This is a genomic window from Microbacterium natoriense (assembly GCF_030816295.1).
Taxonomy (GTDB): Bacteria; Actinomycetota; Actinomycetes; order Actinomycetales; family Microbacteriaceae; genus Microbacterium; species Microbacterium natoriense_A.
Window position 1 is genome coordinate 2,608,595 of the sequence record NZ_JAUSXV010000001.1, and the last position, 903,399, is coordinate 3,511,993.

Annotated in this window: 871 protein-coding genes, 14 tRNA genes, 3 rRNA genes, 1 other RNA gene, 10 pseudogenes and 2 riboswitches (2 of these 901 only partly in view); of the genes and pseudogenes, 328 read left to right on the forward strand and 571 right to left on the reverse strand. The window is 67.3% G+C overall.

Going from position 1 to position 903,399, the window contains the following annotated elements; genetic code table 11:
• The 12 genes from pstC to QFZ53_RS12210 all read left to right on the forward strand — a co-directional run.
• Nucleotides 1-971, forward strand: the 3' portion of a protein-coding gene (gene pstC / locus QFZ53_RS12155) for a phosphate ABC transporter permease subunit PstC (protein ID WP_307296727.1). 163 nt of this gene lie to the left of the window's left edge; the window shows 971 of its 1,134 coding nt (coding positions 164-1,134); its start codon lies beyond the left edge, outside the window; its stop codon occupies nt 969-971.
• A gap of 7 nt (nt 972-978) precedes the next feature.
• Nucleotides 979-2,265 (forward strand): phosphate ABC transporter permease PstA, encoded by a 1,287-nt coding sequence (gene pstA / locus QFZ53_RS12160; RefSeq protein ID WP_307296729.1) that lies wholly within the window; start codon nt 979-981, stop codon nt 2,263-2,265.
• Nucleotides 2,262-3,929 (forward strand): phosphate ABC transporter substrate-binding protein PstS, encoded by a 1,668-nt coding sequence (locus tag QFZ53_RS12165; protein WP_307296731.1) that lies wholly within the window; start codon nt 2,262-2,264, stop codon nt 3,927-3,929. Before pstA ends, QFZ53_RS12165 begins: the two co-directional genes overlap by 4 nt.
• Nucleotides 3,926-6,538, forward strand: a complete 2,613-nt coding sequence (locus QFZ53_RS12170; RefSeq protein ID WP_307296734.1) for a hypothetical protein — start codon at nt 3,926-3,928, stop codon at nt 6,536-6,538. Before QFZ53_RS12165 ends, QFZ53_RS12170 begins: the two co-directional genes overlap by 4 nt.
• A 162-nt stretch (nt 6,539-6,700) precedes the next feature.
• Nucleotides 6,701-7,954, forward strand: coding sequence for a hypothetical protein (locus tag QFZ53_RS12175; protein WP_307296736.1), 1,254 nt, complete (start codon nt 6,701-6,703; stop codon nt 7,952-7,954).
• Nucleotides 7,955-8,099: 145 nt separating this feature from the next.
• Nucleotides 8,100-9,485 (forward strand): hypothetical protein, encoded by a 1,386-nt coding sequence (locus QFZ53_RS12180; RefSeq protein ID WP_307296738.1) that lies wholly within the window; start codon nt 8,100-8,102, stop codon nt 9,483-9,485.
• A gap of 78 nt (nt 9,486-9,563) precedes the next feature.
• Entirely contained in the window at nt 9,564-10,781 is a 1,218-nt protein-coding gene (locus QFZ53_RS12185) for a hypothetical protein (RefSeq protein ID WP_307296741.1), read from the forward strand.
• Nucleotides 10,778-11,542 carry a hypothetical protein gene (locus QFZ53_RS12190; RefSeq protein WP_307296744.1) on the forward strand — a complete coding sequence of 255 codons (765 nt, stop codon included), beginning with the start codon at nt 10,778-10,780 and terminating at the stop codon, nt 11,540-11,542. The genes QFZ53_RS12185 and QFZ53_RS12190 overlap by 4 nt, the downstream gene beginning before the upstream one ends.
• The gene (locus QFZ53_RS12195) at nt 11,539-12,681 is read left to right on the forward strand and encodes a sortase (protein ID WP_307296746.1); all 1,143 of its coding nucleotides are present in this window, start codon (nt 11,539-11,541) and stop codon (nt 12,679-12,681) included. Before QFZ53_RS12190 ends, QFZ53_RS12195 begins: the two co-directional genes overlap by 4 nt.
• Before the next feature lie 258 nt (nt 12,682-12,939).
• Nucleotides 12,940-13,779: a phosphate ABC transporter ATP-binding protein PstB gene (gene pstB, locus QFZ53_RS12200; protein WP_307299400.1), complete on the forward strand. Its 840-nt coding sequence runs from the start codon at nt 12,940-12,942 to the stop codon at nt 13,777-13,779.
• Nucleotides 13,776-13,964: a hypothetical protein gene (locus QFZ53_RS12205; RefSeq protein WP_307296748.1), complete on the forward strand. Its 189-nt coding sequence runs from the start codon at nt 13,776-13,778 to the stop codon at nt 13,962-13,964. Before pstB ends, QFZ53_RS12205 begins: the two co-directional genes overlap by 4 nt.
• 14 nt (nt 13,965-13,978) lie before the next feature.
• Nucleotides 13,979-15,721, forward strand: coding sequence for a protein kinase domain-containing protein (locus tag QFZ53_RS12210; RefSeq protein WP_307296749.1), 1,743 nt, complete (start codon nt 13,979-13,981; stop codon nt 15,719-15,721).
• Between the two features lie 276 nt (nt 15,722-15,997).
• On the opposite strand, the pseudogene QFZ53_RS12215 reads toward QFZ53_RS12210, so the two are convergent.
• Nucleotides 15,998-16,712, reverse strand: a pseudogene (locus tag QFZ53_RS12215) (3'-5' exonuclease).
• 67 nt (nt 16,713-16,779) lie between these two features.
• Here QFZ53_RS12215 and QFZ53_RS12220 point away from each other — a divergent pair.
• A complete protein-coding gene (locus QFZ53_RS12220) occupies nt 16,780-17,697 on the forward strand; it encodes an alpha/beta fold hydrolase (protein ID WP_307296752.1) in 918 nt (305 codons plus the stop codon).
• Here QFZ53_RS12220 and QFZ53_RS12225 read toward each other — a convergent pair.
• The gene (locus QFZ53_RS12225) at nt 17,669-18,142 is read right to left on the reverse strand and encodes an Lrp/AsnC family transcriptional regulator (protein WP_292908808.1); all 474 of its coding nucleotides are present in this window, start codon (nt 18,140-18,142) and stop codon (nt 17,669-17,671) included. The genes QFZ53_RS12220 and QFZ53_RS12225 overlap by 29 nt on opposite strands.
• Before the next feature lie 170 nt (nt 18,143-18,312).
• On the opposite strand from QFZ53_RS12225, the gene pdhA reads away from it, so the two are divergent.
• Genes pdhA through QFZ53_RS12240 form a run of 3 tightly spaced genes read left to right on the forward strand, consistent with a single transcriptional unit; the run spans nt 18,313 to nt 21,781 of the window.
• The gene (gene pdhA / locus QFZ53_RS12230; protein ID WP_307296756.1) at nt 18,313-19,428 is read left to right on the forward strand and encodes a pyruvate dehydrogenase (acetyl-transferring) E1 component subunit alpha; all 1,116 of its coding nucleotides are present in this window, start codon (nt 18,313-18,315) and stop codon (nt 19,426-19,428) included.
• Nucleotides 19,429-19,430: 2 nt separating this feature from the next.
• Nucleotides 19,431-20,441, forward strand: a complete 1,011-nt coding sequence (locus QFZ53_RS12235; RefSeq protein WP_307296758.1) for an alpha-ketoacid dehydrogenase subunit beta — start codon at nt 19,431-19,433, stop codon at nt 20,439-20,441.
• Nucleotides 20,438-21,781 carry a dihydrolipoamide acetyltransferase family protein gene (locus QFZ53_RS12240; protein WP_307296761.1) on the forward strand — a complete coding sequence of 448 codons (1,344 nt, stop codon included), beginning with the start codon at nt 20,438-20,440 and terminating at the stop codon, nt 21,779-21,781. The genes QFZ53_RS12235 and QFZ53_RS12240 overlap by 4 nt, the downstream gene beginning before the upstream one ends.
• Here QFZ53_RS12240 and QFZ53_RS12245 read toward each other — a convergent pair.
• Nucleotides 21,774-22,367, reverse strand: coding sequence for a TetR/AcrR family transcriptional regulator (locus QFZ53_RS12245; protein WP_292908800.1), 594 nt, complete (start codon nt 22,365-22,367; stop codon nt 21,774-21,776). The genes QFZ53_RS12240 and QFZ53_RS12245 overlap by 8 nt on opposite strands.
• A 111-nt stretch (nt 22,368-22,478) precedes the next feature.
• On the opposite strand from QFZ53_RS12245, the gene QFZ53_RS12250 reads away from it, so the two are divergent.
• From QFZ53_RS12250 to QFZ53_RS12270, 5 genes are all read left to right on the forward strand, one after another.
• The gene (locus tag QFZ53_RS12250) at nt 22,479-24,032 is read left to right on the forward strand and encodes a carboxyl transferase domain-containing protein (protein WP_307296766.1); all 1,554 of its coding nucleotides are present in this window, start codon (nt 22,479-22,481) and stop codon (nt 24,030-24,032) included.
• A gap of 81 nt (nt 24,033-24,113) precedes the next feature.
• On the forward strand, nt 24,114-26,075 hold the full coding sequence (locus QFZ53_RS12255; RefSeq protein WP_307296769.1) for an acetyl/propionyl/methylcrotonyl-CoA carboxylase subunit alpha: 1,962 nt from the start codon (nt 24,114-24,116) through the stop codon (nt 26,073-26,075).
• Nucleotides 26,075-27,223 carry an acyl-CoA dehydrogenase family protein gene (locus QFZ53_RS12260; RefSeq protein ID WP_307299401.1) on the forward strand — a complete coding sequence of 383 codons (1,149 nt, stop codon included), beginning with the start codon at nt 26,075-26,077 and terminating at the stop codon, nt 27,221-27,223. The genes QFZ53_RS12255 and QFZ53_RS12260 overlap by 1 nt, the downstream gene beginning before the upstream one ends.
• A gap of 42 nt (nt 27,224-27,265) precedes the next feature.
• Nucleotides 27,266-27,751 (forward strand): MaoC family dehydratase, encoded by a 486-nt coding sequence (locus QFZ53_RS12265; protein ID WP_307296771.1) that lies wholly within the window; start codon nt 27,266-27,268, stop codon nt 27,749-27,751.
• Nucleotides 27,748-28,554: an HpcH/HpaI aldolase/citrate lyase family protein gene (locus QFZ53_RS12270; RefSeq protein ID WP_307296774.1), complete on the forward strand. Its 807-nt coding sequence runs from the start codon at nt 27,748-27,750 to the stop codon at nt 28,552-28,554. The genes QFZ53_RS12265 and QFZ53_RS12270 overlap by 4 nt, the downstream gene beginning before the upstream one ends.
• Here the strand turns inward: QFZ53_RS12270 and QFZ53_RS12275 are convergent, their stop codons facing one another.
• Genes QFZ53_RS12275 through QFZ53_RS12285 form a run of 3 tightly spaced genes read right to left on the reverse strand, consistent with a single transcriptional unit; the run spans nt 28,555 to nt 31,282 of the window.
• Nucleotides 28,555-29,847, reverse strand: coding sequence for an erythromycin esterase family protein (locus QFZ53_RS12275; protein ID WP_307296776.1), 1,293 nt, complete (start codon nt 29,845-29,847; stop codon nt 28,555-28,557).
• A gap of 20 nt (nt 29,848-29,867) precedes the next feature.
• Entirely contained in the window at nt 29,868-30,455 is a 588-nt protein-coding gene (locus tag QFZ53_RS12280) for a histidine phosphatase family protein (protein ID WP_307296779.1), read from the reverse strand.
• On the reverse strand, nt 30,452-31,282 hold the full coding sequence (locus tag QFZ53_RS12285) for a Sir2 family NAD-dependent protein deacetylase (RefSeq protein WP_292908838.1): 831 nt from the start codon (nt 31,280-31,282) through the stop codon (nt 30,452-30,454). The genes QFZ53_RS12280 and QFZ53_RS12285 overlap by 4 nt, the downstream gene beginning before the upstream one ends.
• Nucleotides 31,283-31,361: 79 nt before the next feature.
• Between QFZ53_RS12285 and QFZ53_RS12290 the strand changes: the two genes are divergently transcribed.
• Complete coding sequence (locus QFZ53_RS12290) at nt 31,362-32,162, forward strand: TrmH family RNA methyltransferase (protein ID WP_307296783.1); 801 nt, start codon at nt 31,362-31,364, stop codon at nt 32,160-32,162.
• Between the two features lie 13 nt (nt 32,163-32,175).
• Here QFZ53_RS12290 and QFZ53_RS12295 read toward each other — a convergent pair whose 3' ends face one another.
• Nucleotides 32,176-33,009 carry an SGNH/GDSL hydrolase family protein gene (locus QFZ53_RS12295; RefSeq protein ID WP_292908780.1) on the reverse strand — a complete coding sequence of 278 codons (834 nt, stop codon included), beginning with the start codon at nt 33,007-33,009 and terminating at the stop codon, nt 32,176-32,178.
• Nucleotides 33,010-33,134: 125 nt separating this feature from the next.
• Here QFZ53_RS12295 and QFZ53_RS12300 point away from each other — a divergent pair, with 125 nt between their 5' ends.
• The 4 genes from QFZ53_RS12300 (at nt 33,135) to QFZ53_RS12315 (ending at nt 38,424) form a co-directional block, all read left to right on the forward strand.
• A complete protein-coding gene (locus QFZ53_RS12300) occupies nt 33,135-34,877 on the forward strand; it encodes a DEAD/DEAH box helicase (protein ID WP_307296788.1) in 1,743 nt (580 codons plus the stop codon).
• A 145-nt stretch (nt 34,878-35,022) separates the two neighbouring features.
• Nucleotides 35,023-36,120, forward strand: coding sequence for a VIT1/CCC1 transporter family protein (locus QFZ53_RS12305; RefSeq protein ID WP_307296790.1), 1,098 nt, complete (start codon nt 35,023-35,025; stop codon nt 36,118-36,120).
• Between the two features lie 55 nt (nt 36,121-36,175).
• Nucleotides 36,176-37,036 carry an alpha/beta fold hydrolase gene (locus QFZ53_RS12310; RefSeq protein WP_307296792.1) on the forward strand — a complete coding sequence of 287 codons (861 nt, stop codon included), beginning with the start codon at nt 36,176-36,178 and terminating at the stop codon, nt 37,034-37,036.
• On the forward strand, nt 37,033-38,424 hold the full coding sequence (locus QFZ53_RS12315; protein ID WP_292908772.1) for a sensor domain-containing protein: 1,392 nt from the start codon (nt 37,033-37,035) through the stop codon (nt 38,422-38,424). The genes QFZ53_RS12310 and QFZ53_RS12315 overlap by 4 nt, the downstream gene beginning before the upstream one ends.
• Before the next feature lie 84 nt (nt 38,425-38,508).
• On the opposite strand, the gene QFZ53_RS12320 is transcribed toward QFZ53_RS12315, so the two are convergent.
• Nucleotides 38,509-38,591, reverse strand: a tRNA-Leu gene (locus tag QFZ53_RS12320).
• A gap of 112 nt (nt 38,592-38,703) precedes the next feature.
• Here QFZ53_RS12320 and QFZ53_RS12325 point away from each other — a divergent pair.
• The gene (locus QFZ53_RS12325; protein WP_307296796.1) at nt 38,704-39,999 is read left to right on the forward strand and encodes a M20/M25/M40 family metallo-hydrolase; all 1,296 of its coding nucleotides are present in this window, start codon (nt 38,704-38,706) and stop codon (nt 39,997-39,999) included.
• Between the two features lie 42 nt (nt 40,000-40,041).
• Complete coding sequence (locus QFZ53_RS12330) at nt 40,042-40,869, forward strand: undecaprenyl-diphosphate phosphatase (RefSeq protein WP_292908768.1); 828 nt, start codon at nt 40,042-40,044, stop codon at nt 40,867-40,869.
• On the opposite strand, the gene QFZ53_RS12335 is transcribed toward QFZ53_RS12330, so the two are convergent.
• On the reverse strand, nt 40,859-41,707 hold the full coding sequence (locus tag QFZ53_RS12335) for a PAC2 family protein (protein ID WP_292908766.1): 849 nt from the start codon (nt 41,705-41,707) through the stop codon (nt 40,859-40,861). The genes QFZ53_RS12330 and QFZ53_RS12335 overlap by 11 nt on opposite strands.
• Nucleotides 41,708-41,797: 90 nt before the next feature.
• Here QFZ53_RS12335 and QFZ53_RS12340 point away from each other — a divergent pair, with 90 nt between their 5' ends.
• From QFZ53_RS12340 to lnt, 9 genes are read left to right on the forward strand one after another with little or no spacing between them, the layout of a single operon-like run.
• On the forward strand, nt 41,798-42,481 hold the full coding sequence (locus QFZ53_RS12340) for an HAD family hydrolase (protein WP_307296800.1): 684 nt from the start codon (nt 41,798-41,800) through the stop codon (nt 42,479-42,481).
• Nucleotides 42,478-43,503 (forward strand): tRNA (adenine-N1)-methyltransferase, encoded by a 1,026-nt coding sequence (locus QFZ53_RS12345; protein ID WP_292908762.1) that lies wholly within the window; start codon nt 42,478-42,480, stop codon nt 43,501-43,503. Before QFZ53_RS12340 ends, QFZ53_RS12345 begins: the two co-directional genes overlap by 4 nt.
• A 4-nt stretch (nt 43,504-43,507) precedes the next feature.
• The gene (locus tag QFZ53_RS12350; RefSeq protein WP_292908760.1) at nt 43,508-44,413 is read left to right on the forward strand and encodes a hypothetical protein; all 906 of its coding nucleotides are present in this window, start codon (nt 43,508-43,510) and stop codon (nt 44,411-44,413) included.
• Nucleotides 44,413-45,399 (forward strand): helix-turn-helix transcriptional regulator, encoded by a 987-nt coding sequence (locus tag QFZ53_RS12355; RefSeq protein ID WP_307296805.1) that lies wholly within the window; start codon nt 44,413-44,415, stop codon nt 45,397-45,399. The genes QFZ53_RS12350 and QFZ53_RS12355 overlap by 1 nt, the downstream gene beginning before the upstream one ends.
• Nucleotides 45,396-46,385 carry a helix-turn-helix transcriptional regulator gene (locus QFZ53_RS12360; RefSeq protein ID WP_292908756.1) on the forward strand — a complete coding sequence of 330 codons (990 nt, stop codon included), beginning with the start codon at nt 45,396-45,398 and terminating at the stop codon, nt 46,383-46,385. Before QFZ53_RS12355 ends, QFZ53_RS12360 begins: the two co-directional genes overlap by 4 nt.
• A gap of 30 nt (nt 46,386-46,415) precedes the next feature.
• Nucleotides 46,416-46,667, forward strand: coding sequence for a twin-arginine translocase TatA/TatE family subunit (locus QFZ53_RS12365; protein WP_307296809.1), 252 nt, complete (start codon nt 46,416-46,418; stop codon nt 46,665-46,667).
• 53 nt (nt 46,668-46,720) lie between these two features.
• On the forward strand, nt 46,721-47,485 hold the full coding sequence (tatC, locus tag QFZ53_RS12370; RefSeq protein WP_307299403.1) for a twin-arginine translocase subunit TatC: 765 nt from the start codon (nt 46,721-46,723) through the stop codon (nt 47,483-47,485).
• Nucleotides 47,482-49,944 carry a DEAD/DEAH box helicase gene (locus QFZ53_RS12375; protein ID WP_307296811.1) on the forward strand — a complete coding sequence of 821 codons (2,463 nt, stop codon included), beginning with the start codon at nt 47,482-47,484 and terminating at the stop codon, nt 49,942-49,944. Before tatC ends, QFZ53_RS12375 begins: the two co-directional genes overlap by 4 nt.
• An 11-nt stretch (nt 49,945-49,955) precedes the next feature.
• Nucleotides 49,956-51,479, forward strand: coding sequence for an apolipoprotein N-acyltransferase (gene lnt, locus QFZ53_RS12380; RefSeq protein ID WP_307296814.1), 1,524 nt, complete (start codon nt 49,956-49,958; stop codon nt 51,477-51,479).
• Here lnt and QFZ53_RS12385 read toward each other — a convergent pair.
• From QFZ53_RS12385 to QFZ53_RS12400, 4 genes are all read right to left on the reverse strand, one after another.
• The gene (locus tag QFZ53_RS12385) at nt 51,476-51,859 is read right to left on the reverse strand and encodes an RNA polymerase-binding protein RbpA (protein WP_292908748.1); all 384 of its coding nucleotides are present in this window, start codon (nt 51,857-51,859) and stop codon (nt 51,476-51,478) included. The genes lnt and QFZ53_RS12385 overlap by 4 nt on opposite strands.
• Before the next feature lie 105 nt (nt 51,860-51,964).
• Nucleotides 51,965-52,741 carry a glycerophosphodiester phosphodiesterase family protein gene (locus QFZ53_RS12390; RefSeq protein ID WP_307296819.1) on the reverse strand — a complete coding sequence of 259 codons (777 nt, stop codon included), beginning with the start codon at nt 52,739-52,741 and terminating at the stop codon, nt 51,965-51,967.
• Nucleotides 52,738-53,655 (reverse strand): SPFH domain-containing protein, encoded by a 918-nt coding sequence (locus QFZ53_RS12395; protein ID WP_292908744.1) that lies wholly within the window; start codon nt 53,653-53,655, stop codon nt 52,738-52,740. The genes QFZ53_RS12390 and QFZ53_RS12395 overlap by 4 nt, the downstream gene beginning before the upstream one ends.
• Before the next feature lie 8 nt (nt 53,656-53,663).
• Nucleotides 53,664-54,137 carry an NfeD family protein gene (locus QFZ53_RS12400; protein ID WP_307296823.1) on the reverse strand — a complete coding sequence of 158 codons (474 nt, stop codon included), beginning with the start codon at nt 54,135-54,137 and terminating at the stop codon, nt 53,664-53,666.
• A gap of 121 nt (nt 54,138-54,258) precedes the next feature.
• On the opposite strand from QFZ53_RS12400, the pseudogene QFZ53_RS12405 reads away from it, so the two are divergent.
• A pseudogene (locus QFZ53_RS12405) lies at nt 54,259-55,024 on the forward strand (SDR family oxidoreductase).
• Between the two features lie 69 nt (nt 55,025-55,093).
• Here the strand turns inward: QFZ53_RS12405 and QFZ53_RS12410 are convergent.
• On the reverse strand, nt 55,094-55,681 hold the full coding sequence (locus QFZ53_RS12410) for an HdeD family acid-resistance protein (RefSeq protein ID WP_307296826.1): 588 nt from the start codon (nt 55,679-55,681) through the stop codon (nt 55,094-55,096).
• Between the two features lie 180 nt (nt 55,682-55,861).
• Here QFZ53_RS12410 and QFZ53_RS12415 point away from each other — a divergent pair, with 180 nt between their 5' ends.
• From QFZ53_RS12415 to QFZ53_RS12435, 5 genes are read left to right on the forward strand one after another with little or no spacing between them, the layout of a single operon-like run.
• The gene (locus QFZ53_RS12415; RefSeq protein WP_292908834.1) at nt 55,862-56,260 is read left to right on the forward strand and encodes a helix-turn-helix transcriptional regulator; all 399 of its coding nucleotides are present in this window, start codon (nt 55,862-55,864) and stop codon (nt 56,258-56,260) included.
• A 5-nt stretch (nt 56,261-56,265) separates the two neighbouring features.
• Nucleotides 56,266-56,676, forward strand: coding sequence for a VOC family protein (locus QFZ53_RS12420; RefSeq protein ID WP_373426286.1), 411 nt, complete (start codon nt 56,266-56,268; stop codon nt 56,674-56,676).
• A 22-nt stretch (nt 56,677-56,698) separates the two neighbouring features.
• Entirely contained in the window at nt 56,699-59,053 is a 2,355-nt protein-coding gene (locus QFZ53_RS12425) for an excinuclease ABC subunit UvrA (protein WP_307296830.1), read from the forward strand.
• Between the two features lie 23 nt (nt 59,054-59,076).
• Complete coding sequence (locus QFZ53_RS12430) at nt 59,077-59,661, forward strand: hypothetical protein (RefSeq protein ID WP_307296833.1); 585 nt, start codon at nt 59,077-59,079, stop codon at nt 59,659-59,661.
• Nucleotides 59,662-59,696: 35 nt separating this feature from the next.
• Nucleotides 59,697-60,719 (forward strand): hypothetical protein, encoded by a 1,023-nt coding sequence (locus tag QFZ53_RS12435; RefSeq protein ID WP_307296836.1) that lies wholly within the window; start codon nt 59,697-59,699, stop codon nt 60,717-60,719.
• 27 nt (nt 60,720-60,746) lie between these two features.
• On the opposite strand, the gene QFZ53_RS12440 is transcribed toward QFZ53_RS12435, so the two are convergent.
• On the reverse strand, nt 60,747-61,202 hold the full coding sequence (locus tag QFZ53_RS12440; RefSeq protein WP_307296839.1) for a MarR family winged helix-turn-helix transcriptional regulator: 456 nt from the start codon (nt 61,200-61,202) through the stop codon (nt 60,747-60,749).
• A gap of 109 nt (nt 61,203-61,311) precedes the next feature.
• On the opposite strand from QFZ53_RS12440, the gene QFZ53_RS12445 reads away from it, so the two are divergent.
• The 3 genes from QFZ53_RS12445 (at nt 61,312) to QFZ53_RS12455 (ending at nt 62,879) form a co-directional block, all read left to right on the forward strand.
• The gene (locus tag QFZ53_RS12445; protein ID WP_307296842.1) at nt 61,312-61,695 is read left to right on the forward strand and encodes a hypothetical protein; all 384 of its coding nucleotides are present in this window, start codon (nt 61,312-61,314) and stop codon (nt 61,693-61,695) included.
• Between the two features lie 124 nt (nt 61,696-61,819).
• A complete protein-coding gene (locus QFZ53_RS12450; RefSeq protein ID WP_307296845.1) occupies nt 61,820-62,344 on the forward strand; it encodes a hypothetical protein in 525 nt (174 codons plus the stop codon).
• Between the two features lie 10 nt (nt 62,345-62,354).
• A complete protein-coding gene (locus QFZ53_RS12455) occupies nt 62,355-62,879 on the forward strand; it encodes a hypothetical protein (protein ID WP_307296847.1) in 525 nt (174 codons plus the stop codon).
• 59 nt (nt 62,880-62,938) lie between these two features.
• Here the strand turns inward: QFZ53_RS12455 and QFZ53_RS12460 are convergent, their stop codons facing one another.
• Both QFZ53_RS12460 and QFZ53_RS12465 read right to left on the reverse strand, forming a co-directional pair.
• On the reverse strand, nt 62,939-63,463 hold the full coding sequence (locus QFZ53_RS12460) for a DUF4265 domain-containing protein (protein ID WP_307296850.1): 525 nt from the start codon (nt 63,461-63,463) through the stop codon (nt 62,939-62,941).
• Nucleotides 63,464-63,685: 222 nt separating this feature from the next.
• Nucleotides 63,686-64,225: an MOSC domain-containing protein gene (locus QFZ53_RS12465; protein ID WP_307296852.1), complete on the reverse strand. Its 540-nt coding sequence runs from the start codon at nt 64,223-64,225 to the stop codon at nt 63,686-63,688.
• A gap of 101 nt (nt 64,226-64,326) precedes the next feature.
• On the opposite strand from QFZ53_RS12465, the gene QFZ53_RS12470 reads away from it, so the two are divergent.
• Both QFZ53_RS12470 and QFZ53_RS12475 read left to right on the forward strand, forming a co-directional pair.
• Complete coding sequence (locus QFZ53_RS12470) at nt 64,327-64,899, forward strand: nitroreductase family protein (protein WP_307296856.1); 573 nt, start codon at nt 64,327-64,329, stop codon at nt 64,897-64,899.
• Between the two features lie 73 nt (nt 64,900-64,972).
• A complete protein-coding gene (locus QFZ53_RS12475) occupies nt 64,973-65,419 on the forward strand; it encodes a GNAT family N-acetyltransferase (protein ID WP_307296859.1) in 447 nt (148 codons plus the stop codon).
• Between the two features lie 61 nt (nt 65,420-65,480).
• Here the strand turns inward: QFZ53_RS12475 and QFZ53_RS12480 are convergent, their stop codons facing one another.
• Together QFZ53_RS12480 and QFZ53_RS12485 are read right to left on the reverse strand one after the other, a co-directional pair.
• Entirely contained in the window at nt 65,481-66,020 is a 540-nt protein-coding gene (locus QFZ53_RS12480) for a GNAT family N-acetyltransferase (RefSeq protein ID WP_307296860.1), read from the reverse strand.
• Between the two features lie 115 nt (nt 66,021-66,135).
• Complete coding sequence (locus tag QFZ53_RS12485) at nt 66,136-66,753, reverse strand: TetR/AcrR family transcriptional regulator (protein ID WP_307296862.1); 618 nt, start codon at nt 66,751-66,753, stop codon at nt 66,136-66,138.
• Nucleotides 66,754-66,830: 77 nt separating this feature from the next.
• Here QFZ53_RS12485 and QFZ53_RS12490 point away from each other — a divergent pair, with 77 nt between their 5' ends.
• From QFZ53_RS12490 to QFZ53_RS12500, 3 genes are read left to right on the forward strand one after another with little or no spacing between them, the layout of a single operon-like run.
• Nucleotides 66,831-67,211, forward strand: a complete 381-nt coding sequence (locus tag QFZ53_RS12490) for a DUF1761 family protein (protein ID WP_307296863.1) — start codon at nt 66,831-66,833, stop codon at nt 67,209-67,211.
• 21 nt (nt 67,212-67,232) lie between these two features.
• Complete coding sequence (locus tag QFZ53_RS12495) at nt 67,233-67,514, forward strand: DUF1905 domain-containing protein (RefSeq protein ID WP_292909864.1); 282 nt, start codon at nt 67,233-67,235, stop codon at nt 67,512-67,514.
• Nucleotides 67,515-67,548: 34 nt separating this feature from the next.
• On the forward strand, nt 67,549-68,088 hold the full coding sequence (locus QFZ53_RS12500; RefSeq protein ID WP_307296866.1) for a GNAT family N-acetyltransferase: 540 nt from the start codon (nt 67,549-67,551) through the stop codon (nt 68,086-68,088).
• Here the strand turns inward: QFZ53_RS12500 and QFZ53_RS12505 are convergent.
• On the reverse strand, nt 68,072-68,545 hold the full coding sequence (locus QFZ53_RS12505; protein WP_307296869.1) for a GNAT family N-acetyltransferase: 474 nt from the start codon (nt 68,543-68,545) through the stop codon (nt 68,072-68,074). The two genes, QFZ53_RS12500 and QFZ53_RS12505, sit on opposite strands and share 17 nt — an antisense overlap.
• A gap of 81 nt (nt 68,546-68,626) precedes the next feature.
• Between QFZ53_RS12505 and QFZ53_RS12510 the strand changes: the two genes are divergently transcribed.
• Nucleotides 68,627-69,952, forward strand: coding sequence for an MFS transporter (locus QFZ53_RS12510; RefSeq protein WP_307296871.1), 1,326 nt, complete (start codon nt 68,627-68,629; stop codon nt 69,950-69,952).
• A gap of 35 nt (nt 69,953-69,987) precedes the next feature.
• Nucleotides 69,988-70,407 carry a GNAT family N-acetyltransferase gene (locus QFZ53_RS12515; RefSeq protein WP_307296873.1) on the forward strand — a complete coding sequence of 140 codons (420 nt, stop codon included), beginning with the start codon at nt 69,988-69,990 and terminating at the stop codon, nt 70,405-70,407.
• A 4-nt stretch (nt 70,408-70,411) separates the two neighbouring features.
• On the opposite strand, the gene QFZ53_RS12520 is transcribed toward QFZ53_RS12515, so the two are convergent.
• The 6 genes from QFZ53_RS12520 to polA are packed head-to-tail and all read right to left on the reverse strand — an operon-like array spanning nt 70,412 to nt 78,777.
• Nucleotides 70,412-71,161, reverse strand: a complete 750-nt coding sequence (locus tag QFZ53_RS12520) for a formylglycine-generating enzyme family protein (RefSeq protein WP_307296876.1) — start codon at nt 71,159-71,161, stop codon at nt 70,412-70,414.
• Nucleotides 71,158-71,910 carry an SGNH/GDSL hydrolase family protein gene (locus QFZ53_RS12525; RefSeq protein WP_307299405.1) on the reverse strand — a complete coding sequence of 251 codons (753 nt, stop codon included), beginning with the start codon at nt 71,908-71,910 and terminating at the stop codon, nt 71,158-71,160. Before QFZ53_RS12525 ends, QFZ53_RS12520 begins: the two co-directional genes overlap by 4 nt.
• Before the next feature lie 28 nt (nt 71,911-71,938).
• On the reverse strand, nt 71,939-73,291 hold the full coding sequence (locus tag QFZ53_RS12530; RefSeq protein WP_307296877.1) for an MFS transporter: 1,353 nt from the start codon (nt 73,289-73,291) through the stop codon (nt 71,939-71,941).
• A 35-nt stretch (nt 73,292-73,326) separates the two neighbouring features.
• The gene (locus QFZ53_RS12535; RefSeq protein ID WP_307296879.1) at nt 73,327-74,355 is read right to left on the reverse strand and encodes an LLM class flavin-dependent oxidoreductase; all 1,029 of its coding nucleotides are present in this window, start codon (nt 74,353-74,355) and stop codon (nt 73,327-73,329) included.
• A gap of 53 nt (nt 74,356-74,408) precedes the next feature.
• Nucleotides 74,409-76,085 (reverse strand): DUF885 domain-containing protein, encoded by a 1,677-nt coding sequence (locus QFZ53_RS12540; RefSeq protein WP_307296881.1) that lies wholly within the window; start codon nt 76,083-76,085, stop codon nt 74,409-74,411.
• A gap of 58 nt (nt 76,086-76,143) precedes the next feature.
• Nucleotides 76,144-78,777: a DNA polymerase I gene (gene polA / locus QFZ53_RS12545; protein WP_307296884.1), complete on the reverse strand. Its 2,634-nt coding sequence runs from the start codon at nt 78,775-78,777 to the stop codon at nt 76,144-76,146.
• Between the two features lie 45 nt (nt 78,778-78,822).
• On the opposite strand from polA, the gene QFZ53_RS12550 reads away from it, so the two are divergent.
• Nucleotides 78,823-79,242: a hotdog fold thioesterase gene (locus tag QFZ53_RS12550; protein ID WP_307296887.1), complete on the forward strand. Its 420-nt coding sequence runs from the start codon at nt 78,823-78,825 to the stop codon at nt 79,240-79,242.
• Between the two features lie 50 nt (nt 79,243-79,292).
• On the opposite strand, the gene QFZ53_RS12555 is transcribed toward QFZ53_RS12550, so the two are convergent.
• From QFZ53_RS12555 to QFZ53_RS12565, 3 genes are all read right to left on the reverse strand, one after another.
• Nucleotides 79,293-79,625, reverse strand: coding sequence for a hypothetical protein (locus QFZ53_RS12555; RefSeq protein WP_307296890.1), 333 nt, complete (start codon nt 79,623-79,625; stop codon nt 79,293-79,295).
• Between the two features lie 130 nt (nt 79,626-79,755).
• A complete protein-coding gene (locus QFZ53_RS12560; RefSeq protein WP_307296893.1) occupies nt 79,756-80,322 on the reverse strand; it encodes a GNAT family N-acetyltransferase in 567 nt (188 codons plus the stop codon).
• Nucleotides 80,323-80,325: 3 nt separating this feature from the next.
• The gene (locus tag QFZ53_RS12565; protein WP_045258564.1) at nt 80,326-80,940 is read right to left on the reverse strand and encodes an ANTAR domain-containing response regulator; all 615 of its coding nucleotides are present in this window, start codon (nt 80,938-80,940) and stop codon (nt 80,326-80,328) included.
• A 100-nt stretch (nt 80,941-81,040) separates the two neighbouring features.
• Between QFZ53_RS12565 and QFZ53_RS12570 the strand changes: the two genes are divergently transcribed.
• Nucleotides 81,041-81,126 (forward strand) — tRNA-Leu (locus tag QFZ53_RS12570).
• Nucleotides 81,127-81,159: 33 nt separating this feature from the next.
• Here QFZ53_RS12570 and QFZ53_RS12575 read toward each other — a convergent pair.
• From QFZ53_RS12575 to QFZ53_RS12720, 30 genes are all read right to left on the reverse strand, one after another.
• Nucleotides 81,160-81,822, reverse strand: coding sequence for an esterase/lipase family protein (locus QFZ53_RS12575; protein WP_307296895.1), 663 nt, complete (start codon nt 81,820-81,822; stop codon nt 81,160-81,162).
• Nucleotides 81,819-82,583 carry an alpha/beta fold hydrolase gene (locus tag QFZ53_RS12580; protein WP_307296898.1) on the reverse strand — a complete coding sequence of 255 codons (765 nt, stop codon included), beginning with the start codon at nt 82,581-82,583 and terminating at the stop codon, nt 81,819-81,821. Before QFZ53_RS12580 ends, QFZ53_RS12575 begins: the two co-directional genes overlap by 4 nt.
• Nucleotides 82,584-82,651: 68 nt before the next feature.
• Entirely contained in the window at nt 82,652-84,100 is a 1,449-nt protein-coding gene (gene pyk, locus QFZ53_RS12585) for a pyruvate kinase (protein WP_292909830.1), read from the reverse strand.
• A 54-nt stretch (nt 84,101-84,154) separates the two neighbouring features.
• Nucleotides 84,155-85,621, reverse strand: a complete 1,467-nt coding sequence (locus QFZ53_RS12590; RefSeq protein ID WP_307296900.1) for a glutamate synthase subunit beta — start codon at nt 85,619-85,621, stop codon at nt 84,155-84,157.
• Nucleotides 85,614-90,137 carry a glutamate synthase large subunit gene (gltB, locus tag QFZ53_RS12595; RefSeq protein ID WP_292909876.1) on the reverse strand — a complete coding sequence of 1,508 codons (4,524 nt, stop codon included), beginning with the start codon at nt 90,135-90,137 and terminating at the stop codon, nt 85,614-85,616. The genes QFZ53_RS12590 and gltB overlap by 8 nt, the downstream gene beginning before the upstream one ends.
• 137 nt (nt 90,138-90,274) lie before the next feature.
• Nucleotides 90,275-91,303 carry a prolipoprotein diacylglyceryl transferase gene (gene lgt / locus QFZ53_RS12600; RefSeq protein WP_307296901.1) on the reverse strand — a complete coding sequence of 343 codons (1,029 nt, stop codon included), beginning with the start codon at nt 91,301-91,303 and terminating at the stop codon, nt 90,275-90,277.
• A gap of 10 nt (nt 91,304-91,313) precedes the next feature.
• Nucleotides 91,314-92,141, reverse strand: coding sequence for a tryptophan synthase subunit alpha (gene trpA / locus QFZ53_RS12605; protein ID WP_307296904.1), 828 nt, complete (start codon nt 92,139-92,141; stop codon nt 91,314-91,316).
• Nucleotides 92,138-93,346 (reverse strand): tryptophan synthase subunit beta, encoded by a 1,209-nt coding sequence (gene trpB, locus QFZ53_RS12610; protein WP_292909822.1) that lies wholly within the window; start codon nt 93,344-93,346, stop codon nt 92,138-92,140. Before trpB ends, trpA begins: the two co-directional genes overlap by 4 nt.
• The gene (gene trpC, locus QFZ53_RS12615; RefSeq protein WP_307296907.1) at nt 93,343-94,119 is read right to left on the reverse strand and encodes an indole-3-glycerol phosphate synthase TrpC; all 777 of its coding nucleotides are present in this window, start codon (nt 94,117-94,119) and stop codon (nt 93,343-93,345) included. Before trpC ends, trpB begins: the two co-directional genes overlap by 4 nt.
• Nucleotides 94,119-94,349, reverse strand: coding sequence for a DUF6704 family protein (locus QFZ53_RS12620; protein ID WP_292909818.1), 231 nt, complete (start codon nt 94,347-94,349; stop codon nt 94,119-94,121). Before QFZ53_RS12620 ends, trpC begins: the two co-directional genes overlap by 1 nt.
• Nucleotides 94,350-94,398: 49 nt before the next feature.
• A complete protein-coding gene (locus tag QFZ53_RS12625; protein ID WP_307296911.1) occupies nt 94,399-94,989 on the reverse strand; it encodes a Trp biosynthesis-associated membrane protein in 591 nt (196 codons plus the stop codon).
• Complete coding sequence (hisI, locus tag QFZ53_RS12630; RefSeq protein ID WP_307296913.1) at nt 94,989-95,342, reverse strand: phosphoribosyl-AMP cyclohydrolase; 354 nt, start codon at nt 95,340-95,342, stop codon at nt 94,989-94,991. The genes QFZ53_RS12625 and hisI overlap by 1 nt, the downstream gene beginning before the upstream one ends.
• Nucleotides 95,339-96,100, reverse strand: coding sequence for an imidazole glycerol phosphate synthase subunit HisF (gene hisF / locus QFZ53_RS12635; protein ID WP_307296915.1), 762 nt, complete (start codon nt 96,098-96,100; stop codon nt 95,339-95,341). The genes hisI and hisF overlap by 4 nt, the downstream gene beginning before the upstream one ends.
• A complete protein-coding gene (gene hisG / locus QFZ53_RS12640; protein ID WP_307296917.1) occupies nt 96,100-96,939 on the reverse strand; it encodes an ATP phosphoribosyltransferase in 840 nt (279 codons plus the stop codon). The genes hisF and hisG overlap by 1 nt, the downstream gene beginning before the upstream one ends.
• Before the next feature lie 38 nt (nt 96,940-96,977).
• Entirely contained in the window at nt 96,978-97,241 is a 264-nt protein-coding gene (locus QFZ53_RS12645) for a phosphoribosyl-ATP diphosphatase (RefSeq protein ID WP_307296920.1), read from the reverse strand.
• Nucleotides 97,238-97,930 carry a ribulose-phosphate 3-epimerase gene (rpe, locus tag QFZ53_RS12650; protein WP_307296922.1) on the reverse strand — a complete coding sequence of 231 codons (693 nt, stop codon included), beginning with the start codon at nt 97,928-97,930 and terminating at the stop codon, nt 97,238-97,240. Before rpe ends, QFZ53_RS12645 begins: the two co-directional genes overlap by 4 nt.
• A 4-nt stretch (nt 97,931-97,934) precedes the next feature.
• The gene (locus QFZ53_RS12655) at nt 97,935-99,374 is read right to left on the reverse strand and encodes an RsmB/NOP family class I SAM-dependent RNA methyltransferase (RefSeq protein WP_307296924.1); all 1,440 of its coding nucleotides are present in this window, start codon (nt 99,372-99,374) and stop codon (nt 97,935-97,937) included.
• A complete protein-coding gene (gene fmt / locus QFZ53_RS12660; RefSeq protein ID WP_307296927.1) occupies nt 99,371-100,288 on the reverse strand; it encodes a methionyl-tRNA formyltransferase in 918 nt (305 codons plus the stop codon). The genes QFZ53_RS12655 and fmt overlap by 4 nt, the downstream gene beginning before the upstream one ends.
• 20 nt (nt 100,289-100,308) lie before the next feature.
• Nucleotides 100,309-102,267, reverse strand: a complete 1,959-nt coding sequence (locus tag QFZ53_RS12665) for a primosomal protein N' (RefSeq protein ID WP_307296929.1) — start codon at nt 102,265-102,267, stop codon at nt 100,309-100,311.
• Entirely contained in the window at nt 102,267-103,460 is a 1,194-nt protein-coding gene (gene metK / locus QFZ53_RS12670) for a methionine adenosyltransferase (RefSeq protein WP_292909798.1), read from the reverse strand. Before metK ends, QFZ53_RS12665 begins: the two co-directional genes overlap by 1 nt.
• Before the next feature lie 86 nt (nt 103,461-103,546).
• Nucleotides 103,547-103,804: a DNA-directed RNA polymerase subunit omega gene (gene rpoZ, locus QFZ53_RS12675; protein WP_045258544.1), complete on the reverse strand. Its 258-nt coding sequence runs from the start codon at nt 103,802-103,804 to the stop codon at nt 103,547-103,549.
• Nucleotides 103,805-103,914: 110 nt separating this feature from the next.
• A complete protein-coding gene (gene gmk, locus QFZ53_RS12680; protein WP_307296936.1) occupies nt 103,915-104,823 on the reverse strand; it encodes a guanylate kinase in 909 nt (302 codons plus the stop codon).
• Entirely contained in the window at nt 104,816-105,658 is an 843-nt protein-coding gene (gene pyrF / locus QFZ53_RS12685; protein ID WP_307296938.1) for an orotidine-5'-phosphate decarboxylase, read from the reverse strand. The genes gmk and pyrF overlap by 8 nt, the downstream gene beginning before the upstream one ends.
• Complete coding sequence (gene carB, locus QFZ53_RS12690; protein WP_307296941.1) at nt 105,655-108,948, reverse strand: carbamoyl-phosphate synthase large subunit; 3,294 nt, start codon at nt 108,946-108,948, stop codon at nt 105,655-105,657. Before carB ends, pyrF begins: the two co-directional genes overlap by 4 nt.
• A complete protein-coding gene (carA, locus tag QFZ53_RS12695; protein ID WP_307296942.1) occupies nt 108,948-110,087 on the reverse strand; it encodes a glutamine-hydrolyzing carbamoyl-phosphate synthase small subunit in 1,140 nt (379 codons plus the stop codon). The genes carB and carA overlap by 1 nt, the downstream gene beginning before the upstream one ends.
• The gene (locus QFZ53_RS12700; protein ID WP_292909790.1) at nt 110,084-110,593 is read right to left on the reverse strand and encodes a PH-like domain-containing protein; all 510 of its coding nucleotides are present in this window, start codon (nt 110,591-110,593) and stop codon (nt 110,084-110,086) included. Before QFZ53_RS12700 ends, carA begins: the two co-directional genes overlap by 4 nt.
• Complete coding sequence (locus QFZ53_RS12705; protein ID WP_307296947.1) at nt 110,590-111,918, reverse strand: dihydroorotase; 1,329 nt, start codon at nt 111,916-111,918, stop codon at nt 110,590-110,592. The genes QFZ53_RS12700 and QFZ53_RS12705 overlap by 4 nt, the downstream gene beginning before the upstream one ends.
• Complete coding sequence (locus tag QFZ53_RS12710; RefSeq protein ID WP_307296949.1) at nt 111,915-112,880, reverse strand: aspartate carbamoyltransferase catalytic subunit; 966 nt, start codon at nt 112,878-112,880, stop codon at nt 111,915-111,917. The genes QFZ53_RS12705 and QFZ53_RS12710 overlap by 4 nt, the downstream gene beginning before the upstream one ends.
• A complete protein-coding gene (gene pyrR, locus QFZ53_RS12715; RefSeq protein WP_292911163.1) occupies nt 112,877-113,407 on the reverse strand; it encodes a bifunctional pyr operon transcriptional regulator/uracil phosphoribosyltransferase PyrR in 531 nt (176 codons plus the stop codon). The genes QFZ53_RS12710 and pyrR overlap by 4 nt, the downstream gene beginning before the upstream one ends.
• 82 nt (nt 113,408-113,489) lie before the next feature.
• Nucleotides 113,490-115,076: a Rieske 2Fe-2S domain-containing protein gene (locus tag QFZ53_RS12720; RefSeq protein WP_307296953.1), complete on the reverse strand. Its 1,587-nt coding sequence runs from the start codon at nt 115,074-115,076 to the stop codon at nt 113,490-113,492.
• 162 nt (nt 115,077-115,238) lie between these two features.
• Here QFZ53_RS12720 and QFZ53_RS12725 point away from each other — a divergent pair, with 162 nt between their 5' ends.
• Nucleotides 115,239-116,156, forward strand: a complete 918-nt coding sequence (locus tag QFZ53_RS12725) for a DUF4349 domain-containing protein (RefSeq protein WP_307296956.1) — start codon at nt 115,239-115,241, stop codon at nt 116,154-116,156.
• On the opposite strand, the gene QFZ53_RS12730 is transcribed toward QFZ53_RS12725, so the two are convergent.
• The 6 genes and pseudogenes from QFZ53_RS12730 to QFZ53_RS12755 form a co-directional block, all read right to left on the reverse strand.
• Nucleotides 116,153-116,908: a DEAD/DEAH box helicase gene (locus QFZ53_RS12730; protein ID WP_373426287.1), complete on the reverse strand. Its 756-nt coding sequence runs from the start codon at nt 116,906-116,908 to the stop codon at nt 116,153-116,155. The genes QFZ53_RS12725 and QFZ53_RS12730 overlap by 4 nt on opposite strands.
• A gap of 145 nt (nt 116,909-117,053) precedes the next feature.
• A pseudogene (locus QFZ53_RS12735) lies at nt 117,054-118,466 on the reverse strand (DEAD/DEAH box helicase); the annotation flags it as partial.
• Nucleotides 118,375-119,448, reverse strand: coding sequence for an SWIM zinc finger family protein (locus QFZ53_RS12740; RefSeq protein ID WP_307296958.1), 1,074 nt, complete (start codon nt 119,446-119,448; stop codon nt 118,375-118,377). The gene QFZ53_RS12740 and the pseudogene QFZ53_RS12735, both read right to left, overlap by 92 nt.
• A 57-nt stretch (nt 119,449-119,505) precedes the next feature.
• Nucleotides 119,506-119,916, reverse strand: a complete 411-nt coding sequence (gene nusB / locus QFZ53_RS12745; protein WP_292911171.1) for a transcription antitermination factor NusB — start codon at nt 119,914-119,916, stop codon at nt 119,506-119,508.
• 3 nt (nt 119,917-119,919) lie between these two features.
• Nucleotides 119,920-120,480 carry an elongation factor P gene (gene efp, locus QFZ53_RS12750; protein WP_292911173.1) on the reverse strand — a complete coding sequence of 187 codons (561 nt, stop codon included), beginning with the start codon at nt 120,478-120,480 and terminating at the stop codon, nt 119,920-119,922.
• Between the two features lie 111 nt (nt 120,481-120,591).
• On the reverse strand, nt 120,592-120,945 hold the full coding sequence (locus QFZ53_RS12755; RefSeq protein ID WP_307296961.1) for a hypothetical protein: 354 nt from the start codon (nt 120,943-120,945) through the stop codon (nt 120,592-120,594).
• 202 nt (nt 120,946-121,147) lie between these two features.
• Here QFZ53_RS12755 and QFZ53_RS12760 point away from each other — a divergent pair, with 202 nt between their 5' ends.
• Complete coding sequence (locus tag QFZ53_RS12760) at nt 121,148-121,462, forward strand: hypothetical protein (RefSeq protein ID WP_307296964.1); 315 nt, start codon at nt 121,148-121,150, stop codon at nt 121,460-121,462.
• A gap of 13 nt (nt 121,463-121,475) precedes the next feature.
• On the opposite strand, the gene QFZ53_RS12765 is transcribed toward QFZ53_RS12760, so the two are convergent.
• The 13 genes from QFZ53_RS12765 to QFZ53_RS12825 form a co-directional block, all read right to left on the reverse strand.
• Nucleotides 121,476-121,916, reverse strand: a complete 441-nt coding sequence (locus QFZ53_RS12765) for a type II 3-dehydroquinate dehydratase (protein ID WP_307296966.1) — start codon at nt 121,914-121,916, stop codon at nt 121,476-121,478.
• The gene (locus QFZ53_RS12770; protein WP_307296968.1) at nt 121,913-122,437 is read right to left on the reverse strand and encodes a GNAT family N-acetyltransferase; all 525 of its coding nucleotides are present in this window, start codon (nt 122,435-122,437) and stop codon (nt 121,913-121,915) included. The genes QFZ53_RS12765 and QFZ53_RS12770 overlap by 4 nt, the downstream gene beginning before the upstream one ends.
• Nucleotides 122,434-123,522, reverse strand: a complete 1,089-nt coding sequence (aroB, locus tag QFZ53_RS12775; protein ID WP_307296971.1) for a 3-dehydroquinate synthase — start codon at nt 123,520-123,522, stop codon at nt 122,434-122,436. Before aroB ends, QFZ53_RS12770 begins: the two co-directional genes overlap by 4 nt.
• Nucleotides 123,519-124,037 (reverse strand): shikimate kinase, encoded by a 519-nt coding sequence (locus tag QFZ53_RS12780; RefSeq protein ID WP_307296973.1) that lies wholly within the window; start codon nt 124,035-124,037, stop codon nt 123,519-123,521. Before QFZ53_RS12780 ends, aroB begins: the two co-directional genes overlap by 4 nt.
• Nucleotides 124,021-125,250: a chorismate synthase gene (gene aroC, locus QFZ53_RS12785; RefSeq protein ID WP_292910878.1), complete on the reverse strand. Its 1,230-nt coding sequence runs from the start codon at nt 125,248-125,250 to the stop codon at nt 124,021-124,023. The genes QFZ53_RS12780 and aroC overlap by 17 nt, the downstream gene beginning before the upstream one ends.
• A gap of 54 nt (nt 125,251-125,304) precedes the next feature.
• Complete coding sequence (locus tag QFZ53_RS12790) at nt 125,305-126,117, reverse strand: shikimate dehydrogenase (RefSeq protein ID WP_307296975.1); 813 nt, start codon at nt 126,115-126,117, stop codon at nt 125,305-125,307.
• Nucleotides 126,117-127,691 carry an endolytic transglycosylase MltG gene (gene mltG / locus QFZ53_RS12795; protein WP_307296977.1) on the reverse strand — a complete coding sequence of 525 codons (1,575 nt, stop codon included), beginning with the start codon at nt 127,689-127,691 and terminating at the stop codon, nt 126,117-126,119. The genes QFZ53_RS12790 and mltG overlap by 1 nt, the downstream gene beginning before the upstream one ends.
• Nucleotides 127,692-127,693: 2 nt before the next feature.
• Nucleotides 127,694-128,167 carry a Holliday junction resolvase RuvX gene (ruvX, locus tag QFZ53_RS12800; RefSeq protein WP_292910884.1) on the reverse strand — a complete coding sequence of 158 codons (474 nt, stop codon included), beginning with the start codon at nt 128,165-128,167 and terminating at the stop codon, nt 127,694-127,696.
• Entirely contained in the window at nt 128,164-130,824 is a 2,661-nt protein-coding gene (gene alaS / locus QFZ53_RS12805; RefSeq protein ID WP_307296982.1) for an alanine--tRNA ligase, read from the reverse strand. Before alaS ends, ruvX begins: the two co-directional genes overlap by 4 nt.
• A 58-nt stretch (nt 130,825-130,882) precedes the next feature.
• The gene (locus tag QFZ53_RS12810) at nt 130,883-131,071 is read right to left on the reverse strand and encodes a hypothetical protein (protein WP_045258523.1); all 189 of its coding nucleotides are present in this window, start codon (nt 131,069-131,071) and stop codon (nt 130,883-130,885) included.
• Between the two features lie 105 nt (nt 131,072-131,176).
• Nucleotides 131,177-131,806, reverse strand: coding sequence for a 30S ribosomal protein S4 (gene rpsD / locus QFZ53_RS12815; RefSeq protein ID WP_292910889.1), 630 nt, complete (start codon nt 131,804-131,806; stop codon nt 131,177-131,179).
• 161 nt (nt 131,807-131,967) lie between these two features.
• Entirely contained in the window at nt 131,968-133,263 is a 1,296-nt protein-coding gene (locus tag QFZ53_RS12820; protein ID WP_307296988.1) for an acyltransferase family protein, read from the reverse strand.
• A gap of 38 nt (nt 133,264-133,301) precedes the next feature.
• On the reverse strand, nt 133,302-134,633 hold the full coding sequence (locus QFZ53_RS12825) for a replication-associated recombination protein A (RefSeq protein ID WP_307296990.1): 1,332 nt from the start codon (nt 134,631-134,633) through the stop codon (nt 133,302-133,304).
• Between the two features lie 90 nt (nt 134,634-134,723).
• Here QFZ53_RS12825 and QFZ53_RS12830 point away from each other — a divergent pair, with 90 nt between their 5' ends.
• A complete protein-coding gene (locus QFZ53_RS12830) occupies nt 134,724-135,011 on the forward strand; it encodes a hypothetical protein (protein WP_307296992.1) in 288 nt (95 codons plus the stop codon).
• A 113-nt stretch (nt 135,012-135,124) separates the two neighbouring features.
• Here QFZ53_RS12830 and QFZ53_RS12835 read toward each other — a convergent pair whose 3' ends face one another.
• The 4 genes from QFZ53_RS12835 to nirB are packed head-to-tail and all read right to left on the reverse strand — an operon-like array spanning nt 135,125 to nt 139,945.
• Nucleotides 135,125-136,252 carry a uroporphyrinogen-III synthase gene (locus tag QFZ53_RS12835; protein WP_292910897.1) on the reverse strand — a complete coding sequence of 376 codons (1,128 nt, stop codon included), beginning with the start codon at nt 136,250-136,252 and terminating at the stop codon, nt 135,125-135,127.
• Complete coding sequence (gene cobA, locus QFZ53_RS12840; RefSeq protein WP_307296995.1) at nt 136,249-137,013, reverse strand: uroporphyrinogen-III C-methyltransferase; 765 nt, start codon at nt 137,011-137,013, stop codon at nt 136,249-136,251. Before cobA ends, QFZ53_RS12835 begins: the two co-directional genes overlap by 4 nt.
• Nucleotides 137,010-137,378 carry a nitrite reductase small subunit NirD gene (nirD, locus tag QFZ53_RS12845; protein ID WP_307296997.1) on the reverse strand — a complete coding sequence of 123 codons (369 nt, stop codon included), beginning with the start codon at nt 137,376-137,378 and terminating at the stop codon, nt 137,010-137,012. Before nirD ends, cobA begins: the two co-directional genes overlap by 4 nt.
• Nucleotides 137,375-139,945 carry a nitrite reductase large subunit NirB gene (nirB, locus tag QFZ53_RS12850; protein ID WP_307296998.1) on the reverse strand — a complete coding sequence of 857 codons (2,571 nt, stop codon included), beginning with the start codon at nt 139,943-139,945 and terminating at the stop codon, nt 137,375-137,377. Before nirB ends, nirD begins: the two co-directional genes overlap by 4 nt.
• A 185-nt stretch (nt 139,946-140,130) precedes the next feature.
• Between nirB and QFZ53_RS12855 the strand changes: the two genes are divergently transcribed.
• The gene (locus QFZ53_RS12855; RefSeq protein ID WP_307297001.1) at nt 140,131-141,498 is read left to right on the forward strand and encodes a DUF349 domain-containing protein; all 1,368 of its coding nucleotides are present in this window, start codon (nt 140,131-140,133) and stop codon (nt 141,496-141,498) included.
• 62 nt (nt 141,499-141,560) lie between these two features.
• Nucleotides 141,561-142,112, forward strand: coding sequence for a hypothetical protein (locus tag QFZ53_RS12860; protein ID WP_307297002.1), 552 nt, complete (start codon nt 141,561-141,563; stop codon nt 142,110-142,112).
• Here QFZ53_RS12860 and QFZ53_RS12865 read toward each other — a convergent pair.
• The 8 genes from QFZ53_RS12865 to QFZ53_RS12900 all read right to left on the reverse strand — a co-directional run bounded on the left by QFZ53_RS12865 (nt 142,099) and on the right by QFZ53_RS12900 (nt 150,729).
• Nucleotides 142,099-144,354, reverse strand: a complete 2,256-nt coding sequence (locus tag QFZ53_RS12865) for a RelA/SpoT family protein (protein ID WP_292910909.1) — start codon at nt 144,352-144,354, stop codon at nt 142,099-142,101. The genes QFZ53_RS12860 and QFZ53_RS12865 overlap by 14 nt on opposite strands.
• A gap of 69 nt (nt 144,355-144,423) precedes the next feature.
• On the reverse strand, nt 144,424-145,413 hold the full coding sequence (gene secF, locus QFZ53_RS12870; protein WP_292910911.1) for a protein translocase subunit SecF: 990 nt from the start codon (nt 145,411-145,413) through the stop codon (nt 144,424-144,426).
• Nucleotides 145,413-147,161, reverse strand: coding sequence for a protein translocase subunit SecD (gene secD, locus QFZ53_RS12875; protein WP_307297005.1), 1,749 nt, complete (start codon nt 147,159-147,161; stop codon nt 145,413-145,415). The genes secF and secD overlap by 1 nt, the downstream gene beginning before the upstream one ends.
• Nucleotides 147,162-147,218: 57 nt before the next feature.
• Nucleotides 147,219-147,626 carry a preprotein translocase subunit YajC gene (locus QFZ53_RS12880; RefSeq protein ID WP_292909126.1) on the reverse strand — a complete coding sequence of 136 codons (408 nt, stop codon included), beginning with the start codon at nt 147,624-147,626 and terminating at the stop codon, nt 147,219-147,221.
• 74 nt (nt 147,627-147,700) lie between these two features.
• Entirely contained in the window at nt 147,701-148,726 is a 1,026-nt protein-coding gene (gene ruvB / locus QFZ53_RS12885) for a Holliday junction branch migration DNA helicase RuvB (protein WP_292909124.1), read from the reverse strand.
• Nucleotides 148,719-149,324: a Holliday junction branch migration protein RuvA gene (gene ruvA, locus QFZ53_RS12890; RefSeq protein WP_292909122.1), complete on the reverse strand. Its 606-nt coding sequence runs from the start codon at nt 149,322-149,324 to the stop codon at nt 148,719-148,721. The genes ruvB and ruvA overlap by 8 nt, the downstream gene beginning before the upstream one ends.
• A 9-nt stretch (nt 149,325-149,333) precedes the next feature.
• Nucleotides 149,334-149,918 carry a crossover junction endodeoxyribonuclease RuvC gene (ruvC, locus tag QFZ53_RS12895; RefSeq protein ID WP_292909120.1) on the reverse strand — a complete coding sequence of 195 codons (585 nt, stop codon included), beginning with the start codon at nt 149,916-149,918 and terminating at the stop codon, nt 149,334-149,336.
• Between the two features lie 52 nt (nt 149,919-149,970).
• Nucleotides 149,971-150,729: a YebC/PmpR family DNA-binding transcriptional regulator gene (locus QFZ53_RS12900; RefSeq protein ID WP_292909118.1), complete on the reverse strand. Its 759-nt coding sequence runs from the start codon at nt 150,727-150,729 to the stop codon at nt 149,971-149,973.
• Between the two features lie 207 nt (nt 150,730-150,936).
• Between QFZ53_RS12900 and QFZ53_RS12905 the strand changes: the two genes are divergently transcribed.
• Nucleotides 150,937-151,773 carry an MBL fold metallo-hydrolase gene (locus tag QFZ53_RS12905; protein WP_307297012.1) on the forward strand — a complete coding sequence of 279 codons (837 nt, stop codon included), beginning with the start codon at nt 150,937-150,939 and terminating at the stop codon, nt 151,771-151,773.
• A gap of 34 nt (nt 151,774-151,807) precedes the next feature.
• Here the strand turns inward: QFZ53_RS12905 and pdxT are convergent, their stop codons facing one another.
• Together pdxT and pdxS are read right to left on the reverse strand one after the other, a co-directional pair.
• Nucleotides 151,808-152,404, reverse strand: a complete 597-nt coding sequence (pdxT, locus tag QFZ53_RS12910; protein ID WP_307297014.1) for a pyridoxal 5'-phosphate synthase glutaminase subunit PdxT — start codon at nt 152,402-152,404, stop codon at nt 151,808-151,810.
• On the reverse strand, nt 152,394-153,287 hold the full coding sequence (pdxS, locus tag QFZ53_RS12915) for a pyridoxal 5'-phosphate synthase lyase subunit PdxS (protein ID WP_307297017.1): 894 nt from the start codon (nt 153,285-153,287) through the stop codon (nt 152,394-152,396). The genes pdxT and pdxS overlap by 11 nt, the downstream gene beginning before the upstream one ends.
• Nucleotides 153,288-153,377: 90 nt before the next feature.
• Here pdxS and QFZ53_RS12920 point away from each other — a divergent pair, with 90 nt between their 5' ends.
• Both QFZ53_RS12920 and pdxY read left to right on the forward strand, forming a co-directional pair.
• Nucleotides 153,378-154,682 carry an aminotransferase class I/II-fold pyridoxal phosphate-dependent enzyme gene (locus QFZ53_RS12920; protein ID WP_307297018.1) on the forward strand — a complete coding sequence of 435 codons (1,305 nt, stop codon included), beginning with the start codon at nt 153,378-153,380 and terminating at the stop codon, nt 154,680-154,682.
• A 49-nt stretch (nt 154,683-154,731) separates the two neighbouring features.
• Nucleotides 154,732-155,583, forward strand: a complete 852-nt coding sequence (pdxY, locus tag QFZ53_RS12925; RefSeq protein ID WP_292909108.1) for a pyridoxal kinase PdxY — start codon at nt 154,732-154,734, stop codon at nt 155,581-155,583.
• 46 nt (nt 155,584-155,629) lie between these two features.
• On the opposite strand, the gene QFZ53_RS12930 is transcribed toward pdxY, so the two are convergent.
• From QFZ53_RS12930 to QFZ53_RS12955, 6 genes are all read right to left on the reverse strand, one after another.
• The gene (locus QFZ53_RS12930; protein ID WP_292909106.1) at nt 155,630-156,184 is read right to left on the reverse strand and encodes an HIT family protein; all 555 of its coding nucleotides are present in this window, start codon (nt 156,182-156,184) and stop codon (nt 155,630-155,632) included.
• The gene (gene thrS / locus QFZ53_RS12935; protein WP_307299409.1) at nt 156,181-158,109 is read right to left on the reverse strand and encodes a threonine--tRNA ligase; all 1,929 of its coding nucleotides are present in this window, start codon (nt 158,107-158,109) and stop codon (nt 156,181-156,183) included. Before thrS ends, QFZ53_RS12930 begins: the two co-directional genes overlap by 4 nt.
• A 172-nt stretch (nt 158,110-158,281) precedes the next feature.
• A complete protein-coding gene (locus tag QFZ53_RS12940) occupies nt 158,282-159,001 on the reverse strand; it encodes a hypothetical protein (RefSeq protein ID WP_307297024.1) in 720 nt (239 codons plus the stop codon).
• A 4-nt stretch (nt 159,002-159,005) separates the two neighbouring features.
• Nucleotides 159,006-159,341, reverse strand: coding sequence for a hypothetical protein (locus QFZ53_RS12945; protein ID WP_307297026.1), 336 nt, complete (start codon nt 159,339-159,341; stop codon nt 159,006-159,008).
• Nucleotides 159,342-159,361: 20 nt separating this feature from the next.
• Nucleotides 159,362-159,544 (reverse strand): hypothetical protein, encoded by a 183-nt coding sequence (locus tag QFZ53_RS12950; RefSeq protein WP_307297027.1) that lies wholly within the window; start codon nt 159,542-159,544, stop codon nt 159,362-159,364.
• A gap of 81 nt (nt 159,545-159,625) precedes the next feature.
• Nucleotides 159,626-159,976, reverse strand: coding sequence for a YnfA family protein (locus QFZ53_RS12955; protein ID WP_307297029.1), 351 nt, complete (start codon nt 159,974-159,976; stop codon nt 159,626-159,628).
• Between the two features lie 123 nt (nt 159,977-160,099).
• Here QFZ53_RS12955 and QFZ53_RS12960 point away from each other — a divergent pair, with 123 nt between their 5' ends.
• Nucleotides 160,100-161,761, forward strand: a complete 1,662-nt coding sequence (locus QFZ53_RS12960; RefSeq protein WP_307297031.1) for a hypothetical protein — start codon at nt 160,100-160,102, stop codon at nt 161,759-161,761.
• Nucleotides 161,762-161,824: 63 nt separating this feature from the next.
• Here QFZ53_RS12960 and QFZ53_RS12965 read toward each other — a convergent pair whose 3' ends face one another.
• The gene (locus QFZ53_RS12965; RefSeq protein ID WP_307297032.1) at nt 161,825-163,648 is read right to left on the reverse strand and encodes a helix-turn-helix transcriptional regulator; all 1,824 of its coding nucleotides are present in this window, start codon (nt 163,646-163,648) and stop codon (nt 161,825-161,827) included.
• Between the two features lie 181 nt (nt 163,649-163,829).
• On the opposite strand from QFZ53_RS12965, the gene QFZ53_RS12970 reads away from it, so the two are divergent.
• The gene (locus QFZ53_RS12970; protein WP_307297034.1) at nt 163,830-164,783 is read left to right on the forward strand and encodes an alpha/beta fold hydrolase; all 954 of its coding nucleotides are present in this window, start codon (nt 163,830-163,832) and stop codon (nt 164,781-164,783) included.
• A gap of 160 nt (nt 164,784-164,943) precedes the next feature.
• Here the strand turns inward: QFZ53_RS12970 and QFZ53_RS12975 are convergent.
• The 3 genes from QFZ53_RS12975 to QFZ53_RS12985 form a co-directional block, all read right to left on the reverse strand.
• Nucleotides 164,944-165,015, reverse strand: a tRNA-Val gene (locus QFZ53_RS12975).
• A 25-nt stretch (nt 165,016-165,040) separates the two neighbouring features.
• Nucleotides 165,041-165,111 (reverse strand) — tRNA-Cys (locus tag QFZ53_RS12980).
• Nucleotides 165,112-165,164: 53 nt separating this feature from the next.
• Nucleotides 165,165-165,237, reverse strand: a tRNA-Gly gene (locus tag QFZ53_RS12985).
• 153 nt (nt 165,238-165,390) lie between these two features.
• Here QFZ53_RS12985 and QFZ53_RS12990 point away from each other — a divergent pair.
• Nucleotides 165,391-165,466 (forward strand) — tRNA-Val (locus QFZ53_RS12990).
• A gap of 101 nt (nt 165,467-165,567) precedes the next feature.
• Here QFZ53_RS12990 and QFZ53_RS12995 read toward each other — a convergent pair.
• Nucleotides 165,568-166,473 (reverse strand): helix-turn-helix domain-containing protein, encoded by a 906-nt coding sequence (locus tag QFZ53_RS12995; protein WP_307297036.1) that lies wholly within the window; start codon nt 166,471-166,473, stop codon nt 165,568-165,570.
• Nucleotides 166,474-166,598: 125 nt separating this feature from the next.
• On the opposite strand from QFZ53_RS12995, the gene QFZ53_RS13000 reads away from it, so the two are divergent.
• Complete coding sequence (locus QFZ53_RS13000) at nt 166,599-168,035, forward strand: MFS transporter (protein WP_307297037.1); 1,437 nt, start codon at nt 166,599-166,601, stop codon at nt 168,033-168,035.
• A gap of 71 nt (nt 168,036-168,106) precedes the next feature.
• Here the strand turns inward: QFZ53_RS13000 and QFZ53_RS13005 are convergent, their stop codons facing one another.
• Nucleotides 168,107-168,922, reverse strand: coding sequence for an alpha/beta fold hydrolase (locus QFZ53_RS13005; protein WP_307297038.1), 816 nt, complete (start codon nt 168,920-168,922; stop codon nt 168,107-168,109).
• Between the two features lie 190 nt (nt 168,923-169,112).
• Here QFZ53_RS13005 and QFZ53_RS13010 point away from each other — a divergent pair, with 190 nt between their 5' ends.
• The 4 genes from QFZ53_RS13010 (at nt 169,113) to QFZ53_RS13025 (ending at nt 171,948) form a co-directional block, all read left to right on the forward strand.
• Nucleotides 169,113-169,478 (forward strand): cupin domain-containing protein, encoded by a 366-nt coding sequence (locus tag QFZ53_RS13010; RefSeq protein ID WP_292909082.1) that lies wholly within the window; start codon nt 169,113-169,115, stop codon nt 169,476-169,478.
• A gap of 81 nt (nt 169,479-169,559) precedes the next feature.
• On the forward strand, nt 169,560-169,979 hold the full coding sequence (locus QFZ53_RS13015) for a GIY-YIG nuclease family protein (RefSeq protein ID WP_292909080.1): 420 nt from the start codon (nt 169,560-169,562) through the stop codon (nt 169,977-169,979).
• A 53-nt stretch (nt 169,980-170,032) separates the two neighbouring features.
• Nucleotides 170,033-170,650: a Pr6Pr family membrane protein gene (locus tag QFZ53_RS13020; RefSeq protein ID WP_307297043.1), complete on the forward strand. Its 618-nt coding sequence runs from the start codon at nt 170,033-170,035 to the stop codon at nt 170,648-170,650.
• Nucleotides 170,651-170,811: 161 nt separating this feature from the next.
• Nucleotides 170,812-171,948, forward strand: coding sequence for a DUF1611 domain-containing protein (locus tag QFZ53_RS13025; RefSeq protein WP_307297045.1), 1,137 nt, complete (start codon nt 170,812-170,814; stop codon nt 171,946-171,948).
• Here the strand turns inward: QFZ53_RS13025 and QFZ53_RS13030 are convergent.
• The 3 genes from QFZ53_RS13030 to zapE form a co-directional block, all read right to left on the reverse strand.
• Nucleotides 171,914-172,483, reverse strand: a complete 570-nt coding sequence (locus tag QFZ53_RS13030) for a type II toxin-antitoxin system PemK/MazF family toxin (protein WP_307297047.1) — start codon at nt 172,481-172,483, stop codon at nt 171,914-171,916. The two genes, QFZ53_RS13025 and QFZ53_RS13030, sit on opposite strands and share 35 nt — an antisense overlap.
• A gap of 70 nt (nt 172,484-172,553) precedes the next feature.
• Nucleotides 172,554-173,789, reverse strand: a complete 1,236-nt coding sequence (locus tag QFZ53_RS13035) for an ammonium transporter (protein WP_292909072.1) — start codon at nt 173,787-173,789, stop codon at nt 172,554-172,556.
• A 131-nt stretch (nt 173,790-173,920) separates the two neighbouring features.
• Nucleotides 173,921-174,961, reverse strand: a complete 1,041-nt coding sequence (gene zapE / locus QFZ53_RS13040; RefSeq protein WP_292909070.1) for a cell division protein ZapE — start codon at nt 174,959-174,961, stop codon at nt 173,921-173,923.
• 134 nt (nt 174,962-175,095) lie between these two features.
• Here zapE and QFZ53_RS13045 point away from each other — a divergent pair, with 134 nt between their 5' ends.
• Both QFZ53_RS13045 and QFZ53_RS13050 read left to right on the forward strand, forming a co-directional pair.
• Nucleotides 175,096-175,989: a sulfurtransferase gene (locus tag QFZ53_RS13045; RefSeq protein ID WP_307297050.1), complete on the forward strand. Its 894-nt coding sequence runs from the start codon at nt 175,096-175,098 to the stop codon at nt 175,987-175,989.
• Between the two features lie 19 nt (nt 175,990-176,008).
• Nucleotides 176,009-176,440 carry a SufE family protein gene (locus tag QFZ53_RS13050; protein ID WP_292909066.1) on the forward strand — a complete coding sequence of 144 codons (432 nt, stop codon included), beginning with the start codon at nt 176,009-176,011 and terminating at the stop codon, nt 176,438-176,440.
• Here QFZ53_RS13050 and QFZ53_RS13055 read toward each other — a convergent pair.
• Nucleotides 176,424-177,581, reverse strand: a complete 1,158-nt coding sequence (locus QFZ53_RS13055) for an alpha/beta hydrolase (protein WP_307297054.1) — start codon at nt 177,579-177,581, stop codon at nt 176,424-176,426. The two genes, QFZ53_RS13050 and QFZ53_RS13055, sit on opposite strands and share 17 nt — an antisense overlap.
• 25 nt (nt 177,582-177,606) lie before the next feature.
• On the opposite strand from QFZ53_RS13055, the gene QFZ53_RS13060 reads away from it, so the two are divergent.
• The 4 genes from QFZ53_RS13060 (at nt 177,607) to QFZ53_RS13075 (ending at nt 182,803) form a co-directional block, all read left to right on the forward strand.
• On the forward strand, nt 177,607-178,188 hold the full coding sequence (locus QFZ53_RS13060) for a DUF3000 domain-containing protein (RefSeq protein ID WP_292909062.1): 582 nt from the start codon (nt 177,607-177,609) through the stop codon (nt 178,186-178,188).
• Nucleotides 178,181-179,374: a ribonuclease D gene (locus tag QFZ53_RS13065; protein ID WP_307297056.1), complete on the forward strand. Its 1,194-nt coding sequence runs from the start codon at nt 178,181-178,183 to the stop codon at nt 179,372-179,374. The genes QFZ53_RS13060 and QFZ53_RS13065 overlap by 8 nt, the downstream gene beginning before the upstream one ends.
• Before the next feature lie 73 nt (nt 179,375-179,447).
• Nucleotides 179,448-180,653 (forward strand): thiolase family protein, encoded by a 1,206-nt coding sequence (locus QFZ53_RS13070; RefSeq protein ID WP_292909058.1) that lies wholly within the window; start codon nt 179,448-179,450, stop codon nt 180,651-180,653.
• Nucleotides 180,654-180,658: 5 nt separating this feature from the next.
• Nucleotides 180,659-182,803 (forward strand): 3-hydroxyacyl-CoA dehydrogenase NAD-binding domain-containing protein, encoded by a 2,145-nt coding sequence (locus tag QFZ53_RS13075; RefSeq protein ID WP_307297061.1) that lies wholly within the window; start codon nt 180,659-180,661, stop codon nt 182,801-182,803.
• A 95-nt stretch (nt 182,804-182,898) separates the two neighbouring features.
• On the opposite strand, the gene QFZ53_RS13080 is transcribed toward QFZ53_RS13075, so the two are convergent.
• From QFZ53_RS13080 to QFZ53_RS13090, 3 genes are read right to left on the reverse strand one after another with little or no spacing between them, the layout of a single operon-like run.
• Nucleotides 182,899-184,533, reverse strand: coding sequence for an FAD-dependent oxidoreductase (locus QFZ53_RS13080; protein ID WP_307297063.1), 1,635 nt, complete (start codon nt 184,531-184,533; stop codon nt 182,899-182,901).
• On the reverse strand, nt 184,526-185,431 hold the full coding sequence (locus QFZ53_RS13085) for a YegS/Rv2252/BmrU family lipid kinase (protein ID WP_307297066.1): 906 nt from the start codon (nt 185,429-185,431) through the stop codon (nt 184,526-184,528). Before QFZ53_RS13085 ends, QFZ53_RS13080 begins: the two co-directional genes overlap by 8 nt.
• Entirely contained in the window at nt 185,432-187,054 is a 1,623-nt protein-coding gene (locus tag QFZ53_RS13090) for an FAD-binding oxidoreductase (protein ID WP_307297069.1), read from the reverse strand.
• Between the two features lie 20 nt (nt 187,055-187,074).
• Between QFZ53_RS13090 and QFZ53_RS13095 the strand changes: the two genes are divergently transcribed.
• The 3 genes from QFZ53_RS13095 (at nt 187,075) to QFZ53_RS13105 (ending at nt 189,934) form a co-directional block, all read left to right on the forward strand.
• Nucleotides 187,075-187,653, forward strand: a complete 579-nt coding sequence (locus QFZ53_RS13095; protein ID WP_307297072.1) for a TetR/AcrR family transcriptional regulator — start codon at nt 187,075-187,077, stop codon at nt 187,651-187,653.
• Entirely contained in the window at nt 187,650-189,101 is a 1,452-nt protein-coding gene (locus QFZ53_RS13100) for a glycerol-3-phosphate dehydrogenase/oxidase (RefSeq protein ID WP_307297075.1), read from the forward strand. Before QFZ53_RS13095 ends, QFZ53_RS13100 begins: the two co-directional genes overlap by 4 nt.
• A gap of 137 nt (nt 189,102-189,238) precedes the next feature.
• Nucleotides 189,239-189,934 carry an SPFH domain-containing protein gene (locus QFZ53_RS13105; protein WP_292909044.1) on the forward strand — a complete coding sequence of 232 codons (696 nt, stop codon included), beginning with the start codon at nt 189,239-189,241 and terminating at the stop codon, nt 189,932-189,934.
• A gap of 8 nt (nt 189,935-189,942) precedes the next feature.
• On the opposite strand, the gene dxs is transcribed toward QFZ53_RS13105, so the two are convergent.
• The 5 genes from dxs to dut form a co-directional block, all read right to left on the reverse strand.
• Nucleotides 189,943-191,883 carry a 1-deoxy-D-xylulose-5-phosphate synthase gene (dxs, locus tag QFZ53_RS13110; protein WP_307297077.1) on the reverse strand — a complete coding sequence of 647 codons (1,941 nt, stop codon included), beginning with the start codon at nt 191,881-191,883 and terminating at the stop codon, nt 189,943-189,945.
• Nucleotides 191,884-192,061: 178 nt separating this feature from the next.
• Nucleotides 192,062-194,896 carry an aconitate hydratase gene (locus QFZ53_RS13115; RefSeq protein ID WP_307297080.1) on the reverse strand — a complete coding sequence of 945 codons (2,835 nt, stop codon included), beginning with the start codon at nt 194,894-194,896 and terminating at the stop codon, nt 192,062-192,064.
• Nucleotides 194,897-195,049: 153 nt separating this feature from the next.
• Complete coding sequence (locus tag QFZ53_RS13120; protein WP_307297083.1) at nt 195,050-195,781, reverse strand: DUF3159 domain-containing protein; 732 nt, start codon at nt 195,779-195,781, stop codon at nt 195,050-195,052.
• Nucleotides 195,778-196,365: a DUF3710 domain-containing protein gene (locus QFZ53_RS13125; RefSeq protein ID WP_292909036.1), complete on the reverse strand. Its 588-nt coding sequence runs from the start codon at nt 196,363-196,365 to the stop codon at nt 195,778-195,780. The genes QFZ53_RS13120 and QFZ53_RS13125 overlap by 4 nt, the downstream gene beginning before the upstream one ends.
• An 18-nt stretch (nt 196,366-196,383) precedes the next feature.
• A complete protein-coding gene (dut, locus tag QFZ53_RS13130) occupies nt 196,384-196,851 on the reverse strand; it encodes a dUTP diphosphatase (RefSeq protein WP_292909034.1) in 468 nt (155 codons plus the stop codon).
• A 3-nt stretch (nt 196,852-196,854) separates the two neighbouring features.
• On the opposite strand from dut, the gene QFZ53_RS13135 reads away from it, so the two are divergent.
• Nucleotides 196,855-197,346, forward strand: a complete 492-nt coding sequence (locus tag QFZ53_RS13135) for a DUF3093 domain-containing protein (RefSeq protein WP_307297087.1) — start codon at nt 196,855-196,857, stop codon at nt 197,344-197,346.
• Between the two features lie 92 nt (nt 197,347-197,438).
• On the opposite strand, the gene QFZ53_RS13140 is transcribed toward QFZ53_RS13135, so the two are convergent.
• Nucleotides 197,439-197,732: a DUF4193 domain-containing protein gene (locus tag QFZ53_RS13140; protein ID WP_292909032.1), complete on the reverse strand. Its 294-nt coding sequence runs from the start codon at nt 197,730-197,732 to the stop codon at nt 197,439-197,441.
• Between the two features lie 201 nt (nt 197,733-197,933).
• On the opposite strand from QFZ53_RS13140, the gene sepH reads away from it, so the two are divergent.
• Nucleotides 197,934-198,968: a septation protein SepH gene (gene sepH / locus QFZ53_RS13145; protein ID WP_307297091.1), complete on the forward strand. Its 1,035-nt coding sequence runs from the start codon at nt 197,934-197,936 to the stop codon at nt 198,966-198,968.
• Nucleotides 198,969-199,021: 53 nt separating this feature from the next.
• Here the strand turns inward: sepH and QFZ53_RS13150 are convergent, their stop codons facing one another.
• A complete protein-coding gene (locus QFZ53_RS13150) occupies nt 199,022-200,143 on the reverse strand; it encodes an alkaline phosphatase family protein (protein ID WP_307297094.1) in 1,122 nt (373 codons plus the stop codon).
• 62 nt (nt 200,144-200,205) lie between these two features.
• Between QFZ53_RS13150 and QFZ53_RS13155 the strand changes: the two genes are divergently transcribed.
• On the forward strand, nt 200,206-202,647 hold the full coding sequence (locus tag QFZ53_RS13155; protein WP_307297096.1) for a DNA gyrase/topoisomerase IV subunit A: 2,442 nt from the start codon (nt 200,206-200,208) through the stop codon (nt 202,645-202,647).
• A gap of 27 nt (nt 202,648-202,674) precedes the next feature.
• Here the strand turns inward: QFZ53_RS13155 and QFZ53_RS13160 are convergent, their stop codons facing one another.
• Both QFZ53_RS13160 and QFZ53_RS13165 read right to left on the reverse strand, forming a co-directional pair.
• A complete protein-coding gene (locus QFZ53_RS13160; protein WP_307297098.1) occupies nt 202,675-203,580 on the reverse strand; it encodes an arginase family protein in 906 nt (301 codons plus the stop codon).
• An 82-nt stretch (nt 203,581-203,662) separates the two neighbouring features.
• Nucleotides 203,663-205,747, reverse strand: coding sequence for a DNA gyrase/topoisomerase IV subunit B (locus tag QFZ53_RS13165; RefSeq protein ID WP_373426288.1), 2,085 nt, complete (start codon nt 205,745-205,747; stop codon nt 203,663-203,665).
• 182 nt (nt 205,748-205,929) lie between these two features.
• On the opposite strand from QFZ53_RS13165, the gene QFZ53_RS13170 reads away from it, so the two are divergent.
• Complete coding sequence (locus QFZ53_RS13170; protein WP_292909020.1) at nt 205,930-206,145, forward strand: DUF7455 domain-containing protein; 216 nt, start codon at nt 205,930-205,932, stop codon at nt 206,143-206,145.
• Between the two features lie 41 nt (nt 206,146-206,186).
• Here QFZ53_RS13170 and QFZ53_RS13175 read toward each other — a convergent pair whose 3' ends face one another.
• From QFZ53_RS13175 to QFZ53_RS13200, 6 genes are all read right to left on the reverse strand, one after another.
• Entirely contained in the window at nt 206,187-207,224 is a 1,038-nt protein-coding gene (locus QFZ53_RS13175) for an alanine racemase (RefSeq protein ID WP_307297100.1), read from the reverse strand.
• On the reverse strand, nt 207,221-207,919 hold the full coding sequence (locus QFZ53_RS13180) for an alanine racemase (protein ID WP_307297102.1): 699 nt from the start codon (nt 207,917-207,919) through the stop codon (nt 207,221-207,223). The genes QFZ53_RS13175 and QFZ53_RS13180 overlap by 4 nt, the downstream gene beginning before the upstream one ends.
• On the reverse strand, nt 207,919-208,701 hold the full coding sequence (locus QFZ53_RS13185) for a type 1 glutamine amidotransferase (protein WP_307297103.1): 783 nt from the start codon (nt 208,699-208,701) through the stop codon (nt 207,919-207,921). Before QFZ53_RS13185 ends, QFZ53_RS13180 begins: the two co-directional genes overlap by 1 nt.
• Nucleotides 208,698-210,017 (reverse strand): MurT ligase domain-containing protein, encoded by a 1,320-nt coding sequence (locus QFZ53_RS13190; protein WP_307297106.1) that lies wholly within the window; start codon nt 210,015-210,017, stop codon nt 208,698-208,700. Before QFZ53_RS13190 ends, QFZ53_RS13185 begins: the two co-directional genes overlap by 4 nt.
• Nucleotides 210,014-211,252, reverse strand: coding sequence for an RNA polymerase sigma factor (locus QFZ53_RS13195; RefSeq protein WP_292909010.1), 1,239 nt, complete (start codon nt 211,250-211,252; stop codon nt 210,014-210,016). The genes QFZ53_RS13190 and QFZ53_RS13195 overlap by 4 nt, the downstream gene beginning before the upstream one ends.
• Nucleotides 211,253-211,440: 188 nt before the next feature.
• The gene (locus tag QFZ53_RS13200; RefSeq protein WP_307297108.1) at nt 211,441-212,382 is read right to left on the reverse strand and encodes a proteasome assembly chaperone family protein; all 942 of its coding nucleotides are present in this window, start codon (nt 212,380-212,382) and stop codon (nt 211,441-211,443) included.
• A gap of 114 nt (nt 212,383-212,496) precedes the next feature.
• On the opposite strand from QFZ53_RS13200, the gene QFZ53_RS13205 reads away from it, so the two are divergent.
• The 3 genes from QFZ53_RS13205 to sucB all read left to right on the forward strand — a co-directional run bounded on the left by QFZ53_RS13205 (nt 212,497) and on the right by sucB (nt 217,134).
• Nucleotides 212,497-213,975: a leucyl aminopeptidase gene (locus QFZ53_RS13205; RefSeq protein WP_292909006.1), complete on the forward strand. Its 1,479-nt coding sequence runs from the start codon at nt 212,497-212,499 to the stop codon at nt 213,973-213,975.
• Entirely contained in the window at nt 213,972-215,345 is a 1,374-nt protein-coding gene (gene lpdA / locus QFZ53_RS13210) for a dihydrolipoyl dehydrogenase (protein ID WP_307297111.1), read from the forward strand. Before QFZ53_RS13205 ends, lpdA (QFZ53_RS13210) begins: the two co-directional genes overlap by 4 nt.
• 67 nt (nt 215,346-215,412) lie before the next feature.
• Entirely contained in the window at nt 215,413-217,134 is a 1,722-nt protein-coding gene (sucB, locus tag QFZ53_RS13215) for a 2-oxoglutarate dehydrogenase, E2 component, dihydrolipoamide succinyltransferase (protein WP_307297112.1), read from the forward strand.
• Between the two features lie 8 nt (nt 217,135-217,142).
• Here sucB and QFZ53_RS13220 read toward each other — a convergent pair whose 3' ends face one another.
• A complete protein-coding gene (locus tag QFZ53_RS13220) occupies nt 217,143-218,546 on the reverse strand; it encodes a hypothetical protein (protein ID WP_307297114.1) in 1,404 nt (467 codons plus the stop codon).
• A gap of 152 nt (nt 218,547-218,698) precedes the next feature.
• On the opposite strand from QFZ53_RS13220, the gene QFZ53_RS13225 reads away from it, so the two are divergent.
• Nucleotides 218,699-219,409, forward strand: a complete 711-nt coding sequence (locus tag QFZ53_RS13225) for a DUF4191 family protein (RefSeq protein ID WP_292908998.1) — start codon at nt 218,699-218,701, stop codon at nt 219,407-219,409.
• Between the two features lie 64 nt (nt 219,410-219,473).
• Here the strand turns inward: QFZ53_RS13225 and rimK are convergent, their stop codons facing one another.
• A complete protein-coding gene (gene rimK, locus QFZ53_RS13230) occupies nt 219,474-220,661 on the reverse strand; it encodes a 30S ribosomal protein S6--L-glutamate ligase (RefSeq protein ID WP_292908996.1) in 1,188 nt (395 codons plus the stop codon).
• A gap of 25 nt (nt 220,662-220,686) precedes the next feature.
• Between rimK and QFZ53_RS13235 the strand changes: the two genes are divergently transcribed.
• Nucleotides 220,687-221,190, forward strand: coding sequence for an ATP-dependent zinc protease family protein (locus QFZ53_RS13235; RefSeq protein WP_307297118.1), 504 nt, complete (start codon nt 220,687-220,689; stop codon nt 221,188-221,190).
• A 21-nt stretch (nt 221,191-221,211) separates the two neighbouring features.
• On the opposite strand, the gene QFZ53_RS13240 is transcribed toward QFZ53_RS13235, so the two are convergent.
• Complete coding sequence (locus tag QFZ53_RS13240) at nt 221,212-221,610, reverse strand: RDD family protein (protein ID WP_292908992.1); 399 nt, start codon at nt 221,608-221,610, stop codon at nt 221,212-221,214.
• Nucleotides 221,611-221,728: 118 nt separating this feature from the next.
• Here QFZ53_RS13240 and glnA (QFZ53_RS13245) point away from each other — a divergent pair, with 118 nt between their 5' ends.
• Together glnA (QFZ53_RS13245) and QFZ53_RS13250 are read left to right on the forward strand one after the other, a co-directional pair.
• Nucleotides 221,729-223,153, forward strand: a complete 1,425-nt coding sequence (gene glnA / locus QFZ53_RS13245; protein WP_292908990.1) for a type I glutamate--ammonia ligase — start codon at nt 221,729-221,731, stop codon at nt 223,151-223,153.
• 148 nt (nt 223,154-223,301) lie between these two features.
• Nucleotides 223,302-224,474, forward strand: a complete 1,173-nt coding sequence (locus tag QFZ53_RS13250) for an AI-2E family transporter (protein WP_307297124.1) — start codon at nt 223,302-223,304, stop codon at nt 224,472-224,474.
• On the opposite strand, the gene QFZ53_RS13255 is transcribed toward QFZ53_RS13250, so the two are convergent.
• Genes QFZ53_RS13255 through QFZ53_RS13270 form a run of 4 tightly spaced genes read right to left on the reverse strand, consistent with a single transcriptional unit; the run spans nt 224,461 to nt 229,949 of the window.
• Nucleotides 224,461-225,375 (reverse strand): diacylglycerol/lipid kinase family protein, encoded by a 915-nt coding sequence (locus QFZ53_RS13255; protein ID WP_307297125.1) that lies wholly within the window; start codon nt 225,373-225,375, stop codon nt 224,461-224,463. The genes QFZ53_RS13250 and QFZ53_RS13255 overlap by 14 nt on opposite strands.
• Nucleotides 225,376-225,419: 44 nt before the next feature.
• Nucleotides 225,420-228,395 (reverse strand): bifunctional [glutamine synthetase] adenylyltransferase/[glutamine synthetase]-adenylyl-L-tyrosine phosphorylase, encoded by a 2,976-nt coding sequence (locus QFZ53_RS13260; RefSeq protein WP_307297127.1) that lies wholly within the window; start codon nt 228,393-228,395, stop codon nt 225,420-225,422.
• Nucleotides 228,396-228,402: 7 nt separating this feature from the next.
• Complete coding sequence (gene glnA / locus QFZ53_RS13265) at nt 228,403-229,740, reverse strand: type I glutamate--ammonia ligase (protein WP_292909777.1); 1,338 nt, start codon at nt 229,738-229,740, stop codon at nt 228,403-228,405.
• A 2-nt stretch (nt 229,741-229,742) separates the two neighbouring features.
• Entirely contained in the window at nt 229,743-229,949 is a 207-nt protein-coding gene (locus QFZ53_RS13270; RefSeq protein WP_307297131.1) for an SPOR domain-containing protein, read from the reverse strand.
• A 68-nt stretch (nt 229,950-230,017) separates the two neighbouring features.
• On the opposite strand from QFZ53_RS13270, the gene ppgK reads away from it, so the two are divergent.
• Nucleotides 230,018-230,764 (forward strand): polyphosphate--glucose phosphotransferase, encoded by a 747-nt coding sequence (gene ppgK / locus QFZ53_RS13275; RefSeq protein WP_307297133.1) that lies wholly within the window; start codon nt 230,018-230,020, stop codon nt 230,762-230,764.
• A gap of 72 nt (nt 230,765-230,836) precedes the next feature.
• On the opposite strand, the gene QFZ53_RS13280 is transcribed toward ppgK, so the two are convergent.
• The 5 genes from QFZ53_RS13280 to QFZ53_RS13300 all read right to left on the reverse strand — a co-directional run bounded on the left by QFZ53_RS13280 (nt 230,837) and on the right by QFZ53_RS13300 (nt 234,903).
• Nucleotides 230,837-231,532, reverse strand: coding sequence for a LysM peptidoglycan-binding domain-containing protein (locus QFZ53_RS13280; protein ID WP_307297136.1), 696 nt, complete (start codon nt 231,530-231,532; stop codon nt 230,837-230,839).
• A gap of 47 nt (nt 231,533-231,579) precedes the next feature.
• Nucleotides 231,580-231,936: RNase P RNA component class A (gene rnpB, locus QFZ53_RS13285), an RNA gene on the reverse strand.
• Nucleotides 231,937-231,991: 55 nt separating this feature from the next.
• Nucleotides 231,992-233,689: a bifunctional 3'-5' exonuclease/DNA polymerase gene (locus QFZ53_RS13290; protein WP_307297138.1), complete on the reverse strand. Its 1,698-nt coding sequence runs from the start codon at nt 233,687-233,689 to the stop codon at nt 231,992-231,994.
• Between the two features lie 22 nt (nt 233,690-233,711).
• Nucleotides 233,712-234,446, reverse strand: coding sequence for a zinc ribbon domain-containing protein (locus tag QFZ53_RS13295; RefSeq protein ID WP_307297140.1), 735 nt, complete (start codon nt 234,444-234,446; stop codon nt 233,712-233,714).
• 34 nt (nt 234,447-234,480) lie between these two features.
• A complete protein-coding gene (locus tag QFZ53_RS13300) occupies nt 234,481-234,903 on the reverse strand; it encodes a YchJ family protein (RefSeq protein ID WP_307297142.1) in 423 nt (140 codons plus the stop codon).
• A gap of 22 nt (nt 234,904-234,925) precedes the next feature.
• On the opposite strand from QFZ53_RS13300, the gene QFZ53_RS13305 reads away from it, so the two are divergent.
• The 3 genes from QFZ53_RS13305 (at nt 234,926) to QFZ53_RS13315 (ending at nt 237,159) form a co-directional block, all read left to right on the forward strand.
• A complete protein-coding gene (locus QFZ53_RS13305; protein ID WP_307297144.1) occupies nt 234,926-235,765 on the forward strand; it encodes an aldo/keto reductase in 840 nt (279 codons plus the stop codon).
• Entirely contained in the window at nt 235,692-236,699 is a 1,008-nt protein-coding gene (locus QFZ53_RS13310) for a methyltransferase family protein (protein WP_307297146.1), read from the forward strand. Before QFZ53_RS13305 ends, QFZ53_RS13310 begins: the two co-directional genes overlap by 74 nt.
• A 73-nt stretch (nt 236,700-236,772) precedes the next feature.
• Nucleotides 236,773-237,159, forward strand: a complete 387-nt coding sequence (locus QFZ53_RS13315; protein ID WP_292909759.1) for a DUF2510 domain-containing protein — start codon at nt 236,773-236,775, stop codon at nt 237,157-237,159.
• Nucleotides 237,160-237,161: 2 nt separating this feature from the next.
• Here QFZ53_RS13315 and QFZ53_RS19895 read toward each other — a convergent pair whose 3' ends face one another.
• Together QFZ53_RS19895 and QFZ53_RS19900 are read right to left on the reverse strand one after the other, a co-directional pair.
• The gene (locus QFZ53_RS19895) at nt 237,162-237,476 is read right to left on the reverse strand and encodes an MmyB family transcriptional regulator (protein WP_444916291.1); all 315 of its coding nucleotides are present in this window, start codon (nt 237,474-237,476) and stop codon (nt 237,162-237,164) included.
• A gap of 16 nt (nt 237,477-237,492) precedes the next feature.
• Complete coding sequence (locus QFZ53_RS19900; protein WP_444916292.1) at nt 237,493-238,008, reverse strand: MmyB family transcriptional regulator; 516 nt, start codon at nt 238,006-238,008, stop codon at nt 237,493-237,495.
• A 100-nt stretch (nt 238,009-238,108) separates the two neighbouring features.
• On the opposite strand from QFZ53_RS19900, the gene QFZ53_RS13325 reads away from it, so the two are divergent.
• On the forward strand, nt 238,109-238,873 hold the full coding sequence (locus QFZ53_RS13325) for an SDR family oxidoreductase (RefSeq protein ID WP_307297149.1): 765 nt from the start codon (nt 238,109-238,111) through the stop codon (nt 238,871-238,873).
• Nucleotides 238,874-238,875: 2 nt separating this feature from the next.
• On the opposite strand, the gene QFZ53_RS13330 is transcribed toward QFZ53_RS13325, so the two are convergent.
• From QFZ53_RS13330 to QFZ53_RS13340, 3 genes are all read right to left on the reverse strand, one after another.
• Nucleotides 238,876-239,757, reverse strand: a complete 882-nt coding sequence (locus QFZ53_RS13330; RefSeq protein ID WP_307297152.1) for a TIGR01777 family oxidoreductase — start codon at nt 239,755-239,757, stop codon at nt 238,876-238,878.
• Nucleotides 239,754-240,704: an L-lactate dehydrogenase gene (locus QFZ53_RS13335; RefSeq protein WP_307297154.1), complete on the reverse strand. Its 951-nt coding sequence runs from the start codon at nt 240,702-240,704 to the stop codon at nt 239,754-239,756. The genes QFZ53_RS13330 and QFZ53_RS13335 overlap by 4 nt, the downstream gene beginning before the upstream one ends.
• 76 nt (nt 240,705-240,780) lie before the next feature.
• Complete coding sequence (locus QFZ53_RS13340) at nt 240,781-241,689, reverse strand: DMT family transporter (protein WP_307297155.1); 909 nt, start codon at nt 241,687-241,689, stop codon at nt 240,781-240,783.
• A gap of 92 nt (nt 241,690-241,781) precedes the next feature.
• Here QFZ53_RS13340 and QFZ53_RS13345 point away from each other — a divergent pair, with 92 nt between their 5' ends.
• A complete protein-coding gene (locus QFZ53_RS13345) occupies nt 241,782-242,618 on the forward strand; it encodes a LysR family transcriptional regulator (protein WP_307297156.1) in 837 nt (278 codons plus the stop codon).
• Between the two features lie 38 nt (nt 242,619-242,656).
• Here QFZ53_RS13345 and QFZ53_RS13350 read toward each other — a convergent pair whose 3' ends face one another.
• From QFZ53_RS13350 to QFZ53_RS13365, 4 genes are all read right to left on the reverse strand, one after another.
• Nucleotides 242,657-243,214, reverse strand: coding sequence for a dihydrofolate reductase family protein (locus QFZ53_RS13350; protein ID WP_307297158.1), 558 nt, complete (start codon nt 243,212-243,214; stop codon nt 242,657-242,659).
• 57 nt (nt 243,215-243,271) lie between these two features.
• A tRNA-Val gene (locus QFZ53_RS13355) sits at nt 243,272-243,344 on the reverse strand.
• A 41-nt stretch (nt 243,345-243,385) separates the two neighbouring features.
• Nucleotides 243,386-244,279, reverse strand: coding sequence for an RNA polymerase sigma-70 factor (locus tag QFZ53_RS13360; protein ID WP_307297159.1), 894 nt, complete (start codon nt 244,277-244,279; stop codon nt 243,386-243,388).
• 10 nt (nt 244,280-244,289) lie between these two features.
• The gene (locus QFZ53_RS13365; protein WP_292909741.1) at nt 244,290-244,895 is read right to left on the reverse strand and encodes a carboxymuconolactone decarboxylase family protein; all 606 of its coding nucleotides are present in this window, start codon (nt 244,893-244,895) and stop codon (nt 244,290-244,292) included.
• A 225-nt stretch (nt 244,896-245,120) separates the two neighbouring features.
• Here QFZ53_RS13365 and aceE point away from each other — a divergent pair, with 225 nt between their 5' ends.
• The 6 genes from aceE to QFZ53_RS13395 all read left to right on the forward strand — a co-directional run bounded on the left by aceE (nt 245,121) and on the right by QFZ53_RS13395 (nt 252,731).
• Nucleotides 245,121-247,847 carry a pyruvate dehydrogenase (acetyl-transferring), homodimeric type gene (gene aceE, locus QFZ53_RS13370; RefSeq protein ID WP_292909785.1) on the forward strand — a complete coding sequence of 909 codons (2,727 nt, stop codon included), beginning with the start codon at nt 245,121-245,123 and terminating at the stop codon, nt 247,845-247,847.
• Between the two features lie 31 nt (nt 247,848-247,878).
• On the forward strand, nt 247,879-249,075 hold the full coding sequence (locus QFZ53_RS13375) for a PucR family transcriptional regulator (protein WP_292909783.1): 1,197 nt from the start codon (nt 247,879-247,881) through the stop codon (nt 249,073-249,075).
• Nucleotides 249,076-249,159: 84 nt separating this feature from the next.
• A complete protein-coding gene (locus QFZ53_RS13380) occupies nt 249,160-250,080 on the forward strand; it encodes an ACP S-malonyltransferase (RefSeq protein ID WP_307297161.1) in 921 nt (306 codons plus the stop codon).
• Nucleotides 250,077-251,078 carry a beta-ketoacyl-ACP synthase III gene (locus QFZ53_RS13385; protein ID WP_307297163.1) on the forward strand — a complete coding sequence of 334 codons (1,002 nt, stop codon included), beginning with the start codon at nt 250,077-250,079 and terminating at the stop codon, nt 251,076-251,078. The genes QFZ53_RS13380 and QFZ53_RS13385 overlap by 4 nt, the downstream gene beginning before the upstream one ends.
• 68 nt (nt 251,079-251,146) lie before the next feature.
• On the forward strand, nt 251,147-251,395 hold the full coding sequence (locus QFZ53_RS13390) for an acyl carrier protein (protein ID WP_017830435.1): 249 nt from the start codon (nt 251,147-251,149) through the stop codon (nt 251,393-251,395).
• 94 nt (nt 251,396-251,489) lie between these two features.
• A complete protein-coding gene (locus tag QFZ53_RS13395) occupies nt 251,490-252,731 on the forward strand; it encodes a beta-ketoacyl-[acyl-carrier-protein] synthase family protein (protein ID WP_292909735.1) in 1,242 nt (413 codons plus the stop codon).
• 76 nt (nt 252,732-252,807) lie between these two features.
• On the opposite strand, the gene yczE is transcribed toward QFZ53_RS13395, so the two are convergent.
• Nucleotides 252,808-253,485 (reverse strand): membrane protein YczE, encoded by a 678-nt coding sequence (gene yczE, locus QFZ53_RS13400; RefSeq protein ID WP_292909733.1) that lies wholly within the window; start codon nt 253,483-253,485, stop codon nt 252,808-252,810.
• Nucleotides 253,486-253,581: 96 nt separating this feature from the next.
• Between yczE and yczR the strand changes: the two genes are divergently transcribed.
• Nucleotides 253,582-254,985 carry a MocR-like transcription factor YczR gene (gene yczR, locus QFZ53_RS13405; protein WP_307297204.1) on the forward strand — a complete coding sequence of 468 codons (1,404 nt, stop codon included), beginning with the start codon at nt 253,582-253,584 and terminating at the stop codon, nt 254,983-254,985.
• A 139-nt stretch (nt 254,986-255,124) separates the two neighbouring features.
• Here the strand turns inward: yczR and QFZ53_RS13410 are convergent, their stop codons facing one another.
• Nucleotides 255,125-255,628, reverse strand: a complete 504-nt coding sequence (locus QFZ53_RS13410) for a DUF3145 domain-containing protein (RefSeq protein WP_307297205.1) — start codon at nt 255,626-255,628, stop codon at nt 255,125-255,127.
• 163 nt (nt 255,629-255,791) lie between these two features.
• Entirely contained in the window at nt 255,792-256,565 is a 774-nt protein-coding gene (locus QFZ53_RS13415) for a hypothetical protein (RefSeq protein WP_292909727.1), read from the reverse strand.
• Nucleotides 256,566-256,690: 125 nt separating this feature from the next.
• Between QFZ53_RS13415 and QFZ53_RS13420 the strand changes: the two genes are divergently transcribed.
• From QFZ53_RS13420 to QFZ53_RS13430, 3 genes are read left to right on the forward strand one after another with little or no spacing between them, the layout of a single operon-like run.
• Nucleotides 256,691-258,691, forward strand: a complete 2,001-nt coding sequence (locus tag QFZ53_RS13420) for a GmrSD restriction endonuclease domain-containing protein (RefSeq protein WP_307297208.1) — start codon at nt 256,691-256,693, stop codon at nt 258,689-258,691.
• A gap of 47 nt (nt 258,692-258,738) precedes the next feature.
• Nucleotides 258,739-259,986 carry an alpha/beta fold hydrolase gene (locus tag QFZ53_RS13425; RefSeq protein ID WP_307297210.1) on the forward strand — a complete coding sequence of 416 codons (1,248 nt, stop codon included), beginning with the start codon at nt 258,739-258,741 and terminating at the stop codon, nt 259,984-259,986.
• A gap of 54 nt (nt 259,987-260,040) precedes the next feature.
• Nucleotides 260,041-260,322 (forward strand): hypothetical protein, encoded by a 282-nt coding sequence (locus QFZ53_RS13430; RefSeq protein ID WP_307297212.1) that lies wholly within the window; start codon nt 260,041-260,043, stop codon nt 260,320-260,322.
• Between the two features lie 64 nt (nt 260,323-260,386).
• On the opposite strand, the gene QFZ53_RS13435 is transcribed toward QFZ53_RS13430, so the two are convergent.
• The 3 genes from QFZ53_RS13435 to glgA form a co-directional block, all read right to left on the reverse strand.
• Entirely contained in the window at nt 260,387-260,641 is a 255-nt protein-coding gene (locus QFZ53_RS13435; RefSeq protein WP_045258427.1) for a type B 50S ribosomal protein L31, read from the reverse strand.
• 85 nt (nt 260,642-260,726) lie between these two features.
• Complete coding sequence (locus QFZ53_RS13440; RefSeq protein WP_307297217.1) at nt 260,727-261,512, reverse strand: ABC transporter ATP-binding protein; 786 nt, start codon at nt 261,510-261,512, stop codon at nt 260,727-260,729.
• Nucleotides 261,513-261,530: 18 nt separating this feature from the next.
• Nucleotides 261,531-262,715: a glycogen synthase gene (glgA, locus tag QFZ53_RS13445; RefSeq protein WP_307297219.1), complete on the reverse strand. Its 1,185-nt coding sequence runs from the start codon at nt 262,713-262,715 to the stop codon at nt 261,531-261,533.
• 47 nt (nt 262,716-262,762) lie between these two features.
• Between glgA and glgC the strand changes: the two genes are divergently transcribed.
• From glgC to QFZ53_RS13460, 3 genes are read left to right on the forward strand one after another with little or no spacing between them, the layout of a single operon-like run.
• Nucleotides 262,763-264,004: a glucose-1-phosphate adenylyltransferase gene (gene glgC / locus QFZ53_RS13450; protein WP_292909715.1), complete on the forward strand. Its 1,242-nt coding sequence runs from the start codon at nt 262,763-262,765 to the stop codon at nt 264,002-264,004.
• A 46-nt stretch (nt 264,005-264,050) separates the two neighbouring features.
• Nucleotides 264,051-264,686, forward strand: a complete 636-nt coding sequence (gene serB, locus QFZ53_RS13455; protein WP_307297221.1) for a phosphoserine phosphatase SerB — start codon at nt 264,051-264,053, stop codon at nt 264,684-264,686.
• Nucleotides 264,687-264,719: 33 nt separating this feature from the next.
• Complete coding sequence (locus QFZ53_RS13460; protein ID WP_292909711.1) at nt 264,720-265,418, forward strand: alpha/beta fold hydrolase; 699 nt, start codon at nt 264,720-264,722, stop codon at nt 265,416-265,418.
• Nucleotides 265,419-265,421: 3 nt separating this feature from the next.
• Here the strand turns inward: QFZ53_RS13460 and QFZ53_RS13465 are convergent, their stop codons facing one another.
• On the reverse strand, nt 265,422-266,132 hold the full coding sequence (locus QFZ53_RS13465; protein WP_292909709.1) for a beta-ketoacyl-ACP reductase: 711 nt from the start codon (nt 266,130-266,132) through the stop codon (nt 265,422-265,424).
• Nucleotides 266,133-266,365: 233 nt separating this feature from the next.
• Between QFZ53_RS13465 and QFZ53_RS13470 the strand changes: the two genes are divergently transcribed.
• From QFZ53_RS13470 to QFZ53_RS13485, 4 genes are read left to right on the forward strand one after another with little or no spacing between them, the layout of a single operon-like run.
• Entirely contained in the window at nt 266,366-266,908 is a 543-nt protein-coding gene (locus QFZ53_RS13470; RefSeq protein WP_307297225.1) for a DUF4190 domain-containing protein, read from the forward strand.
• A 49-nt stretch (nt 266,909-266,957) separates the two neighbouring features.
• On the forward strand, nt 266,958-267,308 hold the full coding sequence (locus tag QFZ53_RS13475) for a DUF3099 domain-containing protein (protein ID WP_292909705.1): 351 nt from the start codon (nt 266,958-266,960) through the stop codon (nt 267,306-267,308).
• A complete protein-coding gene (locus QFZ53_RS13480; RefSeq protein ID WP_292909703.1) occupies nt 267,305-267,499 on the forward strand; it encodes a hypothetical protein in 195 nt (64 codons plus the stop codon). The genes QFZ53_RS13475 and QFZ53_RS13480 overlap by 4 nt, the downstream gene beginning before the upstream one ends.
• Nucleotides 267,496-268,302, forward strand: coding sequence for an SURF1 family cytochrome oxidase biogenesis protein (locus tag QFZ53_RS13485; RefSeq protein ID WP_307297228.1), 807 nt, complete (start codon nt 267,496-267,498; stop codon nt 268,300-268,302). Before QFZ53_RS13480 ends, QFZ53_RS13485 begins: the two co-directional genes overlap by 4 nt.
• A gap of 3 nt (nt 268,303-268,305) precedes the next feature.
• Here the strand turns inward: QFZ53_RS13485 and QFZ53_RS13490 are convergent, their stop codons facing one another.
• From QFZ53_RS13490 to QFZ53_RS13505, 4 genes are all read right to left on the reverse strand, one after another.
• Entirely contained in the window at nt 268,306-269,076 is a 771-nt protein-coding gene (locus QFZ53_RS13490; protein WP_307297230.1) for a hypothetical protein, read from the reverse strand.
• 3 nt (nt 269,077-269,079) lie between these two features.
• On the reverse strand, nt 269,080-269,514 hold the full coding sequence (locus tag QFZ53_RS13495; RefSeq protein WP_307297232.1) for a cupin domain-containing protein: 435 nt from the start codon (nt 269,512-269,514) through the stop codon (nt 269,080-269,082).
• The gene (locus QFZ53_RS13500; RefSeq protein ID WP_307297234.1) at nt 269,511-270,125 is read right to left on the reverse strand and encodes a pyridoxine/pyridoxamine 5'-phosphate oxidase; all 615 of its coding nucleotides are present in this window, start codon (nt 270,123-270,125) and stop codon (nt 269,511-269,513) included. The genes QFZ53_RS13495 and QFZ53_RS13500 overlap by 4 nt, the downstream gene beginning before the upstream one ends.
• A 67-nt stretch (nt 270,126-270,192) precedes the next feature.
• Nucleotides 270,193-271,791, reverse strand: coding sequence for an ABC-F family ATP-binding cassette domain-containing protein (locus QFZ53_RS13505; protein WP_307297236.1), 1,599 nt, complete (start codon nt 271,789-271,791; stop codon nt 270,193-270,195).
• Nucleotides 271,792-271,983: 192 nt separating this feature from the next.
• Between QFZ53_RS13505 and QFZ53_RS13510 the strand changes: the two genes are divergently transcribed.
• The 4 genes from QFZ53_RS13510 to QFZ53_RS13525 all read left to right on the forward strand — a co-directional run bounded on the left by QFZ53_RS13510 (nt 271,984) and on the right by QFZ53_RS13525 (nt 276,037).
• A complete protein-coding gene (locus QFZ53_RS13510) occupies nt 271,984-272,604 on the forward strand; it encodes a DedA family protein (protein ID WP_292909691.1) in 621 nt (206 codons plus the stop codon).
• Between the two features lie 5 nt (nt 272,605-272,609).
• The gene (locus tag QFZ53_RS13515) at nt 272,610-273,866 is read left to right on the forward strand and encodes a sensor histidine kinase (protein WP_307297239.1); all 1,257 of its coding nucleotides are present in this window, start codon (nt 272,610-272,612) and stop codon (nt 273,864-273,866) included.
• A complete protein-coding gene (locus QFZ53_RS13520) occupies nt 273,863-274,534 on the forward strand; it encodes a response regulator (protein WP_307297241.1) in 672 nt (223 codons plus the stop codon). Before QFZ53_RS13515 ends, QFZ53_RS13520 begins: the two co-directional genes overlap by 4 nt.
• A gap of 123 nt (nt 274,535-274,657) precedes the next feature.
• Nucleotides 274,658-276,037, forward strand: coding sequence for an acyltransferase family protein (locus QFZ53_RS13525; protein WP_307297243.1), 1,380 nt, complete (start codon nt 274,658-274,660; stop codon nt 276,035-276,037).
• Here the strand turns inward: QFZ53_RS13525 and QFZ53_RS13530 are convergent.
• From QFZ53_RS13530 to QFZ53_RS13540, 3 genes are read right to left on the reverse strand one after another with little or no spacing between them, the layout of a single operon-like run.
• On the reverse strand, nt 275,923-276,516 hold the full coding sequence (locus tag QFZ53_RS13530) for an energy-coupling factor transporter transmembrane component T (RefSeq protein ID WP_307297245.1): 594 nt from the start codon (nt 276,514-276,516) through the stop codon (nt 275,923-275,925). The two genes, QFZ53_RS13525 and QFZ53_RS13530, sit on opposite strands and share 115 nt — an antisense overlap.
• On the reverse strand, nt 276,513-277,214 hold the full coding sequence (locus QFZ53_RS13535) for an energy-coupling factor ABC transporter ATP-binding protein (RefSeq protein WP_307297247.1): 702 nt from the start codon (nt 277,212-277,214) through the stop codon (nt 276,513-276,515). The genes QFZ53_RS13530 and QFZ53_RS13535 overlap by 4 nt, the downstream gene beginning before the upstream one ends.
• Complete coding sequence (locus QFZ53_RS13540; RefSeq protein WP_307297250.1) at nt 277,195-277,779, reverse strand: biotin transporter BioY; 585 nt, start codon at nt 277,777-277,779, stop codon at nt 277,195-277,197. Before QFZ53_RS13540 ends, QFZ53_RS13535 begins: the two co-directional genes overlap by 20 nt.
• Before the next feature lie 54 nt (nt 277,780-277,833).
• Between QFZ53_RS13540 and QFZ53_RS13545 the strand changes: the two genes are divergently transcribed.
• Nucleotides 277,834-278,403 carry a TetR family transcriptional regulator gene (locus QFZ53_RS13545; RefSeq protein ID WP_292909677.1) on the forward strand — a complete coding sequence of 190 codons (570 nt, stop codon included), beginning with the start codon at nt 277,834-277,836 and terminating at the stop codon, nt 278,401-278,403.
• Here the strand turns inward: QFZ53_RS13545 and QFZ53_RS13550 are convergent.
• The 7 genes from QFZ53_RS13550 to sufB all read right to left on the reverse strand — a co-directional run bounded on the left by QFZ53_RS13550 (nt 278,372) and on the right by sufB (nt 285,068).
• Complete coding sequence (locus tag QFZ53_RS13550) at nt 278,372-279,736, reverse strand: MFS transporter (protein ID WP_307297253.1); 1,365 nt, start codon at nt 279,734-279,736, stop codon at nt 278,372-278,374. The genes QFZ53_RS13545 and QFZ53_RS13550 overlap by 32 nt on opposite strands.
• 81 nt (nt 279,737-279,817) lie before the next feature.
• Nucleotides 279,818-280,888: an aminotransferase class I/II-fold pyridoxal phosphate-dependent enzyme gene (locus QFZ53_RS13555; RefSeq protein WP_307297255.1), complete on the reverse strand. Its 1,071-nt coding sequence runs from the start codon at nt 280,886-280,888 to the stop codon at nt 279,818-279,820.
• Nucleotides 280,889-280,976: 88 nt separating this feature from the next.
• Entirely contained in the window at nt 280,977-281,306 is a 330-nt protein-coding gene (locus QFZ53_RS13560; protein ID WP_292909671.1) for a metal-sulfur cluster assembly factor, read from the reverse strand.
• A gap of 9 nt (nt 281,307-281,315) precedes the next feature.
• Nucleotides 281,316-282,086, reverse strand: a complete 771-nt coding sequence (sufC, locus tag QFZ53_RS13565; protein ID WP_292909669.1) for a Fe-S cluster assembly ATPase SufC — start codon at nt 282,084-282,086, stop codon at nt 281,316-281,318.
• Complete coding sequence (locus tag QFZ53_RS13570) at nt 282,087-282,413, reverse strand: non-heme iron oxygenase ferredoxin subunit (RefSeq protein ID WP_292909667.1); 327 nt, start codon at nt 282,411-282,413, stop codon at nt 282,087-282,089.
• Nucleotides 282,410-283,615 carry a Fe-S cluster assembly protein SufD gene (gene sufD / locus QFZ53_RS13575; RefSeq protein WP_292909665.1) on the reverse strand — a complete coding sequence of 402 codons (1,206 nt, stop codon included), beginning with the start codon at nt 283,613-283,615 and terminating at the stop codon, nt 282,410-282,412. Before sufD ends, QFZ53_RS13570 begins: the two co-directional genes overlap by 4 nt.
• 34 nt (nt 283,616-283,649) lie before the next feature.
• Nucleotides 283,650-285,068, reverse strand: a complete 1,419-nt coding sequence (gene sufB, locus QFZ53_RS13580; RefSeq protein ID WP_307297263.1) for a Fe-S cluster assembly protein SufB — start codon at nt 285,066-285,068, stop codon at nt 283,650-283,652.
• 233 nt (nt 285,069-285,301) lie between these two features.
• On the opposite strand from sufB, the gene QFZ53_RS13585 reads away from it, so the two are divergent.
• On the forward strand, nt 285,302-286,429 hold the full coding sequence (locus QFZ53_RS13585; RefSeq protein WP_307297265.1) for a COX15/CtaA family protein: 1,128 nt from the start codon (nt 285,302-285,304) through the stop codon (nt 286,427-286,429).
• Between the two features lie 65 nt (nt 286,430-286,494).
• Entirely contained in the window at nt 286,495-286,935 is a 441-nt protein-coding gene (locus tag QFZ53_RS13590) for a hypothetical protein (protein ID WP_307297268.1), read from the forward strand.
• A gap of 73 nt (nt 286,936-287,008) precedes the next feature.
• Here the strand turns inward: QFZ53_RS13590 and QFZ53_RS13595 are convergent, their stop codons facing one another.
• Nucleotides 287,009-287,923 (reverse strand): heme o synthase, encoded by a 915-nt coding sequence (locus QFZ53_RS13595; RefSeq protein WP_373426330.1) that lies wholly within the window; start codon nt 287,921-287,923, stop codon nt 287,009-287,011.
• A 256-nt stretch (nt 287,924-288,179) separates the two neighbouring features.
• On the opposite strand from QFZ53_RS13595, the gene tkt reads away from it, so the two are divergent.
• Genes tkt through pgl form a run of 6 tightly spaced genes read left to right on the forward strand, consistent with a single transcriptional unit; the run spans nt 288,180 to nt 296,299 of the window.
• A complete protein-coding gene (tkt, locus tag QFZ53_RS13600) occupies nt 288,180-290,279 on the forward strand; it encodes a transketolase (RefSeq protein WP_292909655.1) in 2,100 nt (699 codons plus the stop codon).
• 16 nt (nt 290,280-290,295) lie between these two features.
• Nucleotides 290,296-291,408 carry a transaldolase gene (tal, locus tag QFZ53_RS13605; RefSeq protein WP_292909653.1) on the forward strand — a complete coding sequence of 371 codons (1,113 nt, stop codon included), beginning with the start codon at nt 290,296-290,298 and terminating at the stop codon, nt 291,406-291,408.
• Nucleotides 291,405-293,012, forward strand: coding sequence for a glucose-6-phosphate isomerase (locus QFZ53_RS13610; protein WP_307297272.1), 1,608 nt, complete (start codon nt 291,405-291,407; stop codon nt 293,010-293,012). The genes tal and QFZ53_RS13610 overlap by 4 nt, the downstream gene beginning before the upstream one ends.
• A gap of 22 nt (nt 293,013-293,034) precedes the next feature.
• Nucleotides 293,035-294,582, forward strand: coding sequence for a glucose-6-phosphate dehydrogenase (zwf, locus tag QFZ53_RS13615; protein ID WP_292909649.1), 1,548 nt, complete (start codon nt 293,035-293,037; stop codon nt 294,580-294,582).
• Entirely contained in the window at nt 294,579-295,514 is a 936-nt protein-coding gene (locus QFZ53_RS13620) for a glucose-6-phosphate dehydrogenase assembly protein OpcA (RefSeq protein ID WP_292909647.1), read from the forward strand. The genes zwf and QFZ53_RS13620 overlap by 4 nt, the downstream gene beginning before the upstream one ends.
• Before the next feature lie 5 nt (nt 295,515-295,519).
• Nucleotides 295,520-296,299 (forward strand): 6-phosphogluconolactonase, encoded by a 780-nt coding sequence (gene pgl / locus QFZ53_RS13625; protein ID WP_373426289.1) that lies wholly within the window; start codon nt 295,520-295,522, stop codon nt 296,297-296,299.
• 52 nt (nt 296,300-296,351) lie between these two features.
• Here the strand turns inward: pgl and QFZ53_RS13630 are convergent, their stop codons facing one another.
• Nucleotides 296,352-297,350 (reverse strand): DMT family transporter, encoded by a 999-nt coding sequence (locus QFZ53_RS13630; protein WP_373426331.1) that lies wholly within the window; start codon nt 297,348-297,350, stop codon nt 296,352-296,354.
• Nucleotides 297,351-297,399: 49 nt separating this feature from the next.
• Between QFZ53_RS13630 and def (QFZ53_RS13635) the strand changes: the two genes are divergently transcribed.
• Together def (QFZ53_RS13635) and QFZ53_RS13640 are read left to right on the forward strand one after the other, a co-directional pair.
• Nucleotides 297,400-297,966, forward strand: a complete 567-nt coding sequence (gene def / locus QFZ53_RS13635; protein ID WP_292909641.1) for a peptide deformylase — start codon at nt 297,400-297,402, stop codon at nt 297,964-297,966.
• A 116-nt stretch (nt 297,967-298,082) separates the two neighbouring features.
• A complete protein-coding gene (locus QFZ53_RS13640; protein WP_307297278.1) occupies nt 298,083-298,598 on the forward strand; it encodes a septum formation family protein in 516 nt (171 codons plus the stop codon).
• A 57-nt stretch (nt 298,599-298,655) separates the two neighbouring features.
• Here the strand turns inward: QFZ53_RS13640 and QFZ53_RS13645 are convergent, their stop codons facing one another.
• Entirely contained in the window at nt 298,656-299,912 is a 1,257-nt protein-coding gene (locus tag QFZ53_RS13645) for a threonine/serine exporter family protein (RefSeq protein WP_307297279.1), read from the reverse strand.
• A 1,478-nt stretch (nt 299,913-301,390) separates the two neighbouring features.
• The gene (locus QFZ53_RS13655) at nt 301,391-301,615 is read right to left on the reverse strand and encodes a hypothetical protein (protein ID WP_307297281.1); all 225 of its coding nucleotides are present in this window, start codon (nt 301,613-301,615) and stop codon (nt 301,391-301,393) included.
• 73 nt (nt 301,616-301,688) lie between these two features.
• Here QFZ53_RS13655 and QFZ53_RS13660 point away from each other — a divergent pair, with 73 nt between their 5' ends.
• Entirely contained in the window at nt 301,689-302,423 is a 735-nt protein-coding gene (locus tag QFZ53_RS13660) for a hypothetical protein (protein WP_307297284.1), read from the forward strand.
• 5 nt (nt 302,424-302,428) lie between these two features.
• The gene (locus QFZ53_RS13665; protein ID WP_307297285.1) at nt 302,429-303,283 is read left to right on the forward strand and encodes a glycosyltransferase family 8 protein; all 855 of its coding nucleotides are present in this window, start codon (nt 302,429-302,431) and stop codon (nt 303,281-303,283) included.
• 1,067 nt (nt 303,284-304,350) lie between these two features.
• On the opposite strand, the gene QFZ53_RS13670 is transcribed toward QFZ53_RS13665, so the two are convergent.
• From QFZ53_RS13670 to QFZ53_RS13690, 5 genes are read right to left on the reverse strand one after another with little or no spacing between them, the layout of a single operon-like run.
• Nucleotides 304,351-305,880 (reverse strand): class I adenylate-forming enzyme family protein, encoded by a 1,530-nt coding sequence (locus QFZ53_RS13670; protein ID WP_307297286.1) that lies wholly within the window; start codon nt 305,878-305,880, stop codon nt 304,351-304,353.
• Nucleotides 305,881-305,891: 11 nt separating this feature from the next.
• Nucleotides 305,892-306,596 (reverse strand): UMP kinase, encoded by a 705-nt coding sequence (pyrH, locus tag QFZ53_RS13675; protein WP_307297289.1) that lies wholly within the window; start codon nt 306,594-306,596, stop codon nt 305,892-305,894.
• A gap of 22 nt (nt 306,597-306,618) precedes the next feature.
• Complete coding sequence (locus tag QFZ53_RS13680; protein ID WP_307297291.1) at nt 306,619-308,112, reverse strand: AAA family ATPase; 1,494 nt, start codon at nt 308,110-308,112, stop codon at nt 306,619-306,621.
• Nucleotides 308,079-309,200 carry a nucleotidyltransferase family protein gene (locus QFZ53_RS13685; RefSeq protein ID WP_307297293.1) on the reverse strand — a complete coding sequence of 374 codons (1,122 nt, stop codon included), beginning with the start codon at nt 309,198-309,200 and terminating at the stop codon, nt 308,079-308,081. The genes QFZ53_RS13680 and QFZ53_RS13685 overlap by 34 nt, the downstream gene beginning before the upstream one ends.
• Nucleotides 309,190-309,474, reverse strand: coding sequence for a Dabb family protein (locus QFZ53_RS13690; RefSeq protein ID WP_307297295.1), 285 nt, complete (start codon nt 309,472-309,474; stop codon nt 309,190-309,192). The genes QFZ53_RS13685 and QFZ53_RS13690 overlap by 11 nt, the downstream gene beginning before the upstream one ends.
• Nucleotides 309,475-309,507: 33 nt before the next feature.
• Between QFZ53_RS13690 and QFZ53_RS13695 the strand changes: the two genes are divergently transcribed.
• Nucleotides 309,508-310,395 carry a phosphotransferase gene (locus tag QFZ53_RS13695; RefSeq protein WP_307297297.1) on the forward strand — a complete coding sequence of 296 codons (888 nt, stop codon included), beginning with the start codon at nt 309,508-309,510 and terminating at the stop codon, nt 310,393-310,395.
• On the opposite strand, the gene QFZ53_RS13700 is transcribed toward QFZ53_RS13695, so the two are convergent.
• The 8 genes from QFZ53_RS13700 to QFZ53_RS19875 form a co-directional block, all read right to left on the reverse strand.
• A complete protein-coding gene (locus tag QFZ53_RS13700; protein ID WP_307297299.1) occupies nt 310,392-310,646 on the reverse strand; it encodes an acyl carrier protein in 255 nt (84 codons plus the stop codon). The genes QFZ53_RS13695 and QFZ53_RS13700 overlap by 4 nt on opposite strands.
• Nucleotides 310,627-311,421 carry an alpha/beta fold hydrolase gene (locus tag QFZ53_RS19870; RefSeq protein ID WP_373426290.1) on the reverse strand — a complete coding sequence of 265 codons (795 nt, stop codon included), beginning with the start codon at nt 311,419-311,421 and terminating at the stop codon, nt 310,627-310,629. The genes QFZ53_RS13700 and QFZ53_RS19870 overlap by 20 nt, the downstream gene beginning before the upstream one ends.
• Complete coding sequence (locus QFZ53_RS13705) at nt 311,418-312,773, reverse strand: hypothetical protein (protein WP_307297301.1); 1,356 nt, start codon at nt 312,771-312,773, stop codon at nt 311,418-311,420. The genes QFZ53_RS19870 and QFZ53_RS13705 overlap by 4 nt, the downstream gene beginning before the upstream one ends.
• Nucleotides 312,774-313,616 (reverse strand): NAD(P)-dependent oxidoreductase, encoded by an 843-nt coding sequence (locus QFZ53_RS13710; protein WP_307297303.1) that lies wholly within the window; start codon nt 313,614-313,616, stop codon nt 312,774-312,776.
• Between the two features lie 1,191 nt (nt 313,617-314,807).
• Nucleotides 314,808-315,623, reverse strand: coding sequence for an ABC transporter permease (locus QFZ53_RS13715; RefSeq protein ID WP_307297305.1), 816 nt, complete (start codon nt 315,621-315,623; stop codon nt 314,808-314,810).
• Between the two features lie 22 nt (nt 315,624-315,645).
• Nucleotides 315,646-316,392 (reverse strand): ABC transporter permease, encoded by a 747-nt coding sequence (locus QFZ53_RS13720; protein ID WP_307297308.1) that lies wholly within the window; start codon nt 316,390-316,392, stop codon nt 315,646-315,648.
• A 76-nt stretch (nt 316,393-316,468) separates the two neighbouring features.
• On the reverse strand, nt 316,469-317,479 hold the full coding sequence (locus QFZ53_RS13725; RefSeq protein WP_307297309.1) for an ABC transporter ATP-binding protein: 1,011 nt from the start codon (nt 317,477-317,479) through the stop codon (nt 316,469-316,471).
• A gap of 1,318 nt (nt 317,480-318,797) precedes the next feature.
• Entirely contained in the window at nt 318,798-320,045 is a 1,248-nt protein-coding gene (locus QFZ53_RS19875) for a site-specific integrase (RefSeq protein ID WP_373426291.1), read from the reverse strand.
• Between the two features lie 156 nt (nt 320,046-320,201).
• On the opposite strand from QFZ53_RS19875, the gene QFZ53_RS13730 reads away from it, so the two are divergent.
• Nucleotides 320,202-320,441 carry a helix-turn-helix transcriptional regulator gene (locus tag QFZ53_RS13730; RefSeq protein ID WP_307297312.1) on the forward strand — a complete coding sequence of 80 codons (240 nt, stop codon included), beginning with the start codon at nt 320,202-320,204 and terminating at the stop codon, nt 320,439-320,441.
• Nucleotides 320,442-320,994: 553 nt separating this feature from the next.
• Nucleotides 320,995-321,891 (forward strand): DNA adenine methylase, encoded by an 897-nt coding sequence (locus tag QFZ53_RS13735; RefSeq protein WP_307297314.1) that lies wholly within the window; start codon nt 320,995-320,997, stop codon nt 321,889-321,891.
• Here the strand turns inward: QFZ53_RS13735 and QFZ53_RS13740 are convergent.
• Nucleotides 321,854-323,389 (reverse strand): hypothetical protein, encoded by a 1,536-nt coding sequence (locus QFZ53_RS13740; RefSeq protein ID WP_307297315.1) that lies wholly within the window; start codon nt 323,387-323,389, stop codon nt 321,854-321,856. The genes QFZ53_RS13735 and QFZ53_RS13740 overlap by 38 nt on opposite strands.
• Before the next feature lie 359 nt (nt 323,390-323,748).
• Here QFZ53_RS13740 and QFZ53_RS13745 point away from each other — a divergent pair, with 359 nt between their 5' ends.
• On the forward strand, nt 323,749-324,864 hold the full coding sequence (locus tag QFZ53_RS13745; protein WP_307297317.1) for a helix-turn-helix domain-containing protein: 1,116 nt from the start codon (nt 323,749-323,751) through the stop codon (nt 324,862-324,864).
• Nucleotides 324,864-325,439 carry a nucleotide-binding protein gene (locus QFZ53_RS13750; protein ID WP_307297318.1) on the forward strand — a complete coding sequence of 192 codons (576 nt, stop codon included), beginning with the start codon at nt 324,864-324,866 and terminating at the stop codon, nt 325,437-325,439. The genes QFZ53_RS13745 and QFZ53_RS13750 overlap by 1 nt, the downstream gene beginning before the upstream one ends.
• Nucleotides 325,440-325,738: 299 nt before the next feature.
• Here QFZ53_RS13750 and QFZ53_RS13755 read toward each other — a convergent pair whose 3' ends face one another.
• Entirely contained in the window at nt 325,739-325,978 is a 240-nt protein-coding gene (locus QFZ53_RS13755) for a helix-turn-helix transcriptional regulator (protein ID WP_307297319.1), read from the reverse strand.
• Between the two features lie 649 nt (nt 325,979-326,627).
• Between QFZ53_RS13755 and QFZ53_RS13760 the strand changes: the two genes are divergently transcribed.
• The gene (locus QFZ53_RS13760; protein ID WP_307297321.1) at nt 326,628-327,866 is read left to right on the forward strand and encodes a hypothetical protein; all 1,239 of its coding nucleotides are present in this window, start codon (nt 326,628-326,630) and stop codon (nt 327,864-327,866) included.
• Here QFZ53_RS13760 and QFZ53_RS13765 read toward each other — a convergent pair.
• The 5 genes from QFZ53_RS13765 to QFZ53_RS13785 all read right to left on the reverse strand — a co-directional run bounded on the left by QFZ53_RS13765 (nt 327,800) and on the right by QFZ53_RS13785 (nt 330,991).
• The gene (locus tag QFZ53_RS13765; protein ID WP_307297323.1) at nt 327,800-328,351 is read right to left on the reverse strand and encodes a hypothetical protein; all 552 of its coding nucleotides are present in this window, start codon (nt 328,349-328,351) and stop codon (nt 327,800-327,802) included. The two genes, QFZ53_RS13760 and QFZ53_RS13765, sit on opposite strands and share 67 nt — an antisense overlap.
• 46 nt (nt 328,352-328,397) lie before the next feature.
• Nucleotides 328,398-328,547 (reverse strand): hypothetical protein, encoded by a 150-nt coding sequence (locus QFZ53_RS13770; protein WP_307297327.1) that lies wholly within the window; start codon nt 328,545-328,547, stop codon nt 328,398-328,400.
• A 94-nt stretch (nt 328,548-328,641) separates the two neighbouring features.
• Complete coding sequence (locus tag QFZ53_RS13775; protein ID WP_307297330.1) at nt 328,642-329,163, reverse strand: hypothetical protein; 522 nt, start codon at nt 329,161-329,163, stop codon at nt 328,642-328,644.
• A gap of 329 nt (nt 329,164-329,492) precedes the next feature.
• Entirely contained in the window at nt 329,493-330,584 is a 1,092-nt protein-coding gene (locus tag QFZ53_RS13780) for a hypothetical protein (RefSeq protein WP_307297333.1), read from the reverse strand.
• The gene (locus QFZ53_RS13785) at nt 330,581-330,991 is read right to left on the reverse strand and encodes a hypothetical protein (protein WP_307297336.1); all 411 of its coding nucleotides are present in this window, start codon (nt 330,989-330,991) and stop codon (nt 330,581-330,583) included. Before QFZ53_RS13785 ends, QFZ53_RS13780 begins: the two co-directional genes overlap by 4 nt.
• 707 nt (nt 330,992-331,698) lie before the next feature.
• Between QFZ53_RS13785 and QFZ53_RS13790 the strand changes: the two genes are divergently transcribed.
• The gene (locus tag QFZ53_RS13790) at nt 331,699-332,760 is read left to right on the forward strand and encodes an ImmA/IrrE family metallo-endopeptidase (RefSeq protein ID WP_307297339.1); all 1,062 of its coding nucleotides are present in this window, start codon (nt 331,699-331,701) and stop codon (nt 332,758-332,760) included.
• 28 nt (nt 332,761-332,788) lie between these two features.
• Nucleotides 332,789-333,298: a hypothetical protein gene (locus QFZ53_RS13795; protein ID WP_307297340.1), complete on the forward strand. Its 510-nt coding sequence runs from the start codon at nt 332,789-332,791 to the stop codon at nt 333,296-333,298.
• Here QFZ53_RS13795 and QFZ53_RS13800 read toward each other — a convergent pair.
• The 7 genes and pseudogenes from QFZ53_RS13800 to dusB form a co-directional block, all read right to left on the reverse strand.
• Nucleotides 333,272-334,528: a tyrosine-type recombinase/integrase gene (locus QFZ53_RS13800; protein ID WP_307297341.1), complete on the reverse strand. Its 1,257-nt coding sequence runs from the start codon at nt 334,526-334,528 to the stop codon at nt 333,272-333,274. The two genes, QFZ53_RS13795 and QFZ53_RS13800, sit on opposite strands and share 27 nt — an antisense overlap.
• Entirely contained in the window at nt 334,521-334,751 is a 231-nt protein-coding gene (locus QFZ53_RS13805; RefSeq protein ID WP_307297342.1) for a helix-turn-helix transcriptional regulator, read from the reverse strand. The genes QFZ53_RS13800 and QFZ53_RS13805 overlap by 8 nt, the downstream gene beginning before the upstream one ends.
• Nucleotides 334,752-334,953: 202 nt before the next feature.
• Nucleotides 334,954-335,029, reverse strand: a tRNA-Asn gene (locus QFZ53_RS13810).
• 97 nt (nt 335,030-335,126) lie between these two features.
• On the reverse strand, nt 335,127-335,900 hold the full coding sequence (locus tag QFZ53_RS13815; RefSeq protein ID WP_307297344.1) for an ATP-binding cassette domain-containing protein: 774 nt from the start codon (nt 335,898-335,900) through the stop codon (nt 335,127-335,129).
• A 36-nt stretch (nt 335,901-335,936) separates the two neighbouring features.
• A complete protein-coding gene (gene dnaG, locus QFZ53_RS13820) occupies nt 335,937-337,793 on the reverse strand; it encodes a DNA primase (protein ID WP_307297347.1) in 1,857 nt (618 codons plus the stop codon).
• A pseudogene (locus QFZ53_RS13825) lies at nt 337,793-339,191 on the reverse strand (deoxyguanosinetriphosphate triphosphohydrolase). Before QFZ53_RS13825 ends, dnaG begins: the two are co-directional and overlap by 1 nt.
• Nucleotides 339,181-340,335 carry a tRNA dihydrouridine synthase DusB gene (gene dusB, locus QFZ53_RS13830; protein WP_307297348.1) on the reverse strand — a complete coding sequence of 385 codons (1,155 nt, stop codon included), beginning with the start codon at nt 340,333-340,335 and terminating at the stop codon, nt 339,181-339,183. The pseudogene QFZ53_RS13825 and the gene dusB overlap by 11 nt, the downstream one beginning before the upstream one ends.
• 59 nt (nt 340,336-340,394) lie before the next feature.
• Between dusB and QFZ53_RS13835 the strand changes: the two genes are divergently transcribed.
• Together QFZ53_RS13835 and QFZ53_RS13840 are read left to right on the forward strand one after the other, a co-directional pair.
• The gene (locus tag QFZ53_RS13835; protein ID WP_307297350.1) at nt 340,395-340,895 is read left to right on the forward strand and encodes a glutathione peroxidase; all 501 of its coding nucleotides are present in this window, start codon (nt 340,395-340,397) and stop codon (nt 340,893-340,895) included.
• Nucleotides 340,896-341,015: 120 nt separating this feature from the next.
• Nucleotides 341,016-342,239 (forward strand): metallophosphoesterase family protein, encoded by a 1,224-nt coding sequence (locus QFZ53_RS13840; protein ID WP_307297352.1) that lies wholly within the window; start codon nt 341,016-341,018, stop codon nt 342,237-342,239.
• A 22-nt stretch (nt 342,240-342,261) separates the two neighbouring features.
• Here QFZ53_RS13840 and QFZ53_RS13845 read toward each other — a convergent pair whose 3' ends face one another.
• Nucleotides 342,262-342,936: a DsbA family oxidoreductase gene (locus tag QFZ53_RS13845; RefSeq protein WP_292909625.1), complete on the reverse strand. Its 675-nt coding sequence runs from the start codon at nt 342,934-342,936 to the stop codon at nt 342,262-342,264.
• Between the two features lie 52 nt (nt 342,937-342,988).
• On the opposite strand from QFZ53_RS13845, the gene QFZ53_RS13850 reads away from it, so the two are divergent.
• Entirely contained in the window at nt 342,989-343,549 is a 561-nt protein-coding gene (locus QFZ53_RS13850; protein ID WP_307297355.1) for an AAA family ATPase, read from the forward strand.
• Here QFZ53_RS13850 and QFZ53_RS13855 read toward each other — a convergent pair.
• The gene (locus QFZ53_RS13855; protein ID WP_307297357.1) at nt 343,540-344,340 is read right to left on the reverse strand and encodes an isoprenyl transferase; all 801 of its coding nucleotides are present in this window, start codon (nt 344,338-344,340) and stop codon (nt 343,540-343,542) included. The genes QFZ53_RS13850 and QFZ53_RS13855 overlap by 10 nt on opposite strands.
• Nucleotides 344,337-345,065: a DNA repair protein RecO gene (gene recO / locus QFZ53_RS13860; protein ID WP_292909619.1), complete on the reverse strand. Its 729-nt coding sequence runs from the start codon at nt 345,063-345,065 to the stop codon at nt 344,337-344,339. The genes QFZ53_RS13855 and recO overlap by 4 nt, the downstream gene beginning before the upstream one ends.
• Before the next feature lie 34 nt (nt 345,066-345,099).
• Here recO and QFZ53_RS13865 point away from each other — a divergent pair, with 34 nt between their 5' ends.
• Entirely contained in the window at nt 345,100-345,798 is a 699-nt protein-coding gene (locus tag QFZ53_RS13865; RefSeq protein ID WP_292909617.1) for a trimeric intracellular cation channel family protein, read from the forward strand.
• Between the two features lie 210 nt (nt 345,799-346,008).
• Here the strand turns inward: QFZ53_RS13865 and leuA are convergent, their stop codons facing one another.
• Nucleotides 346,009-347,763: a 2-isopropylmalate synthase gene (gene leuA, locus QFZ53_RS13870; protein ID WP_307297360.1), complete on the reverse strand. Its 1,755-nt coding sequence runs from the start codon at nt 347,761-347,763 to the stop codon at nt 346,009-346,011.
• A gap of 179 nt (nt 347,764-347,942) precedes the next feature.
• On the opposite strand from leuA, the gene QFZ53_RS13875 reads away from it, so the two are divergent.
• A complete protein-coding gene (locus tag QFZ53_RS13875; protein WP_307297363.1) occupies nt 347,943-348,566 on the forward strand; it encodes a hypothetical protein in 624 nt (207 codons plus the stop codon).
• An 18-nt stretch (nt 348,567-348,584) separates the two neighbouring features.
• On the opposite strand, the gene QFZ53_RS13880 is transcribed toward QFZ53_RS13875, so the two are convergent.
• The 11 genes from QFZ53_RS13880 to hrcA are packed head-to-tail and all read right to left on the reverse strand — an operon-like array spanning nt 348,585 to nt 357,582.
• Complete coding sequence (locus QFZ53_RS13880; protein WP_307297364.1) at nt 348,585-349,067, reverse strand: hypothetical protein; 483 nt, start codon at nt 349,065-349,067, stop codon at nt 348,585-348,587.
• Entirely contained in the window at nt 349,064-350,050 is a 987-nt protein-coding gene (locus tag QFZ53_RS13885) for a hypothetical protein (RefSeq protein WP_307297367.1), read from the reverse strand. The genes QFZ53_RS13880 and QFZ53_RS13885 overlap by 4 nt, the downstream gene beginning before the upstream one ends.
• A complete protein-coding gene (locus tag QFZ53_RS13890; protein WP_307297369.1) occupies nt 350,034-350,567 on the reverse strand; it encodes an RNA polymerase sigma factor in 534 nt (177 codons plus the stop codon). The genes QFZ53_RS13885 and QFZ53_RS13890 overlap by 17 nt, the downstream gene beginning before the upstream one ends.
• 48 nt (nt 350,568-350,615) lie before the next feature.
• Nucleotides 350,616-351,512 carry a GTPase Era gene (gene era / locus QFZ53_RS13895; RefSeq protein WP_307297372.1) on the reverse strand — a complete coding sequence of 299 codons (897 nt, stop codon included), beginning with the start codon at nt 351,510-351,512 and terminating at the stop codon, nt 350,616-350,618.
• Nucleotides 351,505-352,788 (reverse strand): hemolysin family protein, encoded by a 1,284-nt coding sequence (locus QFZ53_RS13900; RefSeq protein ID WP_292909603.1) that lies wholly within the window; start codon nt 352,786-352,788, stop codon nt 351,505-351,507. The genes era and QFZ53_RS13900 overlap by 8 nt, the downstream gene beginning before the upstream one ends.
• Nucleotides 352,785-353,243 (reverse strand): rRNA maturation RNase YbeY, encoded by a 459-nt coding sequence (ybeY, locus tag QFZ53_RS13905; protein WP_307297374.1) that lies wholly within the window; start codon nt 353,241-353,243, stop codon nt 352,785-352,787. Before ybeY ends, QFZ53_RS13900 begins: the two co-directional genes overlap by 4 nt.
• On the reverse strand, nt 353,240-354,265 hold the full coding sequence (locus QFZ53_RS13910; RefSeq protein WP_292909779.1) for a PhoH family protein: 1,026 nt from the start codon (nt 354,263-354,265) through the stop codon (nt 353,240-353,242). The genes ybeY and QFZ53_RS13910 overlap by 4 nt, the downstream gene beginning before the upstream one ends.
• A 37-nt stretch (nt 354,266-354,302) precedes the next feature.
• Nucleotides 354,303-354,650: an HIT domain-containing protein gene (locus QFZ53_RS13915; protein ID WP_307297377.1), complete on the reverse strand. Its 348-nt coding sequence runs from the start codon at nt 354,648-354,650 to the stop codon at nt 354,303-354,305.
• Between the two features lie 23 nt (nt 354,651-354,673).
• The gene (locus QFZ53_RS13920) at nt 354,674-355,402 is read right to left on the reverse strand and encodes a 16S rRNA (uracil(1498)-N(3))-methyltransferase (protein ID WP_307297381.1); all 729 of its coding nucleotides are present in this window, start codon (nt 355,400-355,402) and stop codon (nt 354,674-354,676) included.
• A gap of 2 nt (nt 355,403-355,404) precedes the next feature.
• On the reverse strand, nt 355,405-356,517 hold the full coding sequence (dnaJ, locus tag QFZ53_RS13925) for a molecular chaperone DnaJ (RefSeq protein ID WP_307297383.1): 1,113 nt from the start codon (nt 356,515-356,517) through the stop codon (nt 355,405-355,407).
• Between the two features lie 36 nt (nt 356,518-356,553).
• Nucleotides 356,554-357,582, reverse strand: coding sequence for a heat-inducible transcriptional repressor HrcA (hrcA, locus tag QFZ53_RS13930; RefSeq protein WP_292904413.1), 1,029 nt, complete (start codon nt 357,580-357,582; stop codon nt 356,554-356,556).
• Between the two features lie 71 nt (nt 357,583-357,653).
• On the opposite strand from hrcA, the gene QFZ53_RS13935 reads away from it, so the two are divergent.
• Nucleotides 357,654-359,069 carry a carboxylesterase/lipase family protein gene (locus tag QFZ53_RS13935; protein ID WP_307297386.1) on the forward strand — a complete coding sequence of 472 codons (1,416 nt, stop codon included), beginning with the start codon at nt 357,654-357,656 and terminating at the stop codon, nt 359,067-359,069.
• On the opposite strand, the gene hemW is transcribed toward QFZ53_RS13935, so the two are convergent.
• The 3 genes from hemW to lepA all read right to left on the reverse strand — a co-directional run bounded on the left by hemW (nt 359,066) and on the right by lepA (nt 362,894).
• Entirely contained in the window at nt 359,066-360,304 is a 1,239-nt protein-coding gene (gene hemW / locus QFZ53_RS13940) for a radical SAM family heme chaperone HemW (protein ID WP_307297388.1), read from the reverse strand. The two genes, QFZ53_RS13935 and hemW, sit on opposite strands and share 4 nt — an antisense overlap.
• A complete protein-coding gene (locus QFZ53_RS13945) occupies nt 360,304-360,957 on the reverse strand; it encodes a DUF1990 family protein (protein ID WP_292904417.1) in 654 nt (217 codons plus the stop codon). Before QFZ53_RS13945 ends, hemW begins: the two co-directional genes overlap by 1 nt.
• Nucleotides 360,958-361,040: 83 nt before the next feature.
• The gene (gene lepA, locus QFZ53_RS13950; protein WP_307297390.1) at nt 361,041-362,894 is read right to left on the reverse strand and encodes a translation elongation factor 4; all 1,854 of its coding nucleotides are present in this window, start codon (nt 362,892-362,894) and stop codon (nt 361,041-361,043) included.
• A gap of 241 nt (nt 362,895-363,135) precedes the next feature.
• Between lepA and QFZ53_RS13955 the strand changes: the two genes are divergently transcribed.
• The 5 genes from QFZ53_RS13955 to QFZ53_RS13975 all read left to right on the forward strand — a co-directional run bounded on the left by QFZ53_RS13955 (nt 363,136) and on the right by QFZ53_RS13975 (nt 369,730).
• Complete coding sequence (locus tag QFZ53_RS13955; protein ID WP_292904421.1) at nt 363,136-364,119, forward strand: ABC transporter permease; 984 nt, start codon at nt 363,136-363,138, stop codon at nt 364,117-364,119.
• Between the two features lie 437 nt (nt 364,120-364,556).
• Entirely contained in the window at nt 364,557-365,054 is a 498-nt protein-coding gene (locus tag QFZ53_RS13960) for an ABC transporter permease (protein WP_307299413.1), read from the forward strand.
• Nucleotides 365,051-366,982, forward strand: a complete 1,932-nt coding sequence (locus tag QFZ53_RS13965) for an ABC transporter ATP-binding protein (RefSeq protein WP_307299415.1) — start codon at nt 365,051-365,053, stop codon at nt 366,980-366,982. Before QFZ53_RS13960 ends, QFZ53_RS13965 begins: the two co-directional genes overlap by 4 nt.
• Before the next feature lie 196 nt (nt 366,983-367,178).
• Complete coding sequence (locus QFZ53_RS13970) at nt 367,179-368,900, forward strand: ABC transporter family substrate-binding protein (RefSeq protein WP_307297391.1); 1,722 nt, start codon at nt 367,179-367,181, stop codon at nt 368,898-368,900.
• An 86-nt stretch (nt 368,901-368,986) separates the two neighbouring features.
• A complete protein-coding gene (locus QFZ53_RS13975) occupies nt 368,987-369,730 on the forward strand; it encodes an alpha/beta fold hydrolase (RefSeq protein WP_307297392.1) in 744 nt (247 codons plus the stop codon).
• On the opposite strand, the gene QFZ53_RS13980 is transcribed toward QFZ53_RS13975, so the two are convergent.
• From QFZ53_RS13980 to QFZ53_RS13990, 3 genes are read right to left on the reverse strand one after another with little or no spacing between them, the layout of a single operon-like run.
• Complete coding sequence (locus QFZ53_RS13980) at nt 369,660-370,916, reverse strand: MFS transporter (protein WP_292904431.1); 1,257 nt, start codon at nt 370,914-370,916, stop codon at nt 369,660-369,662. The genes QFZ53_RS13975 and QFZ53_RS13980 overlap by 71 nt on opposite strands.
• Entirely contained in the window at nt 370,913-371,455 is a 543-nt protein-coding gene (locus tag QFZ53_RS13985) for a family 1 glycosylhydrolase (protein ID WP_307297393.1), read from the reverse strand. The genes QFZ53_RS13980 and QFZ53_RS13985 overlap by 4 nt, the downstream gene beginning before the upstream one ends.
• Entirely contained in the window at nt 371,436-372,257 is an 822-nt protein-coding gene (locus QFZ53_RS13990; RefSeq protein WP_307297395.1) for a glycoside hydrolase family 1 protein, read from the reverse strand. The genes QFZ53_RS13985 and QFZ53_RS13990 overlap by 20 nt, the downstream gene beginning before the upstream one ends.
• A 224-nt stretch (nt 372,258-372,481) precedes the next feature.
• Here QFZ53_RS13990 and rpsT point away from each other — a divergent pair, with 224 nt between their 5' ends.
• Nucleotides 372,482-372,742: a 30S ribosomal protein S20 gene (rpsT, locus tag QFZ53_RS13995; protein ID WP_207483805.1), complete on the forward strand. Its 261-nt coding sequence runs from the start codon at nt 372,482-372,484 to the stop codon at nt 372,740-372,742.
• A 231-nt stretch (nt 372,743-372,973) separates the two neighbouring features.
• Here the strand turns inward: rpsT and QFZ53_RS14000 are convergent, their stop codons facing one another.
• The 4 genes from QFZ53_RS14000 to QFZ53_RS14015 all read right to left on the reverse strand — a co-directional run bounded on the left by QFZ53_RS14000 (nt 372,974) and on the right by QFZ53_RS14015 (nt 376,930).
• A complete protein-coding gene (locus QFZ53_RS14000) occupies nt 372,974-373,645 on the reverse strand; it encodes a histidine phosphatase family protein (RefSeq protein WP_307297398.1) in 672 nt (223 codons plus the stop codon).
• Nucleotides 373,642-374,685, reverse strand: coding sequence for a DNA polymerase III subunit delta (holA, locus tag QFZ53_RS14005; RefSeq protein WP_307297400.1), 1,044 nt, complete (start codon nt 374,683-374,685; stop codon nt 373,642-373,644). The genes QFZ53_RS14000 and holA overlap by 4 nt, the downstream gene beginning before the upstream one ends.
• Nucleotides 374,686-374,776: 91 nt before the next feature.
• A complete protein-coding gene (locus tag QFZ53_RS14010; RefSeq protein ID WP_307297402.1) occupies nt 374,777-375,181 on the reverse strand; it encodes a hypothetical protein in 405 nt (134 codons plus the stop codon).
• A gap of 126 nt (nt 375,182-375,307) precedes the next feature.
• Nucleotides 375,308-376,930: a ComEC/Rec2 family competence protein gene (locus tag QFZ53_RS14015; RefSeq protein ID WP_307297405.1), complete on the reverse strand. Its 1,623-nt coding sequence runs from the start codon at nt 376,928-376,930 to the stop codon at nt 375,308-375,310.
• A 58-nt stretch (nt 376,931-376,988) separates the two neighbouring features.
• Between QFZ53_RS14015 and QFZ53_RS14020 the strand changes: the two genes are divergently transcribed.
• Both QFZ53_RS14020 and QFZ53_RS14025 read left to right on the forward strand, forming a co-directional pair.
• Nucleotides 376,989-378,488 carry a recombinase family protein gene (locus QFZ53_RS14020; RefSeq protein WP_307297406.1) on the forward strand — a complete coding sequence of 500 codons (1,500 nt, stop codon included), beginning with the start codon at nt 376,989-376,991 and terminating at the stop codon, nt 378,486-378,488.
• Between the two features lie 160 nt (nt 378,489-378,648).
• The gene (locus tag QFZ53_RS14025; RefSeq protein ID WP_307297408.1) at nt 378,649-378,822 is read left to right on the forward strand and encodes a hypothetical protein; all 174 of its coding nucleotides are present in this window, start codon (nt 378,649-378,651) and stop codon (nt 378,820-378,822) included.
• Here the strand turns inward: QFZ53_RS14025 and QFZ53_RS14030 are convergent.
• The 3 genes from QFZ53_RS14030 to QFZ53_RS14040 form a co-directional block, all read right to left on the reverse strand.
• Nucleotides 378,796-379,959: a hypothetical protein gene (locus QFZ53_RS14030; RefSeq protein WP_307297410.1), complete on the reverse strand. Its 1,164-nt coding sequence runs from the start codon at nt 379,957-379,959 to the stop codon at nt 378,796-378,798. The two genes, QFZ53_RS14025 and QFZ53_RS14030, sit on opposite strands and share 27 nt — an antisense overlap.
• A gap of 150 nt (nt 379,960-380,109) precedes the next feature.
• The gene (locus QFZ53_RS14035; RefSeq protein ID WP_307297411.1) at nt 380,110-382,065 is read right to left on the reverse strand and encodes an AAA family ATPase; all 1,956 of its coding nucleotides are present in this window, start codon (nt 382,063-382,065) and stop codon (nt 380,110-380,112) included.
• A gap of 558 nt (nt 382,066-382,623) precedes the next feature.
• Entirely contained in the window at nt 382,624-383,010 is a 387-nt protein-coding gene (locus QFZ53_RS14040; RefSeq protein ID WP_307297414.1) for a helix-turn-helix domain-containing protein, read from the reverse strand.
• 217 nt (nt 383,011-383,227) lie between these two features.
• Between QFZ53_RS14040 and QFZ53_RS14045 the strand changes: the two genes are divergently transcribed.
• The 7 genes from QFZ53_RS14045 (at nt 383,228) to QFZ53_RS14075 (ending at nt 390,470) form a co-directional block, all read left to right on the forward strand.
• Entirely contained in the window at nt 383,228-383,557 is a 330-nt protein-coding gene (locus tag QFZ53_RS14045; protein WP_307297417.1) for a hypothetical protein, read from the forward strand.
• A 102-nt stretch (nt 383,558-383,659) separates the two neighbouring features.
• Nucleotides 383,660-385,471 (forward strand): hypothetical protein, encoded by a 1,812-nt coding sequence (locus tag QFZ53_RS14050; RefSeq protein ID WP_307297420.1) that lies wholly within the window; start codon nt 383,660-383,662, stop codon nt 385,469-385,471.
• Between the two features lie 2 nt (nt 385,472-385,473).
• Complete coding sequence (locus QFZ53_RS14055) at nt 385,474-386,472, forward strand: hypothetical protein (RefSeq protein WP_307297423.1); 999 nt, start codon at nt 385,474-385,476, stop codon at nt 386,470-386,472.
• Between the two features lie 942 nt (nt 386,473-387,414).
• Entirely contained in the window at nt 387,415-387,921 is a 507-nt protein-coding gene (locus QFZ53_RS14060) for a hypothetical protein (protein ID WP_307297426.1), read from the forward strand.
• Nucleotides 387,921-389,930, forward strand: a complete 2,010-nt coding sequence (locus tag QFZ53_RS14065; RefSeq protein ID WP_307297428.1) for a relaxase/mobilization nuclease domain-containing protein — start codon at nt 387,921-387,923, stop codon at nt 389,928-389,930. The genes QFZ53_RS14060 and QFZ53_RS14065 overlap by 1 nt, the downstream gene beginning before the upstream one ends.
• 28 nt (nt 389,931-389,958) lie before the next feature.
• Nucleotides 389,959-390,318 (forward strand): hypothetical protein, encoded by a 360-nt coding sequence (locus QFZ53_RS14070; RefSeq protein WP_307297430.1) that lies wholly within the window; start codon nt 389,959-389,961, stop codon nt 390,316-390,318.
• 5 nt (nt 390,319-390,323) lie between these two features.
• Nucleotides 390,324-390,470, forward strand: coding sequence for a hypothetical protein (locus QFZ53_RS14075; protein ID WP_307297433.1), 147 nt, complete (start codon nt 390,324-390,326; stop codon nt 390,468-390,470).
• Nucleotides 390,471-390,675: 205 nt separating this feature from the next.
• Here the strand turns inward: QFZ53_RS14075 and QFZ53_RS14080 are convergent, their stop codons facing one another.
• A complete protein-coding gene (locus QFZ53_RS14080) occupies nt 390,676-391,248 on the reverse strand; it encodes a uridine kinase family protein (protein ID WP_307297437.1) in 573 nt (190 codons plus the stop codon).
• A 265-nt stretch (nt 391,249-391,513) separates the two neighbouring features.
• Between QFZ53_RS14080 and QFZ53_RS14085 the strand changes: the two genes are divergently transcribed.
• Nucleotides 391,514-391,825, forward strand: coding sequence for a pyrophosphatase (locus QFZ53_RS14085; protein WP_307297440.1), 312 nt, complete (start codon nt 391,514-391,516; stop codon nt 391,823-391,825).
• Between the two features lie 163 nt (nt 391,826-391,988).
• Here the strand turns inward: QFZ53_RS14085 and QFZ53_RS14090 are convergent, their stop codons facing one another.
• Nucleotides 391,989-392,591, reverse strand: a complete 603-nt coding sequence (locus tag QFZ53_RS14090) for a hypothetical protein (RefSeq protein ID WP_307297443.1) — start codon at nt 392,589-392,591, stop codon at nt 391,989-391,991.
• A gap of 201 nt (nt 392,592-392,792) precedes the next feature.
• Between QFZ53_RS14090 and QFZ53_RS14095 the strand changes: the two genes are divergently transcribed.
• The gene (locus QFZ53_RS14095) at nt 392,793-393,677 is read left to right on the forward strand and encodes an aminoglycoside phosphotransferase family protein (protein WP_307297446.1); all 885 of its coding nucleotides are present in this window, start codon (nt 392,793-392,795) and stop codon (nt 393,675-393,677) included.
• A 106-nt stretch (nt 393,678-393,783) separates the two neighbouring features.
• Here the strand turns inward: QFZ53_RS14095 and QFZ53_RS14100 are convergent, their stop codons facing one another.
• The gene (locus QFZ53_RS14100; protein WP_307297450.1) at nt 393,784-394,659 is read right to left on the reverse strand and encodes a serine hydrolase domain-containing protein; all 876 of its coding nucleotides are present in this window, start codon (nt 394,657-394,659) and stop codon (nt 393,784-393,786) included.
• Between the two features lie 176 nt (nt 394,660-394,835).
• Here QFZ53_RS14100 and QFZ53_RS14105 point away from each other — a divergent pair.
• Nucleotides 394,836-395,886: pseudogene (locus tag QFZ53_RS14105) on the forward strand (S66 family peptidase).
• A 363-nt stretch (nt 395,887-396,249) separates the two neighbouring features.
• Here the strand turns inward: QFZ53_RS14105 and QFZ53_RS14110 are convergent.
• Nucleotides 396,250-397,695 carry a type IV secretory system conjugative DNA transfer family protein gene (locus QFZ53_RS14110; protein ID WP_307297452.1) on the reverse strand — a complete coding sequence of 482 codons (1,446 nt, stop codon included), beginning with the start codon at nt 397,693-397,695 and terminating at the stop codon, nt 396,250-396,252.
• Between the two features lie 377 nt (nt 397,696-398,072).
• On the opposite strand from QFZ53_RS14110, the gene QFZ53_RS14115 reads away from it, so the two are divergent.
• Genes QFZ53_RS14115 through QFZ53_RS14135 form a run of 5 tightly spaced genes read left to right on the forward strand, consistent with a single transcriptional unit; the run spans nt 398,073 to nt 400,424 of the window.
• Complete coding sequence (locus QFZ53_RS14115; protein WP_307297454.1) at nt 398,073-398,219, forward strand: hypothetical protein; 147 nt, start codon at nt 398,073-398,075, stop codon at nt 398,217-398,219.
• The gene (locus tag QFZ53_RS14120; protein ID WP_307297457.1) at nt 398,212-398,922 is read left to right on the forward strand and encodes a hypothetical protein; all 711 of its coding nucleotides are present in this window, start codon (nt 398,212-398,214) and stop codon (nt 398,920-398,922) included. The genes QFZ53_RS14115 and QFZ53_RS14120 overlap by 8 nt, the downstream gene beginning before the upstream one ends.
• Entirely contained in the window at nt 398,919-399,461 is a 543-nt protein-coding gene (locus tag QFZ53_RS14125; protein WP_307297458.1) for a hypothetical protein, read from the forward strand. The genes QFZ53_RS14120 and QFZ53_RS14125 overlap by 4 nt, the downstream gene beginning before the upstream one ends.
• Nucleotides 399,461-400,057 (forward strand): hypothetical protein, encoded by a 597-nt coding sequence (locus tag QFZ53_RS14130; protein WP_307297461.1) that lies wholly within the window; start codon nt 399,461-399,463, stop codon nt 400,055-400,057. The genes QFZ53_RS14125 and QFZ53_RS14130 overlap by 1 nt, the downstream gene beginning before the upstream one ends.
• Before the next feature lie 16 nt (nt 400,058-400,073).
• Nucleotides 400,074-400,424, forward strand: coding sequence for a hypothetical protein (locus QFZ53_RS14135; protein ID WP_307297463.1), 351 nt, complete (start codon nt 400,074-400,076; stop codon nt 400,422-400,424).
• A gap of 100 nt (nt 400,425-400,524) precedes the next feature.
• On the opposite strand, the gene QFZ53_RS14140 is transcribed toward QFZ53_RS14135, so the two are convergent.
• From QFZ53_RS14140 to QFZ53_RS14185, 11 genes are all read right to left on the reverse strand, one after another.
• Nucleotides 400,525-401,031, reverse strand: coding sequence for a DUF4870 domain-containing protein (locus QFZ53_RS14140; RefSeq protein WP_307297466.1), 507 nt, complete (start codon nt 401,029-401,031; stop codon nt 400,525-400,527).
• A 69-nt stretch (nt 401,032-401,100) separates the two neighbouring features.
• The gene (locus QFZ53_RS14145) at nt 401,101-401,544 is read right to left on the reverse strand and encodes a hypothetical protein (RefSeq protein WP_307297469.1); all 444 of its coding nucleotides are present in this window, start codon (nt 401,542-401,544) and stop codon (nt 401,101-401,103) included.
• A 61-nt stretch (nt 401,545-401,605) separates the two neighbouring features.
• The gene (locus tag QFZ53_RS19880; RefSeq protein ID WP_373426332.1) at nt 401,606-401,881 is read right to left on the reverse strand and encodes a DNA/RNA non-specific endonuclease; all 276 of its coding nucleotides are present in this window, start codon (nt 401,879-401,881) and stop codon (nt 401,606-401,608) included.
• An 18-nt stretch (nt 401,882-401,899) separates the two neighbouring features.
• Nucleotides 401,900-402,331 carry a hypothetical protein gene (locus QFZ53_RS14150; RefSeq protein ID WP_307297471.1) on the reverse strand — a complete coding sequence of 144 codons (432 nt, stop codon included), beginning with the start codon at nt 402,329-402,331 and terminating at the stop codon, nt 401,900-401,902.
• A 195-nt stretch (nt 402,332-402,526) separates the two neighbouring features.
• Nucleotides 402,527-403,036, reverse strand: a complete 510-nt coding sequence (locus tag QFZ53_RS14155) for a DUF6301 family protein (protein ID WP_307297474.1) — start codon at nt 403,034-403,036, stop codon at nt 402,527-402,529.
• Nucleotides 403,037-403,080: 44 nt separating this feature from the next.
• Nucleotides 403,081-405,405, reverse strand: coding sequence for a hypothetical protein (locus QFZ53_RS14160; RefSeq protein ID WP_307297476.1), 2,325 nt, complete (start codon nt 405,403-405,405; stop codon nt 403,081-403,083).
• Nucleotides 405,406-405,441: 36 nt separating this feature from the next.
• Entirely contained in the window at nt 405,442-405,774 is a 333-nt protein-coding gene (locus tag QFZ53_RS14165) for a DUF6507 family protein (RefSeq protein ID WP_307297478.1), read from the reverse strand.
• Nucleotides 405,771-406,133 carry a hypothetical protein gene (locus QFZ53_RS14170; RefSeq protein WP_307297480.1) on the reverse strand — a complete coding sequence of 121 codons (363 nt, stop codon included), beginning with the start codon at nt 406,131-406,133 and terminating at the stop codon, nt 405,771-405,773. The genes QFZ53_RS14165 and QFZ53_RS14170 overlap by 4 nt, the downstream gene beginning before the upstream one ends.
• A complete protein-coding gene (locus QFZ53_RS14175) occupies nt 406,133-407,149 on the reverse strand; it encodes a DUF6177 family protein (protein WP_307297482.1) in 1,017 nt (338 codons plus the stop codon). The genes QFZ53_RS14170 and QFZ53_RS14175 overlap by 1 nt, the downstream gene beginning before the upstream one ends.
• Nucleotides 407,150-407,170: 21 nt before the next feature.
• A complete protein-coding gene (locus QFZ53_RS14180; protein ID WP_307297483.1) occupies nt 407,171-407,485 on the reverse strand; it encodes a pore-forming ESAT-6 family protein in 315 nt (104 codons plus the stop codon).
• 30 nt (nt 407,486-407,515) lie between these two features.
• Entirely contained in the window at nt 407,516-407,851 is a 336-nt protein-coding gene (locus tag QFZ53_RS14185) for a hypothetical protein (protein WP_307297484.1), read from the reverse strand.
• A 171-nt stretch (nt 407,852-408,022) separates the two neighbouring features.
• Between QFZ53_RS14185 and QFZ53_RS14190 the strand changes: the two genes are divergently transcribed.
• The 3 genes from QFZ53_RS14190 to QFZ53_RS14200 all read left to right on the forward strand — a co-directional run bounded on the left by QFZ53_RS14190 (nt 408,023) and on the right by QFZ53_RS14200 (nt 411,277).
• The gene (locus tag QFZ53_RS14190; RefSeq protein WP_373426292.1) at nt 408,023-408,940 is read left to right on the forward strand and encodes an FHA domain-containing protein; all 918 of its coding nucleotides are present in this window, start codon (nt 408,023-408,025) and stop codon (nt 408,938-408,940) included.
• 298 nt (nt 408,941-409,238) lie between these two features.
• A complete protein-coding gene (locus tag QFZ53_RS14195) occupies nt 409,239-410,516 on the forward strand; it encodes an EsaB/YukD family protein (protein WP_307297485.1) in 1,278 nt (425 codons plus the stop codon).
• Complete coding sequence (locus QFZ53_RS14200) at nt 410,516-411,277, forward strand: hypothetical protein (protein ID WP_307297487.1); 762 nt, start codon at nt 410,516-410,518, stop codon at nt 411,275-411,277. Before QFZ53_RS14195 ends, QFZ53_RS14200 begins: the two co-directional genes overlap by 1 nt.
• A gap of 146 nt (nt 411,278-411,423) precedes the next feature.
• Here QFZ53_RS14200 and QFZ53_RS14205 read toward each other — a convergent pair whose 3' ends face one another.
• The gene (locus tag QFZ53_RS14205; protein WP_307297489.1) at nt 411,424-411,843 is read right to left on the reverse strand and encodes a hypothetical protein; all 420 of its coding nucleotides are present in this window, start codon (nt 411,841-411,843) and stop codon (nt 411,424-411,426) included.
• 619 nt (nt 411,844-412,462) lie between these two features.
• Here QFZ53_RS14205 and eccCb point away from each other — a divergent pair.
• The 3 genes from eccCb (at nt 412,463) to QFZ53_RS14220 (ending at nt 417,138) form a co-directional block, all read left to right on the forward strand.
• On the forward strand, nt 412,463-415,177 hold the full coding sequence (gene eccCb / locus QFZ53_RS14210) for a type VII secretion protein EccCb (protein ID WP_307299419.1): 2,715 nt from the start codon (nt 412,463-412,465) through the stop codon (nt 415,175-415,177).
• A 360-nt stretch (nt 415,178-415,537) separates the two neighbouring features.
• Nucleotides 415,538-415,888 (forward strand): hypothetical protein, encoded by a 351-nt coding sequence (locus tag QFZ53_RS14215; RefSeq protein WP_307297492.1) that lies wholly within the window; start codon nt 415,538-415,540, stop codon nt 415,886-415,888.
• A 143-nt stretch (nt 415,889-416,031) separates the two neighbouring features.
• Complete coding sequence (locus QFZ53_RS14220; protein WP_307297495.1) at nt 416,032-417,138, forward strand: DUF3644 domain-containing protein; 1,107 nt, start codon at nt 416,032-416,034, stop codon at nt 417,136-417,138.
• Between the two features lie 171 nt (nt 417,139-417,309).
• On the opposite strand, the gene QFZ53_RS14225 is transcribed toward QFZ53_RS14220, so the two are convergent.
• Nucleotides 417,310-420,024 carry a UvrD-helicase domain-containing protein gene (locus QFZ53_RS14225; protein ID WP_307297498.1) on the reverse strand — a complete coding sequence of 905 codons (2,715 nt, stop codon included), beginning with the start codon at nt 420,022-420,024 and terminating at the stop codon, nt 417,310-417,312.
• A gap of 455 nt (nt 420,025-420,479) precedes the next feature.
• Between QFZ53_RS14225 and QFZ53_RS14230 the strand changes: the two genes are divergently transcribed.
• On the forward strand, nt 420,480-421,160 hold the full coding sequence (locus tag QFZ53_RS14230; RefSeq protein ID WP_307297500.1) for a hypothetical protein: 681 nt from the start codon (nt 420,480-420,482) through the stop codon (nt 421,158-421,160).
• Here the strand turns inward: QFZ53_RS14230 and QFZ53_RS14235 are convergent.
• A complete protein-coding gene (locus QFZ53_RS14235) occupies nt 421,157-421,816 on the reverse strand; it encodes a DUF3841 domain-containing protein (protein WP_307297502.1) in 660 nt (219 codons plus the stop codon). The two genes, QFZ53_RS14230 and QFZ53_RS14235, sit on opposite strands and share 4 nt — an antisense overlap.
• A 64-nt stretch (nt 421,817-421,880) precedes the next feature.
• Here QFZ53_RS14235 and QFZ53_RS14240 point away from each other — a divergent pair, with 64 nt between their 5' ends.
• The gene (locus QFZ53_RS14240; protein WP_307297504.1) at nt 421,881-422,102 is read left to right on the forward strand and encodes a hypothetical protein; all 222 of its coding nucleotides are present in this window, start codon (nt 421,881-421,883) and stop codon (nt 422,100-422,102) included.
• 42 nt (nt 422,103-422,144) lie between these two features.
• Nucleotides 422,145-422,852, forward strand: a complete 708-nt coding sequence (locus QFZ53_RS14245) for a hypothetical protein (protein ID WP_307297507.1) — start codon at nt 422,145-422,147, stop codon at nt 422,850-422,852.
• A 9-nt stretch (nt 422,853-422,861) separates the two neighbouring features.
• Here the strand turns inward: QFZ53_RS14245 and QFZ53_RS14250 are convergent, their stop codons facing one another.
• Nucleotides 422,862-423,740 (reverse strand): hypothetical protein, encoded by an 879-nt coding sequence (locus tag QFZ53_RS14250; protein ID WP_307297509.1) that lies wholly within the window; start codon nt 423,738-423,740, stop codon nt 422,862-422,864.
• A 217-nt stretch (nt 423,741-423,957) separates the two neighbouring features.
• On the opposite strand from QFZ53_RS14250, the gene QFZ53_RS14255 reads away from it, so the two are divergent.
• Nucleotides 423,958-425,010, forward strand: coding sequence for a hypothetical protein (locus tag QFZ53_RS14255; RefSeq protein WP_307297512.1), 1,053 nt, complete (start codon nt 423,958-423,960; stop codon nt 425,008-425,010).
• A 388-nt stretch (nt 425,011-425,398) separates the two neighbouring features.
• Nucleotides 425,399-425,548: a hypothetical protein gene (locus tag QFZ53_RS14260; protein ID WP_307297514.1), complete on the forward strand. Its 150-nt coding sequence runs from the start codon at nt 425,399-425,401 to the stop codon at nt 425,546-425,548.
• Between the two features lie 51 nt (nt 425,549-425,599).
• On the opposite strand, the gene QFZ53_RS14265 is transcribed toward QFZ53_RS14260, so the two are convergent.
• The 5 genes from QFZ53_RS14265 to QFZ53_RS14285 form a co-directional block, all read right to left on the reverse strand.
• Entirely contained in the window at nt 425,600-425,890 is a 291-nt protein-coding gene (locus QFZ53_RS14265; protein WP_307297517.1) for a hypothetical protein, read from the reverse strand.
• A 5-nt stretch (nt 425,891-425,895) separates the two neighbouring features.
• Nucleotides 425,896-426,189 carry a hypothetical protein gene (locus tag QFZ53_RS14270; RefSeq protein WP_307297520.1) on the reverse strand — a complete coding sequence of 98 codons (294 nt, stop codon included), beginning with the start codon at nt 426,187-426,189 and terminating at the stop codon, nt 425,896-425,898.
• A 236-nt stretch (nt 426,190-426,425) separates the two neighbouring features.
• Nucleotides 426,426-426,746: an Lsr2 dimerization domain-containing protein gene (locus QFZ53_RS14275; RefSeq protein ID WP_307297522.1), complete on the reverse strand. Its 321-nt coding sequence runs from the start codon at nt 426,744-426,746 to the stop codon at nt 426,426-426,428.
• On the reverse strand, nt 426,709-427,626 hold the full coding sequence (locus tag QFZ53_RS14280; RefSeq protein WP_307297525.1) for a hypothetical protein: 918 nt from the start codon (nt 427,624-427,626) through the stop codon (nt 426,709-426,711). Before QFZ53_RS14280 ends, QFZ53_RS14275 begins: the two co-directional genes overlap by 38 nt.
• A 65-nt stretch (nt 427,627-427,691) precedes the next feature.
• Nucleotides 427,692-428,102 (reverse strand): hypothetical protein, encoded by a 411-nt coding sequence (locus tag QFZ53_RS14285; protein WP_307297528.1) that lies wholly within the window; start codon nt 428,100-428,102, stop codon nt 427,692-427,694.
• 106 nt (nt 428,103-428,208) lie between these two features.
• Here QFZ53_RS14285 and QFZ53_RS14290 point away from each other — a divergent pair, with 106 nt between their 5' ends.
• A complete protein-coding gene (locus QFZ53_RS14290; RefSeq protein ID WP_307297531.1) occupies nt 428,209-428,436 on the forward strand; it encodes a helix-turn-helix domain-containing protein in 228 nt (75 codons plus the stop codon).
• Here the strand turns inward: QFZ53_RS14290 and QFZ53_RS14295 are convergent.
• Nucleotides 428,433-428,639 carry a hypothetical protein gene (locus QFZ53_RS14295; protein WP_307297534.1) on the reverse strand — a complete coding sequence of 69 codons (207 nt, stop codon included), beginning with the start codon at nt 428,637-428,639 and terminating at the stop codon, nt 428,433-428,435. The two genes, QFZ53_RS14290 and QFZ53_RS14295, sit on opposite strands and share 4 nt — an antisense overlap.
• 106 nt (nt 428,640-428,745) lie before the next feature.
• On the opposite strand from QFZ53_RS14295, the gene QFZ53_RS14300 reads away from it, so the two are divergent.
• From QFZ53_RS14300 to QFZ53_RS14320, 5 genes are all read left to right on the forward strand, one after another.
• Complete coding sequence (locus QFZ53_RS14300) at nt 428,746-428,997, forward strand: helix-turn-helix domain-containing protein (RefSeq protein WP_307297536.1); 252 nt, start codon at nt 428,746-428,748, stop codon at nt 428,995-428,997.
• A 2-nt stretch (nt 428,998-428,999) separates the two neighbouring features.
• On the forward strand, nt 429,000-429,203 hold the full coding sequence (locus tag QFZ53_RS14305; RefSeq protein WP_307297538.1) for a hypothetical protein: 204 nt from the start codon (nt 429,000-429,002) through the stop codon (nt 429,201-429,203).
• 111 nt (nt 429,204-429,314) lie between these two features.
• The gene (locus QFZ53_RS14310) at nt 429,315-429,890 is read left to right on the forward strand and encodes a hypothetical protein (RefSeq protein ID WP_307297541.1); all 576 of its coding nucleotides are present in this window, start codon (nt 429,315-429,317) and stop codon (nt 429,888-429,890) included.
• Nucleotides 429,887-431,323, forward strand: a complete 1,437-nt coding sequence (locus QFZ53_RS14315; protein WP_307297542.1) for a hypothetical protein — start codon at nt 429,887-429,889, stop codon at nt 431,321-431,323. Before QFZ53_RS14310 ends, QFZ53_RS14315 begins: the two co-directional genes overlap by 4 nt.
• A gap of 443 nt (nt 431,324-431,766) precedes the next feature.
• Complete coding sequence (locus QFZ53_RS14320) at nt 431,767-432,051, forward strand: hypothetical protein (RefSeq protein WP_307297546.1); 285 nt, start codon at nt 431,767-431,769, stop codon at nt 432,049-432,051.
• Between the two features lie 7 nt (nt 432,052-432,058).
• Here QFZ53_RS14320 and QFZ53_RS14325 read toward each other — a convergent pair whose 3' ends face one another.
• The 6 genes from QFZ53_RS14325 to QFZ53_RS14350 all read right to left on the reverse strand — a co-directional run bounded on the left by QFZ53_RS14325 (nt 432,059) and on the right by QFZ53_RS14350 (nt 440,552).
• Nucleotides 432,059-433,240 carry a restriction endonuclease subunit S gene (locus QFZ53_RS14325; RefSeq protein ID WP_307297548.1) on the reverse strand — a complete coding sequence of 394 codons (1,182 nt, stop codon included), beginning with the start codon at nt 433,238-433,240 and terminating at the stop codon, nt 432,059-432,061.
• Nucleotides 433,233-435,089, reverse strand: coding sequence for an HsdM family class I SAM-dependent methyltransferase (locus QFZ53_RS14330; RefSeq protein WP_307297551.1), 1,857 nt, complete (start codon nt 435,087-435,089; stop codon nt 433,233-433,235). The genes QFZ53_RS14325 and QFZ53_RS14330 overlap by 8 nt, the downstream gene beginning before the upstream one ends.
• 169 nt (nt 435,090-435,258) lie before the next feature.
• Nucleotides 435,259-435,969: a hypothetical protein gene (locus tag QFZ53_RS14335; RefSeq protein WP_307297554.1), complete on the reverse strand. Its 711-nt coding sequence runs from the start codon at nt 435,967-435,969 to the stop codon at nt 435,259-435,261.
• On the reverse strand, nt 435,966-436,556 hold the full coding sequence (locus tag QFZ53_RS14340; protein WP_307297556.1) for a ComEA family DNA-binding protein: 591 nt from the start codon (nt 436,554-436,556) through the stop codon (nt 435,966-435,968). Before QFZ53_RS14340 ends, QFZ53_RS14335 begins: the two co-directional genes overlap by 4 nt.
• Before the next feature lie 92 nt (nt 436,557-436,648).
• Nucleotides 436,649-439,225 carry a leucine--tRNA ligase gene (leuS, locus tag QFZ53_RS14345; RefSeq protein ID WP_307297559.1) on the reverse strand — a complete coding sequence of 859 codons (2,577 nt, stop codon included), beginning with the start codon at nt 439,223-439,225 and terminating at the stop codon, nt 436,649-436,651.
• Between the two features lie 34 nt (nt 439,226-439,259).
• Nucleotides 439,260-440,552, reverse strand: coding sequence for an anthranilate synthase component I family protein (locus QFZ53_RS14350; RefSeq protein WP_307297561.1), 1,293 nt, complete (start codon nt 440,550-440,552; stop codon nt 439,260-439,262).
• 41 nt (nt 440,553-440,593) lie between these two features.
• Here QFZ53_RS14350 and QFZ53_RS14355 point away from each other — a divergent pair, with 41 nt between their 5' ends.
• From QFZ53_RS14355 to QFZ53_RS14365, 3 genes are read left to right on the forward strand one after another with little or no spacing between them, the layout of a single operon-like run.
• Nucleotides 440,594-441,265 carry a DedA family protein gene (locus QFZ53_RS14355; RefSeq protein WP_307297563.1) on the forward strand — a complete coding sequence of 224 codons (672 nt, stop codon included), beginning with the start codon at nt 440,594-440,596 and terminating at the stop codon, nt 441,263-441,265.
• A gap of 4 nt (nt 441,266-441,269) precedes the next feature.
• A complete protein-coding gene (locus QFZ53_RS14360) occupies nt 441,270-442,295 on the forward strand; it encodes an App1 family protein (protein ID WP_307297565.1) in 1,026 nt (341 codons plus the stop codon).
• A 1-nt stretch (nt 442,296) separates the two neighbouring features.
• Nucleotides 442,297-443,148, forward strand: coding sequence for a 3-methyladenine DNA glycosylase (locus QFZ53_RS14365; protein ID WP_292908436.1), 852 nt, complete (start codon nt 442,297-442,299; stop codon nt 443,146-443,148).
• Here QFZ53_RS14365 and QFZ53_RS14370 read toward each other — a convergent pair.
• The 12 genes from QFZ53_RS14370 to QFZ53_RS14425 all read right to left on the reverse strand — a co-directional run bounded on the left by QFZ53_RS14370 (nt 443,126) and on the right by QFZ53_RS14425 (nt 455,525).
• Entirely contained in the window at nt 443,126-444,307 is a 1,182-nt protein-coding gene (locus QFZ53_RS14370; protein ID WP_307297569.1) for a glycoside hydrolase family 3 N-terminal domain-containing protein, read from the reverse strand. The genes QFZ53_RS14365 and QFZ53_RS14370 overlap by 23 nt on opposite strands.
• On the reverse strand, nt 444,307-444,963 hold the full coding sequence (locus QFZ53_RS14375; protein ID WP_292908432.1) for an SDR family oxidoreductase: 657 nt from the start codon (nt 444,961-444,963) through the stop codon (nt 444,307-444,309). The genes QFZ53_RS14370 and QFZ53_RS14375 overlap by 1 nt, the downstream gene beginning before the upstream one ends.
• Before the next feature lie 28 nt (nt 444,964-444,991).
• On the reverse strand, nt 444,992-445,519 hold the full coding sequence (locus tag QFZ53_RS14380) for a hypothetical protein (RefSeq protein WP_307297572.1): 528 nt from the start codon (nt 445,517-445,519) through the stop codon (nt 444,992-444,994).
• Nucleotides 445,516-446,307: a hypothetical protein gene (locus QFZ53_RS14385; RefSeq protein ID WP_307297574.1), complete on the reverse strand. Its 792-nt coding sequence runs from the start codon at nt 446,305-446,307 to the stop codon at nt 445,516-445,518. Before QFZ53_RS14385 ends, QFZ53_RS14380 begins: the two co-directional genes overlap by 4 nt.
• A gap of 51 nt (nt 446,308-446,358) precedes the next feature.
• Entirely contained in the window at nt 446,359-447,423 is a 1,065-nt protein-coding gene (locus QFZ53_RS14390; RefSeq protein WP_307297575.1) for an NAD(P)-binding domain-containing protein, read from the reverse strand.
• Between the two features lie 126 nt (nt 447,424-447,549).
• Nucleotides 447,550-448,185 carry a DUF3349 domain-containing protein gene (locus QFZ53_RS14395; RefSeq protein ID WP_307297577.1) on the reverse strand — a complete coding sequence of 212 codons (636 nt, stop codon included), beginning with the start codon at nt 448,183-448,185 and terminating at the stop codon, nt 447,550-447,552.
• A gap of 10 nt (nt 448,186-448,195) precedes the next feature.
• Nucleotides 448,196-448,471 carry a hypothetical protein gene (locus QFZ53_RS14400; protein WP_307297579.1) on the reverse strand — a complete coding sequence of 92 codons (276 nt, stop codon included), beginning with the start codon at nt 448,469-448,471 and terminating at the stop codon, nt 448,196-448,198.
• Between the two features lie 26 nt (nt 448,472-448,497).
• The gene (locus tag QFZ53_RS14405; RefSeq protein WP_307297581.1) at nt 448,498-449,691 is read right to left on the reverse strand and encodes an inorganic phosphate transporter; all 1,194 of its coding nucleotides are present in this window, start codon (nt 449,689-449,691) and stop codon (nt 448,498-448,500) included.
• 63 nt (nt 449,692-449,754) lie between these two features.
• Nucleotides 449,755-453,120: an ATP-binding protein gene (locus QFZ53_RS14410; RefSeq protein WP_307297584.1), complete on the reverse strand. Its 3,366-nt coding sequence runs from the start codon at nt 453,118-453,120 to the stop codon at nt 449,755-449,757.
• Nucleotides 453,117-453,812, reverse strand: coding sequence for a DUF4194 domain-containing protein (locus QFZ53_RS14415; RefSeq protein WP_307297586.1), 696 nt, complete (start codon nt 453,810-453,812; stop codon nt 453,117-453,119). Before QFZ53_RS14415 ends, QFZ53_RS14410 begins: the two co-directional genes overlap by 4 nt.
• Nucleotides 453,805-455,301, reverse strand: coding sequence for a DUF3375 domain-containing protein (locus QFZ53_RS14420; protein WP_307297589.1), 1,497 nt, complete (start codon nt 455,299-455,301; stop codon nt 453,805-453,807). Before QFZ53_RS14420 ends, QFZ53_RS14415 begins: the two co-directional genes overlap by 8 nt.
• Before the next feature lie 151 nt (nt 455,302-455,452).
• Nucleotides 455,453-455,525, reverse strand: a tRNA-Ala gene (locus QFZ53_RS14425).
• A 202-nt stretch (nt 455,526-455,727) separates the two neighbouring features.
• Between QFZ53_RS14425 and QFZ53_RS14430 the strand changes: the two genes are divergently transcribed.
• Together QFZ53_RS14430 and QFZ53_RS14435 are read left to right on the forward strand one after the other, a co-directional pair.
• Nucleotides 455,728-455,925, forward strand: coding sequence for a hypothetical protein (locus QFZ53_RS14430; protein ID WP_307297592.1), 198 nt, complete (start codon nt 455,728-455,730; stop codon nt 455,923-455,925).
• A gap of 7 nt (nt 455,926-455,932) precedes the next feature.
• A complete protein-coding gene (locus QFZ53_RS14435) occupies nt 455,933-456,847 on the forward strand; it encodes a CorA family divalent cation transporter (RefSeq protein WP_307297593.1) in 915 nt (304 codons plus the stop codon).
• 4 nt (nt 456,848-456,851) lie between these two features.
• On the opposite strand, the gene QFZ53_RS14440 is transcribed toward QFZ53_RS14435, so the two are convergent.
• The 11 genes from QFZ53_RS14440 to rplU all read right to left on the reverse strand — a co-directional run bounded on the left by QFZ53_RS14440 (nt 456,852) and on the right by rplU (nt 464,623).
• Entirely contained in the window at nt 456,852-457,136 is a 285-nt protein-coding gene (locus tag QFZ53_RS14440; protein WP_307297595.1) for a hypothetical protein, read from the reverse strand.
• A 95-nt stretch (nt 457,137-457,231) separates the two neighbouring features.
• The gene (locus QFZ53_RS14445) at nt 457,232-457,921 is read right to left on the reverse strand and encodes an SDR family oxidoreductase (protein WP_292908406.1); all 690 of its coding nucleotides are present in this window, start codon (nt 457,919-457,921) and stop codon (nt 457,232-457,234) included.
• Between the two features lies 1 nt (nt 457,922).
• Entirely contained in the window at nt 457,923-458,294 is a 372-nt protein-coding gene (gene rsfS / locus QFZ53_RS14450; protein ID WP_292908404.1) for a ribosome silencing factor, read from the reverse strand.
• Nucleotides 458,294-459,535, reverse strand: coding sequence for a hypothetical protein (locus QFZ53_RS14455; RefSeq protein WP_307297596.1), 1,242 nt, complete (start codon nt 459,533-459,535; stop codon nt 458,294-458,296). The genes rsfS and QFZ53_RS14455 overlap by 1 nt, the downstream gene beginning before the upstream one ends.
• Nucleotides 459,532-460,134, reverse strand: coding sequence for a nicotinate-nucleotide adenylyltransferase (gene nadD, locus QFZ53_RS14460; RefSeq protein WP_292908400.1), 603 nt, complete (start codon nt 460,132-460,134; stop codon nt 459,532-459,534). Before nadD ends, QFZ53_RS14455 begins: the two co-directional genes overlap by 4 nt.
• A gap of 6 nt (nt 460,135-460,140) precedes the next feature.
• Nucleotides 460,141-460,365 carry a hypothetical protein gene (locus tag QFZ53_RS14465; protein ID WP_292908398.1) on the reverse strand — a complete coding sequence of 75 codons (225 nt, stop codon included), beginning with the start codon at nt 460,363-460,365 and terminating at the stop codon, nt 460,141-460,143.
• Between the two features lie 52 nt (nt 460,366-460,417).
• Nucleotides 460,418-461,671, reverse strand: a complete 1,254-nt coding sequence (locus QFZ53_RS14470) for a glutamate-5-semialdehyde dehydrogenase (protein WP_307297600.1) — start codon at nt 461,669-461,671, stop codon at nt 460,418-460,420.
• A gap of 9 nt (nt 461,672-461,680) precedes the next feature.
• Nucleotides 461,681-462,466 carry a glutamate 5-kinase gene (proB, locus tag QFZ53_RS14475; RefSeq protein WP_307297601.1) on the reverse strand — a complete coding sequence of 262 codons (786 nt, stop codon included), beginning with the start codon at nt 462,464-462,466 and terminating at the stop codon, nt 461,681-461,683.
• Entirely contained in the window at nt 462,463-463,962 is a 1,500-nt protein-coding gene (obgE, locus tag QFZ53_RS14480; protein ID WP_292908393.1) for a GTPase ObgE, read from the reverse strand. Before obgE ends, proB begins: the two co-directional genes overlap by 4 nt.
• Nucleotides 463,963-464,038: 76 nt before the next feature.
• On the reverse strand, nt 464,039-464,296 hold the full coding sequence (gene rpmA / locus QFZ53_RS14485; protein WP_028501603.1) for a 50S ribosomal protein L27: 258 nt from the start codon (nt 464,294-464,296) through the stop codon (nt 464,039-464,041).
• A gap of 18 nt (nt 464,297-464,314) precedes the next feature.
• Nucleotides 464,315-464,623, reverse strand: coding sequence for a 50S ribosomal protein L21 (gene rplU, locus QFZ53_RS14490; RefSeq protein WP_045258321.1), 309 nt, complete (start codon nt 464,621-464,623; stop codon nt 464,315-464,317).
• A gap of 213 nt (nt 464,624-464,836) precedes the next feature.
• On the opposite strand from rplU, the gene QFZ53_RS14495 reads away from it, so the two are divergent.
• Nucleotides 464,837-465,103, forward strand: a complete 267-nt coding sequence (locus QFZ53_RS14495; protein ID WP_292908388.1) for a DUF4031 domain-containing protein — start codon at nt 464,837-464,839, stop codon at nt 465,101-465,103.
• Here QFZ53_RS14495 and QFZ53_RS14500 read toward each other — a convergent pair.
• Nucleotides 465,068-467,503, reverse strand: a complete 2,436-nt coding sequence (locus tag QFZ53_RS14500; protein WP_307297638.1) for an Rne/Rng family ribonuclease — start codon at nt 467,501-467,503, stop codon at nt 465,068-465,070. The two genes, QFZ53_RS14495 and QFZ53_RS14500, sit on opposite strands and share 36 nt — an antisense overlap.
• A gap of 282 nt (nt 467,504-467,785) precedes the next feature.
• Between QFZ53_RS14500 and QFZ53_RS14505 the strand changes: the two genes are divergently transcribed.
• The gene (locus tag QFZ53_RS14505; RefSeq protein WP_292908384.1) at nt 467,786-468,394 is read left to right on the forward strand and encodes a vitamin K epoxide reductase family protein; all 609 of its coding nucleotides are present in this window, start codon (nt 467,786-467,788) and stop codon (nt 468,392-468,394) included.
• Between the two features lie 64 nt (nt 468,395-468,458).
• On the opposite strand, the gene ndk is transcribed toward QFZ53_RS14505, so the two are convergent.
• The 5 genes from ndk to QFZ53_RS14530 all read right to left on the reverse strand — a co-directional run bounded on the left by ndk (nt 468,459) and on the right by QFZ53_RS14530 (nt 475,225).
• Nucleotides 468,459-468,875, reverse strand: a complete 417-nt coding sequence (gene ndk / locus QFZ53_RS14510) for a nucleoside-diphosphate kinase (protein WP_102192635.1) — start codon at nt 468,873-468,875, stop codon at nt 468,459-468,461.
• 1 nt (nt 468,876) lies between these two features.
• The gene (locus QFZ53_RS14515) at nt 468,877-469,257 is read right to left on the reverse strand and encodes a DUF4233 domain-containing protein (RefSeq protein ID WP_292908377.1); all 381 of its coding nucleotides are present in this window, start codon (nt 469,255-469,257) and stop codon (nt 468,877-468,879) included.
• The gene (locus QFZ53_RS14520) at nt 469,254-470,606 is read right to left on the reverse strand and encodes a bifunctional folylpolyglutamate synthase/dihydrofolate synthase (RefSeq protein WP_292908375.1); all 1,353 of its coding nucleotides are present in this window, start codon (nt 470,604-470,606) and stop codon (nt 469,254-469,256) included. The genes QFZ53_RS14515 and QFZ53_RS14520 overlap by 4 nt, the downstream gene beginning before the upstream one ends.
• Nucleotides 470,603-473,950: an isoleucine--tRNA ligase gene (gene ileS / locus QFZ53_RS14525; RefSeq protein ID WP_307297642.1), complete on the reverse strand. Its 3,348-nt coding sequence runs from the start codon at nt 473,948-473,950 to the stop codon at nt 470,603-470,605. Before ileS ends, QFZ53_RS14520 begins: the two co-directional genes overlap by 4 nt.
• Nucleotides 473,951-474,385: 435 nt before the next feature.
• Entirely contained in the window at nt 474,386-475,225 is an 840-nt protein-coding gene (locus QFZ53_RS14530; protein WP_307297645.1) for an endonuclease domain-containing protein, read from the reverse strand.
• Between the two features lie 243 nt (nt 475,226-475,468).
• On the opposite strand from QFZ53_RS14530, the gene QFZ53_RS14535 reads away from it, so the two are divergent.
• Entirely contained in the window at nt 475,469-476,119 is a 651-nt protein-coding gene (locus tag QFZ53_RS14535) for a pentapeptide repeat-containing protein (RefSeq protein ID WP_307297648.1), read from the forward strand.
• A gap of 3 nt (nt 476,120-476,122) precedes the next feature.
• Here QFZ53_RS14535 and QFZ53_RS14540 read toward each other — a convergent pair whose 3' ends face one another.
• The 4 genes from QFZ53_RS14540 to QFZ53_RS14555 form a co-directional block, all read right to left on the reverse strand.
• Nucleotides 476,123-477,607 carry an ATP-binding cassette domain-containing protein gene (locus QFZ53_RS14540; protein WP_307297652.1) on the reverse strand — a complete coding sequence of 495 codons (1,485 nt, stop codon included), beginning with the start codon at nt 477,605-477,607 and terminating at the stop codon, nt 476,123-476,125.
• Complete coding sequence (locus tag QFZ53_RS14545) at nt 477,604-478,398, reverse strand: ABC transporter permease (protein WP_307297654.1); 795 nt, start codon at nt 478,396-478,398, stop codon at nt 477,604-477,606. The genes QFZ53_RS14540 and QFZ53_RS14545 overlap by 4 nt, the downstream gene beginning before the upstream one ends.
• Nucleotides 478,395-479,348: an ABC transporter permease gene (locus tag QFZ53_RS14550; RefSeq protein ID WP_307297656.1), complete on the reverse strand. Its 954-nt coding sequence runs from the start codon at nt 479,346-479,348 to the stop codon at nt 478,395-478,397. Before QFZ53_RS14550 ends, QFZ53_RS14545 begins: the two co-directional genes overlap by 4 nt.
• A 61-nt stretch (nt 479,349-479,409) precedes the next feature.
• Nucleotides 479,410-481,029, reverse strand: a complete 1,620-nt coding sequence (locus QFZ53_RS14555; protein ID WP_307297658.1) for an ABC transporter substrate-binding protein — start codon at nt 481,027-481,029, stop codon at nt 479,410-479,412.
• 165 nt (nt 481,030-481,194) lie between these two features.
• On the opposite strand from QFZ53_RS14555, the gene valS reads away from it, so the two are divergent.
• The gene (gene valS / locus QFZ53_RS14560; protein ID WP_307297660.1) at nt 481,195-483,789 is read left to right on the forward strand and encodes a valine--tRNA ligase; all 2,595 of its coding nucleotides are present in this window, start codon (nt 481,195-481,197) and stop codon (nt 483,787-483,789) included.
• The gene (locus tag QFZ53_RS14565; protein WP_292908357.1) at nt 483,789-484,001 is read left to right on the forward strand and encodes a hypothetical protein; all 213 of its coding nucleotides are present in this window, start codon (nt 483,789-483,791) and stop codon (nt 483,999-484,001) included. The genes valS and QFZ53_RS14565 overlap by 1 nt, the downstream gene beginning before the upstream one ends.
• Before the next feature lie 34 nt (nt 484,002-484,035).
• On the opposite strand, the gene QFZ53_RS14570 is transcribed toward QFZ53_RS14565, so the two are convergent.
• The 4 genes from QFZ53_RS14570 to tdh are packed head-to-tail and all read right to left on the reverse strand — an operon-like array spanning nt 484,036 to nt 487,166.
• The gene (locus tag QFZ53_RS14570; protein WP_292908355.1) at nt 484,036-484,254 is read right to left on the reverse strand and encodes a hypothetical protein; all 219 of its coding nucleotides are present in this window, start codon (nt 484,252-484,254) and stop codon (nt 484,036-484,038) included.
• Between the two features lie 2 nt (nt 484,255-484,256).
• The gene (locus tag QFZ53_RS14575) at nt 484,257-484,865 is read right to left on the reverse strand and encodes an ArsR/SmtB family transcription factor (RefSeq protein WP_307297664.1); all 609 of its coding nucleotides are present in this window, start codon (nt 484,863-484,865) and stop codon (nt 484,257-484,259) included.
• Between the two features lie 60 nt (nt 484,866-484,925).
• Complete coding sequence (locus QFZ53_RS14580; RefSeq protein WP_307297665.1) at nt 484,926-486,104, reverse strand: glycine C-acetyltransferase; 1,179 nt, start codon at nt 486,102-486,104, stop codon at nt 484,926-484,928.
• Between the two features lie 18 nt (nt 486,105-486,122).
• Nucleotides 486,123-487,166 (reverse strand): L-threonine 3-dehydrogenase, encoded by a 1,044-nt coding sequence (tdh, locus tag QFZ53_RS14585; RefSeq protein WP_292908349.1) that lies wholly within the window; start codon nt 487,164-487,166, stop codon nt 486,123-486,125.
• Nucleotides 487,167-487,247: 81 nt separating this feature from the next.
• On the opposite strand from tdh, the gene QFZ53_RS14590 reads away from it, so the two are divergent.
• Nucleotides 487,248-488,156: a LysR family transcriptional regulator gene (locus QFZ53_RS14590; protein ID WP_307297669.1), complete on the forward strand. Its 909-nt coding sequence runs from the start codon at nt 487,248-487,250 to the stop codon at nt 488,154-488,156.
• A complete protein-coding gene (locus QFZ53_RS14595) occupies nt 488,153-490,204 on the forward strand; it encodes a M3 family metallopeptidase (RefSeq protein WP_307297671.1) in 2,052 nt (683 codons plus the stop codon). Before QFZ53_RS14590 ends, QFZ53_RS14595 begins: the two co-directional genes overlap by 4 nt.
• Before the next feature lie 91 nt (nt 490,205-490,295).
• Here QFZ53_RS14595 and QFZ53_RS14600 read toward each other — a convergent pair whose 3' ends face one another.
• Both QFZ53_RS14600 and clpX read right to left on the reverse strand, forming a co-directional pair.
• A complete protein-coding gene (locus QFZ53_RS14600; RefSeq protein ID WP_307297673.1) occupies nt 490,296-490,832 on the reverse strand; it encodes an NUDIX hydrolase in 537 nt (178 codons plus the stop codon).
• A 12-nt stretch (nt 490,833-490,844) separates the two neighbouring features.
• A complete protein-coding gene (clpX, locus tag QFZ53_RS14605) occupies nt 490,845-492,113 on the reverse strand; it encodes an ATP-dependent Clp protease ATP-binding subunit ClpX (protein WP_307297675.1) in 1,269 nt (422 codons plus the stop codon).
• A 173-nt stretch (nt 492,114-492,286) separates the two neighbouring features.
• Between clpX and QFZ53_RS14610 the strand changes: the two genes are divergently transcribed.
• Nucleotides 492,287-493,363, forward strand: coding sequence for a hypothetical protein (locus QFZ53_RS14610; RefSeq protein ID WP_307297678.1), 1,077 nt, complete (start codon nt 492,287-492,289; stop codon nt 493,361-493,363).
• A 158-nt stretch (nt 493,364-493,521) separates the two neighbouring features.
• Here QFZ53_RS14610 and QFZ53_RS14615 read toward each other — a convergent pair whose 3' ends face one another.
• The 9 genes and pseudogenes from QFZ53_RS14615 to QFZ53_RS14655 form a co-directional block, all read right to left on the reverse strand.
• A complete protein-coding gene (locus tag QFZ53_RS14615) occupies nt 493,522-494,373 on the reverse strand; it encodes an aldehyde dehydrogenase family protein (protein ID WP_307297681.1) in 852 nt (283 codons plus the stop codon).
• The gene (locus tag QFZ53_RS14620) at nt 494,370-495,812 is read right to left on the reverse strand and encodes an aldehyde dehydrogenase family protein (RefSeq protein ID WP_307297683.1); all 1,443 of its coding nucleotides are present in this window, start codon (nt 495,810-495,812) and stop codon (nt 494,370-494,372) included. The genes QFZ53_RS14615 and QFZ53_RS14620 overlap by 4 nt, the downstream gene beginning before the upstream one ends.
• Before the next feature lie 9 nt (nt 495,813-495,821).
• Nucleotides 495,822-496,786, reverse strand: a pseudogene (gene deoC / locus QFZ53_RS14625) (deoxyribose-phosphate aldolase).
• A 35-nt stretch (nt 496,787-496,821) separates the two neighbouring features.
• Complete coding sequence (locus QFZ53_RS14630) at nt 496,822-497,757, reverse strand: sugar-binding transcriptional regulator (RefSeq protein ID WP_292908325.1); 936 nt, start codon at nt 497,755-497,757, stop codon at nt 496,822-496,824.
• A gap of 134 nt (nt 497,758-497,891) precedes the next feature.
• Nucleotides 497,892-498,534 (reverse strand): annotated as a pseudogene (locus tag QFZ53_RS14635) (ATP-dependent Clp protease proteolytic subunit).
• 20 nt (nt 498,535-498,554) lie between these two features.
• A complete protein-coding gene (locus tag QFZ53_RS14640) occupies nt 498,555-499,151 on the reverse strand; it encodes an ATP-dependent Clp protease proteolytic subunit (RefSeq protein WP_105674431.1) in 597 nt (198 codons plus the stop codon).
• Between the two features lie 81 nt (nt 499,152-499,232).
• Nucleotides 499,233-499,724 carry a tetratricopeptide repeat protein gene (locus QFZ53_RS14645; RefSeq protein WP_307297687.1) on the reverse strand — a complete coding sequence of 164 codons (492 nt, stop codon included), beginning with the start codon at nt 499,722-499,724 and terminating at the stop codon, nt 499,233-499,235.
• A gap of 67 nt (nt 499,725-499,791) precedes the next feature.
• Nucleotides 499,792-501,267, reverse strand: a complete 1,476-nt coding sequence (gene tig, locus QFZ53_RS14650; RefSeq protein ID WP_307297688.1) for a trigger factor — start codon at nt 501,265-501,267, stop codon at nt 499,792-499,794.
• 62 nt (nt 501,268-501,329) lie between these two features.
• Nucleotides 501,330-501,403, reverse strand: a tRNA-Pro gene (locus QFZ53_RS14655).
• Nucleotides 501,404-501,497: 94 nt separating this feature from the next.
• Between QFZ53_RS14655 and QFZ53_RS14660 the strand changes: the two genes are divergently transcribed.
• Both QFZ53_RS14660 and QFZ53_RS14665 read left to right on the forward strand, forming a co-directional pair.
• A tRNA-Gly gene (locus tag QFZ53_RS14660) sits at nt 501,498-501,568 on the forward strand.
• 54 nt (nt 501,569-501,622) lie between these two features.
• Nucleotides 501,623-502,819, forward strand: a complete 1,197-nt coding sequence (locus tag QFZ53_RS14665; RefSeq protein WP_307297689.1) for a hypothetical protein — start codon at nt 501,623-501,625, stop codon at nt 502,817-502,819.
• A 51-nt stretch (nt 502,820-502,870) separates the two neighbouring features.
• Here the strand turns inward: QFZ53_RS14665 and QFZ53_RS14670 are convergent, their stop codons facing one another.
• The 16 genes from QFZ53_RS14670 to QFZ53_RS14745 all read right to left on the reverse strand — a co-directional run bounded on the left by QFZ53_RS14670 (nt 502,871) and on the right by QFZ53_RS14745 (nt 518,664).
• A complete protein-coding gene (locus QFZ53_RS14670; RefSeq protein ID WP_045258293.1) occupies nt 502,871-503,224 on the reverse strand; it encodes an RNA polymerase-binding protein RbpA in 354 nt (117 codons plus the stop codon).
• Nucleotides 503,224-503,472, reverse strand: a complete 249-nt coding sequence (secG, locus tag QFZ53_RS14675) for a preprotein translocase subunit SecG (RefSeq protein ID WP_045258292.1) — start codon at nt 503,470-503,472, stop codon at nt 503,224-503,226. The genes QFZ53_RS14670 and secG overlap by 1 nt, the downstream gene beginning before the upstream one ends.
• A gap of 84 nt (nt 503,473-503,556) precedes the next feature.
• Entirely contained in the window at nt 503,557-504,348 is a 792-nt protein-coding gene (gene tpiA, locus QFZ53_RS14680; RefSeq protein WP_307297693.1) for a triose-phosphate isomerase, read from the reverse strand.
• Entirely contained in the window at nt 504,339-505,553 is a 1,215-nt protein-coding gene (locus QFZ53_RS14685) for a phosphoglycerate kinase (RefSeq protein ID WP_307297694.1), read from the reverse strand. The genes tpiA and QFZ53_RS14685 overlap by 10 nt, the downstream gene beginning before the upstream one ends.
• An 11-nt stretch (nt 505,554-505,564) precedes the next feature.
• Nucleotides 505,565-506,575, reverse strand: coding sequence for a type I glyceraldehyde-3-phosphate dehydrogenase (gap, locus tag QFZ53_RS14690; protein WP_292908305.1), 1,011 nt, complete (start codon nt 506,573-506,575; stop codon nt 505,565-505,567).
• A 99-nt stretch (nt 506,576-506,674) separates the two neighbouring features.
• Nucleotides 506,675-507,301: a superoxide dismutase gene (locus QFZ53_RS14695; protein WP_292908303.1), complete on the reverse strand. Its 627-nt coding sequence runs from the start codon at nt 507,299-507,301 to the stop codon at nt 506,675-506,677.
• A gap of 201 nt (nt 507,302-507,502) precedes the next feature.
• A complete protein-coding gene (gene whiA, locus QFZ53_RS14700; protein WP_307297698.1) occupies nt 507,503-508,480 on the reverse strand; it encodes a DNA-binding protein WhiA in 978 nt (325 codons plus the stop codon).
• Nucleotides 508,481-508,548: 68 nt separating this feature from the next.
• Nucleotides 508,549-509,421 carry an RNase adapter RapZ gene (gene rapZ, locus QFZ53_RS14705; RefSeq protein WP_292908299.1) on the reverse strand — a complete coding sequence of 291 codons (873 nt, stop codon included), beginning with the start codon at nt 509,419-509,421 and terminating at the stop codon, nt 508,549-508,551.
• Nucleotides 509,422-509,451: 30 nt separating this feature from the next.
• Nucleotides 509,452-511,344: an excinuclease ABC subunit UvrC gene (gene uvrC, locus QFZ53_RS14710; protein ID WP_307297702.1), complete on the reverse strand. Its 1,893-nt coding sequence runs from the start codon at nt 511,342-511,344 to the stop codon at nt 509,452-509,454.
• Complete coding sequence (gene uvrA, locus QFZ53_RS14715; protein ID WP_307297704.1) at nt 511,344-514,232, reverse strand: excinuclease ABC subunit UvrA; 2,889 nt, start codon at nt 514,230-514,232, stop codon at nt 511,344-511,346. Before uvrA ends, uvrC begins: the two co-directional genes overlap by 1 nt.
• A 41-nt stretch (nt 514,233-514,273) precedes the next feature.
• On the reverse strand, nt 514,274-514,786 hold the full coding sequence (locus tag QFZ53_RS14720; protein WP_307297705.1) for a hypothetical protein: 513 nt from the start codon (nt 514,784-514,786) through the stop codon (nt 514,274-514,276).
• Nucleotides 514,783-516,042 (reverse strand): DUF58 domain-containing protein, encoded by a 1,260-nt coding sequence (locus tag QFZ53_RS14725; protein WP_307297708.1) that lies wholly within the window; start codon nt 516,040-516,042, stop codon nt 514,783-514,785. Before QFZ53_RS14725 ends, QFZ53_RS14720 begins: the two co-directional genes overlap by 4 nt.
• Nucleotides 516,039-517,004: an AAA family ATPase gene (locus tag QFZ53_RS14730; protein WP_307297712.1), complete on the reverse strand. Its 966-nt coding sequence runs from the start codon at nt 517,002-517,004 to the stop codon at nt 516,039-516,041. Before QFZ53_RS14730 ends, QFZ53_RS14725 begins: the two co-directional genes overlap by 4 nt.
• Nucleotides 517,001-517,468 (reverse strand): hypothetical protein, encoded by a 468-nt coding sequence (locus QFZ53_RS14735; RefSeq protein ID WP_307297713.1) that lies wholly within the window; start codon nt 517,466-517,468, stop codon nt 517,001-517,003. The genes QFZ53_RS14730 and QFZ53_RS14735 overlap by 4 nt, the downstream gene beginning before the upstream one ends.
• Nucleotides 517,465-518,199 carry a DUF4129 domain-containing protein gene (locus QFZ53_RS14740; protein WP_307297717.1) on the reverse strand — a complete coding sequence of 245 codons (735 nt, stop codon included), beginning with the start codon at nt 518,197-518,199 and terminating at the stop codon, nt 517,465-517,467. Before QFZ53_RS14740 ends, QFZ53_RS14735 begins: the two co-directional genes overlap by 4 nt.
• 9 nt (nt 518,200-518,208) lie before the next feature.
• Nucleotides 518,209-518,664, reverse strand: coding sequence for a MarR family winged helix-turn-helix transcriptional regulator (locus QFZ53_RS14745; RefSeq protein WP_292908283.1), 456 nt, complete (start codon nt 518,662-518,664; stop codon nt 518,209-518,211).
• A 44-nt stretch (nt 518,665-518,708) separates the two neighbouring features.
• Between QFZ53_RS14745 and QFZ53_RS14750 the strand changes: the two genes are divergently transcribed.
• Nucleotides 518,709-518,951, forward strand: coding sequence for a hypothetical protein (locus QFZ53_RS14750; RefSeq protein WP_307297720.1), 243 nt, complete (start codon nt 518,709-518,711; stop codon nt 518,949-518,951).
• Between the two features lie 13 nt (nt 518,952-518,964).
• Here QFZ53_RS14750 and QFZ53_RS14755 read toward each other — a convergent pair whose 3' ends face one another.
• On the reverse strand, nt 518,965-519,297 hold the full coding sequence (locus QFZ53_RS14755; protein WP_307297723.1) for a TfoX/Sxy family protein: 333 nt from the start codon (nt 519,295-519,297) through the stop codon (nt 518,965-518,967).
• 16 nt (nt 519,298-519,313) lie between these two features.
• A complete protein-coding gene (gene uvrB / locus QFZ53_RS14760; protein ID WP_292908277.1) occupies nt 519,314-521,386 on the reverse strand; it encodes an excinuclease ABC subunit UvrB in 2,073 nt (690 codons plus the stop codon).
• A gap of 58 nt (nt 521,387-521,444) precedes the next feature.
• Here uvrB and QFZ53_RS14765 point away from each other — a divergent pair, with 58 nt between their 5' ends.
• Nucleotides 521,445-522,053: a DUF4126 domain-containing protein gene (locus QFZ53_RS14765; protein WP_307297726.1), complete on the forward strand. Its 609-nt coding sequence runs from the start codon at nt 521,445-521,447 to the stop codon at nt 522,051-522,053.
• Here QFZ53_RS14765 and QFZ53_RS14770 read toward each other — a convergent pair.
• The 4 genes from QFZ53_RS14770 to rpsA form a co-directional block, all read right to left on the reverse strand.
• Complete coding sequence (locus tag QFZ53_RS14770; RefSeq protein ID WP_307297728.1) at nt 522,032-522,817, reverse strand: GNAT family N-acetyltransferase; 786 nt, start codon at nt 522,815-522,817, stop codon at nt 522,032-522,034. The two genes, QFZ53_RS14765 and QFZ53_RS14770, sit on opposite strands and share 22 nt — an antisense overlap.
• Nucleotides 522,818-522,852: 35 nt before the next feature.
• Entirely contained in the window at nt 522,853-524,064 is a 1,212-nt protein-coding gene (locus QFZ53_RS14775; protein WP_307297730.1) for an MFS transporter, read from the reverse strand.
• Complete coding sequence (gene coaE, locus QFZ53_RS14780; RefSeq protein WP_292908271.1) at nt 524,061-524,660, reverse strand: dephospho-CoA kinase; 600 nt, start codon at nt 524,658-524,660, stop codon at nt 524,061-524,063. Before coaE ends, QFZ53_RS14775 begins: the two co-directional genes overlap by 4 nt.
• Nucleotides 524,661-524,754: 94 nt before the next feature.
• Complete coding sequence (rpsA, locus tag QFZ53_RS14785) at nt 524,755-526,209, reverse strand: 30S ribosomal protein S1 (protein ID WP_292908269.1); 1,455 nt, start codon at nt 526,207-526,209, stop codon at nt 524,755-524,757.
• A gap of 210 nt (nt 526,210-526,419) precedes the next feature.
• Here rpsA and QFZ53_RS14790 point away from each other — a divergent pair, with 210 nt between their 5' ends.
• On the forward strand, nt 526,420-527,349 hold the full coding sequence (locus QFZ53_RS14790; RefSeq protein WP_307297732.1) for a 5'-3' exonuclease: 930 nt from the start codon (nt 526,420-526,422) through the stop codon (nt 527,347-527,349).
• 1 nt (nt 527,350) lies between these two features.
• On the opposite strand, the gene QFZ53_RS14795 is transcribed toward QFZ53_RS14790, so the two are convergent.
• Entirely contained in the window at nt 527,351-528,337 is a 987-nt protein-coding gene (locus tag QFZ53_RS14795; RefSeq protein WP_307297734.1) for a PHP domain-containing protein, read from the reverse strand.
• Nucleotides 528,338-528,344: 7 nt separating this feature from the next.
• Nucleotides 528,345-529,409, reverse strand: a complete 1,065-nt coding sequence (trpD, locus tag QFZ53_RS14800) for an anthranilate phosphoribosyltransferase (protein ID WP_292908263.1) — start codon at nt 529,407-529,409, stop codon at nt 528,345-528,347.
• Nucleotides 529,410-529,602: 193 nt separating this feature from the next.
• On the opposite strand from trpD, the gene ctaE reads away from it, so the two are divergent.
• From ctaE to QFZ53_RS14835, 7 genes are all read left to right on the forward strand, one after another.
• Complete coding sequence (ctaE, locus tag QFZ53_RS14805; RefSeq protein ID WP_292908261.1) at nt 529,603-530,256, forward strand: aa3-type cytochrome oxidase subunit III; 654 nt, start codon at nt 529,603-529,605, stop codon at nt 530,254-530,256.
• 20 nt (nt 530,257-530,276) lie between these two features.
• Nucleotides 530,277-531,080 carry a cytochrome bc1 complex diheme cytochrome c subunit gene (gene qcrC, locus QFZ53_RS14810; protein WP_307297738.1) on the forward strand — a complete coding sequence of 268 codons (804 nt, stop codon included), beginning with the start codon at nt 530,277-530,279 and terminating at the stop codon, nt 531,078-531,080.
• 36 nt (nt 531,081-531,116) lie between these two features.
• Nucleotides 531,117-532,193 (forward strand): cytochrome bc1 complex Rieske iron-sulfur subunit, encoded by a 1,077-nt coding sequence (gene qcrA / locus QFZ53_RS14815; protein WP_292908257.1) that lies wholly within the window; start codon nt 531,117-531,119, stop codon nt 532,191-532,193.
• Complete coding sequence (gene qcrB, locus QFZ53_RS14820) at nt 532,190-534,004, forward strand: cytochrome bc1 complex cytochrome b subunit (RefSeq protein ID WP_292908255.1); 1,815 nt, start codon at nt 532,190-532,192, stop codon at nt 534,002-534,004. The genes qcrA and qcrB overlap by 4 nt, the downstream gene beginning before the upstream one ends.
• 70 nt (nt 534,005-534,074) lie before the next feature.
• On the forward strand, nt 534,075-534,479 hold the full coding sequence (locus tag QFZ53_RS14825; protein ID WP_307297744.1) for a RidA family protein: 405 nt from the start codon (nt 534,075-534,077) through the stop codon (nt 534,477-534,479).
• Nucleotides 534,476-535,012, forward strand: a complete 537-nt coding sequence (locus QFZ53_RS14830) for a GNAT family N-acetyltransferase (RefSeq protein ID WP_307297746.1) — start codon at nt 534,476-534,478, stop codon at nt 535,010-535,012. Before QFZ53_RS14825 ends, QFZ53_RS14830 begins: the two co-directional genes overlap by 4 nt.
• 41 nt (nt 535,013-535,053) lie before the next feature.
• Nucleotides 535,054-535,473: a rhodanese-like domain-containing protein gene (locus QFZ53_RS14835; RefSeq protein ID WP_292908249.1), complete on the forward strand. Its 420-nt coding sequence runs from the start codon at nt 535,054-535,056 to the stop codon at nt 535,471-535,473.
• A 72-nt stretch (nt 535,474-535,545) separates the two neighbouring features.
• Here the strand turns inward: QFZ53_RS14835 and QFZ53_RS14840 are convergent, their stop codons facing one another.
• The 5 genes from QFZ53_RS14840 to QFZ53_RS14860 all read right to left on the reverse strand — a co-directional run bounded on the left by QFZ53_RS14840 (nt 535,546) and on the right by QFZ53_RS14860 (nt 540,560).
• Nucleotides 535,546-535,980 carry a cytochrome c oxidase subunit 4 gene (locus QFZ53_RS14840; RefSeq protein ID WP_292908247.1) on the reverse strand — a complete coding sequence of 145 codons (435 nt, stop codon included), beginning with the start codon at nt 535,978-535,980 and terminating at the stop codon, nt 535,546-535,548.
• A gap of 3 nt (nt 535,981-535,983) precedes the next feature.
• Nucleotides 535,984-537,714 carry an aa3-type cytochrome oxidase subunit I gene (gene ctaD / locus QFZ53_RS14845; protein WP_292908245.1) on the reverse strand — a complete coding sequence of 577 codons (1,731 nt, stop codon included), beginning with the start codon at nt 537,712-537,714 and terminating at the stop codon, nt 535,984-535,986.
• 3 nt (nt 537,715-537,717) lie between these two features.
• Nucleotides 537,718-538,620: an aa3-type cytochrome oxidase subunit II gene (ctaC, locus tag QFZ53_RS14850; protein ID WP_307297749.1), complete on the reverse strand. Its 903-nt coding sequence runs from the start codon at nt 538,618-538,620 to the stop codon at nt 537,718-537,720.
• Between the two features lie 97 nt (nt 538,621-538,717).
• Nucleotides 538,718-539,083 (reverse strand): iron-sulfur cluster insertion protein ErpA, encoded by a 366-nt coding sequence (gene erpA, locus QFZ53_RS14855; protein ID WP_292908241.1) that lies wholly within the window; start codon nt 539,081-539,083, stop codon nt 538,718-538,720.
• 73 nt (nt 539,084-539,156) lie between these two features.
• The gene (locus QFZ53_RS14860) at nt 539,157-540,560 is read right to left on the reverse strand and encodes a dipeptidase (protein WP_307297751.1); all 1,404 of its coding nucleotides are present in this window, start codon (nt 540,558-540,560) and stop codon (nt 539,157-539,159) included.
• Between the two features lie 46 nt (nt 540,561-540,606).
• Between QFZ53_RS14860 and QFZ53_RS14865 the strand changes: the two genes are divergently transcribed.
• Nucleotides 540,607-541,191, forward strand: a complete 585-nt coding sequence (locus tag QFZ53_RS14865) for a DUF3043 domain-containing protein (protein ID WP_307297753.1) — start codon at nt 540,607-540,609, stop codon at nt 541,189-541,191.
• 73 nt (nt 541,192-541,264) lie between these two features.
• Here QFZ53_RS14865 and QFZ53_RS14870 read toward each other — a convergent pair whose 3' ends face one another.
• The 11 genes from QFZ53_RS14870 to QFZ53_RS14920 form a co-directional block, all read right to left on the reverse strand.
• Nucleotides 541,265-542,287 (reverse strand): quinone-dependent dihydroorotate dehydrogenase, encoded by a 1,023-nt coding sequence (locus QFZ53_RS14870; protein WP_307297756.1) that lies wholly within the window; start codon nt 542,285-542,287, stop codon nt 541,265-541,267.
• Between the two features lie 29 nt (nt 542,288-542,316).
• Entirely contained in the window at nt 542,317-542,784 is a 468-nt protein-coding gene (gene nrdR, locus QFZ53_RS14875; protein ID WP_292908233.1) for a transcriptional regulator NrdR, read from the reverse strand.
• Nucleotides 542,785-542,803: 19 nt separating this feature from the next.
• Nucleotides 542,804-544,120 (reverse strand): histidinol dehydrogenase, encoded by a 1,317-nt coding sequence (hisD, locus tag QFZ53_RS14880; protein WP_307297759.1) that lies wholly within the window; start codon nt 544,118-544,120, stop codon nt 542,804-542,806.
• Nucleotides 544,121-544,125: 5 nt separating this feature from the next.
• The gene (locus tag QFZ53_RS14885; protein WP_307297760.1) at nt 544,126-545,370 is read right to left on the reverse strand and encodes a hypothetical protein; all 1,245 of its coding nucleotides are present in this window, start codon (nt 545,368-545,370) and stop codon (nt 544,126-544,128) included.
• 161 nt (nt 545,371-545,531) lie between these two features.
• Entirely contained in the window at nt 545,532-549,050 is a 3,519-nt protein-coding gene (dnaE, locus tag QFZ53_RS14890; protein WP_307297763.1) for a DNA polymerase III subunit alpha, read from the reverse strand.
• Between the two features lie 144 nt (nt 549,051-549,194).
• Entirely contained in the window at nt 549,195-550,322 is a 1,128-nt protein-coding gene (locus QFZ53_RS14895) for a hypothetical protein (protein ID WP_307297765.1), read from the reverse strand.
• Nucleotides 550,315-550,905 carry an RNA polymerase sigma factor gene (locus QFZ53_RS14900; protein WP_307297769.1) on the reverse strand — a complete coding sequence of 197 codons (591 nt, stop codon included), beginning with the start codon at nt 550,903-550,905 and terminating at the stop codon, nt 550,315-550,317. The genes QFZ53_RS14895 and QFZ53_RS14900 overlap by 8 nt, the downstream gene beginning before the upstream one ends.
• Nucleotides 550,906-550,962: 57 nt before the next feature.
• On the reverse strand, nt 550,963-551,535 hold the full coding sequence (locus QFZ53_RS14905; protein WP_292908223.1) for a GNAT family N-acetyltransferase: 573 nt from the start codon (nt 551,533-551,535) through the stop codon (nt 550,963-550,965).
• A gap of 35 nt (nt 551,536-551,570) precedes the next feature.
• Nucleotides 551,571-552,296, reverse strand: a complete 726-nt coding sequence (locus QFZ53_RS14910; protein WP_307297773.1) for a hypothetical protein — start codon at nt 552,294-552,296, stop codon at nt 551,571-551,573.
• Complete coding sequence (locus tag QFZ53_RS14915; protein ID WP_307297775.1) at nt 552,293-552,742, reverse strand: DUF6114 domain-containing protein; 450 nt, start codon at nt 552,740-552,742, stop codon at nt 552,293-552,295. The genes QFZ53_RS14910 and QFZ53_RS14915 overlap by 4 nt, the downstream gene beginning before the upstream one ends.
• Entirely contained in the window at nt 552,733-553,350 is a 618-nt protein-coding gene (locus QFZ53_RS14920) for a DUF6230 family protein (RefSeq protein WP_307297777.1), read from the reverse strand. Before QFZ53_RS14920 ends, QFZ53_RS14915 begins: the two co-directional genes overlap by 10 nt.
• A 101-nt stretch (nt 553,351-553,451) precedes the next feature.
• Here QFZ53_RS14920 and QFZ53_RS14925 point away from each other — a divergent pair, with 101 nt between their 5' ends.
• Complete coding sequence (locus QFZ53_RS14925) at nt 553,452-554,051, forward strand: TetR/AcrR family transcriptional regulator (RefSeq protein ID WP_292908215.1); 600 nt, start codon at nt 553,452-553,454, stop codon at nt 554,049-554,051.
• Nucleotides 554,052-554,066: 15 nt separating this feature from the next.
• Here the strand turns inward: QFZ53_RS14925 and QFZ53_RS14930 are convergent, their stop codons facing one another.
• The 19 genes from QFZ53_RS14930 to QFZ53_RS15020 all read right to left on the reverse strand — a co-directional run bounded on the left by QFZ53_RS14930 (nt 554,067) and on the right by QFZ53_RS15020 (nt 572,386).
• On the reverse strand, nt 554,067-554,993 hold the full coding sequence (locus QFZ53_RS14930) for an RluA family pseudouridine synthase (protein ID WP_307297779.1): 927 nt from the start codon (nt 554,991-554,993) through the stop codon (nt 554,067-554,069).
• A gap of 2 nt (nt 554,994-554,995) precedes the next feature.
• A complete protein-coding gene (lspA, locus tag QFZ53_RS14935) occupies nt 554,996-555,631 on the reverse strand; it encodes a signal peptidase II (RefSeq protein ID WP_307297781.1) in 636 nt (211 codons plus the stop codon).
• 9 nt (nt 555,632-555,640) lie between these two features.
• Nucleotides 555,641-556,240: a DivIVA domain-containing protein gene (locus tag QFZ53_RS14940; RefSeq protein WP_292908209.1), complete on the reverse strand. Its 600-nt coding sequence runs from the start codon at nt 556,238-556,240 to the stop codon at nt 555,641-555,643.
• A gap of 155 nt (nt 556,241-556,395) precedes the next feature.
• Nucleotides 556,396-556,692 carry a YggT family protein gene (locus QFZ53_RS14945; RefSeq protein WP_292908207.1) on the reverse strand — a complete coding sequence of 99 codons (297 nt, stop codon included), beginning with the start codon at nt 556,690-556,692 and terminating at the stop codon, nt 556,396-556,398.
• 4 nt (nt 556,693-556,696) lie between these two features.
• Nucleotides 556,697-557,164, reverse strand: coding sequence for a cell division protein SepF (locus QFZ53_RS14950; RefSeq protein WP_307297785.1), 468 nt, complete (start codon nt 557,162-557,164; stop codon nt 556,697-556,699).
• A 43-nt stretch (nt 557,165-557,207) separates the two neighbouring features.
• The gene (locus QFZ53_RS14955) at nt 557,208-557,894 is read right to left on the reverse strand and encodes a YggS family pyridoxal phosphate-dependent enzyme (RefSeq protein ID WP_307297788.1); all 687 of its coding nucleotides are present in this window, start codon (nt 557,892-557,894) and stop codon (nt 557,208-557,210) included.
• A complete protein-coding gene (gene ftsZ, locus QFZ53_RS14960; RefSeq protein WP_292908201.1) occupies nt 557,891-559,030 on the reverse strand; it encodes a cell division protein FtsZ in 1,140 nt (379 codons plus the stop codon). The genes QFZ53_RS14955 and ftsZ overlap by 4 nt, the downstream gene beginning before the upstream one ends.
• A gap of 182 nt (nt 559,031-559,212) precedes the next feature.
• Entirely contained in the window at nt 559,213-560,112 is a 900-nt protein-coding gene (locus tag QFZ53_RS14965; RefSeq protein ID WP_307297792.1) for an FtsQ-type POTRA domain-containing protein, read from the reverse strand.
• A gap of 3 nt (nt 560,113-560,115) precedes the next feature.
• Nucleotides 560,116-561,516, reverse strand: a complete 1,401-nt coding sequence (gene murC, locus QFZ53_RS14970) for a UDP-N-acetylmuramate--L-alanine ligase (RefSeq protein ID WP_292908198.1) — start codon at nt 561,514-561,516, stop codon at nt 560,116-560,118.
• 50 nt (nt 561,517-561,566) lie between these two features.
• Entirely contained in the window at nt 561,567-562,655 is a 1,089-nt protein-coding gene (locus QFZ53_RS14975) for a UDP-N-acetylglucosamine--N-acetylmuramyl-(pentapeptide) pyrophosphoryl-undecaprenol N-acetylglucosamine transferase (RefSeq protein ID WP_307297794.1), read from the reverse strand.
• On the reverse strand, nt 562,652-563,857 hold the full coding sequence (gene ftsW, locus QFZ53_RS14980; RefSeq protein ID WP_307297797.1) for a putative lipid II flippase FtsW: 1,206 nt from the start codon (nt 563,855-563,857) through the stop codon (nt 562,652-562,654). The genes QFZ53_RS14975 and ftsW overlap by 4 nt, the downstream gene beginning before the upstream one ends.
• Nucleotides 563,826-565,364, reverse strand: a complete 1,539-nt coding sequence (murD, locus tag QFZ53_RS14985; RefSeq protein WP_307297800.1) for a UDP-N-acetylmuramoyl-L-alanine--D-glutamate ligase — start codon at nt 565,362-565,364, stop codon at nt 563,826-563,828. The genes ftsW and murD overlap by 32 nt, the downstream gene beginning before the upstream one ends.
• Nucleotides 565,354-566,466, reverse strand: coding sequence for a phospho-N-acetylmuramoyl-pentapeptide-transferase (gene mraY / locus QFZ53_RS14990; protein WP_292908189.1), 1,113 nt, complete (start codon nt 566,464-566,466; stop codon nt 565,354-565,356). The genes murD and mraY overlap by 11 nt, the downstream gene beginning before the upstream one ends.
• Nucleotides 566,463-567,875: a UDP-N-acetylmuramoyl-tripeptide--D-alanyl-D-alanine ligase gene (locus tag QFZ53_RS14995; protein WP_307297802.1), complete on the reverse strand. Its 1,413-nt coding sequence runs from the start codon at nt 567,873-567,875 to the stop codon at nt 566,463-566,465. Before QFZ53_RS14995 ends, mraY begins: the two co-directional genes overlap by 4 nt.
• 27 nt (nt 567,876-567,902) lie before the next feature.
• Complete coding sequence (locus QFZ53_RS15000) at nt 567,903-569,681, reverse strand: peptidoglycan D,D-transpeptidase FtsI family protein (protein WP_307297803.1); 1,779 nt, start codon at nt 569,679-569,681, stop codon at nt 567,903-567,905.
• A 35-nt stretch (nt 569,682-569,716) separates the two neighbouring features.
• The gene (locus QFZ53_RS15005; RefSeq protein ID WP_307297804.1) at nt 569,717-570,286 is read right to left on the reverse strand and encodes a hypothetical protein; all 570 of its coding nucleotides are present in this window, start codon (nt 570,284-570,286) and stop codon (nt 569,717-569,719) included.
• Entirely contained in the window at nt 570,283-571,221 is a 939-nt protein-coding gene (gene rsmH, locus QFZ53_RS15010; protein ID WP_307297805.1) for a 16S rRNA (cytosine(1402)-N(4))-methyltransferase RsmH, read from the reverse strand. Before rsmH ends, QFZ53_RS15005 begins: the two co-directional genes overlap by 4 nt.
• Nucleotides 571,222-571,323: 102 nt before the next feature.
• Nucleotides 571,324-571,755: a division/cell wall cluster transcriptional repressor MraZ gene (gene mraZ / locus QFZ53_RS15015; protein ID WP_307297806.1), complete on the reverse strand. Its 432-nt coding sequence runs from the start codon at nt 571,753-571,755 to the stop codon at nt 571,324-571,326.
• Between the two features lie 250 nt (nt 571,756-572,005).
• The gene (locus tag QFZ53_RS15020) at nt 572,006-572,386 is read right to left on the reverse strand and encodes a DUF3040 domain-containing protein (protein ID WP_292908180.1); all 381 of its coding nucleotides are present in this window, start codon (nt 572,384-572,386) and stop codon (nt 572,006-572,008) included.
• Between the two features lie 85 nt (nt 572,387-572,471).
• Here QFZ53_RS15020 and QFZ53_RS15025 point away from each other — a divergent pair, with 85 nt between their 5' ends.
• Entirely contained in the window at nt 572,472-573,572 is a 1,101-nt protein-coding gene (locus QFZ53_RS15025) for a polyprenyl synthetase family protein (RefSeq protein WP_373426293.1), read from the forward strand.
• On the opposite strand, the gene QFZ53_RS15030 is transcribed toward QFZ53_RS15025, so the two are convergent.
• Nucleotides 573,573-573,878 (reverse strand): Rv2175c family DNA-binding protein, encoded by a 306-nt coding sequence (locus QFZ53_RS15030; protein WP_292908463.1) that lies wholly within the window; start codon nt 573,876-573,878, stop codon nt 573,573-573,575.
• Between the two features lie 170 nt (nt 573,879-574,048).
• Between QFZ53_RS15030 and QFZ53_RS15035 the strand changes: the two genes are divergently transcribed.
• From QFZ53_RS15035 to QFZ53_RS15045, 3 genes are all read left to right on the forward strand, one after another.
• Nucleotides 574,049-575,194 (forward strand): LysM peptidoglycan-binding domain-containing protein, encoded by a 1,146-nt coding sequence (locus QFZ53_RS15035; RefSeq protein WP_307297811.1) that lies wholly within the window; start codon nt 574,049-574,051, stop codon nt 575,192-575,194.
• A 76-nt stretch (nt 575,195-575,270) separates the two neighbouring features.
• Entirely contained in the window at nt 575,271-577,223 is a 1,953-nt protein-coding gene (gene pknB / locus QFZ53_RS15040; protein ID WP_307297812.1) for a Stk1 family PASTA domain-containing Ser/Thr kinase, read from the forward strand.
• Nucleotides 577,224-577,345: 122 nt separating this feature from the next.
• Nucleotides 577,346-580,126 carry an esterase-like activity of phytase family protein gene (locus QFZ53_RS15045; RefSeq protein WP_307297813.1) on the forward strand — a complete coding sequence of 927 codons (2,781 nt, stop codon included), beginning with the start codon at nt 577,346-577,348 and terminating at the stop codon, nt 580,124-580,126.
• Nucleotides 580,127-580,233: 107 nt separating this feature from the next.
• Here QFZ53_RS15045 and QFZ53_RS15050 read toward each other — a convergent pair whose 3' ends face one another.
• Complete coding sequence (locus QFZ53_RS15050) at nt 580,234-581,574, reverse strand: class II 3-deoxy-7-phosphoheptulonate synthase (protein ID WP_307297814.1); 1,341 nt, start codon at nt 581,572-581,574, stop codon at nt 580,234-580,236.
• A 26-nt stretch (nt 581,575-581,600) separates the two neighbouring features.
• The gene (locus QFZ53_RS15055) at nt 581,601-582,299 is read right to left on the reverse strand and encodes a lysophospholipid acyltransferase family protein (protein ID WP_307297817.1); all 699 of its coding nucleotides are present in this window, start codon (nt 582,297-582,299) and stop codon (nt 581,601-581,603) included.
• A gap of 128 nt (nt 582,300-582,427) precedes the next feature.
• Between QFZ53_RS15055 and QFZ53_RS15060 the strand changes: the two genes are divergently transcribed.
• The gene (locus QFZ53_RS15060) at nt 582,428-584,260 is read left to right on the forward strand and encodes an AMP-dependent synthetase/ligase (RefSeq protein WP_307297819.1); all 1,833 of its coding nucleotides are present in this window, start codon (nt 582,428-582,430) and stop codon (nt 584,258-584,260) included.
• 62 nt (nt 584,261-584,322) lie between these two features.
• On the opposite strand, the gene def (QFZ53_RS15065) is transcribed toward QFZ53_RS15060, so the two are convergent.
• The 3 genes from def (QFZ53_RS15065) to QFZ53_RS15075 are packed head-to-tail and all read right to left on the reverse strand — an operon-like array spanning nt 584,323 to nt 590,033.
• The gene (gene def, locus QFZ53_RS15065) at nt 584,323-584,814 is read right to left on the reverse strand and encodes a peptide deformylase (protein ID WP_307297822.1); all 492 of its coding nucleotides are present in this window, start codon (nt 584,812-584,814) and stop codon (nt 584,323-584,325) included.
• A complete protein-coding gene (locus QFZ53_RS15070) occupies nt 584,814-586,565 on the reverse strand; it encodes a MinD/ParA family ATP-binding protein (protein ID WP_307297825.1) in 1,752 nt (583 codons plus the stop codon). The genes def (QFZ53_RS15065) and QFZ53_RS15070 overlap by 1 nt, the downstream gene beginning before the upstream one ends.
• A 60-nt stretch (nt 586,566-586,625) precedes the next feature.
• Nucleotides 586,626-590,033: a pyruvate carboxylase gene (locus QFZ53_RS15075; RefSeq protein WP_307297826.1), complete on the reverse strand. Its 3,408-nt coding sequence runs from the start codon at nt 590,031-590,033 to the stop codon at nt 586,626-586,628.
• 93 nt (nt 590,034-590,126) lie between these two features.
• Here QFZ53_RS15075 and QFZ53_RS15080 point away from each other — a divergent pair, with 93 nt between their 5' ends.
• The gene (locus QFZ53_RS15080) at nt 590,127-590,933 is read left to right on the forward strand and encodes a ParA family protein (protein WP_292908160.1); all 807 of its coding nucleotides are present in this window, start codon (nt 590,127-590,129) and stop codon (nt 590,931-590,933) included.
• A gap of 99 nt (nt 590,934-591,032) precedes the next feature.
• Here the strand turns inward: QFZ53_RS15080 and QFZ53_RS15085 are convergent, their stop codons facing one another.
• The 3 genes from QFZ53_RS15085 to QFZ53_RS15095 all read right to left on the reverse strand — a co-directional run bounded on the left by QFZ53_RS15085 (nt 591,033) and on the right by QFZ53_RS15095 (nt 592,850).
• Nucleotides 591,033-591,578: a MerR family transcriptional regulator gene (locus tag QFZ53_RS15085; RefSeq protein ID WP_292908158.1), complete on the reverse strand. Its 546-nt coding sequence runs from the start codon at nt 591,576-591,578 to the stop codon at nt 591,033-591,035.
• Nucleotides 591,579-591,678: 100 nt separating this feature from the next.
• Entirely contained in the window at nt 591,679-592,365 is a 687-nt protein-coding gene (gene ftsR, locus QFZ53_RS15090; RefSeq protein WP_307297828.1) for a transcriptional regulator FtsR, read from the reverse strand.
• On the reverse strand, nt 592,365-592,850 hold the full coding sequence (locus QFZ53_RS15095; protein ID WP_292908154.1) for an FHA domain-containing protein: 486 nt from the start codon (nt 592,848-592,850) through the stop codon (nt 592,365-592,367). The genes ftsR and QFZ53_RS15095 overlap by 1 nt, the downstream gene beginning before the upstream one ends.
• A 99-nt stretch (nt 592,851-592,949) precedes the next feature.
• On the opposite strand from QFZ53_RS15095, the gene QFZ53_RS15100 reads away from it, so the two are divergent.
• Nucleotides 592,950-593,582, forward strand: a complete 633-nt coding sequence (locus QFZ53_RS15100; protein WP_307297831.1) for a copper resistance CopC family protein — start codon at nt 592,950-592,952, stop codon at nt 593,580-593,582.
• A gap of 9 nt (nt 593,583-593,591) precedes the next feature.
• Nucleotides 593,592-594,989 carry a dihydrolipoyl dehydrogenase gene (lpdA, locus tag QFZ53_RS15105; protein WP_292908126.1) on the forward strand — a complete coding sequence of 466 codons (1,398 nt, stop codon included), beginning with the start codon at nt 593,592-593,594 and terminating at the stop codon, nt 594,987-594,989.
• Nucleotides 594,990-595,067: 78 nt separating this feature from the next.
• On the opposite strand, the gene QFZ53_RS15110 is transcribed toward lpdA (QFZ53_RS15105), so the two are convergent.
• The 6 genes from QFZ53_RS15110 to QFZ53_RS15135 are packed head-to-tail and all read right to left on the reverse strand — an operon-like array spanning nt 595,068 to nt 599,442.
• On the reverse strand, nt 595,068-596,186 hold the full coding sequence (locus QFZ53_RS15110; protein ID WP_307297834.1) for an FAD-dependent oxidoreductase: 1,119 nt from the start codon (nt 596,184-596,186) through the stop codon (nt 595,068-595,070).
• Nucleotides 596,179-596,895 carry a methyltransferase domain-containing protein gene (locus tag QFZ53_RS15115; protein ID WP_307297836.1) on the reverse strand — a complete coding sequence of 239 codons (717 nt, stop codon included), beginning with the start codon at nt 596,893-596,895 and terminating at the stop codon, nt 596,179-596,181. The genes QFZ53_RS15110 and QFZ53_RS15115 overlap by 8 nt, the downstream gene beginning before the upstream one ends.
• Nucleotides 596,892-598,052: a type III polyketide synthase gene (locus QFZ53_RS15120; RefSeq protein ID WP_307297838.1), complete on the reverse strand. Its 1,161-nt coding sequence runs from the start codon at nt 598,050-598,052 to the stop codon at nt 596,892-596,894. Before QFZ53_RS15120 ends, QFZ53_RS15115 begins: the two co-directional genes overlap by 4 nt.
• Nucleotides 598,053-598,104: 52 nt before the next feature.
• Nucleotides 598,105-598,737, reverse strand: coding sequence for a CYTH domain-containing protein (locus tag QFZ53_RS15125; RefSeq protein WP_307297839.1), 633 nt, complete (start codon nt 598,735-598,737; stop codon nt 598,105-598,107).
• Nucleotides 598,730-598,942: a response regulator gene (locus tag QFZ53_RS15130; RefSeq protein ID WP_307297842.1), complete on the reverse strand. Its 213-nt coding sequence runs from the start codon at nt 598,940-598,942 to the stop codon at nt 598,730-598,732. Before QFZ53_RS15130 ends, QFZ53_RS15125 begins: the two co-directional genes overlap by 8 nt.
• Before the next feature lie 29 nt (nt 598,943-598,971).
• Nucleotides 598,972-599,442, reverse strand: a complete 471-nt coding sequence (locus QFZ53_RS15135; RefSeq protein ID WP_307297845.1) for a prepilin peptidase — start codon at nt 599,440-599,442, stop codon at nt 598,972-598,974.
• A 133-nt stretch (nt 599,443-599,575) separates the two neighbouring features.
• Between QFZ53_RS15135 and QFZ53_RS15140 the strand changes: the two genes are divergently transcribed.
• The 3 genes from QFZ53_RS15140 to QFZ53_RS15150 are packed head-to-tail and all read left to right on the forward strand — an operon-like array spanning nt 599,576 to nt 605,300.
• Nucleotides 599,576-600,328 carry a hypothetical protein gene (locus tag QFZ53_RS15140; protein WP_307297846.1) on the forward strand — a complete coding sequence of 251 codons (753 nt, stop codon included), beginning with the start codon at nt 599,576-599,578 and terminating at the stop codon, nt 600,326-600,328.
• Nucleotides 600,325-601,860, forward strand: coding sequence for a DNA polymerase Y family protein (locus QFZ53_RS15145; protein WP_307297849.1), 1,536 nt, complete (start codon nt 600,325-600,327; stop codon nt 601,858-601,860). The genes QFZ53_RS15140 and QFZ53_RS15145 overlap by 4 nt, the downstream gene beginning before the upstream one ends.
• Nucleotides 601,860-605,300, forward strand: a complete 3,441-nt coding sequence (locus QFZ53_RS15150) for an error-prone DNA polymerase (RefSeq protein ID WP_307297850.1) — start codon at nt 601,860-601,862, stop codon at nt 605,298-605,300. Before QFZ53_RS15145 ends, QFZ53_RS15150 begins: the two co-directional genes overlap by 1 nt.
• Nucleotides 605,301-605,327: 27 nt before the next feature.
• On the opposite strand, the gene QFZ53_RS15155 is transcribed toward QFZ53_RS15150, so the two are convergent.
• Both QFZ53_RS15155 and QFZ53_RS15160 read right to left on the reverse strand, forming a co-directional pair.
• Nucleotides 605,328-605,708 (reverse strand): hypothetical protein, encoded by a 381-nt coding sequence (locus tag QFZ53_RS15155; RefSeq protein ID WP_307297853.1) that lies wholly within the window; start codon nt 605,706-605,708, stop codon nt 605,328-605,330.
• 453 nt (nt 605,709-606,161) lie between these two features.
• Complete coding sequence (locus QFZ53_RS15160) at nt 606,162-606,422, reverse strand: hypothetical protein (protein ID WP_307297855.1); 261 nt, start codon at nt 606,420-606,422, stop codon at nt 606,162-606,164.
• A gap of 76 nt (nt 606,423-606,498) precedes the next feature.
• On the opposite strand from QFZ53_RS15160, the gene QFZ53_RS15165 reads away from it, so the two are divergent.
• Nucleotides 606,499-607,365, forward strand: a complete 867-nt coding sequence (locus QFZ53_RS15165) for a DUF72 domain-containing protein (RefSeq protein WP_307297858.1) — start codon at nt 606,499-606,501, stop codon at nt 607,363-607,365.
• A gap of 73 nt (nt 607,366-607,438) precedes the next feature.
• Here QFZ53_RS15165 and QFZ53_RS15170 read toward each other — a convergent pair whose 3' ends face one another.
• The 6 genes from QFZ53_RS15170 to QFZ53_RS15195 form a co-directional block, all read right to left on the reverse strand.
• Complete coding sequence (locus QFZ53_RS15170) at nt 607,439-608,023, reverse strand: NADPH-dependent FMN reductase (protein WP_307297859.1); 585 nt, start codon at nt 608,021-608,023, stop codon at nt 607,439-607,441.
• Between the two features lie 92 nt (nt 608,024-608,115).
• Complete coding sequence (locus tag QFZ53_RS15175) at nt 608,116-608,712, reverse strand: TetR/AcrR family transcriptional regulator (protein ID WP_307297862.1); 597 nt, start codon at nt 608,710-608,712, stop codon at nt 608,116-608,118.
• A 1-nt stretch (nt 608,713) separates the two neighbouring features.
• Nucleotides 608,714-610,723, reverse strand: coding sequence for an MDR family MFS transporter (locus QFZ53_RS15180; protein ID WP_373426294.1), 2,010 nt, complete (start codon nt 610,721-610,723; stop codon nt 608,714-608,716).
• Nucleotides 610,724-610,929: 206 nt separating this feature from the next.
• The gene (locus tag QFZ53_RS15185) at nt 610,930-611,427 is read right to left on the reverse strand and encodes a PTS sugar transporter subunit IIA (RefSeq protein WP_307297868.1); all 498 of its coding nucleotides are present in this window, start codon (nt 611,425-611,427) and stop codon (nt 610,930-610,932) included.
• Nucleotides 611,405-612,847: an N-acetylglucosamine-specific PTS transporter subunit IIBC gene (gene nagE / locus QFZ53_RS15190; RefSeq protein WP_307297871.1), complete on the reverse strand. Its 1,443-nt coding sequence runs from the start codon at nt 612,845-612,847 to the stop codon at nt 611,405-611,407. The genes QFZ53_RS15185 and nagE overlap by 23 nt, the downstream gene beginning before the upstream one ends.
• Nucleotides 612,848-613,001: 154 nt before the next feature.
• The gene (locus QFZ53_RS15195; RefSeq protein WP_307297873.1) at nt 613,002-613,439 is read right to left on the reverse strand and encodes a hypothetical protein; all 438 of its coding nucleotides are present in this window, start codon (nt 613,437-613,439) and stop codon (nt 613,002-613,004) included.
• Nucleotides 613,440-613,547: 108 nt separating this feature from the next.
• Here QFZ53_RS15195 and QFZ53_RS15200 point away from each other — a divergent pair, with 108 nt between their 5' ends.
• Together QFZ53_RS15200 and QFZ53_RS15205 are read left to right on the forward strand one after the other, a co-directional pair.
• Nucleotides 613,548-614,108, forward strand: coding sequence for an ArsR/SmtB family transcription factor (locus tag QFZ53_RS15200; protein ID WP_307297875.1), 561 nt, complete (start codon nt 613,548-613,550; stop codon nt 614,106-614,108).
• Nucleotides 614,109-614,121: 13 nt separating this feature from the next.
• Nucleotides 614,122-615,651: a serine hydrolase domain-containing protein gene (locus QFZ53_RS15205; protein ID WP_307297878.1), complete on the forward strand. Its 1,530-nt coding sequence runs from the start codon at nt 614,122-614,124 to the stop codon at nt 615,649-615,651.
• A gap of 270 nt (nt 615,652-615,921) precedes the next feature.
• Here the strand turns inward: QFZ53_RS15205 and QFZ53_RS15210 are convergent, their stop codons facing one another.
• On the reverse strand, nt 615,922-616,794 hold the full coding sequence (locus QFZ53_RS15210) for an NAD(P)H-binding protein (protein WP_307297879.1): 873 nt from the start codon (nt 616,792-616,794) through the stop codon (nt 615,922-615,924).
• A gap of 84 nt (nt 616,795-616,878) precedes the next feature.
• On the opposite strand from QFZ53_RS15210, the gene QFZ53_RS15215 reads away from it, so the two are divergent.
• Nucleotides 616,879-617,589, forward strand: a complete 711-nt coding sequence (locus QFZ53_RS15215) for a helix-turn-helix transcriptional regulator (RefSeq protein ID WP_307297880.1) — start codon at nt 616,879-616,881, stop codon at nt 617,587-617,589.
• A gap of 247 nt (nt 617,590-617,836) precedes the next feature.
• Here QFZ53_RS15215 and QFZ53_RS15220 read toward each other — a convergent pair whose 3' ends face one another.
• Nucleotides 617,837-618,466, reverse strand: coding sequence for a TetR/AcrR family transcriptional regulator (locus QFZ53_RS15220; RefSeq protein WP_307297882.1), 630 nt, complete (start codon nt 618,464-618,466; stop codon nt 617,837-617,839).
• Between the two features lie 128 nt (nt 618,467-618,594).
• Here QFZ53_RS15220 and QFZ53_RS15225 point away from each other — a divergent pair, with 128 nt between their 5' ends.
• Nucleotides 618,595-619,515 (forward strand): zinc-binding dehydrogenase, encoded by a 921-nt coding sequence (locus QFZ53_RS15225; protein ID WP_307299421.1) that lies wholly within the window; start codon nt 618,595-618,597, stop codon nt 619,513-619,515.
• A 500-nt stretch (nt 619,516-620,015) separates the two neighbouring features.
• Here QFZ53_RS15225 and QFZ53_RS15230 read toward each other — a convergent pair whose 3' ends face one another.
• The 3 genes from QFZ53_RS15230 to QFZ53_RS15240 form a co-directional block, all read right to left on the reverse strand.
• Complete coding sequence (locus tag QFZ53_RS15230; protein ID WP_307297884.1) at nt 620,016-620,294, reverse strand: DUF3892 domain-containing protein; 279 nt, start codon at nt 620,292-620,294, stop codon at nt 620,016-620,018.
• Between the two features lie 90 nt (nt 620,295-620,384).
• Nucleotides 620,385-620,912, reverse strand: a complete 528-nt coding sequence (locus QFZ53_RS15235; RefSeq protein WP_307297885.1) for a hypothetical protein — start codon at nt 620,910-620,912, stop codon at nt 620,385-620,387.
• Nucleotides 620,905-621,429 (reverse strand): hypothetical protein, encoded by a 525-nt coding sequence (locus QFZ53_RS15240; protein WP_307297886.1) that lies wholly within the window; start codon nt 621,427-621,429, stop codon nt 620,905-620,907. The genes QFZ53_RS15235 and QFZ53_RS15240 overlap by 8 nt, the downstream gene beginning before the upstream one ends.
• Before the next feature lie 148 nt (nt 621,430-621,577).
• Between QFZ53_RS15240 and QFZ53_RS19885 the strand changes: the two are divergent.
• Nucleotides 621,578-621,793: pseudogene (locus QFZ53_RS19885) on the forward strand (hypothetical protein); the annotation flags it as partial.
• An 8-nt stretch (nt 621,794-621,801) separates the two neighbouring features.
• Here the strand turns inward: QFZ53_RS19885 and QFZ53_RS15245 are convergent.
• Complete coding sequence (locus tag QFZ53_RS15245) at nt 621,802-622,530, reverse strand: hypothetical protein (protein ID WP_307297888.1); 729 nt, start codon at nt 622,528-622,530, stop codon at nt 621,802-621,804.
• 281 nt (nt 622,531-622,811) lie between these two features.
• A tRNA-Pro gene (locus QFZ53_RS15250) sits at nt 622,812-622,885 on the reverse strand.
• A gap of 109 nt (nt 622,886-622,994) precedes the next feature.
• Between QFZ53_RS15250 and QFZ53_RS15255 the strand changes: the two genes are divergently transcribed.
• The 4 genes from QFZ53_RS15255 to QFZ53_RS15270 are packed head-to-tail and all read left to right on the forward strand — an operon-like array spanning nt 622,995 to nt 625,081.
• Entirely contained in the window at nt 622,995-623,579 is a 585-nt protein-coding gene (locus QFZ53_RS15255; protein WP_307297890.1) for a GNAT family N-acetyltransferase, read from the forward strand.
• A 16-nt stretch (nt 623,580-623,595) separates the two neighbouring features.
• Nucleotides 623,596-624,051 carry a hypothetical protein gene (locus tag QFZ53_RS15260; protein WP_307297891.1) on the forward strand — a complete coding sequence of 152 codons (456 nt, stop codon included), beginning with the start codon at nt 623,596-623,598 and terminating at the stop codon, nt 624,049-624,051.
• Nucleotides 624,051-624,710, forward strand: a complete 660-nt coding sequence (locus QFZ53_RS15265) for a lysoplasmalogenase (protein WP_307297893.1) — start codon at nt 624,051-624,053, stop codon at nt 624,708-624,710. Before QFZ53_RS15260 ends, QFZ53_RS15265 begins: the two co-directional genes overlap by 1 nt.
• Complete coding sequence (locus QFZ53_RS15270) at nt 624,710-625,081, forward strand: RNA-binding S4 domain-containing protein (protein ID WP_307297895.1); 372 nt, start codon at nt 624,710-624,712, stop codon at nt 625,079-625,081. Before QFZ53_RS15265 ends, QFZ53_RS15270 begins: the two co-directional genes overlap by 1 nt.
• A gap of 13 nt (nt 625,082-625,094) precedes the next feature.
• On the opposite strand, the gene QFZ53_RS15275 is transcribed toward QFZ53_RS15270, so the two are convergent.
• The 21 genes from QFZ53_RS15275 to QFZ53_RS15375 form a co-directional block, all read right to left on the reverse strand.
• Nucleotides 625,095-625,988 carry an NYN domain-containing protein gene (locus tag QFZ53_RS15275; RefSeq protein ID WP_307297897.1) on the reverse strand — a complete coding sequence of 298 codons (894 nt, stop codon included), beginning with the start codon at nt 625,986-625,988 and terminating at the stop codon, nt 625,095-625,097.
• A gap of 60 nt (nt 625,989-626,048) precedes the next feature.
• Nucleotides 626,049-627,521 carry a ribosome biogenesis GTPase Der gene (gene der, locus QFZ53_RS15280; RefSeq protein WP_307299423.1) on the reverse strand — a complete coding sequence of 491 codons (1,473 nt, stop codon included), beginning with the start codon at nt 627,519-627,521 and terminating at the stop codon, nt 626,049-626,051.
• A 40-nt stretch (nt 627,522-627,561) separates the two neighbouring features.
• Nucleotides 627,562-628,248, reverse strand: a complete 687-nt coding sequence (gene cmk, locus QFZ53_RS15285) for a (d)CMP kinase (RefSeq protein WP_307297899.1) — start codon at nt 628,246-628,248, stop codon at nt 627,562-627,564.
• The gene (locus QFZ53_RS15290; RefSeq protein WP_307297901.1) at nt 628,241-629,380 is read right to left on the reverse strand and encodes a prephenate dehydrogenase; all 1,140 of its coding nucleotides are present in this window, start codon (nt 629,378-629,380) and stop codon (nt 628,241-628,243) included. The genes cmk and QFZ53_RS15290 overlap by 8 nt, the downstream gene beginning before the upstream one ends.
• Nucleotides 629,377-630,165: a pseudouridine synthase gene (locus tag QFZ53_RS15295; RefSeq protein ID WP_292908035.1), complete on the reverse strand. Its 789-nt coding sequence runs from the start codon at nt 630,163-630,165 to the stop codon at nt 629,377-629,379. Before QFZ53_RS15295 ends, QFZ53_RS15290 begins: the two co-directional genes overlap by 4 nt.
• Nucleotides 630,162-630,767 carry an SMC-Scp complex subunit ScpB gene (gene scpB, locus QFZ53_RS15300; RefSeq protein WP_307297902.1) on the reverse strand — a complete coding sequence of 202 codons (606 nt, stop codon included), beginning with the start codon at nt 630,765-630,767 and terminating at the stop codon, nt 630,162-630,164. Before scpB ends, QFZ53_RS15295 begins: the two co-directional genes overlap by 4 nt.
• On the reverse strand, nt 630,757-631,593 hold the full coding sequence (locus QFZ53_RS15305; protein ID WP_307297904.1) for a segregation and condensation protein A: 837 nt from the start codon (nt 631,591-631,593) through the stop codon (nt 630,757-630,759). The genes scpB and QFZ53_RS15305 overlap by 11 nt, the downstream gene beginning before the upstream one ends.
• Nucleotides 631,577-632,455 (reverse strand): ParA family protein, encoded by an 879-nt coding sequence (locus QFZ53_RS15310; RefSeq protein WP_292908457.1) that lies wholly within the window; start codon nt 632,453-632,455, stop codon nt 631,577-631,579. The genes QFZ53_RS15305 and QFZ53_RS15310 overlap by 17 nt, the downstream gene beginning before the upstream one ends.
• Nucleotides 632,456-632,607: 152 nt before the next feature.
• A complete protein-coding gene (locus QFZ53_RS15315) occupies nt 632,608-633,882 on the reverse strand; it encodes an ABC transporter permease (protein WP_307297906.1) in 1,275 nt (424 codons plus the stop codon).
• A complete protein-coding gene (locus tag QFZ53_RS15320; RefSeq protein WP_307299426.1) occupies nt 633,879-634,583 on the reverse strand; it encodes an ABC transporter ATP-binding protein in 705 nt (234 codons plus the stop codon). Before QFZ53_RS15320 ends, QFZ53_RS15315 begins: the two co-directional genes overlap by 4 nt.
• A gap of 26 nt (nt 634,584-634,609) precedes the next feature.
• Nucleotides 634,610-636,229 (reverse strand): hypothetical protein, encoded by a 1,620-nt coding sequence (locus QFZ53_RS15325; RefSeq protein ID WP_307297908.1) that lies wholly within the window; start codon nt 636,227-636,229, stop codon nt 634,610-634,612.
• Between the two features lie 3 nt (nt 636,230-636,232).
• Nucleotides 636,233-637,249 (reverse strand): hypothetical protein, encoded by a 1,017-nt coding sequence (locus QFZ53_RS15330; protein ID WP_307297910.1) that lies wholly within the window; start codon nt 637,247-637,249, stop codon nt 636,233-636,235.
• 102 nt (nt 637,250-637,351) lie between these two features.
• Entirely contained in the window at nt 637,352-638,254 is a 903-nt protein-coding gene (gene xerD, locus QFZ53_RS15335) for a site-specific tyrosine recombinase XerD (protein WP_307297911.1), read from the reverse strand.
• A 2-nt stretch (nt 638,255-638,256) separates the two neighbouring features.
• Nucleotides 638,257-638,823, reverse strand: a complete 567-nt coding sequence (locus QFZ53_RS15340; RefSeq protein ID WP_307297912.1) for an NUDIX domain-containing protein — start codon at nt 638,821-638,823, stop codon at nt 638,257-638,259.
• Complete coding sequence (locus QFZ53_RS15345; RefSeq protein WP_292908019.1) at nt 638,816-640,504, reverse strand: CTP synthase; 1,689 nt, start codon at nt 640,502-640,504, stop codon at nt 638,816-638,818. The genes QFZ53_RS15340 and QFZ53_RS15345 overlap by 8 nt, the downstream gene beginning before the upstream one ends.
• A gap of 17 nt (nt 640,505-640,521) precedes the next feature.
• Nucleotides 640,522-642,213, reverse strand: a complete 1,692-nt coding sequence (recN, locus tag QFZ53_RS15350; protein ID WP_307297913.1) for a DNA repair protein RecN — start codon at nt 642,211-642,213, stop codon at nt 640,522-640,524.
• Nucleotides 642,210-643,130, reverse strand: a complete 921-nt coding sequence (locus QFZ53_RS15355; protein WP_292908015.1) for an NAD kinase — start codon at nt 643,128-643,130, stop codon at nt 642,210-642,212. Before QFZ53_RS15355 ends, recN begins: the two co-directional genes overlap by 4 nt.
• Complete coding sequence (locus tag QFZ53_RS15360; RefSeq protein WP_307297915.1) at nt 643,127-643,924, reverse strand: TlyA family RNA methyltransferase; 798 nt, start codon at nt 643,922-643,924, stop codon at nt 643,127-643,129. Before QFZ53_RS15360 ends, QFZ53_RS15355 begins: the two co-directional genes overlap by 4 nt.
• Entirely contained in the window at nt 643,921-644,097 is a 177-nt protein-coding gene (locus tag QFZ53_RS15365) for a hypothetical protein (protein WP_307297917.1), read from the reverse strand. Before QFZ53_RS15365 ends, QFZ53_RS15360 begins: the two co-directional genes overlap by 4 nt.
• 45 nt (nt 644,098-644,142) lie before the next feature.
• Complete coding sequence (locus tag QFZ53_RS15370; RefSeq protein ID WP_307297920.1) at nt 644,143-645,180, reverse strand: HAD-IIA family hydrolase; 1,038 nt, start codon at nt 645,178-645,180, stop codon at nt 644,143-644,145.
• The gene (locus QFZ53_RS15375; RefSeq protein ID WP_307297923.1) at nt 645,180-646,031 is read right to left on the reverse strand and encodes a hypothetical protein; all 852 of its coding nucleotides are present in this window, start codon (nt 646,029-646,031) and stop codon (nt 645,180-645,182) included. The genes QFZ53_RS15370 and QFZ53_RS15375 overlap by 1 nt, the downstream gene beginning before the upstream one ends.
• Between QFZ53_RS15375 and QFZ53_RS15380 the strand changes: the two genes are divergently transcribed.
• Nucleotides 645,984-647,309 (forward strand): hypothetical protein, encoded by a 1,326-nt coding sequence (locus tag QFZ53_RS15380; RefSeq protein WP_307297924.1) that lies wholly within the window; start codon nt 645,984-645,986, stop codon nt 647,307-647,309. The genes QFZ53_RS15375 and QFZ53_RS15380 overlap by 48 nt on opposite strands.
• Nucleotides 647,310-647,356: 47 nt before the next feature.
• On the opposite strand, the gene rrf is transcribed toward QFZ53_RS15380, so the two are convergent.
• From rrf to QFZ53_RS15395, 3 genes are all read right to left on the reverse strand, one after another.
• Nucleotides 647,357-647,473, reverse strand: a 5S ribosomal RNA gene (gene rrf / locus QFZ53_RS15385).
• 109 nt (nt 647,474-647,582) lie between these two features.
• Nucleotides 647,583-650,686, reverse strand: a 23S ribosomal RNA gene (locus QFZ53_RS15390).
• 414 nt (nt 650,687-651,100) lie between these two features.
• Nucleotides 651,101-652,623, reverse strand: a 16S ribosomal RNA gene (locus tag QFZ53_RS15395).
• The 16S, 23S and 5S rRNA genes sit together here, the layout of an rRNA operon.
• A gap of 687 nt (nt 652,624-653,310) precedes the next feature.
• Here QFZ53_RS15395 and QFZ53_RS15400 point away from each other — a divergent pair.
• Nucleotides 653,311-654,507: a CoA transferase gene (locus QFZ53_RS15400; protein ID WP_307297926.1), complete on the forward strand. Its 1,197-nt coding sequence runs from the start codon at nt 653,311-653,313 to the stop codon at nt 654,505-654,507.
• Here QFZ53_RS15400 and QFZ53_RS15405 read toward each other — a convergent pair.
• From QFZ53_RS15405 to QFZ53_RS15415, 3 genes are all read right to left on the reverse strand, one after another.
• The gene (locus QFZ53_RS15405) at nt 654,492-655,286 is read right to left on the reverse strand and encodes a DUF4184 family protein (RefSeq protein WP_307297927.1); all 795 of its coding nucleotides are present in this window, start codon (nt 655,284-655,286) and stop codon (nt 654,492-654,494) included. The genes QFZ53_RS15400 and QFZ53_RS15405 overlap by 16 nt on opposite strands.
• A gap of 13 nt (nt 655,287-655,299) precedes the next feature.
• Nucleotides 655,300-656,601: a tyrosine--tRNA ligase gene (tyrS, locus tag QFZ53_RS15410; protein WP_307297930.1), complete on the reverse strand. Its 1,302-nt coding sequence runs from the start codon at nt 656,599-656,601 to the stop codon at nt 655,300-655,302.
• A 121-nt stretch (nt 656,602-656,722) separates the two neighbouring features.
• Nucleotides 656,723-657,676 carry an aldo/keto reductase gene (locus QFZ53_RS15415; protein ID WP_292909354.1) on the reverse strand — a complete coding sequence of 318 codons (954 nt, stop codon included), beginning with the start codon at nt 657,674-657,676 and terminating at the stop codon, nt 656,723-656,725.
• A 54-nt stretch (nt 657,677-657,730) separates the two neighbouring features.
• On the opposite strand from QFZ53_RS15415, the gene QFZ53_RS15420 reads away from it, so the two are divergent.
• Nucleotides 657,731-658,087, forward strand: coding sequence for a MerR family transcriptional regulator (locus tag QFZ53_RS15420; protein ID WP_292909352.1), 357 nt, complete (start codon nt 657,731-657,733; stop codon nt 658,085-658,087).
• Between the two features lie 6 nt (nt 658,088-658,093).
• Here the strand turns inward: QFZ53_RS15420 and QFZ53_RS15425 are convergent, their stop codons facing one another.
• Together QFZ53_RS15425 and QFZ53_RS15430 are read right to left on the reverse strand one after the other, a co-directional pair.
• The gene (locus QFZ53_RS15425; protein ID WP_307297933.1) at nt 658,094-658,882 is read right to left on the reverse strand and encodes a hypothetical protein; all 789 of its coding nucleotides are present in this window, start codon (nt 658,880-658,882) and stop codon (nt 658,094-658,096) included.
• The gene (locus QFZ53_RS15430) at nt 658,879-659,523 is read right to left on the reverse strand and encodes a SatD family protein (RefSeq protein WP_307297936.1); all 645 of its coding nucleotides are present in this window, start codon (nt 659,521-659,523) and stop codon (nt 658,879-658,881) included. The genes QFZ53_RS15425 and QFZ53_RS15430 overlap by 4 nt, the downstream gene beginning before the upstream one ends.
• A gap of 60 nt (nt 659,524-659,583) precedes the next feature.
• Here QFZ53_RS15430 and QFZ53_RS15435 point away from each other — a divergent pair, with 60 nt between their 5' ends.
• Together QFZ53_RS15435 and QFZ53_RS15440 are read left to right on the forward strand one after the other, a co-directional pair.
• A complete protein-coding gene (locus QFZ53_RS15435; protein WP_307297938.1) occupies nt 659,584-660,171 on the forward strand; it encodes a DUF1349 domain-containing protein in 588 nt (195 codons plus the stop codon).
• Nucleotides 660,172-660,372: 201 nt separating this feature from the next.
• Nucleotides 660,373-661,209 (forward strand): type IV toxin-antitoxin system AbiEi family antitoxin domain-containing protein, encoded by an 837-nt coding sequence (locus QFZ53_RS15440; RefSeq protein ID WP_307297940.1) that lies wholly within the window; start codon nt 660,373-660,375, stop codon nt 661,207-661,209.
• A gap of 87 nt (nt 661,210-661,296) precedes the next feature.
• On the opposite strand, the gene argH is transcribed toward QFZ53_RS15440, so the two are convergent.
• From argH to QFZ53_RS15480, 8 genes are all read right to left on the reverse strand, one after another.
• Nucleotides 661,297-662,727: an argininosuccinate lyase gene (gene argH / locus QFZ53_RS15445; protein ID WP_307297942.1), complete on the reverse strand. Its 1,431-nt coding sequence runs from the start codon at nt 662,725-662,727 to the stop codon at nt 661,297-661,299.
• Nucleotides 662,727-663,662, reverse strand: a complete 936-nt coding sequence (gene argF, locus QFZ53_RS15450; protein ID WP_292909338.1) for an ornithine carbamoyltransferase — start codon at nt 663,660-663,662, stop codon at nt 662,727-662,729. Before argF ends, argH begins: the two co-directional genes overlap by 1 nt.
• Nucleotides 663,659-664,870 (reverse strand): acetylornithine transaminase, encoded by a 1,212-nt coding sequence (locus QFZ53_RS15455; RefSeq protein WP_292909336.1) that lies wholly within the window; start codon nt 664,868-664,870, stop codon nt 663,659-663,661. The genes argF and QFZ53_RS15455 overlap by 4 nt, the downstream gene beginning before the upstream one ends.
• Nucleotides 664,867-665,784, reverse strand: a complete 918-nt coding sequence (argB, locus tag QFZ53_RS15460) for an acetylglutamate kinase (RefSeq protein WP_292909334.1) — start codon at nt 665,782-665,784, stop codon at nt 664,867-664,869. The genes QFZ53_RS15455 and argB overlap by 4 nt, the downstream gene beginning before the upstream one ends.
• Complete coding sequence (argJ, locus tag QFZ53_RS15465; RefSeq protein WP_307297946.1) at nt 665,781-666,938, reverse strand: bifunctional glutamate N-acetyltransferase/amino-acid acetyltransferase ArgJ; 1,158 nt, start codon at nt 666,936-666,938, stop codon at nt 665,781-665,783. The genes argB and argJ overlap by 4 nt, the downstream gene beginning before the upstream one ends.
• Complete coding sequence (gene argC, locus QFZ53_RS15470) at nt 666,935-668,008, reverse strand: N-acetyl-gamma-glutamyl-phosphate reductase (RefSeq protein WP_307297952.1); 1,074 nt, start codon at nt 668,006-668,008, stop codon at nt 666,935-666,937. Before argC ends, argJ begins: the two co-directional genes overlap by 4 nt.
• A 230-nt stretch (nt 668,009-668,238) precedes the next feature.
• Nucleotides 668,239-668,895, reverse strand: a complete 657-nt coding sequence (locus tag QFZ53_RS15475; protein WP_307297955.1) for a response regulator transcription factor — start codon at nt 668,893-668,895, stop codon at nt 668,239-668,241.
• The gene (locus QFZ53_RS15480; RefSeq protein ID WP_307297958.1) at nt 668,873-670,171 is read right to left on the reverse strand and encodes a sensor histidine kinase; all 1,299 of its coding nucleotides are present in this window, start codon (nt 670,169-670,171) and stop codon (nt 668,873-668,875) included. The genes QFZ53_RS15475 and QFZ53_RS15480 overlap by 23 nt, the downstream gene beginning before the upstream one ends.
• Nucleotides 670,172-670,295: 124 nt before the next feature.
• Between QFZ53_RS15480 and QFZ53_RS15485 the strand changes: the two genes are divergently transcribed.
• Nucleotides 670,296-671,054 carry an ABC transporter ATP-binding protein gene (locus QFZ53_RS15485; RefSeq protein WP_307297960.1) on the forward strand — a complete coding sequence of 253 codons (759 nt, stop codon included), beginning with the start codon at nt 670,296-670,298 and terminating at the stop codon, nt 671,052-671,054.
• Nucleotides 671,051-672,406: a hypothetical protein gene (locus tag QFZ53_RS15490; protein WP_307297962.1), complete on the forward strand. Its 1,356-nt coding sequence runs from the start codon at nt 671,051-671,053 to the stop codon at nt 672,404-672,406. Before QFZ53_RS15485 ends, QFZ53_RS15490 begins: the two co-directional genes overlap by 4 nt.
• A gap of 13 nt (nt 672,407-672,419) precedes the next feature.
• Here the strand turns inward: QFZ53_RS15490 and QFZ53_RS15495 are convergent, their stop codons facing one another.
• From QFZ53_RS15495 to QFZ53_RS15560, 14 genes are all read right to left on the reverse strand, one after another.
• Complete coding sequence (locus QFZ53_RS15495) at nt 672,420-674,546, reverse strand: bifunctional hydroxymethylpyrimidine kinase/phosphomethylpyrimidine kinase (RefSeq protein WP_307297965.1); 2,127 nt, start codon at nt 674,544-674,546, stop codon at nt 672,420-672,422.
• Nucleotides 674,543-675,391, reverse strand: coding sequence for a hydroxyethylthiazole kinase (thiM, locus tag QFZ53_RS15500; protein ID WP_307297968.1), 849 nt, complete (start codon nt 675,389-675,391; stop codon nt 674,543-674,545). Before thiM ends, QFZ53_RS15495 begins: the two co-directional genes overlap by 4 nt.
• Nucleotides 675,381-675,475, reverse strand: a riboswitch (TPP riboswitch). (Overlaps the previous gene by 11 nt.)
• Before the next feature lie 6 nt (nt 675,476-675,481).
• On the reverse strand, nt 675,482-676,462 hold the full coding sequence (locus QFZ53_RS15505) for an NAD-dependent epimerase/dehydratase family protein (protein ID WP_307297970.1): 981 nt from the start codon (nt 676,460-676,462) through the stop codon (nt 675,482-675,484).
• 64 nt (nt 676,463-676,526) lie between these two features.
• A complete protein-coding gene (locus QFZ53_RS15510; RefSeq protein ID WP_307297973.1) occupies nt 676,527-677,243 on the reverse strand; it encodes a DUF402 domain-containing protein in 717 nt (238 codons plus the stop codon).
• A gap of 37 nt (nt 677,244-677,280) precedes the next feature.
• On the reverse strand, nt 677,281-679,785 hold the full coding sequence (pheT, locus tag QFZ53_RS15515) for a phenylalanine--tRNA ligase subunit beta (protein ID WP_307297975.1): 2,505 nt from the start codon (nt 679,783-679,785) through the stop codon (nt 677,281-677,283).
• On the reverse strand, nt 679,785-680,825 hold the full coding sequence (pheS, locus tag QFZ53_RS15520; RefSeq protein ID WP_307297978.1) for a phenylalanine--tRNA ligase subunit alpha: 1,041 nt from the start codon (nt 680,823-680,825) through the stop codon (nt 679,785-679,787). The genes pheT and pheS overlap by 1 nt, the downstream gene beginning before the upstream one ends.
• A 42-nt stretch (nt 680,826-680,867) precedes the next feature.
• Nucleotides 680,868-681,794, reverse strand: coding sequence for an amino acid ABC transporter permease (locus QFZ53_RS15525; RefSeq protein ID WP_307297981.1), 927 nt, complete (start codon nt 681,792-681,794; stop codon nt 680,868-680,870).
• Nucleotides 681,791-682,438, reverse strand: coding sequence for an amino acid ABC transporter permease (locus tag QFZ53_RS15530; RefSeq protein ID WP_307297984.1), 648 nt, complete (start codon nt 682,436-682,438; stop codon nt 681,791-681,793). The genes QFZ53_RS15525 and QFZ53_RS15530 overlap by 4 nt, the downstream gene beginning before the upstream one ends.
• Before the next feature lie 75 nt (nt 682,439-682,513).
• On the reverse strand, nt 682,514-683,431 hold the full coding sequence (locus QFZ53_RS15535) for a glutamate ABC transporter substrate-binding protein (protein WP_307297987.1): 918 nt from the start codon (nt 683,429-683,431) through the stop codon (nt 682,514-682,516).
• A 41-nt stretch (nt 683,432-683,472) separates the two neighbouring features.
• On the reverse strand, nt 683,473-684,222 hold the full coding sequence (locus QFZ53_RS15540; RefSeq protein ID WP_373426295.1) for an amino acid ABC transporter ATP-binding protein: 750 nt from the start codon (nt 684,220-684,222) through the stop codon (nt 683,473-683,475).
• Nucleotides 684,223-684,505: 283 nt separating this feature from the next.
• A complete protein-coding gene (locus QFZ53_RS15545; protein ID WP_307297989.1) occupies nt 684,506-685,468 on the reverse strand; it encodes a TAXI family TRAP transporter solute-binding subunit in 963 nt (320 codons plus the stop codon).
• Complete coding sequence (locus QFZ53_RS15550) at nt 685,465-686,844, reverse strand: sensor histidine kinase (protein ID WP_307297991.1); 1,380 nt, start codon at nt 686,842-686,844, stop codon at nt 685,465-685,467. The genes QFZ53_RS15545 and QFZ53_RS15550 overlap by 4 nt, the downstream gene beginning before the upstream one ends.
• A gap of 3 nt (nt 686,845-686,847) precedes the next feature.
• Nucleotides 686,848-687,519 carry a response regulator transcription factor gene (locus QFZ53_RS15555; RefSeq protein WP_307297992.1) on the reverse strand — a complete coding sequence of 224 codons (672 nt, stop codon included), beginning with the start codon at nt 687,517-687,519 and terminating at the stop codon, nt 686,848-686,850.
• A 105-nt stretch (nt 687,520-687,624) separates the two neighbouring features.
• On the reverse strand, nt 687,625-688,437 hold the full coding sequence (locus QFZ53_RS15560) for a TrmH family RNA methyltransferase (protein ID WP_307297994.1): 813 nt from the start codon (nt 688,435-688,437) through the stop codon (nt 687,625-687,627).
• A gap of 71 nt (nt 688,438-688,508) precedes the next feature.
• Here QFZ53_RS15560 and QFZ53_RS15565 point away from each other — a divergent pair, with 71 nt between their 5' ends.
• Nucleotides 688,509-688,958 carry a ribosomal maturation YjgA family protein gene (locus QFZ53_RS15565; protein ID WP_307297995.1) on the forward strand — a complete coding sequence of 150 codons (450 nt, stop codon included), beginning with the start codon at nt 688,509-688,511 and terminating at the stop codon, nt 688,956-688,958.
• 8 nt (nt 688,959-688,966) lie between these two features.
• On the opposite strand, the gene rplT is transcribed toward QFZ53_RS15565, so the two are convergent.
• The 3 genes and pseudogenes from rplT to infC form a co-directional block, all read right to left on the reverse strand.
• Nucleotides 688,967-689,353, reverse strand: coding sequence for a 50S ribosomal protein L20 (gene rplT / locus QFZ53_RS15570; RefSeq protein ID WP_017202428.1), 387 nt, complete (start codon nt 689,351-689,353; stop codon nt 688,967-688,969).
• A gap of 32 nt (nt 689,354-689,385) precedes the next feature.
• Nucleotides 689,386-689,580: a 50S ribosomal protein L35 gene (gene rpmI, locus QFZ53_RS15575; protein ID WP_017828564.1), complete on the reverse strand. Its 195-nt coding sequence runs from the start codon at nt 689,578-689,580 to the stop codon at nt 689,386-689,388.
• Between the two features lie 72 nt (nt 689,581-689,652).
• Nucleotides 689,653-690,328, reverse strand: a pseudogene (gene infC, locus QFZ53_RS15580) (translation initiation factor IF-3).
• Between the two features lie 206 nt (nt 690,329-690,534).
• On the opposite strand from infC, the gene QFZ53_RS15585 reads away from it, so the two are divergent.
• On the forward strand, nt 690,535-690,933 hold the full coding sequence (locus QFZ53_RS15585) for a DUF1844 domain-containing protein (protein ID WP_047524328.1): 399 nt from the start codon (nt 690,535-690,537) through the stop codon (nt 690,931-690,933).
• A gap of 323 nt (nt 690,934-691,256) precedes the next feature.
• On the opposite strand, the gene QFZ53_RS15590 is transcribed toward QFZ53_RS15585, so the two are convergent.
• The 6 genes from QFZ53_RS15590 to QFZ53_RS15615 form a co-directional block, all read right to left on the reverse strand.
• Complete coding sequence (locus QFZ53_RS15590; RefSeq protein WP_307298025.1) at nt 691,257-692,135, reverse strand: SseB family protein; 879 nt, start codon at nt 692,133-692,135, stop codon at nt 691,257-691,259.
• Nucleotides 692,119-692,865, reverse strand: a complete 747-nt coding sequence (gene priA / locus QFZ53_RS15595; RefSeq protein ID WP_292909290.1) for a bifunctional 1-(5-phosphoribosyl)-5-((5-phosphoribosylamino)methylideneamino)imidazole-4-carboxamide isomerase/phosphoribosylanthranilate isomerase PriA — start codon at nt 692,863-692,865, stop codon at nt 692,119-692,121. Before priA ends, QFZ53_RS15590 begins: the two co-directional genes overlap by 17 nt.
• 100 nt (nt 692,866-692,965) lie before the next feature.
• Nucleotides 692,966-693,601, reverse strand: coding sequence for an imidazole glycerol phosphate synthase subunit HisH (gene hisH, locus QFZ53_RS15600; RefSeq protein WP_292909289.1), 636 nt, complete (start codon nt 693,599-693,601; stop codon nt 692,966-692,968).
• Nucleotides 693,598-694,209: an imidazoleglycerol-phosphate dehydratase HisB gene (gene hisB, locus QFZ53_RS15605; protein WP_292909288.1), complete on the reverse strand. Its 612-nt coding sequence runs from the start codon at nt 694,207-694,209 to the stop codon at nt 693,598-693,600. The genes hisH and hisB overlap by 4 nt, the downstream gene beginning before the upstream one ends.
• On the reverse strand, nt 694,206-695,300 hold the full coding sequence (locus tag QFZ53_RS15610; RefSeq protein WP_307298027.1) for a histidinol-phosphate transaminase: 1,095 nt from the start codon (nt 695,298-695,300) through the stop codon (nt 694,206-694,208). Before QFZ53_RS15610 ends, hisB begins: the two co-directional genes overlap by 4 nt.
• Nucleotides 695,301-695,417: 117 nt before the next feature.
• Nucleotides 695,418-695,780 carry a LysM peptidoglycan-binding domain-containing protein gene (locus QFZ53_RS15615; protein ID WP_292909286.1) on the reverse strand — a complete coding sequence of 121 codons (363 nt, stop codon included), beginning with the start codon at nt 695,778-695,780 and terminating at the stop codon, nt 695,418-695,420.
• 294 nt (nt 695,781-696,074) lie between these two features.
• Between QFZ53_RS15615 and lexA the strand changes: the two genes are divergently transcribed.
• Nucleotides 696,075-696,761 (forward strand): transcriptional repressor LexA, encoded by a 687-nt coding sequence (gene lexA, locus QFZ53_RS15620; RefSeq protein WP_292909285.1) that lies wholly within the window; start codon nt 696,075-696,077, stop codon nt 696,759-696,761.
• Between the two features lie 118 nt (nt 696,762-696,879).
• On the opposite strand, the gene metE is transcribed toward lexA, so the two are convergent.
• Nucleotides 696,880-699,192 carry a 5-methyltetrahydropteroyltriglutamate--homocysteine S-methyltransferase gene (gene metE / locus QFZ53_RS15625; protein ID WP_307298030.1) on the reverse strand — a complete coding sequence of 771 codons (2,313 nt, stop codon included), beginning with the start codon at nt 699,190-699,192 and terminating at the stop codon, nt 696,880-696,882.
• A 31-nt stretch (nt 699,193-699,223) separates the two neighbouring features.
• Nucleotides 699,224-700,183: a methylenetetrahydrofolate reductase gene (locus tag QFZ53_RS15630; protein WP_307298033.1), complete on the reverse strand. Its 960-nt coding sequence runs from the start codon at nt 700,181-700,183 to the stop codon at nt 699,224-699,226.
• Nucleotides 700,184-700,377: 194 nt separating this feature from the next.
• On the opposite strand from QFZ53_RS15630, the gene QFZ53_RS15635 reads away from it, so the two are divergent.
• Nucleotides 700,378-702,237, forward strand: a complete 1,860-nt coding sequence (locus QFZ53_RS15635) for a S9 family peptidase (RefSeq protein ID WP_307298035.1) — start codon at nt 700,378-700,380, stop codon at nt 702,235-702,237.
• 13 nt (nt 702,238-702,250) lie between these two features.
• On the opposite strand, the gene smpB is transcribed toward QFZ53_RS15635, so the two are convergent.
• The 3 genes from smpB to ftsE all read right to left on the reverse strand — a co-directional run bounded on the left by smpB (nt 702,251) and on the right by ftsE (nt 704,755).
• Entirely contained in the window at nt 702,251-702,727 is a 477-nt protein-coding gene (gene smpB, locus QFZ53_RS15640; protein ID WP_292909277.1) for an SsrA-binding protein SmpB, read from the reverse strand.
• Between the two features lie 64 nt (nt 702,728-702,791).
• Entirely contained in the window at nt 702,792-703,706 is a 915-nt protein-coding gene (ftsX, locus tag QFZ53_RS15645) for a permease-like cell division protein FtsX (RefSeq protein ID WP_292909275.1), read from the reverse strand.
• Complete coding sequence (gene ftsE, locus QFZ53_RS15650) at nt 703,703-704,755, reverse strand: cell division ATP-binding protein FtsE (RefSeq protein WP_307298037.1); 1,053 nt, start codon at nt 704,753-704,755, stop codon at nt 703,703-703,705. Before ftsE ends, ftsX begins: the two co-directional genes overlap by 4 nt.
• Nucleotides 704,756-704,896: 141 nt before the next feature.
• Between ftsE and QFZ53_RS15655 the strand changes: the two genes are divergently transcribed.
• Together QFZ53_RS15655 and QFZ53_RS15660 are read left to right on the forward strand one after the other, a co-directional pair.
• Nucleotides 704,897-706,093: a DUF2510 domain-containing protein gene (locus QFZ53_RS15655; protein ID WP_307298039.1), complete on the forward strand. Its 1,197-nt coding sequence runs from the start codon at nt 704,897-704,899 to the stop codon at nt 706,091-706,093.
• A gap of 7 nt (nt 706,094-706,100) precedes the next feature.
• The gene (locus QFZ53_RS15660; protein ID WP_307298041.1) at nt 706,101-707,108 is read left to right on the forward strand and encodes a DUF2510 domain-containing protein; all 1,008 of its coding nucleotides are present in this window, start codon (nt 706,101-706,103) and stop codon (nt 707,106-707,108) included.
• 8 nt (nt 707,109-707,116) lie between these two features.
• On the opposite strand, the gene prfB is transcribed toward QFZ53_RS15660, so the two are convergent.
• Nucleotides 707,117-708,226, reverse strand: a complete 1,110-nt coding sequence (gene prfB, locus QFZ53_RS15665; protein ID WP_292909267.1) for a peptide chain release factor 2 — start codon at nt 708,224-708,226, stop codon at nt 707,117-707,119.
• A 38-nt stretch (nt 708,227-708,264) separates the two neighbouring features.
• Between prfB and QFZ53_RS15670 the strand changes: the two genes are divergently transcribed.
• Together QFZ53_RS15670 and QFZ53_RS15675 are read left to right on the forward strand one after the other, a co-directional pair.
• Nucleotides 708,265-709,527, forward strand: coding sequence for an MFS transporter (locus QFZ53_RS15670; protein ID WP_307298044.1), 1,263 nt, complete (start codon nt 708,265-708,267; stop codon nt 709,525-709,527).
• Nucleotides 709,524-710,081, forward strand: a complete 558-nt coding sequence (locus QFZ53_RS15675) for an NUDIX hydrolase (protein ID WP_307298046.1) — start codon at nt 709,524-709,526, stop codon at nt 710,079-710,081. Before QFZ53_RS15670 ends, QFZ53_RS15675 begins: the two co-directional genes overlap by 4 nt.
• Before the next feature lies 1 nt (nt 710,082).
• Here the strand turns inward: QFZ53_RS15675 and QFZ53_RS15680 are convergent, their stop codons facing one another.
• From QFZ53_RS15680 to QFZ53_RS15710, 7 genes are read right to left on the reverse strand one after another with little or no spacing between them, the layout of a single operon-like run.
• Nucleotides 710,083-710,502: a pilus assembly protein TadG-related protein gene (locus tag QFZ53_RS15680; RefSeq protein ID WP_307298048.1), complete on the reverse strand. Its 420-nt coding sequence runs from the start codon at nt 710,500-710,502 to the stop codon at nt 710,083-710,085.
• Between the two features lie 11 nt (nt 710,503-710,513).
• Nucleotides 710,514-710,969, reverse strand: coding sequence for a TadE family protein (locus tag QFZ53_RS15685; protein ID WP_307298049.1), 456 nt, complete (start codon nt 710,967-710,969; stop codon nt 710,514-710,516).
• Nucleotides 710,938-711,339 (reverse strand): TadE/TadG family type IV pilus assembly protein, encoded by a 402-nt coding sequence (locus QFZ53_RS15690; RefSeq protein WP_307298050.1) that lies wholly within the window; start codon nt 711,337-711,339, stop codon nt 710,938-710,940. The genes QFZ53_RS15685 and QFZ53_RS15690 overlap by 32 nt, the downstream gene beginning before the upstream one ends.
• A 5-nt stretch (nt 711,340-711,344) precedes the next feature.
• Complete coding sequence (locus QFZ53_RS15695) at nt 711,345-711,542, reverse strand: hypothetical protein (protein ID WP_292909257.1); 198 nt, start codon at nt 711,540-711,542, stop codon at nt 711,345-711,347.
• A gap of 21 nt (nt 711,543-711,563) precedes the next feature.
• Nucleotides 711,564-712,502 (reverse strand): type II secretion system F family protein, encoded by a 939-nt coding sequence (locus QFZ53_RS15700; protein WP_307298053.1) that lies wholly within the window; start codon nt 712,500-712,502, stop codon nt 711,564-711,566.
• On the reverse strand, nt 712,499-713,356 hold the full coding sequence (locus tag QFZ53_RS15705) for a type II secretion system F family protein (RefSeq protein WP_307298054.1): 858 nt from the start codon (nt 713,354-713,356) through the stop codon (nt 712,499-712,501). Before QFZ53_RS15705 ends, QFZ53_RS15700 begins: the two co-directional genes overlap by 4 nt.
• Nucleotides 713,356-714,531, reverse strand: a complete 1,176-nt coding sequence (locus QFZ53_RS15710; RefSeq protein WP_307298056.1) for a CpaF family protein — start codon at nt 714,529-714,531, stop codon at nt 713,356-713,358. The genes QFZ53_RS15705 and QFZ53_RS15710 overlap by 1 nt, the downstream gene beginning before the upstream one ends.
• Nucleotides 714,532-714,599: 68 nt before the next feature.
• Here QFZ53_RS15710 and QFZ53_RS15715 point away from each other — a divergent pair, with 68 nt between their 5' ends.
• The 3 genes from QFZ53_RS15715 to QFZ53_RS15725 all read left to right on the forward strand — a co-directional run bounded on the left by QFZ53_RS15715 (nt 714,600) and on the right by QFZ53_RS15725 (nt 716,417).
• Nucleotides 714,600-715,460 carry a hypothetical protein gene (locus QFZ53_RS15715; RefSeq protein WP_307298057.1) on the forward strand — a complete coding sequence of 287 codons (861 nt, stop codon included), beginning with the start codon at nt 714,600-714,602 and terminating at the stop codon, nt 715,458-715,460.
• A gap of 46 nt (nt 715,461-715,506) precedes the next feature.
• A tRNA-Leu gene (locus tag QFZ53_RS15720) sits at nt 715,507-715,588 on the forward strand.
• A gap of 76 nt (nt 715,589-715,664) precedes the next feature.
• On the forward strand, nt 715,665-716,417 hold the full coding sequence (locus tag QFZ53_RS15725; RefSeq protein WP_292909247.1) for a DedA family protein: 753 nt from the start codon (nt 715,665-715,667) through the stop codon (nt 716,415-716,417).
• A 27-nt stretch (nt 716,418-716,444) separates the two neighbouring features.
• On the opposite strand, the gene ku is transcribed toward QFZ53_RS15725, so the two are convergent.
• On the reverse strand, nt 716,445-717,299 hold the full coding sequence (ku, locus tag QFZ53_RS15730) for a non-homologous end joining protein Ku (protein ID WP_292909245.1): 855 nt from the start codon (nt 717,297-717,299) through the stop codon (nt 716,445-716,447).
• A gap of 58 nt (nt 717,300-717,357) precedes the next feature.
• On the opposite strand from ku, the gene QFZ53_RS15735 reads away from it, so the two are divergent.
• Nucleotides 717,358-719,754: an ATP-dependent DNA ligase gene (locus tag QFZ53_RS15735; RefSeq protein WP_307298059.1), complete on the forward strand. Its 2,397-nt coding sequence runs from the start codon at nt 717,358-717,360 to the stop codon at nt 719,752-719,754.
• On the opposite strand, the gene QFZ53_RS15740 is transcribed toward QFZ53_RS15735, so the two are convergent.
• From QFZ53_RS15740 to murI, 4 genes are all read right to left on the reverse strand, one after another.
• Nucleotides 719,751-720,671, reverse strand: coding sequence for a cation diffusion facilitator family transporter (locus tag QFZ53_RS15740; RefSeq protein ID WP_292909241.1), 921 nt, complete (start codon nt 720,669-720,671; stop codon nt 719,751-719,753). The two genes, QFZ53_RS15735 and QFZ53_RS15740, sit on opposite strands and share 4 nt — an antisense overlap.
• A gap of 77 nt (nt 720,672-720,748) precedes the next feature.
• Complete coding sequence (rdgB, locus tag QFZ53_RS15745) at nt 720,749-721,342, reverse strand: RdgB/HAM1 family non-canonical purine NTP pyrophosphatase (RefSeq protein WP_307298063.1); 594 nt, start codon at nt 721,340-721,342, stop codon at nt 720,749-720,751.
• Nucleotides 721,339-722,097 carry a ribonuclease PH gene (gene rph / locus QFZ53_RS15750; RefSeq protein WP_292909237.1) on the reverse strand — a complete coding sequence of 253 codons (759 nt, stop codon included), beginning with the start codon at nt 722,095-722,097 and terminating at the stop codon, nt 721,339-721,341. Before rph ends, rdgB begins: the two co-directional genes overlap by 4 nt.
• A 22-nt stretch (nt 722,098-722,119) precedes the next feature.
• A complete protein-coding gene (gene murI, locus QFZ53_RS15755) occupies nt 722,120-722,956 on the reverse strand; it encodes a glutamate racemase (protein ID WP_292909235.1) in 837 nt (278 codons plus the stop codon).
• 75 nt (nt 722,957-723,031) lie between these two features.
• Between murI and QFZ53_RS15760 the strand changes: the two genes are divergently transcribed.
• Nucleotides 723,032-724,357 (forward strand): nicotinate phosphoribosyltransferase, encoded by a 1,326-nt coding sequence (locus tag QFZ53_RS15760; RefSeq protein ID WP_307298065.1) that lies wholly within the window; start codon nt 723,032-723,034, stop codon nt 724,355-724,357.
• A 90-nt stretch (nt 724,358-724,447) separates the two neighbouring features.
• On the opposite strand, the gene QFZ53_RS15765 is transcribed toward QFZ53_RS15760, so the two are convergent.
• The 3 genes from QFZ53_RS15765 to QFZ53_RS15775 are packed head-to-tail and all read right to left on the reverse strand — an operon-like array spanning nt 724,448 to nt 728,090.
• On the reverse strand, nt 724,448-724,714 hold the full coding sequence (locus tag QFZ53_RS15765) for a DUF3039 domain-containing protein (RefSeq protein WP_045256059.1): 267 nt from the start codon (nt 724,712-724,714) through the stop codon (nt 724,448-724,450).
• 41 nt (nt 724,715-724,755) lie between these two features.
• Nucleotides 724,756-726,321: a hypothetical protein gene (locus tag QFZ53_RS15770; RefSeq protein ID WP_307298068.1), complete on the reverse strand. Its 1,566-nt coding sequence runs from the start codon at nt 726,319-726,321 to the stop codon at nt 724,756-724,758.
• On the reverse strand, nt 726,297-728,090 hold the full coding sequence (locus QFZ53_RS15775; RefSeq protein WP_307298069.1) for an ATP-binding cassette domain-containing protein: 1,794 nt from the start codon (nt 728,088-728,090) through the stop codon (nt 726,297-726,299). The genes QFZ53_RS15770 and QFZ53_RS15775 overlap by 25 nt, the downstream gene beginning before the upstream one ends.
• Nucleotides 728,091-728,342: 252 nt before the next feature.
• Here QFZ53_RS15775 and QFZ53_RS15780 point away from each other — a divergent pair, with 252 nt between their 5' ends.
• From QFZ53_RS15780 to QFZ53_RS15800, 5 genes are all read left to right on the forward strand, one after another.
• Nucleotides 728,343-729,035 (forward strand): phosphocholine cytidylyltransferase family protein, encoded by a 693-nt coding sequence (locus QFZ53_RS15780; protein WP_307298070.1) that lies wholly within the window; start codon nt 728,343-728,345, stop codon nt 729,033-729,035.
• A gap of 101 nt (nt 729,036-729,136) precedes the next feature.
• Nucleotides 729,137-730,069 carry a hypothetical protein gene (locus tag QFZ53_RS15785; protein ID WP_292909225.1) on the forward strand — a complete coding sequence of 311 codons (933 nt, stop codon included), beginning with the start codon at nt 729,137-729,139 and terminating at the stop codon, nt 730,067-730,069.
• A 76-nt stretch (nt 730,070-730,145) separates the two neighbouring features.
• Nucleotides 730,146-730,451, forward strand: coding sequence for a hypothetical protein (locus tag QFZ53_RS15790; protein ID WP_292909223.1), 306 nt, complete (start codon nt 730,146-730,148; stop codon nt 730,449-730,451).
• A 118-nt stretch (nt 730,452-730,569) separates the two neighbouring features.
• Nucleotides 730,570-732,159, forward strand: a complete 1,590-nt coding sequence (locus QFZ53_RS15795; protein ID WP_373426296.1) for an acyl-CoA carboxylase subunit beta — start codon at nt 730,570-730,572, stop codon at nt 732,157-732,159.
• Nucleotides 732,156-732,383 carry an acyl-CoA carboxylase subunit epsilon gene (locus tag QFZ53_RS15800; protein ID WP_292909219.1) on the forward strand — a complete coding sequence of 76 codons (228 nt, stop codon included), beginning with the start codon at nt 732,156-732,158 and terminating at the stop codon, nt 732,381-732,383. The genes QFZ53_RS15795 and QFZ53_RS15800 overlap by 4 nt, the downstream gene beginning before the upstream one ends.
• Before the next feature lie 196 nt (nt 732,384-732,579).
• Here the strand turns inward: QFZ53_RS15800 and QFZ53_RS15805 are convergent, their stop codons facing one another.
• From QFZ53_RS15805 to QFZ53_RS15830, 6 genes are all read right to left on the reverse strand, one after another.
• Nucleotides 732,580-733,779: an ROK family transcriptional regulator gene (locus QFZ53_RS15805; RefSeq protein ID WP_307299427.1), complete on the reverse strand. Its 1,200-nt coding sequence runs from the start codon at nt 733,777-733,779 to the stop codon at nt 732,580-732,582.
• A gap of 314 nt (nt 733,780-734,093) precedes the next feature.
• Nucleotides 734,094-735,101: a hypothetical protein gene (locus QFZ53_RS15810; protein WP_307298072.1), complete on the reverse strand. Its 1,008-nt coding sequence runs from the start codon at nt 735,099-735,101 to the stop codon at nt 734,094-734,096.
• Nucleotides 735,098-735,262: a hypothetical protein gene (locus QFZ53_RS15815; RefSeq protein WP_307298074.1), complete on the reverse strand. Its 165-nt coding sequence runs from the start codon at nt 735,260-735,262 to the stop codon at nt 735,098-735,100. The genes QFZ53_RS15810 and QFZ53_RS15815 overlap by 4 nt, the downstream gene beginning before the upstream one ends.
• A 16-nt stretch (nt 735,263-735,278) precedes the next feature.
• Nucleotides 735,279-736,331 (reverse strand): ATP-binding protein, encoded by a 1,053-nt coding sequence (locus tag QFZ53_RS15820; RefSeq protein ID WP_307298075.1) that lies wholly within the window; start codon nt 736,329-736,331, stop codon nt 735,279-735,281.
• Between the two features lies 1 nt (nt 736,332).
• Nucleotides 736,333-736,983 carry a response regulator transcription factor gene (locus QFZ53_RS15825; RefSeq protein WP_307298077.1) on the reverse strand — a complete coding sequence of 217 codons (651 nt, stop codon included), beginning with the start codon at nt 736,981-736,983 and terminating at the stop codon, nt 736,333-736,335.
• A gap of 41 nt (nt 736,984-737,024) precedes the next feature.
• Nucleotides 737,025-738,272, reverse strand: a complete 1,248-nt coding sequence (locus QFZ53_RS15830) for a class I SAM-dependent RNA methyltransferase (RefSeq protein WP_307298078.1) — start codon at nt 738,270-738,272, stop codon at nt 737,025-737,027.
• A gap of 36 nt (nt 738,273-738,308) precedes the next feature.
• Here QFZ53_RS15830 and QFZ53_RS15835 point away from each other — a divergent pair, with 36 nt between their 5' ends.
• Both QFZ53_RS15835 and QFZ53_RS15840 read left to right on the forward strand, forming a co-directional pair.
• The gene (locus QFZ53_RS15835) at nt 738,309-738,947 is read left to right on the forward strand and encodes a Maf family protein (RefSeq protein WP_307298080.1); all 639 of its coding nucleotides are present in this window, start codon (nt 738,309-738,311) and stop codon (nt 738,945-738,947) included.
• A gap of 77 nt (nt 738,948-739,024) precedes the next feature.
• Nucleotides 739,025-740,788: an acetyl/propionyl/methylcrotonyl-CoA carboxylase subunit alpha gene (locus QFZ53_RS15840; protein WP_307298082.1), complete on the forward strand. Its 1,764-nt coding sequence runs from the start codon at nt 739,025-739,027 to the stop codon at nt 740,786-740,788.
• Between the two features lie 10 nt (nt 740,789-740,798).
• On the opposite strand, the gene QFZ53_RS15845 is transcribed toward QFZ53_RS15840, so the two are convergent.
• The 3 genes from QFZ53_RS15845 to QFZ53_RS15855 are packed head-to-tail and all read right to left on the reverse strand — an operon-like array spanning nt 740,799 to nt 743,711.
• A complete protein-coding gene (locus tag QFZ53_RS15845) occupies nt 740,799-741,680 on the reverse strand; it encodes a hypothetical protein (protein ID WP_307298084.1) in 882 nt (293 codons plus the stop codon).
• Nucleotides 741,677-742,258 carry a VanZ family protein gene (locus tag QFZ53_RS15850; protein WP_307298086.1) on the reverse strand — a complete coding sequence of 194 codons (582 nt, stop codon included), beginning with the start codon at nt 742,256-742,258 and terminating at the stop codon, nt 741,677-741,679. The genes QFZ53_RS15845 and QFZ53_RS15850 overlap by 4 nt, the downstream gene beginning before the upstream one ends.
• A gap of 1 nt (nt 742,259) precedes the next feature.
• The gene (locus tag QFZ53_RS15855; protein WP_373426297.1) at nt 742,260-743,711 is read right to left on the reverse strand and encodes an NAD(P)H-quinone dehydrogenase; all 1,452 of its coding nucleotides are present in this window, start codon (nt 743,709-743,711) and stop codon (nt 742,260-742,262) included.
• 48 nt (nt 743,712-743,759) lie between these two features.
• Here QFZ53_RS15855 and QFZ53_RS15860 point away from each other — a divergent pair, with 48 nt between their 5' ends.
• The 3 genes from QFZ53_RS15860 to QFZ53_RS15870 are packed head-to-tail and all read left to right on the forward strand — an operon-like array spanning nt 743,760 to nt 746,535.
• Nucleotides 743,760-744,593 (forward strand): purine-nucleoside phosphorylase, encoded by an 834-nt coding sequence (locus QFZ53_RS15860; protein WP_292909204.1) that lies wholly within the window; start codon nt 743,760-743,762, stop codon nt 744,591-744,593.
• A complete protein-coding gene (locus QFZ53_RS15865; protein WP_307298090.1) occupies nt 744,590-746,260 on the forward strand; it encodes a phospho-sugar mutase in 1,671 nt (556 codons plus the stop codon). Before QFZ53_RS15860 ends, QFZ53_RS15865 begins: the two co-directional genes overlap by 4 nt.
• 11 nt (nt 746,261-746,271) lie before the next feature.
• The gene (locus QFZ53_RS15870; protein ID WP_292909200.1) at nt 746,272-746,535 is read left to right on the forward strand and encodes an HPr family phosphocarrier protein; all 264 of its coding nucleotides are present in this window, start codon (nt 746,272-746,274) and stop codon (nt 746,533-746,535) included.
• Here QFZ53_RS15870 and QFZ53_RS15875 read toward each other — a convergent pair whose 3' ends face one another.
• Nucleotides 746,536-748,455, reverse strand: a complete 1,920-nt coding sequence (locus tag QFZ53_RS15875) for a BglG family transcription antiterminator (RefSeq protein ID WP_307298093.1) — start codon at nt 748,453-748,455, stop codon at nt 746,536-746,538.
• A 162-nt stretch (nt 748,456-748,617) separates the two neighbouring features.
• Between QFZ53_RS15875 and QFZ53_RS15880 the strand changes: the two genes are divergently transcribed.
• From QFZ53_RS15880 to QFZ53_RS15910, 7 genes are read left to right on the forward strand one after another with little or no spacing between them, the layout of a single operon-like run.
• The gene (locus QFZ53_RS15880) at nt 748,618-748,935 is read left to right on the forward strand and encodes a PTS sugar transporter subunit IIB (protein WP_307298095.1); all 318 of its coding nucleotides are present in this window, start codon (nt 748,618-748,620) and stop codon (nt 748,933-748,935) included.
• A complete protein-coding gene (locus tag QFZ53_RS15885) occupies nt 748,932-749,210 on the forward strand; it encodes an HPr family phosphocarrier protein (RefSeq protein WP_307298097.1) in 279 nt (92 codons plus the stop codon). The genes QFZ53_RS15880 and QFZ53_RS15885 overlap by 4 nt, the downstream gene beginning before the upstream one ends.
• Nucleotides 749,210-750,877, forward strand: coding sequence for a phosphoenolpyruvate--protein phosphotransferase (gene ptsP, locus QFZ53_RS15890; RefSeq protein ID WP_307298098.1), 1,668 nt, complete (start codon nt 749,210-749,212; stop codon nt 750,875-750,877). Before QFZ53_RS15885 ends, ptsP begins: the two co-directional genes overlap by 1 nt.
• A gap of 28 nt (nt 750,878-750,905) precedes the next feature.
• Nucleotides 750,906-752,450: a PTS mannitol transporter subunit IICB gene (locus tag QFZ53_RS15895; protein ID WP_307298099.1), complete on the forward strand. Its 1,545-nt coding sequence runs from the start codon at nt 750,906-750,908 to the stop codon at nt 752,448-752,450.
• Nucleotides 752,450-752,884 (forward strand): PTS sugar transporter subunit IIA, encoded by a 435-nt coding sequence (locus QFZ53_RS15900; RefSeq protein WP_292909188.1) that lies wholly within the window; start codon nt 752,450-752,452, stop codon nt 752,882-752,884. The genes QFZ53_RS15895 and QFZ53_RS15900 overlap by 1 nt, the downstream gene beginning before the upstream one ends.
• Nucleotides 752,881-754,035: a mannitol-1-phosphate 5-dehydrogenase gene (locus QFZ53_RS15905; protein WP_292909186.1), complete on the forward strand. Its 1,155-nt coding sequence runs from the start codon at nt 752,881-752,883 to the stop codon at nt 754,033-754,035. The genes QFZ53_RS15900 and QFZ53_RS15905 overlap by 4 nt, the downstream gene beginning before the upstream one ends.
• Nucleotides 754,035-755,312 carry a flavin-containing monooxygenase gene (locus QFZ53_RS15910; protein WP_307298102.1) on the forward strand — a complete coding sequence of 426 codons (1,278 nt, stop codon included), beginning with the start codon at nt 754,035-754,037 and terminating at the stop codon, nt 755,310-755,312. Before QFZ53_RS15905 ends, QFZ53_RS15910 begins: the two co-directional genes overlap by 1 nt.
• A gap of 17 nt (nt 755,313-755,329) precedes the next feature.
• Here QFZ53_RS15910 and QFZ53_RS15915 read toward each other — a convergent pair whose 3' ends face one another.
• The 10 genes from QFZ53_RS15915 to QFZ53_RS15960 all read right to left on the reverse strand — a co-directional run bounded on the left by QFZ53_RS15915 (nt 755,330) and on the right by QFZ53_RS15960 (nt 766,699).
• On the reverse strand, nt 755,330-756,190 hold the full coding sequence (locus tag QFZ53_RS15915) for a carbohydrate kinase family protein (RefSeq protein ID WP_307298103.1): 861 nt from the start codon (nt 756,188-756,190) through the stop codon (nt 755,330-755,332).
• Between the two features lie 47 nt (nt 756,191-756,237).
• On the reverse strand, nt 756,238-757,341 hold the full coding sequence (locus QFZ53_RS15920) for a polysaccharide deacetylase family protein (RefSeq protein WP_307298104.1): 1,104 nt from the start codon (nt 757,339-757,341) through the stop codon (nt 756,238-756,240).
• 3 nt (nt 757,342-757,344) lie between these two features.
• Nucleotides 757,345-758,460, reverse strand: a complete 1,116-nt coding sequence (locus tag QFZ53_RS15925) for an adenosine deaminase (protein WP_292909178.1) — start codon at nt 758,458-758,460, stop codon at nt 757,345-757,347.
• 51 nt (nt 758,461-758,511) lie between these two features.
• On the reverse strand, nt 758,512-759,804 hold the full coding sequence (locus tag QFZ53_RS15930) for a thymidine phosphorylase (protein WP_307298105.1): 1,293 nt from the start codon (nt 759,802-759,804) through the stop codon (nt 758,512-758,514).
• Nucleotides 759,801-760,199 (reverse strand): cytidine deaminase, encoded by a 399-nt coding sequence (locus tag QFZ53_RS15935; RefSeq protein ID WP_292909174.1) that lies wholly within the window; start codon nt 760,197-760,199, stop codon nt 759,801-759,803. Before QFZ53_RS15935 ends, QFZ53_RS15930 begins: the two co-directional genes overlap by 4 nt.
• Before the next feature lie 7 nt (nt 760,200-760,206).
• Nucleotides 760,207-761,481: an ABC transporter permease gene (locus QFZ53_RS15940; RefSeq protein ID WP_307298107.1), complete on the reverse strand. Its 1,275-nt coding sequence runs from the start codon at nt 761,479-761,481 to the stop codon at nt 760,207-760,209.
• Nucleotides 761,478-762,737, reverse strand: a complete 1,260-nt coding sequence (locus QFZ53_RS15945; protein WP_307298108.1) for an ABC transporter permease — start codon at nt 762,735-762,737, stop codon at nt 761,478-761,480. The genes QFZ53_RS15940 and QFZ53_RS15945 overlap by 4 nt, the downstream gene beginning before the upstream one ends.
• The gene (locus QFZ53_RS15950) at nt 762,734-764,251 is read right to left on the reverse strand and encodes an ABC transporter ATP-binding protein (protein WP_292909168.1); all 1,518 of its coding nucleotides are present in this window, start codon (nt 764,249-764,251) and stop codon (nt 762,734-762,736) included. Before QFZ53_RS15950 ends, QFZ53_RS15945 begins: the two co-directional genes overlap by 4 nt.
• Nucleotides 764,252-764,352: 101 nt before the next feature.
• Entirely contained in the window at nt 764,353-765,435 is a 1,083-nt protein-coding gene (locus tag QFZ53_RS15955; protein ID WP_292909166.1) for a BMP family lipoprotein, read from the reverse strand.
• 148 nt (nt 765,436-765,583) lie between these two features.
• Nucleotides 765,584-766,699, reverse strand: coding sequence for a mannose-1-phosphate guanylyltransferase (locus QFZ53_RS15960; RefSeq protein WP_307298109.1), 1,116 nt, complete (start codon nt 766,697-766,699; stop codon nt 765,584-765,586).
• Nucleotides 766,700-766,913: 214 nt separating this feature from the next.
• Between QFZ53_RS15960 and sdhC the strand changes: the two genes are divergently transcribed.
• The 6 genes from sdhC (at nt 766,914) to QFZ53_RS15990 (ending at nt 772,484) form a co-directional block, all read left to right on the forward strand.
• The gene (sdhC, locus tag QFZ53_RS15965; RefSeq protein WP_192628033.1) at nt 766,914-767,348 is read left to right on the forward strand and encodes a succinate dehydrogenase, cytochrome b556 subunit; all 435 of its coding nucleotides are present in this window, start codon (nt 766,914-766,916) and stop codon (nt 767,346-767,348) included.
• Entirely contained in the window at nt 767,348-767,791 is a 444-nt protein-coding gene (locus QFZ53_RS15970) for a succinate dehydrogenase hydrophobic membrane anchor subunit (protein ID WP_307298111.1), read from the forward strand. The genes sdhC and QFZ53_RS15970 overlap by 1 nt, the downstream gene beginning before the upstream one ends.
• Before the next feature lie 20 nt (nt 767,792-767,811).
• Nucleotides 767,812-769,638, forward strand: a complete 1,827-nt coding sequence (gene sdhA, locus QFZ53_RS15975) for a succinate dehydrogenase flavoprotein subunit (protein ID WP_307298113.1) — start codon at nt 767,812-767,814, stop codon at nt 769,636-769,638.
• 2 nt (nt 769,639-769,640) lie between these two features.
• Entirely contained in the window at nt 769,641-770,399 is a 759-nt protein-coding gene (locus QFZ53_RS15980; RefSeq protein WP_307298115.1) for a succinate dehydrogenase iron-sulfur subunit, read from the forward strand.
• A gap of 75 nt (nt 770,400-770,474) precedes the next feature.
• Nucleotides 770,475-771,635: a YihY/virulence factor BrkB family protein gene (locus QFZ53_RS15985; RefSeq protein WP_307298118.1), complete on the forward strand. Its 1,161-nt coding sequence runs from the start codon at nt 770,475-770,477 to the stop codon at nt 771,633-771,635.
• A 9-nt stretch (nt 771,636-771,644) separates the two neighbouring features.
• Nucleotides 771,645-772,484: an exodeoxyribonuclease III gene (locus QFZ53_RS15990; protein ID WP_292911094.1), complete on the forward strand. Its 840-nt coding sequence runs from the start codon at nt 771,645-771,647 to the stop codon at nt 772,482-772,484.
• On the opposite strand, the gene QFZ53_RS15995 is transcribed toward QFZ53_RS15990, so the two are convergent.
• The gene (locus QFZ53_RS15995) at nt 772,485-772,811 is read right to left on the reverse strand and encodes a hypothetical protein (protein WP_292911096.1); all 327 of its coding nucleotides are present in this window, start codon (nt 772,809-772,811) and stop codon (nt 772,485-772,487) included.
• A 57-nt stretch (nt 772,812-772,868) separates the two neighbouring features.
• On the opposite strand from QFZ53_RS15995, the gene trpS reads away from it, so the two are divergent.
• Both trpS and QFZ53_RS16005 read left to right on the forward strand, forming a co-directional pair.
• Nucleotides 772,869-773,873, forward strand: a complete 1,005-nt coding sequence (gene trpS, locus QFZ53_RS16000) for a tryptophan--tRNA ligase (RefSeq protein WP_373426298.1) — start codon at nt 772,869-772,871, stop codon at nt 773,871-773,873.
• Nucleotides 773,874-773,897: 24 nt separating this feature from the next.
• Nucleotides 773,898-774,653: a hypothetical protein gene (locus QFZ53_RS16005; RefSeq protein WP_307298119.1), complete on the forward strand. Its 756-nt coding sequence runs from the start codon at nt 773,898-773,900 to the stop codon at nt 774,651-774,653.
• Here the strand turns inward: QFZ53_RS16005 and pth are convergent, their stop codons facing one another.
• Both pth and QFZ53_RS16015 read right to left on the reverse strand, forming a co-directional pair.
• Nucleotides 774,654-775,235 carry an aminoacyl-tRNA hydrolase gene (gene pth / locus QFZ53_RS16010; protein ID WP_292910132.1) on the reverse strand — a complete coding sequence of 194 codons (582 nt, stop codon included), beginning with the start codon at nt 775,233-775,235 and terminating at the stop codon, nt 774,654-774,656. It lies immediately after the preceding gene.
• 96 nt (nt 775,236-775,331) lie between these two features.
• The gene (locus QFZ53_RS16015) at nt 775,332-775,916 is read right to left on the reverse strand and encodes a 50S ribosomal protein L25/general stress protein Ctc (RefSeq protein WP_292910134.1); all 585 of its coding nucleotides are present in this window, start codon (nt 775,914-775,916) and stop codon (nt 775,332-775,334) included.
• Nucleotides 775,917-776,136: 220 nt separating this feature from the next.
• Here QFZ53_RS16015 and QFZ53_RS16020 point away from each other — a divergent pair, with 220 nt between their 5' ends.
• Nucleotides 776,137-776,262: a hypothetical protein gene (locus tag QFZ53_RS16020; protein WP_292910136.1), complete on the forward strand. Its 126-nt coding sequence runs from the start codon at nt 776,137-776,139 to the stop codon at nt 776,260-776,262.
• A 1-nt stretch (nt 776,263) separates the two neighbouring features.
• Here the strand turns inward: QFZ53_RS16020 and QFZ53_RS16025 are convergent, their stop codons facing one another.
• The 7 genes from QFZ53_RS16025 to QFZ53_RS16055 all read right to left on the reverse strand — a co-directional run bounded on the left by QFZ53_RS16025 (nt 776,264) and on the right by QFZ53_RS16055 (nt 782,703).
• Nucleotides 776,264-776,731 (reverse strand): gluconokinase, encoded by a 468-nt coding sequence (locus tag QFZ53_RS16025; protein WP_373426333.1) that lies wholly within the window; start codon nt 776,729-776,731, stop codon nt 776,264-776,266.
• 17 nt (nt 776,732-776,748) lie between these two features.
• Complete coding sequence (locus tag QFZ53_RS16030; protein WP_307298121.1) at nt 776,749-777,786, reverse strand: alcohol dehydrogenase catalytic domain-containing protein; 1,038 nt, start codon at nt 777,784-777,786, stop codon at nt 776,749-776,751.
• A 16-nt stretch (nt 777,787-777,802) separates the two neighbouring features.
• Nucleotides 777,803-778,525, reverse strand: a complete 723-nt coding sequence (locus QFZ53_RS16035) for a fumarylacetoacetate hydrolase family protein (RefSeq protein ID WP_307298123.1) — start codon at nt 778,523-778,525, stop codon at nt 777,803-777,805.
• Nucleotides 778,525-779,298, reverse strand: coding sequence for an SDR family NAD(P)-dependent oxidoreductase (locus QFZ53_RS16040; RefSeq protein ID WP_292910142.1), 774 nt, complete (start codon nt 779,296-779,298; stop codon nt 778,525-778,527). The genes QFZ53_RS16035 and QFZ53_RS16040 overlap by 1 nt, the downstream gene beginning before the upstream one ends.
• Nucleotides 779,295-780,713, reverse strand: a complete 1,419-nt coding sequence (locus tag QFZ53_RS16045; protein WP_307298125.1) for an MFS transporter — start codon at nt 780,711-780,713, stop codon at nt 779,295-779,297. Before QFZ53_RS16045 ends, QFZ53_RS16040 begins: the two co-directional genes overlap by 4 nt.
• A 118-nt stretch (nt 780,714-780,831) precedes the next feature.
• Nucleotides 780,832-781,623, reverse strand: coding sequence for an IclR family transcriptional regulator (locus QFZ53_RS16050; protein WP_292910146.1), 792 nt, complete (start codon nt 781,621-781,623; stop codon nt 780,832-780,834).
• Nucleotides 781,624-781,644: 21 nt separating this feature from the next.
• Nucleotides 781,645-782,703, reverse strand: a complete 1,059-nt coding sequence (locus tag QFZ53_RS16055; protein ID WP_307298128.1) for a D-2-hydroxyacid dehydrogenase — start codon at nt 782,701-782,703, stop codon at nt 781,645-781,647.
• A gap of 101 nt (nt 782,704-782,804) precedes the next feature.
• Between QFZ53_RS16055 and QFZ53_RS16060 the strand changes: the two genes are divergently transcribed.
• Together QFZ53_RS16060 and gndA are read left to right on the forward strand one after the other, a co-directional pair.
• Nucleotides 782,805-783,695 (forward strand): NAD(P)-dependent oxidoreductase, encoded by an 891-nt coding sequence (locus QFZ53_RS16060; RefSeq protein WP_307298129.1) that lies wholly within the window; start codon nt 782,805-782,807, stop codon nt 783,693-783,695.
• A 58-nt stretch (nt 783,696-783,753) separates the two neighbouring features.
• A complete protein-coding gene (gndA, locus tag QFZ53_RS16065; RefSeq protein ID WP_292910152.1) occupies nt 783,754-785,202 on the forward strand; it encodes an NADP-dependent phosphogluconate dehydrogenase in 1,449 nt (482 codons plus the stop codon).
• Nucleotides 785,203-785,263: 61 nt separating this feature from the next.
• On the opposite strand, the gene QFZ53_RS16070 is transcribed toward gndA, so the two are convergent.
• Nucleotides 785,264-786,151 carry an SMP-30/gluconolactonase/LRE family protein gene (locus tag QFZ53_RS16070; protein WP_307298131.1) on the reverse strand — a complete coding sequence of 296 codons (888 nt, stop codon included), beginning with the start codon at nt 786,149-786,151 and terminating at the stop codon, nt 785,264-785,266.
• A 112-nt stretch (nt 786,152-786,263) separates the two neighbouring features.
• Between QFZ53_RS16070 and QFZ53_RS16075 the strand changes: the two genes are divergently transcribed.
• A complete protein-coding gene (locus tag QFZ53_RS16075) occupies nt 786,264-787,181 on the forward strand; it encodes a dihydrodipicolinate synthase family protein (RefSeq protein WP_292910156.1) in 918 nt (305 codons plus the stop codon).
• The gene (locus tag QFZ53_RS16080; RefSeq protein ID WP_292910158.1) at nt 787,178-787,897 is read left to right on the forward strand and encodes an SDR family NAD(P)-dependent oxidoreductase; all 720 of its coding nucleotides are present in this window, start codon (nt 787,178-787,180) and stop codon (nt 787,895-787,897) included. Before QFZ53_RS16075 ends, QFZ53_RS16080 begins: the two co-directional genes overlap by 4 nt.
• A gap of 70 nt (nt 787,898-787,967) precedes the next feature.
• Here the strand turns inward: QFZ53_RS16080 and QFZ53_RS16085 are convergent, their stop codons facing one another.
• From QFZ53_RS16085 to QFZ53_RS16095, 3 genes are read right to left on the reverse strand one after another with little or no spacing between them, the layout of a single operon-like run.
• A complete protein-coding gene (locus QFZ53_RS16085; RefSeq protein ID WP_292910160.1) occupies nt 787,968-789,275 on the reverse strand; it encodes an ABC transporter substrate-binding protein in 1,308 nt (435 codons plus the stop codon).
• A 48-nt stretch (nt 789,276-789,323) separates the two neighbouring features.
• Nucleotides 789,324-790,181: a carbohydrate ABC transporter permease gene (locus QFZ53_RS16090; RefSeq protein WP_292910162.1), complete on the reverse strand. Its 858-nt coding sequence runs from the start codon at nt 790,179-790,181 to the stop codon at nt 789,324-789,326.
• Entirely contained in the window at nt 790,181-791,113 is a 933-nt protein-coding gene (locus QFZ53_RS16095; protein WP_292910164.1) for a carbohydrate ABC transporter permease, read from the reverse strand. The genes QFZ53_RS16090 and QFZ53_RS16095 overlap by 1 nt, the downstream gene beginning before the upstream one ends.
• Nucleotides 791,114-791,330: 217 nt before the next feature.
• Between QFZ53_RS16095 and QFZ53_RS16100 the strand changes: the two genes are divergently transcribed.
• Nucleotides 791,331-792,134, forward strand: a complete 804-nt coding sequence (locus QFZ53_RS16100) for an IclR family transcriptional regulator (protein ID WP_292910166.1) — start codon at nt 791,331-791,333, stop codon at nt 792,132-792,134.
• Between the two features lie 92 nt (nt 792,135-792,226).
• Entirely contained in the window at nt 792,227-793,387 is a 1,161-nt protein-coding gene (locus QFZ53_RS16105; protein ID WP_307298136.1) for a mandelate racemase/muconate lactonizing enzyme family protein, read from the forward strand.
• 58 nt (nt 793,388-793,445) lie between these two features.
• On the opposite strand, the gene QFZ53_RS16110 is transcribed toward QFZ53_RS16105, so the two are convergent.
• Entirely contained in the window at nt 793,446-797,462 is a 4,017-nt protein-coding gene (locus tag QFZ53_RS16110) for a golvesin C-terminal-like domain-containing protein (protein WP_307298138.1), read from the reverse strand.
• A gap of 103 nt (nt 797,463-797,565) precedes the next feature.
• Here QFZ53_RS16110 and QFZ53_RS16115 point away from each other — a divergent pair, with 103 nt between their 5' ends.
• From QFZ53_RS16115 to QFZ53_RS16130, 4 genes are all read left to right on the forward strand, one after another.
• Nucleotides 797,566-798,552 (forward strand): acetylxylan esterase, encoded by a 987-nt coding sequence (locus QFZ53_RS16115; protein ID WP_307298139.1) that lies wholly within the window; start codon nt 797,566-797,568, stop codon nt 798,550-798,552.
• A gap of 44 nt (nt 798,553-798,596) precedes the next feature.
• On the forward strand, nt 798,597-799,325 hold the full coding sequence (locus QFZ53_RS16120; protein ID WP_292910173.1) for a response regulator transcription factor: 729 nt from the start codon (nt 798,597-798,599) through the stop codon (nt 799,323-799,325).
• Between the two features lie 11 nt (nt 799,326-799,336).
• A complete protein-coding gene (locus tag QFZ53_RS16125) occupies nt 799,337-800,812 on the forward strand; it encodes a sensor histidine kinase (protein WP_444916581.1) in 1,476 nt (491 codons plus the stop codon).
• A 176-nt stretch (nt 800,813-800,988) separates the two neighbouring features.
• The gene (locus tag QFZ53_RS16130; protein ID WP_307298143.1) at nt 800,989-801,822 is read left to right on the forward strand and encodes a DUF559 domain-containing protein; all 834 of its coding nucleotides are present in this window, start codon (nt 800,989-800,991) and stop codon (nt 801,820-801,822) included.
• A 105-nt stretch (nt 801,823-801,927) separates the two neighbouring features.
• Here the strand turns inward: QFZ53_RS16130 and QFZ53_RS16135 are convergent, their stop codons facing one another.
• The 6 genes from QFZ53_RS16135 to QFZ53_RS16160 form a co-directional block, all read right to left on the reverse strand.
• Nucleotides 801,928-803,481, reverse strand: coding sequence for an FAD-dependent oxidoreductase (locus QFZ53_RS16135; RefSeq protein WP_307298145.1), 1,554 nt, complete (start codon nt 803,479-803,481; stop codon nt 801,928-801,930).
• A 20-nt stretch (nt 803,482-803,501) separates the two neighbouring features.
• Entirely contained in the window at nt 803,502-804,362 is an 861-nt protein-coding gene (locus tag QFZ53_RS16140; protein WP_307298147.1) for an FAD:protein FMN transferase, read from the reverse strand.
• A gap of 14 nt (nt 804,363-804,376) precedes the next feature.
• Nucleotides 804,377-804,841 carry an FMN-binding protein gene (locus QFZ53_RS16145; protein ID WP_307298149.1) on the reverse strand — a complete coding sequence of 155 codons (465 nt, stop codon included), beginning with the start codon at nt 804,839-804,841 and terminating at the stop codon, nt 804,377-804,379.
• A gap of 95 nt (nt 804,842-804,936) precedes the next feature.
• Nucleotides 804,937-805,971, reverse strand: coding sequence for a ribose-phosphate diphosphokinase (locus tag QFZ53_RS16150; protein WP_307298151.1), 1,035 nt, complete (start codon nt 805,969-805,971; stop codon nt 804,937-804,939).
• A 6-nt stretch (nt 805,972-805,977) separates the two neighbouring features.
• Complete coding sequence (gene glmU / locus QFZ53_RS16155) at nt 805,978-807,408, reverse strand: bifunctional UDP-N-acetylglucosamine diphosphorylase/glucosamine-1-phosphate N-acetyltransferase GlmU (RefSeq protein ID WP_307298153.1); 1,431 nt, start codon at nt 807,406-807,408, stop codon at nt 805,978-805,980.
• A 1-nt stretch (nt 807,409) separates the two neighbouring features.
• Nucleotides 807,410-807,481: transfer RNA gene (locus QFZ53_RS16160), tRNA-Gln, on the reverse strand.
• Nucleotides 807,482-807,618: 137 nt separating this feature from the next.
• Between QFZ53_RS16160 and QFZ53_RS16165 the strand changes: the two genes are divergently transcribed.
• Nucleotides 807,619-808,119, forward strand: coding sequence for a GNAT family N-acetyltransferase (locus QFZ53_RS16165; RefSeq protein ID WP_307298155.1), 501 nt, complete (start codon nt 807,619-807,621; stop codon nt 808,117-808,119).
• 7 nt (nt 808,120-808,126) lie between these two features.
• Nucleotides 808,127-808,621: a MarR family winged helix-turn-helix transcriptional regulator gene (locus QFZ53_RS16170; protein WP_130498376.1), complete on the forward strand. Its 495-nt coding sequence runs from the start codon at nt 808,127-808,129 to the stop codon at nt 808,619-808,621.
• A 3-nt stretch (nt 808,622-808,624) separates the two neighbouring features.
• Here the strand turns inward: QFZ53_RS16170 and QFZ53_RS16175 are convergent, their stop codons facing one another.
• Nucleotides 808,625-809,566 (reverse strand): NADP-dependent oxidoreductase, encoded by a 942-nt coding sequence (locus tag QFZ53_RS16175; protein WP_307298157.1) that lies wholly within the window; start codon nt 809,564-809,566, stop codon nt 808,625-808,627.
• A gap of 108 nt (nt 809,567-809,674) precedes the next feature.
• Between QFZ53_RS16175 and QFZ53_RS16180 the strand changes: the two genes are divergently transcribed.
• Genes QFZ53_RS16180 through QFZ53_RS16190 form a run of 3 tightly spaced genes read left to right on the forward strand, consistent with a single transcriptional unit; the run spans nt 809,675 to nt 812,618 of the window.
• The gene (locus QFZ53_RS16180) at nt 809,675-810,613 is read left to right on the forward strand and encodes a GlxA family transcriptional regulator (protein WP_307298159.1); all 939 of its coding nucleotides are present in this window, start codon (nt 809,675-809,677) and stop codon (nt 810,611-810,613) included.
• A 26-nt stretch (nt 810,614-810,639) separates the two neighbouring features.
• Complete coding sequence (locus QFZ53_RS16185; RefSeq protein ID WP_307298160.1) at nt 810,640-811,554, forward strand: pseudouridine synthase; 915 nt, start codon at nt 810,640-810,642, stop codon at nt 811,552-811,554.
• Complete coding sequence (locus QFZ53_RS16190) at nt 811,551-812,618, forward strand: winged helix DNA-binding domain-containing protein (RefSeq protein WP_307298162.1); 1,068 nt, start codon at nt 811,551-811,553, stop codon at nt 812,616-812,618. The genes QFZ53_RS16185 and QFZ53_RS16190 overlap by 4 nt, the downstream gene beginning before the upstream one ends.
• Here QFZ53_RS16190 and QFZ53_RS16195 read toward each other — a convergent pair.
• A complete protein-coding gene (locus QFZ53_RS16195; RefSeq protein WP_307298164.1) occupies nt 812,605-813,588 on the reverse strand; it encodes a helix-turn-helix transcriptional regulator in 984 nt (327 codons plus the stop codon). The genes QFZ53_RS16190 and QFZ53_RS16195 overlap by 14 nt on opposite strands.
• A 57-nt stretch (nt 813,589-813,645) precedes the next feature.
• On the opposite strand from QFZ53_RS16195, the gene QFZ53_RS16200 reads away from it, so the two are divergent.
• A complete protein-coding gene (locus QFZ53_RS16200) occupies nt 813,646-814,827 on the forward strand; it encodes an epoxide hydrolase family protein (RefSeq protein ID WP_307298166.1) in 1,182 nt (393 codons plus the stop codon).
• A 44-nt stretch (nt 814,828-814,871) separates the two neighbouring features.
• On the opposite strand, the gene QFZ53_RS16205 is transcribed toward QFZ53_RS16200, so the two are convergent.
• The 7 genes from QFZ53_RS16205 to QFZ53_RS16235 form a co-directional block, all read right to left on the reverse strand.
• Nucleotides 814,872-815,531 carry a methionine ABC transporter permease gene (locus QFZ53_RS16205; protein ID WP_307298168.1) on the reverse strand — a complete coding sequence of 220 codons (660 nt, stop codon included), beginning with the start codon at nt 815,529-815,531 and terminating at the stop codon, nt 814,872-814,874.
• Nucleotides 815,531-816,574 (reverse strand): methionine ABC transporter ATP-binding protein, encoded by a 1,044-nt coding sequence (locus tag QFZ53_RS16210; RefSeq protein ID WP_307298170.1) that lies wholly within the window; start codon nt 816,572-816,574, stop codon nt 815,531-815,533. The genes QFZ53_RS16205 and QFZ53_RS16210 overlap by 1 nt, the downstream gene beginning before the upstream one ends.
• 75 nt (nt 816,575-816,649) lie before the next feature.
• Complete coding sequence (locus QFZ53_RS16215; RefSeq protein ID WP_292907817.1) at nt 816,650-817,561, reverse strand: MetQ/NlpA family ABC transporter substrate-binding protein; 912 nt, start codon at nt 817,559-817,561, stop codon at nt 816,650-816,652.
• 123 nt (nt 817,562-817,684) lie between these two features.
• A complete protein-coding gene (locus tag QFZ53_RS16220; RefSeq protein WP_307298173.1) occupies nt 817,685-819,400 on the reverse strand; it encodes a Na+/H+ antiporter in 1,716 nt (571 codons plus the stop codon).
• 66 nt (nt 819,401-819,466) lie between these two features.
• Nucleotides 819,467-821,275 carry an ABC-F family ATP-binding cassette domain-containing protein gene (locus tag QFZ53_RS16225; protein WP_307298175.1) on the reverse strand — a complete coding sequence of 603 codons (1,809 nt, stop codon included), beginning with the start codon at nt 821,273-821,275 and terminating at the stop codon, nt 819,467-819,469.
• A gap of 6 nt (nt 821,276-821,281) precedes the next feature.
• Complete coding sequence (locus QFZ53_RS16230) at nt 821,282-821,998, reverse strand: alpha/beta hydrolase (protein ID WP_307298176.1); 717 nt, start codon at nt 821,996-821,998, stop codon at nt 821,282-821,284.
• A gap of 4 nt (nt 821,999-822,002) precedes the next feature.
• Complete coding sequence (locus QFZ53_RS16235; RefSeq protein WP_307298178.1) at nt 822,003-822,785, reverse strand: hypothetical protein; 783 nt, start codon at nt 822,783-822,785, stop codon at nt 822,003-822,005.
• Between the two features lie 112 nt (nt 822,786-822,897).
• Between QFZ53_RS16235 and QFZ53_RS16240 the strand changes: the two genes are divergently transcribed.
• The 3 genes from QFZ53_RS16240 to QFZ53_RS16250 all read left to right on the forward strand — a co-directional run bounded on the left by QFZ53_RS16240 (nt 822,898) and on the right by QFZ53_RS16250 (nt 825,741).
• Nucleotides 822,898-824,379, forward strand: a complete 1,482-nt coding sequence (locus QFZ53_RS16240) for an HNH endonuclease signature motif containing protein (RefSeq protein WP_307298180.1) — start codon at nt 822,898-822,900, stop codon at nt 824,377-824,379.
• A 55-nt stretch (nt 824,380-824,434) separates the two neighbouring features.
• Nucleotides 824,435-824,974 carry a hypothetical protein gene (locus tag QFZ53_RS16245; RefSeq protein WP_307298183.1) on the forward strand — a complete coding sequence of 180 codons (540 nt, stop codon included), beginning with the start codon at nt 824,435-824,437 and terminating at the stop codon, nt 824,972-824,974.
• Between the two features lie 239 nt (nt 824,975-825,213).
• Nucleotides 825,214-825,741 (forward strand): hypothetical protein, encoded by a 528-nt coding sequence (locus tag QFZ53_RS16250; protein WP_307298185.1) that lies wholly within the window; start codon nt 825,214-825,216, stop codon nt 825,739-825,741.
• A gap of 91 nt (nt 825,742-825,832) precedes the next feature.
• Here the strand turns inward: QFZ53_RS16250 and QFZ53_RS16255 are convergent, their stop codons facing one another.
• The 8 genes from QFZ53_RS16255 to rsmA all read right to left on the reverse strand — a co-directional run bounded on the left by QFZ53_RS16255 (nt 825,833) and on the right by rsmA (nt 834,683).
• Entirely contained in the window at nt 825,833-826,951 is a 1,119-nt protein-coding gene (locus QFZ53_RS16255) for a substrate-binding domain-containing protein (RefSeq protein WP_307298189.1), read from the reverse strand.
• Nucleotides 826,952-827,012: 61 nt separating this feature from the next.
• Nucleotides 827,013-828,362: a multiple monosaccharide ABC transporter permease gene (mmsB, locus tag QFZ53_RS16260; protein ID WP_292907835.1), complete on the reverse strand. Its 1,350-nt coding sequence runs from the start codon at nt 828,360-828,362 to the stop codon at nt 827,013-827,015.
• Nucleotides 828,359-829,879 carry a multiple monosaccharide ABC transporter ATP-binding protein gene (gene mmsA / locus QFZ53_RS16265; protein ID WP_307299429.1) on the reverse strand — a complete coding sequence of 507 codons (1,521 nt, stop codon included), beginning with the start codon at nt 829,877-829,879 and terminating at the stop codon, nt 828,359-828,361. Before mmsA ends, mmsB begins: the two co-directional genes overlap by 4 nt.
• 155 nt (nt 829,880-830,034) lie before the next feature.
• Nucleotides 830,035-831,048: a LacI family DNA-binding transcriptional regulator gene (locus QFZ53_RS16270; protein ID WP_292907837.1), complete on the reverse strand. Its 1,014-nt coding sequence runs from the start codon at nt 831,046-831,048 to the stop codon at nt 830,035-830,037.
• Between the two features lie 294 nt (nt 831,049-831,342).
• Nucleotides 831,343-831,762 (reverse strand): hypothetical protein, encoded by a 420-nt coding sequence (locus tag QFZ53_RS16275; protein WP_307298193.1) that lies wholly within the window; start codon nt 831,760-831,762, stop codon nt 831,343-831,345.
• Nucleotides 831,763-831,830: 68 nt separating this feature from the next.
• The gene (locus QFZ53_RS16280; protein WP_292907841.1) at nt 831,831-832,763 is read right to left on the reverse strand and encodes a 4-(cytidine 5'-diphospho)-2-C-methyl-D-erythritol kinase; all 933 of its coding nucleotides are present in this window, start codon (nt 832,761-832,763) and stop codon (nt 831,831-831,833) included.
• A gap of 7 nt (nt 832,764-832,770) precedes the next feature.
• A complete protein-coding gene (gene mgrA / locus QFZ53_RS16285; protein WP_307298195.1) occupies nt 832,771-833,838 on the reverse strand; it encodes an L-glyceraldehyde 3-phosphate reductase in 1,068 nt (355 codons plus the stop codon).
• Nucleotides 833,835-834,683 carry a 16S rRNA (adenine(1518)-N(6)/adenine(1519)-N(6))-dimethyltransferase RsmA gene (rsmA, locus tag QFZ53_RS16290; protein ID WP_307298197.1) on the reverse strand — a complete coding sequence of 283 codons (849 nt, stop codon included), beginning with the start codon at nt 834,681-834,683 and terminating at the stop codon, nt 833,835-833,837. Before rsmA ends, mgrA begins: the two co-directional genes overlap by 4 nt.
• A gap of 36 nt (nt 834,684-834,719) precedes the next feature.
• Here rsmA and QFZ53_RS16295 point away from each other — a divergent pair, with 36 nt between their 5' ends.
• Nucleotides 834,720-835,994 carry an MFS transporter gene (locus QFZ53_RS16295; RefSeq protein ID WP_307298199.1) on the forward strand — a complete coding sequence of 425 codons (1,275 nt, stop codon included), beginning with the start codon at nt 834,720-834,722 and terminating at the stop codon, nt 835,992-835,994.
• Here QFZ53_RS16295 and QFZ53_RS16300 read toward each other — a convergent pair.
• The 6 genes from QFZ53_RS16300 to rsmI are packed head-to-tail and all read right to left on the reverse strand — an operon-like array spanning nt 835,973 to nt 841,770.
• The gene (locus QFZ53_RS16300) at nt 835,973-836,851 is read right to left on the reverse strand and encodes a TatD family hydrolase (RefSeq protein WP_307298202.1); all 879 of its coding nucleotides are present in this window, start codon (nt 836,849-836,851) and stop codon (nt 835,973-835,975) included. The two genes, QFZ53_RS16295 and QFZ53_RS16300, sit on opposite strands and share 22 nt — an antisense overlap.
• Complete coding sequence (locus QFZ53_RS16305; protein ID WP_307298205.1) at nt 836,851-837,171, reverse strand: hypothetical protein; 321 nt, start codon at nt 837,169-837,171, stop codon at nt 836,851-836,853. Before QFZ53_RS16305 ends, QFZ53_RS16300 begins: the two co-directional genes overlap by 1 nt.
• A gap of 2 nt (nt 837,172-837,173) precedes the next feature.
• On the reverse strand, nt 837,174-838,751 hold the full coding sequence (gene metG / locus QFZ53_RS16310) for a methionine--tRNA ligase (RefSeq protein ID WP_292907853.1): 1,578 nt from the start codon (nt 838,749-838,751) through the stop codon (nt 837,174-837,176).
• Nucleotides 838,752-838,793: 42 nt separating this feature from the next.
• Nucleotides 838,794-840,305, reverse strand: coding sequence for a molybdopterin-dependent oxidoreductase (locus QFZ53_RS16315; protein WP_307298209.1), 1,512 nt, complete (start codon nt 840,303-840,305; stop codon nt 838,794-838,796).
• Nucleotides 840,306-840,322: 17 nt separating this feature from the next.
• Nucleotides 840,323-840,952 (reverse strand): class I SAM-dependent methyltransferase, encoded by a 630-nt coding sequence (locus tag QFZ53_RS16320; protein ID WP_307298211.1) that lies wholly within the window; start codon nt 840,950-840,952, stop codon nt 840,323-840,325.
• A complete protein-coding gene (gene rsmI / locus QFZ53_RS16325; RefSeq protein WP_292907859.1) occupies nt 840,949-841,770 on the reverse strand; it encodes a 16S rRNA (cytidine(1402)-2'-O)-methyltransferase in 822 nt (273 codons plus the stop codon). The genes QFZ53_RS16320 and rsmI overlap by 4 nt, the downstream gene beginning before the upstream one ends.
• 35 nt (nt 841,771-841,805) lie before the next feature.
• Here rsmI and QFZ53_RS16330 point away from each other — a divergent pair, with 35 nt between their 5' ends.
• The gene (locus QFZ53_RS16330; RefSeq protein WP_307298215.1) at nt 841,806-843,359 is read left to right on the forward strand and encodes a dolichyl-phosphate-mannose--protein mannosyltransferase; all 1,554 of its coding nucleotides are present in this window, start codon (nt 841,806-841,808) and stop codon (nt 843,357-843,359) included.
• A gap of 1 nt (nt 843,360) precedes the next feature.
• Here QFZ53_RS16330 and QFZ53_RS16335 read toward each other — a convergent pair whose 3' ends face one another.
• Genes QFZ53_RS16335 through QFZ53_RS16345 form a run of 3 tightly spaced genes read right to left on the reverse strand, consistent with a single transcriptional unit; the run spans nt 843,361 to nt 846,300 of the window.
• Nucleotides 843,361-843,849 carry an Lrp/AsnC family transcriptional regulator gene (locus QFZ53_RS16335; RefSeq protein WP_292907863.1) on the reverse strand — a complete coding sequence of 163 codons (489 nt, stop codon included), beginning with the start codon at nt 843,847-843,849 and terminating at the stop codon, nt 843,361-843,363.
• Between the two features lies 1 nt (nt 843,850).
• Nucleotides 843,851-845,242, reverse strand: a complete 1,392-nt coding sequence (locus QFZ53_RS16340) for an amino acid permease (protein WP_307298219.1) — start codon at nt 845,240-845,242, stop codon at nt 843,851-843,853.
• A complete protein-coding gene (locus QFZ53_RS16345; RefSeq protein ID WP_292907866.1) occupies nt 845,239-846,300 on the reverse strand; it encodes a histidinol-phosphate transaminase in 1,062 nt (353 codons plus the stop codon). Before QFZ53_RS16345 ends, QFZ53_RS16340 begins: the two co-directional genes overlap by 4 nt.
• Nucleotides 846,301-846,488: 188 nt before the next feature.
• On the opposite strand from QFZ53_RS16345, the gene QFZ53_RS16350 reads away from it, so the two are divergent.
• Nucleotides 846,489-846,707: a hypothetical protein gene (locus QFZ53_RS16350; protein WP_307298222.1), complete on the forward strand. Its 219-nt coding sequence runs from the start codon at nt 846,489-846,491 to the stop codon at nt 846,705-846,707.
• Nucleotide 846,708: 1 nt separating this feature from the next.
• Here QFZ53_RS16350 and QFZ53_RS16355 read toward each other — a convergent pair whose 3' ends face one another.
• From QFZ53_RS16355 to QFZ53_RS16370, 4 genes are all read right to left on the reverse strand, one after another.
• Entirely contained in the window at nt 846,709-848,508 is a 1,800-nt protein-coding gene (locus QFZ53_RS16355; protein ID WP_307298225.1) for a thioredoxin domain-containing protein, read from the reverse strand.
• A 46-nt stretch (nt 848,509-848,554) separates the two neighbouring features.
• A complete protein-coding gene (gene msuE / locus QFZ53_RS16360) occupies nt 848,555-849,124 on the reverse strand; it encodes an FMN reductase (protein ID WP_292907869.1) in 570 nt (189 codons plus the stop codon).
• A 74-nt stretch (nt 849,125-849,198) separates the two neighbouring features.
• Nucleotides 849,199-850,035, reverse strand: coding sequence for an aldo/keto reductase (locus QFZ53_RS16365; RefSeq protein WP_307298227.1), 837 nt, complete (start codon nt 850,033-850,035; stop codon nt 849,199-849,201).
• A complete protein-coding gene (locus QFZ53_RS16370) occupies nt 850,032-851,186 on the reverse strand; it encodes a heparan-alpha-glucosaminide N-acetyltransferase domain-containing protein (protein ID WP_292907871.1) in 1,155 nt (384 codons plus the stop codon). The genes QFZ53_RS16365 and QFZ53_RS16370 overlap by 4 nt, the downstream gene beginning before the upstream one ends.
• A 43-nt stretch (nt 851,187-851,229) precedes the next feature.
• Here QFZ53_RS16370 and hrpA point away from each other — a divergent pair, with 43 nt between their 5' ends.
• From hrpA to QFZ53_RS16410, 8 genes are all read left to right on the forward strand, one after another.
• Nucleotides 851,230-855,207: an ATP-dependent RNA helicase HrpA gene (hrpA, locus tag QFZ53_RS16375; protein WP_307298230.1), complete on the forward strand. Its 3,978-nt coding sequence runs from the start codon at nt 851,230-851,232 to the stop codon at nt 855,205-855,207.
• 131 nt (nt 855,208-855,338) lie between these two features.
• Nucleotides 855,339-856,283 carry a quinone oxidoreductase family protein gene (locus QFZ53_RS16380; protein ID WP_307298232.1) on the forward strand — a complete coding sequence of 315 codons (945 nt, stop codon included), beginning with the start codon at nt 855,339-855,341 and terminating at the stop codon, nt 856,281-856,283.
• 168 nt (nt 856,284-856,451) lie between these two features.
• Nucleotides 856,452-857,081 (forward strand): alpha/beta fold hydrolase, encoded by a 630-nt coding sequence (locus QFZ53_RS16385; protein ID WP_307298235.1) that lies wholly within the window; start codon nt 856,452-856,454, stop codon nt 857,079-857,081.
• A 74-nt stretch (nt 857,082-857,155) separates the two neighbouring features.
• A complete protein-coding gene (locus QFZ53_RS16390; protein WP_292907877.1) occupies nt 857,156-858,448 on the forward strand; it encodes an O-acetylhomoserine aminocarboxypropyltransferase/cysteine synthase family protein in 1,293 nt (430 codons plus the stop codon).
• Nucleotides 858,449-858,465: 17 nt separating this feature from the next.
• Nucleotides 858,466-859,464 carry a Gfo/Idh/MocA family protein gene (locus tag QFZ53_RS16395; RefSeq protein ID WP_307298237.1) on the forward strand — a complete coding sequence of 333 codons (999 nt, stop codon included), beginning with the start codon at nt 858,466-858,468 and terminating at the stop codon, nt 859,462-859,464.
• Nucleotides 859,457-860,425, forward strand: coding sequence for an NYN domain-containing protein (locus QFZ53_RS16400; protein WP_292907881.1), 969 nt, complete (start codon nt 859,457-859,459; stop codon nt 860,423-860,425). Before QFZ53_RS16395 ends, QFZ53_RS16400 begins: the two co-directional genes overlap by 8 nt.
• 2 nt (nt 860,426-860,427) lie before the next feature.
• Entirely contained in the window at nt 860,428-861,048 is a 621-nt protein-coding gene (locus QFZ53_RS16405) for a DUF4166 domain-containing protein (protein WP_307298240.1), read from the forward strand.
• Nucleotides 861,045-862,001 (forward strand): epimerase, encoded by a 957-nt coding sequence (locus tag QFZ53_RS16410; protein ID WP_307298241.1) that lies wholly within the window; start codon nt 861,045-861,047, stop codon nt 861,999-862,001. Before QFZ53_RS16405 ends, QFZ53_RS16410 begins: the two co-directional genes overlap by 4 nt.
• Here the strand turns inward: QFZ53_RS16410 and QFZ53_RS16415 are convergent.
• Both QFZ53_RS16415 and QFZ53_RS16420 read right to left on the reverse strand, forming a co-directional pair.
• A complete protein-coding gene (locus QFZ53_RS16415) occupies nt 861,998-862,369 on the reverse strand; it encodes a PLDc N-terminal domain-containing protein (protein ID WP_307298243.1) in 372 nt (123 codons plus the stop codon). The two genes, QFZ53_RS16410 and QFZ53_RS16415, sit on opposite strands and share 4 nt — an antisense overlap.
• 28 nt (nt 862,370-862,397) lie before the next feature.
• Nucleotides 862,398-863,327 carry an aldo/keto reductase gene (locus QFZ53_RS16420; RefSeq protein WP_307298245.1) on the reverse strand — a complete coding sequence of 310 codons (930 nt, stop codon included), beginning with the start codon at nt 863,325-863,327 and terminating at the stop codon, nt 862,398-862,400.
• A gap of 20 nt (nt 863,328-863,347) precedes the next feature.
• On the opposite strand from QFZ53_RS16420, the gene QFZ53_RS16425 reads away from it, so the two are divergent.
• Nucleotides 863,348-863,950: a GNAT family N-acetyltransferase gene (locus tag QFZ53_RS16425; protein WP_307298246.1), complete on the forward strand. Its 603-nt coding sequence runs from the start codon at nt 863,348-863,350 to the stop codon at nt 863,948-863,950.
• A 3-nt stretch (nt 863,951-863,953) separates the two neighbouring features.
• Here QFZ53_RS16425 and QFZ53_RS16430 read toward each other — a convergent pair whose 3' ends face one another.
• Entirely contained in the window at nt 863,954-864,160 is a 207-nt protein-coding gene (locus tag QFZ53_RS16430; protein WP_307298248.1) for a hypothetical protein, read from the reverse strand.
• Nucleotides 864,161-864,187: 27 nt separating this feature from the next.
• Entirely contained in the window at nt 864,188-865,138 is a 951-nt protein-coding gene (locus tag QFZ53_RS16435) for a hypothetical protein (protein ID WP_307298249.1), read from the reverse strand.
• Nucleotides 865,139-865,284: 146 nt separating this feature from the next.
• Between QFZ53_RS16435 and pgi the strand changes: the two genes are divergently transcribed.
• Nucleotides 865,285-866,967 (forward strand): glucose-6-phosphate isomerase, encoded by a 1,683-nt coding sequence (pgi, locus tag QFZ53_RS16440; RefSeq protein WP_307298251.1) that lies wholly within the window; start codon nt 865,285-865,287, stop codon nt 866,965-866,967.
• Between the two features lie 7 nt (nt 866,968-866,974).
• On the opposite strand, the gene QFZ53_RS16445 is transcribed toward pgi, so the two are convergent.
• Nucleotides 866,975-867,913 (reverse strand): acyltransferase family protein, encoded by a 939-nt coding sequence (locus QFZ53_RS16445; RefSeq protein WP_307298252.1) that lies wholly within the window; start codon nt 867,911-867,913, stop codon nt 866,975-866,977.
• 224 nt (nt 867,914-868,137) lie between these two features.
• Here QFZ53_RS16445 and QFZ53_RS16450 point away from each other — a divergent pair, with 224 nt between their 5' ends.
• The gene (locus QFZ53_RS16450) at nt 868,138-868,347 is read left to right on the forward strand and encodes a DUF6458 family protein (RefSeq protein WP_307298253.1); all 210 of its coding nucleotides are present in this window, start codon (nt 868,138-868,140) and stop codon (nt 868,345-868,347) included.
• A gap of 64 nt (nt 868,348-868,411) precedes the next feature.
• Here the strand turns inward: QFZ53_RS16450 and nrdF are convergent, their stop codons facing one another.
• The 4 genes from nrdF to nrdH are packed head-to-tail and all read right to left on the reverse strand — an operon-like array spanning nt 868,412 to nt 872,308.
• Nucleotides 868,412-869,392 carry a class 1b ribonucleoside-diphosphate reductase subunit beta gene (gene nrdF, locus QFZ53_RS16455; RefSeq protein WP_307298255.1) on the reverse strand — a complete coding sequence of 327 codons (981 nt, stop codon included), beginning with the start codon at nt 869,390-869,392 and terminating at the stop codon, nt 868,412-868,414.
• Between the two features lie 48 nt (nt 869,393-869,440).
• Entirely contained in the window at nt 869,441-871,540 is a 2,100-nt protein-coding gene (gene nrdE, locus QFZ53_RS16460; RefSeq protein WP_307299431.1) for a class 1b ribonucleoside-diphosphate reductase subunit alpha, read from the reverse strand.
• A 41-nt stretch (nt 871,541-871,581) separates the two neighbouring features.
• On the reverse strand, nt 871,582-872,016 hold the full coding sequence (nrdI, locus tag QFZ53_RS16465; RefSeq protein ID WP_307298257.1) for a class Ib ribonucleoside-diphosphate reductase assembly flavoprotein NrdI: 435 nt from the start codon (nt 872,014-872,016) through the stop codon (nt 871,582-871,584).
• 58 nt (nt 872,017-872,074) lie between these two features.
• Nucleotides 872,075-872,308 carry a glutaredoxin-like protein NrdH gene (gene nrdH / locus QFZ53_RS16470; RefSeq protein WP_292906321.1) on the reverse strand — a complete coding sequence of 78 codons (234 nt, stop codon included), beginning with the start codon at nt 872,306-872,308 and terminating at the stop codon, nt 872,075-872,077.
• Nucleotides 872,309-872,698: 390 nt separating this feature from the next.
• Between nrdH and QFZ53_RS16475 the strand changes: the two genes are divergently transcribed.
• From QFZ53_RS16475 to QFZ53_RS16485, 3 genes are read left to right on the forward strand one after another with little or no spacing between them, the layout of a single operon-like run.
• The gene (locus tag QFZ53_RS16475; protein ID WP_307298259.1) at nt 872,699-873,907 is read left to right on the forward strand and encodes an MFS transporter; all 1,209 of its coding nucleotides are present in this window, start codon (nt 872,699-872,701) and stop codon (nt 873,905-873,907) included.
• Between the two features lie 9 nt (nt 873,908-873,916).
• Nucleotides 873,917-874,675, forward strand: coding sequence for an alpha/beta fold hydrolase (locus tag QFZ53_RS16480; protein WP_292906325.1), 759 nt, complete (start codon nt 873,917-873,919; stop codon nt 874,673-874,675).
• Nucleotides 874,672-875,832, forward strand: a complete 1,161-nt coding sequence (locus QFZ53_RS16485) for an acyl-CoA dehydrogenase family protein (RefSeq protein WP_307298260.1) — start codon at nt 874,672-874,674, stop codon at nt 875,830-875,832. Before QFZ53_RS16480 ends, QFZ53_RS16485 begins: the two co-directional genes overlap by 4 nt.
• A gap of 8 nt (nt 875,833-875,840) precedes the next feature.
• Here QFZ53_RS16485 and QFZ53_RS16490 read toward each other — a convergent pair whose 3' ends face one another.
• A complete protein-coding gene (locus QFZ53_RS16490) occupies nt 875,841-876,281 on the reverse strand; it encodes a MarR family winged helix-turn-helix transcriptional regulator (protein ID WP_307298261.1) in 441 nt (146 codons plus the stop codon).
• 58 nt (nt 876,282-876,339) lie between these two features.
• On the opposite strand from QFZ53_RS16490, the gene QFZ53_RS16495 reads away from it, so the two are divergent.
• On the forward strand, nt 876,340-876,708 hold the full coding sequence (locus QFZ53_RS16495; RefSeq protein WP_307298262.1) for a VOC family protein: 369 nt from the start codon (nt 876,340-876,342) through the stop codon (nt 876,706-876,708).
• Nucleotides 876,709-876,724: 16 nt separating this feature from the next.
• Here QFZ53_RS16495 and QFZ53_RS16500 read toward each other — a convergent pair whose 3' ends face one another.
• Nucleotides 876,725-878,263, reverse strand: coding sequence for a PucR family transcriptional regulator (locus QFZ53_RS16500; RefSeq protein WP_307298264.1), 1,539 nt, complete (start codon nt 878,261-878,263; stop codon nt 876,725-876,727).
• Nucleotides 878,264-878,354: 91 nt separating this feature from the next.
• Here QFZ53_RS16500 and QFZ53_RS16505 point away from each other — a divergent pair, with 91 nt between their 5' ends.
• Entirely contained in the window at nt 878,355-879,839 is a 1,485-nt protein-coding gene (locus tag QFZ53_RS16505) for a CoA-acylating methylmalonate-semialdehyde dehydrogenase (protein WP_307298266.1), read from the forward strand.
• Between the two features lie 12 nt (nt 879,840-879,851).
• Nucleotides 879,852-881,240: an aspartate aminotransferase family protein gene (locus QFZ53_RS16510; RefSeq protein WP_307298267.1), complete on the forward strand. Its 1,389-nt coding sequence runs from the start codon at nt 879,852-879,854 to the stop codon at nt 881,238-881,240.
• 73 nt (nt 881,241-881,313) lie between these two features.
• Here the strand turns inward: QFZ53_RS16510 and QFZ53_RS16515 are convergent, their stop codons facing one another.
• The 5 genes from QFZ53_RS16515 to QFZ53_RS16535 are packed head-to-tail and all read right to left on the reverse strand — an operon-like array spanning nt 881,314 to nt 886,343.
• Nucleotides 881,314-882,051, reverse strand: coding sequence for a FadR/GntR family transcriptional regulator (locus tag QFZ53_RS16515; protein WP_307298269.1), 738 nt, complete (start codon nt 882,049-882,051; stop codon nt 881,314-881,316).
• Nucleotides 882,048-882,827 carry a 3-oxoacyl-ACP reductase gene (locus QFZ53_RS16520; protein ID WP_307298271.1) on the reverse strand — a complete coding sequence of 260 codons (780 nt, stop codon included), beginning with the start codon at nt 882,825-882,827 and terminating at the stop codon, nt 882,048-882,050. Before QFZ53_RS16520 ends, QFZ53_RS16515 begins: the two co-directional genes overlap by 4 nt.
• Before the next feature lie 54 nt (nt 882,828-882,881).
• Nucleotides 882,882-884,243, reverse strand: a complete 1,362-nt coding sequence (locus QFZ53_RS16525; protein ID WP_307298273.1) for an aldehyde dehydrogenase family protein — start codon at nt 884,241-884,243, stop codon at nt 882,882-882,884.
• Nucleotides 884,240-885,007 (reverse strand): gamma-glutamyl-gamma-aminobutyrate hydrolase family protein, encoded by a 768-nt coding sequence (locus QFZ53_RS16530; protein ID WP_307298274.1) that lies wholly within the window; start codon nt 885,005-885,007, stop codon nt 884,240-884,242. The genes QFZ53_RS16525 and QFZ53_RS16530 overlap by 4 nt, the downstream gene beginning before the upstream one ends.
• Nucleotides 884,988-886,343 carry a glutamine synthetase family protein gene (locus QFZ53_RS16535; RefSeq protein WP_292906343.1) on the reverse strand — a complete coding sequence of 452 codons (1,356 nt, stop codon included), beginning with the start codon at nt 886,341-886,343 and terminating at the stop codon, nt 884,988-884,990. Before QFZ53_RS16535 ends, QFZ53_RS16530 begins: the two co-directional genes overlap by 20 nt.
• 157 nt (nt 886,344-886,500) lie before the next feature.
• On the opposite strand from QFZ53_RS16535, the gene QFZ53_RS16540 reads away from it, so the two are divergent.
• Nucleotides 886,501-888,048, forward strand: a complete 1,548-nt coding sequence (locus QFZ53_RS16540) for an amino acid permease (RefSeq protein ID WP_292906345.1) — start codon at nt 886,501-886,503, stop codon at nt 888,046-888,048.
• 18 nt (nt 888,049-888,066) lie between these two features.
• On the opposite strand, the gene QFZ53_RS16545 is transcribed toward QFZ53_RS16540, so the two are convergent.
• Complete coding sequence (locus QFZ53_RS16545; RefSeq protein ID WP_067201624.1) at nt 888,067-888,339, reverse strand: metal-sensitive transcriptional regulator; 273 nt, start codon at nt 888,337-888,339, stop codon at nt 888,067-888,069.
• Nucleotides 888,340-888,377: 38 nt separating this feature from the next.
• On the opposite strand from QFZ53_RS16545, the gene QFZ53_RS16550 reads away from it, so the two are divergent.
• The gene (locus QFZ53_RS16550; protein ID WP_307298277.1) at nt 888,378-889,655 is read left to right on the forward strand and encodes a DUF445 domain-containing protein; all 1,278 of its coding nucleotides are present in this window, start codon (nt 888,378-888,380) and stop codon (nt 889,653-889,655) included.
• On the opposite strand, the gene QFZ53_RS16555 is transcribed toward QFZ53_RS16550, so the two are convergent.
• Complete coding sequence (locus QFZ53_RS16555) at nt 889,652-890,263, reverse strand: GNAT family N-acetyltransferase (RefSeq protein ID WP_292906351.1); 612 nt, start codon at nt 890,261-890,263, stop codon at nt 889,652-889,654. The genes QFZ53_RS16550 and QFZ53_RS16555 overlap by 4 nt on opposite strands.
• 42 nt (nt 890,264-890,305) lie before the next feature.
• On the reverse strand, nt 890,306-891,193 hold the full coding sequence (galU, locus tag QFZ53_RS16560; protein ID WP_292906353.1) for a UTP--glucose-1-phosphate uridylyltransferase GalU: 888 nt from the start codon (nt 891,191-891,193) through the stop codon (nt 890,306-890,308).
• 41 nt (nt 891,194-891,234) lie between these two features.
• Here galU and QFZ53_RS16565 point away from each other — a divergent pair, with 41 nt between their 5' ends.
• Genes QFZ53_RS16565 through mscL form a run of 3 tightly spaced genes read left to right on the forward strand, consistent with a single transcriptional unit; the run spans nt 891,235 to nt 892,556 of the window.
• A complete protein-coding gene (locus QFZ53_RS16565) occupies nt 891,235-891,831 on the forward strand; it encodes a 5-formyltetrahydrofolate cyclo-ligase (protein WP_292906355.1) in 597 nt (198 codons plus the stop codon).
• Between the two features lie 16 nt (nt 891,832-891,847).
• Complete coding sequence (locus QFZ53_RS16570; protein WP_292906357.1) at nt 891,848-892,120, forward strand: FmdB family zinc ribbon protein; 273 nt, start codon at nt 891,848-891,850, stop codon at nt 892,118-892,120.
• A gap of 28 nt (nt 892,121-892,148) precedes the next feature.
• Complete coding sequence (mscL, locus tag QFZ53_RS16575) at nt 892,149-892,556, forward strand: large conductance mechanosensitive channel protein MscL (protein WP_292906359.1); 408 nt, start codon at nt 892,149-892,151, stop codon at nt 892,554-892,556.
• Nucleotides 892,557-892,606: 50 nt separating this feature from the next.
• Here the strand turns inward: mscL and QFZ53_RS16580 are convergent, their stop codons facing one another.
• Both QFZ53_RS16580 and QFZ53_RS16585 read right to left on the reverse strand, forming a co-directional pair.
• Nucleotides 892,607-892,792 (reverse strand): hypothetical protein, encoded by a 186-nt coding sequence (locus tag QFZ53_RS16580; protein ID WP_307298282.1) that lies wholly within the window; start codon nt 892,790-892,792, stop codon nt 892,607-892,609.
• A gap of 1 nt (nt 892,793) precedes the next feature.
• Nucleotides 892,794-896,505, reverse strand: a pseudogene (locus QFZ53_RS16585) (AAA family ATPase).
• 189 nt (nt 896,506-896,694) lie between these two features.
• Here QFZ53_RS16585 and QFZ53_RS16590 point away from each other — a divergent pair.
• Entirely contained in the window at nt 896,695-897,213 is a 519-nt protein-coding gene (locus QFZ53_RS16590) for a methylated-DNA--[protein]-cysteine S-methyltransferase (protein WP_292906365.1), read from the forward strand.
• Nucleotides 897,214-897,269: 56 nt separating this feature from the next.
• On the opposite strand, the gene QFZ53_RS16595 is transcribed toward QFZ53_RS16590, so the two are convergent.
• Nucleotides 897,270-898,904 (reverse strand): solute symporter family protein, encoded by a 1,635-nt coding sequence (locus QFZ53_RS16595; protein ID WP_292906367.1) that lies wholly within the window; start codon nt 898,902-898,904, stop codon nt 897,270-897,272.
• The gene (locus QFZ53_RS16600) at nt 898,901-899,248 is read right to left on the reverse strand and encodes a DUF485 domain-containing protein (RefSeq protein WP_292906369.1); all 348 of its coding nucleotides are present in this window, start codon (nt 899,246-899,248) and stop codon (nt 898,901-898,903) included. The genes QFZ53_RS16595 and QFZ53_RS16600 overlap by 4 nt, the downstream gene beginning before the upstream one ends.
• Nucleotides 899,249-899,358: 110 nt before the next feature.
• Between QFZ53_RS16600 and QFZ53_RS16605 the strand changes: the two genes are divergently transcribed.
• The 3 genes from QFZ53_RS16605 (at nt 899,359) to QFZ53_RS16615 (ending at nt 901,049) form a co-directional block, all read left to right on the forward strand.
• Nucleotides 899,359-900,216 (forward strand): LuxR C-terminal-related transcriptional regulator, encoded by an 858-nt coding sequence (locus QFZ53_RS16605; protein ID WP_292906371.1) that lies wholly within the window; start codon nt 899,359-899,361, stop codon nt 900,214-900,216.
• 39 nt (nt 900,217-900,255) lie between these two features.
• Nucleotides 900,256-900,323: riboswitch (guanidine-III (ykkC-III) riboswitch) on the forward strand.
• A gap of 10 nt (nt 900,324-900,333) precedes the next feature.
• On the forward strand, nt 900,334-900,660 hold the full coding sequence (locus tag QFZ53_RS16610) for a DMT family transporter (RefSeq protein ID WP_292906373.1): 327 nt from the start codon (nt 900,334-900,336) through the stop codon (nt 900,658-900,660).
• Nucleotides 900,661-900,701: 41 nt separating this feature from the next.
• Entirely contained in the window at nt 900,702-901,049 is a 348-nt protein-coding gene (locus tag QFZ53_RS16615; RefSeq protein WP_292906375.1) for a histone-like nucleoid-structuring protein Lsr2, read from the forward strand.
• Nucleotide 901,050: 1 nt separating this feature from the next.
• Here QFZ53_RS16615 and QFZ53_RS16620 read toward each other — a convergent pair whose 3' ends face one another.
• The gene (locus tag QFZ53_RS16620; protein ID WP_307298288.1) at nt 901,051-901,641 is read right to left on the reverse strand and encodes a MarR family winged helix-turn-helix transcriptional regulator; all 591 of its coding nucleotides are present in this window, start codon (nt 901,639-901,641) and stop codon (nt 901,051-901,053) included.
• 81 nt (nt 901,642-901,722) lie between these two features.
• Here QFZ53_RS16620 and QFZ53_RS16625 point away from each other — a divergent pair, with 81 nt between their 5' ends.
• Nucleotides 901,723-903,399, forward strand: the 5' portion of a protein-coding gene (locus tag QFZ53_RS16625) for an MMPL family transporter (RefSeq protein ID WP_307298290.1). Its footprint extends 501 nt past the window's final position; the window shows 1,677 of its 2,178 coding nt (coding positions 1-1,677); its start codon is at nt 901,723-901,725; the stop codon falls past the right edge of the window.

Below are 903,399 nucleotides of genomic sequence, written 5' to 3' on the forward strand. Positions count from 1 at the left end.
TCGACCCCCGTCGGGCGCTGACCAGCCGGCGCGGGTTCGGTGACAACCTCTTCCGGGTCGGCGCCCACGGCGGCGGCATCCTGGTGCTGACGATCATGACGCTGGTGGGGCTGTTCCTGCTGCTTCGGGGATTCGAGGCGATCGACGATGCCGGATGGCGCTTCCTCACCACCCAGCGATGGGAGCCGAACTCCGGTGACTTCGGCATAGCTGCTGTGCTCTTCGGGACGGTCACGATCGCGGGGATCGCGATCGTGTTCGCCATCCCCCTCGCGGTCGGCACCGCCACCTACATCTCCGAATACGCTCCGGGCCCCGTGAAGCAGGGACTCATCGGGGTCGTCGACCTGATGGCCGCGATCCCCTCGGTGGTGTACGGACTCTGGGGGATGTTCTGGCTCGAGGGGCAGGTGCTCCCCGTTGCGCAGTGGATCAGCACTTATCTCGGTTGGATCCCCATCTTCTCGGTTCCTGCCTTCGACGCCGACGACCCGCTCGCGACGCCGACGCTGTTTACCGCGAGTGCGTTCCTGGCGGGGCTCGTCGTGGCGATGATGGTCGCCCCGATCGCCGCCTCGATCATGCGGGAGGTGTTCTCCCAGGCCCCGGTGGGCGAGCGCGAAGGCGCCCTCGCGCTGGGGGCGTCGAAGTGGGGCATGATCCGTGCCGTGGTGTACCCCTTCGGGCGAGGCGGGATGATCGGCGGGATCATGCTCGGGCTGGGGAGAGCTCTCGGCGAGACCATCGCGGTGTACCTGGTCATCTCGCCCGTCTTCGTCATCAACTGGCATGTGCTCGCGACCGGCACGAACTCGATCAGCTCCCTCATCGCGCTGCGCTACGGCGAGGCATCCGAGTTCGAGCTGTCCGCTCTGATGGCCGCCGGACTCGTGCTGTTCCTGTGCACGCTCATCGTCAACGTGATCGCGGGATTCGTGATCTCGCGATCGCGATCCGGATCGTCGAGCTGAGGACGCCATGAGTGAGCAGATCATCACCGACCGTGTACGTCGCCGCGCCACCCTGCCCGGCAGGGTCACCCGCACCCAGGTGCCAGGCAAGGACGGGCGTCTGCCCCATCGGACGAGTCCCCGTGAACGCAGGAACCTCGCGGCGATCCGTCGGGAGGACGTGCTGCGCCTCGTCGGCGCCGCCGCCGCAGCGATCGCGACGACCGCGTGGGCGGGAACGCAGGTCCTGCCGCTGCAGGGTCCCCTCGCCTTCGTGCTCGTCGCCTACGCTCTCTTCCTCGCCTTCTTCCTCCTCCTCGTCAGCTTCGACGACGGTCGCGTCGCGGTCTGGGATCGATTCGCGGCGGTCGTGATCCATTCGGCCGCGGTGGTGCTCCTGCTCGCCCTCTCCGTCGTGGTCGTGTTCACCCTGGTGCGCGGCGCCGACGCCTTCCTGAAGCCGAATTTCTGGGTCGAGGACCTCTCGCTCGCCGGGCCGCTCGATCCGCTGACCGCCGGTGGCATGGCACACGCCGCGCTCGGAACTCTCATGATGATCGGGCTTTCGCTGTCCATCGCTATCCCTCTCGGCCTGCTCTGCGCCGTGTTCCTCGCGGAGTTCCCCTCCCCGTTCGCCACCATCGTGCGCACCGTCACCGAGGCGATGACCGCGCTACCCAGCATCGTCTGCGGACTCTTCATCTACGCGACCTACATCCTCCTGTTCGGCTTCGACAAGTCGGGTTTCGCCGCGTCTCTCGCGATCACGATCATGATCCTTCCGATCATCATCCGCTCCGCCGACGTCGTGCTCAGGCTGGTTCCGGCCACGCTGAAGGAGGCGTCGCTCGCGATGGGCTCGTCGCAGTGGCGGACGATCTGGCACGTCGTCCTGCCGACCAGCAAGTCGGGGTTGATGACCGCGATCGTGCTCGGGACGGCGCGAGGAATAGGCGAGACCAGCCCGGTGCTGCTGACCGCCGGATACACCACGTTCTTCAACGCGAACCCGTTCTCCGGACCGATGGTGTCTCTCCCCTTTGCGACCTTCACGCTCGTGAAGTCGCCGGAGCCGACGCAGATCGCTCGAGGATTCGGCGCGGCCGCCGTTCTGATGGTGCTGGTCTTCGTGCTGTTCCTCCTCGCCCGCCTGGTCGGGGGCAAGGGGGCCGGAGTGCTCTCGGCGCGCGGCCTGACCAGGGCGCGCGCGGCGTCGGCGCGGATCGCCCGCCGATTCGACGCCGTGGACGGCTCCCCGGACGCGCCGGTCACAGACGAAGCGTCGACGGATCGATTTTCGAGGAGCAGAAGATGAACGCCCGACCCTCCCTGCGCACCTGGCACCCTGCCCGCATCGCTGTCGCGCTCGTCGGCGTCGTGCTTCTCATCGTCGGAGTATTCGGCGGACTGGCGCCGGCGCAGGCTGCGGGAAGCACATGTGCACCGTCCACGGGCGGAGTGTGCGCTCCCATCAAGGGTGAAGGATCCACCTGGTCGGCGAACGCCCTTCAGCAGTGGATCCGCAACGTCTACGCCAACTACCAGTGGACGATCACCTACTCCGAGTCCGGTTCGACTCAGGGGCGCAACTCGTTCGCCAACGGGACCGCGCACTACGGCGTCAGCGAGATTCCTTACGGCATCGCGAACAGCAACGAAGCAGACACACCGCCCAACCGTGGATTCGCGTACATGCCCATCGTCGCCGGCGGCACCGCGTTCATGTACAACCTGCAGATCGGCGGCAAGCGGGTGACCAACCTGCGACTCTCGGGTGAGGTACTCGCGATGATCTTCACCGGCGAGATCACGGTGTGGAACGACCCGGCCATCCTCGCGGACAACCCGGCGTTGGCTCTCCCCGCGATCCCCATCGTCCCCGTCGTGCGCTCGGACGGATCGGGGACGAGCGCGCAGTTCACGATCTGGATGCGGCAGCAGCACCCCGCGATCTGGGATGCGTACTGCGGCAAGGTCGGACGGCCGTTCGTGAACGGCCACTGCGGTGTGACCAGCAACTATCCGACCGTGGCAGGCAGCGGCTTCGTCTCGAAGTCCGGAGCGAACGGAGTCGCCGGGTACGTCGCGCAGGGGGCGGCGGTGGGGTCGATCACGTTCGTCGAATACTCCTATGCGCTCAACAGCGGCTTCCCCGTCGTCAAGATGCTCAACAGCGCCGGGTACTACACCGAGCCGACCGCATCCAACGTCGCCGTCGCGCTGCTGCGCGCCGTCATCAACAACGATCCGTCATCGCAGAACTACCTCACCCAGGACCTCACCAACGTGTACGCAGACACCGATCCCCGCAACTATCCACTCTCGAGCTACTCATACATCATCCTTCCGACCAAGGTCGAGTCCGGGTTCACGGAGGACAACGGGCGCACGCTGTCGGCGTTCACGTCGTACTTCCTGTGCGAGGGGCAGCAGCAGGCGGAGACCCTGGGGTACTCGCCGCTGCCCGTCAACCTCGTGAAGGGCGGGCAGACCCGCATCCAGCTCATCCCGGGGAGGGACCCGGCGATCACCGACTTCACCATCGCCAGCTGCAACAACCCCACTCTCGACCCGAGCGACCCGAACGGTAACGCCCTCGCGAAGGCGGCTCCGTTCCCCGCGGACTGCGACCGCAAGGGCCCCGTCCAGTGCACGACGGGAACGGGAGGGGCGAAGGGCACCGACACTGCTACGGGCGGATCCGCTGGGGCGGACGCGGGGCCCGCGGACGCGGGGGGAGCGGGCGAAACAGGAGAGTCGGTCGACGAGGACACGATCGCCACGGGCGGTGCGCTCACACTCGTGAACGCGAGCCCGCAGTCGCTCCCCGCGAGCCGTCCTGGCCCTCTGCCCGCACTCGGGACGCTCAGTGCCGGGGCGGGAGTGCTCGCCGCAGCGATGCTGCCGCCGCTTCTGGGAAGGCGTGGCAGGCGGACGATGCTCCCCCCGACGATCGCCGCGAGCGGAGGTCGGCGATGACTCGTCTCCGGGTTTCTCGGCGCGTCACCGCGCTGGCCGTCATCGCAGGCAGCGTGCTCGGCCCGTTCTACGGCGTCTCCGTCGTTCCAGGTGCCGTCGCCGCGACGGGTGAGGCGGATTCGTCGATCACCGTGGCCTGGGCGAGCGGGGAGGTGGCCGTCGGTTCCGCAGCCACCGCGACGGCGGCGGAGGTGCGGGCAGCGCAGCCAAATCACGCGGCCCTTACGAGCGACGGAAACGCGGCGGATGCCGGTTCCGGACACTGGGACGACTTCCGCGACCTCTCCGTCTCGGTCGACACGACCACGGGGCTCGGCGACCAGTCGATCTCCGTGACCGTCTCGGGCTTCAGCTCCGGAACGGACTATCTCGGCGGCGGATCCGCGATCGGCAACTACGTGCAGGCGATGCAGTGCTGGGGCGCCGATCCGAACGCGGCGGACTTCTGGGAGACGTGCCAGTTCGGCAGCCTGTCGAGGGCGACGAACGTGCAGAACGTCATCGGCCAGTACTCCAAGACCCGCGGCCAGGCAGACATCCCGGACGCTGTCACGGAGTCGACGTTCACCCCGTATCCGTTCCGCGCGGTCACCGGACAGGTGAGCGCTCCCGCGCTCAACGTCCAGCCGGGAGGGTCTCACGCGACCGTGAGCACCGACGGCCTCGAACCGTTCTTCACGTCGTCGAGCTCGAACGAGCTGGTGTTCCAGCCCGCGGATGCCGAGGGCAGGGCCGTCTTCGGATTCGCGACGCAGTCCGCGGTCACGCAGCCTTATCTCGGATGCGGGGATGCTGCGGGCGAGCGCTGCTGGCTCGTCATCGTTCCCCGCGGCCAGCACTCCGGTGTGCGCCCGGAGAGTGCGGAGATCACGGAGATCTGCGACACCGACAACGGCCACGTCTTCGGGCAGAAGACCAGCCGTCAGGAGGGGTCGCCGGTCGCCCCCGACTGCTCGTTCTTCGACGATCGGATCGTGATCCCGCTCGACTTCGATGCCACCCGCCCTGCGTGCGCGGCCGGGGCCAGAGAGAGGCGCGCGGCCGGCAGCGAGTTCATCGCCGACGCCTACTCGTCATGGCAGCAGGCTCTCTGCGCCGACACCGGCACCGCCTACAGTCTGAACACCAACAGCGGAAACCTCACCAGGGAACAGCTCCTCACCGGGCAGGCCAAGCTGGCCATCGTCTCCCGGCGGCTCGCCTCGGGCACCATCGGCGCCGCCGACCCCGGACTGCTCACGGATGCCGACATCGTCTACGCTCCGCTCGCCAACACGGGCCTGGTCTTCGCCTTCACCTTCACGACGCCGACCCGCATCCACGACGAGCTGAAGCTCACGCCCCGCCTGATCGCCAAACTGCTCACGCAGTCGTACGAGGCGGACATCCCGTTCGCAGGAAGCGGCGCCGGCGCCGCCTCTGTGAGCAGGGACAAGCTCGACAATCCGCCATCGCTCCAGCAGGATCCGGAGTGGGCGGCTCTCAAGAACCCGGGGTTCAACCAGGTGAGCCCGCAGCTCATCGTCGTGGGGCCGCAGGGTGACGACGCCATCGCCCTGCTGTGGGAGTACCTCCGCAGCGATGCGGACGCACGGGCGTTCCTGAACGGCGAACCCGATCCCTGGGGCATGCGGATCAACCCCTACTACCTGCCGTCCGCGAACCCCGACGCCCTCGACGGCGGCTTCGACCTGTTCGCCGACTCTCTCGACACCTTCCCCAAGGCGGACCGCAGCGTCGCACCTGAGGCCGCCGAGGCGGAGAGCGCGTTCCTGGGTCAGACCATCGACTCGACGTCGTTCAGCCCCTACTCGGGCAGCTTCGAGGCCAACGCCTCCCGCGTGGTCAGGGTCGATGCAGGACAGGCGAACCAGTGGGACAGGGATCGCGGGCGCTGGTCGGCGCCCTCTCCGCCTCTCGCCAACAGCGAGCGCTTCGCGATGGGGGTCGCCACTGCGCCCGATGCCGCGGACTACAATCTGGCGTCGGCGAGCATCGCCCTTCCCGTCGCCCAGATCACGGATGCCGGAACCGTTCTCGAGGCCCGCACGTTCATCGCGCCCTCCGACGAGACGCTCGCCGCCGCGGTGGCCGGCGCCGGGTACGACCCGGTCGGCGGAGGCGCGACGGACTTCTCCGCGCTCCCCGGGGACGCCTACCCGCTCACACTGACGCTCTATGCGGCGGCGAATCGTGCGGACACCGGTCTCGACGACGCCGCCAGGGCCGACTACTCGGCGCTCCTCACCTACGCCGGCGGAGCCGGGCAGGAGCGAGGGGAGCGGCCAGGTCAGCTGCCGGAGGGATACGTCCCGCTCACCGACGCGCAGCGGGTGGCCACGGCGGATGCCGCGGCGCGGATACTCACCCGCCCGCCGCAGGAGCCCGTCGAGGTTCCACCAGGTGCCGCGGCGGCGGCGGTCGCCCCTCCGATGTCGGCATCCGCCGCCCCGACGGGGGGCGGGCAGGTCACGGCCACCGCTGCGACCGCCTCCGAGGCGACCGGCGCATTCGCCGGGTCGATCGCGCTGGGCGGAGGGCTCGTCGCCGGTCTCGCCGGCCTCGCGTCCTCACCGTTCCTGCTGCGTCGTCGCGCGCTGGGGGGATGACGGAACCGCGCACCGCAGCACGCACGACAACTCCACAAGGCTTCTCAGAGGGCGAAGTGTCGCCCGCCCGAAGAGAGGGACCCCCGCCACCGGGTTAGCGCGTGGTGACGGGGGCCTATGCAACAGAGCGACACAATACCACACTGGAAAGTGAGGATCATCATGTCCATCTCTCGCAAGGCGCTCCTCGGCGCCATCGCCACCGCAACGGTGGCGGGTCTCGCATTCGGCGTCGCGCCGGCCGCCAGCGCCAACCCGGCACCGGGAACCAACCCCGTGGTCGACCTGTTCGGCTCCGACACGACCCAGGACGTGTCGAACGGCTTCGCGTCGGTCATCACGAACGGCTCCGGCCAGCCGCTCATCGCCTCGTACGACGCCACGTCGGCGGGGACCTCGGTCACGCCCGGCGAGGTCTCGCCGCTGGTGACGGTGCCCGTCGCGAACGGCTCCGGACAGGGCAAGACGCTCCTGACCGCCGCCATCAACGGCACCTCCGTCTCGCTGACCAACGGCGGCACCACCCTCACCTCGTCCGGCGCACTCAGCCGCGACGACGTCGAGGTCGCCCGGTCGTCGAGCGCGGGCACGTGGCACTTCGCGGGAACGTACGCGTACGTCCCGTTCGCCGTCGACGCCGTCACCTACGTCACCGCACCGTCGACGTCCGTGCCGAACGGCATCCCGCTGGGCACGACCGTCGGGCAGGACACCGACGGCGACGGCATCCGCGACCTGACGCTGAAGAACATCTACGGCTATGACCCGACCGCGGCGAGCGTGACCCTCGAGAACACGGCGAACACCACGTTCGTCGTGGGCAAGCAGGGCACCGGTGCAGCAATCGTCCCGTTCAAGCCGCAGGCGGGTTCGGGCACGCTGTCGTTCTGGCAGACCGCGATCGGCGGCGCCTACGCCAGCCGCGTCGCCGACACCTACACCGACGCCACGGGATCGCACAGTGTGCAGGAGCACGACGGCAGCGTCACCGCCGCCGTTCCGAACGCGCTCGTGCCGTTCTCGATCGCGCAGCACATCGCGCAGAGCAAGGCGGCGACGCTGTCGACCAGTTACGGAGTCACGGTCGCCGACCGCCGCCACAACGCGGTGCTCCGCAACATCGGCACAGCGACCCCCCTCGACGCGGACGACAACCTGAACGCCTCGTTCCCCGTGAACCGCGTGGTGTTCAACATCGTCGAGAACGCGGCGATCACCTCGGGCTCCGCGGTGTACAACAGCGACCTGGTGAACCTGTTCATCGGCAGCTCGGCCAAGGTCCTCACGGCCAAGCGCCCGGGTTCGACCACGGTCTCGGTGATCAACGACTTCGGCTTCGGGACCATCCCGGCCGCAGGAGTCACCCCGCTCGACGGCAAGACCTACGTCGGCGGCACCGCCTACCGCTCGAACTGAGTCGGATCGGGTCCGCATCAGCCGGATGCGGACCCGAGGGGGTGCGCTCGCCCGGGGCGCACCCCCTCGCAGGCGGACCTGCATCACGACGACTTCTCCGACCACGCACCGACACGACACCATCGCGAAAGGCAATCCACCCATCATGTCTCGACCACAGGCCCGGAGACGCAAGGCGCTCGCCGGGACCACTATCGCCGCTATCATCGGTGCCGCAGCGGCGCTGATCGTCGCGCCGACGGCACAGGCCGTCACTGCACCCGCCGACTACACCAACCAAGTCTTCTGGACCGAGAGGGTCGCCCCAGCCGTTGCCGCTGGCACGTCGCTCGACCTCGGTGACCTGATCGTGACGCTCAAGCCGGGCGCGACGTGGAATGACCTGCGGCCGATCGCATCCGTGACCACAGCTCCGGGCGCGTTGCCCGCGCCCGCCGGTTACAACCTCAGGGCGCAGGAATCCCTGCTCTTCGACAACGCCTACCTCTCCAACAGCGACGTGCTGTATCCCACAGACCCGGCGTCGGCCGGGCACGGCCTGGACGGACGCCTTCCCTCCTTCATCGACAGCGATGCGGATCCGATCGGCGGGATCTACAAGTTCTCGGACTACGCGGGGTTCAGTCAGTCGGGATACTTCCGGATGTACGTGACCGTCGCCTCGGGGGAACTCGGGATCAAGCCGCATCAGAACGGCATCGCATTCTGGGACGCGATCCTGAAGTGGGACACGGAGACCGGAGCACTGAGCGTCGTCTCCGGCGCCGAGGTCCCGAAGGCCGAGACGGCGCTCGCAGCGGAGTACTCGGCGGTCACCGCGACGTCGGTGACGCTGAGCGCGGCGATCACGCCGTCCGTGGCCACAGGGGCCGTCACGTTCACAAGCGGTTCGATCTCGCAGACCGCCGAGGTGTCGGGCGGCACCGCCACGGTGTCGGTGTCTGGACTCACACCGGCGACCGCGTACACGTTCGACGTCTCGTACGCGGGCGACGCCGGCCACCTCGGATCCAGCGGATCCGTCGCGCTCACGACGTCCGCCGTCGCCGACTCGTCCGGCTCCGGCGTCACCGTGAGCGTTCCCGAAGCATCGACCTCCGCACCGACGGGACTCACGATCTCGGTGAAGCCCGCCGCGGTGAGCCTGACCGGTGCGACGAGCCGCGGGGAAGGTGAGATCTGGACCGCGAAGGGGTCGACCGGAGAGATCACTGTGAACGACGACCGCCGCAGTGCGGATGCCGGATGGACTCTCAACGGCCACATCTCGCCGCTCACCAGCGGTGCGAACACGATCGCCGCGTCTAACCTCGGCTGGACTCCGGCGAAGGTCTCGGGATCCGGCACCGCTGGCGCTGCGGTGGTCGCCGGGTCGGGTTCGGGTCTGGCCTCCGATGCGCCGCTCGCCTCGGGAGCCGGATCCGCCGATCCGAACGCCAAGACGACCGTCTCCGCAGAGCTCACCCTCGCCGTGCCAGCGACCGCGCCCGCCGGGAACTACTCCGGAACGCTCACCCTGACGCTCATCTGAACCTCGACGGTGCGGTCCCCAGCCCCCGTGGACCGCATCGTCGAGCTCACCGCGCGCCCCTCCTAGCGAAAGCACCCCGTGATCGATCACCGCCTGAGCCCCTCTGCGGCCGCACCCTCATCGGATCGGGGGGCGCCGCCGCATCCGTCCGCACGCCGACGCGCCTCCGCGCGGTCGCGCGGAGCGTGCCTCCTCACCGCAACCCTCATCGTGCTGTGCTCGGCTCTCGTCGCGCCGCCCGCGGCGCATGCCGCCGACGATGACGCCGTCACCTGGGGAGTGACGCCGTCGGGCTCCGCCGGCCCGGACGGCCGGCTCGCTTTCGAGTATCAGGTGGCCCCCGGATCGGTCGTCACGGACTGGGTCGCCGTCACGAACGAATCCGCCTCCGCTCAGTCGTTCCGCGTCTACGCGGCGGATGCGAAAACCGACTACGACACTGCCGCGTTCACACTCATCGGAGCAGAGCAGGCGTCGACGGATCTCGGCGCCTGGACCAGCGTCGACGAGGGTCAGGCGTCGTGCCCCGACACGGATGACGAGCCCGAGGCCGCGTGCGTGGCAGAACTGGGAGTCACGGTGACGGTGGAGCCGGGGTCACGCGTGGACATCCCGTTCACGATCACCGTCCCGCACGATGCGAGGCCCGGCGATCATTCCGCCGGGATCGTCGCCTCCTACGCATCGACCACCGGCGGCGAGGGCACCACCGTGCAGCGCGAGAACCGCGTCGGTGCCCGCATCTATCTCCGCGTCGACGGAGCACTCTCTCCCGGGTTCGGGGTCAACGGACTCGTCACGGCGTACGACGGTGCGCTCGCGCCCTTCACCGGCGGGATCGGCCGCGTCGGCTTCGAGGTGAGCAATCTGGGCAATACCAGGGTGTCGGCTCGACCTGTCGCCACCCTGACCGGGCCCTTCGGCGTGGCACTGGGCACGATCGAGCTGGAGCCCGTGCGCAACCTCGTTCCCGGCGGGGTGGCCCATGTGAGCGCGGAGCTGCCCGGTGTTCCGCCCGCGCTCCTCCTGTTCGCGGAGGTCACCGTCACACCGGTGCCCGCAGACGGCGCGGCCGCCGGTGATCCCCTCCCCGCTGCGCTGATCTCCTCCGCAGTGACCTGGGCCGTGCCCTGGAGCCTCGTCGGCGTGATCGCGCTCCTCGCTGCGGCGATCGGCGTGACCGTCTGGCGACGTCGCCGGTCACGGGCGCTCCTCGCAGAAGAACTCGTCGACTACGCCGATCGCATCCGTGCTGAACATGACGATGCCAACGCCCGAGAGAAGGAGCTGCTGTGAGCGCTCTCACCATCCCCTCGTCCCCGACACGCCACCGGCCCCGACGGATCGATGTGCACCGGTCTCTCGTCGCTCTGCTCGGAGTCGTCCTCCTGGTCTGCAGCGTGGTCCTCTCCGCCGTGGACACGGCTCGTGGTGCGGATGACGATCCGGCTCCCGGAACGGATGACAGCAGCGTGAGCGTCGTCGTCCCCTCGACGCAGTCCGGCCTCCCGCTGCCTCCTCCCGTCTCGACGGGGGGCACGACGAAACCCGGCGGCGCTGGCGGGGGCGGCGGGCCGGCGGGTGCGCAGAGCATCGCGACGTGCACCCCGAAGGAGCCGGCCGTGCCCACCCGTCCGGCCTCGAGCGGGGAAGCCGCGGAGCTCGACAGGACCGTGTACCTCGACGGCGACACGATCGTGGCCACGGCATCCGGTTTCGGCGCCGGAGAGCAGGTGCAGGTCGTGCTGTTCGATGATCCCGCGATCGTGGGCTCGCTCGCAGCCGACGACTCCGGCACGGTGCGCGCGGAGGTCGCCCTTCCGAAGGACCCGCTGCCGGGGACGCGCACGCTGCAGTTCACCGGCTGGTGCGAGCGGATCGCGCTCGCCGACGTCTTGATCGGACGAGGAGGCTCGCTCGCCGACACCGGGCTGCAGGGTGCGCCCGTGTGGCTCTGGTGGGTGCTGGGCGCGGTGATCCTGATCGCGCTTCTCGTGGCCGGCCTGCGCCTCGTGCGCGTCTTGAGAGCACCGGAGACCGGAGGCCGGTCGGCATGAGCATCGAGACCGCCGACCTCCCGGGCACTCGCAGCGACGGCGCCTCAGAGCACGACGGGGTCGTGTCGTCGTCGGGCGAGCGCACAGACTCGTCAGCGCAGTCCGACACCACGGCGCCACCGGCGCGGCGCAAGCCCGCTCGATCGGCGGCCTCGAAGCGTGGTGGCGACGAACAGCCCGGCCTCACCCGTCGCCCGCGGCGGCTGCGGGGATGGCCAGGACGTGGTGCCCCCGGTGGCCCCGGACGGCGCAGGAGAGGCCTGGCTGCACCGGAGCCGCGACGGCTCGCTCCCCGAGACGGACGATGGTGGGCGGGCGCCGCGATCCTGATCGTGTCGCTGCTTCTGCTCAGCTTCGTCACACACGCCGTCCTGCTCTCCGGAGCGCAGCATCACCGAGCGCAGACGCTGGCGTACGCGGAACTCCGCAGCGCACTCGCGAAGGCGGAGGTCCCGGTCGGGCAGCTCGAGAGCGAAGACCGACTCGTGCTCGCGGGGACGCCGGTCGCCCTGATCGAGGCCTCGGCGATCGGACTCAGCGAGGTCGTGATGGAGGGCACGACCTCGGAGGTCATGAGGACCGGGCCGGGGCACAGGCGCGACTCGGTGATGCCCGGTCAGGCGGGCACGAGTGTGATCCTCGGTCGCCAGAGCACCTACGGCGGGCCGTTCGCGCAGATCAATCGGCTGGCGCCGGGTGACGACATCGTCATCACCACCGGGCAGGGGACGCACACCTACCGGGTCATCGGTCTGCGGCGGGCGGGGGATCCGACCCCGGAGCCCGTGCGGCGGGGGGAGGGGCGGCTCGAACTGCAGACCGCCGACGGGCTGGCGCTGTTCCCGTCGGGTGTGCTGTACGTCGACGCCGAATTGATCAGTCCCGTTCAGGAGACGCCGTCGCGCGTGCTCGCCTACCCCGCCCTTCCGCCGGAGGAGCGTGCCATGGGACAGAACACCGCCGTGTGGTTCGTCGCGTTCTTCCTCTTCGTCTTCTTCGTCGGGGCCGCGATCGGGGTCGTATGGCTCTGGCGCAACTGGGGGCGAAGACACGCCTGGCTCATCGCGGTGCCGGTCCTGCTCCTGCTCGGCGTCGGGGTCGCCGACGCGGCGATGAACGCTCTGCCCAATCTGCTCTGATCGCCTCAAGCGGCCTCCGGCACGCTTCGACTGCAAGGAAACACTCACATGACGACAACCCGAGAGACCATGAACGACGACGCGGATGTCGTCCGCCCGCCGATCGATTCCGTGTCGGGTCGGCCCGACCGGGCACCCGACGGGGCACCCGACGATGTCACAGAAGTGCTGCCTGCCGTCGGTGCTCTTGCGCCGCCGTTGGGTCTCACCGCGGCTCCGATGTCCGCACCCCTCGTGCCCGGCGAGCTCCCGACGGCCATGAGCGACGATGTGACCGAGTGCCTTCCCCACACCTCCGTCGCGACCGCGTCGAGGAGCGAACCGCTGTCCGTTCTCGAGGCGCGAGGTATCTCCGCGTGGTTCGGGAGTCACAAGGTGCTGGAGGAGGTCTCGCTGACCATGCAGGCGGGAAAGGTGACGGCTCTGATCGGTCCGTCGGGCTGTGGAAAGTCCACCTTCCTCCGCATCCTCAACAGGATGCATGAACTCGTCCCGTCCGCATCCCTCGCCGGGGAGGTGCTGCTCGACGGGGACGACATCTACGACAGGGACAAGAAGCTGCAGGATGCGCGGCGGCACATCGGCATGGTCTTCCAGAAGCCGAATCCGTTCCCGGCCATGTCCATTTACGACAACGTCGTGTCGGGCCTCAAGCTCACCGGGGTGCGCGCATCGCGGAGCGACAAGGACGGTCTCGTCGAGCGCTCGCTGACCGCTGCTGGTCTGTGGAAAGAGGTGAAGGATCGGCTGAAGCAGCCGGGCGGAGGTCTGTCCGGTGGTCAGCAGCAGCGCCTCTGCATCGCCCGGTCGCTCGCCGTCAGGCCGAAGGTCCTCCTCATGGACGAGCCGTGCTCCGCACTCGATCCGACGTCGACGAGGGTGATCGAGGAGACGATGACCGAGTTGCAGAAGGAGGTCACGATCGTCATCGTGACCCACAACATGCAACAGGCTCAGCGGGTGTCCCAGCACACCGCGTTCTTCCTGGCCTCGCTGGGCACTCCGGGGGCGATCGTCGAGCACGGCGACACGGATGCGATGTTCTCGGAGCCGCAGGACGAGAGGACCTGGGACTACGTGAACGGTCGATTCGGATGAGAGCGCACACGCGCCCCCGCCATTGGGCGGCGTTCACCGACGGCGAGCTCGAGGATCTCTTTCCCGAGGGGATCGCCTGGTCGGACAGCACGGAGCCGCCGTCGGCGCGGAGCGTGGGGCTCTTCATCGCCATGGGGACGGCGACAGCGGTCGCCGCCGGCGCCGTCGTGATGCTGGCCGGTTGAGGAGGGACTCTCGCGTGACAGGGGCAGCGGACGCGACGGCGGCCCTCATCGGGGGCCGCTACCGTCTGAGGGAGCTTCTTGGCGTCGGTGGCTCTGCCGCCGTCTACGCCGCCGACGACACGGTGATCGGCGGCAGGTTCGCGGTGAAGCTGTTGCATCCGCATCTCTGCGCGGACGCAGCGCACCGTCAGGCCTTCCTCGCTGAGGCGATGAAGGTTCAGCGGATTCAGCATCCGAATGTGGTCGGCGTGCACGGCTCGGGTCTGCACGACGCTGCTGGCGTTCTGACGCCCTGGATCGCGTTCGACCTGCTCACCGGTGCCACCCTGCAAGAGCGCATCGCCGCGCACGGGCCGCTCGACGCCGCAGAGGCGTCGGCCGTGCTGGCAGGCGTGCTCTCCGGCCTCTCCGCCGCGCACCGGAGCGATCTGATCCACCGCGATCTCAGCCCGCAGAACATCATTCTCGAGCTGGCACCGCCCCCGCCGAACGCCGCCATCACCTCCGACATGGTGCGCATCGTGGACTTCGGACTCGCCGATGCGACCGGGCGGAGCACCGTCGGCGGCGATGTCCTCCTCTCCGGACACGACGGCGAGGCCGACGACGTCGGCATCATCGGCAGCGTGCAGTACATGTCGCCGGAGCAGGCGCTCGGAAAGCCGGTCCGCGCGGCGAGTGATCTGTACCAGGCCGGTGCGATTCTGAGCTTCGTGTTGACGGGCAGAGTTCCGTTCCTCCGGCGGAGCGCCCGCGAGACGATGATGGCGCATGTCGTCGCGCCCCCTCCGGTGCCGTCCGCGCTCGCCGCGAGCACAGCCGTGCTCGACAGAGTCGTGGCGAAGGCGATGGCGAAGACGCCCGCGCACCGCTATCGGAGCGCAGACGACTTCCGTCTCGCGCTGGACGCGGCGGTCGAGTCCTCTCGTGTTCCGCGCATCGCTGAGATCCGGGGCGACTCGGATCCGAGTCCGATCGGCGACCGCGCTCGGGCAGCGGACGACGTCGACGACGTGGAGACGCTGGCCTCGACGCTGCGGTATCCGCATGGCGCGGCGCCGTCGAACCCTCTGCCGTCATTGTCGGACCCGAGCGCGGACGCCGACGACGCGGAGGCGAGACCGGCGGCCCAGCGATTCGCAGTGACGGTCAGCGCCTTCGTCGCCGTGGTGCTCGTGGTGATCGCGGCATGGGGTGTGATCGCGGCGAGCGGGTCGACGACATCGACACCCACCATCGCTCCGCTGTCGTCCGCCACGCCGTCGGCGCCGGCGACCGCTCAGGAGCCCCCAGTTCTCCCTGCGGCCCCGACCCCGCAGCAGATCGAGACGCTGACGATTGAGGTTCCCCTCTTGAACGGGACGCTCGCAGGCGTCGATGCGACGCTGCGCGCGGCCGGGTTGCAGCTCGGAGCCGTCGACCGCGTGGATGCGCCCGCAGCCGTCGAGACGGTGATCGCCCAGCAGATCGCCCCCGGGGTGCGGGTGGCGCCGGGAAGCGCCATCGGCGTCGCGGTCGCGTCGGGATACAACACCGTGCCCGCCGTCGGAGGGATGACGGTCAGCTCCGCGACTCTCACGCTGCACGGAGCGGGTTTCGTCGTCGCCGCCGTTCCCTCGGATGCGCCGGGGGGTGCTGTCGTTATCGACACCACCCCCGCCATCGGTAGCTCAGCGCGCGTCGGAACCGCGATCGTCCTCAGGGTGTCCGGCGGCCCGACTCCCGAGCCGAGCGCGACGTCCGTTCCCGGCGGATGACGCTGCAGCCCTCGGCAGCCGTGACTCGTGACGAGGACGTCGCTCGGGACATTGCCGTGGCATCCGACCATTGCGGGATCAGGCTACTCCGATCTCATTCGTGTGGATCAGGTCATGTCGACGGACATCGATTTCCATCACCTGACGCCGAATGACGCGGCACGACGTGCGGCCGTGCGGATCGAGTAGGTGCAGGAAAATACCCACCGGAGAAGCGTGAGCGGAGTCGTGAACGTCTGCAGAGAGGGCCGATGTCGGTGAATCTCCTCGTTCGCTTCACTGCGCGCGGCGCACCGGCCAGGTGCCGTCGAGCGATTCCTCCGGTTCGATGCGACCGATGCTGATGAAGTACTCGGTCAGGCTCGCGGCCTGAGATCGTGCCCACCCGATCTGCTGCGTGTGCAGCGCCTCGAGGGTCTCCGGCATGCGGAACCGGCGGGCCAGCGCCTGGGCGACGCGGCCTGCAGCGACTGCATCCGCTGAGGCATCGTGAGCACCCTCCAGCGGGACCGCATAGTGCGCGGCTACCACTTCGAGCGTGCGCTTGCCAGGGCGGTACCGGTCGTACGCCTTGTCGATCACCAGGGGATCGATGATCGGAGAAGGCGCGCTGAGTGGCTCGACGCCGTGCCGCATCGCCTCGTGAGCTAGTAGTGAGAAGTCGTAGGAGGCGTTGTACGCGACCACCGGTACACCCTGCGAGAGTAGCGAGCGAAGCGCGCCGGTGACGTCGGCGACGACCTCGAGTACAGGCCGACCGTGAGCGCGTGCATGCGCGGTGTGTGACGCCATGCACCGCCGTCGCCCCTTCGGGAATCTCGATGCCCGGATCGGCCAGCCAATCGCGCGAGGCGATCTCGCGGCCTTTCGCATCGAGAACGCCGACATGCGCCGTGACGATGCGATCCGTCTCGACATCGACCCCGGTCGTCTCCAGATCGAAGACGGCGACGCGGCTGAGCCAGCTCGGAAGCGCGGGATCGGATGACATGCCCTCACGCTAGAGCGGGCGTGGGACATTGCCAGGAAGGCACACGGCGACTGAATAGACTCGAGGGATGACCGTGCCCTCGCCTTACGCCGATCGACTGAGCCGTCTGCCGGTCGAGCGTCACGAGGTCGAGGTCCGCGGCGCGATCACCGCCTACTGGGAGTACGGTTCTCCGACAGACTCAGGGGCCCCCGACGAGCGTCCGACCATCATCGCGGTGCACGGTTTCCGCGGCGACCACCACGGTCTCGAGTCCGTCCTCGCCTTCCTTCCTGAGGCGCACGTCATCGCCCCCGATCTGCCGGGGTTCGGCGAGAGCGCGCCGTCGACTGGGCACACCTACGACCTCGACGAGTACGCGGCGTGGCTGACCGAGTTCGCGGCCACCGTGGCGCCGGCCGCGATCATCCTCGGTCACTCGTTCGGGTCGATCGTCACCGCGGCGGCGGTGGCCGCAGGGCTCGACACCCCACAGCTGATCCTCATCAACCCGATCGGCGCTCCGGCGCTCGAGGGCCCGAAGGGGCTGATGACTCGTCTCGCGGTGCTCTACTACGCGATGGGTGCTCGCCTGCCCGAGAAGGCGGGCACTGCACTGTTGCGCAACCGCGTGATCGTGCGGATCATGAGCATCACGATGGCGAAGACCAAGGATCCCGAACTCCGTCGTTTCATCCACGACCAGCACGACACCTACTTCTCGCTGTTCGCCGACCGCGATGTCCTCAAGGATGCCTTCGTCGCCAGCGTGTCGCACGACGTCCGTGAGTTCGCTCCGAAGATCCCCGTGCCGACGCTGCTCATCGCCGCGCAACGTGATGACATCACTCCCATCGAGGCCGAGCGCGAGCTTGCCGACCGCTTCGATGACGCGGAGCTCGTCGAGATCGCCCATGTCGGCCACCTCATCCACTACGAGACTCCCGCCGAAGCGGCCGGGGCGATCCGCCGGTTCCTCAGGATTCCCGTCGCGCGAGGCCGATGAGCCCGGCTACCCGGAAGGGGATCACCTCGCCCATCGCGAGCGACGTCTCGGTGCGCTCGACGCCCTCGATCGAGAGGATGCGGGCGTCGGTGTCGAACAGGTGACGAGCATCTCGACACGCGACGCGCGCGAGCAGGTCCACGGAGCCGCTCAGCCCGTGCGCCTGCAGGACCTCGGGTATGCGCGCCAGCTCCGCCGTGATGCGGGGGAGCTCGGTCTGCCGAACCCCGATGTTCACGAAGGCCTGCAGCGGGAACCCGAGGACGTCGGGGGAGAACGACCTCTCGTATGACAGGAAGACCCCGGTCTGCTCGAGACGGGTCATCCGCGCCTGGATGGTGTTGCGCGACAGGCCGAGATTCTCGGCGAGCGCCACGATCGTGGTGCGTGGATCATCGGCGAGAGCAGCGAGGAGCTCCAGATCGATGCGGTCAAGTCCGGGCATAGTGCCAAAGGGTAGCACCCGCATACCCCTCCAGATTGAGCAACATGCTCAAGCGGTGTGCAGTTGCTTGAGCGAGGTGTTGAGCGGACGTACCCTCAGGTTACCGGTGAAGAAGCCGGTGGACGACGTGCAACGCCCCACGAGGGCGTTCGCGACAGAGGAGGACGAAGATGTCACCGCAACTCACCCCGATCGTGGACACCGCTCAGGATCTCGAGCTGTCCGAGCGGATCCTCGCGCCCGACGGCGCGCGCATCGCGAACCCTCGGCTCGACGCGTACGTCGCAGATGTCGACCCGTCCCAGCTGCGCGCTCTGCTGAGCGACATGGTCGTCGTGCGCCGTATCGACGCCGAGGGCATCGCACTTCAGCGACAGGGTCAGCTCGGCCTGTGGGCGCCGTGCAACGGTCAGGAGGCGACGCAGATCGGCACGGCGCGCGCCATCGAAGCGCGCGACTACATCTTCCCCAGCTACCGGGAGACCGGCGTGATCTATGCGCGCGGCGCACGTGCAGGGGACTTCGTCCGCGCGTGGCGCGGAGAGGAAGGCGCCGCATACGATCCGCGTGAGCTGCGGGTCGCGCCGTTGCAGATCATCATCGGAGCGCAGACCCTGCACGCCGTCGGGTACGCGATCGGCATCAAGCACGACAAGGCCGACGAGGTCGCCGTGACCTACTTCGGCGACGGCGCATCGAGTCAGGGAGATGTCAACGAGGCGATGGTGTTCGCCTCGTCGTATCAGGCGCCTGTCGTCTTCGTCTGTCAGAACAACCACTGGGCCATCTCCGAGCCTGTGGCCGTGCAGTCGCAGTTCCCCATCGCGGGGCGCGCACCCGGCTTCGGCATCCCGAGCCTGCGCGTGGACGGCAACGACGTCCTCGCCTGCATGGCGGCCATGCGCTGGGCGCTCGAGCACGCGCGCTCCGGAAAGGGCCCGGCCTTCATCGAAGCCGTCACGTATCGGATGGGTCCGCACACGACGGCCGACGACCCCACGCGCTACCGCTCCGAGGCCGACCTGGAGTCGTGGCGCCGACGCGACCCGATCGCGCGCCTCGAGGCGCACCTGCGATCCCTCGGGGAACTCGACGACGAGCAGCTCGCCGAGATACAGACCGCCGCCGACACCGCCGCGCGCGAGATGCGCGCCGCGTGCCTCGGGATGGTGACCCGCCCGCCGCTCGCCGTGTTCGACGGCGTGTACGCCGAACCCCACACCGACCTGCAGCGGCAGCGCGACGAGTACGCGGCCTACCTCGCCTCGTTCGAGGGCGAGGCCTGATCATGGCTGAGCTCACTCTGGGAAAGGCGCTCGGCGCAGGATTGCGTCGAGCGATGCTCGACGATGACAAGGTCGTGCTCCTCGGCGAAGACATCGGAAAGCTCGGAGGAGTGTTCCGCATCACAGACGGGCTGCTCGACGAGTTCGGGGCCGCACGGGTGATCGACACGCCCCTCGCGGAGTCGGGTATCGTCGGCGCAGCCGTTGGCCTCGCGTTCCGCGGCTATCGTCCGGTCGTCGAGATCCAGTTCGACGGCTTCGTGTATCCGGCGTTCGACCAGATCGTGTCACAGGTGGCGAAGCTGCACTACCGCACTCAGGGGCGGGTGAAGATGCCCATCACGATCCGCATCCCCTGGGCGGGCGGCATCGGCGCGGCCGAGCACCACTCCGAATCACCGGAGGCCTACTTCGTCCACACGGCCGGCCTTCGGGTGATCGCGGTGTCGAACCCGGAGGACGCCTACCGGAGTCTGCGCCAGGCGATCGCCAGTGACGACCCGGTGATCTTCTTCGAGCCGAAGCGCCTGTACCACCACAAGGGCGAGGTCGATCTGGAAGCACCCCTGGCGGATGCCGCTCCGATGGGTCTCGCGCGTGTCGTCCGCGCCGGCAGCGACGCGACCGTCATCGCGTACGGCGCCATGGTGAGCACGGCGCTCCAGGCCGCAGAGGCCGCGGAAGACGACGGCATCTCGCTCGAGGTGATCGATCTGCGCTCGCTCTCGCCCGTCGACTACGACTCGGTCGCCGCATCGGTGCGCAAGACCGGTCGCGTGGTCGTCGCGCACGAGGCGTCCCGCGAGGCGGGCGTCGCCGCAGAGGTGATCGCCAGCATCACCGAGCGCTGCTTCGAGTACCTCGAGTCTGCGCCGCTGCGAGTCACCGGGCACGACGTGCCCTATCCGCCCGCCAAACTCGAGAAGTACCACCTGCCCGACCTCGATCGTCTGCTCGACGCGGTCGACCGGGTCCTCGACCGTCCGAACAGCCTGACGGGAGCAGACGCATGATCGCCGAATTCCGTCTTCCCGACCTGGGGGAGGGCCTCACCGAGGCCGAGGTCGTGCAGTGGCTGGTGTCGCCCGGCGACACGGTGACGCTGAATCAGACGCTCGCAGAAGTCGAGACCGCCAAGGCGATCGTCGAGCTGCCGTCCCCGTACGAAGGCACGGTGTCGTCGCTGCACGCCGTCGCCGGGCAGGTCGTCGCCGTCGGAGCCCCGTTGATCGCCTTCGATGTCGAGGGCGCCGACGAGGATGCTCCGAAAGGGTTTGACGCTGCCGAGAAGACGCAGCCGAATCTCGTCGGCTACGGCGCTGCGCCCTCGCAGGGTGGGCGACCCGCTCGTCGAGCCCGACGGGCAGGCGTGACCGCGGCGGCGGACACCGCAGTGCTCGAAGCCGCACCCCATGATGCGCGACCCACCGCCACCGTGGAGACGGCGATCGAGCGCCCTCGCTCCACGCCGCCTGTGCGGGCTTACGCGAAGCGTCTGGGTGTGGATCTGGTGCTGGTGGCAGCGGAGGTCGGAGACCGCGTCATCACCCGAGCGGACATCGACGCCTACGCCGAACGAGTCGGGATCTCGACTGACGCCGCTTCTTCCTCCGTGGATGTTCCGGAATCGGCGGCGGCGCTGTCACCCGGAGAACGCGAACTTCGCATCCCGATCAGGGGTGTGCGCAAGCACACGGCTGCGGCGATGGTGCAGAGCGCGTTCACGGCACCGCATGTGACGGTGTTCCTGACGGTCGACGTGACAGCCACGATGGAACTGATCGCCTCCCTGCGTGAGGATCGCGCGCTGGCGGAGCATCGCATCGGTCCACTCGCCGTGGTGGCCAAGGCGGCATGCCTGGCGCTGGCGCGCACGCCGGGGCTCAACTCGCATTGGGATGAGCAGGCGGGGGAGATCGTGCAGTACAACTACGTCGATCTGGGCATCGCCGCCGCCACAGATCGCGGATTGATCGTTCCGAACATCCGTGACGCCGAGCAGATGACGCTCGTCGGACTCGCCGACGCACTCAAGGCGCTCGCGGAGACGGCGCGGTCGGGAAAGACCTCCCCGGCCGATCTGGCTGGGGGAACCTTCTCGATCTCGAACGTGGGCGTCTTCGGCGTCGACGCAGGCACCCCGATCCTGCCGCCGGGGCAATCGGGCATCCTCGCAGTCGGAGCGGTCAGACGGCAGCCTTGGGAGCATCGCGGTGAGATCGCGCTTCGACAGGTGATGACGCTGAGCCTGTCCTTCGACCACCGTCTCGTGGACGGCGCCGAGGGGGCGCGTTTCCTCAAGGACGTGGCAGACGTGCTCGAAGAGCCGGGACGTGCGATGCTGCTCAGGTAGTCGCGCGCAACGCCGCATCGGCCATCGCGGCGAGGACCGTCGCGGTGGCCGAGTGGCGTCTGGCGGCAGCCCTGGTCGAGTGCGGTGTCGAGTTGATGAGACCGAAGCACGCCTGCACGCGCAGACGGAGCTCGTCCTCGTGCGCGTCTACGAGCGGGGCGAGAGCTGCGATCCAGAGATCGATGTACGCCCGCTGCAGACGACGGACCTCGGCGCGGTCGGTCTCGGCGAGGTGGGCGACATCACGATCCTGTACCCGGATGACGTCGGCGTTGCCGAGTGCGAAGTCGACGTGGAAGCGGATGAGCGACCGCATCCGCTCCTGGTCCGAGTCGGCATAGGCGGAGACACGCGTGCCGCCGGACACGAGATCTTGACTGACCTTCACGAGGACTGCTCCGAGAAGCGCCTGCTTGCCGGCGAAGTGGCGATAGACCGCAGGGCCCGAGACGCCGACCGCCGTGCCGATGTCCTCGAGGCTCACACCGCTGTATCCGCGGGCGGCGAACAGCTGCGCGGCCTCGCGGAGGATCGCGTCGCTTCTCTCGGCTTTCGCGCGATCTCGGGCGGTGAGCGGGCTTGTCATCTCAGTTAATCCTCGCTAACCTGAATCATCGGGTTAGTGAACACTAACCGAAGACGCACGCGACGCGCCACAGTGTTTCGCGGATGGACGCGGCTCGAGGAGGAGTCCACCATGCAAGCCACCCAGGAGTCGCTGGCCGCAGAGCTGCGCACCCGGCTCGCCGAGGCGGCGCTCGGCGGACCCGCCGCGTCGCGAGAGCGTCACGTCGCCCGCGGAAAGCTGCTGCCTCGTGACCGTGTGGCGCGGCTGCTCGACGAGGGCAGCCCGTTCGTCGAGATCGCCCCGCTCGCCGCCGACGGCCTGTATGGGGGAGAGGCGCCTGGTGCCGGAGTGATCGCCGGCATCGGCCTCGTGCACGGTCGGCACGTCATGGTGATCTGCAACGACGCGACAGTCAAGGGCGGCACCTACTTTCCGCTGACGGTCAAGAAGCACTTGCGCGCGCAGGAGATCGCGATGGAGAACCGTCTCCCGTGCCTGTACCTGGTGGACTCGGGCGGGGCCTTCCTGCCGAAGCAGGACGAGGTCTTCCCCGATCGCGAGCACTTCGGTCGGATCTTCTTCAACCAAGCCCGGATGTCGGCCGCCGGCATCTCGCAGCTCGCGGCGGTGCTCGGATCGTGCACAGCGGGCGGTGCGTACGTGCCCGCGATGAGCGATGAAACGGTGATCGTGCGCGGACAGGGCACGATCTTCCTCGGCGGACCGCCGCTGGTGAAGGCGGCCATCGGCGAGATCGTCACGGCGGAGGAGCTCGGGGGCGGCGAACTGCACGCCCGTCGTAGCGGCGTGGTGGACCATCTCGCCGAAGACGACGAGCACGCGCTCGAGATCCTGCGCGACATCGTCTCGACGCTTCCTGCTCCTGCCGCGCCGGCGTGGGAGATCTGGCCGAGCAGGGCTCCGGAAGAGTCGTCGCCGCTGTACGACGTCGTCCCCGTGGACGTGAACGCCGGCTACGACGTGCACGAGGTCATCACCCGCCTCATCGACGGGGAGTCCTTTCGCGAGTTCAAGGCCGAGTACGGCACGACTCTCGTCACAGGCTTCGCGCGGCTGCACGGACACCCCGTCGGCATCGTCGCCAACAACGGCGTGCTGTTCAGCGAGTCGGCCCTCAAGGGCGCCCACTTCATCGAGCTCTGCGATCAGCGCGGCATCCCCCTCCTCTTCCTTCAGAACATCACGGGATTCATGGTCGGCTCCGTCGCGGAGGCGGGCGGCATCGCGAAGGACGGCGCCAAGATGGTGACTGCGGTCGCGAGCACGAGAGTGCCGAAGCTCACTGTGATCATCGGCGGATCGTTCGGCGCAGGGAACTACTCGATGTGCGGTCGTGCGTACTCGCCGCGGTTCCTCTGGACGTGGCCGGCGAGCCGCATCTCGGTCATGGGAGGCGCGCAGGCGGCCTCCGTGCTGGCGACCGTCAAGGAGGATCAGCTCACCGCCCGTGGTGGGGGCTGGAGCGTCGAGGCGCGGTCGGAGTTCGAGGCGCCGATACGCGAGCAGTACGAGCAGCAGGGCGAGCCCTACTACGCCACCGCCCGACTGTGGGACGACGGGATCATCGACCCCGCCGACACCCGCGATCTGCTGGGGCTCGCACTCGATGTCGTCTCCCGCACGCCCTTGCCCGAACCCCGCTTCGGCCTCTTCCGGATGTGACTTCATGAGCTTCACGATGCCTTCTGCCTTGGGTGCTTCCGTCACCCCGACCACGGCCCCGGAACCGACGGATGCAGCTTCATGAGCTACATGACCCCGGAACCGACGCTGTTCCACACCGTCCTCGTCGCGAACCGCGGCGAGATCGCCCGCCGCGTGATCCGCACTCTGCGTGAGCTCGGCATCCGCAGCGTCGCCGTGTACAGCGATGCGGATGCCGCATCCCCTCACGTCGAGGAGGCCGACGCCGCCGTGCGCATCGGCCCCGCACCGGCAGCAGAGTCCTACCTCGACATCGATGCCGTGATCGCAGCGGCGCGCGCGACCGGAGCACAGGCGATCCATCCCGGATACGGCTTCCTCTCCGAAAGCGTGGGGCTGGCCGAGGCCTGCGCCGAGAGCGGCATCGTCTTCATCGGCCCGTCCATCGACGCCCTGCAGATCATGGGCGACAAGGCGAAGGCGCGCGAGCACGTGGCCAGACACGGAGTCCCCGTCGTCCCCGGATTCGATGCGAAAGGCCTCTCCGACATCGAGATCGCCGAAGAGGCAGAGAGCGTCGGGTTCCCCCTGCTCGTCAAGCCCAGCGCCGGCGGGGGCGGCAAGGGCATGGAGGTCGTGTCCGTGGCGCCAGACCTCGCAGCGGCGCTCGCGACCGCTCGACGGATCGCGGCGTCAGCCTTCGGCGACGACTCTCTGATCCTGGAGCGCTTGATCGAACGGCCTCGTCACATCGAGGTGCAGGTCTTCGGCGATGAGCACGGCACTGTGCTCGCTCTCGGCGAGCGCGAGTGCACGCTGCAGCGCCGCCACCAGAAGGTGATCGAGGAGGCCCCCTCCGCGGGGATCCCGGACAGCACGCGGGAAAGGCTGTTGAACGCCGCGGTGCGGGCTGCCGAGAGCGTGTCCTACGTCGGCGCCGGAACGGTCGAGTTCCTCGTCGACGCGGATGCTCCCGACGAAGTCTTCTTCATCGAGATGAACACGCGTCTTCAGGTGGAGCACCCTGTGACGGAGGAGGTCACCGGGCTTGATCTCGTGGAGCTGCAGCTGCGCGTAGCCTCGGGATTCCCTCTCGATATCGAGCCGCGTGTCGCAGGGCACGCCGTCGAGGCGCGCATCTACGCCGAGGCTCCGGAGCGGGGCTTCCTCCCGTCCACGGGCAGGATCCTGGCGTTCGAGATTCCGCCCGGCGTACGCGTCGATTCCGCCATCGAGACGGGCAGCGAGATCACCGGCTTCTACGATCCGATGATCGCCAAGGTGATCGCCGTCGCCGACGACCGAGTGACCGCCCTGCGCCGGCTCGACGAGGCGCTCGGCCGTACCGTAGTGCTCGGTGTCGAGACGAACATCTCGTTTCTGCGCACGCTGTGCCGGAACGAGCGGGTCGCGGCCGGTGATCTCGACACGGGACTGATCGAGTCGCTGCTCCCGATGGCGACGGAGCCTCCGACGTCTTCCATGCTCGACGCCGTACGACACCACCTGCTGCTCCAGGAGCGGTGGGAGTCGAACCGTGGTGGGCTGGACGCCGTGCACCTGCGAGCCGGAGCCGTGTGGGCGTCGAAGCGCGACGACAGCGCTGTCGGACCAGCGGCCTACCTCACCGACGACGACGAGCTCATCCTGGCGGAGGCTGCCGTTGCGCCGTCCTCGCCCGCTGTGGCCGTCTCGGATGACGCGGGCGCCGTGTGGGTCGCGTCGGACGGTCGATCCGCCCGGCTGCGGCCTCTCGACCGACGTCAGCGGATGCTGCGCCGTCTGGCTGCACGCGATACGGCAGCTGCGGCAACCGATCCGGAGGCTCGCGCACCCATGCCGGGAAGCGTGGTCGCCGTGCACGTCGACCACGGCGCGGCCGTCCATGCGGGCGATCCGCTCGTGTCGATCGAGGCCATGAAGATGGAGCATCTGGTGGTGGCGCCGCACGACGGCGTCGTCGACCTTCTGGTCGCCGCAGGCGACCAGGTGCGGCGCGCCCAGCCGGTCGCCCGCGTGACGGAGATCCCCGAACCGGGGACGACGGAGGAGGACCGATGATGGACGACCTGAGCGAAGAGGAACTCGAGCTCGCAGCGATGGTGCGCGACTTCGCCGAGACCGTCATCGCACCGCAGTCCTATGAGGCCGATCGCACGCACACTCTGCCGATGGACGTCGTCGCGCAGATGGGTCAGCTGGGCCTGTTCGGGCTCCCGTTCCCCGAGGAGCACGGCGGCCAGGGCGGCGACTACATGGCGCTCGGCATCGCGATCGAAGCGATCGGCCGCGTCGACCAGTCTCTCGCGATCACGCTCGAAGCCGGGGTCAGCCTCGGCGCCATGCCCATCTACCGGTTCGGCACGGAGGCACAGAAGAGCGAGTTCCTTCCGGATCTTCTCGCGGGGCGTGCGCTGGCGGGCTTCGGGCTCACCGAACCCGAAGCGGGCAGCGACGCCGGCGCCACGCGCACGACTGCTCGGCTGGAGGGCGAGGAGTGGGTTATCGACGGTTCGAAGCAGTTCATCACGAACTCGGGCACGCCCATCACCCGGTTCGTCACGGTCACGGCGGTGACGGGCGTCGAAGGTGGCCGCAAGGAGATCTCCACGATCATCGTCCCGAACGGCACACCCGGATTCACGGTGGAGGCGCCGTACGACAAGGTCGGCTGGAACGCCTCCGACACCCACCCCCTCACATTCGCGGGCGCCCGGGTGCCCGCCGGCAACCTGCTGGGCGAGAGGGGCACCGGTTTCCGGAGCTTCCTCAGCATCCTCGACGAGGGGCGCATCGCGATCGCCGCGCTGGCGACCGGAGCCGCAGAGGGATGCCTGGAGGCAGCGGTCGAGTATGCCAAGAGCCGGACCGTCTTCGGCAGCGCGCTCAGCACTCGGCAGAACGCCCAGTTCACACTGGCGCGGATGCGGGCACGCGTGCACACGGCCCGACTCGCCTGGCATCACGCGGCGCGTCTTCGCGACTCGGGTCGAGCGTTCGCCGAGCAGGCGGCGATCGCGAAGCTGGTCGCAGGGGAGGCGGCGATGGACAACGCACGCGATGCCACGCAGATCTTCGGCGGCAACGGCTTCATGAACGAGTTCCCGGTGGCGCGCCACTACCGCGACTCGAAGATCCTCGAGATCGGCGAAGGCACGACCGAGGTGCAGCTGCTCGTGATCGCGCGGTCGCTCGGCCTCGCCGGGTAGCGTGACAGGATGCGCGGGGCAGAGCCACAGGAGGGAGCCGAGATGAGTGCGCGGGAGATCGTCCAGCGGGGCCTCTACTTCGAAGAATTCGAGGTCGACGCCCGGTATCTGCACCGGCCCGGCCGTACAGCGACCGAGGCCGACAATGTGCTGTTCACCACTCTCACGATGAACACGCAGGCGCTGCACCTCGATGCGGCCTTCGCGCGTTCGCAGGAGTTCGGCCAGCGACTGATGAACTCGATGTGGACGCTGTCGACCATGGTGGGAAGCTCCGTGGCGCAGCTCACGCAGGGCACCCTCGTGGCCCAGCTCGGCTTCGGGGACATCGCGTTTCCGCATCCGCTCTTCGCGGGCGACACCCTGTACACCGAGAGCACGATCACGGCGAAGAGGCCCTCATCCTCGCGTCCGACGCAGGGGATCGTCACGATCGCCCACACCGGCCGCAACCAAGACGACGTAGTCGTCGCGACCGCGATCCGCACGGTGCTGGTACACCGCCTGCCTGAACAGGAGAACCGATGAGCTTCGACCTCGGTCCCGCGCTGCTGTTCTGCCCTGCCGACCGCCCTGATCGCTTCCACGGCGCCCTCGAGAAGGCGGATGCCGTGATCCTCGATCTCGAGGACGCGGTGCTGCCGGCGGCGAAGGCGGCCGCGCGGATCAACCTCGTCGATGCCGACGTCGATCCCGCCCGTGTCATCGTCCGGGTGAACGCACCGCAGACAGACGCCTTCGCGGCCGATCTGGCGGCCCTCGCTCGGACCGGCTTCCGAACGGTGATGGTCGCGAAGGCCGAGAACCCCGACGCTCTCGACGTCTTCGACGACAGCTTCTCGCTCATCGCGCTGTGCGAGACCGCGCGCGGTGTCAGCGCTGCCGATCGGATCGCCGCACACCCCCGGGTGACCGCCATGATGTGGGGGGCAGAAGACCTCGTGGCATCGCTCGGCGGGACATCGAGCCGTACGGCGGAGGGCGGCTATCGCGACATCGCGCGGTATGCGCGTTCGCGGGTGCTGCTCGAGGCCGGCGCGCACGGCAAGACGGCGATCGATGCCGTGCACATCGCGATCGACGATCTGGCGGGGCTCGAGCGCGAAGCGACGGACGCCGCATCGTCAGGGTTCCGTGCGACCGCGTGCATCCACCCCTCGCAGGTGGCGGTGATCAGGAACGCCTACCGTCCCGACGCCGGTGAGGTGGAATGGGCGCGCGCGGTGATCGACGCCGCTGACGCCGAGCGCGGCGTGTTCCGCTTCCGGGGCCGGATGATCGACGAGCCCGTGCTCCGTCACGCTCGATCGATCATCGCCCGCCACGGCTGATCAGCTCCAGTGCCCTCGTTCGTCGATCCACGTGTGCCATGGCGACAGGCTCTCGACGTGCAGGATGCCGTCGAACGCAGCGCCGATGTCGGCGAGTTCGACTTCGGGACCGTTGTGGGTGCCCGCGGCCGCGGTGATCGGTTCAGGGGCTCCGGTCAGATCGACGAAGAACGTCCCTGACCCGCCAGCCGCGAGGACCCCGTCCAGCGTGTCCCCTCGCGGCGCAGCCAGCTGTTCGACGAAGGGCGTGGAGTGCCCCGGCGGGTCGGTGGGGCTCGGACGGTGAAGCCATGCTTCGCCTCCGCCGAACGTCGTACCGATCACCCGCAGATCATCGCCGAGCCGTGCCGCCAGATGCGTGCCCACCGTGGCGAGCGGGTCGCTGACGAACGGGGGAGCGAGATACGGAGTCCTGCGCACGTGCCCGTTGGCGGCGAACAGCAGAACGCGCTCCTCTCGGTGCAGGATCCACTCCACCGTGTCGGCCATCGCCACGTCCCGGATGTTCGCCGGTGACCAGGTGCGCGTGGGGCCCTCGGACATGGCCGCGAGGAACGCATCTGTGCTTCGGGCCAGTTCCGACGCGCGGATGGCGATCGCGACATGTTCGGGATCGGCTCCGGCGGCGGCGTAGTCGGTCGCGCGTGCGCGCAGGCGCTCTGTCATGCCGTTGATCGCCGCGGTGATCGCGTGGCGCCGGTCACCCGGGAGTGCGAGGTAGGACTGGATCGCCGTCGCCGCGCGGGCGAGGCCTGATCGATCGGCGGGCAGGTGGTCGAACGCCGGGAGAAGAGTCGCGCGCAGGTGATCCGCGTAGGGCGGATCGGCCCGATCGAGGAATCGGACGACCTCCTGCACAGCGGGAAGCGCCGACGCGGCGGAATCGGGGACGTCCATGCCGTAGAAGCGCACGGGTTCGCCCGCCAAGGCACGGTCGCGCATCCACACCACGAGGTCGAGGGCCTCCTGGCACTTCCCGAAATGGTAGGTGACGCCCTCGTTCAGCACTTCGCGGAGACTGCCTTCTCCGGTGCGCACCCAACCATCGACCGACAAGCCCTCGACGAAGCCGCTCTCCAGGACGAGGGCGCTGAAGCCCGCGCGCTCGACGAGGAATCGCAGCAGCCGTGCCCGCCAGGCGAGGAATTCGTGGCTGCGGTGCATCGATTCGCCGAGCGCGACGACGCGAGAGTCGCCGATGAAGGCGAGCAAGGGTTCGAGCTGCGCGTCGGGAACGTCGTCGGGGTCGACCTCGTCGAAGCGAATGGCCGTGGCTCGCAGCCATGCGGACACCGCCCCTTCGTGACCCATCGTCAGAAGACGCGCGCCTGCTCGAGCAGGCGCACCGACGCGGGCGATACCTCGAAGCGGTGCACCGAGCCGTTGGCCAGCATGTCGCCGATCTTCGGGAGCGTGCCGCCGGAGACGTGATCGATGAGGGAGCGGATGACACCGCCGTGAGCGACGACGATCACCGACTCGGCCACGGGGGCTGAACGTCGGCGCGCCTCACGGGCGATGCGGTGCAGGGCCGCGAGTGAGCGCTCGCCGACCTCCTCTAGCGACTCGGCGCCGGGAACCGGGGCGTGCCAGTCGCCGTACTTCTCGAGGTACTCGGGAACGAGCATCCCTTCGCCCTCGCCGAACTCCCGCTCCCGGATCTCCGGCACGAGCGCCGGAGCGCCGAGTCCCAACTCTGCCGCGATGATCTCCGCGGTCTCTCGGGCGCGCAGCAGCGGGCTCGCGTAGATGGTGTGGTGGACGGATCCGCTCAGCTGGTCGGCTGCCCGATGTGCGTCGGCCCGGCCGGTCTCGTTCAGCGGGATGTCGGTCGTTCCCTGAATGCGGCGAGCCAGGTTCCAGTCGGTCTGGCCGTGTCGGACGAGGGTGATGAGGGTCACTGCAGAAGCTCCTGGATGGCGGGGAGCACGATGCTCGTGCCGGACGCGAGCGTGACGTCCGCCCAGGTGTCGGCGCGAGTGGGCTCGTGATTGACGATGATGAGGGGGATGCCGCGACGACGCGCGCGTTCGACGAGCCGGACTCCCGAGTTCACGACGAGGGAGGAGCCGGCGACGATCAGCGCCGAACTCGCGCGCAGCAGCGACTCGGCGGCCTTGAACCTGTCCTGCGGCACGTACTCGCCGAAGAACACGACGTCGGGCTTGAGCATCCCCTCGCACACCGTGCACACCGGCACGATGAACCCGTCTGTGCTCTCGGGCAGGACATCGCCGTCCGGTGCGAGCACGACGTTCTCGGGAACGGCGATCCAGGGGTTGCGCTCTTCGATCTGCCCAGCGATGTCGCGGCGGTCGAAGACCTGACCGCAGTGCAGGCAGAGCACGCGGCGCATGGTGCCGTGCACCTCGATCACGTGCGAGCTGCCGGCGCGCAGGTGCAGACCGTCGACGTTCTGGGTGATGACGCCGCTGACGACGCCTCCCGCTTCCATCTCTGCGAGGGCGATGTGCCCCGCGTTCGGCTCGGCCTGCGCGAAGGCCCGCCAGCCGAGGTGACCGCCCACCCAGTATCGCCGCCGGGCGGACTCGTCGCCGAGGTACTTCTGGATGGTCATCGGGTCGGACCTGGTGCGGGCCCCTTCGCCGCGATAGGCGGGGATCCCGGAGTCGGTCGAGATGCCGGCGCCCGTGAGCAGGGCGACCTTGCGTCCACGGAGAAGATCTGCGGCCTTCTCGATGCGAGCGTCGAGCTCGTCATCCGTCATCGCGGTCACGGAACCTCCCTCAGCGAGTCTACGGGGCGCGGCCGTCACCGGCTCGCCGCGCATGTCACAGTGGAGGTCTATGGAACTCATCGAGATCGCCTCCGCAGACGATGCGCGGCTGGACGACTACCGCGACCTCACCGACACCGCGCTGCGGGCTGTCTCCGAACCGGCAGGTGGGCTCTACATCGCAGAATCGGCCAAGGTCATCGAGCGTGCCGTCGCCGCGCGGCACCGTCCGCGCTCGGTCATGGTGCAGCGACGCTGGGTCGACGGCATCCGCTCTCTGCTCGTCGAGCACGATGTCCCCGTCTATGTCGTTCCGGATGAGGTGGCCGAGAGCGTCACCGGGTTCGCGGTGCACCGCGGAGCGATCGCATCGATGCACCGACCGACGCTTCCGTCGGTCGCCGACATCGTCGCCGATGCCTCGCTGGTGCTGCTCCTGGAGGGAATCGGCGACCACACGAACGTCGGCGCCGCCTTCCGGGCGGCGGCAGGGCTCGGTGCGGATGCCGTGCTCGTGTCGCCGCGTTGCGCAGACCCGCTCTACCGCCGCAGCGTCCGCGTCAGCATGGGCACGGTGTTCCAGGTGCCCTGGACGAGGATCGAGGACTGGGACGCCGGCGTCGAGGACATGCGCCGTGCCGGGGTCGAGCTCGCCGCGCTCGCACTGGCTGAAGACGCCGTGCCCCTCGACGTCTACGCGCGCGACCGCCCCGCCCGGGTGGCGCTGATGATGGGTTCGGAGGGCGACGGTCTTTCGGGCGCGGCCCTCGCCTCAGCAGACAGCGTCGTGACGATCCCGATGACCGGGGGAGTGGACTCCCTCAACGTCGCTTCGGCCGCGGCGGTCGCCCTGTGGGCGTTGTCCCGCTGACGGGCTTGCGTCGTCAGCTCTGATCAGTCTCGAACCGGATGAACGGAGCAGCGTCGGGGCGCTTGGCGGCGACGTGATCGCCGGAGGACTGGTGCCGCAGGCGGCGCAGCACCCACGGGACGAGGTGCTCGCGGGCCCAGCCAAGGTCTTCCGCACGGGCCTCGCGCCAGGTGCGCACGGGAATGGGCTCCGGCTGCATCGCTTCGAGATCGTTCGGGACGTTCAGGGCGCGCAGTACCATGCGCGCGACTTCGTGGTGGCCGAGCGCGTTGTAGTGCAGGCGATCGTCGTCGAAGAACCGCGGATCCTGCACGACCTTGAGCGCCCACTGATCCGCGACGATGCAGTCGTGCCGATCCGCGATCGCCCGCACGTTCTCGTTGTAGATCGCGACCTTGCCGCGGAACGGCCGGAAGACGGGTGTGAAGCCCGTATCGATCCCCGTGAACAGCAGGATGGCGGCACCGGTCGACGCGAGACGTGCCACCGCGTCCTCGAGCTGGACGGCGATCGCATCGGGGTCGGTACCGGGGCGGATGACGTCGTTGCCGCCGGCGCAGATCGAGATGAGATCCGGTCGCAGCGCGACGGCCGGCTCGATCTGGTCTCTGACGATCTGAGCGATGAGCTTGCCGCGCACCGCGAGATTCGCGTAGGCGAAGTCGTCGACCTGCTGCGAGAGCACTTCCGCGACCCGGTCGGCCCAGCCGAGGTGGCTGCCGGGCGCCGAGGGATCGGGATCGCCGATGCCTTCGGTGAACGAGTCTCCGATCGCGACGAAGCGCCGCCACGGATGAGAGGTCTCGTTGGCCACGAACGGCGTCCGGGTCGAATCCTGGTCGGTCATCCAGCTCTCCTTCGCGAACATGCGCCATCCAGGGATCGCGGCGGCGCAGGGAACGAGCCTACCCGGCGCAGGCGTACGACGGCAGCGTGTGCTCTCTGTCTGCAGCACCGCCTATCGTTGAAGGGATGCTTTCTCCGTCCTTCCCTCAGCGCGCCCCATGGGGCACCGCGAACAAGCTGCGGGCCTGGCAGCAGGAGGCGCTCGACCAGTACTTTCAGGCGGATCAGCGGGACTTCCTCGTCGCTGCGACCCCCGGAGCAGGCAAGACCACGTTCGCCCTCACCCTCGCCGTCGAGCTGATGCGCATCGGCGAGGTGAACCGGATCATCGTGGTCGCCCCGACCGAGCACCTGAAGACGCAGTGGGCGGATGCCGCTGCGCGCGTGCACATCAGGCTCGACCCCTACTTCAAGAACAGCCGCTGGGCTCCCGCACGGCAGTACCACGGCGTCGTCGTGACCTACGCGCAGGTGGCGGCGAAGTCGTCCGTCCACCGGCACCTGACCGAAGACGCCAAGACCCTGGTGATCCTCGACGAGGTGCACCACGGCGGCGATGCGCTGAGCTGGGGTGACGCGATCCGCGATGCCTACGGACCCGCGAAGCGACGCCTGCTGCTGAGCGGCACGCCTTTCCGCAGTGACACCGCGCCCATCCCGTTCGTTGAGTACCTGCCCGACGAGTCGGGCGCACGGGTGTCGAGCACCGACTACAGCTACGGCTACGGTCGCGCTCTCGCCGACGGCGTGGTGCGACCCGTGCTGTTCCACATGTACGCGGGCAAGATGCGCTGGCGCACCAGCGCGGGCGACGAACTCGAGGCGCATCTGGGGCAGGACAACACGAAGGACGTCAACTCGCAGGCATGGCGCACGGCTCTCGACCCCGAGGGCTCGTGGATGCCGGCCGTGCTGTCGGCGGCGGATCGACGGCTGACGGAGATCCGCCACCACATCCCGGATGCCGGGGGACTGGTTCTCGCGACCGATCAGACGGTCGCCCGCGCCTACGCCAAGATCCTGCACGGCATCACCGGCCGCCAGCCCACCATCGTGCTCTCCGACGACGCCTCCGCTTCGCAGCGCATCGAGAAGTTCAGCGCGAGCGACGACCGCTGGATGGTCGCTGTGCGCATGGTCTCCGAGGGCGTCGACGTGCCGCGACTCGCCGTCGGCGTGTACGCGACGTCGTCGTCGACTCCGCTGTTCTTCGCCCAGGCCATCGGCCGGTTCGTGCGAGCGCGACGGCGCGGAGAAGCCGCGAGCGTGTTCCTGCCCAACGTTCCGGTGCTGATGGGCCTCGCGAACGAGATGGAGAAGCAGCGCGATCACGCCCTCGACCGCAATGACAAAGACGCAGACGGGCTCGACGACTCGTTGCTCGAGAGCGCCAATCGCGAAGACGACGCCTCGGACGCCCTGACTCAGGAGTTCAGTTACCAGGCGATCTCGTCGATCGCCCACTTCGACCGCGTCGTCTTCGACGGCAAGGACTTCGGGCAGCTCGCCGAACCCGGCACGCCGGAAGAGGAGGAGTTCATCGGATTCCCGGGTCTCCTCGAACCCGAGCACGTGCACGAGCTGCTGATGCAGCGCGCCGCTCGCCAGTCGCGCCTGCGGGAAGTCAGGGAGTCGACGGCCGATCCGACCGAGACGACCACGCTGCCGACGCCGCTGCACCGCACTCTGAAAGAGCAGCGGCAGCTGCTGAACAGCCTCGTCGGACTCTACGCGAGGCAGACGGGGGAGCCGCACGGCTCGGTGCACGCCGAGTTGCGTCGGATCTGCGGCGGCCCGGCCGTCGCACAGGCCACCGTGACGCAGCTGCAGTCGCGCATCGAGGTGCTCCGCAAGCGCGTGCGCTCCTGACCACAAGTCCTGCTCCCTGACGGCCGGGCGCTCGATCGCGCCGACGGGTTCGGATTCCCGAAAACCTGGCAATCCTCGTCCGGACTCGGCGACCCGGCATCCGCCCGGATAGCGTTGAACGGTTGCCCGAATCCTGGAGGAGAGCATGACAGCGCCCGCTGCCGCAGCGCCCACCGCCGCCGATCGTCGCCGCTGGGCGCGCTATCTCGTCGAGGAGCGCGCCGAGGGCACCGTCTACCAGCGCCTCGCCGCCCGTCGGGAAGGCGAGGAACGCGAGATCCTTCTCAACCTCGCCGAGGCCGAGCGCCGTCACGAGCAGCACTGGCTCGATCTTCTCGGCGCGGAGCCCGCCCGTCTGCCTCGGGCCGGCCTTCGCTCGCGCATGCTCGGGTGGATGGCCGGGAAGTTCGGGTCGATCTTCGTGCTCGCGCTCGCGCAGAGCGCTGAGGCTCGTTCTCCGTACGACACCGAGGCCTGGGCCTCGCCAGCCATGCGGGCGGACGAGAAGGTGCACTACGAGGTCGTGCGAGGGCTCGCCGCACGCGGACGGCGGCGTCTGTCGGGTTCGTTCCGGGCGGCCGTCTTCGGAGCGAACGACGGCCTCGTCAGCAATCTCGCGCTCGTGCTCGGCATCGGCGCGACCGGCGTCAGCAGCGGCTTCGTGCTGTTCAGCGGTATCGCGGGCCTCCTCGCCGGCGCGCTGTCGATGGGAGCAGGGGAGTTCGTCTCCGTGCGGTCGCAGCGTGAGCTCCTGGCGTCCACCGAGGCGAACGACGATGCCGCCGCGTCCGCGGCGGATCTCGACATCGACGAGAACGAGCTGGCCCTCGTCTACCGGGCCCGCGGCATGGACGAGGCGGAGTCGCTCAGCCGAGCCCGCAAGATCGTGACGGCCGCGCGAGCAGGGGCGCAGTACGCGACGACGGGTCCCGTGCGCACCCACGGAGCCGACGACCACGAGATCGTGGGCAGCGACTGGACCGCGGCGATCTCGAGCTTCCTGCTGTTCGCCTCGGGAGCGATCGTGCCGGTGCTGCCCTGGCTCTTCGGGCTGCAGGGGACCACGGCGGTCATCGTGGCCTTGATCCTCGTCGGCGTAGCCCTGCTTTCGACAGGGGCGATGGTCGGGATCCTCTCCGGTGGCCCGCCGCTGCGCCGGGCTCTGCGCCAGCTGGCGATCGGGTTCGGGGCGGCGGCGATCACGTACGTGCTCGGGCTGGTGTTCGGCGTCGGCGCGGCCTAGCGGCGCCCATCGTGGCGAACGGCTCTCCCGGGCATGTCTGTGCCGTAGTCTCAGCGTGACAGCAGATGAGAGGGCGGATGCCGTGACGGACGTACTCGCGGATCGACCAGGAGAGCTATCGGCCGAGGAGATCATGCGGCGCAACGCCGTGACGATCCTGGGGCCGGTCGACGCCGATGTCATCGTCTTCGCTCACGGATACGGCACCGATCAGTCCATCTGGCGGCCGATCGCCGAGACGTTCGCAGCGGACCATCGTGTCGTGCTGTTCGACTACGTGGGGTCGGGCGCCTCTGACCTCGGCTCCTATGACGAGCGCCGCTACGATGCGCTCGAGGGCTACGCCGACGATCTGATCGAGGTCCTCGATGCCGTCGCGGCCGAGAGCGCGGTGCTCGTCGCCCACTCGATCAGCGGGATGATCGGGGCCCTGGCGTCCATCCGTCGTCCTGAGCTGTTCCGCGAGATCGTGATGGTCTGCCCGTCGCCGAGGTACGTGGACGACGAGGCCTACGTCGGCGGCTTCAGCCGAGATGACGTGCTCGGCCTGCTCGCCGCGATCGAGACGAACCAGCCGAGCTGGGCTTCGTCGCTCGCTCCGGCGGTCACCGCCCGTGACGATCGTCCTGAAGTCGTCGACAGGGTGCGTACGCTCTTCGCGACGACGGCTCAGCGCGTGGCCGTGCATTTCGCCCGCGTCGTCTTCTTCAGCGATGTGCGGCGTCGGCTGGACGAGATCCCTGTGCACTGCACGATCGTCCAGTCTCGGGGCGACATCATCTGCCCGCCCCACATCGGGGAGTACCTGCGCACCCGCATCCCTTCGAACGACCTCGTGCAGCTCGACAGCGCGGGGCATTTCGTTCTGCTCACAGAGCCTGCTCTGGTCACCGAGGTCATCAGGAACGCCCTGTGACCGGTGGCGAGTCGGCCGCGGATCTCGTCGACGCTGCCCCGGCCGCGATCCTCGCCGTCGACATGACGGGCGTCGTGCTCGTCCACAATCGCAAGACGCTCGACTGGCTGGGCGCGGGGGAGGACTCGCTCGTCGGCCGGAATCTCACCGAGTGGATGCCGCCGGCGGCACGCATGCTCTACGAGACCCAGGTGGTGCCCCGCTTGGTGGAGAAGGGCCGCGTGCGTGAACTCGTCCTCGAGATACGGCGCCCGGATGGGAGTCGTCATCCGCTCCTCGTGAATGCCGATCGGCGGGTCGATGACGCCGGTAGTGCGCGCATAGTGATCGTCGCCATGGACGCGATCGGGCGGTCTGCGTTCGAACGTGAGCTTGTGGAGACTCGTCGCACGGCTGATGCCGCGCACCGTGAACTCGCCCTGCTGCAGGATGCGACAGGGCGGCTCGCCGTGGCCCGCGGTCTCGAGGATCTCGGCCGCGTTCTCATCGATGCTGCAGGACAGGCGACGCAATCGGCGTGGACCGTGGTGCGACTTGCAGACCACGGTGGGGGCGTCTCGACGTGGGGTGACCCTCCCTTCGGCGTCGACCAGGACGAGGGCTTGAGGGCTGGCTCCGATCAGGTGATCTGCCACGATCCCGACGACATCGTGCGAACCTTGCCGGGTTCAGCTCACGCCCTGAACCGAGCCGGGGTGGAATCCCTGATCCTGACGCCCGTCGTGCGGCAGGACGGACGGGTGATCGGCGAGATCTGCTGCTGGTTCCGTCGGCCGCGCACACTCGGTCCGGATGAGGCGGGAACGCTGGTCGCCCTCGCGCGCCAAGCCGAACGCGTCGTGGAACATCTGCGCCTGCAGGACCGGCTTCGCCACGACGCGTCTCACGACGGCCTCACGGGTCTCTTCAACCGAGCGGGGTTGTCCGCCCGCCTGACCGAGCTGCTGACCACCGCGGATCTCTCGGAGCGGAGCTCTGCCGTGATCTTCCTCGATCTCGACGGCTTCAAGGCGATCAACGACCTGCGTGGCCACAGTGCCGGCGACGAGGTGCTCCGCACCGTCGCGGAGCGTCTGGTGCGCGTCTGCCGCTCGGGTGACGCGATCGGGCGCCTGGGCGGAGACGAGTTCGTGATCGTGGTGGATCATGTGGACCGCGACGACGCCAGCGGGCTCGCCGGTCGTGTGCGAGACGCCGTGTCCGCGCCCTTGGCGGGGGCTGCGGAGGGGATGCCGCTGTCCGCCAGCGTGGGCGTGATCTCGTGGACGGGCGCCGACGATCCTCGGCCCAGCGCAGACGAGCTGATCTCCGCGGCGGACGAGGAGATGTACACCGCCAAACGACTGCTCAGCGGCGGCGTGCGATCGCGGACCTGGCTGCATCGATAGGCGGGAGCGCATCCGTTCCGCTGCATGGCCATCACAAAGAAGAAGAGCCCCGATCCGTCTGGATCGGGGCTCTTCTTCGTCTTGTGCGCGGAGGGGGACTTGAACCCCCACGCCCTATCGGGCACTAGCACCTCAAGCTAGCGCGTCTACCATTCCGCCACCCGCGCAGGTGTTGGATGTTCGTTGCCGAACGAAGATTTACATTAGCACGAGCGCGGGGGCTCTCTGAAACCGACCCCGACTCCCGGGCGCGCCACCGGGGTTCGATAGCCTGGAGTCATGACTGCTCAGCCGCTCCCCGAGGTCGTCCGCATCGCCGGCGAGCTGATCCGCATCGACACCTCCAACTACGGCGGCGGCAACGCCAAGGGTGAACGCGAGGCGGCGGAGTACGTCGGCCGGTATCTCGAAGAGCTCGGCCTCGAGGTCGAGTACTACGAGCCCATCCCGCGCCGCACGAATGTGATGGCCCGCGTGGCGGGGCGCGACAGCAGCAAGCCGGCACTGGTGGTGCACGGCCATCTCGACGTCGTCCCTGCGGTCGCAGAGGACTGGAGCGTCGACCCGTTCGCCGGCATCGTTCAGGACGGGATGCTGTGGGGCCGCGGAGCCGTCGACATGAAGAACATGAACGCGATGATCCTCACGGCCGTCGCCGACATCATCCGCTCGGGGGAGCAGCCCCAGCGCGACCTGATCATCACGTTCTTCGCCGACGAAGAGAACGGCGGCGTCGAGGGCTCCGCGCTCGTCGTCCAGAACAAACCAGAGTGGTTCGCCGGTGCGACCGAGGCGATCAGCGAGGTGGGCGGATACTCGATCACGGTCGACGACCGGCGCGCATACCTGCTTCAGGTCGGCGAGAAGGCGATGATCTGGATCCGTCTCGTCGCCAAGGGACGGGCCGGTCACGGCAGCCGCCTCCACGACGACAACGCGGTGACCAAGCTCGCCGAAGCCGTCGCCGCGATCGGCCGCACCCGCTGGCCCATCCAGCTCACCGACACCACGAGGGCCCTGCTCGAAGGACTCAGCGAGCTCACCGGCCGCTCGACGGACGACCCCGATGCCCTCGCCTCCGCAGCCGGACCTGCCGAGGCCTTCCTGCGCTCCACGTTCCGCACCACGACGAACCCGACGGTCCTGAGCGCGGGGTACAAGCACAACGTGATCCCCGAGCGCGCCGAGGCCCTCATCGACGTGCGCGTGATCCCGGGCACCGAGGACGACGTCCTCGCCGAGTTGCAGCACATCGTCGGCGACGACATCGCCATCGAGATCGTCGTGCAGGACATCGGGATGGAGACGCCGTTCGAAGGCGGACTGGTCGATGCCATGGTCGCGACCCTCGGTGCGCACGACCCTGGCGTGCCGGTGATCCCGTACCTCCTCGGCGCCGGAACCGACAACAAGGCGCTCGCCTACCTCGGCATCACCGGCTACGGCTTCGCACCGTTGCGGCTGCCGGCCGATCTCGATTTCACGGGCATGTTCCACGGCGTCGACGAGAGAGTACCCGTAGACTCGCTTGTCTTCGGTCAGCAGGTGCTGGCCGATCTGCTGCGCTCGTACTGAGCGCCCGACTCCCGCCGGCGCAGCCCGCACAGAAGGCCCCGTATGAACCTGCTCGAAGCCCTCCTCCTCGGCATCGTCCAGGGACTCACCGAGTTCCTGCCCATCTCCTCCAGCGCGCATCTGCGTATCGTGGGCAGCTTCCTGCCCTCCGGAGAAGACCCGGGCGCCGCCTTCACCGCGATCACGCAGATCGGGACGGAAGCCGCGGTCGTCGTGTTCTTCTGGCGCGACATCGTGCGGATCATCTCGCACTGGTTCCGATCCCTCACCGGCAAGGTGCCCCGCAACGATCCCGATGCTCGGATGGGCTGGATGATCATCATCGGCAGCATCCCGATCGTCGTCCTCGGTCTGCTCTTCCAGGACCAGATCGAGAGCGTGCTGCGCTCGCTCTGGATCGTGGCGATCATGCTCATCGTGTTCGGCATCCTGCTCGGGATCGCCGATCACGTCGGCGCCAAGCGCCGCACTCTCGACGATCTGACCTACCCGCACGGCATCGGCTACGGTCTGGCCCAGGCGCTTGCTCTGATCCCCGGGGTCTCGCGCTCCGGCGGCACCATCACGATGGGGCTGTTCCTCGGCTACGAGCGCGCCGCCGCAGCACGGTACGCCTTCCTTCTCGCGATCCCGGCCGTCTTCGGCAGCGGCTTCTATCAGGTGTACAAGAGCTGGGACGCACCGAACCAGCACTTCTCCTTCGGCGAGACGCTGGCGGCGACCGGCATCGCCTTCGTCGTCGCTCTGGGTGTCATCGCGTTCTTCATGAACTGGATCTCGAAGCGCAGCTTCCTGCCGTTCGTGATCTACCGCGTGCTGCTCGGAACCGCGCTGCTGGTGCTGCTCGGCACCGGGGTCCTCACCGCTTGAGGTCACCCGGCCCGTCGCCGCGCCGCTTCAGGTAACGCTCGAACGCCTGCGCGATCGCATCGCCGGACGCCTCGGGCGAGTCCCAGGTGTCACGGGTGCGCTCCAGCTGGCGGATGTACTCGGCCATGTCCTCGTCGTCAGCCGCGGCCGCGTCGATCGACGCCTCCCAGGCCGCGGCCTCGGTGCGAAGATTGTCGCGGGGCACGTCGACCCCGGTGAGTTCCTCGAGGCGGTCCAGCAGGGCGAGGGTGACCTTGGGCGAAGGCGTGGCAGAGGCGACGTAGTGCGGCACGCTGGCCCACAGGCTGGCCGTCGGGATACCGGCGTTCTCGGCGAAGTGCTCGAACACGCTGAGGATGCCGACCGGCCCCTCGTAGAGCGATCGCTCGAGCCCGTACGCCTCGCGCACGTCGTCGTTCTGACTTGACGCGAAGATCGAGATGGGCCGGGTGTGCGGTACATCCGACAGCATCGCTCCGAGCGTCACGAGCCCCGTGACATCATCGCGAAGCGCGACGTCGATGAACTCCGCGGCGAAGGACTGCCAGGTGCGTGCGGGCTCGACACCCGTGAGCAGCCAGAACTCGGGACCTGTCGCCGGATCGCGCGGGCGCCAGAGACCGGCCTCGGGCCAGGTCAGCTGACGTCGCCCTTCGCCGTCCATCTTCGTGGCGGGGCGCGTGTACTGGTAGTCGAAGTAGAGCTCGGGGTCGATCGAGTGCACGAGGTCGTAGTCGGTCATCGACCGCAGCGCCGCTATGGCTCCGCTCGCGGCTTCGCCTGCGTCGTTCCAGCCGTCGAAGGCGGCGATGATGATGCGGGAACCGAGAACATCCATCGTGTGCTCCCTTCATGACCGTGGACGGGGTATCCCTCCAGGCTAGTCCGCGGCGAGGGGGCCCGGTGCAGCCACGGCTAACATGGTTCAGTGAGCAGACAGCCGGGCGCAGTCCTCTGGGACATGGATGGAACACTCGTCGACACCGAGCCGTACTGGATGGCTGCCGAGACGGCCCTGGTCGAGTCCTACGGCGGCAACTGGACCCACGACGACGCTCTGCAGCTTGTCGGCAACGGCCTGATCGACAGCGCCATCATCCTGCAGAACGCCGGAGTGGACATGGCCGCGGAGGCGATCATCTCGCGCTTGACGGATGCCGTCCAGGAGGCGCTGCGGACGCAGGGCGTGCCGTTCCGCCCCGGCGCTCGGGAGCTGTTGCATGACCTGCGGGCCACCGGTATCCGCACGGGCCTCGTGACCATGTCGCTGCGGCGCATGGCCCTCGGAGTCGTCGATCTCATCGACTTCGAGGCTTTCGACATCGTGGTCGCCGGCGATGATGTGAAGAACTCGAAACCCCATCCCGAGCCCTATCTCCAGGCCGCCGCCCTGCTCGGCGTCGACATCTCCGACACTGTCGTGATCGAGGATTCTCCCACCGGCCTCCGCGCCGGCATCGCCTCTGGTGCAGTGGCACTCGGCGTGCCGCATATCGTCTCTCTCGACGGCGTCGGCGCCCATGAGCTGTGGCCCACTCTCGCCGAGCGCGGAGCATCCGACATCGCCGATCTCTTCACCCGCTTGACGTCTCTGACAGGAGCCACCCGATGACCCAATCCACAGCGAAGCGACCGAGCGGACCTTTCCGCGAAGGCGATCGTGTGCAGCTGACGGGGCCGAAGGGGCGTCTGCACACCGTGACGCTCCGAGAGGACGGCGAGCTCCACACGCACCACGGCGTCCTGCGGCACCGCGATCTCATCGGACTGCCGGACGGCTCTGTCGTAGCCAACAGCTCCGGCCACGACTACCTCGCTCTGCGCCCGCTGCTGAGGGACTTTGCGATGTCCATGCCGAGAGGCGCTGCGATCGTCTACCCGAAGGACGCCGCCCAGATCGTCATGCAGGCCGACGTCTTCCCCGGTGCGGTCGTCGTCGAGGCCGGCGTCGGGTCCGGTGCTCTGTCGCTCTCGCTCCTGCGAGCGATCGGTCCGGCCGGTCGGCTGGTGTCGTTCGAGCGTCGAGACGACTTCGCAGACGTGGCGCGGGGCAACGTCGCCACGTTCTTCGGAGAGACGCCTGAGACATGGGAAGTCGTGGTGGGCGACCTCGCCGAGCAGCTGCCCGCACAGTTCGAGGCGGGAACCGTCGACCGGGTCGTGCTCGATATGCTGGCGCCCTGGGAGTGCATGGACGTCGTCGCCGACGCCCTCACACCTGGGGGAGTAGTGCTCTGCTACATCGCGACAGCGACCCAGCTTTCGCGGGTGGCCGAGTACATCCGCGCCACCGGGCTCTTCACGGATCCCGATGCGTCCGAGACCATGGTGCGCGGTTGGCACGTGGAAGGCCTCGCAGTGCGCCCAGATCATCGGATGGTCGCGCACACGGGATTCCTGCTCACCGCCCGCCGTCTCGCGCCAGGGGCCATCGCTCCATCCGTGAAGCGGCGTGCGTCGAAGAGCAGCTATGGAGACGAGGACGTCGAGCTGTGGACGCCGGGTGCAGTGGGCGATCGGGAGATCAACGACAAGAACCTGCGCAAGCGCGCTCGCGAGGCCGCGAAGGCCGCCGAGGGAGCACGCCTCGCCGCCGCAGCGCGCGACACCGGCGACGCGACGGAATATGCTTGAGCCCGTGCGTAGAACCTCCGCCGCTCTGGCGTCCCTCAGCCTTGCCGTCCTCGCCCTGACGGGTTGCTCCTCGACGCCTTCCTTCGACGGCGCAGTCTGCGACCGCACAGCGAACGCCTCGACGACCCTGGCGGACTCGGTCAGCACCTCGGGCGACGTGGGCTCCGAGCCGAAGGTCGAGGTCTACGCCCCCGTGTCGGCGAAGTCCTCGACGTTCGTCGACGCCGTCGTGGGCGACGGCACCGCCGTCGTGAGCGCGAACCAGCCCTTCATCGCGAACGTCACGACGTACGACGGGGAGACCGGGGACAAGCTGCAGACCACCGGCTACGACGCCTCGACGACGCAGCCGCACGACATCGCCTACTGGAGCCAGGTGTCCCCGGCGCTCAGCAAGGTTCTGCAGTGCGCGACCGGTGGGAGCCGCGTCGTCGGTCTGCTGACGCCGAAGGACATGGGCGCCCAGGCCGACGCCGGGAGCATCGTGATCGTCTTCGACATCGGGCACGTGTTCCTGCCGAAGGCCGAGGGCACCCCGCAGTTCAACGACGCGCGCGGTCTGCCGACCGTCGTGCGCGCACCCGACGGCACACCCGGCGTGATCATCCCGGATTCCGCGGCCCCCAAGGAGGCCGTCGTGCAGACGCTCATCAAGGGTGACGGCCCGAAGGTGAAGGAGGGCGACTTCGTGGTCGTCAACCACACGGTGCTGAACTGGGACGACAAGAGCGTCGCCGGCACCAGCTGGGGCTCCACGTCTCTCGTCACGTCGCCGCTTCCCGAGATGGTCGGGGCGACCGTCGGCTCGCAGATCATGATCGTCACGCCCGCGGCGGACTCGTCGCCCGCGCAGGTTCTCGTGGTCGACATCCTCGGCATCACGACAGCGGCACCTCAGCAGCAGCAGTGATGGCAGCCGGGATTCCCGCGGAGGAGCGTCTGACGAATCTCGTCGTGGCGCTGATGGCCACGGAGATCGGGCTCACCAAGCAGCAGATCCTCGACAACGTCTCGGGGTACCGGCAGCGAGCGGATGCAGGGGCGCGTTCGGATGCACTCGAGAAGATGTTCGAGCGCGACAAGGACGAGCTGCGCAAGCTGGGTGTTCCCGTCGAGACCATCGGCGAGGCGAGCGACCCGAACGACCTCCGGGAGGCCCGGTATCGTATCCCTCAGGCGGAGTACGATCTGCCGAGCGACATCGACTTCACTCCGGCCGAGCTGGCCGTGCTGCAGCTCGCCGGCAGCGTGTGGAGCGCCGAATCGGTCTCGGGAGACGCCCAGGCTGGCGTCCGCAAGATCCGAGCTCTGGGTATCGACGGCGACGAGCCGATCATCGGCTTCGCTCCCCGGATCACGGCGAGGGACGCCGCCTTCGCGCCGCTCCAGGAGGCGATCGAGAAGAGCCGCGTCGTCACTTTCGACTACCTGAAGCCGGGGGAGGACGCTGCCCGCACCCGCCGCATCCGCCCGTTGGCTCTCGTCGACTACGAGGCCCGTTGGCACGTCTTCGGTGTCGATGTCGAGGCCGGGGGAGATCGCACGTTCCTGCTGAGCCGCATCGTCGGTGCGGTGAAGATCACCACCGCCTCCTTCGACCCTGCACTGCGCGAAGGAGCGGGGGATCGAGCCATCGCCGGACTCGAGGAGGTCGCCGCGAGCAATTCGGCGCTTCTCGAGGTGACACCGGGAACCGAGGCGTCCCTGCGGCTGGGGCGCCGCGCGAAGCCGGCTGTCCAGGGAATCACCGTGCCCTTCGTCGACGTCCACATCTTCGCCGACGAACTGGCCTCCTACGGCCCAGAAGTCCGTGTCGTCGAACCGATCGCGCTGCGCGATGCCGTGATCGCGCGTCTGCACGCCGTCGTCGAGGCGAACGCGGAGGTGGACCGATGAGCGCGCAACCGAAGCCTCTGCTCGCTGCCGACCGCGTGCGGCTCTATCTGACCCTCGTGCCGTATCTGCTCGAGCACGGTCAGGTCTCACTCGACGAGGCCGCGGCAGAGTTCGGCGTCGGCCGCGAAGAGATGCGGTCCATGGTCGAGAAGCTCACCGTCATCGGCCTGCCCGGTGACTCCGGATTCTGGCAGCAGCCGCAGGAGATGTTCGACATCAACTGGGATCTGCTCGACGACGAAGACGTGATCGAGATCACCAACGATGTGGCGCTTCGACGAGTTCCACGCTTCACCGCCCGTGAAGCCGCCGCATTGCTCGCCGGCCTCCAGATGGTCGCCGCGGTGCCCGCGGTCTCCGACACCGGTCTCGTGAAGGGCCTCATAGCCAAGCTCTCCCGAGGAGCAGCCGACGCCCCGGCGGAGGTCGTGGTGGCGCCCACGGCGATCGACGAGGTGCGCACGGTGGTCGCGACTGGTGTGCAGGGCGGCGTCGCCGTCTCGTTCACCTACAAGGCTCCGGATGCCGAGCCCACGACGCGCACAGTCGATCCCGTGCAGATCCTCATCACCAACGGCCAGTGGTACCTGCAGGGCTGGTGCCATCTGCGTCAGGCGATGCGCACCTTCCATCTCGATCGCGTGAGCGACCCGCAGCTGACAGACATCGCCATCACCCATCGCGGAGAGCCCGTCCCCGAGGCGTTCTCCGCAGCTGCCGACGACGGCGAGGTCACGGTGCGCATTCCCGAGCGTCTTGCGCCCCTTCTGGGCGCCTTCTTCTCGGTCGACGGCGTGGAGGCGCAGGGCGGCATCGTCACGGCACGGCTGCACCTGGCCGATCCCCGCAGCATCAAACGCCTCGCGGCAAGGTTCGGCGGCGCGCTCGAAGTCGTCGAGCCTGGCATCGCCCGAGCGGCAACCCACGACTGGGCCGCAGCCGGACTCGCGCTCTACTACCGACCTGACGGCAGCGACGCCGGTTAGACTGACAGAAATCAACGAGGAGACTTTCTCATGGGCAATCTATTCGCCGGTCCGCACCTGTGGATCATCCTCATCATCATCCTGCTGCTCTTCGGGGCAGCGAAGCTTCCTGCGCTGGCGAAGAGCATGGGCCAGTCGGCTCGTGTGTTCCGAGGTGAGATGAAGGCGATGAAGGCAGAGGATGCCGCCGACAAAGCAGATGGCACCCCCTCCGACACCGCTTCGGGCACCACGACGTCGGCAGAGGCGCCGAGCACCGACACGCCGCCGCGCTCCTCATAGGCGTGGCCAAGAGTTCCGCTGCGCCCGAGGTCGTCCCGCCCCGCGAGAGGCGGATGACGCTTGCGGCGCACCTTGTCGAGCTGCGGAAGAGGCTGATCATCGCCGTGATCGGCCTCGCCGTCGGCATGATCATCGCGTTCTTCGTCACGGACCAGGTCATCTGGTACATCACCGGTCCGATCCGCATCCTCGATGAAGAGCGCGGGACTGACACTACGTTCGCCCAGCTGGTCTTCTCGGCCGTCTCCTCCGGGTTCGACCTCCGCATGCGCATCGCGCTGGCGATCGGCATGCTGCTGTCCGCGCCCATCTGGCTGTGGCAGGTCTGGGCGTTCATCATGCCGGGGCTTACCCGCAAAGAAGTCCGATACACCCTCGGGTTCGTCGGAGCCGCGATCCCGCTCTTCTTCGCGGGCGGCTACGTTGCGGTTCTCGTCGCTCCCCACGTGATCGAGATCATGTCCACCTTCGTTCCGGAGGGCGGCGTGAACTACTTCGACGCCGGTCAGTACTACGACTTCATGTTCAAATTCGTTCTCGTGGTCGGTGTCTCGTTCGTCCTGCCGGTCTTCCTCGTGGCTCTGAACGTCGCGGGTGTGATGAGCGGCAAGGCGATTCTCAAAGGCTGGCGGATCGCGATTCTCATCGCCTGCCTCTTCGCCGCGATCACGACCCCGGCCGCCGACATCTTCTCGATGTTCCTCCTCGCCGGCATCCTCATCGTCCTGTATTTCGCCGCGACCCTGGTCTCGTTGCTCTTCGACCGGCGTCGCGCCAAGCGCGCCAAGGTCGAGGGCCTGCTGCCGGACGTCTCGTGAGCTCGCCCGCCGAGCGCTACGCTGCGGCGCGGGAGGCGTCCGAGCACCCGCATACCAGCGCCTTCGCCGCACGTCAGCGCTTCGACCTCGACCCGTTCCAGGTCGCCGGCTGTCACGCTCTCGAACGAGGACACAGTGTGCTCGTCGCCGCCCCCACGGGAGCGGGCAAGACGATCGTGGGCGAGTTCGCGATCCATCTCGCGATGCAGACACCGGGCGACAAGGCCTTCTACACGACGCCGATGAAGGCTCTGTCGAATCAGAAGTTCCGCGAACTCGTCGATGTGTACGGTGCCGATCAGGTCGGGCTCCTCACCGGCGACACCAACATCAACGGCAACGCGCGCATCGTCGTGATGACCACCGAAGTCCTGCGCAACATGATCTATGCCGATTCCGCAGCGCTGCGCGACCTTCGCTACGTGGTGATGGATGAGGTCCACTACCTTGCCGACCGCTTCCGCGGGGCGGTGTGGGAAGAGGTCATCATCCACCTTCCGCAGCATGTGCGTCTGGTGTCGCTCAGCGCGACCGTGTCGAACGCCGAAGAGTTCGGCGACTGGCTCGACACCGTGCGCGGCGACACCGAGGTGATCGTCTCCGAGATCCGCCCGGTTCCCCTCGAGCAGCATGTGCTCGTGCGCGACGATCTGCTGCCGCTGTTTGATGAACGCGCGGGCCTCGCCACGACGAAGGTCAATCAGGAGCTCATGCGCATCCGCTCCTCCACCGGCTCGAACTACGACAACAACCGACGTGCCCAGTCGTATCGCAGCGATCGGCACGCCGGCAGGCAGGCGCAGCGGCCGCAGCGTGGCGGGCGCAGGCCCGATGCCCGACGCATCGAGCGCGTCGACCGGCCGGACGTGGTGCACCTGCTCGATCGCGCGAATCTCCTGCCGGCGATCTTCTTCATCTTCAGCCGCGTCGGCTGCGACGCGGCCGTGCAGCAGGTGCGTCGCTCGGGCCTCCGACTGACCTCGGCCGAGGAGCGCGCAGAGATCCGCGCGATCGTCGAGGAGTCCACGCGTTCCCTTCAGGACGAGGACCTCGGGATCCTCGGGTACTGGGAGTGGCTAGACGACCTCGAGCGCGGCGTCGCGGCGCATCACGCGGGACTCCTCCCCGCCTTCAAAGAGGTCGTCGAGGAGCTCTTCCGGCGAAAGCTCGTCAAGGTGGTGTTCGCGACCGAGACGCTGGCGCTCGGCATCAACATGCCGGCGCGCACGGTCGTGCTCGAGAAGATGGAGAAGTTCAACGGCGAGGCCCGCGTCGCGATCACGTCGGGGGAGTACACGCAGCTCACCGGACGCGCGGGACGCCGCGGCATCGACGTCGAGGGCCATGCGGTCGTGCAGTGGACCGAGGGCATGGACCCGCAGGCGGTCGCAGCGCTCGCCTCTCGCCGCACCTATCCGTTGAACTCGAGCTTCCGTCCGACGTACAACATGGCGGTCAATCTGATCGATCTGTTCGGCAAGAGCAGGGCCCGCCAGATCCTCGAGTCGTCGTTCGCGCAGTTCCAGGCCGACCGTGCCGTGGTGGGCCTGGCGCGGCAGGTGCGTGACGCCGAGGAATCGCTCGCCGGCTACCAGAAGGCGATGGAGTGCGAACACGGCGATTTCGTCGAGTACGGTGCGATCCGTCGTGAGCTCAGCGACCTCGAGAAGAAGAACCGTCAGGATGCGCATGCGCCGCGCGGTGCACGCGACACACGCATGAAACGCATCCAGTCGCTTCGAGGCCAGATGCAGCGCCACGGATGCCATCGCTGCCCCGACCGCGAGGATCACGCCCGCTGGGCGGAGCGCTATTGGAAGCTCAAGCGGCAGACCGACCGCATCCGTCGTCAGATCGAGACCCGTACAGGTACGGTCGCTCGTGTCTTCGACCGGGTCGTGGAGGTGCTCGAGACGCTGGATTACCTCACCGTGGTCGACGGTGAGACGTCGCTCACGGATGCCGGGCGCACGATGCGCCGCATCTACGGAGAACGCGACCTTCTCGTCGCGGAGTCCCTGCGCCAGGGGCTCTGGACGGGTCTTGACGCGCCGTCTCTCGCCGCGATGGCCTGCTGCCTCGTGTACGAGCCGCGGCGCGACGAGGCGAACGCGGGGGAGCGGAACCTCCCACGCGGCGCGTTCCGCACGGCGTATGACAAGACCACGACGCTGTGGGCCGAGCTCGACGACCTCGAGAAGGACCACCATCTGCCCGGCACCGAACCGCTGGCCCCGGGCCTCGCCGGCGCCATGCACTCCTGGGCGCGCGGCGGCATGCTCGACCGCGTGCTGATCGACGCAGACATGGCCGCGGGGGACTTCGTCCGCTGGGCGAAGCAGACCATCGACCTCCTCGATCAGCTCTCGATCGTCGCCGAAGACGCCGCCCTCGCCCGCAACGCCCGAGTCGCCCTCGACGGCATCCGTCGGGGCATCGTCGCCTACTCGTCGATGTGACCGGGGTTCCGATGTCCGACACGTCCGTGCGCCCGCGCGCGCTGCTTCCTCTTCCTCTGGCGCTGCCCGCCGCCGCCGCTGCCGCTCTGCTGATGTACGCCTCCTACCCCGGACCGGCGATCTGGGTCCTCGCGTTCCCCGCGGTCGCTCTCCTGCTCCTGGCGCTGATCGGCCGACGTGCAGGCGGGGCGCTCCTGGTCGGGCTCGTGTACGGCATCCTTTTCTTCGCGCTGCTCGTCTCGTGGACCTCTCGCTATCTCGGCCCGATCCCGTGGGCGGCGCTGAGCGTCGTCGAGGGAGGCCTGACGGCGATCGCGCTCATCCCGATCGCCCTGGCCTACCGTTGGCTGCCTCGAGCCTTCCCCGGCCGTGCGGGGCGACTCGTCGTGCTCCCCGCCGTCGTGGCGGCGCTCTGGGTCGGCCGTGAGCTGTTCATAGGCAACTGGCCGTACGGCGGCTTCCCCTGGGCGCGCCTGGGTATGACGCAGGCTGAGAGCCCCTTGGCGCCCGTGTCGTCATGGCTGGGCGTGAGCGGGCTGAGCTTCCTCATGGTGCTGCTGGTGGCGATGCTGATCGAGACGACGCGTCTCGGGGTCTGGCGGCGTCCCATGCGCCTCGTCGCTCCCGCTGCGGTCGTGGCCGTCCTGCTGTTCACACCGCTTTTCCCGACAGCGGGGGCCGGTTCCATGCGCATCGCCGCCGTGCAGGGAAACGGCCCGACCGGATACTTCGACCAGCGCGAGCCCTACTCGGTGATCGATGCCCAGACCGCTGCGACCGAGCCGCTGTACGGAGAAGACGTCGATCTGCTCGTGTGGCCGGAGGGGTCGCTCGACTACGACCCGTTCCAGGACTCGGCCACCGCGCGCCGGATGACTCGTGTCGCGAACAACATCGGTGCCCCACTGCTGGCGAACGCCGCCACGGGTCGTGACGACCTCTACTTCAACACCTCGATGCTGTGGATGCCGGACGGCACAGCCGAGCAGACACACGACAAGCGGCATCCTGTGCCGTTCGGCGAGTACGTGCCGGATCGGGCGTTCTACTACGCGATCGTGCCCGACCTCATCGGGCTGATCGGCCGTGAGTACACGCCGGGAGTCAACCCGCCGATCGTCGACGTCGACGGAGTGAAGGTCGGCTTGGCGATCTGCTTCGACGTCATCTACGACGACCTGGTGCACCAGAGTCTGACGGACGGGGCTCAAGTTCTCGTGTTCCAGACGAACAACGCGGACTTCCGCGGGACGGATGAGAACCTGCAGCAACTCGCGTTCGCGCGTATGCGCGCGATCGAGACGGGTCGCAGCGTGGTGAATATCTCGACGGTGGGCACGAGCCAGATCATCCGCCCCGACGGGACGACCGTGACGGCCCTGGATGCAGATGAGGCCGGGGCGATGCTCGAAGATGTCGAGCTTCGCTCCGGCCTCACGGCTGGTGTCGTGCTGAGCCCCTGGATTCAGCAGTTGCTGCTATGGGGCGGGATGGGAGCGCTTCTCATCGGGTGGTGGCGCTCCCGGCGCGCTTAGGCGCCGATCTTCTGCCGGGTCGGGTCTTCGCCGGCACCGCGGCGCGCGCGGAGAACCGCGAGGCGCTCTTCGAGAAGCTCTTCGAGCTCGGCGCGGGTGCGGCGCTCCAGGAGCATGTCCCAGTGCGTACGTGCGGCCTTCTCATCGGTGACCTCGAGCGTGACGGCGTGGCCGTCGACGTTCAGGCGCGCCTCGGCGCCGCAGGAGCGGCACTCCCAGGTCTGGGGCGGCTCGGCGTCAGCCGCGAACATCAGGTTCGTGACGTGACCGCATGTGTCACAGGTGTAGGTGGTTTCACGGCGCTCCATGAAAACGACGCCCTCTTCGCTCTGTAGGCTCTGGGCGCCGAGTCGGATGCCGCGCAGGCTGCGATCTGCCATTGTGTGGTCCTCTCGTCGCTGTCAGGTATAACGCTCGAGCCTGTGCTTCTCATCCGAGAAGACGTGTTCTCGCGCGGATTCACAGGTGAATCCCAGCGCGACGACCTAAGGAGCGGCGAGCGTCTCGAGGGCGAGGTCTGCACGGTCGGAGACGATGCCGTCGACACCGGCCTCGATCAGACGTGTCATCTCGGACGCCTCGTTCACGGTCCACACATGGACCTCGACATCGTGTCGGTGAGCGGCGCGGATCAGGGCGGGGGTGAGCACGCGGATGCCCCGCTGCCGTTCGGGGATCTGGAGTGCGTCGAGGCTGCGGAGAACGCGGCCGGGGGAGAGGTGCAGAGCGGAGAGAGCCACCATTGCGGCGATGGTGCGGCTGCCACCGGATGTCGCAGGGCGGATGGCGGCGCCGCCGCGAAGGGCCGCAGCGATCGCCACCTGCCGTCGTGCATCCGAGAAGCTCGTGACGAGCACTCGATGAGCGTGCGGCGCGACGAGCGTTCCGAGCGGCTCCGCAGCGGCATCCGTCTTGACATCGATGTTGAAGCGGACCCCGGGAAAGGAATCGAGGGCCTCGCGGACCGTGAGCAGTCCGCCGTGGTCTGCGAAGATGGCGCGCAGCTCGCGCGTGCCGATCTCGGCGACGGCGCGCGTGTCGCCGTTCAGACGGGTGAGGTCGGGGTCGTGGAAGAGCACGACGTCGCCGTCGGCGGACACATGGCAGTCGGTCTCGATGTACTCGACTCCCACGGCGTGAGCCGCGGCGAAAGCGGCCGCGCTGTTCTCCCACACACCGGAGTCCTCGCCTGCCGCGGTGAGAAGACCGCGGTGGGCGAGGACTCGAGGGTGGCGTGTCTTCGCGAAGTACGGGTGCGTCACGCGCCCGGCGTGCCCGTCGGCGGCTTCGGCGTGAACGCGCTGCCGATGCCCTTGAGCGCCTCGGTGAGCTCGCTCGGGATGATCCACAGCTTGCTCGAGGAGCTCTCGCTGATCTTCGGCAGCATCTGCAGGTACTGGTAGGCGAGGAGCTTGTCGTCCGGCTGCCCCTGGTGGATGGCGGTGAAGACGTTCTGGATGGCTTCGGCTTCACCCTGCGCGCGCAGCACGGCGGCCTGCTTGTCGCCCTCGGCCTGGAGGATGGCGGCTTGGCGCTGGCCCTCGGCTTCGAGGATCTGCGACTGCTTGGAGCCCTCGGCCGTCAGGATCGCGGCACGGCGGTCTCGCTCGGCGCGCATCTGCTTCTCCATCGAATCCTGGATGGAGACGGGCGGATCGATCGCCTTGAGCTCGACACGTCCGACGCGGATGCCCCACTTGCCCGTGGCCTCGTCGAGGACGACGCGCAGCTGGCCGTTGATGTTGTCGCGGCTGGTCAGCGCCTCTTCGAGGTTCAGACCGCCGACCACGTTGCGGAGTGTCGTGGTCGTGAGCTGCTCGACAGCGCCGAGGTAGTTGGCGATCTCGTAGGTCGCCGCCCGAGCATCCGTCACCTGGAAGTACACGACCGTGTCGATCGAGACGACCAGGTTGTCTTCGGTGATCACGGGCTGCGGCGGGAAGGACACGACCTGCTCGCGCATGTCGATCAGCGGACGCAGACGGTCGATGAACGGCACCAGGATGTTCAGACCCGGCATGAGCGTCTTGTGGTAGCGGCCGAGCCGCTCCACCACGCCGGCGGTCGCCTGGGGGATGATGCGGATCGAGCGTGCGAGCGTCACCACCACGAAGATGATGACGGCGATCGCGAGGATCCACCCGATCGCGGTGGGGATGAAGTTGGAGTCGTCCACTGGTTCTCCTAGTCGTTGACGGGACGGACGATGGCGGTGGCGCCGTTGATCGCCGTGATGGCGATCGTGGCTCCAGTGGGGATGGCGACGGGAGACGCTGTGCGGGCAGTCCAGGTGTCGCCGTTGCTGAGCTTGACCTGACCGGTGACCTGCGTGATCTCCTGCAGTGCGAGGCCGCGCAGGTCGATGAGCGCATCGACGTTCGACTTCGTGGGGTCCTCACCGCGATGCAGCCTCTTCAGCAAAGGCGGCCGGATGAAGAGGATGAAGAGGGCCGCCGCGGCCGCGGCGATGATCACCTGAGCCCAGACGGGGATGCCGATCAGATCGGTGATGAGGCCGACTGCCGCCCCGAAGCTCAGCATCAGGAAGGTGAAGTCCAACGACAGCATCTCGATCACGAGGAAGACGGCGATCAGCACCAGCCACCCGATCCATGCCCACTGGTCGATGAACTCTACGAAAGTCGTGACATCGTTCATGCGGCCTCCTTTGCGGTCAACCTATCACGGTGCTGAGCGCCGCCGAGGGTACCCCGGGCGGCCGTTGGTAATGTGAGTGGGTCGCGTTCTCGCGGCGATCAGCGCATCTCAAGGAGTCACCGTGTCCGACGTTCTTCCCGCAGGTTCCCTCGACGGCAAGGTCGCTCTTGTCACCGGCTCGTCGCGCGGCATCGGCGCCGACACCGTGCGCTACTTCGCCGAGGCCGGAGCCGACGTCGTCATCAACTTCCGCAACAAGGCTCCGCGCGCCGAGAAGCTCGCGAACGAGCTGCGCGAGCTCGGCCGCCGTGTGCTCGTGGTGGGCGCCGACCTCACAGACCCGGCATCCGTGGCGGAGATGTTCGACCGCCGTGAAGAACGAGTTCGGCCGGCTCGATGTGCTCGTGCTCAACGCCTCCGGCGGCATGGAGTCCGGTATGGCCGAGGACTACGCCCTCACTCTCAACCGCGACGCCCAGTTGAACGTGCTGAACGCGGCCACGCCGCTTCTCGGTGAGGGGGCGCGCGTCGTGTTCGTGACGAGCCACCAGGCGCACTTCATCCGCACGACCCCGACGATGCCCGAGTACCTCCCCGTCGCGCTCTCGAAGCGTGCCGGGGAAGACGCCTTGCGCGAGCTCATCCCCGGTCTCACCGAGAAGGGCATCGGTTTCACCGTCGTCTCGGGCGACATGATCGAGGGCACGATCACGGCGACCCTTCTCGAGCGCGCCAACCCCGGCGCCATCTCCGAGCGACGTGAGTCGGCCGGCAAGCTCTACAACGTGTCGGAGTTCGCGGCCGAGGTCGCGAAGGCGGCGATCGACCCGGTTCCCGTCGACAACACCCGTCTCGTCGGCGACGTCAGCGGCTTCGTCGCGGAATGATCCGCTGAAAGAGACGATCGGCCCCGAACTGCGAACAGTTCGGGGCCGATCTGCGTCGACGGCGAAGTGTCAGCCGGTGACGGCGTCTTTCACAGCCTTCGCGTCACGCCCGAGCGTGATCGCGCGGATGATCTGCACGATGCCGAGCGCGACCAGCGAGGTGCCGAAGAAGATCCACAGCCAGATGCCTGCGGCGAGCACGTTGAAGAGCACGAAGACACCCGCGATGATGCTGAGAATCGCGTAGAGCAGCGTCCACGTGCGCGATCCGTCGTTCCCGAGCAGCGTCAGTGAGACGATGCCGTCGAACAGCCAGCTGATGCCGATGAACACGACCGTGATCAGGGCGAAGGTGACCGCTGCCTCCTTGAGGTTCGAGAAGGCGATCACGCCGGCCACGATGTAGAGCACGCCGAGGGCGATGTGCCCGGCACGGGCCCATCCGCCCTTGGAGCTCGAGAAGATGCCGAGCCCGATGTAGACGAGACCCGCGACGATCAGATAGGCGGCGAAGATGCCGGTGACGAAGACGATCGATTTGACCGGCCAGACCAGCAGGACGATGCCGGCGATGAGCGACAATGCGCCCGAGACGGCGAGCGAGACGCGGATCGCTTTGAAGGCGGCCTTGGCGTCGGCGGCGAGGGATTCGGACATGTGTAGACCCTTTCTGGGAAGATCCTGTGAGGGATGTGCCCCAGCGTAGCCCTCGGCTGCGACGAAGCGGGGGAGACCTGCGGCGGGGTGTCGCAGAGCGATATATGAGTACATGCGGCGACATGGCAGGATCGACGTGTGACTCCTGTCGATGATGCGCGGCTGCGTGAGCTGGTGCTGATGCGCAAGGTGCGCGACCGCATCGACCGCGACTATGCGAAGCCGCTCGACGTCGAGGCGCTCGCGCGGGGAGTGCACATGTCGGCGGGGCATCTCAGCCGCACGTTCCGAGACGCCTATGGCGAGTCTCCGTACTCGTACCTGATGACCCGCCGCATCGAGCGCGCGATGGCGCTGCTGCGCAGAGGTGACATCAGCGTCACCGACGTGTGCTTCGAGGTGGGGTTCTCCTCGCTGGGCACCTTCAGCACGCGATTCAGCGAGCTGGTCGGCGTCTCACCGAGCGTCTACCGCGCGCGAGCCGCTGACGTCGACGGCATCCCGACGTTCCTGGCGAAGCAGGTCATCAGACCGATCAGGAATCAAGAAGCGCCGCGCACCGACGCGCACCTAGCCTGATCATCATGAACATCACCATCAACGCCAGTTTCCTCCCGCACACGGATGCCGACGCATCCGTCGCCTTCTACCGCGACGTGCTCGGGTTCGAGGTCCGCAAGGACGTCGGCTACGACCGGATGCGCTGGATCACCGTGGGCCCACAGGGGCAGCCCGACACCGCGATCGTCCTCACGCCGCCCGCCGTCGACCCGGGCATCAACGACGAGGAGCGCGCCACCGTGCTCGGTCTCATGGCGAAGGGCAGCTTCGGCGGCATCGTCCTCGCGACCGACGACGTGGACGCGGCCTTCGCGGCCATCGAATCCCGGGGCGCCGACATCGTGCAGGAGCCGATCGATCAGCCCTACGGCGTGCGTGACTGCGCGTTCCGCGATCCGGCTGGCAATATGGTGCGTCTGCAGCAGAGCGCCTGACACGAACAAGAAGAGGATGACGATGACCGTCGAACACCCAGCAGACGCCCATGACATCATCCGGGTCCAGGGCGCGAGGGAGAACAATCTCAAAGAGGTCAGCGTCGACATCCCCAAGCGACGCCTGACGGTGTTCACGGGAGTGTCGGGGTCGGGCAAGAGCTCGCTCGTCTTCGACACGATCGCTGCCGAGTCGCGGCGGATGATCGACGAGACGTACAGCGCGTTCGTACAGGGTTTCATGCCATCGGTGCCGCGCCCCGACGTCGACGTACTCGAGGGGCTCACGACGGCGATCATCGTCGATCAGGAGCGGCTCGGAGCGAATCCGCGTTCGACGGTCGGCACTGTGACCGACGCGAACGCCATGTTGCGCATCCTCTTCTCAAAGCTCGGGCAGCCGTACATCGGGGGCCCCACCGCGTTCTCGTTCAACATCCCGACGCAGAAGGCGAGCGGCGTGATGACCGGTCCCGGCGGCGAGAAGAAGATCGTCAAGGACGCGATCTACCTCGGCGGCATGTGCCCCAGGTGCGAAGGCAGGGGAGCGGTCTCCGACCTCGACCTGGCTCAGATCGTCGACGAGTCGAAGTCGCTGAACGAGGGCGCGATCATGGTGCCGGGGTACACGGCCGACGGCTGGATGGTGAAGGGCTTCTCGGAGTCGGGTTTCTATCCTGCTGACAAGCCGATCTCGTCGTTCTCCGACAAGCAGCGGCATCTCTTCCTCTACGGAGAAGTCACCAAGGTCAAGATCTCCGGTATCAACATGACGTACGAGGGTCTGATCCCCAAGATCACCAAGTCGATGCTCTCGAAGGATCTCGACGCGCTGCAGCCCCACATCCGAGCCTTCGTCGAGCGCGTCGCGACCTTCGCGACATGCCCGGAGTGCGACGGCACCCGGCTCACAGAGGGCGCGCGATCGTCGAAGATCGACGGGATCAGCATCGCGGACGCGTGCCGCATGCAGGTCACGGATCTCGCCGACTGGGTTCGCGGGCTCACACTCACCGGCGCCGGCCCCTTGCTCGAAGCGTTGAGCGCCAATCTCGACGCGTTCGTGACGCTGGGTCTCGGCTACCTGTCACTGGAACGCCCCTCGGGCACGCTGTCCGGAGGAGAGGCGCAGCGCATCAAGATGCTCCGCCATCTCGGTTCGTCGCTCACCGATGTGACCTACGTCTTCGACGAGCCGACGATCGGGCTGCATCCGCACGACATCCAGCGGATGAACTCCCTGCTTCTGCGTCTTCGAGACAAGGGGAACACCGTTCTGGTCGTCGAGCACAAGCCCGAGACCATCGTGATCGGCGATCACGTCGTCGATCTGGGACCGGGCGCCGGGAGCGCCGGCGGCGAGATCTGCTTCGAGGGCACGGTCGAGGGACTCAAGGCGAGCGGGACGAAGACGGGAACGCACCTCGACGACCGAGCCGCGTTGAAGGGTGCGGTTCGCACCGGCGACGGCGCGATCGAAGTCCGCGGCGCCGCGGTCAACAACCTGCAGAACGTCGACGTCGATATCCCGAAGGGCGTTCTCACCGTCGTGACCGGCGTCGCCGGCTCGGGTAAGAGCTCGCTGATCCACGGCTCGGTGTCGAAGCGCGACGGCGTCGTCGCGATCGACCAGGGCGCCATCAAGGGATCGCGCCGCAGCAACCCGGCGACCTACACCGGGCTCCTCGAGCCGATCCGCAAGGCCTTCGCGAAGGCCAACGGCGTCAAGCCGGCGCTCTTCAGCGCGAATTCGGAGGGCGCATGCCCCACCTGCAAGGGCGCCGGGGTGATCATCACCGAACTCGGCTTCATGGACACGATCGAGACGCCGTGCGAGGACTGCGGCGGCAAGCGGTTCCAGGCGAGCGTGCTGGAGTACAAGCTCGCGGGCAAGGACATCACCGAAGTCCTCGATCTTCCGGTGGCCGAAGCGAGGTTGTTCTTCTCGGAGGGTGAGGCGAAGCTGCCCGCGGCCGCCGCGATCCTCGGCCGACTCGAGGATGTGGGGCTCGGCTACCTGTCGCTCGGTCAGCCGTTGTCGACCTTGTCGGGAGGCGAGCGGCAGCGCATCAAGCTGGCGATTCAGATGGGGGAGAAGGGCGACGTCTACGTCCTCGATGAGCCCACCACCGGTCTGCACCTCGCCGATGTGCAGAACATCCTGGGCCTGCTGGACCGACTGGTCGAATCAGGGAAGACGGTGATCGTGATCGAGCACCATCAGGCCGTCATGGCTCATGCGGACTGGCTGATCGACATCGGTCCCGGTGCGGGGCACGACGGAGGGCGCGTGGTCTTCGAGGGAACGCCCGCGGAACTCGTCGCGGCGAGGTCGACGGTGACGGGGGAGCACCTGGCGGAGTATGTCGGGGGCTGACCGGATCGTGTAGGGTCCGAGCCATGAGAACTCGTGGGGGGATCTTGGTCATCGGTGCTGCCGCGCTGATCGGACTGTTGACCGGCTGTGCGTCGTCGACCGCGCCGACGTCGACGGCTTCGAGCGAACCGTCGCCGCTGCCGAGCGCCACGGCGGAGGCATCAGCCGCCGAGCTCGAGGCGCAGCAGCGCGCCGACATGTGGCTCGAGACGACTCCCGTGCCGCCCAGCGCCGTGCGGTCGGAGAAGAGCACCAGCGACGAGTTCACCATGTCGTTCCAAGGATGGGTCTGCACCCCGACGCTGACAGCGACCGGCTACTGGAGCGTCGAGGGCATGTCGACGGTGGAAGCGCTGAACTGGATGAAGGAGCATCCTACTCCTGGACTGGTCCCCAACTTTCCCGCGCCCCTTACAGACGAGGGCGGGTACGACAATGTCACGACCGGGGTGACGCCCGGAGGCGATTCGTTCGAGGGCATCGCGTTTACCTACGTCACCACGCCGGAGGGATCCGCGATCCGCGCGGAGGTCGGGGCGACGCCAGTGGATGCAGTGTGTCCGACGCCTCCCGGCGGCGGATCGTGGGGACGGCCGGGAGAAGGCTGATCGACGCGGCACGGTACATGAATACTCGTCGGAGTGTGGCCCGGTGGGCTGGCGGAGTGCTCGTCGTCGCCGCCGCTGTGCTCGTCAGCGTGGTGAGCGTCGAAGAGGGCTCATCTGGTGCGGCGTCCGTTCTCATCGGCTCTGCCGACGGGACGTCGTTGATCGCGTCGTCTATGGCTGTCGCCCTGCTCGCCCTGACGGTCGGGATCTGGAGCGTCGGCGTACCGCGATGGATGCTGCCCATGTCGATCCTCGGCGGCATCGCCGCGTCGTGCGCGACTGCACTGGCGGGTTTCGCGCTGCTGGTCACATCGGACATGACGGTGACCCCACTGGTGTATCAGGGGTGCGACACCGGCTACGTCGCCGTGGAGCGCTCGTTCTTGTTCGCGTCAAACGGAGTCGTCTTTCACCGTGAAGGTCCGGTCGTCGTTACGCACGTGGGGCGTTCCTGGGGAGACGACGGGTACAAGCCCTTCGCGAACGGCACGTATGCCTTCAGGGAGGAAGACGGAAAGTGGGTCCTGCGCTATGCGACCGACTCGTCGAGTGTGGGCGCTGGTGGCGCGCCCCCGATCGTTCTGCCTGTGTTCGATGACAGCCGACGTGAGTGCGGCATGTCGAACCCGGCAGGTCTTCGCAGTTCATCGGAGCCGACCCCGACGATCACGCCGACACCGCTGTCGTCGGAGGACGTGGATGCCGCCGTGAGCGATCTCATCGCCGACTCCTTCGAGGCGTCGATCGGGACGGTCGTCGACGGGACCGGAGTGCCGATCGACGCTTCCTCGGCGGTGCCGATATCGGCGTCATGTCTGGAAGGCGACGGAGTTCAACGGGAGACGATCCTCGATTTCGGCACCGGCGACAATGCACGCTCCGTCTCTCAGATTCTCGACGTATGGACTGCGGCCGGGTATGACGCTGATCGTGCGATGCAGGAGGACATCCGCTACAGCGAGACGCTTCCGGTGGCGCGGATGAGCATCCGCGACAGGACCAGCATCGACGGGATGCTGCACATGACGATCACGTCGGCGTGCGTGACCGCAGAGTAGCTGTCGAGACGGCGAGGACGGGCTTCTTCATTCCATGGCGTCCGCTCCAGAGTCATCGAATGCTGGACTCTTTCCGCCGAGGAGCCGAAGGGCGCCGAGGAACGCGTCTCTCGCTTCTGCGTCGAGCGGAGCGAGGATATCCTCCTGCGCATCCGCTGCCAACGCGGCCAGGAGCTCCCACCGGTTGTGCCCAGTGGCTGTCAGAGTGACGAGGTTGCGGCGCGCATCGTCAGGATCAGGCTTGCGTTCGGCGAACTCCGCCTCTTCAAGCGCAGCGAGCGTGACGGTCACGTCGCGGCGGTCGAGTCGAGCCAACGAGCCGATCGCCACCTGAGACAGGGGAGTGGGGCTCGCAGCGAGGACGTCGAGAACTCGATAGTCGTAGCCTCGTGCATCAACCTCGCCGAGCTTGGCGGCGAGGATACTGTGGGCTCGCTGGTGCGCCTGGCTCAGCATCCACGTCGGCAGGTCTGTGAAAGACATTCGAATCCATCCGTTGGTGGTACCAACAATGTGATACGTTGGTTACACCAACGATATAGGAGGGCGCATGTCCACACCACTGCAGCAGGAGATCGGCCGTACTGAACGAGTGCTTGACGCGCTGCTCACCGAGCGCGTGCTCGAAGGTGGACCGTTCGGGTCAGTGACTGAATGGGTTGCAGCGAACATCCTCGCCATAGCCTCGCTGACGACGACCGATCTGCAGGGCGCGCTCGCTGTCCGGGCGGGCGACCTCGACGTGACGCTCGAGCGGATGTCGAACGCCGGGCTCGTCATGATCGATGGAGATCGCGTGACGCTGAGCGCCTCAGGGCTTTCCGCGCTGCAAGCAGGGCGCATCAAGACGTCGCATGTGGCATCGCGCATCACTCAAGCGATCACGTCAGCCGATCGAGAGGCCACCGTTCGCACGCTATCCGCCGTGCGCGACATCGCCAGCCGCTTCCGGGAATCAGGTATTCCCGCGAAATGAGTTGTAACCGATAATGCACATTATGTCAGCTCAGCTCTGTCGTCCCATGATGAGCGGCGTAGAGGCCTCCCCAGCAGAGGCCTCTCCCCAATCAGGAACCTGACCAATACTGCATGATGGGCTTGTGACCAACCTCGCGTCCAAATGGCGCCGTCGTCGATTTGGTGCCGTAGGCGCCGGCATCGCTGCCATGCTCATGCTGACAGCCTGCACGGATTCCGATTTCAGCCTCACTGAGGAGGACGCGTACGGAACATGGCGTGCGGGAAGCGACCTGCCCGCAACACTCGAGCTCGCCGACGATGGTACGTTCCGGGCGAGTGCGTGGCCAGTGGATCTGGGTTGTGGCGGCCACACGCCGCGCACGGCGGACGAGTTGCGCGGATCTGAGACCGTAGACTTCTCGGGCACCTGGGTGGAGCAGGACGACGCCGCGTCCCAGAACCGGATCACGCTGACGACGGGACCTGAGTCACCCTGCGGTATCTCTTGGATCGACGCCGACTTTCGAAGCGAGGATGGCGTGCTGTACGCCTGCACGTTGCTCGACGCGCACATCGACCTGGCGACCGCGGAGAACTGGTTCATCCTGTACCTGGGCGAGCCGGAGACGACGCCGGCGCCCGATCGCTGCTTCAACTACAACTAGCGGTTCTGCGATGACTGAGCTGATCTACATCGACTCTCCGGGGTTGAGTTTTCGGGAGACCGGAGCAGATTTCCGCTGGATCGATTCCCGTCGCTTCAGCGTCAGTTCCTCGAGCGGTCACCGGAGCAGCGACTTCGAACTACTCGCCGCACTGGTGGCAGACGATTGGTATGACCACAGTTTTGCTGAGCCCGCAATCGCCTCCCCCGCTCCCGGCGGCCTAATACATGGGCCTTATTGGCTCGAAGCCATCTCCGCGGAGACCTTCGTTGACATAGAGCGTTCGGAGGCAGTCCGAAAGATCGAAGCGTGGGCCAGCGCATATGGCGGTGTTCCCGCAGCATTTCTCACGAGGGTCAGGACCATGATCGACGAGTTGCTCCCCTCTGCCTGGACCATTTATGAATTGCCGGATATTCGCTCGGTCGCGCAGCACGATTGGGGCGACGCGATCGGTACGACGGGCTTCCTCGAGTTCGTAGGAGTCTCTCCCGATCGAACGAAGCTCAATCTGTTCGTCGCGAGCGACGACTGAACTGACAGCTCCGCTCGACTTGCGATGGCCCGTCAAGGAGGGAGCTGAGTCAGTCGCCTCTAGTCCGTAGGTGGCGAAAGCGAGCTCTCCTCCCAGATGAGTTCAGACTCTGAAGCTTGCGCCTCGAGAATCTCACGGATCCTGACCGCTCGATTCCCAGGGCAGGCGATCGCAATCAGTTTCTCGGAGTAGACGTCCACGAGACAGCCGAGCTCTGCATACTTTTCGGCGACAGATCTCCACGAACTCGTGAGGTTAACGCTCTCGCCAAGCCAGAGGCGGAACGTTCCGAACGGACCACGCTCGTGGATCCCGTTTACAACCGGAGATCCTTCTGCAGACCGGACGATGCTCACCCTGTCGCCGAACGCCACGTCGTATGCGAGCGCCGGAACAGCTCGGATCTCGACGATTCCGGGACCCACGAACAAGCCGTTCAGCGCTTCCCACATCTGCTCTCCCGACCCCTCCGGTGGAAGAGCAAGCCAGACCTCGGTATCGGCCTCGGCGGCCAGACGCGATGGCACGAGCTCACGGCCGGACCACTCCCCTGCGATGGCCGGATGACGGCGGTGAATCGGCATCCCTGGACTCTAGTGGACGATGCCAACTACGGAGGCTCGTTCCAGGGCTATCGGAGCGTTCGAGCGTGCCGTACCTTGCGGAATACCGTCGCCGGAGTCTTGGTGAGCCACATCGAGGTCGTGGGATCTTCTGGCCACGCCCGTGACACTCAGGGATTCGATCCAGACCAGGCGCCGCACTGCGGCGACAGCGTCGACGATCGGAATCGGTCCGGCGTGTACTTACACGCGCGTCAATGGGAAGTGGGGTTCGCGAGGCAGCTCGATATCGATCGTGTCGCCCGGGACTACCCGCCCACCACGGGAGACGATTCCCATGACTCCGGCGAGTCGGATGACGCGTCCCTCGCCGTCGGTCCGGACAAGCTTCTTGAGCAGACCGGGCTGGAAGTCATTGATCTGCTGGCACGGATTGCGCAGACCAGTGATCGTCACCACCGTGTCGCCGAGGTGCAGGCGGGTGCCGACGGGAAGGGCCAGAAGATCGATGTCCCGGGTGGTGATGTTCTCGCCGAGATCACCGGGCTCGACCGTATGGCCACTCTCTCTCAGGGCGTCGAACAGCTCCTCGTGCATCAGATGCACCTGCCGCAGGTTCGGCTGTGACGGGTCGGCGGTCACTCGAGAACGGTGCTGCACTGTTGCGCCGGAGTGCGCGTCACCTTCGACGCCAACTCCTTCGAGAAGGGTGATCGATTCGCGAGTCCGCTTGCTGAAGCCGTGCATGGGGCTGGAATGAACGGCGACGACCCGAGACGGCATGCCTTCATTCTTCCACTCCGAACGCCATCGGCCGCCTACGAAGTGTGTGCGCCACGCCCGAGCTGCTCCCCCGTCGCTACGGGGCGCGGCATAGTGGTGTGATGACGATCTGCGACCCGCCCGTGATCCCCGACGTACACCCAGCGCTGGTCGGCCGATTCAGCCCGGTAGGTTTCGACCCCACGATCGAGGTCTCTGACGGTCAGATCGACTCGCTGCTGGACGCGGCGCGGCACGCCCCCTCGGCCGGGAACTCGCAGCCCTGGCAGTTCATCGTCGGCAGGCGCGGAGGCGACGCTCATCGGCGGATCGTCCGCCATCTGGCGCGGAGTTCATCGCAGTGGGCGCCGTCTGCTTCTGTGCTCTTCGTGAACCTCGCGCACACGACGGTCGAAGGCACGGACGACTGGGAGTATTCGGAGTTCGCTCGCTACGATCTCGGCCAGGCTGTCGCCCACATGACGATCCAAGGTCTTCATCTCGGGCTCGACGCCCACCAGTTCCGCGCCTTCGATCGCAGCGGCATCACCGGTGAGTTCAGCGTTCCGGCGCACTGGGAAGTCACGAGCATGACCGCGTTCGGAGTCTCGACCCACAGTGCCGGCGAGATCAGGTCGGCCGGAACCAGTCGAGAGCGAGCCAGCCGCGCGGACATCACGTGGGCGCGAGGCTGATCTCCGGGTATATAGATTGTCGAGTCATCGCATACCCGCGAGGCGATCATCCACGCTCTGTAAGCTCGCGGACATGACGGACGACATCGACGTTGCGATCGTTGAGACTCTGACGATCGACGACCTTCGACAGGTGGATGCTCTCCTCTCCCAGCTGTCATCGACCGCCATCTTGGATCCCGATCGCGTGCAGGCGATGATCGACACACCAGGCGTGGATCTCTTCGTTGCGCGCGAAGCTGGACAGGTGCTCGGAATGGCGACACTCGTGACCTTCCCTCTGGTGACCGGCTTGCGGGGCATCGTCGAGGACGTCGTCGTCAGCCACCACGCACGCGGGCGCGGCATCGCTCGTCTGCTCCTTGAAGCGATCACTGAGGAGTCGACTCGTCGGGGCCTCCGCACACTCGATCTCACTTCTCGGCCATCACGCGAGTCGGCCTTGAGGCTCTACGAATCCGTCGGCTTCGAGCGCCGGGAGACGAACGTCCTGAGGTACGTGCCAGCCTCGAACAGCTGACGAACATCGGTGTCCGGGATCGCACACGAGCACGGGCTGCGGGAACAGCGGGGACAGCAAGTCATTGCCGCACGAGCGAGTACATGTACATGTCGCGGCGCTCTGACCCGACGCGTTCCCACCGCCTGAGCAATCCTTCGCGCTCGAATCCGGCCGACTCGGCCGTGCGGCACGATGCCTCGTTCCAGGGCTCGACGTAGAGTTCCAATCGTTCCACGGTAAGGCTGTGAAGCGCCCAGTCGGCAAGTGTCCGCAAAGCCCCCGCCGCGTATCGATGGCCTCGGAACTGCGGGGCGATCCAATAGCCGACGCTTGCGCGCTCGTGATTCTGCTCACGGAAGGTGATGCCCACCTGGCCAACCGCGCGACCCAACGCGTTCTCGACGACGACGAACTGAAAGCCATCTCCATTCGAGGCACGACGACGTTGCCTTTCAATGTAGGCCTGCACCTCTGTCGTGCAGGCTGTCTGGGGCACAGTGGTCATGAGCGGAATAAGCGGATCATGAACCACAGACAGAACGAGCTGCCTATCATCGTCGCGGTACTCCCGGAGCGTGACCTGCTCCCCCAGCAATGTCGGCGTCGCTAGCCCCCTCATGCGTCCAAGGGTGGCACGGAACGAGGTCCGTCATTGTCGTGCCTCCCCTTGCCTCCGGTCCCCGACCGACATCCGGCGCTCCCGACGAGGGATTCTCCTGACGCGCCCCGAGCGCTCAGGCGGTTGCATACCCCGCGAGGAAGAGATCCACGGCCTGTTCCACGGGCGGCTCATCGATCTCCGCCCCCAGGAGCCTGGCGTTCAGTGGTGCGCCGATCACGAGCCATGTGAACTGCCCGGCGGCGGCATCCGGGTCGCCGATGCGCAGCGCTCCCCTGCCGGCGATCTCCTTCAGCGTCTCCCCGAGATTGCGGATGTTCGTGTTCCAGCTCTCCTCGAGATACACCCGCGCCACCTCGGGCTGCGACTGAGCCTCCGCGGTCACGAGTCGACGCATCTCGAGCACGGGCGGGCTCAGAATGCCGGCCCGCATGGTCTCTGCGAGTTCGATCAGCCCGCGCCGAAGGTCTCCACTCCCCCGCAGCCTCTCCAGGGACGGACGCATCGCGCCTCGTCCCGCATGCGCCCACGAGTGCACGACGGCCGTGTAGAGCGCCTTCTTCGACGAGTGCTCTCGATACAGCGACGACTTCGAGATCTTCGCCCGCTTTGCGACCTCGTCCATCGACGCGCCGCCGTACCCGAATTCGAGAAACACCTCGCGGGCAACGTCGAGCAGCGCGTCGCCGCTTAGGCCGGCCGGGCGTCCCCGAGTCCGAAGCGCAGTGTTCATGCACGTCATATTAGTACTTGACGGTACTTTGAGCGAGTCGTACAGTTTAAGTACCAATAAGTACTCAAGGAGGAGCCATGATCGCCCTGGGCATACTCATCGCCACGATCGCGTCATTCATCGCCAGCGCGGTCCTCTACGCGATACCGCCGGTCTCGCGTCTCGTCACACGCACCAGTACGCCCCGCCCCGGTATCCCCGTCGCCCTCCAGATGCTCTCGGTGGTCGCGCGCAGCCTGCTGGCGTCGTTCCTGATCGCCGGACTCATGACGGCTGCCGGCTGGCACGGACCTGCAGCCGGCGCCCTTCTCGGACTGGCGCTGTCGGTTCTGCCTCTCATTTTGCTGTTCGGGGGCGTCGTGCACGAGAACACCGCCGTTCCCACTGCAGGAATCCACCTGCTCGACTGGATCATCAAACTCACCCTGATCGGAATCCTCGTCGGACTGTTCGTCTGACCGCCCGGAAGAAGGAATGACATGGCTGTTCGACCTCTTGACCTGACCTTCACAGCGACCCTCGGCAAAGTTCGCGACGGCGACACGTGGACGTGCGTACAGCTTCCCGACTCCGCGGAGATCTTCGGCACTCGCGGACTGGTGAAAGTCGCCGGCACGGTCGATGGGGAACCCTTCCGAGGCGCGTTCATGGCGCTCGGCGACGGCACGCACAAGCTGCCCATCACCGCCGCGATTCGCAAGCGACTCGGCAAGACCGACGGCGACGACGTCACCGTCCACCTCAGCGAGCGCCTGAACTGAGTATCCGCCCGCCCAACCGTGCGAAGATCGATCGATGAAGATCGAGCAGTGGGACGGTGACGAAAAGCAACTGCTCGCCATCGCAGGGCTCTGTGCGGATGCATTCGCCGAACCTCCCTACGAAGAGGACCCAGTCCGCAGTCTCGTCGAGTTCCCGGAACGAGTACGTCGCTACGCCGTGGAGAAGCCGGAGTTCCGGCTCTTCCACGCATCCGAGCACGGAGAAGTCCTCGGCTTCGTCCTCGGAACAGGGATCGGCCCCGGCGACTGGTGGTGGAACCGTCTGAACGAGACTCTCGCCGAGCCGCACCGCACTCTCTGGCTGGATCAGCAGCAGTTCGCGATTGCAGAGCTCGTCGTGAAGGCATCGGCCCGCCGATCAGGAGTGGGACGGGCACTGATGAAAGAAGTGCTCGCCGATCTCCCCTATGACAGCGCACTGCTGGCCTGCTATCCGAATGCCGTGGCACCGCAGCGGCTCTACGCATCTCTCGGCTGGACCGTCATCGATCCGCACGCTCGCGTCTCGGAGACGCACCCGACTCAGATCATGGGCGTCAAGCTGCGCGCCTGACCATGCACACCAGTCCTGCGCGGTCCTCCCACGAATCGACGCGCACGAACCCCCGGGACTCGTACAGACGGAGTGCCGGCGCACGCCACTCCCACACCGACAGCCGGACATCCCCTCGGCACGACGCGATCGCGGCATCGAGCAGCGCGGAGCCGACTCCGAGTCCTCGGGCTCCGGGCGCCGTCCAGAACCGCTTCAACTCGGACTCAGAGGTGCGGATGACGACGACTCCTGATGGCACGCCATCGACCTCGGCAAGCAGCACGGCGGCCCCGGCGTGGACACCATCCAAATCCGCGACCTCGCGCTCGTGGGCCTCAGAGAGCACCGTCGCCCCTGTGCCCAGATGCGAAAGCTTCTCACTCTCGGTCTGCACCAGGTAGGCGCGGATCAGGTCGCCCGCCACTCGCGCGTCGGGACCGCTCAGGTCGGCTTCTCGAACGGTGACCAGCGGCATCCGCACTCCTCTTGTCTTGGTACTTCCAGGGTAGGCGGAGATCCCGCCGAGCTCGTCACCGCTCAGGAGTAGCGTGGAGGGGTGAAGCAGGTCTCCGTCTCCCCCGCAACGACTCCCGGGTGGCGCGCCTGGCTCATCTGGTCGGTCGGCGTCGCCGCCTACGTCCTCGCGATCACGAACCGCACCTCCCTTGGCGCCGTCGGTGTCGAGGCGGCCGATCGCTTCCAGGCCGATGCATCGACCCTCGCACTGTTCGCGGTCGTCCAGCTCGCGGTGTACGGCGGCATGCAGATCCCGATCGGGATACTGCTCGACCGTCACGGCTCGCGCCCGATCATGACGATCGGCATGGTGCTGATGGCCGCGGGGCAGCTGACCATGGCCCTCTCCCCCAGCATCGGCATCGCGATCATCGCCCGCATTCTGCTCGGTGCGGGCGACGCAGCGATCTTCCCGGCCGTGCTGCGACTCGTCGCCACGTGGTTCCCCGCTCAGCGGGGACCGCTCATGGTGCAGTTCACCGGAATCCTCGGGCAGGCGGGCCAGCTCGTCGCCCTGGTCCCGCTGGCTGCATTCCTGCACGCGACCAGCTGGAGCGTGACCTTCGGCAGCATCGCCGGTCTGGGCGTGCTGTTCAGCATCCTGGTGTTCCTCGTCATCCGCAACCACCCGCCCGAGCGCGGCGCCGATGTCACTGTCAACACCGACACCGGGCTGGTCCGGGTGGTGACCTCGGCGATCGACACGGGCGTCGGCATCCGGGCTGCCTGGGCTCACCCCGGAACCCGCCTCGCCTTCTGGTCGCACTTCACGTCGCCCTTCGCCGGCACCGCCTTCGTCCTCCTCTGGGGCATGCCCTTCCTCACCGCCGCCCAGGGCCTCGACACCGCGCACGCCGCCGGCATCATCTCGGTGTATGTGGTCGCCGGCATGGTGCTCGGCCCCGTGATCGGCGACCTCTCCCGCCGTCTTCCCTATCACCGCTCCTACGCGCTCGTCCTGCCGTCCGTGGGCGTGCAGTTCGTCGCCTGGGTCGCTGTCATCGCGCTTCCGGGCCCGGCGCCGTCGTGGATGCTCTATCTGCTCGCGATCGCTCTCGGCACGGGAGGGCCCGCCAGCATGATCGCCTTCGATCACGCCCGCACGCACAATCCCTCGCACCGGCTGAGCACAGCCACCGGTGTGACCAACGCCGGCGGATTCATCGCCGCGCTCATCGCGATCTTCCTGATCGGTCTCGCTCTCGACCTCCAGGGAGCGGGAACACCGGCCACCTACACGTTCGAGGCCTTCCGCATCGCCTTCCTGATGCCCGTTCCCATCTGGCTCGTCGGCACCGCCTTCATCCTGATCGAGCGCAAGCGCACGCGCATCCGCATGGGCCTCGATCCCGAACGTCACCGCTGACTTCTCACCACGCTGACTGCTCATAGGATGATGCGATGCGCACTTCCTTCACGTTCTCGAACGATCCGTCGCTCATCGATCGCCCCCGCGTGCACGCCTGGCTCAGCAAGCAGGCGTACTGGGCCGAAGGACGTGCCCGAGAGACACAGGAAGCGGCGATCGATGCCTCGCGCAACTACGGCGTGTGGAACGCCGACGGCGAGCAAGTCGCTTACGCACGGGTCGTGACGGATGCCGTCACCTTTGCCTGGCTCTGCGACGTGTTCGTCGACCCCGGTGTCCGAGGGGACGGCGTCGGCAAGATGCTCATCGCAGGCGTCATCGCAGATCTCGAGCCACTGGGTCTCAAGCGCATCATGCTCGCCACCGCTGACGCTCACGGACTCTACGCCCGATACGGGTTCGCCCCCTCGGAGGATCCGAATCTCTTCATGATCAAGCAGATGACCGCGTAGCCGCCTACCTGCGGGCGAGCGGCGTCCAGCCGAACGGCACAGGGCCGTCGAAGGCGGCGCGCTCCCGGTCCGCTCGCGCAGACCACCCCTGGGCCGCGTCGCGCGTGTCGAAGGCGCCACGGGCGACGCGCAGGCCGACGTCTTCGTGATGCATGCGCGGCGCGCCTCCGCGGCGTACGCCGGCCCGAACGCTCCAGGCGTCATCGGCGTATCCCCCGCCGCGGAACACCCGGTAGTCGTCGTATCGCGCCGGATCCAGGAAGTCCCAGCACCACTCCCACACGTTCCCGAGCATGTCGAACAGACCGTTCAGATTCGGCAGCTTCCCGCCCACATCCTGCGGTGCCGGCACGCCATCCGCGCTCGTCCATGCGGCATCCGCGAGTGGCGCGTAGTGCGGACCGGCAGATCCGGCGCGGCACGCGAACTCCCACTCCGCCTCGGTCGGAAGCCGATAGCCGTCACCCGTCGCGTCCCACGAGACGTCTTCGCCGTCGAATCGGTACACCGGGTCGAGCCCCTCCCACTCGGATGCGGCGTTGCAGAAGTGCACGGCGCGCAACCAGCTCACGTCAGCCGCCGGACGCCGGGGGTGCCGGGAGGGCACCGGCAGGATCTCTGCGAACTGCTCCTCGGTGACCGGGAAGACTCCGATCTCGAAATCCGCGAGTTCGACGACGCGTTGGATCTTCCTGCGTTCGTCGTGAAGAGTCACGGAACCGGCGGGGATGCGCCGCATCTCGATGTCGGTCATACCGGGCGCGGAGAGAGTTCGACCCACGCCGGGTACTTCGCGGTACGGCCGTCGCCTGACGACGTACCGGTCACGCGGCGCTTCACCCAAGGGCCGACGAACTCCCGATAGTACGCATAGCCGCTGGGGCCGGCCCGGCCGGTGTCGCTCGGCGCCCACCAGGTCTCGTGCGGCTCGAAACCGAGCGCGTGCAGCACCCGGGCGGCCACTCGATGGTGGCCCGCGGCGTTCATGTGCAGCCGATCCTCGGACCAGTACTGCGGTTCGGAGAGCTCGCGGTCGGGCCAGTTCAGCGCGGTGATGACGTCGGGCCGATTCTCGACGCGTCGGAGCACCGCCTCCGACAGGAGATCTCCGCGCTTCTGGAACACCTTGCCCATCGGCAGCTGCCCGCTCGGATTCGCCCCCGAGAGCAGGATCAGCGTGACGCCCTCGTCATCGCAGCGACGAAGCACCCGGCTGAAGGCGTCGGCGATGTGCTCGACATCGGCTCGGGGGCGCAGGACATCGTTGCCGCCGCCGTTGAACGAGAGATGCGTGGGATGCAGCGCCAGAGCGGCCTCGAGCTGCTGCTCGACGATCGGCCAGGCGAGCCTGCCCCGGATCGCGAGGTTCGCGTACCTGATCGGGTGCCCTGCAGCATCCGCCCACCCCTGCGCGGTGAGGTCGGCCCATCCACGGACGTGCCCGTCGGGCAGCTCGTCGCCGACACCTTCGGTGAAAGAGTCGCCGATCGCCACATAACGCACATCACTCACACGATCAGCCTATGCCCGCTCAGCGGTCGTCGAGCGCCTGTCCCTTGCGGTCGCTGAGCCCCCAAGCCGCGGCGGCCGCTACGACGAAGCAGACACCGAAGACGACGAACACGAGCGGCGCGCCGCCGATGACCAGCATCGCGGGCACGGCGAGCGGCGCGATGATCGACGCGATCCGCCCCACACCTGCCGCCCAACCCGCGCCGGTCGCGCGGAGCGAAGTGGGATAGATCTCCGGGGTCACCGCGTACAACGCGCCCCACGCTCCGAGATTGAAGAACGACAGCGCCATGCCCGCGGCGATGATCGCCCCGGCTGAGGTCGCCGTGCCGAAGAACACCGCGGAGACGGCAGATCCCAGCAGGAACACCGAGAGCGTGCTGCGGCGACCCCACACTTCGATCAGCCAGGCGGCCACGGCATAGCCAGGTAGCTGCGCGAGCGTGATGATCAGCGTGAATCCGAACGACCGCACCAGATCGAAGCCGGCATCGACGAGGATGCTGGGGATCCAGATGAACGCCCCGTAGTAGGCGAAGTTTACGCACAGCCAGACCAGCCACAGGCACAGGGTGCGGAGCCGGAACTCCGGGTGCCAGAGCGTCGTCACCCGCGAGCGCATCGTGGCCGTGATCGCCCGGGACGGCGGTTCCTTCCGGATGGCAGGACCGGCGACGATGCCCGCGTCGAGCTCGAAGGAGACGACGACCTTCTCGGCTTCGGCGATCCGGCCGCGCAGCGCCAGCCAGCGCGGCGATTCCGGCATCCCCCAGCGGATGATCAGCGCGTACACGGCGGGGATCGCCCCCAGGGCGAACGCCCAGCGCCAGCCGTCGGCGGATGCCGGGATAACGAGGTAGCCGATCAGCGCGGCGGCCGTCCAGCCGACCGCCCAGAACGCCTCGAGGATCACGATCAGTCGGCCCCGGATGCGTGCGGGCGCGAACTCGCTGACATACGTCGACGCGACAGGGAGCTCAGCGCCCAGCCCCAGGCCGACGAAGAAGCGGAGGACGAGAAGCATCGCGAGTCCGCCGACGAGCGCGCTCGCCCCCGTCGCGACACCGTAGACGAGGAGGGTCAACGCGAACACCTGCCGACGGCCTAGCCGATCCGCCAGGAGGCCACCCAGCGTGGCGCCGAGCGCCATGCCGATGAAGCCGACGGAGGCGATCCATCCCGCTTCGGGCTTCGTGAGTCCCCACTGCTGCGTGAGCGCCGCGAGGATGAACGATATGAGCCCGACGTCCATCGCATCGAGCGCCCAGCCGAGCCCCGATCCCGTGAGCAGGCGCAGGTGTCGCCTGGTGAACGGCACGTCATCGAGTCTCTGAGCGAGGGACGCACGGCTCGGCAGCGCTGTGTTGGCCATGCCCTTCATCGTAGAGCCGACGACGCGCAGCGACGTCAGTCGGCGAGGAGCCTGCGCACTCGCGGGATGACCTCGGTACCGTACAGCTCGATGCTGCGCATCATCGCCTCGTGCGACAGTGTGCCCGTCGCGTACTTGAGATCGAAGCGCCCGAGACCCAGCAGCTTCACGGTGTCGGCGATCTTCGCAGCCACCCGGTCGGGCGAGCCGGCGTAGAGCGCGCCTTCGGGGCCGACGTCGTTCTGGAACCGGGCGCGACTGTAGGCGGGCCAGCCCCGCTCACGTCCGATGGTGTTGTTCATCGCCTCGAAGCCGGAGTACGCCGCATCCCACGCCTCGGCGTCGGTGTCGGCGATGTGTCCTGGAGAGTGCACGGAGACGGGGTGCGAGGCCGTGCCGAACGACGCCACCGAGCGGTGGTAGAGATCGACGAAGGGCTTGAAGCGCCCGGCAGGGCCCCCGATGATCGCGAGCATGAGACCGAGGCCGTGACGGGCGACGCGGACGACGGACTCGGGGCTGCCGCCGACGCCGACCCACGTGCGCAGCCCCTTCTCGGTCTTGGGGAACACATTCGCGTTCTCGAGAGAGGCGCGCATCGTGCCCGACCAGGTCACGGGCTCTTCCTTCAGCAGCTGCACGAACAGGTCGAGCTTCTGCTCGAAGAGCGCATCGTAGTCGCGCAGGTCGTAACCGAAGAGCGGGAACGACTCGATGAACGAACCGCGTCCGAGCACCACCTCTGCGCGCCCGTTCGAGACCGCGTCCAGCGTCGCGAAGCGCTCGTAGACGCGCACGGGGTCGTCAGAAGACAGCACGGTCACCGCGGTGCCGAGACGGATGTGCTCGGTGCGACCGGCGATCGCTGCCAGCACCATCTCGGGAGCGGAGACCGCGAACTCGGGACGGTGGTGCTCCCCCACCCCGAAGAAGTCGACGCCGACGGCGTCGGCGCGCTCCGCCTGCGCGACGATGTTGCGGATCGTCTGCGCGCCGCTGAGCAGCACGCCGTCAGCGTCGCGGGTGATGTCTCCGAAGGTGTCCAGCCCGAACTCGATGTCCATGTCATCCCTTTCCATTCAGGTGAATGAACACCGAGTCGGCTCCGGCCATTCCCCTACTTGTTCAGGAGGGCCGTGCGCAGGGTGTCGAGGCCGACACCGCCCATGTCGAGCGCCCGCTTGTGGAACTCCTTGATGTCGAAGCCCGCACCGCGCTCGGCCTGGTATGCATCGCGCACCTGCTCCCAGATCCGCTGACCGACCTTGTACGACGGAGCCTGCCCCGGCCAGCCCAGATATCGGTTCACCTCGAACTGGACGAACTGGTCGGACATGTTGACGTTCTTGCGCATGAAGTCGAGCGCGTACTCGGCATCCCACACCCCGGTGCCGTCGAGCCGCGGCTTGCCCAGATGCACGCCGATGTCGAGCATGACGCGGGCCGCGCGCATGCGCTGCCCGTCGAGCATGCCCAGACGATCGGCCGGATCGTCGAGATAACCGAGCTGCTGCATGAGGCGCTCGGCATACAGCGCCCAGCCTTCCGCGTGACCGGAGGTGCCGGCGAGCAGTCGGCGCCACGAGTTCAGCTCGGCGCGGTTGTACACGGCCTGGCCGATCTGCAGGTGGTGCCCTGGGATGCCCTCGTGATAGACGGTCGTCAGCTCGCGCCAGGTGTCGAACTCGGTGACGCCCTCGGGCACGGACCACCACATGCGGCCAGGGCGGGAGAAGTCGTCGGTCGGGCCGGTGTAGTAGATCCCGCCCTCCTGCGTCGGCGCGATCATGCACTCGAGCGTGCGGACGGGTTCCGGGATGTCGAAGTGCGACGCGCCGAGCTCGGCGACGGCGCGATCGCTCGTCTCCTGCATCCAGCGCTGCAGCGCGTCGGTGCCGATCAGCTTGCGGGCGGGGTCGGATTCGAGGTGGGCGACGGCCTCTTCCACGGAAGCACCGGGGAGGATCTCGTTCGCGATCGCCGTCTGCTCGGCGACCATCCGGGCGAGCTCTTCGCGCCCCCACTCGTAGGTCTCGTCGAGGTCGATCGTGGCGCCGAGGAAGCGCCGCGAGTTCAGCGCGTAGAGCTCGCGGCCCACGGCATCCGTCTCGCTCGCCACGGGTGCGAGTTCTTCGGCAAGAAAGCTGCGCAGCTCGTCGTAGGCGACACGCGCAGCCGCCGCATTGTCGGCGAGCGTGCGTGCGAGAGATGCGGGCAGGCTCCCCTCCGCGGGGCCGCCGTTGGCGACGAACGCGGCGAAGAAGCCGTCGTCAGCCGTGTAGCGAGGAATCTGGGTCGCGACCTCCGCCACCTGGCGTCGCGCAGGCGTGACGCCGGTGGCGATGCCGGCCCGCAGCGTCTCGGTGTACCCGCGCAGAGCATCTGGAACAGCGGCGAGACGCGTGGCGATGACCGCCCAGTCGTCCGTTGTCTCGGTCGGCATGAGGTCGAAAGCGCTGCGGACGTCCTGTGCGGCCGAGGCGATGACGTTGAGATCGCGCAGATGCCACTTCGCCTCGTGCAATTCGAGATCGAGGCTCAGTTCCGACGACAGATCGGTCTTGGTCACCTCGTCGATCGCGTCGACGGGTTCGAGAGCCTGCAGCTTCGCGAGCGTCGCACGGGTCGCCGCCACGACCTCCTCATGGCCCTGAGGGCTGAAGTCGCCGAAGCGATCGTTCACCTCGGTGCGGCCGATGTACGTTGCGAGGATCGGAGAGAGAGCGACGATCGTGTCGACCCACTCGTCGGCGACCTTGTCGATGGCTGACGGGGTGCGCGGTGCGGAAGTCATCCCTCCAGACTAGCCCGCGGCACCCCGTCGCAGTATCTCGGAAACTCGGTGCCCGCGATCAGTGTGCGGCTTCGTTCCAGTCATGGCCACGGCCGACCTGGACGTCGAGCGGGACCGTGAGATCGGCGGCATCGCCCATCCGCGAGCGGACGATCCGTTCGGCGGCATCCCACTCCCCCGGTGCCACCTCGACCACGAGTTCGTCGTGGATCTGCAGCAGCGCACGTGACGCGAGACCCTCGGTGCGGAGGTCGTCGTGGATGTGGAACAGCGCGATCTTCATGATGTCTGCGGCACTGCCTTGGATCGGGGCGTTGAGCGCCGCACGTTCGGCGTTCTCGCGCAGCACGCGGTTCGGGCTGGACAGGTCGGGGAACGGTCGGCGACGGCCGAAGAGGGTCTCGGTGTAACCGACTTCCTTCGCCTTCAGCACGGATGCTCGCAGGTAGTCGCGCACCGCGCCGAAGCGCGCGAAGTACTCGATCATGAGCTGCTTGGCCTCTGACTGCTCGATGCGCAACTGCTTGGACAGGCCGAAGGCGCTGAGCCCGTAGACGAGTCCGTACGACATGGCCTTGACCTTGGTACGCATCGCGGCGGTGACATCGGACGGTTCGACGCCGAAGACGCGCGCGCCGACGAATCGGTGCAGATCCTCGCCGCTGTTGAACGCCTCGATCAGGCCTTCGTCTCCCGACAGGTGCGCCATGATGCGCATCTCGATCTGCGAGTAGTCGGCCGTGAGCAGCGCCTCGTAGCCCTCGCCGACCTGGAACGCGCTGCGGATGCGCCGGGACTCCTCGGTGCGCACGGGGATGTTCTGCAGGTTCGGGTCGGTGCTCGACAGACGGCCGGTCTGGCTGCCGGTCTGCACGTATGTCGTGCGGACCCGGTGATCGTCGCCGATGGCGGTGTCGAGCGACTCGATGATCTGACGGAGCTTGGTGGCTTCGCGATGCTGCAGCAGCAGCCCGAGGAACGGATGGGGGTTGCTCTCCTGCAGGTCGGCGAGCACAGCCGCGTCGGTGGAGTAGCCGGTCTTCGTCTTGCGGGTCTTCGGCAGCTGCAGGTCGTCGAACAGCACCTCCTGCAACTGCTTGGGCGAGCCGAGGTTGAACTCGCGCCCGACCAGGGCGAACGCCTCTTGTGCGAGAAGCTCGGCACGGGCGCCGAGCTCACCCGAGAAGCCGGAGAGCACATCGTGCGAGACCGCGACGCCCGCGACCTCCATGTCGGCCAGGGTGAGCAGTGTCGGAAGCTCGATGTCGGTGAGCACCTGCGCGACGGACTCGGGGATGTCCTCGCGGAGCGCGGCAGCCACCCGCAGCGCGAACCACGCCTCCTGCGACGGTGTCGCCCCCTCGGTCTCTGGAACCAGCTGCGTGGGGTCTGCTTCGGGGAGCTTCTCGCCGAGATACCGCTCGACGAGATCGGCGAGCGTCTTGTCGGGAAAGCTCGGTCGCAGCAGCCAGCCGGCGAGGCTGGTGTCGTAGGCGAGGCCGCCGAGACGGATGCCGAGCCGCAGCAGCGCCTTCACCTGCGGCTTCGCATCGTGAAGAACCTTGGGGCTCTCGGACTCGAGCCATCCGCGCAGTGCGTGGACCGCCTCGTCGTTCCAGTCGAGTTCACGCACCTCGGTCTCTGTCGCCGCTCCCACGCGGACGGGGGCCCCGCCGTGAGTCGTGATGCGCAGTGCGACGTCGCTCGTCTGCGACTCGGCCCAGGCGGCGAAGTCCGCCGCTGCAAGCTCGACCGGCTGAGGCAGGACCACCGCGGATGCGGGGTCGTCGGCGACTTCCCCCGCACCGACGGCTTCGAAGACGCGAGGCAGCAGCGTGCGGAACTCGAGTCGGGCGAAGATGTCGCGGACGGCCTGGGCGTCGATCGGAGTCACCGCCAGGTCGCCGGGTGCGACGGGAAGCTCGACGTCGGTGAGCAGCCGGTTGAGCTTGCGGTTGCGGCGCACGTCGTCGATGTGGTCGCGCAGGTTGCCGCCCGCGACGCCCTTGATCTCGGCGGAGCGCTCGAGCAGTTCGTCGAGTGAGCCGAACTGGGTCAGCCACTTGACGGCGGTCTTCTCGCCGACCTTCGGCACTCCTGGCAGGTTGTCGCTGGTCTCGCCGACCAGCGCGGCGATGTCGGGGTACTGCTCTGGCCGTACTCCGTAGCGCTCCTGCACCGTGACGGGGTCGTAGCGCTTGAGCTGCGACACGCCCTGCACCGACGGGTACAGCAGGGTGACATCGTCGGTCACGAGCTGGATCGTGTCGCGATCGCCGGAGACGACGAGGACGTCGTATCCCTGCTCGGCGCCCTGCGTGGAGAGCGTCGCGAGGATGTCGTCGGCCTCGATGCCCTCTTTGGTGAGCACCGGTATGGACATCGCCGCGAGGCAGTCCTGCAGCAGCGGGATCTGGCCGCGGAACTCCTGCGGGGTCTCAGAACGCGTCGCCTTGTACTCGGGGTACTCGTCGGTGCGGAAGGAATGACGTGAGGTATCGAACGCCACCGCCATGTGCGTCGGCTTCTCGGCCTTGATGAGGTTCACGAACATGGACAGGAAGCCGTAGATGGCGTTCGTGTGCTGGTTGTCCTTCGTCGTGAAGTTCTCGACCGGAAGGGCGAAGAATGCGCGATAGGCGAGCGAATGGCCGTCGACGACCATGAGGGTAGGCTTTGCGGAGTCCGTCACCCTGTCAGCCTAACGAGGACGGCAGACACCCGCTGAGGAGGATTCATGAGCGATGTCGCGATGAGCGAAGGACTCGAGTGGGCCACGGCCCGGGGCATGGGCGCACTCGCCGAGAAGATGGGCATCGAGTTCACCGAGTTCTCCATCGAGCGCTCCGTCGCCACGATGCCGGTAGAAGGCAACACGCAGCCCGTCGGCCTCGTGCACGGCGGCGCCTACGTGGTGCTGGGCGAGTCGCTCGGCTCGATGGCCGCGAACCTGCATGCGGGACCCGGCCGCCTCGCGGTCGGCGTCGACATCAACGCGACCCACACGCGGTCGGCGACGTCGGGCCTCGTGACCGGTGTCTGCACGCCCATCCACCTCGGGCGCAGCATCACCGTGCACGAGATCGTGGTGACCGACGACCACGGCCGTCGATGCTCCACCATCCGCATCACGAACATGATCAAGACCGTGGAGTGAACAGCCGGACTCGTCGCTGTCGAGAACACGCGCCTGCGGGCTGAGTCCGCTCAGAGGTCGTATTCCCACTTCGTCCAGGATCGGGACGAGCCCTCGCCCAGGGAACCGACGTGTTCGAGTGAGTCCGTCGTGGCATGGAGATGCTGAACCGTCTCGGGCTCGAGCAGCTCCCGGCCCGCGTTCTCGTGACGGACGACGCCGATGTCGACCAGCCAGCCGATCCGCAACTCGATTCGATCCACCCGACTGGGGGTCGATCGATAAGGGATCTCGACGATCTCCGTCTGGTGCGCCTTCGCCAGGGCGAGCGAATACCTGCTGACCGCGTCGGCTATGTCATCTCCGGTGAGGAAGTCACCGAAGCTCATCACGATGCGCTTCATCAGAACCCTCGGTTCGCGTTGCTCGATGCGTCACCTCGCCAGGCGACGTGGGGTCGATGATAGGCGCACGTCGCCGTGCGCGCCGCCCCCTTGACGTCGCCTGCGAAAAGGTCGAGGATCAGCGATCGATTCAGGACGCGTCGTGCGTTCGCCGGTAACCGGTGGGGTGGAGGATCCGCTGGAACAGCAGATGGTCCTGCCACTCCCCCGCGATCTTCAGATACTCCGGAGCCGTTCCGATCTGTTGGAAGCCGTTGGCCGCGAGCACGCGTTGCGAACCGAGGTTGTGCAGCAGAGTGGCAGCCTGCATGCGGTGCAGTCGCAGTTCGGAGCGCGCATAGTCCAGCACCTGAGCGACCGCCCGGGTGGCGAGACCTCTTCCGGTGCTCGAGGAGTCGATCCAGTAGCCGAGATCCGCGCTCCAGAACGCGCCACGCACGATGTTGTTGATGTTCATGCGGCCACGGATCTCACCGTCGTGGGATTCGATCAGGAATCGGATGCTGCGCCCTGCGGCGGCGTCCTCCACGCACTGCCTCGCGTGGTTCTCCTGCCATTCCTCGGTGAAGAAGTCCGCGGATCGCGTGGGCTCCCACGGCGCGAGATGCGTGCGGTTCGCCGTGTAGGCGCGCGCCAGTGCGGCGCCGTCCCCTGTGCGTACCGCGCGAAGCGAGTGCTCCGCGTCGAGCGGACGCACCACCTACTTCTTCGGCGCGAGCTGCTCGATGATCGCCTTGGCGACGTCCTGCATGGTGAGGCGACGATCCATCGACGCCTTCTGGATCCAGCGGAAGGCCTCAGGCTCGCTCAGGCCCATCTTCTCGTTGAGCAGTCCCTTGGCGCGATCGACGAGCTTGCGGGTCTCGAAGCGTTCGACCATGTCGGCGACCTCGGCCTCGAGCGTGATGATCTGCTCGTGACGCGCGAGAGCGATCTCGATCGCGGGCAGCAGGTCGTTCGGCGTGAACGGCTTGACGACGTACGCCAGAGCGCCCGCCTCGCTGGCGCGCTCGACGAGTTCCTTCTGGCTGAACGCGGTCAGCAGCACGACGGGAGCGATGTTGCCCTTGTGCAGCTTCTCGGCTGCGCTGATGCCGTCGAGCTGGGGCATCTTCACGTCCATGATGACGAGATCGGGACGCAGTTCGGTCGCGAGTGCCACCGCCGTCTCGCCGTCGCCGGCTTCTCCGACGACGTCGAAACCGTTGTCGCGGAGGATCTCGACGATGTCGAGACGGATCAGCGATTCGTCCTCGGCGACGACGACGCGTCGGGGGGCGGATGCCGTGGGCTGCTCAACCTGTTCTTCGGTCACGGGTCCATCTTAGTAGAGCCGTACCGAGTGCAAGCCGCAGGCCGCACGCCGGGCGGTTCCACCTCTCCCCCTGCGCTAAAGTCGAAGGTGCGACACACGAGCCGGCGTGGCGGAATGGCAGACGCGGAGCACTCAAAATGCTTTGTCCGAAAGGGCGTGTGGGTTCGAGTCCCACCGCCGGCACCAGAGAGGTCGAGCCTTTGCACAGGCTCTCTCCCCTCATGAGGCGAGAGCAGCCAGCTCTGCCATCACGCGCGGATGCGCGAGAACCCGGAAGTGACCTCCGGTGTCGAGCAGGACGTTCTTCGCGCCCGGCAACTCGCTGCCCTCGGGGATGTGCGGATCGAAGCGCGCGTACACCGACACGATCCTGGCGTTCACGTCGGCCTGCGTCGACAGGGCGCGGATCGACGGGTCGTCGGGCGAGAACGCTCGGAGCGTGCGCACCGGCATCCGCCGCGCGTAGCGCGACCCGCCGAACGGAGTCGCGATCGCGAGCATCGAGCGCACTCTGTCGGCCGCAGGCCCGAGCATGACCTGCTTCCCGGCCAATCCGCCCTTGCTGTGCGCGACGAGGATCACGTCGCGCAGGTCGTGCTGCTGCAGGTAGTCGGTCACCTGTGTCGCCATCTCCGTGATCGGCCGACGGCTGTGAGCGAGTACCTCGAGCACATGGACCGGGTGCCCGCGATCGTGCAGGGCCTCGACGAGCGGCTGCAGAAAACGCCAGGTCTCGTAGACCCCCGGCAGCACGACGATCGGCGCGGCGTCACCGTTGGCGAAGGATCCGGCATCCGTGCGCCCGAAGAAGGCCCGCACCTGCCACACAGCCGCGTACGCGTAGTCGGCCGCCCACCAGCCGAGATTCCGCAGGGCGTTCATCGGTCCGTCCAGACGCGCGTCGCGTGGAAGAGGATCGCGGATGCGGCGGCTCTCGGAGAGGACTGCTGCACGACATGGTGTCCTCCAGGAATCTCCACGAAGCGCGCGACCGGAGTGCGGGCTGCGATGCGCCGGCACCAGTCGCGCCCGGCCACGGGATCGCGTCCTCCTCGCATCACGAGCACCGGCGTTCTGAGCGTGGCAGCCTTGTCCTCGGTCGGATACGCCAGCATGTGCCGCAGTTGAGTGAGATACCAGGGCACGCCGCAGCGGAGGTAGTCGGTGAACACGATCGAGTTGATCGACGGCGTCTCCCCCAGCGTCTCGAGTGCGAGAGCCCTCGCTTGGGACAACGGCGTGCGGTGCCTCTCGTCGGCGACCGGGCCGATCGCGACCACCATGCTCACCCACTCGGGGCGCTGCACTGCCGTCTCAATCGCCCACTGCGCGCCCATCGAGTGCCCGACGAGCACGACCTGGTCATGACCCAGCTGGGCGATGACCTCACCCAGTGCGGCCGACATCTGCGGAATGCCGATGTCGGCGGCCGGCTTGGGCAGGCCGCCGAATCCGGGCAGATCGATCGACACGACGGCGGTGTCGGCGTTGAGCGCTTCGTGCAGACGCGCCAGGTAGCGATGCGACGCCCCGATGCCGTGAATCAGCACAGCCGCTGGCGCCGTCGAACCCTCAGGGCGCGGACTCTCGATCGCCCGGAATGCGAGACCGCCGATGTCGAGGCGACGTCCATGTGCAGCCATGACTGCAACCTATCGCGGGGACGACGAAGGGGGCGGGACCGAAGCCCCGCCCCCTCGAATCCGTGACGTCAGATTCCGGCCTTGTAGATCGGCGCGGCACCGCGGATGGTGTCGCCGACCTTGTGGACGCGGAGGTCGTTCGTCGAGCCGATGATGCCGGGAGGGGAACCGGAGATCACGACGACCTTGTCCCCTTCTTCGGCGAGGCCGTTGCCGAGGAGGTGCTCGTCGACCTGGTGGTACATCGCGTCGGTGTGCTGCACGACGTCGACCAGCGTGGACGTGATGCCCCACGTCAGCGCCATGCGACGGCGGATGTCGGGCTCCGGCGTGAAGGCGAGCATCGGGATGCGCGAGCGCAGACGCGACAGGCGGCGAGCAGAGTCGCCCGACTGCGTGAAGACGCAGAGGAACTTCGCGTCGACGAACTCTGCGACCTCGAGAGCGGCGAGAGTGATCGCTCCACCCTGCGTGCGCGGCTTCGTGTTGAGCGGGGGGATGCGCTCGAGGCCGTGCTCCTCGGTCGACTCGATGATGCGAGCCATCGTCTCGACCACGATGACCGGGTAGTCGCCCACGCTGGTCTCGCCCGAGAGCATGACCGCGTCGGCGCCGTCGAGCACCGCGTTCGCGACGTCGGAGGTCTCTGCGCGGGTCGGCACCGGGCTGCTGATCATCGACTCGAGCATCTGGGTCGCGACGATGACAGGCTTGGCCATACGACGGGCCAGCTCGACGGCACGCTTCTGTACGATCGGGACGGCCTCGAGAGGAAGCTCGACGCCGAGGTCGCCACGGGCGACCATGATGCCGTCGAAGGCGTCGACGATGCCCTCGAGCGCGTCCACTGCCTGCGGCTTCTCGATCTTCGCGATGACGGGCACCTTGACGCCCTCTTCGGCCATGATCTCGTGCACGCGGTCGACGTCCGAGGCGTTGCGAACGAACGAGAGCGCGATGAGGTCGGCACCGGTGCGAAGGCCCCAGCGCAGGTCGTCCTCGTCCTTTTCGCTCAGAGCGGGGACGTTGACGGCGACGCCGGGCAGGTTGATGCCCTTGTTGTTCGACACGGCACCGGCGACGATGACCTTGGTGGTGACGGTGACGCCGTCGGTCTCGACGACCTCCACCCGCACCTTGCCGTCGTCGATGAGCAGGAAGTCGCCGGGCTTGACATCCTGAGGCAGGCCCTTGAAGGTCGTGCCGCAGATGTCCTTGTTGCCGATGATGTCTTCTGTGGTGATCTTGAAGATGTCACCGGCCTGGAGCTCGTAGGGGCCGTTCTCGAACCGGCCGAGGCGGATCTTCGGGCCCTGCAGGTCGACGAGGACCGCAACGGCCCTGCCGGCGTCGTCGGCCGCGCGGCGGACGTTCGCGTAGTTGTTCTCGTGCACGGAGTAGTCACCGTGGCTGAGGTTCAGCCGGGCGACGTCGACCCCCGCTTCGATGATGGCTCGCACGGTTTCATACGTGGACGTTGCGGGGCCCAGGGTGGCGACGATTTTCGCGCGTCTCAACAGATTCTCCAGGGTAGAGGGGGATAGAAATCAGGCGACGATGCCGGGCTCAGCCTACGCGGGCTGAAGCCCGATCGCGACATCGGTCGGGCGCACCGGCTCGGGGAGGACGGTCTCGCCCATCAGGAACCGATCGACATTCGCTGCAGCGGCCCGACCTTCCGCGATGGCCCACACGATCAGCGACTGACCGCGGCCGGCATCGCCAGCCACAAAGACGCCGGGAATGGTCGACTGGTACGACGAGTCGCGCTGGAAGTTGCCGCGGTCGGTGAACTGAGGGCGCACGTCGTCGGAGAAGCCGTCCTGCTCGGGACCGGTGAACCCCATCGCGATCAGAACGAGATCAGCGGGGATCTCGCGCTCGGTGCCGCTCTTGGGCACGCGACGTCCGTCGATGTACTCGGTCTCGGCCACGCGAAGGGCGCGGACCTCGCCGACCTCGTTCGAGAGGAACTCGACGGTCGACGCGAGGTACATGCGCTCACCGCCCTCCTCGTGCGCGGACGACACCTCGAAGACGGTCGGCATCATGGGCCACGGCTGGTGGCCGGGGCGATCAGCGCCCGGCTGCTTGCCGATCGCCAGGTTCGTGACGCTCAGGGCGCCCTGACGGTGCGCGGTGCCGATGCAGTCGGCGCCGGTGTCGCCGCCGCCGATCACGATGACGTGCTTGCCCTCGGCGGTGATCTGCTCGGGGACCTTGTCGCCGGCGACCGCGTGGTTTGACTCCACGAGGTATTCCATCGCGAAGTGCACACCGTCGAGATCGCGGCCCGGGATCGCCAGGTCGCGGGGCACGGTCGAACCGGTGGCGACCACGACGGCGTCGTACCGGGCGCGGAGGTCGGCCCAGCTGATGTCCTTGCCGATCTCGACTCCCGCACGGAAGCGGGTGCCCTCCTCCTGCATCTGACGCAGGCGTGCCTCGAGCTGCGACTTCTCCATCTTGAAGTCAGGGATGCCGTAGCGGATCAGGCCGCCGATGCGATCGTCGCGCTCGAAGACCGCGACCGTGTGGCCGGCGCGCGTCAGCTGCTGCGCGGCTGCGAGACCTGCAGGTCCCGAACCGACCACCGCGACGGTCTTGCCCGTCAGACGAGCAGGCGGCTGCGCCTCGACCCAGCCCTTGCTGAACGCCTCGTCGATGATCGAGACCTCGATCTGCTTGATCGTCACCGCGGGCTGGTTGATGCCCAGAACGCAGGCGCTCTCGCAGGGCGCAGGGCACAGCCGACCCGTGAACTCCGGGAAGTTGTTGGTCGCGTGGAGTCGATCGATCGCGGCCCGGCCTTCGCCGCGCCAGGTGAGGTCGTTCCACTCCGGGATCAGGTTGCCGAGCGGGCATCCCTGGTGACAGAACGGCACACCGCAGTCCATGCAGCGACTCGCCTGGCGGCGGAGCACGGCCTGGTCACCGGGCTCGTACACCTCCTTCCAGTCGAGGATGCGCACGGGGACCGGGCGGCGGGCGGGAAGCTCGCGCTCGGTGACCTTCAGAAAACCTTTGGGATCAGCCACCGGTCACCTCCAGGATGCGGTTCCAGACGATATCGCCGTCGGGGTCGATCCCCTCGGCCACTGCTTCCTCGCGCATGCTGCGCACGGCGGCGTAGTCACGCGGGAGGACCTTCACGAACTCGGATGCGATCTTCTCGAAGTCCGCGAGGATCTCAGAGCCGAGCGGAGACGCCGTGCGCTCCACGTGCTCGGAGACGAGCCCGCGCAGGACCTCCAGGTCTGCACGGTCCAGCGGCATGAGCAGAAGCTCACCGCTGCCGAGCGACTGGGCGTTGATCTTGGCCGTGTCGAGCGAACGGACGTAGGCCACTCCCCCGGACATGCCGGCACCGAAGTTGCGTCCCGTCGGACCGAGGATCACCGCGACGCCGCCGGTCATGTACTCGAGCGCATGGTCGCCCACGCCCTCGACGACCGCCGTGGCGCCCGAGTTGCGCACGAGGAACCGTTCGCCGACGACGCCGGAGAGGAACATCGAGCCCGACGTCGCGCCATAGCCGATGACGTTGCCGGCGATGACGTTCTCGTGCGGTGCGATCGACGAGCCGCGTGGCGGGCGGATCGTGATGTCGCCGCCGGAGAGTCCCTTGCCGACGTAGTCGTTCGCGTCGCCCTCCAGGCGCAGCACGATGCCTGACGGCATGAAGGCGCCGAGGGACTGCCCGGCGGTGCCGTGCAGGGTCACGTCGATCGTCTCGCGCGGAAGACCGGCGGCACCGTGGCGTGCGGTCACCTGGTGACCGAGCATGGTCCCGACGGCGCGCTCGGTGTTCGCGATCGGCAGCTCGATCACGACGTGCTCGCCGTTCAGCAGAGCATCCTTCGCGATGTCGATGAGCTGCACGTCGAAGTGCTTCTCGAGTTCGTGGTCCTGCGCGCGGCCGCTGCGGCGAGGCTCTCCCGCCGGGAAGGCGGGGCCCTCGAGGATCGGCGTGAGGTCGAGTCCCTCGGATTTCCAGTGCTCGACGGCCGCGTCGACGCCGAGCAGCTCGGCGCGTCCGACGATCTCGTCGATCGAGCGGAAGCCCAGCTCGGCGAGGATCTCGCGGACTTCCTCGGCGATGAACTCCATGAAGTTCACGACGAACTCGGGCTTGCCCGTGAAGCGCTCGCGCAGAACCGGGTTCTGCGTGGCGACGCCGACAGGGCAGGTGTCGAGATGGCAGACGCGCATCATGATGCAGCCGCTGACGACGAGCGGCGCGGTGGCGAAGCCGAACTCCTCCGCCCCCAACAGGGCACCGATCACGACGTCACGGCCGGTCTTGAGCTGACCGTCGACCTGCACCACGACGCGGTCGCGCATGCCGTTGAGCATGAGCGTCTGCTGCGTCTCGGCGAGGCCGAGCTCCCACGGGGTGCCGGCGTGCTTCAGCGAGTTCAGCGGGCTCGCGCCCGTTCCGCCGTCGTGGCCGGAGACCAGGATGACGTCGCTGAGGGCCTTGGCGACTCCCGCCGAGACCGCGCCGATACCCGACTGGCTGACCAGCTTGGTGTGGATCCGCGCCTCGGGGTTGGCTCGCTTCAGATCGAAGATGAGCTGCTTGAGGTCTTCGATCGAATAGATGTCATGGTGAGGAGGCGGCGAGATGAGACCGACACCAGGAGTTCCGCCGCGTGTGCGCGCGACCCACGGATACACCTTCTGAGGAGGCAGCTGTCCGCCCTCACCGGGCTTGGCGCCCTGCGCGAGCTTGATCTGGATGTCATCCGACTCGGTCAGATACTGGCTGGTGACGCCGAAGCGGCCCGAGGCGACCTGCTTGATCGCGCTGCGACGCTCGGGGTCGACCAGTCGGTCGGCGTCTTCTCCACCCTCACCGGTGTTCGACTTCCCGCCGATCCGGTTCATCGCGATCGCGAGGGTCTCGTGCGCCTCCTTGGAGATCGAGCCGTAGCTCATCGCCCCGGTGGAGAACCGCTTGACGATCTCGGAGACCGGCTCGACCTCGCTGAGCGGCACCGGCTTGCGGTGCCCCGTGCGCAACGTGAAAAGACCGCGGAGAGTCTTCAGCTCCGACGCCTGGTCGTCGACCATCTTCGTGTACTCGCGGAAGATGTCGTAGCGGCGTTCGCGCGTCGAGTGCTGCAGCTTGAAGACGGTCTCGGGGTTGAACAGGTGCGGAGAGCCGTCACGGCGCCACTGGTACTCGCCGCCCGTCCAGAGACGCTCATGCGCACGCGCAGCGGCATCCTCGGGGTAGGCGTAGTCGTGACGCGCCTGGTTCTCGGCGAAGATGTCCTCGATCGTGATGCCGCCGAGCTTCGACTCGGTGCGCGTGAAGTAGGCGTCGATGACCTCCTGGCTGAGCCCGATCGCCTCGAACACCTGAGCGCCGGCGTACGACGACACGGTCGAGATGCCCATCTTCGACATGATCTTCAGCACGCCCTTGCCGAGCGCGTAGATGAGATTGCGGACGGCCTTCTCCGGCGTGATTCCCGTGATGTAGCCGGTGCGCACGAGGTGCTCCACGGTCTCCATCGCGAGATACGGGTTCACCGCCGACGCACCGTAGCCGATCAGCGTGGCCACGTGGTGCACCTCGCGCACGTCACCGGCTTCGACGATCAGACCGACCTTCATGCGGTTCTCGCGGCGGATCAGGTGATGATGCACCGCGGCGACCATGAGCAGCGAGGGGATCGGCGTGAGGTCCTTGTTGGAGTCGCGATCCGAAAGGATGATGAACTCGGCGCCGCGTTCGATGGCCTCGTCGACCTCGGCGCACATCTCGTCGAGGCGCTCGGCGAGAGCCTGGGGCCCGACGTCGAAGTGATACAGGCCCTTGACGGTCGCGCTCGAGCGGCCGGGCAGCGCCTTGTCGATGTGCCGGATCTTCGACAGCTCGTCGTTGTCGATCACCGGGAAGTCGAGCGACACCGTGCGGGTGTGCTCGGGGCCCCACGTGAGCAGGTTGCCCTCGGGGCCGAGACCGAGCTTGAGGCTCGTCACGACCTCTTCACGGATCGAGTCCAGCGGCGGGTTGGTCACCTGCGCGAACTGCTGCGTGAAGTAGTCGAACAGCAGACGCGGACGCTTGCTGAGCACGGCGATCGGGGTGTCGGATCCCATCGCGCCAAGAGGCTCGACGCCGTTCTGGCCCATCGGGGTCAGAAGGATCCGCACCTCCTCCTCGGTGTAGCCGAAGGTGCGCTGACGACGCGTGATCGAGGCGGGCGGGTGCACGATGTGCTCGCGCTCGGGCAGCTCGGCGAGGCGGACCGCCCCGGCGTCGAGCCACTCCTGCCACGGGTGCATCGTGGCGAGATCGTGCTTGATCTCCTCGTCATCGATGATCCGGCGCTGCGCCGTGTCGACGAGGAACATCTTGCCCGGCTGCAGGCGGCCGCGGCGCTTGATGCGCTCGGGCTCGAACGTGAGCACACCGGTCTCGGAGCCGATGACGATGAGTCCGTCGGTGGTCTCGGTCCAGCGCCCGGGACGCAGACCGTTGCGGTCCAGGGTCGCTCCCACAACCGTGCCGTCGGTGAAGATGAGAGCCGCAGGGCCGTCCCACGGCTCCATCTGGTTCGAGTGGTACTCGTAGAACGAGCGCAGCTCGGGCGAGATGTCGGACTGCTTCTCGTAGGCCTCGGGAACCATCATCATGATGGCGTGCGGCAGGCTGCGGCCCGTCAGCGTCAGCAGTTCGAGCACCTCGTCGAAGGAGGCGGAGTCGCTCGCGCCGTCGGTGCAGATCGGCAGCAGCGGCTCGATGTCGCCGAGAAGTTCGGACTCGAGCTGCGACTGGCGCGCGCGCATCCAGTTGCGGTTTCCGCCGACCGTGTTGATCTCGCCGTTGTGCGCGAGCATGCGAAGAGGCTGAGCGAGCGGCCACGACGGGAAGGTGTTCGTGGAGTAGCGCGAGTGCACCACGGCGAGCTCGCTCGCGAAGCGCTCGTCCTGAAGGTCGGGGTAGAACGGCTCGAGCTGCAGGGTCGTGACCATGCCCTTGTAGCCGAGCGTGCGCGCGGACAGCGTGACGAAGTAGGCGCCGAGCTCGTGACCGGCACGCTTGCGCAGGCGATAGGCGACGCGGTCGAGGGCGATGCCCGTGAGCGGAGCATCGGCGTGGGTCGCTCCCCCGGCGCTCACGAAGAGCTGCTCGAAGGCGGGCCGCGCCTCATCGGCGAGTTTGCCGAGGTGCTCGTTCACCGTCGGGACCTCGCGCCAGCCGAGCACGCGCAGTCCCTCGGCCTTCGCGATCTTCTCGATGCCGGCCTTCTGCTGACGGCGCTGGCTCGAGTCGCGCGGGAGGAATGCCAGACCTGCGGCGTATTCGCCGACCGGCGGCAGCTCGAAGCCCGTGACGGCCCGCAGGAAGGCATCCGGCATCTGCGTGAGGATGCCCGCGCCGTCTCCGGTGCCGGCATCCGATCCGATCGCACCGCGGTGCTCGAGGTTGCGCAGTGCTTCCAGCGCCAGGGCGATGATGTCGTGGCCCGCTTCGCCCCGCAGGGTCGCGACCATGGCGAGGCCGCACGCGTCCTTCTCGAACGCGGGGTTGTACATGCCCTGCTTCGGGGGGTAGGCGCCGGATGCGCCGTAGGGAGGCTGGAAATACACCTGAACCGTCCTCAGATCAGTCGGGGAGACCCGGGGACGTCATTGGCCGGGCGAATGCATGGGGTTCCGCACGGAACGGCGGCTTAGCGGGAGCCTTCCGCTTCCGTGGGAGCGGTGCTTGTGGCTGCGGCTCCTGCGGGGACTTCTTCGGCATCAGGCTCGCTGAGGTCCACGAAGTCAGAGGGATTGTTCTGCGAGTCTACAACAGCGTCGACATCGTTCCGGCCGCGACCCGGCTGGTACGGCGACGGCTCGAGGCCGGGGTGCCTGCGGCTCTGCACGACGAGGATCACGAGGCCCACGACGACGCCGAGGATCGCGGCCCAGACGTTGCTGCGAAGCCCGAAGTAGATCTCGCTGGGATCGATGCGGATCGACTCCCACACGATGCGACCGGCGCTGTACCAGATCAGGTAGATCGCGAACAGTCGGCCCCACTGCAGTGCGGTCGCCTTGCGGCTCAACCAGAGCAGGACGATGACTCCCAGACCGTTCCAGATCACCTCGTACAGGAAGGTGGGGTGGAACAGTGTGCCCTCGGGCAGGCCAGGGGGGAATGCGGAGTTCGTCGACTCGATCTCCAGGCCCCACGGCAGGTCGGTGGGAAGGCCGAAGAGCTCATGGTTGAACCAGTTGCCGAAGCGTCCCATCGCCTGCGCGAGCAGCAGGCCGGGCGCGAGGGCGTCGGCGAAGGTCCAGAAGCGGATGCCTGTCCACTTGCAGCCGAGCCAGGCGCCGATCGCTCCGCCGATCAGCGCGCCGTAGATCGCGATGCCGCCCTCCCAGATGGCCCAGATCGAGCCGGGCTGGAAGGGGTTCCACGTGTTGTGGCCCGCCCCGAAGTAGTCGTTCGGGTGCGTGAACACGTGGTAGAACCGCGCGGTGATGATCGCCAGCGGCACGGCGAGGATCGAGATGTCGATCACTACCCACGGCTCAGCCCCACGCCGCGTCAGGCGGCGGTTCGTCAGCAGCACAGCGGCGATGATGCCCGCGATGATGCAGAGCGCGTAGAAGTGGATGCGGATCGGACCCAGGTCGAAATAGGCGACGGGAGGGCTCGGGATGCTGGCGAGCACGCCGGTGAAGGTGCTGTGGAGCGCGAGGGACATGAGTGCGATTCTAGTTCTCGTGTACGGGGCGCGCCGACGACGTGCCGGTGGCCAGTGTGCGGGTGACTTCGGCGAGGGCGGGGATGCCGCCGTCGCGGAGAGCGCGGACGAGTGCAGTGCCGACGATCGCGCCGTCTGCGTACTCGCTGACGCCGGCGATCTGCTCGGCGGTGGAGATGCCGATGCCCACGCAGGCGCGCTTCGCGCCGTGCTCGCGCAGACGCCCGACGAGAGTGCGCGCGGCTCGATCGAGCTCGGCTCGCTCGCCCGTGATGCCCATGGTCGAGACCGTGTAGACGAATCCGGTGGACGCCGCGACCACGAGGTCGAGGCGGGCATCCGTCGATGTCGGAGCGGCGAGGAACACACGGTCGAGGCCCGTGCGCTCACTTGCGGCGATCCACTCCCCTGCCACCTCGGGCGTGATGTCCGGAGTGATCAGGCCGGCGCCGCCGGCCGCGAGCAGGTCGTCGGCGTAACGGTCCACACCGTACTGGAACACGGGGTTCCAGTACGTCATCACGAGGACGGGCACGTCGGTCGCGGCGGAGATCGCGCGCACGGCCGTGAACAGGTCCTTCATCTTGAAGCCGTTCGCCAGCGCCGCAGTCGTGGCCTCCTGGATCACAGCGCCGTCCATCACCGGATCGCTGTACGGCGGACCGAGCTCGATGATGTCCACGCCGTTCTCGGCGAGGGCGATCGCAGCCTGGATGCTCGTCTCGAGGTCGGGGAACCCGACCGGCAGGTAGCCCACGAACGCGCTGCGACCCGCGGCCTCGGCCTTCTGGATCGCCGCTTCCACGCGGCCGGTTCCGACGCTGACGTCGGCGCTCATGCGGAGGCTCCTTCGTCATAGAGCTTGAAGTACTTCGCCGCCGTGTCCATGTCCTTATCACCGCGACCTGACAGGCACACGGCGAGCACGGCATCCGGTCCCATCTCCTTGCCGAGGCGCAGCGCGCCGGCCAGGGCGTGCGCGGACTCCACTGCGGGGATGATCCCCTCGGTGCGGCTCAGCAGCCGCAGCGCCTGCATGGCCTCGTCATCTGTGGCCGGGATGTACTCGGCGCGGCCGATGTCGGCCAGCCAGGAATGCTCAGGACCCACGCCCGGATAGTCGAGCCCCGCAGAGATCGAGTGGGACTCGATGGTCTGCCCGTCCTCGTCTTGCAGCACGTAGGTCTTCGCGCCGTGCAGGATGCCCGGGCGGCCCCGCTCGATCGAGGCAGCGTGCTTGGCGGTGTCGACGCCGTCGCCCGCCGCTTCGACGCCGTAGAGCTTGACGTCCTCGTCGTCGAGGAAGGCGTCGAACATGCCGATCGCGTTGGAGCCGCCGCCCACGCAGGCGATCACGGCATCCGGCAGCCGACCCACCTCATCGAGAAGCTGCTGACGAGCCTCTTCGCCGATGATCTTCTGGAAGTCGCGAACCATGGCCGGGAACGGATGAGGTCCGGCCGCGGTGCCGAAGATGTAGTTGGTCGTCTCGACCGAGGCGACCCAGTCGCGATAGGCGTCGTTGATCGCGTCCTTGAGGGTGCGCGAACCCGAGGTCACCGCGACGACCTCTGCACCGAGCAGACGCATGCGGGCGACGTTGAGCGCCTGACGCTCGGTGTCGACTTCACCCATGTAGATCGTGCAGTCGAGGCCGAACAGCGCAGCCGCCGTCGCGGTCGCGACGCCGTGCTGACCGGCGCCAGTCTCGGCGATCACACGGGTCTTGCCCAGGCGCTTGGTGAGCAGAGCCTGTCCGAGCACGTTGTTGATCTTGTGCGAACCCGTGTGGTTGAGGTCTTCGCGCTTGAGGAAGACGCGAGCGCCGCCCGCGTGCTCGGCGAAGCGCGCGACCTCCGTGAGAGGAGACGGCCGGCCCGCGTAGGAGCTCAGGAGATGCGCGAGCTCCGCACGGAACCCGGGGTCGACGATCGCCTCGGCGTACGCCTCGGTCAGCTCGTCTATGGCCGCGATCAGCGACTCGGGCATGTACCGCCCGCCGTACTCGCCGAACAGCGGACCGTGCTGGTCACGCAGACTCACTGGACCTCCAGGAAGCTCTTGAGGGTGGCGACCGGATCGCCCGTGACGAGCGCCTCTCCGATCAGGACGACGTCCGCCCCCGCTGAGCGGTAGTGCATGACATCGGCGGGCGTGAGCACCGCCGACTCGGCGATCTTGACCGCGGAGTCGGGGATGCGATCGACCAGACGACCGAACAGGTCGCGGTCGAGTTCGAGCGTCTTCAGGTCCCGGGCGTTCACGCCGATCAGCGGCGAGCCGAGATCGATCGCCGCCTCGAGCTCGTCAGCCGAATGCGTCTCCACCAGAGGCGTCATTCCGAGTTCGGTGATGAAGCCGAAGAGCTCCTTCAGCACGGCGGGCTCGAGACCCGCGACGATCAGCAGGACGAGGTCGGCGCCGGCGGCCCTGGCCTCGAGCACCTGATAGCGCGTCGCGATGAAATCCTTGCGGAGCACGGGCAGCGACACACGAGCGGTGACGGCCTCGAGATCGGCGAGGCTGCCGCCGAAACGACGCTCCTCGGTGAGGACGCTGATGGCGGAGGCTCCACCCGTCTCGTACAGCGACGCCTGCAGGGCAGGATCGGGGATCTCGGCGAGGTCGCCGCGTGAGGGGCTCGCACGCTTGACCTCGGCGATGATCTTCACACGATCGGCGGGCGCCAGGAAGCCGAGGGCGTCTTTGGCGTCCGGTCGCGCGAGGGCGGCGCGCTCGACCTCGGCCAGCGGCCGGGTGAGCTTGCGACGCTCGGCGTCTGCGACAGCGCCGGCCGTCAGGTCGGCGAGGACCACTAGTGCGCCTTCGGCTGGTACTTGGGGCCCTTCGCGCCGTAACCGGCCTTGGACAGGATCCAGCCCACGAGGGCGCCGACCGGGATGAGCACGACGGATGCCCACACCAGGGTGGGCTGCTCGAGGCAGAAGAACAGCGTGCCGAGCGAGAATCCGAGGAGCATGATGATCACGGCGGCCCAGGCAGCAGGCGAGTGTCCGTGGCCGGGGTCAGCGATCGAGTTGGTCATGTTCTCCTCCGGGGGACGGCGTTGCGGGATCTGATTCAGTCTATCGGGGTCATCGTGTCGGGTCGGTGCCACGCGACAGCTCGTCCCAGGAATCGATCGCGTCGACAGGACCGGCCGCTGCTCCTTGCGTCTCGGCATCTGTCCGGTAGCGGCGACCGCCGCTCTTCCAGCCTCGTCCGGTGAGAAGCACGACGACGGCGGCGAGCAGGAGGATCACCCAGCCCGCGAGTGCGATGGGCGGCCAGGCCGACGGGATGATCGCGCCGATCACGCCTTCGAGCGCCTCGGGGCCGGCGAGGCCGGTCGTCTCCGTGATCGTCGAAGACACCGCACCGACGGGCGTCGACAGCAGCAGCTGAAGCGTGCTCCAGCCCATCAGGATGGCGACCGCGCCGGCCAGGACGCCGAAGATCAGGCGCAGCACTCGCCCGGTGAGCGAAAGCGCAGCGCCCAGAGCGAGCACGGCGAGGCTGAGCGGGGCGAGCAACGGCAGCGCGGATGCACCGGGGACGAGGATGTCGGAGCCGGCGTCTGCGCGCTGGACCGTGAGCCAGGTCTGCGTGGAGGAGATGATGCCGATCGCGCCGCCGAGCAGGAATCCGGAGACTGCGATCGAGCGACCCCGTCGAGCGAGTTCCATCAGACGCCTGTTCCGGCGACGGCCTCGAGGTCGGTCGTGTCGAAGCAGGTGCGGGTGCCGGTGTGGCAGGCGGGCCCGGTCTGATCGACGATCAGCAGGATCGCGTCGCCGTCGCAGTCGAGTCTGGCCTCGTGCACGACCTGGATGTGGCCGGACGTGTCTCCTTTGCGCCAGTACTCCTGCCGGGAGCGCGACCAGTACACGGCGCGTCCGGACGTGAGCGTCCGGCGGAGCGCCTCGTCGTTCACCCACGCCATCATGAGCACTTCGCGCGTGTCGAACTGCTGGACGATCACAGGGGCGAGACCGTCGGCGTTGAAGACGACCTGAGCGATTCTGTCTTCGATGCTCATCGGACCAGCACTCCTTCCGCGCGCAGCGCGTCCTTCACATCGCCCACGGTGAGTGCACCCGTGTGGAAGACGCTCGCGGCGAGGACCGCATCCGCACCGGCCTTGATCGCCGGAGCGAAGTGCTCCACAGCTCCCGCCCCGCCCGAGGCGATCACGGGAACGGATGCGGCTTCGCGCATGAGCCCCACGAGCTCGAGATCGAAGCCGTCGCGAGTGCCGTCGGCGTCGATCGAGTTGACGAGCAGCTCTCCGGCTCCGCGTTCGGCCGCTTCGCGGGCCCACTCGATCGCGTCGAGATCGGTCTGCCGGCGGCCGCCGTGCGTCGTGACGACGAAGCCGGACGGCGTCGTGTCGGCGCGCTTGACGTCGAGCGACAGCACGAGCACCTGCGCACCGAAGCGGTCGGCGATCTCGCCGATCAGAGCCGGACGAGCGATCGCAGCCGAGTTCACCCCCACTTTGTCGGCGCCCACCGAGAGCAGCCGGGCGACGTCGTCGACCGTGCGCACTCCCCCGCCGACCGTCAGCGGCACGAAGACCTGCTCGGCCGTGCGCTGCACCACGTCGTAGGTCGTCGCACGGGCGTCGACGGTCGCCGTGACATCGAGGAACGTGATCTCATCGGCGCCCTGCGCGGCGTAGTGCCGTGCGAGCTCGACGGGGTCGCCCATGTCGCGGAGGTTCTCGAAGTTCACGCCCTTCACGACGCGTCCTTCGGCGACGTCCAGACACGGGATCACGCGCTTGGCGAGCGTCATCAGAGTCTCGCGGCGTGGATGGCGGTGACGAGGATCGCCCTGGCGCCGAGCGCGTAGAGGTCGTCCATCACCTGGTTGACGCCTCGGCGCGGGATCATGACGCGCACGGCGACCCACTTCGGGTCGCGCAGCGGGGAGATGGTCGGTGACTCGCGACCGGGCGCGATCGCCGTGGCCTGGTCGACGAGTTCCGCCGGCAGGTCGAAATCGAGCAGCACGAAGCGCCGGGCGACCATCACGCCGCGCAGACGGCGCAGGAGGGTGTCGGTGCCTTCGGCCTCGCCGGGACGGCTGATCAGGACGGCCTCGGACTCGAGGATCACCGGACCGAAGATCTCCAGTCCCGCCTGACGCAGGGTGGTGCCCGTCGACACGACGTCGGCGACGGCATCCGCGACTCCGAGTCGCACCGCCGACTCGACCGCGCCGTCGAGCTGCACGAGCTCGGCGGTCACGCCGTGCTCGCGCAGGAAGGCGCCGACGAGCCCAGGGTAGGCCGACGCCACGCGCACGCCGTTCAGGTCGTCGATCGACGAGAAGCGCCCGGGAGGTCCCGCGAAGCGGAACGTCGAACCGCCGAACCCCAACTGCTCGATCTCGGTCGCCGTCTGCTGCACGTCGAGGAGCAGGTCGCGGCCGGTGATGCCGACGTCGAGGGCGCCGGAGGCCACATATGTGGCGATGTCACGGGGACGGAGGAAGAAGAACTCGACGTCGTTCTCGGCGTCGACGATGTGCAGGGTCTTGGGATCGCGGCGTCCGGCATAGCCGGCCTCCGCGAGCATGTCGGCGGCGGTCTCGGAGAGAGACCCCTTGTTGGGAACAGCGATGCGCAGCATGAACAGCCTTCAGGTCGAGACGAGTGGGGCGGAGCGCATCACAGATGTCGGTAGACGTCGGCGAGGGACAGACCCTTCGCGATCATCATCACCTGCAGGTGATAGAGCAGCTGCGAGATCTCCTCGGCCGCGGCCTCGTCGGATTCGTACTCGGCCGCCATCCACACCTCAGCGGCCTCCTCCACGATCTTCTTGCCGATCGTGTGGACTCCACCGTCGAGTTCGGCGACCGTGCCCGAGCCTTCGGGGCGAGTCTGCGCCTTGTGGCTGAGCTCGGCGAACAGTTCGTCGAAAGTCTTCACGATTCCAGGCTAGCCGCTCTGGCGAGGTCCCTCAGCCGGATGACGGCCGCTTCCACGTCATCCGCTCCGTAGACGGCGGATCCGGCGACGAACGTGTCGGCGCCGGCCGCCGCGGCGATCTCGATCGTGCTGTCGGAGATGCCCCCGTCGACCTGCAGCCACACGTCGGATCCGCGACGCTTCGCCTCATCGGCCAGCCCGCGGAGCTTGGGCATCGTCTCGGTCATGAAACGCTGGCCGCCGAAGCCCGGCTCGACCGTCATGACGAGGATCTGGTCGAACTCGTCGATGATGTCGTACAGGCTCTCCCCCGCGGTGCCCGGTTTGATCGCGACGCCGGCGCGTGCGCCGATTCCGCGCAGCGTCCTCGCCAGTGCGACGGGATCCGCGGCGGCTTCGAGGTGGAAGGTGACGCTCGCTGCTCCCAGCTCCGCATAGCCGGGTGCCCAGCGATCAGGATCCGTGATCATCAGGTGCACATCGAGGGGAACCGGGCTCGTGGCCTGAATGCGCTCGACCATCTGCGGGCCGAACGTCAGATTGGGGACGAAGTGGTTGTCCATCACATCGACGTGCGCGAAGTCCGCCGAGGCGATCTTCGCGAGGTCGCGCTGCATGTTCACGAAGTCGGCCGCGAGAATGCTCGGGTTGATCCGGGGCGCACGAGGAAGCGGGTGGTGCAGGTGCATGGTGTCAGTCTCCCTGGGTATCGGATGCGGGCCGCTGGATGAGTGCGAGGAACATCGCGTCGGTGCCGTGACGGTGCGGCCATAACTGCACGCGCCCTGAGCCGTCTTCGGCGAGGTCGATCGGAGTCTGGGCGAGGTCCGCCACCACCGCGCGTGCGTCGAGCTCGATGAAACCCGGTCGCTCGCGCAGCACCTCCTGCACCACGCCCGTGGTCTCGGCCAGGTGCGGCGAGCAGGTCACGTAGGCGACGATCCCGCCAGGCGCGAGCGCGTCGAGAGCGGCGTTGAGCAGTCCGGTCTGCAGCGGCACGAGCTCGGCCACATCGGCCGGCGACTTCCGCCAGCGCGCCTCGGGGCGGCGGCGCAGCGCGCCCAGACCCGTGCAGGGGGCGTCCACGAGGATGCGGTCGAAGGCGCCGGGGCGGCTGCTCGCGAGTGCACGGCCATCCTGCTCGTGCACGACGACCTCGCCGGGCACAGGCCGCAGAGCGCTGCGTACCAGGCCGGCGCGGGCGTGGACGACCTCATTGGCCTCCAGCACGACGCCGTTCTCATGAGCGATCGCGGCGAGCAGTGCGGTCTTTCCCCCAGGGCCCGCGCACAGGTCGAGCCAGCGCTCTCCCGCACGGATCGGTTCGACGGCGGCCAGCGCGAGCGCGACCAGCTGCGAGCCCTCGTCCTGCACGCGAACACGCCCACCCGATCCCGCGACGAAACGATGAGGATCACCGCCGGGCGACGCGAACGCCGTCGACGCATAGGGGCGCCTGGGCTCCCCCGTCTCGGCGAGTCCGGGCAGAGCCACGAGGGTCACCTCGGGCGAGGCGTTGTCGGCGTCGAGGAGCGCATCGAGCTCCGGCGCGCGGCCTTCCGCGGCGAGAGCCCGCCGCAGCGCCCTGATCACCCAGACGGGGTGAGCGGTGCGCAGAGCCAGACGCTCATCGTCGGAACGGGCCTCCGACTCGATGCGCTCCTGCCAGTGCTCGGCGCTCTCCCGGGAGATCCGGCGCAGAACCGCGTTCGCGAAGCTCGACGCTCCCCGACCCTGGGACGCCGCCACGATGTTTACAGACTCGTTCACCGCCGCGTGCGGTGCGACGCGGGTCGCGAGCAGCTGATGGACCCCCAGACGCAGGGCGTCGAGCACGGCGGGATCGATCTCGGATGCCGGGCGATCCGCGGCGGCGGAGATGATGGCGTCGTACGTGCCTCGGCGGCGCAGAGTGCCATAGGTGAGTTCGGTCGCGAGCGCGGCGTCCTGCGGGTCGAGTCCCGCCTCGGCGATCACGGACGGGAGCATGAGGTTCGCGTACGCGTCGGAGGCGGACACGGCCCGCAGCACGTCGTAGGCGACTCGCCTGGCGGGTTGGACCGCGCGCTCGGGGCGACTCCGTCCGGCTCGCGCCGGACCGGGGCGGTGGCCTCCGCGCTGCTCCCCGCTCATGCGCCCGCTCGCAGACCTTCGACCGCGCGCTGGCCGCGCCACCAGTCCACGGCGCTCATCGCGCCCTTACCCGCCGGTTGCACACGACTGACGGCGAGTGGCCGTGTCGCCGTGCCGATCAGCAGAGCGGTCTTCGTCGCGACGATCTCACCCGGCTCGAGCTGCTCTTGCGTGCTCGGCGACGCGGCGAGCACCTTCACGCGGATGCCGTCGACCGTCGTGTGCGCGCCCGGCTCTGGCGTCACGCCGCGGAACCGCGCGAACACCCGTTCGAGCGGCTCACTCCAATCGAGCAGCCCGTCCTCGAGTGCGAGCTTGGGGGCGAGGGTCGGTGCGCCCTCCTGAGGAAGCGCCGAGGCAGAGCCGTCCGCGATCGACGAGACCACCTCTGCGGTGAGTTCGGCGCCGCCGACCGCGAGGGCATCGAGCGCCGCATCCGCGGTGGCCTCAGCCGTCACCTCGATGACTCGCGTGGCGAACACGTCTCCGGCGTCGAGAGCGGGCACGAGCTGGAACACGCTCGCCCCCAATTCGGTGTCGCCGGCGATCAGGGCGCGCTGCACCGGAGCGGCTCCCCGCCACTGCGGCAGGAGCGAGAAGTGGAGGTTGATCCAGCCGTGCGCCGGCGCCGAGAGCAGGGGTTCGCGTACCAGCCCGCCGTACGCGACGATGACACCGAGATCCGCACCCAGCACGGTGATCGCGGCCGTGGCCTCGTCGTCGAGGCGCGCGGCCTTGATGATCGGAAGCCCGAGCTCTTCGGCCGCCTGGGCCACGGGCGAGGGGGTCAGCACGCGCTTTCGCCCGAGCGGCGCGTCGGGGCGCGTGACGACCGCCGCGATGTCGTGCTCGGCTGCGAGCCGACGAAGGGTGGGAACGGCAGCCGTGGGCGTGCCGGCGAAGACGAGGCGCATGAAGGTTCTCCGGAAAGGGATCAGAGTTCTGGATCGAGGATATCGAGACGCACTGAGAGCGCGATGCGCGCTGTGCGACCCTTGCCGCGGCGCGCCGCGACCGCCTCGGCGACGACTGCTGCTCGGAGGGCCGCGGCGACGCGGGCTCCGGCACCGTAGTCGAACCGCACGAGGGCCCTGACCCTCGGCGGCACGTCGTCGGACTCGACAGGCACGGGTCCGAGCACCGCCTCCTTGGGCAGCCCGATGTCGGCGAGCCCGTCGAGCGCGCGAGCGACGGCGACCTGGGTGCCCTCGAGAAGCGCGACCCGCGCGGCCGGCGGCATGTGGAGTGGGGCGCGCTCTGCGAGCTCGGCACGGGCGTAGCCGGACTGGTTCCAGGTCGCGAGAGCGCGAGCGACTCCCCCGTCGACCCCGACGAGATGAACGGGTGCTCCCGGTGCCGCGAGAGCCGCGGCGTTGGACCACCATCGCAGGCACGACTCGCCGATGCGCAGATCGGGAGCCTGCAGCATCCGCGGCCCGTCGAGCAGCACCACTGCGCGATAGCCGCCCTCCGCCAGAGGCTCTGCACCGCGAGTGGCGACGACCAGTGCCGGCTTGTCGGATACGTGCTCGACGGGGTGCGCGCTGTCTGCGACGATCACGCGCACACCGGGGAATGCCCTTCCCAGTTCGTCGGCCGTGCGTTCACTGCCCGAAGAGGCCAGTCGCAGTTTCGTCGACGAGCATGAGGGACAGGACCAGGCCCGCGCTCCCCTGCCGCACCAGCCGCACACCGGCACAGCTCCGCGGTGCTTCGCGCCGAGCGGACCACCGCAATGGGCGCATCGCGCAGGCGCACGGCACTCGGCGCACACGAGCGACGGCGCGAAACCGGGCCGCGAGACCTGTACGAGAACAGGCCCCTCGGCGGCCGCGTTCCGAGCGGACAGGAACGCCGATGACGGCATCCGCTGGGCCGTCGGCTGGTCCATCTCCTGCGGGGTGCTGAGCACGACCCTCGGAAGCACGCGCCGAGCGGCTCTGACGTCCTGCAGCCAGCCGTGCGCGACGAGACGCTCGACGTCGGTGGTGCGAGTGTGACCGACGCACAGGAGCGCAGATCCCTCCTGCTCCTGCCGGATGAGGGCGACGTCGCGTGCGTTCGCGTAGGGCGCGAGCGGCTCGCCGAACAGTGGGTCGCCATCGTCCCAGAGCGCGACCAGCCCCGCGCGCACGGGCGCGTACACCGCCGAGCGGTTGCCGACGACGACGCACGGCGCATCCTCGAGGCTGCGCAGGAAGGAACGGTACCGGTCGGGATTCGACTGACGCGAGTCGTATCGCGCGATCGCCTCGGCAGGCAGCAGCTCTTCCAGAGCTGCCAGGAGGCGGTCGAGGTCGCGATGGTCGGGCACGACGAGGATGCTCGACTCGCCTGCGGCCAGCGCGCGCGTCGCAGCGGCAGCGAGCAGCGCAGCCCATCCCTGCACCTCTCCATGCGGAAGCGGGATCGCCTCGACGGCGGCTCTGCCGTGCTCATCGAGCACGGCGCCGAGTCCCTCATAGGCGCCGACGACCGCTTCCGCCGTCTCGAGGGCAGAGGATTCGGGCACCACCGCGTCGGCATCCGCCGTCCAGGCCTTCTCGACGCGCACCTGCCTCTTCGGGATGACCAGACGCAGGACGTCGGAGGCTGAGCCGGCAGAGCGGTCTGCCACACGCCGGGCCAGCCGGTGCAGACGCTCGGGCAGCACGGCGACCGTCGACACCACGCTGTCGACCTCCGACAGCGGCCTGTCTGCGTCGTCCTCGCTGCCGATATCGACCACGTAGCCGTCTATCACACGCCCCGCGGTGCGCAGGGGCACCTTCACGCGCACGCCCAGGGGCACGTCGCCGAGCTCAGACGGCAGTGCGTAGTCGAAGAGCCGGTCGAGTTGCGGCAGCGGCGAATCGAGGAGCACGCGCGCGATGCGCCGGCTCTCGCTCTCCATCAGAGTCCGGCGGCGCGCCGCAGCTCTTCAGCGCGGTCGGTGCGCTCCCACGTGAAGTCCGGCAGATCGCGGCCGAAGTGGCCGTACGCCGCGGTCTGCGCGTAGATCGGCCGCAACAGGTCGAGCTGCTCGATGATGGCCTGAGGACGCAGGTCGAAGACGTCCGTGATCGCACGTGTGATCTTCTCGTCCGACACCTTTCCGGTGCCGAACGTCTCGACGTAGAGGCCGACCGGTCGAGCGACGCCGATCGCGTACGCGACCTGCACTTCGAGGCGCTCTGCGAGCCCCGCGGCGACGGCGTTCTTCGCGACCCAGCGCATGGCGTAGGCGCCTGACCGGTCGACCTTCGACGGATCCTTGCCGCTGAACGCGCCGCCGCCATGACGCGACGCCCCGCCGTAGGTGTCGATGATGATCTTGCGTCCGGTGAGCCCGGCGTCGCCCTTCGGGCCGCCCGTCACGAAGGGACCAGCGGGGTTGATGTAGAACGTGACGTCGTCGAGATCGAGACCGGTCGTCGCGAGCACGGGTTCGATCACGTGCGCGCGGACCAGTGCCTTGAGCTCGTCCTGAGAGATGTCGGGGTGGTGCTGCGTGGACAGAACGACGGCGTCGACCGTCTTCGGCGTGAACCCGTCGTAACCCAGGGTGACCTGAGTCTTTCCGTCGGGGCGCAGGAACGGCAGCTCCCCGGAGCGGCGCACCTCGGTGAGGCGCTCGGCGAGGCGATGCGCCGTCCATGCGGCCATCGGCATGAGCTGCGGCGTCTCATCGGTGGCGAAGCCGAACATGATGCCCTGGTCGCCGGCGCCGAGGCCGTCGAGCGGATCGGTGGACGTGCCGTCGCGATGCTCCTGCGCGTTGTCGACGCCGCTCGCGATGTCACCGGACTGCTCGCCGACCGAGATGCTCACTCCGCACGAGGACCCGTCGAAGCCGGTGTCGCTGGATGTGTAGCCGATGCCGTTCACCACGTCGCGCACGATCGTCGGGATGTCGACGTAAGCCTCCGTGCGGATCTCTCCCGCTACGTGCACGAGGCCCGTCGTGACCAGCGTCTCGACCGCCACACGGGATCCGGGGTCTTTCGCGATGAGCCCGTCGAGGATGCTGTCGGAGATCTGGTCGCAGATCTTGTCGGGGTGGCCCTCGGTGACGGACTCGGATGTGAACAGACGCAGCGCGCTCATCAGGGCTCCAGAACAGGATCGGAAAAAGGGGTCGCATACATAGTGAACCGCACCTCCGACAGAGTCAGAGGTGCGGTTCACGAATATCACTCTGCGTGACGAAGGCGGAGCTTGTCCTCGTTGATCTCGTGCAGCGCGATCGTGAGCGGCTTGTCCTCGACGGACGAGTCGACGAGCGGACCGACGTTGTCGAACAGGTTGCCCTCGTGCAGATCCGAGTAGTAGTCGTTGATCTGACGGGCCCGCTTGGCGGCGTAGATGACGAGTTCGTACTTCGAGTCGACGCGGTCGAGCAGGTTGTCGATGGGGGGATCGATGATGCCCTTGTTGTGGTGTCCGGCCATGGTGGGACCTCCTGATCAGGCGACGGGTGCGTCGCGAAGACGGTGCAATGGGCGCGCGACCCTTCGACAAGCTCAGGGACCCAGATGGCTCGGGGACCCGGTTCGACGTGTCAGCGCGCAGAGCCTAGGGACAATTCTACGACCTCCGCGGCGGCCGTGGCGACGTCCTCGTTCACGATGAGGTGATCGAACTCGTTCTGCGCCGCAAGTTCGACCTTCGCGGTCTTGAGCCGGCGGGCCCGTTCCTCCGCGTTCTCGGTGCCTCGGCCGACCAGCCGCTGCACGAGTTCGTCCCACGTCGGCGGCAGCAGGAAGATGAGCGTGGCTGCCGGCTCCGCGCGTCGCACCTGCCTGGCGCCCTGGAGGTCGATCTCGAGCAGAACCGTCTTGCCTTCGGACAGCGCGGCGTCGATCGGCGCGCGCGGAGTGCCGTACCGGGACTTGTTGTGCACCACCGCGTACTCGAGCAGCTCGCCGTCGGCGATCAGCCGGTCGAACTCGGCGTCGTCGACGAAGTAGTAGTGCACCCCGTCGATCTCCCCCGGGCGCGGCGCGCGCGTGGTGGCCGACACGGAGAGATGGATCTCGGGGTTGTGCTCGCGGATGTGCGCGGCGACCGTGCCCTTGCCGACAGCCGTGGGGCCGGCCAGCACGAGCAGACGGCTGCGGCCGCCACGAGGCTCCAGCACAGGGAAGCGGCTGTCGAGCCAGCCCCGGAGCACGGCGCGCTGGCGGACGCCGAGTCCGCCCAGGCGCTTGACCGGCGAGATCTGCAGCTCGGACAGGATCCGATCGCGTTTGCCTGCGCCGATAGCGGGCAGCGCCAGCAGGAAGTCGGTGATGCGCATCGAGCCTTCGACCGACTCGGCATCGGCGGTCGCGTGGTCCAGCACCTTCTGCGGGGAGACCACGCGCATGGTGAGGTCGCGCTTGAGCGAGGCTCTGGCGCGTCGGCGTTCCACAGCACGCCGTGCCGCCGCCGCGCGGTCGACCTCGGGAACAGAACGGTTCTCAGCCATGCCGCAGCGCCTCCCGATACGCCTCCGCGGCGCCGACGATCGCATCGGCGATCCCCGTCGCCCCGGCCTTCAGAATGCTCCGGCTCTCGCTGGCGAACACCTGGGGTGCGGCCTGACCGTACCGCGTGCGCAGATCAGCGGGTCCCGCACCCTGGGTGCCGAAGCCGGGGCCGAGGATGGGCGCCGGCGGAGTGAACGCTGCGATTCCGGCATCCGCCCAGTCGACGGTCGCACCCACGACGAAGCCGTGGCTCCCCCACTCGCCATCGGCCGTGTCCGCCGTATTGCGCGCAGACACATCAGCGACGACGGATGCCGACACGGTCGGCCCCTGCGCTGTGCGGGCGCGCTGGATCGCCGCCGCTTCGGGATTGCTCGTGGCGGCGAGGACGAAGGTGCCCTTGCCGTGACGCGATGCCAGAGCGAAGGCGCCGTCGAGCACGCCGACGCCGAGGAACGGATTGACCGTGAGCGCGTCTGCCTCCAGCGGCGAGCCCGGTGTGAACCATGCTGCCGCGTAGGCGTCCATTGTCGTGTCGATGTCGCCCCGTTTGGCGTCGGCGATCACGAGGAGATCGGCAGCGCGGGCGGCCGCGAGCACCTCCTCGAGGGCGACGTATCCGGCGGAGCCGAAGCGCTCGAAGAACGACACCTGCGGCTTCACCGCTGCGACGCGCCCAGCGGCCGCGTCCACCGTCCTGAGGCCGAATTCGCGGACGCCCTCGCCGCTCTGCGGCAGACTCCATGCGTCGAGCAGCGCAGCGTGGGGATCGATGCCGACGCACAGCGGACCGTGCGCGGCGAGAGCCGCCCTCGCCCGTTCTCCGAAGCTCACGCTCCCACCATCGCCTTCCGGTCCTCCGCGTACTCCTGCAGGCTGCGGACCTCGAAGCCCTCGTGGGCGGCGTCCATACCGCTCACCGCGGCGCCGAGCACGGCCATCGTGGTGAACAGCGCCTTGTCGGCGGCGACCGCCGCCGCCCGGATCTCGTAGCCGTCGGCGCGCGTCGCGCCGCCCGACGGAGTGTTCACGACGATGTCGATCGCGCCCTCGTTGATGAGGTCGACGACGTTCTTCGCACCCGATTCCTGCGTCTCGCTGTACTTCTCGACGACCGTCACCGCGATGCCGTTGCGAGAGAGGATCTCGGCGGTGCCCTCGGTGGCGACGATCGTGAAGCCGAGTTGCTGCAGACGGTGCGCCGGCAGGATGACGGCGCGCTTGTCGGAGTCGGCTACCGAGATGAACACCGTGCCCGAGGTCGGCATGCCCCCGTAGGCGGCGGCCTGGCTCTTCGCGAACGCGGTCGGGAAGTCGCGGTCGATGCCCATGACCTCGCCGGTCGAGCGCATCTCCGGGCCGAGGATCGAGTCGACGGTCTTGCCGTCGGCGGTGCGGAACCGCTTGAACGGCAGCACGGCCTCCTTGACCGAGACCGGTGCACCGAGCGGCACGCGCGAACCGTCCTGCTCGGGCAGCATGCCCTCGGCACGCAGCTCGGCGATCGTGGCGCCGACCATGATGCGGCTCGCGGCCTTGGCCATCGGGATGCCGAGGGCCTTCGAGACGAAAGGCACCGTGCGGCTCGCGCGCGGGTTGGCCTCGATCACGTAGAGCACGCCGGCGCTGATCGCGAACTGCACGTTCAGCAGACCCCGAACGCCGACCCCCTTCGCGATCGCGAGGGTGGCCTCGCGCACGCGGTCGACGTCGGTGCGCCCGAGGGACACCGGCGGCAGGGTGCAGCTGGAGTCACCGGAGTGGATGCCGGCCTCCTCGAGGTGCTCCATGACTCCGCCGATGAAGAGATCGGTGCCGTCGTACAGCGCGTCGACGTCGAGTTCGATCGCGTCGTCGAGGAAGCGGTCGACCAGAAGCGGCTTGCCCTCTTCGATGATGACCTCGCCCGCCGTGCGCACGAAGTAGTCGCGCAGAGCGTTGGTGCCGTACACGATCTCCATGCCGCGTCCGCCGAGCACGAAGCTCGGGCGCACGAGCACCGGGTAGCCGATCTCCTCGGCGATGCGGACGGCGCCGTCGACGTCGATCGCCGTGCCGCTGCGCGGTGCGACGAGTCCGGCCTCGTCGAGCAGACGCGAGAAGAGCTCGCGCTCCTCGGCCAGGTCGATCGCCGCGGGACTCGTTCCGAGCACGGCGTAGCCCGCAGCCTCGATGCCCTTCGCCAGGCCCAGGGGGGTCTGGCCGCCCAGCTGGCAGACGACGCCGAGGATCGTGCCGCTCGCGGCCTCGGCGTCGAGCACCTCGAGAACGTCTTCGAGCGTCAGCGGCTCGAAGTACAGACGGTCGGAGGTGTCGTAGTCGGTCGACACGGTCTCTGGGTTGCAGTTGACCATGACGGTCTCGAAGCCGGCATCCGACAGCGCGAACGAGGCGTGCACGCAGGAGTAGTCGAACTCGACGCCCTGGCCGATGCGGTTCGGGCCGGACCCGATGATGACGACCTTCGTACGGTCAGACGGCGCGACCTCGGTCTCGAAGTCGTAGCTCGAGTAGTGGTACGGCGTGAGGGCCGGGAACTCGCCCGCGCACGTGTCGACCGTCTTGTAGACGGGGCGGATGCCGAGGCCATGCCGGATGCCGCGGACCTCCGGCTCCGAGATCCCGCGCAGCTCGGCGAGCTGCGCATCGGAGAATCCGTGCTCCTTGGCGTAGCGGATCGTCTCGGCATCGAACTCGGCCGCCGTGCGGACCGTCTCGGCGACCTCGTTGATCAGCACGATCTGGTCGATGAACCACGGGTCGATCGCGGTCGCCTCGAATGCCTGCTCGATGGTCGCGCCCTTGCGCAGCGCCTGCTGCAGCGTGACGATGCGGCCGTCGGTCGGGATCTTCGAGATCTCCAGAAGCTGCTCCATCGAGCGGTCCTCACGACCCCAGTGGAAGCTCGAGCCGCGCTTCTCCAGAGAGCGCAGGGCCTTCTGCAGCGCCGTGGCGTAGTTGCGGCCGATCGCCATGGCCTCGCCCACCGACTTCATGGTGGTCGTCAGGGTGGCGTCGGCAGCCGGGAACTTCTCGAAGGCGAATCGCGGGACCTTCACCACGACATAGTCGAGCGTGGGCTCGAAGCTCGCCGGAGTGACCCCCGTGATGTCATTGGGGATCTCGTCGAGGCGGTAGCCGAGCGCGAGCTTGGCCGCGAGCTTCGCGATCGGGAAGCCGGTCGCCTTCGAGGCGAGGGCGCTCGAGCGCGAGACTCGCGGATTCATCTCGATCACGATGATGCGGCCGTTCGAGGGGTCGACCGCGAACTGGATGTTGCAGCCACCGGTGTCGACGCCGACGGCGCGGATGATGTCGATGCCGATGTCGCGGAGCTTCTGGTACTCACGGTCGGTGAGCGTCAGGGCCGGGGCGACGGTGATCGAATCGCCCGTGTGCACGCCGACGGGGTCGACGTTCTCGATCGAGCAGACGACGACCGTGTTGTCGGCCGTGTCGCGCATGAGCTCGAGCTCGTATTCCTTCCATCCGAGGATCGACTCCTCCAGGAGCACCTCGGTGGTCGGAGAATCGCGCAGACCGGCGCCGCCGATACGGCGGAGGTCTTCTTCGTCGTACGCGAAGCCCGAACCGAGACCGCCCATCGTGAACGAGGGACGCACGACGAGCGGGTAGCCCAGTTCGGCTGCACCCTCGAGCAGGTCGTCCATCGTGTGCGCGATGACGCTGCGGGCGACGTCAGCGCCGGCATCGAGCACGAGCTGCTTGAAGATCTGACGGTCCTCGCCCTTGTTGATCGCCTCGAAGCTCGCGCCGATCAGTTCGACGTCGTACTTCTCGAGGATGCCGTGGTTGTGCAGCTCGATCGCGGCGTTCAGGGCGGTCTGCCCGCCCAGGGTCGGAAGGATGGCGTCAGGACGCTCCTTCGCGATGATGGTCTCGATGACCTGCCAGGTGATCGGCTCGATGTAGGTGGCATCGGCGAAGTCGGGGTCGGTCATGATCGTGGCGGGGTTGGAGTTGACCAGGATCACCCGGACGCCCTCTTCGCGGAGGACCCGGCACGCCTGGGTGCCGGAGTAGTCGAACTCGCAGGCCTGACCGATGACGATCGGGCCGGAGCCGATGACGAGGACGGAGGAGATGTCGTCGCGCTTGGGCATTACTTGGCGTCCTTCTGGCTTGCGATGACCAGGTCGCGGAACCGGTCGAAGAGGTAGTTGGCATCGTGGGGACCCGCGGCGGCCTCGGGGTGGTACTGCACCGAGAAGGCGGGGATGTCGAGCGCGCGAAGGCCCTCGACCACCTGGTCGTTGAGACCGATGTGGCTCACTTCGACCTGGCCGTAGCCGTTCGGACTCTCGAACGGGCCGTCGAGTGGCGCCTCCACGGCGAAGCCGTGGTTGTGCGAGGTGATCTCGACGCGTCCGGTGGACTTGTCGAGCACGGGCTGGTTGATGCCGCGGTGACCGAACGTGAGCTTGTACGTGCCGAGCCCGAGAGCGCGGCCGAAGAGCTGATTGCCGAAGCAGATGCCGAAGTAGGGCAATTCGGCGTCGAGGACCTCGCGGAGCACCGCGACCTGGGCATCGGATGCCGAGGGGTCGCCGGGACCGTTCGAGTAGAACACGGCCACCGGGTCGATCGCCGTGATGTCGGCGAAGGTCGAGGACTGCGGGAGCACGTGCACCTCGAAACCGCGCGCGGCGAGGTTGTCGATCGTGGCCTGCTTCACGCCGAGGTCGAGGACGGCGAGGTTGCCGATCTTCTCACCGATCGCGGTCGTGACGGTCGCGACCTCGACGGAGACCTGCGCCGACAGGTTCTGACCCGCCATCTCCGGCGCGTCCCGGACGATGCGCAGCTGCTCATCGGCATCCGTCGCCGCCGCCTCCCCCGAGAAGATGCCGCCGCGCATGGATCCGGCCGAGCGGATGTGGCGGGTGATCGAGCGCGTGTCGATGCCGCTGATGCCCACCACGCCGTCCTGCACGAGGATCTCGTCGAGCGAGGCGTTGGCGCGCCAGTTGGATACGACGCGCGAGGGGTCGCGCACGATGTAGCCGGCGACCCAGATGCGTCGGGATTCGGGGTCTTCGTCGTTCATGCCGGTGTTGCCGATGTGCGGCGCGGTCTGCAGGACGATCTGTCCGGCGTAGGACGGGTCGGTCAGCGTCTCCTGATAGCCGGACATGCCGGTTGCGAAGACGACCTCTCCGAGAGTCGTGCCGAGGGCGCCGTAGGCGCGGCCGACATGGCGGGTTCCGTCTTCCAGGACGAGGACTGCCTTATCGAAGGTCATGACGTGGCTCCTGTGTCGTCGGCGGCGGGTACGAGCCGCCGCAGTTCTGCGATGAAGTTCTGCGGATCGCCGTCGGCGATCCGGATGTACGAGTCGACGACCGTGTCGTCGGAGGCGCTCCAGACGATGCGCACGAGTCCGCCCGGTTCGACGACCTTGTCGATCGTGACCGTGGCGCGGTCGACTCCCACGAGGCGCGAGGAGGCGAGGAACACAGTGGGCGCGCCGTCGAGGCAGAGCGCGAGGCCCCGGTCGGTCACGGCTGCCTCTCCCCTGGCCCGGTATGCGAGCGGCGAGATCGCCAGTCGTTCGAGCGGCTGGTCGTGCTTCGTGGTCGACACGTACAGCACCTCGTGCCGATCGACGACCTCGGCGTGCTCCGGGACGCCGAGCGGCGCCGTGAGCGCAGAGTCCCGTCGCACCCTGGCGCGCCAGGCGAGAAGCATCGCGAGCAGCACGAGGGCTGCCAGCGCGATCATGGCTCCGATCGCGAATTCGCGCGTCACTTCGACCCGCCCCGTTCGCTTGTCGCGCCGAGCTCGGCCACGACCGCTCCGTCGTCGACGGTCAGCACGCCGCCGTGCAGCGTGTACTGCACGCGGCCAGGCAGATCGCGACCGAGGTACGGCGAGTTCGCGCTGCGGCCATGCAGGTCGGCCTCGGTGAACACACCGGCGACCGAGGCGTCGTACAGCGCGATGTGCGCCGGCTGCCCGATCTCGAGCGGCGTGCCGTGGCCCGACAGGCGTCCGATGCGCGCCGGTGCGGCGCTCATCACCCTGGCGACGTCCGCCCAGCCGATCAGGCCCGTCTGCACCATCGACTGGTGCACGACGCGCAGCGCGCTCTCGAGCCCGACCATGCCGTTCGCTGCCGCCTGCCACTCGCAGGCCTTGTGCTCGCTGGGGTGCGGTGCGTGGTCGGTCGCGACGATGTCGATGGTGCCGTCGGCGAGGCCTTCGCGCACCGCGATCACGTCTTCCTCACGGCGCAGCGGGGGGTTGACCTTGTACCTCGCGTCGTAGCCGCGAACCAGTTCCTCGGTGAGCAGCAGGTGGTGCGGGGTGACCTCGGCAGTCACGTCGATGCCGCGCTTCTTGGCCCAGCGGATGATGTCGACCGATCCTGCAGTGGACAGGTGGCACACGTGCAGGCGCGAGCCGACGTGCTCGGCGAGCAGGACGTCGCGGGCGATGATCGACTCCTCGGCCACGGCCGGCCAGCCTGCGAGCCCGAGCTCGGCGGAGACCGTTCCCTCGTTCATCTGCGCGCCCTCGGTGAGCCTGGGGTCCTGCGCGTGCTGGGCGATGACGCCGCCGAAGGACTTCACGTACTCCAGCGCGCGGCGCATGATCAGCGGATCGAAGACGCAGAAGCCGTCGTCGCTGAACACCCGCACCTGGGCGCGGGATGTCGCCATGGCTCCGAGTTCTGCGAGACGCTCGCCCTTCTGTCCGACCGTGACGGCGCCGATGGGCTGGACGGTGGCGTAGCCGGCCGCCTCGCCGAGCGCGAGCTCCTGCTCCACGACCCCGGCGGTGTCGGCCACCGGCGACGTGTTGGGCATCGCGAACACTGCCGTGAACCCGCCGGATGCCGCGGCCTTCGTGCCGGTGAGGATCGTCTCGGACGCCTCGTACCCCGGCTCACGCAGATGGGTGTGCAGATCGACGAGCCCCGGAAGGGCGACCAGGCCGTTCGCGTCGATGACGCGGGCTCCCGCTCTGCTGAGACCGGACCCGATCTCGGCGATCACGCCGTCGTGCACGATGATGTCGGCGCTCTCGGCACCGAGAAGCTGTGCGCCGGTGATGACGAGGGTCTCGCTCACTGGTCTCCCCCTCGTTCTTCGTCTCGTTCTCCTGCAAGGAGCAGGTACAGCACCGCCATGCGGATGGACACCCCGTTCGTCACCTGTTCGAGCACGGTCGAGCGTGCGGAGTCGGCGGCTTCGGAGGAGATCTCCAGGCCCCGGTTCATCGGTCCGGGGTGCATCACAATGCTACCGTCCGGCAGCCCGTCGACGCGCAATGCGTCCAGCCCCCATCGACGTGAATACTCCCGCTCAGTGGGGAAATACGCGGCGTTCATGCGTTCGAGCTGAATGCGGAGCATCATGACGGCGTCCGGCCCCTCGGCCAGTGCCTGGTCGAGGTCGTAGAGCACCCGCACCGGCCACAACGACACGTTCTGAGGAACGAGGGTCGGCGGCGACACCAGGGTGACCTGAGCGCCGAGTGTCGTGAGAAGCCAGACGTTGGAGCGCGCGACCCGGGAATGCAGGACGTCCCCGACGATCACGACGCGGACGCCACTGAGGTCGCGGCCTCGGCTGTCGGCTCCGAAGCGCCGCTTGCGGATCGTGTAGGCGTCCAGCAGAGCCTGTGTCGGATGCTCGTGTGTTCCGTCGCCGGCGTTCACCACGCCGGCCGAGATCCAGCCGCTCGTGGCGAGCGTCTGGGGAGCGCCGGACGAGGGATGCCGCACGACGACCGCGTCCGCTCCGATGGCTTCCAGGGTCTGCGCCGTGTCTTTCAGGCTCTCGCCCTTGGAGACGCTGGAGCCCTTGGCCGCGAAGTTGATGACGTCTGCGGAGAGCCGCTTCGCGGCGGCTTCGAAGGAGATGCGCGTGCGCGTCGAGTCCTCGAAGAAGAGGTTGACGACGGTCTTGCCGCGCAGCGTGGGGAGCTTCTTGACCTCGCGCGACTGCGTGTCGGACATGTCCTCGGCGATGTCGAGGATCCGCAGAGCGGTGCTCTGGTCGAGCGTCCGGGTGTCGAGAAGATGTCTCATGCTTCGATCGTCACCCCCTCCGCGCCGTCGTCTTCGAAGAGACGGACGTTGACGCGCTCGCTGCGGGCCGACGGGATGTTCTTGCCGATGAAGTCGGGGCGGATCGGCAGTTCGCGGTGCCCGCGGTCGATGAGAATCGCGAGGCGGACGATGGCGGGGCGCCCGATCGACTGCAGCGCGTCGAGAGCGGCGCGGATGCTGCGCCCGGAGAAGAGCACGTCATCGACCAGGACGACGGTCTTGCCGTCGACGCCCCCGGCGGGGATGTCGGTGGGATGCGGCGAGCGGGTCGGGTGCTTGGCCAGATCATCGCGGAACAGCGTGACGTCCAGCGCCCCGGAGGGAACAGACGTCTGCGCGATCTCGCTGATCAGAACGGCCAGACGGCGGGCGAGAGTGACTCCGCGGGTCGGAATGCCCAGCAGGACGAGGTTCTCGGCGCCTCGATTCGACTCGAGGATCTCGTGCGCGATGCGGGTCAGCGCCCGCGCCACATCGGCTTCGTGCAGCACGGTACGTGCGCTCATCAGCCGCTCCCTTCTCCGCCTCTCTGGACGGTGTTAAAGGTTGCTTCGGTGTTCCCAGTCTATCGGGTCGCTCGAGGCGGGTTCACGACGTCGGCTGAAGGTCCTCGTCGGCGATCCTGCCGGTCTCGATGATCCGCGAAGAGCGGATCGGGTGACCGGACGTCGAGAGGCACCGACCGGTCTTGAGATCCCACTTCCAGTCGTGCATGCTGCACGTCAGGACGCCGTCCTCGTCGACCTTGCCGGTCTTGGTGAGGTCGGCGCGCAGGTGCGGACAGCGACGCTGAACGATCCAGTCGCCGATCTCCGCGTCTTCGGTCTGGTCCGTCTGCTCCTGGTACCAGTTCTCGACGTACTCGATGCGGTCGACCGAGAGGCACTTGAGGAAGGTCGTGAGGAACTCGTTGAACTTGCCGCTGCGGCCCACCTGGAACTGCATGGACAGGAAGATCGAGTTCGACCAGTCGATCTCGTGGTCGCGGATGTTGGTCGACACGAGGTCGGCGGGGATCGTGTACCAGTAGATGCACTCCTCGCCGGCGTACTCGCGGACTTTGGCGCGGGGGAAGTCGACGACCATGTCGAGATCGCCGATCCTGAAGCGGACGTTGCCGCCGACACCGAGACGGATCGTGCGCGACTTCTTCAGCAACGGCTCCCACCAGGTCTTGATGGAATCGAGCATCTCCGCGGGCGGGATGACCTCGGCGCGCGTGGCCTCCTCGTCGCGGAGCTCCTGCTGACGGCTCGCCCGCTGCTCCTCGAGATAGTCCCACTTCTCGTCGAAGATGTGCTCGATCTCGGCATCCGAGTACAGCGACTGCTGCGTGGTGACCTCGCCGCCGGCCACAGTCACCACAGTGCCGGGGATGAAGAGCCGCCCGTCGTACTGCGGCGCGAGCTCCTTCATATGCGCGAGGAACTGCTTCTGATCGGTGAAGATCGACTCGCCGTTGCGGCCCACGCCGTTGAAATCGAACAGGTCGTCTCGGAGGAACATGGGCGGCCCCGCCATCGGGAAGACGTGCGCGGCATCGACCTTCTCGATGTAGTACATCGCGCGCTTGTTCTGCGCGTCGCGCTTGAGCTGTGCGAAGTTCTGCTTGGCGTCGAGCGGCAGGTCGTAGACCATCGGCCACCAGATGGCCCCGGACACCTGAGTGAAGTACGCGTCGGGCTTGCCGAAGTGCATGAGCCGGTCGAGATCGAGCGGGTGCGAGTCGTTCTGGTTCAGCACGGAACCGGTGCCGTCGTCGACGCTCAGCGACGAGTCTCCGATCGGCCCGTCGCTGGGCGCGCGCAGCGGCGTGATCATGAGCTTCAGCTCACCGCGCTGGATGATCTCACCAGCCGGGGCGTAGGTGATGTTCGTGTACCCGAGAGCACGGATGTCCTTCTCGAGATCGTCGGTCGGGTACTCCGGGAGCAGAACCTCGATGTCCTTGCGGATGTACTGCTCGAGCAGTCGCGGGTCGAAGTGATCGCGGTGCCGGTGCGAGATGTAGAGGAAGTCGGCCTCGCGTCCGAACCTCTCCCAGTCGAGACCCCGGTTGTCGGGGAACGGGAACCAGGAGCCGAAGAAGGAGGGGCCGAGCACGGGGTCGCAGATGATGTTGCCACCGACCGTCTCGATGAACATTCCCGCGTGGCCGAGTCCCGTGATCCGCATTGCATTCCTCTCGAAGTGGACCCATCGAGTCTACCGGCGGCCTCCTGGGCACCACCGGAGACGGGCCGTGACTAACCTCGTTGCGCAGTCGTTACGCAACCCTGACCGGTTCGTGACCGATCTCACGGCGTCCATGCGGACTTCGCCCCATAGCCTGCCCGCATGAACATGACACGGAGGGTCCTCGCAGTACTCGTCCTCGTCTCGCTCGGCGCCTTCGGCCTCGCCGGCTGTGCGGCATCGTCCGGCGGCGGTTCGGTCCAGAACGCCGGGCAGGCTCCGGCGCAGGACGTCCCCGCCGAGGCCGATCCCGACGAGCCGGATACCGCGGTCGTGATCACGGGGCGCATCTCGATCGTCGCAGAGGATCCGATCGACGCCGCGGGTGCGGCGACGGTGATCGTGACGGATGCCGGCGGCCGCGTGAGCGCGCGCACGGAGCACGCAGCCGAAGACGGCAGCCAGGCATCCGCCGACCTCACCCTGCGCATCCCCGCCGACGCCCTCGAAGACGTGCGCAGCGAGCTCGCAAGCCTCGGCACAGTGAAGGAGACCACGTTGGACTCCGCAGAGGTGGGCGGCACGCAGCGGGACCTCGATGCCCGGATCACGACGCTCCGGGCATCGATCGCGCGCTACAACGAATGGCTGGGAACGGCCTCGGCGACCTCCGACCTCATCGAGCTGGAATCGGCGATCGCCGAACGGCAGACCGAGCTGGAGGGTCTGGAGGCACAGGCCCGCGCGCTCGATGACCAGGTCGCCATGTCCACGATCACGCTGAGCCTCATGTCGGAGTACGTGCCGGTGAAGACGGCGCCGGACGACTTCGGCGAGGCGCTGCTCGTCGGCTGGAACGGCTTCGTCGCTTTCTGGAGCGCTGTGCTGATCGCCCTCGGCGTGGCTCTTCCGTGGCTCGTGCTGTTCGCGGCGATCGCGGTCGGCGCCACGCTGCTGACGATCCGCGCCCGCAGGCGTCAGTCCATGCGGCTGCAGCCGCCGCAGCCGGTGCTCGACGCCGCCCTCTTCCCGGCGCCGGAGCAGATGCCGGCGCCGGAGCAGGTCACGGCGCCGCGCTAGTCCTCGAACAAGCCGCGGATGTCTTCAGCAGTCAGGGACTGGGCGAACAGTTCGTCGTCATCCATCACCGCCGTGAACAAGCGCGCCTTGCGCTGCTGCAGCTCGAGCACCTTCTCCTCGATCGTGCCGGCCGAGATCATGCGGTAGACGAACACCTGGCTGGTCTGGCCGATGCGATGCGTCCTGTCGATCGCCTGAGCTTCTGCAGCAGGATTCCACCACGGGTCAAGCAGGAAGACGTAGTCGGCCTCGGTGAGGGTCAGCCCGAACCCTCCGGCCTTGAGGCTGATGAGGAACACCGGCTGCTCGCCCGCCTTGAAGCCGTCGATGACGTCCTGGCGGCGACGGGTCGAGCCGTCGAGATGCGCGTACGGGATGCCTGCCTCGTCGAGTCGCGCTGCAGCGAGATCGAGGAACGACGTGAATTGGCTGAACACCAGCGCCCTGTGCCCCTCCGCCTGCAGCTCCATCACGCGTTCGAGCAGCGTGTCGAGCTTGCTCGAGCCGATCTCCGCATCGTTCTCGTCGATGAGGCCGGGCGCCAGGCTCAGCATGCGCAGCAGCGTGAGCGAGCGGAACACGATGAACCGGTTCTTGTCGAGATCGTCGATGAGACCGAGAACCTTCTGCCGCTCCCGCTGCAGGACGACGTCGTAGAGGGCGCGGTGCGCGGGGCTCAGCTCCACCTCGAGCAGCTGCTCCTGCTTGGGCGGCAGGTCGGCGGCCACGAGTTCTTTGGTGCGCCTGAGCATGAGGGGGCGGATGCGGCGACGCAGCTGCGACAGCCGACGCTGGCGGTACTCGCCGCCCTCCTCGTTCTCGGGGACCTTGCCCTTCTCGATGGGCTGGGATGTAGCGATCGCGGAACTTCCTGGCCGAGGGGAACAGTCCGGGGGCGGCGAGCTTCAGGAGCGACCACAGCTCGGAGAGGCTGTTCTCCATCGGCGTGCCGGTGACGGCATAGGTCACGTCGGCGCGGAACGTGGAGATCGCCCGATGCAGCTTCGTCTTCGGGTTCTTGACGAACTGCGCCTCGTCGAGGATGAGCCCCGCCCACTCGACCGTTCCGAACTCCTTCTCGTCGAGACGCGCCACGGTGTACGAGCTCACCACGATGTCGGCAGATGCCGCGGCATCCGCGAGTCGCCCGGACCTCTTGCCACTGGTGCTCTCGACGAGCACGACCCGCAGGCCGGGCGTGAACCGGGCCGATTCCGAGCGCCAAGTGCTGAGCACCGAGGTCGGCGCCAGCACGAGGAACGGCCGCTTCTCCCCCGCCTCACGCGTGTGCTGCACGAAGCTGAGCAGCTGCAGCGTCTTGCCGAGACCCATGTCGTCAGCGAGGATGCCGCCGAGCCGATGCCGCCACAGGAACGCGAGCCAGTCGAAGCCGGTCTTCTGATACGGCCGCAGGTCCGCGTGCAGTCCTCGTGGCAGCGTGGTCGGCGGAACACCCGTCGCCTGGCGCAGCCCGTCTGCCATCGAGCGCCAGCTCACCGCCGATTCCGACTCGTCGGCGAGGTCTTCGAACTCCTCCCAGAGATCTGTCTGGTAGCGGCTGATGCGCGGGCCTGTCTCCCACTCGTCGAGCTCGCCCGCCTCGTCGATCAGCTCACGGAGACGGTCGAGAGCCGGATGCGTGAGCGAGAAGTAGCTGCCGTCGACGAGCAGCAGCTTCTTCTTGCCCTTGCTCAGCGCCGTGAACAGGGGGCCGAAGGGGATGTTGCGGCCGTCGATCGTGACGATGATTCCGAGGTCGAACCAGTCGGCGTCGGTGGACTCGAGGGTGGAGACCTTGACCTCCGGGTCGCCGGTGAGCTCGCGGTACTCCTTGCGTGTCCCGGTGGTCTCGACGACCACGCCCACCGCCTCGAAGGCGGGGACGACGTGCGCGACGAAGGCAGCGGCGTCGATGTCGTGGAACGATCCGGATGCTCGGAACCGCGTGGTGCTGTGATCCTGCCAGACCGCCTCGAGCTCCGCACGCTTCGCCGCTTCCGCATCCGCGTCGCGTACTGCGGCTCCCGTCCATTCGAAGGGGACGGTCCCGAAGCCCCGGTAGCTCCACCGGAAGGCGTAGCTGACCACGTCTCCGCGTTCGAAGGCGACCGTGAGCTGCGGCCGGGGTGCGGGGACGTCGGGAAGCTCGACCGGGCCGTGAGTGCGCACCGGCACGCTCCTCGCGAGCAGCGGATACGCATCGGCCACGAAGGCCTTCTCATCGGCGGCGGGCACAGCGATCGCCTGTCGCGCCGAGAGCAGGGTGTGCACGGGCGCCGACAGGGCATGCTCGACGAGGGCGATCTCCATCGTGCTCCCGCGCAGGGTCGCCGCGTAGACGCCGCTGTCGCCCGACCGGATGAACCTCCGGCGCCGGCACGGCCCGACCGTCGATCGTGATCTCCGCCGAGATCGACAGAGCGCCGTCGTCGTCGCGGATGATGGTCGCCGTGATCTCCGCGGCGTCTGCCAGCCGCACCGAGGCGCTCTTGTGCGCGCTGATCAATGGGATGCCCAGAGCCGCGCCCGCTCGGAGATGCGCCCACAGCAGGGTCGATTCGATCTGGTCGAGCACGAGCCACTCGCCGGCATTGCCCGAGAGCAGCGAATCGCGCGAGATGCTCAGCAGGTCGCCGAACCATCGACTCTGCGCACGGCCGAACTTCGCCACATCCCGCCGCACCGTGTCCCACCCGGCGTGCCCCTGGATCCAGGCTCCGGTCTGCTGGCTGCGCATCAGCGGACGGATCGCGAGCTGCAGATCGCCGGTCGGCTTCGCGAGGTCGCGCGGGGTGGCGGGCCGCACCGCGCGAGGGGCCCAGTGATTGTCGCCCCTCGGCTCGCGATGGCGGAGCTCGACTCCGAGGCCGAGCGGCTGGAAATGCTCGGCGGATGTCGGCCCGGTGAGAGCACGCCATGAGGGTGCCGCGGGTGCGGGGGCCGGAAGCGCGGGCTCGGACGTGTGCGCCGTGGAGGCCACCCCGGCCTGCTGGTTGTACTCGTGCACGTTCGAGGCGAGCAGAGCGGCGACCACGTGCTTGCACGCCGATCCCACCGGGCACGTGCACCGAGTCGAACGCACTCGTCTCTTGCCGCTCGACGAGATGAACGTGACCTCGCTCAGGTACTGCGCTCCCGCGCTGCCCTTGACGTACGCCTCGAGCTCCTGCCGATCCTCATGCCAGATGAGATCGAGCACATTGCCTTCGCGGAAGTACGCGAGTCCGCGCGTGTACCCGCCCGCGTCGGTGATCTGCATCAGATCACGAAGATCTACATGTGGCGCGGGCATGCCGATATCCTTCCCGCTGCATCCGACATCATCGGAGCGGTGCCGAACCAGGGATGATCAGACGGCGCGTGCCACGCGGGCCAGCACGCCGTGCACGAAGGCTCCGGAATCGTCGGTCGAGAACTCCTTGGCGAGCTCGACCGCCTCATCGATCGCGACAGCGGTCGGGACCTCGTCGTTGTAGAGGATCTCCCACACTCCGATGCGCAGCAGGGCGCGATCGACGGCAGGCATCCGCTCGAGCTTCCAATCGCGGCTGTGCGTCGTGATCTGCTCATCGACCTCGTCGCGGTGGTCGATGATCCCGTCGACGACCTCACGCGCGTACAGCCAGGAGGCCTCGCGGGCGGGCTCGCTGGCCGCCCGCTTCGCCTCGGCCGCGAGGGTCACCGACACATCGTCGCCGCGAACATCGGCGGAGAAGAGGATGTCGAGTGCGCGCTTGCGCGCCTTCGTCCGAGCGCCCACGCCTTACTTCTCGCGACCGAGGTACTCGCCGGTGCGAGTGTCGACCTTGATCTTCGTCCCGGTCTCCACGAACAGGGGAACCTGCATCTCGTATCCGGTCTCGACGGTCGCCGGCTTGGTTCCGGCGGAAGAGCGGTCGCCCTGCAGGCCGGGCTCGGTGTAGGTCACCTCGAGGATGACGGATGCCGGCAGGTCGATGTACAGCGGGTTGCCGTTGTTCAGCGCGATCGTGACCTGCTGGTTCTCGAGCAGGAAGTTCTTCGCGTCGCCGACGGTGGCGGCTCCCACCGTGAGCTGGTCGTAGTCCGAGCTGTCCATGAACACGAAGCCGTCGCCGTCTGCGTACAGGTAGGTGAAGTCGCGGCGGTCGACACTCTCGATCTCGATCTTCGCGCCCGCGTTGTAGGTGCGGTCGACGACCTTGCCAGACACGACGTTCTTCAGCTTGGTCCGCACGAATGCGCCGCCCTTGCCGGGCTTGACGTGCTGGAACTCGATGACGTTCCAGAGCTGTCCGTCGATGCTGAGGACGACGCCGTTCTTGATGTCTGCGGTAGATGCCATGCGCTGAGAGTTCCGTTCCTGAGTCTGCGGGCTCGGTGGAGCCGACAGTCGATTCTACGGGATGAGCGGGACAGGACTCACAGGTATGACCGGTTCATGGCGAGCACGACCTCAGGAACGTCCCTCGTCGATCTCCGCGAGCAGGTCGCGGAGCGCCTTCTCGATCGATGCGTGGTCGTACTGCCCGGCTCGGCTCTCCCCCGAGATCACCGCACAGCGGTGCACCCGGCGAAAGTCGCCGTAGGGGAACTTGCACCGCCCCTTCGTGCCGGCCGTCTCCGCCGTGTCCTCGCCGAGGTGCCACTTGGCGAACTCGTCCATGCCGTGCTCGTCGATGAACGCGTTCTCGTCGTCGGTGCTGGGCGCGTGCTCGCTCCAGTCGTCTCTCTCGTCGCGCACGACGTTCCCGTCGCGGATCAGCCGGCGGGCCAGCTCGAGTGCTTCCTTGTTCAGTCGCACGCTCATGCGCGCCTCCTCTCCGTCGCCGGGAGGCGTCGCGGCCGACGCACCGGCTGACAGAACGCTAGCCTCCGGAACTCGTGCGAGCGACCCCATTGACGCCGCTCGACGAGCGGTTCATCCTTGAGCCGTTCAAGGAGGTGCGTGCATGTTCAGCAGGACATCTGCCCGGCGGAGAACCGGAGCCGCCCGCGCGCCGGATCCGACCATGGTCACCGATCAGCCCGCGCTGCGCACGTCGTCGGGCGCGATCTGGATCATCGTGGCGGCGCTGTTCACCGCGGTGAGCCTGGTGCCTCTCATCGCGATCGTGGCCGATGGCAGCAGCGCCGCCCCCGTGGCACTCGTCACCGCATCGCTCCTGGTCTCGGGACTCGTCGCGCTTGTGACCGTGCGTCTGACGGTGACCGAGCGATCGCCGCGCCTGCGTGCGCTCGCCGGGTGCTTTCTCGGCATGACGCTCGTCACGCTGATCGGTCTGCTGATCTGCGTGGCGATCGTGTGGGCGCCGCTGACGGGCTGAGCCGTCGGCGCATTCAGACCAGTGCGGCGAGCTCCCTCACCGCGTCCGCATAGCCGTCGACGCCTCGCCCGATCACGCGCACCGCGGCGACGTCGTGCAGGTAGGAGAAGTGCCGGAACTCCTCGCGTGCGTGGACGTCGGAGATGTGCACCTCCGCGAAAGGAAGCCCGACCCCGGTCAGCGCATCGCGAAGCGAAACCGATGTGTGCGTCAGCCCGCCGGGGTTGATGACGATACCGGCGCAATCTTCACGTGCAGCGTGGATCGCGTCGATCAGCACGCCCTCGTGGTTGCTCTGGATCGCGCGCAGATCGAATCCCGCGGCCGCGGCAGCGTCTGCGACGATCCTCTCGACATCGGCGAGCGTGGCAGATCCGTAGATCCCGGGTTCACGTGTCCCGAGCAGGTTCAGGTTCGGGCCGTTGACGAGCAGGAGCCGACGCAGAGCGGTCATGCCTGCACGCTACCGGTCCGAGCGAGTGCGCGACGCATGACCCATTCGCGCCCGAATCCCGCAGTCTCGATCTCACCCGAACGGACGAAGCCGCAGCGCGCGTACACCGCCTGGGCCCGCTCGTTGTCGACATGCACCTCGAGAATGAGATCGGACAGCCCCTGCCCGAGCGCCCATTCGGCAGCGGCATCGAGCAGCGCGTCGATGACGCCCGCGCCGCGATGTCCCTCCGCGACGAACACGCCGACGATGAGGCCTGCGTCGCGGCGCTCGCGATGCGGCAGCACGGTGACGGTCCCCACCCATCCGCCGGCGTCCGTCACCGCGACGAGCTGCGCCGCAGCCGCGTCTCCGGCGGCGTTCGCTGCCCGATCCTGCCAGAACGCGTCAGGCTGAGCGCTCGCGCGCTCGACCGTGTCGAGGAACGCGATGGGCGCGGCGGGGTCCGCCAGCGCGAGCAACCGCAACGCCTTGACCTCGCGCCACTCGTCCGCCTCGATCCGCCGGACGGCGATGCTCATGCGCCGATCTCCTGGTACGCGGCGAACAGCAGCGACTCGTCCGGCGCCTGCAGCACGGTCGGCTTGCCGATCTCGTCGAGCACGATGAAGCGCAGCATTCCGCCCCGGCTCTTCTTGTCGCGCTGCATGGTCGCGAGCAGCTGCGGCCAGGCACCGGCCCGGTAGGACGTGGGCAGACCCAGGGATTCGAGGATGCTGCGGTGGCGTTCGGCCGAGTCATCCGACAGCCGCCCTGCGAGCCGCGACAGCTCGGCGGCGTACATCATGCCGACCGAGATCGCCGCGCCGTGCCGCCACTTGTACCGTTCCGCGTGCTCGATCGCGTGCCCCAGGGTGTGGCCGTAGTTGAGGATCTCGCGCTGGCCGGACTCACGGAAGTCGTCGGACACGACCTCTGCCTTCATGCCGATGGCGAGTTCCACAGCACGACGGAACTCGGGAGTCGTCGTGTCGACAGCTCGTGCGGTATCGGCCTCGATGATGTCGAGGACCTCCGGCGCCCAGATGAATCCGGCCTTGACCACCTCGGCGAAGCCGGCCGTCGCCTCGTTCTGGCTCAGGCTGCCGAGTTCATCGAGATCGCCGATCACGGCACGCGGCGACCAGAACGCACCCACGAGGTTCTTGCCCTCGGCGGTGTTGATGCCGGTCTTGCCCCCCACGGAGGCATCCACGAGTCCGAGCACGGTTGTCGGCACCTGGACGAGCTGCACGCCGCGCAGCCATGTGGCGGCGACGAAGCCGGCGAGGTCGGTCACCGCTCCCCCGCCGTAGCCGATCACGGCGTCGGTGCGGGTGAAGTCGGCCTGGCCCATGACCTGCCAGCAGAACGCAGCGACCTCGATGCGCTTGCCCTGCTCTGCATCGGGGACCTCTGCCAACAGCACGTCGCGCGGCCCGTTCTCGGTGTCGGCGAGCAGTCGATCCCGCAACTCGGCGGCGCGCGCGGCGAGCGTCGGCGGGTGCACGACGAGCACCTTGCGCACCGTCGGCGCGAGCGCGGCCGAGACGCGGTCGAGGATGCCGCGACCGATCATGATGTCGTAGGGATCGGTACCGGTCACGGTGATCGTGGTCGTGCTCATCGTTGTTCTCTCCTCCATGCCGCGATCTCCTCCGCGATCCGCTGCATCGGGCGGCGGGACGTGTCGAAGGTCACCGTGGCCACCTCGTCGTACAGGTCGCGCCGTTGCGCGAAGATCTCCGTCCACCGTGCGAGCGGATCCTCGCCGGCGAGCAGCGGGCGACCGCTGCCGGTGATACGTTCCGCGACGGCGTCGGGCGTCACCGTCAGGTAGACGACCGGATGCGCCCGCAGGAGCGCGCGCGTTCCGGCATCCGTCACCGCGCCGCCGCCGAGCGACACCACGCCGCCTTCGTCGAGTGCGGCGCTGACCGCCTCGCGTTCGAGCTCGCGGAAGTGCTTCTCACCGTGCTGGGCGAAGATGGCGGGAATCGGTCCGTGCTCCCGCGCGACCCGCTTGTCGGTGTCGATGAATGCCACACCGAGTCTTCGCGCCACGCGTCGGCCGACGCTGGTCTTGCCGGCCCCCATGGGGCCGACCAGCACCAGCGTCAGCTGATCAGGCTCGCTCGTCATGCGCGATGAGCGCCGCCTCGGAAGCCGGAGCGGTGCGCAGCTCGGCCGGGATGGCCTCGAGGTAGCTCTCGAGATTGCGGCGGGTCTCGCGGACGCTGTCGCCGCCGAACTTCTCGAGCACGGCGTTCGCCAGCTCGATCGCGACCATGGCCTCGGCGACCACGCCCGCGGCGGGCACCGCGCACACGTCGGAGCGCTGGTGATGCGCTGTGGCGTCTTCGCCGGTGGAGACGTCGATCGTGCGCAAGGCGTGCGGGATGGTGGCGATGGGCTTCATGCCGGCGCGGACCCGCAGCACCGTGCCCGTCGACATTCCGCCCTCGGTGCCACCCGCACGGTCCGAGCCGCGCGTGATGCCGTCATCGGTGGCGAACAGCTCGTCGTGCGCGGCGGATCCGCGGCGACGCGTGGTCTCGAAGCCGTCTCCGACCTCGACGCCCTTGATCGCCTGGATGCTCATCAGCGCCTGCGCGAGACGCGCGTCGAGGCGCCGATCCCACTGCACGTGGGAGCCGAGCCCCGGGGGCAGGCCGTAGGCGAGCACCTCGACGATGCCGCCGAGCGTGTCGCCGTCCTTCTTCGCGTCGTCGACCTCGGCGACCATCAGAGCAGACGTGGCCGGGTCGAAGCAGCGCAGCGGATCGGCGTCGAGCGCGTCGACGTCGTCGGGCGTCGGCACCGGCGAGCCGTAGGGGACCTGGACGGGGCCGATCGAGAGCGTGTGGCTGACGAGGCGGATGCCCAGCTCGCCGAGGAAGGCGCGGGCGATCGCGCCGAGAGCGACACGGGCGGCGGTCTCTCGCGCGCTCGCGCGCTCGAGTATCGGCCGTGCCTCGTCGAAGTCGTACTTCTGCATGCCGACCAGGTCGGCGTGCCCCGGGCGCGGACGCGTCAGCGGGGCGCTGCGACCCCGGGACTTGTCGGTGAGCTCGACAGGCTCGGGGTTCATGACCTCGATCCACTTCGGCCACTCGGTGTTGCCGATCCGCAGGGCGATCGGACTGCCCAGGGTCTTGCCGTGGCGTACGCCGCCAGAGATCGTGAGCTCGTCCTGCTCGAACTTCATGCGCGAGCCGCGGCCGTAGCCGAGCTTGCGGCGCTCGAGATCGGCCTGGATGGCCACGGAAGACACCGGAACGCCGGAGGGAAGGCCCTCCATGACGGCAATGAGTTCTGGACCGTGCGATTCGCCGGCCGTGAGCACGCGGAGCATTGCTCTAGTCTCCCACGCGTTCGGACGTGTCTCGTCCCGCGTGACGTCCCGTCGCTACAGAACCGCGCGCATCGCCGCCACCACGGCGGCCTCATCGGGCAGCACGGCCGCGGGGTCGCCGTGTGCGAAGACGCGGATCTGCCGCACGGCCTGGTGCAGGAGCATCCCGAGTCCTGCGATCGCCTCACCACCTGTCCACGCGCTCGCGAGCGCCGACGGCCACGGCGAGTACGCGACGTCGAAAAGCACCCCGCCATGATCGGCCAGCGGGCGCACGACGCTCTCATCGAGCGCGGTCCCACCGGGAAGCGAGGCGATCGTCAGCTCGACCGTGGAGGCGGGCTCGTCGAACGTCGACACGGTGACCGTGACGCCGAGCTTCTCGCCCAGAGCGACCAGTGCCGAGGCTCGATCCGGTCTGCGCGCCCGTACATCGACGCGGCCGGCCCCCATGTCGCTCACGGCGACGAGAGCGGATGCCGCCGTCGCCCCCGCTCCCAGAAGTCGCACCGCGTCCGGCGCGACGACGCCGTTCTCCCCGAGCGCGTCGACGATTCCCCCGACGTCCGTGTTGAACCCCTCGATCCGCTCGCCCAGTAGGAGCGTGTTGGCGACTCCGGTCAGCTCGGCATGTGCATCGTGGGAGTCGGCGACGCGGAACGCCTCGTCTTTCAAAGGCATCGTCAGCGACAGGCCGCGCCAGGAGTCGTCCAGATCGCGCACCGCACCTGCGAATTCGGCCTCCGTCACCTGCCGGCGGTCGTACTCCCAGTCGAATCCGAGAACCCGATAGGCGGCCGCATGCAGCAGAGGGGACTTCGAGTGCGCGATGGGGTCGCCCCACACCGCCAGCCGCGAGCGGCTCATCAGCTGCAGCCGCCGTCTGGGTTCGCCTTGCACCAGGCGTCCCACTGCTTGATCGCCGCCTGGTGCTCTTCGTAGGTGGTGGAGAACACCGTCTCACCGGTCTCGAGGTTCACCGTCACGAAGTAGAGCCAGGGGCCGTCTGTCGGGTGCATGGCCGCGTCGATGGCGGCGTCGCTCGCGCTCGCGATCGGCGTCACGGGGAGCCCGGTGTTGACGTAGGTGTTCCACGGGTTCGGATCCTCGAGGGCTTCTTTCGAGCTCGAGACGACGCCCTCGTGCAGCGAACCGTAACCGTACTGCGCGGTCGAGTCCATCTGCAGCTTCATGTCGATGTCGAGGCGGTTCTGGATCACGCGCGACACCTTCGCGAAGTCGTCCGTGCGGCCCTCGCGCTGAATGATCGACGCGATCGTGAGAATCCTCTCGGCGTCGGCATCCGGCACGCCGGCAGCGGCGAGCGACTCGCGCGTGCGGTCGACCATGCGCTGGATCACCTGCGTCGAGGTCACTCCTGGGTCGAAGGTGTACACGGCCGGGAACAGCCAGCCTTCGAGAGACTGCGCGGCGACTCCGTACACACCGGGGTCGGCGACGGCAGCCTGCAACTCCTCGATCGGGAAGCCCATCGTGTCGGCGATGCTCGGCAGGATCGACGCGATCGTGCCGCCTTCCGCGACCGACACGGTGTTCTCGAGCTTGTTGTCGGGGTTCTGCAGAGCCTCGAGCGCGGCGGCGGCCGTCATCTTCTTCTGCAGCCTGTACACACCCGGGTAGAAGGTCGCGTTGGGGTCTTCTTCGAGAAGATAGTCGTAGAACACGTCTTCGGTGCGCGTGACGCCGGCCTCGTAGAGCGCGGCGGACACCGGCTGTCCTGTGTCGCCCTCACTGATCGTCACCATCGCCTCGCCTGTCGCGAGACCCGGTTCCCAGTCCTTCGGGTCGCCCCAGCCCATCGCGTCGCTGATCTTGTCGCCATAGGTGTTCCACACCCACGCGCCACCCGCTGCGAGCCCGCCGAGGACGGCGAGCACGATGATGAGAGCCACGAGGCAGCCCGTGCGACGCTTCTTCTTCGGCGTGCGGGGATGCTCGTCGTGGTCGTCGTGGAACAGGTCGTCGAGCCCGCCGCCGAGAGCAGGAGCGGCTGGCGTCGGTGTCGATGTCGGCGCCGGTGCAGCGGCGTCGATTGGCGTCGCTGCCTCCTGCTCCGTCTGAGCGGTCGCCTGAACGGGCATCGCATCGGATGCCGGGAGCGGCGCTGACGACGTGACCGCTGCTTCGGCGGGCGGCGACGGCTCGGCAGCGATCGTCGGTTCCGCAGGAGGATTCTGTTCGACCGACGCGGGCTGCTCGGCGCTCGCGGGCCTCTCGGAAGACGCGGAGGCGTGAGCGGTCGGAGCCGCGGCGCCAGACGCAGCCGCTGCGGCCTCGCGTGCGGCGCGACGGGAGCCCGGGGCTGGGGGCGCGTCGTCGACGACGGGAATCTGCGGCGACGGATCGGGAAGGTTCTCGAACAGGTCGCCGAGGCGGGCGTCCGGATCGTGCTGGGGGGACGCACTCTCACGTTCGGGCATGGTCAGCGGGACTCCTCATCGAGCGGAATCATGGAGCCGGGAGCTCTTCCCGTGCTCTTCTCCGTGTCGATCGCCTGCTGCAGAAGCACAACCGCGGCGACCTGATCCACAATGCTACGAGAGTTCTTCTGGGTTCTGCCCGAAGAACGAAGGGCGGCGTGAGCGGTCACCGTGCTCAACCGCTCGTCGACGAGACGCACAGGGATGCCGGTGCGTTCATGCACCGCGGCAGCGAACTCCCGAGCGTCCACGGTCGACGCGGTGTCGTCTCCTCGCATGTTGACGGGCAGACCGACGACGAACTCCAGCGGCTCGTACTCGACCGAGAGCTCTACGAGACGATCGATCGACGACTCCGAGCGCGGCACGGTCTCGACCGGCACCGCGAGCATGCCGTCAGGATCGCAGCGAGCGACGCCGACCCGCGCCTTGCCGACGTCGATCCCGAGCCGCACGCCGCGACGGAACCCGCTCACGCTGCGTGTAGCTCCTGAGAGACGGCGTCGAGCGCCGAAGGCAGAGCCGCGGCATCCGTCCCACCGCCCTGAGCGACGTCGTCGCGTCCGCCGCCGCCGCCGCCGAGGATGCCTGCAGCGCGCTTCGCGAGGGCGCCGGCCTTGGCGCCGGCCTTGCGCGCCGCGTCGTTGGTGGCGACGACGACGACGGGCCGGCCGTTCACGACGGCGCCGAGAGCGACGACCGCCGCCGCCGAGCCGAGACGGTCACGTACTCCGAGCACGAGATCTCGCACGTCGTCTGCAGAGGCGATCTCGCCGAGCGACTGCGCAGCGACATGGAAGTCGCCGACGCGCACCGCTGCGTCCGCGATGGCGGGAACCTGACCGGCGCGTTCCTTCGCCTCGAACTGCGCGATGCGCTTCTCGGCGGCTTTCAGGCTCGCGGCGAGGTCTGCGATGCGTTCCGGCAGCTGCTCGCGCGGGGTCTTCAGAGAGGTGCTCAGCTGAGAGACGAGAGCACGCTCGGCGGCGAGGTCACGGAACGCGTCCTGACCGACGAGGGCCTCGATGCGGCGGTTGGATGCACCGACGGAGGACTCGCCGACGATGCTGACCAGCCCGATCTCCGCACTCGTGGAGACGTGCGTGCCGGCGCACAGCTCGCGCGACCAGGGACCGCCGATGTCGACCATGCGCACGACGTCGCCGTACTTCTCTCCGAACAGCGCCATCGCGCCGGCTTCCTTCGCCTCGTCGAGCGAGACGATGCGCGTGGTCACTTCGAGGGCGTCCTGCACAGCACGGTTCGTGATCTCCTCGATCTCGGTGCGCGTGTCGGCCGAAAGGGCCTGCGACCACGAGAAGTCGAAGCGCATGTAACCGGCGCGGTTCAGCGAGCCGGCCTGCGTGGCCGTCTTGCCGAGAGTGTCGCGAAGGGCGGCGTGCACGAGGTGCGTGGCGGAGTGGGCCTGTCGGGCGGCGCGGCGGTTCGCCGCGTCAACCACTGTGGTCGCGGCGTCGTCCACCGCGACCGTGCCGCGGCTGACCTCGACCGTGTGGCTGATGAGACCGGGAACGGGGCGCTGGACGTCGAGCACCTCGAGTTCGAATCCGGGACCGACGATCGTGCCCTTGTCGGCCACCTGTCCACCGGACTCGGCGTACAGCGTGGTCTCAGCGAGCACGACCTCGGCGATCGCCCCTTCGGAGGCGCTCGCGACCGACTGGCCGTCCACGAGGATCCCGAGGATGCGGGATTCGACTTCGAGAGCCGTGTAGCCGTCGAATCCGGTTTCGCCGAGTGCGCGGAGATCCCGGTACACCGCGACGTCGGCCAGCTGGCGCTTGCGGTTTCGGGCGTCGGCCTTGGCGCGCTGCCGCTGCTCCTGCATGAGCGAGTCGAACGCCGCACGGTCGACCGCGACGCCCGCCTCTTCGGCGACCTCGAGGGTGAGGTCGATCGGGAAGCCGTAGGTGTCGTGCAGCAGGAACGCCTCAGAGCCGCTGAGCTGCGATCCGCCGCCCTTCTTGGTCTCGTCCAGGGCGAGGTCGAGGATCGTCGAGCCCGCAGCGAGCGTGCGACGGAAAGTCTCCTCCTCGGCGAAGGCCGATGCCGACAGCGTCGACCAGTCGGTCTCGAGAACCGGGTAGGCGGTCTTCATGGCGTCGCGGGATGTCGCGAAAAGCTCAGGGAAGACGGGCTCATCGACGCCCAGCAGACGCATGGCGCGGACGGTGCGGCGCATCAGGCGGCGCAGGATGTAGCCGCGGCCCTCGTTCGACGGTCGGACGCCGTCGGAGAGCAGCATGAGCGAGGAGCGGACGTGATCGGCGATCACGCGGAAACGCACGTCGTCTTCGTGAACGGCCCCGTAGGTGCGGCCGGACAGCTCGACTGCGCGGTCGAGCACAGGACGGACCTGATCGGTCTCGTACATGTTCTCGACGCCCTGCTTGAGGAACGCGACGCGCTCGAGGCCCATGCCGGTGTCGATGTTCTTCATCGGCAGCTCGCCGACGATGTCGAACTCGGTCTTGCCTCGGATGTTCTCGATGAAGTCCTGCATGAACACGAGGTTCCAGATCTCCAGGAACCGCGAGTCGTCGGCGGCCGGTCCGCCGTCCTTGCCGTAGGCGGGCCCGCGGTCGAAGAAGATCTCGCTGTCGGGTCCACCAGGTCCCGGCTGGCCGGTGTTCCAGTAGTTGTCTGCGCGGCCGAGTCGCTGGATGCGCTCGGGCTTGAGGCCGATGATGTCCCGCCAGATCGCTTCGGCTTCGTCATCCGTCTCGTAGACGGTGACCCAGAGATCCTTCTCGTCGAAACCGAGACCGCCATCTGCCTCGGACGAGGTCAGCAGCTCCCAGGCGTAGCGGATCGCTCCCTCTTTGAAGTAGTCGCCGAACGACCAGTTCCCGAGCATCTGGAAGAACGTGCCATGGCGAGCGGTGCGGCCCACCTCTTCGATGTCGTTGGTGCGGATGCACTTCTGCAGATCCGCGATGCGCGGATGCGGCGCGGGAACGACCCCCGTGAGGTACGGGATCATCGGCACCATGCCTGCGACGGTGAACAGCAGCGACGGGTCGTCGCTCACCAGCGATGCCGAGGGGACGATGAGGTGGTCGTTCTTCTCGAAGAAGTCGAGATAGCGCTGCGCGATCTCCGCAGTTTTCATAGCTGTGCCGGGTGTCCTTGCGTGTGAAAGGGAGTGAGGTGCCGCGCGAGAGCGCGATTCAGTCGTCAGCGGGCTCGGTGAGCCGCGCCTCCTGCTCGCGATACGCGTCGCCGATGATCGCGGTGAATCCGTTGATTCTGGCGTCGAGCTCGGCCAGGAGGTCGTGACCGCGCGGGTCCTTGTTCATGAAGTGCGCCGCGACGAAGCCGCCGATCACGCCGATCAGGAACCAGAGCACGTTCTTCATGTGGTCATCCTTGCCTTGTGCCCGCGAGGGCGCGGTGCCTCCATCGTATGCGGAAACGACAAGAGGCGTCGGGTCACCCCGACGCCTCTTGTGCGGAACGCTGGATCAGCGAGCTGCGTAGTACTCGACGACGAGCTGCACTTCACAGGTCACGGGGACCTCGGCGCGCTTCGGGCGACGGAGCAGACGAGCCTGGAGCTTGTCGAGCTCGACCTCGAGGTAGCCCGGAACGGGAGGCAGGACCTCGGCGTGACCGCCGGCTGCTGCGACCTGGAAGGGCTCGGTGCCCTCGCTCTTGGCCTTGACGTGGACGAGCTGACCCGGCTTCACGCGGAACGACGGGCGGTCGACGAGCTGGCCGTCGACGAGGATGTGGCGGTGCACGACGAGCTGGCGAGCCTGCGCGGTGGTGCGGGCGAAGCCCGAACGCAGCACGAGGGCGTCGAGACGCATCTCGAGGAGCTCGACGAGGTTCTCACCCGTCAGGCCCTCGGTGCGGCGGGCCTCGTTGAACGTGTTGCGCATCTGCTTCTCGCGGATGCCGTACTGCTCGCGCAGACGCTGCTTCTCACGAAGGCGGACGGCGTAGTCGCTGTCTGCCTTGCGCTTGGTGCGGCCGTGCTCGCCCGGAGCGTAGGGACGCTTCTCGAGGTAGCGTGCGGCCTTCGGGGTGAGAGCGACGCCGAGGGCGCGGCTGAGACGCACCTTGCGGCGGTCCTGGGACTTCGTGGTCACGAAGCTGTCCTTCCGATGACGCGGTCGCGACTTTCGCGACTCGCGGACGTATCACCGCGTTCTGCCTTGGAGCGCACGCCGGGGCGCCAGCAAGGTGGGGTGTGAACGAGGAGATGCCCGAAAACTCGGTTTCGAGCCGATCAAGTCTAACAGATCGGCAATCACTCCCGCGGGATGCCGCGGACTCCGGCGTCTTCGAGCATCCGCTCGCCCTGCGCAGCCCCTGGTCCTCCTGCCGTGAGCCACACGATCGACGCCGCCAGCGCGCACACCGCGACCACCGTCCACGGCGTCAGATAACCCTGCGTCAGCACGCAGCCGACCGCCGCGACCAGCAGCAGCGTGCACAGCGCGGCCGCCCACAGCGGCATGATCCGAGGGCGCTCTGCCGGCCAGCGCTTCTCGATCGGAGGGATGATCACGCAGAACACCGTGATCACTGCGAAGATCGCGAGCAGCCACGGGACGCGCGTGATCCACCACTCTGTGCTCAGCACGATCGGGAAAGGCAGCCCGAGCGCGAGCTGCACGCCGACGACCACGGCCATCGCGACAGTGTGCCACAGGTACACGACCATGCCGTAGATGCCGAGGGCTCCGATGGTGACGAGCACCGCTCGCCGACGCATGAGCGCGCGGATCGCCGGCTGCAGCAACGTGAACAGATACACCTGAGCGAGTCCGAGGAGCAGCAGGACGACGGTCGGCGGGTTCAGGTTCGCGATCATGTCGGGGTCGTATCCCATACCGAACACCGCCACGCCGATCAGCGCGTAGGCCACCAGCGCGAGCGCGAGCAGCAGCCACGCGGGCCGGCGCGAGTACCACTGGTCTCGCACGCCGAAGCCGAGCTGCTGCACGAACAGCCAGAGGAACAGCCAGTTCAACGCGCCGAGCGGCACGCCCAGGTACTTGCCTGCCAGGTCGATCACGACGACGAGAGTGGCGAGCGTGAAGTAGGTCGCCCACGCCGCACGGTGGTGGAACCGCGCCATCAGCGGCACGCAGGAGGTGCAGATCGCGTAGACCGCGATGAACCACAGCGGCTCGGCGAGCCGGAAAGCGAAGCTGCGCAAGAACTCGGGATCGGCTCCGAGCGCGGCCATCGCACCGATCGTCACGAGAACGCCGACCATGGCGAGCAGCACAGGGCGGGCGAGTCGCAGCGCGCGCACTCGGATGTACTCCCCCGCTGTCTCCCCTCGGTGACGCAGCCGTCGCCATGTCGTGATGCCGGCGAAGCCGCCCGCGATGAAGAACGTCGGCATGATCATGCCGATCCATGTGATGCCTGCCAGCGGCTTCCACTCGGCCAGCGCGTTGAACGCCCTAAGCGGCTCGCCGTCGATCCCCATCTGGAACGCGTGCAGCAGCACGACGATCGGCAGGCAGATCGCACGCACGAAGTCGATCGAGAGGTCGCGGTCGGGCGGGATCCGGATCGGACTGCGTGACATGTGCCCACTGTAGGGGGTGGGCCGAGCCTCTCAACGGATCAGCGGTCGTCGAGGATGCGGCGGATCTTCTCGAGCCGCGCAGTGATGTCGCGTTCGGCTCCGAGGTTCTTCGGCTCGTAGTAACGGCGACCCTCGAGTTCGTCGGGGAGGTACTGCTGGGGAAGGATGCCGAACTCGCTGTCGTGGGGGTACACGTATCCGCGCCCGTGCCCGAGTCGCTTCGCCCCCGGGTAGTGCGCATCGCGCAGATGCACCGGCACGCGTCCGAATCCACCCGCGCGGATGTCGGCGATCGCCGCGTTGATGCCCTCGTAGGCGGCGTTCGACTTCGCTGTCGTCGCGAGGTACACCGTCGCCTCGGCGAGCGGGATCCGCCCCTCGGGCATGCCGATGAATGCGACGGCGTCGGCCGCGGCGACAGCGATCGTCAGCGCTTGCGGATCGGCGAGCCCGACGTCTTCCGACGCCGAGATGACCAGTCGCCGCGCGATGAAGCGCGGGTCCTCCCCTGCCTCGATCATGCGTGCCAGATAGTGCAGAGCCGCATCGGGGTCGGATCCGCGGATCGACTTGATGAAGGCGCTGATCACGTCGTAGTGCTCGTCACCCTGCCGGTCGTAGCGCAGCAGCGCCTTGTCGACGGCCTGCGCGACGTCGTCGCCGCTGACGGCCGGATTCTTGTCGTCTCCTGCGTTCGACAACGCCACCGCGGCCGCGGCCTCCAGCCCGGTGAGAGCGCGGCGTGCGTCGCCCGAAGCGAGCCGGATCAGCGACGATCGCGCCTCGTCGGCGAGCGTGACCGCGCCGTTCAGTCCGCGCGCATCAGTGACGGCGCGGTCTATGAGGAGGCCGATGTCGTCGTCGGTGAGGGGCTGCAGGGTCAGCAGGAGCGACCGCGACAGCAGCGGCGAGATCACCGAGAACGAGGGGTTCTCGGTCGTCGCCGCGATGAGCAGCACCCAGCCGTTCTCGACACCCGGGAGCAGCGCGTCCTGCTGGGCCTTCGTGAACCGGTGGATCTCGTCGAGGAACAGGATGGTCGTCTGCCCGTACAGGTCGCGCTGCGTGATCGCCTCCTGCATGACCTCGCGCACGTCCTTGACGCCCGCCGTGATCGCCGAGAGTTCGACGAACCGCCTGCCGGACGAGCGGGCGATCGCCTGAGCGAGCGTCGTCTTGCCGGTTCCGGGAGGTCCCCACAGGATGATCGACACCGCTCCCGGCGAGGCGGCGGCCGGGTCGGCCAGCGCCACGATCGGCGAGCCGGCGCGCAGCAGATGCTTCTGCCCGGCGACCTCGGCCAGCGAGATCGGCCGCATACGCACGGCGAGCGGCGTCTGCCCGGAGAGGAGCGCGGCGGCGGAGGTCATGCACTCCAGGCTAATGCCGGCCTCCGACGCCGGCGACGATAGGCTCTCAGGCGACGTCGTCGTTTCACGTCCAGTAAGGGAGCACACGGCATGGCCGCACGCGGTTCGAAGAGCGCACAGCAGGCGCGCACGGAGGCGGAGCGCGCTCGACTGCACGCAGCGCGCACGTCCTGGCACGACGGTCGGATCCGTCGTCGCGTACGCGACAACACGATCGCCGGCATCCTGGGCGGCCTCATCGTCGCCGGTGCCGTGGCGAGCCAGTTCGTGCACGCTCAGGCCACCGCTCCCGAGCCGACGCCCACGCCGACCTCGACAGTCGCGCCCACGGACGCCCCGGCCCCCGAGCCGACACCGGTCGAGACGCCTGCGGAGTGATCCTGCGCTGACACGGCGCCGTCCGCGCCTGTGAGATCTGGAACGAGATCTCGACCGTCGTCGGCAACCTCATCGGTGGGCTGCTGCTCGCGGGTCTCCCCCTGTATCAGGGATCAGCGGTCGGAGACCGCGAGCCGGTACCCGCGCTTGACGACGGTCTGGATGAGGTCTCTTGCTCCGAGAGATTCGCGGACACGCGCCACTGCCACCTCCACAGCGTGCGCGTTGCGTTCGCCGCCCGGCAGCACCGCGCTCAGCTCTGCGCGCGAGAGCACGCGTCCTCCGGCGTCGGCGAGCACTTCCAGCAACACGGAGCCCGTGCGCGAGAGCGGGACGAATCTGTTGTCGACGATCGCGCCTCCGCTTCGGACCTCGACGCGGCCCTCGTCGGTGTACACCGACGGAGCCTTGCCTCCGCCGAAGTACGCGATGACCGTACGCGCGAGGGAGCCCAGCCGGCCGCGGTCGGCGATCGTCAGGGTGAGGCCCGCCTCCTGCAACGGGACAGCGGTCACAGGGCCGACGGCGGCGATCAGCAGACGTCCGGATGCCGCACGGCGACGGATGCCGTCCAGAGCCCCGGCCTCCTCGGCGACGGCGAGCCACGACGCGGCTCCCGGGGCGGATGTGAAGAGCACGGCATCCGCTTCGCCCGCGGCCGCCTGCAGCGCCGACCTCCGGACCACGTCGGGATTCGGCGGCGGCCCCCAGCGGTAGACGACGACGCTGAGTACATCGGCGCCTGCGTCGGCGAGAAGTTCGTCCAACCCGTCCGATCCTGCGCCGTGGTGCTGTACGACGATGCGTTTTCCTGCGACACCGGTCGCGAGCAGATACTCGCCGACCTCGGCCGAGGTCTCGGATTCGGCGACCCAGTCGGCGCTGAAGCCCGCCTGCTGGATCGCGCCGTGCGCTTTGGGCCCTCTGGCGATGAACTGGGCGCCGTCGAAGGCCGCGCCCAGCTTCTCGTCGATGCCGTGCTCGTGCACGGCATCCATCCAGCCGCGGAATCCGACGCCCGTCGTGACGATCACGATGTCGGGCGGCGACTCGATCAGCAGTCGTGTGCGCCGCAGGAGTTCGGCATCGTCGACATTGGGCACGATGCTCAGCGCAGGTGCGCGGTGCACGACGGCGCCACGGCGCTCGAGAGCCGTGGCGAGGTCGATGGAACGACGATCGGCTGCCACGATGATCGTGCAGCCGGCGAGTGCGTGTTCGAGGACGCGCGGGCGGGTCACGCGGTACCCACGGCCAGGACATCAGCGGGGAGCAGCAGCCCTTCCCTGGCCACCTCACCGATGACGATCACGGCGGGATTGATCACGTTGGCCTCCTCTGCATCCGCCACGATAGTGCCCACGGTCGTGCGGATCGTGCGCTGAAGCGGCGTGGAGCCGTTCTCGACGATGGCGACCGGCGTCGACGGAGATACTCCGGCATTCAGAGCGGATGCCGAGATCCGGCCGATCGCGGCCACGCCCATCAGCACGACCGTGGTCACCGCCGGGTCCGCCATCGAGGCGAGGGCGCTCGGTGTGATGTCTCCCTGACCGTTCATGACGTGGATTCCGGCCGAGACGCCCCGGTGCGTGACAGGGATGCCCGCCGCCTGCGGGACGGAGATCGCGCTGCTGATGCCGGGTGTCACGCTCACGGGGATGCCTGCGGCTTGGCACGCGAGCACCTCTTCGCCTCCGCGTCCGAACACGAAGGGGTCGCCGCCTTTCAGCCGCACGACGCGTCTGCCCGCCCTGGCATGCTCGACCAGCAGGGCGTTGATCTGCTCCTGCGGCACCGGGTGATGACCCGGCCGCTTGCCCACGTCTATCACCAGCACGTCGGAGGGGATCTCGGACCGCAGCTCGTCGAACGGGCCGAGCCTGTCGGCAACGATCACCTCTGCGTCGCGGAGCAGTCGGTAGGCCCGGATCGTCATGAGATCGGCGGGGCCGGGGCCGCCTCCGATGAGATCGACGCGGCCCACGCGTGTGCGGCTCACGATTCCACCTCGATGTACACGTCGCCGCCGATGATCCGCACGGGCCACACGCGCAGCGCGGCATCCGCACCGCTCACTGGCTGCTTGCCCTGCGAATCCAGGCAGGTGCCCGTCATCAGGTCGAACACCTGCTTGTGCAACGGCGAGGCGACCGTCGCCGATGCTCCCCGCGTGCCGACGATGCCGCGCGAGATGACGTTCGCTCCACTGAACGGGTCGAAGTTGTCGACGGCGTGCACGCTGCCGTCTGGCAGCCGGAACAAGGCGATCTGCTGCACGTCGATCAGCGCAGCCCTCCCCCGTTCGACTTCCAGGTCGTCGAGGGAGCAGACGCGCACCATCGTGTCCTCTGTGATGAGCGTCATCGGCGTACCTCCAGTGCAGTTCCGGCGATGAGGACGCCGCCGGTGCGTCGTTCCTCTGATGTGGCTGGGCGGATCTGCCCGCGCTCGGCGACGTAGGCGAGCGACGGGTCGGGCGTGTCTGTGGCGTTCACGAACGAATGGAACCGCTGCAGCTTCTCGGGGTCGCGCAGCGTCGCAGCCCATTCGTCCTCATAGCGATCGACGTGTCGCGCCATCGCCGCGTCGAGGTCGGCGCAGATCCCCAGGCTGTCGTCGAAGATGACTCGACGCAGCTCGTCCAGCCCGCCCTCGAGGTCGTCGAGCCACGGCGCTGTGCGCTGCAGGCGGTCCGCCGTGCGGATGTAGTACATGAAGAAGCGGTCGATCGCCTGGATCAGGCCGTCGTCGTCGAGATCGGAGGCGAGCAGCTGGGCGTGCTTGGGCGCGAACCCGCCGTTGCCGCCGACGTACATGTTCCAGCCCGTCTCGGTCGCGATGACGCCGACGTCCTTTCCACGGGCCTCGGCGCACTCGCGTGCGCATCCGGAGACGCCGAGCTTGAGCTTGTGCGGCGCCCGCAGTCCGCGGTAGCGCAGCTCGAGCTTCACCGCCATGCCCACCGAGTCCAGGACACCGTAACGGCACCATGTCGATCCCACGCAGGACTTCACCGTGCGCAGCGACTTGCCGTAGGCGTGGCCGGATTCGAACCCGGCGTCCACCAGCCGACCCCAGATCGCCGGCAGCTGCTCGAGTCGGGCGCCGAACATGTCGATCCGCTGTCCGCCGGTGATCTTCGTGTAGAGCGCGTAATCCTTCGCGATCTGGCCGATCGCGAGCAGCCCTTCAGGGGTGACTTCGCCACCGGGCATGCGCGGGACGACCGAGTACGTGCCGTCCTTCTGCATGTTCGCCATGACGTGGTCGTTCGTGTCCTGCAGAGTCGCGTTCTCGCCGTCGAGCACATGCGCCCCGACGAGCACCGAGAGGATGCTGGCGATCGCCGGCTTGCAGATGTCGCAACCGCGACCGCGGCCGAACCGCTCGGCGATCGCGCTGAAAGTCGTGAGCTCGGCGACGCGCACCGCGTCGAACAGCTGCCGGCGAGACATGTCGAAGTGCTCGCACAACGCGTTCGACACGGTCTGACCGAGCTTGGTGAGCTCTTGCCCGACCACCTTCTTGACCATCAGCACGCACGAGCCGCAGGTCGCCCCCGCCTTGGTGCACCCCTTCACCGCCGCTGCGTCCATGCATCCCTCTTCATGCACGGCCTGACGGATGCGGCCGGCCGACACGTTCGAGCACGAGCAGACGACCGCCTCGTCGGGGAGCTCACCGCCCGGCGCCTCGTTCCCGCCCTCGGGAAGCAGGTAGGCGGCCGGGTCGGCACCGAGCTTCGCCCCGAGCAGCGGACGCAGCGAGCCGTAGGCCGAGGCGTCGCCGACGAGGATGCCGCCGAGAAGGGTCTGCGCGTCGTCGGACAGCACGAGCTTCTTGTAGACACCGGCGACCGCATCGGCGTAGACGACGTCGAGCGCGTTCGGCGTGGTGGCCATCGCGTCGCCGAAGCTCGCCACGTCGACGCCGGAGAGCTTGAGCTTCGACGAGTCGTCGTAGCCCGGGAAGGAGGCCTCTCCACCGAGCAGACGAGTCGCGGCCACCTCGGCCATCGCATAGCCGGGGGCGACGAGCCCGACGCACCTGCCGTCGAAGTTCGCGACCTCGCCGATCGCGAGGATGTCGGGGTCGCTGGTGATGCACCGCTCGTCGATGAGCACGCCGCCGCGCGCGTCGACCTCGAGGCCGGCGGAACGGGCGAGTTCGTCGCGAGGTCGCACGCCGACCGTGAACACGACGACGTCCGCCTCGTGCATCGAGCCGTCCTGGAACTCGAGCGCGGCCACCGCGCCAGTGCGATCGGGGTCCAGCCGCGTCGTGCGCGACTCGGTGCGCACGTTGATGCCTCGGCTCTCGAGCAGTCGGCGCAGCATCGCCCCACCCGCGACGTCGAGCTGCTGCGACATCAGGCGATCCGAGTACTGCACCACGGTCGCGTCGACGTCCATGCCCTGCAGGGCGCCTGCCGCCTCGAGTCCCAGCAGACCGCCGCCGATCACGGCGCCGCGAAGCGGCCGGTCCAGCATCCGACGACGGCGCTCGACGAAGTCCTTCAGCTCCTGCACGTCATCGAGAGTGCGATACACGAAGCAGCCGGGAAGGTCGGCGCCGTCGACGGCGACGCGCGCAGCGTACGAGCCGGTGGCCAGCACGAGTGTGTCGTAGCGCACGACGCGGCGCGTGCTCGTCGTCACCGTGCGGGCCGCTCGGTCGATCTGCATGACCCGATCGCCGGGATGCAGCAGCACCCGCTCGTCATCGAAGACGGACCTGTCGAGTGTCAGGTCGTCACCCGTCGCTCCTGAGAAGAAACCAGTGAGTCCGACGCGGTCGTAGGGGCCGCGGCCCTCATCGCCGAACACGTGAACGCGCACCGCGGCATCCGTGCGGCTCAGCAGACTCTCCACGAAACGGTGCGCGACCATGCCGGCGCCGACGACCACGATCTCGGATGCTGTCTGGTTCATGACTGCGACGATAGGAAAGCCGTGTTTCCCGCAGTGGTCGTGGCGTGTTTCCTCGATCGAACGATCTGCTCACAGATCGATAACAAGGGATGTGAGATCCGCGTCCACGACGGATCGGCCCGCGCGTACTAGGCTGAAGCTCGTCCTTTCCGCCTCCCGCGGTCGTCCGCGCAAGGAGATCAATAGTGTCTGCCACCGAGCCCTCGAAGCCGACTCCCCCCGTTCCCGCTCCCCCGACGGCTCCGCTGCCGCGCAAGCTGCCTGCCAAGGCACCCGCTGCCGCGCAGACGCCTGCGGCGCCGGTCGCGCCCACCTCCTCCCCTGAGGAGGTCGCCAAGTGGGGTCGCGTGTCCGAAGACGGCACCGTCGAGGTTCTCGAGAACGACGCCTGGCGCGTCGTCGGCCAGTATCCGGACGGCACCCCTGACGAGGCTCTCGCCTACTTCGTGCGCAAGTACGATGACATCGCCTTCAAGGTGCACACGCTCGAGCAGCGGCACCAGGCCGGTGGGGCATCGGCGAGCGATCTCGCGAAGCAGGCCGCGCATCTGCTGGAGGAGGCGACCGACGCCGCCGCCGTCGGCGATCTCGCCGGTCTCCGCGATCGTCTGAACGCCCTCACCGCCTCCCTGTCAGAGGCGACGGCGCAGGAGGCACAGGCTGCCAAGGAGCTCGTCGACAAGGCGATCGCCGAGCGGACCGCTCTCGTCGAGCGCGCCGAGGCGATCGCCGCACGCGACCTGTCGAAGGTGCAGTGGAAGCAGGTCACGGCCGAGCTCAGCGATCTCTTCGACGAATGGCAGGCCCACCAGCAGAACGGCCCTCGCCTGTCGAAGAGCGTCTCGCAGCAGCTCTGGAAGCGATTCCGCGACGCCCGGGCCGCGGTCGACAAGCACCGCCGCGCCTTCTACGCCGAGCTCGACGACGCGCACAAGTCCGCCCGCGACGCCAAGACCCGTCTGGTCGAACGCGCAGAGGCCCTGGCGCCTCGCGGCGTCGACGGCATCCCCGCGTACCGCACCCTGCTCGACGAGTGGAAGTCGGCGGGCCGCGCCGGACGCAAGGTCGACGACGCTCTGTGGGCTCGGTTCAAGGCCGCCGGCGACGCGCTGTATTCGGCACGCGCCGAGCAGGCCGCAGCGGAGGAGGCCGATTCCGCGCCGAAGATCGAGGCCCGTCAGGCCCTGCTCGAAGAGGCGAAGGCGGTCGCGGACGAGGCGAACATCAAGAGCGCCCGGGCTCTCCTTACCCGCATCCAGCGCCAGTGGGACGAGATCGGACGCATCTTCCCGCGCGAGAAGGAACGCGCGCTCGACGACCGTCTGCGCGTGGTCGAGCAGTCCCTGAAGGCCCGCGAAGAGGTCGACTGGAAGAAGAACAACCCCGAGACCAAGGCCCGCGCCAACGACATGAGCTCGCAGCTGCTCGAGGCGATCGAGAAGCTCGAGGCCGAGCTCGCCGCGGCCGAGAAGGCCGGCGACAAGAAGGCCGCGAAGGCGGCGGCGGATGCTCTCGAGGCGCGCCGCACCTGGCTCAGCGCCCTGGGCGGCTGAACTTCTCCACAGATCTCCGCACGGACATCCGAACGCGGGATGCACTGCGCCACACTGGCGTGATGCATCCCGCGTTCCTGTACATGCCCGGCGGCAGGCTGAGCGTGAGCGAGCTGAGCGCGGCGCGCCTCGACGGACACGTGGTCGAGCTCGGCGAAGGGTACATTCCGGCCGATCTCGTGGAGGGGGCGGCCCTGCGCGCCCAGGCCATCGCTTCGCTGATACCCGCCGGCACAGCCGCCAGCGGCCCGACGGCGGCCTGGGTGCATGCGGGCGGCGCTCCGCCCCCGGCACGGCACCACGTGAGCCGCACCAGCGCACAGCGTCTGCGCATCGACGTCGACCGGCGGGTCACGTTCCACGACCGCCGTGTCGAGTCTGCTGAGATCAGTCTGTTGAGCGGCGTCCGGGTCACGACCCCTGCGCGGACCATGACCGATCTGCTGCTCGGCACCCGGCGCGGACCCGACTTCCTCGTATGGGCGCGTCTGCTCGCCGACGCGCTCCCTGCGGCGGTCGAGCAGGCTGAGCAGGAGATCGAATCGCTGCACCGGGTTCCCGGGCGCCGTCAGGCGCTCGAGGCGCTTGCCGCGTTGGGCTTCAGGAAGACGTGACCCGATACACGTCGTAGACGGCGTCGATGCGTCGGACGGCGTTGAGCACACGGTCGAGGTGGACGGCATCGCCCATCTCGAACACGAAGCGGCTGAGCGCCAAGCGCTCGTCGGTCGTCGACACCGTCGCGGAGAGGATGTTCACGTGATGCTCGCTGAGCACACGAGTAACGTCCGACAGCAGACCCGAGCGATCGAGGGCCTCGACCTGGATCTGCACGCGGAACACGCTCTTCGTCGTCGGGGCCCAGGAGACGTCGACGAACCGTTCCTGTTCCGCATCGCCGCTCAGCGCCTTGATGTTGACGCAATCAGCGCGATGCACCGAGACGCCGCTTCCGCGGGTCACGAAGCCGACGATCTGGTCGCCCGGCACAGGAGTGCAGCACTTCGCGAGCTTGACCAGGATGTCGGATGCGCCACGGACGAGGATGCCGGAATCGCCGGAGCGGGACTCGCGGGCCTGCGTGTGCCCCGGAACGTCGATGGGACCGGTCGCCGGGTCGTTCGCCGCCACGAGAGCGGTGACCTTCTCGAGCACCGACTGGGTCGACACGTGCCCCTCGCCCACTGCGGCGTAAAGCGCGGAGACGTCTTCGTAGCGCAGCTGCCTGGCGACTTCGGCGAACGAATCCTGACTCATCAAGCGCTGCAGGGGCAGGTTCTGACGGCGCATCGCGCGGGCGATGGCCTCTTTACCCTGCTCGATCGCCTCTTCGCGACGCTCCTTCGTGAACCAGCCGCGGATCTTGTTGCGCGCGCGCGTGCTCTTGACGAACCCGAGCCAGTCCTGGCTGGGTCCGGCATCCGGGTTCTTGGAGGTGAAGACCTCGACCACGTCGCCGCTCTTGAGCTCCGACTCGAGCGGCACCAGGCGTCCGTTGACTTTGGCGCCCATCGTGCGGTGGCCGATCTCGGTGTGCACGGCATAGGCGAAGTCGACCGGTGAGGCGTCCGCCGGTAGACCGATCACGCGGCCCTTCGGCGTGAAGACGTACACTTCCTTCGCGCCGATCTCGAATCTCAGCGAATCGAGGAACTCCCCGGGGTCGGCCGTCTCGGCCTGCCAGTCCGAGATGTGCGCGAGCCAGGCCATGTCGGCGTCGGCGGCGCGGACCTCGGTCTTGCCGCCGTTCATCCGCTCCTTGTACATCCAGTGCGCCGCGACGCCGTACTCCGCCTGGTGGTGCATCTCCTGCGTGCGGATCTGGATCTCGACCGTGCGACCCGCGGGGCCGATGACGGTCGTGTGGAGGGACTGATACAGGTTGAACTTCGGCGTGGCGATGTAGTCCTTGAACCGGCCGGGCAACGGTGTCCAGCGGGCGTGGATGGCGCCGAGCACGGCGTAGCAGTCGCGCACCGAGGCGACGATGACGCGGATGCCGATGAGGTCGTAGATGTCGTCGAACTCGCGACCTCTGACGACCATCTTCTGATACACCGAGTACAGCTGCTTCGGGCGCCCGACCACGGTTCCGCGGATGCGAAGATCGCGCAGATCCTCGTCGATCTCCTCGACGACCTGATTAAGGTACTTCTCGCGCTGCGGGGTGCGCTGCGCAATGAGGCTCTGGATCTCGTTGTAGATCTTCGGATGCAGGACGGCGAACGACAGATCCTCGAGTTCGGACTTGATCGCCTGGATGCCGAGCCTGTTCGCCAGCGGCGCGTAGATCTCGAGAGTCTCCTTGGCCTTCTTCGCCGCCTTCTCGGGCGGGACGAAGCCCCAGGTTCGCGCATTGTGCAGGCGATCGGCCAGCTTGATGAGCAGGACGCGGATGTCCTTCGACATCGCGACGATCATCTTGCGGACCGTCTCGGCCTGCGCGCTCTCGCCGTACTTGACCTTGTCGAGCTTCGTGACCCCGTCGACCAGCATGGCGACCTCGTCGCCGAACTCGGCCGTCAGCTCGCTCAGTGCGTAACCGGTGTCCTCGACGGTGTCGTGCAGAAGAGCTGCAGCGACCGCACGCGGTCCGAGGCCGAGCTCTGCGAGGATCTGCGCGACCGCGAGCGGGTGCGTGATGTACGGCTCACCGCTCTGGCGCTTCTGGCCTTCGTGCTTCTGCTTGGCGACGGCGTACGCACGCTCGATCACCGCGAAATCGCCGCGGGGATGGTTCGCCCTGACCGTGCGGATCAGGTTGTCGACGTCGTTGATCCGGGACGCGCGGGAGAAGATGCGGGGAACCAGACGTCGCAGACTGGATCCCTGCGACGACGACTGCGGTTCCGCCATCCGCGTACCTCCCGAACTTCTACATCTTACTCGCGTCCTGCGGGGCTGAGCCCCGCAGGACGCGGACGGTCACGCGTCGACGGTCGCCTTGCTGCGCGCTTCGAGGATCTTGGCATCGCGCGCCTTGATCTTCGGCTCCCCCTCGCGGAACAGCGAGTACAGCGGGGCGGCGACGAACAGAGTCGAGTACGTCGCGACGAGGATACCGACGAAGATCGACAGCGAGATGTCGGTGAGCGTCTCGGCTCCGAGCCAGAAGGACCCGATGAAGAGGATCGCACCGACCGGCAGGGCCGCGACGACCGACGTGTTGATCGAGCGCACCAGGGTCTGGTTGACCGCGAGGTTGACCGCTTCCCCGAAGGTGCGTCCAGACTTGTCGCCGTCTTCCGTGGTGTTCTCGCGGATCTTGTCGAACACGACCGTCGTGTCGTAGAGCGAGTAGGCGAGGATCGTCAGGAAGCCGATCACGGCGGCCGGGGAGATCTCGAAGCCGGCGAGAGCGTAGATGCCGATCGTGATGACCAGCACGTCGAGCAGGCCGATGATCGCCGCAGCCGACATCTTCCACGTACGGAAGTACAGCGCCAGGATCAGGAAGGTCAGAGCGAGGAAGATCGCCAGACCCCAGAGGGACTGCTTGGTGACGTTCTCACCCCAGGCCGGGCCGATGAACGACGAGGTGACGCTGTCGGGCTCGACGCCGTAGGCGTCGGCGAGAGCATTCGACACCTTCTGCGTCTCGTCATCGCTCATCTGGTCGGTCTGGACGCGGATGTCCTTCTCGTTGACCGTGACGACCTTGGTCGCAGCTCCCGGCACCACCGAGTGCACAGCCTCGGTGGCCTTGGACTGATCGGTGCTCTTGGGCGCCGTGACGGTGAACTGCGAACCGCCGGTGAACTCGATCGAGAACTGCACGGGGCGGAACACCGGCACGAGAACCGATCCGACCACGAGGGCGATCGCGATGATGAACCACAGCCGGCGCCTGCCGACGAACGGGAAGGAGGTCTTGCCCGAGTAGAGATTGTTTCCGAAGTCGTTCATGGAAGCCATCAGTTCTCCCCCTCCTCTGCCTTGCTGCGCGGACTCTCGTCGGTGGTGCTGCCGGCGGATGCCAGGGCCTCGGCGCGCTTGCGCTCGGCGATGGTCTGGCGGCGGTCGGCCTCGGCCCGGGAACGGACGTTCTTCGCACCGCGGCCGCTGGTGGCAGTGACCACCTCGCGGTACTGGGACCTGCTGCGGTAGACCGCGCCCAGCGACTCGGGGTCGAGTCCGGACAGCGGGTGGCCGTTGCCGAAGAACCGGGTTCGCACGAGCAGCTGCATGACCGGATGCGTGAAGATCACGAAGATGAACACGTCGATGATGGTCGTGAGGCCGAGCGTGAACGCGAACCCCTTGACCGTCGCGTCGGCCAGGATGTAGAGCACCACGGCGGCGAGGATGTTGATCGACTTCGAGATGTAGATCGTGCGCTTGGCACGGCCCCAGCCGTCTTCCACGGCCGCCGTGATCGACTTGCCGTCACGGAGCTCGTCTCGGATTCGCTCGAAGTACACGATGAACGAGTCGGCCACGAATCCGATCGACACGATCAGACCTGCCACACCGGCCAGCGACAGGCGGAAGCCCATGCGCCAGGCGAGGATGCAGATGATGATGTACGTCAGCACGCCCATCACCGCGATCGATGCGACGATCACGGCACCGAGGGCTCGGTAGACGATCAGCGAGTAGATCGCGACGAGCACGAGGCCGATGAGACCGGCGATGAGGCCGATCTGCAGCTGCTGCGTGCCGAGCGTGGCCGACACCGTGCCGGAGCTCTGCACTTCGAAGCTCAAGGGCAGCGCGCCGAACTTGAGCTGGTCGGCGAGCGTCTTCGACGACTCCTGGGTGAAGCTTCCCGAGATGCTGGGACGCCCGTCGAGGATCTGTCCGTTCATCTGCGGAGCGCTGATCACGCTGCCGTCGAGCACGAACGCGAACTGATCGCGCGGCGAGAGGCTGGCGAGCTTGTTCTGGTACAGGCGCGTGCTGACCTTGCCGAACGCGTCGGCGCCATCGGCGGTCATGGTCAGCTGCACGAGCCATGCACCCGACTTCGGGTCGCGGCCCGCCGTCGCGTCGGTGATCGCGGTGCCATCGAGCTCTGCCGGTCCGAGCAGATACTTCGCGGCGCCGCTCGGGTCGCACGCGATGAGCGGCTGGTCTTTGGGAGCGCGGGCCGGGTCGGTGGAGGGGTTCGCGCAGTCGTAGGAGAGGAACTCGGCCTGCAGCTTGTCGGTGATCCACGCGGTGTCGCTCGCGTCGGTCGGCGTGGCGGTAGGTGTCGCGTTGAGCGAGTCGTCTGGCGTCGGATACGGCGTGGGGTTGCCGTCTTCGCCCGTGAACGCGGTCGCGGCGGCCGTCGTCTCGAGCACGGCGCGGAACTCGAGCTGCGCACTCGACTTGATCCGGTTGCGGGTGGCCTCATCGGCCACACCGGGGATCTGGACGACGATGTTCTGTCCGCCCTCGGTGGTGATGTCGGCCTCGCTGACACCCGAGGCGTCGACGCGCTGGCGGATGATCGCCGCTGCCTGATCCATCTGCTCCTGCGAAGGAGCGGCGCCGTCTTCGGTCTGCGCCTGCAGGACGATCTGCGTTCCGCCCTGCAGGTCGAGGGCGAGTTCTGGAGTCCAAGAGCTCTTCTGGAACACGTACACGCCGAGCGCGTTGATGCCGAAGAGGACGCCCGTCACCAGAAGAAGCCCGAGAAGGACCCTCCAGGCGTGACGGACAGGTGAGGAAGAAGCCACGTGCTCAGCTTTCTGACATGCCGGCGCGCCGCTGCGGCGCGCAGATCCTGAAGAAGATTACTTGTCGTCCGCGTCGCGCTCGAGACGCGCACGCGTCTCATCGGCGGTCTCGATCGACGGGGCCTGCTCGTCGGCTGCGGAGTCGTCCACAGCATCCGGCTCGTCTGCGGCATCCGCGTCGTCCGCGACCGTCGGCTCCACGACCCGGAGGATCGCCTGGCTGTGCACCTCGATGATGGTGCCCGGTGCGATCTCGACGAGCGCCGGCTCATCGAGGTTCTCGGGGTCGTACGCGACGATCGTGCCGTAGAGGCCGCCCTGCAGCAGTACCTTGGCGCCGGGAACCGTCTTGGTCGCCTTCTCCTCCTGGTCGGCCTTCATCTGCTTCTGCCGCTTGCGGCTGTTGACGAACATGAAGACGATCAGGACGCCGAGGACCGGCAGCATGAGGAGTGTGGGATCCATGACGGATGCCTTTCATTCGCGCACACGCCAACAGCGGCCTGCACTTCGGGGGATGAGACGGAAGTCTCCAGCGATTATAGGTTATCGAAGAGTCCGCCCTCGGCCTGGTGCGCGAGTCCGAGGTGCGCGAAGGCCTCGGGCATCGCGACCCGGCCGCGGGGCGTTCTACCGAGGAAGCCGATGCGCACCAGATAGGGCTCCACCACGCTCTCGACCGTCTCGGCCTCTTCGCCCACCGCGACGGCGAGAGTGCTGAGGCCGACAGGGCCGCCTCGGAACCGGCGGACCAGTGCGTCGAGCACGGCGCGGTCCAGACGATCGAGACCGATCGGGTCTACGTCGTAGAGCTCGAGGGCGGCTCGTACGCCCGAGAGTGATGCCGCTCCCCCGCCGTGCACGAGCGCGTAGTCGCGCACACGACGCAGGAGCCGGTTCGCGATGCGGGGTGTACCTCGTGAGCGACGGGCGATCTCGCTGAGGGAATCGGACGGCAGATCGACGCCCAGCACGAGCGCGGATCTCGCGATCACCTGCTCGAGTTCGCCCTCGTCGTAGAACTCGAGGTGGCCGGTGAAGCCGAAGCGATCGCGCAGCGGGTTCGGCAGAAGGCCCGAGCGCGTCGTCGCGCCGACGAGGGTGAACGGAGCCAGCTCGAGCGGGATGCTCGTGGCGCCAGCCCCCTTCCCGACCATGATGTCGATGCGGAAGTCTTCCATGGCGAGGTACAGCATCTCCTCGGCGGACCGCGCCATGCGGTGGATCTCGTCGATGAAGAGCACTTCGCCCGGAGTCAGGCTAGACAGCAGCGCGGCGAGGTCGCCGGCGTGCTGGATCGCCGGCCCGCTCGACATGCGCAGCGGACGCCCGCTCTCGTGCGCGACGATCATGGCGAGAGTGGTCTTGCCGAGACCCGGGGGGCCCGCCAGCAGGATGTGGTCGGCGGAGCGGCCTTGAATCGCCGCGGCGTCGAGCAGCAGCTGGAGCTGCCCTCGGACCTTCATCTGCCCGACGAACTCGTCGAGACTGCCCGGTCGGAGCGCCCCCTCGATCGCGAGTTCGGCCTCGTCGACCGGTTCCATGGCGTCGCGGGCCTCAGACACGTGCCGGTCCCAGTGTCGCGAGAGCACGACGAAGGAGCGAGGACACGGAGGCGCGCTCGGCTTCGGAGGCGTCGGTGGCGGTCTGCGTGGCCGCCTCGACCGCGACCTTCTCGGACCAGCCGAGGCCGACGAGCGCGGCGGCGACCTGGTCGACCACGTCGCCGCGGGATGCCCCGGTGGTCTTCGCCGCAGGCGCCGTAGCCTGCACCTTGCCTGCGAGCTGCAGGACGATGAGCTTGGCAGTCTTCGGCCCGATGCCGGAGACCCGCCGGAAGGGAGCGTCGTCCTCGGCGGTGACCGCCTCGGCGATCTGATCCACCGTGAGGTGCGAGAGCACGCCGAGAGCGGACTTCGGGCCGACCCCCGTGACGCTGATCAGCAGCCCGAAGATCTCGAGCTCGTCGCGGTCGGCGAACCCGTACAGCGAGAGCGCGTCTTCACGCACGATGAGGCTGGTGTGCAGCAGCATCCGCTCGCCGATCGACGCGGTGTGCGCGACGTCGGCGGGCACGGCGACGGAGAAGCCGACGCCACCGACCTCGATGACGACCTGATCCGACGTCGTGTGCAGCACGGTGCCGTGCAGGGAGGAGATCATGGGTCCAGCTTAGGCGCGGGATCGTACATACGTTCGAGCGACACGCTCCGCGTCGGCCCAGGCCTTCTGCGCCGGCGTGAGCGCGTCCTGCCCCGGAGGTCCGGCCGCGCCTCGTCGCCAGGCATGGCACAGAGCGATCGCGAGGGCATCTGCCGCGTCGGCGGGCTGAGGGGGCGCGTCGAGGCGCAGGATGCGGGCGATCATCGCCTGCACCTGCTTCTTGTCCGCGGCGCCGTAGCCCGTGACCGCCGCCTTCACCTCGCTCGGCGTGTGCGTGGCTGCGGGGAGCCCCGCCTCGGCGGCGAGCAGCAGGGCGACCCCGCTGGCCTGAGCCGTCCCCATCACGGTGTGGCTGTTCTGCTGGGCGAACACGCGCTCCACCGCGACAGCATCCGGCTCGTGGATCTCGAGGACCTCGCGGATGCCGGCGGCGACCAGCGCGAGCCGCTCGCCGATCGGCGCATCCACGGGGGTGCGGATCACACCGACGTGCACAAGCGTGCCGCGGCGGGATCGATCGACGTCGACGACTCCCACGCCGCAGCGCGTGAGCCCGGGGTCGATGCCGAGGACGCGCAGCGAGGAGGAGGTCACTCCCCCAGGCTAAGCGCGGTCATCGGCACTGGGTCGCAGGCACGCAGCAGAGTCACTCGTCGTTCTCGAGCTCCGCCTGCACCTCTGCGGTCAGGTCGAAGTTGCTGAAGACGTTCTGCACGTCCTCGCTGTCTTCGAGAGCGTCGATCAGGCGGAAGATCTTGCGCGCGGTGTCGGCGTCGATCTCCACCTTGAGGTTCGGGACGAACTCGACGTCGGCCGACTCGTAGTCGATGCCTGCGTCCTGGAGCGCGGTGCGGACCGTGACCAGGTCGGTCGGCTCGGTGACGATCTCGAAGCCCTCGGCGTGCGGCTCGATCTCCTCGGCCCCCGCCTCGAGGGCGGCCATCATGACGTCGTCTTCCGTCGTGCCCTCGGAGCCGACGACGATGACGCCCTTGCGGCTGAAGTTGTAGGCCACGCTGCCGGGGTCGGCGAGCGTGCCGCCGTTGCGGCTGAGGGCCGTGCGCACCTCGGCGGCCGCGCGATTCTTGTTGTCGGTCAGACACTCGATCATGAGGGCGACGCCGTTGGGGCCGTAGCCTTCGTACATGATCGACGTGTACTCGACGGCTTCGCCGCCGATGCCCGCACCGCGCTTGACCGCACGGTCGATGTTGTCCTTCGGGACGGACGTCTTCTTCGCCTTCTGCACCGCGTCGAAGAGCGTCGGGTTTCCCGCCAGATCAGGACCGCCGAGCTTGGCCGCGACCTCGATGTTCTTGATGAGCTTCGCCCACGACTTGGCACGACGCGAGTCGATGATCGCCTTCTTGTGCTTGGTCGTGGCCCATTTGGAATGCCCGGACATAAGTCTCCGCTCGTCGTATCCGCCCCGGCGCTCGGCCAAGGGCATCGTCCAGTCTAGAAGATGAGCACGAAGTCTGCGACGCTCGCCTCGCAGACCGTGACCTCGGAACCAGGCGCGGCATGGTCCTCGTGGTGTGGAACGCCGACGACGCGACCTCCGCGACTACCATCTCCCGTAGGTGCATGGATGCACCGCTCAGGAGGAACGATGACGAACCCTCGTGCACGGATCAAGCGCAGTCCCCGCGGACAGGCGATGGCTCCGGACACCGATCCGATACCCGCTTCCGCATTCGATGCCCTCGATCGCACTGTGCTGCACTGGCTGGGAATGGCTGGTTTCCTCATCAACGCGCGGGGAACCCTGCTCGCCGTCGATCCGCTGCTCGAGGGGTTCGACATGCCGGTCCTCATCGACTTCCCGCTTCGAGCAGCCGACGTGCCTCGACTCGATGCGGTCCTGGTCACACATGCGGACAACGATCACTTCAGCGTCCCGACGTGCACGGCCCTGAGCGCAGTCACCGGGCGCTTCCACTCGACGCGATATGTCGCCGAGCAGATGCGCGGATCCGGTATGCGTGCGGAGGGCCATGACATCGGCGACGAGTTCGCCGTCGGCGAGGTGCGCGTCAAGGTGACGCCCGCTGATCACGCGTGGCAGAACGCGCACCCTGAACCCGGGCAGCGCGTGTTCCACGATGAGGACTCCTGTGGGTTCTGGATCACGACACCTGACGGCGTGATCTGGGCGCCGGGCGACTCCCGCCTGATCCCCGAGCACCATCTGGCCATGCCGTCGCCGGACGCACTGCTGTTCGACTTCTCGGACAGCGACTGGCATTTCGGTTTCGAGGGCGCCGTGAAGATGGCGAACGCCTACCCCGACGCCGATCTGCTCCTGCATCATTGGGGCAGCGTCGACTCCGCGGATTTCGCTCCGTTCAACGCCGATCCCGAGACACTGCCGGGTGTCGTCGTCAATCCCGACCGCATCCGAGTACTCGCGCCCGGCGAGCCGTTCACGCTCCGACGGATTCGATAGTCATCCCGGTGCTTCTCGGGACGCCCGAGCCGTCCTAGCGCGGTGCGAGGCGGTCGAGGAAACGCTGGTGGAAGCGCGTCTCTCCCGTGATCTCGGGATGGAAGCTCAGACCGAGCAGATTCTCCTGCTCGACGGCCACCACGCGGCCGTCGGGCAGGGCTGCGAGGACAGATGCCGCGGGCCCCACGCTCTCGACGACGGGTCCGCGGATGAAGGCGGCCTTGACCGGCGCTCCCCCGAGCTCCGGTACGTCGAGCTCGGCTTCGAACGACTCCGCCTGTCTGCCGAACGCGTTGCGGCGCACGACGACGTCGAGCCCGCCGAACGACTCCTGCCCATCGATCGCGTCCGTGACGGTGTCGGCGAGCATGATGAGCCCGGCGCAGGTGCCGAAGACCGGCATCCCGTCGGCGATCGCCGCCCGGATGGGTTCCTGCATCCCGAAGATGCGGGACAGCTTGTCGATCACGCTCGACTCACCGCCCGGGATCACGAGGCCGTCGACGGCCGCGAGTTCCTCTGGGCGTCGGACGAGCACGACATCGGCACCCAACCTCACGAGCAGGGCGGCGTGCTCACGCACGTCGCCCTGCAGCGCGAGGACGCCGACCTTCGCGGACTTACCAGCCACGCTCGGCAAGACGGTGCGGTGCGGGGAGGTCGGAGACGTTGATGCCGACCATGGCTTCGCCGAGTCCGCGTGAGACCTCGGCGATGACCTTGGGGTCGTCGAAGAAGGTCGTCGCCTTGACGATCGCCTTGGCGCGCTCGGCAGGGTTGCCCGACTTGAAGATGCCGGAGCCGACGAACACGCCGTCGGCGCCCAGCTGCATCATCATGGCGGCATCCGCCGGCGTCGCGACGCCGCCGGCGACGAACAGCACGACGGGCAGCTTGCCGGTCTCGGCGATCTCTGCGACGAGCTCGTAGGGCGCCTGCAGCTCCTTGGCCGCGACGTACAGCTCATCCTTCGGCAGAGCCGTGAGGGCTGCGATCTCGCCGCGGATCTTGCGGATGTGCTTCATGGCCTCGGAGACGTCTCCCGTGCCGGCCTCGCCCTTCGAGCGGATCATCGCGGCGCCCTCGTTGATGCGACGCAGCGCCTCGCCGAGGTTGGTGGCACCGCACACGAACGGCACGGTGAAGTCGTACTTGTCGATGTGGTTGACGTAGTCGGCGGGCGAGAGCACCTCGGACTCGTCGATGTAGTCGACGCCGAGCTCCTGCAGCACCTGCGCCTCGACGAAGTGGCCGATGCGCGCCTTCGCCATCACGGGGATCGACACCGACGCGATGATGCTGTCGATCATGTCGGGGTCGCTCATGCGCGAGACGCCACCCTGAGCGCGGATGTCGGCGGGAACCCGCTCGAGCGCCATGACGGCGACGGCGCCGGCGTCTTCGGCGATCTTCGCCTGCTCGGCGGTGACGACGTCCATGATGACGCCGCCCTTGAGCATCTCGGCGAGTCCGCGCTTGACGCGCGAGGATCCGGTGGTGGTCTGTTCGGTCATGGGGAGCTCCTCGGGTGCAACCAATCCAGGTTTTGATCTATGCCAAACAGTAGCACCGTCCGGAACAACCTAGAATCGACACGAGGGCACATGAGCGACGACATCACAGGCACCACCGCGGCGGAGATCGCCGACAGCGTGCGCGGCCTGCGCGACCGCGGCGCCCTCCCCCCGGGAACCGTGCTCCCTCCTGTACGCGAGCTCGCGGCGACCCTCGGCGTCAACCGCAACACCGCGGTCGCCGCCTACCGGCAGCTCGCCCAGGCCGGACTCGTCGTCTCCCGTGGCCGTGCAGGCACCGTCATCGCCGGCCACCACTCCGTGGCGCAAGAGGGTTACGCGGCGGACACCGTCTTGCGCGACGTCGCGACGGGCAACCCCGACCCCCGTCTCATCCCCGACCCGACACCCGCGCTCGCCACCGTGACCGGTCGCCCCGTCCTGTACGGCGAACCCGTGATCGACGAGTCGCTCGACGCCTGGGCGCGCAACTGGATCGCTGCCGATCTCGGGGCCGACTTCCGCGTCACGGTCACCAGCGGGGCCGTGGATGCGGTCGAGCGTCTGCTGGCTCAGGCCCTCATGCGTGACGACGCGGTGGCCCTCGAAGACCCCTGCTTCCTGGCCAGCATCCACACCGTCCGCCTCGGCGGCTATCGGGCTGTCCCCGTCCCCGTCGACGAGGAGGGGATGACGGTCGAAGGACTCCGCGCAGCGCTGGATGCCGGCGTCCGCGCCGTGATCTGTACGCCACGTGCCCAGAACCCGACCGGTGCGAGCATGACGGCGGCCCGAGCCGCGGCGCTGAGAGCCGTGCTCGCCGACCATCCCTACGTGCTGATCATCGAGGACGACCATTTCTCGATGCTGTCGCAGCGCCCGTACGAGTCGCTGATCGGGCCGGCGCACCGGCGGTTCGCACTGGTGCGCTCGGTGTCGAAGTTCCTCGGACCCGACATGTGCCTCGCGATCGCGGCGACCGACCCGGAGACCGCCGACCGGCTCGCCATGCGGCTCAGCCCCGGCACGACGTGGGTCAGCCACCTGCTGCAGCGGCTCGCCCTCGCACAGCTCACGGATGCTCGGGTCACCGCCGAGGTCTCCGCCGCCGCCGCCCACTACGCCGCGCGCAACGAGGCGTTCTCCGCCCGGCTCCGCGCGCACGGCATCGACGCGCCGGCATCCGACGGGCTGAGCCTCTGGATCCCGCTCCCACTCCCCGCCCGCGTCGTCACCGAGCGCCTGATGCGCCGCGGATGGCTCGCGCGCACCGGCGACGAGTTCGCGCTCGGCGATCGCAACGAGCCGTCTCGGCACCTGCGCCTGACCGTGCACGACCTCTCGGACGACGACGCGGACATGCTCGTCGCAGACCTCGTCGCGGCACTGCGATGATCACACCCCGCGCGGACATCGGCCCGCGCCCTCACGAAGGGATCGAGGAATGAAGGTCCTCTCCATCCAGTCGGCCGTCGCGTACGGCCACGTCGGCAACTCGGCCGCCGTCTTCCCGCTGCAGCGCATCGGCGTCGAGGTGCTGCCCGTGTACACGGTCAACTTCTCGAACCACACCGGCTACGGCGCCTGGCGCGGACCGCTGATCGATCCGTCCGACGTCGCCGAGGTCATCACGGGCATCGAGGAGCGCGGTGTGTTCGGTCAGATCGACGCGATCCTCAGCGGCTACCAGGGCGGCGAGGGAATCGGTGAGGTGATCGTCGACGCGGTCGCCCGGGTGAAGGCCGCCAACCCGGAGGCGGTCTACGCCTGCGATCCGGTGATGGGCAACGCGAAGAGCGGATGCTTCGTCGCCCCCGCGATCCCGGTCCTGCTCCGCGACAAGGTCGTGCCGGTCGCCGACATCATCACGCCGAACCAGTTCGAGCTGGGATTCCTCACCGAGACGGAGCCCGACACGCTCGAGTCGACGCTCGCGTCGGTCGACCTCGCGATGGCGATGGGGCCGAAGACGGTGCTCGTGACCAGCGTCGAGCGCCCCGACCGCGAGGAGGGCACGATCGAGATGCTCGTCGCAGACGACGCCGGGGCCTGGATCGTGCAGACCCCGCGGCTGCCGATGAAGGCGAATGGATCGGGCGATGTCACGGCGGCACTGTTCACCGCTCACTATGTCGAGACGGGAAGCGCCAAGACCGCCCTCGAGCGCACCGCGTCCAGCGTGTTCGACCTGCTCTCCCTGACCCTCGAGTCGGGCGAGCGGGAGCTGCAGCTCATCGAGGCGCAGGAGTTCTACGCGAACCCGCGCCTGCAGTTCGAGGCGCGCCAGGTGCGCTGAACGCTGGTCGTTGAGCGAGGAGCGAAGCGCCCAGACTGGCGCTCGCTCAACGACCGGTGATCGGCCACGCGTGGGCGACGGCCTCGCGGACCTCGCCGAGCAGCTGCGGCAGCGCCTTGGTCTTCGCGATGATCGGGAAGAAGTTGGCGTCCGACGTCCATCGCGGCACCACATGCTGGTGCAGGTGGGCATCGACGCCGGCGCCGGCGACCGCACCCTGGTTCATCCCGAGGTTGAAGCCGTCGCAGCGCGAGACCTCTCTGAGCACGCGCATGGCGGTCTGCGTGAGGGTGCCGATCTCGGCGACCTCCTCGGCCGTCGCCTGATCGTAGGTCGCGATGTGCCGATAGGGGCACACGAGCATGTGCCCCGAGTTGTACGGGAACAGGTTCAACAGCACGTACGCGGTCTCGCCTCGTGCGACGATCAGCCGCTCGGCGTCGGGGAACTTCGGCGCCTCGCAGAACGGGCACTCCTCGCGCAGCGGCTCGGGCCCCGCCTGGATGTACGCCATCCGGTGCGGGGTCCACAGCCGCTGGAACTCGTCGGGGACGCCGACCAGACGGCCGGCGTCCTCCAACTCCTCATGACCTGAGGTCACGCCAGGTCCCCTGCTTTCAGCACCAGCGCGTGCGAGGCGATCGCCGCGGCGATCCGGCGCACGGCATCCGCCACCGGCACGCCGTTCTCCTGCGTTCCGTCACGGAAGCGGAACGACACCGTGCCTGCCGCACGATCCTGCTCACCGACGATGAGGATCACAGGGACCTTCGCCGTGGTGTGGTTGCGGATCTTCTTCTGCATGCGGTCGTCCGAGTGATCGACGTCTGCGCGCACACCTGCCGCGCGGAGCTGGCCGATCACATCGTCGAGGTACTCGCCGTACTGCTCTGCCACCGGCACGCCGACGACCTGGCTCGGAGCCAGCCACAGCGGGAAGTCGCCCGCGTAGTGCTCGAGCAGGATCGCGAAGAAGCGCTCGACGGAGCCGAGCAGCGCGCGGTGGATCATCACCGGACGATGCTTCTGCCCGTCGGGACCGGTGTACTCCAGCTCGAAGCGATCCGGCTGGTTGAAGTCCAACTGGATCGTCGACATCTGCCAGGTGCGTCCGATCGCATCGCGCGCCTGCACCGAGATCTTCGGACCGTAGAAGGCCGCTCCGCCCGGGTCGGCGACGAGTTCGAGCCCGGATTCGACCGCGACCTCGCGCAGCGTCTCGATCGCTGTCGTCCACTGCTCGGGCTCGCCGAGGAACTTCGGGTTGCCCTCCTCGTTCGTCGACAGCTCGAGGTAGAAGTCGTTGAGACCGTAGTCGCGGAGGAGATCCAGGACGAGGTTCAGGTTGGTGGTGAGTTCCTCCTTCACCTGATCCTGAGCCACGTAGATGTGCGCGTCATCCTGCGTCAGTCCGCGCACGCGGGTCAGGCCCGAGAGCGTGCCGCTCTTCTCGTAGCGGTAGACGGTGCCGAACTCCGCGAGACGCAGGGGCAACTCGCGGTAGGAACGACCTCGCGACCGGAAGATCAGGTTGTGGAACGGGCAGTTCATGGGCTTCAGGTAGTAGTCCTGGCCCTGACGGGTGACGTTCCCCTCGTCGTCGACGATCTCGTCGAGGTGCATCGGCGGGAACATGCCGTCGGCGTAGGTCTGCAGGTGTCCCGACGTCATGAAGAGGTCCTTCTTCGTGATGTGCGGGGAGTTCACCAGGTCGTATCCGTTGCGCAGCAGGTGCTTGCGCAGGTTCTCCTCGATCTCGTAGCGGATGATGCCGCCCTTGGGGTGGAACACCGCGAGACCGGAGCCGATCTCGTCGGGGAAGGAGAACAAGTCCATCTCGGCGCCGAGCTTGCGGTGGTCGCGGCGCTCCGCCTCCGCGATGCGCTCCTGGTATGCGCGCAGCTCGTCCTTGGACGGCCACGCCGTGCCGTAGATGCGCTGCAGCTGCGGGTTCTTCTCACTGCCGCGCCAGTACGCCGCGGCAATGCGGGTGAGGTCCCAGCCGTTGCCGATCATGCGCGTGTTCGGCAGGTGCGGGCCGCGGCAGAGATCCTTCCAGACGACCTCGCCGTCGCGTGTGGTGTTGTCATAGATCGTGAGCTCGCCCTCACCGACCTCGACCGAGGCGCCCTCTGCGGCATCCGCGTTCGCGCCCTTGAGTCCGATGAGCTCGAGCTTGAACGGCTCGTCCACGAGCTCGGCGCGTGCTTCGTCGTCGGTCACGACACGGCGCACGAAGCGCTGTCCCTCGCGGACGATCCGCTGCATCTCCTTGGTGATCGCCTTGAGATCCTCGGGCGTGAACGGCTGCTCGACGCCGAAGTCGTAGTAGAAGCCGTCGGTGATGGGCGGGCCGATCCCGAGGTTCGCTTGCGGGTTGATCCGCTGCACCGCCTGCGCGAGCACGTGCGCAGTGGAGTGGCGCAGGATGCCGAGCCCCTCGGGGCTGTCGATCGTGACCGGCTCCACCTCGTCGGCATCGGTCACGGTGGCGGCGAGGTCCTTGAGGACGCCGTTGACGCGCATCGCGACGACGGATCGGTCAGAGAACAGGGCGAAGCCGTCTTTCGGCTGGGCATTTTCAGGCACTGAGCACTCCATCTCGGGGTCCTCACCAGGTTACTCGCCTGACGAGCACCGGCCTCACGCGCACCGGCCTCACGCGCGCCACGACGCCGGCACGTCCACTCCGGCACGTTCACGCCGTCGCCGCGATGAAGTCGCGTGAGGCGTCGACGATGCGGCGCACGCAGAGGGCTGCGGCGTAGGCGTACGCGTGGGCGTGGGGCGCCTCGTCCGTCTGCGCGCTGCGGCGCCCCAGTTGGGCGAGTGCGTCGTCCAGCTTCCCCACCGCTGACCTGAGCCGTTCCTGAGCTCGAGGATCCGCGGCAGGCGACTCCGCCAGGTCAGCGCTGGCCCTGACGGCCGAGGCGAGTTCGCTGCGGGTCTGCTCGTCGGCGAAGAGATGCTCGGCCGAGCCGCGCGCCAGCAAGTCGGCGAGCTCGGTGGCCGCTCTCGTCGAACGTTCGAGCGCGGCCATGCGTCGCTCGTTCAACCGACGCTCGTCAGCACGCCGACGGCTTCTCGGGTTTGCCCTGCTGCTCTCCTCCGCGAGCAGGACCTCGTCCGACACGTCGTTCAGCATGCCGCCGAGCCTCGAGCCCGCGTCGGAGAGCCATCCGGGATCGATCGTTCCCCGATCGAGCGCGTCCGCGACGTCGCGCAGATCCGCACAGACGGCATCGCGGAGCGCCGTCAGCCGTTCCGACGCGCGGCGGAGGTACAGCGGCGGGACGACCAGGACGTTCGTCAGCACGCCGACGAGCACGCCGAAGGCCATGGTGAGCAGATAGGACAGTGAGAACTCCTCGGCGTGCGGCCCGCCGAGAAGCAGCACGAACAGCGCCGCGATCGCCACCCAGTCACCTCCGGCGCCCAGCGCGCGGATGCCGCTGATGACGATCCCGGCTCCGATGACGAGGGCGACGGGCGATCACCGCCGGCAATCCGACGAAGACGAGGCCGAGGGTCCCGAGGCCCAGAGCGATGCCGATGCCGAGTCCGGCCAGCGACTGTGCACCCGCACGCGCGGAACCGGCCACCGTCGGGTACATGCTCACCAGCACCCCGAGCGGTGCGTAGTACGAGTACTCGGCGTCGGCGTAAGGCACGTACGGCGCGAGGAGCCAGGCGAGGGATGCCGCACCCGCGGCCTTGGCAGCGAGGATCAGCCGCTCGCCGCGAAGCGCTTCACGCATCGGACTCGGGTGACGGGCCGCTACGGCAGGTCCTCGACGTCGATCGTGTCGTCGCCGCCATGCTCACCGTCGTCACTGTCGGCGCCACCGGACGTCGCATCCGCACGCTCTGCGTCGACGGGATCGTCGCTCTCCTGCCGAGGCACGAGGTCCTCGGGGATCATCGGACGCTCGTCGTCGGGAATCGCACGGGGGTCTGACATGTCCGCCTCCTCTGCAGCACGGTCGTGTCGTCCAGGCTGGAGTGGCGGCGGCGTGTGCGCGAGGGGGTTGACAGCGTCGTTTCAGGCCGCGGCATCTGCCTGGGACGCCGGTGCGAAGATGACGATCGCGGCTCCGACGAGCGCGACGGCCGACCCCACCCAGTCCCACGTCGTGGGTTTGAAACCGTCGATGATGATGCCCCATGCGAGCGATCCCGCGATGAAGATCCCGCCGTACGAGGCGAGCACACGACCGAAGTGGGCGTCGGGCTGCAGGGCGGCGATGAATCCGTAGGCTCCCAGTGCCATCACCCCGAGAACCGCGAACAGCCACCCCCGGTTCTCCTTCACGGCCTGCCAGACCAGCCATGCACCACCGATCTCCGCGACGGCGGCGAGGAGGAAGAGGATGCTGATTCGCAGAACGGTCATGCGATCAGTGTTCCAGGTGACCCCGACCTCCGCCGATGCCCCGCGGGGTCAACCGTGGCGAGTAGGCCGCTCGGAGTCGATACGGTGAATGCGGGTGCACCCGCCCCGCACGTTCACCACGGAATGGCTCGTATGCGCTTCACGCTTCCCCGCCTCGCGATCGCGATGAGCGGAGTCCTCCTTCTCGCTTGCGCACCGTTCACGACGCTCGTGCAGACGGCATCCGCGTCTGAGCCATCTGCGCTTTCCGCAGTGACGGGATCGCCGATCACTGAGGTGTCTCTCGAGCCGTATTTCCCCGGGGAGGCATCGTGGCCGTCGACCGCCTATCCGACGTGGGCGCTGCGCGTCGAACTGACCGAGCCCGCCCCGGTGCCCGGCGGGACCGTGCACCTCGATCTGTCCCCGAATCTCACCGCAGCGGCCGCAGCAGGAGCACTGCACGATGACGACGGTGTGGAGCTCGCGACGTACGCCGTCTCGCCCGACGGCCACGGGATCACGATCACGTACTCGACCGCCGCCGCTTCCTTCGTCGATCTCCGGGCGACTCTCGGCGTCTTCGTGAGCGCCGATTCGGTCGGACCGGGGAAGACGCTGGTCGACGCCGAAGCGACGTCGTCCGGCGTCTCGTTCCCGCTCAGCGCCTCGTATTCGGCCATCCCCTGGAACTCCTCGGGGACTGTCGGCACGTGGTCGCCGAGCCCGTCCGGTTCTCTGCGTTTCCTCGCGCGCTCCGTCGTGCCTGCTGTACCCGGCTTCCACGCCGACGGCGGTCAATGGATCGGCGTGGGCGGCGTCGACACCTGGAACGGCACCCTTGAACCGGTCACGGGCGCCACTCGGATCTTCGGCGTCGAGGAGCTTCCGTCGTCGCTCGCCGGATTCACCGATCAGTCCGCCGCATGGCGACCCGGCGTCGAGTACACCCTGGATGAGCAGGAGTCCCACGACGGCGGACGGGTGTTCGGCATCACTGTCCCGGATCCGCCGGACGGGTACATCGTCGTGGAGCAGGCCTACGACCTCGTCTCCACAGGAGCTGCGTTCTTCGAGGCGTCGAACCCTGCTCTCCCGACCCCTGCACGCGAGGTCTTCGGCGCGGGAACCCGGATCGTGACCGGTCCCCTCTCTGGGCACGAGAACGGCGGCGACGGCGTCGGGGGCCCGTCGACTCTCGCCTTCTTCGCCAGTTCCGGCGGCGCCGTGTCGGCGACCAGGCTCATCCCGGCTCTCTCTGCGAGCCGAACCATCACGCCAGACCTGGCGACAGATGGCGAGGCGAGTGGGCTCGTGACCGTCACCATGACCAACACCGGCAACGCGGTACTCGACGTACGCGCCGCCGATGTGCTCTCTACCTCGCATGCTGATGTGGAGCTGTCACACGCTGCGGCCGACGCCGGATCGGCCACGACGATCCCGAGCGGGGTGGAGTGGAAGGGCGCGGTCTTGCCCGGCGCCACGGTGACCTTCACCTACGTCTACGGCGCGACGTCCAGCGGGCCGCACCCCGGGTCGATCACCTGGCACGGGACCGTGCTGGGCACCGTACCCAGAAACGCGGAGATCACGGTCGAAGCGGAGATCGCGGACGCCGAGATCGCCATAGCCCCGCGACCGATGACCACCGTCACCGCGACTCCCCCGGGCACGGTCGTGAGAGGAGCTCTCGCGACCACGGGTGCGGACGTCCCGACCGCTGCGATCGGCACCGCGGGAGTCCTGCTCTTCGTCGGAGTCGGAGCCGTGCTCCTCGGTGCGCGCATGCGGTCGAAGCGGTGAACAGTGCGGTGGTCAGCCGCGCATGACCTCCTCGAATCGGTCGTGACGTCCCCTGCACGGGTATCAGGCAGCTGATCCGTCGCCAGGCGTGAGGAGACCGGACTCGTAGGCGAGGATGACGAGCTGGGCTCGATCACGAGCATCGCTCTTCGTCATGATCCGGTTCACATGGGTCTTCGCGGTGTGAGGCGAGATCGTCAGCACATCGGCGATCTCCTGATTCGTCCGTCCCCCGGCGACGAGCAGGAGAACCTCGCGCTCGCGCACGGTGAGGGCCGCAAGGCGCTCCTTTCCCCACGTCGCCGGAGGTACGTCGCTCCTGTGCAGCGATCGCTCGATGAGGGCGCGCGTGGCCGTGGATGAAAGCAGCGCCTCACCCCGATGGATGGTGCGGACCGCACGCACGATGTCCTCCGGTTCGGCGCCTTTCCCGATGAAGCCGCTCGCCCCCGCACGGAGCGCCGCCACGACGTACTCGTCCTCTTCGAAGGTCGTGAGGATCAGCACCCGAGTGTGCGCCCCGTCGTGGCTCGCGCAGATCTCCGCCGTGGCGGCGATGCCGTCGAGATCCGGCATCCGGATGTCCATCAGCACGACATCCGGAGCATCGCGCTCGACCGCGCGGACCGCTTCCCTGCCGGTTGCGGCCTCGCCGACGACCCGGATGCCGCTGTCGCCGAGAATGTCGCGGACGGCCTGCCTGATGAGCGGCTGGTCGTCGGCGACGACAACGGAGATCATGCCCGCCCCTGCCACGGGAAGTCGCACCGTGAGCAGGAACCCGTCATCCGCGCGCTCCGCGCGCACATCGCCCCGCACGGCGGCCACCCGCTCCCTGAGACCCAGCAGTCCATGCCCGCCTGCGGTGGAGGCGCCACGGTGTCCCAGACCATTGCGGATCTCGAGGTGGAGTGCGCCGTCTTGACGTTTCAGCCGCACGACGACCGCTGCGCCGTCGCCGTGCTTGTGGGCGTTCGTCAAGCCCTCTCGCAGTGCGAGATAGGCGACGTGGTCGCTCGCAGGTGAGACGAGCGCTCCGCCGGACTCGTCGTGCAGTTCTACAGGCATCCCGGCATCAGCGAACTGCGCGATCAGATCGGCTGTTCCCGCGAGACCCGTCTGCGGATGCAGATCGCTGGCATCGCCGCGGTCATCCGACCGCAGGAGAGCCATCAGTCCGCCGATGTCGGCGAGCACGGTGCGAGAAGCACTCCGAATCGTCGCCAGCGCCTCTCGGGCGCGCTCCGGTCGAGCGTCGAGAGCCGAGCTCGCCACCCCGGCGCTCAAGCTGATCACAGAAATCTGATGAGCCACCACGTCGTGCAGATCGCGTGCGATGCGCACACGCTCCTCGGCCACACGGCGCCGAGCCTCGTCGTCACGTCCGCGTTCGGCACGCTCCGCGCGCTCCGTCATCGCCTGCGCGAACTCGCGTCGGGAACGGGTCGCATCGCCCAGCGCGCCCGCCAGGGCGATGACGAAGACGAACTGGAGGGTGCGCGCATCGAAGAAGTCACCGCCCAGCGGAGCGGCGCTGGAGAGGAAGACCGCACCCGCCGCGGTCGACACCGCGATGACGCCCGCTATCCGGCCGCGCAGATCGGCGACCGCGAAGGCGCTGACGGCCACGGCGATGAGCGAACTCGGCGATACCTGGCCCGTGAACGAGAGGATGATGGCGCATGTCAGGCTCAGCGCGAGGACGGTCAGGGGCCAGCCGTGCCGGAAGAGTATCGCGATGGCCGGAAGCAGGGCGACCGGCAACAGCGGAGCGGCGGTGCGGAACACCGCTTCCGGGTACGGCAGCACGACGAACAAGACGATGACCCCGACCGTGATCAGATCGGTCACGCGCCCGACGGGTCCGGAGCGGAGGCGAGGCGGCATCCCTCCAGTATTCCCCGGTCGACAGCACGGCGATTCCACCTGCAGGATGACTTTCCCGTACCACGAACGCGGTACACCGATGTCCACCGGAGGGCGATGCGACATCCCCGCAGCCAGCGCACGCTGGAACGATGGTGCGCAGTTCGTGTGCCGGGACAGGTCTGAGATGAAGAAGTCTGAAATGAAGAAATCTGCGAAGAAGAAGGCGCTCGTCGCCGTGGCTGCTGTCATGGCCGTGGTCGCTGTGGGTCTCACGACCACCACGATCGTGAATGTCGTGGCGACCGGGATCGAGAAGGAGCGGATCGACGGTTACGGACAGCTGATCTCGGTGAACGGCCAGGAGATGAACGTCGTCATCACCGGGGATGGGCCGCAGGACGTCGTGCTCCTGCCCGGATTCGGGACTGCCTCACCCGCCCTCGACTTCGCTCCGCTCGTCGCCGAACTCAGCGAGGATCATCGGGTCATCGTCGTCGAGCCCTTCGGCTACGGGCTCAGCGACGGCACCGATCGGGAGCGCACGACCGAGAACATCGTCACCGAGGTGCATGCCGCGCTCGCACAACTCGACATCGATCGCTATGCGCTGATGGGACATTCCATCGCCGGGCTGTATGCGATCGAGTTCGCTGAGCGCTTCCCCGACGAGGTCTCCGCATTCGTCGGGATCGATTCGAGCGTGCCCGGCCAGCCCCACATGGATACGCAGTTCCCGACCGGACTTCTCGGCGCCGCGAAGAATCTGGGCCTGGTGCGCCTCGCCGCCGCTTTCGCAGGAGCCGAGTACGACGAGTCCGTGTTCTCCCACGAGTCACAGGTCCAGATGGCGCTCCTCGCGAATCGGAACTCCCTCGCACCCACTTACCTGAACGAGATGGCGCGCATCCGCATCAGCTTCTCCCGCGCGCTTGGCACGGAGTTCCCCGAAGACCTGCCGCTGCTGCTCTTCGTCCGCGAAGACGACGAGGCGAGCCCGGACTGGCTGGCGTTGCACGATCGTCAGGCCGCAGCCGTGGCCGACGGCACCGTGGTCTCTCTCGTCGGCGGTCACTATCTGCACCACACGCAGTCACCGCGCATCGCGGAAGAGCTCCGTAGATGGGAATCAGCGCGGATGCCGGACGCAAGCTGAGTCTCGGGCTGTCGGAAACCGCCTGATCGCCGAATGCCGCCCCGCATGCGATCAGGCGGTCCTCCGCGCCCGTCAGAGCTGACCCAAACGCCGCTTGCCCGCACCGGTCGGCACCGTTGTGAAACGCAAAAACCCCCGGGAGAACCGGGGGTTTTCTCTGTGCGCGATACTGGGATCGAACCAGTGACCTCTTCCGTGTCAGGGAAGCGCGCTACCGCTGCGCCAATCGCGCCCAAGTGGGCTATTCAGTTTATGCGAGGTGGCGACGGGATTCGAACCCGTGTAAACGGCTTTGCAGGCCGGTGCCTAGCCGCTCGGCCACGCCACCGTGTGGATTGACCCCACGTGCTGAAGGCCCTCCGAAGAGAGCCCCTGCACTTGAGCGGATGACGAGACTCGAACTCGCGACCCCAACCTTGGCAAGGTTGTGCGCTACCAACTGCGCTACATCCGCATTGTTCCCGGGTTATTGCCCCGAGCACTTGATAAACATTAGCCGACGTTCGGCTGTTGTCAAAACCAGAACCGAATCTCGCGCGTGTCTCGGTTTCTGGTCATCTGAGCCTCTGAGCGTCGGGTAGTATCGGTTGACGTACCCGCAAGGTATGGGCGATTGGCGCAGTTGGTAGCGCGCTTCCTTCACACGGAAGAGGTCATCGGTTCGAGTCCGGTATCGCCCACCATCACGCCCCCGGTCCTTCCGGGGGCGTTCCTGCATCCACGCTGCGATTTCTTCGGGATCTGCACCGACATCTCGGGTTCTCAAGGCACGTGGTCGAGTGGCTCAGCGGTCTGATCTGAGGCCCGCTCTCCCCCGCGGCCACTGCTCGGCGTCCTCCGCGAGCTCGACTTCTCGAGCCAAGAGCTGCACTGCCCTCTCGGCCGCCGATCCGGGTTCGGGCGTGAACAGCAGCACGCGATGCATCGGTTCATCGGGCGGGCTCAGCACCTCGAACGCGAGTTCGAAATCCCCCACATCCGGATGTTGGAAGTACTTGGCGCCCGACACGCAGGCGGTGACGGGATGCCTTGCCCAGAGCCGACCGAACTCCGGACTCTTCAGGCACAGCTCACCGACGAGCGCGGTCATCTCGATGTCGTCGGGGTCTTTCGCGGCCAGGACGCGCAACGACGAGACGGCCCGTTCGGCCTCCTCGTCCCAGCGCCCGTAGAGCTCGCGCGTGTGGTCGTCCATGAACATCATGCGAGTGGTGTTAGGGCGAGTCTCGGGATGCGCCGGGCTGTCGACGTCGAGATGTCCCGCGACGAGCCGATGTCCGAGGGCGTTCCATCCGAGCACTTCACTGCGTCTGCCGATGATCACCGCGGGCGTGTTCGGCAGGGAGTTGATCAGTGTCAGCGTGCCGGGGCGTGCGCGATCGGGCTTCGTCGGAGGCCTGCGCCGCGGAGCCGACCGCGCCCGAGCCAGGTCGAACAGGTGGATGCGCTCGTCCGCCGTGAGGTTCAGCGCTCGGGCGATGGACTGGATGACCGACTCCGAGGCGTTGACGCTCTGCCCCTGCTCGAGGCGTGTGTAGTACGTGGTGCTCACGCCCGCGAGCATCGCGATCTCCTCGCGCCTCAACCCTGGCACGCGTCGGATGCCGTAACCCACGACACCGACATCGGCCGGCTGCAAGGCCGCGCGGCGCAACCGGAGGAACTCGCCGAGCTCGCTTGCGTGTGTCATCACCTCATTATCTGCTCTCCTCGAACACGGTGCCTGTCCCTGCCGGTGCTAGGCACGAGCGGGCGTGGTTGACAGTCTCCAGTGCCGAGATCCTGTCGAACAGGTCCACTTCAGGAAGGCACGTCATGACCACGAACAACTCCCTCACCGCGGACATCGATTCCCCGGAGCACCCGCCCGGGATGACGGGCAAGCAGCGGATCGCGCTCGTCGTGCTGCTCACAGCGAGTTTCACGCTCGCGGTCGACTTCTCCGTGCTCAACGTCGCGCTGCCCGCCATCGGTGCCGACCTCGGGTTCACCATCGAGAATCTGCAGTGGATCGCCACCTCGTTCGCGCTCTGCGCCGCCGGTTTCACCCTGCTCATGGGTCGCATCGCTGATCTGGCGGGCCGCCGTCGGATGTTCCTGATCGGAATGGTCCTCCTCGGCGCCGGATCTCTCCTCGGTGGTCTCGCCACGACCGCCGAGCTCCTGCTCGCCGCCAGGGTCGCTCAAGGATTCGCCACGGCGATCGTCATTCCGGCAGCGCTGTCCCTGCTCCTGGGAACCTTCGCCGAGGGGCGGGCCCGAGACAGGGCCCTGGGACTGAACGGTTCCCTCATGGCCGCCGGTTTCACCACAGGGGCGATTCTCGGAGGATTCCTCACCGACCTCCTCTCCTGGCGCTGGGCGTTCCTCATCAACGTGCCCATCGCCGCCGCGGTGCTGGTCGTCGCTCCCGTGGTCTTGCAGGAGAGCCGCAGGACCAGGCGGACCGCGCTCGACATCCCGGGCGCGATCACCGTGACTCTCGGACTGCTCGCCCTGGTGTTCGGGCTCACTTCCGCGGCGGAGTCATCGTGGACGGGATCGATCACCCTCATCTCCCTGGCCCTCGCCGTCCTCCTTCTCGGCTCGTTCGTGCTCATCGAACGCAGATCGCCCTTCCCCCTGGTGCCGCTGCCGATCGTCGTCCGACCGAACGTCGCATGGGGCAACGTGGCCGGAGTCCTCGCCTTCGCGACAGAGACCTCGCTCGTCTTCCTGCTCACGATCTATCTGCAGAAGGTGCTCGGGTACACCCCACTCGCTGCGGGGCTCTCGTTCGCGGCTCTGGGCATCGGGACGGTGATCGGCGGTCTCGTCGGCCCCCGGATCATCGCGCGTTTCGGCAGCAAGGCGGCGATCGTGGGCGGCTTCGTCGTCCAGGGCTCCGCGACGATGCCGCTCGCGCTGTTGTCGGATGCCGCGGCATCCGCCTGGCTGCTGCTCGGCGTCACCTTCATCGGCGGCGTGGCGAACCTCGTCGTGATCGTCGGATTCATGGTCACCGCCACGTCGGGACTCCGAGCTCAGGACCAAGGTCTGGGCACAGGACTGGCCACCATGAGCCAGCAGGTGGGAATCGTACTCGGCACACCCGTCATGAGCGCCGTGTTGGCCGTCGTGGTCCTGCGCAGCGACGTCGCGTCGTCGGACGCGGTGCTCTCCGGAGTCACCACAGCGATCTGGGTGAACGGCGGGATCTGTCTCGCCGCAGCCGCCGTCATCTGGGTCTTCCTACGTCCGCAGGAGAATTGAGGCGGACCGGGCTCGGTGGGATGAGGCAGGCAGACGCGACAGCGGCGTGTGCGCATAGCCCGACACAGTCTTCATCGGTCGACCCGACTCAACCATCTGCCGAGCTCTGCGGCGAGTGCCGCCGGCGCATCGAGTTGAATGAGGTGTCCCGCTTCCTCGATCAGCACGACCGACGCGTGGGGGATCAGTTCGCCGAGACGCTGCGCCCGGTCACTCGGGATCCAGGAATCCTCCGTGCCCCAGATGATGTGCACCGGTTCATCGATGTCGCCGTAGTGCGGCTCGACGTCCTCGGTGAAGCGCTCGTCGGCTTCGGCGATCTGCCGGTAGAAAGCTGCCTGACCGGTCGCGTCGAGCCATGGTTCGGCGAGCACGCTCAGATCGTCGGGGCGCAGCCCGCGATGACTCGCACCGCCGATGTAGGCCTCGAGCGCACCACGATGCACGTCCGGAGGCAGCTGTTCGAATACGGCGACGTTCTCTTTGACCAGCCTGAAGAACGGAGATCCCCATGGCGAGAGCGCGACCACGTCGACGAGGCACAGCGACTGATACTCCGCTCCATGATGCAGCCGCGCACGCAGAGCCACCGCCCCTCCGAAGTCATGCGCGACCACATGCGGACGTTCGACGCCCCAGTGCTCGAGCAGAGCGGCGAACAGTTCGCCCTGCACACCGAGATCGACCGGATGAGAAGCGTCCTTGGAGGAGGCGCCGTAACCCGGCATGTCCCAGAGGTAGACCGTGAACTGACCCGCGAGAGTGGCAGCGATCGGCGCCCACAGCTGTGACGACCAGGGCGTTCCGTGAAGAAAGACGACGGCTGGCCCGGACCCGGCACGATCCCACCGGACCGTCCGTCCACGCCACCGGAACTCTCGCGTCAACGACTCGAACACTGTTCACTCGCTCCGGGGCGTTGCTCTGAGAGCCGGGCGGGGCAGCGCAGTGATCTCCCCCGCAGACAGCCGAGCGCTTCGGTCGACAAAAGCCATGCCTTCAGATTAGGCGGGACCGCGAGCCCTCGGCTCCGATCGCAGCGCGGTCCGCAGAACCTCCCCTGGTTAGACTTCGGCCATGACAGACGACGTTCGCAACGTGGACGAAGCCCTCTCGACGATCTCTGACCCCTGGCAGCCTCACCGGCTCGTCAGCATCAACGACTACGACGTCAAGGTGGTGAAGCTGCGGGGAGAGTTCGTCTGGCACACCCACCCGGACACCGATGAACTGTTCATGGTGATGAGCGGGCGGCTGACGATTCAGCTTCGCGACCGGGACGTCGTGCTGAATCCGCACGACGTGTTCGTCGTGCCGCGCGGCGTCGAGCACTGCCCCAAGGCAGACGGAGACGTCGAGGCGGTCCTGTTCGAGCCCCAGGGCACGGTCAACACCGGCGACGCAGGCGGCGACCGGACGTCGGAGCTGCGGGAGATCGGGTAACCGCCGACCGCGCCCTGCGACGACGCCTTCTCCACCGCCGGCTCGCGTGGGGTGTCGGAGGCCCTGCATAGCGTGAACCTGGTGAACGAGCGTCTTCCCGGACCGTGCAACCTCTGCGGCCAGCCGCACGGCACCCGCGTAGAGGATGCCTGGGTGTGCTCGGCCTGCGGCTGGCGGTACGGCGACGCCCCTGACTTCGAACTCCCGCGGCCGGTCATCGAGGTCGTGTACTACCTGCGCTACGACCGCCGCGTGAAGATCGGGACGAGTCGTCGCCCACGGCAGCGCCTGGCCAGCATCCGCCATGACGAGCTGCTCGCCTTCGAACGCGGCGGACGCGGCATCGAACAGCAGCGCCACCGCGAGTTCGCCGCCCTGCGTGAAGGAGGCGAATGGTTCACGCTCGCAGACGATCTGCGAGCCCACATAGTCGGCCTCCGCGCGCAGGGTGACCCCTGGCTTCTCTACGCGAGGTGGCTCAGCGACGCTCTGCGCGGTTGACCGCCGAGCGAGTGCATAGTCGGGCATGAACGCGAGGTCGTAGGGTGAAACCCGTGACTCATCGGCCCACGACCTCGAGATCGATCGCGATCGCACGGGTCGCCCTCGGTACCGCGGTGATCGGCATCCTGTTCTACACCTACGTGATCGGGATTCCCGCGCAGGGCGCGAGTCCCCTCGACTACTTCGGCTACTTCACGAATCTCACGAGTCTGCTGACGGGCGTCCTCCTGATCACCACAGGCGCTCAGGCCCTCGGCAACCGAGAGACACCTACCGCGATGCACGCGGCCCGTGGCATCGCAGTGGCCTGCATGATCATCGTGGCCGCCATCTACAACCTCGTGGTCCCTGGAACGGGTTCCGCGCCCGTGTGGGTCAGCGCCACCCTCCACCTCGTTCTCCCGGTCCTGCTGGTGCTCGACTGGGCCCTCATCGCCGACAGGCCGCCCCTCCCCTGGCGGTGGATCTGGCTCGTGCTCCCCTATCCGCTGCTGTGGCTGACCGTGACACTGCTGCGCGGCGCGACCGACGGCTGGGTTCCCTACGGATTCCTGTTGCCGGATCGAGGTCCCGCGCAGCTGTCCATGACGGTCCTCGCACTGCTCGTCGCCCTTCTGCTCGCTGCAGTTCTCACCTGGACCCTCAGCCGCCTCCCGGCGAGGCGCTGAGGCTGACGCCTCGGACCCTCGCGGCTGGGTCCCAGCCGCGACTGCTACGGTGAGCGCGTCGGTATCTTGCCGACGTCAGGGAAGACTTCTTGTCGACCAACGGGCCCGCATCGGCCATTTCGTTCTCCGTCGCCTCCTCTGGGTGATCCTAGGAGCACACCATGCCCGTTCACACTCCCCTCGGCTCTCTCGAGCCGTCCATCCTTCCGGCCGGCTCCACCGCCGTCGTCTACTGCGAGGGCCAGTTCGGTGAGCAGGACGGAAAGACCGCCAACGGCCTGGTCAGGCATTCCGAGAAGTACGAGATCCTCAGCGTCATCGACAGCACCTGCGCATTCCAGGACGCGGGTGAGTTCCTCGACGGATCGCCCAACGGCATCCCGATCCTCGCGAACCTGGCCCAGGCCGTCGTCCACGCCGGTCGCGTGCCCGACTACCTGATCTGCGGCGTCGCACCCGCCGACGGGCTTCTCTCCGCGGAACAGCGCGTGGTGCTCCTCGACGGCATCGCCCGGGGCATGCACATCATCAACGGCCTGCACGAGTTCCTCGGCGACGACGTCGAGTTCGTCGCCGCGAGCCTGGCCGCGGGCGTCACGATCACCGATGTGCGCCGGCCGAAGGACACGAAGGATCTGCACCTGTTCACAGGCCGGATCTTCGACGTCGCCTGCCCACGGATCGCCGTGCTCGGCACCGATGGCGCCATCGGCAAGCGCACGACCGCGACCCTTCTCGTCCAGGCGCTCAACGACCACGGCATCCGCGCCGTGCTCGTCGGCACGGGACAGACGACGATCATTCAGGGCGGGCGCTACGGCGTAGCGCTCGACGCCCTCGTTCCGCAGTTCTGCTCGGGCGAGGTCGAGCACCAGGTCGTAGCGGCGTTCGAGGGCGAAGACCCCGACGTGATCGTCGTGGAGGGGCAGGGCGCGCTCAGCCATCCTGCCTACCTGACGTCCGCGCACATACTCCGGGGCAGCCGTCCCGAAGCCGTGATCGTCCAGCATGCGCCGGGCCGCCGGGTCCTCGGCGACTTCCCGATGATGCCGATGCCCTCTGTCGCGAGCGAAGTCGCTCTCATCGAAGCATTCGCCGATACGCGCGTGATCGGCATCACCGTCAACCACGAGAACCTCACGGACGAACAGCTCTCGGCTGCGATCGACGAGATCGAACTCGACCTCGGGGTGCCCGCGACCGACCCGCTCACGCGTCCGAAGAGTCAGCTCGTCGAGATGGTTCTGCAGGCCTTCCCGTCTCTCAGCCCGCGGCTGACCAGCCGTATCGTCGGCTGAGCGCCTGGGCGACGCGGCCGTAGCGCGGCCGATCGAGAACGGCTGCCTCACGGCGCAGTCCTTGCTCGTGCACGCTGTAGAGCTGTTCGATGTCGACCCACGATTCGCGTCCCTGCGAGTCCCAGGCGCCACTGCCGATCGAGAGGAAGTCTCTGTCGCCGTCGTGCGCCCTGCTGGTCATCCGCACCGCGTAGACACGTTCTGCGGACTGACGCCCGATCACCAGAACCGGGCGATCCTTGCCTCGGCCGTCGTTCTCCTCGTAGGGCACCCAGGTCCAGATGACCTCGCCGGCATCGGGCGCGCCATCGCGATCGGGCGCGTAGGCGAGCCGGAGATCGCGGATGCCGTCGGGATCGATGCTCATGGTCGCGGTTCCCGCGGCGCGGCCGGGATCGACGACGGCATCCGTCGTCGTCTCCTTCCGCAGATGCGCCCGCGGCCGCTGGGGATTCGATTCCTGCGTGCGCCCTGGTCGGACGACGGCGAGCAGGATGTCGAGGAGTGCCGACACGATGCCGTTCGATTTAGCCACTCGCTCACCCTAGCCGCCGCACGCAGAAGCGCCCCGGACCCTCGCGGTGTCCGGGGCGCTTGCGGTCAGGTCACTCGACGAGGGCGTATCCCTCTTCGCCGTGCACGACCTGGTCGACGCCGGCGATCTCGTCTTCGTTCGTGATGCGGAACCCGATCGTCTTCTCGATCGCGAAGCCGATGACGAAGGCTACGACGAAGGAGTAGACCAGGACGCCGATCGCGGCGATCGCCTGCACGGCCAGCTGACGGAAGTCACCGCCGACGAACAGACCGGTGCCGGTCGCGAACAGACCCAGGTACAGCGTTCCGAAGAGGCCGCCGACGAGGTGGATGCCGACGACGTCCAGCGAGTCGTCGAACCCGAGACGGAACTTCAGCTCGACCGCGAGAGCGCAGATGATGCCGGCGAGTGCACCGAGCAGCAGGGACCAGCCGGGCGTCAGGTTGGCGCACGCCGGGGTGATCGCGACGAGACCGGCGACCGCACCAGAGGCCGCGCCGACCGAGGTGGCCTTGCCGTCCTTGATGCGCTCGACGAGGATCCAGCCGAGGATGGCCGCGGCGGTGGCGCCCAGCGTGTTCAGGCCGATCAGTCCGACGCCGCCCATGTCCTCCGCGAGCCACTCGGCGCCGGCGTTGAAGCCGAACCAGCCGAACCACAGCAGGGCCGCGCCGAGAAGCGTGAGCGGCACGTTGTGCGGCTTCAGGATGCCCTTCTGGAAACCGATGCGCTTGCCGAGGACGATCGCGAGAGCGAGCGCCGCAGCGCCGGCGTTGATGTGCACGGCGGTGCCACCAGCATAGTCGATGACGCTGATGCCGGCGTCCTCACCGAACAGCGCCGGACCGAGGTTCATGATCCAGCCGCCGCCCCAGACCCAGGCAGCGACCGGGAAGTAGCCGACCGTGGCGAACACGCCGGCGAAGATCAGCCAGGATCCGAACTTCGCACGATCGGCGATCGCGCCGGAGATCAGGGCGACGGTGATGATCGCGAAGGTCGCACCGTACGCCACTCCGAGCAGCGCGACGTTCGAACCGTCACCAGCCGCGAGACTCGACAGGCCGAAGTCGGCGAACGGATTGCCGGCGAACTGGGTGGGGCTCTCCACCGCGCTCATCGAGAAGCCGAAGAGGATCCAGAGGACCGCGACAAGGCCGATCGAGCCGAAGCTCATCATCATCATGCTGATGACGCTCTTGGCCTTGACGAGCCCTCCGTAGAAGAAGGCGACGCCCGGGGTCATCAGCAGCACAAGGGCTGTGGCTGTGATCGCCCAGGAGATGTTGCCGGGTGCATCCATGTGTAAACCTCACATTCGGGAACTGTGAGCTTCAGTGTGGCGATGCCCGATTTCCGGAAAGCGTGAAGTTTGTTGCGTCGAGGTTACAGCGGGCCCTGCCATGTGAACATCGCGTTACACGGGCCGCACATTCAGCGTTCTGCGTGCGTGAGCGCGTTCAGACGCGAGATCGCGCGCAGGTATTTCTTGCGGTATCCGCCCCCGAGCATCTCCTCGGCGAAGACCTGATCGAGGCTGACTCCGGTGGCGACGATCGGGATCTGCGCGTCGTACACGCGGTCGACGAAGGCGACGAAGCGCAGCGCCTCCGATTGGTCGGTCAGCACGCTCACATCGCGCAGCCCGACCAGTTCGATGCCCGAGATGACCCGGAGGTACCGCGAGGGGTGCACGCGGGCGAGATGCGCGATCACCGCGGAGAAGGAATCGTCGGATGCCGTGCCCTGAGCCGCGACCGCGTCGATCGTGCGCGCGTACTCCTCCGCGGACGACACCACCGCGTGTCCGTCGAGCGCCCGCTGACGGAAGTCGACGCCGTCGATGCGCAGCGTCTGGAAGCTGTCGGACATGGCGTGGATCTCGCGGAGGAAGTCCTGGGCGGCGAAACGCCCCTCGCCGAGCGCGTTCGGGGGCGTATTCGACGTCGCAGCGAGCTTGGTGCCGGTGGGCACGAGCTCGCCGAGCAGACGGGTCATCACCATCGTGTCGCCAGGATCGTCGAGCTCGAACTCGTCGATGCAGAGCAGGTCCGCCCCCTTGAGCAGATCGACCGTGTTCTTGTACCCGAGCGCGCCCACGAGCGCGGTGTACTCGATGAACGAGCCGAAGTACTTCCTCCGGGCAGGCATGGCGTGATAGATCGACGCGAGCAGATGCGTCTTGCCGACGCCGAACCCTCCGTCGAGGTACACCCCGGGCTTGACGTCGGGCTCCTTCTTCGCCCGGCTGAAGAGCCCCCCGCGCTTGACCGGCGCACCGCGACCGGCGAAGCGGATCAGGGTCTCCTTCGCCTCCTCCTGCGAGGGGTGAGCGGCGTCCGCGCGGTAGCTGTCGAAGGTGGCGCCGTCGAACTGGGGCGGAGGCACGAGGCTCGCCAGCATCTCGGGACCCGTGACGGTCGGCTGGCGCTCGGTCAGGTGCACGACGCGGGGGCTGCTCGCGGTGTCAGTCATCGGATTTTCCTGTGTCGAAGTCTTACGAATCCGGTGCCGGGGGTGCAGCGGGGATCTATCGTCGAAGGGACGGCTCAACACTACGCCGTCATCGCCTGCGTCATCACGCGCGCTCACCGTCTGAGGAGATCCCTGTGGCCATCGAGTTCGATTCGTCTTCCGCCAAGTTCGCCGAGTACGCCGAACCCGGTCGGCTCGTCACCACCGACTGGCTCGCCGCCCACCTCGACGCGCCCGGCCTCGTCGTGGTGGAGTCCGATGAAGACGTGCTTCTCTACGAGACCGGCCACATCCCCGGCGCCGTGAAGGTCGACTGGCACACCGAGCTCAACGACCCCGTCGTGCGGGATTACGTCGACGGCGAGGGCTTCGCTGCGCTCCTCGGCAGGAAGGGCATCTCACGCGACGACACCGTCGTGATCTACGGCGACAAGAACAACTGGTGGGCGGCGTACGCGCTGTGGGTGTTCTCGCTGTTCGGGCACGAGGACGTGCGTCTGCTCGATGGCGGTCGCGATCGCTGGATCGCGGAGGGCCGCGAGATCACCCGAGAGACCACGAATCGCCCTCCGACGGAGTATCCCGTCGTCGAACGCGACGATTCCGTCATCCGCGCGTACAAGGACGACGTGCTCGCGCACCTGGGCAATCCGCTCATCGACGTCCGTTCTCCCGAGGAGTACAGCGGTGAGCGCACGACGGCCCCCGCATACCCCGAAGAGGGCGCGCTGCGCGCCGGCCACATTCCGACGGCGCAGTCGGTGCCGTGGGGCAAGGCCGTCGCAGAGGACGGCGGATTCAAGCCGCGTACCGAACTCGAGGTGATCTACCGCGAAGGCGCCGGCCTCGCGGACGGCGATCAGGTCGTCGCGTACTGCCGCATCGGCGAACGTTCGAGCCACACGTGGTTCGTGCTGAAGCACCTGCTGGGCTTCCAGAACGTCCGCAACTACGACGGTTCGTGGACCGAATGGGGCAGCGCCGTGCGGGTGCCGATCGTCACGGGCACGGAGCCCGGTTCGCTCTGACCGTGTGAGAATGACAGGGATGAGCACCTCGCACGTTCCCGATTCTCTCGCCGAGATCCGCGACACCTTCCTGGAGACCCCGGAGGCCGATCGTCTGCTGCTCCTGCTGGAGTTCGCCGACGAGCTGCCTCCTGTCTCCGACGAGGTCGCGGCGCACCCGGAGATGTACGAGCGCGTGGCCGAATGCCAGTCGCCGGTCTACATCCACCTGGAGATCGAGAACGGCATCGTCACGATGCACGCGACGGCGCCGGCTGAGGCGCCCACGACGCGCGGCTTCGCCAGCATCCTCGTGCAGGGCATCACGGGCCTCACACCCGACGAGGTCCTCGCGATCCCCTCCGACTACCCGCAGACGATCGGTTTGACCAAGGCCGTATCTCCCCTGCGCATCGGCGGGATGACCGGGATGCTGATGCGCGCCAAGAATCAGGTCACGCAGAAGCGCTGAATCCCTGCTCGGCGAGCCAGCCGTCGATCGCGGCGGTCCACCCGTTCTGGTCGTAGTTCCAGATCTTGGTGTGCCGCGCGACGGTGAAGTGCGGCATCGTGACGAGGTCGGGGCGCGCCTGCTGGAGGGCGTGTGAGGCGTCGGACGGCACGAAGCCGTCGTCGTCGCTGTGCAGGATGAGCATCGGCGCGGAGAGCTCCTCCGCGCGTGCCACCATGTCGAGCCGATCGAAGGAGATCGCGTCGTCCGCGCCGCTCAGCTTCGCCATCAGCGGGACTTCGAGCGCCCCCATGGCGAGAGCAGGCAGCGGCGCGCGCAGACCGGACTCCCGCGCCTGGAAACGCAGGACCGTGCGCCAGTCGACGACCGGCGACTCCAGGATGAGGCCGACGATCCGGTCGCGGTTCGCGGAGTTGACCGCGGTCTGCAGCGAGATCGCACCGCCCATCGACCATCCCATCAGGATGATGTTCTCCGCCCCGTGACGCAGCGCGTAGGAGATCGCGGCATCGATGTCGCGCCACTCGGCCGACCCCAGGGCGTAGGCGCCCGCTCTGCTGCGCGGAGCCTCGCCGTCGTTGCGGTACGACACCACGAGATTGGGAAGCCCGGCGGCGTGGAGCACGGGAACGGCTCTCAAGCACTCGGCGCGCATCGTGCCCCGTCCGTGCACCTGGATCACCCACGTCGTGGAAGCGCCGGGAAAGTACCACGCGGGGCACGGCCCGGCCGGCGAGCCGATCAGCACGTTCTCCCACGGCACATGCAGCTCACTCGGAGTCGAGTAGTACCAGCCGCTGAACAACGCCCCGCGGTCGACCTTTGCGCCGGGCTCTATCTGCGTGAGGAGCTTGCGCCGCACCGTCGTCGCGTCGGCGCTCAGCACCGCGCCCAGCTTCACGTAGCCATAGGTCCCCGTCGTGAACAGCCCGTAGCGTCCGGGAAGCTCCGTGTCGAGGGTGCGCTGCAACTCGATCGTCTGAGCGCCGGTGTCGACCGAGCGGATCACCACATCGGGCACGCGCTTGCCGACGCTCACCACCCTGCGAGCCGTGCCGAACACGAGCAGAGCGGCGACAGCCGCCCCGAAGGCCAGCAGCGCGGGGACAAGGAGCGCAACGGCGTGCCTGAGACTCTTCATCGCTTCCTGACTCTAGCCTGTTGCCGTGACAGGACACCCCGATGCCGGGAGCGAATTCGACGCCGCCGTGGCGGAGCTTCGCGATACCGCCTTCCGCGCCGACATCACCGTCCGCGAGATCCCGACACCACAGGGGCTGGCGCCGTTCGCGATCGCCCTCGCGGCGGACGTTCGTCCGGACGACGACGGCGAGTCCGTGTACGGCACGGGACGGTTCGTGCTGCTGCACGATCCCGACGGCCCGGCGGCCTGGGACGGTCCCTGGCGGATCGTGCTGTTCGCGCAGGCGCCGCTCGAGACCGAGATCGGCACCGACCCGCTTCTCGCCGATGTCGCATGGTCGTGGCTCGTCGACGCGCTCGACTCCCGGGGCGCCGTCTACCACTCGGCGTCAGGCACCTCGACCAAGACCCTCTCGAAGGGATTCGGCGGCCTCGCCGTGGAAGGCGACGGCGCCCAGATAGAATTGCGGGCGTCCTGGACACCAGAGGGCCCCTTCCGACCGCACGTCGAAGCGTGGGCCGAACTGGTCGGAATGCTGGCGGGTCTTCCGCCCGGTTCCGAGGGCATCGCCGTGATCGGCGCGCGAAAGGCTGCACGTGACTGAATACTCCGTGATCTCGGATGCCGAGGAGTTCCTCGCGGCCTGCGCCGCACTCGCAGACGGGACGGGACCCGTCGCGGTCGACGTCGAACGAGCATCCGGGTTCCGCTACTCGCAGCGCGCCTACCTCGTGCAGGTCTTCCGCCGGGGCGCCGGCGTCTTCCTCTTCGATCCGCCCCCGATCGGGGATTTCGCTCCTCTGCAGACGGCGATCGGCGACGCCGAGTGGGTGTTCCATGCCGCGAGCCAGGATCTTCCCTCCCTGCGTGAGCTCGGCCTGGAGCCGGCGACCATCTTCGACACCGAACTCGCCTCCCGCCTGCTCGGACACGAGCGGGTGGGACTCGGCGCCGTTGTCGAGGACACGCTGGGCATCGTGCTGAAGAAGGAGCACTCCGCAGCGGACTGGTCGACCAGGCCGCTGCCTGCAGCCTGGCTCGAGTATGCGGCGCTCGACGTCCTGCACCTGATCGACGTGCAGGAGGTCCTCACCGCGGAGCTCGAGGAGCAGGGCAAGACCGGGTTCGCCGCCGAGGAGTTCGCCGCGACGCTGAGCCGCCCGCCGAAGCCTCCTCGCGAGGACCCCTGGCGGCGTCTCAGCGGACTTCACCAGGTTCGCGGTTCGCGAAACCTGGCCGTCGCGCGCGAACTGTGGCGCGCCCGCGAGGCCTTCGCGCAGGAGCAGGACGTCTCCCCCGGCCGCCTGGTGCCCGATCGTTCGCTCGTCGCTGCCGTTCTCGGCAACCCGCAGAGCAAGTCGGCCCTCGCCGGGATCAAGGAGTTCCAGGGACGAGCCAGTCGTACGCAGATCGATCGCTGGTGGCAGGCGATCGTCGACGGACGCGCGACGGAGGAGCTCCCCCGCGAGCGCGTGCCGAGCGACACGCTTCCCCCACCGCGCGCGTGGTCGGACCGCAATCCGGAGGCGGATGCTCGGCTGAAGGCGGCCCGTCCCGTCGTCGAGGCGACAGCCGAGGAACTGGGGATGCCCACTGAGAACCTGCTGACCCCCGAGTTCTTGCGGCGCATCGCCTGGGATCTGCCCGGCACGACTGCCGACGAGCTCGGCGCAGCTCTCGCTGCACTGGGCGCGCGCCCCTGGCAGATTGCACAGACTGCACAGAAGATCGCCGACGCCTTTGTAGAGGCGACGCAATCGGTTGACGAGCCCGCACCACCCGCTTCGTAGGTTCGATCCAACCGATTCTTCCCGCCTCCGCGCCCTTCCTAGACTGAGGGCACCGCACAAACTTGGAGGCAGAGTGGCCGAGATCTCGGACGTCTTCTTCGTCGATGGAGTGCGCACCCCCTTCGGGCGCGCCGGCGAAAAGGGCATGTACTGGAACACCCGCGCAGATGACCTCGCCGTTAAGGCGACCATCGGCCTGATGGAACGCAACTCGGCCGTCCCGGCCGATCGGATCGACGACGTCGCGATCGCCGCGACCTCGCAGACCGGAGATCAGGGCCTCACCCTCGGACGCTCGGTGGCGATCCTCGCGGGTCTCCCGCAGACCGTGCCTGGTCTCGCCGTCGAGCGCATGTGCGCCGGTGCGATGACGAGCGTCACCACGATGGGGGCGTCGATCGGCGTCGGCATGTACGACTTCGCCCTCGCCGGCGGCGTCGAGCACATGGGCCACCACCCGATCGGCGGCAACGCCGACCCGAACCCGCGGTTCGTCGCGGAGCGCATGGTCGACCCCGGTGCGCTGAACATGGGCGTCACCGCCGAGCGCATCTTCGATCGCTTCCCCCACCTCACCAAGGAGCGTTCCGACCGCTTCGGCATGCTCAGCCAGCACAAGGTGCAGGCCGCGTACGACGCCGGCAAGATCCAGCCCGATCTGGTGCCGGTGGCCATCAAGGACGCCGAGGGCGCGTGGGGCCTGGCCTCCGAAGACGAGGGCCGGCGTCCCCAGACCACCATGGAGGACCTCGCGGCCCTCAAGACGCCGTTCCGTCCGCACGGCCGTGTCACGGCCGGCACTTCCTCGCCGCTCACCGACGGTGCGACGATGTCGCTGCTCGCCGGCGGCGGCGCCGTGAAGGAGTTCGGCCTCGCCCCGAAGATGCGCATGGTCTCGTTCGCGTTCGCCGGCGTGCAGCCGGAGATCATGGGCATCGGCCCGATCCCGTCGACGGAGAAGGCTCTGAAGAAGGCCGGTCTGCAGATCTCCGACATCGGCCTGTTCGAGCTCAACGAGGCGTTCGCCATCCAGGTGATCTCTCTGCTCGACCACTTCGGCATCGCCGACGACGACCCCCGGGTCAACCAGTGGGGCGGCGCGATCGCGCTCGGCCACCCGCTCGCGGCATCCGGCGTGCGTCTGATGATCCAGCTCGCGGCGCAGTTCGCCGAGCGACCCGACGTCCGCTACGGCCTGACCGCGATGTGCGTCGGCCTCGGCCAGGGCGGATCGGTCATCTGGGAGAACCCGCACTACGACGGCAAGAAGAGGAAGTAGTCGAGATGACGAACTACGACGAGATCGACTTCTCCCCCATCCAGGCGCTCACCGAGGGCGAGGTGATCACGCACTCCCCCGTGCGCGACATCCGGCTCGCCTCCGGCAAGGTGCTCGCCCTCATCACGCTCGACAACGGGCGCGATCACACCCGACCGAACACCCTGGGCCCTGCCACGCTCACTGAGCTCGGCGAGACCTTGGACGGCCTCAAGGGCCGTGCCGCTGCAGGAGAGATCCAGGCGGTCGGCATCACCGGCAAGCAGTACATCCTCGCCGCCGGTGCCGACCTGTCCGACATCAGCAAGGTGGGCTCGCGAGACAACGCCCGCCTGATCGCGCAGCTCGGCCACAAGGTTCTGGGCAAGCTGTCGGAGCTGGGTGTGCCGTCGTTCGCGTTCGTCAACGGCCTCGCGCTCGGCGGAGGCCTCGAGATCGCGCTGAACTCGACCTACCGCACGGTCGACGCCTCCGCAGCAGCCATCGCCCTCCCCGAGGTCTTCCTCGGCATCATCCCTGGCTGGGGCGGCGCGTATCTGCTGCCGAACCTGATCGGCATCGAGAACGCGCTCGAGGTCGTCATCTCGAACCCGCTCAAGCAGAACCGGATGCTGAAGCCGCAGCAGGCGTTCGATCTCGGCGTCGTCGACGCCACCTTCCCCGCCGCGAACTACCTCGAGAATTCGCTCGCCTGGGCCGATGCGGTCCTCGGCGGCAAGAAGGTCGAGCGCAAGAACGAGCCGGGCAAGATCGAGCGCCTCACCAAGTGGCCGATCGCGATCAAGATGGCGCGCGGCATGCTCGAGTCGAAGATCGGCACCGTGCCGAAGTCGCCGTATGCCGCCCTGGAGCTTCTCGACAAGGCGAAGAGCGGGACCAAGGCCGAGGGCTTCGCCCGTGAAGACGAGGCGCTCGCCGAGCTCGTGACCGGCGATCAGTTCGCCGCGTCGATGTACGCGTTCGACCTCGTGCAGAAGCGCGCGAAGCGTCCGGTCGGCGCCCCCGACAAGGCGCTCGCGAAGAAGGTCACCAAGGTCGGCATCATCGGCGCCGGTCTGATGGCCAGCCAGTTCGCGCTGCTGTTCGTGCGCAAGCTGCAGGTGCCCGTGCTCATCACCGATCTCGACCAGGCACGCGTCGACAAGGGCGTCGCGTACATCCACGAGGAGATCGGCAAGCTCGAAGCCAAGGGCCGGCTGGATGCCGACTCGGCGAACAAGCTGCGCGGACTGGTCACCGGCACGACCGACAAGAGCCTCTATTCGGACTGCGACTTCGTGATCGAGGCCGTGTTCGAAGAGGTCGGCGTCAAGCAGCAGGTGTTCGGCGAGATCGAGAAGATCATCGCCGAGGACGCTATCCTCGCGACGAACACCTCGTCGCTCTCGGTCGAGGAGATCGGATCGCAGCTGGCTCACCCCGAGCGCCTCGTCGGCTTCCACTTCTTCAACCCGGTCGCGGTGATGCCGCTGATCGAGATCGTGAAGACCCCGTCGACCGCCGATGCCGCGCTGTCGACCGCGTTCGTGGTTGCGAAGGGCTTGGGAAAGAACGCCGTGCTCACCGCCGACGCCCCCGGCTTCGTCGTGAACCGTCTGCTCGCGAAGGTCATGGGCGAAGCCGCGCGTGCCGTCTACGAGGGCACGCCGGTGGCCGATGTCGAGAAGGCCTTCGGCCCGCTCGGACTGCCCATGGGTCCGTTCCAGCTGATCGATCTGGTCGGCTGGAAGGTCGCGGCCCACGTGCAGGACACGATGGTGAAGGCGTTCCCCGACCGCTTCTACGCGAACGAGAACTTCCACGAGCTCGCGGCTCTGGATGCGGTCGTCGAGAAGGACAAGGGCGGCCGCGTGACGGGCTGGACCAAGCAGGCCGAGAAGGTCGTCAAGCCGGCCGTGGGCAAGACGCCGGCGACGGCGGCGACGATCCTGCAGCGCGTGCAGGACGGACTCGCCACAGAGATCAAGCTGATGCTCGACGAGGGCGTGGTGCCCGAGGTCGAGGACATCGATCTGTGCCTGATCCTCGGCGCGGGATGGCCGTTCATCGACGGTGGCGCATCGCCCTACCTCGACCGCGAAGGCGCCTCGGAGCGCGCCTTCGGCGGCTCGTTCCACACCCCGCAGATCCGCGGCACCGAAAGCCGCTGACAGCACACGAAGGGGCCGCATCGATCGATGCGGCCCCTTCGTCGTGTGGTCGGCAGCGCTCGCCACCCTCCGTCCTCATCGCGGACGCTCCACGCTCATCTCCCGGGATCCTGCACAGGGCGCAGGTCGGGCTCGCCGGCGCGGGGCCAGTGCGACAGCGCCCTCTCCGCGAGCGCGGTGATCGTGAGCGACGGGTTCACTCCGGGGTTGGCCGGCACGGCGGAGCCGTCGACGATGTGGAGGCCCGGGTGGCCCCAGACCCGATGGTACGGGTCGATGACGCCCGCGTCGGGCCCGGCGGAGATCACGGCACCACCGAGGAAGTGCGCGGTCAGCGGAATGCCGAACACCTCGGGCCACGACCCGCGCGCTTCGGCCGGCTCGCCCCCGTCCTGCTGGACCCGCGCGGCGATCGCCGCCGCCGCGACGTGCGCCTGCGGCAGGTGGCTGGGATTCGGCTCGCCGTGTCCTTGAGCGCTCGTCATGACGAGGCGGCCGAACTTTCGCCGCAGTGAGAGCGTGAGGGAGTTATCGGCGGTCTGCATCACGAGCGCGATGATGCCGCGTTCGCTCCAGCGGCGCAGGTTCCCGAGACGGAACTGCCGCACGGGCGCCGTGAACACCTGGGTGACCAGGCTCCCCAGACGCCCCGCGAGTCCACGATCGCCGGGCACGAGTGCGGTCGCGAGCGCCCCCATGAGGTTCGAGCCGGGTCCGTACCGCACATTCTCGACGTGCGTCCGCTCGTCCACGTGGAACGACGTCGTGATCGCCACGCCCCGCGCCAGCTGCAGCGATTCCGGGACTTTGGCGGCGATCGCGCCGTCGAGGGCCTCGGAGTTGGTGCGCGTCAGGCGTCCGACCGCGTCCGAGATCCGGGGCAGCGCGCCGGTTGCCTTCATCCGGTGCAGCAGCTGCTGCGTTCCCCACGTCCCCGCCGCGAGCACGACCTGACGGGCTCTCACCGTGCGCGAGGAGCGCCGGATCCACGCGCCGCTGCGCTGCGTCGTCACGGCGAAGCCACCGCCGGGCAGCTCACGCACCTCCGTCACGCTCCGCAGCGGCTCGATGACGACTCCCCGTCGCTCGGCGAGGGCGAGATAGTTCTTCATCAGGGTGTTCTTGGCGCCGATCCGGCATCCGACCATGCAGTTGCCGCACAGCGTGCAGCCGGTGCGCTCCGGCCCCTCACCGCCGAAGAACGGATCGGGGGTGCGCTCCCCCGGCTTGCCGAACCACACCCCGACCGGCGCGTGGCGGAACGTCGATCCGACTCCCAGATCCTCTGCCGCGCCTTTCATGATGCGTTCGACGGGACCCGTGTGCGGATAGTGCTCGACGACGCCGAGCATCCGCTTCGCGGTCGAATAGTGCGGTGCGAGCTCGGCTTCCCAATCGGCGATGCGCTGCCACTGCGAGTCCTGGAAGAACGCCGAGCCCGGCTGGTAGAGCGTGTTCGCGTAGTTGAGGGATCCACCGCCGACGCCGGCCCCGGCGAGGATCATCACGTGCGGCAGCCGGTGGATGCGCTGCACTCCATAGCATCCGACGGCCGGCGCCCAGAGGTAGCGACGCACGTTCCAGCTTGTCTTCGCGAAGTCCTCGTCCTCGAAGCGCCGGCCGGCCTCGTACACCCGCACCCGATAGCCCTTCTCTGCGAGCCGGAGGGCGGCGACCGAGCCGCCGAATCCGGACCCCACGATGACGACGTCCTCGTCGAACTCAGTCATGGCTCTCCTTCGGGACCATCAGGGTGATTGCGGCGGGCAGCAGCGAGATCGTGCACTCGTCTTCGCCCGTCCGCTCGCCGTCGGCGTACACGACGAGGCCCGGCGCCGACACCGTCACCGTCCGTGCCCGTCGATGGAGCACCTCCGGACGTGCGAGATGCCTTCCTCGGAGCATCAGAGGGAAAAGACGCAGCAGACGCATCCGCCCGAGCGGTGCAACATGGACGACGTCGAGCAGACCGTCATCAGGGAGGGCGCCCGCGCACACCGGCATTCCGCCGCCGTAGCTAGACGTGCTGCCGACCGCGATCAGCGTGCCGGGAGCGATCCTCGGCGGCTCCGCGTCGATCGACAGTGTGAACAGCATGGGACGCAGGCGGGCGAGCTCGATCAGGAGTGCGAGGTAGTAGCGCGGCGCCCCGTGCGGCCAGCGCAGCCGGTTGGTGCGGTCGCTGACCTTCGCGTCGAATCCGAGGGCCGCGATCGTGAGGAACTTCCGGGCACCTGAAGTCGTGCGCACCTCGCCGACGTCGATGGCCCTGCGCTCCCCGGTGAGGGCGAGTTCGGCCGCGGCCGCGGCGTCTTCGCGCGGCAGCCGCAGTGCTCTAGCCAGATCGTTGCCCGTACCTGCCGGCACCAGGACGACAGGGACCGTAGCCGCACAAACCACCTCGAGCACGCCGGCAAGAGTGCCGTCACCGCCGACCACGACCAGCGTGCGCGGACTCTCGTCGATCGCCGTGGCGGCGAGTCGGGCCGTATCGGCTGCCGAGGCCCCCGCATACACCCGCACCTCGGCTCCGCGCGCCCGCAGGTGCGCGACAGCGATGGCCGACGCCCTGCGACCGCGTCCCTTGCCTGCGAAGGGATTCGCGAGCACCGCGATGTGCTCGGTCACTCAGCTCGTCCGTTCGACGGCGATCACGGCGCCCGGATTCATGATGCACTGCGGATCGAGCTCCCGTTTGATCGCGGCGAGGATGCGGATGCCGGTCTCTCCGATCTCCCTCTCCAGCCAGGGGGCGTGATCCCGTCCGACGGCGTGATGATGACTGATCGTACCGCCGCCGGCGATGATCGTGTCGTTGACCCGGGCCTTGATCGGCTCCCACGTGGCCAGCATGTCGGAGCGCACCCCGGCCAGCACCGTGAAGTACAGAGAGGCTCCGGTGGGATAGATGTGCGAGACATGGCACATGATGTACGATCTGGCTCCCGCATCCGCGAATCCGCCCTTCAGCGCCTTCTCGACGGCCGCGCGCAGCGCGTGCAGGTTCGACCAGGTCGTGGCGGTCTCGAGCGTCTCACAGAAGACGCCGGCGTCGAGCAGCGCGTCGCGCAGATACGGCCCCTCGAATCGGCCCTTCAGCCACCCCTCCGAGGCCCCTTCCCCGGCGGAGACGCCTCCCGTCGCTTCGAGCAGTGCTCGGGTGCGGGCACGCCGCTCGGGAATCCCGTCGCCCTCGTACACCGTGACGATTCCGGCTCCCTTCGCGAGCGCTTTGCCTATCCGGCCGACCTGGGCGAGGCTCACCGCCGTCTCGGCTTCATCAGACAGGCGGATGACGGTGGGTCCCGCGCCCTGCTGAGCGATCCGACGGAGTCCCTCGACACCGCTGGCGAAGTCGGGGAACGACCAGGACTCGAGAACACGGCCGTGAGGAATCGGGTGCACGCGCACCCGCACCTCTGTGATCACGCCGAAGATGCCCTCCGACCCGAGGAAGACGCGGATCAGGTCGGGCCCGGCAGCCGAGCCGGGTGCTCGACCGAGATCGATCTCGCCAGTCGGCGTTGCGACGCGGATGCCGGTGACCATCGCGTCGAAGCGACCGTTGCCGGCGGAGTTCTGCCCCGACGAACGCGCGGCGGCGAATCCACCGATCGTCGCGTAACGGAAGCTCTGCGGAAAGTGACCGAGTTCGAGGCCGTGCGCCGCCAATGCCGATTCGGCTTCGGGTCCAGACGTGCCCGCAGCGAGCACGGCCTCGCCGCTGACCTCGTCCAGTCGAAGCACACCGGTGAGGCGGCGCAGATCGAGGCTCACTACAGCACGGTGGGAGCCACGCTCCGGGGTGAGTGCGCCGACGACGCTCGTGCCACCGCCGAAGGGGATCACGGCGATGCCGGCCCGACCGGCGATCTCGAGGCACACCGTCACCTCATCGTGGTCCGCTGGGCGGACGACCGCATCCGGCGCATCCTGTGTCGCGATCCGACGACGCAGCAGATCAGGTGTCGACCGACCGCCCGCGTGCCGGACGCGGGCCTCCACCGAGACGTCGACGTGCTCTCGGCCGACGGCTCGGCGGAATGCGTCCAGATCATCGTCGCGCAGCGCAGACGGCGGCAGGCGCACATCCTCGATCTCGACGGCGTGCTCTGGCCTTCGTGTGCGCCCCAGCAGCAGCGGCAGAAGACTCCGGACAGCAAGCGGCAGATCTCTCGCCTTCGCCGGGTCGCCCCAGCCGTTCCATCTCATCGCCGAGTCGTCATCGACCCTGCCCGCATCGTGGCCCATGCGTTACAGTGTGACACATCATGGAAGAACGTCAACCTCAATGGGATGCGACGCAGTCCCGGATCCTCGATGCCGCCGACCAGCTCATCGAGCGACGCGGCGTGCACGGCCTGACCGTCGCCGAGCTCGCGCGGCGTGCGGACCTCAGCCGTCCGACGATCTACCGGAACTGGAACGACTCAGACGACGTCGTCAGGGCGGCGCTCCTGCGGCGTGTCGCCGGAATCCTGAACTCCTTCCCGGCTCCGGTCCCCTCGAGATCCGCACTCGTCGACGACGTCATGCGGTTCATCGCGATGTTCCGCTCCGACTCCCTCTACGGACGCCTTCTCGATGACGAGCCCGAGGCGTTCACGCGATACACGCTGCACCGAGTCGGATCCAGTCAGCGCATGATCCTGGGCTGGCTCGCCGCGGCGATCAGCGCCGCGCAGTCCGGCGGATCGGTGAGAGCCGGGGTGCCAGAGGAGATGGCCGTGATGCTTCTGCTGATCGCCCAGTCGGCTGTGCTCTCGCACGGCACCGTCACGGATCTGATCTCCGAGACGGCCTGGGAGCGGGAGCTCCGATGCGCTCTCGACGGCCTGCTCCGGCCATGACCGTCTCGTCATCCGCGCTCAACGTCGCGCGACGGAAGGCGGAACTCGCCCGCGCCGCGGAGGACACCGCTGATGTGCTCGTCGTCGGCGGTGGGATCACCGGAGTCGGCGTCGCGCTCGACGCCGCCGCCCGGGGGCTCAGCGTCACCCTGATAGAAGCGGAGGATCTCGCTTTCGGCACGAGCCGGTTCAGCTCGAAGCTCGTGCACGGCGGGCTGCGCTACCTCGCCACGGGCGATGTCGCCACCGCCAGGGAGAGTGCGCTCGAGAGGCACCTGCTCATGATCACGATCGCGCCCCACCTGATCCGTCCGCTCGGACAGCTGCTGCCCTTCAGCCCCGCCGTCACGTTGCGCCAGCGCACGGCCGGTGCGGTCGGCATGGCTCTCGGCGATCTCTTGCGAATCCGCGCCGGCACACCGCGAACGGTTCTGCCCGCTCCGAAGCCGGTGTCGGCCATGACGGCACGACGACTCGCGCCCGCTCTCGACCCACGTGGGTTGCGTGGCGGCATGCTCTCGTTCGACGGACAGCTCGTCGACGACGCGCGACTCGTCGTCACCGTCGCACGCACGGCGGCGAGCCTCGGTGCACGGGTGCTCACCCGTGTGCGCGCCCTCGCGCTGCGCGACGACGGGGCCACGGCGGAGGATGCAGTGACAGGCGAGCGGGCGGAGATCCGTGCCCGCGTCGTCGTGAATGCGACGGGCGTGTGGGCCGGAGGCCTCGACCACGGCATCGACATCCGTCCCAGCCGCGGTACGCACATCGTGCTCGACGCCCGTGATCTGGGTTCCCCGCAGGTCGCGCTCACCATCCCTCATGAGGGATCGATCAGTCGCTACGTCTTCGCGCTGCCTCAGCAGCACGGACGGGTGATCGTCGGCCTGACCGACGAGGACGCTCCCGGTCCCGTCCCCCGCGTGGCGGAGCCGACGGAATCCGAGATCCTGTTCCTGCTCGCGAGCCTCAACCGAGTCCTCACGACCCCCATCGCGCGTGACCAGGTGCGCGGGTCGTTCGCAGGGCTCCGACCCCTGGTCGACAGCGGCACGGACGCCACGGCAGACATCTCACGCAGACATCTCGTCACCGCATCCGCTTCGGGATTCGTGACCGTGCTCGGCGGCAAGCTGACCACGTACCGGCGGATGGCCGAAGACGCCGTGGATCTCGCCCTGCAGCTGCGCAGTCTCTCCGCGCCGCCGAGCCGCACCTCGTCGCTGCGACTCGTCGATCGCGCGGTGCAGGCGCCGACCGAGCCGATCGCCGAGGGCATCGATCTCTGCGCGGCGGAAGTCGCGTACGCCGTGCGAGAAGAGGGCGCGATGACGGCCGACGATGTGCTGGACCGGCGATCCCGCGTCGGCCTCGTCGATCTCGAGCGCGAGCGCGCGTACGCAGCCGTCGAGACGATCGTGACACAGACGCTCGCAGAGCTCGACTGAGGCCGCGATGCGGTTCCGAGCCGCGGCGTATCCGCCTTGCGGCGTTCCGGGGAACGCAGAGGGAACAGCGCATGAACAGCGGCGGATGCGTCGTCTCCACGGCACTCGGAGGGTCTCCGAGGCGGCACAGTGGTGTCATGGAGATGATCTTCGCGATGCTGGGCGGCAAAGGTCTGTCGAGTCTGCTGAAGACCGGGACGGCGGTGCTGACGATCCTGCTGGTCGTTCCCGCGATGCTGAAGCTCTTCATCGTCACCGTCGATGAGGGCTGGGCTGCGATCCGCACGCGCAACGGCAAGCCGATCATCCGCAACCGCCCGCAGCGACGGCCCACCAACCGGGGAGGCGCGGTCGGCGAAGTCGTCGTGCTCGACCCGGGATCGCACGGAGCCTTCCCGCTGTTCTACTGGTATCGCCTGATCGACGTGCGCTGCCGGGCGACCGACCTGCCCGCGCGTGAGATGAGCGGTGCGAGCGGACATCAGCACCGCGTGCACGCCTCGTTCGAATGGCGGCCGATCCCGACAGGTCGAGATCTGCGCGTGTTCGAGCTCGACGTCGTGAACGTCAAGGAACGCGCCTCGAACATCGTCGGGGCCGCCCTGCGAGACGTGATCCGCGGAATGGACGGCCCAGAGCTGCCGCACAACGACGAGATCAACACGCGGGTGATCGCGGCCAGCGCCGATGAGGTGCGTCGCGCGTGCGGCGTGGAACTCGTGCGCGTGATGGTCACGGGTGACGCTCTGACCGACGGATATCTGCTCTCGACCGCGCTGCGCGACGCCGACCGAGGCGCTCAGGCTGTCGCGGCCCTGCACGCGCTCAACTGAGGCTCGACTCAGCGCCGCTCGTGCAGCGGCAGATCGATCGCGCCCGTCTCTCCCGCGTTGCGCGCGACCGGGATTCGGGTGCCGAGCACCTGCGCGACCACGTCCTGCGCGATCTTCGAAGCGGTGAGTCCGGCATCTGTCAGCACCTGGTCTCGCGACGCATGGTCGATGAACTCGTCAGGAAGACCGAGCTCGTCGACGGCAGTGTCGATCCCCGCCTCGCGGAGCACCTGGCGCACACGCGTGCCGATGCCCCCGACGCGGATGCCGTCCTCGAGTGTGATGACGAGCCGATGGTGAGCGGCGAGCTCGACGACGGATGGCTGAACGGGGATCGCCCACCGAGGGTCGATCACCGTTGCGCCGATCCCCTGGGCCCGCAGTCTCGTGGCGACCTCCATCGCGAGCGCGGCGAACGGTCCGATGCCGATGATGAGCACGTCTTCAGACTCGCCGCGGGCGAGCACATCGACCCCGTCGTCCAGGCGCTCGATCGCGGGGAGTTCGGCAGCCACCTCGCCCTTCGGGAAGCGGATGACGGTGGGCGCGTCGTCGATCAGCACGGCCTCGTCGAGAGCCTCGGCGAGGCGCGCACCGTCGCGCGGAGCCGCGATGCGGATGTGCGGCACGATCTGCAGCATCGCCAGGTCCCACATGCCGTGATGACTCGGGCCGTCGGGGCCCGTCACGCCGGCTCGATCGAGGACGAAGGTGACACCCGCGCGATGCAGGGCGACGTCCATGAGGACCTGGTCGAACGCGCGGTTCATGAAGGTCGCATACAGCGCGACGACCGGATGCAGGCCGCCGAAGGCGAGACCGGCCGCAGATGCGACGGCATGCTGCTCGGCGATGCCCACGTCGTACACGCGATCGGGGAATCGTTCCGCGAACGGTGCGAGACCGGTAGGACGCAGCATCGCCGCGGTCATCGCGATCACCTTCGGGTCGCGCTCTCCCACGGTGACGAGCGCCTCGGAGAACACGTCGGTCCAGCCGCGACCGCTGCTGGAGAGCGGTTCGCCCGTGATGGGGTCGATGCGGTTGACGGCATGGAACTGATCGGCCTCGTCGTCGCGTGCGGGCTGATAGCCGCGGCCCTTCTCCGTGATGGCGTGCACGATCACCGGGGCGCCGTAGGACTTCGCGAGCTCGAGCGTCTCCAGAAGAGCAGGAAGGTCGTGACCGTCGACCGGGCCGAGGTACTTGATGTCGAGATTCGAGTACAGCGCCTCGTTGTTCGTGAAGCGCGAGAGGAACCCGTGCGTGCCGCCACGGACGCCGCGGAACACGGCACGTCCGACGGGGCCGAACGCACGGAACAGGCGGTCGGACTTGCGGTGCAGGTCCTTGTAGGCCGCGGCCGTGCGCACTCTGTTCAGGTACCGCGACATGCCGCCGATCGTCGGGGCGTAGGAGCGGCCGTTGTCGTTCACGACGATCACCAGATTGCGGTCGTTGTCGTCGGAGATGTTGTTGAGCGCCTCCCACGTCATGCCGCCGGTGAGGGCGCCGTCGCCGACCACCGCGACGACGTGCCGATCTGCGCGCCCTGTCGCGGTGAGGGCGCGGCTGATGCCGTCGGCCCAGCTCAGCGAACTCGACGCGTGCGAGGACTCCACGACGTCATGAGGACTTTCGCTGCGCTGCGGGTACCCGGCGAGGCCGCCACGCACTCGCAGAGCTGAGAAGTCCTGACGACCGGTGAGGAGCTTGTGCACGTACGACTGGTGGCCGGTGTCGAAGATGAACGGATCGTCCGGCGACGAGAACACGCGGTGCAGGGCGATCGTCAGCTCCACCACACCGAGGTTGGGACCGAGGTGTCCGCCCGTGCGGGAGACGTTCTCGACGAGGAACTCGCGGATCTCTCCGGCGAGCTCGGTCAGCTGGTCTGTGGACAGTCCGTCCAGATCTCGGGGACCTGAGATGCTCGGAAGAATGGGCATCTGCGCCTCCTCACAGGCTCCGTGCGCGGCATCCGAGTTCCGGTTCGGGCGCCTCTGCGATCCTATCGCGCCGCCCCGGGAATCCTCCGTGAGCGCGGTGGTCCGGACGACCGGTCCGGGCCGATGGAAAGCGCCCCACCCGGCCGGAGCCGGATGGGGCGCTGAGGTGCGACGCTGATCAGACCAGCGAACGCAGCACGTACTGCAGGATGCCGCCGTTGCGGTAGTAGTCCGCCTCACCGGGGGTGTCGATGCGGACGACCGCGTCGAACTCGATGACCTGCTTGCCCTCGGGCGAGTGCTCGCTCGGAGCCGCGGTCACGCGGACCGTCTTCGGCGTGACACCGTTGTTGAGCTCCTCGAGACCGGCGATCGAGACGATCTCGGTGCCGTCGAGGCCCAGCGACTCCCAGCTCTCGCCTGCAGGGAACTGCAGCGGGACGACGCCCATGCCGATGAGGTTCGAGCGGTGGATGCGCTCGAAGCTCTCGGTGATGACCGCCTTGACGCCCAGCAGGCTCGTGCCCTTGGCCGCCCAGTCACGTGACGAGCCGGAGCCGTACTCCTTGCCGCCGAAGATGACGAGCGGCGTGCCCTGCTCGGCGTAGTTCATGCAGGCGTCGTAGATGTACGACTGCGGTCCTTCGGGCTGGGTGAAGTCACGGGTGAAGCCACCCTCCACGACCTGACCGTCGTTGACGGCCGAGACCAGGAGGTTCTTCAGACGGATGTTCGCGAACGTTCCGCGGATCATGACCTCATGGTTGCCTCGACGCGAACCGAAAGAGTTGAAGTCCTTGCGGTCCACGCCGTGCTCGGTGAGGTACTGAGCGGCGGGCGTGCCGGCCTTGATGTTTCCGGCGGGCGAGATGTGGTCGGTGGTGACCGAGTCACCCAGGGTCGCCATGACGCGCGCGCCCTCGATGTCGCGCACCGGGGTGAGCTCCATCGTCATGCCGTCGAAGTAGGGCGCCTTGCGCACGTAGGTGGAGTTCTCATCCCACTGGAAGATGTCGTCTTCCGGAGTGGGCAGGCTGCGCCAGCGCTCGTCACCGTCGAAGACGGTCGCATACTGCTTGATGAACTGCTCACGCGAGATCGACGAGTCGACCAGCTCCTGGACCTCGGCCGGGGTGGGCCAGATGTCCTTCAGGAAGACATCTTCGCCATCGGTGCCCTTGCCGAGCGCGTCGTTCTCGAAGTCGAAGTGCATCGACCCTGCGAGTGCGTACGCGATGACCAGCGGCGGGCTGGCGAGGTAGTTCATCTTCACGTCGGGGCTGATGCGACCCTCGAAGTTGCGGTTGCCCGAGAGCACGGCGGTGACCGCGAGGTCGTGCGAATTGATCGCCTCCGACACCTCTTCGATCAGCGGACCCGAGTTGCCGATGCAGATCGTGCATCCGTAGCCGACGGTGTAGAAGCCGAGGCCCTCGAGGTCCTTGTCGAGTCCGGACTTCTCGTAGTAGTCCGTGACGACCTTGGAACCCGGGCCGAGCGTGGTCTTGACCCACGGCTTCTGCTTCAGGCCCTTCTCGAGCGCCTTCCGTGCCACGAGACCGGCGGCGATCATCACCGACGGGTTCGACGTGTTGGTGCACGACGTGATGGCCGCGAGCGTCACAGCGCCGTTGTCGAGGATGTACTTCTCCCCCGACGGCGTGGTCACCGGAACGGGCGTGGAAGCGTTCGCCGGAGCGCCGCTGTTGATGTGCACCGGCCGGGTGGTCGTCTCCTCCTCGCCGGGCACCGATCCGGGGTCGGATGCCGGGAAGGAGTGCTTCGAGTCGAGGTCGACCATCGAGTCCGACGTCGACGGGCTCGCGTAGTTGAGGATGTCCTGCTCGAACTGCGACTTCGCCTCCGAGAGCAGGATGCGGTCCTGCGGGCGCTTCGGGCCGGCGATCGACGGCACGACGGTGCCGAGGTCCAGCTCGAGGTACTCGCTGAACGTGGGCTCGTGCGCGGCGTCGTGCCAGAGCTTCTGCTCCTTGGCGTACGCCTCGACGAGAGCGACGGCCTCGTCGCTGCGACCGGTGAGGCGCAGGTAGTCGAGGGTGACGTCGTCGATCGGGAAGATCGCCGCGGTCGAGCCGAACTCGGGCGACATGTTGCCGATGGTGGCGCGGTTGGCCAGCGGCACGGAGGCGACGCCCTCGCCGTAGAACTCGACGAACTTGCCGACGACGCCGTGCTTGCGCAGCAGATCGGTGATGGTGAGGACGACGTCGGTCGCGGTGACGCCCGCAGGGATCTCACCCGAGAGCTTGAAGCCGACGACGCGCGGGATGAGCATCGACACGGGCTGGCCGAGCATGGCGGCCTCTGCCTCGATACCGCCGACGCCCCAGCCCAGCACGCCGAGGCCGTTGACCATGGTGGTGTGCGAGTCGGTGCCGACGCAGGTGTCGGGGTACGCGCGCAGAACGCCGTCGACGTTCCGGTCGTAGATCACCTTCGCGAGGTGCTCGATGTTCACCTGGTGCACGATGCCGGTTCCCGGCGGGACGACCTTGAAGTCGCTGAAGGCCGTCTGGCCCCAGCGCAGGAACTGGTAGCGCTCGCCGTTGCGCTCGTACTCGATCTCGACGTTGCGCTCGAGCGCGTTCTCGGTGCCGAAGAGATCGGCGATGACCGAGTGGTCGATGACCATCTCGGCCGGCGAGAGCGGGTTGATCTTGTTGGCGTCGCCGCCGAGAGCCGTGACGGCCTCACGCATCGTGGCGAGGTCGACGATGCAGGGAACACCGGTGAAGTCCTGCATGACCACACGGGCCGGCGTGAACTGGATCTCGGTGTTCGGCTCGGCCGCGGCATCCCACGACCCGAGCGCCTCGATCTGCGCCTTCGTCACGTTCGCGCCGTCCTCGGTGCGAAGCAGGTTCTCAAGGAGAACCTTGAGACTGAAGGGAAGCTTGTCGAAACCGGGCACCGTGTCGATGCGGAAGATCTCGTAGTCGGTGCTGCCGACCGTCAGGGTGCTCTGGGCACCGAAGCTGTTCACCGTGGACACGAATCCGTCTCCTTCTATTCGGATGGGAGCGACAGGCGCCTCCATCTTGCTCGCCAGCGAGCCCCGTCGGCTAGCAAGGCAGACCTAACCAGTCTGCTCCCGCAGCGCCGTGGGCGGAAGCCTGCAATTTATCTTGATATCAAGATAAATCTATCACGAGCCAGACACAGGTCCGGCATCCGACTCACGCGGATAGAGCCGCCGGGCGACGACCCAGGTGGTCGCGAGGAGCACCGCGAAGAACGGGATGCCCATGATGATCTTCACGGTGCCGAGAGTCGCCACGTCACCTGAGAAGTAGAAGGGCAGCTGCACGCCGAGGCGCGCGAGGAACAGCAGGGCCCACGCCACCGAGAGCCAGAAGAAGGTCCGGCGCTTGCGCGGATCCGCACGCCAGGAGACGCCCTCGCCCATCAGGAATCCGACGACGACGCCGATCAGCGGCCAGCGCACGGCGGCAGACACGAGGAATGCGGTGCCGTAAGCGATGTTGGTGATGAACCCGATGACGAACTGATCGGCGGCACGGCCGGTGAACAGGGGCAGTCCCGCGGCGATGACCGCGGCGACCAGGCCGGAGAGCGCTGCGACCGGCGGCGATTTCATCAGCAGGCGGACGATCGTGAAAATCGCCGCGGAACCCACGGACAGGATCAGGGCCAGAACCAGGTTGCTGCTGACGGTGTACGTGACGATGAAAGCGAGCAGCGGCAGCACCGACTCCACGATCCCCCGCCAGCCGCCGATGACGCCCCAGACCATCTGGCCCGTCGAGACGTCGGCGTCGGGGTCGATGCCCGCCTTGCGAGCAGCGCCGCCGAGGGCCGCTCCGAAGATCTCAGAGGCGGACGGTTCGCGCTCCGCGTCGGGATCAGGAGTGCTCACGCTGAGCCCGGCGTCGCCGGCATCTTCAGAGGGATCAGATCACGGGGCGGCATCGGGGCGCCGCCGCGGACGACGACGATCGACCGGAACAGGTCCTCGACCTTGGCCGCCGCTTCGAGATCGGATGCTGCGGCGCCGCCGATCACGCCGCGCAGGAACCACCGCGGGCCATCGACGCCGACGAAGCGGGCGAGCCGCAGTTCGGATCCTTCACTGGCCGCGGCGGGCACCTCGGCCAGCAGCTCTTTGCCCAGCGGCCCCTCGCGCTCCTCGACGCGGCCGCCCTGAGCTTTGACCTGGTCGCGCAGCTGCACGCGCGTCTCGTCCCACAGGCCGCCGGAGCGCGGCGCCGCGAACGGCTGCACCTGCAGCGAGGAGTCGGCGTAGTCTAGTCCGACGGCGACGATGCGCTTGGTCTGCTCCTCGACCTCGAGGCGCAGGTTGAGACCCTCGCGCGGCAGGATCTTGATGCCGCCGAGATCGATGTACGGGCGGACCGGGTTCGCCTCGGAGTCGTCCAACGGCCCTTCTGTCGCACGGTTGTGCGGTGCCGACTTCGAGGGTGTGGCGTTGTTGTCAGTCATCAGCCTTGTCCTGCTTCGTTACTGGTGGGGTGCTGCCTGATATCCGGTGGACCCGAATCCGCCCTCGCCGCGGGTGCTCTCGGGGAGCTCCTCGACGGGGATGAACGTCGCTCGGGTGACCGGCATGATGATCAGCTGGGCGATGCGATCGCCGACGGCGACATCGTACGCGCTGCGGGTATCGGTGTTGATCAGACTCACTTTGATCTCTCCGCGATACCCCGCGTCGACGGTCCCGGGCGAGTTCACGATCGAGATGCCGTGCTTGGCGGCCAGGCCGCTGCGCGGCACCACGAAGGCCGCGAAGCCCTCAGGCAGAGCGATGCGGACTCCGGTCTCGACCAGCGCGCGCTCCCCCGGCTCGAGGTGCACGGCGACGGCTGCGACGAGGTCGGCGCCTGCATCGCCGGGGTGCGCGTAACCGGGCACGACAGCGAGTCCATCGAGCACAGGGGCGATAATGGGGACGTCAACCGATTCAGTCACCCCATGAGGCTAATGCAGAACCGCACCGCTGAGACACGTCCGCAGTATCGCGAACGGCTGTCGCCGAGCCTCCGGCTTCTGGTGACCGTCGCACTCGCCGGCCCCATGGTGTCGCTCGTATTCGTGCCAGTCGGCTCAACGATCGCCCTGGTCGCAGGGGGCGCGGTCTCCGCAGCCCTCGTGGCGATGTTCGTCTGGCTCACCCCCGTGGTGGCGGTGGACGGCTCCGTGCTGCGCGCCGGACGCGCCCACATCGACGCGAGATTCCTCGGCGAACCCGAGGTGCTCACGGGAGACGAGGCGCGGCAGGCGCGCGGTCCGCGACTGCCCGCGCGGGGCTGGCACCTGATCCGCGGCGGGATCGACGGACTGATCGTCGTGCCGAACATCGACGAGGACGATCCCGTCGAATCGTGGACCATTTCGTCTCGCACACCCGACCGCCTCGCCGCGGCTGTTCGGGCGGCACGCGAGTCGGCGTCCGCCGACTCCTGACCGCGCGCCTCGCCCTCGGAGTGCGCCCGGATACGACGACGCGCCCGGAACCGTGAGGTCCTGGGCGCGTGACGCGTGTATCGACGCTGCGGTCAGGCAGCGCACTCCTTGCAGATCGGGCCGGACGAGCCCTCGTGGTCGAGCTGAGAGCGGTGCTTCACCAGGAAGCAGCTCATGCAGGTGAACTCGTCATCCTGCGCGGGCAGCACGACGACATCGAGCTCGAGATCGGACAGATCGGCACCGGGAAGGTCGAAGCTGGACGGGTTGTCCGAGTCCTCATCGCCGGACGAGCCTGACAGCTTGTCCGGCACACGCTCCTTGAGGGCTTCGATCGACTCGGAGTCGTCTTCACTCTTTCGGGGAGCGTCGTAATCGGTTGCCATGGGGTAGTTCTCCACTTTCATGGTGCGAGTGGTGGGAGTTGTGCCGCAGGGTTCGGCGGCCATAGTTTGCACGACCGCGAGAGATTTCGCAAATGTCGCCTCGTGCGACTGAGCAAACTGACGGCACGCCCAGGGTATTCCCGCCTGCTGTGGAACCGGCGTGACACCATGGGCGAACACCCATTCCTGAGGGGCATTCGCATGGAAAACGTCACCATCGTCGGCACTGAAGCAGGAGTCCTCGTACTCGCGACCGAATCCGGCGCGCGTTTTGCGCTGCCCATCGACGACGTGCTGCACCGCGAGATCCGTCGCGCGACACGCCAGGGCGAGCCGGTCGCGCAGAAACTCGCGGCCAGCCCGCGCGACATCCAGGCGCAGATCCGCGCCGGACTCACGGCTCCCGAGGTCGCCGAACTCCTCGGCATCGGCGTCGACGACGTCATCCGCTTCGAGGGTCCGGTCCTCGCCGAGCGCGAGCACATCATCGGACAGGCCCTCGCCGTCCCTGTTCTCATCGGCAGCGAGGTCGAACCCGACGCACAGCCCACCTTCGGGACGGCGATCCGAGCCAAGCTCGCCGATCTCGAGGCGACGGCGGAGCGCTGGGCGAGCTGGAAGGACGAAAGCGGATGGATCATCAAGCTCGAGTTCACCGCGAACGAGGTCGAGCATGACGCACGATGGAGCTTCGATCCCCGCCGTAGCGCACTCGCGCCGCTGAACGCCGACGCCACCCAGCTCTCGAGGCAGGGGTCGCTGCCCGAAGGTCTCATCCCTCGGCTGCGCGCGGTTGAGGCCGAGCGCACAGCATCCCCGTACAAGGACGACAGCCGTTTCGATTCCGGCGCCTTCGGTCCGCGTCTGGTGCCGACACCCGAAGCCGAGATCGAGGATCCCTCGTTGCCGGAGAGATCGGCATCGGCTGTGCAGGATGCCGCCATCAAGCGCGCTCCTGAGTCTCAGACGACCAGCCCTGAAACCGCCGACCTGCTCGAGGCCCTGCGACGCCGGCGTGGCCAGCGCGAGAGTTCCCCCATCATCGATCTCGATGATGACGTCGAGGTGGAGGACTCCAGCCCGATCGCTCTGTTCGACGCGCTGGAGAACGATCAGGACGACGAGGAGCAGCCTCCGCCCGCTCCCGAGCCTGCACCGGACAACGGTCGCCGTCGTCGTCGCAACGCGATGCCGTCGTGGGACGAGATCGTCTTCGGGGCGCGCACCGACGAGTGACCGTCGCGTTCGAGTGACTGCCGCACGTCGGCGACAGACCGAGCGACGGCGGCTCAGCGGGCGAACGCCCCGAATCGCAGCAACGGCACCTGTCGTTCCTCCGGTGTGAGACCACCGTGCTGGCCGACCATGCCCCGGCTGCGCTGATCAGCCGCCGTGCCGTCGTACACCGCTCCGTTGCCCCGCGCGACGACCAGCAGGTCGCCGATCCGTGACGCCGCAGCATCCGTCACCGTCGGGCCGAACAGACCCGACGCGATCGTCTCGGCATGGCCTCCCACGTCGGCGGCGCCGTCGAGATCTCGTCGCCAGCGCGAGAGGATCTCGGCGGCATCGACGTCGGGGTCGAGATACACGTGCAGCATGCGCGGCTCGCCGCCGATGCTGCTCACGCCGACGAGATGCTCGGACTCGAGCACCACCTGCTTGTGCCCCGGTACGTCGACCATCCCGTGGTCGGAGGTGACGATCACCCCGACGCCGGGAGGAACGCGGCGCGCCAGGGCGGCGTCGACGTCCTCCAGTGCCGACACCCACTGGCGGGACGCGATTCCGTGTCTGTGGCCGGCCTTGTCGACCTCGGGCAGGTAGCAGTACACCAGGGATCCGGGGTTCCGTTCGGCCAGGTCGTACGCGGTCGCGACGCGATCGGCGGGCGAGGCGGCGGAGACGAACTCGGCCCCCCGCAGCGTGGCCCTGCTGAACCCGCTGCCCGCATAAGCGGCGACGCCCACCGCGAACACAGGGCGTCCGTCGGCTGCCGCCTGCTCGAACACCGTGGGCGCGACCTGCCAGGACGCGGGATCGACGCCGGAGCTCTCCCATCCGGAGAGCTGGTTGACGAGGACGCCTCGGGAGCGGTCCAGCACGCTGTAACCGACGAGTCCGTGCTCGCCCGGCCACACACCGGTCAGGATGCTCGTCAGAGCCGCAGCTGTGGTCGACGGGAACACCGAGGAGGCGACGTCCTTCTTCGCCATTCCTGCCGTCAGCGCCCGAGCGTGACCCGCATGCGCGCGCAGGCTGATCGCCCCGAGGCCGTCGATCAGGACGAGCACGACGGACTCGGCCCGCGGCAGCGTCGCGGATTCGCCGCGGAGAGCGGCGAACAGGTCGCCCGCCACCCCGACGATGCTCCGGGCCGTGGGCGACTCGGACGGTAGCATGAGGGACATCCGAGCCAGTCTGTCACAGGCTCCCCGCGCCCTTCAGCCTCTGCAACATTTCCAGGATGGCCATGCCGAAAACCCCGCCGCCCGAGCTCGCCCCGGAGCGAATCCAGGACATCGACCTCGAGAGCGAGATGCAGGGCTCGTTCCTCGAGTACGCCTACTCGGTGATCTACTCGCGCGCCCTGCCCGACGCGCGCGACGGTCTCAAGCCTGTGCAGCGCCGCATCCTGTATCAGATGGCCGAGATGGGCCTGCGCCCCGATCGTGGTCATGTGAAGAGCGCCCGCGTCGTCGGCGAGGTGATGGGAAAGCTGCACCCGCACGGCGATTCGGCGATCTACGACGCCCTGGTCCGACTCGCGCAGGACTGGGCGCTGCGCGTTCCGCTGGTCGACGGTCACGGCAACTTCGGATCGCTCGACGACGGCCCCGCTGCCGCCCGTTACACCGAAGCTCGGCTGGCGTCGCCCGCCATGGCGCTCACCGAGAACCTCGACGAGGACGTCGTCGACTTCATCCCCAACTACGACGGTCAGTTCCAGCAGCCCGCCGTCCTCCCCGCGGCCTTCCCCAACCTGCTCGTCAACGGCGCCAGCGGCATCGCGGTGGGCATGGCGACAAACATGGCACCGCACAACCTCATCGAGGTCGTCGCCGCAGCCACGCATCTGCTCGAGAACCCGGACGCCACGACCGAAGAGCTCATGGAGTTCGTGCCCGGTCCCGACTTCCCCTCCGGCGGCATCCTGATGGGCCTCGACGGCGTGAAGGACGCGTACACCACCGGCCGCGGCGCGCTCAAGGTCCGCGGCAAGGTGTCGGTCGAGCAGATCGGACCGCGTCGCACGGGCATCATCGTGTCCGAGCTTCCCTACATGGTCGGACCCGAGCGTCTGATCGAGAAGATCCGCGACGCCGTGCAGTCCAAGAAGCTGCAGGGCATCAGCGATGTGACCGACCTCACGGACCGCAACCACGGCCTGCGCGTCTCCATCGGCATCAAGACGGGCTTCGATCCGAACGCCGTGCTCGAGCAGCTATACCGGCTGACCCCGCTGGAGGACTCCTTCAGCATCAACAACGTCGCCCTCGTCGACGGGCAGCCGCGCACGCTCGGCCTCAAGGAGATGCTCAGCGTCTACGTGATGCACCGTCTCGAGGTCATCACACGCCGCAGCCGGTACCGGCTCACCCGCCGCGAGGAGCGCCTGCACCTCGTCGAGGGTCTGCTCATCGCGATCCTCGACATCGACGAGGTCATCCAGGTCATCCGCTCCTCGGATGACTCCGAACAGGCCCGCGCCCGACTCCGGTCGGTGTTCGATCTCAGCGAGCTGCAGGCCGAGTACATCCTCGAGCTGCGCCTGCGCCGTCTGACCAAGTTCTCCCGCATCGAGCTCGAGGCCGAACGCGACGCCCTGCTCGCCGACATCGCCGCGTTGAAAGAGCTTCTCGGCAGCCCGGCACGGCTGCGTGCGGCGGTCGCGAGCGAGCTCGACGCCGCGGCCGACGCATACGGCACCCCGCGGCGCACGCTGCTCATGAACGCCGCTCCGCCGAGGCCGCGGGCGGCGAAGGGCGCACCCGACCTGCAGATCGCCGACGCACCGACCGTTCTCGTGCTGTCGACCACCGGTCGAGCGGTGCGGGTCGACCTCGCCGAGGGCCAGGAGCTCTCGGCACCCGCCCGCCGCAGCAAGCACGATGCGATCCTCACGACCGTCGAGACGACTGTGCGCGCCGAGCTCGGCGCGTTGACCAGCGCCGGGCGCGTGGTGCGCTTCTCCCCCGTCGACCTGCCGTCGGTGCCCTCCAGCTCTGTGCAGCTCGCCGCCGGCACGCCGCTGCGCGACTATCTCGGCATCACCGCGCGAGGCGAGCGGATCGTCGACTTCGTGCGATTCGACAGCGAGACGCCGGTCGCGATCGGCACGGCCCAGGGCACGGTCAAGCGCATCGTCCCCTCGACGCTGCCGGTACGCCCGGAGATCGAGGTCATCGGCATGAAGGCCGGCGACACAGTCGTCGGCTCCGCCGAGGCACCCGACGAGGCCGAACTCGTGTTCGTCACGACCGATGCGCAGCTGCTGCGGTTCACGGCATCCGCCGTGCGCCCGCAGGGAGCTCCGGCCGCCGGCATGGCCGGCATCAAGCTTGGCGCGGGTGCGTCGGTGCTGTTCTTCGGCGTCGTGACCCCTGACGCGGATGCCGTCGTCGCCACGGTCTCGGGCGGAGAGAGCATCCTCCCCGGCACCGACCCCGGCCGGGCCAAGGTCTCCGCCTTCGCCGAGTACCCCGCGAAGGGACGTGCCACGGGCGGCGTCAGGGCGCACGCGTTCTTGAAGGGCGAGGACCGCCTGACGGTCGCGTGGGTCGGACCTTCTCCGGCTCTCGCCGTCGACCCGACCGGCGCCGTGCGCAAGCTGCCCGAGCCGGGTGCCCGCCGAGACGCTTCGGGCCAGTCCATCGACGGCGTGATCGGATCGATCGGCCGCACGATCGTCTGATCCCGTCGTCCTCACGGGCGCCGGCCATCACACGGTCGGAGCAGCGGCCTCCTCGCCGAGGTGCACGAGTCCCTCGGACACGATGGCGGCCACGGTTCGCGCGTGGGCGCCGTCGGGGTCGAGGTCGGGGTCGAACACCGTCACAGAGGCTCCCCAGGCCCGGGGAGCGAGCACGCGCAGGAGATCGACCAGCTCATCGGGCGACAGTCCGCCGGGGTCAGGGCTGTCGACCGCCGGCATGTGCGCAGGATCGAGCACGTCGACGTCGATCTGCAGCCAGAACCCGTAGTCGAGTCCCGGCACCGACAGGATTCGCGATGCGGCGCGTGCTGCGCCGTAGAGGATGACCTGATCTGCAGGGATCATCAGGGCGATGGCGTCGGAGACTTCGGCGATCTCCTCATCCTCACGACGGCATCCGACGTGGGCCGCGGCATCGAAGTACGGGCCGAGCCCGTCGATGTCGGCGATCCCGGGAAGATGACGTCCGATCGCCACGGCGAGGTCCTCAGCGGCCAGCGCGCCGTAGGAATCGCTGTTGCCTGGGTGGCGGAAGTCGGTGTGCCCATCGACGTGCACGAGGCCCCCGCCACCGCTGACCTTCGAGGCGAGACCGGCAGCGACCACCAGGCTGCAGTCACCGCCGAGCACGAGAGGCGCATGGCCCTCGCGACGAAGGGTGACGAGCCGGCGCGCCAGACGACGGGCATGATCGATCAGCGCCGGTTGATTGCGCACCGTGCCCGCTGGACGTCTCTCGTCATCCAGATAGCGCCCGGGAAGCACGACTCCGGCATCGAACGCACGTCGGGCGAGGGAGGCGTGCAGCCCGGCCTCCCGCAGCGCCTCCGGCGCCTTGGCCGTGCCGGGAACAGCGCCCCGCTGCGGAGGGCGTAGGCCCAGGTTCGACGGCGCCGAGACGATCGCGATCATCGCCCCATCCTCGCAGGAGGCGCGGTGCGGCTCCTGCGAACACGCAGGCCGGGCGCCCGCAGCTCCGCGGATCGCCGGGAGGTCAGGCGTCGATCGACTCGCGAGAGAGCCGGTCGGACGACTCGATGATGAACTCCCGGCGCGGCGCGACCTCGTTGCCCATGAGCAGTTCGAAGACGCGGCCGGCGGCCTCGGCATCCTCCATGCGCACCCTGCGCAGCAGGCGCCCTCCGCGGTCCATGGTGGTTGACGCCAGCTGCTCGGCATCCATCTCGCCGAGACCCTTGTACCGCTGAATCGGCTCGTGCCAGCGTTTGCCGGCCTTCTTCAGCTTCGTCAGCAGGGCGTGCATCTCCTGCTCGCTGTACGTGTAGATGGTCTCGTTCGGCTTCGAGCCCGGGTTCATCACGATCACACGGTGCAGCGGGGGCACGGCGGCGAACACGCGCCCCTCCTCGATCAGCGGCCTCATGTAGCGGAAGAACAGCGTCAGCAGCAGGGTGCGGATGTGCGCCCCGTCGACGTCGGCGTCGCTCATCAGGATCACCTTGCCGTAGCGCGCCGCGCCGATGTCGAAGCTGCGCCCCGAGCCCGCGCCGATCACCTGGATGATCGATGCGCACTCGGTGTTGGAGAGCATGTCCCCCACTGACGCCTTCTGAACGTTGAGGATCTTGCCTCGGATCGGCAGCAGCGCCTGGAACTCGCTGTTGCGCGCGTTCTTCGCGGTGCCCAGAGCCGAGTCGCCCTCGACGATGAACAGCTCGCTGCGCTCGACCTCGTTCGTGCGGCAGTCCACGAGCTTGGTCGGCAGGGTCGAGGATTCGAGGGCGTTCTTGCGCCGCTGCGTCTCCTTGTGCGCGCGCGCCGACACGCGTGCCTTCATCTCCGCGACGATCTTGTCGAGCAGCTGGGTCGCCTGACTCTTGTCGTCGCGCTTGGTGGAGCTGAAGCGCTCGCCCAGATCCTTGCGCAGGACCTGCGCGACGATCTGACGCACAGCGGGGGTGCCGAGCACCTCTTTGGTCTGGCCCTCGAACTGCGGTTCGGGAACGTTCACGGTGAGCACAGCGGTGAGCCCCGCCAGGACGTCGTCCTTCTCGAGCTTGTCATTGGCCCCGACCTTGAGCCGGCGAGCGTTCTGCTCGACCTGCGTGCGCAGCACCTTGAGCAGCTCCTGCTCGAAGCCCTGCTGGTGGGTTCCGCCCTTCGGCGTCGAGATGATGTTCACGAACGATCTGGTGGTCGTCTCGTAGCCCGTGCCCCAGCGCAGCGCGATGTCGACGCCGCAGACCCGCTCGACCTCGGTCGAGACCATGTGTCCGTCCGCCTGGAGCACCGGGACGGTCTCCTTGAAGGTCCCCTCGCCCTGGATGCGCCAGGTGTCGGTGACGGGAGCGTCGGACGCGAGATACTCGACGAACTCCGAGATCCCGCCCTCGTAGTGGTAAGAGGTCTCGTTCTGCTCCTCGGCCCGCTGGTCGCGGACGACGAGCTCGAGCCCCGGGACGAGGAACGCGGTCTGCCGCGCCCGCGTCTCGAGTTCGCCGAGCTGGAACGCGGCGTCCTTCGTGAAGATCTGACGATCAGCCCAGTAGCGGATGCGCGTCCCGGTTACGCCGCGGGGCGCCTTGCCGACGATGCGAAGCTCGCTCTTCTCCTGGAACGGAGTGAACGGAGCATCCGGATGCTTCTCTCCGCCTTTGTCGTCGAAGTTGCCCGGTTCGCCGCGACGGAACGACATGGCGTAGGTCTTGCCCCCACGATCGACTTCGACGTCGAGGCGCTCGGACAGCGCGTTCACGACGGACGCGCCGACGCCGTGCAGGCCGCCGGATGCCGCGTAGGAGCCGCCGCCGAACTTGCCGCCGGCGTGGAGCTTGGTGAAGACGACCTCGACGCCCGTCAGGCCGGTGCGAGGTTCGACGTCGACGGGGATGCCGCGACCGCGATCGTGCACCTCGACGCTGCCGTCGGAGTGCAGGATGATGTCGATCCTCGTGCCGTTGCCGGCGACCGCCTCGTCGACGGAGTTGTCGATGATCTCCCAGAGGCAGTGCATGAGGCCCGGGGATCCGTTCGACCCGATGTACATGCCCGGGCGTTTGCGGACGGCCTCGAGCCCCTCAAGAACCTGAAGATGATGGGCGGAATACTCGGCTGTCACAATCTCCGAGTCTATTCGTCGGACCCCGCTGTGAGCCGCAGACACTCCCCTGACGGAGCCACCTGGGGCCCCGGACGTACGCGCTGAGCGAAACACGCCGTGATCCGGGCATGCACCCAGGCTCCGCGTGGTTGTATTGATCAAGTCCCGACAGCGAACCCGACACTCAAGGAGGCACCGAGATGAATGCAACGACCGAACGTGAGGCCTCCGCCGTAGAGTTCCGGCTGACCGCCATGGACCGCTGCGACTCGTGCGGCGCACAGGCGTACATCGCCGCCGAGGTCAATGGCACCGAGATGCTCTTCTGCGCCCACCACGGCCGCAAGTACGAAGAGAAGCTCCGCAGCATCGCCACCAGCTGGCACGACGAGACTGCCCGCCTCATCGAGGCCTGAGTCCGTCGTCAGGTTCAGGAGCCGGCTCCTGAACCGTCGGCTCATTCCGAGGCCACTCGCCGTACACGCGCCGTGAGTCGGGTGAGGATCTCTTCGCCGACCGTGTCGATCCGCTCCGCGAGCGTCGTGGCAGTCGCCTCGCCGTGCGCTCCCGTGCCGAAGATCCAGACGCGGTCGCCGACCTCCAGTCCCCCGCCTTCGACGAGCGATGTCGTGAGGTCGATCGACGCGACGATCCGCGTGCCCCGCTCAGTACCCACGGGCATCCCCGCCAGCGTGGACGGCAGACCGTCGAAGGACCCGATCGAGATCACCGCGCCCTCGTCGACCACGTCGATCACGGTCGCCGTCAGTTCGGCCACCGGAAGAACACCCTCGAGCTCGGGACCGTCGGCCGAGCGGATGCCGTAGCAGAAAGCGCCGATGCGCGAGAGGGTCCCCCTGAGTTCGGGGCGCCACCACGAGGCTGCGGACGCCGTCAGATGCTGCCATTGCGGCGCCGGCCCTGATTCTGCCGCCGTCGTGATCGCGCGGAGGAACACCTGCTGGGCATCGTCGTCCTCCGCGTCGCTCGCCTCGGCGAGATGGCTCCACACGCCCACGAGTTCGAGCGCGCCGGCCTCTTCAGCCTCTCGGACCGCGTCGATGGTCGCCGGCCAGTCTTCGAACAGCACTCCGTTGCGGTGCAGACCGGTGTCGATCTTCAGATGCACGCGCGCCCGGATACCGAGAACCGTCGCCCGGCTGATGACCCGCGAGAGGTACTCCGCGGTGCCGACGCCGAGATCGATCCGCTGCATGAGCGCCTCGTCGATCTCGGAATCCGTCGAGGTGGCCCAGGCGAAGACGTCCGCAGGTCGCTGGAGGATGCGCCTGATCTCCACTCCGCCTGCCACGTCGTAGCTGCCGAACCAGTCGACGCCGGCGCGCTGCGCGGTCTCCACGGCCCATGTGATGCCGTGCCCGTACGCATCGTCCTTCATGACCAGCATGAGGACCGACGGCGAGATGCGGGTGCGCACGGCCTCGATGTTCGCGATGAACTGCTCGCTGCTCAGGCGGAGCTCGGGCCGGCTCATGCTTCCCACTCCCTCTGTGCGTGCGAACCGGTCACTGCCACGAGCTCGGCGACGGTGAGGCCGGTGACCGCGCTCCAACGCGCCAGCGCTGGAGCGGCCGGTCCGATGCCCCCGAAATAGGTGACCTCGCTGCCGACGGCCGCCTCGTGCCCCTGCAGGTCGACGACGCACACGTCCATGGCGACACGGCCGATGATGGGCCGCTCTACGCCGTCGACCTCGACGTGCGCGTTGTTCCCGAGCGCCCGCACGATCCCCTGCGCATAGCCGCCTGTGACCAGTGCGACGACCGTGTGCTCGGACGCACGGTGCGTGTACCCGTACGACACGGCATCGCCGGGCTTCAGCCGCTTCGTGGACAGCACGCGCCCGGCGAGACGCAGGATCGGGCGGCTGGCGAGCACGCCGTCGGCATCGGGCAGTCCGTACAGCAGCGTCGAATCGATGTCGGGCTCCTCGTCGACGACTGCATCGATCCCCTCGAGAGCGAGCGCCTCGGCCTCGCTCTGCGAATCGACCAGCACGTGCGCGATGCCGGCGACACGCGCGGCCTGCCCGACCGTGAGGACGCCGTGCCCCCACGCGTCACGCCGGAGATCCGCGATGCGGCCTCCGGCCGCGACGGCCGCGGCGGCCGACGCGGTGAGCGCCGACCGGGAGATCACCGCGCGAGGAAGCGCACTGCTGGAGAGCATCAGAGTCCGATCGTACGGAAGTCCTTGCTGTGGATGAGGTGCTCGATCGCCGCACGAGCGCCGTCGGCGTACTCGTTCAGATGAGCGTGAGCTTCGCCGGCCGACCACTCGATACCGCGACGCGAGGTCACCGCCGAGAGGATCGCGTCCGCCCACTGCGGATTCAACGGCAGCGCCGGACCCTGCACGTTCGACGCGTAGGCCTCTCCGCGCCGGACGATCTCGCCTGCGCCGCTACCGCCTTCATCACCGACGCCTCCGGCGCGGGCGAAGCTTCCCTTGCCCGCCACGACGGCGCCGTACGGCACGGCATCCGCTCCGAGCATCCACCGCGACGCGTGGTCCTCGAAACCGATGACCCGGCCGTCGACGGTGTCGGCGATGATGTAGCCGACGTTGCGCTCGCGAGTGCGTGCGACTCGGAACGGGAAGATGCCGAGGCCTTCGAGCTTCTCGCCGTCGAGCAGGTCGACGCCTTCACTGAGCAGTTCTGCAGAAGCGCCGATCGAGAACAGCGAACCGCCGGCGGCGACAAAGGTCTCGAGCTCCGCCGAGCGCGCCCGCAGATCGTCTGCGACCAGGCGCATGGCCGAGAGCGGGCCGTTCCCGAACACGAGGATGTCCGCGTCGGCGGGAAGCGGGTCGCCGATACCCACATGCACCACATCGACGGGGACCCCGGCTCGCTCGAGACGCACCTGCAGAGCGCGGACGTTGCCGCGGTCTCCGGTGATGCCGAGCTCGACGGGATAGAGCTGGACGATACGCACGGTGTCGGTCATCGGCGGGCGATCTCCTGATCTCCGTGACCGAGCAGCCGTCGCCCGATCATCATCAGCTCGTAGTTGACGAACCAGGTCTGGGTGCCTGACGGCGAGGGCGTCAGGGCGCGCATGAGCGTGACGGCCTTCTCCATGTCGGGCTCGACGACGCCGATCTCGACACCGGCATGCTCGAGGCTGAGGGCGAGCTGGTACGCCTTCTCGCCGGTCACGACGTCGATGCGCTTCAGCACGTCGAAGTCGACGTCGTAGAGCCAGGAGACGTCGGGAGTGCCCTCGTCGATCGCGATCAGAGCGCGCTCGGGCGCGGTTTCGAGAGCGTCGAGATTCATCTGCAGACTCGGCGCATTCTTGAACATCACGAACTCGACCTGCTCGCCGGCGGGGTCGCGGCGCAGCGGGATGACCTCACCGCGTCCGTATGCCGGAGCCATCTTCGCGAAACCGTTCGCCGCCTTGTCGACAGCGAAGTCGGCGCCGAGAACCCGCGAGGCCACCGTCAATGCCGCCGCAGCGTCAGCCGCGTAGTGCAGACCTCGGGCGGGCAGCGTGATCGGCGCATCCGTGCCGTCCACACGCACGACCACCTTGCGCCCCTCGGCGCTGATCACCTCGGCGTACGCCTCGTGGTCGAGGATCCCCGCGATGCCGCTGCGCGTATCCGCCGCGTTGGCGAGGCCGTGGGCGGATGCGGCGACGAGTTCGCTCGATACGCCGAAGAACGATACCTCTCCGCGCATGGCGCTCGCATCGATCTTGCTCAGATACGGGTCGTCGCGATTCACGACGACGTGTGCCGACGCGCGCTGGGAGGCCTCGAGCATCATGTCTGCGACGCGTTCGGTCTCGTAGAAGCGGTAGAGCTGGTCGACCTGCACGTTCAACGACAGGATCACCGCGGGTGAGAGCCGGTCGGCGAGATCAGCCGCGTAGCCCTCGTCGATCTCGAGCACCGCGACGTCGGCCTTGATGCGGCCCGTCAGGGTGGCGTCGGCGAGGAGAGCGCTTGTCACGCCCTGAGGCAGATTCGCGCCCGTGGGGTTCGTGAACACTTTCAGCCCGTGTGCGCGCAGCACCTCGCTGATCATGTGGGTCGTCGTGGTCTTCCCGTTCGAGCCCAGCACGAAGACCACGCCGTATCGGAACTGTCCGGCGAGCGTCGGGAGCAGTGTGGGCGCCAGCCGGTTGGTCAGATAGCCGGGGAACGCCGATCCACCACCGCGCATCCGCGTGGCGAACCGCGCGAGCTTTCCCGCGAGGACGGGGAAGACGTAGCGGATACCTGCCGAGCGCGCCTGAGGTGCGCCCGACATCATTCGAGGTAGTCCCGCAGCGACTGCGACCGGCTCGGGTGGCGCAGCTTCGCCATCGTCTTCGACTCGATCTGACGGATGCGCTCACGCGTCACGCCGAACGTGTCTCCGATCTGGTCAAGCGTCTTGGGCTGGCCATCGCCCAGGCCGAAGCGCATCCGGATGACGCCGGCTTCGCGCTCGGAGAGGGAGTCGAGCAGCTGCTCGAGCTGGCGCTGCAGCATCGTGAAGCCCACCGCATCAGCCGGCACGACCGCTTCGGTGTCCTCGATGAGGTCACCGAACTCGCTGTCGCCGTCTTCACCGAGAGGCGTGTGCAACGAGATCGGCTCGCGACCGTACTTCTGCACCTCGACGACCTTCTCAGGCGTCATGTCGAGCTCACGGCTGAGCTCTTCAGGCGTGGGTTCGCGGCCGAGGTCCTGCAGCATCTGACGCTGCACGCGGGCGAGCTTGTTGATGACCTCGACCATGTGCACCGGGATTCGGATGGTGCGGGCCTGGTCGGCCATGGCTCGCGTGATCGCCTGGCGGATCCACCACGTGGCGTAGGTCGAGAACTTGAAGCCCTTGGTGTAGTCGAACTTCTCGACCGCGCGGATGAGACCGAGGTTGCCCTCCTGGATCAGATCCAGGAACTGCATGCCGCGGCCCGTGTAACGCTTGGCGAGGGAGACGACGAGACGAAGGTTGGCACCGAGCAGATGACTCTTGGCACGCTGACCATCGCGGGCGACCCACTGCAGGTCGAGACCCAGCTGGCTGGTCTTCTCGGCTGCCGTCATCGTCGAGAGCTTCTCTTCGGCGAACAGACCCGCCTCGATGCGCATCGCGAGCTCGACCTCTTCAGCCGCGTTCAGAAGCGCGACCTTTCCGATCTGCTTCAGGTAGTCCTTGACGGGGTCGGCCGTCGCGCCCGTGATCTGCGTGGAGTAGACCGGGACGTCCTCGTCATCGTTCGACGAGATGACGATCGCGCCTGTCGGCAGCGGCTCGGTGAACTTGGGCTTGGCGTCCTCGTCGTCGTCGTCGGCATCCTCGGCCGGCGCGGCGGGTGCATCGTCGTCTTCGACGATGTCGTCGGACTTCTTCTTCTTCACGGGAGCACGCTTCGCGGCGGCACGCTGCGCCGCCGTCTTGGGCACGGCCTTCTCCTCGACCGCGTCGACCTGCTCGTCGGTCTGAGGCGCGTCGGCGGTCTTCTTCGTCCGGGATTTGTTTGTCGTGGCAGGAGTCACGTTTCGCCTTTCACGGGGCAGCTGCATCGCCCCGGGACTTTCGGACACTAGTAAGACCCTTGTCAAGTCCAGCCTCCGAAAAGACTGATTGACAACGGGTCAGACACCTAGTATCGCACACGTATCGGAGTGCGGGTGCATTCGCTCGGGATTGCCCCGCAATACTCAGTGGCGGCCCTGCTTGTCACTCAGCCGCGGCCCTGCTTGTCGTCGTCGCCGGACGGGCGCGATGCGAGGTAGCGTTCGAGTTCGGCCGCGAGTTCGTCGGCGCTGGGAAGGTCGCGCTCGTTGAAGCCGCCCTCGTCGTAGGAGCCGTCCTCCGGATCGCGTCCAGCCATGTAGGCGTCGTAGCGGCGTTCGAGATTGTGCACCATCTGCTGCAGCTCATCGTTGCCGATGACCTGCTCGTCAACGCGCGCCAGGTAGTCCTCGCGCCGGCCCCGCACCTCGTCGAGCATCAGCACGAGTCCCGTGGCGGCCATCAGCCGCTCGGCCGCCGTGATCACGGCATCCGGATTCTCGGTCTCTGCCAGGTAGTGCGGTACGAGCAGCACGAAGCCCACGACCCGATCGCCTCGCTCTGCGAAGCGGAACTCGAGCAGGTGGCCCGCGGTCGCAGGCACCTGGGTGCGCGGCCGCCACACCGAATGCGCCACGGTGAGCTCGCGTCGATTGCCGCTGACCGTGGTGCCGATGGGCCGGGTGTGCGGCACGGGCATGGCGATCGAATGCACCCAGTTCATGCCGGACACCTCGAGTTCATCGGCGAGGGCGAGGACGACTCGTGCGAACTCGTTCCAGAGGAAGTCGGGTTCGTAGCCGGCCAGCAGCAGGAACTTCTGTCCCAGCGCGTCAGTGCCCAGCGACAGTTCGAGACGCGGCGGGCGGAACTCGGCCAGATGATCCTGGTCGAAGGAGATGACCGGGCGGCGAGCCCGGTAGTCGAGCAGCGCGTCGTTGTCGAAGACCACGACGGGCTGCAGATCCGCACTCTCACGGAGGTGGTCGATGAGCCCCGACACCGCGCTGCCCGCATCGGTGAAACCGGTCAGCAGGACGACGAGCGGAAGGCCGTGCGGCACCGCCGGGGCGTTCGCGACGCGTTCGTGGATGTCTGAAGGGTTGGGCATGCTTCCATGCTACGAGCCGTGTCGGTCTTGGGGGCGGCGCCGGTCTTGCTGACAGCGAACACGCCACGGCCGGGTACGGCCGAGCCCGGTGCACCGGCTCTCTAGGATGGAGTCATGACGCTTCCCGCGCTCTCACGCACCACAGACCCGTTCCCCGGAAGCGCTGCAGATGCCGCAGTGCTCGTCGTGCCCGACATCTCGGACTCGATCGAATCCCTCGCCGCATACCCCGGCCTCGCAGAGAGCCTCGCCGCCGTCGGCTTCACCGGCGCCGCCTCAGCCTTCACCCGCGTCTACGCTCCCGACGTCACCTCCGTGCCGCTCGCCGTGGTCGGAGCGGGAGCATCGCCGACCGCCGCCGCGGTGCGGAACGCCGTCGGCGCGGCCCTGCGCACCCTCACCGGGTTCGAGACGGTCTCGCTCTCTCTTGCTTCCGGCCTCGAGGGATTCGCGGATGCCGCGGCCGAAGGCGCCGTGCTGGGCGGTCACCGCTTCGACGGCTACAAGGCCGACCCGCCCAAGCCGCGCGCCCGCAAGGTCGTGCTCCACGCCGACGTCAGCGACGAGTCGATCTCCCGGGCGAACGCGGTCGGCGCCGCCGTCGCACTCGTCAAGGACCTCGTGAACGTGCCCGCGGAATGGCAGAGCCCCGCGCAGCTCGCGCAGAGCGCAGCCGACAGCGTCGACGGACTCGACGTCTCGGTCGAGATCTTCGACGAGAAGGCGCTCGCCGAGCAGGGCTTCGGCGGGATTCTCGGCGTCGGACAGGGCTCCGACCGCCCGCCGCGTCTGGTGCGCCTCGACTACTCCCCCGCCGGGGCGCTGCGGCACATCGCCCTCGTCGGCAAAGGCATCACCTTCGACACCGGAGGTCTGTCGCTGAAGCCCGCCGCCTCCATGGTCGGCATGAAGTTCGACATGGCGGGCGCCGCCACTGCCCTCGCCGCCCTCCGGGCCGTCGCAGCTCTCCGCGTTCCCGTGCGCATGACGGCATGGCTGTGCATCACCGACAACATGCCGTCGGGCCGGGCGATCCGCCCCGGCGACATCCTGCGCATGCTCGACGGCACCACGGTCGAGGTGACGAACACCGATGCGGAGGGCCGTCTCGTGCTCGCCGACGGGCTGGTCGCCGCCAGCCGGGAGCATCCAGATGTGATCATCGACGTGGCGACCCTGACCGGCGCCATCGTCGCCGCTCTCGGCCACCGTCACACCGGCGTGTTCGGCGACGACGCGACGGTGGCGGAGTTCCTCGCCGCCGCGGATGCTGTCGACGAACCGGCCTGGCACATGCCCCTTCCGGCGTATCTGGAGGATGCGATGGACTCGCCCATCGCCGACCTGCAGAACGCCAACATGGGTGACCGGATGGGCGGCGCATCCTATGCCGGCCTGTTCCTGCAGCGCTTCATCGGCCGCACGTCCGACGCCGACGACGCACCCCGCATCCCCTGGGTGCACCTCGACATCGCCGGCTCGAGCGAGCACAACGGCGCACCCTACGGCTTCATCGAGAAGGGCCCCACGGGGGCGATGGTCCGATCGATCATCGCCTTCGCAGACGCATCCCACCAGGAGGCAAGATCATGACCACACACACCTTCGACATCGTCGTCCTGGGTGGCGGCAGCGGCGGCTACGCCGCTGCTCTCCGCGCCAGCGAGCTCGGCAAATCCGTGGCGCTCATCGAGAAGGACAAGGTCGGCGGGACCTGCCTGCACCGAGGCTGCATCCCGACCAAGGCGCTCCTGCACGCCGCCGAGGTCGCAGAGCACGTCCGAGACGCCGCGCACGTCGGCATCTCGGCGACGCTCGACGGCATCGACCCCGCCGGCGTGCGCGCCTATCGAGAGGGCATCGTCGCCAAGAAGTTCAAGGGTCTCGAAGGACTCGTCAAGGCACGCGGCATCACCACCGTCGCCGGCACGGGGCGCCTGAACACCGATCGATCGGTGAGCGTGGGCGACGACGTCTACGTCGGATCCGATGTCGTCCTCGCCACAGGGTCGTACAGTCGCACCCTGCCGGGGCTCGAGATCGGCGGACGGGTCCTCACCAGCGAGCAGGCGCTCGCCCTCGATGTGATCCCCGAACGCGTGCTGATCCTCGGCGGCGGAGTCATCGGAGTCGAGTTCGCGAGCGTGTGGCGATCCTTCGGCGCCGAGGTCACCATCATCGAGGCGCTGCCTCACCTGGTCCCCAATGAGGACATCGCGCTAAGCAAGGGACTCGAGCGGGCGTTCCGGCGTCGCGGCATCCAGTACTCCCTCGGCATCCGGTTCGCCTCAGCCGTGCAGGACGACGACTCCGTCACCGTGACGCTGGAGGACGGTAAGGAGTTCACCGCCGATTACCTGCTCGTGGCCGTCGGCCGCGGGCCGGTCACCGCCGACCTCGGCTTCGAAGAGGCAGGCGTCGCTCTCGACCGCGGTTTCGTGACGGTCGATCAGGATCTCCGCACCGGCGTCCCGGGCGTCTGGGCGGTGGGCGACATCGTCCCCGGCCTTCAGCTCGCGCACCGGGGCTTTCAGCAGGGCATCGCGGTCGCCGAGCGCATCGCAGGCCTGTCGCCGGTGAACATCCCGGACTCGCAGATCCCGAAGGTCACATACTCGAGTCCAGAGGTCGCGTCGGTGGGCCTCAGCGAGGAATCGGCGGTCGCCGCGCATGGAGCGGATGCCGTCGCCTCGTACGAGTACAACCTCGCCGGCAACGGCAAGAGCGAGATCATCGGCACCGGTGGCCTGGTCAAGGTGGTCCGCCTGAAGGACGGCCCTGTGCTGGGGGTCCACCTGCTCGGCGATCGCGTGGGCGAACTCATCACCGAGGGCCAGTTGGCCGTCGTGTGGGAGGCGCACCCCGAGGACATCGCGCCCCTGATCCACGCACACCCCACCCAGAGCGAAGCGCTCGGCGAGGCCTTCCTGGCGCTGGCCGGAAAGCCGCTTCACGCCCTCTGAGCACCAATCGGTGCGCAGTTCACTAAGCTAGACACGCGTCATACAACATCTTGAAGGAGACTCCGTCATGAGCACATCCGTGGTCCTCCCCGCTCTCGGTGAGAGCGTCACAGAGGGTACGGTCACCCGCTGGCTGAAGCAGGTCGGTGACACAGTGCAGGCGGACGAGGGCCTGCTCGAGATCTCGACCGACAAGGTCGACACCGAGATCCCGTCGCCCGTCACCGGTGTGATCGAGGAGATCCTGGTCGCCGAGGACGAGACCGTCGAGGTCGGCGCTCTGCTCGCCCGCATCGGCGATGGCAGCAGTGCCGCGCCCGCTGCGGACGCGCCCGCTGCCGCTGCCCCGGCAGCGGAGGCCGCCCCCGAGCCTGCCGCCCCGGCAGCCGAGGCCCCGGCTGAGGCAACACCCGAGGCCGCTCCGGCCGCAGATGCCGCTCCGGCTTCAGCACCCGCTGGCGACGCGACCGATATCGTGCTCCCCGAGCTCGGTGAGAGCGTGACGGAGGGCACCGTGACCCGCTGGCTCAAGCAGGTGGGTGACACCGTCGCCGTCGACGAGGCTCTGCTGGAGATCTCGACCGACAAGGTCGACACCGAGATCCCCTCCCCCGTGGCCGGCGTCCTTCAGGAGATCGTCGCGGGAGAAGACGAGACCGTCGCCGTCGGCGCCGTCCTCGCACGTGTCGGCTCCGGAACGGCTCCCGCTGCTGCCCCGGCACCCGCTGCCGAGCCGGCGCCCTCTGCCGCTCCGGCACCCACGGCTGCTCCTGCCGCTGCACCTGCTCCTGCCGCTGCACCTGCACCTGCCGCTTCGCCCGCGCCCGCTGCTGCTGCCCCGGCGCCCGCCGCTGCTCCGGCAGCCCCGGCCGCCGCGGAAGAGAACGACAATCTGTATGTCACGCCGCTGGTGCGCCGCCTGGCGACCCAGCAGGGTGTCGATCTCGCCACCGTCAAGGGCACCGGAGTCGGTGGACGCATCCGCAAGGAAGACGTGCTGAACGCCGCTGCGACCGTGGCCGCTCCTGCGGCTGCGGCACCCGCTGCAGCCGCCCCGGCTCTCAAGGTCTCGCCGCTGCGCGGCACGACCCAGAAGATGTCGCGTCTGCGCAAGGTGGTCGCGGAGCGCGCTGTCGCCTCCATGCAGCAGACCGCCCAGCTGACCACGTTCGTCGAGGTCGATGTCACTGCTCTGGCGGCCTACCGCGACAGCGTGAAGGTCTCGTTCCAGCAGAAGACGGGCGACAAGCTGTCGTTCCTTCCGTTCTTCACGCTGGCCGCTGCTGAGGCGCTGCAGGCGTTCCCGATCATCAACTCGACGGTCGACGGCGACAGCATCGTGTACCCGGCGTCGGAGAACATCTCGATCGCCGTCGACACCGAGCGCGGCCTGCTCACACCCGTCGTCCGCGACGCCGCGAGCAAGAACCTCGCTCAGCTGGCGCACGAGATCGCCGATCTCGCCGCCCGGACGCGTGACAACAAGCTGAAGCCAGACGAGCTGGCCGGCGGCACGTTCACGGTGACCAACACGGGCTCGCGCGGTGCACTGTTCGACACGCCGCTCGTGTTCCTGCCGCAGTCCGCGATCCTCGGCACCGGCACGGTGTTCAAGCGCCCCGGAGTGGTGACTGTCGACGGCGCGGATGCGATCGCCGTGCGCTCGTACGTGTACCTCGCGATCTCGTACGATCACCGCATCATCGACGGCGCCGATGCCGCACGCTTCCTGGGGGCCATCAAGGCCCGCCTCGAGGGTGCGAACTTCGCAGCCGTTCTCGGAGCCTGATCACACGATCACCCTGGCTGGTCCGCGACGCCGTAGACGTCGCGGACCAGCCATTTCTCTGCCAGTCGCACGAGCACCAGCATGAGTTCGCCTGCCGTCTCCTCCGCGGTTCCCGACGCAGGTGAGAGACGGATCACCGCGATGTCACCATAGGCGTCGACGAGCTCGGTAGCGGGAGCACCCGACTCCGAGGCCTCACCCAGGGCGTCGACGATTCCCGCTGCCCCACTCGCCACCGCGCCCTCGCACGTGGTGTCGCCCCGATCCGCGCACGACGCGATCTCCTCGAGCAGTGCTGTCGCCGCCACCACAGGATCGTCAGACGTTCCCTGTGGGTCGGGTGGTCTCGGTGACTCCGCCGGGTCGTCCGCGTTCGGGTTCGCGGACGATCCGGTGGGGTTCGGGCCCTCGTCCGACGCCGGACTCCTCGACGGCGCGGCTGAGGATGCGGCTTCCCCTGTGGCTCCCCCCGGCCACAGCAGTCCTCCCGCGATCACCACGACCGCGCAGGCCCCCGCGATCATGATCTTGCGACGGGGCGGAGGTGAGGCGGTGCCCGACGCCGTGCGGGCGAGATCGCGCTCCCGCCGTCGGAATCGAGCCGACAGAGCGCTTCCCGCGCGATGCACGCGCTCGGCAGCGTCCGCCACCGCCGGCCGCAGCCTCGCACCGAAGACGCCCTGTCGCGCAGAGCTCCGCGACGCCCGGCGGGTCGTCGGCGGACGTATGCCGCCCTCGCGGAGCATCTCGATACCGCGCACGCGCTCGGGGGCGTGCATCGCAGTGTCGAGCGCTCGCGGCGCGGCGATCTCGAACAGCTCGGCTTCCCAGCGCTCGAGCTGCATCGGCGACATGCGCGGTCGGTCCCTGCCGTCCCGCAGTCCGTCACGCACCGCAGCGAGCAGGCGCCCCAGCGCCCGGTCGCTCCCTTCGCGGTGAACCCGGTCGACGACCGCGGCAGCCGCATCGCGCACGTCGTCGCCTTCGCCGATCACGAACACCGGCCGGCCACCGTCGGTGAGCCACCAGCACCCATGATCGCCCTCATCGACAACCTCACCGACTCCCCGGATCAGGCTCACGACGAGAGTGCTCGCCTCTCCGGCGGTGAGCGGTGCCCCGATCGCGGCGCGTCTCCCCAGGAACGCGTCGACGGTCTCGGTGCACCACGGCAACAGGACGCCGTGACCATCGGCGCGGCGCACGAGATCGAGAGGGCCGGCGACATGGTCGCTGCCCGCATAGCTCCACCCGGCCCACCCACTGAGATCGTCGGCGTCCGTCATCACGGCGACGGCCTCTCCTGCCGTGACGAGAGCCCCGCGGAACGGCCCTTCGTCGGCGCCCAGCACACGGATGGTGCGGTGGGCGCCCGGCACCAGTGCGGTGCCGCCTTCCGTCTCTGTGGTCATGCCCCTATGACAGCGCATCGGCAGCCTCCTCGGAGCCGGAAAGCCGCGGATGTGGAGCGATTCGCATGGAAGCCGAAATGTGCAGGAGGAGTCGAATCCGCCCGACGCGAACGGGACATCGCAGGCATGCCGGAATCGGTAGGCTGGTATACATGGCAAACCGTACGTCTGAACCTGAGAAGCGTCCTGGGTTCTTCTCCCAGATCAAGTCCCTCTTCACGTTCACCCGCGAGATCTACCCCTGGCTCCCCTGGGCGCAGATCGCCATCATCATCGGCGGCGTGCTGATCGGCCTGCTCGTCGGGGCCTTCATCCCCCCGGTGAACGTCTGGACCATGGTCCTGTGGAGCATCTCAGGTCTGATGCTCGGCGTGCTCGCCTCGATGTTCCTGATGACGCGGCTCTCGACGTCGGCGATGTACCAGAAGATCGACGGGATGCCCGGCGCCACCGGTCATGTGCTGAGCACGAGCCTCGGCCGCAATTGGCAGGCCTCCGAGGCGCCGGTCGGCATCAACCCGAAGACGCAGGACGCGGTCTATCGCACGGTCGGTCGCGGCGGCGTCGTGGTCGTCGGCGAAGGTTCCCGCGGTCGCCTCACCCGCCTGGTCAACGACGAGCGCAGCAAGGCGGCACGCGTCGCGCACGGTGTGCCCGTGACAGTGCTGTACGTGGGCCACGGCGACGACGACGTCTCGATCGCGGACCTCGCCAAGACGATCAAGAAGCTTCCCAAGGCCATCGACAAGACCACGATGGCTGCTGTCATCCGCCGCATCGACTCGGTCTCGCAGTCGATCTCCTCGCTGCCGATCCCGAAGGGCATCGACCCGACGAAGGTGCGTTCGCAGCGTCCCCGCTGATCCATCGAAAACAACCGGGACCACGAAGAAGGGCCGCTCTCCTCCGAGAGCGGCCCTTCTTCTGTCAGTCCGCGAGGAACTCCTTCGGGAGCCGTCGCACCTTGGCACGGCGCCGACGGCGCTCCGGGATCATCGAGCGCATCTCGTCGAGCTTGCCGAAGCAGAGCAGCCGATCTTCGTCCTGAAGCAGGACGTGCTTGCGCGGGTTCGGGATGACGGTGACGCCTCGATGCAGGGTGAGCACCGTGATGTCCCGATCCCACAGACCGAGATCACCGAGCTGCTTTCCCACCTGCTCGGCTCCCGCGTGGATCACGAGCTCGGCCACGCCGTAGCCCGTCGAGACGCTGAGGCGCTGGCGCACGTCGATCTCGGGGAAGTTCACCTGGTTGGCGATGTAGTCCACGATCGCGCCGGCGACGTCGAGTCCCGTCGCCTGCTCGATGCCCTGCAGGCCGGGCGAGGAGTTGACCTCCATGACCAGCGGGCCGTCCTCGCCTTCGAGCATGTCGACGCCCGCCACTCGCAGGCCCATGATCTGCGCGGCTCGGACGGCTGTCTGCTCGTATACGGGGTCGAGCGTGACGGCCGCGACCGAGCCGCCGCGGTGCACGTTCGAGCGGAACTCGTCTCCCGCTGCCGAACGGCGCATCGCGGCGACGACCCGGTCGCCGACGACCAGCGCACGGATGTCGCGTCCGCGGCTCTCCGCGATGAACTTCTGGATCAGCACGTTCTGCTTGGTCGAGTGCAACGTCTCGATGATCGCCTCGGCGACCTTGACCTGGGGAGCGAGGATGACGCCGATCCCCTGCGTGCCCTCGAGCAGCTTGATGACGACCGGCGCGCCACCCACGCGCTCGATCGCGGGCCGCACGTCTGCGCGGTTGCGCACGAACGCGGTCGGCGGCATCGCGATGTTGTGACGCGACAGGATCTGATTCGCGCGCAGCTTGTCACGCGCGCTCGAGATGCCGTTCGCGGTGTTGGGCGTGTACACGTCCATCTGCTCGAACTGCCGGACCACAGCCGTGCCGAAGTACGTGATCGAATTGCCGATACGCGGCAGGATCGCGTCGTAGTCGCTGAGCTGGCGGCCCCGGTAGTGCAGATCTGGCGCATCGGCGGTGAGATCGATCGCGAAGCGCAGGGTGTTCAGCACCTTCACGTTGTGTCCGCGCTGCAAGGCGGCAGAGCGCAGTCGTTGAGTGGAGTACGCCTGGGGCGCACGGGAGAGCACTGCGATCTTCACAAAGAATTCCTGCCAGGATGTACGGGTGAGTAAGACATCCCATTCAAACACTCTTATCGGGTGGCGAGAATGGGTGAGCCTGCCCGATCTCGGCGTCGACTGGCTGAAAGCGAAGATCGACACCGGTGCGCGGACCTCCTCACTTCATGCTTTCGGCATTCGCGAGTTCGAACGCGACGGCGAGGACTGGGTGCGCTTCTGGGTGAAGCCGTGGCAGCACAGCCAGGACGACGCCATCGAGGTCGAGTGCCCTGTGCACGATCGCCGAACCGTGCGGAGCTCCTCAGGCCACGCGCAGACGCGTTTCGTCGTCGAACTCCTCATCCGCCTATACGACCGCGAGGTGCTGGCTGAGGTCACGCTCAGCAATCGGGACGAGATGGGATTTCGGATGCTGATCGGACGTGAAGCGCTGCGACAGGGATACGTCGTCGACCCCGCTCGCTCTTTCGTCGGCGGCAAGGCCCCCCGCGACGCTCGCCGCCGCAATCGCGGCAAAGACGCCTCAGCGGGCTCCGAGACCGCGTAGACGGTCGGCTCCCGAAGCGGATCAGGCCCGGATCAGCACCAGGCCCGCGACCTTGTCATGCAGACCGCGCTGATCCGGATCCCACACGACGGCCGGGATCACGAGCACGAGCAGAAGCGTCCGCACGAGCGGGCGCCACAGCCCCACCCACCCCGGGCCCGAGAACAGCACGACGCGCATGCCCAGGATCCGGTGTCCCGGACTGCCGCCGGCCGTCGGGATGAAGAGGATCTGCACGACGGCGAAGACGATCAGCGTCGCCAGGGAGTCGTACTGGAAGAAGGCGATCGAGATGATCACCGCGGCGGCCCAGTCGATCGCGAGTGCGCCGATCCTGCGGCCGGGACGGGCTATGCTCCCAGGGCCCTGCTCGGGGAGACCGAGTCGTTCGCCGGGGTAGGAATTCGCAGCATCCGTCACCCTTCCAGCCTACCGGCGCGTAACATGCTCGAAACAAAGCGGACACCAAGGGGAAATCGTTCGCACGTACTGTGCACAGTGGCCGTGAAGCCCTCGATCCGCATTACAGGAGTCGTCCATGTTCAAAGATTCGTCCGAGGTACTGAGCTACATCAAGGAGAACGACGTCAAGTTCCTTGACATCCGCTTCACCGATCTCCCTGGCGTGCAGCAGCACTTCAACATCCCGGCATCGACGGTCGACGAGGACTTCTTCGTCAACGGCCAGCTCTTCGACGGTTCCTCGATCCGCGGCTTCGCCAGCATCCACGAGTCCGACATGCAGCTCATCCCGGATGTGACGACCGCCTACGTCGACCCGTTCCGCGAAGCGAGCACGCTCGTCATGGTCTTCGACATCTACAACCCGCGCACCGGCGAGATCTACTCGAAGGACCCGCGTCAGGTCGCCAAGAACGCTGAGAAGTACCTCGCGTCCACCGGCATCGCCGACACCGCATTCTTCGCCCCCGAGGCCGAGTTCTACATCTTCGACGAGGTCCGTTACTCGGTCACCGCCGGCGAGAGCTTCTACAAGGTCGACTCCGAAGAGGCCGCGTGGAACACCGGCCGCGAGGAAGAGGGCGGCAACCTCGGCAACAAGACCCCCTACAAGGGCGGTTACTTCCCCGTCTCCCCCGTCGACAAGACCGCCGACCTGCGCGACGACATCACGCTCAAGCTCATCGATGCCGGATTCATCCTCGAGCGCTCGCACCACGAGGTGGGCACGGCCGGTCAGCAGGAGATCAACTACCGCTTCGACACCATGGTGCACGCGGCCGACGACATCCTGAAGTTCAAGTACATCGTCAAGAACACCGCTGACCTCTGGGGCAAGTCGGCCACCTTCATGCCGAAGCCGCTCTTCGGCGACAACGGCTCGGGCATGCACACGCACCAGTCCCTGTGGAGCGAAGGCAAGCCGCTCTTCTACGACGAGGCCGGATACGGCCAGCTCAGCGACATCGCGCGCTGGTACATCGGCGGCATCCTGGCGCACGCACCCGCGCTGCTCGCGTTCACCAACCCGACCCTGAACAGCTACCACCGTCTGGTCAAGGGCTTCGAGGCTCCGGTCAACCTGGTCTACTCCGCCGGCAACCGCTCCGCCGCCATCCGCATCCCGATCACGGGCTCGAACCCGAAGGCCAAGCGCATCGAGTTCCGGGCGCCTGATGCCTCGGGCAACCCGTACCTCGCCTTCGCCGCCCAGCTCATGGCCGGTCTCGACGGCATCAAGAACCGCATCGAGCCGCACGAGCCGGTCGACAAGGACCTCTACGAGCTTCCCCCCGAGGAGGCCAAGAACATCCCTCAGGTTCCGAACTCGCTGCTGGACTCGCTCGAGGCCCTGCGCGAGGACCACGCCTTCCTCCTCGAGGGCGGCGTGTTCACCGAGGAGCTCATCGAGACGTGGATCTCGTACAAGTACGAGAACGAGATCCTTCCGATGGCCCAGCGCCCGCACCCGTTCGAGTTCGAGCTGTACTACGGCGTCTGATCGAATCGCACGAAGGCCCGCCCCGATCATCCGGGGCGGGCCTTCGTCGTATCGGGAGACACCCGACACGACGCGCGGTGCAACCGGCTTGACTCAGGAGCGCCCGCCTGCTCAACTGACAGTTCCGTTCCGACACTCTGGGGGCACGATGCGACGTCGTCGACCGATCACCACGCCTGAACCGACGACCGCGGTGCAGCCTTATCAGGGCACGCGTCCGCACTCGCAGCCGACGACGGCCGCCGCGGCGATCGCCCGGATCAACCCGTTCATCTTCGGGCTTCTCGGCGCCCTCGGCGTCCTCGTCGCGCTGACCGTCGGCGGCATCGTCACCCAGCTCGGCACGGTGCTCGTCTACATCGGGTTCGCAGTGTTCCTCGCGCTCGGGCTCGATCCGATCGTCACCTTCCTCGAGCGACGCTTCTCGATGCCCAGGGCGGGGGCCGTGGCGATCGTCGTCGCGATCGTGCTCCTCCTGTTCGCGGGCATCATCCTCGCGATCGTCCCGATCCTCGTGACCCAGATCACGAACCTGATCGACAACGGCCCTCAGATGGTCGAAGACATCCAGCACGCAGACTGGTACCAGAACCTCACCGCCCAGTTCGGCGCCAACTTCGAAGACGCCGCAGCATCCGCCCTGACGTTCGTCAAAGACCCGACGAACCTCCTCAACATCAGCGGCGGCGTGCTCGCCGTCGGCACCGGCATCGCGGGCGGCTTCACCGGCGTCACGATCGTGCTGATCCTGACGCTCTACTTCATGGCTTCGCTGCGGAGCATGAAGAAGGTGGCGGCCCGCTTCGTTCCCGCCTACCAGCGCGACACCTTCAGCAGCCTCGTCGAGGACGTCTCGGGCGCGGTCGGGCGCTACGTGATCGGCCAGGTCAGCCTGGCGCTCGTCAACGGCGTGCTGAGCCTGGTCATGCTGTCGATCATCGGCGCCCCGGTACCGGCGCTCCTCGCGCTCATCGCTTTCATCGGCTCGATGATCCCGCTGGTGGGCACGCTCTCGGCGTCGATCATCAACGCGCTGATCTGCCTCGTCGTGAGCCCGGTCACAGCGATCATCGCGTTCGCCTATTACCTCGTCTACATGCAGATCGAGGCATACGTGCTCTCCCCCCGCATCATGAGCAAGGCCGTGGCCGTTCCCGGCTCCCTCGTCGTGATCGCAGCGGTGGCCGGCGGAGCGCTGGGCGGCATCGCCGGCGCCCTCGTCGCGATCCCCGTGGCGGCGAGCATCATCATCATCGTGCAGAAGGTGCTGTTCCCGGCTCAGGACCGCAAGGTCGTGCCGCCCGAGGTCATCGCACGATAAGCGCCATCGGCTGCACCGTGGCCACGAAGGACGAGACCTCGCCGACCTCCTCGCCGTCCACCTCGAACTGCTGAGGAGACTCCAGCGTCACCGAGACGGTCTGCGCGGCGACGTGGCGCGTCGACTCCGTGCTCACGGCCTCGGTCGTGCCGCCCAGAACGCGGCGGATGCCGTTGTCCCACACGACCGACCTCACGGTGTCGAGCCACTGCAGCGCGCCGTCAGCGCTCACGAGAAGCAGATCGAGCTGACCATCGTCGAGCACCGCGTCGGGAAGAAGGCGGATGCCGCCCTGGAGCATTCCGCAGTTGCCGATGATCATGGTGTGTCCGCGGACCTCTTGGGTGTCGCCATCGTCGATCGTCAGTGTGATGTCGGTCATCTCGGTGCCGGAGAGCGCCCGCCCCATCGCCTCGACGTAGGCGAGCCAGCCCGCACGGTCTTTGAGGTCGTCGTTCGTCTCCACGAGCATCTGCGCATCGACTCCGAAGCCGACCATGACGGTGAAGGCTCGCTTCTCGCCCCCGAACTCGACCCAGCCGATGTCGATCTTGCGCGGCTCTCCATCGCGCACGCGCTCGAGCGCGGCCTTGAGATCGTCGAGAGGCACGCCCAGGTTCCGCGCGAGCAGGTTGCCCGTGCCCTGCGGCACGATGCCGAGGGCCACGTCGGTTCCGGCCAAGACCTCCGCGACTGCTCTGACCGTTCCATCGCCGCCGACGGCGACGACGACCTCGCAGCCCTCCTCCACGGCGGCGGCGGCCATCCCTCGGCCGGGATCGTCTTCGCTGGTCTCCCACCACGTGACCTCGCCGGTGATCGACTCCGCCACGGCTGCGCGCAGCTGCTCCTCATCGATCTTCGAGGGATTCCAGATCACGCCGAGTCTTGAGATCGTCATGGAGACAGCTTGGGCGAGAGCCGAAGATATCGCAAACCGAACGCTCAGCCGTAGAAGAGCGCTTCGAACGCCTTCCGGGCTCGCCGCGTGACGCCCAGGTAGTCGTCCTCGAGCACGGTGGCCGAGCGCTCCGGATAGCCGAGCAGGATGCCGATCGCGTCGAGCTGTCGCGGTTCGGTGGGCAGCACGTCGCTCGTCTGGCCCGTGAAGAGCGTGATGGCCGATCGCAGACGACTCGACAGGCGCCAGGCGTCGCGCAGCAGGTCGGCGGAGGCCGGCGGAATGAGATCCGCCTCGACCGCGGCGTCGAGAGCCGCGATCGTCGACGTGGTGCGCAGCGCGGGCACGCGGTGAGCGTGCTGCAGCTGCAGCAGCTGCACGAGCCACTCGACGTCGCTGAGCGTGCCCGGTCCGAGCTTGAGGTGACGACGCGGGTCGGCTCCCTGCGGGAGCCGCTCCCCCTCGACACGCGCCTTGATCCGCTTGATCTCCCGAGTGCCCTGAAGATCGACGGCTTCGGGATAGCGGATGCTGTCGGCGAGGGCAATGAACCTGCTCGTCAGCTTGGCGCTGCCGGCGACGCCGCGCGCGCGCAGCAGAGCCTGCGCCTCCCACGAGAGGGACCAGCGCCGGTAGTACTCCGCGTAGGCCTCGATCGAACGGACGACAGGACCGCTGCGCCCTTCAGGGCGGAGGTCGGCGTCCAGATCGAGGGGAACTCTGTTGTCGGCGAGATGCTCGCGCAGGCCCGCGACGATCTGCATCGACAGCTTCTGCGCACGTTCAGGGTCGACCCCGTTGGCGTCGTAGACGAAGAGGATGTCGGCATCCGATCCGAATCCCAGCTCCGCGCCGCCGAACCTTCCCATCCCGATCACGGCGAAGTCGAGCGCACCGTCCTCCGGGGGGACGACCTCGCGGTAGACCGCCCGCAGTGCCGCCTGGATCGTGGCGTCGGTGATCTCGGTGAGTGAGGTCGCGACCTCCTCGATCGTGAGCACGTCGAGCACGGCTCCCATGGCCGTCCGCAGCAATTCGCGGCGGCGCAGCGCCCGCACGGCGCGCAGGGCGCCGACCACGGTGTCGTGCCTGGTCTGGATCGCCCGCGCCTCTTCGTCGATCGCCGCGCGGCTGCGAGGACGGAGCAGTTCGGTGCTGTCCAGCCAGGCGACCGATTCGGGGATCCACTCCATGAGCTCGCCGACGTACCGCGACGACGACAGCAGGCGGGTCAGGCTCTCTGCCGCGCCGGACGAGTCGCGCAGCATCCGCAGGAACCACGGAGTGTCGCCGAGCCGTTCGCTGATCCTCCGGAAGGCGATCAGCGCGTAGTCGGGATCGCTCCCGTCGGCGAACCAGCGCACCATGATCGGCATGAGATGGCGCTGGATCGTCGCCTTGCGGCTGAGGCCCGTGGTCAGCGCGCCGATGTGCCGCAGCGCACCGGTCGGGTCGCGGAAGCCGATGGCGGCGAGGCGGTCGTGCGCCTGCGCGGTCGACAGCGTGCGCTCGTCTTCGGGCAGCGCGGCCACCGCGCTCAGCAGCGGACGGTAGAACAGCCGGATGTGGATCTCGCGGACTTCCCTGCGCACGCTTTCCCAGCGCTGCCACACGGCCTCGCCGGATTCGGCCAGAGCCGTGCTGCGTGCGAGCACTCGGAGTCCGGCGGGCGTCCGCGGCATCAAGTGGGTGCGGCTCAGCTCGCGCAGCTGCAGGCGGTGCTCCATGAGGCGGAGCACGCGGTAGTCGTCTGCGAAGGTCGCCGCCTCGACCCGCCCGATGTAGCCGCCCTCGACCAGCGCGTCGATGCTCTCGAGCGTCCCGCGCGTGCGGATCGTCGGATCGGTGAGGCCGTGGACGAGCTGCAACAGCTGGACCGTGAACTCGATGTCACGCAGGCCACCGGCACCGAGCTTGAGCTGATACGGCGCGTCATCGGGGTCGATGTGCTCCATCACCCGCTCGCGCATCCGTTGCACGCTGTCGACGAAGTTCTCGCGCGCCGCGCTCGACCACACCTTCGGCTGCACGGCTTCGATGTAGGCTGCGCCGAGCGCGGCGTCTCCGGCCAGGGGCCGCGCCTTCAGCAGCGCCTGGAACTCCCAGCTCTTCGCCCAACGGTCGTAGTAGGCGAGATGCGAGGCGAGAGAGCGCACCAGAGCACCCTGCTTGCCCTCCGGCCGCAGAGCGGCGTCGACCTCCCACAGCGGCGGCTCGGCTTCGATGCCGCTCAGTCCGCGCATGGTCTCGCGGGCGAGGCGTGTCGCGACGTCGATCGCGCGGGCCTCGGACACCACCTCTTCATCGGAGGTGCCGCCGACGAAGATCACGTCGACGTCGCTCACGTAGTTCAGTTCTCGGGCGCCCGCCTTGCCCATCCCGATGATCGCCAGCTGGGTCGCCGCGATCTCCTCATCGCCGAACGCCCCGCGGACCTGAGTGCGCGCGACTGCGAGAGACGCTTCCAGAGCTGCTCCGGCGATATCGGCAAGCGCCGCCGCCACGTCGCCGACGATGTCGACCGCGCTCGCGTGACTCAGATCGAACGCGGCGATTCCCGCGAGCTCTCGCCGGTACGCGACACGCAGAGCCACGAGCGCGTCATCACCCGCGGATGCCGCGAACCCCTCGCGAGCGCCGATCGCCTCGAGCATCCTCGAGCGCAGCTCATCTGCCGACGGCAGCCGCTCGGCAGATGTCGCCAACACCGACAACTCGGACGGATGCCGCAGGAAGAAGCCGCCCAGTCCCTGAGACGCGCCGAACACGCGCCAGGCCCGGCGACGCGAGTCAGCTTGGAGGAAGAGCGTCTTCAGGGGCGCAGCGTCGCGCCGAGCCACCCGCAGCATGCCCTCGACCGCGGCATCCGGGTCGGCTGCCTGCGCGCCATCGAGCAGAGCGGCTCTGTCAAGGCCGAGCAGAGCGGCCAACTCGTCGAGCGAAGCGGCTGCCTCGCTCAGTTCTGCGAAGCCGAGCCTCGCCAGGGCAGAGAGCGAGACGGATTCGTCCGAACGGGCCATGCGCGCCTCAGAGGAGCTCGAGGTTGTTCTTCAGCTCCAGCGGCGTGACCTGACCGCGATAGGCCTCCCACTCCATGCGCTTGTTGCGCAGGACGTAGTTGAAGACCGACTCGCCCAGCGTCTCGGCGACGAGCTCGGAGTTCTCCATGTACTCCAGCGCGTGATCGAGGCTTGCGGGAAGTGCCGAGTACCCGAGCGCGCGGCGCTCGGCGTCGGTCATCTGCCACACGTTGTCCTCGGACTCGGGCGGCAGCTCGTAGCCTTCTTCGATGCCCTTCAGGCCCGCGGCCAGCATGAGAGCGTATGCCAGGTACGGGTTCACAGCAGAGTCGAGGGCGCGGTACTCGACACGAGTCGAACCGCCCTTATTGGGCTTGTACATGGGCACGCGCACGAGAGCCGAACGGTTGTTGTGACCCCACGTGACGAAGCTGGGCGCCTCGTCGCCGCCCCACAGGCGCTTGTACGAGTTCACGAACTGGTTGGTCACCGCCGCGATCTCGTTGGCGTGCTTGAGCAGGCCGGCGATGAAGTGACGTCCGGTCTTGGAGAGCTGATACTTCGCGCCCTCCTCGTAGAACGCGTTGCGCTCACCCTCGAACAGCGACATGTGGGTGTGCATGCCGCTGCCGGGGTGTCCGCTGAGCGGCTTCGGCATGAACGTCGCGTAGACGCCCTGCTCGATCGCCACTTCCTTGATCACGGTGCGGAAGGTCATGACGTTGTCGGCCATCGTCAGCGCGTCGGCGTAGCGAAGGTCGATCTCGTTCTGGCCGGGGCCGCCTTCGTGGTGGCTGAACTCGACCGAGATGCCGAGGTCCTCCAGCATCCGCACCGAGCGCCGGCGGAAGTCGTGCGCCGTGCCGCCGGGGACGTTGTCGAAGTATCCGGCGGAGTCGACCGGAACCGGTCCTTCCGGACCGAACGACGAGGACTTGAGCAGATAGAACTCGATCTCGGGATGCGTGTAGAACGTGAAGCCCGCGTCGGCTGCCTTGGCCAGGGTGCGCTTGAGCACGTGCCGCGGGTCGGAGACCGCAGGGCGCCCGTCGGGCGTCGTGATGTCGCAGAACATGCGCGCGGTCGGGTCGATCTCACCGCGCCACGGCAGGATCTGGAAGGTCGTGGGATCGGGCTGCGCCAACAGGTCGGACTCGTAGCTGCGGGTCAGTCCCTCGATGGCCGATCCGTCGAAGCCGATGCCCTCGGCGAATGCGCCTTCGACCTCGGCAGGCGCGATGGCCACCGATTTGAGGGTTCCGATCACATCGGTGAACCAGAGGCGGACGAACTTGACGCCCCGCTCCTCGATCGTGCGGAGCACGAAATCCCGCTGCTTGTCCATTGCTACTCTGCGTCCTGGCTCTTGGCGGCGTCTTCGGCCGCATCCTCGTCCGCCCACGCGCGGGCGCGTTCCCGCAGCAGCGCCGGCGCGTTCGCCGCCTCCGCCTCGGTGTCGAAGGGCCCTACGCGGTCAACCGACGGCGAGATCATGCCGAACTCGACCTGTCCGGTGGCCAGGTTGTACCAGTACTTCTCATCGCCAGTCGACATCAGCGCTCCTTCTTCCCGTGATGTCATCGATCCTACTGGCGCTGACGCCTGTCGCTAAGCTAGCGACCATGGCAAAAGCGATCGGCGTCGACATCGGCGGCACGGGTATCAAGGCAGGAATCGTCGACCTCGAGCACGGGACCATGGCGTCCGACCGCGTTCGCGTCCCCACTCCTGAGGGCGCATCGCCCCAGGACGTGCTGACAGCCGTCCAGACGGTGCTTCGCACGCTCGACGTGCACGAGTCCACTCTTCCCCTCGGTGTCGCCTTCCCCGCGATCGTCAAGCGGGGCAAGACGCTCTCTGCGGCCAATGTCTCCAAGGAATGGCTCGACTTCGACGCCGAGCGCTTCTTCCGCGACGGCTTGGGCCGCAACATCGTCTTCGTCAACGATGCAGACGCCGCGGGCGTCGCCGAGGCGCGCCACGGAGCGGCCCGCGACGTCATCGGGCTCACCCTGCTCACCACGCTCGGCACCGGCATCGGATCCGCCCTTCTCTACGACGGCGTGCTCGTCCCCAACTCCGAACTCGGACATCTGAACTTCCGCGAGTTCGACTCGGTGGAGAAGTGGGCCGCGACCTCTGCCCGCGAGCGCGAGGGCCTCAGCTGGGAGGCATGGGCCGAGCGCCTCCAGGCCTTCTACTCGCACATCGAGTTCCTCTTCAGCCCGGATCTGTTCGTCGTCGGCGGCGGCGTGTCGAAGAACGCGGGCGACTTCCTTCCGCTGCTCGAACTGAAGACTCCGATCGTCCCCGCGATCCATCGCAACAACTCGGGGATCATCGGCGCGGCATCCCTCGCCGGCGACTGAGCCGCAGGCATCCGAAACCTCTCGGGCCCCGTGTTCCTCCGGGAACGCGGGGCCTTCGCCATACCGGCTCTGCTACTGCTTGGCTACGAACAGGTCGGCGGGATCCACTGCCAGCACCAGCACGTCGCCGGGCTGGAGAACCCACTCCAGGCCGCTGTACTCCATGAACGATTGCGGCTCCAGACAGAATCGGTCGCCGATCGCGATCTCACCGTCGCCGTCTGCGACCGTGTACGACATGATGCGTCCGGCAGAGTCCCTCGCGACGGTCCCGTCGGCGGTGTCTCTGGATCCGCGATCCACCAATTCGGGGCCGATCCAGAACACCCGATGCCCATCGTCGCCGTTGCCGTACAAGAACCCCAGCCCCGACCGCTCGATGCATCCGCTGCTGTCGGGAACCTTGGCGCCCCTTCGCAGAAGAAGACGATCCCCCGGCCCGATCGTCTCCGGGGCGACGCCGTTGAGAGACGCCAGCCGGTCGACGCCGAACCTCTGCTCGATCGCGCTGATGATGTCGCCGTACGTGACCACGTAACCGACGAGTGCGTCGTCGTAGAAGACGGCTTCTCCCTCAGCACCGTCGATGGAGCCGGTGTCGACAGGCTCCGACTCCGCAGCAAGCGCGGGGTCGACGCTCGGTTCCGGCGACGGTTGAACCGCCGCTGGCGTCTCGGTGGGCTTCGGCTCCGGGGCCGTGCATCCGGTGAGCACGACGGCGACGAGGGCAGCGAGAAGTGCCGACCCGACCACTGCGCGATACGACATTGACGAACGCTACCGCGCGTGCGGCGATGAATCCAGTAGGGGGGGTGCGAATGGGCCGACCTGTACGCCGGGTTCTGTTCCGGGGTTCTTCGCCCCTTCGACGGCCATCTCTCTCGGCGACACGTTGCCGTGGCACTCTAGCGGTCTACCCGAGGACTCGGCGAGCCGCGTCAACATCCTCTGTCTGACCTTGCTCCGGACGAGGTTTACCTGGCGGACCGTGTCACCACGGCCCCCGGTGGTCTCTTACACCACCCTTTCACCCTTACCCCTTGCGGGGCGGTCTGCTCTCTGTGGCACTTTCTCGCGGATTGCTCCGGGTGGGCGTTACCCACCGTCCTGCCCTGAGGAGCCCGGACGTTCCTCGGTGCGGTTGCCCGCCACGCGACCGTCCAGTCGACCCATTCGCCCGTCCAGTCTACCGGGGGGCCAGCCGCAGGTGTTCGGCGCGCACGACGCTCACTTCTCCGCCGACTCCGCGATGCGCAGATCCAGCGGCACATCGATCGGGAACGAGCCGAACAGCCGTCGGGTCGCCACGGCCGCAGCTTCTCGCACCGCGTCGGCCGCAGCATCCGCTTGCTCCAGCGGAACATGCAGGATCACCTCGTCATGCAGGAAGAAAGCGAGGTGCGGATGCCGGGAGAACGTCGCGGATGCCGGTGCCGGAACCGCAGACTCGGGAAACTGCCGCAGCCGATGCCTGATCTCGGCGAGCCAGATCAGTGACCATTCGGCTGCGGTCCCCTGCACGACGAAGTTGCGCGTGAACCGCCCCCAGTCGCGCGCTCGCCGGCGGGCGACCGCCACGTCCGCCGGATCGGCGTCTGCACCCGTCGCGCCCGCCTGCATGCGTGACCATTCCTCGGACGGCCTCGGAGACGACCGGCCCAGCCAGGTGGAGACCACTCCCCCGTCCTCACCGAACCTGGCCGCCTTGTCGACGAGCGCCATCGCGCGGGGATACACCTTCCGCAGCCGCGGTACGAGTCGCCCGCTGTCACCCGTGGTGGCACCGTACATGGCACCGAGCACCGCGTACTTCGCCTCTTCACGCGTGGCGACCGCGCCGGACTCGACGACCCCCGCATAGAGGTCGGCCCCCTGGGCCGCGCGCGCCATCGCGCGATCCCCCGCCATCGCGGCGAGCATCCGCGGCTCCAGTTGCGCGACGTCGGCGACGACCAGCGTCCAGCCCGGATCAGCCCGCACCGCCGTACGCAGGTTCCGAGGAAGCTGCAGGGCACCACCGCCTGCCGAGGCCCATCGGCCCGTGACGACTCCACCCGGTATGTAGACGGGCCGGAACCTGCCGTCATGGACCCACTCCGTCAGCCATGCCCACCCGTTCGCGCTGAGCAGACGCGAGAGCTTCTTGTACGCGAGGAGGGGCTCGACCACCGCGTGGCTGTGCTCTGACAATTCCCACTTGCTCGTGGACTCGACCTGCACGCCCACGCGGTGCAGGGCCCGCAGCAGCTTCGGCTGGCTCTCGAGGTTCACGGAGGCGTCGCCGAGGATCGAGCGCACCCGCTCGGCCTGGGCGGCCATCCGGCTCGGGAGACCACCGGCGACCGGGCGAGTTCCGAGGATCTCGGTGAGGATCTGGTCGTGAACGGCTTCGTTCCAGGGCAGCCCTGCGGCCCGCATCTCCTCCGCGATCAAGCCGCCCGCGGACTCCGCCGCGCACAGGAGGGCCAGACGTCCATCTTTACTGTCTGCGATCACTCGTCGCTGCTCGCGGTACTGCGCGAGCATCTCCGCGACAGGATCATCGGGGGCCCGTTCCTCGGCGACGTCGAAGAGCGCAGGCGCCTCCGCGGCCGGCTCGCGACGTACCCACCATTCCGACGGCGCCAGAGGCCTGGCGACCTTGTCGGTGTCACGGAGGATCGCGTGGCAGAGAAGCAGATCGTGCGCGCGACCGATGAGCACTCCGGCGTCGAGCAGCGCGGGGTACACGTCACGGGCGCTGCGGATCACCCAGCGAGGCGCCGCTTCGCGCTCGCGGGCCGCGACGAAAGTGGCCAGTTCGCTCGCGGAGAGGGCGCGCCGAGCGACCTCGCCGCCGTCGTCGTCGAGATCGACCGCGAGGTAGCCGGACCTGCCGACCGCGATCAGCGCGATGCGGCTCTCGGCGCTATGTCGCGAGGTCACCGCTGTCGTGAGCGGGGCATGCTCATGACAGCCCGGACTCCTCGGTGCGCACGAGGATGCATCCGCACTCGGGGCACGAGACGACGGCGTCTTCGGGAGCACGACGGATGTCGTTGAGGTCGGTGCCCGGAAGCATCATGTTGCAGCCCTCGCAGGTGCCGCGGGTGAGGAGCGCTGCGCCGGCGCTGTTGCCCGCACGACGGGTGTACTCGGCGAGCAGCGCTGCGGGGAGCGCTTCGGTCACGGCAGCACGATCGCGCGCGAGCTGAGCACCGAGCTCGGTGGCCGCGGCGACGTCGGCCTTCGCCTGAGTCGTGAGCGTCGAGCCCTCGGCGGTCGTAGCCTCGAGCAGCACCTGCTGCGCGGCCACGGCGGCTTCTGCCTCCTCGAGGCGCCCCATCACGTCGAGCTCGGCGTCCTCGAGGTCGCTCTGACGCCTGGCGAGACTGTCGAGCTCGTGCTCGAGCGCCTGCGCTTCCTTCGAGTTGGTCGCGGTCGCCAGACGCTCGGCGTCGCGCGCTCGCCGCTGCTCGACGAGCTTCACGTCGGACTCCAGACGCGAGAGCTCGATGCGGACATCGTCCCGGGTTCCGGTGAGGGCGGTGAGCTCACGCAGCTGGTCCTGGCGGACAGCGACGAGCTCGGTGATGCGGGGGCCCTGCACGGGCTTGGTGCGTGCACGCTCCGCCTGGAGGATGCGCCGATCGAGATCGGCGACGTCGAGCAGGATGCGCTGGTGTTCCGGGGAGGCGTTCACACTGTCAAATCTAGCCGGTGCGGGATGCCGAGCATCACTGCACCTCGCCATCCAGATAGAGCCAGCGACGGTCTTCGCGCACGAAGCGACTGCGCTCGCGCAGCGAACCCCGGGTGCCGTCCTGATGCCAGAACGCCTCGAACTCGACCACGCCTTCGTCATCGAACGGGCCACCCGCGACCCGGTCGACGATCGCGAGCCGGCGCCAGTGCAGGCCGGGCTCGAACTCGATCGAGCGCGGCCGGGTGGACGGATGCCATGAGACATGCAGGTAGCGAGCGTCTTCGATCGCGAACGCGGTGTACCGCGATCGCATGAGACGCTCGGCCGTCGGCGCCGCTGCACCGCGGTGCAGCGGCCCGCAGCATCCGCCGTAGACGTCACCGGATCCGCACGGACAGCGGGAGTCCTCATCAGGAATGCGGTCACCCGCCGTCGCGTTCTCCCCTGCCGTCATGGCTCCAGCGTACGCTGACGGCATGACAGCACTTCCCCGGTTCACCGCCCACAACGGCTTCTCCCTGCCCGCCGTCGGATTCGGAACGTACGCGCTCTGGGGCGACGAGGGAGCGGATGCCGTCGCTGCCGCGATCGGCGCCGGATACCGCCTGATCGACTCGGCGTTCAACTACGAGAACGAGGGCTCCGTCGGCCGCGGAATCGCCGCGTCAGGGGTCGATCGCAGCGAGATCGTCGTGACGAGCAAGCTCCCGGGCCGGCACCACAGCTCGTCGAAGGCCCGCACCAGCATCGAGGAGAGCCGATCACGGCTCGGCGTCGATGCGATCGACCTGCATCTGATCCACTGGCCGAATCCCTCTCAGGGAGAGTACGTGCAGGCATGGGAAGCGCTCGTCGACGCGCAGCAGCGCGGGGTGGTGCGTCACATCGGGGTCTCCAACTTCCTCCCCGAGCATCTGGAGCGCATCGAGAGCGAGACCGGTGTCCGTCCGGTCGTGAACCAGATCGAAGTGCACCCGTACTTCCCGCAGAGCGAGCAGCTGGCGTATCACCGTGAGCGGGGCATCATCACCGAGGCGTGGAGTCCGATCGGAAGGGCGGCCGCCCTGCTCTCGGAGCCGGTGATCGCCCAGGTCGCGGCCGCGCACGGGATCACCCCTGCCCAGACGGTGCTCGCCTGGCACGTCGCGCGCGAGACCGTGGCGATCCCGAAAGCGTCTTCGGCGGAGCACCAGGCCGCGAACCTCGCCGCGGGTGCCGTCGTGCTCGACGCGGCCGAGGTGGATGCCATCACCGCACTCGGGCGGGCGGACGGACGGCTGTTCGACGCCGATCCGGCGACGCACGAGGAGTCCTGAGATCGACCGGATCACGGTCGCCGGAATCAGGGTCACTCCACGCACGGCACGGGCGTACTTCGGGTTCCAGGCGCTCGCCGGGGCGCTCTGGTGGATCGGCGTCTTCACGACTGATGCGGTGCGGCTCGCGACGCTCGGCGACCTTCCGGCAGGAGTGATCGCGATCGGCGACATCCCGCTGTTCGTGCTCGCCTCGGCTCTAGTGGCCTGGGGCATCCGTCAGGCGGTGTGGATCGCCGTCCCCTGGACGGTGCTGGTCGCGGCGGGGATGGCCGTGTACTCGACGGTCACGACTCTGGCCGGCTGGGGTGCGCTGCTCATGGCGCTCTCCGCGATGGGCAGCGTGGCCGCGGGCATCGTGATCGTCTGCGGTCGCGCACCGGTCGAGTGGATCGTCAGAGGTCCCTTCGCGTTCCGGACCGCCCGCAACGAGGGGCGCGCGCGCCTCGCCGCGCGGACCGTACGCCAGATGCTGCTGTTCTGGGTGCTGTTCCTGGGCGTGCTGCCGGTCGGCATCGCCGCTGTCGAGGCGAGATGGATGCTGCGCATGGACGTCCCGGTGCCCGTGCGGGTCGCGGGCGGACTGCTGTTCGTCGCGGCATCCGCTCTCGGAATCCGCTCTGCCGTGTCGGTACTCGTCGTCGGCGAGGGAACGCCGCTTCCGTCGCACATGGCCCGCCGCCTCGTGATAACCGGGCCTTATCGGTACGTGCGCAACCCGATGGCGGTGGCCGGTATCGCCCAGGGCGTCGCCGTCGGCCTGGCACTCGGTTCCTGGCTGGTCGTCGCCTATGCGCTGTGTGGTTCGCTGATCTGGAACACGCTCGTGAGGCCCCAGGAGGAGGCCGATCTCGAGAGCCGCTTCGGCGCCGAGTTCGACGAGTACCGCCGTCGCGTGCCGTGCTGGGTACCGCGGCTCACCCGCCGCGCGTGAGGACGCCAGGCCATACAATCGATCAGCTCATGACGTTGAGGATCATGGCGAATCGAAGCGAGAAGAGACACCTGTGAGCACAACTCAGGCCGGCTGGTACGACGACGGCACCGGAACCCAGCGCTGGTGGGACGGACAGAACTGGACCGAGAACGTGCAGCCTGCCGCCGCTCCCGAACCCGGAATCGGCGGGTTCATCGAACGCGCGCAGGCGGAAGCCGTCGCCGGTGCGCAGCCGCGCCCGGCCGCGCAGGGCATGAGCTACGTGGTGCTGCAGGTCGTGCTCAAGGAGAAGTTCTTCGGCTCCGGGTCGGGCAACCTCACCGAGCTCGAGTACGCGATCAACACCCAGGCGGCCCTCGGCTACCGGTTGCACACGATCACCACGTCGTCGTCGGGCAGCACCGGCTTCGGCGGCGGCGACCGCATCCAGGCCACGCTGGTCTTCGAGAAGCTCTGAGATCAGGCTGAGCCGACCCGCTGCGTCCCCAGGACTCGGAGCAGATCGAGCTTTCCGGCGGCCTCGCTGCCCGGCGCCGCCGTGAGCACGATCAGCGCGCACGACTCGTCAGGCGTGATCAGCGCCTGACAGTCGACCTCGATCTCGCCGAGCTCGGGGTGCACGAGGACCTTGTGATCCTCGAACCGTCGACGAACCTCGTGGTCCTCCCAGTAGCCGACGAACTCCGGGCTGGCCGCGCGCAGCGCCTTCTCGATGTCGGCGGCCCGCGAGGTGAGGCCCCAGGCGCCGAGGGCGGCGCGAAGGGATGCCGTCAACGTGCGCCCCTGGCGCTCATGATCGCGGAACCGGGTAGCGTGCGCGTTCCGTCTCGGGATGCGCGAACCAGCGGTAGATTCCGCTGCGTTCCATGCCCGCGCGACCCGTCGCATCGCCGATGAGAGCGCGGGACGCGTCATTCTGCACGAGCACCTCGTCGATCGCCGAGACCACGAAAGCCGGTGTGTCGTGCAGCCGGTCGAGCACGCGCAGCAGCGACGGCGGCAGGTAGTCGGTGAAGGCCGCACGGTCGGGTGCGCTGTGTCCCGAGATCCGATAGAGATAGTCGCGCTCATCGGGGGTGAGGCGCAGCGCTCTGGCGAGGGCGGCGAGCATCTGCACGCTCGGCTGTGGGCCACGGCGCTGCTCGAGTCGTGCGTAGTAGTCGGTCGACATCGCCGCCAGCATGGCGACCTCTTCTCGTCGGAGCCCTGACGTCCGGCGTCTGGGACCGGCGCTGAGCCCCACGTCGGCGGGCTTCAGCTCCTGCCGTCGTCGGAGCAGGAAGTCGGCGAGTGCATCACGATCCATCCTCGAAGTATCCCTCCACTCCGGCGTCGCATCCAGGGACCGCCAGTCCGTGGATGACCGCTCTCTGCCGCGCGCCGATCATCCGTCACACGCTGGTTGCATGAACATCAGCGGAAACACCATCTTCATCCCCGGCGCGACGAGCGGCATCGGGCTCGCCCTGGCTCGAGCGCTCAACGCACGAGGCAACACCGTGATCATCGGCGGCCGACGAACCGACCTCCTCGAGAGCATCGCCCGGGAGACCCCGAGTCTGCGCACGGTCCAGGTGGACACGACGGATGCCGACAGCATCCGCGCGGCCGCCGCGACGGTCCTCGCCGAGCACCCCGAACTGAACGTGCTCATCACGATGGCAGGCATCATGCGAGTCGAGGACTGGACCACACCCGCCGGCTTCCTCGACACCGCCGAGGCCACCGTCACGACGAACCTGCTCGGCCCGATCCGGCTGATCGCCGCGTTCATCGAGCATCTGCGCTCGATGAACGCGGCCACCATCATGACGGTGTCGTCGGGTCTCGCCTTCGCGCCGCTGCGCGTCACGCCCACGTACAACGCCACGAAGGCCGCGATCCACATGCTGAGCGAATCGCTGCGGCTCCAGTTCGACGGGTCGTCCGTGAGCGTCGTCGAGCTCGAGCCGCCGGCGGTGCGCACCGCGCTCATGCCAGGGCAGGAGGAGAGCGAGTTCGCGATGCCGCTCGACGACTTCATCTCCGAGGTGATGGCGTTGATCGAGACGCAGCCGGAGGCCACCGAGATCCAGGTCGAGAATGTGAAGTTCCTCCGGTACGGCGAAGCCCGTGGCGACTACCCCCAGGTGGTTGCGACGCTGAACCGGCTCGACCCGCACGGTCACTGAGTTCACACCGACGCGGCGACCGCGTCCTGCACGGTTTCGTGCTCGAAGTGGAACCCGGACCTGCTGAGGGCGGCGGGGCGCACGTCGGCGTCGGCGAGCAGCAGCGAATCCGCCGCGTCGCCGAGCGCCAGACGCAGCGCCCAGCTCGGAGCAGGCAGCCAGAACGGCCGGTGCATGCGCTCGGCCAGAGCGCGACCGGTGTCGTTCGCAGTGGCCGGCGTGGGGCCGGTGAGGTTCACCGGCCCCACGAGCTTCTCGTCGATGACGTGACGAATCGCCCGCACCTCGTCATCGAGAGAGATCCACGGCCACAGCTGGGTCCCGGGGCCCAGCGGCCCCGACACCCCGAAGCGCGTGAGTTGGATCAGCGGTTTCAGCACCCCGCGTCGGTGGATCACGGGCGCCGTGCGCAGCAGCGCCACACGGGCGTCATCTTCTGCGCGTCGGGCCTCGTCCTCCCAGGCCACGCAGAGCCGCGCGAGGAACGTGCTTCCAGCCGGTGACGTCTCGTCGAGCACCGCGCCGGGCGCCGATCCGTATATGCCGACGGCAGACGCCGACAGCAGCGCCGGTGCATCCGCTCCCAATGCCCGCACCGCTGTCGTGAGGGTCTTGGTGGTCTGCAGGCGCGACTGCACGAGCTCACGGCGATATCCGCGGGTCCAGGGCAGCCGCCCGACGCTCGCGCCGCCGAGGGCGACGACGGCCTCCGCTCCCGCGAGCACATCGGGGTCGAGCGGCCTCTCCCCCGGCATCCATTGCTGTTCCTGCGAGTTCCGCGCCGATCGACGCACGAGCGTCGTCACCTCGATGCCGTCGGCTTGCAGGGATGCGTTCAGTGCAGTGCCGATCAGGCCTGACGCCCCGCTGATGATCACCTTCATCGCAGCTCACCCACCGCGGCCTCGAGAGCGTCGGCCGATCGCCGGAGCAGAGCGAGTTCGGCGTCGGAGAACGGCGTGTTCCGAACCGGAACGGCTCCTGCCGCGCTCACGATCGACGGGACCGACAGGGCGATGCCGTGGATGCCGTGGAAGTCGTGCAACACGGTGCTCACGGGCATGACCGCATGCTCGTCGCGCAGGATCGCCTCAACGATGCGGGCACTCGACAGACCGATCGCGTAATTCGTGGCGCCCTTTCCCTGGATGACCTTGTAGGCGGCGTCGCGCACGTCGACCGCGATCGACCCGAGCTCGTCGAGAGTGAAGGGCGGATGCTGCGGGGTCGACCAGTCGAGGATCGGCACGGTGCCGATCGAGGCGTGCGACCACAGCGGGAACTCCGTGTCGCCGTGCTCGCCGACGATGTAGGCGTGCACGCTGCTCGTCGACACGCCGGCGCGTTGTGCGAGCTGCCATCGCAGTCGCGAGGTGTCGAGAACGGTCCCGGAGGAGAAGATGCGCTCGGGCGGAAGCCCGGTCGCCTCTTGCGCGATCACGGTGAGCACGTCGCACGGGTTCGTCACGATGACGAACACGGCGTTCGGCGCCGCCTCGAGCAGCTGCGGCAGCATCGTGCGGATGATCCGGGCGTTCACGTCGGCGAGCTCCATGCGCGTCTGACCCGGCTTCTGCTTCGCGCCGGCGGTGATCACGACGACGTGCGAGCCCCGCACCACCGACAGGTCGCTGCCACCGGTGATGTCGCTCGAGCCCGTGAACTGCGTGCCGTGCGCGAGGTCGAGCACCTCGGCATCGACCTTCTCGGTCGCGATGTCGTACAGGGCGACGTGACGTGCAGAACCTCGGATGAGGGCTGCGTAGGCGACACTCGAACCCACGCTCCCCGCGCCGACGACCGTGAGTTTCGAGTTCTCGATGATTGCCATGCGGCCAGTCTCGCAGGGCTGGCGTATCGCACTCCAGCAATGGCGACCGGAAGAATGCAAAACCGGCCGGCGGTACTCAGACCTCAGGTGCTCCGGCCGAGTGCGGAAGCGAGACCTTCGTGCGCGCAGCACCTCCGGCTCCGGTCCCGCCCACCACGCACGCGACCGCACCGATGATGAGGCCCAGCAGCACTCCTTGGCTCGGCATCTGGCCGAGCAGCAGCCATCCGAAGAGTGCGGCGACAGAGGGGATCAGCGCGAAGAGCAGCGAAACCCGGGCCGCCCCGCTCCGACGGACAGCCGCCATGTACACCGTGGTGCCGACCGCGGCGCTGAACACGATCATCGCCCCCATGCTCACGAGCGCGCGCGGCAGGTCGCCGAGGTCGGGTGGTGAGACGGCGGCCCAGATGATCATGGGAATGGCCGACACGAACTGGCCGACGGCGCTGGCGGGCAGCGGATCCACGTCCGCGAGAAATCGCTGCTGATATACGCCACCCGCAGACATCCCGAGTAGAGCGAGCAGCGTCAGGACGAGGGCTGCGTCGATGCCGGTGGCAGAGACCCTTCCCGCGAATGCGACACCGATCGCAGCAAGCCCGAGCGCGAGACCGACGATGCCTCGTCTGGTCGGGCGCTCGCCCAGCCACGACGCCGCGAGCACGGCCGTCACGAGCGGGTTCATCGCGATCACGAGCGCTGTCAGCGTCGGCGGGACGCCGAGCCTCATCCCTTCGTACGCGCACCCGAACTGCACGGCCTGAGTGAGAACGCCGACGACGACGACGTGCCCCCATTCACGGCCCCTCGGCCAGCGTCGGCGCCCGAGGGCGGCGACGCCCGCGAGAAGGAGGGCGGCCAGCACGAACCGGATGCTCAGCACCCAAGGCGCCGACAGTTCTCCCAGCGCCATCGCGCCGAGCGGGTACCCGAGCCCGTATAGCAGGACGATGAGAATCACGTGACTCGTGCGGAGGTTCATGTCTTCGATGCTCGTCGTGCCGACCGGCCGCCGTCCAACAACGATTAGCAATCGCGATCGATAGACAAAAGAGATCGGAATAGAGTTCCCCTATGGACACCTTGGATGTCATTCCGCTGCGATCCTTCCTCGCCATCGCGTCGTGCGGCGGATTCCACCGCGCGGCCGCTGCGCTCCACCTCAGCCAATCGGCTGTCAGCCAGCACGTCCGGCGCCTGGAACAGGTCGTCGGAGCGCCGCTCGTCGAACGCAATGGACGGCTCATGATGTTCACCCCGAGAGGCGAGATCCTCCTGTCAGAAGCTCGCCGGATCCTCGACGTGCACGACGAAGTGCTTCGAACGGTTCGGGTTCCCCATGAGACCGACACCCTGGTGCTCGGGTCCACCGAGCACGGCGCCGAACAGATGCTCCCCGAGATCATCGCCTCGCTGCGGCATGCCGCGCCTGGCACGGAGGTGAGACTCCGCCTGGATCGAACCGCCAGAGTGACCGAAGCCCTTGAGGCAGGCCGACTGGATCTCGCTGTGGTCCTCGAGATCGGCACGGCGAGCCCCCTCCAGCCGAAGCTCCGGCTCGGCTGGTTCGCGTCGCCCGAATGGACTGCGCCTTCCGATGGCCCGGTTCCGCTCGTCCAGTTCGATCCGCCATGCGTGATGCGCCCCGCTGTTCTGGAGCTCATGGCCGCGAGCGGGCGACCCTTTCACACCGTCGTCGAGGTTGGCGACCTTGCGGGCGGCCAATCGGCCGCCCGCTCGGGCCTCGGCGCGATCCTGCTTCCCGTCGTCGATCGCGGGCTGGAAGGGCTGCGTCCCGTGCTCGGCCTCCCCGAGCCTCCGCCCGTGCGCATGCGGGTCCGGGGTCGCGACGGCGTGCCGGCGCGTATCGTCCGTGTCGTCCAGGACGCCGTGGACACCGCTTTCAGCTGAGGGAGCCCTTTGCTCAGGCGTACTCGGCGAGAGTCTGTTCAGCCCGCGCGCCGGTAGTGCATGGCGACCGCACCACAGCGGAGCGGCTCCGCCGAGATCAGATCGAGTCGTCTTGTGCTCGCAAGCCCGCTCTCGTACAGCGTCGGCCCGTGACCCGCGATCCTCGGGTGTACGAGGAATCTGTACTCGTCGATCAGGTCCAGGCGATCGAGTTCCGTCGCGAGCCTGCCGCTGCCGAGGAGCACGCCGTCCGGGGTCCTGTCCTTGAGCTCCTGCACGGTCGTGCGCAGAGCACCGGCGAGGTGGTGGCTGTTGTTCCACGGAAAATCGTGGCGCGTCGACGACACCACGTACTTGGGCTTCGCTTCGAGCTTGAGCGCCCACTCTCGCAACGTCGGCGGGGCGTCCTCCTCGCCGCGAGCGATGGCGGGCCAGGAGCTCTCCATCATCTCGTATGTCGTCCGTCCCCACAGCATGGCGCCGGCACCGTCCATGAGACGCGTGAAGAAGGCATGCGTCTCATCGTCGGCGATTCCCTCTCGATGATCGACGCATCCGTCGAGGGTGACGTTGATGCTGAAGGTCAGCAGTCCCATGAGGCGAGTGTAGAGTCCGCTGCGCGAGGCCGCCATCGTTGCGTGCGGAGAATCCGGTGGGCCCTGCCGGGATCGAACCGACGACATCCACGGTGTAAACGTGGCGCTCTACCAGCTGAGCTAAAGGCCCTTCCTGATCATCCTAACCATGCTCGAGCGCCGCCGTGAGCGTCACCGCTCCAGCGTGACCTCGTGATCGACCCGGCCGAGCTTGTCGGGGTTCGCGACCGAGTAGATGCGGGTGATCCGCCCCTGTTCGACCGTCACCGTCACGATTCCCGCCAGCTGTCCGTCCAGTTCGACCCGGATCCCCGGCTGGCCGTTGATCGTCGTGGCAGTCGCATGAATGGCTCCGACGACCTTCGCGAGGCTCCCGGCCAGGTAGCGGACGATCGTGGCCGCGCCGATCAGCGGCCGGCGTGCCGCGCCGCGGACCTTGCCGCCGCCATCCGCGACCGACACGACGTCCGGCGCGAGGACATCCATCAGCCCCTGGATGTCTCCGGTGTTCAGGGCCGCGACGAGTCGATCGACCGCGCGCTCGTGCTCTGAGCGCACCACGGTGACACGCGGCCGCCGCGCCGCGACGTGGTCCTTCGCGCGATGCGCGATCTGCCGCACCGCTGCGGGCGTCTTGGCCACGGCATCCGCGATCTCGTCGTACGGCACGTCGAACACCTCACGCAGCACGAACACCGCCCGCTCGGCCGGGCTCAGCGTCTCGAGCACGGTCAGCATGGCGATCGACAGACTGTCGGCTAGTTCGACGTCATCCGCCACATCCGGAGCCGTCAGCAGCGGTTCGGGCAGCCACTCGCCGACGTAGTCCTCCCGGCGTCGCGACACGGAGCGGATGTGGTTGAGCGCCTGCCTGCTCACGATGCGCACGAGATACGCCTTGGGCGTTGCGACCTGGTCGCGGTCGACCGCCGCCCAGCGCAACCACGACTCCTGCAGCACATCCTCGGCATCCGCAGCGGATCCGAGGATCTCGTACGCCACGGTGAAGAGCAGGTTGCGGTGGACGACGAACGGATCGTCTGCGGCGGTCTCGGCGCTTTCCATGACGGCGAGCCTACGCGGACGTCGGCGCCGAGTCGCGGAGCGCAGATCGCTCGGCGAGCGGAGGCAGGCCGCAGGCGTCCGCGAACTCCTCGGAACGGATGCCGAGCGCCACGTTCATGCGGGCGCTCATGTTCATGAACGCGACCCTGGCGGCGAGCTCGACGAGCGCGGCGGGTCCGAGATCCGCGAGCAGAGCGTCGGAGAGCTCGTCCGTCACGGCCGGCGGCGTCTGGCTCGCCGCCTCGGCGTACTCCATGACCCTGCGCTCGAGCGGTGTGAACACGGTGGCCTCGCGCCACCGCGGCACCTGACGGATCTTGTTCGCGTCCAGTCCGTGGTTGTGGCCCATGAAGTAGTTGAAGTCGAGGCAGAAGCTGCAGCCGATCGTGGCCGCCGCCGCCATCGCCGCGTAGGAGGCGAGATCCCGGTCGAGTTCCTTCCATCCCTCGGCCTTGCGCCCGATGCCCATGGCGTCCTTCATCACCGCCGGGTGGTTCCAGAGCACCCCGACCGATTCGGGCACACGGCCCATCATCTTCTTCGCGAACATCTTCACCATGGCGCCGTAGACACCGGTGACCTCGGCCGCCGGGATGCGTGTCGTGCTGCTGTTCATGTTCGTGTCTCCCTTTCCTACGGGTCCGGTATTCCCGGCCTCGACATGGAGACACCGCCCGGTTCGCGGATGTGACACCTGGCTCTGCGATCGTCCCCGGCATCCGCTCCTCCGTGATCGGGGATAGGGTAAACATCGGCGCGCGTTGTGCACTCCCGACAAGGCTGCCCGCGTCGCTCTCCGATTCTTGGCGTGACCCGCCAGCTTGACGAAAGGTTCCACCCCGTGACCGTGCACGACCAGGATCCGTACTCCCAGGGCCCCCTCGACAGCGATCCCGAAGAGACCGGCGAGTGGCAGCAGTCGCTCGACGAGCTCGTCGACGCGAAGGGCCACGGACGTGGCCGCGAGATCATGCTGAGCCTGCTCAAGCGCTCCAAGGAGCTGCATCTGGGTGTGCCGATGGTCCCGACCACCGACTACATCAACACGATCGCTCCGGAGAACGAGCCGGAGTTCCCCGGTGACGAAGAGGTCGAGCGCCGCTACCGCGCCTGGATCCGCTGGAACGCCGCTGTCACGGTGCACCGCGCACAGCGCCCCGGCATCGGAGTCGGCGGGCACATCTCCACCTACGCGTCGTCGGCCGCCCTCTACGAAGTCGGCTTCAACCACTTCTTCCGCGGTGCGGACAACCCCGGTGGCGCGGACCAGATCTTCATCCAGGGCCACGCCTCCCCCGGCATCTACGCCCGTTCGTTCCTCGAGGGCCGCCTGAGCGAGCAGCACCTCGACGGCTTCCGCCAGGAGCAGTCGCAGGCGCCGTTCGGCATCCCGTCGTACCCGCACCCGCGCCAGATGCAGGACTACTGGCAGTTCCCGACCGTGTCGATGGGCCTCGGCCCGATCAACGCGATCTACCAGGCCATGGCGAACCGCTACGTCGAGAACCGCGGCATCAAGGACACCTCGTCCTCGCAGGTGTGGGCCTTCCTCGGCGACGGCGAGATGGACGAGATCGAGAGCCGCGGTCAGCTGCAGGTCGCAGCGAACGAGGGTCTCGACAACCTCAACTTCGTCATCAACTGCAACCTGCAGCGCCTCGACGGCCCCGTGCGCGGCAACGGCAAGATCATCCAGGAGCTGGAGTCGTACTTCCGCGGCGCCGGCTGGAACGTCATCAAGGTCGTGTGGGGCCGCGAGTGGGACGACCTGCTCGCCCGCGATGCAGACGGCGCCCTGCTCAACATCATGAACGCCACGCCCGACGGCGACTACCAGACCTACAAGGCCGAGTCCGGCGCGTACATCCGCGAGCACTTCTTCGGCAAGGACGAGCGCGCAGCGGCCCTGGTGTCGGACTACACCGACGACCAGATCTGGCACCTCAAGCGCGGCGGCCACGACTACCGAAAGGTCTACGCGGCGTTCAAGGCCGCGGCCGAGCACAAGGGGCAGCCGACCGTCATCCTGGCGAAGACGGTCAAGGGCTACGGCCTCGGCCCGCACTTCGAGGGCCGCAATGCGACCCACCAGATGAAGAAGATGACGCTGGACAACCTCAAGACGTTCCGCGACACCATGCACATCCCGATCACGGATGCGCAGCTCGAGGAGAACCCGTACCTGCCCCCGTACTACAACCCGGGACCCCAGGACGAGACGATCCAGTACATGCTCGAGCGCCGCCGCAGCCTCGGCGGATTCCTGCCCGAGCGCCGCTCGACGCACGTCGGCCTGTCACTGCCGGATGACTCCGCGTACGCCCTGCCCAAGAAGGGCTCCGGCACGCAGGAGATCGCCACGACAATGGCGTTCGTCCGCCTGCTGAAAGACCTGCTGCGTTCGAAGGACTTCGGTCACCGCATCGTGCCGATCATCCCCGACGAGGCGCGCACCTTCGGCATGGACGCGTACTTCCCGACGGCGAAGATCTACAACCCGAACGGCCAGCACTACACCTCGGTCGACCGGGAGCTCCTGCTCGCCTACAAGGAGAGCCCGCAGGGACAGATCGTGCACGTCGGCATCAACGAGGCGGGCGCCCTCGCGGCGTTCACCGGCATCGGCACGTCGTACGCGACGCACGGCGAGCCGCTGATCCCGATCTACATCTTCTACTCGATGTTCGGCTTCCAGCGCACGGGCGACGCCCAGTGGGCCGCCGGCGATCAGATGGCCCGCGGCTTCATCATGGGCGCCACCGCCGGTCGCACCACGCTGACCGGCGAAGGCCTGCAGCACGCCGACGGACACTCGCACCTGCTGGCGTCGACGAACCCGGCGACGGTGTCGTACGACCCGGCCTACGGCTACGAGATCGCGCACATCGTGCGCGACGGCCTGGAGCGCATGTACGGCGGCAACCACCCCGACCCGAACGTGATGTACTACATCACGCTGTACAACGAGCCCTACGTGCAGCCGGCCGAGCCTGAGAACGTCGACGTGGACGGCATCGTCCGCGGCATCCACCGCGTGTCCGCGGGCGAAGGTGAAGGCCCCCGCGCCCAGCTGTTCGCCTCGGGCGTCGGCCTGCCCTGGGCTCTGGAGGCTCAGGAGCTGCTGAAGAACGACTGGGGCGTCGTCGCCGACGTGTGGTCGGTCACCTCGTGGACCGAGCTGCGCCGCGACGGCCTCGCCGCCGACGAGCACAACTTCCTGCACCCGGAGGAGGAGCCCCGCACGGCCTACCTCACCCAGAAGCTGCAGGGCGCCGAGGGCCCGGTCGTCGCGGTCAGCGACTTCATGCACGCCGTGCAGGATCAGATCCGTCCGTGGGTCCCGAACCGCTACGCGACGCTCGGCGCCGACGACTTCGGCTTCTCCGACACGCGCGCCGCCGCTCGTCGCTACTTCAAGATCGACGGGCCGTCGATGGTCGTGCGCACGCTGCAGGCACTCGCTGAAGACGGCGTCGTCGACCGCTCGCTCGCCGCGCAGGCGATCCAGAAGTACAGCCTGCACGACGTGAACGCGGGCACCAGCGGCAACGCGGGCGGCGAAAGCTGAGCCATCGGTGACAGACTCGTCTCCCACCGGCATGGACAAGGCCGCGACTCTCACCTGGCTGCGCCGGATCTCCGGCGACATCGCCTCGGTGACGATCAAGCGGCTGGAGGACACGCTCCCCTGGTACGCCGACATGCCACCAGCCCGCCGCTCCGCGGTCGGGCTGGTGGCCCAGGCGGGCATCACCTCGTTCATCCAGTGGTACGACGACCCGACCTCGACGCCATGGATCGCCGCTGACATCTTCGCCGCCGCTCCACGCGAGCTGCTGCGCAGCGTAAGCCTGCAGCAGACGCTGCAGCTGATCCGCGTCACCGTGGAGGTGACCGAGGAGCGCGTCGCCGGCAAGGGCAACGATCTCCGCGAGGCGATCCTGCTGTACTCCCGCGATGTGGCCTTCGCCGCCGCGGACGTCTACGCCCGTGCCGCCGAGGCGCGAGGCCTCTGGGATGCGCGCCTCGAGGCGCTCGTCGTGGATTCGATCCTCACGGGCGAGGCCGACGAGGAGCTGCCCAGCCGCATCGCGGCGCTCGGCTGGCACGGACATGGCGAGGTCGCCGTGCTGGTCGGCACGACTCCCCCGCAGTTCGACGTCGATCTCGTCCGCCGCACCGCCAGGAAGCTCGGCGTCGATGTGCTCATCGGAGTGCAGGGTTCGCGGCTCGTCCTCGTGCTCGGACGCGCCCGCGTCGCCGGTCAGGACGGCGAAGACGACGAACTCGGCTTCCAGGAGATCGCGACGCGGCTCGAGCCGTCTTTCGGCCCCGGGTACGTCGTGCTGGGTCCCGCCGTCGCGGCGCTGGTCGACGCGAGTCAGAGCGCCCGCGCCGCGCTCGCTGGGTTCGCGGTCGCGCGCGCCTGGCGCAACGCCCCGCGCCCCGTGGAGGCCGATGATCTGCTCCCCGAGCGCGCCCTCGCCGGCGATCCGCTCGCCAAGCAGACGCTGATCGAGCGGATCTACCGACCGCTGCAGGCGCACTCGACCGATCTCGTCACCACGCTGTGGAGCTATCTCGACAACGGCCGGTCCCTCGAGGCCACCGCACGCGAGCTGTTCGTCCATCCGAACACGGTGCGCTACCGTCTCAAGCGCGTCAGCGAGGTCATCGGGTGGGACGCGACGGGTCCCCGCGAGGCGCTGATCCTGCAGACCGCACTGGTGCTCGGGTCGATCGGGGCCGCCGATCAGATCCGTCGGCGCCCTCCGCAGCGTCGTACGGCACGCTGACTCTGTGCGCCACACACAAGCGTTCTCGCGAATCTTGTGATGGTTCATCCACCGCGCACGCCCAAACGTTGGCAAGATGGTGAGGTGATCGTCTACGCCTGCCCCGGTCAGGGTTCTCAGACCCCGGGCTTCCTCTCCCCTTGGCTCGAACTCGACGGTGTGGCAGAGCAGCTCGCCGCCTACTCCGAGGCCGCGGAGGTCGACCTCCTCCTCCACGGCACCGAGTCCGATGCAGACACCATCCGCGACACGCGCATCGCGCAGCCGCTGATCGTCGCCGCGTCCCTCATCGCCGAGCGCCAGCTGCTCGAACGCGCGGGCCGCCGCCCCGACGGCATCGCCGGGCACTCCGTCGGCGAGCTCGCCGCGCTGGCGGGTGCCGGCGTGATCTCCGCCGACACCGCGATGCGCCTGGTCGGCGTGCGCGGACGGGCGATGGCGGATGCCGCCGCGCAGACGCCGACCGGCATGAGCGCCGTGCTCGGCGGCGATGAGGACGCCGTGCTGGCACGACTCGCGGAACTCGACCTCACGCCCGCGAACTACAACGGCGGGGGGCAGATCGTCGCGGCCGGTGCGCTTCCCGCACTCGCCGCCCTCGCCGAGGAGCCGTTGCGCGGCACCCGCGTGATCCCGCTGCAGGTCGCCGGCGCGTTCCACACCCCCTACATGGCGCCCGCCGTCGCCGCCCTCCGCGATGCGGTCGCCGGCGTCGAGGCATCCGATCCCGACGTCACGCTCTGGACCAACCGCGACGGCTCCACCGTGTCCGACGGCGCCACCGCGCTGAACTTCCTCGTCGACCAGGTGTCGTCCCCCGTGCGCTGGGACCTGTGCATGGCGTCCTTCGCCGAACAGGGCATCACCGGCCTCGTCGAACTCACCCCCGCGGGCGCTCTCGTCGGCCTCGCCAAGCGCGGGCTGCGGGGCGTACCCACCGTCGCCGTGAAGACCCCTGAAGACCTCGACGCAGCCGTCGCGCTGCTGAACGGAGACGCCGCATGAGCGCCACTCTCAACCAGCTCACCGGTCCCGCCTACACGCGCATCTACTCCTACGGAGCGGCGCGCGGTGAGAACGCCGTCCCGAACGACGACCTCGTGGGCCCGATCGACTCGAGCGACGAGTGGATCCGTCAGCGCACCGGCATCATCACGCGGGTGCGCGCCGACAAAGACACGGACGCCATCGATCTCGCCGCCATCGCCGGTCTCGAGGCCATCGAGAAGTCGGGCGTGCCTGCCGACCAGGTCGACCTGGTGATCGTCGCGACGATCAGCAACCCGAAGCAGTCGCCGTCTGTCTCGGCGATCGTCGCAGACCGCGTGGGCGCGAACCCCGCCGCCGCTTACGACATCAACGCGGCCTGCGCGGGGTACGCCTACGCCGTGGCTCAGGCCGACGCGCTCATCCGCGCTGGCGCGGCGAAGTACGCGCTCGTGATCGGCACCGAGAAGCTGTCCGACATCGTCGACCCGACCGACCGCAGCATCTCGTTCCTGCTGGGCGACGGAGCCGGCGCCGCGCTGATCGGCCCGAGCGACACGCCGGGCATCGCGCCGGCCGTCTGGGGATCGGACGGCTCGAAGGCGGATGCCGTGGGCATGAACGGCACGCTGACCGAGTTCCGCGACGGCCAGGTGCCGTGGCCCACGCTGCGGCAGGAGGGTCAGACCGTCTTCCGCTGGGCCGTGTGGGAGATGGCCAAGGTCGCCCGGGAGGCGCTCGACAAGGCGGGTGTCGAACCGGCCGACATCGCCGCGTTCATCCCGCACCAGGCGAACATGCGCATCATCGACGAGTTCGCCAAGCAGCTCAAGCTCCCCGACACGACGGTGATCGCCCGCGACATCGAGACCACGGGCAACACGTCCGCCGCCTCCATCCCGCTTGCAAGCCACCGCTTGATGGCCGAGCACCCCGAGCTCTCCGGTGGCCTCGCCCTGCAGATCGGCTTCGGCGCCGGGCTCGTGTTCGCCGCACAGGTCGTCGTCCTCCCCTGAGAACGCCCCGACCTTCTCTAGACTGTTCCACGGTTCCGAAAACAACCCGCAAGAAAGAGGAAGACCACATGGCTTTCACCAACGATGAGGTCCTCGCTGGCCTCGCAGAGCTGATCACCGACGAGACCGGCATCAACGCCTCCGAGGTCGCCCTCGAGAAGTCGTTCACCGACGACCTCGACATCGACTCGATCTCGATGATGACGATCGTCGTCAACGCCGAGGAGAAGTTCGGCGTCACCATCCCCGACGACGAGGTCAAGAACCTGAAGACCGTCGGCGACGCCGTCAGCTTCATCGTCGCAGGCCAGGAGTAATCCGGGCGGGATGCCACCCCCGCCATCCGCGGGGCGTGGCATCCTCCACTCTGCCCTCATCTCGCACGTAACCCGTACGACAAGGAACCACACCATGACCAAGCGCATCGTCGTCACCGGCATCGGCGCCACGTCCGCCATCGGCGGGACTGCTCCCGACAACTGGAGCAACCTGCTCGCCGGTATGTCCGGCACCCGCACGCTCGAGCACGACTGGGTCAAGCAGTACGAGCTGCCCGTCACCTTCGCGGCCGAGGCGATCGTCCGCCCTGAAGAGGTGCTCCCCCGCCACGAGGCGAAGCGCCTCGACCCCTCGTCGCAGTTCGCTCTGATCGCGGCTCGCGAGGCGTGGGAGGATGCCGGATCCCCCGAAGTCGCGCCTGAGCGCCTCGGCGTCGACTTCGCCACCGGCATCGGCGGCCTGTGGACGCTTCTCGACGCCTGGGACACGCTGCGCGAGAAGGGACCGCGCCGGGTCATGCCGCTGACGGTGCCCATGCTCATGCCGAACGCCGCCGCGGGCAACCTGTCGCTGCAGTTCCACGCGCGGGCTTATGCGCAGACCGTCGTCAGCGCGTGCGCCTCGAGCACCGAGTCGATCCTCCACGCCTTCCATCACCTGCAGGAGGGGCTCGCCGACGTCGTGATCGCCGGCGGCACCGAGTCGGCGATCCACCCGATCACCATGGCGTCCTTCGCCTCGGCTCAGGCCCTGTCCCGCCGCAACGACGACCCCGCCACCGCTTCGCGCCCCGGCGCGATCGACCGCGACGGCTTCGTGATGGGCGAGGGGGCGGCGGTCCTCATCCTCGAGACCGAGGAGCACGCGAAGGCCCGCGGCGCCAAGATCTACGGCTATGTGCTCGGCGGCGGTGTGACCGCTGACGCCTACCACATCACCGGAAACGACCCCGAGGGCTCCGGCGCCGCGCGTGCCGTCACGCAGGCTCTGGAAGAGGCCGGCATCACTCCCGACCAGATCGCCCACATCAACGCCCACGCGACGTCGACCCCGGTCGGCGACCCGAACGAGTACGTCGCCCTGCAGCGCGTGTTCGGCGATCGCCTCAAGGACATCCCCGTCTCGGCGACCAAGGCGTCGACCGGACACCTGCTCGGCGGGACCGGAGCACTCGAGGCGATCTTCACGCTCCTCGCGCTGCGTGACCGCGTCGCCCCGCCGACGATCAACATGACCGAGCCCGATCCGGCAGTGCCGTTCAAGCTGTCGGGCGAGTCCCAGCCGCTCGGCGAGGGCACGCTGTACGCGATCAGCAACTCCTTCGGCTTCGGCGGTCACAACGCGGTCGTCGCGTTCGCCGGCGCGGAGGACTGAGCGCAGCTGACTGAGCGCGCCTGACACGTGAAGCGGCCCCCGGATCGGATCCGGGGGCCGCTTCGTCGTGAAGGGGTCAGGCCGTTGCGAGCACGCGCGAACGTTCCTGTCGCATCCGGGTGATGCGCGGCAGGAACCATCCGATGAGCGGTCCGACGCCGAAAGCGAAGATCACGGTGCCGACGCCGACGGGGCCGCCGAGCAGGAACCCGATCACGAGCACGGTGCCTTCGATCAGGGTGCGCACGATCCACACGGGCCAGCCGGTCCTGCGCACGAGCCCCGTCATCAGCCCGTCGCGAGGACCCGGCCCGAAGTCAGCCGCTATGTAGAGGCCGGTCGCGAAGGCGAGGAGCACGAGACCGAGGAGAAACACCGGAGCACCCACCCAGATCGACGGCATCGGCGGTATCAGGGCGAGCGCGAGGTCAGCGCTCGGGCCGATCAGCAGTGCGTTGATCACGGTGCCGAGCCCCAGCCGCTGGCGAAGCGGGATCCACAGCAGGAGCACCACGGCGGCGATGAGATTGGTGACGAGACCGAAGCCGATGCCGCCCGTTCCGGACACTCCGATCGCCAGCACGTCCCACGGCGACACACCGATCCCTCCGCGGATCATCAACGCCAGAGCCACGCCGTACAGGAACAGGCCGACGACGAGCTGGAGCAGACGCTCGGCGAGGTCACGGCGGCTCGTCACGACGATCGGCAGGAAGATCTTCGACAGGGGGGTTCGGGTGCGGGACGTCGACATACGGCCATCCTCACGCTGTCGCCCCGTCGAATCCGCGGGCCACTCGAGGGAAAGTGGCCTGGTGAATTCAGTCCACTTCGGGGGCAGAATGGATGCATGGCTTCACGTCTCGTCGAGCAGCTCGACGCGCAGACCGTCGCAGGTGCGACCGCGGCGGCGCTCGCGGAGCACATCCGCGCCCTGATCCTCGATGGACGGCTCACTGTCGGAGAGCGTCTGCCCAGCGAGCGCTCGCTGGCTCTCGAGCTCAGGCGGTCCCGCTCGACCATGACGCGCACCTACGACCTTCTCGAAGAGGGCGGCTACGTGAGCCGTCTGCACGGCGGGGGAACACGCGTCGCGCTGCCTTACGCACGCGGATCCGCATCCGCAGATCATGACGACTCCGCGATCGACCTCTCGATCGCATCGATGGATTCCACTCCCGGCCTCTACGACGCGACGGTCCGCTCGCTCCCCCGGCTCGCCGCACTGCGAGCGACGAGCGGCTACTCGCTGCGAGGCATGCCCGAGCTGCGCGAAGCCGTCGCCCAGCGCTTCGTGCAGCGGGGCGTCGACACCGATCCTGATGAGATCATCATCACCTCCGGTGCGCTCAACGCCCTGCACCTCGTGCTGGCCACGGTCGGACGCCGCGGAGAGCGCGCACTCGTCGAACAGCCGACGTTCCCGCACGCACTGGAGGCTCTGCGCCACCACGGCTATCGACTCCTGCCGACCCCCGTCGATGGGCACGGCTGGGATCAGGGGCATCTGACGGACATTCTCCTGCGCGGTCGTCCGCACGTCGCGTACCTCATCCCGGACTTCCACAATCCCACAGGTGCGACTCTGTCGGACCCGGAGCGCGTTCGCATCGCGACGACGGCTCGCAGTTCGGGAACACGTCTGATCGTCGACGAGACGACGACGGAGCTCGACATCGACCGGGGCTGGTCACCACTGCCGATGGCGGCATACAGCCCGAGTGTGATCACCGTGGGCTCGATGTCGAAGATCGCCTGGGGCGGAATGAGGATCGGCTGGATCAGAGCGGAGCGATCGTTGATCGAGCGGCTGCTCGCCGTACGCCCGTCATTCGAGCTCGGTACCGCACTGCTCGAGCAGTGCATCGCGGTCGATCTGCTCGAAGACATGCCGGCGCTCTCCGCGCACGTGCGCTCGCGCCTGCACGCAGGTCGCGCGGCGGCGGCCGCCGGGCTGGAGACGATGGGCCTCGCGATGCCGCCCACGCATGGCGGATTGTCGGCCTGGGTGGATCTGGAGGCACCGATCTCGACCACTCTGTCGCTGGCCGCGCGGGAACACGGGCTCATCCTCCCCCCGGGCCCGCGGTTTTCGACAGGAGGCGTGCTGGAGCGCCGCGTGCGCATCCCGATCACCTTGACCCCCGACCGGATGTCGGAGGCGATGTCGCGGCTGCGCCGCGCATGGGACGAGGTCCTCGGCGGCGCGACCGCCAGCGCCGCCGCCGAGCAGACGCGTACCGCCGTCATCTGAGCTGCTGCGACGACGAGGGAACCCCGCCTCCTGTGCGCAGAGGCGGGGTTCTCGTCGTTGGAGTGGGATACGTCTTCTCAGCGTCCGGGGCGACTCACCGGCATCCGGTACTCACGCCTTCCCACTCCAGGTCCATGGTTCATCCGACCTTGTGGAGCCACACCACACGCGCGTCATCGCTCGCGTGGCGGAACGGCTCCAGCTCTTCGTCCCAGGCCGAGCCGAGCGCGATATCGAGTTCGCGCTGCAGCTCGACCATGTTTCCCGCCGCGATCTCCATCGCGTAACGGATCCGATCTTCGCCGATCACGACGTTGCCTGCGGCATCCGTCTGGGCATAGTGGATGCCGAGATCGGGTGTGTGCATCCAGCGTCCGCCGTCGCTGCGCGGCGTGGGATCCTCGGTGACCTCGAAACGCAGGTGCTCCCACCCTCGGATGGCGGTCGCGAGGGCCGCACCTGTGCCCACAGGGCCATCCCAGTAGAACTCCGCCCGGCGGGCACCATCCAGCACCGGCTGGTCCGCCCAGTCGAAGTTCACCGCACGCCCGATAGCGCGACCCACCGCCCACTCGAGGTGCGGGCAGAGCGCGCGAGGCGCAGAGTGGATGAACACCACTCCACGTGCGTAAGCCGTCGCCATGATCTCTCCGTTTCATCAGGTGCGTCTTCCCCAACGACCTGAAACCAACGAAGTGTGGCGCGATATGCGGTTATGCGCCTATTCTCACGCACGAAGGCGGAAATCACAAGGATGTGATTCCCGCCTTCGTGCGTGTCGACAGGCTCGGCGACCCGAAAGAGGGTCAGGCCTCGCTCATGGCCTGCTTGACCTGCTGCCCCTTGGCCGCGTAGTAAGCGGCACGGGCCGCGTCACGCTGAGCCTGCTCGGCGTAGCCGGCCTCGAGGACCTCCTGGGGCACCTCGACCTGCTCGTGCTGGTCGGTGCCGTGGTACTTCTCGATGTACGCGTCGAGCTCGGGGCCCGACTCCCACGACGTGATCAGGCAGTAGCGCGGCTCGGTGCCGTTGTGCGTGGTGGCGTGCCACAGGCGCTGGGTGTCCACGATGAGCTGCGCACCGGCCGGGAGGGCGATGCGGTACTCGATGCTGGGGTCCGTGCGGTTCTCACGCAGGACGAAGTAGCTGTCCTTGTCGTCCGTCAGGTTGAAGAATCCGCGCACGACCCAGCCGGTGCCGTCGGGGTTCAGACGGTTGTTGTCGTCCTGGTGGAGGTTGTAGAGGCACTCGCCGTACGGAGTCGGCTGCAGCTCGATGACGCGGCAGCGGCCGACGTTGGCGCCGGGCTCCTTGGCACGGGCGGTCAGGGTCGGCGCGAGCGCGGTCTGCGAGTCGATCCAGACGCCATCCTTGTCGGTGCGCGGCGGCTTGTGGTTCCAGAAGCCGTTGCACTCGATCTCGCCCTTGGCGCTGGCCAGCGGCGAGAAGCGCGTGTCACCGGACGACTTCCAGTCGACGTACTCGATGTCGAGCCACTCCCGCGGGTCGACCTCCTCGCCGTAGCTGTCGAGGATGACGAAGCCCTTTTCTTCGAGGGCGGCGGACTTGATGTATCCCATGATCTGAACCAGATCCTCTCATCGGGGGCCAGCACGTTTTAACAGGCCCTGATAAGGCAAGCCTAACAGCGCGACCTCGGAGCGCCCCGGATGGTCGCCGGGTTTATCCGCATAGACTTTTTCGCATGAGCACTGCCACCAATGTCGAGGCGACGGCTGTCAACACGATCGAGTGGCTATCCGCCGGATCCACCACGATCCTGGTGCCCGTGTACCAGCGTCAGTACCGCTGGGACATCGGCGGATGCGAGCGGCTCCTCGCCGACATCCGCGCCGTCGCCGACGAAGACGACGGGCACCGCCACTTCATCGGATCGATCCTCTCCGCGCATGATTCGTCGGAGGCATCCGACCTCATCCTGATCGACGGGCAACAGCGCATCACGACCCTGATGCTGCTGGTCGCAGCTCTCCAGCACGCCGTGCGCGAGAGCGATCCGACGCTCGCGCACGAACTCGGACGGGTTCTGGTGCGCGCCGACGACCCGGCGCGCACGCGTCTGCGCCCCCACGACGCCTGGGCCGACCTCTACGAGTCGGTCGTGCTCGATCGCCGTGCGGGCGCCGACCGGGAATCCCGCTTCGACGACAACTACGCCTTCTTCCGCAGCCAGGTGCAGGTCGGCGAGGTGCCGCGCATCTGGCGCGGTCTGCAGCGTCTCGAGCACGTGTCGATCACGCTCGGAGCCGAGGCGAACGCCCAGCAGATCTTCGAGAGCCTCAACTCGACCGGAGAGCCGCTGCGCGATCACGAGCTCATCCACAACTACATCCTGATGGGACTCACCCACGCCGAGCAGCTCGAGGTCGAAGCGCGCTTCTGGCTTCCCATCGAGCAGCACACCGGCGAGGCGATCGGCGCCTTCTGGCGGCACTACCTCGTGATGACGACCGGGCGCGAAGTCGCCGCGAACGGCGAGCACGGCGTGTACAGCGCCTTCCGTCAGTCCTTCCCTCGCGTCGACGTCGAGCATCTGCAGGCGGATGCCGAGATCTGGCGCCACTTCGCGGAGATCTACGGCGTCCTGCTCGATCCGTCGAAGGAACCGGATGCCGGAATCGCTCAGCAGCTGCGCTTCGTGAACACCTTCGGCCGTGCCGCGTATCCGCTCGTGCTGAGCGTGTACAGCGATCACGTGCGAGGAGTCATCGACCGCGACGAGTTCATCGAGACCCTCGAGTGGATCCAGGCCCTGTACCTGCGTCGCACCCTGGTGAACCTGCCGAACGAGCGTCTCATCGCGCGCCTGTGCCGCGCCCGCGCCGAGGGGCGGGAGTCGCTCGCGCGCGCCGTGGCCCGCATCACGCCGTCGGATGAACGCGTCAGCGCGGTGCTCAAGTACTCCGAGCTCCCCCACGCGGCATATGTGCTGGGGCGCCTCGAAGGAGTCGACGAGCCGCTGGATTACGACGTGGAGAAGCTCGTGCCCGCCGTTCCCGGCGACAGCTGGTCGGGCGACGGCATCCGCTCCTGGTCCGAGTACGGCGACGACGAGCAGAACAGCCTGCGCGCCCTCGCCCCGACGCTCGGCAACCTGACGCTGCTCGAGCCGCGGCTCGCCGAGCGCGTGTTCGGCGCCGCCTATCCGGTGAAGCGCGTCGAGGCATACGCACGCAGCGCCGTACCCGCCACGCGAGAGCTGGATTCCGTCGAGGTCTGGAACTCCGCAGCGATCACGCGGCGCACGATCCGATTGACCGCCGAACTGCTGCGGATCTGGGCACGACCGGCGCTGCCCGAGATCGACGACGACGGGCTCACCCCCATCCTCGATGCGGTCCGTCGTCGGGGCTGGCCCGCGGGATGGGAGCGCGAGTTCGACTACGTCGAGTACCGCGGCGAGCGGTGGGAGGTGCCCGATGTCAGGTACCTCTTCAACCGGGTGATGCGCCGCGCGTGGACCGACACGCGAGAGGCGGCGCTGTCGTACTGCGCCAAGCACGGCGGTCCGATCTACAACGAGATGGCGTGGAAGGGACAGTGGGACGAGTTGGACGAGTCGCACTTCCTCTACATGGGCTGGGATTCCAACTACATGATGAACGCCGTGCAGGGCGTGCTCGAGGAGTCCGGTCTGGCAGCCGAGGTGTTCGTCAAGTACTCCTACATCGGGAACGTGATGTAGTCGGCGACGACGGCAGAAACTGCGACCCGGGGCGTTAGGCTCGACGGGTGAGCACCGTTGTCCGTCGCATGCTGGATCTGACCGTCGAAGAGCACACTCTCACCGTCCCGCTCGTCTGGTCGGATCCTTCCGACCAGCGCACGATCGACATCTTCGCGCGCGTCGTGTCGCGCGACGGCGGCGAAGCACTCCCCTATCTGGTCTTCCTTCAGGGTGGCCCCGGTCACGAGGCGCCTCGCCCGTTCCATTCGTCGACCTCACCGGCCTGGCTCGACGAGGCGCTCGCGCACTACCGTGTCGTCATGCTCGACCAGCGCGGGACCGGGCTGTCTTCCCCCGTCGGCGATGCTGATCTCGAACAGGGGTCGGCGTTCGTCGCCGAGCACCTCACCCACCTGCGCGCCGACGCGATCGTGCGCGATTGCGAGGCCGTTCGAGAGCACCTGGGCGCAGCCTCGTGGAGCGTCCTCGGTCAGTCCTTCGGCGGATTCACCACTCTGGCCTATCTGACCACGGATGCCGCATCCCTCGACGACGTCTTCATCACCGGCGGCCTCAGCACCGTCAGCCGCCCGGCCGACGATGTCTATGCGCTCTGCTACGACAAGATGCGCACGGCATCCGAAAAGTACTATCGTCGCTTTCCCGAGCACAGGGACGTCATGCGTCGTCTGGTGGACCGCGCGGATGCCGGCGGCATCGTGCTGCCCGATGGCGAGGTCGTCTCCGCGTCCCGCCTGCGCTCGGTCGGCTCGGCGCTCGGCACGAACGACGGCTGGCAGATGCTCTGGTCGCTGCTCGAGCGGGATCCCTCATCGAACGCCTTCCGACACGACCTGATGCACGCCATGCCGTTCAGCGGCCGCAACCCGATGTACTTCGCGTTCCACGAATCGAGCTACGCGAGCGGTCAGGCCACACGATGGTCAGCCGAGCGGGTCGAGCCCGACGACTTCCGCGACGACGTGACGCTGTTCACCGGCGAGCACATCCGTCGGGAGTGGACCGAGACCGTCCCCGCCTTCCGGCCCTGGCGTGACGTGGCATTCGCACTCGCCGAGTTCGAATGGCCTGCGATCTACGATTCCGAGGCCATCGCCGCCTCCGGGGCGACGGGAGCCGCCGCCGTGTACGTCAACGACGTGTACGTGCCGCTCGAGTTCTCGCTGGAGACCGCTTCCCTGTTGCCCGGCGTTCAGACGTGGGTGACCAGCGAGCACGAGCACAACGGCGTGCGGTCGGGCCCCGTGCTGACCCGCCTCATCGACCTCGCGCACGGTCGCAGCATCCGCTGAGGATCCCTCTCACGGGGGATGCCACGCTCTGCGGCCTGCGTCTAGCCTGGGCTCGTGGGCGACGTGCTGGGATACCTCGTGACCGTCGCGATCCTCCTGCTGATCGCGAGCGCGGTCATCGTCATGGTCGTGATCGCATACTCGAAGACGCCGCTCGAGAAGAAGTACGAGAACGCGGGCGGTGGACTCGGCGGCGCCTTCGACGCGATCTGGATGCCGTCGGCATACGAGGCCGGCATGGAGCGCGACCGTCAGACGCGTCGGACGGCACCGGCCCCTGCACCTGGCGATCCCCCGAGCACGATAGATGGCGATCACATCGTCATCGACATCTGACCCTCCGACATCACGACGAAGGCCCCGCTCTCCGAGGAGAACGGGGCCTTCGTCGTGACGGTCCTTACTTGGAGCCGCCGAAGCCCTTGAAGCGCTGGTTGAACTTCTCGACGCGACCGGCCGAGTCCATGATGCGCTGCTTGCCCGTGTAGAACGGGTGCGAGGCCGAGGAGATCTCGACGTCGATGACGGGGTACTCCACACCGTCCAGCTCGATGGTCTTGTCGCTGGTGACGGTGGAGCGGGTGAGGAAGGTCTCGCCCGAGCCGAGGTCGCGGAACACGACGGCCTGGTAGTCGGGGTGGATGTCAGTCTTCATGGGATTCCTTAGCTGATGCCCTGGATTGTGCCAGGGTCGGGGAAGTCTGCGGTGCAGAGAGCACCAAGGGTCGAGTCTAGCAGAATCAGGATGCTGCGCGCGCGGCGTAGCGACCGCCGTCGGCGGTGAGCACGATCGGCATGCCGAACGCCTCGGTGAGCGACTCGGCGGTGAGCGCCTCGGCGATCGGACCGGCTGCGACGACCTTGCCCTCGCGGATCAGCAGCACGTGGGTGAAGCCGACCGGGATCTCCTCGACGTGGTGCGTCACCATGAGCATCGCCGGTGTCGACGGCGACGAGGCGTAACCGCTGAGCAGCGCGAGCAGCTCTTCGCGCGAGCCGAGGTCGAGCGATGCGGTCGGCTCGTCGAGCAGCAGCAGCTCCGGGTCGGTCATCACCGCGCGGGCGATCTGCACGCGCTTCTGCTCGCCATCGCTGAGCGTCCCGAACAGGCGATCGGCGAGGTGATCGAGCTTCCACTCGGCGAGGACGCGCAGCGCGCGACGGTCGTCGATGCCCTCGTACTCCTCGTTCCAACGTCCGAGAACCGAGTACGCAGCCGTGAGCACGGAGTTCAGCACCGTCTCGTCACGCGGGATGCGCTTGGCGAGAGCCGAGGAGGCGAATCCGATGCGCGGACGCACCTCGAACACGTCGGTGCGGCCCAGGGTCTCCCCCAGCACCTCGACGGTGCCGGACGTCGGATGCATGAGCGTGTCGGCCAGCTGGAGCAGCGTGGTCTTGCCGGCGCCGTTGGGCCCGAGCACCACCCAGCGCTGGTCGTCCTGCACCTGCCAGGTCACGTGATCGATGATGTTGCGCCCTTCGCGGCGCACGACGACGTCGGTGAATTCCAGAGCGCGTGGCATGCTGCCAAGCCTATCGGCTCAGTCGGTCAACTCCTCGTAGAGGGCGCGCGTGGTGTCGGCGATCGCACCCCAGCTGAACTCCTCCTTGGCGCGCTCTCGACCGGCTTCTCCGTACGCCTCGGCCTTCACCGGATCCGCAGCGACCTCGGTGAGCACCGCCGCGAGGTCCGCGACATACGTCTCCGGATCGACCGGGGTGCCCGTGCCGTCCTGCACCTGCTCGATCGGAACGAGGCGGCCGGTGACGCCGTCGTCGACGACCTCCGGTATTCCGCCGGTCGCGGTGCCGACGACCGCGGCGCCGCATGCCATGGCCTCGAGGTTCACGATGCCGAGCGGCTCGTAGACCGACGGACAGACGAAGGTCGTGGCGGCCGTGAGGATGGCCGAGAGCTCATCGCGCGGCAGCATCCGCTCGATCCAGATGACGCCTTCCCGCGTCTGCTGCAGCAGACGCACCCCCTCCTGCACCTCGGCCATGATCTCCGGCGTGTCCGGAGCGCCTGCGCACAGGATGAGCTGCACGTCGGCCGGCAATCGGCTCGCGGCCTGCAGCAGATACGGCAGGCCCTTCTGGCGGGTGATGCGACCGACGAAGACGACCGAAGGGCGGTTCGGGTCCATGCCGATCGACGCGAGGAACTCGGGGTTGTGCACGGGACGCCAACGCTCGACGTCGATGCCGTTGTGGATCACCCGAACCTTGGCCGGGTCGACGTTCGGATAGCTGCGCAGGATGTCGTTGCGCATCCCCGCGCTCACCGCGATCACGGCGGCGGCGTTCTCGTAGGCGAGCTTCTCGATGCCGCTGGACACCGCGTATCCGCCTCCCAGCTGCTCGGCCTTCCACGGGCGCAGAGGTTCGAGGCTGTGCGCCGTGAGCACGTGCGGGATGCCGTGCAGCTGCGAGGCGATGTGACCGGCGAAGTTCGCGTACCAGGTGTGACTGTGCACGAGATCGGCATCCGAGATCGCCGACACGATCTCGAGATCGGTGCCGAGAGTCTGCAGTGCCGCGTTCGCGTTCGCGAGTTCCGAAGGAGACCGGTACGCGTACGTGCCGGTCTCGTCGCGAGGCGCGCCGAATGCGCGGACGCTCACGTCGATGCGCTCGCGGAGGGCTGCAACCAGCTCCGCGACATGCACCCCGGCACCGCCGTAGATCTCCGGCGGGTACTCCTTCGTGATCATTTCAACTCGCATGTTCGAAACGCTAGTACACGACGGGAATGGCCCTCTAGGGTGGAGCCATGTCCGCACCAAAGAAGATCTTCGGCATCATCCTCGCCGGCGGCGAGGGCAAGCGACTCATGCCCCTCACGGCAGACCGCGCAAAACCTGCAGTGCCGTTCGGCGGACAGTACCGACTGATCGATTTCGCGATCTCGAATCTCATAAACTCCGGTCTCAGACAGATCGTGGTCCTCACGCAGTACAAGTCCCACAGCCTCGACCGTCACATCTCGCAGACCTGGCGGATGTCCGCTCTGCTCGACTCGTACGTCACCTCGGTTCCGGCGCAGCAGCGACTCGGCAAGCGGTGGTTCTCAGGCTCGGCCGACGCCATCCTGCAGAGCCTCAACCTGATCAACGACGAGAAGCCCGACATCGTGGTGGTGATCGGAGCCGACCACGTCTATCGCATGGACTTCCAGCAGATGCTCGACGCGCACATCGCCTCCGGCGCGAAGGCGACGGTCGCCGGCATCCGCCAGCCGCTGGCCCTCGCCTCCCAGTTCGGCGTGATCGACGCCGACACGGAATCCGGCCGCATCAAGCAGTTCCTCGAGAAGCCGACGGAGATCGAAGGACTGCCGGACGCACCGCACGAGGTCCTCGCCTCGATGGGCAACTACATCTTCGATGCGGACGCGCTGATCGCCGCCGTCGAGGCCGACGGCGAGTCGCCCACGTCCGGACACGACATGGGCGGCGACATCGTGCCGTACTTCGTCGAGCGTGGCGAGGCCGGCTACTACGACATGAAGCAGAACGAGGTCCCTGGCTCCTCGCCGCGCGACCGCTCGTACTGGCGCGACGTGGGTACGATCGACTCGTTCTTCGACGCCCACATGGACCTGATCTCCACGCTGCCGGTCTTCAACCTGTACAACATGGAATGGCCGATCCACTCGCAGGCCGTGAACTCGCCGCCCGCCAAGTTCGTGCGGGATTCGGTCGGGCGCATCGGCAATGCCATCGACTCGATCGTCTCCCTGGGCTGCGTTCTCTCCGGAACCCACGTCGAACGCAGCGTCGTCGGTCCGTGGACTCTCGCCGGCGGCGGCTCGACCATCACCGACTCCGTGCTGTTCGACCACGTCCGTGTCGGTGCGGGTGCGCGTGTGCACCGCGCGATCCTCGACAAGAACGTCGTGCTCGCCGACGGCGCCACGGTCGGCGTCGATCGCGAGCGCGACCTGGCGCGAGGATTCACTGTGACCGATTCGGGGATCACCGTCGTCGGCAAGGGCGTCTTCGTCGACCGCTGACGTCATCCGACGCGCGAGACGCGCGGCGGTCGCTAGGCTCGAACCTGTGACTGCCGCGCGCTTCCTCGTCGTCCTCGATGCCGATTCCACGCTCATCCGCAACGAGGTGATCGAGCTTCTCGCCGACGAGGCCGGGCGGCGCGAAGAGGTCCAGGCGGCCACCGAGGCTGCCATGCGCGGCGAGGTCGACTTCGCCGACAGTCTGCGCAGCCGGGTCGCAGCCCTGCAGGGGGTGCCGACGTCGGCGTTCGAGCGCGTGCGCGCTCGCATCGAGCCGACGCCGGGTGTGCGCGATCTCACCGCGGCCGTGCACGGGCGCGGTGGCGTGGTGGCCGTCGTGTCGGGCGGATTCCACGAGATCCTCGATGGCATCGCCCCCGGACTCGGCGTCGACCGATGGCGGGCGAACCGGCTCGAGGTCGCCGACGGTGCGCTCACAGGGCGGGTCGACGGGGAGATCGTGGATGCCGAGGCCAAGGCATCGTCTCTACTCGCCTGGGCTGCCGAACTCGGCATTGCGCCGCGGGCGACGATCGCCATCGGCGACGGCGCCAACGACCTGAAGATGATGGCGGTCGCGGGTCTCGGCCTGGCCTTCAACGCGAAGCCCGCGGTCCGCGCGGCCGCGAACCTCGTGATCGGCCCTCAGAACCTTGGCGAAGTCATCGCGCTGCTTCCGTAGCGGATGTCCGGAGCCCCGATTACCCTCAGCTCCATGGACATCATCCTCATCCCCGGACTCTGGCTCGACGCCTCCAGCTGGAACGAGGTGATCCCGCCGCTCGAACGCGCCGGGCACCGCGTGCATCCCCTCACTCTCCCTGGTCTCGGCGCCCCGTCCGCCGAATCAGGCGCCATCGGCATAGCCGAGTGGGTCGCCGCCGGTGTCGCCGCGGTCGACGCCGTCGGCGGCCAGGCAGTGGTCGTGGGGCACAGCGGAGGGGGCAACGTCGCATGGGGCGTCGTCGACGCTCGGGCAGACCTGGTGTCGCGCGTGATCTTCGTGGACACCGTTCCGCCGCCGTCCGGCCACGGCATCAGCGAGTTCGATGTCGTCGACGGAGTCATCCCGTTCCCCGGGTGGGACTTCTTCCCCGCAGAAGACGTCGATGACCTCGACGACGCGACCCGTGCTCGCACGGCGTCTCTCGTGCACAGCGTTCCCGCACGCGTGCCGACCGATCCCATCGAGCTCGGAGATGACGGCGCGCGCTACCGCGTCCCTGCCACGCTGCTGATGGGAGGGCTCGATCAGGAGACCCTCGAGTCGGAGCTCGACCAGTGGGGACCGTACGCCGACGAGTTCCGTGCCATCGACGAGGTCGAGGTCGTGAGGATCGGGTCGGGCCACTGGCCGCAGTTCTCGACGCCTGCGCGCCTCGCACAGCTCATCGACGAGGCGATCGCTCGTTGAGCGTCAGTGCCCCATCCCGAGACCGCCGTCGACAGGGATGACCGCGCCGGAGATGTAGCCGGCGTCGTCTCCCGCCAGCCAGGTGACGACGCCGGCGACCTCGTCGGGCGTCGCGAAGCGCCCTGCGGGGATGCTCGCCTTGTACTGCTTCTGCGTCTCCTCGGGAAGCTCGGCAGTCATGTCGGTCTCGATGAACCCGGGGGCGACGACATTGGCGGTGATGCCGCGACCACCGAGTTCGCGTGTCAGCGAGCGGGCGAATCCGACCAGCGCGCTCTTCGAGGCCGAGTAGTTGACCTGACCCGCCGAGCCGTACAGTCCGACGACGCTCGAGATCAGGATGACCCGGCCGAAGCGCGCACGCAGCATGCCCTTCGACGCGCGCTTGACGACCCGGAACGTCCCGCCGAGGTTGGTGGCCACCACGCTGTCGAAGTCGTCTTCGCTCATGCGCAGAAGCAGTGTGTCCTTGGTGATGCCGGCGTTCGCGACCACGATCTCCACAGGTCCGAGCTGCTGCTCGACCTCGGTGAAGGCGGCGTCGAGTGACGCTGCATCGGTCACGTCGGCCCTCACTGTGAGGGTGCCCTGGGGGCCCTCACCGCTGCGCGCCGTGACCGCGACCTTGTAACCGTCGCGCACGAAGCGCTCCGCGATCGCGAAGCCGATGCCTCGGTTTCCTCCGGTGACGAGGACCACGCGCTGAGAACTCATTTCCACTCCTGATCTGACCGTGCAACGGCCGACGGCCGGTCGGATCGATCCTATCGAGGATGCGGTGAGCCGACCGGTGCCGAAGTTTGACAGAACCAGACCCGACTGGAACGCTGAACCCGACGAAAGGCGCCGACGTGAGCGATAGCAGCATCCCCCCGAACGCTTCGGACCCGCGGTTCGCGGTCCAGCCTCCGGCGCCTCCCGCGCCCCCGGCACCTGCCGCGCCCGCCGTGCCGCCACCGCCTCCGACCTACGGCGTCGCGCCGCAGCAGTTTGACGCAGCCGTTCCGCCGCCCGGCGGCGCTGCGCCTCAGCCCTACGGCAGTGCACCTCAGCCCTACGGCACTGCACCGCAGACTTACGGCACCGCCCAGCCCAGCGGCGCAGTGCAGCCTTATGGCGCTGTGCAGCCGTACGGAGCCGCACCGCAGCAGTACGGCGGCTACCCGCAGCAGTACGCACCGGTCGCCTACGCCCCGCCGCGCCCCAACAGCGGACTCGCGATCACCTCTCTGATCTGCGGCATCGCAGGACTCGTGCTCTTCTGGCTCTGGCTTCCGGTCGTCGCCTCGGTCGTGGCTGTGATCACCGGACACATGGGGCTCAAGCAGACGAAGAACAACCCGGCGCTCGGCGGTCGCGGCATGGCGATCGGCGGTCTGATCACCGGCTACATCGGCGTGGGCCTCATGGTGGCCCAGATCCTCATCGGTCTCGCGGTCTTCCTCGCTTTCGGAGCCTTCACGATCCCCTTCCTCGTCGACTACAGCTGACGCGTCAGGGCGCGCCGCGGGGCGCTCGGCGGCGTAGGCTGGATGCATCGTGAAGAACAAGCGCCTGGTGCCCGCTGTCACCTCCCTTCCGCAGTCGCCGCGGGACGAGGCAGACCATCGTGTGCGCCGCTACGCCCTCACGATGACGATCCGCATCCTGTGCTTCGGGCTCATGGTGTTCATCCAGCCGTACGGCTGGTACACCTGGGTGTTCGCGATCGCCGCGGCCGTGCTGCCCTATATCGCCGTGGTCTTCGCGAACGCCGGCAGCGACAGCACCGAGACCACGGCCGAATCGCCGCTGCAGCAGCTCGAGGCGCCTGCGGTCGCCGACTCGCCGGCCGGAGACGACGATCCCTCGATCATCACGATCCACGAGAGCCGGCAGGACCGCGAGTGAACGAACTGGTGTGCTCGCGCGCCGGGTGCCGGAACGCGGCGACGAAGCGCGTGGTGTGGCGCAATCCGCGGATCCACGCGGCCGACCGTGAGAAGATCTGGCTGGCCTGCGATGACCACGTCGAGTTCCTGCGCGATTACCTGGCAGCGCGCGACTTCCCGGTGACGGTGCGCGACGGGGTTCCCGCATGAGAGAGCGGATGCTGCGCTGGAGCGTGTACGTGCTGGTCGCGATCGGCTTCGCCGTGGCCTGTGTGTTCCTGTCGCACTGGCAGTTCGACCGGAACGCGTCGCGCAGCGAGCAGATCGCCCTCGTGGAAGCGAACTACGATGCCGAACCGGTCCCGCTCGACGATCTGATCGGCACCGATGGCGTCTTCCACGCCGATGACGAGTGGCATCCCGTGATTCTGCACGGCGAGTATCTCACCGACGAGCAGCTCCTGGTCCGCAACCGGCCGCACGGCGGCACGAGCGCCTTCGAAGTGCTGGTGCCCTTCCAGACCGGCGATGGTCGGGTGTTCGTCGTCGATCGCGGATGGGTGGCCCCCGGTTCGGGTGACGCGCCCGACGCCGTCGCCGCACCGCCGAGCGGGACGGTCGACGTCGTCGTACGACTGCGCGAGGGCGAAGCAGCCGCACCTGCGCGAGGCGCTCCCCCGGGTCAGGTGGCGACGATCGACCTGCCAGCCGTCGCCGACATCGTCGGTGGTGACGTCGTGACGAGCGCTTACGGGCAGCTGGTGAGCGAAGATCCTGCGGCGCCGGCCCTCGGCTCCTTCGACTCCCCCACCGACGACCCCGGTCCGCATCTGTCGTACGCGATCCAGTGGATCCTGTTCGCGCTGATGGGCTTCATCTTCATCGGCTACATCATCCGCACCGAGATCGTGAAGCACCGCGAGGACGTCGAGGGCGCTCCCGTCAGAGTGAAGAAGAAGCGCAGCCGCGACCGCGACGCCGACATCGAGGACCAGCTGCTCGACGCGCGCTGATCTTCACGATGTCCAGGCGGTCACCCGTCGAACAGTCGCGGCCTTCGGGTACGAACCGCTCGCCCGACCGATCTCGAAGAGGTCGATCAGAAGGAGCATCGGGTAGTCAGGCGCCTGGAGGATCCGTCGCAGCACGACGCCCTCGCATCCGATGATCGTCTCGCCGTCACCCCAGATCACCGTCCACGTGTGCGCCTCGCGTGCGTCGAAGGGCAGCTGCACCTCGGCCATGTCGGTGCTCAGCCGGGGGTCGTGGTGCGCCTTGATGCCGGTCCGGGCAGATGTCGTCGGCCCGACCGCGGACCCGTCGATCTCGAACACGCAGATCTCCCCGGAATCGAGCTCGGAGAGATGCTCGGTGCCCACGAGCCAGGCGGCGAGCATGCAGCGTTCGTCGGCACCGGCCGAGACCGTGATGTCGATGCGTCCGCGGTGCGGCGCGAACATCAACCGGCAGGGCGTCTCGGTGCGCACGACGAGCCCGTCGGGGCGATGGCGGTGCGTGCCCCGATGGGAGCCGAGCGGGCCGGAGTACTCCCCCGTCTGCAGGTTGGACACCCGTAGCGGCGCGTCCTCCGGACGCCAGTCGAGCTGATCCTCCTCGATCCGCAGCTCGAGCCCGTCGGCTGTGACGCCGTAGCGAGCCTCGGATCGCTCAGGCGTGGTCCAGTGCGGGAGATAGTGCGGGATCCACTTCGCGGTGTCGAGCCCTCCCGCGAAGTCGTCGTCGAATGACGGCGGATGCGACGGAGCGGGCGGGAGCGGCTCACGCACGGTTCACTCGGTCCACGGCATCGGCCTCTCGGGCAGACGAGCGCTGTCGTCCGGCAGGTGCGGCAGCTCGTCTCCTCCGGCCCGGATGCACAACCAGCGCAGCTCACCGGCGCTGTCGGGTCGCGCGCGCCAGGTGCGTGCGACGCCCTGACCCACGCGGATCACGGTTCCGGGACCGACCTCGACGATCTCATCGTCTAAGCCCATCTGTCCCCGCCCCTCGAGGAAGACGTACAGTTCTTCCACTCGGGAGTGGACATGCCAGTACCCGGCCTCCTCGCCCGGCTGGAGAGCGTTCGCCGTGAGTCCGATGTACTGCATCGTCAGCTCGTGATCGACGACACGGCGCCCGTCACGCGCACGTGCGGCATCGAAGCCGCCGTGGTGCGCGCGCCATTCGTCGAGCGCTCCGATCTCGATGAGCTGGAATCCGTTCATTCCTGCGCCCCTTCCCGAGCGTCGTCAGCCGCTTTGCCCGTGATTGCGCGCGTCCAACGATCGGCTGCGGCCCCGTAGACGATCCGGGAGTGACGTCGATCGGTCTCTCCCTGCCAGAACTCGACGCGCGCAGGAACGATCCGCCACAGCGTCCAGTCGCCGGGATCGAGTCCGTCTCGAGCCGCGGACGATCGGCGGGCGAAGTCGGCCGCGCTCTCGTGCGGATCCGCCTCGACGACGTGTCCTCGTACGCGCACGGCCCGTACGAGGGGTTGCCACCAGAAGTTCAGCGCGGCAGCGGGATGCGCGGCGAGCTGAGCGGCTTTGCGCGAGGACCGCGGACCGGCGAACGCCCATCCCCGGTCGTCGACGCCCTTCAGGATCAGCGTGCGCGCGTCCGGCAGCCCGTCGACGTCCAGGGTGGCCAGAGTCGCCGCGAGCGGTTCAGCCACGCCGAGCTCGATCGCCTCCGACAGCCAGGTCTCGAAGAGCGTGACCGGGTCGCGCGGCAGAGCGGCCATGTCGAGGGGCGGCGCGCTGCCGATGAGCGAAGGCAGCGCACGCAGCCGGTCAGCGGTGTATCGGCGGGCGGGTTCAGGCTCGGGCGTCACCCTCACGACTATGCCACCGAGCGCGGACACCGCTCGCACGACATGCGATCATCCGCGTGCGAGCGGACTACGCGAGCTCGATCAGATCCTGATACTCCTGGCTCCAGATGTCCTCGACGCCGTCGGGGAGGATCAGGACGCGCTCCGGATTCAGCGACTGCACGGCGCCCGGATCATGCGAGACGAGAACGACGGCGCCCTCGTAGTGGGCGAGCGCGCCGAGGATCTCCTCACGCGACGCGGGGTCGAGGTTGTTCGTCGGCTCGTCGAGCAGCAGCAGGTTGGCGGATGACACGACGAGCGTGGCCAGCGACAGGCGCGTCTTCTCGCCGCCCGAGAGCACGCCTGCGGGCTTGAGCACGTCGTCCCCGGTGAACAGGAACGAGCCGAGCACCTTGCGGGCCTCGGTCTCGGTGATGTGAGGAGCGGCGGAGACCATGTTCTCGAGCACCGAGCGGTTCACGTCGAGGTTCTCGTGCTCCTGCGCGTAGTACCCGACCTTGAGACCGTGGCCGGGCTCGAGCTGGCCGGTGTCAGGCTGATCGACGCCCGCGAGCATGCGCAGCAGCGTCGTCTTGCCGGCACCGTTGAGGCCGAGCACCACGACCTTCGATCCGCGATCGATCGCGAGGTCGACGTCGGTGAAGATCTCCAGCGAACCGTACGACTTCGACAGTCCCGACGCCATGAGCGGCGTCTTGCCGCAGGGGGCGGGCTTCGGGAAGCGCAGCTTCGCGACGCGGTCCTCCTGACGGACCTCGTCGAGACCCGCGAGGAGCTTCTCGGCACGGGCGATCATCTGGTGGGCTGCGGCCGCCTTCGACGCCTTCGCACCGAAGCGCGCAGCCTGCTGCTGCAAGGTGGTGGCCTTCTTCTCGGCGTTCGCGCGCTCCTTCTTGCGGCGCTCCTCGTCGGCCACCCGCTGGCGCAGGTAGTTCTTCCAGTTCATGTTGTACGTGTCGATGATCTGGCGGTTGGCGTCGAGGTAGAACACGCGGTTGACGGTTTCGCCGACGAGCTCGACGTCGTGGCTGATGACGATCAGGCCGCCCTTGTAGTTCTTCAGGAACTCTCGCAGCCACACCACGCTGTCGGCGTCGAGGTGGTTGGTGGGCTCGTCGAGGATCATGGTGTCGGCGTCCGAGAACAGGATGCGCGCCAGTTCGATGCGGCGCCGCTGGCCTCCCGAGAGGGTCTTCAGCGGCTGGTCCAGGATGCGGTCCGGCAGCGAGAGGTTGTTGGCGATCGACGCCGCCTCTGCCTCGGCGGCGTACCCGCCCTGCCCCTCGAACTGCTCGGTGAGCCGCGCGTAGCGCTTCATCGCCTTCTCCGCCACAGCCGGATCATCCGAGCCCATGGCGACCGTCGACTCGGCCATGCCGAGCGCGAGTGAGCCGAGACCTCGAGCATCGAGGATGCGCGTGCGTGCCAGCATCTCCGGATCGCCCGAGCGCGGATCCTGCGGAAGATAGCCGAGCTCTCCCGACCTCGTGACGCTTCCACCCGAAGGGAGCAGGTCGCCCGCGAGCACCTTGGTCAGCGTGGTCTTGCCGGCGCCGTTGCGCCCGACGAGTCCGATCTTGTCGCCATCGGAGACGCGGAACGAGACGTTCTCCATGAGCAGGCGTGCGCCAACGCGGATCTCGAGTTCGTGCACGGCGAGCACAGCGGGACGTCCGATCGTTCAGGGGGTGGTTGACAGGCCGAGCGGCCGACCTCCCAGTATAGATCGCCGCGGCTGTGCGTTCGGCCCACGCCTCGAGGTCCACCGCCCGGGCTCGGATGTCACTCCGGGGAGGGATGCGGTCGATACCTCAGAGTGATGCCCCGGACGGTACGGGCTTTCTAACGTCGAGATGTGGACGTCATCAACGAACTCATCCTGCAGACCGTCGCCTCGCCGTGGCTCTACCTCGTACTGCTCGCGGTCACGATCATCGACGGGTTCTTCCCCCCGGTGCCGAGTGAGACGGTGCTCGTCGCGGCCGCGGCCGTCGCCGTCTCCACGGGCGACCTCTGGATGCTCGCGCCCCTCGGTCTGATCGCCGCACTCGGCGCCGTGATCGGCGACAACATCGCCTTCGCCATCGGCCGGCGAGTGGGCACGACCCGCTTCTCGTGGATGCGGCGACCCCGCGTCAAGGCCGCGTTCGGACACGCAGAACGCGCGCTCGACCAGCGCAGCGCCGCACTGATCCTCGGCGCCCGCTACATCCCGGTCGGACGAGTGGCCGTGAACATGTCGGCCGGAGCCCTCGGGTTCCGGTGGCGTCGGTTCCTGCCGCTCAGCGTGCTCGCCGGAATCAGCTGGAGCGCCCTGAGCCTCGTGATCGGACTCTTCGCCGGTTCGTGGATCAAGGACCAGCCTCTGCTCAGCGCGGCGGTCGGCATCGGGGTCGCGCTCATCATCGGACTCGTGATCGACCGCGTGACGACAGCTCGTCGGCGACGCACCGCTGCGGTGCAGATGGCAGGATGACAGGCATGGCACGACGCCGCAGACGCGAACCGCGCACACCGCGCACACCGCGGATCAGCCGCCGCACAGCATCCCTCGTCGCTGTGTGCGCGGCCGTCGTCGTGCTGTTCGCCGTGCTGGTGCCGGTCCAGACGGTCCTGTACGGCACTCCCCTGCCGCTCTCGTTCATTCTGGGCGCCGCGCTCTGCGTCTCGCCGCTGCTGGCGATCACTCGTCCTCGCCCGGCTGTCGCCCTCTTCTGCGGGGCCGCCTTCGTCCTGCCTCTGATCGTGTCGCCGACGCTCGCGATCGCCGCGCCCTGGCCGTGGTCGGTTCCTGCCCTGCTGACCTTCGTGCTCCTCGTCGGCATCGTGACCTTCCGACACGGCGCTCGGCACGGCGCGTTCCCGCTCGTCATCGGCGTCGTATCGTCGCTCATCGCCCCGCTGCTGCGACCTGAGATCGTCGCTACTGCGGCGGCCGCGGGAAGCGTGACCGCTGACCTCATCGTGACGGCATCCGTCGCCTCCGCCATGTTCATGATCGCAGCGCTGCTCGCGGGTCGGGTGCGCATCGGCGCCGAGCTCACCAGAGAACGCGAGCATGCGGCGCTCGAGCAGTCCCGTCGCGCCTTGGTCGAAGAGCGCACCCGCATCGCGAGGGAGTTGCACGACGTCATCGCCCACAGCCTGTCGATGGTGCAGGTTCAGGCGTCGACCGCTCGCTATCGCCTGCCTGAGATCAGCGCAGAAGCCGCGACGGAGTTCGACAGCATCGCCGCGACCGCCCGGGAATCGCTGACCGAGATGCGACGGATGCTCGGGGTGCTCCGCACCGAGGATCAGACGGCAGAGCTCGCCCCGCAACAGGGCATCGCCGATGTGCCGGCCCTCGTCGACACCGTGCGACGTGCCGGCGTCACCGTGGGACTGGAGATCACGGGCGACAGCGCGCGGGTGCCGCCCACCGTGCAGATCGCCGCCTTCCGGATCACTCAGGAAGCTCTGAGCAACGCCGTCCGTCATGCCGCTGGTGCACTCGTCACCGTGCGGATCCAGACCGATGCTGCGGCCGTCGGCATCCGCATCCGAAACGCACCGCCGCCCGCCGCCTCGTCTCACACCTCGACCGGTCCGGGACATGGCCTTCGCGGGATGCGCGAACGGGCCGAACTGCTCGGTGGCACCCTGATCGCCGGCTCGACCCCGGACGGCGGCTGGGAAGTCAGCGCCTCGCTCCCTCTCACCGAAACCGCCGACACCACCCGCCAGGAGACCTCGTGACCATCAACGTCCTCATCGCCGACGACCAGGCCATGGTGCGAGCCGGCTTCGCCGCCCTGCTTGGCGCGCACGAGGGCATCCGCGTCGCGGGCCAGGCGGCCGACGGCGCCGAAGCGGTCGCCCTGTCGGCACGACTCGATCCCGACGTCATCCTCATGGATGTCCGGATGCCGGAGCTGGACGGCATCGAGGCGACCCGCCGCATCCTGGGTCCGTCGTATCCGGCCGCCCACGTGCCGCGGATCATCATGCTCACCACTTTCGACATCGACGACTACGTCTACGACGCGCTCGAGGCCGGCGCCAGCGGCTTCCTCCTCAAGGACGCACTGCCGGAGGAGCTCGTGCACGCCGTGCGGGTCGTCGCCGGCGGAGACGCACTCCTCGCCCCGAGCGTGACCCGTCGCATGATCGAGCAGTTCGCCGGTCGACGCCCTCGGACAACACGTGCGAACTCGGCTTTGAACGATCTGACAGAACGCGAGCGGGAGGTGCTCGTCCTGATCGGGAGAGGCCGATCGAACTCCGAGATCGCTGCAGACCTCTTCATCGCTGAGCAGACGGTGAAGACCCACGTCGGCAAGGTGCTCGCGAAGCTCTCCCTGCGCGACCGGGTGCACGCCGTGATCCTCGCGTACGACACGGGTCTGGTCGAGCCCTCCGCCTGAACCGCCATGGCCTGTTCCGGCGCGATGTCCCTCCACAGTAGGGGGCGAAACCGCACCGCGGTGTGATGTCTGCATGGACACCACGTCCATAGTCTCCGAGGACACCGCTTCCGAGGAGGAACCATGGCCATCGTGCACGCACCGTCGACAGGAGTCCCGACCGCGCCCCGCATCCCCGTCCGCGACACCGGTGTGGACCTCGTCCGCGCCGTGTGCGTCGCCGGTGTCGTCCTGCTGCACGCCATCATGGTGGGCGTCACCGTCACCGACACCGGCCCGGTCTTCGCGAACGCGAGCGACGGAGCCTGGTGGATCGTGCCCCTGAGCTGGCTGCTGCAGGTCATGCCGCTGTTCTTCGTGATCGGCGGCTTCGCCGGCCTCGTCGCCTACCGCCGACAGCGCGAACGCGGCGGTACCGCGTCGGCCTTCGTCGCCGCCCGAATCCATCGGCTCCTGCGTCCGGCGATGATAGTGATCGGAGTCGTCGGCGCCACGCTCGCCGTGCTGACTCTGGCCGGCGTTCCGCTGGATCTGGTGGCCGTCGCCGGGTTCCGGTACGGGCAGCCTCTCTGGTTCCTCGGAGTGTTCCTGTTCTGCCAGGCGCTCCTTCCCGCGCTCTCCGCTCTGCACGATCGTGCCCCGCTGCGCACGATCGCTGTTCTCGCCGGCCTCGCACTCGCCGTCGACCTCGCGCGGTCGGTGACCGGGATCGACGGGATCGGCTTCGTCAATCTCGCCTTCGTCTGGCTCGCACTGCAACAGCTCGGGTTCTTCTTCGCCGACGGCAGCGTCGACGCCTTCCGCCCGAGAACCAGGGGCCTCATCGCGGCGGGCGCCGCGGCGACCCTCGTCCTCGCCTTCGCGACAGGTGTCTACTCCCCCGATCTCATCGCGAACATCAATCCGCCGACAGGCGCACTGCTGCTGGTCGGGCTGGTGCATCTGAGCCTGTTGTCGCTGTTCCGCGAGCGCATCGCGCTGCTCAGCACGCGTCCTCGCATCGCCGCGGTCAGCGCTTTCGTCAATCGCCGGACCATGACGATCTATCTCTGGCACATGCCGGTGCTTCTCGCGATGGCCGGAGCATCTGCGATCTTCGCGATGGCCCACGGTGTGGTGCTCCCGGATCCCGGCAGTGCCCTGTGGTGGCTCGGCCGCCCCCTCTGGCTCCTGACCGCGCTGGCCCTGACCGCTGCGGTCGCCGTCTCCTTCTCACGCTTCGAGGAGAAGGCGGCGCCCGCCTTCTCCCACGGCATCAGCCGATCGGTCGGCGCCGTCGGTCTCGGCGTCGGCGCCGTCGCACTCCTCCTGGTCGTGGGCACGACCCCGTTCACAGCGACAGCGGCTGTCGCGGCCATGCTGCTGGCTCAGCGCCTCGTGGCGCACGATCAGACTGCACCGCGAGCGGCCAGCGCGTCACCGACCTCGTCGGCGTGGCGGAGCGTGCGCACCATGAGCGGCACGACGCCGCGCAGACCCGAACGCGCTCCGCGTGCACGCTGAGCCTCTCGCACCTGGGCGGCGAACCCTGCGACGACCGGGATCATGGTGATCGTCAAGGCGATCGTCATCGTCACCGACTCCGGGTCGATGCCGAATCGCCGCGCCGGAGCGAGCAGACCGCGCAGCACCTCGATCAGCTCGCCCATCCGCGTGGTGAGGGTCAGCAGACTCGCCAGCAGCACGATCGCGATCACGCGGCCCGTGCTGATCCACGCGGCGACCGGGCCGACGAACACGAGCAGCGCGCCGCCCAGGACGAGCACGAGCCAGCGCAGCCGCCAGATCTCCCCGACCAGCACGCGCAGCGGAAGGCGCGCGAGTGCATAGAGCGAAATCACAGCCGCCAGCGCCCCGGCGATGCTCCACGCAGAGGGCGGCACAAGGGAGAGCGCGAGTGCCGCTGTGGCCAGGATCAGTAGCTTCACGCCCGCTCCGAGCCGGTGCACGGCGCTCGTCCCCGGTGAGTACAGCTGGATCACTCGCACCGTCTCCGGTAGTGCGAGACGACGTCATCCGCTTCCCCGACGGCGGCGATCTCGCCGCCGTCGAAGAGCAGTGCCGCGTCGCACCGTGCCGCGAGCTCGAGATCGTGCGTGACGAGCACGACCTGCGCGGCCTGCGACAGCAGCAGGTCGCCGATGCGGCGCGCGTTGCGGAGGTCGAGCAGAGTGGTCGGCTCGTCGGCGATGATGAGAGAGGGGTCGGTGATCAGCACCGAGGCGATGGCGAGCAGCTGCTTCTGCCCACCGGACAGAGCGGATGCCGGGGCGTCCGCTCTGTCCGTCAGGCCGTACCGGGCGAGTGTCTCCGCCACCCGGGCTCTCACCTCGTCGCGCGGCAGACCGCGGAGCGAGAAGGCGAGATCCTCTGCCGGCGTCGGCATGAGGATCTGCGCCTGCGGATCCGTGAACACGAAGCCGACGCGCCGGCGGATCTCGGTTCGATGACGTCGAACGTCCAGCCCGTGCACATGGACGCTTCCCGACGTCGGCTCGACCAGTCCGTCGAGCAGGCGGGCGAAGGTCGACTTCCCCGAGCCGTTGGCGCCGATCACGGCGATGCGCGCCGCATCGAGTCCGACACTCACGTTCGACAGGATGCGGTGTCCGCCGCCGAGCACCGTGACACCGTCGAGAGCGATGCCGCGGTGCGCTGTGTCAGGCCGCAGTCCGCGCATCTGTCGTCGCCCGCTCGAGGCGCGGTGAATCACCGAACGCCGGCGGATACGCCCGGCTCAGCGCCAGAGTGAGCACGGTCGCGGCCGCAGCCTTCAGGAGGTCGCCAGGGACGAAGACAGCCGTGGACAGTGCGGCGGGAGCGAGATCGATGCCGAGGACGAGCGCCTGAACGGGGATGCCGAAGAGGTAGACGACGAGGATGCCGCCCACCACGACCGCCGACGCCGTGCGCCACCACGTGATCCGCGCGGAGCGGGTCATCAGACCGATCACGACGACTCCCGCGATCCAACCCAGGAGGTATCCGGCGGTCGGACCCACGAAGACGCTCAGACCGCCTCGGCCCCCGGCGAGCACGGGCAAGCCGATCGCCGCCAGTACGAGCACGAGAAGCACGGCAAGAGGCGCTCGCCGGGGGCCGAGAACGGTGCCCGCGAGCATCACCCCCAGGGTCTGCGCGGTGATCGGCACTCCGCCGGGGAGGGGGATCGTCACCATCCCCAGCACCACGATGAGTGCGGCGAAGAGGGCGATGCGGGCGATGCTGCGGCCGCTGTCTGGCATGCGGATTCCTTCCTGAACACTGTTCACTTGAACGGTGTTCACTATAGTGAGTCCATGAGCCCCGATCACAACCCGGCCCGTCACGATCGCGACAGCGTCGCCCGTGCCGCCCTGGCGCTGCTCGACGAGGTCGGGCTCGCGGATCTGTCCATGCGACGCATCGCCGCACGTCTCGAGGTGCAGCCGAGCGCCCTGTACTGGCACTTCGCGAACAAGCAGGAGCTACTCGCAGAGCTGGCCGACCGCATCACGGCCCGGATCCCGGTGACCGACGACGACGTCCTCACGACCGCCCGCAGCATCCGCGATGCTCTCTTCGCGTACCGCGACGGTGCCGAGCTGGTTCTCAGCACCTACGCTCTGCGGTTGGGCTCCTCTCACGCCCAGATCGCACTCGAGGCGTCGCTAGGCCCGCAGAGCACTGACCGCGCCACCGCCCTGCTTCATTTCATCCTCGGGCACACCACCCTCGCCCAGCTGCGCATGCATGCCGAGAGCCACGGGGCCGCCGCCGCTGCAGCAGCAGAGGAGATCGATCCCACCGCGGGCCTTGACAGCGTCTTCGACCTGGGAGTCGTTGCTATCGCCGGGATCAGCGCTTCTCAGCCGCGTGACCGAGCCTGAGGCCGGGGACGACGGCCAGCAGCGCGAGTGCGATGCACAACGCGTAGACGGCGCTGAACGCTCCCGCTCCGCCGCCGAGACTTGCGACCCCGAGCCCTGCCACGGCGATAGCCAGGGCCGAGCCCGTGTTCTCGGCGATCGAGAGCGCCGATGAGTTGAACCCCTGGTCGCCCTCGCCCGCGTACGCGAGGGTCAGCACCGTCAGGCGCGGATAGAGGAGACCCATCCCGCCCCCTCCGAATCCCCACCCGACGATGACGAGCAGCGGCGAGATGCCGAAGAGCGCCGCGAGCAGGACGCACACCAGAGCCAGAACGATCGATCCCAGTCCGATGGCGGCGATGCGGCGGTTGCCGAGGCGATCCCCGATCCGCCCCTGCAGGTCGGACGCTCCCGCCCAGGCGAACGCCGCGAGCATCAGCGCGATGCCCGCCCAGGTGGACGTGAATCCGAACCGTTCCATCAGCAGGTACGGCACGTATGCTTCTGCGGCGAAGAACGCACCCGCGGCCAGACCCCGGGTGAGCACGACGCTCGGCAGGCCGGGAGCCGCACGAAGAGTGCGTCGTGGAAGAAGGGGCACGACGGCGAACCCGATGACGACGAGCGACCCGAGCGCCAGAGGCCAGCCGACCTGCGGCGCCATGTCGGCCGAGAAGCCGACGAGGACCGCGAGGGCCGCCACGACCACCGCCAGAAGCAGCCGTCGGCGCAGCGCGCGCCGGTCCTGCGGGGCGCCGTGCCCGAGGTCGAGGTGGCGCAGGCGCACCACGATCACGAGGAACGCGACGGCTGTCAGCACCGCCACTCCGAGGAAGGCCCAGCGCCAGTCGAGATACTCGGCGACGGCGCCGGCGAGGAAGGGCCCGATCATCGACGGGACGACCCAGGCAGCGGCGAATGCGGCGAACACCCGTCCGTGCAGTTGCGGCGGATACAGACGAGCCACCACGACGTACAGAGCGACCGTCTGACCACCGGTGCCGAGCCCCTGGACGAGGCGCCCGATCAGGAACTGCGGCATCGTCGTCGCGAATCCAGAGATCAGCAGGCCGGCGATGAACAGCGAGACGGCCACATAGAGCGCGCCACGAGGGCCGCGCGCATCCGACCACGCACCGGCGGCGACCATGCCGATCACGCTCGTCGCGAGCGTTCCCGCGAAAGCGACGGCGTACAGCGCATCGCCGTCGAGTGCGTCGCTCACGACCGGCATCACCGTGGTGACCGCCAGGGCCTCGATCGCTGCGAAGAAGATGAGCGCCGAGGCACCCGCTGTGACCCAGATGCGCTCCCGATCCCAGATCGATGCGGCGCTCTGCACTCCGCTCATCGACGCGTGAGCGACGCGATGCGCTCGACGGCCTCGGTGATGATCTCGGGGCTCGTGCCGAAGTTGAGCCGCACGTAACCTTCACCCTCGGCGCCGAACGCGCTCCCGTCGTTGAGCGCGACCTTCGCCTCCTTCAGGATGCGTCGGGCGGGGGTGTCGCCGAGTCCGAGAGCCGATACGTCGATCCAGGCCAGATAGCCGGCGTCCGGAATCCGATAGCGGGCCTCCGGGAGGTGCCTGACGAGAAGATCTTCGAGCAGCACGCGGGTTGCGGTCGAGCGTGTGCAACAGGCCGTCGAGCCAGGCGTCGCTCTCTTCGCTGAAAGCCGCGACAGCCGCGAGAAGCCCGAACTGACCGGTGCGCCAGACGACTTCGACGGGAAGGCCGCGCAGCACGGCAGCGCTGTCTTCGTGCGCCGCCACCATGAGCGCGCACTTGAGACCGGCGAGGTTGAACGCCTTGCTGGCGCTGACGACCGCATAGCCAACGCGCTGGGCGGCGGCTCCGACAGAGAGGAACGGGGTGAAACCGGCGCCCGGCTGCGCAAGAGGCGCGTGGATCTCATCGGAGACGACGATCGCGTCGAACTCCGCGGCGAGCTCCGCGAGGGCCTCGAGCGAGCTCCGGTCGTGCACCGTCCCGGTCGGATTGTGAGGGTTGCACAACAGCATCGCGCGCGCTCCGTCTTCGAACGCTGTGCGGATGCCGTCGAGATCCAGTTTCCAGGTGGTGCCGGTGTCGCGCAGGGGCACGCGCTCGACCTCCGCGCCCGCCTCCTCGACCAGGTCGTAGAAGGGCGGATACACCGGCGGCGTCACGATCACACGCTCCCCCGGCTGCACGACCCGCCGCAGGATCTCGACGATCCCCATGCTGACGTCCGCGGTCGAGCGGATGCGGCCCGCATCGACATCCCAGTCGAAGCGGCGCTTCGCGAACGCCGCGTAGGTCTCGGCGAGCGGACTGCGAGAGGCGATGTAGCCCGTGTCCCCCGTGTCGATCGCACGCTGCAATGCAGCCGCCACAGGGGGCGCCAACGGGAAGTCCGTCTCGGCGACGAACAGCGGCAGAACGTCTGCGGGATACTCCCGCCACTTCTCACTGCTGCGCTCGCGGAGCTCGGCGAGCGTCAGCGCTGTGACCTCGTGCATGTTCCTCCGGGTGTCGACTCGCCACAGCCGGACCGGCCTCGGGACGCCAGAGCGCCGAGGCCGCTGTGCGGCAAAGGGCTGCTCGGCGTCAGATCGCGAAACCGAGCGCACGCATCATGTCGCGCCCGTCGTCGGTGATCTTCTCCGGACCCCACGGCGGCATCCACACCCAGTTGATGCGGAAGCGGTCGACGACGTTGTCCAGAGCCTGCGCCGTCTGCTCCTCGAGCACGTCGGTGAGCGGGCAGCCTGCGCTGGTCAGCGTCATGTGGATGACGAGAGCATCGTTCTCGTCATCCCATGCGAGATCGTAGATGAGTCCGAGGTCGACGACGTTGATCCCGAGCTCGGGATCCATGACGTCCTTGAGAGCCTCGGTGACCTCGTCGTACTTCTGGTCCGTGAGGGTGGCTGTCATGCGATCAGCCTACGCTTCGATCGGAGCGGCGGGGTCGAGGAAGCGGTCGTATCCCTCTTCCTCGAGGCGATCCGCGAGTTCGGGTCCGCCCTCTTCCACGATCTTCCCTGCGACGACGACGTGCACGAAGTCGGGGCGGATGTAGCGGAGGATGCGCGTGTAGTGCGTGATGAGCAGCACACCGAGGCCGGTGGACTCCTTGGCGCGGTTGACGCCCTCGGAGACGATCTTCAGCGCGTCGACGTCGAGACCGGAGTCGGTCTCGTCGAGGATCGCGAACTTCGGCTTGAGCACCTCGAGCTGGAGGATCTCGTGGCGCTTCTTCTCGCCGCCGGAGAAGCCCTCGTTCACGTTGCGCTGAGCGAACTTCGGATCCATGCGAAGGTTGCCCATGGCAGCCTTGACGTCCTTGGTCCAGGAGCGGATCGAGGGCGCCTCGCCGTCGAGCGCGGTCTTCGCGGTGCGCAGGAAGTTGGTCACCGTGACCCCGGGGATCTCGACCGGGTACTGCATCGCGAGGAAGAGTCCCGCGCGTGCGCGCTCGTCGACCGTCATCTCCAGCACGTCCTGGCCGTCGAAGGTGATGGAGCCGGAGGTCACCGTGTACTTGGGGTGACCGGCGATCGTGTAGGCCAGGGTGGACTTGCCCGAGCCGTTCGGGCCCATGATGGCGTGGGTCTCGCCCGTGCTCATGGTGAGGGTGATTCCGTTGAGGATCGGGGTGGTCCCCGCCTCGGTCTCAACCGTGACGTGCAGGTCGCGGATCTCGAGAACAGACATTCAGACTTCCTTCGTGACAGTCGGGTCGATGAGCACGTCGTCGCCGTCGATCTCGACGACGTAGACAGGGACGGGCTCGAAAGCAGGGAGGTTCTGGGGCTTGCCGGTGAGCAGCGAGAACGCGGAGCCGTGAGCCCAGCATTCGACCGTGTCACCCTCGACGAAGCCCTCGGACAGGGAGATGTCACCGTGCGTGCAGGTGTCGCCGATCGCGTGGATGACGCCCTCGGAGTCCTTGATGACGGTGATGGGAACGCCGGCGGGATCGACCCGCAGAGGCGTATCGGTCTCGAGATCGGCGACGCCGCAGACGCGTTCGGCGCTCACGCGCTCACCTCCGCGAGCTCCGTCTCGATAGCGGCGAGCAACTCGCCCTCGAGGGCGGGGATGCCGAGGCGCTGCACGATGTCGGTGAGGAAGCCGAGCACGACCAGGCGGCGTGCCTCCTCCTCGGTGATGCCGCGTGCCTGCAGGTAGAACAGCTGCTCGTCGTCGAAGCGACCGGTGGCGCTGGCGTGGCCCGCGCCCAGGATGTCGCCCGTCTCGATCTCGAGGTTCGGGATCGAATCCGCGCGCGCACCCTCGGTGAGCACCAGGTTGCGGTTCGCCTCGTACGAATCGGTGCCCGTCGCGTCCTTGCCGATCAGCACGTCGCCGATCCAGACGCTGTGCGCGCCTTCGCCCTGCAACGCACCCTTGTACAGCACGTCGCCCTTGGTGTGGGCGCCCTTGTGATGCAGGTAGACCTGGCTCTCGAGGTGCTGCCCCGCGTCCGCGTAGGACAGACCGTAGAGGTATCCCTCCGCGCCGTTCCCCGCGAGTTCGACATTCGGGTTCACGCGGACGATACCGCCCCCGAAGCTGACGACGAAGTGCTTGAGGGTCGCGTCGGCGCCGACACGGGCCTGGTGGGCCGCCGTGTGGATCGCCTCGTCCTGCCACTGCTGCAGGCTCACCACGGACAGCGTGGACCCGTCGCGAGCGATGATCTCGACGTTCTGCGCGTACTGCGCCGCGCCCGTGTGCCGGAGCACCACTGTGGCCGAGCTGTGCTCGAGCGCCTCGATCACGATGTGCGCGTCGGCGCGACGGTCGGCTCCGAGTCCTGCGATCTCGAGGAGGATCGGCTCTGCGACCTCTTCCTCCCGCGGGATCCGGATGTGCAGCGCGTCCTTCGCGCCCTGCCACGCCACTGCCGCAGTCACGTCCTCGGCGAGGAAGACCTCGCCACGGGGCGCGTCGGCGGCCGTGAGGGGCGCGGCGAGATACTGCTCACCCGAGGTGAACGTGTAGCTCACGCCGTCGTTCGCCTCCGACACCGCGAAGAGCGGGGCGAGCTTCGCCACAGGGGTGTGCTTCCAATTGACCTCGCGACCGGAGGGAGAACCGAAGTCGGCCGGCTCGAAGGAGTGCGGCCGCTCGGAGCGCGTCTGCACCGGTACGAATCCGGCATCGGCCACCTGAGCGGCGGGGTCCACATGGGCGTTGTCGTGCTGCGCCTCGACGGGCGCGGTCGTAGGGGCCGTCACTAGCCGACACTTCCAATCATCGTCAGAGGGACGGTCATCCCACACTGCCTTCCATGCCCATCTCGATGAGCTTGTTCAGTTCCATCGCGTACTCCATCGGCAGCTCGCGCGCGATCGGCTCGATGAAGCCGCGCACGATCATCGCCATAGCCTCGTCCTCCGGCATGCCTCGGGACTGCAGGTAGAAGAGCTGCTCCTCGCTGACCTTCGACACCGTAGCCTCGTGGCCGAGCTGCACGTCGTCGACGCGGATGTCGATCGCCGGATACGTGTCGCTGCGCGACTTGGTGTCGACCAGCAGCGCGTCGCAACGCACCGTGTTCGCGGAGTGGTGCGCGTTGGCGTCCACTCGCACCTCACCGCGGTAACCGGCACGACCGCCACCGCGGGCGATCGACTTCGAGACGATCGACGACTGCGTGTACGGCGCCATATGGATCATCTTCGCGCCGGCATCCTGGTGCTGACCGGGACCCGCGAAGGCGACCGACAGGGTCTCGCCCTTGGCGTGCTCGCCCATCAGGTAGATCGACGGGTACTTCATCGTCACCTTGGAGCCGATGTTGCCGTCGACCCACTCCATCGTGGCGCCCTCGTGGGCGACCGCGCGCTTGGTGACGAGGTTGTAGACGTTGTTCGACCAGTTCTGGATCGTGGTGTACCGAACGCGGGCGTTCTTCTTCACGATGATCTCGACGACGGCCGAGTGCAGCGAGTCAGACTTGTAGATCGGCGCCGTGCAGCCCTCGATGTAGTGCACGTAGCTGTCTTCGTCCGCGATGATCAGGGTCCGCTCGAACTGGCCCATGTTCTCGGTGTTGATGCGGAAGTACGCCTGCAGCGGGATCTCGACATGCACGCCCTTGGGCACGTACACGAACGATCCTCCCGACCAGACGGCGGTGTTCAGGGCGGCGAACTTGTTGTCGCCCGCCGGGATCACGGTGCCGAAGTACTCCTCGAAGAGCTCGGGATGCTCGCGCAGGGCCGTGTCGGTGTCCATGAAGATGACGCCCTGCTGCTCCAGGTCCTCGCGGATCTGGTGGTACACGACCTCCGACTCGTACTGCGCGGCGACGCCGGCGACGAGACGCTGGCGTTCGGCCTCGGGGATGCCGAGGCGCTCGTACGTCTCGCGGATCTCAGCAGGAAGGTCTTCCCAGGACTGCGCCTGCTTCTCCGTCGAGCGGACGAAGTACTTGATGTTGTCGAAGTCGATCTCGCTGAGGTCTGCACCCCAGGTGGGCATCGGCTTGCGGCCGAAGAGCTGGTACCCCTTGAGGCGGGTCTTCAGCATCCATTCGGGCTCGTGTTTGAGAGCCGAGATCCCGCGGACCACCTCTTCAGAGATCCCGCGCTTGGCGATGGCTCCAGCCGCATCTTCGTCATGCCAGCCGAATTCATACACCCCCAGGCTTTCGAGCTCCGGGCGGTCGATCAGCACATCCGACATCACACACTCTCCTTTTAGGTCCCAAACGGTGTCATCCGCCCCGACACACCTGATCCCCGTCGAGTCTGCGGGAGCGGGTGCCGCTGGTGGGCCCTCATCACCGGCGCTTCCATCGCGCCTAAACTGTCAGGGATGAGTACCGCAGTCTCGCGGCCATCCCAACATCCCGATTCTACAGGTTCCCTCTGACATCCGGGCCGCCGTGTCTGCGTCCAGAGGGTTCCGGAGGTGCCATGCCCGACGCAGCCGCTCCCGAATCCACCGCGACCGACGCCGGATTCCTGGGTCGAGTCCAGATTCTTGGTCCTCGTGCCTTCGGAACGCCGTTGCGGGTCCTCGCCTGGCTGTCGTTCCTCGCCGAGGTCGTGATCATCGGCACCGGGGGCGCAGTACGCCTCACCGGGTCGGGACTCGGATGCTCGGAGTGGCCCCTGTGCACGCCCGATTCCCTCGTGCCGATCTACGCCGACCAGGGCGTGCACGGCCTGATCGAATTCGGCAACCGCACGATGACGGGCGTGGTCGGACTCCTCGCACTCGCAGTCCTGCTGCTGACGCTGCACGCGATCGGCGGACGCCGCCTCCTCGTGCGCGCCCTGTGGTTCGCGCTCGGCGGCATCGTCCTCGCCGTCGTGGTCTACATCGCCTCCGCGGCGATGGGTCCCGTCCTCGGTGCGGCTCTGATGTCCACGGCGCTGCTGCTCTCGGTTCTCGCCGGCGCCGTCGACTCCCTGCGCCGTACGACCCGGCGCCGCGATCTCGCGGTGCTCGCCTGGGTGACGCTGGTCGGGATCATGATGCAGGCCGTCGTCGGCGGGTTCGCGGTGATCAGCGATCTGAATCCGTTCATCGTCGGCTTCCACTACACATCCTCGCTGCTGCTCGTATGCGTGACCGCCGCCTATCTCGTGCGCATGTACGCCGAGCCCGGCCGGCGTGAAAGCGCGGTGCCGACGTGGTTCGCGGTCATGTCTCATGTGACAGGGGTCGCGCTGGCCGCGACCATCTTCTTCGGCGTTCTCACGACGGGCAACGGACCGCACTCGGGCGACGCGAACATCGAGCGCGTGGGCTTCGACGCCACGATTCTCGCCCACGTGCACTCATGGCCCGGCTACATCCTCGCCACCCTGGTCGCCGTGCTCACTGTCGCTGCGTGGATGCTCAGGCTGAGGCCGCGCAGGTGGCTCCTGACCCTCGTCGTCGCGATCCTCGTGCAGGTGGGCGTCGGCGTATGGCAGGCCAGAGAGGGACTCCCCGAGATCCTCGTCGGGATCCACATGATCCTGGCCTCGCTCTCCGCTGCGGCGTACACCGTCGTCGTGTTGAACCTCAAGCGCCCGGTGGCGGAGAACAGCTGAGCGGCTCAGCCGACGCATAGCTCGCTCATCGGCGACGCCATGATCCGTCCGCCACAGTGGCGGACATGAACAAGTCCCTCACTCGCAGCATCGGCTTCTGGCTGCTCATCGTCCTGTCCCTCGCCACCGGCGCCGTGGGCGGCTGGCTGGTCAATTCGCAGCTGACCCGGATGACCACCACAATCCTCAACGGGACCGCGACCGGCGTCGAGGTCTACGTCGGCCAGTCGCTCGCCGTGCTGGGGTCGGCCCTCATCGGCGCCGGCGTCCTCGGCGTCCTCATCGCCCTGGCGCTCGTCGCCGTGCGCTCGATCATCCCGGCCGCCGCTCCGGCGCCGCTGGAGCCGATCGACTGGAGCACGCCCGCCGCCGACGCCCCGCTCGATGAGGCCGCAGAGCGCACGGCTACGGGGGAGGCCGACCCCGAGGTCGTGGACGAATCCGCCCCCGTCACGGACCCGGCTGCGGTCGCCGACAGCGAGCTCGCCGACACGCGTCGCAGCTGACACAGACAAAGAGGCGGGACTCATCGATATCGATGAGTCCCGCCTCTGTCTCTTCTCAGTACGACAGCAGGCTTCAGAAGGGCAGCAGCGGGTCGATCGCGACCGCGACGAAGATGAGCGTCAGGTAGGTGATCGAGGCGTGGAAGACCCGCATCGGCCGCGCCTCGCCACCGCGCACGGCGCGGTTGTAGAGACGGTGCGACTCGTAGATGAACCAGCCGCCGAAGACGAGAGCCGACACGGTGTAGACCAGGCCCATGCCCGCGATCGGCACGAGCAGCAGCGAGCAGGCGACCGTCGCCCACGCGTACAGGATGACCTGCAGGCCGACCTGCGACGCGTTGCGCGTGACGCCGAGCATCGGAACGTCGACGTCGTCGTAGTCGTCCTTGTACTTCATCGACAGCGGCCAGTAGTGCGGCGGCGTCCAGAGGAAGATGAGGGCGAACAGGATGAACGCGGGCCAGTCCAGGGAACCGGTGACCGCCGCCCACCCGATCAGCACGGGGAAGCACCCCGCGATGCCGCCCCAGATGATGTTCTGCTCGGTGCGCCGCTTGAGGATGATCGTGTAGATCACCACGTAGAAGAAGATCGCGGATGCCGAGAGCACGGCTGCAAGCCAGTTGGTCGTGGCCCAGAGCCACACCGTCGAGAGGATCGCGAGCGTCCACGAGAAGATGAGCGCGCCTCGCGGGGTGATCTCGCCGGTCACGAGCGGCCGGTTCTCGGTGCGGTGCATGTGCGCGTCGATGTCGCGGTCGAGATACATGTTGAACGCGGCCGCGGATCCCGCGCTCATCGATCCGCCGATCACCGTCGCGAGAACCAACCAGAGGTCCGGCATCCCGCCCTGGGCGAGGAACATGACGGGGACCGTGGAGACCAGCAGAAGCTCGAGCACTCGCGGTTTCGTGAGGGCGACATAGGCCTTCACCGTGCGACCGATGGACTTCTTCACAACGGTCTGATCAGACATCGTCGAGATCTCGATCGCCTCCTCAGCGCATGCATAGACAGCCCTTTCAGTCTACGGCACCCGTCGACGCCTCCCCGCCGTCGCCCGTGTTCTCACATCGGAATTCTGAGCGAGGTGAAGCGTTGTAAGACGATGTAACGAGGTGACACGCAGCGCTATGCTGAAATCACTCGCGCGCCCGGCGCTCAAGCATCCCCATCCGTATCGTTGCGGACCGCGACAGTGCAATCCGGGCGCTCTCGAACTGTTGGAGAAGGGCTTCACCGTGTCGGAATTGCAGTGGGAAGAGATCGATCGGCGCGCGGTGGACACCGCACGCATTCTGGCTGCGGATGCCGTGGAGAAGGTCGGCAACGGCCACCCCGGCACCGCGATGAGCCTGGCGCCGGCGGCCTACCTCCTCTACCAGCGGGTGCTGCGTCATGACCCGACAGACACCGACTGGCTCGGCCGAGACCGCTTCATCCTGTCTGCGGGTCACTCCTCCCTCACCCAGTACGTCGAGCTGTACCTCGGCGGCTTCGGGCTCGAGCTCGACGATCTGAAGGCGCTGCGCACATGGGGCTCCCTCACCCCCGGGCACCCCGAGTACGGTCACACCAAGGGCGTCGAGATCACCACGGGGCCGCTCGGCCAGGGCCTGGCTTCGGCCGTCGGCTTCGCGTACGCCTCGCGCTACGAGCGCGGTCTGTTCGACCCCGAGGCGGCGGCCGGCACCAGCCCGTTCGACCACTTCATCTACGTCATCGCCGGCGACGGCGATCTGCAGGAGGGTGTGACCAGCGAGGCGTCCTCGCTCGCCGGACACCAGCAGCTCGGCAACCTCATCGCGATCTACGACTCGAACCAGATCTCCATCGAGGACGACACCAACGTCGCCTTCACGGAAGACGTCGCTAAGCGCTACGAGTCGTACGGCTGGCAGGTTCAGGTCGTCGACTGGAAGAAGAGCGGCGAGTACGTCGAAGACGTCGCCGAGCTCCACGCCGCCATCGAGGCCGCGCAAGGCGAGACCTCCAAGCCGTCGCTGATCATCCTGAAGACGATCATCGGCTGGCCGTCGCCCGGCAAGCAGAACTCGGGCAAGATCCACGGCGCCGCCCTCGGCGCCGACGAGCTCGCCGCGACCAAGAAGGTCCTGGGCTTCGACCCCGAGCAGCACTTCGCCGTCGCCGACGACGTCATCGCCCACACCCGCGGGCTCGCAGCCCGCGCAGCCGAGGCCCGCGCGGCCTGGCAGGAGTCCTTCGACGCCTGGGCCGCCGCGAACCCCGAGCGCAAGGTGCTGCTCGACCGCCTCGAAGCGGGCGAGCTCCCGGCCGACATCGACTCGGCTCTCCCCGTGTTCGAGGCCGGCAAGGACGTGTCGACCCGCGCCGCATCCGGCCAGGTCATCAACGCCCTCGCCGCCGAGCTCCCCGAGCTGTGGGGCGGATCGGCCGACCTCGCCGAGTCCAACCTCACCACGATCAAGGACGCGAAGTCCTTCATCCCCGCCGAGTGGTCGACCCACGAGTGGTCGGGCAGCCCCTACGGCCGCGTGCTGCACTTCGGCATCCGCGAGCACGCGATGGGCGCGATCGTCAACGGCATCAAGCTGCACGGTCCGACACGTCCGTTCGGCGGCACCTTCCTCATCTTCAGCGACTACATGCGCCCCCCGGTGCGGCTCGCCGCGCTGATGGACATCCCCAGCATCTTCGTGTGGACGCACGACTCCGTCGCCCTCGGCGAGGACGGCCCCACGCACCAGCCGGTCGAGCAGATCGCGACCCTGCGCGCGATCCCCAACTTCACGCTCGTGCGCCCGGCCGACGCGAATGAGACCGCGGCGGCGTGGCTGGAGATCCTCCGGCGCAACGGCGGCCCCTCGGGCATCGCGCTGACCCGTCAGAACATCCCGGTGTTCGCACGTGGTGAGGGCGCTGCATCCGGCGAGGTCTTCGCCTCGGCGTCGAACACGGCCCGCGGCGCCTACGTCCTCGCCGAGGCGCCGAACGGCACCCCCGACGTCATCATCGTGGCGACCGGCTCCGAGGTGCAGCTGGGCGTCGACGCCCGTGCGGCTCTCGCCGCCGAAGGCGTGAACGTCCGTGTGGTCTCCGCCCCGTCGCTGGAGTGGTTCGCCGAGCAGGACGAGGCCTACCGCGAGTCGGTGCTGCCGGCATCCGTCACCGCCCGTGTCTCCGTCGAAGCGGGCTCCGTCCTCAGCTGGCGCGGCATCGTGGGCGACCGCGGCCGCTCCGTCGGCATCGACCACTTCGGCGCATCCGCCGACTACAAGACCCTGTTCCGCGAGTTCGGCATCACGACCGAGGCCGTCATCGCCGCCGCCCGCGAGACCCTGGCCGCACAGGCCAACTGATCAAGGAGTCACGACAATGAGCACCCCCACCGCAGATCTCGCAGCCGCCGGCGTCAGCATCTGGCTCGACGACCTCTCTCGCGCCCGCATCAACTCCGGCAACCTGACCGAGCTGATCGAGACGCGCAACGTCGTCGGCGTCACCACGAACCCGACGATCTTCGCGAACGCGATCACCAACCCCGACGACACGTCGTACGACGCGCAGGTCACCGAGCTCGCCGCATCCGGCGCGACCGCGGAGGAGGCCGTGTTCGCGGCCACGACGCAGGACGTCGCCGCAGCACTCGACGTGTTCCGTCCCGTCTGGGAGGCGTCGAACCACGTCGACGGCCGCGTCTCGATCGAGGTCTCCCCCGATCTCGCACACGACACCGAGGGCACCGTGGCGCAGGCCAAGGAGCTCTGGGCGAAGGTCGACCGTCCGAACCTGCTTGTCAAGATCCCCGCGACGAAGGCCGGTCTTCCTGCCATCGCCCAGGCGATCGGCGCCGGCATCAGCGTCAACGTCACGCTGATCTTCAGCCTGGAGCGCTACGCCGAGGTCATCGACGCGTACCTGACGGGTCTCGAGACCGCGAAGGCCGCGGGCATCGACCTGTCGACCATCGAATCCGTCGCCTCGTTCTTCGTGTCGCGCGTCGACACCGAGACCGACAAGCGCCTGTCGGCGATCGGCACCCCCGAGGCCGAGGCTCTCAAGAGCAAGGCCGGCCTCGCGAACGCCCGTCTCGCATACGAGCTCTACGAGCAGACCTTCGCGGGCGATCGCGCCAAGGCTCTCCTCGAGGCCGGCGCGAACCTGCAGCGCCCGCTGTGGGCGTCGACCGGCGTGAAGGACCCGGCGCTGCCCGACACGCTCTACGTCACCGAGCTGGTCGCGCAGGGCGTCGTCAACACGATGCCCGAGAAGACGCTCGAGGCCACGTTCGACCACGGCGTGGTCACCGGTGACACCATCACGGGCGGCTACGAGGAGGCTCGCGCGGTCTTCGCCGGACTCGCGGAGCTCGGCATCGACTTCGCCGATGTCACCCAGGTTCTCGAGGACGAGGGCGTCGCCAAGTTCATCGATTCGTGGCACGATCTGCTCACCCAGGTCAAGGAAGGGCTCGAGGCGCAGCGATGACATTCGCGCTGCACGCGTCGGGCGCGGCCAAGGCCGCCATCGACGAGACCGTTCCCGGTCTGGTGCACGACCTCGTGGCCTCCCGCATCACGAACGGCGATGCCACGCTGTGGGGTGCGGATGCCGAGGCCGAGGCCTCCGTCCGGCTCGGGTGGGTCGAAGCCGTTACGGTCTCTCGCCCGCTCGTGGCGGAGATCGTCGCGCTGCGCGAGGAATTCGCTCGGAAGGGCGTCACGCGCGTCGTGCTCGCCGGAATGGGCGGGTCTTCGCTCGCGCCGGAGGTCATCGCGCAGACCGCACGTCTCGAGCTGACGATCCTCGATTCGACTGCTCCTGGGCAGGTGCTCGCGGCCCTCGACGACGGCATCGAGAACACGGTTCTCGTCGTCTCGTCGAAGTCGGGATCCACGATCGAGACCGACTCGCAGCGGCGCACGTTCGAGGCCGCGTTCCGTGATCTCGGGATCGACCCGGTGGAGCGGATCGTGGTCGTCACCGACCCGGGCTCCCCTCTCGACGTGTCGGCGCGAGCAGCTGGCTATCGCGTGTTCAACGCCGATCCGAACGTGGGCGGACGCTATTCCGCGCTCACCGCGTTCGGCCTCGTGCCCTCGGGGCTCGCAGGCGTCGACGTCGCCGAACTCCTCGACGAAGCAGAGGCCTCTCTGCTCGAGGTCGCGGTCGATTCGGCCGAGAACCCTGCCCTGCGTCTCGCCGCCGCCATCGCGGCCACGAGTCCTCGCCGCGACAAGCTGGGGCTCGTCACCGACGGCACGCACATCGAAGGGCTGCCCGACTGGATCGAGCAGCTGATCGCCGAGTCCACCGGCAAGCAGGGCACCGGGATCCTTCCCGTCGTCCTTCTTCCGGTCTCTCCCGAGCTCGACGCCACGCCGACCGATCTGCAGATCGTCAGGCTGGTGGACGACGCGAACGAGTTCCATCTGCGCGAGCAGCACCCCGGTGAGATCCTCGTCTCGGGCACGCTGGGTGCGCAGTTCATCGTGTGGGAGTACGCGACGGCCATCGCCGGTCACCTGCTCGGCATCAACCCCTTCGACCAGCCCGACGTCGAATCGGCGAAGGTCGCAGCCCGCGGTCTGCTCGACGTGCGGCCGGAACCCACGGCACCGGTCTTCGTCGAGAACGGCGTCGAGGTCCGCGTCTCGGATGCCGCCCTCGCAGCGTCGGGAACGGTCGAGGGCGTCCTCGACGCGCTCTGGGCACGTCTGGGCGAAGACGGCTACGTCTCGATCCAGGCCTACGTGAACCGCATCGACGTCCCGCAGCTGCATGGCCTCCGAGAGCTCGTCGCCGCGGACGCGGGGCGACCGGCCACATTCGGGTGGGGACCCCGCTTCCTGCACTCCACCGGCCAGTACCACAAGGGCGGCCCTGCACAGGGCGTGTTCGTGCAGATCCTCGAGCGGACGGACGTCGATCTCGAGATCCCCGACCGCCCGTTCACGTTCGGTCAGCTCATCCAGGCACAGGCCGCGGGCGACGCGGCCGTTCTCGCCGATCATGGCCGTCCGGTCGTCACGCTGACGATCACCGACTCGTCGGCTGACGTCCTCACCCTTTTCGAAGCAGCCCAGAAGTAACAGCCAGGAGAATCCCCCACCGATGTCTGTTCCCATCTCGCGCGGGCACAACCCGCTGCGCGACCCTGACGATCGTCGCCTCAACCGGATCGCGGGGCCCAGCGCCCTCGTGATCTTCGGTGTGACCGGTGATCTCTCGCGCAAGAAGCTCATGCCCGCGGTCTACGACCTCGCCAACCGCGGCCTGCTGCCGCCCGGATTCGCCCTCGTCGGGTTCGCCCGCCGTGACTGGGAGGATCAGGACTTCGCGAAGGTCGTCTACGACGCCGTCAAGCAGCACGCCCGCACGCCCTTCCGCGAGGAGACCTGGGAGCAGCTGCTCCAGGGAATCCGGTTCGTCTCGGGCGAGTTCGACAACCCCGCATCCTTCGCCAAGCTCCGGGAGACCGTCGACCAGCTCGACACCGAGCGCGGCACGATGGGAAACCACGCCTTCTACCTGTCGATCCCGCCGAAGTCCTTCGCGGTGGTCGCGCAGCAGCTCAAGGACTCGGGACTCGTCGGCGAGGATCAGGGCGAGGACCGCTGGCGCCGCGTCGTCATCGAGAAGCCCTTCGGTCACGACCTCGAATCCGCTCGCGAGCTGAACGAAGCCCTCGAAGTCGCGTTCTCGGCCGACTCGATCTTCCGCATCGACCACTACCTCGGCAAGGAGACGGTCCAGAACATCCTGGCGCTGCGCTTCGCGAACGAGCTGTACGAGCCGATCTGGAACCGCAACTACGTCGACCACGTGCAGATCACGATGGCCGAGGACATCGGCGTCGGCGGCCGCGCCGGCTACTACGACGGCGTGGGCGCTGCCCGTGACGTCATCCAGAACCACCTTCTGCAGCTCCTCGCCCTCACGGCGATGGAGGAGCCCATCAGCCTCTCGGCCGAGCATCTGCGGGCTGAGAAGGAGAAGGTGCTCGCGGCCGTGCACGTGCCGGACGACCTGGCGCTCGCGACCGCCCGCGGGCAGTACGCCGGCGGCTGGCAGGGCGGCGAGAAGGTGACCGGCTTCCTCGACGAGGAGGGCATGGACCCGGAGTCCGCCACCGAGACCTATGCCGCGATCAAGCTCGAGATCGACACGCGCCGCTGGTCGGGCGTGCCGTTCTACCTGCGCACCGGCAAGCGTCTCGGCCGCCGCGTGACCGAGGTCGCCGTCGTGTTCAAGCGCGCCCCGGAGCACCTGTTCGGCCGCAGCAACACCTCGGAACTCGGGCAGAATGCGCTCGTCATCCGCGTGCAGCCCGACGAGGGCGTCACGCTCCGCTTCGGCTCCAAGGTCCCCGGCAACGGCACCAACGTGCGTGACGTGACGATGGACTTCGGCTACGGCCACGCCTTCACCGAGGCGAGCCCCGAGGCGTACGAGCGGCTGATCCTGGACGTCCTGCTGGGCGACCCTCCCCTGTTCCCCCGCCACGAGGAGGTCGAGCTCTCCTGGAAGATCCTCGACCCGGTGGAGAAGTTCTGGGCCGCAGAGGGCGGTCCTGTCGAGCAGTACGCATCCGGTTCCTGGGGCCCGGCATCCGCCGACGCCCTGCTGGCCCGCGACGGACGAGTCTGGAGACGACCGTGATCATCGACCTTCCCGACACGACCGTCAGCCAGGTCGCGAAGAACCTCGTCAAGGCGCGCGAAGAAGGCGGCGTGGTCGCCCTCGGGCGCGTGCTCACCCTGGTGATCTCGGCGCGCAACGGCGTCGCAGAAGCCGCCATCGACGCTGCGAACGACGCCTCTCGCGAGCACCCCATGCGGGTGATCGTGCTCACGACCGGTGACGGCGAGTCCCGTCTCGACGCGCAGATCCGCGTCGGCGGCGACGCCGGGGCGAGCGAGGTCGTCGTGCTCCGTGCATACGGCGAAGCCGCCAGCAACGAGGAGAGCCTGATCACCGGTCTCCTGCTGCCTGACGCTCCCGTCGTCGCCTGGTGGCCCGAGGACGCGCCGGCCGCGCCATCGGCGTCGCCCCTCGGACGCATCGCACAGCGCCGGATCACGGATGCCGCGACGGCGTCCGACGTGCGCGAGCGCCTGGACCTTCTGGGCGCGACGCACGCACCCGGCGACACGGACCTCGCCTGGACCCGTCTCACGCACTGGCGTGAGCAGCTCGCCGCCGTGCTCGACCAGCCGCCGTTCGACGAGGTCACGGCCGTCGAGGTCCGCGGGGCCTCCGCGTCGCCCTCGACGGCGCTGCTCGCCGCGTGGCTGCAGATGGCTCTCGACGTGCCGGTGCGCTGGTCGTACGAAGATCCGGAGAACTGGCAGGAGGGCATCAAGTCCGTGCGGCTCACGCGCGCGGCGGGAGACATCCTGCTCGAGCGTCCGGCGCCTGGCATCGCGGTGCTCACGCAGCCCGATCAGCCGAACCACGACCTGCATCTGCCGCGGCGCACTCTCCGGGAGTGCCTCGCGGAGGAGCTGCGTCGCCTCGACCCCGACGTCCTGTACGGTCGAGTCATCACCGAGGGCTGGGAGAAGCTGGGTCCGCCCGAGACAGGAGAATGATGTCGATGCAGGCAGCGCCCGCAGAGAAGCGGGTCGTCGTCGAACCCACCCCGGCCGCACTCGCGGCCAGAGTGGCTGACAGGTTCATCACGCGTCTGCGTGCTCGCACGCGCAGCGGCCGTGTCGCCCATATCGCCTTGACCGGCGGTTCCATGGGCGGTTCGGTGCTGCGCGCCGTCGCGGAGAATCCGCGTTCGGCGGGCATCGACTGGTCGCTCGTGCACTTCTGGTGGGGTGACGAGCGCTACGTTCCGCGCGACCACGCCGATCGCAACTCCGTGCAGTCCCGCGAGGCGCTGCTGGATCGCATCGACGTGCCCGCCGAGAACGTGCACGAGGTCGCCGGGCCCGACAGCGGACTCAGTCTCGACGAGTCGGCAGCGGCGTATGCCGCGGAGCTCGCCCGTTTTGCAACCGACGAGAACCCGTGGCCGACCTTCGCCGTCTGCTTCCTCGGAGTCGGGCCCGACGGGCACATCGCCTCGCTCTTCCCCGATCGCCCCGAGGTGACGGTGACGGATGCCGCGGTGCTTCCCGTGCGGGACTCGCCCAAGCCTCCGCCCGAACGCGTCACGCTCACGCGCCCCGTCCTGAACTCATCGAAGCGGGTATGGCTCGTCATCACGGGCGCCGACAAGGCCTCCGCTCTCGGGCTCGCCCTTGCAGGGGCGAGCTACACAAGCGTGCCGGCAGCAGGCGCGAAGGGCCGCAAGCGCACGGTGTTCTTCGTCGACGAGGCCGCGGCCTCAGAAGTCTCCCCCGACCTGATCGACCCGGCCTACTGAGCTACTGGGGCCCTGACCTACTGGGCGCTGAGCCCTACTGTGGCGCTGGGTGCTACTGGGGCCCTGAGCCTGTCGAAGGGCCGGCACTCGAGCCTCGCTCGATGCCGAGGTCCTGGCTCTCGCTGAGCACCTGAGGGTGATAGCGGGCCAGCCCGACGACGCCGAAGACGGCGATCGCGCCGGCGAGGCCGAAGATCGCCAGCACCCAGCCGGGGGCGGCCGCGGCCTCGCCCAGCACGAGCATGCCGATCAGCACGGCGACCATCGGGTCGACAACGGTGAGGCCGGCGATCACGAGGTCGGGCGGACCCGAGCCGTAGGCGGTCTGCACGAAGTACGCGCCGACCGCGGATGCCGCGACGAGAGCGATCACGCAGATCACCGTGATCCAGTCGAAGCTGCCGTTCTCGACGCGGTTGATCGTCGCCTTCGCGAGCGTGGCGACGAAGCCGTAGAGGATGCCGGCGCCGATCACGTAGAACAGCGCCCGCATCCGGTGGCGCAGGACCAGCCAGGCGGCGCCGAGCGCGATGATCACGACCAGCAGGATCGCCAGGATCGTGAACAGCTCGATGTCGCCGATGGCCTTCTCGGTCGCGAACACCGCGGCGAAGGAGACGAAGAGGAAGATGCCGCCGACGCAGCACACGATGGCTGTGATCGACTGCTTGGTGGGCGTGTGACCCGACACCCGGGCGTTGAGGAGGGTCGTGATGACCAGGGCGATCGCCCCGAGCGGCTGCACGACGATCAGGGGCGCCACAGCCAGTGCGGAGAGCTGGCACACGATCGCCAGGGCGAGCATCAGCGTTCCGATCAGCCAGGACGGCCGGGCCAGAAGGCGCTTGAGCTGATCGAAGGTGAGGCCGGACGCAGCATCCGAACCGCTGAGCTGCTCGACCTTCTCGACGCCTCGGTGCTGGTACTGCGCGCCCAGCGACATGAAAACGGCACCGGCCAGAGCCAGCGGGATGCCGAGCAGGAGCTTGGGGTTGTTGAAGACGCCGACGAGCTGCTCGCTCACGTCCTCGCTGCTCAGCCACACCGAAATGCTCACCCTACGACACTACCCGGCGCTTTCGCCCAAGTAGGGTTATGGCGTGGCTGTACTTCCGATTCGCATCATGGGCGATCCCGTCCTGCACTCCCCCGCATCTGCCGTCGATGGCATCACCGACGAGATCCGCTCGCTCGTGGCGGACATGTACGAGACCATGGACACGGCGCCCGGCGTCGGACTCGCCGCTCCGCAGGTGGGCGTGCCCCTGCGTATCTACACATACTCGTACGTGGACGACGACGACCAGCCCTGGCGCGGCGTTCTCATCAACCCCGAGCTGTGGATGGTGCCTCTGGAGCCGGGCGACCCGGATCCCGACCTCGAATCGGAAGGATGCCTGTCCTTCCCCGGTGAGCGCTTCCCGTTGCGCCGCTCAGAGCGCGTGCGCGTCACCGGCACCGATCTCGACGGCGGCCCCGTCTCGATCGACGTCGACGGATGGCGTGCGCGGATCATGCAGCACGAGTTCGACCATCTCGACGGCATCATCTACGTCGACCGGCTGTCGGACGGAGATTGGAAGACCGTGCAGAAGATCGCCCGCAAGCGCGGATGGGGCCGTCCCGGCGTCAGCTGGACGCCCGGGATCGACGACCTCGAGGGATGACTCTCCCAGCCTGATCAAAGGCATTTTCAAGTTGCATCACAGACTTCTGGCGAGATAGCGTCATATCCGTGGGCGCCTTCATGCGCCCGCGCACCATTGTCTCTGGAGGGGTACACATGATGAAACTGCGCACGCGTCGCGCACTTGCTCTCGCAGGTGCTGCGGCAGCACTGTCGCTCGCACTGACCGGCTGTAGCGCGCTGAACGGCATCCTCGGCGGCGGCTCGGGAGACGCCGACCGCGACGAGGAGTCCGGCCAGGTCACCGAGAGCTCGAACATCGACATCTTCGCGCTGAAGGTCGGCGACTGCAAGATGGAGAGCCCCGAGGGTCTGCTCTCCGACGCCGACGTGGTCCCCTGCGAAGAGCCGCACGATGAAGAGGTCTACTTCGAGCTCAAGATGGACGACGGCGAGTTCTCCAGCGAGGCTGTCGACGCCGCGTCGCAGGAGTGCATCGGCGATGCCTTCACCAACTTCATCGGCATCGACTACAACTCGTCGACGCTCGAGGTCTACCCGATCACCCCGACCCAGGACACCTGGGACCAGCTGAACGACCGCGTCATCCAGTGCGTCGTCACGAACCCCGCCGGGCAGACCACCGGCTCGCTCGCGGGCACCGGTCTCTGAGCGACTTTCACACAGCAAGAGAAGAGGCCCCGCCAGTCGGCGGGGCCTCTTCTCTTGTCATACCGCGCTCGACCGACGCCGGAACAGCCGCCACCAGTGGGTGTCGACCACGATGGAGCCCAGCTTCGTTCCGATGCACAGACTCACGAAAACGGCGAGAGCCGCGGCGACGGGGGCGACGTCGAACGACGTGATCGCCACGAGGCCGACGGTTCCCGGTACCAGCAGCAGGAACGCCGGCTGGAACGTGATCGTCGCCGGGATCGCGAATGACGAGCGCTCGACGAGCCTCGCGATGATGAAGAGCACAGACGCTGTGGCGCCGGTCGCGATCGCGCTCCCGGCGAACGGTGCGATCAACACCAGGAGGGCGTAGGCGACGCCCATCGCGGCGATGCTCACGGCGGTCAGCCGGTACCCGGCGCCGAACGCGATGCTGATGCCGATCGCGAGGGCTGCCACGCCCATCCAGCTGAACCCGGCCGACGGCAGCGATGCCCAGGCGGGGCCGGCGCTCAGCACCCCGCTGACGTCGGCGAGCAGGAACGCGGAGTCCTGGTCGATCGTGAGTCCTATCCATGCGCTTCCGGCGGCGATCCCGGCAGCCTTGAAACCCAACTGAACGATGCCGTAGACGAGCCGGGATGCGCCCGAGACGACATCCGCCGCTGTGAGTTCGAGAAGTGCGTTCGTGATGAGAGCGCCAGGGACCAGGATCGCGATCGGCGCGCAGACGGCGAACAGCGGCACTGAGGAGTAGCCCAGCATCGCCGCCGATTCGCTCACGAGGACTGTCGACAGCAGCGCGACGAGAAAGGGCACGATCGCGGCAGCGGGTCGGATGCGCCGCAGCAGCACCGACAGCGCGCCCATCAGCCCCGCGACGACGGCCGCCACCAGAACCGCCCACCAGGGGCACCGGAACAGCACGGCCAGCCCGGCGGCGAGCAGAGTGTTGCCGGCGGTCCAGCGCACCAGCGGCATCCGCATCGCTGCACTTCTGATGCGCTGCTGCTCCGCGCCCAGCGCGTGCTCCAGCGTGATCCGACCGTCGCGCAGGCGGTGCATCATTCGGCTCACCATCGCGGACTGCCGGGTCGACAACGACGACGCGAAGCTCATCCTGAGGATCGAGCCCGCCTCGCCCGTGAGCGGCGACACGAATACGGCTTCCGGAAGAACGGCGAAGGAGAGCTCCTCCTCCGGCGCGATGCGCTCACGGATCTCCTCGAGAGCGTCGCGTGCGTCGGTCGCCGAGAACCCTGCCTCGAGCAGGAGGGCGCCGAGCTGCGCGAACTGCGGGGATCGGGACATCCGCCAGGCCTTCATCGACTGGGGTGGGAAAGGGAGAACCCCCGGCCTTCATGCGAAGGCCGGGGGTCTTGGCTCCCCGGCTTGGACTCGAACCAAGAACCTGCCGTTATGGCACCTCATGGCCTGAGAACGCCGGGAGGCGTCACATCCTGAACGAATAGTGAGCGGACAACTCCAGATCAGTTAGTACTTCTTAGGAGCGGACCAGTGAGTTGACCTCAGCCCACGATACGCGTTGTTTCGCATTGGAGCGACATGATTCGGACTATTTCGCGTGGTTTCAGAGAGTTCTCGGTGAGTAAAAGGTGAGTGGAACACGTCCACACAGCCACGCTGGAAGCGCTGACTCAATTCGGCAAGATCCGGCGGCGGCTGGCGATACGGGGGCAGGCAGCAAGACGACCACAACCGGGAAACGACCGCGAGAGGTACCGGTGACGGCGCGCGGACTGTGAGACAACGTGGGCACGGCGTTCCTGCCCACCGACATCGACGCCCACCCGCGAGTCGCTTACGCCGAGATCTGCACGGACGAGAAAGCCGTCGCCGCGACCAGTGTGCTCCAGCGCCGTCGCCTGGTTCGCTGACCGCGGCGTCACCGCCGGACGGGTCTTACCGACAACGGGTCGCTCTACCGCTCGTGCGCCTGGCACGACGCCCACGCTTTGCTCGGCGTCCGGCACAAGCGCCCTTGCCACCCACGAACGAACGCAATATTGAATGCTTCCACCGCGCCTTCGCGGATAGCTGGGCCCACGCCCGCTTCTGCTCCTCATCTATTTGACTCTCGACGCGCTGCCCGGCTGACTGTACTTCCACAATCGCCTCAGGCGTCACTCCGCCGTCGGAACCCCACTCAGCAGCAGACTCAACAACTGACTGGACATCGCAAGGTTCTCGCTTTTCCGCGCCTTGTCTTCGTCCGCATGCTCGCGGGCGAGTTCTTCGTCAGATCCCGGCATCCGGCCATCGGTAGCTCGCGGTTCACACGGGGAAGGCGCCCGAATCACCGCAGACATTCTTGCGTGAGGTGCGCGCAGTACTTCCCGGAAGTCCTCCGTGAGTGAAGTCGGCACCTTGCAGGAGTACGCCGAGGCGGGATAGCGTGCCACTGGGGGGTGTAAGAGTTGTTTCTTGAGTTGCGTCGCAGAGAGTTAGTTCAGTTCGTCATCGATGATGTGAACCTCGCCATCGCGATCACACCGATCGCGCCATCCCTGCGAGAGCGAGCTGATCGAAACCGCGAACACGCCAAGCGTCTTATGCTCGTCCGGGACCGGGACGAGTCTGATCTGGCATTTGTCATGGCCGAGGAAGCGTGCTTCGCCCTCCTTAAGAGGAATGCTGGCGCTCGTCGCGGTCCCAGTCAGCGCTACACCGACTTTCCTTCCAACGCAGGTCAAGTCGCCCTCTATCGGGAGCCCGTGGGTTCAGCACCGATGGAGACAACACTACGTTGCGCCGGCGTCGCTGGTCTTTCAGTGGCACACGCGTCCGGTCTCGCTGTAGCCGCAGCCGCAACGACGCCCGTAGGGGTCGATGTCGAAGAAGTAGAGACCTATACAGCGATGGAGCCCCTCATACGGCGCCGCCATCAGGGCGTGACACCTGTACTCGACGACTGGCTCAGTCGCGAAGCGGAACACAAGATGCACCTGGCAGCAGGAAGCCAAATCGAAGTCGATGTCGGCGCCGTCATTCATCGATGGGGATTCTGGTTACACCACAAGAGACGAATCTGGCGCGTCGTCGTCACACGAAACGGAGGGAGCGGTAATGATTGCTGATGCAATGAAGACAATCGCAGACGATGAGAACGAGGTGGAAGACGTCATCACATTCGTGGATGGCGGCGTACCACAAGTGACACCAGTCTTACAATTGCCACCCGAAGCGGCAAAGGCCGTCGTTGACGGGCTCGCGGCTGTCGTCCGCCGTGCGCACGCAGTGGCCGACGACCCGGGCGCGCAGCAAGATCTCCGTCAGCGATCGCAGAAGTTCGAAGAAGGCGACGTGTTTCTTCTCGAGCGCGCCTATGACAACTACGAAGCGTCGAGATACGTGATGGACTTCTATGACGTCGACGCCGCCGATATCTGCTCTCGCATGCACTTTCACACAGGAAGCCGGATGGTTCGCATCATGACCGGCCCCGGGACTCAGCTACGAATTGGTTCGCTGACACAGTTCTCGATGCCCGATGTGAGTGCCGCGGTTCCGTTCGCCTTAAGGTACTTTCAGGACGACCTCCCGGATACGCCGCCGGGAACGCATCGGACTCGCCACAACTTGATCGTTCCAGAGAACTCCTGGGTTGATATGCAGATCCCAAAGCATGTCGCGCACCAGTTCAACGCGATCGGCCCCAACGCGGTGATCGATACGATTCACCCTGAGGAGAGCAAAGAGACCGCCCGAGAGCACATGAGCGACTACCGCATGATGGCACAGACGATCTTCCTTGCCGACGAACTCCCGGCTGCCGAGTCATGCAACCTGATCCCGGACTAACGTCCGTGGATCCCGAGGTGCTTGACGTCGGCTATGTCCTTGACTCGAATTACGTCGAGGCAACCTCCGTTTCATGCCTATCGGTCATGTTGCGAGCCCGTCGAAAGGTGCGCTTTCACGTCGCGTCGCTGTCCGGCGCGCTGCGTCTGCTCCCTGCCGTACAGCGTCACGCTGCCAAGGAAGGTCATCAGATCTGCTATTTGAGTCTGAGACCACCTCTTGATGGCCATGAGTTGCCCGCGCTGGCGTTTCACCAACACGTTACCGGCGCAAGCTGGTTGATATTCAGATTGTTTGACGAGGCTGAGACCGAAAGTGGACACCTTCTGTATCTAGACGGCGACACACTTGTCTTGGGCTCTTTGGACCCGGCGCCGCTTACCCCTGTCAGCCCATCAGCGGTTGCCGCCCGCATCGATCCATGGAACCCGACGATCGATTCGCCGAAGGGCGTCCAGGCCTGGGCGGAACTCGGACTTCCACCCGGCGCTTCGAATGTGAATAGTGGCGTGGTTTGCGTGGACGTAGAGCGGTGGAGAGACGATTCGCTCACGGCTGCTGTCGTGCAAGGCATCGCATTCAGTGGCCCACGTATGTTGCTGGGTGACCAGGAGGCGCTCAACGCGGCGCTGGCCGGCCGCGTTACACCGCTACCTCCCGAGTACAACGCGATGGTGATGTGGGACATCGACCCGTACAACCCTGGTCTGCGCCGCGCTCGACAATCGCCGAGTGAAGGACAAGTGATTCGTCACTTCGCTGGCTGGCGTAAGCCGTGGTTACCGGAGTGGCAGAGTCAACCGCACGGCGAGGAGTGGCATCGTCTACGGCGAATGCTGCTAGAGAGCGGCGCGGGCTGACGCCAAATCGATCGCAAGCCGACCCGCCTCTCGCTTGTACTCCTCGTCGTTCTTCCCGAGACGACCTTGCGTCTCGGCGATCCGGACGAAAAAGAGGTCTTGGAACGCGGCCCGCTGTCGCCTGTCCCAAGGTGCCATCAATCGTCGCGCGAGTGCATTCGCCCAGTCTTCGGTAGAAAAGGCAGCCACTTGCGAGGGCAATGGCACCCCGAGGTTCGGCCGGTCACTCTTCAAACGGAGGAGTGCGTCTTCCGCGACAGCTTGTATCCGCCCGGGATCTGCGACTCGCGCTCGGGATCGGTCCAGATCACCCGGGGCAGCGAACGATCTCCAACTAGACGGTGGGGGCCAAGACCCGCGCCTAGCAATGGTAGATGCAGCCGTTATGACCTCATCGATTTTTGCGGTCATATCCGCGCGGATACCGGATGTCGTCCCCGCGCGCCATCCCTGGTTCTTCCCACCGTCCAGGACAACTTCAGACAGTCGCCCGATATCCAGCGCGTGTTGAAGCAGCTGCAAGTCGATTCCGAACCCACCGGAAAATACTTGCCCCCCACGGGCGAGAACGGATTCGATGAACCGGTGCGATACAGCGAAGTCTCCCCCTATTGGCTCCCGAATAGCCACGCCCGTTGATGCGAGCACGGTCGGAACAGCGATGTGGTTGCTCATGTTCGCGTCATTCCATACCCTGGCGTAGCGCCCCACGACCATGTTTGCCCCATTCGCAAGTGCAACAGCGAAGGCGTGAGTCCATTGTGCGGGCACTCCGATTAGGTCGGCATCGACGCTAACTACGCCGTCGAACCGCTCGCTAAGGGCGTACTCGAACATGGCCCGAATGTTGTTCCCTTTACCACGCCCCGCGACTGAAAGTACAACTTTGGGCAATCGGGAGGGTGTCGCGAGAAAGCGTTCGACCGTTTGGTCAACCGAGCCGCCATCAGCTAAGCAAAGAACTGTGGATATCCGACTGAGTGATTCGCCACCGGCAGCGAGGCCTGCGGTGACGCCAGCAATCGTGTCCTCTTCGTTGAGAGCGGGTATGCCGAGCAGCAAACGTCTCAAGCTCCCCATCGGAGGACCTTACCGTTCGCGGTGCGCGGCACTTCGTTGCGAACTTCTGCGGTCACCGCGGCGTGCGTCAATCCGATTTGCTTCTTGAGCACATCGAGAATGGCCATGCGCACGGTCTCCGGGTCCTTCACGTCGGGATGAACGCGGAACAGAACTGACACTGCCTCGCCCAGGACCGGATGCTCTGCCCGCAAGGCCGCAGCGTCGGCGACCCCGCTCACCGTCTGTACGTAGCGGTCAACCTCGTCTAGAGAGACACCGACGCCGCCCACCTTGATGATGTTCTTGTAACGACCAGTCAGTGTCAACAGCGGCTCGTCTCGACCAGGGAGGAACGACATGAACCCCTCATCACCGGACCGAAACCAGCCATTGCGGAAGGCAGCAGAATTAGCGCTCGGCGCGCGATCATACCCAAGCATCACGCTTTTTCCGCGCATGCAGACCTCGCCGCGCTCTCCAGTCCGAACGGGAGAACCATCGAGCGTAAAGACCCCTACCTCGCATTCATGAATCGCGCTGCCCACCATTGGGATCGGGGCATCCAGCACGCAAATTCGATATTCCTCTTCATTGAGGTCCGTGGGCAGGGATGTTGCGAAGTTCGTTGTTTCGGAAAGTCCGTACCCTTGGACGATTTGCTTGCCCAGCCGTTCCCAAATCGCGCGAGCGGTCCTTGCAGACAATGGAGCGGCCGCCGACACGAAGTATCGCAGTGATCGAAGATCAGGTTTGCCTCGAGTAGACGCGATGGCATCGAGGAGAGCCGGCACAACGCTCGCGACTGTCGCGCTATGCTCAGCGCACGTCGCGAGATACGTCAACGGATCGAATTCCCGTAGAAGCACGCTCGTCGCGCCCGCGAGCAACGGCGTGATCAGGCTTAGCTCTAGCCCGTTAGCATAATACATCGGCAGCACACCCAGGAGGCGATCTGTCGGCCCAAGGCGGTGCAGATCGGCCAATGCCGCGCAGTTCACAAGCACATTACGATTTGATTGGACAACAGCTTTCGCCGCGGCCGTAGATCCGGTCGTGAAGAATATGACCGCCGGGCTATCTGCGTGCGGGGCAGCGCGATCTACGTTGGGGCTGCAGCCGATGCGCGTGGCCGCGTCGGCGACGAGATCTACGATTCCCTCGCGCCGAACTGGTCCGTCGACTAGTACGCTCCTGTCTCCGAACCAGATCTTCGCCGACGTTGCGCGCAACTTCGACAGTTGACGCTCTGTCGGATCGTTGCCAGGAATCATGACGCAGGTCGCACCCAGCGCGACGATGGCGCAGAAAACTGCCAAATCAGAGATCGAATTGCTAGGGCTTAGCGCGACCCTATCTCCGGCACACACACCATATCGACCGGCGAGCTCTTCGGCGATACAGTCGACTTTCTTGCCAAGCTCGCCGTAGGTGATTTCGGTTCGTTCGGCGCCAGCACCGACTTCGATCACAGCGATATGCTCTCCGCGCCGATGCCATTGTTCGACAAGTTCAGGGAGCGTCTCAGGGTTTGACACTTAGACCCTCATCAAGACACGACGGTACCAATGTGAGAACCCTCGACAATCGCCTTCATGGTACCCGTCGACTCAATGTCAAAGATGTACAGCGGAAGCGAATGATCTCGCGCGAGAATGAACGCACTCTGATCCATAACTTGCAGGCCCCGAGCGAGCACATCGTCATATGACAGGCGATCAAAGAGGGTTGCGCTTGGATCAGTGTTTGGATCTGCACTGTAGACGCCGTTGACACCGTTTTTCGCGACAAACACAGCGTCAGCGCCTAACTCAACTGCGCGCTGAACAGACGGGTAGTCGGTAGTTGTGAAGGGCTGCCCGTTTCCTCCGCCGAGCACAACGATCGCGCCTTTTTCGAGATGATGTCTGGCCCGGAGTCGTATATAGGGTTCGGCCAGGTTGTTGATTGGAAGGGCCGTCATCAATCGCACATTCTCTTGCCCAAGTGCGGAAAGCTTACCTCGTAGAAGGACCCCGTTGATCACAGTGCCCAGCATGCCAATGTTGTCGGCTTCGACGCGGTCGATCCCCCACGCCTCGGAGCGATTGCCGCGGAAGACGTTCCCACCGCCGACGACCACAGCTACTTGTAGCCCCAACTCGGCAAGAGAAATAATCTCGCGCGCCAGGTGTTCAAGACTTTCTTCGCTGAAGCCGAATTCTTTGGTCCCGGAAATCGACTGACCGGACAGCTTGACAACGATGCGCTTCATGCCGACGTACCCCTCATTTCGTTCAAGTCAGACTAACGTATCTGCTCGACGTCCGGGTACGTCGGCTCAACCTCCATGCGCTTCGCAACACGCGCTCGACTGGTTTCGACCCCCAGTCCTGCCCCGCCGAGTCACGAAACCAAGATCCTGAACCCCGCGGCGTTTGGTCGACGGCGTAAGCTAGAGCGCCGGAAACCGGGCGCCTCGACCAGATCAACGTTTCACGTACAGCCTCAAGGGGGCCAGCTGACAAGTGAAATCCGTTCTTTTGAAGAGTGAACGGTTGAAGCGAGTACTTTCCTCGGGCGCCCTCCCCGCGGAGGCTCGTGGGGAGGGCTTTCGTCGGGTCGGATGAGCCGAGCACTTCGCGTCGGAGCGCTCCCCATCCAGAACGATCCGGCCTTGTCGGATACAGCCCGACCGCAATGACAACGTTGCCTGGTTCTTCATACGAACGGATTTGGTTTGGCATATGGCCGTTGACCAGCACCTGGCCATCTGCCCGCGACTCATTGCGCCAGTATCCTTGCTCCGTCTTCCAGACCTTTCCCTCCTCCCAGGTGCCATACTCATCGGGTGCCAGTGCCTCCATGCCGCCGACGAACTTCGGGCCGATGAGGGAAGACGCGTACGCAGCATAGAGGTAATGTATGTCGAAGTGTGCTTTAGCTCTCAAGAGTACATCCGCGGATCCGGTCAAATGCCGGGCTTCCCACGCGACTCCCCATCCGTGCTCTTCGAACCGCCTGCTCACGGTGCGTAATAGGTCGCCGCTGCCGGTCAAGTGAGGTTTGATAAGGAGGACGGGCCCGGGCGCCAGGCTACAAATGTCTCGGGGCGAAGTGACGTCATGTTCAAAACCGAGGAAGCGGTCCGACGGTGACGACTTGTTGTCCTCAACGGGTATTTCGGCGAGCAGTAGCGCCGAGAGAGCGGACTTTAACACGTCTTCCACATCCATGTCGCCGTCGATAGTTAAGGTCGGCGCAAGTGCCTCCAACTCGCGGATAGTACGTTCCAAAGCGGAGAGTTGTGCTATCGAACGCGCAACGTGGATACTTTCGACATCATCCACGCGATTTCCGGTCGTGGCGCGTTCGAATAGTCTCCTCGCCCGGGTTATGTCCGGGGCCACGAGGTTGATAGCAAGCGTAGGCCGCAAACCAACTTGTATCAGCCCTTCGGCGACAGACACTCCTCCGTCCACGACAATCGGTTTGCTGTCAGTGATCTGATCAAGCGCCACGCGGAGCACGCGAGCGATGTCGCTTCCCTCGAATGTGTCATTGCCGTTGAAGGCCTGTTCCATCCGCTGGTCCCATCCAATGCCGCTCTCCCGCAGGCGTCGAAGCTCGTCGCCAACTGCGATTCGATGCACGCCACCGAGAGCGCGAGCAAGGCCGATGCCCAACGTCGTTTTTCCCGAGCCGGGCAAGCCCGTTAGAACGATTATCGTCCTCCCTTTGCCCCATCCCACACTTGTCACGATGTCTTCACACCGACCATGGTCGTCCACGTACTCTGCGAGCGCGTTCTGGCGTCGGCGACCGCGAGAAACTCTTGGCTGAGCTCGGCGAGAGTAGGCATCGATACAACGCCGAGCACTGCTGCTGCCTTCGAGACTCGCTCCGACGGGAATACAGCCGAGACTGCGGCGATCGCGTATCGCACTTGCTCCCGGAAACCGAGTTCGGCGGAACGTGACGCGAGCGCCTCGATTTCAAAGTCCGTCGCGTCGACGTATCTGGCAAGGTCGGTGAGCTTGATGATGTTCCAGCTCATATGCCACTCGGAGTGCTCCGGATCAATCGTCTCGCGGGCGATGTGCAAAGCGAGCTGGATGCATAGGTCGACCGCTGACGGCGATGGCACGCTGAATGATGTCCCTACTCCCCAGGTCATTGTTGTAGTCGTCTTTACGTCTAGAAGGCGCTCCGCGGCGACCGACTGCCCACCTGTTGCGGTACTGCCAACCCGGAACTGAACTTGCGCGACGAGGTAGTCGATAACGGGGTCGTCCTGCAACGCAAGGAAGTTTGGTAGACCACGAGAATGCAGTAGCCAGTTTCGTAGCTCGCCCGTGTGGAGCGGATCGATAGTTGTCTTGTCCGGAGACCAATACCCCATGGAAAAGCCCGCATCCCCCATCCCCGAAACAATGGCATCCAGGTCGTCACGGCCTGCAAGCAGGTCCAGGTCATACATCTTCCGGGCGCCGGGCGGATAGCAGGTGCCGAGCAATAGAGGTCCCCCCTTACCGACCATCCATCTCACCTCTGCGCCATTAAGCCCCTGGGATATCGCACGGAGTGCCTCGAACTGGGCCGCAGTGCGGCACTCGTTCACCCGGTGCAGTTGGGTCCAGTGATTGAACAGAAGCAGTGGCATGCCGGCGCTCAACACGGTCTCGAGCGACTGTAGTTGCCAGAGTCGAGTCCACGCTAGAAAGGCCACTTTGTGGAAGAGAGCGAGCGCAAAGAACTGCCCCCAGTCGAAGTCCGCGGTCGCGATGAGACGTTCGATATCAGCACGCGTTGTGTCTGCATCCTGGCGATGATCGGCGAGGGCCAGGAGCAACTCCAGCGGCGCGTTATCAGTCGACATGGAAGTCAAACACGATCTGGCTGCTCTGACTAGACAGCTCGTTGCGGATGGGGTCGTGCAACGGGTTCGACCCCCAGGCGGCGAGATCCTCCGCTGTCTCGAACCGTAGCACGAACGCGTGTTGGTGGCCTCGAGTTCGTTCGGACGAATCGGCGCCGACGCGAGCTTCGACTAGGCCGGGTACGTTTCCATTCAACTGCGACACCCTCTCCAGGGTTTCGCGTATGCGCTTCTCGTCACCCGTTGTTCGTATGAGCACGATTCTGTCGATCATTGTTGCCTCCTTCTTGGGTACTAGGGTTTGTTCATGAGTTCGTTCGAAGATGTGGGTCGCGCCATCTCTGAATATGGCCTAGAGATCGATCGGCCAATCAGGTCAGTTTGGGGCCGTCGGACCCAATGGGAGTGCACTGACCGGCGCGGCGAAAAGATCTTCCTGAAGGAATGGTCGCGAGTCGCGGATAGTGCACCCCGCGCCAACGAGCTTGCAGTCCTGACTCGCTTGCACGCAACTAGTCCGGGGGTGGGCGCTGCACCCGTCGCGTTCGGCCCGGGCCTTATGGAGATCGAGGTCGGAAGCTCAGTCCTCACCGCGTCCGAGTTCATTTCCGGACAAGATCTCGAGACCGGGTACTCCGAGGAAGGCATCGCAGCAACGTTCCAAGTCATCAATCGGATGCACCGCCATGTTGACCAGACGTTGCCTGTGTCAGCGGATCCAATCCACTCACTCGCTCGTGAAGTGATCACACGGTGGGGAGCAAACCCCGTGGTCCGTAGATCGGCCGGCCTGCTACGCGACGGCGCTGAGAGGCTTGCATCTTTACCGACCGCCGCGATCCATGGAGACCTGAACTTCAGCAACGTCATGCTCACTGTCGCCGGGCCAAGACTAGTCGACTTCGAATTCTCAAGGAATGACATCCGGCTCCTCGATCTGGCCGCGTTGTCTTTCCCGTCGCGGGGTGCACAGAACGGAGCGCTCCAATCCGTTGAGGCCCTCAACGACAACAAACTCATTCAACTGGCGGATACACACTTCGACCCTCCCGTCAGCCAATCTGAGCGAGAGATGTTCCCGTCTGCCGTCATCCTTCATCTTCTACGCATCTTTCGCGACGTAACCCGACAGAGTCCGCACTCCGCCGCGCTCGTGCTGCCCGCCCTCGGCACTGCACTGGCCCGCTACGTCTAATCCCGAACGATCCGGGCGATCAGCCGCTCGATGTCGCCGAGCGTGGCAAAGTGCTCTGGGCGGAAGTCTTCATCAGGAATCTCCAGGTGGAGGGCCGCCTCAATGGCGGACGCAAACTGGTAAACGGAAAGGGACGACACGCCATACTCGCGTAGCGTGCGCCCCGAATCGAACTCCATCCCTTCAGCTCCGCCTGATGCCCCAATCGCTGCCACGATCGCTTGCCGGATATCACCCTTCGTAATACTCAAGCCACTCTCCTACTTCCTCCCAAAAAGGGGTCATACGTCGGCCACAGATCATTTCAAGGTGAGACAAACCCGGAACCAGCAACAACCGCGACCGTATCCAGCGATGGTGGCGGAACATCGCCTGGGCTCGTTCACCGGAACTCCCGCTTGATGTAGATGCGACAACGAGGATCGGACACCGAAGTCCGGCTACCTGCGCATCGATAGTTCGGTCCGTAGCCAGCTTGCGCAGTTCAGCGACGACTCCCTCTGGGAACCATCTGTAGGTGCACCTCCCGAGGTATAACGCTTCGGTGTCATCCAATAGCCGCCCATCGGACAAGATAGGAGTGTCGGACTCGCCCGCCAGGCGCCGCTCGATTTGACGGCGGAGTCTAGGCTGCCAGGCCGGGCAGTCCATCAATCCCTGGCCTATGTCGTCACACGAAGCTGGGGACGGTGCCCCCGGTGTCAATCCGCCGTCGATCAGAACGAGCGCGTCCGGCTCCAATTCGGCCGCCATGGCAACCGCCAAGGTTGCTCCGAAGCTGTATCCAACAAGCACACGTGCCTCGCCGTCAGGTTCGATCCAATGGGTCATAACGTCTGCGCGTATGTCAGCAAGACGAGTCCCGGCCAACTCGCGCTCGTGATGCTGCAAATCAACCAATCTGTATCGCGCCGAGCGGACTGTATGCCGGCGGCGGCGAAGCACAGCCCGCAGATCTCGGCCAGGGTCTTGCGCGCCGTGCTCTCGGTCGTTCTGCCATCTTCCCGGCAAGAAAAGAACCGTCATATGACACGCCGCAGAAGGTGGGAAGCTTCGCTGGAGACTGCCGCGATCAGCGTGCGAACAATCTGCGATTGAAACCGGTCAAAGTCGGGTTCCGGAACGCCCTCGGAACGAAATAGGTTCAGTGCATGACCATCACCAAGTACCTTCACGACCGCTCCATCGTGATCGAAGACTCTCCCGTAAGGCGTGTCGCGCATGACGTGCCCAAACGATCGGAAAATGGGCGTGAGGTCATTGGAAGCAACGGCGCATAGGCGTCCCCCATCCCGTAGGTGGGCGAGGACACTTTGGTCGATACTAGGTGTGCCGGAGCACCCCACCATCCAGTCAAACGTCTCGGTGCCGACGTCCGTCGCCCGTTCTGCGGCGAGATAGCCTGCTGCGGAAGCTTCAGCTCTCCTCTTCGGGTTCGGTTCGATTACGGAGCATCGAATCCCGATCGCCGTCAATTGCTCGGTGACGTGGGCACCGAGATTGCCAAAGCCGAACACAAGGGCTGTGGTTCTGTCTACCCTGGCGTGTTGGCTGCTCGTCAGAATTTGCCTAACGAAGCTTGATGCGATTGCACGGCTCAACCCGAGTTTCACACTCGATGATGCGAGATCGATGACCTCATCTGCATACTTTGCCAGGCGCAGCGCGCGCATGCCCTTGGATGTCGTTTCGATCATCGTTCTGGTAGACCCGCTGCCGCGTTCTCGCTCCATCACGTGCTGAATCAGCGCGCCACCGTCGTCAATGATGCATGTGGGATCGGAAGTTTCGGCTAGAACCAAGCCGAACATCTCACTGTCGATAACCTTATAGCCGCGTTCCTCCAGCGTCCGATGAACTCTTCGGCCGTACAGAGTTTCGTCAGCCTTCGCAAACACCACGGTGGTTCGAGGATCGAGTCCGTTCCGTTCGAGCGCGATGACGAGGCCAACCCGCTCGAGGAGGAGATGGTCGTGGATCCAGAGCGTTTCACCTGACAAGGGGTCCAATTGACTAGTTGGGTCTTGTTGCAGCGTCTCCGGACAAAGGGCGAGGATCGCGGCCATCTCAGACTCGTTGAATGGCGCGACCGCATTCCATACATGTGTCCACAATCGCTCTATTGCGCGATTATCTGAAGCTCTCGGGGTGACGAGGACTATGTCGATCGCGTCAAGGTACGGAAAGGGATCGCCGAGCCTTTGCTTGATCGGAGTAGGGAATCCGATCGAGGTTGCATGAACAGCCAGATTGGAGATGGCTGCGTCATCTCCGGCCTTGAGCTGATCAACCGCATCTGCCGCCCGGTCCGCTACAAGCTGGAGGGTCTCAGGAGAGCCATATACGCGTTCAACATGGCGAGCTTCCGATGTCTGCACTTACTCACACCCCCGTCGTCCGATGGCGCTCACGTCGATGTCAGTCCCCAGCCGTTGTATCGCGCCAGCAACGACGGCCTGGGCTTCGGCCACCATCGTCAGTGAACCATCGGTGCCAGGCACAAGCGCCCACGATTCGAGGACGTTGTCGAGGTCTTTTCGCGCAAGCGCGGCGGAGAATTGCGCTTTGTCTGCACCCAGGAAGATTGCGTCACCGAACCTCTCCAGCATGGTTGAGGCTGCGGAGCCGGCGGCAAGCCCACGCATCGTCAGCACCGGGTCCAAACCCAGAGCTCCGGCCAGCGCTGCCCCGTCCACTAGGGCGCAGAGGTTCACCATGTGGACTGCCTGGTTAACCAGCTTCAGTGCCATTCCCTGTCCGACAGGGCCACAAGCGATGATCGTGCGAAAAAGATCAAGCGCACGAATCTGAGCGAGGATCGGATCGTGCGCGTCGGCACCGACGTAGGCCGTCAAGCCGCCGCGTCTCGAGAGAGCACTGGCTCCGGATACGGGACAATCAACATAGCGCCCCCCACTCAGTCCTACTTCTTTTCCAGCCTCCCGCGCCTCCGCCGGACTGGTAGAACTGCAGTCAATTACCAACGCGGGGGCATGCTGCACGGACTTCAGGACGTCGAGAACGGCGGTTCCATCTGGCAAGCAAAGTATCAAGATGTCCGCGGGGCCATTGGGCCTCACCGCGCCGCTGGCGAGGAGCTCGCTCTCGTTGTCAAGCGAATGTCCGCTCGATCGGAGCACGACGCGATGTCCGACTTCAATCAAACGCTCCGCGATCGACCGTCCCATCACCCCGATCCCGCAGACCTCAATGCACTGCAAACCGCTCCCCCCTCACTCCACGTCGCCGTGAATTTGTCCGATCCTTGCACGGATGCCGTCAACCCGCAATCAACGCAAGCTGCACGCGGGATCTTCAAAGTGCACAGGTCCGCGTTGCGAGTTACTGAACCATCCGCGGTTCTCTGCCGCTCCTGTGTGGGTTTCTACACAGGGTGGACTGGGGTTTCGAGGGCAGCGTAGTAGACCGTCTCGTACTCGTCGGGCGCGACTTCGTCGAGGGTGGAGTGCATGGACTGCCTCGTTCTTGAATAGACCGAACGTGGACTCTGACAGAGCGGTGACGTGTGCATCGCCGATCGAAGCAATCGATGCAATGCTGTCCACCAGTGCAAGGGGCTCCGCGACGGCGCCGACGTGAACCGGTCGGGTTCAACCGGCCGTCGCAACACTCCGATGTGAGGAGCGATGATAGGACGTCCAACGGGATTGTTGAAGGAGTTGACGGGCCGGAGTCCGAAGATCTCGCCCGGGCATACGGGAACGCGACGAGGTGTCGAGCGCGAATCTGGAAGCACGTCGCGGGCGGAGTCTCGTCCGAGGACGCTGCTTTCTTGGCGGGTGTGTCGGCTGCGGTAGACGCTCGGCGGTTCCGGCATGCTCACGATCTCGTTCACCGAGCCGGACAGCCGGCAACTCTCGTTACTGGGCGGGAGAAGATCGCACTCCTGAACGCGGGGCGGGGCACCAGAGTTCCGGGATTCGGTCGCACAGCCGAATTGATGGCGCGACGCCCTAAGCACGCGAAGTGGCTCCCGACCGACCAGCTACGAGGGTACTTTCAGAATCGGTTGGATGGGAGCCCGCGAGACAGCAGGATGGGACCGTGATCGATGGTGCGCACGTGCTGGCGTGGCAGAGACGGAACGCGCCGCACCAGCAGGATCGACGCTAGCCGACGGCGTGGAGCTCGCAGCAGGACTCGAAGCGGCTCGAGATCGAGTTCCCGGATGATGAGAGCATGCGCCTTGGCCAAGAGGCGATCTACCAGTCGCTGTTCATCGAGGGACGCGGCGCGCTCAAGCGTGAGCTTGTCGCGGCGCCGCGAGCAAGGAACATTCCAGCCGTTCCATGCTGCCGGTGAGCCTGACACGATTGGATGGGTACGGCCACCAGCCTTGCACAAAACACGGCCGGCGCTCGAGGCAGCCCATCAGCCTTCAGCCACGTGACTTATGCACCCGGGCTTGTATAGTGACGGGCCTGCCGCATGAAGAACCACCATCCTGCACACAGGCAAACCGGGCCAACCAGAGGCGCGGACACGGCGAGCCAAACTGGCACCAGAAGCTCCGCCGTCTTGTCGAGTACAACAGTCGCAGGCAAGTATGCGATGAATGCTAGCGGCAGCCCGAAGGTCAATGCGAAGACGCCGACCGGCCCGAAGACTGGAAGCGGGTACGCGCCGAAATCCCTCAATGTGTGATCGACACTGATCTTCAGGTTGCGCGTGGACCCCAACCGGAAGGACAGCCCCGAGAGTCCAATTTGCAGCCCGGCCTCGAGTAGGCCTCCTCCAATCGCCGCCACGACAATCAGCGCTACTAGCCAGGGTGTCCATGGAAGGGGAGCGATAACGATCGCGACGATGAGGATGCCAAGGCCGAGCGCCAGGTCGCCGATGGCACCAACGTTGAACCATCGGGTGAGCAATTGAATGAGCGGATTCACTGGGCGCAGGAGGAATCGATCGAAGTCACCCTCGCGGATTACCGAGTCGATCACCAGATGCTGACCGAAGAATACCGACGCAATGCCATGAGCCGTCAATCGAAGCCCATACAGAAACGCGATTTGTGGCGTAGACCACCCTGCGATCACCCCAAAACGATCCAGCAACACACCGATGAAGAGCAACTGGGTTCCCTGGAGGGCCGCGGTCCCCGCCACCATCAGAAGGATATTCCCTTTGTAGATGAAAGACTGCTTGACCGCGACTCGGAGCAAAATCCACCATTGGCAGGCAGGACTTGGATATTTGGCGCGCACGCGAGCGACGTGACGTGGGCCGTCAACCACCGTTGATCACCGTTCGGTGAACCGCACGCATATTCACCAGATATGCGATAAGTGAAAGTAGAAGGATCCACCCGATCTGCAGAAGGAGTTCACCGACTATGTTCCATCCCGGCGATCGGTCAAACCAAATGGACAGAGGCGTAAAAATCTGCGCACTGAAAGGAAGGAGACGGAGTACATCAGCGAGACCGTCCGGCATAAACCAAAGCGGGATGAGTGAACCTGAACAAAAGGCGGCCGCCATGTTGTAGATCACGTACGCGCCGCTCGCTTCCGTCGTCCAGAACGCCGTCATACCGACGATGAGGTTGCACTGGATCGCTATGGTGAGGCCAAATACCGTACTGACGGCAAATGCGATGGTCTGCCACCATGTGCTGGACGCCGGAACGGAACCGATGGATAGAGCTAGCACTAGACAAACTATGACCTTCGGGAGATTCGCGAGACTCGTTCCGAGTTGAGCGGCTGTTGCCTGCGTCACGATGCCCACTGGCCGCATGATGTCAAACACGATGTTACCTGTGCGCACACGGCTCTGGAGTGTCGAGAATTGCCAGGGCTGAAACACCACTGCGAACAATGCGCCGAGAACCGCATACCCGACCGCGTCCGCGCGTTCGATGCCACTCACGACGTCGCGCTCCCCATAAACTGCTTGCCAAACGAGCATCACGAGGACGATACGGATCAGAGCGCTCACAATACCGACGACCACCTCCGCACGGAACACGAGCACGGAGCGCATTCCTTGGGCTACGAGCGCAACGCGCACAGCGAGCGCGCTTGGAGGCCTGTCACTCGCGTCTAATGCGTCACCCATGATCATGAATCTTACGGGTTGTATAGATCGAGGCTATGACTTCCTCAAGTTCGGGTTCCTGGACTGTCAAATCGGCGACTGGCAGGGTGGCAGTGGCACGGGCTATCGCGGCGGACGTCGCTATCTCGGACGGGTCGAACCTCAAGTCCAGGACGGTTGCTGAGCCGTCCGATCGGGTAGCGACGTGCTCGACTCCGTCAATGCTCCAATGGGCGGGTGCCTCGCGTGACAATTCAATCCGCAGAGTGCGGTGCGGCAGGTACGCCTGTCGCAGAGCGTCGATGTCGCCGTCGAACAGGATGCGTCCGTCGTCGATGATCACGACTCGGCGGCACAACTGCTCGACGTCGCCGATGTCGTGCGTCGTCAGCATGACAGTCGTGTTCGACGTGCGGTTCCGTTCTCGAATAAAGTCCCGTATCCGGCCTTTGGCGACAACGTCGAGGCCGACGGTTGGCTCATCGAGGTAGAGAACCGGTGGCTGATGCAGCATCGCAGCAACTAGGTCACCCCGCATGCGTTGTCCGAGCGACAGCATTCGCACCGGTCTGTCGATGAACGACCCGAGGTCGAGCAGATCGACAAACTCACTGAGCGTCCTCTCATAGGTCGAGCGAGCGATGCCATACAGCTTCGCGAGAACATCGAAGGAGTCCCGCAAGGGAAGGTCTACCCATAACTGGGTTCGCTGCCCGAAGACAGTCCCGATCGTATGCGCGTTCGCGGATCGATTCTTCCACGGAACGATCCCATTCACGCTTACAGTGCCGCTCGTAGGGACAAGTACCCCCGTCAGCATCTTGATTGTGGTGGATTTCCCGGCACCATTAGGACCTAGATAGCCAACAATCTCTCCTGGCTCAATCGAGAGCGAAACCCCGTCGACCGCGCGGTTTACCACCTTCTTCGTGGTGATGAGATTCCGGATGCCCGAAAACGCTCCGTTGACGCGGACGGGACGCGTGAACTCTTTGACCAGATTCTCTGCGACGATGATCGACATGCCTCGAACGTATCGAGAAGCCAGCCGGCCAGTAAAGAGAAGCCAGCCGGCCAGTAAAGATGCCGCGGTCCTGCGCGTGCCGTGGTGTCCATCAACGACGGCATGATCGTCGTCGCGTCCAGCCGCGAGGCGAAGCTGCTCGGCCTCGATCTCGGGGAGCCGCGGGTCACCTGCTACTGGAGCCCTTCCGCGGCGTGCACGAAGGCGTCGGCATCGCGGGTTTCATCGACTCTGTGTAGAAGAAGGCGGCAAGGAGGCGCTCGAGCTCGAGGGGCGGAATCGCCCAGGGCCTTCGTGCCAGATGAAGCGCGAGATACTCCCCCAGCGCGCGACGATGCACCGGGACGAGCTCGTGATCATGTAAGCCCGAATGGTGCGGCGCATCGCGCGCCCACTGCTCTGTGCGTCGCTGCAGGTGCCGAGTCGGGGTTCAGAACACAACAGCCGCCAACGCGGATGAGATGGCGGCGAGCACGCCGAGGTAGGCGGCCAGACCCCATCGGCGGACATCTCGGCCCATGGTAGTCATGCCCCGAGCGCGAGAACGGCCCCAAGACCGTGACGAGTGGTCCGGCATACGCGCCGGCCCACAACTCTATGACGATCGCGCGGACCAACCGGTGAATGAGCATCATCATGCACCTTCTCCCGTCCTAGGTGGCCGAAGTCGACGCGAACTGGCGGAGGGGGATCGGTTCGGGAGGCAGCGCCTCCTCTGTAGCGCTCACCAGCGATAACCTGTCGAAGGGAACCAGACCCGCCGGCTTTGCTTCCGCCCGCTGGCCCCGAAGGCACTCAGGTCCGCACGTGACCTCCGGCAGAGTGGGGTACGTCGTGAATGGCACCCCGTACTTGCCCGACATCAACCTTCTACGCCCATACGACGAGAGCGCGTTCGTAGCGATCGAGGGCGACAACGTGGGCCTACTCGAGGGCAAGCACGTTCAACTGGCACGCGGACTCGCCGATCAAACCAATCTGTGATCCTCCTTGCGGGCACTCCTACGCTCAGGCTGTATACCTGCGTCGCGCCAGGCACGGAAGAACAATCCTTCCGCTCCGTGTTCCTCAACGGCTACACACGCCCAAGCGATATCAGACCGCCAACGAATACTGGTCCCAGCAACGGAACGCTGCCCGGACGCAGGCGCCTCCCTCTCGGTACTCAAATCGGATCGGCGTGCGCCGCGACAAAGTCGAGCGGTCTCGGCGTGCTCAATGCAATCGCCTCGATCGGCGCGGATCGAACACGGAGAATCGCCGATTTTTGCGAACCTTCAGCCGAAGGAACGCATCGCAGGCCGCTCGTCCCGGTATCTCAAGTACCAGCCTTTAGTGTGTACGTTTCATCGCTCGGGAGATACGGCAATCCGCCAATCAGTTCGTCCAGCACAGTCGCGGTCGCCACCGTTCTGAACGGAGCACCTGCATAGTGGCGCATCGTGGTTCGTTGATCCGAGTGTCCTAGAAGGTGTTGTGCGTCCCGAAGGTCACCAGAGTGCATCGCGATCAAGGTTGCAGCGGTGCGGCGGAAGATATGTGGAGTCACGTCTTCCACCCGTAGACCTGTAGTCGCCAGTTGGTCGACGAACACAGGATCCTCTCGAATTCGTCTCAGTGTGCGGCACACGTTTCTGGCATGACACCAGGCGCCTGGTACGCGGCCTTGTATCGCAGGGTTATGCGGAGGCTCCTCTTGTCTTTGACTTCGACATCGACGAGCGTCATCTAGTGCCCTTATAGCGAAATCCGGGAGCCGGATGCGACGTGCTTGCTCGCGCGATTTGAGGCTCTCCTGACGCACGAGTCCGCGTTGGGAGTCATTGATGAGCGTCCCCGTGACGCTGACGGCCCGTGCCCGCCAGTCGATGTCGATGTTCCTCAGCGCGAGCACCTCGTTGATCCGAAGACCTGATCCGAGCATGACCTCGACGACCCAGCCAAGAACGAACGCGGAGGATCCAACGAATCGGGCAGAGCGCTGTTCTTGCGCGTGGATAAGGGCACGCAGGACGAAAATCTGTTCAAGGCTCAGGACGCTCGGTGTTCTCGCTGTTCTCTTCCGTCGACGGAGTTCTCGGACCAGGTTCCGCTCCAGAAGCCCCTGCTCGACTGCTGTCCCCAGGGCGCCGCTGAGCGCGGAGCGGGCCGTATCCAAAGCAGCGGTACCTCGACTCGACTCCACCGCCGCCAACATGCATTTGACCCGCGCAGGCTGTTGCGCTTCAGCGAGAGGAACGGCACCGACCAGCCGAGACAACCACCGCCCCGTGGATTGATATCCCCGCAGGGTCTGGGGACGAACGTCCCCAGAGCGATCGTCAAGCCATAGTCGTATCGCATCGGAGATGGTGAGGTCCTCGCTGCTCCATGGAGGCTCCATCGCGAGTGCGAGCACTTGGGCCGTGAGGCCCGCCAAGGCGGCGTCAGCGGTTGAGGCTGCGAACGAGGGTGGCCGTAGGCGTCCACCGGCATCACGAGTGCGACATCGGGCCCTCACTCCGAAGACTTCCTCCGTGTAGCTCACCGTCCGCATTTCGCCGACGCGAAGAGGTGCGCGTGCCATTAGGAACGCCGACAGCGAAACATTCCGTGTTCAGGCGCGGGACTGGCCATCTTTCCTCCTGGGGCAGCATCGATCTCAGCTACTTGGTACAACATCTGAAACCAAAGCACAAGGTTTTGTACTGTGTTCCGTCGGCCACTCCCTTGAGCTTGATACGTGCACGTCGGAGAACCGGATCTCGCCCAACTGAGTCTCGTTCTCAATCGGTACCGTGAAATCTCTGGCATGACGTTCGAGCAACTTGCCGAACGATCTGGCCTCAGTCGCCAGACACTCTTGAACATCTCGGCGGGTCGCAATTACGGAGATCTCCGCACATGGCTCAAACTGGCATCCGCATTTGAGGTTTCGCTCGACGCAATGCTCTCTGACGTCTGGAACGAGGAGACCCGGTAGGGGCGTGAGGACAGCCGTCTGCACCGTATAGGCGGACATACTGCTATCTCTACGTGCGCTCCGTGAAGGCGGTGGTAGTTGTGGTGCCAGTTCGGATGCACGGGCACCCAACGCACTGACGTCTGCGAAGCACCTTGCCCATCGCAGACCCGGCGAGTGGAGAAGATCGCGCTCAGCATCGCTCAATACACCACCGTCTCCGCTAGGAGCATCGGCATGGATCGATGGCTAGTGACCGACACGTACCGAATCTGAGCACACCGCTCCCCGACTTGAAAAGACACGCCGACCTCAGTTCATGAATCTGAGTATGAAACGGTTACCATCTGTTGCATGACCGCGACGAGGTTGCCCTCAGCAAAGGCGCTTGAGCGCCTTGAACCTGCTCAGCTCACCGAACTGGGTGGACGCATCAAGCACGAGCACCTGAACCGGCGAAACGCGTATCGAACCTGCGCAAATTGCGGTACCACCTGGCTTGCCCGTGCCGGCGCCCTCTACTGTCAGCCGAAGTGCCGACTCGCTGCATTCCGAGCGCGAAAGAAGGTCAACAATGCCTGAGTCGCTGAAACTTCGAGCCTCGAGGCGCTACGGGACGCTCTCTCCGTTGCGATACCCGGGAGGCAAGGCTTCGCTTGCGGGGTTCTTCGCCGACTTGATTGCCGGTCTCGACCTGAAACAAGCCACATACGTGGAGCCCTACGCGGGCGGTGTCGGTGCGGGGATCGCCCTGTTGCGCGAAGGACTGATCAATACTCTCGTTATCAACGACTTCGATCCTGCGGTCTATGCGTTCTGGAAGACCGCAACCACGAGAACAGCGGAGTTCATCGACCTGATCGTCAGCACCCCCTTGAGCGTCGAGGAATGGCAACGACAGCGCTCCGTGTACCGCGCCGCACGGTCGGAAGACCTCCTGAAACTCGGGTTCGCGTTCTTCTATCTCAACCGTACAAACCGTTCTGGTGTCCTCACTGGCGGGGTCATCGGCGGTCTTGCTCAGACCGGGAACTACAAGATGGATGCACGATTCAACAAAACCACCCTGATAGAGCGCCTCGAGGCGATCGGGGAACTCTCGAACCAGATCACCGTCACCTCTCGTGACGGACGGTCCGTCATCCGTGAGTATGGCACCCGAACCGATGTCTTCATGTACATCGACCCGCCGTACGTTCAGGCCGGTTCCCGGCTCTACATGAACTCATTCGATGGGCGGGACCACGCGGCGCTCGCGGACATCGTCAACGGAGTCGACAGGGCTCATTGGCTGATGACGTACGACGTGGACCCGCTGATCGAACGGCTCTACGCAGAGCAGTTTCAGACAAGGTACGAACTCTACTACTCGGCCCAGAACTACATCATGTCCGATGAGTTGCTGATCGCTTCCCCGAGCGTTGCGCAGGCGATCACGGAGAAGGTGCTGCGGGCGCCGGTGTCAGCATGAAGCCGATGAAGTGCTCCACGTTCTGCCACGCGTCCCGCACGCTCTGCGCGTCCATCGCATGATTTGCGTCGTGAGCGGCCATGTTGAACCAACGCAAGGAGCCGGGACGAATATACTTCCCTGAGTCGTCGCGGAGAAGATCGATGACGTTCTTCAGCGGGCGACGCGATCCATATGCCTTGTGCACGTCGTTCATCACCCTGCCGAGCTCGCCGCTCACCGGCGTCCCGCGCTCGGCGAAGTGCCACTTGATACTCGCCTCAACGACACTCCGCATCAGCATCGCCGTCGCCACGGCGTAGTTGGCGACGTCGAGCGATCGAAGCTCATTCAGCCTCTTCCTCAGACCGACGGGCGCGTGACCGTACGCCACAGTGACGTGCAAGGACTTCAGAGTGTCTGGGTTGTTCGGGCCCCGACCACCTGTCCCACCCGGCTGCCCGCCGAACCCGAAACCACCCGAACTTCCGCCATCACCGGTTGCGGCCCCGCCCGGCCCTCCTCCTTGCCCGGCTGTTGAGCCCTCAGCGCCCGTGGCGCCCCCTGCATCACCGGCCCCGTCGATAACATCCGAATCTCCGGTGGCCTCAGACGGATCATCCGTCGGCTCATCCACCGGCGAAGCCAAGTCTCCAGCGAGCTTGGAAATCAGCGACTTCATATCCTCGTCATACGTCTCCGATGACCGCTTCGGGAACTTGCGGGTGTTCAGTTCCTTTGACTCGAAAAGTCCGACGAGACGCTCCAGCGCACGCAGCTGCTTCCTCGTCGACGGGATCGACGTCGGCACTCCGTCCTTGTCGAAGCTGAGCCCGAGTACTTTCTGAATGTCAGGATTGCCGTATGCATACTCAAACGAGGTCATCTTGAGGCGAGAGCTCGCAGCGTACTTTGCCAGTTTCTGATCCGTGAAGTTCGCTTCCTTGAGGATCTTTCGAACGTGGTACTGCCGGATATACACGGACGGGTTGTTGATGCCGGGCAACTCCTGACGGATCGTTGTCAGCGACATGCCGGCCTCAAGCTGCGCGATGACGAAGCGAGCCTGTGCGTCCCTCCCCCAGATGTTCTTGGATGTGCCGAGATGAAGCCTCGCCAGCAGCATTCGAGTCGCATCTCTGCTGGGGGCGACCATCACCCGGACATCCGTTGGCAGATTCTCGGCTTCGATCTCGTGTCGCCGCTTGAGCGTCTCTAGATACTCGCGGGACTCCCCCGGCGCGATCGACGGGTCAAGCAGCGCTTTCAAAGCCGTAGCTCGCCTGTTCCCTTCGAGGACCACGTACTTGCCGCCGTCCTTGACAGCCAAGATCAGCTCGTTGTCGACGTAACCCTCTAAGAGAATCTGGCGGGCGAGGCCCTTCACATCGTGCTCTGCGAAGAGGTAGGTAATCGCTGCTGACTCGCTGGGAAGCACGTCTTCGATGCGGAAGTTGTTCAGGTCCAGATGAAGAGAGGCGACAGCGACCTCGACGATCGGAAAAGGCTGGTATGACATCGAGCTTCCCCCCGGGAGTTCGAATAGGGCTAGTTCGCCCTATTATGGCGGACCGTGGCGCGGACCCAGGACCGGGCTCCCGCGTTGCCAGTGAGAGCCCAAGAAACCGCAGATCTCGTGCATCTCCAGAGTCCTGATGCTGCATTTGCTCCAGGAGAGGCGCCGTGGGCGCACCTGATTCCTCCTGTGGGCAACGGTTCTTGGGGACCAGCATGCCTGTCGACGCGCACGAATGTTCTCAGGCATTCGGTTCCGAAGACCGTGGCAAGAAGCAGTCGCTCCCCCGATCGACACAACGAGGCCCCGAGGTTCCGGAGAGACTCAAGAGACTTCTTCGAAATTGTTCTAGAATCGCACACATGTCAATGGATACGGCCTCGGTCGGTGCACGCATCGCAGACGCACGAGAAAGAGCAGGGCTCACTCAAGCCGAGCTCGCTACCGAGACGGGCATCGCCCGCACCGCTCTTGCGAAGATAGAACGTGGAATCCGGGGCGTCGGAGCACTCGAGATCGCTTCAATCGCTCGCGCGTTGAGCGCACGGATCGAGTGGTTTCTCACTGATCCACCTGCCGCGCTCGTCTCCTATCGGCTGCGCGAAGGCGACGATATGGAAGTTGCGACCATCAACACCAGGCTTGAACGTCTTGCTCGCGACGTAGAGAGCGTTCAGGAGCTTGAACCTTCGCTGGTCCCCACCGCTTTGGAGGCTCAAACGCCGCTTCGCAGTATCGCTGAAGCCGAGCGGCTTGCTGAGCACGCGCGCCAACTGTGTGGCCTCGATGGTCGTGAGCCGATAAACGATCTCATTGACGTTGTCGGCGGGCTGGGGCTGTTCGCCTTCTCGCAGGAGTTGGGGGCGGACACCGCCGACGCCGGGACGATCCTCCTCAGCCGCGGGGCGGTGTCGCTGGTGAACAGCACTGGATCTGTTGGTCGTCGCCGTTTGTCCCTGGCACACGAACTCGGCCACTACCTCCTTGCAGACGATTACACGATCGACTGGCGTATTGCGAACCGCTCTTCATCCGACGAGACGGAGGCGCGGATCGACCGATTCGCTCGAGCCTTCCTCGCCCCCGAAGCTGGACTCCGCACGTTCTGGATGTCCACACGCGGCGACCACAGCATTCGCGACGCAGCGGTGCAGACCGCAAGCCGATTCCGCATTGACATGTCCACCTTGGCCCGACGGTTGCAGGACCTCGGCCTCGCCGACCAATCCGAGTGCAGCGAAGTCAGGTCCGCCAAGACTCTGCAGGGCGACATCGTCGGATTCGGACTCGTCGTCCCCCACGACCTGGAGGGCACCACGGTTCCTTCTCGCTTTGGCCAGGCGGTGCTCAAGCTTTACCGCCAGAAGCGTCTGTCGACTGAGCGCGCACTGAGCCTACTCCAAGGCACGTTGAACGCCGAGGATCTTCCGGAGACTAATCGCTCCCACGAAGACGAGATCTGGGATCTGCTCACCTGATGCCCACCCCTGAGGTCTATATCTTCGATGACGGTCCCCTTAGCCATTTCGCGGAGGCGGGGTGGCTCGGACTGCTCGGCGCCTACGTCGGGGATGGCGAGGCACTATTGCCGGACACCGTTCATGCTGAACTCCAGAGAGGCGTAGACCTGCATGGACATCTGAGATCCGTACTGGATGCGTCATGGCTTCGAGTCGAGTTACTGTCAACAGCAGCTGACTTATCTGCGCTGGCAACCTTCACGAACCGGCTAGTCGGTGACGACCCGCTGAAGAACCTAGGCGAATGTGGCGTCCTCGCTTTGGCGAAGACCAGAGGTGGAATCGCCGTGATCGACGATCGCTTCGCCCGCCAGGTCGCCAAAGAAGAAGGCATCCGCTTCACGACAACCCTCGACCTTCTGCTCAAGCTCGTCCAGGGGGGACACCTGTCGATGGCCTTTGCGTCGCGTGTCGCAGACGAGCTGTTGAGAACGGAGTACATCCTCCCTATCGGCTCGGGCGGGTTTGGAGCCTGGGCCGCCATGCACGGGCTATATGACGAGCCCGATCTCGACGGGACAGACGATCTGTGACCGAGACCACAGGTTAGAACGCGATGTAACGTCCGTCCCAATGCGTCCGTGAACTCATGTCGTTGGTTGAGCATCTCCTGGCGCAGGGTCGCTCATACCGCACGCGTGAAGATCAAGAGAGCGCATTCACGGTCAGGCTCGCCACGCACAGGGTGTTAGACCAGCTGCTGCATCACGCTGTTCGAGTCAGGATCCCTCACTGACAGAGCTGTGTCTATCAACCGACCGCTCCGCCGCGGCCCATCGAACATGCGGCGGTCGCCTGCGCTGACGATGCATTGAGCGCGTCGATCCCCAAGTTACGATCGCCACTTCTTCGGAATCAGTCCGCGTTCGCGGGCATCCTCGAGCGAGTACGGGATGCTCTCCTCGATCCACGTCTCAACGTCGACGGGACGGTACCAAACGTGCTTGCCGGCATACAGGAAGCGCGGCCCTTCGTCGCGCGTTCGCCACGACTCCAGTGTCCGTTTTGAGACCTGAAGGATCGCGGCCACGTCGTCGGTCGTCAGCAACTGCGGGATAGATGACTCACCCATGCGTTACAGACTGCCACCAACAAGCAGAGGATGCGTAGTTACCAGTAGCAACTTTTCGAGGACTCCCCCGAAGCAGGGAAAACGGACAGAAAACGGACACAATAGTCCAGAAAATTGCCATCCATAGGAACTTCAATGGTCCGTTCTGCCGCGGAATTACGCGGAAGTCGACGAATCTCGATCGAGCTTGAATCATAAGCCTCACGAAGTGGGATCAAAACGAAAGTCGTTATGAATCAACCTCGCGTAGTCCGACTGCAGCTGGTCCTCGGCGGGTGGACGACCAGATCGGGTTACAGAGTCACGACCATCGTGACGCGGTCGGTGCGCTCACGGAGTTCGCGCCCGATGCGGCCCCGTATCCTGACGATGGGCGCTGTTGGAGTGCTCCAGTAGGCGACTGCGGTCGAGCATCCATGGGAGGACTAGATGGATCGTTACTGGTCGACGCCGCGCGGACTGCACGCCGCCCAGACTTACCGCAGAATGGTCTCACTTCACATCAGCGCAGACCTGGTTCCTCCGAGCAAACGGGCGATGGGCGCTGTGAAGGCCCGCGCCCAGGAAGTGCTCAGCGATGCCTTCGCCTCGTCCAGAGCACATACTTCCCTACACCCGAAGATTCGTTGGCCCAAGCCCCCGCGCCGCGGTGGCGCTCGACATCGCACTGTACGGCGAACTGTTGAACGCACCTCGCGTCGACACCATCTGCAAGTGGCTTCTCGACGAGCTTGCGGGCCATGTCTATCGCGACGACAGACAGGTCAAGTTGCTGTTCGCGCATGCGGACCGGCGGGACCGAGAGGCGGAACAGGCCAACAGCCGAACGGATCCGCGACGGGAAGACACGTCAGCATCAGCGACGTTCGGGGCGGCCTGGAGCGTGATTCCAGACGAACCCGGCCTGCGGGACCTGGATGCGAAGCCTAATTCGTCGCCGACGTTGTACGTGCGTGCCAGAACTCGCGCAAATGTGCTGGCTGCGCTAAGAGCGACAGGCGACCTCCCCTATTCATGGGATCCAATAGACGATGACGACGACTACAAGTACTGGAATCCCTACACGGCGACCTATCCGGGGACTCGTAGAAGCCTTGTGGAGTATAGGGAGCTGCTGGAATCGCGCATTGAGCCCGACGCAGAGGAGCTCACCCTCGTTGGACGGCAGTTGGACTATCACGATCAAGCTTCTGAACAGCGGATCGTTGATGTCTTGTTCTCCTCGCTTTTCACCTTCCTTCCTGCGCAGCGGTTCCTCGGCTGGAATCTCCTACGCGATCGCCTGGGCACGGCACCCTATGTGTTCGATCTTGGCGTGCTGCCCGAGGTCGGTGGCAGTGCCGCGTTCAGGTCGCGCCTGCAAGTGCTCTTGAACCAGCGTCGAACTCAATACCCAGAGCTGTTCCCGATGCGCGCAAAGAGTGGGATATCTATCGTCTTGTTCGAAGACGGCACCCATGAGAAGGATCTCGACAACCTTGTTCGTACGGTGCTACCCGACGTTCTCGATGTCCTGCGTCCCCCGAGGACGGACCGCCCAGGGTGGGTGGCCACCGCGCCCGACATCGAAACCACCTATCCCGACATCCCCTTTCTCGAGGTGGCTGCGCTTTCGGCGAAGGACGCTGACATGCCACCGGGCACGCTGATCTTCGGCCTTTCAGGGGGCCATCGGCACCAAAGCTGGTGGGCAAAGCGGAGTCGGACTTGGAGAGGCAGCTCGACCAACTCATCGACCGGTACTAGGACGTTCCCGCGCTCTTTGCGACCGGCGTCGCACGAAAGGCAATCTGATGTTGGACGGCCCCTCAGTGGTCTGATTTACGCTTCGCCGCGCAGAAGGATTCTCGTGGCAAGACGGACACGTGATCCAAGACCATCAGCCTGAAGTCGGACGGGCGTCGCCGTAGCGCGGAGGTCATCAAGCGCAGCTCGCATCTGGCTGAGCTCGGTGTCGCGGGCCTGTTGGTGGCGGTCTTCGATGTGTCGGATGTGAATCCGGACGAGCACTCCCGCAGATCCGACCCCGGCGGCAACCGCCGTCACCGCCAGAGCCACCCCCGTTGATGGCCATCCAACGGACGCGTACAAGGCGACCCCGAATGCGGCTGCGCCACCCGCTACACCGCACGCGATTTCAAGATCATGCGGGGCGGACGTGTGCCGGCGCTCGAAAAGAGCACCGATGGGCGCAGCCAACATCGTTAGCAGAAGGACCCAAAGGACTCCTGTCGGGAGCATCTCCTTCGGCGGGAACTTCAGATCCAGCACTACGCTCATCGCGCAGACGATGACGGTGGCGCCAAGAAGAAGTACGACTCGCCTGTAAGTACGCGTCTCGATGAAGCTGTCGTCTTCGGAGTTCCTGTTCATGCGGGTACTGTCCCACACGAGCACCAGTGCCGAACGGATCAGCCGCTCAGGAAGCTTTAGCGAGGTCGACGATCCACTGCGGAGTCTTCACACCTCGCGCCTTGTCGCCGTTGACGACGATGCGCGCGGCGAGACGACGTTCGTTCTCTGTCGGGGCACGTCGACCTGCCCGCTCTTCGAGTTCCGCCTTCGTCATCTCGCACCTCCTTCGCAATCGGTGTCTGCCTGCACTCAGTGTAACGCTTACGGTCCAATGGAGGCCAGAAGACAGCCCGTTGAGATCTGTGCTCTCAGCGAGCTTCTGAACTCGGCTCATCCTCGGACGAGCCCTCGCGTTCTGCGTCAGCTCGTCCTTCTGCGTTCGCATCGAGAAGAGCGTCGTGCTCGGCTTCGTCGCGCGCCTCGGCATCCGCCCAGTCATCTTGTTCCAAGCCGTCGCCGTTCGGATCGAATGTCACGGCCCGCGCTACTTCTGCAAGGAACGCACGGTCCGCACGTCGCGCGAGGCGCGTCGTCTGCAGTTCGACGACGGCGGCGGCACCGGCCTCTCGTTCAATGCTCGTCGCATTCGGCTTGACGTAGAGGTTCAAGGCCCACTCCACACGTTGCCACCATGCATTCAGTCGCACCTGGTGCCGCGAGCCTCCGAACGCGAGGGACGCCGCAACCACGGCAGCGAACCCTCCGAATCCTGGACTGACCAGCCACGCGCTCGTCCAGGGCCAGCCTGCATCGCGCCACCACACGCCCAGGCTCTGCCACCATGCCGGGACATCAACGATGCCGAGCAGCTGAAGAGTGACGATAGTCATCGCCCCGGCAACGGCGATCATGGCAGACGCGAATGGCGCCCGGTGCGTAGAGATCCAGGCTTTCGCTGTCGCACCTCATCAGGGTTCGGGTGGTGTGGCCTCATAGCGGGGAGTCTAAGGTCCAAGATCCTCACGGGGTCCAGGTCCGCGGATACGTTCCGGGTCTGGTCACGTTGGCGCATGCACTCACAGTAATTGGTGTTCCTCGCCCTAATTTTGGGTAAGTAGGCAACGGCCGATCCGAGTCGCCCGACGCCCGTCGCGATCACGTAACTCCGTATGGCGTCTTCGTACTCACCCGCCATCGCTGTCGTCCCATATGAACTTGGCTACGCGACAGCTCTCCATGGTTGCGCCGTAACCGCGTCGACGACATCTCGCGGGCGTTCGAGGAGGGTTGCCATCATCGTGTACCGCTCCACGAAGTCGGTGACTTCGGCACCCTGGTTGGCGCTTTGCCAGTGCCGCATCGCGTCGTTGAAGTCGCCACGGATCTCCGCGGAGACGCTCGGCAGGAGGCATTCCCCTAGGCGATCGAGGAGCTCATGCCAACTGTCATAGACACGGTTCTGCGCCTTTCCCGCTCGTTTCGCGATCCCTTCCGGGTCCGGACGCATCCCCAGCTGCATCTCCCGCAGTTCCATGTGTCCGATCGCTCCGGTAGCTGCCATGGCCTTCGCTAGTCCTCCCTCCGCGCGCTGCACCCTCTCGATATCCACCCGCACGTGCGCGCTGTCGGCAACCGTGGCCAGCCCTCCTACGGGCACGGGAATCGACTGAACTGCCGCAATCGCCTGCGGACGTACCGCCAGGGACAGCGTCCCCAGCGCCTCGTGCACGTTGAGATACCGGACGACATCGAGATCGTCTCCGTCTAGATCGCTGATACAGAGATCAGCCGCGATCTCTTGGTTCTCGTCTTTGTACCCGGTGTTGATCCGCAGCCGGCTGGGGCTCAGCGCAACCCGGTAGAGGTAGAACTGCGAGCCGCCGTCGCCTTGGTTCTCCATCCGGCGGAGCATGTTCTCGATCGCTGACTCGTACGTTCCGAGATGCAGCGCCTTCGACGATTGCTCGGCGAGATAGCCTTCGCGAGAGGGCCAGTAGTCTCGCTTGTTCCCGGTCATGGAGTCGGCGATCTGCTGCGCGTAGTCCGGCGATGGCCAATCAGGTGAGGTACTTGTGTGGTACCACGCGAGGTCTGCGACGCTGTGGAGGGCGGGATCATTCCGGTCGCGGATCGCGGCGACTCGCGGGCCGAAGTGGATCTTCGTGCCACAGTGTGCACACTGTACTCGGCAGTTGTTGGCTTGCGCCTCATAGTCAGCCGCTGAAATGAATGTGGTCTCTCCGCATTCGCAGTTCATCCAGTAGCCGTAGTTGAATCCGTCGAATCGTTCAACAAGTGCGGGGACGTTCAAGCGGTCTCCGCCCAGATGATCTCGTCCTCTTTGAATCGTTCGATGAAGAGTCGGCCCAGTTCAATCCAATCCTCCGTCTCCACTTCGTCGGCGTGGAGCTCAAGCGTCTCCTCAACGTCCCAGCCATCGAGAGTGAGGTATGGCTGAGCCCATCGCTCGGATGCCCAGGCGACTCGAGCTCCACGTCGTCGTTCGGATTTCCCCATTCCGATCCAGAACAGGTTTCCCGGGTTGTGCCCCTTGATGCTCGGGAACTCGGATGCGTGTGCCCACCGGCGCCATGCGTAGTTGAACCCGGACTCCAGAGACATCTTGCTGCTCGTCACTGCTCGGACGCCGTTGGCGAGCACTCCGAGGGCGAGTCCGTCGACGACGTGTTTGATCTGCTGGTCTTTCGTTCTGTGCACATATTCACGCTACCGACCGGCTCCGACGTCACAGGGCCCGTAGCGGGCCGCTCAGACAGGATTCTTCTCGCTCCGAACAGTCCGGTGGGTCGGGCGTACGATCACAGGATGGCGAAGGAATCATTCAAGCCCGGCGATGAGGTCTTCACCGTCAGGTCACGATGCGTTCGGACACCTCGCGCAAGAACGGAGCCCACGCATGCGGACCAGTGAGCGAGGTACTTTGACAGCCTCCGAAGTGGCGATCTCCATCTCCTCGTTTGTGGCGGCAGGCGATGTCCAGGCCGCGACGCAGGCCTTTCTTCAGTTCGTGAACGGAATCAGCACAGGCAGCAAGCAGACCTTTCTGACGCTGTCAGCGGATCCGCCAGGCGACAGCGGGCCCGGCTGGTCCTGGGCGATCGCGGGCATCGTCGACCTGCACGCGCAGCGAGTCGGCGTTCCGGCCCCCGATTGGGCATTGGCCACTTCCGGGGACTGCGTCCGCGGAATGGGCCCCATGGAGCCCGAAGGTGGCGCATCTCATCGATCCTTCCCGGGTCCCCGAACCACTCCGGCGGCGAGGGGTCCTGATCGAATCCGGTGAGCTCGACTCCGCGTAGCTTCTGTATCCCGTTCCGCAACTGCGCGGCAAAGCTGCTCGCCCCATGTTCAAGAAAATGGCGTAACGTTGGGATTTTCCCAACTCTTGGCCGTAAGGTGATGCCATGGATATGGGGCAGCGTATTGCAGCGCGCATCGACGCCCTCACGCCCGCAGCGACACGCAAGGAGTTTGCGGAACGCGTCGGAATGGCGCCTGATGCGCTTTCGCGTGCACTCAGCGGGAAGCGAGGCTTCGCAAGCATCGAGTTGGTCAGGATCGCAGACGAGCTACAGGCAGACATTCACGAACTGATCACCGGAGAAGTGAGTCCTCACCAAGTGATAGTGAACGCCCGCCACAACTACGATCACAGCACGTCAGATCGCAGTGTGCCTACGTTCGCCGACGACAAGATCGTGCTGGAGGAGATCTGTGTCGCGTATGCACAGGCTTCGTTGCCTGCACGCGAGAGCGCGTCCGACGGACATGATGTCGAAGCCATTCGCGGCGCGTTGGGGCCTGGTTTCGTACGTCCGTTCGCAGATCGCATCGAAGAGCGCCTCCAGATCGATGTCATCAGGGTGAACGGCCTCGGAACCGCGTACTCGGGCACGGCAAACGGTAGAAAGTTCATCGCGATACCAGCAACAGGCAGCTGGTTTCGCGAGAACTGGGACCTCGCCCATGAGTTAGCCCATGTCTTCGGCCTCCGCAGCGAAGCCGAAGCGAACGCATTCGCTGCGAACCTCCTCCTCCCCGAGGAGCTGTTGAGGTCGATCGACTGGTCCGCGGCCTCACAGGAGGCGATCGCCGACTTCTTGTGGCAGACAGGAGTCTCCACCAGCGCGCTCCGAATCCGTCTTGATGCACTCCGTATCTCCTATGCCGACGCGTCGCATGTTCTTGCGCAGAACACTCAACGAGCTCTTCGACGTGCACGCGGATGGTCTTCGGAGTTCGGTGACGAGATCACGATGCGAATGGAGGCTGCCAGTAGAAGGCGTTTCCCGCTCGTCCTGCAGGAGGCTCACGAGATCGGTGTGGAGGAGGGACGACTCGGGCCGGGCTACTTGGCATGGATGCGAGGAGTCGAGCCCGAATGGATCATCGAGACGTACGCCCCCGAGGTGCTGGACCCAAGCTTGGATGACCTCGCGGCAGCATTCGGATTGAGCGTTGACTAGGACGCTCTTCTTCCCCGACACGACTGTTGTGAGCAACTTCGCCCTGATCGACCAGATGGCGCTGCTCGAGACTCTCGTGAACGGGAATGGCGCATGGTGCGCAACAGTCGCTTCCGAGTGCTCGACCGGAGCAACGAAACCCGGACTTGAGAAGATGGCTATAGCGCGCAGCATCTTCGGCGAACCGATCTACGCAACGCCGGCGGAACACGTCGACATCATCGTGTTGCAGGATCAGATGCGTCAGCCAGGAGATCGAGACACGGCGCATCTCGGAGAGTCTGAAACGATCGCGATCATCATCAGCCGGCAGCTCAGGGCTGCTTTCGTCACAGACGATCGAGATGCGCAGCGCCAGGCCGCATTGCGCGGGATTCCTGTGTATAGCACCTGGCACATCCTGAAGCTGGGAGTCGCAACAGGACATCTCACCAGCGAGGACTTCCTCGCGGCCTATCAGACGCTCGTCGATGCAGATCGCGGACATCCTCCTTGTGGCCGAGGCGAGAGCTCAGTGGCCGCCTGGATCATCAGCTGACAGATCGCTCCGTCCACCGAGCCGCGAGAACGCTCGGTCGAGGATTGCAGCGGCCTCGGGATCCACTTCGCTCAGCTCGTGAATGTAGTGCTTCTTGGTGATCCGCGGGTCTGCGTGTCCGAGGACCTTCGCGGCTAATTCGGCGCCAGCTGCCTGGTTGTCGACGGATGCCACGGTCTTCCGCAGGGCGTACGGCGTCAGGAGGTCGACATCGATGCCCACGCGCCCAAGCAGTTCACGATGCTGATTGCGAAACTCACGGAAGAGGCGGTCGATGTAGTTGACGGACATCGGGGTGCCGTTCTTCGTCGGCAAGAGAAGCTGATCGGGATTCGGTTCATAGCACGCGACCAGCCGTCGGAGCACTGCGTCCGCGTAGTCAGGAACGGTCATCGTGCGCTCCTGCCCTCTGCCCTTGGGGTGGTCCTTCCGGATGTTCTTGAACTTCTTCGTCCGGTTGACGTTGCCCGACAACGAGACTTTCGCCGGCTTCGACAGCAGGTGTACGTCGTCGAGGGTCAGACCGAGCACCTCGCCAGGCCGCAACGAAGTGCCCAGGGTGATGAGCAGGAAGTCCTCCATGGCGCGGACGTTGGGTCTGCTTCCACCTCGCCGCCCCGGGTTCTTCCCCTCCCACTCTCGGATCAACGCGATGATGAGCAGAAGCTGGTCTTCCTCCAGTTGAATGCTGCGCTTCCGGGTGTTGTTCCGCAGCTTGGGAACGTCGTTCATCGGACTCGTTGGGATCACGCCGTTGAGAGCGGCAAACATGAGCATCCCCGACAGCGTCTTTCGGGTCACGGAGGCGAAGCTGTACGACCGCTCGCGTGCAAGGCGCTGCAGAAGGTTGTGGATGAAGCCAGCGTTGAGCGATCCGATCGGTACGGCGCCGATGTAGGGAAGCACGTTGTTCTTGACGCGGTTGTGATACGCCTCCCTACTGGACTGCTCGATCGCGTCTTCTGCCCTCATGTCGACGTCGGCAAGCCAGAGCGATGCGAGCTGTTCGGTCGTGGACACGACCGTCAGCGGCACGAACATGCCGCCCCACACTTGGTTCGCCTTGATCTGGATCGCGTCCTCGGCTTCCTCAGCAGTGTTGCACCATGCCTCGAGAACGTGAAGGTCGCCGGCACCGTCGCGAACTCGGCCCCTGCTCCGATAGGCGCCGCCGATCTCATTGGTGGAGACCTTGCCGAGCTCACCCGGCTTCTTTCTCGGCCTAGGCAACGCTCTGCCCTGCGATGTAGTCCCGGATCGAATCCGCGGTCCATCGGAGGTGCTCGCCGATCTTGATGGGTGTCGGTCCAGTGTTCGTGTAGCGCCACGATTCGACCGTCCGCGGCGACACTCCGAAGTACTCGGCGACCTGCTCCTTCGTCAGCAGCGCCGGGAGCGCCACGTTGGCGAGAGCTTCGGATCCTGACTTGGTTGAGGCGTTTTTCTTGCTCATGACGGTCACATACCCGGTGCGAGCCGGGTTCTGCGCGGATCGTCGCGACTCATCGCGTAGTCGTTGCCGTGAAGCGCCACCAGAAGTCCCTGGTAGGCGATTTCTAGTGAGTTTTTGGTGAGTACCACCGTGCGTACCGTCGTCGGCATACATAGGAGAAGGCGCCCCATCCCTAGAAAAACTGGGACGTGACGCCTTCTATTGGCTCCCCGGCTTGGACTCGAACCAAGAACCTGCCGGTTAACAGCCGGCTGCTCTGCCAATTGAGCTACCGAGGAATGTGCTCCGCTGCGCGGGCAACTCGTCAATCCTAGCAAATACTTTCGCGTGGTCGTGACACGGGCCACGCCTCGGGCGTGTCGAGCCACGGGGACGTCATGGCTGCGAATCCGCCTCGGCGTTCGGCGCCCAGAGCAGGTCCTTGCCGACACCCCGAGCGACGACGTGGCCACCTCTGAGCATGAGCGTCTCGGCGTTCAGCTCGCGGATGAAGTCGGCATCGTTCGTCACGAGAAGCGCCCCCATTCCCAGCTCCTTGCGTCGACGGGTGATCGCGTCGAAGACCACCGGACGCACCTCGAGGTCGAGGTTCGCGAGGATCTCGTCGGCGATCAGAACACGCGGCTCGAGCACGAACGACCGAGCGATCGCCACACGCTGCCTCATGCCGGCACTGAGCTCATATGGGAACTTCGCGGCCGTCCCGAGTGGAAGATGCAGTTCGTCGAGCAGAGTAGCCACACGGATCGACAGGGCTTTGGTGTTCACCCGTCGTTCCCGCGCGAGGATCGGTTCGGCGATGACCTCCTGAACCGTGAGCCGAGGCGGCAGATCCGCACCGGCGCCCTGTGGCACGAATCCGGTGCGGTAGGTCAGGACCCGATGCTTGCGCCCAGGACGCCTCACGTTCACACCGCACACGTGTGCGCTGCCGCCCACGATGCGCACGGACGGATCCGTGGAACCGGCCAGGGCCAGCACCAGCGACGACTTTCCCGACCCCGTGGGGCCGGCGACGCAGATCAGTCCGCCAGGTGAGAGCGAGAAGGTGACGCCGTCGACGGCCCGGGTCGGCGATCCGTGGCCTGCACGGTCGATCACCAGATCCGAGCAGTCGATCGCGTGCGTGGGGTCGTGCCGGCGGGACATGGTTCCATCCTGCCCTGCGCGCGGCGGCGGAACCCGTTACGACTCGGCGAAGCGCTGACGCTCGACGTCGAGATCGCGCAGGCGCATGCGCAGTGCGCGGCCTCCGTCGGAGTCGGCGGGCACGCGCTGCACCGCCCCCAGCAGCTCGTTCTTCTCATCGTCGAGGCTGCGCACGATGAGACGCCGACACAGATCTGTCGCCGATGCCACCGCACCGGCCTCGTCACGCGCCGGGAACGGCGTCATCAGCAGCTCGCCGCCGAGGGAGCGATAGGGCTCACGCACGGCGTTGACCGCCTCGGTCACCCACCCCGCCCTGGTGCGGTCGGGGGCGGATGCGACCGCTTCGCGCACGGCGTCGAGACCCGGCGTGCGAAATGCCGAGCTCAACGCCCTGCCCAACAGCCCCTGATCGATCTGGTGCCCGTACTGCAGCGCCCCCATCAGCGCGTCGCGTTCCAGCGCGACCTCCGCCGATCGGGGCAGGCTCGCGAGCGTCACGGGCGCGAGTGCCGGCCCGTCTGAGGGCCCATCGCCGTGTGGCTGCTCGTGGCGGGGAGCATCGGGAGGAGCGGTGCGGCCCGAGCGTCGCACCTCGCTGCGGACCTCGGTCGGGTCCATGCCGAGGCGGCGAGCGAGGACGCGCTCGTAGCCGGGACGCAGCAGCGGATCCTTGATCTCGGCGACGATGGGAGCCGCCGCACGCAGCGCGCCGACGCGTCCCTCGACCGTCGAGAGATCGAAACCCCCCAGTCTGCGGTCGATCGCGAACTCGAACATCGGCACTTTGGCATCCATGAGGGTGCGCACCGCGGCATCCCCCCGTTGCAGGCGCAGATCGCACGGGTCGAGTCCGTCGGGAGCCACAGCCACGAAGGTCTGCGCCTTGAAGCGGTCGTCCTCGGTGAATGCGCGCAGAGCGGCCTTCTGCCCCGCTTCGTCGCCGTCGAAGGTGAACACCACCTCGCCCGAGGCGTTGTCGTCGCCCATCACCCGGCGCAGCACCTTGATGTGATCGGTGCCGAAGGCGGTCCCGCAGGTCGCGATCGCCGTCGTGAGACCCGCGAGGTGGCAGGCCATCACGTCGGTGTAACCCTCGACGACGACCACGCGTCGCGGATCTCCGCGCGCGATGTCTTTCTTGGCCAGGTCGAGCCCGTACAGCACCTGCGCCTTCTTGTAGATGGGCGTCTCCGGGGTGTTCAGGTACTTCGGGCCCTTGTCGTCGTCGAACAGACGGCGGGCTCCGAATCCGATGGTCTGCCCCGACACGTCGCGGATGGGCCACACCAGGCGTCCGCGGAAGCGGTCGTACACGCCGCGCTGGCCGGTCGAGACGAGACCGGCGGTGCTGAGCTCGTCTCTCGTGAATCCCTGGGCGGTGAGCGCCTTCAGCATCCCGTCCCAGCCACGAGGGGCGAAGCCGACGCCGAAGTGCGCCGCCGCTCCCGCATCGAACCCCCGTTCGCCGAGGAACCGCCTGCCGGCTTCGGCATCGGGAGACAGCAGCTGCGCACGGAAGAACTCGGCCGCTGCGGTGTTCGCGGCGTAGAGCCGGGCCCGTCCGCTCGTCTCGGGCGCCGCCCCGCCGTCTTCGTAGTGCAGCGAGTAGCCGATACGTCCGGCCAGCCGCTCGACGGCCTCGGTGAAGCTGACATGGTCGATCTCGCGCAGGAAGGAGTAGACGTCGCCCGACTCCCCGCAGCCGAAGCAGTGATAGTAGCCGACCTGCGGCCGCACGTGGAAGCTCGGGCTCTTCTCGTCGTGGAAGGGGCACAGACCCTTGAGCGATCCGACGCCGGCAGATTTCAGCGCGACGCGCTCTCCGACGATGTCGGCGATGTTCGTGCGCGCCTTCACCTCGTCGACATCGGCCTGACGGATGCGGGGCATCAGCGCACCTCGGCGACGGAGCGGCGCTCGGCCGGTGTCGCAGGGCGAGCCCCCGGGCGCGCGTGCCGTGGGCTCCAGATGCCTACCTCGGCGGGGTCGATCTCCCCGACCAGGCGGTTGTGCCAGTCGATCGCGCTCTGGTCCGTGAGGCTCGCGATCTGGTCGACCACGACCCTTGCGCGTTCGGCATCGTTCGCCGCCGCCACGAAGTCCGCCGCGAACGCGGGTTCGAGCACGTCGGCGCCAGCCGACCACAGGGCATCGGTCGACCACAGGGAGTCAGCCAGCCGCTTGAGCACGCGTCGCTGCTCCTTGTAGACGCCCTTGCGAGCGTCGATCGTGACGATCGCCTGGCCCATGATGCCCTTGAGCACCGCGATCTCGGTCTCGACGACGCGCGGCACGACGACGTGCGCGTTGTAACGCACGAGCGCAGGCCCCGCGTACGCCTCCCGCGTGGCGGACACGGACGCGCGGGCGAACCGGCCGATGAAGTCGCTGGTGAGGTTCTTCAGCCGGGCGAGGTCCTGCCGGGAGCGGTTGAAGGAGTTCAACCACATCGGCAGCCCGGCGAGACGGTACAGCGAATCGGCGAGCTCGTCGCGGGTGAAGTCGTAGCCCACCCACTGCTGGATGCGGTCGATCAACGCCTCGTGCTCACGCGCGTCCGACAGCTGCGCGACGTCGACGTAGCCGTTCACGATCGCGTCTTCGAAGTCGTGCACCGAATAGCCGATGTCGTCGGAGAGATCCATGATCTCGGCCTCGATGCAGCGAAGCCGCCCCGGCGCCCCCTCGCGCATCCAGCGGAACACCGGCTCGTCATCGGGATAGACGCCGAACTTGAGGCGGCCGCCGGGGTCGGGAACCGGGCTGTCGGCAGTCCACGGGTACTTGCAGGTGGCGTCGAGGCTCGCGCGCGTGAGGTTCAGACCGACGGAGCGGTCGTCATCGTCGAGCACCTTCGCCTCGAGCCGGGTGAGGATGCGCAGCGACTGTGCGTTGCCTTCGAAGCCGCCGATGTCCTCCGCCCATTCGTTGAGCGCCCGCTCTCCGTTGTGGCCGAACGGCGGATGGCCGAGGTCGTGGCTGAGGCACGCGGTGTCGACCACATCGGCCGAGACGCCGAGTGCGGTGGCGAGCTCGCGACCGACCTGGGCGACCTCGAGGGAGTGCGTGAGCCGGTTGCGCGCGAAGTCGGCGGTGCTGGGCGGGGCTCAGCACCTGCGTCTTGGCGGCCAGACGACGCAAGGCCGCCGAGTGGAGCACGCGCGCGCGATCGCGCGCGAAGTCATCTCGCTCGGATCGGTGCGTCTCGGCGAAGTAGCGCTCGGCGTCGCGCGGGTCGTAGCCGTCGGTCCGCTGGGCGGCTGAGCCTGCCTGCAGATCAGCCGCCACTGTTCTCGATCTCCGCTCCGCGCATCATCTCCGACGTCGACTCGCCGATCTCCCGGGACTCGAGCCACTTGTCGGGCAGAGAGGTGCGCTTCGGTCGGCCCGCGCGACCGCGCTGCCCCTCGGCATCCGCCCCGGGGTAAGGCGCACCGCGATCGAGCTGGCCCAGCAGATCGTCGATGTGCTGGAGGCTGGATGCCATCGCGAGTCCCGTGCGGATGTCGCCGCCGACCGGGTAGCCCTTGAAGTACCAGGCGACGTGCTTGCGCACGTCGCGGCATCCGTGATCCTCGTCATCGAAGAACTCGACGAGGAGTTCGGCGTGACGGCGGAAGGCGTCGGCGACGAACCCGAGGGTCGCGTCGACCGGCGTCGTCTCTGCGCCGAATGCCGCGGCGAGGTCGCCGAACAGCCACGGGCGGCCCAGGCAGCCGCGCCCGACGACGACGCCGTCGCAGTCGGTCTGTTCCATCATCCGCACGGCATCCTCCGCAGACCAGATGTCGCCGTTCCCGAGAACGGGGATGCTGGTGACGGCCTGCTTGAGCTCTCCGATGGCGTTCCAGTCCGCGTGACCCGAGTAGTACTCGCCGGCGGTCCGTGCATGCAGGGCGACTGCCGCCGCCCCCGCGTCTTCGGCGGCGCGGCCCGCCTCGATGAAGGTCAGGTGGTCGTGATCGATGCCCTTGCGCATCTTCACAGTGAGCGGGATGTCTCCCGCCGCCTTGACGGCCTGCGTGACGATATCGGCGAAAAGACGGTTCTTCCAGGGCAGGGCCGCTCCCCCGCCACGACGGGTGACCTTGGGCACCGGGCATCCGAAATTCAGGTCGATGTGGTCGGCATGATCCTCGGCCACGATGATGCGGACCGCGTCGGCGATCGTCTTCGGGTCGACGCCGTAGAGCTGGATCGAACGCGGTGTCTCGGACTCGTGGTGTCGGATCAGGCGCATCGTGCTCTCATTGCGCTCGACCAGTGCGCGCGAGGTGATCATCTCGCTCACATACAGGCCCGCTCCGTACTCGCGGCAGAGGCGACGGAACGCGGTGTTCGTGATGCCGGCCATCGGCGCGAGCACGACGGGCACGTCGAGGTCGATCGGTCCGATGCGGAGCGGGCGGGCGGGAGCGGTGGCGACAGTCATGACCCTTCCATTCTCCCAGACGCGGAGCCCATGGCGCCCCATCGACCTAAGCTGTGGATATGACCGATTCCGCAGTGCGCAGCATCCCCTTCGTCGACGCCCAGGGAGCGGAGAAAACGCTCGACGATCTCGGCGCCGACGTCGTCCTCGTCGTGAACGTGGCCTCGAAATGCGGCCTCACCCCCCAATACGAACAGCTCGAAGAACTGCAGCGCCGCTACGGTGATAAGGGCTTCAGCGTGGTCGGCTTCCCGTGCAACCAGTTCTTCGGACAGGAACCGGGTTCGGTCGACGACATCCTCGAGTTCTGCTCGGTCACCTACGGCGTCACGTTCCCGATCAACGACAAGGTGAAGGTGAACGGCCGGAGCGCCGCCGAACTGTACAAGGCGCTCAAGGAGACTCCGGATGCCGGCGGCAAAGCCGGGCGGGTCGAGTGGAACTTCGAGAAGTTCCTCGTCTCCCCCGACGGATCGGTGCAGCGCTTCCGACCGAAGCAGACGCCGGACGACCCCGCCATCGTCGGAGCCATCGAGGCGGCGCTCTCCAGCGTCGGCTGATTGCGGGCGCTCTGACGCCCCTCCAGGTGAACGCGTGTTCACCTGGAGGTCAGATCGTCGCCACCTGCACTCCCTAGTCTCGCCGCGGCGAATCCCGCCGCACGACGAAGGAGACCAGGAATGCCCGATCGAATGCCGATGAGCCGACGCGCCGTCCTCACTGCCGGAGCGCTGGGCGCCCTGGGCGCCGCCCTGCCGGTGAGTGCCGCGCACGCCGATCCGGCGCCACCACCCGCTCCTGCCGCAGCCGCCGGCTCAGGCGCAGGGAAGCCGCGGCCTAACGCCCCGAAGCTGCGATTCCGCGCCGACGGGACGTTCAAGGTGGTGCAGTTCAACGACACTCAGGATGACGAGCAGACCGATCGACGCACGGTCGAGCTCATCGAGAAGATCCTCGACCAGGAGAAGCCCGATTTCGTCGTGATCAACGGAGACGTGATCTCGAGTGGCTGCGAGACCCGGCTCGCGGTGAAGCAGGCGATCAACAACGTCGTGTGGCCCATGGAGTCGCGCGGCATCCCGTGGGCCGTCACCTACGGCAACCATGACGAGGATTCCCTGCCCGGGTCGGGCGTAGACGAAGCGGGCATGCTCCAGATCTACCGCTCGTACGCCTGGAATCTGAACGCCGACAACGCCGCTGGTCTGACGGGCACGAGCAACACCCTCGTGCCGGTCGCCTCGTCGACGAAGAAGAACCGCGATGCGTTCGCACTGTGGATGATGGACTCGGGCCGCTACGCACCCGACGCGATCAACGGCCAGGACTTCTCAGGCTACCCCACGTGGGACTGGCTGCGCATGGACCAGGTCGCCTGGTATCGCGATCAGTCCACGTCTCTCGAGCGACGTGGTGGCCGCAAGGTGCCCGGTCTCATGTTCATCCACATCGCGCTGTGGGAGCACCGCTTCATGTGGTGGGGAGGAGTCGACACCCGCACGGAGGCGGATGCCGCCCGCGGCAGGGCGCGCCACGGCATCGTCGGAGAGCGAAACGAAGACGAGTGCCCCGGTCCGTTCAACTCCGGGATGTTCAACGCGATCCTCGAACGCGGCGATGTGAAGGGCGTCTTCGTCGGGCATGACCATGTGAACGACTACGTCGGCGACTACTACGGGGTCAGACTCGGTTACGCCCCGGGCACGGGTTTCGGCGCGTACGGACTCGAAGGGGCCGAACGCAACAGGATGCGCGGCGGTCGCGTGTTCGAGCTCACCGAATCAGGCGAGGCCGTGTCGATCTCGACCCGCGTCGTCTACGCCCGCGACCTCGGCATCGACCTCACCGCAGACGATCAGCCCATGGAGCCCTTGCCGCTCGCTCCCGCTCAGCAGAAGGTCTGACGGCCGGTCGAAGCGCGGCGGGTCACGCCTCCACGGAGTCGCCGCGCTTCGACCAGAGGTCGCGCAGCACGTTCTCGAAAGCCGCAGGGGGCTGCGCACCCGAGATGCCGTACTGGCCGTCGATCACGAAGAACGGCACGCCCTGGATGCCGTAGGCCTGAGCCTGAGCCTGATCCTGACGGACGGCGGGCAGGTGGGCAGCCGACTCGAGAGCCTCACGGGTCTCGTCGGCATCCAGTCCGACCTCGATCGCGAGATCGACGAGATCGTCGATGCGGCCGACATGCCGGCCCTCGGTGAAGTACGCCGACATCAGGCGCTCCTCCATCTCGTGCTGCAGACCCTGGGCCTTCGCGAAGTGCAGCAGCTCGTGCGCCTTCACGGTGTTGGTGTGCTGCAGAAGGTCGAACCGGTACGCGAGACCGGCCTCCGCCGCGACACCGGTGACGTGTGAGAGCATCTGCTCGACCTGCGCGCGCGGCATGCCCTTGTGACCTGCGAGGAAGTCGACCTCATCGCCGTGGAAGTCGACGGGAGTGTCGGGCGACAGCTCGAACGAGTGGAACGTGATGTTCACCTGCGGGGCGTCCTCATCAGCGGCCACCGCGTCGAGACCCTTCTCGAGATTGCGCTTGCCGATGTAGCACCACGGGCAGGCGATGTCGGACCAGATGTCGATCGAGATGGGTTCAGTCACACTCTCATCCAACCGCATACGCCCGGGCGCTATTCCGTTCTAGGCTTCTCGGATGCTCTCTTCCGCCGATCTCCTGCCGTTCCGACCCGACAGAGTGCTGATCGCCGGCGTCACCGGTTCGGGCAAGACGACGCTCGCTCGGCGGGTCGAGGACAGATGGGGACTCCGCCACATCGAAATCGACGGACTCTTCCACGGTCCGGACTGGACCCCTCGTCCGAGTTTCCTCGACGACGTGCGCACGTTCGCCGGAGAGGATCGCTGGGTCACCGAGTGGCAGTACACGAGCAAGGGGACGGATGACATCCTCGCCCCGCGCGCGCAGGTGGTGCTGTGGCTCGATTATCCGTATCGGGTCGTGCGCACGCGCCTCATCCGCCGGACCGCGTCACGACAGCTGCTGCGCACCCGTCTGTGGAACGGCAACACCGAGCGCGGCCTTCTCAGCATGTTCCGCCGCGACCCTGAGGAGAACATCCTGCTCTGGCAGACGAGGACGCTGCGCAAATGGAGCGAGCGGATGCCGGTCGTCGAAGAGCGCTTCCCGCACCTGACGATCGTGCGGCTGCGGAATCCGCGCGAGACCGAGCGGTGGTTGCGGGCTCAGGCCTGATCGGGCGAATCCACCGCGCCGCCGAAGCGGCGATCTCGCGAGAGGTACACGCCGATCGCGCGCCACAGCTCCTCGCGGGAGAAGTCCGGCCACAGCGTGTCGAGGAAGACCATCTCGGCGTAAGCCGATTCCCACAGGAGGAAGTTCGAGGTCCGCTGCTCCCCCGAGCTGCGCACGAACAGATCGACGTCGGGCATGTCCGGGACGTACAGGTTGCGCCGGATCGTCTTCTCGGTGATCGCGCTCGGCTTGACCCGCCCGGCGGCGACATCCGACGCGATCGCCCGCATCGCGTCGACGAGCTCGACGCGGCCTCCGTAATTGACGCACATCGTGAGGGTGAGCACGTCGTTGCCGCGGGTGAGCTGCTCGGCGTACTGCAGCTCCTTGATCACACTGCCCCACAGGCGCGGCTTCCGCCCCGCCCAGCGCACCCGCACACCCCACTCGTTGAGCTGATCGCGCCGACGGTGCAGGACATCGCGGTTGTACCCCATCAGGAAGCGCACCTCCTCGGGCGAGCGCGCCCAGTTCTCCGTCGAGAACGCGTACACCGACAGGTGTTTCACACCGGCCTGGATGGCGCCGGCCACCACATCGAGCAGGACCTCCTCGCCCGCCTTGTGCCCCTCGATGCGGTTCAGTCCCCGGCGGTTCGCCCACCGGCCGTTCCCGTCCATGACGATCGCCACGTGCTCGGGAACCTTCGGGAACGCGGGAGGTTGCACTCCGGTCCAGTCCAGCGGACGGTATGCGACGGCATCCTTGTGCGTGTACGGCTTCGGGGTCACCGGTTTCCTTCCAGGTGAGCGAGCGAGCGGATGCCGCGCTCGAGGTGCCATTGGGCGTAGGCGGCGACGAGTCCGGATGCCGCCGAGGTCTCGACCGGAGAAGCCGCGTCGATGATCTCCCACTCCCCCGCCATGAGCGATCGCAGCAATGCGATCGTCCGTTCTGCGATCTTGGGACTTCCCGCCGGCGCGTCATTCCGGCACACCATCCCGCCGAGCTGTCCGATGAAGTTCGCATGCGGACCGGGTGCACCGCACCGGGCGCAGTCCCCGAGAGAGGGCGCCCAGCCGGACAACGCCATGACGCGCAGAAGATAGGAGTCGAGGATGCTGCGCGCGGCGTGTTCGCCCCGGGAGAGCGCGCGGAGCCCGCCGACCAGCAGAAGATACTGCTCGGGCGTCGCCTCGGAATCGCTCAGGCGATCGGCCGTCTCGACCATGGCGTTGGCGGCGGTGAACCGATCGTAGTGCGCGGCGATCTCGGCGCCGTAGGAACCCAGCGACTCCGCCTGCTGCACGATGTCGAGCGATCGCCCCTGGTACAGCTGCACGTCCGCGACCATGAACGGTTCGAGGCGCGAGCCGAACTTCGACGAGGTGCGCCGCACCCCTTTCGCGACCGCGCGCAGCTTGCCGTGTCGTCTCGAGAGCATGGTGACGATGCGATCCGCCTCACCGAGCTTGTGAGTGCGCAGGATCACCGCTTCATCTCGGTACGTCGGCACCTCTCGATTATCCTCCGTGCGGGACAATAGAGGGGTGACCGAACCGCTCTTCACCGTTCCGCTCTGGGCTGATCTCCTCGGCGTCGGCCTCGGCGGCGTGCAGGGCGCGATGTTCGCCTCGGGATTCCAGGGGCAGCGACGCCTGGACTGGCTCGGTGTCGCGATCATCGGCATCATGATCGGCATGGGCGGCGGACTCATCCGCGACATCCTGCTCGGGGTACCGCCCGCCTCGCTCAAGAGCGACTGGTACCTGGTGACGGCCACGGGTGCGGCGCTGTTCGGGATGCTGCTGGCCGGACTCTTCAACCGACTCAACAAGGTCATCGTCGTGCTCGATGCCGTCGTCATCGGAATGTTCGGCGCTTTCGGGACGAGCAAGGCGATCGCATTCGGCGTCCCGCCCGTCCCGGCCGTCTTCATCGGCGCATGTGCCGCAGTCGGAGGCGGGGTGCTGCGGGACATGCTGATGGGCCTGCCGACCGCGATCATGCACGTCGGCTCGCTATACGCCGTCGCCGCGGGTGCGGGATGCGCTTTCATCGCGATCGCCGTGCAGGGCTTCGGCATGTCGGTCACCCTCGCCGCGATCATCGGTATCGTCGTCACCGCGGTGATCCGCATCCTCGCCGTGAGCTTCGACGTCTCATTGCCGGAGCAGCGCCGCCTCTACCGGCGCCGTGTAGCCGCGGAGACCGGCATGATCCCCATCATCAAGCCCCCCGCCGACTGAGCCCTCGGTCACCTGCCGCGGCCGGCCGAACGCCGCGGCCCTCATATGGCACCTGCCGTCGGAATCCGCCAGCCGATCCGACCAGAGGTGCCGCGTCCTCGATACCCGCCGAACTGAAACTGGCGCCTCTGGTCGGGATCCTGCGTGGATTCCGACCAGAGGCGCCACCTGGGAGCGAAAAGGTCGTCCCCGGACGGGGAGCGAGACGTCTCAGACGGCGGCGAGCTCCTGCGCGCGGGTGCGGATCGAGCGGTTCACACCCGACACGATCGCCTTGAGCGAGGCGGTCGAGATGTCTCCGTCGACGCCGACGCCCCACAGGCGCTGGTCGCCGACCTGCAGCTCGACATAGGCGGCCGCCTGCGCGTCGCCTCCCGCGCTGAGGGCGTGCTCCACGTAGTCATACACGGTGATGTCGAAGCCCTGCTCACGGAGCACCTCGACGAACGCCGCGACGGGTCCGTTCCCGGAACCCGCGACCGTCAGCTGCTGCTCGTCGTCGCGCAGCACGACGTCGAGGATCACCTCGCCCGACATGTCGCTGCGCGTCTGCGTGGCCAGCAGCTCGAAGCGGCCCCACTTCGCCGCCGAGTCGTCGGCCGGCAGGTACTCGTCGGAGAAGATCGACCAGATCTGCTCGCTCGTCAGCTCGCCGCCCTCGGCATCCGTCTTCGCCTGGACGACCCCGGAGAACTCGATCTGCAGCTTGCGGGGCAGATCGATCGCGTGGTCTGCCTTCAACAGGTACGCGACACCGCCCTTGCCAGACTGCGAGTTGACGCGGATGACGGCCTCGTAGGAACGTCCGAGATCCTTCGGGTCGATCGGCAGGTACGGCACCGCCCACTCGATCTCGTCGACCGTGACGCCCTCGGCCTCGGCCGTCGCCGCCATCGCCTCGAAGCCCTTCTTGATCGCGTCCTGGTGCGAGCCGCTGAACGCGGTGAACACCAGGTCGCCCGCCCAGGGGCTGCGCTCGGGAACCGGCAGCTGGTTGCAGTACTCGACCGTGCGCTTGACCTGGTCGATGTCGCTGAAGTCGATCTGCGGGTCGATGCCCTGCGTGAACAGGTTGATGCCCAGCGCGACGAGGTCGACGTTTCCGGTGCGCTCGCCATTGCCGAACAGGCATCCCTCGATGCGGTCCGCTCCGGCCATGTAGCCGAGCTCGGCCGCGGCGATCGCGGTGCCGCGGTCGTTGTGCGGATGCAGCGACAGGATGACGTTCTCACGATGGGCGAGGTTGCGGCTCATCCATTCGATCGAATCGGCGTACACGTTGGGCGTGGCCATCTCGACGGTTGCGGGCAGGTTGATGATGACCTTGCGGTCGGGCGTCGGCTCGAAGATCTCGATGACCTGGTTGCAGACCTCGACCGCGAACTTCAGCTCGGTGCCGGTGTAGCTCTCGGGTGAGTACTCGTAGTACACCTGCGTGTCGGGAATCGTCTTCTCGAACTTCCGGCACAGTCGAGCACCTTCGAGTGCGATGTCGACGATTCCCTGCTTGTCGGTGCGGAACACGACCTCGCGCTGCAGCACGCTGGTGGAGTTGTACAGGTGCACGATCGCCTGCTTGGCTCCGGCGATCGACTCGTATGTGCGCTCGATCAGGTGCTCCCGCGCCTGGGTCAGCACCTGGATCGTGACGTCGTCCGGGATCAGGTTCTCTTCGATGAGCTGACGGACGAAATCGAAGTCGGTCTGGCTCGCCGAGGGGAAGCCGACCTCGATCTCCTTGTACCCCATGCCGACGAGCAACTCGAACATCACTCGCTTGCGCTCGGGCGACATCGGGTCGATGAGAGCCTGATTGCCGTCACGGAGATCGACGGCGCACCACCTGGGCGCCTGCGTGATGCGGGCGTCCGGCCAGGTGCGGTCGGGGAGTTCGACGGCGAGCTGCTCGTGGTAGGGCCGGTACTTGTGAATCGGCATCGACGACGGGCGCTGATTGTTCTTCATGATGGGGCTTCTTCTCTTCGTCAGATTGAACGGGCCAACACAAGCGCCGCGACGAGGAAGGCCCTAGTTATCAGGACTCGTCGCGGCAGCTAAGAAGAAGCAGACCGCCGAAAGGCATGCCGCCATGCTAGCAGGTCGATCCCGCTGAGACGATCGGACCTCCGCCGACACTGACAGGTATGAGCACCCCTCGCACCCGCGCCATCGTCGGCGTCGCATCCGCCCTCGCGCTTCTCGCGCTCACCGCCTGCAGCACCTCGCCGGGAAGCTCGCCTGCACCGACCAGTGTGTCGCTCGTGACGGCGCCCGCACCCGACGGGCGGGTGATCGCGACGGGCACCGTGATCGATGACGGCGGCCATGTGCAGCTCTGTCTGGGGGCGGTCGCCGAATCCCACCCTCCGCAGTGCTCGGGTGTCCCGCTCGAGGGCTGGACCTGGGAGGGCGTCGACGGCAGTGAGACGGCCGACACCACGACCTGGGGAACCTACGCCGTCTACGGCATCTTCGACGGCGAGAAGGTCGCCGTGACAGATCCGCCGATCATGCTCGCCCTGTACGACCCGATTCGACCGGAGGATCCTACGGGAGGCGAGGTCGGCACGACGGCGGATGCCGAACTCGCTCGCGTACAGGACGACATCGCAGAGCGCCTCGGCGCGGCGGCGACCGAGGTCCGGACCGAGCGGGGCTACGTCTGGGTGGAGGTCCCGTGGGATGACGGCACCCTGCAGGACTCCGTGAATGCGCTCTACGGCGACGGCGTGGTGATCGTCTCTTCGGCCTTCAGAGAGGTCGACTGACACAGCGGGGCACAGGTATCAGAGGACGCAGCGGAGATTCGTCGTCGTGCCGTAGATGTTGGCCCATCCGCCGACGTACGCCGTGGCGAGCACCGTCGTCCCGTTGCGGGCCTGTGTGTACCCGGAGGAGCGCGCATGCGCGAGCGAGCGCGCACTGAACGAAGAGGGGACGGAGTGGATTCCGCACGTGCTGAACGCGAGCATCGTGCCGCCGAGGGAGTATCCCGCGAACAGGCAGACCCCGCCGCTCGGGCACGGGCCCACCGACGACGCCGAGAACGAGCGCGGCGAACCGGTCGGAACGACGAGTTCCATGTGGAGCGCCGGCCAGACGGCATGATGTCCGTCGATGAGCACGCCGCCGGGAACCTCCTCCAGCATCTGTGCGACCTCCGGCGCGACGTCGACGCGTCCGTCATCGACCGCATCGGCCGGCGACACAGCCGTGATCGCCAGCAGCACACCCGTCGCGATCGCGATCAGCGACCGGACCGCCGTCACTTCGCGACCTCCTCCGGCACGTCGAACAGACGGTAGGCGATGACCGCCCCAGCTGGAAGCACGTCGTCTTCGAGGACGTTGGTCCGCTCGAAGCCGACGATGCGGCCGGAGTCGGCCGAGAGCAGCACGACATCGCTCGCCGCGCCATCCGCCGACGTCACGCGCAGACCGGCGACGTCGCGGCCGAGCCGGTCGACGGTCGCACCGAGAGAAGTAGCGCCCTCCGTGTCGTCGAGGATCGCGAGTATCTGCGACTCCTGCTCGTTGGTCAGCGTCCATTGCTCGAGCAGTGCCGAAGCCGCCATCAGCACGTCGTAGGAAGTCGGATCGGCAGGCATCCCGAACGCGACGAGGGCCGCCGCGATGTCCTCGCGCGCCGCTCCGGGGGGCGCGGCCACGGGGCTCGCGAACTCGCCGGGAGCCATCTTCAGGTCCATCGATACGCGACCGCTGCTGGTGACTTCCGCCGACACGTTCGCCGACGCATCGGAAGGGTCATAGGGGGCGCCGTCGATGACCGTCACCCGACCGGACTGGTCGGCGTCCCACTGCAGCGTGACCAGCTGCGGAACCACCACTGAGGTGCCGTAGTCGGCGTCGATGTTGAACGACCACGTCGCCGAGCGCACGAACCTCACCGGCTCGACGGGTCCTGGCCCCCGGGCGAGAGCAGCCTGTGCATCTTCGATCGTCTCCGCGACCGTGCTCGCGCCCGAGAAATCGAGAGGCTGAGGAGAGCCGGCCACTGCGGCGCTCGTCGGCACGAGCACGTTGACGCCGATGACTGTGGCGGTGACAGCGGCTGCAAGGCCGGCGAGAACACCGATCACGCGGTTGCGCTTCCGGTGCGGGTGCGGGTCGGTGGCCATGATCCGCTCGAGCATCGCGAGGGCCTCAGCGTCCGGCTTCGCGTCGATCGGCGTGCGAGCCGATGCGGCCTCGACCAGCAGCCGATCCAGCTCCTCGTCAGTGATCTTCGGCATCAGTTGCCCCCTCCAGGCCCAGCCCCCGGCGCAGCTTCTCGTGTGCGCGACGATGAATCCGATCCGCACAGGCACGGGAAACACCCATCGACCCGGCGATATCCCCCACCGCGAGTCCGTCCCAGTACGTGAGCATGATGATACGCCGTTCGCGCACGCTGAGACCAGAGAGAGCTCTCAGGACTTCGGCGTGATCTGCGGATGCCCCGCTCTCCGCGTCCTCGTTCGAGAGGCCGGCATGCACGGCCGCGGTCACCGCGCGGCGGTCGGCCACTCGATTCCATCGCCGGCGCAGAGACCGATCGGCGAACTTCAGCAACCAGGCGCGATCGAGCGGTCGGTGCGGTTTCAGTCGCGACCACGCGCTGAAGAAGACCTCTGAGACGATCTCGGTCACCTCGGCATCGTCGTCGACCACGCATTCGACGTGATGTCTGACGGCAGCCCAGTTCTCATCGAACACACGGGAGAAGACCTCGTTGCGCAGCGAGTTCGGGTCTTCGCTGCTCGCCTTCATGAGGGCGGCAGCGGCGGCCTCGCCGCCTGGTGACGGAGCGCGCCCATGTCAGAATCCGAGTCGGCCGAGCTGCTTCGGATCGCGCTGCCACTCCTTGGCGACCTTGACGTGCAGTCCGAGGAACACACGGGTGCCGAGCAGTCCTTCGATCTCGCCGCGAGCCTTCGCCCCGACATCACGCAGGCGCGAGCCCTTGTGACCGATGATGATGGCCTTCTGGCTGTCGCGTTCGACCACGATCGACGCGTGCACGTCGGTGAGATCGCTTCCCTCACGGGGAGCGATGTCGTCGACGACCACGGCGATCGAGTGCGGAAGCTCGTCGCGCACTCCGTCGAGGGCGGCCTCTCGGATGATCTCCGCGATGCGGTCCTCTTCTGTCTCGTCGGTCGTGATCCCCTCGGGGTAGAGAGCGGGGCCGGTCGGCATGAGCGCCAGCACCTCGTCGGACAGCACCTCGAGCTGGTCACGCGTGAGCGCCGACAGCGGGATGACGGCGGCCCAGTCCTCGCGCAGCGAATCGACCTCCATCAGCCGTTCCGTGATCTCATCGCGGCTCGCGGCATCCGTCTTGGTCACGATCGCGATCTTCTTCGCCCGCGGATACCCGTCGAGCGATGCGGCGATGCGGCGATCGCCGGGGCCCACCTTCTCGGTCGCGGGCACGCAGAAGCCGATCACGTCGACATCGCCGAGAACCTGCTCGACGAGATCGTTCAGCCGCTCGCCGAGCAGCGTACGAGGTTTGTGGATGCCGGGCGTGTCGACGATCACGAGCTGCCCCTCGGGCCGGTTCACGATGCCGCGGATCGCCCGCCTGGTCGTCTGCGGCTTGTCGCTGATGATCGCGATCTTCTCGCCGACCAGCGCGTTCGTCAGGGTGGACTTGCCCACGTTCGGGCGTCCGACGAAGGTCACGAAGCCGCTTCTGGCCTGCTCAGTCATCGTCTGCTTCTCCTTCATCGGGCGCTCCGGGCGCCCTCTCCACGAACACGGTCGCGATTCCACGGCCGCGCCCTCTCGACGCCCCGCCCGTGAGCAGGAGGCCGTCGACGACCGCTGCGGCTCCCGGCTGCGGAACCTGTCCGAGCGTCTTACCCAGCAGCCCGCCGATCGAGTCGACGTCCTCGTCTTCGAGTTCGAGTCCGAACAGATCGCCGACATCCTCCAGCGGAAGGCGGGCGCTCACGCGGTACCTGCCCTCGCCGAGATCGACGACTTCCGCCGACACCTGATCGTACTCGTCCGCGATCTCACCGACGAGCTCCTCGATCAGATCCTCCAGGGTGACGAGGCCCGAGATGCCGCCGTGCTCATCGATCACGAGGCACACGTGCACGGCATCGCGCTTCATCTGCTGCAAGAGGGTCTCGGCGCGCATCGACTCGGGGACGAACGTGGCGGGGCGTGATATCGGCCGAATCGATGCGGCGCGCCAGGCGCTCTCGTCGCGGAAGGCGAACTGCACCAGATCCTTGAGATAGAGAACGCCCACGACATCGTCGGCCTCATCATCGACGACGGGCATCCGAGACACACCCCGGTTCAGGAACAGCGCCATCGCTTCGCTCGTCGTCGCCGTGGCGTCGACCGCGACCATCTCGGTGCGCGGCACCATCACCGCGCGCACGAACTGATCCGTGAAATCGAAGACCGAATGGATGAGATCCCGATCGTCCTCTTCGATGAGGGCGTTCGACGCCGCCTCGTCGACCATGCTCAGCAGCTGCTCCTCGGAGCTGAAGGTGCTGCGTCCGGCGCCCGGCGTCACCCGGTTGCCGAGCACGACCAGACCCTGCGCAAGCGGGCCGAGGATGATCCGCACTCCGCGCACGACAGGTGCGCAAGCGCGCAGCATCCGATCCGCATGATGACGACCGAAGGTGCGCGGGCTGGCGCCGACGAGCACGAAGGTGATGCCGGTCATGAGGACGGCGGCGGCGAGCATCGCCCACCAGATGTTCTCGAAGAGGTTCGAGAATGCGACGGTGACCAGCACGGCGGCCGTCGTCTCTGACAGCACGCGGATGAAGGCGACCGCGTTCACGTGGGCTTCAGGATCGGCGGCGATGCGCGCCAGCTGATGCGCGTTGCGCCCCTCGGATCCCATCTCCTCCAGGTCGGCGCGCGACCTCACCCCGAACGCGGCGTCGATCGCCGCCATCAGACCGCCGAAGGCGACCAGCAGCACGGCGCCGATCAGGAGGAAGGCGACGGTCATCGTCGGCGTTCAGCCGCAGCGAACCCCTGGATGAGCTCCTTCTGCAGACCGAACATCTCACGCTCCTCGTCGGGTTCGGCGTGATCGAAGCCGAGCAGGTGCAGAAGTCCGTGGGTCGTGAGCAGGATCAGCTCGTCCATCAGCGTGTGGCCCGCGGCCTGCGCCTGCGTCTCGGCGACCTGCGGGCACAGCACGATGTCGCCGAGCAGACCGGGGGCCGTCTGACGGTCCTCCGTACCCGGGCGCAGCTCGTCCATCGGGAAGCTCAGGACATCGGTCGGGCCCGGCTCGTCCATCCACTGCACGTGCAGGGCTTCCATCGCGCCCTCGTCGACGAGCACGATCGCCACTTCGGCGTCGGGGCTGACGTGCAGCTGGGCGAGGTTGAAGTCGGTCAGCCGCTGCAGCACGGTCTCGTCGACATCGATCGCCGACTCGTTGTTGATCTCGATCATGAGAGTCCTCGTTTCGGCATCCGGTCTCTGGGGCCGGGGCGCTGTGCGCCCCGGCGATCGGCGCGGTTGGCGAACTCGGCCGCCTGCTCGCGCTCGAAGCGCTGCGCCGTGCGCTTCTCGTCGTACTCGCTGTACGCGTCGACGATGCGTCCGACGAGCGAGTGACGCACGACGTCCTCACTCGTCAGCCGGGAGAAGTGGATGTCGTCGATGTCGTTCAGCACGCGAGTCACCAGGCGGAGCCCGGAGGATCCCTGGGGCAGGTCGACCTGGGTGATGTCGCCGGTGACGACCATCTTCGTGCCGAAGCCCAGACGGGTGAGGAACATCTTCATCTGCTCGGGCGTGGTGTTCTGCGCCTCGTCGAGCACGACGAAGGAGTCGTTCAGCGTGCGCCCGCGCATGTAGGCGAGGGGGGCGACCTCGATCGTCCCCGTGGCCATCAGCCGCGGCACGATCTCGGGATCCATCATCTCGTTGAGCGCGTCGTACAGCGGCCGCAGGTAGGGATCGATCTTGTCGGTCAGCGTGCCGGGGAGGAATCCGAGTCTCTCGCCCGCCTCGACGGCGGGACGCGTGAGGATGATGCGCGTGACCTCTTTGCGTTGCAGCGCCTGCACGGCCTTCGCCATGGCGAGGTACGTCTTGCCGGTGCCGGCGGGGCCGATCCCGAATACGATCGTGTTCTCCTCGATCGCGTCGACGTACTCCTTCTGACCCGGGGTCTTCGGTCGGATCACCTTGCCCCGCGTGGACAGGATCGCCTCGCCGAGCACTTCGCTCGGCCGGGGGCCGCCGTCTCTACGCAGCATCTGCGCCGAGCTCGTGACATCGCTGGGCGCCAGGTCGTGCCCGTTCCTGGTCATGGTGAGCAGCTCGTCGACCAGTCGTCGGGCCGCGGCGACCGCTGCCGCCTCGCCCGTCAAGGTGATCTCGTTGCCACGCACGAGCACCTGCACGTCGGGATGCTCCTTCTCGAGCATCCGCAGCAGCCGATCCTGCGGACCGAGCAGCTGGACCATGGCCACGCCGTCGGCGTAGATCCGTTCAGTGGTGTCGTCAGAAGCCAACGAGCTTGTTCTCCTCGAAGTTGCCGAGCACATGGGCGTGCACGTGGAAGACGGACTGGGCGGCACTGGCGCCCTTGTTGAAGATCAGCCGGTACTCGCCGTTGGCGTGCTCGTCGGCCAGTCGCTGGGCGACCGCCACCATCTCGGCGAGCAGATCGGGGTCACCGGCTGCGAGCTCGGTGACATCTCGATAGTCCTCTGTCTTCGGAATGATCAGGACGTGCAGCGGAGCCTGCGGGTTGATGTCGCGGATCGCGAAGATGCGCTCGGTCTCCAGCAGGATCTCGCCGGGGATGTCGCCGGTGAGTATGCGCGTGAAGATCGAAGGCTCGCTCATGGTCCCAGTCTAGTGAGCGCAGCTCACCAGCGGCCGAGCAGCGCGGACAGCACGGCGATCGCCGCCGGGCCCGCAGTCGAGGTGCGCAGCACGGTGTCGCCGAGCAGCACACGCTCGGCACCGGCATCCGCGAGCCGATCGAGCTCCTCCGGGGCGATGCCGCCCTCCGGGCCCACCACGAGCACCAGGTCGCGCCCGTCCGGTTCGAGTTCCGAGAGGCGGACGGATGCCGTCGGATCGAGCAGCAGCACTCGGTGCGTCTCGGTCCGCTCCATGAGCTGGGCGGTGGAGACGGGCGGAGTCACTTCCGGCACCCAGGCCCGATGCGCCTGCTTCGCGGCCTCGCGCACGATCGTCGCCCAGCGCTCGCGACCCTTCGCCGCCTTCGGCCCTTCCCATCGCGACACGCTGCGCGCCGCCTGCCAGGGCACGATCTCGTCGATGCCGAGCTCGCACGCGGCCTGCACCGCCAGTTCGTCGCGATCGCCTTTCGCGAGGGCCTGCGCGAGCACGAGACGCGGCTCCGGCATCGCGTGCACGACACGCTGCGCGATGCGCACGTCCACGCGGGACGGTGCGACCTCCTCGGCGACACCCGTGAGCCAGACTCCTCGCCCGTCTCCCACGGTGACGGCTTCTCCGACCCGCAGACGCCTGACCACGGCGGCGTGCTTGGCCTCGGCGCCTGTCAGCGACACGATGTCGCCGGCATCGGAGTCGGTCGACGACTCGACCAGGAAGTGCAGCGTCATCGTCAGTGCGAACGGAAGCGGTCGCGGAGCTTCGAGAACAGCCCCTGCTGGAACTGCGCCAGCTGAGGGGCGGGCGCCTTCGTCTTCTTCGCGAAGTCCTCGATGAGCTTGCGCTGCGCAGCGTCGATCCTGGTCGGCGTGACGACCTGCACACCGACGCGGAGATCGCCGCGCTGCGTGCCGCGCAGGGGGGTGATGCCGCGGCCCTTGATCGTGAGCACGTCGCCGGATTGCACTCCGGAGCGGATCTCGAGGTCGACCTCGCCGTCGAGACCCTGAATCGTGGTCTCGGTGCCGAGGATCGCATCGGTCATCGACACCTCGAGCGTCGCCAGCAGATCGTCGCCGTCGCGGCTGAACGCGGGGTGGGGGTTCACGGTCACCTCGACGTAGAGGTCACCGTTGGGGCCGCCGGCCTTGCCGACCTCGCCGGAGCCCGGGAGCTGCAGCCGCAGCCCCGTCTCGACGCCGGCCGGGATGTCGAGCGACACCGTGCGGCGCGAACGCACACGACCCTGCCCTGCACAGGTGCCGCAGGGGTACGGGATCGTCGTTCCGTAGCCCTCGCAGGAACCGCAGGGCTGGGAGGTGACGACGTTGCCCAGAAGACTCCGAACCTGCCGCTGGACGTGGCCCGAGCCGCCGCAGATGTCGCAGGTGACGGGCGAGGTGCCCTCCTGGCAGCACGATCCCTGACACGTCTCGCAGAGCACTGCCGTGTCGACCTCGATGTCGCGATGAGCGCCGAAGACGACGTCGTCGAGTTCGAGGGTCACGCGCACCAGCGCGTCCTGGCCGCGCTCGCGACGCGATCGCGGCCGGGCGCGTCCGCCGCCCTGTGATGCTCCGAAGAACGTCTCGAAGATGTCGCCGAATCCGCCGAACCCGCCGAAGTTCGCCGAGGCCCCATCACCGCCGCCCATGTCGTAGCGTCGGCGCGAGTCCTCGTCGCTCAGCACGTCATAGGCGTGCGTGACGAGCTTGAACTGCTCTGCCGCGTCATCGCCCGGGTTCACATCGGGGTGCAGCTGACGCGCGAGCCGCCGATAGGCCTTCTTGATCTCATCGAGGGAAGCGTCCCGGGACACCCCGAGAACCTCATAGTGGTCCGCCACGATCGCCTTTCTGCGTGTGTCTTCGTGCGCGCCGCGTCAGCGGCCCGCCTCGTCTTCGTCGAGCATCCGCGACAGATAGCGGGCCACGGCCCGTGCCGCCGCGAGGTTGCTCGGATAGTCCATGCGCGTGGGCCCCATCACGCCGACCCGCGCCGTGCCGCCGGGGGCGGCGTAGTCGCTGGCCACGATCGACGCCTCACCGAGTCCGAACGGCGCGTTCTCGGTGCCGATGCTGGCCGACAGCCCATGGGCATCGGCCTCCATCTCGCTCATCAGTCTCAGGAGCGTCACCTGCTCCTCGATCGCCTCGAGGAGAGGATGGATGCTGCCGCGGAAGTCCTGCCCGCGGCGGGCGAGCGTCGCCGCTCCTGCCATCACCAGCCGCTCCTGACGGAACTCCCCCAGCTCATCGATCACGACGCTCGACAGTGTGCGCAGCACGGCGTCCTTCGTCATGTCGTCGTCGAGGAGCCCTTGCAGACGCTCGGCGGCCTCGCTCACCGCCCGCCCCGTGATCATGGCCGACAGACGCGCGCGCAGCACGGCCAGATCCGACTCGTCCACCATCTCCGGCAACGCCGTGACCCGCTGCGAGACCCCGCCGGCGTCGGTCACCAGAACGATCAGCATGCGGTTCGGAGCGAGCAGCACCAGTTCGAGGTGCGTGACGTGGGCCCGCGCGAAGGAGGGATACTGCGCGAGCGCCACCTGGCCGGTGAGCTGGGTGAGCACACGAACGGTGCGGGCCATCAGGTCGTCGAGATCGGCGGGGTCCGTGAGGAAGGACTCGATCGCGGTTCGCTGCGCCACCGTGAGCGGGCGCAGCTGTGCCAGGTGGTTGACGAAGACGCGGTAGCCCTTGTCCGTGGGCACACGCCCGGAGGACGTGTGCGGTGCGGTGATCAGCTCCTCGTCTTCGAGCAGCGCCATGTCGTTGCGGATCGTCGCCGCGGAGACTCCGAAGGAATATCGATCCACGATCGAACGGCTGCCGACGGGTTCGTGCGTCTCGACGTAGTCCTGCACGATCGCCCGGAGCACCTGAAGGCCTCGTTCACTGACCATCGCATCCCTCCCGTCTGGCACTCTGACACCTAGAGTGCCAATCCTAACGCGTACACCTTAGGATGGCGCTCATGCCAGCGCCGTGCACAGTCTCCCTCTCCTCCGGCGCGGTCCGGGGAACGGCCGAGGCGGGCATCCGCCGCTTCCTCGGCATCCCGTACGCGGCCGCGCCGTTCGGCGACAACCGATTCCGCGCGCCTCAACCCGTGCAGTCGTGGAAGGACGAACGGGACGCCACGGCATTCGGGGCGACCTCGCCGCAGCTCCCCTACCCCGGCGCGATCGGCGAGCTGCTCGGGTCCGTGCGCATCGAAGGCGACGAGATCCTCACCGCGAACGTGTGGGCGCCGACCGATGCGTCGGCTGCTCCGGTGCTGCTGTGGATCCACGGCGGCGCGCTGGAGCGGGGCGCATCCGCCATCCCGCTGTACGACGGCGAGGCGTTCGCGCGCGCCGGCATCGTCTTCGTGTCGATCAACTACCGCCTGGGCTCCGAAGGCTTCTCGGTCCTCGAAGGCGCACCCCGCAACCTCGGGCTGCAGGATGCCGCAGCCGCTCTGGAGTGGGTGCATGCGGAGATCGGCGCCTTCGGCGGTGACCCCGGGCAGATCACCGCGATGGGCGAATCGGCCGGAGGCGCCATCGTGGCGGGCCTGCTCGCACGCCCCTCTTCGCGCGCCCTGATCGCACGCGCGATCATCGAGTCGGGTCCGCTCGAGGCGCAGAGCGCCGGCCGAGCAGGTCGCGTCACCGCGCAATTGGCCAAGCGTCTCGGGATCGCCGCCGACCGCCGTTCCTTCGCCGGTGTCGCACCGGATCAGCTGCTGGAAGCGCGTCGCGACCAGGCCGCCGGCTCGTCGCCTCTCGGTGGAGCCCCAGGCTTCCAGTTCGCGATCGATCCGGAGAGCCTGCCCCATTCGCCGCACGAGGTGCTGGGCGAGATCGACACGCCTCTGCTGATCGGCAGCAACACCGACGAGTACCGACTGTGGTTCGCTCCCGCAGCGCTCGCCGCCATCCGTCCAGTGAAGCTGCTGCTGGCATGCCTGGCCCTGCGCATCCCCCGGCGCGCCGTCGCGGCCTATCGGGCGGAGTTCCCCGGCGCGTCCACCGGGGAGATCTTCGGTCAGCTCGCGACCGACATCATGCTGCGCGCGCCGCTCAGCCGCGTCGCACGCGCGCGCACGGCCCCGACCCACGTGTACGAGTTCGCGTGGCGGAGCCCGGTGCGCGATCTGCGTGCGGCGCATGCCCTCGAGCTCGGCTTCGTCTTCGACCGGCTCGTCGACGAGGAAGCGCAGCGCCTGGCGGGCCCTGATGCTCCTCGCGAACTCGCGACGGAGATGCACGCGTCGTGGATCTCGTTCGTGAAGACGGGAGACCCCGGCTGGCCCGTGTACGGCCCCGATCGGCTGACGCGGCTCTTCGACACCGTCAGCACGACGGTCCCCCAGCGGCGGACGACCGCGATGGACCTGCTCCCCTAGTCGGTCAGCTCGCGCACCACGGCGTCTGCGAGAAGTCGGCCCCGCAGGGTCAGACGCACTCTGCCGTGCACCGCGGCTGCCGGGTCGACCAGGCCGTCGGCGATCAGCCCGGCGACCCGCGAGCGCTTGTCAGCGGGCAGATCGGCGACCGCGATGCCCTCGGCGAGCCGGCTCAGCAGCAGCACCCGCTCCAGCATCCGAGCCTCGTCATCCGGACGCTCGGTGCCCGCGGCCGGAGAGTCGAAAGCGGCGAGACGCTGCGCATAGGCCGCCGGGTGCTTGACGTTCCACCAGCGGAGCCCCGCGACGTGACTGTGGGCGCCCGGCCCGAAACCCCACCAGTCGCTCCCCCGCCAGTAGGCCAGGTTGTGACGGGAGCGATTGTCGTGCTGGGTCCCCGAGGTCGTCGAAGGACGCGCCCAGTTGCTCACCTCGTACCATTCGAAGCCGGCTGCGGCGAGCCGGGAGTCGGCGAGCTCGTACATGTCGGCCTGGAGATCGTCATCGGGCGTCGGCACGTCGCCCCGGCGGATCTGCCGCGCCAGTTTGGTACCGTCTTCGATGATCAGCGCGTACGCGGAGATGTGGTCGGAGTCGAGCGCGAGCGCCGCGTCCAGCGACCGCTCCCAGTCGCCGAGCGACTCGCCGGGGGCGCCGTAGATCAGATCCACGCTGACCGCGAGACCGGCGTCCTTCGCTGCAGCGACGGCCGTGTCCACGTTCTCAGGACGATGCGTGCGGTCGAGCGCGGCGAGGACGTGCGGGACCGCCGACTGCATGCCCACCGACAACCGCGTCACGCCGGCATCCGCCAAGGTGCGGACCACCTCGGGGGTCACCGTGTCGGGGTTCGCCTCGACGGTCACCTCGGCCCCGTCGACGAGGCCGAAGGCGGATGCCGCAGCATCCAGCATCCGCGCCAGATCGCCGGCGGGCAGCAGCGTGGGCGTGCCGCCGCCGAAGAAGACCGTGTCCATCGGTCGCAGGGCGCCGACATCGGCGAGCACACGCTCCGCGATCGCGATCTCGGAGATCAGAGTGGACGCGTAGTCCTCCTGCTTCGCCCCGCGCAGTTCACCCGATGTGTAGGTGTTGAAGTCGCAGTATCCGCAGCGCACCCGGCAGAAGGGAACGTGCAGATAGGCCGAGAACGGCACGGCGGGATCGATCGGAAGATCCGACGGCAGTCTGCCGTCTGCGGGAGCCGGATCGCCGAGAGGGAGCGGGCCCGCCATCACACGGGGGTCGCGTACAGCGGCGAGATCGCCCGCAGGTAGCGGGCGAACAGCTCCTTGCGACGCCGCCTCACAAGAGCGGGCAGCAGCCGGTACAGCAGGGAGTTCGGGGCGTCGAACGCGCGGACGGTGAACCAGACCTCGTCGTTGTCCTCGCGCCAGTCGATGTCGAAGGACTCCTCGCCGCTGACCACCGATCCTCCGACGGTTCCCAGGACGAAACCGATCCGCCGCTTCTCCTCCGTGACCGAGATCACGCGCAGTTCGGCATCGGCCCGCATGCCGGAGACGTGGCCGTGCAGCTTCAGGGTCATGCCGGGCCCGACGAACGGAGTGCCCTCGGCATCGAAGCGCTGCTCCACGTCTCGACGACTCGGAGCTATCGGATTGCCCTCGGCGTCGAAGCTCACCCCCGCATACGCGGGACCGGATGCCGGGCGCACGTCTTCGATGCTGAGCCCCGCCGCGCGCTGCGCCGTCCACGACAGCAGCGACTCACCGGCCGTCTGGAACCGCTCAGCCCCGCTGCCGATCCGCCAGGACTGCTCTGCAGGGAGGCTGCGCTCGGGCGGATACTGCATCAGATCAGGGGCATGGGTTGCACCCACGGCCGCATAGTCCACCGTGTCGTCTCGGAAAGTCCCGCGCCGCATGATCTCCACCCTACTTCGGCTTTCCTGAGCGATCACCCCCACGCGCCGCCCTTCGATGAGCTCGGGGACCCGGAGTGGCTCGCCTACTTCTTGTCCTTGCCCTCGACGTCTCCGGAGAGAGCGGCGATGAACGCCTCCTGGGGGACCTCGACGCGGCCGACCATCTTCATGCGCTTCTTGCCCTCCTTCTGCTTCTCGAGGAGTTTGCGCTTTCGGGTGATGTCACCGCCGTAGCACTTGGCGAGCACGTCCTTGCGGATCGCACGGATGGTCTCGCGCGCGATGATGCGCGCGCCGATCGCGGCCTGGATCGGCACCTCGAACTGCTGGCGGGGAATGAGCTTGCGCAGCCGCTCGGCCATCATCGTGCCGTAGGCGTACGCCTTGTCACGGTGGACGATCGAGCTGAACGCGTCGACCTTCTCGCCCTGCAGCAGGATGTCGACCTTGACCAGGTCGGCCTCCTGCTGACCCGAGGGCTCGTAGTCGAGCGAGGCGTAGCCCTGCGTCTTCGACTTCAGCTGATCGAAGAAGTCGAACACGATCTCACCGAGCGGCATGTTGTAGCGCAGCTCGACGCGCTCCTCGGAGAAGTACTCCATGCCCAGGAGCGTTCCTCGGCGCGACTGGCACAGCTCCATCACGGTGCCGACGTAGTCCTTCGGCAAGAGGATCGCCGTCTTGACCATCGGCTCCGAGACCGAGCCGATGCGCCCGTCCGGGTACTCGCTCGGGTTCGTGACGGTGACGGTCTCGCCCGTGTCGCTCGTGAGCACCTCGTAGATCACGCTGGGGGCTGTGGTGATGAGGTCGAGGCCGAACTCGCGCGAGAGGCGTTCGGTGATGATCTCGAGGTGCAGCAGTCCGAGGAAGCCGCAGCGGAATCCGAAACCGAGAGCAACCGACGTCTCCGGCTCGTACTGCAGCGAGGCGTCGGAGAGCTTGAGCTTGTCGAGCGCCTCGCGGAGCTCGGCGTAGTCGCTGCCGTCGATCGGGTAGATGCCCGAGAAGACCATGGGTTTGGGATCGGTGTATCCGGCCAGCGCGACGGATGCCGGCTTGCGGGCGGTGGTGACGGTGTCGCCGACCTTCGACAGGCGCACGTCCTTCACTCCCGTGATCAGGTAGCCCACCTCCCCGACGCCGAGGCCCTTGCTCGGAATCGGCTCAGGGCTGGACACGCCGATCTCGATGAGCTCGTGGTTCGCTCCGGTCGACATCATCTGGATGCGCTCGCGCGGCGACAGCGAACCGTCGATCATGCGCACATAGGTCACCACGCCGCGATAGGCGTCGTACACCGAGTCGAAGATCATCGCGCGGGCCGGGGCATCCGCATCGCCCTTCGGCGCCGGGATCTCCTGCACCAGCCGGTCGAGGAGCTCCTCGACTCCGACTCCGGTCTTGCCCGAGACGCGCAGCACGTCCTCGGGCTTCCCGCCGATCAGGGATGCCAGCTCCTTGGCGTACTTCTCGGGGTCGGCGGCAGGCAGATCGATCTTGTTCAGCACCGGGATGATGTGCAGATCGTTCTCGAGCGCGAGATAGAGGTTCGCCAGCGTCTGCGCCTCGATGCCCTGCGCCGCGTCGACGAGGAGGATCGCGCCCTCGCACGCCGCAAGCGACCGCGACACCTCATAGGTGAAGTCGACGTGGCCCGGAGTGTCGATCATGTTGAGGGCGAAGGTCTCGCCGTCGATCTGCCACGGCATCCGCACCGCCTGGCTCTTGATCGTGATGCCACGCTCACGCTCGATGTCCATGCGGTCCAGGTACTGGGCGCGCATGTCCCGGTCCGAGACCACCCCCGTGATCTGAAGCATGCGGTCGGCGAGCGTGGACTTGCCGTGATCGATGTGGGCGATGATGCAGAAGTTGCGGATCTGTTCAGCGGGCGTCGCGGCAGGCTGAAGAGGAGAGAGGGCGCGTGGTGACATGTCCCCTCGATTGTACGGTCAGGGGAGGCTAATGCTCGATCAGCCCGATCCGGTGATAGTCTCGCGAAGTTGCCCGGGTGAAGTGCATGACACCGAATCCCGCGGGCGATAGGACTCCGTCACAGACAGCGTGCTGGCGTCATGTCGCGCAGAACGGCCGTTGGTGATTGAATGACTACCCGGCTCAGCGTTGCGTCGGCAGATCCTGGCGAGCGTCTGTAAAAGAGAAAGAATCACACCCTTGATCAAGTATCTCGCGCGCCGAGCTCTCGGCTGGCTGCTCATGATCGTGGTCGCGACGAATCTCACGTATTTCCTTGCGTGGAATTTTCTCGATCCGCGCAGCAATTACGTGGGCCGGCGCCCACCGTTGACCGAAGAGCAGATCGTCAACACCCTCAAGCCGCGCAACCTCAGCGACACCGTCCCGCTCATCGAGCGGTGGTGGACCTGGCTCACGAACATCGTTCTGCACTGGGATTGGGGCGTCAGCCCGACCGGCGGCTCCGTGAACGAGCAGATCGCCTACCGCATGTGGGTCAGCGCTGAGCTGGTCCTCGGGGCGACGATCCTCACGACGATCCTCGGCATCGCACTCGGCGTGTACACCGCGTCGCGGCAGTACAAGCTCGCCGACCGCATCGGCCAGGCGACCAGCATCATCACGATGAACATCCCGATCGTGGTCGCCGCGTTCGGCATCGTGCTGCTCGCCATCGGGCTCAACAACGCGACCGGCGTGCGGATCTTCTTCGTCACCGGCAACGCCAGCCGAGACGTCGAGGGGTTCTTCCCCGTACTGATAGACGTGCTGCAGCATCTCACTCTGCCCACGCTCGCACTGGTGCTCATCGGCTATGCCGGCATCCACTTCCTGCAGCGGTCGCTGCTGCTCGACAACATCAGCGCCGACTACGTCCGCACCGCTCGCGCAAAGGGCCTCACCAAGCAGGAGGCGATCCGCAAGCATGCTCTGCGCACCTCGCTGATCCCGGTCGCCACCCAGGTCGCCTTCACGATCCCCGCCGTCTTCACCGGCGCCGTCCTCACGGAGACGATCTTCGCGTGGAACGGCATGGGCAAGTACTTCATCGAGACCATCACGAAGAACGACATCCACGGCACGGTCGCGATCGCGGCCTTCGGCGCCGTCCTGACGGCGATCGGTGCGGTCCTCGCCGACATCGCCGTCGTCGTGCTCGACCCGCGCGTGAGAGTGAGCTGACATGACCACCGACATGATCGACCCCACTGTCCACCCGTCGGATGCGCCGGCCATCACACCGAAGGTCGCCACCAAGCGCCTGTCGAAGTGGACCCTCTACTCCCGCCGGTTCGCCCGCAACAAGGGCGCCATGGCGGGCATGGCCATCTTCGTCCTCCTGGTGCTGTTCGCCATCATCGGTCCGCTGATCGCCCGCTACGACCACACCGCGCTCGACTTCCTGAACCTCAACACGGGCGCGTCGACCGAGCACTGGTTCGGCACCAACAGCGCGGGCAACGACCTGTTCGCGCAAGTGGCGGTCGGTCTGCAGCGCTCGCTGATGATCGCCGTCACGGTATCGGTCGGAACCACCGTCGTGTCGGCGCTGGTCGGCACAGCCGCGCGCCTACTTCGGCGGCTGGACCGAACGGATCGCTCTGCTGGTCATCCACTTCATGATGGTGATCCCGAGCTTCCTCATCCTCGCGATGATCTCGAACAAGGCCGGCGGCGACTGGCGGGTCATCTCGCTGATCATGATCTTCGTGATCGGCTGGTACTTCCCCGCTCGAGTGATCTGGACCATGGCGCTCTCGTTGCGCGAGCGCGAGTACGTCAGCGCCGCTCGCTACATGGGCGTCAGCGGCATGAGGATCGTCCTGCGCCATCTGCTGCCCAACATCGGCTCGCTCCTGGTGATCAACTTCACCCTCGGCGTCGTCAACGCCGTCGTCACCGAGACGGGACTGTCGTTCCTCGGCTTCGGGGTGAAGATCCCCGACGTGTCGCTCGGCGCCCTGATCGGATCCGGTTCGAGTTCGCTCGTCACCGCTCCGTGGCTGTTCTACTTCCCGGCAGCCGCCCTCGTCCTGCTCACTGTGTCGATGGCTCTCATCGCCGACGGTCTGCGCGACGCCCTCGATCCCACGTCTGCAGCGGGAGGCCGCGCATGAGCACCGTACTCTCCGTCCGTGACCTGAAGGTCAGCTTCGCCTCAGAGGCGGGCCGCGTCGACGCCGTCCGGGGCGTCTCGTTCGATCTCGAGGCCGGCAAGACCCTCGGCATCGTCGGCGAGTCCGGCTCGGGCAAGTCCGTCACCTCGCTCGCCATCATGGGCCTGCTCGACGAGAACGCCCGTGTCACCGGCTCGATCGTCTACGACGGCCAGGAGCTGCTCGGCAAGAGCGACAAGCAGATGTCGGTGATCCGCGGCAACGGCATGTCGATGGTCTTCCAGGACCCGCTGACGTCGCTGACTCCCGTCTTCACGATCGGGGAACAGCTGATCGAGGCGCTCACCGTGCACCGCAGCCTCTCCAAGAAGGAGGCGTGGGACCGCTCGGTGGAGCTGCTCAAGCTCGTCGGCATCACCGAGCCGGAGCGGCGCATGAAGTCGTTCCCGCACGAGTTCTCGGGCGGCATGCGTCAGCGCGTCGTTATCGCGATCGCGATGGCGAACAACCCGAAGCTCATCATCTGCGACGAGCCGACGACCGCTCTCGACGTCACGATCCAGGCGCAGATCCTCGACCTGATCGAGAAGGCCCAGGACGAGACAGGGGCAGCGGTCATCATGATCACCCACGACATGGGAGTGGTCGCCCGCACGGCGGACGACGTCATGGTCATGTACGCGGGCAAGCCCGTCGAACACGCGCCCGCGCGCGAGCTGTTCCACCGCACTCGGATGCCGTACTCGATCGGCCTCCTCGGCGCGATCCCCCGGATCGACAAGGCCGAGAAGGAGCCGCTCACTCCGATCAAGGGCAACCCGCCGCTGCTGATCAACCTTCCGGACGCGTGCCCGTTCGCCGACCGCTGCCCGATCGTGAAGGACGCGTGCCGTACGCACGAGCCCGAGCTGCTGCCGGTCTCGACCGGCACTGGCGAGCCCCACCTGGCCGCGTGCATCCGTGCGGATGAGATCGATGACGACGGTCGCCTCGGCGGTCTTCCGATCTACCCGATCCGAGAGGTCCCCGAGAGCGAACTGACCCGGATGCCGCGTGAGGAGCGACCGATCACGCTCGAGGTGAAGAACCTCACGAAGACCTTCCCGCTGCTCAAGGGCGCGTTCCTCAAGCGCAAGGTCGGCGAAGTGCAGGCGATCAAGGGCATCAGCTTCGACGTCCGCGAGGGCGAGACGATGGCGATCGTGGGCGAGTCCGGTTCGGGCAAGACGACGACCCTGCTGCAGATCATGGACATGGTCAAGCAGAAGGACGGCGACATCATCATCGCCGGAACCAGCGTCAACGAACTGCACAACCGCAGGATCGAGCGCGAGCTGCGCCGCGACATCCAGATCGTGTTCCAGGATCCGATGGGTGCTCTCGACCCCCGAATGACGGTGGCCGACATCATCGCAGAGCCCATGTCGGCGATCGGCATGCCGAAGGCGGAGATCCACGCACGCGTGGATGAGCTGATGGACCTCGTCGGCCTCAACCCGGCGCACAGCGACCGCTTCCCGCAGGCGTTCTCGGGAGGTCAGCGTCAGCGCATCGGCATCGCCCGCGCCCTGTCGACGAACCCGAAGATCGTCGTGCTCGACGAGCCGGTGTCGGCGCTCGACGTGTCGATCCAGGCCGGCGTGATCAACCTGCTCGACGAGCTGAAGGTGAAACTGGGATTGTCCTACCTGTTCGTCGCCCACGATCTGTCGGTCGTCCGGCACATCGCCGACCGCGTCGCCGTGATGTATCTCGGCGACTTCGTCGAGCACGGCGACGTCGACGAGGTGTTCGACAATCCGCAGCATCCGTACACCAAGGCCCTGCTCTCGGCCATCCCTGTTCCGGATCCGGACGTCGAGCGCTCGCGTGAGCGGGTCGTGTTCGACCCGGAGACGCAGACGACGCGTCCTGTCACGGCGGCCTGATCGATGCCGTGATGATCGCCTCGGGCATTTGCGAGAGGTGGTCATCACGGCCTCCCGCTGTTCCGGATGACGAGCGGATGACGCTCTGGTCACCGTCCGATAACAGTTAGGCGGTATTCACTGCGCGACGCTGTGGCACCCGGACATCGAGAACTAGTCTTCCCTTTATGAAACGCCGAAAGGCGAAAGGAGCACCATGAAGCACAAGAAGCTGTTGGGGGCGATCGCGATCAGCGGCGTCCTCGCACTCGCCCTCGCGGGTTGCGCGAGCGGTTCCGGAAACACCGGTGGCGGGGATGGCAACGGCGGCGGCGAGACCGTCGAGACCAAGTCCGCCGACTACAACCCGCAGCCTCGTGAGAACCTCAAGGAGGGCGGCGAGGTCAACTTCGAGATCAATGAGGTTCCGGAGCAGCTGAACGCGTTCAACAGCGACGCCAGCGCCGACACCGCGCGTCTGTGGTACTACTACATGCCGCAGATCCTTCTGGTGAAGCCGGAGGGCGAGGTCTACAAGAACGACGCCTACCTCGACGCATACGAGATCGGCGAGAAGGACGGCAACACGACCGTCACCTTCACGTTCACCGACAAGGCGCACTTCAACGACGGCACCGACATGGACTGGACCGCCATCGACGCGACCTGGAAGGCGAACCGCTCGCTCGACGAGGGTTACAACCCCAACGCGACCGACGGCTACAAGCAGATCAAGTCCGTCGAGCAGGGTGACACCGCCAAGACCGCGATCGTGACCTTCGACGGCACGTTCGCCTGGCCGTCCATGGCCTTCCTCACGGGTGGCGTCCTGAACCCGAAGCACGCTGACGCGGAGACGTTCAACAACGCGTACATCGGCAACCTCAACGCGGAGTGGGGCGCTGGCCCGTACACCGTCGACGAGTTCGACGCCAACGCAGGCTTCGTCTCCTTCAAGCCGAACCCCGAGTGGTGGGGCAACGCTCCGATGCTCGACAAGGTGACCTTCACCGCGCTCGAGGACGACGCTGCGATCAACGCGTTCAAGAACGGTGAGATCGACCAGGTCGAGGCGGGCAGCGAAGAGCGCCTGAAGCAGGTCGAGGATGTCGACGGCGCCGTCGTGCGTCGTGCCCAGCAGACCGCCAAGACGGTTCTGATGGTCGACGGCGACAAGCCGCAGTTCGAGGACGTCAACGTCCGCAAGGCCTTCTTCATGGGCATCAACATCGATCAGCAGAAGCAGATCGCGTGGAAGGGCCTCGGCTACGAGGAGAAGGCCGCCGGTTCGCTGAACATGTACTCGTTCCAGGATGGCTGGAGCGACGCATTCGGTGAGGCCGGCCTGAAGAACGATGTCGACGCCGCCAAGAAGCTCCTCGACGAGGCAGGCTGGAAGGAAGGCGAAGACGGCATCCGCGAGAAGGACGGCGTGAAGTTCTCGGTCGTCTACCCGATCTTCAGCAACAGCCCCGTCCAGGAGGCTCTCGCGAAGTCGCTGCAGGCCCAGGAGAAGGAGCTCGGCATCGACCTCCAGATCGAGGTCCGTGCATCGGCCGACTTCTCCGACGACTTCACGTCGAAGAACTGGGACATCTTCGGACTCCGCTTCACCGACTCCGACCCGTTCGGACCGGCGTGGATGTGCCAGATCTACTGCTCCGACAGCGGCCTGAACCTCTCGGGCACCGGCACGGCCGACATCGACAAGATGATCGCCGACGACGTCGAGTCGCAGAAGGACGCTGAGAGCTGGACCGCGGCTGCCATGAAGCTCGAGCCGAAGATCATCGAGCAGACGTGGGGCGTCATCCCGCTCTACAACGGCCCGTCGGTCTACGTCGCCCAGAAGGGTCTCGCGAACCTCACGCCGGAGCCCTACGTGGGTCTGGACCTCTTCGGCGTCACGCCGGTCGAGGACCTCGGCTGGGAGAAGTAACTCTTCCGAATCGAACAGGAGGCGGGGTCGGTGGTTCATCCACCGGCCCCGCCTCTTTCGTGCCCGCTGCGTTCTAGGCTGAGTCCGTGACCGTCCAGATCGTCCTCGTGCACGGCATCCGCACCTCCGCCACCATGTGGCGCTCGCAGCTCGCCTTTCTTGAATCGATCGGCGCTCCGGCCACCGCGATCGATCTGCCAGGGCACGGCACCCGAATGCACGAGGACTTCACGCTGCACGAGGCGCTGCACACGATCGATGCGGCGGTGCGTGACGCCGGAAAGAGAGGCCCGGTGCTGCTCGTGGGGCACTCGATGGGCGGGCTCCTGACCCTCGCTTACGCCGGAGGCAGGCAGCGTCCCCCCATCGCCGGTCTGATCGCGGCATCCTGCACCGCGCTCCCCCGCGGCGCAGGCCTCGCTGCCTACCGCGTGATCGCAGGGGCGGTCAACGCACTGCCCGACCGCGGGATGTGGCTCACCGAGCGCATCCTCAGTGCGACGATCCCACTCGAGACCCGCGGCGACTACGCCGCCGGCGGCTACGCCCTCGACATGCAGGATCGCGCGCTGCGCACGCTCTCCGGCATCGACGTCGCGACCGCTCTGCAGCGCATCACGATTCCCCTGTGGTTCGTGAACGGCCAGTTCGATCAGCTGCGTCTGAACGAATCCCTCTTCCGGCGTCTCGCTCCGCACACCGAACTCGTCGTCGTGCCGCGGACCACCCATCTCGTCACGACCATGCGGCCGCGCGTGTTCAACGCGGTGCTGCGGCTCGCGATCGCGACGGTCGAGGCTGCCGGTTCTTCGGCTTCGCCACCGCGGTGAGCAGTCCGCCGATGACCGACAGCACGGCCGCTGCGATGAACACGAGCCAGAACCCTCCGACCATCGCGACGAGACCCGCACCGAGCATCGGGCCGATGAGCTGCCCCAGCGCCGCGGTCACGTTCACGATGCCGAGATCGCGGGCATGGTCCTGCTCGTCGGGCAGCAGATCGGCGGCGAAGGCCAGGCCGACGGTCGAGAACGCGCCGTAGCCGAGGCCCATGAGGGCGGCCGCCACCATGGTCGCCTCGAAGGTCGGCACCAGGGCGATGACGAGACCGGACGCCGCCTGCACGAAAGCCGCGATCACGGTCAGGCCGCGGCGGTCACCCGTGCGGTCGGAGATGAGTCCCGTGAGCACAGAGGCGAGGACCACGAACACCGTGTAGACGACGATCAGCAGCAAGAGGTTGTCCTGTGCTTCGGCGTTCGGCTGGTTCAGTCCGTGCAGCAGGAAGAACAGGAACAGCGCGGTGCCGAGGGCGTTGCCGATGTTCGCGACCAGGCGGCCGGAGAGCATCCACGCGAAATCGCGGTCGCGCAGTGAGCTCAGCAGGATGCTGCGGCGACGATCGGGCAGCTCCGCCTGAGCGGCGGGCGGGTCGGGCAGTGCCAGCGCCGCCGCCGTGCCGACCACGCCGATGATCGCGGCTAGCAGCCAGTAGCCCGTGGTGATGTCGAGGCCGAGAAGCACGACCAGCCCGACTCCGAGAACGATGCCCACGGCCTGACTCGACCCGACCGCGGCGGATGCGGCGCCCCGCTGCCTCGGCGGCAGCTGATCGGCGATCATCGCTGTGAAGGCGGCCGAGGAGACGGCCACGCCGATCGAGACGCCGACCCACGCGGCTCCTACCGCCCACGGCCCCGAGGTGTACCCCGTGAGAGCGAGGCATACCGCCGTCAGCCAGACCGCACCCAGTGCCCACGGCCGGCGACGGCGACGGCCCACGCCTGCGCGGTCCGAGAGCGCTCCGGCGACGGGCCCGGCGATGATGCCCGCGAGGCCGCCGATGCCGAGCACCAGGCCCGAAGACACCACTCCCGTGATCCAGTCGTCTTCCGGAGTGTCCAGTTGCAGGGGCAGCAGCAGCTGCACGGGAGTGAGCTGCACGGTCCAGATCGCCAGCCAGGCGAGCGTGAACAGGGTCATCCAGCCGGTGCCGACCTTCGTCGATGAGCTCATCGCGCGTCCTCCTCGCGGTGCTGGGCGATCAGATCGCGGTACCAGTCGTAAGAGGCCTTGGGAGTTCGCTCACCCGTCTCGAAGTCAACGTGCACCAGCCCGAACCGCTGGGTGTATCCGTCGGCCCATTCCCAGTTGTCGAGCAGCGACCACACCGTGTACTCCTCGACGTCGACGCCCGCCTCGATCGCCTCGGCCACGGCGGCCAGATGGCCGGTGACGTAGTCGATGCGGTTCTGGTCATCGACACGGCCGGCGGTCGCCGGCTCGGGGAACGATGCGCCGTTCTCGCCGATGATCATGGGGGGCAGCTGCGGATGCCTCCTCTTCAGATCGACGAGCAGATCGCGCAGAGCGCTCGGCATGATCGGCCATTCCGCACCGAAGCCGGTGACCGGCACCCCCGGCGTGGGCACGATGTCAAATGGGATCGGACTGTCGGGGGCCGCGGAGGTCACGGTCGTCGGGTTGTAGAAGTTGATGCCGTAGAAGTCGAACGATGCCCGGATGCGCGCCATGTCATCGGCCTGTACGGGCATCGGCGGCAGCCCCAGGCTCTCGAGGTCGGGGTACACGCCGTCGAGCAGCGGGCTCGCTGAAGACGCGGTTGTGGATCATGTCGTACATGTGCGCGGCTGCGCGGTCTGCGTCGGTGTCGTGCAGAGGCAGCACCCAGGTGTGGTTGTTCACGAGACCGATCTGCTGCGCTCCGCCGGCCCTCAGCGCTTCGAACGCGGCAGCATGCGCGAGCAGTTGGTGGTGCACGGTCGGCAGTGCGCCGAAGAGCAGCTGCCTGCCGGGAGCGAGAGCACCCGTCGCATAGCCCTGCAGGGTCGTCATAGCCGGCTCGTTCAACGTGTACCAGTGCGAGACGCGGTCGCCCAGGTGCTCGACGACGAGAGCCGCGTACTCGGCGAATCGCGCCGCGGTGTCGCGGTTCAGCCAACCCTCGTCGGCTTCGACTGCGACGGGCATCTCCCAGTGGTACAGGGTCGGGAAGGGCGTCACCCCGGCGTCGAGAAGCAGATCGACCACGCGGGAGTAGTGATCGAGCGCCACGAGGTTGCCCCGGCCTCTCCCCTCGGGCTGGATTCGCGCCCACTGGATCGAGAATCGGTAGCGGTCGAGTCCGAGCCCTGCGGCCAGGGCGACGTCGGACTCCGGATGCCGGTAGCTGTCGCACGCAGGGTCGGCCGTGGAGCCGTCGACGATCGCACCAGGAGCCTCGAGGAAGTCGTCCCAGATGGAGCGTCCTCTCCCGTCTACGTCTCGGGATCCTTCGATCTGGAATGCGGATGTGGCGGCCGAGAAACGGAATCCGGGCGGGAGGGCGAGTGTCATGCACGTTCCTTGACGTCGATGTCGGGTTAGGGATGATTCTGCACCCGGTTCCACGTTCTGCGCGACCGAGTTTCGCGATCAGCCCCCATTTAGGGAGATCGGGACGGATGCTGGTAAGCTTGGTTCTTGGCTTGCGTGTGGGTTCTTCCCTCACGACCGCCGTGCAGGAGCCCTCTTCTCCAGCCGGCATTCCGAAACAACTCCTGTACAGAAAGCGTCCACACGTGGCAAACATCAAGTCGCAGATCAAGCGCAACAAGACCAACGAGAAGGCTCACGAGCGCAACAAGGCCGTGAAGAGCGAGCTGAAGACGCACGTCCGCGCCGCCCGCGCCGCCGTCGCCACCGGAGACAAGGCTGCTGCTGAGGCAGCGCTGAAGACCGCGGCCCGCAAGCTCGACAAGGCCGTCAGCAAGGGTGTCATCCACCAGAACCAGGCAGCGAACCGCAAGTCGGCCATCGCCAAGCAGGTCGCCGCTCTCTGAGCTGCCGTCGCTTCATGAAAAGCCCGCCTCCTCCGAGGCGGGCTTTTTCGTTATCCGTCCCATCTGCAGTGTGAGATCCCATCTGCACGCCGAGATCCGTGTTTTCGGCATGCAGACGGAATCTGCGCCTGCGGACGGGACCGGTTGAAAGCACGACGGGTGCCGCGGGCGGGCCGCCTTATAGGTCACGGATGCTGCGGACGAGCCAGCGAGCAGGGCGAAGAGCAGTTGTCAGCGAGCGGGACGCAGCGCCGGTGGATCGACATCGAGAGCGCGTGCGTCTTCGAGCTCGACGCCGCCGAGCGGTTCCCGGACCCAGCGCACGAGCTGCCAGCCGTTCTGCGGGTCTCCGTCGAGCTCGCACATCCCGGTGTTGTAGATGCGCCACTTCGCCGCCTCGGACAGGTCGACGCCGACGATGCGCGCGGCGGCCCACACGCGGATCGCCGCGCCGTGGCTGACGACGACGGCTGTCGCTGCAGGATTCGCCGCCGCGACCTTCGCGATCGCGTTGTCGTAGCGGTCGAAGAACTCGTGACCGGATTCGCCTCCATCGATCACGGCGTCGAGGTCACCGACCGCCCAGCGGCTCGCCGTCTCCATGTAGGCGCGCACCGCCTCCATGTCGTTGTGCATCTCCCAGCGCCCCGCCACGATCTCCTCGAGCCCTTCGAGGACCTCGATGTCGAGACTACGGGCGCCTGCGAGCGGTGCCGCTGTGAGCTGCGTGCGGATCAGCGGGGAGGCGTAGATCGCGTCGACTGCCTGGTCGGCGAGGGCACCAGGGATCGCCTCGGCCTGGGACTGTCCGAGCGCCGTGAGGCCGGGGCCGGGTCTGCCCGTGTCGAGCGCGCCGACGACGTTGCTGGGCGTCTGTCCGTGGCGGACGAGCAGAAGTCTCATGCGTCTTCTCCGAACGGCTGACGTGTCGCGATGACGGTCACCATGCGCTCCAGCGCGAAGATCGGGTCGCGTGCGGCGCCCTTCACCTCGGCATCCGCCCTGGCCGTGGCCTGGATCGCCATGCCCAGAGAGCGCTCGTTCCAGCCCGCCAGATCGCGGCGGGCGCGGTCGACCTGCCAGTCCTTCATGCCGAGGCGCTGCGCGAGCTGGCGGCTGGGCTCCCGGTTGCCGGCGACGCGGGCCATCGTGCGCAGTTTCATGGCGAAAGCCGCGACCATGGGAACCGGGTCGGCTCCGGAGGAAAGGGCGTGGCGGAGGGCGATGAGCGCCTCACCGTATCTGCCGGCGATGGCGGTGTCGGCGACGACGAACGCCGAGACTTCCACCCGGCCGCCGTAGTACTTGGTGACGACCTCTTCGGTGACGTCACCCTCGACGTCACCGATGAGCTGCTGGCACGCGGCGGCGAGTTCGGTGAGATCATCGGCGAAAGCTGAGACGAGTGCCCGGAGCGCCTGCGGCGCGATGCGCTTCTTGGCCGCCTTGAACTCCCCCGCAGCGAAGTCGGCACGGTCACTGTCGCGCTTGATGGCCGGCACCGCGATCTCAATGCCGTCGCCTGTTCCGGCTCGCAGCGCGTCGAGGAGCTTCTTGCCGCGGACGCTGGCTCCGGTGTGCCGCAGCACCACCGTCGCCCCTTCCTGCGGGTGGTCGAGATAGGAGACCGCCTCCTGCAGGAAGGCGTCGGAGCATTTCTCGACGCCCGAGACCCGCACCAGACGGGGCTCGCCGAACAGCGACGGAGACGTCATCGACAGCAGGGTACCGGGGGCGTAGTCGTCGGCACGGACGTCGCTGACTTCGAGGGCCGGGTCTTCGGCGCGCAGATAGTCGCGGACCCCGGCGATCGCGCGCTCGGCGCAGACCTCTTCGGGCCCGAAGACCAGGACGACGGATGCCGGTCGAGGATCACGCCATGACACCTGCGGGATCTTCGCCGCCTTCGCGGTTCCTCGTGCCGGAGTACGCGAAGCTGCCATGATCTCAGCCTACCGGGGGCCGCCGACAGACTCACCCGAGCGGGCTGTCTCCGATGGACCGCCGCAGGCTCCCGGACTGAAGCGGCGGCGTTCAGAAGAACAGCATCGCCTTGTGGGCGATGACCGCTGAGAGTGCAAACAGGATCAGGGTGAGAGCGATGCCGAAGACCGGCACCAACCGCACCTGCCGTCGTCGTCGCATCAGCACGATGAGAACCATGCTGATGACCTGGATGAGCCCGGCGGCGATCATGAACCCGCGGAAGTTCAGACCGAGAAGATCCCACTCACAGTTCGGCGCACAGTGCGGCGTCGAAATGCCCAAGAACCCGATCCAGAAGACGGCCACCATGGACACCAGCAGTTGCGCGCCCCACGTCACAAGACTGATCCAGTACTCGGGCACGACTCTCGGCGGGAGCCATCGTCCGATGGCGATCGCCACGGAGACTGCGATCGCCGACAGCAGCGCCGCGATCCCGAAGAGCTCGTACATCGGACCATTCTCCACGTGCGGAGACCGACGGAACCGAATGACACGTCCTTGGGATAGGCGAAGACGTGTCTCACGGAAACGGCCTCCGAACGATCCGAAGCAGAAGGACATCTCCGCTCGAGCGGGTCATCCTCCCCTATCCGTCCACACTTCGAGCTCTCCGCCCTCCATCCCGAGGAGCACGCGCCCCTGCTGATCCGTGCGCAGCACGTGAGCGCCCAGCGCGTCGAGCACGGCGAGAATCTCGTCGCGGGGATGGCCGTAGTCGTTGCCTTCGCCGACGCTGATCACTGCGACGGACGGGCGGAGAGTCTCGTACAGTCCCGGGTCCTGATCGGCGCTCCCGTGGTGCGCGACCTTGACAACGGCGAACCCGTTGCCGAGATGGGCGGTGCGCAACAGCATCCGTTGCGCTTGCGCCGACAGATCACCGAGGTACAGGGACTTCGGCACTCCGCCGCCCTCGAAGAGCATGACGACGCTCGAGTCGTTCCCCGGCGGGAAGATCGCTGAACCTCGCTGAGGCCAGAGCACCTTCCATGAGGCTCCGCCCAGCGTCCCGAAGAGCCCCGCGGACGCGTCGACCGGCTCCGCTCCTCCGGCGACGAGACGCGCCAGCATCTGCTCGTCCTGCTCCTCGCCGGGCGGACCGTGCAGCACCTGACCGACGCGTCCCTGCACCGCGTCGACGCCGCCGACGTGATCGAGGTCGAAGTGGGTCAGCACGAGCAGGTCGACGCGATCGATGCCGAGCGCACGGAGACAGTCCTCGAGCGGGCCAGGCTCCGGACCGGTGTCGACAAGGGCGACTTCTCCCTCTGATCGCACGACCAGCGCATCGCCCTGCCCGACGTCGCATGCGGCGATGGACCACCCGTCCGGGCTCGTCGCGGTCGCGAGCGGACCGGCGAGCAGCACGTGCGATGTTCCGAGGGAGAACACCACGACGAGCACCGCAGCCGACGCTCCGCGTACCCACCGCAGGGGCGTGATCAGCACCTCGCCGCCGCCCGGCCTGATCAGCACCACGGCGAACGCCGCGCTGACCGCTGCGACGAGCAGGGCGCTGCCGATCCCCGGGATCAGGGACAGCTCGGCCAAGGGAAGCTCGGCGCTCACCGTCGCCGTGGTCGCGATCCAGGCGGCGGGAAGCCATGCCGATGCCGCGAGCAGATCGGCGAGCGGCGGGATGGGCGCGGCCAGGCACGCGAGCAGTCCGATCACGGTCGCGATCGGCGCCGCGGGGTCGGCGATCATGTTCGCTGCGACGCCGACCAGCGACTGCTGTTCGGCGAACAGGGCGATGATCGGCCCGCATGCCAGCTGCGCCGCGAGCGGCACAGCGACCGCGAGGGCGACCAGCCGCGGCATCCACCGCTCCATGCCGTGGGCGAGCGGCGGGGCGAGCAGGATGAGCGCTCCCGACGCGACGACAGACAGCGCGAATCCGGGCGTCGATGAGAGCCAGGGATCGACGATCAGGATGCCGGCGGCGCACAGTGCGAGCATCCCCGCGCCGGCGCTCGGCCTCCCGAGCAGCACCGACAGCATCGCCACGCCCGCCATCACCGCCGCTCTGATCACGCTCGGCTCCGGCGTCACGAGCACGACGAAGCCGGCAAGAGCCGCGACCGCGATCGCCACGCGCAGGCGTCGGCCGCCGCCGCACAGAGCCACCAACCCGAACATCGCACCGACGACGATCGCGCAGTTGGCGCCGCTGATGGTTGATTTAAGAGGTGAGTACACTCGCACTATGCGCCCGTTGTTTGCTCCCAACTCCTCTGCCTCCGCCGATCCACCAGTCATGCGCGAATACCTCCGAGTATCGCAGGACCGTTCGGGCACGCAGAGGTCGCCGAACGAGCAGCACGAGGACATGCTGAGCGCCGCCGGGCGCAAGGGCTGGGCTGTTCACCCCAAGCCTTATCGGGACCCGAACCGCAGCGCGAGTCGCTACGCAACGAAGGCGCGCGAGGGCTTCAATGAACTGTTGTCGGACTTGGAGAGCGGCAGTTTCGATGCTGATCTTCTGGGGATCTGGGAGAGCTCGCGGGGTTCTCGCCGTACCGGCGAATGGATCGACCTGATCGAGTTGTGCGCAGAGCGGGGGGTGAAAATCTGGGTTCAGACGCACGATCGCGTGTATGACCCGAAGAACGCACGCGATCGCCGATCCCTGAGAGAGGACGCCAGCGACTCAGAGTACGAGAGCGACAAGACAAGCGAGCGCATGCTCCGAGCCATGCGGGCCAACGCTGAATCGGGTCGGCCACACGGGAAGACGATTTACGGTTACCGGCGCGTGTATGACGAACGGAGCAGGATGCTCATCGAAGTCGTGGAGCACCCCGAGCAGGCTGCTGTCGTCAGAGAGGCAGCTGTACGGGTGCTTGAGGGCGACTCGTTCTATGCGGTGGCCAAGGACTTCAACGAACGAGGCATCGAGCCGCGCCGGCCAGCACCTAAACGCCAGAACGTCGGCTGGACGCCAGCTGCGGTCAAGCAGATGCTCACGATGCCGGCCTACGCAGGCCTGCGTCAGCATCAGGGTGAGATCCTCGAGGACGTGGAAGCTGTATGGGAGCCACTGATTGAGCCAGAAGTGTGGAGAAAGTTGCAGGACGTCATGTCGTCCCGCGGCGGGAAACGCGGAAACAACTGGCCCGCGTCGCACCTACTGGGCGGCATCGCCCGCTGCGGCGTGTGTGGCGCGAAGATGCGCACGGGCAAGCAGAACGCCGGGAGCGTCAGACACGACAAGGAGTCTGGCGAGAAACTCAAGCGCGAGACATACATCACCTACGTCTGCTCGGGTACGCCCGGCAAGACGGGATTCCACGTCGCAATGAAGAAGGAACATCTGGATCTACTCGTCACGGAGGTCGTGCTGGCGCGCCTGTCACGTCCGGACTTCCTCGCGCGCATTGGCCAGCACGATGGCTCGGTGGACGCTGCGCGGGCGCAACTCCTCGACGAGATCCGTGAGCACAGAGAGTGGCTGGAGAAGGTCCGCGAGAAGGCCTCGGAGGAACGCAATCTGACAGTCCTCTTCGACCAGGAGCGGCGGATCAACCCGCTCATCGAAGCAGCGCAGCGAAAGCTGGAGTCCGTCGCCGCGACCGATCCGATGATCGGCCAGCTGGCGGGAGCCGAGGACGTTGAGGCGCGCTGGAACGAGTTGGACCTGCTAACGCAGCGCCGGGTGATCGGACTGATTGTTGAGCCTAGAGTGCATCGCATCGGCAGGGGATGGAACGGGCGAAAGGGCATCAATCGGGATCGTGTCGAGTTCGCCTGGAAATAGCAATGTCGGTCAGCATCGGCCGGTAACGTGAAGCGCACAAACAACAACGAGTGTCGCCGCTCTCTTGGGGCGGTTGGTCGAGACGGAGACATGCCCGCCTCGTGATGGCCTAGCAGCGGGAGCGCCGCGCGAACCACTCCTCGTCATGAGGAGCACGCGCATGTCCAGGACGGCGATCGCAGGGAAGTCCTTCACACAGGAGTCCATCAAGGCGTGGGCAGAGCGCATCGCCGATCAGGCTCCCCCGCTGGCCGACGACCAGTTCCAGCAACTGCATACGTTGATGGTGGGCAGTCGACGCGAGGCCTCACGATCGTGGCGGAAGGCTGCGTGACTGGCCTTGCGCCTCGTTCCATTCCCCGACACTGCTCGCCGCCGATATCAATTCCTCGCTGTACTCGCCCCAGAGCCGAGGTTGCTTCTCGCGAATCCACGCGAAGCCCTGGCGAACGTCGCGGTCGTCAATTCCCCACCCACGTTCGCCCTCAGGGATAGAGCGGATCGCTGGAGCCAAGTTCTCCACCATCCGCCTCGCCAGGTGAGAGTCGCCATCGGCCAGCCAACCCACTGCCCTGATGAGCCATGCGATGGTCGCCGACACCGGCTCTGTCGAGCCTTCAAGTGACCACCGGTCAAGTGATCTCAGGTTGTCTCGGTGAAGTAGTTGAGCGAGTGCAGAGGGGACACCGTGCCGGAGCGTCGATACGGCCGTGGCGAGAGGCGGCCGCCCGTCAGGTGCTCTGTTCAGTTCGGCATCCTTGATCCCGAGGAGGACGCCAGTGAGGACATTAAGGCGCGTGCCACCTGCTGTGCGGTAGTCGATGTCCTCGACGCGATGCAGGAGGCTGCCGGCAGCTTCCGGCATGAGATTCACCAGCTCGCGATAGAAGCCATGTCCGGGTCGCTGGATCTCGGCGGCCTTGCCCGTGACAAGCTTGACGATCGCTGTCGTATCAACGGCCAGCTGCCGCGCCCTCGCTTGTTCGAGGAACGCGAAGAGTCCATCAAATCCGCGAACCCCGCCTTGCGCTGGCCCGTACCTGCGTTCAAGACCTGCGACGTACTGCGTTACAGCGACCGAGTCCAATTGGTCAGCGACCCTGATGCCTAGGTGATCGCCCGGCAACGCCACCGCGACATTGGCGCGGAATGTGGCCTGCAGCAACACACGATCTCGGCCTGCGTACTCGGCCACCTCCTCCCAGAGAAGCTCCAAATGCATCGCATCGCTGGAGTCGTCGACGATGGACAGCAGGGCGTCACGTCGCTGGCGCTGCAAGATACGCTCCTGACGCCTGAGGATCGAGACCTGTTGCGCCCTCAGATCGCCATCCCGCTTCGCCTGCTTGGTGCCGAGACGCCAAAGGAAAAACGGAATGAGCGCCGTCACCAGAATGCTTGCAACTCCCAGGACATTCGTCGGACTCGACCACGTCCACTCTTCTGTGAAGCTTGCCCGCCATTCGATCATGCCGCCCCCTCCGACGTCGTCAGCGCGTGACTCTGACAGCTCTGGGGAGTCACTGTAGCGACAGGTGCCGACACCGGCTCCCTGGGCGCAACGCGATTCAAGTCACGGTCATCAAGACGCCTCTATGCTCGAGATGCTCACCGTCCGTAGTCACGCATGAGTCGCGTTGATCTTCCTCGCAAGCGCCTCGAAATTGCGGAGGGTCACCTCCGAGAGTCGCTCAACTCTCGAGGGGTCGCGCAGCAGGACAGCAGCAGGCCGCCAGTGGTCGAACTTGGGCTCTCCCAGGCCGTCCAGCCGCTTCAGGATGCGCTCGTGGTGGTTCGGCAGGTCCTCGGCCCGGACGGACTTGCCGAACGCCGCGTTGTACAGCTCCACATAGTCCTCTGCCGCGAAGAGGTCCTCAATGTCCGCGTGCTTCTGCTCCAACACGGCGCTGACCAGCACGATTCGACCGCCGTCGATCTTGTTCGCATTCATCGCGGCCTCGACCTTCCCGCCGCCCTCGGTCCCGGAGTCGAGAAGGACGGTGACGGACACCTTTCGCCCGAGAAGGGACACGAACGCGGGGACGTTTGACGAGCCGCCGGCCGGGAGGATGCGCCAACGCTCGTCGACCCCCTCGCGTCCGAGCTCGCGAAGTCGGCGGCTGACCAAGTCGAGGTAGGCGAGGTCGGAAGGCCCCTCGACGAGAAGGTTCCGCTCGCCGATGAACAGGTTCTGCGTGAGGTCGTAGCCGAGCGCGGCCTGCAGCGGAAAGGCGCTGTCCTCCCCCACCTCCAGAGCATCGGACGAGGTCACCGAACCAATGTCGTCGCCGCGGTCTTCGACCACGCGTACGCGCTCGATCTGGTCCACCATGAAGGGCGAATGCGTTGTGTAGAGGACCTGCCCTGCAGGAGCCAGCCGTTCGTTGATGAACCGGAGGAAGTCGCGCTGTGCCTTGGCGTGCAGTGTGAGGCCGGGCTCGTCGAGAAGGATCACGACGTCGCCGCCGCGACTCTCAAACTCGCTGAACGCCGCAAGGAAGGAGAAGAACCACCGGTATCCCGAAGAGCGCCGCGAGAAGTTGTTGGTGAACTCGTGCTTGCGGTCCTCGACGCGGAAGTTAAGGTAGCGGACGACACTGTGGTGGCCACGCGCGTCCGAGATCGTCTCTGGCTCGGTCACAATCTTGATCCGCAGCTCGGGGTTCGTGCTCCAGTACTCCTTCATCTCGCGCGACAGGTCGTTCGAGACCGACTCGAGCTCCGCAGTGCTCGCCTCGAAGTTCGAGTCGGTCATCGCGTTCACGTCGGTGTTGGCGAGCTTCAGGAGCGCACGAGCGGTCTGCTTCGGCGACGCGCCCGGCTCTTCGTCCGCCTGGGTCTTGAGCTCCGCGACGTCCACTCGTCCGTCGAGGCGCTGGTAGTCGCTGAACAGGAAGAACTTCGGCATGCGCGCGAGCACTGTCGCCTCCGCTACAACGGCGAGGTCACCTGGCGCGCCGAGCCTGGTGGTGATGCGCGACAGGACATCCGCCGTCGTCGTCCCAGCTGCCGCATCCGCCAGCGCGTCAGCGCCTTCCGGCGCGTCGACTGCTACAGCCGCAACGGCTGCGGCAACAGCGGCCTTCTCTTTGACCGTGGCCTCGAGAGCCCCCTTGAGCGCCGCGACGGTGGCGTGCGATCCGAGGAGGTGATCTGCATCGGGGTGGCCCTCGAGCACGTCGCGGAGGAAGCGCGCCTCGTCGATGGCGACCTCGACCCATGCCTCGCCGTCGTAGCAGCGGCCGACCTTCACACTGTCCGAGCTGACGACGCCGTCGCCGAGCTTTCCGGCGAGGGCGCTGAGATCCTCGTCGTCGAGTACGAAGGTCGCCTCGATCGGTGTGATCTCCTGGAGGTCTCCGCTTCGGCTATCTCGACTGCGCCGCCACCGCGGGTAGTCGTCGAGCTCCACGAACTTGTCGCCATACACCGGGTTCAGCCTGTAGAGCGCGTCCAGCATCGTCGACTTCCCAGACTCGTTCATCCCGACGAGCGTCGTGACGTCGCCCTCGACAGCCACCTCCGTCGAATCCAGCACGTTCTTGTACCGGTGAACCCGGAATGACGTCAGCTTCAACTCATGGCCTCTCGCTCTTCCAGCATTTGTATCGCCAGGATAGGTGCCGGCACCGACATTCCTACGGAAGCAGACGAGGTCGGTCGCGTTCCGCCTCGTCACTGCACCAGATCGGGTAGGCGCGCGCCGGTATTAGCCCGGATTCGGGAGCTCTAGCCGCACACTCGGCGCAGCTCGCGTACCTCGGCACGCGCACTGCTACTGCTTCTCGCGGCGTACCGCTACCTTGGTTGCCCCCGACGCGAGCCAACTGACCAGCCGACGGGCGAGGAATCGGTCGGGGGCGAGCCCACGCGATGCGCGACACTTGCGGGTGCCGAAAATGCGGAAGTCCGCGCGAAGAATCTTGCGCGGATGCGACTTCCGCGGAGTTCCGCCCGGACTTCCGCAGCCTCAGGTCGCCCGGAATGACGCTGATCAGGTGAATCCCGTGCGGAAGTGCGGAAAGTTTCCATCTCATCTCTTCTGTTACCCCAGAGGAAGATGTTGTGTGCGGCCTAGGAAGAGATAGCTAGAAAATGCTCCGCAGTTCCGAGTTTCCGCCTTCGCGACTCGTGCTCAGGCCTCACGCAACGCCGCCAGCCTCTTGATCTCTTGCTCGATGTCGACCATGGCGGTCACTGCCTGCTGATGCTCAGCAATGGCAGCATCAGCACGTGACTGCTGACGACCAAGTTCCTCGCGCAGTTCGCGGAGCCGGCTCTCCCCAGATTCCTCGTCGTTGATCAGGGCGTCGAGCGGAACGTTGAGCGCACGGGCCGCGGCGACCGCCTCATCCAACCTGACCGCGCGATCCATCTTCTCAATTCGTGTGATCGCCGAGCCGTCTATCGACCCCCCAAGCAGCCGGGACATTCTGAGCGCGAGCTCGGTCTGCGCAATACCTGCTTCGAGCCGCTGCCTGCGTAGACGGCGGGCAAACACTTCGCCAGGTGTCTCCGGCATCACGGTCTCCTGGGCTACGGATCTGAACACGCCGATAGACTGCGTATTTCACAGCCTATAACAGCTTTGCTGTTGCAATCGCAGTAGGTTTGCTAAGCTCTCAGTACGGCAGTAATCCAATTGCAGCCGGGACGGCTGGTGACAGAGATCCAGTGCAGGCGGAGCCCGACCTCGTGTAGTCGGGACACACTCGCGGCACAACGAGAGGTCTCCCGATATGGTCACCCCCGCATTGACGCTCGATCGCCTCTATTCCCTGCGTGAACTGCAGGAGGCCGGCTACGGCGATCGCATCACGCTCACCAAGCGCATCCACTCCGGAGAGATTCCGGCCGTCCGCGTTGGTAACCGTTTCAAGGTTTATGAGTCCAATCTGAGGCATCTCGCCCACCCCGTGGGCGATGCCGCCGTCGAGAGACCCGTGACCGCGGGGCGCGCTGACGAGCTCGACGACTTGGCGGCGCTGGCCGCCCGGATGGTCGCCACCTGGCCGCGCTTGAGCAACGATCGCAAGCAGGAACTCGACCGGCTCCTCACGCTTGCCTAATCACGAGAAAAGCCCCGCTTCCGCAGGGCTTTCTCTTCTCCGTTTCAACCGCCTGGTCGAGCTGCAACTCGTATGACCGGGCAGATGAGGACTGCATTAATCATGTCATATGACACCAATCCCGACAATACTGGAGCCGAGCTTCAGGCGTTCTCTGGGGCCACACAGGATTCCGAGAAGCGGTCGGCCGCGGCCCGTCTCGTTGAGCTGGGACTCACTGCCTTCGACTTCTTTGTCGACACCAACGGTAAGGCGTACGGCGTTCGCAAGGGCGGTCACGTCGCCAAGCCCCTGAGTGGAAGCAGGACGTCAATCCGCCAGGGGCTCGGTGGGCTCTATCGCCACATGACGGGCAAGATCGCCTCTCAGAATGCCCTGGCAGAGGCTATCGCCACGCTGGAGTTCGAAGCTCACGAGGCCGGCGAGCCCCGTGAACTCTTCCTGCGTTCCGCGCGAGTCAGTGACGATGTGTACATCGACCTGGGAGACACCACCGAGCGCGTGATTCACCTCACGGCAGGCGGCTGGGACCTCCTCGAAGCTGACGCCGAGATCCCGGTGCTCTTTCGCCGCACGAATGTGACAGCGGCACTGCCGATGCCTCTTCGCGGTGGCGACCTGGATCTCATTTGGACCTTCGTCAACATGCCGTCGGCGGACGAGCGCGGCCTGGTCGCCGGATGGCTTGTCGCGGCCTGCCTCCTGGTCGGACTTCCCTGTCCGATTCTCGCCCTCCTGGGCGAGCAGGGCACGGCGAAGACGAGTAGCGCACGCCGCGTCTTCGCTCTTGTCGACCCGACCAACGCCGCTGTGCGTCGTCCCCCGACTGATATCGACCGTCTGCTGCACGCCTGCGCGCATTCGCGCAGCGTTGTGTTCGACAACCTCTCGTCGATTCCCCGATGGCTGTCTGACGGGCTCTGTCGCGGCGTGACGGGTGAGAGCGACGTTGACCGTTCGCTCTTTACTGATGACGAGGCCCGCCTGATTCAGGTCCAGGCCGTTATCGGATTCACCGGGATCGACGTAGGCGCACTCGCCGGCGACCTCGCCGAGCGGACCCTGTGGGGAGAGCTCGAGGTCATCCCGCCGTCCAAGCGTCGCTCCGAGCGCGAGCTCAACGCCGCCTGGACCGAGGCATACCCGTCGATGGTTGGGGGGCTCCTGGACCTCGTCGTGCTGGCCCTGCAGAAGCTGCCCGAGGTGGACCTGGCCGAGAAGCCCCGCATGGCAGACTTCGCCGAAGTGCTCGCGGCGCTCGATCTCGCGACCGGGAGCGAGCGCCTCACCTACTATGTTCACGCACAGGAGGCGGTGGCAACCGAAATCGTCGATACGGATAGGTTCCTTCAGGCGATCGTCAAGCAGATCACAGCGCGTTGGTCGGGCAGCGGCAAGGATCTCTACGCCAAGCTGCCGCGCCCGGAAGGCAAGTCGGGCGAATTCTGGCCCGAGCAGCGCGGAATGAGCAGCAAGCTCCGCCGCGTCGCGCCCGACCTGCGCAAGGCCGGATGGACGGTCGAAGAGCAGAAGCGCGACGCCGTGAGCAAGCGAGGTGCCATCTGGACGCTCGTGCCTCCGACGGTCACGATCACCGACGGCGAGATCGCGACGGTGGAGCTCGCACGCGAGATGCACTATCGCGATATCAACGACTGGGCCGATGCTGCGGCCACGGCTGGGCTGCCCGAATCCTGCCAGTCGAGCCACGTGCTTTCCCTCCGTGAAGGGCTTCGGATCGACTGCTTCCACTGTGCCGACTTCCAGACCGCGACCGGCTTCATCGCTCGCGTCGAACGCGCGAAAGCGGTCGACGCCCGCCTCGTCGATGAACTGGGCCGACTGGCGTTGAGGAGCCTCGCCCAGTTCGACGCGATCGTCGCTGAGCGTGCTAACCAAAGCACGGAGGTTTAGCCATGGACACGATCCTCGACCCGCCGAACGCCTTTCCGGCGTTCTACGCGAATCCGGTGATTCGCGCGTTGGCAGGGGCTGTCCGCTGGACGGTCTCAGGCAGGTTGGGCGACGATCTCGGCAGCAAGAGCAAGGCCCCGATCGACATGCGCGCCCTTCTCGACCTGGGACGGGTGCGCGGGGCATGGCAGATCGACAAGACCTGCCTGGTCACGCTCGAGGAAATGACGAGCCGGCTGCCGAATGCCGCCAACGCGGCGTACTATCTCCAGGCGCAGGTCGACGGCGTCATGGTCATCGATATCGAGCCCTGCTGCCCTCCGGAGATCGCTCAGGGCCTGTTGACCCTTCCCGGCATCCTCTACTCGGAAGTGTCCATGTCGGGTCGCGGCTACCACCTCGTGACGGCTCTCCCCGAGAACTTCCACGCGCACGGCGTCGCCGCGGAGAAACGCGTGCTGCGCGAAGAGCACGGCTGGTACGAGATCCTCCTGGATCACTGGGTGACGTTCACCCGGCGGCCTATCGGCGAGGGCGTCGTCACCGGTGCGCAGACCGTCGGCTCGGCGCTGCCCCGGTTCGACTCCATTGAGGACCTGTATAGCTCGTTGGCGGTGAAGGCCAAGAAGTTGCGAAGTCTCCCCGCGACGGCCGAATGGTCGACCGTCGAAGGCCCCGATATCGAGAGCGGGCGGCACATCATCGAACTGACACTGCAGGGTTCCCGGCCACGCCTGAAGCATCTCGACGATTTCGATGGGGACCACTCCCGGTGGGAGTTCTCGATCCTAGGAACCCTGTTCCGCGAGATGCGGCAGCACCTCGTGCTCGCCGGCTTCATGCGTCGCGTTACGTACACCCCCGCCGACCAGGCGTGGCTGCTCTATCGGGCCGCGCAGGAAGTCATCCCCGCGCGACCGAAGCACCTCGAACGACGAAACAACCGGCCGTTCCTGCTCGATCGCGCAGCCTCGATGGTAGCCACAGCAACGGTCGCCTGACCCCAGGACGTTGGGGTTGGCAAGCGTGGCGCTCGCGCCCGCACTGACGATCCGGACTCCGCGGACCTCCATCCCGCCTGACCAGTTCCGGGCAGGCACCCGGCGCGGACGGGCTGCCCACTGACAATGCAGCCGAGCACCGCAGTGACTCCGCGTGGACGCTGTGAAGACACTCACGTGACGCCGGCGCGCCATCTCATCAAGGGTCTCGGGTGCGACGCAGAGAAGACACTCTGGGGACGCATTCGCGACACTCACGGTACGTTCCTCGGCCAATCGAGCGACGCCAAGGCGTCTGCGCTTCCGAGCGTCATAGAGGGGTCGCGGTGGGGACGCGACGGGGACAGATAGGCGCCTCTCCGACCATCAAGCTCGGCACTCTGCGCGACGCGCCGGAGACACCACGTAAACACCTCGGAGACACCACGGAGACGCTCGCAGGACGCCGAAGCGACATCGCCGTTGTACGTCGCTGAGATGTCCCCGACGGGACGTCTCAGCGACAGTTCAGCGCCACCCGAAGCACATGCCCGGGTGTCGATGACGTCACTGCAGAGGTCGGACTCGATGCTCGCGCGGCCTCTTCGGCGTACAGCGAACTCCGCAGCGGATGTCGCCGTAGCCTCTTTGGCGAAGCCGGACTCTTGGGGGCCCCTCCGAGCGCAGCGAGGTGGGGAGGTCCGGCGTGAGCCGCAATTCTTGGTGAGCGCGCAGCGCGAATGGACCAGATCCGGAGGACAGATGACCGAGCGTGCGAGGCTATCTGTCATACGGATCAAACTGGTCCTCGCGTCTGTTGCGAGGGGGTACGGGTCGACTTAAGATTGTGGTGACAGCAGGTCGCATCAACGCCACCGTCCATCTTGATCAGTAGTACTGGGTGGCGGCGACCTTCAGCTCTCCTGGACGCTGGACGCCGGGGAATCTCCGAAAGGAGTTCCCATGGCCGCTCCCCGCACCACTCGCAAGCTGCGCCGGCCGAAGCCGGTCAACTACGGCACTCGACGTGCGTTACGGTTTGGCGAGGCCGAGGAAGCAGCAGTCGCTGCGATGCGCGCTGCACTCGCGAAGAGCCGGCGCGTCGATCCTTCGCAGGTTTCGTTCTCCGAGGCGCACCGCTTGCTCCTCATCGACGCCGAACGAGCCGCGCGCCTCCTCGCGGGGCAGCCAGAGGCCTGGACGTCAGCGCGCACCGTCGAGGTCCCCATGGAGCTCTGGGACGGGCTCAGTGAGTGCCGAAACCGGCTGTCGCACTCTCAGGGGTCGCTCTACGTGATCCTGCGCAAGCTCAACTTCAACGAGGGAGCGACTCCCGAGGATGTTCGTGCTGCATTCGCGGCGGTGCAGTCGTCGAAAGCGGCCGTGGAGCGCATGGAGGCTGCTCTTGTCGAGATGCTGGGCACCCTGGAGGCTGAAGCGGATGCGGAAGCCGACGACGAGGTGTCCTGATGGCCATCATCTCTTCCCAATCGACGCGTACTTCCGGTCGCGCGCAGAACTACGCGAAGAAGGACGCTGTGCACATCTCGGCGATCAACGCCTCGGTGCCGCTCTTCGAGAAGCGTCTGCGGCAGATCCGCGTGCGGCACGGCAAGGATGGCATGCAGCCGCGCGCGCGAGTCGACGCGGACGGCAAGGTGGTGCGCGACACGGTCGGCAATCCGGTGAGAGTGACAGACGCGAATGGCCGCCCGGCCTACGAGTCGAAATACCTCGAGGCGTACTCGCTCGTGCAGAGCTTCGGACACGACGAGCTCGACCCGGACGATCCGGAGTCGTGGGCGCGTGCGAACGACCTCGGTCGTGCCTTCGCCGAGGACCGCTTCCCGGGGCATCCCGTGCTCGTCGCCACCGAGATCAACGGTCGCTCGGGCTTGGTGCACAACCACCTCATCGTCGGCGCGGTGCATCCTGAGACCGGCAAGAGCCTCGATTCGAACGTCGTGACGCACGCACGATTGGCCATCGCCCACGATCGGGTGCTCGAGGCGAACGGGTTCGTCCAGCGCGCGGACATGCGGGCCATGGTCGCAGACGCCAAGCGGCGAATGGAGGAAGCCCGAGACCAGGTCGTGGCCGAGTACGACGGGAAGGTATCCCCCAGCCAGCTTCAGCGCCGGATCACCGCGGCGCAGACACGGGTGAAGCTGATGCACACCGCGGATCCCGCGCAGCAGCAGACCGTGCGTCCGACTGTGCATCAGGAGCGCGAGGACCGGCGGCAGCGCGAGCTTCATCGTTACGAAGTGAACGAGCAGACCCGTGACGCGGCGCGCGAGATTGGCATCGAACTACCCAAAGAGCGCTTCTCGGAGATCGTACTCGAGTCGCGAATCCAAGCGGCGTTGTCCGATCCCCGGTCGCAGTCGTGGGACGTCCTCGCGGACGTGGCCCGCACACATGGCGTGACGATCGCGAAGCGCGGTCAGGACGTCTCGTACGGCATGATGCTCGCGCAGGCCGAGGGAGCTTTCGCAGAGCCGGCGCGCGCCCATATGCGCCGAGGACGGAGCCTCGGCGACGGATACCGGATCGCCGACGTCGAAGCGGCGATCGAGCAGAACGCCGCACAGCACCGCACCGCCACGCCCCGGCAGAAGACCGTGACGATGGCGCAGCACCTGCAGGCCTGGCGTGACAGCGGAGACTTCGACGCTGAGTTCGAACGGCTGCGCGCTGAACGCGAAGAACAGGCTTCCGCCAGCGCCGACGCCGTGGCCGCACACGACGTCCCCGAAGCCGCCAAGGCCAAGCCGTACACACGCCGGCAGTTCGAGTCCGCACCAACGACGAAGGCCGAAACCGCTCCATCGGCGTTCCGCTCTCAGTTGCGCGGTCTCGGGACCTCGGATTCCATGCGCACTCGCTTCACAGGGCTCGCCGCACTCGAAGAGCACTGGCGCGGCCGGCTGCCGAGCACGCCGGAGGAGCGCATCGCCTTCGAGCAGCAGGCAACGAAGATCGGCATCGGACCTGCCGTGCTCACGCGCGCCGAGGGCCACATGGGCCCCGAACTCCATGCGTACCTGGTTACCCGCGCCGAGCACGCGGACGAGCGTGAGAAGGCGCGTGAACGCGCACAAGATCTGGCGAAGCAACTGCCGGAGCTCGAACGGAGGGCCAAGCACGATCGGCTCGATCACCGCGGCGACGCCAAGAAGCTCCGCGAGGCGAAGGCCGACCTCCGTTTCGAGAACGGCTACGTGGAGCGCCTCAGCGCGGACCGTGCTGCCGGGATCTACGACTCGCGCAAGCACGAGCGCATGGAGCATCTCACGAAGCGGAACGCTACCCAGGTCGCCGAGCTTGAAGGGCACGAGCCGGCCGCCGAACCGCGGCAGGAGCAGTCGGCGAAGCCGCTCACAGCGACAGAGCAGCGGCTCCGCGACAGGCAGGCGAAGCAAAGGAAGGACAACCAGAAGGAGAGCAAACCCCAGAGCCAGAGCATGCAGATGTAGGACACGAGACTTACGAAAGGACGAGGAAATGGCAGAACAGAGGATCGACGCGCGCGAGGTCAGGAAGATCAAGACCGCGATCGCGCAGAGCGGACAGAAGAAGGCCGAGGCGCGGTTCGGGAACAGCCAGGAGATGCAGCAGGTCCGGCGGCAGCTGCAGAAGGGTCAGGCGCGTGCCGTCGACCGTCACCGGGCGGCACGCCACGACAGCACCCCCGAGACGACAAGCAAGAAAGAGAACAGGATGGTCGACAACACCAAGAAGCAGCAGAAGCAGGTCCCCGCTACGGCGCAGCAGCGCGTCACCCAGCGTCAGCAGGCGCAGGCTCGACAGAACGCGCGGCTGAAGGACCGCAGCAAGAACCAGTCGCAGGGCATGGGGATGTGACGACGATGGCGACGCTGGGCATCGATGCCAGGTACATCGTCGGCGGCGGGGGCTGGCGCTTCTGCGTCGACTGCGACGAGGGGACGCACCTGACGGACGACAAGACGCGGCACCGCGCCGAGTGCCCGCAGTTCGAGAAGGACGAGGAGTAGGCTCCTGGAACGACGCGACCCCGGTGGATTCATCCATCGGGGTCGCTACTCATTCGATGGGTGGATACAAACTCGACGGGCCGAGGCCAAGGGACTGCCGCGCGCGGGGACGCGGGTATAGATAGATGGCGAGACGGCCAAGACCGATCGATTTCGACGTGGCACGTGATCGCTTCGAAGCGATCATCCGCTGTGAGCTGTCCGTCTACAGCATCGGGATGCGGATTTCCGCAAGCGAGGCCGGCGCAAAGAGCTCGTCAAAGTCGCGCTCATTCGGCACCCACACCTCATTCCACAAATTCGAGTGGTCTCTGCCGAGCTCCGAATCCCGCCGCATTCCTCGACGCTGGGCGGTAGCCAGATCAACATCGCACCAGACCGTGAGATCGAGCGCTCCGAGTACCTCCGGATGGAAGAGACCGATGAGATCCACGATGAGGACTTCACCGGTCGGAATCGGTTCCGGCTCGCCGAGCGCTCTGGCACTCCAATCGAAGCGCCGGAACCTGCTCGGTAGCCGATCGCGGAACGGGCCGAGCACCTCCCTGACGAGGCGAGACCGCTCCACACCATCCCAATCCGTCGACCTGCGGTGCGACCGCGATGGATCGAGGAAGTCGTCGCCTCTCATCCGCACGCTGTCCGGGATGAGCCCAAGCAGCTCACGCGCGAGCGTGGACTTCCCTGCCCCGCCGTATCCAGAGATCCCCACGACGATTGGGCGTCCACGTTCCGTGCGCCGGCTCATGATCGTCGCGGCAAGTTCTGTGATCTCCATCTGATCAGCATCGCTAGGCATCAGCTGATGAGCAACTCCGCCGACACGTCCGTAGGGAGATTGTCGCCCGCCGGTTCCCCGCTACGTTTCCTGCGGCCTTCTCGAGCACGGGACGCCTTGGAGCCGTAAACGATCGTTTTCAGCGTGATTCAGTTTGTCGCCGCGGGCAGCCGCCGATAACCTCGCCAGAACCGCAGGCGACACCAGAGTTGCGAGTGTGAGCGGCTGCGCTGGCACGGTCCGCGCTCGCTGGCACACTGTTGAGATGCGGATAGATGAATTGAGTCGAGAGGTCGAGACGGTTTCCAGCCTCTACGCGGAGCGCAATGGCATCGATCGCACGAACGAGTGGTTCATGCTCAAGCTTCACGAAGAGGTTGGTGAACTAACTCAGGCGTACTTGGCGCGTGCCGGACAGGCGCGCGACAAGGGCCGAACCGACATCCAGTTGGAAGAGGACTTTCGCGCCGAGCTGGCCGACGTCTTTGCTCAGGTGCTCCTGATCGCCCGACGGTTCAACGTTGATCTGGCCGGTGAGGTCGATCGCAAGTGGCTTGTGTGGAGGCCGACTCAGTAGGTCAACCACAGACGGGGTCTCATTCGCCGTCCACCAGAAACGATCGATTTCGGTGCGGGCGAGCTACGGACTCTCGCACCGTTGCCGCAACGCTCCCCAGAACGCTGTTTCGGCGTCGGCATTCGGTGGCGACCAAGGCCACCGGCAAAGTAACTGCGCATGCTCAGTCGTCTGGCTCTGAGCCCCCAAAGGTCCAGGTGGCCGTTCCATCCCACTCGCCCTCAACGACGCCGAGAAGTAGCGACCGCCAGGTGGTCCGTCCTGCAAGGTAGCCGCGTGCCGCGCGCAGTCGCCAAGTCTCAGCGGAGAGCTTGACGACAACCGCGATGGCCTGTTCTAGCGTCACGACTGTAACGCCGGGGACTCCCGCTTTCTGCGTCAAGCGGAGTAGATAGAAGTCGCCCCTCTGTCTGATGTGACCGGGATCGGGGATCAGTTCGTCATCGACATCCGCAGCGAGCAGGTCATGCATATAACGATTTCGCTCGTCGTAGGCAGCCGCGGCACTATCAATCGCAGCGCCAATGGCGGCGTGAATCTCGCGATCTTCGACCGGCGCACAGGCGATCATCGTGCGGCATTGATCGGCGACGATCGTCCAGTTTTGGGAGGCGGACAGTAATGCCTCCCGGGTGTCTAGACCTCGCAGTTGAGCATGAAGGCCGCGCAGGGCCGAGTCCAGCTCGACTGCTGCCTCAGCGATCCTGCCGCGCACGAACGTCCATTGGTCCGGGGTGGGTAGGGTCGCGAGCTGCTCCCGGTCCATCACTTCAACATCACCGGGATGCCGTCAGGCGATGCTCGACCGTCCCACCATTGATTCTGGCCGGCCTTGTTGACGTACCAGCCTGGCGATGTCGACTCTTGGCTCATGGAGTCAACCTAGCCGAGCCTGCCGCTAGCGATCAGTTTCGGGCGTTTTCGCGAATCTCCAATTGCTCGCGGGGTCGTCTACTAGGCTGGCGCGATGGCTGCCGCTTCCGAAGAGATCACTTCTTCGTTGGTTCGCTCTCTTGTGTCGGAGCAGTTCCCTCAGTGGTCGGAGTTGCCGATCCGCTCGGTGGAAGTTCAGGGGTGGGACAACCGCACCTTCCGGCTTGGTGACCGAATGACTGTCCGCCTCCCGAGCGCTGACGGCTACGTCGCCGGCCTAGTCCGGGAGGAGCAGACGCTCGCGATCCTCGGCTCCAGCTTTCGCGTCGCGATCCCTCGCGTAGTAGCGACCGGGGCCCCCTCGGCGGCATTCAACCGACCTTGGTCCGTTCGCGAGTGGATTGAGGGGCACACTTTCACCGCGGTTGAAGCGCGCGAGCGAGAGAGCGCCATCAGTAGCTTGGGCGACGCCCTGAGGGAGTTGCAGGCCTGCGACACGGTCGGAGGCCCATGGGCGGGAAGCGCATCTGCTTACCGTGGCTGTCACGTCAGCGTGCTTGGCGAGGGGGTACAGGGCCGACTCCCCCTCCTGGCCGGACGCCAGGCTGAGGGATGTCGGGCGCTCTGGGATGCGGCCGTGGCCACAGTGTGGACCGGGCCGCCGGTGTGGGTCCATGGCGACGTCGCGCCAGGCAACATGTTGTTCGATAGCAGCGGCCAATTGGCTGCGCTTATCGACTTCGGACAGACCTGCGTTGGTGATCCCGCCTGCGACCTGGCCTTCGCATGGTTGAGTTGCAGTTCTCGCGAACGTGATCGACTGCACGACCGGCTAGAGCTGCCTGACGATGCATGGCTACGAGGAGCTGCCTGGGCGCTGTGGAAGGCCCTCATCAGTTCCCCCGAAGACGTTCTTACCAAATACGGGCGCTCACGTGATGCCGTGCTGAGCGACGTGGCCGACCTGATGACGGGATAAGAACGACGCTCTTTTCCCGTGCCTCCGACTAACGATCGTTTCTGGTGCGGTACCGCGTCGTTTCTGGAAAGCGCACCGAACTTATAGGCACAACCTGACTGAGGATCTAGCTGAACAGTGCTTCGGCAGCAATTTCGACCAGGCGATGGTCGTGCGATTCCTCGTGCGCGGTTATTGTCACCACCGCGTCATGTGCTTCGGACACATACACGTACTGGCCGTATGCCCCGTCCAGACGCCAGCCGTTGCCGGGCCCTTTCCAGACACCCATCCCGTAGCTGCCCCAAAGAGCGGGGCCGCCGGTGAGGAACCAGTCCTCGTGCATCGAGTCGATCCACTCGCTTGCCACGATCCCCTTGCCGTTCCAGTCTCCTCGGTCGCGAAGGAGCCTGCCTATCCGTGCGAGTTCATGTGTCCGTAGTTCGAGGCCGCTCCCTCCGACGATCCATCCGAGCGGGCAGCGATGCCATTGAGGGTTGTGGATGTCTAGCGGTTCGAATAGCCGAGGAATGAGCCAGTCGCGCACATCGCCTACCCGGGCACCAAGCATCCGCATCGCAACATAGGTGCTGGCGTCCGAGTACTGGAAGCATCCACCAGGTCCGCGAGTCTCCCGGCGCAGCATCTCTTGCGCAAGGTCACCCCAGGGAACGATCTGGTCGCCGAACCACTCGAAGTCAATGCCGCTGGTCATCGTGAGCAAATGTCGCAGAGTGACGGACTCGACGCCCTTCCCGAGTTGCATGTTCGGAAGGGCGTCGACGACGTGGGTGTCAAGGGCAATCAGTCCCTCACCTACGGCGATGCCCGCAGCTAGAACGCTGACCCCCTTGGAGACCGAGTACAGATTCTCGCGATCATCGCTGCGCCAACGATGTTCGGCTTCGTCGTCACCAACGAGGACATGAACTCCGTAGGCTCCGAGCTCTTCAGCCGCGATCTTCTCCACGATGTGGGTGATGACTCGTTTCGCGGCGGACACCTCGCAATGTTAGCGGCGAGCACGACTGCGTACTGCAGGAAACGATCGTTTACGGCTCGGCAATGCCGCGAGTGCAGAACAGGACGTCACAAAGGTTCACCGGAACGGGCTTTCGGCAGGGAGTTTCGGACAGCCCGGGACTCACTAGCGGCTCGGGCTTCTGGTCTAATCGGGGGATGGTCGCAAAATCGTTCAGGGCTGCTCCGAAGGCTCATCCGGGTGATCGGGTCGCAGTGATCTCGCCGGCATTCGCCGCTCCAGCGATCTCGCCCACCCTGCACGAGCAGGCGATGCGCCGGCTGACCGAGGCGACAGGGCTGATCCCGGTCGAATACCCAACCACCCGGCAACTTGGCGCAAGTGCGGAGGCCCGTTCCGCCGACGTCACCGAAGCTTTCGCAGACCCGAGCATCCGCGCCGTGCTGGCCACGATCGGCGGCGACGATCAGGTGACTGTCATCCCGCATATCGACGCCGGGGTGCTCGCGGCTAACCCGAAGCCGTTCCTGGGCTACAGCGACAACACGAACCTGCACAACCTGCTCTGGAACCTCGGCGTGCCGAGCTTCTACGGTGGGTCCACCCAGGTGCACCTCGGGCCGGGCCCTCATCTCGACGACATCCATGTGCGGTCGCTGCGGGCTGCCCTGCTCGACGGCGGCACCCTCCAGCTCACCGATCCCGGCGAGTCCGAGGACTTCGGATGGCCGTGGGAAGACCCACGGTCTCTGTCGGACTTCGGCGCACGTGAGGCCACCGAGCCATGGACGTGGGCCGGACCCGAGACAGCCGTGTCTGGTCGCAGCTGGGGCGGTTGCATCGAGGTCATCGACCAGATTGCTCTTGGCCGGACGAATGCCCGATGTTTCTGACTTCGACGGGGCGATCCTGCTGCTGGAGACCGGCGGGGAGGGACCGTCTGCTACCGAGGTCAAGCGTTGGGTACGCGCCCTGGGCGAGCGCGGAGTCCTCGGCGTCGTTGCCGGTGTGCTTGTTGCCCGACCGCCGGTCAGCAAGCTGCACTCACCCGTGCCCTCAGCACCGGAGCGAGCCCGCCTGCGCGAGGCGCAACGAGACACCATCATCGAGCAGATCGCCAGATACAACCCCAACGCTGTGGTCTGCGTCGGCGCGCCGTTCGGGCACACCCGTCCGCAGTGGATCGTCCCACATGGCGGCACCATCGCACTCGACGGAGCACGCCGCATTGTGACTGCGGACTACTGAGTAATCCAGCCATAAACGATCGTTTGCGGCACCCGTGTCGACCTCGACGACCAGGTGCACGACACGCCGGTTGAGTAGCTGCCGAAACGCCCCGCCGAAACTTGATCTGTCGAAACGGTCCTCCCTACGTTTCCGGCAGGGCCCGTGGAGACGTCGGACTGAAGGGTTACCGCCGACAGATTTCGTGATCGAGCTGGCGTCCGCGACGCCGCATCAGTCGCACGTTGTCGCCGGGGTGTCTCTTCTCACCAGCCGCCAACGTTCGTGAGATCGGACATCCGACGTTGGAGATCAGGACGCATTGCTCGGTTTCTATCGGGGCCCAGAATTACTCGCGCACTATTCGGCGCGCCAAGCAGGTGGTCAGGCGATCATCTCCGTGTAGTCGACCAGCCGCACGAGTGAGCCCTTGCGGCCACGCACGAGAAGCCGTCCCTCACCCTGATGCCGAGGCAGAAGTTCAGCGCCGTGCAGCTCGACCCGGTCGGCGGAGCGGCTCTCGCGCCCCGCCGCGTCCCAAGATGACACCTGGCGCTCGGTCGGTGGCTCCGTCCATGCTGCCTGCTCCAGGATGTCCTTCTCGATCGCGCCGACGCCGATGAGCACGCCGGTGCCAAGGAACACCTGCAGCAGTGCTTCGCTCTCTGCTTCGCCAAAACGAGCCTTGAACTGCGTCGAGTGCTGGGCTGCGACCGTGAAGTGGCAACCGTAAGAGCGCATGAGCCCGATGTGCTCGCGCAGGCGCGGCAGAGGGCAGATCTGCGGCGCTTCGTCAATGACCATCGCGATCTTCGGCAGTCCCTGCCTGATCGCATTGAGGGTCCAGTGCGAGACGATCGCCTCGATTACCGACGCAGCAGCTCCCGCCGCAGTACCGGACGACGGCGAGACCAGGTACAGCGTCGCCGCAGGGTCCTCGAGCAGCGTCGGTGTGAATGGTTGTTCGCTGCCGTCGCCGCGCACCGAGCGCTTCTTCCAGCTCGACAGCGCGACGCGCAGGTTGATACCCACGGAGTCGCGCTGCTTCGGATCGAGCAGCTTCGTGCTCTCGATCTCGGCGACGTGGCTGGAATCGAGCAGGTCACCACGAAGGGCGGCGACGTCCCAGCTCGGAGTATCGAGGTCCAGCTCATCGGAGTCTGCGTCATCGTCGGTGCCGGGGTCGAGAGCTGCCCGGAGCACCCAGGAGATTCCACCGCCCCAGATGGGCTCGTCGGTCATGGGGTCGGGATACCAGCCGCCGGCCTGGATCAGGCAGGCAAGCGTGCCGAGGGCGAGGGTCATCCAGAACGCGGAGTCACCACCGCTCCCCTGGCCGCCGCCCGTACCGAGCGTGCCGACCTGCGTGAGGAGCGTGGCGAGGTCCATCGCCGAATCGTCCGTGGAGCCGTCGGCATCCGGCACCAAGAGTGCACAGGGATCATTCACGACCCGGATCATGCCCTCGGGAAGTTGCGACCAGTCGGCTTGACCGGTCAGGTCCATCACGTACTGCTGCCCCCCTCGATGCGCCCGATGGCCGGCCGACATCTCAGCCAGGTCGCTCTTTGCGCTCACAGCGCACACAGGGCCGTCCCAGGTCAGGATCTGCGGCACCAGCACCCGCCTCGACTTGCCCGCGCCGGAGCCGGCGAGCACCAAAAGATGCGGACCGCACGGGGCAAGACCAATCGGATTACCGGTCTTCTCGTCTACTGCAAAGCCGGCGAACGGCGTGCGCCCCTCACGGAGCGGCGTCGGTTCAGCGCCCTGATGGTCGACGGCGATGAGGTCCGCCGCCTTCGCCTTGATCGTGTCGAACAGCGTCATTGTGGATTCCCTCCGTCGCAGTTTCCTGCCGCGGACGTCCGGCCCCTGGTCTGAGACCACCGTGCCTGGACTCCGGAGCTGCCTCGGCAATCCGATGCGCGATCTCCGGATCCGCGTCCGCGGCCTGTATCGCCCCGCGCACCCATCGTGCGTGGGACAGACCAGCGGCCTCGGTCAGCTGCGTCAGCCGCGCAGCATGCACCTCATCAATGTCAATCCGCATGCATAAATCATCCAGTACCTCTTGAAATAAATCAAGAAGTACGGTTTGATTGATGCAACCCGGAGCCGCTCAGCAGCTCAGTCGCACAGCGACACACGCCTGTTCACGTCCCGGGTCACTTCTGCCCCGGGCACATCGACCCGGAGGTGGGCTCATGCTCAAGCTGGTCTTCGGCGGGATCATCCTGCTCTTCGTCATCGGCGTCGTCTTCTTCGCGGGATTCGTCCTCGGCACGACGGTCACGCCGCTGCCGCCCGCGACAGTGGTACCTGCTATGGCGCACGTGGCGTTCCATGGCTGAGCGCGGCCGCTTCGAGGCCGAGCGCTCGGCGTGGATCAAAGGCCAGCGCTGGCTCGACCGTGCCGGGGCAGCACGCCGCGCAGAGGTCCTCGCACGCCGAGCGCGCCAGCGCAGCCGCACCGAGGCCGGCCTGGGCGACACGGCCTTCCATGAGACCGAGACCAAGACCGCCTTTCATCGCTGGACTCGCCATGACGACTCCGCGACCTCGGCGCTCGGTTTGATCGCCTGGGTGATCGTGTTCGGGATCGTCACGCCGATCTGGTTCGGCGTCGCATGGCTCGTCAGCACGATCACGTACAGGGCAGGAGAGGCGGTCGCCGATCGCCATCGCCTGAGGGCCTGGCCCTACCTTGCTGCTGCAGCCGCCGTCGCAGTACTGGCCGCGATCGGCCGCCCGCTGGGCTGGGACCTCTGGGCGGTCCACGCTCTCGCGCAGGTCGTCGAGACGATCACCGGCGGGTGGATCGCGCCGGCGGTGCTGTCGCGCTGGTATGCGGCGGGATGGGTCTCCTGGCACGAGATCCAGGTAGCGCTCGGTCTCCTCCACGCCGGCTGGCTGGTCTACGCCTGGGGCTGGGAAGCGCCGGCCGTGCGGCGGAGCGCGCGACAGGACGCGAAGACTTCCAGGGCCACCGGCCGGGAGATGCCGCGCAAGACCAATTCAGTCATCCATATCATCAGCAAAGGAGAGCAGGCATGAGCACTGCAACCGGAGCTTCGGGACGAAATCCGGAGATCCCTGACATCCACATCCACAACAACAACTTCGATGCGGGAGCCCACGTGTGGCGTGTTCTCGCGACGTTCCTCGCGATCGGTGCGCTCGTCTCGCTCGCGTGGGGCCTGGCCCAGTTCGGCATGCTCGAGCTGGCTGCCACCGGTACTGCAGCAGTCCTCTCGATGCTGATCCAGCTCATGATGCGTAACGGCTTTATCGTGCTGCCTCACCGCCAGAGCGACGATGCGCGGATCGAAGAAGGCAAGAGCGCGTTGAAGGCGATCGCCGGCATGGTTCAAGCGTGGATCGATCGCAGCTCGCTGCTGCGCCTGGTCCTCATCGCGACCGGCTACGGCATCGTGTTCGTGCTGCTGCGAACGCTGATCCAGTTTGCGCTCGGAATGTTCGGCAACATCTGGGTCGCCCTCGCCGCCGGAGGCCTCGTCGCGAGCGTCATCTGCTTCCCGACACTCTTCGCCGGGATCATCCGCTCGATGAAGACGAAGAAGGGAACGAAGTGATGAAGAAGAAGAAGATCAACAACGTTGCCGCCTGCCTCGTGCTGGCCACCATCGCGCTCACCAGCTGCAGCTACCCCGGCGAAGACCCGGGTGAAGCCGCTCCTGCTCCCCCGTCGGCTACCACCGCACCCAAGGCGCAGGACGAGATCAGCGACAAGGACGAGGACATCGAGCCCTCGAACGACGACAAGGCCGTGGAGAGCGATAAGCCCGTGGCTGACGAGATCGACCTCGCATCTGAGGACGGTGTGCAGTATCTGCATGCAATCCAGGCGTTCAGTCCTCTTCTGGAGAGCTGGGTCGTGGACCAGGACGGCGAATCGCTGAGCTACATGCGTTACAACTGCGTCGGCCGTCTCGACGACGGCGGCACCGGTGCGATCGCGCCCTACAAGGGCGACAAGTGGCAGGTCACGTGGGACGGCGACAGCCCCCTGCGGCTGACCAGCGGGGCAACCGAGCGCCTCGCGATCACCGACAGGTCGCTCTCTCTCGGCACCGAGAGCGCGACGGTCAGCACCGAGATCGAGCTCGAGAAGTTCGTCGGAATGTGCAAGGACGCCGGTGAGACGGTCGCCGGGTTCGTGCTGGATTGAGACCGGAGAGCGCCAAATGACTAACAACACCATCTTGCAGGCCCACATCGACCAGTTCGACCAACTCTGGAAAACTGCAGCAGAGTTCCAAGAGTCGGTGCTCCGCGAGAACCGCGGCATGATCTTCACCGCCACTTTCGAGGTCTTCCTCACCGAAGATCTCCGCATCAGCGCGGGCGCGAGTGTCGGTTCCGACGGCGAGCTTCTCGACGTGAACGTCTACTTCTACGAGTACGACGGTCGAGACGAAGAGGCTCGGGTTGTCGCGGACCTTCCCGTGGAGTTGAACAGCGGGCTCTGGCGCGCGATGGAAATCTGGCTCGAGGCCATGCGCAACCCTCCCGAGTCGGACTCAGCGATGAGATAGTCCCAGCTCAGACCGAAGCTGCAGCGTGATGACCAGGACTCGGTCCTGCGCCATCAAGAGGTAACGGCGACAACCATCACGCTGCGGGCTCGCACGGTCGTCAGCGTCGACGGATGAATGGGATCGCGAGCACGTTGCGGAACACAATGCCCTTCCGCGCGGCGACCATACCCATGATCGTCACAGTCAGGTGGATAGCAGCCAGCGCCACGAATCCGATGATGGGCCAACCTGTCGGCAAGAAGCCCGTCCGCCCCTCGGGAAGGAAGGACATCCCGATCATGTAGACCGCTGACAGCACGAAATAGGCGACGATCGTCAATCCCCAGTTTGCAGCGCGGCGCGCGTTCTCCGTCGCCACAGGCATGCCCTTCTTCCTGGCCGAGGGGTACACGCATGCCATCACGATCCCCGCGACGAGAACGCTGAAGACCGGAATCGGAATGAAGGCCAAGAATCCCATCGCCCACGAAGATCCCCCCGTCGAAGCAGGACGCAACTGGTACGGATATCCGTACGACGCAGCCGGACGAGAAGCGTCATAGCTGAGCGGAGGCCGATGCGCCCCCCCAGGTTCCGCGGGACTGTAGGGCGGAGGAGTGGTCATTGGCTTAACTTTCTAACGACGGACCTATTGAGCCCACGATTTACGAGAACATCGCGTGTACGCCTTCGCCTAATGCGAAAGCTCCGCCGCGACGTCGGCTTGCCATCTTTCGACCATATCAGCAGCCGTCAACGACTCACTATTCGTATACTGCGGGACATACTCAAATGAAGAATCTACGGCCCCGCCATTCACCAAATAGTGGATCTTGATCTGAGTTGGCAGTGGTCGAGAATGCTCTTTCGCTGACGCCGCCAGCCGAAGCAGCTGGTCTGTACCGAAACGAATAAGTGACCTTTGACGCGGCACCGACGCATCGACGCCGGGGACTTTATGCCTCTCGACAACCTTGCCATCCACGACAAAGAACGGATCAAATTGAAAGACTCCGCCCTCCGTGGCGCAGTAAATATATATGTCGCTGGCGTTCCCGTTCACATATTCCAACGCCACCGAAATCATCTCGCTCTGCACTTCAGCGAGATCAGATTCAAACGTTCTAGTCTTCGACACTGACTGTTATCCTATTGATACGGGGTGGTCTTGGTCATTGACTTCCCGTGAATAGCATATTCTACCGTAAACTGAATCGGCCTGCCAGTATATGGGTCCGTCGTGACGTACACGTCGACCGAAACGTCCAGCGCCCCCCAGGTCGATCCGGGTCAAGCGCATTGAACCACTCAATTTCGATCTTGCAGTACGTGCTGAGGTTAACGCCACGGAGCTGTGAAACCAGGTTGTCGATGTATTTCGATCCACCGAATAGATCACCAGCCAGATGACCGGCATGGTCGTCTTCGAGCTTCCCACGCGTGTTGGGGTCGTGCGTGAGCCTGCCATCGTGAATCCCGGATGCTGACGGGTGTCAGAACTGATCGGGCCCGTGAAGCCCGACCTGGCCGTCGAGCTCTGCTTTCGCGGCAGCGATCGCGTCTTGAGGCGAGAGGCCCTCATTCTGCAGCGCCTGGCTCCGCGCCGAGACCCACGCATCTCGATACCCCACCTGCGTGTCGAGCCGCCCATCAGTCTCAAAGCGCTCTATGTTTGCGTCCCAATCGCCGGCCGTCAGCTGGCGCATCGACTGCTGCTGGAGGCCGACCTGACGGAGGACTTCGCTGAGGTCGTGTGCTGGGTTGATGCGATTGAAGGTGATGTCGAGGTGGTCGGCAAAGTACAGCACGCCGTCTCGCACGATCACAACGCGCGGATCTGCATCGACGAACGGCCGCAGCGGCTCCGGGATGTTGTCGAGGTCGATGAGTCTGCCACTGTTGGTGAGCCCTGATTCAGAGGGCACATCGGGGTCGACGGTGCCGATGTTGCCGTACTTGTCATGCGAGAGCGAGTCGTAGAGCGGATGCAGCGGGTCGTACTGCGGATCGCCGCGCAGCCCGTCGTGGATGCGGATACGGTTTTCCTTGGTGAGCGCCCCCGGCGCGTGCCCGTCGTCGTCATCGTCCGGCTTCCCGGAGCTGTCGCCCGGAAGGCTGAACTACTCGCGATCGTCCAAGTTGTGGGCGGGATCAACACCATGGCTCCGCTCGTGGCGTTCAATGTCGGCCATCCTCTTAGACCAGTACTGCAGCGCAATGGTGTCTTCACCTTGGATGAGGTTCAGCTGACGCCCGTCTTCGAAGTCCCAACGAGCGCCGCTGGATGCCCACAATTCTCCTGCTGGTTCACCACCCAGACAGTTGGCAACTACAGCAACCGCCGCTGGGAATTGCTCTGCTACAACAGTCTTGTTCTCTGGGCTGGTTCCGGGCAGCGTGTCGGAGATACGAAACCGGATCTCTGCGATCTCTCCACGAAGTTCGCCCACGGAAACAAGACGAAGCGAGACTGGAAGATTGGTAACTCCGCCTTTGCGGCGCTGCTTTTCCCAACCCAACCGCTCGAAGATATCGGGAAACTGTCCGAAGGGAACAGGCCAATCGAGACCGCCCAGCACCTGCAGCACCGGGCGAAGTTCTTCCTCGGTCACTATGCGAAACTCGGTCACGACGCTCTCCTCTGTGGATCCATTATCAACCTAGCATCAATGGCTTACTGACCGCTGAGCCACCCGGCGATGTCTAAAGTGTTCTGATCGATAATGAACTCGGTCACCCTAACATGGCCGGCCGCGTCCGGTTTGACCAGTCTGTAACGAAGTTTGGTTGTGCCGTTGAGTAATCCTTCCCTCAAGGCGGGGTCGGCCAGAATCAAGTCCCTCAACTGTGTATCCGTCCGCAAGATCTCCCTCAGGTAGGCTTCGGATCCCTGTGTGGCGGACACGAATCCGCCCGCCCCGTCCGGCACCTGTCTTGTCCCGAGAGATGCCGACGGCCCCTTCGTCTCCTGAATCACCAACTCGCTGTTATCCGGAGCCTTGAATGCCTGATCGACTGTTCCTACACCCCGGCTCGTATCCGTCACAACGGGGACCAGCCCGTCATGTTCGGCGGCCAGTTCTCCTGCTTCCTCGCCAAACCGCTCTCCTACCTCCGTTTGTGTCGTGATTGCATCACGTCGACCGCGCGTTGCGTCGAGGAGGTCGTCGAGTTCGTCGAGCAATGCCGGGTGGTCACTCAGTTGCTTGTCAAGCTGCAATGCCGTCCGGTCAAGCTTGTCCGCCGTGAACTGGGAGCTGTCGAGAGGAGGGAAGCCCTCCTCCTCAAGCGCCTTGTTGAAGGCGTCAAGTTGAGAATTGAACTCCTGAGACGCCGTCTGCGCGTTCCTGATTGCGTCTATGCGTTCGGTCGCAAGTTCGGACAACTCGTCAGGAACGATATCGCTCTTGCCGACGATCCACTCCGAGTCCCCAGTCTCCGGTGCCGTATGGCCAGCGAACCCGTTGTCTGTTCCTTCCGACGTTGGCATCTCATCGTTGGAGGACGGGTCATGGTCGCGTGGGTGCTCGGAATACGTCGGCTCCGTTCCTGTGCCGTTGTCCTGGGAGTTGCCTGTCGGGTTGTTCTCATCGAAATTCTGCGTACTCGAATTGCCATCCGTGTCACGCACGGTAGTTGACGTGTCGTGCGGAACAGTCGGGGTGTCGGGCTCGTCGACATGCACTGTGGGAGTGCCGTCGGTGTCGGGGAGGTGCGGGGGTGTGCGGATCGAGGTGTCGATGCCGTCGACATCGACGTGGGGAAGTTTCCCATCGGGGAACAGATCGAGAATCTTGTCGCCGAGCTTCTCGACCTTCAGGAACGCGTTCGCGACGATCTCGCTCTTCGCGAAGATCGACAGGGCTTTCGCGACGTTGACGCCCGGCATGAACACCGTGCCGACATTGAAGACGACGGTGCCGGCCGCTTCGGCGGGGTTGGTGGCCCAGGTGTCCCACGCAACGATGCCCTTGATCATGTTCTGCACGTTCTGGGTCGCATCGGAGAACAACGGCACACCCAGGCTGCCGAGCAGGCCGGTCAGCGGCATCGTCGCGAGCGCGATCGACCCTACCGACTCGAAAAGCCCCGCCCAGGATCCGAGCGCGTACTCCCCGTCCATCTGCTGCTTGATGGGGTTGTAACCGAATAGCCCGCCAATGCCTTGCAGTCCGCCGATGGCAGAGGTGGCCATGCCGTGGAAGAAGTCCTCCTGGCAGTTGCGCTGTTCCTCGACCCGGTGCCCCCACGGCAGATCGACCGTGTTCTCACCGCCTTGCTTCAGCTGCCAGGCCTCGACCGCAGTCAGCTCCGCAACACAGTCATCACGTTGCGCGTTGATCGTATTCGCGCAGTCGACCTCCAGCGTGTTCACCGTCGCATACGCGTCCGCAACCCGATCCAACAACGCGTTGTTACGGTCGACATGGGTGGCGGACTGCCGCCAGTACGCTCGGATCTGCGCATGCCCACCACGACTGCGGGTGCTCTCCCCCCGACCCTTCAAATAAGCGATCGAGTCCTCGGAGACGCCCATCCCGGTACCGACCGTGAACGGCACCGACCTGATATTGATGTCGTTCTGATACTCCTGCGTATCCCCCGCATTCATCCAGACCCTGTTGTCCTCATCGAACTCTTCGAGGAACGTCTCCGCGTCGCTCTTGATCGTCGCGAGGGTCTTCTTCACCTCGGCGAGGCTGTCTGCGTACGCGCGGAGGGCGGTGGTGACTTTCCCGACTTTGTCCGCGAACGTGCGCGCCGATTCCGTCGGCTTCGCCATCCCGGCATACACGATTTCCACCCCCGGAGCGACGAATGACGCTGGCATCGTCGACCACGCCACATCCACGTCGTCCGCGGTCGTCGACACCGACGTCGCGACCGCATCGAGCGCGTCCGCAGCATCCCGGATGCTATCTGGCTTCAGATCGTCACCAGGAATCTTGTCCGGTATGACGAGACCGTCACCAGCCTTCACCTCATCCGCATTCGCCATGCGAGCCCCCACCAAAATGTCGTGTCGTCGTATCCGTCAGAACGACGGTGTCGTCGTATCGTCTGCCGCGGCCACAAGAGTCGCCGCCATCTGCTCATCACCCTGCACGAACGCGTTCGCTGCATCCGCGGTGCATGTCATCGTGTTCTGACACGACGCGACGACCGTGCTCAACCGGCCCGTGGACTGCTCATCCAGGAACCCGAACACCGCGGTCGCGACGATCCCGTCGAACCCGGCTCCTGATGCGAGCGGTTCCCCGACCGACACGTCAAGCCCGGTCATCGCCGTCGCGAAGCCCTGGATCTTCTCGTCGGTGGTGACGATCGTCGTGTTGATGCCCGCGGGCTGCAGCTGCCACCCCGTCATTGCGTCATTCCCTTCACGATTGCTTTCCCGCCCGTCGCTTCCTCGAACGCGAACACCAGAGCGAGCCCGCGGCGGTACTCCGCGAACGGGATCACCCCGTCGACCATCACCGCGCCCTCACTGGTCATTTCGATCTCGCGGGTCTCGTCGGGATGCAACCGCACCAGATCCGTCAACGTCTCCACGCGCCGGGGCCTGCCGAGGATGAGCACACGCGTCCGATCCAGTTCAGTGAACTCCACTGTGCCTCCACCGCGGGTCTCGACGGCGACGAGCGGCGGATTCAACAGCTCCGCGAACTCTCGTTGCTCCTCGACGCTCAACGGCACCGGGGACACGAGTGTGACTTCGATCGGCATCACACACCTCCGCTCGCTGCGACTGCGCGGGCAATCGCGTCGGTCCCGAACGCACGAGCCAACTCATCCGCCTGACGCCACGGCGGCACGTCCGGGTCGCTGAATCCGGCGACCAGCGATGGAATCCGCTGGCGGCCCGCGAGGGACACATCGAACCGTGCCGCCAGCACCGTGAGGTCGACACCGAGGGCCCGCACCGCGCGGGGCCCGATCAGCATCGCCACCGGCACCGCGATCGGCTGCGTCCCGAACGCGGGAACCCGCCCGTCGCGCCACCCGGGGATCACCGTCACCGACCCGAACAACGGCATGGAGAACGCCTCAGCGATCACCGTCAATGCGTGCGTGGCACGCTCCGCGACCATCTCCGTCGGCGCATCCAGCGCTGCGATCGGGGTGACGGCGGTGAACGTCTCCAACACACCTCCGCCCGTGCGTTCGACACGGTGGATACCCTGCAACGCTCCACCACCGCCAGTGATGAACGTGCGTACCTCGGGCATCTGCGCCCGCGAATGCGCGGTCAATGTGGCGGTGTCCCAGGCGAGCGTGGCGGGTTCATGCGCACCCCACGCCGCAGGCATCGCCTGCCCCAGCTCACCACTCACGACGTCGACCAGGCGGCCCAGCACCGTCTGCTCTGTGGCGGCATGATGCACCGACACCGAGACCACCGCCTGCAGCAGTTCCGGCTCCCGCTGGGACGGCAGCACCGCGTGAACCCGCGCCTCCAACAGCTCAGACACGGTCTCCCCGGTCTTGGCTCCGACAGGATCGACGAACAGGTCGCCCGTGCGGACCAGCGCCCATCCGCCGAAAAGATCGAGGTAGTAGCGGGCGGCGAACGTCCACCACGCATCGTGGCGGGCGATCACCACCGGGGTGAGACCTGCCGCGCGGACAGAGGTCAGGAAGTCTGCGAACGGCTCGCTGAAGTACACGGTGTGCCCTCTGGCTTCCGTGCACGCGTACTCACCCTCGACGAAGTCGAGTAGCGGATGATCGAATACGGTCATCCCGTTACCGCCTCCCGGAGGTCAGCCGATGTTGGCGACAGACGACTTCGCGCGTCCCAGCGAGGACTGTGCGGTCTCGTCGTTCTGCGCCATCGACTGCCGGAGCGTGTTGATGATCGCCTTCACACCATCCGCGGCGTTCTTCCACCGCAGTTCCTTCGCAGCGTAGTCATCCGACACGCCGGTCGCGTCGTAGTCGCTCATCGCGGTGCGCACGTCTGCGTCACGCTGATCGATGAGCGCTTCCAATCGGGAAGCGACGGCAAGGAAGTTGTCCTGCGCGGTCTGTGATGCCGCGAGATCGAAGTCGCGACGGTCTGCCTGATTTCCAGCCATGATCTGTGTTCACTCTCTCCGGTCGACAGGTCAACGTGTGGTCGAGAAGCGTGCCGCGTCGTACGACACGGAGCTTTCCGTCGACCGGGTCTGCTCGAACATCTCCTGGTCGCCCTCCTTGAAAGCACGATCCATCCCGGAGATGCCGCCGAGCACAGCCGCGAGAGCCGCGTTCAACTCGTTCGCGATCTGCTCGCTCTGCGCATTGAACTGATCGAATGCTGCACGGCCCGCACCGTTGAACTTGCCTTCCAGCGGTTCACCTGCCTGCGCGAGCTGCTTGACCAGCGCGCCGAGGTCATCGCTCGACGTTGATGTCTTCTTTGTAAGCTGCGACAGAACGTCGCCCCCCATTGCGAACTTCATGACGGAAGTATGACACTTCCCCCCGACACCCGCACGTCCTTGACTCTGCAGAATGTGGAGACTACGTACTCCGTCTGTCTGCGCCCGATTCGCCTGATGCTCCATTCGGTAAAGTGACCGTGGCGTGCTGAATGGGCACGGCACGTAGTGCGAAGAGCCGGGGGGCGAGCGATGGTCTGTGCGAACTGCGGTGCTCCCGACTACACAGGACGCTCCGTTTGCACGGTGTGCGGAAGCCCTCTCCCGGCACTTCCCGCGCGTGGGGCATCAGCGCCTCTCATCCAGAACGCGAGCCCCACACAGCTCGTTCTCGCCTTCAGCATCGACGCCGTCGCGTTCTTGGTTCCGTTGCTCTGCCTTGTCGTCGGGCCGGGCAGACTTGCCGTTGCGGCATCGCTCGTCGTTCTCCTGCTGCTGGTCGTGGCAGAACTGTGGATGCTTCTGTCCTTCGGCCGCACATTGGGCATGCAGGTAGCTGGCGTTCGCATTGTTCTCGCCGAAACGGGCTCAGCACCCGGCCTCCGCTTTCGCGGCTGGCGCGCCGCGGATACTCGGCGCGGAGCCGATCCGCTGCTCCCCCACAGAGACGTTCCCGTTCTGGCTAGTCCGGAGGCCGCCGAACGACGAAGTGCGACTCCGGACCTGCGCCCTCGCAATAGCGTTCCTGTCTCGCAAGGACAGACTTCCAGCGCACCACAGGCTTCGAGCGTTGCTGAGGCGGCGCTCATCGCAGACCCGCCCGGAGTAAAGCCCGCAGCATGCGTCCTCGTCGTTGACGAGACCCTGCGCAGCTCAGTGACCTCGCGGACCCGGGTCGGTCGAAGCCCCGCGGCTGTTGACGGTGCCACCGTGGTTGCCATTCCCGACCTTGCCCGCGAACTGTCGAAGGAGCACTTCATGCTCGAATACGATCAGGCGGGCGGCCTGACGGTCACGGACCTGTCCTCGACCAACGGCACAACGCTGAACGGGGTCGACATCGCACCAGCGATACCGTACGGGTTTGTATTCGGAGACCTGATCGAGGCTGGCGGACATCGATTTCGAGTCGAGGCGCGGAGCCGCGTCGAGAACCGGGAGGTCGCGTGAATCGTCATGACGAGCAAGCGCTCCTCGAAGCCGTTCGCATCCACCGCGGGCGGCTACGCGGCGCATTCCTTCAAGGCACTAGTGGTGTGCGGCGCGGTGTCGCCACGCTTACGGGGCGGCTCATGTGGAGCCTTGTGATCGCCGCGGTCGTATGCGCGATCTGCGTCGGCGTGTCGTTTGCCATCAGTGTGATCCCACAGATGTCCCCCGCTCCCATGCCGACGTCATCGCCGTCATCTGCCGCCACAGCCCCTGCGGGACTGACAACCGTGGTACTGACCCCCATAGAGGAGCGCCCGTGACCGAGTTCACGAGAGTCACCGTCATCGGCGCGAGCCGGCGGGCCACATTGGTGTTGCCGTCCGACGAACCTGTCTCTACTCTTCTGCCGGACATCGCCGAACTCCTTGCAGAATTGCCACCGCCGAATGGGCATGTCCTCGTCTCGACTCTCGGTGATGAATTTCCGGCAACGGCGTCGCTGTCAGAGCACGGAGTCGCCAACGGGGCGGTATTCCGTCTCATATCTGCCTCCCTCGCTCCCGCACCACCCGAGGTGACCGACGTCATCGACGCCGTAGCCGACGCTCAGGACGAGTCCTGGTATGCCTGGAACAGCACCCACCGTACGGTTGCGACGGGAGTCGCCCTGGGCGCGCTGACGCTTATCGTCACCCAGGGGCTCCCAGAGATGAGCTGGCTGCCGCTTTCGCTGTTCCTCCTGTTCACGACCGTCGCTGCGGTCCTCGGGTGGTCCGTGTCTCCTCGATTCGGTTTGCTCGCGGCCGCCCCCGCGCTGGGCGCAACTCCGCTGACGACAATCGGCATCGTGTCCGCGGTCCCGTTGCTGGAGCCGGTTGTCTGGCCGATCGCGATGGCGCTGGGTTGGGTCGCGGTCGCGGTGGCGGGTTCCAAGCGCGCCGTTCTGGGCGGGGCAGTCGGTGTGCTGCTTGCGGCAGTGACCGTCGTAGCGTCCGTTTTGGGGGCATCGCCTGCCGGTGTCGCCGCCGTGATCGCGATTTGCACGGCAGCGTTGCTGGGCGCTCTTCCGTCCATCGCCTTGGCCCTGTCAGGCGTCACGCTGCTCGATGATCGCGGGCTCGCCGGGGAGTCAGTCCGGCGGATAACGGTGTCGGCCCGGGTCACCGACGCGTACGGGATGTTCACCTGGGCAATCGCTGCGACGTCGGGATACTCGGCTTTTGCGTTGGCAGTGCTGCTGTCGAGCAACGACGTCTTCGCGCTGTCGCTGGGTGCCGCCCTTCTCGCCATCGTCGGTTTGCGGACACGTGTCATGCCGATGGCCGTGCAGGCATGGATGCTCTGGGGAGCGGTCATCTCCGGCGTGCTCGTGGCGGCGCTTCTCACGCGTTCGTGGTCCGCCGATGTTCTCGCTCTCCTCGGCGTTGGGGGTGCCGGGCTCATTGTGCTGCTGGGCACGATTCGTCCCCGCCCGCATACCCGGGTGCGGTTGCGGCGGTTCGGCGATTTCCTTGAAGCCCTCGCTGCGTTGACGATGCTGCCGCTGACACTCGGCGTATTCGGCGTCTACCCGCTCCTGCTGGGAGTGTTCTGATGACGATCGTGCCGACTGCCAGTGCACAACGCCGGGTGATCGATGAGCTGACGACGATCACCGCGCCCGTCGGACCGGCACTGCGATTCTCCTTCGTCGCTCTGGAACCTCGCACCGCCCTATCGACCGTTGCGGCGCTGACGATGCGGGAACTCCGTCGAGGACGTGCGGGAAGAATCCTGAGCGTTGACACACGGCTGGGCCAGTCCGGCCGCGCTGTCCTTCTCGAAGGCAGTCCGCTTTCAGATGAGACATTCGTTCGCATCCCCGAGGGAACCCGGGAATGGATGCGCGAACGTGGCGGCCTCGTCGCCGTGTCGTTCGATCATGGCGGCGTCGCAGACTGGAATCGAGTCATCGCACCCGTCGTCCGACATTTCGATATCGTCGGCACCGACTGGGGCGCTCTCGCGCAGGACGATGCATCCATCGCAGCGCGCACCGGGCACGTCGTCTGCATTACCGGAACATGGGAGCGAGACTCCGCGGAGTCTGCCATCGCGTTTGCCCGCGCAATTCATGACCAAACGGACGAGTGTCGTCCCATCGTGGTGCTATCCGATGTGACGCGCACACGGTCGACATGGCCTCGTCTCGTCACTCGTCATGTTCCAGTGCGGGTGCTGGCTGTGCCACATGATCGGTTGCTGGCCGCTGGAGGCCCTGCATCGCCTCCGACTACCACCCGGGCGCGTATGGTCGCAGCCGCACTCAGAGCTGCCGCCGACGGTCGCGCACCCTCACACGGGGAGCTACGGTGAGCGAACGCATAATCCACCGTCCGGCGCGCCTCGAGCACGCCCCGGCTCGGCCGGACCCGCGGATCATCGCCGCACCACCTCAACAGGGCGATGCTCCGCCGGGTGGAATCCCGTTGCGCACGCTGCTGCCAGTGTTCGGATCATTGTCATCGATCATCATGATCGTCGTGCTCCGGGCGAACCCGATCATGGTGGTCGTGGGCGCGTTCATCCTTGTGATCGCCCTGGTCGGGGGCATCGGAATGGCCATAGGCCAGCGCGGCCAAGCGGCGCGCGCACGATTGCGCGAAAGGGAACGCTACCTCGACTACCTCGAAACGTTGCGGGCCGAGTTGCGTACAGAACACGAGACATTGCGCGCCCTCGCGATACGCACGCACCCGTCCCCCGACCGGCTCTCGGAGGTCCTGCGCGATCCCGAGCGCGTCTGGCAACGTCGCCGGCGCGACGCGGACTTCCTGCTCGTACGAGTCGGCAGCGGTACGGCCGGGTGGTTCGACCTCGCGTTGCCTGTCGAGGCGAGCCCGGTGCAACCCTATGACGTGATCATGACCGGTGAAGCCCACAATGTGATCACTACCTATGCAGGAATCGCCGGGATGCCTGCGACGGTGCCTCTTCGCGGTGCCGGTATCGTGTCGGTCGTCGGCAACCCGGATCACACGAGAAGCCTGGTACGAGCGATGCTCGCTCAGCTGGCCGCACACCATGCCCCCGACGACGTTCAAACTCGGGCTCGCCGTCCCTGTTGGGAGCCTCCCCGCTTTCGCTGGAAGCGACCTCCTCCCCCACATCTTGATGGACGCGTGGGACGGACCTGTTGCTGCACGCCGGATCGCCCCCAGCCCCTCCGAGCTGATGGCCTTGATCCGCGACGAAGTGTCTGCCCGCGCTGCCCGCGCTGCTGCTCGACTGCGCAACGGCGATGCCCGCGGCACACTCGAGAAGCCGCTCATCCTGGTCTTCGACGACACCGAGAGCGAAGCGTCCACGGTCCCGTTGCCCGAAGGATACTCGGCTCCGCAGCTGGGAATCACCGTCATCAGCATCGTTCGCGAACGACTGCACGAGCCGAGTGACACCAGTGTCCGCATCACCGTGACCACGACCGGCGAGGGTATCGGTCTCACAGTGGACGGCGACGAAGGACAGAGCGCCGGGATCGCACGCGCTGTTCCCGACGCGATGTCCGTCGAGGTCTTCGAAGGCTTCGCGGGCCGCGTCGCGCCACTACGACTGTCATCAGCATCGAAGCGCGAAGAGGCAGACGGACAAGACCTGGACATCCTGCAACTGCTCGACATTGCCAAAATCGACGAGATCTCGCCACGGCGCTGGGACAAGAAGCGGGGAGACAAGGACTTCTTGCGGGTCCCGATCGCCACGAGCGACGACGGAGGTCCGGTATACATCGACCTGAAAGAATCCGCCCACGGTGGGATGGGCCCTCACGGTATCTGCATCGGAGCCACGGGGTCGGGAAAAAGCGAGTTCCTCCGCACGCTCGTCCTCAGCCTCTCGCTCACGCACAGCCCCGAAGACCTGGCGATGATCCTCGTCGACTACAAGGGCGGAGCTGCATTCACTCCGTTCCAGACATTGCCGCATATAGCCGGTTTGATCGACAACCTCGCCGACGACGCACAGCTGATCCAACGCGCCAAGGCGTCGATCGAAGGAGAGATCGTCCGTCGCCAGCACCTGATGAAGAACACGGGATCGTTTGCGTCCATCACTGACTACAGAGTCGCGCGCGACTCCAACCCGGACATGCCCGCTCTGCCGCACCTCCTCCTAGTGATCGATGAATTCGGTGAGCTTCTGACCGCCGAACCCGACTTCATCGACCTGCTGCTGCAGATCGGGCGAATCGGACGCGCCCTCGGCATCCATCTGCTCCTCGCCAGTCAACGCATCGAGGGCGGCAGGCTTCGAGGGCTCGATACATACCTGTCGTACAGGATCGGTCTGCGCACCTTCTCCGAGCAGGAATCGAGCATGATCCTCGAGACTCCGGACGCGTTCCATCTCCCTGCCATCCCCGGCTACGGATATCTCAAAGTCGACACATCCATATACACCCGCTTCTGTGCCGCGTACGTCTCCGGACCTGTTCCCGGGCCTACGCACGATCTGGCGCTTGACGTCATCGAGTGGGGAGCCTTCGCCCAGCCGCCGTACAACAGCATTGAGCGCGACGCGGCTGAGATCGATCAGCCGCTCTCGCGAAGCACGACGACAGGGCCGTCTCTCCTTGATGAATGTGTGACCCGTCTCCGAGAGACGGCGAAGGCGACCGAACCCGTGTGGCTTCCTCCGCTCCCCGACCGACTCCCGTTGTTGCAGGTACTCGGGAACCGAGAAGAGCTCCCTTTACACGTTCCGATCGGAGTTCTCGACCAACCCAGCAACCAAGATCAAGGAACGTGGCAACTCGATCTCACTCGTTCCGGTGGCCACTTCGCGATCATCGGCGCACCACAGTCGGGCCGAACCATGTTCCTTCGAACGTTCGCAGCCGGCATCGCCACCACGCATACCCCCAAGCAGGTCACGATGTACGGCCTCGATCTCACGGGAGCTGGCCTGGCACGTCTCGAAGATTTCCCTCATGTCGGCGGAATCGCGACTCGAGCCAACAGAGAGCAGCAGACGCGGCTCCTCGAAGAACTCCAAGCGATGATCGCGGAACGCGAACGGCTCTTCCGTGTTCATCGCATTGAGTCCCTGGCGCAATTCAGAGCACGACACGAGGCCGGAGACCTACCGTCCGTCATCTCGCCGGATGTTGTCCTGCTGATCGACGGGTACGGCCTCATCCGCACGGAGTTCGAGGTGCTCGCGGACAAACTCACCGACCTCCTTACTCGAGGCGGGAGTTTTGGCATCCATCTCGTCCTCGCGCTCACGCGGTGGAGCGAAGTCACCATGAGCCTCCAACCCCTGATCGGGAACAGGATCGAGTTGCGACTCAACGATCCCTCTGAGTCGAGCGTCGCACGCAAGCTCTCCGAAACGATCCGCGCCACCCAACCAGGCCGTGCGCTCACGGCAGAACGGCTCTTCGGGCAGATCGCGCTGCCCACTGTCGACGACGTCGACGACGACCACGTCGGCGACGCCCTCACTGAACTCGCGAAGCAAACTGCCGCTTCCTGGCAGGGTCCGGCAGCATCGCCTATCCGCCTTCTCCCGGAGGATCTGGATCCCGCGACTCTGCCTGACGAGTTCGACGAACCAGATCACCTTCCGATCGGACTGCGTCAAGACACCATGGAGCCCGCCTTGCTCTCGCTGGGCGACACCGACCAGCACGTGCTCGTTCTCGGTGATGCAGGGAGCGGGAAGACCACACTCCTGCGCCAGATTCTCGACACGCTCATCCAAAGGCATACGCCCGATGAACTCGTCATTGCTTTGATGGAACCCCGAAGTCAACTTACTCATTCAGTGCCGGACGACTTCCTCGGCGGGCACGCCAACAACATCACCAAGGCACGACAACTCGCCGCCGCACTCGCCCTGGAGCTCGATAAACGGCAGAACGACGGCACCGACCCCAGCCTGAGGATCGTGCTCGTCGTTGATGACTACGACATCCTGGCCTCCAGTGGCGAAAGTCCGCTCGAACCGCTCCTGCCGTACTTCGCGTCCGCCCGAGATCATCGCTTCACCGTGATTCTCGCTCGACCGGTCGCCGGAGCCGCACGCGCCCTCTTCGAACGGAGCATCCTGACCATCAAGGACACAGGTGGAACGGGCGTAATCCTCTCCGGCGAACGGGCCGAAGGTCCCCTCTGGCCGGGCGTATATGCCACCCAAGCTATTCCTGGACGAGCGACCCTGGTCCGTCGAGGACAACCCCCGCGACTCATCCAGGTCGCCAACCGAAAGGGCTAGAGAGGCGTCCATTGCCTCTGTGACCTTCTCCGAGCCGCTACGCCGCATGACGACACGGGCAGCGGGTCAGACCGGTTGCACGACGACCTTCACTCGAAGTGGGCTGGTCGAAAGCCACCTGCTACCGCCATCGCTTTGCGGTGACGCCGAGGCCAGGCGACGGCACTCGCGTGGATTGAGGTCGATCTCGATACCCCGCAGATCCGCACCGCCCAGGGAGTCTACGCGTGGGTCGGAGCGGATGCATCACACCCGTTGTCGTACCACGGAAGCGGGAGGGGAAAGGGAGGGCTGCACGCCAGGCTGTCCAATCAACTCCGCTGGCGCGTCACCCAGCGGACGTTCATCAGCCGTGATCCGATGAGCCTCAGCGAGCAGGACGCCTGGTTTCTGGCGCAGGAAGTGCCCGCTGTCCAGCAGGCGGCTTCCGATGGCCGATGCCTCTTCTACGCGACTACCGAGCCAGCGAGCTGGTCGATCGAGCGGAACGAGATCTCGCCTCCGGTGGGGGCTCTGGAGCGGGAGAGCTTCATCAGCGCGCTATCGCTTCTCGTGACCGGCCACCGCGGCCTGATCGGAGGCGCTGTGTGGGAGTCGAAGACCGGATCCATCTGTCAGCTCATGACCTCCCTGGCCTGGGACCGCCTGGTCGAAATGCAGGAAGCAGCTGGCTGTAGCGCTCTTGCAGCCGGTCTCATGAAGCCCGTCTAGTTTGGGCACCCAATGAGACAGCGCTCTGGGAACCGACCTCCAGCATGATCGCGGAGGTTGGGCCTCGTCGCATCAGCGAGAAGTTTGAGCGACATTTGGCCGCGCTTCCCCGCGTTCGACGCCCGACCCCATACGCTCGCGGTATGGCGAGACCTCCGCGGTGGCAGGCGACGCTCGACGCGAGCATCGAGGAGGCGTGCCTCGCCGTGCGCCTGTACAACGACTCGGCTGAGGCGCGTGCGTTCGAGGGCTTCGTGATCCACATGCATCTGGCGTGGCTGTACCTGCTCCATGCCGAGTTCGTCCGCGATAACGTGGACTATCGATACTGGGACCCACAGTTCAAGAACCGGCTGCTGAGGATCGACGGCGAGCCGAAGCGGTGGGAGCTCGAGCGTTCAATGAAGGAGCGCTGGCCGGCGGACTCTGATCCGGTACGTGCGAATCTGGCGCTCTTTATTAAGCTCCGCAACCGGTTGGAGCACCGCCATGCTCACGCGGACGCGGCGCTGATGCTGAACCTCTCCGGCCACGCGCACGCTTTGCTCGTGAACTATGACTCCGAGCTCACCGAGCAGTTCGGCGAGCAGCGGTCTCTGGCGCTGCGCCTGCGGCTGCCTATTTTCGTGGGCACCTTTACGCCGCAGGGCGAACACGCCCTGCGGCGCTTCCGGAGGACGCTTCCCGCGGACCTGCGCGGTTTCGTGACCGACTACGAGTCCGGCTTGGATGAGGCGATCATCAACGACTCACGGTACGAGTTCCGGTTGCGCGCGATGGTCGAGTTGGCTCCGAAGGACCCCGACGCGGTGGCGATGCAGTTCACGCGGTACGAGGACATGACCGAGGGTGAGCGCGAGTTCGCCGAGGAGATGGGCAAGCGCGGCCAGGTGATTGTGCGAGAGCAGCGGCGGCCGGTTTCAGGACTGGGACGGCTCATGCCGACAGCCGTGGCGACCGAAGTCCAATTGGGCATCCCGTTCGTCTTCAACCTCAACCACTTCGCCGCCGCCTGGAAGCGCAAGAACGTTCGACCTCCCTATGGAGACCCGAACCCCGACCGGACGAACTCCGACTTCTGCGAGTATGACGAGCCCACGAACACCTACAGGTACACGAAGGCGTACGTGAGCCACCTGATCAAGAAGTGCGGAACAGAGAAGGGATTCGAGGAGGTCACGGGGATGACGCCACGACTCAAGCCGTCCGACACCAACGGCGCGGGCGCTGCCACGATGCCGGCCTTGTGAGATCCCGATACCGCTCTTGCGAGCGCGGTCTGGGGATCTTGCCGACGCGACAACCTAGATACAGAGTCATTATCGACTCTTAGACATCACGTCCGCTCTGTGGGCATCGTGACATCGTCCGTTCCGTCCGTTCGAGGGCCTTCGAGGTCGACGGATCGCGTGATGTTGCCGTTACCCGCGCGGACTCGGGGCCGTGCGGTGTTGTGCGCGAACGCGCGGCGATGCCGAGGCGTCACCGATCTGCATCGTCCCATCACACAGCGGATATCCGGTGCACGCCATAAACGCCCCGTAGCGTCCGGATCTTTCGACCATGGCCCGTTTCCTGCACTTTGGACAGATACACGGAGTGACGTCATCACCTTTGGGCGAACGGATCTTCACCGCCCCATCCCGAACAAGTTCGATCAGGAATGGGGATTCGCGTCCGCGACGAGTGAGCAACAGCACGGAGCGACGCGCTCTGGTGAGGGCCACGTAGAACAGCCGGCGCTCCTCGGCATTCGGATACGGGTCCGGGGCTGCCATCGCGAGTTGCAGCACCGGGTCATCCTCTCGCATATCCGGAAACGCGCCGCGCTCGAGCCCGAGAATCACGACGTAGTCGGCTTCCTTGCCCTTTGATCCATGTACCGTGTTGAACTCGACGCGCAACTGCGAGTACTTGGATCGCAGCGCATTCGCGACGTCATCTGCGCTCGATCTGTAGCGACCGAGCACGAGGACTGACGCGGGCTCGTGGATCTGCCCGTCAAGATGCACGAGGTGCTCTCGCAGCACCCGTGCGTAGTCGCGGCCATCGGAGACACTGAGCGCGTCGACTGTCACGCCAAGATCGTCGGCGGACGACCTCACATGCTTCACGATCTGTCCCGGGTTCTTCGTGACGAAACTGCCGGCGACGTCGCACAGCGATTGAGGAGAGCGGAATGTCCAGTCCAGCCAGATCGTCGATGAAGCTCCGAACCAGTCATCGAATCGAGTCATCACGCTGAGGTCGGAGCCTGCGAATCGGTTGATCGCCTGCCAGTCGTCGCCGACCGCGTACAAGTAGGTACCGGGTGTCTTCGTCAGAGCCCGCACCAGGGCGGCGCGGGCCGTGCTGGTGTCCTGCATCTCATCGACCATCACTAACCGGTACGGGCTGGTCCAGCGGCCAGCTTCGACGTGATCGGTCGCCAGGTTGAGCATGTCCTCGAAATCGATCTGTCGAGCGGCGTGCAGCTGTCGATCCCACTCCGTGAGCACCGGCTCGTAGAGCTGCACAAACAACCTGTTCCGCAGAGACCGGCCCGCCCGCTGCCCGAGCACTTCCGGTATCAGTCGGTTGCCCTTCGCATGCGACATGAACGCCCGCATCAAGGTCAGCATCGCTTTGTCGTTGATCGGCGGCTCCCCGGCCGCCTCGCGGTACGGGTTCTCGTCGAGCTCGATCCCGTGTCGGCGCAACTCCTGCTCGAGGTGTTCGAACCCGGACCCGTCCCGAATCGTCGCCGAGGTCGTTTCGATCAGAACCGTGCCGTACGCGGCGTGGGTCTGGCGTCGCCACTGCATGCTCTCCGCATACCCCGTGAATTGCGGCGGCGGTGTGCCGTCGGGGCCGATCGCCCAGTGCTCGTGCCAGACGTCGATGTCCGGGTAATAGAAATCCGGCTGGTACTGCCGGTGGTGCGCGTCCGCGACGTCATGCGCGTACGGTCTCTCGTACTCGTAGTTGACACCGTTCAGGAACAACCAGTTGGCGATCATCACCTCTTCCTGGCTATTCACGACTTCGCCCGCCAGGGTCCCGAACCCAAGCGCCTTGGTACGTGGATCCGCCTTCTCCGGGTCGGCTTCGTCGCCGAGGTCCGGGAGCTGCCGGCCGAACACCAGCCGGAACAGGTCCCAGTTGCGGCGGAACACCGGGTCCCGATCCCTGAGGACATCGACGACACCGGCGAGCCGACCCATCCCGTTGTCGTTCACGAGGTCATCCGGCAGCGACGGCTTCCGCCCGGTCGCCTCACCGATGATCCGCAGCCCAAAAGCGTGGAATGTGCTCGACGCCACGCCGGCCCTGTCATCCTTGAGTCGCGCTTCCATCCGTTCGGACAGCTCGCCAGCGGCCTTCTTGTTGAAGGCGAGCGCCAGGATCTCGACCGGCTGTGCGACGCCGCGTGTGATGGCGTATCCGGCGCGAGCGACCATGGTGGACGTCTTGCCGGAGCCGGCAGCCGCGATGACCCGCACCCGATTGTCGAAGCAGACCGTCGCACGGATCTGCTCTTCTGTCAGCGGCGACTTCTCAACCGTGCGGAAGAAGTCTGCAAGCTCCTGCTTCTCCCACGCCAGAAACTCCTCGTTCCGCCGCTCCGACCACTGGGCGAGATCGAGGGTTCGGCACGCTTCGACCGCCGCGCGTTCGTCCGCGCTTCGATTGCGCATGGAAACCGACAACTGCAGTTCAGTAGACGCCGCGATCCATCCGTCCGTCGTCGGACGGGTTCTGTGCAATGCCGCGACAGCATCCCGATCCGCCCAACGCGGCCTGCTCATCAGCTCCTGAACGTCGTTCCACCACAGGCGCGCAGACTCGCCCTGTTCCGCGGCCGCAGCGAAGAGGCTATGAAGGCGATGTCGTTCAGCGACCTCGGATCCGTGAGCCGCCTGAATCTCGTACGCGGAACGACGACTCACACCGGCGAGCACGGCTTCGCGATCGTGAGTCAGAGAGACGAGCAGCGCCCGCGGTCGTTCCCGCACGGCAAGGCTCGCGACCTCCGAGACATCGACATCGATGGAAGCCGCGATCCCCTGAATGCGAACCCGGCCGTCCCCGATCGAGAGCGTCCAGGGCCTCGCGCCCCGAAACAGTCGCGCCCACCAGTTCGGTTTCCACTCCATGACAAGTCCCCCCGACGAATCGGAGACCAGCCTATGTCGATGCTCGGACACCGGAGTCCCCGGATCGTTGTCCCGGGACTCACGAGATTCGAAGAACCTCGAATCGCGTGTCACACGCCAAGGTAGCAGGACCTCAGGGTACTCTCCCCCGAAACGGGGGGAGTTCGAGAATGTCTCGACACACAGGAAGTTGCGCCACGGCGATGACCTCAGGATGCCGTTGCGTCTGCATGCACGCGCGACATGGACTCGCCGGACGTCTGCATTGGGCCGACGTTTTGAGCGTGGATGTCGTGTCGGGAGAGACGAGTCCGCCCGAACGCACGGAGGCACTGCGCCGGCAAAGTTTAGCCGCGACTCGTGTCCGCATCCGGATCGCACGGGCCAGAAAGTCCAAGAGGTCGCGAGGCCTGTCTGCAGCGAACACGATCAGTGCGTTCGAGTACGCACGCACCATGAACCTGGTCCAATGGCTCGTTGAGCACCCGACTGAGCGGGATCAGCTGGAAAGTGTTGTCGAACTCCTCGTCAAGGCCTCATCGGATCTTCTCGCGGGCGTACAGAAATCGAAGCGAAAGGCGCTCAAGGCAAGAATCCTCGACCACCTATGGTGCGACCTCATCGCGAGCATCGTCTGCGCCGTCGAGCAGTTCGGATCGCTCGAAGAGAAAGCAAAGGAAGAAGTGGCCGTGGCGATCGCGGCCGGAGCTACCGCGTTGTTGAAGTCGGCACGAGCAGAGGCCGAAGCAAGACCAGCCCGCGCGAACAAAGACGGTACCGCCGTATCGAAAGCAGACCTCGATGCCGACGCAGATCTGTCGGTGGACGGGGCCATCCTGCAGGGATGTATCCGAGGAGTGGTACATCTTGCGCTCGACGGCGCTACGGCAGGACTGGACGCCTATCTCAAGACCATCCTGATCAAGCTCCGGGTTGCCGGAGTGATGCTCTGTCCTGACGTCACTGCGCACGAGAAGGTCTGGCGGCACTGCTGGCTGCCGCTGTGGAAACACGCTCTCTTCGATGCCCTGCTGGAAGAGTTGGCTGAGTTCGTCCCCGCATTGAAGACTGATCTCCCCAACGCCCCGATTGGCAGCGCCGGACACCCAGACTCCCCCACCGCGAATCCAACCTAGAGAATCTGGACGGCGTCAACGACGTCATCGGCTCGAAGCTCGTGCACCGTCGCCTGCCAGTACGCCTTCCGGTCGAAGATCTCGCGATCGAAGATGCACTCCCAGGAGAGTTCGGTGTCCCTGCGGAGGTCTGCCGGCCACTGGGAGACGGGTACGTTTCGGTGCCCGCCGGCCTCTCGGCGCACGAGGAAGGCATCCGTGAGTGCGGTGTAGCGAGCGTCGTACTCTGCGTCGGACTCGTCGGGCAGTATCGGGATTGCAGGGAACGAGTTCAGCACCGAGTGCCACTCGTCGAACTGGGACAAGAGCACGCGTTCGCGCGGGATCCGGCACGTCAACAGAACCTGACCGCGTGCGCGTCCACAGTTGCGGATCAGGTCATCTCTTCGGATCTGCGCCCACAGCCAGACCGCCGTGCTCCCGGACGTTGGCAGCCTCTCGCCCATCATCCGATTCATCCAGGCGTACGCCTCAGGCCACTCGGATGCCGTGTGCTCTGGCCGAGGACGCAGCACGCCGTTCTTCCTGAGCTCGTCGACTGCGGCGTTCGCCTGGATCGTGTGCAGCAGCAGAACGTCCGCGTCCAGGTCAAACCCAACACGCCCCGGTGGCACAGCCTGCTCCGCACGAGCGGAACGGATCGGGAAGGATGGCACGAACACCATCTTGTCGCCCCGCATCGACATCGCATTGTCGGATGCCCTACGTATCGTCGAGTCCATGACGGATGGCGACGGCCTGGACATTCGGTACATCGAAGAGACGATCCTCCAGAAGGAGGAGGACTCAAAGCAGCGGTGCTCCTCCAGCGGAGAGAACGCCGGACGGATGGTCGCGATTCCTGGTTCTGATGATTGGAAGATCCACTGTCCTGCCTGCGGCGCTTGGTGGCACGGCGGATCGACGGTCCTCCCCGACCACAATCGACCACGTATTGCGTGAACAGCCGCGCTCGCCTATACAGCGCCAAAGGCAGGAGGACAGATGACATCTGGCGACGATGAGATCCACATTCTCAACGAGGGTTGGCGTCTGCTCGGCAGTGACGTGCAAGCGGAGTTACTTGCACGCGGGTGGGCCGTCGCGAACCTGGACATCGGCGATGACGAGCCCCTGGAGTTCTTCTGGCCGCCGACGGCTCCGATCGGCTACGGCCGCGAATCCGATGAACTGCCCTCATCCCCAGGACGGCCGCCGGAGATGACTGCGCCCCGCGAGACGCCGTGGATCCTGCCGACGAGGATCGCCCGCATCAGCTCGGGCTGGCGGGTCGAGTACGGCGAGGCGACCGCACAGCAGCCAGACGATGCGGTCGAGTACGCAGACGACAAGGCGCTGCTGCAGGGCCTTCCTCGTATCGAGTGGTGGCCAATGAGCGTGGAGGAAGCGCGCGAGCTCGAGCATCAGCGCGTGCTGCACACGACATACGCGGACGCGTACGACGACCACAGCCTGGGTTACCGCATCCAGACAGAACCCTATATAGGCCGACGGTACGAGATCTACGAACGGCTTCGAGGCAGGATCAAGGTGACGATGGCGGACCCCGACGCATGGCGCTGGTCCGGCGACCTGCAAGCTCGGTTGCGCATTATCGACGGCCAGATGTGGGCTTCCGCCGTGCGCACCGCCCGCGCCGGCGGCGACGGCTGGAGCATCAGCGGTAGGAAGGCCATCTCCGACGAGGATTGATCAGGCATGTCAAGGCGTGTGATCGAGGGCTACACGGAGCCGCGCCAGGTCAGCGTCTACGAGCGGCATGCCATCGCGAAGCTGGGCGCGCACCCGCTCATTCACGCTTGGTGACAGAAGCTGGAGCGCGAACCGAAGCATCGGCTTGCGTGACCAGGGTTCCCGGTCATCGAGCAGCGCGACCACGTTGCCGGGCAACGTGACATCCGCCCAGTCGACGTCGCAGCGTACGTTGTTCGTGGCGGCATCGTCGCCGTGCATCGCGGCGAGGGTGCGAAGCGAGGGCGGGATGACGGCGCGGTCGTCGATGATGTTCACCGGCCCACGTCGCACGACGTGCTCGTAGTTCATCGGCTCTCCGTTGAGCATCTTCCTGTAAATGCTGAACATCCGATAACAGTCGTCGATCGCCGGATCACCGCGGTACTTTCTGCCCAGCCCGTACTCGTCCCCGAACGAGTCGTAGACCCTTTCCAGATCCAGCCCGATACCGGGCCAGGCGCTCTTAGCCGGAAACAGATCCTCGACGTCAAGCGCGAGCTGCCGCTGCAGATCGACGCTCAACGGCAAGATGCCGGCGACCTCGTCGCTGAGCCTCGCCAGCGGGAGGTAGTCGCCGAACAGGCCATTCCACGACACGATGATGTCGAAGTTCAGCGCCCAGTTCTCCAGCTCGATGTCCAGCGCGCTGGGATCTTCGCGTGGACGGAGCTCGTCCTCCCATTCGTCGACGACCGCGAACGCCGCAAAGTCTGGATCGGTCTCGACGTGCAGCAGGCCCATACGGTTTAGAGCCCAGTTCTCGATCGGGACCTTTCCGCGGTGGCCCCGGGCATATCCGAAGTCGACAAAGGCAATTCGAACACTGGCGTGCTGGCGGTCGTTCATGCGTCTGAGGATCGCATCCGTTTCGGACATTCCGGATCGATCCTGTGTTAGCTTCATGGCGGGCGTTCGATGACGCCTCACTCTGAGCTGGCTCTGCACCCGTGCTGCTGCCGGCATATGACGACAATCTCCTGAGGGACGACATCGGCTGCTTTCCTGCCCTGACGGACCGGCGACGAGCACGGGAGAAATCGCGCGCACTCCGGAGGTAGTCCTCATGGTCAGCACCAATCGCAAAGCTCTCGTTCGCGCCTACATGCACGAGCACGGGGTCAAGTACACCGAGGCGCTGCACGCCCTCGGCCACGTTCCTGATCCGGATCCGCCTCGGCAGCTGCAGTTCATGATGCTCAGCGGCGATCAGCATGAGTACGACTATCCGCGGGCCGAGGGCACCGCCTTCGCGACGTTCGATGAGGCGAAGGCTGCTGTCACGGAAGACGGCGACGTCGTCACCAGCGGCTACGTCGCACCCGATAGCCCGGGTGGGCCCGAGCGCTGGCACAGCCATCCGTACGGCAACTGGGCGATGTACACCGGCGGGGTCTGGGGTGACCGCACGTACTGGGACGAGACGCCGCAGCGATGGGATGGATGGACGCCTGCCTGGTTCACGCGGTTCCCGACGCCCGCAGCGGCTGCGGCAGCTCCGGGGATCGTGAACGGCGACGTCGCATACGGCAACATGATCGACGGGATTCGATTCGTGACTGCGTCGGGGTCACTCGTCACCAGAGTGCTGCCCTATCTCAACGACGAAGCGGCGTTCTCCCGGTTCAGTGGTGAGAGTGATCTCGTGGCGGAGGAGATGGAGAAGATCACAGCCAGCCTCGATCCTCGGCTGGGGATCCGGCTCGGACACGCACAGACCCCTTACGGCACCGTGACGTACTGGGAGTTCGAAACCCGGGATGTTGCTCAGCACATCAGCTGGAGCAGCATCGATCGCAGCACGGCAGAGCACATGAGTGCCCTGGCGGAGTGGGCTCAGGACGAGCACCCGCACACAGGGAGCATCAACCGTCTGCCGTTCGATCCGCTGGAGACGTGCGAGCATTGCCCGAGCTCGGTGGTCACGCGACAGCATCCGCTGGGACTCGGACAGATGATCGGCCGATGGCCGGAGGACTTCGAGTCCGTCGTCGACATCGCGCTGCCAGCCTCTGCAGACAAGCTTCCCGCGACCTGGGACGAGCTCTTGCTCGTACATGCACTGGGAAGCACGCAGCTGGTCAGCCACGATGGATGCGCTGAATACTGGTGCGAGTGACGGTTGACCTACCTCAGGCGATAGCGACGGGTACCTCATCTCAGTGGGTCGTGCAGCGCTTCGAGAACATCGCGCGCCCACGAGGCTGGAGCCTTGAGACCGCCGAGGCCGACGCCGCGGCCCTCGAGCTCCGGACAGAACGCGCGCAGGCACGACGCACTCCGATGTCGCCTGCGCGACCTTGCGGCTGGCCTACCATTACGCGCAGCACGTCCGAGTCAGAGACACAGGTAGTCCACAGATGGTGGCGTAGGAGACTGTCCTGACGGAGCCGCATAGACTCGAGCATGCACAGAACTTGCGACCGACTGGAGCAGGAGAATCATGGCACCTGCAGATGCGAAGAAGCCGCGCACGCCGTACGTCCGTCCGTCCCGCCACATTCGTCGTGACGCTGAAGTCTCGAAACGGCCAGACGGTCGAGGTCGCCAACGAAAGCGACCGGAAGTTCCTCGAGCTCGCGGACAAGTTCGTGATCGCTGCGGAGAAGGTCGAACACGATCCTGCCCGGAAGGTGCCGAGGCTCAGCCTGCGCTGATCAGCTGTTCAGATCCACTCTGCTGAGGCAGAGCTTCTTCGAGTCAACGGGTTAATGCTCTGGCTCAAGCTCTGCCAGTCGCTTCAGAACATCGTCCGCTTCTTTCGGCCATAGCACCTTCAGCATCGTCTCGGTCTGCTCCAGGGTGAAACGCCAGAAACGAGGGCTGACGGCGTACCGGAAGTCCGAACGCGTGATCATGAACCTCGGCATGCCGCCAAGCGATCGGTAGGGATGGCGTCCGTACCGATACCAGAACGAGAGTGCGTCTTCGACGTCGAAGAGCAGTTCCTCGGAGGCATCCAGGTCGATACGGCCGTCCATCGTCTCGATCATCGTCATACGGCTCAGGGTATTGCTTGTTCCGGGCGCGTCACGCGACACCTGATCGTTTCCTTGCCCTGATAAGAGCCATTCCCAGGAACCCGGTTGAGACCCGCGACGGCACTCGTGCTCAATATCGCGAGAACACGCAGGACGGCGATCGAGGCGCGGCCCAGGGCCAGCTCAGGGTCAATCGCTTGGGGGTCGCTCTCAAGCGATGACCATCGATAGCGGAGAAGCTCATCGACGTCGCGCTCGGTGAGCTGTCTCGCGCGCTGCGGCACATGGTGCTCAACGTAGCCTCGCACGTCGCCCACGTAATGGACGCTGGTACCGTCCGCTGCGAACGCGCTCGCCCTCATCAGTATGTATTCGTGAAACGCGTCGGTTCGCTCACCAACGATGCCAACGAGCTGGCCTTCGGAGTAGCCGAGGCCGCTGTCGGGTTCCGGGAGCAGACGACTGCCCCCGCGACCGTCGTCCCACGCGGAGCACGTGATCGTCAGGCTCGAGACGCTGCGCGTGGGACGATAGATCCCTCATCCGGCCACGCTCAATCGCGGTGGACGTCGACATACGCCCGGTACACCTGCTTGGGGATGACTCCGCGCTCAGCGACCCTGTAGCCCTGCCCCCGCGCCCAAGACCGCATCTGCCGACGCTCGTCGGCGGTGGTCGTCGGGACGATACGCCTCGACGGAGGCCCAGCGACCTTGCGACCGACCTCCATGTACGTGCGCAACATCTCGGCGAGATCCTGCTGCTCGGATTCCGTAAGGTCGACCTCGTACCAACTACCAGCGGAACCCAGCTTGACCGTAAATGCGTTCTCTTCATCACTCAGGTCCGAGACGCGGATGTTGCGAGTAACCATGACAGTTCCTTTCGATATCGTCCTTCGGGCACGGTGTCCTAGGAGCGTTCTCAGGCGTGATCCGCTCCTCAATGTGCGCGCGCTCGATGCGGTCGGCAGCGAGGGAGTGATCGTGGGTCTTGAGATCGTCAAGCGCGCGGACAAGCAGTCCGTCCAAGCGATGCACTTCGGCTTCGGCAACAGCGAGGCGCTTCTGGAGGGTGACTGCCTCCTGACCGCACCAGGCGCGGAGAAGCTCGTGAACCGGTCGTCCCTCTTTGAGGTAGTACGCGTACTCCCACTCGGCGGAGTACGGCATCGGCCGGTTGTCTAAGGTGTCCCCTGGGCGGCTGCGGGTGCTGTACTCGCGCTGCCGCTTTTCGTCCTCGACGACCGCATCCAACACGGGCATCGGGTTCATGTGGCAGGCGTATTCTGCGATGCGCATCGTCCCCTCGGGCGACACGACCTTGTCGTCTCCGTCGGAGTACCAGTCCACGTTCTCCAGCACTTCCGCCACCGAGACCCCGAGTAGACCTCCGAGGGCCTCATCATCGAGGATCCGCGTCGTCCACACTGTGTGCTTCCAGAGCAGGGTCGCGGCGTCCTTGGGGATCAGGAGAATGAACACGTGTTCCACGGCGTCTTCCTCATGCCGCTCCAGTTCCTGCTTTGTGAACCGTTCCCAGTGCGCCATCCGTTCGTCGTACTCGCGCACCGTTCGCCACGGTCCTCGGAGTCGGCCGCCCGGGATGTTCTCGATGACGCCGTGCTTCTCCCCGTCGAGGAACTCCACGTCGTACCTGAGTGTCTTCTTGCGTGTATCAATGCCCACAACGCGAACACGCTCAGATGGCGAGAAGGTTCGCATGCGGTAGATCAGCTCGTCGCCGATGTCCACACTGTCCTCCCCGTTGGCGCTCAAACGTTCAATTCCCTCTACGTCTGCTGTGGCGATAACTCGCGTTACGACTTCTCGGCGATGACGCGCTCGCGCTCGGTCGACGCGCGCTCGTCGTCGTAGCGGATGTACACCGCGCTGTCACTGCCCGCGTTGGGGTCGGTGAGGCGGATCATGTCGTCCGTGATCTCGATGGGGTCGTCGTCACCGTCGGACCAGATGACGGTGTCGCGGGCCTCGTTGAGCTGGCCGACATCCTCGACATACTCGCCTTCGGGGTCGATGTCGCCGGCGTCGGTGAGCTTGAGCATGTCGACGACGTGGTCCGCGCTGGTGGTCAGGTAGATCACCTGGTCTCCGACGATCACGAGCTGATCGTAGGCGCTCTCCGAGTTCTGATACTGGGTCGCTGCGCTCCCGGTGCTACCGGCGGTGCAGCCGGAGAGAGCGATGACACCGGCTGCCAGAGTTGCCACGGCGACCAGGAGCCGTGTTGAGAACCTCTTCATGACGCTGGATGCCTCCAATATGTGACTCATAGTCCGTGGACTGGTAGTCAGCATAGCTGATTCTCTGGAAGACATGACGATTCCAGCGCACCGCCGTGCTTTCGGCGAGCATCTGCGTGCGCTGCGGCAAGCGAACGGACACGCGTCCCAGGAGGCGTTCGCCCACCATGTCGGTCTCGATCGAACGTATATCAGCGGTCTGGAGCGAGGAGCGCGAAACCCTACGCTCGATGTCATCGTGAAGCTCGCCAGAGGCCTCGACGTCAGCCCCGCTGAGATGCTCGCGACGATCGACGCTTAGGGTAAGCGTCGGCTGGTGCGTTCCACGAACTGCAACACGTCGAAGGGGTAGAACACCTCGCCGTCCGGTCCGTCGAGCACGTGCGCGCGCATCATCATGTGCTCGCGGAACTCCGGCATGAGCTCCGTACCGACGATCGCCTTGACCTGGCGCAGTGTGTAGCCGTACTCGCTCTCAGGTTCAGGGAGGTGGTGGGACGACATGGCGACTATTCTGCCAGGGTCCATCGTTGTCAGCGTGAAGCGCATGTTCTCCACCCGAACACTGACCGAGGTGTGCGACCGGGCACAAGTGCCCGATAATGGAGCCATGCCCCGCACCCCCTCCCCCGCCGCCGCGCACATCGGCTCGCGCATCGCCGAGCTGCGCAAGGCGCAAAGCTTGTCAGTCGATGGCCTGGGGTACAAGACAGGGATCGACAGCTCTAACATCAGGTCGTACGAGGCGGGGCGAGCGATGATGAACGTCCGCTCACTGGTTCGCATCGCGGCCGCCCTCGGCGTAGAGCCGGGCGCGCTGTTGGAGGGCGTGGGGCCCTCGATGTTCGATACGGACGCGTAAACATGGACTACGAAGAACTCGGCGAGGTGGACGGCGTGCCGGTGCGGGTGCCTACGAACGACGATTACCGGACGTGTTCGGTCTGCGGCGGCAACTGCGAACCGGACCCCGACTTCAGCTCTGGCGAGTCAGGCGCTCGGATCGCTTTCGTCTGCCCCCAGCACGGGATCCAATCGCTGATCGACCCATTCGAGAGTCTGCGCTAGAGATGCGAAGCCGGCCCGCTCTCGTAATAGCGGTGGGCCGGAGAGCGGCCGGAGAAGCTGCACCTAGCGGGTCGAACCGACGGTTGGATTCCTCCGCGATAGGCTTCGGGCATGCCGGAGGACATCCAAGAGCTCGGCCGTGAAGGCGCGGCGACATTGAAACGTTGGCTGGAGGCGACGACATATATGGAGCTTCCGTTCGACGCTTACAACAACAAGATCGACTGCATGGTTCGCACGAAAAGCGGGAAGCAGAAGCAGCTCGACCTCGTCGGCTACATGCTCACGGAGAAGAAAGCGCCCGTGTTCGTCGAGTGTAAGAGGTACACCTCGGCAGGCAGGCAGTACACGGAGTTCGTCAAGTTCCTGGCGGTCGCGTATGGGCACACGGCTCAGGAGCTCGCGGACTATAACACGACCAGGGAATCTCAGTACTATTGGGTCACGTTTCACCCGTTCAATCTCGAAAACTGGTCCAACCTTGAGACTTACGAGCACATGAAGAAGGCTCTTGAGGCGCACCCCGAGTACCTGGGCGGCGATGATCTCAACGAGTCGTTGGCGCATGAGGTGGCCAGTCGAGTGACCGTCCTCGTGTTCAATCCCAAGCAAGAAGCCCTCTCTCTCACTCGAGCCGAGCTCGAACAGATCCGTCCCGTTCTGCTGAGGAAAGTGAAGACACTATGAGTGACTTGATCGAGGCTTTGCACGCCGCTCGCGAGTCGTACGTCAGGGAGGACTACGCGTCGAGGGTCAAGCAGGTCTTTCGAGAGCACCTCGAACTGCTCGAGCCCGATGCCGAAATCGAGGACACCCTCTACTTCAACCACAGCGCGATTCCGGACTTCAAACTCACGTGGGGACGCGGCGCGAAAGGCAAGTCGTCGCGGGACGTCTTCCTCCGCTCGTCGTACGCGGCCGTGGTCGCAGGCAACGAGACCGCGCACATCACGAACGGCGACCCGATCTTCCTGTCGATCAGCGCCGATCAGGTCGTGGAGGAATCTGGTTTCGCGATGACCAAGGCTGACGTGTCGCGCGCTGCCAGCCATGCCCGATACTCGCTACTGACCGACGCTGAAGCGTTCAAGGAGATCGCAGCCCCGGCGGCGGATGACAACCCGCTGAGCTCGGCCGTGCGCTCGAACTTTCTCCGGGGAGGGCGGGGGCTGGTGGATGAGCCTGTCGCGGAACGACTTCTCCTGACCGGGAACGGCACCGGCGAGAACGTCACTGACCTCATCAGAGAGACCTTCTTCGAAGACGCCGTCGTCCGAATGGAACGCACTGCGCTCCTGGTTCAGTGGGCGATGTCTCCGGATACGGCCATGGACGTGCTGGCGCGGATCGACGGCGCGATGTCCACCGACGAGCTGCGCAGCGTCCTGCCCTGGCTGCTGGGCAGAGCCACCGCTCCGAAGGGAGACGACTTCTGGACTGCGCTCGGATCGCTCTTCAATTTCGAGCAGCTCGAGAGCCTAGCTTCGGAGCTCAACGGTATGGACCTCACCAGGCTGGTGCAGGCGAACCTGAGGACGTGGTCGGCCAAGCGCGCGTACGTGGGGCTGAACGTTGACGCCGAGGGTAACCCCGTGTCGCCGGCCGAAAGCGCCACCGACGACGACGGAACGGAGCCAGGCGGTCCGGATGAGGAATCGGAAGTTGCATCCAGCGGTTGGCGGTTCGACTCGGGAACTCTGGGCCTGGCCCTCGGCTCGACGATGATCCGCGTGAGCAATTCGGGCTACAAGCTGAAGGCCCGGCCCGGCTCGTCGACGCCGAAGTGGTCCGTGGCCGTCGGCCGCCTCGACGGCTTTTCTCTCCGTTCCGCGTCGATCTCCGGGATCGAACGGGCGTTCCGCATTGACGCGCGGGAAAGCGGGAACGTCAAGCGAGACGTCGAGACCGTCGTCAGCTCCGTCGAGGACAGTTACTTCGTGAGCCATGTCGAAGTAGTGCTCCCTGGCCCTGACCTCGGTGACGAGGACGCCGGAGCGGAATCGGCGTCAGTCGACTTCGCCGGCGGGATCGTCGTCGCGGAGCGTGCCGTCCAGCTCGGCGCACTCACGCGGGCCGCTGCGAACCTTCTGGCGAACGAGGAGCTCGACGAGGAGTTGTAGCCGTCAGCGCCTGACGAATCCGCTGAGGAGGCAGACTAGTAGACGGGCGAAGAAGTTGTTCGGCCTGCGGAGCGTACAGGTTAAGCCGCCAGAGGCGTCAACCTATGGCAAGCGTCGGCTGCGCGTAACCATCAGTGCGCGGATCGAGATCTGGGGCTGCTTCAGAGATGTATGGCGGTCTCAGGCTCCTACTCTGGCCGTGCGCGAGCGCGGAGAGCGCGGTGTGTGAGCATGGAGTACGAGGAAACCGGAGATCTGGACGGCGTGCCGGTCCGGGTGCCCACGAGCGACGACTACCTCACTTGCACGGTCTTCGCCGGCGACTGCGAGCCGGGTCCGGGTCTCGGCTCGGACTATCACGTGGCCCGGATCGCGTTCGTCCGCCCCGAGCACGGGATCCAGAGCCTCGTCGACCCGTTCGAGGACCTGCGACAATCGGCGAGTTGTTCTCGATCAGCGCGACGAACGTCGTCCGGGCCGTGCTGCGGGCCGTGCCCATCGCGCTGGACTCGCCCGACGACGCCAGGCTCGTCGGGCTAGCCGGTTCCGGCGACGAACAGGTCGCTGCGCTGGTCACGAGCGATGTCGGCTTCCGCCGCGAGATCCCGATTAGCGAGCAGCGGGTACAGCCGTGCATCGACGCCGACGGCATGAGCGGGACGCAGGAGTACGTCGACGAGCTGGCAACTGAGATCAGGGTGACGGTTCAGCGGGCACCGCGAGACTGACCGGAGGTCACACCAAAGGTTCGAGCAGGTCCAAGTTCCCTCCGTCACCCGTCGGCCGCAAGACTTCGATCTTCTGGTCGAGGAGCGCATCGAGTAGCGCGGCTCTCGCAGATCGGGCGCGGGCCTGTTCTGCGGACACAGCGTCGATCTGACCGCGAATGGCGTCCAGGGCCGTGGCGACCCTGGTGCGCTCGCCCTCGGTCTGAGGCATTGCGACGGTTGTCGAGAACAGTTCGTTTCTGTTCACCTTCGGCATCTTCAGACGGGTCGACAGCGCAACGGTCTGAGAAGTAAATGTGTCCTCGAGAAGGATCTCACGCAACAGAGCGGGCGGAGTGCCGTTCAGCGGAGACAACGGATAGGCGTCCGCGCTGCAGAGCGCGACGAACCCAGGGAACGCCGCCTTGCGTAGCCTTGGTCGAATCTTCGAGTACACCACATCGCTCTCACCCACGAGGTACTTACCACTGATCACGCCATCCTCTCGGGCCGTACGCGGGTTGACGAGGCGTCCGGTGCCTTTCTCGATCACATCGACACCGATGTGCAGGAGATCTGCGTACTCGTCGTCCTTCGGATTGACCAGCCGAGCCGTGATCTCGCAGACCGAAGCTAAGGGGACCCGAGGGCAGCCCGACAGAAGGTGCTGACGTGTAGTGGCCAGCAGAGTGGTGAGGGTCGACTCTTCCAATTCGAGGGCATCGATGTATCTGTCCGCAGCAGCGATGACCTCGACGATTCGTCGCTGGACAGGAAGGGGCGGCAGCGGGATGGTCCAAGCCTCGAAATCCGCTTCCTTCCACCGAGCGCGGCCGTCTCTTCCGTCTCTGAGCTTGTTGATCCGCTTCAGGCTGCTCTGGTTCGCGAAGCAGAGCGCGAGGAAGTGAGCGTCGAGATCGGACGAATCGACGGTGTACAGCGGAAACTCGTTCGTGACAAGCGCGCCGTCGAGATCAGCGGGCACGACACCAAAAGGGCCGTTCTGGGCATCGATACGACAGAAGATGAAGTCGCCCTTACGCGCGAGCGCCAACGCTTTCGTCTTCGGTCGACTGGCGGGGCGCAGGTACGCACCCTTTCCGTACCATCGGACGCCCATGGTGACGTAGTCCTGCCCCGACTCGATCACCACTTTCTCCGACCGTTGCTTAACGTACTGGCCGACGGTTACGGTCGGCCAGTCAGACATCAAACCCGCCGATGCCGGCCTCATTGAGGATCCGGGTCATGTGGTCCAGCGCTACGTCTCGTTGCGCGCGCGCCTCCTGCCAATCGGCCACCGCTTCGTAGAGGTCGTGGGTCTCGGCCTGAGGCCACGGGTTCCGGCGGATGCCGCGAGCATCGAGGACCCCGGCGTCATCGAAGATCGCGGTGCGCCACGATCGCGCGTCGGGGCTCTCGACACCGTCGCGGATCGCCCGCTTCGCCAATCGAGAGATCTCTCGCCAGCGGCCGACGTCCTTCCGTCCGTGGCCGACCTGCACCTCGTGGCCGTCATCCTCCATGTCGATGAAGGTGACCAAGGCGTCGCGCTCATGGCCGTTGCTGGTCTTGGTGAAGCCGAAGATCGACGTCTTGACCGTGCGTCCCTGCTCGAAGAAGAGCTGCTGCGGCATGTCGATCACGAAGTCCAGGCGTGCCCGTTCCAAGATCGTCTTCGCGGCCTTTGGGTCCTTCGAGAGCGTGTTCACCGGCATGATAATCACCAGCTGACCGCCCTCTTCGAGGTACTCGATCGCAGACATTGTGAAGTTGACAGGGTTGTCGTGCTCGTACGGCGGATTGATAACGCACTTCGTCGGCTTGAGCCCCTTGACGTAGCGCTGAAGCTTCATGTCCGCAGGCTTGACCGTGAACGTGCGGTCGCGGGTCACCAGCGAATCGCGGAACATCAGGTTCGAGCGGCCGTCGCCGTGCAGGAACATGTTGGAGCAGGCCAGAGCGAAGAGGACGGGGTCGAGCTCAAGGCCGATCAGCTGCGTCTCGTGGATGCTCTCGATCCTAGTTTCGTCGCCGTGGGCCTTGTCTACGAGTTGTTCCATGGCGTCCATGAGGAATCCGCCCGACCCCATACAGGTGTCGAGGACGACGTCGTCCTTGCCCAGACGCACGAGGTCGACCATGAGGGTCTTGATGTGGTCGGGGGTCAGGATGATGTTCTTGTTGTCCATCTTCCCCGCCCGGGAGAGGAAGATCTTGTACGCGCGTCCTAGGATGTCGCGCTTCGTCGTCCGCTTTGAGGGCTGGTGGACGCGCTCGTCGATGTCATCGATGATCGACTTATACTCGACAAGAGGGATGTCTACGTTCTTGACGAAGGAGAAGCGGTCCTCCCAGTCAATCTGCTTGGACTCGGAGTTGACCTTCTTCACGAGCTGCCGCTTCACCGCGGCGACGATCTGTTCGTTGAGGTAGCGCGCTTCGACGAGACGCTCATCCTCAGGCTCGCTCACCGAGCCGTACATGTTCCGGAACGGCTCGTCGTCGAGGGCGATCATGAGGGCCGAGAAGAAGAGCGAACGCTCCGTGTCACGGACACGGGAGTCCTTGTGGAATCGCACATTGAGCTGAGTGAGGAAGCGGGTGAGCTCCGCGTCCGACAGCGGGTCGCCGTGCGCAGCAGCCAGGTAGTGCTTCGTCAGAGTGTCGAGGCTCACGAGAGCGCGCGGCTTGTCGAGCTCCTCGATCAGCTCAGAGCCGCCCTTGCGGAAGAAGTGGGTCACGCGGAGCGACTCGAGCGTCTGACCGGAGACGGCGATCCCGACGATGTCGACGTGCGGCACTGCGTTGGCCTGCATGTACATCTGCACCTCGGCCTCGGCCGCAGAGTGGTCAGACTTCAGTCCAACCTCGCCTGACTTGGCCTCGACGACGATCAGCCAATCGCCCATGTCCAGGAAGAAGTCGGGAAAGCCGTCGACCGTCGAGCCCTCGCGCTTGGACTGGAAGCCGAACTTCTTCGGGATGTCCCGCTTCTCCAGGAGCGTCTGGGCACCGTAGAACTCGCGGAACAAGTTCTCGGTCGTGCTCTCTGCCAAGGTCTACCTTTCGCCGTGCGAACGCTGGTGCATCGCCTCTGGGGACCGTGTCCAAGAATGCTCAGCGACGACTACGGCGAGCAGGACGGCCCCAGACAAGACTCTCATCTTAGTAGGCGAGCTTCACATTTCGAGGGCATGGTGCGAGGCCAGGAGACAACCCACCCCCTTACTCGTCTGGCAGTCCGGAGACCGCAGTGAGATGGCTCAGACCGCTCGCACGCATGTCATCGTTCAGGTCTGCGGTCACGGCTCGCGTGTCACCGACCGCCAGACCGGGCAGCAGTCCTGCTCCCGGTTCGGGAAGGGCCGTCGATCGCGACACGAAGTCGCCCTTCAGCTCCGCCGCGAGAGCGAACACGCCGCTCGCCGTCCGCTCGACCTCGGCTGCGCTCGCGAACACCACGATCGCGGATCGTTCCCCGGCATCCGTCTGCGCAGCCTGTCCCGTGATCCTGATGCCCGCGCCCATGTCGAAGCCCTCGCCGAAGTCGACGCCGACGCGGATGGGGGCGGCGGCATGGGCGACACCGCCGGGCGACCCGATGCCGGTGAGCTGTGCGTCGAACCACAACCGCCCGTCCTGCCCGATCGACGCGGACGATGTGATCTCGGCCGTCGCCTCGACGATCCGCCCTCCCCATGCCGTCGCCTCGGCGCGCCCCGGCAGCGCGAGCGCCGCCGACAGCGCCACGGCGGCGCCAGAGGCGAGGATGACGACGGTGAGAGCGCCTCGGCGGCGCCAGACCGCCAGCGCGGCGACCGCGGCGACGATGCCCGCGCCGACGGCCCAGACAGCGGCTGCGGGGACGAACACGCACAGCAGCGCCACCGCCCATACGGTGCCGGCCAGTGGAAGCAGGCGCAGGTCGCGCCTCATACCCGCACCCCGTCGCGGATGCCTTCGAGCAGCTTCTCGCCGATCCCCGGTACGGCCAGCAGATCGTCGACCGAGGCGAACCGGCCGTTCTCGTCTCGCCAGGCGATGATCCGCTCGGCCAAGGCAGGCCCGATGCGCGGAAGAGTCTCGAGCGCCGTCTGATCCGCCGTGTTGAGGTCGATCCGGGTATCCCCGGGAGACTCCACGGGTGCTCCCGCCTGGCCGGCCCCGCTCGTCGGAACGATGATCTGCTCGCCGTCGGTGAGAGTCCGCGCCAGATTGACGCCGGTGAGATCGGCGTCGTCGGTGGTGCCGCCCGCCGCGGCCACCGCGTCGACGAGCCTGGCGTCGAGTTCGAGAACGTAGAGGCCCGGTGCATGCACGGCACCGAGGATGTGGACGTACAGCTCTCCTGTGGCAGTCGCCGTCGACTCGGTCAGCGGCACCGTCTCGGTGGGCGCAGCCTGGCCCCGCATGATCCCGAGACCGACCGCGGCGGAGAGCACGACAAGGCCGAGCACGACCGCGGCGCCGACGCTCAGCCGCAGCTTGCGGGGCGGCGCGAGCGGCGGCTGCGAGTCGGGCATCCGCCCACGTTAAGCGCGGGCCGCGGTCCCTGGGAGCCTCAGATCCGCGTCCCGTGGAGAACTCGGAGAAGTGACGGTTCCGTGCAGAAGGACTAGCCCTTGACGACGAAACTGACGATCTTCGGCGCCCGGACCACGACCTTGACGATCTCCTTGTCGCCGATCGAGCGGATCACGCGCTCGTCGGCGCGGGCGAGAGCCTCGAGCTCAGCCTCGCCGATGCGCGCCGGCACTTCGAGCTGCGCGCGGACCTTGCCGCCCACCTGCACGACGGCCGTGATCTTGTCTTCGACGAGGAGTGCCGGATCGGCCGATCGCCACGTCACGAGGCCCACAGACGGCTCGTGACCCAGGATCTCCCACATCTCCTCCGCGGTGTGCGGGGCGATGAGGTCGAGCATCACGGTGATCGTCTCGGCAGCCTCGCGCACGGCGGGGTCCGCCGAGCCGGCCGATCCGTCGATCGTCTTGCGGGTGATGTTCACGAGTTCCATCAGGCGGGCGACCAGCACGTTGAACTTGGTCTGCTCGACCAGCGCCGGCGCCTCGGACAGCAGTTTGTGCGTCGCACGACGCAGTGCGGCATCTCCGCCGTCGAAGACGACGTCGACGGGGCTCGACACCTCGCCGGCGATGCGCATCGCGCGCGCCAGGAATTTCTGGGCACCGGTGGTCGAGACGTCGGCCCAGTCCTTGTCGTCTTCCACGGGGCCGGCGAAGGCGAGTCCCACGCGCAGTGCGTCGGCGCCATGCGCGTCGAGCTCCTCCTGGAACAGCACCAGGTTGCCCTTGCTCTTCGACATCTTCGTGCCGTTGAGGATGACCATGCCCTGGTTGATGAGGTTGGAGAACGGCTCGGTGAAGTCGATCAGCCCCATGTCGAACAGGACCTTGGTGATGAACCGGGCGTACAGCAGATGCAGGATCGCGTGCTCGACGCCGCCGATGTACGAGTCGACGGGCGCCCAGCGCGCCGCTTCCTTAGGGTCGAACGCGACGGTGTCGCTGGTCGGAGACAGGAAGCGCAGGAAGTACCACGAGCTGTCGACGAACGTGTCCATGGTGTCGGGGTCGCGCAGCACCGGATCACCGGTCTCGGGGTCGACCGTGCGCACCCAGCCCTCGGCCGCACCCAGGGGCGATGCGCCCTTGGGCGACAGATCGAGACCCTCGATGCTGGGCAGCTTCACCGGGAGCTGGTCCTCCGGCACGGGGATGATCCGGCCGTCGTCGGCGTGCAGCATCGGGATCGGGGTGCCCCAGAAGCGCTGGCGGGAGATCAGCCAGTCGCGCAGACGGTAGTTCTTCGCCGCACGGCCGGTGCCGGATGCCTCGAGCTGCTCGATCGCGCGGGCGATCGCGTTGCGCTTCGACAGGCCGTTCAGCGGCCCGGAGTTGATCATCCGGCCCTCGCCGGTCAGCGCGATGCCCGTGGACGCCGGGTTCTGCTCGTCCAGCGCAGCGCCGGTGTCGATCGGCACGCCCTCGTCGTCGACCTCGATCACGGGCATGGCGCCGGTGATCGGCGCCGTCGTGTCGACGACGACCTTGACCGGCAGGTCGAACGCCCGGGCGAAGTCGAGGTCGCGCTGGTCGTGTGCGGGCACGGCCATGACCGCGCCGTGACCGTAGTCGGCCAGCACGTAGTCGGCGGCCCAGATCGGCAGCTTCTCGCCGTTGACCGGGTTGATCGCGTAACGCTCGAGGAACACGCCGGTCTTGGGGCGGTCGGTGGCCTGGCGGTCGATGTCGGTCGTCTTCTGCACGTCGGCCAGGTACGACTGGAAGCGCTCGCGCACCTCGACGGGCGCTTCGGCGGCCAGTTCGGCTGCGAGCTCGCCGTCAGGGGCGACCACGAAGAAGGTCGCGCCGTGCAGCGTGTCGGGGCGGGTCGAGAAGACCGTGACGGGCTCGTCACGACCCTCGATGCGGAAGTCGACGTCGGCGCCGATGGAGCGACCGATCCAGTTGCGCTGCATCTGCAGCACCTTCGACGGCCAGAAGCCCTCGAGCTGGTTCAGGTCGTCGAGCAGACGGTCGGCGTAGTCGGTGATGCGGAAGTACCACTGGGTCAGCTTCTTCTTGATGACCTCTGCACCGCAGCGCTCGCAGCGCCCGTCGACGACCTGCTCGTTCGCGAGCACGGTCTGGTCGTTGGGGCACCAGTTCACCGGGCTCTTCTTGCGGTACGCCAGACCGCGCTCGTAGAGCTTGAGGAACAGCCACTGGTTCCAGCGGTAGTACTCGGGGTCGGAGGTGTGCAGAACCCGCGTCCAGTCGAACGAGACACCGTAGGCGCGGAAGCCCGCCTTCTGCTGATCGATGTTCTGGTAGGTCCACTCACGCGGGTCGGCACCACGGCGGATGGCCGCGTTCTCGGCCGGCAGGCCGAACGAGTCCCACCCGATCGGGTTCAGGACGTTGTGTCCGCGGTGGCGCCAGAAGCGCGCCACGATGTCGGAGTACAGGTAGTTCTCGGCGTGCCCCATGTGCAGGTCGCCGGAGGGGTAGGGGAACATCGCGAGCACGTAGCGCCGCGGGCGCTTGTCGTCCTGGCCGCCGGTGACGAAGGTCTCGTTGTCGGCCCAGTACTTCTGCCACTTGGCCTGAATGGCGTGCGCCGAGGGTGCCTCTTCTTCGGCGGGAGCAGTGGAGAAGGTCTCAGACAACGAACGCACAACCAATCTGACGGAAAAAGCGGGATCAGTTCAGGATATCCGAACCCCAGTGCGCAGGCATTCCGGCCCCGAGTGCGGCCAGGGGCGCACGGGCCTTGGTGGCGACCTCGGCGACTTCGGATGCTGCGACCGAGCGCCAGGTGATCCCCCCGCCCGCACCCACCACGGCCTGCCCGGCATCGATCACGATGCTCCGGATCACCATGGCGAGGTCGATGCCGCCGTCGTGGCCGACGTAGCCGAAGCATCCCGCATAGACGCCGCGCGGACCTCCCTCGAGCGCGTGCAGACGCGTCATGGCCGACAGCTTGGGCGCCCCTGTCATGCTTCCGGCCGGGAACGTCGCCTCGAGCAGCATCCCCACGGTCGTCCCTTCCGACGCTCTGCCGCTCACCGTGCTGACCAGCTGGTGCACCGCGGGGTAGCTCTCGACCTCCCACAGGCCGTCGACGCGGATGGTGCCCGGATCGCACACCCGCGAGAGATCGTTGCGCATGAGGTCGACGATCATCACGTTCTCGGCGCGCTCTTTGGGATCCGCCTGCAGCTCCGCGGCGAGCGCGGCATCCGACTCGGCGTCCGCACCTCTGGGGCGGGTGCCCTTGATCGGCTTCGTGCGGATCACTCCCTCTTCGACATGCAGGAACTGCTCGGGACTCGCGCTGAGCAGCGCGCGGCCGCCGATGCGGATGAAGCCGCCGTGGTGCGCGGGGGTGGCGTCACGCAATCGAAGATACGCCGCGACCGCGTCGTGCGCTCCAGGTACGGTGAACCGGGTCGTCAGGCACAGCTGATACGCGATGCCGGCGCGGATCAGCTGACGGCACTCCTCGATCAGCGTCGCGTATTCGGCGGGGGTGTGACGTGCGGAGACGGCGGGCGCGGTCGGGACGGGCGGAACGGATGCCGGTCGCAGAGGCATGCGGAGCGACTCCGCCCAGTCGTCGAGATCGGCTGTGGCCGCGATCGCCCACGTCTCCCCCGTCGAATGGTCGAACGCCGCGATCCTCGTGGCACGCAGCCAGGCGCTGCCGACGGCTTCCGCTGCGGGCGCTCCCGCGTTGCGGGCACCGGTCTCGTAGTCGCACCAGCCCACCCACCCACCAGAGAACGGGATCTCTGACGCGTCCGATCCCTCGATGCGCATGTCGACGGGCAGGTGGTCGACCGCGCCGGTGCCGATGAAGCTCCATCCCTCACGGGCGCCCGCTCCGGCGTCGAGCCAGAACACGTCCGGCGAGATCGCCTCGAGAGAGAGGAAGAACGCGGCCGGATCGACCTGTGCGGTCACAGCGCGGACGGACAGAGGTTCGGGCACCATTCCAGCCTAGATCGCGCCGCCCGGCGTAGTCTCGTGGCGTGAATGACTTCGTGCCCTGGCTGATCGAGTTCATGCGGTCGATCGATCCCGTTGCGCGCACGCTGCTCGCCGGACTCGCCGTCATGCTGGAGACGAGCATCCTGATCGGACTCGTCTTCCCGGGGGACACCGTCGTCCTGGTCGCCTCGATCGGCATCACCAGCCCTCTGCAGGGCATCGCCATGGTGATCGCGGTCGTCGTCGGCGCACTGATCGGCGAGAGCATCGGATTCGGCCTCGGCCGGTGGATCGGCCCGCACATCCGGGCGTCGTGGGTCGGCCGGCGCGTCGGCGAGCACAACTGGGTGCGGGCCGAGCGCTATCTCGCACGCCGCGGAGGCATCGCCATCTTCCTCTCGCGGTTCCTGCCCGTGCTGCACTCGCTGGTCCCCCTCACGGTGGGGATGAGCCACTACTCGTATCGGCGATTCCTCGCGTGGACGGCTCCGGCGTGCCTGGTCTGGGCGACGGCGTACGTCAGCATCACCTCTGTCGCCGTCGGCAGCTTCGACGAGCTGGCCGATCAGGTGCACTTCGCCGGCTACATCTTCGTGGGCATCATCATCGTCTTCCTGCTGCTCGTCCTGCTCAGCAAGAAGGTCATCGCCCGCATGGAGCGACGCCATCTCGACTCCGACGACGCGGAAGCCGGCACCGACGTGAAAGACTGAGGCAATGGCCTCATCCCCTTCGGCCGCCAGAATCCACTGGTTCGCCCGACTCGAACACCGCCTCCACGTATGGCGTGAGGGTCGAGCGCGCCGTCGTGGCCGCGCCGCGACGATCGTGCCGTTCCCCGGTTACGGCGGTCCCGGCTGGGTCCGCGTGGTCGGCCGCGTTCTGATCGTGCCCCCGCAGCGGAGCACAGAGTCCGGCGAACCCGCGAGTGTGCGCGGCTGGCGCAGCTTCGTCGGCATCCCGGTGAGCTTCGCGAAGGTCACCGTGCGGATCGGCGAGACTACCCATCATGTCGTGGCTGATCGCGGCGGTGTGATCGACGCCGTGATCGACGCCGACCTCGCTCCGGGCTGGCAGACGTTCACCGTCTCGGTCGAGGGCCAGACGCCCGTCGAAGCGACGGCTTTCGTCGTGGCGGAGAAGACCTCGTTCGGCATCGTCTGCGATGTCGACGACACCGTGATGGTCACCGCGCTCCCCCGCCCGTTCATCGCGGCATGGAACTCCTTCGTGGTCGACGAGCACGCACGCCTCCCCGTCCCCGGCATGGCGGTGCTCCTGGATCAGCTGCTGCGCCAGCATCCCGGCGCCCCGATGGTGTACCTCTCCACCGGCGCCTGGAACGTGGCCCCGACTCTCAAGCGCTTCCTCGGCCGCCACCTCTTCCCGAACGGATCGATGCTCCTCACCGACTGGGGGCCCACGCACGATCGCTGGTTCCGCAGCGGCCGCGAGCACAAGCTCACCAACCTCCGCCGGCTCGCGGCAGAGTTCCCGCACGTGCACTGGCTGCTCATCGGCGACGACGGCCAGCACGACGAGGCCATCTACTCCGAGTTCATGGCAGAGCATCCCGACTCGGTCGCCGCGGTCGCGATCCGACGGCTGCTCCCCGCCGAGGCGGTGCTGGCCGGCGGTCGCGCCGACCAGGAGGAGCACGCCGAGCACGCCGCCCCCTGGGTGAGCGCTGAGGACGGCGCCGGTCTCCGTGACCTGCTCGGCGACGCCGGCATCCTGCACTGACATGATCCTCTCCCGTGCCGACTGGACGGCGCGCGCGCAGGCCCATCAGGAGCGCGCGGATGCTCTCACCGCAGAGCACCGCGCACGGGCGTCCCGCCGCGAGAAGCATCCGGTGTGGGACTTCCTCTTCACGTATTACGCGTACAAGCCGGCGCAGCTGCGCCGCTGGCATCCGGGGGCGGGCGTCACCCTGAAGGACGCTCCGGAGCGCACCGCCTGGCGCTGGTACTCCTCGAGCGGCGACGACGTCACCCCCGATGCCGACGTCTTCGCCGCCGACAAACCCGAACTCGCGGGCCTCATCGAGCGGATGCTGCGGCGCACCGCCTCCCGACCGGGTCAGTTCGGCTGCTTCGGCCTGCACGAATGGGCCATGGTCTACCGCCAGGACGAACATCGGCATCCGGTGCCCCTGCGGCTGGGCCAGGACGCGACCGACGCCGTCGTCGAGAGCCACGATCTCCGCTGCACGCACTTCGACGCGTTCCGCTTCTTCACCCCCGACGCCGTCCCCCGCAACCGGAGTCCTCTCACGCGAGACGATCAGCCACTGTTTGAACAGCCGGGTTGTCTGCACGCCGGAATGGACCTGTACAAGTGGGCGATGAAGCTCGGCCCGCTGATCCCGGGCGAACTGCTGCTCGACGCGTTCGAGCTGGCGCGCGACATCCGGCTTCTCGACATGCAGGCGGCTCCTTACGATCTCTCAGGCTGGGACGTCGTGCCCGTTCGCATCGAGACTCCGGAGGGCAAGGCCGAGTACGTGCGACAGCAGCGTGGATTCGCCGAACGCGGTGCGGTGCTGCGCGGGGCTCTGCTCGGCGCCTGGCTCAGCTCGCCGGTTCGCACGTAGAGCACAGCGCCCAGTCCGCGCTCGCCGCGGAGAGACTCAGCCGCAGTGTGAGGACGCGCGTCGCCGCATCGGCGAGACGTTCGGGCGGGAGGGAGCCGTTCTCGATCGCCGCGACGATCCCCGCCGCCATCTGCCCCGCCGTATCAGGAGTCGACCCGGCGATCATGAGCACCAGATCGTTACCAGCGGCAAGGGCCGCGACCGCGTCGGCGACGGGATCGCGATACTCGGGGATGCCGGAGGACAGCAGCATGCCCAGGTCGTCCGTCACGATCACGCCCTCGAAGCCCAGGTCGTCTCTGGCGATCTCGTGCCACCGGGCCGACAGCGATGCGGGCGCGGCATCGACGGCCGTGTACGTGAGGTGGCCGAACATCAGCACCGAGGCGCCGGCGTCCACTCCGGCCGCGAACGGCACTGCATCCGAAGTTCGCCACTGCTCGAAGGACTCGCTCGTCGAAGGGATCGCGTGATGCGAGTCGCCGGGAGCCGCGCCGTGACCGGGGAAGTGCTTGAGCGTCGAGGCGAGGAACTGCTCCTGCGCCGCCGTCGCGGCGGCCACGCGCTCGGCTGACGCCTGCGGATCCGTGCCGAGCGCACGGCCGAAGATGAACGATGACGTATCGGCGGTGACGTCGGCGACGGTGCCGAAGTTCACCGAGATGCCCGCCTGCGCGACCAGGGAGGCGCGGGCGGCGAAAGCGGCCGCGGTCACATCGGCCGGCTGCGACTTCAACGCCGTGGAAGCCGGATAGGTGTCTGCGCTCAGACGCGAGACGATCCCGCCCTCCTGGTCGATCGCGATGAGCGGAGGCAGCGAGGTGTCCACGGCGAGAGAGCCCGTGACCGTCGGCAGATCGGCGGTCGCGGCAGGCATGTTCGCGCCCATCAGGATGAATCCGCCGAACCCCTGTGCCATGTAGGCGTTCAATGCGGCGGGGTCGGTCGACGGGATGTGTCCCATGATCACGCTTGCGGCCTGCTCGGCCGTCGTCATGCTCGCGACGAGATCGGCCGCGCGCGCCGCGGGCCCGCCGGCTTCGCCCGCGGCGGCCGCGTGCTCGACGGATGAGGCCGACGCCTCGTGAACGGGTGCGCCCAGGATCGCGCCGGCGACGATCATCGCGAGCGCGACAGCACCGGCACGCCGCCGGGGCATCAGTTCGACAGGGCCTCGGCGATCGGGACCGCGTTCTCGTCGGTGCCGTTGCCGAAGCGGATGGTGCGTCCGATCGTCGCGGGTGAGTCGAGCGCCTCGACGATCACCGCGGCGACGTCGGCGCGCGAGACCTCACCGCGCCCCTCGGGGTCGAGGCGGATGCGGCCGGTCGGTTCGTCGAAGGTCAGCGTGCCAGGAGCGAGGATCGTTCCTTCGAGGTCGGTGCCGCGCAGGTGCTCGTCGGCCGCCCACTTCGCGTCGGCATAGGGGAAGAAGCCGGCGTCCTCCGGGATGCCGTGATCGGCCGTCGAGCCGAGCCACGAGACCATCACGTAGCGCGGCACTTCCGCGAGAACTGCGGCGTCCATCGTGCGGATGGCGGCGTCGCGGTCGACCGCGTAGGTGCGCTGCGGATCGCCTCCGCCGGCGCCCGCCGACCACACGACGGCGTCGTGGCCGCGGATGATCTCCGCGAGCGCCGCCGTGTCGAGCTGCTCGACATCGGCGACGAGGGGCTGCGCCCCGCCTGCGGCGACGTCAGCGGAATGATCGGGGTTCCGGATGACCGAGGTCACCTCGGCGCCGCGCTCGACGAGAAGCGGCGCGAGCAGGAGTGCGATGCGGCCGTGGCCGCCGAAGACGATGACACGGGACATGCTCTCACCCTACGCTCCCATCCCGATGTCAGCGCTGGCCCTGGGTGCTGTCGATCACGAACGCCTGCGGGTGTCCCGGCAGGTAGCGCACGGTCACCGGCTCCCCCGACGGGATGTACGCGTCGCGGTCGGGGTACACGGCAGGCGTGAAGAAGTTGCTCTCCAGGGTGTATTCGACGCCGGTGGCGGTCGTGAAGGTCACCCAGTCGCCGTCGCGCGTCGCGGCAGTCGGCTGGCCATGCTCGTAGATGTACGCCCGGGTGACGGGGACACCGGTGAGGCTGAGGATGCCGACCACGAGGTTCGCGAGCATCAGGAAGGCGAGGACGCGGAATCCGATGCGCCGGAGCCGACCCGTGATCCGCCCCGGCTGCGGGCCCGTCTCCCTCAGGAGCCCTTCACGCTCGCGGACGCGTCGCAGCGCGCCGCCGGGTGCTGATCCTGCCGCTGACATCGCGAAGAGCCCGAGGATCGAGAATCCGGCGATGAACACCATGGCGTAGCCGTGCGAGGCCGGGAAGTTCACCAGCCAGATCAGCGTGTCGAGGATGTTCATCGCGCGTCCTCTTTCTCGATCGTGACCGCGACGGTGTGCGGATCCTCTCGTCGGTAGAACGCCCAGATGGGAGCGCCGACCTGGAAGTGCGAGAGGGCTTGCGGGTAGGCGAAAACGGTCGTCTCGGCTTCCCAGGTCTCGGCGCCTTCCGGCGCCATCAGCACCCGCAGAGCGAGCTCGCTCTGCCCTTCGAGCCTGCGACCGGTCGGCCGCATCTCGAGCACGGATGCCGGCACCTGCGTTCCCGTCGTCCTGGCCTTCACGAGCCGTGGGTCGATGAGACCACGATCGATACGCCACTGGAGCATCGCGTCGCGCACGGCGGGGTCGCTGAAGTCGGCGAGCTCGACCGTGTCCTGATCCGTGAGGCTGTAGCGCACCGGCACCGGCTGACCGACCTGCAGGCTCGCGAAGTCGCTCGCATCGACGAGCATTCGCAGCTGGGCGACGAACTCGTCTCCGCTGCCTGGCGTGACTCTGATGAAGAGGTCGTACTGCGGCACGTCGTTCACGGTGAGTCCGGTGCGGGAGACCTCGACGATGCGGCCGACGCCGATGTGCGCCTCGCCCTTCACCCTCTTGCGACGCCCCAGCCCCGACATGGTTCCGCCGAAGGTCAGGATCAGCCCCCAGGCGACACCGATCATGATTGGCGCGCCGAGAGTGTCCTCACCGCCGAAGGGCAGTATCGACTGCCGTTGATTCACGCCGAACAGGCCTTCGCCCGTCCAGATGAGCAGCCACGTCGACAGCAGCAGCCAGACGATCAGGAACACGATGCGGAGCATGTGCTCAGGTTATCGACCGAGTCCCTCTACCGATCACGATTCCTGCAGACGTCAGCGCGTCTTGGCCAGTTCCGCCGTCAGCATCCGCTGCACGCCCTTCGCCGCCGAGCGCCCCGCCCGGTTCGCACCGATCGTGCTCGCCGAGGGGCCGTACCCCACCAGCTGCACTCGCGGGTCGGCGAAGGCCGTCGTGCCGCGTCCGCCACGATCGAGCTGGATCCCGCCAGCTGCCGAACGCAGATGCAGCGGTGCCAGGTGTCCGATGGCCGGGCGGAAACCCGTGGCCCACAGGATCACGTCGACCCGTTCGAAGGAGCCGTCGGCCCAGCGCACGCCGTCCGGCTCGATGCGCTCGAACATCGGCCGACGGGCGGCGTAGGCGCCGAGCCGCTCGGCCTCGCGCTCCTGCGGGCGGAGCATGAGGCCCGTGACGCTCACGACGCTCTGCGGCGGCAGGCCGCGCGCGACCCGCTGCTCGACGAGCGCGACGGCCGCCGCGCCCGCCTCAGGCGTGAAGTCGTCGTCACGCCACACGGGTTCGCGGCGCGTGACCCAGAGGGTGTCGGTGATCGGCGCGAGAGCGCCGAGGAACTGCACCGCAGAGGCGCCGCCACCCACGACCAGCACCCGTTTGCCGAGGAAGTGCTCGGGCCCGGGATAGTCGATGGTGTGCAGCTGCTCTCCGAGGAACGTCTCCATTCCCGGATAGTGCGGCAGGAAGGGGTGCGTCCAGGTGCCGGTCGCGTTCACGATCGTCTTCGCCCGCCATTCGCGCTCCCCCGCGCGCACCACGAGCACGCGGTCTTCGTCGTCGACCCGATCGACCCTCACCGGTCTGACGACCGGCAGCCGGTGGGCTTTCTCGTAGGCCGCGAAGTACGCCGGCACCGCGACGTTCGCGCGCTGGGCGTCGCGAGGCGGAGGAGCATCGCCGGGCAGCTCGGCGACGCCGTGCACGTCGCGCATCGTCAGGGCATCCCAGCGGTGCCGCCACGCGCCGCCTGGTTCGTCGTCGGCGTCGAGGACGACGTGACCGATACCGAGACGGCTCAGGTGGTACGACGCCGACAGACCGGCCTGACCTGCTCCGATCACCACACTGCCGAGGATGCTCACGACGTCATCAACGCCCTCGGCTGCCGCGTTGTTCCGCAGGCCGTCAGAGCGCGATCTGGTAATGGGTGCAGCCGGTTGTGCGTGGCGACGAGTGCGGCGTCCTGACGCCGCTTGCAGGGATGCTCCTCAGACCAGGTTCCAGCCCGACTCGGCAAGGCGGGCTTCGACGCGGCGCAGGTCGGCATCGGACGGCAGCTCACCGAGGATCTTCGTCATGAGCACCCGCGCATCGACACGGGACGCGACTCCGTCCTGCTCGATGTCGTGCGCGATGAGCGCATCGGCGACCTCCCGCACCTCATCGTCGTTCAGACGACGTCGCAGAAGGGCGAGGATGGGCACGTAGTCGGTCTCGGGGATGCCGTCCGGGTAACCGGCCCGCAACCACGCCAAAGCGCGCTGCACGGGATTCGCGTGCGCCCTCTCGGGTTCGGCCGGGTTCACGACTGCGTGCTCCTGGGCGCGTTTGCGTGCGCCACCGCTGAGCGGCCATCCGACCGCTGCCAAGCGGGCCGCGACGGCTCGCACGTCGTCGTCACCCGGGCGTTCCGAGGTCACGTGTTCGATGGCCGCCCTGATGTCCCGCACGCGGATAGGGTCGGCATCCAGCGATTCGATGCGCGAGATGATCTCCTCGAACTCCTCGTTGCTCAAGGTGTCGCGCAGCAACGCGAGCAGCGGATAGTAGTCCTTCGGCGGCACGCCCTCCGGATACCCGGCGCGAAGCCAGCGGAGGATCGACGAGACGACGGTGTCGGTCATGATGATCTCCTCAGGCTCCGAACAACGAGATGCCGAGATAGTGGTGCAGGCTCGACCGGGTGATCCAGAGCACACCGGTGACGACCGCGGCGACGACGATCGCGAAGAGCACGTATCCGAGAACTGTGAACGCAGGTCGGCGCTCAACGCCGTCGAGATCGCCCGCGCCGGCCGCGTGCAGACGCAGCCCGAGGGCGAACAGCGCGGGGAGCCCGGCTCCGAACACCGCGCCGACGAGCAGCACGCGGCCGGCGGCGAGGGCGATGTCGCTCCAGATGATGTCCATGATGACTCCGATTCTCTCGCGTGCGTTCAGGCTGCGGTGGCGGCCGATGCTTCGGGGACGACCTTGCCGTCCCACTCTGCGTTCACGTTCGAGGCATCGACCTTCTGGCGGCGGCTGCGCAGATACATGTACGCGGAGAGGACGATCAGGAGCGCGAAGACCGTGATCGCGCCGGTGAGCCCGCCGATGCCGTTCGCTATGAAGTAGCACAGCGCGCCGACGATGCCGGCCGCGGGCATCGTGATGAGCCAGGCCGCCGCCATGCGTCCCGCGACGCCCCAGCGCACGACTCCCCCGGGCTTGCCGACTCCGGAGCCCAGGATCGATCCCGTGGCGACGTGGGTGGTCGACAGTGCCATGCCCATCGAGCTCGATGTGAGGATGATGGCCGCCGACGACGCCTCCGCCGCCATGCCCTGCGGCGACTCGATCTCGACGAGTCCCTTGCCGAGCGTGCGGATGATCCGCCAGCCCCCGAGGTAGGTGCCGACGGCGATGGCGAGGCCGCAGACGACGATGATCCACACCGGAAGGCCGTCGTCCTCGATGCCCTGAGTGGTGAGGGATCCGTGGGCGATGAGCGCGAGAGCGATGACGCCCATGGTCTTCTGCGCGTCGCCGGTGCCGTGGGCGAGGGACACGAGCGATGCGGTGCCGATCTGGCCCCAGCGGAATCCCGTCTCTCGACGCTTCTCCCCCACGCGCTTCGTGATCGCGTAGACGAGGAAGGTGCCGACGGCGGCGACGGCTCCGGCGATGACCGGCGAGAGGAAGGCGGGGACGATGATCTTGCCGATGATGCCTGCCCAGTTGATCGTCACCGCGCCTGCGAGGCCCGCCCCGATCAATCCTCCGAACAGCGCATGCGAGGAGCTCGACGGAAGCCCGAGCAGCCACGTGATGAGGTTCCAGAGGATGCCGCCGACGAGGCCCGCGAAGATGATCGTCATCGCCGTCTGGGCGCTGAGGCCCTCGACGAGACCGCCAGTCTCGGTCTGTAGCTTCAGTACGTCCTTGGTGATCGTCGCGGCGACCTCGACCGACAGGAACGCTCCGACGAGGTTCAGCACCGCGGCGATCGTAACGGCGGCCTTGGGCTTGAGGGCGCCGGTGGCGATGGACGTCGCCATCGCGTTTCCGGTGTCGTGGAATCCGTTCGTGAAGTCGAAGCCGATGGCGGTGACGATCACGAGGATCAGGATGAGGAGCTCGCCGGACATGGTGCGAGTCTCGCACTCGGCACGGCTCACGCCTCCGGGTCACCGGAAGAGTTCACCCGACGTTCACGCCCGCGCCGGCTCCTCTGCGAGCCCGACCTTCAGCTTCGCCCACGAGCGTCCCTGCGTGTCCTTGAGGATGTCGTACTCCACGTCGACATGCGGTTCGATCGCGCTGTACTTGTCGTTCGGCGCGCCGATCACGAGCTGGAAGCCGAGACCGCGCCAGGCGCCGATCGCGCGCTTGGTGAAGTGAGCGTCGGCCTTGATCAGCGCTTCGTCCATGAAGACGGGTGCGTAGCGAGGGCGTTCGGCGCCGGCATCCCCCAACTGGTAGCGCAGTGCCGCGCCGACGATGAACGCGATGAGCTCCTGCGACTCGCCGCCGGACTTCTCCCCGATGTGGTCGTACAGCGCCACGTGCTGCTTGGTGTCGGCCGTCACCCGCTCGGCGCTCACCCGCACGTGATTGCGCACGTCGACGAGATCGTTGAAGTCCGGAGCCGATCTGCGCAGGTGTCCGATCAGCCGAGACATCCTGCGATACGCGTTTTCGCGCTCGGCGTCGGTCGAGGCGTTTTCGATGAGTCCTCGGACCTCGCGCAGATCGCGCCGGAAGCGCTTGCGAGCCTCGGACTGGCTGTCTCGCGTGGTGATCTGCAGCCGATGATCGTCGTCGTAGAACGGCAGATCCTGCATGATCCGATTGATCGGTTCGATGCGCTCGCGGATCTCGCGGAGCGAGCGGGCGAGCGTCGAATCGAGGTTCGTGAGGTCGTTGCCGGAGAGGTTCAGCAGGCTGTCGCGCCACTCCCCCTCGAGCTCGTGGAGGCCGCTCGTCTCGAGCGCGGTGAGGATGTTCTCGAAATCATCGACGTACAGGTCGGGGTCGGCCAGAAGATTCGGATTCTCCCAGCGCTCCAGGAACGTCTGCATGAGCCGTCGCATGCCCTCGCGCTGCTCCTGATGGGCTTCGACAGCGCGCGAATGGTCTTCGGCGAGACGCTGGCCCGCACTCGACAGCGCGTTGTCGAAGCGGGTCAGCAGAGCGGATGCCGTGGCCGCGGTGCCACTCGGCGCGGCGAAGCGGTCATCGAGATACGCGGCATGCTCGGTGTCGAACGCGCGGGCGCTGTCGGCTGCCTCGTCGATAAGCTTCTGGGCTGCGTCGACGTCGTCGATGATGTCACCCCAGGTCGATTCCACCTGGTTCCGCTCGACGGTCGCCGCCGCGATCTCCTCACGCAATCGGGTCATGGACTTCTTCGCCTTGTCGATCTGGTCGCGCAGGCCGGCGATGTCGGGATTCGCCTGTGCGACATCGGATTCGACCGACTGCCAGCGCTCGCGCTCGGCGTTCAGCGCGTCGACATCGATCCGGTCCCACGTGACGTCGACGATCTTCGCGTAGGCCGCGCGCTGCGCATCGATGCCGTCGAGATCGGCCGCGGCGACGTCGAGCCGCACCTCGGCCTGGTCGAGCTCGCGACGAGCCGCGTCCACGGCGGCCCGCAGTTCGCGGAGTCTGCTCTGGTTCGAGAAGCCGAGCACGTTCGCGCGCCCGTGACCGCCGTGCGCTCCCTGCTCACCTCGCGAGATCTGTCCGGTGATCGTCACGGCCTGATCGTGCGCGGCGAGCTCCTCCGCACTGTTCACGCAGACGAAACCGAACCGTTCCTCGAGCCGCAGCTGCAACCAGCCGGTGAACGGGGTGCTGCTGTAGTCGAGACGACCTGGCAGGGTGTCGGCCGCTCCTCCGCGTCCCGGCCGAATGCCGGTGTGCACGCCCTGGTAGTTCAGGCGCCGTGGCGTCCGCACACTGTCGATCGCAGCGCGGAACCTGTCTAGGTGGGCGACATCGAGCAACAGGGTGGTCGCGAACCCGCCGAGTGCGAGGTTGAAGGCCTCCCGCCACGGCTCGTACTCGGTCTGCACCTCGACGAGTTCGCCCACGAACGGCAGCTCGTGGGCTTCGAGCCCTGCGGCCTCGGCGAGTCGCGCGCGCGACTGGTAGAGATCGGCGGGGATGTTGCCGGTGAACGACGTGGATGCCGCGAGCTCCCGTTCGAGTCGCGACAGCTCGGCCGACGCCGCATCGCGGGCGCTCCGCGCCTGCGCCCAGTCGTCACGAGCCCGCGCCTTCGCAGCGGAATCGTCGAGCGCAGCGCGCGCCCGGGCGATCAGCGCCTCGAACTGCTCCTTCGTGGAGGCATCGACGCCGAGCATCCGGAGGTCCTGATCCAGGCGCGACCGCGCCTCCTCAGCCTCCAGCAGGCGCCGCTCGACCCCGCGAAGCTCGCGCTGCGCGGTCTCCAGGTGGTCGCCGCCGTGTTCGCGGAGCAGGTCTCGGAGTCCGTCGTGCTCGGCATCCGCCGCATCCGCCTGGACGCGCTTCTCGCGGATCGACGCGTCGAGCGCCAGCTTGCGGTCGCGCAGCTCCTCCTCGACGTCGCGCAGCAGAGCCATCCGCCGCTCGGCTCGCCACAGCGAAGCCAGTGAAGACGGATCGGCGAAGATGCCGACCTCGTCGATCAGGCGCATCCGCTCCGCGGTGGTCTCGATCCTCAGACGGAGATCACGGATCGGCTCGAGCGCCGCCACCTGCTGGCGGGCGACGAGCATGCGCTGGCGGGTGCTCTCGAGCTCGTCGAAGTGGGTGACGACCGCGTCAGCCGTGCGCATGGTCTCGGGTTCTTCGAGCACGAGGCGCTTGTACAGATCGTCGACCGTGGTGATCTGCTGCCCGGCCTGGATACGCGCCAGCAGACTCATCGCGTTGGATCCGGCGCCGGCCGCCCCGATGCCGAGCACCGCGTGCAGGCGGGCTGAGAACTCCCGGTCGGTGCCGACCGGATCGAGGCCGGCGGTCCGCACGGATGCGTCGGTCAGGCGCTGGGTGGCTGCGCGCTCGAGAGAGCCGAGATCGAAGGCGCCGTGCACGGTCGCCCGCACCCGCACGGTGTCTTCGAGCACCCGTGCTCCCGCGGGAATGTACCAGGCGCGCACGGCCGTGAACCGGGCGCCGTCATGGTCGAGCCACGTCATCGAGATCGCGGTCCAGGTGTCCTCACCGTCGCCGCGGAGCACCTGCACCTTCGTGCCTTCCTCGGTGCGGGTTTCGTCGAGCTTTCCGCGTCCGTAGGACAGCACGTTGCGCTGTTCGTCTCCGCGCGGGCGGCCGGTGACCCCGCCGTTGGAGGCGCCGTTGAACGGCGTCGTGTGCGGCATCATGAGCGCGATGTACGCGTCCATGAGCGTGGATTTGCCCGATCCGGACCCTCCGCACAGAAGTGTGGCCTCGGGAGAGAATCGCACACGGTGCGGTCCGCCGTCGTAACCGCCCCAGTTCACCAGCTGCAGGTCTTCCGCCAACCACTGCTGGCCGCGGGAGCCCTGCGGGATGAGTCCGAACAGCGTCTCGATCATCGTCATGACAGCACGCCTTCCCGCGTGTCCTCGGCCTCGATAGCGTCTACCGCCCGACCGGCCGCCGTCTCACGCAGCCAGTCCCGAAGCTCGGTGAGCTTCTGAGCGCTCAGCACGACCTCGACCAGCGGGCCGATGCGATAGCGGCCCGTCGTCTCCTCGCTGATGATGCCGTCGTTCGCCAGCTTGCGCATCGCGTCGCGCACGGCCTTCTGCCGTCGCGCGATGTCGCCGTCGGCATCGGTGAAGTAGCTGAGCACGGTCTGCTCGACGTCTTCGATGTCGATGCGCGGCGCCGCCTCGCCTGCGACGTTCTCGCGCTCGTATACCGTGCGCAGATGCACGAGCACGAGGGTCTCGGAACGCGTGTACGGAGTGTCGCGGAGCAGGATCGGGATGTCGAGCTCGTCGATGCGGATCTGCTGCTTGTAGGCGAGACCGTGTTCGTGATCGACGATCAGACGGATGTACAGATCGTTGAGCCGCGACTCGATCACGGTCTGGTGATCGAGCAGAGTGCGCCATTCCTGACGGTTGCGCTCCGACAGCAGGAAGCGGCGGTGCAGGATCAGCGCGAGAGTGCGGCGGACCTCGGGATCGAGCACGCCCCTGTCGCCGGGGAACAGCTCGGGGAGGTCCTCCTCCATCGAGACCGGCTCGATGAAGCCCTCTGCCGTGGTGGGTTCGTGGTCACTCATCCGTCTGCTCCTTCGCGGCCTGCGCCATTGCAGAGTTCTTGGTCGTCTGTGCAGTCACCGCTGCGAAAGCGAACCGCCGCGTCGTGCCGTCCGGTCGCAGCGCCTCGACGATCGATACGTCCTCGTTTTCGGTCATCCCGTTGCGGTGCGCGATCTCGAGCAGGCCGAGCAGATCGACCGGCCGCCGCGTGTCTTCGTCGGTCCCGAGGAACGCCTCACCGAGGTCGAACTCGTCGCCGAGTCGCGCGACGTAGGCTTCCAGCTCGGCATACCGAGGGCCGCCCCAGGCCCGCGTGTCCGCGTCGAGGAACACGGCGTCGTCGCCACGATCCGCGAGTGGCGCCGGGGGCTCGGGCGGACGGACATCGCTGAGAGACTGCCGCAGGTGTCCGATGCTCGCGATCGGCAACCGGCGCAGCGGCTCGACGGGGGTCTCGGGTGTACGCGTCTGCGTCCAGGCCTGGAGCCCCGAGATGACGTCGCGCAGAAGCTCGTCGACCTGACGGTCGCGCGCGGGGTCGTGCGTGCGGACCTGGGCGGCGATCACGTGCGATGCGCGCCGCTGGGCGGTGAGCACCTCTTGCACGCCCAATTCCATTCGCCGTCCGATCGTGTCGAGGTCCGCGCGCTGGGCCGCGTCGAGCCTGTCCGCGAATGGGCGCGAGAGCAGCTCGTGCAGCTGCTCGGTGAGCGCGTCGATCCGCTCCGGGTCGCCTATCACGCGCAGAGCGCCGGCGAACGCCTGCCCCTCGCGTGTGGACTGCATGACCTGCTGTCCACGGAGAAGGTACTCGCGCAGGACCTCGCCGGTAGGCCGCTCATCACGGCGGAGATCACGGATGACATCGCGCTGCATCGCTTTGATCGACTCGGCGACCCGGGTGAAGTCGGCCGGGAGGCTGCGGGAGAGATGAAGCACGTTCTCGGCTTCTTCGAGCAGCTCGTCGTCGGCTATGGGTTCTGCCTCGTCGTTCTCGAACGCCGCGATCTGCGCGTTCAGGGCATCTCGTTCCGCCCTCAACCTGGCCAGTCGTCTGGCCGGGTCGTCGTCGGCGTCACCCGCCAGCCGTTCGACGGCATCGAGAAGCGTGCGCACGCGCGAGTGCGAGACTCGGGTGGTGCCGCCCGTGAGATCGGCGATCTCCAGCGCCCGCACCGCGTGCGCCGTGCAGCGGTACACCTCTGTGTCGCCTTCGATCTGCTGGCCGAGCCACCCGACTTTGACCCAGTATCGGCAGACCTCGCGCCCGGTCGTCGACGGCAGTCCCCGGCCGTCCTGCTCGTAGCCGGCCGCGCGGAGCTCGGCGAGGATCTCGCCCACCTCGACATGCGCATCGGCGACGGCTACCGTCGGCCGCTCGGCGGTGAACATGATGCTCAGCACCGCGACGACGAAGGGCGCATAGCGCCCGTGCAGCAGATCGAGCGTGGGGATCTTGAACGCGGCACGAGCGCGCAGATACGCCGCTTCGGCTCGAGTACCGGTCACACTGCTCCCGAAACGGATGATCTCAAAACACGCCGCTCCGGTGGGAACGGCATCCTTCAGCCTACTGGGAAGCCGTCGCTGACGCCCGCCGCCGGAGCTTCGCATCCGGGTACGCAGAAGGCCCCCGGCAGAGCCGAGGGCCTTCATTCGGTGGACCTGAGGGGATTCGAACCCCTGACCCCCTGCATGCCATGCAGGTGCGCTACCAACTGCGCCACAGGCCCATCTGCTTCCCCGGACCAGCCGGGGCAACTTGAAAAGAATACAACACGAATCGCCGCGAGCACCAATCGGCGATCGTCGCCCGGGCGCGTCGCTCCACGACCCGCGCGACGCTTTTAGCGCTCGGCAGTCCTCGGGTCAACCCTCTCTGCAGACGCCGCCCGGCGTCGTATCGTGACCGCACCGATCATGAGGAGGAAGACCATGTCTAATCCGATCCCCCCGCTTCCGTTCCCCGACGACGCCGACGACGAGACGGACGACGTGCCCACCCGCGAGGTCGACGGGGACACGCTGCTCGACACCGATGCCAACCAGGACGCCGTCGACAGCTACGCTGCCGACCGCCTGGCATCGGAGGCGGACGATGAGTCTGACGACTCCGAGTCCGACGGCCTCTGAACATCCCGTGCCCTCGCGTGCCTGGACGCGTCTGACCAACCCCGGTCCCGAAGAGCTCGAGAAGATCGCGAAGCGCCTCGACCTGCATCCGCTCGTCATCGACGATCTGCTCGCCGGGCGTCAGCAGCCCAAGGCTGAGTCGTTCGACGGGCAGCTGTACCTTTCGATCTGGGACATCGACCGTGGGGACGAAGGCACGACGATGACCGACACCGACTTGGCGCTGATCCTCACCGCCGACGAGTTGGTCCTCGTGCAGAGGGGTGACACGGCGGAGTTCCGCGATCTCGACGCGCTGCTCGAGGGGCCGGGTGCCGTGAGCGTCGACTCCCCCCTGGCCGCGGCGCATCGCGTGCTCGACGCCGTGGTGCGCGACTTCGTCGAACTCGGGGCGGCCGTCGAAAAGGACCTGGACAACTTGGAGACGGAGGTCTTCGACAGCCGCGTACGCGAGGACTACCGGCGCATCTACCGGCTCAGGCAGCGCATCGGCCAGATCGACAGAGCTTCATCCGGGCTCGCTGAGGCGCTACGCCAATCGGGCGATCACATTGCGCGGCTCACAGAGCAGCAGCCGCATCTGCGTCCGTACTTCGCTCATCTTGCGAACGACGCCCGCGGAGTGTCCGAGCTGACGTCCACCGAGCACGAGTCCCTCGACGCACTCGTCTCCAGTCACCAGAGCAACGTGGGGACCCGCCAGAACAAGGACATGCGGACCATCTCGGCGTTCGCCGCGCTCCTGGCCATCCCGACCGTGATCGCCGGCATCTACGGCATGAACTTCAAGAACCTCCCCCTCGTGAGGTGGGAGTACGGCTGGCTGGTCACCGGTATCGCGATCGTCGTGATCGACGTGATCGCCTTCACCCTGTTCCGCCGGCGCGGCTGGCTGGGCGAGCACGCCGACGCCGACGAGTAGAAGCTCAGTCCGCCATCAGCGGCGGCAGGTGCGGAATCTGCACCGGCTTCGTGGCTCGGCTGGGCGCGTGCATGCGCTCCAGGTCTTCGAGCACCTCGAACGCGGTCGCGTAGGTTCCCCGCAGCGGCAGGTCTCTCAGCCAGACCACGTCGACCTCAGTCGGCGCGAGTTCGTACACGCAGGCCACCACATGCCTCGTGTCGTCCTGAGCGAACCTCAGGTCGTTGATCACCCACTCCGACGTCGTGATACGGCGAAGCACATAGCGTGGATCGGGATCGGCAGCCATCCTGCGGCCCTCCAGGTTCTCTCAGAAGAGAGCTTGCCCGACGCCGTGGCACAGGTGAAGACCCTTGACAATCCGGCGGAGAAGCCGGATGACGATCACCCGGTCGGCCGCACCGTGAGATCGGTGAGATGCGCGTCGTCCGGCAGGTCGAGCGCAAGCAGGATGGTCGTCGCCACGGACTCGGCGGCGATGTAGCGAGAGGCGTCGTACTCGCGCCCCTCTTGCTGGTGGACCTTCTCTTGCATGGGCGTCGCCGTGCGGCCAGGGTAGATCGAGGTGACCCGCACGCCGTGCGATGCCTCCTCAGCACGCAGCGAATCCGCCAGCGCCTTCAACCCGTGCTTCGACGCGGCATACGCCGACCAGCCGGCGTGCGCATTGAGCCCTGCGCCAGAGTTCACGAAGACCACCCGTCCACGGGAGACGCGCAGCACCGGCAGGAGGAGCCTCGTGAGCTCGGCCGGGCCGACGAGGTTCACCGCGAGCTGCTGCTCCCACAAGGAGGGCGGCAGATCGGCGACGGCGCCGAGGTCGACCACGCCTGCGACATGGATCAGCGAATCGATGCGCTCCGGCAGCGCCTGCTTCGACAGCGCCCACGACAGGCGGCCGGGATTCGACAGGTCGCCGACGAGCGTCTGAGCCCCGGGGAACCGCTCCGCCAGCTGTCTCGCGCGCCCGGCATCCCGCACCAGCAGAACCACCTGGTCACCGCGGTCGATCAGTCGTCGGGCGACCACCGAGCCTATTCCGGAACCGGCTCCGGTGAGCAGGTGCAAGGGCATGTCAGGCCGGGTCGGCCGCGAGCTCGAACGGCACGACCGGGCAGTCCTTCCAGAGGCGCTCCAGGCCGTAGTAGACCCGCTCCTCCTGGTGGAAGACGTGGACGATCAGGTCGCCGAAGTCGAGCAGAACCCAACGGGACTCCGCTCGCCCCTCGCGACGCACGCGCTTGTGCCCCGACTCGAGGAGCTTGTCCTCGATCTCGTCGGCGATCGCGGCGACGTTGCGCTCGCTGTTGCCGGTGACCAGCAGGAAGATGTCGACGAGCGGCAGGGGCTCGGACACGTTCAGCGCGACGAGATCCTCCCCGCCCTTGCTGACGGCGGCATCGACTGCGATCTGCAGCATTTCTTCGGCGGTTTCAGGTGACTGCATCAGATCAACTTCGTTGTGAAGGCGACGATCAGGACGACACCCAGCGCGAGCGCCAGACCGCCCGCCACGATCGCGAGGGTGAGCATGAGCTTGTTGCCCTTTTCGGGGGCCGGCGGTCGGATGACCTCACCGGCGGGCTTGATGGTGCTGATCGCGGCACTCGCCGCGATCGGGGTCGGCGAGGAAGCCGGAGGCAGCTCGCCGTCGATCAGCACGGAGTCGACGTCTTTACCGTCGGCGACGCCGTGCGCATGGCCCTGTGAGCCGATCCCCTGCGGAAGCTCGTAGGAGCCCGTGACGAGGATCTCTCCGGTCGAGGCGACGGGTCCGTCGAGGGACCCCTCCCCCGCCGGCGGGTTGAAGATGAGGGTGTTGGAGGCGGTGTGCTGCGAGCCTCCGGAGCTGTCGGCTGAGAGAAGCTCATCGAACGACGGAGTGAACGACTGCTGCGGCTCAGCCGCATCCGCAAGGACGCCGTATCCGAACGCCTCGCTCACGACAGGACGCTCGCCTTCGGGCAGATCGGCGTCGTCGAGGCGCTTCACATCGGCGAGCACGTCGTCTGTGTCGTCGTGCTCCGTATCCTGCGGCTCCTGCACCTCGATGCCGAGCGCCGCGACGGCTGCCACGGGATCGTCGTCGACGTGCGCGGGATCGATCTCGACCGGCGCGGTGCTCTCGGAGAGAGGTACGTCGCCGACCGTGTCGACGGCTGCGGCGGCGCTCACAGGAGCGACGTCGACCTGCTCGTCGTCGTCATCGTCTTCGTCTTCGTCTTCGGAGAACGCAGAACTCGGCGGCGCGAACGCGGGGACGCCGGAGACGATCTCCTCCGATTCAGCCGGAGAGACGTCGGTGGCGGCAGCTTCTTCCTCGACGTCCTCTTCGATCGGCTCCTCGGCGGGAGCCTGCGGGGCGGACTCCTCGGCAGCCGAAGCGCTTTCGTCGCCACCGAGCACGGGCACGGATGCGGTCTTGACCCGTTCCTGCTCGCGGATCTGACGACGCGTCAGCGGAGCGCCAGAGGAATCGACGTCGTCGCCTGGCGCGGGGGCGATCTCTGCCGGCTCCGCAGCACGCGGCAGAGGCGGGACCGGCGGGGGAACGGGCGGCGCCGCGGGCGCTGCCGCTGCGGCCGCCGCCTCTTCTGCCGAGATGACCGGCGTCGAGCCCGTCAGTCGGATCTCTCGCAACTGCTTGCGCGTCAGCGGACCGTGCTCTTGCTGATCCGATGTACTCATGCCTTGCTCCGATACAGATGATGCTTCGCGATGTATTGAACGACCCCGTCGGGAACGAGGTACCACACCGGCTCTCCGTCGTGCACCCGTTCACGGCATGCCGTCGACGAGATCGACAGCGCCGGCACCTCGAGCTGGCTGACGTCACCGGGTGGGAGGCCGTCTGTGCTCAGGACATGTCCAGGACGTGAGACCGCGACGAAATGGGCCAGCTCCCACAACTCATCATGGTCCCTCCAACTGAGAATTTGCGCTACGGCATCCGCTCCCGTGATGAAGAACAGTTCGGCGTCCGGACGATCTCGCTTCAGATCGCGGAGGGTGTCGATGGTGTACGTCGGCCCTTCTCGATCGACGTCGACCCGGCTGACCGTGAACTGCGGGTTGGATGCCGTCGCGATCACCGTCATCAGATACCGGTGCTCGCTGGGGGTCACGTCTTGCTTCTGCCACGGGCGGCCCGTCGGCACGAAGACGACCTCGTCGAGATCGAACGAGTGCGCGACCTCGCTGGCGGCGACCAGATGTCCGTGGTGGATCGGATCGAACGTCCCGCCCATCACGCCGATGCGCGGAGCGCGCGAGGTCGTTGTGCTCATGCGGTCTTAGTGGCCGTGCCCCGCCCCGTGCCCGTCCTTGCCGTGCTTCGCGGCGAATGCTTCGGCCTTGGCCGAATGACGGTTGGCGACGTTCTTGTACGACAGCGTCACCAGAGCGAGCGCGGTGAACACGATCGCGGCGATGACTCCGAAGATCAGCGTCTCGAGCGCCACGTTTCCGTGGTGCTCGGTCTCTGCGGCGGCCATCGCGATCTGTGCGACGAGGTTCATCCTTGCTCCAATTCGTGACCTGCGGGCTGTACAGCGCCCCCAAGTCTAGTCCTCAGCCGCGAATCTGACCTGCTCCACGCGCCAACCACTTCGTGCTGGTGAGCTCGGCAAGACCCATCGGACCGCGCGCGTGCAGCTTCTGCGTCGAGATGCCCACTTCGGCGCCGAAGCCGAACTCGCCGCCATCGGTGAACCGGGTCGACGCGTTCGCCATCACGACGGCCGAGTCGACCTCGGCGAGGAACCGCTCGGCATTGCGGGAATCGGTCGTCACGATCGACTCGGTGTGGCCCGTGCTGTAGCGACGGATGTGCTCGAGAGCCTCGTCGAGCGAGTCCACGACCTTCATCGCGATGTCGAGGCTGAGGTACTCGGTCGCCCAGTCCTCCTCGGTCGCGGGGATCACGTTCGACACGAGGCCCGCGACTATGTCGTCTCCGTGGATCGCGACGCCCTCGCTCTGCAGTGCGCTCGCGACGAGAGGAACCAGACGAGGCGCCGCCTGACGGTGCACGAGCACCGTCTCGACGGCGTTGCAGACGCTCGGGCGCTGCACCTTCGCGTTCACGACGATGTCGCGCGCCCAGTCGTCGGGCGCGCTCTCGTCGAGCACGATGTGCACGTTGCCCGCACCGGTCTCGATGACGGGCACGGTGGACTCGGTGACGACCGTCTCGATGAGCCCCGCGCTGCCACGGGGAACGAGCACGTCGACGAATCCACGTCCGTGCATGAGCGCCTTGGCGCCATCGCGGCCGAAGTCGTCGACGGTCTGCACCGCTTCGGGCGTCAGCCCCGCTCCGGCCAGCGCGTCGCGCATCACTGCGACCAGCACGGTGTTCGACTCGAGTGCGGCGCTGCCGCCGCGGAGCACGATCGCGTTCCCCGACCGCAGCGCGAGAGCGGCGATGTCGACCGTGACGTTCGGCCGGGCCTCGTAGATGGCGCCGACGACCCCGAACGGCACGCGCACCTGCTCGAGCGCGACGCCGTTCGGCATCCGATGTCCCCCCACGACGCGCCCGACCGGGTCGGGAAGAGCTGCCACCTCGCGCACAGCCGAGGCGAGAGCGGCGACGCGCTTCTCGTCGAGACGCAGACGGTCGATCAGAGACTCCCCGATGCCGCCTTCGCGACCTCGGACGATGTCCTTGCCGTTGGCCTCGATGATCTGCGCGGCATTCTGCTCGAGCGCCACGGCGATGGCCTCGAGCACTCGCGCCTTGTCGTCGCTGGTGAGAGCGGCCGTGGCGCGAGACGCCTCCTTGGCGCGCTCCAGGCGCACCTGCGGGGTCTGATCGGTCATCCCGCCAGTCTAGGAGACGGCCGGTTCGAACCAGGTTCCTATTTCGTCGCCGTTCAGGGCCCTCTCGACGAGGTCGGCGCTCGTGACGAGCACGCCGATTCCGGATGCGGCGGCGAGTCGCGCGGCAGACACCTTCGTCGCGGCTCCCCCTGTGCCCACACTGTTCACGACGGTCGAGCCGAACTCGAGACCTGCGAGATCCGCGTCGGGGGCGACCGTGTCGATCGGCTGGGCGCCGGGGTCGGTCGGAGGCTTGGTGTAGAGCGACTCGATGTCGCTGAGCAGCACGAGCGCATCCGCCTCGAGAAGCTGGGCGACGAGGGCTCCGAGGCGGTCGTTGTCGCCGAAGCGGATCTCCTGTGTGGCGACCGTGTCGTTCTCGTTCACGATCGGCAGGATCCGGAGCCCGAGCAGACGCTCCATCGCGCGACGTGCGTTGGATCGCGACATCGGGTGCTCGAGATCGCCCGTGGTGAGCAGCACCTGACCCGCCACGATGTCGAACGGGCGCAGTGCCTCCTGGTAGCGGAAGATCAGGATGTTCTGCCCCACGGCCGCCGCGGCCTGCTGAGTGGCGAGGTCGGTGGGGCGGGCGTCGAGGCGGAGGAACGGGATGCCGGTGGCGATCGCCCCCGACGACACGAGGATGACCTCGGTGCCGCGGGCGTGCGCGGCCGCCAGCGCGTGCACGAGCATCGGAATGCGCCAGGAGGAGTCGCCGCTGATCGAGGACGAACCCACCTTCACGACGATGCGCGAGGCGGTGGACAGATCCGCGCGGGTGCGGGCTGTCACTTCTCGTCCTCGCGGTATGCCGCGAGGCGCTGAGCCTCCACCTCCGCACGGGCCTCGGCCTTGGCGTCCATGCGCTCGTAGTAGTGCTCACGGCGCTCGGACGTGGTTCGGCGGGCGTTCGGGGCCAGACGCGGATCGGTGCCACGAGGGGCGACCATCAGCTCGGCGGCCGACGCCATCGTCGGCTCCCAGTCGAAGACGATGCTGTCGCCCTCGCCGATGACCACGGTCGATCCCTGAACCGCACCGAGACGGAACAGCTCGTCTTCGACCCCGAGCTTCTCGAGGCGATCCGCGAGGAAGCCGACGGCTTCTTCGTTCTGGAAGTCGGTCTGCTGCACCCAGCGCACCGGCTTCTCGCCGAGGATGCGGTAGACGTTGCCGTACGTTCCGCCCTCGACCCGGATCGTGAAGTCCTTCTTCGAGCCCCTGGGGCGGATGACGACCCGCTCCGGCGGAACCTCCAGCGCTGCTTCGGCGCGGTGCTTCTCGACGATCTCGCCGAGCGCGAACGTCAGAGGACGCAGACCCTCGTGCGACACCGTGGAGATCTCGAACACCCGGAATCCTCGCGCCTCGAGTTCGGGACGGACGAGGTCGGCGAGGTCACGCGCCTCGGGCACGTCGATCTTGTTGAGCGCGACGAGCTGCGGACGCTCGAGAAGCGGCGTCTGACCTTCGGGCACCTCGTAGGCTGCGAGCTCGGCGAGGATCACGTCGAGATCGGAGATCGGGTCGCGCCCCGGCTCGAGCGTGGCGCAGTCGAGCACGTGCAGCAGAGCCGAGCAGCGCTCGACGTGCCGCAGGAACTCGAGGCCGAGTCCGCGTCCTTCGCTCGCGCCCTCGATGAGACCCGGCACATCGGCGACGGTGTAGCGGAAGTCGCCCTGCTGCACGACCCCGAGGTTCGGGTGCAGGGTCGTGAACGGATAGTCGGCGATCTTCGGACGTGCAGCCGAGATCGCGCCGATCAGGCTCGACTTGCCCGCGGACGGGTATCCGACCAGAGCGACGTCGGCGACCGTCTTCAGCTCGAGGACGACGTCGCCCTCGTATCCTGGCGTTCCGAGAAGCGCGAACCCGGGAGCCTTGCGCTTGGGCGTCGCGAGGGCCGCGTTGCCGAGGCCTCCCTGACCGCCCTTGGCGACGACGAATCGCTCACCGGGGATGATCATGTCGATCAGCACCTCACCGGCGGGGTTCTTCACGACCGTGCCGACCGGGACCGGGAGCTCGAGCGTCTCACCCAGGAAGCCGGAGCGGTGGTCGCCCATACCGGGTCCTCCGTTGCCGGACGAGCGGTGGGGCGAGTGGTGGTACGAGAGCAGCGTGCCGGTCTGGGAGTCGGCGACGAGCACGATGTCGCCGCCGTCGCCGCCGTTGCCGCCGTCGGGGCCGCCCAGCGGCTTGAACTTCTCGCGGTGCACGGAGACACAGCCGTTGCCGCCCTTACCGGCACGCAAGTGCAGCGTCACGGTGTCGACGAAGGTGACCATGTCTCTCTCTCCTCAAAAACAGATTCGGGGCGGGCCGAAGCCCGCCCCGAATCGGATGTCTGCTGTGCTGCTGTGATTACTCAGCTGCTGCGACGATGTTGACGACCTTGCGGCCGCCCTTCGCGCCGAACTGGACCGCACCGGCGGCCAGAGCGAACAGCGTGTCGTCGCCACCACGGCCGACGTTCACGCCGGGGTGGAAGTGCGTGCCGCGCTGGCGGACGATGATCTCGCCGGCGAGGACCTGCTGGCCGCCGAAGCGCTTGACGCCAAGACGCTGTGCGTTGGAATCACGACCGTTACGGGTGGAGCTTGCGCCCTTTTTGTGTGCCATGTCCTGGTCTCCTCGGTCTTACTTGATGCCGGTGATCTTGACGCGCGTGAGCTCCTGGCGGTGGCCCTGACGCTTCTTGTAGCCGGTCTTGTTCTTGTACTTCTGGATGATGATCTTCGGGCCGCGGAGGTTGCCGAGAACCTCTGCCGTGACCTTGACCTTCGCGAGCTTGTCGGCGTCGGTGGTCACCGTGGCGCCGTCGACGAGCAGCACAGCGGCCAGCTCGATCTTCTCGCCCTGGGCAGCCTGCACACGGTCGAGCTGAACGATCGTGCCGACCTCGACCTTCTCCTGCCGCCCACCGGCGCGCACTACTGCGTAAACCACTTCATACCTGTTTCGTTGGGGAGCACGTCGGCTCCGAGAATCTCACGGGAAGACTGTTGCTTGCATGCGCCGCGGGGCGACGGGTGCGAACGCAAGACTCTCCGCTCCGTCCATTGAGGACGACGCGGCTTACGCACCAAGGGACTACTTTACCGGATGCCGGGCACTGAGGCAAAACGCTCGAGGCGGTGTGTCTGAACCTACGCTGGACACATGACCGTTCTCGTCGACGACCCCCGCTGGCCCGCGCATGGACGGCTGTGGGCGCATCTCGTCAGCGACGAGAGCCTCGAGGAGCTCCACGCGTTCGCTCGGTCGCAGAGCGTGCCTACGCGCGCCTTCGACCTCGACCACTACGACGTGCCGGAGGAGATGCTCCCCCGGCTCGTCGCCGCCGGCGCGCACCATGTCTCCGGCAAGGAGCTGGTGCGCAGGCTCATCGCGTCAGGACTGCGGATCCCCGCCAGAGATCGGCGCTGAGGCGTCGTTGTTGACGGCCACCGGCGTGCCGGTCAGCGCGGCCGTGGTGACGCGGCGACGGCCCCGTCCCTGACCGGGAGCCTTCGGCTCCGGCAGGGCGTCGAGGACCGAGTCCAGAAGCGCCTCCGCCGGCGACTTGGGCGCCTTGCGATCGCCACCCCGCTTCTTGCGGGGCTTCTTGGCACGCTCGGAGCCGGACGCCTGCTCCGCAGCGGGCGCCACGGCATCCGCTGCCTCGTCGGCATGCGGCGCTCGAGTGGATGCGGCGATCTGAGCGAGAGCGGACTTCGCGCCCTCGGGGATGCTGTGCGTCGTGACCTGCACGGGCGGTGCGCTCTGAGCAGGCCCCTGCGGGCTGCCTCCCCGCTGGCGGCGGTTCTGCTGACCGTTGCCGTTGGACGGCGCGCGGTGCTTCACGACGGGGTCGTGGTGCACGACGACACCGCGTCCGGCGCAGACGTCGCACGCCTCGCTGAAGGTCTCCAGCAGGCCGAGGCCGAGCTTCTTGCGGGTCATCTGCACGAGACCGAGCGAGGTGACCTCGGCGACCTGGTGCTTCGTCCGGTCGCGGCTCAGGCACTCGATCAGGCGGCGCAGCACGAGGTCGCGGTTCGACTCGAGCACCATGTCGATGAAGTCGACCACGATGATGCCGCCGATGTCACGCAGGCGCAGCTGGCGGACGATCTCCTCCGCCGCCTCGAGGTTGTTCTTCGTGACGGTCTCCTCGAGGTTTCCGCCCGAGCCCACGAACTTGCCGGTGTTGACGTCGACGACCGTCATCGCCTCGGTGCGGTCGATCACGAGCGATCCGCCCGAGGGCAGCCAGACCTTGCGGTCGAGCGCCTTCTCGATCTGCTCGGTGATACGGAACGCGTCGAACGGGTCGGTCTCGTCCTCGTAGGGCTCCACGCGCTCCAGCAGATCAGGCGCGACACTCTCGAGGTAGGCGCGGATGGTCTGCTGCGCGTCCAGACCCTGGATGAGCATCTTCGTGAAGTCCTCGTTGAAGACGTCACGGACGATCTTGACGAGCAGGTCGGGCTCGGCGTGCAGCAGTGCGGGAGCCTGCTGGTTCTCGACCTGCTTCTGGATGTGCTCCCACTGCGCGGTCAGGCGCTGCACGTCACGGGTGAGCTGGTCTTCCGTGGCGCCCTCCGCCGCGGTCCGGACGATCACACCGGAGGACTCGGGGAGGACCTCCTTGAGGATGCGCTTGAGACGAGCACGCTCGTTGTCGGGGAGCTTGCGGCTGATGCCGTTCATCGAGCCGCCGGGCACGTACACGAGGTAACGGCCGGGGAGCGAGATCTGGCTGGTGAGGCGTGCGCCCTTGTGACCGACCGGGTCTTTCGTGACCTGGACGAGCACTCGGTCGCCGGGCTTGAGCGCGAGTTCGATGCGACGCGGCTGGTTTCCGGTCTCCACACCGTCCCAGTCGACCTCGCCCGAGTAGAGCACGGCGTTGCGACCGCGGCCGATGTCGACGAACGCGGCCTCCATGCTGGGGAGCACGTTCTGCACGCGACCGAGGTATACGTTGCCGATCAGGGATGCGTCCTGGTTGCGAGCGACGTAGTGCTCGACGAGCACCCCGTCCTCGAGGACGCCGATCTGAGTGCGGCCGTTCTTGGATCGGACGACCATCTTGCGGTCGACGGATTCACGACGCGCGAGGAACTCGGCTTCGGTGACGACGGGACGGCGACGACCGGCGTCGCGACCGTCACGACGACGCTGCTTCTTCGCCTCGAGACGCGTGGAGCCCTTGATGGCCTTCGGCTCGGTGATGTACTCCACCACCCGCTGACGGGGCTGACGCGGCTCGGAACGCTCCTCGTCACCCTCGGGGCCCCCGCGGCGACGACGACGGCCACGAGCGGATGCCGGGGCGTCTTCCTGGTCGCGCTCGGCGATGCGGTCGAAGATGCGTCCGGTGCGGGCCGGCAGCGGCACGACCTCCGGAGCATAGAAGTGCAGCTGAGTGGAGACCTGCGAGACGAACACCTCGGGCAGCAGACCGAGCGTGACGGCCGTGACCTGGGTCTCGACGGGTGCAGGCTCCTCGACGCTCGGCGTCTCGGGTGCGGACTGCGCCGGCGCGTCGACCTCTGATGCCTGAGGCTCTGCATCAGCCGGCGCCTGGACCTCTTCGGCCTGCTCAGCCGTGGTTCCATCGCTCGAGGCCTCCGGCGCCTCGGCGTCGCTCGCCTCTGGGGACGCAACTGCCTCGTCCTGAGGCGCGTCAGTCGATTCCGGGGCGTCCTCCGGCTGGGTGCCCTCCGCTGCCTCGGAGACCGCGGAGGTCTCCGGAGCGTCGGGGACTACCGCTGCGGGCGCGTCAGCATCCGCAGCGAAGTCGAGGGTGGGGGCGTCGTAGTCATTGGTCTCATCGGCCATCTCTGGCTTGCTCCTCGCGCGGGGCACATGGTGCCCGCGAAATCTCATGCCGCACCCGCGGGTGCCGCGAACTCACTGGTTGTGCGACCGGCTCATGGCTCTGATCGCGTGGGGCATCCGGCCCCGAAGTCTTCGTCGATGCGCGCCGTGGCGTGTGCCGAGCGATGCATCACAGGCCATTATCGCACCATGTGCCGCGGTTCGCGGCATCCAGGCGGCTCCGCGTCGTTTTCGCCGGTGCGCTTTCGCCCGATGCATAGCCATCACTGTGATAATCCACATATGAGCGAGCAGCGCACCCGCCCCGTCGTCTATGCCGTCTGGCTGATCATCGCGAGCGTCTTCGGCTGGTGGGCGGCGTTCCAGCTCACCCTCGACAAGTTCGCCGTGCTGGAGAACCCCGACGCGAACCTGAACTGCAATGTCAGCGTCTTCCTGCAGTGCGGCACCAATCTCGAGTCATGGCAGGGTTCGGTGTTCGGCTTTCCGAACCCGATCATCGGCCTGACCGGGTGGATGGCGCCTCTCGTGGTCGGAGTCGCGATCCTCGCCGGGGCGAGGTTCCCGCGCTGGTTCTGGGCGCTGTACGGACTCGGCATCACCGGCGCCTTCGTGTTCATCTGCTGGTTGATCGGGCAGAGCTTCTTCGAACTGCACACGCTGTGCCCCTGGTGCGCTCTCACGTACGTGGTCGTCATTCCCACGTTCTTCTCCACGGTCCTGCAACTGTTCCAGAACGGAACCTTCCCCGTCTCGGAGTCCGCACGCGAGCGTGCGCAGCGCCTCGGCGTGTGGGTGCCGCTCGCCTCCATCGTCGCCTTCGTGCTCATCATCGCTCTCGCGCAGTTCGCAGGTGTCGACGTGATCGGGTCGGTCATCAGCCTGTTCTGATCCTCACCGGAAACGACGAACGCCCTCCCGGCGGGGAGGGCGTTCGTCGTGTTTCCGGGCAGATTCAGTCGAACCAGATGCCGAGCTCGCGAGCGGCGGACTCAGGGCTGTCCGAGCCGTGCACGAGGTTCTGCTGAACCTTCAGGCCCCAGTCGCGGCCGAAGTCGCCGCGGATGGTGCCGGGCGCGGCCGTCGTCGGGTCGGTGGTGCCGGCGAGCGAGCGGAAGCCCTCGATCACGCGGTTGCCGGCGAGACGGATCGCGACGGACGGTCCGGAGAGCATGAACTCGAGCAGCGGCTCGTAGAACGGCTTGCCCTCGTGCTCGGCGTAGTGCGCGGCGAGCAGGTCGCGGTCCGGATCGACCAGGCGGATGTCGACGAGCGCATATCCCTTGGCCTCGATGCGAGCCAGGATCGCGCCGGTGAGGCCGCGCGCGACGCCGTCGGGCTTCACGAGGACGAGGGTTTCTTCGGTGGCCATGTCATTCACTCTCTGTCTGAGTCGGGGATTCGGCGGCGGGGCGTCGTGCGTCCAGCTTCGCCCCCATGATCGTCGCATACGCCCACATGCCGCCGAAAATCACGACGACGAGCAGGATCGAGGGTACGAGCACCGCGGACAGGGCGATGATCGCCTGGATCACCCAGCCGGCCGTGATCGCCCACGGCTTCGTGATCATCCCCGCGACGGCGATGCACGCAAGTCCCATGACCGCGCCGCCGACGATGCCCCACCAAGGCGGTACGCCCGCGGGCAGCGCCTTCAGACCGAACACCGTGAGGCCGGCGAGGAACACCACGATCGATTCGAAGCCCAGGACGATCGGGGCGAGCTTCTGCACAAGCGTGCGCTGCGGTCTCACGCGCGCCACCCGGACTTCCAGTCCTCTTCCTCGGCGAGAGCGATCGCCTCGCCTGCCAGCACGACGGACCCCGCGATCACGACGGCCCGTCGATCCGATGAGGCCGCCCACTCGCGCGCTGCATCGGCGGCGTCGGCCAGCGTCGGGTGGACACTCGCCCTGTGGCCGGCCGCCTCGACGAGGTCGGCGATGGCGTCGGCGTCGCTGGCGCGGTCGCTCTCGGGCGCGGTCGCGAAGACGTGAGCGGATGCCGGCGCCAGATGCGCGACGATGCCCGCTGCGTCCTTGTCGGCCAGCACGCCGAGCACGACGCCCCATTCGTCGAAGTCGAAGCTGTCGTCCATCGCCTGCACGAGCGCGGCCGCACCGTGCGGATTGTGGGCGGCGTCGACGATCACAGTCGGCGCGATGCCCAACAGCTGCAGGCGACCGGGCGATGTCACCGACTGCAGGCCATCGGTGACGATGTCAGCCGCGATCGGCTTGCTGCCGCCGCCGATCAGGGATTCTACGGCGGCGACCGCGAGGGCCGCATTGTGGCCCTGGTGAGCGCCGTACAGCGGCAGGTACTCCTCGGCGTAGGTTCCCGCGAGTCCGCGGATCGTCAGCAGCTGGCCGCCCACGGCGAGCTTCTGCTCGGCGAGACCGAAATCCGCTCCCTCGAACGAGATCGTGGCGTTCTTCTCGGCGGCGACCCGGCGCAGCACCGCGGCGGCCTCGGCCGGCTGCTCGGCCGAGACGACGGCCGCACCCTCCTTGATGATGCCGGCCTTGACCTCGGCGATGGCCGCGATCGTGCTTCCGAGCCGGTCTGCGTGATCGATGTCGATCGGGGCGAAGACTGCGACGTCTCCGTCAGCCGTGTTCGTCGAGTCCCATTCACCGCCCATGCCGACCTCGAGCACGAGCACATCGACCGGGGCGTCCGCCACAGCCACGAAGGCGAGCACCGTGAGCAGTTCGAAGAACGTCAGGGGCGCGTCGCCGGCTGCTTCGAGCTCGGCGTCGACGATGCCGATGAAGGGTTCGATCTCATCCCAGGCGTCGGCGACGGCCTCGTCCGAGATCGGCTCGCCGTCGATCATGATGCGTTCGGTGAACCGCTCGAGGTGGGGGCTCGTGAACAGACCGGTGCGCAGATCGTGCGCCCGGAGCAGCGTCTCGATCATGCGCGCGGTCGAGGTCTTGCCGTTCGTGCCCGTGATGTGCACGACGCGGTACGTCTTCTGCGGATCATCGAGGAACGCGAGGATGCGCGCGACGCGCTCCTTGCGCGGCTGCACCCAGCGCTCCCCCGCCCGGCTCAGAAGCGCCTCGTAGACGGCATCCGCTCTTTCGCGCGCACTCATGAGGCTGCTCCGATCCGGCTGACGGCGACCGTGAAGTCGCCCGTGTTCGCGTAGGTCCCTGCAGGGATCACGGCGGTGAACTCCGCAGCAGGCGCCCCGGCGTCTCCGCGGTGGACTCCGTGCTCGAGCGCCAGGGTCTCCCCCGCGACATCGGCGATCTCGAAGGCAGCGTCGACCGCATCCGCATCCGCTTCGCTCGCGAAGATCAGGTCGAGCCTGATCCGGTCGCTCACGTCGAAGCCCGCGTTCTTGCGGGTCTCCTGCACGGCGCGGATCACGTCGCGGGCGAGGCCCTCGGCTTCGAGCTCCGGGGTGGTCGCCGTGTCGAGCAGCACGAAGCCGCCGGAGGGGACGATCGCGAGCGCCTCGCCCTCCGGACGCCCGGTGGTCTCGAGCACGAGTTCGTACTCCCCCGGCTCCAGAGCGATGCCGTCAGCCGTGACGATCCCGTTCTCCTCGGTCCAGAAGCCATTGCGTGCGGCCTGGATGACCTTCTGCACCTCTTTGCCGAGGCGCGGGCCGGCCGCGCGGGCGTTGACGCTGAGGCGGTGATCGATGCCGTAGTCGGCTGCCGTGGTCTCGGACTGCGGCACGAGCTCGACGGACTTCACGTTCAGCTCCTCGCGGAGGATGTCCTCGAACTGTCCGAGCGTCGCAGCGTGCGGCGACACGACGGTCAGGCATGCGAGAGGCAGGCGTACGCGGAGCTTCTCTTTCTTGCGCAGCGCGTTGCCGACGCTCGAGAGCTCGCGGACGGCGTCCATCGCGTCGCGGATCTCGTCGGCGGCGGGGAAGGCGTCGGCATCCGGCCAGTCCTGCAGGTGCACGCTGCGTCCGCCGGTGAGTCCCTGCCACACGCGCTCGCTCACGAGCGGGACGAGCGGGGCAGCCACGCGGCACAGGGTCTCGAGCACCGTGTAGAGCGTGTCGAACGCTTCGGTCGATGTGCCGGCCCAGAAGCGGTCGCGCGAACGACGGATGTACCAGTTGGTCAACACCTCGGCGAAGTCCCGCAGAAGAGCGGATGCCGTGGTCGAGTCCAGGCCCTCGAGGTCGCTCTTCACCTCGCGGACGAGGTCGCCGAGGCGCGCCAGGATGTAGCGGTCGAGCACGTCGGTCGAGTCGGTCCTCCAGGACGCCTCATACCCCGTCTGGGTCCCTGAGCCTGTCGAAGGGTTCGCCGCATTGGCGTAGGTCGCGAAGAAGTACCACGAGTTCCACAGCGGCAGCAGGAACTCGCGCACTCCGGCGCGGATCCCCTCTTCCGTGACGGCGAGGTTGCCGCCTCGGAGCACCGAGCTCGACATGAGGAACCAGCGCATGGCGTCGGAGCCGTCGCGGTCGAGCACCTCGGAGACGTCGGGGTAGTTTCTCAGCGACTTCGACATCTTGTAGCCGTCGGAGCCGAGCACGATGCCGTGGCAGCTCACGCCGGTGAACGCCGGACGGTCGAACAGCGCGGTCGAGAGCACGTGCATCACGTAGAACCAGCCGCGGGTCTGCCCGATGTACTCGACGATGAAGTCGGCGGGTGCGTGCGAGTCGAACCACTCCTGGTTCTCGAACGGGTAGTGCACCTGCGCGTAGGGCATCGATCCCGAATCGAACCACACATCGAACACGTCCTCGATGCGGCGCATCGTGGACTTCCCAGTGGGGTCGTCGGGGTTCGGACGGGTCAGGTCGTCGATGTAGGGACGGTGCAGGTCGATCTCGCCCTCGGGGTTGCGCGGCAGCGTGCCGAAGTCGCGCTCGAGGTCTTCGAGAGAGCCGTAGGCGTCGATGCGCGGATACTCCGGGTCGTCGCTCTTCCAGATCGGGATGGGCGAGCCCCAGTAGCGGTTGCGGCTGATCGACCAGTCGCGTGCGCCCTCGAGCCATTTGCCGAACTGGCCGTGCTTGACGTTCTCGGGCACCCACGTGATCTGCTCGTTGTTCGCGAGCATCCGGTCTTTGATGTCGGTCACGCGGACGAACCAGCTGGAGACGGCCTTGTAGATCAGGGGGTTCCGGCAGCGCCAGCAGTGCGGATAGGAGTGCACGTAGCTCTGCTCGCGCACGAGTCGCTGCTCTGCGCGGAGCAGACGGATGATCGGCGTGTTGGCGTCCATCCACAGCAGGCCCGCGACGTCGGTGACGTTCGAGAGGAAGCGTCCGCCGTCGTCGAGCGACAGGATGGTCGGGATGCCGGCGGCCTCCGCCACGCGCTGGTCGTCCTCACCGTAGGCGGGCGCCTGGTGCACCACGCCCGTGCCGTCGCTGGTGGACACGTAGTCGTCGACGAGGATCTGCCAGGCGTTCTCGGTGCCGTAGGTCTCGGTGTCGGCGTAGTAGTCGAAGAGCGGTTCGTAGCGGAGCCCGCCGAGGTCGGCACCGCTGATGGTGCGCTCGACCGCCTCTGCCGCAGCCGCGGCGTCTTCGTAGCCGAGATCCTTCGCGTAGCCGGCGAGGAGATCCTGCGCGAGGAGGTACTTCACGCCCTCGAGGCCCTCGGACGCACCCTCGGGACCCGCGGCGACGACGGCGTACTCGATCTCCGGGCCCACGGCGAGCGCCATGTTGGTCGGCAGGGTCCATGGCGTGGTAGTCCACGCGAGAACGCGGACGCCCGCGAGGCCCTTCGCCTCGGCATCCGCCCCGGCCAGCGGGAACGACACTGTGACCGACGGATCCTGGCGGTCTTTGTAGACGTCGTCGTCCATGCGCAGCTCGTGCGCGCTCAGCGGCGTCTCATCGCGCCAGCAGTACGGCAGCACGCGGTAGCCCTCGTAGGCGAGACCCTTGTCGTACAGGGTCTTGAACGCCCAGAGCACGCTTTCCATGTAGCCGAGGTCGAGCGTCTTGTATCCACGCTCGAAGTCGACCCAGCGGGCCTGGCGGGTGACGTAGTCCTGCCACTCGTGCGTGTAAACGAGCACCGAGTCCTTCGCCTTCGCGTTGAAGACGTCGATGCCCATGTCCTCGATCTCGCTCTTCTCGGTGATGCCGAGCTGCTTCATCGCCTCGAGCTCCGCAGGCAGACCGTGCGTGTCCCAGCCGAAGACACGGTCGACCTTCTTGCCGAGCATGGTCTGGAAGCGCGGGAACACGTCCTTGGCGTAGCCGGTCAACAGGTGGCCGTAGTGAGGCAGGCCGTTCGCGAACGGGGGACCGTCGTAGAAGACCCATTCGTCGGCGCCCTCACGCTGGTCGATCGACGCACGGAACGTCTGGTCAGCGTGCCAGAAGTCGAGGATCTCGCGCTCGATGTCAGGGAAGCGCGGGCTCGGGGCGACGACCTGGGTCGCTGAGCCTGTCGAAGCGTCGGCCGCGGGGCCGAAGGCGGAGGTGCGGGGGTAGGTCATGTCGTCTCGCAGGAGTCGTGGCGGATGCTGCCGCAAGGACGATCTGCCTGGATCACTTCACTGACCAGGCGAACCGCGGTACCACCTCGCTTACCGCGCCTCACGGCGGGGCCACTCTCACTGCGGCTGTGACGGGCCTGCCCCGCTCGGTTCTACTGACTCCGACCCGCCGCTTGCGCTGCGTCTGCCGAAAGCGTTCTTCCGAGAGCTCCCCGGTGATGGCCGGATCGATGCTCGTCCCTCCAGTGTACGCGCTGCGCGGCGGCATCTGCTCGCCCCGCCCGGGTCTGCGCTCGCCGCATCCTTCTCCTCTTCACTCGCCGCTCTTTCTCCCTCCAGTCGGACTGCACCCCAGAAGGCAACCCGCGCCTGGGACGGAAGATTCTGTTGCGATCGTCCGACTCAACCGCTGTTCGCCTTCCGAAGCGCTGGCTCTCAGACCGCCAGATGCAGACCCTGAGCCACCGCGCGCATGATCAGGTCCTGTACCATCGGCCACTCGAACATGATCTGGGTGTACGAGACCCGGATCACCGTGTAGCCCATGAGCCGCAGCTCGGCATCGTGCCGGATGTCCTCCGAGCGCTGTGCGCCGACGTGATGCGCACCATCGATCTGGACGATCAGACGATCGCCGATCAAGGTGTCGACGCGGTGCCCTGCGATCCAGATCTGCGTCAGGATCGGCACCCTCAGCCAACGGAGCCGAGTTCGCAGATACGTCTCAAGCCCGGCATCCGCGAAGGGCATGGCCTGCTCGAGCACCCGCCGCGCTGCGGGCTTCCATGAATAGCCGCGCAGGGTGTCGAGTGTGACCAGAGACTTGTTGAGCGCGGATTCCCATGTGGCGAGCGCCTGCTCGAACGGCTCACACTCGGCGATGTTCGCGAGGACGTTCTCGATGGGATCCACGAGCGCGCCAGGATCTCTCGGCACGAGGGGCGCTCCCCAGTGGAGTTTCGCTTCGACCGCGAGTTTGCGCTTGGCGTTGTGGGGAACGGCGAAATGCGGAGGCCCTCCGTGATGGTGAACCCACAGCCCGAGCAGACTCGCCTGGGTCCGACACGTCAGCACCACGCCGAATCGCGCCGCGGCGACCAGCGTTCTCTCGGCCGTGGGCAGAGCGATCCAGCCGCGTCGCGGGCGGATCACCTGACCGCGCGCGACGGCATCGTCGAGAACCCATCGCGAGATCCCGCGCTCGGCGACCACGACAGCGCGCACGACCCCGCCGAGTTCGGTCAGGAGTGCGAGCAGTTGAGCGGTGGATGCCACTCCGCCAGTATCCAGATCCACTGGCCGCTTGGTCGCCCGCCCTCAGCGAAACGCCCGGTTCGGTGGAGAACCCGTCCTAGCCCTGCGGTGTGCAGAGCGGGTGGTGGCGGGGTTCAACCGCTCGAGCGACGGACAACTGCGCCAGGGAAGGATCCCCCGTGTCTGAACGTCCTTCTCAAGCGCAGGATGCCTTCCGAAGCGCTGCCGCCGACCGGTGTCCAAGACAGCACCTACGCTCGAACCATGGCTCGCTCTCCCGAATCCCCTGCCGCACCGCGCGTCTCGTCGCCCGACCTGCCAGATGATCTCGATCCCGCCGTGGCGGCGCGAGGTGCAGACCTCCTCGCGGCCCGGCTCGATCTCACGGGCACCGCGAACCTCGCCTACGCCTCGCTCGAGCAGTGCACGATCGCTGCAGACGCGGATGCCGTCGACCTCACCGGCGCGACGATTCTCGACGTCGCCGTGACGGGCGCCCGCATCGCCTCGCTGCGCATGCGCGGGTCCGGCATCCGACGCCTGCGCATCTCCGGCGGAAGGATCGGCACTCTCGATCTCAGCGAGGCGCGCATCGACGAACTCGAGCTGCGCGACCTGCGCGTCGACTACCTGAACCTCGGCGGAGCCAAGGCCACAGATGTCGACATCGTCGACTGCGCCATTCGCACGATCGATCTCCCGCAGGCAGAGCTGACCCGGGTGCGCTTCACGGGAACATCCAGCGACGAAGTGGATCCGCGCGGCCTGCGGGCGGTCAACGTCGACCTCCGAGGGCTCGACGCCATGAGCTACCTCGATGCCAACAGCCTGCGCGGTACCACGCTGACGTCGTTCCAGGTTCAGCAGCTCGCGCCGGTTCTCGCTGCGGGCATCGGCATCCAGGTCAACGACTGAGGGTCACGACCCGGCGGCGAGCAGTTCCCTCGTGAACGGATGCTGCGGAGCCGCGAACACGGCACCGGTCGCGCCCTGCTCGACGATCCGCCCGTCCTGCATCACGAGAACCTCATCCGCCACGGCCCCGACCACGTCGAGATCGTGCGACACGAAGACCATCGTGAGCCGGCGCTCTCGCTGCAGACGGACCAGCAGCTGCAGCACCCGCTCGCGGACGGAGGGGTCGAGAGCCGACACGGGCTCGTCGAGCACGAGCACGTCCGGCTCCGCGGCGAGCGCTCGGGCGATCGCCGCACGCTGACGCTGCCCACCGGAAAGTGCGAGTGGCCGGCGCAGGGCCAGCACAGGATCGAGATCCACCTCGTTCATGAGCTCGGCGACCCGTTCCGCCCGCTTCGCTCGCGGCACGCCGCCCGCGGCGAGCGCCTCTCGGAGAGACCGGCCGATCGTCCAGCGCGGATCGAAAGCCCCCAGGGGATTCTGGTGCACGAGCTGCACGCGGGTCTCCCCCGCCCAGTGCAGTTCGCCCGCATCCGGCCGCTCCACGCCGACCACGATCCGCGCGAGCGTCGTCTTTCCCGACCCCGACTCCCCCACGATGCCGAGTGTGCGCCCCTTCGGCACCGCGAACGACGCCTCGCTCACCGCCGTGGTCTCGCCGAATACCTTCGACACCCCGGTCGCGACGAGTACGTGATCCGACACGGGCATCTGCACGTCTCGGGGTGAATGCTGCGTCGCCTCGATGAGCTGACGCGTGTACAGGTGCTGCGGGTTCTCCAGCACCTCGCTCACGGGGCCCTCTTCGACGACGACGCCCCGACGCATCACCAGCACGCGATCAGCGAGGCGGCGCACGGCGGCGAAGTCGTGACTGATGAACAGCACGGCGGTGCCGGCATCCGCGATCTCCCGCAACAGGGCGAGGATGCGCGCCTGCACCGTGGCGTCGAGCGCGGTGGTGGGTTCGTCTGCCACGAGGACCGCCGGATCTGCCGCCAGTGCCGAGGCGATCAGGGCCCGCTGCCGGAGACCGCCGGACAGCTGATGCGAGTACTGACGTGCTCGGAGTTCGGGTTCAGGCATCCACACTCGCCTCAACAGCACCTGTACCTCATCGCGGCCGTCTGGAAGACCGTGCAGCCGACGGGCCTCCGTGACCTCACGGCCGATGCGCTGGAGCGGGTCGAGCGACACGAGGGCGTCCTGCGAGACGAGAGCGATGCGCGAACCGCGCAGTCTGCGCCACCCGCGCTCGCCCATGCCGTCGGCTTCGACGCCGTCGATCAGCAGTCGATCAGCGTGCACCGACGCGTCGACGGGGAGGAGCCCCAGAAGCGCCCGCGCCGTGAGCGACTTCCCGGCACCCGACTCCCCCACGATCGCGACGCACTCCCCTGGTTCGACGGCGAGCGAGACCCCGTCGACCACCTGCGTTCCGCCGAAGCTCACGCGCAGCCCCCGCACCTCGAGCGCCGGGTTCACGAGGCCCTCCCTGAGCGCAGCACCCGGCCGACGACTGTGGCCGCCACCACGGTGAGCGTGACGGCGATGCCGGGGAAGACCGAGATCCACCACGCCTGGCCGAGCACATTGCGCCCGCCCGCCAGCATGAGCCCCCATTCGGGCGTCGGCTCTGATGGTCCCAGTCCGAGGAAGCTCAGGCCGGCTGCGGCGAGGATGCTCGAACCGATTCCGATCGTGGCCAGCACGCTGAGGGAGCCGAGCACACCGGGCATCACGTGCCGCACGAACGCCCGCAGCGGCGGGACTCCGAGGATCCGCGCGGCCTCGACGTGTTCTGCGAGCCGCAGCGACCGGGTCTGCACGCGTGCGAGCCGGATGTAGACGGGGACGGCCGCGAGCGTCACCGCGATCGCGATGTTGACCGCGCCCGGCCCCAGCACGGCCACGACCACGAGCGCGACGAGGAACTCCGGGAAGGCCATCAGCACATCGTTCACTCGCATCATCGCGACGTCGACGCCGCGAGGCGCGACGCCCGCGATCGCACCGATCAGCAGGCCCGCGATCAGAGCGACAGCGGTCGCCAGGAGCCCGATGCCCACCGACCGACCGGCGCCGTGGACCACGCGGGAGAACACATCGCGCCCGCTCTGGTCGGTGCCGAAGAGATGCTCGGCGCTGGGCGGCAGCAGGGCGGAGCGCACATCGGTCTCCAGCGGGCTTCTGGCGGTCAACACGTCGGGGAAGAGCGCCGCGAACGCGATCACGGCGAGCACCCCGACCGCCGTCCACAGCAGTACGCGCTTCATCGAACAGCCCTCTGCTGTGAACGCAGCCGTGGGTCGATCAGCGGATGCGACAGCTCGACGACGATGTTCACGCACACGAACACCAGGGCGCTCAGCAGGATGATGCCGGTGATGACCGGCAGGTCTCGGTTGCTGATCGCCGAGAGCGTGATGCGTCCGAGCCCAGGGCGTGCGAACACCGTTTCGACGAGCACGGCACCACCCAGCACAGACCCCGTCAGATACGCGGCGAGTGTGATCGCTCCTGCACCGCCGTGCCGCAGTCCGTGCCGCACGGTGAACCAGGAAGGCCCGGCGCCGCGTGCGCGGACTGTCTCGGCGAACGGCATCCGCTCCGCCTGCACCAGGCCGTCTCTGAGCACCTGACTCAGAAGCGCGGCCACCGGCAACGCGAGAGTGACGGCGGGAAGCACGATGGTGGCCGGATTGCGCGCTCCTGATACGGGGAACCAACCCAGCCCGAACGCGAACACGCTGAGCAGCACGAGGCCGATCCAGAACACCGGCGATGACAGCACGACCAGCTCGACGCCCGCGGCCAACGCCCTCCCGAGCCGACCCCGCACCAGCACCGTCACTGTGAGAGCCAGGACCACCGCGATGACGAGAGCCACCGCCGACAACTGCAGCGTCGCACCGAGCTGTCTGCCGATCACCTCTGCGACCGGCATCCGCAGCTGGTACGACTCGCCCAGGTCGCCCTGCGCGAGTCGCCCGATGAACGCCGCGTACTGCTCCAGCGGAGGCCGATCGAGTCCCAGTTCCACCCGGATGGAATCCTTGACCGCGTCGCTCACCTGGGCCTGTGGTCCGAGCATGACAGACACCGGGTCACCGGGGATCACCCGGAACGCGAGGAAGGCGAGGGTGGCTGCCCCCCAGAGAACGGCGAGAGCGGATGCGGCGATCCCGGCGATCCTCAGCAGCACCGCCTTCACGCGCTTCGTCACTCCGACTCGCTCCGCTCGCTCGGTACGGCGCCCGCTGTGCTCGCTCAACGACCGCTGGGGTTCAGCCGACGCTCACATCGTAGAACAGCGGCCGGCCGTACAGGTCGTAGTCGAGTCCCTTGACGCGCTCGCCCACGGCGGTGATCGCCGAGGGGCTGTAGAGAGGCACGATCGCGACGTGCTGCGCATTCCACTGCTGCACCTCGGTGTAGAGCTCGTCACGGGCGCCCTGATCGCTCGTGGCCACAGCGTCTTCGAGCAGTGCGTCGAGCGCCGGATCGGAGACCTGCGAGGCGTTCTGGAACCCGTCGGTGTGCAGGTGATTGCGCAGGAAGTCGGGGTCGACGCCCGAGAAGCCCCAATCGGTCAGATCGAACGTCTTGGGTCCGTACTGCTCGTTGTAGGCGCCGGGCTCGAGCTCCTCGCGGACGACCTCGAAGCCGATCTCCTTGAGATCCGACTGGATCGCGTTCGCGAGAGCGGCGCGGTCGTCGGGGATCGGGGTCCACGCGATCCAGCGGACGGACAGGCGCTTGCCGTCCTTCATGCGGATGCCGTCGGCGTCGCGTGCGGTCCAGCCTGCCTCGTCCAGAAGAGTGTTCGCCGCATCCTGGTCGAAGGGCCAGGTTCCCTCGAGAGAGGCGTCGTAGCCGGGCGTGGTCGACCCGAGGACGCTCCACGCGCGCGGGAACTGTCCGAAGTAGATCTCGTCGACGGCTGCGTCGATGTCGATTCCGCGGGAGAACGCCTGCCGCACCTTCTCGTCGGCGAAGACGCCGTACTTCTCGTTCAGGTACAGCGAGTACGGCAGACCGGGGTACTCGACGGAGTCGACCGTGATCGCGTCATCGAGGCCCGCCACGAGGTTCGGCGGCACGTTGCTGGCGAGATCGGACTCGCCGCTCTCGATGACGCCCGTGCGCACCGACGCCTCGGGCTGAATCTCCACGCGGAGCGTCTCGAACTTCGGGGCCTTCGAGCCTTCCTCGCCCGGGCCCCAGGCGTAGTCGTCGTTGCGCGTGTACACGATCTCCTGGTCGGGCGTGTACTCGGTCAGTTCGAAGGGGCCGGTGCCGACTGTGATGCCGGGGCCGCCGGCCTTGAGCTTGTCGGCCGACTCCTTCAGAACCTTCGGCGAGTAGAAGCCGAGCTGCGGCGTGCTCGCCGCCTGCAGGAACGGTGCGTACGGCTGCGTGAAGCTGACCTTCACCGTGTAGTCGTCGATCACCTCGGTGCCGTCGTAGAAGTCGGCGCCGAGCATGCTGGCTGCCTGTGCCGATTCGGTCTCGGGGTCGACGATGCGGTCGAAGTTCGCCTTGACGGCGGCCGCGTCGAACTTCTCGCCGTCGGTGAAGGTCACATCGTCGCGGAGCGTGAAGGTGTACTCGGTGCTGTCCGGAGAGACGTCCCACTTCGTGGCGAGCCACGGTGAGAAGCTGCCGTCGTCCTCCTGGAAGACGAGCGAGTCGAGCACTGCGCGCTGAACCATTCCCGAGACGTCGAGCTGGCTCACCTGCGGATCCATGTGCCCGGCCGAGAGGTTCGCACCTTCGATCGACCATACGAGTTCGTCGCCACCGCTCTCTCCTCCGGCGGATGGCGCACAGGCGCTCAGGACGAGAGCGGATGCCGCGGCGATCGCGGCGAGGGGAAGGAGGCGACGCGTGAGGCGTGCAGGCATGACGATTCCTCAGGAAGTTCGATTCGGGATGCTCCGATTCTACGGCCGATTCTTGGACCCGGTCGATGTACGGCCCGGTCGTTACGCGGTCGGTACACTGGGAGCACATCCACACTCAGGCACGCTCACACAGTGCCGTATACATCGCTCGAGGAGACCTCCCTTATGTCCGTGATTCCCGACAAGCCCGCACTCGAAGGTCTCGAAGCGAAGTGGAACGAGGCGTGGTCCGAGCAGGGCACGTACCTGTTCGACCGCATCCGCGCCGCGCAGTCGGGCCGCGACGGCGTGTATTCGATCGACACGCCCCCGCCGACGGCATCCGGCTCCCTCCACATCGGTCACGTGTTCTCGTACACCCACACCGATATCAAGGCGCGCTTCGAGCGCATGCGCGGCAAGACGGTCTTCTACCCGATGGGCTGGGACGACAACGGCCTGCCCACCGAGCGTCGTGTGCAGAACTACTACGGCGTCCGCTGCGATCCCTCGCTCCCCTACGACCCCGACTTCGCTCCGCCGTTCGAGGGCGGCGACAACAAGTCGTCGCGCGCAGCCGACCAGAAGCCGATCAGCCGCCGCAACTTCATCGAGCTGTGCGAGAGGCTGACCGTCGAGGACGAGAAGCAGTTCGAGGCGCTCTTCCGCCAGCTCGGACTGAGCGTGGACTGGACGCAGACGTACCGCACCATCTCCGACGACACGATCCGCCAGAGCCAGCTCGCCTTCCTGCGCAACATCGAGCGCGGCGAGGCCTATCAGGCGCTGGCGCCCACGCTCTGGGACATCGACTTCCGCTCGGCGATCGCGCAGGCGGAGCTCGAGGACCGCGATCAGCAGGCGGCGTATCACACGATCGATTTCCCGTTCGCCGACGGCAGCGGCGCGATCACGATCGAGACCACACGGCCCGAGCTTCTTCCCGCCTGCATCGCGATCGTGACGCACCCCGAGGGTCCGCACAAGCATCTGATCGGCACGAAGGTCAAGACGCCGTTCTTCGACGCGGAGATCGAGATCCACGGTCACCACCTCGCCCTCGCCGACAAGGGCACGGGCGCGGCGATGGTCTGCACCTTCGGCGACGTGACCGACATCATCTGGTGGCGCGAGCTGCGCACCGTCGATGGCCGTGATCTGCCGAACATGACCACGATCGGCCTCGACGGACGATTCCTCCCCGAGGCGCCTTCCCTGGTCGGATCGGCAGACGCCCGCGCCTGGTACGAGGAGCACCTCGCCGGCAAGACGGTGTTCTCCGCTCGCAAGGAGATCGTGGAGAAGCTGCAGGAGACCGGCGACATGACCGCCGTCGGCAAGCCGTTCAACCACGCCGTGAAGTTCTTCGAGAAGGGCGACCGCCCGCTCGAGATCGTGTCGACGCGCCAGTGGTACATCCGCAACGGCGCTCGCGACGCCGAACTGCGCGACCGGTTGATCGCGCACGGCAACGAACTCGCCTGGCACCCCGACTTCATGCGCGTGCGCTACGAGAACTGGGTCGGCGGTCTCACCGGCGACTGGCTGGTGTCTCGCCAGCGCTTCTTCGGCGTGCCGATCCCGCTGTGGTACGCGCTCGACGAGAACGGAGAGCGCGACTACGCCCGCGTGCTGACGCCTGACCACGCGGCTCTGCCGATCGACCCGACGACCGATGTGCCCGACGGGTTCGCCGAGGACCAGCGCGACGTGCCTGGCGGCTTCGAGGCCGAAGCCGACATCCTCGACACGTGGGCGACTTCCTCGCTCACTCCCCAGCTGGCGGGTGGATGGCAGCGCGACGATGAGCTGTGGCAGCTCACCGCCCCGTTCGACCTGCGCCCGCAGGGACAGGACATCATCCGCACCTGGCTCTTCTCGACCATGCTGCGCTCGACGCTCGAGGACGGCCGCTCGCCATGGCGCAACGCCGCGATCAGCGGCTTCATCGTCGACCCCGACCGCAAGAAGATGTCGAAGTCCAAGGGCAACGTGGTGACGCCGGCGGACATCCTCGACACGCATGGGTCGGATGCTGTGCGGTACTGGTCAGCGTCGAGCCGGCTCGGCATGGACGCGGCGTTCGACCCGCAGAACCCCACGCAGGTCAAGATCGGCCGCCGCCTGGCCATCAAGGTCCTCAACGCGGCGAAGTTCGTGCTGTCCTTCCCCGTGCCGGAGGGCGCCCAGGTCACTCATGCGCTGGACGCATCGATGCTCACGGCGCTCGACTCCGTGATCGCCGAAGCCACGAAGGCATACGAGAACTACGACCAGGCGAAGGCGCTCGAAGTCACCGAGGCCTTCTTCTGGACGTTCTGCGACGACTACCTCGAGCTCGTGAAAGAGCGCGCGTACAACCAGAACGATGTGGGACAGGCATCCGCCGCCCTCGCGCTGCGCCTGGCCCTGTCGACCCTGCTCCGCCTGCTCGCACCGATCCTCTCCTTCGCGACCGAAGAGGTGTGGTCGTGGTTCGAGGAGGGGTCGGTGCACACGGCATCCTGGCCCGAGCCGCTCGGCATCGAGGGTGACCCCGCGGTGCTGTCGGCGGCGAGTGAAGCGCTTATCGGCATCCGCCGCGCGAAGACCGAGGCCAAGGCCTCTCAGAAGACCCCCGTCTCACGGGCCGCGATCGCCGCACCGGCGGCCAAGCTCGATGCCCTGCGCGCGGCTGCCGACGACCTTCGTGCGGTGGGTCGCATCGAGCAGCTCGAGTTCACCGAAGCCGAGGCCTTCGCCGTCACGGCGATCGAACTCGCTCCGGTCGAGGGCGCCTGATGCAGCTGGGCACGCGCTGGGCGACCGGATCGGAGCCGCCTGCTTCGGTCCCCGCAGCTCTCCGCCCGGCGATCGCCGAGGTGGAAGCGCGTGGACTGAGCGGGCATTGGACCCTCACCTGGCTCGAAGGACGCGCGATCGCGGAACTCGACGCCGGCTGGGAAGTCCTTCAGACCGCATCCGGCGTCGTCTCCCGCCCCTTCGAGGACTGACAACCGACGCCGCACCTCGGGAAGGGGCGCGCGGTCAGCGGCGCGGGAGACCCGCAGACGCGAGCAGATGCTCCACCTCACGAGGATCGTGGCGTCGCGCCTGCTGTTCGCGCAGCATGTCGAAGGCTATCTCCCGGCGCGCGGCACGCGCGGCTACACGGCGCTCGACGTGCTGGGAGAGTCCGCGGGCGACACTCTGCAGGACGCGCTCGAAGGGGGTCGGTGTGGCGAGTCGAAGCGTTGCGGTGGTCATGATCACTCCTCTGGCATCGTCTGGCGGCTGTTCGCCGTCGGAAGGTCGAATATCTCGGCGCGCAGAGTCACGCGTCGCGTTCCGGGCAGCGTCTCCTGCCCGCGGTACCGTTCGATGGCGGCGTCGATCACCGCGGTGAGCTCCTCCTTGACGGCGCCCATCTGGTCAGGGGTGAGGTCGAGCATCGTCGTCATGACGAGCCCGGCATCTTCCCAGCCCTCCGGCACGTCGGCGCTCGATCGGTTCAGGTAGTCCATGAGCGTCCGGTGACGCAGCCGGAAGAACTCGGACGTGACGATCTGCGCGGCGGCCCGGTTCGACGGGGACATCTGCTCGTCAGGACCGGGAAGATTGATGCGCCCCTTCGGACGCTCCCACCAGCGTTCGCGCGCCGTGCCACGACCGGCGACCTCGCGGATGAGGTCGTGTGACGCGAGCGCGCGAAGGTGGTAGCTGGTGGCGCCGGACGTCTCCCCGATCAGCGCGGCCAGAGTGCTGGCCGTCTGCGGCCCCCGCTCACTGAGGAGATCGTAGATCCGCACCCGCAGCGGGTGCGCCAGCGCCTTCAGCGCTCCGGAGTCGAGAGTGCGACCTTCTTCGTTCGTCGTCATATATGCAAAGATACCCTTGCAAAGAGATCTTTGCAAGGGTTTCTTTGCATATTGTCCGAATCAGTTCACAGATGCCCGAGCGGCGACGAACGCGGCCACGCAGCGCTCGATCTGCTCGGCCGTGTGCGCCGCTGACAGCTGCACACGGATCCGGGCGAGCCCTCTAGGGACGACGGGGTAGCTGAAGGCGGTGACGTAGACACCCTGCGCCTGCATCTCCGTCGCGATGCGCGCGGTCAACGCGGCATCTCCGAACATGACCGGAACGATCGGGTGCTCCCCCGGCAGGAGTTCGAAGCCCTCGGCGCCCATGCGCTCGCGGAACAGCGCGGCGTTCTCGCGCAGTCGTGCTCGCAGGTCGGCCGATGCCTCGACGAGATCGAGCGCGGTCAGCGTGCCGGCGACGATCGCCGGGGCGAGAGTGTTCGAGAAGAGATAGGGCCGCGAGCGCTGGCGCAGCAGTGCGACGATGTCGGAGTGCGAGGCGACGTAGCCTCCGGACGCCCCGCCGAGCGCCTTGCCGAACGTGCCGGTGTAGATGTCGATGCGATCGGCGACGCCGCAGAGTTCCGGAGTGCCACGGCCGTTCTCGCCCACGAAGCCGACAGCGTGCGAGTCGTCGACGAAGACGAGCGCGTCGTACCGCTCGGCGAGATCGCAGATCTCCGCGAGAGGTGCGATGTACCCGTCCATCGAGAACACGCCGTCGGTGACGACCACGCGGAATCGCGCATCGGATGAGGCCTTCAGCTGCTCTTCGAGGTCGGCCATGTCGCGGTTGCGGTAGCGGAGGCGACGAGCTTTGGACAGCCGGACGCCGTCGATGATCGAGGCGTGGTTCAACTCGTCGGAGATGATCGCATCCTCCGGGCCGAAGAGCGTCTCGAACACTCCCCCGTTGGCGTCGAAGCACGATGAGAACAGGATCGCATCATCCGTGCCGAGGAAGCCGGAAAGCCGACGCTCGAGCTCGAGATGCTGCTCCTGAGTGCCGCAGATGAATCGCACACTGGCGAGTCCATAGCCCCACTCGTCGAGCGCCCCCTTGGCTGCGGAGAGGATCCGGGGGTCGTCGGCGAGACCGAGGTAGTTGTTCGCGCAGAAGTTCAGCACCTCCGCGCCGTCCGCGATGATCTCGGCGCTCTGCGGTCCGCGGATGCCGCGCTCGTGCTTCGTGAGACCTGCTTCCTCGATGCTTGCGAGTTCCGCCGTCACGTGCTTCTGAAATGTTCCGTACATCACAAACTCCGTCTTCTTCTACAACCGCGTCCAGTCGAGGATGATCTTCCCTGTTCCCGCCGACTCCGCCGCGGCGAAGCCCTTCTCCCAGTCCTTCGCCGGGATGACCTCGGCGATGACCCGCCCGATCGACTCGCGCAGCGTCGCGCTCGTCTGCAGCATCGCGCCCATCGCATTCCACGTCTCGAACATCTCGCGACCGTAGATGCCCTTGATGGTGAGCATGTGCGTCACGAGCTTGCCCCAGTCGACGCCGAATCCTGTGTTCGGCAGCCCCAGCATCGCGATCCGTCCGCCATGGTTCATGTTGTCGATCATGGCCGGAAGGGCGGTCGCCGCACCGCTCATCTCGAACCCGATGTCGAAACCCTCACGCATGCCGAGGGCGTGCTGGGCGTCTCGGATGTCGCGCATGGAGACGTCGACGACCTCGTCCGCCCCCATCCGCTTCGCCATCTCGAGCCGTGGTGCGCTGACATCCGTGGCCACGATGAAACGGGCCCCCGCATGACGGGCCACGGCGATCGCCATCAGCCCGATCGGGCCGCAGCCGGTGACGAGGACGTCTTCGCCGATGAGCGGGAAGGTGAGAGCGGTGTGCACGGCATTGCCGAGCGGATCGAAGATCGCCCCGAGCTCGGGCGCGACGTCCGCGTGATGCACCCAGACGTTCGTCGCCGGCAGCGAGAGGTACTCGGCGAAGGCGCCGTCGCGCTGCAGGCCGAGACCGATCGTGCGAATGCACATCTGACGACGACCGGCGCGGCAGTTGCGGCAGGTGCCGCAGACGATATGCCCCTCGCCCGAGACCCGGTCGCCCACCGCGATGTCATGCACGAGCGGGCCCACCTCCACGACCTCGCCGTAGAACTCGTGCCCCGGAATCAGCGGAGCGGAGATGGCAGACGCCGCCCACTCGTCCCATCGGCGTATGTGCAGATCAGTCCCGCAGATTCCGGTGCGCAGGACGCGGATGACGACCTCGTCGGCCCCCGCGACCGGATCCGGACGCTCGGTGAGTTCGAGTCCGGGTGCCCGTTCGGCTTTGAACAATGCCCTCATGCTCCGATTCCAGTGCATCCGATGATGTAGATCAATCGGGACTTTCTGCATCATTCATATAGTCGTTACTAAACTCTTCTCATGGAGATCCACCAGCTGCAGATTCTGCGCGAGCTCGGCGCGCTGGGCAGCGCCGCTGCTGTCGCAGACGCACTGAATGTCACCCCGTCGGCAGTGTCACAGCATCTGGCCGCACTTCAGCGGGGCTTTCGCACTCCACTCACGCGCAAGGACGGCCGACGACTCGCGTTGACCGCCGCCGGCGAAGTGCTCGCCGCTGCGGGAACTGAGGCGATCGACGCGATGGCGGCAGCGCGGAGCGCTCTCGACGCGTTCGAGACCCTGCCGAGCGGTGTCGTGACCGTGAGCGGATTCCACAGCGCCGGGCAGGCGCTGTTCGGCTCCCTCATCAGGGAGCTGTCGGAGACCGGATCGACACTCACCGTGAAGCTCACCGACGAGGACGTCGCGCAAAGCGACTTCCCCGCGCTGACAGCCCGCTACGACCTCGTTCTTGCGCATCGCATGGAGCACTCCGATCCTTGGCCGAGCACCGGCATCCGCAGTCTCACACTCGTCCGCGAGCCACTCGACGTCGCCGTCGCCGCTTCCCACGCGCTCGCCTCGCGCGACTGGGTCGAGCCCGTCGATGTCATCGATCAGCCCTGGGTGACCAGCCGTGTCGGCTATTCCCCCGACGACGTCCTGCGCGCCGTCTCTGCTCTCACAGGGCGCGCCGTCGACGTGCGCCACCGCATCAACGACTACGGGGCGGTCTCAGCCGTCGTCGCGGCCGGCGAGGTGCTCGGGATGCTGCCGCGCTACACCTCGCGCAGCGTCGACGACCGTGACATCGTCCGTCTTCCTCTTCGGGGCGTGAGCACCCATCGCCTCATCGACGTGCTCGCACGCCCGGAGAATCTGCGCCGACGCTCGGTGCGGATCGTCGTCGAGGCGCTGGAGCGGGTGATGACTAGGCTCAAGGAATGACCGACGCATCGAACCCGCTGCTGCAGCCATCCGCTCTCCCCTACGGTCTCCCGGACTACGCGAACATCAGGCCCGAGCACTACCTGCCTGCGTTCGAGGCGGCATTCGCCGAGCACCTGAGCGAGATCTCGCGCATCACGATGGTGCGGTCGATGCCGACGTTCGAGAACACGATAGAGGCGCTCGAGCGCTCAGGAGAGCTGCTCGACCGAGTCGCGCACGCCTTCTACACCGTGAGCTCGGCGGACGCGACACCCGAGATCCAGGCGGTCGACGAGGAGCTCGCCCCGCTGATGGCAGCGCACGACGACGCGATCACGCTCGATGCCGCGCTGTACTGGCGCGTGCGGCAGGTGCACGAGCAGCTCGGCTCGCTCGATCTCGACGCCGAGCAGCGCTACCTGGTCGAGCGCCGGTTCCGTGAGATGACGCATGCGGGCGCCGCACTCGACGATGAGGCCAAGGCCCGGCTCACGCAGCTGAATCAGCAGCTGTCGACGCTCAGCACGACGTTCGAACGCAACCTGTTGAACGACACGAACGAGCTGGCCGTCGTCTTCGACGATGCCGCCGATCTCGACGGTCTCAGCAGCGGCGAGTTGTCCGCGGCCGCCCGTGCGGCGAGCGACCGCGGTCTCGACGGCAGGCATCTGATCTCGCTGCCGCTGTTCACAGGACACCCCTATCTCGCGCAGCTGCGCGACCGCGAATCTCGGCGCCGCATCATGGCGGCATCCCTCGCCAGGGCCTCGCGCGACAACGACAACGACAACCGCCCGGTCCTTGCCGAGATCGCACGGCTGCGCGCCGAGCGCGCAGCGCTGCTCGGCTACGACTCGCACGCCGCCTACGTGACGGCCGACGAGACCGCAGGTACTCCGGAGGCGGTCGAGCGGATGCTGCGAGAGCTCGCGGCACCCTCTGCCCGCAACGCGCGTTCCGAACGGGAAGCCCTGCAGGCGATCGTCGATGAGACCGAACCTGTTGCGTTCCCCGTGGAGGCGCACGACTGGTCTTTCTACACCGAGAAAGTCCGCACGGCGCGATACGACATCGACACGGCGGCGCTGCGGCCGTGGTTCGAGGCCGAGCGCGTGCTGCAGGACGGAGTGTTCTTCGCCGCGACCCGGCTGTACGGTGTGACGTTCACCGAGCGAGCGGATATTCCCTCCTACCATCCCGGCGCCCGAGTCTTCGAGGTGTTCGACGCCGACGGCAGCGCCCTCGGCCTCTACGTCCTCGACCTCTACACGCGCGACGCCAAAAGAGGCGGCGCGTGGATGAACCCGATCGTGAGCCAGTCGCGGTTGCGCGGCACGGCTCCTGTCGTCGTGAACAACCTCAACGTCGCCCAGCCGGGTGAAGGAGAGCCGACACTCCTCACGCTCGACGAGGTCACGACTCTCTTCCACGAGTTCGGCCACGCGCTGCACGGATTGTTCGCGACCGTCACCTATCCGCACTTCGCCGGCACCAACGTCTTCCGCGACTTCGTCGAGTTCCCCAGCCAGGTGAACGAGATGTGGATCCTCTGGCCCGAAGTGCTCGACAACTACGCCCGTCATCACGAGACCGGCGAACCCTTGGACCCCGCGGTCGTCGAGCGTCTCCGGGCGACGGAGGCCTTCGACCAAGGGCACGCGACCGGCGAGTACCTGGCTGCGGCCTGGCTCGACCAGGCCTGGCATCGGATCGGGACGGATGCCGGGGTCGACGACGTCGCGGCCTTCGAAGCGGCGGCTCTCGCCGACATCGGCCTCGACGATCCCGTGGTGCCGACCCGTTACTCGTCCGCGTACTTCGCGCACGTGTTCTCGGGCGGCTACAGCGCGGGCTACTACTCGTACATCTGGAGCGAGGTGCTCGACGCCGACACGGTCGAGTGGTGCCGCGAGAACGGCGGCCTCACGCGCGAGAACGGCGACCGATTCCGCTCCCGTCTGCTCGGCGTCGGCGGCGCGAAGGATCCCCTCGAGGCGTACCGCGACTTCCGCGGCCGCAATGCTGAAATCGCTCCCCTGCTGAAGCGCCGGGGACTGGAAGGATGACTATGCCCCTGACCTGACGGTCAGGGCGGCGGCAAGTCGCAGACCTCGACGACGGAGCCGAGTTCTCCCGATTCCAACCGGGACGTGCCCATCAGCGCCCCAGCCACTCCATCGCCTTGTACCAGGTGAGCTGGTGGTAGCTCTGCTCGAGGTGCTCGTCGAGACCGTCAGGCGAGAGCACATGGACGGCGATCGACTCGTTCGGGTCGAGCTGCTGTTCGCCGACACGTCGGCAGCCGAGTGCGAGGAAGTGGTGCACGCGGTTGGTGTGGTTTCCGAAGTTCGCCCAGGTGGCGCCGAGGTCGATGATCTCACCAGCTGCGTACCCTGTCTCCTCCCGCAGCTCGCGTACTGCGGCATCCGCAGGGCGCTCGCCGGGCTCCACCCCACCGCCGACGGTGCCCACCGCGACGACTCCCGCGCCATGCCGGTACTCCTCCACGACCACGGCATCGCCCGACTCGTCGAGAGCGAGCAACGAGATCCAATCGCCGTACTCGAGCACGTAGTACGGCGCGATCGAGCGCGCACTCGCGTCGCGGCAGTCATCTGCACGCAGACGGATCCAGCGGTCCGCGACCACGAGCTCGCTGCAGACGACGTGCCAGCGCTCCGGGGAGGCGCTCATCCGCTCAGACGCTCACGCGCTCTTGCGCTTGCGCTCCATCACGATCGTGGGCGCGGCGCCCTCGTCGACGGCAGCGCGGGTGATGATCACCTTTGCCACATCGTCGGTCGAGGGGATCTCGAACATGATCGGGCCGAGCACGTCTTCGAGGATCGCGCGGAGACCGCGGGCTCCCGTCTTGCGCTCGACCGCCAGATCCGCGATCGACCGCAGAGCGTCCTCCTCGAACTCGAGCTGCACGCCGTCGATCTCGAACATGCGCTGATACTGCTTGACCAGCGCGTTGCGCGGACCCGTCAGGATGTCGATCAGCGCGTTCTGGTCGAGCGGGGACACCGAAGTCACCACGGGGAGACGACCGATGAACTCGGGGATGAGGCCGAACTTGTGCAGGTCTTCGGGGAGCACCTCGCTGAACAGATCGAGGTCCTTGCCCTTGTCGTGCAGCGGTGCGCCGAAGCCGATGCCGTGCTTGCCGACGCGCGCCGAGACGATGTCCTCGAGGCCTGCGAAGGCACCGGCCACGATGAACAGGACGTTCGAGGTGTCGATCTGCAGGAACTCCTGATGCGGGTGCTTGCGCCCGCCCTGCGGCGGGACCGAGGCGACCGTGCCCTCGATGATCTTGAGCAGGGCCTGCTGCACGCCCTCGCCAGAGACGTCACGCGTGATGGAGGGATTCTCGGCCTTGCGAGCGATCTTGTCGACCTCGTCGATGTAGATGATTCCCTGCTCGGCGCGCTTGACGTCGTAGTCGGCGGCCTGGATGAGCTTGAGGAGGATGTTCTCGACGTCTTCACCCACGTACCCCGCCTCGGTGAGAGCGGTGGCGTCGGCGACAGCGAACGGCACGTTCAGCCGCTTCGCGAGCGTCTGGGCCAGGTACGTCTTGCCGCAGCCGGTCGGACCGATGAGCAGGATGTTGCTCTTCGCGATCTCGACGCTCTCGGCCTTCTGCTCGGCCGGCTGCAGAGTGCCGTGGGCGCGGATGCGCTTGTAGTGGTTGTAGACGGCGACGGCGAGAGCTTTCTTCGCCGGCTCCTGCCCGACCACGTACTCCTCGAGGAACGAGAAGATCTCACGCGGCTTGGGCAGCTCGAAGTCGGCCGTGCCGGTCGCGGCGGACTCCGCCATCCGCTCCTCGATGATCTCGTTGCACAGTTCGACGCATTCGTCGCAGATGTACACACCGGGGCCAGCGATGAGCTGCTGCACCTGCTTCTGGCTCTTTCCGCAGAACGAGCACTTGAACAGGTCGGCGCTTTCACCGATACGGGCCATGCGCGTCCTCCTCAGGATGCCGAGATCGTCATCCGAGCCTAACCGCTGTATCGGACACCGGGACGCATTGGCGCGGACACGATTGGGATCTCAAAGGTGGAGACATCCGCGGCGTCCAGCTACGATCGGCTGGTCCGACGAACCACGGACGCCGTGGAACGAAGGATCTTTGCATGACAATTATCGAGGGCAGGCTCAACCTCGACCATGGGGTAATAGTCACGACCGATTGTCTCGGGAAGACGTTCACATCGAAGATCGCCGACGTGGAGGTGAACGTAGAGCTTCCTCGAGCTCAGACAATCGCACGACCACTCGAGGAGGACGGCCCGCCGGGCGACCTCTATGTGATTGAGCCTGTGTGGGCGTCGTCTCCTTGGAATTGGAGATCCCTGCTCGGGGACGCACCTGAGGAACCGAACGAGTGGGGTGCGCCTCTCCTAACCGATTGGACTTCAGGGGAAGATTTGCCGTCAGGCGCAGTCAGTGTTCGAAGCGCGCGACTGTGGTTCAGCGGCGTAGGCGAATTCTCACGAGACTCTGAACTCGGTACCCGCGTCATGGACGCGAAGGACGCCTGGCTGTCGCGCGTGAGCAACTGGGTCGAGTGTCTCACGCTTCAGCACATCAGTAGCCGCGACGACACCAAGCTGAGACAACGGCGAACTCTCGACAAAATCCTATGGACGGACACAGGGGGCTCCTCAGAGCTGCTCGACATAGGCCATGCAGGGTGGTCCCGGTACGGCCCAATTGACGCGATGACTGCGGACGGTTTTTCCAACGTTCTCCAGCTCGCGGCAGTAGACACGGTCCCGGACCTTGCATGGCAGCTGCTCCGGGATTCCTTTCATGCCCATGGCTACGCAGAGGATCGTCGTGCGGTCATCGATGCCGCAGCCGCGTTGGAGGTCGGCTACTCGCGATGGCTTGAAGATCGACTTGACGGAGTCGACGCGCAGGTCGCCGAGCTAATTCTGGGTTCCAGGGCAACGCTCGGCCTCAAGCTCGAACAAGCGAAAGTGTTGGGCTGGGTGGCACCAGCCGGTACTGGAGACTTGGTGTCGCTCCGCAACCGAGCCGTCCATGGCGGCTACTCTCCGACCCAGATGACAGCCGCTCGCGTACTCGCCGCCGCCCGCGAAGCTCTAGGTCTGTTCGACCCTGCGCACAGCGACCTGATCGCCAGGTCAACAAGATCCTTCCCTATACCCGAACCCTACTCACCGACGTCCCCCGCCTCCGCATAGGAATGGCTCCCAGAAGCCGAGCCCGCGCCACCGTCTAGCCGTGCTGAGTTACTTGCTCGATATCCGGCGCCCCACCTGAACGCCGGCGCCCCACCAGAACGCCGTCAGCCCAATGGGGCACGGACGAGCAGGTGGGGCGTCGCGGGAGATCGGTCGCGTCAGACCATGCTCTTGGTGTGCCAGACGGTCTTGACCTCGGTGAAGGCGCCGATACGCTCGGGCGACGCCACGACGACGCCCGGAGCGATGACGCGCTTGAGCGTCTCAGCCGCCGCGATCTGCATGTCCACCCAGTCGAGGTCGCCTGCGCCGGCGAGATCGAGCGCGTTGACGTCCTGATGCGAGGCGAGCCACGGTGCGATCTCCGCGGGCGAGCCGGTGAGGACGTTGACGACTCCTCCGGGCACGTCGCTGGTCGCGAGCACCTCGGCGAGGCTGATCGCAGAGAGCGGATGCCGTTCGCTGGCGATCACGACCACGGTGTTGCCGGCGACCAGCGCCGGCGCCACGACCGAGACCAGGCCGAGCAGCGCGGAGTCCTGCGGTGCGACGATCGCCACGACGCCGGTGGGCTCCGGCACGGAGATGTTGAAGTACGGCCCTGCCACCGGGTTCGCGTTGCCCGCGACCTGGGCGTACTTGTCGCACCATCCGGCATACCAGACCCAGAGGTCGATCGCCTCGTCGACCTGAGCTCCGGCCGCGGCGACGGAAACGCCTTCCTGCGCCACGATCTCGTCGATGAACTGCGCCCGGCGCCCTTCGAGCACCTCGGCCACTCGGTAGAGCACCTGCCCCCGGTTGTACGCGGTCGCCCCCGACCAGCCCTTCACCGCGGCACGAGCGGCGACGACGGCATCCCTGGCATCCTTGCGCGACGCCTTGGCCGCGTTCGCCAGGAACGCGCCCTTGGCCGAGACGACCTCATAGGTGCGACCCGACTCGCTGCGAGGAAAGGCTCCGCCGATCGCGAGCTTGTAGGTCTTGGGCACGGTGAGTCGCTTGCTCATGATGCTGCTCCCTGGAGATAGGCGGTGAGACCCTGTCGTCCGCCCTCGCGGCCGAACCCGGACTCCTTGTAACCACCGAACGGGCTCGACGGATCGAAACGGTTGAACGTGTTCGCCCAGATCACGCCCGCGCGCAGGCGGTCGGCGACGGCGAGGATGCGCGATCCCTTGTCCGACCAGATTCCTGCGGACAGGCCGTACGGAGTGTTGTTCGCCTTGGCGATCGCCTCAGCCGGCGTGCGGAAGGTGAGGACCGAGAGCACCGGACCGAACACCTCGTCGCGGGCGATGCGGTGCGAGGCTTCGACACCGGTGAAGATCGTCGGCGCGAACCAGAAGCCCTTCTCGGGGATCTCACACTCGGCGGTCCAGCGCTCCGCGCCCTCGGCCTCGCCGATGTCGCTGAGCTCGCGGATGCGCGCCAGCTGCGCCGCAGAGTTGATCGCCCCGATGTCGGTGTTCTTGTCGAGCGGGTCGCCGAGGCGCAGAGTCGACAGGCGGCTCTTCAGCCGGTCGACGACTTCGTCATGGATCGATTCCTGCACGAGCAGGCGGCTGCCGGCGCAGCACACGTGACCCTGGTTGAAGAAGATCCCGTTGACGATGCCCTCGATCGCCTGCTCCATCGGAGCGTCGTCGAACACGATGTTCGCCGCCTTGCCGCCCAGCTCGAGCGTGAGCTTCTTGCCGGTTCCGGCAACGGCACGCGCGATGTCGCGGCCGACCCCCGTCGAGCCGGTGAAGGCCACCTTGTCGACATCAGGGTGGCGGACGAGCGCCGCGCCGGTCGGTCCCGCACCGGTGATGATGTTCACGACGCCCGCGGGCAGGTCGGCCTGCTGCAGGATCTCGGCGAAGATCAGCGCCGTCAGCGGCGTGGTCTCGGCGGGCTTGAGGACGACGGTGTTGCCGGCGGCCAGGGCCGGGGCGAGCTTCCACGCGAGCATGAGCAGCGGGAAGTTCCACGGGATCACCTGACCCGCCACACCGAGCGCGCGCGGGTTCGCTCCGAGACCGGCGTAGTCGAGCTTGTCGGCCCAACCGGCGTAATAGAAGAACCAGGAGGCGACGAGCGGCACATCGACGTCGCGGCTCTCCTTGATCGGCTTGCCGTTGTCGAGGCTCTCGGCGACGGCGAGTTCGCGGGCGCGCTCTTGCACGAGGCGAGCGATGCGGAACAGGTACTTGCCCCGATCGCGACCGCTCATCTTCGACCAGGTCTTGTCGTAGGCGCGACGGGCGGCGGCGACCGCACGGTCGACGTCTTCGTCGGAGGCCGAGGCGATCTCGGCGATGCGCGTCTCGTCAGACGGGGAGATGGTCGAGAAGCTCGCACCGCTGCCGTCCACGAATTCGCCATCGATGAAGAGGCCGTAGCTGTCGCGCAGGTTCAGGACCGCCTTCGACTCCGGCGCGGGTGCGTATTCCAGGAATGACATATCTCGTCCTCAGTCGATCGTGACGTAGTCGGGGCCGGAGTAGTGGCCGGTGGCGAGCTTCTGACGCTGCAGGAGCACATCGTTGAGCAGGCTGGACGCCCCGAAACGGAACAGGTGCGGCTGCAGCCACTCCTCGCCGACGGTCTCGGCGACGGTGACGAGGTACTTCACGGCGTCCTTCGATGAGCGGATGCCGCGCCTGCCGGCTTGACACCGATCTTCTCGCCCGTGCCGTGGTGCCAGTCGCGCACCGTCTCGAGCATGAGCAGGGTCGTGGGCAGCGTCGCCGCCGGCTGCACCTTGCCCGTGGACGTCTTGATGAAGTCGCCGCCCGCGAGGATGCCGAGCCATGAGGCCCGCTTGATGTTGTCGTAGGTGTTCAGCTCGCCGGTCTCGAGGATCACCTTGAGCGAGGCGTAACTGCCGTCTTCGCGACGGCACGCTTCCTTCACGGCGGCGATCTGGTCGAACACCAGGCCGTAACGACCCGAGAGGAACGCGCCGCGGTCGATCACCATGTCGATCTCATCGGCTCCTGCCGCGACCGCCTCCGCCGTGTCGGCGAGCTTGATCGCCAGCGACGATCGTCCGCTCGGAAACGCGGTGGCCACGGCGGCGACCGAGATCAGTCCGTCATCAGGATCGCCGTGCACGGCGCCCAGCGCATCGACGGCGTATCCGACCATGTCGCCGTACACGCAGACGGCAGCGACGCGCGGAGTCGTCGGGTCGGCAGCATCCGGCGTCTTCGCCTTGGCGACCAGCGAGCGCACCTTGCCCGGTGTGTCCGCCCCCTCGAGGGTCGTCAGGTCGATGAGCTTGATGATCGTGTCGAGCGCCCACGCCTTCGAGGTGGTCTTGATCGATCGGGTGCCGAGACCGGCAGCGCGCTGCTCGAGTCCCACCGCGTCCACACCGGGGAGTCCGTGCAGGAAGCGGCGAAGCGTCGCATCGTCGGGCTCACCGCCCAGCACGTCGACCGCGCTGCGGCGGCTGAGTTCTTTGGTCGTCACTGTTCCTCCAACAATGCTCTGGCTGTGTTCTCGTCTGTCACGATGACGCTGCACAGGCCGCTCGTGACGACTGTGCGCGCAATGTCATGTTTCGCTTCGCCCGTGGCGACGAAGACCGCTCGCGCTGCGGCGCGCAGTCTCGCCAAGTCGACCCCGACGGTGCGGGCATCGAGCTGCGGATCGACGATGTTGCCGTCGGCGTCGATGTACCTGCCGAGGACATCGCCGACGGCGCCGCGGCGCGCCAGCTCTTCCACGTCGGATGCCGTCAGATAGCCGTTCTCGACGTGGGCAGAGCTCGCGTCGCACGGCCCAGCGGTGAAAAGGAATGCCTGCGCTTCGGCCGCCTCTTCGAGGACCGCCGCAACGGTGCGATCCGCCTCGATCGCCTGCTTGGTCTCCACCCGTTCGAGAATCGCCGGGCTCGGCAGCAGCGACACGTGTCCCGATGCGCGCTGCGCGATCGTGACCGCGAGGCCGGCTGCTCCGCCGGAGCGGCGGTTGAGGCTCACTCCCCCGTTGAGCTGCACCACCGTCACTCCGGTCGCCCAGCCGTCGGGCAGTGCTTCGGCGACGGCGCGCAGCGTGCGCCCCCAGCTCACACCGAGCGTGCGGGGCACAGGGCGCATCGCGGTCAGATAGTCGGCTGCGGCCTGCGCGACCCGCTCGAGTGTGCCCTCATCTCCCTCGGGCGAGGGCACGACGATGGCGGCCGCGAGATCGTGTCTTTCGACCAGTTGCCGCTCGAGACCGAGGCGACGGGCTCGCGGATGCACGATCTCGATGCGGACGATGCCGCGTTCGCGCGCCTGCGTGAGCAGCCGACCGACCTTCCATCGGGAGATCTTGAGGAGGGCGCCGATCTCGTCCTGGGTCTTGTCCTCGTCGTAATACAGCTCGGCGACGCGAACCATGACAAGCTCTTCTTCCACAGCAACCTCCTTCCTCGACCAGGATAGGCGCTTCACCGCGTCCGCGCACTCTCTTGCTCACATGAGCAGACGGCGCTCGGCTGGGTGCGCAAAAGGACGCCGGTCGACTGACCGGCGTCCTTTCAGGGTGGAACTCAGACGCGCTTGCGCGAGCTGAGCACCTGGTCGACGATCCCGTACTCCAGCGCCTCGGGCGCGGAGAGGATCTTGTCGCGGTCGATGTCGCGGTTGACCTGCTCAGCAGTCTTGCCCGGTGTGCTTGGCCATGGTCTCTTCGAGCCAGGTGCGCATGCGGAGGATCTCCGCCGCCTGGATCTCGATGTCGGACGCCTGCCCGTGCCCAGCCTCGCCCATCGCCGGCTGGTGCATCAGCACGCGGGCGTTGGGCAGCGCGAGACGCTTACCAGGCGCGCCGGCCGCCAGCAGCACGGATGCCGCCGATGCGGCCTGTCCGAGCACCACGGTCTGGATCTGCGGCGCCACGTACTGCATGGTGTCGTAGATCGCGGTCATCGCGGTGAACGATCCACCGGGCGAATTGATGTACATCGTGATGTCGCGCTCTGAGTCCTGGCTCTCGAGGACGAGGAGCTGAGCCATCACGTCGTCGGCCGACGCGTCGTCGACCTGCACGCCGAGGAAGATCACTCGATCTTCGAACAGCTTGTTGTACGGGTCCTGGCGCTTGAAGCCGTAGGCGGTGCGCTCCTCGAACTGCGGGAGCACGTAGCGGCTGGACGGGAGGTTGCCGGCAGCGCGGAAGGTGGGTGTGTACATGTGATTCCTTCTCTTTCCGCTTACTTCGAGTCCTGCTCGGTGCCGCCGCCGCCGATGACGTCGGAGGCCGATTCGCGGATGTGGTCGACGAAGCCGTACTCGAGCGCTTCCTGGGCCGTGAACCAGCGATCGCGGTCGCCGTCGGCGTTGATCTGCTCGACCGACTTGCCGGTCTGGGCCGCCGTGATCTCAGCGAGACGGTTCTTCATCGAGGTGATGAGCTGCGCCTGCGTCTGGATGTCGCTCGAAGTGCCACCGAAGCCGCCGTGCGGCTGGTGCAGCAGCACTCGGGCGTTCGGAGTGATGTAACGCTTGCCCTTGGTGCCGGCGGTCAACAGCAGCTGACCCATCGACGCCGCCATGCCGATGCCGACCGTGACGATGTCGTTCGGAACGAACTGCATCGTGTCGTAGATCGCCATACCCGCGGTGATGGAGCCACCGGGCGAGTTGACGTAGAGGAAGATGTCCTTCTCCGAGTCCTCTGCCGCGAGAAGAAGGATCTTCGCGCAGATCTCGTTGGCGTTCTCGTCGCGCACCTCCGAGCCCAGCCAGATGATGCGGTCCTTCAGCAGACGATCGAAGACGCTCGTCGCGAGGAGGGGTTCTGCAGCCATGTCAGCTCCTGATTCCGTGTTTCAGTGATTCGAATCTACCGGCGACAACGCGGGGTTCAGGTCGTGTTCGCCGTCGGCATATCAGGCGTCGGCGTCGGCGATGTCGTGAGCGTACGCCGTCATCGACCGGTGGTACCGGGGAAGGTGCGGAACCAGCGCGAGAAGTGCGACCGAGAGTCCACGCGCGGGTTGTCCCGCGCTGGCCAGGACGAGAGCGTGGACGGCGGCGACGGCGTCACGGTACGGACCGTCGGCCGAGATCTCCTCCTCCGCCCTGATCACGGCCAGCGCCTGATCGAACTCACCGAGATTGCGCAGCGAGCTGGCCAGTTGGACGACCGCCTGCGGCCGGTGCTCAGCATCGAGACCGAGCTCGAGAGCTCGGCGATACAGCTCCACGGCCTCTGCGGGGCGACCCGCGGAGTCTCGGGCGCCCGCGCGCTCGAACTCCGCCCGCGCATCATCCGCTCCGCGTTCAGCGGCGAGTGCGTCGATGCGCGCGATGATCTCGTCGCCGACCTCCTCCCCCGTCGCATCCGCCCAGACCTCGTCGATCCGCTCGTCCCAGTTCATCTGTCGTCCTCCTGTACGAGAAAGGGGCGGATGCCGCAGCATCCGCCCCCTTCATCCGATCTGTCGATCACTCAGCCGAGTCGGCTGCCTTCTTGGCCGGAGCCTTCTTGGCCGGAGCCTTCTTCGCGGCGGGCTTCGCGGCGGTCTCGGCATCGGCCTTCTCGGCCGCCGCCTTCTTCGCGGGAGCCTTCTTCGCCGGAGCCTTCTTCGCGGGCTTCTCCTCGGCGGGAGCCTCAGCCGCCTCGGCGTCAGCCTCAGCCTCGTCGTCGGTCACGATGAAGTCGCTCAGGTCCACGGCCTTGCCGTTCGTGTCGACGACCTTGACCTTGCCCAGGGCGATCGCGAGCGCCTTGTTGCGGGCGACCTCGCCGACCAGCGCGGGGAGCTGGTTCGAGGACTGCAGCGCCTCGACGAACTCCTGCGGAGCCATGCCGTACTGCGAGGCCGACTGGATGAGGTACTGCGAGAGCTCGTCCTGCGAGACCTGCACGTCGGCCTGCTCGGCGATCGTGTCGAGCAGGACCTGCGTGCGGAACTGCTTCTCGCTCGCCTCGGTCACCTCGGCGCGGTGCGCGTCGTCCTCGAGACGGCCTTCGCCCTCGAGGTGGTTGTGCACCTCGTCCTCGATGAGCTGCGGCGGCACCGGGATGTCGATCTTCTCGAGCAGCGTCTCGACGAGCTTGTCGCGAGCCGCTGAACCCTGCGTGAAGACGCTCTGCTGAGCAACGCGCTCGGAGAGGCTCTCACGGAGTTCGGCGATCGTGTCGAACTCGCTGGCGATCTGCGCGAAGTCGTCGTCGGCCTCGGGAAGCTCGCGCTCCTTGACGGCCTTGACGGTCACGGAGACCTCGGCCTCGGAGCCGGCGTGGTCGCCGCCGACGAGCGACGAGCGGAACGTGGTGTCCTCACCCGCGGTCAGCGACTCGATCGCGTCGTCGATGCCCTCGAGGAGCTCGCCCGAGCCGACCTCGTAGGAGACGCCCTCGGCACGGTCGATCTCGGCGCCGTCGATCGTGGCGACGAGGTCGAGTTCGACGAAGTCGCCCTTCGCTGCGGGACGGTCGACCGGCACGAGAGTGCCGAAGCGGGCGCGGAGACGCTCGAGCTCCTCATCGATGGCCGCCTCATCGGTCTCGACGGCGTCGACGGTCACCGTGATGCCGTCGTACGAGGGGAGTTCGATGTCGGGGCGCACGTCGACCTCGACGTCGACGAGCAGGTCGCCGGAGAAGTCCTTCTCGTTCGGCCACTGGGTGATCTCCGCCGACGGCCGGCCGACGACGCGCACCTTGTGCTCGACGGTGGCCTCGCGGAAGAACTTGTCGAGGCCCTCGTTGACGGCGTGCTCGATGACCGCGCCACGTCCGATGCGCTGGTCGATGATCGGGGCCGGAACCTTGCCCTTGCGGAAGCCGGGGATCTGCACGTCCTGAGCGATGTGCTCGTAGGCGTGGGCGATGCTGGGCTTGAGGTCTTCGGGGGTGACCGTGATGCTGAGCTTGACCCGGGTCGGGGTCAGCTTCTCGACGGTGCTGTTCGCCATGCTGGTGTGTTCTCCTTGTGATTTCCGCGCTGAATCGCGGCTGTCAGGCCTGTGAAGCCGTGTCGGGGCGACAGGAGTTGAACCTGCGACCTCCCGCTCCCAAAGCGGGCGCTCTACCAAACTGAGCTACGCCCCGGGGAATCCGCATGCAGATTCAGCCTCGAAGAGTCTAACGGACGCGAGCACTCTTCACTGTCCGCTATAGTCGTTTGAGTCCGGTTCGCCGGTTCGGGGGTGTAGCTCAATGGTAGAGTCTCAGTCTTCCAAACTGATTGCGCGGGTTCGATTCCCGTCACCCCCTCACTCGGATCAGGTCCTCGCTTCGCAGCGAGGGCCTTTTCACTAGGGAGGATGCGTGGTCGATCCGCACTCCGCAGCGCACGGCTTCCATACCCTGCCGATGCACTTCTCCGGAACCGCTGCGGTGGGTCGAAAGACGCGCCGCCGTCGCACCGGCCCGATCCTCAGCATCGTCGGCGTGTTCGCCGCCGGGGCGGTCTTCGGCGGTCTCCAGCTCGCCGGCAATCTCGGCTTCGATGACGCGGCAGAGCAGTTCGAGGCGCAGGCCGATTCGACTCATGCGACGCTCCTCGACGTTCGCGCGTCGACGACCGACCTCGATGCCGTGACCGCGTCTGCGACGCAGATCCTCGAGAGCGACAACGGCACCCTCGCTCCCGCCGCATCCAAGGACGTCCTTTCGGCAGCGGTGGACGAGGCCGATGAGGTCGTGGCCGACACCGAGACGGTGCTCGACACCGAGATCCCTGACCGGACGGAGAAGCCCGGCTGGTTCTGGGAGCTGTTCGCCGCCTCTGATCGCCTGTCGGATGACCGCGCCGATCTGGCCGACCTCGATGACGACCTCGCCGACCGATCACCGCTGATCGAGACCGCAGGCTCGTCCGTTTCGGACGCCGGCATCACGCTGCTCTCGTCGGCCGCCTCGGCCGCCGCTCCGTTCGAAGGCGCCCACATCTCCGCGAAGAACGACGCGGTGATCGCGCTGCGCGAGTCCGCGGCGGATCTGGCTGAGGTGACGTCGATCGACCAGGACGCCGTCACCTCGTTCGTCGCGCTTCAGGATGCCGCCACGCAGGTCGTCTCCTCTGAGCAGGTGGAGCTTGCGGAGAAGGCGGGACCGCTCATGCAGAACCGCCTCGCAATCGAGGCGTTCGCCAGATCCTTGGCACCAGGCGTGCTCCTCGAGTTCGACTGGAGTCCGATCGTCAACGGCGTCGGTGACAACGGCAGCATGGGCGGACTCACCACCTGGTGGTGGTCCACACCGGGCCACGCGGTGATCGAGCTGTCGAATTCGGTGGCCGAGCAGTGGCCGTCGATCACGAGCAAGTCGCTCGTCGCCCACGAGGTCGGGCACGCCATCAGCGTGAAGTGCCAGGACATGTACGACTCGTCGACGCAGGACAGCATCGAGAAGTGGGCCACGGCCTGGGCGATCAGCATGGGCTACACCGACGACGCCAACGGCGTGTGGGCCTACGGCTATCCCCCGCAGTCATACATCGACGCGGCGGCGGGCTGCCGGTGACATGAAGAAGCCGCCGCGACCGGATGGTCACGGCGGCTTCTCTGCGATGTCTTACTGGCCGCGTCGCTCGCGCAGCTGTGTGAGAGCGTCCTCGAGGAGCTGGACGGCCTCCTCGTCGGTGCGACGCTCCTTCACGTAGGCGAGGTGCGTCTTGTACGGCTCGGTCTTCGCGAGAGCCGGAGGGTTCTCCTTGTCGCGACCGGCCGGAAGACCGGACTGCGGGTGATCGATGATCTCCGGGATCTCCTCGTCGGGCAGACCCGCCGCGAAGTAGCGGACCGTCTCGTTGCCGAGGCCGTCCCAGTAGGAGACCGCGATGCGGTCGGCGTGATAGCCGTGGTCCTGTTCACCCATCGGGCCGGAGCCGACACGGGTGCCCCTGATCGCGTTGCCGCCGGTAGCCATCAGATCACCTCGAACTTCGTGATGAGGCCGAGCGCGACGATCGACACGAACCAGATCAGGGCGAGGATCACCGTGAAGCGGTTGAGGTTGCGCTCCGCCAGGCCCGACGAGCCGACCGCGGTGGACATGCCACCGCCGAACATGTCGGACAGGCCGCCGCCGCGGCCCTTGTGGAGCAGGATGAGGAGAGTCAGCAGAACGCTGGTGATGCCCAGCAGCACCTGCAGGACGAACTCGAGAATTTCCACGAGGAAGAAGCCTTTCGCCGGGGCGGGATAGCCCCCGTAACGGTCAAGTATACGGTGCGGCGGGGCCGGAGCCCCGCCACACGCTCAGACGCCTACGTGCTTCTCGAAGCGGATGATCGCTGCGAACTCGTCGACCACGAGGCTCGCCCCGCCGACCAGAGCGCCGTCGACGTCGGGCTCGCGCATGAAGCTGGCGATGTTCGACGACTTCACCGATCCGCCGTAGAGGATGCGGGTCCGCGCAGCCGCGTCGTCGCCGAGGACCTTCGCGATCACCGCACGCAGAGCCGCGCAGACGTCCTGCGCCTGCTGAGGCGTCGCCGCCTGCCCCGAGCCGATGGCCCAGACCGGCTCGTACGCCACGACGATGTCGGCATCCTTCGAGAGCCCCTGCAGCGCGACCTCGAGCTGACCGGCCGGAACGGCGCTCGCACCGAACTTCTCGAGGTCCTCCGCCGTCTCGCCGACGCAGATCACCGGAACCAGGCCGTTCTTGATCGCAGCCTTCGTCTTCGCTGCCACGACCTCGTCGGACTCCGCGTGGTACTCACGACGCTCGGAATGGCCGATGATGACGTACTTCGCATCGAGCTTCGCGAGAAACGCGCCCGACACCTCACCGGTGTAGGCACCGGAGTCGTGTGCGGACAGGTCCTGCGCGCCGAGCGCGAAGGGGATCTTGTCGGCGTCGATCAGCGTCTGCACGCTGCGGATGTCGGTGAAGGGCGGGAACACCGCGACCTCCACCGAGCCGTCTTCGTGCTTGGCGTCCTTCAGCGTCCAGTGCAGCTTCTGCACGAACGCGACCGCCTGCAGGTGGTCGAGATTCATCTTCCAGTTTCCCGCGATCAGCGGGGTACGAGTGTTCAGACCCATCCGAGCACCTCCAGGCCGGGTAGTTTCTTGCCCTCGAGGAACTCGAGGCTTGCGCCGCCACCGGTCGAGATGTGACCGAACTGGTCGTCGGCGAAGCCGAGCTGACGCACCGCAGCGGCCGAATCGCCGCCGCCGACGACGCTGAGTCCGTCGACCTCGGTGAGCGCCTGTGCCACGGCCTTGGTACCGGCTGCGAACGCGGGGAACTCGAACACGCCCATGGGGCCGTTCCAGAACACCGTCTTCGAACCGCGTACGACGTCGGCGAATCTCGCCGCCGTCTCAGGACCGATGTCGAGACCGATGCCGGACGCGCCGAAGGCCGTCGACTCGATCGCATCCGCCGCGACGACCTCGTGCGCCGCGTCTGCAGAGAACTTCTCCGCCACGACGACGTCGGTCGGCAGCACGAGCTCCACGCCGCGTTCGGCCGCCTCGGCGATGTAGCCGCGGACGGTGTCGAGCTGGTCCTCCTCGAGGAGACTCGAGGCCACCTCGTGGCCCTGCGCCTTCAAGAAGGTGAACAGCATCCCGCCGCCGACGAGGATCCGGTCGACGCGAGGAAGCAGGTGCGAGATCACGCCGAGCTTGTCGCTCACCTTCGACCCGCCGAGCACGACCGCGTACGGGCGCTCGGGGTTCTCGGTGAGACGGTCGAGCACGTCGAGCTCTGCGGCGATCAGCAGACCGGCCGCCGACGGAAGCAGCTGAGCCAAGTCGTAGACGCTCGCCTGCTTGCGGTGCACGACGCCGAACCCGTCGGAGACGAGCACGTCGCCGAGTTCTGCGAGCTGCCCCGCGAATGCGGCGCGCTCGGCATCGTCCTTCGCCGTCTCCCCCGCGTTGAATCGCAGGTTCTCGATGACGACGACTCCGCCGTCCTCCAGGGAGGCGACGGCATCCTTCGCCGACTCGCCCACCGTGTCGCGCGCGAACGCGACCGGCTTGCCCAGCAGCTCGGACAGCCGCTGCGCGACCGGCTCGAGGCTGTACTGCGGATCGGGGGCCCCATCGGGGCGGCCCAGGTGCGAGCACACGATGACGCGGGCACCCGCGTTGATGAGTGCGTTGAGAGTCGGCAGCGAGGCGCGAACACGACCATCGTCCGTTATGACCCCATCCCGAAGCGGGACGTTCAGGTCACAACGGACGATGACGCGCTTGCCCTCGAGCGGACCCAGAGAGTCCAGGGTGCGCAGAGTCATGTGTCTGAGATTCAGAGACGCTCGGCGACGTACTCGGTCAGGTCGACGAGACGGTTGGAGTAGCCCCACTCGTTGTCGTACCAGCTCGAGACCTTGACGAGGTTGCCGCTGACGTTGGTCAGAGTGGAGTCGAAGATCGAGGAGTGCGGGTTGTGCACGATGTCGCTGGAGACGATCTGGTCCTCGTTGTACTGCAGGTAGCCGGCGAGGCGACCGTCTGCGGCGGCCTTCTTGTACGCCTCGTTGACCTCGTCGACCGTGAGATTCTCGCGGTCGGTGACCAGCGTGAGGTCGACGATCGAGCCGGTGGGGACCGGGACGCGGTACGACGAGCCGGACAGCTTGCCGTTGAGCTCCGGCAGCACCTCGCCGATCGCCTTCGCGGCGCCGGTGGATGCGGGGACGATGTTGATCGCTGCGGCGCGGGCGCGACGCAGGTCACCGTGCGGACCGTCCTGCAGGTTCTGGTCTGCGGTGTAGGCGTGAGCGGTCATCATGAAGCCGCGGTCGATGCCGAATGCGTCGTTGAAGACCTGCGCGAGCGGTGCGAGGCAGTTGGTGGTGCACGACGCGTTGGAGATGATGTGCTGCGTGGCGGGGTCGTAGGTGTCCTCGTTCACGCCCATGACGAACGTGCCGTCGACGCCGGTGCCCGGTGCCGAGATCAGGACCTTCTTGGCGCCTGCCTCGATGTGCTTCTTGGCGAGCTCCGCCTTGGTGAAGAAGCCGGTCGACTCGATGACGATGTCGACGCCCAGCTCGCCCCAGGGGAGGTTGGCGGGGTCGCGGTCTGCGAAGGCCTTGATCTTCTTGCCGTTGACCGTGATGCTGTCGTCGTCGTAACTGATCTCGGCGTCGAGGACGCCGCCGACCGAGTCGTACTTCAGCAGGTGCGCGAGGGTCTTGTTGTCAGTGAGGTCGTTGACTGCGACGATGTCGAGGTCAGCGCCCTGTGCGAGAGCCGCACGAAGGAAGTTACGTCCGATGCGGCCGAAGCCGTTGATACCGATCTTGACAGACACTAAGGTCTCCTGATTTCTTGTGCGCAATACGCGCGGTTTCAACTTGATTCTGGACAACGGCGTCCCGACGGGCAGAGTCCGTCGGGACGCCCGTCTTGTTTACGACAGTACCAGCAGGCCCGAGGTCTTCTCACGGGCTGTTTCGAAGCGCCGAGCCACGTTCTCCCAGTTGGCGATGTTCCACGCCGCCTTGACGTAGTCGGCCTTGACGTTGAGGTAGTCGAGGTAGAAGGCGTGCTCCCACATGTCGAGCTGGAACAGCGGCACCGTACCCTGGGCCGCGTTGGACTGCTGGTCGAACAGCTGCTGGATGATCAGGCGCTGCCCGATCGAGTCCCAGCTGAGCACCGACCAGCCGGAGCCCTGGATTCCCAAGGCGTTCGCGGTGAAGTGCGCCTGGAACTTCTCGAAGGAGCCGAAGAACTCGTCGATCGCCGCACGGAGCTCCCCCTCGGGCTCGCCGCCGCCGTTCGGGGAGAGGTTGGTCCAGAAGATCGAGTGGTTGACGTGCCCGCCGAGGTTGAACGCGAGGTCCTTCTCGAGCTTGTTGACGTTCGCGAGGTTGCCCGTCTCACGAGCCTCTGCGAGACCGTCGAGCGCCGCGTTCGCGCCCGTGACGTAGGCCGCGTGGTGCTTGTCATGGTGGAGTTCCATGATCTTGCCGCTGATGTGCGGTTCGAGCGCCGCGAAGTCGTAAGGAAGGTCGGGGAGCGTGTAAACAGCCATATCGCTTTCATCCAATCCGCGCCGCGCCGCGGCGCTTGCCGATCCTCCGCGCCACCGAATGCGGTGCGGAGCAGACGCTTTTCATCCTAGTGACGACAACGCACGTGTGGTCGGGTTCCTTCCGCCAGATGACGAAGCGAGCCGGTCCCTTTCGGGACCGGCTCGCTTCGTCAGGCCTGCGTCGCTGAGTTCGTCGAACCCTCAGACGTCCAGCCCCGCTGGCACGGCTGCTTCGGTACCGGGAATGCCCTCCACCTGGGCGCGCTTGTCAGCCATCGCGAGCAGACGGCGGATGCGGCCCGCCACAGCGTCCTTGGTCATGGGCGGATCGGCGTGATGACCCAGCTCGTCGAGACTCGCGTCGCGATGCGCAAGACGCAGCTCGCCCGCGACCTTCAGATGATCGGGCACGTCGTCGGCGAGGATCTCCAGCGCGCGCTCGACACGCGCGCACGCCGCGACCGCGGCCTGCGCCGAGCGACGCAGGTTCGCGTCGTCGAAGTTCACGAGCCGGTTGACCCCGGCACGGACCTCGCGGCGCTGACGCATCTCCTCCCAGGCGGCGGCCGTGCGGTGGGCCCCCATCTCGCTGAGGATGCTGCGGATGGCCTCGCCCTCGCGCACGACGACGCGGGGCATCCCGCGCACTTCACGGGCCTTCGCGGCGACGCCGAGTCGGTGGGCCGCGCCGACCAGGGCCATGGCCGCCTCCGACGAGGGGCAGGCCACCTCGAGCATCGCCGAGCGCCCGGGCTCGCTGAGGGTTCCGGCGGCGAGGAACGCTCCACGCCAGAGCCCGGCGACCTCTGCCCGCGACCCCGTGGTGAGCCGGTTCGGAAGCCCCCGCACAGGACGTCGGCGCTGGTCGAGAAGTCCCGTCTGGCGCGCGAGCGTCTCGCCCGCGGAGATCACACGGACCGCCCAGCGCGCGCCTTCATTCGCCGTGCTCGACTGCACCTGGGCGATCTCCGGGCGCACGCCGTAGATCTCGGCGAGGTCCTTTGCCACGCGCTGGGCGAGCACCTCGGCATCCACCTCGGCCTCGACGGCGACGCGGCCGGCGATCGAGTGCAGGCCGCCGGCGAAGCGGAGCACAGCGGTGACCTCGGAGACACGCACCGTGGGGGGTGCATTGCGGATGCTGACGAGCTCAGCCTTGACGTCGGTGGTTAGTGCCACGGGACTCCTTCACGATCACGCGTCGGATCGCGACGCAAACCTCCAGCCTACCCGGAACTGATTCCCGGCTACTCCCTGCCCAGGTCTCTGTGACGCACGTTCACGGCCACTCCGGGGACCGCCGCGAGGCGTCGCGCGAGCTCCTCGCTCATCGCCACGGAGCGGTGCTTCCCGCCCGTGCAGCCGATCGCCACGGTCGAGTGGCTCTTGTTCTCGCGCTGATACCCCTCGAGCACGGGCGTGAGCGCGGCGGCGTACGCGTCGAGGAACTCGGTCGCCCCCTCGCGAGAGAGCACATAGTCGCGCACTGCCTCGTCCTGCCCGGTCTGACCGCGCAGCTCTTCGTTCCAGAACGGGTTCGGCAGGAACCGCATGTCCGCTACGAGGTCGACATCGGTCGGCAGCCCGTACTTGAAGCCGAAGCTCAGCAGCGTGACGCGATGGCGCGCCGCTCCCTCTTCGGAGAAGAGGTCGGAGACCTGGGTCGCCAGCTGATGGATGTTCAGCGAGGACGTGTCGATCACGAGGTCGGCCGCCTCGCGAATCGGCGCCAGCTTGGCGCGCTCGGTTCGGATGCCGTCGAGGAGAGTGCCGTCGTCCTGCAGCGGATGAGGTCGGCGCACGGCTTCGAACCGCCGCACCAGCACGTCGTCGGAGGCGTCGAGGAACAGCACTCGCACCGATCCCCGGGACCGAAGGGCTCTCGCCACGCCCGGGAAGTCGTCGAACAGGTTGCGTCCGCGAACATCGACGACCGCGGCGATCTTCGGCAGCGCGTCACCGCCCATGTCGGTGAGGTCGAGAAGCGGGCGCAGTATCTGCGGCGGCAGGTTGTCGACGACGTACCATCCGAGGTCCTCGAGCGCGTTCGCGACCGTGGTGCGCCCGGCACCCGACATGCCTGTGACGATGAGGAACTCGCCCGTGTCCCCGTCTGCCATCGTTGCTCCTTCTCCCCCGCCGAGACCAGCCTATCGACTGGAGAGATGCGTGTGGATGTTCTGCGCGAGCACTGGCCCGATGCCCTGCACCTTCTCGATCTCTCCAGGGGCTGCCGCGCGCAGTGCGGTGACGGAGCCGAAGTGCTTCAGAAGCACCTTGATGCGCGAGGCTCCGAGCCCGGGAACCTCCGACAGCACCGAGGCGATGTCGTTGCGGCGGCGCTTGCGCTGGTGGGTGATCGCGAAGCGGTGCGCCTCGTCGCGAAGCCGCTGCAGCAGGTACAGGGCCTCGCTCGTGCGCGGCAGGATGACCGGGAAGTCGTCGTCGGGCAGCCAGATCTCCTCGAGACGCTTCGCGATACCGCACACGGCGATCTCGGTGTGACCGGAGTCGCGCAGCGCACGGGCCGCTGCTGCGACCTGGGGCTGGCCTCCGTCGACCAGGAGCAGCTGCGGCGGATAGGCGAAACGCGGCTTCCGTCGCCCGACCCCTTCCTCCTCCTGGATCGCCGAGCCCGTCGAAAGGTCCTCCTCCGGCTCCGGGCGGTCGAGATAGGCGAGACGCCGGGTGAGCACCTGGTACATCGAATCCGTGTCGTCAGTCGTCTCGGCGATGTTGAACGACCGGTACTGGTCTTTGCGGGGAAGACCGTCTTCGAACACGACCATGGAGGCGACCACGTTCGTCCCGCTGAGATGGGAGATGTCGAAGCACTCGATGCGCAGCGGAGCATCCGCCATCCCCAGAGCGTCCTGCAGATCGGTGAGCGCCTGGGTGCGCGCGACATAGTCGCTCGTGCGGCGGGTCTTGTGACGGATCAGCGCCTGCTGCGCGTTCAGCGTCGCCGTGCGCATGAGATCGGCCCGCTGGCCGCGCTGCGCGACAGCGATCTCGACCTTCCGGCCCCGGCGCTCGCGCAGCCACTCCTCCAGCTCGGCGGCGTCATCGGGCAGCACGGGCACGAGGATGCGGCGCGGTACGTCCTGCGCGTCTCCGTAGGCGCGCTGCAGCACCTGATCGACGAGTTCGGGACCCGTGATGTCGATCTCCTTGTCGATCGTCAGCGCCCTGACGCCGCGGACGCGTCCGCCGCGGATCACGAAGTGCTGCACGGCCGCCGACAGCTCGTCCTCGGCGATGCCGAAGAGGTCTGCGTCCTCATCGGCCGCGAGCACGAGGGCGCTCTTGCCCAGCACGGCTTCGATCGCAGAAAGCTTGTCACGGTACTTCGCCGCGGCTTCGTAGTCCATGTCGGCGGATGCACCGAGCATCCGCTTCGTCAGTTCGCGGGTGAAGCGCTCGTCGCCCCCTGCCATGAAGGCGACGAAATCGTCGACCATGGCACGGTGCTCGTCGATCGACACCGTCATCGAGCAGGGCCCGCCGCACTTGCCGATCTGGCCGGGGAAGCAGGGCCTCCCCGTCTGCATCGCGCGCTTGTAGCTGGCGTCGCTGCACGTGCGGATCGGGAACGCCTTGATCATCAGGTCGATCGTGTCGTGAACCGCCCACACCTTCGGGTAGGGGCCGAAGTAGCGCGCGCCGGGGATCTTGCGATTGCGCGTGACGATCACCCGCGGCGCCTCGTCGCCGAGGGTGACCGCCATGAACGGGTACGACTTGTCATCCTTGTAGCGCACGTTGAAGGGCGGATCGAACTCCTTGATCCACATGTACTCGAGCTGCAGCGAGTCCACGTCCGTGGGCACCACGGTCCACTCGACGGATGCTGCGGTCGTGACCATGCGCCTCGTGCGCTCGTGGAGGGTGCGCAACGGCGCGAAGTAGTTCGACAGCCGCTGACGCAGGTTCTTCGCCTTGCCGACGTAGAGCACGCGCCCGTCCGCGTCGCGGAACCGGTACACGCCGGGGTCGGTCGGGATCTCGCCCGCCCGCGGCTTGTAGGGCAGCACGTCGGCCATCAGCCGGCCATCCGCGCGGCGCGCCCCTCACCCAGGATCTCGGCGAGGAACTGCCCGGTGTGGCTCTCATCAACACGCGCGATCTGCTCGGGAGTGCCCGTCGCGAGTATCTCGCCGCCGCCGGAGCCCCCTTCGGGACCCAGGTCGATCACCCAGTCGGCCGACTTGATCACATCGAGGTTGTGCTCGATCACGATGACCGTGTTGCCCTTGTCGACCAGCCCGTTCAGGACTTCGAGGAGCTTGCGCACGTCTTCGAAGTGCAGACCGGTGGTCGGCTCGTCGAGCACGTAGATGCTGCGGCCGTTGCTGCGCCGCTGGAGCTCGGTGGCGAGCTTGACGCGCTGCGCCTCGCCGCCCGACAGCGTGGTCGCCGACTGACCCAACCGCACATAGCCGAGTCCCACGTCGACAAGCGTCTTCATGTACCGGTGGATCGCCTGGATCGGCTCGAAGAACTCCGCAGCCTCGGCGATCGGCATCTCGAGCACCTCCGCGATGTTCTTGCCCTTGTAGTGCACGGCCAGGGTGTCGCGGTTGTACCGCTTGCCGTGGCAGACCTCGCAGTCCACGTACACGTCGGGGAGGAAGTTCATCTCGATCTTGATCGTGCCGTCGCCCGAGCAGGCGTCGCAGCGCCCGCCCTTCACGTTGAAGCTGAAGCGCCCGGGCTGATAGCCGCGCACCTTCGCCTCGGGCGTCTCGCTGAACAGCGTGCGGATGCGGTCGAACACGCCCGTGTAGGTCGCCGGGTTCGACCGCGGGGTGCGGCCGATCGGCGCCTGGTCGACGTGCACGACCTTGTCGAGGTTGTCGAGGCCCGACACGCGTGTGTGCTTGCCCGGCACCGTGCGAGCCCCGTTCAGCCGCGAGGCGAGCACTTGATACAGGATGTCGTTGACGAGCGAGGACTTGCCGGATCCGCTGACGCCGGTGACCGCCGTCAGCAGGCCGAGCGGGAAGTCCGCGTTGACGTTCTTGAGGTTGTTCTCGCGCGCGCCGACCACGCTCAGCATCCGCTTCTTGTCGATCTTGCGGCGCTTCTTCGGGGTCGGGATCTCACGACGTCCGGAGAGGTACTCCCCCGTCATCGAGGCGGATTCGCTCAGGAGCGCCGAATACGGCCCCGAGTGCACGACCTCGCCGCCGTTGACCCCTGCGCCGGGACCGATGTCGACGACCCAGTCGGCCGCCTCGATGGTCTCCTCGTCGTGCTCGACGACGATCAGCGTGTTGCCGAGGTCGCGCAGCTTCAGCAGCGTGTCGATCAGCCGGCGGTTGTCACGCTGGTGCAGACCGATCGACGGCTCGTCGAGCACGTACAGCACGCCCGTCAGCCCCGAACCGATCTGCGTCGCCAGACGGATGCGCTGCGCCTCGCCGCCGGAGAGCGAGCCCGCCGAGCGGCTGAGGTTCAGGTAGGCAAGGCCGACCTGCAGCAGGAAATCGAGCCGCAGCCGGATCTCGCGGAGCACTTGCGCCGCGATCTTCGCCTCGCGATCGGTGAGCGTCAGCGTCTCCATGAAGTCGCGGGCGTCGGCGAGGCTCAGGTGCGAGACCTCGGCGATCGAGTGCCCGTGGACCTGCACAGCGAGGACCTCGGGCTTGAGACGGTTGCCATCGCACACCGGGCACGGCACCTCGCGCAGGTACTCGCCCCAGCGCGCGCGCTGCGTGTCGGACTCGGCCTGGGCGTACTGCCGCTCGATGTAGGGCACGACGCCCTCGAACCCCGAGGCGTAGCGCATCTCGCGTCCGTAGCGGTTCTTCCACTTGACGGTGACCTTGTAGTTGTCGCCGCGCAGGATCGCGTCCTGCACATCGACCCGCAGATCCTGCCACGGGGTGTCGAGCGAGAAGTTGAGATCGGCCGCCAGGCCCTCGAGCAGACGCTCGTAGTACTGGAACAGTCCCTTGCCCTGCGTCGTCCACGGGATGATCGCGCCTTCGCGGATCGAGAGCTCCTCGTCGCCGAGCATGAGATCGGTGTCGACCGACATGCTGGTGCCGAGGCCCGAGCAGGCAGGGCAGGCGCCGAACGGCGCATTGAACGAGAAGGTGCGCGGCTCGATCTCGGTGAGGGTGAGCGCGTGGCCGTTGGGGCACGCGAGCTTCTCGGAGAACGACTGCCAGGCGTCGTCGCCCTCTGCGTCGACGTAGTTGACCTGCACGACGCCACCGGCGAGTCCGAGGGCCGTCTCCACCGAATCGGTCACGCGGCCGAGGATGTCGTCGGCTGCCACGAGACGGTCGACGACGACGGCGATGTCGTGCTTGTAGCTCTTCTTCAGCGTGGGCGGCTCGGCGAGCTGGATCAGATCACCATCGACGATCGCACGGGAGTACCCCTTGGCCCCGAGCTCGCGGAACAGGTCGACGAACTCGCCCTTCTTCTGCGAGACGATCGGCGCGACGATCTGGTAGCGCGTGCGCTCGGGGAGCTCCATCAGCTGGTCGGCGATCTGCTGCACCGTCTGACGCTGGATCTTCTCTCCGCACTGCGGGCAGTGCGGGATGCCGATGCGCGCCCAGAGCAGGCGCATGTAGTCGTAGATCTCGGTGATCGTGCCGACCGTCGACCGCGGGTTGCGGTTGGTCGACTTCTGGTCGATCGAGACCGCGGGGCTCAGCCCTTCGATGAAGTCGACGTCTGGTCGGTCGACCTGCCCGAGGAACTGCCGCGCGTAAGCGCTCAGCGATTCGACGTAGCGGCGCTGCCCTTCGGCGAAGATCGTGTCGAATGCGAGACTGGACTTCCCTGATCCGGACAGGCCGGTGAACACGACGAGAGAGTCGCGGGGAATGTCGATGTCGACGTTCTTGAGATTGTGGACGCGGGCACCGCGAACACTGAGTTTTCCTGGGGTTGCAACCGGGACGATAGGCACTGATCAAGTCTACGAGGGGCCACGGACATTGGCTCCGCTGCTCACTTCTCCTCGCCTGTCGAGCCCACGATCAGCACGACGGTGAGCGTGACCAGCGCCGCCGCACCAGCGACGACGACCCACGGCGCCTCGACGATTTCGCGCGCAGATCCCAGCATGACGAGGAGCGTCAATGGCTGGGCGATCGCCTGCACGACCAGGAAGCGGAGCGCCGTCGGCCTCAGAGCCCTGAGCACGATGCGAGCGCGGACCGGGACGACGAGGATCAGCGTCGTCAGGATGTGGATCAGATGCACGACGAGCACGGCGATCATCGCGCGGCCCGGATCAGGGCCGGCGATCAGCATCCCGATGACGAAGCACGCCACCGACCCCCATGCTGCGAACGACTGCGGCAGGACGACGGCGAGCACGCCCAGCAACACCGCCGCGACGGACCAGCCGACCAGCGGGGTGAGTGTGACGGCGCCGGCGCCCACGACCACGACCAGCGCCACCCGCAGCGCGAGCCAAGAGACGGCAGCGCCGGTCGTGACGGTGTCGTTGGCCCTCATCTCCTGCTCCTCGCCGCTGCACGCAGCTCGGCCGCAGCCTCATCGGACCACAGGATGACGTCGACGCCCGCCCCTCGGAGGTCGCCGAATATGTTCTCCCGCTCGGCGAGCACGACGCGCAGCGCGATGAGCTGCGTCTTCGTCAGCCGGGCGAGGTCCAGATCGGGCAGCACATCGACCGCCACCACGCGATGCCCGCCGGCTCGCCACATCATCGCGGTCTGCGCCGCCGCGCCCTCGAAGAACGTGGAGAGCACATAGATCACTGAGCCGTGCGCAACGTGCGGCGTCCGCCGGAAACGCGCGTCCTCGCCGGCCTGGCCGATCGCGGCGATGGTCGTCTCCAGCCGGGCGAGATGCCGCGCCCCGCCGCCGCTGCGCAGCGAACGGCCGCCGTACACGAGCACGTGCAGCGCCACTCTGTCGCCCTCGCCGATCGCGGCGGCGGCGATCGCTCCGGCGGCCTGGCGTGCGCGATCGAGCGAGGTGACGCCGCTGCGCTCGAAGTCGCCGGTTCCCCACGATGCCACGACCGTCCCCAGATCCTCCGCCGTGTCCATCGCGATCACCACCGAGGCTTCGCTGAGGGCGGTGGTCCGTCGCACCAGGAGATCGCCCGGTCGACGCGCGAGGCGCGCGGTCGCGCGCCAGTCCACACGCCGGAGCTCGTCGCCCGGCGCGAACGGATGGATGTCCCGGAAGTCACCGCCCTGACCGGGGCGGCGCCCCTCGTGGGCGCCGTGCAGCCCGGTCAGGGTGCGCGGCACCGGCACGACATCGAGGCCCTGACGAGGCGGGGCGATGCTGCGCGCCGCGACGGTGGGCCTGGATGCAGGAAAGAGCAGGGCGCCGTCACCCGACACCCCGCGCGCCGCGGCCTGTACGGCCAGGATCGGTCCGGAGTGCAGCACCCTGCTGCGGGCGATGATCGATCCGCCCGATGCTGGCACGATCAGCCGTCGGGTCCGCCGCTGTGCCTGCACGAGGACCAGTTCCACGGCATCCGCCGCGCTGTCGACCTCGATCGCCGTCCTGACCTCGCCCTCGCCGCCGGGCATCGGGTTGAACGTCATGACGACGTCAGCGCGGCGCCGCGCCTGCCTGATCATGAGAGCGCTCCATGTCGCCAGCGGAAGGCCCATGGCGGCGATGTCGGGGCGAGAGGCGAACAGTCCCACCGCGCCCAGCACCACGGCCGCTCCGATCGCGATCACGAAAGCGGGACCCGCGCGTCCGTGCGGCGAGGCCTCAGTCATCCGAGCGCCCTGAGGGTCGGCGGCACGGCGACGCGCGACACCACTCCCGCGACGAGGTCGGCGGCGGAGATCCCCTGCGCCCAGGCCTGCGGGGTCAGCGTGAGCCTGTGGGCCAGAACCGGGACGGCGATGCGCTTGATGTCGTCCGGGCGGACGAAGTCGCGGCCGTCGAGGGCGGCGAGTGCTCGACCGAGCAGCAGCAGTCCGAGCGAGCCGCGGGGCGACGCGCCGACTTCGACGTTCGATGCTGTGCGCGTCTCGCGGGTGAGTTCGACGCAGTAGCGCGCGATGTCGGGATCGACGCGGATCGCCTCGACCTCGCGTTGCAGCTCGAGCAGTCGCTGAGGGTCGAGCACGGGTGCGACAGTCGTCGCCTCCTGCTGCCTGGCCACGCGGTTCAGCAGGATCTGCGTCTCGCCACCGGGACCCGGGTACCCCACCGACAGTCGCACCAGGAATCGGTCGAGCTGTGCTTCGGGGAGCGCGTAGGTCCCCTCGTACTCGATCGGGTTCGAGGTGGCGATGATGTGAAAGGGAGGCTCGAGAGCGAAGCTGTTTCCCTCGACCGTGACCTGCCGTTCGGCCATGGCCTCGAGCATCGCTGACTGGGTCTTCGGCGTGGTGCGGTTGATCTCGTCGGCCAGCAGGAGCCCGGTGAAGATCGGACCGGGGCGGAAGACGAAGTCTCCACTGTCCGGAGCGTAGACGTAGGATCCGGTGACGTCGCCGGGGAGCATGTCGGGCGTGCACTGCAGTCGACGGAAAGAGAGGCCGAGGGCGGCCGCGAGGCTCCGTGCGGCCAAGGTCTTGCCGAGGCCGGGCACATCCTCGAAGAGCACGTGTCCGCCGGCGAGCACGGTCGCGAGCGCGATCTCCAGCGGATCGTCCATCCCGACGACCACGGTGCGGATGGCGGCGAGGATCTGCGCGCCGGTCTCGGCGATCGCGGCGGGGTTCGTCATTTCTTCTCCTTGGTCGGCGAAAGGCGGTCGATGGCGTCGAGGGCTCGTTCGACGGCGGCGATCGATGTGTTCTGTCCGGCGAGCCTGTCCCAGACGTCGCCTCCGAGCACGGCGTCACGGCGCGCTCGATCCGCCGGATCGTCGGGATCTATCCCCATGCGCTGAAGGCGGTGGCGCAGGATGCTACGCACACGCCGCGTGACGCGTTCTCCGGCGAGCCCCGTGCGGGCGTTCAGCGCCCACGCCATGCGCGAGATCTCGGTGGCCCGACGCTCGCGATCCGAGGGGACGTGCGGAGCATCCGCGCCTGGTTCGACCGGGAGCGCCAGCTGCGGGAGCAGCGCCACCGCGCCACCTGCCAGAGCCCATCCGATCGCGAACGGGAGCTCGACCCCGAGCGCAGAGAGGACGACCGTCGCGCCTGCAGCAGCGACGGCGACGAACGAGGTCTTCCACCAGCTCATCGCCAGCCCACCTCGATGTTCTTCAGAGCCGCCCTGGCGACGGCTCGGTCGTCTTCGAGCGCCGGGTGCCCGCCGAAGCGCACACGCTCGTACAGGCGCAGAAGCGTCTCGGCCTCAGCCGTGATCCCCGCCCTACGCGTGATGATGCGCACGGCGAACTCCCCCGGGGTCTCGCTCGCGCCGCGCACCAGTCCGGCATCCGCCGCGCTCTCCTCGAGCCCGACCCAGGCGGCGACGATGGCGTCTTCGGGGAGCGGGCGTTCGTCGATCTCGCGCAGCGCCCCGGCGACGCCCCGTTGGATCGCGGCTGCGATGACCTCGGGTTCGGGGTCGACCGACGCGTGCACGGTGGCGAGTCCGACCTCGTCGCCGTCGCGACGGCGCAGCGGGCGATCGTGCCAGGCTCCGACGAGAGTTCTGACGAGCAGCACGAGCAGCACGATCACGCCGACGCCGACGAGCACCACGAGGATTCCCAGGATGACTGCACCGAGCAGCTCGGTCACCGGGTTCGGCGGCGGAGGCTCCGGCGAGGGTGTGCCACTCGCCCCGGGCAATACGGGCATCGTCTCGAGTGGCCGCGGTTCAGGAGTCCCTCCGATCGGATGGATGCGCGCAGCGCCCTGCATCGCGGCAGCGATCATCACGATCAGGAACAGACCGACGACGGCGACGAGCAGTCCCCCGCGCCACGCGACGGCCCGTTCGGGGCTCGATCCGTGGCGTCGCATCCCCTCACCCTAAGGCGTGCGCACGGGCTCCGAACTCCTCCGGCCCGCGAACGCGGACAACCCGTCTCGCAGCGTCGCGATCTGGTCGACGCCCATGCCGACGGCCGCCATGACCTGGTGCGGGACGTCGACTGCACGCTCGCGCAGGCGCGACCCGGCATCGGTCAGCATGATGTCGAGTCGACGTTCGTCATCGACGCTGCGCTGCCGGACGACGAGCCCGTCCGCTTCGAGCCGCTTGACGAGCGGTGAGGCCGTGCCGGGTTCCATGGCGAGATCTGCAGCGAGGTCGTTCAGCGTGCGAGGGGCGCGCTCCCAGAGCGCGAGCATCACGAGGTACTGCGGGTGCGTGAGCCCGAGGGGCTCGAGGATGGGCCGGTAGATCGCCACCACATTTCGTGCCGCAGTCACCACCGCGAAGCAGAGCTGGTTCTCGAGCTTGAGGAGATCATCGGATGCCGTCACCGCTCGAGTATATCTAGACACTAATCGTTAGTACACTAATGAACATGGCCACTGCTTCCGACCGCCCAACGCTTCGCGCCCGCATTCGCGAGGCGGGCGGTTTCTACTCCTGGTTCAACGCGAATCTGGTCCGGCTCGCGGGTCCGGCGTCCGTCGGCCCATACGAGAAGACCCCGCCCCCGAGCAACGAGGAACGAGCGGAGCGCGCGTGCCCGCTCTGCGGCGCACCGATGACGCAGCACGAGATCGATCGCTCAGGACCCAAGACCCTCGTGCACTGCCCCTGACGCCGAGAGAACCTCAGGCCTGAGCGAGTCCGTCCTCGCGCGCGACATCGAGCCAGAACATCAGATCCGAGTCATCCGCCACTGCGGACGCCTCGACGTCGAGCCAGCGAGGACTCATCGTCTTCGCTCCCATCACGGCTGGGGACACGCCCGGCCGCGTCATCAGAGCCGCACCATGCTCCGCCGACACCCGCACGAGCAGCGTGCCGCCCTTCCGTGCGCCGACAAGGATGCTGCCGTCGACCAGGAACGCGCGGCTGCCGAACATGCGACGCTCCTCGATCTCCGGATCTGTTCCGAGAAGAGCGCGGACGCGGTCCGCGAGCTCCTCCCCCGCAGCATCCATCAGCGGGCGACCATGATCAGGCGTGACCTGCGCGCTCCATGGCGCGCAGCTCCTTCTTGAGATCCTGCACCTCGTCACGCAGCCGGGCCGCGAGTTCGAACTTCAACTCACCAGCCGCAGCCAGCATCTGGTCGGAGAGGTCCTGGATCGTCGCTTCGAGCTGCTGGGCGCCCTCTGCGGCGATTCCGGTGCGGCGGAGGTTGGGTGTGGGCGACTTGCCCTTGCCGCTCGCCCGACCACGGCTCGACATCATGTCGGCGGTGTCGGCGCCCTCTCGGGCGAGCACTTCAGTGATATCCGCGATCCGTTTGCGCAGCGGCTGCGGATCGATGCCCTTCTCGAGGTTGTACGCCACCTGCTTCTCGCGACGTCGATCGGTCTCTTCGATCGCCTTCGCCATCGAGTCCGTGATCCGATCGGCGTACATGTGCACCTCACCCGACACGTTTCGCGCCGCGCGACCGATCGTCTGGATCAGGGACGTTCCCGACCGGAGGAAGCCCTCCTTGTCGGCATCGAGGATGGCGACCAGCGACACCTCGGGAAGATCGAGACCCTCGCGCAGGAGATTGATGCCCACGAGCACGTCGTAGACCCCGGCGCGGAGTTCGCTGAGCAGCTCGACCCGGCGCAGCGTGTCGACGTCGGAGTGCAGATATCGCACGCGCACGCCGTGTTCGCCGAGGAAGTCGGTGAGCTCCTCGGCCATCTTCTTGGTGAGCGTGGTGACGAGGATGCGCTCGTCCTTCTCGACCCGGATGCGGATCTCTTCCAGGAGGTCGTCGATCTGCCCCTTCGAGGGCTTCACGATGATGTGCGGGTCGACGAGGCCCGTCGGGCGGATGATCTGCTCGACGACGCCGTCGGCGATGCCCATCTCGTACTTGCCCGGCGTCGCCGAGAGATAGACGGTCTGCCCGATGCGGTTCTTGAATTCGTCCCAGCGCAGCGGCCGGTTGTCCATCGCGCTCGGAAGGCGGAATCCGTGCTCCACGAGAGTGCGCTTACGGGAGGCGTCGCCCTCGTACATCGCGCCGATCTGCGGAACTGTGACATGCGACTCGTCGATCACGAGCAGGAAGTCGTCGGGGAAGAAGTCGAGCAGCGTGTGCGGCGGTTCACCGGGCGCGCGCCCGTCCATGTGTCGCGAGTAGTTCTCGATGCCCGAGCAGAAACCGAGCTGCTGCAGCATCTCGAGGTCGAAGGTGGTGCGCATGCGCAGACGCTGCGCCTCGAGCAGCTTGCCCTGCTTCTCGAACTCCGCGAGCCGCTCTTCGAGCTCTGCCTCGATCGTGCCGATCGACCGCTGGATCACGTCGGTGCCTGCCACGTAGTGCGACGCGGGGAAGATCGGCACCGAGTCGAGCTTCTCGATCACCTCGCCGGTGAGCGGGTGCAGCGAGTACAGCGCCTCGATCTCGTCGCCGAACAGCTCGATCCGGATCGCGTGCTCCTCGTACACCGGGATGATCTCGATGGTGTCGCCGCGGACCCGGAAGTTGCCGCGGGAGAAGTCGACGTCGTTGCGGTTGTACTGCATCGCGATGAACTGGCGGATCAGCGCGTCGCGGTCGTAGCGCTCCCCCACCTGCAGTGCGACCATGGCCCGCAGGTACTCCTCCGGCGCGCCGAGGCCGTAGATGCAGGACACAGTGGAGACGACCACGACGTCGCGCCTGCTCAACAGCGAGTTGGTGGTCGAGTGCCGCAGCCGCTCGACCTCCGAGTTGATCGAGGAGTCCTTCTCGATGAAGGTGTCGGTCTGCGGGACGTAGGCCTCTGGCTGGTAGTAGTCGTAGTACGAGACGAAGTACTCGACCGCGTTGTTCGGCATGAGCTCACGGAACTCGTTCGCGAGCTGCGCGGCGAGGGTCTTGTTGTGGGCGAGCACGAGGGTCGGTCGCTGCACCTGCTCGACGAGCCACGCAGTCGTCGCCGACTTTCCGGTGCCGGTCGCGCCGAGCAGAACGACGTCGGTCTCACCTGCGTTGATGCGTGCCGCGAGGTCGGCGATGGCCTGCGGCTGGTCGCCGGCGGGCTCGTACTCGCTGATGACCTCGAAGGGACGGACACTGCGCGTGGGTTGCATACCTCCAGCGTAGGCGGGGCCGCAGACATCGAGGCCGGATGCCGCCTAGTCTGGGGGCGTGATCGAGTTCATCATCGGCACCAGCCTCGCGGCATCCGCCGGCCTCAACGCCTGGATGCCCCTGTTCCTGCTCGGTCTCGCCGACCGGTTCCTCCCCGCGGTGCAGCTGCCCGGGGGCTGGTCCTGGCTGTCCAGCGACCTCGCGCTCTGGATCGTCGGGGCGCTGCTGCTCTTCGAGATCGTCGCGGACAAGATCCCGGCTCTCGACTCCGTGAACGACGTCGTCCAGAGCATCCTCCGTCCCGCTTCCGGAGGCATCGCGTTCGGCGCCGGCGCGAGCGCGCAGACCGTCGCAGTCGACGACCCCGCGTCGTTCTTCTCCACCAACGCCTGGGTGCCCGTCGTGATCGGCATCGCGATCGCGCTCGTCGTGCACATCACGAAGGCTACGGCCCGCGTCGCGGCGAACGCGACGACCGCGGGGCTCGCCGCCCCTGTGCTCAGCACGGTCGAGGACGGCGCCTCGTTCCTGCTGGCAGCCGCCGCGATCGTCATCCCCGTCGTCGCAGCGCTCCTGCTGGTCGGATTCGTCGTCCTCGTGGTCGTCGTGGTGCGCCGGCGCTCATCACGACGGCGGGCCGCCGCTCAGGCGCGGGTCCACACGTAAGGCGTCGTGGTCGAGACCTTGACCAGGCCTGCGCGTTCGAGGATGGGACGGGAGAACTCGGTGGAGTCGGACTGCAGGTAGCGCGTGCCGCGCGCCAGCGCCGATCGCGCGCGCTCCGCCGTCAGCGCCCGGTAGATGCCGCGCCCGCGCCAGCCGGGGTCCGTGGCGCCTCCCCAGAGTCCGGCGAAATCGGTGCCGGCGACCAGTTCTAGACGCCCTGCGCTGACCACTGCGCCATCCGCGACCGCGATCCACAGCTCCGCCGTGTCGTCGCGACGGAGGCGCTCGATGAGCGACTCCGCCCGCGAGCGCCAGTCCGGATCATCGAACACCCGGCCCTGCATCTCCCCCGCGGCGAGCACCTCGTCGTCCGTCGTCGCACGCCGGATCGCGACCCCGACCGGCAGCTCGACGTGCTGGGCGAGCAGCGAGGCTTCTCCGATCATGATCGATTCAGGGTCCTCTGGCGCGAACCCGCGGGAGACGAGCGCTTCGTGGAGGCCGGGGGCGACATCGTGCCCTCGGGTCTTCCACTCGACCGAGGCCACCTCGGGTCGGTCACGGAAATGCTCGAGCGCGGCGTCGACGAGCGCGCCGAGGCCCACCGCATCCGCTCCGCCGAGATCCGCATAGGTGACGAAACCTCGACGCCCGTCGAAGACCGCAAGGTGCAGGGGGCCGTACCTGCGCAGCTCCGACGCGTGCGCCGTCTCTGGTCCCGTCCTGAGCTGGGCGTCGTAGGCGTCGAGGAATCCATGCTGCATACGCTCAACTCTGTCAGAGCCCAGGCGCTCTGCCCTCACGTCCAGCCGCTCGGCTCGGCACGCAGAGCCGTCGCCGCGACCAAGGCGGCGGCTGCGCACATCACGAGGACCGTCCCGACGAACCATGGCCAGCCGGCAGACCCGAACACGAGCCCGAGAGCCCAGCCGAACAGACTGGATCCTGCGTAGTAGCCGAAGTAGTACAGCGACGATGCCTGAGACCGGCTCTCCGGTGGGGCCGCGGCCGGTGTCCAGCCGGATGCCACGGCGTGCGCGCCGAAGAAGCCCGCAGTGAAGAGGAGAAGCCCTGCCAGCACGATGGCGGCGAGCGGAGCGAGCATCAGCATCGCACCCGCGCTCATGACCGCGATGGAGCCGAGCAGTACGGGGTACCTGCCTCTCGACGATGCGAGAAGTCCCGCCCACGGCGAGGAGACCGTGCCGGCGAGGTAGGCGAGGAAGAGCAGGGTCACCAGCCACGCGGGCAGCAGGAACGGTGCGGCAGCGAGGTGGAAGCCCAGGTAGTTGTACACCGCGACGAACGCGCCCATCAGCAGGAAACCCTGCGCGTAGAGGGCGAGCTGCTGCGGGGACCGCAATGGGGCGAGCAGGCGCGAGCGGATGCCGGGCCCGCCTGCCGTGCGCAGCAGACCGGGCACGAATCCTCGTGCCCGCGGGGCGAGCCAGAGGAACAGCGCGGCCGACCCCGCGCACAGCGCGCCCGCGATCCACACGCCGGTACGCCAATCCGAGAGGTCGGCCACTACGCCCGAGACCACGCGACCGAGCAGCCCGCCAACGGTGGTTCCCGCGATATAGCTCCCGGCAGCGGCGGCCGCATGTCTGCGCGATACCTCTTCATTCAAGTACACCAGAGCCACGGCGGGCACAGCGCCGAGCGCCACGCCCTCGGCGAAACGGAGCATCAGGAGCACGGCGATCTCCTGGCTGAACGGCGCGGCGAGACCGAGAACGGTCGCGGCGAGGATGCCGACGGCCATCGCCGGCACCCGTCCTCGCCGGTCGGCCACGACCGACCACGGGATCACGGCTGCCGCGAGGCCGAGCGTCGCCGCCGAGACCGCCAGCGCCGCGGTCGCCGGTCCGACGTCCAGATCCGCGGCGATCTGCGGCAGCACCGCCTGCGGCGAATAGAGCTGGGCGAATGTCGCGATCCCCGCGAAGAAGAGTCCGAGGATCAGGCGACGGTACTCCCGGGAATCCGGGGTGTGGCCCGAGAACGTCACTGCGCGCGGATCCGCTCCCAGAGCGCGTCCACCTGCTCGAGCGTGTTCGCCAGGGTTCCGGCGGTGTCGATCACCGCGTCCGCGATCGCGAGTCGGCGTGCGTCCGGCACCTGCGCGTCGATCCTCGCCTGAGCCGCGGCGTGATCCATGCCGCGCAGTTCGACGAGACGGCGCAGACGCTCGGGGGCCGGCGCGTGGGCGACGACGATGAGATCCCAGGGGTCGTCGACCCGGGCCTCGACCAGCAACGGCACGTCATAGACCACCACGGTGTCCGGATCGTTCCGGAACGCCTCATCGAATCGGCGCTGGGATTCGGCGCGCACAGCCGGATGCACGATGCCGTTCAAGGCGGCGAGCCGATCCGGTTCGCCGAACACCTTCGCCCCCAGCGCCGCCCGGTCCAGCGTCCCGTCGTCCGCGATGACGTCCGCGCCGAACTCGTCCGCGATACGCCTCAACACCGGGGTACCCGGGGCCTGCACCTCTCGGACGAGCGCGTCGGCGTCGACGATGACGGCGCCGTGCTCCGCAAGACGCCGGGCGATGGTCGACTTCCCCGAGGCGATGCCGCCGGTGAGAGCGATGAGTGGCATGCCTTCCATCCTGGCACGCGCCGAGGCCCGTCTCGGCGGACATGCAGAACGGGCCGCCATCCCGAAGGATGACGGCCCGTTCAGGGTGAGATGCTTACGCGTTGCCGCCCGAGAGCTTCTCGCGCAGAGCCGCGAGAGCCTCGTCGTCGGCGAGCGTGCCGGCACCGGTCGCCTCGCTGGAGAAGGTCTGGCCGCCGAAGTCGGCGCCCGCCTCTGCCTCAGCCTCGGCCGCCTTGACGACCTGAGCCTTGTGGGCCTCCCAGCGAGCCTGAGCCGCTGCGTATTCCTGCTCCCAAGCCTCGCGCTGAGCGTCGAAGCCTTCCTTCCAGGCACCCGTCTCGGCGTCGAAGCCCTCGGGGTACTTGTACTCGCCGTTCTCGTCGTACTCCGCGAGCATGCCGTACAGCGCCGGGTCGAACTCGGTGCCGTTGGGGTCGACCGACTCGTTCGCCTGCTTGAGCGAGAGCGAGATGCGGCGACGCTCGAGGTCGATGTCGATGACCTTGACGAAGACCTCTTCGCCGACGGAGACGACCTGCTCGGCCAGCTCGACGTGCTTGCTGGAGAGCTCGGAGATGTGGACGAGGCCCTCGATGCCGTCTGCGACGCGCACGAACGCGCCGAACGGAACGAGCTTGGTGACCTTACCCGGCGTGACCTGACCGATCGCGTGGGTGCGGGCGAAGACCTGCCACGGGTCCTCCTGCGTCGCCTTCAGCGACAGGGAGACGCGCTCGCGGTCGAGATCGACCTCGAGGATCTCGACGGTGACCTCCTGGCCGACCTCGACGACCTCGGAGGCGTGCTCGATGTGCTTCCAGGACAGCTCGGAGACGTGCACGAGGCCGTCCACGCCGCCCAGGTCGACGAACGCACCGAAGTTGACGATCGACGAGACGACACCCTTGCGGACCTGACCCTTGTGCAGGTTGTTCAGGAACGTGGTGCGCGACTCCGACTGCGTCTGCTCGAGCAGCGCGCGGCGGCTGAGCACGACGTTGTTGCGGTTCTTGTCGAGCTCGAGGATCTTGGCCTCGATCTCCTGGCCGAGGTACGGCGTGAGGTCGCGGACGCGACGCAGCTCGATGAGCGAGGCCGGAAGGAAGCCGCGGAGGCCGATGTCGACGATGAGGCCGCCCTTGACGACCTCGATGACGGTACCGGTGACGACGCCGTCGTTCTCCTTGATCTTCTCGACGTCTCCCCAGGCACGCTCGTACTGTGCGCGCTTCTTGGAGAGGATCAGGCGGCCTTCCTTGTCCTCCTTCTGGAGAACGAGAGCCTCGACCTCGTCGCCGACCTTGACGACCTCGTTGGGGTCGACGTCGTGCTTGATGGAGAGCTCGCGCGAGGGGATGACACCCTCGGTCTTGTACCCGACGTCGAGCAGAACCTCATCGCGGTCGATCTTGACGATCGTGCCTTCGATGATGTCGCCGTCGTTGAAGAACTTCAGGGTCTTCTCGACCGCGGCCAGGAAGTCCTCAGCAGATCCGATGTCGTTGATGGCGACCTGCTTGGTGGCCGGGGCGGTCGTTGCGGTAGTCATGTAGTGGGTTGTCCTTGTTGAATGGAGACTCGGGCTGCGGGGCAACGGACGCGCACGTCCGACGGCATGCATCACAGCGGTTGGATTTGGTTGCTACGTCACGAGGGCATGCATAGGCCTGCCACGAGTGACAGTTCAGGCTACCAGATATCGCGGGGGCGTGGACAAGCGGATGCTGCGCGCATCCGGCTCCGTGTCAGACTGTGGTCCGTGACCGAACGTCTGATGCTGCTCGACACCGCCTCGCTCTACTTCCGCGCGTTCTACGGAGTGCCCGACAAGGTCACAGCGCCCGACGGCTCCCCCATCAACGCCGCTCGCGGACTGCTCGACATCATCGCGAAGCTGATCACCCTGTACCACCCCACGCATGTCGTGGCCTGCTGGGATGACGACTGGCGTCCGCAGTGGCGAGTGGACCTGATCCCCAGCTACAAGACGCATCGGGTGGTCGAGGTGGTCGAGGTCGGACCGGACATCGAAGAGGTACCCGACCCTCTCGAGGCGCAACTCCCGCTGATCCGCGAGACCCTCGGTCTCCTGGGTATCCCGATCGTCGGCGTCCTCGCTCACGAGGCGGATGACGTCATCGGAACGCTCGCGACCAAGTCGACCATCCCGGTCGACATCGTGACCGGCGATCGTGACCTGTTCCAGCTCGTCGACGACGCGCGCGACGTGCGGGTCGTCTACACGGCCCGCGGCATGAGCAACCTCGAGGTCGTGACGGATGCCGTGGTCGTCGCGAAGTACGGGGTCCTGCCCTCGCAGTACGCAGACTTCGCGACCATGCGCGGCGATGCATCCGACGGCCTCCCGGGCGTCGCGGGCGTCGGCGAGAAGACTGCGGCGACACTCCTGCAGGCGCACGGCGATCTAGCCGGCATCCGCGCCGCTGCCGAGGCAGGCGAGGGCATGAGCGCCGGCGTGCGGGCGAAGATCCAGGCCTCCTCTGCATATCTCGACGTCGCCCCGACGGTGGTCGAGGTCGCGAAGTCGCTCGAGGTCGAGCCGCCGTCGGTCGGGCTGCGCCCGCTCGATCCGGCGGAGGCGGATGCCGCGACCGCCCTGGCCGAGAAGTGGAACCTGGGCGGATCGATGACGCGCGCCATCGCCGCGGTCGCCAGGATCGGAGAGTGAGTCAGTCGGCCCAGGCGAGCAGACGCTCCAGCCCCCAGGTGGTGACGATCCGGCTCGCGGGCACTCCCACCCGCTCCGCCCGTTGAGCGCCGTGGTCGAGCAGTGAGAGCTGCCCTGGCGCGTGCGCGTCGGAGTCGATCGAGAACAGGCACCCGGCGTCGAGAGCGATCGCGATCAGCTCGTCGGGCGGGTCCTGTCGCTCCGGACGGGAGTTGATCTCGACCGCGACGCCGTTCTCGGCGCACGCGGCGAAGACGGCGGCGGCGTCGAACTGCGAGGGAGGCCGCGTGCCTCGATCGCCTTCGACGAGTCGTCCGGTGCAGTGCCCGAGGACGTTCACGCGCGGGTTCTGCACCGCCGCGATCATCCGCGCCGTCATCGGACGTGACTCCATCCGCAGGTGTGAATGCACGGAGGCGACGACGACGTCCAGTTCGGAGAGGAGCTCGTCGTCCTGGTCGAGTGCTCCGTCGTCGAGGATGTCGACCTCGATGCCTGCGAGCATCGAGAAGCCGTCGCCGGACTCGGCGCGCACGAGCGGGATCTGCGAGTGCAGTCGCTCGGCCGTGAGCCCGCGCGCGACGCGCAACCGCGGTGAATGATCGGTGACGGCCTGATACTCGTGTCCGAGGGCACGAGCCGCCGCGGCCATCACCGAGATCGAGGTCGTCCCGTCCGACCAATCGGTGTGGGCGTGGAGGTCGCCGCGGAGAGCCGGACGCAGCGTCGAGGCGATCTCGGGTTCGACGTCTCCCCGCAACTCGACCAGGTAGGTCGGAATGATCCCTGACTGCGCTTCGCGGATCACGGCGAAGGTGGACTCGCCGATCCCCTTGACCGCTCTGAGCCTGGTGGCGTCGTCCTTCACGTCGTCAGGCAGATCCTGGAACGCGGCGGCTGCGACGCGGAACGCCTTCGCCCGATACCGGGACGCCCGCTCGCGCTCCAGCAGCGAGGCGATCTCGAGCAGCGCGTCTACGGGTTCCACGGCACCCTCAGGCCGAAGCCAGCTCCCGGCTCACGCCGATCCATTCGTCGAGCTTCGCCACGGCGCGGCCATCGTCGACAGCAGCCGCCGCACGCTCATAGCCTTCACGCAGTCGATCGAGGATCGGACGCTGCACCTGCCCTGCATCCCGCGAGAGCTCGAAGGCGACGATGCCTGCCGCGGCGTTCAGCAGCACGATGTCGCGCACCGCTCCCTTCTCACCCTCGAGCGTGCGACGCAGGACCTGCGCGTTGTGCGCGGGAGAGCCGCCGATCAGGTCGGACAGCTCGGCGAGCGGGATGCCGAGGTCGCGGGGGTCGAGGTCGTGCTCGTGGATGTCACCGCGTGTGACCTCCCAGATCCGGCTGTGGCCGGTCGTGGTGAGTTCATCGAGGCCGTCATCGCCGCGGAAGACGAGGGCGGTGGCGCCGCGGGTGCGGAACACGCCCGTGATCAATGGGACCCGCTCGATCTGCGCCACGCCTACCGCGTTCGCCTCGGCTCGCGCCGGATTGCACAGCGGACCGAGCATGTTGAAGACCGTGGGCACTCCGAGCTCCGCGCGCACGGCGCCCGCGTGCTTGAACCCCGGGTGGAAGGCTCCTGCCCATGCGAAGGTGATGCCGGTGCGGTCGAGAATGGTCGCGACCGCTGCGGGGTCGAGCGTCAGTTCGAGACCGAGCGCGCCGAGCACGTCGGAGGATCCGGACGCCGAGCTCGCCGCCCTGTTGCCGTGCTTCACCACGGGGATGCCGGTGGCGCCGATGATCACGGCCGCCGTGGTCGAGACGTTCACCGTGCCGACACGATCTCCGCCGGTTCCTACGATGTCGAGCACGTCCGGCGAGACGGGCAGAGGCACGGCGGCCTCGAGGATCGCGTCACGGAAGCCGACGATCTCGTCGATCGTCTCGCCCTTGGCACGAAGGGCGACGAGGAATCCCGCCAGCTGCGCTTCCGAGACCTCACCCTGCATGATGCGGCGCATGGCCCAAGTCGACTCCCACACGCTGAGATCGCGCCGCTCCAGAAGGGTCGTGAGCAGGTCGGACCAGGTCAGGGAATCAGCCATGTGTGCGATCCTATCGGCGTCGAGAAAACGTGCAGTCCGTTCACCGTGACCGCGAGGTGAGACGGTGTCCGGCGATTTCCCGCGGATTCACCGCCGATTCGCAGGCTTTTCTTAGGGTCTCCTAAGTGCACGAGAGGCAAAACCAGGCGCTCCGGTGCAAGAATCACCCCTGCGGATCGGCCATAATGGAGGAGTGACGACCTCAGCGACGTATGCCCCGGCGGCGAGAACGATCAAGCGGCCCAATCCGGTAGCTGTCGGAACCATTGTGTGGCTCGGCAGTGAAGTGATGTTCTTCGCGGGACTCTTCGCGATCTACTTCACCCTGCGCAGCACCTCCCCTGAACTGTGGGCGGCGCGCACGGAGCTGCTGAACGTTCCCTACGCCTTCGTCAACACGGCGATCCTGGTCTTCTCCTCGTTCACGTGCCAGATGGGCGTGTTCGCCGCAGAGGACCTGCAGCCGTACCGTATCGCCAAGGGCGAGAAGAACGCCGCTGGCCGTCGCCGCCTCTTCGGATGGGGCATGGTCGAGTGGTTCTTCCTCACCTTCGCTCTGGGCGCGATCTTCGTGTCCGGTCAGGTCTGGGAGTACGCGCAGCTCGTCGCAGAGGGCATGCCCATCAGCGCCGACTCCTACGCCTCGGCCTTCTACCTGACAACCGGCTTCCATGCGCTGCACGTCACCGGCGGACTGGTCGCGTTCCTCCTCGTCATCGGACGCGCCTACGCCGTCAAGAACTTCCGGCACAAGGAGGCGACGTCCTCGATCGTGGTGTCCTACTACTGGCACTTCGTCGACGTGGTCTGGATCGTGCTGTTCGTCGTTATCTACTTCCTGAAATAAGAGCGGAGCTGATCCCCGAGATGGCACGAGAGAAGAAGCGCCGTTCCTCCGGCCGCCGTAGCCCCCTGGCCGCGGCAGCCCTGATCGGAGCAGGCCTCATGATCACGGGCGCGGTGTACGCAGGCGCCTCGGCGGCGTTCGCGTCGACCGACACCCAGGCGGCCGCGGCATCCACGCTGACGGTCGAAGACGGCGAGAAGCTGTTCACCGCGAACTGCGCCACCTGCCACGGCCTCGATCTGCAGGGCACGGCCAACGGACCGAGCCTCTACGGAGTCGGCGAGCTCGCCGCGGAGTTCCAGCTCTCGACGGGACGCATGCCGCTGCAGATGCAGGGACCGCAGGCCCCGCAGAAGAAGCCGCAGTTCACCGAGGAGCAGATCCTCGCGATCTCCTCGTACATCCAGTCCGAGGCGCCTGGGCCGACCTTCCCCGAGGACAGGATCCTCGATGGGGAGGGCGATGTGGCTCATGGCGCAGAGCTGTTCCGTGTCAACTGCGCGATGTGCCACAACGTGGCGGCAGCCGGCGGCGCACTCACCGAGGGCAAGTACGCCCCGGCGCTCACGGAGACCAGCGCGCTGCACATGTACGCCGCCATGGTCACGGGCCCCCAGAACATGCCGGTCTTCGGCAACATGAACCTGTCGGACGAGGACAAGCGCGACATCATCTCGGCACTGCTCTTCCAGCAGCAGTCCGTGCAGATCGGCGGCGCGTCGCTCGGGTCTCTCGGACCCGTGTCGGAGGGCCTGTTCGTGTGGATCTTCGGCATCGGCGCCCTGGTCGCCATCACCGTGTGGATCACGGCGAAGTCCAACTGACGCTTAATCATCGAAGAGGAACGTACGAGGAGCACCATGGCACACGACGACGACTCGCAGGCTCTTGACAGGGCCTACCAGCCCTCTCCGGGGCTGGGTGTCGCAGTCAGCGATCCCGTGCAGAACCCCGGGCTGCCGCCGCACCGCGAGCGGATGACCGACAAGGACCCGCGCGCCGAGAAGGCTGCTGTCCGCACCGTCTACACGCTGTTCTACCTGTCTCTCGCCGGAAGCATCTGGGCGGTCGCCGCTTACATGCTGTTCCCGATCGAGAGCGGCGCGCTGATCGACATCCGCCAGAACAACCTCTTCATCGGTCTCGGCATCGCCCTTGCGCTGCTCGCTCTCGGTCTCGGCGCCATTCACTGGTCGAAGGCTCTGATGAGCGACAAGGAGCACATCGAGTACCGTCACCCCACTCGTGGCAAGGACTCGACCCGTGAGGCGGCCATCAAGGCGTTCGCCGACGCGAACGAGGAGTCCGGCTTCGGACGACGCACGATGATCCGCAACTCGCTGTTCGCCGCAGTCGTGGCATCGATCATTCCGGGGGTCACTCTGTTCCGCGGTCTCGCACCGCACTCCACCCCGGAGGACCCCACAGCGGGAGATCCCGTGGTCCTGTTGAAGCAGACCATGTGGGACAAGGGACAGCGCCTGGTGCGCGACCCCGACGGCACCCCGATCCGCGCGGCGGACGTCACCCTCGGGTCGGCTTTCCACGTCATCCCGGAGGATCTCGCCGAGCTCAGCCACCACGACGGCTACCTCGAGGAGAAGGCGAAGGCGATCGTGCTCATGATGCGCCTGCGTCCCGAGCAGCTCACCGAAGCCGAGGACCGCAAGGACTGGTCCTACGACGGCATCGTCGCCTATTCGAAGGTGTGCACGCACGTGGGCTGCCCTGTCGCCCTGTACGAGCAGCAGACGCACCACCTCCTCTGCCCCTGCCACCAGTCGCAGTTCGATGTGACGGATCACGCCAAGGTCATCTTCGGCCCGGCTGCACGTCCGCTGCCTCAGCTGCCCATCACCGTCGACGACGAGGGCTACCTCATCGCACGCAGTGACTTCACCGAGCCCGTCGGCCCGAGCTTCTGGGAGCGCCATTGAGCACCGCAACGCTGTCCAAGGACGAGCAGGACACCAAGGCACCCCTTGGCGGCCGCTTCGTAGGTGCTGCGTCGAACTACATCGACGAGCGCACCAGCCTCTCCGGCTTCGTCAAGGAGCTCGGCCGCAAGATCTTCCCCGATCACTGGTCCTTCATGCTGGGCGAGATCGCCCTGTGGAGCTTCGTCGCCGTGTTCCTCTCCGGAACCTTCCTGACGTTCTTCTTCGAGGCCTCGATGGTGGAGACGCATTACACCGGCGCATACGCGCCCATGCGCGGCATCGAGATGTCCGCCGCACTCGAGTCGTCGCTGAACATCTCGTTCGACCTGCGCGGTGGCCTTCTGGTGCGCCAGATCCACCACTGGGCCGCACTCGTGTTCGTCGCCGGTATCGGTGTGCACATGCTCCGCGTGTTCTTCACCGGCGCGTTCCGCAAGCCCCGCGAGCTCAACTGGGTGATCGGCTTCGTGCTGTTCGTCCTGGCGATGGCTGAGGGCTTCACCGGCTACTCTCTCCCCGACGACCTGCTCTCGGGCAACGGCCTGCGCATCATCGACGGCATGGTCAAGGGCATCCCGCTCATCGGCACCTGGACCTCGTTCCTGCTCTTCGGCGGCGAGTTCCCCGGCACCGCGATCGTCGGTCGTCTCTACACGCTGCACATCCTGCTGCTGCCGCTGCTCGTGATCGGCCTCATCGTCGTGCACCTCATGCTGATGATCGTCAACAAGCACACGCAGTTCGCCGGCCCCGGCCGTACGAACGACAACGTCGTGGGCTACCCGATGATGCCGGTCTACATGTCGAAGATGGGCGGTTACCTGTTCATCGTGTTCGGCACGATCGTCCTGATCGCCACGTTCTTCCAGATCAACCCGATCTGGAACTACGGACCGTACGACCCGTCCCCCGTCTCGGCGGGAACGCAGCCCGACTGGTACATCGGATTCGCGGACGGCGCGCTGCGCCTTGCTCCGTCGAACCTCGACATCGTGTTCCTCGACCGCACCTGGTCGTTCGGCATCCTGCTTCCGCTCGTCGTCCTCGGCCTGTTCATCGTGCTCGTGGCCCTCTACCCGTTCATCGAGGCGTGGGTCACCGGAGACAAGCGGGAGCACCACCTCGCACAGCGCCCGCGCAACGCGGCGACGCGCACGGGAATCGGCGTGGCCGGAGTCATCTTCTACGCGGTGCTGTGGGCTGCCGCCTCGTCCGACCTCATCGCCACGCACTTCATGCTGACGATGGAAGGCGTGATCCACACGCTCCAGGCTCTGCTGATCATCGGCCCGGTGCTCGGCTACTTCGTCGCCAAGCGCATCGCGATCGCTCTGCAGAAGAAGGACCGCGAGATCGTCCTGCACGGCTACGAATCCGGTCGCATCGTGCGCCTCCCCGGTGGCGAGTTCATCGAGGTGCACCAGCCGGTCGACACGTACGACCGCTGGAAGCTCATCGACGTCGACGGCTATGAGCCCCTCGTGGTCCGCCCCAACGACAAGGGCCGCATCCCGTGGACGCAGAATCTGCGCTCCGCGATCTCGCGCTGGTTCTACGAAGACCGTCTCGCCCCGCTCACGCAAGCGGAGATCGACGAGGCCGACTCCCACCAGCACCATGTCACGGCTCAGAACGAAGAGACCGAGGCCGCCGAGATCCAGGGCGCGCACGAGCGCGCCGGCTTCCCGGACGCTCCGCTGTCGCCGGGTGAAGAGACCCATATCGATGAGACTCCGAACACCCCAAGTTCGGTGATCGCCACCGAGCCGGTCAAGAAGCCCCGCAAGAAGTCGGACGACGGCGAGTAGTCTCACCGCTGTCCGGAAGGCCCCGTTTCGACTCGCTCGAGACGGGGTCTTCTTTCGTTATCCTCGAGAGGTGTCGTCCGTCGTACAGCTGATCCGTTCCTCCGCCCTGGCCGATGCGCCGTATGCGAGTGCAGCCACGGCACCACCGGCGTCTCGGCTGATCTTCCTCGCCGGCGCCTGCCCTCTCGACGACGACGGGCGGACGGTGGCGCCCCATGACTATGCGGCACAGGCAGCTCGCTGCGTGGAGACGCTGAGCACCGCATTGGAGGCCGCCGGTGCGACGCTGACGGACATCATCAGCACGCGAGTGCTGGTCGCCTCCGCCGACCGCGCCGATCTCGTCACCGCCTGGGATGTCGTGCACACCGCTTTCGGGGACCACGAGGTTCCCAGCACCCTGCTCGGAGTGACGGTACTGGGTTATCCCGACCAGCTCGTCGAGATCGAGGCGGTCGCCGTGGTGGCGGCGTGAGCGTCGTCATCCGTGCCGCGTCGACGGGTGACTACCTCGCGACCGAGCGCATCGAGGCGATCGCCGACACCGCGTTCGTCGATCGCTTCTCCCCGGCGGACTGGCCTGGGCCGACCAGTGCCGAAGACCGAGCATCCGCCCCTGGCTTCCTGCTCGTGGCCGAGGATCTGGACAGCCGCACGCCGATCGGGTTCGTGCAGGTGCTCGAGATCGAGGATCACGCGCATCTGGAGCAGCTCTCCGTGCTTCCCTCGTATTCACGGCGCGGACACGGTCGCCGCCTCATCGGCGCGGCGCTCGACGAGGCGGCTCGACGGGGCCACGCGCAGATCACTCTGCGCACCTATGCCGACGTGCCGTGGAACGGACCGTTCTATGAGACATGCGGCTTCGTTCCCTCTGAACCGGATACGAACTTCCTGCGCTCGCTGGTCGATGTGGAAGAGGCTCTCGGACTCATGGCCCACGGCCGCCGCATCCAGATGACCGCCACTCTCCCCCGCTGGCAGGATTCCGCCGATCCGCGGCGGTAATGGGAGACGCGTGCCCAAGGCCTCAGATCTAGGCTGAATGCATGATCGAACGCACCGACTACTACGCAGCCAAGCTCGCCTACGAGACGGATGCCAGTGACGTCCACGCCGCTCGCAAGGCGGGCGAGAGCATCTACGTCATCGATGTACGATCCGACGAGGCCTGGGCTCAGGGGCGCGTCGCAGGCGCGATCCACATGCACTACAGCGAGATCGCCGCCCGCGCTCCCCTCGAGATCCCCGAAGACGCCGAGGTCGTCGTGTACTGCTGGAGCCCCGGATGCAACGCCGGCGCCAAAGGGGCGCTGGAGTTCGCCAAGCTCGGGTATGCCGTCCGTGAGATGATCGGAGGCTTCGAATACTGGGTGCGCGAGGGCTACCCCGTCGAAGACGCCGACGGGGTGCACCGACGCCCTGTCGACCCGCTCACCGGCATCGCCCGGGTACGAACTCGCGCGTGACGGCACCGGTCCCACAGGCCAGCATAGGAAAAGGGCCCCTGCCGAGGCAGGGGCCCTTTTCGTCGCCTCACATCAGCGGGCGAAGTTGCCTCGGTAGTACTCGTACACCCAGCCCACGATCGCGACGACGAAGATCGCCAGTCCGATCGGAAGCAGGAAGTGCCCGACGGCCAGACCGATGATGAACACGGCCGCCGATCCGGCGAGCACGAGCGGCCACCAGGACCACGGGCTGAACTCACCGAGCTCCGGGTCGCCGTCATCGATGTCAGCGGTCAGGATGTCCTCGGGCAGTTCGCCACCCTGTGCAGAGTGCGTGCGGTCGAGGTAGAACGCGATCATCGCGCCCATGAAGGCCGAGAAGAACAGGGCGACCGTACCGACCCATTCGATCTGGTTCACGAGCGGGAGGTCGGGGTGGGCCAGAATGTTCCAGCCCGTGTAGATCACGCCGATCAGGGCGAAGAACGCGGTGAGGATCCACCAGAGGATGACGTTGTCGCGCATGTCTCAGTGCACCTCTCGCTCGGCGCCGGCGACAGGGTAGTCGGCGGCTTCCGGGTGGTTCAGGTCGAAGGCGGGACGCTCGCTGCGGATACGCGGGATCGACGTGAAGTTGTGGCGCGGCGGCGGGCAGCTGGTCGCCCATTCGAGCGAACCGCCATAGCCCCACGGGTCGTTGACCGTGACCTTGGGCGCCTTGCGCGCCGTGATCCACACGTTCAGGAAGAACGGCAGCATCGACGCGCCGAGGATGATCGCACCGATCGTCGACACCTGGTTCTGCCACGTGAAGTTGTCGTAGGACGAGTAGTCCGCGTAGCGGCGCACCATGCCCTCGACGCCCAGCCAGTGCTGGATGAGGAACGTCATGTGGAAGCCGATGAACAGCATCCAGAAGTGGATGTAGCCGAGACGCTCGTTGAGCATCCGTCCGGTCCACTTGGGCCACCAGAAGTAGAAGCCGGCGAACATCGCGAACACGACGGTGCCGAACACCACGTAGTGGAAGTGCGCGACGACGAAGTACGAGTCCGAGAGCGCGAAGTCCAGCGGCGGGGCCGCGAGGATCACGCCGGTCAGACCGCCGAACACGAACGAGACGAGGAAGCCGAGGGCGAAGACCATCGGAGTCTCGAACGTGACCGATCCGCGCCAGAGTGTGCCGATCCAGTTGAAGATCTTCACGCCCGTCGGAACGGCGATGAGCATCGTCATGACTGCGAAGAAGGGCAGCAGCACCGAGCCGGTGACGTACATGTGGTGAGCCCACACCGCGACCGACAGCGCCGCGATCGCGATCGTCGCGTAGACGAGGGTCTTGTACCCGAAGATCGGCTTGCGGCTGAAGACCGGGAAGATCTCGGACACGATGCCGAAGAACGGCAGCGCGATGATGTACACCTCGGGGTGGCCGAAGAACCAGAACAGGTGCTGCCACAGCAGCACGCCGCCGTTCGCCGGGTCGTAGATGTGCGCGCCCAGCACGCGGTCGGCGCCGGCGGCGAAGATCGCCGCAGCCAGCACGGGGAACGCCATGAGGATTAGGAGGCTCGTGATGAGCGTGTTCCACGAGAAGATCGGCATGCGCCACATGGTCATGCCCGGTGCGCGCATGGTGATGACCGTGGTGATGAAGTTCACCGCGCCGAGGATCGTTCCGAAACCGGAGATTCCCAGACCCAGCATCCACAGGTTCCCACCCGCGCCGGGCGAGAACGAGGCGCTTGCGAGCGGCTGATAGGCGAACCATCCGAACGAGGCCGCCCCCTGAGGCGTGAGGAAGCCGGCGACAGCGATGGTCGAGCCGAACAGGAACAGCCAGAAGGCGAAGGCGTTCAGACGAGGGAACGCGACGTCGGGAGCGCCGATCTGCAGCGGCAGAATGGCGTTGGCGAAGCCGGCGAACAGCGGCGTCGCGAACATCAGCAGCATGATCGTGCCGTGCATCGTGAACAGCTGGTTGTACTGCTCCTTGGTGGGGACGATCTGCATCCCCGGAGCGAACAGCTCGGCGCGGATGATCAGAGCCATCACGCCACCGAGGAGGAAGAACAGCACTGAGGCGATGAGGTACATGTACCCGATCGTCTTGTGGTCGGTGGAGGTGATCCACTTGACGACGATGTTGCCCTTCTGCTCGACGCGCGAGGAGCTCATGAGAGCGGCCTGGCGCGCGGGCAGGGTCGTCGGTCGGGAGTGGGAGGCCTCGTCGGTGCGGGGTGCTTCAGTGGTCGACATGGCTTACTCCTCTCCTTCCGTGGAGTCGGTCTTCTCGGTCGTGCCCGGGTAGTTCGACAGACGGTCGTATGCGTCCGTGATGTCGCCGGTGTTGCCCTTCTCCTCGAGCGACTGGAGGTAGGCGTCGTACTCGGCCTGCGAGACGACCTTGACGTTGAACAGCATCATCGAGTGGTATTCGCCGCAGAGCTCGGCGCACTTGCCCTTGTACTCGCCCTCGCGGGTCGGGATGAACGACCAGGAGTTGTCCTTCCCGATGTACATGTCCTTCTTGTAGAGGAAGTCGATGATCCAGAAGGAGTGGATGACGTCACGCGACTGCAGGTTGATCGTGACCTTCTTGTCGACCGGCAGCACCAGAGTGGGCAGCTGCGACTGGTCGATGTCGCCGTTCGCGTTCGGCTGGGCCTGGATGCCCATGGTCCACACGGCGTCGGAGTTGTCCTCTTTCTCGCCGTCGTACTGGAAGTCCCACGCCCACTGCTTGGCGATCGCCGTGATCTCGACGTCGGGGTTGTCCCACTTGGCCTCGATCTCGGCCTGGTCACGCGCCGTGAAGAAGAACATTCCGACGACGAGGATGAGCGGCACGATCGTGTAGAAGATCTCGATCGGCATGTTGTACCGCATCTGCACCGGGAGACCGGTCTGGCCCTTGCGACGGCGGTAGGCGATCGCGGCCCAGCCCATCAGGCCCCAGGTGATCACACCGACGGCGAGGAGGACGATCCAGGAGTTCACCCAGAGCGACGACACGCGTTCGGTCTGGTTGGTGGCTGCAGGTCCACCCTCCACGAAGCCCGGGAGATAGCCGTGCTGCTCGGCGGTTGTACAACCGGCCAGAGCCACAGCTGCCACGACTCCCAGAGGGAGTGCGGCCCAACGAAGGCGGCGTTTCGAGGGCACGATGCACCTTTCAGATTGCGGACAGGGCACACCCAAGTCTAGGGCAACCTCACACCTGATTCATGCCAACCACGCAGGTTGACCGAGGGTGATCCGCTCAGTGGAAGCTGTCGCCGCAGGCGCAGGAACCGGCCGCGTTCGGGTTGTCGATCGTGAAGCCCTGCTCCGAGATCGTGTCCTTGAAATCGATGGATGCACCGTCGAGATACGGGACGCTCATGTTGTCCACGATGACCTCGACACCGTCGAAATCGACGGTCTCGTCACCCTCGAGGAAGCGCTCGTCGAAGTACAGCTGGTAGATCAGGCCGGAGCATCCGCCGGGCTGCACGGCCACGCGAAGACGGAGGTCGTCGCGACCCTCCTGCTCGAGGAGGTTCTTCACCTTGGTCGCCGCGGCGTCGGTGAGGCTCACGCCGTGTGCGCTGGTGGTTTCTGCTGCGGTCAGGGTGGTGTCGCTCATGTTGCTCCTTCTGCCGGGCCGCGCTCGCGCACGGCTGTTGTTCAGATTTTACCCGCAGGTGCGCCCTGCAGGGTCAGCGTGCGATCTCGTTCATCCGAGACAGCATCAGCGCCTCGGTCGCGACCGCGTTGCGGAACGTCTCGAGGTGCAGCGACTCGTTCGGGCTGTGCGCCCGGGAGTACGGGTCCTCGACACCGGTGACGAGGATCTGCGCCTCGGGGAACTCCCGGACGAGATCGGCGATGAACGGGATCGACCCCCCGACGCCGAGATCGACCGGCGCCGCGCCATACGCGTCGCGCATGGCGTCCCGGGTCAGTGACACGGCCCAGCCACTGGTGTCGACCAGGAATCCGTCGCCGAGATCCAGATCGGAGAACGTGAGCTCCGCGCCGTAGGGGGCATGCCGGCGCAGGTGCGCCTCCAGGGCGCGATACGCGTCTTCACCGGTCTGTCCGGGCGCGACGCGGGAGCTGATCACCACCGTGACCTCGGGGAGGAGGGTGTTGGATGCCTGGGCCACGCTGGTGGCGTCGATCCCGATGACGGTCACGGCAGGCTTGTTCCAGATCCGGCTGAGGATCGTGCCGTCGCCGATCGGCGCGGTTCCCGGCAGGAAGCCCGCCTCGTCTCGCAGGGTCTCCTCGCTGTACTCAGGCGTATCGGCGTCTCGCACCGTCATGCCCTCGACCGCGACAGAGCCGTCGTCGTTCCACAGCGTCGACAGCAGCTTGATCGTCGCCATCATCGCGTCGGGCGCCGCTCCCCCGTACATGCCGGAGTGCGAGGCGTGGTCGAGGGTGCGCACGCGCAGTGTGAACCGCGCGTTGCCCCGGAGCGAGACGGTCAGCCCGGGGGTCGAGGAGTCCCAGTTCCCGGAGTCGGCCACGACGATCGCGTCGGCGCGGAGCGCCTCCTTGTTGTCGGAGAGGAACTGCGCGAACGAGCGGGAGCCGTATTCCTCCTCCCCCTCGATGAACATCGCGATGCCGAGCTCGAGATCATCGCCGAGCGTCTCCGCGACGGCGCGGATCGCGGCGATGTGGGCCATGATTCCCGCTTTGTCATCCGCGGCGCCGCGCCCGTACAGCCGCCCGTCCCGCACCGTCGGCTCGAACGGCGGAGTCTCCCAGAGCTCATCCGCTCCGGGCGGCTGCACGTCGTGGTGCGCGTACAGGAGGATGGTGGGCTTGCCGCCTCGCGCTGCCCGTCGAGCCAGAACAGCCGGCTGACCGTGCTCATCGGTGCCGGGGATCGCCGCGCGCAGCACGCGCACCTCGTCGAACACGCCGGTGCCCTCCGCCAGTGCGGCCACGGCATCCGCACTGCGCTGCAGCTGCGTCTGGTCGAAGGCGGGCCATGCCATGCCGGGAATGCGGACGAGGTCGCCGAGATCGCTGAGAGCGGCCGGGATGCCGGTCGCCACCGCTTCCCGGATCGCCTGGTCGTTGTCGCTGGGGAGAGCAGGAGAGGTCATGCGAGTAATCTTAAGGTGATCCACCGCAATCGAACCGAGGAACCTCGTGCCCACTACCCCTGCTTCCCCTCCATCGAACGACGACGCCCCTGAGACGACCGTCGGCAAGGGACGCGCGACGCCGACCCGCGCGGAGCAGGAGGCGGCACGCCGCCGACCGCTCGTCGCGAACACCAAAGAGGCTCGCGCTGCGGCCAAGGCAGAGATGAACGAGCGCCGCAACCGCGCCCAGGCCGGCCTCGCCGCCGGCGAGGAGAAGTACCTTCCCGCTCGGGACAAGGGTCCGCAGCGCCGTTGGGTGCGCGACTACGTGGATTCCGGCTGGCACCCCGCCGAGTTCGTGATGGGCATCATGGTGCTCGTCATCCTCGTGTCGCTGCTGCCCCCCGCCTGGGCGATCGGCGGCGTCTCCGTCGGGGCGTGGGCCTACCTCGTGATGATGGGCTATCTGGTTCTGGCGATCGGCGGGATGATCCTGCTCGGATGGCGCGTGAAGACCAAGGCCGCGGCGAAGTTCGGCAAGGAGCGCCTGGAGCGCGGCCTGGGTTGGTACGCCGCCATGCGCTCTCTGCAGATGCGATTCATGCGCCTGCCGAAGCCCCAGGTCAAGCGCGGCGAACGCCCCGCCTGACCTCCGACCTTCAGGCAGATGGATGCCCCGTGCTCGCTCGAGCACGGGGCATCGTCGTCTCGGCGACCAGGGCTCAGCGCCGGCGGAGTCCTCTGTTGATCTCGCGTCCCCAGAACGGCCCGCGGTAGAGGAAGGCCGTATATCCCTGCACGAGGGTGGCGCCCGCGTCGAGTCGTTCCTGCACATCGGCCGGAGACTCGACACCGCCGACCGCGATCACGCAGAACTCGGCAGGCACGACCGAGCGCACGAGCCGCAGCACCTCGAGCGAACGCGCCTTGAGCGGAGCCCCGGAGAGGCCGCCCGCACCAGCCGCCTCGACGGTCGCGGCATCGGTGCGCAGCCCGTCGCGGGAGATCGTGGTGTTGTGGGTGATGATGCCGGCGAGTCCCTCCGCGACGGCCATCTCGGCGATCGCGGTGATCTCCTCGTCTGCGAGGTCGGGAGCGATCTTCACCAGGAGCGGCGTGCTCCCTGATGCGTTCTTGACCGCCCGCAGCAGCGGCGCGAGGGTCTCGACCGCCTGGAGCCCGCGGAGCCCTGGCGTGTTCGGGGATGACACGTTCACCGCCAGGTAGTCGGCAAGCGGAGCGAGTCTGGTCGCTGACGCGACGTAGTCGGCCGTCGCGTTCTCGACCTCGACGACGCGGCTCTTTCCGATGTTCACCCCGATGACGGTGTTCGGAGCACCGCGTCGCAGCTTCGCGAGGCGGCGCGCGGCGGCATCCGCTCCATCGTTGTTGAAGCCCATGCGGTTGATCACCGCGCGGTCCTCGATCAGGCGGAACAGGCGCGGCTTGGGGTTGCCCTCCTGCGGGATAGCCGTGACGGTGCCGATCTCGACGTGGCCGAAGCCGAGCGCCGCGAGTCCGCGCACGCCGACGGCGTTCTTGTCGAAGCCTGCGGCGATTCCGAACGGCGAGGGGAACGTGTGCCCCAGCGCATCGACGGAAAGCGAGGGGTCGGGCTTGGTCAGTGCGCTCGTCACCCAGGAGAACGGCGGCACGCCGAGGATGCGGATCACCGCCATGCCGGCGTGGTGGGCGAACTCGGGGTCGAAGCGCGAGAGGACAGCGCGGAAGAGCAGCGGATACATCACTGCCAGATTACCGGTCGCCGGTGGGTCTATTCGGCTCGAGGAGCCTTCAGATGATCGGCGCGCAGGTCGGAGATCGCGCTCTCGAAATCCTCGAGCGAGTCGAACGCCTGATAGACGCTCGCGAACCGCAGGTATGCGACCTCGTCGAGGTCTCTCAGCGGACCGAGGATCGCCAGTCCGATCTCGTTCGCGTCGAGCTGCGAGACACCGGTCTGTCGCACCGCCTCCTCGACCTTCTGCGCGAGCACCGCGAGGTCGCCCTCCGTGACCGGACGGCCCTGGCAGGCCTTGCGCACGCCCGAGATCACCTTGTCACGGCTGAACGGCTCCATGACGCCGCTTCGCTTGATGACGTTGAGGCTCGCCGTCTCGGTGGTCGTGAAGCGGCCGCCGCATTCGGGGCACTGTCGGCGACGACGGATCGAGAGTCCGTCATCGCTGGTGCGCGAATCGATGACTCGCGAATCGGAGTGGCGGCAGAAGGGGCAGTGCATGGTGTCTCAGCGTACCCGCTCAGTCGGACGACGGATCCGTGAAGCGCGCTTCGACGGCCTCACCGTGCGCAGGGAGGACCTCGGCCGCGGCGAGGGAGACCACCCCCGACCGCACCTGCGCGAGCGCGGCGTGGTCGTATCGGATGACCTGCTGCGGACGAAGGAACGTGTAGGCGCCGAGTCCCGGAGCGTACCGCGCCTGTCCCCCCGTCGGGAGGACGTGGTTGCTGCCCGCCATGTAGTCGCCCAGGCTCACCGGGGTCTGGTCGCCGACGAAGACCGCACCGGCGCTGGTGAACGCGGATGCCACCTCCTCCGCGCCCTCGATGTGCAGCTCGAGGTGCTCGGGCGCATAGGCGTTGCTGAAGGCGGTGGCCATGGCGCGGTCGTCGACGAGCACGATCGCCGACTGCTCGCCGGCCAGAGAGACGGCGACGCGCTCCGCGTGCCGAGTCCTCGCCGCGCGCTCCGAGATCTCCGTTGCGACACGCTCCGCGAGTTCCGGCGAGTCGGTGACGAGAACCGCGGAGGCCTGCTCGTCGTGCTCGGCCTGGCTGATGAGGTCGGCGGCGATGAGACGGGGATCAGCCGAGGCGTCCGCGACGATGAGGATCTCAGTGGCTCCGGCTTCGGAGTCCGTGCCGACCACGCCGGCGACGGCACGCTTCGCTGAGGCGACGTAGTTGTTGCCGGGGCCCGAGACCACATCGACCGGGTCGAGACCGAGTTCTTCGACGCCGTAGGCGAGCGCGCCGATTGCCCCCGCTCCCCCGATCGCGTAGACCTCGTCGATGCCGAGCAATCCCGCGGCGGCGAGGATCGTCGGGTGCACGCGTCCGCCGAACGCCGCCTGAGGCGGAGAGGCCAGCGCCACCACGGTCACACCCGCGACCTGTGCCGGCACCACGTTCATCACGACGCTGGACGACAGCGGCGCTTTGCCCCCGGGGATGTAGACCCCCGCGCGAGCGACTGGCTGCCAGCGCTGCGTGATGACGGCACCGGGCCCGATCTCGGTGGTGCGGGGTTCGGGCACCTGGGCGGCCGAGGCGAGGCGCACGCGGCGGATGGCTTCTTCGAGCGCCGCGCGGACCCCGGAATCCACCGTAGCCAGCGCCTCGGCGATGTGCTCTTTCGGGACCCGGATCTCGTGCCCCGACACGCGGTCGAAGCGATCGGCCTGCTCGCGCAGTGCCTGCTCACCCCTGTTGCGGACGTCCTCGACGATGCGAGCGGCGGTGTCGAGCGCTTCCGCGCGCGCCTGAGCGGCGCGGGGAACGGCCGCGAGCATGTCGGAGGGCGAGAGCTCTCGCCCTCGCAGATCGATGGTGCGCAAACGCGTCAGCCCTTCGTGATGTCGGAGATGTCGTGCAGGTAGCCGATGCGCCCGTCGTCATGACGCACGACGTAGGCACCGCCGCGGTCTTCGATCACGAGAGCCCACGCCGTCGGTCCGATCTGGAAGATGGCCTCGCCGCGCTCGTCGTGCACGTCTCGCTCGGTGGGCGCGAGGATCCAGAAGGGCTGCTGTTCAGCGGCGGCGTATCGCGGGTTGGTGGCCTCGACGTCGATCTCTTCGACGGCCGGTTCGGCGGCCGCGGGCTCGGTTGCGGGCTCGACGACTGCGGTCTCAGCGGCCGCAGCCTGGACTGTCCAGGTCTCAGCGGTCGGTTCCGGTGCGACGGTCTGAGCGATCGGCTCGACGGCATCCGTCTCGGGGGTGACCAGCGCGACGATGCTGTCGGTGTCGTAGGCGATGTCCTCGCTCGACGATCGGCGCGAGTATGCGGGTGTGTAGTCCTCATCGGGAACGACCTGCTCGGTGCCGATCCCGCCACCGGAGGCGTGAGCGGACAGCGGGACCTGCGAGGCGATGTCGACGCGAGCGATCTCGTCCGTCGCGTTCGCACCAGAGAGCTCGACGTCCAGGGGGGCGTTCTCCGGCGCGGCCGCCGGAGCCGCCACGGCCACAGGCTCGGGGCGGGGGCGGGCGATGACCGGGCGCACGGGGTTCGCCGCGCGGTGCGCAAGCGTGACGAGCCGTCCCTGGAAGTCCTCCTTGAGGCCGGGGATGATCGGCGCGAAGACCGTCAGCGCCACGAGCGCGAGCGAGGTCACGACGAGCGCGATACCGCTCCAGCTCAGCGCCCAGAACCCGCTGCCGATCGCTCCGGCGATCGCGAGCCACAACCGCCCGACCAGGACGATGGCCGCCACCGAGAAGGCGACGGAGGCGAACTGGTCGATCCCGAGCGAGCCGACACGACGGATGCCGTCGGGCGAGAACCGTCGCAGCACCAACAGGAAGACCGCAGCCGTGGGCACACCGACGGGCAGCACCCATTCGATGCCCGTCGACCAGAGCGAAGAGTTCACGACGATCGGGAAGAACGACAACACGAAGTGCACGATCCAGACGCCGACGATCAGCAGTTCACGCAGCGTGAACCCGAGGATGCCGTACTCCGGCGTCACCTCGTCGTCGTACAGGACGCCGTCGTCGATGAAGGCGTCGTCGTCGGCGGGGGCGGAGACGAGGTCCTCTTCGGGGTTCTCGTCATTGCGGAGGGGGAAGTCCGTGCTCATGAGAGTGGTCCTTTCGTCCGGGCGCGGCACCTGCGAGATGGGGCGCGCCCAACGCGACCCGATACTACCGGGTGCGCCGGAGAGCATGCTCAGGAAATGGTTGTCGGTGTCGCTTCATGACCGCTCGGCCTGCGGCAGGATCGCACGCGGGTCGAGCGAGGTCATCCCAGACAGGAGGGCCCGAGAAGCGACTTGAGATCGCCGAAGAGATCGGCGGAGACCTTGACGGGCATGGGAACGTCGAACACCTTCGCCGTGCCGCCTCGGTGCACGCGCAGCACGACCTCGGTGTCGCCGTTGTGTCGACGGAGCACCTCGGCGAGTTCGTTCATCACGCGTTCCGTGGCCCGCTGCTCGGCGAGCACGAGAGCGAGCGGCCCCGATGCGTCGAAGGAGCCGATGTCCGGCGCGAAGGCCGACTGCGCATGCAGGTTGAGGCCGTCGTCGCGTCGGGACACACGCCCCCGAACGGCCAGGATCGAATCCTGCTGGAGGACGTGCTGGAACTCGGTGTAGGTCTTGCCCATGAACATGACCGTCACCTCGCCGTTGAAGTCCTCGACCGTGATCATGCCGTAGGGGTTGCCGCTGGCCTTCGCCACGCGGTGCTGCACGCTCGTCACGAGGCCCGCGACCGTCACCTGATCGCCGTCCTGCATGTCCTCCGAGTTGTTGAGGTCGTGGATCGAGATCGACGCGTGCTTCGCCAGCGGGACCTCGAGGCCCGCGAGCGGGTGGTCGGACACGTACAGGCCGAGCATCTCACGCTCGAACGCGAGCTTGTCCTTCTTGATCCACTCCGGACGATCGGGCACCTTCGCGGGCGGCGCCTCCTCCATCTCGTCGTAGAGACTGTCGAAGTCGAAGCCGATGGCTCCCTGCGCCTCGTTCCGCTTGCGGTCGACTGCGGCCTCCACCGCATCCTCATGGATCTCCATGAGCGCGCGGCGGGTGTCTCCCATCGAGTCGAAGGCCCCCGCTTTGATGAGGGACTCGACCGTGCGCTTGTTCGCGACGTGCAGCGGCACCTTGTCGAGGAAGTGGTGGAACGACGTGAACCGCTCGTCCTTGCGCGCCTTCACGATGCCGTCGACGACGTTGCTGCCGACGTTGCGCACTGCACCCAGCCCGAAGCGGATGTCGTCGCCGACGGCGGCGAAGAAGTTGATCGAGTCGGAGACGTCGGGCGGGAGGACTCTAATGCCCATGCGACGGCACTCGTTCAGGTAGAGCGCCATCTTGTCTTTGGAGTCGCCGACGCTCGTGAGGAGAGCCGCCATGTACTCGGCGGGATAGTGGGCCTTGAGGTAGGCCGTCCAGTACGAGACGAGACCGTAGGCGGCCGAGTGCGCTTTGTTGAAGGCGTAGTCGGAGAACGGCAGCAGGATGTCCCACAGCGCCTTGATGGCCCCCTCGCCGAAGCCGCGCTCCTTCATGCCCCCTGAGAAGCCCTCGTACTGCTTGTCCAGCTCGGACTTCTTCTTCTTTCCCATCGCGCGACGGAGGATGTCTGCCTGGCCGAGACTGAACCCGGCGACCTTCTGCGCGATGGCCATGACCTGCTCCTGATAGATGATCAGGCCGTAGGACTCCTGCAGGATCTCGGCAAGCGGCTCTTCGAGCTCGGGGTGGATCGGGGTGATCTCCTGCTGGCCGTTCTTGCGCAGCGCGTAGTTCGTGTGCGAGTTCGCCCCCATGGGGCCCGGCCGGTACAGCGCGATGAGGGCTGAGATGTCACCGAAGGTGTCGGGCTTCATCAGGCGCATCAGCGACCGAAGCGGCGGGCTGTCGAGCTGGAACACTCCGAGCGTGTCGCCCTTGCCGAGCAGGTCGTACACCGCGCGGTCGTCGAGGGCGAGGTGCTCGAGGTCGAGTTCCTCGCCGCGGTTCATCCGGATGTTGTCGAGCGCATCCGAGATGATCGTGAGGTTCCGCAGCCCCAGGAAGTCCATCTTGATCAGGCCGAGCGTCTCGCACGACGGGTAGTCGAACTGCGTGACGATCTGACCGTCCTGCTCGCGGCGCATGATCGGGATGATGTCGAGCAGGGGTTCGGACGACATGATCACGCCGGCGGCGTGCACGCCCCACTGGCGCTTCAGCCCCTCGAGACCGAGCGCGCGGTCGAAGACGGTCTTCGCCTCGGGGTCGGTCTCGATGAGGGCGCGGAACTCGCTCGCCTCTTTGTAGCGGGGGTGAGCCGAATCGAACATGCCGTCGAGCGGCATGTCCTTGCCCATCACGGGCGGCGGCATCGCCTTTGTCAGCCGCTCCCCCATACTGAACGGGAAGCCGAGCACTCGGCCGGCATCCTTCAGCGCCTGCTTGGACTTGATCGTGCCGTAGGTCACGATCTGCGCGACGCGCTCGGAGCCGTACTTCTGGGTGACGTAGTCGATCACCTCGCCGCGGCGACGGTCGTCGAAGTCGACGTCGAAGTCGGGCATCGAGACGCGATCGGGGTTGAGGAAGCGCTCGAAGATGAGCCCGTGCTCGAGCGGGTCGAGGTCGGTGATCTTCATGGCGTACGCGACCATGGAGCCTGCGCCGGATCCGCGGCCCGGGCCGACGCGGATGCCGTTGTCCTTCGCCCAGTTGATGAAGTCGGCGACGACGAGGAAGTAGCCCGGGAATCCCATCTGCAGGATGATGTCGGTCTCGTACTCGGCCTGCTTGCGGACCTTGTCGGGGATGCCGTTCGGGTACCGGTAGTGCAAGCCGTTCTCGACCTCTTTGACGAGCCAGCTGTCTTCTGTCTCACCGTCGGGCACCGGGAATCGCGGCATGAAGTTGGCGGAGGTGTTGAACTCGACTTCGCACCGCTCGGCGATCAGCAGCGTGTTGTCGCAGGCCTCGGGGTGGTCGCGGAACATCTGGCGCATCTCGGCGGCGGTCTTGATGTAGTAGCCGTCGCCGTCGAACTTGAACCGGTTCGGATCGTCGAGGGTCGAACCGGACTGCACGCAGAGAAGAGCGGCGTGCGCGTCGGCCTCGTGCTGGTGCGTGTAGTGGGAGTCGTTGGTGGCGACCAGCGGGATGCCGAGATCCTTCGACAGTCGAAGCAGATCCGTCATGACGCGGCGCTCGATGGAGAGCCCGTGATCCATGATCTCGGCGAAGTAGTTCTCCTTGCCGAAGATGTCCTGGAACTCGGCGGCGGCCGCGCGCGCCGCGTCGTACTGCCCCAGCCGCAGGCGCGTCTGCACCTCACCCGACGGGCAGCCGGTGGTCGCGATCAGGCCCTTGCCGTATGTCTGCAGCAGTTCGCGGTCCATGCGGGGCTTGAAGTAGTAGCCCTCCATGCTCGATCGCGAGCTCAGCCGGAACAGGTTGTGCATGCCCTGCGTGCTCTGACTCCACATGGTCATGTGGGTGTAGGCACCGGCACCGGAGACGTCATCGCTCTTCTGGTCGGGCGATCCCCACTGCACGCGGGACTTGTCGCTGCGGTGCGTCCCCGGGGTGACGTACGCCTCGAGTCCGATGATCGGCTTGACGCCGGCGGCCTGGGCTGCGCGGTAGAACTCGAACGCCGCGAATGTGTTCCCGTGGTCGGTCACGGCGATCGCCGGCATGCCGTATTCAGCGGCAGCCTGCGTCATCGCCCCGATCTTCGCCGCACCGTCCAGCATGGAGTATTCGCTGTGGACATGCAGGTGCACGAAGGAATCTGAAGCCATGCTTCGAGTCTACGGCTGAGCCCCGACACCGGAGGTCGGTGCCGGGGCTCGGAGAGCGGATGCTGCGCCTATGCCACCGCCGAACGATCTCGCTTCGCTGATCACGCTTCAGATCCCCGGGGATGGAGAACGGTTCGAGTGGGCTCAGGGCAGTCCATCCACGACGCTCATCGTGTATGTACTCCGCGAATCGGGCACGTCGGCAGGGATCATCCCTTCGCCCACTTCGCTCGTCGTCGAGATCTCCGTGACGAGCCCCGTCGCGATGTCGATCGTGATGGTGAAGCGCGTCAGAGAAGTCTCGGCGGAGTCCGCTCCGGCGAGGTGCGAGTCGAATGTCACGGTGCGCAGGCCGTGCTGCTCCGGCCCGACTGTTGAGCCGGGAAGGAGACTGAGAGCCTGGTACATCGAGGCGCGCAGGCCGGGGTCGCCGACGTTGTACGACAGCAGCCCGATCAGCAGCCAGCCGACCTTGCCATCGTTCCAGCCTGCATAGTCATCGCCCTGCCGGGCCTTGATCCAGTCGATCATCGCCGAGGGATCCCTCGGCATGGTGTTGAAGTACCAGAGGATGTCCTCCGCGCCGCTTTCCGGAAGCGACGGCGCACCTCCGGCATGGAGGGGATGCCCGCCGCTGCCCTCCATCGACAGTACGGACTCCAACTGTCTTTCGGCCTCCGGCTGGTCTCCGAAGACGGCCACGACCTCCGCCGGCCCCCACTCCCGATACCAGGAGTCGCTGAGATCGGCGGGCGAGTACTCGGCACCGCTGCTGCGGATCACCCACGCGCTGGTAGCCGTCTCTCGCGACCCTCCGTATCCGGGTTGACCCCACGTGTCGAAAGAGGAGTCGTAGACGCCCAGGGTCTCGTGCGTCCATGATCGACGCAGATACTGTCCTGGCGCGAGCACCGACGGCTGAAACTCCGCCGCCGCGATCGCTGCTCCCTGCAGCACCTCGGGTGCCGACGCTGCAACCGGCGACGGCACAGGTGTGGGCGTCAGCGTCGCGTCCGGCGATCTGGTCGGGACGGCCTCGACTTTCGGTTCCGGCTCCGGCGTTCTCAATGCGCCGGCGACGAGCACGACAGCCGTCACCGCCGCCGCCGTGCCGACCACCGCTCCGGCCAGCAGCCACGGCCGCCTCGCAGTGCGAGATCGCGCGGGTCTCAGTTCTGCCTGCATCTCATTCAGCAGCAGCATCCGCGCGGCGCTGAGATTCTCGTCGTCGCCCTCGATCTCAGGCCTGATCTCCTGAACCTTCTCAAACACGTCCAACGGTCTCTCCCTTCTGCTCCTGCTTCTCGAATGCCCGGATCCTCCGACCGGAGTCCAGCCTCTTCCGAACGCGGTTCAACCGCGATCTCACTGTGCCGACGGGCACACCGAGCGCCTCGGAGATCTCCTCATAGCTCAGTCCGTGCCAGGCATAGAGCAGCAGCGTCTCCCGGTCCCGCGGCGCCAATGCGGCGATACGGATCTTCATCGTCGCGACCTCGCGCTCCGCATCCACGCGGCTCATGGCCTCGTCCAGCCCGCCCAGGGAGGAATGGTCCTGTTGAGTGATCGACGCGGCGAACGACTGCCAGTGCTTGGCCTCGACGGCTCGATGCCTGCGGATCAGCCGAGACGCGATGCCGAGCAGCCAGGGCAGGGCCGACTCCACGCCTGAATCGAAGTCCACCCGCCGGCGGAATGCGACCAGGAACGTCTCGCTCAGCACGTCCTCGGCAGCACTCCGGCCGACCCGATACGCGGCGAATGCGTTCACCGCGCGCGCATGCCGGTCGAAGAGCTCGGCGAACGCGGCCGGCTGGTCTAGAGATCGTCTGATGATCTCGCTGTCTGTGCTCACACTGTCTATTGTCTGAGCGTCTCCGATGAGTTCACGGTTTCTCGATTCGCGTGAGATTCACCTCAGATCGAGCCGCATCAGCACCCGCGGGAAACCATCGAGCACCGAACCGGTATCGGCGGCCTTGGAGAAGCCGGCCGACTCGAAAAGCGAGCGGGTGCCGGCGTACGCCATCGTCAAGTTCACCTTCTCCCCTGCGTTGTCGACCGGATAGCCCTCGAGCGCAGGCGCCCCACGCTCACGCGCAAAAGCGATCGCCCCCTCGATCAGAGAATGCGATACGCCCTGCTTGCGGTGTCCGGGTCGTACCCGGAAGCACCAGAGCGACCACACATCGAGATCATCGACATGCGGGATGAGGCGGTTGCGGGCGAAGCTCGTGTCTCGCCGCGGGTGAAGCGCCGCCCACCCTACTGGTTCGCCGTCGAGATAGGCGATCACGCCTGGCGGCGGATCCTGATCGCACAGCTCTCTCACGCGATCGGCCCTGGCCTTCCCCCGCAGAGCGACGTTCTCCTTGCTGCCGATCCGATAGCTCAAGCAGAAGCACACGTTGGACGCGGGGTTCTTCGGCCCGACCAGCGTCGCGACATCGTCGAAATCGGTGGCGGGGCGCACCTCGATGCTCATGCATCCAGTGTGGCCCTCACCACCGACATGGCGGACTACTCCGCCTCGACGATCCTCTGATCCGTATTCGAATAGGTGATGAGATCGGCGATGCTGCCCACAAGTCCCATGCTCACGTTCAACAGTCCCGGCTCGACGTCCGTCAGAGGCGGCGGCGTGTCGGTCCCGATCGTCAACGGCGCTCCACCCATCGACGAGGCGCTGATCGATCCGATGTAGACCGACACATCGCCCTGCAGCGACATCGTGTCGGCAGTCGTGACGAGCCCCGGTCCGTCCGGCGGGCGGACGGTGAGAGAGAATCCCTTGATCGTGATGGATTCGGCACTGATCTTGAGCGCACGGATGCTGCCGCCGTCGACCGTGGGCACGCTCACGATCGAGATGCCGCTGAGTCCCGTGAACGACAACGACTCAGACCCCATCGACGCCGGCGTTCCGGTGAACACCGGCGCTCCGGCGTCGACCGGCGCCTCGACAGGCTCTACGGGCGCCTGCGGCGCCTGAGGATCGGAAGGGACGACCGGCGTCGACGGATCGACCGGAGCGGTCGGGTCGATCGGGAGCACCGGCGTCGTGGGCGTCGTCGGCGTGCCAGGCGTCGTCGGCGTGGGAGTAGGCGTCGGCTGCGGGCAATAGATCAGCGGGATGCAGATTCCGGCGTCACGCATGCCCGGCGCGGATGCCGCCCCCAATGTGAGCGGCGTCGCCACCATCACCGCGACAAGAGCAGCCGCGACGCCCATGCGTCGGCGGATCACGTCGACGTCGCCTGTTCTGCGTCTCCTCCGACATCGGATGCCGTGGCCTTCGGCCCCATCCAGGCGACCACGAGGATACCGCCCACGGTCGACAACAGCATCCCGATGAGGAAGCCACCGAGGTTGACGCCGATCAGCGAGTAGATCGATACCGCGAGGGCGATCACGCCGTAGAAGATGTGGTGCGCGGGCATGGAGATCACGAGAACGCCGAGAAGCAGCAGCACGATCGGGATGATCGTCGCCTGCATACCCTCGATGCCCATCTGCACGTGCAGGTGTCCGATGTCGAGCTGCCCGGAGAAGAACATCTCCACTCCGCCGATCGCGATCAGCAGCCCGCCGATGAACGGCCGCTGCCGACGCCATGCCCGGAACCCTCCGGTCGTGGACGCGGATGAGGCCACGTCTTCCTCCATCACAGCATCCGCTCCGTTCAGAAGCATCCCTGCGAGCCGTCCGTGAGCTCGAGAGTCATCCCCGTGAGTGTGAACACGGATGCTTGAGTGCTCCATGCCGTCTGCTGGAGGTTCGCGATCGAGATCGTGTCGGAATCCTGCGCGAAGTCGCCGGCGCTGCCCTTGGCGTCGGTGTTGACCGTCGACGCGTCGACGCCGATGCGGATCTGGCCGAATGAAGCATCGCCCTTCAACCCCGTCATGCCGATCTGCAGGTCGGTGGCCGTCGCCGGCTTGCCGTCGCCGCCCGCCTTGATCAGCACGCCGACCGTGCCGAGCGGAGTCTCGGTGATGACGGACTGGCACAGGTCGCTGAGAGTGGCGCTCTTGATGTTCGCGATCGCGACCGTGTGCTCGACACCCTCCGTATCGGTCGCCACGCCCGCGTACTGCGAGAATCCGGTGCCCTCGAGCTGGCTGGCGCCGATCTGGAACTGACTTCCGGAGACCGCGAACGACACGGGCACCGCACCCTGAGCAACGCCTCCGAGCAGCGAGGCGGCGATGATGCCCACCGGTACCGCGACGAGCGTGATGCGCCCCGCGTGCGACGCGGTGGCCCTGGACAGGGTCTTCGAGACTTTCGGGAACTTCATCGATCCTCCTCTTTCGCGCGCACGACTCCGTGCGCGCGATCCTCCTCGATCCTAAACGCAATTGACTCAGAGTCAACACCCGATCTGGTTAGGCTTCTCGCATGACGTCCGAGCCGCGTTCCCGCCTCAGTCCCGAGCAGCGGCGCGCCCAGCTCATCGCGATCGGTGTGGCGTTCCTCGCCGAGCATCCGCTCGATGAGCTCACGATCGACGAGCTGGCGAGGCGTGCCGGCGTGTCGAGAGCGTTGATCTTCCATTACTTCGAGAGCAGACAGGGCGTCGAGCGCGCGATCGTGACGACGGCTCGCGACAGCCTGCTGCTTGCGACCGAGCCGCGTGCCGAGCTCGCTCCTCGCGAGCGCGTGCACGACACCCTGCTGCGCATCGCCGGCTTCGTCCGCGAGCACGGCGGCACGTTCTCATCCCTGATCCGCGGAGTCGCCAGTGGCGCGCCCGAGGTGCGGGCGATCGTCGACGAATCCCGCGAGCTGAACGCTCAGCGGCTTCTCGAGGCGTTCACGGAACTCGGGAATGCGGATACGCCTGCTCTCCGCGTGGCCTTGCGCGCCTGGGTCGCGTTCACCGAAGACACTCTGCTCGAGCTGATCGTGGATCGGCGAGCCGACGACGAGGCCGTGGTGGAGTTCCTGGAGCAGACTCTCGACGGCGTGGTCGAGGCCGCAGCTCGAGCGCGCTTCTAGTACTCGGGCGCGCTTCTAGTACTCGCCTGCGCGCAGCACCTCGAGGGCGTGCACGAAGTCGGCCGGATACGCCGACTCGAACTGCACCCACTGCCCCGTTGCGGGATGAGTGAAGGCGAGCTGATGCGCGTGCAGCCACTGCCGGGTCAGGCCGAGCTTGGCCGAGAGAGTCGGGTCGGCACCGTACAACGGGTCGCCGACACAGGGATGCCGCAACGCGGCCATATGCACCCGGATCTGGTGCGTCCGCCCCGTCTCGAGATGGATCTCGAGCAACGAGGCGCCGCGGAAGGCTTCGAGGGTCTCATAGTGGGTCACGGACGGCTTGCCGTCGGGGGTGACAGCGAACTTCCACGAGTGGTTCGGATGCCGCCCGATCGGCGCGTCGATCGTTCCGACCAGCGGATCGGGATGACCCTGGACGACGGCGTGATAGATCTTCTCGACCGTGCGTTCCTTGAACGCGCGCTTGAGCGCCGTGTACGCCGTCTCGGTCTTGGCCACGACCATGAGACCGCTCGTGCCGACATCCAGCCGATGCACGACGCCCTGACGCTCGGGGGCGCCGCTCGTCGCGACACGGAAGCCCGCGGCCGCGAGAGCGCCCACGACGGTCGGCCCCTCCCATCCGAGCGAAGGGTGCGCCGCGACGCCCGTGGGCTTGTCGACCACGACGATGTCGTCGTCGTCGTACACGATGCCGAGCTCGGGCACCGCGATCGGCACGATCCGCGGCTCCTCCTTCGGCTGCCACTCGACATCCAGCCAGCCACCCGCTCGGAGCTTGTCGGACTTGCCGAGGGTCGTTCCATCGAGACTCACGCCTCCCGCCGCAGCGACGTCGGCGGCGAAGGTGCGCGAGAAACCCAGCATCTTCGAGAGCGCGGCGTCGACGCGTACGCCGTCAAGGCCGTCGGGGACGGGAAGCGACCGCGACTCCACCCTCAGCGCCCTTCGGCGGCAGCGTCGGCATCGACCTCGGGAGACGGGCCGTCTTCATCCGCGTCGACAGCCTCAGCGGAAGCCGCAGCAGCCTCGGCCTCCTCATCGGTCTCGACGACGGCGTGATCCCGTTCGCGGGTGCCGTCGAATCGCAGACCGAACACCACGAGCAGTGCGACGGAGATCATGCCTGTCACGATGAAGATGTCGGCGACGTTGAAGATGGCCGGGAGCATCCACGGCATCGAGATCATGTCCACGACGTGCCCGACTCCGAAGCCGGGCTCGCGGAACAGACGGTCGGTGAGATTGCCGAGCACACCTCCGAGCAGACAGCCGAGCACTACCGCCCACAGGCGGGACTGCAGTCCGCTGGCCTTCCAGATGATCACGACGGCGACGACGGTCAGTGCGATCGTGAAGATCCACGTGACCTCGGAGCCCAGCGAGAACGCCGCTCCGGAATTGCGGATGAAGTACAGCTGGAGGAATTCCCCGAGCACGGGAACCGGCTCTTCGACCGGCAGGTTCGCAACGGTGAGGTACTTCACAAACTGATCGGCGGCCAGCACGATCGCTGCGAGAATCGCAACGATCGTGCCGGCCGCCGACCGACGAAGGGGACGGCGTCCTGACAAGAGGGCGCCTTACAGACCGATCGCGGAGACCGGCGTGGAGTCCGTCGACGCGGACTTCTCGTCGAGGTCGCGGAGCTGTCCCTCGATGTAGCTGCGCAGCTGCGTGCGGTAGTCGCGCTCGAAGTTGCGCAGCTCTGTGATCCGCGCCTCGAGGGTGTTGCGCTCGCGCTCGTGGCGTGCGGTCTCCTCACGCTGCTTGGCCTCGGCCTCGGAGCGGATGCGGTTGACCTCGTTCTCGGCGTCGGCGATGAGCTGGTTGCGCTTCGCCTCGCCCTCGGCGACGTGCTCATCGTGAAGTCGCTGTGCGAGTTCGATGATGCCGGCGGTCGCCGTGGCGGAGCCGGAAGGAGCGGCCTCCGCAGCGGGGGCGGGGGCTGCCTCGACGACGGGAGCGGGAGTCGGCGCCTGCGCGACGGCCGGAGCGGCCGCAGCCTCGCCGGACTCGTATGCCGCGAGCTTCGCCTTCAGCTCAGCGTTCTCTTCGAGGGCCTTGCGCCACTCGATGACGATCTCGTCGAGGAAGTCGTCGACCTCGTCCGGGTCGAACCCGTCCTTGAAGCGGACGTGCTGGAACTGCTTGGTGACGACGTCATCCGGGGTAAGTGCCATGGTGGCTCCTTCGATGAGTTCGGTGCCAGTTCGATGAACGGCGTTTCGTTATGTGGCGCGAACCCGGGGCGCGCACCTGCCAGCCAAGCATAGCCCCCGCATCCGTCAGCCGCGATGTCGCGACACCCAGGCAGGAAGGACTCCTCGGCGATATGTCAGATGAAGATGCGCACGATGTTCATCAGGATCAGCACGACCAGGACGGTCAGCGAGAAGCCGAAGTCGAGCGATATCGTCCCGAGCCGCAAGGGCGGGATGATCCGCCGGAAGAACCGGATCGGCGGGTCGGTCATGGTGTAGACGACCTCGGCGGCCACGAGTCCCGCACCCTTCGGACGCCATCCACGATTGAACATCGGGATGTAGTCGAGGATGAGTCGCGCGAAGAGGACCAGAAGATACAGCAGCAGCGCCAGATGGACGATGCTCGCGATCAGTGAGACGAGCCCCACGGGGTTACTGCTGATCGAAGCCCGCAGAGTCTGCGTCTGCGTGCGCGATTCCCCCGTGACCGGACACCGCGATGTTCTCCGGCGAGAGCAGGAACACCTTCGAGGTGACGCGCTCGATACGGCCGTAGAGGCCGAGGGAGAGACCGCTGGCGAAGTCGATCAGACGGCGCGCGTCCGCGTCGCTCATCTGCGAGAGGTTGATGATGACCGGTACACCCTCGCGGAAGCTCTCGGCGATGAGCTGAGCATCGCGGTACTGCTTCGGGTGCACGGTGAGAATCTCGTTCACTGCCCCTCCTGCGGGCTGACGCACGGCGACCGGGCGGCGCAGCGGCGTGATCGGTGCCGGGGCCGGCTCCTCACGCTCACGCTCGCGGTGCGAGCGGGCCGGGGCCTGCGTCTCTTCTTCGTAGACCTCTTCCTCGTCGGCGAGGCCGAGATACACCATGGTCTTCTTCAGCGGGTTACCCATTGTGTCCTCCGGTTCGAACGATTCGGGCGGGTCTTGTCACAGGTTAACCCCGGTCCGGCCGGGGTCCCGTGATTGCGGAACCGATCCGCAGGTGTGTCGCGCCCGCGAGGATGGCTTCGGTGAAGTCACCGGTCATCCCCGCCGAGATCCAGTCGGCCGCGGGGTCGAGGGAGCGGACGCCGTCGGCGACGGTGCGCAGACGGTCGAATGCCGACGCGGGTTCCTCGTCGAGGGGGGCCACCGCCATCACTCCGCGCAGACGCAGGGACGGAAGGGAGAGCACGTGCTCTGCCAGTGCAGCCGCCGCATCAGGCGCGACGCCGCCGCGGCCGGGGTCGTCGGTGAGGTTGATCTGCACCAGGACATCGAGGATGCGGTCGTCTTCCGCCCCTCGATGTAGCGCATCGGCGAGACGGTCTCGATCGATCGAGTGCACGGCGTCGGCACTGCGACGGATGGCCGCAGCCTTGTTCGTCTGCGCCTGTCCGATGAAGTGCCAGCGCAGGTCGTCGAGGTCGCCGAGCTCAGCGGTCTTCGCGCTGAGCTCCTGCTGCCGGTTCTCCCCCACCTCGCGCACGCCGAGAGCATGCAGGTCGCGCACGAGAGAGGCGGGATGGAACTTCGTGACGACGATGCGGGTGATCTCGCCCGCATCGCGTCCGGCGAGGCGCGCGGCGTCGGCGATCTTCTCATCGATCGCCGACAGCCGCGCTCCCAGCTCCGAGGTCACTTCAGGAATTCAGGGATGTCGATGTCGTCGTCGACGATGGCCGGCTCGATGCTGGTCGTCGAGTAGCGCGGCGTGGTGTCGACCTCGACGGCATCCGCCTTCTCGGTCGCGCTCTCGGCGAGGGCGACCTCGGGAAGGACCGCGGGCTCGGGGCGCGAGACGACCATCGGGTCGAGGCGCAGAGAGGGCCCGCCACCGTCGAAGCCCGCCGCGATCACCGTGACGCGCACCTCGTCGCCGAGAGTGTCGTCGATGACCGTTCCGAAGATGATGTTCGCCTCGGGGTGCGCAGCTTCCTTGACGAGGTCGGCCGCGTCGTGGATCTCGAAGATCCCGAGGTTCGACCCGCCCTGAATCGAGAGCAGCACACCGTGCGCGCCCTCGATCGACGCCTCGAGCAGCGGCGATTCGACTGCGAGCTCGGCGGCCTTGATCGCGCGGTCGGCGCCGCGTGCGGAGCCGATGCCCATGAGAGCGGATCCGGCCCCCTGCATGACCGACTTGACGTCGGCGAAGTCGAGGTTGATGAGCCCCGGGGTGGTGATGAGGTCGGTGATGCCCTGCACACCGGCGAGAAGCACCTGGTCGGCGGTGGCGAAGGCCTCGATCATCGAGATGCCCCGGTCGCTGATCTCGAGCAGACGGTCGTTCGGCACCACGATGAGGGTGTCGACCTCTTCCTTCAACTTCGCGACACCGGCTTCGGCCTGGCTCTGGCGACGGCGCCCTTCGAAGGAGAATGGCTTGGTCACGACGCCGATGGTCAACGCACCGATCGACTTCGCGATCCGTGCGACCACGGGGGCGCCACCGGTTCCGGTGCCGCCGCCCTCTCCTGCGGTGACGAAGACCATGTCGGCGCCGGTCAGCGCCTGCTCGATCTCCTCCGCGTGGTCTTCGGCCGCGCGGCGCCCGACCTCCGGGTCTGCACCGGCGCCGAGACCGCGGGTGAGTTCACGACCGACGTCGAGCTTGACGTCGGCGTCGCTCATCAGCAGCGCCTGCGCATCCGTGTTGACGGCGATGAACTCGACTCCGCGGAGGCCGAGGTCGATCATGCGGTTCACGGCGTTGACGCCGCCACCGCCGACGCCGACGACCTTGATCACGGCGAGGTAGTTCTGGTTCTGGCTCATGGCCGGCCTCCGAATAGTCGAGCCTTCTACGTTTTCTGGCCGATATCGGAATGTGAACCTTAAACCTCAACTAGAGGTGTAAAGTGTTTCCCAGTATCGGTTTCTCTTGTTCGAAGGTAAGCGCCACGGTTGCGCGCGCCCGCAGCGACGCGGGCGTGTCGCGCCTTTGCCGACGAAACCGGTCAGCCGATGACCGCGACCTCGGGCGAGGTCACGTCGATGGTCGACGCCTCGGGGTTCAGCGCGATGGCTCTCGCGAGCGTGACGCCCTTCAGCGCGGACTCGTCCTCGCTCCCCCACACGACCGTGAGGCCCGAGCTCAGGGTGAGCGTCACGTCGTCTGCGGTGCTCGCGCGCACGCCGGTGAGGGCCGCACGGACATCAGCGGGAAGCGAGCGCACGACCAGGCCGGCGCTCTCGAACGCGCGCGAATCGGTTCCGCCCGTGATCTCGAGCAGCGGCTGCCCGGCGGGCTGATCGCTCGTGGTGGACAGCACGACCCCCGCGGCATCCACCAGCGTGTAGCCGGCGTCCGAGCGGATGACGCCGACGGGAGTGCGCTCGACGATCCGCACCGTGAGGTCGTGCGGGGGCTTCGCTTCGAGCGCGTACGTCTCGATCAGCGGAAAGGCGAGCAGCGCCGCCTTGACCTTACTCGTGTCGACGAGCGCCAACGGCGTGCCGAGCTGCGCATCGAGGGCCGACTCGACCGTCGCCGGGTCGAGCGTCGTCGCGCCGACGACCGTGATCTTCTGCACCGCGAACAGGGGGCTGTATGCGGCCGCCACGCTGCCGCCGATGAGCAGGATCAGCGCGCCGACGACGCTCAGCCAGAGGACGCGACGCCGACGGGACCGCTGTGTGAATCGACGGATCTCGGAACGCAGCGCCCGGCGTCTGGCGCGGGCAGCGCGCCAGACGTCGCGGGCGCTGGTCGGCTGTTCCGATTCGACGGCCTCGTCGACGGTGTCCGGCGCATCCACGGGCTCCTCGATCTCGCGGATTCGGGAGATCGACCGCGCCGGCTTCTCCTTCTCACGAGCGCTCTCCCGATCGACCGGGAGCGGAGCGGGCCGACGCACGGATCAGCCCTCGGCGGATCCGCGCAGCGACTCGAGCACCTGCGGGATGATCTGGTACACGTTGCCGCAGCCGAGGGTGATCACGAAGTCGCCCTCGCGCGCGACGCTCGCCGTGTAGTCGGCGGCCTGCTGCCAGTCGGCCACGTAGTGCACGTGGGCCTGATCGTCGAAGGCGCCGCTGACCAGTTCTCCTGTGACACCGGGAACCGGATCTTCGCGCGCGCCGTAGACGTCGAGCATCACCGTGTGGTCGGCATAGGTCTCGAGCACGTCCGCGAACTCCCGGAACATGTGCTGAGTGCGCGAGTAGGTGTGCGGCTGCTGGATGGCGATGATGCGCCCGGTGCCGGCGATCGAGCGCATGGCCTCGAGTGCGGCGCGCACCTCGGTCGGATGGTGCGAGTAGTCGTCGTAGACCGTGACGCCACGTTCTTCACCGTGCTTCTCGAGACGGCGGACCGTGCCGGCGAATCCCTCGATCGCTCGCGCGGACTCCTCCAGGCCGAAGCCCAGAGCGCGCAGCACGGTGATGGCGCCCGCGGCGTTGATCGCATTGTGCAGGCCCGGCACGGCGAGCTGCAACCGGACGCTCTCCCCCGCGTGAGTGATCGTGGCGGACACGCCGGCCTCAGCGCGCACCTCGGTGACCCGTACATTCGCGTTCTCGGCGAGGCCGAACGTGATCACATTGGGGTGCGACAGCCCGGCGCCGACCCGCAGCGCACCGGGGTCATCGCTCGAGATGACGACGGCTTCCGTCGCGGCGTCCGCGAAGCGCACGAACGCGTCGTGGAACGCCTCGTCCGAGCCGTAGTGGTCGAGGTGGTCGGGGTCGACGTTCGTGATGAGCGCCACTGCGGTGTCGTACAGCAGGAACGTGCCGTCCGATTCGTCGGCCTCGATCACGAACAGCTCGCCGGTGCCGGTGGCGCTCGACGTGCCCAGCTGTTCGATGACGCCGCCGTTGACGAAGTTCGGGTCGACGCCGAGAGCCTGCAGAGCCGTCACGATCATGCCGGTCGATGTCGTCTTGCCGTGCGCGCCCGCGACGGACACCAGTCGTCGGGATCCGATCAGCCAGTGCAGCGCCTGTGAACGATGGATGACGTGCAGGCCGCGCTCCTTGGCGAGCACGAACTCCGGGTTCTCGGGCCAGATCGCACCGGTGTGCACGACGGTGTCGGCGTCACCGAGATGAGAGGCGTCGTGGCCCACGTGGACCGTGGCCCCCGCTGCGGCCAGTGCCTGCAGATTCGCGCTGTCGGCGCGGTCGGAACCCGACACGCGGATGCCGGCGTCGAGGAACATCCGGGCGAGGCCGCTCATCCCCGAGCCGCCGATGCCGATGAAGTGCGCGGAGGTGATGTTCTCGGGAATCGGAAGGGAGAGGTCGGGTCTGATCATGGCTTCTCCAGTTTACGTTTCATATCTGCGTGTCGACTCGCTGGGCTCGCTCAACGGCCGTGGTTCGCGGTGCCCAGCGCCCGGTCGACGAGCGCGATCACGTTGTCGGTGCCGCTGCGGGTCCCGACCTGCTCCGCCGATGCCGCCATCTTCGCCAGACGCTCGGCGTCTCCGAGCAGGGGGACGACGATTCGGCGCACGGCGTCGCCGTCGAAGGTCGCGTCGTCGAGAAGCTCAGCGGCGCCGGCTGCCACGGCGGACGCCGCGTTCAGGCGCTGCTCGCCGTTGCCCACCGAATACGGCACGTACAGGGCCGGGATGCCGAGCGCGCTGATCTCGCTGACCGTCGCCGCACCCGAACGGGACACGATCAGGTCGGCGAGCGCGAAGGCGAGGTCCATGCGATCGACGTAGCGGCGCAGGGCGTAGCCGGGCACCTCGGGATCCGCGAGCTCGCTGCGCTCGCCCGTCACGTGAAGCAGCTGCCATCCCGCCGCGAGGATGTCGGCCCAGGAGCCTGCCAGCGCCTCGTTGAGCCGTTGCGCTCCCAGAGACCCGCCGAACACCAGGAGCACGGGGCGTGCGGCATCCAGTCCGAAGTACTCGGCCGCCTCGTCGCGGCGGGCCGAGCGGTCGAGTTCGATGACTTCCCGACGCAAGGGCATCCCGACGACCTCGCTGCCGCGCAGCGGGGTGCCGTCGAAGGCGACTCCGGTCGCGGCGGCGCGCCGTGCGCCGAGCACGTTCGCGAGTCCAGGCTTCGCATTGGCCTCGTGCACCACGAAGGGGATGCCCTCGCGGCGAGCCGCGACGTAGGCGGGAGCCGAGGCATAGCCGCCGAAGCCGACGACGACGTCGACGCCGTGCGCGCGGATGTGCTCGCGCACCTGTGCGATCGCCCGCCGGAAGCGGCGTGGGAACGCTACGGCCTGCGCGTTCGGACGGCGAGGGAACGGCACCTTGTCGACGATCAGCAGCTCGTAGCCGCGAGCAGGGACCAGGCGAGACTCGAGGCCTTCGGCCGTGCCGAGAACGAGGACGGATGCTGCGGCGTCGCGCTCACGCAGCCCGTCGGCGACGGCGAGCAGAGGGTTGACATGGCCTGCGGTGCCTCCGCCGGCAAGAAGGTACGTGGTCACCTGGTGACTTTACCCCGGTCGACTGCGGGGATCGTGCGCGCGAAGGCCAGAAGAACCCCGCACGCGATGAGCACGGCGAGCAGCGCGGTACCGCCCTGTGACATGAACGGCAGGGGCACGCCCATGACGGGGAAGAGACCGATCACGACGCCCACGTTGAAGATGGCCTGCCCGACGATCCAGACCGTGATGCCGCCGGCGGCCACACGGATGAACGGATCGTTCGTCTTGCGGATGATGTGGAAGACGCCGATCGCGAAGGTCGCGAACAGCGCGAGCACGACCAGGCATCCTATGAGACCCAGCTCCTCGCCGACGATGGCGAAGATGAAGTCGTTCCCCGCTGCGGGCAGCCAGCCGTACTTCTCCTGAGAGTTGCCCAGTCCGACCCCGAAGATCCCACCGGTCGCCATGCCCCACATTCCGTGGATCGACTGGTAGCAGTTCCTCTCGTAATCGCTCATGTCCGAGCAGACAGCGGTGATGCGGCGCATGCGGTCTTCGCTGGTCAGCGCGAGCGCGAGCACCGAGAGCACGCCCAGGATCACCGGGATGATGAACAGTCGCAGCTTGACGCCGGAGAAGAACAGGCAACCCAGCATGATCAGGACGAGCACCATCGAGGTGCCGAGATCCTTGCCCGCAAGCACCGTTCCGATGGCCAGCGCCGAGACGGGCACGACCGGGATGAACACCTGGTGCCAGGTGCCGAGCATCGTCTGCTTGCGCATCAGCACGTAGCCGATCCAGACCGCCAGGGCGAGCTTGAGGAACTCGGATGGCTGCAGCGTGAAGCCCGCCACCTTGATCCAGTTGCGGTTTCCGGCGTCTTCGATGCCGAGCGGCGTGAAGACGAGCATCTGCAGCGCCACGGCCCCGAACAGGGCCGGCCACGCCATCTTCTTCAAGAAGGCGATCGGAAGACGAGAGATCACGAACATGAGCGGGATGCCGAGCACGGCGAAGATGCCCTGCCGCAATGCGCCGTCCATCGGATTGGCGCCCTTGGACACGGCATCCGCACTCGTCGCGGACAGCACCATGACGAGACCGAAGATCGTCAGCAGCAGGGCCGTCGACGCGATCATCAGGAACTCGGTCGACACCGGCGTGAACCGCCGGCCGAGCGAGACACGTGCGGCGAATCCTCGCGACTCGGCGCGAGGAGGATCAGTGCGCGGGGTTCGGGCCACCTGCGTCATCGGCGCTCCCCCGGTCGATCCATTCCCGCACCGCTTCGGCGAAGCGGCGGCCACGATCCGCGTAACCGGAGAACTGGTCGAAGGACGCTGCGGCCGGGGCCAGCAGAACCGTCCCCTCGTCGCCAGCGACCCCCGCCGCGATCTCCACGACACGGTTCATGACCTGACCAGTCTCGCCAGCATCCACCTCGAAGACCGGCACCACGGGCGCGTGTCGTCGGAATGCCGCGACCACGGCTTCGCGTTCGACGCCGATCACGACCGCCGCGCGGGCCGTGCTCCCGACATCGGCGACCAGGTCGGCGATGTCGACGCCCTTGAGATCTCCGCCGACGACCCAGACGGCGCCGGGATACGCGCGCAGCGAAGACGCCGCCGCGTGGGGGTTCGTCGCCTTCGAGTCGTCGACCCAGGTGACGCCGGCATGCCGGGCCACGACCTGGATGCGGTGCGCGTCGAGCGTGAACTTCTGCAGGGCCGCGTGGATGGCCTCCGGTTCGACTCCGAGCGAACGCGCGAGAGCACTGGCGGCGAGGATGTTCTGCACGATGTGCGGGGCCGACAGCCCTGCTTCCTCGAGATCACGGAGCGTGGTGAGCTCCAGCGCGCTCCGAGCACGGTCGTCGAGGAACGCTCGGTCGACGACCAGCCCTTCGACGACGCCGATGTCGCTGGGGCCGGGGATTCCGAGGTCGAAGCCGATCGCCCTGGCGCCGTCGATCACATCGGCATCCTCGACCATGCGTCGCGTAGCTTCGTCGGCCTTGTTGTAGACGCAGGCGACCTTCGTGTTGCGGTAGACGAACGACTTCGCCTCGCGGTAGGCCTCTGCGCTTCCGTGCCAGACGAGGTGATCGTCGGCGAGGTTGAGGCACACCGAGGCGTACGGGATCAGCTCACCCTCGGGGAGAGACTGGCCGATGTACCAGAGCTGGTGGCTCGAGAGCTCCACCACCAGGACGTCGAAGCCTGCGGGGTCGCGCACCGCGTCGAGCACCGGAACGCCGATGTTGCCGCACGGCGCGGCGCGCAGCCCGCCCTCGACGAGCAGCGACGCCGTGAGCTGGGTCGTGGTCGTCTTGCCGTTCGTGCCGGTGATGAGCACCCACTCCGCGGGGGTGCCGTCTGCGCGCGTGACCTTGTCCCGCACGCGCCAGGCGAGCTCGACGTCGCCCCAGATCGCGGTGCCGCGCTCTTGCGCCCACCGGATCACGGGGTGCGCGGGCGAGAATCCCGGCGAGGCGATCACGACCTCGGGGTCGAAGTCGACGAGAGCCTGGGGCACGCTGGAGAGAGAGCCGAGCTCGAGTTCCGCACCGATCACGGGCAGCAGCCGGGCGTACTCCTCCTCTGCCGACTCGGTGAGCACCAGGACGGCGGCACCCAGTTCGGCGAGAGTGTCGGCGACCGAGAATCCGGTCATCGACAGCCCGAGCACGGCCACGCGAAGGCCCGACCAGTCGGAGTTCCAGCTCGTGAGCGACGCGAGACGCGGCTCAGCTGACACGGGTGAGCCACTCGACGTAGAAGAGCCCGACCGCCGAGACCGCGAGGAGTCCGGCGATGATCCACAGGCGCACGACGATCGTGACCTCCGACCAGCCGCGCATCTCGAGGTGGTGATGGAAGGGGCTCATCAGGAACAGCCTCTTGCCGCGCGTGATCTTGAAGTACGCGCGCTGGAGGATCACGGAGCCCGAGGAGAGGACGAACACTCCCGCGATCACGAAGAGCAGCAGCTCGGTGCGGGTGAGGATCGCGAGCGCCGTGATGACCCCGCCGATCGACATCGAGCCGACGTCGCCCATGAAGACCTTCGCCTTCGGCGCGTTCCACCAGAGGAAGCCGATGAGGCTGGCCGCGAAGGCCGCAGCGATCACGGAGAGATCCAGCGGATCCCGCACCTCGTAGCATCCGCCGATCGCCGCCTTCTCGATCGACTCCCCCACGCACGACTGCTGGAACTGACGGAACGCGATCAGGCCGTAGGACGTGACCACGAGGATGCCGGCGCCTGCGGCCAGGCCGTCGAGGCCGTCCGTGAGGTTCACGCTGTTCGACGTGGCGACGCCGATGACCGAGATCCAGACCAGGTAGAGGATCCAGCCGCCGATCACGCCGAAGACGAACAGGTTCAGCCACGGGATGTCGCGGAAGAGCGAGACGGCGCCGGATGCCGGGGTCTGCCCTGACCGGTTCGGGAAGTTCAGAGCCACGATGCCGAAGGGGACCATCACGAGCAGCTGTCCGATGATCTTGCGCCAGCCGGAGAGGCCGAGACTGCGCTGGCTGCGCACCTTCATGTAGTCGTCGATGAAGCCGACCGCGCCGAATCCGATCATGACCCAGATCAGCAGCAGGGCGGAAAGCGAGGGCACACCGCCGCCGACGAACACGCCGGTGAAGTAGCCCACCAGCGTGCCGAGGATGAAGATCACCCCGCCCATCGTGGGGGTCCCCCGCTTGGCCTCGTGGCTGGGGTTCTCGATCGCCTCGGGGGTGCGGATGACCTGTCCCCAGCCCCACGTGCGGAACAGCCGCAGGAAGACGGGGGTCAGGAAGAGAGTGAAGGCGAGCGAGATGGCCGCCGCCATGATGAGGGACCTCACGAGAACAATTCTCCCAGACGATCGCCGAGATGCCGGAGGCCTACGGAGTTGGATGACTTCACGAGCACTCGATCCCCGTCGCGGAGCTCGGTGCGCAGGTATTCGAAGGCGCTGTCCTGATCGGGGAAGTGCACGGCCTCGCTGTCCCACGAGCCTTCGCCGATCGCAGAGATGTAGAGCCTGCGCGCCTCAGGGCCGACGACCACGATGCGCTGGATGTTCAGCCGCACCGCGAGCAGGCCGATGCGATCGTGCTCCTCTCCCGCGGTCTCGCCGAGCTCGCTCATGGCGCCGAGGACCGCGACCGTGCGCTCACCGGGGCCTGTGATCTGCGCGAGCGTACGCAGGGCGGCGGCCATCGAATCGGGGCTGGCGTTGTACGCGTCGTTGATGATGCGCACGCGGTCGCTGCCCATCGGCTGCATGCGCCAGCGCTCGGCGATCTCGAGGGTCTCGAGACGGGCGATGGCGTCTGATGCTGCGACGCCGAGCACTCCGGCCGCCGCGATCGCGGCCATCGCGTTGTTGACGTGGTGAGCGCCGAGCACACGCAGGTGCAGCGGCATCCGCTCACCCGCCGCCTCGATCTCGCAGGTGGTGCCGGATGCCGTCACGACCAGGTCGTGCGCGCGCACGTCGGCCGCAGCCGATTGCCCGAAGCCGACCACGCTCATGCCGCGCGATTCCGCGAGCTCGCGCATCGCCGCGACGCGGGGGTCGTCGATGTTGAGCACGGCCGTGCCGTCGGGACGCGCTGCAGCGACCAGCTCGGACTTCGCCTTCGCGGTCTCCTCGATGCCGCCGAAGCCGCCCGCGTGGGCCATGCCGACCATCAGCACGACGGCGACGTCGGGTTCGACGAGACCGGCCAGATGAGCGATGCTGCCCGGCGCCGCGGCGCCGAACTCGCTGACGAGGAACCGCGTTCCGTACGTGACGCGCAGCATCGTCACGGGAGCGCCGATCTCGTTGTTGTACGAGTTGATCGGCGAGACGGTCTCGCCCTCGTCGGCGAGGATGCGGGCGAGGAAGTTCTTGGTCGTGGTCTTGCCGTTGGAGCCGGTGATCCCCACGATCTTGAGGTTCCCCGCCGCGCGCACGCGCGCGACGACTTCGCGAGCGAGCGCCGCGAGGGCTGCCACGACGTCGGCGACGACGATCTGCGAGACCTCTTCGTCGACCGGACGCTCGACGATCGCGAGTGCGGCGCCGGCGGCGACCGCATTCCCGACGAATCGGTGGCCGTCGGTCTCCGCCCCTGGCTTGGCGACGAAGATCGCCCCCTCTGCCATCGTGCGGGAATCGGTGTCGACGACGCCGTCCACGACGGTGTCCGCCGTGTCGGGGTCGACGAGGCGCAGTTCACCGCCGATGATGGCGGCGATCTCAGCGAGCGACAGGGCGATCATGACATCTCCATGCGCGGCATATGCCGGCTATTCGAACTTGGGAAGCAGCGCGTCCATCGGGACGGTCGAGGGCATCACGCGGTAGGTCTTCATGACCTGCGTCATCGCCTTCTGGAAGGCGGATGCCGTCGCAGCCGATGATGTGATTCTAGTCGGCTGGTCGAGAGTGACGATCACGACGTACTGCGGATCGTCGACCGGCGCGAAGCCCACCATGCTCGTGTAGTACACGCCGGCCTTGTACCCGCCGTTGCCGTCGGGGATCTGCGCGGTACCCGTCTTGCTCGTGACGCGGTAGCCAGGAACCTTGATGCGCTCTGCGTTTCCACCTTGCACCGCGACGTTCTCGAGCATGCGCGTCAACTCGGCCGCGGTCTCGGGCTTGATGATCTGCTTCTTCTCGGGATCCGCGGCCTTGTGCACGGTGCCGTCGGCGTCTGTGCACGACTCGATCAGTGACAGGCCGATCTTCTCCCCGCCGTTGGCGATGGCCTGATAGGCACCGGCGACCTGCGGGGCGGTGACGGTGAAGTGCTGGCCGAATGTCGTCGTGTACAGAGACTGGTTGTCCCATTCGCTCGTCGGATGCAGCTCTCCGTTCGTCTCGCTCGGGAACCCGACGGTCTGCGTGCCGACGCCGAAACGCTGCAGGTAGTCGAAGCGGACGTCGGGGCTGACCATCGTGCCGAACTTCGACAGTGCGACGTTGGACGAGTCGATCAGCGCTCCGGCCAGCGTGTAGTTGTACGTCGGGTGCACGAAGGCGTCGTTGATCACAGCGCCGTTCGGGAAGTGCTCCTTCGACGAGGCCGACACCGTCGGGCTGGTCGGGGTGACTCCGGCGTTCTCCATGATGGCGGCGGCCGTCACGGGCTTGAACGTGGAACCGGGCTCGAAGGCGTAGGTGAAGAGCTTGCTGTACCAGCTGCTCGGCGACGAGCCGTTGAGGTTGTTGGGGTCGACCGTGGGCCACTCGGCTGCGGCGCGGATCTTGCCGGTCTTGACCTCCACGACCGTGACGGTGCCGCCCTGAGCACCCTGGGCCTGAGCTTCCTCCGCGATCATCTGCTGCATGTACCAGTTGAGGTCGCTGTTGATGGTCAGCTGCACGGAGCCGCCGTTCACGGCATCCGTCCGCTGCTCGCTGCCCGGGATCACGACGTCGTTCGTGCCCTTGCGGTAGGTCTCCTCGCCGTTCGTCGGCGCGAGGCACTGCGTCTCCATCTGCTCGATGCCCGCCTGAGCCTCGCCCGAGCCGTTGAGGAATCCGATCACGTTGCCGGCCACGGCGCCGTTCGGGTACACCCGGGTCTCGCGCGAGTCGTGATGCAGATAGGCGAGCTTCAGGTTCTTCAGTTCGGTGTACTGCTTCGCATTGAGCCCCTTGGCGAGCTGGTACCACTGCGTGTCCGGGTTCTCCGCGCGTGCAGCCTCCACGCCGCTTCGCAGCTCGTCCGCGTTCAAGCCCATGATCTCGGCGATCTTCGTGGAAGCCTCTGCCCAGGGGAGTTTGGGCGGGTTCTCCTCGTCGGTCTCGACGGCGTTCATCGCCTTCGGGTCCATGTTCCAGTCGTAGACGGTCACGCTCTCGGCGAGCACTGTCCCGTTCGCGTCGACGATCGAGCCGCGCTGCCCCGGGATCGTCGTCTTGTCGCCGAGATACTGCAGCGATTGCGCCACGTGCTCATCCGCGCTCACGACCTGGATGTCGACGAGGCGCACGATGAACGCGCCCAGGATCGAGAGGATCACGGCGAGGGCGACGACGGTGCGTCGCCGGGGACTCCGGGTTGCTCGTGTCGTCATGGGTTCTCTCCGTCGGTTCTCTCTTGTGCGCGTCGTCAGCGTGTCTCGGGGCTCGGCAGGCCGTCGGTGATCGCCGGCGGAAGCTGCTCGGTCTCGGTCACGGCATCGTCGGTGACCGGTCCGTCGTTCGCGTCCGCCTGCGCGGGCGGGACGAGCAGCGAGTTGCTGACGGCGCCCGCGCCGTTGGGGTTGACCGTGGAATCCCACCCTGCGCCGGTGCCGGTGCCGAACACGGCTCCGTCGCTGAGCCGCAGGTACGCCGGTGAACCGGCGACGACCATGCCCAGCGCCGCGGCGCTGGTGGCCAGCGCCTGCGGAGAGCTGAGCCCCGTGAGCTCCTCCTGCAGGGCGTCTGTTCGAAGATCCAGCGTCCGCTGCTCGGAGTTCAGCGAGGCGAGCGTGTAGGAATCCTGCGTGATCGCGAGCGACAGCCCGATCTGCGCGGCGCCGATGGCCATGGCCCCGCCCAGGGCGACCAGGGCGTAGGCGAGCTTCGGCTTGCGCCGGGCGGTGGTCTTCGGCAGCGGCGTCAGATTCGGGCGCGGTGCTCGGGCGGGTGCGTCTGGCGCGACGACCGGCTTGCGTGCGGTGGCGTTCAGGCTCATGTGTTCTCTCGCACCTTCTCTGCCGCCCGCAACCGCACGGGGATCGCCCGTGGGTTTCGAGCACGTTCCTCATCGTCGGCGAGTTCGGCGCCGCGGGTGATGATCTTGAATTTCGGTGCGTGCTCGGGAAGCTCGACGGGCAGCCCCTTCGGCGCGGTCGACGCGGCGCCCGCGGCGAAGGCCTGCTTGACCAGGCGGTCCTCCAGCGACTGATAGGACATCACGACGATGCGTCCGCCGACGGCCAGAGCATCCATCGCGGCGGGGATCGCGTCGGCGAGCACGTTGAGCTCGGCGTTGACTTCGATCCGCAGCGCCTGGAACACGCGCTTGGCCGGGTGGCCCGCACGCTGTGCCGCGGCAGGCGTCGCCGCGATGAGGATGTCGACGAGCTCGCCGGAGCGTGTGATCGGCTTCTTCTGCCGGGCGTCGATGATGAAGCGCGCGTATCGGCCGGCCAGCTTCTCCTCGCCGTACCGTTCGAAGATGCGGCGGAGGTTGCCCTCGTTGTACGTCGCGACGACCTCGGCTGCGGTGATGCCCGTGGTCTGATCCATCCGCATGTCGAGCGGGGCGTCCTTTGAGTACGCGAATCCGCGCTCGGCCTCGTCGAGCTGCAGCGAGGAGACGCCGAGGTCGAAGAGGATGCCGGACGCGCCCTGAGCGTGCAGGCCGATCTCGTCGTACACGGTGTGCACGAGCGTCATCCGGTCCTTGAAGCGGGCGAGCCGCTCCCCCGCGATGCGCAGCGCGTCGGTGTCGCGGTCGAGTCCGACCAGGCGGATGTTCGGGAAGCGCTCGAGCAGTGCCTCGGAGTGGCCGCCCATCCCGAGGGTGGCGTCGACGAGCACCGCGCCGTCCGCCTGGAGGGCGGGAGCGAGCAGCTCGACGCAACGTTCGAGCAGGACGGGGGTGTGGATGTCTCGGAGGTTCATGATCTTTCTCGGGTTGACCTTCGGCTCTGATCCCCCTCCGCTTCTCGACCCGGCACCGGGGAAGTGTGTCGGGGCGGGAGCGGCGGGGCATCACAGCCGTGGTCAGAAGAGTCCCGGAATCACCTCCTGCTCGAGGTCGGAGTAGGTCTCCTCACCGGCGGCGAGGTAGGCGTTCCAGCTCTCGGCATCCCAGATCTCAGCGTGGGCGCCGACTCCGGTGACGATGAGCTCCTTCTGAAGCCCCGCGTACTGACGCAGGTGCTGCGGGATGGTGATGCGGTTCTGGTTGTCGGGCATCTCCGCGCTTGCACCGGAGAGGAACAGGCGCATGAAGTCGCGCGCCTGCTTGTTCGCGAGCGGCGCCTGACGGATCCGCTCGTGCATGGACTCGAACTCGGCCGTGCTGAAGACGTAGAGGCAGCGCTCCTGCCCTCGGGTGACGACGATGCCGCCGCCGAGGTCTTCGCGGAACTTCGCGGGAAGGATGACCCGTCCCTTGTCGTCCAGCTTCGGAGAATGCGTTCCCAGCAACATCAGCCATCACCCCCTCTGCGTCCGGCCAACTCGAGGTGCGCCCCACTTTACTCCACTTCCCTCCACATTCCTACGCTCTTTCTGGGAAATACCAGCACTTTCGATTCTGCGCATGCTCGAATTCCGCGTGATTACGCGGTGGAGAGGAGTGGAGGGCCAGTGGAGGAAAGGGGGAGCTGTGTGGAGCCCGGACGGCGGACAGCAAAAAGGCCCGGATGCTCAGCATCCGGGCCTGTGAAGTGTGGAGAGGTCAGTGACCGTCTTGGCGGCGATCCCATCGGTCGTTCATGCGATCCATGAACGACGCGGAACTCTGCTGCTGCGGCTTCTTCTTGACGCCGTCACGGGGAGCGGCCGGCGTCGGACGGCGCACAGGAGTGACCGCCAGCATCACTCCACCGAGCATGGCGGCGAACGCGACGACGCCGATGATGATGCCCCAGACGTCGCCCACGATGACTCCGGCGATCAGACCGCCGATCCCGACGAGGAGCAACAGGGCTCCGTACACGAGATTGCGGTAGCTCAGAGCGCGGTCGCCGCTGGGCGCGCTCACGACGTCGGCGTCGTTGTGGAGGAGATGGCGTTCCATCTCGTCGAGCAGACGCTGCTCCTGTTCGGAGAGTGGCATTTCGTCCCCCTCGGGTATCTTCCGACCATTCTACGCGCGCCTCGCCCGACTGGGGTAGCCGTTCGGGACCGGATTGGCTTTACGTATGCTGGGAGTCGTGCCGTCACCCACACTCGTCTCCGACGCCGTCGCTGATCGCCTGCACGTCTTCGTGGAGCGGATGCGCACGGAGGCTGTGGAGTATGGTCCGGACGCAGCCGCCCTGATCGATGCCGGCGAACGCACGCTGGTCGGCGGCAAGCGGCTGCGCGCCCGGTTCTGCCATTCGGGGTGGCAAGCGGTCGCGCGTTTCGCCGATCGCGATGCCTCAGAGACGCCCGCCGTGTGGGACGTCTGCGCCGCGCTCGAGATCTTCCAGTCGGCTGCCCTCGTGCACGACGATCTCATCGACAATTCCGACACTCGCCGCGGGCGGCCGGCAGCACATCGCGCTCTCGAGGGCGCGCACGCGGATGCGGGCTGGAGCGGAGACGCAGCGGCCTTCGGCCGATCCGCCGCCATCCTGCTCGGCGATCTCCTCGTCGCATGGAGCGACGACCTGCTGGAGCACGCGCTGGAGAGGCATCCTCTCGCCCCGCGCGTTCGCCGCGAGTACGCACGTATGCGACGTGATGTGACCGTGGGGCAGTTCCTCGACATCGCCGAGGAGTCGGCCTGGAGCGTGAACGCCGCAGACTCGCACCTGGAGCGCGCCCTGCGCATCGTCTCGCTCAAGTCGGCCCGTTACAGCATCGAGCAGCCGCTCGTCCTCGGCGCGGCCTTCGCGGGCGCCGACGAGGAGCAGCTGAGTGCCCTGCGACGATTCGGGCACCCCGTGGGCATGGCTTTCCAGTTGCGCGACGACGTACTCGGAGTCTTCGGCGACTCCGCGATCACCGGGAAGCCCGCCGGAGACGACCTGCGCGAGGGGAAGCGCACCGCGCTCGTCGCCCTCACGCGACAGAGCATCGACATCTCGGCACGGAACCTGTTCGACGAGATGCTCGGGGATCCCGAGCTCACGGTCGAGCAGATCTCCTTCCTGCAGGCCACGATCAAGGCGTCTGGAGCACTCGGCCGCGTGGAGACGATGATCGACGATTACGCCGTGGCCGCCGACCGGGCACTGTCCGGCGCTCGTCTCGAGAACGCGGCGGTCGGAGACCTGCGCGATCTCGCCCGGGCCGCGACAGCCCGTTCGGCCTGATCAGGCGAGCGTACGCGCGATGCGTCGCACTTCGCTCTTGTGGCCGGCGAGGAGCGCATCGATCGGCGAGCGTCCCATGGTCTCCTCCTCAGACAGCAGCCAGTCCACGGTCTCGTCGTCGGTGAAGCCCGCATCCTGCAGCGCGATGATGGTGCCGCGCAGCGACGGGAGCGGGTGTCCGTCGACGATGAAGACGGCGGGAACGGCGAAGACGCCGCTGCGCTTCGAGCCCACCAGATAGTGCTCGTCGATCAAGCGGCGCACACGACCGAGCGGTTCGTCGAGAACCTCGACGAGGTCGGGCATGGTCAGCCAGGCGGACACGTTCTCAGTTGGTGCAGACACGTTGCCAACTATCTCACCTCTGCGCGCAGGACGCATATCTTCACTCCAGTAACAACTTTCACTTGGGTCACTCTTGTTGACTTCTGTTTACATACGTGCCAGCGTGGGCAGACGTCGAACAAGGGGGAACCGTGAGACTGAACACTGCAGCCCGACGCACCCGCTATCTGCAGATCGGCATGCCGGCGGCGGTGATCGGCACCCTCACCGGGAGCATGGCGGTCGTCCCCGCCACTGCGGACGTCGCCCCTGTTCATTCCGAGATCCGGTCGACTCCGGCCCTCCGCGTGGTGCCAGCTTCCGTTCCGACGGCCTACGTCGTCCAGCCCGGCGACACCATCTCCGCCATCGCGGAGCGTCATGGTCTGCGCACCGCTGACGTTCTCGCCTGGAACGGGCTCACCTGGCGATCGGTCATCTATCCGGGTCAGACGCTCTCCCTCGCCGGGACGAGCGCACCGGCCACCGTCCCCGCGGCCGCCCAGACCCACGTCGTCGTGGCCGGCGACACGGTATACGGCATCGCCCAGAAGTACGGCACCTCCGTCGATGCGGTGCTCGCCGCCAACGCGCTCACCCGCGCATCCGTGATCTACCCCGGTCAGAGCCTGCTCGTCTCGGGTGCTGCGGCCGCCGCCCCGGCAGTCGCACCTGCGACAGCCCCTGCGGCGGTGACGACCTCCGCAGCCGGTGCGCAGACGCACGCCGTCGTCGCGGGCGACACGCTCTTCGGGATCGCCCAGAAGTACGGCACGACGACGGCGTCGCTGTACGCCTGGAACGCGATGACCGCGCAGTCGATCATCTATCCGGGTCAGAGCATCGTCGTCTCCGCTCCCCCGGTGCAGCCCGGCGGCCAGCTCAGTGCGACGCTCGACGCCGAACAGGCGGCGAACGCGGCCCTCATCATCACGATCGGCCGTCAGCTCGGCGTCTCGGACCGCGGCCTCGCGATCGCCCTGGCCACCGCGATGGTCGAGTCCGGTCTGAGGAATCTCGATCACGGGGATCGAGACTCTCTCGGGTTGTTCCAGCAGCGCCCGAGCACCGGATGGGGCGCTGCAGAGCAGATCCTCGACGCCGACCGCAGCACGCGGGCCTTCTTCGGCGGTCAGAACGACCCGAACGGGCAGATCACGCGCGGCCTGCTCGACGTCGCAGGCTGGGAATCCCTGCCGTTCACGGTCGCGGCGCAGACCGTGCAGATCTCTGCTTATCCCGACAAGTACGGGCAGTGGGAGACTCAGGCGTACCAGTGGCTCGCCCTCCACGGGTGACGTTCGCGGCAAACCGTCAGGCCCGAGGGGCGAGCCGTTCCGCGGGCTTTCAGTCTCCCTTCCCTAGAATCTTGACGTGACGACCAATCAGCAGGCCGACCCCCTCATCGGGCGACTTGTCGACGGTCGCTACCGCGTAAGGGCCCGCATCGCCCGCGGAGGCATGGCGACGGTGTACGTCGCGACGGACCTTCGGCTCGAGCGTCGCATCGCGCTCAAGGTCATGCACGCGCACCTGAGCGACGATTCCAACTTCCAGAGCCGCTTCATCCAGGAGGCTCGGGCCGCCGCCCGTCTGGCGAACCCGCACGTGGTCAACGTCTTCGACCAGGGGCAGGACGGCGAGCTCGCCTACCTCGTGATGGAGTACCTGCCCGGCATCACGCTGCGCGAGCTGCTGCGCGAGCAGAAGCGCCTCACCATCTCGCAGACCATCACGATCATGGACGCCGTGCTCGCGGGTCTCTCCGCTGCGCACCGCGCCGGAATCGTGCACCGCGACGTCAAGCCCGAGAACGTGCTGCTGGCCGAAGACGGTCGCATCAAGATCGGCGACTTCGGCCTGGCCCGGGCGACCACGGCGAACACCGCGACGGGGCAGCAGCTGCTGGGCACGATCGCGTATCTCGCCCCGGAGCTCGTCACGCGCGGCACCGCTGACGCGCGCAGTGACATCTATGCCCTGGGCATCATGCTGTACGAGATGCTCGTCGGCGAGCAGCCCTACAAGGGCGAGCAGCCCATGCAGATCGCCTTCCAGCATGCGACCGAATCCGTGCCGCGCCCCAGCGTGCGAAACCCGGGCGTTCCCGAGCAGCTCGACGAGCTCGTGCTGTGGGCGACCGAGAAGTCTCCCGACGAGCGGCCCGACGACGCGGGGCAGATGCTGGAGCGTCTGCGCGAGATCGAGCGCGATCTCGGCGTCGCCCCTGCCGTCGCCGCCACGAACGCTCCGCAGCGCACGCACGACTCCGGAGACCTCACCAAGGTCATGCCGCAGACGGCGGTCCTGGCCGATCCCACCGCTCCGGTCACCCCGTCGGTCGACAACGCCACGCTGCTGCGGCGGCGCTCGTCGAAGCGGCGTGCGCGGGGCGCCTTCCTGCTCACGCTCGTACTGCTCCTCGCGACGGTCGCGGGTGGAGTCGGCTGGTGGTTCGGTTCCGGCCCCGGGTCGCTGATCGCTGTGCCGGCAGTGGCCGGAATGACGTACGAGGATGCCGCGAACGAGCTGACGGCCGACGGCTTCGAGCCGCAACGTCAGGACGAGTTCTCAGTCGACGTCGATGCCGGGGTCGTGATCGACAGCGACCCTGGCGCGGGCGAGCGGCTCGACAAGGGCATGCCCGTCGTGCTGATCGTGTCGAAGGGACCCGCCTCGCACGACATCGGCGCCGTGGCAGGGCAGGATGTGGAGGCCGTCCGGCAGATCCTCGCTGCGGCGAACCTGGACATCGCCGACGACGAGCAGTACTTCGACGACCTCGACGGCGGCAAGGTGCTCAACGTGCGCATCGCACCCCGCGCCGGCGGTGACGCCTTCGGCTGCGACCAGGGCTGCACGGTGTTCGAGAAGGACACCGCGACGATCCAGGTGTCACTGGGCCCGGTTCCCGACGTCAGCGGCATGACCGTCGATCAGGCGACGAAGACGCTCACCGACAAGGGCCTCGTCGTGAACCCCGAGAGCCAGACCGTGTTCAGCGAGGACGTCGCGAAGGACAAGGTCATCGGCCATGCCGACCGCGCCGAGGCCGGATCGTGGCGCCCGGGCGACACGATCCAGTTGATCGTGTCGAAGGGGCCGCAGCTGTACGACGTCCCGGATGTCACGGGCATGACCCGGGACAAGGCGAAGGAGGCGCTGGGCGCCGCCGGATTCCAGTGGACCTACACGAGCGACACCATGATCCCCGATGTCGCGTGGGATCTGCTCGACAACAAGAACACCAAGGTCGTGTCGTACAGCCCGACCGATCCGCAGCGCAAGGGCGCGACCATCGTGCTGCAGATGGGCCTCAAGGACTGATCTGAAGACACCCGCCGTTCACTCTCGAGACGCGGGTTCGTCACCTCGACGGCACCTCCACGATGCCTGGCCGCAACACGCTGGCGAGTACGCCCGTACCCGCCCACCTGGAGTGTGTCCCCATGCCCTCTCGTTCCCTTCCCGCCGCGCTGCTCGCGACCTGCCTGCTGGCCGGTGCCGTGACGGCCGCCGCAGCACCGGCATCCGCAGCCCCCGCACCGTCAGGCGTCTTCATCCGCACGGCGACCTATCCCGTGTACCTCAACGTGCCCGAAGGCGTCGATCCCGCTGCCGAGACCGTCGCCGAGATCTCCACGATCACCGAAGACGGCACCGTCGTGTACACGGATGCGATCGGGAAGCGCATCGGCTTCATCGACGTCACCGACCCCGCGACACCGACGGGAACAGGAACCGTGTCGCTCGCCGATCTCGGCCATGCCGACGATCAGCCCACGTCCGTCGCCTCCTACCGGGACTTCATCCTCGTCGTGATCGACGAGACCGGCGGCGACTTCGCGAACCCCCAGGGGCGTCTCGACGTGCTCCGCGCGTCCGACCGCACCGTGCTGCGCTCGATCGATCTCGGCGGCCAGCCCGACTCGATCGCGATCTCTCACGACGGCGCCTACGCTGCGATCGCGATGGAGAACCAGCGCGACGAGGATGCCGCGCCCGCAGGCGGGAAGAAGGGCGACCTGCCACAGCTCCCCGGCGGCTTCGTGCAGGTGCTCGACCTCGGCGCTGATCCCGCCTCGTGGACAGCGACGCCCGTGCCGTTCCTCGACGAGGCCGGCGTGCCGCTTCCTGTCGTCGCCGCGGCCGGACTCGACACCCCTCAGGACCCCGAACCCGAGTACGTCACGATCAACGACGACAACGAACTCGCCGTCACCCTGCAGGAGAACAACGGGATCGCCGTGATCGATCTCGAGACGAAGTCGCTGACCTCGGTGTTCTCGGCGGGCAGTGTCGCTCTCACCGGCGTGGACACGGTCAAGAACGGACGCATCGACCTCACCGGCTCCCTGCCTGCGGCGCCTCGAGAGCCCGACTCGATCGCCTGGGTCGGCGACGGCCTCGTCGCCACCGCGAACGAGGGCGACTGGAAGGGCGGCACCCGCGGGTGGACGGTCTTCAGCACCGAGACCGGCCAGCCGGTGTGGGACGCGGGGAACTCGTTCGCGAACATCGCCGTGCAGTACGGCCTGCACAACGAGGATCGCGCGGCCAAGAAGGGCGCGGAACCCGAAGGGCTCGCCTTCGCCGAGTTCGACGGCACTCCGTACGCGTTCGTCGCGAGCGAGCGATCGAACTTCGTCGCGGTGTACGACATGACCGACCCCGCGTCGCCGCGGTTCGATCAGATCCTGTTCACCACCAACGGCCCCGAGGGCATCCTGCCCGTGCCGTCGAAGAACCTGCTCGTCGTCTCGAGCGAGACGGACGACGCCGGTGCGGGCGTGCGCGCCTCGGTGAGCGTCTTCTCGTTCGGCGCCGGTCAGTCCTCGCAGCCGAGCATCGTCTCGGACGTCGTGGACGGCGCGCCGATCGGCTGGTCGGCTCTCGGTGCACTGTCAGGCCACCCCACCGACCCTGCCGTGGTCTACGCCGCCAGCGACGCGGTCGTCTCCCCCGCGACGATCTACACGGTCGACGTCTCCGATGAGCCGGCGCGAATCACCTCGGCGACGGCGGTGACGGAGAACGGATCACCGGCGGCACTCGATGTCGAGGGCATCTCGGCATCCGCCGACGGCACGTTCTGGCTGGCCGTCGAAGGCGCATCGGGCGCCGGCGACACGATCGTGCACACGGATGCGGGCGGAGCCGTTCTCGCCAGGTACCCGTTGCCCCCGGAGATCGCCGCGCACGTCGGCAAGTGGGGTTTCGAAGGCGTCACGACCACGGGCGAGGGCGAGGATCTGCGGGTCTGGAGCGTCATCCAGCGTCCGCTCTGGAACGACCCCGCAGATCTCGCCGCCGGCGGGGTCGATGGCGACGACGTCGCCCGCATCGGGCGTCTGAACCCTGCGAGCGGTGCGTGGGAGTGGTTCGGCTACCGCCTCGAGCACACCACCGCGAGCGGTGACTGGATCGGGCTGTCGGAGATCACCGCGATCGACGACGACACCTTCGCGATCGTGGAACGCGACAAGCTGAACGGTCCGGCCGCTGCCGTCAAGCGCGTCACCCGCGTCGAGATCCCGGCGGACGCTGCGGCATCCGTCTTCGGTCAGTCTCTGACCGTCCTCGACAAGTCGACCGCGATCGACGTGCTGCCAGCTCTGCGCTCCACCGCCGGATGGACCCAGGAGAAGCTCGAGGGCTTCGCCGTCGCTGCCGATGGGCGCCTGTACGGCGTCACGGACAACGACGGACTGAAGGATGCGACGGGAGAGACCGTGTTCCTCCGGCTCGGCGCAGCCGCCGACGTCTTCCCCGAGGTCACGGCACCGGCGGAGGCCTCCATCGCTGTCAGCGCGAGCACGGTGAAGGCCGGGGACACGGTCGAGGTGACGGGCTCCGGCTTCCCCTCCGAGACCGCGGTGCGCGTCGAACTGCACAGCGACCCTGTGGTCCTCGGGACGGCGACGACCGATGCGCAGGGAGCCCTGCGCCTCACCGCGATCGTCCCCGCCGCGACCGCTGCGGGTGCGCATGAGATCGTCGCCGTCGCCGGCGACGTCACGGCGAGGACGGGGATCACCGTGACAGCCGGAGGCGTGACCGCGCCGGGCACCGGAGGGGTCACGACGCCGGGCACCGGCGGGGCCTCGACGGGGAATCTGGCCACGACGGGTGGCGACGATGCCTGGCTGCTGCCTGTCGCGATCGGTGCCGGCGTCCTGCTCATCGCCGGTGCCGCGCTCACTCTTCTGCGCCGTCGCGCACGCGGCTGACCCCACACGCCGCTCCATCTGTACGCGCCGCACGACGGCCGCCGGCAGAGACGAAGAACCGCCCTTCCGATCCGGAAGGGCGGTTCTTCGTCTTTGCGGAAGAGAGCTCAGCGCTTCTCGAGTTCCTCGGCCACGAGGAACGCCAGCTCGAGCGACTGCATGTGGTTCAGGCGCGGGTCGCACAGACTCTCGTAGCGGGTCGCAAGGGCGGCCTCGTCGATCTGCTCGGATCCTCCGAGGCACTCGGTGACGTCATCACCGGTCAGCTCGACGTGGATGCCGCCGGGGAACGTGCCCACCGCGCGATGCGCCTCGAAGAAGCCCCGAACCTCGTCGACGACGTCGTCGAAGCGACGGGTCTTGTAGCCGGTCGGGGTCGTGATGCCATTGCCGTGCATCGGGTCGGTGACCCACAGCGGCTGCGCACCCGAGTCGCGCACTGCTTCGAGCAGCGGCGGGAGCGCATCGCGGATCTTGCCTGCCCCCATGCGCGTGATGAACGTCAGGCGGCCGGGCTCGCGATTCGGGTCGAGCTTGTCGATCAGAGCGAGAGCGGTCTCGGGCGTGGTGGTCGGGCCGAGCTTCACGCCGATCGGATTGCGGATCTTCGAGAAGTAGTCGACGTGAGCTCCGTCGAGCTCGCGCGTGCGCTCCCCGATCCACAGGAAGTGAGCCGAGGTGTTGTACGGGGTGTCCGTGCGCGAATCGATGCGCGTCATGGGGCGTTCGTAGTCCATCAGCAGGCCCTCATGACCCGTGAAGAACTCGACCCGCTTGAGCTCGTCGAAATCGGCGCCGGCGGCCTCCATGAACTTGATCGCGCGGTCGATGTCGGCCGCCATCCGCTCGTAGCGCTGGTTCGCCGGGTTCTGCGCGAAGCCCTTGTTCCACGAGTGCACCTCGCGGAGGTCGGCGAAACCGCCCTGGGTGAAGGCGCGGATGAGGTTCAGCGTCGAGACGGCCGTGTGGTACCCCTGCAACAGGCGGCCGGGATCTGCTCGACGCGAGCCCTCGGTGAAGTCGTAGCCGTTGACGATGTCGCCACGGTAGGCGGGAAGCGTGACGTCGCCGCGTGTCTCGTCGTCGCTGGAGCGGGGCTTGGCGAACTGGCCGGCCATGCGGCCCATCTTCACCACGGGCATCGAGGCGCCGTATGTGAGCACCACGGCCATCTGCAGCACGGTCTTGATCCGGTTGCGGATCTGCTCGGCCGTGGCGCCGGCGAACGTCTCCGCGCAGTCGCCGCCCTGCAGCAGGAAGGCCCGGCCGGATGCCGCGCGCGCGAGTCGGTCGCGGAGGTTGTCGACCTCGCCCGCGAAGACGAGCGGCGGGAGCGCGGCGATCTGCTGAGAGACCTCGGCGACGCGTTCGGCATCGGGCCACTGGGGCTGCTGCTTGATGGGGAGCGAGCGCCACGCGTCAAGGGCGTCGATGTGGTGCTGTTGCATGCACCCAGCCTAGTGGTCGACGGGTCTCAGGAGCGTCGTGAGGCGGCGGCTGGAAGGCGGTCCTTCACGGTCGACGCGTAGACGTCCTCGTACTCCTGCTCGCCCAGCCTCTGCAGCGCCACCATGATCTCGTCGGTGACGGACCGGAGGATGTAGCGGTCGTTCTCCATGCCTGCGTAGCGGGAGAAGTCGAGCGGTTCGCCGATGACGATCCCCACCCGCATGACGCGAGGAACACGGCGGCCGATCGGCATCGCCGTGTCCGTGTCGACCATGATCACCGGGATCACCGGGACCTTGGCTTCCAGCGCCATCCGTGCGATGCCGGTGCGACCGCGGTAGAGCTTTCCGTCGGGGCTTCGCGTGCCCTCGGGGTAGATGCCGAGCAGGTCGCCGCGACCGAGAACCTGAAGCCCTGTGTTCAGCGACGCCTCTGATGCCTTTCCGCCTGAGCGGTCGATCGGGATCTGGCCGGTCGCGCTCATGAAGAAGCGCGTGGCCCAGCCCTTGATGCCCCGGCCGGTGAAGTAGTCGCTCTTGGCGAGGAACGACATGGACCGGTCGAGCATGAGGGGCAGGAAGATCGAGTCTGCGAAGGACAGATGGTTGCTCGCGAGGATGGCTGCGCCGTTCGCGGGCACATTGGCCCTCCCGACGACCCAGGGGCGGAAGACCGCCTTGACCACGGGGCCGATCACCACGTACTTCATCAGCCAGTAGAACATCGGGTGAAGTCTAGCGCCGAGACCGGCATCCGTTCACGACGGCGACTGAGTCCCACCCCGGATGAAATTGAGTCCCATGCCTTAGACTCGTTGCAACACCGTGCCCGACCGGTACCGAAGGAGCTGCCGTGGTTCAGTTTGAAGTCCCCGCCGTCGTCCCCGCCGACCCCGATGCGAACATCGCCGACATCCTCGTGAAGCGGGTCGAGGCCACTCCGGATCGCGCTCTCTTCTCCGTGCCGGATGGTGCCGGCTGGCGTGACATCACCGCCGCCGATTTCCAGACCGCCGTGATCGCCCTCGCCAAGGGCTTCGCCGCCGCGGGCATCCAGCCCGGCGAGAAGGTCGGGTTCCTCGCGCGCACCACCTACGAGTGGACGCTCGTCGACTTCGCGCTCTTCTACGCCGGTGCAGTGATGGTGCCGATCTACGAGACGAGCTCGCCGAGTCAGATCCAGTGGATCCTCGAGGACTCGGGCGCGATCGCCCTCGTCGTCGAATCGCCCGAGCACTTCGCGCGCGTCGACGAGGTCCGCGGTGACCTCCCGCTGATCCGCGAGGTCTGGCAGATGCACCTCGGGGCGATCGACACGCTCACCGCGCAGGGAGCCTCGGTGACGGATGCCGAGATCGAGCGCCGCCGCAATCTCGCCGTCGGCAGCGACATCGCGACTCTTATCTACACGTCCGGATCCACCGGGCGCCCGAAGGGCTGCGTGCTCACGCACAGCAACTTCGTCGAACTGGCACGCAATTCGGCGAAGGCGCTCGACAAGGTCGTCCAGACACCCGGAGCCTCAACGCTGCTGTTCATCACCACCGCGCACGTGTTCGCCCGGTTCATCTCGATCCTCGATGTGCACGCTGGCGTCCGCACCGGACACCAGCCCGACACGCGGCAGCTGCTGCCCGCCCTCGGCTCCTTCAAGCCCACGTTCCTGCTCGCGGTGCCCCGCGTCTTCGAGAAGGTCTACAACTCCGCCGAGCAGAAGGCCGAGGCCGGCGGCAAGGGAAAGATCTTCCGTGCCGCGGCTGACGTCGCCATCGAGCATTCCAAGCTCCTCGAAGAGGGCAAGCCGGTTCCCTTCGGCATGAGGCTGAAGTTCGCCCTGTTCAACAAGCTCGTCTACAGCAAGCTCCGCGAGGCGATGGGCGGCAACGTCGTCTACGCCGTCTCCGGGTCCGCACCCCTCGGCGCCCGTCTCGGCCACTTCTTCCACAGCCTCGGCGTCGTGATCCTCGAGGGCTACGGTCTCACCGAGACCACCGCCCCGGCGACCGTGAACCTCGCGGACAAGTCGAAGATCGGCACCGTAGGACCGGCGCTTCCCGGCGTCGGTGTCCGTCTCGCGGACGACGGCGAGATCGAAGTGCGCGGCATCAACGTGTTCAAGGAGTACTGGAACAACCCGCAGGCCACGGCGGATGCCTTCGGCGAGGGCGGATGGTTCCGCACCGGCGACATCGGCAGCTTCGACTCCGAGGGGTTCCTCACGATCACGGGACGCAAGAAGGAGATCATCGTCACCGCCGGCGGCAAGAACGTCGCCCCCGCCGCCCTGGAGGACCCGATCCGCGCGAATCCGATCATCGGACAGGTGGTCGTCGTGGGCGATCAGAAGCCGTTCATCGCCGCGCTCGTCACCCTCGACCCCGAGATGCTGCCCACGTGGCTGGCGAACAACAACCTCCCCACCGACATGTCGCTGTCGGATGCATCGACGAACCCTGCAGTCCGTGCAGAGATCCAGAAGGCCGTCGACGCCGCGAACGCACGCGTCTCGCGAGCGGAGTCGATCCGCAAGTTCACGATCCTGGACTCGGAATGGACCGAGGCGTCGGGTCACCTCACTCCGAAGCTCTCGATCAAGCGCAACGTGATCATGAGCGACTTCGCCGACGAGATCTCGGCGATCTACGACGAGCCCGTCGCGACCACGAACGTCGCCATCGGAGGCTGAGCAGCCTTCGACGCATGACGAAGGGCCCCGTTTCCGCGGGGCCCTTCGTCATGCGTGGAGGATCAGAACCAGGAGCTCTCGCGCACTTCGCGCATCGCGATCTTGCGGGTCTCGGGATCGAGTCGCGACAGGTAGAGCTTGCCATCGAGGTGGTCGGTCTCGTGCTGGAGCGCCTGCGCCAGCAACCCCTCCCCTTCGATCACCACGGGGTTGCCGTCCAGGTCGATGCCCTCGACGCGCGCCCACGGGTGACGGAGCGCATCGTGCCAGAGCCCCGGCACCGACAGACATCCTTCGCCGGTCGGCACGGCCTCGCCGCGCACCTCGGTGAGAACCGGGTTCAGGACGTAGCCGATGTCGCCGTCGATGTTGTAGCTGAAGGCGCGCAGCGCGACGCCGATCTGCGGAGCGGCGACGCCAGCACGACCCGGCAGCTCGACGCTGTCGACGAGGTCGGCCACGAGGGCCCGCACGCCGTCGTCGATCTCATCGATCGGCGCGCACACCGTTCGCAGCACGGGGTCGCCGAAGACTCGGATCTCGCGGACGGCCATCAGGCGGCCTTGGCCCGGAGGCCCTCGACGAGCTGGGCGGCGAGCTCTCGCGCAGCCACGCGGGTCTCAGGCTGCAGCGAGGTGAACACGATCGTGCCGCCTCCTGCGATGTGCGCGTCGTACGGCATCCGCACGACCTTCTTCGCCCTGGTGCGGAAGTGCGACTCGAGTTCGTTCAGGCGCACCAGCGGGGCCCCGGGGGTCGACTGGTTGAGCACGATGATCGCTTCTCGCGCCTGGTCGGCGAAGCCGTTCGTCTCCAGCCACGTGAGCGTCTCGGATGCCAGACGCGCCTCATCGACGCTGAGCCCCGACACGATCACGATCTGGTCGGCGAGGTCAAGCGTGGCCGACATGACCGAATGCACGATGCCGGTGCCGGTGTCGGTGAGCACGAGCGAGTAGTAGTGCGCCGCGACGTCAGCGACATCGCGGTAGTCGCTGTCGCTGAAGGCCTCGGCGATGCGGGGGTCGGAGTCGGATGCGAGCACGTCGAGTCGTGTCGCATCGCGTGCGACGATGGCCGAGATGTCGTGATATCCCTTCACCTCGTCGTGGATGCGCACGAGATCGCGCACCGACTTGCTGTGGTTGGGTCGAGCGATCCGGTCGGCGAGGGTTCCACGATCGGGGTTCGCGTCCACCGCGATGACGCGGTCCTCTCTCGCGTCGGCGAGCGCCATCCCGAGCAGGGCCGTGATCGTCGTCTTGCCCACGCCGCCCTTGCGGGAGAGGACGGGGACGAATCGCGCGCCGCCGGACAGCGGCGCGGAGATGCGTGCGCTGAGAGCCTTGCGCTCGCGGGCTCGCCGGCCGTCGCCGATGTTGATGCGGCGTCCGGAGACCGTGTAGAGGAAGTGGCTCCATGCGCCCTCCGGCTCGGGCTTGGTGACCTGATGCGGGTCGAGCAGGCGGTCGGCGGTGAGCAGATCCGCGCTCTCGCGCGACGAGTCGCCCAGATCGTCCAGTCGCTTCGAGGTGAGAGCCACCTCGGCGCGCGAGGCCCGCGTCTGCGGCGCCACCGGCTTCTTCTTCGAGGTGTCCACGACAGTGCTCTCCTTCACGAGTGCGGGTCGGGAGACGGATGCCGCGGCTGCGGCAGCCTTGGCTTCGATGTCGGCCTTGGCGCGTGCGATGAACGCGGCGGCTGCCACGGCCTCCTCCGCGACGACGTCGGCGGGCTTCCGAGCGGAACGCTCGGAAGTGACGGTCTCCTCCGCGTCGACGAGGTCGGCTGCGGGCGTCTCGCCGGAAGGTTCAGGTTCAGGTTCAGGTTCAGGTTCAGGTTCAGCCTCAGCCTCAGCCTCAGCGAGGGTGTCTGCGTCGCTGTCGGGGCTCTCGGCGGCCTGCTCGGACTCGAGCGGAGCCGCGACCGATGCCGGCACGGCGACCGGTTCGACCGTCGCGTCCTCGTGCGGGTCCGCCTCGACGGCATCCGTCGTCTCCGTGCGGGCAGAAGGCACCTCCTCGGCCGGCAGCTCGATCACGATCGATTCGAGCACGGCGTCCGATTCCGGTGCCGACGGCGCCTCGGGCGCCGGCTCGAGAACCGGCTCGTCGATCATCAGGTCGACGACCTCTCCGTCGATGACGTCCTCGTCTGCGAGGTCATCCTCGTCCGTCTGCGGGAGGGTCACGCTCACCTGAGCGGTGCCGCCGAGGATTCCGAGCGCCGAGGTGTCCAGCGACGCGGCGTCGTCGAGCACCCCCGTCGACTCCTCATCCGCGTGCGGTGTCTTCTTCGTGGTCACGTGTCACTCCCAGCTCGTGCGGCCCCGTCGCGCCCCAGGCACGACCTCGCCCGCACAAGATTAGTGCGAAGGGCTGATGACGACCAAAAGATCTCCCGCGTCCACCTGCTGCGTGGCGCCGATCGCGAGACGTTCGACGACGCCGTCGACGGGCGCTGTGATGGCGGCTTCCATCTTCATCGCCTCGATGGATGCCACCGGTTCCCCGGCGCGCACCGTCGCTCCGACCTCGGCCTTCAGCGTGACGACACCGGAGAACGGGGCGGCGACATGACCGGTCACCGAGGTGTCGGCCTTCTCGACCTCATGCGCGTCGACCACGATGGATCGATCGCGCACGAACACCGGTCGGAGCTGTCCGTTCAGCGTCGTCATGACCGTGCGCATGCCCCTGTCGTCCGCATCGCCGATCGCCTCCAGACCGACGTAGAGCTGCACGCCCCTGTCTATCTCGATCAGGTGCTCCTGGCCCTGAACGAGCCCGTACAGGTAGTCCCCCGTGTCGAGGACCGAGAGGTCGCCATACTGCTCGCGCGCCTGCTCGTACTCGCGCGCCGGTGCGGGGAAGAGCAGCGTGTTCAGCCGAGCGCGCCGGGTGGCGCTGTCACCGGCGAGTGCCGCCTCGTCGTCTGCGCTGATCTCTGTCAGGCCCGTCCGCACCGAACGACCGGCGAGCACCTTCGTGCGGAACGGCTCGGGCCAGCCGCCGGGCAGGTCGCCCAGCTCTCCCGCCATGAACCCCACGACCGAATCGGGCACGTCGTACTTCTCGGGGTGGGCCTCGAAGTCCGCCGGATCCGCCTTCACGGCGGCCAGATGCAGAGCGAGGTCGCCCACCACCTTCGATGACGGGGTCACCTTCGGCACGCGTCCGAGGATGCGATCCGCCGCCGCGTACATGTCTTCGATGAGCTCGAAGTCGTCGGCGAGCCCCAGCGCCTTGGCCTGCTGACGGAGGTTCGACAGCTGCCCGCCCGGGATCTCGTGGTGGTACACCCGGCCCGTGGGCCCCGGCAGGCCGGACTCGAACGGCGCGTAGGTGCGGCGCACGGCCTCCCAGTACGGCTCGAGGTCAGAGACGCCGTCGAGGTCGAGGCCGCTGTCGCGCTCGGTGTGGGCGAGAGCGGCGACCAGCGACGACAGCGAGGGCTGGCTGGTCGTGCCGGACAACGGAGCGGATGCCGCGTCGACCGCGTCGACTCCGGCGCCGCTGGCCGCGAGCAGAGTCGCGAGCTGACCGCCGGGGGTGTCATGCGTGTGCAGGTGCACTGGCAGGTCGAACCGCTCGCGCAGCGCGGCGACGAGCTTCGCGGCGGCTGCGGGGCGCAGCAGTCCCGCCATGTCCTTGATCGCGATGATGTGAGCGCCCGCGGCCACGATGTCATCCGCGAGTTTCAGGTAGTAGTCGAGGGTGTAGAGATCCTCGGCCGGGTTGAGCAGATCTCCGGTGTAGCAGAGGGCGACCTCGGCGACCGCGGTGCCGGTCGCACGCACGGCCTCGATGGCCGGGCGCATCTGCTCGACGTCGTTGAGGGCGTCGAAGATGCGGAAGATGTCGATGCCGCTGGCCGCTGCCTCGGCGACGAACGCCTCCGTGACGGCGGTCGGGTACGGCGTGTATCCGACCGTGTTGCGGCCGCGCAGCAGCATCTGGATCGCGACGTTCGGCAGCGCCGCGCGGAGCTTGTCGAGCCGCTCCCACGGGTCTTCTCCGAGGAATCGCAGGGCGACGTCGTAGGTGGCCCCTCCCCATGCCTCGACGGACAGCAGACCGGGCGTCAGGCGGGCGATGTACGGAGCGGCCGCGACCAGGTCCTTGGTGCGGACACGGGTCGCCAGCAGCGACTGGTGCGCGTCGCGGAAGGTCGTGTCGGTGATCGCCAGGGCGGACTGCGCGCGCAGGTTCGCCGCGAACCCTTCAGGGCCGAGTTCGAGCAGGCGCTGACGGGAGCCGGGAGCGGGTGCGGCGGACAGGTCGATCCTCGGGAGCTTGCTCGCCGGGTCCACAACGCCGGGGTGCACGCCGTGCGGCTTGTTGACGGTGACGTCGACGAGCCAGTTCAGGATCTTCGTGCCGCGATCCTTCGAGACGTGACCGCGGAGCAGCTCGGGGCGCTCGTCGATGAACGAGGTGCTCACGTCTCCTGCGACGAAGGCGGCGTCGTCCAGCAGCGCCTGCAGGAACGGGATGTTCGTCGACACGCCGCGGATGCGGAACTCGGCCAGTGCACGGCGCGCACGGGCTACCGCGGCCGGGAAGTCGCGTCCGCGACATGTGAGCTTGGCGAGCATCGAATCGAAATGCGGGCTGATCTGCGCACCCTGGTGCACGGTCCCGCCGTCCAGACGGACGCCGGCGCCTCCGGGTGAACGGTAGGTCGTGATCTTGCCGGTGTCGGGGCGGAAGCCCTGCGTGGGGTCCTCCGTGGTGATCCGGCACTGCAGAGCAGCCCCTCGCAGGTGCAGATCCTTCTGCTGCAGACCGAGGTCGGCGAGCGTCTGCCCCGCGGCGATGCGCATCTGGCTCTGCACGAGGTCGACGTCGGTGACCTCCTCGGTGACCGTGTGCTCGACTTGGATGCGCGGGTTCATCTCGATGAAGACGACTTCGCCCGTGCGCTCCCCCGCCGTCTCGAGCAGGAACTCCACGGTGCCGGCGTTCTCGTACCCGATCGAGCGGGCGAACGCGACGGCGTAGGCGTGCAGAGCGGTGCGGATGCCGTCATCCAGGTTCGGCGCCGGAGCGATCTCGACGACCTTCTGATGACGTCGCTGCACGGAGCAGTCGCGCTCGAACAGGTGCACGGTCTCGCCGGTCTTGTCTGCGAGGATCTGCACCTCGATGTGGCGCGGACGCAGCACGGCCTGCTCCAGGAACATCCGCGGGTCGCCGAAGGCGCTCTCGGCCTCGCGCATCGCCTCAGCGAGCGCGGGCGCCAGGTCGCCCCTGGTCTCGACGCGTCGCATGCCGCGGCCGCCGCCGCCGGCCACGGCCTTGGCGAACAGCGGGAATCCGATCTCATCGGACTGGGCGACGAGAGCGTCGACGTCGTCCGACGCCTCGGTCGATCGCAGCACGGGAACACCGGCCTCGATCGCGTGACGCTTGGCCTCGACCTTGTTCCCCGCCATCTCGAGCACGTTCGCGGGCGGCCCGATGAAGACGATGCCGGACGCTGCGGCCTTCTCGGCCAGTTCCGGGTTCTCGGAGAGGAATCCGTAGCCGGGGTAGATCGCGTCGGCACCGGCCTCGCGGGCGACGCGGATGATCTCGTCGACGTTCAGATATGCGCGCACCGGATGACCGCGCTCGCCGATCTCGTACGCCTCGTCGGCTTTCAGCCGGTGGACCGAGCCGCGGTCCTCGTGGGGGAAGACAGCGACCGTCCTCGCCCCGACCTCGAAGGCCGCACGGAAGGCGCGGATCGCGATCTCGCCGCGGTTCGCCACAAGGATCTTCTTGAACATGCACACCTCTGAGAGCTCGATGCACGGCCTTTTCGACGCGCATGGGGCGGGGCTGAGTGTTCCCCCAGCCTAGGGGAAGGTAACGTGGAGTCCGTGCACGTACTCAGCGTCAGCTCTCTCAAGGGGGGCGTCGGCAAGACGACCGTCACTCTCGGCCTGGCCTCAGCGGCCTTCGCCCGGGGTGTGCGGACGCTCGTCGTCGACCTCGACCCCCAGTCCGACGTCTCCACCGGGATGGACATCCAGGTGGCCGGCCGACTCAACGTCGCCGATGTCCTGGCGAACCCGAAGGAGAAGGTCGTCCGTCAGGCGATCACCTCCAGCGGCTGGGCGAAGGTGCACCCCGGCACGATCGACGTCCTCATCGGCAGCCCCTCGGCGATCAACTTCGACGGCCCTCACCCCAGCGTCCGCGACGTCTGGAAGCTCGAAGAGGCCCTCGCCTCCGTCGAGGCCGACTACGACCTCGTGCTCATCGACTGCGCTCCGTCACTGAACGCCCTCACCCGCACCGCGTGGGCGGCGAGTGACCGCGTGATGGTCGTCACCGAGCCCGGTCTGTTCTCCGTGGCTGCCGCCGACCGCGCGCTGCGTGCGATCGAGGAGATCCGCCGCGGCCTCTCCCCCCGCCTGCAGCCCCTGGGCATCGTCGTGAACCGCGTGCGTCCGCAGTCCATCGAGCACCAGTTCCGCATCAAGGAGCTGCGCGACATGTTCGGCCCGCTCGTCCTGTCGCCGCAGCTTCCTGAGCGCACGTCGCTGCAGCAGGCTCAGGGCGCGGCCAAGCCGCTGCACATCTGGCCCGGCGACTCGGCGCAGGAGCTCGCAGCCGACTTCGACTCGCTGCTCGACAGGATCATCCGCACCGGACGCATCCAGGTTCCCGAGGCCGGCGCCTGACCCTGACCTCCGCCCGACACGCGAAACGCCCGCTCATCGAGCGGGCGTTCTCCGTATCCGGCGCCGTCGAGTCGAGGCGCCGATGGGCCGGCGTAGTGCCTAGGCGGACCGCTTGGAGCGGCGGGCCGAGAGCTCGTCGACGGGATCGGGTGCAGTCGGGTCGAACTGCACAAGAGTCGACTCGACCTCGCGGAGCACCTTGCCGACGGCGATCCCGAACACACCCTGCCCACGGCTGACCAGGTCGATGACCTCGTCGTTCGACGTGCACAGGTAGACCGAGGCGCCGTCGCTCATCAGCGTGGTGCCAGCGAGATCGCGGATGCCGGCACGACGCAGCTCGTCGACCGCGGTACGGATCTGCTGCAGCGAGATGCCCGTGTCGAGCAGGCTCTTCACGAGCTTGAGGACGAGGATGTCGCGGAAGCCGTAGAGGCGCTGTGATCCCGACCCGCTCGCGCCGCGCACGGTGGGCTCGACGAGCTCGGTACGGGCCCAGTAGTCGAGCTGACGGTAGGTGATGCCCGCCGCGCGAGCGGCTACCGCACCGCGATAGCCGACCTCGTCATCCATGGCGGGGAGGCCGTCGGTGAAGAGGAGCTCTGGCACGAACCGCGGGTCGCCTGCACGCTCGTCCGCATTCATCTGAAGTCCTCCCTGGAAGCTGATACCTCCACGCTAGAGCAGTGCCCTGACCCCGGCAATGACATCCGTGCCACCCCGAAGGTGTGTCGCAACCAGTTCGTTACGAAAGCAGCCGGGCCAGCGCGTCCTTGACGAAGAGCGAGCGCACCTCGTCGATCTTTCCCGCCAGTTCCGGCGCCATCTCACTCGCCTTCGCACGCGACGCGGCATCCGTCCTGCGAAGCAGCGCCGACAGAGCGGATTCGATGAGGGCGACCTCGCGTTCGGCGCCTTGACGGAGCGAACGCAGGTGCCGTGGCTCGATGCCGTGGCGGTCGAGGCCGACGAGGCTGCGCAGCAGAGTGACGGATGCCTCGGTGTAGGTCTCCTGCGCGGCCATCACCCCGGTGCTGATCGCATCGTTCAACAGCTGCGGTCCGGCACCGGCCGCCGCGAGGAGCTCTTCGCGGCGGTAGCGGCGAGGAGCCGGCGTGATCGAGGGGGGTGGAACGATCGCCGCGGACTCGCCCGACGCCTCGGCCTCGTCAAGCTGCTCGCGGATGACGCTGAGCGGCAGATAGTGATCGCGCTGCAGGGTGAGACCCAGCCGCAGGCGCTCGATGTCGGCCTGCGAGAACTTGCGGTACCCCGATTCGGTACGCGAAGGGGTGACGATCCCCTGCACCTCGAGGAAGCGCAGCTTGCTGGAGGACAGATCGGGGAACTCCGGCGTCAACCGGGCCAGGACCTGGCCGATACTCAGCAGGCCCGCGGACGCATTGCGTTCGCGGGCGGGAGAGGACGCCATCAGTCGTTCGCCGCCGCGCGGTCGAGGGGTGATGCGAAGAAGTTCAGGCGGAACTTGCCGACGCGCAGCTCTGCGCCGTCGGCGATGGCGGCACGGTCGACCCGTTCGCCGTTCACATAGGTGCCGTTGAGGGAGCGCTGATCGATGATCTCGAACGAGCTGCCGTTACGGGTGATCTCGGCGTGACGGCGTGACACCGTGACGTCGTCGAAGAAGATGTCGGCCTCGGGGTGACGACCGACCGTCGTGACGTCGGTGTCGAGGAGATAGCGGGCGCCGGCGAGTGCGCCGGAGCGGACCAGCAGAAGCGCACTGCCCGCAGGCAAAGCCGCGATGGCGCTCTGCTCCACGTCGGTGAGTTCGACGCCGAAGGGCACGAAGGAGAGGTCCGAGTCGTGCCCGAACGTCTGGGTCACGTCGTGCTTCTGCTCGCCGGAACGGTGGATCGCGGCGTCGCCGGCTGGTCGGCTGTCGTTGTCTGTCACTATGCCCTCCTGATCGTCCAGACTAACCGATCCGGAGCCGCTCGCGGGAGGCCGCTTCGCACTCAGCCGCCGCATACACGACATTCATAGGCTGGACCCGTGAAAACCGCCGCCCGGAGCATCCCGTTCGCCCCCGTCGCGCTCGCCGCGACCCTGCTCGTCGCGTTCCTCGTGCTGTTCGCACCTCTCTCGGCGTCGGCACATGACACATTGGTGGCCTCATCGCCTACGGCCGACAGCACGGTCGAGACCCTGCCTGCCGAGATCACGCTCACATTCAGCGAGAAGCTGATCACCGGCGACGGCGCGACCGAACTCGTCGTCACCGACGCCTCAGGCGCGTCGGTCGTGAACGGGCCCGCAACGGTGGACGGGGCGATCGTCACTCAGCCACTCGTGGCGGGCGGTGCGGCAGGCGAGTACCACGTGGTGTGGAAGATCGTCTCCAGCGACGGCCACCCGACCTCCGGCGAGTTCTCCTTCACCGTGACCACGAGCACGCTCACCGCGCCCACGACCGAGCCGTCTCCGACCCCGTCCGCGACCGCCGCGCAGACCGCCGACGCCGTCGACACGCAGGCCGCGGATCCGGCCGACTCCTCTGGCGACGCGGTCGGCTTCTGGGTGCTCGGAATCGTCGGGGTGCTCGTTCTCGCAGCCGTCGTGATCCTCGTTCTTTCACGACGTGGAAACCGCTCCACGACCGGATCGGACGACCTCTCGGCGCGATAGGCTGAAGGCATGCCACACTACGACGTCGTCATCCTTGGTGCAGGTCCTGGCGGATATGTCGCTGCGGTTCGCAGCGCGCAGCTCGGCCTGTCCACCGCGATCATCGAGGAGAAGTACTGGGGCGGTGTGTGCCTCAACGTCGGCTGCATCCCCTCCAAGGCTCTCCTCAAGAACGCGGAGCTCGCACACACGCTGAACCACAAGGCCGAGTTCTTCGGAATCTCGGGTGAGTTCACGATCGACTTCGGCAAAGCGTTCGATCGCAGCCGTGTGGTCGCAGACGGTCGCGTCAAGGGCATCCACTTCCTGATGAAGAAGAACAAGGTGACCGAGTACGACGGTCGCGGCACCTTCACAGGCCCGAAGGCCATCTCGGTCGCCAAGGCCGACGGCACGACCGAAGAGGTCACCTTCGACAACGTCATCATCGCTACCGGCTCGACCGTCCGTCTGCTGCCCGGCGTCACGCTGAGCGAGAACGTCGTGACCTACGAAGAGCAGATCATGACCCGCGAGCTGCCCGAGTCGATCGTCATCGTCGGCGCCGGTGCGATCGGCATGGAGTTCGCCTACGTGCTGACGAACTACGGCGTGAAGGTCACGATCATCGAGTTCCTCGACCGCGCCCTCCCGAACGAGGACGCGGACGTCTCGAAGGAGATCGCCAAGCAGTACAAGAACTACGGCGTCGACATCCTGACCTCCACCAAGGTCGAGACCGTGGTCGACAACGGCTCCGACGTCACCGTCACCTACACCGCGAAGGACGGCCAGCAGGGCTCGATCACCGCAGACAAGGTGCTCATGTCGATCGGATTCGCCCCGAACGTCACCGGCTACGGCCTGGAGAACACGGGCGTGAAGCTCACCGAGCGCGGCGCCATCGACATCGACGACCACATGCGCACGAACGTCGACGGCATCTACGCCATCGGCGATGTGACCGCCAAGCTCCAGCTCGCCCACGTCGCCGAGGCGCAGGGTGTCGTGGCGGCCGAGACCATCGGCGGCGCCGAGACGCAGACGCTGGGCGATTACCGCATGATGCCTCGCGCGACGTTCTGCTCGCCTCAGGTCGCCTCGTTCGGACTCACCGAGCAGCAGGCCAAGGACGAGGGACGCGAGATCAAGGTCGCGACCTTCCCGTTCATGGCCAACGGCAAGGCCCACGGCCTCGGCGAGCCCGTGGGCTTCGTCAAGCTCATCGCGGATGCCGAGCACCTCGAGCTCATCGGCGCTCACATGATCGGCCCCGACGTCTCCGAGCTTCTGCCCGAGCTGACGCTGGCCCAGAAGTGGGACCTCACCGCTCTCGAGCTGGCGCGCAACGTGCACACCCACCCGACGCTGTCGGAGGCGCTGCAGGAGGGCTTCCACGGTCTCGCAGGGCACATGATCAACTTCTGATCGTCAGAGTCAAGAAGAACGGGGTGACTGCGGACTCGCAGTCACCCCGTTCTCGTTGCGGCGCCTGCTCTGAGGGCGCTACAGCCGTGCCATCGTGATCATCGCCGCCATGCGCCCCCGCAACGGCGGCGAGCCGAGCGTCCTGATCAACCACTCGCGCGCGCCGAGTCGGGCTCCCTCTACAGGCGCGCCCATCGACATGTAGAAGTGCGCCCGGCGTTGCACCTTTCTCGCCGTGCGGGCGTTGCGACGCTCGACATCGCGGAGATCGGGAGCGCCCGTGCCCCCGAGATCGCCGATCGCGTGAGCGAGACGCTGCGCGGCGACCCAGCCGAGGTTCATGCCCTGTCCGCCGATCGGGCTGACCTCGTGCGCCGCGTCGCCGAGAAGCACGATCCGGCCGAGAACGGCGCGGTCAGCACGATGCTGCGCCGCCCGGAACACGACCGGCCGCGCTCCCGGCGGCACCTGCAGGTCGACGCCGGTGCGACCCCGGATCGCCGCCCGGAAGGCGTCGACGTCGCCGAGCGGTCCATCCGCCTCACGGGCCACCCACCGCCTCGTCCCATCGGTGAGCGGGAAGCACTCGACCAGTCCTCCCGGTTCGCAGTGCAGCCGGGCGCGGTCGACGGCAGAGGCGTCTGGGACGTCGAGCATCGCGTAGGTCGCCGCCCCGGCGCCGGCACGCCAGGGCACGTCGAGTCCCTCGCGCAGAGGACTGCGCACGCCGTCGGCCGCGACGATGAGCGAGGCGGTGAGCTCGGCGTGAGACCCGCCGGTCTCGACGGTGAGCCGAGCGAAATCGCCTTCGTCTCGGGCCGAGATCGCAGAGCATCCGAGGCGCAGCGCGTCGGAGTCGAGATGCACGAGCCGCTCCCGCAGCAGGGTCCCCGTCCGCCGCTGGGGCAGGATCATGATCCGCCGATCATCCGCGAAATCGACCGAGGCGAGCATCCGGCCACGGCTGAGCACATCGCCGCCTCTGAGCGCCAGCGCCTCGGCGCGCACCTTTTCCCCGATGCCCGCCTCGTCGAGCGCTCGAAGACCGGGCGGATGGATCCCGATCGCCCTGGTGCGCGGATCCTGCCCGCTGTGCTTCTCGCACACGACGACGTCGAGGCCCTTCCGGATCAGCAGGCACGCCGCCAGCAGGCCGACAGGACCGGCGCCGACGACGATGACGTCGTGATCAGGCATCCGCCGGTCCCCATCGCAACTCGATGCGCGAGGGGATTCCGGTGCGCACCTGCCAGCCCGACGGTGCGACGGCGGCCAGCTCCGGTGCCGTGTAGGACCGGCGGATGCTGGTGAGTCCGTCATCGCGGATGAACGAGCCCGCCAGCAGGTTCTTCGCGAGCGGCAGGGTGAGCGCGGCGAAGAGCACGTAGGCGAACCGGCTGCGTGCGATGTCGCCGTGCACGACGAGCCCGCCGTCCCCCGCGAGCACACGCGTCTCGGAGAGGAGCTGCTGCAGCTCATCGGACCCCAGGTGATGCAGCACGTGGTTGGACAGCACGATGTCGAAGGTCTCCCCGGCGCGCACCAGGTCGGCCGTGTGCGCGCAGAGATATCGCACCGCTGCGCCCGCGTCATGGGCCGAAGCCCATCGTGTCGCCCGATCGTCGGCGTCGAGCGCCGTGATGTCGGCCGACAATCCGTCCCGGCGCAGGCGGGCGGCGAGCATGCGGCAGAGGTCGCCACCGCCTGACCCCACGTCGAGGATCCGCACGCGCCCACGTCGGGCGCGCGGGCGGATGTCACGACGATAGAGCAGGCCGGGGCGCGACACGACGGAGTTGATCAGCGCGAACCGGCGGTAGGTGCGCTCCAGCATCCGCTGATCCGCATGCGGGTCGTCCATCAGCTCGTGCGCAGCGACGGCGCGGACCGAGAGATCGGGACTCATGGCGCCTCTGGCGCCTCGACCGTCAGCAGCGCGCTCTCCGCCGTCAGCCCTGGTCCGAACGCCATGGCGGCGACGCGCTCTCCCGGCTGCGCATCCTGCTGCTCGAGGATGTGCTTCAGCACGAAGAGGATCGTCGCGCTCGACATGTTGCCGTTCACGCGCAGCACCTCTCGTGCGGGGTGCAGCTGCGCATCCGTGAGGTGCAGGCGCTCCTGCACGCGATCGAGGATGCTGCGTCCGCCGGGGTGGATCGCCCAGTGCTCGACGCGATCGCCGACGCGTCCCTCCTCGAAGGCCGCTGCGAGCTCGCTCTCCCCCGCGTAGAGCGGCCGCAGCGCGCCGATGATCGTCTCTCCGATGATCTGGGGAACGGACGTGGAGAGGATCATCTCGAAGCCGCTGTCGCCGATCGTCCATGCCATGTCCTTCTCACCCTCGGGGGCGATGGCCGTGTGGAACCGGTCCAGTCGGAGCGCCGTGACCGACGTCGGGAAGTCCCGTGCGGTGACGAGGCCCGCTGCCGCGCCATCGGCGAACAGGGAAGAGGCGACGATCGTGTCGGGGTCCTCCGAGGAGCGCAGGTGCAGGGTGCACAGCTCGACACTGGCCACGAGCACGACGGCTTCGGGGTCGGCGATGCAGAACTGGCGCGCAGCGCGCAGCGCGGGCATGGACGCGTAGCAGCCCATGAATCCGAGGTGGTAGCGCTGCACCGAGTCGGCGAGCCCCAGCGCCCTGACGATCTCGTACTCGGGGCCCGGTGCGTGGAATCCGGTGCAGGAGACCGTGATGACGTGCGTGATGTCGGATGCCTGGATGTCGGGATCGGCGTCGATCGCCCCGCGCGCCGCTTCGACGAACAGACGGCTCGCCTCGCGGACGTAGACGTCGTTGCGCGTCTTCGTGCCCGGGGAGAGCAGAGCGCCGGTCGCCCTGTCGAAGAAGACGGGATCGTCGGTCTCGGCCGTGAGCGACAGCTCGTCGATCACCGTGTGCCGCGAGTCGATGCCGGAGCCGTTGAACGACGCGCCGACGATGCGCTGCGCCAGCCGCCCGATGTCGGGCTGCGAGGCGAAGACGTCTCGCACCTCGTCCTGAACGAGGACGGTGTCGGGAACGATCGTGTGCAGCGAGCGGAGCCTGACAGGTGGGTGCATGCTGTCACTCAAGCATGCACCGCAGTCTTCGCGAAAGGGGTTGCGCTTCGGCTCAGAACCCGAGAGCGCGGGCGAGCTTCGAGCCGGATGCCGCCTCGCGCCCGCCCGCGGCGAAGATCGCTCTCTCGGCTGCGGCGAACAGCTCTTCGCGTCCCGCCTCGTCGGCGGGTGCGGCGGGACCGAGCTCCAGTTCCCACTCCCGCCATTCGCGCCGGACGCCCTGACGGAGGTCCGTGGCGCGGACGTGATCGTCGACGAACTCCGCCACGACGCCCTCAGGGCCGGTGAGCAGATAGGCTGTGCGACTGTTCTCGATGCGCGCGAGCGGGATCAGCTCATCTCTCGTCCATCGCGACAGGGTCTCCATGACCGCATCCGGAACGCTCTCGTCCTCACCGAGCGACCAGCCGATCTCGAGCCGGCCGTCGCCTTCTCGCGGTCCCTTGATGTGCCAGCCGGCGTCCGGCCCTCCGGTGCGGCGGCGCAGAGCAACGCCGGCGCGCGAGAGCGCGGCATCCGCCGTGTCGAGGTAGCGGGCGTCGAGCTCACGCACCTCTGCGTCGCTCACCGCGTCGACTCCGGGGAGTCCCTGCCACTGCGGCAGCGGGGTGGCGACGTCGACGTCGTACTTGCGCTCGACCTCGACGGTGCGGGAGTGCCCTGAGCCGTCGGGGGTCTCAGTCATCCGAGGGGTTGATTTCCTCGAGGGACTCGTCGTACCAGTAGTCGATCTCGGTGGGGCCGTCGCTCTCACCCGTGTTCGAGGGCTCGCCGCGGCGGTTGTACACCACCTGCGTCTCGCTGTAGGGGACGATCAGCTTGTCGTCCGCGTCGCCGAGGGGGATGATCTGCCCGTCCAGCGGGCCGCCGTGAAGCCGTGCGAGTGCCATGTGCCCAGATTAGCGCCCGCAGGCGGCGGTCAGGCGATCGCGACGCCGAGAACCGCGCCGATGATCATCCAGGGCCCGAAGGCGATGCGGGTGGAACCCGTGGCCCTGCGCAGCAGGATGAGCACCAGCGCGTAGAGGGCGGCGAGCACGAAAGCGGATGCCGCGCCGACGGCGAGCGCCGTCCAGCTGTGCCAGCCGAGCACGGCGCCGATGAGAGCGGCGAGCTTGACGTCGCCGCCGCCCATGCCCGATCTGCTGGCCAGACGCAGAACGGCGTAGAAGCCGCCGAGGATCAGCAGTCCCCACAGCGCCCTGACGAGGGCTGCGTCGTCTCCCGTCATCACGGCGTCGAGCACGGCCAGCAGCGAGACCGCGGCGATGGCGGGCAGCACGATGCGGTTGGGCAGTCGATGCGTGCGGATGTCGATCACCAGTAGCCACGCGCCGACGCCGACCAGGCCGACGTGCGCGACGACGACGAGGGCGGTGCGCGGATCCATCCTCGAAGGGTAGGAGATCTGCGGATACTGCGGCCCAGAGGGTGTGGATAACTCGAAAGAGCGATGTCGGACGTTCGAACTAACGTCATCATGTCCACTTGATTTAATAGTACATAGATTCGAAGATGGAGATATGGGGAACATGCTCGACTCAGCGCCACTGCTCTCCGCGCCGGCCGACGTCCGCGCAGGAGAGGTGCTGAGGCTGCGCCGTGAGATCAGCCGCATGCAACGGCGACGCAGCGAGCATCCGCTGCTCCCCCTCGACTCCGCCTTCTCCTCGCTGCTTCCCGACGGCGGACTGCTCACCGGCTCCGCCTACACGGTGTCCCCCTCTCCCTCTCTCATCCTCGCGCTGCTCAGCGCGGCCTCTCAGAAGGGGCACTGGTGCGCGGTGATCGGCATGCCGACGCTCGGGATCGAAGCCGCCGCCGCATTCGGCATCGATCTCGAGCGGCTGATCCTCGTGCCGAACCCCGCAGAGCGCTGGCTGGCGGCGACCTCCGCCCTCGCCGAGGTCGTCCCGCTGATCGCGGTGCATCCGGGCTCACGGGTCCGCGATGCCGACGTCTCGCGACTGAGCGCCCGGCTGCGCGACCGCGGCACCACCTTGCTCGTCACCGAATCGGCGGCGAGCGAGGCCTGGCCGCAGAGCGAGGGCAGCATCCGACTGACCGACCCGCACTGGCACGGTCTCGGCGAAGGGTGGGGGCTGCTCCAGGACTGCACGGCGACCGTGACCGCGCAGATCAGACGCGCTCCGCTCGCCTCGAGCGTGCAGGTGCGCCTGCCGGGAAGCCACGGAGCGGTCGAGGCGATCGAGACGGCTCCCGCCGCCATCGCCGAGCTGCCGATGCGGTTCGCCCCCCTGGCGGTGGCCGGATGACGTCTCCGCTCCGCGTCTTCGCCCTGTGGTTGCCCGACTGGCCGCTGCGCGCCGCCCTCGGCCCGCCGCCGCATCCGCCCACCGCACTGGTGCACGCGAACGCCGTCGTGGCGTGCACGGCATCCGCCCGCGAGCACGGAGTGCGCATAGGCCAGCGTCGCAGAGAGGCCCAGGGGCGGCTCGCCGCCTTGCGGGTGCTCCCCCACGATCCGACGAGGGACGATCGCGCGTTCCTCCCCGTGCTGCGGCTCGTCGAGCGGCACGCACCGGGGGCGACGCTGCTGCGCCCCGGGCTCGCCGTGATCCGCGCCAGAGGGTTGGCACGCTTCCACGGAGGGGAGGCCGAGGCGGGCAGCGCGTTGCTCGACATCCTCACCGCGGCCGGGTACTCCGAAGCCCGGATAGGCGTCGCCGACGGCCCGTTCACGGCTGAGCTCGCTGCGCACGGGTCCGAGCCGTGCACGGTCGTCCCGGCAGGGCGCTCGGCGGAGTTCCTCGCCCCTCTCCCTGTGCAGGCGCTCCGCGATGAGCATCTCGCGGGCCTCCTGACCCGCCTGGGCGTGCACACCCTCGGCGGATTCGCCGCACTCGACGCCATCGAGGTCCGCGATCGCTTCGGCGAGCGCGGAGCGCGCCTTCACGCCCTGGCGGCCGGCGCGGATTCCCGGGTGCCCGCTCCGCGGCCTCCCGATCCCGAGCTCGTGCGGGCCGTGGAGTTCGAACCCGCCCTGGCCGGCACCGATCAGGTCGCCTTCGCCGTGCGGCAGACTGCGGATGCCGTGCTCCTCGCCCTCGACGACGCTGCCTCCGTGTGCACCGAGGTGCGCATCGACCTGACCGACGACAACGGACAGGTGTTCTCCCGGTCGTGGCTGCATCCGACCTGCTTCGACGCCGCGGATCTCGTCGATCGCGTGCGCTGGCAGCTCGAGGCGCTGGCTGCGGAGTCTGCGCAGACGCCCGTCGACGAGGCCAGATCGTTCGGCGGCATCGTGGCCGTGCGCATCGTGCCGATCGCGGTCGACGACGCGGCCCATCATCAGCCCGGCCTGTTCGGCTCGGCCACCGACGAGCGTCTGCACCACGCGGTCTCCCGCGTGCAGACCATGCTCGGGCACGAGGGGGTGGTCACCGCCGCGATCGCGGGCGGACGCTGGCTCGCCGATCGGCAGGTGCTCACGCCCTGGGGCGAGCGCACCGTCGCCCCCCGCGATCCGGTGCGCCCGTGGCCGGGGAGCCTGCCCGATCCGGTGCCTGCCGAGGTGTTCCTCCCGCCACGGCCCATCGGCGTGGAGTCGGCGACGGGCGAGAGCATCGGCATCGACGGCCGGGGTTCGCTCTCCGCCTCGCCCGCGCGCATAGACGGGGCCGGTGTGCAGGCGTGGGCGGGCCCGTGGCCGATCGCCGAACGGCGGTGGGCGGCTGACGGCGGCAAGAAGGGGCACCGGCTGCAGATCGTCGACGACCGCGAGCGCGCCTGGCTGGTGTTCTGCACCGGCGGTCGCTGGTGGGCTGAGGGGAGGTACCGCTGATGGGCTGGCACAACCCGCCGCTCACCTGGAGCGAGATCGAGCGCACTCTCAGCGGCGACGAGCCGCCGAGTGCCGAACCGCGCGGCACGCGGACCGACCCGGGGCCGGTGAGTCGGAAGCGCGACTACACCGCGCCTCCCCCGATCACGCGCCCCGACGACGCCGTGCCCTACGCCGAACTGCACGCGCACTCCTCCTACTCCTTCCTCGACGGCGCCTCCTCCCCGCAGGAGCTGCTCGTCGAGGCCGAGCGACTGGGCCTGTCGGCTCTGGCGCTCACCGACCACGACGGCTTCTACGGGGCCGCCCGATTCGCCGAGGTCGCCGACATGATGGAGGCCTCCGTGCAGACCGTGTACGGCGCCGAGCTCTCCCTGGGCCTCGACGCCGCGCAGCGCGGTGCCGCCGATCCGATCGGAGAGCATCTGCTCGTGCTCGCCGACGGCCTGGAGGGGTATCACCGCCTCTCCGGCGCGATCACGACCGCGCAGCTGCGGGGCGGAGAGAAGGGCCGGCCGGTGTACGACGTCGATGAACTCGCGGCGAGCTCGGGCGGACGCTGGACGATCCTCACCGGGTGCCGCAAGGGAGCGGTGCGCCGAGGGCTCGAGGCCGGGGACGCCGTGACACCCCTGCGCCGACTGGTCGATCTGTTCGGTCGGGATCATGTCGCCGTGGAGCTCTTCGATCACGGCGACCCGCTGGACTCCCGCCGCAACGACGAGCTCGCCTCACTCGCCCGGCGGATGCGGCTGCCCGTGCTGGCCACGAACAACGTGCACTACGCGACACCCGAGCGTGCGGGCCTCGCCGAAGCCGTGGCCGCGGTGCGAGCGGTGCGCAGCATGGACGAGCTCGACGGCTGGCTGCCGGCACACGGCGGAGCCCATCTGCGCAGCGGCGCAGAGATGACAGCTCGCTTCCAGCGCTACCCGGGGGCGGTCTCGTACGGACTCGAGCTGGCGGCGGCATCCGCCTTCCCCCTGATCCAGGCCAAGCCTGCGCTGCCGCAGCAGGAGGTGCCCGCGGGGCACACTCCGATGAGCTGGCTGCGCCATCTGGTCTGGGAGGCGGTGCCGGTGAAGTATCCGCGGCTCGATGACGAGGGGCGCGAGAGGATCGCACGGGAGCTCGACGTGATCGAGGAGAAGGACTTCCCCGGGTACTTCCTCATCGTGCACGGGATCGTCGCGGAGGCGAAGGATCGCGGCATCCTGTGCCAGGGCCGGGGCTCGGCCGCGGCGAGCGCGGTGTGCTATCTGCTGGGGATCACCGCGGTCGATCCCATCCTGTACCGGCTCCCCTTCGAGCGCTTCCTCGCCACCACCCGGCAGGAGGAGCCCGACATCGACGTGGACTTCGACTCCAGCCGCCGCGAGGAGATGATCCAGTGGACCTACGAGCAGTACGGCAGGGAGCGGGCGGCTCAGGTGGCGAACGTCATCCAGTACCGCCCGAAGAACGCGATCCGCGACATGGCGAGAGCGCTCGGCTACTCCCCTGGTCAGCAGGACTCCTGGTCGCGTCAGGTCGACGGCTGGTCGGCGGGGCTGGAGGTGTCCGAAGACCACGACATCCCCGAGAACGTGCTCGAGTACGCGGGCGAGTTGCTGAAGGCTCCGCGTCACCTCGGCATCCACTCGGGCGGCATGGTGCTCACCGCACGTCCTGTGGGCGAGGTGGTGCCGGTCGAGCACGCGCGCATGGAGAACCGCACGGTCATCCAGTGGGATAAGGACGATGCGGCATCCATGGGGCTGGTCAAGTTCGATCTGCTGGGGCTGGGGATGCTGGCGGCCCTCCGGCACTGCTTCGACCTGGTGCACGGCGCCACCGGCGAGGAGTGGACGCTGGAGACCATCCCCAAGGAGGAGCCGGCGGTCTACGACATGCTCTGCCGTGCCGATTCGATCGGGGTGTTCCAGGTCGAATCGCGCGCACAGATCGGGCTGCTCCCCCGACTGCAGCCGCGATGCTTCTACGACCTCGCGATCCAGATCGCGCTGATCCGTCCCGGTCCCATCCAGGGCGGGGCCGTGCACCCGTTCGTCCGGCGCAAGATGGCGAAGGATCAGGTCGATGAGGAGAACCGCGAGCGGATCGCACGCGGCGAGGAGCCTGTGGAGTATCCGATCCCCTATCCGCATGACGATCTGAAGCCGATCCTGAAGCGGACGCTGGGCATCCCGATCTTCCAGGAGCAGCTGATCCAGATGGCGACGGCCATCGGCGACTGCACGGCGGACGAGGCCGATCTGCTGCGTCGGGCGATGGGCTCCAAGCGAGGGCAGGAGAAGATCGAGCGGGTGAAGGACAAGCTGTACGCGGGGATGAAGAGGCGGGGGCTGTCGACGGAGCAGTCCGACCGCATCTACGCGCAGATCCAGGCGTTCTCGAACTTCGGGTTCGCGGAGTCGCACTCGCTGTCGTTCGCGCTGCTCGTCTATGCCAGCTCCTGGCTGAAGCTGCACTATCCCGCCGCGTTCCTCGCCGGTCTTCTGCGGTCGCAGCCGATGGGCTTCTATTCGGCGTCGACGTTGACATCAGACGCGCGCAGACACGGGGTCGAGGTGCTGCGTCCCGATCTGCATGCGTCCGGAGCCACCGAGATCCTCGAGCGGACCGGCCCGGCCGGCCCCTGGCTCGATTCCTGCCTCCACGACCCGCAGCCGTCGGCCGCGAGATTCGACCGTTCACTGCCCGACGAGTCGGGCGCCCATCGCCGTGACGGAGGCTTCGCCGTGCGGCTCGGCCTCAGCGGTGTGCGCGGGATCGGGCAGCAGCTGGCCGAACGGATCGTCGCCGAGCGCGAGGCGAACGGCCTCTACCGCGACCTGGGCGATCTGGTGCGGCGCACGGATGCCACAGCCGCTCAGCTGGAATCGCTCGCCACCGCAGGGGCCTTCGGCTGTCTGGGTCTGCAGCGCCGCGAGGCGATCTGGCTCGCCGGCGCCGCCGCCGAGGACCGCGCGCGCTATCTGCCCGGCACGGTCGTCGCCGTACAGCCTCCGCTGTTCGCCGACCAGTCCAGCTATGAGCAGCTCTCCGCCGATCTCTGGTCGACGGGCGTGTCCACCGACGATCACCCGCTCACCCATTTCCGCGCGGGGCTGCGGGAGCGCGGGGTGCTCACAGCCACCCAGCTGCAGGATCACGAGGTCGGGCGGCGCATCGAGGTCGCCGGTCTCGTCACGCACCGGCAGCGACCGGCGACCGCGGCCGGAATCACCTTCATCAACCTGGAGGACGAGACGGGACTGGTCAACGTGGTCTGCTCGGCAGGTGTCTGGGGCCGCTACCGTCGCGTCGCCCGCGGCTCTCCCGCACTTGTGATCCGCGGCATCCTGGAGCGCTCCGCCGAGGGCGTCGTGAACGTGCTCGCTGACGGGTTCGAGGATCTGCGCACGGGCTTCGCACACCGGTCGAGAGACTTCCGCTGATCTCCCCCGAGGACACGGAGGGAGCGTTCACCAGATCCGGTCGACGGGCTCCTCCGGCGCTTTGTCCGTCCCGCCCCAGCGGTCAGCCTCCGCCTTCGCCGCGTCGACCGCCGCATCCGCTTCACGCAGCGCCGTTCGGGCTCCCGTTCCTCCCGACGCGTCCGGAGCCACGGCGAGTTCGGTATGAGCACCCACACCGCCCAGCATGACCGTGCACTCGAGGACCCGTCCCATCCAGCGGACGATCTCCCCTCGCGGCTCTTCAGCGCGGCGGTAGCGGATGCCGGTGTCGAGATCCACGATCGAGAGGACCGCGGGTTCCCCGCCCTCGACGATCCGTTCGGACACCTCGACGCGATGCCCTCGCGCGATGGCGAGCTGCGCGTTCAGCACGAGCGTCCTGTCCATGGATCCACTCTATGGTCCGCCGCCGCCACGGCAACCCCGAACGTGGACGGGAAACTTTCGTATATTTCTTTGTCCCCCAAATGGCGGACATGACAAAAGAGCGATACTCTGATATACGTAACCGGGGATACAGGCTGAAGACTGGGGAATCAGCCGATGAGAGCCGCGATTTCTTCGCCGCCCTCCCCTGCCGTCCGGGAAGGGCGGTGAGCCCTCTCGGGAGATCCAGCTGGGGAGCGGATGACTCGAGAGGGCAACCATCTCCGTCAGCGGCCGTCCTGCTTGAACTCTCCGCCGTCCGCGCGATAGCGACCGCATCCGCACGCGTCAACCCCGGCGCGCTCGAATCATGCCCGACGTAGCGTCGAAGACGACGATCGAGGAAGGACATGAGATGAGCGACCTGCTGCCCGGAACCGCGTCGGGCGCGGCGATGGCCGGCTCGATGCGCCCCTACTGCTCCAGGAAGCCCTCGTCGTCTGACGCCAGCACCCCGACCCCCGCCCCCTCCTCCGAGGATGTCGGCTCGTCATCGAACGGCACTTCTTCGCGCTGGTCGGCCACATCGGCCTCATCGGCCTCGGTCAGTGCGGACACCGGCTCGAGCGAGACCGCGCGTTCAGGGTCGTCGGGTTCGTCGATGACCGGGCGACGCTGTTCGGCGAGATCGCCCGTCGGCTTCAGGTCGTCGATCCATTCCTCTGCATCGGACATCTCGGGATCCTCTCTCGTGCGGGGTTCTTCGAGCCTGCGCGTGCGTCGGCTCTGCTGCCAAGGGGCTTGACGCGCGATGGTGTCCTCCCGACAGGTCCGCGGTGTCGCCCGCATCGGCGTCTCGGGGTGGAGGTACCCCCGGTGGCGCGGTGACTTCTACCCGAAGGGCCTGCCGCAGCGACGAGAGCTGGAGTACATCGGTGAACGGTTCCCCACTGTCGAGCTCAACGGCTCGTTCTATTCGCTGCAACGGCCCGACAGCTATCGGAGGTGGCGTGCGAGCGTGCCGGAGGACTTCGTGTTCGCTGTGAAGGGCTCTCGATACGTCACGCACATGCTCCGCCTGAAGAACGTCGATCAAGCGCTCTCGAACTTCTTCGCCTCGGGCCTGCTGGCCCTCGGACCGCAGCTGGGCCCTCTTCTCTGGCAGTTCCCGGAACGGCTGCGTTTCGACGCGGAGCTGCTCGAGGACTTCCTGCAGGCGCTGCCCGCAACGACCGGAGAAGCGCAGAAGCTCGCTCGCAGGCACGACGCTCGGCTCGACGGACGCGCATGGCTCGAGATCGAGGCCGACGTCCCGATCCGCCACGCGATCGAACCGCGCTCCTCCTCATGGGACGATCCGTCGAGCCTGCGGCTGCTGCAACGGCACGGAGTCGCGCTCGTGGTGGCCGACACGGCAGGACGATGGCCGCGCTTCGACGCACTCACCGCAGACTTCGCCTACGTGCGACTGCATGGTGCCCGCATGCTGTACCACAGCGGATACGCCTCCGCAGAGCTGCGCGAATGGGCCGATCTCGTGACGGCGTGGGCCGACGGCACCGGCGCGGAGGACGGTCGACCCCGCGACGTGTACGTGTACTTCGACAACGACGCCCGCGGCCATGCTCCTCACGACGCCGCCGCCCTCGCCGCACTCGTCGCCGAGTATCTCGACTGAACCGGGTCAGGCAGATCCCACGAGTTCCGCGGCCGCGCCGTCGGACCCTATCCCCTTGCGAACATCGACGAGGTCACTCCCGATCCCCGACGTGTCCGGGCGCGGTGAGTGAGAGCACCCGCTCGACGAACGCCGCGTACTCGCTCATGTAGTGGGTCAGGAACTGCTCCGTCCCGGCATCCGACACCTGGCCGTCGTCGGCGAACACCTCGGGCTTGAACGTGATGTACGCCTCGGGCGCGTTGAGCTGAGGTGCGTTCAGGAAGCTCAGCACGCTGCGCATCGAGGACTGCATGACGGCGGTGCCGATGGCACCCGTGGATGCGCCGATGATGCCGGTGGGCTTGCGTGCGAAGGAGTTGTGCCCCCAGGGGCGGGATCCCCAGTCGATCGCATTCTTCAGCGGACCGGGGATCGAGCGGTTGTACTCGGGCGAGACGATCAACAGTCCCTCGGACTTCTCGATCGCCTTCTTGAAGTCGGTGACCGCGGTCACCGGATCCATCTCGTCATCACGGTTGTAGAGAGGGAGGTCGCGGATCGAGATCTCGGACAGCTCGAGGCTCGGTGGTGCCACGCGCACGAGTGCTTTCGCCAGGACCCGGTTGATCGAGTCCTGCGAGAGGCTGCCGACGATGTATCCGATGCGGTGGGTCATTGACGTGCTCCTTCGTCTCGGTCGTTCGTCTCCGGTATACGCCACTCGCGTCGAATCGTCCATCCTCCCGGCACCACACGGTCGGTGTGCGACTAGGACTCGACCATCGTCACGTGGCGCACGGCGATCAGTCGGTCGAGGGTCTCCAGCAGCCGGACCGCGTCGGGTCGCGTGTCGTCAGCCGGGCGGTGCATGAGGGTTCGCAGCGACGCGAGAGCCAGCATGATCGCCGCGTCGGCCACCTCAGGGGAACCCGCACGCTCCTCGACCAGAACGTGGAACTCCGCCTTCAACGCGCCCATCCACTGCGTGAAGGCGGCGACCAGTTGCGGTTGATCGGTGATCAGCTTCTTCAGCCTCACGCGCTCGACCCCCGAGCTCATCGAGTCGGCGAGGAGTTCGCATATGGCTGGCATCAGCTCGCCGTTCGTCGAACGGAACCGTGCTGCGGCCTCTGGCGAGATGATCTGTTCGGGAAGGTTGAGGGCTGCTGCCGTTTTCGATGGGAAGTAGTTGAAGAACGTACGGGGCGAAACCCCGACCTCTTCGCAGATCTGCTCGACGGTCGTGCCGTCGAGCCCTTGACGTTCGACCAGGCGCAGGGCAGCCTCGTGCAGGGCTTCGCGCCGCTGCCTCTTCTTGCGTTCGCGAAGCCCCGAGGGCTCCCCTGCGCTCTGGTCGTTCGTCATATCAGCTCTGCACCTTGATCGTCCCTGTCGCGGTGAATCCCGCCTCGTCCGCCCGTTCCTGCAGCGCGGAGCGCGTCCGCAGCGGCGGAGCCTTGAAGAACCAGCTCAGCACGAACGCGAGCATCAGCACTCCGAATCCCACCCAGTAGATCACATCGATCGCCTGGGTGAAGCCGACCATGAACGGCTTCGTGAGGGCCGCATCCGCGCCGTTCAGGAACGACGTATCACTGACCGAATCGCTCGATCCGCTCGACGCATCCGACGTCCCCTTGTCGATCTCTTCGGCGATGTCGGGCACGAGTTTGTCGACCCAGTACGTGCGCTGGGTGTCGTCGGACCAGTCCACCGACACCGCGCCGTCCACCACGGAGGCGTGCGCCTTGTCTGCGACCGCCTGCAGCGCCTCGGCCTCGGCAGCGGGAAGCGCCTCCGCGACCTTCTGGTCGATCACCGTCTGCGCTGCACCGGCCGGCACCTGGCCGGCTGCGACCGCCTGGTTCACGGCGTCGGTGACAGCCGTGGTCACAGCATCCGAAGCCGCCGTCTTCGCCGAGGTCGCACCTTCGTCGAGCTGAGTCTGGATGTTCTCCTGCAGCGGTCCGACGATCGGTGTCCACAGCTGCGCCATGACGGCCTTGTTCTGCTCGGCACCGGCGACGGCCGGGTCGAGCGCGGCGTCGAGAGCTGCAGTCAGCGTGGGCTTGTCACCCATGCTGTGCGTGATGTTCGTCGGCAGGAGAGTGAACAGCACCGACAGCATGATCGCGGTGCCCAAGGTTCCGCCGATCTGGCGGAAGAAGGTCGCCGCGCTGGTGGCCACGCCCATGTCGGGCGCCTCGACGGCGTTCTGGCTCGCCATGGTCAGCGACTGCATCAGCTGGCCGAGTCCGAGGCCGACCACGAACATGCCGATCATCATGAACCAGATGGGAGTGCCGGCCGACACGAACGTCAGGATGAGGAACCCGATCGCGGTGGTCAGGGTTCCGGTGCGGGGGAAGAACCCGTACCTGCCCGTGCGCGATGTGATCTGTCCGGCCGCCATCGACGATGCCATCAGACCCACCACCATCGGGAGCATCGCGAAGCCCGACTCGGTCGGGGTGAGTCCTGCGACGATCTGCATGTAGAGCGGGATGGTCATCATGGCGCCGAACATGCCGAAGCCGACGAGCACGCCGATGATGGTCGCCCAGGAGAACGTGTTGGAGCGGAACAGGCGGATCGGGATGATCGCGTCGTTCTTCATCGCGATCTCGATGAGCACGAACCCGATGGCGCCGAGACCGCCGATGACGTAGCAGGCGATCGCCGCCACGGAGGTCCACCCCCATTCGCGTCCCTGCTCGGCGACGAGCAGCAGCGGCACGAGAGCCACGATGACCGCAGTGGCGCCCCACCAGTCGATGCGCGGGTTCTTGTGCGTGCCGATCTTCGGCAGGTGCAGGAACGCGATCACCATGCCGAGTGCGATGAGGCCGATAGGCAGGTTGATCAGGAAGACCCAGCGCCAGCCTGCGATCCAGAGGATCTCGTTCGCGCCCGCGAAGAGACCGCCGACCAGCGGGCCGATCAGCGAGGAGATGCCGAAGACCGCGAAGAAGTAGCCCTGGTACTTGGCTCGTTCACGCGGGGCGAGGATGTCGGCCATGATCGCCAGCGGCAGCGACATGAGCGCCCCGGCGCCGATTCCCTGGAACGCACGGAATGCCGCGAGCATCAGCATGGACGACGAGAACGTCGACAGCACCGAGCCGATGATGAACACCGTGATGCCGAAGATGAACAGCGGACGCCGTCCGAAGATGTCGGAGAGCTTTCCGTAGATCGGCACGGAGATGGTCGATGTGATGAGGTAGGCGGTGGTCACCCAGGCCTGTTGATCGAGCCCATGCAGGTCATCGCCGATCGTGCGGATCGCGGTGCCGACGATGGTCTGATCGAGGGATGACAGGAACATTCCGGCCATGAGGCCGTAGATCACGAACATGATCTGACGGTGCGTCATGATCGGCTTCGACGCACCGGATGTCGCGACCGGGGTAGACCCGGTACGGGTGGAGACAGTTGACATTCCAGCCTTTCAGGAGGCTCAGATATTTTTGCAGACGTGCAATATTACATGACTGCAAGATCTGGGCAAGCTGAGAGAAATGCGCTGCCGCGACACGACCGTGCCCGCCGGCCCTATAGCCAGCGGGCACCGTCGACCGGTCAGGCGAACCGGATGGTCGCGCTCTCGTCGTTCAGCACGATCACGGGAGTGACCGCCGAGTAGCCGGCCGCCGCGATCTTCGCGATGTCGAACCGCAGGAGCGGCGCGCCTGCCATGACCCGATCCCCCTTCTTCACGAGGGTCTCGAATCCGTCACCCTTCATCTGCACCGTGTCGATTCCGACATGGATGAGCAGCTCGGTGCCGTCGTCGAGCTCCAGTGCGATCGCGTGACCGGAGTCGAACGTCGCCCCGATCGTGCCGTCGGCCGGCGCGAACACGGTGTCACCGCTCGGCTGGATCGCGACGCCCGGGCCCATGATCCCCTGCGCGAAGGTCGGGTCGGGCACTTCCGACAGCGGCACCACGGTACCCGCGAGCGGTTGACGCAGAGTGCGCACACCGGCATCCGTCTTCGGCGCAGCCGCCGTGAGGACCGCTCCCGTCGCCGCAGACCCGGCCGGAGCCGCCGCGTCACCGGACATGATGCGTTCCATCGCGTCCTTCACGAACTGCACGTTCAGCCCGTAGACAACCTGCACGGAGTGCCCGCCCGCCTTCATCGTGCCGGCGGCGCCCCGCGTGCTTGAGGGCCTTTTCGTCGACCTTCGAGACGTCGGCGATCTCCAGCCGCAGCCGGGTGGCGCAGTTGTCGAGTTCGGTGATGTTCTCCTTGCCGCCGAGCGCCGTGAGGAACTTTCCGGCGGTCGCGAGGTAGATGTCATCCTTCACCGCGGGGTCGAGGTCGGTGCCTTCTTCGAGGCCGTCATCGTCTTCGCGACCGGGAGTCTTCAGGTTGAAGCGCTTGATCACGACGTAGAAGACGAAGAAGTAGATGAAGAACCAGGCGACGCCCATGATGAGGATCATCCATGGGTTCTCGGCCATCGGGTTGGCCCAGCCGAGCACGAGGTCGATGAATCCGCCGGAGAACCCGAAGCCCATTCGCACCGGTAGTATCTGGCTGATCACCATCGAGATGCCCATGAACAGGGCGTGGATCACATACAGCACCGGAGCGAGGAACATGAAGGAGAACTCGAGAGGCTCGGTGACGCCGACGAAGAACGACGAGATGGCGCCGGAGAGCAGGATGCCGGCGGCGACCTTCTTGCGCGTCGACTTCGCCGTCACGTACATCGCGAGCGCCGCGCCGGGGAGGCCGAACATCATGACGGGGAAGAACCCGGTCATGTACTGACCGGTGACGCCGTAGGTGCCCTCACCTGCGAGGAAGTTGTTGAGGTCGTTGATGCCCGCGACGTCGAACCAGAAGACCGAGTTGAGCGCGTGGTGCAGGCCGACGGGGATCAGCATGCGGTTCAGGAAGCCGTAGATGCCGGTGCCGATCGGGCCGAGCGTGACGATCCACTCGCCGAAGGCGACGAGGCCGCCGTACACGAAGGGCCAGACGAAGAACAGGGCGATCGCGGCGACGAGGGAGAACGCGGCGGTCACGATCGCGACCGAGCGGCGGCCCGAGAAGAACGACAGCGCATCGGGGAGCTTCGTGTCTTTGAACCGGTCGTAGCAGAAGGCGCCGATGAGACCGCACAGGATGCCGATGAACACGTTCTGGACGAAGCCGAAGGCCGCCGGCACGTCGTCGAGCTTCGCCCCGGTGAAGGCCGCCACCGTCTCGGGCTTGAGAAGCGTCGTCACCACGAGCCACGAGACGAGACCGGCCAGGGCGGACGTCCCGTCGGACTTCTTCGCCATGCCGATCGAGATGCCGATCGCGAACAGCAGGGCCATGTTGTCGAGCAGCGCACCGCCCGCCGCGCTGAGGAAGGTGCTGACGATGTTGGCGCCGGCCGCGCTCTTGATCCAATAGCCGATGCCGGACAGGATCGCGGCGACCGGCAGAACCGCCACCGGCAGCATGATCGACCGTCCGAGTCGTTGGAAGAACTTCATGATCTCTCCTCGTGGGTGCACTCCGCAGCGCTGCCGAGTCGTCGAGTGAACTGTATCGAGCCCGGTGACTCAGGACCAGGTTTAAGTAAGCGATGCGAACAAAATAGTAGCGGACGTGTCAGCCGATCCGGAACTCGAGCTTCTGGAGCGTCGCTCAGAGGTGGTCGCTGTTCGGGCGAGGCGCGGGAAGTCCGCTCCTCCGGCGCAGGCGCGCGGCGATGATGCTTCTGATCACGATCACAGCCGTCGCGACCCAGACCGCTCCAACGACGAAGACACCGACGAAGATCGCACCCTGTTCCGACCCGTCGAACCGCACGGCCATCACGACCATGAGCGCGAGTATCGCAGAGATGATGGCGAACAGCACCAGCTGACCGCTCAGCGCGAAGACCGCGCGCGAGGATGACGATCGCGACCATGCGGGGCCCGCTTCGGCCTTCGTGTAGATGCGCAGCCGGCCGTCTTCGGCACCGCGAAGGGCGCGCACCTTCTCCCCCACCGCGCGGCGCGCGGCCGCAGCATCGAGGATCACCTGATCGCGCTCCTGCGCCGGTGTCAGCAGCGGCCGCGCATGAAGTCGATCGTCCACTCTGCCCCCTCCCGATCATGATAGAGCCACCCTCCGGGGGAACCCGCGCCCCACTTGTCGAATTGTTTGATTTCTTCGTAATTACGAACTATTGCTACTGTTGCAGCCATGAACACTGATTCGCGCGACGAGATCGAGCAGCGCGTCGACCGTTTGGAACGCGAGGTCGAGCTCCTTCGAGCGCAGTTCGAGGCCCGAGACCTGGATGCTGCCGCGGCGACGGATGCGGCGACGACGACGGATGCGGGGGCGGACGTGGTGCCGGACGCCCCGACCGACCCGCTGTGGTTCGTCAACACGCTCGGGCGTCACGCTCCAGGTGTCGTGATGATGGCGGGTGCCGTCGAGGTGCCGGCCGGCCCCGTCCGCTGGCAGTACGGTCTCCACGCTGCGGATCTCCTCGCGAAGGATTGGGGCGAGCTCGCGCGTCCGATCGAGGCACTCGGGCACCCGGTGCGCCTAGAGCTGGTGCGCCGCATCCTGGCCGGCACGCAGACGACGGCCGAGCTCCTCGAACTCGACCAGTTCGCCTCGTCGGGTCAGCTCTATCACCATCTGCGTCAGCTCGTCAGCGCCGGCTGGCTCGCCTCGCCGCGACGCGGGCACTACGAAGTTCCTGTTGCGCGTGTCGTCCCCCTACTCGTCCTGACCATGATCGCCGCGAGCTGAGGAGCACCGCACCATGACCTCCCCCACCCTCACCGACTCCGCGGTTCCGCCCGCACCCGGCCCACGTCCTCACCGATCCGCAATGCCGGTGCTCGCCGTGCTCGCCGGCGCAGCGATCGCCGCCGTGGCTGCGGGCGCGGCCTTCGGCCCTCAACATCAGACGGTGAGCGCGGCGCAGACCGGTGACGAACGCCTCGCCGAGAGCATCCGTTCCCTTCCTGGCGGCTTCGACGGCTTCCGCTCCCTGTCCGTCGCCGAGATCGGACCCGACGGCGCCGTCTTCGCGGGCGTCGGCGACGCGGATCCCGGAAACCCCGGAGCCCCCGACCGCGACACCGTCTTCGAGCTCGGCTCGATCACCAAGACGTTCACGGGCGCCCTCTTCGCCGAGGCCGTCGAACGCGGTGAGGTCGCCGCTGAAGACCACCTCTCGCAATACCTCAGCGCGCTCGAAGGAACGCCGGCGGGAGATGTGACGCTCGCGTCCCTGTCGCAGCACTCCTCCGGGCTGCCCGGTCTGGGCGCGACCGCCGCTGCCGACACGCTCTCGAACCTGCTTCTGAACGAGAACCCTTACGCGTCGACGACCACTGAGCAGCTGATCGCCGACGCGGCCATCGCACCCGTCGACCCCGACCAGGGTGTGCTCTACTCGAACTTCGCCGTCTCCCTGCTCGGCACCGCACTCGTCGAGGCAGGAGGGGCCGACGACTACGCCGCTCTGCTCGAAGAGCGCCTGACCGGGCCATTGGGCATGGATGACACCGTCGTCGCGGCCACGGCTGACGATGTGCCTGCAGATGCCGTTCCCGGGTTCCTGCTCAACGGCACGCGGGCACCGCGCTGGTGGGGCGAGGGGTATCTGCCTGCAGGCTCATCGACATTCACCACGGCATCCGACGTGGCGATCTGGGCCCAGGCCAACCTCGACGGCACGGCACCGGGTGCAGCCGCACTCGAGCCGACTGCGTCGATGGGACCGGGCGCCGACATCGGGTGGGGATGGATCACATCGCCGTCCTTCGACGGATCGGGCACTCAGACCTGGCACAACGGCGGAACCGGGGGCTTTCGCACCTTCCTGACCCTGGACCCCGAAGCCGGAACGGCGTTCATCGCGTTGTCGAACACGGTCGCCACCGTCGACGACGTCGCCGTCGCGTACGCGACAGGCACCCCGATCCCTGGCCCCGCGGAAGCGAACGCCATCGTCGGCTGGTCTGCCGTCGCTCTCGCGCTGATCTTCGGAGCGATCGCGCTGATCCGCGCGCTGCGGGCGAAGTCGTGGCTTCCCTCGATCAGCGACCTCGCGTGGGCGGCATCCGGGCTCCTGCTGCTGTGGACCGGCGGTCCGTGGTTCACGGTCGGCGGCTGGGTGTGGGGAATCGCGCTCGCACCGTCCCTCGCGGCCGTCGGGGTGCTCATCCTGCGGTCTGCCCGAGGGCAGCGGATGCCGTTCCTGCCCGGGCGGCGGGCGTGGTTCTGGTGGCCCGTTGCGGTTCTCGGGCTCGTCGCGGCGGTGGGGGCGACCTTCCTCTGGTGAGGGCCCGGCATCCGAGGGTCACGGCGGATCGTCGGGAGAACACGTTCACCCGACCAGATCCGGTTCCAGGAACATCTCGATCGACTCGGGCTCTGACGCTGGCATTGTCGATCGACTCCCAACGGCTCACTGATAGTTGTGTCCGATGCAGACACCGACAGACGGGAACGATCTTCCGGGTGTCAGCCTGGGTCGTCGCTAGACGCCGCGAGGAGCGCGACCGCCACGTCGCTGATCGGAGTCGGGATGCAGTGCGTTCGGCACCGCAACTCAGCGCCCTGACATCCCGAGTTCCTCGTGAATCCAGCTCCGCAACGTCGTGGGCGTACTGGTGAGCAGCGAGCGGTGCTGTTCAGGGGTGAAGTCGTCTCGCAGTCCCGTGGACATCCCCAGCACCGCATCCGCCATCGCCGGCGGCATCCCCGCGTCGAGGTACTGTGCCCGCATCTCCTCGTCACTGACTCGCTCGACTCGCACCTCACGGCCGAGCTCTTGGGTGAGGATCTGCGCAACCTGGGACCATGTCAGGTCCTCAGGTCCGTGCACAGCCTGGACGCGGCGGCCGCTCCACTCGCGGTTCAGCAGGGTGACGGCGGCAACTTCGGCGATGTCTCGCGGGGCCACCCAGCTCATCGGTGCGTCGAGCGGCAGCACGGTCTTGACGAGCCCGGCCTTCACCGCTTCGACGTCGAACAGGAGGTTGGTGAAGAAATACCCGCACCGGAGGTGCGTGACCTCCGCACCGGAACGGTCCAAAGCGACCTCGGTCTCCGCGAGTCCATCGATCTCCCCCGCCCCGTGCCGCTTTTCGGCTCCGACGCTGCTTTGGAAGACCACTCGCCGGATCCGATTCGCGTCGACCGCGGCGACGATGGACTCCGTCGCACGCCGATAGTCAGCCATGGGGTCGGGTGACTCGACCGGCGGATCGACCCAATACACGGCGTCGACGCCGGACGTCGCGGCGATCACGTCACGCGGCGCCCGTGAGTCCATCGTCATCACGTCGGCGTGCTCGGCGACATCGGCGGGGAGATTCTCCGGATGGCGGGTGAGCAACAGCGGCCTCACGCCTGACCGAACGAGCATCCGCGCGAGATGACGTCCGACGTTTCCCTGTGGTGTCGTGATTGCGATCTTCATGACAGCTCCTCTCTTCCGTAACTGCTTCCACGCTAGAAGCAGATACGGCCTGATCGTGGCCGCATCTTGGATCATCATGGATCTATGGATTCGCCCACGAGCCGATCGCTCGATCTGCTAGCCCTCCTCCAGACAGGGCGTGAGTGGTCTGTGCAAGATCTCTCGACCCGGCTGCAAGTCAGCGAGCGCACGGTGCGCCGCGACGCGATGCGTCTGCGCGACATGGGTTACGACGTCCACTCCCGCCCGGGTCCCGGCGCGGTCTACTCCCTGCGTCCGGGCCTGAAGATCCCGCCGCTGCTGCTCGGCGCGGATGAGGTCTCGACGATCATCACGAGTCTGCTCATCCTCGAAGCATGGCTGCCCGACGACACCACCGCCGCGACCGCGCGCACCAAGCTCGAACAAGTTCTGCCGGGGAGTCTGCGCCGACGGGCCGCCGCTGTGGCCCTGTCGACGCAAGTCCTACGCGAGACTCCGACATCCGTCGATTGGGAGCTCGTCGGCACCATAGTCGACGCCATCGCGACGGGGAGCCGGCTTTCGTTCCAGTACACGGATCGGCGCGGTCACCCTACGCGACGCACTGTGGAGCCGCATCGACATCTTCTCCGTGAGCGAAAGTGGTATCTCGTCGGCTTCGATCTCGATCGCGACGACTGGCGTCTCTTCCGGCTCGAAGCGATGCGGATGGCTGCGACCTCGCCCGGGCCGCACGGGCGGCGGGCATTTCCCTGGGCCTTGATCGAAGACTGGCTCACGAGCGACTTCGGCAGGCGACCGACAGCCCGATAGCACGCCGGTCCTTGAGGCGGCGCTTCGGCGCCCCAATTTACGAGCGCGAGAAGACTGACAGGATTTGAACCTGCGCCCCTTGGCCCCCAGGTAGCGCGTTCAGCTTGGTTTCCTGATTTTCCCGGACATTTCTGCCCCTGAAGCGGCGTCATTTCATGTCAGGGATTGCATGGCTTGCGTGCGTCAGGTCCGGGCCAGGTCCCGGCTCTTGCTAGTCGTCCGCACCTTCATCAGGGAGGTGCGCGGTCTACCCGGGGATGACACTCGGCATGAGTCGTGGCGCGGTGGGTAACGGTCCGTGCCGATCGGATGCGCGCAATCCGTCGATCACGAGCGCCGCGTAGCGACGCGCGGTACGGGTGCGCTCCGCCTCCGTCGTGCTCGAGAGTCCACGCGCCGCGAGCAGGACGATCAGGAAGTCGTCCAGGACGAAATCGGCACGCAGCGCGCCGGCTTCGATGGCACGACGAGCGACGGCGACGATTCCCCGCACTGCCGCCTCGCGCTGTGCTCGGAAATCGACGGCGTCGGGGTAGGCGGAGAGGAACGCATCGGTGAAGCCCTGGTTTCGGGCGTTGAGCACTAAGACCCGCTCGATGATGCCCCGGAAACCGCGCCACGGGTCGGTGTCAGCAAGGGCGTCGACCACGACCGAGCGACAGGCGTCGAGCTCGTTCACGAAGGCGGCGCGGACGAGATCGGCTTTCGTGGGGAACCGCCGGTAGAGGGTGGCCGGCCCCACGCCGGCGCGTCGGGCTATCTGTCGCATCGTCACCTCGAGACCGTCAGTCCCGAACAGTTCGCGAGCCGCGGCGAGGACGCGATCGCGGTTCTCCTTCGCGTCGGATCGCAGTTCCTGAGGCAGTGTCGCGGGCATGTATCTCACTTTAGTCAAGTGGACGCAGGCGTCCGTTACGTTTCGGAAGGCGGGTTCGATCCCCCGCCGCGAAACGGAGTGCACCCATGCGCGCAGTGATCATCCGAACCTTCGGTGACCCGAGTGGGATGGAGGTGACGGACCTTCCCGTCCCCACGCCCGGAGTCGGCGAGGTCCTCGTTCGAACAGAGGCAATCGGCGTCGGCGGGGTCGATGTCGTGATCCGCCGTGGCGGGATCGCCGAAGCAACCCGCGACTCGGGGATGATCCCGGGAAGCGAGGCCGCCGGCGTCGTGACGGCGACGGGGCCCGACGTCGACCCTGCGTGGGTCGGCCGACGCGTCTGGGCGTTCACCGGGATCTCGGGCGGTTACGCCGAGTACGTGATCGCTCGCGCCGACGAGATCGTCGCGCTGCCATCCGAACTCTCGTCCGTCCAGGCCGTGACCCTGGGCGGCGCGGCACCGGTCGCGCATTTCGCGCTCGAACGTGCTCACCTCGTCGAGGGCGAATCCGTGCTCGTGCGGGGCGCCGCCGGGAGCATCGGCCTGGCCGGCGTTGAGCTGGCCGCCCGCGCCGGCGCCGCGACCATTGCCGTCACCACGTCATCCCCCGAGCGCGGGGAGCGACTGCGGGCGTTCGGCGCCACGCACGTGCTCGATCGCGCCGGCGCGGGCGACCCGAACGCACTGGGCGGATTCGACGTCATCCTCGACATCGTCGGCGGCCCCGATCTTCCCCGGTTCATCGAGCGACTCGCGCCCAACGGCCGCCTGATCGCCGTGGGCGTGGTCGGCGGATTCCCGCCCGCTGACTTCGGCACCGCGCTTCTGGCCGGTTTCCGCCGATCGATCACCTTCGGAACGCTCAGCCTCGACACCGTGCCGCGCGACGAGATCGCCCGGGTGCGACGCGAGATGTTCGACGACGCCGTTCGAGGCGTCCTCTCCCCCGTGGTTCACGACACTCTCCCGTTGAGCGCCGCCGCCGAAGCGCACCGACTCATGGATGCCGGTGAGGTGTTCGGGCGCATCGTGCTCGTACCCTGAGCGGGTTCTCGCGGATGAGGGCGCAGCTCGCGTCGTCATGTGAGACCCATTTGAGTCGACGGTCGTTTCGACCGCCGCAGAGCATGGAAAAGCCTCGGAGATCCGCGTGTTTCTGCGGTTCTCCGGGGCTATCTGGTCGGGCTGCGTCCCCACAGCGCCCTCCACGCGCCGCCAGTTACGGAGGCGGCGCACAGGAGGGCGGCGCGCGGAGCCTCCTGCGCTGCGGGGCCTCGCTGTAAGCACTCGGGAATGACAAAAGGGACCAGCCTTCGGCCGGTCCCTTTTGTCATCTGGTCGGGCTGACAGGATTTGAACGTGCGACCCCTTGACCCCCAGGCAGCCCCGAGCGACTTTCTGCGGCATACGACGGCTCCCGCCTTTCCCCGTCTTGCCCCGTTTTTCTGCGCTTCCTGGCAGACTTCGGGAGAGCCGACGGGAGCACTCGGGAAGCTACGTCAGGCGTCGTTGGAGCCCTTCCGGAGCCCTCGGAGCGGTCAGCTCTAGAAGGTCGGCAGGCTCAGAAGATTGTTGTTCCACTGTCCGTCGGCGTAAGTACGAAGATACGCCTGGGCATTGCTTGGCTTCACCACGCCCACCTGGGATCGGCCGCTGCCGCTGCCGACGTACGCCTTGCCATCGTCTTCGACCCACGCTACGAGGCTGGACTTGTCGTTCTCGCCGCTCTCGCTCGTCTCGTTGCTATGCCACTTGTAGCGAACGATCTCGTCTTCCGTCTTTCTCGTGCTCCCGTAACGCACATGCGTAATTTCGATTGACATCTTTGTCCCCATCTCGTTCCCGACGCACCGACCTGGCACGCTGAAACCAATGGTTGCACCCGCCCCCGACACTCCGAGGCGAGACAATCGCTAGCGCGGTTCCCAGACTGTGATCGATCGAACGTCTTCGACCTCTTCGGGCGTGGCGAGCTCGAAAGGATCGCCACGCCCCACCACCGAATCATTCGGATCAATCTTGCGCGGAGAGTTTCGGTCGAGCGTCAACTTCTCGACCTGCTCGACATACTCCGGCTCTTGCATCGCTCGCGCGAACCCGCCCAAGCCGAGCGCCCCGGTGCCGCCAACGTTGACCCGGCGAGTCCGGAAGGTTCTGGCAAGTGTGATCTTGGGCGCAACATCTGTTGCGCGGACGACAATCTTCACGACCTTGATGTCCCCCAAGGGTTCGCCGGTCTCCGGGTCGGTGATCCCGACAGCGTCGGGATCGAGTATCGCGAAGTACATTCCGGGGCGCACGCCATGCTCGCTACCACGATTCAGAATGACCTCGCGGTCACTAACCACCTCAGCGACCTTGCCGCGAATGCGCTCCTCGGGTTCTTCGACCAACTCGGCAAGCTCGGCATTCTCGTCGTCCAACTCGTTCTCCTCAGCCATCCTGCTCTATCTCCTTCACGAACAAAGCGAATGCTCGTTGCCCTTCGTCCCGAAGCCGCGTGACCTCGTCGAGTGAGCCGGGGGCGATTGTGTCCCACTCAGCCATCGACGAATACAAAGCCAGGCGGACAGCCTGCAAGCGCTCCTGTATGTCGACCAGCCCGGTCGATATGCGGACGTTCTTTGGCCCTGTGGCCTCGGACAACTGCGTCGCTACTACCTTCGCGCTCTCGACGTCCTCCGCTATCCCAAGTAGCCCTCGCACCGCGCTCGCGCCGTTTGCGGTGAAATCCTTCTCTCGCGGGGTGGTTTGAAAGAGCGCCCCAAGGGTAGCGCCCAGAACTCCGGCCACACCGATGCCGACGCCTGCCCAGCCGTTTGAAGGCGTGACCCACACACCCAGCACGATCAGTAGAACTGCGACGATGCACCCGACCCAAAACTTCCAACCGATTATGAGCTCGGACTTGGCGAAACGAAGGACCGGTCTACGGTCTCCAGGCTTCGCTGTCGTCATGATCACATCTTGGCAGAAGGGTGACGAGTTCTCGCCGTAGTCCACGCCTTCGCATCATGAGGCTCGAGATCAGTACCCACAACGCTGGCACTCACCACGTAGAACGCCACCGGGCGGGAGTTTCCCAGCCGGTGGCCTCCACTTCCACGAGCTGCGCCACACCTTCGCCACGCTGGCGTTGGAGTCCCCGGCGCTCGACATGCATGAGCTATCCCGGGCGATGGGCCACGCGAGCTACGCCATCACGGACAAGGTCTACGCCCACGTCCGGCCGCGCGACTTCAGCGCGCACCGCGCGGCATTCTCTGCGCACATTTCGGCTGCGAGCGCGCCGGTCGCTCCTGTGGTCGCTATCGGCGGCTGATCCAGTCGCTAGTCTCCGATGATCTGGCGGCCGACATTTTTGAAATCGTGGCCCCAGCCCGAGCCTCGGTCACCAAGCACACCCTGCACACCAGCCATCGCGACCAAGTCCCAGTAGCGTTGCAGACTGTCTGCCATCCGCTCGTTTAGCCGTCTGTAGAACTCGTCCGAGAGTGAGTAGTCGGCGATCATCCGATGGAAAAGCGCTTCGAGTTCAGGCTCGTTCTCGAGGGCGATGCGCTCGGCCGCGTCCCAGAACACCTGCGGACTTTCCTCTCGTTGCGGATTCTCGGCTAGCGCATCCAAGTAATAGAAGCGGCCCTCTTGCCCGTACCGATTCAACGCCGCCACGAGCGGTGGCCAAACAGGATCGTTCTCCACTGCGGCAAGCGCCTCATCTACCCAGTAGCGGTTGGTTGCCCGTCCGACATTGTCTCGGATCGCCTCTCGTAACAGCGTCTCCATCTTGACGATGTTGTGGCGGTACTCGTTCTTGAGCACGCTCAGAGGCAACCAAGTGCGACTCTCCGCGATGTGGTTGAGGCCGAGGCCGAGCTTCAGCATCTTCTCGACGCCAATGGAGAGCATCGTCATGATTGGGTCGCGCGTCGTTTCGATGAATGCTGCGGTTCGAAGCGCCCGAACGCCGTACGCGAGCAAGTGCTTCGCAGAATCAGACTCCTGGATGAAGTTCAGGCCTTGGAGAGTCGATAGGTCGTCGTCATAGGGGTTCGGCACGGCATCATCCTGGCAGAGGCTGTGGACAACCGGAGCCCTTTTGGAGCCCTTGACGTTTCCCCGACATGCATAAGGCCCGGAGACTCTTGCGAGTTTCCGGGCCTTCTGGTCGGGCTGCATCCCCACAGCGCCCTCCACGCGCCGACAGTCGGCGCAGCAGCGCACGGCACACAGAAGAGCGGCGCGCGGAGCCTCCTGCGCTGCGCGGCCCCGCTTTACGAGCGCGAGAAAACGAAAGAGGCGGAACGCTCCTTTGGAGCGATCCGCCTCTTGCATTTCGGTCGGGCTGACAGGATTTGAACCTGCGACCCCTTGACCCCCAGTCAAGTGCGCTACCAAGCTGCGCCACAGCCCGTTGCCCTTCGCTCTCGCGCAGGCAACTCCCCTATCTTAGCCTGATGCTCACGCGCTTCGCGAACCGGGGAGCGTTGCGAGTGTCGGATGCCGGGCGTAGCGTCGCGTGCATGGTGACGATCACGACCGAGGTGGCGACGACGCCTCGATGGGACGATGTGCAGCATGCCCTCACCGGCGGCGGAGACGGCGCGAGCTGCCAGTGCATCTGGCCTGTTCTGAGCAACAAGGACTGGAACGAGACCACGAAAGAGCAGCGCACCGAGATGCTGCACGCCGAGATCGATGCGGGTCCCCCGCCAGGAATCATCGCGTACGTCGACGGCGAGGCAGCCGGCTGGATCCGCGTCGGTCCGCGCACCGCTCAGGCGCGCGTACCGCGCACGCGCATCATCGCGGCCGCAACCGAAGAGCCCTTCGACGACGACAGCGTCTGGGCGGTCACCTGCTTCGTCGTGCGACGTGAACACCGCGGACAGGGCATAAATCTCGCGCTTCTGCGCGCCGCCGTCGAGCACGCGAAGTCCTCCGGAGCCCGTCTGATCGAGGGCTATCCGGTCGATACGGGCGGTGAGAAGATGCGCACGAACGATCTGTTCCACGGCACCCTGGGCACGTATCTCGCCGCCGGCTTCGAGAAGAAGTCCGAGATGAAGCCCGGGCGGACCCTCGTCGCACTCGGTCTCACCCGCTGACCGCTAGCGTGGTGGCATGAGCGACCAGCATCCGATCGTCGAAGACGACGTCCTCGGCACCCTCGTCCGCGCGACCACGGAACTGACCGACGGCGAGATCCTCACGCACGACTGGTACGCCGGCTCGGTCGTCACCGACGGCGGCGACGTCGACCTCATGATCGAGGCGACGACGCACGCCGAGGTGACGCCGCTGCTCCCCCGGCTTCGCGAGGTCGTCTCCCGACTCGACGTTCTTCGACGCGTGGCCTCGGATGCCGTCGTCGCCCGCTTCAGCACCGGGGAGCCGGAGGCGCATGAACTCGACAAGGCAGCATCCGACCTGGCCTTGGAGACGATCGAGGCCGCAGCCGACGGAACGATCATCTTGCACCTGATCGACGACTGCGGCGAGCACTTCCCTGAGGGCTACTGGCCCGCCGTGCATCTCGCACCCGACGACGGCGTCGCCGACGTCACCGTCGAGTCCTGATGACGCTCCGCGCACTGGCGTGGGCGTTCGCGCCCTACATCATCCTCTCGGCAGTCCACGTGATCCTGCTGGCCGTTGACAGCCCGCTCGCCGGGCCAACGAAGCTCGGCCTGATGCCGCTCCTCGCGATCCCGGTGCTCGTGTCGGCGCGGCGCTTGAAGCCACGCTCGGTGACGGTCTTGCTGCTGGTTGCGCTGCTGTTCTCGTGGCTGGGCGACGGCGCCGGCGCGTTCTTCCCCGTGCTTCCCGAACTGCCGCTCATGCTCGGGTTCTTCGGCGTCGCGCATGTGGCGTACATCGTGCTGTTCGCCCGTCACCTCTCCCGGCGCCGGATGCCCTGGTGGGCACTCATCTACGTGCTCTGGTGGATCGCCATGGTCATCGTGATCGGCCCGCACTCAGGCGATCTGCTCGTCGCCGTGGCGATCTACGGACTCGTGCTCGCCGGCACAGCCGCGTTCTCGACTCGGTGCCACCCGCTCGTCGCGGTGGGCGGCGCGTTCTTCCTGACGAGCGACTCGATCCTCGCCTTCCGGCTCTTCGTTCCCGACGCACTGCCCGAGTGGAGCAGCCCCGCCGTCATGCTCACGTATACGGTCGGGCAGGGACTCATCGTCGCCGGCGCGCTCGCCTCAGCCCGAGCAGAGAGGAGCCGCTGATGGACGCGGCGCGGATCGACAGCTGGCTGTGGGCGGTGCGCGCCTACAAGACGCGTTCGGCGGCGACAACCGCGTGCCGTGCGGGACACATCCGGCTGAACGGCGACAAGGTCAAAGCAGCGCAGCACGTGCGCATCGGCGACGAGGTGCGCATCCGCATCTCGGGGTTCGACCGCATCCTCATCGTCCGCCAGATCCTGGTCAAACGCGTGGGCGCACCAGTTGCCGCCCTCGCCTACGAAGACCGCACACCCGAGCGCGAACCCCAGGCGGCACTCGGCCTGCGAGATCGCGGTGCCGGGCGACCGACCAAGCGCGAACGCCGCGAGATCGACAAGTTGCGCGGACGCGACGACGACCCCTTCGACTGACCCGGTTGCGCCCTCAGCGCCCGATCGTGTTCAGCAGTGCGCGCGCCGACAGAATCCGGGCGCCAGCCGCTTCCGCCCGCGACTGCAACGCCCGATCGCTCGTCACCACGGTGACCGCTCGCCCCAGCGACGTCAGCCGCACGGCCTCATCGACGATCGCGTCGTCGCCCCCGGCATCCGCCCTGACCACGACGATCTCGTCGTCGTCTGCCAGCGACCGCGCCTGACCCTCGACCACGAGTGAGACCTGCGGGAACCACGTCGTCGCGTCGAGCCCGAGATCATCCGCCGGCGCCGCCAGCCCGGCCAGCCGATCCCTCAGACGACCCGCCGCAGCCGCGCGGTCCTTCCACCATCCGTCGGGCACCGAGCCCACGACGTTGGCCGCGTCGATGACGAGAACGGGTCTCACGTCGAGCAGCGACCTCAGCAGCGGCCACGACTCCCCGAACCCCGGATGCAGAGGCAGCGCATCGATCTCGTCGACAGGAACCCAGGCCAGCGCGACGCTCTCCGGGTCGCTGATCACCGGCTCGAACGGCTCGACGACGTCGGCGACGACCGTCGTGTACGACCAGATGTCGAGATCGAGCACGCTCGTGAACCGCGGTCGCACCGAGCCGTCGGGCACGCCCGCCTCTTCCTGCGCTTCGCGCACCGCTCCGCGGATCGCGCTCTCGCCCTCGTGGAGCGCCCCTCCGGGCAGCCCCCAGGTGCCGCCGAAGTGGCTCCAGGCGACCCGGTGCTGCAGCAGCACGCCCCGCGAGGGATCGTAGGCGAGCAGCCCCGCCGCGCCGAAACGACCCCAGTACTTCTCCCCCGTGTCCGCGATCACCCAGGCGTCACCGGGGTTCAGCGGGCCGAGTGGCCGACGCGGTTCGCCGGCGGCAGGAGGTACGACAGTCACCCCTTCAGCCTTTCACAGCATCCGGGGTGCGTCGTCGATTCCGACACAGAGCGGAACAGCTCAGCGCTGGCGCTTCTCGCGCACGCGCATGTTGATCACGATCGGCGTGCCTTCGAATTCGTACAGCTCCCGCAGGCGGCGCTGGATGAACCGGCGATAGCCCGGGTCGAGGAAGCCCGTGGTGAAGAGCACGAACGTCGGCGGACGCGTCGAGGCCTGCGTGCCGAACAGGATGCGCGGCTGCTTGCCTCCACGCAGCGGGTGCGGGTGCTCGGCGACGAGCTCGGCGAGGAACGCGTTGAACTTGCCGGTCGGGATGCGGCGATCCCAGTTCTCCAGCGAAGTCTCGAGCGCCGGGACCAGCTTGTCGAGGTGACGGCCGGTCTTCGCCGAGATGTTCACACGAGGAGCCCAGGCGACGTGCGCGAGGTCCTGCTCGATCTCTCGCTCGAGATAGCGACGGCGATCCTGGTTCTCGAGGTCGTCGTCGTTCAGACGGTCCCACTTGTTGAACGCGAGCACGAGCGAACGACCCGATTCCAGCACCAGATCGATGATGCGCACGTCCTGCTCGCTGATCGACTCGGAGACGTCGAGGACGACGACCGCGACCTCCGCCTTCTCGAGTGCGGCCGAGGTGCGCAGCGAGGCGTAGAAGTCGGCGCCCTGCGCCATGTGCACGCGACGACGGATGCCGGCGGTGTCGACGAAGCGCCACAGCTTGCCGCCGAGTTCGACGATCTCGTCGACCGGGTCGCGGGTGGTTCCCGCGAGGTCGTTCACGACGACGCGCTCCTCGCCTGCGGCCCTGTTCAGCAGCGACGACTTGCCGACGTTCGGGCGGCCGAGGATCGCGACGCGGCGCGGTCCGCCGATCTCCTGCTTGGCCACCGCAGAGATCTCCGGCAGCTTCTTCAGCAGGGTGTCGAGCAGGTCGGCGACGCCCCGACCGTGGATCGCGGAGACGGGATACGGCTCACCGAGGCCCAGGTTCCAGAGGGCGGCCGCCTCCGGCTCCTGGCGGGCGTCATCGATCTTGTTCGCGACGAGGAAGACCGGCTTGCCGCTCTTGCGCAGCAGCTTCACGACGTGCTCGTCGGTCGACGTCGCGCCCACCAGAGCGTCGACGACGAACAGCACGACGTCGCAGAGCTCGATCGCGACCTCGGCCTGAGCTGCCACCGAGCGGTCGATGCCGCGGGCGTCGGGCTCCCAGCCTCCGGTGTCGACGAGCGTGAAGCGCCGGTCGTTCCACTCGGCCTTGTAGGTGACGCGGTCGCGCGTGACACCGGGGGTGTCCTCGACGACGGCCTCGCGGCGGCCGAGGATGCGGTTCACGAGCGCGGACTTGCCCACGTTCGGGCGCCCGACGATCGCCACCACCGGCAGGGCGGGCATGAACTGGATGCCGTCCTCGCCCATCGTGATGCCGGCGAGGAGCGCGGCGTCCTCATCGTCCAGGTCGTAGTCGGCGAGACCCGCTCGCAGTGTCTCGGCGCGCTGCTCGGCGAGCTGCTCGTCGAGCGCGTCCATCTTCTCTGCGAGGTGGTCAGGGCCGCCTTCGTATTCGTCGTCAGCCACGGGGTGCTCCTCGGAGTCGTTCGATCACCGTGAGTACGGCATCGATGGTCTGGGTGAAATCCAATTCGGTCGAATCGACGACTTCGACGCCTTCGGCGGCGTTCAGGAAGTCGACGACGGCGCTGTCGGAGGCGTCGCGCTTGTGCAGGGCGGCGGCCACCGTCTCGGCGCTCTCGCCCGCGAGTTCGCCGGCACGGCGAGCGGCGCGCACCTCGGGGGCGGCGGTCAGCAGGATGCGCACGGGAGCGTCGGGGGCGACCACCGTGGTGATGTCGCGCCCTTCCACGACCACCGCGTCGTACGGGGCTTCCGCCACAAGGGTGCGGAAGAGCGCATTCACCTGCTCGCGCACGGCCGGCACGCGGGCCACGCCGCTGACGGCGCCGGAGACGCGAGGGTCGCGGATCGCCTCGGTGACGTCGGCCTCGCCGACGCGCACCGTGCGGTCGTCGGGATCGAGGCCGAGACGCACGGGGAAGTCGGATGCCGCGGCAAGAACCGCGTCGGCATCCGCCGTGTCGGCGCCGCGGTCGAGCACGTGCCAGGCCAGCGCACGATAGGCCGAGCCGGTGTCGAGGTAGCCGAAGCCGAGCTTGCGGGCCACCGCCTTGGACACGCTGGATTTGCCCGAGCCTGCAGGCCCGTCGATCGCGATGAAGTCTGTAGTGGTGTCAGTCATTCGTGTTCCCCGCGATCCGCCAGCCGCGTTCGGTGAGTCCGGTGATCGCCCCGTGCAGTGCGGCGGGGTCGACGCTGATCTCGGCGAGACCGAACTGCGCACCGGGTGAGTGCTCGAGGCGCAGATCCTCGACGTTCACACCCAGTTCGCCGAGTTCGCCGAACAGACGCCCGAGCTGGCCGGGGGTGTCGTCGACCATCACGACGAGGGACTCGAAGCGGCGGTTCTGGCCGTGCTTGCCCGGCAGACGCTCGACGCCGTCGTTGCCGTGGCGGATGGTCTCGGCGACAGCGCGCCGGGCGCCCGGGGCCTCGGGTGCGCGCAACGCCTCGGAGACGTCACGCAGATCGGCGGCGAGAGCATCGAGGATCTCCACCACGGGAGCCGCGTTGGCGCCGAGTATCTGCACCCACAGTTCGGGTGCGGATGCCGCGATCCGCGTGGTATCGCGCACACCCTGGCCGGCCAGGCGCAAGGCGCCCTCTTCGGCCTCGGCGAGACGCCCCGCGAGCAGACTCGCGACCACCTGCGGAACGTGGGAGGTCAGCGCGACCGAGCGGTCGTGCTCCTCCGGCGTCATCTCCAGCGGCGTCGCACCGACGTCGAGGGCGAGGGCCTCGACGAGGGAGAGGTCGGCCGCTGAGGTCTCCTCATCACGGCACACCACCCACGGACGACCGATGAACAGATCGGCGCGTGCCGAGATCGCTCCCCCGCGTTCGCGGCCGGCGAGCGGATGAGAGCCGATGTAGCGCCGCAGGTCGACTCCGCGTTCGCTCAGCGCTCGGAACGGCTCGAGCTTCACGCTCGCGACGTCCGTGACGACCGCATCCGGGTGATTCTCGAGCTCGTTCTGGATGACATCGGCAGTGACATCGGGCGGAACCGCCACGACGATCAGCACCGGCGCGTCGCCAGCCGCGGGTGCGCGACCGGCGCCGTAGTCGATCGCGAGGCGCTGCTGCGCAGGCGAGGTGTCGGAGAGCACGACGTCGACGCCCTTCGCGCGCAGTGCATGACCGATGCTCGCGCCCAGCAGGCCGGTGCCGACGATGCGCACCGTGCCCGTGATCCGCGCGGCGACGGCGCCGGCAGCGCGGACCGCGCTGGGCGCACTGGTCGTGTCGGTCACTCGTTCTCCTGCTGCTCGCCGTCGCTCGTTCCGGCACGGGTATCACGGCGCGACAGAGTAAGAAGCGCGCCCAACTCGATTTTAGTCAGTTCCCGCGTCTTCCCCGCCGGGAGGGTTCCCAGGTGGAGCGGCCCGAACTGCCGACGCACGAGCTCGGTCACCGGGTGGCCGACCGCCGCCATCATGCGGCGGACGATGCGGTTGCGCCCGGAGTGCAGGGTGAGCTCGACGAGGCTCGACCCGCGCGAGGTGTCGAGCAGCCTCGCCTTGTCTGCCGTGATGGGTCCGTCTTCGAGCTCGATGCCCTTGGTCAGCTTCGAGATCGTCTGCGCCGTGACTGCGCCATCGACCTTCGCGATGTACACCTTCGTGACGCCGAACGAGGGGTGCGCGAGCACGTGCGCCAGATCGCCGTCGTTCGTGAGGAGCAGGAGACCGCTGGTCTCGGCATCCAGTCGGCCGACGTTGTACAGGCGCTCTTCGTAGTCCTCCGTGAACCGGCGGAGATCCGGCCGACCGCTCTCGTCGCGCATGCTGCTGACGACGCCGGTGGGCTTGTTGAGCATGACGTAGCGCTTCGAGACGTCGAGCTGCACGGCCGTGCCGTCGACGTCGACGAGATCGTTCTCGGGATCGATGCGCCTGCCGAGCTCGGAGACGACTTCGCCGTTCACCCGGATGCGCCCCTCGACGATGTAGTCCTCGATGACGCGACGCGACGCGACTCCCGCGGCGGAGAGCACCTTCTGCAGGCGGATGCCCTCGGGGGCTGAACTGTCGGTCATCGGACCACTCCTTCATCGAAACCATCGGCGCCGTCATCGAGAAGCGGCGAGATCGGGGGCAGCTCGTCTATCGAGTTGATCCCCAGGTGCTGCAGCAGCGCGTCGGTCGTGCCGTAGTTGATGGCGCCGGTCTCTGAGTCGGCGAACATCTCGGTGATCAGACCGCGGGCGAGCAGCGTGCGCACGACCGAATCGACGTTCACGGCACGGATAGAGGCTACCTGACTACGGGTCACCGGTTGTTTGTAGGCGATGACGGCGAGCGTCTCGAGCGCCGCCTGCGAGAGCCGGGCGGGCGCCTGACCGCCGATGAAATCGGCGACGAGGTCGTCGTGGTCGTCTCGCACGTACAGCCGCCAGCCTCCGCCGACCTCGCGCAGCTCGAACCCCCGGCGGGGGCCGCGGCCCACTCCGTCGTAGTCGGCGACGAGGGTCTCGAGGGTCTGCCTGACGGCGGCGACCGGAGCGCCCACGGCGGCCGCCAGCGCGACCAGCCCGATCGGCTCGTCGATGATGAGCAGGATGGCCTCGACCTTCTCGGTCAGCGGCGCCTCCACGGGTTCCCTCTGGGTCCCTGAGCTTGTCGAAGGGTCATCGGTCATAGTCGGCCCCCAGGGTCGCGAGTGATTCGTCCGACCAGTGGTCGGCTGACCAGCGCAGCGTCAGCTCGCCGAGCGGTTCGAGTTGTTCGAAGGAGAGCGCCGCGTGCCGATACAGCTCGAGCACCGAGATGAATCGTGCCACCACGATGCCCGGTTCGCTGATCCCTGCGACGAGCTCGCGGAAGCTCAGCGACTCGGCTCCGCGCAGGAGCGTCACGACGATCGCCGCCTGCTCGCGGATGCTGATGAGCGGAGCGTGCAGATGATCGAGACCGACATGCGGGATCTCCTTGGGCGTGAATGCCAGCATCGCAAGGGCGGCGAAGTCGGATGCGGTCAGCGACCAGACCAGCTCCGGCGTCTTCTTGCGATGCTTCTCGTCCAGACGAACCGCCCGCGCGTGACGGCGATCCTCCCGCTGCAGGCATCGCGAGAACCAGGCCGAGACCTCCTTGAACGCGCGATACTGCAGCAGCCGGGCGAAGAGCAGATCGCGCGCTTCGAGCAGGGCGACGGCCTCGGCATCCACCAGCTCGCCCTGGGGAAGGAGGCCGGCGACCTTCATGTCGAGCAGAGTCGCGGCGACCACGAGGAACTCCGACGCCTGATCGAGCTCCCGATCACCGTCGAGTTCTTTCAGATACGAGATGAACTCGTTCGTCACCGCGCTGAGCGACACCTCGGTGATGTCCATCTCATGCTTGGAGATGAGGTTCAGCAGCAGATCGAAGGGGCCGTCGAAGTTCGACAGCGAGACGCGGAAGCCGGAGGGCGCAGTGCCGTCTGCCGCCTCCGGCGGGGTGCCATCGCTACGCGACGGCACCACGGGCGACCAGCTCCCGAGCCAGACGCAGGTACGCCTGCGCGGCCGCGTGCTCGGGCGCGAATTCGGTGATGGGCACACCCGACACCGAGGCATCGGGGAACTTCACGGTGCGACCGATCACCGTCTCAAGGACGTCGTCGCCGAATGCCTCGACCACGCGCTCGAGCACTTCGCGGGAGTGCAGCGTCCGTGGGTCGTACATGGTCGCGAGCAGGCCGTCGAGCTTGATGGAGGGATTCAGCCGGTCGCGCACCTTGTCGATCGTCTCGATGAGCAGCGCCACGCCCCGCAACGCGAAGAACTCGCACTCGAGCGGGATCAGCACGCCGTGCGCAGCGGTCAGCGCGTTGACGGTGAGCAGTCCGAGAGACGGTTGGCAGTCGATCAGGATGACGTCGTACTCCGCCGTCACCTGGCGCAGCACGCGCGACAGGATCGTCTCGCGTGCGACCTCGTTCACGAGGTGCACCTCGGCCGCCGAGAGGTCGATGTTGGCCGGCATCACGTCGAGGCCCTCGACGCCGGTGTGCACGATCGCGTCGTGCGCATCGCGCTTGGTGTCCAGGAGCAGGTCGTACACCGTGGGCACGTCGTGGGTCTGGACGCCGAGGCCTGCCGACAGGGCGCCCTGCGGGTCGAAGTCGACTGCGAGGACCTTGCGCCCGTACTCGGCGAGGGCCGCTGCCAGGTTGATGGTCGATGTCGTCTTTCCGACGCCGCCCTTCTGGTTGCACAGAGCGATGATGCGAGCGGGGCCGTGCGACGTCAGCGGCTCAGGAGTCGCGAAACCCTGGTACGGCCGACCGGTGGGTCCGATGGGTGTGTCGTCGGCCTTCTTCGCCTTCGCCTTGGACGATCCCACGTTCTCAACCACCGATTCTCCTGCTCCTTCGTGCTTGCTCGATTGTAGCGGCAGGCGAACGGCGAACCGGGCGGACGGACCCGGCGATCCTCTGATCCGCGCGAACGGGGTGGCTGGTCGGAGATCCGATGCCACCCCGTTCGTGCGAAGGGTCAGGCGCCGCGCAGCGCCGCGACCGGTTCGATGCGAGCAGCGCGTCGCGCCGGGTACCACCCCGAGCCCCAACCGACGAGGGCGCCCAGAAACGCCCCCGCGACGGCGATCAGCGGATCGGTCACGGGCGTCCATCCCTGCACGACCGCCACCGCGACGACCGCGAGCACTCCGAGCGCCGAGCCGATGAGTCCGCCGATGAAGCCGATCACGATCGACTCGACCATGAACTGGGCGCCGATCTGACGGCGGGTGGCCCCCAGCGCCCGCCGCAGTCCGATCTCGCCCACTCGCTCCATGACCCCGAGAAGAGTCACGTTCGCGATGCCGAGGCCTCCGGCGAGAAGCGCGATCACGCCGAGGATCAGGAACACCACGTTCACGTCGGCCTGCACGCTCTGGCTGAGGTCGGAGGAACCCGACGGCGCCTGCGTCTTGAGAGTGTCGGGCGCATCGGGCTGCAGCGCCAGCACCGACTGCTCGGCGACCTGCGGCCCCGCGCCGACGACGATGCGGATGTCGAGCTCGGACGGGGCCGCAAGACCGAAGTCGGCTCGCGCCGCTCCCACCGGGATGACGACAGAGTCGAGCAGTTCGCTCTTGCGCTCGAATCCGTCGACGACGCCGATCACCGCGTACGCGACGCCGGCGACGAAGATCGAGGGCTGCGAATCCACACGGTTGATGCCCATCTCCTCCGCGAGTCGCGAGCCGACCACCGCGACCCGATCGGCCCTGCCGTCGTGCCCCGCGTCGAAGAACCGACCGGTGACGAGCTCCCCGCCGGCCGTGTCGAGCAGTTCGGGCGATGACGCGTACAGCCTCGGCGATGCGGTCGCGGGCGCCGAAGGGTCGTTCACGGGCACTGCTGTGATGGTCTCGTTCTCGGCGAGCTCGACCTCGCCCAGCAGGGTCGCACTCTCCACGCCGGCCAGCAGCGACACGCGCTCCGGGGCGTCCCAGGGCAGTCGTCCCGCCGCGACGGTCTTGTTCGCCGAGCCGGAGTTCGCCTCCTCCGGAGTGACCACGACCTGCGTCGAGGCCGCACCGTTGAACTGACTCGCGATCTGCGCCGCAGCGGTCTGCGCGAAGCCGATCGTCGCGACCAGCGAGGCGATGCCGAGCACGGTGCCCAGGATCGTCATCACGAGACGGGCTGGCCGCGAGCCGATGTCGGCGGTCGCCTCGGCCACGAGATCTTGGAAGGTGAACCGGTCGGCGTGCTTCAAGCCCGGTTTGGTGCGCGGCTTCCGGCGCCAGGAGGGGCGCTTCACAGCTCGCTCAATCGGCCGTCGGCGATGCGGATGCTCCGACGCGCCCGCCGCGCGACGTTGTCGTCGTGGGTGATCACGATGAGCGTGAGGCCGTCGTCGTTCAGCTCCTCGAACAATGACATCACCTCTCCCGAGGTCCGCTGGTCGAGGTTGCCGGTCGGCTCATCGGCGAGCAGCAGCTTGGGTCCGCTCACCACGGCTCTCGCGACCGCGACGCGCTGACGCTCGCCACCGGAGAGAGAACTCGGGAAGAAGTCGACGCGGTGCGACAGCCCGACGCGGGCGAGGGCTTCGCGTGCGCGCGACTCGCGTTCGCGCCGAGGCACACCGCTGTACAGCATCGGCATCAGCACGTTGTCGAGGACGGTGCGGCGCGGCATCAGATGGAACGACTGGAAGACGAATCCGATGAACTTCGCCCGCACGGCCGCCCGCTCGTCGTCGGAGAGATCTCCCGTCAAGGAACCCGCCAGGCGGTACTCCCCCACGCTCGGACGATCGAGCAGGCCCAGGATGTTGAGCATCGTCGACTTTCCCGAGCCGCTGGGTCCGACGATCGAGATGTAGTCGCCCGCGCGCACCTGCAGCGTCGCCGCCTTCAGCGCCTGCACCTCGGGTGGGCCGGGGAATGACCTCGTGACGTCACGGAGCTCGACGACGAAGGCGTCGTCGGCAGCATCCGGCTCGGCATCCGTCCCCATGGCGACCTCCACGGCCTGCGTGGCGGTCACCGTCCCACCACCACGAGGTCGCCCTCTTCGATATCTCCGTCGACCGCGGTCACCTCCACGGCGCCCTTGGCCGCGAGTCCCGTCTTCACGACGACCGTGCGGGTCTTGGCATCCTTCCCTTCACGCGGATCGGATTCGACGATCTCGACGCGGGACTCCCCTCCAGGCCCTGCGGTGAGCGCGGCGAGCGGCACGGACAGGACATCGCCCTCCGTGGCCCCGACCGCGATCTGCACGCGGACGTTGTTGCCCTGCAGCTGCGTGATCTGCTCCGGCGTGAGCGGGTCGGGCTCGAAGAGCACGTCCCATCGTGCCTTGTTGTCCTTGCCCGGCTTGAGCTCGGAGATCACGGCGCGCTGCTGCGTGCCGTCGGGCAGTTCGAACGTGGCCTCGGCCCCGACCTTCAGCAGCCGTGCGTCCGCCTCGGCTGCGGCGCCCGTGAGCCGCACCGCGGCGCCGGAGACCGTCATCACAGACCCCTGAATGGTCGAGCCGCGTTTCACGTTCACGGCGTCGACACGGCGGGGCAGCTCGGTGAGGAACAGCACCTCGCCCGCGGGCAGGTACGGCAGCACGGACTGACGGGCGCTCTCGAGCGCCTTGTTCGCCGCATCGACCTGCGAACGAGCGGAGTCGAGCGCCGCCTTCTCCGGCCCGGTGTTCTTGGCCGACCAGAGCTGGTCGCGCTCGAGCTTCGCGGTCTGCACATCCCACTCGGCCTGCTGGATGCTGGGGCACGGTGACCCATCAGAAGGGCTCGTGCACGCCTTCGCTTCAGCAAGCGCCTGCTCGGCCTGCGCGACCTTGACGTCGGCCTGCCAGCTCTCCAGCTTCGTCGGGCCGGCGCCGGCCGCGGTGAGCGCCTGCTGCGCCTGCGTGACGCTGCTCTGCGCGTCGCGCACGCCCTGCTCCGCACTGCGCACTGTCTCATCGGCGCCCTCTTCCGGCGCAGGCGCCGGGTACCCCGCCTGGGCGTACAGCTGTCCGACCGCGTTCGCGGTCGCCTGATCGAACAGGTTCGAGGCGACGTCGCCGGCGTCGATTCCGACGCTGACGAGCGCCTGCTTGAGCTGCACGACGTCCGGCCCCGACACCCCGAAGCGGAGAGTGCGGTACGCAGGCAGTTCGCCCGGGAGCACGATGACCGGTCGGCCGACCACTTCGAGAGCGATCGACAGCGGGTTCAGGGTCGCTCCCACCTCGGGGACGGAGCCCGTGACGACGCTTCCGCCGCCGGTCGTGTCGATCGTCACGTCGACGGCATCGGCGTAGCCGACATCGGCTCGGAGAGTCACATCGTTGCTGAGCGAGCCGAACTCCACCGGCACCGTCACGAGCCCGGGGTCGGGAGCTTCCGATGCCTCGGCGGGTGCGATCAGGAACCGCCCCACGAGGAGTCCGGCGACCAGGCTGACCACCGCGCACAGCGCGACGATCCACAGCGTGCGATTGCCGCGGAGAATACGGCGCCAGCCGCTGACACGCGACATGTCGACGTCTGTGTCGGCGACGACCGAATCGGCCGAAACCGTGTCATCCGGAGCCGTGCCATCGCCGGCGATGATCTCCGAGAAGTCGTCGGGCAGTTCGGTGGTGGGAGTCTCGTCGTCCTTCATGCGTCAGTTGCTCTGCTCGGCAGCGGCCTTGAACGCCTCGAGGTCGGCCTTGTTGTCCTTGATGAACTTCTCCTCCAGCGCGAACTGGATCTTCAGCGACTCGTCCATGTAGTTCGTCTTCTCCCGGCATCCGAGATCGACGAGCGCGAGAGCGATCTCCTTCTCGCCGAGCTCCTTCATCTCGGGGCTCTTGTTGGGATCCTCGACGGTCTCAGGGTCGACCTCGGTCGTGCCGTCACCGTACGCGCTCTCGTAGAGCTTGTTCTGGGCGTCGGAGATCGACTGCTGCGCGTCCATCTGCGCCGTGAAGCCGGGCTCTCCGCCGTCGGCCATGCAATCGGCCCACTTCGTGTTGAGCTTCTTGTACTCCGGCGCATCCTGCGTCGTGCTCCAGAGCTCGCTCATCTTCTCGCGGAGCTCGGCGAACTCGTCCGACTGCCAGGGGTCATCGCCCTGGAGCTCGTGCTGCGCCCAGCCCTGGCATCCGGAGTCCTCCCAGTTGTACTCGTAGCTGCCGTCCTCGCTCACCTCGTCCTCTTCGGGCGGCACCCCGTACGCCGTCTCGTAGAACGCGGTGCGCTCCGACTCCGACAGCGAATCGAGGTACTCCTGGTTCGGGTCGACGTACTCCTCCCCCGGGGTACTCGCCCCCTCGGCGTTGTACGGGTTGTTCACGATGCCGTACCCGTACTTCTCGACCCATTCCTTCTTGTCAGGCTCCCACTTGATCTCGTCGTCGTCGCTGGCGACGACCATCCCGCCGTTCTGCACGTTCGGCTTGTACTCGAAGCCCTCCTTGGCCATGCATTCGGCCATGAGGTCCTCCTGCTTGCGCTGCTGCTCTTCGAACTGCTTCTGCTGTTCCTCAGGCGACAGGTCGCCGCCGTACGCGGAGCTCAGGTACTTGCTGAGGGGTGAATCCTCGTAGGTCAGTTCACCGCCTGTGCCCGCAGAGCATCCGGCAAGGGTGAGCGCCAGCGCAGATGCGGCGAGAACCGCAAGAGGACCGGTGGAACGCATGTCGTTACTCCTTCGTCGGCCCAGTCGAGAGGACCGGGGTGCATACCGAGAAAGCATAAATGACTTTTGCGAACCCGCGCGTCCCCCGAATGGGGGACATTTTCATACAGCGCGAGGATGAGACGTCGCGTAGATGTCCCGCAGGGTGTCCACGGACACGTGCGTGTAGATCTGCGTGGTCGCGACTGAGGCATGACCGAGAAGTTCCTGCACCACGCGCACGTCGGCACCGCCCTGCAGTAGATGGGTCGCGAACGAGTGTCGCAGGGTGTGGGGCGAGATCTCGGCGGTGATCTGCGCTTTCTCCGCGGCGGCTCGGATCACCAGCCAGGCGCTCTGTCTCGACAGAGGAGCGCCGCGGGCACCGAGGAACAGTCGCGCCGATGCCCGTCCTTTCGCAGCGAGCCCGGGGCGCACTCGCGTCAGGTAGGCGTCGACCGCAGCTCTGGCATACGAGCCGATCGGCACGATGCGCTCCTTCGACCCCTTGCCTCGCAGCCGCAGAACATCGCCGTGCGCGAGGTCGTCGACGTCGAGGCCGATCGCCTCCGAGACGCGGGCACCGCTGGCATACAGCAGCTCGAGCAGCGCTCTGTCGCGGATGCCGATCGGGTCCTCAGCCGACGGGGCGGTGAGCAGGCGCTCGACCTGATCGATTGTCAGGGCCTTCGGCAGCCGCCGGGGCGCCTTGGGCGGTCGGAGCCGGCCGGTGGGATCGTCCTGCTCGATGCCCTCGCGGGTCAGGAAGCGGTGCCAGCCGCGCACCGACGACTGCAGCCGGGCGAGGCTGGTCGCCGCCGGCGGAGGGCTCGCCGAGGAACGCTCCGCGATGAACCGACCGATGACGGCAGGAGTGATCTCCGACGTGTCCTCGACACCGGTCATCGCCAGCCACTCGACGTAGCCGCCGAGATCGTGCCGATACGCCGAGATCGTGTGCGCACTGAGACCACGCTCGATCGTGACATGACGCAGGTAGGCGTCGAGCGCACGCTCGAGCTGCACCGCTACTCCTTCGCGCGGCGCCGTGCGGCTGCGAGCACACCGATCGCGAGGATGCCGTTGCGCATCCGCCCTGCGAGCACAGCGTCGACGGCATCCGCCAGCGGCACCCATTCGAGACGGATGTCGGCCTCCTCGTCCTCGCGGTCGTGCACGGCTGCGGCCTGCTCGACGCCCGTCGCCAGGAAGATCTGGATCAGTTCGTCGTTGCCGCCAGGAGTGGTCCATGACGAGATCAGCTGCTCCCAGTGCGCGGCCACCAGGTCGGCCTCCTCGGCGAGCTCGCGCTGCGCGGCGAGAAGGGGCTCCTCCCCCGCGACGTCGAGCAGACCGGCAGGAAGCTCCCAGTCGCGATGACGGATCGGATGCCGGTACTGCTGGATCAGCAGGACACGGTCCTGATCGTCGATCGCGACGATCGCGACGGCGCCCGTGTGCTTGACGTACTGCCGCACCATCTCACCGTCGCCGTAGGAGACGCGGTCGGAGACCACATCCCACACGCGCCCTTGGAACACGAGATCGCTCTGCAGCACCTCGGGCGCGAACGGCTCGTCGCGCAGCTCAGTCATCTTCGCTGAACAGCTCGCTGGCGCGGTGCCGCTCGATGGCCGCGCCCACGAGGCCGCGGAACAGCGGGTGCGGGTCGGTCGGGCGCGAGCGAAGCTCGGGATGCGCCTGAGTGGCGATGTAGTACGGGTGCACGTCGCGCGGAAGCTCGACGTACTCGACGAGATCGAGCTCGGGGTTCAGACCCGAGAAGACCAGCCCCGCGTCCGAGAGACGCGCACGGTAGGCGTTGTTGACCTCGTAACGGTGGCGGTGGCGCTCGGACGCTTCGGGAGTTCCGTACAGTTCACGCGCGAGGGATCCCTCGGCGAGAGCGGCCTGGTAGAGACCGAGGCGCATGGTGCCCCCGAGGTCTCCGCCGTCGAGGATCTCGACCTGCTCGGCCATGGTCGCGATGACCGGCTCGGACGTCTCAGGGTCGAACTCGCTCGACGAGGCGCCCGCGATGCCGGCGACGTCGCGCGCGTATTCGATGACCATGCACTGCAGGCCGAGGCACAGGCCCAGCGTCGGGATGCCCTGCTCGCGCGCGAACTTCAGCGCGCCGAGCTTGCCCTCGATGCCGCGGATGCCGAACCCGCCGGGGATGCAGATGCCGTCGAGCTGAGCCAGCTGCTCCTTGGCGCCTTCTGGCGTCTCGCACAGGTCGGAGGGGATCCAGCGGATGTTGACCTTGGTCTCCTGCGCGAAGCCGCCGGCCTTGATGGCCTCGGTCACCGACAGGTACGCGTCGGGCAGATCGATGTACTTGCCGACGAGACCGATCGTGACCTCGTGCTTCGGGTTGTGCACCGCGTGCAGCACCCGGTTCCAGCGGGTCCAGTCGACGTCGACGGCCTTCTCGGCGAGGCCGAGGCGACGTACGATGTACGAGTCGAGTCCCTGGTCGTTCAGCGTGGACGGGATGTCGTAGATGCTCGGCAGGTCGACCGTGTTGATCACGCCTTCGACATCCACGTCGCACATCAGCGCGATCTTGTTGCGGTTGCTCTCGCTCACCGGGCGATCGCTGCGCAGCACCAGGGCGTCGGGCTGGATGCCGAGCTGGCGGAGTGCCGCGACCGAGTGCTGGGTCGGCTTGGTCTTCTGCTCGCCGGAGGCGCCCATGAAGGGCACGAGCGAGACGTGCACGAAGAACACGCTGTCGCGGCCGAGCTCGTGACGAAGCTGACGGGCCGCCTCGAGGAACGGCTGCGACTCGATGTCGCCGACCGTTCCGCCGACCTCGGTGATGATGACGTCGGGCTTGGGCGTCTCGTCGGCCTGCAGGCGCATGCGGCGCTTGATCTCGTCGGTGATGTGCGGGATGACCTGCACCGTGTCGCCGAGGTACTCGCCGCGCCGCTCGCGGGCGATCACCTGCGAGTAGATCTGGCCGGTGGTCACGTTGGCGGCCTGCGACAGGTTGATGTCGAGGAAGCGCTCGTAGTGCCCGATGTCGAGGTCGGTCTCGGCGCCGTCGTCGGTGACGAACACCTCGCCATGCTGGAACGGGTTCATCGTGCCCGGATCGACGTTCAGATACGGGTCGAGCTTCTGCATCACGACGCGGAGTCCGCGGGCGGTGAGGAGGTTGCCGAGGCTTGCGGCGGTGAGCCCCTTGCCCAAAGACGAAACGACACCACCTGTCACGAAGATGTGCCTGGTCGTGTCGTTCTTGGGCCCCGCAGAAGAAGAGTTCATCACGGGCTTCGATCCTATCAGGAGGTGGGGGCGCCGAGGCTGAGAAGTTCTCGGGCGTGGGTGAGTGCGGCGTCGGAATCGGCCAGGCCGGACAGCAGTCGTGCCATCTCGGCCTCGCGCTCCGACCCCTCCAAGCGTCGCACGCTCGAGGCTGTGACCGCGCCGTCATTGGCCTTGACGACCGAGAGGTGGTTGCCGGCGAAGGCCGCCACCTGTGCGAGGTGGGTCACGGCGATGACCTGAGAGTTCTCGGCGAGCCGGGCGAGTCGTCGGCCGACTTCGATCGCTGCGGCGCCGCCGATGCCCGCGTCGACCTCGTCGAACACGAACGTCGGCACGGGATCGGTTCCCGCGATGACGACCTCGATCGCGAGCATGACGCGCGACAGCTCACCGCCTGAGGCGCCCTTCCCGACGGGACGGGGCTCCGCCCCCGGGTGGGGGGCCAACAGGATGGCCACGTCATCGCGACCGTGGGTGCTCTCAGCGCCAGGAGTCACCGAGACCTCGAGACGAGCATCCGGCATCGCCAGATCGCGCAGTTCCTCCGTCACCGCGGCGCCGAGGCGGGCTGCGGCGTCGGCTCGAGCGGCCGTCAGAGAGGCAGCGTGTGCGTCGAGCTCGGCGCGGGCCTCATCACGTTCAGCTTCGAGGCGGCCGAGCCTGTCGTCGTCGTCGTCGAGTTCCGCGAGCCGGAGAGAGCCGGTCTGCCAGAGTTCGAGAGCCTGATCGAGCGAGCCGTGAGCACGGGTCAGCACGCCCAAGGCGGCACGCCGCTCCTCGACAGCAGCGAGCTCGTGCGGGCCCGATTCGTCGAGGTCGGCGAGATAGGCGGAGAGCTGGCCCGCGATGTCGGCGACTCGGTAGCCGACATCGGCCAGAGCCTGGGCGATCTCGGTGAGGGCGGAATCGGACGCGCGTTCCAGAACGCGCCGGGCTTCGCCGAGCAGCGCCGAGACGTCGGGCTCGCCGTCTTCATTCGACAGTGCGCCGTGGGCGACGGATGCCGCGAGCCTGAGCTCTTCGGCGTTGGCGAGCCGCTCGGCACGTGCTGTGAGCTCTTCGTCTTCCCTCGGCTCGGGGGCGGTCGCCTCGATGAGCGCCAGCGCCTCGCGCAGTCGCGTGGCCTCCTCGGATCGTCGGTCGCGGTTCTGCGTGATGTCGGTGATCTCAGCGTCGAGAGCGCGCCAGCGCGTGAACGACTCGCCGTAGGCGGCGAGGGCGCTCGCGATCGGCGCACCGCCGAAGCGGTCGAGCGCGTCGCGCTGCGCCGTCGACGACTTCAGCCGCAGCTGCTCGGACTGTCCGTGGACGACGACGAGTTCTTCAGCGAGAGCCGACAGCACTCCCGCAGGGGCTGCTCGGCCGCCCACGCTCGCGCGGCTGCGCCCCTCGGCGCTGAGCGTGCGCGACACGTAGAGCTCGGCCGCACCTCCGCCGGCGGGCTCGAGCTCGCCGCCGGCATCCGTCACGATGTCCGCCACCGTGCCCTGCTCGGGCACGATCCAGACACCGGCGACCGAAGCCTGACCCGCGCCCGCTCGCACGGCGCCCGAGTCGGCCCGCTGCCCAAGCAGCAGGCCGAGCCCTGTGACCACCATCGTCTTGCCTGCGCCGGTCTCACCGGTGATCGCAGTGAAACCCGGGCCGAGCGGCAGCACGGCATCGGCGATCACGCCGAGGCCCTGCATCCGCATCTCTTCGATCATGACTGCGCTCCCGCACTCTGACCCCGCCACCCCGCGACGGGGAGCTGGAACTTGCGCACCAGCCGGTTGGTGAACTCCGCCTGATGCAGGCGGGCGAGCCGTACCGGCCGCGACGAACGACGCACGACGACACGGGCGCCCGGCGGCAGATCGTGCGATCGGCGGCCGTCGCACCACAGGATGCCCGCGCCCGATGTGCCTTCGAGCATCTCGATCGCCACGGCGGCGTCAGGACTCACCACCAGCGGCTTGGCGAACAGCGCGTGTGCCGACAGCGGCACGACGGCGATCGCCTCGACGCTCGGCCAGATCACCGGTCCGCCCGCGGAGAAGTTGTACGCGGTCGACCCGGTCGGCGTCGAGACCACCATGCCGTCGCAGCCGAAGCTCGACAACGGCAGGCCGTCGATCTCGAGGACCACCTCGATCATCCGCTCACGGCTCGCCTTCTCGACTGTCGCCTCGTTGAGCGCCCACGTCTCGAAGATCACCGCACCGCTGCTGTCCTTGACGCGCACCGACAGAGCAAGGCGCTCCTCGACGTCGTAGTCGCGCTCGATGACACGGCGGACCGCGGCGTCCATGTCGTCGCGATCGATCTCGGCGAGGAAGCCGACATGGCCCATGTTGATGCCGAGGACGGGGGCCTCGCAGCCCCGCACCAGTTCCGCTGCCCGAAGGATCGTGCCGTCGCCACCGAGGACGATCGCGAGTTCGAGCGCGGACTGGTCGACCGTCTCTCCCAGCACATCGACATCCGCAAATATCGGGTCGACGGCGGCGAGCTCCGCACGGTCGTCTGCCGCGAGCACGGGACGGGCTCCCGCCTCTCGCAACGCGTCGACCACGCGACGCGCCGCGTCGACTGTATCCGCGCGGCCGGCGTGCGCCACCACCAGGATGTTGCGCTCGTTCATCGGCTCCCTGCCAGTGCGTTGATACGGTCTGACCATTCTGACGGATCGCTGCCGCGGCCGGGTGCGAGGTGCACGAGGTACTCGGTGTTGCCGTGCGTGCCGAGGATCGGCGACGGCAGGATGCCGAGCATGCCGAGACCGTCGTCCCAGGCGCTCCAGACCGTGCGGGCGACGGCATCCGCTCTCGTGGCGGGGTCGGTGACCAGTCCACCGCGCACAGCGGTGCGTCCGACCTCGAACTGCGGCTTCACGAGGAGAACGATGTCGGCGTCAGGTGCGGCGACGCCCGCGACCGCGGGCAGGACGAGTTCGAGGGAGATGAAGGAGAGGTCGCCGACCACGAGGTCGGGCGCCACGCCTTCTCCGGTGGCGGCCGCGAGGTTCTCCGAAGTCATATGCCGCACGTTGTAGCCCTCGACGAGGACCACGCCCGGGTCGGCGGCCACGGATGCTGCCAGCTGGCCATGGCCGACGTCGACCGCCAGCACGCGTCGCGCGCCCCGTTCACGCAGCACCTGCGTGAACCCGCCGGTGGATGCGCCCATGTCCAGCGCGAGCCGATCCTGCACCGGGATGCCGAATCCGTCGAGGGCGGCGATGAGCTTGTGCGCCGCGCGTCCGACGTAGTGGTCGGCGCCCGCGACAGTGATCTCCGCGCCCTCGTCGACCGGCGCGGACGCCTTGACGACGGGACGCCCGTCGACGCTGACCAGTCCGTCGGCGATCAGGGTCGCTGCGTGAGAGCGCGAGCGCGCGAGACCTCGCGCGGCGAGGGCGGCGTCGAGGCGCGTCATCGTGATGCCGGGGCCTCGCGGTGCTCGAGCTTGACGCCGCTCTCGAGGCGCCGGGAGAGGTCGTCGTGCAGAGCCGAGTAGGCCGCGGCCCGATCGGTGAGGGGCTGTCCCTCGATCAGGCACAGGCGGCTCCACAGGCCATCGGTCGGCGCAGTCGTCGTCTCATCGCTCACGCTTCCTACTGTACGCGGGGCGACCGACGGTGCACCGTCGCCACGTCAGGGTCTGTGGAAAGGATCGTCGTACAGGCGTTCCGGGACCCGGAGCACGAACACCGGCGTGCCGGAGGCCCAGATCGCCGAGGCGCCCGCGCGGAGCAGATCGATCTGCGAGTCCCCCTCGGCGACGATCTCGACGTCACCGCCGGCGACTCGAACGCCCGCCTGGTTGACCCAGTGCACGTCATCTTTCTGCGCCACCGAGGGATAGGGCTGGTGCAGTTCGCGCAGATCGCTGAGGATGTAGGTCGGCCGGGAGCCTTCGGGGGCGGCCAGGACGTGCTTGGGCCGGTCGATACCCGTCAGGACCAGAGCCGAATCGATGCCCGCCCGCACAGCGCCGAGGATGTCGGTGTCGAGACGGTCGCCGATGAACAGCGTGTTCTTGGCATCGAAGCGCGCCTTGGCCTCTTCGAAGATCGGCACCTCGGGCTTGCCTGCGACGGTCGCCAGACGGCCGATCGCCGTGTGCACGGCCGAGACGAGAGTTCCGTTGCCTGGTGCGACACCGCGTTCGCGCGGAATCGTCCAGTCGGTGTTGGTGGCGATCCACGGGATGCCGCCCTCGTCCTCGGGAACCTTCAGAGCGAAGGCGGCTTCTGCGAGATCCGTCCAGGCGACTTCCGGAGCGAACCCCTGGACCACGGCGGCCGGGGAGTCATCCGCGCTGCGTGTGGGCGTGTAACCGGCCTTCTGCAGTTCGTCGATCAGGCCGTCACCACCGACGACCAGGATGGTCGCCGGGGCCGGAACCATCTCGCTGAGAAGGCGCATGGCAGCCTGAGGGCTGGTCACCACATCGGATGCCGCCACCGTGAGACCCAGGCCCGTGAGATGTTCGGCGACAGAGGCGTCGGTACGGGACGCGTTGTTGGTGATGTAACCGAGGCGCGCGTTCTCCGCTGCCTGGTTCAGGCTCTCGACCGCATAGGGCAGCGCGCCGGGTCCCGCATAGACGACGCCGTCGAGGTCGGCGAGCACGGTGTCGACGCCTTCGAGCGGAGTCCTCGACGCGGACTTCTTCGAGAAGAGCCCCATCAGGCGCTCTGGTCGGAGTTGTCCGCGGTGCCGTCCTCATCTTCGCCGAGAAGCTCGCGTACCTCGTCTTCGACGGACGGCTCTGCCTCTTCAGCCGTGTCCTCGACGGGCTCGTCTTCGGAGTCGGCGGGCTCTTCGGCGTCGTCGTCCGAGTCGGCGGGCTCTTCGGCGTCGTCGTCCGAGTCGGCGGGCTCTTCGGCGTCGTCCTGCTCGTCGTCGTCACCGTCGTCATCGACAGGAGCCGCCTCACCCGCATCGCCGCGTTCCTCGTCGCCCGAGAACTCGTCATCCTCGATCAGACCGTCCTCGACGAAGATCTCCTCGTCGCCGGCCTCATCGATGCCCAGAGCTTCGGCAGCGACCTCCGCGCGCTTCTCCCAGAACTCGGCTTCGTCGGCGCGACCGAGGTCCTCGAGCACGGCGGCACGAGCCGAGAACAGAGCCGGGCTCCACTCGAAGGCGCGATCAGGGTCGAGCTCGGGGATCTCGAGTTCGCCGAGTGCGAGCTCAAGGTCGCCCTGGTCGAGCCGGGCACCGGACATGGCGATCGCGAGAGCGACACGCACCGGCGTACTGAGCGTGGACTTGTCGACGGCGCGACCGGTCTCAAGAGCGCGGTCAGGTCGACCGATGCCCCGCTCGCTGTCGACCATGAGCGCGATCTGGTCGTCGTTGCCCGAGATGCGACGGTACGTGCGCAGCTCGCGAAGAGCAAGGGCGAAGTCCTCCGTCGCGTAAGCGGTGATGCCCAACGTCTCACGCACGATCGCGATGCGTCCGGCGCTGCGAGAGGCGGCGAGAGCATGCTCGTGCGCGAGCTGCGGGTCTTCGTCGATCAGGCGGGACGCCATCGCCAGGTGGCGGGCGACGCGCTCGGCGTTCTCCTTGCTCAGCGTCTTCAGTTCATTGCGAGCAGACGGATGCAGGTCGCGTGCCGTGACATCGTCGGGAACGATGGGGTCGTTGTGGCGGGGACGATCGACATCGGCGACGGCGGAGCGCTCACGACCCGCTCCCCCGCGCTGCGGGTACGAACGGTTGCTGCGCTCACGATCGCCACCGTCACGGTTGTACCCACCCTCGCGACGCGGGGCGCCACCGTCACGGTTGTACCCACCCTCGCGACGCGGGGCGCCACCGTCACGGTTGTACCCACCCTCGCGGCGCGGAGCAGCACCATCACGGTTGTACCCACCCTCGCGGCGCGGGGCGCCACCGTCACGGTTGTACCCACCCTCGCGGCGCGGGGCGCCACCGTCACGGTTGTACCCACCCTCGCGACGCGGGGCGCCACCGTCACGGTTGTACCCACCCTCGCGACGCGGGGCGCCACCGTCACGGTTGTACCCACCCTCGCGGCGCGGGGCGCCACCGTCACGGTTGTACCCACCCTCGCGGCGCGGAGCAGCACCATCACGGTTGTACCCACCCTCGCGGCGCGGAGCAGCACCATCACGGTTGTACCCACCCTCGCGGCGCGGAGCAGCACCATCACGGTTATAGCCACCCTCGCGGCGCGGAGCAGCACCATCACGGTTATAGCCACCCTCACGACGCGGAGCACCACCATCACGGCTATACCCGCCCTCTCGGCGCGGGGCAGCACCATCACGACGGGGAGCACCTCCGTCGCGGTTGTAGCCACCCTCGCGGCGCGGAGCACCACCATCGCGGTTGTAGCCACCTTCACGGCGCGGAGCACCACCATCGCGGTTGTAGCCACCCTCGCGGCGCGGAGCACCACCATCGCGGTTGTACCCGCCCTCGCGGCGCGGAGCACCACCATCGCGGTTGTACCCGCCCTCGCGGCGCGGAGCACCACCATCGCGGTTGTAGCCACCCTCGCGGCGCGGAGCACCACCGTCACGGTTGTACCCGCCCTCACGGCGCGGCGCGGCACCGTCATGCCGAGGAGCACCTCCGTCACGGTTGTAGCCACCCTCACGACGAGGCGCAGCACCATCCCGACGGGGAGCACCACCATCGCGGTTGTACCCGCCCTCACGTCGCGGAGCGCCGCTGCGGTTCTGGGAAGAACCTCCGGAAGACCGATCTCCTCGCGCGCCGCTGTCGTTACGACGCGGACGGCGTTCTTCTTCTTCCGGCATGGTTCTTCCTTATCCCTGTAAACGCAAAATGGCCACCCAGCGTTGGGTGGCCATTTTACTTAAAAGAAGTCCGGCGGTGTCCTACTCTCCCACAGGGTCCCCCCTGCAGTACCATCGGCGCTGTGAGGCTTAGCTTCCGGGTTCGGAATGTAACCGGGCGTTTCCCTCACGCTATGGCCGCCGAAACACTATTGATGTTTCAATCAAACCTATAGACAAATCATTGTTATCTGTAGGGTTCTCGACCGTACATCGAGAACCACTCAGTGGACGCGTAGCACCAACAAACGGTGTGTTATCAAGTCATCGGCTTATTAGTACCAGTCAGCTGCATGCATTGCTGCACTTACACATCTGGCCTATCAACCCAGTAGTCTGGCTGGGAGCCTCTCACCCGAAGGTATGGAAATCTCATCTTGAGGCCGGCTTCCCGCTTAGATGCTTTCAGCGGTTATCCATCCCGAACGTAGCTAATCAGCGGTGCTCCTGGCGGAACAACTGACACACCAGAGGTTCGTCCAACCCGGTCCTCTCGTACTAGGGTCAGATCCTCTCAAATTTCCTACGCGCGCAGCGGATAGGGACCGAACTGTCTCACGACGTTCTAAACCCAGCTCGCGTACCGCTTTAATGGGCGAACAGCCCAACCCTTGGGACCTACTCCAGCCCCAGGATGCGACGAGCCGACATCGAGGTGCCAAACCATGCCGTCGATATGGACTCTTGGGCAAGATCAGCCTGTTATCCCCGAGGTACCTTTTATCCGTTGAGCGACAGCGCTTCCACAAGCCACTGCCGGATCACTAGTCCCGACTTTCGTCCCTGCTCGACCTGTCAGTCTCACAGTCAAGCTCCCTTGTGCACTTACACTCGACACCTGATTGCCAACCAGGTTGAGGGAACCTTTGGGCGCCTCCGTTACATTTTGGGAGGCAACCGCCCCAGTTAAACTACCCACCAGGCACTGTCCCTGAACCGGATTACGGTTCGAAGTTAGATATCCAGAGTGACCAGAGTGGTATTTCAACAATGACTCCACAAGAACTAGCGTCCCTGCTTCACAGTCTCCCACCTATCCTACACAAGCCACACCGAACACCAATACCAAGCTGTAGTAAAGGTCACGGGGTCTTTCCGTCCTGCTGCGCGTAACGAGCATCTTTACTCGTAATGCAATTTCGCCGAGTTCGCGGTTGAGACAGTTGGGAAGTCGTTACGCCATTCGTGCAGGTCGGAACTTACCCGACAAGGAATTTCGCTACCTTAGGATGGTTATAGTTACCACCGCCGTTTACTGGGGCTTAAATTCTCAGCTTCGCCTTGCGGCTAACCGGTCCTCTTAACCTTCCAGCACCGGGCAGGCGTCAGTCCGTATACATCGTCTTGCGACTTGGCACGGACCTGTGTTTTTAGTAAACAGTCGCTACCCACTAGTCTCTGCGGCCACCACACCCTTTTCGGAGCAAGTCCGTATAAGTGGATGGCCCCCCTTCTCCCGAAGTTACGGGGGCATTTTGCCGAGTTCCTTAACCACGATTCTCTCGATCTCCTTGGTATTCTCTACCTGACCACCTGAGTCGGTTTGGGGTACGGGCGGCTAGAACCTCGCGTCGATGCTTTTCTTGGCAGCATAGGATCATCCACTTTTTATCCGCATCGTGTCTCAGCCTATGTGAACGGCGGATTTGCCTACCGTTCGGCCTACGCACTTGCACCAGGACAACCATCGCCTGGCATGGACTACCTTCCTGCGTCACACCTGTTAATACGCTAACCGCACCAGCATGGGGTCGTACGCTAGGCCCCACGGCGAACCCCGAAGGGTCGAATGTGAGGATTCAGATACTTAGCACTACGGGATTAGTTTGGGCGGTTCTTCGCCGGTACGGGAATATCAACCCGTTGTCCATCGACTACGCCTGTCGGCCTCGCCTTAGGTCCCGACTTACCCAGGGAAGATTAGCTTGACCCTGGAACCCTTGGTCTTTCGGAGGACGTGTTTCTCACACGTCTTTCGCTACTCATGCCTGCATTCTCACTCGTGTAGCCTCCACGGCTGGTTTACACCGCCGCTTCGCTGGCCACACGACGCTCTCCTACCCATCAACACGGCTGGACCACGAAGGCCTACCAATAATGTCAATGCCACAACTTCGGTGGCGTGCTTGAGCCCCGTTACATTGTCGGCGCGGAATCACTTGACCAGTGAGCTATTACGCACTCTTTCAAGGGTGGCTGCTTCTAAGCCAACCTCCTGGTTGTCACAGCAACTCCACATCCTTTCCCACTTAGCACGCGCTTTGGGACCTTAGTTGGTGGTCTGGGTTGTTTCCCTCTCGACTATGAAGCTTATCCCCCACAGTCTCACTGCTGCGCTCTCACTTACCGGCATTCGGAGTTTGGCTGACGTCAGTAACCTTGTAGGGCCCATCGGCCATCCAGTAGCTCTACCTCCGGCAAGAAACACGCAACGCTGCACCTAAATGCATTTCGGAGAGAACCAGCTATCACGAAGTTTGATTGGCCTTTCACCCCTATCCACAGCTCATCCCCTCAGTTTTCAACCTAAGTGGGTTCGGTCCTCCACGACGTCTTACCGTCGCTTCAACCTGGCCATGGATAGATCACTTCGCTTCGGGTCTAGGACATGCGACTGAATCGCCCTATTCAGACTCGCTTTCGCTACGGCTACCCCACACGGGTTAACCTCGCCACATATCGCTAACTCGCAGGCTCATTCTTCAAAAGGCACGCTGTCACACCTGCTAGGGGTGCTCCAACGGTTTGTAAGCAAACGGTTTCAGGTACTATTTCACTCCCCTCCCGGGGTACTTTTCACCTTTCCCTCACGGTACTTGTCCGCTATCGGTCATCTGGGAGTATTTAGGCTTATCAGGTGGTCCTGACAGATTCACACGGGATTTCACGGGCCCCGTGCTACTTGGGATACTCTTCGCGCCACGGTTGGCATTTCGACTACGGGGTTGGCACCCTCTATGACCGGCCTTTCAAGACCGTTCGTCTATACCATCGTGTAACGCCGCCACCTCGGCAGAGATGACTGAAAAGTCCCACAACCCCCAACGTGCAACGCCTGCCGGCTATCACACACGCTAGGTTTAGCCTGTTCCGGTTTCGCTCGCCACTACTAACGGAATCGCGGTTGCTTTCTCTTCCTGTGGGTACTGAGATGTTTCACTTCCCCACGTTCCCTCTACCCGCCCTATATATTCAGGCGGGAGTCACTAGGTCGGCACGCCGCCCAGCGGGGTTTCCCCATTCGGACACCCTCGGATCAAAACTTGCTTATCAGTTCCCCGAGGCTTATCGCAGATTGCTACGTCCTTCTTCGGCTCCAGATGCCAAGGCATCCACCGTTTGCTCTTAAAGACTTGAAATCACATGAGTTTGAATCAGAATCGACACCAGACCCCGAAAGGTCCGGCATGAAATTGACTAATGATCTTTAAGATCATCTTGTGCAACCGATCAAAGATCGGCTGCAAGATGCTCGCGTCCACTGTGTAGTTCTCAAAGTACGGGCGGTACCCCTTCTCGCAACCCCACACGGGGGAAACAACAAGAGGCCCAGAGGAGACAGAACGACCCAAAGGCCGGCCCGGTCCCTCAGGACCCAACAGCGTGCAGACACCGGCCCCCTCACCCAGAACCTTCCAACCGCAAGCGGCGTACTAGCTCCGAGATCAGATCTCGATGTCATGTCAAATGTTCCACCCATGAGCTCCCAGCGAAGAACGTATGCCTTCGATCTGGGTTCTGGACACCTACAAGAGGTGTCAGATGCTCCTTAGAAAGGAGGTGATCCAGCCGCACCTTCCGGTACGGCTACCTTGTTACGACTTAGTCCTAATTACCGATCCCACCTTCGACGGCTCCCTCCACAAGGGTTAGGCCACCGGCTTCAGGTGTTACCGACTTTCATGACTTGACGGGCGGTGTGTACAAGACCCGGGAACGTATTCACCGCAGCGTTGCTGATCTGCGATTACTAGCGACTCCGACTTCATGAGGTCGAGTTGCAGACCTCAATCCGAACTGGGACCGGCTTTTTGGGATTCGCTCCACCTCACGGTATTGCAGCCCTTTGTACCGGCCATTGTAGCATGCGTGAAGCCCAAGACATAAGGGGCATGATGATTTGACGTCATCCCCACCTTCCTCCGAGTTGACCCCGGCAGTATCCCATGAGTTCCCACCATTACGTGCTGGCAACATAGAACGAGGGTTGCGCTCGTTGCGGGACTTAACCCAACATCTCACGACACGAGCTGACGACAACCATGCACCACCTGTTTACGAGTGTCCAAAGAGTTGACCATTTCTGGCCCGTTCTCGTATATGTCAAGCCTTGGTAAGGTTCTTCGCGTTGCATCGAATTAATCCGCATGCTCCGCCGCTTGTGCGGGTCCCCGTCAATTCCTTTGAGTTTTAGCCTTGCGGCCGTACTCCCCAGGCGGGGAACTTAATGCGTTAGCTGCGTCACGGAATCCGTGGAATGGACCCCACAACTAGTTCCCAACGTTTACGGGGTGGACTACCAGGGTATCTAAGCCTGTTTGCTCCCCACCCTTTCGCTCCTCAGCGTCAGTTACGGCCCAGAGATCTGCCTTCGCCATCGGTGTTCCTCCTGATATCTGCGCATTCCACCGCTACACCAGGAATTCCAATCTCCCCTACCGCACTCTAGTCTGCCCGTACCCACTGCAGGCCCGAGGTTGAGCCTCGGGATTTCACAGCAGACGCGACAAACCGCCTACGAGCTCTTTACGCCCAATAATTCCGGATAACGCTTGCGCCCTACGTATTACCGCGGCTGCTGGCACGTAGTTAGCCGGCGCTTTTTCTGCAGGTACCGTCACTTTCGCTTCTTCCCTGCTAAAAGAGGTTTACAACCCGAAGGCCGTCATCCCTCACGCGGCGTTGCTGCATCAGGCTTCCGCCCATTGTGCAATATTCCCCACTGCTGCCTCCCGTAGGAGTCTGGGCCGTGTCTCAGTCCCAGTGTGGCCGGTCACCCTCTCAGGCCGGCTACCCGTCGACGCCTTGGTGAGCCATTACCTCACCAACAAGCTGATAGGCCGCGAGCCCATCCCCAACCAAAAAATCTTTCCAACAACTGGCCATGCGGCCGTTGTTCGTATCCAGTATTAGACGCCGTTTCCAGCGCTTATCCCAGAGTCAGGGGCAGGTTGCTCACGTGTTACTCACCCGTTCGCCACTGATCCACCCAGCAAGCTGGGCTTCACCGTTCGACTTGCATGTGTTAAGCACGCCGCCAGCGTTCATCCTGAGCCAGGATCAAACTCTCCGTAAAAAAGAAATGCATACCCCACCGGGAAAACGGTGACGCAGCGAGTTTGAAACTGACCAAAGAGACAAATCATTGCTGACTTTATCCATTGCCAACCCCAGAAAAGAGGCTGGTCTTTGATCCAAAGGAATCTCACCCCACCGAAGTGGAGTCGAGGTTATTTGGCATTTGACAAGTGCACGCTGTTGAGTTCTCAAGGATCGGACGCTCCCCCGACCCAACCATCACAGTCAGGCCCGAAGGGCAACTTCTCAATCTTACCCAGCTCCTCAGGCCTGTCAAATCGACATACCGTGAGGCTGAGTTCCAGATCTGCCGCTCGGCGCTTACCGCGCCGGAGCAACTTCACTAGCTTATCCATCCCGTTCCGCTTGTCAAATCAGCTCGCAGCGCAGATCTTTCGATCCGCAACGCAGCTTTTGACAGCCGCAGAGGGTGGATCTCCCATCCTAGACGCAGAGCATCTGTCTCACAAGTGAGTGGATGTGGGAGGTGGTTCTCCGCTTGAGGGGGGCGAGGCTCTCGGCCTCTCCGCTTCCCTGTGGGGCGAACAAGTAATAAGTTACGTGGATCTCGAGGTTCTGGCAAATCAGCACTCTCACCCCGGGCGTGTCGTCTGGGCGCCTGCGCAACATTCCCCCAGTCCAGCCCCCGAAACGCCCGGGGAGCATGCTCGACTACGCTCACACCATGCAGGTTCCTCTGCCTTCACGGCTCTCCGCCGGCGCCCTCGCCTGGGCGAGCGTCTCCGCGTTCATACAGGCAGCGGGCATCCGCTCGACGCCCGATCCTGCCCGGATCGCCCTCGCCTATCGGAGCGATCGGCTGCTCACGATCGACGGTGCCGCTCCAGACGTGTGGTCGCCCCTCTCCGGCTTCTGGCGCAGCCGCGACGGCTGGGTCCGCACGCACGGCAACTATCCGCATCACGCGCAGCGGCTTCTCGACGGTCTCGGCCTTGCGGACGCCGCCCATCTTGAGCAGGCGTTCGCGGAGCTCACCTCCGCCGAGGCCGTGGCCCGCATCACCGGGCGAGGTGGACTCGCCGTCGAGGTCCTTGGCGAGGATCCTGCGCGAGACGCGCTCCTCCGGTCCACTCCCCTCGTCGATGTCGCTCATCACCCCTCCCCCGACGACCGGAGCCCGCGCACTCAGAACGGACTGGAAGGCGCCCGCATCCTCGATCTCACGCGTGTGATCGCGGGCCCGGTCTGCACACGCAGCCTCGCGCTGCTCGGTGCGGACGTGCTCCGCATCGATCCACCTGATCTGCCCGAACCCGAATGGCAGCACTTCGACACGGGCCACGGCAAGCGCTCGGCGCTGCTCGATGCGCGCTCGCCTCGCCTGCACGACCTGCTGGATCGTGCGGACGCGGTCGTGCTGGGCTATCGACCAGCCGCTCTCGCCCGGATGGGGCTCTCTCCCGAGGAACTCGTCGAGCGCCATCCGGGTCTCGTGGTCGCGCAGCTCAGCGCGTGGGGCATCGATGCTCCCGAGCGTGCGGGATTCGACAGCCTCGTGCAGGCGGAATCGGGCATCGCGATGATCGAGTCGCCCGACGGTGATCGGCCGGGCGCCCTTCCTGCTCAGGCTCTCGATCACAGCGCGGGGTACCTGCTCGCGGCATCGGTCGTCTCCCTCCTCGAAAGACGTAGGACCGAGAGCGGCAGCTGGATCACTCGGACCTCGCTGCGACGCATCGCGGCCGAGCTGCTCGGAATGCCGCGTCGCCTGACTCCGGAACCCGAACAGCACATCGATCCGGCCGAGCACACGGCGGTCTTCGAAGTCGGTGGACGGATGCTCACAACCGCGCGCCCCGTGATCCCGGAGCGGGAGTTCCGAGCGCCGCGACCGTGGGGGGCGGATCAGCCGCGCTGGTGACGCGCGCGGAAAACCGGGAGCAGCAGGCAGAGGATGAGGGTGAGCGCGCCCCAGATCGCGCACGCCGGAGGCAGCACGATGTAGGCGAGATGCGGCACCGTGAACTCGGCCGTCAGCGGACCATAGGCGACGAGACCCATGATCCACGAAGTCAGCAGGATGACCGGCAACGAGATCCACCACGAGAGCCTGACCGCGAGAGGCAGCGCTCGCGGAGAATCTTCGCGCGGTGAGGCGCCGCGCAATCGCATCACCGCCCACACGGCGATGATGATCAGCGCGGCGATCGCGGAGCCGTACTGCAGCCACTTGAACCCGGTGATCGGACCCCACGGTTCGTCTAGGATCGGAATGACCGCGACGCCCCACCGCCCTTCGTGTGTGAAGGAGTCCCACAGGATGTGCGACGCCGCTCCGAGGATGAGAGACACCGCCAGAAGCACCGGATACCAGCGGGACTGCCCGATGCCCACGGCGCTGAGGAGTGAGGTGCGGGCCGTGTCCGACCAGTCTTCGGGCAGGCGACGGGCCAACCAGGCGGGCGCCAGTTCCGGCACGGCCGGTCGCAGCACGACTCGCCAGATCAGGAACAGTCCGAACGCGAGCAGCCCCGTCCAGACCAGATTCCCGTACGTGTGCGTGAACCCGTAGTTGATCCCCGCACCTCTGACGAACAGCGGCAGGTCAGGAGCCATCGCACCGATCGCGATCGCCGCAGGAACCAGAGGCGTGCGCACGAACGGCAGCGCGACCAGCGCATGGCTCGGAGTGAACGGCATCCGCTCTGGCGACTCAGTCGATGAAGACGCCGGCGAGGGTCTTCTTCCCTCGGCGGAGCACGGAGACTCCCCCGGGCAGAGACCCCTGCACGGCTGCGGCGTCGTCGTCGACTCGGACTCCGTCGAGTGAAACGCCGCCCTGGGCGATCGCACGACGAGCCTCGCTGAGGCTAGACACGAGTCCCGTGGCCACGAGCGCCTCCACGACGGGACTCCCGCCCGCTACGGTCGCATTCGGCAGTTCCTCGAGCGCGGTGCGCAGCGTCGACGGGTCGAGCGCGGTCAGATCGCCCTGGCCGAACAGCGCTTCGGATGCTGCGATCACCGCCGCGGCGGGCTCGAGACCGTGCACGGTGGCGACGACTTCGAGAGCCAGGCGCTTCTGCGCCGCACGACGGAACGGCTCGGACTCGACGAGGCGCTCGTACTCCTCGATCTCGGCACGGGTCAAGAACGTGAAGACCTTGAGCCGGTCGATCACGTCGGCATCCGTCGTGCTCAGCCAGAACTGGTACATGCGGTACGGGCTGCACATCTCCGCATCCAGCCAGATGGCGTTGCCCTCGCTCTTGCCGAACTTGGTGCCGTCGCTGTTCGTGATCAGCGGGGTGCCGATCGCGTGCACAGAGACGCCCTCCGCACGGCGGATGAGATCGGTGCCGCTCGTGAGGTTCCCCCACTGGTCGCTGCCGCCGGTCTGCAGCACGCAGTCGTACTGCCGGTACAGCTCGAGGTAGTCGAGACCCTGCAGGATCTGGTAGCTGAACTCGGTGTAGCTGATGCCCTCGTCGGAGTTGAGACGGGCAGCGACCGCATCCTTCTTCAGCATCGTGCCGACGCGGTAGTGCTTGCCGATCTCGCGCAGGAAGTCGATCGCCGACAGAGGCGCCGTCCAGTCGAGGTTGTTCACGATGCGGGCCGCGCTGTCGCCCTCGAAGCTGAGGTAGCGCTCGACCTGCGCGCGCAGGCGCCCGACCCATTCGGCCACGGTCTCTCGCGTGTTGAGCGTGCGCTCCGCCGTGGGGCGGGGGTCGCCGACCAGACCGGTCGATCCGCCGACGAGACCGAGCGGCTTGTGGCCGGCGAGCTGGATACGGCGCAGCGTCAGCAGCTGCACCAGGTTTCCCAGGTGCAGGCTCGGGGCGGTCGGGTCGAAACCGCAGTAATACGTGATGGGGTCTCCCGCGAGCAGGGCGCGCAGCGCCTCCTGGTCGGTGGACACGTGGACGAGGCCGCGCCAGACGAGTTCGTCCCACACGTTCTCGAACGTGTGGTCGATCGCTGGTGCCGCGGTCGTCAGATCGGGAGTTGACACGCGTTCAAGGCTATCAGCGGGCGGATGCTCCGCTCGCCGGGACGCTGGATGCTCCACGGCCGGCGGGCGGAGGTGTGCACCGCCCTCCTGCATCACCCTCCTGCGTCGTCTGCGCCGCGCGTCAGCGCGGGCCGTCGAGCTTCACGAGCTCCTCTTCGGTGAGCGCGATCGCTGCGGCATCCATCGCCGCGTCCAACTGGTCGAGCTTGCTGCCGCCGAGAATGGGACGGATACCGTGGGCGAGCTGCCATGCCAGCACGATCTGCCCCTTGCCGACGCCCCGTTCGGCGGCGGCCTCCGCCAGCGCTGCGAGCCGCGCCGATGAACCCGGGTGCTCGTAGACCTGCGGAATCGACTTGTCCGGGTTGTCGTACGCCCCGGACAGCAGCGGCGTGTACGCCCAGATCTCGATGCCGTTTGCTGCGGCGAAGTCCCACTGCTCGTCACTCAGCACGCCGAAGGGATGCACCACTCCCGGCGGTCTCGTGCCCGGCCTCACCTGCAGGTACGTGCTGTTGAGCTGGAAGGCGTCGATCGCCGTGCTGCCGATCGCCTTCGCGTGGGCGCGAGCGCGCTCTACCCGCCATGCAGGGTGGTTCGACGCACCGACGCGGCGCACGATCCCCTCGGCGGTCAACGCGGCCAACCCCTCGACGGTCTCTTCGAGCGGTGTGGCCCGATCCTCCTGATGCAACCAGAGGAGGTCGATCACGTCGACACCGAGTCGGCGACGACTTCCATCGAATGCCTCGCGGATCGCCCGGGAAGAGAGCCCCGTGCGATGTTCCGGCCAGGAACCGGGCCACAGCGGTTCGGCTCCGATCTTCGTCGAAATGCGAACCCGCTCGCGTGCATCCGGACGCGAGGCGAGCCAACGGCCGATCACGGTTTCGGAGGCGCCTCCGTGACCGGTCGGGTCGGCCCAGAAGCTGTAACAGTCGGCGGTGTCGATCCATGTGCCCCCTCGTTCGACGAAGCGGTCGAGCAGTGCGAACGAGGTGTCGGGGTCGACCAAGGTTCCGAAGGACATGGCGCCGAGCACGATGGGTGATGCGGGGCTCTTCAGATCTGTCATGCCTTCAGCCTGCAACCTGGAGCGCGCTCCAGGTCAAGACCTATGCTCGACCCCATGACGACCTACACTCCGGCGGAGACCGCGGCCCGCTCCGGATTCAGCATCGATACCCTCCGCTACTACGAGCGAGAGGGCATCCTTCCCCCTGTCCCGCGCACGGCAGGCGGTCATCGTGCGTACTCGGATGCCGAGCTCGGACTGCTCGAATTCCTCAAGTGCCTTCGCGAGACCGGCATGCCGGTGGAACTGCTTCGTCGCTATGGACAGCTCTGCCAGCGTGAGGACACCGTGCCCGAGCGGATCGCTCTGCTCGAAGAGCATGCTGAGACTGTGGAGCAGCAACTTCTCGAGGTGCTCGCGCAACAGCGGCGGCTAACGGAGAAGTTGGCCTGGTACCGGTCGCTCATGTGAGACCGGTCAGGTGTGCGCGGCCCACCAGACCAGGAATGCGGCCCCCAGCCCGATCACCCAGCTGACGAGACTCCCGACGAGGAAGTACTCGGCCCGGGCCCCGGTCTCGCCGTCGCGCGAGATCTCGGGGAATCGCACGATTCCCTTGGCCGCCAGCATCGCGGCGAGGATCGGGTAGGCGGCGGCGAGAGTGAGGATCATGACGAGCACGCGCTCGAGCGGGCCGATGAGGCGGCCTCCCTTGAAGCCGCTGCGCGGATCGCGGATCGGCGTGGCATCCTCCTCAGCGCCGTCGGCGATCTCGCCCTCCTCGCCCGTTGCGGCGACGGGCGCCACCACCTCGGGCGCCGGATCGGCCGGTCGCCAGGTGTGCTCGCCGTCGAGGGCCGCTCGCACGACGAGGTTCGCCGACTCCAGAAGGAACGCGCCGACGCCCAGCGCGAGAACTGCCAGGTCGAACGGAACGTCGCCGAACGGTGAGCGGAGCGTCCAGATCTCGCCGATCAGGCCGGCATCCGTCCGGGCGCCCGCCCAGACGACCGCGCCGATGCTCAGAGCACCGAGCAGCACGGCCGGCCAGAACCCGAGGGGCGCCGGACGATCGGACGGCATGCACCACACCCAGAGCGCACCCACGATCAGCGCGGCGATCATGGGGATGAGGGCATCGCTGACGCTGCCGAGAAGCAGCAGGATCACGGCGACCGTGAGATAGCCGATCCAGCGTCTCGGTGCGAACTGGCGCACCAGGTCGGCGGCGCCGACGGCCAGGAGCACGAGCCCCGCGACGATCATTCCCCGCCTCCTCTGAGCGCTGCCACTCCTTCGAGCAGAGCCGCAGCGCCGGCATTGCGCAGGGCCTTCGAGACGCTCGGCTGTGAGATTCCCTCTTGGGTCGCAAGCTCCTGCTGAGAGTGCCCGACGAGGCGACCGTAGGTCAGTCGACGCTCGCGCTCGCTCATGGCCCCGACCAGCTCGTCTCTGACGAGAAGGTAGGCGTTGGATGCCGTGATCGTGCTCTGCATGACCTCATCCTGCCCCGGGGCTCCGACAATCCAGGTGCGCGTGCGCGGCACGGCGCGGCTCTCGCGCGCGTGCACGATGTCGATCGCCTCACGGGCCGCGTACCAGCCGGGTCCGTCGGCGAGCTCGCGGTGCACGGACTCGACCGGTCGCACTTCTCCGATGCCGATGCCGAAGCGGAACGCGATGCCCTCGGGCAGCCGCAGCTGGATCATCAGGAGCGAGACCAGCGCATCTTCGAGTTCGCGGTAGACGCCCTGCTGCTCGTCTCCTACGGTTGGCGTGAGCGGTTGCGCCGCGAGCGGAAGATCCCGCTCGACCTGCGCGATCGTCTCGTCCAGGACCCGCTGCGCGGACTCCCGGTCGCGAAGTTTGCGCGACCCGACGATGTCGGCGAGAACAGCGATGACCATGTGATAACCGTATCACGAATAATCCTAGATTTATGCCTGTTTTGGCTATACTCTGGGATCATGCCTGAAACACACATCATTCCCTGGGACGACGCGTCCTGGACCAACGAGCCCCAGTCCTCCCGCACGATCGGCTCGCACCTCGAAGTCGTCGCCGTCGAGGGCAGCGATGCGTGGCGGCGCACGGCGTACGGGTTCGTGCACGACACCGAGCACGCACTGCTCGCTCCCCTCGCCGTGGGAGAGGCCATGGAGGTCTCGTTCAGGGCGCCCTGGGACGGCCAGTTCGACCAGGCCGGCGTCTTCGTGCGGATCGATGACGAGCACTGGATCAAGGCAGGCCTCGAGTACGCCGACGGACACCTCGGCCTCGGCGCCGTCGTCACGGACATCCGATCGGACTGGTCGGTCGGCCACGTCGACGACTGGCACGGCGGCGAGATCACTGTGCGGGTGAGCCGGTGGCCGGATGCCGTGATCGTTCGCGCCCGTGCCGATCACGGAGAGTGGCGCCTGGTGCGCGTCGCTCCGTTCGATGGAGAGGCCACGGCATCCGCAGGCCCCTTCCTCGCTGCTCCGACCCGCTCCGGCCTCACCGTGCAGTTCACCCGCTGGGAGCGCTCGAGCGCAGACTCCGCCCTGCACTGACTCCGCTGCCGTCCCGAACCGACGGTTCGCGGATGAGGTGACGGTTCACGGATGAATCCTGGCGAGTCCTCCGTGAATCGTCATCCACTCCGTGAATCGTCACCTCATCACTCTCACTGCACGACTCGCGCGAGACGCCGATCTGTCCACAACGCGTCTTCTCCCCATCCACGCGGAGCCCGTCCACGGCATCGTCGAGCCATGCTCTCAGCGAAGGACACCATCACCCGGCTCGGCGGCATCGCCCGCGGACGCACGTTGCAGAAACTCGGATTCACCCGGCAGTCCCTCGCCGCTCACGTGCGGCGAGGAGAAATCGAACGCGTGCGGCACGGCGTCTTCGCCACCGCGCCTCTCGATGCGGATACGAGGGCGGCCATCGAACATGGCGGAGCGCTCACCTGCGCGAGCCTTCTACGACGACACGGCATCTGGGTGCTCCCCGTCGCCGACGGACCGCACGTGTGGCTTGGCGCGAAACAGCATCCCCTCCAGCATCCGCACTGCGTCTGCGTCGCGCATCACTACAGCGGACATCCGCCGCTCGTCTCGACCGACGTCGAGACCGCCCTGCTCCACTTGCGTCGCTGCGCCGGCGAAGAAGCGTTCTTCGCGGCATTCGAATCCGCCTGGCGGCTGCGAAAACTCTCACGTGAGGCACGGTCACGCATCCGAGCAGCGCTCCCGGCCAGCGCGCGATGGCTGGTCGACCTCGCTCGGGCGGATGCCGACAGCGGATTGGAGTCGCTGCTCCGGCTCCGATTGCATCTTCTCGGGTTGACCCTCGAGCGGCAGGTCACGATCGACGGGGTCGGCAGAGTCGACTTCGTCATCGCCGGGCGCCTGATCGTCGAAGCCGACGGGACCGAGAACCACGATTCGCCCGAACATCGGCATCGAGACCGAAAGCGGGATGCCCAGGCATCCGCGCTCGGCTATGAGACCCTCCGATTCGACTACGCCCAGATCGTCCACGACTGGCCCGTCGTGCAGGCCGCGATCCTCGGGGCGCCCCGCCGGATGGGCAGGATCCGATGACGGATGACGGATGAGATGACGATTCACGGAGGGATTCCGTCGAACCCTCCGTGAATCGTCACGACCTCCGTGAATCGTCAGCGGCTGTTACAGCCCGAGCGCATGCACCGCAGCCTGAGCCCGGGCGATGAGCTCTGCGCGCTGCTCGGCGACCCGCTCGGGCGCCGTGCCGCCGGCGCCCGTGCGCGAGGCGACGGATCCTTCGATCGTGAGGACCTCCTTCACCTCGGGCACGAGGTGAGCAGACACCGAGAGCAGCAGCTCGTCGGTGGCGTCCTCAAGACCGATGCCGTGCTCCTCGCACGCACGCACGAGCGCACCCGAGATCTCGTGCGCGTCACGGAACGGCACCCGGCGCTTGACCAGCCACTCGGCCACGTCGGTCGCGAGCGAGAACCCCTGCGGAGCGAGAGCCGCCATGCGCTGCGTGTCGAACTGCAGCGTCGCGATCATGCCGGCGAATGCGGGCAGTACGACCTCGAGGGTCTGCACAGAGTCGAAGACCGGCTCCTTGTCCTCCTGCAGATCGCGGTTGTACGCGAGCGGGAGGCCCTTGAGCGTCGCCATAAGCCCCGACAGATTGCCGATCAGACGACCCGACTTCCCCCGAGCGAGCTCGGCGATGTCGGGGTTCTTCTTCTGGGGCATGATGCTCGACCCGGTCGAGTAACTGTCGTGCAGGGTGACGAAGCCGAACTCACGCGTGTTCCAGAGAATGATCTCCTCCGCCAGGCGCGACAGGTCGACGCCGGTCATCGCGGTGATGAAGGCGAACTCGGCGACGACGTCGCGCGCCGACGTGCCGTCGAGCGAATTCTCGGCAGGACGATCCAGCCCGAGCTCGGTCGCCACGAGTGCGGGGTCGAGACCCAGCGTCGAACCGGCCAGTGCTCCCCCGCCGTAAGGCGAGACGCCCGCCCGGCGACGCCAGTCGACGAGGCGCTCGAGCTCGCGCACGAGCGGCCAGCCGTGTGCCAGCAGATGGTGCGCGAGCAGCACGGGCTGCGCGTGCTGCAGATGCGTGCGTCCAGGCAGGATCGCTCCGGGGTGCGCCTCGGCCTGCGCCACGAGCGCGTCGATCACGCGCAGGATGTCGCGGGCGATCACACGAGCATGGTCGATGAGATACATGCGCACGAGCGTGGCGATCTGGTCGTTGCGGCTGCGGCCGGCACGCAGGCGCCCGCCGAGCTCGGGGCCGAGTTCGGCGATCAGCGCCTGTTCGAGAGCGCCGTGCACGTCCTCATCGGATGGCTGGGGCAGCAGAGTGCCGTCGGCGACCTTGCGCGCCACGGCATCCAGCCCGTCGTGCATCCGCACAGCCTCGTCGGTCTCGAGGTAGCCGGCGGCTTCGAGTGCGGTCGCATGCGCGTGGGAACCCGCGATGTCGTACGGCGCGAGGATCCAGTCGAAATGCGTCGACCGGCTGAGCTCGACGAGCTCGGGCGAGGGCCCGCTCGCGAACCGAGCTCCCCACAGGGCACCCTCGTTCGTGCCCTCGTTCTTCTCTGCACTCATCAGGCGGCCGTCCCGTTCTTCTCGAGCAGCCACACCAGGAGGGCCTTCTGGGCGTGCAGCCGGTTCTCGGCCTCGTCCCAGACAACGCTCTGCGGTCCGTCGATGACCTCGGAGTCGACCTCGTAGCCGCGGTCGGCCGGGAGGCAGTGGATGAAGATGGCCTCGGAGTCTGCCAGCTGCATCGTCTCGGGCGTCACCTTGTAGGCGCCCAGATCGCGGATGCGCGCGAGCTTCTCCTCCTCTTTGCCCATCGAGACCCAGGTGTCGGTCACGATCACGTCGGCGCCGGCCGCGGCTTCGACTGGGTCGGTGTAGAGGGTGATCGAACCGCCTGTCTCCGCCGCCCGCCGATCGGCCGCCTCGACGACGTCGGCCCTGGGGGCGTAGTCGACGGGAGACACGATCCGCACGTGCATGCCCGCGGTGACACCGGCGAGTGCATAGGAATGCGCCATGTTGCTCTCGCCGTCGCCGAAGAACGTGAGTGTGAGACCCTGCAGATCGCCCTTGTGCTCGCGGATCGTGAGCAGGTCGGCGAGCAGCTGGCAGGGGTGGAAGTCGTCGGAGAGCGCATTGATCACCGGCACCCTCGTGCCGGCGGCCATCTCCTCGAGACCCGCCTGCGCGTAGGTGCGCCACACGATCGCGGCGACCTGGCGCTCGAGCACGCGCGCGGTGTCGGACGGGGTCTCCTTGCCGCCCAGCTGGCTGCTGGCGGTCGAGATGATGAGCGGCGAGCCTCCGAGATCGGCGATGCCCACGGCGAAAGAGACGCGGGTGCGGGTCGAGGACTTGTCGAAGATCACCGCGACGGTCTGAGGACCCGCGAGGGCCTTGTTGGCCCAGCGGTCCTTCTTCAGCTCCAGCGCGAGGTCGAGGATCTCCGCCTGCTCGGAGGGGGTCAGGTCGTCGTCACGCAGCAGGTGGCGGGTCATGCGGGGGCCTTTCCGGAAGTGGTGAGGGATGCCGACACGTCGGCGAGCGCGGCGGCGAACAGCTCGCGGAACTCGGCGAGCTCGGCGTCGCCGATCGTGAGGGCCGGCGCGATGCGCACGGTCTCGGGGTTGGCGGCGTTGACGATGAGACCCCGCTCCTGGGCGGCGGCCACGACAGCCCCCGCGACCGGAGCTGCGAGACCGACGCCGATGAGAAGTCCGCGGCCTCGGACGCCGTCGATCAGCGGCGAGTCGATGCCTTCGATGATCCCGCGCAGTTCTTCGCCGCGGCGCGCGGCGTTCTCGACGAGTCCTGCGTTCTCGATCTCGGCGAGCACGGCGTCCGCCACGGCCGTCGCCAGCGGGTTGCCGCCGAACGTCGAGCCGTGCGAGCCCGGTGTGAACAGGTCGCTCGCCGCGCCGTACGTGACGAGGGCGCCGATCGGGAAGCCTCCGCCGATGCCCTTGGCGAGGGTGATCGCGTCGGGTGTGATGCCCTCGTGGGAGAAGCCGAACCACGCCCCGGTGCGACCGGCGCCCGTCTGGATCTCGTCGACGATGAGGAGCGCGCCGTGCTTTAGGGTGAGCGACCGCGCCGCGGCGAGGTAGCCCTCCGGAAGCTCGACCACTCCGGCTTCGCCCTGGATCGGCTCGACGATGACGGCCGCGACGCGATCGTCGATCGCGGCCTCGAGCGCCTCGATGGTCGCCGGAATGTGCTCGACCCCTCCGGGCATCGGCTCGAACGGCGCGCGCATCGACGCCTTCGCCGTCATCGCGAGGGAGCCCATGGTGCGGCCGTGGAAGCCGTTCTCGAGCGCGATGATGCGCGGCTTCTCGGCGCCGCCGTGCAGACGGGCGAGCTTGAACGCGGCCTCGTTGGCTTCAGCGCCCGAGTTCGAGAAGAACACCCGCCCGTCGATGCCGGCGCCGGCGAGACGCTTGAGACGAGCGGCGAGCGCGAGCTGCGGCGGCGTGGCGAAGTAGTTCGACACGTGCGCGAGCGTCGCGGCCTGCCGCGAGACGGCTTCGACGAACACCGGGTGCGCGTGCCCGAGCGAGGTCACGGCGATGCCGGCGAGGAAGTCGAGAAGGCGGTTGCCGTCTGCATCCCATACGTACGAACCCTCGCCTCGTGTGAGCATCGCCAGGCGGGGCCCTGCGTTGAGGACCAGATGGCTCGCTGCGTCATCCTGCCAATTGCTCATGCTTTCGTCCCTGCGCTTTCCAAGACCACTTCTGTTCCGATTCCCTTGCTGGTGAAGAGCTCGACGAGCACCGAGTGCGGCACGCGTCCGTCGATGATCGCCGCGGCGTCGACGCCGCCCTCGACAGCGTCGAGGCAGGCTCGCATCTTCGGGATCATGCCGGACTCCAGGCTCGGGAGCATCTCGATGAGGGCCTCCGCCGTGAGGTGCGAGACGAGCGAGTCGCGATTCGGCCAGTCCGCGTAGAGCCCGGGTACGTCCGTCAGGATGACCAGCTTGCGGGCGCCGAGTGCCACCGCGAGGGCCGCAGCCGCGGCATCCGCGTTCACGTTGAGCGACTGGCCGGGGTGGTCGAGATCCGGCGCGATCGAGGAGATCACCGGAACCCTCCCTGCGGCCAGATGATCGAACACGGCGGTGGGGTCGACCTCGACCACATCGCCGACGCGCCCGAGATCGACCTCTTCCCCTTCGATGACGACGCCACGACGGCGGCCGCCGAACAGACCGGCGTCCTCTCCGCTCAGACCGGTCGCGATCGGGCCGTGCGAGTTGATCTTCGACACGAGCTGCGGATTGACCTGCCCCGTGAGCACCATGCGGACGACGCTGATCGCCTCGGTCGTGGTGACGCGGTAACCGCCCTTGAACTCGCTGGGGATGTCGAGGCGTCCCAGCATGTCGGAGATCTGCGGGCCTCCGCCGTGCACGACGACGGGCTGCACTCCCACGTACCGCAGGTAGGCGATGTCCTGGGCGAACGCCTCCTGCAGCTCGTCCGAGACCATCGCGTTGCCGCCGTACTTGACGACGACGATCTGATCTCGGAACTTCTTGAGCCACGGCAGCGACTCGATGAGCGTCTCGGCCTTGACTGCGGCGATCTCGGCCGGCGTGTCCTGGATGTCGGTCATGATGCGTACGCACTGTTCTCGTGCACGTAGTCGTGGGTGAGGTCGTTGGTGAGGATGGATGCCGTGGCCTCGCCGACCTTGAGATCGATGACCAGGTGAGTCGCCCGCGGCGTCAGATCGACCTCTTCGCGCGGACGGTCGGGGCCGCCTTCGCTGCAGACACGGACGCCGTTCATCCACACGTCCACGTCGTAGGGATCGAACTGCGCGGCGGTCGTGCCGATCGCCGCGAGGACACGACCCCAGTTCGGGTCGTTGCCGAAGATCGCTGCTTTGAAGAGGTTGTTGCGGGCGACCGAGCGGCCGACCTCGACGGCCTCCTGCTCGGAGGCGGCGTGCTGCACCTCGATCGTGATGTCGTGGCTCGCCCCTTCAGCGTCGCCCTGCAGCTTGACCGCGAGCTCCTGGCACAACCCGGAGAGCGCGGCTGCGAAGTCGTCGAGATCGGGAACGACCCCGGACGCCCCGTTGGCGAGCAGAGTGACCTGATCGTTCGTCGACATGCAGCCGTCCGAGTCGAGGCGGTCGAATGTCTGCCCAGTGGCCGTCCGGAGGGCGGAGTCGGCCTCGAGCGGCTCGAGCACGGCATCCGTCGTGATGACGACGAGCATGGTCGCGAGCCCGGGGGCGAGCATGCCTGCTCCCTTCGCCATGCCGCCGATCGTCCAGCCGTCGCGGCTGACCACCGCGGTCTTCGCGACGGTGTCGGTGGTCATGATCGCCTGTGCTGCGCTCTCGCCTCCGTCGGACGAGAGCTCGGCGATCGCCTGCTCCGTGCCGGTGAGGACCTTGGCGCGGAAGATCTCATCGCCGACGCCGATGAGCCCCGTCGAGCAGACGAGCACGTCGCCGGCGCTGATGCCGAGCAGTTCAGCGGCCTTTTCGGCGGTCTGGTGCGTGGTCTGGAACCCGAAGGCGCCGGTGAAGCAGTTCGCTCCCCCGGAGTTCAGCACGACGGCCTCGACCACACGGTCGGCGACGGCCTGCTGCGACCAGATGATCGGGTTGGCCTTGGCACGGTTGCTCGTGAAGACGGCGGCACCGACCTTGCGCGGGCCCCGGTTCACCACGACCGCGACATCGGGTTTGCCTGTGGTTTTGAGACCGGCGGCGACACCGGCCGCCTCGAATCCTGCAGGGGCGGTGACACTCACGGTGCGACTCCGTTCACGGAGAGCGCGCGGTCTTCGGGTAGGCCGAGCGCGATGTTCATGGATTGGATGGCGGCACCGGCGGTGCCCTTGACGAGGTTGTCGACCGCGGTGACGACCGTGACACGGTTCGCGGCACGGTCGATCGCAAGACCGATGAGCGCGGTGTTCGCGCCGAGTACGTCGGCGGTGCGCGGGAACTGGCCCTCGGGGAGCAGCTGCACGAAGGTTTCTCCGGCGTACGCGCTCTCCCACGCCTCGCGGATCTGCGCATCGGTGACGCCCTCGACGATCCGCGCCGTCGAGGTGGCGAGGATGCCCCGCGACATCGGCACGAGGACCGGGGTGAAGGAGATGCGGATGCTCGGCTCGATCTGGGTCCCTGAGCCTGTCGAAGGGCCTGACGCCGCGGCGAGCGCCTGCCGGATCTCGGGGATGTGGCGGTGCGTGCCGCCCACCGCGTACGGATTCGCCGTGCCGAGGATCTCACTGCCGAGGAGGTTCGTCTTCAGGCTCTTGCCCGCGCCGGAGGGCCCCACCGCGAGAACCGAGACGATGTCACCAGGATCGATCACGCCGGAGGCGACGCCGGGGGCGAGACTGAGGCTCACCGTCGAGGCGTTGCACCCGGGAGCCGCGATGCGCGTCGCTCCCACGAGGTTCTCGCGCTGCTTCGTCCCGTTCACGGGAAGTTCCGGAACTCCGTACGCCCACGGCTCGTGGAATTCCCCGCCGTAGAAGGAGTCCCAGGAGTCCTTCGAGGTGAGCCGGTGGTCGGCGCCCGCGTCGATCACCAGCGGGACCGCGCCGAGGGCATCGGTGTACTGGCCGGATTGCCCGTGCGGCAGCGCGAGGAACACGATGTCATGCCCGGCGAGGACCTCTGGCGTCGTGTCCTGCAGGGTGAGGTGCGCGAGAGAGCGCAGGTGCGGCTGGTGCTGGATCAGCGGCTGGCCGGCGTTCGAGTGCGCCGTGACGGTGCGGATCTCGATGTCGGGATGTGCGGCCAGGAGACGGAGGATCTCGCCACCCGCATAGCCGGATGCGCCGGAAACGGCGACCGTGTACGTCATGCTTCTACCTTAACGCTGGGAGGGTCTGGGGCCGGAGCGGCGACACCGGCACTCGACCGCCGTGCGTACGCAGGCAGGAGCGCGGGGTCGCCTAGAGTCGGCGGCCGCCGCGGCGTCGGCGCACGACGACGACGCTCGGAGCGAGCGTCGAAGAAGCGTGGGCGGCCGAAGGCATGTCGCGACCATAGCGCGGGCGGCGCGGCATCCGCAAATCAGACGCGTAACGTACGTCAACCCTCCCGGCGAGCCTCCAGGAACACGAGGATCGCGCGCACCCTGCGGTTCTCAGCTGCGGGGCTGAGTCCGAGCCCGCTGAAGATGTTGCCCACGTGCTTGCGCACGGCGGCGTCGCTGAGGAAGAGCGTGGAGGCGATGTCGCTGTTCGAAGCGCCGTCGGCCATCAGCGCGAGGACCTCCCGTTCGCGCGCGGTGAGCGCGTCCAGTGGGCCGGCGACCTCTGCCCTCAACAGCTGCCTGGTCACCTCCGGGTCGATGACCGTTCCGCCGTCGCGCACCACGGCGAGCGCCCGATCGAAGTCGCTGATCCGGTTGACTCTCTCCTTCAGCAGATATCCGACGGCCGCCTCCGGCAGGAGGAGCAGTTCGCGCGCATAGCGCTCGGCGACATACTGCGACAGGACGAGCACCGGCTGAGTGGGCGCGTGCTCACGGATCCGCAGCGCCGCTGCGAGACCGTCGTCGGCGCCTCCCGGCGGCATCCGCACATCGGTGATGACGAGATCCGGCCGCTCGGCGAGTGCGAAGTAGCTGCGCTCCAGCTCCGGAGCGTCGGACGCCGTGGCGACGATCACGTGCCCGAGTCTCTCCAGTAGCGCGGACAGTGCTTCGCGCAGCAGAGTCGCGTCATCCGCGAGGAGAATCCTCATCGGCGCCTCCTCTCTTGCCGCCGTGCGTGATCTCTCCTGACCCGATCAGCGGCAGTTCCATCAGGACCACGGTCGGTCCTCCGAGGGGACTGGACACGGTGAGCGCACCGCCCAGCGCCTCCGCGCGACCTGCGAGCCCGCGCAGTCCGGTGCCCTGCTCGGGATCGGCGCCGCCGTGCCCGTCGTCCGTGGCCCGGATGTACGCCCGATCGTTCTGGGAGCCGAGCTCGACGGTCAACCTCGAAGCTGCCGAGTGCTTCGTCGCGTTCGTGAGTGCTTCGGCGACGAGAAAGTAGCCCGCGGCCTCTGCGTCGGGCCGCATTCGAGGAAAGCCGTCGTCGCGAATCCGCAGCACGAGGGTGCTGCGCCCCGCGAGCTCGCGGAGCGCTTCTGTGAGCCCGTGGTCGGCGAGCACGGTCGGGTGGATCCCTCTGACCGTGGATCGGAGCGAGACGAGTGCGCGCTCGGTCTGGTCCTGCGCCGCGATGAGCGCGGCCCGGGACGCATCGGCGTCTCCCGATCGGAGTTCCAGCTCGAGCATCGCGAGGCGCGCGGCGATGCCGACCAGTTCTTGCTGGACCCCGTCGTGCAGGTCTCTCTCGATACGCCGACGCTCATCCTCGTGGGCGGAGACGATCGCGGCACGCGAGCGGGTGAGCTGCGCGACACGGCGATCGATCTCGGCGACGCGCGGGGCGATGAGCCGGCTGATCACACCGCCGTGCAGAGCCGTGAACGACGCGTTGACGTACGCCGTGACGACGAGGATGAGCGGTACGCAGAGCAGCGGATGCCACCAATTGTCCACGCCGACCGCGAACGTCACGTCGGAGAACAGATTCACTTCTGCGCCCGGGCGTGTGAGGCCTGTGACCGCCAATGCGAAGGGGAGCCCGACTGCGATGACCTGCGCGAGGAGGAGGGCGAAGGCCAGGAGCCCCATGATGATGCCTATCGAGAGCGCGACGACTTCGCGCCAGGTCGTGGGCTCGGTGAGCCGGATCCAGAGCCAGTTGTGCTTCTCCTCCCTGGGCACGCGGACATGACCGCTGGCGCGCGCCGGATGACCGATCAGGCGCAGCCTCTTTCGTTCGATCATCGCGAAGAGGATCCCCCAGAGCGGAAGGATCACGATCGTCGCGACGACAGGGAGCACCAGCACCACGCCGAGCACGGCGGTGATGACGACGCCCAGCAGTCCGGCCCACGGCCATCGGGAGATCAGGAAACGGCCGGGCGGCAGCATCAGCCCCTGCCAGATCGTCTCGGTGCGCACGGGATCAGCCTATGCACAGGAGCTCGTCCGCCAGTGGTCGAGAGCCCGAAGGTAGCGCCAGGTCTACCAGGGATGCCTCTCGCGCTCCGATGCGCGTCGTCGTCGTTCGCCGTCTACTGGAGCAATGACTACTCCCACACCTGCGACTGCGGTTCCCCTGCTCAGAGCGAAGGGGATATCGAAGGGCTACGCCGTCGGCCGTGGTCCGGCGGCGAACGTGCTGCGTGACGTCGATCTCCACGTCGCGCGAGGCGAGATGGTGAGCATCGTCGGGCCGAGCGGATCGGGCAAATCGACGTTGATGTACTGCCTGGCGGGACTCGAACGAGCGGATGCCGGCGAGATCGAGTTGGACAGCACACGCATCGAACGGATGCCTCAGCGACGACTCGCCAAACTCCGGCGCGATCGGATCGGATTCGTGTTCCAGAGCTACAACCTGATCCCGTCGCTGTCCGCTGCGGAGAACGTCGCGCTGCCGGCGCGTCTGGCACGTCGCCGATCGCCCGACACCGCGGCAGCGCTGACCGCTGTCGGGCTGTCAGGACACGGGAGCAAGCGCCCCGGCCAGCTTTCGGGCGGGCAACAGCAGCGCGTCGCGATCGCACGAGTACTGGCCGCGCAGCCGGAGATCGTCTTCGCAGACGAGCCCACAGGGGCGCTCGACACGGCCACGGGGGCGCAGGTGCTGGATCTTCTGCGCGCACACGCTTCCGGACGGAACGGCGTGATACTCGTCACCCACGACCTGGAGGCGGCTGCTCGGGCCGACCGTACCGTGGTCCTCAGAGACGGCGCCGTGGTGACGGAGCTTCTGCGTCCTTCCGCCGGGGACATCCTCGGCGCGCTGCAGTCGCCCGTTCGCACAGGAGCGGCCGCGTGATCCCGCTGCTCCGTGCTGAGCTGCGGCACGGCTGGGCCACCTGGAGCGGCCTGGCCGCGGTCGGCGCGGTTGCCGCAGTCTCGTTCTCGGCCGCGATCGCGATGCTCGAGGCCGGCCTCGCGGAGGGTGGGGAGATCCTGGACGCGTCTGTCAGCTTCCTTTCGATCCTGCTGATCCTGAACGTCCCCGCCGGGGCGATCGTGATCGCCGCCGTGTCGCGCCTCGCTGTCGGCCTTCACCGTGCGGTGTACGCACGATGGCAGCTCGCGGGAGTCAGCCCCGCACAGACTTCCGCGGTCGTCATCTCGCAGCTCACGGGCGTCGGCCTGCTCGCAGGCTTCGTCGGCTTCGGTGCGGCTGTGCTCATCGTCCCGCCGTTCCTCCACGCCGTCTTCGTCGACGACTCGTCCTGGTGGGCCGAGGCCTCGATTCGGCCGGGGGCCCTCACCGGTGTCATCGTGGTGCCGCTCACGACGCTGGTGGTGCTGCTGGGCGGGTTCCGTGGCGCGAGATCGGCGGGCCGTACGCCGGCTCTCAGTGCGTTGCGCGAACCGGAGGCGGAGGCGAAGCGCATGCGATGGTGGCGCTGGCTGCTGCTGGTCGCCGTTCTGCTCGCAGCAGGGTTCGGCGGTGCCCTCGCACCGTTCCGTGCCGAAGAGCGCAGCACCGCGATCTCGCAGTTCCCGCTGCTCCCCGCGTATCTGACGGCGATCGTCGCGACCGCCGCCCCCGTGCTGTCCCCGCTCGTCCTCAGAGCGTGGACAGCGCTGATCCCTGCACGAGCATCCGCGACCTGGCACCTCGCCCGGCACCAGGCGCGTTACCACCTCGGGAGGAGCACGGCATCCGTCACTCCCCTGTTCGTCGGCACCGCGCTGCTGGGCGGCTTGATGACGATGTCGGCTACCACCAGCACGGCGATGACGTCGGCCGGCTTGCCGGGGAACTTCGATCTGGGCATCATGCAGGTGATGCTCCTCGTGGGCGGGCCCGTGCTGCTCGGTGCGACGGGGGCTGCAGTCGTGCTGTTCATGAGCAACCGCACGCAGGCGTCAGAGCAGGCGCTGCTCCGAGCGAGCGGGGCCAGCCACGGCGTCGTGCTCGGCGCCGCTGTGTGCCAGGCAGCGATTCATGTGATCACGGCGACGCTGCTCGCGTCGATCGTGGTGTTCGGCACCGCTCTCATCAGTGCGGCCGCGCTCGGCCGCTTCGTCCCCGCGGTCCCCGTCCTCGACATCGGAGCGGCCGCGCAGCTGGTGGCGCTCGGTCTCGTTCTGACGGTCTCGGCGACGCTCGTTCCGGCCATGGCCCGCATGCGGGAACCGCTCGCCCTGCGTCTCGCGGCAGAGTGAGCGGTTCGGCCACTCAGAGCGGTGCGGCGAAGAACGCGAGCTCGTGCGCGGCGGAGATCTCGAAGGCCCGATGCATCCGACTGCGTCGTTCGGGCGAGGCCGATACCGCTGCCTCCGCGACGTAGGCGATCGCCTGGACCGTAGCCTGCTCGAATGCCGGGTCGGCGTAGGTTGCGAGCCACGAGGCGTACGGATGCTGCGGATCGCAGGCATACTCGCCGAACTCCCCCGCATGCAGGCGGCGGCCCAGATCGTCGTACAGCCAGAAGCACGGCAGGATCGCGGCGATCAGCTCGGCGTAGTCGCCGGTGAACGCGGTCGCCCGCAGATGGTCGAGGTACGCCATGGTCGCCGGTGCGCGCTCGGCCGCGAAGGTCTCGGCGCTGACGCCCGCGTCGGGGGTGAGCCAGGACGCGTGCAGCTCGAGTTCGCCGACGATCGAGCCGTGGGCGGAGTGCGCCCAGAACGCCTGCTCGGCCGAGGTGGGCGCGAGGCGCGACGCCTCGGCGAGCACCCGAGCGTATTCGCGCAGGTACAGGGCATCCTGCTCCAGATAGAAGACGAAGGCCTCGCGTCCGAGCGTGCCGTCGGCGAGAGCCCGGATGAACGGCAGCCCATCGATATCCGAGCGGATGCCGGAGATCCTCTCCCACCAGTCGGTCGCGATGCCCTCGGCGCTCGGTCTGGTCTCGAGTCCGCCCCGCGCCCACAACCCGGCGAAGTGGTTGATCGGCCCGTGACCGCGCCCGACCATGAGCGCCTCGCCCTCTCGCAGCGATTCGCGCAACCAGGCCCGCGATCCCGCGACGGCGTCGTCAGGAGCCTCACCCCTCGCGAGGCGGGTCGCGAGCGCGGATGACAGCGAGCAGCCGGTTCCGTGCGTGTTGCGGGTCTCGATGCGCGCGTCCGTGAACTCGATGGTCGTGCCGGCGCCGATGAGAGCATCCGGTGCCTCCGCACCGTCGAGGTGCCCGCCCTTCACCAGCACCCGCGCTCCGATCGCGGTTGACAGCACCGCGCCCGCAGCGAGCGCGTCGTCCCAGCCGTCGATGTCGCGCCCCACGAGCACGCCGAGTTCGCCGAGGTTCGGGGTGATGACGTCGGCGCGGGCGAGCAGTGCGCCGAGGGCGTGTTCGGCCTCGGCATCCAGCAACCGGTCCCCGCTGGTCGCGACCATCACCGGGTCCACGACGACGATGGGCGGACGGGCCGCGTCGAGCCACTCGACGACAGTTCGGATGACCTCTGCGTTCGCGAGCATCCCGATCTTCACCGCGTCGATCACGATGTCGTCGGAGATCGCGTGGAGCTGCTCCCGGAGGAAGTCGATCGGCGGCACATGCACGGCGCGGACGCCTTGCGTGTTCTGCGCGGTGAGGGCCGTGATCACAGCCATGCCGTATCCCCCGGAGGCTGCGATCGACTTGAGATCGGCCTGCACGCCGGCGCCGCCTGACGGGTCGCTGCCGGCGATGCTCAGCACGCGAGGGACTCCGGCCGCCCGCCACCGCTGCACGAACGCTGCTGCCGTCTCGGCGGGGTCTTCTGCGGCACACAATGCGGACACGACGGCGAGGCCTGCCGCACCGGCGTCCCGCAACGCCTCGGTGTCGTCGATGCCGACACCTCCGATCGCGACGCAGGGCAGCGGACTCGCGGCGGCGAACGCACGGAAGCCGTCGACGCCGAGAGCCGGAGGATGATCGGGCTTGGTCTTCGTCGGGCGGATGACTCCCACCCCCAGGTAGTCCACGGTTCCGGCGGGGAGGGCGAGTGCGGCGTCGAGATGAGCCCGGTTGTTCGCGGTGAGACCGATCAGCGCATCGGGGCCGAGTTCCGATCGGGCACGGAGCACCGACGCGTCGCCCTGCCCGAGGTGGACGCCGTCGACCCTGGCGCCTGCTTCCCGGGCGGCGATCGCCGCGTCGAGCCGGTCGTTGACGAGCAGCAGCGATCGCCCGCCGATCGCCCGCGACAGTTCGATCAGCTGCGCCGTGATCTCGGCATCTGTCGCTTGCTTGTCGCGCAGCTGGACGACGCGCACTCCCCCGTCGACCGCGTGACGGACCGTGTCGACGACGCCGCGCTCTCCGCACAACGCCGGATCGGTGACGAGGTACAGCGACAGGTCGGCGATCACAGCGCAGCCGTCTCGACGCGAGCCGCGGACTCGATGTCGGCGGGTTGCACGGCGGCGAGCGCATCGAGAAACGCGACGGCGAAGCTGCCGGGCCCCGTGGATGCGCTGGCGGCGCGTTCAGCAGCGACCGTGTAGACGAGGCTCGCCGAGGCCACTGCGAGCAGCGGCGGGGTGGCTCTGGCGCGTGCGGCTCCGAGGAAGGCAGCCATCACTGCGCCGAGGGCGCATCCGCCGCCGGTCACCCTGGTGAGCAGTTCGTGCCCGTTGGCGAGCCGGAGCACGCGCTCGCCGTCCGTGATGAGATCGACCGGTCCGGAGACCGCCACGACGCTGCCGAATCTCGAGGCGAGCGCGCGGGCCGCATCGATCGCGGCGTCTGCGCTGTCCGTCGCATCGACACCGCGCCCTCCTGCGCTGAGTCCGGCGAGTGCGAGGATCTCCGAGGCATTGCCACGGATCGCGGTCGGGCGTTGCTCGGCGAGACGGTGCGCGAGCGCGGTGCGCACCGGCAGCGCACCGATCGCGACCGGATCGAGGACCCAGGGAGTTCCGGATGCCGTGGCTCCCTCGACCGCCTCGAAGCTCGCCTCCCGCTGCTCGGGGGTCGGCGTGCCGAGGTTCACGAGAAGTCCCGAGGCGATGCCCGCGAACAGGCCGGACTCGCCGACGATGTCCACCATGGCGGGCGCCGCCCCGATCGCGAGCAGCACGTTCGCCGTGAAGCCCGTGACGACCGAGTTCGTGATGCAGTGCGTCAACGGCGGGTCGGCACGCAGCACCTCCAGCAGGGAGGCAGCCTCTGTGACGAGGTCGGCGGCGGATGCAGGACGCAGAAGATCGCTCATGCGACATTCCCTTCGCTAGTGCTAACTAGATCAGGTTCGACGGGTCTGTTCTCAGCCGCGGATGCGGCACCCCGTGTCACTGCTGGCAGTCTAGCGAAGCGGCAGTCGGCGCAGTTCGGCGAGGAGCTCCCGCTCCTCGGATCCTGTGAGCCCGGCACGCCGCTCGCGCTCCACGCCGCGCACGCGCTCGTCCTGAACGACCTCTGCCACCGTGTCCTCCAGCCGGCGCAGGAAACCGCCGTTCGCCAGGTAGGCGGCGTTCGACCGCGCCATGAATCCCGTCATCTCGGCGGGCAGCCACAGCGGCAGCGAACGCTCGCCCGCCCAATACTCGACGCCGTGCTCGACGAGCCACTCCTCCTCGGCCGACACTGTGCCGCCGGTGTGTCCGGTCGCTGTGCGGAACAGCGCGAGCACGTCGCCGAGCGGATGCTGCGCACCGACCGCGTTGATCGCACCGGTGGCGGTGGCCGTCGCGATGAACGCCGCGACGTCGTCGACGTCGATCACCTGCGCCGTGCGCCCCTCCGTCGGCGGCAGCAGCACATCCGCCGATCCCGCTCTCAGCACCGCCGCAGCCCAATAGCCGAAACGATCGCTGGGGTCGCCCGATCCGACGATGAGCCCAGGCCGGACGATCAGCGCACGACCGTCGAGGGTGCGCACCGCGTCTTCGGCGGCGACCTTCTGCGGGCCGTATTCGTACTCGTCTCCCGGCTTCGCGGCAACGTGCAGACGTGCGGATTCGTCGGCGCCCACCGTGACGTCATCGGCGTACGCCGACACCGACGACACGTACGTCCAGCGTGCAGCACGATCGCCGAGCGCGACCACGGCGGCGATGACGTGATCGGCCCGCGAGGAGATGTCGATCACGTGGTCCCACTCCCGCGCAGACAGCGCCTCGTACACGCGAGGGTCGTCGCGATCTCCGCGCACGAGCTCGGCGCTGCCAGGCGCCGCCCGGCTGCCCCGTGCGAGGCAGGTGACGTCGACGCCATCATCCTGCAGGCGTTGTGAGATGCGGCCGGAAAGCCAGCCGGTTCCGCCGAGGATCAGAGCGTTCGTCATCCGTCCATGTCACCAGCATCCGCCGCCCGAGGGAAGGTGATCCGCCGAGAGCAGAGTTCGAGGATCAGGCGCCGCGCAGTTCGTCCAGACCGCGCAGAGCGGGAATCGTCCACGACGGATCGGGCCGCCAATCGATCCACTCCGCATCGAACGGCCATTCGCCCGAGCGGAACGACTCGATCGCCGCTCCGGCGTGACGTTCGATCTGCGCCGCTTGCTCGCGGGTCAGCCTCCCCTGGCTGATCGCGGCGACGACCTCGTCCTCATCCTTGAGATGGACTGTGCGGTCCGCCGCGATCCAGACGTCGAGGATGTGATCCGAGGAGTACGTGTCACGGTCGGTGCGCAGATGCGCGTTCTCGAGGTTCACGTACCACCCGTCGAAACGCCAGTCGCCGTCGTCTGCAGGCTTCCAGAACAGGCACACGGACCAGGCGGCTCCGACCGGAGCGATGCGCAGACTGCCTCCGCCCCACCACTCCTCGACGATCCTCGTACGATGATCCAGCCACCGCCGTTCGAGCGGAATCGAGCGGACCCGGTCGCCGGTCGCAGAGCCCTGCGCCTCCTGCAGCGTCCCAGGCGCGAGCCAGGCGACGAGACCGCGTTCGTCATCACGAACCACACGCATGGGTGAGATCGTCGACGGGTCGCCGGGCTGCCAGCCCGGCGCGCGGTAGTGCCAGTCGATCTGATCGCCAGGCGCGAGGAACGGACCTTCGCCAAGCGGACGGGCGCCCTCCGGGACGGCCGCCGGGGTGCTGTGCGGGAGGATGCTCATCCTGCCACGCTACCCCGGCGCCGTACCCGAATCCTGGTCAGTCGCGCAGCGCGGCGCCGAAACGCTCTGCCGCCACGGCCACACCGGCGAGCTTCGCCTCGGTCGCCTCGGCTGCGGTCAGCGTGCGGTCGTCGGCGCGGAAGCGCAATGCGAAGGTGAGGCTCTTCGAACCCGCCGGCACACCCTCGCCGCGATAGTCGTCGACCAGACGCAGCGATTCCAGAAGCGGACCCGCGCCCTCGACGAGCGCCGCACGCAGCTCGGCTGCGGGCAGATCGGCCGCTACGGTGAGCGACACGTCCTGCGTCGCGGCCGGGAAGCCCGACAGGGAGGCTGCGACGACCGACTCGCCCGCGAGCGACAGAACGCCGTCGAGGTCGAGCTCGAGGACGGTTGCGCGTCCCGGCAGATCCGCGTCGGCGGCTACGTCGGGGTGCAGTTCTCCCACGTAGCCGACCGTGGACTCACCGACCCGCAGCACACCCGTGCGTCCCGGGTGGAGAGCCGCGCGCTGGCTCTGCTCGACGTCGATCTCTACGCCTGCGGCAGCGGCGATCACGCCTATGGCGTCGAGCGCTTCGGCCAGGCCGGCCGGCTCGGCCGGGCGTCCCGGCTGGCGCGCGGACACGTTTCCGGTGAGAAGAGCCGCGATGTGGCGGTGCTGCGGCGGGATCGACGCGTTGAGCTCGGCGAGCTTGTCGTCACTCGGCCGCGCTCCGAGCGGCGGCACATCGTCGGTGCCGTAGACCACCCCGGGCTCGGGCAGGAACACGACGCCGGTCTCGAAGATCGCCAGATCCGTGAAGCCGCGCGAGATGTTGCGGTGCGCGATCTGCAGAAGGCCGGGGATCAGCGAACGACGCAGGAACGGCGCCTGACCGTCGAGCGCGTTGGCGAGACGGATGCTGGGCAGCTTCTCGCCGGAGGCGGATCCGTGCAGGTCGTTCTGGACATCGCTCGTGAACGGGAAGGAAGAGGTCTCGACGAAGCCCGCCGCGGCGAGGGCGTTCGAGACGCGACGACGGCCCTGCTGGTGCGCGGTGAGGCCGCGACCCGACGGCGGGGTGGGCAGGACCGAGGGGATGCGATCGAGCCCGTGGATGCGGGCGACCTCTTCTGCGAGCGTCCATTTGTCGGTGAGGTCGGGACGCCAGGTCGGGGGGATGACGACCCAGTGGTCCTCCCCCGTCGTGACCTCGGCACCGATCGTCTCCAGTGCACCCGTGATCTCGGCATCCGTGTAGTCCACGCCGATGAGCCTTTGCACGAACCCGGCCGGCAGCTCGATCTCGCCGACGAAGACCTCGGAGAACAGCGCGCCGCCCTCGTCGGTGAGCGTGCCGCCCGCGAGCTCGACCATCAGATCGGCGGCACGGCGGGCCGCGACGAACGGGATCAGCGGGTCGACGCCGCGTTCGAAGCGCTTGGACGCCTCGCTGGGCAGCTTGTGGCGACGAGCCGACCGCGCGATCGTGATCGGGTCGAAGGTCGCCGCCTCGATCAGCACGTTGCGGGTCGCATCGTTCATCTCGGTGGTGCCGCCGCCCATGACGCCCGCGATGCCGATCGGACCGGACTCGTCGGTGATCAGCAGATCCTCGACGTGCAGCGCGCGGTCCTGACCGTCGAGAGTCGTGATCTTCTCGCCGGAGGTCGCGCGGCGGACGGTGATGCCCCCGCTCAGCGTGTCGAGGTCGTAGCCGTGCAGCGGCTGTCCGAGCTCGAGCATCACGTAGTTCGTGATGTCGATCAGGATGCCGAGCGATCGCATGCCGGCCAGCGACAGCCGGGCGATCATCCACGGCGGAGTCGGACGCGAGGGGTCGACATCGCGAACGACGCGCGTGACGAACTCGGTGGCGCCCGGTCGACCGCGCACCGGAGCCCGGTCGTCGATGATCGCGGTGTGGCCGGTGCCCGGCTGCAATTCCGCGAAGTCGCGGTCGGCCGGGTCACGGAAGGAAGCGCCGGTGGCGTGCGAGTACTCGCGCGCGACTCCGCGCAGGGAGAACGCGTATCCGCGGTCGGGGGTGACGTTGATCTCCACCGCGACGTCGTCGAGACCCAGCAGGGCGATCGCATCGGTGCCGACGGGCGCGTCGATGCCGAGATCGGCGAGGACGAGGATGCCGTTGTGCTCGTCGCCGAGCCCCAGCTCTCGAGCCGAGGCGATCATGCCGTCGGAGACGTGGCCGTAGGTCTTGCGCGCGGCGATCGGGAACGGGCCGGGCAGCACGGCGCCGGGCAGGGTCACGACGACCTTGTCTCCGGCGACGAAGTTGTGGGCACCGCAGACGATCCCCCGGACGCCGCCGTGCGCTTCGCCGACATCGACCTGGCACCAGTTGATGGTCTTGCCGTTCGACTGGGCTTCGGCCTCGAGCGAGACGACCTGACCGACGACGACCGGGCCCGAGATCTCGAAGCGGTGGACGTCCTCCTCTTCGAATCCGACCGACACCATCGCCGCGAGGACGTCCTCGGGCGTGGCATCCGCTGCCAGATCGACGTACTCACGCAACCACGAAAGCGGGACGCGCATCACACCACCATCCCGAACTGCTCGCTGAATCGGATATCGCCTTCTGCCATGTCGCGCATGTCCTGCACGTCGCTGCGGAACATGAGTCCGCGCTCGACGCCCATGCCGAACGCGAAGCCGCTGTACACGTCGGGATCGATGCCCGCGGCACGCAGCACGTTCGGGTTGACCATGCCGCAGCCACCCCACTCGATCCAGCGCGCGCCACCCTTGAAGGTCGGGTGCCACAGGTCGAGCTCGGCGGAGGGCTCGGTGAAGGGGAAGAAGTTCGTGCGGAACCGCGTCTTCGCCTCGGGGCCGAAGAGCTGGCGGGCCACATGGTCGAGCGTGCCCTTGAGGTGCGCCATCGAGATGCCCTTGTCGATCACGAGGCCCTCGAACTGGGTGAACACCGGCAGGTGCGTGGCGTCGAACTCGTCGGTGCGGTACACGCGGCCGGGGCACAGCACGTAGATGGGCAGCTCACGGTCGAGCATCGAACGCACCTGCACCGGGCTGGTGTGGGTCCGCATCACCAGGTGACGCGAGGTCGGGTCGACGTAGAAGGTGTCCTGCTCCTGGCGGGCGGGGTGGTCGACATCGAAGTTCAGAGCGTCGAAGTTGAACCACTCGTGCTCGAGCTCGGGGCCTTCGGCGATCTCCCACCCCATGCCGACGAAGATGTCAGAGATCTGCTCGCTGAGCAGGGTGAGCGGATGCCGAGCCCCCACACGCGTGCGGGACGGGACCGCGGTGATGTCGACGCGTTCGGCCTCGAGGCGGGCGGCGACCTCGGCGGCGGCCAGCTCCGCCTCCTTCGCGGCAAGCGCCTGCGTGACCTGCCCTCGGCCCTGGCCGACGAGCTTGCCGAACGCGGCCTTGTTCTCGGGCGCGACCTCTCGCATCGAGGCGTTCAGGATGGCGAGCGGCGATCCCTCTGCGACGTGGGCGGCGCGAGCCGCCTTGAGCTCGGTCGTGTCGGCTGCCGCACCGATGGCCTCGAGGGCTGCGGCGACGGCGGCTTCGACCGCTTCTGGGGTGATCTCTGGTGACTCAGACACGAGAGTCGAGTCTACCGGGGACGAGTCCCCGATCCACGCGGCTCAGAGCCCTTGAGCGCCTGAGCTGTTCCCGTCGTGCTTCCCGGCACGGCTCTGCAGCGCGATCGCCTCGGTGAGCGTCGCCTCGTCGTCGGCCGCGACGTTCGCCACCGGAGCCTGCGTCTTCGGCGAGCGCTTCACACGACGCTGCATCCGATAGGCGATGTAGGAGAGCACGAGACAGACCGCCACGTACATCGTGCCGCCGACCATGGCCGACTGGATCAGCGGCGACCCGTACGGCGCCTGGTTGCCGATCTGGTTGATGACGAACAGCAGCTCCTGATACGTGATGATGAAGCCAAGAGCGGTGTCCTTGAGCGCCACGACGAGCTGCGCGATGATCACCGGCATCATGGCGCGCACCGCCTGCGGCAGCAGGATCAGCCGCATCACGCCGCTCTTGCGCAGGCCGATCGCGTAACCGGCTTCCTTCTGCCCGCGGGGCAGTGACTCGACACCGGCGCGCAGCACCTCGGCCAGCACCGAGCCGTTGTACACGATCAGCGCGATCACGACGGCGAAGTAGGGCGGCACCTTTACCCCGATGACCGGCAGACCGTAGTACAGCAGCATCATCAGCACGAGCACCGGAACCGCGCGCAGCACCTCGATGATCCATCTGACCGGCTCGCGCACCCAGGCGTGGTCTGACAGCCGTCCGATGCCGAGCAGGAAGCCGAGGACGATCGATCCGACGCCGGCGAGAGCGAAAGCGCCGAGTGTGCTCAGCAGTCCCTGTCCGAAGCGGACCCAGACCGTCGAGAACGTGAAGATGTTCCATTTCGCGGCGGTGAACTGGCCGGTCGCGTACAGTCGCCAGACGACCCACGCCAGCACCGCGAGAACGACGAGAACGGTGAGGACGCCGATGAGCCGGTTCCGGACGATCGCCTTGGGGCCCGGGACGTCGAAGAGTACGGAGCTCATCGTGCGATCCTCCACTTGTTCTCGAGATAGCGCTGCAGCCAGCCGAGCAGCAGCACGAGCCCCACGAAGACGACCATGACCCAGAGCAGCACCACCAGTGCGTTCTCACCGACTTCGCTGAGGGATGCACGGATCGTGCCTAGATTGACGACCGAGAAGCCGGCCGCGACAGTCGTGTTCTTCATGAGGGCGATCAGCACGCTCATCATCGGCGGCACCACGGATCGCGTCGCCTGAGGCAGCACGACGAACCGCATCACCTGTCCGAAGTTCAGCCCGATCGCCCTCGCCGCCTCGGCCTGGCCGATCGGGACGGTGTTGATGCCTGCGCGCAGCGCCTCGGCCACGTAGGTGGCGGTGTAGATACCGAGCGCCACGACCGCGAGAAGCGTGTAGTTCATCCGCTCCCCCACCAGAATCGGCAGGCAGAAGGCGAAGAAGAACATCACCAGCGTGAGGGGGGTGTTGCGGATCCAGTTGACGTACACGCCGCCTACGATCCGCGCGATCGGCACCGGCGACACGCGCGCGGCGCCGACGATCAGTCCGAGCACGATGGCGATGAGACCGCCGCCGAAGAAGAGCACGAGGGTTCCCCGCAGCGCTTCGCCCCAGAGGTCGAGGTGGTCGGTGATGACTCCCACTGATGCTCCTGTCGATTTCGGATGCTGATGCCGGACGGACAGCGGGCGGCCGGATCTCCGGCCGCCCGCTCAGGGTCAACCGACCGGGTCGACCTTCGGCTGGGTCGCCTTGACGCCGGAGGCGCCCAGGTTGTTGTCGAAGATCTGCTGCCAGATGTCGCCACCGTCGGTCAGCTGCGTGTTGAAGTACTCCACCAGTGCGGTGTCGCCCTTCGCGATGCCGATGCCGTAGCGCTCTTCGCTGAACGGCTCGCCGACGACCTTGATCTGCTCGGGGGCCTGTGCCGCGTAGCCGATGAGGATCGCCTCATCGGTGGTGACGGCATCCACCTGTCCGTTCTTCAGGTCCTCGACGCACTTGGAGTATGTGTCGTACTCCTTGGTCGGCACCTCGGGGTAGTTCGTCTTGATGTTCTGGATCGGCGTCGATCCCGTCGCCGAGCAGACCGTGGTCGAGGAGTCGAGGTCGTCGACGCTCTTGATCTTGCTGTCGGACGCGACGAGAAGGCCCTGACCGGTGATGAAGTAGGGACCCGCGAAGGAGATCTGCTCCTTGCGCTTGTCGTTGATCGAGTAGGTGCCGACGTAGTAGTCGATGTCGCCGTTCACGATCGCCTGCTCGCGGTTCGCCGAGGCGATCGCCTGGAACTCGATCTTCTCGGGGTCGACGCCGAGTGATGCGGCCATCCACCGGGCGATGTCGACGTCGAAGCCGGTGCGCTCGTTCGTCACCGGGTCGAGGTAGCCGAGACCGGGCTGGTCTTCCTTGACGCCCACCTTGATGGTGCCGCTCGACGAGATCCGGTCGAACGTGGGGCTCCCGTCGATCTTGACGTCCTTCTCCACCGTCCACGGCGTGCTGTTCGACGAAGGCTCCTCCTCCGTGCCGCCGCCGGTGCCGGTGCTGGTCGGCGTGCCGCTGTTGCAGGCGGTCAGCGCGAGCAGCGCTGCTGCCGCGATCCCGATTCCTGCCAGTGTCCGTGTGCGTCGCATGTGCGTCTCCTTCGTGTGCTGTGTGTGCAGGGCAGAAAAGTTCAGTGGGTGAGCAGCTTCGAGAGGAAGTCCTTGGCGCGATCGCTCTTCGGGTGCGTGAAGAACTCTTCGGGCGTGGCCTCTTCCACGATGCGGCCGTCGGCCATGAAGACGACCCTGTCGGCAGCCTTGCGGGCGAATCCCATCTCGTGCGTGACCACGATCATGGTCATCCCCTCGTGTGCGAGCTCGACCATCACATCGAGGACCTCGTTGATCATCTCGGGGTCGAGAGCGCTGGTGGGCTCGTCGAACAGCATCACCTTGGGGTGCATGGCGAGGGCGCGGGCGATGGCCACGCGCTGCTGCTGGCCGCCGGAGAGTTGAGCCGGGAGCTTCGACGCCTGCTTTGCGACGCCGACGCGTTCCAGGAGCGCCATGGCCTCTTTCTCGGCATCCGCCTTCTTGACGCCGCGGACCTTGATCGGCCCCAGGGTGACGTTCTCGAGGATCGTCAGGTGCGCGAACAGGTTGAACGACTGGAACACCATGCCGACGTCGGCCCGCAGGTGCGCGAGCCCCTTGCCCTCGGCGGGGAGCTCATCTCCGTCGATGCGGATGCTGCCGCTGGTGATCGTCTCGAGCCGGTTGATCGTGCGGCACAGCGTCGACTTGCCAGAGCCCGAGGGGCCGATCACGACGACGACCTCTCCTTCGTTCACGGTGAGGTCGATGTCGGTGAGCGCCTGGAATTCTCCGTAGTGCTTCTGGACGTTCTCGACCACCACGAGGGCCGAACCTGAGGTCATCATCTCTCCAAGCTAGCCACGTCGCTCGCGGGCTTCTAGGCCGCGCCTGCGACATTTACCCGTTCGTAACAGGGCGATCCGTCTACGCTGACATCCCACCGGGTCACCCCACGTCCTGCCCCTAGCAGGCCGTGGGGTCGCCTTGACTGCTGTCCTCAGCCCCCGGACGACGCAGTCAGGCTGGCACCCGATCGGTGTGATCACTGATGCGATCGACCCCAGATTGGCAGAGCAGCGCACACGAGTGAGGCTTTCTTGAGGATTTCTTGAGACTCACCGCCGGCACTCACTCACGCATCCCGCGATAGAACCCGACCGCCCCGGGATGCAGATCGACAGGGCTCGTGAAGATCGCCTGTCGTCGGTCGAGCAGAGCAGCGGCCGGCACCTGGGTCGCGATCCGCTGACGCGCGTCGAAGAGGGTGGAGAGGACGTCTCGGACGACCGCATCGGGTGTGGATGACGCGGTGATGAGGTAGTTGGGGACCGCCATGGTCGGGGCGCTCTCGGTCAGTCCGTACGTGCCGACGGGGAGGTCCGCGGTGCGATAGGCGTTCGCGTAGCGTTCGTTGACCGCCGTGACCCAGGTCCGCTCTATCGGCAGCAGCCGCACGGGCTGGGTCGCTGCGAGCTCCTCGATGCCCGGCGTCGGCAGTCCGCCCACCCAGAAGAAGCCGTCGATGCTCCCCGAACGCATCGCGCCGATCGAATCGCTCAGACCGAGCTGCGGATCGTCGACCGTGTCGATGTCGACCCCCGCGGCGTCGAGAACCCGCGTCGCGATCACATTCACGCCGGAATCGCGCGCGCCCAGTGACACGGTCGCTCCGGCGAGGTCGGTGATCGAGTCGATGTCGGAGTCTCCCCGCACGACCACGTGCAGGTACTCGTCGTACAGTCGCGCGATCGCGACGATCGGAAGCGCTTCGTCGAACGCTCCGGTCCCCATCTCGGCGTCGGCCGCAGCATCCGCCTGCGCGAATCCGAGCAGCGCCTCCCCCGTGCCGACGCGGCGGAGATTGTCGAGCGACCCGGCGGTCTGCTCCACCTGCATCGTGATGTCCAGCGCTTCCGACATGGTGTCGGCAATCCGCCCGCCGTAGTCGTAGTAGACGCCCGTCGGGCTGCCTCCGGCGATCGTGTAGGTCTGATCCGTCCACTCGCCGGCGCGAGACGCGCAGGCGCTCATGGCCAGCATCGCGATCACCGTCAGCACCCCTGCCGCGACCCTCCGCCCTGTCGCCCTCATTCCGCGCGTCCGTCCCGCAGACGCAGCGCCACCCGCAGACCTCCGCCGTCCGCCGGAGACACCAGAAGGTCTCCCCCGATCGAACGCATGAGGTCCGTCGCGATCGCGAGTCCGAGACCGCTGCCCGGCACGTCGTCGCCGTCCGCACCCCGCCAGAACCGATCGGCGGCCTGGACGGCCTGATCCGGAGTGAGGCCGGGTCCGTGGTCTCTCACGGTGATGCTGCACTCGACGCCGTCCCGTGCTGCGCGGAGATCGACGACGCCCCCGTCGGGTGAGAACTTCACGGCATTGTCGATGAGGGCGTCGAGAGCGCTCTCCACGATCATGCGGTCGGTGACGCTCAGCACGGCGTCGCCGCCGTCGGCGTTCAGCGTGACTCCGCGCTGCGCCGCGACCTCACGCCAGGCACCCGCGCGTCGCGCGGCGAGAGCCGTGAGGTCGACGGCGGAGAAGGTCGAATCGCCGCGCCCGCTTCGCGTGAGGGCGAGAAGCGTCTCCAGTATCTCCGTCATCCGCCGCCCCTCCTGCCGAGTCTCCTCGACGTCTCCGTCCCACTCGGGCCCCAGGCCGGTCGCGAGGTACTCGACGCGCAGCAGAAGGGCGTTGAGCGGATTGCGCAGTTCATGCGAGGCGTTGGCCGCGAATTCCTGCTGCCGCGCGACCACGCGTTCGATCTCGTCGGCCATGCCGTTGAACACCTGCGTCGCCCGGCGCAGTTCCGGCGGTCCCGTGTCGACATCGACGCGAGCGTCCATCGCGCCGTGCTCGATCGCGACCATCGCTTCATCGAGTCGGCGCACGGGCGACAGCACCCATCGGGCGAGCTGGAACACCAGTCCGATTCCCAGAGCGATCGACACGACGGCGATCACGGCGAAGATCGTGACCTGCCTGGCGATGGCGACACGAGCCGCTTCGCCGGTCGCCGAGATCATCACCGCGCCGATCACATCGCCGTCATCGAACACGGGCTCGACGAGCGACAGGTCTGCGACGACCCAGGGCTGCGCCGGCGTGGGGGTCTCCGCGCGGCGTCCGGAGAGTGCCTGAACGACCTGCTCGCCCTGCGTCTCGGACAGCGGACGGGACGACGCGATGTCGCTCGCCGCCCACACTCCTCCCGAGAGATCGAAGACCGCGACCTGCGTGCCGTACACCTCCTGGAAGCGGGCGGCCTCGGCGTCGAACACGGCAGTGCTGCCCGCGAGAAGAGACTGTCGTGCGGTCGTCACGAAGTAGCCGAGGTCGCCGAGCTGCTGCGTGTAGAAGGTCTGCTGGATGCTGCGCGCGGCGCTCCAGCCCGCCGCGCCGCCGAGGGCCAGCAGCACGGCGATCAGCGGAACCAGGAAGACGACGACGAGTCGGGCGCGCACAGGTCAGGAGCTCACGAGTCGATAGCCGACGCCGCGCACCGTCTCGATGAAGCGTCTCTCGCCGGCTTTTCGCCTGATCGCGCCGACGTGCACCTCGAGGGAGTGCGTGAAACCCCGCCAGTCGGTGTTCCACACCTCGCGGATCAGACGGTCCTTCGGCACCGCGACTCCCGGATGCCGTGCCAGCACCGCGACGATGTCGAACTCCTTCGGCGTGAGGTCGACGGGCGCGTCGCTGACCAGCAGCCGTCGCGCCACGAGATCGATCCGTACGTCGTCGCCGGACACCACGACGACGCGCTCGGCTTCGGTGTGGACGGGGCGCGAGCGCCGAGTGACGGCCTCGATCCGTGCGAGGAGTTCATGAACGTCGTAGGGCTTGACCACGAAATCGTCCGCACCGGCGCGAAGGCCTTTGATCCGCTCGGTGACCTGACTGCGCGCCGTGACGACGACGATCGGAACGTCGGAGCGCGCGCGGATACGCCGGCACAGGTCGATGCCGTCGACATCAGGCAGACCCAGATCCAGCAGGACGACCTCGGTGTGCGCGTCGAGGATCTGCAGGGCGGATGCTCCGTCCGACGCGCGTTCGGTCGCGTAACCCGACCTCGCGAGGAACGCGTCGAGCGCCGCTGCGACGCGCTCGTCGTCTTCGATTATCAGAATCCGCATCGATCCTGCCCCTTTTCAGCCGGCGCCCCCTCGCGCGGCGGACATCACCGCGCGCTACCGGGGATCTACCGTACCAGCCGGGCGAGGGCGCTCATGACCGGTCAATCACGACCCGGACGCGGCACGCTGTGCGAAGGCGCTCTCATACAGGCACACGCTCGCCGCCGTCGCGAGGTTCAGCGACTCGGCCCGTCCGAAGATCGGCAGTTTCAGCACATGGTCGGCGAGCGCGAGTGCATCGTCTTCCAGACCCCGCGCCTCATTGCCGAAGAGCCAGGCGGTCGGCTGCGCGAGGACCCCTTCTGCGCGCGCCGCGAGCAGATCGTCGCCCTTGACATCGGCGGCGAGCACGTTCAGTCCCGCAGCGTGCGCGTGCGCGATGACCTCGCGGAGGTCGGCCGCGACGGAGACGGGAAGGTGGAACAGCGACCCCGTCGTGGCGCGCACCACCTTGGGGTTGTAGGGGTCGACCGTGCGCCCCGTGAGCACGACGGCATCGGCGCCCGCCGCATCGGCCGCGCGGATGATGGTGCCGAGGTTGCCGGGGTCGCGGATCTCCTCGCAGATCGCCACGAGACGCGGGGCGGAGGCGAACACCTCGCGGACCGCGGTCGGGGTCTGCCGGACCACTGCGACGAGCCCCTGGGGCGTGACGGTGTCGGCCATCGCTCCCAGCACGTAGTCGGTCACGTGCACGGCGTCGACGCCGGCATCCGCCGCCTTCGCCCGGATGTCGGGGTGCTTCTCCCAGCCATTCGTCGTCGCGAACAGCTCGACGATCGCATCCGGCCGGTACGTCAGCGCCTCGCGGACGGCCTGCGGGCCCTCGAGAAGGTACAGCCCGGTCTCGGCGCGCGCACTGCGCTTGGTCAGTTTGGCGACGGCACGGACTCGGGGGGACCGGGGGTTCTCCAGCACGGTCTCAGTCTAGGGACAGCGAGGAGCTTTCCCTGCCAGCCTCGTCCTCGCCTGCAGAGTAGGGTGCCTCAATGACCTCTCCCCCAACGGTGGTGACTCGTCGCCGGACAGTGCTCGCGGGTCTCGCCGTCCTCGTCGTCGCCACCGGTCTGCTCGTGCATCGGTTCGTCGGCGGGCAGCTCGGCGACATCGCGGGCGACGCCTTGTATGCGGTGCTGATCTATCTGATTGCGGCGTTCGCGCTGCCGCGCTCCCCCGGGATGAGGCCGGCACTGATCGCCCTCGTGTTCTGCACAGGAGTAGAGCTTCTCCAGTTGACCGGCCTTCCGCAGGTCTGGGCCGCGGCTTTCCCGCCCTCCGCCCTGGTGCTCGGATCCGGTTTCGACCCGCGCGACCTCGTCGTCTACGCGCTGGCCGTCATCGTCGCGGCCGCCGCCGACGCGCTGCTCGCCAAGACGTCCCGCTCGACGCCCGTCGGACATGCGACAGGGCGCCCTCCCGAAGGAGAGCGCCCTGTGTAAAGAGGTGCTTACGCAGCCGACTTCGGCGCGTTGACGTCGGAAGGCAGGGCCTTCTTCGCCGTCTCCACCAGCGTGGTGAAGGTGGCGGCGTCGTTGACCGCGAGGTCAGCGAGCATACGACGGTCGACCGTGACACCCGCGAGGCCCAGGCCCTGGATGAAGCGGTTGTAGGTCATGCCGTTCTGGCGGGCAGCGGCGTTGATGCGCTGGATCCAGAGACGGCGGAAGTCGCCCTTGCGCTTGCGACGGTCCCGGTACGAGTAGACCAGGGAGTGGATGACCTGCTCTTTGGCCTTGCGGTAGAGGCGCGAACGCTGACCGCGGTAGCCGGAGGCGCGCTCGAGGATGACCCGACGCTTCTTGTGAGCGTTTACCGCCCGCTTGACTCTTGCCATTTTCCTGTGTTCCTATTCGTGCGTTCGGGCGCTCAGCGACCGAGAAGCTTCTTGGCGACCTTGGTGTCAGCCTTCGACAGCACCTGGTCCTGGTTGAGGCGACGGGTACGACGGCTCGACTTGTGCTCGAGGTTGTGGCGCATTCCGGCCTGCTGCTTCTTCAGCTTGCCGCTGCCGGTGATCTTGAAGCGCTTCTTAGCACCCGAGTGGGTCTTCTGCTTCGGCATCTTCTCTTCCTTCGTATGGCGCCTTTTCAGGCGACGGTGTCAACCCGCGGTGCGGGAGTCTGGGGGCGGGAGTTACTCCGCTGCGGCCGCGGCCGGCTCGTCGGTGTCGCTCTTGGCTTCGCGAGCAGCCTGCTTGTTCGCGGCGCGCTGCGCATCGCGAACGGCGTTCTGCTCCTGCTTGGCCTCGGACTTGCTCTTCAGCGGAGCCACGATCATCACCATGTTGCGACCGTCGATGGTCGGGTTCGACTCGACCGTTCCGAGCTCGGCGACGTCCTCTGCGAACTTGCGGAGAAGGCGGACACCCTGCTCGGGGCGCGACTGCTCGCGTCCGCGGAACAGGATCATCGCCTTCACCTTGTCGCCGGCCTTGAGGAAGCCCTCGGCACGCTTGAGCTTCGTCGTATAGTCGTGCGCCTCGATCTTCAGGGCGGAAGCGGACCTCCTTGAGGATGGTGTTCGCCTGGTTGCGGCGAGCTTCCTTCTCCTTCTGGGCGGCTTCGTACTTGAACTTGCCGTAGTCCATGATCTTGACCACGGGCGGCTTCGAGTTGGGTGCGACCTCGACGAGGTCGAGGTCGGCTTCCTGCGCAAGGCGCAGCGCCGCCTCGATGCGGACGACGCCGATCTGCTCACCCGCGGGGCCGACGAGGCGGACCTCGGGGACGCGGATGCGCTCATTGGTGCGGGGATCGCTGATGCGTGACTCCTTAGACGATGGTTTCGGCCACCAGGATGCTGTCGGCATCCCGGGCGAAATCGGAGTCGTCCCCCACCCGCCGGCATTCAGACGCCGGCTCTGCACCCAGACAACCGGGGCATCTCTCGATGCGATCCGGTGGAGTGCTAGACCCGGTAGCCTTGAACGGCAAGCGCGGGTGGGAAGTGAATCCTCTTTCGTACCAGAGCATGACGCTCCGGAGCCCGACACAGTCTAACAGAAGGCAAGGCGAAGTGACGAACCAGGCATCGGACGAGGCTGCACGCGAGCGCGAAGAGCGCTGGGCGCGGCAGGAGGAGGCGGCTTCCTCCGCCACGCGGGACATCGCGGACGTGCCCGCTGTGGAGGTCATCACCACCGCCGCCGTGCATCTCATGAGCGCAGCCGCGGTCAAGCTCGGGCTCGCGGACGACCCGGATGCCGCAGCGCAGCTCGACCTCGACGAGGCTCGCAAGCTCATCAACGCTCTGGCCGGCCTCATCACCGCCGGCGCGCCGGAGATCAGCGACATGCACGCGAGGTCTCTGCGCGACGGGCTCCGGTCGCTGCAGCTCGCGTTCCGCGAGGCGTCGAGCATCCCCGACCCGATCGGCAAGGGGCCGGGCGAGAAGTGGACCGGGCCGGTCAACTGAACTGACCGCCCCGGGCTGCGGTCCTCCAGGCTCCGGGATTCGCTCCTCAGGCAAAGAGCGGGGACCCTCCCGCTTCGCGGGACCCTCCCGATTTGCCGGAGGAGCGAATCCCTGCGCCTTCCGACCCTGCGCCCTCGCGTCACCGTTGACTTCGGCTGAAGAGCATGGGTGCGAACCGACTAGTCCTGGGCGACCAGTAGCGGGGCTCATCAAGCCGTTGTCTCGCTGTTCGCACACTGCCGGTCGTTGAGCGAGAGAGAGCAGCGAGCGAGACGAAACGCGGTGAGGCGCACGACTCATGCTCCGCGTCGGCACCGCATCGTTCAGGCCGAGCGGCGCAACTTCACGGTCAGGGAGTCGGCGAGCACGGCGATGCGATCGTCTGCCGCCCAGCGTTGCGCGAGGCGCTGCAGGACCGCATCCAGCACATCTTTTTCAAGGCCGTCGACGAGCTCGAGGATCACCACGAGCTCGGGGCCGCGCAGACGCGCATCGGGGTCTCCCGCGTCGACCGCCACGTCGATCACAGCCAGCTCGTGCGCCACACTGGCCTGGAGAGCCTGGAATACCTCGGGCGACAGGAAGCTCGGCTCCCACGTCTGCCCCTGGGCGACCGCCCAGACGGCAGGACGGCGGAGCACGAACTCGGTCTCAGAGGTCGGATCCAGAACGATCAGGTCGGTGTCCTCCGCCGAGGCCGCGAGAGCCGCACGCACCGCTTCTACCGGAATCGGCCGCGCGGTCGCATCCCACCTCTGCATCGCCTGCACAGAGGAGAAGACAGGCTGAACGCGACGCCCGTCAGGAGCGGCGACGGTCACGATCGACAATTCCTGGGTCTTGTCGACGACAAGCCCGGTGGGCCCGACGCCTTCGTCGCCCTTCTCGGCGACGAGAGGGATGAGGACGCGCGCCGAGCGGAAGGCGTCGACGACCTCGGCCTGCGACCCCTCACCCGACCGGAACCTCAGCAGGGCGTCGAGCAGAGCGGGATCAGCCGATCCGTCATCCCCGGCATGCGGGTTCGACTCGAAGCTGCGCCCCTCCCACGGGACGCCTGCCGAATCGCCGGCCCCGCCTGGAGGCGCCGAATCGCCGGCCCCGCCTGGAGGCGCAGAATCGCCGGCTCCGCCCTGACCGGCCGGGATGCCGTGGCCGTGCGACTCCGGTCCGCAGGAGAGGGGGTCAGTCTCCTGCGACATCCAGCGCCTCGGCCAGCGTGAACGCGCCGGCGTAGAGAGCCTTGCCGACGATCGCGCCTTCGACGCCGAGCGGCACGAGCTCGCGAAGAGCGACGATGTCATCGAGATTGGCGATGCCGCCGGAGGCGACGACGGGTTTCGGAGTGCGCGACGTCATCTCGCGCAGCAGCTCGAGGTTCGGGCCGCGCAGCGTTCCGTCCTTCGTGACGTCGGTGACGACGTACCGGCTGCAACCGGCATCCTCGAGCCTGGCCAGGACCTCCCAGAGGTCGCCGCCGTCCTTGGTCCAGCCACGAGCGGCGAGCGTCGTGCCGCGCACGTCGAGGCCGACCGCGATCGCTTCGCCGTAGCGGCCGATCACGTCGGCCGCCCACTCCGGGTTCTCCAACGCGGCCGTGCCGAGGTTGATGCGTGTAGCCCCGCTCTCGAGCGCCGCCTCGAGGGTGGCGTCGTCACGGATGCCGCCGGAGAGTTCGACGTTCACGTTCTTGAACTGCTTGATGACCTTGCGCAGGATCGGCGCGTTGCTGCCGCGCCCGAAGGCCGCGTCGAGGTCGACGAGGTGGATCCACTGCGCACCCTGTGCGACCCACTCCCCCGCGGCGTCCAGCGGGTCGCCATAGCTGGTCTCGCTTCCGGCCTCGCCCTGCGTGAGACGGACGGCCTTGCCGCCGGCGACGTCGACCGCAGGGAGCAGAGTGAGCGAAGGGGACTGTGCGAAGTCGTTCATGACGTCCTTGAGTGGTGGGAGGGCGCCCATGGCGGGCACGAGAAACGAGGGTACCCCTGCGATCGACGCTCACCCAAATGCGTGACGTCGAACACCGGGATCAGAGGCTTCCGACCCAGTTGCGCAGCAGCTGGATGCCGGCGTCCCCCGACTTCTCCGGGTGGAACTGCGTGGCCGACAGCGGTCCGTTCTCGACCGCCGCGAGGAAGGGGTCGCCATACGTCGTCCATGTGAGCACGGGCTGCGGGAACGGCGGGATCACGTCGAGCTCCCACGACTGCGCGGCATAGGAGTGCACGAAGTAGAAGCGCTCGTCTTCGATGCCCCGGAACAGCACGCTGTCATCGCCGGGCTCGACCGTGTTCCAGCCCATGTGCGGGAGGACGGGGGCGTTGAGCTCGGTGACCGCACCCGGCCACTCGCCGAGACCCTCCGTGTCACGCCCCCGCTCGACCCCGTGGGCGAAGAGCACCTGCATGCCCACGCAGATGCCGAGCACCGGTCGCCCGCCCGCGAGTCGACGGTCGATGATCTCGTCACCGCCGTGCGCGTACAGGGCGTCGCGGACGGCCTGGAAGGCACCGACGCCGGGCACGACGAGACCATCGGCCTCGAGCGCGAGCTTCTTGTCTCGCGTGAGCACGGCATCCGCACCGGCGGCGACGAGAGCTTTGACCGCGGAGTGCACGTTGCCGGATTCGTAGTCGAAGACGGCGACTCTCGGTGCAGTGCTCACAGTGCGCCCTTGGTCGACGGGATGCCGTCGACCAGTGGATCGAGTGCCTTCGCCTGGCGGAACGCACGTGCGAACGCCTTGTACTCCGCTTCCGCGATGTGGTGCGGGTCACGGCCGCCGAGAACGCGCACGTGCACAGTGAGACCGGCGTTGAAGGTGATGGCTTCGAAAGAGTGACGCACGAGCGCGCCGGTGAAGTGGCCGCCGATGAGGTGGAACTCGAAGCCCGTCGGCTCGCCTTCGTGCACGAGGTACGGACGCCCCGAGATGTCGACGACAGCCTGAGCGAGAGCCTCGTCGAGAGGCACGAGAGCGTCGCCGTACCGCGAGATGCCCGACTTGTCGCCGAGTGCCTCGCGGATCGCCTGGCCGAGCACGATCGAGACGTCCTCGACCGTGTGGTGCGCGTCGATGTCGGTGTCGCCGGACGCGCGCACGGTGAGGTCGGTGAGCGAGTGCTTCGCGAACGCCGTGAGCATGTGATCGAAGAACGGCACGGAGGTGTCGATGTGACTGACGCCCGTCCCGTCGAGGTTCAACTCGAGTTCGACGGTCGACTCGGACGTGCTGCGGACACGACGAGAGGTGCGAGGCGCGGGGGTGCTCATGAAGCCGATCCTATCGAGGCGAGAGCGTCCAGGAACGCCGTGGTCTCCGCCTCGGTTCCCGCGGTGACGCGGAGGTGCCCGGGGATCCCGACGTCGCGGATGAGCACGCCCTGGTCGTACAGCCCCTGCCAGGTCGCCTTCGGATCGGACACGCCACCGAACAGGACGAAGTTCGACCAGGACTCGTGGGGGGTGTAGCCGAGCGCCTCGAGCGTGGCCGAGATGCGGTCGCGCTGCTCGACGATCTCGTCGACCATCCCCAGCATCACGTCGGCGTTGCGCAGAGCGGCGACGGCAGCGGCCTGCGTGAGCGCACTCAGGTGGTACGGCAGACGCACCAGCCTCAGTGCGTCGATGAACGCGGGGTCGGCGGCGAGATAGCCGACTCGGGCGCCCGCGAAGGCGAAGGCCTTGCTCATGGTCCGCGAGACGGCGAGGCGCGGACGCCCCTCGAGCAGGCTGAGAGCGGATGCCGCATCCCGCGGCGCGAACTCCTGATAGGCCTCGTCCACGATCACGATGCCACGAGCCGCGTCGTACACCGCCTCGACCACGTCGAGCCCGAGCGGCGTGCCGGTCGGATTGTTCGGCGAGCACAACAGGATCACGTCGGGATCCGCGTCGCGCACCTGCGCCGCGGCGTCGTCCGGGGTGATCGTGTAGTCCGGCTCGCGGGTGCCGGCCACCCAGCGGGCACCTGTCCCCTGAGCGATCAGCGGATACATCGAATAGGTGGGCGCGAAACTGAACGCGGTGCGCCCAGGGCCGCCGAAGGCCTGCAGGATGTGCTGCAGCACCTCATTCGATCCGTTGCCCGCCCAGATCTGCTCGGAGGTCAGACCGTGCCCGAGGTACGACGCGAACGCCTCACGCAGCGTCGTGAACTCCCGGTCGGGGTAGCGGTTCACGTCGCGGATCGCGACCGCGATGTCGTCGAGGATGTCGCTGGCGACAGCATCCGGCACCGGATGGGTGTTCTCGTTGACGTTGAGCGCGATCGGGAGGGGAGCCTGCGGTGCACCGTAAGGCGTCAGCCCCCGGAGGTCGTCGCGAAGCGGCAGGTCGTCAAGAGAAGCGGTCACCCTTCCCATGCTAGAACGCACCGGCTATGCAACCGAGCCAGGTGACACACTTCGCCCCTTGGGTTCCTGAGCCTGCCGAAGGACGCTCCCAGAACCGAACGATGGTCAGTTCGTGTACATCGATGGTCAGTTCGTGTACCGAGCAGGGATCGCGAGCTCGTCACCGACCTGCAGGGTCGAACCCTCGAGCATGTTGAGGTCGCTGATCTCGTCCATGACGCCGCGCGGGTCCTCATTCGGAGCGACCTTCGAGGCGATCGACCAGAGCGAGTCACCGGGCACGACCGTGACGGTCTCGAACGTCGCCGTGGAGACCGCGTCGTTCGAGGCCAGAGCGCTGCCGCCGCTGAGGACGCCGAATGCGATACCAGCGGCGAGAGGGATCGACGCGAGAGCCAGGAGCACACGGCGACCACGCGCCGTCACTCGCAGGCGCGTCGCCGGACGTGCCGGAAGAACTGCCGCGGTGCCGAAGGCGATGGTGCTCATGTCGTGCTCCTTCTCGTCGCTTCCCTGCGGGAAGCCCCCTGAGGGGGAAGTTGGCGTAGCGTTCGCATTCAGGACTCGGCCGGGAGCCGTGGATGCGAAGCTACGTTCCGAATCTATATTCGAATTCGAACATCTGTCAAGCGTTCTTCGAAACCTGGTTCGAGAATCTGCCGACACGCTCGAACAGATCTTCCAGATCGGCCCGTTTCTCGGATACGGTTTCGATACGGACACCACATCACGGACCACCGACATTCGAACTGCGGCCCCGGAATCACGCATCTAAGGAGCACGATGAGCGACAACTCCGCACCTGAGCCCGAGGCGCCGCGCACCCGTCGCCGCAAGAGCCTGAGCCCCAAGCAGATGGCGATCCTCGAGGTGATCCAGAACTCGATCAGCCGGCACGGCTATCCGCCGAGCATGCGCGAGATCGGCGACGCCGTCGGCCTCAAGTCGCTGTCGAGCGTCACCCATCAGCTCGGCCAGCTCGAGCTCAGCGGCTACCTGCGCCGCGACCCTGGAAAGACCCGTGCCATGGAGGTGCTGATCGATCTGCCAGGCACGAGCGGCGAGAACCCCGCCGACGTCGCGACCCCGGTGGGCGATGCCGCCCTGGTTCCGCTCGTCGGACGCATCGCAGCCGGAGTCCCGATCACGGCCGATCAGCAGGTCGAGGAGATCTTCCCGCTTCCCCGCCAGCTGGTGGGCAAGGGCGACCTGTTCATGCTCAAGGTGTCAGGCGAGTCCATGATCGACGCGGCGATCTGCGACGGCGACTGGGTCGTCGTCCGCACCCAGCACACGGCCGAGAACGGCGAGATCGTCGCCGCCATGCTCGACGGCGAGGCCACGGTCAAGGTCCTCCGCCGTCGAGACGGTCACACCTGGCTGCTCCCCCGGAACTCCGCCTTCGAACCGATCCTCGGCGACGAATCGACGATCCTCGGCAAGGTCGTCGCGGTGCTCCGCGCCGTCTGAACGGTCTCCGACGCGCAGAAGCCCCCTTCACAGGTGAAGGGGGCTTCTGCTGTTCGCGGCAGCGCCGGCATCCGTCCTCGACGGGCTCCCGGCGCTGCTGCGTCCCGACGATCCTCGATCAGACGGCGACCGAGACATCCTCCCGGACGCGACGGGTCGCCTCGACGATGTTGCGCAGCGACGCGACCGTCTCGTCGTATCCGCGGGTCTTCAGACCGCAATCCGGGTTCACCCAGAGCTGACGCAGCGGGATCTCGTCGACGGCCCGGCGCAGGAGCGCCTCGACCTCCTCGACGCTCGGCACGCGCGGCGAGTGGATGTCGTACACGCCGGGCCCGATGCCGTGGTCGAAGCCCGACTCGGCGACGTCCGCGACGACCTCCATACGGCTGCGTGCCGCCTCGATCGAGGTGACGTCGGCGTCGAGCGCCCGGATCGCGTCGATCACGACCCCGAACTCCGAGTAGCAGAGGTGCGTGTGCACCTGCGTGCCCGAGGCGGCTCCACCCGTGGCGAGACGGAACGAGTCCACCGACCACTGCAGGTACTCGGGCTGGTCCGCCTTCTTGAGCGGGAGCAGCTCGCGCAGCGCGGGCTCGTCGACCTGGATGATCGCGATGCCCGCGGCCTCGAGGTCGGCGATCTCATCGCGCAGCGCGAGCGCGACCTGGTTGGCCGTCTCGGCGAGCGGCTGGTCGTCGCGGACGAACGACCAGGCGAGGATCGTCACGGGGCCCGTGAGCATGCCCTTCATGTGCGCGGTGGTCAGGGACTGCGCGTACGTGGACCAGCCCACCGTGATGGGCGCCGGACGCGAGACGTCGCCCCAGAGGATGGACGGACGCGTCGCGCGGGAACCGTAGGACTGCACCCAGCCGTTCTCGGTGACGTCGAAGCCATCGAGGTTCTCGGCGAAGTACTGCACCATGTCGTTGCGCTCCGGCTCGCCGTGCACGAGGACGTCGAGACCGAGATCCTCCTGCAGCGAGACGACGCTGGCGACCTCGCGCCGCAGGAACTCCTCGTAGTCCTCCACGGGGATCTCGCCCTTCGTGAAGCGGGCGCGTGCCTGGCGGATGTCACCGGTCTGCGGGAACGATCCGATCGTGGTGAGCGGCAGGGCGGGCAGGCCGAGCGCCTCCTGGGCCGCTTCGCGCTCCTCGTACGACGCACGCGAGAAGTCGGCGTCGGTGAGGGCGCGATCGCGCACGGCGCCGTCGCGCACGCCCGGGGCCGACAGCCGGTCGGCCAGGGCGGCGGATGCCGCGTCGAGCTCGGCCGCGATCGCGCTGCGTCCTTCGGCGAGGCCGCGAGCGAGGGTCACGACCTGCGCGACCTTCTGGTCGGCGAACGCGAGCCATGAGACCAGGCGCGCGTCGAGCTTCGTCTCGTCGTCGACGTCATGCGGCACGTGCAGCAGCGAGGTGGAGGTGGATGCCGAGACGGATGCCGCACCGAGTCCGCCCAGCGCCTCGAGCTTGTCGGCCGCCGCAGCGAGATCGCCGCGCCAGATGTTGTGCCCGTCGATCGCTCCCCCGACGAGGGCCTTGCCTTCGAGGCCCGGGACCTGCGCGGGCACTCCACCGCGGACGAGGTCCACCGCGATCGCCTCGATCGGGGCGGCGGCGAGCACCGGGAACACCTCGCCGAGGTCGGCGTAGGGAGCTGCGACCAGGATCGAGGGACGGTCGGACGAGCCACCGAGCACAGCCAGAGCGCGGGCCGCAGCATCCGCCAGCTGGGCGACGGACGCGGGCAGCGACTCGCTCACGAGCGCCGGTTCGTCGAGCTGCACCCACTCCGCTCCCGCATCCTTCAGGGCCGCGAGGAGTTCGACGTAGACGGGCAGAAGGTCGTCGAGGCGGGAAAGCGGGTCGAAGTCGTCGGGCGCGCCGTCCGCCGCCTTCGCCAGCGCGAGGAGCGTGACGGGTCCGACGATCACGGGACGCGTCACGAAGCCGGCGGCGACGCCCTCGGCGACGTCGCGCACGAGACGGTCGTCGGAGAGCGAGAAGCTCGTGTCCGGCCCGATCTCGGGCACCAGGTAGTGATAGTTCGAGTCGAACCACTTCGTCATCTCGAGCGGAGCGCGATCGCCCTCACCGCGCGCGATCGTGAAGTAGGCGGGAAGCCCGATCTTGCCGTCCGCCGCGCGGAGGTCTTCGAAGCGTGCGGGGATCGCACCGACGGCGACTGCGGCGTCGAGCACCTGGTCGTAGAAGGAGAACGACTCGGGGATGGCGGAGTCGGCGCGGCCGAGACCGAGCGAGGCGAGTCGTTCGCGGGTCGCGGCTCGGAGTTCCGCGGCGGTCGCCTCGAGCTGGGCGAGGTCGGAGCGACCGGCCCAGAACGCCTCGACGGCCTTCTTGAGCTCGCGGCGTCGGCCGATGCGGGGGTAGCCGAGGATGGTGCCCTCAGGGAATCCGGACATGGTGGAGCCTTTCGATGGGGGTTCAGCGGGGTCAGCGGATGCGAGCGACCGGCAGGACGCCGGCCTCTTCGAGAACGGTGAGCACGGTGTCGTGCTGGTTGAACGCGTACAGGTGGATGCCGGGGGCACCGCCCGCGATCACCTCGCGGGCGAGACGGGCCGCCCACTCGACGCCGATCTCATGGCGCCCCTCCGGCGTCGGCTCGACATCGAGCGCGATGGCGAGTTCGCTCGGCAGGATCTCGCCCGTCAGCTCGAGCACGCGAGCCAGACGCACAGGCGACACGATCGGCATGATGCCGGGGAGGATCGGGATGGTGACCCCCTCGGCGCGCGCCTTCTCGACGAAGCTCAGGTAGTCGTCGGAGTGGAAGAACAGCTGTGTGATCGCCGACGTCGCACCCGCCGCCTGCTTCGCGAGCAGGGCGTCGATGTCCTGCCAGCGATGGGTCGACCGCGGATGCCCGTTCGGGAAGGCCGCCACGGCGACGGACGCCTTCCGCCGGGCACCCACCGTCGCTGCTCCCGGGAACCCCGGGACGGGCGACTCCTCGTAGGGCGACCGTTCCGCCTGCACGCGATCGATCAGCTGCACGAGCTGCGCCGCGCTCTCGAGGTCGCCGAGGAACGGCTCGTCGTGGCCGACAGGCGGGTCGCCGCGCAGCGCGAGGAAGCTGAGGATTCCGGCATCCAGGAACTCCCTGATGAGGCCCGCCGCTCCCGCATAGGTGTTGCCGACGCAGGTGATGTGCGCGAGCGGCTCGACGTCGGTGTGCTCGCGGATGAATCGCAGCACTTCGAGCGAGCGCCCGCCGGTCGAGCCGCCGGCGCCGTAGGTCACCGAGATGAAGTCCGGCCCTGCGGCGGCGAGCCGTCGCACCGTCTCGTGCAGCGCCGTCTGGCTCGACTCGGAGCGCGGCGGGTACAGCTCGAACGAGAACGGCACTCTGCTGGTCCGATCTGCAGAGGGCTTCGTCGTCTCGGAAGACATCTTCTACTCCAGGGGACAGGGCGGGCACAGGGCCGCGAACGACGCGCTTCTGCGTCTCTTTCGCGGGCGGGTGCCGGGCTCGGCTGTCGCTCCACGCTCAGGGTGAACCGGGCGTTTCCAGAAACCTATGGCAATCCTCCGCGCTCCGCATCAACTGTGACGTCGTGTGTCATCGTCGCAATAGGCTCGAGGTCATGTCGACGCCGTTCGGGTTCTGGCCCTCGCCCTTCACCGCCGCGTCGGTCGCGGCATCCGCCCCTCGCATCGACGGATCGGCCTTCGTCGGCGAGGAGATCTGGTGGGGCGAGTCCGTGCCTGCCGAGGGCGGGCGGATGACCGTGCGGAGCACCTCGGGACGAGAAGTGCTGCCCGCTCCCTGGAGCGCCCGTTCCCGCGTGCACGAGTACGGCGGCGGATCCTGGGCGGCCGACGCCGACGGCACGCTGTTCTTCGTCGACGCCCGCGATCAGCGGGTGCACCGCCTCGAGCCCGGCGTCGAGCCGGTGCCCCTCACGCCCGCGGGTCCCGCGCACGGAGGCCTCCGCCTGCAGCGCGGGCGTCTGTTCGCCGTGCGCGAGGATCTCTCCGTCGATCCCCACCTGCGCGCGATCGTCGAGATCCCGACCGACGGCTCCGCGGCCGATGATCCCTCGGCGATCCAGGTGATCGTGGAAGGCACAGTCTTCTTCGCGCATCCCGCCCTCTCCCCCGACGGCAGCCGCATGGCCTGGGTCGAGTGGAGCGGCAGCCGGATGCCGTGGCAGGAGGCGCAGCTGGTGACCGTCGATCTCGACGACCAGAGTCTCGCTCCGATACGCACCAGAGCGGCGCTGCAGCCGGAGTGGATCGGCGACGACGAGCTGCTCTTCGCAGACGATCCGGACGGCCGGTGGCAACTGCACCGCCTGCGGCTGGAACGGTCGGCCCCGGTGAGCGAGGCCGTGCCCGTCACCACGACGGATGCCGACACCGGTTACGGACTGTGGGTGCTGGGCAACCGCTGGTACCAGCCGCTGTCCGACGGACGGATCGTCGCGGTGCGCACGAACGGGCGCGACGAGGTCGTCGTGATCTCACCCGAGGGCGCGCCGCGCACTCTGGACGCGCCCTGCGACGGCCACGTGAGCGTCGACGCAGCTGAGGGATCGCGCGTGCTGCTCAGCGGCAACGGTTCGACCGTCTCACCAGGCGTGTGGTGCGCAGACGCGGACACCGGTGTCGTGACCACGATCGCCGGCGGGACGCCGGTCGACGCGGCCTGGATGCCACCCGCGCGCGGGATCGTCGTCGACGGCGAGCATGGTCCCGTGCACGCCTTCGCCTATCCCCCCGCGAATCCCCACGTCGAGCCGCCGTCCGACGAGCTCCCGCCGTACGTCGTCTTCGTGCACGGCGGGCCCACCGCGCACGTCACAGGCGCGGCGTCCACCGCCATCGCCTTCTACACCAGCCGCGGAATCGGGGTGCTCGACGTGAACTACGGCGGCTCCACCGGCTACGGCCGCGCCTATCGCGAGCGGCTGCTCGGCGAGTGGGGCGTCGTCGACGTCGACGACGTGATCGCCGCCGCACGAGGCCTTGCGGACGCCGGGCACGCCGACCCCGCGCGCATCGCCATCCGCGGCAGTTCGGCCGGCGGCTGGACGGTTCTGTCGGCCCTGGTGCGGGGAGGCACGTTCGCCGCGGGGATCAGCAGGTACGGCGTGACCGATCTGCGCGGCCTCGTCGAGCACTCGCACGACTTCGAAGCGCACTACGTCGAGGGACTGGTGGGCCCGCTGCCGGCATCCGAATCGCTCTACATCGACCGCTCGCCCCTCACGAACGCCGATCGCATCGACGTGCCGGTGCTGCTTCTGCAGGGCGCCGACGACCGCGTGGTTCCTCCCTCGCAGTCCGAGGCGATCCGCGATGCGCTCGCCGCGCACGGCGTCGCCCACGAGTACGTCGAATACCCGGCGGAGGGACACGGGTTCCGCCGCGCCGAGACCATCGTCGATGCGTTGGACCGCGAGATCGCGTTCCTTCAGAGCGCCCTGAATCCGGGTCCCTGAGTCGGTCTGGGGGCTACTCCCCGGTGCGGTTGCGCATCCGCATGGCGCGCTCGGCCTCACGAGTGTCCTGGCGCTCGCGGAGCGTCTGACGCTTGTCGAACTCGCGCTTGCCCTTCGCGAGGGCGATCTCGACCTTGGCCCGGCCGTCGGAGAAGTACAGCTTGAGCGGGACGAGCGTGTAGCCCCCGGCAGAGACGGCATGCTGCAGCTTCGCGATCTCCTCGCGATGCAGCAGCAGCTTGCGGATGCGCTTGGCGGAGTGATTGGTCCAGTGGCCCTGCGAGTACTCCGGGATGTGCACGGAGTCGAGGAACACCTCGTTGCCCTTGATGAAGGCGTATCCGTCGCTCAGATTGGCGCGCCCTTGGCGCAGCGACTTGACCTCGGTGCCGGTGAGCACCATCCCCGCCTCGTACGACTTCTCGATGTTGTAGTCGTGACGTGCGCGACGATTGGTCGCGACGACCTTCTCCCCGCGTTCCCTGGGCATGATGCTCCTGCTCTCCGTGTCGGTGGCCGGCCATGATCGTCGGCGGCCAGCCGACCAGCCTACCTCAGGTGCGCAGCCATCGGCGGATCGCGAAGCCGGCCGAGAGCGCGGCGAGCACGATCCCGATGCCGATCAGCACCGGCACGACGATCGCCGCGTCCTTCATCCCCACCCATGTCGTGATGAACGCGACGCGGCCGCGGAGGTAGCCGTCGACCCCGAAATGCACCCCGGCGAGCACCGCGGCGCTCGCGAGCACCGAGCCGAGGAAGGCCGCGAACACTCCTTCGAGGACGAACGGCGTCTGGATGAAGCGGTTGGAGGCGCCGACCAGCCGCATGATGCCGATCTCCTTGCGTCTCGCATACGCCGACAGTCTGATGGTCGTGCCGATCAGCAGGATCGCTGCGATCAGCATCAGCACGGCTATGCCGACCGCGATATAGGTCGCAACCGTGAGCGCTGAGAACAGAGGTTCGAGGTATTGCAGCTGATCGGTCACCTGCTCGACGCCGGTCTTCCCGTTGAACGCCTCGACCAGCACCTGCGACTGCGCCGGGTCCTTGAGCGTCACGTAGAAGCTCTCCGACATCTGCTCTGCGCTGAACAGGCTCGCCTTGTCTTCTCCGAGCTGCTCGACGATGTTGGCGTAGGCCTCGTCCTTGGTCTCGAAGCGCACGTCGGAGATCAGCCGGGAGAGCGCGTCGTCCTCGAGCTGAGCCTTGACCGCCGCCGTCTGCTCCTCCGAGGCCGCGCCGTCGACGCACTCGGTCGACTCCGACAGAGTGGAGCACATCGAGACGACGACCTGAGCGCGCTCGGACCAGTAGGCCCGCATCGTGCCGATCTGCGCCTGCATCAGGATGGCCGCGCCGACGAACGTCAGCGACACGAAGGTGACCAGCACGACCGAGATCACCATCGAGATGTTGCGTCGAAGGCCGCCGAGGGCCTCCGCGAGGATCAGACCGATTCTCATGAGGTCGGCCCCACTTCGTCGCTGTCGTCGGAGAGGCCCAGTCGGTCGGCGACGCCGAGCTCGGCGACATCGACCTGCGGAAGCACGATCGGGTGCGTGCGCGGGCCCACAGCTGCAGGCTGCTCGACCTCAGCACCCGGTTGCGGCTCGGCCGGAGCCGCCTGCGCTTCGGGAGTCTCGGATGCCGTCGGCACCGCGTCGGAGGTGGCAGCCGCGGCCTTGCGCTGCGCGCTGAGCTCCTCGGCGAGTGACGCCCGCACGACAGAGAGGTCGGCGGTCTGGCGCTGAACCTCCTGGACGGCGGTGAGGGCTGCCGCGGCCGCGGCTCCTCGCACCTCTTCCGGCACCAGCCGCGGGATGTTCGAGGTGTCGCCGTATCCGCCGTGCACTTCGTCGCGCACCATCTCCCCGTCGCGCAGTTCGATGACGCGGCGCTGCATCGCGTCGACGAACGCCGCCTCGTGCGTAGCCATCAGCACGGTCGTTCCTCCGGCGTTGATACGGGCGAGCAGCTGCATGATGTCGACCGAGGTTCCGGGGTCGAGGTTGCCGGTGGGCTCGTCGGCGAGCAGCACCTGCGGGCGATTGACCAGCGCGCGGGCGATCGCCACGCGCTGCTGCTCACCGCCGGAGAGCTCATGCGGCATCCGCTTCTGCTTTCCGTCGAGACCGACGAGAGCGAGAGCCTCGGGCACCGCCTGCTGGATGAATCCGCGCGACGAGCCGGTGACCTGCAGTGTGAAGGCCACGTTCTGGAACACCGTCTTCGACGGCAGCAGGCGGAAGTCCTGGAAGACCGAGCCGATGTGGCGCCGGAAATAGGGCACCTTGCGATTGGCGAGGGAACGCAGATCTCGACCGAGCACGGCGACGCGTCCGGACGTCGGCACCTCCTCGCGGAGGATCAGTCGCAGACAGGTCGACTTGCCCGACCCCGATGCACCGACGAGGAAGACGAACTCTCCCCGCTGGACTTCGAAGTCGACGCCGGACAGAGCGGGCCTGGTGGTCCCGCGATAGCGTTTCGTGACGTTCTCGAACCGAATCATGGCGGTACGAGCCTAAGCTCCACCTCTCCCCTGCCCGCGAGCGACACCCCGCACACCTGCCTTGCGTCGACGGTCACTGCTATACATGAACTGCTGATCCGCGCGATCGCGCGGGGACCGATTCCGAGGGGGATGCACATCATGACGACACCTGCTGGCTGGTACGACGACGGGTCCGGCCGACAGCGCTGGTGGGACGGCACCCAGTGGACGGAGCATTTCGCACCGGTCGCCGAGCCCGAGGCCCCTGCCGCCGAGACGCCTTCCGTCGAGACCGCCGAGTCGAACCCGTTCGCGCCCGCCGAAGAGCGGGTCATCGAGGCCGCCCCCTCCGTGCCTTCCGAAGACGCCGCCCCGGTTGCAGCCTCCGAGGTCCCCGAAGTCCCTCCGGTGCCCGAGAACCTGTCGTACGGTGAGCAGCCGGCTACCGACGCGTGGGCGCCCGCTCAGGAGCAGCCGACGATCCCGTTCGACGCCCCCGCCGAGCAGCCCACTCAGCAGTTCGAAGCACCGGGCGCCGGTGAGCAGACTCCGCCGGTGACCGGCGGGCTTCCCCCATATGCCGCACCGGCACCGGGCTACGCGCCCTCGGCGGGCTACCCCGAGGCCGCTCCGACGTACGCCGGCGTGCCCCAGGCACCCGCGTATCCTGCTGCAGCCCCCGGTTCGCAGGGCGGAGCGCCCGGCTATGCTGCGGCGGGCGCCGCTCCTTATGGCACGGCCCCCAGCGCGCCGGCGTCGATCTCGATCCTGGGTCTGGTCGGCCTCGGTCTGGCCGTCCTCGGCGTCATCCTCTCCTGCATCCCCGTCACGCCCGTGATGGTGATCGGCTGGGTCGTGCTGCTCGCGGGGCTCGTGATCTCCGTGGTCTCGCTGTTCCTGAAGGGCCGCAAGTGGCCGGGAATCACCGGACTCATCGTGGGTGTGATCGGCATCGTCATCGCATTCATCGTCGCGATCGTCTTCTTCGCCGCCATGGCCATCAACAGCGCGATCGACGACCTGCCGTCATCGCCGCCGTCGAGCAGCGCCGAGGACACTCCGAGCGACGAGCCGACCGACTCCGCCGAAGACCCTGACGCGGCACTGGGCCGCCCGACCGTCGATGAACTCAAGGTCGGTCTGCGTGCAGTGATCGAAGAATCCACCGGCAGCAGCGACTCGTACACCGACGCGCAGGTCACCTGCTTCGCGCAGGCCTTCGTGGACTCGGACGTCGACGATGCGACGCTTCGCAAGATCGCCGAGGGAACCGGCGTCTTCGACGATGTGAACGCGGCGTCCGCCTTCGCCGAGGTGTTCGCCGACAACATCTCGACCTGCATGCTCGCACAGTGACGCAGAGATGAACGCGCCGGCTGGGTGGTACGACGACGGCTCCGGCCGTCAGCGCTGGTGGGACGGTTCGCAGTGGACCGAGCACTTCTACGCGCAGGCGGAGGCCGCGGCATCCGCTCAGCCGGCAGACATCGCTCCGGCGGGAGCGGCCGCACCGGTCGCTCCCGCCGCCGATGCCGCCCCGTTCGCGCCGCCTTACGTGATGGCGATCGGTGCGACGACTCCGGGCGCAGACGTCGCCGCAGCCGTACCGGCGCATCCGGGGTACGCTCAGCCCTTCTCTCCCTCTGTGCGACCGACGCCGAGGTTCCCTGTACTCGGCGTCATCGGACTGTGCATCGTCGGGCTCGGCATCGTGCTCTCCTGCATCCCGCCGATCGCCGCCGCCGGCTGGGTCGCACTCGGTGCAGGCTTCGTGCTGTCGATCGCCTCGCTGTTCCTGCGCAGCGCCAAATGGCCGGGTGTCGTCGCCCTCGGCGCCACAGGCCTCGGAGCCGTGCTCGCGACCGCCGTCGCGCTGATCTCCTTCACCGCTCCGGTCACGTCGGTGTCTCCCGACGCCGGCGGTTCCAGCGCAGAAGGCGGCTCGACACTCGACGACGACTCGAAGGAGACCGTGCCGACGGACCCCGGCGAGATCGAAGGGGCCGAGATGACCGCGTTCGCCGATCTCGAGGTGGGCGATTGCATCCCGCTCATCGACTACGGCGACGACATGATCTATGAGCTGCCCGTCGTGCCCTGCGACACTCCGCACACCGACGAGGTCTTCTTCATCTTCGACGTCGAGGACGGCGAATTCCCCGGCGACGAGTCGCTGGAGGAGACGGCGTGGTCAGGCTGCCTGGCCGAGTTCGAGCGCTATGTCGGGCTTGACTACGACGATTCCGAACTCGACTTCTACACCTATCAGCCGACGAAATCTTCGTGGAGTCGCTGGGACGATCGCACCGTCCAATGCATCCTCTACAGCATCGACGACGTCACCGGCACGCTGGCCGGCACGGCCCGCTGAGGAGCCGATCAGTCCTCTTCTTTGCGCTTGCGCCAGCGGATGCCGGCCGAGATGAAGCCGTCGAGGTCGCCGTCGAAGACGGCCATCGGGTTGCCGGACTCGTGCCCGGTGCGCAGGTCTTTGACGAGCTGCTGTCCGTAGAGGAAGTACGAGCGCATCTGGTCGCCCCAGCTCGCCGTGATGTTGCCGGCGAGCTCCTTCTTCTTCGCAGCTTCCTGTTCCTTCTGCAGCAGCAGGAGGCGGGTCTGCAGCACGCGCATGGCCGCCGCACGGTTCTGGATCTGCGACTTCTCGTTCTGCATCGACACGACGATGCCGGTCGGAAGGTGCGTGAGGCGCACGGCAGAGTCGGTCGTGTTGACCGACTGGCCGCCAGGGCCAGAGGAGCGGAACACGTCGACGCGGATGTCGCTCTCGGGGATGTCGACCTCGGTCGCCTCCTCCATGAGCGGGATGACCTCGACCGCGGCGAACGAGGTCTGACGCTTGTCGGCTGAGCCGAAGGGGCTGATGCGCGCGAGGCGGTGCGTGCCCGCCTCGACCGAGATGGTCCCGAACGCATAAGGGGCGTCGATCTCGAACGTGGCCGACTTGATGCCGGCGCCTTCGGCGTACGACGTGTCCATGACCTTCACCGGGTACTTGTGGCGCTCAGCCCAGCGCAGGTACATGCGCATGAGCATCTCGGCGAAGTCGGTGGCGTCGTCGCCTCCGGCGCCCGAACGGATCGTGATGATCGCGCTGCGCTCGTCGTATTCGCCGTCGAGCAGCGTCTGCACCTCGAGCTGGCTGATGATGTCGGTGAGAGCGGCGAGCTCGGCACGTGCTTCGGTCGCCGACTCCTCGTCGCCCATCTCGTTGGCGAGTTCGACGAGGACCTCGAGGTCGTCGAGACGGCTTCCGATGGCCGTGACCCGCGCGAGTGCCGACTGCCGGTGGCTCAGCGCGCTGGTCACCTTCTGCGCCCGCTCGGTGTCATCCCAGAGATCTGGGGCACCGGCCTCTTCACTCAGTCGGGCGATATCGGAACGGAGCGTCTCGACATCGATGACCTCGCGGATGTCACCGTAGGTGAGTCGCAGGGCCTGGATGTCGGCGGAGAGATCGAGTTCGAGCATGGCTTCCTTAGCCTACTCTGCCGAGTAGAGTCGCAGTGATGAGCAGTGCATCGGTGGTCCTGAAGAAGTTCGGGCCCATGGTGTACCTGCCGACCATCCTGTTCTCGCTCGGCGAGGGTGCGGTCATCCCCCTGATCCCCGTCGTGGCTTCGCGCATGGGCGCCGACATCGCTCTCGCGGCCCTCATCTCCGCAGCTCTCGTGGTCGGTCAGCTGTGCGGCAACCTGCCTGCGGGGTGGGCCGTCTCGCGGCTCGGGGAGCGCTTCACGATGGTGATCGCCGGCGTGGTCGCGATCGTCGCGGGAGTCGCCATGGTGTTCGCCGCGTCGCCGGGAGTGCTCGCGGCATCCGTCTTCCTCCTGGGATTCTGCGCTGCGGCCTTCGGCCTCGCCCGGCACGCTTTCATGACGACCCGTGTGCCCCTCGATTTCCGCGCCAGAGCGCTGTCTCTGCTCGGCGGGAGCTTCCGCCTCGGCGTCTTCGTCGGCCCGTTCATCGCGGCGGGGCTGCTGCACCTGTTCGGTTCGGAGGCGGCGGCGTTCTGGTTCTTCCTCGGCTGCCTGGTCGTGATGGTGGCGTTGGTGCTGTTCGGACCGGATCCGGAGAAGACGATCCCGGTCGCAGCGCCCGCGCTGCAGGCCGAGGACTCGGGCGAGGCGGTCAGCGGATCGATTCCGACGATCGAGCGCGCCGGCGTCCTGCGGACCATGTGGCTGCAGCGCTCGGTTCTGGGCCGACTCGGTCTCGCCGCCGCGTCGCTGTCGGCGGTGCGCAGCGCTCGTCAGGTGCTGCTTCCGCTGTGGGGAATCTCTCTCGGTCTGGATGCCTCGACGATCGCGCTCGTGGTCGGCGTCTCCGGCGCGATCGACTTCGCCTTGTTCTATGCGAGCGGCCAGGTGATGGACCGCTTCGGACGGCTCTGGGCAGCGATGCCCGCCATGGTGCTGATGGGCGCGGGGTTCCTCGCGCTGTCGTTCACGCACGACCTTGACGACTCGGTGTTGTGGTTCGGGATGTTCGCGGCGGTCCTCGGCGTGGGCAACGGCCTGTCCAGCGGCATCCTGCTCACGCTCGGCGCCGACGTGGCTCCCAAGAGCGAGCCGGCGGCCTTCCTCGGGTCGTGGCGGACGCTGACGGATGCCGGTGGCGCGATCGCCCCGCTGCTGATCTCGGCCATCGTCGCCGTCGCCTCGCTGCCGGTGGCCGCAGCAACCATGGGCGTGCTCGGTGTGGCAGGAGCAGCCGGGTTCCTGCGCTGGATCCCGATGTTCGTGCCGCGGAACAAGGGCACCGAAACATGACGCTGGCGGCTGACGTCCGGCAGCTCGTCAGCGCGTTCGCTCCGCGCTCCCCTCGCGACGACGCTGCGCGAGCAGACTTCGCCACGCATTTTCCCGACGACTTCGGCCCGGTGCGGCGCGATGACGGCCCGAGCCACGCGACCGCGTCGGCGTTCGTCTTCGATCCGACGCTCGCCCGCACGCTGCTCGTCTTCCACCGCAAGGGCCGGTTCTGGGTGCAGCCCGGCGGTCATCTCGAGGACGATGACGCCTCGATAGCGGATGCCGCGCTGCGTGAGCTCCGTGAGGAGACGGGCGTCACGGCATCCGTCTCGAACCCGTTCCTCTACGACCTCGACCACCACGCCCTGTCGTCGGCCTTCGGCCGGTGCGCCTCTCACCTCGACATCGGCGTGGCGGTCATCGTGCCGACCGCCGCCGCGCTGACGGTGAGCGAGGAGTCGGAGGACGTGCGGTGGTGGCCGATCGACGGCCTGCCGGCTGATGTGCCCGAGGGGTTCGAGCGGCGGGTGCGCTCGCTGCTCGACGTGCTTCGGGCCCGCGCGACGGGCTGACTCACTGGAGCGCGGTGCGGCTGGTCCCGGTCGACTCCAGAGGGACCCCCTCGGGTACGAACGGACTCAGCAGCGGTGGATGCCACACGCCCGCCACCGTCACCCGAGCCGAGACTCCGTCGGGTGTCCCCGCGCTGACGAGGACGGCGTCGGTGGGAGTGGCGGCGAGCAGCGCCTCCGCCTGCTCGAGCACGCCGTCATCGGTGAGTTCTGCATGGGGTGCGGCAGCGTCGATCGAGAACGTGAAGCCGTCGGCCCCGGCGAGCGCTGCCGAGTCTGCGAGGGAGTCGAGCCGCTTCTGCGTGATGTACAGGTCGGTCGCGCACACGCACACGAAGATCACGGCGATCGCGAGAAGCGCGTAGCCGAGCGCGAGCAGCAGCACGCTGCCCTCGTCATCCGCATCGCGTCTCGACGTCATCCTCCGCATCGTCACCCTCCTCCCCACAGGCGCGAGATCTTCTGCACGGCAGATGCCTCGACGGGGATCGCGGTCGAGCGATCGAGTCCGAAGAGCGAGGGCATCAGGGGAAGCGACACGCGGGTCAGCACCGTGACGGTGACCGTGGCTCCGGCCGTCGGGCACCCCGACGCCGCGGGGACGCACGACAGACTGACGTCGACGGCATCCGCGTCGAGACCGTACTCCTCGACGATGCCCGCGAGCACCTGTTCGCTGCGCGCGACGGCGGCATCCGCGTCGGGCGCCAAGGAGATCACGCGCGCGGTGTGCCGTGCCGCCGCTTCGACGCCGAGGGTCTGCTCCTGGATGACCCCGAGAGCCGCGATCAGGTACACCAGCGGGACGAGCAGGATCAGTCCGACGGTGATGAACTCGAGCGCGGCCGATCCCTCGTCATCCGTCACCCAGCGATTCCATCGGCGCATGCGCTTCCACCTCCAACGCATAGGGAAGTCCGATGAGCCCGATGATCGGGAGGGTGGTCCGCACGCGCATCTCGATGACCTGCTGGCCGCCCGCATCCGCCGTGCTCACCGCGACGTCCTCCGCATACGACGCGCCCACCGCCCTGGTAATGGCCAGCCGCGTCCGCTCCGCCCCCTCTTCGGGAGTCGTGTCTGCGAGAGCTGCGTAATAGGCTCCCTCGACCGCGGCGTCGTGAACCACGTTGCGCACGTAGGTGGCCAGAGCGAGTTGCAGCACCGCGAGCGTCAACAGAGTGAGCAGCGTACCGACGAGCACGAACTCCACCGGGCTGGAGCCCCGCTCGTCCGCGAGTTCTCGACGCAGGTTCATGAGCCTCAGAGCCCGGAGACCCGTTCGATGGCCTGCTGGAACAGAGCGCTGAGCGCCGGCCCGGCGACGGCCCAGATCACCACCACCAACCCGGCCGTCATCAACGTCACGAGAACCCAGCCCGGCACGTCGCCCGTGTCGTCCTCGGCGAGGTCCCCCATCCAATCGGCGGTGCGGTTCCACCAGCGTCCGAGTGTCGTCATGGTCGTCCTTTCGTGGTGCGCTCAGCCGATGCCGAGTCGCAGGATGAAGAGCCCTGGCCAGATCGCGAACAGGACCGAGAGCGGCAGGATGAGGAACACGAGAGGAAGGAGCATGAGGATCTCCTTGCGTCCGGCCTGCTCGATCAGCGTGCGCTTGGCGTCCTCTCGCGCATCTCCCGCCTGGGCGTGCAGCACGCCGGCCAGCGGCGCTCCGTGCTCGAGCGCCGCGATGACCTGGTCGACCGCGCGCGACAGGCCGGGCAGCTGCAGGCGCGACGCCATCTCCGACAGCGCATCGGCAAGGCCGGAGCCGGTTCCTACCGCGAGCACCACCTGACGCAGCTCCGCAGTCAGTTCGCCTGACCCGATGGCCGAGACCCGTCGCAGGGCGTCGAGGAAGCCCTCACCCGCCGAGAGGCACAGGGCGAGGAACTCGAGTGTGGTGGGCAACTCGTCGGTCAGGCGCATGCGCCGCGCCTTCGCTCTCGCCGTGAGCTGCATGTCGTAGCCGACTGCGACCGCCGCGCCGGACAGGAGCGGAAGCAGCGCCACCGGGGCCGACATCCGCCCTGCGAGCACGAGGACGACGAGAAGCACGGCTCCCGCCCCGATCCCGGCGAGCGCCCAGCCGAGCTGCCTGCCGCGGAACCCGGCGGCATCCATGGTCGCCCCGGCCTGCGACAGCCGATGCCTCAGCGCGTCCCCACCGCCCAGCATCCGTTCGAACGCGTCCTTCGACCGCTGCCACAGCGTCCGTCCGGTGATCGGAAGCGCGCCGACGCGGGGAAGAGCGGATGCCGGGAGGTGCGCGTCATCGACCACGTCACGCACATAGGGAGCGATGCGCGTCGGCAACGAGACAGCGCGCCATCGCGGAAGAGCCGCGAGAATGCTCAGCACTCCCCCGGCGAAGGCGCCTCCGACCAGCAGTGCGAGGGCGAGATGGGTGATCCCGGTCATCCGAACCACCGCCCGGGTTCTGCCAGCCGCCCGATCCGGATCATCACCCGGTATGCGATCACCGAGACCGCCGCTCCGATGCAGATGACCAGTACACCCTCGGGCGTGCCGTAGGCGTCCGCCCCCTCGGGCCTCATCACCAGCAGCCCCAGGATCACCCAGGGCGCGACGGCTCCGAGCACCGCGGCGCCACGTATCCACGACTGTCGCGCCTCGACCTCGCCGCGTAGCGCTGCATCGGCTCGCACCGAGGAGGAAAGCGCGCGCAGCACGCTGGTCAGCTCGGTTCCGCCGACCTGTCGTGCCATCCGCAGCGTCTCGATGATGCGGTCGGCGATCGGGTCGGCGAGGGTGGTCTTGAGGCGGTCGAGGCTGGTGTCGAAACGCCCCGTCGAGTGCAGATCACGCGCGAAGACCACGAAGGCGGGCCGCAGCGTCGACGGCGCGGATTCCGCCAGGCCGGCGACGGCGTCGGGCAGCGACAGCCCGACGCGGATCGATGCGATCAGCAGGTCGCATACATCGGGCCACAGCTGCCTCCGCGCCTTGCGCAGCCGCAGCCGCCTCGAACGCAGGTACAGCACGGGCGTCCACGCACCTGCGAGTCCGGCGAGGACGGCGAGCGTCGGGAGTCCTGTCAGCAGCCACACGACGGATGCGGCGGCGAGCGCCACCGCGACGATCACGACCACGACCCCGCGAGGAGCGACGGATGGAAGACCCGCCTCCTCGATGAGTCTGACCAGGTGTCCGCGAGGTGCCGCCGCGGCAGCGCGCTCGCGATGGGGCCAGAGCCACGGCGACAGGCACAGGAGGATGCCGGCCGCGAACATCGCGCCGAGGAGAGCGGTCATCACCCCACCTCCAGGCGCCGGAGGTCGCCCCGGGTGAGAGCGTCGTCGTACAGATAGACGGGCCTCGTGATGATCTGGCCGTCCACGACCTCGCCGGTGGGGGCGATCACTTCGTACACGCGTCGAGTGCCGTCGGAATCCCGGCCGCAGTGGACGACGAGATCGACCGATGAGGCGAGGGCCGGAGCGATGAAGGCGCGATCGATGTTCCGTCCGGCGAGGAGCGGTAGGAGCGCGAGCTTGTCGAGCGCTTCAGAGGCCGTGTTCGCGTGCACGGTCGCGGCGCCGGGCACGCCGGTGTTCAACGCGAGCACGAGGTCGAGCGCCTCGGCATCGCGCACCTCCCCGACGACGAGACGGTCGGGCCGCATACGCAGCGCTTCTTTCACCAATCGCCGCAGAGTGATCTCGCCGGTCCCCTCGATGCTGGCCTGACGCCCCTGCAGCGCGACGAGGTCGGGGCCGTCGACAGCCAGCTCGAACGTCTCCTCCACAGTGATGATGCGCTGCTGATCGGCGCAGGCGTGCAGCAGTGCTCCCAGAACGGTCGTCTTTCCGGCGTGCGTTGCTCCTGAGACGATCACGCTGCGCCCTTCGCGCATCGCCCTCCGAAGCGTGGTGGCCAGCGCCTCGGGCATCGCCCCTTGCACCGTCAGTGCATCGAGCGTGCGGTACATCGGCAGGAACTTGCGGATGTTCACGGCCCACGAACCCCGCACGACGTCGGCGATCGCGACGTGCAGTCGCGATCCGTCGGGCAGCGAGGCGTCGACGAACGGCTGGCTGATGTCGACCCGCCGGCCGGTCGTCTGCAGCATCCGTTCGACGAGGTCGCGCAGCATCGCATCCGTCATCCGCAGATCGATGCGCTGGGCCACACCGCCGCGGGCGATATGGATGCGATCGGGACCGTTCAGCCACACCTCTTCGATGGTCGGGTCATCGAGCAGCGGCTGCAGCACCCCGAAGCCGCTCACCGCGGCGAGCACATCTCGCACGCAGCCGATCTCGTCGTCGATCGTCGCCTCGCCCCGTGAGAGCGCCGCGTCGTTGAAGCGGCGCACCTCGGCGAGCGCGACGTGCCGTGCTGCGTCGGCATCCACGGAGGGATCGGTGCCTTCGGCACGCAACCGCAGCCGCACGCGCTCGGCGACCACGATGGACGGATGACTCACCCGAGCATCTTCGCAAGAATCGCGAACCGGCCTCGGAAGTTATCCACAGCCCGGATACCATCGAGGCGATGACCAGCCCGATCCGCATCCACGTCGACCGAGACAGCGTCGCGATGGGCGACGACGTGCAGTCGCACGCCCACGAGATCTTCGTCGCCGAGGGAACCCCGCTGAGCGCCGTGCTCGATCGGGCCTCCCCCGAGATCCGAGCATCCGGATGGTCGTGGGTGGCCGTCGTCGGTGACCGGACCGCCGCCGTGTGGTCGGTCGACCACGGAGTGCGCATGCTCGTCGACGACATCCCTGTGACCACCGAGATCGATGTTCTCTTCCGCTACTTCGTGCAGATCGACCCGGAGTGGCTGTACGCACGGCTGCGGGCCGGCGCTCCGCCGGACAGATACGACCTCGAACGCGAGTACGCGCCCCTCGCCCGAGAGCGGCGCGAGCGGGAGCTGCGGCGGCGGGAACGCGAGAGCGACGACCGGTACCTGTCTCCCGAGTTCGTGCGGGCCGCGACCGGTCTCGGCGCCGTCGTCGATCTGCACGCCGACACCGTGTGCCGCTTCGAGTTCCGTGACGAGCTCTGGTCAGTGCAGCGTTCCGACACCATGACTCTGGTGTTCCGGGGCGGCGGAGCCCCCGTCGCCTCGCTGCGCCCGACGGCGTTCGGCGAGTGCTGGATCATCGCGGCCCTCGCCGCCGAAGTCCGAGCATCCCTCGGCCTCCCCCGCTTCCCCGAGTTCGAGGCTCACCCGGCTCCCGAACTCCATGCCATGTCCGGCTCTCGGACCGGCCCCGTCCGCTGGGCGGTCACCGGTCCCCTCACCGCACAGGTGACGGGTGACGACGGTCTCGGCTGCTTCCGCATCGCCGTCGGACGCTCGATCACAGAAATCATCGATCTCATGCTGCCGACTGCAGGCTGATCCCCAGGAATCCGCGATCCGCCGATCAGTAGACTGAATCCACCGCGCGGGAGTGGTGAAATTGGCAGACACGCAGGATTTAGGTTCCTGTGCCCTAGGGCGTGTGGGTTCAAGTCCCACCTTCCGCACGAGCGATGCGTCTGCATCCCTCTCACACACCGCCGACCACGTACGACCGACGGGAATCCTCCAGTGCTCGAATCCATGTTGCACGCACCGACCGCCCTCATCCCCTGGCTCGACCCGGAGACGATCATCGCGGGGGCCGGCCCGTGGGCTCTTCTGGTGGTGTGCTTCATCGTCTTCGCCGAGACCGGCCTGCTCATCGGCTTCCTGCTCCCGGGCGACACGCTGCTCGTGATCTCGGGCCTGCTCTCTCATCCGATCGGAAACTCGGAGCACGGCGTCTTCGGTATCAACGTCTGGCTCGTGGCGCTGCTGATCGGACTCTCGGCCTTCGTCGGCGGAGAGGTCGGCTACCTGATCGGCCACAAGGGCGGCCCCGCCGTGTTCGAGCGCAAGGAATCAGGGCTGTTCAGCAGGAAGAACGTCGAACGCACGAACGCGTTCTTCGAGCGCTTCGGCGGCATCACCGTCATCCTCGCGCGCTTCGTGCCGATCGTGCGCACCTTCGCCCCGGTCGCCGCAGGCGTGGGCCACATGCCCTGGCGCAAGTACACGCTGTACAACCTGATCGGCGCCATCCTCTGGGGCTTCGGGCTGACCATGTTCGGCTACGTCATCGGCTTCATCCCGCCGGTCGCGTGGTTCGTCAAGGAGTACATCGACCTGATCCTGCTCGCCGCCGTCGGCGGCACGGCTCTGGTCACCCTCTGGCACTACCTCTCCGAGCGCTACAAGGCGAAGAAGGCGCTGGCCGCCGGCGAAGACGTCGTCACCGACGCCGCTGAAGCCGAGGCTCTCGCTCTCGACCTCGATGGCGACGACAAGAACTGACGTCTGATCGGCAGCGCGAGCCGCCGATCAACCCGCCTTCTTCTTGCCCGCGCGCTTCTTGGGCTCCTCGTCCGATGCTCCGCCGGCCGAACGCGCTTCCTTCGAACGCGCGACGCTGGCACGCAGGGCCTCCATGAGGTCGATGACCTCTCCGCCCTCGGCACCGGCATCCGCCTCGGCGAACGTCTCGGACGCGTCGAAGGTGTCGCCCGCCTCGATCTTGGCGTCGATGAGGGTGCGCAGCTCCTTCTGATACTCGTCGACGAACTCCTCCGGGTCGAAGTCGCTCGAATAGCTGTCGACGAGAGACGACGACAGCTCGAGTTCCTTCTTCGAGATCTTGACGTCTTCGTCGAGCACGGGGAACTCGGCCTCGCGCACCTCGTCGGCCCACAGCAGGGTCTGCAGCACGAGCACCTTGCCGCGAACGCGGAGCGCGGCCAACCGGGTCTTCTGCCGCAGGGTGAACCGCACGATGGCGGTGCGGTCGGTCTGCTCGAGCGTCTTGCGAAGCAGCACGTACGCCTTGGGCGACTTCGAATCAGGCTCGAGGTAGTACGGCTTGTCGAGGGTCAGCAGGTCGACCTGGTCGCTGGGGACGAACTCGACGACGTCGATCTCTCGGCTCTTCTCGGCGGGGAGCGAGGCGAGGTCGTCTTTCGTGAGGACGACGGTCTGCTCCTCGTCGACGTAGGCGCGGTCGATGTCGGCGTAGGCCACCGTCTCGCCGCACACTTCGCAGGTGCGCTGATAGCGGATGCGTCCGCCGTCCTTCTCGTGCACCTGATGCAGCGGCACGTCGTGATCCTCGGTGGCGGAGTACACCTTCACCGGCACGTTCACGAGACCGAAGGTCAGCGCGCCCTTCCAGATCGTTCTCATCACACCAGTAGACACCAGTCACACCCGTCACGACCAGCCCCTTGACTACGCTGTGGTCATGGTCGCAGACGGTCAGGTGGTGCAGGTGGCAGGGCGACGCCTGCGCGTGACCAATCTCGAGAAGGTCGTCTACCCCGAGACGGGCACCACCAAGGGCGAGATCATCGGGTACTACTCGCAGATCGCACCGCTTCTGCTCCCCCTGCTCGCTGGGCGGCCGGTGACCCGCAAGCGCTGGGTCGACGGCGTGGGCACAGCGGATGCACCGGCCGAGGCGTTCTTCACCAAACAGCTCGAGCGAGGTGCGCCGACCTGGGTGCCTCGTCAGCAGATCATGCACTCCGACGGCCCCAAGGAGTACCCGCTCGTCGACGACGTGCCCACGCTCGTGTGGCTCGCGCAGATCGCCGCGATCGAACTGCACGTCCCGCAGTGGCGCTTCGGCCCTGACGGCCTGCCGGGAAATCCCGACCGGCTCGTGCTCGACCTCGACCCGGGTCCCGGCGTGGGTCTCGTGCAGTGCGCCGAGGTGGCGAGGATCGCCCGCGGCATCCTGACCGGCATGGGGCTCGATCCGGTTCCGGTGACGAGTGGCAGCAAGGGCATTCACCTGTACGCGGCTCTTCCTGGCGCTCAGACGAGCGAACAGATCTCCTCCGTCGTGAAAGAGCTCGCCCGGATGATCGAAGCCGACCATCCCGATCTCGCCACCAGCGTCATGGCGAAGGTGCAGCGCGGCGGCAAGGTGTTCCTCGACTGGAGCCAGAACAACGGGAAGAAGACGACGATCTCCCCCTACTCGCTGCGGGGCCGTGCGCATCCCTGGGTCGCGGCCCCCCGCACCTGGGACGAACTCGACGATCCGGAGCTCCGCCAACTCTCGATGGACGAGGTGCTCGAGCGGATGGCAGCCGGCATCGATCCGATCTCCGCCCTGCATCCGCGCGACGACGAGCTGCTCGATTCCTATCGCAGCAAGAGAGACGCCGACCGCACGCCCGAGCCGATGCCTGCGCGAGCCGCCCCGGCAGCCGGGGGCGAGACCCGGCGCTTCGTCATCCAGGAGCATCACGCCCGTCGCCTGCACTACGACCTGCGCATCGAGGACCGCGGCGTCCTCGTGAGCTGGGCGGTTCCCAAGGGCGTGCCCGAGACCAGCGGACGCAATCATCTCGCCGTGATGACCGAACCGCACCCGATGGAGTACCTGACCTTCGCGGGCACGATCCCCGCGGGCGAGTACGGCGCCGGCGTGATGACCGTGTGGGACACCGGCACCGTCGAGTTGGAGAAATGGCGCGACGACGAGGTGATCGGCACGTTCACGGGAAACGAGGGCGGCCCCCTCGGCAGTGTCCGCCTCGCCCTGATCCGCACCGAAGGCGCCGGCGAGAAGTCGTCGTGGCTGCTTCATCGCATGAAGCAGAGCGATTCTCGTCCGCACGGCCGGCCGCACGCACGGGCCTCCGCACCGGCTTCGCCCGCGACCGAGCCGACGTTGCGCCCCATGCTCGCTGAGAACGGCACGGCCGCCCTCGCGAAGTCCCTCAACCCGGATCCCTGGGTCGAGGTGAAATGGGACGGCATCCGCGCGATCGGCACCTGGACCGACGGACGGATGCTCCTGCACGCGCGCAGCGGCACCGATATCACCGCACGTTATCCGGAGCTCACGGCCGACGGCGCACCGCATCTGCCGGCGTCCGACGCGGTCATCGACGGCGAGATCGTCGCCTTCGACGACAGCGGGCGGCCCAGCTTCTCGCGTCTGCAGAACCGCATGCACCTGACGCGGCCCCGCGAGATCGAGCGGGAGGTCGTGCGCACGCCCATCGCGTACGTCGTGTTCGACCTGCTCCGGCTGAACGGGCACGACCTCACCGATCTGCCCCTCGAGCAGCGCCGCTCGCTCCTCGACGAGCTGACGGCCGACCTCGACGCCCCGATCCAGGCCCCGCCGGTGTTCGACGACGTCGATGCGGCCCTCGCGGCCAGCGGGCAGTTCGGCCTCGAAGGCGTCGTCGTGAAAGACCGCTCCTCCCGTTATCGGCCCGGGCAGCGCTCGCCCGCGTGGCTCAAGCTCAAGCACACCCGCATGCAGGAGGCGGTGATCGTCGGCATCCGACCGGGGAAGGGCGATCGGGAGGGCACGATCGGCTCGCTGCTCCTCGCCGTCCCCTCCCCTGACGGCCTGCGCTACGTCGGCAGAGTGGGCACGGGTTTCACCGATCGGATGCTGCGCGATCTGCTCGCACAGCTCTCGCCGCTGCGAGTGGGCGAGCCGCCGCTGCAGGGCGTGCCGGCGCTCGACGCCTCGGACGCACTGTGGGTGCGACCCGAACTGGTCGGTGAGGTCGAGTTCGCGAACTGGACCCCCGACGGCATCCTTCGGCACTCCCGCTGGCGGGGGCTGCGGCCCGACAAGACGCCGGAAGACGTCGCGATCGACTCCTAGGCGTGGTGCGGCTCGCAGTCGGACTGCTCGGCAGGCTCGATCTGGAACGTCGAATGCTCGACGTCGAAATGCTCGGCGAGGCACGACTGCATGTCGCTCAGCAGTTTCGCGGAGCGCCCACCCTCGAACAGCTCCGGGGCGACGCGGACGTGCGCCGTGAACACCGGTGCTCCCCGGGTGAGCTGCCACACGTGCACATCGTGCACGCCGACCACGCCGTCGTATCCGAGCAGGTGCTGGCGGATCTCGCTCACGGCCGTGCCTTTGGGGGCGGACTCGGCGAGCACCGAGAACACCTCGCGCAGCAGTGAGATCGCCCGCGGGATGATCATCACGGCGATGAGCATCGAGGCGATGGCGTCCGCCGGCATCCATCCGGTCGTCACGATCACGATCGCCGCGATGATCACCGTCGCGGAGCCGATCAGGTCGCCCATCACCTCGAGGTACGCGCCTCGCACGTTGATGCTCGTGCGCTGCGCGCGGCTGAGCAGCCACATCGAGATGCCGTTGGCGACGAGCCCGACCACCGCGACGACGAGCATCAGCCCGCCCGCGACCTCGGTCTCGCCCGGGTTGATGAGTCGCAGCACTGCCTCCACGCCGACCCAGCCGGCGAGGGCGATGAGGATGACGGCGTTGATGAGCGCTCCGAACACTTCGGCACGCTGGTAGCCGAAGGTGCGCCGATCGTCGGCAGGACGTGCGGCCACGGCTGCCGCGATCAGGGCGATCACGAGAGCGGAGGCGTCGGTGAACATGTGCGCGGCGTCGGCCAGCAGCGCCAGCGACCCGGTGAGGACGGCACCCACCACCTGCACGACCATGATGGTCGCCGTGAGGCACAGCGAGATCGTCAGCAGGCGTCGATGGCCAGCCGAGCGGATGCCGCCTGCTGCGGGTGCGTGATCGTGCATACCCCCACGCTAACCCGGGATGAGGCCGGGCGAGCGCCGTTTCCCCTAGTCGGGAAGGGTAACGATTCTCACTACCGCTAGAGCCTCGTCAGCAGCGGAACGAGCTCGGCGAACGCGCGTGCACGGTGCGACTGAGACTGCTTCTCCTCCGCCGTGAAGTCGCCCACTGTACGCTCCTCGCCCGCGGGCTGTCCGTCGGGGATGAAGACGGGGTCGTAGCCGAATCCGCCGCCGCCCGATGCTGCGTGCGCGAGACGGCCGGGCCAGTTCCCGACGACGACGTGCTCGTCGCCGTCGGGGGTCACCAGCGCGATCGTCGAGTTGAAGTGCGCCGTGCGGTGCGGGTCGGCGATGTCGCGCAGCTGGTCGAGCAGCAGCTCGAGGTTCGCCGCCGCATCCTTCTTCTGCCCCGCCCAGTACGCAGAGAACACGCCGGGCGATCCGCCGAGCACGTCGACGCAGATGCCGGAGTCGTCGGCCAGCGCCGCGAGCCCCGTGTGCGCCGCCGCCGCACGCGCCTTGATGAGCGCGTTCTCGGCGAAGGTCACGCCGTCCTCGACCGGCTCGGGACCGTCGTAGCCGACGACTTCGAGGTCGGGACGGGTCTTCGCGACGATCTGCTGGAACTCCGCGACCTTGTGCGGATTGTGCGTGGCGAGGACGACCTTCACGCCTGGGTCCCTGAGCCTGTCGAGGGGGCGAGAGCGTTCAGCTGCAGGTCCTTCAGGTCGGCGCAGCCGGCCACACCCAGGTCGAGAAGCGCATCCAACTCCCGCTTGTCGAAAGGTGCGCCCTCGGCGGTGCCCTGCACCTCGACGAACAGCCCGCGTCCCGTGACGACGATGTTCATGTCGGTCTCTGCGCGCACATCCTCGACGTATGCCAGATCGAGCATGGGCTCGCCGTCGATGATGCCGACCGACACCGCGGCGACCGAGTCGAGCAGCGGCGTGGAGTTCTTGCCGATGAACTTCTTCGTGCGCCCCCACTCGATCGCGTCGGCCAGGGCGACGTAGGCGCCGGTGATCGCTGCAGTGCGGGTTCCGCCATCGGCCTGCAGCACGTCGCAGTCGATGACGATCGTGTTCTCGCCGAGGGCCTTGGTGTCGACGACGGCGCGCAGTGCGCGGCCGATCAGACGGGAGATCTCGTGCGTGCGACCGCCGATGCGCCCCTTCACGCTCTCGCGGTCGTTGCGGCTGTTCGTGGCACGGGGCAGCATCGCGTACTCGGCCGTGACCCAGCCCTTGCCCTTGCCGGTCAGCCACCGAGGCACGCCGTTGGTGAACGATGCCGTGCACAGCACCTTCGTGCCGCCGAAGCTGATCAGCGCGGAGCCTTCGGCCTGCGCGCTCCAGCCGCGCTCGATCGTGATCTCGCGGAGCTGGTCGGTGGCGCGGCCGTCGGCGCGGACGATGGAAGACATGGATTTCCTTCTGTTGGGTGGATCAGAGCGAGTCGATGACGGACGCCGGCAGGTCGATGACACCGGTCTGCACGAGTTGCACATCGCGCACCTCGTGCCCCATCAGGCGATTGGCGAGGGCGGTGAACTCGATCGTCGAATCACCCGTCGCCTCGTACACGTATGACGCTGTCGCATCGGGAGAGGCGAGCTGGTCGGCGCGGACGAGCTGGCGGTACACGTCGCCCGCCGTCTCGTCGTCGCTGGAGACGAGGGTCACGCCCTCTCCCATCACGTAGCTGATGGCACCGCGCAGGAACGGGTAGTGCGTGCATCCGAGCACGAGCGTGTCGACGCCCGCGTCCCTCAGCGGCGACAGATACTCCTCGGCCACTGCGAGGACCTCCGGCGTGCCCGTGATCCCCGCCTCGACGAACTCGACGAAGCGCGGGCATGCGGCCGTGAAGACTTCGAGCCGCTCGTTCACCTCGAGCATGTCCTGATAGGCACGGGAGCCGATCGTGCCGACCGTCCCGATCACGCCGACGCGTCCGTTTCGCGTGGTCGACACGGCCCGGCGCACCGCGGGGCCGATCACCTCGACGACGGGCACGTCGTAGCGCTCGCGCGCGTCGCGGAGCATCGCGGCGGATGCCGTGTTGCACGCGATCACGAGCATCTTCACACCCTGATCGACGAGCGTGTCGAGAACCTCGAGCGAGTACCTCCGGACGTCGGCGATCGGCTTCGGGCCATAAGGCGAATGCGCCGTGTCGCCGATGTAGACGAACGACTCACGGGGCAGCTGGGCGCGGATGGCCCTCGCCACCGTCAGCCCGCCGACACCGGAGTCGAAGATTCCGATCGGGGCGTCGTTCATGACTACCCACCCTACCCGCGACGGCCCGTCGGCCGGCTCAGCAAGGCGAGCGGGCCGACTCAGTAGGCTGTGCTCATGACGACGTCGACGGCGCTTCTCACCGACCGCTACGAACTCACCATGCTGGCCGCGGCTCTCCGCGACGGCACCGCATCGCGGCCCAGCGTGTTCGAGCTGTTCTCCCGCCGGCTCTCCGGTGGTCGACGTTTCGGCGTCGTCGCGGGTACCGGTCGTCTGCTTTCGCTGCTGCGCGACTTCCACTTCGGCGAGGACGAGTTGCGATACCTGCGCGACGAGAACATGGTGGATGCGGATTCCCTCGCCTACCTCGAGAGCTATCGCTTCACCGGTTCGATCCGCGGCTATCGGGAAGGTGAGCTCTACTTCCCCGGCTCCCCCATCCTCACCGTCGAAGGCACGTTCGCCGACGCCGTCGTACTCGAGACGCTCGCGCTGAGCATCCTGAATCACGACTCCGCCGTCGCCACGGCTGCAGCTCGGATGAGCATCGCGGCCGGCGAGCGACCCCTGGCCGAGATGGGCTCGCGCCGAGCAGCTGAATACTCCGCGGTCGCCGCGGCACGAGCGGCGTACATCGCAGGTTTCAGCGCGACGAGCAACCTCGAAGCCGGGCGCCGCTGGGGCATACCCACGATGGGGACGGCGGCGCACTCGTGGACGCTCCTGCACGACAGCGAAGAAGACGCCTTCCGCGCGCAGATCGACAGCCTCGGCACCGACACGACGCTGCTCGTCGACACCTACGACATCCGCACCGGCGTGGAGACCGCGATCCGCGTCGCCGGCACCTCGCTCGGCGGCGTGCGCATCGACTCCGGCGACCTGCCGATCGTCGCGGCCGAGGTCCGCACCCAGCTCGACGAGCTCGGTGCGACCGGCACCAGGATCACGGTGACGAGCGACCTCGACGAGTACGCGATCGCGGCCCTCGCGGCGTCGCCTGTGGACGCGTACGGCGTCGGAACCTCGGTCGTCACCGGCTCGGGCTATCCGACCGCGAGCATGGTCTACAAGCTCGTCGCCCGGCAGGATGCCGGAGGCGCGTGGATCGGCGTGGCGAAGGCATCCGCCGACAAGGCCTCGCACGGCGGTCGCAAGGCCGCCTTCCGCACCCTCGCCGACGGCGTCGCGGTCGCAGAGACAGTGGTCGTCTCGGACGGCTTCGAGGAACTCGACTCGGCGGCCGAGCATCCTGAGGGCCGGGCCCTGCAGGTGAGCTTCGTCGAGTCCGGTGAGATCGACCAGTCCTACGAAGGCGTCGAGGGGACCGCATCCGCTCGGGCGCACCACCTCAAGGTGCGCGAAGAACTGCCGGTGCGCGCCCTCGCGCTCAGCAAGTCCGATCCCGCGATCCCGACGGTCTTCATCGACAACATCTGAGGCCGACTGCTCACTGAGCGAGGAGCGCAGCGACGAGTCGAAGAGCATCGACGCGCAGTAGACCCCCTCGGGTCCCCAGCGAGTCGAAGGTCAGCCGACCATCGACTCGTAGATCTCCTTGCACGTGGGGCAGATCGGGAACTTCTCCGGGTCGCGACCCGGGGTCCACTTCTTGCCGCACAGCGCGCGCACCGGCTTGCCGGTGATCGCGGACTCGAGGATCTTGTCCTTCTTCACGTAATGCGAGAAACGCTCGTGGTCGCCCGGCTCGAGATTCTCTTCGCGGAGAAGCTCTTCCAGTTCGCGATCAAGCGTTGTCACGCCGCCCTGATCGGGGCTGTCCAACGGAGTACTCATCCCGCGAGTCTAGTCGCGTCAGCGCGTGCGCGGGCGGCGTCTCAGGCCGTCTCGACGAACTCCATCAGCCGCTCTCCGTCGCGCTCGAACACCTTTCCACCCAGAGCCGTCCCGATGAGAAGCGCGCCGATGCCCGTGCCGACCCCCGCCCACAGCGTCGCGGGTGCGTACTGCGAGCCCTCGACGATCGTGAGCACGAAGAGCCAGATGGTCGGGATGCTCAACACGATCGCGCCGAGGAAGGCGGATGCCGGGCCGAACGCACCACGGGACGTCGGCCGCTGCGGCTGCTGGAACGGGCTGTCCCCCGGACGCGAGACCGCATAAGGGGCCATCACCGAGACGACGCTGGAGATGCCGAGAGCGGAGAGCAGCAGACTCGCCGCCAGTCCGGTCAGTGGGAAGAGCAGTCGCCAGTCGGCGATCCACAGCAACGTCAGGGGCACGGCGATCGCGAGCACCGGGATCGCGACCAGCATCACAGGCACCAGCCGTCCCAAGCGGTCGGGGATGCCGCGCACGCCGCTGGCGATGTGCGTCCACAGTGCGGTCGAGTCGTAGGCGACGTCGTTGTGCGGGAGCCAGCCGAAGAACAGCGCCATCACGGGAACGGGCACCAGCGCGGCGATCTCGAGGGGAACCCCTGCGACGAGGAGCGGGAACACGCTGAGGACACCGGCCACAGGAACCACGACGATGTTCACGATGTAGCGGCGGTCGCGGAACCAGTACACGAGGCTGCGCGCGGCGATCGCGCCGAAGGCGTTGGAGGGAAGAAGGCCGAACCAGCCGAGTCCCGTGCGTTCACGTGACGCGAAGGGTCGCGCGGTCGTCGTGAGCAGGCGGCGCACGAGCCACGTCCAGGCGCCCCAGCAGAAGACTGCGGTCGCCACCGCGATGATTCCGCTCGCCCAGGCACCTGCCGTGTCATCGAGGGCGACCGCGAACAGGAAGCCGGACGGCGCGGCGAAGGGTGTGAGCCCGACCGTGCCGGTCACGGACGCCACCGTCGCAGGGACGTGGCCGTCCCACCGCAGCGAGGCGAAGAAGACGGCCACGGGGAAGGCGATCACGATGACGGCGAGGGCGAAGAGCGAGGTGAGTTCGCGCGATCGGCGCTCCGGCAGCAGCAGGGCGTTGATCGCCATGCCGATCCTCGCCGCGAGCAGCGTGGTCACGACCCCGATGAACGTCATCGGCACCGCCGCGAACCATGGAGTGCCGAGCCGGATGGCCACCACGCACACGCACACGTTCACTGCGACGACGGCGAGACTCGGCACGCTGACGAAGGCGGCCAGAGCCAGAATCCACGGCATGCGTCGCTCATCGACGCCGAATACGGCGAATCTGCGCGGGTCGAGCTGATCGGCCGCCCCGACGAGGATCGGCCCGATGAGGAAGCCGAGCAGGATCGCCGCTCCCCCGAGCACGACCACCGTGCGTGCCACGGCCACAGGAGCCTGGTCGAGGCTGAGCACGGCGGCGCAGACGACGACTGTCAGGATCACGACGATCGCGAGCGCGCCGATCGTGCGAAGGCGGCGTTCGCCGCGCAGAGCGCCGATCAGCAGCGCCGCTCTCAGTCGGAGAACGTGTGCAGCCACTCGAGCCCCTCCACCTCACCGCTGGATCCTGCGAGCTCCACGAACCGCGATTCGAGAGTCTGTCCGGCTCTGACCTCATCGATCGTGCCTTCGGCGAGAACATCGCCTCCGACGATGATCGCGACGCGAGAGCACACCCTTTCGACCAGGTCCATGCCGTGGCTCGAGAGGATCACGGTTCCGCCATGAGCGACGTACGCCCGCAGGATGTCCAGGATCACGGCGGACGACACCGGGTCGACGGCTTCGAACGGCTCATCGAGCACGAGCACCCTCGGCGAGTGGATCATCGCTCCGGCGAGCATGATCTTCTTCGTCATGCCCGCCGAGTAGTCGGACACGACGCGGCTGAGCGCGTCGCCGAGGTCGAAGGCGCGCGCCAGGTCGGCGACGCGCTTCTCGATCACGTTCGCGGCCAGTCCGCGCAGCAGACCGTAATAGTAGAGGAGCTGGCGCCCGGTGAGGCGGTCGAAGGTGCGCAGCCGGTCGGGCAGCACGCCCATCACGCGTTTGGCGGCGAGGGGCTGCGTCGACTGATCGATGCCGCAGATCACGATCTCGCCGGAGTCCGCGCGCAGCAGCCCGGCGACGATCGACAGCGTCGTCGTCTTGCCCGCACCGTTCGGACCCACGATCCCGTAGAACGAGCCGGCGGGGACCGTGAGGTCGATGCCGTTGACGGCGACGTGGTCGCCGAAGGTCTTGACCAGGCGGCGGATCCGGATGGCCTCCGACCCCGCATCCGCCGGAGGAACCGAAGGAGCGGATGTGTCGACGAACGGCTCCGCGGAATCCTCGATCACGCCTGCGGCGCTGGCTGTCTCCGATTCGGATGCCGCGGACAGGTCTGCGTCAGACGCCTCAGGCGCCTCGACGGGCGCTTCGGGCGCCGACGGGACTGACGCCTCGGCAGAGGCCCGGTCGATGCCGGGCTCTTCGAGAGGCGCTTCCTCGACGGGAGCCTGAGGCGCCGGCCCCGGCGCCTCGACGAGCGCTTCTTCGGCGGGCGCGTGCTCGACGAGACCTGTTTCTTCGACGGCGGTCTCCTCGACGACAGGCTCTTCCACGACGGCCTCCTCCGCTTGGGACCCCTCCTCGACGGATTCTTCCACGGGGTGGTCGCGGTGCGGAACATCCGCGGCTTGAGAGATCTCCCCTGCGTCGGACGGCTTCGCCTCGGCCGAGAGCTCGACCGCCTCCGCGTCATTCACGACCGCGGCTTCTTCCGCCGCCTTCGCGGCCGCGGCCTTCTTCGCCGCCGCGGTCTTGGCCGCCGTGACCGCAGCCGCCGTCTTCGCCGTGTTGCGCTTCGCAGCGGCGGTGCGCGCCGTGGACTTCGCGGCGGCCGCGCGCTCGGCTGCGGTCTTGGCCGCAGCGGTCTTCGTCGCGGCGGAGATCGAGGGACGCCTCGCAGCGGACTTCGTGGGCTCTGAACCCGCCTTCGCCGCCGCCGTGCCTGCGCTCGTGCGCGCCGGCTTCGCGGAGGTCCGCGCGGTGGAGTTCTTCGCCGCGGCCGCGCGAGCAGCGGCCGCGGTCGGCTTCTTCTCGGCGCCGTTCTTCCGGGCGCCGTCGTTCGCGCCGGCATCAGCCTTCGCCGCCCGCTCCGACACCTCTTCGAGGGACGCCGTCGCGTTCTGCGCAGCCGTTCGAGCCGGCGCGCGCTTCGCCGGCGGTTTGCGGGCCGGCGTCTTCCTGGCCGGCGTCTTCTTCGCAGGCGTGCTCGCGGCGTCAGCCACCTCGGGGGTGCGGTCGTCGGGGGAAGCAGTCACCGTCCGAGGGTATCAACCGAGCCCGACGATGCTCGGCTCGACTCAGCTTTTCCCCTGCTGATGTCCGCGTGTAACCTGAGGATCGGCGGGCACGCTCCGAATCTGAGTGTTCCGTGTGTACTCGGTCACGAAATGGCAACAGGGCCTTCCAGCCCCTGGGGTTCCCAGGGTCGATGGCTACCATGAAATCGGCACGACGAAGTGTCTGGTCGGTGAACCGACCGTGAACACACTCTTCCTTTAGGAGCTCTCGTGACTCTTCAGACCGTCATCCTCGCAGCCGGAATGGGCTCGCGCCTGGGCCGTGCACTGCCGAAGCCGCTCACCGAGCTCAGCGACGGACGCACGATCATGCGCCAACAGCACGACAACATCCGCGCCGCATTCGGCACCGATGCGCGCATCACCACGGTTGTGGGCTACCGCGCGGAGACCATCATCGAGGCCTTCCCTCACGTCAACTACGTGCACAACGAGCGCTACGACGAGACCAACACCTCGAAGAGCCTGCTGCGCGCCCTCGGCGCGACCGGCAAGTCCGGCGTGCTGTGGATGAACGGCGACGTGGTCTTCGACCCGATGATCCTCGGCCGCGCGGCCGCCTACATCGAGCGCGACCAGTCGTTCGTCACCGTCAACACCTCGAAGGTCAGCGACGAAGAGGTGAAGTACACGGTCACCGCCGAGGGCTTCATCAACGAGCTGTCCAAGACCGTCAAGGGCGGCCTCGGCGAGGCCGTGGGCATCAACTACATCTCGTCGGCGCACAAGAAGGCCTTCATGCGCCAGCTGCAGCGCGTCGAGGACCAGGATTACTTCGAGCGAGGCCTCGAGCTCGCGATCGCCGAGGACGGCATCCTGCTCGAGCCGATGGACGTGTCCGACCTGTACGCCGTCGAGGTCGACTTCGCCGAGGACCTCGAGCGGGCGAACCTCTTCGTCTGACTTCTCACGACGGGCCCCTGAGTCTGTCGAAGAATGCCCGGTCTCCGCAAGGGGGGCGGGCATTCGGCGTTTTCGCGGCGTGCGTCTCTAGGATCGAACGCATGGGGAACAAGGTGCACAAGATCCACTCCCTGCCCGACGGATCGCCGTGGGACAAGGGAGTGCCGCCCGTGGGATCGACCGAGCATCCGCTCATGGTCCGCGGACTCGACCGCGTGCTGTCGATCCAGCGTCCGATCGTGCTCGCGCACATCCGCAGCATCCGCCTTCGGCATCCACGGGCCACACCCGAGGAGATCATCCGCATCCTCGAGAAGCGATACCTCACGGCCGTGACCACGGGCGGCGCCGCCGTCGGCGCCACCGCCGTGATCCCCGGAATCGGCACGGGCGTGACGCTGGCGCTGTCGGGTGTCGAGACCGTCGGCTTCGTCGAATCGACCGCGCTGTTCGCGCAGTCCATCGCGGAGGTGCACGGCATCGCCGTCGCCAACCCGGATCGCGCGAGGGCCCTGGTGATGACGCTCATGCTCGGCAAGGAGGGTGTGGCGCTCGTGGGCCAGCTGGCAGGTCAGGCGACCGGTCGCGGTGGAACGCGCTCGTCGTACTGGGGCGAACTGGTGACGAAGTCGCTCCCCCGCGCCGCTGTCGGGCCGATGGTCGATCGGCTCAAGAGCATGTTCCTGAAGCAGTTCGCCACCAGGGGCGGAGCGTCGTTCCTCGGCAAGGCCATGCCTTTCGGAGTCGGAGCCGTGATCGGCGGAACCGGCAATCACATCCTCGGGCGGCGGGTGCTCACGACCTCCCACCGTGCATTCGGAACCCCTCCAACGACCCTGCCTGCAGAGCTCGAGCCCGTCGACGGCGCCGAGAAGCTCGAGCTCCGGATGCTGCACGGCGCCCAGTACGTCGGGAACGCGGTCGCAGGGGCCGCGGGCACGGCGGCGCGCGGGGTGACCTGGGCCGGGCGGAAGGCTCTGTCCGTGGGACGTCGCACGAACGTGGACTCGTCCTCCACCTCCCCGCAGGAATAGCGAGTTCCCCACAGAAGGCGTGACGGGCACTCGCTCTCGCCTTCTCCCGTCGGATGCCGCTCTTAACGTGGCGCCCATGTTGAGACCAGTCGATCCCTCAGACGTCCCGCCGCCCGTCGCCTACCGGGTGCCCTGGCACGTGTCGCGCGAAGACTCCGCGCATCCGGTCGTGATCAACCAGAGCTCCGAGGCCGCGGACTTCGTGCGCGTCTTCCGCGGCGATCGCGGCAGGAACGAGACGACCCAGCTATGGGGCCAGGTGCTGCCTGCGGAGCGCATGGAACTCTGCCTGTGCTCCGCCGACCTCGACGAGGTGGTCGTGACCCTCGCCTGGTTCCGGCAGAGCGACGGGCTGGAGTACGTGTGGCGATTCGTCGTGTGACCCGAATGGCTTCTCTTGACGCACGACCGGCGATGCGTGGCCGAGCGCCAAAGGATCACGGGTCGCGTTGTGGCGAGCATCCAACGGTCCGCGCGACCCCCGCGCTAGGGTGGAATCCGTGACGGAACAGCCCGAACTCTTGACCACCGCCGGCCGCATCGCAGATCTTCGTGCCCGCTACGACGAAGCCGTCGTCGACGCAGAGAAGATCGCGAAGGAGAAGCAGCACGCGAAGGGCAAGATGACTGCCCGCGAGCGCATCGAGCTCCTCGTCGACCCCGGGAGCTTCGTCGAGTTCGACGAGTACGTTCGTCACCGCACGACCGCGTTCGGAATGGACCGCAACCGTCCTTACGGCGACTCGGTGGTCACGGGCATCGGCACGATCCACGGCCGCACCGTCGCCGTCTACTCTCAGGACTTCACCACCTTCGGCGGCTCGCTCGGCGAGGTCTCCGGCGACAAGATCATCAAGATCATGGAGTTCGCGCTCACCAGCGGCGTGCCGATCATCGGCATCCTCGACTCGGGCGGCGCCCGGATCCAGGAGGGTGTCCTCGCGCTCAGCAAATACGGCGAGATCTTCCGCCTCAACACCCGCTCCTCGGGCGTCATCCCGCAGATCTCCATCATCATGGGCCCTGCGGCCGGCGGTGCGGTCTACGGACCCGCCCTGACCGACTTCGTGATCATGGTCGACAAGACCAGCCAGATGTTCGTGACCGGCCCGGACGTGATCAAGACCGTCACAGGCGAGGACGTGGGCATGGAGGAGCTGGGCGGTGCGCTCACGCACAACACCCGCTCCGGTGTCGCGCACTACCTCGCCGAAGACGAGGACGACGCGATCGACTACGCGCGCACGCTGCTCAGCTTCCTGCCCGACAACAACATGGCCGAGATCCCGAGCTACGAGAGCGGCTTCGAGTGGGAGACGACGGATGCCGATCGCACTCTGAACACGATCATCCCCGATTCCGCCAACCAGCCCTACGACATCCACACCGTCATCGAGCACGTCGTCGACGCCGGTGATTTCATCGAGGTGCAGCCGCTGTTCGCGCCGAACATCGTGATCGGCTTCGGTCGTGTCGAGGGCCGCTCTGTGGGAATCATCGCCAACCAGCCGTCGCAGATGGCGGGCACGCTGAACATCGAAGCCGGCGAGAAGGCGAGCCGTTTCGTGCGGTTCTGCGATGCGTTCTCCGTCCCGATCGTGACCCTGGTCGACGTGCCGGGATACCTTCCTGGCACCGATCAGGAGTGGACCGGCGTGATCCGCCGCGGCGCCAAGCTCATCTACGCGTACGCCGAGGCCACCGTGCCGCTGGTCACCGTGATCCTCCGGAAGGCTTACGGCGGCGCCTACATCGTGATGGGCTCGAAGCAGCTCGGTGCTGATGTGAACCTCGCGTGGCCGACGGCCGAGATCGCAGTCATGGGCGGCCAGGGCGCCGTGAACATCCTGTACCGCGGTGAGATCAAGAAGGCCGAAGAGGCGGGCGAAGACGTCGCCGCGGTGCGCACGCGACTTGCCAACGAGTACACCTACAGCGTCACTAGCCCGTTCCTCGCGGCCGAACGTGGCGAGATCGACGGCATCATCGAGCCTGCCAACACGCGGGTCTCGATCGCGAAGGCTCTGCGGGCACTGCGCGGAAAGCGGGCAGAGCTGCCCCCCAAGAAGCACGGGAACATTCCGCTGTGATCACCGAGCGTCCGGAACACCAGCCGCCGACGATCGAGATCCTGCGCGGCACGGCCACAGAAGAAGAGCTGGCGGCCCTCATCGCCGTGGTCAGCAACGCTTATGCGCAGGAGGAAGCGGGCGCCGTCGCCGTCGAGCGGCAGACCTCTGCCTGGCAGCGCACGCAGCGGCCTCTGCGCAGGCCCCTCCGCCGTGACATCCCATGGGGCCGTTTCGCGGGCTGACCCGAGACGAGAGTCTGCCGATCACGAGAGCCTGCGGATCCGTGAGCCCCCCAGCTCACGGATCACGCAGACGGACTGTGCCGAAATCCGATGCGGGATTCAGATGCCGCGCATCGCCCCAGATCGGCGTACAACCAATACTACATCGATTAGAGATATTGTTTCAAGCGCGCTCTCGTCGCTCTCTTCGCCGGGCTCAGTCCTCGAGATACAGGTCGGACGCCCGAGGGGTCAGCACGGCGTCGAGCACCACGCACGCCGCGCCGACTGCGCCGACATCGTCGCCGACCACGGTTCCCTCTACCGGCAGCTGTCGTACTGCACGGGTCGCGCTGCGGCGGTCGAGAGCGGGCGGGATCTCTTCGAGGTAGACGGATGCCAGACGAGACCAGAACGGCCCTCCGAGCACGACGCGGTCGACATCGAACGCGTTCGTGAGCACCGAGATGAGCACGGACAGGTGCGCCGCCGCCCGGCGCAGCACCTGGAGAGCCTGCAGATCTCCGGCAGACGCTCGGGCGCACAACTGCGTGAACCGCACCTCCACCGCCTCGACATCATTGCCTTCGCGGTCGTCGGGGAAGACGCCTGCGCTCTCCGCCTGCTCGACGATCGCCTGGGGAGTGCACACCACGTCGACGCACCCGCGCAGCCCGCACGCGCACATCGGCCCGTCCGGATCGACGACGATGTGCCCGATCTCCCCGAAGTTCCGGGAGCTGCCCCGCTCGGCCTCACCACCGCGCACCAAGGAGGCCCCGATGCCGGTTCCCAGGTAGACGAAGAGGAAGGAATCGTCGGCAGGACCGTTGCCGGTCCACAACTCGCCGACGGCCGCGGCGGTCGTGTCCTTCTCCAGTGCGACGGCGAACCCGGTCGCTTCGGCGAGGACGGCGCGGAGCGGGACGCGATGCCATCCGTGCAGCTTGGGCGGGTCGATCACGGTGCCTCGCGCGGCATCGAGCGGGCCGGGTGCGGCGACGCCGACGCCCGCGACCGCCTCTCGATCGATGCCGGCGTCAGCGATCATCGCCTCGATCGCCTGCGCCATGACGTCGACGATGCGGCGGGGGTCCTTCGCCGGCGTGCGCACGACGCGGCGCCGGACTACGGCACCCGAAAGGTCGAGCAGGACGAGCGTGATCACCGCCGGATCGAGGTGGACACCGATCGAGAACCGGCTGTCCGCCACCAGTCGAAGAATCACACGCGGCTTGCCGGGGCCGTTGATGGCCCTGCCCGCCTCGGCGATCAGTCCGTCGTCCAGGAGGCGCCGCGTGATGTTCGTGACGGTCTGAGCGGAGAGCCCGGTGGCCGCCGCCAGCTCGATCCGGCTCACGCCCTCGACCGATCTGCGGATCGCCTCGAGGATCACCGCCTGGTTGAAGTCGCCCATGCGGGGAAGATTGGTGCCGCGACGCATGCCCATCGTCCTATCCTCCCCCATTCCCCCTCAGACTATTGGCCAGAATTTGTCCCCCAAAATACCTACAGACAAGCCTTGTCAGAAGAGTGAGACTTAGTAAGACGCTTCGCGTTCGGCTGGTCTCTCTGTCCCAGGGTAGACAGACGGTGACCGGCCACCAGCGGACAGTTTTCGGGTAACTGGGCCGCAACGGCGAGGGGCGGGCGGCTTCGCCGCCCCTCGCCCACTCCTACTGACCTCGGTTCTGACTTCCTCCCCCGATCAGAACCGAGGCGGGCGAGGGATCAGGAGTTCGCGTCCCTCAGAATCTCGTGCCAGAGATCCACCGCATCGTCGTCGCTCGATGATCCGGCGCTCGCGCGACCCACCACTGTCACCGCGACGCGGTCGTCTCGCGCGGCGCGGATGATGACGCGGTCAGCGTGAGCGTCCGCCAGGACACCGGCGAGTTCATCGCGGATCTCGGCTCGCCGGCCCTCCTCGATCTCGTCGAGGCCGCCCTCGTCGAACACCGTGACGGCGACGCCGCGTCGGCGCGCATCGGCGATCGCATCGCGCACGGCGTCGTTCAGAAGACTCGCCCCCCGCAGCTCATCTCGCAGCCGTCCTTCCGCCAGGCGCGCCTCGAGCCGCTCATCCTCGTCGAGAGCTCCGTGCGAGGCGACGACGCGGCTGAGCACGGGGCCAGCGACGGCCAGCGCGAACTGCGTGCGCAGGCGACGCTCGCGCTGTCGCACCTGTTGGGTCGCATGCCAGGCGGACACTGCCTGCTGGATGTCGGCGAGCCGCTCGGTGTCACGGATGGCCCGATCCCAGAACATCACGAGAAGCCATGCGACCGCCACCCACATGATCGAGCCGACGAGGCCCAGCGACAGCGCGCTGAGGATCCCGAGATGGATCCAGCATGTGGCGATCAGAGCGGTCAGGCTCAACGTCGCGATCAGAAGGCGCCGACGCACGACGAGGACCACGCCCAGCAGCCCGATCGCGCCGATGTACCAGGTCGCGAACGGCGCCGTGCGATGCGCGACCGCGAGAGAGTGCGTCGCGAGGCTCGGGATGACGACGCTGGAGACTCCTGCGAGGATCGCGACCCACAAAGGCATCCGAACGGACACGGCGGAATCCCACAGGATCGCCATGTTGACCGTCACCAGATAGAGCACCACTGCGAGCAGCATCAACAGTGGCGCGTCGGGCTGCTCGATCCACCACACTCCGCGGGCCGCGAAGTACATCGCGAATCCGATGCTGAGCAGGGTCGCGACGCTGCGCACCGTGCGGTTCACGAGAGCTCCCAGCCGAGGGTCACGACGGTTCCCGACTCGTCCGAGTCGATCCGCGCGGTGCCGGCGACGCCTGCCATGCGAGCGAAGATAGATGCGCGGATGCCGAGGCGATCCGCGCCGATCTCCTCGAGGACGAACCCGGGACCGCGGTCACTGATCACGACGGAGATGCCGTCGTCACCGTGTCCTTCGACGACGATGTGCAGGCCGCGGCCGCCGGCGTGGGCGACCGAGTTCCCCAGCCCCTGCCTCGCCGCGAGCACGAGGGCGCGGGCGACTCGGCCCGGCATCATTCCCATGACGCCTCGTTCTTCGACGATGGCATCGGCGCCGAGCTCCGACAGCGCCCGTCTCAGCTCCACGACGATCTGCACGGCCGCAACCGGCTCGTCGCTGCCCTCCTCCGCCACGGGCGGCCTCGGTGTTGGCGAGGCGCGTGAGAGCCTCGCGCGCCATCGCCACCGCGAGATCACGAGCACGCTCGCTCTCGGCGCGTTCGCCCGCGATGAGGGCGGCCAGCACGCTGTCGTGCATCAGGGCCGACATGGTGATGCGCTCCTCCTCCGCCGCCGCCGCCGCCGCGGCAGCGGCATACGACGAGACGGCGCGCCCGCGCACGTCGTCGACGCCGGCAGCCACCGACCGGAACATCCATCCCAGCGAGATGATCACGAGGCCGAGGATCAGCGTGAACGAGACGTCGAACGCCGTCGTGACCCAGAATGCGCTCGAGAATTCGCCCTGCACCAGACGCACGTAACCGTAGACGAAGGGCATCCCGGCAGCCCAGACGAACTGCAGCCAGAGCGGGAAGGCGAGCATCGCCGCGACGACTCCGACGTTGACGAGGAAGAAGATCCACGGCTGCTCTGAAGCCGCGCTGTCCCCCTGGCCGATCACGGGCCAGGCTGCGAGCGCGAGCACGTAAGCGATCGCGAAGGCCCCCGAGGTCGTGCGCACCCCACGTCCGATCAGGCATGCGATCAGCATCGCGACGAAAGGCACGAAGACCACGAGCAGCATCACGATTAGAGCCGAGTCGGCCCGCGACAACGTCGTGAGCGCCGAGATCAGCGCTTGCGCGCCCAGCACCGCTGAGCCGATCGCGACGACGGTCGCGAGGATCCGCTCCATGCGCTTGCCGGTGAACCGCTCGAAACCGGTCTCGACGCTCCCGGGCGACGGGATCTTGCTCCACGCGTCACGGATGCTGACCGGCTCGGCGGTCACGCTAGGCTCCGTCGGGCGCGTAGATGCCGTCTTCCATGGCCCGGCGCATCAGATCGACCTTGGTCGACGCCGGCCGGCCGACGCCGACGTACTTCACCCGGATGCGGGAGATGTTCTCCTTGGCTGTGGAGTAGGCGACGCCGAGTCGTTCCGCGACGGCCTTGAGCGGAAGACCGGTGGCGTACAGGCGCAGCACCTCCCTTTCGCGGGTGGAGAGCTGGGCGTCGGCGAAGTCCCGATCACCGTCGACGGCGCTGGCCCATTCGACGTTGTTGAGCGCCTCCCCCTGGGCGACGGTGCGGATCGCATCGAGCACATCGTCGAGGGCCGAGGACTTGCTGACGACCCCGGCGGCTCCCGCGACCAGGGCCTCGCGGACGGCTGCGGGGCGGTCGGCAACGCTGTGGATGACGACGCTCGCCCCATCGGCGACGATCGACGCGACGTTCTCGGTGACCGTGGTGCCGTCTCCGAGTGTGAGATCGAGCACGACGACGTCGGCAGGCGCCTGACCGGACGCCTTGCGCCAGAGGAGATACGACGCGACGGTGCTGCCGGAGAACACCACCGTCTGCTCGCCGTCGCGCGCGCACGCGGCCTCAAGCCCGAGGCGGACGGACTCGTGATCATCGATGAGGGCGACCCTGCTCATCCCCACAGCCTAGTGAGTTCGTCCAGATGCTTGATCTTCGGTCATCGGGTCAGCAGCGCGACGACCTCGAAGTGGTGCGAGTGCGGGAAGAGGTCGAAGGCGCGCATGCGCGGCACCTGCCAGCCGAGCGCGCGGAAGGTTCCGAGGTCCCGCGCCAGCGCCACGGGATCGCAGGCCACGTACGCGATGGCCTCGGGCGACATCGCGTGCAGTGCCTCGACGACCGCTCGCCCCGCACCCGAACGCGGCGGGTCGAGCACGATGGCACCGGCGCCGGTGCGCGGCGCGCCCGCGAGGAACCTGTCCACACGGGCTGTCGCCGCAGTCACCGCGAGCGGCGCGAGGTTCGCCCTCGCGTGCTCGGTCGCCCTCGCGCTCGACTCGACGGTCACGATGTCCTTGGCTCCGAGGTCGGCGAGAGTCGCGGCGAACAGTCCCACGCCGCCATACAGGTCGTAGTGGGTCGCCGACTCATCGACGTGATCTTCGAGCAGCCCGTACACGGCGGCGTCGAGGACGGATGCCGCGCGCGGATGCACCTGCCAGAAGCCGTCGGCGTCGACCTGGAACCGCCGGGCCCCGACCTGCTCGTGAACCGTCTCGTGCGCGCGGCGCGGCGGGTGCCCGCGCCCGTGACGGCGTTCGACGTCCTTCCGACGGACGGCATCTTCCCGGCGGATGACGCGTACGCGGCCATCGGCCGGCTCGACGAGTTCGATGCGCCCCGGCTTGCCGCCGGTCAATCCGGCGGCGGCTTCGGCGATCGCAGGGCGAGCCAGAGGGTGCGCGCCGACCTCGATCACCCGATGGCTGCGGGCGGCGAACGGGCCCACTCGCCCCTCGTCGTCGACGTGCAGCGTGACCCGGGTGCGCCAGCCCGTGCCATCCGTCGAGTCCACCGGCTCGATCTCCGGAGCCTCCACCCCTTCGCCGGCGAACCGGTCGAGCGCTTCCGAGAGCACCTGTCGCTTGAGAATGCGCTGGTGGGCGAGGTCGATGTGGCCGAGGTCGGCGCCACCAGGACGATCGGCGGGCGCGCGCGAGACGTCGGCCTCCGCCCAGACGTGAGGCCGGCGGTGCTCGGACGCTTCCAGCACCTCGACGGTCTCCGCGCGCCAGAAGCTCTTCGAATCATCGGTCGAGGACGCATCCAGACGAGCACGAACGCGCTCTCCGGGGATCGCATCGGAGACGAACACCACTCGTCCCTCGTGGCGGGCGATGAAGGTGCCGCCGTGCGCGATGCCGGTGATGTCCAGATCGAGCGTCCGGGATGAGGAGGAGGTCATCCCTCCAGGATACGGCGGGCCGCTACGGTGGTGAGCATGCGCGTGTGCCTCGCCTCCACCTCCCCCGCTCGTCTGATGCTGCTACGTCAAGCCGGCATAGAACCGCTGACGCTCTCGCCCGAGGTCGATGAGGACGCGGTTGCCGCCGCTGCGGCGGCGCAGCGAGGGGCGGAGCTGGCTCCGGACGAACTCGTCCTGCTGCTCGCCCGCTCGAAGGCGCGAGACGTCGCCGAACGCCTCGCGGCGTCGGGCGACTTCGACGGCATCGTGATCGGCGGCGACTCGATGTTCGAGATCGGCGGGCGCGTCTACGGCAAGCCTTACACGGCGGAAGAGGCGACCCGGCGCTGGCGGGAGATGCGCGGAGCCACCGGCATCCTGCACTCCGGTCATTCCGTCCACCGGGTCTCACCGGGTGAAGCACCCATCGAGCGGACAGCCGTGGCTGCGGCATCCGTCACCTTCGCCGACGACATCACCGACGCCGAGATCTCGGCGTACGTCGCATCCGGTGAACCGCTGCACGTCGCCGGCGCCTTCACGGTAGACAGTCTGGGCGGTGCCTTCATCACCCGTGTCGACGGCGACCCCTCCACCGTCGTCGGCATGTCGTTGTCGACCGTCCGCCGACTCGCCGCCGAGCTGGACGTGACCTGGACCGATCTGTGGTCGTAGGCTCCCGACACGTTTCCCGATGTTTCTTGTGGAGAGTCGTCAAATAGATCGGGAGCGTTCTCGATAGGCTGACACTCATGCCCATCGAGAAGGTTCTTATCGCCAACCGGGGCGAGATCGCCGTCCGCATCATCCGCGCCGCCCGTGATTCGGGCATCGCCTCGGTCGCCGTCTACGCCGACCAGGACAGGGATGCGATGCACGCCCGCCTCGCCGACGAGGCCTACGCCCTGGGCGGTGCGACCAGCGCCGAGACCTACCTGCAGATCGAGAAGATCCTGTCGGTGGCACGTCGCGCCGGGGCGGATGCCGTGCACCCCGGTTACGGCTTCCTCGCGGAGAACGCCGAATTCGCCCGCGCCGTGATCGGCGCCGGCATGACATGGATCGGCCCATCGCCCGAGGCCATCGAGGCGCTGGGCGACAAGGTGACCGCGCGTCACGTCGCCGAGAAGGTGGGGGCTCCTCTCGCCCCCGGCACGCCCGGGCCCGTGAACGGGGCGGACGAGGTCATCGCCTTCGCGAAGGAGCACGGCCTGCCCATCGCGATCAAGGCGGCATACGGCGGCGGCGGACGCGGCCTCAAGGTCGCCCGCGAGCTCGACGAGGTCGCCGAGCTCTTCGAATCGGCGACGCGCGAAGCGGTGACCGCCTTCGGGCGCGGCGAATGCTTCGTGGAGAAGTACCTCGACAAGCCGCGCCACGTCGAGACCCAGTGCCTCGCCGACGCCGAGGGCAACGTCGTCGTCATCTCCACGCGCGACTGCTCCCTGCAGCGGCGCCACCAGAAGCTCGTCGAGGAGGCCCCTGCGCCCTTCCTCACGGAGGAGCAGAACCGCCAGCTGTACGAAGCGTCGAAGGCCATCCTGAAAGAGGTCGGCTACGTCGGCGCCGGCACGTGCGAGTTCCTCATCGGCGCGGATGGCACCGTGTCGTTCCTCGAGGTGAACACCCGTCTGCAGGTCGAGCATCCGGTATCCGAAGAGGTCACCGGCATCGACCTCGTGCGCGAGCAGTTCCGCATCGCCGCTGGCGGAATCATCGACTACGCCGACCCGGAGCCCCAGGGGCACTCGATCGAGTTCCGCATCAACGGCGAAGACCCGGGTCGCGGCTTCCTCCCCCAGCCGGGTCCTATCCACGTCTTCAAGACCTTCGGGGGCCCCGGCATCCGTCTCGACTCCGGCGTCACGGCCGGCGACTCGGTCTCGGGCGCGTTCGACTCGTTGCTCGCGAAGATCATCGTGACCGGCAAGGACCGTGCCGAGGCGCTGGAGCGCTCCCGCCGGGCGCTCGACGAGTTCGAGGTGTCGGGCATGCCGACCGTGCTGCCGTTCCACCGCAAGGTCGTGCGAGACCCGGCATTCACGGCGGAGAACGGCGAGTTCGGCATCTTCACGCGCTGGATCGAGACCGAGTTCGTGAACGACATCCCCGCGTGGGACGGCGAGCTGGAATCACCTGCTGAGGCCGCGGGGCGCCACACGGTGGTCGTCGAGGTCGGCGGCAAGCGGCTCGAGGTCAGCCTGCCCGACCGCGTGGCCGCATCGGTCAGCGCCGCGGGCCGCCCGGCCGCCGTGCCGCCGTCGCGCCGCAGCCACGCCACCACAGTGGGCGCCGGCGCATCCGGTGATGCGGTGAAGTCGCCCATGCAGGCCACCGTCGTGAAGATCGCGGTCGAAGACGGCCAGCAGGTCGTCAAGGGAGATCTCGTCGTCGTGCTCGAGGCCATGAAGATGGAGCAGCCGCTGCAGGCGCACAAGGACGGCGTCGTCGGCAACATCAGCGCGGATGCGGGAACCACCGTGTCAGCGGGACATCAGCTGCTCACCATCAGCTGACGCTCGGGCCTCACGCGGTCGGGGCGGAAGCACACCATTCGTCCAACAGCAGCTGCCCCGACGGCGTGCCGAGAATCGCCCGTGAGCTCGGCGAACGGTGGAAGCCGTGCAGCGCCGACCACGCCACCTGCGGGTGCATCTGAAGCATCGCCGCTGCAACCGTGACAGTGGCGGGGGCCTGCGTGCCGCCCGTCCCGATCGCGCGTTCCGGGTCGAGGCGGAGCCGGATCAGCGGAGCCCGGTCCACGCCGCGTCGGGGTTCGGTCACCTCGGCCTCAACACGGCGGATCGCCGCCCACGGCACATGCAAGGTCTCCCCCACACGGACTAGAAAGACCCCGTCAGAGCCGATGGCCAACCCGACCGGGCGTTGACCGAACGCATTGAACCGATACCGGGCAACGGTCCCTCGCGTCGCCGCATAGGCGAACAGCGCGGCGAGCAATCCGAGCACCGCCGCACCGAGGAAGGCCTGAGGCCGCCCGGCCGCCCCCATCTGCACGGCCACGGCCGTCGCCGCGGTCAGCACCATCGCCCACACGGCCGACAGCAGGAGGGCGGCAGCGCCGGCAAGCCGTTCGGGGACGAAATGCACCCGGACATCGGTCGTCGACGTTCTTCCCCCGGCCAACCTCGCCGTGTCGACCAGCTGCATGCGCCCCCGGCCGAAGGGTCTGCGAGCCGCGACGACCAACGCCGTGAGACCGAAAAGTGCGAGGACCGCGCCGGACCACAACGGTCCTGCGTCGCCTCCGGAGAAGCTGACCATCGCAGCCGCGATCGCGAACAATGCGATGCCGACCCAGAGCATTCCCACGTTTCGCCCTGGTCGCCGCTCACCCCAGTTCGCTGGCCACGCCTGCATCGGCGGTACGACGTCAGGGGCGGTCATTGCGCGGCTCCTGCACGACCTGACGCGCGTGCCGAAGGAACCAGCGAACTGCGCTCGGCGATACGGCGCAGACCCCGGTGGCGGGTGAGCAGCAGGAACAGCCCGTAGCCGATCAGTGCGCCCACGGTGTTCGCGATCAGATCGTCGATGTCGGCCACGCGTCGAAGCCCGACGGCGAGATCCGCGACGAACTGCGCGATCTCGATGGCGAGGCTCGCGAGCAGTCCATGCAGCAGCACCTGCCAGATCGAGGTGATCCTCCGCACCAGCGGCATCAGAAACCCGAGCGGAGCGAAGAGCAGCGCGTTGAGGAGCAGGCCCGAGGGGTCGTCGAGGAGATCGGTGAACGGCACGAGGTTGATCCAGACCGACCACTCGGGCGGGTCGCTCTCGGGCGCCAGCGGGATGGGGAACAGGGTATGTCCGACAAGGCCTGCCGTGTACACGCACCCGACGATCACCACGATGGCGCGCGGCAGCGTCAGCTCGGTCCGGCGGTGCAGTCGCACGAGCAGCACGACGATCGCGATGACGGCGAGGGGCGCGAGAACCGGCAGCGCGGGAAGATACGGACTCATTTCAGCTGACGATGTTCACCTTGTGCATCGCTCGAGAGGCGTCGGTGATGCTCGACGACAGCGACGGGTATGCGGCGAACACACGAGACACCTGATCGACGGTCAGCCGACGCTCGACGGCGACCGCGATCGGGTAGATCAGCTCGGAAGCCTTCGGCGCCACGATCACGCCGCCGATCACCGTGCCGGAGCCCTTGCGGGCGATCAGCTTCACGAACCCGTCCTTGATGCCCATCATCTTCGCGCGGGGGTTCGCCGCCAGCGGGAGCTTGTAGACGAGACCGTCGGCGATGCCGTCTTCCACGTCCTGCTCACTGAAGCCGACCGTCGCGATCTCGGGAGCCGTGAAGATGTTCGAGGTGATCTTGCGCAGCTCGAGCGGGATCACGATGTCGCCCAGCGCGTGGAAGACGGCCGTGCGCCCCTGCATGGACGCGACGGACGCCAGCGGGAAGAAGTTCGTGCAGTCGCCGACCGCATAGATGTTCGGCACGGAGGTCCTGGCGACCTTGTTGACGCGGATGTGCCCCGACTCGGTGAGTTCGACGCCTGCATCCTGAAGACCGATGTCCGCCGTGTTCGGGATCGATCCGACTGCCATCAGACAGTGCGAGCCCTCGACGGTCGTGCCGTCGGACAGGGTCGCGGTGACGCCGTCCTTCGTGACCTCGACCTTGTCGGCGCGCGACTTCGAGAGCACCTGCATGCCGCCGCGCTTGAACACCTTCTCCAGCACCCGGGCAGCATCCTGGTCGGAGCCCGGCAGCACCTGCTCGCGGCTGGAGATCAGCGTGACCTTGGCGCCGAGGTTCATGTAGGCGGAGGCGAACTCGGCGCCGGTGACGCCGGAGCCGACGACGATCAGGTGCTCGGGCAGCGCCTTCATGTCGTACAGCTGGGTCCAGGTCAGGATGCGCTTGCCGTCGGGCTTGGCAGAATCGAGTTCGCGCGGCGACGCTCCGACGGCGACGACGATGGTGTCGGCCTCGATGCGGTCGAAGTCGGTGCCGTCGACGCCGGTCGACACGACGATCGCGTTGGTCCCCTCGAGGCGCCCGTGTCCGGGCAGAACTCGCACTCCGGCTTCGAGCAGGGCGGCGCGCATGTCTTCGGACTGCTGACCGGCCAGAGCGATCAGCCGCTTGTTCACCGCTGCGAGGTTGATCGCGATCTCGGGCTTGAGCGGCTTGCCGTTCTCCCCCTTGGCATAGAACTGCACTCCCAGGTCGCTGGCCTCGGCGATCGCGACAGCCGCGTCGGCCGTGGCGATCAGGCTCTTCGACGGCACCACATCGGTGAGAACCGCAGAACCGCCGATGCCGACGCGCTCGACCAGCGTCACCTCTGCCCCGAGCTGCGCGGCCGCGAGGGCCGCTTCGTAACCGCCGGGACCGCCGCCGAGGACGGCGACGCGCTGTGTGCGCTCAAAAGGGGTGAAAGACATGCCTTCCATTCTTCCGCAATCCTGGCGGGTGAGCCGTCACGTTCATAGAGTGGACCCATGCCCGAAACGCACAGCAACCCTCTCGATGACCCGTCCGCGAACCCGTTCGAGGTCGCCGCCGCCGCCGCGGCCGATATCGCACGGCTCTCCGGCGTCGAGAAGCACGACATCGCCCTCACCCTCGGCAGCGGCTGGGGCAAGGCGGCAGACATCATCGGCGAGACCGTCGCGACCATCCCGGCCACCGACGTCACCGGTTTCTCCAAACCGGCCCTCGAAGGACACGTCGGCACGCTCCGCAGCATCCGCACCCCTGACGGCAAGCACGTGCTCGTGATCGGCGCCCGCACCCACTACTACGAAGATCACGGCGTCCGCCGCGTCGTGCACTCGGTCCGCACCGCGGCCGCCACCGGCGCCTCGATCATGGTCCTCACCAACGGGGCCGGCGGCATCCGCGAGACCTGGAAGCCCGGCCAGCCGGTGCTGATCAGCGACCACATCAACCTCACCGCCGACTCTCCGCTCGAGGGCGCGACGTTCATCGACCTGACGGATCTGTACTCGAAGCGCCTGCGCGACGTCGCGCGCACGATCGATCCCACGCTCGACGAAGGCGTCTACACGCAGTTCCGCGGTCCGCACTACGAGACACCCGCAGAAGTGCAGATGGCGAAGGCCATCGGCGGCCACATCGTCGGCATGTCGACCGCGCTGGAAGCGATCGCGGCACGAGAGGCCGGTATGGAGATCCTCGGCTTCTCTCTCATCACCAACCTCGCGGCCGGCATCCAGCAGACCCCGCTCAGCCACGCCGAGGTCATCGAAGCCGGACAGCTCGCCGAACCGGTGATCACGAAGCTGCTCGCCCGCGTCATCGAGGCGCTGTGAGCGACGCGCTTCTCGCCACCGCCCGCGCCTGGCTGCGGCAGGATCCCGATCATCAGACCCGCGACGAGCTGGCCGGACTCATCACGAGGGTCGCCGCGGGCGACGACGCGGCGACGGCCGACCTCTCCGACCGTTTCGGCGCGCGTCTCGCCTTCGGCACAGCGGGCCTGCGCGGAGAACTCGGAGCGGGGAGCAACCGGATGAACCGGGTGCTGGTGTCGCAGGCCGCTGCCGGCTTCGCCGCCTACCTGCGTGAGAAGGCCGACGGCCGCACCCCCACCGTCGTCATCGGCTACGACGGCCGACGCAACTCCCGCGTGTTCGCGATCGACTCCGCTGAGCTGTTCGCGGGTGCGGGCCTGCGGGCCATCCTCCTCCCCCGTCTGCTGCCGACGCCGGTGCTCGCCTTCGCGGTGCGCCATCTGGGCGCCGACGCCGGAGTCATGGTCACGGCCAGCCACAACCCGCCGAACGACAACGGCTACAAGGTCTATCTGGGCGGCGCCGACGACGGTTCGCAGATCGTCGCTCCGGCGGATGCCGAGATCGCCGCGCACATCCAGCGGGTGGCAGATGCCGGCGACATCACGGTTCTGCCGCGTTCGACGGCGTACGAGACGGCGGGTGACGATGTCGTCGAGGCCTATGTCTCGGCCACAGCAGCGGTCGCTCCTGCCCCGGAGGCTGCGGGCGGACTCCGCTGGGTCTACACCGCGATGCACGGGGTCGGATGGGAGACGTTCTCTCGGATCGTGAGCGCCGCGGGCTATCCCCAGCCTCTCGTGGTGGACGAACAGCTCAACCCCGACGCGACGTTCCGCACCGTATCGTTCCCGAACCCCGAAGAACCCGGCGCCATGGACCTCGCGTTCGCGAGAGCCCGCCGAGTGCAGGCCGATTTCATCCTCGCCAACGACCCCGACGCCGATCGGCTCGCCGTCGCCGTCCCCGACAAGAGCGTCGAGGGCGGCTGGCGACGACTGACCGGCAACGAGGTGGGCCTGCTGCTGGGCGCGCGAGCCGCACGCGCTGCAGAGGGAACACCCGGCGCGTCCCTGGCATGCTCGCTCGTGTCCTCCCCCGGCCTCGGCGCGATCGCCGCACACCACGGTCTCGACTTCCACGAGACCCTGACCGGCTTCAAATGGATCTCCCGCGCACCGGGCATGGTGTTCGGCTTCGAAGAGGCTCTCGGGTACCTCGTGAACCCCGGCACCGTACGAGACAAGGACGGCATCTCCGCCGCCGTCGCGATCCTCGGCCTTGCTGCCGAGGCCCGCGAGCGGGGTGTCGGACTCACCGACCTGCTCGCCGAACTCGGCGAGGTCTACGGCCATTTCGCGAGCGGTCAGGTCTCGATCCGCGTCGATGATCTGTCGATCATCGGCCGGGTCATGCTGTCGTTGCGCACGCTGCCCCCCGCGCACATCGGCACGCACGCGGTCGTCTCGGCGGAAGACCTCCTCCACGCCCCCGCGGGCGTGCCGTCCGGTGACGTGCTGCGCTACCGCTTGGCGGACGGATCCCGGGTGATCGTGCGGCCGAGCGGCACCGAACCCAAGCTGAAGGTCTACATCGACGCGAAGGCCGACTCCGCCCAAGGCGCGACGCAGACCGTCGCCGACCTCGAAGCAGGCGTGCGCGCGCTGCTCGAGGAGCGCTCCTGAGCGAGGCGGGCATGGCGACGCGGCGGGTCCGGATCACCGCTCTCAACGGAGGTCACGCGCGACCCGTCGCGGAGCTCGTCCGCCTCGCCATGGCCCACGACGGGCCGGTCGTCGTACGCAAGGAGACGGGTGCGGAGGCTGATCTCCGCAGTGTGCTCGCCGTGATGATGCTCGACCTCGCCGAGGGTGACGTGGTGACGCTGGAGACGGCGGATGCGCCGGCATCCGCCTCACTGCTCGATGAGCTCGCGGCCGTGCTCGACCCGAAGGGCTGATCAGCCGTCGATCACGGCGACGAGTTCGTCGAGGAACGCCTCGAAGGTCGTTCCACGGCGTACGATGCGCTGCACGCTGTCGCGCTCGCTGAACACCTCGACGAGCTGCTCGAACACCGTCTGGAACGCGGCCCGGTCGCTCTCGCTGAACGCGGCGAGAGCGACCACCTGCACGCGTCCATCGCCCCACCCGACCGATCCCTCGGCCACGCCGATCGCGATCGCGGTGCGAGTGGCGGTCATCTGGAGGGCGTGCGGCACGGCGAGGGCGTCGGTGAAGGCGGTGGACGACATCCGCTCGCGCACGGTCGTGTTCTCGACGTAGTCCTCGCCGATCAGTCCGCGCCGCACGAGCAGGTCGCCGAGACGGCGGATGATGCTCTCTTCGCCCTCGTCAGGCAGCGGATGCAGGAAGGCCTCGGCGTCGAAATACCGCGACAGCTCGGCGCGGAGGCGATTCAGGCGGCGGGCCCTGCGCAGTCGCGCGGCCGCCTGCTGCACCCGCTCCGCGTCGGTCTCGGAGAAGAACGGATGGATCCGCACGACGCGGTCGGAGTCATCCGCAGGCTCGATCGTGGAGAGCACGAGATCGGTGTCGAAAGATGACCAGTCGGGGTCGACGCTCGTCACGACGCTTGTGACCTCGATGGCCGATCCGAGTGAACGGTCGACGCTCGAACGAAGCAGCTCGTGCAGCTCGTAGTACCCCGGGCAGACGATCGTCGCGGTGAGGATCGACGCGGCAGCGCGGCTGCGCTCGATACGGCCGCCCACGTGCATCGCGATGTAGGCGATCTCGTCATCGTGGATCGGCGAGCCGAGCCTGTCGTGCAGTCCGCTGGCGATCGACACCGCGACCTCGAAGATCATCGGGTAGGTCGACTTGAGCGACCGCGTCAGCGGGTTCCGCGACAATGCCCGGCTCTCGGCACGGCGCAGCAGGTTCTGGATGTGCAGCGACAACCGCAGCACGAAGGAGTCGTCGACCAGATCGAGCCGGTACTCCGCGGCCGCCCGTTCGAGTTCGGCCCGCACCGCCGCTTCCACGCGCGGCTCCACCCCGCTGCGTGCCGCGTCTCTCGTGGTGGAGTCGCCCGGGGCGACCACGCGGGTGAGCACCAGCGAGGCGAGGTGGGCGACGTCCCCGTCGCCCAGCCGCACGCCGAAATGATCGCCGGCGAGACGGGAGATCACGGCGCCCACCTGCGGGATCTCCTCCCGAGCGTGAGCGTCGGCCTCCGACAGCGCGTGCCCCGCGGCGACCCGATCGGCCGCGATCGCGATGTGCAGCAGGACGTCGGAGATCGCCAGCTCGTTGACGTAGTAGCCGAGTCCGCTCAGCTCCTCCACGAGTGCCTTCTTGAACGGCGCCACCGCCGTGGTGTCCACCGCGTCGCCGACCAACGCGGTGCGGAACGTCTCAGGATGGAACGACGCCGTCACCGACTCGTCGTGCGCCAGGCGGCTGATCAGACGGCGGCGGGCTTCCTCCGAACCGCTCAGGCGCACCTGCTCGCGATCCCGCCCCAGTACGAGACCGGTGCCCTCGAGCACGGCGCGAACGCGCGTGAGATCGGCCTCCAGTGTGGCCTCGCTCACGTGCAGGCGCGCGGCGGCGTCGTACACGTCGATGCCCTCGGCGTCGTCGAGCAGCATCCGCACGACAGCGTGCAGGCGGTGGCGCGGCGTGCTCTCGCCCGATCGCGTCCGCAGCGCATCGCGGGCCGACGGGCCCGTCCGATAGCCGGCCGGACCGGACTCCACTGCGTCGCCTGCGGGAACGCGGGCGTTCAGCGACACCACGTACGAGCGGATGCTGCGCGGCGTCACCCCGAGCAGATCGGCCAGGCTCGACGCCGTCACCCACGCATCCTCACGCAGCAGAGCGGCGAGGAGCTGATCCTGGCGCTGACGCGACATGTGCCTCCCACTCTCCGCGCGGGCGACGCCTGTGTCCCGCGTCTCCATGATGTCAGGATCCGCGGCGGCGGGGGCGGAAGGCGAGATTCCGCAGGGGCGGAAATGTTCCTGTTGGCGATCCGGCTCCCTGGCTCCCAGACTGTTCTCAGGAAGGCGGAATCGATGAAGATCCTGGTTATCTGCGGCGCGGGCGCGTCGAGCACGTTCGTCGCCCAGCGGCTGCGCCGTGCGGCTGAGGCCGCAGGACTCGACTGGGACACGGCCGCCGGCACCGTCCAATCGGTCACCGAATCCAGCGCCGACCTCATCCTCGTCGGCCCCCATCTGAAGGAGCGCGCCGTGGATCTGCGCGAGGTCCTTCCCATGCCGATCGTCGTGCTCCCCGACGACATCTTCGACGACCGCGACGGACGGCGCACGCTCGCGCTCTCCCGTGCCGTCCTCGCCGACCCCCGCACCACATCGGAAGGAAGATCATGACCGTCACACGCACCGTCCGTATCGGTTCGTCGCACGGGCTCCACGCCCGCCCTGCGAAGCTGTTCGCCCAGGCCGCGAAGGACTCCGGCATTCCCGTGACCATCGCGAAGGATGCGGGTTCGCCCGTCAACGCGGCGAGCATCCTCGGCGTCATCGGCCTCGCGATCGAGTTCGGCGACTACGTGACGATCACGGCCGACGGCGAGGGCGCAGACGCGGTGCTCGACACCCTCACCGAGTTGCTCACCACCGACTACGATGCGGAGAGCGCCTGATGAGCGAGTTGCGCGGAGTGGGAATCGGCCTCGGCATCGCCCAGGGGCCCGTGATCCGGATGACGGAGGCGCTGGCCGCGCCCGAGCAGACGTCGAGCACGATCGGGGCGGATGCCGAGCGCGCGCGTGCGCGCGCATCGATCGCCGCCGTCGCCGCTGAACTGACCGCCCGCGGGGAACTCGCAGGCGGAGCCGCCCAGGAGGTGCTCGAGGCCCAGGCGATGATCGCTGAGGACCCGACCCTGCAGGACGAGGTCGACAGCCGCGTCGACGCCGGAAGCACCGCTGAGTGGGCCGTGCACGATGCGTTCGCCGGTTTCCGCGCCACGCTCGAGGCTGTCGGCGGATACCTCGGCGAGCGCGCGGCCGACCTTGACGACATCGCTCAGCGCGTGCTCGCGCACCTGCGCGGCGTGGCGGCGCCCGGCGTCCCCGACCCCGGCCACCCTTTCGTGCTGGTCGCCCGGGATCTCGCCCCCGCCGACACCGCTCTGCTGAAGCTCGATCAGGTGCTCGCACTCGTGACCACCGATGGCGGTCCGACCTCGCACACCGCGATCCTCGCGCGTGAGAAGGGCATCGTCGCGATCGTCGGCGCCGCAGACGCGGCGGGCCTCCGCGACGGCGAGACGGTCATCGTCGACGCGTCCAGCGGCGTGGTGGTCACCGATCCGTCAGCCGAGGAGCTCGAGCGCGCGGCGCAGCGCGCCGCAGACCGGCTCTCCGCCGTGGCGGCTCCGCTCACCCCCGGAGCTCTGGCCGACGGCACCGCTGTGCCGCTTCTGGCCAACCTGGGCAAGCCGGCCGACGCGACGGATGCCGTCGCCCGAGGCGCGGAGGGCGTCGGTCTGTTCCGCACCGAGTTCCTCTTCCTGTCATCCGCGCAGGCGCCGACGGTCGAGCAGCAGCGCGAGTCGTACCGCGAGCTGCTCGCAGCCTTCCCCGGCAAGAAGGTGGTCGTGCGCATGCTCGACGCCGGTGCAGACAAGCCTCTGGCCTTCCTCAACGACGCGCACGAGGAGAACCCCGCGCTCGGCCTTCGCGGACTCCGCGCGCTCCGCGCCAGCGAGGACATCCTGCGCGAGCAGCTCACGGCTCTCGCCGAAGCGGATGCCGCGACCGAAGCCGATCTGTGGGTCATGGCGCCGATGGTGGCCACGGTCGAGGAGACGAAGTACTTCACGTCTCTCGCCCGTGAGTACGGCCTGAAGACCCCCGGCGTCATGGTCGAGGTCCCCGCCGCGGCGCTCCTGGCCGACCGTGTGCTCGCGCACGCGGACTTCGCCTCGATCGGCACGAACGACCTCACGCAGTACACGATGGCGGCGGACCGCATGCTCGGCTCTGTCGCCGACTTCCAGGATCCGTGGCACCCCGCGGTGCTGCGCCTGGTGCGAGAGGTGGGCGCCGCAGGCGCCCGGCTCGGCAAGCCCGTCGGCATCTGCGGAGAGGCTGCGGCCGACCCGCTGCTGGCCGTGGTGCTGGTCGGCCTCGGCGCGACCAGCCTCTCGATGGCACCCGCGGCTCTCGCCGACGTGCGCCAGATGCTCCTCGGCCGCACTCTCGACGAGGCCAGGCAGCTCGCCGCCGCCGCACTCGACGCAGACGACGCAGCATCCGCCCGACGCGCCGTGGCACAGCTCACGGCGTCCCTTCCTCAGCACTGAATCCCCTCACCAGAAAAGAGACGACATCATGACGACGACGTCATCAGCCGCCAAGCCCGGCGGCCTCCGCGTGGGCGTGCAGCGTTTCGGCACGTTCCTCTCGGGCATGATCATGCCGAACATTCCCGCGCTGATCGCGTGGGGCATCATCACCGCGTTGTTCATCGACGTCGGCTGGACGCCGAACGCGCAGCTCGCCACCATCGTCGGACCGATGATCCACTACCTGCTGCCGATCATCATCGCCTACACGGGCGGCACGATCGTGTACAAGACCCGCGGCGGCGTCGTGGCGGCGATTGCCGTGATGGGCGTCATCGCCGGCTCCGACTTCCTGATCGCCCAGTACAACGCAGAACTCCTCGCAGCGGACCCTGATGCGAAGACCCTCGGCGAGATCCACATGTTCATCGGCGCGATGATCATGGCTCCGCTCGCGGCCTACACGATGAAGTGGCTGGACTCCTTGTGGGAGGGGAAGATCAAGCCGGGCTTCGAGATGCTCGTGAACATGTTCTCGGCGGGCATCTGGGGCTTCGTGATGGTCATCGTCGGGTTCTACCCGGTCGCCTGGCTCGTCAACGGCATCATGAACGTGCTGTCCACCGTCGTGAACTGGCTGGTCGACACCAACCTGCTCCCGCTCACGAGCATCATCATCGAGCCGGCGAAGGTCTTCTTCCTCAACAACGCCATCAACCACGGCGTGCTCACGCCGCTCGGCACCCAGCAGGCGACGGAGAGCGGAAAGTCGATCCTGTTCCTGCTCGAGGCCAACCCCGGTCCCGGTGTCGGGCTGCTCCTGGCGTTCACGCTGTTCGGCATCGGCGCCGCTCGCGCTTCTGCCCCGGGCGCCGCCGTGATCCAGTTCTTCGGCGGCATCCACGAGGTCTACTTCCCCTACGCGCTGATGAAGCCCGTCCTGATCGTCGCCCTGATCGCAGGCGGCATGACGGGCGTGACGACGAACATGCTGTTCGGCACCGGACTCGTGGCTCCTGCCGCTCCTGGCAGCATCATCGCCGTTCTCGGGCAGACGTACCGGACCGACTACATCGGCGTGATCCTCTCGGTGATCCTCTCCGCGGCCGTCACCTTCATCATCGCCACGTTGATCCTGCGCGCCAGCCGCAAGAAGGATCTCGAGAAGGAAGACGCCTTCGCTGCGGCGGTCGCGCAGACCGAGGCCAACAAGGGCAAGTCATCCGATGCGCTGAGCGGTCTCGTCGCCAAGACGACCGAGACGACCGAGACGACCACCACCGCGGTCGCCACCGCGCCGATCACCAGCATTGTGTTCGCGTGCGACGCCGGGATGGGCTCCTCCGCGATGGGGGCGAGCGTGCTGCGCAACAAGTTCAAGAAGGCCGGCATCGAGGATCTGAAGATCGTCAACCAGGCCATCGCGAACCTCGACGGCACGGCCGACGTGGTGATCACCCAGCAGCAGCTGACCGACCGCGCAAAGGCCCAGTCGCCGAACTCGCTCCACATCTCGGTCGACAACTTCATGAATTCCCCGAAGTACGAGGAAGTCGTCCAGATGGTCCAGGACCAGCGAAAGGAAGCATGATGAGCGTTCTCACCCTCGGCCAGATCCGCATCCACCCGGGCTCCGTCTCGCAGGACGCGGCGCTGCAGGAGGCGACCGACATCCTCGTGACGGCCGGTGCGGTGACCCCCGCCTACATCGACGCCATGCGTCAGCGCGAGGTGACCGTGTCGACCTACATGGGCAACGGCCTCGCGATCCCGCACGGCACGAACGAGATGAAGGACACGATCCTCGCCTCTGCTCTCTCCGTCGTCCGCTACGACGGCGGCGTGGACTGGGCCGGCGAGCAGGCGAACTTCGTGATCGGCATCGCCGGGCGCGGAGACGAGCACCTCGAGATCCTGTCGCAGATCGCGATCCTGTTCTCCGACGATGACGATGTCGCGAAGCTCAACGCCGCCGCCACTCCCGACGAACTGTACGCGCTGTTGTCGGCGGTGAACGAGGGATGAAGGCCGTCCACTTCGGCGCAGGGAACATCGGCCGCGGGTTCGTCGGGCTGCTCCTGCACGAGGGCGGCTACGAGGTCGTCTTCTCAGACGTCGCGGACGCGCTCGTCGACGCCATCAATGGTGCTTCGCAGTACACAGTTCGCGAGGCGGGCCCCGGCGGCGTGAACCGGGTCGTCACCGGGTTCCGGGCGGTCAACAGCCGCCTGGACCCCGACGGCCTTGCCGACGAGATCGCCTCCGCGGACGTGGTCACGACCGCGGTCGGCCCCACCGTGCTGCGCTTCGTCGCTCCGGCGATCGTCGAGGGGCTTCGCCGGCGGAGCGCGGATGCCGCGCCCCTCCAGGTGATGGCCTGCGAGAACGCGATCGGCGCGACCGATCAGTTGCGCGACGAGGTCGTGGGGGCAGCAGGAGCGGATGCCGCTGCACTCGTCGCGCGCGCGGTCTTCGCCAACACCGCGGTCGATCGCATCGTTCCCGCACAGCCCGCTGGAGCCGGTGTCGATGTGACGGTCGAGCCCTACTTCGAGTGGGCGATCGAGTCAGGCCCCTTCGAGGGAGATCTGCCGTCGATCCCCGGTGCGCACTTCGTCGACGACCTCGCTCCCTACATCGAGCGCAAACTCTTCACGGTGAACACCGGGCACGCGGCCACGGCGTACTTCGGGGCGCGAGCCGGCCTCGAGCGCATCTCGGACGCGCTCGCCGATCCGCGGATCGCCGCGCAGGTCTCCGCTTGCCTGGAGGAGACCTCCGCCGTGCTGGTGGCCGAGCACGGCCTGGACCCGGCTGAACTCGCCGAGTACCGGGCGAAGATCCTCGACCGCTTCCGCAACCCCGAACTCGTCGACACTGTGCAGCGCGTCGGCCGTCAGCCGCTGCGCAAGATCTCGCGGCACGAGCGGTTCATCGGCCCCGGCGCGATGGCGGCCGAACGCGGGCTGTCGTCGGCAGCGCTCACGGCGGCGGTCGCCGCCGCCCTCGAGTTCGACGACCCGGCCGACGAGCAGTCGGTCGAGCTCCAGGAGCGGCTGCGCATCGAGGATGCCGTGACGTTCACGGCATCCGCTACGGGCCTCGACCCCGAGCATCCGCTGTTCGCGGCGATCCGCGATGCCGTGATCGCCCGCCAGGAGGCCATCATGGTGTGATGAGCACCTACGCGATCGTCGGGGCGGGTCCTTCGGGGCTCGCCTCTGCGCGTGCACTGAGCCGACGAGGCATCCGTGTCGAGGGTTACGAGGCCTCGCACGGGGTCGGCGGACTCTGGGACATCACGAATCCGCGGAGCACCGTGTACGAGTCCGCTCATCTGATCTCGTCTCGCACGACCACCGAGTTCGCCGAGTTCCCCATGCGCACGACCGTCGACTATCCCGGTCATCGTGTGCTGCTCGAGTACTTCCGCGACTACGCCGAGCACTTCGGCCTGACATCTCTGTTCCGCTTCGGCACCACGGTCACCCGGCTCGAGCCTCGCGACGGCGGCTGGGATCTCACGAGCACGGGCCCAGACGGCCAGCGCACCCGCCGATACGACGGCGTGGTGCTGGCCAACGGCACTCTCGCGCACCCGAACCTCCCGACTTTCGCCGGAGAGTTCTCGGGCGAGATCCTGCACACCTCCGACTACAAGAGCGCCGGGCAGCTGGCCGGCAAGAGGGTGCTGCTGATCGGCGCGGGCAACTCCGGTTGCGATATCGCGGTAGATGCCGTGCACCGGGCCGCCTCCGTCGACATGAGCGTGCGGCGCGGCTACTACTTCGTGCCGCGGTACCTCTTCGGCCGGCCCAGCGACACCCTCAACCAGAGACGTCAGCTGCCGCCGCGCATCAAACAGGCGGTCGACAGCCGGGTGCTGAAGGCGTTCACCGGCGACCCCGTGCGATTCGGATTCCCGAAGCCCGACTACCGCATCTACGAGTCGCATCCGATCGTGAACACGCTCATCCTGCACCACCTGGGTCAGGGAGACCTGCGGGTCCGCCCCGACGTGGAGCGGTTCGACGGCGCCGCCGTGCGCTTCCGCGACGCCACCTCCGGCGAGTACGACCTCGTGCTCCTGGCCACGGGGTACACGCTCGACTACCCCTTCGTCGACCGCGCCCATCTGCACTGGCAGGGCGCATCCCCCCGGCTGTTCCTGAACATGTTCCCGGTGTCGTTCAACGGCCTGTTCGTGATGGGCATGATCGAGGCCTCTGGCATCGGCTGGCAGGGACGCTACGAGCAGGCCGAACTGCTGGCGGCATATCTCGACGCGGCTCCCGAGAACGCCGCCGCCTTTCGTGATCGCGTCACCGGTGAACCCTGGCCTGACGTCACCGGCGGCTATCACTACCTCGGTCTCGACCGGATGGCCTACTACGTCAACAAGGACGCCTATCGCGCGGCCGTCAGACGCGAGAAGGCGGCGCTCGTGACGTGACCTGCTGAGGTCGCGCCTCAGCCGAGGACGCTGTCGAGCAGCGGATTCAGGTGCCGGGTGCCGAGCACGCTGGATGCCGAGCGGGCGCCGGCAGCCAAGGCGTCGGAGACCGATGCCCCGGACAGGCTCGCATCGAGCACACCAGCGAGGAACGCGTCCCCAGCGCCGTTCGTGTCGACGACCTCGACGGGCACCGCTCCGACGCGATGTTCCGCGCCCTCGGCATCCACCGCGACCGCGCCGTCGGCCCCCAGGGTGCACACCGCGAGGGTCGCCCCCGCCGTGATGCAGGAACGCAGGAACGCCACCGGGTCGTCGAGCCTGTCTGCGTTGCAGAACACCGCGTCGGCTGCCTCGAGGAACGGCCGGTGGAACTCCGCCTCGCCGTCGTAGTCGTGCACGTCGACCCAGATCGGCCGCCCGGTCTCGCGTGCAATCGGCAGCAGCCGCAGCGGCTCCGCGGCGAGGTCGAGGACGATCGCATCAGCTGCCGCCATCGCCGAGCGGAGCTCGTCGTCATCAGCGCCATCGGTCGCCGAAGGAGACGCCAGATACAGCGACACGCGCCCGCCCTGACGCGTCATCAGGTTCAGATGCCGCTCGGTCACCTCCGCACCTCCCCAGCGGGTCGGCACACCGGCATCCGCCAGCGCAGCCCGAACCCGGCCGCCGTGCTCGTCCGAGCCGGCGAGCGCGTACAGGAGCACCGAGCGTCCCAGAGAAGTCAGACTCAGCGCCTTGCCGGCGCTGGTGCCGCCCACCGTGTCCCAGGTCTCCTCCGCGAACTGCATGTGCGGCACGGGCTCGGGCAGCCGGTCGAGCACGACGATCGAGTTCCACGATGCGGGGCCGGCGATGAAGACGGAGACGGCAGACATGCCCCCATCCTGACAGCTCGAGCTGGGTCCCTGAGCGTGTCGAAGGGTCAGCCGATTCGCTTGATCAGCGCGTCGACCGTCATTCCGTAGTCGATGCGCACGACGGGCAGAGCGAGCTTGTCGGTGCCGATCGTCACCAGCCCCGGTTCGATCGTGCGGGCCATCTCGTACCCGGCTTGCGCGACGCCCTGCTTGGCGGTGTCGTTGTAGTGCCCGAAGGGATACGCCATCACCTCACGGACGCCGAGGATGTCACCGGAGGCGTTCAGGTCGGCGGCGATCTGGTCGGCGGTCCAGTTGACCATCCGCCCCTTGCCGTTGTCGCCCGCCTGATGCATGTCGTTGGTGTGCGAACGACGCTGCACGTAGATCGAGGGCGCCGGGTCCTGCCGGTAGGCGGTGATCATGAACGAGGTGGACAGCAGCTTGTACTTGTCGATCACCGGGACGGCGAGGTCGAACCAGCTCTGATCGGCATCGTCGTCGGTGATGATCACCGAGTGGGCGGGCAGGAACAGCCGACCGTCGATGAACGCGCTCAGCTCGTCCCACGTGGGCATGTAGAAGCCGCTCGAGGCGATGTGGCTCATCTGCGCCTCGAAGTCGCCGATGTACGCGTAGTTGCCCCGCAACCAGCCCGACTCGCCCTCGGCCTTCGCCGTGAACTGGTGGTACATCAGGATCGGGATCTGCGCGTTCTCGGCGACGTTCTGCTCGGGCGTCATCCAGCCTGCGAACAGCTGCACCTGCTGATCGACGCACACCACCGCGTCGGCGCCGTTGACGCGCGCAGCCTGATCGAAGGCGGTCGCAGCAGCCTCGGTCGGGTACCAGCCGCCGAAGACGAACCCTTCACGAGCGGGTATCGGCAGCCCCTGGAACAGGGCGCTCTGCCGCTGCAGCATGGGATCCGCCGGTGCGCCCTCTCCCGCGAAGCTCAGGGCGCACGCGAGCGGATCGTCCGCGTCGTGCAGCAGCTGCTCCACGGGACTCAGTGGTGGGTGCTCGATCGCACCGGCCTCCGAACGCGGCACGACAGGCTCGCGCGCCGCCGTCCACGCGAACGCTGCGGCCGCTCCCCCTCCCAAGAGCACGACCGCGCTGACGATGATCGCGACGACCTTGAGCCGTCGCCTCCCCCCGGTGGCCACGACTCAGACGTCGAAGCCTTCTGCGATCATCTCGACCAGCTCTTCGCGTTCCTCGACCGGCAGGAACGCAGCCGCGGCCGCATTGAACTGGAACGTCTCGAGGTCGTCGAGGTCGTACTCGAACGCCTCGACGAGAAGTGCGAGCTCGCGTGTGAGCGAGGTCGCGCTCATGGTGCGGTTGTCGACGTTCACGGTGACGGCGAAGCCGAGCTGGTACAGCAGATCGAAGGGGTGGTCCGCGAGCGTCCTGCCCCACTTCTCGATCGCTCCGGTCTGAAGATTCGACGACGGCGACAGCTCGAGCGGGATCTCGCGATCGCGCACCCAGCGGGCGAGGTCGCCGAACTGCACCTGCACCTCGTCGCCCTCCTCGGTGATCACCTCGAGGTCCTCGGCGATGCGAACGCCGTGTCCGAGCCGCAGCGCGCGGCCGTCGAGCAGCGCGGAGCGGATCGAGGCGAGGCCGGCGGCTTCGCCTGCATGCACGGTCACCGGGAAGAAGTTCTCGGCGAGGTAGTCGAAGGCCGCGCGATGGTTGGAAGCGGGGAATCCGTCTTCGGCACCTGCGATGTCGAAGCCGACGGCGCCGCGGCCGCGGAACGAGACGGCGAGTTCGGCGATCTCGCGCGACCGGTCGGCATGGCGCATCGCCGTGATGAGCTGCCCCACGCGGATGCTGCTGCCGGCGCGATCCGCGGCGTCCTCGCCCTCTTCGATACCCTGCTGCACGGCCTCGACCGTCTGCTCCAATGTCAGACCACGGCTCAGGTGCTGTTCGGGCGCCCACCGCACCTCGCCGTAGATGACGCCGTCGGCAGCGAGGTCCTCGACGAACTCGCGAGCGACCCGCGTGAGCCCCTCCTGCGTCTGCATGACGGCCGTCGTGAGGTCGAAGGTCTTCAGGTACTCCACGAGTGAGCCCGAATCGCTCTGCGACGCGAACCACTTGCCGAGCGCGGCCGGGTCGGTCTCCGGTACCTCGAGGCCGATGGCATCTGCCAGTTCGATGATCGTGGACGGGCGGAGGGCGCCATCGAGGTGGTCGTGCAGAGACACCTTCGGGAGGCTGCGCAGGGACGCGCCCTGAATGGTGACGTCGCCGTTCGCGTCGATCGACATGGAATTCCTCTCGGTCGCGGATTCGCTCAGTTCAGGCTAGCGGTCAGCGGGTCACGCCGTGATGCGCTCACGCACGATCGGCCCCGCCGCCGGAGCGGCGTCTCCGACTTCCCACGCGCCATCGAGGGCGTCGAGCGCGCGCGGGAAACGCGCCTCGTCGTCCGCCGACATCGTGAACAGCGGCTGGCCAGCGACCACGCGGTCTCCCGGCTTGGCGTGCAGGTCGATGCCCGCTTCGAAGATCACCGGGTCCTCGGCGCGAGCGCGTCCGGCGCCGAGGCGCCAGGCGGCGATGCCGAACGGCAGGGCGTCCATGCGCGACACGACGCCGTCGGCTGCGGCCGTCACGACGTGCGTCTCGCGCGCCGTGGGCAGCGCGGCATCCGGATCGCCGTCCTGCGCGCGGATCATGGCCTTCCAGCTGTCCATCGCACGGCCGTCGTCGAGCGCCTTCTCGACATCGGCATCGGGCTGGCCTGCGAGCGCCAGCATCTCCTTGGCCAGGGCGATCGTGAGCTCACGCACGTCGGAGGGGCCGCCGCCGGCGAGCACCTCGACCGACTCGCGCACCTCGTTGGCGTTGCCGATCGCGAGGCCGAGCGGCACGTTCATGTCTGTGAGCAGCGCGGTCGTCGCGACGCCAGAGTCGGTGCCGAGCGCCACCATCGTGCGGGCGAGCTCGCGGGCGCGGTCGATGTCCTGCATGAAGGCGCCCGAGCCGAACTTCACGTCGAGCACGAGAGCGTCGGTCCCCTCGGCGATCTTCTTCGACATGATGCTCGAAGCGATCAGCGGGATCGCCTCGACCGTGCCGGTGACGTCGCGCAGCGCATAGAGCTTCTTGTCGGCGGGGGCGAGGCCGGAGCCCGCGGCGCAGATCACCGCGCCGACGTCGCTCTGCATCTGGGCGAACATCTCGTCGTTGCTGAGCGCTGCGCGCCAGCCGGGGATGGACTCGAGCTTGTCGAGCGTGCCCCCGGTGTGCCCGAGACCTCGGCCCGACAGCTGCGGCACCGCGACACCGAAGACGGCGACCAGCGGGGCGAGCGGGAGAGTGATCTTGTCGCCCACTCCGCCCGTGGAGTGCTTGTCGACCGTCTTCTTGCCGAGACTCGCGAAGCTCATCCGCTCCCCCGACGCGATCATCGCGTCGGTGAGCACTCGGATCTCGTCGCGCTCCATGCCGCGCTGGAACACGGCCATCGCGAACGAGGCCATCTGGGCGTCCGACACGTAGCCGCGCGTGTAGGCATCGACCATCCACCGCAGCGCGGGCTCGGTGACGACGCCCCCGTCGCGCTTGGCACGGATGACGTCTACGGCGTCGAAGGGTTCAACGCTCATCGGGCGTCCTCCAGGTCTCGGGGGCCGAACGCGTCCGGCAGTACTTCGTCGATGGTGCGGATGCCGGAGACGGTCTCCAGCAGCATCCCGGGCATGGCGTGCTCGAAGAGCAGCTGGCGGCAACGACCGCACGGCATGATCGTCTCTCCGTCGTTGTTGACGCACACGAACGCGACGAGCTTGCCGCCGCCAGACATGTGCAGGTCGCCGACCAGCGCGCACTCGGCGCACAGAGTCACCCCGTATGAGGCGTTCTCGACGTTGCATCCGGCGACGATGCGTCCGTCGCCGACCAGCGCGGCGGCGCCGACGCGATAGCGCGAATAGGGCGCGTAGGCCTTGGTCATCGCGTCGGTCGCCACCTGACGCAGCTCATCCCAATCGATGTCGGTCATGTCTCTCCTAGGACTTGATGTACGGCTCGCCGTCGGCGGCCGGCGGGCGCGAACGCCCGACGAGACCGGCGACAGCGAAGATCGTCACGACGTACGGAAGCATCAGCATGAACTGGCTCGGCACCGGAGAGCCGATCACGCTGAGCACGCCCTGCAGGTTGGTCGCGAAGCCGAACAGGAGAGCCGCCAATGTCGCCTTGATCGGGTCCCACTTGCCGAAGATCACGGCGGCGAGGGCGATGAAGCCGGCGCCCGCCGTCATCTCCGGGTTGAACCGGGGCACGGAGACCAGCGTGTAGAACGCGCCGCCCATGCCCGCGATCGCACCCGCGATCAGAACGTTCATGTAGCGGGTGCGCGCCACGTTGATGCCCACCGTGTCAGCGGCCTGCGGGTGCTCACCCACGGCCCGCATCCTCAGGCCCCAGCGAGTGCGGTACATGCCGTACCAGACCACGAACACGACGGCGTACATCAGATACACGACGATGGTCTGCTTGAACAGGATCGGACCGAGGATCGGGATCTCGCTGAGCAGCGGGATCGGCAGGACCGGGAACGGCGTCACCGTGTTCAGCGTCGCCTGGTTGGGCGCGAGGACCTGACGGAACAGGAAGGTCGTCACGCCGATCACGAGCACGTTGAGCACGACGCCGACGATGACCTGATCCACGTGATAGGTGATCGCGAAGACGCCGAGGATCAGCGCGACCAGGACGCCGGCGACCATCGCGGCGATGAGCCCAGCCCACGGCGTGCCCGTCGCGGAGCCGACGATCGCGGCGGTGAACGCCCCCGCGAGCAGCTGGGCCTCGATCGCGATGTTGACGACGCCGGCTCGCTCGCCGATCACACCGCCCAGGGCGCCGAAGATCAGCGGGGTCGCGAGCGCGAGCGCACCGCTGAGGAGTCCGATCATCGGGAGCGTGCCCTTGCTTCCGGCGGCCGCCCAGGCGAGGAACCCGATGATCAGCGCGACCGCGAAGACCGCGGTGAGCCACAGCGGCACGGAGCGGCGGTTCGCCGCCAGCGCCCAGGCCGCTCCCGCGACGACCGCGGCGACGAACACCGCGACCCACGCGGTCGCAGTGCCCGGCACCACGACGTTCGGCAGTGCGAGAAGCTCGCCACCGGCCGTCAGGCGGAACGTCGAGTCCCCTGCACGCGGGACGAAGAGCGGCAGAAGCGCGAACAGCACGGTGATGACCGTGAAGATGACCGGCGTCTTCCAGGAGACGACGGCGACGGTACGGGGCTCTGCATCGAGAGTCACAGCGGTCATGCGGCCACCTCCTTCTTCGCGGCGCGGCGCTGTCGGCGGGTCGTCCGACCGGGCTGCGGCAGTCCGAACATCGCCCGCACGAGCGGCGGAGCGGCGATGAACAGCACGATCAGCGACTGCACGACGAGCACGATCTCGATCGGAACGCCCTGGGACGCCTGCATCGTGAACCCTCCGGTCTTGAAAGCGCCGAAGAGCAGGCCCGCCCAGAGGATGCCGAGCGGCCGCGAACGGCCCAGCAGGGCGACGGTGATGGCGTCGAAGCCGATACCGGCGTCGATGCCGCCGCTGAAGCCCTTCGGCTCCGTGCCGAGCACCTGGCTGACGCCCGCGAGGCCCACCAGCGCACCGGCGATGAGCATCACGGTGAAGTACATGCGACCGACCGAGATGCCTGCCGTGCGAGCGGCGGCAGGGTTCTCGCCCACCGCGCGGAATCGGAAGCCCAGGCTCGAGCGCTCGAGCAGCCACCAGGTGATCGCGACCGCGATCAACGCCAGCAGGAAGCCGAGGTGCAGCTTGTACATGGGGCCGAGGATCAGAGGCAGCACGGCGGACTCCGCCATCGGCGCGGTCTTCGGGTTGTTCGAGCCCGGCGCCTGCAGCAGCCCCTGGGTCGCCAGCATCCAGGCCAGGAGGTAGAACGCGATGTGGTTGAGCATGATCGTGACGATCACCTCGTGCGCACCGGTGCGCGCCTTGAGCAACCCTGCGATGCCCGCCCAGATCGCGCCCGCGACCACGCCCGCCACGAGTGCGGCGATCAGGTGCAGGGGGAAGGGCAGGTCCCAGGCGGTCGCGACGTAACCGGCGGCAGCAGCGGCCATCAGCATCTGCCCCTGGCCGCCGATGTTGAACAGGCCGGCGCGGAAGGCCAGCCCCACGCCCAGTCCGGCCGCGATCAGCGGCGTGGCGAACTTGAGCGTCTCGGTCAGCGGACGGATGCCGATCGCGAACGAGTCTGCGTTGAAGTTGTAGATCGACCCACGGAACAGGGCCGAGTACGCTCCTCCGACGGCGCTGCCGATCGCACTGAAGGTGTCCATGGGTGCGGCGAAGAAGTAGCCCGCCGCAGCCTGGACGGCGGGGTCGGTCAGAGCGATCATCAGGGACCCGACGATGACGGCGACGAGCACGGCGAGCACCGACACGAGCGCGTTTCCGTTGACGATCTCGGTGAGGGCCTTGCGCCACTTCGAGGGCGCCGGCGCCTGCGGCGCGATCTGCGGCGCCGGCTGGGTCTGAGCGGCGGTCATGCCTGTGCTCCTTCGTTCACGGCGGCGCCCGCCATCATCAGGCCGAGGGTGTCGCGCGGTGTGTCACCGGGGACGATGCCCACGATCCGGCCGCGATACATGACCAGGATGCGATCGGCGAGGGCGGACACCTCGTCGAGCTCTGTGGAGACCACGATCACGGGAACGCCGGCATCGCGCGTCTCGATCACGCGCTTGTGGATGAACTCGATCGATCCGACGTCGACACCTCGAGTGGGCTGGGCGGCGACGAACAGCGAGAGATCGCGGCTCAGCTCGCGTGCCAGCACGATCTTCTGCTGGTTGCCTCCGGAGAGGCGGCCAGCCGCTTGAGTCGGTCCCTGCGTGCGGATGTCGAACTCCGCGATCTTCGCCTTCGCGAACTCGTCACGGGCCTTCAGCTGCAATGCGCCGTTCTTGACGAACGGCGCGCCGTTCGAGCGATCCAGCATGAGGTTCTCGGCGATCGAGAACTCCTTGACGAGTCCGTCGACACCGCGATCTTCCGGGACGAATCCGACACCGGCGTCGAGGATCTGTCGCACGTTGCGCCCGACGAGCTCTTCGCCGTTCAGGCGGATGCTGCCTCGAACCCTGTCCTGAAGACCCATCAGAGCTTCGGTGAGTTCGGTCTGGCCGTTTCCCTGAACGCCGGCGATCGCGAGCACCTCACCGCCGCGGACCTCGAACGACGCCTCGTCGACGAGCACGGCGCCGGCGGCGTCGGTCACCGTCAGGTTCTCGACCACGAGAGAGTTGCTGCGAAGCTTCGGCGCATCTTTGTGCACGGTGAGCTCGACCGCCCGACCGACCATGAGCGAGGCGAGCTCCGTGTTCGACGCGGTCGGAGACGCCTCGCCGACGACCTTGCCGAGACGGATCACCGTGATGCGGTCTGCGACCTCGCGGACCTCGCGGAGCTTGTGCGTGATGAACACGATCGCCGTGCCGCGTTCGCGCAGTTGGCGCATCGTCGCCATGAGCTCGTCGGTCTCCTGCGGGGTGAGCACGGCGGTGGGCTCGTCGAAGACGAGGATGCTGGCGTCCCGCGCCAGCGCCTTGATGATCTCGACGCGCTGCTGGACGCCGACGGGGAGATTCTCGACGACGGCATCCGGATCGACGTCGAAGCCGAAGCGGTCGGAGATCTCCTTCACCTGACGGCGCGCGGCGGCGAGGTCGAGGCGGCCTCCGGCCGTCGTCTTCTCGTGGCCCAGCATTACGTTCTCGGCGACGGTGAACACCGGCACGAGCATGAAGTGCTGATGCACCATGCCGATGCCGGCCTTCATCGCGTCGCCGGGACCCGCGAAGTGCTGGACGACGTCGTCGATGAGGATCTGTCCCTCATCGGCCTGATACAGCCCGTAGAGCACGTTCATCAGGGTCGACTTCCCGGCGCCGTTCTCACCGAGAAGGCAATGGATCTCTCCGGGTTGGACGACCAGATCGATGTGGTCGTTGGCCGTCAGCGCGCCAAACCTCTTCGTTATTCCGCGCAGCTCGAGCTTCATGTGTCCGATCCTATTCATGCCGTCGTCGTCTGCGCGGAGATCGCCCGCGCAGACGACAGCGGGGAGGCCGACTGGGCCGGCCTCCCCGTTGTTGCTTGCTGTTACTCGCTCAGGTAAGACGTGACGGTGATCTTGCCGTCGATGATCTCCTGCTTGATCGCGTCGACCTTCTTGACCAGTTCCGCGTCGACCTTGCTCTCGAAGTTGTGCAGCGGAGCGATGCCCACGCCCTCGTTGTCGAGCGTGCCGATGTAGGCGTCACCGCTGAAGCTGTCGTCGGCGCTGGCCATGACGGCCTCGTAGGTCGACAGGTCCATGGCCTTCAGCACCGAGGTGAGCACGAAGTCGGCCGTGGTCGGGTCGGTGTTGAACAGGTCGGCGTCGGCGCCGATCAGGGCGATGTCCTTGCCGGAGTCCTTGATGGCCTGCAGGCCGGACTGGTAGATCGGGCCGCCGACCGGGAAGAGCACGTCGACACCCTGGTCGATGATGTTCTGCGCCGTGGTCTTGGCGTCCTGGTTGGCCTCGAAGCCACCGGTGAAGGAACCGGTCGTGCCGTCCCAGCCGACGACCTCGACGGCGGTGCCGTTCTCGGTGTTGTAGTAGTCGACGCCCTGCTTGAAGCCGTCCATGAAGATCGTGACGGTCGGGAACTCCATGCCGCCGTACGTGCCGACCTTCGCGGTCTTGGTGTAACCGGCCGACAGGTAGCCCGCGAGGAACGCGGCCTGCGCGGTGTCGTAGAGCAGCGGCTTGACGTTGTCGGGCTTGCTGTCGCCGCCCGCGTCGTCGACGAGGATGAAGTCGGTGTCGGGGTTCGCCGTCGCGGCGTCGACCGTCGCCTGCGACAGCGCGAAGCCGACGGACACGATGGCGTTGCAGCCCTCGGACACCATGTTGTCGATGTTGGGACCGTACTCGGTCTCGGCGTTCGACTCGGCCTTCTTCAGCGTGGCGCCGAGCTCGTCCGCGGCCTTCTGCGCACCTTCGTAGGAGAGCTGGTTGAACGACTTGTCATCGAAGCCGCCCGCGTCGGAGACGATGCAGGGGGTGAAGTCGGAGGCGGCGGGATCGCCCGAACCGCCCGGCTTGTCGGTGGGTGCCTGGCCGCAGCCGGCGAGTGCGAAGACGACGCTGGCAGCGACTGCCGCGCCGAGAAGCTTCTTGGTGGTGGAGATGGTCAACTCATGCCTCCCTCAACGATCCCGCGGCCCTCGCGGATCGCTCAAAGTTACCCAGTGTTTCGACGTTTGGGCACACCCAGTTCGCGCGCGCAGACGAATGGTTACAAAGCCGAGATCAATCCTGCAGATGAGCATGCAAGCGTGCTCATCAGAGCACGTCGCCGCGTCCGGTGAGTTTGAGCGACTCGACCACGCCCTTGACCCGCTGTGCGTGTTCGACAGTGGTCACCAACAGGGCGTCCGGGGTGTCGACCACCACGATGTCCTGCACACCGATCAGGCTGATCACGCGGCTCGTCTGGCTCACCAGGATGCCGCTCGCGGCGTCGGACAGCACCCTCGCCTTCGGGCCGAGCACGGCGAGGTCGTTCTTCCGGCCGTTGTTGATGAGCTTGGTGAGGGAGGCGAAGTCCCCCACGTCGTCCCAGTCGAAGTGGCCGGGGACGACGGCGAGGCGTCCGCGCTTCGCCGCCGGCTCCGCGACCGCGTAATCGATGGCGATCTTCTTCAGGCGGGGCCAGATCCGGTCCACGGCGGGCCCGCGCTGCTCGCGGTCGTCCCACGCCTCGGCGAGTTCCACGAGCCCGGCGTACAGCTCGGGCTCGTTCTCAGCCAGTTCTTCGAGAAGCACGCTCGCCTTGGCGATGAACATGCCCGCGTTCCAGAGATAGCTGCGATCGGCGACGTACGACCTCGCGGTCTCGAGGTCGGGCTTCTCGACGAAGCTCTCGACCAGCGACGCCTCCCTGGCGCCGTCGACGACGAGCTCCTCCCCCTGCTTGATATAGCCGAATCCGACGGCGGGCTCGGTCGGTGTGATGCCGATCGTGCAGATGTAGCCCTGACGCGCGACCTCGACGGCGTCCCGCACGGCGAACTCGAACACCCGGGTTCCGCGGATCACGTGGTCCGCGCTGAACGATCCGATGATGACGTCCGGGTCGCGGCGATGCAGGATCGCGGCGGCGAGTCCGATCGCGGCCGCCGACTCGCGCGGCTCGGATTCGAGGAAGACATTGAAGTCGGGGATGCCGGGAAGCTGCTCCTCGACGGCGGCGCGATGCGCCCGGCCCGTGACGACGGCGATCCGATCGTGCCCCGCGAGCGGCTCGAGCCGATCCCACGTATCACGCAGCAGCGAGTGACCGGAGCCGGTGAGATCATGCAGGAACTTCGGAGCATCGGCGCGCGACAGCGGCCAGAGCCTGCTGCCGATGCCTCCGGCGGGGATCACTGCGTAGAAGTCCTTGATCGGTTGAGTCACCTGGCCAGAGTACTCGGCGCCACCATGTCGACAGGCTCTCGACACCATGCAGAAAACCTCTCGACATCGAGACAGTTAGGGTGTCCTTCGTCGCTCACAGCGATCTGGCAGGAATAGGATGGACACCGATCGGCCGTGCCTGTTGTCTTCTCAGGCTCACACTTGGACCACGCAGTGCACGCGACCGAGTCACTTCGATCCAGGGAGGACGACCGTGTCCACAAGCGCTCGCTTGACACCGTCGATTTCGGAAACCACGTCCAAGTCCCCACGCGGCACCCTCTACCGGGGTCGCGAAGGCATGTGGTCGTGGGTGCTTCACCGCATCACCGGAGTCGCCATCTTCTTCTTCCTATTGGTGCACGTGCTCGACACGGCGCTGATCAGGGTGTCGCCGGAGGCGTACAACGCCGTGATCGGCACCTATAAGAACCCGATCATGGCGCTGGGCGAAGTCGTTCTCGTCGCGGGCATCGTGTTCCACGCGATGAACGGTCTGCGCATCATCGCGGTCGACTTCTGGTCTAAGGGCGCCAAGTATCAGCGTCAGCTGTTCTGGGGCGTGCTCCTCGTCTGGGGCATCATCATGGCCGGCTTCGTGCCGCGTCATCTGATGCTCGCGTTCGCCGGATTCGGAGGGGGTCACTGATGACCGCGCAGACCGTCGCCGCGCCCGTCCGCCGACAGCGTCGATTCAACCTGGAGATGTGGGGCTGGGCCTTCATGCGCCTGTCCGGCGTCGCCCTGGTGATCCTCATCTTCGGCCACCTGTTCATCAACCTGATGGTCGGCGAAGGCATCCACGCGCTGGACTTCGCGTTCATCGCCGGCAAGTTCGCCACGCCGTTCTGGCAGTGGTGGGACGTCATCATGCTGTGGCTCGCCCTGATCCACGGCGCCAACGGCATGCGCACCATCGTGAACGACTACGTCACGAACGGCACCGCACGCAAGGTGCTCATCTGGGCTCTGGGCCTCGCGGCCGGACTCCTCATCCTCCTCGGCACCCTGGTGGTCTTCACGTTCGACCCGTGCCTCGGAGTGACCGAGTCGAGCACGCTGTGGGACACCTGCCAGGCCGTGGCTAACTGATAGAAGAAGGCATACGAAAAGTGACTACTGAGGCGCAGGAGTCCGTCGTCCGCGACGGCGTGCACTACCACCAGTTCGACATCGTGATCGTGGGCGCCGGAGGCGCCGGCATGCGCGCGGCCATCGAGGCCGGTCCCGGCGCTCGAACCGCCGTCATCTCGAAGCTCTACCCGACGCGGTCCCACACGGGCGCCGCACAGGGAGGCATGGCGGCGGCGCTCGCCAACGTCGAGGAGGACAGCTGGGAGTGGCACACCTTCGACACCGTCAAGGGAGGCGACTACCTCGTCGACCAGGATGCTGCGGAGATCCTCGCGAAGGAGGCCATCGACGCGGTCATCGACCTCGAGAACATGGGCCTCCCCTTCAACCGCACGCCTGAGGGAAAGATCGACCAGCGCCGCTTCGGCGGTCACACCGCCGAGCACGGCAAGACGCCGGTGCGACGCGCCTGCTACGCGGCCGACCGCACAGGCCACATGATCCTGCAGACGCTGTTCCAGAACTGCGTCAAGCTGGGCATCAACTTCTTCAACGAGTTCTACGTTCTCGACCTGATGACCGTGAAGGATGCGGAAGGCAAGACGCAGGTCTCGGGCGTCGTCGCCTACGACCTCTCGACCGGAGAACTGCACGTCTTCCAGTCCAAGGCCGTGATCTTCGCGACCGGCGGCTTCGGCAAGATCTTCAAGACCACCTCGAACGCGCACACCCTGACCGGCGACGGCGTCGGCATCGTGTGGCGCAAGGGACTCCCTCTGGAAGACCTCGAGTTCTTCCAGTTCCACCCGACCGGCCTCGCCGGCCTCGGCATCCTCCTCACCGAGGGAGCCCGCGGCGAGGGAGCGATCCTGCGCAACGCCTCGGGCGAGCGATTCATGGAGCGCTATGCCCCCACCATCAAGGACCTGGCGCCGCGCGACATCGTCGCCCGCTGCATGGTGCAGGAGGTGGCAGAGGGCCGAGGTGCGGGCCCGCACAAGGACTACGTGCTGCTGGACTGCACCCATCTGGGGGCCGAGGTCCTCGAGACCAAGCTCCCGGACATCACCGAGTTCGCGCGCACCTACCTGGGCGTCGACCCCGTGGTCGAGCCCGTCCCGGTGATGCCGACGGCGCACTACGCGATGGGCGGCATCCCGACCAACAACAACGCCGAGGTCCTCGCCGACAACACCACCGTCGTGCCCGGCCTGTATGCGGCCGGCGAGTGCGCGTGCGTCTCGGTGCACGGAGCCAACCGCCTCGGCACGAACTCGCTCCTCGACATCAACGTGTTCGGCAAGCGTGCAGGCCGCCAGGCCGTCGAGTACGTCAAGACCGCCGAATTCGTGCCGCTCCCCGAGGACCCGGCCGGGTTCGTGAAGGGGATGCTCGAGGGCCTGCGCAACAACCAGGGCACCGAGCGCATCGCCGTGCTGCGCAAGACGCTGCAGGACGAGATGGACAAGGGCGCACAGGTGTTCCGCACCCACGAGTCGCTCGAGCACGTGCTCGGCGTCATCAAGGACCTGCGCGACCGCTACAACAACGTGCACGTCGACGACAAGGGCCACCGGTTCAACACCGATCTGCTCGAAGCCGTCGAACTGGGCTTCCTCCTCGACATCGCCGAGGTCGTCGTCTACGCGGCGCAGAACCGACAGGAGAGCCGCGGCGGGCACATGCGCGACGACTTCCCGAAGCGCGACGACGAGAACTACATGAAGCACACCATGGCGTATCTGACCGGTGACCCGCACTCGTCGACGCCGAGCGATCACATCAAGCTCGACTGGAAGCCGGTCGTGTTCACGAAGAACGAGCAAGGCGAGCTCAACTACCCGCCGCTGGAGAGGAAGTACTGACCATGTCGAACGCTGTTGCAGAGGCACCCGCGAGCGACTCCGGTGTGCAGTCCTTCATCGTCACCTTCAACATCCGTCGCTTCGATCCCGAAGTAGACGCGGAGCCGCACTGGGTCGACTACGACGTGGAGCTCTACTCGACGGACCGCGTGCTCGACGCCCTGCACAAGATCAAGTGGGAGGTCGACGGCTCGCTGTCGTTCCGCCGCTCGTGCGCGCACGGCATCTGCGGCTCGGACGCCATGCGCATCAACGGCCGCAACCGGCTCGCATGCAAGACGCTGATCAAGGACCTCGACATCTCGAAGCCGATCTACGTCGAGGCCATCAAGGGCCTGCCGCTCGAGAAGGACCTCATCGTCGACATGGAGCCGTTCTTCGCCTCCTACCGCGAGGTGCAGCCGTTCCTGGTCGCGAACTCCGTGCCCGAGAAGGGCAAGGAGCGCGTGCAGACGATCGCCGATCGTGAGATCTTCGACGACACGACCAAGTGCATCCTGTGCGCGGCGTGCACCTCGTCGTGCCCCGTGTTCTGGACCGACGGCCAGTACTTCGGCCCCGCCGCGATCGTGAACGCCCACCGTTTCATCTTCGACTCCCGCGACGACAACGCCGCTGTGCGCCTCGACATCCTCAACGACAAGGAAGGCGTCTGGCGCTGCCGCACGACCTTCAACTGCTCCGAGGCGTGCCCGCGAGGCATCGAGGTCACGAAGGCCATCGCCGAAGTCAAGCAGGCTGTGCTGCGCGGACGCCCCTGACGGCCGGCCGACCGCAGTGACGAAGGGCGGACTCCTCCGGGAGCCCGCCCTTCGTCGTACCGGGTTGCCGATATCGTGAGGACGTGTCCGACCGCGCCCCTCTCCGCACCCGGCCTCGACGTGCGCCTGGAGCAGATCGCCCAGCTGAAGGACCGGACGCTCGCCGTCTTCCCCGTCCGCGTGTGGCGCAACTTCTCGTACAACAACGGCTTCCTGCTGTCGGCCGGGATGAGCTACTACGTCCTCTTCGCGCTCTTCGCCCTGTTGTACGTCGCCTTCGCCGGCGCCGGGCTGTGGCTGGGCGCGAGCCCGGCCGCGATCGACGCTCTCGTACGTCTGATGAACACCTACATCCCCGGGCTGATCGGCACCGGCGACTACGGCCTGGTGTCGGTCGACGACGTCACGGAGATCGCGAAGAGCTCGGGAAGCCTGCTGGGCGCGACTGGCGTGATCGCGCTGGGAGTGGCGATGTGGACCGCCGTGGGGGCGGTGACCTTCGCCCGTCGGGCCGTGCGCGATCTGTTCGGTCTCGCCTACGACACTCGCAGCTACTGGCTGCTGAAGGCGCGCGACTTCTTCTCGGCGATCGTGTTCGGAGGCGCGATGCTGATCGGCGCGGTGCTCAGCTGGGCCGGCGTCTGGGCACTCGAGCAGTTCTACCACCTCGTCGGCTGGAGCACCGGATCGTGGTCCTTCAACCTGACGGTGCGCCTGCTCTCGATCGGCGTGGCGTTCGGGCTGGATGCCGGGGCGCTCGCCCTGCTGGTCCGCTTCCTCACCGGCACGAACCTGCGCTGGCGGTACATCTGGCCGGGCGCCCTGCTCGGTGGAGGCGCGATGGTCGTGCTCCAGCTCGGAGCGGGACTCCTCCTCTCGCGTGTCCCGGGCAACCCCCTCCTCGCGTCTTTCGCGGTCATCGTGGGCCTGCTGCTGTGGTGCCGGTGGCTGGCGATCGTCGTGCTGATGGCCGCCTCGTTCATCGCCGTGACGGCGATGGATCACGATCAGCCGCTCGAGCGCGAGGACGAGGGCGCCGCCCGCCGAGCCGAGGAGCAGGCGATGGTGCTCGCCGCACGCATCAGGCTCCGCAGGACGCAGGAGGCGGCTGAGCTCGCCCCCTGGTACCGCCGCGCAGCCGCCCGGCGTGCGGTGCGCCGTGCACAAGAGGCCCTCGGGGCGGCCGAGGCGGAATACGACTCGTCCGAATCGGCCGATGTCGTACCCCGCGCCTAGGCTTGAGCCATGCCTCATCTGCGTATCGCCACGGTCAATGTGAACGGAATCCGAGCCGCCGCCCGCAACGGCATGAGCTCCTGGCTCGACGCCGCTGACGTCGACATCCTCACGCTGCAGGAGGTCCGCGGCCAGGACGAGCATCTCGAGGCGGCGCTCCCCGGATGGACCTTCGTCCACGACGAAGCCACTGCCAAGGGCAGAGCGGGCGTCGCGATCGCGAGCCGCATGCCCTCCCTCGCCTCACGCACGACCTTCGGTCCCGACGATTTCGACTCCAAGGGCCGCTGGATCGAGGCGGACTTCCTGATCGGCGACCGTCCTCTCACCGTCGTGAGCGCCTATGTGCACTCGGGCGAGGCCGACACCCCCAAGCAGGACGAGAAGTGGAAGTTCCTCGATGCCTTCGGGGTGCGCCTCGGCGAGCTCGGGCAGGAGGGAGCCCTCGCCCTCGTCACGGGCGACCTCAACGTCGGCCATCGCGAACTCGACATCAAGAACTGGCGCGGCAACCGCAAGAAGGCCGGTTTCCTCCCACGCGAGCGCGCCTACTTCGACCGGTTCCTCGGCGAGGCCGGAGCGCAGATCGAGGGCGTGGACGGGTCGGTGGGCACCGGACTCGGGTGGGTAGACGTAGGCCGTCGTTTCCACGGCGAGGTCGACGGCCCCTACACCTGGTGGTCGATGCGAGGTCAGGCCTTCGACAACGACTCGGGCTGGCGCATCGACTATCACCTGGCCACTCCCGCTCTCGCCGAGCGCGTGCAGACGTACCACGTGGCTCGTGCGGCCGCCTACGACCAGCGCTGGAGCGATCACGCCCCTGTCGTCGTCGACTACACGTACTGATCAGGCGGTGAACCACGCGGCGACGAGCCCGACACCCACCACGACATAACCGAGGGCGCTGATCAGATAGCCCTTCGCCCGCAGGCGGCTCGGCAGCACCAGCGGGGCGACCAGCATCACCAAGAGTCCGGCGACGAGGGCGATCAGCGTGCCGAAGATCATGCCGTAGCCGTGCACGTCACCGCTCGTCCACGAGAACCTGCTGCTCAGCGCGACCCAGGCGAACAGTAGGAAGGGCACGGCGAAGAACAGCGTGAGCACGGCGCCGACGATTCTGACGACCAGATCACTCGTCGACGCCCGGGCCTGCGTAGGCGGCTGGGTCATGCTGCGAGTCTGCTCCGCCGCGCAGAGGCGCGCCAGCATCCGCCTAGGATTGATATCGTGACGAAACCTCGCCTTTACTCAGGAATGCAGCCCTCCGCCGACTCTCTCCAGATCGGCAACTACATCGGCGCACTCCTGCAGTGGCGGGATCTGCAGAATTCCTACGACGCGTACTTCTCCGTGGTCGACCTGCACGCCCTCACCGTCGCGCAGAACCCTGCCGAGCTGCGCGAGAAGACCCGACGCACCGCCGCGCAGTACATCGCCGCGGGCATCGAGCCCTCGCAGTCGACGTTGTACGTGCAGTCGCACGTGCGCGCGCACGCCGAACTCGCCTGGATACTGTCGACGATCACAGGCTTCGGCGAGGCCGGACGCATGACGCAGTTCAAGGACAAGTCGGCCCGCTACGGTGCGGACGCGACGAGCGTAGGCCTGTTCACGTACCCGGTCCTCATGGCGGCCGACATTTTGCTGTACCAGACCGACGTCGTCCCTGTCGGCGACGATCAGAAGCAGCACGTCGAGCTCACCCGCGATCTCGCCGAGCGCTTCAACTCACGATTCGGCGAGACGTTCGTGGTGCCGCGTCCGGTCATCCAGAAGGACACCGCTCGCATCTACGACCTGCAGAACCCGACGTCGAAGATGTCGAAGTCCGCCGAGAGCGACGCGGGCGTGCTGTGGATGCTGGACGACCCGGCGAAATCGGCGAAGAAGATCATGCGGGCTGTGACCGACAACGAGGGCACGGTGCGCTTCGATCGCGAGAACAAGCCCGGAGTGTCGAACCTGCTGACCATCTACGCCGCTCTCACGGGGCGGCAGATCGGCTCGATCGAGGATGAGTATGCCGGCCGCGGCTACGGCGATTTCAAGAAGGGTCTCGCCGAGGCGGTCGTGAACGAGTTCGAGCCCGTGCGCGCACGCGCCCTCGAACTGCTCGACGATCCGGCGGAACTTGATCGCATCCTCGCTGCCAATGCGGAGCGAGCGGATGCCGTCGCCGACACGACGCTGGGCGCCGTCTACGACCGCGTCGGACTGTTGCGGCGCGTCTGAGCATCACCGCCTTAGGATGGGGGCGTGACTGATCCGCAGCTGCCCCCGCCGTCCGGTGCTGTTCCCCCGGCGCCTCCCGCGTTCCCCGCTCCGCACAGCGCGGCTCCAGGGGCGCAGCCCGAACGCCCGGCGGCCCCGGCGGCAGCACCCGCGCCGCAGCCGCCCGCAGCTTTCCCGCCTCCGGCTGCAGCCCCGTCAGCACCCGTGACACCGGCCGCTCCCCCGGCTTATCCGGCCGCAGCCCCGTCCTACCCCGCTGCACCGGCCTATCCCGCCGTGCCGCAGGCTCCCGCCGTTGCGCAGGTTCCCGCTCCGCAGGCTCCTCCCGGGGCGTACCACGTCCCCGTCGGCGGCTACGCCGCGCCGCAGGGCGGGTATGTCGCACCGCAGGTCGCGCCGACGCAGTCCGGCGGCTTCCTCGGCATCCTCTCGCTGATCCTCGCCGGCATCGCTGCGATCATCATCCCGATCATCGCCGGCGTTGCCGGCTTCGAGATCGGCGTGCGCATACCCTCGGGCATCGACACGACCGACCCCGACTTCCTGAGCGCCCTCTCCCCCGCACGCACGCAGGTGCTGTGGGCCGAGATCGCCTTCTGGGTGGGCACGGCGCTCGGCATCGCCGCGATCGTCGTCGGGATCATCGCAATCCGCAAGAAGCAGCGCCGCGCCCTCGGCATCGTCGGCATGGTGCTCGCCGTGCTCGGCGCGGCCATCTTCTGGATCGTGCTGGTGGCGACGTTGTCGGCCGGTATGGCGACGGGCTTCGTCAACTACTGATCAGCGCGGGGCGTGGTGCTTCTGCTGCGCTGCCAGCAACCCTTCGGCCACGAGCATCTCGACCGCATCGGCGGCGTCGGACACCAGGACCGGCAGGTTCGCACGCTCGTCTTTTCCGAACGGCGAGAGCACCCAGTCGGCCGGATCCTGCCGCCCTGACGGACGCCCGATGCCGACGCGCACGCGGGGGAACTCGGGTGTCGTGATCGCCTTGGCGATGTCGCGCACGCCGTTGTGGCCACCGTGTCCGCCTCCGATCTTGAGCTTGACGGTGTCGAACGGGATGTCGAGTTCGTCGTGGACCACGATGAGGCGCTCGGCCGGCACGGAATAGAACCTGGCCAACGCGGCCACCGGTGTCCCCGAGACGTTCATGAAGGTGTTCGGCTTGGCGAGCACCAGCTTGTCGGCGCCTGGGCGAAGCCAGGTCTCGACGACCCGTGCGCCGCCCTTGTGCTCCCGAAAGCTCTCACCCCGCCGCGAGGCGAGTTCGTCGACGACCATCTGGCCGACGTTGTGCCTGGTCGCCGCGTACTGGGGGCCGGGGTTTCCGAGACCGACCACGAGCCAGGTCGATGCCATGTGAATGTCCTCTCTGCGAGCCGCGCGGCCTCGGTCAGGATACGACAGAGGGGACGCGATCTGCTCGCGCCCCCTCTGCGGTGGATCGGTCGGAGATTACTCCGCAGCGGCCTCTTCGGCGGCGTCGGCCGGAGCCTCTTCTGCAGCCTCAGCCGAGACGGCCACGATCAGCACGTCGCCGTCGGTGATGAGCGTCGAGCCCTTCGGCAGGACGACATCGGCAGCGGTGATGTGGGTGCCCTCTTCGAGTCCCTCGACGGAGACCTCGACGTTCTGGGGGATGTGGGTCGCCTCGGCCTCGATCGAGATCGTGGTGGCGTCGAGGTTGACGATCGTGCCGGGAGCGGCCTCGCCCGTGACGAGCACGGGGATGTCGATCGTGACCTTCTCGCCCTTCTTCACGACGAGGAGGTCGATGTGCTCGATGATCTGCAGCACCGGGTCACGCTGCACGTCCTTGACGAGGGCGAGCTCCTGCGTGCCCTCGATGTCGAGCTCGAGCAGGGCGTTGGCGCGACGGATGATCAGCGAGACCTGGTGACCCGGCAGCGCGACGTGCACGGGGTCGGTGCCGTGGCCGTAGATGACGGCGGGGATCTTGCCGGCGGCGCGCAGGCGACGGGCGAAGCCCTTGCCGAACTCGGTGCGACGCTCTGCTGCGACCTTGGTGTCTTCAGACATGTGGTTCTCCTTCGGGGCACACAACGGGAGCTGTGCGGTGGTCTGGGAAATCGTGATCTCGAACGCAGACACGTGAAGAAGCCGCATGGCTCTCGCCGCGTCGATAACGGACGTCCGCGCACGCGCAGAAGCGTCCCTCGCCGAGGTACTCCTCAATGGTACCCGATGACCCGGTAGGCTGAGAACACCGGTCCCTTCCTCGCAGATCACGGAGAATCCCATGCTCGACGGCGCTTTCCTCTCTCACGCAATCGGCTGGCTGATCGGTGCGATGACCGTGTGCGCCGCCGTCGTCACGTTCGGAGCCCTGTTCGCCATGGGCCGCTCGGGCTACCGCAAGGACTGAGCTACGCCGCGGCGGCCTCGGCGATCCTCGCCGCCGCCGTCGCCACGTCTGCCGATTCGTCGATCCGGATGCCGCGCTCGTCCTCGCGCAGAGGCTCGAGGGTCTGCAGCTGAGAGTCGAGCAGAGACGCCGGCATGAAGTGTTCTCCCCGCGACAGCATCCGCTCCGCCAGGGTCCGCCTCGCGATGGCGAGCTCCCCGAAGAAGGCGTCGGGCGCCTCGGCCCGGATCGCGTCGCGATAGCGGCGCTTGAGGGCGCTGCACGCGATCACGATGTTCGGCGACTCCTGCAATGTCGCACCGACCAGCTGCAGCCAGGGCATCCGATCCGCATCGTCCAGGGGGACGCCGGCCGCCATCTTGGCCACGTTGGCTTCGGGGTGCAGGTCATCGCCGTCGACGAATAGCGCCCCGATCCGCTCGGCGAGCGCGAACCCCACGGTGGATTTGCCGGAGCCGCTGGGTCCCATCACGACGATGCGCACATTCAGTCCTTCAAGCCGAAATCGAGGAGCACCTTGCAGGAGCTCGAGGGATCGGCGGCGAGAGCGAACGCCGCGAGAGCGTCGGCAGCCGGCCGCACCTCGCTCACGATACCGGTGACGTCGAGCGATCCGTCGGCCAGCGCGGCGATCACGTCGTCGAACTCCGCAGCGAACCGGAACGATCCCGTCAGGGTCAGCTCACGCGTGATGGCCGTCGACAGCGGGACCGCGACGGCTCCGGCGCGCTGAAGTCCGAGCATCACCACGGTCCCACCCCGCACAGCGGCCGAGACGGCTGCGGACAGGCCCGGCTCCGTGCCGCTGGACTCCACGACGACGTCGGCATTCAGGGAGGCGATCGCATCGGCATCGCGGGCGTCGAGCGAGCGGATGCCACGCGCCTCCGCGATACGGCGCGGCTTCTCGTGCAGGTCGGTGACGGTCACGACCGATGCGCCGGCACGCCGAGCGACCGATGCCACGAGCTGGCCGATGGGTCCCGCGCCGATCACCGCCACGCTCCTGCCTTCCACATCCCCCGCGCGAGCCAGCCCATGCCAGGCGACAGTCGCAGGCTCGGCGAGGGCGGCGACACGCAGGCCGAGCGATGCCGGAACCTCGTGCAGCATGCGAGCGGGAACGGCGACATGCCGGGCGAATGCGCCCTGCGTGTGCGGCAGATGGAGAGCCGAACCGAGATAGCTCGATGCGGGCGCGAGGTTCGGCCGATCCGCCGGCCACGGGGTGACGCCGTCTCCGTGCGGGGTCAGCGGGTGCACCGCGACCGGGGTGCCCACCGCCGGTCCCGAGCCGTCGGCGGCCGCGACAGCGACCACCCCGGACACCTCGTGGCCGAGAATCATCGGCTCACGAAGGATCGATGCGCCGGCCGCACCGTGGCGCCAATAGTGCAGATCGGACCCGCAGATCCCGCCGTAGGCGATCTGGACGACGGCCTCGTCGGCGGCGGGCATCGGAGCCCCCGCGTCCTCGACACGAAGGTCATCGGCCGCATGGGCGACGACGGCGAGGTTCGGCATCTCTGTTCCTCTCACGTCACACCAGGGGCGTGACCAGTTCGACTCCCGCCACGCGGATCGTCACGGTCTGTCCGGGGCTCACCGGAGACTGGGAATGCGGGGCGCCGGTCATCACGAGGTCGCCGGGTCCCAGTGGCGTCCAGAGCGCGACATACGCGAGGCATTCCCTGATCGCCATGGGCAGCTCACGACTGCCGGTCTCCGCGACGCGGACACCGTCGACCTCGACGGCGAGCGAGACGTCGTCGATGCCGGCATCCGTGTCGATCCATGCAGCGAGCGGCGTGTATCCGACGCCGGACTTGGACTCGAAGTTGCGAGGATCGGCCACCCCGCGATCAGGGCTGGAGAGGTCGTTCACCGCAGTGACCCCCAGCACGTACTCGTGCGCGTTCTCGACGGTGAGGCCCGAGGTCGCAGCACCCATCACGACGCAGATCTCGCCTTCGGCGACCGCTGTTCCGGCGTCGCGGCGCAGCACCACCTCCGAACCGCTCGCGATCACGGTGCGGGGGCTCTTGAGCCACGCCTGCACCGGGGAGGCATGGGCGGGGCCGTTCTGCGCGATGCCGACGATCACCACAGGATCAGCGGCGGGGAGCTGCTCCCCGTCGACGCGGGGGCCGAGCACGGCGGGAGCTCGCCCGGCGGCGAGAGCGGCGAACGGGTCCTCGACGAGCGATCGATCGCCGTCGACCCAGTGCACCCCGTCGGCGTTGCGGATCCTCCCGATCAGCATCAGACCACCGCCGTCATGCCGCCGTCGACGAACAGCGTCTGTCCGTTGACGAAGTCGCTGGCCGCGCTCGCGAGGAACACGAGGGCGCCCACGAGGTCCTTCGTGTCTCCCCATCGCCCGGCGGGCGTCCGGCCGCGCACCCAGGCTGAGAACGTCTCGTCCTCGACCAGCGCTCGCGTGAGCTCGGTCGCGAAGTAGCCGGGGGCGATCGCGTTGGCCTGGATGCCGTGCGGCGCGAGATCGGCGCACAACCCCTTCGTGAACATCACGATCGCTCCCTTCGTCGCCGAGTACGCGGCGATCGACGGACGCGCGAGCTGCGACTGCACGCTGCCGATCTGGATGATCTTGCCGCTCCCCCGCGCGATCATTCCCGCAGAGACCCGTCGCGACAGGTGGAACACGCTGGAGAGGTTGGTCTGGACGAGCACGTCCCAGTCGGCATCGGAGAACTCGGCGATCGGCGCACGGCGCTGCACGCCGGCGTTGTTCACCAGGATGTCGGGGGTGCCTATCAGCCGCTCGACCTCGCTGAGGCCCTCGTCGACGGCTGCGGCATCCGTCACGTCGAAGACCACGCTGTGCGCGACGCGGCCGGTCGCCGCCGAGATCTCGGATGCCGCACCGGCGGCCTTCACCGCATCGCGACCGTGCACGACCACCGTGGCTCCGGCGACGGCGAGGCCCTCGACGAGGGTGCGGCCGATGCCTTGGCTCGATCCGGTCACCAGAGCCGTCCTGCCGGTGAGATCGAAGGCGGCGAGGCCGGTCACAGCCCGACGGCCTTGATCGAGACCGTCGTGGCGTAGACGCCGTCTCCGCCCTCGTTGCGAGAGACCTTGATCGCGTCGTCGGTCCTGGTGAGGTCCCGGCGCAGCGTCTCCGGCACGAGGAACGTCGATGCGGTCGTGATCAGCGCGAGCGTCGCCATGTACGTCGCGAGCAGCACCCAGTCGCCGCCCGAGACGCTGATGATGTACGAGCCGAGAACTCCTGCGAGACCGCCGGCCAGGACGGCAGAGATCTCTCGCGCCATCGCGACGCCGAGGTAGCGGTGCCGGTTGCCGAACATCTCGGGCAGCATCGCGCACTGCGGGCCGAGCATCGTGGCCACGGCGAAGCCGATTCCGATCGCGATGACGGCGATGGCGATCGCGTGGTTGCCCAGCGACAGCAGCCACCATGCGGGGAACGTGTAGACGAGCATGAACACGGCACCGGCGCGGTAGATCGTTCGGCGGCCGAAGCGGTCGGAGAGATGACCCGCGAACGGCACCGAGAAGACGCCGATCAGGGACCCGATCGTGACGCCCCACGTCAGCAGGCTCTTGTCGGCCGAGGGGCCGAGGACCGAGACGAAGAAGGCGAGCCCGAGGGTCTGGAACATGTACGAGCCGCCGTTCTCCGCCATGCGGAGCCCGATGCCGACGATGACCCCGGGAAGGCCGTGGGTGAAGATGTCGCGAATCGGGCGGTCGGCGATCTGATCGTGCTTCTCGAGTTCGACGAACGTCGGGGTCTCACGCAGGCGCATGCGGATGAACAGAGCGAGCAGGATCAGCGCGAACGAGGCGAGGAAGGGCACGCGCCAGCCCCACGAGAGCAGCTGGTCCTCGGGGAGCAGCGCGATGACGCTGAACACGAGCGCAGCGAGCAGCGTGCCCGCCTGGATGCCGATGAACGGCAGCGCCGAGAAGAACCCGCGTCGCTTGACGGGCGCGTACTCGGCCATCAGGACCGTGGCCCCCGCCTGTTCGGCGCCGGCGCCGAACCCCTGCAGCAGCCGGAGCACGACCAGGATCACAGGCGCCCAGAACCCGATGGCCTCATAGGTGGGCAGCAGGCCGATCGCCGTCGATGCCCCGCCCATCAGCAGGATCGTGACCACGAGGACCCACTTGCGCCCGAGCCTGTCGCCCAGCACGCCGAAGAACAGGCCGCCGAACGGACGGGCCAGGAACCCGACACCGAACGTGGCGAAGGCGAGCACGGTCGCCATGCCAGGATCACCCTGCGGGAAGAACAGTACGTTGAAGATCAACGCGGTCGACAGGCCGTAGAGGGCGAAGTCGAAGTACTCGAGCGCGCTGCCGAGACTCGAGGCGAGCGTCGCTCGACGCAGATTCGCCGCGTACTCGGGGTCGTCGTGCACCGGGCTGGTGGTGAGGGGGGAATCGGTCACTGCCATCTCCTTCGATCGGCTTCGCCCTTCGGCGTCATCTCGAATGTACCAGCCTGTTGAATTCGGTACAACCCTTTGGACTTTCTTCGGATGCAGACCAACCCACCAGGGCGGAGCCCAGCCGTCAGCGCCGTCGAGCCGCGGCGCTGAAGGGGTTCGTCAAGGCCGCGGCGGCAGCCTGCAGCGCGTCGCCGACGCGCTCGATTCGTTCGTAGTCCGCCTCGGCGGCGCGGATCGCGACGCCGAGCGCCAGCGGCGGGTCGGACGGAGCCCAGCCGTCCAGAGGCACGGCCACCCCGACGACGCCGCGGAACGACTCCTCTGCGTCCAGCGCCCACCCGCGCTTGCGCGCGGAGGCGAGAACCTCGAGGAGTCCCGACATGGTGGTGGTGCTGCGTTCCGTGAGTGCGGGGAAGACGGCGTCCGCGCCGAACAGCGCGGTGACCTCCTCGTCCGTCATGCGCGACAGCAGGGCTCGACCGGTGGCTGACAGCGGGGCCGGAAGCCGGGAGCCGAGCGGCGTGCCGAGGCGCAACGAGGACGAGCCCTCGTGGCGCGCCAGGTAGAGCGCGTCTGCGCCGTCGAGCATCGCCACCTGCACGAGCTCCGTGCGCAGCACTGCTGACGAGTCGCACACGGTGTAGAACTCGCGCACCTGGTTGAACTGGGCGGCGAACGCGCCGCCCAGTTCGGCGGTGCGCAGCCCGAGTCGATACCCCTGCGCGGTGCGGTCGATCATCCCGGCCGCCTCCAGGGCGAGGCACAGATTCGCCGTCGACGACTTGGCCAGCCCCAGCGCGCCCGCGAGCTCGGTGAGGGTGAGCGGTGCGCGAGCGTCAGCCAGCAGACCGAGAAGTCGGATGCTGCGCGTGACCGCGGGCGCAGGATCGCGCCCTTCCTTGACGTCCTCGTCCATGCGCACCCCTTCAGAGCGAGTTCAGTAGAACTCGACCGTATCGACCACCGCACGCAGCGGGTGACCATCGAGCAGGCGCGCCGCGTTCTCGGCGAAGCGACGGGCGATGCGCTCCTCCTCCTTCGAACTCAGAGCGGCCGTGTGCGGACTGACCAGGACGTTCGGGTGCGACCACAGCGGCGACTCGACGGCGAGGGGCTCGTTCTCGAACACGTCGAGGGCGGCGAAGGCGATCCGCCCGTCATCGAGGGCGGGAAGAAGGGCCTGCTCGTCGATCACGGTTCCCCGACCCACGCTCGCGAGGATCGTCCCGGGGCGCACCGCCTCGAAGACATCGGCTCCGATCAGGTGGTGGGTCTGCTCGGTGCCGGGGAGCGTGACGACGATCGCGTCGACGTGACGAGCCGCGTCGACGAGGCCGTCGAGCGGCACGAGGCGATCCACGCCCTCGACGGATTCTCCCGAACGCGTCGTGCCCCAGACCTGGGCGCCGAGCGCGTGAAAGCGCCGCGCGCATTCTGCGCCGATCCCGCCGAGACCGACGACGAGGACCGTCATCTCGTCGAGCTGACGCATCTCCCACCGCTCCGGCCACACGCGGTCCTGCTGGTCGCGCGCCAGGCGCGCGAGCCCCTTGGCGCCCGCGAGCACGCCGAACACGGCGAACTCGGCGAGCGGCCCGCCGTGCACGCCCGCGCTGGTCGTGAACGTGATGCGATCGAGGTCGGCTCTCCCGAGACCTGCGGACTTCACCTGCGCACCGCCGCCCGCCGCCGTCGTCATCACCCAGCGCAGACGCGGGTTCGCGGCGACGGTGCGCGCCAGCGCCGCCGGGTCGACGTCAGGGATGCCGAACAGCGCATCGGCCGAGTCGATCATGGCCTCGAACGCCGTCTGCTGCTCGGCGGTGCGGGTATGCTCCGGATCACCGGACCAGTCAGCCGGGCCGCGCATGGGGTGCATCAGCGAGTGATCGCGGATCATCTCGACGCGCGGCTCGATCTCTTCGATGAGCCGGCAGAGCTCTTCGGTCAGGGGCACTGCGGCGACGGCGCGCAGCTTGTTCTCGATGTCGGCCATGCTCATCCCTTCCTCGGGAAGTCTCTCGATGAGATCAGCCTAGCTCAGATCCACTCTGCTGAACACTATTCAATCCATTGGATCTTTGCTACCGTGGCAGCATGAGCACCTCTTCCGCCAGCGTCGGCATCATCGGACTCGGCGCGATGGGCCGCCCCGTGGCCGATCGCCTGCTCGCCGCGCACGGCACCCTGCACATCCACGCGCGCCGCCCGCAGCCCGAACTGGTCGCCGCAGGAGCCACCTGGGCCGACAGTCCGCGTGAACTCGCGGCGGCGGTCGACGTTCTCGTCTCCTTCCTCCCCGACCTCCCCGAGCTCGAGGAACTGCTCTACGGCGACGACGGCCTGATGGCGGATGCGGGCGACCTGCTCATCCTCGTCGGCTCGACGTCATCCGCCCCCGCCGTCCGAGAGCTCGCCGAGCGTCTGCACACGCAGTCGGGCGGACGCGTGCGCATGGTCGACTGCCCCGTGTCCGGCGGCGTCGACGGCGCGACCTCCGGAACCCTCTCCATCATGCTCGGCGGCTCGCCGGACGACGCGGCCCTCGCGGCATCCGTCCTGGCTCCGTGCGGTACGCCTGTGCTGCTCGGTCCGCTCGGGGCGGGCGAGGTGGCCAAGGCCTGCAACCAGCTGGTCGTGTCGGCGACCATCCTGGCCCTCGGCGAGGCGACCGTCCTCGCCGACCGCTCCGGCCTCGACCTCGACGCGCTGTGGACGCTGCTCGGCGGCGGCTATGCCGGCTCCAACCTGCTGGAGAGCCGCCGGCACAAGCTCGTCTCCGGTGACGACTCCCCCAGCGGCATGGCGAAGTACATGGTGAAGGATCTGCGGTTCGCGGCCGACATCGCCGAGGCGACCGGCATAGCCCCCGTGCTCCTGCCCGCTCTCCGCGCGGCCTTCGACGGCATCGTGGACGCCGGTCTCGGCGATCGGGACATCTCGGTGGCACGCAGGTTCGTGCAGTCCCGTGACACACAGGCGTCCTGACACCGGCCGCCACGATAATCTGAGACCATCCCCTAACTTCACGATCGAGGAGCCCTCTGTGCCCGAAGCATCAGCGAACATCGGAGTCGTCGGACTCGCCGTCATGGGTTCGAATCTCGCCCGCAACCTCGCGAGCCGCGAGGGCAACACCGTGGCGATCTTCAACCGCAGCTACGAGAAGACCCAGTCGGTCCTCGACGCGCACCCCGAAGCGGGCTTCATTCCGGCTGCGACCTACAAGGAGTTCGCCGACTCGCTGCAGAAGCCGCGCACCGCGATCATCATGGTCAAGGCCGGCGCCCCGACGGATGCCGTGATCGACTCCCTCGTCGAGGTCTTCGAGCCCGGCGACATCATCGTCGACGGCGGCAACGCGTTCTTCCCCGACACCATCCGCCGCGAGAAGGCCGTCCGCGAGACGGGCATCAACTTCGTCGGCGCTGGCATCTCCGGCGGCGAGGAGGGCGCGCTCCTCGGTCCGTCGATCATGCCCGGCGGTTCCGACGAGTCGTGGGTGACCCTCGGGCCGATCCTGAAGTCGATCGCCGCGGTCGCCGAGGGCGAGCCCTGCGTCACGCACGTCGGGCACGACGGCGCAGGCCACTTCGTCAAGATGGTGCACAACGGCATCGAGTACGCCGACATGCAGCTGATCGCCGAGGCGTACGACCTGATCCGCCGCGGCACGGGCAAGTCGCCGGCCGAGATCGCCGAGATCTTCGCCGAGTGGAACAAGGGCGAACTGGAGAGCTACCTGATCGAGATCACCGCCGAGGTGCTGCGCCAGAACGACGCCGCCACCGGCCAGCCGCTGGTCGACGTCATCGTCGACCAGGCCGGCGCGAAGGGCACCGGCGCCTGGACCGTGCAGACCGCGCTGTCCCTTGGCGTGCCGGTGTCGGGCATCGCGGAGGCGACCTTCGCCCGCTCGCTGTCGTCGCACCCCGAGCAGCGCGCCGTGGCATCGGCTCTTCCCGGTCCCGACGAGGAGTTCACGGTCGCCGACCAGGACGCGTTCATCGAAGACGTGCGCCTCGCGCTGTACGCCTCGAAGATCGTCGCCTACTCGCAGGGCTTCGACGAGATCCGCGCCGGCGCCGCCGAGTACGACTGGAAGATCGACCTCGGGGCGATCTCGAAGATCTGGCGCGGCGGATGCATCATCCGCGCCCAGTTCCTCAACCGCATCGCCGACGCCTACGACGCCGAGCCGGGCCTTCCCGTGCTGATGACGGCTCCCTACTTCGCCGAGGCCCTCACGCGCGCTCAGGCGTCGTGGCGCCGCGTCGTCGTCTCGGCGGCCGAAGCCGGCATCCCCGCCCCCGCGTTCTCGTCGTCGCTGTCGTACTACGACGGCATCCGCGCCGACCGTCTGCCCGCGGCGCTGGTGCAGGGTCAGCGCGACTTCTTCGGAGCGCACACCTACAAGCGCATCGACAAGCCCGGCACCTTCCACACGCTGTGGTCGGGCGACCGCACCGAGATCGAGGCCGAAGACACGCACTGATCGCGTCCGCATACGAAGAGGGCCCCGGCATGCGCCGGGGCCCTCTTCGCATCTCCCGGGATCAACCGACGGTCTCAGGCGTCCCCTTCCAGGGCAGCGCCGGAGTGCCTCCGACGTCGACCTGCACGCCGAGCAGAGCGCCGTCGGCCGGCGCGGGGTCGGTCAGACCGACACTCGCCGTCGTGATCACGAGGAGCCGGTCGACGAGCGTGACAGCCGTGGGCCTCGTCGCGGGAAGGCGGATGGTCTCGACGAGCGCCCCCTCCGGCGAATAGCGCCGCACCTCGGCGGCATCCCACACCGCGACCCACAGCATCCCCTCCTGGTCGATGACCATGCCGTCGGGGTTGCCCCCCTCGACCCGGCACACCGTGCGACGCCTCGAGAGTTCACCATCCGGGGCCACGTCGAACGCCTCGATGCTCCGATTCGGCAGCGTGTCGATGTAGTACAGCGTCGACCCGGAGGAATCGAAGGAGAGGCCGTTGGACACCGTCACCCCGCCGAGCCGCTCAGTGGGCGCTCCATCGGCGTCGATGCTCCACAGGGAGCAGTGCGGGTCCCTCGGCATGGCTTGGCTTCCCACCCAGAAGCGCCCGGCCGGGTCGCAGCCGCCGTCGTTCATGTAGTCGCCCGGCGCGGTGAGATCGGTGACGACCGCCGACACGACATGGTCGTCGCCGACGTGCACCATCCCGCGGTCGACCGCGACGACCCACCCGGCACCCGGTTGCGCGAGCGGCGCAGGAGCCCCGATCTGCGCCCCGATGAACACCGACGACTCCGGCACGATCTTCCCCGCGTCGAGCCGGCCCCGGTGCAACCGCCCTGTCGACATGTCGATCCACGCGAGCCGGCCGTCGCGACCGTCCCACCGCGGCGATTCGGCCTGCACGTATCGCGCCTCGGAGAGGATCTCGACGGTTCGTGAGCGGGAGGAGGGCGACATGCTGACCATCTTTCGCTGGTAAGGGCTAACCGTTATGTGGCAGACTATCTCACAATATGCATACCACTTGCGAGAATTTGATTCTTGCGCAGACGAAGCGGGGAACCGGTCGATGACTCTGACACTCCACGGGCTGATGCCCATCCTGGCGACGCCTTTCGATGACACGGGCGCGCTCGATCGGGTCGGACTGCGCCGGCTGGTCGAGTTCCAGCTCGCCTCTGGCGTCGACGGCGTCGCGGTGTTCGGCATGGCCAGCGAGGGTTTCGCCCTCACCGCCGATGAACGAAGGACGATCCTCGACGACGTCGTCCGGATCGTCGACCGGCGGGTCCCCGTCATCGCGGGGGTGAACGGCACGTCGACCGCCACCTCGATCGAGCAGGCGCTTCTCGCGGAGGAAGGGGGCGCCGACGCGCTCATGGTCCTGCCGCCGTTCATGGTCAAGCCTCCTGCCTCGACCCTCGTCGACTTCTACGGGGATGTGGCCGCGGCCACCTCCCTGTCGGTCATGGTGCAGGACGCCCCAGGGGTCACCGGCGTCGCCATGCCCGCGAGCCTCATCGCCGAGCTCGCACGCCTCGACAACGTCGACTCCGTGAAGGTCGAGGCCCCACCCACGGCCCCCAAGGTCGGCGCGGTCGTCGACGCGATCGACGACGCGGATTTCGCCGTGCTCGGCGGCCAGAACGCGCAGTTCTGCCTGGAGGAGTATGCGCGGGGCGCCGTCGGCACCATGCCCGCCTGCGAGTTCCCTGATCTGCTCGGCCCGGTGCTCGCCGACTTCGTCGCGGGGCGCGTCGACGAGGCGCGGGCCGGCTTCCGTCGTATGCTCCCTCTCGTGCTGATCGGACTGCAGGGCGGCATCGCGTGGGCGGTGCACAAGGAGATCCTCGTGGCGCGCGGCATCATCGAGCACGCGACCGTGCGCTACCCGGCGGCTCGCCTCGATGCGGGGAGCCGTGCGGCGGTGGACCTCGTGATCGAGGAGCTCGACCTTCCGCAGCTGCCGACGGCGGTGCGCGTGTGACCGGCCGCGGTGTGCTTCTCATCGGTGGAGGCTCGGACATCGGGCTCGCGATCGCGCGCGCCTTCGCGGCGCAGGGCGACCGGGTCGTCGGCGTCGGCCTCGAGTCCTCGGCCGACCAGGTGTTCGAGGACTACCTCGTCGCCGACTGCAGCCGAGCAGATGCCGCCGAGGGTGCCGTCGCGGATGCCGCAGCGGCCCTCGACGGCATCGACGTCGTGGTGCTCGCCGCCGCGCGCATGCCCATCGGACGCGCGGATGCGACGAGCGACGCGGATTGGCGCGGCGCGCTGGGCGCCACGCTCGACTCCGCCTTCTTCGTCGCCAGGGCAGCGCTGCCCCGTCTCGCGCGAGGTTCATCGATCGTCGCGGTGACCTCCGTCAACGCGACACTCGCCGCCCCCGCTCTTCCGGCATATGCCGCAGCGAAGGCGGGCGTGGAGGCCCTCATGAGGCAGCTCGCTCTCGACTTCGGCCCGCATGGGATCCGCGTCAACTCCGTGCAGCCGGGGAGCATCTCCTCGGTCGACACGGGCGAGACCGAGGGATATCCCCTTGGCCGGATCGGGCGGCCGGAGGAAGTCGCCTCCGTCGTCGCGTTCCTCGCATCCGACGCCGCGTCCTTCGTGACCGGCGCCACGATCCCCGTCGACGGCGGCCTGTCGATGTCCTCCCCCGCCGCCTGGCTGAAACCTGCACTGCGCGAGCGCTGGCTCTGACCCCGGCACCCGCCTGACGAACGAATGCCGCGCCGGTGATATCCGGCGCGGCATTCGTGTGCGGAGATGCTCAGGTGTTCGAGTCGAGCAGCCCCTGCACCTCCTTCTTGAGAGCGTTGAGACCGGTCTGCACGTCCACCTGGCCGGCGAGGATGGTCGCGACCCCGCCGCCGATCGCGGTGTCGATCTGGGCGGTCACCGCGACACGGTCCCACGCCGCGCCCCGCGCGTGCTCCGAGACCTCGGTGCGGAAGGCGACCTGGAACTTGTCGGCGGCGAGAGCCGGGATCTTGTCGGCAACGCTCTTGGCTGCGGGCGCCACCGCGGAGCGCTCGTAGAGTGCGGTCGCCGCCTCGACGTTGGTCGCCGCGTAGGTGATGAACTCACGGCTCGTGAGCTCGCCCTCACCGGCACTGGCGAACAAACCGCCTCCCCATGCCCGGTTGAACGACTTCTTCTTGCCGGAGGTGGGCCTCGAGATCGCGCCGATGTTGTCGACGATGTTCTGGGCCGCCCCGTTGGTCTTCACGAAGGTCGAGGCGAGCGGTGCGTCGTCGTAGAGGGCTGCCCGTCCGCTGGCGAACAGGATGCGGGCGTCGCTGCGGGCGACGTTCGTCTGCGTCAGCCCGTCGTCCTGCAGGGACTTGTACCAGGTGATCGCCTCGACGCTCTCGGCGTCGCCGATCGTGCAGGTGAAGTCGTCTGTGACGACCTCGCTGCCGAACCCCCACATCCAGTGCACGGCATCCTTGAGGTCGGGGTTCTTCGTGACCGCCGCATACGGGATGAGCGAGGAATCCTGGGACTTGATCTTCTCCAGCGCGGTCGCGAACTGCTCGACCGACATGCCCGACTTGATTCCCACGCTCTTGGCGATCTCGCCGTTCGTGATGAGGCCGATGCCGGCGGCGGTGAGCGGCAGCACGAGGAGCTTGCCGTCCATCGTGTAGGAATCGAGCACGCCCTGCGGGATGCCGAGCCCCTCCGCCAGCTCCGAGAGGTCTGCGAGCACGTTCATCGGGGTGAGCACCTGCCAGCCACCGGACTGTCCGACGCCGAGGAGCTTGCCGGAGCGGCCGGTCAGGGCCAGCTGCGTGGCGGCCTGATCGTAGGGGTAGATCACCGGCGCGACGGTCACGCCGGCCTTCTTCGAGAAGCCGTCGAGGATGCCCTGCCAAGCGGGCTTCAGCGCCTCCTCGCCGAGCGAGTTGCCGTAGAAGTTGATGGTCTTGGCCTTGGTCGCGGCGTTCTCCGCCGTACCGGGCGGAGTCGCGACCGGCGTGGCGCAGCCCGCGAGGGTGAGGGCGCCGAGCGCGACCAGTGCAGTGCTGCCGCCGAGAAAGGCGCGACGACTCAGCTGCGTGTGGGAGATGTTCATGGGCACTGCTCCTTCGTGGATGGGATCGGGTTATTCGAGGACATTCCGCTACCCCTTGACGGCGCCGGCTGCGAGGCCGGAGACGAAATAGCGCTGGAGGAGGACGAAGATGATGACGAGCGGCAGCGATGTGATGAGGGATGCCGCCATGAGAGCCGGCCAGTCGGCCGTGCCCTCGCGGATGAACGCCTGGGTGAGGCCTGCCGGCAGCGTCTGCTTGTCGGGTCCGGCGAGCGTGAGCGCGAAGAGGAGGTCGCTCCAGCCGCGCATGAACGCGAACATCGCGGCCGTGATGAGCCCGGGCACCACGAGGGGGAACACGATGCGGAACATGGTGGCCGTCCGGGAGAGCCCGTCGACCTTCGCCGCCTCGAGGATGTCGTCGGGGAGGCCGTCCATGATCCCCTTGAGGAGGAACACCGTGAGCGGCAGCGTGAAAGTCGTGAACGAGATGATCAGCGCGGTGTACGTGTAGAGCAGGCCGGCGGAGCTCAGCATCAGGTACAGCGAGATCAGCAGCAGCGCACCGGGGATGAGCTGTCCGATCAGGAACATGAACATGATCGCGTTGCGGCCGCGGTAGCGGAACTTCGACAGCGAGTAGGCCATGAGCCCGCCGACGAGGACCGCGAGGAGTGCCGTGCCGCTCGAGACGATGATGCTGTTGCCGAGGTTCTTCAGGAGCGCGTCGTTCTGGAAGAAGCCGACGAAGTTCTCGATCGTGGGGTTCACGGGGAAGAACGGCCGGTCCTGCGAGAAGACGTCCTCCTTCCTCGTGAACGCCGTGGCGGTGAGCCAGTACACGGGGAGCAGGCCGAAGAGGGCGAGCAGGAGGAGGGCGATGCGCCCCGGGATGGACAGGCGAGGGCGGATGATCGACTCGCCGATGTCGCGGCTGCGCAGCATCACTTCTCCAGTCGTCGGTTGAGGAGCAGGTAACCGCTCGAGATGATCGCGAGCAGGACGAGCCAGAGCGCGCCCATCGCGGAGGCCTTGCCGAGCTCGTAGCTGCCGAAGGCCAGGTGGTAGAGGCTGACCGCGAGCGTCGTGGTCGAGTCGCCGGGGCCGCCGCCGGTCATGACGAAGATCGTGTCGAAGTTGCCGAAGTTGTAGATGAACTCGAGCACTGCGACGAGTGCGACCGGGCCGGCGATGTGCGGCAGCGAGATGTAGCGGAAACGCTGTGCTCTCGTCGCGCCGTCGATCGTGGCCGCCTCGATCTGCTCACCGGGCAGGGTCTGGAGCACGGCGAGTGCGACGACCATGATCCAGGGGAAGGAGTGCCAGGTCTTCGCGATGATGACGGCGGCCATCGCCCCGGTCGGATTTCCCAGCATGCTGATCTCAGGAAGCCCGAAGACCGCGAACACGTGGTTCACGACGCCGTAGCTGTCGTTGAAGATCCACGCCCAGAGGAAGGAGACCACGACGCCGGGGAGCAGCCACGGCAGCATCAACGCGCCCCGGAGGATGTTGCGCCCGCGCATGCGCGAGTTGAGGAGCATCGCGAGGGCCACGCCGAGTACGAGGGGGAAGACCGTGGAGAGCGATGCGAACACGAGGGTGGTCCCCAGTCTCGCCACGAACTCGTCCCAGATCGCCGCATAGTTGTCGAAGCCGACGAACGTGCGCTCTGGTCGCAGCAGCGACTGGTCGTACAGGCTCGTGCCGATGCTCGACACGAGCGGGAAGATCGCGATCACGAGGAACAACAGGACCGCGGGAAGTGCGATCATGAAGCCGAAGGTGCGGTCCTTGGCGCCCAGCGTTGAGCGTCGCCCGGAGCGCGGCTCGACCTGCTCGCGACTCGCGGGCCGCTCGAGGGTGGCTTGTGGCATTGGATTCACTTTCCGAGTAGGGGCGACCCCGTTCGGGGCCCTGCACATCGTCGTCGCAGTCGTCGACGATGACGTGGGGCCAGTTAACCACAATGCGGATTCGAAATCCATAAAATGCATAACGCACCCACATTTGTCTTGCCTGGTGCAACGACTCTCATTAGGATGACTGGCAACGGCGTTGCAGATGCGGCGCCGGCATGGAGGAGGACTCACGATGGCATCGGAATCGGTGGGCGGCACACAGACGGTCGAACGGGCGATGTCGCTGCTCGCATGCTTCACCGAGGAGTCCGGTGAGCTCAGGGTCTCCGAACTCTGCACTCTGACCGGTCTCGGACAGTCGACGGTGTCGCGCATGATGTCTGCTCTCGACCGGATGCGGTTCGTCGTGCAGGACGGACGGACGGGTCTCTACCGGCTCGGCCCCGCAGCCGTCTCGCTCGGCACGATCGCCCTCAACGGCTCTCCCGTCTTCCGCGCGTCGCGGCAGATCGCGCAGAATCTCGCCCGACGCATCGAGATCGGCGTGAACGTCGCCGAGCTCAGCGGGTTCACCTTCACCTATCTCTGCAACTTCGAAGGCGCGCTGGCGCCGAAGTCGTTCGCGATGGCCGGCCGCACCGGCCCGCTTCACGCCACCGGCCTCGGCAAGGCGCTGCTGTCGGGGATGCCGGATGACAAGGTCGATGCGTACTTCGAGCACTCCCCTCAGCGATTCACCCCGCACACGATCGTCGACCGCGAGAGCATGCGTGTCGCGCTCGACGAGACGCGCAGTCGCGGCTACGCGACCGAGATCGAAGAACTCGCGTTCGGCCGGGCCTGCATCGCCGCGCCGATCCACGACCGGGCCGGAGACATCGTCGCCGCGCTCTCCGCGAGCGGTCCCCTGTCGGTTCTCGACCTGCACGCCCCTCATCAGGAGCTCGCCCTGCAGCTCATCGAGGCGGCCGACGAGATCTCCGTCGCCCTCGGCTACAGCCCCTCCCGCTCGGCGACGGCGTTCGCCGCCCTCTGACCTGCGACGCCGCATCGACTGCGGCGCCCTGACCCCTCGCCGAGGCACCCCGCCGTCGGCCTCTTCCCTCACGACTGTCTTCGGAGACCCCTGTGAAAATCGCGCGCGTGCAGACCTTCCCGCTCTTCCTGTCGAGGGAGGTTGCCGATGACTCCTACGCGGGTGACACGGGCGTGGCGCATCGCGGCTACGTCGTCCGGCGACCGTGGCGGAGCCTGTACTCCCCCGGCTACGAGACCCTCCTGGTGAAGATCGAGACCGACGACGGCCTCATCGGCTGGGGAGAAGCACTGGCCCCGGTCGCACCGGAGGTCGCCGCCGCGATCGTTGATCGCCTTCTCACGCCGCTGATCATCGGCGAGGATCCCCGCTCGGTCCGGACGCTGTGGCATCGGATGACGGAGTCGATGCGCGAACGCGGCCACCTCACGGGCCATCAGGCCGATGCCATGGCAGCGGTCGACATCGCCCTGTGGGATCTCTGGGGTCACGCGACCGGTCTCTCCGTCTCGGAGCTCGCCGGCGGGCGCTTCGCCGAGGTGCTGCCCACGTACATCTCCGGCATCCGCGGGTCCGACGACGCGGACAAGGCCGACAAGGCCGCCGAGATGGTCGAAGCCGGCGTGCGGCGGATCAAACTGCACCTCGGAACCGACATCCGCACGGATCTCGCCACCTACGACGCCATCCGCGCCGTGCATCCCGACCTCGATGTCGCATTGGACGCTCACTGGACCTACCGCCTCGGCGAGGCGAAAGCGCTCGGACGCGAACTCGACGACCGTCGGGCGTGGTTCTTCGAGGCGCCGCTGGCGCCCGAGGACGTCGAGGGCCACCGCGACCTCGCCGCCTCGCTCGCCACTCCCATCGCGGTCGGCGAGGCGATGCGCAGCCGGTTCGAGTTCACCGACTGGCTCACTCGGCGCGCCGTCGGGCTCACACAGCCCGACATCGGACGCACCGGCATCACCGAGGGTCTCGCGATCGCCGCCGTCGCCGATGCGTTCCACGCTCAGGTCGCACCGCACCACTCGGCGGCCTTCGGCATCGCGATGGCCGCGGGAGTGCATGTGGCGGCGAGCGCGACCTCTCTGCTCGCCTTCGAGTACCAGCCGTTCACGCTGCCGGTGGCGAACCTCATCCTCACCACTCCGCTCGAAGTCCAGCCCGACGGCGGGTTCGTCGTCCCCACAGGACCCGGACTCGGCGTGACCGTCGACGAGGACGCCGTCCAGCAGTACGTGCGGCGCTGAACGCCTGCAGGAACCGCCGAGAGGGGGCGGACCGGTTCACGCCGGTCCGCCCCCTCTGTCAGTCCCCGGTGCGGACGAACTGGGCGGCGCTGACCCGGTGGATGCTCGTGTTGCGGACTTCCAGCCGCACCACCCCGACCGCGCCGGCGTCGTAGCGGAAGGTGCCGAGCGCACGCCAGGCGCCCGCGCCTTGGGTCTGGTCCACGATGACCTCGCTGCTACCGCTCTGATGCTCGACGACGTAGGCCGCCGATGTGGTCGTCGTCGGGTTGGTCGGATACCAGACCGAGACACGGTAGAGCCCGGCCTGCGGCAGCTCGACGTTCCACGTCACGGTGCTGCCGACCGAATCGGTGTCGCTGTAGCGCGTGCGGGTCCCGTTCCACCCGGACAGACCGCTCGGGTACCAATGGCCTGTCTCGAGGTATCCCGGCCACGGCGACTGCGTGTGCGCGATGATGCCCTCGTCGGCGACCCGGACCAGCACACCCTTGCGCAGCGTCTGGTCGAGCCGGGCCTCGAATCTCGTCGTCGACCCCGGCGCGATCGTCGATCCCGCCGTCACCGTCCACGTGTGGGTGACGTCGGAGCGCGGAGGCACGACGACCACCGCATCCCGCTGACCGATCGTCCATCCCGTGGCGCCGTAGAGACCCAGCGTCCCCTGCAGCGGTGTCACACCGGTGTTGATCACCAATGCGGTCAGCTTCACGACCGCTCCAGGGCCGCTCGCGATCTCGGTGTCGCTGGTCAGCGAGACGAGTCGGCGCCTGTCGATCACCTCGACGGTGGCCGGACGCAGGGCGAGCGCGGCAGCTCCCGGTTGTGACAGCGTCGCCGACACCGCGACCTCGCCGGGAGCCGCCGCCGATCCGATGACCACCGCCGACTCCACACGTGTGGTCCCGTGTGCAGAAACCGTCACCGGCGGCACTGTGCCCTCGAGCTGCCAGCCGCCGGGCGGCGTCAGCGCCACGGTGCCCGAGACCGGGTGACCGGTGCCGTTGCGCACCTCGATGATCAGGGGAACCCTGTCCCCCGCCGTTCCTGTGGCCTGGGCCACCACGTCTCCAGACACCTCGGCGCCGACGCCGGCGATGCGCCTTGGCAGGTGCAGAGTGACCTCGTCCGTGGTGGCGCCTCCCGAGGTGACCGTGTAGCGGAAGGTCTTGCGTGGATCGTCGACCCCGATCGTCCACTCGTAGGGATACTCCTTGAGCGGGGCCTGCTGCGCGGCCTGTCCGTCGATCCTGTACGTGAGCGTCGCCGCCTGCTCGGTATCGATCTGGACATAGGCGTCGTAGCCCTCGCCGCCCGGGCGCACGAGCAGCATTCCGCGGACGAGCCCGTAGTCGGTTCCCGGCGCCGAGTCGAATTCGTGGAAGCTGTCGACGCCGTGGTCCACGACGTCATCGAAAGGCAGGCTGGGGCGCTCCACAGTCACGTTCCGCACCACCAGGGCGAGCAGTCCGTGCCCGGGCACGCTGACGGAGACCCTGCCGTGCGACGCCGTCGCAGAAGAGCGGATGCCGTCGGCCGTCACCACCTCGACCACCGGAGAAGCGGAGCGGGACACTCCCGTGAGGTCGCCGACGAGATCGACGACGACCTGCTGCACGCCCGCCGAGGAGTTGGTGAGGCTGATGTAGAGCGCGTCGTCGCTCGCCCCCGCGATCCAGTTGATCAACGGGTTGTCGAGCGAGATGAGTCCGTCGGGGAAATAGGGCCACACGCCCGCCTCTCCGAAGAACGTGCCGGGTGCGTGTCCGTAGGCGAAGAACTTGAAGTAGGCGAAGTCCGCCTCGAAGACGTGCGGGAAGTCGATGCGCCCCCCGCTGCGGTAATAGCTCTCGCTGATCAGGTAGTCCATCGCCAGACCGAGCTGCGCCGGAGCATGGTGGAAGTAGTAGCCGGTGATGCCGACGGGGCCGCTCGTCGCGAAGTCGGGTTTCATGTGGGCCACCTGGAACTGCCGGCCGTAGTAGCCGGGATAGGTCGTGAACCGCCCGATCACCATGTTGTGCGCGACGTCGGCCAGCAGCGTGTCCCCCGTGTGGTGCGCCAGCCTGAGCAGGGCACCCGCCCAGCACGGGTTGAACACGTATCCACCACCGGGATCGGTCAATGAGCTGACCCCGAGCTTGAACGACGACAGCGCCTCGAAGGTGAGCCCGGATGGCGAGACGTACCACGCGGGGACGGTCTCGGTGGGGACCGAGGTCGTCGGATAGGCGGGCAGCGACGAGCGCGACTCCCAGTCGTACTGCTGTTCTATGACATGTCCCACCGGCACCGTCACGGTCTGATCCGGCACCGGCCGCACTGCCGTCTGGGTGATGAAGCGCTGGGCCTCGCGGTACGCCCCGTCCAGGAACTCGGGATCTCCCGTGACCTCGAACAGCTCGAGGAGATCGACCCAGTACTTCGAGAAGCTGTAGGCGAAGCCGCCGGGCGGCTGGCCGTTGCTGCGGTAGGGGGTGAGGATCTGCTCCTGCACGTACCGCTTGCCGATGAGCGTCGCCTCCGCCAGGAACGCCGGATCCCCGGTCGCGCGGTAGGTGGCGAGTGCGGTCGAGAACGGGGCGCGGCTCTGTCCGACGACACCGGACTTGGTGGCCTGCACAGCCAGGCGCTGGATGCCGGCGTTGCGGCCGTGCGTGAGCTGATAGAGCGCCGTCAGGTTCACGGCATCCGTGGGGATCCTTCCGATCCGGTACTGGGTCGTGTCGTTGTAGACGGGGCTGCCGATGATCGGCGAATGCCCGATCCCCTTCCGCGACACCTGGTACTCGATGAGCGGACGGGCTCGGCGAGCGTACAGCGTGCTGTCGGGGGTTCCTGTGAGGTAATGAGCGGAGAGCACGACGCCGCTCGCCGCCGATCTGACGGCATCCTCGTTCTCCACGTCGACGAACCCCTTGGCGCGGTTCCACCAGCCGGAGTACGACGGGATGTAGTCGATCGCGTCGTCGCCGTCGGGCTCGACGGCGATGAGCGCCGCCATGGCGTGGACGGCATCCGTCAGCGATCGCTCGTAGACGTTGCTCCGATACGCCACCAGGCCGTACTCCGTCCGGCACAGGTCGGCATAGGTCGCGTACAGCGTGTCGGCGCGCACGGCGATGCCGAACGCGAAGCCGCGCTGCGCACCTGCCGCCATCGCCGTGCGCAATCCCGGCTGCGGGGAGTACATGCACGGCACCACGTCGAGGCTGTCGTTGCGCAAGCTCATGCCGTACGGCTGGCGGTCCGCCATGAGCTGCCGCTCGTGCACGAACTCCGCCACTTCCGAGGGCAGGTAGACGCCCGAAGTGACCGGGATGCCGCCGACGGCGTACTGGGTCAGCGCCATCGGCGCGAACAGCTCCCACGCGCCGAGCGGCGCGGAGCCGTCGAGGACGGACAGCGCGTGCTGGTACGAGCCGCAGAGCACCTCGTCGACATCGTCGAGCGACCGGGTGTCCTGGCTCTGGTATCCGACGATGTAGTCGCCGGCGTTCTTCGCCGTGAGCACGTAGTGAGCCTCGGGGTGCGCCCCCTCCAGACGCCAGCGCACGACCAGCTCCACGTCGTCGGTGCTCGTGCGCAACTCGATCGCCTGAGGGCCCAGCACCTGATAGGAGGTGAAGCCCAGCCAGCTCGGCGTCAACGGACCGTAGAGCTCCGGCGCACTCCCGGACGGCAGCGTACCCGCCAGCACCACCCACTGCTCGTCGAATCGGTGCGCCGTGTCGGTCACCGGCAGCCAGCCTCCGCCGTGTGCGACTTCGAGGTCGCGCACGATCGTCTCGCCGCCATCCCACGTCGCTCGGAAGAACGTCATCCGATGACCCGACCCAGTGAGCTGCGCGATCTGCGACACCGACAGATTCGGCATGCTCAATCGGCGCAGCGCATCGGGGTAGGCGCCGGACGAGGTCGTCGGCTCCATCGGCATGATCGATGCCGAGGCCGCAGAGTCGTACCCGCCCAGCACGGGTGGGAGCACCCCCGCGATCACGAGCATGCGCAGCACTGACCGGCGGCTCCATTGCAGCGGGCGGTCCTCTTCTTCGGAGTTCGGCGTTGAATCCATGATGCACATATTGCAATGAGTATGCGATCATGTCAATGGGCCCTCATGCACGATCATGGATGCCGACGACCATCACGCCACAGATCCGGTGAGGAGCCGCACGGTGATCCAGGACCACCCCGAGGAGATGACCGAGTACTCCCTGTCGGCCCTGCTCGCGCCGACGGACGGTCCTGAGGAGCCTTCGGACTTCGACGAGTTCTGGCAGTCGAGCTTCGAGGAGCTCGGCACCGGACCCATCGCATGGAGAACTCTCGGCGAACTCGCGCCGACGCCGTCGCATCGCGTGACAGAGGTCCGGTTCTCTTCGTCGGCCGGCGAGGATGCCGCGGCCTACGTCATGATTCCGCACACCTCAGGGGCCGTTCGTCGCGGACTCGTCGTCGGTCACGGATACGGAGGCCGCAGCGGACCCGACCTCGAACTGGTCCCCTCGGACACCACCGCGATCTTCCCGTGTGCACCGGGCACCCATGCCCGCACTCCCAGCCGCTTCCCCTCCGCACCGTCAGAGCACGTGCTCGCAGGCATCGCACATCGCGACACCTACTCGCACCGCTTCGCGGTCGCGGACATCTGGCGTGCAGCGACGGTTCTGCTCGACATGGCCCCCGCAGCTGCGGCAGCTCTCGACTTCCACGGCAGCAGCTTCGGAGGCGGGATCGGAGCGATGGCGCTCCCGTGGGACTCAAGATTCCGTCGCGCGTGCCTGGACGTACCGAGCTTCGGTCATCACGCGGTCCGCCTGAGCAGGCGGTGCACGGGCAGCGGCGAGGCAGTCCGGCAGCATCTTCTGCGTCACCCCGACGCACGTCCCGTGCTCGACAGCTTCGATGCGGCAGCGGCTGCACGACGTCTTCGCCTGCCGGTGCTCGTCGGGGCGGCGCTGCTCGATCCCGCAGTCGACCCCCGCGGACAGTTCGCGGTCTACCACGCTCTTGCCGGCCCACGGCGGCTTCATGTGCGGGCGAACGGGCACCTCGAGGGTCCGATCGGCGAGCTGTCCGATCGCCTCGCGCTGCAGGCTGCGATCGACTTCCTCGCCCTGCCCGCGGACCGGGTGGAACCGAAGCTCCCAGACAACGCATAGGGCTCTCCATAGGAATCCCATAGGAGATTCCGCAGAATAACTCTATGAGCACCGTGCACCCCGAACTGCGCCGCCCCGACGGCTCCCCGCTGCGCATCCTCGCCGTCGACGACGAGCAGATGCTGACCGACCTGCTCGCCATGGCGCTGCGGATGGAGGGCTGGGAGGTGCGCACCGCATCCTCGGGCCTGGAAGCCCTTCAGGTCGCGCGCGAGTTCGAGCCCGACGCACTGGTGCTCGACATCATGATGCCCGACCTCGACGGCTTGTCGGTGCTGAAGCGCCTGCGCGAGTCGGGGAGCCTCGTGCCCGTGCTCTTCCTGACCGCGAAGGACGCAGTGGGCGACCGAGTCGCTGGCCTCACCGCGGGCGGCGACGACTACGTCACCAAGCCCTTCAGTCTGGAGGAGGTCATCGCACGCTTGCGCGCGATCATCCGCCGCACCGGGCACGCCACCGCCGACGACGGCCAGTCGATCCTGCGCGTCGCCGATCTCTCCCTCAACGAAGACAGCCACGAGGTGGTCCGCGACGGCACCGAGATCGAGCTCACAGCCACCGAGTTCGAGCTGCTGCGCTACCTGATGCGCAACGAGCGCCGTGTGCTCTCCAAGGCGCAGATCCTCGACCGGGTGTGGAGCTACGACTTCGGCGGCAAGTCGTCGGTCGTCGAGCTCTACATCTCCTACCTGCGCAAGAAGATCGACGCGGGGCGCACGCCCCTGCTTCACACCGTGCGCGGCGTGGGCTACATGATCAAGGCTCCACAGTGAGCTCCACGAGGATGACGCGCCGGCCGCTGACTCTGCAGGCGAGGCTGATGACCGCGGTCATCGGCTTCGTGTCGCTCATCCTCGTGATCGTCGCCGTCATCACCACCGCGATTCTCGGGAACACTCTCGAACGTCAGCTGGACGACAAGCTCCTGTACTACTCGAACGCTTACCGCCAGTATGTGGAGCAGTTCCCGCCCGCGGGCGTGACCGCACAGAATGTGCTCGGGGGCAAGCAGGTTCCTCCGGGTCTGCTGTTCGCGGTGTCCAGTGCGACCACCGGTACCACCGGCCTCGTCGTAGCCGCCACCGAGAAGGACTTCGGGACGTCCACGGCCCTCACGACCGAACAGCTCATGCAGATCAACGACGCTCTCGACGACAGTCACACCGGAACGGTCTCGATCTCGGGGATCGGCTCGTACCGCGTCTCGATAGTTTCGACGAGCAACGGCACCGTCGTGGTGACGGGTCTCCCCCGCGGCGACATCCAGAACCAGCTCGCCACTCTGCTCACGGTCATCGTGCTCGCGACGCTCGGCGGCCTCATCCTGCTCGCCCTCACCACCGCGATCACTATCCGCGTCGGTCTGCGCCCGCTGCGCGCCGTCGCGGCGACGGCGACTCGCGTCGCCAACCAGCCCCTGGACCGGGGCGAGGTCGAGATCACCGAACGCGTCCCGGCATCCGAAGCCGACCCTCGCACCGAGACCGGTCTGGTCGGCGCAGCGCTGAACAAGCTCCTCGATCACGTGAACACATCGCTGTCCGCTCGTCAGCGCAACGAAGAGCGCATGCGCCAGTTCGTCGCCGACGCGAGCCACGAGCTGCGGACGCCGCTCGCGTCGATCCGCGGATACTCCGAGCTGTCGCTGCGTGCGCTCAGCCAGCAGCAGGGTCCCGCGGCGATCGAGGGGACGACCACTTCGCTCGAGCGCATCCAGGCGCAATCCCTGCGGATGACCAGGCTCGTCGAGGATCTGCTCCTGCTGGCCCGACTCGACGAGGGACGCGAACTCGTCTACGGCACGGTGGATCTCGCTCAGCTCGCCCTCGAGGGATTGTCGGATGCTCGGCCGACGGCCCCTGAGCACCGGTGGAACATCGACGTGCCCGACGAGCCGGTCGTCGTGGTCGGCGATACCGGCCGTCTGCATCAGGTCGTCACAAATCTGCTCGCGAACGCGCGGACGCATACCCCTGCGGGCACGGAGATCACGCTGAGCGTGACGCGCGAGGGCGACGAGGCGGTTCTTCGAGTGCATGACGACGGGCCCGGCATCGATCCGGCGGTGCATGAGGAGCTCTTCGCGCGGTTCGCCCGCGGCGACAGCTCGCGCGCCCGGCAGACCGGCGGAACCGGTCTGGGCCTCGCGATCGCCAAGGCGATCGTGGAAGGTCACCACGGCCGCATCGAGGTCTCCAGCGTCCCTGGCGACACCACGTTCTCGGTGCACCTGCCCCTGAGCCCGGTCCTGGGCGCCTGAGCGGGTGAGCCGTCACGATCACTTTGTCGGGAGGATTCCGGCCTGTCGGGTGGTTTCGACTAGACGCGCCGGACTACAAGGGGCGCCTCCCGACGAAGTGATCGGCGATCGGATGGATTCTCCACAGATTCGGACGCGGCATCCCATCGGTCGCCTGCACGGACGACGATCGACGCATGCAATCCGCGGCCTTCATCCTCGCTCACCACGGCGGCATCGCCCGAGGCACGCTGCTCGGGCAGTACGGCTTAAGCAGGCGGATGCTGCACGCAGAGCTGAACGCGGGACGAATCGTCCGCGTGCGTCAGGGCGTGTTCGCCCTCCCGACGACCGCTCCGGACATCATCACCGCCGCGGAGCACGGCGGCGCCCTCACGTGCCGGCGAGCTCTTCGACTGCACGGAGTCTGGGTACTCGATGACGACCCGCAGATTCATGTCTGGCTCGGCGGTCGAGGGCGATCGCACCACACGGACTGCGAATGCACTGGGCACTACCACGCAGGCACAGCGGGCCTCGGACTCGCGCCGATCGAAGACGTGCTCGTGCATGCGTACCGCTGCGCATCAGACGAGGTGTTCTTCGCGGCGCTCGAATCGGCGTTGGTGCAGCGAAAGGTCAGGCGGGCGGGTCTCGCTCGCATCCGCGCGCGGATTCCGTCCCATGGCCGCTGGCTCGTCGACCTCGCGCGGGACGATGCTGACAGTGGGCTCGAGTCGCTGCTGCGGCTCCGGGTGCACCTTCTCGGCATCACCCTCGAGTGCCAAGTCGAGATCCCTACCGTCGGCCGCGTGGACTTCGTTATCGCGGGGCGGTTGATCCTCGAGGCCGATGGCAGAGAGAACCACGAGAGCGACACGAAGCGCCACAGCGACCGGGTGCGGGATGCCGCGGCATCCGCCCTCGGATACGAGACTCTGCGTTTCGACTACGCGCAGATCGTCCACGACTGGCCGTCCGTCGAAGCCGCGATCATCGCGGCCGTCGTTCGGCTGCACGAGCGCGACTGATCGCTCTGTCGGGAGCCGCAGGCGGTTTTCCAGCGCGTCGCGCCGGAAGGCCCCGACGGAGCGGAATCCTCCCGACGAATCGAACGCGGAAGGCCCGAGCGCGGCTCAGTACCCGGCGAACGCGTCGGTCGTGAGGTTGTGCGCCTTCTGCAGGGCCGGGGCGAGATCGGCGATCAGCCGCGGCGGGCCGGAGATGAACGCGTGGCGGGATGCGAGGTCTGCCACGTGCTTCTCCAGGGCCACGGCGTCCAGCCGCGCGCCCTGCGCCCAGGTCCAGCGCGCGGGCAGGTCCGTGGGCTCTTCGCGGGTGAAGACCACGACGCGGGCGCCGGTCGCGGCGAGCTCATCGCGGAACGCGAGCTCGGCGGGGTCGGACGCCACGTACACGAGCACGACGTCGCGCTTCTCCCCCGTCACCTGCAGCTGCCGGAGCTGGGACACGAACGGCGTCACTCCGATGCCGGCCGCCACCATCAGGACGGGTACATCGCCCTTCGGCAGCAGGAAGTCGCCCCAGGTGCCGGTCACCGCGAGCGTGGCGCCCGGCTGGGCTGCGGCGAGTGCGCGCTTGTAGCTCGACGGATGCTTCTGGTCGCCGTCCTTGTATGCGATCCGCAGCGTCGGAAGGTCACCGGGCGCCGAGACGATGCTGAACTCGCGGCGCGTTCCGCGGGCGTCCGGGCGACGGTGCGGGACGTCGAGCTCGAGATACTGGCCGGGAAGGAACCGCAGCCGGCTCTTGGTGCGGAACGTGAGTTCCTGCACGGTGGGCGTGATGAACGCGCGCTTCTCGAGCGTGAGGCGCACCGATCCGCGCACCGCGAACGCGAAGGCCAGCAGGTTGCCGATCAGCAGCGCGCGCTCCTGCCCGAGCGTGAAACCTGCGACGAAGATCGGCCATCCGGCGAGCACGCCGACCAGGGCAGCCACCGAGAACTGCTGCCAGCGCCGTGGGGGCAGCGTCAGCGGCTCCGAGAGCATGAACGCGCCGAGGAAGAAGTACGGCGACTGCAGCACTGCGAACGACAACGCCTGGCCGGCGTCGAAGGGCAGACCGCCCTGGGTGAGCTGCACGTACTGGCGCAGCAGGGAGACCGCGATCGCGATGACGAGGAACACCAGCACGAGCCGCACCTTCTCGGTGCGCCACAGCACGAACAGTCCGAGGATCACGACCGGTACGAACAGCGCGGGGGTGCCGACCCACCACGACGAGGTCGTGCCGAGACCTGTGATCGTGACGACGGCGGCGCCGAACGCCGCGGGGTTCAGGATGTGCCGTCCGCGCCACGCGATCACGTACTTCGAGACGCTGGCCAGGGCTCCGGCCAGGGCGAGCCCGCCGAGGGCCTCGGGAGCGAGGCCGGATGCCGGCGCGAGGACGAACAGCAGGATCAGCGCGGTGACCAGCGACGACTCGATGCGCCATGGCAGATGAAGCAGCCGCTGCACGGCGGCGTCGACTGCGGAGATCACCACGGCGAGGACGACGAAGGAGACGAGGATCTCGAACGGCTGCGGCGCGACCAGCCCCGCGAACGAGAGCAGCTCGGCGAACAGAGCCAGCGCGAGGAGCGAGAACAGCACCAGGCGGTACATCGACAGCGCGCCCAGGAGCGCGAGGACCCGCTGCCTGACAGCGGTGAATGCGGTGATCACGACGTCCACTCTTCCTTATCTCACGACACTCGGGGGCGGGCGAGGAACAGTTCCCCTGGCCAGCCTTCCGAGCGTTCGACCTTGCCGTCCGTGCTCATCCGCACCCAGTCGACGCCCCAGTCGGCGGCAAGCTCCGGTCCGCCCTCGAAGAACAGCGCGGTGGCGACGGCATCCGCCCTCATCGCCTCGGCATCGAGAGCCCAGGTCGCCGCCCAGGTGCGCACCGGCTGCCCCGTGCGGGCATCGAGCACGTGGTGCAGCCCGTCGCCCCACGCTCGGCGGTTGGTCGCCGAGCCGCACAGTGCGCCGTTCTGCAACTCCACGACGCCGATCGCCTTGGTGGCGTCGAAGGGGTGCTCGAGGGCCGTGCGCACGGCCGCACCGCGCACGCGCATGTCGCCGCCCGCGTCGACCACGAGATCACCCGAGACGCCGTCGAGAGCGGCGAAGACGAGATCGACCAGTCGTCCCTTGCCGAGGGCGCCCACGTCGATCAGAGCCGGAGCGGATGCCGTCGCCCTTTGTGCGCTCCACGAGATCACCTCGGACCAGTCATCCCGTGCCGCCACGGCCGCGCCCGAGGTCAGCGTGTACGCCGCGTCGTATCCCAGTGCCTCGAGGCTCGCGCCCACGAGCGGGTTCACCGCACCCCCGGTGGCGCCGGAGAGGGCCCGGTAGGCGTCGAGCATGGGGGCGGCATCCGCCGACTCCAGCACTCCGCCTGCCGTCGCCAGCCGTGACACGGCCGAGTCGGCACGGAACCGCGACCAGTCGCGGTCGAAGCGCTCGATCAGATCGCTGACGGCAGCGCGATCGCCGCTGTCGAGGTCGCCCTCGATCTCCCACCGGGTGCCGATCGCGTCGAAACGCCAGATCGTCATGGCAGGTCAGGCGCCTAGGAGGCGGCCTGCTCCTTGATCGATTCGACTGCGGCGTTGAAACCGCCGCTGGTCAGCGACGAGCCAGAGACACGGCTCACCTTCAGGTCGTCGAGAGCGACGCCGACGACCTCATCCGCGATGCCGCCGATGAACTTCGACTGGTACTGCTCGGTCTCGGGAGCCTGCGGGTCCCCGGTGACCTCGACCTCTTTCACGACGCCGTCGGCGATCGTGAGCGTCACTGTGACCGACTCGACGGTCTCGGGCGTCTGGTACGAGCCGTCTGCGGTGTAGGTGCCGTCTGCGTAGGTCGCCGCGCCCGCGTTGGAGTCCGTGCTGGTCGACGGGGAGTCGGTGCCGGTGCCCTTGTCGGTCTCCGCATCGGCGGCGGACGAGCAGCCGGCGAGGACGAAGAGTCCGGCCACGCCCACGAGCGCTGAGACCTTGCGTACGGACTGGGGAACGTTCGTGCGGATCATGCTGGCCCTCCCGGTTGGGTGCGTCGACGAGCTGTCGATGCATTCAACGGTATGCATCGGTCCTATGCGCGGGCTGTGCCGCGGCGATGAGACGCCTAGGCGTCTCCGCCGAACATGCTGGTCACCGAGCCGTCTTCGAACACCTCGTGGATCGCGCGTGCCAGCAGGGGCGCGATGGGGAGGATCGTGAGCTTGTCCCAGCGACGCGACTCGGTGAGCGGGATGGTGTCGGTGATGACGACCTCGTCGATCGAAGCGTCCTGCAGGCGGTCGGACGCCGGGTCGCTGAAGATCGCGTGGGTCGCCGCGACGATGACGCGATGCGCACCGGCCGACTTGAGAGCCTGCGCGGCCTTCACGATCGTGCCGCCGGTGTCGATCATGTCGTCGACCAGGAGGCAGGTACGGCCCTCGACGGTTCCGACGATCTCGTGCACCGAGACCTGGTTGGCGACCTTCGGGTCGCGGCGCTTGTGGATGATCGCGAGCGGAGCGCCGAGGCTGTCCGACCAGGTGTCGGCCACACGCACTCGGCCCATGTCGGGCGAGACGACCGTGAGGATCTCGCGGTCCTCCTTCGACAGCGTGCGCTGGAAGTAGTCGAGCAGCACGGGCTTGGCGAACAGGTGGTCGACGGGTCCGTCGAAGAAGCCCTGGATCTGCGCAGCATGCAGGTCGACGCTCATGACGCGGTCGGCGCCTGCGGTCTTGAGCAGGTCGGCGACCAGGCGCGCGCTGATGGGCTCGCGGCCACGGCCCTTCTTGTCCTGGCGCGAGTAGGGGTAATACGGTGCGACGACGGTGATGCGCTTGGCCGAGGCGCGCTTGGCCGCATCGATCATGATGAGCGTCTCCATGAGCCACTCGTTCACGGGCTCGCCGAACGTCTGTATGAGGAAGAGGTCGCAGCCGCGGATCGAGACCTCGAAACGGGCGTAGATCTCGCCTGACGCGAAGGTGCGGTGCTCGACGGGGGCGATCTCGGTGCCGAGATCCGCTGCGACGGCGGCGGTCAGCCCGGGGTGCGAACGTCCGCCGGCGATGACGAGTCGCTTCTTCGTCTTGGCGACGAGCCCTGGGGCGATGTCGTTATCGCGGTCCAGATCGACAGTCTTCTTCTTGCGCGCCATTTCCGCCTATTCCGCCGATCGCTCTCGGGCTGCAGCATCCGCCGCACCCGTGCCTGCCCTGTTCTTCTCGACCCAGCCCTCGATGTTGCGCTGAGGCGCGACGCTCATGGCAAGCGCACCGGCCGGGACGTCTTTTCGGACGGCGGCACCGGCGCCTGTCTTCGCGCCAGCACCCAGCCTAACGGGAGCGACCAGGGTCGTGTGCGATCCGGTGTGCACCTCGTCCTCGATGACGGTGCGGTGCTTGTTCACATCGTCGTAGTTGGCGGTGATCGTGCTCGCCCCGAGGTTCACGCCGCGACCGATCGTCGCATCTCCCACGTAGGACAGGTGCGGGACCTTGCTGCCCTCGCCGATCTCGGCGTTCTTCGTCTCGACGTAGGCGCCGATCTTGCCCTTGGCGCCGAGGATCGTGCCGGGGCGCAGGAACGAGAAGGGGCCTACCGTCGCCTGCGCACCGATCACGGCGAGCGTCGCGTCGGTGCGGCGGATGGTCGCGTCCTCCCCCACTTCGCAGTCCACGAGGGTGGTGTCCGGCCCGATGGTCGCGCCCGCGGCGATCGTGGTGGCGCGCAGGATCTGCGTGTTCGGGAGAATCGTCACGTCGGATGCGAGCGTGGCATCGTCGTCGATCCAGGTGGTGTCGGGGTCGACGATCGTGACGCCCTCGAGCTGCCAGCGGCGCACGATCCGGGAGTTCAGCAGCCGGCCGACGAGGGCCAGCTGAGCGCGGTCGTTGACGCCGTAGGTGACGGTGACGTCGGAGACGACGGATGCCGCGACCCGGTCGCCGTCGCGACGCAGCAGACCGGGAACATCGGTGAGATACATCTCGCCCTGCGCGTTGTCGACGCCGATCTCGGGGAGGTAGCGGCGCAGGGTCTCCGAGCGGAACACGTACATCCCGGCGTTGATCTCGCGGACGGCAGCCTCGTCGGCGCTCGCATCCTTCTGCTCGACGATGCGGTCCACGCCGCCGTCGGCGTCGCGGATGACCCGGCCGTAGCCCGTGGGGTCGTCCACCACGGCCGTCATCAGGGTCGCCGGCGCTCCTGCGGCTCGGTGTTCGTCGAGGAACGCGGCGAGGGTGTCGGCGTCCGCCAGCGGGCAGTCTCCCGAGAGCACGAGCACGTCGCCGTCGAAGTCGTCGGGCAGCGCGTCGATCGCGACCTGGACGGCGCGTCCGGTGCCGGGGATCTCGTCCTGATCGACGAACACGGCATCCGGGTAGTCCTCGGCGAGCGCGGCGACGACCTGGTCGCGCTCGTGCCGGACGACGACCTCGATGTGGTCGGCGGCGAGCCGCACGGCGGTGGTGAGAACGTGACCGACGAGGGGACGCCCGCCGATCGGATGCAGGACCTTCGGCAGGCGCGACTTCATGCGCGTGCCTTGGCCTGCGGCGAGGATGATGATCGCGAGCTTGTTCCCAGTCATGCTCCGCCGCCAGGACTCGAACCTAGACCTAACAGCTCCAAAGGCTGTCGTGCTGCCATTACACCACGGCGGACCGGACACCCCGAATGGCTTGGTGAGCCCGTCGAAGAGTCTGCCCCTCAAGTCTGCCATGTCCTCCTGGGTGCGACGGGCGGTCACGCTGGAGCCGGTCGTCATACGTCGGAAATGCGGCCTTGGCATGCTGATGAGATGAGCATCGTCATCGAACGGGTCGAGACGTCGACGTCCGCACTGTCCGACTTCATCGCGGCCCATCACGCGGACATGCAGGGAACCGCTCCGCCCGAGAGCCAGCATGCGTTGGCGATCGAACGGCTTCTCGCCCCCGGCATCCGCTTGTTCGCGGCGACGCTCGAGGGCCGGATCGTCGCATCGGGCGCCCTGGCGCCGGTGGATGAGGACCACGAGGAGCTCAAGTCGATGCGCACAGATCCGTCCGTGCGCGGCCGCGGGCTCGGACGGGCGATGCTCGCCTTCCTGATCGACGACGCGGCAGGGCGCGGCATCCGTCGTCTGTCTCTGGAGACCGGAAGGCACGACTTCTTCGCGCCGGCCCGTGCGATGTACGCGAAGGCCGGATTCGTCGAGTGCGGGGCCTTCGGCCGCTACCTTCCCGACGAGAACAGCGCGTTCATGACGCTGACGCCGGTACCGCCGAGGTCCCCCGACTCGGCGCTGCACCCGCGATAATGAACGGATGAGCGAGGTGGATGAGGTCGACCGGATCGTCGGCGCGTGGAACACGCAGCGACCGGACCTCGACTTCTCCCCGCTCGAGGTGCTCTCGCGCGTGGACCGCTTGACGCGGCTGCTCGACCGCGCGCGCCGTGACGTGTTCCGCCGCAGCGACCTGGAGCCGTGGGAGTGGGACGTGCTGTCCGCTCTGCGGCGGGCCGGCGCCCCGTTCCAGCTCTCCCCCAAGCAGCTGCTGCAGCAGACCCTGGTCTCCAGCGGAACCATGACCAACCGCATCGATCGGCTGGTAGGGCGCCGCTTCGTGCGCCGGGAGTCCGACCCCGCCGACGGTCGCAGCGTGCTCGTGACCCTGACGGACGACGGACGGATCCGGGTGGATGCTGCGATCACCCGCCTCGTCGACGTGGAGGCCGACCTGCTGCAGGGGCTGTCCCGCAGCGACCGCGAACGGCTGGCCGGCCTCCTCCGCAAGCTCAGTCTGAGCTTCGACGCCTGAGTCCTACACGGTCGGGTCGACGATGACGGCGACCTTGCCCGTGACCCGGCCGGATTCCACCCGTTCCTGCGCCGCGGCGAGGTCGTCGAGCGGGAACTCCGAGTCGAGGTGCACGCTCACCCGGCCGGCCTCGGCCAGGGCCGCGATCTCGGCGAGCTGAGCACCGGACGCGGCGACGAGGATCCGCCGGATCGGCCCGGCGCCCCACGACGCGAGCTGTGCGGCGTGATCGTCGGAGAGCCCGGTGATCGTGACCACGGCGGTACCCGCCTTGACCGAGCCGCGCGGAGGCAGCGTGTCGTCGACCGTGATGACCACGGCATCCACCGGGGCGATCGCGGCGAGCGCCTGGTCATCCCGATAGTCCACGGTCTGTCCCGCGCCCCAGGAGCGCAGCAGCTCGTTCTTCGCGGGGCTGCCGGTGGCAACCACCTCCGCACCGCGCGCCGCCGCCAGCTGGATCGCGAGATGCCCCACGCCGCCCGCGCCGCCCAGCACCAGCACGCGCTGGCCGGCGACCACACCCGCCGCCTCGAGCGCCTGCCAGGCGGTCAGGGCGGTGAGAGGTGCGGCCCCTGCCTGCGCTGTGCTCCAGGTCGAGGGAGCCGTCGCGAGATCCTCTGCGGCGACCACCGCGTACTCGGCGAGGGTGTGCGCGGCATCGGGGAACGCCGCGAGCGCGAACACCCGGTCGCCGACCGCCCAGGCGTCGACACCGGAGCCGACCGCCGCGACGACGCCCGCGACGTCCCACCCGGGGAGGTCGGTGTAGATGATCTGTCCGAAGTCGGTCGCGGCCGCACGGATCTTCACATCGACGGGGTTGAGACCGGCGGCGCCGACCTTCACGAGGACCTCTCCATGTCCCGGGACGGGAGCCTCTATGTCGATGATCGAGATGACCTCGGATGCTGCTCCGGCCCCGGAGTACTTCGCTGAACGCACGTGATCCACCTTTCGCTGCTGGCCGTTCCGGCCTGTGAGCCTCCAGCCTGGTCGATCCGATCTCGGCGCAACAGTGGCCAGAAGGTCAATATGTGTCACGATATAGCCATGCACAAGATCGTCGTCGTCGCGCTCCCCGGGGTGTTCCCCTACGAACTCGGCATTCCCGCCCGCTTCTTCCGTGCCGCGCTGCGCGAGGGCGAACCGCTGTACTCGGTGACCACGTGCACGCTGGACGGCCGACCGGTGCCGACGAACGCCGATTTCTCGATCACGCCGACCGCCGATCGCACCGCACTGGAGTCGGCCGACACGATCATCGTTCCGCCATGGAGTGCCGCCGAGAACTCAGGAGACCCCATCGGGCTCAGCGACTTCGCCGATCGGCGCATCGTCAGCTACTGCACCGGAGCTTTCACGGTCGCGGCATCCGGCCTCCTCGACGGCAAGGAGGCCACCACCCACTGGTGCTCCGCCGACGACTTCGTCCGGCGCTTCCCTCGCGTCCGCCTGCGTGCCGATGAGCTGTTCGTCGACTCCGGGTCGATCCTGACCGCTGCCGGCGCCTCCGCCGCGGTCGACGCGACCATGCATCTCATCGCGAGCGACCACGGCTCGGCCGTCGCCGCCGCGGTCTCGCGGGCGACCCTTGCGGCTCCGCACCGGGGCGGAGGACAGCGACAGTTCGTCGCGCGTCCGACGATCACCCTCCCTGTCGACGTCGGCTCCGCGAGCGACATCCAGAACTGGCTGATCTCCCGGATCGACGAGCCGTTGTCGCTGACCGAGGTCGCCGACCGCTTCGGGATGAGCGTGCGCACCCTGACGAGGCGATTCCGTGCCGAGACGGGGCGCACGGTCGGCGACTGGTTCGCCGACGCCAGAGTCGACCGAGCGCGCGAGCTGCTCGAGACCACGGATCTGCCCGTCGACGCCGTGGCGGCGAGCTCGGGTTTCGCGACGGCGGCAGCACTGCGCAAGCACTTCCGCGAGCGGATCGGGCTGGCGCCTCAGCAGTACCGGTCGCGCTTCACCCGCGCGGCGTAGAGCCGCGTAGGCTTGATCGAATGGGCATGCCCTCCCCCCTCCCCGTGCGCGACGGCGTCGGCGCGACCCGCCTGCACGTGCCGTTGAGCGGCGACTGGCCCACCGTCTCGGCGTACATGATCGAGCGCTTCTTCCACCTCGACCGTGAGCGACTGCTGACGCGCTTCGACCGCGGAGAGATCGTGGCGCGCGACGGCAGCGCACTGAGCCGCGACACGCCCCTCGGCGCCGAGGAGTTCGTCTGGTACTACCGCGAGCCTCCGGTCGAGAAGGCCATCCCGTTCGAGGTCGAGGTGCTGCATCAGGACCGCGATCTCGTCGTCGTCGACAAACCGCACTTCCTGCCGACGACCCCCGGAGGGAAGTTCGTGCAGAACTCCGCGTTGGTGCGGCTGCGGAACCTGCTCGACATCCCCGAGCTCACACCGATCCACCGCCTCGACCGTGCGACGGCCGGCTTGCTGATGTTCTCGACTCGTCGCGAGACGCGCGGCGCGTATCAGCTGATGTTCGAGAACCGTCGGGTGCAGAAGGTGTACGAGGCGGTCTCCGACCGGCCCTCCGACTGGGACCCGTCGGCATTCCCTCTCGTCTACCGCAACCACATCGTGAAGAACCGCAGCGAGGTGTGCGTGCGGGTGGACACCGCGCGCGAGCCGAACTCCGAGACGCTCATCGAGCTGCTCTCCGCCGACGAGCACTCGGTGCACACCCTGCTGCGCCCGCACAGCGGCAAGATGCATCAGTTGCGGGTCCATCTCGCAGCTCTCGGGCTCGGCATCCGGGGCGACGGTTTCTATCCCGTACTACTGCCGGAGGCGCCCGACGACTTCGAGCGCCCGCTCCAGCTGCTCGCGCGCGAGCTGCACTTCGTCGACCCGCTGAGCGGGACCCCGCGCGAGTTCAGGACGGCCAGGACTCTGAAGGAGGGGGTGGCATGACGACGCTGCACGACATCGCACGGTGGCGGTTGCGCACCCAGCTCCTCGAGATGCCGGTCGCAGATGCCGAGACGGCCGTGCGCACGATGCTCGCCGTCCAGGCAGAGAACCCTGCACAGTCGGCATGGGCGGTCGCGACCCGAACGCTCGCTCCCCACGCGAGCGACCTGGCGGAGGCGCTGACAGATGGAAAGGTCGTGCGCACACACGTGCTGCGCCCGACCTGGCACTACGTGCACGTGGACGACATCCGCTGGCTGATTGCGCTCACCGCCCCGCGCGTGCTGCCCGTCTTCGACCGGCAGCTGCAGCCGTCGGCCGATCGTATGACCGCTCTCACCGATGCGATCGAACACGCCGTCGCCGACAGCCCGGGCCTCACGCGTGCCGAGATCGGCGCTGCGCTCGCGGAAAGCGGACTCGATGTGCCGTCGTCGCAGCTGACTCTCCTGCTGGGGCGACTCGAGCTGAGCTGTCTGCTCTCCAGCGGCGAGCCGCGCGACGGTCGACACACCTTTGCCCTGATGGCCGACCGGGTACCGCCTGCACCAGCAATGGACCGCGACGCGGCGCTTGCCCACCTGGCGCTCGGCTATCTCTCGTCTCACGGACCCGCCACAGATCGCGACCTCGCGTATTGGGCGACCCTCACACTGACGGATGCGCGTCGTGGGATCGCCGCTGTCTCGGAACGGCTGGAGGCTTTCGAGCATGACGGCCTGATGTACTGGCATGCTCCGCCGACTGGCCCGATCGCTGATCGGGGTCGTGCGCACTTGTTGCAGGTTCTCGACGAGATGTATCGGGGATATCAGGATTCCCGCTGGGCGCTGGATGCCGAGGGCGTCGTGCCGAGGACGCGTGAGGCGTCGATCGGCATGGTGCTCTGCGACGGCCAGCTCGTGGCCGGCATGCGGCGCAGCGTGAGCGCCACCAAGGCTGTCTTCACTCTGTCGCCGTACCGCGGGATCGGTTCACGCGAGCGCGACGAGATCGAGGATGCAGCCGCTCGGTGCGCCGCTTTTCTCGGCGTCGAGCCGGTGCTCGAGTTCACGTCGGGTTGAGCGTGTGCTCGGGTGTAATCGTCGCCTCGGCATAGCGCTTTGCGAGGGTCATGATGGCATCGCACAACTCCGGCGGGCCGTCGACCGTGAACGGCTGGTCGAGCAACGCAAGGTGGACAGCAACCGTCATCGGGTGATCCGCTCCGGTCGCGAGGATGCAATGCCCGTCATCGACCGCCTCGACCAGGCCGACCGAGGGATCGATTCTGTCCGCCACGACATCGGCTGGCGCATGGATCAGCACCCGGGCTCGGAACCGCCATCCGGCCGAGGCGACACCGCGAAGCACATAGCCGGATACGTCGTCGTCAGGAAGCTCCCGCGGTGTGAAGCGGCGGCGGGTCGGCGGGCGCAGTGATATGCGATCGACCCGGAAGCTGCGCCATCCATCACGATCGAGGTCGAAAGCCACGAGATACCAGCGTCGCCCCCAACTCACCAGCCGATGCGGTTCCACGCGCCGCACTGAGCTGTCGCCCTGGAATGGCGTGTATTCGAATCGCAGCCACTCTGAATCCTGCACGGCGCGGGCGATGGTGGCGAGCACAGCCGTCTCGACGTCAGCACCTCGATCTCGTGTCTGCGGCGCGGTCGCAACCTCCATCGCGCGCACTTGGGCGGCGAGCGGCGCAGGCAACACGTTCTCCAGCTTCGCGAGCGCCCGAGCCGCGCTTTTCTCGATGCCCGCCACGGAGTTCGTCGTCACCTGACGCAGGGCGATCGCGACGGCGATGCCCTCGTCGTCGTCCAGCATGAGCGGCGGCAGGTCGGTCTCGCGGTCGAGCCGATAGCCTCCGTCGGGACCTGCAGCGGCATCGATGACGTAACCGAGTTCACGTAGGCGAGTGATGTCGGCACGGATCGTGCGCGTCGACACGGCTGTGCGCCGGGACAGTTCCGTGGCGGTCCAAGCCTGCCGCTGCCGGAGCAGCGCAAGCACTTGGAGCACGCGCGTCGCTGTCTGATTCACCCGAGCTCCTTCGTGATGCGGAAGCTATCCTTCCGTATTGATTTCTAGCGTAGAGCCATGATCAACAATGAGCCGAACGGCACCCTCCAGACCACCGTCCCCACCGATGAGCGGATCACCCCGTTCACCCTCTCGATCCCCGAACATGACCTCATCGACCTGCGCGACCGCCTCGCGAACACCCGATACACGACTGAGGCGCCCGGAGCCGATCCTGTGTACGGTGCAAGCCTCACCCAGGTGCGCGCCATGGCGGAGTACTGGCGGCACGAATTCGACTGGCGGTCCGTGGAAGCACGGCTCGCTGCCTTCCCGCAGTTCATGACGACCATCGACGGGCAGCCCGTCCACTTCCTGCACGTCCGCTCAGCGGAGCCCAGCGCTTTCCCGATCGTGCTGACGCACGGATGGCCCGGATCGTTCGCCGAGTTCGCCGACATGATCGGGCCGCTGGTGGATCCGGTGGCGTATGGCGGACGAGCCGAGGACGCGTTCCATGTCGTCGTGCCGAGCTTCCCGGGGTATACGTTCAGCGGTCCGGTGACAGAGCCGGGCTGGGGTTCGGCGCGAGTGGCAGCGGCCTGGGACACTCTCATGAAGCGCCTGGGATACGAACGGTACGGAGCGCACGGCGGCGACGGTGGCTCCCTGGTAGGGCGTGAGCTCGGCATCCTCGCCCCCGAGGGGCTGGTGGGCACGCACGTCCTGCAGTTGTTCTCGTTCCCGAGCGGGGATCCGATGGAGTTCGAGAAGCTCGGCCCGAAGGACTTCGAAGCGCTCGAGATCCTGAAGGACTTCGGCGAGATCTCGGCGTTCGCGACGCTGCAGTCCACCCGTCCGCAGACGCTTGCTCACGCGCTCGCCGATTCGCCGGTGGGGCAGCTGGCGTGGAATGAACTGATGGCGACGTTCGACCGCCCGACCGCGCTCACCCGCGATCAGCTCCTCACCCACGTCTCGTTGTACTGGTTCACCAACACAGCGGGCTCGTCCGCGCGGCAGTACAAAGAGGATGCGCGCTTCAACGCTGGCGACGGCATCGCGGCGCGCGTCAACCACACCCCCACTGGCGTCTCCGTCTTCAAGAACGACTTCCATTCGATTCGCGCTTTCGCCGAACGCGACAACGATCAGATCGTGTTCTGGAAGGAGCATGAGGTGGGTGGGCATTTCGCCGCCATGGAGGTGCCCGGCGTGCTGGTCGCCGACCTTCGCGAATTCTTCGGACCGCTGCGCTGAGATCGCACCGGACGGCCGCTCCATCCCGGGCGGCCGTCCGTTGCTCAGCGCCGCATGACCTTGCGTGCGAGGCGTGTGCCCAGCAGCTGCACGAGATGCACGAACACCACGATCAAGACGATCGCCGTCCACATCACGACCGGTTCGAACTGCCGGAAACCGTAGATCTGCGCGAAGGCGCCGAGACCGCCGCCGCCGATGAGACCTGCCATCGCGGTCATATCGATCAGAGCGACGACGATGAACGTGTAGCCGAGGATGAGCGGCCCGAGGGACTCGGGTATCGCGACGGTGAACAGAATGCGCCACGGGCCTGCTCCCATCGAGCGAGCCGCCTCGATCACCCCGGGCGAGACCGACACCAGGTGCTGCTCGACGATCCGGCCGATCGCAAAGGCCGCTGCGAGGCCGATCATGAAGGCGCCGGCCGTGGTGCCGATGCCGGTGCCGACCACGAAGCGGGCGAACGGCTGGGCGACCGCCACGAACAGCACGAACGGAATCGGCCGGAAGAAGTTCACAGCGAGATTCGCGACGACGGCGACGGCCCGGTTCTCCGCGAGACCACCGGGGCGGGTGACGTAGAGGACGACGCCGATCGCGAGGCCGAGGACGCCGCCGAGCACGAGGGCGAAGGACGTCATGTACAGGGTCTCGAGCGCGGACTTCCACAGCTCGGGCCACAGTTCGTTCAGACGATCCATCAGCGGACCTCCTCTTCCGCGATGACGGTCACTTCGACGCGTTCGGCGATGCTCGCGAGCGCCCGGTCGATCACGGACGCCCCGCCGCGGATCGCGAGGGTCAGGTGACCGAACGCGCGTCCGCGGATGTCGTTGATGCCGCCGTAGATGAGCTCGAAGTCGAGTCCTGCTCCCGCGAGGTCGAGGAAGACCTGCGCCTGCGAGGAGTCGCCGTCGCGGAACGAGAACGTCACGATCCTCCCGCCGTGACGCTCGCGCAGCACCGCAAGCTCGGCGGGCGACGGCACGCCCTTGACGACCGTGCCCACGAAGCGCTGGGATGCCGGGTTCTGCGGTGCGGAGAACACATCGAACACGTCGCCCTGCTCGATCACGCGCCCGCGCTCCATCACAGCGACCTTGGTCGCGATCGTCTGGATGACATCCATCTCGTGCGTGATCACGATGATGGTGACGCCCTGCTCCTCGTTCACGCGTTTCAAGAGGTCGAGCACCTCGTGCGTGGTCTGCGGATCGAGGGCGCTGGTGGCCTCGTCGGCGAGCAGGATCGCGGGCCCGGTCGCGAGAGCTCGTGCGATGCCGACACGCTGCTTCTGTCCGCCCGAGAGCTGCTCGGGGTACGCCCTGGCTTTGTCCGCGAGCCCGACGAAGCCGAGCATCTCGGTGACCCGGGCCTCGATGTCGGCCTTCGACCAGCCAGCGAGAGCGAGCGGATAGGCGACATTCGCCTTGACCGTCTTCGAGGCGAACAGATTGAACTGCTGGAAGATCATGCCGATGCCGCCGCGCACCTTGCGCAGCTCGCGCTCGGTGAGGGCCGTGATGTCGACGTCGTCGACGGTGATGGTGCCGGCGGTCGCCGGTTCGAGGGCGTTGATCAGACGGACGAGGGTGGACTTGCCCGCCCCGGAATAGCCGATGATGCCGAAGACATCGCCCTTCTCGATCGACAGCGTGACATCGTCGACGGCGACCACGTCGCCGGAACCGGGCGAACGGGACGGATACGCCTTCGAGACATTCGAGAGGGTGACGATCGGCATGTGCGGCTCCGGTCTACTGCTGCCAACGGAGAATCGGGTGGCGCGGTGCGCCACCCGATTCTCTCAGTCGTGCTGCTACTTCTTGTCCTTCGTGTCTGCTTCGACCTTCTTCAGCGACGCCACGAGGTCTTCGACGGGGATCTGCAGCGCGACGGCAGTGTTCCCGGAAGACTCGAGCAGGCCTGCCTGCACGTCCTCGTTGGTCTGGAAGATCTCGACGAGCTTCTGGTAGGTCTTGTTGTCGGCGTCCTCGGCCCGCGCCGCGAAGATGTTCACGTACGGCAGCGCGTTCGGGTCTTCAGGATCGTCCTGCGCGATCGCGTCTTCGAACTTGAGCCCGGCGTCCTCGACGAAGTCGTTGTTGATGATCGCAGCGGCCACGTCGGGCAGCGAGGTCGGGATGAGCGCCCCCTCGAGAGCGGTGATCTTGACCTTCGACTTGTCGGTGTCGACGTCAGCGAGGTCGGAGAAGATCGTGCCGCCGCTCTTGAGCTCGACGAGACCTGCCGACTGCAGCACGAGCAGGGCCCGCGCCTGGTTCGAGGCATCGTCGGGCACGGCGACCGTTTCGCCCTCGGGGATGTCCTTCACATCGTCGTACTTCGTCGAGTAGAGGCCGAGCGGATAGATCGCGGTGGAGCCGATCGGAACCAGGTCCTCACCGGAGGCGTCGTTGTACTCGGCGAGGTAGACGATGTGCTGGAACTGGTTGAGGTCGATCTCGCCCTCGGTGAGCGCCGGGTTCGGCTGCTCGTAGGAGCCGAAGTCGACGAGTTCGACTGTGATGCCCTCGTCTGCGGCGGCCTCGACGAACGGCGCCCACTGCGCGTCGCCCTTGCCGACGACGCCGATCTTGACGGTCTCGTTCTCGGTCGACTCGCCCGAGCCGGAGCCGGTGGATTCGGATGCCGTCGCGCAGCCCGCGAGGGCGACGAAGAGCGGGACCGCGGCGAGCGCGGCGATGATGGACGTTGTGCGACGGGTCATGTGAAGGGTTCCTCTCTTGGGGGACTCTTCAACGGTAGGCAGGCGTCAGGCATCCGATGGAATCGAGTGTCACATGACGTCACAGCGCTCGACCCACCCTGGGTCCCTGAGCCTGTCGAAGGGTCAGTCGAATTCCTCGATGCCCTGCAGCCGCACCTGCTCGAGATCGAGGCGCGCAGAGATGCGACGGACCACCATGTCGTCGACCGCGCCCGAGCGACGAAGGCCCAGCAGCACCTCGCGCTTGCGATCGAGCAGGGCGAGCTTGAGGCGGGTGTGCTCCTCGTGGCGGATGAGCGGCGAACGCTGTGCGAGGTCGACGGCCGTCGAGGTCGCGATGATCTGCAGGGAGCCGCTGCCCGCGGCATCCGAGTCGACCATCTCGAGGCCCCCTCCGTCGTAGGGGTCGGGTTCGTCGAGCATCGCGTCGAGGACGTTCGCCTCGGCGTCGACGACGGCCTGCTCCCGGGCCAGGGCTCGCGCGTTCGCGTACTCCAGCATCATGTAGCCCTCGCTGCGCACGCGGTCGAGCACCTCCTGGCCGACGCCGTGCTCGGTCGCGAGATCGTCGAGCGCGGCGAGGGCGGCACCTGAGATCGTGCGTTCTGCGAGCTCGTACTCCTCGATCTCCGCCGTGTCGGACGGCGGACTCGCCCAGCGCACGACCGCAGGCAGCAGCGGCCCCTGCACGAGAAGGCTGAGCAGGATGACTCCTGCGGTGACGACCACGATCTCGTCGCGCCCCGCTCCCCCGATTTCGACAGGCACCGACAGGGCGATCGCGAGCGACACGGCGCCGCGCATGCCCGCGACGGTCGAGACGAGCCGCATCCGCGAGCGGAGTCCTCGCGGAGGCCGAGGCCCGGGCGCTCTCTGGAAGAGGACGTTCAACAGCTGGAAGAAGTAGCGCACCAGGAGAAGCACGACCCACACGGCGAGGGTGGTCAGCACCAGTCGGCCGACCGCGGCCGCCGAGATCTCGTGCACGACGTACTGCACTTCGAGGCCGATCAGCACGAAGAGCGCCCCGTTGAGGAGGAAGACGCCGAACGGGAAGGCCGCCTCCGACTGCCGCCGAGACGACGCGGTGGTGATGCGCGGCGACACGTAGGCGATCACGAGGCCCGCGACGACCACGGCGAGCACTCCCGAGGCGTGCATGATCTCGGCCAGCAGGAACGCGGTGAAGGGCACGAGCAGCAGGGTGACGTTGATGACGGCCGTGCGCGTCGCCTGACGAAGGAGCAGGTACGCCAGCGCGGCGATCACGGCGCCGGCCAGGACGCCGCCGACGTACGACACGAGCACGGTCCAGGTGATGCTCCACGGGGTGACGTTCCCCCCGACCGCGAGCGAGATCGCGATCGCGTAGAGCACGAGCGCTGTTCCGTCGTTGGTGAGGCTCTCGGCCTTGAGCTTCATGAACGTGCGTCGGGGCAGCAGACGACCGAGAGCCGCCACCGCCGTCGCGTCCGGGGGCGCGACCGCGGCCCCGAGGATGAGGGCGATCTCCCACGGCATCCCGAGCAGGACGCCGACGCCGGCGACCGCGAAGGCCGATGCGACCACCAGCAGCGTGCTCATCGGGAGGATGTAGCGGAAGTCTCGCCTGATCGAACGCAGCGAGGTCGTCAGGCTCTCCCAGAACAGCATCACCGGCAGGAAGAGCAGCAGCACCGTTTCCGGAGGCAGCTGCACTTCGCGCAGCGCGGGGACGAATCCGAGGAGCAGGCCGAACACCACGAGAACCAGCGGCAGAGCGAGCCGGATGCGTGGCGCGAGCAGCGTGCCTGCGAGGATCGTGAGTCCGAGCAGGACGGTGACTTCGAGGCCTTCCATGTCAACCTCTCAACAGTGGTGTCTGAAGGATATTCCCCCACAGCGTTCCCCCGCAGGCGGAGCCGGTCAGCCGATCTCCTCGGTGAGCTCGAACCACCGGAGTTCCAGCTCCTCGATCTCGGCCTCGGTATCTCCGATCGACTTCATCTTCTCGCCAAGACCTGCGTAGTCGGCCTGATCGTGGTCGGCGAGCGCGCGCTTGGCGGCATCCACTTTCTCGGTCAGCTTCTGGATGCGCCGCTCGAGGGCGGCGACCTCCTTCTGGGCCGTGCGCAGCGCGGCTCCGTCGAGTCCCTGGGGCGCGGTCTTCGCGGAGGCCGCCCTCGCAGGCTCGGCGTCCTGCAGATGCCGGAGGCGGAGGTACTCGTCGACGCCGCCGGGGAGGTGGCGCAGACGTCCATCGAGGATCGCGTACTGCTGGTCGGTGACGCGCTCGAGGAAGTACCGGTCGTGGCTGACCACGAGGAGCGTGCCCGACCACGAATCCAGCAGGTCCTCGATCGCCGCGAGCATGTCGGTGTCGAGATCGTTGGTGGGCTCGTCGAGGATCAGCACGTTGGGCTGATCGAGCAGCACGAGCAGCAGCTGCAGTCGCCGCTGCTGGCCACCGGAGAGATCCTTGACCGGAGTCGAGAGCTGGGCCGAGTCGAACCCGAGCCGCTCGAGAAGCTGCCCCGGCGTGAGATCTTGCGCCTTGGATCCGGCGCCCATCGTGTACGAGGTGCGCAGGCCCGAGATGATCACGCGTACCGGGTCGTTCCAGTGCTGGTCGAGCTCGTCGAGGCGCTGCGTGAGCGTCTGCACCTTGACGGTCTTGCCGCGCTTCACGCGCCCGACCGTGGGCTCGACGCTGCCTGCGATCAGGCCGAGAAGAGTGGACTTGCCGGCGCCGTTGACACCGAGGATGCCGGTGCGCTCGCCCGGCGCGATGCGCCATTCGATGTCACGCAGGACGACCTTCTCCTGGGTCCCCGAGCCTGTCGAGGGGTAGGTGACGCCGACGTCGAGGAGATCCACGACGTCTTTCCCGAGGCGCGACACGGCGAGCGACTGCAGCGAGACCTTGTCGCGGATCTCCGGGACGTCGGCGATGAGCTCATTGGCCGCATCGATGCGGAACTTCGGCTTGCTCGTGCGAGCGGGCGCGCCTCGGCGCAGCCAGGCGAGCTCCTTGCGGGCGAGGTTCTGCCGCTTCGCCTCCGTGGCCGCCGACATCCGGTCGCGCTCGACGCGCTGCAGGATGTACGCGGCGTAGCCGCCTTCGAAGGGCTCGACGATGCGGTCGTGCACCTCCCACGTCTCGGTGCAGATCTCGTCGAGGAACCAGCGGTCGTGGGTCACGACCATGAGCGCTCCGGAGTTCGCCGACCACCGCTTCTTGAGGTGTCCGGCAAGCCAGGTGATGGCTTCGACGTCGAGGTGGTTGGTGGGCTCGTCGAGGGCGATGACGTCCCAGTCCCCTGCGAGCAGCTTCGCGAGCGAGACCCGACGGCGCTGGCCGCCGGAGAGCGAGCCGATCTCGGCATCCCAGGGCAGATCCTTCAGCAGCCCTTCGATGACGTCGCGGATGCGTGCGACGCCCGCCCACTCGTGCTCAGGCATGTCGCCCACGACGGCCTGACTGATCGTCACGTCATCTGCAAGAGTGTCGGCCTGGCTCAGCACTCCGATCGTGGTGCCACCGCGCACCGTCACTCGGCCCGAGTTCGGCTCCTTGAAGCCGGCGAGCATGCCGAGCAGGCTGGACTTGCCGTCGCCGTTGCGGCCGACGATGCCGATGCGATCCCCTTCCTCGATGCCGAGGGTGACGGAGTCGAAGACGACTCTGGTCGGGTATTCGAGGTGAAGCGCTTCGGCTCCCAGAAGATGTGCCATGTCATATCAAGGGTACTCGCCGAACACCTCGGGCACGGATGCCGTGAACTCGTCGAAATGGCTGTACCAGACGGTGTGGGCGGCGGAGCGGATCCCGCGTACGCTCACGCCCTGCTCGGCGAAGCGGTGCTTGTCATCGTCGGTGACCCAGTTGCTCGGCTCGGCGTGCACGAGGATCGCCCCTTCCCGGGGCATCAGCACGACATCGTCTCCGCACGAGATCGACGCGCTGGTCGCCGGGTCGAAGCAGGTCGCGGCACGGGCTTCGACCTCGGCATCCTTCGCGGTGTAGAACGGGCGGGAGGAGCGAAGCCACGCCGGATCCTGCCGATTACGGCGGTCGCTCTCGTACCGCTCGATAAGCCGCGTACGGTCGTCGCCGCCCGTGAACGACAGGGCAGAGTCGACGTATACGGTCACCTCGGCGTCGAGTCCGGCGGCGGCGAGCACCGTGGCGCCATAGGAGTGGCCGATCGCGTGGAGCGGACGCTGCGGTGCTCGTGCCTCGAGGGTCGCGGTGACGGATGCCGCGGCCTTCGCCATCGTGAGATCGGGGTCGCGGGGCGAGAGGCCGTGCCCCGGGAGGTCCATGGCGAGCACGCGGTAGCCGTGCTCGACCAGCAGAGGGATGACGCGCCACCAGCTCTCGGCGGATCCCATCAGCCCGTGCAGCAGGAGCGCGGTCTTGTCGCCGTGTCCGACGTCGACGGTGCGCAGCAGCATCCGATCACTCCTCCCGCAGCGCCACGTCGACGACCCGCCGATGCCGCTCCTCGAGCTGCGCGTCCCACACCCCGAGGAGCTGGAACGTCGTGATGCGGAACGCGAGCGCCCTGATGAGGTATCGGCCGTCGCCGCCGAGCATCTCGTGCATGCGCTCGGGGGCCAATCCGTGCCAGCACGCCGCGTCGGCCACGACGATCGCATCGGCGTATCCGGTCGGCCGCCAGTACGGCGCCCAGTCGATGATCGCCGGCGGGTGCCCCTGCGCGAACATCACGTTGCCGAGCAGATCGCCGTGGATCATCTGCGATGCGTCCGAGACCGGGCGGAACGCCGCCGCAAGACGGCGCACCACGCCGTCGTCAGGCAGGGGCTCTTCTTCCCACGCGATCCGGTCTGCCCTCGCCCAGGGGTCGTCGGCGAGGTCGAGGAACGAGGGGCGTGGGAGCGGGGCGAGTGCGGCGTGGAAGGCTGCTCCGGCGCGGAGCACGTCTGCGACACGGCGTTCGTCGGCCTGGCCGGGCAGCCATTGCCAGGCTTCCCAGCCGTCGCTGGTCCATCCGCCTGATCGCGCGGGAATCGGTCTGGAGGTGCGGAATTCGGCACTGTGACGGAGTTCAGCCAAGATCTCCGCCTTCCAGACGGTCTCAGCATCGCCGCCCGAGGGTCGAAGGATGAGAGGGCCAGAGCGCCAGGTCAGCCCTCTCCCACCGGGAAGGTTCTCGAGGTCGTTCTCGGATGCACCGAAATCGGCGAGGGCACGACCGGAAGGCGGGGACGGCGACATGGAGCCACCCTACGCGAAGGTCGTTATCGTTCTGTGATCATCGAGGCCTGCGATCGCCTCGAATCTTCGTTCGAATGTCCGTGGCACCTGGTGTACTGGACTCATGGACGCGATGATCGACGCAACCGACTCCCAGATGGCGACTCTCGCCGATCTGGTCGAGTCGCTCGCCGCGGCCGACGCGACCGTGAACGCCATGATGGCGGCGCGTGACGGCCTGCTCGCCCTGGCGGGGCGGATGGCCGTCGACATCGCGAAGCAGGGCGACCACTCCGACGGCGGCGACATGACGATGCGCACGGTGGCTGCCGAGATCGGGCAGCGGCTGCGGGTCAGCGACCGCACGGTGGAGCGGCGGATCGCCGAGGCCTCCTGCCTGGTCGACGGCTTTCCTACTGTGTGGGCGGCGCAGGGCGCCGGTCGCATCGCCGCGGCGCACGCGCATGTGATCATCGAGACGGGTGCGCAGCTGATCGATGCCGTTCAGCGCGACGCCTACGCGGCCGCCGTGCTGCCGCTGGCCGAGGTCGAGTCCCCGAACAGGCTGCGCCCGCTCGCCCGACGCATCGTCGAACGGTTCCAGGAGCTCCCGGTCGATGATCGCCACCGCCAAGCGCGATCGCAGCGGCGAGTGTGGGCCCGCGATCAGGACGACGCGATGGCAGACCTCACCCTGCACGGACCTGCCGTGCTCGTGCACGCGATGATGGATCGGCTGTCGCAGATGGCCCACGAGATCCGCTCTGAGAACCTGCGTGCGGCGAAAGAGGCGCGGGTGATCGACGGCGATTTCACACCCGACGCTCGCTCGGTCGACGAGATCCGCGCCGACCTGCTCGCTGATCTCGTGCTCACCGGCTCGCCTGCGGGTCACGACATCGCAGACGGGTTGCTCGGCGAGATCCGTGGACGGATCGAGATCACCGTGCCCGTGATGACTCTGATGGGTCAGGATCTCGGAGCGAATGCCGGTCACAGAGATTCCCCGCCGTCGAGCAAGCGCAGCGAGACGAAACGCGCTACCGCTGGCACCCCTGATATCGACGCTCGGTCGTTGAGCGAGGAGCGCAGCGACGAGACGAAACGCCCCACGATCGACGGCCTTCCGCCCGCGATCCTCGACGGCGCGGTGCCGATCGACGCGCGCACGGCACGCCTCCTCGCCGGGACCACTCCTGGCTGGGACCGGGTTCTCACGCACCCTGTCTCTGGTGCCGTGCTCGCCGCAGACCGATACCGGCCGCCGGAACAGCTCAAGCGTCACCTTCGAGCCCGCGACCAACGATGCCGGTTCCCCACGTGCGGGCTCGCCGCCCGCAAATGCGATCTCGACCACAATGACGCCGCCTCCACGGGCGGATCCACCAGCGAAGGAAATCTGAGCGCGTTCTGCCGGCGACATCACACCTTGAAACACGCCTCTCCTTGGCATGTGAGACACCGGTCGGGCGGACTGCTCGAATGGACGAGTCCGACTGGCCGCACGTACCTCGACACTCCCCCGCCACCGAACACCGTCGTGTTCACTTCAGAGACGTCCGAGCCGTGCGATTCCGTCGAGATCTTCGTCGACCGTGTGCGGGCGCCGTTCTGAGACGACCTGTGGATAACTTTCCCGCTGTCACCCCGATCCGGGTTACCGTTTCGGGGTGACATCGCACAGGACCGCATCCCACGCCCTCGCCGGAATCGGCGCTGCACTGCTGATGGTCGCGGTCCTGTCAGGGTGCACGCCAGAGCCAGAACCCACTCCGACACCCACTGCGGCCTTCGCCAGCGAGGAGGAAGCCTTCGCGGCGGCGGAAAAGGTCTATCGGGAGTACACAGATGCGGTGAACTCCGAGCGCGAAGGCGACCACACTGTCGATCCGCTGAGCTATCTCATCGGCGAGGCGCTGGACGGAAGCCTTGATACCTCGAACAAGCTCCAGGCGCAGGAGTTGCGCATCGTGGGTGACAGCCGCGTTCTGAAGTTCTCTGGGAATGCCGTTGACCTCCAGCCCAGTGAAGTGATCGTTGGTGCTCTTGTGTGCCTAGATGTGAGCGCCACGGTAGTCCTCAACGTGTCCGACGCCGACGTCACTCCCCCTGATCGCCCAGCACACGTTCCCCTCAATGTCGAGTTCATCTCCTCCGGCTCGAAGCTTGTCATTTCAGGGTCTGATCTAGCCGAGGGCACCGAATGCTGAGCGCAGTTGTCTTGATGGGCGGCCTTCTCGTATCGCCGCTCGGTCTACCGATCTACATGGCAGCCGGATGCGACGCAAATCTCGCTGCCGCCGGCCTCTGCGGTACATCGGACGGAACAGTCCTCGAGATATCCGGCACTCACCAAGACGTCGGCACCGACGGAACCACGGACACATCGTCGGATTCGAACACGGACGCACCGGCACCTCCTTGCGTCACATATCTCAGCGGCCGATGCGTGGACTACATCTTCCAGCGCACAGATGAAACGACCGCGGGTACCCCCACGATCACGATTACCGACCTCGCGTCCTTCACCCCTGAACCCACTTCCCTCCTCGTGGAACCCGGAAACGCGGGTATCGCAGATATGCCCGCGAACTTCCTCGCTGCAGCAGCCGTTCACACGCAGACGGGTACGCTCTTCGACGTCCCACTCACCGTCCGCTTCACTCCGGTTGCCTACGAATACACTTACGGCGATGGAAGCACCGCAACTGTGACGTCGGCCGGCATGTCCTGGGCGGAGCTCGGCCAGGCGCAGTTCACGCCCACTCAAACTAGCCACGTCTATGCGGATCGCGGCACTTACGATGCCGACGTCGATATCCGCTATACGGCAGAAATTGACTTCGGGTTGGGCTGGTATCCAATCAGCGGCGAGCTGACCAGCGACGGTCCCGTCCAGCAGATCCAGATCTTCGAGGCCCACACCGCCCTCGTCGCCCACACGTGCACCGAGAAGCCCACCGCGCCCGGCTGCTGACTACCAAGCCGTCTGCCCCCGCCTCGCACACAAAAGGGCGGGCCGCCCGAACCCGAAGGTCCGGACGGCCCGCCCGCGGTGTCGGAACCGCTTACTGGTAGGACTTCACGATCTCGAGCAGGCTCGGGACGTTCGCATACGCCTCAGCGGCGTTTTCCTTGGTCACGATGACCGGGTCGAGCAGGTATGCCGGAACGACCTTCACGCCGTTGTCGTACGACTCGGTGTCGTTGACGTCGACCTTGTCGCCCTTCTGCAGTTGCTGGACCATCTTGATCGACTGCTCGACGAGCAGCGTGGTGTCCTTGTTGATCGTGGAGTACTGCACGCCCTCCATGATCGACTTGACCGACTCGACCTCGGAGTCCTGACCGGTGACGACCGGAGCCGGCTTGCCTGCACCCGTGACCGAGGTGATGATGGCGCGAGCCAGCGTGTCGTTCGGAGACAGGACGCCGTCGAGCGTTTCGGAACCGTACGACGCGGTCAACAGCGAGTCCATACGGCGCTGAGCGTTCTCAGCCTTCCAGCCCTCGGTCGCGGTCTGCGCGATCTCGGTCTGGCCGGAGACGACCTTCAGCGTGCCGTCGTCGATCTTCGGCTGCAGCACGCTCATGGCGCCGTCGAAGAAGACCTTCGAGTTGGCGTCGTCGGGAGAACCGGAGAACAGCTCGATGTTGTAGGGAGCCGCGTGGCCGGCGCGCGCCTCGAGACCGTCGAGCAGAGCGTTGCCCTGCAGTTCACCGACTTTGAAGTTGTCGAACGCGACGTAGTAGTCGACGGCCTCCGTGTTCTCGATCAGACGGTCGTACGCGATGACCGTGACGCCCTTGGCCTGGGCATCCTCGACCTGGGTCGCGAGCTGCTTGCCGTCCTTCGCGCCGATGATGATGACCTTCGCGCCACCCGTCACCATGGCCTGGATCTGGTTCTGCTGCTCGGCGACCGTGTTCGACGCGGGAGCGTACTGGACGTCGGCCTTGAAACCGGCCTTCTCCAGGCCGTCGGTGAACAGCTGACCGGCCAGGACCCAGTTCTCACTGGTCTTGTCGGGAAGCGCGACGCCGATCGTGGCATCCGCAGCGAAGCCCTTCGTGGCCGCCGTTTCGGTGCCGCCGTCGGTGCCGCCGCCGCGCTCCGAAGAGCACCCGGTGAGGGTGAAGGCTGCCGCTGCGACAAGCGCTGTCGCTGTGACGATGATCTTCTTCATGCGATCTCTTTCTCTGGTGAGGGACAGATTCTCTGCGCGAGCCATGCGCGGGGAATCCGCGCTACTTGCCGCTCGTCTTGTCGACAGCGGGGGTTTCGTAGGTCTGGTTGGGAGTGAGCGGCGGAACGGCCGGAGTCTCCTTCGACGCGAACCGGCGCATGATGAAACCGGTCAGCGAGGGTCGACCCTGCTGCTTGTTCCATACGTCGACCGCGACGGCGAACAGCAGCACGAGGCCCTTGATCATCGAGACGACGTCTGCGCCGGCGCCCATGAGGGCGAGGCCGTTGTTGAGGAACGCCATCACGAGACCACCGATGATCGACCCGATGACCGTGCCGATACCGCCCGAGACCGCAGCGCCGCCGATGAACACCGACGCGATCGCGTCGAGCTCCCAGCCGTTGCCGTCCTGTGGACCGGACGCCGCCGCGCGGGCCACGTAGATCATGCCCGCGAGAGCCGCGAGGACCGACATGTTCATCATCACGAAGAAGTCGACCCAGCGGTCCTTCACGCCGGACAGACGGGATGCCTGGCGGTTGCCGCCGACCGCGTAGATGTGGCGGCCGAACACCGTGTTGTTGGTGACGAACGAGTAGAGGATGACGAGCACGAGCAGGATGATGCCCGAGACCGGGAAGCTGGTGCCCGGGCGGCCGGTGGCGAACAGCCAGCCCGCGACCAGGATCACGGCCGAGATCAGCACGACCTTGATGACGCTCACCCAGAGCGGCGCGCTGACGGAGCCCATCCTCTTCTGCACTCCGCGGGTGCGGATCTCCCAGAACACGATCCACGCGACGCCGAGCAGGGCGAGGACCATCGTGAGCACGTTGAAGTTCAGCGGCAGTGCGAGCTCGGGCAGGTATCCGGAACCGATCACCCGGAATCCCGGCGGGACAGGGATGGTGGTGGACTGTCCGATGAACTGGTTCGCACCGCGGAAGAACAGCATTCCGGCCAGCGTCACGATGAACGCGGGGACGCCGACGTAGGCGACCCAGAAGCCCTGCCAAGCACCGACGAGGATGCCGACGCCGATGCCCAGCACGATCGCGAGAGGCCAGGGGAGGTTCCACTCCGCCATCGACTTCGCGACGATGATGCCGGTGAACGCCGCCACCGAGCCGACCGACAGGTCGATGTGGCCCATGATGATCACCATCACCATGCCGATCGCGAGGATCAGGATGTAGGAGTACTGGTTGACGACGTTGATCAGGTTCTCGGGCGACAGTGTGAGTCCCGTGCCCTTGACGACGAAGGTGAGCAGCTGGAACAGCGCCAGGATCACGATCAGGCTGCCGAGGATGCCGAACTGGCGCAGCTTGGACTGACCGCCGCCGAACATCTTGGTGATGTCGCGGAAGTGGAATGACGACGACGTCTGCGAAGTGTCGGTGCTCATGCGGAAGCCTTCTGGTTCGAGGAGGTCATGCTGCGCATGAGGGCCTCCGGAGTTGCCTGATCGGCCGGGATGCAGTCGGTGACCCGGCCTTCGAAAACGGTGTAGATGCGGTCGGAGATTCCCAGCAGTTCAGGGAGCTCGCTGGAGATGACGATGACACCCTTGCCCTGAGCTGCGAGCTGGTTGATGATCGCGTAGATCTCGTACTTGGCGCCGACGTCGATGCCACGGGTCGGCTCGTCGAGGATCAGCAGGTCGGGATCGGTGAACATCCACTTCGCCAGCACGACCTTCTGCTGGTTCCCTCCGGACAGCTTCCCGACGCCCTCCTCCACGGACGGGGTCTTGATGCGCATGGCCTTGCGGTACTCCTCCGCGACCGCGTACTCGGCGCGCGAGTCGACCACGCCGTGCTTGGAGATCTTCGACAGCTTCGCCGCCACGGTCGACCTCTTGATGGTGTCGAGCAGGTTGAGTCCGAGCACCTTGCGGTCCTCGCTCACGTACGCGAGCCCGTGCTTGATGGCCGAGGCGACGTCGGGCAGCACGATCTCCCGTCCGTCCTTGATCAGGGTGCCGGAGAGGAAGTTGCCGTAGGAGCGGCCGAAGATGCTCATCGCGAACTCGGTGCGTCCGGCGCCCATCAGGCCGGCGATGCCGACGACCTCGCCGCGACGGACGTTGATGCTCGAGCCCTTCACGACCATGCGCTCGGAGACGCTCGGATGCTGCACCCACCAGTCCCTGACCTCGAAGAACACCTCGCCGATGTTCGGCGTGCGGTCGGGGTACCGGCTCTCGAGCGAGCGCCCCACCATGCCGCGGATGATGCGGTCCTCGTTGATCTCGCCCCGGGAGATGTCGAGCGTCTCGACCGTGCGTCCGTCGCGGATGATCGTGATCTCGTCGGCGATCTGCTCGATCTCGTTGAGCTTGTGGCTGATGATGATCGACGCGATCCCCTTGGCCTTGAGGCCGAGGATCAGGTCGAGCAGGTGCTGCGAGTCGTTCTCGTTCAACGCCGCAGTCGGCTCGTCGAGGATGAGCAGCTTGACGTCCTTGTTGAGCGCCTTCGCGATCTCGATCAACTGCTGCTTGCCGACGCCGAGGGTCTTGATGGCCACGTCGGGATCTTCGTTGAGGCCCACGCGTGCGAGCAGTTCGACGGCGCGCTGCTTCTGCGCCTGCCAGTCGATGCGGGCGCCCCGGCGGATCTCGTTGCCGAGGAAGATGTTCTCGGTGACCGACAGCTCGGGGATCAGCGCGAGTTCCTGGTGGATGATCACGATGCCCGCGGCTTCGCTGGCCGCGATGTCTTTGAAGCGCTGCTCCTGCCCGTAGAGCAGGATCTCGCCGTCGTAGGTGCCGAACGGGTAGACACCCGACAGCACCTTCATGAGGGTGGACTTGCCCGCACCGTTCTCGCCGCAGATCGCGTGGATCTCGCCGGAGCGAACGGTGATCGAGACATCGGACAGTGCCTTGACCCCGGGGAACTCCTTGGTGATGCTGCGCATCTCCAAGATGGGGCCTGATACGACCGGCAACGTTGCTGTGGTGCTCACGGATCTTCCTCGCGCCTTCGCGGTCATCTTCCATGTGACCGTTCACATTGGTTTATATGGTCTACGTTCCACGGGGCAGTGTCAAGCCCGTGATCGAATCGTGCTCTTTATCGCATCGCCGAGGACTCGCGCAGACGCAGCGTCGTCTGCAGCGGCCCGAACTCCGGCACGGCCTCGCCGCGGATCTGTGCGAGCAGGATGCGCACCGCCCGTCGACCGAGCTCGGTGAAGTCCTGATGCACGGTCGTCAACGACGGCGCGACGTGAGCGGCCACCGGGATGTCGTCGAACCCGACCACGCTCACATCCGCGGGCACCCGCACGCCCGACACGCGGAATCCGTGCATGAGTCCGATCGCCATCTGATCGTTGGCGACGAAGATGCCGGTGAAGTCGCGTCTGCGCGACAACTCCTCACCTGCGAAGAACCCGAAGTCCGCCGTCCAGTCGCCGCGGATGGGCGGGAATGTGGGCAGGTCGGCGTCACGCAGCGCTTCGAGGTATCCCCGCATCCGCGACTCCGCCTCGATCCAGTCCTGCGGCCCCGCGAGATGGAGGATGTCGGTGTGGCCCAGGGAGATCAGGTGTTCTGTGGCCGCCCGCGCACCGGCGACCTGGTCGGCGGAGTGGCTGACGCCGTCGGACCCGGATGCGGTCTGCAGCGTGACGAACGGGATGTCGACCGCCATGCCGCGCAGCACATGGAACACCCGCACCTGCGGGGCGAGTACGACGATGCCGTCGACCTGCTCACGGGAGAGCTGGCGCAGCGCCTGGCCGATCGCCTCGGGAGTGGTCGCCGAGAGGTTCAGCGTCGAGACCGAGTAGCCCGCTTCGCGCGCTGCATCCTCGATCCCCACGATGGACGACGTGGGACCGAACTCCCCCACGGTCGCCGACAGGATGCCGAGCATGTTCGACTTGCTGGTCACCAACGCGCGGGCCGCGAGGTTCGGCCGGTAGTCGAGCACCGAGATCGCGTCGAGCACCTTCGCCTTGGTCTCCGGACGGATGCTCGGATGATCGTTCAAGACGCGCGACACCGTCTGATGCGACACCCCCGCCAGCCGCGCCACGTCGCGGATGCTCGGCATCCTCCCGCGCTCTGAAGCCGTCGACATCACAGCCTCCTCGCATGTGCACGGTCACATAGAACACCCCCATTATGTACACAGAACGCTTCGTGCGCATTCGCGTCTCGCCGAGCAGGGCTCCTGCGCCTCCTCCCAGCAACCTCTCAGCAAAAAACCTTGTCCCCCATTTGGGGGACAAGGTTGATCGGGGTTACCCTCGATATGCAGCTGGGGCTGTCTGCCGGATTTTTGGGGAACCGACAGCAGATGTATCGCCTCCTTCACGGAGACTCGCGCCCTCCCGGGAACCCGAATCCTGAGAGGGCGCGGTGCGTCTCGGCGTCAGCCGCGCGCCGCCAGCCCCGCATAGAGGAGGCTCCCCGTCTGCGGGTCGGCCAGCACCTGAACCTGCTCCCCCACCCGCGGGATCTCCAGCCGCGACACCAAGGCGTGGATGGCCACCGCCTGGTCTCCGACCTGCAGGGTGAGCACGATGCTGGGGTTGTCATTGATCGTCTGCCCGGTGTCCTGCATCCCGAGCACCGTCGCGGGCTGCGTCGGCACCCCGGCCGCGCGCAGCGCCGCAACGTGCTCGGCCTGATGGATCGACGATGTCGCCTGCTGCATGGCCTCGGTGAACTCGAGACCCATGAACGCCTTGGTCATCTTTCCCATGAACCCGCGGCCTGCGGCGATGTCATCGGCCATCTGCATGGCCTCTTCCTGACGCTCCTGCGCCGACTTGCGGTTGAACAGTCCCATGATCGCTCCCTGTGGTGGTTGACGTACCGCCACGCTATGGAACGGCCGACGTCTACCGATCACGGATCTCAGGAGATGATTCGGGCTCCAGGCACCGGCCCATGCACATGCAGCGATTCGAGGCCGCGATCGCGCAGCGCCGCCTGCACCTGCTGAGCACCCTCTGGGTCGGCGCACAGCAGAGCGACGGTGGGGCCCGAACCGGAGACGATCCCCTGCAGCGCCCCCGAGCTCACGCCGAGCCGGATGGTCTCGTCGAGATCCGGACGCACGTCCACGGCGGCGGCCTGCAGGTCGTTGAACAGACTCCCGGCAAGCTCTTCCGCGTCTCCTGAACGCAGCGCCTGCAGCACCGGGACCGGAACATCGAGAGACAGCGGTGGATCGTCGGCGAACGCTCCCTCCTGCTCGCGCAGCACATCCAGACGCTCGTAGACGAGCGGCGTCGAGAGTCCTTCTTCGCTGGTCACCAGCACCCAGTCGAAGCGTCCGCGCGCCAGCGCGGGATTCAGCTGATCGCCGCGGCCGGTGCCGACGGCGGTGCCTCCATGCAGCGCGAACGGCACGTCCGCTCCGAGGCGTGCGGCCAGTTCGTGCAACCGGGTCTGCGAGAATCCGGTTCCCCAGAGCGCGTCGCACGCGACCAGCGCCGCCGCAGCATCCGCCGATCCACCGCCCATGCCGCCGGCCACCGGGACGCTCTTGCGGATCTCCAGTGCGACGCCGCCGTCGTAGTCGGCTGCTGCGGCCAGCAGCTTCGCGGCGCGCATCGCCAGATTGCGATCGTCGAGCGGCACGGAGTCGGGGTCGTCGAGCCCCGACACGGTGATGGAGAAGTCGGATGCCGGTCTGGCGATCACGTCTTCATAGAGCGAGACGGCTTGGAAAACCGTCGCGAGCGCGTGATAGCCGTCGTCGTGGCGCCCCCCGACGCCGAGATACACGTTGATCTTCCCCGGCGCACGCACATGCACGGCTCCGATCGACGACAAGACGCTCATTCCCGGCTCACAGATCCGAGGACTTCGCCCACAGATTGACGTCGATGGAACCTGCGAGTTCGTCGATGCGCCCGAGCTCGTCGGCGGTGAAAGCCGCACCGTTCACGGCCGCGATGTTCTCATCGAGCTGCTCGGGTCGCGAAGCGCCGACAAGGGCCGAAGCGACGACGGGATTGCGCAGCGTCCACTGCAGCGCGAGCTGAGCGAGGGATTGCCCGCGTTCCCGCGCGATGTCGTTCAACGCGCGCAGGGCGTGCACTGCGGATTCGGGCAACGGCTCGTCCGACAGCGAGCGGCGCTTCTGCGCGCGCTCGGCCGTGCCGTCTCCCAGGTACTTGTCGGTGAGCAGCCCCTGCGCCAGCGGCGTGAATGCGATCGCACCGAGGCCTGACTGCTCGAGGGTCTCGGTCAACCCGTCTTCGATCCAGCGGTTGAGTATCGAGTACGCGGGCTGATGGATCACGAGCGGGGTGCCGAGCTCCTGAGCCACCGCGACGGCCTCGGCCGTCCGCTCGGCACTGTACGACGAGATGCCCACGTAGAGCGCCTTGCCCTGCCGCACCAGAGTGTCGAGGGCGCCGACGGTCTCAGCGATGGGCGTGACGGGATCGACCCGGTGCGAGTAGAAGATGTCGACGTAGTCGAGGCGCATGCTCGTGAGCGACTGCTCGGCGCTCGCGAGGATGTACTTGCGGCTCGCGTAGTCGCCATAGGGTCCCGGCCACATGTCCCAGCCGGCCTTCGACGAGATGATCAGCTCATCGCGGTACGGGCGGAAGTCCTCGGCGAAGATGCGTCCGAAGTTCTTCTCCGCAGATCCGTAAGGGGGTCCGTAGTTGTTCGCGAGGTCGAAGTGCGTGATGCCGCGGTCGAAGGCGTGCCGCAGCAGGGCGCGCTGGTTGTCGAGCGGGATGTTGTCGCCGAAGTTCCACCACAGGCCGAGCGAGATCGGCGGAAGGTAGAGGCCAGACGTGCCGACCTGGCGGTAGTCGAACTGCTCGTAGCGACTCTCCGCGGCGGCGTAGGGCCGGTGGATCTCAGGGACGTCAGGGCTGAAGCGCGGCGAGGGTCTCACCGTGCCAGATTAGCCCCTGCGATGCGCTGGTAGTCGTCGACCGTCAGGTCTTCGCCGCGGGCGGTCGGCGCGACGCCCGCCGCCTCGAGGATCTCGGAGGCCGCCGCCGAGCTGCCGAAGATGCCCGAGAGCGCCTGCCGCAGCATCTTGCGACGCTGGTTGAAGGCGGCATCCACGATCTGGAAGGTGCGCCGACGTTCGTCGATGGACCCGCGCTCGCCTGCGGCCCGGTCGAATCCGACCAGCAGGCTGTCGACGTTCGGCACCGGCCAGAACACCTGGCGAGACACTGTGCCCGCCAGTTTCCACTCGCCGTACCATGCGGCCTTCACGCTCGGGGTGCCGTAGATCTTCGAGCCGGGCTTCGCGGCGAGGCGCTCGGCGACCTCGGCCTGCACCATCACCACGCCGCGCTGCAGGTGATCGAAGGTCTCGAGGAAGTGCAGCAGCACGGGCACGGAGATGTTGTAGGGCAGGTTCGCCACCAGCACTGTCGGCTCTCCCGGAAGCTCGGTCACGCGCAGCGCGTCGGCGTCGACCACCGTCAGCATGCCCGGCTCGACGCCGTGGTCGGCCGCTGTCCGCGGAAGGCGGGCGGCGAGGCGGTGATCGATCTCGACCGCGGTGACCGATGCTCCCGCTTCGAGGATCGCGAGAGTCAGCGAACCGAGACCCGGACCGACCTCGACCACGTGCTCGCCGGGCTGCACGCGCGCCGCATACACGATCTTGCGCACGGTGTTCGCATCGACCACGAAGTTCTGGCCCAGCTTCTTGGTGGGAGTGACGTCGAGCTCGGCGGCAAGACTGCGGATCTCGGTTGCGCCGAGGAGGGTGACGGTCATTGCTCCATTGTCCCCTACCCTCAGTAGTCTTCTGGGATGCCCTCCCTCGGTGACCTGATCGCGCCTCGACGCATGGGCGCCGATTTCCGGTGGCTGCTCGCGTCATCGTGGACCAGCAACGTCGGCGACGGGGTCGCTCTGGCCGCGGCGCCGTTGTTGATCGCATCCATGACGTCGTCGCCGATCCTCGTGGCCGCGGGCGCCATCCTGCAGTTCCTGCCCTGGCTGGTCTTCGGGCTGCACGCGGGCGCCATCGCCGATCGCTTCGACCGACGACGGCTCGTGATGCTCGCGAACGGAGCGCGTGCCGTCGTGCTGCTGGCGCTGTGCGTGTTCCTGTTCACCGGCACCGCGAACATCGGGATCGTGCTGGCCACCGCGTTCCTGTACGGCACGGCCGAGGTGTTCGTCGACACGGCGGGCAGCACGCTGCTGCCGATGATCGTGAAGCCCGCGGATCTCGGCATCGGCAACGCGCGGCTGCAGGCGGGCTATCTCGTCGCGAACCAGTTCGCCGGTCCCCCGCTCGGGGCGTTTCTGTTCGCCGCAGGCACCGCGTGGCCGTTCCTGCTCGAAGTCGTCTGCGTCGCGCTGGCCGTGGTGCTGATCTCGCGCATGGCGCGCACGCCGGTGCCACCGCGCGCTTCAACGGGCTCAGCGACCGAGAAGTCGCACGTGCACACCGACATCGCCGAGGGTCTGCGCTGGCTCTGGCGCAATCCACCGGTACGGATGCTGGTGCTCATCATCCTCGTGTTCAACGTGACCTGGGCAGCGCCGTGGGGCGTGCTCGTGCTCTACGCGACAGAGCACCTGCACATGGGGGCCATCGGCTACGGCGCCCTCACCACGGCGTCCGCGGCCGGAGGTCTGCTCGCGACCGTGAGCTTCGGCTGGCTCGAACGCCACGTGTCGTTCGCGACCCTCATGCGCGTCGTCCTGTCTCTCGAGGTGCTCATGCACCTCGCGTTCGCCCTCACGACGGTCGGCTGGGTCGCGCTCGTGATCATGTTCGTGTTCGGCGCCTACGCCTTCGTCTGGGGCACGATCTCGACGACCGTTCGGCAAAGGCTGGTGCCGCACGAGCTGCAAGGTCGCGTGTCGTCCGTGAACATGGTGGGGGTGTTCGGCGGCATGGTGATCGGCCAGGCTCTCGGCGGTGTGATCGCCGAGATCTGGGGTCTCACCGCGCCGTGGTGGTTCGCCTTCGTCGGAGCGGCGCTCACGCTCGTGCTCGTGTGGCGCCCGATCTCACAGATCGTGAGCGCCCGGCCGGTCGAAGATCCGGATCAGTCGGTGAAGGAGCCGTAGACCCGCAGGGTGTTCTCTGCGAGCTGTGCGCACAGCTCGTCGACGTCGAGATTCAGTTCTGCGGCCATGAACCGCACCGTGATCGGCACGAGGTAGGGCGCATTCGGGCGACCGCGCAGCGGCGTCGGTGTGAGGAACGGAGCGTCGGTCTCCACGAGGACGCGATCGAGCGGCGTCACCGCGAGCGCATCGCGCAGGTTCTGCGCGTTCTTGAACGTGACGTTGCCCGCGAACGACAGGTGGTAGCCGGCATCCGCGCAGACCCGCGCCATCGCGTCGTCGCCCGAGTAGCAGTGGAACACCGTCTTCTCGGGGGCGCCGACGCGGCTGAGCGTCTCGAGGACCGCATCGTGGGCGTCGCGGTCGTGGATCTGCATCGCGATGCCGTGCTTCTTCGCCAGCGCGATGTGCGCCTCGAAGGACTCGAACTGCGGCGCGCGGCGCTCCGGTTCGGTGCGGAAGAAGTCCAGGCCGGTCTCCCCGACCGCCCGTGTGCGCGGGTGAGCAGCGAGTTCGTCGATCACCCTGATCGCCTCGTCGAGCATTCCCTGCTCGGCATACGTCGGCGCGTCGTTCGGATGGATCGCCACGGCGGCGAGCACCCGGGGATCGGATGCCGCGGCCTCGACGGCCCAGCGCGACGACTCGATGTCGCCGGATGCCTGGATGACGCCCGCGATGCCGACGGCCTGCGCCCGGTCGAGCTGCTCGCTCAGCGACAGCGGCTCATCGCCGTCGAGGATCTCCAGGTGCGCGTGGTTGTCATAGACCGCGACGGCGAGCGGATCGGGTGCCGGCGGATACTTCAAGTCCTTGCGCCCGTCGCCCGAGCGCTCCCGCACATAGGTCTCGACCATCAGAGCGACGCCGTGATCTTCTCCATGAGCTTCTTGGCGCTCTTGGCGTTCTTCGCGCCGTCCATGAGCGCGACCGGACGGTTGTGGTGCGTGTTGAGGACCAGGTCGATGCGGCTGCCTGCGGCGCCCGGAGAGACCACGATCTGCCCCTCGAGCTCCCAGGAGAGCATCGTCTTGCGCGTCGTGAAGTTCACCGCGAGCGCCTCGGGGAACCGCTGGGTGATCGTGCACTTCTCGGCGAGCAGCGCCTGCTCGACTTTGGCGGCGACGTCCTGCGGCGAACCGGGGACCTCTGCGGACTGGCGGGCTTCGGAACTCATGCTCAGACCCCCTGCTCGACCCGCGGGAACAGCGGCGCGAGGCCGTTGACGCTGGTGCCGGGGCGCAGCACGCCCCACGCGCCAGCCTCGCGGAGCGGCTGGTCCTGCAGACGACCGATCGATTCGGCGGCGCCCAGCGCGACCCAGAGCTTCTCGGTCGACTGCGGCATCACCGGCGACAGCAGCACGGCGAGTGCCCGCAGGCCCTCGGCGCACGTGTACAGCACTGTGCCGAGACGCCCCCGCTGCTCCTCGTCGCGGGCGAGCGCCCACGGCTCGTTGTCGGTGATGTACCCGTTCAGGGCGTCGACGATCGTCCAGATCTCCTTGATGGCCTCGTCGATGCGGAACTGCTCGATCGCGGCATCCGCGTTCTTCGCCGCGTCCGCCACGATCCGCTGGATCTCGAGGTCCTTCTCGGTGTACTCGGCCGCGGGCGGCACGATGCCCTCGAAGTACTTCTCGATCATCGCCGTCGTGCGCGATGCGAGGTTACCGAACCCGTTGGCGAGCTCGGCCTGGTAGCGGGCCGACAGATCCTCCCACGAGAACGAGCCGTCCTGGCCGAACGCGATCGCCGAGAGGAAGTAGAAGCGGTAGGCGTCGGAGCCGAAGACATCGGTGATCTCGGTCGGCGCGATGCCGGTGAGCTTCGACTTCGACATCTTCTCGCCGCCGACGAGCAACCAGCCGTGCGCGAACACGCCCTTGGGCACGTCGAGACCTGCGGCCATCAGCATCGCCGGCCAGATGACGGCGTGGAAGCGCAGGATGTCCTTGCCGACCACGTGATACGCGGGCCATCGGCGGGCGAAGGTCTCCTCGTCCTCGCCGTAGCCGACTGCCGTGGCGTAGTTGAGCAACGCATCGACCCACACGTAGATGACGTGCGAGCTGTCCCACGGCACCTCGATGCCCCAGTCGAATGCGGAACGCGAGATCGACAGGTCCTTCAGCCCCTGCCGCACGAACGAGACGACCTCGTTGCGCGCGGACTCCGGGCGCACGAAGTCGGGCTCGGTCTTGTAGAGCTCGAGCAGGCGGTCCTGGAACTCGCTGAGCTTGAAGAAGTAGTTCTTCTCCTGCAGCAGCTCGAGCGGCTTGGAGTGGATCGCGCAGACCTTCAGGCCCTCGAAGGGCCCCGTTCCGTCGAGGATCTCCGACTCGGGCTTGAACTCCTCGCAGCCCACGCAGTAGAGCGCCTCGTACTCGCCCGCGTAGATGTAGCCGCGGTCGTAGATGGCCTGGACGAACTTCTTCACGCGCTCCTCATGCCGCTCCTGCGTGGTGCGGATGAAGTCGTCGTTCGCGACATCGAGGGTCTTCAGCAGCGGGAACCACGCCTCGGTGACGAGCTTGTCGACCCACTCCTGCGGCGTGACGTTGTTCGCCGCTGCGGCGCGGAGCATCTTCTGGCCGTGCTCGTCGGTGCCCGTCAGCATCCAGGTGTCGTCGCCGCTCTGACGATGCCAGCGCGCGAGCGCGTCGACCGCCACCGAGGTGTACCCGTGGCCGATGTGAGGCACATCGGAGGGGTAGTAGATGGGCGTGGTGATGTAGAAGGATTCGCCTGCGGGCATGGGGTCAATTCTAGGTGGGATGCCGAAGCGGGTTACGCCGGGTCAGCGCACTGCGATGGTGATGCGGTGCCACCCCGTCGCGCCGTCCGGAGCAGGCGGCGCTGCAGCATCTGTCTGGGTGACCGCGTCGGCGCCGATCGCGCGGCATTCGATCTCATGCGAACCGCTCTCGGCCGTCCAGGCGAGGTGCCACTGCACCCAGGTGTCGTCGGAGATCGCCGCAGCCAGGGTCGCCCGCTGCCACTCGCCGCCGTCGATGCGCACCTCGACGCCGTCGACGCCGACGTGCTGCTGCCAGGCCATCCCGGCGATCACCACCTCGCCGGCGTCGACGGAACCGCGCGGCACGTCGATACGCGACTGCAGTTTGATCGGCCCCCGCTCCGACCAGCCGCGAGTGGTCCAGTACGCGGTGGCGCGATCGAACCGGGTGACCTCGAGTTCGGTCACCCACTTCGTGGCCGACACGTAGCCGTAGAGTCCTGGCACCACGAGCCGCACCGGGAAGCCGTGCTCGACGGGGAGCGGCTCGCCGTTCATGCCGACCGCAAGCAGCGAGTCGCGCTCGTCGGTGAGAGCCTCGAGCGGAGTGGATGCTGTGAACCCGTCGATCGATGTCGAGAGCACCATGTCGGCATCCGCATGCACACCGGCGCGAGTGAGCACGTCCCGCACCGGCAGCCCGAGCCAGCGGGCGTTGCCGATCAGATCGCCGCCGACGGTGTTCGACACGCATGCGAGCGTCACGTCAGCCTCCTGCAGGGGCGATGCGAGCAGATCATCCCAGGTGAGCACGACCTCGCGGTCGACCATGCCGTGCACGCGCAGACTCCAGTCGGCCGGATCCACCTGCGGGACGATCAGCGCGGTGTCGATGCGGTAGAAGTCGGCGTTGGGCGTGACCACGGGCGCGAGCCCCGGGATGCCCAGCTCGGCGGCCTGCGGCACCTGCGGCGCGGCCGTCGCCGGCTTCGGCAGGCGGAGCGCGCTGCGAATCGTCTCCACGCTCTGCGAGGCGGTGCGGGCGACGTTCGATACGGCGAGCGCGAGCAGGCCGGATGCCGTCGCCACGGCCGTCCAGACCAGGAACCTCCGCCGCTCCGGCTCCTCCTCGCGCTCGCTGAGCGAGATGAGCCCGCGAACCGTCAGCGCCGCCACGCCGCTCGCGAGGAGCGCTGGGATCGCGGCGAGCAGCGCTCGGTCCGAGCGGACGACGGCGATCACCGCGCCGACGACGCCGAGCGCTGCGAAGGCCACTGCACCCAGCGGCGGCCGGCGTCGCTCCAGCATCCCGGCTGCGAACGCCACTGCCAGGAGGACCACGGCGATTCCCACGAGCAGCGCCGCCTTGTCGCCGGTGCCGAACCACGCGATCGCGGTGTCCTTCGCCCAGCTGGGGGCGATGTCGATCAGCGCTCCGCCGACGGCCGCGAAGGGACTGGCGGACGGCAGCAGGAAAGCCGCGACGACCTCACCGAGCCCCGTGCCGAGCAGCACCGACACGACGCCGAGGACGCCCGGCCTCGGTCCTGTACGCACTCGCTCCCGCACCATGGTCCGAGGGTACGCGCTCAGCCCGCCGATCGAGGGATGACGGCGGTCACGGAGGCGTGCGGTCGCGCGCTGATCTCGCCGGGCTCACGGGCACGGCGTTCGCCGCCCGTGACAACGAAGCCGGCATCCACCAGCAGCTCCCCGAGCGTCTCCTGGTTCCAGTAGTACGCCGGGGCCACGGCATGCGCGAAGGGCTCGCGCGGCTCCCCCTCGAAGAATCCGATCAGAAGACCGCCGCCCGGTGCGAGAGCGCGTGCGAACTCGGAGAGGACGTCGTGCACCTCGGCGGGCGGAGTGTGGATCAGCGAGTACCACGAGAGGATGCCGCCGAGAGATGCTGTCGGCACAGGGATCCGGCGGAAGGATCCCACCTCGAACGGGAGCCCGGGGTACGTCGAGCGCGCGAAGGCCACGAAGCTCTCCGTCAGGTCGATCCCGCGCGCGTCCCGCCCGTCCTCTGCGAGGAGCGCCGTCCACTGCCCGGGCCCGCATCCGGCATCCAGCAGAGGACCGGTCGTCTCATCCCGCCAGCGCACGACCGCGGCGACGTCCCTTTCGTCCATCTGCTCCAGAGCGCCGGCGATCTCGATGTACTCGGCCGCTCTGCCGCCGTACGCGGCTGCGATGCTCGAGTCTGAAGAGATCATGACTTCCGGGCGGCGAGCGCGGACTGGTACAGGTCGCGGGAGGACAGCCCGGTGAGCCCGGCGACTTCGGCGGCGGCGTCCTTCAAGCGGATGCCGGAGGCCACGAGAGCCTGCACCTGGGTGAGCGCGTCGTCCGCCGAGGCGACTCGGGCGGCCGCCCCCTCAACGACGACGACGATCTCGCCCTTCACTCCATCGGCGGCCCACGCCGCGAGCTCTGCGGCGGTCCCCCGGCGCACCTCTTCGTAGAATTTCGTCAGCTCCCGGCACACCGCGATCCGGCGTTCGTCGCCGAAGGCCGCGCCCATGTCGACGAGCGAGGACGCGAGCCGCGACGGCGACTCGAAGAACACCATCGTGCGCGGCTCGGCCGCGAGGGCACGCAGCGTCGAGCGCCGCTCCCCCGGCTTGCGCGGCAGGAATCCCTCGAAGGTGAAACGGTCGGTGGGCAGCCCCGAGATCGCGAGGGCCATCAGCACCGCGCTCGGGCCCGGGATCGCTGTGACCGTGACGCCCTGGGCGACGGCTTCGGCGACCAGCCCGTACCCGGGGTCGCTGATCGCGGGCATCCCCGCGTCGCTGACGACGACCACGTCCGACTCCAGAGCCAGAGCCGCGAGCTCTCCCGACTTCTGCTTCTCGTTGTGGTCGTGCAGCGCGATCAGCCGCGGTCGGTTCTCGATCTTCAGGGCCTGCAGGAGCCGCCCGGTCGTTCGCGTGTCCTCCGCGACCACGACCTCGGCGTTCTCGAGCACCTCGATCAGCCGCCGAGAGGCGTCGCCGAGATTTCCGATGGGCGTGGCGGCGAGAATGATCACACGCTCAGCCTATGCGCGTTGTCTAGGCTGTAGCGGTGACTGAACCTGCCCCTCTGCTGCCACCCCCCGACGAGCGCCTCACACGCTACGGGCAGCTGCGCGACAGCATCCTGCGCACCCCCGACTGGGGACGGATGATCGCATGGTTCGCGCCCCTCGTCGTCACCCTGGTGGCGGCGGTGCTGCGCCTGGTCAATCTCGGCCATCCTCACCAACTCGCCTTCGACGAGACGTATTACGTGAAGGACGCCTGGTCGCTGTGGACGCTCGGCTACGAGGGCACCTGGGGCGAGAACGCGAACGAGGCGTTCATCACCCTGCAGCAGCTCCCCCTCGACCCCAAGGGCTCGTTCATCGTGCACCCGCCGCTGGGCAAATGGCTGATCGCTCTGGGAATGGCTCTCGGCGGACCCGACAACAGCGTCGGCTGGCGCCTCGCGACCGCCCTCCTCGGCACCGGCACGGTGCTGCTCACGTATCTCATCGCTCGCAAGCTCACCGGCTCCGTCGTCGTCGCGACCGTCGCCGGCGGTCTCCTCGCGATCGACGGCCTCAGCATCGTGCTGAGCCGCATCGCCCTGCTCGACGGCATCCTCACCTTCTTCATCATGCTCGGCGTGCTGTTCATCCTGCACGACAGAGCACGCACGATCCCGCTGCTGGAGAGACCCGATGAGGACGAGCCCGAGCCGATGTGGGGGCGCGTGCTCTGGCGCCGCCCATGGCTCGTCGCGGCCGGCCTCGCTCTCGGCGCGGCGTGCGCCGTGAAGTGGTCCGGCCTGTACGTGCTGGCGGCCTTCGGACTGTACGTCGTGGTGACGGATGCTCTCGCCCGCCGCCGTGCGGGGGTCGTCCTGTGGCCCACAGCGGCGGCATTCCGTCAGGGACCGGTGTCGTTCGTGCTGCTGGTCGTCCCCGCGTTCGCCGTCTACCTCGCGAGCTGGACGGGCTGGCTCGTCACCGCGGGCGGCTACAACCGCGACCTCGACCCGAACCCCTTCATCTCGCTGTTCCGGTATCACCAGGCCATCCTGAACTTCCACGTCGGCCTCAGCAGCGGCCACCCTTACGCGAGCCCCGCCTGGGAGTGGCCGTTCCTGCTGCGCCCGACGGCCGTGTGGGTCGGCAGCGATCCGGCGGGCTGCGGCACGGATCACTGCATCGCCGTGATCAGCAGCATCCCGAATCCCCTGATCTGGTACGCGGCCGTCGCGGCATCCGTGTATCTCCTCTACCGCCTGGTGCGGGCCTGGATCCAGAAGCGCCCGATCGAGCCAGCCCTCACGTTCCCGCTCATCGGCCTGGCGGCGACCTACGTGCCGTGGCTGATGTTCCCCGAGCGCACGATCTTCCAGTTCTACACCGTGGCGATGATGCCGTTCCTCGTGCTCGGCCTCGCGATGACGCTGCGAGTGATCGCCGGCCGACGGGACGATCCCCTGTACCGGCGCCAGGCCGGCGAGCGCACGGTCACGGTCTTCCTCGTTTTCGCCGTGCTCGTGTCTGCGTTCTTCTATCCGGTGTGGACCGGCATGAGCGTGCCCTACGACTTCTGGCTGCTGCACAACTGGCTGCCGGGCTGGGTGTGAGCTAGCTCTTCTCGGCCTCGGCCTCGGCGACGTGCGCGACCAAGGGCAGCACACGCCCCGAGAGATGCGTGCGCATCGCGATGGATGACGCCGTGCGCGCGACGCCGGGCACGACGGCCACCCGATCGAGCACGTCCTGCAGCTGCACGGCGTCTCGCGCCACGAGCCGCAGCTGCATGTCGCTCGCCCCGGTGACGGTGTGCATGTCGACGATCTCGGGCACCGCGTCCGCGAGCGCCGCCGCGACCTCGTCGTGTCCCACCTTCTGATCGATCTCGACCAGGCAGAACGCCACGAGCCCGTACCCGAACCCGCCGGGCTCGATGCGGGGAACGATCGCATCGATCACGCCGCCCTCGTGCAGACGCGCGAGCCGGCTGGTCGCGGTGCCGCGAGCGATGCCGAGTCGGCGCGCGCACTCCAGGATCGGCAGCTGCGGTTCCTCGGTGAGCAAACGGATCAGTGCGGCGTCGAGTCGATCGATCTGCACGTCACGGCTCCCTGACGACTCCGGGCCGCGCCACCGCGCGTGTGAGACGGGCGACGATCAGGAGCAGGGCCGTCAGTCCGATCGTCAGGAGCAGCTGGATGCGGGCCGCCGGATCGATCATGGTGAGGGCGATGACGCCCGCCAGCAGCACCAGGCACAGCCACGACAGCCACGGGAATCCCCACATGCGCATCGGCATCACCTCGCCCGACCGGTCGGCACGACGACGGAGGATGATCTGCGACACCGCGGTCGACGTCCAGATCACGAGCAGCGTCGAGCCGACGACGTTGAGGAGCGCCGGCAGCACGGTGTCCGGGAACGCCCAGTTCAGCGCGACGGTCACGAACCCGAAGACCACCGAGGCCAGCACCGCGACGAACGGCACGCCGTTGACGGTGGTGCGGGTCGCGGCGAGCGGCGCGAGGCCGCGCTCGCCGAGCGAGTAGGCCATCCGAGAGGCGCCGTAGATGTTCGCGTTCATCGCCGAGAGCAGGGCGATCACGACGATGAGATCCATCACGAGCCCGACGCCGGGGACGTTCAGGGTGTCGAGCACGGCCGAGAACGGTCCAGCCTTGACGGCAGGATCGTTCCAGGGGAGCACGGCGACGATCACGAAGATCGAGCCGACGTAGAAGATGAGGATGCGCACGAGCACCTCGCGGACGATCCTGCGGATGTTTCGCGAGGGGTCGTCGGATTCGGCGGCCGCGATCGCGACGACCTCGGTGCCTCCGAAGGCGAACACGACGATCAGCAGTGCCGCGGCGACGCCGGTCATCCCGTTCGGTGCGAAACCGTCGTGTGCGACCACGTTGCCGACGCCAGTGGCGGGGACGCCGGGGACGAGGCCGAGGATCGCGCACACGCCGACGATCAGGAAGGCGATGATGGCAGCCACCTTGATCGCCGCGAACCAGAACTCGAAGCGTCCGTAGTTGCGTACGCCGAACAGGTTCACGGCGGTGAGCGCGGCCACGAAGACCAGCACCCAGACCCAGGCCGGGATCGCGGGAACCCATCCTGCGACGATGCCTCCTGCGCCGGTAGCCTCGGCCGCGATCACGACCACGAGCTGTATCCAGTACAGCCAGCCGACCGCGCTGCCCGCGCTGCGCCCCATGGCCTTCTGCGCATAAGAGCTGAAGGCGCCCGAGCTGGGACGGGCGGCGACCATCTCGGCGAGCATGGCCATCACCAGAACGACGATGCCGCCGGCGACGAGATAGGAGACGAGCACGGCGGGGCCGGCGATGCTGATCGCCTGTCCGGAGCCGACGAAGAGACCGGCGCCGATCGCTCCGCCGAGGCCCATCATGGATATCTGCCGGCGAGTGAGACCCGGGTGCAGGCCCTTGGTCGTGGTCGTCGTGGTGGGAACCTCGGTCATGCGATCGCCTCCGTGCGAACGAGCGTGGCTGCCACGCGGTCGATGTCTTCGATGCTGCCGGAAGAGATGCGCACGCCTTCGCCCGGGAAGACGCGCGTGATCACCCCGCCCTCGCGGAGCAGCGCCTCGAGTTCCTCGGTGCGCTCCCCCGCGGGCACCCACACGAAGTTCGCCTGCGAAGCGATCGCGGGCCAGCCGGCGTCGGCGAGCAGAGCGCGCAGTCGGTCGCGCTGGGTCACGACCTCATGGATCCGCGCGGCGAGTTCATCCTCGGCATCCAGCGACGCGCGGGCCGCTGCCTGCGCGAGGTCGCTCACACCGAACGGCACAGCGACCTTGCGCTGGTTCTCGGCGACCTCGAGAGGCGAGATCGCGTAGCCGATGCGAAGGCCGGCGAGCCCGTAGGCCTTCGAGAAGGTGTGCAGCACCGCGACGTGCGGATGCTGTCGGAAGAGTTCGATGCCCGCTCCGTAGCTGTCGGTCCGGTCGAAGTGCACGTATGCCTCGTCGATCACGACGAGGATGTCGTGCGGCACGGCTGAGACGAAGCGCTCGAGCTCTGCTGCGCTCACGACTGTGCCGGTGGGGTTGTTCGGATTGCACACGAAGATCGCACGGGTGCGCGGCGTGATCGCGGCGAGCATCCCGTCGAGGTCGTGGGCATGCTCGGCATTCAGCGGCACGGCGATCGGGGTCGCGCCTGCGATGCGCACGAGCGACGGGTAGGCCTCGAACGACCGCCACGCGAACATGACCTCATCGCCCTCGCCGGCCACCGCGTGGATGAGCTGCGCCGCGAGTTCCACCGAGCCGGCGCCGACGGTCACCAGTCGAGGGTCGATCCCGTAGCGCTCGGCGAGCCGCGTGCGCAGCGCTGCGGCACTCATGTCCGGGTAGCGGTTGATGCTGCCCAAGGCGTCTTGCACCGCTTCCCGCACGGAGGCCAGCGGCGGATGCGGGGATTCGTTCGACGAGAGCTTGGAGGCGCCGGCCGGAGCCGAGCGACCCTGACGGTATGCGGGTACCGCATCGAGTCCGGCGCGGGAGGGAAGAGTCATTCGTCAGAGCGTCCTTGCTGAGATCCGATCGGTCGGTCGTCGTCGACCGCTGTCGCGCAACACTAGAACGGATGCGGGCGACTGGGCAAACGGTTCACTCATCACTGCGCATGGCGCGCATCCGCACGGCGCTTCCGTGCAATCCGCTGAGCAGACTGCACACCCTCGCGAGAGGATACGATCACCTCATGGGAAACCCGGCCGGATTCGACTACGTGCTGCGCGCGGGCGACGTCGTCATCCGCCACCACGGGAAGGCCGCGACCGTGCTGCGCGGAGCCCGCGCCGCCCAGTTCCTGATCGAGGTCGAGCAGGGCGACCCTCAACTGCTCATGGCGAGAGTCACGGGGAACTACCGTCGTGGCAACGAGCGCGCCGCGAAGCGGCATCCTCGCAACGCCGGCTGAGTCAGCGCGCCGCGATCACCTCGGCGGGCTCGCTCACCGGCAGGCGGCACACGAAACCGCGGCAGTCGTACACCCTCTCCGCCACGTCGGCCCGTGCGTCGAACAGCTCGAATCCGGCGTCTGCGAACTCCGCAGCCTGCGTCGGCGTCACCACGGCGATCACGTCCGCATCAGCTGCCCGCGCAGCCGCCGCGAGATCGCCGTCACGTGCAGCGGTGACCGCGACCACCTGCCGTGGAGCCTCGTTGAGAGCGGCGGCCACCCGCAGCAGGCTGCCGTGCGCGAACGGCTGCTCCCGCGCGCTCTTCGAGAGCGAGCGCACGATCACGACGGCCGAATCCCGGTAGTGCTCCCCCGCCCCGAGTCGCCAGGCCGACAGTGCGGCCATGGCGACGGAGGCGGCGTCAGAGGGCAGATCGCCGTCGGTCTGGTCGGGGGCCGTCGCGATGCCCTGTTCCGACAGCAACGGATCGCCGCCCACCCCGGAAAGCGATTCGTCGAGCACAGCGCGCCCGGTCACGGCCCACGACGCGTCACCGCTGGCTGCGGCGAGCGCGAACAGGCCGTCTGCGAGAAGAGCGAGATCGGATGCCGTCGCCGATGCCGTCGATGCGACCCCGTCGAGCGACGCACGCACGAGCCTGCCGTCCTGATCGCGATTCTGCCGGAGCACGGCCTCCGCGGCCTCCGCAGCGGCCGACACGAGCGACGGATCGCCGAGTCGCGTGCCGGCGCGGGCGAGAGCGCCGATCGCGAGCCCGTTCCAGCCCGTGATGATCTTTCCGTCGACCTCGGGCGGCTGGAGACCTGCTCGCGCCGTGGCGGCGCGCAGGTAGTAGCCGCCCTCGTCGCGGCGCCCGTCGATCCAGGACTCCGAATCCTGTGCGGCTCCGAAGCCGCCACCGGGACGACGAAGGGTGGCGATGAGGAAGTCGACGACGCCTCGCGCCACCGCGTCGTCCCCCACCTCGAGTGCGATGTCGAGCAGCTGGGCGTTGTCCGTCAGCATCCGCTCGTAGTGCGGCACCGTCCAGTCGCTCTGCGTCGCGTACCGGAAGAAGCCGCCGTCTTCGTCACGCAATGCGGACGCGGCCATCGCGTTGAACGCACGGACGCCCGCCGCCGATGCGTCCGGGACGTCACGTCGCACCAGCGGGCTCAGGAGGAAGCCGAGCACCGTCGCCACCGGGAACTTCGGGGCGCCGCCGAAGCCGCCGTGGATGCGGTCCTCCCGACCGGCGATCGCGGTGGCCGCGGTCGCGAGATCGGCGGTGTCGGGCAGGTCGGCTGGTACGGACTGCGCCGCGCGGGCGAGAGCGTCGGCGACGGCATCCGCAGACTCCTCCGCCTGCGCCCGCCGCAGCGTCCAGGCTTCACGCACCGCCGCGAGCACGTCGCGGAACGCCGGCATCGGCGGGCGAGCCTCGGGCGGCCAGTAGGTGCCGGCGTAGAAGGTGCGTCCTCGCGGAGTCGCGAACACGGTCAGCGGCCAGCCCAGGTTCTGGGTGAAGGCGGATGCCGCGGCCATGTAGGCGCCGTCGACGTCGGGATGCTCCTCCCGATCGACCTTGATCGCGACGAAGCCCTCGTCGATCAGGGCCGCGATCGCAGGGTCCGAGAAGGACTCCCTCGCCATCACGTGGCACCAGTGGCAGGTCGAGTAGCCGATCGAGATCAACAGCGGAACGTCGCGCCGCTGCGCCTCGGCGAAGGCTTCGGGCCCCCACGGATACCAGTCGACGGGATTCTCGGCGTGCGCCCGCAGGTACGGGCTGAGCGTGTCTGCCAGTCGGTTCGTCACCTCTGCAACGCTACGCCTGTGCGAGGCTCAGCCGGCTCTGTGCACCTCAGCCGGCGAGGAGCTCCACCGGTCTGGTCGCCGCGTACCCGACGAGCGGCAGCGCTCGTTCGGCAGCCAAGGCGATGCGCGATCGCAGCACCTCCGACTCGATCACGTAGCCGGCGAAGTCGGTGTCGCTCGCGTACACGCCCAGCGGGAGGGTGAGCGCCTGGAAGAAGGCGAACAGCGGCCGCAACTGGTGCTCGATGATGAGCGCGTGACGTTCGCCGCCGCCCGTCGCCGCCAGTAGCACGGGCTTGCCGACGAGCTCGTACTGCCCGACGAAGTCGAAGAGGTGCTTGAACAGCCCGGTGAACGATGCCCGGTAGACCGGGCTGCCCACGATCAGCAGATCCGCCTGCTCGATCGCGACGATCTTCTCCTCGACCTGAAGCGGAAGCTGGTCGCGGCGGAGGGCTCCGGCCAGCGCCGGCCCGATGTCGGTGAGCTCGATCAGTTCGAACTCGATCTCGGCGCGCTCGGCGATCGCCGCGCCGATGGCGCGGATGAGCGCGGTGGTCTTGCTCGGCTCGTGAAGCGAACCGGACACGGCGACGACACGGTAGGCAGCTGTCATGTCGATGAAGCTACTCCCGGCGACGCCCCGCGTCGCGGGGAGCGACACGGGGCGTCATCGGAGGAATCATTACGTCAGTTCACGTCGTCCGGGTGCGAACCGACGCGGCCGGTTCCGTCGAGAGGATCGAGGGCGTCGATCGCCGCGATCTCCGCGTCGGTCAGCTCGAAACCGAACACGTCGAGGTTCTCGCGCAGGCGCTCGGGACGCACCGACTTGGGGAAGACGATGTTCCCCTTCTGCAGGTGCCAGCGAAGCACCGCCTGGGCAGGCGTGACCTCGTGAGCTGCTGCGGCATCAGCCACCGCGGGGGTGTCGAACAGGTCGTACTTGCCCTGCCCGAGCGGACCCCAGGACTCGATGCGGACCCCGTGATCGGATGCCCAGTCCACGACATCGCGCTGCTGGTACGCCGGGTGCAGCTCGATCTGATCGACCGCGGGAGTGACACCCGTCTCGGCGACGATGCGCTCGAGATGCGGGACGAGGAAGTTCGAGACGCCGATGCTGCGGGTGAGGCCCGCATCGCGGATCTCGATGAGCTTCGAGAACGCGTGCACGTAGTCGTCCTTCGCCGGGGTCGGCCAGTGCACGAGGTAGAGGTCGACCTGCTCGAGGCCGAGCTTCTCGAGGCTCTCGGCGATCGCAGCGTTCGGCTCGTCGCCGTGGTGCCGATCGTTCCACAGCTTCGTGGTGATGAACAGCTCGTCGCGAGGGATGCCGGATGCCGCGATCGCCGCACCCACACCCTCCTCGTTGCCGTAGATGGCAGCGGTGTCGATGTGGCGGTAGCCGATCTCGAGAGCCTGGCTCACGGCCTGCTCGGTCTCGTCGGCCGGCACCTTGAAGACGCCGTAGCCGAGCTGCGGGATGGAATGGCCGTCGTTCAGTTCGAGTGCAGGAATCGTCATGAGTCCAGCCTATGACCGGTCGTCCGGGGTGGGCTCGCCATCGCGCGGGCCGCTGCACCGACCAGCCTCTCCAGAGGGCCGCGGCCCACGAACACCGACCACGCGGTCGCGAAGACGATGAGTGCGAGCGCCGTCAGCGCCCAGAAGGCGTTGCTCTGGACGAAGCCGCCGGGGCCGCTGATGAGCGCGACGGAGACGACGTGCAGACTGTATGCCGACAGAGGCATGGAGCCCAGGGCGCCGAGCGGAAGCAGCATCCAGCGCAGAGGTCGGGCGAGCAGCAGGCACAGCGAGATCACCACGAGCGCGAAGCCCCCGGAGCCGAGGATCTCGGCGACGCCGCCTGTATGCGGGTCGACCGCGAAGACCGAGGCGAGCACGGCCCCGAGCGGATCGGCATCTGCCAGCGCCTGCGGATACGCACCCCAGCCGCCCTCTCCCGACCCGCCGGCGCCCTGGGGCGTGCCGATCCCGGCGACCATCCCCACCGCCCCCAGGCCGTATCCGATGACCGTGAGTCCGACGCCCGCACCGAGTGCGATCGCCGCGGTCTCGGCCTGTTCGACGCGCAGGCGCCCGAGTGCCATGCCACCCAGCACGAACGCCATCCACACGGTGATGGGATACGAGCCGTAGAGCACGAAACCGATCCCGGCTCCGTAAGGGTGCAGCGTCAGCGCCGTCACGAGCGCGAGCAGCGGCGGTCCTGCGACCGCCAGCACGGCCGCCGCGAGAAGCAGAGACGACGGACGCCAGCGGAGGAACGGGATCACCGCGACGTAGAGCAGACCGTACAGCGTGAGGATCACCGCGATCGGCGTGCCGAACATCTCCAGGACGAGTCCGATCACGAAGATCACGGCTCCGCGTCCGACGAGGTTCAGCCGCAGGCTCGGGATTCGCGCAGGGTCCGGCAGGTCGCTGCGTCCGGTCATCAGCGCGATCGAGACGCCTGCGAGCACCGCGAACAGGATCGACGAGCGCCCGTGCACGAGCGACGACCACGTCGACGGGTCGAACGGGTCGAACGACCCCGTCTCCCCGATGTGAGCTCCCGCCATGCCGAGGATCGCGAGGCCACGGGCGACATCCAGCCCCAGGATCCGCGGGGGACGTCCGAACTCGCGGAACCAGTGCAGCGCTCTCGTCATCCGACGATCGTATGTGCTCGATCCCGGCATACGATGGAGGGCTATGTCTTCTCCCGTGATCACCTATCCCCCTGAGCTGCCCGTCAGCGCAGCCAGGGAAGAGATCGCCGACGCGATCCGCGACAACCAGGTCGTGATCGTCGCCGGCGCGACCGGCTCCGGCAAGACGACGCAGCTGCCGAAGATCTGCCTCGACCTCGGACGCGAGCGGATCGCGCACACCCAGCCCCGCCGGCTCGCCGCCCGCACGATCGCCGAGCGCGTGGCCGAGGAGCTGCAGGTCGATCTGGGCGGTCTCGTCGGCTACAAGGTGCGCTTCACCGACCAGGTCTCCGACGAGACCCGTGTGGCGCTGATGACCGACGGCATCCTGTTGAACGAGATCCACCGCGACAGGCTGCTCCGCCGCTACGACACGATCATCATCGACGAGGCGCACGAGCGCTCGCTGAACGTCGACTTCCTGCTCGGCTACCTCGTTCGCATCCTGCCGGAGCGGCCGGACCTCAAGCTCATCATCACGTCGGCCACGATCGACCCGGAGAGCTTCGCGAAGCACTTCGCGGACTCGACGGGACGGCCCGCCCCCGTCATCGAAGTCTCCGGACGCACGTACCCCGTCGAGATCAGATACCGCCCGTTGGTCGATGACGAGTCGACAGCATCTCTGAGCCCGTCGCGGGGCGGCGATCAGGAACCGGGCGACGAGGTGACCGCGATCGTGAAGGCCCTGCAGGAGCTCGATCGCGAAGCGGCGGGCGACGTACTGGTCTTCCTTCCTGGTGAGGCCGAGATCCGCGACGCGGCGGACGCCGTGCGTGGCGCGTATCGTTCGCACACCGCGCCCGTCGAGGTGCTGCCGCTGTACGGCCGGCTCTCCGCCGCCGAACAGCACAGGGTGTTCGAGCGCTCTGCGGTCGCCGGCCTCCGCCGTCGGGTCGTCCTCGCGACGAACGTCGCCGAGACGAGCCTCACGGTGCCGGGCATCAAGTACGTGATCGACACCGGCACCGCCCGCATCTCGCGCTACAGCAACCGCTCCAAAGTGCAGCGCCTGCCGATCGAGCCCGTGTCGCAGGCCTCGGCGAATCAGCGTTCCGGTCGAGCGGGTCGAACCAGCGACGGAATCGCGATCCGTCTGTACGGCGAAGACGATTTCGCAGGGCGCCCCGAGTTCACCGAGCCCGAGATCCTGCGCACCTCGCTCGCCTCGGTCGTGCTGCAGATGCTGTCGCTCGGCTTCGGTGACATCACGGAGTTCCCGTTCCTCACTCCCCCCGACTCGCGCGGCGTGAAGGCCGCCCTCGACCTGCTCGGCGAGCTCGGCGCGGTGACGAGCGACGCTTCGGCGGTATCAGGCACGCCGGCGCATCGGCTCACCCGCATCGGGCGCGACATCGCGCGAATGCCGATGGACCCGCGATTCGCACGGATGATCGTCGAGGCGTCTCGCTCGTCGACAGGCTCAGCGGCCCCTGTTCTCAGAGACGTGCTGCCCATCGTCGCCGGACTCTCGATCCAGGACGTCCGCGAGCGCCCCTCCGCCGAGGCCCCGCAGGGCGTGCGCGACGAGGCCGACCGGATGCACGCCCGTTTCGTCGATCCGACGAGCGACTTCCTCACGCTGCTCAACCTGTGGAACCACCTGCGCGAACAGCAGAAGGAGCTCGGCTCCAGCGCCTTCCGGCGCATGTGCCGCAGCGAGCACCTGAACTACGTCCGCGTGCGGGAGTGGTTCGACGTTCACCGCCAGCTGCAGAGCCTCGTGAAGAATCCCAGAACGACCGGTGCGGTGGATCCTGACGCGATTCACCGGGCGCTCCTGTCGGGACTGCTGTCGCAGATCGGCATCCTCGACGAGCGCAGCGCGCCCGCCAGAGGGCAGAGCAAGACGCCGCCCAAGGACGCGAAGCGCAGGATCGCCGAGTACCGGGGAGCCCGCGGCATCCGCTTCTCGATCTTCCCCGGTTCAGGACTCCGCAAGAAGAGCCCGCAGGCGGTGATGGCAGCCGAGATCGTCGAGACCTCGCGCACTTTCGCGCGGACGGTCGCCGCGATCGACCCTGCATGGGCGGAGTCTCTCGCGGGCGACCTCGCCAAGCGGCAGGTCACCGAGCCGCACTGGTCGAAGGACGCAGGAGCCGCGGTCGCCTATGAGAAGGTGACCCTGTTCGGAGTGGAGATCATCCCCCGCCGCCGCGTGCAGTTCGCGCGCATCGATCGGGCGGCTTCCCGCGAGCTGTTCCTGCGGCACGCACTGGTCGAAGGCGAATGGGATCCGTCCCGCATCGACAAGAGGGTCAGCGCGTTCTGGCGCAGCAACGCCGAGCTGCGCAAGAGACTCGAGAAGCTCGAGGAGCGCGAGCGCCGTCGCGACATCCTTGCCGGCGACGAAGCGGTCTTCCGCTTCTACGATGAGCGCATCCCAGCCGAGGTGTTCGACGTCCGCTCCTTCGAGAAATGGTGGCGCGAGGCGCTGACGGCCACGCCGAAGCTGCTCGTGATGCGCGAGAGCGACCTCGTCGACGATGACGAGCGCGCCGATCAGAGCGAATTCCCCACCAGGTGGACGCAGGGCGACCAGGTGCTCGGACTCGCCTACCGCTTCGAGCCGGGTGCGGCGGATGACGGAGTCAGCGTCGTCGTGCCGTTGGCCCTGCTCGCCCAGATCGAGGACCGAGGATTCGATTGGCAGGTGCCGGGGCTCCGGGCCGAGCTCATCACAGGCCTCCTACGCGCCCTGCCGAAGGCGATCCGGCGCCATGTCGTGCCGGCGGCCGACTGGGCCGAGAAGTTCGGCGAGGCGCTTGCCGGCGAGGGCCCGGAGTCGCACGGCGGCACACCACCGCGCACGCTCAAGGAGGCGCTGGCGAAGCTCATCCAGCCGCTCGCGAATCAGCTCGTCGCCGCGAGCGACTTCGACGACGAACGGGTGCCCGCCCACCTGCGCATGAACTTCCGCGCCGTCGACGAGCGCGGGCGCGTGGCCGGCGCCGGTCGAGACCTCGGCGAGCTCCAGGCACGGCTCTCCGACCGGGCTCGGTCGAGCGTGGCGCGGTCTCTGGACAAGAACCGGTCGTTGAGCGAGCGCAGCGAGACGAAACGCATTGCCCTCGCCGTGGCGTCCACCGCGTCCATCGAACGCTCCGGCCTCACCGCCTGGACGTTCGGCGATCTCCCCGAGGTGCTCGACACGCGGGTCGCCGGCGGCGTGGTGCGCGGCTATCCGGCGGTCGTCGACGACGTCAAGAGCGTCTCGGTGCGCGTCGAGGCTACGGCGGATGCTGCGGCGGCGGCGAGCCGTGACGGCGTTCTGCGGCTCGTGCTGCTGAACGTGCCGTCGCCCACCTCGTATGTGCAGGAGCATTTGACCAGCCAGGAGAAGCTCGCGCTCGCGGCTTCTCCCTATCAGAATGCGGCCGCGCTTCTCGAGGACTGCCGTCGGGCAGTCGTCCAGCGGTCTCTCGCCCTTCGACAGGCTCAGGGACCCAGCTCCATTATCCGGACCCAGGCCGCTTTCGAGCAGGCGCGGGATGCCGTCTCGGCCACGCTGGTCGACGAGCTCTTCGCCTGCGTCTCCCTGGTCGCCCGCATCCTCACGAAATCGCGCGAGGTCGAGCGCGGCATCAAGTCGCAGAACTCGCTCGCCCTGCTCGGGCCGCTGAACGACATCCGCACGCAGCTCGCAGGGCTTCTGCACCCGGGGTTCATCTCGGCAGCCGGTGTCGACCGACTGGCGCACTTCCCCCGCTACCTCGACGGCATGATCGATCGTCTGAAGACACTCGCGAACGAGCCGGGCAAGGACCGCACGCGCATGAGCGAGTTCGAGCGGATGGCGAGGGCATACGAAGAGGCCGGAGGCACGATCCCGCTCGTCGCCGGCGCATCTCCGGCGATCGTCGAGACGCGATGGCTGCTCGAGGAGTACCGGGTGAGCGTGTTCGCCCAGCGTCTGGGCACGGCGCAGCCGGTGTCACCTCAGCGGATCACGAAGGCCCTCGCCCCCGCCGGTCGTTGAGCACACCGGTCGTTGAGCGCGAACCGGTAGTTCAGCACGAACCCGGTCGTTGAGCGAGCGAAGCGAGACGAAACGCAGAGACGAAACGCAGAGACGAAACGCAGAGACGAAACGCGATTAGCCTTGTCATCATGGCCCGCGCGATCGTCTACACCGAAATCGGCTCTCCCGACGTCCTGCACCTGACCGAGATCCCCGATCCCCTCGCCGCTCCCGGCGAGGTCGTGGTGCGCATCGAGGCGGCCGGAGTCAATCCGATCGACGCGAAGATCCGCGCCGGAAAGCGCCCATCCCCGCCGATCGTCGAGCCGCGGCGCGTCGGGTTCGATGGCGCCGGCGTGATCGAGGCGCTCGGTGAAGGCGTGGACTCGTACAGCGTCGGTGATCGGGTCGCGATCCGCGACACGGTGGGCACCTATGCGTCTCACCTCGCCGTACCGGCCACGAACCTCGCGGCTCTTCCCGACTCCGTAACGGCGTCCGAGGGCGCCGGCATCGGCATCCCCGCCGGCACGGCGTACCAGTGCCTGAAGTCGCTGGGCGTCAAGGCCGGCGACGTCCTGCTCGTGCATGCAGGCTCCGGCTCGGTCGGCCAGGCCGCCGTGCAGTTCGCCGTCGCCTGGGGTGCCACGGTCATCGCCACCGCGAGCCCCGCCCGGCACGAGCAGCTCCGCGAACTCGGCGCGATCCCCATCGCCTACGGCGAGGGGCTGCTCGAGCGGGTGCGCGAAGCCGCCCCCGGCGGCGTCACCGTTGCCCTCGACGGCGCGGGTACCGACGAGGCGATCGAGACGTCGCTCGCCCTGGTCGCTGATCGCGAGCGCATCGCCACGATCGTCCGAGGTCCGGATGCGGCATCCTTCGGCATCCGAGCCTTCTCCGGCGGCTCGCCGGTGCCCCCCAGCGAGCAGGAGCTCGCCTGGCGTGCGGAGGCGCTCCCAGCGACCATCGCCCTCATCGCCTCGGGGGATTTCACGATCGAGCTGGGGCCCGAGCTGCCGCTCGCCGAGGCCGGGCGCGCGCACGAGCTCGTGGAGTCGCACGCCGCCGACGGGAAGATCATCCTCGTCCCGTGACCCGCCACAGCATCCCCTCCGGACGAGCCCGGCTGGTGGTCGACGCGACCGGTGACGGCGACGCACTGCTGATGATCCACGCCGGCGTCACCGACCGGAGTTCCTGGGAGCCGCTGATCGCCCGCATCGGCGACGGCATGCGCGCTATCCGATACGACGCTCGCGGCTATGGAGAGACCGCATACGAGACCGAGGACGGATGGTCGCCGGTCACGGACGCTGCTGCGGGTGCTGGACGGTCTCGGCATCGACAGGGCCATCGTCATCGGATGCTCGATGGGCGGCCGCACCGCCATCGACCTGGCACTCGCGCACCCGGATCGGGTGGCGGCTCTGGTGCTGATCGCACCGGCAGTCGGTGGAGCACCGGCACCGGTGCTCGATCCGATCGTGGCCGAGCTCGACCGGCAGATGGACGAAGCGGATGCCGCGGGCGATCTCGAAGAGGTGAACCGTCTGGAGTCGATCGTCTGGCTCGACGGACCTGATCGCCCTGGGCGCGCAGCGCCTCGCGCCAGAGAGCTCTTCCTGGCGATGAACGGGATAGCCCTCCACGCCCCCGACCCCGGCGAACAGCTGGTGCCGGATGACGCCTGGAAGCGCCTGGACGAGATCGCCGTGCCGACGCTCGTGCTCGTCGGCGACCTCGACCTCGCGCACGTCCGCCGCAACTCCCAGCAGGTGGCGGCGGCCGTTCCCGGCGCCGAGCTCGTGGAGTTGGGGGATGTCGCGCACCTCCCGCATCTCGAGGCGCACGCCGCCGCCCTCGACACCGTCGCGGAGTTCCTCGGCCGGTAGCGGCGCCTATTCCCCCGGGCGCAACAGTTCGACATACGCCGAGCCGGACCGGCCGGGGTCACGACAATGGTCTGATGAGCGAGTTCGCGACCCAGCAGATCCAGGCCGGCTACGTCCCCGGGACGCCGCAGAACAGCGCCGTCCCCCCGATCTACCAGACGGCCGCGTTCCAGTTCGCCTCGCTCGCCGACGCCGCCGATCTGTTCGCTCTGCGCAAGAGCGGCAATCTGTACAGCCGCAACGCCAGCCCGACCCAGCAGGTGCTCGAGGAGCGTGTCGCCGCGCTCGAGGGGGGTGTCTCCGCCGTCGCCGTGGCCTCCGGCCAGGCCGCCGTCGCGGTCTCCCTGCTCGCGATCGTCGGAGTCCGCGGACACATCGTCGCGGCGAACCAGCTCTACGGCGGCACGGTCGACCTGTTCCAGGACACCTTCGACGACTTCGGGATCGATGTGACCTTCGTCGACCAGGACGACGCGGATGCCTGGCGCGCCGCGATCCGTCCTGAGACGCGCGCCCTGTTCGCGGAATCGGTCGCGAACCCGGTCGCACAGGTGCTCGACATCCGTCTGGTCGCCGACATCGCGCACGATGCCGGCGTCCCCCTCGTGATCGACAACACCGTCGGCACTCCCTATCTCGTCCGCCCGGGCGAGCACGGCGCCGACTTCGTCGTGCACTCGGCGACCAAGTTCCTCTCCGGTCACGGCACCTCGCTCGGCGGTGTAGTCGTCGACCAGGGCACCTTCGACTTCGGCGCGCAGCCCGAACGCTGGCCGCAGTTCACGGCCGAGTACAAGCGGGTCCCCGGTCTCGTGCTGTGGGAGCGCTTCGGCATCGGGCAGGCGTTCGCGGCGCTGGTGAAGTCCAAGTACGTGCACGATCTCGGCCCCTCGCTGTCGCCCTTCAACGCCTGGCAGATCCTTCAGGGGATCGAGACGCTCGACCTGCGGGTGGCGCGCCAGTCGTCGACCGCGTTCGCCGTCGCGCAGTTCCTGGCGCAGCATCCGTCGGTCTCCCATGTGAACCACCCCGGCCTCGCGGGCAACCGCTGGCACGACCTCGCGACCCGGTACCTCCCGAGCGGCGTCCCTTCGGTGTTCTCCTTCGATCTGGCGGGTGCGGAGGACGAGGGCACGCAGCAGCGCGTCGCGCGCGTCATCGACAGTCTGAAGGTCGTGCGCCTGGTCGCGAACATCGGCGACGCGCGCAGCCTCGTCGCCCACCCCGCTTCGATGACGCACTCGCACCTGAACGCCGAGCAGCGAGCCGCTGCCGGCATCTCCCTGAACACGATCCGGCTGTCGGCCGGTCTGGAAGATCCGCGCGACATCATCGCCGATCTCGATCAGGCACTCGCCGTCGGCTGAACAACTACGCTGAGACCATGACTGGTCTTCGTTGGGGAATCCTCGCGACCGGCGGCATCGCCGGCGCGTTCGCATCCGACCTCCGCACCGCGGGGCGTGATCTGGTCGCGGTCGGCTCGCGCTCACAGGAATCGGCGGATGCCTTCGCGGTGCGCTTCGAGATCCCCCGCGCTCATGCCTCCTACGAGGCGCTGGTCGCCGACCCGGACGTCGACATCGTCTACGTGTCGACGCCGCACCCGATGCATCACGAGAACGCGCGTCTGGCGCTCGAGGCCGGCAAGCACGTGCTCGTCGAGAAGGCGTTCACGCTGAACCGCTCAGAGGCCGAGGACCTGCAGCGGCTCGGCGCCGAGCGCGGTCTGCTCGTGATGGAGGCCATGTGGTCGCGCTACCTTCCGCACATGATCCGCATCCGCGAGATCATCGCCGCAGGAACCCTCGGTGAGATCCGCGCGGTGAGCGCCGACCACACCCAGCTCCTCCCCTCCGATCCGGAGCATCGCCTGAACGCGCTCGAACTCGGCGGCGGCGCCCTGCTCGATCTGGGCATCTACCCCATCTCTTTCGTGTGGGACATCCTCGGCGCCCCCACAACAGTGAAGGCGGTGGGCCGTCTGATCGAGACGGGAGCGGATGCCGAAGTGGCCACGGTCATGACGCATGACACAGGCGCAGTGTCGACCACGCTCTCCTCGTCTCGAGGAGCGGGCCCGAACGCCGCGAGCATCGTGGGGACAGAGGCCCGGATCGACATAGATCGCGTGTGGTACTCCCCTACGACCTTCCGCGTGACCCTGCCGGACGGCACGGTCGTCGAGGAGTTCGCCTCCGACGAGGTGGCCGGGCGGGGCATGGAGTATCAGGCGCTGGCCGCCGAGCGCTACGTCGCCGACGGCTCGCTCGACTCCGACGTGCTGCCGGTCGCCGAGAGCGTGGCGATCATGGGCACGCTCGACGAGATCCGAGCGCAGATCGGCGTGCGGTACCCGAGCGAGGAGGCCGACAATGGCTGAGACCACAGACGCCCGCGTCGCCGTCTACCTGGACTTCGACAACATCGTCATCTCCTGGTACGACCGCGTCCACGGCCGCAATTCCTACGGCAAGGACCGTCAGCGCATCACGGAGCATCCGAACGATCCCGAGGTCGTCGAGCGCCTGAAGGGCGCGATGATCGAAGTCGGCGCCATCATCGACTACGCGGCCTCCTTCGGCACACTCGTGCTCACTCGCGCCTACGCCGACTGGTCCTCACCCGTGAACGCCGAGTACCGCTCGCAGCTCGTGGCCCGCGCCGTCGACCTGGTGCAGCTGTTCCCCGCTGCCGCGTACGCGAAGAACGGCGCCGACATCCGTCTGGCGGTCGATGCCGTCGAGGACATGTTCCGGCTGCCCGACCTGACCCACGTCGTGATCGTCGCCGGCGACAGCGATTACGTGCCGCTCGCACAGCGCTGCAAGCGACTCGGCCGCTACGTGATCGGTGTCGGCGTCGCCGGTTCCACGGCGAAGTCCCTGGCTGCGGCCTGCGACGAGTTCGAGTCGTACGACTCCCTGCCCGGCGTGGTGCGGCCCACGAAGGCTGCGCCGCCGGTGGCGGTCGTCGAGCCGGCGATCGTCCCCGAGCCGGAGCCCGAACCCGCCGCCAAGACGAAGACCGCCCCGAAGAGCAGGTCGCGGACGAAGGCCGCAACGGCCGCAGCCTCCGCCGTGCCGCCTGCCCTCGATGAGCAGGGCGAAGCCACGGCACTTCTGCAGCGCGCTCTGCGCCTGGGCCACGACAAGACCGATGCCGACGAGTGGCTGCACAGCTCGGCCGTCAAGACGCACATGCGCCGAATGGACCCCTCGTTCAGCGAGAAGGCCCTCGGCTACCGTTCGTTTTCGGACTTCCTGAAATCGCGAGGCGACATCGCCGAGCTCGAGGAGACAGGACACGAGCGCCTGGTCAAGCTGCGCGAGTCCGCCGCCTGACCGTGAGGAACGTTCCACAGTCTCCGTATGCCAGGGCGCTGGGCGACCGGATCGATGAGCTGCACCCGCGTCTGCGCGCCTACTTCCAGCCGGTCCCGGAGGGGAAGGTCGGCGTCGGCGAGGGCGTCTTCTCGTACGTGGGAACGACTCGGCGCTGGCTGTGGCCGTTCCTTCGCCTGCTCGAGCGGCGCGGTGTGGTCGCGGCCTGCGGTGAGCACGACGTGCCGTTCCGTGTGGTGAACCGCACGGTGGCCTCTCGCGCGATCGGCACACGTGAGTTCCACTTCGCCCGCGGCTCCTGGACGATGCACGACGCCGTCGCGGTGACCCGCCACGGCCGCGTCGTCGACGAGCTCGGAGAACCCGCGCTGGTCGCCGCGTGCTTCGACGTCGATGTGCAGGGCGGCGCGCTCGCCCTCACGAGCAGGGCCGTCGGCATCCGTCTCGGCCGGCTCCGAGTGCGGGCTCCGCGCTTGCTCTCGCCGGTCGTCCGCCTCAGCGAGAGCTTCGACGACGAGATCGACCGGCAGCGCGTGGCGCTCACCGTCGACGTCCCCTTGATCGGCCGGGTGTACGAGTATCACGGGTCCTTCTCCTATCGCCTCGAGGAGGCATCGTCGTGAACACAGGACGCGTCGTGATCGGCGGCTCCAGCGGATTCATGGGGCAGTACCTGCTGCCCCGATTGCGCGAAGCAGGACGCGAGGTCGTGACGATCTCGCGATCGAACGCCGACATCGCCTGGGGTGATCAGGACGCGATCGATCGAGCCGTCGACGGCTCCTCGCTCGTGGTCGGTCTGGCCGGCAAGAGCGTGAACTGCCGATACACAGCGGAGAACCGCGCCGAGATCTTCCGCTCGCGTCTCGACACGACGAAGGCCTTGAGCGGGGCGATCGCGAGAGCCGAGAACCCGCCCGCGCTGTGGGTGAACTCCTCCACCGCGACGATCTACCGCCACGCCGAGGATCGTCCGATGACGGAGTCGACCGGCGAGATCGGCACCGGGTTCTCCGTCGAGGTCGCGAAGGCCTGGGAGAAGGCGCTGTTCGCCGACTACCTGCCCACGACCCGCCGCGTGGCACTGCGCAGCACGATCGTGCTCGGCCACGGCGGCGTCCTCGGTCCGCTGAAGAATCTCGCGCGACTCGGCCTCGGCGGAGCCCAGCACGACGGATGGTGGCCGGTGAGCAGGGCCCGGCGAGCGGCCGGCACCGCGCATCTGACCGGTGCCAGACGCGGTCGACAGCGGTTCAGCTGGGTGCACGTCGACGACGTCGCGCGCATCATCGACTTCCTGGAGGAGCATCCGGAGCTCGACGGCCCCGTGAACGCGGCATCCCCGAACCCGGTCGACAACACGACCTTCATGGCCACGGTGCGCGCGGTGCTGGGGGCCCGCATCGGGCCGCCGATGCCCCGATGGATGCTCGAGATCGGGGCGATCGGCATCCGCACCGAGACCGAGCTGATCCTCAAGAGCCGATGGGTGCTGCCCGAGAAGCTCAGCGCAGCCGGCTTCGAATTCCGCTATCCGACGCTGGAAGCCGCAGTCAGAGAGTCATTCGACCGCTAGCTGTCGGTCGAGTCGCGTTTGCGCTTCTCGATCTCCTCGCGCAGCCGCCATTCCTCGATCTCGCGGTCGAGGTCGGCGATCTGCTGCTCGGTGGTGCGCGTGTCGACGGGGACGGCAGGCGCCGCAGGCGCCGCGGTGCGAGGCGGATGCTGCTCGCGTCGGGCCATGCGCGGGAGCCGGATCCCCGCCTCCGCGTACTCCCGGCCGATCGCGAACCACAGGAGGCCGCCGATGAGCGGCAACAGGATCACGATGATCAGCCACGCCATCTTGGGCAGGAAGCGCACCTGCGAATCGTCACGCGTGATGATGTCGATCAGGGCGCCGATCATCAAGGCGATGACGAGAAGGTAGAACACGAGCTGCATGGCTTCAGGCTAGACGACGGCTGCCGGTTCAGGGGAGGAGGTGTCCTGCGGCCCGGAACAGCTCGTACCACTCGGCTCTGGTCAGCTCGATGTCGGCGCCGGCTGCGGCATCCTGCACCCGTTCGGGCGTCGTGGTGCCGAGCACGACCTGCATCTTCGCCGGATGACGCGTGATCCACGCGGTCGCGATCGCGATCGGCGTGACGCCGTGAGATGCCGCGAGCCGGTCGATGACGGTGTTGAGTTCGGCGTACTCGGGGTTGCCGAGGAACACGCCGGTGAAGAATCCGCCTTGGAAGGGCGACCATGCCTGCACCGTGATGCCCTTGATGCGGCAGTACTCGACGATGCCGCCGCCGTCGCGCACCACGCTCTGATCCTCGCTCGCCATGTTCGCGGCGACCGGCTGGGCGATGATCGGCGCGTGCGTGATCGACAGCTGCAGCTGGTTGGCGACGATCGGCTGCCGCACCGCGGTCTGCAGCAGGTCGATCTGCCGCGGCGTGTGGTTCGAGACGCCGAAGGCGCGGACCTTGCCCGACGTCTCCAACTCGTCGAAGGCCCGAGCGACCTCCTCCGGTTCGACGAGTGCGTCAGGTCGGTGCAGCAGCAGCACGTCGATGTAGTCGGTGCGCAGCGCTTTCAGCGAGCCGTCGACCTGAGTCATGATGTGCTCGTACGAGAAGTCGAACATGCCCTGGGCGGGCAAGATGCCGCATTTGGTCTGCAGCACGATCTCCTCGCGCTCGTCGCCGCTCAGCGCCAGGGCTTCGGCGAACCGCTCCTCGCAATAGTGCATGCGCCCGCCGTAGATGTCCGCGTGGTCGAAGAAGTCGATCCCCGCTCCGCGAGCCGCGTCATACAGTGCGCGGATCTCGGCATCCGTCTTGCTGTCGATGCGCATCATTCCGGAGATGACGGCCGGGGCGGTGGCGGTGCCGAACGGTACTGTCTTCATACCGCCACGATAATGGCATCATGGCATTCCTCGTCTCCCCCGCTCCCGTCACGCTCACCGGCTCCCTCGTCGAACTGCGCCCGCTCGACCCCTCGCATGCCGACGGACTGATCGACGCCGTGACCGAGGGAGACCTCTGGAAGAACGCCTGGTACACCTCGGTGCCGTCGCCTGACGGCGTGGTCGCGGAGATCGATCGCCGGATCTCTCTCATCGAGACCGGCGAGATGGTGCCGTTCACAGCCTTTGACGCGACCGGACGAGTGCTGGGGATGACGTCGTTCTACGACCTGGAGGCTGACGTTCCGCGGCTGCACATCGGGTACACCTGGAATCGCCCCTCCGCTCACGGCACCGGCACGAACGCGGAGTCGAAGCTGCTGCTCATGCAGCACGCCTTCGAGACGCTCGGTGTGTTCCGCGTGGGTCTCACGACGCAGTGGGTGAACTTCCAGTCGCGCGCCGCGATCGAGCGCCTGGGGGCCAAGCAGGACGGCGTGATGCGGGCCATGAGCCGCTACCGCAACGGCGCACTGCGCGACAGCGTCGAGTTCTCGATCATCGAGCCGGAGTGGCCCGCCGTGAAGGCGAACCTCGAAGCGCGCCTCGCGAAGAGGCGCTGAGCGTCACTCGGTGGGGTTGCCCGACCAGTTGTCGCTGCGGCGGGTGGCGTCGTTCTTGCCGGCGCGCATCAGGAACGCGATCGACAGCGACACGATGAGCAGACCCGCCACGAACACGAGCCCCTGGAAGTCGGCGATCGACTGCGCGAAGCCCATGAGCCAGATTCCTCCGAGGAAGAGGATCAGGAAGAAGATGAGGCTGAGGATCACGGGGGCTCCTGTCGTTGCGGGCAGTTATCAGGATACCGTGCGGCTGAAGGTCACGACATCGCCGCGGCGCGAGCGCGTGACGACGAGACCGACCCGCTCCAGTCGGGTGAAGACCCGGCGGGGCAACGGTGGGAGCTCTGCGGTGCGTCCGGGCGCAGGCTTCGCGAGGCCGATGAACAGCGAGAGATCGACGCCTCTCCCCCGCAGCTCGACGCGTGCGTAGTCGCTGCCCCCTCGCCAGCGCAGGTGCTCGAGATCCGAGAAGCGGATGACGGATGACGACTCCCCCACCGTGAGGCGGACCTCGTCGTTCCCGAAAGCGATCGTGCACTCCTCGGTGCGCCGGCGCAGCACGGTGCTGAGCGCGGCGTAGGCGGGGAGGCCGAGCACGATGCCGATGAGGACGATCGACAGCCGCGCACCGAGGTGCGAGACGGCATCGTCGAACGCGATCAGCAGCGCGATCCCGAAGCCCGAGACGGCGAGCACGACACCGACGATCGCGACCGTCACCTGACGCATACGGAGCCGGATCGCCCTGACGCTCACGAACGAGCCGTCACCGCCCTCGTCGCGTTCCCACTGCGGGGTCGTCCGGGTGGGTGCGTTCCTGCGTTCGCGGCGGGTGAGAGCATCCGTCACCCTGCTGAGCAGCCCCAGCCAGATCCAGGCCACCGCCGTGATCCCGGCCATCTGCACCACGATCAGGGCCGCACCGACGGGCTCGGGAAGCGCGGCGAGGAGCGGACCCCCGAACTCGATCATCGCGAACCCCTCGGCGGAGATCACGACGGCACCGGCGATGTGCAGGAAGAGCCCGTTCCGGCGCATCCGGAACGTGAGGTTCACGAAGGCGAAGCCGAGACACCAGCCGCCGACGAGCATCAGCAGCAAAGGGACGATGCCGAGGTCATTCGTGACGAGCATGGCGACGAACGCCGCGGCGAGCAGCACCAGCCCGCAGATCGTGGCCTTCACGCTGTCGCTTCCATCACGGCAATCCTAGAGCCGCGATTCCTCGCCCTTCGCGCACGCAGACGCCCTCTCGGCGACAGCGGCCTTTGTGTGAGGTCTATGTCGTCATCCATGGCTGAGGCTCCCACCGTGCGCGGTAGCGTGGAGCCATGAACGCTCCCGTCGATCCGACCCGCACTGCCGCCTGGTCCGAGCTCACCACCCTGCGCGACTCGTTCTCCCCCGACCTGCGCGGCTGGTTCGCCGCCGATCCCGACCGCGCAGAGCGCCTCTCGCTTCCCCTGGCCGACCTGCATGTGGACCTGTCGAAGAACCTGGTGACCGACGACGTCCTCGCCGCTCTCCTGCGCCTGGCCGAGGAGACCGGCGTCGCCGGGCGCTACCAGGCGATGTTCTCGGGTGTGCACCTCAACACGACCGAGGATCGCGCGGTGCTGCACACGGCACTTCGACGCCCGGCCGGCAGCTCCCCCGCCCTCGTCGTCGACGGCCAGGACGTGGACGCCGATGTGCAGGGCGTCCTCGACTCGCTGTCCGCGTTCGCGGCTCGCGTCCGGTCCGGCGACTGGCGCGGCGTCACCGGCAAGAAGGTCACGCACGTCGTCAACATCGGCATCGGCGGTTCCGATCTCGGGCCGGTCATGGTGTACGAAGCACTCAAGCCGTACGCGGATGCCGGCATCCAAGCCCGGTTCGTCTCGAACATCGACCCGACCGACCTCGCGCAGAAGACCAGTGATCTCGACCCCGAGACCACGCTGTTCATCGTGGCATCGAAGACGTTCACGACTCTCGAGACGCTCACCAACGCACGCCTCGCGCGCGACTGGCTGTGGGCCGGGCTGACCGCGGCCGGCGCGATCGACGACACCGACGACGCCCGCACCGACGCCGTCTCGCACCACTTCGTCGCCGTCTCGACCGCTCTCGACAAGGTCGCCGCCTTCGGCATCAACCCCGTCAACGCCTTCGGGTTCTGGGACTGGGTGGGCGGCCGCTACTCGGTCGACTCCGCGATCGGCCTGTCGCTCGCGATCGCGCTCGGCCCTGACGTGTTCCGCGACCTTCTCGCCGGCTTCCACGCCGTCGACGAGCACGTGCGCACCACGCCGCTCGAGAAGAACGTCCCCGTGCTGATGGGGCTCCTGAACGTCTGGTACGTGAACTTCTTCGGCGCCCAGTCGCACGCAGTGCTCCCCTACGCCCAGCAGCTCAGCCGCTTCCCCGCGTACCTGCAGCAGCTGACCATGGAGTCGAACGGCAAGTCCGTGCGCTGGGATGGCTCGCCCGTCACGACCGACACCGGAGAGGTGTTCTGGGGTGAACCGGGCACCAACGGTCAGCACGCGTTCTACCAGCTCATCCATCAGGGCACGCGGCTGATCCCCGCCGACTTCATCGCGTTCGTGAACCCGGCGTACCCGCTGACCGATGGCGGGCAGGATGTGCACGCGCTGTTCCTGGCGAACTTCCTCGCGCAGACCAAGGCACTCGCGTTCGGCAAGACTGCAGAGGAGGTCGAGGCCGAGGGCACCACGGGCGCCCTCGTCGCCGCCCGCACCTTCGCCGGCAACCGGCCGACCACGTCGATCTTCGCCCCGGCTCTCACCCCGCAGGTGCTCGGTCAGCTGATCGCTCTCTACGAGCACATCACGTTCACGCAGGGCACGATCTGGGGCATCAACTCCTTCGACCAGTGGGGCGTCGAGCTCGGCAAGCAGCTCGCCATGCAGATCGCCCCGGCGATCGAGGGCGACGCCGCGGCGATCGAGGCGCAGGATGCATCGACGAAGGCTCTGCTGGCGTACTACGCGGCGAACCGCAAGCAGTAGCCGGTAGTCACGCGACGCGCTCCTGCCCCGTGATCCACGGGGACAGGGGCGTGCGCAGCGCCGCGAGACCGAGCACGAGGGGCACGACGAGCCCGATCCCGAACTGCGCCCAGGGCGAGACATCGAGCCAGAGCACGAGCGGATGCAGCAGCACCACCGTGAGCAGCGGCAGCGCCAGGAGAGTGCACGCTCTCGAGAATCGGCCGGGCCGCACGATCCCCTCGGCGAGGAGGACCAGACCGATCGAGATGGCGCTCGACGCGAGGGTCGAGACCACCGGCGTGCCGTTGTCGCCGAGCTTGATGTCCAGAGGCGCCGCCCAGCCGACGGAGACGAGAACCACGCCCACCGCGAGCGAGATCGCGCCGGCGGTAAGGGGACGGGAGATCCGGTCCCGCGCGCGGCGCAGCGCATCTCCGATCAGCAGGTAGATGAGGCAAGTCGCGACGTAGCCGATGCCGAGCGGCGTGCGCGAGAGCGGTTCCGGCCAGGTCCATGCGATGACGGCGCCGGCGAGGCCGACCGCCCACTGCAGCGCATTGGGAAGCCGCTCGAGCAGGCGGAACAGCACCGCCGTGAAGAACAGCGCCGAGACGAACCACAGCGTGACGAACGGCATCTGCGCGTGGCGTCCGCCCTCCGCGGCGCCGACGATCGTCGTGATCGCGTCGCCCGGTCGCACCACGACGAGCGCCACCGAGAGCACGGCGAACGCGGCGACGTAAGGCCGACCGAGGCTCAGCGCTCGTCGTGAGACCTCGGCGCTCAGCATCCGTCCCGGCTTCCAGAGATATCCGGTCAGGATGAAGAACACCGCGACATGCCAGGTGTACAGCCAGTCCTGAGTGACTTCTTTCGTGAAGGCGTGCCCGGCGACGATCGCCCCCACCGCGATGAGGCGGACGAGGTCGACGGCTCCGGAACGAGCGGGGAGCTGAGCAGGCATCGCCCCAGTATCCGCCCCCGCCCCTATGAGAGCAGTGGGCTTGACCGGCGAGCTCGCGACCTCATCCGCAGGGCCACCGGTCATTGCGCTCCCTCTCGCGCGGATGCTGAAGGAACAGCCGTATTCCGCGTGATCAGGCGCCTGTCAAGGCCCTGTCCGCGCCGCGCGAACTCGGGCATCGTCGTGTTGCGGCACAGCGCCGCCCTTCCGAAAGGAGTACCCGAATGACCATCGGAACCGGAATCGTGCTGTTCGTGATCGGCGCCATCCTCACGTTCGCACTCGACATCCAGCTCGAGGGCGTGAACCTCGACATGATCGGCTACATCCTGATGGCAGCAGGCGCCGTCGCCTTCCTCATCGGGCTCATCCTCCTCCTCGTCCGCCGCGATCGCCCGCGCGGGACGACGGTGGTCGAGGACGACGTCCTCTGACCATCGCAGAAAGACGGAGGGGCGGATGCTGTCAGCATCCGCCCCTCCGTCTTTGTCAGCTTGTTCAGAAGTCCCAGTCGTCGTCTTCCGTGGCCTCGGCCTTGCCGATCACGTACGACGAGCCTGACCCCGAGAAGAAGTCGTGGTTTTCGTCGGCGTTCGGTGAGAGCGCCGACAGGATCGCCGGGTTCACGTTGGTCACGGTCGACGGGAACATCGCCTCGTAGCCGAGGTTCATCAGAGCCTTGTTGGCGTTGTAGTGCAGGAACTTCTTGACGTCCTCGGTCAGGCCGACGCCGTCGTAGAGGTCCTGCGTGTACTGCACCTCGTTGTCGTAGAGCTCGAACATCAGGTTGAAGGTGTAGTCCTTCAGTTCCTGACGACGCTCTTCGGTCTCGTTCTCGAGACCCTTCTGGAACTTGTAGCCGATGTAGTACCCGTGCACGGCCTCATCGCGGATGATGAGGCGGATGAGGTCGGCCGTGTTCGTCAGCTTCGCCTTGGACGACCAGTAGATCGGCAGGTAGAAGCCCGAGTAGAAAAGGAACGACTCGAGCAGGGTCGAGGCGACCTTGCGCTTGAGCGGGTCGTCTCCCTGGTAGTAGTCCATGATGATCTGAGCCTTCTTTTGAAGGTTCGGATTCTCGGTCGACCAGCGGAACGCCTCGTCGATCTCCTTGGTCGACGCGAGCGTCGAGAAGATGGACGAGTAGCTCTTCGCGTGCACCGACTCCATGAAGGCGATGTTGGTGTACACCGCCTCCTCGTGCGGGGTGATCGCGTCCGGGATCAGCGAGACGGCGCCCACGGTTCCCTGGATCGTGTCGAGCAGCGTGAGTCCGGTGAAGACGCGCATCGTGAGCAACTGCTCCTCGGGCGTCAGCGTGTTCCACGACTGGACGTCGTTCGACAGCGGCACCTTCTCGGGCAGCCAGAAGTTGTTCACCAGACGGTTCCAGACCTCGAGGTCCTTGTCGTCCTGGATGCGGTTCCAGTTGATCGCCTGAACGCTGTCGACCAGCTTGAGCGGGGGGTGAGGAGTCATGATGATTCGTCGTTTCTTTGAAACTGGGTCACTGAGCCTGTCGAAGTGTCAGAGCATGCAGGAGACGCACTCGGCCATGTCGGTGCCCTCCAGTGCCATCTGACGCAGACGGATGTAGTAGATCGTCTTGATGCCCTTGCGCCATGCGTAGATCTGCGCCCGGTTGATGTCGCGCGTGGTGGCGGTGTCCTTGAAGAACAGCGTCAGCGACAGGCCCTGGTCGACGTGCTGCGTGGCGGCCGCGTAGGTGTCGATGACCTTCTCGTAGCCGATCTCGTATGCGTCCTGGTAGTACTCCAGGTTGTCGTTCGTCATGAACGCGGCCGGGTAGTAGACGCGGCCGAGCTTGCCTTCCTTGCGGATCTCGATCTTCGACGCGATCGGGTGGATCGAGCTCGTCGAGTTGTTGATGTACGAGATCGAGCCGGTCGGCGGGACGGCCTGCAGGTTCTGGTTGTAGATGCCGTGCTTCTGGACGGACTCCTTCAGCTCGGCCCAGTCGGCCTGCGTCGGGATGAACTGTCCGGCGAACATCTCCTTGACCTTGTCGGTCGCGGGGACCCACTCCTGGTCGATGTACTTGTCGAAGAAGGCGCCCGACGCGTACGTGGAGTCCTCGAAGCCGTCGAAGGCGACACCGCGCTCGATCGCGAGCTTGTTCGATGCACGCAGCGCGTGGAAGAGCACCGTGTAGAAGTAGATGTTCGTGAAGTCGATGCCCTCTTCGGAGCCGTAGTACACGTGCTCACGAGCGAGGTAGCCGTGCAGGTTCATCTGACCGAGGCCGATCGCGTGGGAGCGGTCGTTGCCGTCCTCGATCGAGCGGACCGAGGCGATGTGGCTCTGGTTGCTCACCGCGGTGAGTCCGCGGATCGCGGTCTCGACGGTCGCACCGAGGTCGCCGCCGTCCATCGCCAGCGCGATGTTCATCGAGCCGAGGTTGCAGGAGATGTCCTTGCCGATCTGGTCGTACGAGAGGTCCTCGTTGTACGTGGTCGGCGTGTTGACCTGCAGGATCTCGCTGCAGAGGTTGGACATGTTGATGCGGCCCTTGATCGGGTTCGCCTTGTTCACCGTGTCCTCGAACATGATGTACGGGTAACCCGACTCGAACTGGATCTCGGCGATGGTCTGGAAGAACTCGCGCGCGTTGATCTTGGTCTTCTTGATGCGCGGGTCGTCGACCATCTCGCGGTACTTCTCGGTGACCGAGACGTCGCCGAACGGCACGCCGTAGACCTTCTCGACGTCGTACGGCGAGAACAGGTACATGTCCTCGTCGTTCTTCGCGAGCTCGAACGTGATGTCCGGCACGACGACGCCCAGCGAGAGGGTCTTGATGCGGATCTTCTCGTCGGCGTTCTCGCGCTTGGTGTCGAGGAAGCGCATGATGTCGGGGTGGTGCGCGTTGAGGTACACCGCACCGGCGCCCTGACGTGCGCCCAATTGATTGGCGTAGCTGAAGCTGTCTTCGAGGAGCTTCATCACGGGGATGATGCCGCTGGACTGATTCTCGATCTGCTTGATCGGAGCGCCCGACTCGCGGATGTTCGACAGCAGAAGCGCCACGCCGCCGCCGCGCTTGGAGAGCTGCAGGGCGGAGTTGATGCCGCGGGCGATCGACTCCATGTTGTCTTCGATGCGCAGCAGGAAGCAGCTGACCAGCTCACCGCGCTGGGCCTTGCCCGCGTTGAGGAAGGTCGGGGTGGCCGGCTGGAAGCGCCCGGAGATGATCTCCTCGACGAGGTTGACCGCGACCTGCTCGTCACCGTCGGCCAGGGCCAGAGCGGTCATCACGACGCGGTCCTCGAAGCGCTCGAGGTAGCGCTTGCCGTCGAAGGTCTTCAGCGTGTAGCTGGTGTAGTACTTGAACGCGCCGAGGAAGGTCTCGAACCGGAACTTCTTCGAGTACGCGAGGTCGTTGAGCTTCTGGATGAACTCGAAGGGGTACTTCTCGAGGACGGCGCCCTCGTAGTACTCCTTCTCGACGAGATAGTCCAGACGCTCCTTGAGCGAGTGGAAGAACACCGTGTTCTGGTTCACGTGCTGCAGGAAGTACTCCCGCGCGGCCCGCTTGTCGGCGTCGAACTGGATCTTGCCGTTCGCGTCGTACAGGTTGAGCATCGCGTTGAGGGCGTGATAATCCATGCCCTCGTATGCGGGGTTCGCCTTGAACGCCACCGTCTCGGTCACTGAAGCTGCCACCGTCTTTCCAATCCGTCGGTCACGCGATCGACATCGTCTTGTGTGCCGAAGATCTCGAGCCGATACAAGTGAGGCACGTGGCACTTGCGGCTGATGATGTCACCGGCGAGACAGAACGACTCGCCGAAGTTGGTGTTGCCCGCGGAGATGACCCCGCGGAGGTTGCGCCGGTTGTTCTCGTCGTTGAGGAACCGGATCACCTGCTTGGGCACGGCGCCTCGTTCGACGCCACGACCTTCACCCCCGCCGTAGGTAGGGGTGACGAGTACGAAGGGCTCGTCGATGACGAGGGGCCCTTCCTGAGAGCGGAGCGGGATGCGATGGGCCGGAAGCCCGAGTTTCTCGACGAAGCGCGCGGTGTTGCCCGACACGCTCGAGAAGTAGACCAGGAGCGGCGCTGCGGTCGCGACGGCGCTCATAGCTCTCTCCTTGGGTTCCTGAGCCTGTCGAAGGGCTTGGGTTGGTGAGCGTGTCGAACTACGCCAGACGGGACGCCAGTTCGGCGATCTTGTCGGGACGGAAGCCCGACCAGTGGTCCTCGTCGGTGACGACGACCGGTGCCTGCATGTAACCGAGCGCCTTGACCTGCTCGAGGGCCGTCGGGTCCTCCGACAGGTCGTGGATCTCGTACTCGATGCCCTGGGCATCCAGCGCGCGATAGGTGGCGTTGCACTGAACGCAGGAAGGCTTCGTGTAGACCGTGATCGACATCGTGATTTCCCCTCAAATCTCTGGCTCGATCCCTTGATCGAGCGACTTTCTCCGGCAGACCCCCGCCGGGACTTCAATACTACATATAGGTGCGGACATTGGAAGCGACCACAAGGGGTAGTAGTTACATCCGTGTAGTTTTCCACCGTTCTCCACTGATACAACACAGGTTCTCCACCGTTTCTTCCACAGGTCGACGGGGGTCGAACAGACCGTCGAAACGCGGAATCACGCGGCTCGAAACCACCCCCGTGAGAACCATCCACAGGCGGCACGTTACGCCGGGCATCCGACATCGGATTTTCTGTGGAAAGAACACCTCGGCGTGTCGCGGCGTGTCGCCCGCGCCCCGTCTCGACCCGCGTCCCCGACCCCCGGTAGCGTGGTGTGGTGGCGGGATACAGAGAGCTTCTTCGCACGCCCGGTGTGGGGCGCATGATCGCCGCACAGCTGACCGCGCGGTTCCCCAACGGGATGAGCTCGCTCGCCATCCTGCTGCACGTCGAGCAGCAGACCGGATCGTATGCGGCAGCGGGTCTCGTGCTCGCCGCGACCAGCGTGGGGCAGGCTGTAGCCGGCCCGCTCACGAGCCGCTGGATGGGCGCCTGGGGCATGCGCCGCGTGTTGACGCTCACCCTCAGCGTCTGCATGGTCGCCGTGCTCGGCCTCGCCCTGCTGCCCCTCACGCTGCCCGGCTACATGATCCTGGGCTGCGTCGCGGGTCTGTCGACCCCGCCGATCCAGGCCGCAGTGCGCACCATCTACCCCAAGCTCGTGACCTCCTCGCAGCTCACCCCTCTCTTCTCACTCGACGCCTCGCTGCAGGAGATCATCTGGATCCTCGCGCCCGTGCTGATCACGCTCGTCTCCACGCAGATCGGCACGGTGGAGGGCCTCCTGCTGGTCGCCATCATCCTCGCCGCGGGCGGGGCGTGGTTCATCCTCTCCCCCGAGGTGGGCAGGGTGCGCATCCCGCGCAGCCGCAACGCTCTCGGCAAGGTCGTCCTCAAGCCTCCGGTGATGCTCGCGACGGTGATCGGATTCCTCCTCATCGGCGCCTGCGCGGCCGTCGAGGTCGGCGTCGTCGCCTCGTTCGAGCACGGCAGCCTCGCAGCCGGCCTCGTGCTCGCGGTCTTCTCCGTAGGCAGCCTGGCGGGCGGCCTCGCTTTCGGGCACATCCCGATCGGGCCGTGGGCGATGGCACGGCGGCTGACGATCGTGACGGTCGGACTCGCCCTGACCATGGTGATGCTGAACGCGTACTGGCTGGGCGGCACGCTCGTGCTCGCGGGCATCGGGATCGCCCCTGCACTCGCCGTGCTCTTCGCGATCACTTCGGCGAGCGTGAAGTTCAGCGAGACCGCCGAGGCGTTCGGCTGGGCGGGCACCGGGCAGCTCATCGGCGCCGCGGCCGGATCGGCTGTGGCCGGATTCCTCGTCGAGGTCGGAGACTGGCGGGGAGCCTACCTCGCAGCGACCCTGTTCGCGGCCGTCGGCCTGATCGTCTCGATCGTGTTCGTGCGCGCATTCCCCGATCTCCGAGGTCGCGACGCCAGCCCCGCACCCGACACCGAGCCGCTCGCGGTGACCTCGTCATAGGCTGGGCACATGCCTGCGCCGCTGACGCTCCCCCGCCTCTCCTGGGGCGACCCCGCATCCGCCCGTCGAGCGCTCCTCGTGCACGGCCTCGGCTCCTCCGCCGCACTGATGTGGCGTCTCGGAGACGCGCTCGCGAACGCCGGATGGCATGCGACGGCCGTCGATCTGCGCGGTCACGGCGACGCCCCGCGCGCGCTCGACTACACGGTCGCGGCCTACGGAGCTGATCTCGCGGCAACCCTGCCCGAGAGCGACGGCCGCTGGGACGCCGTGATCGGACACTCGCTGGGAGGGGCGTCCAGCACGGTCGCCGCGGCATCCGTCCCCGACTGGACCAGGAGGCTCGTGCTCATCGATCCCGCGATCGTGCTCGAAGGGCGCGATGCGAAGGCGATCCGCAAGAGCCAGCAGCGGGCCTTCGACGACAACCGCGTCGAGGTCGTGCGCGAAGAGCACCCGCACTGGCATCCGCAGGACATCGAGCTCAAAGTGGATGCCGTGCATCGAGCGAGCCGCTGGGCTGTCGAGCAGACGAGCGCGCAGAATCAGCAGTGGGACGTGCGGGCCGAGGCCGCGCGGCTCACCGTCCCCACTCATGTGATCGGGGCCGATCCTGCGATCTTCAGCCTGTTCACGGGAGAGTCTGCGGCCGAGGTGCTCGACACGAACCCGCGCCTCACGATGAGTGTGGTCGAGGGAGCGGGTCATTCCGTGCATCGGGACCGGCCTGATGAGTTCATCCGTCACCTGCTGGAGGCCCTGTCATGAGCGATTTCGATCCCACCTCGTTCCTGCCCGACGATCTGCTCGGGCGCATCCGCGATCGTGCCCCGATCCACGACCGCGAGAACACCTTCCCCCAGCAGGATCTGGATGAGCTCCGCGACGCCGGGTATCTGTCGATCCTGGTTCCGACGGAGCGCGGCGGGGCAGGGCTCGGGCTCGAGGAGGCTGCGATCCTGCAGCAGCGCCTCGCCACGGCCGCGCCGGCGACCGCGCTGGCGATCAACATGCACCTCGTCTGGACCGGAGTCGCCAAGGTCTTCTCCGACCTCGGTGTTTCGGGCCTCGAGTTCGTGCAGGACGGCGCAGTAGCAGGCGAGGTGTTCGCCTTCGGCATCAGCGAGGGCGGAAACGACCTGGTGCTGTTCGGCAGCGACACCGCGGCCGTGCCGACCGGCGACGGCGGCTACGCGTTCACCGGCACCAAGATCTTCACCTCGCTCGCCCCCGTCTGGACGAAACTCGGCCTGCACGGCCTCGACACGACCAGCCCCGACGCCCCGAAGCTCGTCTTCGCCTTCATCGACCGCACGGAGGCCGTCGAGACCGGCGACGACTGGGACACGCTCGGCATGCGGGCGACGCAGTCGCGCACCACCCGTCTGCATGGCGCCGTGGCGGATGCCGAACATATCGTTCGTCGCATCGATCCGGGGCCCAACCCAGATCCGATCGTGTTCGGCATCTTCAGCGTGTTCGAGATCCTGCTCGCCTCGGTCTACACCGGCATCGCCCGTCGCGCGCTCGACCTCGCAGTCCGCACGGTGCAGAAGCGCACCTCGAAGAAGACCGGACTCCCGTACAGCCAGGACCCCGACATCCGCTGGCGGATCGCCGACATGGCGCTCGCCTACGACGCGTTGCCCGCCCAGATCACCGCGCTCGCACGCGACGTCGACGCGATGGCCGACAACGGCGCGCGCTGGTTCACCCTGCTCTCGGGCGTCAAGCACCGCGCCATCACGATGGCGAAGCACGTCGTGGACCAGGCCATGCTCACCGCCGGTGGCGGATCGTATTTCTCGGCGAACGAGCTGTCGCGTCTGTACCGCGACGTGCTCGCCGGCGCCTTCCACCCGTCCGACCCGGAGTCGGCGCATGCGACGGCGGCGAGCGCCTGGCTCGGTCCGCTCGATTCCTGAGACCCACCTCAGCGCAGAGACTGGATCAAGCCGCGCAGCGCCCGGCGCGTCTCGGCCTGGGCGGTTTCGTCGAGTCCGGACAGCATCCGCAACTCCACGGCCCTCACGGCCGCCGACGCCTGTTCGATCTGACGGCGCCCTCGCTCTGTGAGCTGCGCCGGCAAGACCTTCCCCACGGGTGCCTGCGCGGGGCGGATCACGCTGCCGTCGCGCTCGAGTGCCTGCAGCAGCGTGTTCATCGACTGGCGGGAGACGAACGCCCCTCGCGCCAGCTCGGAGTTGGACAGGCCAGGGCGCTGAGCGAGGAGCTCCAGGCAGGAGTAATGCGTGATGGTCATGCCGAACGGCCTCAGAGCATCCTCCATCGCGGCGCGCAGTGCACTGGCAGCCTCCTTCAGCAGATAGCCGATCGAGGTCTCCAGCTCCACGCCGTCGCCGTGTTGACTCATGTCAGCATTCTGACATAGGCTGAGCATGTCAGAAAACTGACATGAAAACAGGAGCATCATGACCGCCTTCGGACCCGACTTCATCTCTCTGCAATCCCGTGATCGAGAGCTCTCCGCCGCCTTCTACGAGGAGTACCTCGGCCTCGTGCGCGTCGAGGACGCCCCTCCCCACGCCGTCGTCTTCGCCACCGCGCCCATCGCCTTCGCGATCCGCGATGCGATGCCCGGTGTCGATCTCGACGCGGCGGATGCGCCGGGACTCGGCATCTCGGTCTGGATGCACGCCCCGGATGCGCAGAGCATCCACGACGCCCTCGCCGCAGACGGCAGGACCATCGCAGTGGCGCCGTTCGACGGCCCGTTCGGCCGCACCTTCACGTTCGTCGACCTCGACGGGTATCAGATCACGCTCCACGACCGGGCGTGAGTTCGTCGACGCAGCGCTAGCCGTTCGTGGCGCTGCGCCTGACCAGGAGCGCCAGGTGGAGCGCGGCGAGAGCCTCGCCGTCGTCGAGGTCGACGTCCAGAAGATCGCCGATCAACGCCAGGCGCTGATAGAACACGGAGCGCGACAGATGGCTCGCGGACGCCGCCGCCGAGCGGTTTCCCGGATGCGCGACGAGCGCGCCGAGTACGTCGATCAGGTCTCCGCGGCGCTCCCGGTCGTACGAGATCAGGGGCGTCAGCATCCGCTCGCTGTGCTCGTGCAGGCGATGGTCGTCGCGCAGTGAGGCGACCAGCCGCTCGAGCGGACGATCCTCGACGCGCCTGATCCGAGGGTCCACGTCGGAGGGGTCGCCCGCCGCCAACTCGCGCGCGGCGCGGAGCGAAGCGAGCAGACCGAGCACGTCGTCGGCCGCCGGGCCCAGGAAGACCGTGCGACCCGGGCCCACGATGCTCGCGACCTGGGCATCGCTGAGCACGCCCGATGCGGGCGCCGACAGCAGCACGACGCCGTCGCCGTCCACGGTCGCCGCGACCACCGCGCATCCGTGGGTGGCGGAGCGCTCCGCGAGCTCACCCGGCGAGATCTCCCCGCGGATCACGAGACCGTGGCAGCTGCGGCCGGCGAGGGCGAAGCCGCCCGCCGCCAGCCGCCCCAGAACATCATCAGGGCTCACGAAACGCGCCCCGAGCAGATCACGGATCATGCCGCCCTGCGCGAGCAGAGACCACTCCCCGTCTCCTCCGTCGGCAAGGCAGCCGAAGGCCAGAGCCGTCGCCCCCTGCTCGAGGACCGTGATCCTGCCCGCGGGATGAGCAGGTCCCGCAAGGGCAGACAGCGTCCCCCACCGCACCCCGCGGGCCTGCACCGGCACCCGGTCGGCCTCGCCCAGGCGCCCGAGAGCCTCGGCGACCGGAACACGCAGATTCTCGATCGCGATCACCTCATGCGCCAGGTTCTGCAGGACCACCGGCGCACCGATCGCACGAGCGGTCTCGGCGACGACGACATCCGCCGGCGCTCCCTGCAGGCTCAGGGCGGTGAAGAGCTCATGCAGATGCTGCCGCTCGCGCAGGGCGCGGGTGTGGGCGGTGAGCAGCGCTCTGTGCACGGCCTCGGTCACGGCGACGAACTTCACCTCCCTGTTCAGGGCGATCAGGGCGACACCGAGATCAGCACAGGTCTGGGCGAACGCATCCGGGAGCGCCTCGAGCGCCGTGCCGAGCTCGATCACGACCCCGGCCACCCCGGCACCGTGCAGACGTTGGGCGAAGTCGCGCAGAGCGACAGGGTCGACCGGCCATCCTGCGCCCGTGCTCAGCAGCAGTTCGCCGCCGTCGAGGAGGCGGGCCACTCCGGCACTGTCGGAGGCGTGCACCCAGCGCACCTCCGCGTCGAGCGCGTCGCCGCCCACGATCACCTCGGGGACACCGGCTGCGAGCGCCGGCTCGGCGAGCGCGTCGGCGACCGTGAGCAGTGCGTCCGCCCCGGCCATACGATCTGTCCGATTCTGCCCGAACTCCCGACGTTCTGACACCCGTCAGCCTCACTTCAGTCTGTGATCATTGAGAACAATCAGAGTATCGAACCTCGGTCAGAGTGTTCGGATCGAATTTTGAAGGAGCATCGTGGACATCGTCCGTCACGTCATTAACGGAGTCGAGACCGCCCAGTCCGGTCGCACCGGGCAGGTGTTCGATCCCGCGACCGGCATGGTCGCCCGTGAAGTCGCCCTCGCATCCACCGCCGAGGTCGAGCAGGCGATCGCCGCCGCGGCCGCGGCGCTTCCCGCGTGGCGTGAGACGAGCCTCATCAAGCGGGCCGACGTGTTCTTCCGCCTGCGCCAGCTGCTCAAGGAGCGCACGCCCGAACTCGCGGCGATCGTGACCAGCGAGCACGGCAAGGTCCTGTCGGATGCCGCCGGCGAGGTCTCCCGCGGCATCGAGAACGTCGAGTTCGCGGCGGGGCTCGTGCACCTGCTCAAGGGCGAGCGCAGCGAGCAGGTCTCGCGCGGCGTCGATGTGCACTCGGTCAAGCAGCCGGTGGGCGTCGTCGCCGCGATCACCCCCTTCAACTTCCCGGTGATGGTGCCGCTGTGGATGGTCGCCTCCGCGATCGCCTGCGGCAACACCGTCGTCCTCAAGCCCAGTGAGAAGGACCCGTCCGCCGCGGTCTGGCTGGCGAAGCTGTTCCTGGAGGCAGGTCTTCCCGCGGGTGTGCTCAACGTCGTCCAGGGCGACAAGGAGGCCGTCGACGCCCTGCTCGACTCGCCGCGTGTGAACGCGATCAGCTTCGTCGGCTCGACGCCGATCGCCCGCTCCATCTACCAGCGCGCCTCCACGAACGGCAAGCGTGTCCAGGCGCTCGGCGGCGCCAAGAACCACATGGTCGTGATGCCGGATGCCGACATCGACGCCGCCGCGGACGCCGCGATCTCGGCCGCCTACGGCTCCGCGGGAGAGCGCTGCATGGCCGTCTCGGTGCTCGTCGCGGTCGGCGACATCGCCGACGACCTGATCGCGGCGATCTCCTCGCGCATCGAGGGCCTCACGATCGGCGCGGGGACGGATGCCGCGAGCGAGATGGGTCCGCTCATCACACGCGAGCATCGCGACCGCGTCGCCTCCTACGTCACCGGAGCGGCCGCCGAGGGCGCGACGGTCGTCGTCGACGGCACGGAGCAGCAGTTCGACAGCGACGGCTTCTTCATCGGTGTCAGCCTGATCGACGACGTCCGCCCCGGCATGAAAGTGTACGAGGACGAGATCTTCGGTCCGGTGCTCTCGGTCGTCCGCGTCGAGAGCTACACCGACGCCGTCGAGCTCGTGAACTCCAACGCCTTCGGCAACGGCACCGCGATCTTCACGCGCGACGGCGGCACCGCCCGTCAGTACGAGTTCGACATCGAGGTCGGCATGGTCGGGGTCAACGTGCCGATCCCCGTGCCGATCGGCGCCTACTCCTTCGGCGGCTGGAAGGACTCGCTGTTCGGCGACTCGCACATCTACGGCCCCGAATCGGTCCACTTCTACACGCGCTCCAAAGTCGTCACGACCCGCTGGCCCGACCACACGCCGTCGCAGATCGACCTCGGCTTCCCCAGCAACCACTGATCGGATCCGCTCATGACCAACTACACCGACAGGCAGGGCGTCGAGCATGCCCTCCCGGCCGCCGAGGCCGAGGCACAGGTCCGCGCCGACGACCGAGGGCACGTCTTCCACTCCTGGAGCGCGCAGGGCCTGATCGACCCGATGCCCGTCGCCGCGGGTGAAGGCTCCACGTTCTGGGACTATGCCGGCAACGCCTACCTCGACTTCTCCAGCCAGCTGGTGAACCTGAACCTCGGGCACCAGCATCCCGACCTGGTCGCGGCGATCCAGCATCAGGCCGGTCGCCTCGCGACCATCCAGCCGTCGGTCGCGAACGACGTCCGCGGCGAGCTGGCCCGGCTGATCGCCGAGGTCGCTCCCGACGGCATGGAGAAGGTGTTCTTCACCAACGGCGGCGCCGAGGCGAACGAGTACGCGGTGCGCATGGCACGGCAGTCCACGGGCCGTCGCAAGGTGCTCTCGATGTACCGCAGCTACCACGGCTCCACCGCGACTGCGATCTCGCTGACCGGCGACCCACGCCGCTGGGCGAACGACACCGTCGACACCGGCGCCGTGCGCTTCTTCGGACCGTATCTGTACCGCTCGCCGTTCCACTCCGAGACGCTCGAGCAGGAATCCGAGCGCGCGCTCGCCCATCTCGAGCAGACCATCCAGCTCGAGGGGCCGCAGACGATCGCCGCGATCATCATCGAGACCGTCGTCGGCACCAACGGCGTGCTGATCCCGCCGCCCGGCTATCTTCAGGGCGTGCGCGAGCTGTGCGACCGCTACGGCATCGTGTACATCGCCGACGAGGTCATGGTCGGCTTCGGTCGTCTGGGCGAATGGTTCGGCATCGGCGCCTTCGATGCGAAGCCCGACCTCATCACGTTCGCGAAGGGTGTGAACTCGGGCTACGTGCCCCTCGGCGGAGTCGTCATCAGCGACCGGATCGCAAAGGCGTTCGACACTGTGCCCTTCGCCGGCGGCCTGACCTACTCCGGCCACCCGCTCGCCTGCGCGGCCGGCGTCGCCACCTTCGAGGTGTTCCGCCGCGACGGCATCCTGGAGCGCGTGCGCGACCTGGGTTCTCGCGTGGTGGAGCCCGCTCTCCGTTCCTGGGCCGAGAAGCATCCTTCGGTCGGTGAGATCCGCGGACGCGGCCTCTTCTGGGCGATCGAGCTGGTGCGCGACAAGGAGACCCGAGAGCCGCTCGTGCCGTTCAACGCGTCAGGAGCGGAGGCCGCCCCGATGGGCGCCTTCGCCGCCGCGGCGAAGAAGGCGGGAGTCTGGCCGTTCACGCACTTCAACCGTGTGCACGTCGCTCCCCCGCTGGTGATCGCCGAGGATGAGCTGGTGCGCGGTCTCGCCGCGATCGATGAGGCGCTCAGCGTCGCGGACGAGGCTGCCGCGCACTGATCGGACCCACCAGGCGATCAGACAGACCCAGGAATCCGGCTTCGGATTCCTGGGTCTGTCTCCACCCATCGGGTCACACCAGGAAGCCGCGCAGCAGCGCCTCTGATCCGGCGAGGTGATCGCGCATCGCAGCCTCGGCAACGTCGACGCGACCCGCGAGGATCGCAGCGATGATGCGCTCGTGCTGTTCTCCGGAGTGCTGGATGTTGCGCGGCATCAGGGGGAACGTGTCCAGCCAGGTGTTGACCTCTGCACGATTCTCGGCCACCAGAGCGACCAGCGATGGGATGCCGGCCGCTTCCGCGATCGCGAGATGCAGCAGGGTGTCCAGGCGTCGATACGCCTCGGGCCCCGCGGGAAGGGCCGCCTCGTGCCGCGCCCAGAGGTCGGCGCGGGTCGACGCATCGAGCGATCTTGCCGCCGCCGCCCGCACAGCACCGCACTCGAGCACCCTTCGCAGCCCGAGCACGTCATCGAGCTCTTCGGGAGACACTTCAGGTGCGGCCTTGGGCTGCGGGAGCGGATCGGCGACGAACGTGCCACCGTATCGGCCTCGTCGCGGCAGCAGATACCCGGTGTCGGCGAGTTCTCGGATCGCCTCGCGCACGGTGTCGCGGCTCACGCCGAAGGACGCCGCCAGTTCGCGCTCCGGCGGCAGCGACTCCCCCGGCGCGACGACGCCGAGCCGGATCGTCTGCACGAGCCGGGCGACCGCGTCCTCGAGGGCGTTGCCGCGTCTGAGCGGTCGGTAGACCGCCCGGCGCACCTCCACGAGTTCGCCCGGATCCGCCGCCGGAGGAGTGTCGCTCACAGCGGAGTGACGTAAGCGTTCGTGATGCCGCCGTCGACCACGAAGGCGCTGGCGGTGATGAACGACGAGTCGTCGGAGGCCAGGAACGCCACGGCCGCGGCGAGCTCCTCCGGCTCCGCGAAGCGCCCCATCGGAACGTGCACGAGGCGCCGCTGAGCGCGCTCCGGATCCTTGGCGAACAGCTCCTGCAACAAGGGAGTGTTCACAGGACCAGGACACAGCGCGTTGACGCGCACACCCTGACGAGCGAACTGGACGCCGAGTTCGCGCGACATCGCGAGCACGCCGCCTTTCGATGCGGTGTAGCTGATCTGCGACGTCGCCGAGCCCAGAAGCGCCACGAAGGAGGCCGTGTTGATGATCGAGCCGCGCCCCGCAGGCACCATGTGGCGCAGTGCCGCCCGGCTGCACAGGTACACGCTCTTGAGATTCACGTCCTGCACACGGTCCCAGGCCGGCAGCTCGGTCGTCTCGATCGAATCGTCGTCAGCGGGCGAGATTCCCGCGTTGTTGAACGCGATGTCGATGCGGCCGAACTCGGCCGCGACACCGTCGAACAGGGTGTCGACCTTCGCTTCGTCGGCGACGTCGACGGAGCGGAAGGCTCCACCGACCTCAGCCGCCGCTGCCTCCCCGGTGAGGGGGTCCACATCGGCGATGACGACGAACGCCCCTTCCGCGGCGAATCGCTTCGCCGTGGCGAAGCCGATGCCACTGGCGCCGCCGGTGATGATCGCGACGCGGTCCTTGAGTCGCTGGGTCAGGTCGATCGTCATGGTCTCATTCTCTCTTCTCGGGTGTGGGAGGCATGGTGGTCAGAGGCATGGTGGTCAGAGCGCGTCTGTCGCGAAGAAGACGTTCTTGGTCTCGGTGAAGTGCTCGGCGGCATCCGGTCCGAGCTCGCGGCCGAGGCCGGAGGCCTTCATGCCGCCGAACGGGGTCGCATAGCGCACTGAGGAGTGCGAGTTCACCGACAGCACGCCGCTGTGCACGCCGCGGGCGACGCGCACAGCGCGGCCGAGATTCTCCGTCCAGACGGATCCGGCGAGACCGTAGATCGTGTCGTTCGCCAGGCGGATCGCGTCGGCCTCGTCTTCGAACGGCATGACCGCGACCACCGGTCCGAAGACCTCCTGCTGGGCGATCCTGTCGGCAGGGTCGGCGAGCACGACGGCCGGCGCGAACCAGAAGCCGTCACCGACGGGCGCCGAGCCGCGGAACGCGACGTCTGCCCCGTCGAGGAACGACGACACCGTGTCGCGGTGCCCTGCCGAGATGAGCGGGCCCATGTCGGTGTCGGCGCTGGACGGGTCGCCGACCCGCCACGCCGCCACGGCGGGCTCGAGCAGTTCGAGGAAGCGGTCGTACACCGACCTCTCCACCAGCAGGCGGCTGCGCGCGCAGCAGTCCTGGCCGGCGTTGTCGAACACGGAGCCGGGGACCGCCGCGGCCGCGCGCTCGAGATCAGCGTCAGCGAACACCACGTTCGCGCTCTTGCCGCCGAGCTCGAGCGTGACCGGCTTGAGCGCGCGGGCGCATCCGGCCGCGACCTCGACGCCGACCTCCGTCGATCCCGTGAAGACGACCTTGCGCACGTCGGGATGATCGACGAGGCGCTGACCGACGACCGAGCCCGAACCGGTCACGACCTCGAAGAGCCCTTCGGGGAGCCCCGCTTCACGTGCCAGCTCTCCCAGGCGCATCGCGGTCAGCGGAGTCAGCTCGGCGGGCTTGAGCACCACGGCGTTGCCCGCGGCGAGCGCCGGCGCGAACGCCCACGCCGCGATCGTCATCGGGAAGTTCCATGGGACGATCACGCCGACGACCCCGTACGGATCGTGGAAGGTGACGTCGAGGCCGCCGGCCACCGGGATCTGCCGCCCGGAGAGGCGCTCGGGGTCGGCGGAGTAGTAGTTGAGCACCTGTGCGACGTGCGCCGCCTCCCAGCGGGCGGAGCCGATCGGATGCCCGGAGTTCAGAACCTCGAGTTGCGCCAGCTCCTCCGCCGCTGCTTCGACGACGCGTGCGAAGGCGCGGAGGGCATCGGCCCTCGCGACGGGTGCGAGCGCCGCCCAGCGGCGCTGCGCCGAGACGGCGCGGGCGATCGCGGCATCCGTCTCACCGATGTCGGCACGGGCGATCTCGCGGATCGCCGATCCGGTCGACGGGTTGATGACTGTGAACGCGCTCATCGGGCGTCCTCCTTCTGCTGCGGGGTCGATGCCCGACCGGCGAACACGCGGGCCTGGGAGACGAGATCCTCGAAGAGCCGCCGGTCCTGAGCGTTCTCCTCTGGGTGCCACTGGACGCCGACGACGTGGCCGTCGGAGGTGTCGACGAAGGCCTGCACCAGCCCGTCGTCGGAGTGCGCGGCCGCGACGAGGCCGTCGCCGAGGCGATCGATGCCCTGGTGGTGGTAGCTGTGCACGCGCACATCGCCTTCACCGAGCATGCCGGCGAGCGCGGTGTCGCGGGCGACCGCCACCTCGTTCTCGGCGAAGACGCCTCCGCCGACGCGGTACCTCTCTGTGCCGAGCGAGTCCGGCAGGTGCTGCTGCAGGCTTCCCCCGCGGGCGACGTTGACGAGCTGCAGTCCCCGGCAGATCGCCAGCACAGGCATTCGCCGCCGCTCCGCCGCGCGGAACAGGGCGAGCTCCCACGCGTCGCGGTCGGTGCGTGCGGGGTCGGTCAGCGGATGCCGCTGCTCGCCGTACAGCTCGGGCGCGACATCGGCGCCGCCGGTGAGGATCAGACCGTCCATCCCCGCGATCGCCGCGTCCGCGGCATCCGGATCCTGCGGCGGAAGCAGCAACGCGACTCCTCCGCAGGAGGTCACCGATGTGAGGTACTGCTCAGGGAGGAACGCGGCCCGCACATCCCAGACGCCCTGCTGCGCGCGCTCCAGGTACGTGGTGACGCCGATGAGCGGCGCACGCTCAGAGTCGTTCGAAACCACGGATGCGCTCCCAGTCGGTGACGGCGGCGTCATAAGCCTCGAGCTCGATACGCGCCTGGTTGAGGTAGTGGTCCACGACGTCGTCGCCGAACGCCGCCCGTGCGATCGTCGACTCGCTGAACAAGCGCGCGGCTTCTCGCAGCGTCGTCGGCAGGTGATCGACTCCGGCCTCGTAGGCGTTGCCGGTGAACCGCTCCGGCAGGGGCAGCTCGTTCTCGATGCCGTGCAGACCGCCGGCGATGATCGCCGAGATGCCGAGGTACGGGTTGACGTCGCCGCCCGGCACCCGGTTCTCGACACGAAGCGCCGATCCCTGGCCGATCACGCGCAACGCGCAGGTGCGGTTGTCGATGCCCCAGGCCACACCGGTCGGGGCGAAGCTGCCTTTCGCGAACCGCTTGTAGGAGTTGATGTTCGGTGCATAGAGGAGGGTGAATTCGCGCAGCGTCGCGAGGATGCCGGCGATCCAGTGCCGCATCATCGGGCTGAAGCCGTGCTCGCCGTCTCCCGCCATGACCGGTGTGCCGTCATCGGCGCGCAGGGAGAGATGGATGTGGCAGCTGTTGCCCTCTCGCTCGTTGAACTTCGCCATGAACGTCAGCGCCTTGCCGTGCTGCTCCGCGATCTCCTTCGCGCCGTTCTTGTAGATCGCGTGCTGATCGGCGGTCTCGCGCACCTCTGCGTAGCGGAACGCGATCTCCTGCTGACCGAGGTTGCACTCGCCCTTGACGCCCTCGCAGTACATGCCTGCACCGTCCATGCCGTTGCGGATGTCGCGCAGCAGCGGCTCCATGCGTGTGGAGGCCTGCAGGTTGTAGTCGACGTTGTAGTCGGTCGCGGGGGTCAAGCCCTCGTATCGTCGTGCCCACGCGTCGCGATAGGTGTTCTCGAACACGATGAACTCGAGCTCGGTGCCGGAGAACGCGGTCCAGCCGCGCTCGGCGAGCCGATCACGCTGCCGATCGAGGATCGCGCGCGGAGAGGGGCCGACGGGTTCGCCGTTCTGCCAGACGAGATCGGCCATGACGAGCGCGGTGCCAGGCAGCCACGGCATCCGGCGCAGCGTCGCGGCATCCGGGCGCAGCACCATGTCGCCGTACCCGCGATCCCAGCCCGACATCGCATAGCCGTCGACGGTGTTCATGTCCACGTCGACCGACAGCAGGTAGTCGCAAGCCTCCGCACCGTGGTGCAGGATGTCCTCCTGGAACAGCCGCGCCGACACGCGTTTGCCGACCAGTCGCCCCTGCGCGTCGGCGAACGCCACGATCACGGTATCGATCTCGCCGGCGGCGATGCCGGCATCCAGCTGTTCGACGCTCAGGTTTCCCGACATCTCTCGCTCCCGTTCTCATGCGGTGAAGCGATCGGCTGACCGGCTTCGCCCTCAGAGTAGAACACCTTGAGGTTTAAAGGTAGACGAAACCACCATTGACTGTCACAATCATGCCCAAGGTGCACCCGGCGCCTGCAAGCATGCGAACGGAGAGCGGATGTCTGAGCAGAATGGCGAGTCGCGCAAGGTTGCCGGAGCGACCTATACACGCGCGGGTAGTGGGTACTTCGAGAAACGAACGCTGAAACGGTCGGCGGGTGTCTGGGGTTTGTGGGGCCTCGCCGTGGCCGCCGTCATCTCCGGCGACTTCTCGGGCTGGAACTTCGGCATCGACTTCGCCGGATTCGGCGGGATGCTGATCGCGTTCGCGATCCTCGTGATCATGTACTACGGCATGATCTTCTCGATCGGGGAGATGGCCTCGGCGATGCCGCACACCGGCGGCGCCTATTCCTTCGCCCGCTCGGCGATGGGTCCCTGGGGCGGTCTCGTCACGGGAGCCGCCGAGACGATCGAGTACGTCGCGACCACGGCGGTGATCGTGTACTTCTCCGCGTCCTACGCCAACGGGATCACGAGCGAGCTGCTCGGAATCGAGTTGCCGGGGTGGGTGTGGTACCTCATCCTCTACATCGTCTTCATCGCCCTGAACTCGGCGGGCGCCGCGATCTCCTTCCGCTTCGCGATCATCGTCTCGGTGATCTCGATCGCCATCATCCTCGTGTTCTCCGCCATGGCGGCCTTCTCCGGCGCCTTCAGCTGGGACGCGCTGTGGGACATCGTCCCCGACGAGGGTCAGTCCGCCTTCCTGCCGCACGGTGTGCTGCCGATCCTGTTCGCGCTGCCGTTCGCGATGTGGTTCTTCCTCGGCATCGAAGAGCTGCCGCTGGCCGCCGAGGAGTCGCACGATCCTGTCCGCGACATCCCGCGCGCCGGGCTCTGGGCTCGCGCCACGCTGATCGTCACCGGACTGCTCGTGCTGTTCCTCAACACCGGCATCCTGGGCGCGGAGGCCACGGGCGTCGCGGGCGAGCCCCTGCTCGACGGATTCCGCGCGATCGTCGGCGACCAGCTCGCCGCCGTGCTCGCACTGTTCGCACTGATCGGCCTGCTCGCCTCCCTGCAGGGCATCATGTTCGCCTACGGCCGCAACATGTACTCGCTCTCCCGCGCCGGCTACTACCCGCGCTTCCTCTCGCTGACCGGCAAGAGGCAGACCCCGTGGGTCGCGCTCGTGGTCGGGGCTGCGATCGGGTTCATCGCCCTGATCGTGCTCGACGTGCTGGCAGCGCTCGACGCTGAGGGCGCGGGATCCGTCGCCGGAGCGATCGTGCTGAACATCGCGGTGTGGGGCGCCGTGGTCGCGTACGCCCTCCAGCTGGTCTCGTTCATGATCCTGCGCCGGAAGTACCCGAACGCCGACCGCCCCTACCGCAGCCCGTGGGGCATCCCCGGCGCGGCCGTCGCGCTGGTGATCGCCGCCCTCATCTTCCTCGGCTTCCTGCTGAATCCGACGTTCGGCCCGGCGATCATCGCGATCGCGATCGTCTACGCGGTGATCCTGGTCGGGTTCGGGCTGTTCTTCCGGCACCGTCTGGTGCTCTCTCCGGAAGAGGAGTACGCGCTCTCCGGCGGCACGCACGGAGATCCGCAGGTCGAGGGCTACGACGCGATGGAGGACGAGGTCTTCGACGGCACGAAGTAGGCGGGGCGGGGAGCGCGGCTACTTCGAGTCGAAGTCGAATGCCTTGAGCAGTTCGACGACGGCCTTGTCGCGCTCGTCGCCGCCCTCTTCGAACATGTGCGTGACATGCGTGCGCAGGTGATTCTCGAGCAGCAGGCGGTTCAGTGACTCCAGCGAACGCTGGATCGCGCGGGACTGCGTGATGATGTCCATGCAGTACTCCTCGTTCTCGATCATCCGCGCGACACCGCGCATCTGACCTTCGAGGATGCTGGTGCGGTGCAGGGCGCGCTTCTTGATGTCTTCGATCACGAGATCGAGCGTAGTCCTGCGCATGAAAGGATGTCCCCATGCCGCGAACGCCGACGACGCTGCTCTCCCCCGCCGATCAGGAGCGCCGACGCGCCCTGCAGCGCATGAAGGCCGTGGCCCTCGGCGCACTGATCTTCATGGCCCTCGCCTTCGTGATCGCGTTCGCCCTGCAGCAGCGCGTCGAATGGCTGGCCTACGTCCGCGCTGCGGCCGAGGGCGGCATGGTCGGCGCTCTGGCCGACTGGTTCGCGGTCACGGCGCTGTTTCGGCATCCGCTCGGCATCCCGATCCCGCACACCGCGATCATTCCGACGCGCAAGGACGAGATCGGCCGCACGCTCGGCGAGTTCGTGGAGACCAACTTCCTCGAGGCGTCGGTCGTGCGCACGAAGCTCTCGAGCACGCCGATCGCCCAGCGTGCCGGCGAGTGGCTGGCGCAGCCCGCTCATGCCGAGCGAGTCGGAAACGAAGGAGCCGCGATCGCGACCGCGATTCTCAACGCTCTGAGCGACGACGATGTGCGCGACCTCATCACCGACCTCGCACGCGAGCACCTCGTCGCCCCCGAGTGGGGCACTCCTGCGGGTGTCTGGCTCGAGCGGATCGTGCAGGCCGACGCCCACCACGGCGCCGTCGATCTCGCCGTCGACAGCATCGCGACCTGGTTGGATGCCAACGCCGTGGCGTTCAACGGCCTCATCTCCCGTCGCCTGCCGTCATGGGTGCCCAAGCTCGCCCACCGATTCGTCGACGACACCGCCTACAACGAGGCCGTGCGCTTCATCCACGCTGTGCAGGGCGACCCGCAGCACCCTGCACGCCTTGCGATCGACGGCTACCTCGCACGCCTGGCCGACAATCTGCAGCACGACCCAGCCACACGGGCGAAGCTCGAGAATGCCAAGTCCACGCTGTTCGACAGCCCTCGTGTCGGCGCCCTCGCCGCCGAAGCGTGGAACACGGCGAAGAACGGACTGCTCGCCGCTCTCGCCGACCGCGACAGCGGTCTGCGCAGGCGCATCGCCCAGGCTCTGCAGGAGGTCGGCGAGCGGCTCACGACGGATTCCGCACTGCAGCATCGCGTCGACACGTGGGTGTCTGATGCCGCGGTCTTCGTGGTCGACCGCTACCGCCACGACATCGCGTCGATCATCACCGACACGGTGGGGCGCTGGGACCCGGCCGAGACCACTGAGAAGATCGAGCTCATGGTCGGACGCGACCTGCAGTACATCCGCCTGAACGGCACGATCGTGGGAGCTCTGGCCGGTCTGACGATCTTCTCGATCGCCCACGCCCTGATCCCCGGCGTCTAGATCGCGAGCCGGTCCGCCGGAGGCACGGTCGCCGCATCAGGCGGAACCTGCCCCGCGAGCCAACGCGCCAGCACGCCCTGAGGGACTTCCTCCTTGGTCAGCGCGAAGGCGTAGTGATCGCGCCAGTCGCCGTCGATGTGGATGTACCGTCGCCGCAGACCCTCGTATCGGAACCCGAGCTTCTGCACGATGCGCAGACTCGCCGCGTTCTCGGGCCGGATGCAGATCTCCATGCGGTGCAGGCCGTACTCCACGAAGCAGGCGTCGGTCGCGAGGGCTACGGCGGTCGGGGTGATCCCCTTGCCGGCGAAACGTTCACTGACCCAGTACCCGATCGTCGCCGAGCACAGGGATCCGCGCGCCACGCCCCACACATTGAGCTGACCGGCCACCTCGCCGTCGTACTCCATCACGAAGGGGTAGCCGACGCCGTCACGGTACTGCTGCAGGAGGCGACGGATGCTGAGCCTCATGTCGAACGAGACCGTGCCGTACGGAACCGTGGCCTCCCACGGCTGCAACCAGGACCGATTCGCGAGAAGCTCGTGCTGGAGGGCGCGCGCATCGCGTGTGCGCACGAGCCGCAGCTCGATCGGCCCGTGTCTCATTCCCGTCTGATCCATCGCCGCGACTCCGACGCCCGCGTCCGCCTAGAGGCGTTCCGCGAACTCCTTCAGCCAGGGGCGCAGCTCAGGGCCGAGATCGTCGCGGTCGGCCGCCAGCTGCACGATCGCCTTGATGTAGTCGACGCGGTCGCCGGTGTCGTAGCGGCGCCCGCGGAAGATCACGCCGACCACGCCGGGGCCGTTCTCGTCTGCGGCCAGCACCTGCAGGGCGTCGGTCAACTGGATCTCGCCGCCCTTGCCGGGGCCGGTCTGCTCGAGCACGTCGAAGATCGCCGACGGCAGCAGGTATCGGCCGATGATGGCGAGGTTGGATGGCGCGTCTTCGGGTGCGGGCTTTTCGACGAGACCGGTCACGCGCACGGCGTCCGATCCGTCGATCGGCTGCACGGCCGCGGCGCCGTACATCTGGATGCTGGAGGGATCGACCTCCATGAGGGCGATCACCGCAGCGCCGGTCTGCTCGTGCACCTCGATCATCTCGGTGAGCAGCGGATCGCGCTCGTCGATCAGGTCGTCGCCGAGCAGCACCGCGAAGGAGCCGTCGCCGACGTGCGCCTTCGCCCGCAGCACGGCGTGGCCGAGTCCCTTGGGCTCGCCCTGGCGGACGAAGTGGATGTCGGCGAGATCACTTGATTTGACGACCCGCTCGAGCCGACCGGTGTCGCCCTTCTCCATGAGCTTCACCTCGAGCTCGGGCACCGCGTCGAAGTGGTTCGAGATCGCGTTCTTGTTGCGGCCGAGGATCACCAGGATGTCGTGGATGCCGGCATCCACCGCCTCTTCGACCACGTACTGGATGGCGGGCTTGTCGACGACAGGGAGCATCTCCTTGGGCATCGCCTTCGTGGCAGGAAGAAACCTCGTGCCGAGACCTGCGGCGGGAATCACGGCCTTGATACGGTGCACACCCATGAACTCAGCCTAGTGCGCGGCTCCCCCGTAGACTCGGAACCATGTCGAACGACGTCGAGCACGCGAAACGGGCGCTGCGCGCCGAGCTGCGCGAACGCCGGCAGCTGCTGAGCGACGCTCAACGCGAGACCGCCGCGGCCGCCATCGGCGCACGTCTGGACGACCTGGTCGATTCTCTCGGCGCCCGATCGATCTCGTGCTTCCTGTCGACGACGACCGAACCGGGCACACGCGACTTCGTGACCCGTGCGGTCCGTCGCGGCATCCGCGTCCTGCTTCCCGTCACCCGGGCGGACGGCCTCCTCGACTGGGCCGTCGCGACCGACGACGGCGAGATCGCCGAGGGCCTGCACGGACTGCCCGAGCCTACGGGTGATGTGCTCAGCCCGATGGCCGTGAACGACGTCGACCTCATGATCATCCCCGCTGCGGCCGTCGATCGCACGGGAATGCGCATGGGGTGGGGCCGCGGCTACTTCGACAAGACCATCGGATCCATGGAGAAGTGCCCTCCCGTCTACGCGGTAATCTATGATTCCGAGGTACTCGACTCTCTGCCCAGCGAGGTGCACGACCAGCCGGTGACCGGCGTCGTGACCCCGACGCAGACCCTGATCCTGTCGCCTGCGCGACACTGACCCCCCGAGGACTCCTATGCCCACCTACGCCTATGCCTGCACGTCGTGCGGCCACCAGTTCGACGCTGTCCAGAGCTTCGCCGACGACGCCCTCACCGTCTGCCCCGAGTGCGGAGGAGCGCTGCGGAAGCAGTACGGATCGATCGGTGTGACCTTCAACGGCTCCGGCTTCTATCGGACCGACTCGCGGGCGAAGACTGGCGGATCGACGGATGCTTCGGCATCATCGAAGACGGAATCGTCGACAGGAGCCAAAAAGGCGCCCGCCTCGGCTCCGGCCTCGTCCTGAGGTCCTCGATCTGTTTGGGGGAGTTTCTGTGATCCAGGGATTCAAAGAGTTCATTCTCAAAGGCAACGTCATCGACCTCGCCGTCGCCGTGGTCATCGGCGGTGCGTTCACCGCGATCGTCAACGCGGTGGTCGCCAGCATCATCAACCCGCTGGTCGCCCTGTTCTTCGAGGCCGACGCCGCGGGCAAGTTCGGCCCGACCATCACCGGCATCTACGGCCAGAAGGTGACGTTCCCGCTCGGCGACCTCATCACGGCGATCATCAGCTTCCTCGCCGTCGCGGTCGTCGTCTACCTCGCCTTCGTGATGCCCATGAACGCCTACAAGGCGCGCAAGGCCGCCAAGAACCCGATCGCCGAGGAAGCCGCAGAGGCCACCGAGGGCGAGCTCCTCGCCGAGATCCGCGATCTGCTGAAGCAGCAGCGCAGCGCCTGATCCGCACTCCCGGACGCCCGCCCTCTCATCGAGACGGCGGGCGTTCTGCGTCAGTAATGGGGCGGGACGTCCTGGCGCAAGCGGTCGTCGTTGGGGCCTTTTCCTTCGGATGCCACAGCGGGACGCTCCGGCTTCTCACCCGTTTCAGGTTCCGGGTCGGTACCGGGCACGGGCGTCAGACGGGCTCTGCGCGAGCCCGCGACGCGCACGATGCGCTGCTCGCCGTTCTCGGTCATCTCAGCCGTCGATGGGGTCGATCGGCTGGGTGTCGTTCTCGGCACGAGGGGCGGACGCCGAGATCCCCAGCACCTCGGCGATCCGGGTGGCAGCAGTCGCAGGATCGCTGTACAGATCGAAGGCGTGCACGCGCACGTAGTGCCAGCCGAGCCGACGCAGCACGTGCGGACGAAGCCGCAGCGTCTCGCGGAGCGACTCGCCACGGGACTCGGGATCGGACTCGATCACCACCGCCTTGCCCCTGTGCTGAGCCACGAGCGGCAGGAGTCCGCGGTAGTCGACGTCGACCGAGGCGCCCAGTCGCCGCAGCTCCCGGGCGAGGGCCAGGGTGAGCGGATCGGCGAGATCCTCGAGACGCGCCTCCCGGCTGCGTGTCGCGAGGCCGCCGAGGATCGACATCAGCGTGGCCGCACCGAACTCCAGACGCCCGTCGTCGAACGCAGACGGGCGGATCGACGAGACGATCACCATCGAGCGGCGTGCCCGGGTCATCCCGACAGTGAGCAGCCGCTCGCCGTCCGGCGTGGACAGATCGCCGAAGTCGCTGAGCACGCGGCCGTGCTTGGTCAGGCCGAAGCCCAGCGAGAAGATGACGCGATCACGGCTCTCCGCCACGGACTCCTCGAGCGTGAGCACCGCGAAAGGCTCGGCGGTGTCGCGCCCCACGAAGTCGGCGACGTCGGACCGCCCGGCGAACGCGGAGGTCACGGCGGCGCGCACGCGCTCGGCGTGGCGGGCGCTCGCGGTGACGACCATGAGCGACTCGTCCGGTCGATGAACGGCGTGCTCGACGACCAGCGTCACCACCCGTGCCACCTCGGCATCCGGGCTCTCCACCGCGCCCGAGACGGGGTCGGGTGCGCCCGTGCCGCCCTCGACGTAGTCCACCGTGAGGCTGCCGCGTCCGAGATAGGAGCCCGCCCAGGGCAGCGAGACGATCTCGCCGCCGTAGAAGGCGTCGTTGATGAGCTCGACGAGGTCCTCTCCCCCGGCGCGATAACTGCGCGTGAGGGTCATGACAGGCAGGAGCTCGGAGAGGCGCTCGAACACGGATACCTCGTCGAACGGCACCTCGGCCTCCCAGGACGGACCGGGGTCGACGGCGACGTGGAAGGGTTTGGGCTTCTGCGTGACCGGATCGCCGAACGCGACGACCTGGCGAGCACGACGGATCGCCGGCGTCGCCTCCGCAAGGTTGATGGCCGCGGCATCGACCAGCAGCACGGTATCGAACTCGACCGAATCGGGGATCTCGGGGACCAGGTACGGCGAGGATATCCACACGGGTGCGAGCGCATTCACGAGAGTGGGGGCCGCGCTGACGATCTCCGCCGTGGTGGTGCCCGCCTGCTTCAGGGCGCGGCGCAGGTTCTGAGACTCGTGGGGCTCGTCGACGATCGCGATCTTCCACTGGTTCGCCAGCTGCCATGCCAGCAGGGGCCCCGCCGCCGCGGCGTGCGCCTCATCGACGAGGCGGAAGTCGCGCTCCAGGCGGTCGACGACCGCGGTGTTCGCGCCCAGCAGCGCGCGGTCGTCCTGCAGCGCGCGCTCGAGCAGCGACTGCCACCACGCGAATTCGAGCTCGTCGCCCACGCGGGCCTCGGACACGTGACGCACCGAGAGCTCGGCGAGAAGCGGGCCGATTCCGAGTTCCTCGAGCCGGTCGCGCAACTGCGCGCGCTCGACCAGATTGTCGAACACGTCTGACTTCGCCGCCGAGCCCGGCGAGCGTGCGCACGAGCCGCGCGACGGGAAGGGAGGAGAGAGGTTCGCGGCGGCCGAGCGCCGCATCGAGCTCGGCGAGTTCCGCATGCACGCGCTGCCATGAGGCGTACACCTCGGCGAGCCCGAGCGGAACCTCCGGCGCGACACCCGCGTCGACGCAGCGCTGCCACTGGGTGCGCTGGGTCTGGATGCGCAGCAGTGCCTCATGCATCTCGGTCACGTGCACGCCGGGGCGCACGTACTCCTTCGCGAGCTTGCGCAGACGGCGACGGTTCGCGCCCGACATGCCCGGTGCGTCGCGGCGCGAGCCGTGGGCCTGGATGAGCTCGCCGAGCGGTCGCTCGAACACGGTGGGGCTGAACCGGTCGAGCGAGTCGCGGATGCCCTGCAGCAGTCGCAGATACTCGCCCAGTTCATCGATCGTCGCGAACGGACGCATATGCGTCTGCGCGATCAGCGCATATCCCCGCTCGAGCAGGGCGGGAACGCTCGTGGAGTGCAGGCGGCCCGCCAGCTCGTGCGCCGAACGGGCGGCCTCCGTGCTGCTGAAGGTGACGCCGTACCACGGGGAGTCGTCGGGTCCGAAGCGGAACTCGCCGAGCCGTGCGGCGTGCGCGAGGGCTTCGGATGCCGCTGAGCGGTCGCCGGAGAGCCGGCGCAGCGTGTCGGTGCTGAGCCGGGCGGTGGTCGACGGGGGCTGCGGCAGCGAAGCCAGCCGGGTGAGGTGACGCGTCGCGTCGAGCACGGATGCACCGGTTCCCTGCACGTCGCTCGTGAGCGCCTTGCGGTAGTCGCGGAGCACGGTGCGCAGTCTCACCAGCGCATCATCGACGTCGCTGACCTTGGGAGCCGTGGCCTTCTCGTTGCGTCCGATCGCGCGGACCAGGTCACGGCGGACGCCGGCGGTCGAGACGGCGAGGCTGTCGAGGCCGATGCCGGAGAGACGATGGCGGACGCCGTCGAGGGTCGATCTCCTGGCCGAGACCACGAGCACGCGCCGGCCGGCGCGCACCAGCTCGCCGAGCGCGTTGATGACGGTCTGCGTGCCGCCTGTGCCCGGAAGCGTCGCCACCGTCAGCGAGTGGCCGGCGGCGATCCGGGCCAGCACGGCCTCCTGCTCGGCATCCGCATCGAGCAGCAGGTTGTCGGATGCCGGGGCTCGATCGTCCGGGCCGGTGTAGCGGGGCGCAGGGCGAGCAGCCGTGACCTGCTCGCGGTCGCCGACGTGGCCCGCGAGCGCATTGAGCATGACGTTGTCGAGGTTGCGGGTGTCTCGCGACATCGCTCCCCCGACATCGGCGAACACCGATACGACCAGTCGCGGCTGCACGGAGAAGGTCTCGATCGAGCGCGCGGTCGCGCGCAGGCTGTCGATCACAGGCTGAGGCTTGAAGATGCCCCCGTCATAAGCGAGAGCCGCGAGCGCTGCCGCATCGATCGTGATTCCGAAATGCTCGCGCGCGATGCGCACGAGCTCCGGGTTCACCTCGAAGGCGCCCTGGAGTTTGAGCTCGAAGTCCGAGTGGTGCCGTCGGATCGCGAGCGGTCGCAGCAGCACAGGAGCGGCGAAGTCCGCCCCGCCGATCTTCCAGCCGGCCACGCCGACGGCGAGGTGCACGGCTTCGATCCCCCGCACGGTGCGCAGTTCGGTGTTCTTCGCCGTGATGCGCTCGGCTGCGAGACGCGCGGTGCGCAGCCCCACTTCGTCGCGGAACAGGTTCGACAACAGCGTGGACTTGCCGGTGATGAACTGCGGGAGGCTTCCGGGGTGCGCCTTCGAGATGTCGATTCCCGAGGAGGCGGTGTCGCGGAAGGCGACGAGCGGCGAGGGTCCGCCGAGATCCGCGGCCTCCGCTCTCAACCGCGTGCGCTCGGCCTCCGCCGCATGCGCGACATCGATCCCGGTAGCGGACCCGTTCAGCTCGCCGAGGGTCACTGAGGCGTCCGTCGCCGCTTCTTCCGCAGCCTTGCCATCACGTCGCCACACCCTCTCACCCTACGCGCGACACGCCGCGGGCGACGGTATCCCCGGCGGGTTTCACGGGAATCCCCGTGCTGAGCGGGACATCTGCCGGTCCGAACGACTCGTCCTGCACGGATGTCTTGTCCGGAAGAGTCTTCCCCCGATCTCGGGCGCCGGCCCCCAGGGGCAGGAGGCGCGCGTCAGGATAGGGGCATGACCTACCGCTACGACTTCGCGCCGACACCGTTCGGCGACGCCCTCGCGGTCTTCTCCGACGAGGGGATCGTGAGCTTCGACCTGTCAGAGACCGCCGACCCGTCGGTGCCATGGCTGCTCGAGGGCATCTCCTCGCGCCTGCGCGCGATGCCCGAGCCCGACCCCGGCGCCGCAGACGAACTCGCCCACCTGCTCGACGCGTACTTCGATGGCGAGCGCGTGCGGTTCGACGAGCACCTCCGGCTCGACTGGCGCCTGGCAGACGGGTTCGCGTTGGCCGCGCTGCAATCGATCTGCACGATCGAATGGGGCGAGACCCTCAGCTACGGCGAGGTCGCCGTGCTCACCGGACACCCCGGAGCCGCGCGCGCGGTGGGCACGGCCTGCCGGCTCACGCCCTTCTCGATCATCGTTCCTGTGCACCGCGTCATCCGCTCCGATGGCACACCGGGGCACTACGGCGCGCATCCGGAGCGCAAGAGGTATCTGCTCGATCTCGAAGCGCAGCGCCGATAGACGACGCGGACCCCGGTGTGTAGGCCGCCGGGGTCCGCGTGCTCCGCCTGTCCGCCTTAGTGCTCCACCGCCTTCTCGGCGCCGAATCCGGTCAGCGAGCGAACCTCCATCTCCGCCGCGAGCTGCCTGGATTCCTGAACCGAACTCGTGATGGTGCCCAGCCAGCCGAGCAGGAAGCCCAGAGGGATCGACACGATGCCCGGGTTGTTCAGCGGCCAGACCGCGATGTCGATGCCCGGGATCATCGCCGTCGGCGATCCGGAGAAGACCGGAGACAGCACGATGAGGATGATCGCGGCTCCGAGACCGCCGTACATGCTCCATACCGCACCGCGGGTGTTGAAACGGCGCCAGAACAGCGAGTACAGGATCGTGGGAAGGTTGGCGGAGGCTGCGACCGCGAAAGCCAGCGCCACCAGGAAGGCGATGTTCTGCCCTTGCGCCCCGATTCCGCCGAAGATCGCCAGGATGCCGATCACGATCACCGTGCGTCGTGCGACGCGCACCTCGCCGTTCGGATCAGCCGCCACCGGGTTGCCCTCCGCATCTCTGCGGCCCTTCTGGATCACGTTCGCGTAGATGTCGTGCGCGAACGAGGCGGCGGCCGTGATCGTCAGCCCTGCGACCACCGCGAGGATCGTCGCGAACGCGACGGCCGAGATGAAGCCCAGCAGGATCGGCCCGCCGAGCTTCAGGGCCAGCAGCGGAGCGGCAGAGTTCGGCCCGCCCGGTGCGGCGGCGATGACGTCGGCTCCGACCAGAGCACCGGCCCCGTACCCGAGCACGAGCGTGAGCAGGTAGAAGCCGCCGATGAGCCAGATCGCCCAGACCACCGATCGACGCGCCTCCTTCGCAGTCGGCACCGTGTAGAAGCGCATCAGCACGTGCGGCAGGCCCGCCGTGCCGAGGACGAGCGCCATGCCCAGTGACAGGAAGTCGAGCGGGTTCGCGCCGTACTGCAGACCCGGTCCGAGGATCGCATCGCCCTTCGGGGAGTTCGCGACGGCGGACTCGAGCAGGCCGTTCAGGCTGAAGCCGTTGATCGCCAGCACCCACAGCGTCATCGCGAGGGCGCCCGCGATCAGCAGGATCGCTTTCACGATCTGCACCCACGTGGTGCCCTTCATCCCGCCGATCAACACGTACACGATCATGAGGATGCCGACCACCGCGATCACGATCGACTGCCCCACCCGCCAGTCGATGCCGAGCAGCAGCGAGACGAGGCCGCCGGCTCCTGCCATCTGCGCCAGCAGATAGAAGAAGCACACCGCGAGAGTCGTGATCGCCGCCGCCATGCGCACGGGGCGCTGCTTGAGCCGGAACGACAGCACATCGGCCATGGTGAACTTGCCCGTGTTGCGCATCAATTCGGCCACGAGCAGCAGCGCGACCAGCCAGGCCACGAGGAATCCGATCGAGTACAGGAAGCCGTCGTACCCGTTGATCGCGATGGCTCCGCAGATGCCGAGGAAGGACGCGGCCGACAGATAGTCGCCCGCGATTGCGAAGCCGTTCTGGGGACCTGTGAAGGAGCGGCCTGCGGCGTAGTAGTCGGCGGCCGTCTTGTTGTTGCGGCTGGCTCTGATCACGATGAACAGCGTCACCGCGACGAAGGCGACGAAGATCGAGATGTTGAGGATCGGGTTGATCTCGAGGTCGACCGGTGCGGCGGCATGCACGACGATCATGATTGCGCCTGCGCCTTCTCGAGTTCTTCACGGATCTCGGTGGCGATCGGATCCAGTCTTCTGTTCGCGAATGACACGTACCACATGGTGATGGCGAATGTCGTGACGAACTGTCCCAGTCCGAAGAGCAGCCCGACGGTGATATCTCCCCACACTCGTTGCGCCATGAAGTCGCGCGCGAATGCTGCGAGCAGCACATATACGAAATACCAGACGAGGAAGAACGCCGCGAGCGGGAAGATGAATGATCGTTGTGTGCGTTTGAGAGTGCGGAAACGCGGGGATTCCTCGACCGCGATGTAGTCGATCGATCCCGCGTCCGTTGAGGGATTCTGTTCGTTCATGGGGCCTCCTTGCCACATGTGCTTCCGTCTCTCGCGAGCGACCTCGCGAGTGGTAGGGTCGACGCTACGAAATGGGGGCACGATGTCGTCACCCCCGGAAGTAGGTAGTCGTGAGCAGCCCGCAGGGGATGGAATCCGAGGCGGAACTCGTCGCCCGCGCGGTGCGCGAGCTCGCTCAGCGCACCCGCTTCCCGGTGGCCTTCGGCGGTCTTGTCGACGACGGTGTCGTGAGCGTCACGAGCATCTTCGGCAACCGCACGCGCGCCCTCGACGGGCTCAGGGTCCGGCCCGAGCGCGGTCTCGGTGGGCGGGCGATGATGGAGCAGCGCCCGCGGATGACGAGCGACTACGGCTCCTCCCGGCAGATCACGCACGACTACGACGGCTTCGTGCTCGGTGAAGGCCTGCGGACGCTGCTGGCGCTGCCGATCGTCGTAGGAGGGCGACCCCGCGGAGTTCTGTACGCAGGCGCCTGGGAACAGACTCCGGTCGGCGGGGTGACGACGGCTCCCGCGATGCAGATCGCTCAGGCCGTGGCCGACGAACTCCGTATCCGCGACGAGGTCGATCGTCGACTGCGCACCATCACTCCACCCGCTGATGCCGTGGCCCCACCGCAACGCGAGGAGCTGCGGGAGAGTTTCGCAGAACTGCGCAGCATCGCGGCGGCGGTCGACGACACCGATCTGCGTGCGCGCATCGCCGGAGTGGAGGCGCGTCTGGTCGCGCTCGCCGGCGACGCGCATCCGACCGCGACAGGCCCCATCCCGACCGTCCATCTCTCTCCCCGCGAGACCGACGTTCTCGCGTGCGCGGCGCTCGGAGCGACCAATGCCGAGATCGCGGCTCAGCTCGGGCTCCGAGAGGGAACGGTGAAGGCGTACCTCGGTACCGCGATGTCGAAGCTCGACGCGTCGACCCGCCATTCAGCCGTGGCGAAGGCTCGGCGCGCCGGTCTGCTGCCCTGATCCGCCCAGTCCCTGCCCAGCGCCGATTGCTACCATGGGCATCGGTCGGCGAACCCCGGCCCCGGACGAGGCAGACCAGTACCCGGTGAGCGCAAAGACTGGTCCGAAAGGACCATCATGTCGTGGATCGTTCTCGTCGTCTCCGGAATCCTCGAGGCCGTCTGGGCGACGGCTCTCGGAAAATCCGACGGCCTGACCAAGCTCTGGCCGAGCGTGATCTTCTTCGTCGGCCTCGCCGCGTCGATGTTCGGTCTCGCATTCGCCATGCGCGATATCGCAACCGGCACCGCGTACGCCGTCTGGGTCGGAATCGGCGCAGCCCTCACTATCGTCTGGGCGATGATCACGGGCGACAGCGAGATCTCCTGGCTGCGCATTCTTCTGCTGATGGGATTGGTCGGCTGCATCGTCGGGCTCAAGCTGATCGACCCCGGACACAAATAGAATTCTTGGCGCAATAGTGAATTCCGACTAATGTCGGATTCATGGCAAGAAGAATTGTGCACCAGTTGGTCGACGACATCGATGGCAGCGTTCTCGAAGCGGGTGAAGGCGAGACCGTTCGATTCTCGCTGAACGGCGCTTCATACGAGATCGATCTGAATGACGAGCACGCTGCAGAATTGCGTGCCGCATTCGAGCCCTACATCTCCGCCGGACGACGAGCGGGGTCCACCCCTTCCGTCGCCCGCACTGCGGCACCGCGCAAGCGGGCGGCGCGCAATCCCGAGGTGGCGGCGATCCGCGCCTGGGCGAACGACAACGGATACACGCTCTCGGAGCGCGGGCGCATCCCCGCTCCCGTCGTCGACGCCTACAACGCGGCGCACTGACTCAACGGTCGCGCTCGCCGGCCCCCGCCCAGGGTTCGTCGGTGAGCGCGATCTCGCCCGCCATGTCATCGAGGAAGCGGATGACGACGTCGCGCTCCTCCGGAGAGAGACGCGCCGCTGCATGGAACCGCTTGGCATGCTGGCGCCCCACCGTCTCCATGGCCGCGCGGCGCGACTCGGGCGTGATCGTGATCGCGAGCGCCCGTCGATCCGAGGGATGCGCTGACCGGACGATATGGGCGCCGCGAGCCAGCCGATCGAGGAGCTTCGTGGTGGACGCCGTCGAGATGCCCAGATGCGCGGCGATCGCGCCCGGGGTTGCGACGGTTCCCTGGTTCTCGCACACGATCAGGAAATGCAGGGCGCGCATGTCCGTCCTGTTCAGCTGCATGTAGCGCAGAGACGCCTCCGAGAGCTTGTCCTCGGCGTCTCGCAGCCTGCCGAGCGCGCGCATGAGCGCACTCACCTGCGCGACATCGTCCGGACGCATGTCCGACCGGTCGACCAGCTCGCCGCGCGGGTCGCTCGCGTCGACGTCGTAGACCGCCGCCCCCATCGAGGCGACTCGGTCGCGAGGTTCATCGGAGTGCATGAGTCGATGATAGACCTCGATTGGTTTCATGCTAGGTTCTTTACTTGCCAGGCTAGCTAATCGATACGGCGGGAGATTCGTATGATCCAGTCCACCGGAACCAGGCGAGACCGCACGTCGCGACGGCGCTCGTGGACGCGGGCTCTCCTTCCGGCTGCGCTGATCCTGGTCTGGTTGGCAGGAGCCGGCCTCGGCGGACCGCTGTTCGGAAAGGTCGACGAGGTCTCGTCGAACGACCGCACCGCCTACCTGCCCGAGTCCGCAGATGCGACGCAGGTGCAGAAGCTCCTGGGTGAGTTCACAGACAGCGACTCGATACCGGCGGTCGCCGTCTTCGTCACCGACGAGAAGCTGTCCGAGGCCGACACGAAGGCGCTGAGCGAAGCGGTGGCGAGTGCCACGAAGGTCGAGGGGGTCGACGACGACGTCTCTCCCGCGATCGTGAGCGACGACTCCCAGGCGGCCCAGGCGTTCATCCCGATCCGCAGCGATGCGGATCTCGCAGGCACCGTGGAGGCGCTGGCCGCCCACCTCCGCTCCGCCGCCCCCGACGGCGTCGCCGTGTACATCACAGGCCCCGCGGGGTTCTCCGCAGATCTCGTCGCCGGCTTCGCCGGCATCGACGGTCTCCTGCTCGGCGTCGCGCTGCTCGCGGTGCTCGTGATCCTGGTACTCGTCTATCGCTCGCTGCTGCTGCCGGTGGTCGTGCTCTCGACGAGCCTGTTCGCGCTCTGCGTCGCTCTCCTCGCCGTCTGGTGGCTCGCGAAGGCAGGGATCCTGCTGCTCAGCGGCCAGACTCAGGGCATCCTGTTCATCCTCGTGATCGGGGCTGCGACCGACTACGCGCTGCTGCTCGTCTCGCGCTTCCGCGAAGAGCTGCGCTCGACACAGGACAAGGGCGCGGCCCTCGCTGCCGCTTGGAAGGGCGCACTCGAGCCCATCGTCGCGTCCGGCGGCACCGTGATCGCCGGCCTTCTCTGCCTGCTGCTGAGCGACCTCAAGTCGAACAGCACCCTCGGCCCCGTCGCCGCGATCGGCATCCTGTTCGCCATGCTCGCTGCCCTCACGCTGCTCCCCGCACTGCTGATGCTGTTCGGCCGTGCCGTGTTCTGGCCACGTCGACCTGCTTTCGACCCCGATGCCGTCGCGGCGGAGGACGGCAGGGCCGCCACGGGGATCTGGGCCCGGCTCTCCGGCCTGATCGCTCGGCGTCCTCGCGCGATCTGGATAGGCACGACCGCCCTGCTCTTGATCGGCGCCGCGGGCCTCACCCAGCTGAGCGCCACGGGTGTGCCCCAATCGGACCTCGTCCTCGGTTCATCCGAGGCGCGCGACGGCCAATCCGCCCTCGGGGAGCATTTTCCGGGCGGCTCGGGCAGCCCGGTGTACGTCGTCATCGACGAGGCCCGTCTTCAGGATGCCGCCGACGTCCTGCTCGCCTCCGACCATGTGGACGGAGCGACTGTCGTGGCCGCCGATTCACGGGGCGGCTCGGCGCCGGTCAGCGCGGCCGGCATCGTCGCCGCAGGCGCACCGGGCGCGCCCTTGCCGGAGCCCACCGTCGTCCGCGGAGACATCCTGCTGCAGGCGACGCTGACCGACGCCGCCGATTCGGATGCCGCGGCATCCGCCGTCCGCGAGCTCCGATCCGAACTCGACCCGCTCGGCGCCCTCGTCGGCGGCGTGACGGCGACCTCGATCGACACGAACGACGCCTCGATCCACGACCGCAACCTGATCATCCCGGTGATCCTGGGC

Excerpts from the sequence above, each read along its gene's own strand:
- pstA (WP_307296729.1), top strand. The coding sequence starts at position 979 with ATGAGTGAGCAGATCATCACCGACCGTGTACGTCGCCGCGCCACCCTG.
- QFZ53_RS12165 (WP_307296731.1), top strand. The coding sequence starts at position 2,262 with ATGAACGCCCGACCCTCCCTGCGCACCTGGCACCCTGCCCGCATCGCT.
- QFZ53_RS12170 (WP_307296734.1), top strand. The coding sequence starts at position 3,926 with ATGACTCGTCTCCGGGTTTCTCGGCGCGTCACCGCGCTGGCCGTCATC.
- QFZ53_RS12175 (WP_307296736.1), top strand. The coding sequence starts at position 6,701 with ATGTCCATCTCTCGCAAGGCGCTCCTCGGCGCCATCGCCACCGCAACG.
- QFZ53_RS12180 (WP_307296738.1), top strand. The coding sequence starts at position 8,100 with ATGTCTCGACCACAGGCCCGGAGACGCAAGGCGCTCGCCGGGACCACT.
- QFZ53_RS12195 (WP_307296746.1), top strand. The coding sequence starts at position 11,539 with ATGAGCATCGAGACCGCCGACCTCCCGGGCACTCGCAGCGACGGCGCC.
- pstB (WP_307299400.1), top strand. The coding sequence starts at position 12,940 with ATGAGCGACGATGTGACCGAGTGCCTTCCCCACACCTCCGTCGCGACC.
- QFZ53_RS12205 (WP_307296748.1), top strand. The coding sequence starts at position 13,776 with ATGAGAGCGCACACGCGCCCCCGCCATTGGGCGGCGTTCACCGACGGC.
- QFZ53_RS12220 (WP_307296752.1), top strand. The coding sequence starts at position 16,780 with ATGACCGTGCCCTCGCCTTACGCCGATCGACTGAGCCGTCTGCCGGTC.
- QFZ53_RS12225 (WP_292908808.1), bottom strand. The coding sequence starts at position 18,142 with ATGCCCGGACTTGACCGCATCGATCTGGAGCTCCTCGCTGCTCTCGCC.
- pdhA (WP_307296756.1), top strand. The coding sequence starts at position 18,313 with ATGTCACCGCAACTCACCCCGATCGTGGACACCGCTCAGGATCTCGAG.
- QFZ53_RS12235 (WP_307296758.1), top strand. The coding sequence starts at position 19,431 with ATGGCTGAGCTCACTCTGGGAAAGGCGCTCGGCGCAGGATTGCGTCGA.
- QFZ53_RS12240 (WP_307296761.1), top strand. The coding sequence starts at position 20,438 with ATGATCGCCGAATTCCGTCTTCCCGACCTGGGGGAGGGCCTCACCGAG.
- QFZ53_RS12245 (WP_292908800.1), bottom strand. The coding sequence starts at position 22,367 with ATGACAAGCCCGCTCACCGCCCGAGATCGCGCGAAAGCCGAGAGAAGC.
- QFZ53_RS12250 (WP_307296766.1), top strand. The coding sequence starts at position 22,479 with ATGCAAGCCACCCAGGAGTCGCTGGCCGCAGAGCTGCGCACCCGGCTC.
- QFZ53_RS12255 (WP_307296769.1), top strand. The coding sequence starts at position 24,114 with ATGAGCTACATGACCCCGGAACCGACGCTGTTCCACACCGTCCTCGTC.
- QFZ53_RS12260 (WP_307299401.1), top strand. The coding sequence starts at position 26,075 with ATGGACGACCTGAGCGAAGAGGAACTCGAGCTCGCAGCGATGGTGCGC.
- QFZ53_RS12265 (WP_307296771.1), top strand. The coding sequence starts at position 27,266 with ATGAGTGCGCGGGAGATCGTCCAGCGGGGCCTCTACTTCGAAGAATTC.
- QFZ53_RS12270 (WP_307296774.1), top strand. The coding sequence starts at position 27,748 with ATGAGCTTCGACCTCGGTCCCGCGCTGCTGTTCTGCCCTGCCGACCGC.
- QFZ53_RS12285 (WP_292908838.1), bottom strand. The coding sequence starts at position 31,282 with ATGACGGATGACGAGCTCGACGCTCGCATCGAGAAGGCCGCAGATCTT.
- QFZ53_RS12290 (WP_307296783.1), top strand. The coding sequence starts at position 31,362 with ATGGAACTCATCGAGATCGCCTCCGCAGACGATGCGCGGCTGGACGAC.
- QFZ53_RS12295 (WP_292908780.1), bottom strand. The coding sequence starts at position 33,009 with ATGACCGACCAGGATTCGACCCGGACGCCGTTCGTGGCCAACGAGACC.
- QFZ53_RS12300 (WP_307296788.1), top strand. The coding sequence starts at position 33,135 with ATGCTTTCTCCGTCCTTCCCTCAGCGCGCCCCATGGGGCACCGCGAAC.
- QFZ53_RS12305 (WP_307296790.1), top strand. The coding sequence starts at position 35,023 with ATGACAGCGCCCGCTGCCGCAGCGCCCACCGCCGCCGATCGTCGCCGC.
- QFZ53_RS12325 (WP_307296796.1), top strand. The coding sequence starts at position 38,704 with ATGACTGCTCAGCCGCTCCCCGAGGTCGTCCGCATCGCCGGCGAGCTG.
- QFZ53_RS12330 (WP_292908768.1), top strand. The coding sequence starts at position 40,042 with ATGAACCTGCTCGAAGCCCTCCTCCTCGGCATCGTCCAGGGACTCACC.
- QFZ53_RS12335 (WP_292908766.1), bottom strand. The coding sequence starts at position 41,707 with ATGGATGTTCTCGGTTCCCGCATCATCATCGCCGCCTTCGACGGCTGG.
- QFZ53_RS12345 (WP_292908762.1), top strand. The coding sequence starts at position 42,478 with ATGACCCAATCCACAGCGAAGCGACCGAGCGGACCTTTCCGCGAAGGC.
- QFZ53_RS12355 (WP_307296805.1), top strand. The coding sequence starts at position 44,413 with ATGGCAGCCGGGATTCCCGCGGAGGAGCGTCTGACGAATCTCGTCGTG.
- QFZ53_RS12360 (WP_292908756.1), top strand. The coding sequence starts at position 45,396 with ATGAGCGCGCAACCGAAGCCTCTGCTCGCTGCCGACCGCGTGCGGCTC.
- QFZ53_RS12365 (WP_307296809.1), top strand. The coding sequence starts at position 46,416 with ATGGGCAATCTATTCGCCGGTCCGCACCTGTGGATCATCCTCATCATC.
- tatC (WP_307299403.1), top strand. The coding sequence starts at position 46,721 with ATGACGCTTGCGGCGCACCTTGTCGAGCTGCGGAAGAGGCTGATCATC.
- lnt (WP_307296814.1), top strand. The coding sequence starts at position 49,956 with ATGTCCGACACGTCCGTGCGCCCGCGCGCGCTGCTTCCTCTTCCTCTG.
- QFZ53_RS12385 (WP_292908748.1), bottom strand. The coding sequence starts at position 51,859 with ATGGCAGATCGCAGCCTGCGCGGCATCCGACTCGGCGCCCAGAGCCTA.
- QFZ53_RS12400 (WP_307296823.1), bottom strand. The coding sequence starts at position 54,137 with ATGAACGATGTCACGACTTTCGTAGAGTTCATCGACCAGTGGGCATGG.
- QFZ53_RS12410 (WP_307296826.1), bottom strand. The coding sequence starts at position 55,681 with ATGTCCGAATCCCTCGCCGCCGACGCCAAGGCCGCCTTCAAAGCGATC.
- QFZ53_RS12415 (WP_292908834.1), top strand. The coding sequence starts at position 55,862 with ATGCGCAAGGTGCGCGACCGCATCGACCGCGACTATGCGAAGCCGCTC.
- QFZ53_RS12420 (WP_373426286.1), top strand. The coding sequence starts at position 56,266 with ATGAACATCACCATCAACGCCAGTTTCCTCCCGCACACGGATGCCGAC.
- QFZ53_RS12425 (WP_307296830.1), top strand. The coding sequence starts at position 56,699 with ATGACCGTCGAACACCCAGCAGACGCCCATGACATCATCCGGGTCCAG.
- QFZ53_RS12430 (WP_307296833.1), top strand. The coding sequence starts at position 59,077 with ATGAGAACTCGTGGGGGGATCTTGGTCATCGGTGCTGCCGCGCTGATC.
- QFZ53_RS12440 (WP_307296839.1), bottom strand. The coding sequence starts at position 61,202 with ATGTCTTTCACAGACCTGCCGACGTGGATGCTGAGCCAGGCGCACCAG.
- QFZ53_RS12455 (WP_307296847.1), top strand. The coding sequence starts at position 62,355 with ATGACTGAGCTGATCTACATCGACTCTCCGGGGTTGAGTTTTCGGGAG.
- QFZ53_RS12460 (WP_307296850.1), bottom strand. The coding sequence starts at position 63,463 with ATGCCGATTCACCGCCGTCATCCGGCCATCGCAGGGGAGTGGTCCGGC.
- QFZ53_RS12465 (WP_307296852.1), bottom strand. The coding sequence starts at position 64,225 with ATGCCGTCTCGGGTCGTCGCCGTTCATTCCAGCCCCATGCACGGCTTC.
- QFZ53_RS12470 (WP_307296856.1), top strand. The coding sequence starts at position 64,327 with ATGACGATCTGCGACCCGCCCGTGATCCCCGACGTACACCCAGCGCTG.
- QFZ53_RS12475 (WP_307296859.1), top strand. The coding sequence starts at position 64,973 with ATGACGGACGACATCGACGTTGCGATCGTTGAGACTCTGACGATCGAC.
- QFZ53_RS12480 (WP_307296860.1), bottom strand. The coding sequence starts at position 66,020 with ATGAGGGGGCTAGCGACGCCGACATTGCTGGGGGAGCAGGTCACGCTC.
- QFZ53_RS12485 (WP_307296862.1), bottom strand. The coding sequence starts at position 66,753 with ATGAACACTGCGCTTCGGACTCGGGGACGCCCGGCCGGCCTAAGCGGC.
- QFZ53_RS12490 (WP_307296863.1), top strand. The coding sequence starts at position 66,831 with ATGATCGCCCTGGGCATACTCATCGCCACGATCGCGTCATTCATCGCC.
- QFZ53_RS12495 (WP_292909864.1), top strand. The coding sequence starts at position 67,233 with ATGGCTGTTCGACCTCTTGACCTGACCTTCACAGCGACCCTCGGCAAA.
- QFZ53_RS12500 (WP_307296866.1), top strand. The coding sequence starts at position 67,549 with ATGAAGATCGAGCAGTGGGACGGTGACGAAAAGCAACTGCTCGCCATC.
- QFZ53_RS12505 (WP_307296869.1), bottom strand. The coding sequence starts at position 68,545 with ATGCCGCTGGTCACCGTTCGAGAAGCCGACCTGAGCGGTCCCGACGCG.
- QFZ53_RS12515 (WP_307296873.1), top strand. The coding sequence starts at position 69,988 with ATGCGCACTTCCTTCACGTTCTCGAACGATCCGTCGCTCATCGATCGC.
- QFZ53_RS12520 (WP_307296876.1), bottom strand. The coding sequence starts at position 71,161 with ATGACCGACATCGAGATGCGGCGCATCCCCGCCGGTTCCGTGACTCTT.
- QFZ53_RS12530 (WP_307296877.1), bottom strand. The coding sequence starts at position 73,291 with ATGGCCAACACAGCGCTGCCGAGCCGTGCGTCCCTCGCTCAGAGACTC.
- QFZ53_RS12535 (WP_307296879.1), bottom strand. The coding sequence starts at position 74,355 with ATGGACATCGAGTTCGGGCTGGACACCTTCGGAGACATCACCCGCGAC.
- QFZ53_RS12540 (WP_307296881.1), bottom strand. The coding sequence starts at position 76,085 with ATGACTTCCGCACCGCGCACCCCGTCAGCCATCGACAAGGTCGCCGAC.
- QFZ53_RS12550 (WP_307296887.1), top strand. The coding sequence starts at position 78,823 with ATGAGCGATGTCGCGATGAGCGAAGGACTCGAGTGGGCCACGGCCCGG.
- QFZ53_RS12555 (WP_307296890.1), bottom strand. The coding sequence starts at position 79,625 with ATGAAGCGCATCGTGATGAGCTTCGGTGACTTCCTCACCGGAGATGAC.
- QFZ53_RS12575 (WP_307296895.1), bottom strand. The coding sequence starts at position 81,822 with ATGAACGCCCTGCGGAATCTCGGCTGGTGGGCGGCCGACTACGCGTAC.
- QFZ53_RS12580 (WP_307296898.1), bottom strand. The coding sequence starts at position 82,583 with ATGGCTGCACATGGACGTCGCCTCGACATCGGCGGTCTCGCATTCCGG.
- gltB (WP_292909876.1), bottom strand. The coding sequence starts at position 90,137 with ATGTACAACCCCGCGTTCGAGAAGGACGCGTGCGGCCTCGCCATGGTC.
- lgt (WP_307296901.1), bottom strand. The coding sequence starts at position 91,303 with ATGTCCCTCGCGCTCCACAGCACCTTCACCGGCGTGCTCGCCAGCATC.
- trpA (WP_307296904.1), bottom strand. The coding sequence starts at position 92,141 with ATGAGCGCCGACGTCAGCGTCGGAACCGGCCGCGTGGAAGCGGCGATC.
- QFZ53_RS12620 (WP_292909818.1), bottom strand. The coding sequence starts at position 94,349 with ATGACCAACTCGATCGCTGACCCCGGCCACGGACACTCGCCTGCTGCC.
- QFZ53_RS12625 (WP_307296911.1), bottom strand. The coding sequence starts at position 94,989 with ATGGAACTCGCTCGACGGGGTCGCTCGATCGCAGTCTCCGGATTCCTG.
- hisI (WP_307296913.1), bottom strand. The coding sequence starts at position 95,342 with ATGAGCATCGAAGACAGAATCGCTCAGGTCGTCTTCAACGCCGACGGT.
- hisF (WP_307296915.1), bottom strand. The coding sequence starts at position 96,100 with ATGACGCTCGCCAAGCGCGTGATCCCGTGTCTGGACGTCGCCGAAGGA.
- hisG (WP_307296917.1), bottom strand. The coding sequence starts at position 96,939 with ATGCTGCGCATCGCTGTTCCCAACAAGGGGTCTCTCTCCGAGACCGCC.
- rpe (WP_307296922.1), bottom strand. The coding sequence starts at position 97,930 with ATGCACCTGCACCACCCGCTTCCTCGTGCGCCCCGGATCAACCCGAGC.
- QFZ53_RS12655 (WP_307296924.1), bottom strand. The coding sequence starts at position 99,374 with ATGAGCGGGGAGCAGCGCGGAGGCCACCGCCCCGGTCCGGCGCGAGCC.
- fmt (WP_307296927.1), bottom strand. The coding sequence starts at position 100,288 with ATGCGCCTCGTCTTCGCCGGCACGCCCACGGCTGCCGTTCCCACCCTT.
- QFZ53_RS12665 (WP_307296929.1), bottom strand. The coding sequence starts at position 102,267 with ATGGAGAGCGAGAGCCGGCGCATCGCGCGCGTGCTCCTCGATTCGCCG.
- metK (WP_292909798.1), bottom strand. The coding sequence starts at position 103,460 with ATGAGCGCGCTGCGTCTGTTCACATCCGAGTCCGTCACCGAGGGCCAC.
- rpoZ (WP_045258544.1), bottom strand. The coding sequence starts at position 103,804 with ATGGCCGGACACCACAACAAGGGCATCATCGATCCCCCCATCGACAAC.
- gmk (WP_307296936.1), bottom strand. The coding sequence starts at position 104,823 with ATGGCTGAGAACCGTTCTGTTCCCGAGGTCGACCGCGCGGCGGCGGCA.
- carB (WP_307296941.1), bottom strand. The coding sequence starts at position 108,948 with ATGCCCAAGCGCGACGACATCTCCTCCGTCCTCGTCATCGGCTCCGGC.
- carA (WP_307296942.1), bottom strand. The coding sequence starts at position 110,087 with ATGACCTTCGATAAGGCAGTCCTCGTCCTGGAAGACGGAACCCGCCAT.
- QFZ53_RS12710 (WP_307296949.1), bottom strand. The coding sequence starts at position 112,880 with ATGAGACATCTTCTCGACACCCGGACGCTCGACCAGAGCACCGCTCTG.
- pyrR (WP_292911163.1), bottom strand. The coding sequence starts at position 113,407 with ATGAGCGCACGTACCGTGCTGCACGAAGCCGATGTGGCGCGGGCGCTG.
- QFZ53_RS12720 (WP_307296953.1), bottom strand. The coding sequence starts at position 115,076 with ATGCGGATCACGGGACTCGGCCACGCGGGAATGTTCATCGAGACGGTC.
- QFZ53_RS12725 (WP_307296956.1), top strand. The coding sequence starts at position 115,239 with ATGAACATGACACGGAGGGTCCTCGCAGTACTCGTCCTCGTCTCGCTC.
- QFZ53_RS12730 (WP_373426287.1), bottom strand. The coding sequence starts at position 116,908 with ATGCTCAGGCGCACCAAAGAACTCGTGGCCGCCGACCTGCCGCCCAAG.
- QFZ53_RS12740 (WP_307296958.1), bottom strand. The coding sequence starts at position 119,448 with ATGCCCGCGCCACATGTAGATCTTCGTGATCTGATGCAGATCACCGAC.
- efp (WP_292911173.1), bottom strand. The coding sequence starts at position 120,480 with ATGGCATCTACCGCAGACATCAAGAACGGCGTCGTCCTCAGCATCGAC.
- QFZ53_RS12755 (WP_307296961.1), bottom strand. The coding sequence starts at position 120,945 with ATGAGCGTGCGACTGAACAAGGAAGCACTCGAGCTGGCCCGCCGGCTG.
- QFZ53_RS12760 (WP_307296964.1), top strand. The coding sequence starts at position 121,148 with ATGGTCACCGATCAGCCCGCGCTGCGCACGTCGTCGGGCGCGATCTGG.
- QFZ53_RS12765 (WP_307296966.1), bottom strand. The coding sequence starts at position 121,916 with ATGACCGCTCTGCGTCGGCTCCTGCTCGTCAACGGCCCGAACCTGAAC.
- QFZ53_RS12770 (WP_307296968.1), bottom strand. The coding sequence starts at position 122,437 with ATGAGCATCGCCGTCCGGCGGATCGAGGCGGACGAGTGGCGCGAGGTC.
- aroB (WP_307296971.1), bottom strand. The coding sequence starts at position 123,522 with ATGAGCACGACCACGATCACCGTGACCGGTACCGATCCCTACGACATC.
- QFZ53_RS12780 (WP_307296973.1), bottom strand. The coding sequence starts at position 124,037 with ATGACGAGCGAGCCTGATCAGCTGACGCTGGTGCTGGTCGGCCCCATG.
- aroC (WP_292910878.1), bottom strand. The coding sequence starts at position 125,250 with ATGCTCCGCGTGCTCACGGCCGGCGAATCGCACGGTCCAGAACTCATT.
- QFZ53_RS12790 (WP_307296975.1), bottom strand. The coding sequence starts at position 126,117 with ATGAGCCGCTCGCGGCTGGCGGTGTGGGGCGACCCCATCGCGCACTCG.
- mltG (WP_307296977.1), bottom strand. The coding sequence starts at position 127,691 with ATGCCCGAACGTGAGAGTGCGTCCCCCCAGCACGATCCGGACGCCCGC.
- alaS (WP_307296982.1), bottom strand. The coding sequence starts at position 130,824 with ATGAAAACTGCGGAGATCGCGCAGCGCTATCTCGACTTCTTCGAGAAG.
- QFZ53_RS12810 (WP_045258523.1), bottom strand. The coding sequence starts at position 131,071 with ATGAAGAACGTGCTCTGGTTCCTGATCGGCGTGATCGGCGGCTTCGTC.
- QFZ53_RS12820 (WP_307296988.1), bottom strand. The coding sequence starts at position 133,263 with ATGTCACGCAGTCCGATCCGGATCCCGCCCGACCGCGACCTCTCGATC.
- QFZ53_RS12825 (WP_307296990.1), bottom strand. The coding sequence starts at position 134,633 with ATGACCTCCGCCGCCGCGCTCCTCTCCGGGCAGACGCCGCTCGCCGTG.
- QFZ53_RS12830 (WP_307296992.1), top strand. The coding sequence starts at position 134,724 with ATGGCCGCACGCGGTTCGAAGAGCGCACAGCAGGCGCGCACGGAGGCG.
- nirD (WP_307296997.1), bottom strand. The coding sequence starts at position 137,378 with ATGACGCTCATCACAGAGGACACGATGGTGCGCGTCTGCTCCCTCGAC.
- nirB (WP_307296998.1), bottom strand. The coding sequence starts at position 139,945 with ATGAACCAGACAGCATCCGAGATCGTGGTCGTCGGCGCCGGCATGGTC.
- QFZ53_RS12860 (WP_307297002.1), top strand. The coding sequence starts at position 141,561 with ATGCATCCCGCGTTCCTGTACATGCCCGGCGGCAGGCTGAGCGTGAGC.
- QFZ53_RS12865 (WP_292910909.1), bottom strand. The coding sequence starts at position 144,354 with ATGGCGGAACCGCAGTCGTCGTCGCAGGGATCCAGTCTGCGACGTCTG.
- secF (WP_292910911.1), bottom strand. The coding sequence starts at position 145,413 with ATGGCTTCCATGAACGACTTCGGAAACAATCTCTACTCGGGCAAGACC.
- QFZ53_RS12880 (WP_292909126.1), bottom strand. The coding sequence starts at position 147,626 with ATGGATCCCACACTCCTCATGCTGCCGGTCCTCGGCGTCCTGATCGTC.
- ruvA (WP_292909122.1), bottom strand. The coding sequence starts at position 149,324 with ATGATCTCCTCCCTGCACGGCACCGTGCTGCACACGACGTCGGATCAG.
- QFZ53_RS12900 (WP_292909118.1), bottom strand. The coding sequence starts at position 150,729 with ATGTCCGGGCATTCCAAATGGGCCACGACCAAGCACAAGAAGGCGATC.
- QFZ53_RS12905 (WP_307297012.1), top strand. The coding sequence starts at position 150,937 with ATGACGAACCCTCGTGCACGGATCAAGCGCAGTCCCCGCGGACAGGCG.
- pdxS (WP_307297017.1), bottom strand. The coding sequence starts at position 153,287 with ATGACCGAACAGACCACCACCGGATCCTCGCGCGTCAAGCGCGGACTC.
- QFZ53_RS12920 (WP_307297018.1), top strand. The coding sequence starts at position 153,378 with ATGAGCGACGACATCACAGGCACCACCGCGGCGGAGATCGCCGACAGC.
- pdxY (WP_292909108.1), top strand. The coding sequence starts at position 154,732 with ATGAAGGTCCTCTCCATCCAGTCGGCCGTCGCGTACGGCCACGTCGGC.
- thrS (WP_307299409.1), bottom strand. The coding sequence starts at position 158,109 with ATGCGCGTCAACGGCGTCCTCAAGGACCTCGCCGCCACCGTGACCGAT.
- QFZ53_RS12945 (WP_307297026.1), bottom strand. The coding sequence starts at position 159,341 with ATGCGTGAAGCGCTTCGCGGCGAGCGGCTGATCCTCGCTGCCAAGGCC.
- QFZ53_RS12950 (WP_307297027.1), bottom strand. The coding sequence starts at position 159,544 with ATGTCAGACCCCCGTGCGATTCCCGACGACGAGCGTCCGATGATCCCC.
- QFZ53_RS12955 (WP_307297029.1), bottom strand. The coding sequence starts at position 159,976 with ATGACCGTTCTGCGAATCAGCATCCTCTTCCTCCTCGCCGCCGTCGCG.
- QFZ53_RS12960 (WP_307297031.1), top strand. The coding sequence starts at position 160,100 with ATGGCTCGTATGCGCTTCACGCTTCCCCGCCTCGCGATCGCGATGAGC.
- QFZ53_RS12965 (WP_307297032.1), bottom strand. The coding sequence starts at position 163,648 with ATGCCGCCTCGCCTCCGCTCCGGACCCGTCGGGCGCGTGACCGATCTG.
- QFZ53_RS12970 (WP_307297034.1), top strand. The coding sequence starts at position 163,830 with ATGAAGAAATCTGCGAAGAAGAAGGCGCTCGTCGCCGTGGCTGCTGTC.
- QFZ53_RS12995 (WP_307297036.1), bottom strand. The coding sequence starts at position 166,473 with ATGACACACGCAAGCGAGCTCGGCGAGTTCCTCCGGTTGCGCCGCGCG.
- QFZ53_RS13000 (WP_307297037.1), top strand. The coding sequence starts at position 166,599 with ATGACCACGAACAACTCCCTCACCGCGGACATCGATTCCCCGGAGCAC.
- QFZ53_RS13010 (WP_292909082.1), top strand. The coding sequence starts at position 169,113 with ATGACAGACGACGTTCGCAACGTGGACGAAGCCCTCTCGACGATCTCT.
- QFZ53_RS13025 (WP_307297045.1), top strand. The coding sequence starts at position 170,812 with ATGCCCGTTCACACTCCCCTCGGCTCTCTCGAGCCGTCCATCCTTCCG.
- QFZ53_RS13035 (WP_292909072.1), bottom strand. The coding sequence starts at position 173,789 with ATGGATGCACCCGGCAACATCTCCTGGGCGATCACAGCCACAGCCCTT.
- zapE (WP_292909070.1), bottom strand. The coding sequence starts at position 174,961 with ATGACTGACACCGCGAGCAGCCCCCGCGTCGTGCACCTGACCGAGCGC.
- QFZ53_RS13050 (WP_292909066.1), top strand. The coding sequence starts at position 176,009 with ATGAGCACCTCGCACGTTCCCGATTCTCTCGCCGAGATCCGCGACACC.
- QFZ53_RS13055 (WP_307297054.1), bottom strand. The coding sequence starts at position 177,581 with ATGAAGAGTCTCAGGCACGCCGTTGCGCTCCTTGTCCCCGCGCTGCTG.
- QFZ53_RS13075 (WP_307297061.1), top strand. The coding sequence starts at position 180,659 with ATGACGAACTACGACGAGATCGACTTCTCCCCCATCCAGGCGCTCACC.
- QFZ53_RS13080 (WP_307297063.1), bottom strand. The coding sequence starts at position 184,533 with ATGACTGAGTTCGACGAGGACGTCGTCATCGTGGGGTCCGGATTCGGC.
- QFZ53_RS13090 (WP_307297069.1), bottom strand. The coding sequence starts at position 187,054 with ATGGGCCACGATGCGGGCAGGGTCGATGACGACTCGGCGATGAGATGG.
- QFZ53_RS13095 (WP_307297072.1), top strand. The coding sequence starts at position 187,075 with ATGGAAGAACGTCAACCTCAATGGGATGCGACGCAGTCCCGGATCCTC.
- QFZ53_RS13100 (WP_307297075.1), top strand. The coding sequence starts at position 187,650 with ATGACCGTCTCGTCATCCGCGCTCAACGTCGCGCGACGGAAGGCGGAA.
- QFZ53_RS13105 (WP_292909044.1), top strand. The coding sequence starts at position 189,239 with ATGGAGATGATCTTCGCGATGCTGGGCGGCAAAGGTCTGTCGAGTCTG.
- dxs (WP_307297077.1), bottom strand. The coding sequence starts at position 191,883 with ATGCCCATTCTTCCGAGCATCTCAGGTCCCCGAGATCTGGACGGACTG.
- QFZ53_RS13125 (WP_292909036.1), bottom strand. The coding sequence starts at position 196,365 with ATGACTGACAACAACGCCACACCCTCGAAGTCGGCACCGCACAACCGT.
- QFZ53_RS13135 (WP_307297087.1), top strand. The coding sequence starts at position 196,855 with ATGAGGCTAATGCAGAACCGCACCGCTGAGACACGTCCGCAGTATCGC.
- QFZ53_RS13140 (WP_292909032.1), bottom strand. The coding sequence starts at position 197,732 with ATGGCAACCGATTACGACGCTCCCCGAAAGAGTGAAGACGACTCCGAG.
- sepH (WP_307297091.1), top strand. The coding sequence starts at position 197,934 with ATGGAAAACGTCACCATCGTCGGCACTGAAGCAGGAGTCCTCGTACTC.
- QFZ53_RS13150 (WP_307297094.1), bottom strand. The coding sequence starts at position 200,143 with ATGTCCCTCATGCTACCGTCCGAGTCGCCCACGGCCCGGAGCATCGTC.
- QFZ53_RS13155 (WP_307297096.1), top strand. The coding sequence starts at position 200,206 with ATGCCGAAAACCCCGCCGCCCGAGCTCGCCCCGGAGCGAATCCAGGAC.
- QFZ53_RS13160 (WP_307297098.1), bottom strand. The coding sequence starts at position 203,580 with ATGATCGCGATCGTCTCGGCGCCGTCGAACCTGGGCCTACGCCCTCCG.
- QFZ53_RS13170 (WP_292909020.1), top strand. The coding sequence starts at position 205,930 with ATGAATGCAACGACCGAACGTGAGGCCTCCGCCGTAGAGTTCCGGCTG.
- QFZ53_RS13175 (WP_307297100.1), bottom strand. The coding sequence starts at position 207,224 with ATGAGCCGGCCCGAGCTCCGCCTGAGCAGCGAGCAGTTCATCGCGAAC.
- QFZ53_RS13180 (WP_307297102.1), bottom strand. The coding sequence starts at position 207,919 with ATGCTCTCCAGCAGTGCGCTTCCTCGCGCGGTGATCTCCCGGTCGGCG.
- QFZ53_RS13185 (WP_307297103.1), bottom strand. The coding sequence starts at position 208,701 with ATGACCGACACCGTGCGTATCGTCCAGCTCTATCCCGTCGAGCTCGGC.
- QFZ53_RS13190 (WP_307297106.1), bottom strand. The coding sequence starts at position 210,017 with ATGATGTCGGGCGCACCTCAGGCGCGCTCGGCAGGTATCCGCTACGTC.
- QFZ53_RS13200 (WP_307297108.1), bottom strand. The coding sequence starts at position 212,382 with ATGCCCAACCCTTCAGACATCCACGAACGCGTCGCGAACGCCCCGGCG.
- QFZ53_RS13205 (WP_292909006.1), top strand. The coding sequence starts at position 212,497 with ATGACGCTTCCCGCGCTCTCACGCACCACAGACCCGTTCCCCGGAAGC.
- lpdA (WP_307297111.1), top strand. The coding sequence starts at position 213,972 with ATGACCACACACACCTTCGACATCGTCGTCCTGGGTGGCGGCAGCGGC.
- sucB (WP_307297112.1), top strand. The coding sequence starts at position 215,413 with ATGAGCACATCCGTGGTCCTCCCCGCTCTCGGTGAGAGCGTCACAGAG.
- QFZ53_RS13220 (WP_307297114.1), bottom strand. The coding sequence starts at position 218,546 with ATGACCACAGAGACGGAAGGCGGCACCGCACTGGTGCCGGGCGCCCAC.
- QFZ53_RS13225 (WP_292908998.1), top strand. The coding sequence starts at position 218,699 with ATGGCAAACCGTACGTCTGAACCTGAGAAGCGTCCTGGGTTCTTCTCC.
- glnA (WP_292908990.1), top strand. The coding sequence starts at position 221,729 with ATGTTCAAAGATTCGTCCGAGGTACTGAGCTACATCAAGGAGAACGAC.
- QFZ53_RS13250 (WP_307297124.1), top strand. The coding sequence starts at position 223,302 with ATGCGACGTCGTCGACCGATCACCACGCCTGAACCGACGACCGCGGTG.
- QFZ53_RS13255 (WP_307297125.1), bottom strand. The coding sequence starts at position 225,375 with ATGACGATCTCAAGACTCGGCGTGATCTGGAATCCCTCGAAGATCGAT.
- QFZ53_RS13260 (WP_307297127.1), bottom strand. The coding sequence starts at position 228,395 with ATGGCCCGTTCGGACGAATCCGTCTCGCTCTCTGCCCTGGCGAGGCTC.
- glnA (WP_292909777.1), bottom strand. The coding sequence starts at position 229,740 with ATGGACAAGCAGCGGGATTTCGTGCTCCGCACGATCGAGGAGCGGGGC.
- QFZ53_RS13270 (WP_307297131.1), bottom strand. The coding sequence starts at position 229,949 with ATGTCGACTGGCGATGAGAAGTACTGGTACAACCTGGCCACCGGACAG.
- ppgK (WP_307297133.1), top strand. The coding sequence starts at position 230,018 with ATGGCAAAAGCGATCGGCGTCGACATCGGCGGCACGGGTATCAAGGCA.
- QFZ53_RS13280 (WP_307297136.1), bottom strand. The coding sequence starts at position 231,532 with ATGTCGTATCGCGCAGTGGTCGGGTCGGCACTTCTCGCTGCCCTCGTC.
- QFZ53_RS13300 (WP_307297142.1), bottom strand. The coding sequence starts at position 234,903 with ATGACGGCAGGGGAGAACGCGACGGCGGGTGACCGCATTCCTGATGAG.
- QFZ53_RS13305 (WP_307297144.1), top strand. The coding sequence starts at position 234,926 with ATGACAGCACTTCCCCGGTTCACCGCCCACAACGGCTTCTCCCTGCCC.
- QFZ53_RS13310 (WP_307297146.1), top strand. The coding sequence starts at position 235,692 with ATGCCATCACCGCACTCGGGCGGGCGGACGGACGGCTGTTCGACGCCG.
- QFZ53_RS19900 (WP_444916292.1), bottom strand. The coding sequence starts at position 238,008 with ATGGATCGTGATGCACTCGCCGACTTCCTGCTCCGACGACGGCAGGAG.
- QFZ53_RS13325 (WP_307297149.1), top strand. The coding sequence starts at position 238,109 with ATGAACATCAGCGGAAACACCATCTTCATCCCCGGCGCGACGAGCGGC.
- QFZ53_RS13330 (WP_307297152.1), bottom strand. The coding sequence starts at position 239,757 with ATGAAGGTGATCATCAGCGGGGCGTCAGGCCTGATCGGCACTGCACTG.
- QFZ53_RS13335 (WP_307297154.1), bottom strand. The coding sequence starts at position 240,704 with ATGGCAATCATCGAGAACTCGAAACTCACGGTCGTCGGCGCGGGGAGC.
- QFZ53_RS13340 (WP_307297155.1), bottom strand. The coding sequence starts at position 241,689 with ATGAACCTCCGCACGAGTCACGTGATTCTCATCGTCCTGCTATACGGG.
- QFZ53_RS13345 (WP_307297156.1), top strand. The coding sequence starts at position 241,782 with ATGGACACCTTGGATGTCATTCCGCTGCGATCCTTCCTCGCCATCGCG.
- QFZ53_RS13350 (WP_307297158.1), bottom strand. The coding sequence starts at position 243,214 with ATGGGACTGCTGACCTTCAGCATCAACGTCACCCTCGACGGATGCGTC.
- QFZ53_RS13360 (WP_307297159.1), bottom strand. The coding sequence starts at position 244,279 with ATGGAAAGCGCCGAGACCGCCGCAGACGATCCGTTCGTCGTCCACCGC.
- QFZ53_RS13365 (WP_292909741.1), bottom strand. The coding sequence starts at position 244,895 with ATGAACAGCAGCACGACACGCATCCCGGCGGCCGAGGTCACCGGTGTC.
- QFZ53_RS13375 (WP_292909783.1), top strand. The coding sequence starts at position 247,879 with ATGGACAAGGCCGCGACTCTCACCTGGCTGCGCCGGATCTCCGGCGAC.
- QFZ53_RS13385 (WP_307297163.1), top strand. The coding sequence starts at position 250,077 with ATGAGCGCCACTCTCAACCAGCTCACCGGTCCCGCCTACACGCGCATC.
- QFZ53_RS13390 (WP_017830435.1), top strand. The coding sequence starts at position 251,147 with ATGGCTTTCACCAACGATGAGGTCCTCGCTGGCCTCGCAGAGCTGATC.
- QFZ53_RS13395 (WP_292909735.1), top strand. The coding sequence starts at position 251,490 with ATGACCAAGCGCATCGTCGTCACCGGCATCGGCGCCACGTCCGCCATC.
- yczE (WP_292909733.1), bottom strand. The coding sequence starts at position 253,485 with ATGTCGACGTCCCGCACCCGAACCCCCCTGTCGAAGATCTTCCTGCCG.
- yczR (WP_307297204.1), top strand. The coding sequence starts at position 253,582 with ATGGCTTCACGTCTCGTCGAGCAGCTCGACGCGCAGACCGTCGCAGGT.
- QFZ53_RS13410 (WP_307297205.1), bottom strand. The coding sequence starts at position 255,628 with ATGGCGACGGCTTACGCACGTGGAGTGGTGTTCATCCACTCTGCGCCT.
- QFZ53_RS13415 (WP_292909727.1), bottom strand. The coding sequence starts at position 256,565 with ATGGGATACATCAAGTCCGCCGCCCTCGAAGAAAAGGGCTTCGTCATC.
- QFZ53_RS13420 (WP_307297208.1), top strand. The coding sequence starts at position 256,691 with ATGAGCACTGCCACCAATGTCGAGGCGACGGCTGTCAACACGATCGAG.
- QFZ53_RS13435 (WP_045258427.1), bottom strand. The coding sequence starts at position 260,641 with ATGAAGACTGACATCCACCCCGACTACCAGGCCGTCGTGTTCCGCGAC.
- QFZ53_RS13440 (WP_307297217.1), bottom strand. The coding sequence starts at position 261,512 with ATGCCACGCGCTCTGGAATTCACCGACGTCGTCGTGCGCCGCGAAGGG.
- glgA (WP_307297219.1), bottom strand. The coding sequence starts at position 262,715 with ATGCGAGTTGAAATGATCACGAAGGAGTACCCGCCGGAGATCTACGGC.
- glgC (WP_292909715.1), top strand. The coding sequence starts at position 262,763 with ATGTCCGCACCAAAGAAGATCTTCGGCATCATCCTCGCCGGCGGCGAG.
- QFZ53_RS13460 (WP_292909711.1), top strand. The coding sequence starts at position 264,720 with ATGGACATCATCCTCATCCCCGGACTCTGGCTCGACGCCTCCAGCTGG.
- QFZ53_RS13465 (WP_292909709.1), bottom strand. The coding sequence starts at position 266,132 with ATGAGTTCTCAGCGCGTGGTCCTCGTCACCGGAGGAAACCGAGGCATC.
- QFZ53_RS13485 (WP_307297228.1), top strand. The coding sequence starts at position 267,496 with ATGAGAGAGCGGATGCTGCGCTGGAGCGTGTACGTGCTGGTCGCGATC.
- QFZ53_RS13495 (WP_307297232.1), bottom strand. The coding sequence starts at position 269,514 with ATGAACGGATTCCAGCTCATCGAGATCGGAGCGCTCGACGAATGGCGC.
- QFZ53_RS13515 (WP_307297239.1), top strand. The coding sequence starts at position 272,610 with ATGGCACGACGCCGCAGACGCGAACCGCGCACACCGCGCACACCGCGG.
- QFZ53_RS13525 (WP_307297243.1), top strand. The coding sequence starts at position 274,658 with ATGGCCATCGTGCACGCACCGTCGACAGGAGTCCCGACCGCGCCCCGC.
- QFZ53_RS13535 (WP_307297247.1), bottom strand. The coding sequence starts at position 277,214 with ATGCGCGGACTGCGGCCTGACACAGCGCACCGCGGCATCGCTCTCGAC.
- QFZ53_RS13540 (WP_307297250.1), bottom strand. The coding sequence starts at position 277,779 with ATGCCAGACAGCGGCCGCAGCATCGCCCGCATCGCCCTCTTCGCCGCA.
- QFZ53_RS13545 (WP_292909677.1), top strand. The coding sequence starts at position 277,834 with ATGAGCCCCGATCACAACCCGGCCCGTCACGATCGCGACAGCGTCGCC.
- QFZ53_RS13550 (WP_307297253.1), bottom strand. The coding sequence starts at position 279,736 with ATGAGCGGAGTGCAGAGCGCCGCATCGATCTGGGATCGGGAGCGCATC.
- QFZ53_RS13555 (WP_307297255.1), bottom strand. The coding sequence starts at position 280,888 with ATGCACGAGGTCACAGCGCTGACGCTCGCCGAGCTCCGCGAGCGCAGC.
- QFZ53_RS13560 (WP_292909671.1), bottom strand. The coding sequence starts at position 281,306 with ATGACAGCCACCCTCACGGACCAGAAGTACGACGAGGTCACCGAGGCT.
- sufC (WP_292909669.1), bottom strand. The coding sequence starts at position 282,086 with ATGTCTGTTCTCGAGATCCGCGACCTGCACGTCACGGTTGAGACCGAG.
- sufB (WP_307297263.1), bottom strand. The coding sequence starts at position 285,068 with ATGTCGGATGTGCTGATCGACCGCCCGGAGCTCGAAAGCCTGGGGGTG.
- QFZ53_RS13585 (WP_307297265.1), top strand. The coding sequence starts at position 285,302 with ATGCCCGACGCAGCCGCTCCCGAATCCACCGCGACCGACGCCGGATTC.
- QFZ53_RS13590 (WP_307297268.1), top strand. The coding sequence starts at position 286,495 with ATGAACAAGTCCCTCACTCGCAGCATCGGCTTCTGGCTGCTCATCGTC.
- tal (WP_292909653.1), top strand. The coding sequence starts at position 290,296 with ATGAGCACCCCCACCGCAGATCTCGCAGCCGCCGGCGTCAGCATCTGG.
- QFZ53_RS13610 (WP_307297272.1), top strand. The coding sequence starts at position 291,405 with ATGACATTCGCGCTGCACGCGTCGGGCGCGGCCAAGGCCGCCATCGAC.
- zwf (WP_292909649.1), top strand. The coding sequence starts at position 293,035 with ATGTCTGTTCCCATCTCGCGCGGGCACAACCCGCTGCGCGACCCTGAC.
- pgl (WP_373426289.1), top strand. The coding sequence starts at position 295,520 with ATGCAGGCAGCGCCCGCAGAGAAGCGGGTCGTCGTCGAACCCACCCCG.
- QFZ53_RS13640 (WP_307297278.1), top strand. The coding sequence starts at position 298,083 with ATGATGAAACTGCGCACGCGTCGCGCACTTGCTCTCGCAGGTGCTGCG.
- QFZ53_RS13645 (WP_307297279.1), bottom strand. The coding sequence starts at position 299,912 with ATGTCCCGATCCCCGCAGTTCGCGCAGCTCGGCGCCCTCCTGCTCGAG.
- QFZ53_RS13655 (WP_307297281.1), bottom strand. The coding sequence starts at position 301,615 with ATGAATGACGGCGCCGACATCGACTTCGATTTGGCTTCCTGCTGCCAG.
- QFZ53_RS13660 (WP_307297284.1), top strand. The coding sequence starts at position 301,689 with ATGATTGCTGATGCAATGAAGACAATCGCAGACGATGAGAACGAGGTG.
- pyrH (WP_307297289.1), bottom strand. The coding sequence starts at position 306,596 with ATGAAGCGCATCGTTGTCAAGCTGTCCGGTCAGTCGATTTCCGGGACC.
- QFZ53_RS13685 (WP_307297293.1), bottom strand. The coding sequence starts at position 309,200 with ATGTCGACTGATAACGCGCCGCTGGAGTTGCTCCTGGCCCTCGCCGAT.
- QFZ53_RS13690 (WP_307297295.1), bottom strand. The coding sequence starts at position 309,474 with ATGATCGACAGAATCGTGCTCATACGAACAACGGGTGACGAGAAGCGC.
- QFZ53_RS13695 (WP_307297297.1), top strand. The coding sequence starts at position 309,508 with ATGAGTTCGTTCGAAGATGTGGGTCGCGCCATCTCTGAATATGGCCTA.
- QFZ53_RS19870 (WP_373426290.1), bottom strand. The coding sequence starts at position 311,421 with ATGACGGTTCTTTTCTTGCCGGGAAGATGGCAGAACGACCGAGAGCAC.
- QFZ53_RS13725 (WP_307297309.1), bottom strand. The coding sequence starts at position 317,479 with ATGTCGATCATCGTCGCAGAGAATCTGGTCAAAGAGTTCACGCGTCCC.
- QFZ53_RS19875 (WP_373426291.1), bottom strand. The coding sequence starts at position 320,045 with ATGGCACGCGCACCTCTTCGCGTCGGCGAAATGCGGACGGTGAGCTAC.
- QFZ53_RS13735 (WP_307297314.1), top strand. The coding sequence starts at position 320,995 with ATGCCTGAGTCGCTGAAACTTCGAGCCTCGAGGCGCTACGGGACGCTC.
- QFZ53_RS13740 (WP_307297315.1), bottom strand. The coding sequence starts at position 323,389 with ATGTCATACCAGCCTTTTCCGATCGTCGAGGTCGCTGTCGCCTCTCTT.
- QFZ53_RS13745 (WP_307297317.1), top strand. The coding sequence starts at position 323,749 with ATGTCAATGGATACGGCCTCGGTCGGTGCACGCATCGCAGACGCACGA.
- QFZ53_RS13750 (WP_307297318.1), top strand. The coding sequence starts at position 324,864 with ATGCCCACCCCTGAGGTCTATATCTTCGATGACGGTCCCCTTAGCCAT.
- QFZ53_RS13755 (WP_307297319.1), bottom strand. The coding sequence starts at position 325,978 with ATGGGTGAGTCATCTATCCCGCAGTTGCTGACGACCGACGACGTGGCC.
- QFZ53_RS13765 (WP_307297323.1), bottom strand. The coding sequence starts at position 328,351 with ATGAACAGGAACTCCGAAGACGACAGCTTCATCGAGACGCGTACTTAC.
- QFZ53_RS13770 (WP_307297327.1), bottom strand. The coding sequence starts at position 328,547 with ATGACGAAGGCGGAACTCGAAGAGCGGGCAGGTCGACGTGCCCCGACA.
- QFZ53_RS13775 (WP_307297330.1), bottom strand. The coding sequence starts at position 329,163 with ATGACTATCGTCACTCTTCAGCTGCTCGGCATCGTTGATGTCCCGGCA.
- QFZ53_RS13790 (WP_307297339.1), top strand. The coding sequence starts at position 331,699 with ATGGATATGGGGCAGCGTATTGCAGCGCGCATCGACGCCCTCACGCCC.
- QFZ53_RS13805 (WP_307297342.1), bottom strand. The coding sequence starts at position 334,751 with ATGAGCAAGAAAAACGCCTCAACCAAGTCAGGATCCGAAGCTCTCGCC.
- QFZ53_RS13815 (WP_307297344.1), bottom strand. The coding sequence starts at position 335,900 with ATGTCCCGCCGGCACGACCCCACGCACGCGATCGACTGCTCGGATCTG.
- dnaG (WP_307297347.1), bottom strand. The coding sequence starts at position 337,793 with ATGCCCCGCATCCGTCAGGCCGATGTCGACGAGGTGAAGGCGCGCACG.
- dusB (WP_307297348.1), bottom strand. The coding sequence starts at position 340,335 with ATGACTGTCGCCACCGCTCCCGCCCGCCCGCTCCGCATCGGACCGATC.
- QFZ53_RS13835 (WP_307297350.1), top strand. The coding sequence starts at position 340,395 with ATGACCGATTCCGCAGTGCGCAGCATCCCCTTCGTCGACGCCCAGGGA.
- QFZ53_RS13840 (WP_307297352.1), top strand. The coding sequence starts at position 341,016 with ATGCCCGATCGAATGCCGATGAGCCGACGCGCCGTCCTCACTGCCGGA.
- QFZ53_RS13850 (WP_307297355.1), top strand. The coding sequence starts at position 342,989 with ATGCTCTCTTCCGCCGATCTCCTGCCGTTCCGACCCGACAGAGTGCTG.
- leuA (WP_307297360.1), bottom strand. The coding sequence starts at position 347,763 with ATGAAGAACAATCAGCGCCCGTCGTCGATGCCGATTCACAAGTACCGG.
- QFZ53_RS13875 (WP_307297363.1), top strand. The coding sequence starts at position 347,943 with ATGAGCACCCCTCGCACCCGCGCCATCGTCGGCGTCGCATCCGCCCTC.
- QFZ53_RS13885 (WP_307297367.1), bottom strand. The coding sequence starts at position 350,050 with ATGCCGAAGATCACTGACGAGGAGCTGGATCGGCTGCTGGTCGAGGCC.
- QFZ53_RS13890 (WP_307297369.1), bottom strand. The coding sequence starts at position 350,567 with ATGAAGGCGAGCAGCGAAGACCCGAACTCGCTGCGCAACGAGGTCTTC.
- era (WP_307297372.1), bottom strand. The coding sequence starts at position 351,512 with ATGACTGAGCAGGCCAGAAGCGGCTTCGTGACCTTCGTCGGACGCCCG.
- QFZ53_RS13900 (WP_292909603.1), bottom strand. The coding sequence starts at position 352,788 with ATGACCGTCGCCTTCCTCCTGATCGGCGCCGTGCTGCTGGTCGCCTTC.
- ybeY (WP_307297374.1), bottom strand. The coding sequence starts at position 353,243 with ATGATCGAGATCAACAACGAGTCGGCGATCGATGTCGACGAGACCGTG.
- QFZ53_RS13910 (WP_292909779.1), bottom strand. The coding sequence starts at position 354,265 with ATGGTCCAGCTGCTCGGTCCGCAGGATCGGCTGCTGCGGATGCTCGAG.
- QFZ53_RS13915 (WP_307297377.1), bottom strand. The coding sequence starts at position 354,650 with ATGAGCGAGCCTTCGATCTTCACGCGCATACTCACCGGCGACATCCCC.
- QFZ53_RS13920 (WP_307297381.1), bottom strand. The coding sequence starts at position 355,402 with ATGACGCTGCACTTCCTGGTCGAGTCGTCGACCGACTCCGATGCCGGC.
- hrcA (WP_292904413.1), bottom strand. The coding sequence starts at position 357,582 with ATGGTCAGTGAACGAGGCCTTCAGGTGCTCCGGGCGATCGTGCAGGAC.
- QFZ53_RS13935 (WP_307297386.1), top strand. The coding sequence starts at position 357,654 with ATGCCAGCGCCGTGCACAGTCTCCCTCTCCTCCGGCGCGGTCCGGGGA.
- hemW (WP_307297388.1), bottom strand. The coding sequence starts at position 360,304 with ATGGCGGGCCCGCTCCCTCTCGGCGATCCGGCTCCCGCAGACGGCAGA.
- QFZ53_RS13945 (WP_292904417.1), bottom strand. The coding sequence starts at position 360,957 with ATGCGGCGCGGGACTTTCCGAGACGACACGGTGGACTATGCGGCCGTG.
- lepA (WP_307297390.1), bottom strand. The coding sequence starts at position 362,894 with ATGTCACCACGCGCCCTCTCTCCTCTTCAGCCTGCCGCGACGCCCGCT.
- QFZ53_RS13960 (WP_307299413.1), top strand. The coding sequence starts at position 364,557 with ATGATGGTGATCCCGAGCTTCCTCATCCTCGCGATGATCTCGAACAAG.
- QFZ53_RS13965 (WP_307299415.1), top strand. The coding sequence starts at position 365,051 with ATGAGCACCGTACTCTCCGTCCGTGACCTGAAGGTCAGCTTCGCCTCA.
- QFZ53_RS13970 (WP_307297391.1), top strand. The coding sequence starts at position 367,179 with ATGAAGCACAAGAAGCTGTTGGGGGCGATCGCGATCAGCGGCGTCCTC.
- QFZ53_RS13980 (WP_292904431.1), bottom strand. The coding sequence starts at position 370,916 with ATGAGCTCATCGACGAAGGTCGGCACCGGCTGGATGACCCTGTTCACG.
- QFZ53_RS13985 (WP_307297393.1), bottom strand. The coding sequence starts at position 371,455 with ATGCCCGTACAGGCCGATGACATGGCGCGCATCCGGGCATCGTTCGAC.
- QFZ53_RS13990 (WP_307297395.1), bottom strand. The coding sequence starts at position 372,257 with ATGACACTCGCCCTCCCGCCCGGATTCCGTTTCTCGGCCGCCACATCC.
- QFZ53_RS14000 (WP_307297398.1), bottom strand. The coding sequence starts at position 373,645 with ATGAGACTTCTGCTCGTCCGCCACGGACAGACGCCCAGCAACGTCGTC.
- holA (WP_307297400.1), bottom strand. The coding sequence starts at position 374,685 with ATGGCAGCTTCGCGTACTCCGGCACGAGGAACCGCGAAGGCGGCGAAG.
- QFZ53_RS14010 (WP_307297402.1), bottom strand. The coding sequence starts at position 375,181 with ATGTACGAGCTCTTCGGGATCGCGGCGCTGCTGTCGGCGATCGCAGTC.
- QFZ53_RS14020 (WP_307297406.1), top strand. The coding sequence starts at position 376,989 with ATGCGCGAATACCTCCGAGTATCGCAGGACCGTTCGGGCACGCAGAGG.
- QFZ53_RS14025 (WP_307297408.1), top strand. The coding sequence starts at position 378,649 with ATGTCCAGGACGGCGATCGCAGGGAAGTCCTTCACACAGGAGTCCATC.
- QFZ53_RS14030 (WP_307297410.1), bottom strand. The coding sequence starts at position 379,959 with ATGATCGAATGGCGGGCAAGCTTCACAGAAGAGTGGACGTGGTCGAGT.
- QFZ53_RS14040 (WP_307297414.1), bottom strand. The coding sequence starts at position 383,010 with ATGCCGGAGACACCTGGCGAAGTGTTTGCCCGCCGTCTACGCAGGCAG.
- QFZ53_RS14045 (WP_307297417.1), top strand. The coding sequence starts at position 383,228 with ATGGTCACCCCCGCATTGACGCTCGATCGCCTCTATTCCCTGCGTGAA.
- QFZ53_RS14050 (WP_307297420.1), top strand. The coding sequence starts at position 383,660 with ATGTCATATGACACCAATCCCGACAATACTGGAGCCGAGCTTCAGGCG.
- QFZ53_RS14055 (WP_307297423.1), top strand. The coding sequence starts at position 385,474 with ATGGACACGATCCTCGACCCGCCGAACGCCTTTCCGGCGTTCTACGCG.
- QFZ53_RS14060 (WP_307297426.1), top strand. The coding sequence starts at position 387,415 with ATGGCCGCTCCCCGCACCACTCGCAAGCTGCGCCGGCCGAAGCCGGTC.
- QFZ53_RS14065 (WP_307297428.1), top strand. The coding sequence starts at position 387,921 with ATGGCCATCATCTCTTCCCAATCGACGCGTACTTCCGGTCGCGCGCAG.
- QFZ53_RS14070 (WP_307297430.1), top strand. The coding sequence starts at position 389,959 with ATGGCAGAACAGAGGATCGACGCGCGCGAGGTCAGGAAGATCAAGACC.
- QFZ53_RS14075 (WP_307297433.1), top strand. The coding sequence starts at position 390,324 with ATGGCGACGCTGGGCATCGATGCCAGGTACATCGTCGGCGGCGGGGGC.
- QFZ53_RS14080 (WP_307297437.1), bottom strand. The coding sequence starts at position 391,248 with ATGGAGATCACAGAACTTGCCGCGACGATCATGAGCCGGCGCACGGAA.
- QFZ53_RS14085 (WP_307297440.1), top strand. The coding sequence starts at position 391,514 with ATGCGGATAGATGAATTGAGTCGAGAGGTCGAGACGGTTTCCAGCCTC.
- QFZ53_RS14090 (WP_307297443.1), bottom strand. The coding sequence starts at position 392,591 with ATGGACCGGGAGCAGCTCGCGACCCTACCCACCCCGGACCAATGGACG.
- QFZ53_RS14095 (WP_307297446.1), top strand. The coding sequence starts at position 392,793 with ATGGCTGCCGCTTCCGAAGAGATCACTTCTTCGTTGGTTCGCTCTCTT.
- QFZ53_RS14110 (WP_307297452.1), bottom strand. The coding sequence starts at position 397,695 with ATGACGCTGTTCGACACGATCAAGGCGAAGGCGGCGGACCTCATCGCC.
- QFZ53_RS14115 (WP_307297454.1), top strand. The coding sequence starts at position 398,073 with ATGCTCAAGCTGGTCTTCGGCGGGATCATCCTGCTCTTCGTCATCGGC.
- QFZ53_RS14120 (WP_307297457.1), top strand. The coding sequence starts at position 398,212 with ATGGCTGAGCGCGGCCGCTTCGAGGCCGAGCGCTCGGCGTGGATCAAA.
- QFZ53_RS14125 (WP_307297458.1), top strand. The coding sequence starts at position 398,919 with ATGAGCACTGCAACCGGAGCTTCGGGACGAAATCCGGAGATCCCTGAC.
- QFZ53_RS14130 (WP_307297461.1), top strand. The coding sequence starts at position 399,461 with ATGAAGAAGAAGAAGATCAACAACGTTGCCGCCTGCCTCGTGCTGGCC.
- QFZ53_RS14135 (WP_307297463.1), top strand. The coding sequence starts at position 400,074 with ATGACTAACAACACCATCTTGCAGGCCCACATCGACCAGTTCGACCAA.
- QFZ53_RS14140 (WP_307297466.1), bottom strand. The coding sequence starts at position 401,031 with ATGACCACTCCTCCGCCCTACAGTCCCGCGGAACCTGGGGGGGCGCAT.
- QFZ53_RS14160 (WP_307297476.1), bottom strand. The coding sequence starts at position 405,405 with ATGGCGAATGCGGATGAGGTGAAGGCTGGTGACGGTCTCGTCATACCG.
- QFZ53_RS14165 (WP_307297478.1), bottom strand. The coding sequence starts at position 405,774 with ATGACGGGGTGGCAGCTGCAGCCCGCGGGCATCAACACGACGATCGTC.
- QFZ53_RS14170 (WP_307297480.1), bottom strand. The coding sequence starts at position 406,133 with ATGCCGATCGAAGTCACACTCGTGTCCCCGGTGCCGTTGAGCGTCGAG.
- QFZ53_RS14175 (WP_307297482.1), bottom strand. The coding sequence starts at position 407,149 with ATGACCGTATTCGATCATCCGCTACTCGACTTCGTCGAGGGTGAGTAC.
- QFZ53_RS14180 (WP_307297483.1), bottom strand. The coding sequence starts at position 407,485 with ATGGCTGGAAATCAGGCAGACCGTCGCGACTTCGATCTCGCGGCATCA.
- QFZ53_RS14185 (WP_307297484.1), bottom strand. The coding sequence starts at position 407,851 with ATGAAGTTCGCAATGGGGGGCGACGTTCTGTCGCAGCTTACAAAGAAG.
- QFZ53_RS14190 (WP_373426292.1), top strand. The coding sequence starts at position 408,023 with ATGGTCTGTGCGAACTGCGGTGCTCCCGACTACACAGGACGCTCCGTT.
- QFZ53_RS14200 (WP_307297487.1), top strand. The coding sequence starts at position 410,516 with ATGACGATCGTGCCGACTGCCAGTGCACAACGCCGGGTGATCGATGAG.
- eccCb (WP_307299419.1), top strand. The coding sequence starts at position 412,463 with ATGTCCGTCGAGGTCTTCGAAGGCTTCGCGGGCCGCGTCGCGCCACTA.
- QFZ53_RS14215 (WP_307297492.1), top strand. The coding sequence starts at position 415,538 with ATGAGCCTCAGCGAGCAGGACGCCTGGTTTCTGGCGCAGGAAGTGCCC.
- QFZ53_RS14220 (WP_307297495.1), top strand. The coding sequence starts at position 416,032 with ATGGCGAGACCTCCGCGGTGGCAGGCGACGCTCGACGCGAGCATCGAG.
- QFZ53_RS14225 (WP_307297498.1), bottom strand. The coding sequence starts at position 420,024 with ATGGAGTGGAAACCGAACTGGTGGGCGCGACTGTTTCGGGGCGCGAGG.
- QFZ53_RS14230 (WP_307297500.1), top strand. The coding sequence starts at position 420,480 with ATGAACCTGGTCCAATGGCTCGTTGAGCACCCGACTGAGCGGGATCAG.
- QFZ53_RS14240 (WP_307297504.1), top strand. The coding sequence starts at position 421,881 with ATGACGGATGGCGACGGCCTGGACATTCGGTACATCGAAGAGACGATC.
- QFZ53_RS14245 (WP_307297507.1), top strand. The coding sequence starts at position 422,145 with ATGACATCTGGCGACGATGAGATCCACATTCTCAACGAGGGTTGGCGT.
- QFZ53_RS14250 (WP_307297509.1), bottom strand. The coding sequence starts at position 423,740 with ATGAACGACCGCCAGCACGCCAGTGTTCGAATTGCCTTTGTCGACTTC.
- QFZ53_RS14255 (WP_307297512.1), top strand. The coding sequence starts at position 423,958 with ATGGTCAGCACCAATCGCAAAGCTCTCGTTCGCGCCTACATGCACGAG.
- QFZ53_RS14265 (WP_307297517.1), bottom strand. The coding sequence starts at position 425,890 with ATGACGATGATCGAGACGATGGACGGCCGTATCGACCTGGATGCCTCC.
- QFZ53_RS14275 (WP_307297522.1), bottom strand. The coding sequence starts at position 426,746 with ATGGTTACTCGCAACATCCGCGTCTCGGACCTGAGTGATGAAGAGAAC.
- QFZ53_RS14290 (WP_307297531.1), top strand. The coding sequence starts at position 428,209 with ATGACGATTCCAGCGCACCGCCGTGCTTTCGGCGAGCATCTGCGTGCG.
- QFZ53_RS14295 (WP_307297534.1), bottom strand. The coding sequence starts at position 428,639 with ATGTCGTCCCACCACCTCCCTGAACCTGAGAGCGAGTACGGCTACACA.
- QFZ53_RS14300 (WP_307297536.1), top strand. The coding sequence starts at position 428,746 with ATGCCCCGCACCCCCTCCCCCGCCGCCGCGCACATCGGCTCGCGCATC.
- QFZ53_RS14305 (WP_307297538.1), top strand. The coding sequence starts at position 429,000 with ATGGACTACGAAGAACTCGGCGAGGTGGACGGCGTGCCGGTGCGGGTG.
- QFZ53_RS14310 (WP_307297541.1), top strand. The coding sequence starts at position 429,315 with ATGCCGGAGGACATCCAAGAGCTCGGCCGTGAAGGCGCGGCGACATTG.
- QFZ53_RS14315 (WP_307297542.1), top strand. The coding sequence starts at position 429,887 with ATGAGTGACTTGATCGAGGCTTTGCACGCCGCTCGCGAGTCGTACGTC.
- QFZ53_RS14325 (WP_307297548.1), bottom strand. The coding sequence starts at position 433,240 with ATGTCTGACTGGCCGACCGTAACCGTCGGCCAGTACGTTAAGCAACGG.
- QFZ53_RS14335 (WP_307297554.1), bottom strand. The coding sequence starts at position 435,969 with ATGAGGCGCGACCTGCGCCTGCTTCCACTGGCCGGCACCGTATGGGCG.
- QFZ53_RS14340 (WP_307297556.1), bottom strand. The coding sequence starts at position 436,556 with ATGCCCGACTCGCAGCCGCCGCTCGCGCCGCCCCGCAAGCTGCGGCTG.
- QFZ53_RS14360 (WP_307297565.1), top strand. The coding sequence starts at position 441,270 with ATGGCCTCATCCCCTTCGGCCGCCAGAATCCACTGGTTCGCCCGACTC.
- QFZ53_RS14365 (WP_292908436.1), top strand. The coding sequence starts at position 442,297 with ATGATCCTCTCCCGTGCCGACTGGACGGCGCGCGCGCAGGCCCATCAG.
- QFZ53_RS14370 (WP_307297569.1), bottom strand. The coding sequence starts at position 444,307 with ATGCCCCGGCGGCGTGCCGGTGCTGTCGCGCTCGCGATGATCGTCGCC.
- QFZ53_RS14375 (WP_292908432.1), bottom strand. The coding sequence starts at position 444,963 with ATGTCCCGTGTCATCGTCTTCGGCGGCCACGGCCGCATCGCACTCCTG.
- QFZ53_RS14380 (WP_307297572.1), bottom strand. The coding sequence starts at position 445,519 with ATGAACATCCTCGACACGCTGATCTGGCTGGTGAACTTCCCGGCCTCG.
- QFZ53_RS14385 (WP_307297574.1), bottom strand. The coding sequence starts at position 446,307 with ATGCTCCGCATCGTGTTCCTGATCGTCTGGCTGCTGCTGTCGACGTGG.
- QFZ53_RS14395 (WP_307297577.1), bottom strand. The coding sequence starts at position 448,185 with ATGACCGACACCGTCGTCTCGTCGATCCTCCGCTGGCTTCGCGCCGGG.
- QFZ53_RS14400 (WP_307297579.1), bottom strand. The coding sequence starts at position 448,471 with ATGGACATCATCTGGAGCGACATCGCCCTCGCCGCCGGCCGCGTGCTG.
- QFZ53_RS14405 (WP_307297581.1), bottom strand. The coding sequence starts at position 449,691 with ATGTCCGGCGAGCTCCTCATCCTGATCCTCGTGATCGTCACCGCCATC.
- QFZ53_RS14410 (WP_307297584.1), bottom strand. The coding sequence starts at position 453,120 with ATGACGATGATCGAGACGCTGTTCGGACTCATCCCGCAGGGCTCCCGC.
- QFZ53_RS14415 (WP_307297586.1), bottom strand. The coding sequence starts at position 453,812 with ATGAGTGACCACGAACCCACCACGGCAGAGGGCTTCATCGAGCCGGTC.
- QFZ53_RS14430 (WP_307297592.1), top strand. The coding sequence starts at position 455,728 with ATGTCTAATCCGATCCCCCCGCTTCCGTTCCCCGACGACGCCGACGAC.
- QFZ53_RS14440 (WP_307297595.1), bottom strand. The coding sequence starts at position 457,136 with ATGGCTGCCGATCCCGATCCACGCTATGTGCTTCGCCGTATCACGACG.
- QFZ53_RS14445 (WP_292908406.1), bottom strand. The coding sequence starts at position 457,921 with ATGCCCTTGCACCTGCTCACCGGAGCCGGTTCCGGAATAGGCTCGGTG.
- rsfS (WP_292908404.1), bottom strand. The coding sequence starts at position 458,294 with ATGCAGTCACCTGAAACCGCCGAAGAAATGCTGCAGATCGCAGTCGAT.
- QFZ53_RS14455 (WP_307297596.1), bottom strand. The coding sequence starts at position 459,535 with ATGAGTACATCGGATCAGCAAGAGCACGGTCCGCTGACGCGCAAGCAG.
- nadD (WP_292908400.1), bottom strand. The coding sequence starts at position 460,134 with ATGAGCACAACGACCTCGCGCGCTCCGCGCATCGGCGTGATGGGCGGG.
- QFZ53_RS14465 (WP_292908398.1), bottom strand. The coding sequence starts at position 460,365 with ATGAACCTCGTCGCACAGATCGCGATGGCCGCCGCAGAGACCGAGCAC.
- QFZ53_RS14470 (WP_307297600.1), bottom strand. The coding sequence starts at position 461,671 with ATGACCGATCAGACCCCGCAGGTGCGCCTGGAGCGCGCCAAGGAGGCG.
- obgE (WP_292908393.1), bottom strand. The coding sequence starts at position 463,962 with ATGGTCACCTTCGTCGACACCGTGACGCTGCACTTGCGTGCCGGTAAG.
- rpmA (WP_028501603.1), bottom strand. The coding sequence starts at position 464,296 with ATGGCACACAAAAAGGGCGCAAGCTCCACCCGTAACGGTCGTGATTCC.
- QFZ53_RS14495 (WP_292908388.1), top strand. The coding sequence starts at position 464,837 with ATGACCGTTCTCGTCGACGACCCCCGCTGGCCCGCGCATGGACGGCTG.
- QFZ53_RS14500 (WP_307297638.1), bottom strand. The coding sequence starts at position 467,503 with ATGGCCGATGAGACCAATGACTACGACGCCCCCACCCTCGACTTCGCT.
- QFZ53_RS14505 (WP_292908384.1), top strand. The coding sequence starts at position 467,786 with ATGAGCGAGCAGCGCACCCGCCCCGTCGTCTATGCCGTCTGGCTGATC.
- ndk (WP_102192635.1), bottom strand. The coding sequence starts at position 468,875 with ATGGCCACCGAAGAAACCCTCGTCCTCGTGAAGCCCGACGGCGTCGCG.
- QFZ53_RS14520 (WP_292908375.1), bottom strand. The coding sequence starts at position 470,606 with ATGAGTGCGCGCGAAAGAGCGGATGCCGTCTACGAGGCGCTTCTGAGC.
- ileS (WP_307297642.1), bottom strand. The coding sequence starts at position 473,950 with ATGACCTACCCCCGCACCTCCGCCTTCGGCCCCGCGGCCGACGCTTCG.
- QFZ53_RS14535 (WP_307297648.1), top strand. The coding sequence starts at position 475,469 with ATGGCTCGCTCTCCCGAATCCCCTGCCGCACCGCGCGTCTCGTCGCCC.
- QFZ53_RS14545 (WP_307297654.1), bottom strand. The coding sequence starts at position 478,398 with ATGAAGCGCGTACTGCTGTGGACGGCGGTCGGGGTGCTCGCCGTGATC.
- QFZ53_RS14555 (WP_307297658.1), bottom strand. The coding sequence starts at position 481,029 with ATGCCTGCACGCCTCACGCGTCGCCTCCTTCCCCTCGCCGCGATCGCC.
- valS (WP_307297660.1), top strand. The coding sequence starts at position 481,195 with ATGTCCGTGATTCCCGACAAGCCCGCACTCGAAGGTCTCGAAGCGAAG.
- QFZ53_RS14565 (WP_292908357.1), top strand. The coding sequence starts at position 483,789 with ATGCAGCTGGGCACGCGCTGGGCGACCGGATCGGAGCCGCCTGCTTCG.
- QFZ53_RS14570 (WP_292908355.1), bottom strand. The coding sequence starts at position 484,254 with ATGACCACCGCAACGCTTCGACTCGCCACACCGACCCCCTTCGAGCGC.
- QFZ53_RS14575 (WP_307297664.1), bottom strand. The coding sequence starts at position 484,865 with ATGACGACGAACGAAGAAGGTCGCACTCTCGACTCCGGAGCGCTGAAG.
- QFZ53_RS14580 (WP_307297665.1), bottom strand. The coding sequence starts at position 486,104 with ATGTACGGAACATTTCAGAAGCACGTGACGGCGGAACTCGCAAGCATC.
- tdh (WP_292908349.1), bottom strand. The coding sequence starts at position 487,166 with ATGAGGGCATTGTTCAAAGCCGAACGGGCACCCGGACTCGAACTCACC.
- QFZ53_RS14590 (WP_307297669.1), top strand. The coding sequence starts at position 487,248 with ATGGAGATCCACCAGCTGCAGATTCTGCGCGAGCTCGGCGCGCTGGGC.
- QFZ53_RS14595 (WP_307297671.1), top strand. The coding sequence starts at position 488,153 with ATGACCGACGCATCGAACCCGCTGCTGCAGCCATCCGCTCTCCCCTAC.
- QFZ53_RS14600 (WP_307297673.1), bottom strand. The coding sequence starts at position 490,832 with ATGAGCGCCTCCCCGGAGCGCTGGCACGTCGTCTGCAGCGAGCTCGTG.
- clpX (WP_307297675.1), bottom strand. The coding sequence starts at position 492,113 with ATGGCCCGTATCGGTGAAAGCGCCGACCTGTTCAAGTGCTCGTTCTGC.
- QFZ53_RS14610 (WP_307297678.1), top strand. The coding sequence starts at position 492,287 with ATGACAATTATCGAGGGCAGGCTCAACCTCGACCATGGGGTAATAGTC.
- QFZ53_RS14615 (WP_307297681.1), bottom strand. The coding sequence starts at position 494,373 with ATGAGCAAGCGACTCACCGTGCCCAAGACCTACAAGCTCGCGATCGGC.
- QFZ53_RS14620 (WP_307297683.1), bottom strand. The coding sequence starts at position 495,812 with ATGTCATTCCTGGAATACGCACCCGCGCCGGAGTCGAAGGCGGTCCTG.
- QFZ53_RS14640 (WP_105674431.1), bottom strand. The coding sequence starts at position 499,151 with ATGGCTGCAGAACCCCTCCTCGCGACGAGCGTCTTCGATCGTCTGCTG.
- QFZ53_RS14645 (WP_307297687.1), bottom strand. The coding sequence starts at position 499,724 with ATGAACTGGGACGAGCGGATCGACGAGGTCTGGGCGGATGCGACGGGG.
- tig (WP_307297688.1), bottom strand. The coding sequence starts at position 501,267 with ATGGCGAACAGCACCGTCGAGAAGCTGACCCCGACCCGGGTCAAGCTC.
- QFZ53_RS14670 (WP_045258293.1), bottom strand. The coding sequence starts at position 503,224 with ATGGCTACCGGCGGCAACGCGATCAGGGGCACCCGTGTCGGCTCCGGC.
- tpiA (WP_307297693.1), bottom strand. The coding sequence starts at position 504,348 with ATGGGTCTGAACACTCGTACCCCGCTGATCGCGGGAAACTGGAAGATG.
- QFZ53_RS14685 (WP_307297694.1), bottom strand. The coding sequence starts at position 505,553 with ATGACTCTGCGCACCCTGGACTCTCTGGGTCCGCTCGAGGGCAAGCGC.
- QFZ53_RS14695 (WP_292908303.1), bottom strand. The coding sequence starts at position 507,301 with ATGGCTGTTTACACGCTCCCCGACCTTCCTTACGACTTCGCGGCGCTC.
- rapZ (WP_292908299.1), bottom strand. The coding sequence starts at position 509,421 with ATGGCAGACGGGGACACGGGCGAGTTCCTCATCGTCACAGGCATGTCG.
- uvrC (WP_307297702.1), bottom strand. The coding sequence starts at position 511,344 with ATGGCCGACGTGCTGCCCTACAAGCCGCGGGCGGGCGAGATCCCGACC.
- QFZ53_RS14720 (WP_307297705.1), bottom strand. The coding sequence starts at position 514,786 with ATGAGGGCCAACGACACCGTCACGACCGGCGCTGCCGTCTCTTGGCTC.
- QFZ53_RS14725 (WP_307297708.1), bottom strand. The coding sequence starts at position 516,042 with ATGACTGAGGCCTCGCCGCACGGACGCGCGGGTCCCGCTTTCGTGATC.
- QFZ53_RS14730 (WP_307297712.1), bottom strand. The coding sequence starts at position 517,004 with ATGACGAACCCCGCCGCGATCGCCGAGACCGGCGCGCAGATCCTCGCC.
- QFZ53_RS14735 (WP_307297713.1), bottom strand. The coding sequence starts at position 517,468 with ATGAGCTGGTGGAAGACCTCGTTCGTCGCCGTCGCTGCTGCAGGCGCG.
- QFZ53_RS14740 (WP_307297717.1), bottom strand. The coding sequence starts at position 518,199 with ATGCGACGCCACGGATCGAGCCCCGAACGGGCCGTCGCGTGGCGCGGG.
- QFZ53_RS14750 (WP_307297720.1), top strand. The coding sequence starts at position 518,709 with ATGGCCACTGCTTCCGACCGCCCAACGCTTCGCGCCCGCATTCGCGAG.
- QFZ53_RS14755 (WP_307297723.1), bottom strand. The coding sequence starts at position 519,297 with ATGGATGCTGCGGGGGAGGAGCTCGCGGACCGCGTCCGCGCTCTTCTC.
- uvrB (WP_292908277.1), bottom strand. The coding sequence starts at position 521,386 with ATGCAACCCACGCGCAGTGTCCGTCCCTTCGAGGTCATCAGCGAGTAC.
- QFZ53_RS14770 (WP_307297728.1), bottom strand. The coding sequence starts at position 522,817 with ATGCAGCATGGATTCCTCGACGCCTACGACGCCCAGCTCAGGACGGGA.
- coaE (WP_292908271.1), bottom strand. The coding sequence starts at position 524,660 with ATGCCACTCATCGCTCTCACCGGCGGCATCGCCTCGGGGAAGTCGACC.
- rpsA (WP_292908269.1), bottom strand. The coding sequence starts at position 526,209 with ATGACTACCGCAACGACCGCCCCGGCCACCAAGCAGGTCGCCATCAAC.
- trpD (WP_292908263.1), bottom strand. The coding sequence starts at position 529,409 with ATGGCTGATTCCCTGACCTGGTCCGACCTGCTCACGACCCTTCTGGAG.
- qcrC (WP_307297738.1), top strand. The coding sequence starts at position 530,277 with ATGGCACGAGAGAAGAAGCGCCGTTCCTCCGGCCGCCGTAGCCCCCTG.
- qcrA (WP_292908257.1), top strand. The coding sequence starts at position 531,117 with ATGGCACACGACGACGACTCGCAGGCTCTTGACAGGGCCTACCAGCCC.
- QFZ53_RS14835 (WP_292908249.1), top strand. The coding sequence starts at position 535,054 with ATGATCGAACGCACCGACTACTACGCAGCCAAGCTCGCCTACGAGACG.
- QFZ53_RS14840 (WP_292908247.1), bottom strand. The coding sequence starts at position 535,980 with ATGCGCGACAACGTCATCCTCTGGTGGATCCTCACCGCGTTCTTCGCC.
- ctaD (WP_292908245.1), bottom strand. The coding sequence starts at position 537,714 with ATGTCGACCACTGAAGCACCCCGCACCGACGAGGCCTCCCACTCCCGA.
- erpA (WP_292908241.1), bottom strand. The coding sequence starts at position 539,083 with ATGAGCGACACCACCCTGACCGCAGCAGAAACCACCAGCGCACACGGC.
- QFZ53_RS14860 (WP_307297751.1), bottom strand. The coding sequence starts at position 540,560 with ATGACCTCTCCTGCTCTCCCCAGCGACAACGACCAGGCGATCCGGGAA.
- QFZ53_RS14870 (WP_307297756.1), bottom strand. The coding sequence starts at position 542,287 with ATGTATCCGCTGCTCTTCCGCGCTGTCCTCTCGCGCTTCGACCCCGAG.
- nrdR (WP_292908233.1), bottom strand. The coding sequence starts at position 542,784 with ATGCACTGCCCCTTCTGCCGCCACTCCGATTCGCGAGTCATCGATTCG.
- QFZ53_RS14885 (WP_307297760.1), bottom strand. The coding sequence starts at position 545,370 with ATGAGCACGGACTTCCCCCTCCGCAATGACGAGAACCCCGAAGAGGAC.
- dnaE (WP_307297763.1), bottom strand. The coding sequence starts at position 549,050 with ATGGCTTCAGATTCCTTCGTGCACCTGCATGTCCACAGCGAATACTCC.
- QFZ53_RS14905 (WP_292908223.1), bottom strand. The coding sequence starts at position 551,535 with ATGAGCATCGAGGTGCGCCCCGCCACCGATTTCGACGATGTCGCGACG.
- QFZ53_RS14915 (WP_307297775.1), bottom strand. The coding sequence starts at position 552,742 with ATGCTTCTGAACGGAGCGGATGCTGTGATGGAGGAAGACGTGGCCTCA.
- QFZ53_RS14920 (WP_307297777.1), bottom strand. The coding sequence starts at position 553,350 with ATGAAGTTCCCGAAAGTCTCGAAGACCCTGTCCAGGGCCACCGCGTCG.
- QFZ53_RS14925 (WP_292908215.1), top strand. The coding sequence starts at position 553,452 with ATGACGTCCGAGCCGCGTTCCCGCCTCAGTCCCGAGCAGCGGCGCGCC.
- QFZ53_RS14940 (WP_292908209.1), bottom strand. The coding sequence starts at position 556,240 with ATGGCACTTACCCCGGATGACGTCGTCACCAAGCAGTTCCAGCACGTC.
- QFZ53_RS14950 (WP_307297785.1), bottom strand. The coding sequence starts at position 557,164 with ATGGGTAACCCGCTGAAGAAGACCATGGTGTATCTCGGCCTCGCCGAC.
- ftsZ (WP_292908201.1), bottom strand. The coding sequence starts at position 559,030 with ATGAGCCAGAACCAGAACTACCTCGCCGTGATCAAGGTCGTCGGCGTC.
- murC (WP_292908198.1), bottom strand. The coding sequence starts at position 561,516 with ATGATCAGACCCGACCTCTCCCTTCCGATTCCCGAGAACATCACCTCC.
- ftsW (WP_307297797.1), bottom strand. The coding sequence starts at position 563,857 with ATGACGCAGGTGGCCCGAACCCCGCGCACTGATCCTCCTCGCGCCGAG.
- QFZ53_RS14995 (WP_307297802.1), bottom strand. The coding sequence starts at position 567,875 with ATGATCGCCCTGTCGCTCGCTGAGATCGCCGCCATCATCGGCGGTGAA.
- QFZ53_RS15000 (WP_307297803.1), bottom strand. The coding sequence starts at position 569,681 with ATGACGACACGAGCAACCCGGAGTCCCCGGCGACGCACCGTCGTCGCC.
- QFZ53_RS15005 (WP_307297804.1), bottom strand. The coding sequence starts at position 570,286 with ATGAGCCTGAACGCCACCGCACGCAAGCCGGTCGTCGCGCCAGACGCA.
- rsmH (WP_307297805.1), bottom strand. The coding sequence starts at position 571,221 with ATGAACCTCCGAGACATCCACACCCCCGTCCTGCTCGAACGTTGCGTC.
- mraZ (WP_307297806.1), bottom strand. The coding sequence starts at position 571,755 with ATGTTGCTGGGAACGCATTCTCCGAAGCTGGACGACAAGGGACGGGTC.
- QFZ53_RS15020 (WP_292908180.1), bottom strand. The coding sequence starts at position 572,386 with ATGCCACTCTCCGAACAGGAGCAGCGTCTGCTCGACGAGATGGAACGC.
- QFZ53_RS15025 (WP_373426293.1), top strand. The coding sequence starts at position 572,472 with ATGCTGGGAGTCGTGCCGTCACCCACACTCGTCTCCGACGCCGTCGCT.
- QFZ53_RS15030 (WP_292908463.1), bottom strand. The coding sequence starts at position 573,878 with ATGCCCGACCTCGTCGAGGTTCTCGACGAACCGCTCGGTCGTGTGCGC.
- QFZ53_RS15045 (WP_307297813.1), top strand. The coding sequence starts at position 577,346 with ATGCCCTCTCGTTCCCTTCCCGCCGCGCTGCTCGCGACCTGCCTGCTG.
- QFZ53_RS15050 (WP_307297814.1), bottom strand. The coding sequence starts at position 581,574 with ATGCAACAGCACCACATCGACGCCCTTGACGCGTGGCGCTCGCTCCCC.
- QFZ53_RS15055 (WP_307297817.1), bottom strand. The coding sequence starts at position 582,299 with ATGTTCTACTGGCTGATGAAGTACGTGGTGATCGGCCCCGTGGTCAAG.
- def (WP_307297822.1), bottom strand. The coding sequence starts at position 584,814 with ATGGCCGTCCGCGAGATCCGAGTCTTCGGCGACCCCGTGCTGCGAACG.
- QFZ53_RS15075 (WP_307297826.1), bottom strand. The coding sequence starts at position 590,033 with ATGTTCAAGAAGATCCTTGTGGCGAACCGCGGCGAGATCGCGATCCGC.
- QFZ53_RS15085 (WP_292908158.1), bottom strand. The coding sequence starts at position 591,578 with ATGAATGCGGACGAGCGTGCAGGCGACCCGCGGTTCGTGCCAGAGCTC.
- ftsR (WP_307297828.1), bottom strand. The coding sequence starts at position 592,365 with ATGGCGTCCTCTCCCGCCCGCGAACGCAATGCGTCCGCGGGCCTGCTG.
- lpdA (WP_292908126.1), top strand. The coding sequence starts at position 593,592 with ATGCCACACTACGACGTCGTCATCCTTGGTGCAGGTCCTGGCGGATAT.
- QFZ53_RS15110 (WP_307297834.1), bottom strand. The coding sequence starts at position 596,186 with ATGCCTGATCACGACGTCATCGTCGTCGGCGCCGGTCCTGTCGGCCTG.
- QFZ53_RS15115 (WP_307297836.1), bottom strand. The coding sequence starts at position 596,895 with ATGAGTCCCGATCTCTCGGTCCGCGCCGTCGCTGCGCACGAGCTGATG.
- QFZ53_RS15120 (WP_307297838.1), bottom strand. The coding sequence starts at position 598,052 with ATGCACCCACCTGTCAGGCTCCGCTCGCTGCACACGATCGTTCCCGAC.
- QFZ53_RS15125 (WP_307297839.1), bottom strand. The coding sequence starts at position 598,737 with ATGACTGAGACCCCCGACGGCTCAGGGCACTCCCGCACCGTCGAGGTC.
- QFZ53_RS15130 (WP_307297842.1), bottom strand. The coding sequence starts at position 598,942 with ATGGCACTCGCACGGCTTCACGGCGGCCCGCTGGACGGGCAGATCATC.
- QFZ53_RS15135 (WP_307297845.1), bottom strand. The coding sequence starts at position 599,442 with ATGGATCCGCGCACCGCCCTCGTCGTCGTCGCGCACGTCGGCCTGGTC.
- QFZ53_RS15140 (WP_307297846.1), top strand. The coding sequence starts at position 599,576 with ATGGGGAACATGCTCGACTCAGCGCCACTGCTCTCCGCGCCGGCCGAC.
- QFZ53_RS15145 (WP_307297849.1), top strand. The coding sequence starts at position 600,325 with ATGACGTCTCCGCTCCGCGTCTTCGCCCTGTGGTTGCCCGACTGGCCG.
- QFZ53_RS15150 (WP_307297850.1), top strand. The coding sequence starts at position 601,860 with ATGGGCTGGCACAACCCGCCGCTCACCTGGAGCGAGATCGAGCGCACT.
- QFZ53_RS15155 (WP_307297853.1), bottom strand. The coding sequence starts at position 605,708 with ATGGACAGGACGCTCGTGCTGAACGCGCAGCTCGCCATCGCGCGAGGG.
- QFZ53_RS15160 (WP_307297855.1), bottom strand. The coding sequence starts at position 606,422 with ATGTCCGATGCAGAGGAATGGATCGACGACCTGAAGCCGACGGGCGAT.
- QFZ53_RS15165 (WP_307297858.1), top strand. The coding sequence starts at position 606,499 with ATGGTGTCCTCCCGACAGGTCCGCGGTGTCGCCCGCATCGGCGTCTCG.
- QFZ53_RS15170 (WP_307297859.1), bottom strand. The coding sequence starts at position 608,023 with ATGACCCACCGCATCGGATACATCGTCGGCAGCCTCTCGCAGGACTCG.
- QFZ53_RS15175 (WP_307297862.1), bottom strand. The coding sequence starts at position 608,712 with ATGACGAACGACCAGAGCGCAGGGGAGCCCTCGGGGCTTCGCGAACGC.
- QFZ53_RS15180 (WP_373426294.1), bottom strand. The coding sequence starts at position 610,723 with ATGACGCACCGTCAGATCATGTTCGTGATCTACGGCCTCATGGCCGGA.
- QFZ53_RS15185 (WP_307297868.1), bottom strand. The coding sequence starts at position 611,427 with ATGGAACGCATCATGTCCGGTGACGCGGCGGCTCCGGCCGGGTCTGCG.
- nagE (WP_307297871.1), bottom strand. The coding sequence starts at position 612,847 with ATGAAGTTCTTCCAACGACTCGGACGGTCGATCATGCTGCCGGTGGCG.
- QFZ53_RS15200 (WP_307297875.1), top strand. The coding sequence starts at position 613,548 with ATGAACACTGATTCGCGCGACGAGATCGAGCAGCGCGTCGACCGTTTG.
- QFZ53_RS15205 (WP_307297878.1), top strand. The coding sequence starts at position 614,122 with ATGACCTCCCCCACCCTCACCGACTCCGCGGTTCCGCCCGCACCCGGC.
- QFZ53_RS15210 (WP_307297879.1), bottom strand. The coding sequence starts at position 616,794 with ATGAAGATCGCAATCACGACACCACAGGGAAACGTCGGACGTCATCTC.
- QFZ53_RS15215 (WP_307297880.1), top strand. The coding sequence starts at position 616,879 with ATGGATTCGCCCACGAGCCGATCGCTCGATCTGCTAGCCCTCCTCCAG.
- QFZ53_RS15220 (WP_307297882.1), bottom strand. The coding sequence starts at position 618,466 with ATGCCCGCGACACTGCCTCAGGAACTGCGATCCGACGCGAAGGAGAAC.
- QFZ53_RS15225 (WP_307299421.1), top strand. The coding sequence starts at position 618,595 with ATGGAGGTGACGGACCTTCCCGTCCCCACGCCCGGAGTCGGCGAGGTC.
- QFZ53_RS15230 (WP_307297884.1), bottom strand. The coding sequence starts at position 620,294 with ATGTCAATCGAAATTACGCATGTGCGTTACGGGAGCACGAGAAAGACG.
- QFZ53_RS15235 (WP_307297885.1), bottom strand. The coding sequence starts at position 620,912 with ATGGCTGAGGAGAACGAGTTGGACGACGAGAATGCCGAGCTTGCCGAG.
- QFZ53_RS15240 (WP_307297886.1), bottom strand. The coding sequence starts at position 621,429 with ATGACGACAGCGAAGCCTGGAGACCGTAGACCGGTCCTTCGTTTCGCC.
- QFZ53_RS15255 (WP_307297890.1), top strand. The coding sequence starts at position 622,995 with ATGGTGACGATCACGACCGAGGTGGCGACGACGCCTCGATGGGACGAT.
- QFZ53_RS15260 (WP_307297891.1), top strand. The coding sequence starts at position 623,596 with ATGAGCGACCAGCATCCGATCGTCGAAGACGACGTCCTCGGCACCCTC.
- QFZ53_RS15265 (WP_307297893.1), top strand. The coding sequence starts at position 624,051 with ATGACGCTCCGCGCACTGGCGTGGGCGTTCGCGCCCTACATCATCCTC.
- QFZ53_RS15270 (WP_307297895.1), top strand. The coding sequence starts at position 624,710 with ATGGACGCGGCGCGGATCGACAGCTGGCTGTGGGCGGTGCGCGCCTAC.
- der (WP_307299423.1), bottom strand. The coding sequence starts at position 627,521 with ATGGACGCGCTCGACGAGCAGCTCGCCGAGCAGCGCGCCGAGACACTG.
- cmk (WP_307297899.1), bottom strand. The coding sequence starts at position 628,248 with ATGACTGACACCACTACAGACTTCATCGCGATCGACGGGCCTGCAGGC.
- QFZ53_RS15295 (WP_292908035.1), bottom strand. The coding sequence starts at position 630,165 with ATGACCGACAGTTCAGCCCCCGAGGGCATCCGCCTGCAGAAGGTGCTC.
- scpB (WP_307297902.1), bottom strand. The coding sequence starts at position 630,767 with ATGACCGATGACCCTTCGACAAGCTCAGGGACCCAGAGGGAACCCGTG.
- QFZ53_RS15320 (WP_307299426.1), bottom strand. The coding sequence starts at position 634,583 with ATGGGGACGGATGCCGAGCCGGATGCTGCCGACGACGCCTTCGTCGTC.
- QFZ53_RS15325 (WP_307297908.1), bottom strand. The coding sequence starts at position 636,229 with ATGAAGGACGACGAGACTCCCACCACCGAACTGCCCGACGACTTCTCG.
- QFZ53_RS15330 (WP_307297910.1), bottom strand. The coding sequence starts at position 637,249 with ATGCGTTCCACCGGTCCTCTTGCGGTTCTCGCCGCATCTGCGCTGGCG.
- QFZ53_RS15340 (WP_307297912.1), bottom strand. The coding sequence starts at position 638,823 with ATGACTGAGCTGCGCGACGAGCCGTTCGCGCCCGAGGTGCTGCAGAGC.
- QFZ53_RS15345 (WP_292908019.1), bottom strand. The coding sequence starts at position 640,504 with ATGAACTCTTCTTCTGCGGGGCCCAAGAACGACACGACCAGGCACATC.
- recN (WP_307297913.1), bottom strand. The coding sequence starts at position 642,213 with ATGATCGAAGAGATGCGGATGCAGGGCCTCGGCGTGATCGCCGATGCC.
- QFZ53_RS15355 (WP_292908015.1), bottom strand. The coding sequence starts at position 643,130 with ATGAACGAGCGCAACATCCTGGTGGTGGCGCACGCCGGCCGCGCGGAT.
- QFZ53_RS15360 (WP_307297915.1), bottom strand. The coding sequence starts at position 643,924 with ATGACGCGCCTCGACGCCGCCCTCGCCGCGCGAGGTCTCGCGCGCTCG.
- QFZ53_RS15370 (WP_307297920.1), bottom strand. The coding sequence starts at position 645,180 with ATGGGGCTCTTCTCGAAGAAGTCCGCGTCGAGGACTCCGCTCGAAGGC.
- QFZ53_RS15380 (WP_307297924.1), top strand. The coding sequence starts at position 645,984 with ATGCTCGTGCGCGAGCTGCGGGTCTTCGTCGATCAGGCGGGACGCCAT.
- QFZ53_RS15375 (WP_307297923.1), bottom strand. The coding sequence starts at position 646,031 with ATGGCGTCCCGCCTGATCGACGAAGACCCGCAGCTCGCGCACGAGCAT.
- QFZ53_RS15400 (WP_307297926.1), top strand. The coding sequence starts at position 653,311 with ATGCAGGTTCCTCTGCCTTCACGGCTCTCCGCCGGCGCCCTCGCCTGG.
- QFZ53_RS15405 (WP_307297927.1), bottom strand. The coding sequence starts at position 655,286 with ATGCCGTTCACTCCGAGCCATGCGCTGGTCGCGCTGCCGTTCGTGCGC.
- QFZ53_RS15415 (WP_292909354.1), bottom strand. The coding sequence starts at position 657,676 with ATGACAGATCTGAAGAGCCCCGCATCACCCATCGTGCTCGGCGCCATG.
- QFZ53_RS15420 (WP_292909352.1), top strand. The coding sequence starts at position 657,731 with ATGACGACCTACACTCCGGCGGAGACCGCGGCCCGCTCCGGATTCAGC.
- QFZ53_RS15425 (WP_307297933.1), bottom strand. The coding sequence starts at position 658,882 with ATGATCGTCGCGGGGCTCGTGCTCCTGGCCGTCGGCGCCGCCGACCTG.
- QFZ53_RS15430 (WP_307297936.1), bottom strand. The coding sequence starts at position 659,523 with ATGGTCATCGCTGTTCTCGCCGACATCGTCGGGTCGCGCAAACTTCGC.
- QFZ53_RS15435 (WP_307297938.1), top strand. The coding sequence starts at position 659,584 with ATGCCTGAAACACACATCATTCCCTGGGACGACGCGTCCTGGACCAAC.
- QFZ53_RS15440 (WP_307297940.1), top strand. The coding sequence starts at position 660,373 with ATGCTCTCAGCGAAGGACACCATCACCCGGCTCGGCGGCATCGCCCGC.
- argH (WP_307297942.1), bottom strand. The coding sequence starts at position 662,727 with ATGAGTGCAGAGAAGAACGAGGGCACGAACGAGGGTGCCCTGTGGGGA.
- argF (WP_292909338.1), bottom strand. The coding sequence starts at position 663,662 with ATGACCCGCCACCTGCTGCGTGACGACGACCTGACCCCCTCCGAGCAG.
- QFZ53_RS15455 (WP_292909336.1), bottom strand. The coding sequence starts at position 664,870 with ATGAGCAATTGGCAGGATGACGCAGCGAGCCATCTGGTCCTCAACGCA.
- argB (WP_292909334.1), bottom strand. The coding sequence starts at position 665,784 with ATGACCGACATCCAGGACACGCCGGCCGAGATCGCCGCAGTCAAGGCC.
- argC (WP_307297952.1), bottom strand. The coding sequence starts at position 668,008 with ATGACGTACACGGTCGCCGTTTCCGGCGCATCCGGCTATGCGGGTGGC.
- QFZ53_RS15475 (WP_307297955.1), bottom strand. The coding sequence starts at position 668,895 with ATGAGGATTCTCCTCGCGGATGACGCGACTCTGCTGCGCGAAGCACTG.
- QFZ53_RS15485 (WP_307297960.1), top strand. The coding sequence starts at position 670,296 with ATGACTACTCCCACACCTGCGACTGCGGTTCCCCTGCTCAGAGCGAAG.
- thiM (WP_307297968.1), bottom strand. The coding sequence starts at position 675,391 with ATGAGCGATCTTCTGCGTCCTGCATCCGCCGCCGACCTCGTCACAGAG.
- QFZ53_RS15505 (WP_307297970.1), bottom strand. The coding sequence starts at position 676,462 with ATGACGAACGCTCTGATCCTCGGCGGAACCGGCTGGCTTTCCGGCCGC.
- QFZ53_RS15510 (WP_307297973.1), bottom strand. The coding sequence starts at position 677,243 with ATGAGCATCCTCCCGCACAGCACCCCGGCGGCCGTCCCGGAGGGCGCC.
- pheT (WP_307297975.1), bottom strand. The coding sequence starts at position 679,785 with ATGCGCGTCCCGCTTTCGTGGTTGCGTGAGTACGTCGATCTGGCAGCG.
- QFZ53_RS15525 (WP_307297981.1), bottom strand. The coding sequence starts at position 681,794 with ATGAGCTCCGTACTCTTCGACGTCCCGGGCCCCAAGGCGATCGTCCGG.
- QFZ53_RS15535 (WP_307297987.1), bottom strand. The coding sequence starts at position 683,431 with ATGCGACGCACACGGACACTGGCAGGAATCGGGATCGCGGCAGCAGCG.
- QFZ53_RS15540 (WP_373426295.1), bottom strand. The coding sequence starts at position 684,222 with ATGATGACCTCAGGTTCGGCCCTCGTGGTGGTCGAGAACGTCCAGAAG.
- QFZ53_RS15545 (WP_307297989.1), bottom strand. The coding sequence starts at position 685,468 with ATGAGGGCGACAGGGCGGAGGGTCGCGGCAGGGGTGCTGACGGTGATC.
- QFZ53_RS15555 (WP_307297992.1), bottom strand. The coding sequence starts at position 687,519 with ATGCGGATTCTGATAATCGAAGACGACGAGCGCGTCGCAGCGGCGCTC.
- QFZ53_RS15565 (WP_307297995.1), top strand. The coding sequence starts at position 688,509 with ATGACCTCTCCCCCAACGGTGGTGACTCGTCGCCGGACAGTGCTCGCG.
- rplT (WP_017202428.1), bottom strand. The coding sequence starts at position 689,353 with ATGGCAAGAGTCAAGCGGGCGGTAAACGCTCACAAGAAGCGTCGGGTC.
- rpmI (WP_017828564.1), bottom strand. The coding sequence starts at position 689,580 with ATGCCGAAGCAGAAGACCCACTCGGGTGCTAAGAAGCGCTTCAAGATC.
- QFZ53_RS15590 (WP_307298025.1), bottom strand. The coding sequence starts at position 692,135 with ATGTCGCAGGAGACTGACCCCCTCTCCTGCGGACCGGAGTCGCACGGC.
- priA (WP_292909290.1), bottom strand. The coding sequence starts at position 692,865 with ATGAACGACTTCGCACAGTCCCCTTCGCTCACTCTGCTCCCTGCGGTC.
- hisB (WP_292909288.1), bottom strand. The coding sequence starts at position 694,209 with ATGAGCACCCCCGCGCCTCGCACCTCTCGTCGTGTCCGCAGCACGTCC.
- QFZ53_RS15610 (WP_307298027.1), bottom strand. The coding sequence starts at position 695,300 with ATGGGAAGGGTGACCGCTTCTCTTGACGACCTGCCGCTTCGCGACGAC.
- QFZ53_RS15615 (WP_292909286.1), bottom strand. The coding sequence starts at position 695,780 with ATGAGCACCATCGCCTTCGGCACCGCGGCAGTTCTTCCGGCACGTCCG.
- lexA (WP_292909285.1), top strand. The coding sequence starts at position 696,075 with ATGAGCGACAACTCCGCACCTGAGCCCGAGGCGCCGCGCACCCGTCGC.
- metE (WP_307298030.1), bottom strand. The coding sequence starts at position 699,192 with ATGTCCGGATTCCCTGAGGGCACCATCCTCGGCTACCCCCGCATCGGC.
- QFZ53_RS15630 (WP_307298033.1), bottom strand. The coding sequence starts at position 700,183 with ATGTCTTCCGAGACGACGAAGCCCTCTGCAGATCGGACCAGCAGAGTG.
- QFZ53_RS15635 (WP_307298035.1), top strand. The coding sequence starts at position 700,378 with ATGTCGACGCCGTTCGGGTTCTGGCCCTCGCCCTTCACCGCCGCGTCG.
- smpB (WP_292909277.1), bottom strand. The coding sequence starts at position 702,727 with ATGCCCAGGGAACGCGGGGAGAAGGTCGTCGCGACCAATCGTCGCGCA.
- ftsX (WP_292909275.1), bottom strand. The coding sequence starts at position 703,706 with ATGAGAATCGGTCTGATCCTCGCGGAGGCCCTCGGCGGCCTTCGACGC.
- ftsE (WP_307298037.1), bottom strand. The coding sequence starts at position 704,755 with ATGATTCGGTTCGAGAACGTCACGAAACGCTATCGCGGGACCACCAGG.
- QFZ53_RS15655 (WP_307298039.1), top strand. The coding sequence starts at position 704,897 with ATGACGACACCTGCTGGCTGGTACGACGACGGGTCCGGCCGACAGCGC.
- QFZ53_RS15660 (WP_307298041.1), top strand. The coding sequence starts at position 706,101 with ATGAACGCGCCGGCTGGGTGGTACGACGACGGCTCCGGCCGTCAGCGC.
- prfB (WP_292909267.1), bottom strand. The coding sequence starts at position 708,226 with ATGCTCGAACTCGATCTCTCCGCCGACATCCAGGCCCTGCGACTCACC.
- QFZ53_RS15670 (WP_307298044.1), top strand. The coding sequence starts at position 708,265 with ATGAGCAGTGCATCGGTGGTCCTGAAGAAGTTCGGGCCCATGGTGTAC.
- QFZ53_RS15675 (WP_307298046.1), top strand. The coding sequence starts at position 709,524 with ATGACGCTGGCGGCTGACGTCCGGCAGCTCGTCAGCGCGTTCGCTCCG.
- QFZ53_RS15680 (WP_307298048.1), bottom strand. The coding sequence starts at position 710,502 with ATGACGTCGAGACGCGATGCGGATGACGAGGGCAGCGTGCTGCTGCTC.
- QFZ53_RS15685 (WP_307298049.1), bottom strand. The coding sequence starts at position 710,969 with ATGCGCCGATGGAATCGCTGGGTGACGGATGACGAGGGATCGGCCGCG.
- QFZ53_RS15690 (WP_307298050.1), bottom strand. The coding sequence starts at position 711,339 with ATGAACCTGCGTCGAGAACTCGCGGACGAGCGGGGCTCCAGCCCGGTG.
- QFZ53_RS15695 (WP_292909257.1), bottom strand. The coding sequence starts at position 711,542 with ATGACGACACTCGGACGCTGGTGGAACCGCACCGCCGATTGGATGGGG.
- QFZ53_RS15700 (WP_307298053.1), bottom strand. The coding sequence starts at position 712,502 with ATGACCGGGATCACCCATCTCGCCCTCGCACTGCTGGTCGGAGGCGCC.
- QFZ53_RS15705 (WP_307298054.1), bottom strand. The coding sequence starts at position 713,356 with ATGACCGCTCTCCTCGGCGCGATGTTCGCGGCCGGCATCCTCCTGTGC.
- QFZ53_RS15715 (WP_307298057.1), top strand. The coding sequence starts at position 714,600 with ATGACCAGCCCGATCCGCATCCACGTCGACCGAGACAGCGTCGCGATG.
- QFZ53_RS15725 (WP_292909247.1), top strand. The coding sequence starts at position 715,665 with ATGTTGCACGCACCGACCGCCCTCATCCCCTGGCTCGACCCGGAGACG.
- ku (WP_292909245.1), bottom strand. The coding sequence starts at position 717,299 with ATGAGAACGATCTGGAAGGGCGCGCTGACCTTCGGTCTCGTGAACGTG.
- QFZ53_RS15735 (WP_307298059.1), top strand. The coding sequence starts at position 717,358 with ATGGTCGCAGACGGTCAGGTGGTGCAGGTGGCAGGGCGACGCCTGCGC.
- QFZ53_RS15740 (WP_292909241.1), bottom strand. The coding sequence starts at position 720,671 with ATGCACGATCACGCACCCGCAGCAGGCGGCATCCGCTCGGCTGGCCAT.
- rph (WP_292909237.1), bottom strand. The coding sequence starts at position 722,097 with ATGTCTTCCATCGTCCGCGCCGACGGCCGCGCCACCGACCAGCTCCGC.
- murI (WP_292909235.1), bottom strand. The coding sequence starts at position 722,956 with ATGAACGACGCCCCGATCGGAATCTTCGACTCCGGTGTCGGCGGGCTG.
- QFZ53_RS15760 (WP_307298065.1), top strand. The coding sequence starts at position 723,032 with ATGACGACGTCGACGGCGCTTCTCACCGACCGCTACGAACTCACCATG.
- QFZ53_RS15765 (WP_045256059.1), bottom strand. The coding sequence starts at position 724,714 with ATGAGTACTCCGTTGGACAGCCCCGATCAGGGCGGCGTGACAACGCTT.
- QFZ53_RS15785 (WP_292909225.1), top strand. The coding sequence starts at position 729,137 with ATGGGGAACAAGGTGCACAAGATCCACTCCCTGCCCGACGGATCGCCG.
- QFZ53_RS15790 (WP_292909223.1), top strand. The coding sequence starts at position 730,146 with ATGTTGAGACCAGTCGATCCCTCAGACGTCCCGCCGCCCGTCGCCTAC.
- QFZ53_RS15805 (WP_307299427.1), bottom strand. The coding sequence starts at position 733,779 with ATGGGCGACTTCAACCAGGCGGTGATCCTCGAGGCGATCCGCAGATCG.
- QFZ53_RS15825 (WP_307298077.1), bottom strand. The coding sequence starts at position 736,983 with ATGAGCAGGGTCGCCCTCATCGATGATCACGAGTCCGTCCGCCTCGGG.
- QFZ53_RS15830 (WP_307298078.1), bottom strand. The coding sequence starts at position 738,272 with ATGACCTCCTCCTCATCCCGGACGCTCGATCTGGACATCACCGGCATC.
- QFZ53_RS15835 (WP_307298080.1), top strand. The coding sequence starts at position 738,309 with ATGCGCGTGTGCCTCGCCTCCACCTCCCCCGCTCGTCTGATGCTGCTA.
- QFZ53_RS15840 (WP_307298082.1), top strand. The coding sequence starts at position 739,025 with ATGCCCATCGAGAAGGTTCTTATCGCCAACCGGGGCGAGATCGCCGTC.
- QFZ53_RS15845 (WP_307298084.1), bottom strand. The coding sequence starts at position 741,680 with ATGACCGCCCCTGACGTCGTACCGCCGATGCAGGCGTGGCCAGCGAAC.
- QFZ53_RS15850 (WP_307298086.1), bottom strand. The coding sequence starts at position 742,258 with ATGAGTCCGTATCTTCCCGCGCTGCCGGTTCTCGCGCCCCTCGCCGTC.
- QFZ53_RS15855 (WP_373426297.1), bottom strand. The coding sequence starts at position 743,711 with ATGGAAGGCATGTCTTTCACCCCTTTTGAGCGCACACAGCGCGTCGCC.
- QFZ53_RS15860 (WP_292909204.1), top strand. The coding sequence starts at position 743,760 with ATGCCCGAAACGCACAGCAACCCTCTCGATGACCCGTCCGCGAACCCG.
- QFZ53_RS15870 (WP_292909200.1), top strand. The coding sequence starts at position 746,272 with ATGGCGACGCGGCGGGTCCGGATCACCGCTCTCAACGGAGGTCACGCG.
- QFZ53_RS15875 (WP_307298093.1), bottom strand. The coding sequence starts at position 748,455 with ATGTCGCGTCAGCGCCAGGATCAGCTCCTCGCCGCTCTGCTGCGTGAG.
- QFZ53_RS15880 (WP_307298095.1), top strand. The coding sequence starts at position 748,618 with ATGAAGATCCTGGTTATCTGCGGCGCGGGCGCGTCGAGCACGTTCGTC.
- QFZ53_RS15885 (WP_307298097.1), top strand. The coding sequence starts at position 748,932 with ATGACCGTCACACGCACCGTCCGTATCGGTTCGTCGCACGGGCTCCAC.
- ptsP (WP_307298098.1), top strand. The coding sequence starts at position 749,210 with ATGAGCGAGTTGCGCGGAGTGGGAATCGGCCTCGGCATCGCCCAGGGG.
- QFZ53_RS15895 (WP_307298099.1), top strand. The coding sequence starts at position 750,906 with ATGACGACGACGTCATCAGCCGCCAAGCCCGGCGGCCTCCGCGTGGGC.
- QFZ53_RS15900 (WP_292909188.1), top strand. The coding sequence starts at position 752,450 with ATGAGCGTTCTCACCCTCGGCCAGATCCGCATCCACCCGGGCTCCGTC.
- QFZ53_RS15905 (WP_292909186.1), top strand. The coding sequence starts at position 752,881 with ATGAAGGCCGTCCACTTCGGCGCAGGGAACATCGGCCGCGGGTTCGTC.
- QFZ53_RS15910 (WP_307298102.1), top strand. The coding sequence starts at position 754,035 with ATGAGCACCTACGCGATCGTCGGGGCGGGTCCTTCGGGGCTCGCCTCT.
- QFZ53_RS15915 (WP_307298103.1), bottom strand. The coding sequence starts at position 756,190 with ATGTCTGCCGTCTCCGTCTTCATCGCCGGCCCCGCATCGTGGAACTCG.
- QFZ53_RS15925 (WP_292909178.1), bottom strand. The coding sequence starts at position 758,460 with ATGTCGATCGACGCGAACGGCGACGTCACCATTCAGGGCGCGTCCCTG.
- QFZ53_RS15930 (WP_307298105.1), bottom strand. The coding sequence starts at position 759,804 with ATGAGCGTTGAACCCTTCGACGCCGTAGACGTCATCCGTGCCAAGCGC.
- QFZ53_RS15935 (WP_292909174.1), bottom strand. The coding sequence starts at position 760,199 with ATGACCGACATCGATTGGGATGAGCTGCGTCAGGTGGCGACCGACGCG.
- QFZ53_RS15940 (WP_307298107.1), bottom strand. The coding sequence starts at position 761,481 with ATGACCGCTGTGACTCTCGATGCAGAGCCCCGTACCGTCGCCGTCGTC.
- QFZ53_RS15945 (WP_307298108.1), bottom strand. The coding sequence starts at position 762,737 with ATGACCGCCGCTCAGACCCAGCCGGCGCCGCAGATCGCGCCGCAGGCG.
- QFZ53_RS15950 (WP_292909168.1), bottom strand. The coding sequence starts at position 764,251 with ATGAAGCTCGAGCTGCGCGGAATAACGAAGAGGTTTGGCGCGCTGACG.
- QFZ53_RS15970 (WP_307298111.1), top strand. The coding sequence starts at position 767,348 with ATGACCGCGCAGACCGTCGCCGCGCCCGTCCGCCGACAGCGTCGATTC.
- QFZ53_RS15980 (WP_307298115.1), top strand. The coding sequence starts at position 769,641 with ATGTCGAACGCTGTTGCAGAGGCACCCGCGAGCGACTCCGGTGTGCAG.
- QFZ53_RS15990 (WP_292911094.1), top strand. The coding sequence starts at position 771,645 with ATGCCTCATCTGCGTATCGCCACGGTCAATGTGAACGGAATCCGAGCC.
- QFZ53_RS15995 (WP_292911096.1), bottom strand. The coding sequence starts at position 772,811 with ATGACCCAGCCGCCTACGCAGGCCCGGGCGTCGACGAGTGATCTGGTC.
- pth (WP_292910132.1), bottom strand. The coding sequence starts at position 775,235 with ATGGCATCGACCTGGCTCGTGGTCGGTCTCGGAAACCCCGGCCCCCAG.
- QFZ53_RS16015 (WP_292910134.1), bottom strand. The coding sequence starts at position 775,916 with ATGTCTGAAGACACCAAGGTCGCAGCAGAGCGTCGCACCGAGTTCGGC.
- QFZ53_RS16020 (WP_292910136.1), top strand. The coding sequence starts at position 776,137 with ATGCTCGACGGCGCTTTCCTCTCTCACGCAATCGGCTGGCTGATCGGT.
- QFZ53_RS16025 (WP_373426333.1), bottom strand. The coding sequence starts at position 776,731 with ATGGGACCCAGCGGCTCCGGCAAATCCACCGTGGGGTTCGCGCTCGCC.
- QFZ53_RS16030 (WP_307298121.1), bottom strand. The coding sequence starts at position 777,786 with ATGCCGAACCTCGCCGTCGTCGCCCATGCGGCCGATGACCTTCGTGTC.
- QFZ53_RS16035 (WP_307298123.1), bottom strand. The coding sequence starts at position 778,525 with ATGCTGATCGGGAGGATCCGCAACGCCGACGGGGTGCACTGGGTCGAC.
- QFZ53_RS16045 (WP_307298125.1), bottom strand. The coding sequence starts at position 780,713 with ATGGCAGTGACCGATTCCCCCCTCACCACCAGCCCGGTGCACGACGAC.
- QFZ53_RS16050 (WP_292910146.1), bottom strand. The coding sequence starts at position 781,623 with ATGGACGAGGACGTCAAGGAAGGGCGCGATCCTGCGCCCGCGGTCACG.
- QFZ53_RS16055 (WP_307298128.1), bottom strand. The coding sequence starts at position 782,703 with ATGGCCGACATCGAGAACAAGCTGCGCGCCGTCGCCGCAGTGCCCCTG.
- QFZ53_RS16060 (WP_307298129.1), top strand. The coding sequence starts at position 782,805 with ATGAGCACCTCTTCCGCCAGCGTCGGCATCATCGGACTCGGCGCGATG.
- QFZ53_RS16070 (WP_307298131.1), bottom strand. The coding sequence starts at position 786,151 with ATGTCGCCCTCCTCCCGCTCACGAACCGTCGAGATCCTCTCCGAGGCG.
- QFZ53_RS16075 (WP_292910156.1), top strand. The coding sequence starts at position 786,264 with ATGACTCTGACACTCCACGGGCTGATGCCCATCCTGGCGACGCCTTTC.
- QFZ53_RS16085 (WP_292910160.1), bottom strand. The coding sequence starts at position 789,275 with ATGAACATCTCCCACACGCAGCTGAGTCGTCGCGCCTTTCTCGGCGGC.
- QFZ53_RS16090 (WP_292910162.1), bottom strand. The coding sequence starts at position 790,181 with ATGCTGCGCAGCCGCGACATCGGCGAGTCGATCATCCGCCCTCGCCTG.
- QFZ53_RS16095 (WP_292910164.1), bottom strand. The coding sequence starts at position 791,113 with ATGCCACAAGCCACCCTCGAGCGGCCCGCGAGTCGCGAGCAGGTCGAG.
- QFZ53_RS16100 (WP_292910166.1), top strand. The coding sequence starts at position 791,331 with ATGGCATCGGAATCGGTGGGCGGCACACAGACGGTCGAACGGGCGATG.
- QFZ53_RS16110 (WP_307298138.1), bottom strand. The coding sequence starts at position 797,462 with ATGGATTCAACGCCGAACTCCGAAGAAGAGGACCGCCCGCTGCAATGG.
- QFZ53_RS16120 (WP_292910173.1), top strand. The coding sequence starts at position 798,597 with ATGAGCACCGTGCACCCCGAACTGCGCCGCCCCGACGGCTCCCCGCTG.
- QFZ53_RS16125 (WP_444916581.1), top strand. The coding sequence starts at position 799,337 with ATGACGCGCCGGCCGCTGACTCTGCAGGCGAGGCTGATGACCGCGGTC.
- QFZ53_RS16130 (WP_307298143.1), top strand. The coding sequence starts at position 800,989 with ATGCAATCCGCGGCCTTCATCCTCGCTCACCACGGCGGCATCGCCCGA.
- QFZ53_RS16140 (WP_307298147.1), bottom strand. The coding sequence starts at position 804,362 with ATGACGATCTGGCGTTTCGACGCGATCGGCACCCGGTGGGAGATCGAG.
- QFZ53_RS16145 (WP_307298149.1), bottom strand. The coding sequence starts at position 804,841 with ATGATCCGCACGAACGTTCCCCAGTCCGTACGCAAGGTCTCAGCGCTC.
- QFZ53_RS16150 (WP_307298151.1), bottom strand. The coding sequence starts at position 805,971 with ATGGCGCGCAAGAAGAAGACTGTCGATCTGGACCGCGATAACGACATC.
- glmU (WP_307298153.1), bottom strand. The coding sequence starts at position 807,408 with ATGACTGGGAACAAGCTCGCGATCATCATCCTCGCCGCAGGCCAAGGC.
- QFZ53_RS16165 (WP_307298155.1), top strand. The coding sequence starts at position 807,619 with ATGAGCATCGTCATCGAACGGGTCGAGACGTCGACGTCCGCACTGTCC.
- QFZ53_RS16170 (WP_130498376.1), top strand. The coding sequence starts at position 808,127 with ATGAGCGAGGTGGATGAGGTCGACCGGATCGTCGGCGCGTGGAACACG.
- QFZ53_RS16180 (WP_307298159.1), top strand. The coding sequence starts at position 809,675 with ATGCACAAGATCGTCGTCGTCGCGCTCCCCGGGGTGTTCCCCTACGAA.
- QFZ53_RS16185 (WP_307298160.1), top strand. The coding sequence starts at position 810,640 with ATGCCCTCCCCCCTCCCCGTGCGCGACGGCGTCGGCGCGACCCGCCTG.
- QFZ53_RS16190 (WP_307298162.1), top strand. The coding sequence starts at position 811,551 with ATGACGACGCTGCACGACATCGCACGGTGGCGGTTGCGCACCCAGCTC.
- QFZ53_RS16200 (WP_307298166.1), top strand. The coding sequence starts at position 813,646 with ATGATCAACAATGAGCCGAACGGCACCCTCCAGACCACCGTCCCCACC.
- QFZ53_RS16205 (WP_307298168.1), bottom strand. The coding sequence starts at position 815,531 with ATGGATCGTCTGAACGAACTGTGGCCCGAGCTGTGGAAGTCCGCGCTC.
- QFZ53_RS16210 (WP_307298170.1), bottom strand. The coding sequence starts at position 816,574 with ATGCCGATCGTCACCCTCTCGAATGTCTCGAAGGCGTATCCGTCCCGT.
- QFZ53_RS16215 (WP_292907817.1), bottom strand. The coding sequence starts at position 817,561 with ATGACCCGTCGCACAACGTCCATCATCGCCGCGCTCGCCGCGGTCCCG.
- QFZ53_RS16220 (WP_307298173.1), bottom strand. The coding sequence starts at position 819,400 with ATGGAAGGCCTCGAAGTCACCGTCCTGCTCGGACTCACGATCCTCGCA.
- QFZ53_RS16225 (WP_307298175.1), bottom strand. The coding sequence starts at position 821,275 with ATGGCACATCTTCTGGGAGCCGAAGCGCTTCACCTCGAATACCCGACC.
- QFZ53_RS16230 (WP_307298176.1), bottom strand. The coding sequence starts at position 821,998 with ATGCTGCTGCGCACCGTCGACGTCGGACACGGCGACAAGACCGCGCTC.
- QFZ53_RS16235 (WP_307298178.1), bottom strand. The coding sequence starts at position 822,785 with ATGTCGCCGTCCCCGCCTTCCGGTCGTGCCCTCGCCGATTTCGGTGCA.
- QFZ53_RS16240 (WP_307298180.1), top strand. The coding sequence starts at position 822,898 with ATGATCGACGCAACCGACTCCCAGATGGCGACTCTCGCCGATCTGGTC.
- QFZ53_RS16255 (WP_307298189.1), bottom strand. The coding sequence starts at position 826,951 with ATGAAGAAGATCATCGTCACAGCGACAGCGCTTGTCGCAGCGGCAGCC.
- mmsB (WP_292907835.1), bottom strand. The coding sequence starts at position 828,362 with ATGAGCACCGACACTTCGCAGACGTCGTCGTCATTCCACTTCCGCGAC.
- mmsA (WP_307299429.1), bottom strand. The coding sequence starts at position 829,879 with ATGCGCAGCATCACCAAGGAGTTCCCCGGGGTCAAGGCACTGTCCGAT.
- QFZ53_RS16270 (WP_292907837.1), bottom strand. The coding sequence starts at position 831,048 with ATGTCGACGGCTTCAGAGCGCGGGAGGATGCCGAGCATCCGCGACGTG.
- QFZ53_RS16275 (WP_307298193.1), bottom strand. The coding sequence starts at position 831,762 with ATGGGACTGTTCAACCGCAAGTCGGCGCAGGAGCGTCAGGAAGAGGCC.
- QFZ53_RS16280 (WP_292907841.1), bottom strand. The coding sequence starts at position 832,763 with ATGAGCGTCTTGTCGTCGATCGGAGCCGTGCATGTGCGTGCGCCGGGG.
- rsmA (WP_307298197.1), bottom strand. The coding sequence starts at position 834,683 with ATGACCGTCACCCTCCTCGGCGCAACCGAGATCCGCAGTCTTGCCGCC.
- QFZ53_RS16295 (WP_307298199.1), top strand. The coding sequence starts at position 834,720 with ATGCCCTCCCTCGGTGACCTGATCGCGCCTCGACGCATGGGCGCCGAT.
- QFZ53_RS16300 (WP_307298202.1), bottom strand. The coding sequence starts at position 836,851 with ATGGTCGAGACCTATGTGCGGGAGCGCTCGGGCGACGGGCGCAAGGAC.
- QFZ53_RS16305 (WP_307298205.1), bottom strand. The coding sequence starts at position 837,171 with ATGAGTTCCGAAGCCCGCCAGTCCGCAGAGGTCCCCGGTTCGCCGCAG.
- metG (WP_292907853.1), bottom strand. The coding sequence starts at position 838,751 with ATGCCCGCAGGCGAATCCTTCTACATCACCACGCCCATCTACTACCCC.
- QFZ53_RS16315 (WP_307298209.1), bottom strand. The coding sequence starts at position 840,305 with ATGGTGCGGGAGCGAGTGCGTACAGGACCGAGGCCGGGCGTCCTCGGC.
- QFZ53_RS16320 (WP_307298211.1), bottom strand. The coding sequence starts at position 840,952 with ATGATCTCTTCAGACTCGAGCATCGCAGCCGCGTACGGCGGCAGAGCG.
- QFZ53_RS16340 (WP_307298219.1), bottom strand. The coding sequence starts at position 845,242 with ATGACCGAGGTTCCCACCACGACGACCACGACCAAGGGCCTGCACCCG.
- QFZ53_RS16345 (WP_292907866.1), bottom strand. The coding sequence starts at position 846,300 with ATGACTCTTCCCTCCCGCGCCGGACTCGATGCGGTACCCGCATACCGT.
- QFZ53_RS16350 (WP_307298222.1), top strand. The coding sequence starts at position 846,489 with ATGGGAAACCCGGCCGGATTCGACTACGTGCTGCGCGCGGGCGACGTC.
- msuE (WP_292907869.1), bottom strand. The coding sequence starts at position 849,124 with ATGACAGCTGCCTACCGTGTCGTCGCCGTGTCCGGTTCGCTTCACGAG.
- QFZ53_RS16365 (WP_307298227.1), bottom strand. The coding sequence starts at position 850,035 with ATGACGATTCCTGCACTCGAACTGAACGACGGCCATTCCATCCCGCAG.
- QFZ53_RS16370 (WP_292907871.1), bottom strand. The coding sequence starts at position 851,186 with ATGACGAGAGCGCTGCACTGGTTCCGCGAGTTCGGACGTCCCCCGCGG.
- hrpA (WP_307298230.1), top strand. The coding sequence starts at position 851,230 with ATGTCTTCTCCCGTGATCACCTATCCCCCTGAGCTGCCCGTCAGCGCA.
- QFZ53_RS16380 (WP_307298232.1), top strand. The coding sequence starts at position 855,339 with ATGGCCCGCGCGATCGTCTACACCGAAATCGGCTCTCCCGACGTCCTG.
- QFZ53_RS16385 (WP_307298235.1), top strand. The coding sequence starts at position 856,452 with ATGGAGAGACCGCATACGAGACCGAGGACGGATGGTCGCCGGTCACGG.
- QFZ53_RS16390 (WP_292907877.1), top strand. The coding sequence starts at position 857,156 with ATGAGCGAGTTCGCGACCCAGCAGATCCAGGCCGGCTACGTCCCCGGG.
- QFZ53_RS16395 (WP_307298237.1), top strand. The coding sequence starts at position 858,466 with ATGACTGGTCTTCGTTGGGGAATCCTCGCGACCGGCGGCATCGCCGGC.
- QFZ53_RS16400 (WP_292907881.1), top strand. The coding sequence starts at position 859,457 with ATGGCTGAGACCACAGACGCCCGCGTCGCCGTCTACCTGGACTTCGAC.
- QFZ53_RS16415 (WP_307298243.1), bottom strand. The coding sequence starts at position 862,369 with ATGCAGCTCGTGTTCTACCTTCTCGTCATCGCCTTGATGATCGGCGCC.
- QFZ53_RS16420 (WP_307298245.1), bottom strand. The coding sequence starts at position 863,327 with ATGAAGACAGTACCGTTCGGCACCGCCACCGCCCCGGCCGTCATCTCC.
- QFZ53_RS16425 (WP_307298246.1), top strand. The coding sequence starts at position 863,348 with ATGGCATTCCTCGTCTCCCCCGCTCCCGTCACGCTCACCGGCTCCCTC.
- pgi (WP_307298251.1), top strand. The coding sequence starts at position 865,285 with ATGAACGCTCCCGTCGATCCGACCCGCACTGCCGCCTGGTCCGAGCTC.
- QFZ53_RS16445 (WP_307298252.1), bottom strand. The coding sequence starts at position 867,913 with ATGCCTGCTCAGCTCCCCGCTCGTTCCGGAGCCGTCGACCTCGTCCGC.
- QFZ53_RS16450 (WP_307298253.1), top strand. The coding sequence starts at position 868,138 with ATGACCATCGGAACCGGAATCGTGCTGTTCGTGATCGGCGCCATCCTC.
- nrdF (WP_307298255.1), bottom strand. The coding sequence starts at position 869,392 with ATGACTCCTCACCCCCCGCTCAAGCTGGTCGACAGCGTTCAGGCGATC.
- nrdE (WP_307299431.1), bottom strand. The coding sequence starts at position 871,540 with ATGGATTATCACGCCCTCAACGCGATGCTCAACCTGTACGACGCGAAC.
- nrdI (WP_307298257.1), bottom strand. The coding sequence starts at position 872,016 with ATGAGCGCCGTCGCGACCGCAGCGCCGCTCCTGGTCTACTTCTCGAGC.
- nrdH (WP_292906321.1), bottom strand. The coding sequence starts at position 872,308 with ATGTCGATCACGGTCTACACGAAGCCTTCCTGCGTTCAGTGCAACGCC.
- QFZ53_RS16480 (WP_292906325.1), top strand. The coding sequence starts at position 873,917 with ATGCCTGCGCCGCTGACGCTCCCCCGCCTCTCCTGGGGCGACCCCGCA.
- QFZ53_RS16485 (WP_307298260.1), top strand. The coding sequence starts at position 874,672 with ATGAGCGATTTCGATCCCACCTCGTTCCTGCCCGACGATCTGCTCGGG.
- QFZ53_RS16490 (WP_307298261.1), bottom strand. The coding sequence starts at position 876,281 with ATGAGTCAACACGGCGACGGCGTGGAGCTGGAGACCTCGATCGGCTAT.
- QFZ53_RS16495 (WP_307298262.1), top strand. The coding sequence starts at position 876,340 with ATGACCGCCTTCGGACCCGACTTCATCTCTCTGCAATCCCGTGATCGA.
- QFZ53_RS16510 (WP_307298267.1), top strand. The coding sequence starts at position 879,852 with ATGACCAACTACACCGACAGGCAGGGCGTCGAGCATGCCCTCCCGGCC.
- QFZ53_RS16520 (WP_307298271.1), bottom strand. The coding sequence starts at position 882,827 with ATGACGATCGACCTGACCCAGCGACTCAAGGACCGCGTCGCGATCATC.
- QFZ53_RS16525 (WP_307298273.1), bottom strand. The coding sequence starts at position 884,243 with ATGAGCGCGTTCACAGTCATCAACCCGTCGACCGGATCGGCGATCCGC.
- QFZ53_RS16535 (WP_292906343.1), bottom strand. The coding sequence starts at position 886,343 with ATGTCGGGAAACCTGAGCGTCGAACAGCTGGATGCCGGCATCGCCGCC.
- QFZ53_RS16540 (WP_292906345.1), top strand. The coding sequence starts at position 886,501 with ATGTCTGAGCAGAATGGCGAGTCGCGCAAGGTTGCCGGAGCGACCTAT.
- QFZ53_RS16550 (WP_307298277.1), top strand. The coding sequence starts at position 888,378 with ATGCCGCGAACGCCGACGACGCTGCTCTCCCCCGCCGATCAGGAGCGC.
- QFZ53_RS16555 (WP_292906351.1), bottom strand. The coding sequence starts at position 890,263 with ATGAGACACGGGCCGATCGAGCTGCGGCTCGTGCGCACACGCGATGCG.
- galU (WP_292906353.1), bottom strand. The coding sequence starts at position 891,193 with ATGGGTGTGCACCGTATCAAGGCCGTGATTCCCGCCGCAGGTCTCGGC.
- QFZ53_RS16565 (WP_292906355.1), top strand. The coding sequence starts at position 891,235 with ATGTCGAACGACGTCGAGCACGCGAAACGGGCGCTGCGCGCCGAGCTG.
- QFZ53_RS16570 (WP_292906357.1), top strand. The coding sequence starts at position 891,848 with ATGCCCACCTACGCCTATGCCTGCACGTCGTGCGGCCACCAGTTCGAC.
- QFZ53_RS16580 (WP_307298282.1), bottom strand. The coding sequence starts at position 892,792 with ATGACCGAGAACGGCGAGCAGCGCATCGTGCGCGTCGCGGGCTCGCGC.
- QFZ53_RS16590 (WP_292906365.1), top strand. The coding sequence starts at position 896,695 with ATGACCTACCGCTACGACTTCGCGCCGACACCGTTCGGCGACGCCCTC.
- QFZ53_RS16595 (WP_292906367.1), bottom strand. The coding sequence starts at position 898,904 with ATGATCGTCGTGCATGCCGCCGCACCGGTCGACCTCGAGATCAACCCG.
- QFZ53_RS16600 (WP_292906369.1), bottom strand. The coding sequence starts at position 899,248 with ATGAACGAACAGAATCCCTCAACGGACGCGGGATCGATCGACTACATC.
- QFZ53_RS16610 (WP_292906373.1), top strand. The coding sequence starts at position 900,334 with ATGTCGTGGATCGTTCTCGTCGTCTCCGGAATCCTCGAGGCCGTCTGG.
- QFZ53_RS16615 (WP_292906375.1), top strand. The coding sequence starts at position 900,702 with ATGGCAAGAAGAATTGTGCACCAGTTGGTCGACGACATCGATGGCAGC.
- QFZ53_RS16620 (WP_307298288.1), bottom strand. The coding sequence starts at position 901,641 with ATGCACTCCGATGAACCTCGCGACCGAGTCGCCTCGATGGGGGCGGCG.